This window comes from Bacillus sp. BS98 (assembly GCF_008432245.1).
GTDB lineage: Bacteria > Bacillota > Bacilli > Bacillales > Bacillaceae_G > Bacillus_A > Bacillus_A toyonensis.
The window spans coordinates 1,216,169-2,138,914 of sequence record NZ_CP043830.1 but is presented as its reverse complement, the minus strand read 5'-3'; the positions used below and the strand labels follow the sequence as shown (position 1 = coordinate 2,138,914).

Below are 922,746 nucleotides of genomic sequence, written 5' to 3'. Positions count from 1 at the left end.
GTTCTTCCTTTTTCATCTGTATTAACACTCGATGCAATAGTTCGAACCGCACCACTTGTCCCAATCGTAATTGCAGCGGAGCCAGGTGATATTGCACCAACACCTACATTTGCAAGAACACCATCACTCGCACCAATAACAACTGGAGTATCTTCATGAATGCCCATTTTTTGTGCTAATTCCGGTTTCATTCCCGATAAAATATATGTAGTTGGTACAGGTGTTGATAATTGTTCTGGTGACATATGTAACATAGTTAAAACATCTTCATCCCAGTTTAATGTTTCTAAATTAAATAACCCCGTAGCAGAAGCAATCGAATAATCAACTACGTAGCGTGAAAATAATTGGTAAATCACATACTCTTTAATGGAAATGAATTTATAAGCACTTGTATATAACTCTGGTTCCTCTTCTTTCATCCATAACAATTTAGAAAGTGGTGACATCGGATGAATTGGTGTACCTGTACGTCTATAAATTTCATGCCCATTCATTTGTTGTAATAATTTTTCTGATTGCTTCGTACTTCGATTATCTGCCCAAATGATAGAACGCGTTAACGGCGCACCGTTTTCATCTACTGCAATTAATGCGTGCATAGCTGTACTAATACCGATTGAAGAAATATCTTCTGGTAGTACATTACCTTTTTTAATGGCAACGCTTACACTTTTGTATACAGCGGCACATATTACATCAGGATCTTGCTCCGCCCATCCGACGTTCGGTTGAATGATTGGATAATCAATTGCATGTGATGCAACGACTTTACCGTTTTCAGTGAATACAACCGTTTTCGTACTTGTGGTACCGATATCAATCCCGATTACTCTCCCCCTTGTTTCCATGCGAATCTTCCCTTCGTTTCTAGCAAAATACGATTTAGTAAACCGTTTACATGAATTAGTATATAAAATATTTTTTCTTTAATCAAGTTTTAAAAAGAAAATTTTTTTCATAACGAAAAATAAATTCCCTCATTCCCTTTCATTTACATACTATATTTAGCTTTTCCATGCGGTAAAATTGCTTCATATTTGTTTCACAACACACTCTTTTTCTAGTTTTTGGGTAACTAGTTCTTTAGCTTGATGGATATGTGGTTCATTGTACAAAACCAACATTTTTAGTAAGATTTCGTAAGGTATTTTTGCATAAAAAGTTTTAAATTCCTTGAGCAAATTGTAGTAATAGATTAGATCAAAAAACGCCATCCTTTCCTATGATTCTATAGAAAGAATAGCGTATTTTTTCATTTTAGGTAGAATTTTATTTTGTTAACTTGATGATACTGTGCTTCTATCCCACATCGTCTCTAATTTAAAAACATTTATTCCATTTAATAATTCTTTAATGAAAATAACCTAACTGACATATTCAAACAACTCTATTGACACTTAACACTACACTTCATTAAGGTACATTATTCTAAATTTATTGATGTAGTTGAGATGGACTCACTTTTTGAATTTGAACAAGTATATCAAACGCTTTACCTAATGATATATCAACTGTTTTTGGTATATCAGGCCCTTCGGTAGTTACTCCAGCGAAAATTGGATGTTGTTCGTTCAACCAAGTTTTTGTCACGCCGTTTGCCTTACGTAAATCAATAAAAAATTGATCTTTTTTAACTTGTCCAAAGATGTAGTTATAACTGTTTGGATCATCCGATTTTAATATTCCATATGGGCCAAATTCACCATCGCTATTCTTGACATTGTATTGTCCTTCATAAACTGATGTTCCAATAGATACGTACCGTTTTCCATAATACTCTGCTAAATACTGCCCAGCTACTTTAGGGTATACAAAAGGAAGCATATTTGTTTTCGAAACATGGCCATTATGCCCCCATACAATAGTTTTTCCTAAATGTTCTTCAGTCCACTTCGCATTTTCATACATTGCGATATCATGTTTCAAATATAAATCAGATGGTTTATCAGGAGGTGACGTTAACATTGTAGTAAACTGTTCAATAATACGAGCATTTTGTTTTATCCATGCGAACTCTTTAGATTTCCCATTTAAATAACTTTTATTTCCCTCTAATAAAGCACTAATTTGTTTAGCATCTGAAATATACTTTTCTTTTTTTTCTTTCGTAAGGCTTTCAAAAGTATTCATATCCTTTGTTACAGGAATAAGACCTTTTATCTTCTCTTCTATCCTCGGCACAAGTTTTGAATTGATTCTTTTAATATATTCTATTATATTATTATAAACATTCTCGTTTACTGATTGAATGTCCATCCCGATGATACGCACTTTAGATTTATGTTTTGGATTAGCATTATATTGCCGAATCCAATCAAGTAAATCTAACATTTCTTTCGTCTTAAATACAGGTGATAGATGTTGGCTTGGATTTCCCTCACCAGTAAGAACATATCGATCAAGTTCTAAAGCTCTGTCCCACCCCTCTTCTAAAACTAGGTTGGTAAAGCCCTTTTCAGATACTAAATAATTCACAATACGGTTTTTCATCGTAAAAATTTCATGAGCCCCATGCGTAGCTTCACCTAAACCTACAATTGAAGCTGAACCTACCATATTCTTAAGTGGTTTTAAATCATTAAAAGGTGAATTTGGATTCGTTGTTCTTAAAGGCTTCGCGTGCATTTCTAACCATTCCGCTATTTGATTTTTATTGTAGGGAGCTGTAACAGAAACTCCTGTTTTCGAGTCTGCATAAGTACTTCCTACAAAATTAGTCAGTATTATAGCAGAAACACCAAATGCAGTAATCATTTTCTTTTTCATAAAACCCTCCTGAAATATTGTCTTAAAGCGATAGCGTTCTTTTATACTTAATTACGAGTATTAAATTTTTTAGAGCAAGTTGTTTTTTGCACCAAAATGATATATTTTAAACTATAAACCTATGACAAAACTTATCCATTTCGCCTTTTTGCCTACTTCCTAAATTCAGCAAGTAAAATACTTTTAAAAGGATCAGGATTACTAAAATTAAAGCTGTTCAAATTGACGGCCAATGTATGTTTGCCTCCAAGTGTTCCACCAACAAAAGTGGAAAACCCTAGAACGCTACCTCTATGTCCCCATACCGAGACACCATTCGGAAGCTTAAATTCAACGATTCCAAGACCATATCCCGTTCCTTCTCTATCTGTAGGAACTGTAGTAAGCATTTCTTTTAGCTGCTGTTCCTTCAGCAATTTACCACTGAGTAAGTATGAGAAGAATTTATTTAAATCGTCAGCAGTAGAAATCATATCCCCATCCGAGCTACCTGGGTTAATATACGTAACGTCTTTTAGCTCACTTGCTCCGTCTAGTTGGATATAGCCACGGGCATGCTTCGTGCCTGGAATTACGCTTGAATTACCAGGTAGAAATGTATTTGACAAATCAAGCGGTTCAATAATCCGATTTTCAATCTCTTCCGCATAGCTGTTGCCAGTTACTTTTTCAATAAGGATCCCCAGTAATACGTATCCTGTGTTTGAATAAGACCAACCCTTTCCTGGGGCAAATTCTGGGGGAAGTGAAATCCCCATCTTTACAAATTCTTCAGCCGTATACGATTTTTTTGTATCCATAATATCGAAGTCTTTTGAATTCATATAGTCAGCAATACCACTTGTATGATTCAATATTTGCCGGATCGTAATCTGGTTACCATCATATCCGTTTCCTTGAATGACACCAGGCAACCATTTTTCAATGGAGTCGTCTAAATTCAAACGATTCTCTCCAGATAATTGAAGTAGAACTGTTGCAATGAACGTTTTCGTCACACTGCCAATACGAAAGCGAAAATCTGCTTTCATTGGTTTCTTGGTTCTCACATCCGCTATCCCAGCGGCATAACTCCAAGTTTTACCACCCTTAGAAATGTTAGCGAGTATTCCCGGGTATCCAAGTTGTAGTGCATCCCGTATTGCGTTCTTAACGGAAGTACGATCGCTTTGAGTACTTGTTTGTAACGAGCTAGATACATTTTGCATGGGTTCTGCTTTTACAATTGAGTTTGATGTTATGTATAACAGGGAACTTCCACCTATTAAAAGTGCTAGACTGGCACATGTAATTTTACTGCGTTTTTTCATAAAGCATTCCCCTCCTCTTATTTAAATTGTATTGATGGTTGATAGGTATCTCATATGCTAATCACACAGCTATCAACCCTCCCAATGATAAAAGTCAATACTGAATTTGCAATCATCTATACACCAATTATTTCTACAAACAACTCTCTGACCTAATAAATGATTAACCCCTCTTCTTCAGTTGTCTGTTCACTTCTATAATTTCTTCTTTTCTTCCATAGAGTTTCATTAATTAATTTTTTTATATAAATATACAGTAACTATTCCCCCTCTCGTTCTTCTCTATATTTTGATCATACACATTGAAAATCTCTTTTTTCTTACTCCTTCCTTACAAATTCCTTACGTTCAAAATCACTTCTATATTTCGGTGGTTTTTATTTTAAGAAAACTTAGTTCTATTAACTTGATCGCAATGGAATAGCACCAAATGCCCATCAACTGAAGAAAAGTAAATGCCTCGAAAATGAAAATACTGCACATTTTGCTTGATGGACATAGGGACCGGCTCCTTAGTATAACCTTTTTACCATATGAATATATATTACGTATTATAATTATAAAACCTAAAAAATTTCTTATTTTTCAGAAAAATAAAACAATAAATTAGGATTTATTGTATAATGTTGTAAAAAGATGTCGGAGGGATTTAATGTTACATACAATAACTCAATTCACAATTAAGCTTTCATCAATTCTTTTATCACTCTTACTATTATTAAATTTACCTTATTTATTTATCACTCAACAAGGATTTACCTTTCAACCAATATATTTTTTTAATCAGATCGTTACTATGTTAAAAGAGGTTTTCTCCCCTGAATCATTAGTGGTTATCGGCTCAGACCCGAAATTTGGTAGTTTCAAAAAAACACCATTATTCCCAACTGTTTTAGAACCTTACCTATATTCATTTACTGTATTATTTTTAGCCTTTTTACTTGCGCTCTTTCTATCTTCTAGCATGGCATTTTTTTATTTTTTAGCAAAAGATTATATAAAAAAATGGATAAACCGAATTGTGTTCATATTAGAAGCTGTCCCTGATATGATGATGATGATTTGTTTGCAAATATTTTTCATATGGGTACTTCAGAAATTCGGGGAATCTCCTGTCACCATTATTTCTTTTAATGAAAATCGAGCTTATTTACTCCCTATTTTATCTTTAGCTGTCTTACCTACATTACAAATGTTTCGGATGATGGTGTTATACATAAAAGAAGAACATGGAAAACATTACGTAGAGGTTGCATATGGAAAAGGCCTTTCATCAAGTTATATACTATGCATTCATTTATTCAAAAACATATCTATCCACTTCTTCCATCATTTAAAAACGATTTTTGTTTTCTTACTGTCTAACTTATTCATTTTAGAATTTGTTTTTAATATGCAAGGTATTATTCAATTTTTATTTAATAAGGCGTTTATTTCACCACCAGCTGCATTTATCATACTTGTTATGATTATTTTACCGTTTTATGCCATTTTTCAAATAATCTCATTCATGATGAATAGATGGCAAAATCAATTGAAAGGAGCAACATTATGAAATCTATTTGGAAATCAAAACGCTTTTTAATCGGCTTTACTTATTTATTCATACTTATTTCAGCTAGTTTTATTTATAGTTGGTTCTTTAAAGATAACATCCCAAAACCTCCTCAGTTACTTTACAATGACAATAACGAATTACTTGGAAAGGCCCCCTTTCCACCATCGTTAATACCGCCTTTTGGATCTGATCGTTTTGGAGAGTCTGTTTTCTTACAAATTGTAGAAGGAGCAAAATTCACTATTTTATTAGCCGTGGCAATTAGCTTCTTTCGAATTTTATGCGGAACATGTATAGGAATCCTCTTAAGTTTATACGCTCCAAAACTCAAGAGATTTTTCCAGGCATGCTCAGAAGTTTTTTATTATATTCCAACTCTATTTATCGCATTCATACTCATCACGCCCGTTAATATTGTAATCACATCAAATGCCGATGGGGTAGATCCAAATATTTCATTTACGTTTTATCAAGTACTCGTACTTATTTTCGTCGCTCTGCCTACACTTTCTATATATATATCCTCAGAGGTGGATGAATTTATGAAACGAGATTACATCTTAAGTTCACAATTACTGGGTGCTAGCCGTTTTCATATTATCAAAAAACACTTACGAGTCTTATTACTTGACCGCTTATTTGTGTTATTCATGGAACATATCGTCCAAACACTCATACTCGTTATCCATTTAGCGTTGCTTAACATTGTAATTGGCGGGATACAAATGCGTGAACTCTATGACGGAGTGCTCAGACCTGTTTCTATATCTAATGATTGGGCAGGCCTTATTGGATTAAATCGTAATGAAATGAATCTTTCATGGTGGATTATTTTTTATACTCTCGCTTCATTCTTTATTACGATTCTATTTATTAAGCTTATGACAATCGGGATTCAAGATGCACTGAAAGCAAGAGATTCGCAAGTTGTAGCAACTCAAAACGTTCCAGATCATAAAAAGTTTGTTAAAAATAAAGATTCTTTTTCGTTTGCAAATAAAGTGAACTTTTAATCATATCTCATCAATCAAGTATGAATTGGCATTGATATTAGTAGAATATAAAGAAGATGATCCCTATTGAATACAGGAATCATCTTTTTTATGCCGTCTAACTTTTTTACATGACCTTTGCTAGACTCATGCTTTTTATATTTAAAATGAATTATTTACAATCACAACTATTCTGTTTAAAATCGATTACCATACGCCCTTGAATTTTACCTTGTTCCATTTCTTCGAATACATTTTGTACTTTATCTAGAGAACACGTTTGAACAACCGGTACTACTTTTCCTTCTGCACCAAACATAAATGCCTCTTCGAGATCCTTACGAGTACCTACTAGAGAGCCAACTACTTCAATTCCGTCTAGTACAAGTCGTGGAATGTTTAAATCCATAGTTTCTACTGGTAACCCTACCGCAACTACTTTACCACAGGCACGTACTGCATCAACCGCTGAGTTGAATGCTACTTTAGAAACGGCTGTTACTACAGCAGCATAAGCACCACCAAACTCATCTTGCACAATCTTATCAGCAGGACCTTGAGAAATTGGATTGATAGTCATATCAGCACCAACCTCTTTTGCTAAGGCTAATTTATCATCATTAATATCTACTGCAATTACCTTTGCACCAAATACGTTTTTAGCATATTGGATAGCTAAGTTACCTAATCCACCACAACCATAGATGACGATAGGTTGACCAGGTTTAATATCTGATACTTTAATAGCTTTATATGTAGTTACGCCTGCACATGTAATTGATGATGCTTGAGCAGGATCTAATCCTTCTGGTACTTTCACTGCATAATCAGCTGTAACGATACATTGTTCAGCCATACCACCATCTACTGAATAACCAGCATTTTTAACTTCACGACAGAATGTCTCTCTACCAGTTACGCAATATTCACAACGTCCACAAGATTGGAACATCCATGCAATACTTACACGGTCACCAACTTTAAGTGAAGTTACATCATCAGCAAGTTTAGTAACAATACCTACACCTTCATGACCAAGGATGCGGCCATCCGTGTTACCAAAATCATGATTCGCAACGTGTAAATCAGTGTGGCAAACCCCACAGTACTCTACATCTACTAACGCTTCACCTGAATGTAACGGACGTAATTCTTTTTCGATAACCTCGATGTTCGCTTTGCTGTTTTTATTAACCACTACTGCTTTCATATGTGATCTCCCCTTTAGTGTTTTAGAGTTTTAATGAGTTCATCTCACAACTACTGTCCTCACTATTTTGGCTAATTATTGCGCCAAATTTAAATGTTCAATCATCATTACACGTTCATCATAACATGACATTTCATAAGCAAATTGTGAAATTATGAACAATGTTTGAATTATTGCATAAATCGATTTCTTAACTGAATTAAAGATGAGAGTTTATGAATATAAGTAGGTCGCATTTTTCTACAGGAAAATAAATCAACTACATTTAGAGATTATATAATCAAACGATCCACCAATATAAAAAGCTCTTCATTTGAAGAGCTTTTTTATATTCGCTTCATCGAAATTGTTTCACGTATACTTTGTAAATTTTGTAGTGTTTCCTCTTGTCGTTGCAACGACAATCCTACATACAAAGTATCTAATAAACTTAGCTGCGCTAAGCGTGATGAACTTGCTTCCGTACGAAATTCTGTTTCACGTGTTGAAGTATAAAGTGTTATATCAGCAAGTTGACTTAGTGCTGATTTCTGATAGCTCGTAATTGCAATAATGCAAGCTCCTCTTGCTTTTGCTACTTCTAACGCTTCCAATAATCCTTTATTACTACCAGAATGAGAAATTGCAATGATTACTGCTTCTTTTGTAAGTAAACCAGCACCCATAATTTGAAAATGAGAATCTGTATGAGCAATACAAGAAATACCCGTTCTCATAAATTTATGATATGCATCCATCGCAATAATTCCAGAGCCACCATTTCCGTAAAACTCAATTCGGTTCGCTTCTTGCAAAGCTCGTACAGCTTTCTCAAGTGCGGTGTCATTTAACAAATGTAATGTATCTTGCAGTCCTGTAATATGCGAATGAAAAACTTTTTTAGCAACTGTTACCATACTATCTTCTGCTGATACTTCTTCATGAATATTTTGCATCGGTGTATGTACAATTTCACGAGCTAATGTAATTTTCAAATCTTGAAACCCTTGCAAACCAAGGTGTTTACATAAGCGGAATATCGTAGCTTCGGAACTATTCGTAACTTCTGCTAATTCAGTAATAGATTTATGTACAACATCTTGTGGATGTTTCAAAATATGTTCGGCAATACTTCGCAATTTCGGTGACAAACCGTTTAACGAAGCCTGAATTTTTCCAATCCCACTTCTTGTTCCGGGCATAGCATATCTTCCCCTTCCATTGTAGCTATATTGTACCTAATTATTGAGAGAAGAAAAACCTTTATTCGGTATCATACTATTATTTATTTGTTCCTATAAATGTTACCTTAACATATGACACACTTATAACTAGTTTCCCCCATACTTCACCGCATATAATGCAGCTTGTGTACGATCATCTACTTCCAATTTAGCTAAGACATTTGAAACGTGCGTTTTCACAGTTTGTTCTGTAATGTGAAGCTCTGCTGCAATTTCCTTGTTGCTTCTTCCTTTCGCAATTTCGCGAAGTACCTCTTGCTCTCTTTTCGTTAACATTGAAAAAGGATTTTCTATTTCCTTCTTTACTGCGGAACGCCCCATTAATGCAGGTGTTACTTTCGGGTGAAAATTCGCATTTCCTTGATGTACTGCAATAATAGAAGCGACAAGTTGCTCAGGTTGTACTTCTTTTAATTGATAACCATCTGCTCCAGCTTCAAGTGCTGGTATAACATAATCTTGCTCTGAAAAACTACTTAATATAAGTACCTTTATCGTCTCATCGTATTGCTTTAGACGTTTTGTTGCCTCAATTCCATCCATTTTCGGCATCGATACATCCATTAGCACGACATCCGGTTTTTCTTTTTGCACGAAATGTAATGCCTCTTCGCCATTTTCCGCTTCCCCAATAATTTCAAATTCTTCTCTCGTTTTCAAAAAGAATACAAGTCCTCTTCGAACGATATGATGATCCTCAACTAGTAGCAGTTTAATCTTCAACCTTATTCTCCCCTTCAAATCGGCAATTGAATTTCTATTTTTGTACCCTTTTTTAGCTCTGTTGTAATTTGAAACGATCCCTTCATCAACTGAATACGTTCCTTCATACTTTTCAGACCAAGTGCTGATCCCCTTACTTGTTCTTGTATAAATCCTATTCCATTGTCTTCTATGTAAAAATGTAACTGGTTATTTTCTATTTTTAAAAGAACATGTACCTTTTCACACGAAGCATGCTTTTTACAATTATGTAGCGCCTCTTGGCTAATACGCCATAAAACTTCTTCTATTTCATCCCCAATTGAAACCATCCCATCAATTCGAACTTCCACTTGAACTCCTAATAACTTCCCGTAATTTTGAATTGCTTCTGCTAATCCTTTCTCTAATCCTTCAGGTCTTAATTGCCAAATTAATAGCGTCATCTCTTGTAATGCTTCTTGTGATAATTCTCCAATATAACTTAACATCTCTTGCAGACCTCTATCTTGCGTCATATTCAGAGTCCCTTTCGCTGTTAGCATAATAGAAAATAACAATTGTTTTACTGAATCATGTAAATCACGTGCAAGTCGATTTCTTTCCGCTACCACTACATATTTACGTTCTTTCTCCACTAATTGAATACGTTGTATTGTCGTTCCAATTTGAAATGCAATCGCTTCTAATAACGCTAACTCTTCCTCAGAAAAATGAGTCTTATGAGGTGCAGCCACATTTAATAGACCAAATTTCTCTGATCCGGACCTAAGCGGAATTGTCGCATGATGTGTAACATCTTCTGTTTCACCCCAATTACATTCAATCGCATCTTCTATTCGCTTACATTCAATAATATTTGTCGCTTTTTCTAATCTGCCATTCACAAAACGCTCTACACACCAACAGTCTCCTTCACACATCGGCTTCTTCTCTTGCCACGTAAGAGCTGGTGGTAAGTTTTCGTCTACAAGCATACGGTGCTTTCCACTTTCATCAATAAAAAATATCCACCCTGTTTGTAAATTCATAACTTGTAACAATGTATGTAAAACTTTTTCTAACATGTCCTGTAAATTCGTTGCTTCATTTAGCAATTCCGCAATTTCTTTTAATGCTTCTAAACGATGTATCTCTTTTTCTTCAAAGTTCATTCTCATCACCAACTATCATTATAACATTAAGAAATTTCTAAATTCTACAAATAAAAAGAGCTGAATTCCTTCAGCTCTTTTTATTTATCAATCATTTTTTTATTTTCCCTTTAAATTTTGACCGCGTAATTCTTAAACTGAACAACGCCAAGTAATGAAGTTACTTTTAAACCCTCTAAGACTCATCTACATCTATAAATCAGAATTCTAAATGTAAAGCTTTATTTAATTGTCTGACAAAAATTGTTCTCCACGGATATGCTGCAAACTTTCAGTAGTAACGAACATATTCGCTGCTGGCATTTGCACTTGATGTTTATGGAACATAGCCATTAATGCAAACCTTACTTGTCTAGAAGTTTCAAAATAATCTTCTGGTTTAATTAAACCTGTAATACAAAATTCATATCCAACATATTTAAGGTTAGGATTTAAGTCTGTAACACCAACATATTTAAATGGTTCAACAGCCTCATCCTCTACTCTATACAAACTTTGTTCCAAATTTTCATTGCATATCACACATACGTCTTCTAGCAATTCCTTAACTCTTGTAGGGTCTTCCTGATAACTTACCGTGATGCGTTCAATTACTCGCATCCACCCTTTATTAAAATTTTGTATCGTTCTAATCTCTCCATGTGGTATGGTAAGTAGTTTTCCTGACCATTCACGTATTTGCATAAAACGAATACTAATTTCCTCAATAGTTCCTGAATTTGTTCCATTAAAAGTAACAAAATCGCCAACGCGAAACTCTTTGTCCGCTAATCTCGCAAAGCCTAATATGACATCTTTTAGCATCTGTTGCGCAGCAAAACCAATGACAACTCCCGCTATCCCTGCACCTGCAATGATACTTTTTATATCTACAAACTGACTAATTAAATAAATGATTAGACTGATGATAATGATATATCTAAAAATAGATCGAATGACACTTTGAATCGTCTGCTCTACCTCTTCATCAAAAAAGCTGGACTTTCTAAAAAACCAATCAATAATGCGATTAATAACAAACGAAATAATGATAAGAACTAAAGCAAATAGTAAAAACCTTAATAGTAAAAACTCCCTTACATAATTAAAAAACTCCTCCGTATACGCTAATATACTCATCTATCCACTTCCTTATTTTTTAAATTTTCATGTAGAGCTAATCTATAATAATTCCTTATTAATTATCTCAAAATTTTCTTTCGTAACTTTTCCCCTGACCTTTCATTTTACTTTCTTAACTATGTATTTGTATCCCTAGTACATCTTTAACAATATAACCCTTTCATTAATCTTTCAACTTCTGATGCCCTTTTCTATTTACTATAAATATACCCTTTTTAATAATCTAAAGGGAGATTACAATAGAAATTTTTATAAACAACTTTGTAATACTTACCTCATTTAAAGGAATACATTCACATAACACCGAATCATTCATTTGATACTTTTTTCACGGAGGTTACAATTAATGGGGTATATCGAAGAACTAAGAGAAATTGTTGGATCAAGACCACTCAATTTAGCAGGAGTTGCTGTAGCTGTTTTAAATGACCAAGGACAAATATTACTACAACAAAGACGAAATGGCATGTGGGGTGTTCCTGGAGGTTTTGTGGAACTTGGTGAATCCACAGAAGAAGCCGGAAGACGAGAAGTACTTGAAGAAACAGGTATTGAAATTGGTATACTTCAGTTAGTAAGTGTATTTTCAGGTAAAGAGTGTTTTGTGAAATTAGCGAACGGAGATGAATTTTATCCTATAACAATCGCTTACCTTTGCAAAGACATTAAAGGTGGCTTGCTAAAAGCTGACGGAGTTGAATCATTACATGTACAATTTTTTGATTTAAATGGGCTACCAGAAAACATTAGCCCTTTCATAAAAAAACTAATTGAGCAAAATGTCGTCTCAATTTAAACGTAAAAAGAGGCCTTTTCAAAGGCCTCTTTTTCACTTCACTTCTGCATGTAAACAAGATTTAAAATGTCCAAGTGCATATTCATGTCCTTGCGCATTAAAAGATGCAACTGCCTTTTCATATACAACAATTTTAAATCCTTTATTATAAGCATCTACTGCTGTATGAAGAACACAAATATCAGTGCACACCCCTACAAGATGAACTTCTTCTATTCCTCGTTCTCTCAACTTCATCTCTAGATCTGTTCCAGCAAATGCACTGTATCGCGTTTTATCCATATAATATACATTCGCATCATTTTTATATTTTTCGTATACATCTTGTAATTCACCGAATAAGTCTCTTCCATTTGTACCTGCTATATTATGAGGAGGGAACAACTTTACTTCTGGATGATATTCATCATTTTCTTCATGTTTGTCGATTGCAAACACTACATAATCTCCATTTTCAATATATTGCTTCGTTATATGTACAAGTTCCTTCTCAATTTCTTGACCTGGTTTTCCGCAAGTTAAAGCACCTTTTTCAGCTACAAAATCATATGTATAATCGATATTAATAAGAGCTCGTTTCATAACTACTATCTCTCCTTCTCCTGTTTCACAATAAACAATAGAAAATTTGTTATTACGACATCGTATGTACTATTCGACATTTCAAATGAAATACCTACATTTTTCTTGCAAAACTTAACTTAATCTAAGTTTATCATAAAACAGATATACTATGACAAAACATACTGTTCCTATTAGCATGTCATGGATTTGATAATTGAGCGTAACTTCAACCACCTCGTGTAAAGTAAACCAGATTATCGAAATCATCATACTAAGCAAGATGATACGAACAAATCACCGCACACCTTCAACCTCTTTCTCTTTCTTAGTAGTAAAGAGTAATTTCTTACTATTCATACGTACTAGAAAGTGAAACAAATTATTCTCAACAACCCATTTATATCCAAATTAAAAAGTACACTACTACTTTAAGTAATGTACTTTTTATCCATAATTAAGATGCTGGCTTCGTTTCAAACGTCGCTTGATTAAAGCTAATGACTTTTCCTTTTGGGTCATTATTTTCAAACTGAGCTGCAGTAATCGTATGACTACCTGTCTCAAGTGTCTTTTCTTTTAATTGTACTGTTGTCTGTGTTGTACTAGTTACTTGATGTTTATCAGCAAATATTTGATCTACAAATACGAATGTTTCTTTATCGTTTTGAAAATTAGAAAGTTCTAATTCAACTTGCTGAATTAAAGTATCTTTTTTGATAAATACAGTCGGTGTATTGCCGTTTTCAGAAGTACCATCTGGTGTAATGACTTTTACTATCCCTTCTCCAATTGGTACTGCCCCTTCAGGAAATACAACCACACTCTCCTCACTCGCATTTACAACTTGTTCTTCCTGATTTGACTGTGCATCCTCTTTTTCCTTTGGAGCACCACAGCCTACTAATAACAATACAGACAATCCAGCGATTATGAATTTCTTCAAAATTCATCCCCCCTGTAATTTCATTATAATTTATTATACAAAAATAACTTTGTAATTTTAAAACTATTTTTAACACTTTCATGAACAAATACTAGTAGCTTGCTCACGATTACTGTACCATACTTTCCTTAATAGAACATTAATTTTTTTAATGAAATAAATAGTAATTTTATCTTATTTATCATTTTAGCCCAACAAATTAATAACATACCTATCCAAAATAAAAAGACATTGTTATTTCAATGTCTTTTCTATATGGTGATTAAAAAATAAACGTTGTAATCTCATCTACTTCTTTTCTTGGAAGTTTTTTCGGTTTATCTTTCGGATAACCGAGTGAAATAACCATATTTATTTGTTTTTCGGTCTCAATTTGAAAATATTGTCTTAGTTCTTTTTGAGCTAACAATACAGGCCCTGTCATTGGACACGTACCAAGACCCTTCGCATGTGCAGCCAGCATTAAGTTTTGTGCCGCTAAACAGCTACTCTTAATTCCTTCCTCTTCCCACACTGCATCCGGAACGAAGGCAATTGGATCAAATATCTTTTCACGAAACTTTGATTCATAAGATGTTGCCAAACATACGATTAATACTGGTGCCTCAGAGAAAGCTGTTGCATATGGCCCGAAAGAACGTGTAAGTAATTTCCCTGCTTTCTCTTCTCCATTTTCTGCTGCTTTTGCCGCAAGTTTATGTAATGCATCCCAAGTCATTTGTTCAATTTCTTTAATTTTCTCTCGATTCATAATGACTAAGAACTCCCACGTTTGCGAGTTCGTATCACTCGGTGCATAACGAGCGCAATCAATAATTTCTTTTATATCACTAGTAGATACTTCTTGTTCTGTAAACTTTCTAACACTTCTTCTTCCGTGGATTACCTCTTTAAAAGCTTCATAATTCATACATTAAATCCCCTTTTACAGCGTTTTCAAAACCTGTCCTATGTTTGAATTATATCATGAAAAAAAGCTGGGGGAATACCAGCTTTTTTTCTTCATTATTAATTTGTCACTTTAAACAAACTAATACTTTCTTCATATGCAGATTGTAGTTTTTTCGTAATTGGTCCTCTTTCGCCGCTAGCAAACTGTTCATCGCCAATTTGAACAACCGGGAATATTTCGAGTGGTGTCGCTGTAAAAAAGCATTCATACGCCTCATATACCTCTTGTAATGAAAATTCTCGTTCTTCTACTTCGATATGTAACTCTTTCGCTAATGTTATAACATAATGGCGAGTAATACCATGCAAAATAAAGTGATCAGCTGGATGTGTAATCAGTTTATCATTTTTTACTATGAAAAAATTAGAATGACATCCCTCTGTTACAACTCCATCTCGCACTAAAATCGCTTCTTGATATCCTTGTTCATTTATTTTATTTTTAATCATGATATTAGGAAGTAGATTTAATGATTTTATATGACAAAATTTCCATCTTATATCCTCCTCTACCGTTACTTTTATACCGACTTCCATCGTAGCGACTGGTCTTGGGAACGAAACAATATTTGCAAAATACGTTGGTTGAAGGTCTTTTTCATATACATGGTTTCTTGCTTGAGCACCTCTTGATATTTGTAAATATACATTACCATCTTCTTGAAATTGATTTTTTTCAATCATTTGATGTAGCTCTTCTACTAACTCTTTCTTTGTAAATGGTGCAATGAGTTTAATTTCTTCCATTGATTTAAAAAAACGCTCCAAATGTAAATCTAATAAATGTGGCTTCCCATCGTATAGTCTGAATACCTCATATATACCATCACCAAATTGGAAACCTCGCTCTTCTAATGCAACCATCGGCTGTTCTTCCTTCGTATTTACAATTCTCCCATTAAACAAAATCCAATCTTTATGAGTAGCTTTCATTCCTTCCCACTCCTTTATTACGTGATTGATTTTATTGTACAACTTAAAACGACTGAAAAAAAGGAATTTTCTGTATTTATATAAATAAAAAATGCATCACCTATTTAAAGTGATGCACTCAGCCATTCATTTATCCCGCTATTGACGGGCAGTAAAACTCTCACCTCAAGGTTAGGTGGGAGATAACGGCCCGTAATCGCCTGATTGGTTCAACTTTATTTCAGAAAATATTTTTCAATATCATCTAGCATTAGGTTTGCTGCTTTAATACCGCCTGCTGTATTCCAAATTACTTCATCTACTTGGAATACTTTATTATTTTTAGAGGCTTGTAGCTGCTTAAAGAGTGGGTCTTCTGTCCATTCTTTTGCTAACGTGTTTCCTTCATTCTTCTTATCGCCATCTTTATCAGATGTGAAATAGAATAAGTAGTCCCCTTCCATATTTGGAATTTGTTCTTTTGTAATTCCTTTTATCGCAAATTCATCTTTATCTTGTAATGGTGGTCGTTTAAATCCAATATCGTTTAAAACAACACCTGAGAATGAGTTCTTTTGATATATACGAACATCACCTGGAACGAAGCGAATAATAGAAACTTTAGAGCTTAATTTATCTCCTAGCTTCTCTTTCATTCCTTCAATACGCTTTTTATAATCTTCAATTGCCTTTTGACCTTCTTTTTCTTTATTTACAGCCTTTGTATAGAGCGTAAAGTTTTCCTTCCAATCTCCACGCAATGTTTCAGCGTATACAGTTGGCGCGATTTCTTTCAATTGTTCATATATTTTTTCATGACGCATTTTATTCCCGATAATTAAATCCGGCTTAAGCTTCATTACTGCCTCTAAATTAATATCACGCTCAGTTCCTACAACTTTCGTATCTTTTAACTCTTTCACTAAATGAGGGTACCATTCATCACCCGCACGCGGTTTCGTAGTTCCAACTGGCGTTACTCCCACAGCTAGAAGAGCCTCTGCACCTTCATTTGTTAAAACAACAACTTTTTTAGGTGTACCATTTACTGTTGTTTCCCCCATTGCATGCTTTACAGTATAAGAATCTTTCGCTTTAGCTGATGGATCATTTTCTTTTTTTTCTTCTTTACTACACCCTGCGATTATAACCATAAGTATCATAATGCAGAACATAAACATTTTTTTAGTATGTAACATATGTCCTCCCTAGATGAAATCGATTATCATTAACAACTAAAGGTTAATGTATATTACATACATTGTCAATGTATGTCAGAGAACTTTTTTAATATATACTATTTAGATTCTATCCGTTATTCAAATGTTTCTTTTTGAAACTATCTGTATAAGTATGTAAATAATGGCCGTTCTTAAAATGCGTATCTATGTTATATATAGATACGCATTCATATTACATTATAAATTTATTTCCTAATATTGATTATATTTAATATATGATGGATCATTATACACCCACTGATTTCCACCAAGGTTCAACCAACTGTTTTGATTAATAAATACTAAATAAGATTCTGGTTTATTTAATTTACGAATTACTGAAGAAGATGTTGATGGACCACTTCTTAAATTCACATTCGTTCCTTGTATATATGCGACACCGATTGCGCTACCATCACTATTGCTCGTCTTTACAAAATTAATGTAAGACGGGTCATAATACACCCACTGTCCGTTACCTAAGTCTAACCATCCGTTACTTTCTTGATATACGACATACGATTCTGGAGAGTTTAATTGGCGAATTACTGAAGATGATGTTGATGGGCCACTTCTTAAATTTACATTTTTCCCAAGTATATAAGCAATTCCCTTCGTTTGTGGTGTTGGCTGAGGGTTTGGAGGTTGTGGATTTGGAGGATTTGGATTCGGAGCTACTCCAAAAATAGCTGCTATTCCGTTTACATATGCTTGACATAGATCTTCAATAAATTGTGGGTTTTTCAATAAATTTGCATCAAACGTTGTATCAATAAAAGCAGTCTCAGTTAAAATTGCATCCATTGCAGTCTCTCTTAGTACTGCATAATTTGCTTTTTTTGCCCCTCGGTCACGAAGGCCGTATTTTGTTAATACAGGATTGACTGCTGCATGAATTTTTTGTTGCTTTGCATATGCGGAGCTACTGTTAGATAACCCATTATAAATATAACTTTCAAATCCAGTTCCACCGCCACTATTTATATGAAATGAGATAAAGTAATCTGCTCCAAAAGAATTAGCGATATTAGCACGTTCTGATAAAGAGATAAATACATCACTATCACGTGTCATTTTAATAGTAATTGGGTAGTTTGCAGATAGAATGTCTCGCACACGTCTCGCTATTTGAAGTGTTAAGTTTTTTTCTACTAAACCATTACCAACAGCACCAGAATCATATCCACCGTGACCTGCGTCTATTACAAGTTTCATATCACTGTCTCGTTCCTTTCTTTCGTGTAATAGGTTTACATTGCTACTCGTCCTATTTTATGTAAAATGTACAAGTTCCGTTACAATTACAAATAAAAAACCACCTTATGTAAGGCGGTTTCTATCATCTTGCTTTAACCAATTTAAAATAAATATATACGATTGATAGTGAATATAACGTATGCAAAATAAAATAAATAAAAGACCCATTCCAACACCGCTGTATAACAAACCGAACTTTAAAAAAATGTTCAAAAGTGGCGGGAAATTAGTAATATTTTGTACTGTAACAAGCATGCAAAACAAAATAAAAAACACAGGTACATATTGTAATTCGTACGGCTTTCTTTTCTTACTAGCTCTTTTCCGAATGAACTTATGGCTTAGTTCTGCCAAAATAAAACATCCTCCAATTAATACAAGACCAGAAGTCATTATCATGTATCCACCTGCCTTATATTTATTTTAGCACATTACTAATCATCGTTATATTTTCTTCACGTATGTTCCATCTTCTTCATTAAAGCCAAAGCTCTCTATGAAAGTTTTTGCTTGTTCTGTTAATTCCTTTTGTAACACTTTTATCTCTTTCACACCTCTTTGTTTCATCATCTCTTCAAATGTAAAATACGTATTTGTTCCATATCCGTAACTTTGATAATCAAAATGAATTATTAATTGAGATAAAACTACACTCTCTTCTTGAACACTGTAATCTATTACACCAATATATGTATCATCAACTTTTACGCAATACTGCACCTGTTTCTCACTTACATTATGCGAGCGGAACATTTCTTTAACAACGCTTTCATTTTCTACTGTTACTTTTTCAAACGCAATCATATGTTGTCCATCCTTTTACTATTATTGTATCAATAATACGTTCTATTTATGAAAAAAAACCTTAAGACCATATGCGGTCTTAAGGTTTTTCTTATTAAACTAAGCTATACGCACGTTTTGTTTCTTCGTGGAACTTATTCGTATCGTATTTATGCTCAACATAAATTTGGTGCCAAACCATAAACGCAAGTACAGTCCAAATTTTACGGCTATAATCGCCTTTATCTGCACAATGTGCTTCCAGTAAGTTTAATACATACTGTTTGTCGATTAAATGATCTGTTTTACTTTCGTTTATAATATTTATAGCCCAGTCATGCATTTCATCTTTTAACCAGTGACGAATTGGTACCGGGAATCCAAGTTTTTTACGATCTAACACGTGATCTGGAACGATTCCGCGTGCTGCTTCACGTAAAATAGCTTTCGTAGTTCCGTTAGCAATCTTTAATTCAGTTGGAATTTTAGATGCAACATCGAATACTTCTTTATCTAAGAACGGTACACGAAGTTCTAATGAGTTTGCCATTGTCATTTTATCAGCTTTTAATAAAATGTCACCACGTAACCACGTGAACATGTCAATGTACTGCATTTTACTTACATCATCATAATCTTTAATCTCGTTATACAATGGTTTCGTGATATCCATATAGTTAACACTTTCATTGTAGAACTTCATTAATTCCGCTTTCTCTTCTTCACGGAAGATTTTCGCGTTTCCATAGTAGCGCTCCTCAATTGGCGTACATCCACGCTCTAGGAAGCTCTTTCCTTTAAATCCTTCTTTAAGAGCACCGCTTAATGCTTTTAGAACGCTCTTACCTGGGCTAGGAATGTACGAGAACATTTTTAGTGAGTTTGGCTCACGGTAAATGTTATAACCACCAAATAGCTCGTCTGCGCCTTCCCCTGAAAGAACAACTGTTACATGTTTACGTGCTTCTTTTGCAACGAAGTACAATGGTACAGCTGCTGGATCTGCTAAAGGATCATCCATATGCCAAATAATTTTTGGGAACTCATCCATAAATTCTTTCGCTGAAATAAATACGTTATGGTTTTTAACGCCTAATTTCTCAGCAGTTTCTTTCGCAACATCAACTTCACTGAAACCACGTTGTTCAAAACCAACAGAGAACGTTAAAAGGTTCGGATTCATTTCTCTTGCGATAGAAGCGATAATAGATGAATCGATACCACCAGATAAGAATGAACCTACTGGTACATCACTTCGCATATGTACTTTTACTGAATCGTATAATACATCACGAATTGCTTGGATATGCTCTTCTTTCGTTGCGCTTGAAGCATTGAAATAAGGCTTCCAGTAGCGATGGATTTCCATCTCTTTACCGATTTCCTTTACGAAATAATGACCAGGCTCAATTTTATTAACATCAATTGTTAATGTTTCTGGTTCTGGACCATATTGGTACGTAAAGTAATGTTGTAGTGACGTTGGGTTTACCCCTTTGTCTTCCATTACATGCATAATACTTTTCTTCTCAGATGCGAAGAATGTAGTATCACCTTGTTGCGCGATATATAATGGTTTAATACCAAAGTGGTCACGTGCACCGAAAAGTTTCTTTTCTTCACGATCCCAAATCATAAATGCAAACATACCACGAAGATAGTCTACACATTTTTCTTTCATATGTGCATACAATGCAATGATAACTTCTGTATCAGATTGCGTTGCGAAAGTCGCACCTTTTTCAAGTAACATTTCGCGTAATTCTACATAATTGTAAATTTCACCATTAAAAATAATTACATATCGATCATTTTCATAAGTTAGCGGCTGATGTCCTGCCTCTAAGTCAATGATACTTAAACGGCGGAAGCCAAATTGTACATGTTCATCACGAAAATATCCTTCGTCATCTGGACCGCGGTGGAAAATCATCGTGTTCATATTTTCAAATTGATGTTTTTCTGTTTCTGAAAACTCTCTAGGGTTTTCACATAAACATCCTACAAAACCACACATACTTCTTACCCTCTTTCGGTTTTCATTCTGTTTCTATACTACTATATCAACCCTATTTATACTAGCATAATCAACTCAATATGGCGACCAAAAACTATAAAAAAATCACTCCATTTCACATTTTTAACATTTTTTTATGAAAACATGAAAATTAGGCAATCACCTTTCTCCGCTTTTGTCATATGATATTGCAAATTGATTTCTAGGAGGGAATACCATGAGTGAAGAAAAAAAAGATTCTTCTCGTCCACCGGTTCGCAATTATTTAAAGCAAATTGATGATTTTTTTGAGCAAACACCTCTTCGCAATGTAATCGCTGATTTGAATCATTTTTTCCAAAAAGGAAATCGTTTATTAACATTCCCTGTAGATTTATATGAAGTTGATGAAGAACTCGTTGTTACCGCTGAACTACCGGGTATACAAAAAGAGCAAATTCAAATTGAAATACAAACCGAATACTTAAAAGTCTCTGTAAAAGAAGAAATACTTGAAGAGGCAGAAGAACAAACATCTCATAACTATTATCGCCGAGAACGGTCTATTTCAGAAGCCGCAAGAATGATTAAATTGCCTTATTCCATTAATAAAAAAGCAGCGAAAGCTTCCTATCAAAATGGTGTGTTAGAAATTCGTGCACCGAAACTTCCACAACAGCATGACATTTTATCTATAGACTAATGTAAAAAAATAAGGGTGCTACGCACCCTTATTTTTAATCCACTAATCGCTTCATATCACGTATTATATCTTCGTACGGTGTATTACTAATACCGCTATACTTTTTCATTACTTTTCCATTTTGATCAATTAAATAAAATGATGTACCATGTATTACTTGACCGTTCTCTGGCTTATCTACAAGTGATTGGAAATTATCTTTTGAAAACTTTGTAATATCTTCTAACGAATAACCCGTCAATAAATTCCAATTACTAGTATCTTCTGTAAACTTTTGAATGAAAGCTTTCAGATTTTCTGGTTTATCAAGATCTGGATCTACACTAAACGAGACAAACTGAACGTCTAACTTCTCTTCCTTTGCCATCTTCTGTAATTTTGCCATATTAGCAGTCATTGGCGGACAAACTGTTTGACAGTTTGTGAACATAAAATCTGCAACCCATACTTTCCCTTTTAAATCTTTTGTACCAAATTGTTTTCCATCTTGATTTGTGAATTGGAAAGTTTCTAAATCCCAATTTAATGGTTTACGAAGCTTTGAGCCTGATCCACTACATCCAGCGAGTACAAATAGACAAAATACAACCATAAGACCAATTAGTTTTTGATAACGCTTCATTTATAAACCTCTTTTCTCTATCCTAAATTTAAATAGGTTATGCTCATCATAACAAAAGTTAACACTACGAGAAAATTGTTTACTGCATTTGTTCACGAAATCGTACGAATTTACGTATGATACTTCTTAATTTCAAGCGAATTACTAGACAAAATATGTTTTTTCACTATTATTTCTCTAAATCGTATTCGCAAAACAAAGCTCAATGTTAAAATTGTAAATACCTCTCCCTATTTTTTAACAATTAATTAAACATTAATCCATGTTATACACTGTATTCCTTAACAACATTTCGGTACAATACAACTACAACGATTTTAAATGAGGTGATGTTCATGGCAAAGCGCTATGAAAATATGGATAATGTCAGTACAAAAAAATCAATTCGTTCTTTTTTAAGATGGCGTAAAGAACGAAAGCTGAACAAAAAAGACTTTTCTTTTTTAGTAGAACAATCACCTGTTAAACAAAATGCATTTTTGCAAAGCAATGTTGAAAAAACGACAGTCACATGGGTGGGCCATTCTACTTTTCTTATCCAAACGAATGGACTTAATATATTAACAGATCCAGTATGGGCAAATAAATTAAAGTTAGTTCCGAGGCTTACTGAACCAGGTCTTACTATACAAGAACTACCTAAAATTGATATAGTCCTTATTTCACACGGTCATTATGATCATTTAGATTTTTCAACTCTTCGTCAGTTAAATGATGATGTTCTATATCTTGTACCTATCGGATTAAAAAAATTATTTACTCGTAAGAAATTTACGCATGTAGAAGAATATAAATGGTGGGAAAGTACGACGATTAATGAAGTTTCTTTTCACTTCGTACCTGCTCAGCACTGGACGAGAAGATCCTTATTTGACATGAATACATCTCACTGGGGTGGATGGATTATTGATAATGAAACGACTTTGGAAACCATTTATTTTTGTGGCGACAGCGGCTATTTCCAGGGTTTCAAAGAGATTGGAAAGCGCTTTTTAATTGATATTGCTCTTATGCCAATTGGCGCTTATGAACCAGAATGGTTTATGAAAGTATCTCATGTTTCCCCTGAAGAAGCAGTGCAAGCTTATTTAGATTTAAACGCGACACATTTTATTCCAATGCATTACGGAGCTTTTGCACTTGCTGATGAAACACCTCGCGAGGCAATAACAAAACTTCGAAGTAATTGGAATTTACGTATGTTACCGTGGGAACAACTGCATGTACTCTTTTTAGGCCAAACTTTTACTTATAATAGCGACACAAATAAAAAACAAGTACAAGAAAAAATCGAAACTTTACAAATGTAATGTAACTACTTATTTTCTATATCCATCATATAATATAGAAAATCATAAAGGGTGTTTTCTATGAATGAATATTTACAGACTCGCTACATCATTAGCGGGAGCGCCTGTATAGCCCTTCTCATTTCTTACTTTCTATTCACATAAAGTGAAACTTTAATCAGTGGGGGTTGTTCATCATCCCCACTGATTATTAGCCTTCACCAATCGGGCATTTACGGACCGTTGATCTCACACCTAACTTCTTTGCTTTCGCTGAATTTTGAGGTGAGGGTCTTACTGTCCGTTAATGCGGGATAAAAAAGCTACTTGAAATATATTTTCAAGTAGCTTTTTTATTACTCTGCTAAATACATAAATCCAATTGCCCCCGGACCTGTATGAGTACTAATAATAGGCGTTGTATAGAAAATTTCTGATTGAGTAAATCCACTCACTTTTTCCACAGCTGCTTTCATACTTTCAGCTAAAGGAATTGCTTTTGCATGCGGAATCGCAACAGCTTTTACAACTTTTCCTGCTGTATCTTGCTCAAATAACTTAGCTAACGTTTTTACAATTTGGCCTTGACTGCGCACTTTCGTTACAGGGTTATAAACACCGTCTTCAAGGCTAGCAATTGGCTTTATATTAAGTAGCGAACCGATAAACGCTTTTCCTTTACCGATACGTCCACCCTTCACTAAGTTTTCTAATGTATCTACCACTACATATAAACGAGTATTCTTTCTCACTTCATCTACACGTTTTAAAATTTCTTCTAGTGAGCGTCCTTCATTTGCCATTTTTGCAGATTCTATTACTTGATATGCTAAAGCATGTGTAATAAATTGTGAATCAACAACTGTTACTTTTGTATCAGTCATCGATGCAGCACTATTTGCAGTCGCAACAGTACCACTCATTCCACTTGTCATATGGATAGAAAGTACTTCACTTCCATCTTCACCTAGCTTGTCATACATTTCTACAAATGTACCCATAGCTGGTTGTGATGTTTTTGGTAGTTCCTCTGATTTAATCATTTCTTCAATAAACTCATCAGGTTGTAAATCAACGCGATCTAAATATGTTTGTCCATTTACAGAGATTGATAATGGTAGAACATGAATGTCATACTTCTCGATTACATCTTGTGATAAATCTGCCGTTGAATCTGTTACAATTTTAATTTTTTGCATACTATCCTTCTTCCCTTTCCAATACGCTCTCCTTGTTATTATACTAGCATTCCTAATGCTTTCAACAATTTCGAACGAAATTTCATCAAATTAATTATATTTTTATACCTAAAATAAAAAGACAGAGTATTCCTGACTCTGTCCTGCTCTAATTTATGCGTTTTTTTCAAGGGTATTTGTTTTATATACATTTAAATAATCATTCCACTTCAAACATTTTTGTAAATATTCACGGAAAGAATACGAAAATCTTGGGTGCTTTTGTTTTTGAATTTTTGCAATAAATAATTGAAGACGAGACTGAATTAGAAACGATAATGGATGCTGCGCCTGTAGGACAGGGATTTCGAATATTTTAATACAATCCCCTGTTGAATGAGTGAAATAAAAACTTTTCGTAATCACAATATCAATCCTCTTTTTCATTGGATTTTGAACTTCCTCTACTTTACGCTGTAACACGTTGTTTAAAGTGGAGACTCCTTTGAATACAAAAGTATCCTTAGATGATCCCTTTAGTCCTTATGGTTAGTAGATTTATTCTCTATTCATCTCCACCTAATCCATCCCCCGTCCTAATTATCACGTGAGACGAGAATCTCGTTATCCGTAAATTGCTTAATACATTCAGTATAAACTTATAAAGGTGCAAAGTTTGTCTAAATTTTGGAGATTCTATTATTTTTTTCTTCTTTATATTGTATACGTTTATAGCCATAGTATAACAAATAATTAAAAAAGTGCCTTTATAACGAGGCACTTTTCGACTGTATTTCTTCTTCCCTTTTCTTTTTTCGCTTACTAACAATCTTTGATAAGGCAATACTAATTTCATAAATACAAATAAGCGGTACCGCAACTAAACTATGAGATAAAAAATCTGGCGGTGATATACACGAGGCAATGATAATCAATGCTACGTAAGCATACCTTCTTATTTTTATTAGAAACTCCGCCGTAAGTATGCCAATACTCGTTAAAAACATTACCACTACAGGTAATTCAAAAATCACAGCAAATGGAACTGTTAAATTAAGTACAAAATGAAAATACTTTTCTGTCGTAAACATCGTATTAAACATTTCATTACCTATCGTAGTTAAAAAATGAAATAAAAACGGCATTACAATAAAATATCCAAAACTTAAACCTGCAATAAATAATATAGACAATACCGGTATATACATTACAGTCATCTTTTGTTCATTTGGATGTAAACCTGGTTTTACAAATAACCAAATTTGTATAGCAGCAAAAGGAATTGTACAAACGATAGCAAATACTGTAGCAATCGAGAAAAAAATCCACAATACATCACTTGGACCGAGAACAGTTAATTTCATTGGTAAATCTTTTACAAGCCAAAAATAAATATCCTTCGTAAAAGTAAATCCAATAATTAAAAATAATACAAAGGATAACACTGTATAAATTACTCGTTTTCGAAGCTCAACGATATGTTCTACTACACTCATTTCCCGATCTTCCATCTCGTTCACCACACTTTACTTATCCATTACGAGGAAAATCCATTACATTTTTTCTTTCTTTTCCTTCTCTTGAAATGCGTCATCAGTCAATTCTTTCGTTGATTTTTTGAATTCTTTTAACGTTTCCCCTAAAGCCTTTCCGATTTCCGGCAATTTTTTAGGCCCAAATAATATTAGTACAGCTACTAAGATTAAAATTAACCCTGGAAAGCCAATATTTGAAAACATTTCCCCATCCCCTTTATTAGTAGATTTCTTGTCCTACTATTGCATAATTTTATTTTGTCAAAAAAGTTTGAAAACGTCAACAAATCCATCGTCTTTTGTCAAAAAAATTCAAAAATATAATCAATTATACAAATTTCATTTTCTATTGCTCTTGTGTATGATATGGTAAGGGAAATGACATATTATTTTATGATAGTAGAAAGGATTTGCATTATGACTGAAAAAATGACACGAATGACACATTTTGTGAAAGAAGAAATTGCAAATGCAATAACACATGGTATCGGTGCCATTTTAAGCATCCCTGCCTTAATTATATTAATTATTCATGCGTCTAAACATGGTACTGCATCTGCTGTTGTTGCATTTACCGTTTATGGTGTAAGCATGTTCTTACTGTACTTGTTTTCAACGTTGCTACATAGCATTCACCATCCAAAAGTAGAAAAATTATTTACTATTTTAGATCACTCAGCCATCTATTTATTAATCGCTGGCACATATACTCCTTTTCTACTCATTACACTTCGTGGACCTTTAGGTTGGACGTTACTCGCAATTATATGGACACTTGCAATTGGCGGTATTGTCTTCAAAATTTTCTTTGTACGCCGTTTTATAAAAGCATCAACTTTATGTTACATCATTATGGGCTGGCTCATAATCGTTGCTATTAAACCACTTTACGAAAATCTAACTGGACATGGTTTTTCACTACTTTTAGCAGGTGGCATTTTATATTCAGTCGGGGCAATCTTCTTCCTTTGGGAAAAGCTACCTTTCAACCATGCCATTTGGCACCTCTTCGTTTTAGGCGGTAGTGCAATGATGTTCTTCTGTGTACTCTTTTACGTCTTACCTGCAGCGTAATAAAAAAGGTTTCAGCTTGATGAAAGCTGAAACCTTTTTTATTACTTATGTAATTGTGATGCGATAACATCCTGTGTATGCTTCGTTAATTCTTTAATATCCATATTCGCATACTCTTCAGGTGTAATCGGCTTAGAAATCGTTACTGTTGCATGAGCTCGTTTCATACGATTTCCATTCGCTTCAAACATTTTATATGTACCATCTAACGTTACAGGTAAGATTGCTACACCAGATTTTACTGCTAGGTGAAAACTACCAGCTTTAAACTCTCCAATTTCGCCACCCTTACTTCTCGTTCCTTCAGGGAAAATTACGATAGAATGTCCATTCTTTAATAGTTCAATTCCATCTTTAATCGCTTGAAGAGATTGACGACGATCATTACGAACCATAAATACACAATTCATAAGTTCCATCCAAGTTGGTACAACTGGAAACTTCTTAATCTCTGCCTTTGAAACGAATCCAATTGGTTTATTTAAGTAACCTAGTAAAACAGGAATATCCATATTACTTTGATGATTACTTACAACTAGTACCGGCTTGTCTTTCGGAACATTTTCAAGCCCTTTTACTTCTACTGCCCCACCAGCAACACGTACCATTTTTTTACCAAACCAATTTGTCGTTTTATACACAGCACTATCTTTTTCTTGCGGTGACATCGTATTTACTTGTTTTTTAAGACGCCACATTCTCGGTGTAATCGCAATTACAATTAAAATTAAATAAAAGATTTTAAAAAACGTTTGAATCATACAGAACCCCCACCTATTATCATTCCGACCTTCATTATACTAGACAAACGAAGGAAAAAGAAGAAAAAATGTCCAAACAACAAGTGTTTGGACATTTTTAAGTATTCTATATTAGAAACGTTTTGCTAATTCACGTGCGTTAGCAATTGCTGCTTCTTTAATTTCTTGTGCTTTTTCAGGATTAGCATTCATACCTTCAACTGCAATATATTCAGTTTCATTTACACCGATGAATCCTAATACTGTTTTCAAGTGATTACGACCGAAGTCTACAGCTGCGTATGCTCCTTCAGAATAAACGCCACCTGTTGCTTGAATGTGAAGTGCTTTTTTGCCTTCTAATAAGCCAACTGGACCATTTTCAGTATATTTGAATGTTTTACCTGCGATTGCTAAGTTATCTAAGTATGCTTTTACTACTGGTGGATAGCTAAAGTTCCACATTGGAGTTACGAATACATAACGATCTGCATGCATAAATGTTTCTAAGTTTGTGTTCATTGCTGCAACTTTTTGTTGTTGAACTTCTGTTAAAGTTTCAAAGCCTTCACCTGCTGCAAATTTACCCCAAGCAGCAAATACATCTGCATCAATTGCTGGTACAGTCGTATTGAATAAATCAACTGTTACAACTTCGTCTTGTGGATGCTCGTTTTTATAAGCTTCGATGAAAGCTTCTCCTACTGCCATTCCGAAAGAACCTTCTGCTGAATTTGGATTTGCTGTGATAAATAGTACTTTTGTCATTGTATTCTCTCCCTTTAATTTTATCTTTAATTTGAGATTTATAATTCGAAAGTAAATAACTTACCTTATGTAAGTATAATACAAAATCTCTCGCTTCATGTCAATAAAAAATAGCTACTTTTTTTTCGTAAGTTAATAAGTTGTTTTGTAATCTATAAATTATATATTTCCATTTAAAATGTTAACTAAATAAAAAACTACCTCCATATTTCATGGAGATAGTCCTTCATCAACCTTTATTTTTGAAAAATATGTTTCACTTTTTCAGCTGGAATGTTACTTCCACCTCTACCTTTTACATCTTCAATCATCATTGTAATGACCATATCAGGTGCATTTAAATCAAATGCAGCGAACCAGCCTAGTTCTTTTCCTTCGGCCTCTTTAGATACTTTTAATTCCGCTGTACCTGTTTTTCCAGCAAGGGTCATACCATCAATTTTAGCAATTTTCCCTGTACCATCCGGATCATTAATTACTTTAGTCATAGCAGTTTTTAATATATCCTGATTTCCTTTTGAAATGACATTTTCTTTCCAAGCTTTTGGTTGTTTATCTGTTTTAATGATATATGGTGACGGAATTGTTCCATCATTTACAATTGGCGCATATGTTAAAGCTAGATGAAGAGGAGTCATTAACACTTGTCCTTGACCATATCCTGTATCTGCCATTTGAATATCATTTTTAATACCATCATTTGCGATTTTAGAAGCTGGGAATCCATATTCAATTGGTAATTTCTCATCGAATCCGAATTTTTTCGCTTCACTCATAAATTTATCTTTTCCGATTTTCAAAGCTTCTTGTGCGAAGTAAATATTATCCGAATATTTCATTGCCTTATCCAAATCAATCGGATTTGCATCTTTCACACGTGTTACGTAATAATTGCCCCAAGAAGAATCTTTTGTCCATTTCAATCCTTCAATTTTCAATTCTTCTTTTGGATCAATCGTTTTCGTTTCAAGACCGATTGCAGCTGTAATTGGCTTAAATACAGAACCTGGTACCGATAATTGTGTAAATCGGTTCGTCATCGGTTTTTTCGGATCATTATTCCAAGCTTCACGTTGTGCTTTCGATGTTCCTCGTGCAATTAAATTAGGATCATATGCTGGACTACTTACGAGTGCAATTGTTTCTCCACTTTTCGGATTAATTGCCGCACTTGAACCAGCTTCGCCCTTCATTTCATTATACGTTTTTTCTTGAACAGCACTATCGATAGTTAAAGTTACATTTTCTCCATCAACAGCTTCTGTTTTTGCTAAATTTTTAATTTCTTTTCCTTGTGCATCTTCTACAAAGACACGGCCACCTTTTTTACCGCGTAGCTTTTCTTCCAATACTTGCTCTAATCCAGCTTTACCAACTGGCTCATCAGCTTGGTAGCCTTTCTTTTGTAGCGTTTTTAAATCTTCAGCATTTATCTTTCCGATATAACCAGTTAGATGAGCTGCCGCTTCCCCTAACGGATATGTACGAACATTTACAGGTTTTGTTGCAACACCAGGTAAATCAATATACGTATTTTGCGTTGCCCCTTCAGGTAAAATTCCAATTGGTACAAGATACCCTGGTTTTACCCATTTAGCAGTTAGTTTTTGATCAATTTCTTCTACAGACATATTTAACAACTTAGCTACTGCTTCTTTCGTTTGCGGAGCAGTTTCATCTAATTTTTCTGGAACGATTCCGATCTCAGAAGCTTTCCCATTCGTCGCAAGACCTTTTCCATTACGATCGTATATTTCACCACGTTTTGGCTCCGTCGTTTGCATACGCACTTTACTATCTTTTGTCATGCCAGGGAAAATGAAATCAGGTGTCCAATCTATTTTCCAAGATTCTTTATCTCCATCTTTTTCTTTCACCATTTTTGCTTCATGACCAAAAGTGATTTTACCACCAACTGTATCCATGCTTACTTTAAAAGGAACAGGGCCTTCATCTTTTTTATCTTCTTTTACTTCCCCTGTTTCTACCTTTAAGTCTTTCACTTCAATACCAGAATAAATTTTTTCATATTTCTCAGTAAACTCTTTCTTGGAAATATCTTTTTTTGCATTTTCTGATAATTGATCGTACATATCTGCAAATTTTTGTTTATTCCATGATTTCACATATGTATCAAACGCTTCTTGTGGTTTTTCTTCTTTACCACATCCAACTAACATGAATGTTAAGCAAAGAAAAAGAATCCCCCATATTTTTCTCAACTGATTCTCCTCCTCTTTCTATATTAATACTTTTGAAAATTTTAGCATTTTTCACATGCTACCTTTCATTATAGCACTATTGAATACCATCTATAAACTTACATTTATAAATACAAATAAAAAAAATTGATGCGAATACTCACATCAATTTTTATTATTATTGTTGTTTCTCGTATACATGGTAATAATACGTATACGGATTTTTTTCATCCGTTAAACCTTTTTCTACAAAAATCTCTTTCCAATTTGTCATATCCATTTCTGGGAAGAATGTGTCTCCTTCAAATGCGTGGTGGATTTTTGTTATATATAACTTGTCTACATACGGTAAAAAGAGATCATAAATTTGCGCTCCGCCAAAAATAAAAATCTCTTCTTCATTTTTACATAGTTCAAACACTTCTTCTACAGTATGAGCTACTTCGCAGCCTTCTACATGATACCCTTCATTACGAGTTACAATAATATTACGTCTTCCAGGCAATGGTCTACCAATTGCTTCATAGTTCTTTCTCCCCATAATAAGTGGATGACCCATCGTTGTTTTCTTTACATACTGTAATTCACTCGGTAAACGCCAAGGTAAGTTATTATCTTTACCAATTACTCTATTCTCGTCCATTGCGACCATAAATGAAACAATCATCTTGTCATCTCCTCTACAATTACACTGCAACCGGTGCTTTAATCGCTGGGTGTGGATCATATCCTTCAATCGTTAAATCTTCCATCTCAAAATCAAACACAGATCTCACATCTGGATTTAATGTAAGTTTCGGGAACGGACGTGGTTCACGTGCCAATTGTTTTTCTACTTGTTCAAAATGATTCGTATAAATATGCGCATCTCCAATTGTATGAACAAATTCTCCTACTTCAAGACCACATTCATGTGCAATTAAATGTGTTAGTAGTGAATAACTTGCGATGTTAAATGGAATTCCAAGGAAGATGTCGCCACTTCTTTGATATAGCTGACAAGAAAGTTTTCCGTCCGCTACATAAAACTGGAATAGCGTATGACAAGGCGGTAATGCCATACTCGGTACGTCTTCAGGATTCCAAGCAGAAACGATTAAGCGACGTGAATCTGGCGTTTTTTTAATCATTTCAATTACATCTTTTAGTTGATCCAGTGTTTCACCAGCCGTCGTTTTCCAAGCACGCCATTGCTTGCCATATACGTCTCCTAAGTAGCCATATTTATTCGAAAAATCATCATCTTCTAAAACATTCTTTTTAAATAGGTCCATTTGCTCATCATATTGCACTTTAAATTCCTCATCTTGTTGTGAGCGAAGACCGAAATCTGTCATATCAGGCCCAGTATACTCGTCACTTTCTACCCAGCTCTTAAATGCCCATTCATTCCAAATGTTATTATTATGCTGCAATAAATAGCGAATGTTTGTATCACCTTTCATAAACCAAAGTAGTTCACTTGCTACAAGGCGAAATGGTACTCTCTTTGTGGTTAATAAAGGAAATCCTTTACTCAGATCAAAACGCATTTGATATCCAAATACAGATACAGTTCCTGTCCCTGTACGATCTTCTTTCTTCGTACCGTGCTCCATTACATGGCGGCATAAATTTAAGTATTCATATTCAGCATGTTTCATATGTAGAAAAACCTTCTTTCAATCTTATATGAAATTTATCATAACATGAAAAACAACAAATTTAATAATCTTGATAAATAAAAATTATTTTCAGTAATTCTTACAAAATTATTAACTTTCCATATTTAAAAAGGTTTTCATTTTCTATTACCGAAAGTATAGTGCGGTAGGACAAAATTTAAATTTGGAGGTTAGAATTATGTCTAAAATTGAAACTCCTGTTATGACTTCGTTACAAACTACGGTTGAAAAAATGATGAAGGATTTAAAAGTTCCTGGTGCTGCTGTAGCTGTTATAAAAGACGGTGAAGTTATTCTTTCAGAAGGTTTCGGCTATCGAAATATAGAAACAAAAGAGGCTGTTACACCGAGCACCCGGTTCGCAATCGGTTCCTCAACGAAAGCTTTTGGCACACTTTCATTAAGCTTGTTAGCACAGCAAAAAAAGTTTAATTGGGATACTCCTGTCCAGTCTTATATACCTAACTTCTCTTTATGTGAACTACTTGCTACCTCACAAGTTACAGGACGGGATTTAGCCTCTCACCGCACTGGAGTGAGTCGTCATGATGCTCTTTGGTACAGCTCTTCCTTATCTCGAAAAGATCTCGTTGAAAAAATAAAACATTTACCACTTGATGCACCGTTCCGAACAGCATTTTTATATAACAACTTAATGTATGCGACAATTAGCTGCATTGTTGAAAACATTACAAATCAAACGTGGGAGCAATACGCTACAGAACATATTTTAGAACCTTTAAATATGAGGCATACAAACTTCTCTGTTACAGATTCACAAATTACAGAGGATTATGCTTTACCTTACATTGAAAAAGACGGTGAAATAAAAGAAGTTCCATTCCGTAACATCGATACAGTTGGCGCTGCTGGGTGTATTAATTCTACAATTGAAGATATGGTAAATTGGGTACTTCTTCACTTAAACAAAGGAAAGTTTGGAGATCATGAATTAATCTCCTCTGAATTATTACAACAAATGTATACACCACACAATTCAATTCCAGATCAACCAGTTCTATCACTCCCTGAATCTCCATTAAATAGTTACGGCCTCGGTTGGTTTATTAGCGCTTATCGTGGTAACAAAGTGATTCATCATGGCGGTAATATTGATGGATTTTCGGCACTTGTTTCATTCATGCCAAAAGAAAATGTAGGTCTTGTCATTTTAACGAATGCTGGAGGCACATTACTTCCTACTTATCTTGCTAACCAAATTTATGACGAGCTACTTGAATTAGAAGGCATCGATTGGCATAAACGTGCTGTAGAAGATACTGAAAAAATGAAGGAAATGATGAAAGAAGCAACTGAATCCCTTCCTGAGCAAATTAAAGGGACTACACCTTCTCACAAATTAGAGGATTATACTGGTACTTTCGAACATCCTGCATACGGAACATTACAAGTATACAAGCGAGATGATTCATTATTTGTGCAATTCATGGAAATGGACATTCAATTAACACATCATCATTACGACGTCTTCTCTGCAAAAGTTGACTTATTCCGAATGAAAATGAGTTTATTATTCGCTTATGAAATGAGTGTGAGTGGTGAATTTCCATCCCTTCAGTTACATGTGCCAGCTACGTTAAGTACTCAGTCGCTTATATTTAAGAAAATTAAATAAGTATTTTGATGGTAAAAAATAAAGATAGGTGCGAATTACACCTATCTTTTCTATTTCATATCAATCTTATCTGATTGAAACCAAATCGGCTTCGATAACTCAAAGTTATTATGATCCTCTAAAACTATAGTAAGACGCTCTAACATATCATCTAACATATGCGGTGCTGCTCGTAATGTCCAGACAACTGATGAGAAAACTGTCATGCCGACGTACACCGCATATAATTTCCAGAACTCCTCTGGTATTCTCCTATTAAAGTATCCTTCTATTTGTCCGATTGAATACGGAATACTAATGTCTCTTGCAAATAGTGCAATTTTTACAAAATCATGAAGTGGGTCGCCCCAGTCATAACCATTAAAATCAACAACACCTACATATTTCCCATCCCGCACAATTATATTTTCTAAATGAAAATCATCGTGTTGAAATCGATTTGGGCGGTTTTGTACATACATTTCATTTTCATCTATAAACTTAATGATTTTATCATCATTTTTTATTTTTATTCCGCATGTTTTGTATGCCTCTAAATATTTTCGATGTTTTTTCATGGCTCTTTCATACCATGGAAGTATACCCTTAGGAGCTTCATATGTATGCATTTTTGCTAAATCTTTTCCTGCTTCTATACCAATATCATATTGTTCTTTTAGTGTATATGTAGGCAACAATTTTTTCGCATCTTCTCCTTCTATATACGAAAAAACACCGTAGCATAAACCTTCTTCTTCCAACAAACCCATTTCAATTGGCCTTTGTGCTTGCACACTACGTTTTTGCATTTCATTTAAAATTTGAAACTCTATTTTCTTTCTTTCAAACTCTTTTATATCGCCTGTCCGTAACAAATACTTTTCATCTTTAATAGTCGTAATGATATATTTTTTATCAGGTGAGAAACCTTTAGAAATTTCTTCAATATTTGCTGCATCCTTTACTATTTGTATATTGTTTTGCCGTGCTGCAATTGTCTTCATGTTTATTCCCCTTACATTTCTACATTTGGTGTATACGCTACTTCTATAATAAATCCATTCGGATCGTAAAAATCAACCGTATAGTATCCGTCCGAATAATGATTCATTTCTATCGGACCACGTATTACCTTCACTTTTGTACTAGCAAGAAAATCTGCTACTTCATCAACTATTTCTCTACGAGTAGCTTGATAACAAATATGTCTAGGCCCTAAAGTCCTTACAATTTCCCCGCCCACCTCTTTAAAATATATTTCACTTTCTCCCGTACTATATGCTACTTCATTTAACTTTCTCCATCCAATTATCGAAAACAATTTATCATAAAAAGAAATAGACTCCTCTAAATTCGCGACCCAAAATTCAATATGATGAATACCTGCTCGAAGTGTATTCATATTAAGAATGTGCCCCTTGTACGACTTGTACAATTTCCATAGGCGTATGAACCATATAATCTGGTGCATCTTTTTCTACTGTTTCAATGACATCATATCCCCAAGATACCCAAATTACGTTCACACCAGCCTTTTTACACGCTGCTACATCTCGCTGTTCATCACCGACATATAACATTTCTTGCTCTGTTATTTTTTTTGATTTTAAAAACCTTTTTATCATTTTGTCTTTACCGAACAAATTTTTAGAACAATACACTTCTTGAATATTTTCGATACCATTATTATGTAAAAACGCTCGAATATGCTCTTCTGAGTTAGAGGATATGACGGCAATCCCGTAGCCTTTTTTATGTAATTCATCTAATACATCCTTCATCCCATGGAACAAAACGAGATCTTTTATAGCTGGTTGATATAATTTATAAAACTCTAACGCTAATATCGGTAGTTTATACAGTGGTACATCGAGTTTTTTACATCTCTCGGGCATCGTTAATTTACGTAAATGCTCAATTTCTTCTTCCCTTACTGTTTTATAACCATGCTTTTCAGCTATTTGATTATAGATCGGTACAAATATATTTTGTGAATCTACTAATGTGCCATCAAAGTCAAAAACAATATATTTTTGCATTTCCATACTCCCTTTTCTTCTTTTTTCCTAAACATATGTTATTCAACAACATAGTTGTCTTACCCTTTTATCAACAAAAAAAGAACAAGATTTTCTCTTGTTCTTTTTAAGAAAGCCATTTTGGCGGTACATTCGTATTCCAATAAATATTTCCTAGTTCATGATGTCCAGAGTATCCATCATCAAAACGATGATAATGGAAATTGAAATAATAACCATCTTGCGGTGGATGATCTCTTCTTACATGAAATCGTAGTAAGTCATTTCCAGATTTCGTATCGTAAACGTGAAAAATCTTTTCATTATTTCCACCAGCGGGTTTCTGAGAAATCGATAATGATTGCAACGACTCCTCTGGAACATCATTTGCAAGCTCAGCAATTGCCTCTTCAATTTTCGGTAATATTACATCTTTAAACTCATCTTCAATTACTGGACCAATTTTAGTTCCAAACTTTTGCATCGACTGCTTCTCTGCTTCTTGCATTGCATAAGTAATAAAAGTATCGGTGGTTAACCTGTCATTCGTTTCTTCATATGTATAGGACGTACTCTCCAAATTTTGTTGCCCAGCTGTACTCGTAGGCTTGTCCGCAGCTTTGGCATTATCAAGCAATATGGAAGGAGGCGTCACTAAACCAAATGTAAATACGGTAATTAATGCGACTAAGGTTTTTCTAAACCAATTTGGCATTTATGTTCCCTCCCCTTTCACTCATTATATTTTATCCCGCATTAACGGGTAAGCAAGACCCCCACCACCTCAAAATTCAGTGAAGGTAAAAAAGTTAGGCAGGGGATCAACTGCCCGTATAAGCCCGATTGGTGAAGGCTAATAATCAGTGGGGGATGAAGAACCCCCCCCACTGATTAAAGTTTCACTTTATATAACGGTTGTTTCTTCTATTATACAAAATGATTGTAATTTTTGCACTTTACAATTTTGTTAACGTTCACATATTTTTCACTTGAATATGAAATTGTAAGATTTCATACAATAAAATACAACAACAATAAGGAGGCGACCAAATGACTTTAGATGTCATGTATTCCGCCGCAAGCATACTCGTTTTAGTATATTTTATTTATCAATGTGTGACAGATTAGAAAAAGAGCCATTTTCGGCTCTTTTTCTATGGTAAAAATACAATCCAACCAATCCATACTATAAAAATAATCCCGGCAATTACAGCTGGTAATAAATAAAAATGAAGAAGTATAACTATTTATATATCATTATAAAATATTTATTTTCATAGCAGGAAAAAACATTTTTTAACAGAATATTAAATGTTTGATTACATTTTATTGGAGTGAATAATATGTCTTTTCAAATTCGTGAAGCGACGATAGATGATATAGATGCACTTTGTTCTTTAACGAAAGAATTAAAAGGTTCCTCTATTTCCTATGAAGATATGAACAACCGCTTGCAATTCGTACAAATGAGTCCTTTTGATTTTTTATATGTTTATGTGGAAGAAGAAACTATATTTGGATTACTCGGGTTTCGTATACGCGAAAATTTAGAAGATGTAACTCGTTATGGAGAAATTTCAATTATTAGCGTCGATTCTACAATACGGCGGAAAGGCATTGGACAAGTGTTAATGGATTATGCAGAACAATTAGCAAAGAAGCATCATTGCATTGGAACATGGCTAGTTAGTGGAACAAAAAGAGTAGAAGCACATCCTTTTTACAAAAAATTAGGTTATGAAGTAAATGGATATCGATTTGTAAAACATTTTTAAACTACTTTTTACTTGAAGGGACTATAAATATGACAAACATTAAAGCAATTTTCATTGATCGTGACGGTACAATTGGCGGCGACACTACAATACATTACCCTGGTTCTTTTACATTATTCCCCTTTACAAAAGCAGCTCTGCAAAAAATAAAAGCTCAAAATATAAAAATTTTCTCTTTCACAAATCAACCAGGTATCGCGGATGGAATAGCGACTGTAGCTGATTTTGTACAAGAATTAAAAGATTTCGGTTTTGATGATATTTACGTTTGTCCTCACAAACATGGTGATGGTTGTGAATGCCGTAAACCAAGTACAGGCATGCTTCTAAAAGCAGCGGAAAAACATGGGCTTGATTTAACACAATGTGCTGTAGTTGGTGATCGTTGGACTGATATTGTGGCAGGTGAAAAAGTGAATGCGACAACAATATTAGTACGAACAGGCGCTGGATACGATGCTTTACATACGTACCGAGACAGGTGGGCACATATTGAGCCAAACTACATTGCAGAAAACTTTGAAGATGCAACAAACTGGATATTAAATCAACTATAATACAATTTAAAAGAGACGTTTTCATTTTGAAAACGTCTCTTTTAATCTTACATTTTTTAAAATGTTAATTCATAATGGAAATAACGATTATCTCTTAAATAACCATTTTCAGCGTATAATCGCTGTGCTGATAAATTATCAATCTCTGTTTGTAATTTTACACCTTTTGCGCCATTTTCTAATGCGAATTTTTTAGCAGCTTCTAATAATTTTTTACCTGTTCCAGTTCCGCGCTTCGCGGCTTGTACAAACAGATCATTTAAAATCCATAATTCTTTCATTGAAATGGAAGAAAATGATGGATATAGTTGCGTGAATCCAATATATTCACCGTCTTCAACTGCTACGAAAATAACGGATTCTTTTCTCTCGATACGATTTTGTAAAAATACTTTTGCACCATCTAAATCGGAATCTTGTCGGTAAAACATACGATAGTTATTAAAAACTGATGCTAGTCCATCTAAATCTGCAATTGTTGCCTCATATATTCTCATTTTACTCCATTCCCCTTCCAATACTGTCTCATTATATCCGTTACCCATTTAGGCTGTAGAATTTCTTCTTTCGGCATAAATTCTTTCATTACCGGCTTTATATCCAATATAGGGGTGCCATCAATAGCATCTAATCCCTCAACAATAATTGATTTACCGTCTCTTTTTATCACTTTTACAATTGTTACACCTAAGCGATTCGGGCGATTTTTCCCGCGCTGTGCAAAAATGCCTACTTTAGGATAATCATTATTATTTCTAGGATGTCTAGCAACATATTGAATTTGTTCATCCGTTACTTTATGAAAATAAAAAACAACTTCAATATGAGAAAATTCTTCAATCCCTTGTATACTTTCCTCTGTATACAATTCAGTTAAAGTAATACAGGATCTTACTTCTCCCCATTCGTCATCTTTTATTTCCTTTCTTTCATTATGTACAAATGCGATTGGTTGAACTGAAAACATACGCATCCCCCTTAAATGTAACCACTTACATTATAAAATATTTTCTGAATGTTTTCCACATACACGAACTAAGTTTACATAATATAATTATAATCTATTTCCTAAAGACACATTTACTGCTTCCATTGCATGTATAACAGTTGTATCAAATATCGGAACTAATACGTCTTCCTGCTTTATTAATAATCCTATTTCTGTACAACCTAAAATTATTCCCTGTGCTCCTTTTTGCACTAGCTCTTCTATGACTCTTTTATAATATTCTCTAGATTGCGATGTTATTTTTCCTAAACATAATTCTGTATAAATTATTTCATTTAATTTTTCTCTATTTTTTTCTACTGGCACTATTACTTTTATATTATTCTCTTCTATACGTGACTTATAGAAATCTTGCTCCATTGTATATTTCGTTCCAAGTAGACCAATCGTTTGAATACCTTTTCTTTTAATTTCTTTTGCAGTAGTATCAGCAATATGTAATACGGGGATGTTAATATTCTCTTTTATTTTCTCCACTACTTTATGCATTGTATTTGTGCAAATGATTATAAAATCTGCTCCTCCCTTCTGCAATGAATACGCCGCATTCCCTAATACTTCTCCTGCTCCATCCCAATCCCCGTTAGACTGGAATCGTTCAATCTCTTCAAAATCCACACTATTAATCAAACATTTTGCTGAGTGTAATCCCCCTAATCTACTTTTTATCTCTTCATTTAAAATTCGATAATATTCCGAAGTCGATTCCCAACTCATACCACCTATAAGCCCTATCGTTTTCATATATAACACACCTACCTAAACTTTTTTCTAAACTAATAACAATGTTTTATTATGTATATTATACACAATAAAACAAGACTTTAAGTTTATAATATAAAGTCTTGTTTTAACTATTTCCAAGGAAATTTTATGTGAATATTCTGAAATTAATTCCCTAATGTTTTTATAGAATCTTCATATTGATAATTAAAACATTGTCGATACAACTGTTTAATTTCATTATAAGAAGGAACTCGCGGATTATTTCCTGGGCTACCACTTTCAATTGCATCCGAGGCCATTTTTGAAATAGCATTTTCAAATTCAACCTCACCGATTCCGTATTCTTTTAAATTTGGAATACGAAGATCAAAACAAAGTTTTTTTATTTCCCTCAGCGTATAATCGGCTACTTCTTCATCACAATAGGAATACATATCTTTATTTAAACAACATCCAATTTCCGCTAGTCTTTTTGTTGCACTCACTTTTGTATATTCTAAAACTGTAGGTAATAGTATTGCATTTGATATACCATGTGGTACATGAAATAACGCCCCTACTGGTCTTGACATTCCATGAACTAATGTAACTGATGCATTTGAGAATGCAATTCCAGCTTGTAATGAAGCGATCATCATTGCTTCCCTTGCTTCCATATTACCTCCATCTTCATATGCAATACGTAAATATTTCATAATACTTTCAATAGCCGAAAGAGCAAGTACATCTGTAAGTGGTTGAGAAAATTTAGAAATATATGCTTCAATTGCATGGCATAATGCATCTATACCTGTCGCTGCCGTAATATGAGGTGGTACCGAACTTGTTAATATCGGGTCAATAATCGCTACTTGCGGGGTAAAACTCGGATGCTTCATCATCATTTTTACATCTGTTTTTTTATTCGTAATTACTGCTACACTTGTTACTTCTGACCCAGTACCTGAAGTTGTTGGAATTGCAATGAGTGGTAGTGGATCATTTTCTATTTCAACATCTTTTTGGACGTAATATTCAATTGCTCCACCATTAGTATATAACACCGCTACTGCTTTCGCAGCATCAATACAACTTCCACCACCAATACCGATAATAAAATCACACTTTCCTTCTTTACAAATCGTTAACGCTTCTAATACGTGTAAATTTGTAGGCTCAGCATTCACTTTATTATATGTAATAACAGTAATCCCTTTCTTATTTAGCTGTTTTATGCACCTTTCAACATACCCTAATTTCTCCATAATTGTATCAGTAACTATAAAAGCTCTTTTCCCAAACTTCTTTGATTGTTCCCCCAGTTTTTCAATCGAATTTCTTCCATATAGTACAGACTTCGGCATACGAAACTCAGCAACTTCTTGCAAATACTCCACCCCTTCTTACCCTTATTAATGTTTAGTTTATAAAATATCAACTAAATAAACCTTTACAATTCATATAGTATCTATTTTTAATAAATTCCTGTAATAGTATAGAATGCGATAACTAAAAACACAGCAAGCGTTTTCAAAACTGTAATAGCAAATATATCTTTATATGACTGTTTATGTGTTAAACCTGTTACTGTAAGAATAGTAATAATAGCGCCGTTATGTGGTAATGTATCCATTCCTCCTGATGCCATTGATACGATACGGTGCATAACTTCTAATGGGATATCAAATTGATTGGCTGCTGCAATAAATTTATCCCCCATCGCACTTAAAACAATCCCCATTCCTCCTGATGCAGAACCTGTAATACCGGCTAAAATATTCGTCGTTACCGCTCCATTCACTAAAGGATTTGTGAACGTTGCAGAAATGCCATCTCTCATAATTGCAAAACCTGGAAGTGCTGCAATGACACCACCGAAACCAAATTCCGCTCCAGTGTTCATTGTTGCAAGTAGTGCTCCACCTATACTTGTATTCAATCCAGCTTGAAATCCTGTTACTACCCGTTTCCAGTATAATAAAAGAGTTGTTAAAATTCCTATTATAAGTGCCAATTCTACAGACCATATTCCAACTACCGCACTCAATTCTACTTTTCCAAATGCTTTCATACCAATTGCTGAAAAGTCAAAACCGTTCGGATACCACTTCGGTATCATAATAGTAAACACTTTATTCATTACACCTACTAAAATAAGTGGTATAAAAGCAATAAGTTGTTGTACCTTCGTAATTTCTAAACTATTTAACAGCGGTATTTCTTTCTGCTCTAATTCCAAAGATGCTGCCATTTCAGTATTCCCATCGTTAAAACCAAAATACCCTTCACCTGCCGCTTTTGCCTTCTTACGCCTACTCTCTAAATATAATAAACCTAACGTGAGAACAAAAATTGCCCCTACAATACCAAGTATCGGTGCAGCATAAATATCCGTTTTAAAAAATGTTGTAGGTATTACATTTTGAATTTGTGGTGATCCAGGGAGCGCATCCATTGTAAATGTTACTGCTCCAAGGACAATTGTTCCAGGTATTAAGCGCTTTGGAATATTAGCTTGTCGAAAAAGCTTAGCTGCAAACGGAAATATAGCAAATACCACTACATATACACTAACACCACTATATGTTAAAATAGCACCCATTAAAACAATCGCTAAAATTGTACGTTTTTCTCCAACCAACTCTACAATCGTCTTTGCAATAGAATCAGCAATTCCTGACATTTCTACTACTTTCCCAAAAATTGCTCCAAGTAAAAACACCGGGAAATATAGTTTAATAAACCCTACCATTTTCTCCATAAAAATATTAGAAAAGAAAGGTAATACAAAACTAGGTTCTGTCAAAAATACCGCAAATAATGCAAAAATTGGTGCAAATAAAATAACAGAAAACCCTCTATAGGCTACAAACATAAGTAAGCTAAGTGCTAATAATATAATAACTAGCTCCAATTATACCCCTCCTTTAAACTGAAAATTCAATCTTTTATTGATAAACTTCTACTAATCTTTCATTTCTGACATCCCTCCTCTAATTCATACAAATTTTTCATACTAAAATGTCTAATTATACATATTCGATTACATATGAAAAATCCCTTTAAACAGAAACGATTTCATCGTCATACGTTATAAAGGGATTGTTAGTCTCTATTTTTATTTTTTTATTAAACTATTTTCTATACAAAAATGGTGTAGTTCTTCTATATCCTTCGCTATATGGGTCGAACTAACTTCAATCAACTCATTTTCACTACCATAGCCATATAAAACGCCAATTGAAGCAATTCCATTATGATTTGCACCTATTATATCGTGCTTTCTATCTCCAATCATAACAACTTCCTCTTTATTAAGTCCTTCATTCTGAAGTAAAATATGTGCAATTATTTCTTCTTTTTTTATTCTTGTTCCATTTAAATTACTTCCAATGATATCTTCAAAATAATTCGTTAGTTGAAAATGCTCTATTACTTGTCTAGCAAAAATAGTAGGCTTTGAAGTAGCTATAAATAAACGATTTCCGTTATCTTTTAATTGTTTTAGGAGATTTGGAATACCCTCGTATACACTATTCTCCAACAACCCACGTTGCTTTAAATATTCCCTGAAATAAAAAACAGCTCGTTCAACTTCTCCTTCATTCATATTATATCTCTCTACGAATGATTGCTGAATAGGAGGACCAATAAATGAATCTAACTCACTTACATGTAATTCTTCAATTCCAACCTTTTCTAACGCGTACAAAACTGAATTTACAATCCCCTTTTTAGGATCCGTTACTGTTCCATCTAAATCAAATAAAAATGTTGTATACATATTTAATCCCCCACTCATCCTACTTTACATGTAATACTAAAGGTTTTTTTACTACTCTACCTCTACTATACTACCATTATTTGTTTTTTCAAAAAAATCACTTTTTCTATGTTACATAGTTTCGGTTACATTAGACGGATAGATATGATAAAGTAAGAAAGTTACAATTAATTCAATAGAAACTGGTGAAACAAATGTCAATTACGTTAATTTTTATAATGGCTTTCACAATTGTCATCCACGCAGTCGAAACTAGTTCTTATAGTATTCGATTAGCTGGTGTTCGTTTAAAAAAGATTGTCGTTGCCTTATCTGTCGTAGGAATGGTATTACTTATTTCAAGAACTTCAAATTTACTACAAGCCTTTTTAATTGGCGGGATTGTCGATGAAGCAAAACGAGATGCTTCTATTAATTTAGAGCATACTATACGACTTGTACTATTATCTGCTTCCATAGGTACATTACTTGCGATTATTCTTTATCCAACTTTGACAAAACTATTTGGATATGTCATTCAAAACTTTGAAACAGATGGTTCTTTCATTCGAATGATGAAAACAAATAACATTCAAAAATTAAAGTACACAAAAAAATATGTGCGCTTTCCAAGATTTGAAATGATTCATAGATTGCGTATCGGTGGTATTCCAAAGCGTATTATGCTTATTAACATGTTTGCTACTGCAATTTATACAGCAGGTGTTCTTTCTGCCCTTTATGCTTCTTTTCTAAATCCAGATTACGCAACAAATGCAAGTACAGCTTCTGGCCTTGTGAATGGTTTTGCTACTATTTTATTAACAGTATTGCTCGATCCACGCATTGCTCTATTAACAGAGCGTGCTTTACAATCAGAAAATGGTGCTGAATCTATGAGTAAAATGTATGGTTGGTTAATGATATCTAGACTTCTCGGTACTTTACTCGCACAACTGTTGTTCGTACCAGGTGCTTACTGGATTTTATGGATTATTGAACTGATGCATTAATTTACTAGGAAGGTGAATTTATCAATGAAGATACAAACAGAACAAGATGTAATTCGCTTAATAGAAAACGACAAATGGATGATGAACGTATTACACATAGCAAAATCACTAGAGCTACCTGATTGGTGGATTTGCGCCGGTTTTGTTCGTTCTAAACTTTGGGATACTTTGCATAACTACGAAGTAAGAACTGCTACACCGGACGTTGATGTCATCTATTTTGATCCATTACATAAAGACGAGACATATGAACAATCCGTAGAGAAAACACTAACAAATATGGATGCTTCTATACCTTGGTCGGTTAAAAATCAAGCTCGTATGCATGTGGTGAACAACATGCCACCATATTCTTCTTCTGTTGATGCTATTTCTAAATTCCCTGAAACAGCAACGGCTTTAGGGGTTACATTAGACGAAAAAAACAATGTTATATTAACAGCCCCGTGCGGTATTGAAGATGTTCTTTCATTACAAGTGAGACCAACAGCTCATTTTCTCGAATCAAAAGGACGTATACATATGTACAAAAACAGAGTTATTAAAAAGAATTGGCAAAGTAAATGGCCTAACATAACAATCACATATCCAGAAATTTAGAAAGGGTGCTTCTCATTAATAGAAGCACCCTTTTCTTCATTTCAAAAAATACATGACTGTTTCTGCGAATCTATCTGCTTCCTCATAATGAGGTGAATGACCGCTCTCTTCAAATGCAATATACTTGCCGTTTCGAGCATCTTTATTAAATATTTCAATTTGTTTTTCACACGTTACTACATCATGTTTTCCTACAAGTAATAACATTGGATTTTGTACATCTTTTATTTTGGATAATAATGATGTATGACATGCGCCTTCTAATTTTAATCTATCAAAATGAATCTTGGAGCGTTTTGAAAATATTTCCCACTCTTGATCACTGTATAAACTCTCATCTGTCCTATCTTCCTTATTATTGTAAATCTCCATTCTTTTTTCTTCTAATTCATCGCTTAATCTTATATAAGCTTCAAGCAACTCTTCGGAACTAGCATTGCTAGATGAATAAGCGATGGACTCTTCTGCTATTTCTTCTTTTCCATACTTTTTTAATAAATCCCCTGTCTTTTGTAACAAAGCTCTACTTGTTAATGCAAAATCGAAAGTTGGTCCTTCAAATATTATTTTCTCTATTGAACTTGGATATATCGATGCATATAACAATGCTACATATCCACCGAAAGAATGTCCAATTACAGACCACTTCTCAATTTGCAATACTTTTTTTAGTTCTTCACAATCTTCAATCAAATCATTTAATCCAAAAGCTTCGTCCTCAAGAATTTCTTCTGAGCGACAAACACCTCTTTGATCTATCATAATTACATATAAAGAATCTTTTAAACGTTCCGCTTGATGAAATGAAAAATCATAACAGCTCTCTCCCGGACCGCCGTGCAAGTATAATACAGGCTTACTTTTAGGGTTTCCATGTGCTTCAACATATAACTTCTTCCCTCTAATGTCCATGTATTTCCCTGCTTCTATCAAATTCGCCTTTATAATCATCACCTTCTTTTTTACTGAATATTATAACATTTTATGTTAAATAATTCCTATTACATTTAAAAAGACGATGATTATGGCAAGTGGCGCTACAAACCGAAGTAAAAATGCCCAACAAGTAAATACTTTCTTTCCGTAATTTCCACCTACAAAAAATTCTGCTTCTAGCACCTTCTTTTCCATTTTGAATGATACGAAAATACTAATAAATAGCGCTCCTAGTGGCATTAATATATTACTAGATAAAAAGTCTACCGCATCAAAAATATTCTTACCAAAAATCGTAATATCACTCCATACTCCAAATGATAACGCAGATGGTATACCTACTAAGAAAATACAGAAACCAATGATCCATGATAGTTTCGTTCTTCTTTCTTGTTCACCATTTGCTAATGCTGAAACAACCGTCTCTAGTAGAGAAAACGCCGATGTTAATGTGGCAAATGTAAATAGCGCAAGAAATACCGTTAAGAACAATCCGCCAAATGGAATTTGACTAAATACAGATGGTAATACGATAAATAGCAATCCAGGCCCTTCCGTCGGCTCCATTCCTAATGAAAATACTGCTGGAAAAATTGCAAGACCTGCAAATAAAGAAACAAATAAATTCAATCCAACAATTGTTATTGCTGATTTTGGTAAACTTTCTTTTTTATTTAAATAGGAACTATACGTAACCATGATTGATATTCCGATACTAATCGCAAAGAACGATTGGCCCATTGCGAACAAAATACTTTCTGAAGTAATCTTTGAGAAATCTGGTTGTAAGAAAAACTTCACACCTTGCATTGCATTATCCAATGTTAATGAACGAATAATAAGGGCGACAAATAAAACGAACAATGCTGGTAACATATATTTACTTGCTTTTTCAATTCCGTTTTGTACACCTTTTGATACAACCCATATCGTAATGAACATAAAAGCGAAATGTCCAGTAATAGCCCAAGCGGGATTTCCAATTGTTTCAGTAAATAATGCACCGTAATTTTGTCCCGGAGTAATAAGTTGTCCAGTTACTCCTCTAAATAAATAAATCAATACCCATCCACCTACAACACTATAAAACGAAAGTAATATAAAACACGTTCCAACGCCAAGGCGTCCAATCCAGTGCCACCCTGTATTTGGTGCAATACTTTTAAATGCGCCAACTGCTTGTTTCTGTGTACTGCGTCCAATCATAAATTCAGCTATTAATAGTGGTAGTCCAATTAACACAGTAAATAATATAAAGATTAAAAAGAATGCTCCTCCCCCGCTCTTCCCAGCGATATAAGGAAACTTCCATATTGCGCCTAATCCAATTGCTGATCCTGCTGCAGCCATTATAAATCCTAATTTCGAAGTCCATTGCTCCGTCTGTTTCATCTTATTTTCCTCCTAATTAAATCTTTTTATACAAATAATTAAATTTTACATACCTATCCGAATAAACCCTCCATTTCTTTTTCTATAAAATAAAAAATGGCTCAGCATCTCTTTATATAAAGAGACGCTAAGCCATTTACTTAACGCGGTACCACCCTTATTGATTCCATTATGAATCCACCTTAGTAGTAATCGTTTGATTACAAACCTAATATCGAAGGTTAACCGTTAAGATTTACTAAGAATGTGATTCCGTTCCACCTTACTGCTCCTAGGCGAGTTCAGGATGTCATTTGACTATGTCGCACCAACCCATAGCTCTCTGCACAAATACATGACCTTACTACTCCTATTCAACACATTTTAATATTTAGAATATATTTTCTTTTGAAATTAATATGAAGTATATCGGTTATATTTATAACTGTCAAGGTATATATTAATTTTTTTGTCGAAAAGGTTTTTTATAAACTTTCAATGTAAAAATAAAAGAACATTAAAAAAGAACCTTCGCGATAATCGCGAAGGTTCTTTTTTATGGTGTAAGACGTGTACAATCTCTCGGAAAAGCACTCGCCTCTCGTACGTTCGTTAATTCTAAAAGTTTATATACAATCCTTTCTAGCCCAATGCCGAAACCGCCATGCGGTGGACAACCGTATCGGAATGTATTTAAATAAGATTGAAATTTCTCTAGGTGTAATCCTTTTTCTTTAAAAGATGCGAGTAATAGATCATAATTATGAATACGCTGTGCACCTGACGTAATCTCTAATCCTTTATACAATAAGTCAAAAGAATCAGTAATAGTTGGATTCTCTTTATTCGGCATCGTATACATCGGTCTCGCTTCTTTCGGATAATGTGTAATGAAAACAAATTCACTATTATATGTTTCTTTCACATATTTCCCTAGTAACTTTTCACCTTCTGTATCTAAATCTCCAATCGGTGATTCTTTTCGATACTTACTTTTCAAAATCTCTTGTGCTTCTGATAATGTAATTTTCGGTATTTCAGTAATGACAGGTACTTCTATTTGTAATTGTTGTAGTTCTTTCTCACATGTTTCTCCTACTTGCTGAAACATATGTCGTAAAACATCCGTTTCTAATTGCATCACTTCATGAAAATCATCGATAAATCCAAGCTCTACGTCTAACGATATATATTCATTCAAATGACGGGAAGAGTTGTGATGTTCCGCTCTGTAAACAGGTGCAATTTCAAAAACACGTTCCAATCCTCCCGCTACCATCATTTGTTTATAAAACTGTGGTGATTGAGCTAAATAAGCTTCTTTTTGGAAATATGGAAGCTTAAAAACATTCGCTCCTCCTTCTGCCCCTTGCGAAACAATTTTCGGCGTAAATATACGTATGAAATCGTTCTCTGTTAAATAGTCACTAAAACTTTGAGCGAGTGTAGCTTTCACTTTAAATATCGCCGCGGTTCGCTCATGTCTTAACGATAATACTCGTTCATTCAATAGTTGATCTAAACCAACTTGTAATTTCTTTTTATTTAATTCAAATGGAAGTTGTTCTGCACCATTTAATACTTTCACTTCATGAGCAAGTACTTCAACCCCTAATTCTGTTTTCGAAGTCTCTACAATTTCACCAACTATTTGAACGACACTTTCTACATCAACTTTGTATCCAGCTAACTCGTTTTCTAATACACATTGAATAACTGCCGTTCGGTCCCGTAATAATAAAAAACTCACATTACCTAGATGACGAATCTTTTTTACCCACCCTTGTAAGAGTACCACTTTTCCAACATGCTCCGTACACGCTTGAGCGAGTGAACGCGTCATTATTTGATCCATTATATTTCCCTCCAATAGTTTTCATTTTATTTACGTTATTGTTGTCATCATCGTCATCCACGTTCACTCACCTCCTTTCAAAAAATACAAAAATCCGCCCCTAGAAATAGGGACGGATTTTTTCCGCGGTACCACCCAAATTGTCACAATGACCATCTTAGCCCTGATAACGGTAGGTACCGTTTGCTTTTACTAATAATCACGTTCAAAACAACACTCACAGGTGTCTTTCCATCATGCGGTATCGCAATCTTCCCAGTAACCGATTGCTCTCTGTAGACCTTTGCATCATGTACTTTTCCTGATCATCACTTTTTATATTTACAGAGTATTCTATCTCTTTATTTTATAAAACGCAAGCCTTTTTATTTAAGATTCTTCATCTACCGTTATATATGCGTATTTTTCATGTTCTATTATTATTTTCCCATTTAGATTTACACTAGTCTTTTTCACGCTCTATATACATTTCCATTTTATTACATAATTTACATGTTTCCCACGCATATTAATAGCAAAATTGTAGCGGAGGTGTACATATGAAAAAAGCAATTAGTTTCTTTCTCCTTTTGTTATGCCTAATTGTAGTAAATGAAACGTACGCATATTCACCAAAATCTTTACCAATCTCTCAACATTCTAATCAATGGCAAGTGAATATTGATGAAGTGAAAAAAACGAGTAAAAAATTGTTGCAACCTAAAAAAGGTGTATTTCAAACATATTATTTCTCTGTAAAAAATCTCGGAAAAAGCGAAGTGTATAACGTACAAGTTGAAGTCTTCCGCAACGAGCCAAATACAAAAACGAAATATGAACTCTTTTCCCTAAAGGAAAGTCGTTTAGCAAGCAACAAAACTGGATTTGAACATGCTAACTTACCTATTTCTACAAAAACAGATGAGGTTGACGTGATTATTACGTGGCAAGAACACCCTTTCCGCTCGATGCGAAACGGTCAAAAAGTTGAGTCTAGAAAATTTAAAGAGCATTTTGTTTTTAAAGAATCTAAAAAGTAAATGAGGCTGCGGATGTATTCACATTATCATTGATATTAATTTATTTACTAGTACCAGTTCTTATGTAAATTAAAAAGTCGTGGCTTATAAACGCCACGACTTTTTATATTAATTCGTACTAATTCCTCTTGCTGCCCAAATACGATCGATATCAGCAGCATGTTGTCCGCCATATAGAAGAGCATCCGCTTGCTTAATTGCTTTTGCTCCATCACGGAATTTAGCATTTGGCGTTAATGACCAATGTGATTGTAAAATAATTTTTGTTGCTACATCACGGCCAAAAGCTTGTGCCATTTCGTATTGTCCTTGAGCCCAAATTTCCCCATCATCATGTACTTCATTCGTAATATCTTTCGGATATACTTTATTCGTATCTAATCGGCGTAAGCATGTTGGATCCGAACTAGAATAAGCTGTCGCATCCCATTCTCCAACACATGCTTTTCCGTACCCTGTAGTCGACACTGCATCTTCATAAGTAGCACCTAAGAAATCACCAAATCCTTCTCCCATTGCTCCACCTTCTGGTGAGCTACCGAATCCAGGCACTTGATTGTCTTGAATTGAATGGCCGTATTCATGCGCGATAATACCAGCATCTTCTGCATCATCAACTCCGCCAGTACCGAAAGTTAAAGCTTTCGTTGATGGAGAATAGAATGAGTTATCATCCGTTGTACCATTAACATTTACTTTAATCGAACGATTATTAATATTTTTAAAGCCTAGTCCTTGAATATAGCGCTGCAATGTATCGATATGATAATACGACATAACATCTTCAAAGCTATCATTTGCACGTGTATAGTTAAATTGTAAGTTTGTAGATTTCGTCATCGCTTTTGAAGAAATCGTTACATACTCTCCAATTAAAAATCCTGTTCCATCTAAACCTTTTAACGTAACAGTCTTCAATTGGTTCGTTAGAGCTGTTGAATCTGCATCATTATTATCTTTTAATCCTACTTTACTACCACTAGATACGACCGGGTTAGGTAAAAATACTTTTCCTGACCCTTCAGCTTTTCGGTTTATATCAACCTTTTTAATTAACTTTCCATTTTCTGCATCAATGAATGTTTCCCATGCACCGAATGGATTATTAGAATGGACTACCACTTTATATACTGGAAGAGCGACACCTTCTTCTACAATATATCCGAATTCTTTTTCTGTAGGAGCCCATAAGTTTTGCTCACTCGCTTCTCCAACATACGCCATTGATTTTTGTATTGCATCTTTTTCACTAATTTTTGTCGTTACTTCTTTCACACCTGTAACAGGTTGATAATCAGAAACAGCAAGTACTCCTTTTCCCTCTCCGTTAAGAGTAACCGTAATTTGTTTTGAAAATACAGGCGCGCCATTTACTACTTGTTGGAACCTAACATATGAAGCTACTGACGTTTCTGTTGTAGAAATATATTGCAAGTCTGAAAGATCGGGCTTTAATCCATACTGATTGGCATTCCCTTTTAAATATTCAACTGCTTTTTTCTGTGGTGAATAAGCTTCTACCTTTACTTGCTTCTTTTCCAATGCGGAAACTGTAGAAATCGTCCCCATTACTAATGGTACAGTCATTGCCATTGCCACCATTTTTTTGTTTAACATAAAACCACTCCCCCTAATAAATTGTGAAACCTTTACCCCATTCCTATAAGGCTATTACTGTCGACAAGTAACGAAATAAAGTGAATCTACGAGTAATTCTATACGAGCAATTCTATTACCTTTACATTTTGGGTAAGTGAAATTTTCTCAATATTTATGTGTAAAACGAAAACAATACTTTAGAAATATATTTCTTTATCAATTCTTTCAACCTTATACTTTTAAAATATGAAGAAAGAAATGTTCCAGTGTCCCTATCGAGTGGATTATGAGGAAATCATCCGGTTAATCTCCCTTCATACAAAAAAGGAAGTTGGAATGATTCCAACTTCCTTTTTTCATTAATTAGCCTCGCTTAACTTAATTCGGAGTTTTGTCTCCCCTAAGGAAAGCTCGTCGTCTTCATTCGTTAAGTGGCCAAATGTAAATTGCTTGACGAGTAAGTTTTCTTCCAATAGATGTTTATGATTCGTTAACGTTTGCTGTAGTTCTTCCTCTGCATCAAGAATCACATCAACTCGTAAGTTAACTGGTAAATTCAACTGCTTACGATATTCTTGAACCGCACGAATGAATTCACGAGCTACTCCTTCTTGTAACAATTCTTCCGTTACATTCGTATCTAACATAACCGTATATTGTCCGTTAGTCGTATTAGAGAATCCTGATTTTGCAACTTTCTCAACTAACACATCTTCAGCGGTTACAACCACTTCTTCTCCTGATGTTGCTTCGTAAACTGCTCTTTCTGTTGATACAAATTTTTGTACTTCTTCTTGTGATAATTGTTTTAACCAGCCGTTTACTGCATTCACATTTTTACCGAACTTCGGCCCTGCTGTTTTAAAATTGAGCTTCAATTGATATGATGTATACTTCGTTTCATCCAGTTCAACATGGAATGCTTTCACATTTAGCTCATCCATTACAATATCGCGATAAGATTCCCAATCGATATCATTCTCTTTATGCTCAAGTAATACAAGCTCAGCTAACGGCTGTTTTACTTTTAAAGAATGCTGATTACGGTTACTTCTTCCAAGTTCGACAACTTGTAAAACAGCATCCATTTCCGCTTCTAATTTCGGCTGAAGTAGTGATTCATTTACAACTGGATAATCCGCTAAATGAACGCTACTTCCTTCTAAATTCAGATGAATGTCTTCCGCGACAAACGGTGTAAATGGTGCAATTAATTTACTAATTGTTACAAGCACTTCATGAAGTGTCTCATAGGCAGATGCTTTTTCAGCGTTCATACCAGATTCCCAGAAACGATTACGTGAGCGTCTTACATACCAGTTACTCACTTCATCTACAAGTGCTGCAATTTCACGAGCTGCATTCGTAAATTGATACTCATCAAGTGCTGTTCTCACTTTTTTCGTTGTACTATGCAATCTTGATAATACCCATTCGTCTAATTTCGTAAGCTTTACGTCATACGTTTCTTTCGGATTATACTCATCTAAATTTGCATATAAAACGTAGAAGCTATACACATTGACTAATGTATCTACAAATTTAGATTTCGCTTCCAGTACTGTTCTTTCAGAAAAACGCTTCGCATTCCACGGGGCACTATCAACGAGTAAAGCCCATCTTAGCGCATCTGCACCAAACTTCTCTACTAAATCAACTGGATCTAGTGCATTGCCTTTACTTTTAGACATTTTTTGTCCTTCTTCATCTAAAACATGCCCTAGTGATAACACTCGTTTATACGGCACTTTGCCTGTATATAGTGCTGATACTGCTAATAAACTATAAAACCAGCCGCGTGTTTGATCAATTCCTTCTGCAATAACATCCGCTGGAAACTGCTCTTCAAATAAATCTTTATTTTCAAATGGGTAATGATATTGTGCAAATGGCATAGAACCACTATCAAACCAAACATCGATTACTTCTGGTGTGCGATTCATTGTGCCTCCGCATTTCCCGCAGCAGACTTGCACTTCATCTACATACGGCTTATGCAATTCTAAATCTTCAGGTGTTTCTTTCTTACTATGCTTTCTTAATTCAGCAATGCTTTTCGGTGCGAACTGATGATCGCAACTTTCGCATTCCCATACGTTTAATGGTGTTCCCCAATATCTATTTCGGCTAATATTCCAGTCAACCATATTTTCTAAAAACTTACCAAAACGTCCATGTTTCATATGATCCGGATACCAAGTAACAGAATCATTATTTTTTAAAAATGTATCTTTAATTGCAGTTGTTCGGATTAACCAACTTTCTCCTGCATAATAAAGAAGTGGTGAATCACAACGCCAGCAATGCGGATAACTATGTTCATATTTTTCTTTATGATATAGCAAACCTTCCTTCGCCAAATAACGAACGATATCAACGTCACAATCTTTTACAAATTTACCTTTCAAAAATGGTACTGCATCTGTATACTCACCTTTTCCATCTACAACATGTAGGAACGACAATCCTTCACTTTGAACAACTCTATAATCATCTTCCCCATATGCTGGAGCAATATGAACGAGTCCAGTACCACTATCTGCCGTTACAAAATCCGCTGCAATAACACGGTAACCATTTGTCACTTCTTTCATTGGAAATGGTGCTGTGTAAAATGTATTTACTAATTCTTCACCTTTATGAACAGATAATACTTCATAGTTTTCTTTTAATACTTCTTGTACACGTTCTTTCGCAACAATGTATACATGACCTTCTTGTTTCGCTTTAACGTATTCCATATTTGAATGTACAGCAAGTGCAACATTTGCTGGAAGTGTCCATGGTGTTGTCGTCCAACCTAAGAAATACTCATTTTCACTATTTTCCACTTTAAACTTAACTGTTGCACTTAAATCTTTTACTGTTTTATACCCTTGTGCAACTTCATGTGAACTGAGAGAGGTTTGACAGCTTGGGCAGTACGGTGAAACTCTATGCCCTTTATATAACAAGCCTTTTTCATGAATCGTCCCTAAAATATGCCATACACTTTCGATATATGGATTTTCTAAAGTAACGTATGGATCATCCATATCTACCCAATAACCGATACTTTCAGTGAACTCACGCCACTGCTTTTCATATGTGAATACACTCTCTTTACACTTCTTAATAAATGGCTCAATTCCGTACTCTTCGATTTCATGTTTACCAGAAATACCAAGTTGCTTCTCAACACCTAATTCTACAGGTAAACCGTGTGTATCCCATCCTGCTTTTCTTACTACTTTAAAACCGGCCATCGTTTTATATCTTGCTACTAAATCTTTAATTGCCCGACCAAGTGCATGGCCGACGTGTGGTAAACCGTTCGCCGTTGGTGGTCCTTCATAAAACACAAACGATTGCGCGCCTTCTCGATTCTGAATTGATTGTTCAAAAATGCTCTGTTCGTTCCACTGCTTACGAATACGTGTTTCTCTCCCTACAGCTGACTCTTTTACATCTACTTTCTTCATCTACAATCACTCCTTTGAATGTTTTAAAAGCACACAAAAAACCCGCCCCTATGAAGTAGGGACGGGTTTACCCGCGTTACCACCCTAATTCTATTAGCTTTTCACTAATAGCGCTTAGCAACGTACTAACATACGCGTTCTTTGTAACGGTAGACATCCGTCCGGGCCTACTTACTTTCAGCCTCGGCTCCTCGGAGATGATTTTCAAATAACGTCTGAACACCGGCTTTCAGCACTTTACCGGCTCTCTGGGGAACAGTTCATTATTTTACTCTTTCTCGTCTTCAGATTTGTATACTTTGTTAAAAGCTATTTTATGCCATTTAACAATAAATTGTCAACTAATTCAAAATATATTTTTATTTATATCCTTTTTTCACTACTTATATACATATACAATTACTTTTCAAACTCTCTCAGTCTTGCTAGATCTTCATCTTCTTCGATAAGTTCAGCAAAAAATCCAGATTCATCCTCACGAAGTACATGTTCAAGCTCTTCTTTCGCCTCTGCATTTCTATTTAATAACGCTAAATAACAAGCATGATCATATCTTGCTAACAGATCACTCGTATCCATTGTTACTACTTCACTTGTTATTTTTTCTGCCTTTATCGTTTGGCCGGCACTATGATATGAAGATGCTAATGAGAGAAGAATTGCCGTATCATTTGGATGATGTATAGAAGCATCTTCTAATAACTGAATTGCCTCTTCATATCTCTCTTGACTTTGGTATATTTCTCCTAAAGCAAGGAATCCTCTACTTACAAACGGTGTTTTCTCCGTTAATTGTAAGCATATTTTTTCTGCTTTTCCTTCTTCCCCAACTTTCAAGAATACTTGCGCTTGTATAAGAAGCGTATCATAATCATCCGGTAGCTCTCGAACTAATTGCTTCATTAACTCTACAGCATCTTGTAACAAATCTTCGTCCTCACACTCAATGAAAAGATTTACAAGTTGCTTCGCTACCTCATAATCCCATTTATTTTCTAACGATGTTTGCAGAACATCTATCGCTTCTTTATTCATCGATACATTTTCGTAAAATAATCCAAATCGTTGTGCTGCCATACTATTTTTTGGATTTAACTTTAATGAGATTTCATATAACTCAATAATTGTTGTAACCATTGAAATTTCTTTTGCCCGGTTTTTCATACGATAAAAAGCTCTCGTAAATATAGATTTTTTCGGTTGTTCATTTTGTTGACGTTCAATCCATCTTTCCGTAACCGCAGCTGCTGCACACATGAATGCTGTACTTCTTTCTGCTTTTTTCACTTTTAATGTATGAAGAAAATCCCGGATGTTAGACAATTTCTTATGTTGTTCTACCGCTTTTACATAAACATCAAATATACGTTCATTATTTACATCTTTTTGTATTACTTTCATTGCAACTTCAATCGCTTTTGCATCTCTTTTTTTCACTAATACTTTTACATAATGATATAGAACTTCTGCATGCTCACTATCTAATTGTAGCGCTTCTTCAATCTGTGCTTGTTCTTTATCTATTTCATCCATCGCTCCATACACATACGCAATCGCATCTAAGCGCCATATTTCGGGTACTTCGCCTGCTAGATGTTCTAATTCCTTTAGCAACTCTTCTTGAAGATTTATTTCTACTGAAAGCTGTGCCAAATATTCCATATTTATATACAAAGGCTCTTCTTTCATCGCCTGAACCATATGAATTTGTTCTTTGAAACGCTCTTCTTCTTTTTCGTATATTTCTGCTAGTTGTAAATGTACACCTAAAAAGTTTTCATCAAGCTCTAAACATGTTTCATACGCTTGTTTTGCTTCTGTCAATTGTCCTAATGCCATAAGTGTTTCACCAATTCGGTAATATGGCAATGCCGTTTTCTTTTGTTCTATTGCTTTATTATATCTTTTCATCGCTTGGCCATACTGTCCAATAGATTCATGTAAAATACCTGCATAACAACTGTATTCACTTACTTCATTTCTTTCTTTTTGTAACGTTCTTAAGAATGCTATACCTCGTTGTACAAATACAGTTCCTTTAATTCGATTCACATATTCATCTAACGCACTTGCTACATTATATTCACTCTGCTTTATACCACTCTCTAACTTAGACAATGCTACTTTAAACCCATCTTCATTTCCACCAAGTTCAACCTCTGCATCCCATAAAACCATTCCTGCATTCATAAGGAAATCTTGGCTCTTTTCAATTTGTGTTTCGAGACCAAGAATATATTCTTTCGCTTCATCATATCGCTCTTTTGCCATATAAACTTGCGTAAGTCCGAAATGAGAATAAACATCTTCATTATCTTCTTCTAAAGCACGCTTATATAATGTTTCTGCTTCTTCCAGACTATCATTTTGAAAATGATAATCACCTAATCTTACATATAGAGACGCCTTATCATCACAATTCTCAATACCTTTTAATAAAATTTCTTTTGTGCTTTTCTCATCCTTCAAATCAGATTCATAGATCTCTGAAAGTTTCGTATAAATGTAAGGCGCATTACTATCTAACTGAATCGCCACTTTAAGTCCTTTTATCGCTAAATGTAATTTCCCTAATTGATGCGCACATCTCGCTCGTTCATACCATACATGCGCCTCATTTTTATATTCTCTTAACAAATTATTAAAGATTTCATATGCTTCTTCATATCTTTCTAAATCTATTAATATTAAACCGTGATTCGTTAAAGTGAACCTTTCTGGACTACGTTCTACAGCTACTTGAGAAAACTGCAACGCATTTTCAGATTGATCGATATACATATAAGATAACGCAAGGAAACTCCAGGCGATCGGCTGATCTGCGTCCAATTGTAATGAGGAACGAAAACTTGTAATCGCTTCTATATAACTTTCCTGTTCAAATGCATATCTTCCATTTATCAAATGATATAAAGCACGATTATTTTTCTTCTCAACATTTGCCAGCATTTGCTCAGCTTTCTCCATTTCTTGAAGACGAATAAAGCACTGTGCACCATGCAATTTAACAAAATCCGAGTTCGGAAACTTTTCCATTAACTTTTCTATACAATATAAAATAAATTCTTTATCTACTTCAACATCTAAATGTTTCATCGTATATAACCACGTATTCCGATTATCACTCGTCTCTTTTAAAAATTGTACTAAGTTATTAATTCCCTCTTTATCTTGTTCATCTAAATGATCTGTAAGAGAGAAAATGGATTTAAAATAATGATTCTCTTCTTCACTTAAAAATGCTAGTTTTTCCTTCTTTTCTTTCGGAACAAACGTGATCGCCAAACAACCTGTATAACGATATTTCTCTTGCAATTTACTATATTCCACAAGAACTGGTTCTATAAAGTTTGGATCTTGAACATAAAAAGCTTGTAACGTATCATCATATCCTGATAGCACTTGCACATGTGAAGCATGTTCGATGTCTATACTTAATAAAACGGGGATCTTTCGGTCGAGTAATATCTTATAAATTTCCTCATTCCCTTTAAAATAACGATATTCATAGCCTAACTCTTCAATATAAGAGACCGTATCGGAAAACTTTGAGCCTGTCATATCAAAAATAAACTCTGCTATTTCATCTTGTGTACGTTTTTCTCCCCATAGCTGCAACATCATTTCTAAACTTGTCGGAACACAATAATTATCCTTTTGTACAATTGGAACTATCGGCAGGTGAACCTTTTTTCCATCTGGATTTTTTTCTAAATTATGATATAAAGAGCCTTTTAAACTTTTTTCTTCTTTTAATAACTGTTGTAAATCTACAAGTTTATTCATTTTGTACAACGCTTCTGCACGTAAATGTACAAAGTAAGTTTCATAAGCATGATAAGGAAGCGTACTATTAATATTATCTATTACCTCTAACATCTCTTCATATTTCGCTAAATCTAATAAATACTTTACCTTTTCAAAATGAAAATATGGTACTTGTGGAAACTTTACAATCGCATCATCAATTAACTGTAATGCATGTTTTTGTTCCCCTTTATTCGCATATAACTGTGATAATAAGTAGGTAGATAGTTCTTCACAATCTTTATGCTGCTTTCCAGCTAAAAATTGTTCTTCTGCTTTCTCCCATTCACCTGTATGCATATAGACGTAGCCCCATTTATCAAAGACCGCACTTGTACTGTACTCCTCTGCTTTTTGCATATAAATGAGCGCTTCTTCATTTCGTTTCATTTCTAATAAACATCGTACTAAAGTAAAATATGTTTTCGCTAAAAAATCGTCATCTATTTCTTCTTTATCTGCCTCTTCTAAAGAGTCTTTTAACAACTGTTCTGCTTCAAGGATTTTTCGCTCATCAATTAACTCATCACAATATAAAGAGAGCGTTCTCATATTTGGGAATTTTTTATAAGCGTAGCGAATGAGGAATGAACTGTATTGGTGCATAAGCCCTTCATCAGTAAGGCGAATTAATATATCAAACTCCTTATGTGAAGGAATATTAGCAAGCCAAGTCTTCACATAGGATAAAGTATTCGTTTCTTTTATATATGAAATTTCATTATTTATTTCCTGTAATCCATCTACAAATCTCTTGTCTTTTAAACAAGCTTCTAACTGCTTAAAATCTAGCATGCATTCACCTCGAATATTTATTTAAACTGCTACTTGCTTAGATTTTACACATCATATTGTAGGTATTCAACTAAAATCTCCTATAATGGATAGTATTATTTAATATTATTCGAATTTATAACAAAATATAGTAAAAATGATTGTTTTTCTTCGTATTTTGTTTAATTATATGGAATAGCGTGAATTGAGGATCTTATCTTTTCAAGGCCAAAATCAGTACATGAAATTATATCGGCGATAATTCAAATATATCAGCGATTATACGGTGAATATCGACTTATCGATAAAAAATGTCAATCCTCAATAAATTGCTACCTTTTAACATTCTATGTCACCAAATGTAATTTTCATATTCGGAGCATATACTAAAGATGAATGTATATGGAGCGCTTTAAAAAATCGTAGTTCTGCTTCATATTGAGCTAATGCTTCATCATATGTTAATCTTCTTATCATTAAACGTTCTATAAATTGCTGTTTATCACCCGGGTTGTCCGCAATCCCCTCTTCTCTTAATGAATGATACAAACTGTGTTTATCATTGTGATGCATACTAGAGTCTAAAAAGTTCACTTTATCGCTCACTCTACACTCAATATTTTTCACACCTAATTTACTTAAATACATCGGTATTTTCATGCCAATATTTCCATCTTTACCGTTTCTCTGCGCGTCTTTTTCAAATAACTTCTGCAAAGCACCTAGTTTAATAATTTCCGATTGATTCTCTCCATCTAAGACATATGAAGACATATTTGAAATCCAATGTGGTTCAAAACAGATTATTTTACCACCTTTTTTAATTGCATGTATCATTTTTTCTAACATCATTTTTAGAGTATTCATATGTAATAGGAAAGCATGACAGATTGCTATATCGTATTTATCGTTCAATTCAATTTCTGTAGCATCCCCCTCAATAAATTCTGATTCATATGGAAGTAGATGAAACAACTCTCTCGCTTCAGCAAGTAATGTTTCTCCACTATCAATGCCTGTATACTTTGAACCTTCTGGAAGTAACGGCATTAATACTAAGCCTAAATAACCATATCCACAACCGAAATCAACGATATGTACGGGCTTATTAATCTTCCAAACTGAATTTACTAAAAAACTTACATAATCGTCGTTGTAATATAAATCTCTTGTATTTTTTAAATATGTTAGTTTACTGTTCCAGTCGTATGTTTCCAAACCTAACGCCTCCTTATATAACATTACAATTCTCCATTTAATAAAGACATTCCTATACTTTAAAGAAAAGTTAAGTTTAGTTTTAAAAAAATGAAACTTTTGCTTATACCTTTCCTATAAATATAAAAAAGGTATACATATCTACTATGATACGTACACCTTTTTATGTTACATCTCCTCAGGTGCCTCCACCCCAAGCAAACGTAATCCCTCTTTTAATACAACCGTCACAGCATAAACTAATGCCAGTCTGCTGTCTTTCTCTTTACTCTCTTCCAATATACGCACATTTCCATAATATTTATTGAACGATTGTGCTACATCTAATACGTATTTCGAAATGATTGATGGCTCATTTTTGTTGAAGGCTGCTTCAATTACTTGTCGGAACTTATTCAGTAATTTTACGACGCTCCAGCTATGATCATCTTTTAATGCAAACGTACACGTTTCAAATTCTACACTTTCTTTTCTTAAAATAGAGCAAGCACGCGCATGTGTGTACTGTACATATGGTCCTGTTTCTCCTTCGAATTTCAGCATATTTTCTAATGAGAATTCGATATTATGCATACGCTCATTTTTCAAATCGTGGAAGATGACTGCTCCTACACCGACTTGCTTTGCTACTTCTTCTTTCTGTTTTAAGTTTGGGTTTTTCTCTTCAATATTTTGTTTTGCAAGGTCTATTACTTCCTCAAGTACTTCTTCAAGTAAAACAACTCTTCCTTTACGTGTCGACATTTTCTTACCGTCTTTTAAAATGAACCCAAACGGTACATGTTCCATGCCGTCAACCCAATTGTAGCCAAGCTTTTTTAATACAGTGAAAAATTGATTGAAGTGTAAACTTTGTTCCAGGCCAACTACATATAGGGCTTTATCAAATGCATAAGTGTTTTGACGATATAACGCTGCCGTTAAGTCACGTGTTGCGTAAATAGTCGCACCATCTGATTTTCTAATTAAGCAAGGCGGCATTCCCTCTTCTTCTAAATTAACGACTAATGCGCCTTCTGACTCTTCAAGCAACTCATGCTCCTCTAAAATCCCAATGAAATCTTCCATTAAATTATTATAAAAAGCTTCTCCTTGAAAATTAGTAAATTCTACACCGAGAAGTTCATAAATTCGAGAAAATTCTTTTAAGGATTCGTGACGGAACCAATTCCAAAGCTCAACAGCTTCTTCATCACCTTCTTCTAATTTCTTAAACCAAGCACGCCCTTCTTCTTCTAGTTCTTCGTCGTCTTTTACCTCTTCATGGAATTGAACGTATAACTTAAATAATTCACGGATTGGATCCTCTTTAACTACTGCTTCATTTCCCCATTTTTTATAAGCAGTAATTAACTTTCCAAACTGTGTTCCCCAATCCCCAATATAATTAATTCCTACAACTTCATAGCCACATTTTTCAGCGATATGTTTCAGTGAATTTCCAATCATTGTAGAACGTAAATGCCCCATCGAAAAAGGTTTTGCAATATTTGGAGATGAGTAATCAATAACTACTGTTTTTTCACATCCAAAGTAATTTTGACCGTATTCTTCTTTCTTAGCTAAAATCGTTTTTAATACAGCATCACTTACAGTTTCACGATTGAAAAATACATTTACATAAGGACCAACAGCCTCTACTTTCGTAAAGAACGGATCATTTACTTTCTCCGCAATTTCCTTTGCGATAATAGCTGGTGATTTTTTATATTGCTTCGCTAGTGAAAAACATGGGAACGCTGCATCTCCGAATTCATCTTGTTTCGGTGTTTCGATTAAATCTAAAATTTGATTTTGCGTTAATTCATTTACAAAAATATTTGATAAACTTTTCGCAAACTGTGTTTTATATTCCATACTACAACCTCCTTATTTTTTTAAACACAAAAAACTCGTCTCTATATAAGAGACGAGTTTTAACCCGTGGTACCACCCTTGTTGTTCATTACGAACCACTTTCCCGTTTATAACGAGGACAGGGGACCTCGGCTTACTCTACTATTCGTTCAAGAAGCGTCTCCGAAGTGCGCTTCATCTTTTTCTTCCGCACTAGGCTCACACCATCCCTAGCTCGCTTTCCTTCTGAAAAAGACTACTCTCTTCATCACAGACAGTATATTTAATTAATTATTGCTTATTATACATCTTTTCAAACAATTAGCAAGGGTCAATTACGCCAAAATGAAACTTTGCACTTTTTCTTTTGTATACGTGAAAATTGTGTTTTTCAAATCTAGTACTACGGAAATGGTCTTTCAGAACAATACGCTTTCTCGCCACACGCTTCGCTTCCGCAATTGTTTCATCAGTAATATCATGATACAAAGCGAAGTGTTTTAATCCTTTAATTCCATCTGATTCTATGACAGTTTCTTCAAACATCGGATCAAGGTAAACAACGTCATAACTATTATCCTCACATTGCGTTAAAAAAGCGAAATGCTCTGTTTGCTTTACATGGATTCTTTGCATTGCCTTATCGATTTCAGCAACTGATGAAGACCATGTTTGCAAACCTTTTTCCATTATGTAAGCCATATATTCGTTACCTTCAAGTCCTGTTACCTTTCCACTTTCACCAACAATATAGCTAGCTACAATACTATCTGATGCCATGCCGAGCGTACAATCTAACACCGTCATTCCGCTCTCTAATTTAGCAGCTTGTACAAACGGATCGTGCTCTCCGCGCATTAACCTTTTCACACGAAACATTGCTGAGTTTGGATGAAAGAAAAACGACTCTTCCGTACCTTCAGGGTAAATAGCTAATCGGTTCTTCCCTACGACAAGCACATCTTGTTCATATTTCTCATGCAGTTTGTGCACAGGTATATCATTACGTATAACGAAAGAACTATTTAATTCTGTCGCTATTTTTTTTGCATAAGATGTCATTTCTTTATTTGTTCGTCCTGCTGTTGTTACTATCATTATTTCACCTCTATATAAAGAAAAGAGGGAGATTTACTCTCCCCCTTCTTTAGCAATTCTTTTCGAAAGCTTGTTCTAAGTTCGTAATAATTTCGTCCATAGTTGCACCTTCAATTTCATGACGGTGAATGAAGTGAACAACTTCTTTTCCTTTTAATAATGCCATAGATGGTGAAGATGGAGGGATTTCTCCGAAGTATTCACGCATTTTTGCAGTAGCATCTTTATCTTGACCTGCAAATACAGTTACAAGATGATCAGGTTGTTTTTCAGCACGAACAACTGCTTGACCTGCTGATGGACGCGCTAAACCAGCTGCACATCCACAAACTGAGTTTACAACTACTAATGTTGTACCTGATGCATTCTCCATAAATTCTGTAACAGCTTCTTCTGTAGTTAACTCTTCAAATCCAGAACGCACTAATTCTTGGCGCATTGGAATTACCATTTGACGCATGTATTCTTCATAAGCATTTGACATCTTGTATCTCTCCTTCAACTTTCATTCCAAATTCATCATATCACGCTCTATTAATAGGTGCAAAAGAAAGATAGTGACGTTTTCATTTTTTTGAAGGGATTTCACAAACCCCACCGCGGCAATGTCCAACTGGGACAAGTTTTCTATTGTTAGCGATATAATCGTATACTTTGCTTCCAAATCCAAGTACGATAGATAATTTTATAAAAGGCACTGCAAACCAATAAGATGGAACAGCCTTCGCTAATACGTTTATGCTATGAATTCCGTCATACCATTTATTATTTTTAAAAATATACATCCTTTGCTCCATCTTACTTTGTAGTTCTTGAGAAAGATCATACTTCTTAACTACATCATCATCTCGAAATGAAACAAATGTCATTTTACCCTTTTTATCTAATTTCTTCGTACGCTCTGCCACTGCAGTACACATCGGACACCAACTATCATAGAAAACAATCATATATTATTCCCCTTTACGAGATTCCGTCATTTGTTTCCATACAGAACCTTTCGCTTCTTCGCCGCCTTCAATACGCTCTAATGCAAGACGAGCTTGCATCGCTACTTCAAACTCTGGATCATCTTGCGCTGCTTTTAATGCCGGAATCGCACTTTCATCTCCAAGTTCAAATAAGAACATAGCTGCACGCCAGCGTACTAATTTACTTGGGTCTTTCAGCGATTTAATCATAACGAACATCGCTGCTGGGTCACCTACGTCTGATAAGCAATCCCCTGCAGTACGACGAACACTTACTGAACGATCTAATAACGCTTTATATAATAACGGTAATACTTCATCACCTTTTACCATACCTAAATAAGCTGTTGCTATGCGGCGGATAGATACTTTTTCATCGTCTAACGCCATTTTCAACACTAGAATATCCTCTTCAGTAGGATCCATTTGCTCTAAAGCTGCAAAACGATTTTTCCAGTCAGAATCTTTCATCATCTCTTCTGTTACTTTATATGGCTCACGCTTTTGAATCGTTACTTCAACTGCCCCAGCCTGATCTAATAATTCTTTAACTGTTTCATTTACACGTTCTTCTGAATAAGCAGCAACAATTTCTTCTACTACTTCTTTCCCTATTTCTTCAAAATTACCGTAACGTGTACTTTGCTCTACCCATTTACGCTCTTTCACAACGTTAGGTGCAGACATTTGCACTTTCATGATTGATTCTTTAAAACGATCAGGTAAACCAACACGCTCTTCCGTCGTTCCATCTGTTAACTTCACTTGCATCGGAATTGTAAAGAACATTTGAATAAATACTTTCACTTCTCCAAAGTGAGAAAGTTGCTGTTCTTCGCTTTCTTCTACTACTTCTTCACCGAAAACGGCACGAACTTGTTGTAATAAAACTTTCCAATCATACTTCGCATTACGCTCGACTGCTAAAAAGTCTGCTACATGATACACACCTTTAATGCCTTCAATTTTCAAAATTTCTTGCACTTGTACTGGTGCTTGTTCTTTATTTTCATTTGTATAATTATTACGCGCTCCTGATGGTAATACTTCATTCAAAATAACTTTCATTGTATTTGGACTTGGCGTCGGTTCAATTGCTTTAATCTTCACGTAAAAAACTCTCCTTTATTGCGTGTTCTTAGCTGTATTGTAACATGTTATCACTCTATACTCCTACTCGGATGCTTAATTTTACTACTTTCTTCCCGCTACCATACTATTTCATTTTTTACATTTCAAATTAGGAACGAAATTTTAAAACCGTTCGCTTCCGATAGGTTTTATTTTAAGGAGGGAATTTGTTCTCTTTGCCCTACATAAAAAGAGGTATCTATATCCTAGTTAGATCATTCATTTTAAAGTGAAGTGCAGTTAATAAATAAAGCTCTGGAGGATACTACTAAGAAAGAAGAACGATTTATATATAAAAACGTTCATACGAATGCGCTCTGAGGGACTTGTTGGTGGAGAATTGATTTCTGAAGACATTTTGATTGTGGATATTCCGAAAGATGAATTAATGGAATTGCTTAGAGTGATAGAAAGAAAAAAGGCGAACCCTTTATGAAATTAAGAGGTTCGCCTTTTTTGTTACGGTAATTCCATATTATGTCAAATATATTTGTGTATGATATACATCATCATGGTGTTAGCAAGCAAAAGTATATTCTTCATTTCTGAAAACAGTAGATGGAAGATTGTGACCTTCTGAGTCCGCTAAGAAAGAATACACAAGAACATCCTCAACATCATCTTTATTTCCTCTAATGATAACGTCAAGAAAATCTTCTATATGGAATTCTGGAGTAAACAACACAATCTTAGATGTTCTGTTTGGTCCTAAAGAAACAATAGTACGAGAGATTTCAACTAATTCATTTTGCGTTGGGAAAAAAGTGTTTGGACTTCTCTTAACAATTACCGTTACATTACTAGTATGGCAGCGTGAATCATTGTTTAACATAATATTGAGAGCAGTTGGAATAATACCATTCTCAGAAACCGGAACTCGAAAAACCCCAGTAGATTTATGAGCCATATAATCACATCCTTTCAAAATAAAATATTCTTAACAATATAGTAGATGCAAGAAAAGTTCATTTTGATAGGGACAAATTATGTGATTAATATGCACATAATTATCTTCAATATTAATAAATCAATGATTCAAAAGATTAACAAGTACCGTGAAAAATGTGGAATAGAACCAATCTAATAATCCCACTTCAATGAGTAACCATTTCCAGAGGAATCTTTCAATATTCAGTATAAAAAATTTTAAATTTATAATTTTCGTTAGCGTATTTTTCTTCAAAATTGCTGACAGTACCCCTTCTTTAAATTTATTAAAATACTTTCCACAATTTTTTCCGAAGCTATTACTTAAAATCCCCTTTTATTACGATGCCCCCTTCCTCCTTCTCTCCAAAAAGGTAATACTCTCAATCACAACTTCAGTTCTATATATTTTCTTTCCTTTTACATCATCGTAATTATTCGTATGAATACGCCCTGTAATTCCAACAAGTGATCCCTTCGTACAATATTCTGTTACATTTTCAGCTGCTCTTCGCCAAACGACACAATTTATAAAATCTGCTTGTTGTTCACCTAAACTATTTCGAAATCCTCTATTCACTGCAACACATATTCGTGCATAAGCGACGCCTTGTTTTGTGTAGTATAATTCTGGATCCTTTGTCAATCTACCGATTAATACAACTCGATTCATCATAAGTTATACCACCTCGCATGTTTTTCTTCATTGTAAAGAAAAATGTGTGAAGGGTAAAAAGGATAAAATTATATATTTCTAAAGTAAAAAGGATTACTTTGCATATAAAAAAGCAAAAAAGAAACCCTACATATTATGAACATGTAAGGTTTCAAGATATATTATATTTCACTGCAAGAGATGTAATACCCTCCGCGAGCCATCTTTATTTCAGCGCTAAACAATGCATCGTCTAAGTAGAATGTAATCGGTTTAACTTTACCCTCAAATTTTAGTAGTTCATTACATTCAGCTGCATACCCTTCAATGGCTGAAATAATGCATTCTGCTGACGGATATGTTAAAGCATCATCTAGTTCTATGAAAAAACTTTTAGAAAATAGTTTTTTCATAATCCCTTTCTTCTCTTTCATCATATTCCATCCCCTTCCATTCAAACTTCTAACATCCACATTATACCATTCATTCAATTTATCTTTGAAAATAAAAAAATCCTGCACATTTCATGCAGGATTTTTTCATTAGTCATTTTTCGTAAAGTAAGAAACGAAACGAAGAATTTCTAAGTATAACCATACTAGAGTCATCATTAGACCCATTGCACTGTACCATTCCATATATTTTGGAGCTTGGCTACGTGCACCGCTTTCGATTAAATCGAAATCTAGTAATAAATTTAATGCAGCAACTACAATAACAACCGCACTAATGATAATACCGATTGTACCGCCCTGGTGAATATATGGAACAGTTACACCGAACATATTTAATAAGAATACGATTAAATACATAACCATAATTCCCATTGTCGCTGCAATTACACCCGTACGGAATTTATCAGTTACCTTTACAACGCGTGTTGCATATAAAACTAACATTGCAAATAGAATTGAAATTGTAAGTAATACAGCGTTTAAAACGATAGAATCGCCAAATTTCATTGTATAAACTGCTGAAATACTTCCTAATACAACTCCTTCTACCGCCGCATAAATTGGCGCCCCAATTGGTGCCATTCGCGGGAAGAAGATAGATGCAAATGCGATGATTGCCGCAATTACTAATGCACCAATTAACACTGGCATTTTCATCGTACCCTGCATCATCTGTATGTATGAATAGACAGACGTTGCAAGTAGCAAGATAAGCATGATAAACGTTTTGCCTACTGTTCCGCCAATAGTCATCGCAGAAGCGCTTGCTCCCTCTTTACGAAATGCCTCTTTTTTCAACATTGGATTAGATGTTCTCATTTTTTCCCTCCTAAAATAGGTTCTACCAATAGTGTAAAGTTTTTCTCTTTACTTTTCAATATATGCAGCTTGTTTTTATTTTAATCCTTCAACGATATCTGATAGTTCACTCCATCTTTCCATCGTTTTTTCTAGCTCTTCTTCTGTTTTCTGCTGTGCTTCAGATAATTCTTGTGCCTTTGTGAAGTCAGATCCAACTTTCGCAAGTTCTTCTCCAATTGACTCAATTTTCTCTTCTAGTTCGGCAATTGTATCTTCAATTGTTTCCCATTCACGCTGCTCATTGTATGAAAGTTTACGTTTACGTTGTTGTTTTGGAGCTGCTTCTACTACTTTTTTCTCTTTTTGAACTTCCGCTTTCTCAATAAGTTCTTTCGTTTTTTCCATTTCTAAATAATCTGTATAACTACCTAGGAACTCACGCACTTCTCCTCCGCCAGTAAAGATGAACAGTTCATCTACTACTTTATCTAAGAAGTAACGGTCATGCGATACAGTTAAAACGACACCTGGGAAATCTTCTAAATAATCTTCTAGTACTGTTAATGTTTGTGTATCTAGATCATTCGTAGGTTCATCAAGTAATAGTACGTTTGGTTCCCCCATTAAAATACGTAATAAATATAAACGTCTTCTTTCACCACCAGATAGTTTACCAAGCGGTGTACCATGTGAATGCGTCGGGAATAAGAAACGTTCTAACATTTGAGATGCACCAATTACTTTTCCATCTGTTGTATGAATAACTTCTGCAATCTCTTTAATGTATTCAATCATACGCTGATTTAAATTCATCTCTTCATTTTCTTGCGTATAATAAGCAACTTTTACAGTTTGTCCTACTTCAACTTCACCACTATCAGGAGATAACTTGCCTGCAAGCATATTTAATAGAGAAGATTTCCCGCTTCCATTCGCCCCAATAATTCCGATACGATCGCCTGGTTTCACAATATGATTAAAATTATGTAATACCGTCTTATCGCCAAATTTTTTCGTTACATCTTTTAACTCAAGTACTTTCTTTCCTAAACGACTTCCACTTAGTGCAATATCAACTGACTGTTTTGCAGCTGGCCCTTCTTGTTCCTTTAACTCATCAAAACGCTGAATACGCGCCTTTTGTTTCGTAGAACGGGCTTTTGCACCACGGCGAATCCAAGCAAGTTCACGACGATATAAATTTTGGCGTTTGGATTCTTGTGCCAATTCTTGCTCTTCACGAAGTGCTTTCGCTTCTAAAAATGTACTATAGTTTCCTTCGTAGCTATATAGTTTACCATTATCTAATTCAAAAATACGATTCGTCACACGATCTAAGAAATAACGATCATGGGTTACAAGTAATACCGCCCCTGTATATCTTGCTAAATATTCTTCTAACCATTCAACTGTCTCATGGTCAAGATGGTTCGTAGGCTCGTCTAAAATTAATAAATCAGGTGTTTCAATAAAACATTGTGCCATTGCGATACGTTTTTTCTGTCCACCAGATAAATTCCCAACAGTTGCAGTGAAATCTGTAATTCCTAATTTCGTTAGAAGAGATTTCGCATTTGCATTTGCTTCCCATGCACTCATTGCATCCATACGTTGCTGCACTGCAAATAATTGTTCCTGTACTTTTTCATTACTTGGATCTTTTTCAATATTTAATAGTGCTTTTTCATAATCACGAAGAAGACGAATTAAAGGTGTATCACCATGGAACACTTGCTCTAATACTGTTAGTTTTTCATCAAACTCTGGTTGCTGTGATAAATAACTAATTGTATATCCACGTGAATGCGTCATTTCACCTGTATCAGGAGTTTCTAACCCTGCAATAATTTTTAATAATGTTGATTTACCAGTACCATTTACACCAATAATTCCGACACGTTGTCCTTCTGTAATACTACATGATAATCCATCAAATAACGGTTTTTCTCCGTATGATTTCGATAAGTTCTCCACAGTTAACATTTTCATATTTGTGCATTCCACTCTTTCATAAATTGTTCTATAAACTGTTCCATATAACAATGACGAACTTCAGCTTCTTGTTTTGCTGCGTTCGTATTCATTAAGTCTTTTAATTTTAAAAGTTTTTCATAAAAATGATTTAAAGATGGATCGTTATTTTTTCTATACTCTTCTTTCGTCATTACTTCACGCGGCGGAATTGTTGGATCATACATTAATCTCCCTTTCGCTCCGCCATATGCAAAAGTACGTGCAATCCCAATTGCTCCAAGGGCATCTAAACGGTCTGCATCTTGAACAATTTTCCCTTCAACTGACTCAACTGCGCCGCCATGCCCACCCTTATAAGACATATTGGCGATGATATGAAGAATATGTTTACTTTCTTCCTCATCTACATGTAACTCTTCTAACCAATCAGAAACTTTTTTCATTCCTGCTTCTTCACTTTCATTTAACTTTTCATCTGCCACATCGTGAAGTAATGCTGCCATTTCAATTATAAAACGATTTCCTCCTTCTTGCTCGGATAAAGAAATCGCCAGTTTATGTACGCGCTCAATATGATACCAATCATGCCCACTCGCATCTTTTTCTAAAATATTTTTTACAAAAGTAATTGTTTTTTTAATCTTTTCTTGTTTTTTCATTTTATCTTCACCCAGTTTCTTATTGTAACACGCCCGCCTTTTTTCATCACATATTTTCTTGTCCGCCCATACACTAGGTGGTAGGCATCATCATGAAGGAGGAATAAACATGTTCTATAATAATCAACCACCTTATCCACAACAACCATTTTACCCTCAGCAACCGGAACAAAGATATACAGAACAATATGAGGAACAAGAATTACAACAGCCAGAACAACAATACGAACAAAATCCATACGCTACACCGCAAGCTCAAGAACAACAAAATCCATACGACACACGTCCAAATTATGAATATCCTCAAAATCCATATGCAGCACCGCAAACTCAAGAACAACAAAATCCATATGACACACGTCCAAATTATGAATATCCTCAAAATCCATATGCAGCACCGCAAACTCAAGAACAACAAAATCCGTATGTAACTCAGCCACAACAACCACAATACCAACAACAAATGTATCAACCCAACTACGACGCACGTGTCTCACCACCTAAACCACCAACAATTGATCCAACGCAACCACAAATTTTACCACCAGGTCCGACTTTAGATATTACACAACCACAAATTTTACCACCTGGGCCTATTACAGAACCGACTCAACAACAAATTCAACAAGTTGTCGGTACACAATTTTTACCTTTAAAGAAACCTGTATTAGATTTCGTAAAACCTTGGGTAGATTATGGTTTAAATGAAGCGAAACATACTTCACATAAACACGCTTTAACAGAAGTCGCTGCGATTATGTTTTTAGTTGGAAAAGGATATAACCCCACAATTGCTCATTATATCGTTGAATCTTGGGAGAAGAATGAGCAGTTTTAGGGTTGTTCATTTTATATTATATAAAACTACAAAAGTGTCACAAATGCCTGTCATACAAGCATTTGCGACACTTTTTATTAACTACACTAATGCTTATTACTAAAAATTCAACTTTAAAATATAAATAAAAAAAGAAAAGGACGATTTCTATCGCACTTTTCAAATCACATCCTATAAAGGCACTCTATTAGGATCTTCTCTTTCTAGGACCTACAATTAATTTAATTGCTGTTCTTTCTTGATTATTGATAGAAATCTCTTGAAATGCTGGAACAAAAGCCAAATCAACACCACTTGGAGCAACAAATCCTCTTGCAATCGCAATTGCTTTAATTGCTTGATTTAAAGAACCTGCCCCAATTACTTGGATTTCCACATTGCCATTTGCTCTTAGTACACCTGCTATTGCACCTGCAACTGAATTTGGACTTGATTTTGAAGATACCTTTAATATATTTTCCATGTAAGTTGCTCCCTCTATTATTTAATAGCTCTTTCGTTACAGTTTTAAATATTTCAACGTATCTTTAACTATTATTCACACCAAAAGCAAACAATGCTTCCTATGTAAATGAATTCGATACCTTTCGTCTTCTTCCTGCCCAACTGCACAAATAAAAAGTAACGAATAAAGACTCTAATATACAAACGTTTAAATAGGAGCAATTCGCTAAACGACAACATTATCGCACCAAAAAATAACAATGCTACTTTTTCAGGTGCAATTCGTATAATAAGCGTTTCATCAATAATTCAATTTATTTAGAACTTCAGTTCATTTTTCTACCAAATTATTAATTTTTTCGTCTTCAAAAATCGTTATACATATTATTCTAATAAACTATATTTCACCATTTGAGTGCTTTATATTCCAAATCTACCACCTTATACAGGATAGGCATACATGCCAATAGTAGTTCATTTACATATACTACTATGTATCTTACATTTATTAATCATCAGGAGGTAATATATTGGGTTCATACTATCGTTCTTCAAACTCGTATAAAAGATGTTCCTGCCACGATTCACATAAACCATCAAAGCCAGCTTACGGTACTTTCTGGAAAACTGAGTTTATAACTGTTCCTTTTGGTGGTTCTTTCCCATTATAGAACGTAACCCCCTATTTCATTATTCTGTTAACCTAATAAACATAAAAAATTGCCGTCCCCTTCTAACACAAGGTTTCGGCAATTTTCATATCAAAATCTATTCACTCTTACTTCTCCACATAAACCGACTTAACAATCGTACGATTATAAGGTTTTCCTTCTTTATTTATCCCTTTTATATCCATCGTAACGTTATATACCCCTGGTTGCTTTATGTCCTTCAAAGCACCTGTAAATGTATTTGTATTAACATTTTGTAATTCATTAAATTCAGAGACTAGCTTCCCTTCTTTATTAACAACTCTTACTGTTATGGAAAGATTTCCTTTCATTTCAGGTGCCGCAGGTGATTTTTTCAGTTTATACTCTGATTTGTTAATTTTGACTTTTGTTGGCATTTGAAGAACGAATGGCGCGCCACTTTTGTGATCGCTTACAATTAAGTATGCATCTTTCGACTGCTTCGCCATCATTTTAACTCTCCATTCTCCTACGTCCATTTTGTCAAATTTAAATGTACTAATTGTTGCCCCATTAAAGAAAGATTCACCTTCACCAGTAGTTATCGTACTATCTTTATTTGTATACACTTTTCCTTTTGGAGATATTAGTTGTATTTCTACATCAGAAGCAGCTGTTAATACAGAAACCATTCCTTCTGCCTTTTTATCAACCGCCACAGCTTGCTCTATCCACTGACTTTGTGGCAATTCTCCCCCTAAAATATTTTGATTAGAAGTTGTATTTAATTGCTCTATATTTTCTTCTGAACTATTACTTGGTGCTACTAAAGGTGGCACGCCTACATTTGCAGTACGTAAATATGGTTCAATTCGTGCGAAAACAGCTGATCCTTTTCGTATATTGTCATGATCAAATTTGGAATCTGTAAATAAATGTGTGCCATATGGTAGCTTAGCACTCCATTCATTTACTAATCCATCATTCGAGCCGTACGATGACAAATATAATCCGCCCATAGATAACGCAGAAAATACTGGTCCCCAGCTAGTCCCAGTAGCCGTATAGTAACGGTTTAATTTAACTGCTGGATTATTATCTATCGTTGAGCGAAATTTTGCCATTTCCCCTATCTGTAACGCGTACGTACCATCATCTTTTTGACCTAATATAGAAGCAAGCCAACCTGCCCACCAACTATATGATAAATCCGCTAAATTTGAGCCGTGATGTGGTGTCGCAAGTGTAATAACATTCCCAACAAATCGATTCGCACCATATCCAACTAATGCCGCTTGTGTATCTATACCACCTTTACTATGCGCTACAATAGTAACCTTTTTACCGAAATGATTATATATTTCTTCCAGTTTTTGTGCTAACAATTTTCCGTTGTCCCACTGACTAGCCGATCCTTTCCCTGCCGCATCATATAATTGAATAAATACCGTTTGATATCCCGCTTTCAAAGCATAGTCATACATATCATTTATATCGTGATATACAGTCTTTCCATACCAACTATCCGCATTACCATTTCTGCCTTGTACAAAGAGAATTGGAGGCTTATTCTCATCATAATTAGTTGGTTTTTGTCCTAAAAACCAATCGCCAGGTGTAAATACTTCTGTATCAGGAAACCCCTTTCCAAGCTCTTTTACAACTTCTGCCCTTACATTTGTGCTAATCGATGGAGCCATGATAAAAAATATAATTAGTAACGCAACACATCTTCTCATTAATCGCATGTTACTCCCCCCACTTTTTTTGAAAGAAGGTGCTCTTTGTAATAATTTATATTTTCTCCCTTAATAATAGCTAATCTTTTTATTTGAAAAAGATGTTAGCCCTATATTCAGGTGATTACTCGTACACCCTCTTCCTTAACTCACGTTATTCTCTTCGTTTCCATCTCTTCCTTTTGAGTAAACACGACAAAAAAATTTCTCAATAATTGTTAACTTCACTACATCAAGATGTTTTTCAAATCATGATTGTTTATATAAAGCATACAAATCTTGAAAAAATTTTATTAAAAAAACATTTTATTACTAATTAGTTATTTAAAAACATAATGAAGATATGTATTTTCTTTTCATTACATACAAACGAATTTAAAAGGAGCTTGTATTGTAAGACTTTCTTATGACTAAATATTTAACTGAAATTTCAAAATATAAAATCATATTTCCAGAAACATATATTATGATAATTTTCGCAGACTTGAATTAAGTTTTTAGAAGTACTAACCTATCGGTAAGCAGAAGAAAATTCTGTAAAAAGAAAGGAGAATGCTTTATGATGACCAATTTACAAAAGGAGTTTTTTAAACGATTAAAAATTCCCGCAAAAGAACTAACATTTGATGATTTAGATGAAGTCCTCTTAAAAATGGGAATGATTTTCCCCTATGAGAATCTTGATATTATGGCTGGTACTATTAAAAACATTTCAAAAAATAACTTAGTAGAAAAGTTACTTATTCAAAAAAGAGGCGGTCTTTGTTATGAATTAAATTCCTTATTGTATTACTTTTTAATTGATTGTGGGTTTCAAGTATACAAAGTAGCTGGTACTGTATACGATCTTTACGATAATAAATGGAAACCTGATGATGGTCATGTCATTATCATTTTAAGTCATGATCATACAGATTATATTGTGGATGCAGGTTTTGCATCTCATCTCCCTTTACATCCAGTCCCTTTTAATGGCGAAATCATATCTTCTCAAACGGGAGAATATCGAATTTACAAACGAAATACCCGAAAAGGTACACATATTTTAGAAATGCGAAAAGGCGCAAACGGCGAATCTACAAGTTTCTTACAATCTGAACCTTCAACCGAATGGAAAATAGGCTATGCTTTCACTATAGATCCAATAGATGAGAAAAAAGTGAATAACATTCAAAAAGTAATTGTAGAGCATAACGAATCGCCTTTTAATAAAGGGGCTATCACTTGTAAATTAACTGATTATGGTCACATATCATTAACGAAAAAAAATTATACAGAAACCTTTAAAGGCACAAAAAATAAACGACCAATAGGTTCTAAAGAATATGCTCGCATTCTTCGTGAATCTTTTGGAATCACTCAAGAGAAATATGTAGGAAAAATATTAGAAAGAGGCTAGTTGATTAAAAATATTTCATAATAAAGCAGATTCTATATATAGAATCTGCTTTATTTTATAATTTTTTATAGCGTAATTCCTTATCAGTGTTACTCTTTTAAAAGACTAGTATTATTAAGCATTTCTTTTTGTGCCATGTATTACTTACATTTCAATTATATACTCATCATCATATTTATCGTATTGTAGCCCTGCTCCTATTTTTGATTCCGTAACTTGATCCCTTAAAAACGGTGCGGCTTCCATTTTGCTAGTTGCAATTTCAATTCCATATTTTTTCGTTAAATGAGCTAACTCTATTAAAAACCACTCTCTTCGCAATGAAACTGGAATATCTAATGTTCTTCTTTCCATATATAATAGCACCTCTTTTATTTTCATAACTTAAAAGAATATCACTTATCAAAACTATCGTTCATCACAAACGCCAATGAAACATTATAGTATATGCATGTCCATTTTAAACGTGCTAATATAAAACACCATTATAGTTTACATAAAATAATTATGTAATAGTAGAAAGAGGAGGCTTGTCCTCCTCTTTCTACTATAGAGATTTAAATTAAGAACATCTTGGTACACCAAAAGCTAAAAATAATGCTGCTACTCCTGCTGTAATCGGTACTTTTAACGTAATTACATCGTCTACCTTCGTTACTAAAAAGTACGCATTACCTTCTTGTAATATACAATTCACTAACAATTGAAATTCCATTCAAATCTCCTCCTTTCAATCGATATACTTTAATTTATGAAATTTCTTTAAAAAAGTAATAGGAAATATATCTATTTTTCTTTATATACACATTAATTGTTTATATATATCTATTAAAAATATTAATTTTCGAAATGAATATAAAACGTGTATTATCCAATAAGTTCCTATATAATCAATAGAGAAAATCTTGCAAATGGAAGTATGAAAATGGCTATTTTGAGTAATATTGGTGGCGTATTATTTCTATTTGCTTTTAATCTTTTAATCTTATGTATCCTTTTCATTCTTTAAGAAAAATGGAAAAGCAAAACAATATGGTCGTCCTACCGTTATCTTTTTTATTATTTCTATTGTATTAATAATGACCGGTACAACAAAATCTGAACACCCAGTTATCGAATTTTTTACTTTGGCGTTGTATATCTTCCAACTCATTAAAGATTGGAATAACACTTTCTAATTTCTTTTTATCGATACGTTCATTTACAAGATCCCGTCCTAACATTGAAATGAATGTACCAATTATAACCGCTTGTGCTGGTTTAGTTAATTTGGCTTTATCCATCCTTCATCCCTCCAAAATAAAAAGCACCCGAATGGATGCTTTTTCATTAAGTATTACATTTGCATTTCAATTATGGTAAATGAAGTTTTATTCTTCTTCCAATCACCTAATCTTATTTACATTTATCTGTTTCAGCAATATTAAGTAACTAAAAGAAGAGCAAAACCCCTTCTCCGTTTATACAACGTAAATTGCAATTGAATGTGAAATGAAGAACAACCATTCATCCAGCCTGCAACCATCACCACCAGTTATGAAGATCCATTTTCAGAGGAATTTTATGAGCAATGTTTTCGTCCACTTCTCACAATACAAATATATCACGTTAACTCCAAAACGACCGGCACATTTACTGCAAAAAAGCGATCACGAATCTGCCACCTTTCTTTAATTGATTGTAGCTCTTATTCTATTAAGTAATGAATCTTTTAATTCCCTCTCATCTTTCCAAACAATATGGCTATATTGTCTAGTATCAAAATGCAGATTTGCTAAGTCATTTTCCCTGCAAGTCCATATTACAGGTTTACCAAGTCCCATTGCATAGCCGGCTTCAAAATAGACGTCACCTCTATGTTCAGTAAAATCTGCAATTATAAATTTACTTTGTCTTATTTTAACTATAATCTCATCATCAATTTTGTTATTGTGTTCCACTTTATCAATTCGAATAGGCTCATAACCTGCTTCTTTTACAGCCGTTGCAATTGCATTCTGATATAGACTATCCATTTTTGGACTAAATGACATAGCGACAAACACCTGCTTAGTATCCGCTTCTCTTCCCTTTTCTAATTCTGCAATACGATTCCACCCTTTTGCTGTAACTGTAATATGTGCAGGAAAATCTGCTGCAGATAGCTTAGATATCTCAATTAATTCGTCCTGAAATAATTGGTTCGCTATATATTTCATTTCCAACAAATGAACACTCTGTACAAAAAATAGAGATTTATCTGATTCACGAATATATAATGGGTCACCTGGAAATTTTGACAATTTAGCTAAGTTTATTAATGACTCATCCAATCTATCAGAAGCACTATCTGGATATTCACTTAATAGATCCGCTAAAAGATAAATAGGATACGGAAATTCTGAAAGATTTTCATCTGGTCGATTAAGAAAAATCATTATTTTTCCCATCCCTCTAATGTTTCTCTTTCTTAAAATTGCAGAAAGTTTTCTCTTCTGCTCTACATTTAATTCGATTCTCGCTTCTTCAATCATGGAAAATGTGCCACAATTCTCACATTTATATTGCTCTGCACGTCCCCCTCCCACTCCTACTAATTGGGGTTCCTCAATAGAGTTTTGACAAACCGGACATCTTTCCCTCATCACAACCACCACTTTCTTGTTTATAGCATAATATTAACATATAAATAATTGACTTACCCTTATCTTATATTGTGTGTAACTGATCCTATCACTGAATCCCTTGCTATCATTAATTTTATTTAACTTTCTCTTTTGAGTTACACAGTACAAAAATTATGAGTAGCTGTATAGGGAGGGATACCACCAGCATTTTTCAAAATAACCTACGCTATGCGGGAACATAAAATAAAGCTGCCCATATGGACAGCTTATTTACATAATTCTCGAAAGTGGAAGTTAATCAACGAGGGTTGAATCTCAATATTTTCTTGATTTAATGATAATAGAAGATGGTCTCCGTTTTTCATTTATTAATTCTGGCATTTTTTCTAATCCTGTTGGAGTTGACTCTGGCTCAATAATTTTCTCAATTACAAAACCGTTGTCTATAAGAGTATTAATTAATGTTGAAATTGTTCTGTGATATTTAACAACACCATCTATCCACCAATGTTCCTCTCTTTTTCCTTCTTCTTGATAATTATCTAATGCCCAATGCAATCTGTTTCCATTATTATCCTTAAACCAATTATTCATTTCCTTTCGAGCTGTTACTATTGGATGTTCTGTTGAAAAGATAAATTCACCATCATTTTTTAACAGATCTCTTATTTTCTTAATTAGATGTGAGTAATCTTCTATGTAATGTATAACTAAAGAACTTGTTATTAAGTCGAATTTTTGATTTGGCAAATTAAGTTCTTCTATTGGTACACACATATAATCTATTTTTTCGTTTTTGTTATACATTTCAGCTTGTTCAATCATATTTCTTGAGATGTCCACTCCTATAACTTTCGAGGCACCATTTTCTACACAGTACATAGAAAAATGACCAGTTCCACATCCCAAATCTAATACAGACTTATCTGTAAGATTAGCAATTATAGATTTAATTGCTGGCTGTTCAACAAAATCATTAAAGGTAAATCCATTTTCACGTAATGACTTATAATTTTTAAAGAAAAACGGATTATCATAAATGTTTTGTTTCATTATATACCTCCTATAATACAATCTATATTTTTTATATTCTAGGGGGCATCCAAAAATTCCTATATTAACCAAAATACACTTCAACTAACCTGCCATTTAGTTGAATAAGGAACAGTGTATATCCTATACATGTTAGGTTGACATAACGTCTCATTATCGGAAGTGAAATGTGCTTATACATCCAGGCTGTTGATGATAGCTAATATTTGATGATCTGTCCATTTGCCATTAATCTTTACATTTTCTTTAGCTATACCTTCTTTTTTAAATCCTACTTTTTCTAATACACGAATAGATGCTATATTGCTAGGCATAGCTCCTGCTTCAATTCTATGTAGTTTTAATTCTCTAAATGCAAAGTCTACAACAAGTCGAAGAGCCTCTGTTGTATAGCCCCTTGAATTATGCTCCCTATCTAAGGTAAATCCCGTATAACAGCTTTGGGCGGGATCCCTAGCAATTTGAGTTAATGAAATGTCTCCGATAAGTTTATCAGTTGCTTTTAAAAAGATTCCAAAAGCGTAAACTTGATCTTCAGCTTTCTTTTTTAATGCTCGTTCAATGCGCATTTTTTGATGTTTTTCTGTATAAAAGACTTCTGGGAGTAATGGACAAACTCGTTGAAAAAATTCGCGATTTCTAGTGTGTAAGTTAGCTAACTCGCTCGCGTCAGAAATTTTGTAAAGTCGAAGATATATTTGCTGTCCTACGATTTTCATAAAAAACCTCCGATATCCTTTTAATACAATTTTATTCTCGTCAAATCTTATAAATTCCTTTTTTATATTATATTCATGTTAAGCTAACATGACGTCTCATTATCGATAACAAGGAAAGGTGGGCCCATCCTCTGACAAAGGAATTTCCTTTTTTTGTTCTACAGATTTATGCATTATTTTATACATTCCTATCCTGACGCAGGTTTTCGGGTTCTCTTTTGTTACTGAATTATCCAAAAACTGTATAAATTTTTGTATGCTCTTAGCATGGGGGTTTTCAAAAACGGTGACGGTACCCCTAGATTTAAAAAGAAAAAAGCAATGATTCGATTTCAAACCTAGTCATTGCTTTATCTATTGCATCTTGATTTACACCTATATAACGTAACATGACCTTCTCTGAAGAGTGACTGAATATCTCCATGATTAATGTGCTATGTTTTTCGTTTGCATGTACATATGGTACCCGTACGTCTTTCTTAGCGTATGCGTTCTATTTCATCTAAACTAAACTCTGCTGCGGCTATACTTAATATCTTATATTCCATACTACGACCGATAGGACGATTCTTTCATTGTCTACTTTGTAATAGGTATTCATGATCTTCTCTTTCTTCTATAAACCATTTCAGTTCTCTTTTTAATGCTGCAGTATTTTGAATACGTTTTTGTTTTCCTGTTTTCTTTTCCCTCATAGAGATATGACTCGTTTTTACATCTTCTACCTTCAATTTTAAAATGTCAGAGATTCTCAAGCCTGTATTGATTCCCATAATGAATAAAATTTAATTTCGTGCACACTTCTCCTTAAAATACTCTTTTAGCTGCTGTATTTCTTCTGGATCACGTATCTGCTGAACAAAATTCATTATTCATTACCTCCAGTTTCTTCAGTCTCATATACTTCTAATCTAAGAGCAACAGCTAATTTATAAAAAGCACTAGATCTATTTCGTCTATACGTACGCTCACTCATACCAACATTTGCTAAAGCAATATCTTCTGCTGGCTTCCCTACCATATTTGTTGGACCATGATATCTTACCTCGCTAGATGCTGTAACCTTCATCTCATTTCTAATCATCCCAAATTGTCTATAAATACGAACATTTTCAAGAATCTCTTCTAAACGAACCTGCGTTGCTTTGCGATCAATTTTAGGTAAGAAAGTTAATTGCGCCATATATAAAAACACCCCTTATACATTTTGTTAATAAAAAAGCGGAAACCAAACTATAGAGCAATATTACTAATGCTCTTATAGTTCGATGTCCGCTGATTCTTCCAGTAGGACTATATTTATAGATATTGTTATATCATTTTCTCATATTTTAGTGATTTTCTTATTAGAAAAAGATTATTTTGTAACAAATTTATAAAATCCATCTTCATTGAGCACTTTATATCTAAAAGGAGTAATTATGAAAATTTTGGAATACATATTACTTAGATTGGTTGGATTGCATTATTCAGAACATGGTGGGCTATATTCTTTCATTGAGTGTTTTTAAATCTCAACATCCATTATAATTTTTAAAGAAAACTTTTTAGATCAAGTAGCATATCATACTAGACAAGGATATATTCCACAAAATTTTGAAAGGAGGACTCTTTATGAATACAACTTTAATTTCTCATTTTTATAACGAAGAGTATCTGCTTCCGTGGTGGTTAATGCACCATACAAAATTATTTGATCATGGTATTCTTATTAATCGTGGGTCTACTGATCGTTCGGTTGAAATATGCAAATTATTTGCACCTCATTGGGAAATCCGTGATTCAAAAGTATTAGAGTTTGATGCCGTATTAGTTGATCAAGAAGTAATGAACATAGAAAAAGAAATTACGGGCTGGAAAATGGTGTTAAATACCACTGAATTTCTTTGCTGTTCTAATAAAGAAGAGTTTTTTTCATCACTTACTAAATTAAAAAGAAAGATGTATTCCATTAGAACTATTTTAATGGTAGATGACCCTATGCATGCCTACACTAAACCGAGATATGGAATTCCACTTGTCAAACAACGTTTTCATGGAATAGTAATTCAGCCTAGTCCTCTTACCATTTATAACGGCGGTAGATTAATTCATAATTATTCGCATGGTAACTATTCAGTAGGAAGACATAACTCGTTCTATTCGTTTACTATTTACAAGTATCCTGCTTTCATTTTAAAGTTCTTTTACAGTCCATGGAACAACGCTATGAAGGACCGGAAACTACAGATTGGTCCTACTCTTTCTAAACATAGCGCCCAGAATGGTTTGGGTACTCATCATCTTGTAACACTAGCTAAATTAGAAGAAAATTATCTACACTATGCAAACTTAACTAGCGATCTTCGATTAATGCCAGAATATCAATTGTTATTTCCAGATTTATGTTTTCCAAATTAATTATTGTATCTATAAATCAACACAATCCATAATTATTCAAATAACGCTTTTATGAAAAGTTATTTCTCTTAAATTATTCAGACATTTTCATGGCTTATTTTCATATATTCAGTATTCCCTCAATACACTAAGAAAAGTATACAAAGTGAATGGAGGTTAAATATGCTTATCACAAATATTTATGATTTTATAGCCAAGTATGGGCGTCCCCCTCACTTTCACAAAGATTTCCCTTTAATCTTATTTTGGAGCCAAAAAAGCGGCTGCACTTCACTCGCATATTGGTTCTTTTATCACATTAATTTGTTTAAAGAAGTTGTAAAATATAGCCCATTTGTTCATAACTATGAATTTGAAATTTATAAAAATTCCATACCATATTTCACTGATTTAGCCAACGCATTACAAGCAAAAGAAAAAGACACGTATAAATTGGTAAGAAACCCTTTCAAAAGAGCTGTAAGTTCCTTTATTTCTCTTATACCAGCGCCATATTACGAATCCACTGAGTGGAAGCCAATCCGTCGTTATCTTTATGGTGATGAATCTTGCAATAAAAAGATTTCCTTTAAACTGTATTTATATTATTTAAAAGCGCATGCACCAAATTTTGAAGGTGTAAACCCACACTTCACACCTCAATATATACAAGGAGAAGAAGAGTTCGTTACAAATTACATTTACCTTGAAAAATTCTCTACCCATCTGTCTATCTTAGAAGACAAACATTGTTTAAAAAAATCTCCATTAAACGGATTAATAAACTCGTGGCATCACCAAAGTAATCTAGCAAATTACAAAGGTAACTATGCAGATGGTGATATTACAGATCCCTTATTCCCAAGGCATCCGACCTATGATAGTTTTTATGATGAAGAAACGATTCAATTAGTTGAAGATATCTTCAAAGAAGATTTCACTACTTACAAATATCCCTCAACATTACTTTAAAATATAAACATTTTCCTTATCATAAATTCATAATTATTACAGAGAAACTTAAGCCACCTACTTAAGTTTCCTCATAATACTCCTGCAAATTGAAGTTGGGCACTATTCTAATAGTGCTCTTTTTAATGAATTTCAATTTTCAAAAGATTTCTATTGAGTCCCCCTCCAAAATAACTATTTTGTTCGACTTTCTATTAAGCTCTTTTTTAATAAACCTTACAAATTCGTAATACTATTGTCACCTAAATAGATAGTTAATTGGTTAATTCTGGTTTAATATAACAGACTGTTAGATTGATTAAATAAAACATTATTGGTAGGTGTGACACTTGATGGCAAGAAAATTATTACGCTACGTAATTGTAAGTATGTTTTTTCTAACTATTCCGATTATATTTATACATTTTGTATCGGCTCAATCCATTCCAAAAGAATACAGTGAAGAATGGCCCACAGTAAAAAAAACTGCTGAACTAGTTACAATTGGTTACTTTAAAAAAGAGAAGACTCTTGATATTGTAATAAAAAAAGTTGAGCCTCCGGAAGAATATAGAACACATGAGATTTACCTATTCGGACATGTTGCTGACGATAAAAAACAAAAGATTTCTGCTATTGTAAATTTTAGTGAGAACTATTCAATTAGAGATACATCTGAAGATTTATTTTAAGTCAAAGAGTATTTAACTTATGTTAGATGCTCTTTTAGCTAAAATAACGCTTTTGTTAAGATCCACGCATCCATTTCTTAGGTGAAAAACTTTTATAAAGGCATTTTTTTAGACAAATTTACCAGATGAATTAACAGAAACTTCGTGTTATTCTTAATTTGTTGAATAACCCAATACATTCAACAATGCTCTTGACTGCATACTTAGTATGCAACCATCCATCCAGATACCTTAGCTAATACGTCCCCAAAATCGTTATTATTGCTAAGGTATCTTTTTAGATGCCCTGTGTGCAGGGCTTTTTTATTTCAGTGATAACGCTCTTTTTCCCATATAATTATTGATGCTTGTAGTCCCATTTCTTAACAAAATTCAAATTTGATTATATTAACCGAATTTTTCGCTCTTCCATACGAATTACTTTTCCATTTTGAATATACAAATGATTGTTCACCAAATCCACCTTGAGGTGGTTCTATTAGTTGGACCTGACCATTTTTAACAACATATATTCCGTTTATTTTCAAAACTGACACATAATAAGTGATTTATATCACCACATTGATTTTAATATATTGCTATTCTTGGTTTAGTTATCACATTAAACTTTATGGAGGCATTCATATGGAACATACATTTACTGAAACTTCTATTGTCGGTGAGATTGTTACACAATTTCCGAAAGCTAGTGATCTTTTTAAATCATATAGAATAGATTTTTGTTGTGGTGGTAATAAACCACTTATTGATGCAATTAATGAAAGAAATTTATCAGCAACAGAAGTACTTACAGAGTTAAATACGCTTTATGATAAAACAAAACTATTAAACGAGTCTGAAATTGATTGGAAAAATGCATCTTATCGCGAATTGATTGATTATGTTATAAATAAGCACCATCGCTATTTAAATGAAGAGTTGCCACAATTAAGTCCGTATGTAACGAAAGTATTACGCGTCCATGGAGCTAGTCAGCCTCATTTAGCTCAAATTCATAAGCTATTTCATGAACTTAAGATGGAATTAGAACAGCATTTAATTAAAGAAGAAACAGAAGATTTCCCATTAATTTTAGAATTCGAACAACATCCAACTGATGAAAACTATGCAAAATTACGTAAAGTAGTGGATGAGTTAGAGAATGAACATAACCACGCTGGCAATATTATTAAAGAACTTCGTAAAGTGACAAATGACTTTACTCCTCCAGAAGGAGCTTGTGGCACTTATCGACTTGTTTACCAACGTCTTGAAGCTCTAGAATCTGATTTATTTGAGCATATACATTTAGAGAATAACATTTTATTTCCACGTGCAATTACGAAAGCATAGATAAAGCACAGGACATGAGTATACATGCTCATGTCCTGCTTTTTCATTGTGTAAGAAATAGTCACACTTCCCCTATCATTTCATTGGGCAGCTTACTATTATTTAATTAGGTGCGGGTCTCTTCACTCCCCCACCTACCCATATAAAAAATTCCCTTTCACTTATCTCTCCACATAAATCCGAATTTTAACAATTTGTGAATCATTATTAAGATGTGATAAATATCACATCTCCCTCTTTTTTTATTTTCTATAATAGAAACATAATATACTTTGTTCAACATTTCACATAAAAAAGGGGAAATGAATATGAAAAAACGTTTAGTTATGATCGGAAATGGTATGGCTGGCATACGCTGTATGGAAGAAATATTAAAACATGATAGTGATTCATATGAGCTTACTATTTTTGGAGATGAACCACATCCAAACTATAATCGCATTATGCTCTCTCATGTTTTACAAGGCAAAACAAATATGCAAGATATCATTATGAATGACTACAGTTGGTACGAAGAAAATGAAATAACCTTGTATACAAACGAAAGAGTTCAAAGTATTAACCGAGAAGAAAAAATCATTATCACAGAAAAGAATCGTACTCTTACATATGACAAACTCATTATCGCAACAGGTTCTAGTGCTTTTATTTTACCTGTTGAAGGTTCTACCCTTCCTGGTGTGACAGGATTTCGAACAATTGAAGATACACAATTTATGATTGATACTGCTAAAGATAAGAAAAAAGCCGTTGTCATCGGCGGTGGGTTACTTGGCTTAGAAGCCGCAAGAGGTCTTATTGATTTAGGAATGAACGTACATGTTGTTCATTTAATGCCGAGCTTAATGGAGCAACAACTAGATACAAAAGCAGCTTCTCTCCTTCGTGAAGATTTAGAAGCACAAGGCATGAAATTTCTCATGGAAAAGAAAACGGTAAAAATTCTTGGTACAGACCATGTTGAGGGCATTCAATTTGAAGATGGTGAAGTTGTAGATTGTGATTTAATTGTAATGGCAGTCGGGATACGCCCGAATACGCAAATAGCAAAAGATGCTAGTTTAATTGTAAATCGCGGTATTGTAGTCAACGACTATATGCTAACAAATGATGAATCCATTTATGCCGTTGGTGAATGTGCAGAACATGACGGTATCGCATATGGACTTGTTGCTCCTCTTTATGAACAAGGTGCGATATTAGCAAAACATATAACGAATTTACAAACTGATGGATATACGGGCAGTATCGTCGGTACACAATTAAAAGTTGCAGGTTGTGATTTATTCTCTGCTGGCCAAATTTATGAAGATGACCAAACGAAAGCAATATCCATCTTTGATGAATGTAAACGTTCCTATAAAAAAGTATTAATTCGTGACAATAAAGTCGTCGGTATCGTTTTATATGGTGACACAGCTGACGGTACACGCCTCTTTAGCATGTTAAAGAAAGAAGAGGATATACAAGAATATACAGCCGCTTCCCTTCTCCACAAAGCTGGTGAAGAAAGTGCACTTGACGTTGCTACAATGAGTGCGGATGACACGATTTGCGGATGTAATGGTGTTACGAAAGGTACAATCGTTCACGCCATTTTAGAACAAGAGTTAACGACTTTTGAAGAAGTTAAGGGCTGTACGAAAGCCGCAGGTTCTTGTGGTAAATGCCGTCCGCTTGTGGAACAAGTTTTATCTCATACACTTGGAGATGCTTTTGATGCCTCAGCGCAATCTGCCGGTATGTGTGGATGTACAACTTTATCCCGTGATGAAGTCGTAGCGGCCATTCACGAGAAAGGCTTAAAATCTCCAAAAGAAGTACGAAATGTTCTTGGTTTTATACATGAAGAAGGCTGTTCAAAATGTCGTCCTGCTTTAAACTACTATTTACGTATGGCGATTCCAGAAGAATATGAAGATGATAAATCGTCCCGTTTCGTTAATGAAAGAATGAATGGTAACATCCAGCACGATGGTACATTCTCTGTTATTCCACGCATGTACGGAGGCGTTACAACAGCTGATGATTTAATGAAAATTGCTGAAGTTGCGAAAAAGTACGATGTTCCTCTTGTGAAAATTACAGGTGCAAGCCGAATCGGCTTATATGGTGTTAAGAAGCAAGATTTACCTAACGTATGGGCTGACTTACATATGACTTCGGGATATGCATATTCAAAATCGCTTCGTAATGTAAAATCATGTGTTGGTTCTCGCTTCTGCCGTTTCGGTACGAAAGATTCATTAGGACTTGGTATGTTGCTTGAACAATCATTAGAAATGGTAGATACACCTCATAAAATGAAGATGGGTGTAACGGGCTGTCCGCGTAACTGTGCGGAAGTACTGACGAAAGATTTTGGCGTTGTTTGTGTCGAAAATGGATACCAACTTTATATTGGCGGAAATGGTGGTACGGAAGTACGCGAAGCTGATTTTGTAATGATTGTCCCTACTGAAGATGATGTCCTTCGCATCGCTACAGCTTATATGCAATATTATCGTGAAACTGGTATTTATGGAGAGCGTACTGCCTACTGGACAGAACGTTTAGGCTTCGATCATATAAAAGAAATACTGCAAGATGCAAATATGGTCACTAAGTTAAATGAACGTTTCCAAAAAGCTCGTGGCACATATAAAGAAGCATGGGGACAAGCACTAGAAACGAAATCATTAAAAGCGATGTATGAAGTAGAAACTGTGAAATAAGGAGCTGTGATCTATATGATACAAACGAAAGAAAAAATAAAAGTTATGCGTGCGGAAGACCTTCCTATTCAAATCGGTAAAGAGGTGCAAATGAATGGTATGTCTATCGCCCTATTCCGCCTTTCAAATGGAGATATTCGAGCTGTAGAAAATCGTTGTCCTCATAAAAACGGACCGTTAGCAGAAGGAATTGTATCTGGAGAATTCGTCTTTTGTCCACTGCATGATTGGAAAATTTCATTACTAACAGGTGAAGTGCAAAAACCTGATGACGGCTGTATCCAAACATACGAAGTAGAAGTTATTGATGGTGACATTTATATAAACATGTAATTTACGAAAGGAAGCCTCCTCTGGCTTCCTTTTACATAAAAATAGAAGAGGTGCGATTATGAACGGATATGTATATTTAGTTGGTGCAGGACCAGGTGATGAAGGGCTTATTACAAAGAAAGCGATAGATTGTTTAAAGCGTGCAGATATCGTTTTATATGACCGTTTATTAAATCCTAGATTTCTTCATTATACAAAAGAAACATGCGAACTTATTTATTGCGGAAAAATGCCGAAAAATCATACTATGCGACAAGAAATGATTAACGCCCACCTCCTTCAATTTGCGAAAGAAGGAAAAACCGTTGTACGCTTAAAAGGTGGAGATCCCTCTATTTTTGGTCGTGTTGGTGAAGAAGCAGAAACTTTAGCATCTGCGAACATTCCGTATGAAATTGTACCAGGTATTACATCTAGCATCGCCGCTAGTAGCTATGCAGGTATCCCCCTCACCCACCGTAACTACAGTAATAGCGTCACTTTACTAACTGGACATGCAAAAGGTCCTTTGGCCGATTATGGAAAATATAATTCATCCCACAATAGCGACACAATCGCCTACTACATGGGTATAAAAAACTTACCTACCATTTGTGAAAACTTACTACAAGCAGGAAAAAAAGAAGATACACCCGTAGCAGTCATTGAATGGGGTACAACTGGGAAACAGCGCGTTGTCACAGGGACTCTAGCAACCATTGTTCATAACGTCAAAACCGAAAATATTTCTAACCCTTCCATGACGATTGTTGGTGATGTCGTTTCCTTACGTAATCAAATCGCTTGGAAAGAACGTAAACCATTACATGGTAAAAAAGTTTTATTTGCATCTGCAACAAATAAAACAAGTGTAATGAAGCAAAGGTTACAAGAAACCGGTGCAGAAATATATCAAATTCCAACTTTCAAAAAGGAAGAATATACATTAACACTTGAACAAATCAATGAAATTTTTAACGTTGATCGCCTTGTTTTTTGTTCAGCTGAAAGTGTAGAAATCTTGATGCAAGCATGTAGTAAATACCAGAAAGATATTCGTTCCTTACAGGCAGAGCTGCAGCACATGAATGTTGCCACTCAAGAAAAACTTATGCAATATGGGCTACTAAGTAAACAAGCAAAGTTCTCTTCCCATACAACTGTTTATTTAGGCAGAAATATTAACCGAATTGCTTTTATTCAAGAGAAAATTGGTGCTGGCTCCTATATGATGACTCATGAGTATACAATTGATCATCGTTTCGATGAAGTTCATTCTCGTATACTTTCTGAATTCTCATGGGATAGCATTGTGTTTGAAGGGCGTGCCTCAATTGATACTTTTTTATCAGAAATAAAACGACTTGGTTTTATTGATATTCTTACTCTTCCCTTCTCGTATACCGACGTTCCAACTTTACACTATGCGAATAAAGTCGGATTACATAATGTAGATGAGCAATTACAAGACATTATTATGAAGAAAGATTTGGTGCTACGATGAAAGGAATTGTATATGTTGGACACGGTAGTCGCCTGCAAGAAGGCAATGAACAATTTATTCGCTTTATTCAATCTGTCATGAAAGAATGTAACGAAAGAATTCAAAAAATAGCTTTTCTAGAACTAACAACACCTACCATTTCGGATGCAGTTACAGAAACAATACTAGAGGGAGCAACTGAAATAATGATTGTACCTGTTTTATTATTTGCAGCAGCTCACTATAAACGTGATATTCCTCTTGAAATAGAACAAATACAAAAGAAATACCCACATATAACATTTTCAGTTGTACCACCTTTTAGTACGCATCCACATATGGTTGAACTTGTAGCGAAAAGAATACGTGAAACTATTCCAATGCAAGGTAGTAGTATTTTACTCGTAGGAAGAGGCAGTAGTGACCCCCAGCCGATACATGAGTTACAACAAATCGGAGCAGCTGTCGAACGAAAACTCAGTATGCCAGTATCGTGCTCCTTTTTAACGAAAGGAACTCCCTCTTTTACTGCTGAGCTCAAGACTATAACATCGGCCGCATCCCATGTATATGTCATGCCGTACCTTCTCTTTACCGGATTATTGCTTCAAAAAATCAAATTGCATACAAAAAAATACGATCACGTTACGACTTGTAACTGCCTGAAGTTTGATACATATATGAAGTTGGCATTATTAGAGCGAATGGAGGAATGTGTGTATGTATAGCATGTACCCTCTTATGTTTAATCTACATAATAAAGTGGTTGTTATCATTGGTGGAGGTAAAATTGCATATCGAAAAGCGTCTGGATTAAAAAATACAGGCGCTTTCGTCACCGTTATTAGCCCCGAGATTTGCGAGGAAATGACAGAACTTCCCTATATTACTTGGAAGCAAAAAACTTTTAGTAATGATGACATTAAAGATGCTCATCTTATTTATGCAGCTACAAATCAACATACTGTTAATATGATGGTCAAACAGGCCGCCCACGATTTCCAGTGGGTTAACGTTGTAAGCGATGGTACAGAATCATCGTTTCACACACCTGGCGTTATAAGAAATAATGAATATATTGTCACTATTTCAACTTCTGGTAAAGATCCATCGTCTACAAAGCGTATGAAGCAAGAATTAACATCTATACTTCCTAAACTTATAAAAAAGCTTTCTCGTACTCACAAATAATAATCTATTTCTTAGCCAAAATAGTAATTACCTTTGGACAAACGTTTTTTAGAAGCGTTTGTTCTTTTTGTTTTGGTTTCTTTTTTGAAACTGCACAAGCAATCTGCGAAGAAAATGAATGGTGTCGGCAACTTGTAAACAAGTAAATGTTATGATAACTGCAACATTACGAGCAACTCTTTCAATTCATTTTTTACATTGGATATTCATTCAACCAAATTAGCGATTGTTCATAATCATCGAAAAATTCCACAGATTCTTTCGTATTGGATTGTTGTAAATAATTCAGTATCTCCCCTTCTTCAAGAAGAAATGCAATTGCCTTACTATGATTCAAAATGGTTTCATTGAAGAACTTATCTTTCCATACTTTTTGAACAGAAAAATGATTTGGCGTGTATCCTTTTCTATCTACCAATAATTTGTATTTCCGCCCTTCAGAAATAAATTGCTGACAAACCTGCTCAAAATCATTAAACCATTCATACACATCCTCTGTTTTAATCTGACCAATTAGATGGGTAACAATCAAATCTCCTGAAACTGTTGTGCTGATATTCTGTTTACTCAACTTGGAATCATCTCCCTTTGTTACAATTATGCGGGAAATTCTTATAAAATCAATAAAGATAAAATTCTTAAGTAATAAAACAACATTATTTACGAAAAGGCCCTTGTTATACATAAGACAATTCATTCTTGTTTGTTTAAGTAGAAAAAAGGATGCCTCTACTAGGCACCCTTTTTTCTATTAATGATTCTTTAACATCACTAACAGCTTCTCTTGACTATACATCCACACTGTAATAATTAAACAAGCAAGCGCTACTTCTGATAACGCCATAAATCCGATTGCATAATGACCTGTTAGTTGGAATAGTAATGTTAAAATTAATGGCGGGAAAAACCCTCCTAGTCCACCTAAAGCTGACACAACACCATTTACAATCCCTGCTTGCTCAGAGAAGTACATTGGCACAAGCTTGAAGATTGTACCATTGCCAATACCTGCACAAAATGCGACTAGTAAGCAACCAAATGTGTATACGTTCATGCTTGGCATAAATGATAGGATAATACCTGAAAGTGTTAAACCGATAAATACGAAGATTAATATTTTAAATGGATTAAATTTATCACCGAGCCAACCACCAATCGGGCGCATAATTGTTGCTAATACGATGAAGCCAGCTGTCCGCATACCTGCATCTACTTTCTCTAATCCGAAGTGAGATACTAAAAAGTTTGGTAAGTATACTGTAAATGCGACGAATGATCCGAAAGTTAAAAAGTAAAAGATACATAAAAACCAAAGTTTTTCATTTTTATATACACCTTTTATTTGTTCCATTAATGGTGTATTCACCTTTTTTTCTTTACGATCTCCTAATAAAAAGTTCATAAGTGCAAATGCTGCAAGTAAAATTAAATAACACTGTACTGTCGTTCTCCAGCCAACTGAAGTTGCAATAACAGGTGCTAAAAATGAAGTAATTGCTGTTCCAGCGTTACCCACTCCGTAAATACCATTTACAAAACCGTGGCTCTCTTTTGGAAAGTACTTTGGTAAAGAAGTTACTCCTACAGAGAATACAGCACCACCAATCCCTACAAATAAGCCACCAATAATTAAATCCATCATAGAATTGGCAACACTAATGTAAAAGACAGGGAATAATAAAAGAATAAAACTAATAAAGAATAATTTTCTTGCTCCGTAACGATTCGTCCAATAACCAATTGGAATGCGAAGAATAGAACCTAAAATAACCGGTACTGCTGTTACCATAGAAATTTGTCCCGCAGTTAATGGAATATCTGCTTTAATATAAGGCATTAATGATGATAAAATGACCCATACCATAAAACCGATAACTAGATTAGAAGTTTGTAAACTTAATTGAAAATTAGGACTTTTCATCCTGTTCCCTCCTATGTATGCATAGTTATATTCATTCTCTCCAGCCTAATCACGTCCTAACATGATTAGGCTGAAAAGAATCAACCACCACTTACTGGCGGAATCATTGCTACGACGTCGCCAGTTTGAATGATGTCATCCTCATTTGCGTATTCTTCATTTACGGCGACCATTATCTCGTTTGAAATTGCTACATTGTATTTCTTAATCAGAACTTCCTTTAGTTCAGAAACTGAAATATTTTCACAATCTATTTGCAAGACCGACTTACTTGCTTCTTCTTGCAAATGTGCAAATAATAGTACTTCAATCATGTTCTCATCTCCTTTTCAGGTTCGCCATTACCATATGCTATTTTCTCTAACTGATCCCCTATCCATGACTCACCATCTTCCCAAAACTCTTTCTTCCAAATCGGAACAATTTGTTTTATACGCTCCATAATATATTCATTCGCCTCATAGGCCGCTTTCCGGTGTGGTGTAGAAACAGCAACAACAACAGCAAGATCAGAAATTTGTAATGTACCAATGCGATGTGTAATTGCCACATATGTCCCAGGCCACTTCGCTTCTACTTCAGCACCAATTTTCTCAAGCTGTTTTTCCGCCATTGTCTTATAAGCTACATACTCTAAATAAAGCGTGCGACGTCCTTTCGTAAATTCTCTGACAGTACCAATAAAAGTAGTAACTGCACCGCACTCACGGCGAATTACTTTACTTGTAACATCTTCAATTAAAATAGGAGTATCAATTACTTCATAATACGTATGTGTCATCTTGCACCTCTTATCTTTGTATAAATTAGCAATCTATTTTTCTGTTACTTGTATGATCGAAGCGGCTCTTCCCACGGCCACTCACTTCCGGCGCTTGATTCTAATAACAGTACCGAAACGGTTATTCCTGCTTCAAATCCTCTCGTTCCTCCCGGCAGAACGATACATGCATTCGCTTCTGCAAGTGAAGAAATTGCGCTAGATTTATCTAAACCGACTGGTGTAACTTGTAATTGGCCATCTACAAGTTCTACATTCCCTCTTACAAAACGAGTAAACGGATTTGCTTTCGGAAAGTCTTTCTGTAAAATTGCTTCTGCTCGAAATAAGTGCGGATCTTTCCTGTGCAAGTATGTTCCAATGACTGGTCGAACATATAATTCACATCCGACATAACAAGCAGAAGGATTACCAGATAGACCAAATAATAGTTTTCCTTCTAGCTCAGCGACAGTTGTCACGCTTCCTGGTCGCATCGCTATTTTATTGAAAAGTACATTTGCTTGTAATCTCTCATAAATAGCAGGTAAATAGTCATAGTCTCCTACTGAAACGCCACCAGTTGTAATTAATATATCAACTTCTTTTATCGCTTTTTTTACAGTGTTATAACACGTCTCAAAATCGTCAGCGAATTGTCCATAATACTGTACAACTCCGCCCGCTCGTTCAATTTGAGCAGCGATCATATAGGAGTTACTATTTCGAATCTTCCCTTCTTTCAGTTGTTCATGTACTTCGAGTAGTTCACTCCCTGTCGTTACAATTCCAATAACCGGCTGTCTTACAACATGCACGGAACTATAACCAAACGTAGCAAGCAGTGCCGCTACTCCAGGGTTAATAGAAGTCCCTTTTTTCACAAGTATGGCATTTTGTTTTACATCTTCTCCTTGAAAAGAAATGTTATCACCAGAAGTGAAAGAGCGTTTTAATTTCATATAAGTCTTTTTGTTTTCTTCAAACCCTTCCGTTAGTTCTAACATAACAACAGCATTACATCCCGCTGGAATTGCGGCTCCTGTCATAATACGTACAGCTTGAAATGCTTTTACTTCCTCTTTAAAAACAAAACCTGCTCCAATTTCACCTATCACTTCAAACTGAATTGGGTTACTGCTACTTGCTTCTTTTGTATCTTCTGTTCGAATCGCAAATCCGTCGTACGGAGAGCGATCAAAATGCGGAACATCATGATCTGCAACAACATCTTCTCCGAGGACTCTTCCGTAACTTTCGGTAAGAGAAACCTTTTCCATTTCACCTTGATAGGCATATTCCATTACACGTGCAACTGCTTCTGCCACTGAGATTGGTGTACGTTTTTCTAACATTCTTTTTCACCTCGTTTTGATAAGAAGAAACTCTCTTTCTGTTCATCCTATATATTTTGCGTATAACCGTTTTGCCATTTTCATATCATTAGTCCCATGAATAAACGCTCTGCCGTCTGTAAATAACACAAAACGATATTCATCTACTAGAAAGGATAGTAAATATGGAGTTTTTTTGACATTCACACTTTTTTGTAAGCGCTTTTGAATTTCTTCTAAATTAAGAATTTTTTTTATTCCTGGACGGATTTGAACTGTATTCCGCCCGCATAGCACTTCCGTTTTCATCTGTGCTTCAAATGTTAAACTTGGATACGTGCGTACATTCCCACAAGATGGACATGTACTTTTTTTCTGCCTATTTACTTTTAATGAGAGATATTGATTGTTCCAAATATCAAATGATAACATTGTTCCTCTTAACGCCTCAAAATCATCCACCAATATTTTCATCGCTTCTGTTACTTGGTGAGCAACAACCATTTGTACCGCTGGCTGAATGATTCCGGCTGTATCGCATGTTGCACCGCCCATAGGATGATCCATTAAGCAGCGAAAACATGGTGTTTCTCCAGGAAGAATCGTATACGTTACGCCGTAACTTCCAATGCATCCACCGTATATCCAAGGTATATTTTCTTTTTGTGAAATATCATTTATAAGTAGGCGCGTATCAAAATTATCAGTCGCATCTACTATAAGATCTGCTTCTTTTGTTAACTCTTCCATTTCTTGCATTGTAACATCCGTTACAACAGGTACAATTTCTACTTCAGAATTAATTTTTCTTAAATGCTCTGCCGCTGCAATTGCTTTCGGTTTACACTGCTGTGCATCTTCTTCTGTATATAACTGTTGTCTTTGTAAATTACTCCATTCAACGTAGTCACGGTCAGCAATTGTCAATTTCCCAATTCCCATCCTAACGAGCGCTTCTGCATTCGCAGCTCCTAGTGCACCCGCTCCTATTAGGAGCACATGCTTTTCTTTTATTTTTCTTTGTCCCATTTCACCAATTCCAGAAAACAATACTTGCCTTGAATAACGCTCTTGCATAGGGAACCCTCCTTTCGTTATCCACCAATGTAAGACATTTCTACTTTTGGACGTTTATTTGCACTTTCAGCTGTTCTTTCATCTGAATACCGATCTTTTCTAAACTCCCATGTATGTTGTAGAATTTTTAATAGTGATGCATTAGAAATATTTTCTCGAAGCAGCGTTCGCAAATCCGTTCCTTTCGTTCCAAATAGGCATGTAAAAAACTTTCCGTCTGCCGAAATACGAGCTCTCGTACAAGAAGAACAAAATGACTCAGAAACAGAAGTAATAAAGCCAACTTCTGCATCGCTCCCTACATATCGATACACTTTAGCTACTTCTCCAAAGTAACGAGGCTGGGCGGGCTCAATCGGATATACACGATTAATTTTCTCTATTAATTGTTCCTTCGTAATGACTTGTTCAAAGTTCCAGCCGTTCGTACTGCCCACATCCATAAACTCGATAAAACGTAGCTGAATTTCTTGTTCTTTAAAATACTGAGCCATAGGAAGAATTTGACTATCATTCATCCCTTTTTTTACGACCATATTTACTTTCACTTCTAATCCAGCTGCCTTCGCTGCTTCAATCCCTTTCAATACAGGTTTTGTGCTTACATTTCGGCCATTTATTTTTTTGAAAACGTGATCCTCTATCGCATCTAAACTAATATTTACACGTTTTAATCCCGCAACTTTTAGCGCCTTAGCTTGTTTTGCTAAATGAATACCGTTTGTTGTGAGTCCAATATCTGTTAAGCCTTCTAGCTTTGCAAGCCTTGCAATTAACTTTGGTAAATCTTTACGCAATAAAGGTTCACCGCCAGTAAGTCTAATTTTATTGACTCCCATACTTATAAATAATCTAGCTAATCTTTCTATTTCATCGAATGTTAATAAAAACTCTTCCTGTAAAAAAGCATAATCAGATCCGAACACTTCGGCTGGCATACAGTATGTACACCTAAAATTACAACGATCAATAACTGAAATACGTAAATCTTGAAGTGGCCGCTCTAACGAATCCCTCATCTTCTCGTGCATCTATATCCCTTCTTTTCTACTGCAATCCTTAGTAGGTTTCATATTTTTTATTTGCCTTTATTATAAAAAAGAAGCTACATATTCAATGTGACTTTTCTCACATTACTTTCCCCATTCAAAAATTCTTCACAAATCCGTTCGAATTTTGTTCACATCTTTAGTCTCATCTACTTTACATATTGAATTTTTTTTGGTTATCTTTTCAACTAAAAACTTATACTCATTTACCCCTTTACTTCCATTAACTCTTAAAACATATTAATTTATTTTCCCGTACAGTCATTGAAATTTCACTTTTTTTAAATAGCTCTTGCATTTTCATCATACTTACACTCAAAATAGGAAATGTATTGCTTATAAGAAGAAAGGTGATCGCTGTGGCAAACAGTATGACATTATCTCAAGATTTAAAGGAATTACTTGCATCTGTTGAATATAAAATGCAGATAAAAAAAGGAAGTTTTATTTTTCAAGAAGGTATGGAAGCAACAGAACTCTATATCATCCACTCAGGAAAAGTACAAATTAGTAAACTAAGTGCTGACGGACAAGAATTAACACTCCGTATTTGTTCGGCATACGACATTATTGGCGAATTAACATTATTCACGGACAATGCGAAGTATTTATTAAATTCAAAATGCCTTGAAGATGTTGAAGTAGGAGTAATAAAGCGTGAAACCTTAGAAAAAGCATTACTCCAAAAACCCGCACTTGTATTTGAATTTATGAAATGGATTAGTGAACATTTAAGAAGAATGCAAACGAAGTTCCGCGATTTAGTATTACACGGCAAAAAAGGTGCCCTGTATTCTACTCTCATACGAATGACAAATAGTTATGGTGTGTTAAAGGAAAATGGTATTCTCATCGATTTACCATTAACGAATCAAGAACTTGCGAACTTCTGTGCAACTTCCCGTGAAAGCGTAAATCGAATGTTAAATGATTTGAAAAAAAAGGGTACGATTTCTATTACTAAAGGAAAGATTACAATTCATGATTTACAATTTTTAAAATGTGAAATTGCTTGTGAAGATTGTTCTACCTCTGTTTGTAGCATTGATTAGCATCTTATTTAGATGCTAATCTTTTTTCATATTACGTTACTTTTTCATTATAACGTACACGGTTATTCCCCTATATTAATAAAAACGAGGCCTTCCATATTAGACCTCGTTTCGTTTTAGCTGCTATTTGTTCAAAGCGTTATTATTTTTTCAATTCATTAGGAATACGTCTTCTGTAAATTACATAACTACGGCTTAAGTATTTAATTGGAGCACTAAATACATGTACAAGTCTAGTGAACGGCCATACTGCGAATAGACCCATCGCTGCAATAATATGAATTTTAAACCATACAGGCACTTCCATCATATATTCAACTTTCGGTTGGAAAATAAAGAGACTTCGGAACCAAGGACCGATCGTTGTACGATAATCAAACCCTTTTGAGTCGATATTTAAAAATGTTGAGGAAAGTCCTGCCAGCATAACGATAAGTAATAAAATAAGCGCAATATAATCTCCCGTTGTACTCGTTGCAATGATGCGTTTTACGGTTACACGGCGATACGTTAATATAATTAAACCGATGATAGAAGCAACACCTGCCGGAAGTCCGAAACTAATTGCTACTACATGATACATATGTTCAGAAATACCTATTGAACGGTATACGGACTCTGGAATTAAAATCCCCATAACATGACCGCCAATTACGAACATGATCCCAAAGTGGAATAATAGACTTCCGGCCCGGAGCATTTTCTTCTCTAATAGTTCACTAGATTTTGATGTCCATCCAAATTGATCATAGTTGTATCTGAAAATATGTCCACCGATAAAGATTGCAAAAATGATATAGGGAAACAACACCCATAGAAATTGATCCATCATTTTGACAACTCTCCTTTCTAATTTGTCTGTACACCCCATGTATCGATAGCGAGGAGAATAGCTGCAAGAATTGGTTCATACATACTATCAGCTTCTTTTAATTGAACGTGCAATGCTTGTATATTTTCCTTGTATTTACTCATAATTGGCTCACTATCTTGCTCATTTGCATTTGCAAAAAACTCAAGCAAAAGCGGTAAATAATCCGGTAGTTCTTTATCTGTTACTTCAAAACCAGATTTTTTATAATGCTGTTTTAACTCTAATAATTCAATACCTCTTTCTCTTTGTTCACCTGTGTTCATATAAGTTAAATACATATTTGTCTTTTTACCAAAATCAAATGTATATACGTAAGGATCAATTAATTGATCGTTCGTTTTATCTAGTGCTTGTTTTATAAACGCTGTAAGTGCTGCTTTAACGTCTTCTTGTTCAATTGCTTCAATCTCTTCTTGTACTTCAGTTAAAGCTTCTCCCCACCCAAGTTCCGGATAGGAGAGAAGAAAAGAAGAACAAGAAAAAGCAGTTTGTAAACTTTGTTTCATCATTTTCCGCCCCCTTTATTTAAGAAATTGTCATGCAAGACCCTGGCCCACCTGCGAAGGATAAACCACAGCTTCCTTGTTCATTATATAAATCAGCAACTTGTTCACGGTGAGTGCCCGGAATGACGAAGCGATCTTTATATTTCGCGATAGCAAGAAGACGATACATATCTTCTACATCCTGTTTCGTTAAACCAATTTCTTTTAATACTGCTTCATTTGGTTCTTTATTAATTTGCAATGCTCTCATATGCGTCCGCATGACAGCCATTTTTTTCAACGTAAGACGAATGTGGGATTCATCTCCTGCAGTGAGTAGGTTCGCTAAATATTGAATTGGGATACGCATATTATCGATAGCAGGGAAAATCTCTTCTGCTTGCCAGTTACTTCCTTTCCCTTCCACCATATTCATAATCGGGCTAAGCGGGGGGATATACCAAACCATTGGCATTGTACGGTACTCTGGATGAAGAGGCAGAGCAATTTTCCAATCGATAATCATTTTATAGATCGGTGACTCTTGTGCTGCTTTAATCCATTCTTCAGGAATGCCTTGTTTTTTCGCTTCAGCTGCTACTTCTGGATCATTTGGATCTAGGAAAACAGTAAGCTGAGATTCATATAAATCTTTTTCATCTTCAACAGAAGCTGCTTCTTTCACTTTGTCAGCGTCATATAGCATTACCCCAATATACCTGATACGTCCTACACATGTTTCCGAACAAATCGTTGGCATACCAGCTTCAATACGCGGGAAACACATTGTACATTTTTCTGCTTTATTCGTTTGCCAGTTAAAATACACTTTTTTATATGGACAAGAAGATACGCAGAACCTCCAAGCACGACATGCATTTTGATCCACAAGAACAATCCCATCTTCTTCACGTTTATACATCGCACCAGATGGACAAGAAGATACGCAAGATGGATTCATACAATGTTCGCATATGCGTGGTAAATACATCATAAAGACATTTTCAAAATCTGTTTTAATTTCTTCTTCCATTTTCTTTACGTTCGGATCTTGCAATCCTGTTATATGTCCACCAGCTAAATCATCTTCCCAGTTTGGACCCCATTCAATTTTGTCGATAAATTCGCCTGTAATTGCTGATTTCGGACGAGCAACTGGTTGATGCTTACGCTGCGGGCTATTTGTTAATGTTTCATAATCATAGTTCCAAGGTTCAAAGTAATCGTCGATGGTTGGTTGATCTGGATTGTGGAAAATATTCATAAGGCGTTTCATTTTCGAACCTGATTTCAGCTGAATTTCACCATTTCTCAATTCCCAGCCGCCTTTATATTTCTCTTGATCTTCCCATTGTTTCGGATAACCAATTCCAGGTTTCGTTTCTACGTTATTGAAGTACATATATTCAGCACCTGGACGATTTGTCCAGGTGTTTTTGCATGTTACGCTACAAGTATGGCAGCCGATGCATTTATCTAGGTTCATTACCATTCCGACTTGTGCTTTAATCTTCAAGCCAATCTACCTCCTTCAGTTTACGGATTACAACATTTAAGTCCCGCTGATTCCCAGTCGGACCATAGTAGTTAAATCCATAGCTTAATTGGCCATATCCACCAATCATATGTGTTGGTTTAACATGAATACGGGTTGGACTATTATGTGTTCCCCCGCGGGTGCTTGTTAATTTCGTACCAGGCACGTTAATGTGGCGATCTTGTGCATGGTGCATAAATGCCATCCCTCTCGGTATACGGTGCGTTACGACAGCACGTGCTACAACAACACCGTTACGGTTAAAACACTCGATCCAATCATTATCTGCGACGCCAGCTTCATTCGCATCATCTTTATTCATCCAAACAGTTGGACCACCTCTAAATAGCGTTAACATCGGTAATGAATCGAAGTACATACTATGAATCGACCACTTATTATGCGGTGTTAAATAGTTTAGTGTAATTTCTTTTCCTTCTACTTCGGGACGTGATTTTCGGAACGGTTTATGTTGCAGAATTGGTTTAAATGTTGCCATCGTTTCACCGAATTCTTTCATCATGTCATGATCTAAGTAGAAAGATTGTCGACCCGTTATCGTTCTCCAAGGAATAAGACGTTCCACATTTGTTGTAAATGGTGAATAACGGCGTCCACCTTTTTCAGAACCTGTAAAGGCTGGAGAAGTAATTACTGTTTTCGGCTGTGCTGTAATTTGTTCGAATGTGAAGCATTCTTCTTCACGTTCTTCTGCTAAATCACGCAGTTTTAAATCCGTTTGTTTTTCAAGTGCTTCCCATGCTTTTACAGCCATATGACCGTTTGTTGTCGAAGAAAGCGTTAATACCGCCTCAGCAGCATTGATTGCTTCTTTTATGTCTGGGCAACCTTTCGCAATAGAATCCGTTCGAACAACTCCTAATTTGCTCTTTAATTGCTCATACTCTTTTTCTGCTGACCAAGAAATACCTTTCGTACCAATTGGTTGTTTTCCAGCATTTGGTCCTAGTGCAGTCATCTTGTCATAAATTGTTTTATAATCCCTTTCGACAACATGAATTTGTGGCATCGTTTTACCCGGTATTGGTTCACACTCACCTTTACTCCAGTCTTTAATCTTGCCAAGTGGTTGCGCTAATTCTTGCGGTGTATCGTGAAGAAGTGGTGTTGCAACGACTTCTTTCATTGGTTCAAGGTCGATTTTCTTCGCTAAATCTGACACAGCTTTAGAAAGAGCGGTGAAAATATCCCAATCAGAGCGTGCTTCCCACGGTGAACCGATTGCTGGATTAAATGGATGTACAAATGGATGCATATCCGTACTGCTTAAATCATGCTTTTCATACCAAGTTGAAGCAGGTAAGACGATGTCAGAATAGAGCGCTGTTCCAGCCATACGGAAATCTAAATTAATGAGTAGATCAAGCTTCCCTTCTGGCGCTTCTTCATGCCACTTAATTTCTTCTGGTCGCAACGAATCACTATCGTCATTCATTAATCCATTTGTTGTGCCTAATAAATGTTTTAAGAAATATTCGTGGCCTTTACCAGAACTTGAAATTAAGTTGGCACGCCATACGAATAAGTTGCGCGGGAAGTTGTTTTTATTATCTGGATCTTCAATCGCAAATTTTAGTTCTTTTTCTTTTAGTTTTTGTGCAACGTATTTTCCGATTTCTTCTTGCGTTGTTGCACCAGCAACAACAGCTTCTTTATATAATTCAATTCCATTTTTCTCGAATGTCGGATAAGAAGGTAACCAGCCAAGTCGTGCCGCTAATACGTTGTAATCACCGTGATGTTGATAACGAGAGTTGCCCTCAATTGGTGATGCTAAATGTCCAACCGGTGTATCTTCATAACGCCATTGATCTGTTACGAAATAGAAGAAAGATGTACCATTTTGTAATTTCGGTGGCCCTTGCCAATCTTTTGCCATCGCGATTGTTTGCCATCCTTCTGCTGGTCGTAATTTTTCTTGACCGACATAATGCGCCCAACCGCCACCGTTTACGCCTTGTGCTCCAACGAGAAGAACAAGGTTTAAAACTGCGCGATAAATCGTATCAGAATTAAACCAATGGTTAATACCGGCCCCTACAATAATCATCGAGCGCCCATCCGTATCAACTGCGTTTTGTGCAAACTCACGAGCAATTTGAATAATAAGCTCTCGTTTCACTCCTGTCATTTTCTCTTGCCATGCAGGTGTAAATGGTACATCATCATTGAAGTCTTTCGGCTCTTGTCCGCCGAGCCCTCGGTTCACACCGTAATTTGCCAACGTTAAGTCGTATACAGTTGTAACGAACACTTCGCCTTCTTCTGTCATAATTTTTTTCACTGGAATTGTACGTTCCAATACTTTATTTCCCTCATCTGAGAAGTACGGAATTTGTACCGTTCCCACAGCGTCTTCCATTCCAAGTAAAGAAAGACGTGGATCAATCTTTTCACCTGTTTGTTCATCTTCTAAACGTAAATTCCATTTCTTTTCATTATCCCAACGTGACCCCATTGTGCCGTGAGGTGTTGCAAAATCTTTCGTGTTCTCGTTCCAAAGAACAGGCTTCCATTCTCCTAACTTTGTTTCTCGTCCAATATCAGTAGCATTTAAGAAACGATCAGCGACGAATTGATCTCCTTTTTGTTTCAATGTGACAAAGAAAGGAAAATCAGTATATTGCTTCGCATACTTTGTGAAGTATTCCACTTGATTATCTACGTAAAATTCTTGTAAGATCACATGCCCCATTGCCATCGCAAGTGCACCATCTGTACCTTGTTTCACACTAATCCAATCATCCGCAAACTTTGTTGACTCAGCGAAATCAGGACTTACTGAAACAACTTTCGTTCCTTTATATCGAACCTCCGCTAAAAAGTGTGCATCTGGTGTTCTTGTCATCGGTACATTTGAACCCCATGTCATAATGTAACCAGAGTTATACCAGTCACTACTTTCTGGTACATCTGTTTGATCACCCCAAATTTGCGGAGAAGCTGGTGGTAAATCAGCGTACCAATCATAGAAGCTAAGCATCGGCCCGCCCATAAGTTGCATAAAGCGGCTACCTGCAGCATGACTTAACATCGACATAGCTGGAATTGGTGAAAAACCAACATTTCGGTCTGGACCGTATTTCATTACTGTGTAAAGTAAAGAAGCTGAAACGAGTTGTAATACTTCATCCCAATTCGCACGAATGAATCCCCCTTTACCACGCGCCTGCTTATACTTACGTGCTTTTTCAGGGTTTTCCACAATGCTTTTCCAAGCATCTAGTGGTGACTTGTTATTTTGTAATTCCTCTTGCCACATACTCCAAAGAACACCACGTACATACGGATATTTCACACGAAGTGGACTATAAATGTACCAGGAAAAACTCGCTCCACGTGGACATCCTCGTGGTTCAAAGTCAGGCATATCTGGACCTGTTGTTGGATAGTTAAGCTCCTGCCCTTCCCAAGTTACAATTCCATCTTTCACATAAATGTTCCAACTACATGAACCAGTACAGTTCACGCCATGTGTAGAACGGATTACTTTATCATGTTGCCATCGCTTTCTGTACACATTTTCCCATTCACGATCTTCATATGTTTCTTGTGTATGATTATCGTTATAACGATCTATTGGTGAAAAATATTTTAAACGTCTCATTAGTGCTGAAGGTTTCTTCTTCATACTGTTCACTCCTTTAATACGTCTCTCTTACATACCCTTACTATAAAAGAGGTTGTAAAATACAGATGTGACATTTCGCACAGTTCAAGAGATTGTCATAAATTCATTTGGAAACCGGTTTACGGGGAAACATTTATAAATAAAGATTACTTTTTTTTGTTGTGAAGATTTCGGTCAGCCGTGAGCTTATTAGGAAAATAGCATTTTGAGGATTCACCTTTTTTTGCATAAGAAAAAACGCAGGAGAGATTCCTACGTTTTTATATAAAGTGAAACTTTAATCAGTGGAGGTTTTGTTCGTCCCCCACTGATTATCAGCCCACAAATAGCGAGATATAACTATAAATCATTATTTACGGTATTGCTCTTATTTACGGAAACAATTATACTAAATGTTATCCACACATATAATCTGAATATTCATAAAATTACGAGTGGGATTTCCTTTTTGGACATAGAAATTATAAAGTATCTCACCATGATTTTTTAACATTTACGTTTTTTCCTATTTATATAAGTTCTCACTATGAACTTATATACACCATTCCTACTTGCCTCTTAGATTACTATTATACTGCATTAAAATGAAGGGACTCCTTTTCTTTAACATAAAAATGAATTAGAAAAGATAATAAAATTAGGAGGATTACGATGGCCCGTCTTGATTCATTACATCCCATTGTAGAAAAAATAATCAACAATATTGAAAAATTAATGGTCGGAAAACGAAAAGAAACGATTTTAACCATGACAGCTCTTTTAGCTGAAGGTCATGTACTATTAGAAGATGTTCCTGGCGTTGGGAAAACAATGCTAGTACGCACTCTTTCTAAATCCATTGACGCCGATTACAAGCGGATTCAATTCACACCTGATTTACTGCCGTCAGATGTAACAGGTGTTTCTATTTATAATCCGAAAGAGCTCCAATTTGAGTTCAAGCCTGGACCAATCATGGGGAATTTTGTACTTGCTGATGAAATTAATCGTACATCCCCAAAGACACAATCTGCCTTACTTGAAAGTATGGAAGAAGGCACTATCACAATAGATGGCATTACAAGATCGTTACCAAAACCTTTCTTTGTCATGGCTACACAAAACCCGGTCGAATATGAAGGAACATATCCTTTACCAGAAGCTCAACTCGATCGTTTCTTGTTGAAGCTAACAATGGGATATCCTACACCAGAAGAAGAATTTGAAATTTTAAACCGGATGGAAAAAACAAACCCACTCTCCCATTTACAAGCTATTACAACAATAGAAGAATTACTTTATTTACAACAAAGTGTACGGGAAGTAAGTATGGACAAAGCAATCAAGCATTACATTGTAAAGCTTGTTAATCAGACTCGTTCTTATAGTTCTATACAGCTAGGTGCAAGTCCACGTGGCTCAATTGCTTTAATGAAAGCTTCACAAGCTTATGCATTCATCCATGGTAGAAATTATGTTATTCCAGACGATGTTAAATTTTTAGCTCCTTACGTTTTAGCTCACAGACTCATTCTAAAAATGGAAGCAAGATTTGAAGGAATAACAGGAGAACAAGTTATCGCCAAAATCGTTGCACGAACTACTGTGCCGACTCAAAGGACGAAGAACCTTTGATGAAGCGACTACTACGAGCACTATATCACGTTACGAAGTTATCGCTAATCCCTTTATGCGTAGTCTTAACATTTGTGTATGCTATGCTTCAAGGAGGATTTGTAAGTTGGTTTTTGTTTTACAGTACGATTCCTATTGGCCTTTATTCACTACTACTCCCCTTCTACGCTTTACGGGACGCTGAAGTAAAACGAATAACAAACCAAAACAAATATGCAGCAGGAGAACAATTTGTAAGCACGATTACAATAAAAAGAAAATTTCCTTTTCCCTTACTTTATTTAGTTATAGAAGATGAACTGCCACCACCATTTACAAGTTGTAGACAAGCAAAGATGAATAAGGTCATACTCTTTCCGGGATTGAAACGAAATATTTCGTTTCAATATGTTATTGATACAATCCCTAGAGGAGAGCACACTTTTTCAAGCGTACGTGTCAAAACTGGCGATCTATTCGGTATGATAGAGAAAGAAGTAACTTTTTCAGTTCCAGATACATTTTTAGTCTATCCCCAGTATGTAGATATAGCGTATCGACAATTGGAAAATCATTTCGAACAAGGGGCGCTTTCAGCAAATATACATTCAGCAAAAGACTCTACAGTCTCTGTCGGCGTCAGAGACTATAAACCTGGTGATCGCTTTTCATGGATTGATTGGAAAGCAACTGCACGAACAAACAATATTATGACGAAAGAGTTTGAACAACAGCGTAGCCATAATATCATGATATTCATGGACAGAACTGAATCCCCTCTATTCGAATCAGTCGTAACGTTTACTGCCTCTATTGTAAGGGCTGTCTTGAAGCAAAATTCACCAGCGTCATTCGTGTCTGTCGGAAAAGAACGAACTATTTTCCCATTAGACAATGGAGATACTCAGTTGCAACAAATCTTTTGCCATTTAGCGAAAGTACAAGCAGACAGTGTATTCCCGCTCTCCCAGAGTGTAGAAATGGAATTAAGAAAAATGTATCAGCCCGTCACGATTATACTCGTGACAAGCGGTCTTTCTCCCGATATTCAAAAGGCGGCTGACTGTGCTGCTATAAAAAATAGAAAATTAATGGTGTTTGTCGTGAAAGAAAAAGCGAATCAACTCTCACATCGAGAACTAAGTATACTAGAAACTCTACAAAAAAGAAAAATATTTGTAAACGCGGTTTATGAAAACCGGTATGCAAACGTGTTTTTTGAGGTGAGCAAATGATAACATTACATACAAAAAAACAATTGGATATGAACAGTTTTTACATGCATGCATGCGCATTTCTACTTTTACTAGAATGGCTAAGACCCCTTATAGGTATTACAAACGTAGGTAGATTAGATATTTTTGTAATATTTATAGGAATTTGCTTCACTCTCTCTTTTTTTCAAACGAGGTGGCAAATTGCTATAAAGATCATCACGATTTTATTCATCATTCATTTCCTATATTATAAAAATGCTTTTATAAATCCATCTTGGCTAACGAAATTTTTTACTGATATTTCTCAAAATTCCTCCCTGTTATTCCAGGGGAATTTGCTAGATATTTCTCCAGTTTTTCCAACAGTTTTATTTTTTCTATCATTTTGGTTTTTGAGTTCTTTCATCTCTTTTTGGATGATTCATAAAAAACGTGGGTTGTTATTTCTTGTATTGACTATTATTTATATCACAACTTTTCATAACTTACATTTATACAATGCAAACTACGCTATTATTCGTACTGTTGTCATCGGATTTTTTATGCTTAGTCTTCTTCGAATAGAACGAATAAAAGAGATGGAACACTTACAAAATTATGATAGAGAAATCTCAAAATTACTTAGACCTCTTACAATATTTATTGTATTGTCAGCAACCATCGCATACTTTGCTCCAAAATTCGGCCCTCAATGGCCAAACCCAATGAATTTTTTAAAATTCAACACATCCGAAGCGAGTAAAAAACAAGAAGTTTCTACAATTGGGTATGGTTTAGATGACTCGAGATTAGGTGGTCCTTTTCAGGCTGATCCTACAATTGTTTTCACAGCACAAACGCAAAACAAACAATATTGGAGAGTAGAAACGAAAGATTTTTATACAGGAAAAGGCTGGGAAGTTTCTGAAAATCAAAAAAAGATTTCTTTTAAAAGTAAAAACGACGTCGTGAGCTGGTACGAACAAAATACAAAAACGGAAACAACCGAAGCAACCATCACCATGCAAAAAAGTGATTTTCACCTTACCTACCCAGCAGGATTAGTATCAGTTGAGGCTTCCTCAGATGTATCATACAGCGTTGACCCATTTTCTGAAAAAATCTATACGATGCACGGAGACTCCTCTACTACTTTACATTCATATAAAGTAACGTATGAGATCCCGGAATTTCCCATAGAAAACTTGAAAGCTGTAAACACGAATGAAGGTCAAGAAACAAATCCTTATTTCATGACAAAGTACACACAACTTCCCGAATCATTACCACAGCGAGTAAAAGACTTGGCTGTCAATCTTACAAATGATAAAGACAACCGGTATGATAAAGTATTAGCTATCGAAAATTACTTCACAGACAACTCTTTTGTATACGAAACAATGAATGTTTCATTCCCTGCCAAAAACCAAGATTATGTAGATCAATTCCTTTTCGATACAAAAAGCGGCTACTGTAATAATTTTTCGACGTCTATGATTGTACTACTTCGTTCTGCCGGGATTCCTGCTCGCTGGGTAAAAGGTTATACAGAAGGAACTCTTGACAATACACTTGCCTCTGCAGAAGGTCAGGATATTTATAAAATCACGAACGATAACGCACACTCTTGGGTCGAAGTATATTTCCCAGGATATGGATGGATTCCATTCGAACCAACAAAAGGATTTACCAATCCCTATAATTTTATAAATAATACGCCTGCTCCTATTTCACAAAATAGCGAAGCAAATAATTCTAATAACCAGCAAATACATCAACGAAATAATGAAGCAAAACTTAAAAGTTTAATAGAAAATACAGAAGAAACTTCTACTAAAAAGGTCACAAATTCTAAAACTAGTTTTTCTTGGTGGTACGTATTCCTCTCTACGATACCAATTAGTATCATCGGATACATTCTCTTCACTACTAGAATGAAATGGATTACATTTTTTATTATTCTTTTCTATAAATACCGAAAAGATGATGTTGTTTATCAAAAAGCTTACGACGCACTTTTAAAACAATTTGCGAGAATTGGCATACCACGGGGGGAAAGTCAAACATTCCGAGAATACGCTCTCCGCATCGATACACTTTACAACTCGGCCGATATGCAACAACTTACTTTCAGTTATGAGAACGCTATGTATCAAAACGGACAGACCGCAGCCGAATGGAAGAAATCCGTACACTTATGGGAAGTGCTTATGAAAAAAGCAGCTTCTCTACCTAAATCAAATGAATTCGATACAGTGATTTAATCTTGATCATGTGAGTTTAAAGAAAATACCTCAAAGAGCAACTTTGTTCTTTGAGGTATTTTTTAATAACTATAATAAAAGATAACAAACTCCTAATTATTCCCCAAGTACCTTCTCAATCTCAACCTCTAAATCAACTGGCTTCGTTTGCGGCGCAAAACGCCCTACTACTTTCCCATCTTTTCCAATTAAAAACTTCGTAAAATTCCATTTCACTGCTTTCATACCGAGTAAACCTGGCGCTTGTTCTGTCATGTATGTATACAGAGGATGAGCCTTATCACCTTTCACATCAACCTTTGCAAACATCGGGAAGTTTACACCGTAGTTTAATTCACAAAAACTAGTAATGTCCGCTTCTGTACCTGGTTCTTGTCCTCCAAATTGGTTACAAGGGAAACCGAGTATTTCTAGTCCTTGGTCTTTATATTTATCATATACTTCTTGTAATCCTTTATACTGTGGTGTAAATCCACATTTACTAGCTACATTTACAATAAGAAGTGCTTTTCCTTCGTAATCTTTTAACGATTTATCTTCACCTGTTATTGTTTTAGCTGAAAAATCATAAACTGTCATTGTTCCTACCCCTCTCTATACTATTATTCTATGTTTATACTATACTACATTCGTGAATATACAGCTTCTATTACATACTTACACACCGAAATGATAGCGCTTTATTTATGTTCGAAAATTCGACACAAACTACTAGACTTTTAGAATGGAAAGTTTTACAATTGAATTGTGAACAAAATGTGACAGTTTATATTCTATTATAATAGAAAAGGATGGTGTTTATTATGAAAACTGCACAACCTGAAACGATTTCAAATCGCGAGTTTTATTTCGTACTATATATGATGTTATTGTATGTTACTGGTTGGGTAATCGATGTAAATGGTTTATTCTTAAGCTCCTACTTTAATTTAGCAGGAGAGATTACGCTTCCGATCGTTGGTGGCATTGTTGGACTGTTCGTTATGTCTATCAATAAAGAACAAACGAAATAACAACACTTTAAAAAGGCAGAAGACGAGCTTTCGTTTTCTGCCTTTTTCTATTTTAGCGTATAATAGAAACATACAGTAACTAAGGAGTGGTAACGATGAAAAAAGTAGAGCAGTTATCTTCACACCTATATCTTATTGATGATTTTGATTTACAACATAATGAACGAACTGGTACGTATGTTTTATTAGGTGACGATATTACTTTAATTGAAACTTGTGCAGCCCCTTCTCTTCCGTATATTTTAGACGGCTTACAACAATTACATATTGATTTAAACGATGTAAAAAACATTATCGTAACACACGTTCATTTAGATCACGCTGGGGCAGCTGGTTTAATGATGGAAAAGTGCCCAAATGCTACTTTATATGTGCATTCTCGCGGTGCTCGTCATATGATTGATCCAACAAAACTAATTTTAGGCGCAAAAGCTGTATACAAGGATGATTTCGATAAACTTTTCGATCCAATTCTTCCTATAGAAGAAGAACGCGTTCATATTGTACAACATGATGGTACGTTAAAAATTGCAGAAGACCGCATCCTTACATTTTATGATACACCTGGACATGCAAAGCACCATATTAGCATTCATGATTCATTAACAAACGGCATTTTTACTGGTGATACAATTGGCATTTATTATAGAGAGCTTGCAGACCTTGGTGTAGAGTTATATTTACCATCAACGTCCCCTTCGCAATTTCAGCCCGATGCGATGATTGCTTCTAAAAATCATATTCAAAGTATGAATGTAGATACTATTTATTTCGGTCATTACGGCGCTTCATCCAATGTTACAGAAGTATATAACCAACTAGAACATTGGTTACCTATTTTCGTTCATACTGGTAAAGAGGTCTTTGAAAAGTATAATGATTTCGATGAGGCTACTAAAGCATTACAAACTTTATTAATGGATAAAATCTCTTCTCACCTTACAAAATTAAACGTCCCATCCGATCATTCCGTTTATAACATTTTACATCTAGATATAGAAATTAGTGCGATGGGTATTATTGATTATTTCACGAAGCAAGAAAAAACAAATTCCACTATTTAATAACAGTAAAAGAAGAGATATACAACAGTAGTTATTGTATATCTCTTCTTTGAATATATTTTTAGTAAAGGATGGTGGAATGGAATGCAAAAAGTAATGCTATACCTCTGCTTTACATTATTTATCGTCTTATTATTATTTGTTGGAGTAAAAATTCAATTTTATTTAGATACAGACGCGCAGGTGAACTTTAACGTTTATCCAAGATTATTCTACTTTACACTCTTCCCTCTTATAGTTGGTATTTTATTACGGTTCCTTCAATCTATTAATTACGCAACGAGTAAACAAAACTGGAGCTTTCAGCCGGATAAATTTATTGCTATTACAGTGCCTACACTATTCATTTCCTTTTCCCCTGCATTACTCTTTTCACCACTTGGCGAATACTTACCTTATTTAGCTAATATCATTCTTATAAATACAACTTTTGTTACGATTATTAGTTTAATAGCTGGTTATTCACTATTAGATTGTTTTATACAAAAAGATACTGCAAATATGAAAAAATATAATTGATAACCAATTTTTAAGTGTTGCTGATTAGGACATTTTGTTTATAAGTGCGCTATTATTTGTAAAAATCGCCATAAATGAAAAGGGGAATTCTGTTAAAATAAAGTTGGTCGTATATTATGTCAAAATGCATTTTAACCAAGGAGATTTATTATGTATAAATTAGGGGCTTTCTCTTTTCTAACGGTTATCGCAAGTATATTTTCTTTCTTTATCCTTAGAGGACCTAATGCGAATTTAACGTTAATTATTGTGACTCTAAGTATACTTTCATTACTCGGTATTATTTTTGCAATCGCATCAAAAAATTGGTTATTCGGAATAGTTGGTACTGCATTAAATGGCGTAATATTATTAGTTGTATACTTCCTATTGCTAGCAAAAGGCATAGGTGGTTAATATATTTACGTTTCAATAAGAAAAGCTCAGAGCTTAGACTCTGAGCTTTTTTACTTATCTCACCTTTTCGTCTACATACTCCATAAACTGCTCCGCTTTCATAAATCTTTCTTTATATGCCTCAGGTACTTCTTCTAGTTTTATTGCACCGGTTGATTTTGTCTTCACTCGTACTATTTCATGTGTCATTAAAGCTTCCATATAGCGATCAAACTCTTCTTGCGTTAATACTTCTCTACTTGATTTATGACCATTTAATTTATCAAAGTATGGTTGAAGGCCCATACTTACCTTTTTCATTTCTTCTCTTTTTGCTGGTGATAATGCATCATAATCAATATTACCGTTCGAATCCCCGTACGCAAGCTTTGCATTTGTTAATTTCTTTAGTTCTTTTGTAAACTCTTCATATTCTTTCGCATCCATTTCATCTTTCGCTTCTGATAATTTTGCATTAAAACGCATATACGCTTCTAACGTCATCGCTCCGGCGTGTTTTTTTAAATTCTCAAAAGATCCGTATATACCATCCGCCATAATAGATTGATACGCAAAACCAGTCGTCGGGATTAAAAGAGCTGCTGCAAGTACTCCTGCGATAAGGCGTTTTTTTCTCTTACTTCCACCACGCTTCATTTTTATTTGAACGATTACTTTTTCTTTCAACTCCGGCGAGGCAACAATCCTCTTGGCTTCTTCTTGTATAGATTCTCGGACTTTACAATCTAAACTCATTTCATATTCCCTACCTCTCCTAAAAAGATTTCTTCTACTTGCTCTTTTTGACGTATTTTTTTTAATGTTGCGTGAATTCTAGATTTCACAGTACCAATTGGAATATGTAATATTTGTGCTACTTCTTCTTGTGAATAATCGTGTAAATATCTTAAGATAATAACTTGTTTCAATTTATACGGTAATTTATGAATGAGTTCGATTAGTTTTTGGTTTGATATTTTACTTACAACATCGTTAGAAAAATCAATTTGTACTGGTTTTCTTTGCTCTTCTGCTTTTTTTACAATTCGTAGTCGCATCCACCTCTTTCTTCTATAAGAGTGAATTTCTTTAATCGCGAGTCCAATTAGCCAAGGACGAAATGGCTTCTCGCTATCATACTTACGAAGCGATTCATATAGTTGTATGTATATTTCTTGAACGACATCATCTACATCTGTTTTATCGTCTAGTAAAAAATGTGCTGTCTTATATACTTCTTGAATCGTTACATCATACAACTCGCTATACGCTTCTTTATTTCCTGATAAAGTTAATTGAATTAAATCTGTACACACTGTTTCACCTTTCATATACCATCCCCCTTTGTCTTACACTTTATATTGGCAAGTAATTCATATTTCGTTCGATTTTTTAAAGTTTTTTATATAAATTAATATAATGATTCACTGAGTTCATAAGCTTCACTTATAACCTTGCATAACTATTATATAATTTTCCAATTTCTAATGACGCTTTAAAATGATTTATATAATCAAATTTAGGAGGATATATGATGAAAGCTATCGTTGTAACGTCGTTCGGTGGTCCGGAAGTGATGAAATATACTGATGTGGATATGCCGACTATTTCAGACAATCAGGTGTTAATTCGTGTTGTTGCTACTAGTGTTAATTTTGCCGATATTAAATCACGTTATGGCAAAAAAGGAAATAAAACATTTCCTTTTATTCCAGGGATAGATGCCACTGGTATTGTAGAACGAGTCGGTTCTCAAGTTAAAAATATTCATCCTGGACAGCGTGTCATTGCTTTTCCTCAAAATGGATCTTACGCAGAATATATTGTTGCAAATGAAAATCTTACTTTCGTTTTACCTGATGAAGTTAATTTCCAAACTGCAGCCGCTTGCCCTATCGTATCTTTTACAAGCTATAATTTACTCACAAATGTTGCAAGGCTTCAACAAGGTGAATCTGTACTCATTCATGCAGCTGCTGGCGGAATTGGCACTACTGCTATTCAACTTGCAAAACTATTAGGGGCTGAGAAAGTTATCGGTACTGTCGGAAGTGAAGCAAAAAAAGAAATTGCTTTAGACGCTGGAGCTGATTATGTTATATGTCATCAAGATGAAGATTTTGTAGAGAAGGTCAATGAGCTGACAAATGGCGAAGGGGTTGATGTAATTTTAGATTCTATTTCTGGAACGGTTTCGGAAAGAAGTTTAAAATGTCTTGCTTATTACGGACGCCTCGTTCATTTCGGCAATGCGAGCGGTGAAATTGGCAATTTCAAAACGAAAGACTTACACGCAAGTTGCCGTTCTATACTCGGATTCAGCTTCGGCACTACACGGAAAAAACGTCCTGAATTACTCCAAGAAACTGCAAATGAAGTTTTCCGTTATTTGCGTGATGGAAGTTTGCAAATTAAGGCTACAAAATCTTTTCCCTTTATAGATGCAGGGAAAGCACATGAATGGGTCGAAAGTAGAAAAAGTACAGGGAAAGTAATACTAAACGTTCAGTCCCCTTCCTGAAATGAATACTTGAAACAGAGGTGGCATTCATGGGATCAAGAATTATGCATGTGATTATCGCTAACGGTATTGCTGAGAAACTATGTATTCAAGATAAAACTTCTTTCTTACTTGGAGCTGTAGCCCCTGATGCTGTTCATTCAAAAAAAGAAAAAGGCACCTCACATTTTTATGCCGGTACAACGAAGAACTATACGAGAAGAATAGATTATGATTCATTTATTCATAAATATGAAGAACATATAGATTCCCCATTTATTTTAGGCTATTACACCCACCTCATTGCCGACGATAATTGGCTACAAGGCTTTTTTCTACCTTGGCTAAAAAATAGAATAGAAAATGACGAAACTATCGCACCTATGTACTATAACGATTTTAAATTGTTAAATGCAAAGTTGCTTCATCATTACGACAAAGAACAACAGCTATTCTCTCTTCTTAATCAAGAGGCTCACATTGTGGATATCACAGAAGTTTCTAAAGAAAATGTTTTAGCTTTTCGAACATACCTTTTTGAAGATATGTTGTATCCAGAGCAACATTTGCATGAAGAATTACAGGTGTTCACGTTTAATCAAATTGTCGGTTATATTGAAACCGCTATTGAGAAAGGCGCTTTTTATATCGAACAACTGTCGAATAAAAAGTCCACTTCAAATATTTAATCCCCCTCATTTTATACGAGGGGGATTTTTCCATAACATCATTATTTGTTCTTTTCCATAACCGCAAAATAATTCCCTTCACTATCAGCAAAGTTAAACACTTTACCAGAAGGCATAGTTACCATTTCGCCAACTGTAACATTTTTATTTGTTAAATCTGTATATAATTGATCAAGATTTTCTGAGAAGAACATTAAGGATGGTGTACCAAGATTCAATTCTGGGCTCATTTTCGAAATAACTTCTTTATTATGTAGTATGATACTCGTTTCTGCATCTTGAGTTGGAGCGATTTCAATCCATCTCATCCCTTGCTTGTTATCTTCCTCTGCTACTACATGAAACCCTACCTTTTCCGTCCAAAAATTTACTGCCTCATCTTGATTATTTACATATAACATAATTTGTCCGACTTTATGAATCATTTGTATTCCTCCTAATGGTTTTTATATTCTATGTAGGTTTCTACAAGTGCTATTGTTATTCCTTTTGAGTTGATATGTACTTCTTTACAAAATTTATCGACTTACTCGTTCACTACTTTACCAACGAACAAAATAAGACGTAACTACAAATAGTTACGTCTTTCCCATTATTTATCTAGGCTTTTTCTTCCCAGTAAATGCTGGTTTCTTTTTCTTCGGTGCTTTCGGTTTCGTTTCTACAAATGATCCGTTGAACATTTCTTGCTTCGTAAACACAATACCTAATTTTTTCGCAAATTGAAGTAATTTACGCTCTTCTTGTTCTGTTACAAGAGACACGACCGTTCCTTCTTTGCCCATACGTCCAGTACGTCCTGAGCGGTGAATGTATTGGTCTACAGTGTCAGGTAACTCTAAATGAATTACATGTGTTAAATCATCAATATCTATTCCACGTGCTGCAATATCAGTAGCAAGTAGAATTTCTAATTTTCCGCCGCGGAAAGCACGCATCGTCGCTTCACGTTCTTGCTTACTTGCCTCTGCATGAAGAGCTGCTGCTTTCATTTTACGGAATTTCAATTTCTGAGTAATTTCATCTAAACGGAATGGGTCATTTAAGAAAGCAACTGCTTTTACATCGCCCATATGCATAATTCTTCTTACATAATCATTTTTTTCGCGTCGCTCACAAATGATATACGTATGCTCAACTAAGCTTTTTGACTCTGCACGTGTTACACGTACTAATTGTGGTTCAACTGCTAAATCACTTGCTGCATCTTCTGCTGCTTTTGTCATTGTCGCTGAGAAGAATACTAATTGACGATCGCGCATCGTTGATTTAATTACATCCTGTGCAGCACCCATCATCTTTTGTTTCACTATTTGATCGAACTCATCAAATACAATCGTTTTCACTTCATGCATCTTTAGCTTTTTCATACGAATTAATTCTAAAATACGTCCTGGTGAACCAACAATTACTTTCGGGTGTTTCTTCAATTTTTCCACTTGGCGCTTAATATCTGCACCACCAATTAAAGATGCACCTGAAATATCAGTTCCTGCTGTAAATTTTTGAACCTCTTCATGAATTTGCATGACAAGTTCACGCGTTGGAGCTAAAATAACAACTTGTGGCTGTTTTACTTCAGGATTAATTTTATGTAAAAGTGGTAATAAGTACGCTAATGTTTTTCCTGTTCCAGTTGGAGATTCAGCTATAACGTCTTGTCCTTCTAAAATAGTTGGAATCGCTTGTTTTTGAATTTCAGTTAATTCTTTAAAACCAGCCTTCTCCCAAGCTTGTTGTAAAAATGGTTGCATATCTTTTATCATTTGTTTTTCTCCTTTATCTCTATTTTTGAAGAAAATGCTGTATTGTTCGCACCGTTTCTATCATGTGTGAAATAACAGCTATTAAATCATCAACATGGTCTTCTGTAATCGCTTTTTGAAATAGAACCTCTACCTTATTATGATATGAAATCGCTTGCTTATTATATTCGTATGAAACTTTTTGCATAATCATTCTTTCTTTTCCCCATATAGAACGCATGAAAGTTTCAATTTCTTCACATACTCCTTCTGGCTGTTCTATCGGGAATGAAAATGCTAACTTCATTTCACATCCTGGTGTAAACTGAGGCACTTCTAGTATTTCACCAGACAAGTTCTTTGCATCCACAGATAATGAAAATGTCGCTTCTACTAATGGTTCGAACGGTTCTGTTAACTGAAACGAGATATGATATATACGACTTAATGAAGCAAGGTCCATCATATCTTTTCGATCTGTTACAAGAATATCACCATGTAAGTCAAAATCATAAACAGCACCTTCTACGATTACTTTTAAATTGTCAAAAGCAGTTGGATCAAACATAATTTCCTCCAAAAAACAGGCGCCTTTCGATGGAAAGGCGCCACTTGATGTATATATAGTTTACAGATAAACGCGATGAATTACAACCTTTTAGAATAAACCTACTGCTTTTCCATTTTCATTTACATCCATTTGCAGTGCTGCTGGTTGTTTTGGAAGACCTGGCATAGTTAACATTGTTCCTGTTAATGCAACGATAAACCCTGCACCGATAGATGGTTTTAATTCACGAATTGTTACGATAAAGTCAGATGGACGACCTAACTTTGTTGCATCGTCAGAAAGAGAGTATTGTGTTTTCGCCATACAAATTGGTAGGTTACTCCAACCTTCTCCTTCGTATTGAGCTAATTGCTTACGTGCTTTCGGAGCAAAATCAATATCTTTTGCGCCATATACTTTTTGAGCAATTGTACGAATTTTTTCTTCTAATGGTAATTCTAATTCATAAAGTGGCGCGTAGTTATTTTCACCTTTTTCGATCTCTTTTAGTACTTTTTCAGCAAGGTCAACTCCACCTTGGCCACCCTTCTCCCAAACTTCTGTTAAGGATACTGCATAGCCACGCTCATTGCACCATTCTTGTAAGTATGTAACTTCTGCATCTGTATCTGTAATGAATTTATTAATTGCAATTACGAAAGGTACACCGAAGCTTTGAATTGTTTCAACATGCTTCTGTAAGTTCTCCATACCTTTTGCTAATGCATCTACATTTTCTTCTTTTAATCGATCTTTTGCTATGCCGCCATGCATTTTAAGCGCACGAATAGTCGCAACAATAACAACTGCTTCTGGTTTAATGCCAGCTGCACGAGCTTTAATATCTAAAAACTTCTCTGCGCCTAAATCTGCGCCGAATCCAGCTTCTGTAATAACATAATCACCTAATTTTGCTGCCATTGTTGTAGCGATAACACTGTTACAACCGTGAGCGATATTCGCAAATGGTCCGCCATGAATGATAGCTGGTGTATTTTCTAACGTTTGTACTAAGTTTGGTTTTAATGCGTCTTTTAGTAGTAATGTTAACGCACCTTCTACACCTAAATCTTTAACCGTTACAGGTTGGTTTGCAAAGTTATAAGCAACTACGATGCGAGATAAACGTGCTTTTAAATCTTGAATATCCGTTGCAAGACAGAATACGGCCATAATTTCCGATGCTACTGTAATATCAAAACCGTCTTCACGTGGTACACCTTGAACTGGTCCACCAAGACCAATTACGACGTTACGAAGGGCACGATCATTTAAGTCAACACAGCGTTTCCAAACGATTTTACGCGTATCAATTCCAAGTGTGTTTCCTTGTTGGATATGATTATCAATAAACGCCGCTAACGCGTTATTCGCAGTTGTAATTGCGTGAATATCTCCAGTAAAGTGAAGGTTAATGTCTTCCATTGGTACAACCTGTGAAAAACCACCACCTGCTGCTCCGCCTTTTAGTCCCATCGTTGGTCCAAGAGATGGTTCGCGAAGTGCAATTACTGTTTTCTTACCAATTTTATTAAAAGCTTGACCTAAACCAACTGTTACTGTTGATTTACCTTCTCCAGCTGGAGTTGGGTTAATCGCTGTTACTAAAACAACTTTACCGTCTTTCTCATCCTGTAAGCGCTTAAAAATATCAAGAGATAACTTACCTTTATAATGCCCATATGGCTCTAATTCATCTTCTAAAATATTTAAATCAGCTGCAATTTCTTGAATCTTCTTCATACTCGCTTCTTGTGCGATTTCAATATCGGATTTAACTGTTGTAGTAGTTGTCATATACCCTAGTCCCCCTTTAATTGGTTCTGATGATATTGTATCAGTTTTTTGTATTTTCTGCACTTATTTACCTCCTAAAAATTCTTTCATTTCTTTATACGTTTTTTAACATAAATACCCATAAGAATGTTAAGGATTGTTGTAACTCTGTGGGTAGTTGACCTAGCATCTTTTCATTTACTCCGCGCTTATATACACCAATGCCATCTACAACTTCAAAATCTTGTTCTTTCGCTAACTGTTCAAATTCCCAAGGCATCATCGTATTACAAACAACGTCTTTGCCGTATAAACGAGGATAACTGTTCTCTCGAGGCTTTGCTGTCGGTCCTAAAATTGCAATACATGCGTATCCATCTTTCTTTAAAACACGTTTTATTTCATTTAATGCTTGTAATGGATTTTCAGTCCATTCTAAAGAGTTAATGGCCATAATCGCTTTAAATTGTTCATTTTCAAATGGTAAAGCGGAAAGATCTCCTTTCACAAAAGATAAATTTGAATCTTCCCCACGTTCTTTACCTTTTTGAATCATAATTTCCGATAAATCTACTCCAACTGCTTTATAGCCAACGCGACTTAATTTATATGTACCGTATCCATCACCACAGCCAACATCTAACACTTGAGCTTCTTTCTCTACGTACTGTTCAAAAAATGGAATAATTGTACTCCTGCTCCCGCTATCCCACATTTCCTGACTATTTTGATTCCAATATTCCGCACTACTATCCCACTTCTTCTCTGCTGATTCATGCCAATTGAATTTCGTCATACATTCCCCTACCTTCACGTATTATCATTCAATTCATTCTACATCATTTTCCAAAATCCCTGTTTATCTTCATAAGGAGATAGAGTGAAACTTTAATTAGTGGCGGTTTTATTCGTTCCCACTGATTATTAGCCCACACCAATCGAGCTTTTACAGACAACCCGGCTCCTACATAACTTCTTTACTCTAGCCGATTTTGAAATAGAAGTTTTACTGCCCGCAAATAGCGGGATAAGTAAGATAACAACGAAATCTATTTTCTCCATTTTTTGCTTTACTTGGGTTTAACTCATACTCATGCTCTTCTCATTTTGAAAGATACTATAGATACACCCAATTGAAAGAGAGGGATGTACATGCGAAGAAAGAGAAATCATCATTTTAAAAGTGGTGAAAAAAATGAAGAGTATGCAGCTGAAATATCTCCAGCCGGCATTCCAATTAGACATGAGCGCAAAGAAATTGCAAATGAAATAGAAGGTACAAATACCGGAGCAATGATAGGCTATGTCGCATTATTTCTTTCGTTATTCTCAATTGCTTTTTATCCAGTTACACTTGGTTCTCTTGCGATTTTAGTTGGTTTATTAGCTGTTAATTTCGGAGCAAGAACACTTGGATATACAGCAATTGGTTTTGGTAGTTTTTCTGTTTTATTTACTTTACTTTATCCGCTTGCTTTGTCAGCGTTTTAAAAAAACACACCAAGTTATACTTGGTGTGTTCATTCATGATACAACATAATATGACCGCATCCACAACAGTGCTTTGCTGTAATTTCTTGAAAGACCGGATAATTCTCTTCATCCCTATGTTCAATAAATACTTTTTCAAATCGATACATGTTTGGCGCATATGCCCAATCTTGTTTCGTACGAGCGTACAACGTTGAGGAAAAAAACTCCTCACCACCGCAAACGATGCATGTATTCTTCATCACTATCCCTCCTATGCTTGTCTTACTTCATCTATATGAACATAAGCATAAAAAAAAGACCTTCTATTACTAGAAAGTCTTTTCTGAAACAAAAAGAAATGTACCAAACATCCCTACTCCGCTATATTCTTTCGTAACATCAGCTTCTGTTTTAAACGTTTGCTTTACAGTCATAAAGAATACACCATTTCGTGCATCTGTACTTTCAAATTGTAGCTTTTCTTTTTTACCATCTACATTTTGTGTGCATTCAAAACTACTCTCATCACATTTCAACGCATACTTATCCTCTACATACGAATTAAAATCTGATTCTTTCGGACACGTAATAAGCAATATCGCCACGAGAATAATACTTACAATACCCACAATTGTATAATATTTCTTCATTTGTTCTCCTTTCAAATGACAAGAAAACTTGACTTCATGCGCCAAGTTTTCTTAGTCAACAACCCATTGCCACTCTTGTTCTTTCTTATCAAAAATGAGCCAACCTGTTTCTGTTGCTTCCTCTTTCAATTCATCGATATTATCTAGTACCTCATCCGTACTTTCATACGAACCAACTACATATACCGGAATTTCAAGACCTCTTCTTGATTCAATTTTCCCTGCTAAATCAATATAAAGACCATCTTCCATTAATGGAATAAGCCCCATAATCACTTCTTTTGAAATTGCTGGGAAAATTTTTGATTTTTGGAAGAAAGAAAAACGTTTCTTACCGAAAGCACCGAGTTTATAAGGAATGACTTTACTTAACATTCCAACAAAATCAGCTATTCTACGGTAATACACTTTGTTGTACCACCCGTCATCATGTGAAAAATAAACAAATCTATTTTTCAACAACGGAAAGAATGTTCTTGCAAGTGGTTCTTTTTTGTGAGCCAAATATAACAGTTCTGCAATTTCTTTTGGCTCTAATTCATCTAAATCGCTTGCATCATCAAAATCTACCCAACAAAATTCATCAAATTCATCAATCTCTGCTTGAATTAGCTTATGTATATTTTCTTCCTCAACATATTCAAATAAAGTATGATAATGAAAATCCGTCCATTCAAAGTTATGCTTCAAAAGCAAAACTTGATGAAGCGGTGAAGGGATGTTACTTGCAAACTCTTTAAACGTAATTCCTGATGTAATAAAACAATGACCTCGACGATTACCATTAATATATATCATATTCTTTACTTGGTCAGATCCTCCAGACAAAGCACCTAGCCACCTTCGTTTTATATGTTTCAATTCTATAGCATATTTTAACATGAAAAATTTTAGAAACATAGAAAAAACTTCAAAAACTATTTACAATTTCATGTGTTTTATTACATAGTGATTACAAGAAAAAACGCCTGCTCGTAAGCAGGCGTTTTTAAAGGATTTCATCTGGGTTTTGAGGATGATGATTTCCCTCTTTCTTTTCATCTTTTTGGAACATCGATTGAATTTTATCAATTGTTTGTGGAGCTAATTCAATCATTTTTTCTGCTAAATGTGTCGCATTTTGTAGATGCAAAATATTTACTCCATCTTTATTCACCACAAGAAATGCTACTGGTGTAATAGAAACACCACCCGCGCTACCGCCACCAAATGCAGGGTTACCGTTCGCTCTTTGTCCATCATTCGTTTGGAAATCAGAACCTCCTGCTCCAAAACCGAACGCTACTTTAGAAACCGTTAACACTACACCACCGTCAGCCGTTTGAACAGGCTCTCCAACAATCGTATTCACATCGACCATTTCTTTTAAATTTTCCATTGCTGCTTTCATTAACCCTTGAATTGGATGATCCACCGTTCATAACCTCCTTTGTCATATCTTTCCTAGTTTTTCCGAAAGTTTGTGAACTAAACATAAAATTTTATATTGATTTCAAAAAACTTAAGTTGTAATATTTAGAAAAATAAAAAAGAGGTCGATTCGTTATGATGCGAAAATTAACAAAGAAAGATCATGAACAAGTATTCGCTTACCTAAAAGAAGAAGCATCCATTAACTTATTTATTATTGGAGATATTGAAGCTTTCGGTTATGATACAGATTTTCAAGAATTATGGGGAGTATTTGAAGAGAACGGAACATTAAAATCGATTTTACTTCGCTTTCACGATACATTTATACCGTATAGTAAAGAAAAGTTTGTGGTCACTGACTATGAGGCACTTCTTTCCGCATATAAGCCGCTTAAACTCTCTGGCAAGTCAACTATTGTAGAAAGATTTGAAACTGCTCCAACTGTACAACTAGGCGCCAAAAATGAAATGTATTTTTGCGAATGCCAAGATGACAACAACTTACCTAACACACCAATTCATGAAACAATTAAACTTGCCTCACTCGATGATATAGAACGAATTATGAAATTACGAAGTGACATCGCTGAATTCCCGACTGCAAATGAATCTGAAAAAATGTTAAGGCAAGCTATCGAAACAAATACAGGACGTACATATTATATTGAAAAAGACGGTGCAATCATCGCATCCGCCTCAACTTCCGCTGAAAATTCATTATCTGCCATGGTTGTTGGCGTATGTACGCATCCGAACTACCGCGGAAATGGATACGCTTCGCTTATATTGCAAAAAATGATTCAAGACTTTACGAAAGAAGGCCGAACACTTTGTTTATTTTATAACAATCCAGTTGCTGGACGAATTTATAAACGACTAGGGTTTAAAGACATCGGGATGTGGACGATGTATCGATAATAAGAAGTACTCTATAAGAGGAAATAGTTGTAACTTAGCAATAAAAGCCGATTACACAAAAACTTCACACCGTTATTATGAAGAAACTACTTGAGGAGCGAGGACTCTAACTAAAAAATGTTATGCATTCAAACTAAATTTAGACAGATAAACGCCCCAATTGTTGCATCTACTCCAGCAATTGGGGCGTTTATCCTCAAATTCTTTCCACTATATTTATGAAACATTTATCACACTTATGTCGCTATTATCTTTACGTACAAATGCCCTTCTAAATATTACTGCGCCTTATTATACTTTGCTTTAAAATCAATATATTCCTGTTTCGCATCTTGGTTATTACCTTGGTGACTATTAAAAGATGTATGTATTTGTGATATGTATTTTACTAACTTGCCTTCATCATTTCTTTTCTTATAATTTATTACAATACTTACTTCCAATATCTGCTTTGAACCATTTTTAGAATCAATATGCAATGCGATTGATCCACCATCATATTCATCATATTGTATTTTCAACTTATCATTAATGATACTCTGAAACTCTAATTCAGTTAGTTTGTATCCAACAGTACTAGGCTGATCAAACTTTTTTATATCACCTCCGGGCTTCATCTTTAGTTTCCCTATCCCTTTTAAACGATCTACAATTAAGTTCACATATGAAACATCCAGATTCGATTCCGGACTTTGTACCTGTCCATTTTTATACATAATATTGGTACGATAAACAACTTCTTCTTTATTACCTTTGCTGTCTACTGCTGAAGTAACCTCTTGTGTTGTATTTCCATATAAACTTTTATCTTTCGTATTATATATCCCTTCCGAAGTTTGATAGATTGTTTTTCTATGCTCTCCATCTTCCTTTTGTTCAAATGTACTATATATACCTCTTTGTTCCACAAAAGCATACCCATCATCACTCGCAGACATAACCTTTTTCATATCACCTTCATCCAAAGCTTTGACAAATGGCTCATACTCTATCTTCGTCTCCCCAAAACCACATCCACTTAATAAACTTGATACTATTAACAGAACTATCATCATCCTAGCTTTCTTCTTTAACTTCATACTGACACCCCGTTGATTTCTCTAGGCATTTTTAGGTTCATTACATTCCCATTTTGATAGTAATATAGTTCACCTTTACTTACCGGTATTTATTAACTCATACAGATTATATTGAAGATACTTTAATTTTTAATAGCATTGATTTTTATACAATCCTTAATTACTTATATATTCTATTCGAATTTTCAGAAACCAAAACTTATTTTATTTCTTTGGCTTGCTTTTTTTCCTTCTCTTCATAAAGCTTTAGTCTTTTCTGACGTTCCCTTTCATGTTCCTCCCACGAAATATAAAATGATGGAAATTTAAATCTACAATAGGCTAATAATTGGAACTCTGCTGCACCTATGGCTACCGCGTACATGATTAAAGTTCCTCCCGCATACAATCCTAAAATATTTAGTGTATAATCATTATGCACATAAATTAAAATGAGAAGAATTAACACATAAATTACAGCACACTTTATTGCAGTCCTCTTTGTTTTACTAAAAAATGAAGAGGATTCTTCTCCCTTATTAAATGCCCCTTTACTTGCCTGTCTAAAAGTATCAATAGTCGCTAAAATATGTAAAATGACTGCACCTAAAAATAATAACCCAACATACATTAATGTAATTTGATCAATTGAATAATTTGACATTCCTGGAATTATCAACATTGTAAATGTTATAGTGCCTAGCTGAAATGCATATAATAGTACCACAAGTGTTTGTAGTTTCTGTAATTTAAATGGCATCTTAGGAAACAGATAAATAATTAAAAAAATTACTTGAAGACTATAAAACACTAACTCAAGGCTAACAATTATTTTATCAAAGAGAGTCGGGTAATAACTCCAACCAAACCTTATTAACCCTCCAATAAGAAAAAACATTATTAATGAAATAAAAAACATCGTTCCAAACATAACCCCTGTCGCCCAATCGGGACTTAAGCGATTCTTGCAAGTATTTTTAAATTCATTTAAATCTTCTTCTTTTATATTCCACACCCTGACATTTCACCTTCTATACAGTTTAAATAATTTTCATTCACTAAAATTCTATTACATTCTTAATATTTTTAAGTACATAGATCTTTGTACAACTAAATTCAGATAATCTTTTAGGTATATCATTACTATATTAATTACCATAATCATCTAATCAGAATGCCTTTTGATGGTTCAAGTAGTGTTCTTTTTCCTCAAAAGTTCCAAATATTCTTCTTTCAATTAAGTATAACCGTCTTCTTGTCACCTTCATCCAATGCCTTTATTAGACTCTCATACTCTATTTTGATTTACCAAAACTATACGCGCTCAGTAAAACCTAACTGTTATCACAATAACTATTTTTTACTACCCCTTTACTCATATCTTCACAACATTTATCGTTCTCAAAATTCAATTAAAATATATTTTTTTTGATTTATATACTCTTTTTCATAATTTACATATTCTTTTTTGGAACTGTGATTATTATCTTCCCTGGTATGATAATATGTTGAAATCTCTTGATTGCGTTTTATAAGCTTATCTTCTTTTTTTTCTTCATAATTTACCGATATTGTTATTTGTGTTATTCTCATTTGATTTTCTTTTGTATTATTAGGCGTATTAAATTCAATCATCAATATTGCAGAATCAAATTTATCATATTTTAAATTCAACTTATCATTCATGATGTTTTTAAACTGTAATTCAGTTAAATCATAGCTTATTATGCTCGGTTCACTAGATCTTTTTGTATCTTCACTCGGTTTCAATTTACTAAGTTCATTTAATCCTCTAAACATTAATTTTACATATGAAACATTCATAGCTTGATCCTGGGCTACTGAACGGGATTTTTCATTTTTTAAATTTGTACTATAGACCGTGTCTTTTTTGTAATTTTGATTACTACCAACGTTTTTATCATTTTTTATATCAGTAACAACCTTTTGAGTTGTTTTCCCATATAAGTCGTCTTCTTTCACATTATATACTCCATGGGTTGTTTGATATATTATCCTGCTATGTTCACCATCTTCTTTTTCTTCATAAGTACTGTCGCTAGTCTCTTCTTTCACATATGCATATCCATCATCACTCGCAGACATAACCGTTTTCATATCACCTTCATCCAATGCCTTTACTAATCTCTCATACTCTATTTTTGTTTCCCCGAAACTGCACGCGCTCAGTAAAAACGTTACTGTCATTACAATAACTATTTTTTTAACTAACCTTTTACTCATGCCATAACTACACCTTTCCCCTTATTTTATACATTACTTATTATTCAAATATTGTTTTTCATACTCCTCATATCGGGTTTTAGAAGCTTTATCGTTATCTTCTTTAGTATTTAAATAGATTGCTATTTTTTGATCATGCCTTATTAATCGGCCTTCTTTATTCTTTCTTTCATATCCCATTGTGATGCTTATTGTAGTGAATTCCATTGGATTTTCTTTTGAATCTTTCGCCGAACTAAATTCCATTAATAATATTGCTTCATCAAATTTATCGTAGTCCACCTTTAACTTATTATTAATTATTTCTTGAAATTCCGATTCAGTTAAGTAATATGTTACCTTGGATGACTCACTAAATCTTTTTTTGGTCTTAAACTATCTATTCCCTTTAATCTATTAAATATAAATCGAACATTCGAAACATCCAAATTTTGATCTGGACTTTTTGATTGATTATCTTCATATTTAATACTAGTTCTATATACAATCTCTTCTTTTTTTTGCTCACTATTTAATGAACTAGCAATTTCTTGCAAAGTTGTTCCATAGAGCTTTTTTTCTTTAATATTGTATACTCCTCCTGTTGTTTGATATACAACGCTAACGCGATTATCATTTTCCGCTCAAAACGTGCTATCCCTAACCTCTTCTTTCACATAAGCATACCCATCATCACTCGCAGACATAACCGTCTTCATATCACCTTCATCCAATGCCTTTACTAATCTCTCATACTCTATCTTCGTCTCCCCAAAACCACATCCACTTAATAAACTTGCTATTATTGATAGAACTATCATCATCTTAGCTTTCTTCTTTAACTTCATACTGACACCCCGTTGATTTCTCTAGGCATTTTTAAGTTCATTATGTTCCTTTTGGAAAGTAATACATTTCACCTTTACTTACTGATATTTATTTACTCGTACAGATTATATTGAAGATGCTTTAATTTTTAATAGCATCGATTTATATACAAACCTTAATTACTTATATATTCTATTCGAATTTTCAGAAACCAAAACTTATTTTATTTCTTTGACTTGCTTTTTTTCCTGCTCTTCATAAAGCTTTAGTCTTTTCTGACGTTCCTTTTCGTGCTCCTCCCACGAAATATAAAATGACGGAAACTTAAATCTACAATAGGCTAATAATTGAAACTCTGCTGCACCTATGGCTACCGCGTACATTACAAGAGTTCCTGCTATATACCCTACTAATATCTCTGTTTCATAATCATTATGAAAATAAATTAAAATAAGAAGGATTAGTGTATATACCGTAACGCCAATCATTACGTTGTTTTTTGTTTTACTAAAAAATGAAGCTGCCCTTTCATCCATACTAAATGCTCCACTCTCCGCTTGTTTAAAGGTATCAATTGTGGTCACCAGATGAACAAAAACTGCTCCTAGAAACAATAAACCCACATACAATAATGTAATTTGATTAATCGAATAATTTGAAATTGCTGGAAGTATAAACAATGTGAATCCTATAGTTCCCAGCTGAAATGTACATAATAATATCACAAGCACTTGCAACTTTTGACATTTAAAACGAACTTTTGGAAATAGATATAGAATTAAAAAGATTACTTGCAAGGTATATAAAACTAATTCAATACGAACAATTATTTTGTCAAAGAGATTTGGATAATAACCCCAGCCAAATTTAACTAATGCTCCAAAAATAAAAAGCATGAATAATGAACTATAAACAGTTGCGCCAAGTATAAACACCATGGAGCGTTCTGGACTTAAACGATTTCTACATGTTATTTTAAATTCATCTAAATCTTCTTTTATGTTCCACATTTGTTAACTCCACCTTTCCCCGAACTATAGTATATTACCAAAATAAAGATTCAATTTTCTTAGTCACTGATTTTATACCTTTTTATTTTCATCGCCACTCTTAACTATCTCTTTTGTTGTACTGCGCCTTGTATTTTAAATATTCGTGTCTCGCATCTTGGTTATTATCCTGTTTTCTATTAAAATACGTTATTATTTGGAACATATTTTCTACTAATTTTCCATCCTCATTCTTTTCTTTAAAATCTATATCTATCCTCATTTGCAAAATTTGTTTTGGATTTTTTGGGGCATCCAGGTGCAATACGATTGTTGCTCCATCAAATTCATCGTATTGTATCTTTAATTTATTATTAATAATATCTTTAAATTCAGATTCAGTTAGTCGATATCCGACTGAATTAGGCTGATCAAACTTTTTTATATCATCCTCGGGCTTCATCTTTAGTTTCCCTATCCCATTTAAACGATCTACAATTAAGTTTACGTATGAAACATCTAGATTTGAATCCGAACTTTTCACCTGTCCATTTTCATACTTAACATGAGTACTATAAATAGTTTCTTTTTTATAATTTTCATTTGTCCTTTTCCCCTTGTCTTTTTCTATATCAGTCGCAACTGTTTGTATCGCCTCTCCATATAAACTTTTATCTTTTGTATTATATACACCTTCCGTAGTTTGACGAATTGTCTTACTGTGCTCTCCATCTTCTTTTTGCTCAAACGTACTATAAATATCTCTTTGAGTCACATAAGCATATCCATCATCACTCGCAGACATTACCGTACTCATGTCCTCTTCTTCTAATGCCTTAACAAATCTCTCATACTCTATCTTTGTCTCCCAAAAACCACATCCACTTAATAAACTTGCTATTATTGACAGTACTATCATCATCTTAGCTTTCTTCTTGAACTTCATACTAACACCCTTATTCAATCAAAATAAGCTTTCCTCTTTCTATTTTGGAAGAGGAAAGCTTATTTCCTTTTAAATTTATTTTTTTCCCTTTATTTCTAACTCTTGTTCTTGTTGTTGCTTTTTATTTTTTTCAATTACTTTTTCAACAAACTCATTCCGCCACATTTTAAACTTAGCTGCGAATTGACCTTCAATTTTATTTCGATACCCTTCAAATTTAACCTCTGCAATATCCGCGTGGTTAAATAATTTATACGTCTCTTCGGTTAAACCCACTGGATGCAACACTCCGCCATAATCATAAAATGTGTTTTCATCAAGTAATAAACCTCTCGTAGTAATTACATACTCCGCATCTTCCTCTTCTTTAAGACCCAATCTCACAACACTGCCTAAAGGTAATACTTTATCCATATAATCTTTCATATTAATTCACTGTCCCTTTTAGTACGCTAATTTTCTCTTCTATTTTTTGTCTTTTTTTCTCTAATTGACGGATACGATCAATAAATGCCTCACGTGTTTTCCCTTGTAATGTACTATCAATACTACTCTCTAACCTTCTAATATCCCCAGTTAAAGATGCAGCTGCTTTTTCCAATTGCACTACAACATTTATAATTTGTTCTCGTCCACCACTAGCTGGAAATGTACTATGAACTCTTGACATTATCGTATGTAAATCCACCTTCATACCCCTCTCTTTTAAATTTATAAACTTGGAGTTTTAATAATATGAAACTGCCCCTAATTCTTCATCTTTTGCAAACATAGAAAATACTGCCTCTGAAACATCGTCGTTTAATTGCTTTAAATCCTTTGATAACTCCTTTACATCTTTAGCAATTTCACCTAATAAAGAACGGTTTATCCCCCTGCTATTATCATTCATAAAGAGATTTAATAATGAGTGACGATGACTTAATATATGTTCAGATACAATTGCAGCTATATTTGTATCAACCACAAAATCTCCCTTAAATAAATCTAGTAAATCTTGCACATAAGAAACTGCTACTTCTTTTGCAATTTCTAAAATTTCACTTGTAGCTAAATATACTACAACACTTCCAGCTAAAAAGTTTATAGCAGTATTAAATACAGACTCTAATACTTCTAAAACTTTTTCCTTACATTTCGCTAGAGTTGTTTCAATCCACTCTATAGCGGTATCTACTGCACCCTTAATTTCAATTGTAGCCATTATACTAAATTGGATTGCTTCTCCTGTAATTTGAGATTTTAGCCCTTCATACTTTGTATTTAACCTTGAAAACCCTTCTTGAACTTTATCTCTTAGCTTTTCAAGCTCCTTACTACCTTGTACAATGTCCGAGTAACCTAATATTCCACCTATAATAGTAGAAATTGGCGTTGCACTTAGTATTAAATTAATTGCAGTTCCAGCTACCTTTTCTTCTTCTATAGAAACTTTCCTATGAAATACATCATGTATTGTTCCTGTGTATATAGCCCCAGTAGATTGAGAAAACTCCATAAAACCTGGGATAATATCCCACCCCGTGTCGTTATCACTTGCTAGTTTATCAATCCATATTAGGTGCCCACTTTCATCATAATCCTTCTCTGTAAAAGCATATGAGTGTCCTGCTTGGTTCGAAATTTTATACATTCTTCCCGGAAGTGTGAAGTCTGCTGCCTTTATCCCAATATGTAGTGGATCATTCTGATTAATGATATTCCGAACATTTTTCATATCAAAGCCATTACCAAACTTATCTACATCTCGATTTAAAACTGGTGCTGGATTTAGCGCTAAAACATCAATATCGTCTTCTTGATGCCTTAATGCTACTGTATTTGCAATACCTCCGCCCAAAGAATGTCCTGTTATACTAATGGTTTTACCATCAGCATATTGTTTCACTTTTTCGTAAAATGCCTCTCCTTGATCATATTGTTTTACTTCTAACTCATGTTCCCAATCGTTAAACACTAATTTATTTGCATTGGTTAAATTGTGACCACCTATCTCTGCATCTACTACTATATCACTATTGTTGTCTTTTCCAGGTTCCGTCCCAACATATGAAATAATAACTTCTCCTGTTTTATTATCTTTAAATGCGTAAGCAGCAAATCCGGTGTCTTTATCTTCTGCAGAATCTATTAGTCTTGCATTAAATTTTTTTTCTAAGAGATCTTCGTTTTTCTCTTGGGCATCCTCCCCAATATTATTATACGGTTCTTTGCCATCTCTAAAATTATATATATCTTGCCCAGCGAGCTCTAACTTTCCCATATCAGAGGTTATTCTTAAATCCTCTTTTTTCTCCACACCTTTCTTCAAAAAAAATCAACTCCCTTAGAATGATTTATTATTTTGAAAAGACTTTTCATAATTCACATAATCTTGCTTAGCTTCCTGATCATTATCCTTTTTACTACTAAAATTCACAGATATTTGCTGAGTATGTGTTAATAATTTTCCCTCACTATTTTTCTTTTCATATACAATTGAAATTATTAATTGTATTATTTGCATTGGATGCTGTTTCGTATCTTTAGAATCGTTAAAATTAAATACAATTGATGCTGTTTCAAAACTATCATATTGCAAATTCAATTTATCGTTAATTATTTCTTGAAATTGTGATTCCGTTAACGTAAAACCAACTGTATTTGGTTCATTAAATTTCTTTTTATTTCCATCTATTTTCAGTTGTAAACTCCCAACACCTTGCAATCTATTAAAAATTAGTTTTACATGTGAAACATCCAAGTTCGAATCAGAACTGTAACCCTTTCTATCTTTATACATGAACCTAGTGCTATATTTTTCTTCTTCTTTATATTTATTATCCTTATGTCTATCTTTTATGTTCTTAATATCACTTGTTATTTTTTGAGTGGTTTCTCCATACAATAAATTTTCTTTCAAATTATATATACCTTCAGTAGTTTGATATAGTGTATTATGAATTCTGTCATCACCATTTTTTTCTGTCGTAAAATCAATAACCCGTTCCTTCATATACGCATACCCATCATCACTCGCAGACATAACCTTTCTCATGTCACCTTCATCCAAAGCTTTGACAAATGGCTTATAATCTATTTGCTTTTCCCCAAAACCACATCCACTTAATAAACTTGCCACTATTGACACGACTATCATCACCTTAGCTTTCTTCTTTAATTTCATACTGTCACCTCGTTAGTTACTCTAGGCATTTTTAGTTTCATTATGTTCCCTTTTTGATAGTAATACACTTCATCTTTACCTAATGACGCTTCGTTGCTTATATATTTTATATTGAAGATACTTTGATCATTTAATGGCATTGCGATAATTGCTGCTGTTAGTTTACTTCTCATTTTCATAGGTAGAGCTTCACGATTTCGGTCCATGTAGTCGTGGTGACCTGCTAATACAAAGTAAATACCTACTGTACGAGATAAATCAATTAAAGTCGCTGCATCCTCCATTTCTAAATAAACAAATTTACTAAACTCTTCAACATTTGTCATGATAATGAGTTGTTTTGTGAATGCAGGAATTTCTCTACCTTCTTGTCTTGCTTGTGCTAATTCAAAAGCTCGTTCGCGAATTACTTCCATCCAATACTTCGCATGCATATTTATTTCATTTTCGTCTACAATGTAGTGCGTCACATTGTCTTTATATTGAACGAAACTATACTCTGCTGTATCCACTAATGTCACACTTTCAAAATAATCTTTATTCAATTGAGATAGGATACTAGATACAATTTGTTTTCCCATACTATCATCTACACTATAAATCATTAAATGATCATTCACCGCAATATCATGAGCTACAACTTCTACATTTGCAAAATCAAGCCCCATTGGAATTCTTCCTGCTTGTAGAGCTTTTGTAACGTCTTTATTTTTACGATACGTAGCAATATCAATCACTTCTGGCATCATTGGAATTGCCTTCGGACGTTCTCCATCCCATTCTCGATCCATATCATTTGCTTCTTGTTGTAATAATTGAATTTGTTGTAGTTCATCTTCTGCTTTCGTAGGTAATACAGCCTGGAATAATGTAGGAGATTCTAGTTTTATTAACGCTCTTCCTGCTGTTTCTTCCACTTTTATATCAGATCTCCCTACAATACTAGCTACTTCACTCTGATCAATCATATATAGACAAGTTTGGATTTTAATATTATTGTACAATTGAATTCTAAGTGCGTTTTGTCGTCCTGCACTTATTAAAGTATGAATTCCTAAACTAGCACCATCTCGGACAATTTGCATAATTAGCATTTCAAAGCTCTCATAGAATTTTGCTTCTTTTACTGCATCATAATTATCGATTGCAATAATAATATGCGGTATTTCTTTCCCACTTGCCTTTTCATACATTTCAATACTCGCAACGTCATATTCACTTAATAATCGTTTACGATTTTTCATTTCTTGAGTTAATCTTTCAACAAACTTTAAACATTTTTCTGATTCGTCAATTGTAATCGTATCCGCTACATGAGGTAATCCTTTTAAAGGTAGAAGACCATTTGTTCCAAGGTCCACTAAATACACATGCAAATGCTCCGGACTATGCTGACGAGCTCCATCCATAATGACTGATTGTAAGAATGTTGATTTTCCGTAGCCTGGGCTTGAGAAGACCGCTACGTGTCCGTCTTTACTAATATCTAATGTTAATGGTGTTTGTGATTGTAATTCAGGCTGATCTAGTAGACCAACTGTTGCTTTTAATGGTTTCTTTTCTTTCGTCCATGCTTCTTTGAACTGAATAGCGTGTAAGTCTTGTAAATATACGCTTTCTGGAAGTGGTGGTAACCACGGTCTAGCTAACGCTTCAATTTCATTTACCTCTGCGTAATCGTGAATGTAGTCAATAACAGCATCAAGTTCAGATGGTACGCTTATTACTTCTTTACTACTACCAAGTCCACTTAAATCTTCACTTAATATTTCATATTGTCCTAGATCATTTATTGCATAGATTGTTGCGTCTAAATGTTCTTTATCCTCTTTGTTTTCTACATAGTCTGCTCCGCTCCAAGCCGATTGGAATAGTTCATAAATTTCATTATTCCCAACTTGTAAGTAAGCACGCCCTGGTAATGTAATTTCAGCAGCATCTGGTGTTTTTAAAATTTCATTACTATCCGACGTATTTTGAACTTTCAGTGCTAGTTTGAATTTCGAGTTACTCCAAATTTGATCATCTACAACACCACTCGGTTTTTGCGTAGCTAATATTAAATGGATTCCGAGCGAACGACCGATACGCGCTGTTGAAACTAACTCTTTCATAAACTCTGGTTGTTCTGACTTCAGTTCCGCGAATTCATCACTAATTAAAAATAGATGTGGCATTGGCTCACTTACTAAGCCTTCTTTATACAGTTTTTGATACTGATTAATATGGTTTACATCATTTTCCCCAAATAATCGTTGTCTTTTTTGTAATTCAGCTTTAATTGATGCGAGCGCTCTCATACTTTGTGCTCCATCTAAGTTCGTAATTGTTCCTAATAAATGCGGTAAGTTTTTGAATAAATTCGCCATACCGCCGCCTTTATAGTCAATTAGTAGAAAGGCCACTTCGTAAGGGTGGAAATTAACTGCTAGAGATAAAATATACGATTGTATAATTTCTGACTTACCTGAACCGGTTGTACCTGCTATTAAGCCGTGTGGCCCGTGAGCTTTTTCATGTAAGTTTAAGTTTACGATATCTTCTTTACCACGTAATCCAAGTGGTACAGCTAAAGATTTATGTGCTGCATTTTTCTCCCAGCGCTTTGTGATATTCAGTTCTTTTATTTTTTCAACACCGTACATTTCTAAAAATGTTACGCTTTCTGGAATACTATTTTTTAAGTTTTGCAAATGATTTAACGGCGCTAGCGCTCGTGAAACATCTTCTAAATTGAAACCTTTCGGTACGTGATTTAATTTAAATTGACGGTTAACAAGCTCCCCTTGTTCTAATATGATGTTTCCTTGCTTTGCATCTCTTATATCTATTACCGTTTTCACGTGTTCCGGTAAACTTTGCATAACATCTTGTACGAAAACAAGTGATACACCTAATTGACTCGGATCATCATTAAAGAATTCCATAACAACATGGTCTAGTATTAGCTTTTCATCTGTAATGAGAACGACATAGTGCGGTGCAAAATACATTTTTTCATTAGTTGAACTCTTTTCGTCTAGTTTTAATTTTCGTTCTTTCAGTATTTGATATAAACTATTTAACACTTGATCACGACTACGATCATGGTATACAAATCCACGTACATTTATATCGCGAACACTTCCATGAGGTAACCAGCGCATCCAGTCCCATTTCTCCTTTTCTTCTTCAGGAAAAATAGTAATAAACTGCAAATCATAATAACTATGGAATAACGCCGTTTGTGCAACTAATAATTGTAATTGCTCTAACACTAAAGAGCGTTGACCAATATAACCGACTGGTCCATTCATTAAATCTGTTACAACTGGCACATCTTCCAATGAAAGATAACGTTGTCTTAGTTGACGTGCTATATCAATTAATTCATCTTTCGTCTGACTAAATTCTTCTTCATTAAACTGAATTTCAAAACTCGTATTAGCTTGCCCTGTACCAACGCTAAATGTTAAGAAATCATGATGTTGCATTGTTTTTTCATAAATACGTGGATTTACTTGAACAGCCATATTACGTATAATCTCAACATTTGGATTATGATAATGTAATGCATGACGCTGTTTTTCACTTTCTGCATGTAAATCTTTCGTTTTTTGTTTTATATACTCTCTATAGCTTTTATCACGTTCAACGATGTCGATTTTATATTGCTTTAAATTTTTTATATAAGATGTGACAGAAACAATGATCGTTACTAATGTCATTGCAATGGATGCGATAATAAACATTCCATATTTCATAAAGATAGCAAGTAATACTGTTACGACAATCATGACAAGGGCAGGTGCAATAATTCTCGCCAAATGCTCAGTCGGTTTTGACGGCATGCTTGAAGGTTTTGCAATTGTCATTTTCTCTTCTGGTTCACGGTAAATAATACGTGGTGAACGATGATAGTCTGGATAACCACTTTGATAATTCGTTTCTGATTCTACTAAAATAGGTAACGTAGATTTCACTTTATCTTCTGAAGACAATACTTGAATATCTTCACTGCCTATCTCCACTAAAACGCCATCAAAATATAATTGGTCTCCTGCTTCTAACATAGCGCTATCTTTTAGCCTTGTATAATTATGAAATACTTCCCCGTCGTATACGTTCACTTTAAATGAATCGTACAGCGTTTCACGAGATAGTATTATATCTACACTACTACCGGTAATAGAAATATCATCATAACTGTTTTGACTGAATGTAAGAGAATTTTTTGTTCCGATATCAAACACTTTAGTTGTGCCTACAATAGATATAAAGATTTTCAAGCTCACATCTTTCGTTTTTCCAATCTCAAATTCCTTATTGAATTCTATTAATTGATTTTGTATCATCCAAGCGTTTACTTCACTATTCCATTTTAACTCTACTTCTTGTTCTAAACTTGGATTCGTAATATCATTTGTCCACTCTTTTCCAATTGATACTATTGATTGCTCAGTTGGATGTAATGTGCACTTATATATTTTGTCTCCATAAGTCAATACTAATAGTTGCTCCATGCGTGTTCACTGCTCCTTTTCAACTGTCTCATCAAGTGCTTTCTTACTCTTTTTTCTCTGTGTCCGACAAATTTTTATCGCTGGATGTATTGCCATATTTCTTTTTATATTCAGCTAATTGTTGTTCATATGTTTTTTTCTTTTGATCACGCTCTTCTCCTGACAAGTCCGGATTATTTTTCAACGCATCCATTTGTTGAAGAAGGCCGTACATAATAAGCTGCGGATCATCAAGGGTTTTAGCTAAATCTAATGATTTATCAAAATCACCTTTTCCGTTATACATCCAATAAAGCAAATACTTTTCATCACTTTTCAAACTAATGTTTTTCATAACCGCCTTCTTTTGATTTTCAGGCATTTTTTCAGCTGTAATGTATGCAAATGCTAACTCATATTTAGATGCAATTGGTAATGATTCAAATTCTTCTTCATTTAATTGCGTAATTACTTTGTCATAATCAGTTGCTATGAAATTCGCATTTGCTTCTAATAATTTATTTTGATAAGGAAATTTTATAAAAGTGAAATATATTAAAGGAGCAGCTAAAACAACTGTCGCTGCTATGAAGGAAAAAGCTAAATATTTAAATGATTTGTAGCTCTTTTTATGTACTAACTGCATATTGTTTTCTGTTTTTGTTTGTTCCTTCTCAAAGCTGTCATCAAGAAATTGCAGTAATGCATCTATACTTTCCATTTGAGAAATTGTCTGTTCAAATGTTGTTTCTTTTGCATCTTTTAGTAACCCAGCATACAAATCATCAAAATTGTGCTTTTGGGAGAATAAAGCGATAATTAGACACTTATATTGTGTTAAAAATTGCTCTTCTAACAACGGGGTTGGTGGAACAATATCTCGAATTCCTCTATGTATAATACTTGGCATTAAATTAGCATTAAAAACTATATTGTCTGGATGTAAAAAGAACGTGATTCTTTTATTTAAATATTTACGAAACTGCGCAACATTTCGAAGCAGTCTTAATTTCTCATTTCTTCCCAAACGGCTAAGATCGTCCCACTTATATAATTTTTTATCCACTTGAAATATAAAAGTAAACATATCATCCGTTTCTTCTATCGCTAATGGTACAAACTCAGATGATGCGCCCGTAATTATATCGAATTGACGGAAGTCTTTTATACGTGTTTGAGATTTTGTCATCTCCAATTTCCAATTTTCCTTTTCTATTTGAAATTGATAGTTCATTGCATCAATTTGAATTGTTTTTTCCGTCATTTTTATCCTCTTCTCCTTTTCTTTATAACCCGTAATAACTTATTTTCAAATAACTATAAGCAAAAAGTATTCTTTATAAAACTTGTAAAATATCTCCATTTGTTATTTGGTGATCGATTAAACGATCATTATCTGTTAAAACAATTGACTTATTCTTTACTTTAATTACAAAATGTGAACCTTCATGATTATCCACATTTAGCGTATCTAATAAATTTTTCAATAAATATTTAATAGATTGATGATTCGGAATACGTAAATCATATATATTTCCATTCCATTTACTAAAATCTACCGTTACATTAATATGCGTTTGTATCGCCATTACTTTACCTCCAACTTTTGCGAAGAACCGTATAAATACCGATGCAAATAAGTACAATGCCACCACCAAATAATAATATGATTGTTGTACCAATTGGCTTTTCGTTCATTGTTTCATTACTCGCTACTTCATCTGCACTTTTTCTCACAACGTATTCACTGCTAAACAAACTATTTTTCATATCTTTCACACTATTATTTTCTTTTTGTTTTATAAAAAGAGAATCTCGTAAAGCTTCCATATCTTTTTGTTCTTTCTTTTTCTTTTTCTGAATTTCTTCTTCTATGTCTTTGCTAAATAACTCAATTGATGCTTTATCTAATTCTGTTTCCTTATGTTCTTCTTTATTTTTTTCTTGGTCGCTTTCTTCAATTCTATCCACTTTAAACTTAATCTTCCCATCATCACCAAGATAACTGTCCGCCGCGCTCCTTATCGGTAGCGCGACAAACAGTAAAAGGATAGAGAGAAATGATAACTTAGCTACTATGCTCCATTGTTTGATCATTTACTTCTTTTTCCTCCCATTTCTTATGCCATACAAATAGATTACTAACTAACCCTATAATGGCAATTACAAACAATACGATAAAAATAACTTTCCCCGTATCTTTACCGCTAATAAAATCATTTAGAAAACTTTCTATATACTGAAGCGGTGAAAATTGACGTACCTTTCCAACTGACGACATTTGATCTACTTTACTTCCAACTGCTTCAGTTAAAAATAGGTACATACTTAAAAATACTAATAGGATAAACATCCCTACCATTTTTATTTGTCGCAATAAGTATGTTGAAACCAATACAAACGCCATCATAATGATTGTGATAAACGCAATCCATAGTAAACTTTGATCCTGACCAAACTGTAAAAGACGTCCAGAAATGATACCTATACTAATTCCTTCCACAATTGATATACCGAATGCTACTACTGTAGTTGGTACATTCATATCAATTAATGAGAATTTCTCTTCAAAATGATCTGATTGCGTTCGTTTCTTTTCTTGATTCGCAATTGCGTATGCTGTAAATAACGCAACAATAAAACAAGTTAATACGATTAAATATGGTGTAAAAGCATTACCAGCTACAATGACTCCATCATTTTGTTTTTGAACTGGGCTAGATAAAAATTGATATAACATTTCATTTTGGCGATCACCAATTCGGCTATTAGCCAAAATTTTAGTAAAGTTTTTGGAGAATGTTTTATCATCTTCCATTTTCTTTGTAAAGTCATTTAATAATGAATCAGCTTTTGAAACAATTGTCGTTCCGCTGTCTTGAATTTCTTTTGCTTGTCCATTAATTTGATCAAATGTTTTATAAACATCGTCTGAAGTTGCTAAACTATGCTTCGAACTCTCGACCAATGATTGACTTTGTGACATTAATGATTTAATACCAGAATCTAACGATAAAACAGCTGTTTGCTCACCAGTATTATTTGTTGTTAGCACTTGCTGTTCTTCAACTAGCTTTAAGCTACTCTCACGCCATTTCGCTAAACCTTTTAAATATTCCCCTAAATTTTCATTCATACTAGTTGCTTGTTGCGTCGTTACATTTAATTTCTCTGCTAGTAACATTGAATTTTGATCCGCACTCGTAATGAATTGTTGATAAGAGTCTATTTTTTGCTTTAAACCTGTCATATCTTGCTTAACTTCTGCCGTAATACCTGATGAAACAAGGTTTGAAATTAAATCAATTAAGCTTTGTTTATTTAATACATAGTACAAAGATTGTTCAGTTGCAATTGCATCTAAACTTCCCTCTTCTAGCTTAGAACCTACATCTTGCATTCTTAAATCAATCCCATAATACATTTCGTATAAACTAATTAAACTTTGATAACTTTCAACTGTATCTACTGCTTCTTTAATTAATACATTAGATGTATTATCTGTTAATTTTTCTGTTTTTTGATGTACAACTTGATTTGTCGTACTTTCAATAACTTTTGAATTGCTACCGTTATCTGTCCCAGTGTCTGGCTTCTCTCCCGTGTCAGGTTTTCCTCCTGTGTCTGGATTTCCTCCTGTATCAGGTTTTCCTCCTGTGTCTGGATTTCCTCCTGTGTCTGGATTTCCTCCTGTATCAGGTTTTCCTCCTGTATCAGGTTTTCCTCCTGTGTCTGGATTTCCTCCTGCATCAGGTTTTCCTCCTGCATCAGGTTTTCCTCCTGTGTCTGGATTTCCTCCTGCATCAGGTTTTCCTCCTGTGTCTGGATTTCCTCCTGCATCAGGTTTTCCTCCTGCATCAGGTTTTCCTCCTGTGTCTGGATTTCCTCCTGCATCAGGTTTTCCTCCTGTGTCTGGATTTCCTCCTGCATCAGGTTTTCCTCCTGCATCAGGTTTTCCTCCTGCATCAGGCTTTACACTGTCACCATTATTACTCTGTTCTGTTTTTTGAATAATAGGCGTTTGAGCATTGTGTACTAACGGCATTATGCCATACTGTGATTTATGAACCACATTTTCCACCTTGCTATTTTCCGTTTGTGTTCCTTTATCTTCTTTGTTAGGTTTTTCTTTTTCAGGACTAGTTTCTTTTTTATGAGTCCCACTCAATTCCCACTGCCACATTACAGGAGAGAAAACATCTATATTGATGTTTGGATCTTTTAACTTTACATGCAAGCTAATCTTTATATCCCCTTCATTACGAGGAGCTATTGTAATTTCTCCTGCTTCGCTTTGAAGAAAGTCACTTGTACGATCCACATCATCAATATGTAAAGCTTCTGTACTTCCATCTAGTTTAAATTCTTCTGGAATATTTATCTTCAAAGTTTGTGAAGATTCCATTTTAATTACTTTCGCCGTATCACTAAATGTAATTCCCTCTGTATAAAGTTTATCCTTTACTTCTTTAATAGCGTTTCCTAAAGAGATTTTATTTACAGGATCATAATTAAAGTTATTTTCTTTATTATATTTATTTGTAAATTGGATTACATTTTGCAGTTGTAATTTCGTTGTATCTGGCAAATCACTTTGAACGATTTCTTCCATGTTTAAACTAGGTAATTTTACAATTAAATTTTCGATTTGTTTCTTTATTCGAGCGTCTGGTTGTTTCATTAATGTATTTATAAAGATCTCTTGCTTTCCATCGTTCGACATAGATTGCTTTAACTTTTTAATTACAGTCTCTTGAATATCACTTTCTAACTTTCCTGCAAGTTCTGTATCATATTCTGACACTTGTTTTTTTACATCTGTTAAATGTTTTTGAATTGCTGAAGCATCAGCTAAAATATTTGGTCCTTTCTCTGAAAGCGTAAATTGATTTGCAATCACTTTATTAGCAGATTCCAATGCACCTAACTGCTTTAAAACATCGCCTGTATTCAATTCACTCATGTATTGATTAAATTGACTCGTAAAATTATTCGCTAACAGATTGTTATCAGTTTGCATTTTTTGGAAGTTGTTAAACCCTTCTAAGTAAGTATTGTTAGATTTATTCCCTTCCTCTAACACTTGACCGAAACCTTTTAAAACATCTTGAAATCCTTTAAAACTATTAACAGAAATCCCAGTATAATCTTGCACTGTTTTAAATTGATTTGTGTAATTTGCTAAAGGACTATGTACATCTTTTTTGTACATAGTTGTTTGAACGTTTCCTTTTTCAATTATTTTACCTATATTATCTTGTGCACCTTGCAACTTAATGATAATACTTGCAAAATAAACGTCGATGATTTGCTTGTTGAAATCTTCTAAAATTGTAGACGCCGTATTCTCAGCCTCAGCTTTCAAATCGTTATTCCCAGTTGCATTTACTTTGTAGTTTAACGTTAATTTCTCTGGTAGTTCTGAATCAATCGCAACTGCTTTCCTAGAAAAATCGTTTGGTATAACAATCATCATGTTGTAATTATTATTTTTCAAACCATTTTCTGCTACTCCGCGACTAACTACGTACCATTCTTGTTTCGTATTTTTATTTACATTTTTAACAAATTGATCTCCAAACGCTATTTTATTGCCCTCAAATACAGTGCCCTGATCTTCATTTACCAACGCAACTGTCATTTTTGGTGTAGTATTCTCATTAGCTTTCTTAACATTTTGATTTAATGCTAAATAGGAGACCCCTGTTGATAGTACAAGAGCTAAAATAATAAACAACAAGATGCTCCATCTGAACTTTTTCACTACTTATCACTCCTGCGACCTCGAGTCTATTAATTGAAAGACTTCGTATCTTACTCTAGTTTTAAAGTAATTTAGCCATACAACGTATGGTTGCATGGCTAAATTATATATTTCTTTTTATCTGTCTTATTGTAGACCGAAATTACGAGAAAGATCTTCGTCATGTCTAGCAACAGCCTCTGCAGTTTTATTAAGCTGCATATTAATTTCTTGTAATAGCTGTGCGAAGTTTTGTACTTTTGGTTTTAATTGATTGAACTGTTGGTCAAAACCTTCAAAAGCACGACCTTCCCATTCTCCTCTTAATTCATTTTGTAAGTTTTGTAGCTGACGTAAAATGTCCTCAATTTGATTTGCACCTTGTCCATATCGAGTCGCTTTTGATTTAAGCTCCTCTGGTGACATACGAATTTGTCCTGCCATTATTAAATCCCCCTTAAAATTTAAAAATAGTAAAATTAACCAATAATCAATTCTACAAATTGATTATATCAATAATTTAAAAATTTCTAAACAAAAAAATGATATTTTTCCAAAATTTCTCTTTCAATATAATAACGATATATTGTATAATATAAATTTATTATTTTTTAAGAAACTACTATTACTTGAAAATAAAAATCAATTAAACAAATTCTACAAATGTTATTCTTAACAATAGAAAAAAAGATTACCTAACATGAATGCGTATATTTTCCATTAAAAAGTTTGATTAAAATTCTATTAAAATTCTTTAATTAAAAGAAATACAGCCTCGCAATTTTTCTCACTTCAAAGTCATAATTACCTGTCTTTCAACAAACCCAAGTTCTTCGTACATCTCTTTCGCAAAATTCCCAGCAAATACATTCAACCGAATTTCTGAATACTTCTCCTTTAATTCCTTAATACCAGCTTCCATCAGTTCTCGCGATAATCCTCTCCCTCGATACTCTGGAAAAACGTATAGCTCATATATAAATCCAAGTTTTTCACGAGAAAAATAGTCAGTATTTTCCCCTATTAATATCCACCCTAATATTTTATTTTCTTCTTTAATGACTAAATAACATGCCCCCTTTTCTACTATTGGTTTTGTAATTTCAATCGCTTCCTCTGTACTTAATTGGCAATTCCCTCTCGTCCCTTCAAAAAGCGATTGGGCTGCATATTTTAATATTTTACTTGTATCTTCTTGATTCGCCTTTATTATCATTTTTCACAACCCCCATCCTTAATAGGCATTACTATCGATTGTTCAAGATTCTCCGCTTCCATAATAATTGCCAGTAATCCATGTTCTGTACTCGTCTCATGAAACTCTCCTTTCTCCCAAAACACAGCTTGTCCAGCTCTTATCTTTACTTTTTCTTTATCTGCCCCACACACATATCCTTCTCCGTCCATAATAAGAAGCAGTTGTGATACAACTGCTTCATGATATCCAATTATTCCATTCTCTTGTAAATGCATAGCACCGATATGTACATTCCCTTGGTGGTTTACTATTTTCGACATTATGAAATTAGATTGAAATACTGATATGCGCTTTCCCGATTTTTCACTAAAATCAAAAATCTTCACTTCTAGTCCTCCTTATATGTATAAAACCATCCTTACTGTCTGCATCAAATGTCCTTCAAAGTCTTCTTCAAATTGCTCTAATTCAGCAAAACCTTTCGCTTCATAAAAACGTTTACCTTTTTCATTTGCTGCTTCTACATGTATGTACAGTTTCCGTATCCCTTTTAACGCCTTAATCCCTCTTTGTAATAAAGCACTTCCTATTCCTTTCCCTTGCTGATCTGGTAACAAATAAATCGCACCTAATTCTGCTTCGTTTTGCAATCTAACTGGTGAAAAATTAGCAAATCCTATTACTTCTCCCTCTTCCTCTGCAACGAATAAATGTGTATTTTTAAGACGATATTTCATTTTTTCATCAGAATATGCCTCGTCTAAAAAACTGTCTTGAATCTTTCTCGGAATGATGCCTTCATATGTATCATGCCAAGCTACTTTCGCTACTGTTTGTACAGCATGAATATCTTCTTGCTTCATCTCTCTAATTACATATGTCATCTCGATGTCTCCATTCTCTTTAAATTATATTCTGCTACTATACTAGAAGAAACGGCAGAACCATTTTCATAATTTACCTTAATTAATTTTAACTTTTCAATCGAAGCTGTTTTAACATCAAAATTCCCATATATATACTCCATTGCGCTTAAAAACTGAGTCGAGTTCAAATGATTCGCTATCGTACAATGCGGAACCCATTTGCCCGGTACATAATATGAATTTGGATTATCATGAAAAGCTTGGAAATGATCATGATAAGAATGATGAAGTGTTAACAATTCATCGGTAAGAGTCGGCGCTAGAAAAATCGTTCCGTTTGTAGGAAAAGTTCCAACAGAAAAAAAATTCACTGCAGCCATTTTCTCTTGAATAGCTACAAACTCCTCTAATTTCTTAGTATATAAATTAACATCTAACTCCTTATAGTCCGCAAGTGTGATATGCGGTTCTACTCCAGCTAATTGATTTGACTCTATTATATTCGTTAGTTCATTTTGCAATTCTATAATCTTATTAGTAAACACACTATCAAATGTTGCAATAATAGCGTACATGCGTCCTCACCCCTTCGTTACATATATTGCTTCCCATTCTTCACGAATCATTCCCATTCGAATAGAATCATAGTATGTTCCGTTATAATATCGGCATTTGCGCATTCTACCTTCTAAAGTCATTCCTATTTTCTCAGCTACTTTCATCATTCGTTCATTACCAGACCACGTCGTGAGCCCTACTCTACCAATCTCCATCTTTTCAAATAATAAATCTCGATATAATGTTAATGCTTCTGTACCGTAGCCACCATTCCAGTATGTTGGATCATAAATAACAATTCCCATCTCCAACCAACGCGTCGGTTTATGTTCCCAATAAAATCCGACTGTACCTATAACTTGACCGTTATTTTCTATAATTAAATTTGATAGAGGTTCTTCTTGTAAACGAGTTAACATCTTTTCTTTATAAGGTGCATATTCTTGCATTGAGAAAGGGAAATATGGCGCGTCCCATTTCTTCCATTCTGGATTTTCTTCTTTAAATACGAGGCTCCATAATGTTTTTATATTTGATTCTTCAATTGTACGAATTGTAACTTTGTTCCCCTTTTTTATAACGTTTTGCATAATTTCCTCCTACATTCCTCTTTATTTCATATATAATTATAATATTTTTTCAGAAAAATCAAAACAAAACTCTATAATATATTGTTTCATTTTGTTATTTGGCACCTATTATTTATAAAGAAAATAGTCTTCTAACCTTTAATCTCACCATATTCCAGGAGGAATTTATTTTTGAACAAGTTCAAGGGATGTATCAACGATTTCAAGAAGATATGAAACGGAATGCCAGAAGATAAATCCTCCATAATAGCTAAAGATGACATACGTGACCGTAACGCAGTTAATAAAAAATAGGAGGTTACATCCCTCCTATTTCAGCTCAATATTTTACTTTCCTTCTTATTTATCTCAAGTAGAATCCCTTTCTCTATCCAGCCTTCTACTCCATTTTTTTTAATTAAATCATACCCTGCGCAGCTACCATCAATGAGAGAAACAATATCCCCTTTTCTAACACCTATTTGCGCACAAGAAATATCGGTTTTCACTGTGTATTCACCTGACTCACGTTGCCTAATATATTCATTTTTCACATTGAGTAATTTATTCGTTTCCTTTTGCTTGCATATTGTGTAATCTCGCCTCTTCTCCACCGGCTCTATGTAATAATACGGATATGTAACCCCTCCCTGCATTGTTGCATCAGCATTAAATTCTGCTGTTGCTTCATAAATTGGAAAATAGTCTACATATGTATAAGAAAACGTATCACCTGTTAGTTTCCTCTGAATGATAAATGCATTTAATTGCCCTGCTTCTTTAATCGCATTCCCGCCGTCAATTGCAATAATTTTTTTCTCCTTATCAATAACTGGATTGTTAGACGGGGCTTCTTCAGAATAGTTCACAACAGGCCAATGCCCAACAACTACATACTTATTAGCTCTATGCGATTTATTAAAAAACTCTGGCATTGCTATCGCATTTTTGCGCGCTGTTTCTTTCCAATCTACTCTATCTTCCAGTCCAGCATGTACAAAAATATAATCTTCTGTTTCAATCGCTGTTGGCAGCTCATTTAGCCAATTTATTTCTTTTGAAAAGTGACTTAATAGTACTTCCTTCACTTCCTGAATTGAAGTATCTTCCTGAATAGAAAAATGTAATTGTTCTAACCATTCATTAAAAATCGAATGCTTTCTCGTACATAAATAATTAATGAGACCTGGATTTTCATTTAGAAGAGCATCAACTAAAACTTCACAATTCCCTTCAACAACGTGAACATTTAAATTACTCTCTACAAGATCCATTACATAGTCTACTACGCCGATGCTATCGCTTCCTTTCTCACAAAGGTCTCCATTAATAATTAAATAATCTTCATTCTTAAAGTTAACTTTATGTAGTAATTCTTTTAAAAGGTTCAATTCTCCATGAATATCAGACATTATGATAACTCTAGCATTATTAGGGATAGATAGTTTCTTTATTTTCTCCAAGTATAAACGCTCCAATCATTTTCTTTATTTATACAAAATAAATTATAAACCTTTCTAAATGAAATAGGTTCTATATTATGTCATATAGAACCTATCTTTCTTTATAATTTTTTATGAAAAGAATAACTTACCTTATCATACCCTTCCCTTTCATAAAAACGATGAGCATCAATTCTAGGAAACGCTGATGTTAAGTCGATAGACTCACATCCATTTTCCTTTCCCCAGTTCTCTATATAAGAAAGTAATACATTCCCATATCCTTTTGAACGATGTGCTTCTGCTGTTACAAGGTCATATACGAAAACGTGCTTCTTATTATAAAAGTTCGTACAAATTGCTACACCGGCAAGGCCAACAACTTCATCATCTTCATTACGTAACGAAAATAGTTTATAATTTTCTTCTTTCATTTTTCGAAATAAAAAGCCTGCTTCCTCTTCAGAAAGCTGTGTTCGTAATTGCTGTAAAACAGGTAATACTTCATGTAATTGTACTTCTGTTACTACTTCTTTAACATTCATTTGAACTCTCCCCTAACAATTTGTATAATTTTCTAAATGTTATATCATTATTATAGGGAGTGTCTGCCCTTCACTTAAGTGACAGTTTAATTATTTTTTATAAGGCCAGTTTTAAAGGAGAGTTCTTACTATGGATTTTACTATCCCATTGCAATTAGAAAGCAATACACCTATTTACTTACAAATTTACGAATTTATAAAATATGAAATTATACAGGGAACTATTTCTGTTGGTACATGTCTTCCCTCACATAGAAACTTAGCGTCACAACTTAATATTAGCCGCATTACTGTTGAATCAGCTTATCAACAATTATTAGCTGAAGGTTATGTAGAAAGTAAACCGAAGCGTGGTATTTTTGTTGCAAATGTCGATATTGACGTTATCCCGAATAAAAAATTAAATATGGCAAAGGAAAAGAGCAATTTAATAGAAGATCCGTTTGAATATGATTGTAGCCAAGGTCTTATTGATCAAACTGCTTTTCCGATTACAAACTGGAAAAGAGCGTTACAAGAAGCAATACTAAAGTACGAAAATGCGTTATTTGCTAAAGAAGACCCACAAGGTGAGTTCGTTCTTCGAGAACATATTTCAACATATTTATATCATGCGCGCGGTGTATATTCTTCACCTGATCAAATTGTGATTGGTGCCGGAACACAGCCACTTCTTTGGCTACTAATTCAACTGCTTGGTCCTACAAAAGAGTACGGCATTGAAAACCCTGGATTTCACCGTATACATGCAATTGTTAAAAGCTGCAATCAACAAATTCATCCCATTCCATTAGACGAAAAAGGGATTCATATTTCTAACTTATACAATACAAATTCCAATGTCGCATACGTTACGCCATCACATCAATTTCCGCTTGGAATGATTATGCCTTTATCTAGAAGATTGGAATTGTTAAAATGGGCCAATGATCGCGATGGATATATTATTGAAGATGACTATGATGGGGAGTTCCGTTACGCAGGTAAACCAATTCCGTCTTTACAAAGTCTTGACTCAAATGAACGTGTTATTTATATGGGGACTTTCTCAAAATCTTTTTTACCTTCTTTACGAATGGGATATGTTGTTTTACCACCGCATCTTTTAAAAACGTATGAAGCGTTGCAAGGTATTTTTAAACAAACAGTCTCTACTACACAACAACTTGCTTTCGCTAATTTTATACAAAGTGGAAATTGGGAACGTCATATTAACCGCAGTCGTACGTTGTATAAAAGAAAACATCATACATTAGTAAAATTCATTGTGAAAGAAATGGGTACTAATGTTCAAATTCTTGGTGAACAATCAGGTCTTCATATTGTTCTACGTATCCATAACAATATGAATGAACAAGAACTTATTGAATCAGCTAAGAAACAAAGTATTAAGTTATATCCACTTTCTCCCTATGATTTTGTAAATGATTTACGCAAAGAATCTTACGTATTACTCGGTTTCGGTAGTATTCCCGAAAATAAAATTGAAACGGTAGTAAACTTATTGAATGAAGCTTGGTTTCCTAGTTAAAAGAGAATTTGCTAACGCTGAGTTTAACTCGTAATACAATAAAAATTCAACAAAACAAAAAAGAAGATTGTCCAAAATAGCTTTTTGGACAATCTTCTTTTAGTTAATCACCTGATCGAGCGGTCCTTCCCGGACGCTTAACACCAGTTGTTTCTGTTGAATAAGAAGCTTCAATTATAGCAGTTGGATCTACAGAGAGAACGAGATCTTTCATTTTCGGATAAATGAAACGGTTTGTAATACAATAAATGATTCTCTTATGCTCTCCTAAAAAACCACCTTCTCCATGTAGATACGTAACGGATAATTGCAATTCTTTCATAAGTAGATCGCCTATTTCTTTATTCTTACCAGAAATAATCATGACGCTCTTTCCTTGATTAATGCCATCTAATATGAAATCAATCATCTTCGTAACAATATAGAAAATTGCTAATGAGAACATCGCTTGTTCGATTGAAAATAAAATGGCCACAAAAATGAAAATAACTGCATTTACAGCAAGTAAAAATGTGCTAATTGGTACCTTAAAGTGTTTGTTCATCCAAACTGCTAACATTTCTGAGCCATCTATTGCTCCGCCCATTTTCACTACAATCCCTACACCAATTCCAAACAGTACGCCACCATAAAGTACAATTAATAGTTCAGAAGTTGTAATCGCTGGAAATGGTTTTAAATAAATCAATCCGAGTGTTGTAACGACATTCGCATACGATGTACGTATAAAAAACTTCTTCCCCATTACTTTTGCAGTAAATAGTAAAATAGGAATATTAAGTCCTAAAAACACACCATACAGCGGTAATCCCGCAACTTTATTTGCCATAATAGCAATAGCCGTTACCCCGCCATCTACTAGTCCATTAGGCGCTAAAATAAGCTCTAGTGAACCCGCTACAATAATGGAGCCAATTGTTAATAATACGTATTCAAATACTCTCTTCATTCATTACCCCCAAAACTTATATATTTTCTTAGTATTATTTTAACGTAATCTTACTACTAATACAAAGATATCAGTTTATATACACAGAAGTTTCACCTTTACAGTGATTTTTATGTAATTGATTTAAAGCCTAATAGAAGAAACACACTTACATATTACAATAAGTGTGTTTTAAGTGTTTATTCTGCTATTCGCGAGCAGTAGACTCCCGTTTCAAATTTCAAGCTGAAACAAAGAGTCGGCTACCCAAAAACGCCCGATTCGTGTGAGCTAACAATCAGTTGTAGATGAACAAAGTCCACACTGATTAAAGTTTCACTTTATTTAAGCTTTAAATATGAATTCATTTTCATTTTAAATATTTCATCAACTGCTCTCTCATACCCACCACTATTTCGAAGTGACTTTCCAACTTTACGACTATTTTCCTTAAACGTTACATCATCCATTACTTCCTTTACAGTCTCACGTAACAATTCAGAAGTTAATTCTTTACGATTAAGCCTTATTCCAGCCCCTACTTCAGTCACTCGTTTCGCAACTAAAGGCTGATCTCCTGTTACCGGAATTACAACTAACGGGACACCGTAATATAACGCTTCACTCGAGCTGTTCATACCACCATGTGTCACGAATACATCAGCATGCTGTAATACTTCTAATTGCGGCACATAATTATACAACTTAAAGTTATTCGGAATATTTTCAAATTGACTTATATTCATTTTCTTACCAACAACTAATATGACTTTCGCTTCTACATCTTTAAACGCTTCAAAACATTTTTCATACAGGGCTGGTTGTTCATTAAAAACTGTTCCCATAGAAATAAAAATCACTTTTTCATCTTTTAAATCTTTAATAGGAAAACTGTTCTCTTCTTTTCGAGTAGCAATTGATGGACCGACAAATTTATACGATTCATCAAATACATCCGAATGTGGCTGATATTCTTTTGAAGTGTATACAATCGTAATATCGCCAGGATGATTCATAATATCATACAAACTATTACATTTCATTCCATACTGCTCTTTCCATCTTTCCATTCCCACTACACAAGATTGGTATAATGGATTGGTCTCATCTATTGGGCTCGATTCTTGCTCATCATTAAAAGTAATGTACTGATTAAAAGCAAAGGTTGTACAAGAAGAAACGCTTTGCAACTGTAGAATATTCGCTATAATACGTCCAACCGGAAAATGATTATCGTATATTAAGTAATCGTACTTTTCTCCTTTTGTTTCTTCTACAATTTTAGTAACAATACGTTCTGATGCTTCAATCATATGGGACAGCATCGTCAAAGGACTACCACCCTCATTAACTCGTTCCATAATATTAATTTGCGAAAGAAAATTCTCAAATGATCGAAATTCAGCGCCTGTTGCTTCAACCTTGTTTTTGTAATCTTCAATACAATATGATACAACTGTTTCCCCACGTCGAATTAACTCATTAACAACTGCTATCGTCGGATTAATATGACCTTCTCCAGGGAAATTTATTACGAGTACGTTCGCCATACCATTCTCTCCTTTCGATTCAACACACATTAATTAATACTTAATCATGTTAATTAATTTAAATCTATTATATAGGAATCTATTCTCCTTCTTCCTATCTTTCTCTTCATTTTATTATTGAGAAATATTGTCTAAAGCCTGCACTATTACGAGTACAGAACCTTATAAATAGACACTTCATTCCCCTTTTACTTTTCATATCTCGTATCATACGAACTTTACATTCGTGCATTTTTCACGTTTATCATTTGAAAACATTATTTTGATAATTCATACAAAACTAGAAAAATATAATTTCCATGCTGATTTCTCACTATAAATTTATGTATGCTCTATATTGTCCCCTATCATGATCCACGGGGTACATATTCTGTTATATAATAAATTTATAGAATTTACAGAAAAAATGAGGGGATTTCATGTTACAACAACTATTCACTTCACCTATTCTATCCATCCGAGCTTTACATCCAGGCTATGAAGATCATGCAAGTGACGTTTTTCTCATTCAAACAGCAGATGCAGAAGTTATCGTTCGTTCTTCTAAAATGAATGAAGAGCCAAATAATGATTTTTGGTGGGGATGCAAAAATCTCTTTGGAATTGATCCAAGGAACGTACATCATTTAGAAACGGTACATGCATTGCTGCAAAAACATACAAATCTTCCTATCCCAACAATTTTAGAAAAACATATTTTAGATGGCCAAGAATTCATTGTGGCTGAAAAATTAGTAGGTAATACAGTTCAATCTTTTATTGGGCAACCAGATTCTATTTTATTCAGCCTAGGAAAAGGACTAGCACAAATACATAAGTATTCAGCCCATTTCGTAGGAAATCCGTCACGTACACTCCAAGTTCCACTAGCGGAATTCCAGCCACACATTTTAAAAGTGAGTAAAGAACTTGTGAATAGGTTTTATTCCGATAACGAGAGCATATATAACGCATTTCATACTTTTGAGTCACAACTTTCTACCTTACCAACACCAAAGGAATCTACACTCGTCTTAATTGATATGGATCCTACTCAGTTTTTATCAGATGGTATAACTATTACTGGTTTAGTAGATACAGAAGCTTATGCAGTTGCCCCGCGAGAGTTTGATTTTATCGGATTAGAATATGTACTTTCAGAAAAAGAGGCTCATGCCTTTAAAAGTGGTTACGAAACAATTATGTCTATTCCTCATCTTGAGGAATGTAGACAGCCTTATCGTTATTTGTACCGACTGTTATCTGTTCAAGGTAGTGTGGAATTAAAGAAATGGCTAAGTTACCCATCCTATTTTTAAAAACGATTGCGAGGGATTATGAAATGAACATTGAAAAAAAGAATTCTTTAACAGCAAACGAAATTCAGCAAATGAAAGATTTAGCTCATATTTGCGGACAATACGATCAAATTGATTACTCATCAGATTTACATGTTAACTTTTTAACTGCTCGTAATAAAAAAGAAATCAATGATTTTCTATTTTTTGATGATACCCAATTAATTGGTGCGTTAAGTATGTACGACTTTGAAAGACCGACTAAACTGGAGTTAATAGGATTCGTGCACCCAAACTATAGAAAACAACATATAGGCACTACCCTTTTACAAACTGCCATGAACGAAATACAAAAAAGAGACATAGACGAAGCTCTTCTCATCATTAACGGAGATTCCTCATCTGGGAAAGCATTTGCAAATCAAATGAAATTACCTTATCTATACAGCGAGTATAATATGACGTGTAAATCAAATAAAAAACGAGAAACAATGAAGAATACTATTAAACTTTCCATCGCATCTTCAGAATTACTTCCTGATCTCATAGAAATCTCTAGTAAAGCTTTCGGGGATTCTGTAGCAAATACATCCACATGGTTACAAAAAATGATGAAGTCACCTTCTCATCAAGTTTACGTTGCTCTTATGAATGAAAAATCAATTGGAACGATTACAGTTACTCACCAAGAGCGATCTACTACACTTTCAGGCTTCGCAGTCCATCCTTCTTATCAAGGTAAAGGATATGGTAAAGATATTCTAAGTTATATGGTACATACACTCATTACAGAAGGAGTTTCAACGATTGAATTAGACGTCGAAACGAAAAATAACAATGCTTTACAGTTATATACACATTGTGGCTTTGAAATTATAATGAAGCATAATTATTATGACTTGTTCAAAAAACATCAATAGCCCAATTTTCATTTACGAAAAGTAAAGAAAAAACTGAATCATATCGATTCAGTTTTTTCTTAATATATTTACAACCGCAGTCGTTTCATTATGTTCTTTATAAACACGAGGAATTCTTCTGTCTAACATACATGTAACTTCATAATTAATTGTGCCTAACATATCCGCTACTTCTTCTACAGCAATTTCTTCTTCACCTTGTTTGCCGTAAAATACCACGTCGTCCCCTACTTGTACTGGCATCGCTTTTGTAACGTCCAGCATAAGCTGATCCATACAAACACGACCAATAACCGGCACTCGAACTCCATTAATTAATGCATACCCTTTATTAGATAACTGGCGATTATAGCCATCAGCATAACCAATCGGCACAGTCGCAATCCATTCTTCACCCGTTGTTACATACGTATTTCCATAACTTACACCACGATTTTTCGTCGCATGTTTAACATGAGCTACTTTTGATTTTAATGACAATGCAGGCTGTAAGGAAACGACTGTATGATCCACTTCTTTCGAAGGATACATGCCGTAAACCCCAATACCAACGCGAACCATATTTTGAAATGTATTGCTTAGTTCCATTGACCCTGCACTATTTGAACTATGAATGTATGGTATTTGCATCCCTAATTCATTTGCTGTATTTACAGCTTTCTCAAATAAACTTGTTTGCATATTCGTATACGATTTATCAATTTCATCTGCCGTAGAGTAATGTGTAAACATCCCTACTACCTCTACATACTCCATACGGTTTAATTCTTCTAAAAATGGTTTAACTTCTTCTTCTTGCAAACCGATACGGCTCATTCCTGTATCGATTTTCACTTGAATATGTGCTTTATTTTGAAGACGTTGTGCAATTTCATTTATGCCTTGTAAATCTTCTATTCTATAGACTGTCATCATAACGTCATATTGAATTGCGGATTCCACAGCTGCAACTGATGTATAACCCAATATTAAGATTGGTACAGTGATTCCAGCTTCTCTTAATTCGATTGCTTCATCGACAAATGCAACTGCAAGCTGGTTCACCCCTGCTTCAATCGCAGCTTTCGCAACTTCAACTGCCCCATGGCCATACCCATTCGCTTTTACAGCAGCCATCATTGCAATATTTTCATCGTTTACATGTTTTTTAAATTCTTTTACATTATGTTTTACAGCATTTAAGTCAACTTCAACAATTGTATCTCTTCCATATTTCAAACTCATTGGTCTAACTCCTAACTCAATAATTGCATTCCATTCTATTTCACGTTTCATATGACCTTTTACAATATAATACGTTTCACTATGCTAGTCAAACTACTAGAATTTTCGGAATTTTGAGTGTGATATAATACCCTTAAGAATTTATTATATATGGAGATGAGGAGAATTACAATGTTTGTACAATCTGCGTTGCATCAACTAAAAGTTGCTGTTGATACTTCTATCCAAATACTGAATCAATATAATGAAAGTGATTTGAAAATAACACCGATTGAATCAAAGTGGTCATTATTTGAAATGTGTACACATCTTTCCCTTATTTGCCATGCTGATTTACTCATCTTAAACGGTATTTCGGAAAAAAAGTTACATACCTTTTATATAGAACAAACACCCGAAACAATTGCTCAAATGCAACAAATGATGATACAAGGGTACGATTTACTTTCTAAAACTTTTTTATCCTATTCCAATGAAGAATTAGCGGAAATTATGACTGCTTATTGGGATATTGCTTATTCTCGATTCGAATGGTTACTTGAAATCGTCGCTCACTTTTATCATCATCGCAGTCAAATTCACATTTTACTAGTTGAGCATGTTAAAGATCCTTGCATTCCTTTATTTGAATGAAAAGAGTGGAAACAAAGCCAATAAAGAGTATGACTCCTAATAAAATAAACGTCTGAGCATAGTTCCCTATTTTCATAAGATAAATAGAAATAATAGGTCCTATACTAGTTCCTAAAAATAAAACGAAAGTATAAATAGAAACCGCTATTCCCCTTGCTCTCCCTCCTAATTGGCCGACAAGAGAAACTAAAGATGGAACCGATATAGCAATACCTATTACGAAGCAGACGCTCATCATTACAAGTAACGGCAGTGTCGAAATAAATCCCATTGAACTTAGACTAAAAATAGCAACTAACAATCCTCCTTGAAGAACTTTCTTTACTTCGAACCTCTTTGTTAAACGACCTGCAAATGGTGATAGTAACATACCAAATAACCCTGCTAGGCGAAAATATAGAATTTGTTCTGCTGTTAAATTGTAAGTAGAAGAGCTCAAATAATTCCCTAAAACAGTATACATATTAACAAAAGCCATTAATAAAACAAACGCAACCATATAGCTCCATACTAAGCTTTTATGTGTAAAAACTTTCCCCATCTGTTTCATTGGCCCCAAAATATCCGTATAAGCTTGAGACGTTTCCCCTTTCGGAAGAGAATAATGAACCCATACAGCAGTAATGATATAGACAAAGCTAAGAAGAAAGAACACCATATGCCATCCAAAATGCTGACTAACAGCAGTACTTATTACTTGCCCTACAATTCCAGCTACTAAAAAACCGGTACTAACAAACCCTATGGTTGTAACTTTTTTCTCTACTGGAAACATTTCTACAACGTAAGCTAACGCCACTGGAGAAAATGTAGCTGCTGCTATTCCCTGTAACCCTCGAAGAATAATAAGCCAAAATAAGCTATCCACAAACCCTAAGAAAAAGGAAACAATCGACAGTGCAAGCAATCCAATAAAAATCACTTTTTTTCGCCCATATTTATCAGAGATTGCCCCAAATAACAAACAACCTATAGCAAAACCTACCGAAAATATACTGCCTGTAGCCGCAGATTGCGCTAATGAAACTTTAAAAATGTCTGAAAATAGAGCGATTAAAGGAATCGTCACATATAGGCTGGACATAACTACCATACCTGCCCAACATAACACCGCTGTCATTACTGTATAATTCCTCCCACTATTTACTTCTTTTGATATTTCCATCATAAAATCTCCCCCTTACATTGATTTTCCTCATCGATTGAAAACTTATAAAGTAAATGACTCAAAATAAAATCCCTTCAACACTCACTTAATTCGTTTACGTTAATAAATACATTATCGCCCTTTAAATTAGCTAAACATATAATAAGGTAACCTAATTATATGTTTAAATAAAAAAGTTGACTCTCACAATCAACTTATTTACCTACCTTCGCCTAATTTCATCTGCATAATTACTTGCATTTTATTTAATAGCTTCTCTAACACTTGACGCTCTTCTTGATTAAAGTCATTAACTAACGAAGCGCAAGATGACCAAAAAGTCGGTAAAGAATGTGTAACTAGTTCTTTTCCTTTCGGAGTAATTTTCACCTTTAATCTTCTTCGATCTTCAGAATGATGGAACCTTACGATTAACTCTCGTTTCTCCATCCAATCTAATAAGCCGGTGACAGAAGCACGTGTAATCCCTAATCGACTCGCTATATCCGACGGACTCATGTTCACTTCTTCTCCATTCGATTCCATTTCACGCAAAATAAATAACAATAAAAAATCTAATTTGCTTTCCGAAATACCAAGCGGAGCTAAATCTACGTCAACAGCATCAAGAACATTATCAGACGTCCATAACATTAACAAACCAAGTTTTGCTGCGATTGGATCTGTTTCCGCTGATGCTGTCTTTTTTATTAACTCTGCATATGGATCAATCCCTAAAGGAAGAGCACCTTTTTTTGAATCCATTCATTTTCACTCTCCTTTTCCCTATTTAATTAGCTTACCTAACTACTTTTATATTATACTCATTTCCTTCCTTTTATTGCAAGAGTATTGTTAGAAAAAAATTCTATTATGAAAACAGGATTTTTTTCACTGACTAATTATTTTTTCAAATGATCCTAAACTCTTTTAAAGCAAACGAAATGCCACCTTCACTTGATTTCTTTGTAACGAAATCAGCTTTTGTTTTTAACTCTTCTCCACCATTCCCCATCGCAATTCCTAAACCTACATACTGTAACATTTCAATATCATTTCCACCATCTCCGAATGCCATTGCTTCTGACTTACAAATATTTAAATGTTCCAATACCTTTTGGATTGCAGTTAGCTTCGATACTTTATTATCTTCCAGCACATTCATAACATAACCATGAAAACGTTCAAACGTAAGCATTGGATATCTTTCAAAAAATTTTTGAGCTTCCATTTCATCAGCATACAGACATATACAATACATCTCTTCTGATAAGTTTCTAACTTTATCAGGATACCGCTCTAAATTTAAAGTTTCGTTTAATGCTCGTATTACACGTTCATCTTTTGAGGCTATACCATTCATAGAAAATTCTTCTGTAAAGTAAGAAACACTATGACCATGTAATTCAGCGAAATTTGAAATATCATGAACAATTTCACTTGAAAGTATCGATTTATGAATAACTTCTTCCTTACACTTTATATGTCCACCATTTGCAGAAATAAATGTGTCTATGCCTAGTTCTTTAAATTGTGAGCATAAACTATATGGTCTCCCTGTTGTAACAACTACGTGAATCCCTTTATCTATTAACCTTCTTATCGCTTCTTTTGTACTTTCGTGCATACTTCTATCAATCTCACTTAAAAGCGTACCGTCAACATCGAAAAATACGACTTTATACATAAGTCTCTACATCCCGCCTAAATGATTCGTATCATTAATGAAATGTACCGTTTTTTGTTCACCATCAATTTCAATTAAACTTATTCCCGTATCTCCTATTTTAAAGTAATAATCCATTGAAATTGGCATTTGGAAAAATGCTCGTAATAGACTATTTATTACACCACCGTGTGCAACGATTGCTATCCGATCATATGTATTCTCTGTCACGATTTTAGAAAAGATTCCTTCTATTCTCATTCTAAATTCAATAAATGATTCTCCATTTTCAAAACGGTCATGAAGAAACTTTGGCTCAGGATATTTTTTCGCTTCTTCAAAAGATAAGCCGGCTTGCACCCCATTATTAAACTCCATTAATTCCTCTTCTAATTGAATTGGACAACCAATTGCTTCCGCTAATGTTTTACCAGTTTCACGGGCACGTTTTAATGTACTTGCCCAAATGAAATCTGGTGGAAAGTCAGCCTTCACTTTCTGTACAAGTCTTTGTACTTGCTGTCTTCCCTTTTCTGTTAATTCAAAGTCAGCTCTTCCTTCATGTACATTCAGGATGTCCGCTTCGGATTCTCCGTGTCGTATTAATAGTATTTGCATTCGTTCCCCCACTCCCTGATTTAATATTCAGAAGACTACATTATATCATATTTTTAACTTTTCATAATAAAAAAGGAACGGTCTCCCGTCCCTCACCCATTTACCTTCTCCGCATCATTCCAATAATACTTACTAAATGCTTCCGTTAATACATCAATTGTGTTATATAATTCATCTAACGTATTATCCACACCACCAACTTCAATTAACATCGCGTTTTTAGATAAATCTTGGTTATAAACGCCGTTTCCATCTTTTTTATACTTCGGAAAAATCCCTCTACTTAATCCGTAATAGTTTTCATCTAAATAACTATTGATTGCTCTTGCAATTTTTTCGTTTTCAGTACGTCCTTCATTTTCCATCCCAATTATAAAATATAATCTTGCATACGATTTCCCGTTAATTACTTTTGTAGTTACTTTCTTGCGCTGATCATCACGGTGTATATCAATTGGAAAAGTAATTTTATTATTTTGTGCTAATGCTTCCTTTACATATCCATGAGATGCTGTATACGATTGATACCATTTCCATTTTTTACTTGCCAGTAAATCACCCATATTCGTTTTATCATGAACTACTGGAATTCCTTGCTCTTCAAGTTGCTCCTTCATACGTTTTCCTAATAAGGACACATTTACATCTGGACTCGATGGATCGGTAGCTCCTGGTAATAAAGGAAAGAAGGATTCCCAACTATGTGTATGGTAAATGTATACTGCATTTTCACCTTTTTTCGTTCCGTTCTTTTTCTGCACCGGATTATTCTTTTCTGCTTCTGTAACTTTATCTTTTGCTACCTCTCGCTCTTTCGTTACTTCTTCAATCGGTACACTAGATTCATTCGGGATATTCGTAAAGTTTGTCCCTTCCCCAGCTACGATAATGTTAGAGTAATACTTTGACATACCAGGTACTTCTTTACCGACAAATGTTCTTAAATCTTTAATTTTCAAATCTGTCGCAACAGAGAACATCAAATTCCCAACAGACTCCCGTTTATTCTGCTTAAAATAATCAAATCCATAATAGTGATTCTCACTTTCTATCATTTGAACAAAACCTTGCATAGACACTTTTCCAAACCATTGATTCGCATAACTTGATTTCATTGTATGTAAAAGCGACGTCAAAATTGACGCGATAATTATTACTATTAGCGCATATAAAAAAAGTAACGAGATTAGTTTTTTCCCATGTATACGAGTTGCATACTTTTTCACTGTATCACCTTCTTTATACATGGATATGTACAAGCCTTTCGTAATATACGCACAAAAAAGAGAAATGGCATCCCATTCCTCTTCCTCACTCTTATTGTTCTTTACCTGTATCATTTGAAGGCAATTTCTTCGCTTGTTTTTCTTTAAAGATTTCTCCGATTGCCCCAAGAGTACCAAGTGTTTCAATTGCATTAGATGGAATAAAGACTTTATTTGCTGGTCCTTTTGCAACCTCAATCAATGATTCAAATGATTTATAAGCAAGTACGCGTTCATCTAAATCTGCTGCACGAAGTAATTCAATTCGGTTTTGTTCTGCTTTTGCGATTTCTTCAATTGCTCTTGCTTCCCCTTGCGCTTCTAATTCTTTCGCTTCTTTTAAACCTTCAGCTTCTCGAATACGTGCTTCTTTATCCCCTTCGGCCATCAAGATTTTACTTTGTTTTTCCCCTTCCGCACGAAGAACTTTATCTTGTTTTGCTGCTTCAGCTTCTAAAATAATCGCACGTTTATTACGTTCTGCTTTCATTTGTTTTTCCATCGATGCTTGCACATCTTTTGGCGGGTTAATGTCTACTACTTCAACACGCTCAATACGAACGCCCCATTTTTCTGTTGCTTCATCAAGCGCTAAGCGAATTTCTGTTGAAATTTTTTCACGACCAGATAACGTTTCATCAAGTTCCATTTTACCGATAATTTGACGCATCGTTGCAGAAGTAATGTTACGAACACCATATTCATAGTTTGAGATACCATATGTCGCAAGTTCAGGTTCGACAATTTGATAGAAAATAATTGTATCAATTTCTACTTGTACGTTATCTTTCGTAATTACCTTTTGTGGTGGTACATTCGTTTGTTGAATACGTAAGTCGTGATATACACGAACGCGATCTACAATTGGGATTAATATATTTAATCCTGGGTGCATAATACGCTGAAACTTACCAAATCTTTCAACAACCCCAACTTTTTGCTGAGGAATAATTTTAATTGTTAATGCGATAAATGTAACTACAATTAGCGCGAATATAATTGTTAACGTTAATGCTATCATATTTATTCACTCTCCTTTTTTACTTGTAATATAGTACTATGCCTCTTTATAACAACGACTTTTTCTCCAGTGTCAATCGGAACATCTGCAATAGCTGTCCAAGTATCTCCATCCACCTTCACAATACCGTTCGTTTCATTTGTAATCGCTTGCACAACAATTCCTTTTTTACCGACAAGCATATCTACTGTATCCGTAAAACCTTTTGCTTCTCGAAAGTTTTTTGAAATTCTTTTCGTAAAGAATGTCAATGTTAAACTTACAATCGCACCAACAGTAACTTGTAACAATAGTGCATCCGGAGCAAATAAAGCAATAAGACCTCCGACAACAGCTCCAATTCCAAGCCAAAGCATATAAAACGTTATCGACAACATTTCCGCGATAAATAAAATACCCGCTATAATAAACCAAATCACCCAACCAGCCATATGCAACCCTCACTTTCTTTCTCATTTTCTATATGTATATGAAGAAAAGAATGGTTTATCCGCCCTTTCTCATACTTGGGCGTTTACTGCAAGCTATCGTACATATTCGCTGTTACAATAAGTATTAATAAAATACTATATCAATATATTCTTCATTATACATGAAAATTCCTTTCAAAAAATGACAAAAAATTTAATTCTTTTAAAATTATTTTTTTCAGTTTATAATAATTCTAACTCGAATTTGTATTTTTTTGGAAGGTGATATCCTTAATGTGGAATCATTCAATATCATACTATTTAGGATCAAAAATCTGTATTACTCTTGCTGACATCGTTTACATAATGATTATTACAACTCATATCTATATATCAACTAAATCAGCTACTATTACTGCCCTTTTTCCATTATTACAAGTTATCACAAATTTGATCGCAAACATATCTGCACCACTTATAATGAATCGTTTTTCATCTTATTCAGTACTTTTTATATTACAATGGACAAAAACTGCCCTATTCATTTTATTAACGCTATTATTTCCGGTCCTTTCCAAAAACATTGTAACTCTATTAACTTTCATTTTTTTCATTTCTTTATGTAGTGGGTGGAGTGCTCCATTACTATACAGTATTGTTCCACGCCTAACACCAAAAGAAAGATTAGTAAAAGTAAATAGTATCTTTTCCTTTTCATCACAAATTGTACAAGCGGCAGCTTATTCATTTACAAGTATTATCGTTCTGCTCATTGGCGCTACTTCTACATTCATGATTAATATTATTTTAATGATTTTCGGATGTATTGCATTGCATATTTCATTACATTCCATCCATACCGAACGAGTAACAGAGCCTTCTTCTTCAAAAAACACAGCTTTATTTGAAGGCTGGAAACTATTATTTCATCATCCTTCTTTGCGCACAGTTACATTAATGGACTTAATTGAAACTTTCGCAGGGACGATATGGATTGGCGCTATTACGATGGCATATGTAACGACTGTTCTGCATAAAGGAGAAGAATGGTGGGGATATATTAACACAAGTTATTATGTGGGCACGTTAATTGGTGGTCTATTAGCGTGGAAAATAAGTACATATATTCAAAAAAATTTAATACGCTCCATGGCGATAGGATCACTTATATTTAGTATTCTTACATTTTTATATGGTATAACAAGCAGTGGATTTATTGCGCTTTTCCTATGTGTTCTAATGGGACCATGTTATCAAATTAGAGATATTTCTCAAACGACGGTTTTACAATCTAGTGTCGCCCCTTCTCTATTATCGAAAATGTATACAGCACACGGCGCCCTTCTTTCAACAGCTTCTGGTCTTTCTATGCTTAGCGTTGGCATTATTACTGATATGTTCGGTGTTCGTACGATTTATATGATTGCTTCTTTTCTTATTTTATGTTCTGCCTGTTTATCTTTTAGCCTATTAAAATATCATAAGACAGAGCAGAAAGATATTTCACTTTAATCAATAAATCAAAAAGGACAGGAAATTCCTGTCCTTTTGTACATTCCATTCATGACAAGTTGGGAATTTCTCTATGCTTTGTCGCTTGTTCAAAAGCGTACGCTAGTTTAATTAATATTCCTTCACGAAAAGCAGTACTTGCAATCGTAATTCCAAAAGGTCTCCCGTTTTCCATATACCTTGCTGGTATTGCTATAGACGGATAACCTGCTTTCGCACATATAGTAGAGCCTATATAAGACGGAAATAGTATCGCATCAAGATTATATTTTTCCAATGCAAAATCAATACCTTGTTTTTGCGAAAAGTATATATCTTCTAATCTTGCATGTAAATATTCTGGATTTCTTAATGTATTAGGATAATCTTTTCTTCCCTCCAACTTAGTTTGTCCATATTTTAAAGCTCTTTCTGCTATGTTTTTATTAAACGCCATTAATTCTGAAATAGAATGTACGGGAATAGTAGAAGGTAATTTTGAAAGTTAGTTATCTAAACTATGCTTCAGCTCATAAAGCGGAACTCCCCAGCTCCATTCTCTATGAAAGGAAGGAATATCAATATTTTCTACTACTGTCGCTCCCTCACTACGTAATACTTGGATCGTGTTCTCAAACAAATTTTCATCATACTCACCATTTTCGTAATAATCTTTTGGAGCATTACTATAAACACCAATCTTCGCTCCCTTTAAACCATTAACATCAAGATAAGATGTATAATCTTCATATGCCATACCTTCACTTTTATGAGTAGCTACATCTTTCTCATCCACTCCAGTTAAACTCCCTAGTAAAATAGAGGCATCTGTTACTGTTCTAGCAAATGGTCCCGCTGTATCTTGTGAATAAGTGAACGGAATAATTCCTCTACGACTAATTAGACCGACAGTCGGTTTAATGCCTACTACAGAGCTTTGAACAGCTGGACTCAAAATAGAGGCATCCGTTTCTGTCCCAACAGATAATACTGTAAAATTAGCGGCAACTGCTATTGCGGCCCCTGTACTAGAGCCACCAACAAACATATCATCCGTGCCCGTTCCATATGGATTGATTGTTTGACCACCTCTTGCACTATATCCAGCCCACATTTCAAAAGACATTGCATTTGCTAACTCTGTCATATTCGTTTTACCTATTATCACCGCTCCTGCCTCTCGCAGTTTTGTAACGAGAAATGCATCTTCGCTACTTATATTTTGTTCTAGGGCAATCGTACCTGCACTTGTATGCATGGAATCATTCGTTTCAATATTGTCCTTTAGCAAAACAGGTATACCATGCAATGGTCCCCTTACACCTTTTATCTTCCTTTCATAATCTAACGCTTCTGCAATAAAAATAGCATCCGGGTTTATTTCTAAAATAGAATTAATTTTCGGTCCACCTTGATCATATTGTGCAATTCTATAAAGATAATATATAACTAATTCTTTGGAAGATAACGTCCCTTCTTCCATTGCGGTCTGTATATCATGAATTGTTAATTCTTTTTTTTATACTGGATTAAACTGAATTTCCATTTATATTCTCCTTTATATCCCTTTTAGTTTTTACGAATACTTCTTACTTTTTCATTTTTTCACCTCAGCCTATTCCAAATTAATATCCCTTTAAAAAGTTTCAACTTACTTTTTAATACACCTTTAATTTCCCGAAAAATAAAAAGAGTCTGAAACGAATCATCCTTCGCTTCAAACTCTTTTTATTACTGTGCATATACCTCATCTAACAAATGTAAAAACTCTCCCTGTTTTCCTGCTAATTCAGGGCATTTTGCAATATCAATCCATTCGTAGCAAAATACTAAACCTTCATCTTCCTCACCGGCACTTACTATATGTTCCCAAGTATCTTTTACATTCGTTAGTAACGTTACGTGAAAAAAGTGGCGTTTTTGATATTCCTGTTTTTCCTTCACGTGTATGATGTAATCTGCCAGGAAACGCTCTATACATAAATGACGTAATCCAGATTCTTCTTGTACTTCACGTAAAACTGCTGCTTCTAACGTTTCTCCTTCATCAACTGTTCCCCCTGGCACTTGGATACCAGCTTCATGTATATCACGATGTTTAAAAACAAGTAATTGCTTCATCCCTTCTTTTTCTCTTGTAATATATGCATGTACTTTTTTCTTATATAACATCGTCATTGTATTTCTCTCCCCTCAATTGTTCACTCTGTTACTTCTTCAAGCGTCAGTTGATTTTCATATAAATATGTAGCTTGTGGATTTCCCACATACCTTACGTGCCATGGTTCAAACCGATAGCCCGTAATTGATTCTTTTTCTTTTGTATATCGAATCACAAAACCAAATTTATGGGCATTTTCAGAAAGCCACTGCCCCTCTTTCGTCTCCCCAAAAACTGTCTCTAACTGAAATTTAGCAGATTGCGATGTAATATCCATAGCTAGTCCAGTTTGATGTTCACTCGTACCAGGAATCGCGCTAGACATCGCAGTTTTCGCTTCTCCATCTTGTTTTTTATACATCGTATTTAATGCCTTTTGTCGATCAAAAGATCTAAATCCAGAGACTGCAAAAAGGAAAATACGCTCTTTATCAGCTTGTTGAAACATGTCCTCAAGCGCACTAGCTGCCTCTTTCCTCATTTTTTTCTTTTCTTGATTACCCTCACTAGAGTAACGTACTTTCGGAATAACTAAATCTGGCGGTCTATACCCATCTGGTAAACGCCTACTTTTATTCACAAGTACAAGCATCGAATTTGGATTACTAATTACCGCAATATCCCCATCCATATTCGCAATCGTTTCTTTCGCTTTCGGAAATATGTTATTTACATTCACTTCCTGTGCCTGCTTATCCTTATACATTTTATAATTGATTCCTGCTACTCCAACAATGAGTATCGCCGCCACGATACCAAGTAGTGTCCATCTTTTTTTCATATAACGACCTCTTATTTTAATAATTTGGCCATTTCATACTCATCAATGTTTTGTCCATCGATAATAAGAGCAGCTTTTTTGACACCCTCTTTCTCAAAGCCTACTTTTCTATATAGTGCCTGAGCTCTTGTATTGTGGGCCATTACCGTTAATTCTAAACGCCATACATCATGTAATCTTGCCCACTTCTCAACCTCTTTAAACAAGCTCGTTCCAATACCACGCCCACTACACTCTTGCAATATACCAATTACAATGGCTGCAACATGTCTCTTTCTTTGTATGTTATTTCCATTCACTAAAATAAATCCTACTATTTTCTCTTCCTCAATCGCTACAAATATTGTTGCTTTTTCATTCTGTATAAATCGATGAATCATTTGCTCTTGTTGCTCGGCTGTAGTTTTTCTTTCTCCTGGCTCGTATAACATAAATTTCGTTTCTTCATCTAATTGCTTACTTAATTGCAAAAATGATGCTGCATCTTCTACTTTGATCTCCCTAATCACTTAAATCACCCTACCTATTTCATTGTAAAAAATTTTCCTTGTAAAAAGATTTTCTCTATTATTGCGAAAATCCCTTTCTAATTCCCCTATTATAAATAGACAAATTTCGATATTACTATAGCAATTATAAATTATGTCTATAATGTGACATCTTATCATCCTCGTTTCATGACAAACAAAAAACGTAAGCTTTACACTTACGTTTTCCCCTAATTGATGTAGGCTGATAACCATTGCAATGCCTACCATTCATTCAAATTTCACTTTATCCATTCACTTTTTCCGCTTGCCAAAAATATTCACCAAATGCCTTAGCAAGTGCATCAATTGATCGATTTAATTCCTCCTCTGTATTATCTACCCCGCCAACTTCAATTAATATCGCTTGTCCTGATAGGTCTTGATTGTAAACTCCATTCCCTGTTTGGAATCCTTTTTGAATTACACCACGGCTCATTCCCGGATATTTCTTACTAATCGTCTCGTGTAACGCAGTTGCTAATTGTAAGTTTTTTTCATAGTTTTTGTTACCTTTTCCAATTACAAAAGCAAGCTTAGCATATGATTTATCTCCAATTGTTTTTGTTGTTACATTTTTTCGTGCACTATCACGGTGTAAATCGAAGAAGTATTGTAATTCTTTATTACCAGCCATCGCTTCTTGTACAATTTCCCGTGACATTTTGTAAGAACTATTACTATTTAACCCTTTACTAATTAACCTTTGACCAACGTCAGTCTTATCGTTAGTAGATCCGATTCCTTCGCTTTCTAATTGTTCACGAAATCGGTCGCCGACTATGGAAATATTCGTTACAGAACTTGTCGCTTTATTCGGGTTTGGATCATTCGTTAAGTTCAGTAACGGCAAATAAGATTCCCAGCTATGCGAATGATATATAAATGCAACTTGTCTTTTTCCAGTCGTTTGAGCTGGTTGTTTTTTCTCTTTATTCGTATCAGGCTTTGGCGCTTGTCCACCTTCTCCAGTCCGTTCTTTCACTACTTCTTCAAGAGGAACACTCGACTCTATCGGTAAGTTAGAATAATTTGTTCCCTCACCTGCGATAACGATTTCTGTATCGTACTTACCAAAGCCAGGAAGCTCTTTTCCGACAAAACTACGTACATCGTTAAAACGAATATTCGTAGCCATAGAAAAGAGAAACGAAGAGATTGAAAAATCTTGATTCAAATTTCGATACTCTTGTGTAAAATAATGATTTTCTTTTCCAAGAACATACATGTAGCCATTCATCGATAACTCATTTAACCAATTATATAAATACGTTGACTTTGTCTCTTTCATAGAGGTTACCATCATACTAATAAGAAAAAAAGTCGCTAGTACCGTAGTAATAATAAATAAAACTAACTTACGTACACTTGTAAACTTCACATAAAAAAAGCCTCGATTCATACTATCACCCTCTCTATTTCAAGTTATGTACAAGCTCTAGAGAATAGACCGTTTAAATTCCGGCTATATTGTTAATGAGGTGAAATGAATTGAAGCTATTAATAGGAATATTACCAATCGCTCTATCATTCATTTTTTATTTGTCCGCTAAACATCCAAAAGTCTCTATTGTGTTACATATTTCTGCGTACTTGGCACTGTATGTACTCGGTACAATTATTTCCATTAATGTATACGATGTTTTAATACAAGATTTAGTTTTCATGACGAGCATTCATGGAATTTTACTGAATCCATTTTTCCTTATTGCAGGAGCGTATATAGGAACATACACTTTGTACCTACTTTTGTCTCACATTATTATGAAAATAAAAAATGGAGCGTAACGAAATGCAGCCACCGTTCATTTGTCATACATGTAGAAAAAGAATTACACGAAAGAAAGACCTTATTACCACTACACGGTACTTCCATTTTTATTTATTTCACAACAGTTGTTTTAAGCAGCAACAACTTTTCATCCCACGTTTTATCCCTATGAATACACTTTTTTGTTTCTTTCTAATTATATACGGCCTTATTGTTGGTAGCATTCTTATGCTTACGGAGCCGTCTATCATTTGGCTTATTTTTTTGCTTCCTATTTTATATCGATTTCTTTCATATTATTATGTTGAACGTTTTTTCTCTACATAACGAGTGGACTGTCCTTTAGGAATGCTTAAACATTCCCACTCATTTTCTTTTAACATTTTACCGATGTAAATAATCTGTCCAATATGCAAAGCATAATGAGAAATTTGCCTTTCAATTGCTTGCAGGACCGTATGTGCTTCACCACGAATGTATACCGTCTTCAATAGATGTTCCGGCATTATAGTATTCATCGTATTAAAAACGTATTCCCATCCTTCTTGCCACGCTGCAAGGGCTTCTTCCTTTGAAGAATAGCCTCCTTCAAATTCACCATCTCGGTCACGATCAACTTTTTCACCATCAGATGTTAAAAAATCCGTCCATCTGGAACGCATATTACCGTGCAAATGTTTCATTATAATCGCTATGCTATTTGTTTCTTCATGAGAAGACCATTGTATTTGTTCGTATGATAATTGAGAAAGTGCCCGTTCTCCTTGCTGCTTTGTTGTTTTGAAATTAGAAATGGCACATTGTAAATATTCTCGTCCGATATCCATATTGCCCCCCCACCTTCACACTAACTAATTTTCGTTCCATTTGGCAGTTCCATATTAGGCTGAAGCAACACAACATCTCCCGCTTCAGGAACTCCCCCTAATACAAGCACTTCTGATTTAAATCCAGCTACACGCTTTGGCGGAAAATTTACAACAGCAACAATTTGCTGACCGATTAAGTCTTCTGGATTATATCTCTTCGTAATTTGAGCACTTGACTGCTTGACCCCAAGCTCTCCAAAATCAATTTCTAGTTTAATCGCTGGCACTCTCGCTTCTTTAAATTCCTCTGCCTGTGTTACAGTTCCAATTCTTACATCAAAAGTTAAAAAGTCTTCAAAATTAGCCATTTTATCATTCCTCCCAATTATTACTTAGACAAAATACAAAAATCCCCTTTAAAAAAAGAAAGGCGCCTAAGCACCTTTCTTTTGTAATTCGCTTGATTCATTTGATTTATAGAAGAAGAAACCGAGAATGCCGCCAATACATGATGGGATTAACCATCCTATTCCTTCTTTATATAATGGTAACATTTGTAGTACATTAGAAATCGCATCAATTTTAATGTTCGCACTTTCTAAACCGTTAAAGAAGCTAATTAACAACGCACCTAAAATCGCCCCAATGTAAATTGTATTACGCTTCCCTATCCATTTATGGAAATATGAAAGAACGATTAATACAATTGCAACTGGATAAATGATCATTAACACTGGTAATGTTACTGTGATTAATTGTGTTAACCCTAGGTTAGATACAATTAAACTAAATACACATACCATAGTTACAATCGTTTTATGCGAAAGTCTTGGAAATAAGTTTGTGAAGAAGCCAGCACACGCAGATGTTAATCCAACAGAAGTTGTTAAACAAGCAAGTATAATTACAAGTCCTAATAAAATTTTGCCACTTGTTCCATATAACTCATTTACAACATTCGTCAAAATAAGACCACCGTTCTCCGACACACCAAGTGATGTACTTGTAGATCCGAGATATGCAAGTGATAAATATATTAACGTTAAGCCTAATACAGCAATAATCCCTGATACAACTGTTATTTTTGCGATTTGTCCGCTCTCTTTTATCCCTTTTGAGCGAATAACTTGTACTACAACAATCCCAAACACAAGTGCACTAATCGCATCCATCGTTAAATATCCTTGAATAAATCCACCAAAGAAAGCATTCTCTTTATAAGCAGCTAAAGGTGCAGCCGGTTCTCCAATTGGATCAATAATTGCTTTCCCGACAATAACAGCAACAATTAATACTAATAATGGTGTAAGAAATTTTCCAAACCAATCGACTAATTTAGATGGATTTAATGATAAATACCACGTTATTCCGAAGAAAAATATAGTGAAAAGAAATAGCATGTACCACTCTGAAACCATTGCATCTGATAAAAACGGCTTCATACCCATTTCAAACGAAACGGCTCCCGTACGCGGGATTGCGAAAAATGGTCCAATTGCTAAATAACTAACCAATGGGAAAATAAACGCAAATATAGGGTGGACTCTAGAAGATAGCGCTTTCAAGTCCCCCTCTACAAACGCGACAGCTGTTACAGCTAATAGGGGTAATCCGACTCCCGTTACAAGGAATCCTATCGTAGCAATCCAAACATTCTCTCCTGCTTGTTGACCTAAAACTGGCGGGAAAATTAAATTTCCTGCTCCTAAAAATAATGCAAATAGCATTAAACCAATTGCTACCGTATCACCTGGCCTCAATCGTCCCTTCATACTCTTCATTTGCATAGCACTTTTTCATTGTTTATCTTTATTTTCACAATATGCTATGCATCCTCCTCTCTGCTCAAGATGATAAAATATACCCCTTACAAAGCAGTGTCTTTCTCCATAATTTCTCCATTCCCCTTATTATTACTCTAATTATTAATCTCGTCATTATTTTTTGTTTTTGATTTTTGATTTTTTTGAATATTTAAATCATTAGAGTGTTATTACGTGGAGTATAGTTGTCAGACCTCTTTGTTTTTATCACACATATAGTAACATATTTAGTTGAAAAATAAAAACATATTTTCAAATTGATTTTTTTGAAAATCAAAATTATCTACATTTTATATTCTCTCACACAAATGTTATTCGAGCACTAGACTCATTCTAGATTATTATTTTAAAATAATTTCAAAAGCCATCTAACATATGTTAGATGGCTTTTGCATGTTACTCTATCGTTTCTACTTCACGTGGATTATTCATCTCTTCTACATACACAACTCTAAATCCATGATCTTCTAAATCTTTTTGAAGTGTTTCTAATTCACCATCTTCAAACTCTTCTCCTAATGTAAACATAATTCTACGAACTAATAGAGCATCATTATCAAAAGTCATTAAACTTTGAATACCAGTGTATTTCTTCAAAACTGTCGATAACTTTTGGATCGCTCCATTATAGTCTTGCGTTCCAATCATGACAGAATATTTACTAGAATGAACGCCCCATGCATCTTCTAATAACTCAAAAACTTTTTTATGCGTTAAAATTCCAAGGAAAATTCCTTTTTCGTCAACTACTGATAAATAAGGTAATTTTTTTATTGTAAAAAATACTTTAAAGAAAGATGAATCTTCTCTCACAAATCCTTCTTTATCGTTCAATAATTGTATTACACTTTCGTCAAGTGATCCTTTATATTCTAAAATATCTACTTTATATATATTCCCTAAAAATTTCTCTTTTTTTTCATCTAAAACTGGTACACAACGATACCCTGTTTTATTTAAATGCTCCAATGCTTCCCCTATCGTAATCGAACTTGAGCACAGTAAAACTTCCCTTTTCGGCACGTAATTCCCTTTAATCCTCATAAAAAGCCTCCTTATGTTAAAATACTTTCTGTGCCATAACTATATTATATATTCAGAAAAAAATAAATAATTTATTTTATTTTTCTGAAAATTATTCATTTTCTTGTCATAATTTATTCATGAATCCTTCACTTGCATATCTTCACTAGGAAAGCCTCTCTCTGAATGACTTAATGAAAAAGATATTGTAACTTTATTAGAAAAACGCTAAAATAAGAATAAGAATTTTCTGAATATTCAAAGAGTAGGTGGTTATATGTCTTTGTTACGCTCGCATATATGCAAATTTATAATTGGTGTCATTGTTATTTTTGTCATAAGTCCTATCCCAGCTCTTTTTATTACACATAATTATTCTTATCAAAATGGCTTAATAAGTATTTTCCAAAACTTCGATCAACTTTCTTCTATATCAATTCCAAAAATTGATTGGATGCATGAATCTATTTTTTTCTCAGCAAATCAGATGATACATACTTCTACTCATTCAACACCACTATTCCCTTACATATGGGAAATATATTTTTTATCAATTGTTCGTTTCACTTTCACTCTTGCAATTGGCTTCTTTATAAGTTTAGGAATCGGTCATCTATTTTTAAAAGCACCAAATTCAATTAAAAAGATCACTACTTTCCTACACTGGATACCGTACTCTTTTTGCACTGTATTTTTACAATGTTCTATCTTACTACTTCTTCTCTATATTGCAAACTTTATAAAGTTTTCTTATTTCTCATCTTTGATCATCGTATGTAGTACCTCTATGATTATCGTTATGCAAGCAATAAAGAAATGGCTCCCTTTCCTGTATAACACAAGTGAATATGAAATGAAAAATTCTGCTTTCCTTGTTGATACATTATTTTTAGCACTTACTTCGAATCATAAATCTATTTTAAGTTCTATTATTTTTTCCTTTTTAATTATGGAATGTACTTTTCACGCGATCGGATTATTACAATTTATCGTTCAATTTGGTGGTACTGCACCTGTAATTGTCACAATCGGTTTACTACTATTGTATATCCCATACAGCGTCTTATCTTTTCTCCAAGCACTTTGGACAACAAACAACTCTAAACAACAAACATACACTATAACACGAAGTATCCCAAAACCGTAAAGTTACATAGCCCTCTATATTCTGAAAGTAGAGGGTTATTCCTTTTGTATCGAGGACAAAATAACAACAAACTCTAAAACTACACTATAAACATGCCAATATTTACCCTTTTCCTTTGACTATTCTTTTCATTTGGATTTATTATAAAAATATAACATAATTGCAGGAGGTGACATCTTTATTTCAAACTTTGGAATAGAGAACACACTTGGACATATTAAATATTTTTCTCATCTTTGTACTTATTCTTATTTCGGGCTTTTTCGTTGCATCAGAATTCGCTGTTGTAAAAGTACGAAAAAGCCGAATTGACCAACTTGCAAATGAAGGTAATAAACAAGCTTTAGCTGCAAGAAGTGTCCTATCTAATTTAGATGTTTATTTATCTGCTTGTCAGCTCGGGATTACGATTACTTCTTTAGGGCTTGGTTGGCTTGGTGAACCGACTGTGGAACATATACTACGACCGCTTTTTGAAAAAATCAACATGACTGGAACAATGGCTAACACGTTATCTTTTATTATTGCTTTTAGCGTTATTACATTTTTCCACGTTGTATTAGGTGAATTAGTTCCAAAGTCTTTCGCAATTCAAAAAGCAGAAGCAATCACACTCAAATTTGCCAAACCACTTATTTTATTTGATAAAATTATGTATCCGTTCATTTGGCTACTCAATAGTGCAGCTATATTTTTCACAAAACTACTCGGTTTAGAGCCAGCGAAAGAAAATGAACTTGCTCATTCAGAAGAGGAATTACGACTCATTTTAGGTGAGAGTTTTAAAAGCGGAGAAATAAACCAAACCGAATATAAATATGTAAATAATATTTTTGAATTTGATGACCGGGTTGCAAAAGAAATCATGGTCCCTCGTACTGAAATGGTTTGCTTATCTACCGAAAATACTTTAGAAGAAAATATGGATATCGTCGCAACTGAAAAATATACACGCTATCCTATAATTGAAAAAGATAAAGATGACATCATCGGGATGATAAATACGAAAGAAATATTTCATGATCAAACGAAAGGTATTTATAAACCACTTGAATCTTATATACATCCCGTACTAACTGTATTTGAAACTGTTCCAATCCGTAAAACATTAGTACATCTTCAAAAGAATCGCGTTCAGATGGCAATCATTATGGATGAATATGGTGGTACTGCTGGGCTTTTAACAATGGAAGATATTCTTGAAGAAATTATTGGAGAAATTCAAGATGAATTTGACGCGGATGAATCACCTATGATTGAAAAGCGTACCCCGAAGCTTACTGTTTTAGATGGAAAAGTACTCATTTCTGAAGTAAATGATATGTTTGGCCTACATATTGATGATAGCGATTTAGATACAATTGGAGGCTGGCTCCTCTCTCAAGCGGTTGACTTAAATATTGAAGCTGGTTATTCTATTGAATATGCTGGGTTTCAATTTAAAGCATTAGAACTTGATGGACATCAAATCAAAAAAATTGCTGTACATAAATTAGATATTAAAAAGGAGTTATAAAGTGACTGTTTTCTTAACAATCTGTATCATTGCCTGTTTCATCATTTCATTTCTCGCCTTTATTTACCCTATTATCCCAGGTATCTTAGCTGTATGGGCTGGATATTTGATTTACCATTTTGGTATAAATGGCGGGGAACTAACAATTACTTTTTGGGTCATTCAAGCCATTTTCACCCTATTCATTTTCGTCGCTGATTTTATTGCTAATGGATATTTCCTAAAAAAATATGGAAGTTCAAAATGGGGCGAACGTGTCGGTATGATTTCTATCATTGTTGGATCGTTCTTCTTCCCACCTTTTGGTTTAATAATTATACCGTTCTTATCGGTATTTTTCACAGAGCTCATGCATAAAAAGACGCCAAAAGACGCCTTTCTAGTAGGAGTTGCTACTGTAGTTGGTTTTTTAAGCAGTACTGTAGCGAAAGCTATTCTCCAAATCATTATGATTATCATTTTCGTATGTTATATCATCTTTTAACCATCCCGCTTTTGGGATGGTTTTTTAATATGAAATACCAACTCGACTATTTTCATATATATTTTCATTGCATAAATCCCATGTAAAATGTGCTGTATCACCAACTGTAATTTTCGCTCCATCTTCTGGCAATATATGTTGTTCAGTGCGATATACCCCCGTTATCTCACCGTCTATTAAATGCGTCGGACAAACAATGGTCCAACATAAATCACTATTATGAAGCGCCTTATATGCAGCTAAATGATCCTCTGCTGCTGCTGTCGTTTTCCTTTTTGATTCCGATGATTGGAAACGATATACATTTGGATTTGTTCTCGCTTGTAAAATACCAGCTGTTCCTATCGTAATAATTTTCTTAACACCTTCTTTTTCCATATACTTTATAATATTTGGCATACTCTTTGCTAATGTCCCATTTCCATCCGTTCCAAGAGCGCTAATTACGATATCACATCCTTCTATCGCTTTCTTTATATCGTTTTCGTTTAATATATTTCCTTCTATAACATGTAACCTGTCATGTTCTATTTCCATTCTATTTAAATCACGAACGAATGCCGTCACTTCGGATGAATCCTTTAATGCTAATTTCATTATTTCCGAACCTACTCTACCTGTCGCTCCCAATACACATACTTTCATTTGTTTACTCCTCTCTCATTCTTTCTCTATTTTTTCAATACTCTCAATCAATATACAACAAAAAAGCTTCCTCATATATAAGAGGAAGCTTTTTTATTACTTTATTTCTTTTCTTTAGAATCAGTAGACTTCTCTGTTCCACTTGTTTCTTTATCCTTTTTCTCATCCTGTTGTGTTGTTGTGTCTTCTTCTTTCTTCTTGTCCTCACCTTTACTACAACCTACCATTAATAAAGAACTTGCAAGTGCCATAGCAGTTAATGATTTAACCCATTTGTTCATTTGCGTTTCCTCCCTTTGATAGAATATGTACAATCCCATATTACTCTCTATTTTTAAAGGAAAGATTGAAAAATAGTAAATATACGGTAAATATTTGTAAATTTTCTAATAATAATTACATCTATCCCTTTTCTCTGCATGAAAGTAAAAAACTAGGGCGACAACTATTCCGCCTTAGTTTTTTATGCAAATTTCTCGTTTTCATATACATGTGTAATTTTATACTCCTTCTTCACAACATATTGCCACACACTATAAGCGTAACGATTCATTTTCAGGAAACAGTTTTCCAAAAACGAACGAAATTCTGGATTTGCAACTTCCACTGCAACTTGAGCAAACTTTAATGCTAATCGTTTCAAATGTGAAATATAACAGATTGCAATTTGGATATCTCCTGTATATGTATTATCTATTTCCTTTTCCGTTTCCATTTCCATTTCAGACAAATGAAACGAAATTGGTTCACATGTTATATGCTGTACATTCTCTCCTTCTTGAAAATTCACTTGTTCATTATATGCTTGTAACATATACGGTAAATGGTGCTGTATTATATCCTTTAATTCTTCATCCCGGATTTTTTCAGTATACTCTCCTACTTTATAAATTAACATGTAACTATACTTCATTAATTCTTTCATACAGTCCATTAAAGTTCCTCCTTTCCTTTTGTCTATATGCTATAAATATGACGCTAAAACATTCGCTATTCTTGCTAAAAACCAATCCCATTTACTAATTTCCTCAAAATCCTGTTCAGAAAATCGTTTTGATTTATGAAAATCCTCCTTTAATCGACTCCATACGTCAGCAACAACTGTTTTGTCATATATGAGACAGTTAGATTCGCAATTTAAATAAAAACTTCTATTATCAAAATTTGCTGTACCGATATCAACAATTTCTCCATCAATGATCGTTACTTTCCCATGAAAAAATCCATTGCGATATTGATAAATTTCCGCTCCAGCATGTAACATGTCTTTCAAATACGGATAAGCAGCTTGTTTTAACAATACGGCATCACTTTTAAATGGCACGAGAATTTTCACATTGATACCACGATGCAATGCATCTTTTAACTCTTTCATCATTTCTTTACTTGGTACAAAATAAGGTGTAGCAATTATTAAAGACTTTTTAGCCTGCTTTATAAGCGCACCATATTTCTGCCATAAACCTTTTCCATTTGAAAACAAATATTGATATTTTACATTTCCTTGTGCAGGTAAACTTTCATGTGCAGGCATTTTTTCCCCGGTATCCTCTTTCCAATCTTCAGCAAATTTTCTTTCCATATCAGTTGCACCATTCCCATTGATACGTACATGATAATCACGCCATGGACCAAATTTCTGATTTTGTCCAAGATATTCCTTTCCGATATTAAAACCACCGACGTATGATACTTTTCCATCTATCGTAACAATGCGTCTATGATTTCGTTGATGCAAAGAATAGAATATATTTTTCAGTTTAGGTTTTTTACTAAATGTGAACTGGACACCTTTTCTTTTTAATTGATTCAGTATCTTTTTCTTCAGCTTATATCCACCTATACGGTCGGCTGACAACTTCACTTCTACCCCGCTAGATGCTTTTTTCTCTAATAACTGTAAAAACTCTCTGCTTATTTCATCTTTACCTACAATATAAAAATGAATATATATATACTTTTCCGCATTGTTTATATCCTCAAATAATCTCCTATATAACTCTTCTCCGTTCGTATATAGTTGAAATTCGCCTAATCGAACTTGTCCTAATTCATATTCACTAGCCATTTTTTTCCCCATTTCCACATCGATGTTCATCCATATGAATACACCTATAAAAAAAAGGATTAGAGCGAAAAAGTGCTTCATGGATAATTTCCTTTCTCCACTTACTGTTATTCCTATATCTTCCCTTTTTTTATACATAATCATTCAAGAAAAAATGTCCTTACATGATATATGTCCATATCAAACAACAGCTCATTTGCATATTGTATGTTGTATCTTAAAATAAAAGGAGGAAATAACAATGGGCTTCGCACATGGTAATGGATTTGCGCTTTTAGTCGTATTATTTATCCTCTTAATCATCGTCGGTGCTGCTTGCTTCTGCTAAGTAGTTATTGTCATATGATATGTGGATGAAAAAACTATAAAAGCGGACACCTATTTTTAGGTGTCCGCTTTTTATTTTAAAACCATTATCGTTTGTTATGGTAACCTTAACGGCTATATATTCAATTCAAAAAGTTAACAATGTGGCTACTTTCTTACTCTCTGCCTTACGAATATTACGTTGTTCCGCACGTAATACAGCAATACGATGTAATTCTTTCTCTTCTTCTGTTTCAGGAATAACTCGTGGTACAGGAACTGGATTATTTTCCTTACTAAGTGCAACAAATGTAACAAATGACGTTGCAGCTATACGCTTTTCACCTGAAATTAAGTCTTCAGCCACTACCTTCACAAAAACTTCCATTGAAGTTCTTCCCGTCCAAATTACAAAGGATTCATAACTAACGCAATCAGATGAACGAACAGGATGTAAGAAATCAACCCAATCCATAGACGCTGTGACACATTCTTTTCTTGCATGTCTCGTTGCTGAAATAGAAGCAACCATATCCATCTCCGCTAATATTTTTCCACCAAATAGTGTATTATGATCATTTAAATCCGTTGGAAATACTCGGCTCGTTTTAAACACTCTAGACTCATTAGCTGTTTTCCCCTTTACTTCAGTCATTGTTATCGCTCCTTTGATTAATTATCCTGCTATTTGCGGGTAGTAAGACTCCCAGAAGAAATTAGGTGGAAGTCGGGCTGTCCGTATACTTTCAATGAGTTCAACTAACCATGTACTTGTTCACTACACTAAGTGAACTACACATTTAATATTAACAACATTCAGAACTTTTAGTCCATAAAAAAGAACCGATGTTATCAATCGGCTCCTCTAAATACATATTGTTCTTTCGGCTGCTCAACTTTATTCCATTTCGTTACTTCTAAAACAGGAATATTTGCATGGAACGGCTGATAAAACTCAGTTGTTATTTCTCCTTCGACTTGAATCCAGTCATCATTATTCCACTCTACCCCTTCTGGTTTTTTCACTAACATACCATATACACCAGAATCTGCTACACAGTGTATAATACCGAAACGGAATAAGAAGTATTGTTCTTTTTTAGAAGAATCATCTCTGAATACAAACCCTTTAAAAGATAATTTTTTCCCAGTAAACTCGCCAGGATAGTTATAAATCGTCTCCATACCCTTTAAGAAATCTTCATCTTTTAAAGTAATACTGTCTTTCGTAACAAACTCTTTCTTCCCTTTTTCCATTACACCACGGTATCCTTCTTTCCCGTAATAAATGCTCGTATCAGGTCTTAGAAATTGCCTTGTCATAAATGGATCTTTACTTTCTGCTTGCGCTACTGGAAAATGGAATCCCTTCGCCTTAACAATATCGGAATCTAATGTTGCAATTGGGAAAAACAATCCTGTAATGATTGGAAAACAGAATAATGTGTAAGAAAACACTTTTTTCCACCATGTATTCTCATCTTTCGAATGATCATGCCCGCAGTGACTATGATCGCAACCACAATTGTGCTGATCTTTTTCTTTTTGATGTTCTTTTTGGAAAACGATAATAATTTGAACAATCGTTAAAAACCCTAAAATAATGGCTGCTGTTGTTGATAAATAAGCATACTTCATATTGATATATTTCGTAATATTACCTGAAATATGAAGCTGTGCAATTAATATTGTGAAACCTAATAATATATATGCTCGAAACATAACCTACCACCCCATCGCATAAATGAGTAGTGAGCTTGCATAAACAACAAGAGTAACTGTAACTGTAACGACAATTACAAATTTTGTTTTAAATGTCGCAAGCATCATAAACATATTTTTAATATCCACCATCGGTCCATATACGAGAAACGCGACGAGTGATGCTGTTGAAAATGTACTTTGGAATGACGAAGCAATAAATGCATCTGCTTCTGAACAAAGTGATAATATAAAGGCAAGTCCCATCATTACAGCTGATGAAGAAAACGGCCCTTGTCCGATAGCAAGAAGTGTTGAAGTTTGTACAAACGTTTGAACCGCTGCTGCAATTAACGCACCTAGTACTAAGTATTTTCCCATTGAGAAGAATTCCTCAACTGCGTGCGTACATACCTCCCACATTTTTTTACGTAACGGACGCTTATGATTCACTTCTGGGAAGTGATCGTCTCGTAATTGATGTTCTTTAAACATAAATGATAATATAATTCCAACGATAATTGCTACGATAATCGCTACAATAGAACGATACCATACCATGTGCATACTACTTCCAAAAGCGACATATGTAGCAAATAGTACAACCGGATTAATAATCGGTCCAGTTAACATAAATGCAATCCCTGCGTATGGCGGAACGCCTTTTCCGATTAACCGTCTTACAATCGGAACAATTCCACATTCACATCCTGGAAACATCATGCCTAAAAAAGTAGCTAATAAAACTGACAGAAATCGGTTCTTCGGCATCCATTTTGCCACCATATCTTCTGTCACAAACATTTGAATGAATCCTGAAATAAATACACCAATTAGCACAAACGGAAGTGCCTCGATTAATATTGAGATAAAAATTGTATTCATTTGCAGGAATGCTTTCGGTAATTGAAACAATTCCATGATGTATTTCCTCCAACTTTTCTTTAACAATATGTAATTTTAACCCCATTTTATTAATTGGACAAGGCTTATACGGAATTCATAACCTTCATACACATTACATTTCACATGTTATATTCTATTCCAAAATTGAGATTTCATAGCAAAAAAGCTGCTCTAGCGTAGTTTTACAACTATGCTAGAGCAGCTTTTTTATTGTTAAAAGTAACGTTTCTTCCAAAAAACAAATGCCAATGTGAACGATAAAGTTACACATATAATGAGTACAATTACAAAACCATACGCTTCACCTTCAAATGGAACCTTTACGTTCATTCCAAAGAAACTAGAAACCATTGTTGGTAAAGATAAAATAATTGTAATAGACGTTAACAGTTTCATAACACTATTTAAATTATTTGATATAACGGAACTAAATGTATTCATCATTCCACTTAAAATGTGACTATATATTTCCGCCATTTCAATAGCCTGTTTATTTTCAATTAATACATCTTCTAATAGATCTTGATCGTCTTCATACATTTTTAAAAATGTACTGTTTCGCATTAATTTTTGAATTACAATTTTATTAGCCTTTAGTGATGTTGTAAAGTAAACTAAACTTTTTTCAAGGCCTAACAATGTAAAAATTTCTTTGTTTTTCATTGATTTATTTAATTGGTGCTCTAAATCGATTGTTTTTCGATTTATTTGCTTTAAGTATCTTAAATAATAAGTAGAAATCGTATATAAGAGCTGCAGTGCAAAGCGTGTCTTTTTAAACGTATAAAATTCTTTAATACGTTGATTAATAAAACGTTCAAAAATTGGATTCTCTTCTAAACAAATTGTAACGAAACAATCTGGCATTACAATCATACCTATTGGAATCGTGTCATAAATCGAATTCCCCTCTTCATCATGCCTAACTGTCGGAATATCGACGATGATTAAGGTATTATTGTCTTCCTTTTCAATACGAGAGCGTTCTTCATCATCCAAAGGGTCTTTAATGAAATCTAAGTCTACATTTAAAGTTTGTACTAAATACTGAATTTCTTCTTCAGTTGGATGAAGTACATTAATCCAGCAACCCTTTTGCATTTCCTCAATCTCTTGTAGTTTTCCGTTTCGGTCTGTTAAATACATATTTAACATACTATCACCCCGATTCTTTTTACATGTAGGAATCTACCTCTCTTACATAACAGTTTTTGAACCGCCATTCTCAGCATATGAAACATACGTTTAAATTTCAATAGAAAAATTATTTTGAAAACGCTTTTACGTGAAAAATATTATAAACGTAGAAAAAGACAGAGGATTCTCTGCCTTAAAAAGCTTATGTTGCCTTTATAACATATTTAGAAAGCATCCACAAGTTAAAACCAACTGAAATCGTATAGCCAGCGTAAGTTGAAATGATAAAACTTACATAATCGAAATACGGAAGCAATACAATATTTAATATTATCTTTACAATAATTCCGATTACTAAACCTAATACTGTTTTCTGTTGTTGATTAATTCCTTGCAGCATGGCAGCCGTTACAGTAAAGAGTGAAAATAGTATACACGCAGGAGCATAATATTGTAGAATAACACTCCCTATCTCCGGATCATTCCCCGTACTAAACAAAAGCGTATATATTGGTTTTGCTAACACCATCATTCCAATCGCCGCTGGTACCGTAATCCCTACTACTAATAGATTCGTCTTTGTAAAATGTTTATATAGTAACTTCGTATTCCCTGCTGTATAAGCTTTCGTCATCTCTGGAACGAGAGACATACTAAAAGCAGTCGCAACTGAAACTGGGATAAGTACAACCATTTGAACAAGACCAATAATCGCATTGATTTTTTCCGCTTCTCCTTGCATATATCCAATTTGTATAAGTAGTTTATTAATTGTAAATGTATCTATAGTCTGATACAAAGGAATAGCTAAACCAACCACGACGAAAGGAATAGAATATGTAAAGAGCTCCTTATACAACGAGAAGAAAGATTTCGTCGTTTGCGGTATACTTGCCATCTCTTTTTTCTTTAAATGCCTTCTCCTTCTTACATAATACGCAGTTAAAACAGCTAATCCACCTATTGCTCCCATGAAAGCACCAAACGTTGAAATACCAACTGCTAGCGATACAGAAGCTTTTAAAACATATAATACGACAAAACTTCCTATCAATATAGTTAAGACCCGAAAGAATTGCTCTACAACTACACTTAATGCAGAAGGGCCCATCGACTGAAATCCTTGAAAGAAGCCTCTTAATAAACTCATTACTGGTACAAGTATTAACGCAAAACTTACAATTTGAATGTTAGTAGCGACAGCAGTTACACTATTCCCCGTTTGATCACTTCCATCAACTACAAGTTCAGCTAAATGCGGGGCTAATACATACAGTGTGACACACGATACAACTCCCATTATTAACATAAAAACGATACCACTCTTTAGTACTCTTTTAACTGTATGATAATCATTTAGTTGATCATATTTTGATACCATCTTTGAAACAGCGAGCGGTAACCCCATCGTCGCTATACTCAGCATAATCGTATACGGACGATATGCATACGCGTATAGAACGTACCCACTCGTACCAACCATTGCTGTAAATGGTATAATATATATAAACCCTAACATTTTAGATATCATCGTTGCCATCGTTAAAAATATCGTTCCACGTATAAACGGTGACCCTTTCATCACATTCCTCCGCTACGCTTTATTATTACACATTATGGACAACTCCTTTTGTTTAGAACCGAAACAAATAAAAAAGCCAATGAATCATCATTGACTTTAACGTGTTGTTTTTTTCTTTTTCAAATACTTTAAACCGAAGTATAGTGCAATAAAGAGCACAGCTCCTATAATTATGTAATGTGTATAATCAGATGCATACTCTTTAATATGACGCCAATTCCCACCAAGTTTTTCACCTAAGTATATAAATAGAATTGACCACGGAATAATCGCTACAACCGTATAAAGTGTAAATAGTTTTAATGGCATCTTAGCTAGTCCTGCTGGAATAGAGATCGCATGACGTACTACTGGAATAAAGCGTGCAGAAAATATTACGCCTGCTCCGTAACGTTTAAACCAACCTTCCGCTATGTCTAAATGGTGTTTATTAATAAGTAGATATTTCCCATATTTCTCTACAACCGGACGCCCTCCGTAGTATCCAAGCCAGTATAAAAAGATTTGCGCTAAAGTACCACCAATCGTTCCGGCGATAACTGCCCCCACAAAACTAATTTTACCATCCGCTACTAAAAAGCCAGCATACGAAAGTACAATTTCACTTGGGATTACTTCAATCATTAAAGCAAGAGCTACTCCAAAGTACCCTAAGCTTGCAAAAAATTGCAATAACTGATCTATTATATTTGCTAACATGTTCTTTTCTATCTCCTTTTTTCTTCACATACCATCCCATTATCACATAAAGATTGCAATCTGCCAATATCTTCATTTTAACAATATGTACAATTCAAGCAGCATTAATCTATTATTTTTTCTTTCTGTGGGTCTTTCATATAAGCAAACATTTCTTTAATTTGCTCTTCTGTATTTCTAGCAATTGATAAATCCGGCAATTCATCTTCACCAAAAAACTCTATTTCTTCTGTTTCAATACTAACCTTCTTTTCCCCACCAACAATATTACAACCAATAAAAATCTTATATACATGCGTTGCTGAAGGCGATGGTTGATGCTTTTCTTTATCAAATATAGCTAGTAGCTTAAAACGATCTACTTCATATCCTGTCTCTTCGAAAACCTCTTTTGCTGCTACTTCTGTTGGCGTATAACCAACATCAGCCCATCCACCTGGCAATGCCCATTTCCCATCACTTTTTTCCTTCACAAATAATAGCTTTTCATTTTGACAAACAACTGCTCGTATATCAACTTTTGGTGTTTGATAGCCCGTCTCACTTGCAAATAGTTTCGCTACTACTTCCCAATCTGTTTTTGTGTAATGTGACATCATCGAAATCGAAATGTCTCGTAATTGTTGGAAACGTTCTATATCGTACACATCTTTAGAATACGTTAAACCCGCTTGGGCTATAGATTGTATTTGTTTTACCCAATCAATCCATTTAATCGTCATCTCTACACAACCCCATTCTCTATCAAATACATATCATTTCACTTTTTTGGTACACCTTTATTATACAAAAAAGAGATTGATAATGTTCCAATCTCTTTCAAAATTAATCCAATTCATGTAAGTGGTCTTGTATATACTTCCTTCTTTTATTTATATATTCATAAATCATATCAGCCTCTTGATCAAACGTTTCTAATTTTTCTTTCATATATGGATCTTGTAGTAAATATGGACGAATCAATTCACACAACGCTTCTACTTTCGGCCTCATAAACGAAACTGTAAATTGGTCTTCTAATATTTCTTCTAAAATACTTCGATACTGCTTTCTAAATACAGGTATGTCTAACAATCTTGCACTTAACGTGTTATACCCTTGAATGCGAATATATTCATGATTAAGCGGTCTCCCTTGTACATCTCGCCCCCAAGTTGCATCATAATCCCACGGTATAACTTCAAATAAATTTGTCTCATCGTTATGGTATAGTGCATAGTTATGAACGAAACCGTCAAAGTTTTGCGTGAAAATTACTCCAGCTAACCATCGTAAATATTTATCTACATGTAGAAACTTCCCAATTTCTTTTTCATAATCTTCCCTCGACAAAGTATTCGCTTGAAATACAAATTCACTTAGTTGTTCTTCACTATTTTTATTCGAATATTTAAATTCATAACCCGCAAAGAGCTCTGTCTTAACATCTTTATCTCGCTCACTCATTAATGAAAAATTTGCATCATCATCTATCGCATAATAAATAGAACCACTCGGTAATCCTCTATTTTTCAAAAAGTTTTCATCAACTGATTCTAACTGTAAATATACACCTTGAATTTGACCATTGATTTTTATAAATACATGTTGTGATTTTGGCGAAAGTACACCAATATCATGAAAAAAATCTAAAGATAATTTATTTCGTATGAGTGACGGATCCATAAACTCAGAATTCAAATGAAACTCTTTCGCGCCTTGAAATTTTTTCGGTTTATAAAATACAACATGATAAGACTTTTTCTCAAATTCGCGAATATGAGCACCCCGGTATACGATATCAATGTCATACTTCTTTTTTCCATAAGTTAATTTTGCTGGCACTGGACTATCTGACCAAATATCTTTTTTCAATTCCACTAAGTACATTGGATGAACAAAAAAATCATATGAAGGCAGCATGTTTTCTCATCCCTTCTCAGTTCTTTTCATTCAATGTATGCGCCTTGTCTTGTCCATACATCCGCTATCATCTATTTATATAAAATTACACTCTTGTCCTGTTCAGAACGTCGTCATATCTCATATCATGTTAAGGAAAAAGAATACCTTTTCACTTTAATACATGATAAGGAGGATTTCTATGAAACGTGATATTAGAAAAGCTGTTGAAGAAATCAAAAGTGCTGGGATGGAGGATTTCTTACATCAAGATCCAAGTACTTTTGAGTGCGATGATGATAAATTCTCTCATCATAAATGTACTACAGGATGTAAATGCACTACAGGAGGTAGATGTCCAAGAACAAGATGTACTCGCGTGAAACATTGTACGTTCGTTACAAAATGTACGCACGTAAAAAAATGGACATTTGTTACGAAATGTACTCGTGTTCGTGTTCAAAAATGGACATTCGTTACGAAAGTGACGCGTAGAAAAGAATGCGTTTTAGTTACAAAACGTACTCGTAGAAAACATTGTACTTTCGTTACAAAATGCATACGCTTTGAAAAGAAATTTTACTGGACAAAACGAAGTTTCTGTAAAAAATGCGAATTCTTCCCTCACGGACACGGTCACTCTTGCGATGATTCATGTGATCACGGTAGAGACTGTCACGATGACGGACACAAATGGAATGATTGCAAAGATAGCAGACACAAGTCTTCTTCTTGCAAGAATAAAAAATTCGATCACTTCTGGTATAAAAAACGTAATTGCTAGTTTTTTATGTCCACCAAAAAAGGCCGCGTTGCGGCCTTTTTTACGTTTACTGAAAATGACTTATATCTGCAAATTGTTTTACTTTACCAAGATCTTCATCAAATTCAATTACACTAAGACTCGCGCTATGCATAAATGGCTCTTCCCATACATGTTCAATTTCAAGACCTGCAAAATGTCCTACAAGTAGTTTCGCTGCTGCAGCATGAGTAACTATTAAAATGTTTTCTCCTTTATGCTTTTCTAAAAGAAAGTGTATCCCTTCAATTACTCTTTTATAAACGGCCGCAAAGTTTTCCCCTGATGTTGACTGAAAAAGATGTGGTTCATTCCAAAATAAATGTACTTCTTCTGGATATTGCATTTCCAAATCAGCAATTGTTTGCCCTTCCCATATCCCCATATTTATTTCATAGAAACGTTCATCTTCTATAATTGGAATATCGCGTTCCCCTTTAATCAATTCAGCAGTATGACGTGTTCTTTCGCTTGGACTACTATATATGGCATGGAGTGGTAAATCCTTCATACGCTCCCCTAATTGTTTCGCTTGTAACATACCATTTTCAGTTAAAGCTGAATTTTTCCGTCCTTGCATTCGCTTCGCTACATTCCATTCTGTTTCACCGTGCCTTGTTACATATACAGTTGTTTTCATTTCCCATTCCCCCTTATCAATTTGGTCGTAATTCCCATGGTTCTATTTGCCCCACAATCCATTCATTGCAATTACTTTCAATCCCATTAATTACTCCATCTGATATTTCTTGATGAGTAAGCCACCTTCCGAATGTATCTTCTAAAATAAAACCTAATATAATTCTATGATACAGGCAAAGCGTACCACCTATTTTCCCTGCATTCATACGCGATGCTTTACTGCCTAAAATATGAAATAAACTGTATGTCTCTGACGAAAATTCTATCTCCTTACAAATGAGTGATAACGCATACTTTGCACTTGAATGTATCCATGCCACAACTAATGTTATGGGACCATTTCTCTCAATTGTACCTTTAATAGCTATCTTTACTTCGTCATTATTATGATAATCTAACGGAAGGCATGTGATATTTTCTGGTGCAGAGCTTGCTCGCTTCACATATTCTAATTTCACTTCATCTCGTCCAATAATAGAAACATGGAATCCTTGCTCACAAAGCCACATAGAAACTTTCTTTAACATCCCTGTTCCCCCGATTACAAGTGCATGCAAATGCTCTTCCTCCCTAGTAAAATGTCATATGTGGTTTTTCTTCCCTATAATAATTTAGACGGTCTTGCAGTGTCCCTGAATGAAACTCGAACTTGTGACCGTCAGGATCAACAAAATATATAGACTCACAATCTCTCACATTACGTTCTCTTCCTTGTAAAATATGAACATTATTTTCTTCTAACCGATGTAACAGGCGTTCAAAATCTTTTTGTTCAACAGAAAATGCGAGGTGCGTATAAGATTGATGAATCTCCTTTCTTGGAATATGTGCCTCTTCGTTCAGTGCTATCCATACTCCACATATATTGAAATATGCAAGTTTTCTCCCTTTAACTAATAGTTCTCCTTCTAGCACTCTTTCATAAAACAGAATAGAGTTTTCTAAATTTGATACTGAAAAACAAAGATGATTGATTCCTTTCAACACTCCACGTTCCTCCTTAAACAAACAAAAGATGAGCGAAAATTCACTCATCTTTCATTATACTATTTCTTTGTAATATATGCCCATTTATAACTGAAGTCGCCACCGAACGTATGGTTAGCAATACCATTTACATACGTCTTCTCTAAGTAAGCTGTACTTTGTTGGTACGTAGGAGAGATTGCAACATCTTGACCAATTAAGATTTTTTCAGCTTCTGCAAGTGCTTTCCAGCGTGCTGCGTCATCTTTTAGTAGTTCTCCTTTTGATTTCGCTACTAAATCATCATACTTCGGATTTGAATAATCCATTTCATTAAATGAACTTCCAGTAACGAACATATCAATATATGTCATTGGGTCTGGATAATCTGGACTCCATGCAGATAATGAGAATTCATATTGAAATTTCTTTTCTAAATCTAACTTCTGCTTATATGGTTGTTGCTTCAAATTCACTTTAATACCTGGTAAGTTTTTCTCTAATTCTTCTTTAATAAAGTCGCCCACTTTTTTACGACTACCGTTATCATCATTTAGTAATTCTACTGTAATTGTATCTTGACCAAGTTCTTTCTTCGCTTCTTCCCACAGTTTTTTTGCTTTCGCAGCATTATCTTTACTGTCACGGAAATTTTTATTTACAGTACGGAAGTCTTTTCCATCTGGTCCTGTCGTAAACTTTTCAGGTACTAAGAAATACGCTGGCAATGATCCATCATTCAAAATTACATCCGCAATTCCTTTTTTATCGTACGCTAAATCAATCGCCTCACGAACCTTTTGATTTTTAAACGTTGCATTTTTTTGATTAAAACGTAGGAAATACATACGTGGGTCTAGCTTCGTTTTAAATTCATCTGGTTTATTCTTTTTATATTTGTCTACAAACTCAGAACTTAAAATGACACGGTCTGCTTGATCACTATCATATAAATTTACCCCAGTACTTGTCTCTTTTACTATACCCACATTAATTTCTTGTAATTTTACAGCATCTTTATCCCAATAATTTGGGTTTTTCTTTAACTGGTAACTTTGTTCATGTTTCCATTCACTCATTGTAAATGGTCCATTGTACAATAATTTATCTGCTTCTAATCCGTATTTATCCCCTTGTTCTTTTACATACTTTTCATTTAATGGGAAGAATGTAGGGAACGAAGTAAGCTCAAGGAAATAAGGTGCTGGTTGCTCTAATTCTACTACCAACGTTTTATCATCCTTCGCTTTAACACCTAATTGATCCGACGGTACTTCTCCTTTATTTACTTTCTGTGCATTTTTCACATCAAATAAAATAAATGCATATTCTGCTGCTATTGCTTTATCTAATGTACGTTGCCATGCATATACAAAATCTTGCGCTCGAACTGAATCACCATTTGACCATTTTGCATCACGTAATTCAAATGTATATGTCTTTTTATCTTCACTAATCTTCACATCTTTGGCCATACCTGGAGTTGGTTTATTATCTTTATCTAGACGATATAATCCTTCCATTGCATTTACAAATACACGGAAAGATACAGAATCTGTTGATTTAGATGTATCCATTGAAGGAATTTCAGCTGTTTCTAGCAAATTTAAAACTTGTTTATCTGCCATTCCCTTACTTGATTCTTTCTTCGTTGTCGAAGCCTTCTCCCCATTCCCACATCCCGCAACCAGTACACTAGTCGATAACGCAAGTGCAGCAATTGTTGTTGTCTTTCTTTTCATTCTTCCTTCCCCCAATCTATATGTATAAGTTAAAACTTGTATAATATATTTTATTATACAAAAGATTCTGATTATTTTAAATATTTATTTTCATAAAAAGAAAAAAAGCGGTCAGAAATTGCTTTCCCTCCGCTTTGTTGAATAGTATTTACTTGTAAGCCATCCTCTATATCAAATGGATTTTGAACTTTAAATATTTCCTCCATTATTTTCAAAAACTCTTCTTCATTTTTAGATTCACCGTTAATCGTAAGTGAATATGGTTCCACTTCTCCCAATTTATAATCAACAATAAATTGAATTGTCACCTTTTTCCTTGGCATCTCAGGACTCTCCCCCTGAAATTCTACTAATTCTAATCCTTCCGTTCCACGATAGTATATCCATCCTGAATTTTGAAAATAATTTTCGAACGATTCACCAATTGAAAAGACTGGATATTCATAAAGCGAGCTTGTACGAACTTTTTGAATAATATCCTGATCAGTTGGGAAAAAGAAATGACTGAACAAAATACTAGCAACTGCTAACATTGTAACGATCGTTGCTCCCATTTTACTCGTTCCTCCACTATCACGAATGAGATAATTTTCAACCGATTCATCTTTAATTTCACGTGCCTTTATGCGGTATATACGTCTTTCTGCAAATTGATAATATAATCCATTCGCAAAAATCCCTAGCCCGAATAAGGTAAAAACGAGTAATAAAAACGTAAGAGGCACCATATTAATGATTGGCAATGCTACGTTGAAGCCCATATAATATGAAAACGCATCACACACTACTAATAACAGTATAAATAGTGCAGCAGGTAAATAATACTTACGATAGCCAAGCCAACCTACATTAAAAATAGCAGCCCAACCATTCCAGCTCCATTTTGCAATTCGCTTATTTTCAAGCTCCCATTTTTTTTTGTAGTACGGATATTGTCTCCCTACATATTCTTCTAATTCTTTGTCTATTAGCGAGCTTCCTTCACCTTGTTTATTATGCAGTTTTTGCTGACAGTTTGCACAATTTAACTGTTCATTCGCACAAGGTTGCCCACAATTTATACATTCCAAAACAATCCCTCTTTCCATTCATACTTCATTTCAAAATACCTTCGTGTTTTAACAGCCACTCTTTCCTCCATAAACCACCCGCATACCCTACAAGCTTTCCACTCTTTCCTATTACACGGTGACACGGAACGATAATTGAAATGGGATTACGACTGTTTGCTCCTCCTATTGCTCGTACAGCTTTCGTATTACCAACCTTCTCCGCAATATCTAAATATGAAGCACTTACGCCATAAGGAATAGTGTAGAGCGCATCCCATACATTTTTTTGAAATGATGTTCCCTCTGCAGACAGTGGTACAGTAAACTCTTTTCTTTTTCCTTTAAAATATTCATCTAGCTCATTTATACATTGATCTATCATTTCATTTGTATTTTCTTCTTGTCGTTCATCAACAAATATAACAGACGTAATGCCTTCTTCGTTCGCTGTAATTTCTAGCAAACCTAATTCACTTTTATAATAAGCCTGGTACATATGTCATCCTCCAATTCAGTTCATATTAGTCATTGTAACACGAATAGACAAAATTTTTCGTATAAGCGTTTTATTAGAGAAACAAAAAAGAGAATGGTAAAATATAAGAAAATTCAATCAAGGAGGCTATTTGATGCATTCCAAACTTTTTTCACCCTACACAATTAAGGATGTTACACTAAAAAACCGTATCGTCATGTCGCCTATGTGTATGTATTCTTCGGAAAATGAGGATGGAAAAGTAACGAATTTCCACCTCGTTCATTATGGAACTAGGGCTGCCGGTCAAGTCGGTTTAGTTATGATTGAAGCAACAGCTGTGTTACCTGAAGGTCGCATTTCTAACAAAGATTTAGGTATTTGGGACGACAGTCTAATTGAAGGATTACATACAGCGACAACTTTTATACATGATAATGGTGCAAAAGCTGCCATTCAACTCGCTCACGCCGGAAGAAAAGCTGAGTTAGAAACAGATGCGTTAGCACCTTCAGCAATTCCATTTAATGAAACAATGAAAATACCACTGGAAATGAGTAAAGAGCAAATTAAAGACACCGCACTAGCTTTTCAGAAGGCTGCACTGCGTTCAAAACAAGCTGGATTTGACGTTATTGAAATACATGGCGCTCACGGTTATCTAATTAACGAATTTCTTTCTCCACTTTCCAATAAACGAACGGATGAATATGGCGGTTCATCTGAAAACCGCTATCGTTTCTTACGTGAAATCATCGAATCTATAAATGAAGTTTGGGACGGACCGTTATTTGTTCGTATTTCAGCAAATGATTATCATCCTGACGGGCTAACCGTTCAAGATTACGTTCGGTATTCAAAATGGATGAAAGAACAAGGAGTAGATTTAATCGATTGTAGTTCTGGTGCAGTTGTACCGACACATATTGATGTTTATCCTGGTTACCAAGTACAATATGCTAAACATATTAAAGAACATGCTAACATTGCAACTGGGGCAGTTGGATTGATTACGACTGGGGCACAGGCAGAGCAAATATTAAATAATAACGAAGCAGATTTAATTTTTATCGGACGTGAGTTACTTCGCAATCCGTACTTCCCAAGAATAGCCGCAAATGAACTTGGTTTTGAATTGCAAGAACCGTATCAATATAAGCGGGCTCCTGGGAAAATCAATATGAATAAATAAAACCGAGAAGCCATTCTTCTCGGTTTTATTTATTCTATCGTTGTAATTTCATTTGAATTATAAATGTGGAGACCAGATTCTTCTCGCAGCGCAGTTATATACATCCCTTTCGCCACATCTTTAGCTGAAATTGGTTTATACTTTTTGAAAGCCCCTTTAAATATAAAAGGAATAATTCGAGTTAACTTTTCAGCCATTCGTTCACCAAAACGAAACTCTTGTCGATTTCCAACTAATAAAGACGGCCTAAAAATATGAATACCACCAATCACTAACTTTTGCAATTCCTCTTCCATTTTCCCTTTTACTTGTGAATAAAAGAAAAATGATTTAGGATTTGCTCCCATCGAAGACACAACAAGGAAGTTTTGCACCCCTTGCTTTTCAGCTAAACAAGCAGCTCGTAACGTATATTCATAATCTACTTTTTTGAAATTCGCCTTTGTTTTTGCTTTTTTTATTGTTGTTCCTAGACAACTAAAAACATCATCTACTGCAAAAAATTCTTTATATTCTTCTAATGCCGAATAATCTACTTTCTTCTGCTGTAACTTCTCATGTTGCCATTGCATTGGTTCTCTTACAAAAATAGTAACCGAATCGTAGTAATCTGATTCAAGTAATAGACGCGTTATCTCTTGTCCAACTAAACCACTTGCACCAAGTACTAACGCTGTTCGCTTATTCATATATGCATATACCTCTTATTTTACTTTTCTCTCCTTCAGTGACATGCAACTTTTAGGAGTTTCCTTCTTTTTATTTTACCATAAGTAAAGCACTATGCGTATGCATAGTGCTTTACTTACTCTTTTTTCTTTTCTTTCTCTGGTAATTTCGTTATCGTTGATGCATTCCCTAAATTACTTATTAAGCGTCTTAAAAAGATTAAAACGAAAGATAATGGCAATACTACCGCTAATATCAATAAGATAGCTTCCATTAAATATCCCAAGCGCTCATCCCCCTCTTCACCTTCCTTTCAAATATATGAAAGCAGCGTTGTCACATATGCATGCATTCACAAAAATAATACATCTATATTTGACAACTTTATAACAAAATCAAATCGTAATGATTATTATTTATTGCAACTTTATGAAAGATGTATTATACTAAGTTCGCAAACTAAAACGTAATTATTCCGTTTTGTATTAAAATGATATTTTTCTTCTATAATTGAAGATATATCCGTAAAAAAAGAAAAGAGGAGAACTTCATGCCTAAAAGATTGACTATATTTTCATTCTTACTTATTTTCACTTTAATTTTTACTGGCTGCTCAAATAAAAAAGAAGGTACTGCCAAGAAAGATGGAAAGCTAACTGTTTATACAACCATCTTCCCTCTTGCAGATTTCGCAAAAAAAATTGGTGGCGACTATGTAACAGTAGAAGCAATTTACCCTCCTGGTGCCGATTCACATACATTTGAACCGAGTCAAAAACAAACAGTACAAGTTGCAAAAGCCGATTTATTCGTTTATAACGGTGCTGAATTAGAACCATTTGCTGAGAAGATGGAAAAAACATTACAAAAAGAAAATGTTAAAATTGTAAATGCATCAAAAGGAATTAAACTTCGTGCTTCTTCTGAAGAAGAACATCACGATCACGGAGATGGTCATAAAGAAGATGATCACCATCATGATAAAGACCCGCATGTTTGGATAGACCCTACTCTTGCGATGAAACAAGCTGAAAAAATCAAAAATGCTCTTGTGGAATTACAACCTGACCATAAACAAGAATTCGAGAAAAACTTTGCAGCACTTCAAACTAAATTTACCGATTTAGACGATCAATTTAAAGCTGCTGTAGCAAATGCGAAAACGAAAGAAATTTTAGTTTCTCATGCTGCTTATGGTTATTGGGAACAACGCTATGGTTTAAAACAGATTCCTATCGCCGGAATTTCAGCTTCTGATGAGCCATCTCAAAAAGAGCTTGCTGACATTACAAAAACAGTAAAAGAACACGGTCTAAAATATATTTTATTTGAAACTTTCTCTACGCCAAAAGTCGCATCAGTTATTCAAAAAGAAACTGGTACAACAGTTTTACGCTTAAATCACCTTGCTACTATTTCTGAAGATGATGCGAAGAACAATAAAGATTACTTTACTTTAATGGAAGAAAACGTAAACACATTGAAAGAAGCAACAAACTAATTTACTATATTTTCTAAGCAGCTGAATCTATTGTTCAGCTGCCTTTTTATGTATGTATCCTTGACTTGACCAAAATAACAAGTAAAATTATCCATATTAGCTTTAAGCTATACTCTTTTAGAAGGTGAGTTGGAATTATGAATCTTCACATTTGTGAAGTAACAGCAAAAAATTGGCGTTCAGTAGCTGCTTTAAACGTCGCAAAAAACCAGCAGCAATTTATTGAAAGTAATGCGTTTTCTTTAGCAGAATCATTATATGAAGGAAACGGGACGTCAGTAGGTTTATATGATGGAGAAACACTTGTTGGATACGCAATGTACGGTTGGTATTCAAAAAAACACGAAAGCATCTGGTTAGATCGTTTTATGATTGACCAACAACATCAAGGAAAAGGATACGCAAAGCGTTTCCTTCGCTTACTCATTCAATTTTTACAACAACAATTTACATGTAAAATAATTTACTTAAGTTTACATCCGGGCAACAAACTTGCCATGGGCCTATATGAATCATTTGGTTTCCATTTAAACGGGGATATTGATGATGAGGGTCCAGTTGTAGGTGTTGTAATGGAGTTACTAATAAACGAAAACACAAGCCTGTGAAAACAGGCTTGTTATTATATATTTATCAATGTTATTTTCTATTTTCCGTTTCTTTCCCTTATGTGTTTCGTTATTGAAATCTAGTACAATCTCAATAGAATGCTCATATAAAAATAAGCCTGCAGTTGACGCAGACTTATTTCACACACTCCCCAAAATGTTCTTGGAACCATTCTTTATTAATATCTTTACCGATAAATACGACTTCACTTACTCGCTTTTCACCCTCTTGCCACTCTCTATCATACGAAGCAGCAAATAATGTATGTACACCTTGGAACACGATACGTTTATCTACTCCATCGATAGATAAAATCCCTTTATAACGATATAAATACTCCCCTAGCTCTTGCACGACAGCTGACATCCACTCATTTAGTTTTTGTAAATCTAACGGACGCTCTTCACGTAGTACAAATGATTTTACACCTTCTAAATGATTATGCTCTTTATGAGGATAAATTTGTAACGTATCTTTCGTTTTAAACGTTTGAATTTGTAATAATGATGGTATATCTACCTCACAGTTAGTTGCCTCGATTAACTTTGCAGTGGGGTTAATACCTTGCAGTTCATGCAAAAGATTTTCCTTTTCACTTTCTTCAATTAAATCTAATTTATTCACCAACACTACATCAGCAAATGCAATTTGTTCCTTTGCTTCTAGTCCCTTTTCAAAATGTTTATGTATATGGTAACTATCTACTACCGTTACAACGCCATTAATTTGGTATGCAGATTGAATAACAGGATCTAAAAAAAATGTTTGAATAATCGGGCCTGGATTTGCAAGACCTGTTGTTTCAATTACTAAGCCTTCAAAGTCCATTTTCCCTTCTGCTTTTACGTCCAGTAATTGTTTTAACGCAACGAGTAAATCTTCACGTACAGTACAGCATAGACAACCGTTAGTCATTTCCATAATTTCTTCTTCAACATTCATAATCAACTGATTATCGATACCAATTTGTCCTATTTCATTTACAATCACCGCTAATTTCTTACCGTGATTTTCTGATAAAATACGATTTAATAAAGTCGTTTTCCCTGATCCAAGAAAACCAGTTAATATTGTTACTGGAATCATCCCTTACATCTCCTTATAGCTATATGTGTCTACATTATAGCATATAGAGAAAATCGTTTTTGTAGCAAAACATATTTATTGTTTGTACGCTCCTCAAACTATATAATAATATGTAGTAAGAAAGCCTTTTCAAAATAATAATCATACATCAAGGGGGTACTTATAATGGAACGAGTTCAAATGGCCGAAACACTAGAATTTTCTCGTATTATTCAAGGATTTTGGCGTTTAGCAGAATGGAATATGACGAAACAAGAGTTACTTTCTTTCATTGAAGAATGCATGGATATGGGGATTACTACTTTCGATCACGCTGATATTTATGGCGGATATACGTGTGAAGGGCTGTTTGGAGAAGCTTTACAACTAAAGCCTTCCTTACGAGAAAACATACAAATTGTTACCAAGTGTGGAATCGCTCCCCCATCACCGAAATTTCCAGAGCGATATGTTGCTCACTACAATACAAGTACTGAACATATCATAAAGAGCGCGGAGGATTCATTACAAAACTTACATACAGATTATATTGATGTATTACTCATCCATCGTCCTGATCCATTTATGGATCCAAATGAAGTGGCAGAAGCGTTCTCACGCTTAAAACAAGAAGGAAAGGTTCGTCACTTCGGTGTATCTAACTTTTTACCTTCACAGTTTCATATGTTAAGTTCATATTTAGATTTCCCGCTCATTACAAATCAAATCGAGGTATCTGCGCTGCAGCTTGAGCACTTTGAAAAAGGTACGATTAATTTATGCCAAGAAAAACGAATCAATCCAATGATTTGGTCACCTCTTGCTGGTGGCGAAATCTTTACCGGCCAAACTGAACGTGCAGTACGTGTACGTGAAACTGTACAAAAAGTTGCTAATGGGCTAGGTGTTACTAGCATCGATACGGTTATGTATGCATGGCTACTTGCTCATCCAGCTAACATGATGCCAATCGTTGGCTCTGGGAAATTAGATCGTGTAAAAACGGCCGCTCTTGCTACAAAAGTTAACTTAGATCGTCAACAATGGTTTACAATTTTTGAAAGCTCTAACGGTCATCCTGTACCATAATATGAAAAAGAAGAGCTGTTTCTTTACAGCTCTTCTTTTTCATATGTATTTCTAGTCATTGCAAATACACACATGTCCCTTAATCCATTTTCATCTACCGCAACACTGGCACTTTCTAAAATACCCTCTAATTTAAAACCTAATTTCTCAGGTATCGCTCTACTCTTTTTATTTAGAGCATCACAACGAATTTCTACGCGGTTTGCTTTCAGTTCAGAAAAAGCATAATCCGTTATACCTTTCGCAGCCTCTACCATATAGCCTTTTCCACTAAATCTCGAATCAATCCAATATCCGATTTCAAATTGAGGTATATCCCAATTAATACGATGTAATCCGGCAGATGCAATAAATTCACCTGTTTCTTTCGAAAATACTAGTAACCTTAAATCCTCACGTTGCAAAAATTGAATATGTGATTTTCTAATACTTTCTTCTACTTCTTGCTCTGTTTGCTCTTTTTGTGCAAACACCATCCAAGGTTTTAGTTCTTGTATTGAAGCTTGAATTGCATCGTATACAACTTTACCATCTCCTGGTTTCGGCATTCGAATAAAAAGCCTGTCAGTATAAAATTCAGAAGGAAAATCGAATAATAACGGTTTCACTGTAAACACTCCCTATTTTTCTTTTATATATAATAATATCCATCTCAAGTTATATAGTAAAGAATTTTCTGAATTAAAAACTTTTTACTCATTCACTTCCACCGCTACACGAACTCCAGACTCAATCGCACCTTGAATCCATCCGTGATATAACGTTGTATGATCTCCAGCAAAGAATATTTTCCCCTCTGGCTTTACAATCGCTGGTTGTAGCTCAGATTCTTGACCGGCTTGAAAAAGAGCAAATCCTCCAAGTGCATATGGATCCAATGTCCAACTTTTTGATATTCCAGACATAAATTCATCATATACTTGACCACCTAATATCGTTGCTAAGTTGTGTAATGTGTAATAAATACGATCACCCTTCGATAACCCATCCCATAGCAACGCATCATAAGACCATGTATAGCTTCCTAACATCATAGCTGGTCCTTTCTGTCCAATTCCATGGCTTGGATAATAGGCGTAACGAATTGGCAAATCTGTTATAATTCTGCCACCTAATTGCCCTTGTTCTTCCCAAAATCGACTTTTAAATTGAATGCCTATTTTCGTCGCAGGCATATAATGCAATTCACGAATTGCTTTCCACTTTTCATGAGATATAGAGTCAAATGGATCTACTTCCACAAAACGCATTGTCGAAAACGGAATTGTAACAATAACTAAATCCCCTGTAATACTACTATATTCAAAAGTTTCCTCGTTTCGATAGAAAGCCGTCACACCGTTATCGTGTTGATGTAGCTTCATTAATTTTTGATTATAAATAATATTTTCTTCTAATTGCGGTAAAAAAGATTTTGGTAATCTATCGTTTCCACCTATTATTTCACAAAATCCGCTCTCCTCTTGCATAATGTATAAAAAACGTAACGTCTCAACGAATGACCTTTCTAAAAAACCTTCTAAATCTAATAAAACACCAATCATCTCAATCGTTATTGGTGAAAAATACGTATTATATTGATAAGGATGGTACTTTAAAAATTGTCCTGTAGAGTATCTTCCAAAATCCTTTACTACAACATCCCAATTTTTCTCTGGGTTCTTTTTTATAAAATTTATAATGGGCTGTACCGCTAACAATAATAGTTCCTCAGACGTTTTCCCAACTTCATTCATTTCCACAGGATATCTTAAAATACTTGGATCTTTTTCATATTGTTTTAATGTCGTTTTCCGACCATTTACGTAGATGATATCTGTCTCATTCCTATTAATAAAAGGACTCACCTGTAACCCAAACTTTCTTATATATGCCATCGTTAACGTGTGCGAATATGGAATTCTCATCGCCCCAACATCTAAATATAATCCGGTATCTTCCATTCTAACTGTCTCTATGCGGCCGCCTACACGATTGTTTGCTTCAAAAATCTTCACTTCATGTCCTGCAGCCTTTAATAAAGATGCCGAAACTAATCCAGCCATGCCTGCCCCTACTACAATAATTTGTTTCGGACGTGTCGTCTTATTCAATCCCTTATTTATAACTTGTAACGTTTCATCCATCTTAGTGTTATACATTAAGTCTTTCTGCACAATTCCACCCCTTACTTCATAAAGTGAAACTATAATCAGTGGGGTGTTCTTCCCCCACTGATTATTAGTTGAACCAATCGGGCTTTTATGGGCAGTTAATCTCCCACCTAACTTCATTGCTCCAGCCCAATTTTGAGGTGGGAGTTTTACTGCCCGTTAATGCGGGATAAAATGCGCATTAGTGGTTTAGTGCATTTTATTCATAAATCCCCATAAACATAACACCATTGCAATTTGAATATTCACTAAAAGTACATAAGAGACAGATCTCACATTTCTTTATGCTTCGTATAATATAGCAACTCAACGAAGGAGTGGTTGAAAATGAAACAGATTTATGATTACGACGCTACAAAAAAACATCTAGAATTAAAGAAACAAAACTTATGTAAAAAACTTAGCAATAAGAGACTATCTGAAAAAGAACGTGAACAGCTAAAACATGAAATTGACAACTATGAATATATTTTAAACTTAGTCGAAATGAATCATTATGAACGGGGATTTTCTCGTTGAAAGCGGATATAATATTATCCGCTTTTCATTTTGAGCATTTCATTACGCATTTTTCGTAAGTAAATATATAATAGGATGTACATTAAGATTGAGAGGTATATTCTATGATCAAATTAAGTGTATTAGACCAATCACCTATTTCAGATGGTAGCACAGCAACCCAAGCTATTTCACATACAGTTACGCTTGCACAAGAAGTAGAAAAACTCGGATTCACACGTTTTTGGGTATCCGAGCATCATAATTCCGTAAGCTTAGCTGGTTCAAGTCCAGAAATACTTATTTCTCATATTGCAGCGAAAACGGGACATATTAGAGTTGGTTCGGGTGGTGTTATGTTACCGCATTATAGCCCATATAAAGTTGCCGAGAATTTCCGCGTTTTAGAAGCACTTTATCCAAACCGCATCGACCTTGGTGTTGGTAGAGCACCTGGTGGTATGCCAATAGCAACTCGTGCACTACAAGAAGGAAAAATGGTCTCACTTGATCAATACCCAGAACAAGTTGCAGATGTTGCAATGTATTTACATGATCAAGTACCAGAAAATCATCATTATGCAAATTTAAAGGCTACTCCAGTTATTCCAACATCACCTGAAATGTGGATGCTCGGTTCTAGCGGAGAGAGCGCTAAAATTGCGGCGCACAACGGAGCTTCTTTTGCATTTGCACAATTTATTAATGGCTTCGGAGGCCCAGAAGTTATGAGGGCTTACCAGGAACAATTTCAACCTTCCTATTTAGGAGATAAACCAAAATCAATTGTCGCGATTTTTGTTATTTGCGGAGAAACAAATGAAGAGGCAGAAAAAATTGCTTCTAGTTTAGATTTATCAATCTTATTACTAGAGCAAGGAAAACGAACAACTGGTACACCTTCTATCGAAACTGCTCAAAATTATTCATACAGTGCGTATGATTTATTCCGTATAAAAGAAAATCGTCAACGTATGATCGTAGGTGATCCGACTTCTGTGAAAGAAAAAATAGTAAATTTAAGTAAAGCGTACAATACTGACGAATTTATGGTTATCACGATTACTCATCAATTTGAACATAAATTAAATTCTTATCGCTTACTAGCAAATGCTTTTAATTTATAATTGTAAAAGGGAGATACATCAACGACGATGCATCTCCCTTTCTTACTACTTATTGTTTTTACTTCCTATATATTCAATAGCTTCTTTTAATAACTCATCAAAATGATTAGGATAATCATGATTTAAGTTAGGCACAATTTTATACTTATGTTCTATATTCTTATCTCTTAATAATCGTACAAATTGCTGCGTGCATTCGAAACAATCTTCATCTTGATCCCCGCATACTATATATCCCTTTATATGTTTATCCTGTAGTACTTCCAGCAACTCATTCCATTCTTCAATCTCTGGAAGCCACGGTGCCATAAAAATAAAACCATCTACATCTATATCTTTTTGTAAAATCGTAAGTAAAGCTACTCTTGCTCCAGCAGAAAAACCACCTATTATTACATTTTCTACTGTATGATTCTCTATAAATTTATCGTAATGCTCTTTTAATTCTTCTTTCCCTCTATGTATATCATCCCAAACAAACCCATCTGAAAATTGAATTTGCGAAGACTGTGGTAACGCTAACGTATAATCTTGTGTAATAACTGATTTCCAATATGGTTCTATTATTCCTATATTTTCTTGATCACCATGCATTGTAACTAGTAGATTTCCCTTTTCCTCGCTGTAAATATATTTCACATCTGCTCGTTCTGTTTTCTTTGCTACTTCTTCTCTTTCTTTACATAATTGAACCATTTTATGAAACTCTTCAAACTTATGTAGTGGTTTTAAATCGTCGTCGGAAATTAAATATTCATTTCCATACCAAAATCCATTCTCTATAATAGCTTCCTTCATTACATGCAAAGCTTCTTCTTCAAGTCCTGCTGCACTTGCTAGTGCATATTTAAAATTATATATTTGTGCCTCATTACCTATTACACCTTTAGCATGTTCCATTATATACGTATACGCTTCAAAACTTCCTTTATTTGCATAACAACGTAACGTTTCATTTAATAACTGGATGTAAGTCATACTATTTTTCATATACCAATCCCCCGAAACCGTTTATAATATTTATTTCTCGAACTTGTATATCATCCTTTGATCATGGTATGTACATTGTTATATTCAATAACTCAACCTAACCATACTTGATCCTCAGAATGATATTTAATAATTACCGTATGTATACGCATATTACATCACCTCTTCCTATCCAATACGTGTAGTATAAAACTAAATAGACAGAATAGTCAATATATTTTTAACCAAAAAAAGACAACAATATATTATTGTTGTTTTTTACATCTACCCGCTCTTTTGTTTTTTTCTATCCGGTTTACTTGAAACTAAATAATGTTTTTCTGAAATATATAAGTCTCTTTTTAATAGACGATTTAAGTACGGCCCTAGCTTCATTCCACATATAAGGCGATCTTCACTACCCTCAACAATTGGAAACATTTCTTTTTCTGTTACATATTGATCTACTGCCTTTTGTACGATATCAATTTCTTTAACTAGGTTTAAATTTTCTTCTGTATGTTCAAATACCTCAAGCGTTTCCTTCGTAATAAGAAAAACATTTGTCGGAAATACAGGCAAATACGGCTTTAACAAATCATAATTTACTGTATAATCATCATTTACTAATACTGTATATACGATATTAGCATTTGTTTCTAGAAACTTAGCCATCGCTTGTTCTAATTCATCTTTCGTAATTTCCCGTTCTTCTTTTCCAGTTCTGAAAAAGCGAAACATTGCATCGCCTCCCTTTTACTATATTATAGCATAAAAGAAAACTGAAAAATCACAAAAAATCCATTGAAAAAATTTTTCAATGAATTTTTCAAAATATATTTATTTTTATTTTAAGAATGCACTTAGCATCCATACATGCTGTTCTAATGTCGTGTGAATCGCTAGTAACATATCAGCTGATGTTTCATCGCCAGCTTCACCAGCAACTTCCATACCTTCTTTTAATTCTTGAATAAGTGCAGAGTAATCATTCACTAAAGTTTGCACCATTTCCTCAGCTGATTCCTTGCTTGTCCCCTCACTGACACTAGATGTTGCAAGATATTCTTTCATTGTCGCTAACGGTTTACCTTCTAACGCCAAAATACGTTCTGCTAACTCATCAATATACGTCCCTGCTTCATTATAAAACTCTTCAAATTTCTCATGTAATGTAAAGAAGTGTGGTCCTGTCACATACCAGTGATAATTATGTAGTTTCACATATAACACATTCCAGTTTGCTACCTGCTTGTTTAATACTTCAACAACATTTATATTCGTACTCATACAATCCACTCCTCTTATCGTTTTGTAATGCTTATCTTTTAATAACCTAATTACATTTTACCATACATTTCCTACCCTTTCGAATGATTGGCTCATATGTAACAAAGTTTTAACACCTTTAATATTTCCCTAATATCATACAATTCATGTATTTTTTCAACTACTTCATATGTCTAATCGTCCAAGCTGCTACATATGCATTATAGTAAGTCAAGCTCATCATAGAAGAAAGAGGGATAACATGGACAATCAACAATGGCAAGTAGCAAAGAAAGTTGCTGCTACTTATATCGGAACTGTCGTTGGAGCTGGATTTGCTACTGGACGAGAAATTGTTGAATTCTTTACAGTGAACGGATTATACGGAACAATTGGTATATGTGTAAGTGGATTTTTTTTTATTTGGCTCGGCACAAAGATGATGTTACTTTCATCACAAATCGGGGCATTTTCAGCGCAAGATTTTAACAAATATTTATTTGGAGATGTATTCGGAAATGTTGTAAATACATTATTACTACTCGTATTATTTGGTGTAACGAGCGTTATGCTATCAGGGGCTGGGGCGGTATTTGAAGAGCAACTTCGTTTACCAAGACAACTCGGTATTCTCATTACAGTTATCGCCTGTCTCATTATAGGTAGCCGCGGATTACAAGGTGTTTTTGAAGTAAATACACTTGTCGTACCTATTATGATGATATTTATTATAGGACTTGCTATTACAACCTTTTTCCACAGTACAACACCTATTAGTAATACTATTCCTGCAGAGAGCTGGAATATGAAGTGGATTACTAGCCCTATTACATATGTCGCTTTAAATCTTTCTCTCGCCCAAAGCGTTCTCGTCCCGTTAGCCGGTGAAGTAAAGGATCGAAAAGCCATTTTGTGGGGTGGAATTTTAGGTGGTGCAGGACTTTCTTTAATTTTATTATGCAGCCATTTAGCTATCTTATCAGTCGACCAATTTTATCAATACAATATCCCAATGGCTGAAGTCATAAGAAGATTTAATGCAACTTTTCACTTTTTCTTTGTTCTTATTATTTTCGGTGAAGTGTTTACAACTTTAGTTGGTAATGTGTTCGGGATGACAAAACAAATGCAATCTATCACTGGGTGGAAAAGTAACAATATTATTTTCTTCATTTTACTAATTAGTTATTGCTTTAGTTACATCGGTTACAGTGAACTACTCCACATTCTATATCCAATCATCGGATGGGTAAGTATCGTTCTACTTCCAATCATTGCTTTTAAACAACTTCAAAAAACATAAAGAAAGCATCCATTTTATTGGATGCTTTCTTTATGTTCATTCACAATCATCACATATTTCCCAGTACGGTCCCATTTCCAATGCCAAATATGGCTTTAATTGCAATCGAATCATTCGACTAGGCATGCGCTCTAAAACGAATTGAATCCCTTCTTCATCCTCGTCTAATTCAACTTTTGAAATAGCAATTCTTTGCATAGTAGAAATAGGAATTCCATCTTTATATAAAGTGATTTTCACCTCATCATATTCATTAAAATACAATTCAATACTCATTTGATTTTTCAACATTTCATCAACAATTTCATATTTATCATTTTGTTCTTGGATTATATATTTCCAGCCACCTCTATCTTTTTTTGGAGCTGCTTGAAATAATGTCATCAAATCCTCGTATAGCATAAGATAACCCCTCTCTTACTAAAAAACGATGAGTATTTTATATACCCTTTATCTCTATCACTATCCATAGTCATTGTACCATATATCACCGTTCTTACCGTATTCATTTGCTTCATTAATACTTACAAAACACTTTATTCTATCTTCATTATTATGTATCTTAGTCCGTTACTTACTATTCTACTGTAAGTTTTATTCAACACCTATTTTTTATTTGCTCATAACAAAAAAGAAGAGTGATATATATCACTCTCCCTAAATAAATTTCCCTGTAGCTGCTATTGCTAATACTATAATTAAAATTGTAAATAATAATGAGACAATTAAACTAAAAATGGGTAATGCTTTCTTTTCATTCTTCTTAAAAAGTAACTTTAAACTAAGAAGGATGTTTACTGGTACGAGTATGAAATAGAAATATTTAACAATTTGCACCGAGCTATCCGAAAGTGTTTTTAAAATAAACACTTCAATTAGAAACACCACAAAAAATGAAATACTTAGCCAAAATGAGACATAACTAAGCCAAGAATGTCTTTTTGTACCCCAATACACTCCCATAATAATCTCCTTTATTTGTATTCTATATGATTGTAATTATACACAAAGTTAACAAATACCTCTATTTTTCGACAAATAATATGAGAAATTCAGTTTTAAACATCATTAAGCTATTCTCCATCCTCATTCATTATAAGCATAAATTCATCGCAGTTATTGCGTAAAAAAAAGACTGCCCCAATAGCATTCTGCTATTGGGGCAGTCTTTCTCTTTTAAACTTTAAATCTTTCAATTAATCCTTGCAACTCTTCAGCCATTTGAGATAATGTACCAGCTGCGGAACCAATTTCCTCCATCGAAGCTAATTGTTCTTCAGCAGACGCTGCGACACTTTGTGTACTCGTCGCATTATTCTGTGCTGTCATTGCAATTTGCCCGACTGAAATAGATACTTCATTGGCACCTTTTGACATCCCATTAGCCGTTTCAACCATCGTTTTAATTTGATTAGCAATTTCATTTGTAGATTGTAAAATCTCAGCAAAATTTTGCTTCGTTTCATTTGCAATAACTAGTCCAGATTGAACTTCTTTATTTACATGACCCATAGATTTTACTGTCTTACTCATATCATCTTGTATTTCACATATTAATTTACTAATTTCACTGGAAGATACGCTAGATTGCTCTGCCAATTTACGTACTTCATCTGCAACGATCGCAAATCCTCTTCCGTGCTCACCAGCTCTTGCAGCTTCAATTGCAGCATTTAAAGCAAGAAGATTTGTTTGATCTGCAATATTTTGGATTACTTCTAATATTTCACCAATTTGCTTTGATTTATTATTTAATAACTGTATAACTGCATCGGATTGTGAAACAGATTCTGCAATAGACTGCATTTGATTAACTGTTTTCCCTACTAACTTTCCACCATCTTCTGCTTTTTCACGAGTATGAGTAGAAGCCGTATTAATAGATGATGAACTATTTGCTACATGCTGAATTCCTTCTGTTACATCAAACAGTAACATTGCACCATTTTCTACACTTGTTGTTTGCGTCGTTGCCCCACTTGATATTTCATCCATTGCCATTGTAATTTGTTCCGTTGCTTCACTCGCTTGTCTTACACTAGCAGTTAGCTCTTCTGATGCCGCTGCAACATGCCCGGCCGAATCATTAATTCTTCCAATTAACGTTCGTAGTGAATCTGTCATCTCATTAAATCCTTTTGCAAGTTGACCAATTTCATCGTTTGAATGAATTTCAATTGTTTGCGTTAAATCTCCTTCACTTATTTCTTTAGAAGTGGCAACTAATCTCTTTAAAGGTTTTGTAATAGAAAGCGTTACGAAATAAATAAGTGCCCCTCCTACAACTAGTGAAATAATCATAACAATTAACATATTATAAAATACAGGCTGAGCAGCTTCGATTATTTCATTTGAGTACATCGTTCCACCGATTTTCCAACCTGTTTTTAAATTTGTAGCAAATACCATTTTCTTTTCACTACCGTCATACGTGTATGAAAAAGCGCCCTGATTATCTTCGTAAATTCTCTTTGCCCAAGAATCAGCTGCTTTATCACCTGATTTTTCTTGCGGGTGAGCAATTATTTTTTGTTTTCCATCTAAAATGAAAGTATATCCTTTTTTACCAATATTGATTAACTTTGTTGTTTTCAATAAACTCTCTAAACTTAAATCTACCGCAACAACACCATTTTTATCTTCTGTTTGTTTCGCAATCGTTACGACAATATGTCCATTTCCTTTTGCCTTATACGGTTCAGTGACCACGATTCCACCTTGTTTACTCACTGCATCTTTATACCAAGAACGAGTTGTTGGATCATAATCTGCTGCCATTTGTATATTGGGTTCTTGCACAAATTTCTTATCATTGCCGGCAACATATACTTGTTCAATATCTTTATTTAAATTAATATACTGAGATAACACCTTTCTTAATTCATCTTGATTATCTCCTTGATACATATCACTATGAACCACTCGTGCAAAGTTATTTATTTCGTTAAATTTCGCCTCAATCATTTGATTGATTAAATTATCTAATATTTTTATATTATCGTGAGCACTACTCGTAATTTGTGATTCAAAATTCTTTTTAGCCGTTTGATAAGACATTCCTCCAATAATAGAGACAGCTGCAATTAAAATTACCAAAAATGAAATTAATAGCTTTTTTGCTACTTTTATATCTCGAAACCACCTTAACAGTTTACTCATTATAAACCTCCTACATTTAAATATTAAGTTTTAAGGATGAATAACTAATTATGAATATATCCCATTCCCTATCCTCTATTTTTACAATTCGTTTTTCATAAACACCTTGTAAAGTTTAAACAAATATTCCCCCTTTGTCTATATATATGAATAATATTATTATAAAATTTACAAATACAAAAAACCAAAGGAATAGTCCTTTGGTTTTTTACATTTTTTTATGTTGTTTAGAAATCTTCTTCCACTTATCACGCTCAGCTCTTGCGAGAATAGCATCTTGTTTTCTCATAAAATACGCCAATTCTCTTTGCAACTTTTTATAGCTTTGCAAACGATTTATCTTCATTAGCCCGTTATCAATTGCTTTATGCACTGCGCATCCTGGTTCATTTTCATGTTTACAATCTCGGAAGCGGCATGTTTTTGCAAATTCTTCAATATCAGAAAATGTTGTCTGGATTGCATCGCTTCCTTCCCAAAGCTGTAACTCTCTCATGCCAGGAGTATCAATGACTAAGCCCCCACTCGGTAGTTGGAACAGCTCACGATGAGTTGTCGTATGTCGCCCTTTACTATCTTCCTCACGTATATCTCCCGTTTTCGCTATCTCAATTCCTACGAGTGCATTTAACAAAGTAGATTTTCCAACCCCTGATGAGCCGACTAAAGCAATTGTTTTTCCTGAAGCAACAAATTGTTGTAACGAGTCAATACCTCTATGCTCTAAACTATCGACGACGAAGATCGGAACACCAATTGCAACAGCTTCCGTTTCTACAATTTTTTGTTCCACATCTTCACATAAACTACTTTTTGTTAAAACAATAACAGGCATTGCACCACTTTCATACGCTAATAGTAAATAACGCTCCAACCTTCTTACGTTAAAATCATGGTTAAGTGCATTCACTAAAAATAAATAATCAACATTTGCTGCAATAATTTGTTCTTCAGTTCTATTACCAGCTTCTTGTCTTGAAAAAGAACTTCTTCTCGAAAAAATACGATGAATGATTGCCTTTTTCTCATTTTCTATTTTCTTTATATACACCCAATCACCAACTGCTGGGTAATCTCCTTTCGTTACCGCTTCATGTCGAAACTTCCCAGACAGTTCTGCCATATATTCACCGTCATTACAAATAATGCGATATATATGCTTATGCTCAAGTAAAATACGCCCTACTTCATAATTCTGCTCTACAGCTTGCTCTTCAAAAAATGAATCCCAGCCGAACGACTCTAAAATATTTTGATTCAAATCAATATCCTCCCTAGTTTGTACTAAGTGGAAGGATTGCGAACTATCTTATATAATATCGCCCTTTCCATCCACGTTTGTATTTAATTTATTATTCATTACAGTCATATTCGCCATAATACATCACTCCGATCTTATTTTAATTACTCTCATTATATGGAATATTAATTTAAAAAGCTACTTTATTTGACGTAATTTTCAAATAAATCTCTCTTTAACATTCTAATTTGTCCACGGTGATTAATTTCATCTTCTATCACATGAAACCAAAGATAGTGCTGGTTATACGCTACATCGTTAGGCCACTTTCTTTCTGACATTAGCCATGTATCATCTACTTTACTCAAATACTTTAGCGACTCTTCTCGAACACTTTGCAAAAGTTGTACATAATACTGTATTTCATGACCATGAATCGTTCTCCCAACTTCCCCTAAATACAGTGCATCTTCCCATATTTCTAATTCTTCTTTTGTAAAGTCACGATTTTGAAATGAAATAAGCTGATGGGCTTTTTCTATAGATGCCATATGTTTTAATAAGGCGCCAATTGAATTCCCACCACTCGGCATAATTAAATCTAATTGCTCAACTGATAGATTTTCTATTTCCTGTAATGTTACCGCCCTCGTATGCTCCAGCATACTCACTAATTCCCCTATATTTTTCGTATAACCATCCACACTTCTTATTCGATACTCTATATTCATATCACACACCTCTTTCTGTATTCATATTATTGTAAATATGATTCATATAATAGACTGAAATATATCAGAATTTTCTGTTATAATTAAATTGAATAAGATTTACCCAAACAAACTTTCTCAATATGCTTATATGAAATATGAAAAGGAATCAATATGAAAAAATCGAATCTTATTCACTAAAAGGAGTGGATTCGATGGAAATGTATCAATGGCTAACCGCAGTTCTCGTTGGTGGCATTACTGGCTTCGTTTCCCATCTAATCAATAACCAAGGTAAGTTATTGCTTCCACGCCGTTTGAAAACTTTTTTTCATTTTGGATTTTTAACTGATATTTTCACTGGTAGCCTAGCCGCACTTCTTGGACTCGTTTTATTCGATGTCACCGCAATAAAGGAAATTATAAAAGTCTCCATTGTGACTGCTATTTCCGGTCAAACTTTTTTACTTCACCAAGCTCTAGGTGGTGAGCAGGCTAAAAATACGCAAATTGGAAAAGCTGATGAGAAGATTCAAGAAATTGACAAATTATTACGACGTTAGTCTATACTTTCTTTAAAAATTATTGTTATAATGAAAAATATATATTTTCTATTGCGTCGTTTGTCAGAAGAAAGGGTGTTTCGTATGACAAAAAAGAAAATAGAAGATTTCTTAACAAACACCGAAAAAGAGGAACTGCTAGAAAACTATAAATGTTTACGAGAAGCCCGCACAAAAAGCGAAGCTAACTATTTTGGTGAAGAAGTAAACCATCTACTAAATAAAGCAAAACAGCGAATTATTAAAGATGCAGGCATACATGATGAAAATGCAGCAACTGTTCAATCAAAGAGAAAAGCACTGTTTTAGTTATATTAGCTAAAACAGTGCTTTTTATTTACAAAGATTTTCACCATAAGCATTTTTCACATTACTTTCACATCTATTTCACAAATATAAGTAATCCTATATGTTAAACTAAGTATATCCTTTTCCAAGGAACTATATGCCGATATATAAATCCCTATCTTTATAGGGATTTTTTATTTTTATACTATATGCTGTTTATATAGTATAAAAGAAAAGGAGCTTAGCATGCGATCTTCCCCTTCCTCACTACTCTTCTAATATTAACTCGATTTCTTTCATTGCCCCTTCATTCAATGATACATCCACCGCTTTCACACTTTCTCTTATTTGCTCAGCCCGCTTTCCACCAGGTATAACAGTATCAATTCCTTCTTTATTTAATAACCATGCTAACGCTAAATGAGGCAATTCAATATTATTTTCTTTAGCTACGTCTTTTAACTTTTCAACTTTTTTAAAGTTACCTTTATATATATTTTCTTCAAATAGATTTACACTTTGACGCCAATCCCCTTTATACAAGTCGAAATCTTCTGTATATTTACCACCTAATATCCCAAAGGCTAGAGGCCCATACGGTATAAATGAAATACCTTCTTTTATACAATACGGCAATAGTTCTTCCTCGGCAGTACGATTTAACATATTGTAAGGCGATTGTACAACATCAATATGACCATGTTGATTCGCTTCTTTTAATTGTTCTATGTTTACGTTAGATATCCCAATTGAACGGATTTTCCCTTCTTCTTTTAGACGAATAAGCTCTCCGATTGAATCTATGTAACTTGTTTCAGGATTTATAAAGTGTAAATAATATAAATCAATATAATCTGTCTGTAACCTTCTTAAACTATTTTCCACAGCATTTCTTAAATAGCTTGGTTCATTGTTAATATACGTTTCTCCATTTAATAACGGCTGAATTCCACCTTTTGTAGCAAGTATAAGCTCATGACGTTTTCCCTTTAATACCTCTCCTACTAATTCCTCTGATCTACCGAAACCATATGAATCTGCTGTATCAAAAAATGTAATCCCTTGCTGAATAGCTTCTTCTACTAATCGCTTCCCTTCTTCTTCATTCACATCAGCATATAAATTATGTCCCCCTACTGCATTTGTACCTAAACCCAACTTTGAAATATTTAGTCCTGCCTTTTGCAATTTTATATACTTCATTTTTTCTCCCCCTTATATTTCTATTGTTCGAATATAATTGAACAATAGAAATATATCACTTTATATGCTATAGTGCAAATATGTTAACTTATACAAGTAGGTGAAAAAATGCGTACACTCTATCATCCAAATCGAGAAGAAATTCAATTTTCTTCTGTCCTATATGCACTTAGCGACCAAATTCGTTTACAAATTGTAAATATGTTACTAGAGAAAAACGAGCAATCTTGTGGTGCGTTAAACATTCCAATCGCAAAATCAACTTTATCTCACCATTTCAAAGTTTTACGTGAATCAGGTGTCATGTATACACGTCTTGAAGGAACACAACGTTTCATTTCAATTCGTGAAGATGACTTAAATGCTAGATTCCCGGGTTTATTAAACGTTGTATTACATGCGACAGAGCCATACTAAAAAACATCTCACTTACAAATGAGATGTTTTTTAGTATTTGTTATTCTTTTAATAGATCTATTAATCCATTCCCTTCAGTTGTACGCTCATATCCTAAAGGTACAGTTCTTTTAATAAGTTGCGCGTAAATTTCTGGCTCTGATAACTTTCTGCCATATTCTCTTTCGCACTGCTTAATGAGAAGTGCTAATGCACCAGCGACATGCGGCGTCGCCATTGAAGTTCCACTTAATACAGCATATTTCCCCTCTGGATACGTAGATAATATTTCATCACCTGGCGCTACTAAATCAATTTCTTGATTTGAATTACTAAAACATGCGATTTTCCGCTCTAAATTGACAGCACCAACTTCAATTACTTCAGCATAAGCACCTGGGAAATCTAGTTCCTCCGTATTATCATCACAATCTCCATCATTTCCTGCAGCACATACAACGAGAACATCTTGATTTACTGCATTTTGAATAGCTTCATGTAATTCCGGAACGTCTTGCGGACCACCAAGTGACATTGAAATAACTCTGACTTCTTCTTTATTAGGTCCTCTCCAATTTACAGCGTAATGAATCGCCTCAATAATTTGCTCATAGCTACCAGAACCATCTCCCGCTAAAACCTTTAACACCAGCATTTTAGCAAGAGGTGCGACTCCTAAAACACCGACATCATTTTCAGTCGCTGCAATCGTCCCCGCTACATGAGTCCCATGGCCGTTATTATCAAGGTAAATGTTCGGATCTCCTTCATAATCTTTCGTGAAATTTCTCCCACCAATAATACGATCTTTTAAATCTATATGATTAATATCACAACCTGTATCTAATACGGCAACGACAACATCTTTTCCTTTCGCACTCTTCTCCCATACTTGTGGAGCGTTAATCAGTTGTACACCTGGTGGAATTTCATTTACTTGTTCAACCACCTTATTTACGGTAAATGGAATCAATTGTATACCTTTTTGTTTATTCGCTGTACTACTGTTCATCGTAATCCCTCCTGAAAATATATTATTTTCATTTCAGACCACTATTGAATAGGTTTACATTTAACATTCGTTTTAACTGTTCTATTTTCCTTCATTTTAAATGTTTCTCAATATAACTTACTAACATTTATCCCGTGCTTTGCAGGCAATAACAGTTCAAATCATTCAACGAATGTATAAAAATAAAAGGACCATTAAATGGCCCTTTTATAGTTTTTTTAAAGAATGATATATAATCTTTAAAATATTATAAATGAAAACTAAATCTCACTTTTTTTTAAAAACTTCTCTATTTCTTTTATTAAATGTTTCGCTCCATCTATACTAACAGTAATGTTTCCATTTGCTAATGATATGTTCTGATCTGAAACATCACCTGTTATTTGACAAGCATTGTAAGGTTCATATTTTTGTAAAATGACTTTATCTTCATCTACGAAAATTTCAAGTGGTGATTTAATTTGTATACCTAATACATCTCTTAATTCTTTAGGAATAACAATTCGTCCTAATTCGTCTACTTTTCGAATAACTCCTGTTGCTTTCATATTACTCCCCCCTTACTCTCTATTAATTTTCCACCTCGCTTTTTCCATTTTATCACTTTTTGGCAATACTTGTATCTTTTTAGAAAATTTTGTACTCAAGTTAAAAAAACACAGTTAACGAATACGTAATCTCTCTTTCAATTGTTTTAAATAACGAGATCGTATTATTAAGAAGTATACAACTTGAATTCCTACGAAAATACTTAATACAATTGTATTTTCTTTAAACAGTGAGTACTCAAACATCTGTCCTAACGCAGTTAACGCTACTGCCCCATGTAATGTTGCAACACCTATCGGAACGAAGAATAAAAGTGCCAATCGAATTGTAACTACTTTCGATAATTCCCCACTCGTTAAGCCAACTTTTCGAATCATTTCAAATAACCGAGTATCATCCTCCAAATCAGAAAATAAACGGAAGTAAAGGAAGCTTCCTGCACATACGAAAAATACAATACCAATAAAGAAACCTACAAATAAAATTGGTCCTGCGATTTGTAAACTTTGGTTTTGTTCGTACTCTTCTGCACTAAACGTTGCATGTTCTTCATAAGGCTTCATCTGACTCGTAAGTTCTTTACCAACCTCAATTTCATCTTTCATTCCTTCAGTTTTATACATATAATCTTTTGTTTCTATAAATCCACCTTGTAATGAATCATATTGATTATTAGGGATTACATAAACATTTCCTCTTAATATTTTCCCCAATGAAGACGAAGTAACTTTTTTCACTTTTAAATGTTCATTCATATTAGGTAAAGTAATTTCTTTTCTTTCTTTCATCGGTGGTCCTGGTATTTCGGCCGACAAAAATAAAACCTCTTTATTTGCTACAGTATTAAATGGTTCTCCTGTTAACTTTGCATATTCCTTATACTCTGATTCTTTTATAAAAATGGCGCTTCTTAATGACTGCTCCTCCGTTTTCTTCGATGAGATATTAGTTTTTGAAGCTGCTATATTATGTTTTTTTAGTCCCTCATCGATGATCTTCAGATGCTGTGATTCATTACTATTCCCTTGCTTAGAGTGGTAATGAAACGCAATTGGTCTCTCCATAATCCCTTTCGTCATTGATGCAAAGCCAACTAATGTACCTATTGCCGAAAATGCTACAGTTGAAATTATCGTTACAATAAAGAACATTCTTGCGTTATCTCTCATACGGTACGCTAAATCTGACAACGTAATAATATTTGTCTGTGTCCAATAGAAACGTTTACTTTTTTTACATAGCCGAATAATAAAGACACTCAACTGCTTGTACAGCAAATACGTACCAATAATGACTACCGTTGTAACCGGAATCATCATCACAAATACCATAGCACCATGTGACATAAGAGCGCCTGTATAACCAGTACTAAGCAATACTACTGCTAATATAGAAGAAATACTCGATGCTTTCGGTTCTGGCTTCGCCTCTGCTGATCCTCTAAACAATTTCATAATATTATTTTTACGAACCATTCCGGCACTAAATAATGAAATAATCATAAATAATATGAAAAACATAATACTCGTTACAACAGCTGCTTTCATTGGAATGTAATAGGATAAGGAAATATCTAGTTTTAATATCATTGGGGCTACAAAAATTAATACTCCTGAAAACAACATACCTGAAAGAATCCCGAAAATAATTGCCCCTATTCCAATCATAATATTTTCAAAGAAGATAAGACGCTTTAATTGATATTTCGTCATACCAAGCATCATTAAAATTCCTAGTTCACGCTTTCTCGTTTTTAAAAACATTCCCATTGAATATAAAATAAAGAAGAATGTAAATACGTAAATAATAGACTGTGCAAACGACATACTTACAAATACATACTGTCCTAATTCTCCTGCACTTAATGCCGGATGAAACGCAAAAAACGAATATACAAAAAAGGCCATAATTGCAAATGCACTACTCAAAAAATATGCTGAATATGTCCGTCTATTTCGCGTTACATTCCGATATGCGAGTTCTCTAATGTTCATATTACTTCTCCGCCCTTCTACTAACTATGCTTTTATAGTAGTAAAGTAGGGAGATACCTTCCATCGATTCAAATGACAAAAACCTTACATTTTTGAAAGGTAAAAAAATTGCTTAAACGAAACAGTTTCATTATAATGACTACATTCATATTCATACACACATCCTATTGTATATTCGTTAGTTTTGCGAAATAATAAAGGATAGAAGTATGTACCAATATATACATAAAATTTTTTTATTTACCGCTTTAATATGAATAGGAGGAAAACATAATGACATTACAAGAACAGATTATGAAAGCATTACATGTTCAGCCTGTAATTGATCCGAAAGTAGAAATTCGTAAACGAGTTGATTTCTTAAAAGATTATGTAAAAAAAACAGGTGCGAAAGGATTTGTACTTGGAATTAGCGGCGGCCAAGACTCTACATTAGCAGGACGTTTAGCACAGCTTGCAGTTGAAGAAATTCGTAACGAAGGTGGTAACGTAACGTTTATCGCTGTACGTCTTCCTTACAAAGTGCAAAAGGATGAAGATGACGCACAATTAGCATTACAATTTATTCAAGCTGATCAATCAACTGCATTTGATATCGCTTCAACCGTTGATGCTTTTTCAAATCAATACGAGAACTTATTAGGTGAATCATTAACTGATTTCAATAAAGGTAACGTGAAAGCTCGTATCCGTATGGTTACACAATATGCAATTGGTGGACAAAAAGGTCTACTTGTTATCGGAACAGATCATGCTGCAGAAGCTGTAACAGGATTCTTTACAAAATTCGGAGATGGTGGTGCAGATTTATTACCATTAACGGGGTTAACGAAGCGCCAAGGACGTGCTTTATTACAAGAGTTAGGTGCAGATGAGCGACTTTACTTAAAAATGCCAACAGCTGATTTATTAGATGAAAAGCCAGGTCAAGCTGATGAAACAGAATTAGGCATTACTTACGATCAATTAGATGATTATTTAGAAGGTAAATCAGTTCCAGCTGACGTTGCAGAAAAAATCGAAAAGCGTTACACAGTGAGTGAACATAAAAGACAAGTACCAGCGTCAATGTTTGATGATTGGTGGAAATAGAACATAAAAAAGAAGCTAATCTTTTAGCTTCTTTTTTATATGTTAGCGATATACCCCTACTCTTTTCTCCAATAAATCTTGCAAGCAATCTTCATGTTGTTTACAAAATAACGGAGGCATTTTGTCTAATGGGAAAAATTTTAAATCTAACGTTTCATCACCGTCTATTTTTTTATTCCCTCCAACTATTGAGCATGAAAAGCACATCACAATTGTCTGTGCTTTATCTCCATTTGGATATGTTTGAAAATATTTTGTATACACTCCAATAAGCTCATGTATTTCTACATCATACCCAGTTTCTTCTTTTATTTCTCGAATCGCAGTTTCCGCAGCCGACTCTCCTATCTCCATTGCGCCACCTGGAAAGCCCCAAGCATTAAAGTCTCCTCTTTTTTGCAGTAATACTTCTCCCTCTTTATTAAACACAAAACCACCCGCAAAGTTTAAGAAAACATAATCATGTCCTACTTTTTCACGTAATTCTTTTATATAATCGGCCATTTCCTTTCCCCTTTTCATACGTCTTCCATCGTTATCTCGCTATTTGCCAGGCAGTAAGATCCCCACCTCAAAATGTAGCGGAAGCAAAGTAATTAGGTGGGAGATCAACTGCTCGTAAAAGCCTTCACTTTACTTCTTATTTATTTCTAGCAATTCAATAATTCGATCTAGCTTCTGATTCATATTGATAACATGTTGTTTTTTTGCAGCGCTACTTTGCAATAATCTTCTAATAAACAAAGTAAATGATAGGAAAAACAAAACGATAAGTCCGATTACTAAACAATTATATATCAATATAAAAATATTACTTTCGAACAAATCCATTTAAATTCCACATCCTTCCTTTTTATTTTATCACACAATTCTGTTTTTAAAAACGATACATAATAAAAAGAGCACCTTTTACAGATGCTCTTCTTCATTACTTAATACGTAAATGTAATTGTCGCTAATGAATAACCTGCCATTGCACTATATGGTGCTACTTGATAAGATACACGCTTTGCACCTTTTGGCCAATTTATTTCATTTAATACTTTCTTTATATCTTGCATTGTTCCATCCATGGACTGCTTATATCGTACTTCTACCTTTTCTGGTTTACTAGCAAATTGTTGCTGCAACTTTTGCTTAAATTCATTATAATTTTCCGCTCCATATTGTGCAGATAAGTATTGTAAATTTGTTTCTTTTAACATTTGCTCATATACGACGGTTTTTGAACTACCAGCTTTTATTTTGTTTGTTAACTCACCAAAGTAACTTGTAGTTGCCGCTGGATATTTACTACGATCCCAGTCGTGGTCTTTACTTAATTGTTCGTCAGACATATTAAAATATGAATATGTTACACGTCCAGCTTTATCTGGTACTGGATCATCGAATGTAGTATCAAGGTGGTACCATTTGTTTTCAATGTTCACTAAATTCCAAGCATGAGCTTGTCCATTTCCTGTACCAGTTACAATATGATTTTGAATACCTGCTTCTTTTAGTAATTCATATGTTAATAATGTATACCCTTGGCAAACAGCAGAACGGTTCGCTAACGCTTCATATGCTGTATACGCTTGATAAGAAGTGTCGTATGATACATGTTTCACAACATAATCATGAATAGCTTTTACTTTTTCATGCGCATCCATTCCTGGCTTTACAATTGAACTTATAATTGCTTTCGCCTGAGATTTTACATATTGTGTTTGCTCTTTTGATTCACGGTATTTCACTTGTAGTGTAAACGAATAGTTCCCTGGCATCCCTTTAATAGAATATCTAGTAGAGGCTACATTATATTTTACATACTCATCAGCATCTACGATTTTATTAAACTCGCCGTACAATTGGTCCATAATCTTTCTAGCATCTCTATCTTTTGTTTTATATGTGATTGTAATATTTTCTTCACGATTATCAATCTGTTTTTTTAGTTCTTTTCTGAAATCATCTAATAACTTTGCATCTGATTGTGTCGTCACTACAGTTGGATTCGTAGCTGCATAAGATACAGTTGACGATTGTAAGCCTCCCATTACAATCGTTGAACAAAGTGCGGCAGCTGTCATATACTTACTTGTCTTTCCCATCTTGTCACTCCTTATATTCTATAACTATACGAAAAAGTATCGTATAGTTTCAGAGTATACAATACTTTTCAAAATAGGTCATATGAGATTATGCATATTAATTAATTCACATAAAAAAGGTTACTCTTTTAAAAAGAGCAACCTTTTTTATTAACAAGTTTGTAACACACAGCATGTATTTTCAAAACGTCGATTTTTCAAATCTTCATTACCAATACAGAAATATAGCATTCCTAACTCTCCCCAAACCATATTACAATTTTTATGATCTGAATCGATTTGGAATAAAAGCGTCATTTGCTGTGGATCTATCCCCATATATTCTCCTGTCTCATGTAGTACTTCCTCTTGTACAGAGAATGGCTCACCAAACATTTGATGGTTATCGTAGTTATCTGGGATTAGTTCTTCAAGTAATTGCAAGAAACGATCTGAATCGGCCTCATCTTCAATGAAAAGTTCTGGTAATTTATACGTCAGTTCAAAAGTAATTGCGCATTGATTATATTTCGCTTGCGTTTCATCCGCTCTTCGTAATTGCTCTACTGGAACATCATAATAAAGTACGCGCCCAGCTTCCATTGGATTCACATCTTCTTCAAAGTAATTTTCAATGCTAAAGAAATATAACATTCCTGCCTTAGGTAGATTGTGATTCATACGAACGTTTTGTAAATCATTTAGATTAAATTGCGCGATAAAATGTAACGGATTTCCTTTATACATTGGATATTCAAATGTATCCGGTAAATCAGGAGCTCCCCCCATTTTTGAACTACCAATCGCAACCGTTTCTTGCTGCTCAGGCACAACTTTTACACAAGGAAATACAGTATTAATAAGTTCCTCTTTTAAATGTGTCAGTCCATATTTATCAATTAACACTTCAATTTTGTTATCCATATATTCTCCTTACATCTCTATACTTATTTGTATCATAGCACAAAGATTATACTCCATATATCACAAAATCAACAAGCCTTCCAAAAAACGGGCTTATCCCTCATACGCGAACAAGTTTAAAAAAGCATAGTATACATTGTTCCTACAAACACGATAGTTCTTTATTCCTTCCAGTACATTTTCCCTTCGTTCATTTTCATTTTTAATTTAAGGAGGAATTCCACATGGGTTACGGATATAGTTGCGGCGGTTACGGTTACGGCGGTAGTTGTGGTGGATGTGGTTATGGAGGTTTCGCTTTATTAATCGTTTTATTTATCCTTCTAATCATCATCGGAGCTAGCTGTTGGGGCGGCTTTGTAGGCTGCTAGTAAACTTAAAAACTATTGTAAAAAAGCACGTATATTACGTGCTTTTTTTACATTTTCATTTTTAGAAAGGAAGTATGTGCAATGAAAATTGATGGTGTTTTTGAAGGAGGCGGTGTGCGTGGAATTGCACATGTAGGGGCAATTTGCGCGTTAGCTGAAAAAGGGTATGAATGGGAGCGTGTAGCTGGAACATCGGCTGGTGCTATTATTGCAGCTCTTTTAGCTGCTGGCTATTCTTGTTCAGAATTAAAAACAATTATAACTGATATTGATTATAACAAATTTATGAAGAAAACTTTCCTTGATAGAATCCCGTTTATCGGTAAAGGAATAAGTGCATGGTCTACTCTAGGTATTTATTCCAATGTATTTATAGAAGAATGGCTTGAAGAATTACTACGAAAAAAAGGAATTCACTTATTTACAGATTTACCTGATTTAAACAAACTTAAAATTATTGCTTCTGATATAAGCAACGGTAAAATGGTTGTCTTTCCCGATGACTTGCCAAACTACGGATTTTTAAATTATCGCTTCTCGATTGCTAAGGCAGTAAGAATGAGTAGTACCATTCCTTTCTTCTTTGAACCAGTAAAATGGAGAACACCAAAATGGAAACAACCTTGTTATATGGTTGATGGTGGGATTTTAAGCAATTATCCCATTTGGATTTTTGACTCCCCTACCTCACCTCGCTGGCCAACTTTTGGATTTCATTTTGTAAAAGATGAAATTCAAGCTGATCCCGCCCATTATAAAGAGCCCATTTCCATGTTCAAAGGACTATTTAAAACAATGATGCAAGCTCATGATTTACGGCATTTAGATAAAGAATCAAAAGCAAGAACAATTACAATTCCTACAGGGACGATTACAAGTACAAATTTTGAATTAACGAAAGAGGAAAAAGAATGGCTTTACAATTCTGGTTATAACTCCGCAAATAAGTTTTTACAATCTTGGAACTTCAGACAATATGTTGATGAATATAGAAATGGAAATCAACATCGCAAAACCAATCGATTTTTCCGTCAGCTTGACTCATAATATTATTATTTTCATACGAGATTTCTTGACGCTTTAATAATAAATAAGCCTAGTAATTTCATATATTACTAGGCTTATTTACCAACTACGTACCCCACACATTGCTTACGGATAAGTTAACCCTTTCGCTTCTTCCGCGGTAATTACTATGTAACGATTTCCCGTTCTTAATCCTAGCAGTTCTGCTTTTTCGACTGCATCCTGCTTCGTCTCTGCATAAGCAGCTAAATATTTATCTCCATCGATAATTTGGCAAATTACATATTGTTTCATTACTTTCTCCTTTTACATTTTAATTAGTTGTGCAAGTTTTTTTATACCTATTTCAATTTCTTCTAACGTTGCATATGAATACGATAGTCGCAAAAATTGGTTTGCACTTCTATCATACAAAGTACCTGGATTTAATATAATCTTTTCTTGTAAAGCTTTGTCAAATAAGCTACGATTCGAAACGGGTACATTCATATGTAACCAAATATAAAAACCACCTGTCGGTTCATACCATGTTGCTATTTCACGACAATATTTCTCTAACATATGTAACATAAAATCTCTACGTTTCTTCAATTCATTTCTTACAAACTGTAAATGTTCATCATATAATCCATTTGTAAACCATTCTGCTGCAATTTGCTGGGATATAGAACTCGAACCATAATCTGTTTGCATTTTTATATCTGCCAACCTTTGAATTACTGATTCAGGTCCAACTATCCATCCAATTCTTAAACCTGGACTAATCACTTTAGACATACTCCCGATATATAGTACAATTCCGTTTTTATCATATGCTTTTAAAGGCTTTGAAACAGGCTCATCAAACCATAAGTCTTGATACACTGCGTCCTCTATAATAGGCAATCCAATTTCATTACATATCTCCATTACTTCTTTCCGCTTCTCTGCATTCATACTAAAGTTCGTCGGATTATGAAAAGACGGAATTGTATATAAAATAGATGCGTTAAATTGCTTCTTATATTTCGCAATATATGATGCATTTAATCCATTCTTATCCATTGGTATTCCAATTAAACGCATTCCTGCTGATTGAAAAACATTAAGCGAATATAAATAGGATGGTTTTTCTAGTAAAATCGATGCCCCTTTCGGAAGAAGCCCCATAGAAATAAGTTGCAACGCTTGAATTGCTCCTGAAACAATTAAAATAGAATTAGGAGATACATATACACCATGCCCTTTTAAGTAGCCCGCAATTTTCTCCCTTAAATAGAGATTTCCTTTCGGCTCTTCATACCCAAGTGGCACGTTTGATTGCAACAGCTTATTCATTATTAGTTTCATCTTTTTTTCAGGTAAGAGACTCGGCGCGAGTTCACCTGTTCCTAAACGAATTACATGCGGATAAAATTCAGCTTGATTAATATCTTGAATAGCAGGAAGGTTCGGATAATGAAGCCCTGTTTCTACATAAGACTGCCAATTAGGAGGCGGAGCATATGTTGAAGTGTTCTCATTATTATTTACAACAATCGTTCCCTTTCGGCCATTTCCCTCAATGTACCCTTTTACTGCTAGTTCATCGAAAGCCATTACAATTGTACTTCGATTCACACCAAATGTATGTGCCAAATCTCTTTGTGAAGGTAACTTTGTTCCAACAGTCCATTCTCCATTAACGATTCTTTCTTTTATATACGTTTCTATTTGTTTATACAAAGGAGACGCTAAAGACATATCAGGCTTCCAAACTAACCTTTCCATCATACATATCACCTTACATTCTTTTTGGTTGGTGACCTCCCCAACCATATGGATGGATACAAATTTTCATTTCTTCTATACAATATACACTATCATAATGAATTAAAGTAGGAGGTAATATAATGAGTGAAGCGATTATTCACGGTATCATCCTTGCATTTGGCCTTATCATTCCATTAGGTGTCCAAAATGTTTTCGTATTTAACCAAGGTGCGAGCCAACCTAATATTTGGAGGGCAGCCCCTGTAGTATTAACTGCTTCTCTATGTGATACGTTACTAATATTAATTGCAGTACAGGGTGTATCCCTTGTACTCCTTACTTTTTCTTGGCTAACGACGACATTATATACGATTGGATTTATCTTTCTCATATATATGGGCTTCGTTATTTGGAGAAGTAAGCCTTCCAAAGATGTAAAACAAGAAAAAAGCATGCCTTTAAAAAAACAAATTATTTTCGCTGTATCGGTTTCGTTATTAAATCCACATGCGATTTTAGATACGATCGGTGTAATTGGGACAAATTCTATTCAATATATAGGAAGTGAAAAATGGGCTTTTACATCTGCAACGATTATCATTTCTTGGATTTGGTTTATTAGCTTAGCTTTAGCTGGAAAGTTTTTAAAGAGGCTAGACTCAACTGGAAAGGCAATCGTATTATTAAACAAAATTTCAGGACTCGTCATATGGGGAGTCGCACTTTATATGTTAAAACAAGTTATTTTCCCTAACTAAATTAATAGGATTGCACGCTAATTATAGGCCATGCAATCCTATTTCAAATTATGCAGTCGGTTCTGGATTCTGTTTTATTGCCTTTTCATCTTTTGCTGGTTTAATCCAAATCATTGCTATAACGGCACCAATAACAGCGAAAATACTTGTCAAATAAAACACTTCATGGTCCGACCCTTTCATAAAAAATGAATATAGGGGTGGTCCAGCTGCTACACCGATAAATCGCATCGAACTATAAAATGACGTAACCGTGCCTCTCTGCTCCTTTTCAATCCCTTGTGTAATTAGGGCATCTAAACATGGGAGTGCCATACCAATTCCTACTCCCATAATAACGAGACATAGAAGTAGTAAATAGATCCCTTTTATAAATAAAGGGATTATAACTGATGCCGCAGCCAGTAAAAAGCCAATATAAATACACTTCTTCATAACATTTTGATTATCTCCAATTTTTTTACCAGCCATATATGAACTAATCGATAATACAAGCAAAGGAATAGCAAGTACACACCCTTTCCATATACCATGAATGTCATACTTTGACTCCAGTATAGTAGACAAATAAAAGAGAATTCCGAATAAAATAAGCATTATAATTGCACCTAGTGCAAAAATGGCAATTAACCATCTTCCCTTTTCTCGAAACGTAGAGATAATAGCTTGAATAAACTCTCTTAGTGGTGGTACTTCTCCTTCTTGTTTTTTTGCTTTTACTAGTACCAGTAATAAAACAATCGATACTACACATAAAACTGGAATCGCCCAAAATGGTAAGAACCATACAATGGCAGCTAGAGCAGATCCTAAAATAGGGCTGAGTACTTTTCCAAATGTATTTGATGTCTCAATGATTCCTAAACCTGCGCTAACCTGTTTTTCATCTTTGTATAAATCACCAACACACGGTATAACAACTGGCATTGCACCAGCAGCACCAATACCTTGAATCGCTCTACCGATAAGTATCCAAACGTAGGGATTATCAACTTTCCATGATACCCAACCAGTTACCGCTCCTCCGATAGCCGCAATCAGTAAACTCGGAACCATTACCATCTTCCGTCCCCATCTATCTGATAAATAACCAGCAATCGGTATAAGTAAAATTGCAACTATGGAGTAAATTGTAATAATCATGGATACTTGAAACGATGAAATATGTAATTTCTTTTCGATAGTCGGCAGTATTGGAATGAGCATTGAATTCCCTAATGTCATAACAAGTGGAACTGATGCAAGCGCAATTAAACAACAGTTTTCTTTTTTTAACATGTTGACTTCGGAACCTTTCATCATATATTTCTTACCATATAATAGCCCTGGTGGAACGTAATTTTTCATTCCACCAGGGCTATTACATCTTTACTACTTCCCATTCATAACGAAAGAAATTGGGTAAAATATAGTATTATTCCTATTGTTTGAATCCAGTTCGCTATATATCCATACCAATTAATTGAAAAAAAAAGAAAGGAAGAATCCTTCCTTTCTCCTATAACCTTCTACATTTAGCGAGTATATCCGCCACCAAGTTGTTGTTCTGCCATCGCTACAAGGCGTTTCGTGATTTCACCACCTACAGAACCGTTTGCACGTGAAGAAGTTTCAGCTCCAAGTTGTACACCAAACTCTTGTGCAATTTCATATTTCATTTGATCTAGAGCCGCTTGTGCTCCATGTGATGCTAATTGATTAGAATTACGATTTCTAGCCATTACCAATCACCTCCTTGATATATATATAAATTGTGCCAAATTCGAATTTAAATACATGGTAATTTTTGGTTATTTTTAACTATAAAAAAAGAGACTCTAAATAGAGACTCTTTTATCATTTTATATTACGAAGTTACTACCTCTAATCTTCTATCTGTTAATACTTTCATTTCTTCTTTTAATATATCTTTCGCGTTGTGTCCAAACCATTCTAGCGAAGCAAAATAGTCCGTATCTCGCACTTCCCGAATGATATCATCATAATTTACAATACCTTCAAATAATGGAACCATACCAATACGACTTCCCGCTGCGGCATATACATTATTAGGTTCAAATACATGTAAATAATCCGCTGACGATATATTCTTAAAATGGTAATGTTGTATCCACGGTCTTAGTCGATGAAAACTGTCTATTGGATCTGCACCAGACTCCCATATATGAAGAAAATCAAGGTTTATTTTCAAATTCGGATGGTCTACTTCTTCTAATAATTCCAAAGTAGACGGCAACGTGTCCGTTAACGTATTTGGATGTGTTTCTAAAAGTACATACATATCATGCTGAGCAAATAAATCACAAATCTTGTGAATTCTCTTTACATACTCTTGTCTCTCTTGTTTCGAGAAGTCTACACTCCCTTTTTGTCCGGCAAACGTACGAATTTTATTCGTATTAAACCAATTTGCTAACATTACGAGTTGTTCACATTTCCCCATCGTTTTTTCAAAATCTGCTGATAATGATATGTCTAAATAATCACTTATCATCGTAATTTCTAAGTTTTTATCCTTTAAAAAATTCAACTCTCGTTCTGTCGTTTCACGCTCCTGCACATACAAATTTTGTGCATGAGTTCCCCACAATTCAATTCCTTCAAAACCGTTTTCATATGCAAATTGAACAATATCAGTAAATGAAATTAATTGATGACGAAATGAAATGGTACATAGCGAATATTTCATAACTTTAAACTCCCCTATCTTAAATTCAGTTAGCTTTTTAAAGAGTTACGACAGACTGATTTGTTTTCATACCTTTCCATGATAGAAACTGTCTCTCTAATTCCTTCTTAATTTGCAGTTCAATTGCATTCATTTCATCCAGTTTTTCAATAATCGATACGAGCATACCCTTATTATTCGTCATTGCCATTTTAATTGCACGATACTGTACATTTGTAAATCCTTGTACAATATCCTCTACCCGATCACACCAATAATCAAACTCCTCTTCCGAGTATTGTAACGTTTCACGGAAGTATGCAAAGGCATGTTCATAACTATATTTACGAATTGCAAGTACTGGTATTTGTTTTACTGCTACTACAAGCTTAGAGAGCGAATACCCCTCTTCCTCATTTGCCATTTTTATAATTAAATTTTTTAATTCCATAGTCAGTTCATTATCATACTTTTTGAATGTCTCAGTGAAATAATTAGCTACCATTTCTTGCGTCGGCTCCTGAATCGCCTCTACATCAATGAAATAACCACCACCAAATGGATTATCTTGAACAGAGTGAATCACTTTTTCTCTTTCCATATTCCCTTCCCAACGAAAATCAGGATCTAACATGAACCATTCTTCTTCTTTCTCTGTCTTCGATATCATTAAATAATGCGGAAATGGTTTTTGGTGAAACTTATTTTCCCTCTCTGGTAATAAAGACATATCCACCATTACAATTACATAACGATTTTCCGGCTTATTTTCTACTAATTCTAAAAATGTTTCTACATTTCTATCTTTATCTTTTGCATGATCATACCATTCGTTCACTTTAATACCATACAGTTTTTCATACCAAAGTAAATAATTATCATGGTTAATGTTTTCGGAGTGATACGAAATAATTCCGCCTTCTGTTATATCAAAGTCTCCATCCCATAGTCCAAAATAAAATGGACGAAAATCTATATCACCACGTCTTTTTATAATTTCACAAAAACAGCTCACTAAACAGTGCACTTTAATTGAAGTCATACTCTCATCCACTTTCTCCAAGGTTAGTTATTCACATTTGATTCTTGTAACGGCTGTAACTCTTCCATAAAATCAAGTAAAGATCCTACAGTAAGAAACGCCTTTGGATCTACCTCATCCTCTGGGACACATAACTTCAAATCCATTTCTATGTATACGATAAGCTGCAACATCATTACCGAATCTATATATAAATCTTGATTTAAACGCATTGTTTCTTCTAAATGCGTTACATTTTTCAGTTCCATTTTTTCTGTCATAATTTTCAGCACTGCACTCTTTAACGTTTCACGTCTCATGTTGTAACCTCTCCCATCTCTAGTAACTTTCTACTTACTTTTCCAGTTTTATTTTTCGGAATTTCAGTTACACTTTCAATTTCATGCGGAACTTTATAAGACGGTAAGTGCTGAATACACCATTCTCTTATTTGTACTGGGTCAATATGAGAGATTACTTTCGCTTTTACGATTTCTCCCATCACTGGATGTTTCCCTCGGTATACAATGGCTTCTTGAATACCTTCTAATCGAAGCATCGTTTCTTCCACCTCTATAGGAAACACTTTTAACCCTGAAACATTGATTACATCATCCATACGCCCCATAAAGTGAAGGCCACGCTCAGATTCATACCCTAAATCTTTCGTATAAATTTCCTTTCCAGCAATTTTCACTACGATTTCTTCAGGCTCGTTTTCATCTGATCCTATGTTTATACTTACATGTGGAAGTGGTTTTCCTAAATCTAAATGACTCTCCATATCATGACATATACTAATACAACCAGCTTCAGAACATCCATATTGCTGCATCATGTACGTTGTCATTTCATTTAGTTTATAAAATAATGTTTCGGGCAAAGGTGATCCGGATGTCATAATTTTATGAAACTGGAACGTTCCTAGTGGAAAACTCCCCATAATATGTAGCATCAATGGTACTGCATATATGATATGTTTTTCTGTATTGCGAATAATATTTAATGCGAATTTAGGGTTTTTATTCGTAATAATTATAGGCTTACTTCCTCTTGTAATAGAAGATAACGTACCACATATTAATCCGTACGAATGTGAAACAGGAGCCATAACAATCGGTACTTCATCTTCTTCACAATTTAAAGCTTCATTATAAGCAACGATTTCAGTATCAACTTCCGTCCATGATCTGCAAATCAATTTCGGTTCTCCCGTGGTTCCTGAGCTATATTGCAATAAAGAAGGCTCTTGTAGTAATGAATTCACTACTTCTAATTTTGTAAATTCGCTACATTCTCCATATAAAAGTCCCGTACAATTTGCACGCCTTGCCATTTTAATAGCCGTATCTTTTGGTGTATCTTCATGTATAAGAAGTACAGATGATTTCTTTTCTTTTAAGAAAAACACAAGTGTAATAATATCAAATGGATCTTTCAGACAAAGTGCAAATCTATTTCCTTGTGCTGCTTGAAAGTGTTCCATTTCCTCGTAAACTTGTAATCTCGATTCAAAATCATTTTTACTATACTCTTGTTTATTAACGATTAGCATAATTTCCCCCTGTAACAAATGATTTTTGTATGTTAAGTTGCTTTGCACTATACAATGGATTTGGAACTTCATGAACAAGCGATTCTACATCCAAATATAAACGACGCTTCGTTAATTGCTCCGCATAGAAAGTAGCTGTGTATAATTGAATGGATTCAAATCTCTCTTTCAAATGTGGATATTTTCTAAAATGATTTTCAATTTCTTCGACAATCATCATCCAAAAATGTTCTTCTTTCCATTCATATTCATCCGCAAGTATGAAAGCTAACTCTCCTAGATTAAATAAGAAAAGTGCATCTAAAACCATCTCTTGCAAACATTCGATGCGATCCATTTCAAAGAAATCATTCATTTTTCCGTTCACATACGTTTTATGCATTTTTGTAAACTCAGGGCATTTGTCAATTTCTTTCAAGTATGGACGATAAAACTCAAGTCCTTCATGAAAGTCCTTTAATGCAACCCGGACAGGTAGCCCTTCTTTATGGACTAAAATCATATTTTGACCGTGTGATTCTAATGCGATCCCGTGCTCTACAACAAGATGTAAAACCGGTATTATCGCTTTTTGAATAAGTACTTGCAGCCAATTTTCTATTCCATATTTGTTTAACCATGCATCAATAATTGGTGTACTATCTTTCTTTTTTGCATATAAGCCATTAAAGGGAACTGCATCCTCTTGTTCATCTACATATTTGTGAACGCTTTCACGCCAAATACATCCTAATGAACCATATGTAGCTTTCTTATTCGTATCATACGTTACGCTCGAGAATTCCTTTAATAAAATCAAGCGCGATTCATCCCTTAAATAAGGATCCTGACTTACGACATCACTTAACCAATTTGATATAGCTGGTGCACTCACAACCGAATGTGGTTTCAACGTACGGATAGTTGAAGTATTAAGTAAATTCATCGATAACTTAACATACGGCTTATTTGGATTCGTCATATTTCTTAACGTTCTCATTGACTGTTGGGCGCAGTATTCATCCGATGATTCCCCTAAATAAATCACATATTTCCCCTGTATATGATCAGCATAATTAGGAATAATAAAGTTCTCCCACTGCCAAGGGTGGACTGGGATAAACAAATACCGTTTTGGATTACATCCCATATTTTGAATACGATTTATATATTCTTCTATTCTCTGCACACCAATTTCTTCTGTTAAAGTATTGCTATAAATCATTTCATTTTCATAACCTACAGTCGCATATTTCTTATGTGCTGCAATCCATATGAGTTTTATTGGCTTCATGAATTCATATCCATATTGAAAATTGTCACGATATTGAAATCCAATGCGCGCTTTATAGCTAGGATGATACGGGTGACCGTCTATTAAATGGCTTTCAAACTCATCGTAAGATTTTCGAGTATACTCCTCCCTTTTATTTCTTTCATATTGTGCAATCGTGTCTTTAAATATTGTTTGTTCTAATTCGTGAATAAAAGAATCTAATCTAGTTCGTTCTACGTTAACAACCCGAAAAACTTCTTCTAAAAATTGCGACACAGATTGTATTTCTTTTTGTTCATCTTGCACTCGTATTAGTAACGAGTCTACAGCAATACGTCCAAATGTCATCCTTTCTCTTCCGTGGCATTGATACGAAACATTTTTGTTTTCTTCATCAAGTCCTTGTATAATAAAAAGAATTTGTTCTTCCTTCTCTACACGAACTGGCGTTATAATCCCCTCATAAATTAACGATTCTACTAACTGACGTAACACCCTTCTTCGCACTGAAATGTATTCTTCTGATTCAAGTGCCTTCAATATTTTCGTGTGATACATATCCACTTTCATAAACTCCTCCACTTATGACGAAATACCAAATTCCATTATTTGTATTACGTGAAATTTTAACGCTATTTATGAACGAACAGCCACTTCTCTAACGAGTGGATTATGCACTTGCACATAAATTGCTTGCTCTAATGGATTTGTTAATTCATCGACATCGAAAAATCTCGTTAATAAATTTGCTTTACATGCCAACTTATCCTCTTCCAACAATTCTCTTAAAAATGTAGAAGGTTCACGGTTATATGGAAGGAATGATTCCAATACAGACCTTAATTCAGAAAGTAGAATTTCCTCCTTAATTAATCCTGCCGTACCAAAACCGTTAATAAGTCCAAACATATGATTAAAAATTAAATAGTAACGAAACCTTTCATCTACAATATAATCGTCATATAAATTCCCAGTACGTTCTCCAATACCAGATAACTCATTATTAAGCATCTCTTTCATTGAATTACAGAAATAAAATCCTTGATTATCACGGAAATAATATTTTACTGGATAACCATCCTTCAACTGTACAACACTATTTTGTTGATGAGCTTCTAATGCAACTCCATACTGTAAATACATCCATACCATCGGCTTTAAAGAAATATTTACATACCGTCTAAACCACTCTAAACTTACTTCTTCACAGCTTCTATTTTCTAACTCTGCTATATGATGAATTATATTCGATAAACGAGTGCGCTCTTCAGGAATAGCATCTTGAACTAGTCCAGCAATTAATGTAGCATCATTTGCATGTTCACTATAGAAAGGGTTCTCGCGAATAATTACTTCAAATCCAGATTCTTGTGTTCCATAATTTAATGTAATAAAGGCTGGATCACAAATAAAATCAAAGCCTGGAAATCTTTCTCGTACTTCACCAATAGCCGTATTTAACATTTCCTTCCCTTCAAGGCCACTCTCAAGTTCTTTCAACTTATTAATGCGCATTGAATTTGTTACTTTCACTGGAAAGGAAAACTTAAGCATATATTTCGAATGAGGATGATATAGCGTCCTAAGTGATGATGTTGCCATATAACACTTACCTACTGGACCAATATATTCAAGCACTCCTTGATTTATCCACTCTTGTACATAAGGTTGATGTAATAACCATTCAGCCTGAAGCGGATGAATTGGAATTAATGAATATTCATCTTCCTTACAGTACTTCTCTATAAATTCCTCATTTACCATCTCATCTTTACTTAATTCTTCTTTTATAATCGTTGTTGTAGAATCTAATAATAATGATTTTTCATTTACTATACTTTTATGTACGCGAAAATAATGAAGCTGGCATTCTCCTTTTAATTCTGGAGAATACATTGCACTTTTCCAATCCAATATACCTTGTCTACTCTTTGGGGTAGGATGAGTTAAATGCCCAAATAATAAAGATTGCTCCGCCTCTATAAAAGTTGTATGGAAACCATATAATGCAGATGTATCTTCTGCTCTCTCTTTTGTAAATTCTTCAATATTTTGACAACTGCGAATAACTCGAAGCATAAGCTCAGCAGGATTAGTTCCTTCTCCATAGTTGATAGACATCTCTTTTATTAAAAATGTAATAACTGTAACATAATCTGCTTTTATAACAGTTTTAGTTTCTCCAATTTGATAATAAAACTGTTCTCCAAACAAATGGCGATCTGTTGCTGATTTATATATAACTTCTCCATACAAAGTAACATTCTGTGCCGATAGCCGACAACATAAATATGTGGGGACTACATTTCTATTCAACGTATTACTGAAGATACTTTCCATTCTTTCATCCTCTGTAATCCATTCTCCACTCCCTGTTTCTCTTAAATAACAGTTTAAAAAACTTTGTATTGTTGCATGTTCTGCGATTTGTTTCGCATGCTGCATACTGGTCCTCCTCTTTATATTAACGCTATCGAAATTTTATAAAACAACCAATGATTGAATATCATTATCAATTATGATTCTAATTGATTGTTATTATCAATTCAAGAGTATATTTCAGAATTTTTTTATCTAACTAAATTTTTTTCCTTTTCTATCATTTATTTCATCTAATTAAAGATACAATAGAAAAATTTTTACTCTCAAGTTAACTATTCATTATTTTTCACATTACTCGTTATTAATCGATTGAACAGAGTTAAACAAAAAGGTATACCAATTAAAGGTATACCTTTTAAAAACATAAAGTTTACATAATAATATTATTTATATTCCTCCAGCAATACGCTGTTTCTTCTACCTGTACTCTCTCTAAAAATTTCGTATCAATTTTTTCAGGGTTATATTTTTCATAAAACTTTTTAGCGGGATTATTAGTAACGACCCAAACTAAAAGAGATTGCATACCATTTTTTATACATTCCGACAGTAACGCTTGAAATAATTTTTGTCCTATTTTCAGTCCTTGATACTGTTGTAACAGATAAATCGCATATAATTCCCCATCACAATTATATGTACCGCTTCTTTCAACTCCCCCATCAATGAATCCGATTATTTTTCCATTTAACGTTTCTGCTACAAATCTGAATTGGTAATTATCTTCTTTTTGAAAAATATCCTCCCACTGCTTTTTTCTTTGTTCAAATGTTACATTTTCTAAAATTTCGTTTTCGAATATCCCGGTATACGTTGTTTTCCAGCTTTCCACATGTACTTTTGCTATTGCTGCAATATCTGATTTTGTCGCCCTTCTAATGTGTATCTCCACCATTCTCATCCCCTTTAGAGAATAATTATAGCAAACTGTTTTTTTATGCGTAAAAAAAAGAGTGAATTTTCATCACCCTTTTTTATCTACTTTCAACTTCAACTGAAACAACTCGATCAATCTCTTTTAGTGAACTATATAACTCAGTTGTATATAAATCTTCTGGAGCTAAAATAACCATCTCCAATTGCTGAAATGCACCACTATCAATATCTTTAATTTTCACTCGTTTTACATGCATGCCTAATTTTTTAATTTGCTTAAATATACCATCTAATTCTTGGTGCTCTTTTACAGTAATTTTTATAGATAAGTCCTTTTGTCTTAATGAATACGGGCCTGCAATTTTCACAATTTGCGGAAGTACGTTAATCGCTAAAATAATTAAAATCATGGCAACGGTCGCTTGCAAATAAAACCCTGCTCCAATTGCTATACCTAAAGCTGAAGCAGCCCACACCATAGAAGCTGTCGTTAATCCAGAAATAACGTCATTACTTCTTCGTAAAATAACACCTGCTCCAAGGAAACCGATTCCGCTCACAATTTGAGCAGCAAGACGCATTGGATCCATATTTGTATGACCTGGAACAGAATATACATGAACTGATTCAATTGAAACCATCGTAATTAAACAACTTGCTACAGAAATAACCATACTTGTTTTCACACCAAGCGGTTTATTCTTTAGCTGCCTATCTATCCCGATGAATAATCCTAAAAAGAGCGCTAAACCTAATTTGAGTAAAAATTCATATGACATGTTTCATTCTCCTTACTTTACAATGTTTCCCTTCGAATAATTCACTATAACTCTTTTATGATATCTATTCCAGTCTTTTCTATTCATTTAACGATAAAAGCCGAAAAAACATTTTTATATGTTTTTTCGGCTTTATATTCCGATTAAGAACTTTCTTTATTTCTGTTCTTTAATCTTAATCTGCGCATCTTTATAAAATGCTAATTTACTGTCATTATACTCTTTTGTATAATTGTTAAACTGCTCTTTCGACTTTTGTGCTTCTCCATTTAACTCATTAAAAGTTTTAACTTTCTCACCAATCTCTTTTAATTTCGTTTCTTTTACCTTTAATTGTTCGTACAATTCTTTTTCAGTCGCTAACGCCTTCGTGTAGTTTTCATTCATCTTTTGGAATGCATCGTAACGTTTTTTATACGACTCTTCAACTGCCTTTGCTTGCTTTTGCACTTTCTTATCTTCAAGTTTTTCTATATTACTTTGAACGGATTTCGTTTCCTTCTGCGCTTTTTCTAGCATTTCTTTTTCGTTTTTCAATACTTTTTCACGGTCAGCTACATTTGCAGTCGCTTGTTCTATCTTTTTCATAACTGCGTCATTATGATCTTTACCTTCTTGTAAAATTTGAGAATATAGTTCTTGACCTTGCTTCTCTAAACCCTCTAATTTTTTCGCTTCATCAACTAAAGACTTTTCTTGTGTCGCTGCTGTTTCAAAAGCTGTATATAAATTTTCTTCTGGCTTTTCACCGAAACAACCTGTTAATACCCCTACTGATAACGCTCCAACTAATGCTACTTTTCCATACTTCAACATTCATTCCTCCATTACATACGGTTATCATGCCAGAAGTTCACTGGGAAGTGACTTTCTTCATGATAAGCTTCAAACTCATAACCCTTTTCTTTTAACCCCTTTAAAATTGCTGGCACAGCAGCGACTGATTGCGGGTGAATATCATGCATTAAAATTACTTCTTGTGGTTTTGTTGCATTTGTTAATACGTTTTGAGCAATTTGCGCTGCAGCTGCATCAACTTGCATTTTATTATATTTCCAATCTAATGAATCAATTGTCCAATCCCAAACTTTAAAACCGCCTTCTACCACTTTATTTCGAAGGCCTTCATTTAATCCAGGCATCGAACCATATGGTGGACGTGTTAATTTAGGTGATTTTCCAATAATATTAGCAATTAAGCTTTGGTCTTCTTTCATCTCATTTACATATTCACCATTTTTATATAACTTTGCAAAATTATGTGTCATACTATGCATACCTACATAATGTCCCTCTGCATTTTCACGTTTCACTAAATCCGGAAACTCTTTTACATTCGCTCCAATTAAAAAGAATGTCGCCTTCGCATCATGCTGTTTTAACGTATTTAATAATTCAGCCGTATATTTTCCTGGTCCATCATCAAATGTAAGATAAGCAACTTTTCTTTCTTTTCCATTAAAACGACTTGGTGCCGTTTTATTCAATTCAACTTTTGATTGTTCACTTGCAAGCTGTACTACATTTTCTTGTTTTGCAACAGCCTTTGCTGGTGACGTAATTGATTGAAACATAAAATACCCAATAGCTACTGCTGCAACCGCTATTAAAACGACTACTACTCGTTTCATATTAAAAGCTTTTTCCATTCTATCGAATTCCTCTCCCTATTAATCTTATATATAAATCACCCAATGTAATTATACATCTATTTATTTTATTGCACGATATAAAGTGAAACTTTAATCAGTGGGGGTATTCATCCCCCACTGATTATTAACCTTCACTAATCGAGTGTTTACGGGCAGTTAATTTCCCACCTACCTTCTTTGCTCTAGCCGAATTTTGAGGCGGGAATCTCACTACCCACAAATAGCGTGATAAATAGACTGTATATGTATTATAATGGGAGTTTTATCAAAATTGTTGTTCCTATTCCTTCTTTACTCACAATACTAAGTGTACCTCTATGAAGCTCCACCATTTTTTTTACGATAGCTAAGCCAAGGCCTGCACCTGCAGCATGATTATTAATCTGGTAAAAAGACTGCTCTATATATGGTAAATGCTCTTTAGCAATTCCAATCCCTTCATCTTTCACCTTTATCACTGCTTGTCCTTCATTTTTAGTCGCTTCAATGTATACAGTACCATTTTCATGTGAATATTTAATTGCATTTTGAATAATATTCAAGAAAATTTGCTTTAGCCTATTTCGGTCTCCCAACAATTCAATTCGTTCTATAGTATTAATGAATTGAATTTGTTTCTTTTCAGCGTTAGGAGTTAATTGCCAAATCGTCTCCTCTAGTATATCGTACAATTGCACCTTTTGTTTATATAAATTAAAATGATTTGATTGTAATCTTGAAAAATCTAACAATTCTTCTACTAAATGAATCAATCGGTCTGTCTCACCGGAAATAATCCCCATACCTTGCTTGATTTCTTCTTCTGTTAAATGTTCTACTGTTTTAAGCGTCTCACTCCAACCTTTAATTCCTGTTAAAGGTGTTCGTATTTCATGAGAAATAGAAGCGATAAATTCATTTTTCATCTGTTCCGCTTTTTCTATTTTATCAGACATATAGTTTAAACTATGTGCTAATTCACCTAATTCACCAGGATAATCTTCTTTAATTTTATTTTTCAACGTTCCTTCTGCGATTTGTGAAGAAGCTTGAATGATAGATTCAATTGGCTCAACAAAAGAATTTGCCAAGCGTCTACTAATTGAGAAGACAATACATGAAATAACAATACCAACGGCAATAGTAAACATAATAATTTCAATAATCTTTGCATTCACATGTGTTAATACTGTCGTATATTTTAAAACACCGATTGTTTGTCCTTGATGTATAAGTGGGCTTAGCACTTCTAGTTGTTTTTCATTATCTTTCGTAGTAGTAACTTGATTATACATTTCACCTTCCAATAAAGATTGTGGGATATTCACTTTACCTTCTACTTTTTCACCACTTGAAGATTGTATAACCGAACCATGACGATCAATTAACTGTAATTCCGTTCCATCTAATTGAAAACTACTAATTATGTCACCACTATATTCTTGCAAACGAATAAAATATAATGAATTGTATTCTGAGAAAAATCGAGTACTCGTCTTCGCATGAGATTCTATATATTGCACAATACCATTATAATAATATCGATAAATTGAGACCGAAAATACTACCTCAAACAATACAAGCATAAGTGTAATGACCGTCATAAAATATAAAGTCACTTTCCGTTTCATCTTATACTTTCCTTCCACACATATCCTTTTCCCCACACTGTAAGGATAAATTCGGGTTCTGATGGATTACATTCTATCTTTTGGCGTAACCGTCTCATATTTACATCTACGACTTTCGTCTCGCCTACGTAATTCGTTCCCCAAATCATATTTAAAATTTCATCACGTGAAACCGGCTTTGAGGATTGATTCATTAAGTATTGTAAAATCATATACTCTGTAGGTGTTAAATCAACCAATTGTCCATCTCTATATAATCTTTCTTCTATAATATTTAACGAAAACGGACCAGACGTAATTGTATTCGTTTTTTCTTTATGCACTTCTATTCTTCTTAATAGAGATTGTATACGTGCAGTTAACTCTACTGGACTAAACGGTTTTGTAATATAATCATCTGCACCAATTCCTAGTCCTTGCACCACATCTCCATCTTGTACACGTGCGGTTAACATAATAATGCCCATTTTTTTATTTTCTTCCCGAATAGTTTTACAAACTTGAAAACCATCAATTCCTGGTAACATGACATCAAGTAACGCTACATCAACAGTGTGATCACATAAAATCTGTAACGCTTCTTCTCCAGTACTAGCTTCTAATACATAAAATCCAGCACGCTTTAAATTTAAGACAATAAAACTACGGATTGGCATTTCATCTTCTAAAACTAAAATTGTTGACATAATTTCCACCTCCCTACTCTTGTTGATAATCCGCTAGCGGTTTTATATATGCTTTCACTTTTTTAAACTTTGATCGCTTCGGCACTGCATATACGTGAGAAGCCGTTTTCACCGCTGCCTCGAATCCTTTTATTTTGAACCATTCTTTCCGCTTAAAAATTTGGACTTCAAGCCATATTTCATTTGTATTTACGTCCAAAAACTTTTGAGAATTTGATTCCTTCTGCTGATCTGGGATAGTAATTTTCCCAATCAACTCTTCAGGAATTTTCACAAAATACCCTTTTTCTATATCGATGTATCTTTCTTCTATAGGTTTCGTTCCATCTTCACTCCACTGTATGTAACGTTCAAAGAGCGGACTATCTCCATGTGACTTATCTTCCCAACCTTTTGGACGTACAGTACGAACAAATTCAATAATACCGTCTTCATTTACATCTTTACTTTCCACCACATATTCATTGAATAAATCTTCTTTCCCATCTATAGGTAGTACCTCATAATGATCCTTATCAAATTTTGCTACATAAGTTATACCTGAATGAGCCCCAATTCCTGCATCAATTACAATCGCCTTTAATGTTTTAGAAATATGGCCCATTTGTATTCTTTGAATACTATTTATAAATGGATCAAATGTAACTTCTGATATTGTCTTAAACTGCTCAATAAGCTCAACTGTCAACTTCTCATCTTTTTCATAAGTAACAAGGCTTATATCATTAAGACCATTTCTATTTAGATCCTCTATAAATAACTTCGTGTAACGCCGATTATAAATCTCCTTCATATCATCATTTTCTTCTGAAAAAGCATACATAACATGTTCTAACGATTCACGATTTACAGAGATTCCAATTAATAATTCTCGCTTCCCATTCCCTGTAAAATCACCCACTTCAACGATATCTATATCCTCACCATCAAATTTATGCGTGGACTTTATTTTCCACTTATAGCCGATTTCCTCATATACAGCTAAATATACGCTACGATCTTCATTCGGCAATTTATAAAATACGATGGCTTCTTTTTTATTATCTTGTTTAAAATCCATTGACCAAATCATTTGTTTATCTTTATTAGACTTTGGAGTAAGCAACCGATAATTAACAGGCGAATCTTTATCTATTTGCTCTTTTAGTTCATTAATCCACTTTTCATTTGCAGGAGCTCCCATTAAATTGGTTGGAGCTTCAGACATTTTACATCCAGTCAATATAAAGACGATTCCCATAATGCTTATCCATTTTTGCATATGTTATCTTTCCTTATAACAGTATTTATCTTTACTTTTTGCTTATCCAATAATCTCATACATATGAGTATAATTTTTCTAGAATAAAAAATCGTTACAGAAAAGTTACAAATCCATTTCCATAAAAAAAGATTGGCAAAGGCCAATCTTTTTTACTTTTCATTTAGAACTGATTTTGGCGTTACACCTAGATGTTGATTCAGTTTATTTGAAATATCTTTCACATTTTTTTCATTTGGAATGTAATAATAAATACCACCAATACGTTTATCAGTACCTTCAATTTGCATCTTTTCCATTTGTAGATCCGATCCTGCCATGTTTTTCGTAATAGCAAGCATATCATCAAATGTTAAGTTTGTTTTCATGTTTTTATCAACTGCATCAAGTAGAGAGCCCATTTTGCTAATTGATTGAACAGACATTGCTTTTTTCGCAATTGCTTCTATTACAAGTTGTTGTCTCTGTCCGCGCATTGCATCACTATCAATTTTACGTGTTCTTGCAAGTGCAAGTGCCTGTTCTCCATTTAAATGTTGGAAACCTTTTTCTAAATGAATCATACCTGCTTGGTCTTTACTATCTTGCTCTGTGAACGTAACAGGTACATCAATATCAATACCACCTAGTGAATCTACAATTTGAACAAATGACTCAAAGTTAAACTTCACATAATAATCAACTGGAACATTTAAAAATCTTTCCACAGTATCTCGTGTACTTTCAACACCACCAAATACATGTGCATGCGTAATTTTATCTAATTTTTTTCTAGATGGAATATAAACACGTGAATCACGCGGAATACTAACTAATTTAACAGATTTATCATCTTTATTAATTGTTGCTAATAAAAGTGCATCCGTTCGAACCGCTTCACCATATTGACTTTTCCGCATTTCACTACCGTCTACACCCATAATTAAAATTGAGATATTATCCTTTAAAGGTTCCACTTCTTTATCACGTTTTGATGATTTATCAATTTGTGCATATGCATCACTTACAACCGCTTTTGCTTTATTATATATTAACGACCCATATCCTACTCCACCAAAAACAAGCAAGAACAATGGAATTATTATAAACCACTTTATTGACTTTCTTTTAGAACGCTTCTTATTACTTCTCGTATTTTGTTCTAATTCAGAGCTCATACCCATTCGCCTCTCTTTCTCTTTCCCTAGTATAATGTATGTCTAGTAATCTTCATATTGAATTTCCTTTCAATTACCTTACAAATTTGTAAGGTTACATTGTGGATTCAATATATATTCCATTTCACATTATACTCTCGTACTTATTTTTGGCAAGTCACTATTTACTAACTTCAAAAATTTAGCACTTCGCAACATTCGAAATTACAGATTTATCAACCTTTTCATTTCAAATAATCTGACTTTCAACTGAAAGAACGAACAAAATAGTGAGTCAAGTTAGTTATTAACTCTCTATTCATACAGTTATATTTCACATTATTGTTTCGCCAACGGCGTATACATGATTTTCTTCCCATTATTATAAATTAAAGCAGTCTTTGCTTTTAATTTCGTTTTTTCTATTTCCACATCTTCATTTGAGAAATTCACAATAATTTTAATATCTTTTCCATATGAAGTAGATTGTACTAGCTTATCTTCTGACAAGTATGCAAAGTTTGTCATTTCTTCTTTTACTGCCTTTTTATGAACTTCATTCCAAACTTTCAGATGCTCTGTAATTTCTTTTTTATGCTGATTCCACTCTACTTCATCTAAATGGTACAAAGGAGGAACATTATACAATAACTCATATAGCATACGGCTTCCTACCTCATCTTTCACTTTCAAACTTCCCCATTCCCAGTGATGCGTTGTAATGACGGAATCGTTGTATACTAATTTATATAAAGGAAGCGAATATACTGGATTTAAATATACTTGTTTATATTCTTCTTTCAATGGTACTTGTTTTGCATATTTTTCTGGAACATTTTGATTTGGTGAATAATATCCACCGACATAATACGGGCTTGTTTTGTTTTTCCGCATATCTTCATCGTCCCATTTAATAACTGGCGTTTCAATTCCATGAGCAAATGCAATCGTACTACTGGCAAAATCATTTCCGCCCTCAGAGCCAACTACCATACCTTTTTCTTGGGCAATATAATCCATTCGTTGTAATCTTGCTTTTAAATCTTGTTCCTGTGTCGTTACATGTTTTGATGAATAGTCATCATAAATTTCACCCGTTGCATCACAATCGATAAACCATGAATTATATTTAGGACCATTTTGCAATATATCGTTCATTCGTTCTTTTACACTAGGAAGTGATAATGTTGGATTTAGTTTGCGCCCTCTACCTAAAAACCCTTGCACCTTTTCTCCATTTTTCTTCGTTACAGTTGCCTCTTCATATAACGATGGATCATTAAAGGACGCTGTGTTCCAATTTTTATCACCTTTCTCATGAATGGAATGATAAGAATCATACGGACCAACTAAATATCCCATTTTCTTAGCTTCTGTAACAAAATTAGGTTGCATAAATCCTTGTTCCCAGTTCGGTAGACCAATCCAAGCTTTGTCTATCCCTTCTTCTTTCATTTCCTTTATTATATCCGTTCCATCTGCGTTTCCCCACTTACTTATATCTTCAACTGAATCACCAAGTACTGACTTTAATAAATGCTTATTTAAGCTATACAGTTCTGCTTTCGATAAGTGATCTATACCTTTTTTTAATAACTCACTAGCCTCCTGATCAACTTTCGGGAAAATATCCTCTTTATACAATTCCTTCATTGATAACACTTCGTTTACATAACGCAAAATAACATTTTTTTGATACTTATCAATGAAATCTTGTTTACTTACTTGCTCAAATACATTTAATTCCCCAGGCTCTGAACTATTTTTTTGAATAAGCTCTTTTATATGGCTAAACACTGGGCTATTTATTTGCTCTCTTAACTTCGGCCAATTTACATTACTTGCTGATAAACCATTTTGATTCCAAAAATAAAAATGAGCCGCTCCATAAAGTTTTTCAATTTCTTTATTTCTTCTTGCCTTTTCTTGTAATGTTTTAAATTCACCTTTTTCCATAATGTTATCCTTATACAGCTTAGCAATACTTACTGCATCAGTATTTGTGACATATAATTGAAAACCATATGTTTTATTTTTATTTATACTCGGGAATTCATGTATAAAATCAAACCCTATTTTCGGATCCGAATGAAATTTCACTTCATTATTAAATAGATTATTCGCAATATATACAATGGAATATTTCGAACCATTTAATGCAAAAAACTTCATAGAAAATGATTCAGCAAATGAATATGCATCATCCTTTAAAAACTTCTTCCAATTCTCATCATTACTTGGAATTTGTTTACCTTCCCATAACGGAAGTGTATAATTTTCAGCCTGTACTTTCGGCCATGTAAAGCTTTCTGCACCAATCGATTCTACTTCAATATTTAAGTGGTCTTTTTTCTTTTCTAAGTTTACTTTTACTTTTTGATCTGGATATTCCCACGACATACGATCCTTATCTTTTTTTACATTCGACACCTTCATTTTCGGCAGAGCTCGTGATGCCTGTTCCTTTACACCATCATGTTCTACAGTTAACGTGAAAGTCTCTGGATTTACATCGTAAGTAAAATCTTTATACGTCGCTTTCTTTATTTTAGACTCTTGTACAGCATTATTACCTTTTACATCACACCCGACTAAAGTCGAAAATGACATAGTTGTAAGAAGACATATCGCTATCATTTTTTTCATCTCCTGCACCTCCATCCCTGAATATACAGGGGATTTGTTACAGGAATATGGCAAAAAATAATAGAGCTAGCATAATGCTAACTCTATTATGAGTATAAAAAGTTCTCAAATAACTATAATTTATTTTTTAATATGTAATACAGCGGGACTTTAATCCTTGTTTTTTATTTTCACAAATAATGCAAATAAACAAATTAAAGTTTCGCTAGGCTTTCCTTAACTGAAAAAGTAAGTGTATATAATATATCCTAAAACTAACACTAAAATTAATATCCCTGTACCTTTCCAATTCATGCCCCCTGTCATATCACCAAGGCTACCTGATTCCGCTCTATTGAGCCCATCATTCAAAGAACCGGTAGGGTTATTTTTTAACTCACTTTGTCTTATGTGTTCTCTTTTTTCTTCTGGTGACTCTTTTGAACTCATATAATCACCTCCAAAATTAATACGCTCTTTACTGAATTATACAATACTCATTTTCATTTTATATGCTGATTTAAAATATATTTACAGCAAAAAAAAGCTAGCGATGCTAGCTTTTTTTATAATCCAATATGTTCTTCCTTATTTACAGAAATCCCTTTATGATCGATTTCAAGCTCACATACTTTCATAGCTGTAAATACTTTCGCTAATTGCTCAGCGATTTCTTGACGTTTCTCATACGGCGTTAATATAAAAATAGATGGTCCCGCACCGCTAAGTGCTGTGCCGTACGCACCGAATTCTTTTGCGCATTTACGAATAGATGGTAATAACGGTACGAGTTCTAAACGATATGGCTCGTGAAAATGATCTCTTTCCATCATTTCACCTACAACTTCCCACCGCTTTTGGCATAATGCTGCTACTAATACGTTGCTTATCGCACTAGCTTTAACTGCTTCATGAAACGGAAACATTTCTGGTAATACAGATCGACTTTCATCTGTATTTAGCTCTTCATTTGGAATAAGAGAAATTACGCCTAATTCCTTACTTTCAATCCTTACAACTGAAACATTCTTTCCATCAAGTGCTCCGATTACAGTTCCACCTAATATAGAAGCTGCAACATTATCTGGATGCCCTTCAAAATTTGTAGCAATTTGAACCTTTTGATCAGTCGTTAAGTTCAAATTAGCAAGTTGATTCGCAAGCTCTATTCCTGCTACAATCGCTGAGGCACTACTTCCTAGTCCTCTTGTTAGCGGAATATTACTAGTAACTTCTATTATATGGGGTGATAAAGAAGGACATACTTTACATGCCGTGCTAACGATTAAATTTTTATCATCTGTCGGAATTGAATCTTCAAAGGAATGTATTACTTGCCATTTATCAGCTGTGCCCTTTACAACAACCTCTAAATACAATGACAAAGCTATTCCTACTGAATCAAATCCAGGTCCAACATTTGCTGTACTAGCAGGCACACGTACTCTCAATGGTATCACGACATAATCACCCCTTTTATATGTTCTTTAATTTGTTCTATATCATTTGAAACACTTGCAATATCTAATTTATTAGAAGAAATTGCGATATCAGGATCTTTCAAACCATTTCCAGTTAATACCGCAACTACTGTTTCTCCTTTTTTGATTTTTCCAGATTGAACATGTTTCATTACGCCAGCTAATGAAGCATTTGATCCTGGCTCAGCGAAAACCCCTTCCGTTTTTGCTAACAATCTATACGCATGTAATATTTCCTCATCTGATACCATATCTATCTCGCCTCGAGACTGCTCAGCAGCCTCTACTGCATATGACCAACTCGCTGGGTTACCGATACGTATAGCTGTTGCAATTGTTTCAGGTTCTTCAATTACATGTCCTTTTACAATTGCAGCTGCTCCTTCCGCTTCAAAGCCGTGAATTCTTGGCTTTTTGTAGCCTTTTTCTTTCTCATATTCACAGAACCCTTTCCAGTATGCTGTAATATTCCCTGCATTCCCAACAGGAATAGCGAGAACATCTGGCGCTTTTTGCAACTGGTCACAAATTTCAAACGCTGCTGTTTTTTGCCCTTCAATTCGATAAGGGTTCACTGAGTTTACTAATGTAATTGGCTCTTCTGCAGCAATGTTTCTTACAGCCTTAAGTGCATCATCAAAATTTCCTTCTATTGAAATGATTTCAGCTCCATAAGCGACTGCTTGCGCTAACTTTCCATGCGCAATCTTTCCTTTCGGGATTACGATAATACATTTCATTCCGAGGCGTGCCGCATATGCTGCAGCCGCTGCCGATGTATTACCTGTTGATGCACAAATGATTGCCTCAGAACCTTCTTCTTTCGCTTTAGCAACCGCCATTACCATACCACGATCTTTAAAAGAACCTGTTGGATTCGCTCCTTCATACTTACCATATAAGTGAATCCCTAATTGTTTTGATATATTTAATAATGGAATTAGAGGCGTATTCCCTTCCATTAAACTGACATCAGGTGTGTTTTCATTTACTGGTAAATAAGCAGCATACTGTTTTAATAGTCCTTTATACATATTGTTTTTCCTCCTCAATAATGTAATAACTGTTTATTTCACTTGCGACAGCTTCTATTGCTCCTAAAACTTTTTCGAATTGATATTTTGAAGTTTGATGTGTCACAACAACGACTTCTGCAAGCTCACGATTCAAAGGTAATTGAATCACTTCTTTTAAACTTACAGAATAATTAACGAAACATTCTGTTACTTTTTGCAACATCCCTGGCTCATCTTGTAATGAAATACGTAAGAAGTATTTCGAAACAACTTCTTCATCTCCTTGTAATTCATACGGCACTGGTTCTTTTAACGCACTTTTATTTTTCGGAACTTGATTCATATTTTTAACAATCGAAATAATATCACTTACTACAGCAGAGCCAGTCGGTAACTTCCCAGCTCCAGGTCCGTAAAACATCACTTCCCCTACTGCTTGACCGTGAACATACACTGCATTAAATTCATTATTTACATTTGATAACGGATGACGGCTTGGTAAAAGAGTCGGTTCTACACTTAAATGAATAGCTGCTCCTTGTTTCTCCGCTTTACCAATTAGTTTCATAGTAAATCCTAACTTTTCAGCCATTTGTAAATCTTCTTTTGCAACCTTTCGAATCCCTCTCACTTGCACATCATCTAATGAAACATTCATCGAAAACCCTAAATTCGCAAGGATCGCTACCTTTCTCGCCGCATCTAGTCCATCTACATCTGCTGTCGGATCTGATTCTGCGAATCCTAATTTTTGTGCTTCCTGTAAAGCCTCTTCATACGACCATCCATTTTGACTCATCTTTGTTAACATGTAATTTGTTGTTCCATTTACAATTCCCATTATTTTTTCAATTTGATCTGAAGCTAATCCGTCTGTTAATCCTCTTAACACTGGAATACCACCCGCTACACTTGCCTCATAACATAGATCACAATCATTTACGTTCGCTAATTGAAGAAGTTCCGCACCGTATACAGCCATTAAATCTTTATTTGCTGTTACGACATGCTTCTTATTTCGTAAAGCCTTCACAATATGCTGTTTTGCTTCTTCAATTCCGCCCATTACCTCTACTACAATATCAATATTTGAATCATTTAGAACTTCATCTGCATGACTTGTTACTGCAATTCCATCAATACAAACATCGCGTTCTTTTTCCAAATCACGTACAACGACTGTTTTTACTTTCACTTCGTATCCTGTATCAAGTGCGATTTTTTTATAATGTTCTTTCAAAATGTGGACAACACCACTTCCGACTGTACCTAATCCTAACACCCCAACATTAATAACGTTATGCATCTTCTAATCTCCTCCTACAATTTTATTTTTTATCTCTATCAATCACCTTGTTCTGCTTTTTAATCATGCAGGTGGTGGTTATTTCCGTACGTACGAATCGTTTCATGTTACAGCACCTCCTTTCAAAGTAATAAAGTGAAACTTTAATCAGTGGAGATTTTGACCATTCCTCACTGATTATTAGTTGAACCAATCGGGCTTTTACGGACAGTTGATCTCCCAACTAACTCCCTCGCATCTGCCAAATTTTGAGATGGGAGTCTTACTGACCGTTAATGCGGGATAAAAAAACACACTCATCCCTAGGAAAGGGACGAATGTGTTTTCGTGGTTCCACCCTTGTTCCAATCTAGACGTATCTCCTCCTAGATTGCTCAAGTTCAGATAACGGCTGATACCGTCAATAATTACTAGATTACTCGTTCACTATTGAAGTTCAAAGGTGGTAAAATCATTTCTCGTGTTAGGAAGCTCACACCCTTGGCTTCCCTCTCTGTAAACCGTAAAAATGATTTCGTGTCCTTATCGTTACTTTTTCGTTCATGTTTATTTGTTAACTCATTATACTCGCATAAAAAACAAAATCAATACCATTTTTTAATTATTTGAAATTTTCAATCTCTAAGGCCGTAAAAAAACACACTCATCCCTAGGAAAGGGACGAATGTGTTTTCGTGGTTCCACCCTTGTTCCAATCTAGACGTATTTCCTTCTAGATTGCTCAAGTTCAGATAACGGCTGATACCGTCAATAATTACTAGATTACTCGTTCACTATTGAAGTTCAAAGGTGGTAAAATCATTTCTCGTGTTAGGAAGCTCACACCCTTGGCTTCCCTCTCTGTAAACCGTAAAAATGATTTCGTGTCCTTATCGTTACTTTTTCGTTCATGTTTATTTGTTAACTCATTATACTCGCATAAAAAACAAAATCAATACAATTTTTTAATTATTTCAAATTCTCTATCTCTAAGGCCGTAAAAAAACACACTCATCCCTAGGAAAGGGACGAATGTGTTTTCGTGGTTCCACCCTTGTTCCAATCTAGACGTATCTCCTCCTAGATTGCTCAAGTTCAGATAACGGCTGATACCGTCAATAATTACTAGATTACTCGTTCACTATTGAAGTTCAAAGGTGGTAAAATCATTTCTCGTGTTAGGAAGCTCACACCCTTGACTTCCCTCTCTGTAAACCGTAAAAATGATTTCGTGTCCTTGTCATTACTTTTTCGTTCATGTCTATTTGTTAACTTATTATAGTTATCAAATTTTTAAAAAGCAAGCCTATTTTTATTAACTATTTTCAAGATCATTTTTTATTATATTTCACAATAATATTTTATACCGACCAATCTATTTACCTATTTTGCAATTTCCCAACTTGTAAATTAATGTTTCACATAAAAGTATTCCATTCCAAAACGAGTAGATCCCTTCCTTTTAAAACTATACTAATAAAGGATTTTTTAATACAATCTTTTCGTATAACTTTCTTCTAAAGAACGTGCAACATCCTCTTCTGAAGTATTCACCTTCGCATGCTCCAACAACATTTTTGCTGCTGAAGGTAACTCTTTTTTATTTAACCAAGATTCTGGATCCCACATCTTAGAACGAATAAAAGCTTTTGCACAATGAATGTAGCATTCTTCTATTTCAACAACAATTCCAAGTAACGGATTACGTCCATTCACCTGCATCTCTTTCAAAATTTCTTCATCGTTTGTAATATATGCTTTACCGTTTATTCGGAGTGTTTCCCCAAGACCAGGAATAAAAAAGATTAACCCTACGTGCGGATTTGAAATAATATTTAAAATGGAGTCTATACGACGATTGCCCGGCCTTTCCGGAATGATAATTTTATTTTTATTCAATACATATACAAATCCAGGTGCATCCCCTCTTGGCGAAGCATCACACTCTCCTAATTTATTTGCAGTAGATAATACTAGAAAAGGAGATTTAGACAGAAAATCTACACAATGATGATCAAGTGATGAAATAACTTTTTTCAAAGCTCGCTCACTTGGTTGCCCCAATATTTGTCGTAATTCTTCCTCTGTTGAAATAATCGATTTTATTTCCTTACTTTCTATCCCCATTTACAACCACCCCTTTTTTCTTTATTTTCCCAAATTTTAATACAAATATTGTATAATAAAATTTGCAGAAAGGGGAATTAAAATGACAGAGTGGTTAACGATATTTGATTCTGAAAAAAATACACTTGGAAAGAAATTACGTGATGAAGTACATCGTGACGGTGATTGGCACGAAACATTCCATTGCTGGTTTATAGAAAAAGATGATGAAGATATGTTCTTATATTTCCAATTACGCTCTAAAAATAAAAAAGAAGCTCCGGGTATATGGGATATTACTTCAGCTGGACATATTATGCATGATGAAGATGTACAAATTGGCGGCCTTCGTGAAATCGAAGAAGAATTGGGGCTTTCCTTTCAAACGACTGATTTAAAATACAAAGGAATCTATAAAATAGATTATGAAATTTCAAATCTTACTGATCGTGAGTTTTGTCATATGTATTTTCACAACGTAATAAAGCCTCTTCCATTTGCACCAGGTGATGAAGTAGACGATGTGATGAAAGTACATGCAACTGCTTTTCTACAACTATTAAAAAGAGAGATTTCATCTTTTTCGGCTATTTCTGTTTTAAACAATAAACCAATTACAATAACAATTGAAGATATTTATCCGTATGATCTTACATACTATGAATTTGTTATAGAGCAAGGAAAAGAATTCTTAAAAAATAATAGTTTATAAATAAAATAGGACTCCTAGCATAATATTGCGCAGAGTCCTATTTTTTTACTATTGTTCAAGTATCTTTAATCTATTCTCTACTTGTATAAATAAACGAATGATTAATAACAGCATAACCACCATAATCGCTATTATTGTATGGGGATATCTAAACAGTATACTAATAACACTTCCAATTAATATCATGATGAATCCGTTTTTCTTCATCACTTCTGCACTATACTTGTTACCTGCATCCCATAACTTCTTATTTTTCATAGACCGTTTCGTACGATAACCATATGCTGCGTTAATATCTGTCGGTGGATTTTTTTGAAGAATACGTGCGGCAAGTATAAATATAATACCGATCAACATGCTTATTCCTATGTTTACTAGTGCATACAACAATTATATCCACCCCCTAATTTATACCTTCATTATACTATATAATCACCCAAGTTCCAATTATTAACATTTTCATTTTCTCTCTTTAGATGTCTGGAACATACTTGGAAGTGTTACAAAGCGCGCTCCTTTCGTTTTCAACTGTGGAATGATTTTGTCTAGCGCATCTACAGATCCTTGTAAATGCCCACCTGGAGTTGAATGCTGAAGTATGACACTACCTGGAAATGAATTCCCTAGCACATTATTTGTAATCGTATCAGCACTTACACCTTTCCAATCAACCGTATCAACACTCCACTGTACAATCATAAAATTTTGCTCTGTTGCCCACTTCAATTGATTTTCAAGTATTTCACCGTAAGGCGGACGTATAAACTTCGGTGCATAACCAGCTAACCGATTTAATATTTCTTCCGTTTTTATAATTTGATTATGGTACTCAGCCTCATTTACTTTCGCTAAATTTGGATGACTATACGTATGATTACCAATTACATGCCCTTCGTTTGCAATACGCTTTACTACATTCGGAAACTTTTCTGCATTTTCACCGAGCAAGAAAAAAGTAGCTTTCACATTATGTTGTTTTAACTTATCTAAAATTTTTGGCGTAAATACTAAATCTGGTCCATCATCAAATGTAAGAGCTACTTCCGCTTTATTGTATGGTCCTGAAAATGCATACGCATATTTTTCGACCCATGAAAATGGTGTCCATGATCCACGATCCTCTTCTTTCATTTGTGCTTCATAATTTTGAGGAACATGTAATGCGTATGGTAGCGCATTTACATAGTCTCCATAATAAAATGAATGATATGGCATATAAGCGTACGAAATATTGCGTTCTAGCCCTAAAGGAAATGGAACGAACATTTCTGGTGAATAAAAATAATACATGATAAAAACCTCCCTAAAATTTCATATGTGTTTCATCTGTACTTTGTTAGAGAAATTCTGATTCCTGAACAAAAATAAGACTGTCCGTAATTAGGACAGTCTTACTGATTTATATACTTAATAAATTACTTTACTATCTTTCGGTAATTTTCTTACATGCTTTAAATAGCTCGTCACTTTGTCATCATCATCTTGCGGATATTGATATTCATAAGTGTTAGCAATTTCGTTCGCAACTTCCCTAAATAAATTACCCATTATGAAAAATGAATCCCAAATATTTTCATACTCTGCATTTGAAAATGTCCTTTTAAACTGCTCCCAGACATCTTTTTCAACATATTGTTCGAAATACTTCCCAAACTTCCCAGCATTAGCTGTAAACTTTGTTTTCATACCAATATGCCACTCTAGCATTACAACTAACATATCTCGCATTGGGCCTTCAAGCATTCCTTTCGCATAAGTAAGCTCCTCGCGCCATAACCCTTTTCCTACATTTGTACTGCACCACCAAAATTCATTACAGCAATCTAAAAACTCTTTTTCCTTAGGCTTTTTTACTAAGTAATCTTTATCGCTTGCTGGTGGGAATTCTCCCAGACAATTATCTTTATCAAGAAGCAGTTTACTTAAACTATCTTTTCCAACGAACTTTTTTATTAACTCAACTGGAACTAGTGTTAAATCAATCCGATTCCCATCCATGAACTGCATTAAATACGGAAACTTCCCGTCTTCATCTGCTGGAATTAATGACATTTCTTCCGGCATTTGTACAATCATTATTTCTCCAAATCTACGAATCCAATTATGATTAGATATAAAAGATTGTATATCATTCACAACATACATAATATCATAATCTTGAAAACAATCTTTTTTCACATTTGGATTTACACGCGATCCATTCATGATGACAGCTCGAATTCTTTCATCCTCTTTTGCTGTATTTATAATTAAGTCTAGCATTTCTTTTTCAGTTCTCATCTACTTATAGCCTCCAATTTTTTAATATATAATATAGCGTTATGTATACTGGAGGTCCACGAGCTAATCTCGTTATACACGATACATGTTATAATTTTTGAAACTTCTTTTTCATCCCTTTTTCCTCCTTATATCACTCTTTTACAACTGCCATCACAAACCCATCGTATCCCTTACTTCCTACAGTTTGAAGCGCTGTAGCACTAACACGTGGCTCAGCAGCTATTAATTCATAGAAACGGCGTATTCCTTGTACACGAGGATCGCTACTAGTATTGTCAATAACTTCTCCTTCACGTACTACGTTATCACCAATAATTACAGTACCCGGTCGTGATAGTTTTAGTGCCCATTCAAAATAAGCAGGGTTATTTTGTTTATCAGCATCTATGAAAATAAAGTGAAACTTTAATTAGTGGGGGGTGTTCATCCCCACTGATTATTAGTTGAACCAATCGGGCGTTTACGGGCAGTTGATCTCCCACCTAACTTCTTTGCTCTAGCCTACCTTTGAGGTGGGAGTCTTACTGCCCGTTAATGCGGGATAAAATCAAAAGGTTCATACTGCTCATTTTTTATTTGTTGTAAAGAATCTAACGCTAATCCTGTTCGTATTTCAATTTTATCATTCAAATTAGCACGTTCAATATTGCTACGTGCAATTTCTGCATGTTTTTCATTTGCTTCCAATGTAACAACTTGTCCTCCAGATGGTAAGCCCCTTGCAATCCATATCGTGCTATATCCGCCTAGAGTACCAATTTCCAAAATGTTTCGAGCTCCTTGAATTTGTACTAATAGTTGCAAAAACTTCCCTTGCGTTGGCGATACATCATGTGCCGGTAAATTAGCTGCAGCGTTTGCTTGAAGGACCCTTTCTAATGTAGAATCTTTCGGTATTAATACATCACTCATATATTGATCAACAGCCGACCATTTCTCAATCGTACTCATGTATATACCATCCCCTTAAAGTTTTTTTATGCTTTTCTACCATTCACACTTGATTATACCGAAAATTCCGTTTTATATACAAAAAATAAAGAAGGAACACCTACTCCATTACAGAATAGATGTCCCTTCTTTGTTAATACATGTAGCCCTTACGGATTAGTAGACCAAAGTCCTGCTGATTTAATAAATGTACGTTTATTTAATTTCAGCTGTGCTACGATAAACTCTGCAATATCTTCTGCTTGCATTACTTTATCAGGATTTCCATCAGTTAACCCTAAATCTACAGCCATATCAGTTGCTACTGTACTTGGAGTTAAAGCCGTTACACGAATGTTATGTTTACGAACTTCCATCGCTAACGATTCTGTTAAGCCAAGAACACCAAATTTAGAAGCACTATATGCACTTGTTACAGGCGCGCCTTTTTGTCCTGCTGTAGATGAAATATTAATAATATCACCAGATTGTTGTTCAATCATGCTTGGTAAAGCGGCACGAGTTGCATAGTATACACCCATTAAGTTTACTTGAATGATTTTTTCCCAATCAGCAACGTCTAATTCTAAAAACTTACCAAATTTAGAAATACCAGCGTTATTAATTAAAATATCGATAGACCCTAAACCGTTTTTTAACGTTTCAATTGCAGTCGTTACCTCTTCATACGAAGATACATCAGCAGTCGCAATAACAGCTTTTACGCCTTCTGCTTCCACTTCTTTCGCTACAGCTTTTAAGTTTTCTTCTGAACGAGCTAAAAGACCTACATTTACGCCTTCTTTCGCTAATGCGATCGCTACAGCACGACCAATACCTCTACCTGCTCCTGTAATTAAAGCATTTTTACCTTGTAATAATTCTGCCAAGTATAACACTCCTTAATCTTCTCTGTTGTTTATCATATTAAAAGTGTATCTATGTTTATGTAAAAAGGCAATGATGCACTTTCATGTGCGTAGGTTACTTATAGGTAACCATAGTAGCTATATATGCCTTTTTAAAGAAGAATAGTGTTAGAAATCTTTCCACCTAACACTACTTTTCTTCATATTTAGGAATACACACAATAAATTCTGTACCATTTCCTTCCTCACTCTCGACTTTTATTTCTCCTTCATGAAGATCAAGTACTTTTTTTACAATAGCTAAACCTAAGCCACTTCCTCCATAGGCACGATTTCGTGAAGAATCCGCTTTATAAAAACGCTCAAAAATATGTTGTTTCTGTTCTTCTGATATACCAATTCCTGAATCACAGATACGCACTTCCACTACTGTCTCATGTTCCTTTAACTGAATAGTGATCGTACCACCGCTTGGAGTAAATTTAATGCTATTATGAATTAAATTAATCCACACTTGACTCATACTTTCTTGGTCTGCAGTTACATGGACTTTCTCTAAATCAAGATCTAATTCAATTTCTTTTTCAGCCCAGAGTGGTTCACTATTTAATACAATTTGCTTTAACTGTTGATCTAATCGATAGCTCACTCTTTCTGGTGTATACTCTTCGGATTCTAAAAGAGTTAGCTTCAATAAGTTTTGACTTAGTTTAGATAATCTCGTTGTTTCAGTTTCAATAATGGTAAGATAATGCTTTCTTTTTTCCTCAGAAAGATTATCATCTTGTAGTGCTCTAGCAAATCCTTTTATAGAAGTTAATGGTGACTGTATTTCATGAGAAACATTTGATACAAACTCTTGTCTCATTTTCTCCATCGTATTCAGTTCATCTGTCATATCATTTATACTTTTTACGAGCACGCCAATTTCTCCATCATACTTTTCTTCATTTCGTATTTTTACGGAGAAGTCTCCTTTTGCAATTTTTTGTATCGGTTCAATAATAGTCCAAATCATTGCCTCTCGTTTTGGCCTCATTAATATTCCAATTAATGTCCAAATAAGAATAATAAATACAAAACCGACCATATCACTAATTAGAAAGGCAACAAACGGCGATACATTTACGTCAAAAGCATTCAATAAACTAGTTGCTACATAAAATGCGATAGACCAAATGATAGTAAGAAAAGTAAAGAGAGCTAATACCGCTCCAAATACTTTCAGCATCTTCAACTTACTCATTCGTTTTCTTTTTCTCATTTACTTACCTCTAAGCGATACCCTAATCCTCTTATTGTTTTAATACTAAATTTCGACTTCTCTTCTTGAAACTTCTCACGTAACCGATTAATATGAACGTCTAGTGTACGTTCATTCCCTTCAAAATCATATCCCCATATTTCTTCAATTAATTGCTCTCTCGAACAAGTTCTTCCCGCCTTAGATCCTAATGTAAAAAGTAACTCGAATTCTTTTAGCGGTAACGTAACCGTTTGTTCCCCCAGTGTCACTTCAAACGTTTTACGGTTTAACAGTACATTTCCAACTTGAATCGATTGCGATACTGTAATTTGGTAACGTTTCAGTAACGCCTTTACTCTCACTACTAATTCTATAGGATCAAATGGTTTTACGAGATAATCATCTGTCCCAAGGTGAAATCCTTTTACTTTTTGTGATGTTTCTCCTTTGGCAGTTAGCATCAGAACCGGGATATCATAGTATTTTCTTAATTCAAAACATACATCAAATCCATCCATATTTGGCATCATGATATCAAGAATAACCATATCGACTTTTACTTCGTCCATTTTCCTAAGTGCATCTATGCCATCAATTGCCTCATATGTTTGAAAGCCTTCCCGCTCTAAAAAAACAGAAACGAGTTCTCTAATATGTGGATCGTCGTCTACTATTAAAATTTTAGGTATCAAAGGAACCATTTCCTTTCTACTAAGCATCTTTTATATTTTTTAAAATGAATAATCAGCGGAGTACAACCTCCACTGATTATTCATTTTATAATGCACCCTCTTTAATTTTCAATTGTTGCGTTGCAAACTCACGATACATGTCATGTGTACGTAATAATTCATCGTGCGTACCGCTTCCTGTAAGGTTCCCTTTTTCAATAAAGATAATTTTATCCGCATCTACAACCGTAGAAAGCCTATGTGCAATAACTAAAGTTGTTCTGCCTTTCATTAAGTTATTTAATGCCTTTTGAACGACAGACTCGGATTTACTATCTAGACTTGAAGTTGCTTCATCTAACATAAGAATTTGCGGATTTCGAAGTAATGCTCGGGCAATCGCAATTCGCTGTCTTTGTCCTCCAGAAAGCTTCACACCGCGCTCTCCAACTTCTGTTGCATATCCATTTGGTAAATCATGAATAAATGCATCAACATATGCCATAGCTGCTACTTTTTCAATTTCTGCATCCGTCACTTCGCCCTCAACACCGTAACAAATATTATCACGAATCGTTCCATCGATTAACGGACTATCTTGTGATACATAACCAATTTGACGTCGCCATGACTGCAATGAATAGCTCGTAATTGATTCTTTTCCTAATTTAATAGCACCACCAGTTGGCTCATAAAAACGTTCTAATAATGAAAATAAAGTTGTTTTTCCGCTACCACTTGGACCTACAATCGCTGTTACTTTTCCAGATTCAATTGTGAAATCAATATTGTTCAATACTTTCTCATCTTCGTTATACTCAAAATGTACATTTTCAAGAACTATCGACTGCTTAGCATTCGAAACCTTCACACCAGTTTCATGATCTTCTACTTCATATTCTAAAATCGCATGAATTCTTTCCGTTGCACCAATTGCCTTTTGGAATTGTGTAAAGAACATAGATAACTGGCTCATTGGCATAATAATTTGAACTAAATATAAAATAAATGCTACAAGTTCACCTGTTGTTAATGCACCACTAGAAACTCGCATTCCACCATAGCCTACGATAATAACAAGCAGTGCCATTAAAACAAACGACATAACTGGTGAAATTAATGCTTGCACTTTTCCTTCTTTTAAACCAAATTGCAATAACTTTTGTATCCCTGTATTACCTGTCTCATATTCTCTTTTTTCTGTATTTGAAGATTTCACTAAACGAATTTCTGATAACACCTGTGTTAACACACTTGTAAAAGATGCTGTTTCATCTTGAAGCGCTTTTGAAATCTTATACATTTTTCGTCCAAGAGGAACTAAAATTAATACAGACAACGGAATAACCGTTAAGAGTAAAGCTGTCATTTTCCAATCTAAAACAAATAATACAATTAATGATCCAACAATTGAAATACCGCCTGTTAATAAATTTGACAAGTGCTCAGAAATTAATGTTTTCACAACACCTGTATCATTTGTCATACGGCTAATCGTATCGCCTGTTCTATTTTGATCATAATAAGATACTGGTAAAACAAGCACCTTTTTCCACAAACGTTCTCTCAGTCCAGCTACAATCTTCTGCCCAATATAATTTAGTAAATAAATAGACAATCCTGCAGCAATGGTTTGCATGACAAAGAAGGCAACTAGCCCAACAATTTGTCCTGTACTAATTGACGAAAGCGAAAAATTATCTACTAATCCTTTTGTTAACATCGGAATAAATAAACTCGCTCCTGTAGAAAGCAAACTCATTAACAATGCAAAAACAAGAATCCCTTTCGGAGGATTTGTATCTCGAATAAGGCGTAAAAACTGCCTCCAACTTCCTTTTTTCTTCATTTCATTTCTAACTTCCATTCCTGTTCATCTCCTCGTGTTAAGCCAAACTGCTCTTTCTAAAACTAGAATACAGTACAAATGTAAACTGAATGTAAACACACTTTTTCTATTTTTACAAAATATACATAAAAACTCATCTTTACAACAGATATAAACATCTGATATTATTACCTGGTACTTAATATTATTGTATGTGAATTATAGATAACTAATTTAAAATACTATATAAATCTCCAGTTATTGAAAGGAGTATCCTTTTTGCAAACAAATATACATTCTGAAAAGGAAACAATCATTTTTATTCACGGCTTAGTTGGCAATCGTCGTGCCTTCAAAAAAGAGCATAAACGATTTTCTGCCTCCTACAACATTATAACTTATGACTTATTAGGTCACGGCGACGATAAAGGAGAAGCTATTGAATTTTCATTACAGCGCCTCGTAGATCAATTATTGAAATTATATGAAAAAGAAGGTATTACAGAGGCTCATATTTGCGCTTTAAGCTATGGCTGTTATATCTCCACTATTTTTGCACAAATGCACCCGGAAAAGGTATTAAGCATTTGTCATATTGGTGGACATTATAATAATCCATCCCTTTTATATAACGTATTTCAAAAATTTTGGGAGAAGCGAGGAGACGAATACTCTAAATGGCTCTCTCAATACGCAAATACTATTTTTCCAAGCGGCATATTAAAAGCGAATCCGTTCGCAGTCATTTCAAGAAATATTTACTACCGTTTCGGATTACAATTACATTCATCCATAATTGCCCAATCATTACGACACCGGTTAGAATTCGATTTAAAATCTAAATTAAAATCACTTCCCCACCCTATATTATGGGTAATGGGTGAACAAGATCATCTCTATAAATCTTGCCTATTTGATTTAAAATCTATTCTGCCAAACGTTCTATATAAGGAAATACCTTTAGCAGGACATGCTGCAAACTTATTTCGTCCTAACTATTTTCATGACTTATATGATCGATTTTTAAATGGAAAGTTAAAATAAAAACTACTAAACTTCCAATTTATTCAACTATAAAAAGGCTTCCCAAGTTTCCTTGGAAAGCCTTTTCTCTATACGAAAAGTATAAAATACTTTTTCTTAGTATGCTTTTGTGTAACCTAAAATGTGCTTGCTCCAGTAAGAGTTGCTTACAGAACTAATACGTACACCAGTTGCATCAGTTTCTGCACTAATGAACTGACCGTTTCCTAAGTAAACACCCATGTGAGAAGGACCTGATTTATAAGTATTTTGGAAGTATACTAAATCACCTGGTTGTGGATTACTAGTTTTTGTTTTAGAGCTCCAGTATCCAGCAACTGTTTGACGAGCGCCTTTATGACCAGTTTGATTTAATACGTAGTGAATGAATCCACTGCAGTCAAAACCAGCAGGTGTTGTACCAGCAGTTCTGTATGGTGAACCATTTAAAGATCTAGCGAATCCAGCGATTGAAGACGTATCTCCACCTGTAGGTGCTGTTGGTTTTTGTACTTGGTTAGAACCTTGGTTAGAACCTTGGTTACCACCAGTCACTCCACCTTTTACAAACTTAACATAGTCTGCACTTACGTAACCTGTGCGGCCATTATGGTTAATCTTGTACCAACCATTTTCTGCGCCAGTAACGTTTAATACTTTACCGTTTGTTACCCCACCAATTACAGCATTGTATGTAGCTGGGCCTGTACGTACTTTTAAAGCACCAGTGTTAACAACATAAGAACCACCAGTTTGGACTGTAGTAGTATTGTTGTTGTTTGTAGTTGGTTTTTGTGTTTCGTTAGATACAGCAGAACCACCTTTTGTTACGAAGTCTTTGCTTACGTATCCAGTTCCACCGTTGAAGTTGATTTTAAACCAATCTTGTACTTCACCTACAACTTGTACTGTTTTCCCTTTATTTACAGAACCTAATACTGTATGAGAAGTACTTGGGCCTGTACGTACGTTAAGTGAAGAAACGTTTACTGTGTAAGTACCTGTTCCTTGTTGAACAGTTGTTCCTTTGTTACCACCAGTTGTTACGAAGTCACCACTTACATAACCTGTTTGGCCGTTTACACTTACTTTGAACCAACCGTTTTCTTGTCCAATTACTTGTAGTACTTGACCTTGTTTTACTTTAGAAATAACGTTATGTCCTGTACCAGCACCTGAACGAACATTTAATACATCAGCAGTTACTGTGTATTTTAATTCAGAAGTTGTTTCTACTTTTTTTGTTTCAGTTACAGTCGTTTGAGTTTGTGTTTGAGTTTGTCCATTAATTTCTTTTAGCGCTTCGTTCGAAACTTGTGCATGAGCAGAATCCATACCTGGAACTGCAACACCTGCTACTGAAGCTGCTGCTAAACCTGCAATTACTTTTTTCATAAGTTGTCTTTACTTCCTTTCCCTACTATCCTCTTAAAAAAACATATAAACTTAATACTTTACAATATTATCAAAGTAAAATATTCATCAAGTTCCATTTTTTAACAAGAGTTTTATTTTTCACACGTATTTCATTTTAAATGCATGAAGTGAATTCCGTGTGAACTTCATGTGAACTTTATCATTAAACATAGTAATTTTGCAACGATTTTCTTCAAATTTCTTATGTATCGCATGAAAATTCGACATTCCATTCATTATCTCAATATAGAATACTTATTTTCTATCCAATAAAAAAATTTATTAACGAATACAAAACAAACTATGTGTTTTCTTGATAAAATGAATTACATGAAGCGTACTCTTATCATGGCAAAAATTACTTAATTAATCAATAGTATAATATTTTCAGAAAACTAATTTCCTATACGATCTATGTTTTTTAAATAATTTGACGAATTGTAAGATTTAGTTCTCAAAACCTCATTCTATGTTAAAGAAAATACACACTCCATTGACTATTTATTTTTTTACTAACTATGGAATTTTTGAAATATTTCCGTTATTATTTATATAATCATATAATATGAAACTCTTATCAACAAAGAGATGTGCAAGGACTGCCGACTTCCACCATTCCAAATTGTAGTCTTACTAGTAATGAACAAGGAGGTGCATTTGTGAAAAACATAATAGACGATCACATAAACAAAAATATAGAATTATACTACGCCTCTATTCAGTTCGTTTCATTTATAACATTACAAAAAATATCAACTATTGAAACACGTAAAAAAGAATTGAAAAATCAGATGAAAAATTGCCAACAAAAAAATCCTTACTACTTATAAAGTGAAACTTTATAAGTAGTAAGGATTTTTTGCATCTCCCACTAATTATTATCCTTCACCAATCGGGCGTTTGCGGGCCGTTAATGCGGGATAATAAAAGGTGAACAGGTCGTATCTCTGTTCACCTTTTATAATTTCTACCTTATTTATAAATTTTCACACGATTTTCTAATGGTTGGAACTCTTTTTCGCCAGCAAGTACTACTGGTTTACCAAATGGCATTTGCGCAGTGAGTTTCCAGTTTTCTGGAACATCCCATTCTTTTCTTACTTTTTCATCAATTAATGGATTATAATGTTGCAATGTAGCACCAAATCCTTCAATTTCTAAAGCTGTCCAAATTGCAAATTGTAACATCCCTGAGGATTGCTGTGACCAAGTTGGAAAGTTCTCTTTATATAGTGCAAATTTTTCTTGAAGCCCTTCCACTACTTCACTGTCTTCAAAGTATAAAACCGTTCCATAACCACTTTTAAATGCATTCATTTTTTCTTCTGTAGGTGCAAAGTTATTTTCAGGTACAATTTTCCGTAATGTTTCTTTCGTAAGATCCCATAATTTATCATGTTGTTCTCCTAACAAAACAACAACACGAGCACTTTGAGAATTAAAAGCTGAAGGTGTATGTTTTACAGCATGATAAATCACTTCTTGAATTTTCTCATCAGAAACTACTTGCTCTTTACTAATTGCATAAATAGATCTTCTGTCTTCAATTGCTGAGTAAAAATCTTTTGCCATCATAATTCCCTCCAATTTTCAATTGAGGCTATTTCATATGTATACATCATACAACGCCCCTTCAAACTTATTATTAATAAGTTTATAACTTTATACTATCAACAAACATTGATAAACTCAAATAATAACTCTCACATTTTTTACCTTTTTACTTCCCGTGTTTTAAATAAAAAAGCAGTTTATCGTTACTAAAAATAAGTAACAATAAACTGCCTTCCTCATGTAATGTTCTAACTTAGCATTTTACTTAATTAACTAATCCAAATGTATATGACATTAACTTATTCGTCTCTGTAAAACGTTTTGTTTTACTGGAAGTCCCCATGACTACTGTAATAATTCGAGTATCTCCTTGTTTTGCAGTACCTGTAAAACAGTACCCTGCACTATCTGTAAATCCTGTTTTTAATCCGTCTATTCCTTCTATATATAAACTTTTATTATTTTTGTTTAGCATGTCATTTGTACTGATAACATTAATATTATTAAATGCTAACTGACTTTGACGTAAGTGAGTCACTTCTAATATCTCCGGATAATCTTTTATAAGATGATACGCCAGTTTTGCTACATCGGCAGCTGTCATCTTAGTCTCACTTCCATCAGGCTCTTGTAGCCCTGATGCATTTGCGAATTTAGCATGTTCCGACATTTCTAACTGTTTCGCTTTTGCATTCATAAGTTGAACGAAATCTTTCTCCGTCTTTGCCATATGTTCTGCTAACGCCACCGCCGAATTATTTGCCGATTCAATCATTAATGCATGGTACAAGTCTTTCACAGTCAATGTGTCATTCACTTGGACTGGGATTCTCGCACCCTCTGTTTGCGCTGCTTTCTCACTCATTTTCACCGGATCTTCCCAGCGAACTTTCCCATTATGTACACTCTCTAATAAAAGGTACGCTGTCATCATCTTAGACATACTAGCTGGCGCAAAAGCTTCATTTTCGTTATGTTGATAAATAACATCTCCATTACTCGCATCGATAATCATAGCTGCTTTTGCATCAACTTTTGGTGGGATGTACTTTGACGGAACTACTTTTTCAGTTAACCCAGTTTTAGGTAGCTCTGCCACTTGTAAAGGTGGTCCCTCTACATTTGTTGTACTCTTTTGAGTTCCTTGGAATAAGAACCAACATATCCCTAAAATAATGACTAATAGGATTGTTACTCTTCCCCATTTCAACCGATTCATTTCAAAACTCCTTTAGCAAACCTTTTATACACTCACAGTCAACCATAACAACAATTCCTGCATATCGTCAAGGTAAAAAGTATATTTATTCATATACAACAATTATTATTTCAATCTATTTATGTTACACTATGAATACTGAAATATAAGAATATTCAATGATAAATTCATAAACAAACTATTTAATAGAAAGGATTCATACAAATGATACTTCCAAAACCATTAAAATACGGCGATACTATTGGGATTTATTCGCCCTCTTCACCAGCAACCTACACTTCCCCAAAAAGGTTTGAACGAGCAAAATCTTACTTAAAACAGAAAGGGTTTCATATATTGGAAGGTTCACTTACAAATCAATATGATTATTATCGTTCTGGCAGCATACAAGAGCGTGCTGATGAACTAAATGATTTGATAAGAAATCCAAATATTTCTTGTATCATGTCAACAATTGGTGGGATGAATTCCAATTCATTATTACCTTATATCGATTATGATACTTTTCGAAATAACCCTAAAATAATGATTGGATATTCAGACGTATCAGCTTTATTACTAGGAATTTATGCAAAAACAGGAACTCCTACATTTTACGGTCCTGCACTCGTTCCTTCTTTTGGAGAATTTGAGCCTTTTGTAGATGACACATACAAATATTTTTCAGAAACATTACTAAACGATCAACCTCTTCCTTACAATATAAAGCAACCGTTATTTTGGTCAGATGAATTTATTAATTGGGAAGAAAAAATGAAAGAAAAAGAACTTAGACCAAATAATTGGATTTCTGTAACGAATGGACAAGCTACTGGGCGTATGATTGGCGGGAACTTAAATACAATACAAGGAATTTGGGGTAGTCCTTATATGCCACCTATTCAAGAAGGTGATATTCTATTTATTGAAGATAGCTCAAAAGATGCAGCTACTATTGAAAGAAGCTTTTCCTTACTTAAACTTAACGGAGTATTTGATAAAGTCTCTGGTATCATTCTTGGAAAACATGAGCAATTTGATGATTGCGGTACGAATCGAAAACCTTACGAAATACTATTAGAAGTACTACAAAATCAAAGAATCCCTTTTCTAGCTGACTTTGATTGTTGTCATACGCATCCAATGATCACTATGCCCATAGGTATTCCAATTAAGTTGGATGCGACCAATAAAACGATACATATTTTAGAAAAATGGACGGTCTAAGCACACTTATATTATAGGAAGAAAATATAATGAACTTACCGTTAGAAAACAATGAAAAGCTCCGTTTATGAAAAACGGAGCTTTTCATTATTGACCTAAATTTTGTATCTTATCTTTCAAATCTCGCACTTGATCCATCGTCTGCATAAGCTCAGAGTTTTTAAATTGCTCTACATCAATTTTCCCTTCCTCTACCTTCTTCATAGACGTATCAATTAATGTATTTAACTTTTCATTATATCCGACGATTTGTTGGTGAAGATCCTTCGCAACATCTGGTGGTGTTAATTCATTAAAAGCTGGTATATCTTGTTTAATTTCATTTAGCTTCGCTTCCAATTCTTTTCGGGCTTCTTTATCATTAACAGCCTTTTCCGCTAACGCTGGAGCTTCATTTGCAAATGCGCTTATTTCATTCACATAGTCTGTTGCCTTTTGAGCATAATCTAATGAGTTCTTTCCTTCCTCTACTATCGAACAACCTATTAAACCAATTGAAACTATCAATACTAATAAAGTTGATTTTATTTTCATTTTAGACTCCCTTCGTCTTTATAATTGTCTGTAAGCTTCCCTTCATAACTTCTAGCTTAATTGCTTATAACCTTTTTTCAAATAGCAATTTACCCACTTACATGCCCTATTATTGTTACAACATCAATTTCTATATGTACGCTAATAATATCTTCAATTATATCCATATATCCTTGTCCTATAGCTGTTCCATAGTGTAATGACAGCCCCTTCTTTTCATAAACTGACTTTGGCACTGTAAAAATAAATCTCCTCAAGTTTCTTTCATCAGCTGGTTCCATAATTAAAACAATCCCATCCTCATCAAACATATACACTCGCCCTCCAACTTTACATTCACTATGGCTCAGTATTGCCTTGGTCAACTAAATTTAAAACCTAAAAATACGATACACGCTGCTCTATAATTAAAATAAGAAGCATTCATTCTTTTTTTAAAGAATGAACGCTTCTTCAAAACGTTGTTTTAAAGGTCCTTCCCCCCTGTAGATGGGGGATATCACTTCCCCTCAATACACATCTCTTGCCTATCATTTTCGGACAATATAGAGCATATCTGTTTCAGATAACCCAAATTTCTTAGCGCTTTTCATTCCTTGTTTTTCAGCTATGTTATACAGTTCCACCTTAAATCCTGCATTCATTAATCGTTGAATAAATCCTGATTGATTATAAATTCTTACATGATCTTCATGACCAAAAGCTAATTTTCTTAATTTCGGTGTTACAATTAATTCATTCTCTATAATAGAATCTACATTCATTACGATTGGCACTTGAATAATTCCCCATCCATTTGGCTTTAATATTCTATATAACTCTCGCATCGCTTTTTCATCATCGAAAACGCGTTCTAATACATGGTTACATAAAATCACATCAAATGTGTTATTTTCATATACAATTCTTGTAACATCTATTTCTTTCATTAACGGATCCTTCGGTTCAATATCTCCACATACATATGTAATGTTTTTATACTGACTAAACCATCCTCTTACCTTTGCTTCCGGTGCAATATGAAGTACAGTATCATTTCCACTTAATAAATCAGTTTCCATTTCAATATAAACACGATATAACCTTTCACGATCCATCGAATCACATACCGGACAAATCCCCGTATCTTTATTCCACATCTCGAATTTATATTTTGGAAAATCGTAATGTGCTGGCCAAGGGGAAAATTTTGCAAATTGTTGATTGCAATATTGACAATAACATACTTCTTTCTCAAATATACGAGTAACTACCTTATTTAGTGCCTTCTCTATCTTTCCATTATCAATTTCATTTACTTGCCCACCTCTTACTGCATCTTTCATTATGAACACCGCATTTTCCAAACAATAAGTCAAGCACTCTTTATAATCTTGCTCATCATTTAAAAATCCACTATTATATGCATCTATTATTAATTCAATCCATTCCTCAATTGTCATGAATATAAACTGCTTTTCCTTTTGATTTCGTCCACTATACTGTCTAAAATAACTAAGAGGTTCCTGTATATAAACGACTCTACCTTTCTTCATCATATCGAGCCATGTTGCAATGTCATGAATAGCAGAATAAGCTTTCCCCTTAAAACAACCAAACTCCCCTCCAAAAAACTTCCGATTAAACAGAACTGTTGTAGGTTCACCAACTACATTTTTCAAGTTTTTTAACATATAATTCCCTAATTCTTTCCCTTCAAAAAGTGTAGTTTCTTTGGCAATTTTCATATTCAATGTTGATGGTGGTAAAACCTCTCCATTCTCATCAATTAGTTCCCGATATGATGTCACAAACGAAATGTTTTCTATTCTAAAAAAACAATTCATCATTCTTTTAATCTTTTCAGGATGAAATAAGTCATCATCTAATAAAAAGTTTATATACTCTCCAGTTGCAAGTTCTATACATTTATTAAAGTTCTCAGCTTCTAATGGGGTTTCACTTTTAACATATGTAATGCATTCATATTCACGTAAATATGGTTGGATCATCGCGTGAACTTCAACGTTCGTACTGTCGTCAGAAATTATTATTTCAATATTTTCATATTTTTGATTCAAAGCACTTTTGAGAGCTAATTCCAAATAATGAGGTTTATTGTAGGCAGGAATAAGTATGCTAACTTTCGGTAAATGAGAGTTATAATTCATATATTGTTTTTTCTTTTCTATATTAATTTTCTTTAGCTTAATTTGTTGATAAAAATCTAATGTATATAATAGTGATGATGGAACTATTCTTCTTGCATAGTCTAGAAAATTAGTTATTGCTTTGTCTAACTCTGTTTCATTAGCTAAAAAACCATATTTTTCTCCAACTATAATACTATGTGAAAAATCTTCTAATCCATCCATAAGTTTATTAGATTCATTTAACTGTTGACCTGGATGTAATCGGAAGTAACTAAGTGTCTCCGCTATATATACTGCTTTTCCTTTACTTAATAAGGATAACCATGAGGCGATATCTACGTTGCATAGATACCTCCTTTTATCAAACATACCATACGGTTCTTTCAAATCATTTTTACGAAATAATACCGTTGTAGGTTCTCCTATATAATTCTTTTGATTTACAATTACCCTATTTGCTAATTCCACCCCATCTACTATTGTGTCATTTTCAAATAGACGTACTGTTGAATAAATATGTCTTAATTCGTTCCCTTCATCATCAATTACTTGGCGATGGGATGTTACGAGCTTAATTTCATGATTTAAATCATTGACATAATATTTCATCATTTTTTCAATTTTATTAACATGAAATATATCATCATCCATTAAAAAATTAATATACTCGCCGTTCGCCTCATTACATAACATAAGTGCATTTTCAAATTGCCCTAGAGTTGAGCTATTTTTTATATAATTAATATTTGAATACTTACACAAATATTTTTGTAATACCTTTTCTGTTTCGTCATTCGTACTATCATCTCCAATAATAATTTCTATGTTAGGATATGTTTGTTCTAACACACTACATAATGCTTTTTCAAAGTAGTGAGGACGATTATAAGTAGGAATTAATACACTCACCAATGGCATTCGATCTATCGCCTCTTTACTTTTTTCAAAATGACCTCTCATCTTATTCCTCCACCTTTTCGCATATTATTTATATACGCGACACAAAATCACATGACTAAAACCGTATGGAACCTTTATACTTTTATGCAAGCGCGTAACAAAATATCCTACTTTTCACTCCTATATATACACATTCAATAATACAGACATTTGATTTACAGCTTTCCATTCATAATGATTACCATCCTAAAGCAGTATTGAGCCAAATAAATCTATACGTTGAAATGAATATATATTTCTTAACAAAAAATAGCTACACCATAAGGTGCAGCTATTTTTACGATAAGTACTTAATCAAATTATATTCCTTTATCTAGCTCATAAAGCATACGATATCTCTCATTTTCTTTAAGTAATTGCTCATGACTTCCTTGCATTACAATTTGACCACGATCAAGGAATATAACTTCATCTACATGTTCAATTCCTACAAGATGATGCGTAATCCAAATGACTGTATTTTCTTCCGTTGCAGAAAACATTGTTTCTATTAAAGATAACTCTGTCTTTGGATCTAACCCGATAGTAGGTTCATCAAGTACAATAATCGGCGCTTCTTGCATAAGCGTTCTAGCAAAAGCAACCCTTTGTCTTTCTCCACCAGAAAATCTCTTCCCCATTTCATGCATTTTTGTTTGTAATCCATCTGGAAGAGAAGCGATATGCAAAGCTAATTGTGCTTTCTCTAAAGCATTCCATATCTCTTCATCATTAGCCTCTGGTTTACCGATTCGCACATTGTTTCCAATTGTCGTATCGAACAAATGCGGTTTTTGATTTAATACGGAAATATATTTGGATAAAAGATTCGTATGGGCTTGTTCACCATTCAATAAAACTTGGCCATGTACCGGACTTAACGCCCCTGTTAACAATTTTAGTAAAGTAGATTTCCCTGTCCCACTTCTACCTAAAATGGCAATTTTCTTTCCTGCTTTTATTTGTAACGATATATCTTTTAATACAGTCTCGTTACTATCTGGATAACTATACGATATATGATTCAGTTCAATATCTACATGTTTTGGTGCACCGTAATCCTTATCTTCATGCAAATCCATTTCATCATGTAAAACACTATCACTTTCTACACGATTCAGACGATGAGCAGATTCTACATAAGATGGGATTCGATCGATGGCATCTGAAATCGGAATAAGCGCATTCGTTACAGATAAAGTCATTAATACGAAGGCCGCGATAACTGTAGGTGCAATCTGTTCACTTGCCGCTTCATTCCCAGTCCATATAATCATTGAAATAACTACAATACCTACTACTAAATGAATGAGACTGTCTCGAATATGATACCAGCGTTTCAATCTCTTCTCTGTTTTTAACAATCGATCATTTTGCTCTACATACTCATTAATAAATTCATCTTTTCGACCACTTGCCTGCCAATCCGATAATCCAAAGACTGCGTCTGTTAGTTGTTGATACAAACGGCTTCTTCCCTGCTTTAAAGTAACATGATGTCGCCTCATCAATAGTAATGATACGAATGGAAGAAGAAAAACGATAATAGCTAACATACAACCAGCAATCAGTGCAAATACGAAGTCAAATGTACCGATAACAAGTACGAAAATGCTATATACAACTAGTGCTAATATACTAGGGAATATTGTACGTAAATATAGGTTTTGTAAATGCTCTATATCTTCGGATAGTACGCCTAACACATCACCCGTTTGAAATCGCGAACGGAAAAATAACGCCTGTGGTTCTACTATTCTGTATAGTTTCGTTCTCATTCGTTCTAATATGCGTAGTACGACATCATGTCCCACTAAACGCTCTATATAATGGAAAACAGCTTGCCCTATACTAAACGCACGTGTTGCAACAATCGGAACATATACAGCCATTACATTTTCTGGTCTAAGAGCAGATTTAGAGATTAAATAACCTGAAATAAAAAGTAACATCGCACCTGAACTAACTCCAAGAAGCCCAAGGAAAATAGTTAAAGTCATTCTACCTTTATTTTGCTGTATATAAGGTTTAATCCAGTTACTCATTTCTCTCCCCTCTCTTCCCTATGAAAATGTAATGTCTCTTTCTTTAACAGTTCTTCATACGTTCCACTTTCTTTAATTTTCCCTTTATTTAAAATAAAAATATGATCCATTTGTTTCATCCAATGCAGACGATGTGTTGCAAGAAATACTAACTTACCTTCAAACAGACGTAACATCGATTGCTTTATTTCAAATTCAGTTTCAATATCAAGATGCGCCGTAGGTTCATCTAATAAAATGATTGGTTTTTTACTTAAAAGTGCACGCGCCATAGCGACACGTTGTTCTTGTCCGCCACTAAGCATACGTCCACCTTCTCCAATTCTTTCATCCATCCCATTTGGAAGGGATGCAATGAGTGAGCTAAGCCCTACATCATGAATAACTTTCTTCATTTCTTCATCCGTTGTATTTGTCTCGTAGAAACAAATATTATCTTTTAATGAAAGTGGGAAAATATATGGTTGCTGTGGAATATAAGCAATATTTTTTTGCCAATCTTCACGAGTAGATCCGTCAATTCCCACACCATTTACTAACACTTTCCCACCGGACGGAGAGAGAAATCCTGCTAACACATCGATTAACGTTGATTTCCCTGCCCCACTTTCACCAATAATGCCTATAGCACCGTTACCTTGCCAAGCAAAGTCAATTCCCTCTAATATAGCCTTTTTAGATTCATCGTTATTTACTTTTACATCTTGTAATTTCAAGCTACTTGAAGAATTCCATACTATATCTACATTTGAATCTTTCTTTTCTATTTCTTTTTGTTGCTGTAGAATTCCCTCTATTTGTTCCATCGCAAGTTGGCCATCTAATGTAGCATGATAATTCGCTCCAACTTGCTTAATCGGTAGAAAATATTCCGGAGCTAAAATTAATATTGTAAGAGCAGGCAATAAAAGAATCGTTCCGTCTATTAAACGAATTCCTAAACCTACTGCCACAAACGCAATTGATAAACTTGTAAAGAAATCTAATGCAAAAGAAGAAAGAAAAGCAACTCGCAAAGTACGCATCGTTGCTTTTCTATATCTTTTACTAACCTTTTCAATCTTTCCTTCGTGCTGTTTACTTTTCCCTAAATACTTTAATGTTTCTAACCCTTTTAACGTATCTACAAAATGATTAGAAAGTACACGATATGTTTCATATTGACTATCAGCCATTTTCTGCGCTGCTAATCCTAAAAGAATCATAAATATGATTACAATAGGAATCGTTACAACTAAAATAATTCCAGACTTAATATCCAGCGTAAAAACATATAGTACAATTAATCCCGGAACGATACTACTTCTAATCATTTTAGGGATTGTCAATTCAATATATGTTTTAAATTTTTCAATCCCTTCAATCGATAAGGTAACCAGATGACCTGTTCCGACAGTTTGAACATATCTTGGTCCTAACGTGAAATATGCCTCTATTAATTGCTTTCTTAGCAACGATCCTGTTTTTTCAGCGAAACGTTCCACTAAAATTTGTGATATTCGAACCAACATGTGGCGCGCTGCAAACATGACCCCAAAATAAACAGTTTCATTCAACACAGATTGCACTGTTTCTCCATTAAATAAAAACGTAATAGCTCTCGCTAAAAACACTGTTTGCGCAATAATACTAAAAGCTTCTAAAATACTAATAATCGTTAACGCTACATATAACATACGGCTACCGGGATAAGACGGAAGTCCTCTTTTTCTTTTCATTAGTACTCCAAATCATTGTCTGACTTAACAGGTTGTCTAAATACATAATAACTCCATATTTGACTTCCGATAACGAAAGGCAAAATAGCAATCGCAAAGTAAGTCATAAGTTTTAATGCATAAGCTCCTGATGCTGCGTTGTAAATTGTCAAATCATTCATTGCTCCTAAAGAGCTAATCATAACACGTGGGAACATACCGATAAATACACTCGCACTTAGTAAAATGATTGTTAAACTCGTCATAAAGAAAGCCCAACCATCTCTTCTTCTTTTATTTAATAAAGTGGACGCTAATAGTGCTACAAAAGCTCCAATTGGTACCATAATCCATTCTGTACCATGGGCAGTGAAAATATCGGTTTTCCATAACCCTATACCAGTAAAAATAAGAAGTGTTATTAATGAAAATGGTGCAATTTTTATTGCAGCAATTCGTGCACGTTCTCTCAATTTACCCGTTGTACGTATTGTAAGGAATTGTAGTCCATGAACAATACATAGCAGAAGGAACATTACTCCTCCAAGTAACGCAAATGGATGAAGTAATTGCAAGAATCCACCTACAACATTTTTACTCTCATCGATAGGTACACCTACCATAAAGTTTGCAATCGCAACTCCCCAAAGGATCGGAGGTAGCATACTTCCAATAAACATACCCCAATCCCATGCACTCTTCCATTTATGATTATCTATTTTCGCCCGGAATTTAAAGGAAACACCTCTTAAAATTAAAGCAAGTAGCATAAATACAAAGGGAACATAAAAACCACTAAATAAAGTTGCATACCAGTGCGGAAATGCCGCAAACATAGCGCCACCAGCACAAACAAGCCATACTTCATTCGCGTGCCAGAACGGTCCTATTGTATTCAAGTAAACTCGTTTTTCAAAATCATTCTTTCCTAAAAACCTTGAAACCATTCCTACACCAAAATCGAAACCTTCCAGTACGAAGAATCCAACAAATAAGATTGCAATAACTAAAAACCACAACTCATTAAGAGATAACATACTCTTCCTCCTTATCAAATGGATCATGGCTTTGATAATCCTTTTTCGTTTTCTTATTCGTATGTCCCTTAATAGTACGAACAAATAAGTACACACAAATTCCACCCATAATTAAATACATTGATGTGAATGAAATAAGTGAGAATAATACTTCACCGAATGTTACATTGGGTGATACAGCATCTTCTGTTTTCATTACACCAAATACTACCCAAGGCTGACGACCCATTTCAGTCATAATCCATCCTACTGTATTACCGATGAACGGAAGAGAAATTGCATACACCATTACTTTTAAATACCACGTTTTTTCAGCTAAACGATCTTTTCTTGATAAGAACCATCCGTAAGCTCCTAGAAGTAACATGAATGTTCCACTCATTACCATTGCTCTAAAACTCCAAAACATCGTATGCACTGGAGGAATATAATCTCCAGGTCCGTATTTTTCTTCATATTGTTTTTGAATTTGATTCATCCCTTCAACTTGACCGCTAAACTTATCATACGACAATAGACTTAGCATATAAGGGATTTGAATTTCAAATGAATTTTCTTTCTTCTCTGTATCAATTTTCGCAAATACTGTAAATGGCGCTGGATCCTCACTCGTATTCCATAGCGCTTCAGCTGCAGCCATTTTCATTGGATGTGTCTTAATTAATTGTTGTGCTTGTGCATGACCGAAGAACAATACAAGCGCTGTTGTAATCGTTCCAACAATGATAGAAATTCGGAACGATTTTTTAAATACTACAGTTTCTTGTCCTTTTGTAATTTTCCATGCACTTACACCCGCAATAAAGAATGCACCTGTTGCAATTGCCGCTGTAATTGTATGCGGGAACTGTACCCATAATTGTGGATTTTGAATAATCGCTAAAAAGTCATTCATTTGCGCTCGGCCATCTGCTGCCATTTCATACCCTACAGGTGACTGCATAAATGCACTTGCAGTTAAAATCCAAAACGCTGATAACATTGTTCCAATTGAAAGGAGCCAAATACATAGTAAGTGAATTCGCTTCGGTAGTTTATCTTCACCGAATACCCATAAACCTAAAAATGTAGACTCAATGAAAAATGCTAGTAATCCTTCAATTGCAAGTGATGGACCAAATACATCACCTACGAAACGTGAATATGTGGACCAGTTCATACCAAACTGAAATTCTTGTAAAATACCTGTTACTACACCTACTGCAAAGTTAATAAGGAATAATTGCGTCCAAAACTTCGCCATCTTCTTATATACTTCTTGTCCTTTTACCACATACAACGTTTGCATTATTGCAATAATAAAAGCTAAACCAATTGACAGCGGAACAAAAAAGTAATGGAAAATCGTTGTTGATGCGAACTGTATTCGTGCCAATTCGAGCGTTTCCATACTAAAATCACTTCCTTCATAGTTTTTATAATTAAAATTAATTGAGCAATCTTAAAAAACTCAATTATTAAGAAATGCGAAAAGACAAAAACATCTTGTATGTATTGTCGAAAAATGCAAAATTTCAGTTTTTCAAACTATTGCAATGCTATTTTTATCTTTTCACTATTTCTGTAGTGTTTTGATTCGTTAATCGAATTGTATAATATACCTGCATAGTAAATTCAGGTTATTTTTGACGTATTATTGACATCATTTTGTCTGAAATATGTCTTTTGTCATTTTTTTGAATCAGATTTTTCTCATTAGCAGAATGTGTTTTTTCAATATACGGCTTACTTTTATATCTATAAAACAATCGTTTTTTCTTCATACACTTGACTTTTACCCGGAAAAATGTCCTCGAAACCACCCTGGATAAATGCTTATTTTTTGTCAAGAGAAAAATGTATTTTCAAAATTCAAACTCGAAATAATGTTATTCAAAAATAGAAAAATTACTTCCCTCTCCCTCGACTAAAAGTTCATTTTTTTGTCATTTTTCCAGAACAAATAAAAAACTGAGAGTCAATTAGACTCTCAGTTTTTTTATTTATTTTGCTGTATGTTTTCTAACGGCTGGTAAAATTTCAGTAGCAATTAATTCAATATTTTTCTCAATTTTATCAAATGGTACACCGCCAAAATCAATTTGTGCCATAAAGCGTTGTTGGCCAAACAATTCATATTGGTAAAGCATTTTCTCAATGATTTGTTGTGGGCTACCAACCATTAAAGCATCACGGTAATCTATTGCATTTGTAAATTGCTGTTTCGGATACCCACCACCGCGCAGTGTAAGCATACCAGCATTAATATGAGGGTAATATTCACTAAGTGCATCTTGTGAATTTTTTGCCGTATAAAATAAACTCGTTGTCGCAACTGGTAAACTAGCTGGATCAAATCCACTTTGCTGAGCAGCCTCGCGGTAAGCATCTACTGACACTTTAAAGTTAATTGCTGGACCACCAAGTGTTGTTATCATCATTGGCACACCTGCACGTCCTGCTTTAATTGCACTAGCTGGCGGTCCACCAACCGCACGCCAAATTGGCAGGTTATTGTTTTTAGCTCTAGGAATAACTGAAGCATGCTCAAGTGGTGCTCTGAACTGCCCATTCCATGTGACATGTTCCTCTTTATTAATTTTTAATAAAAGATCCATCTTCTCTTCAAATAACTCTTCATAATCATTTACATCGTAACCAAGTAAACTATATCCTCCAATACGAGATCCACGACCAGCTACAATTTCAGCACGACCATTAGAAATCAAGTCAATGGTAGCGAAATCCTCATATACTCGAACTGGGTCAGATGTACTTAATATCGTTGCGGAACTTGCAATTTTTATATTTTTCGTAGCTTGCGCGGCCGCACCTAAAATAACTGTATGAGCTTGCGTTGTAAAATGTGTTTGATGACTTTCGCCGACAGCAAACACATCAAGCCCTGCCTCATCTGCTAACTTAGCTGTTTCAATTAGTTCGTGAATTCTTTTCTCTGGCGTAATTTTCTCCCCATTATGTGGATTTAAAACATGATCACCGATTGAATATAATCCAAACTCAATTCCTTTTCTTGTATCTATACGGTATTTTTCCATAGTTACTCTCCCCTTTAATAAAGTAGTATTAGTTTTTTTCTAAAAACGTTGGTAAGTCAAGTGTATCTCCGTATTACCTACGCCATCACTTGATTAGTCAATTGATAGTATAAAAAAATTACTCTTGCGGTAATTCTTTTTTTTCACTATGCTTATGAACTTTCGTCATCAGCTCGTATAATATTTTCTGCTCTTCTTCATTTAATACATCATCAAAAAACGAAGATTGAAATGCAAGTTGCTCTGGCAATGCTCTCTCTAAAGCTGCTTCTCCTTGCTCTGTAAGACTAATTGTTTTTGTTTTCCAATCTTGTTTTCGCACAATATATCCTTCTTTTTCAAGACGAGTTAACATTCGAGAAATACCGCCTTGCGTAACAGTAACCTTTTCAGCTAACTCCATTTGTGTCAACGGCTGATATGTCCGTATTTGCAAAAGGACATCAAATTGGGCTGTCGTTAAATCAAACCGTTTTAAAAATTCATTTGACATTTGATTACTTTGATTCGTAAATCGTATTAAACGTAACCATATTAACGATCCTATCGTATTATCACGCATGTTTTATCACTTCCTAGCGTTTATCTTATTATCACTTTACTACGCAAGTGATGTTAATGCAAGTGATAATTACATTTTTTTATATAACTCAACTTACTTGAACTTAACCAAAGGTATTACTCGTGTAGTATTAGGTCTACTTACCATTCTCTACATCTCCATAAAAAAAGGATTAAGCTCCAACGCCTAATCCTTATCATGCATTTATTTTTGTTTTCCAAAACGGTATGTTTGAAATTCACACCATCTAACCTATTATTTTCTTTTATCGTACCGTAAATTCATTCAAGATTACCGTCTTCATGTAAAACTTGTATAGGTTTGCATAAGAGACCCTTGTTTACACCCATCGGGCTTTTACGGGATAAATTACTTAAGTTCCACTTTTACTTCCTCCTTAGACATAACATCAGGTCTATAAATTAATTGAAGATTTGAATCTTTTGACTATACTAATCTTCTATATGTGCCAAAAGATGAATATGGTCATCCATTTACGTATGTTGGATTTGTTACAGGATATTATTTTCAAGCTTATGGTGCAGATCGTATATACTTATTCTTCAATAAAGAATTAAGAAAAGCAGTAATTTGTTTTGAGTATACATAAGATAACCAAGAAAAATCCATTTTGAACCTTTTTACTTGAATCAAAATGGATTTTTTATAAATAATTAATCTATATTTCAATTCCACATCTACTGTGAAATGTGTAGAACTTCATATATTGTAATATCCTTCATTGCTTCAATTTCAGGCTTTTCTTCATAAAAATCAAAATGACTATATCCCCACTTATCTGGGTTATAGACTATTACATTCCCTATACAATTTTCTGTATTCTGGACATTCTGATTCGAAATATTAAATTGAGCCCCAATCAATGAATCCATTTGAGAAATACTCCCTACATATTCAACAACATATCTACTTTTTTTAAAGTCATTACTTACATTAACAACGAATGGAACACCTATATTTATTTGTTGCCACCCGAACGATTGTAAAATATTATCGTAATACCCTTCAAAGATAAATTTGTTCATCCCTTCATGACCATTCCAAATATATAAAGGTGCATAGCAATTATAGAAATTCCCGTCCTTACCTGCCTCAGTAATTAAATAGGCCTTAAATTTCAACTCTTGAAAACCATCTGTTTTATGACCATTCTTTTTTACCCTTTCTCTAATAATCCTTATATCATAATCCTTTGGCAAAATAACCTTATATTGCATTCCAATCATGTTTATCACTCACTTTCAATCTTATATACATAATGATAAACCGATGGCTAACTAACGTAAAATAGGTATAAATTATGTTTGGTATCATTTATAATGATACCGTATAAGGGGCTGAAATGAATGGAAATAAATGATCTTATCATATTTAAAACTGTAGCGAATGAAGGCTCTATTAGTAAAGCTGCTAAAGAGCTAGGTTATGTACAACCGAATATAACGGAGCGAATAAAAAAATTAGAACAAGAGTTAGAAACACCATTACTACATAGAGATAACAAAGGTGTTTCATTGTTACCTTCTGGTGACATTTTATTAGACTACACGAATAGAATATTAACTCTGTTAGAAGAAGCAAAAAATGAAATTAAAACGAGTGGTTCTTCTTATGTAATTGCGACATCACAATCTATTTTGACAAATTATTTAAGTATGCGCATTAAAGAAAATTTTAGGAGTTACCAACTATACATTGAAAGTAGTAGCCACTTACAAACACTGTTACAGCAACAAAAAGTTGATATGGTCATAACTTATGAGGATTATCCTGACGCAGCGTTTAAAAAAGTATTCACCACTTCAATTTCTGTAGGTTTATTAAAAGCGAAAGAAAAGTGTACCATTGACTATTCAAAAGAACTTTTCTTCGTTAGTAATGACAAGAAGTGCCCTTTTAGAAATAAGACAATACAATTTTTAAAAGAAAACAATCTATCTCAGCGCCAACTTCAACAGTTAGATTCTTATTCGCTTATGGAAGAATTTATCGTTGAGGGAAATGGGATAGCTTTTTTACCGATTAAAAATGATAAGTTAGTAACAATTGAAAATGTTCCAATAGAGAAATTAGCTGTTCATTTTTTTACGAATCGAAACTTTATTAAGCATACCCCTGATGAACTATTTGAGTAATAGAATGACTTTGTTTACAAACTTTTTTCAAAATAAAAACCCCTCTTGAACGTATATAAAAGAGGGGTTTTTTTTATATACAATTGATTTTTCACACGTTCTGCTCCACACCTGCGCTTTTCTCCTTCTTACTCCTTTTAACACTCTTCAACTGCTTAACCGTTCCAACTAATCCTTTCGGAAAAACTAGTAACACGATTATATACAATAACCCTAGAATAATCGTCCATCTTTCAAAAATCGGATACTCCGTCGCTAATTCTGATAAATAATATTTTAGTGATTCAATGATACCAGCTCCTGCAATGGCTCCGATTAACGTTCCAACCCCTCCAATCATTGTCATTAATAATGCATTTAACGTCATTTCAATTGAAAATACAGTGGTATTTACAAAGCGTAATGTGATGACGAATAGACCACCGCTAATCGCTGCAACTATTCCTGCCACTACACTTGCGATAATTTTATAATGAAGAACTTTATAACCAAGTGCTTCAACTCTTTGTTCATTTTGTGAAATTGCCTTTAATACTTTCCCAATTGAAGATTTGGTGAAAAGACGTAGCAAAATGAAAATATTGATTAAACATATAAACGTTACATAATAAAATGTAAAACGATCACGGAATATTTCTGGTACTCCAAATGTAAATCCATCTCCTCCGTGAGTTAGCCCACGCCATTTTTCAGCAAGTACGAAAAACAACTGTGAAATAGCGAGCGTTAACATTGCATAAAAATGACTTTTCAACCGTAAAGAAAGCAAGCCGATTATATAACTAACGATTGCTGAAACGATAATTGCCGCTATTATACCTATGAAAAAGTTTGTTATTGATACACCTTGCCGATCGAATAAAAGTGCTACCCCATATGCTCCTATTCCAAAGAACATACAGTGGCCGAACGATACAATTCCTGTATAACCAAGCAATATATCAAAACTCATTGCAAAAATAGCAAAGATGAAGATTTGAGTGAACAAAATTAACAAGCTCCGTGAATCATTTACGAACGGAAATACACTTAAACAAATGAGCATAAATACTCCGAAGTATACTTTAATTCGATTCGATGTGTTGTTCACCATTTCACCCCTTTTCACCAACAAGTCCAGTTGGCTTCACTATTAAGAAAAACAGTAACATTAACATATTGATTGCAAGTGATAAATCTGGCATGAAATATGCTGTAAAAGCTCCGGCTAATCCGACAATTAAAGAAGCGATAGCTGAACCTTGGACGCTACCTAACCCTCCAATTATTACTACAATGAAAGCTAAAATTGCATATTGCATACCCATTTCGGCGAAAACAACGCCTGAATATGGTGCAAATAAGAATCCACCTAACGCTGCCATTCCTGCTCCTAATAGAAAGACGAACGAAAATATAGCTTTCACGTTAATGCCGAGTGCTTGAACCATCTCCTTATCCATTACACCAGCGCGGATCATAAGACCTATCTTTGTTTTTTTGAGTAGTAATAGTAGAGCAATGTAAATTAGTATCCCAACTAAAATAACGAACAACCGGTATTTTATTAATATAACCCCTCCAAATGTATAGCTACCTTGTAACCATATCGGTAACTTTGCACTAATTGGATTCGGTCCCCAAAATATTTTTATACACTCACTAAGAACGAGCATTCCTCCGAGTGTAACGAGTAGCTGGCGAACATGGTTTCCATACACTGGCCTAATAAGAAATCGTTCTAAAATAAAACCAAGCAACATTCCCATAGCAACCGCTCCAACTAACGCTAACACATAACTACCTGTCATATTAAATAACCAAACGCCTGTAAAAGCTCCCCATGCAAATAAACCACCATGTGCAAAGTTTAAAACGCTCATTAGGCCGAAAATAAGTGAAAGACCTGATGCTAATAAAAAAATAAGCATCCCGGTTGAAACGCCGTTTACAAATAAGTTAATTAACACATCCACGTTCTATCCCCCCGTATCAATGTTAAGAAATACCTAAATATTTATGACATGTTTCTTTATCCTCTCGCAGTTCATTCATAAAACCTTTATGCACAATACGCCCATTATCCATAATGTAAAAATAATCACCGATTTGACTAGCCATCATAAAATTTTGTTCAACAAGTAAAACAGTCGTTTTCTCCTTCATTTTCAAAATTGCTACCATTAATTTTTCTATCATAATTGGTGATAGCCCCTTACTTGGCTCGTCAATAAGCAATAGTCCATCACTATTAATAAACGCTCTTGAAATAGCCAACATTTGTTTTTGTCCCCCGCTTAAAAGCCCACTTTTCTTATTCCAAAACTGCTTTAAATCAGGAAATAGCTCGAGCATCCAATCTATTTTCTCGTGAACTTTTTCTCCTTTTCCACTCGCAAGTGCGAACGTCTCTTCTACTGTTAAATCATGAAAAATCCCTTGATTTTCTGGTACATAGCCTATTCCTTTTCTTGAAATTAAATGTGTAGATAATCCATTGACCTGCGTACTATCATAATAAATCTCACCATTTGCTATCCGATGAAATCCCATAACCGATCGCAACGTTGTTGTTTTTCCCGCCCCGTTTCTTCCAAACAGTACAGTAATCGTCCCTTTCTCAACAGTGAGTGATACCCCTTGTAAAATATGAAACTGATCTAAATACGTCTCTATATTATTCACTTGTAATAGAGCCACTATATAATCCCCCTAAATAAGCACTTTGTACACGCTCATCTTTCATCATTTCTTCTGGTAACCCTTCCGCTAATAACTCGCCATGAAATAAAACGATAAGATGGTCCGACAAACCTAGTACCATATCCATTTTGTGTTCGATGAGTACGATTGTGCTCTCTGGATGTTTTTTAATATTTTCAATCACTTGTAAAATAGCCGGAACTTCCTCAACTGAAATACCCGCAGTTGGCTCATCAAGCAGTAATACATCTGTCTTTAATGCTAATAACATAGCAAGCTCTAACTTTCTTTTTTCCCCGTGAGCTAAATCTTTTGCTAATACCCCCTCTTTCTCATGAAGTAGCACTGTTTTTAAAAGACGTCTCGCCTCTCCAGTTTGCTGCTTTAACTTAGCTACATTCGGGAAAAAACTGTAATAATCTTGAACGAATGATTGAACACTTAAACGTACATTTTCAAGTACCGTTAACTCTGGGAATATATTTGTAAGCTGAAAAGAGCGCCCGATTCCTAATCTTGTTCGGTCTGAAATCGATAATTTTGTAATCTCTTTTCCTTTAAAATACACTTCACCTTTCGTCGGAGAAATTTGTCCACTTAGTAAGTTAAATAACGTTGTCTTGCCGGCACCATTCGGTCCAATAATTGAAATGAGCTTTCCCTTTTGTACCGTTAAATTAACATCTTTAATAACATGATGGTCACCAAAAGATACACAAAGATTTTTCGTCTCTAACAAATGTGTCACGAAATCCCTCCCTTTAAAGCTTTCAGTATGAAAGAAATACGTATAAAGAGGGTATCCCCTCTTTATACAAAAACAACAGAAAATTCAGTCTATTTATTTTGAACTGGTGGTTCTGTCTCTTTCATCGTTAATTCTCGCTCTAACACTGGTACCGGATAATCAACACCATCTTGCTTTTTCAACGTGATAGAATATAGCGTCTGCATCGCTTGGTGGTCTTTCTCTCTAAATTTCATCTTTCCTTTCGGTGTATCAAATTCCATTCCTTCCATTTTCTTAATCAATGTATTTACATCTGTATCACCATTTGTTTTCTTTAATGCTTCCACAATGGAAATTGCCGCTGACATTCCTCCTGCTGTAAATAAATCTGGTACTGCACCATTAAATCTTTTTTTATGTTCTTCAACTAACCAGTCATTCACCTTATTTTTTGGAAGTGCATGATAATAAACAGAAAAACCTTGCATTCCTACTAATGCATCCATCGTTTTTAATGCTGGTATATCCGGTGCACCAGTAGAGACTTTAATACCTTGCGCTTCCACATTCATATCTTTCAACTGTTTCCAAGGTGAATTTGCCCCTGCCCAAACGATAAATAAGTAATCTGGTTTTGAGCTAATGATATTTTGAATATTTGCCGTAAAATCTGTTGAATTCGTGTCAGCGTATTGCTCGTTTACAATGTTTGCTCCTAATTTTTTCGCACCCGCTTTAAATGCCGCAATCCCTTCACGACCAAAAGCGTTATCTGGAGCAAACGTCGCAATCTTTACATCTTTTTTCGCAATTGCTGCTGCTCCTGCAATCGCATCTTGTGAGGAACTTCTTCCAGTTCTAAAAATATATTTATTCCAGTTCTTCCCGGTAATACTATCAGCAACTGCCGGTTCTACAACCATAATTTTTTCATATTCTTCAGCAAGTGGTAAAACCGCTAACGTATCACTTGAACTAGACGATCCGACTAAGAAATCAACTTTCTCTTCTTCTAATAATTTCGTAGCTTTCTTTACCGCTACATCGGCTTTCGTTTCCGTATCTTCTACTACAAACTTAATTTTTTTCCCTTCCACTTTTCCTGTTCCACCAGTTGCATAGTCTAACCCTAATTCAAATCCGTTCACTGTTTGCTTTCCATACGATTCTAATGGACCTGTTAATGATGCAAGAACCCCTACCTTAATCGTTTTTTCATCCTCTGTACTTGTTTTCTTTCCTGAACAAGCTGCCGTTATTAATAACGAACCTAAAACACAACCAGTAAACATCGTTTTTAGCCACTTACGTTTTTTCATCGACATTGTGATCCTCCCCATACTTTACTTTCTGATAGAATCAAACACGCCAAATTCCCCTGCCCGTAATCATGACTTTTAAACTATAAGATAGATAATGGAAAACTCTTGTAGTATCCTCTACATTCGGCACAAATCTATAATCACCTTCCTATTAAATGGAAATGAACATACAATCAATATATATTCCGTTATCCAATTGAAAATACTGTTTCATTACAGTATTCATCACGAAAAAAGCTGCAATAATTAACTTAAGTTAATTATTGCAGCCTACATAAAAAGCACTTAATTATTTTCTACCTTTTCTAACCCTTCAACCAATTGTTTCTTATCTAGCCCTTCCCCGATTACTACCAAGTTTGTCGGGAAACCAAAATCTTGCTCTAGTAAAGTTGGTACGCCAAACGAATATTGGAATAGATGAGGGTATTTATCTCCATGGAATTTCACAAAACCTTTCACTCGATAAATACTATCTGGTAAATTCGAAAGCCATTCATATAATTTGTCTTGATCAATCGATTTCGTAAATTGATACGTCATCGTTTGTATATGTAAATGCTGTTTAACATGAAGTGTCTCGTGTTCCCCAGCACTCACAAATTCAGCTTCTTCTATATCATCTAAAGATATATTACAATATTTTGTTTCAAACAATTTCGCATGATTATTTATTGCTTTCACTTCTTCAAGTACTTTGTTCTTATCTTCTTCTGTTAGTAAATCTGATTTATTAATAAGAAGGTGACTACTAAATTTCATTTGCTCATGCAGTAACTGTTGCACATTTGCACTTAATATACTTCGATTTAACCATCTTACTGCATCTAAAACGACTACAATTGATTTCACTTCTAAGAAAGGTGCTAAAATTGGTGATACACATGCATCTAACACTTCAATTGGATGTGCGACGCCTGTTGTTTCTATGTAAATTACATCTGGTCTTTCTTGCTGATATAATGAATGCAATTGTATTTCAAGTTCTTCCTTTAACGTACAACAAATACATCCTTTTAGTAATTCTCTTAACACATTCTCTTTACCAATAATATCTGTATCTACTGAGTATTCACCAATTTCATTCATTAAAACAGCAACTTTTCTATTCTTCTTCTTCTCCGCTACTAATAAATTTTGTAATAATGTTGATTTTCCACTACCTAAAAAACCACCTAATATATGAATTTCCACTTTATTCATTTGATCAACCATCCATTTCTTTATTTCAAACGTATTCAAAGCGTAATAATTACGATTTATATTTATCATTTTATTAAAAGAATAACAATTTGTAAATATATCTACTATCTTCACTTTTCATTTACTTCATGAGCAACTCTAATTCCAGACTCAATCGCTCCCTGCATCCACCCATGTGTCAACGTTGTATGTTCTCCTGCAAAGTGTACGTTTCCAGCCGGCGACGCAATATAAGGAAATAATTCTAACTCTTGGCCTGGTTCAAAAGCTGTAAATGCTCCGCAAGAATACGTATTCTTACTCCAGCTAAAAGATTCCCCTGTTATAAACTCACTATAGACTACATTCCCATATATTTGCGCTAAATTTTTCAATGCGTAACGAATACGCTCTCTATGCGGGAGACTATCCCATGTTAAAGCCTCATCCGCCCACGTATAACTTGCTATAACGATAGCTGCCCCTGGTGACTGAATGCCATAGCTCGGATAATATGTAAAACGTATCGGTAAATCCGTAATAGATTTCCCACCATACTGCCCGACTCTTTCCCAAAATCTACTTTTGAACTCTATCGCAATTTTAGTTGCAGCAATATAATTTAATTCACGAATTGCTCGTCTTTTAAAATAAGTGAATAAATGAAATGGCTGAACTTCTACAAATCGTAACGCCGAAAACGGAATTGTGATAATAGCAATATCACTTGTTATTGTAAATGGATCTAACGTTTGTTCATGTTTTACTTGCAGCATCACTTTATTATCTTCTTGTATTATTTTTTCTACTTTATAGGACATAAAAATATTATCCTTTAGCTGTGGTAAAAATGCATTTGGTAATGCATCCATCCCGCCCGTTATCTCGTAATATTTCGCCGTTGAAGTAAAAAAAATCATTTCCCGTAATACTTCAATTAAAGACATTCCCATATATGCTTCCATATCAAGAAGTACACCAATCATATCTATTGCTCCATCCGAATAATACTCCATTAAAAATAAACCAAGCGAATACGTTTTATACTTTTTTTCAACGATAAACCAGTTTTTATTAGGATCCTTCTTAATATAATTTAGTATTGGTTCTAATACTTCAAGCATTAGCTCTTCTGCCGTTTTTCCTCTTTCTTTATCCAAAACCGGATATTCAAGTATACTTGGATCATTTTCAAACACATTCAATCTCGTTTGAATATGATTCGTATAAATGATATCTGCAAAAGTTTTATTTATAAAAAGGTTTAACGGTAGTTTAAATTTACGAATATACGCTAAAGTTAACTCATGCGTATCAGGAATTCTCATCGGTCCTGCATTAAAGTATAAACCCGCACTAAACGGTTCACGAATCGTATACACCCTGCCACCTATTCTGTTATTTGCTTCTATAATCGTTACTTCATGTCCAGCCTCTTTCAATAAAGAACCTGCAACTAATCCAGAAATCCCTGCACCGGCAACTGTAATTTGTTTGGGGTTATTCGTTTTGGCAAGCCCTTCATGAACAATTTGAAGCATTTGTTCCATCGATAATGGATTCCCCATACCATTTCCCCTTTTAAAAAGGATTTTACTGAATTATATTCAGTTAACTGAATTCCTATGTTTTGTTCGCAAATTTGAACGGATACATTTTCAAATACTTGAATATCTTTTATAAAATGTAATAAACTAGATATGAATTTATAGAAGTAGGACGTATTATCTTACATAATAAAATCAATGAAATTGCGAGGAATTGTGAAATGAAAAAAGGTATTAACCGTGTTGTATTAGTAGGAACAGGTGCAGTTGGATGTAGCTATGCTTACTGCATGATTAACCAAGCTGTAGCTGAAGAATTTGTTTTAGTTGATGTAAATGAAGCAAAAGCCGAAGGAGAAGCAATGGATTTAAGTCACGCTGTTCCATTTGCACCAGCTCCAACTAGAGTATGGAAAGGTAGCTACGAAGATTGTAAAGATGCTGATCTTGTAGTCATTACAGCTGGATTACCACAAAAGCCAGGTGAAACACGTTTAGATTTAGTTGAGAAAAACGCTAAAATCTTTAAACAAATCGTTCGCAGTATTATGGATAGCGGATTTGATGGCATCTTCTTAATCGCAACAAACCCTGTAGATATTTTAACGTACGTTACTTGGAAAGAATCTGGTTTACCAAAAGAACGAGTAATCGGTTCTGGTACAACGCTTGACTCTGCTCGTTTCCGCTATATGTTAGGTGAGTACTTCGACATTGGTCCACACAACATTCATGCTTATATTATCGGAGAACATGGCGATACAGAACTTCCAGTATGGAGTCACGTATCAGTTGGTATTCAAAAACTACAAACGCTTCTTGATAAAGACAACACATACACACAAGAAGATTTAGACAAAATTTTCATAAATGTTCGTGATGCAGCCTACCATATTATTGAGCGCAAAGGTGCAACTTATTATGGTATTGGTATGTCACTTCTACGTGTTACAAAAGCTATTTTAAACGACGAAAATAGCGTATTAACAGTTTCAGCATACTTAGAAGGTCAATACGGTCAAAAAGATGTTTATATCGGCGTACCTGCTGTTTTAAATCGTGGCGGTGTTCGTGAAATTTTAGAAGTAGAATTAAGTGAAGACGAAGAATTAAAATTCGATCACTCTGTTCAAGTGTTGAAAGAAACAATGGCTCCCGTTCTTTAATCGTATATTTCATTCAAAAAAGCAATCCAATTCATATTGGATTGCTTTTTTATATTTTTATTGTTCACCCTCAATCTAAACCGTAATATTATCCATAATAGAAAGGAGTGATTTTATGGATGATTCTTGGACAATTGTCATCCTCTTACTAGCTGTAGCGTCATTAATACTTTTTCTCTTTTTAATCATCAGAACGCTATTTCCAACTAAAAAATATGATAAGAATCTCGGGTTGATCCTTATTATTTTAAGCTTATTAGCAATACCGATAAGTATGTTCCTTATAGGAGGATGGGCAGGTATGGGGATTGGCATAATCGCGGTCCTTATTTTTGCTGCTGTTATTATAGCTTTAATTGCAAATAAATTTATAAAACTACCTCCTCCAAAAAAAAATAAGAAATAACCGATGTTTTCAAAAAAGACAACATCGGTTATTTCTATCACTTATTGCTTTTAATCAATTTATCATTATTTACGTCAAGTACATCTAATAAAAAGATAAAGATCGGTATCCCGATAATAAGCCCCCATATTCCGAGGAAGTGCTCTGAAAAGATGAGAATCATAAATGTATAAAAGACAGGCAAATTCGTTTTTGCAGACATAAATTTTGGATTTAAAAAATAACTTTCAAGAGCGTGAATCACTGTAATGAACACTAGTATGTACAAAACGTACATAACCCCACCTACGTTATAGGCAATGATACAAAGTGGAAACAGTGAAATGATTACGCCGGCAACAGGAATCAACCCTAATAAGAAAATCATAACAGCTAATACGAGAAGCTGTGGAAATCCTAAAACGATTAATGCAATGACAGTCAGGATACAATTTACAACTGCAATTAAAAATTGTGCTTCAATTACTTTACCGAACGACCTTGCAAACCTTTCACCAAAATATGCAATCTCCTCATAAAAAATCTTTAGTTTACTCTCTTTAAACTTAGAAGTAAATGTAATAATACGCTCTTTTTCTAATAAGAAAAATAAGCTTAATATTAGAGACAATAATATTTGTAAACTCACCTTTCCTATATTCGCTATCGATTGATAGATGACATCTACACCTTGTTCTATATATTTTGATACTTCCATTCCATTAATTGTCGAAAGTGCATATTTAATGATCTCATTATCCGGTGGATTTTGAAAAAACAGTTTAAATTGATAAATCAATTGTGAAATTTGTATCGTTAGCACAGGCAAATATTTATACAATGTCGTGCCGATAAAGGAAACTAATATTATATACAAACATGCGATAACAATTTTTCGATTCACTTTCAATTTCTTTGAAATAAAACGTTGAAACCGATCCATTAAAAATGTCAGTATAAACGTAATTAATATTAAATTGATCATACTTTTTAATCCATATAATACAAACGCTAATATTATTAAAACGATAAACCGTTGAAACCCTCTACTTCGAAAAAAATTTTTCACTTCATTCATTAAGATTTAACCTCCCCCTTCTATGGATGTAAATTTGATATATTACAAAACGAACGTATTCATTGTAATACTATTACATTTTATGAACTTCTATAGACAATCTTTCTTACTAATTTGGAAGAATCCTTTTTTTCTTTTTTAATGTCTGATTTTTTATCTAATCCTTTCCTAAAAACTATTTTTAAATTCTATATTTTAGGAGAACGTCTATTTTTAGACTGTTGTTCATACGCATATCCAATATTGAAAAGTTCTTTTTCACCAAACTGCCTCCCGACAAATACAACACCTACTGGCTCTCCATTTTTATCATAGCCTGCTGGTACCGCTAATTCAGGATAACCAGCTACAGCTGATAAAAGAACTTCATCGTTATTAATCATGACTAAAGCGTCCAATCCTTTTTCTACTAAATATCTATCTAGCTCTTTCCTTGCATTTTCTTGACCCGTTTGAACTACTTTTTCAAATTCATCTTTCGTTATAGCAGATTTTTCAGAGCCCTCAATTAATGTTTGTCCATATTTCATTCTTCTTTTACTATCTTTTTTATTAAACGCTATAATCTCTTCTAACGATTTTACAGGCACATTTTTTTGCTTCGAAAGATAGTCGTTAACATTATGTTTGAACTCATATTCTAATGTTTGCAGATTATCTACACCCTCGCTACTTAACTGAATATCATCAGTCAATATCGCACCGGCATCTTGAATGTCTTTTCTAATCTTTTCTGCTACTGCTTTTCTATTTTCATCTTGTTGATCTACAGAAAAAAGAATCCCTATCTTTTTTCCTTTTAATCCATCTATTGATAAATCATTCGTATAATCTATTCTATCTCTATCTTTCATTTTTTCTGTCATAGCATCTTTTTCATCATAACCTACCATTGTATTAAATAACGTTGCCGCGTCTTTTACCGTTCTTGCCATTGGCCCTGCAGTATCAAGTGCTTCAGCTAATGGGATAATGCCAGCTCTGCTAACCATACCTAACGATGGACGTAACCCAACTACAGATTGTTGCGTCGCTGGTGCGACAATAGATCCCGTCGTTTCTGTCCCAATTGCAAGCGGTGCAAAATCTGCCGCAACCACTGTAGCAGACCCCGAACTGGATCCTGATGTATCAAATGTAATTGGACCGTACGGATTTAAATTTTGCCCTTTCTTCCCGCTATATCCACTTGGCATTGTAAAAGATAAATAATTCGCCCATTCAGACATATTTGCTTTACCTAAAACAAATGCCCCCTCTTCTTTCAACTTCTTCACAATCGTGGCATCTTCATCTGCAACCCAATCTTTTAATACAAAAGTGCCTGCGCTTGTCGGCATCACTTTTGCAGTTTGTACATTATCTTTTACGATGACAGGAATGCCGTATAAGTTCGATTTTTTATTTAACGACCTCTCTTTATCTAACTTTCGTGCTTGCTCTATTGCATTTGGATTAATCTCTGTAACAGCATTTAATGATATTCCATTTTGGTCATGTTCTTGTATTCTAAAGAGATAAATACTCGTTAATTCTTCATATGATAATTTTCCATCATCGACCATATTTTGAAGTTCATCCACAGTTGCATTTACAACTGCTTTTTCTTTTATCTTTACATTATCTATGTTGATCCCTTTAAGCTGGTTATGTATCGGCTTTAACACTCTGTCTTTATCATATACAATACGCTCTGGTTCCTTTGGAAAATAATTTTTATACACGTAATATCCACCGGCACATACCAATAGGACAATACCTCCGGCGATAGACAACGTTATCTTTACCCACTTTTTCATGTTGCTTCCTCCACTCTTACAGTTGCTCAATTATATAAAAAAGAGAGTTACCTTTTACTTAACTCTCTCCAATCAAAATGTTAAATGAAAAAATGAATGATTTCAATCTAATCACTTCTTTTTTTGCATTTGCTTCGCTAACATTTCTTTCACTTGATTATACGTTAATCCTGAATTTTTATTTAAACGTTTTACTTCCTCGACATCAGTACCTACCACTGTATATTTTTTCTCGTCATTCATTTTCCTACTTCCTTTCTCACCTGACTATTTGTTATATTCCTTCCCTAAATGCTTATAAATTAACACTAATACAAAAAAGGAAGCTGTTTCTAAGCACAGCTTCCTTATCGTTACATATTGTATTTCTTAATAAAATTTCACTACATCTTCAGTAGGTAAGAATGTTCTTTCTGCTGGCTGTTCATTTGGTTCACCAAATGGCATTTGACCTACTAAGCTCCACTCTGCTGGAATGTTCCAAGTTTCTTTTACTTCAGCATCTACGATTGGGTTGTAATGTTGCAGTGATGCGCCAATTCCTTCAGCAGATAATAGCATCCACACAGTATGTTGTAACATTGCATTACCTTGATGAGACCAGAATGGGAATTGATCTTTATATAACGGTGCATTTTCTTGCATTTTTTCTACAGTTGCTTGGTCTTCAAAGAATAAAACTGTACCTACACCTGTATGGAAACCTTTTAGTCTTTCTACAGTCGCTTCAAAGTTTTCTGCTGGTACGCGTGATCTAAGCGTTTCTTTTACGATATCCCAAAACTTTTCATGCTCTCCATCCATTAATACAACCATACGGCTACTTTGCATATTAAAAGATGTTGGTGCGTGTAAAGCTGTTTTTAACACTTCTTCAATTCTTTCTTTCGTAATCGCATCGTTTTTTGTTACTTTACGAATTGAACGACGGTTCACGATTGCTTCTTTTAAATTTGTTGTAGTTGCTGACATTTTAATTCCTCCAAATATTTGTTTTATTATTTATTTTGTTATTTCATAACAATCGAATTAGCAATATCCATCGGTATTACATTGCACACCTTCAAATGAATTTGTTTTATCCTTTTCAATTTCTTTATCAATGACCCTTTCTAGTGTTTCTTTACTAGCAAGCCCTTGAATGACTTCATCTCCAATCATGACAGTTGGAACAGCCATAATATTCGCTTCATCATATGCGTGCTGAATTGCTTCTTGATGCTTTTCTTTATATTTACGAGTTACTAAAGCATCTTTAAATTCCGCCTCAGGAAGTCCTACTTCTACCGCTAATTTTGTTAACACATCAATATCTTCAATGTTTTGCTCTTCTTGGAAAAATGCTGTGAATACGCGGTGATGATACTCATTACCTAGTCCACGTTCTTTCGCAAATTGACATCCTTCGAAAGCTAAATGCGTATATGGATGTGGGGAAACACGTGGCAAACGCATATCAATTCCTAACTTCTTCGCTGTCGGAAGAATGAAAGCATCCCATGAACCTAATTTTTCTGGCTCATTCCATGGGTCTATTTTTGAATATGGACTTGGACGTAATTCAAATGGCATCCATTCAATCTCTACATCTTTCTCTTTCACTACCTCATCTAATGGACCTTTTGCTAAAAAACAAAACGGACATATAAAGTCTGAGTATACTTTCATTTTTACAGTCATAATTTTTACACCTTACCTTTATAGTTGTAATCAATATAGTTACATCTATAATAAAAAAATATAGATAATATTTTAAGCATTCATTTTCTCTTGTAAAGATTCAAACAACTGCTCCATCGAAATATTTTTCAAAACTTCTTCCATCGCGGATTGTGCTTGAATTAATATAACTTCTAACACCACTTGAATATTCGCTCCAATTGGACAATCTGGATTTGGTTGCTCGTGAATATGAAATAGCTTGTCTTCTTCGACTACGTTCACTGCATGATACACATCTAACAATGTGATTTCATGTAAATCCTTTAATAATCCCGCACCACCTGGCCCGCGATTTACGTAAACAAATCCAGCTTGTTTCAAGTACGACATAATTTTACGGATTACTACCGGATTTGTATTTACACTTTCAGCCATATAGTCTGAAGTACAAAGTGAAGATGGATTGTTTTTCAAAATAGATAAAATATGAACAGCTATAGAAAAGCGGCTACTAATTTTCATCGTCATCACCACCTCGATGTAATCATTATAGTTACAACTAAAAAATAAGTCAATCCTTTTCACAGATTTTTTATAAGTAAATTAAAAAGTGTCCCATTATGATATATGAGACACCTCTTTTTATTCTGCAAATAGCGCTTGAAATTCTTCAATAAATAGCTGCACAGCGATTGAAGAATCCTTTAATGAAGGAGCAGCTAAAGCAATTTCTCTCCATACTTGTGGTTCCAATTCTCTCGTTTGCACATTTTTGGGTAAATTCGTTAAAGATAATTCAGCCAATATTGCAATGCCTAATCCTTCTTGAATCATATTTAAAGCTGTAGTAACTGTCGAAATTACATACTCAGCCCGAAGTGGTACGTTTGCTTGTTTAAACATATCAATAATGGGTGGTTCGTATCCACCCTTACATAATATGATCGGTTCATTCTCTAAATCACTAATTGTAATAGCGTCCTTCTTACAGAGAGGATGATCCTCTCTTAAGATAACAACCATTTTCCCCTTCGCTAATGGAACAATCTCCATATCTTTATTAGGCAAAATAACAATTCCTATATCAATAACCCTCGATACTAACCAATCTTCAACTTCTTTAATCGTTCCTTCACAAAGAACGACTTCTAAGTTCGGATACTTCTCCTTAAAAAGGTTTATCATTTTGGGTAAGAAATGTGCAGAAGCGCTCGGAAAACTCCCAATTCGAATCGTCCCAACTTCGTGTCCTTTCTCCATCGCAACTTCTTGCTCAATTTTCTCAATTCCATTCAATATTTCTCTAATATGAACAAGAATTCTCTCTCCTACGTCAGTAACAATTAAACCTTCTCTCTTATCACGTATAAGAATCGTAATATCTAATTCTGACTCAATACTTGAAATGGCATGACTGACAGCAGGCTGTGTCATATTAAGTGCTTTTGCTGCTTTCGTAAAACTACCTAATTCAACCGTTTTAATCAAAACTTGTAGTTGTGTAATGGTCATAACTAATCACTTATACCCCTTATAAAAAAGATTCATTTTATTTATCACAGTCGATATCATATCATAGTGAAATGAAATACAACAAGGAGGTCTTACCGTGACACAGCTTTCTCGAACAAAAACGGCCATAATCCTTACTTTTCTCGTTATTATGTGGGGAATTAATTGGCCTTTATCTAAATTTGCCTTGCATTATACACCACCTGTTTTATTTGCAGGCGTTAGAACTTTAATTGGGGGATTCATTTTACTTATTTTCGCATTACCGAAATACAAAGAGCTACATTTAAAAGAAACTTGGCATTTATACGTTATTTCTTCTGTACTTAACATCATTATCTTTTACGGACTACAAACTGTCGGTCTTCAATACATGCCCGCTGGATTATTTTCCGCAATTGTATTTCTACAGCCTGTTTTACTCGGCATTTTCTCGTGGATATGGCTTGAAGAATCAATGTATGGCTTAAAAATTTTCGGTTTAATTCTAGGATTTATTGGCGTGGGGGTTATTAGCTCTAGTAGCTTAACCGGCCATATTTCTATCATTGGAATCCTTCTCGCATTAGGTTGTGCGATTGGATGGGCACTGGGTACAGTATTTATTAAAAAAACCGGGCACCGCGTTAATGCTATTTGGATGGTAACACTTCAGCTTATTATTGGAGGTGTTTGCTTAGTTGGATTTGGATCAGAGTTTGAAAGCTGGTCTAGTATCGCTTGGAGTATGCCATTTGTTAGTGTGCTACTCTTTATTTCGTTCTTTGTTATTGCAATGGGATGGCTCGCTTACTTCACACTTGTTGGAGCTGGTGAAGCAAGTAAAGTTGGAGCTTACACGTTCCTTATCCCTCTTATCGCTATTATTGTAAGTTCAATTTTCTTACATGAGGCCATTACAATGAGCTTGTTTATCGGTCTATTATTTATTGTCGTGAGTATTTGCTTTGTAAATATAAAGCCGAAAACACTTGCTGTAGGGCAACAAGTTGAAGTGAAATAAATAAACGTGAAAAAGAGCCTACTATTTGTAAGCTCTTTTTTATACCTTACTTTTTACGACGTACTACAAAAACAAACGTACTTACTGAAGATACAATCGCTAAAACTGATAACACAATTGCTATTGTTTGCATATTACTTGTACTTTCATTCTTTCCCACACTAGATACTTCCCCATGTTCCCCAGTTAAGGACTTACCTTTTGCAATTGTAGTAACTGAATGCGGTTTTTCAGCTTTCTCATCGCCTGTCCATTCAACAATTTCTCCGTCTTTATATTGTTGATATGCATCCCAAGCTATCTTTTGTTCTTTATCTGGGTTTTTAGCAACGAAAGTAAATCGTTGGAACTGACCAGATAAAATCCCTTCTCCTGTTGCTTCCCATACTACAGTTTTAACTTTTCCAGCTGCATCTTTTTGCTCTTCCACTTTCCATCCTGACACTGGTTCATACTGTTGAAACTCAATGCCGGACGGTATTTTTAGTGTGACTTTTGTCGTTGCCACATTTTTTTCAACTGGTACCTTTATCGTGTAAGTCTCCCATGAGTTAGCATCCGAAGTTGCTGGTTGCACAGTTACGTGAGCGCTAACAGGTAACGAAAAAATTCCCATTGCAATTATTGTTGCGATCATTGTTGTTCCTAATTTTTTTATACGCTTCATTTTCTATTAACTCCTTTTCATCTGTAACGTCTCTTTATCCCGCTATTTGTGGGCAGTAAGACTCCTACCCCAAAATTCTGCTGGAGCAAAGAATCTGGGTAGAAGCCCTGCTGCCCCCGTAAAAGCCGATTGGTGAAGGCTAATAATCAGTGGGAGATGCCCCCTCCTACTGATTAAAGTTTCACTTTATCTGCCACCTACAATAAATTTATAATCCGTATCGAAGCTATCAAGAGATTTTGTTAACCCGTGAACTTGTATATTCCAATTTCCTGTCATGTTAATATACATACCTTCCGCTTCATATTCTCCCGGTGAAATTGCTGAAACTTTAAATGAACCTTGGCCCATATTCATATCTAACGATTGAGTCGTCAATATAATTTGTTCCATATTAGTAACAGGCTGTCCATTCTCATCCTTCAAAGTAATATGAAATGTATTCTGTCCTACCTTATTAGGGCTTACATGTAAAGTAAGTTCATATCCATTATCTAATTGTTTACTCTCTGTAAAAGGTCCAGTAGGAGGCATCAGCGGTGTTTGCACGTTTGTCATAAAAGCTACGATTATGAAAACGATAATTCCAATGATCAACTCTATTTTCAGCGTAGCACCTAATCCTTGCCGGGCTCGCATTTTCCCTTTCACATAATGAATAATTCCCAATATCCCCATGAAAACGAATAAAAGTATCTTTGCTAATAATGCTAATCCATACTTCGTATCAAATAGGGAATGAATCGTGGGAATAAAAAATGTACTGTTAAAAAGACCCGTTAATACAATGACTATGACAGCACCTGTTGCCCATGTTGAAAAACGCTTAATTGCATCCCAATACGTAGTCCACTTGTCATCCTCTTTACGTAAAAGAAGAATAATTGATGATAGACCGCCAACCCATAACGAAGCTGCGAATAAATGTAGAAAGTCCATAACGACAGCAATGTCTTTAAACTTCAAACCAAATGCGTGACTATTAAAGGCTTTCATAACGAGTAACCCAATAAAAAGTAATATTGGAATGCTCCATACTTTAAACGATGAAAGTTTCTCACGCTTCACAGCAAAATAAGTAACAATGATAAGCAGACTAATAAGAGCCATTTGAGTAATCCATACATAACCAAAAACAGATAGTTGCAATGTTTCTTTTAATAATAGTGGATCAAATGCTTCTAACCACGAAACATCAGCATTTATTTTCGCTTGCAATGGTAGATTGCATAGTAAGCTAATGAATATACCTATTAATGATATCCATATTATTCTCTTACTCCTTGAGTGAACTTCTATTACATTCCCTTTATATATAATAAGATTAAAGAATAGAACTCCTAAAAATAGTGAGAAACTTGTATATAGAACCCCGCGTTCCATAATCATATCGATTTGCGGGACATACCCCATCTCTTCTACTTGTACATCATCTGCTCCCGCTTCGGTTAACCCAATCTGGAACGGAATAACTCCTTGAATTGGATGTCCATCAGCTGAAATAGCTTTCCACTGAATAGAATAGAGACCGTCTTTAAGATTCTCTTTTACCCCTGCCTCTAATAGTTTTTTGTTTCTTTTATCAATATGAGCATCTTTTAAATCTACTCTTTTACCTGAGGTATCTCTTACAAACAATGTATTAAAATGTGAAACTTGTATATCCTCATCAAATTCGATTTTCACGACAGTTGGTGCTTTTTTCAACGTTTCATTTTCCATAGGATTTGATTTCACAACATACGCATGAGCAGACGCGCTTTTTGGTATCAATATAATAAGCACACATGCTATTACTAGCCATGCCCCTAACCTTCTCATTACTTTCACACTCATTTCACTTCTTTCTTCTTCATCACTACACCTTTATTACTTTATACTTCCTAGTTTGATTTTCTGACGAAATATTAACCTGATTAAGTATAAATTACCATACAATATAATACTTAATTTCTCCCCACCTTTAAACTACTAATATAATAGTAACTACTCTAATTGAAATAACTTATATTTTTAAAGTCGATTGTAATTATATCATAAAATATATTTATGTAAGTTCCCTAAGAAGAAAAGTTCTCGTGAATCATTTGTGAAGAAAATGTGAAATACATAAAGTGAAACTTTAATCAGCCCTCACCAATGGCGCTTTTACGGGCAGTAAGACTCCTACAAATAGCAGGATAAATTAAAAGGTGTTACGTAATAACGTAACACCTTTTAAAAAATATCCTTCTTCTATTTCTCTTCCGGATAATCACAATACTCAATAATCGTTCCTTCTGTATCCGCTGGGTTAAGGTAAATTAATCGTCTACCATGTTTATTCATTCGAAGTGTATGCTCTAATGTTCGAATACCTTGTTCTTTTAATTCTTCTAAAGCTACATCTAAATCATCGACACGATATGCAACGTGATGAACACCTTTCCCTTTTTGTTTTATAAATCGGGCAATTGGTGATGTTGTATTATTCGTCGGTGCAAGTAGTTCAATTCTATCTCCATCCACTTCTATAATAGCAACTTCACTTTCCACACCTGGTGCTTCACTTACGTAACGATCTATTAATTTCCCTGATAGAACCTGTTCATAAAAACGTATCGTACTATCTATATCACGAACTGCGATTCCGATATGATCAATTGTTTTTTTCATTTTATTTCCCCTACTACTTTATTTTTTACTCCTTATTAATAGTAACAAAAAAAGTTATAGAAACAAGTTCTATAACTTTTTCAATTAACTTATTTTTTTGTCCGCTCTAGTTGCAGGTTGAACTTGGTTTTTCACTTTTAAAACGCTAATGCCATATCCGATAAATCCACCGATAATCGCTGGGAAGATCCAGCCTAATCCTACTTCCTGCATCGGAAGGAATTTAGTGAACACTTGGCTTACTACTTCAATGTTAACTCCAGCTGCACTTAATCCATCGAATAAGCTGATGATAAATGTTACAATTAAACTCACTTGATAAACTTCAGCTCTTCCTTTAAATAGTGAATGGAAGAATGTTAAGAAAATCAATACAATTGCTAGTGGATAAATTGCTGTTAATACTGGAACAGAAACTGCGATTAATTGTGTTAATCCTACGTTTGCAACAATTGCACTAAATACACATAGCGTGATTGCAATTGCTTTATAAGGAATATTTGGGAATAACTTATGGAAGAATGAAGAACATGCTGATACAAGTCCCACACTAGTTGTCAAACAAGCAACTGTAATCATTAATCCTAATAATACTCCACCATATGATCCGAAATAGTAATTAGAAACTTTCGCTAATACTTCTCCGCCGTTCTCTAAATGTCCAAGCTTCGCAACACTTGAAGCTCCCATATAAGAAAGTGCTGTATAAATAATTGCTAAAATAGATGCTGCAATGATTGTCGCTTTTGCACAAACGACCATAATCTGTGTTTTCGTTTTCGCACCTTTTTCTTTAATTGCATTAATGATGATGATTCCGAATACGAATGATGCAAGCGTGTCCATTGTTAAGTATCCTTCTTGGAATCCTTTAAAGAATGCATGTGATGTATACCCTTCCACTGGTGCTTGCATATCTCCAATTGGATGAATAAAAGCAACGATTACTAAAATACCGATGAATGTCAATTTAATTGGCGTTAATATTTTTCCAACAATATCGACAATTTTCGCAGGATTTAGCGAAAAAAAACAAGTGATGCTAAAGAATATAATTGTGAAAAGAATTAAAGGTGTAGAACCTAATCCTTCTGGCATAAAAGGCTTAAGACCAATTTCATAAGAAACATTACCCGTTCTTGGTATTGCAAATAACGGACCGATCGCTAAGTATAAAACTGTTGTAAACACAATCCCGAATACTGGGTGAGCACGACTTGCTAATGACTGTAAATCATCTTTACCCGAAAAACCAAATGCTAGTACACCTAGTAATGGTAATCCAACACCTGTTACTAAAAATCCAGCGTTAGCAATCCATACATTCTCTCCTGCCGATTGACCTAGCATAGCTGGGAAAATTAAATTTCCGGCTCCAAAAAATAGTGCAAATAACATTAATCCAATAACTACTATGAACGAAAACGGTACTTTATTCGCCATAATATAACCCCCATTCAAATTTCCTTATCTCATTTTCCAATTTTAACTAATTGAATTTTCTGAATATTTAATTTGAGTATCAACTATTCTTGAACTCATTATAATTTGTTATATAATATTTTGCAATACTATTTTCAAACTTTTCTTTTATTTTATGAATATACATTTTTTAACATAGAATATAGACTAAAAAACCAACATGGTCATCCATGTTGGTTTTTCCATTTACTATCAGTAATTAAAATTTCGCAGCTACTTTTTTAACGTTTTCTAAACCTTCTTCAACAATTTGTTGTGAGCGATCTGGATATTGATTGTGTCCTTCAATTACCACTGTTTCTGGATTTGTAATTCCCCAAAATCCAAGTACAATTGTTACATAATTAACCGCCATTTCCATAGGAGCCATTTGCTCTGAAGAATAATCTGAACCACGAGCACCTAGTACAACTACTTTCTTATCACCAGCTAAACCTTCCGGACCATTCGCTGTATATTTAAACGTTTTTCCAGCTTGAGAAAGGTATGAAATATATGTGATTAATGGTGCGGGTACGGTGAAGTTCCATAATGGGAACGCAAATACAACTTTATCAGCTTCTAAAAACTGATTTAAATATTGATCTACTGTTGCTACAGCCTTTTCTTCTTCAGCTGTTAACTCCATTCCTTGACTGCGTTTATATCCACCTGAAATTGCGATATTTCCGTAATAAGGAAGATCTAATGCAAATAAATCTAACTCTGTAATTTCTGTATTTGGGTTCGCTTCCTTATAAGTACTTACAAATGTTTCATACATTTTTGAACTAATTGCTTGCTCCGCTGGACGATCGTTCGCTTTTACAAATAATACTTTTGACATAGTTTTATTCTCCTCTACTTTCGTAATTTCTTCTTTTTTACCAAATAATGAGCTAAATAGTCCCATTTTCTTCACCTAATCTTTCTTTTCATATTCATTATTCATCATCATAAAAATTCTTACTCTAAGAAAAAGTTCGAATAGAGACCTTCATTTCAGGAACCTATAACTTTTTGTTATTTAATTACCTTATGTAAGTGATTGTAATATAGCCACTTACTTTAGTCAAGTAACTTTTAATAAAAAATAAAGTCTCAAATTGAAAATAATAATAAAACACCAAATACTACTTTATTACTTGTATAATTAACTTAGAGAGGGAAATTCATATTTAGAAAGGATTTATTCATGAGCACTATAGAAAAGATTCAAACTTTTATTATTCTATTTGCTGTTACATGCGGCATTGTACTCGGACAATTTAATATCATACATATGTATTCAGACAAATTCATTGTCCCCTTCTTATTTTTCATGTTATATGGATTATTCCTCAGCATCCCATTGAAAGAGATTAAAAACGGATTTCGCAATTTAAAATTTGCAGGAACAAGCCTTACCATTAATTTTTTATGGACGCCTTTCCTCGCTTGGGGATTAGGTGCATTATTTCTTTCAGATCACCCAGCACTTTGGGTTGGGTTTATAATGTTAATGGTTACTCCATGTACAGATTGGTACTTAATATTTACTGAAATAGCGAAAGGAAACGTAGCGCTTTCCACAGCGATTTTGCCTGTAAACTTAATTTTACAATTATTATTGCTACCTGTTTATTTATTTTTATTTGCCGGTGTAATGAAGACTGTAGCGGTTTCTATTCTAATAGAAAGTATCGTAATCGTTATCGTCTTACCATTTTTACTTGCACATGCTACAAAATTCATTATGAATAAAATGAAAAACGCTGAAACACTCGAGAATAAAATCATTCCGTTTTTCAGCTCTGCTCAAATTGTATTTTTAAGTTTAGCAATTGTAGCGATGTTTGCATCACAAGGTAAATATTTACTCCAAAATATGAATGTTGTTTTATTATTACTCATTCCTGTTCTATTGTTCTTCATCATTAATTTTTTACTAGGACAATTTATCGGGCGCATCCTGCATTTATCTTATAAAGATACAGTAAGTTTAAGCTTAACAACATTAGCAAGAAACTCGCCTGTTGCGCTCGCTATTGCTGTGACTGCTTTTCCAGACGAGCCTCTTATCGCACTTGCACTCGTTATTGGACCGTTAATTGAGTTACCAGTACTTGCTTGTGTTTCACAAGTGTTGTTACTTATTAAGAAAAAACGGCAATACGCATAATAAAAAGCGTCCCACTTTGGGACGCTTTTTATTGTCGAGAAATTATATAAATGCAAAATTGAATTATCGGCTCTAAAAATTTTATACGTTATAGAAGATTGACTTTTCGTTACATTAACAGATCCTTTTTAATTAAAAAGGATAGGAAAAGTAAATATAACAAACGCTGCCCAAAGTCCGTAGATTGGCAAATACTTCGTAACGGCATCTTGGATAGGTAAAGGTCCGGATTTATTTTGTAGAAAACGCATATAAGAAAGCATAATCCAAATTAGATTTGCCCAAATCAGTATGTTGACTCCTAAAACAGCAAGTCTATTAGGCGTAATACCATAGGAAGAAAGTCTGAACACGATAGCTGACAAAGCCACACTGTCAATAATAAGTGCAAGAACAATTAAGACAAAATTTATATAATCTGAAATGTTCTTTTTCTCATCTGAGTCGCTCTCAACAATGGAAAATATAGTAACAGCCAATACAACAAGAAGTATTCCATTGAAGACCATCAAGAAATTGCGGTCCAAAAATGGATTTTTCCCAACCCATATAACCGTTATAAGATAGATCAACAAGGTGATCAGGACAAGCGGACTAAAGATTTTAGCTATATAGGGGGTAATATTTTTAGCAAACTTAAGATTCATTGATACTAAGTATGCAGCCACAATAGCGAGAGCGGCAGCACCAAATAAAACAACATTACTAAAATAGAACTCTCCTATATCCAAGTCAACAAAACTAAATAACCGCATGGTGAATACTGCTAGTATCATTCCGCTAACTGCCATGCTGGCATAAAGAATACAATATTCCAAATTAAATTTAATATAAGCTAACCTTGTACTGCCTTTTGAATATTCATTTCCTGTAAACGCAAGCCCTACCAATACCCATAAGAATATAGGAAGGTGTAAATAAGCAAGGATCATACTGTCTTTATCATTTAATGGCAGCATATTAAGATAAAGTCCAGAAATTAGGAACAACGCTGCAAGAGAATAAATAATACTTTTTTTCGGAGTATTATTGTAGACAAAATAGGCAGCAATAAAAGGGATTATACCAAAAGCCAGATTAATCGGAGCAATTGCTTCCTGTTCGACAAAGTGGAAAATGATTCTGGTGCTTAATCCGGCTAGAATTGCTAACATGCCCATGAATAAGAAACCCTTTTGAATCAAGGAGGACTTTCTTGTATTTCCCTTCTCCTTGAAATGTAATCTTTCATACCAAATACCCAAAACCTGAGAATCCGGATTTTGTTCCCATGCTTGTGAGAATGACTTTTTAAAAGCTTTCGGGTCTTTTCTATACATTCTCTCCAACTCATGAGGGTTATCCATATTTTCAATAATCAAATTGTGACTGTTCATATTTTTACCTCCTCTAAAAAAACAACGTTGTTACCTTTTCGATAAAAAGCAACTCGATTTTTTATTCTGATTTTGATTTTAATATAAATTTTATCGTTTTACAATAAAATTTTATTACTTTAGATAATATTTTTGTTGTATATTTTATTCCAAGCAAAAACAAAAAGCATTCCTCATTCAAAGAAATGCTCTATAACTTTTTATAGACATCGGTGTAAGCTACAGTCAGTTTTGAAACTTCCTCAAGTAAAGAACTTTTTATCCCGGCTCAATTTTTCGTAAGATGTCTTTATTACTTGATTGAAGGCTATTTTTGCTTTGTTCATATCTCCTAATCAACCATTTCCCAAAATTGAGATGCTACTTTGGAAATTCTTTGGTCTTTTAATTTTACTATTACAGGTTCTATATGAAAATCAAATTGTTTCAATTCAAAAAGCGTTGTATGTTCTAAAAATGATGATGTGTAATCCATTCTTGGAATAACGGATAATCCTAGTCCTCTACTAACAAGTGCTACAACCATCCGTATATCTTTACACTCGATAATGATATTTGGCTTGACCTGATGTTCATCAAACACCTTGAAAAGGTCTTCATTGAAGGAGAGCCCTTCCATTGCTCCTAGCATAATGAATGGGAACTGGGCAATCTGTTCAATCGTCACATGCTGTGATGAAAACGATGTTGCCCAACTTGATGGAATAATCACAGCGGTTGGTTGTTTTTTTAATATTTTCATCTCATATTGTTCACTATTGCCCAATCGTAAAAGTAAGGCAACATCAATTTCTCTTTGTTCTAGTTTTTTTAATAATTCTTCTGAATTTCCAGTTACTATTTTTATTTTGACATTAGGGTATTGTGTCCTAAACATACTAACATAGTCAATGAGCATATTCGAACATGTAGACGATACACCGATACTTACTGTTCCGCCTATACCTTGTTCAATTTCTTGAATTTGCTGCTTTACATCTTGAATTTGCATTAACATTTTATTGGCATATTGGTATAGTATTTCACCTGTTGCTGTAAGCTCCCATTTTTGACGATATCGATGAATTAAAGTTGTGCCAAGATCAGTTTCAAGCTTTTTTAATAATTGGCTAAGCGGGGGCTGCGCGATATGGAGCACTTCTGCTGCTTTAGAAATGCTTCCTTGTTTCACAATTTCTTTAAAGTAATATAATTGCCTGAAATCCATTGTATCTCTCCGTCATATGTTTTTTGATATGATTAGTTTATCATATATATATTTTTCATATGTCGAATTTGGCGTTATATTTAATTCTATAGCTATAGTCTTTATATTGATAATATTAACTAGAAAGTGAGAGATACTATGAATCATTGGAACAGAGCCTTGAAGCGCATCTTCTTATACGTGCTCGGGTTATTTTTTATGTCGATTGGCATTAGCATGTCGATTCAAGCAGGATTTGGTGTATCGCCTGTGTCATCATTAGCATATGCAAGTACGCTAACGATTGGTTTATCGATTGGTGTGACAATGGCGCTTGCAAATGTTTTATACATTATCATTCAAGTGATATTAAGTAAACGAATGGAGTTAAATGAATTTGTGAGTCAATTCATTATTTCGTTTTTATTTGGTTTTTTCATGGATGCAACGCTCTTCCTTGTCCAACTTTTCCCTGCACCTGAAACTCTCCTTGCTCGAAGTGTATATTTGATTGTTAGTTTATTTGTTATAGCAGTCGGTTTAATGGGCTATACAACAGCGAAACTGCCATTAATGCCGTATGATGCATTAACTTATGCAATTAGTGAAAAATTTAATTTAAAATTCGGTAAAGCAAAAATTTTGAGCGATTTAATAAACATTTGTGTAGCTGGTGCACTTTGTATAATTTTTATTCAATCATTAGGCTCAATAGGAATTGGCACACTAATTGCCGCCTATTTTATCGGCAAAATTTTAGGGTGGATGATACCGTATTATCAACCACCTCTCCAACAATGGGTATTTAAAACAGAAAAGGCTGCCCAAGGAATCATAATAAAGTACAGGAAAAATAGATGAATCAAATTCCTCAGCCGAAATCAAATAATGAATTTTGCACCTTATCAAGTGCCAGTCCACATTAGGAATGGCACTTCTTTATTACTGCCTTTTCTTTGACCTTCTATCACTTTGGTTAAATGATAAAACAAACATTGTATTAAAACTAAACTGCCGTTTAGTTAAAGAAGAATCTTTAAACTTTTTTATATTTTAAAAGACTTTATTGCTACTTAACACTATTTCATACCACCTTTTCAAACAATTATTTCAAATAAATTTTAGTGCTAGTATACAAAACCCTGTAAATATAAAATAAAAAAGCATGACATAAAATTGTCATGCTTTTTCTTTTCTATCTATATTTTCAAATCGAATACAGAACATTTTACTCGGGAAAGAGCTTTGTCACTTGTTGAAACTACTTAATTCTCAAACACAAAATTAATCTTATTATCTTTCCACTCTAACTTCGCATCAAACGTTTTCTCGCCCTTTTTAAAGCCTTTAATTAAATCGGTCTTCTCACCTTTTAAGAGCTTTGTCATATTCTTTTGCGAAATTGTTTTACTTAATATTTTCTTCGAGATGGTAAAGTCACATTGTGTTGTATTGTAATTGGAACAACCGTAAAACGTAGATTTATCAATTACATCACCATCGCATTTTTTACAACTTCCAACCTTTTTACCTGTCGTAAATTTCGATCCTTTTCGATCAATCGATTCAACATGTAATCCAGTGAAATCCCATTTCTCCGACATTTCTACCGCATCTTCAATAATTTTAGCTGATAGCTTTTTCGTTTGTTCCATAAATGTAGCTGGTGAAGCGGTACCTTCTCCGATCTCTGCAAGACGTTGTTCCCATTTTGCAGTCATTTCCGGTGAAGCTAGTATTTTGTCGCCGATTGCTGTAATTAATACTTTTCCCTTATCAGTCGCATACACTTGGTTTTTCTGCACATCTATATATTTACGGTCTTTCAGCATCGTAATGATGCCGGCACGAGTCGCTTCCGTACCTAAACCTTCTGTTTTCTTTAATACTTTCTCCAGCTCTTCATTCTCTAAATACTTACCTGCCGTTTTCATTAACGTAATAAGTTGTCCTTCTGTATAACGCTTCGGTGGCTGTGTTTTTCCTTCTTTCACTTTCACCTTTACAACTTTTCCTTGGTCACCTTCAGCTACAATTGGAAGAATCGTTTCGTCATCTTTATCGTCTTGGAAAATAACTTTACGCCAACCTTCTTGTATTTGCTGTTTTCCTTTCGAAATGAACGCAGCACGTTCGTCTACAAGAGTTGTAATTGTTGTGTAGTCAAAGATTGCTACTTCATAATGCGCCGCAATAAGTCGTCTTACGATCATATCGTAAATTTTCTTTTCATCGCCTGATAATTTGCTTGGATTGGTAACTTGTTCTGTCGGTATAATTGCGTAGTGATCTGTAACTTTCTTTTCATTCACATAACGCTTATTGTTCATAATCGATTCAACCGGAGCCGGTAATAAACCTTTATATTCATCAAACTGACTTAATTTCTGTAAAATATCAGGGAACGTCGCTGCTTCTCCTTGTGTAACATAGTTAGAATCCGAACGTGGATAAGAAACTATCCCTTTTTGATATAGTGCTTGCGTTATATCAAGCGTCTTTTTCGGCGAAAATTTAAAAGCTTTATTTGCTGTCGCTTGCAGTGCTGATAAATTAAATAAAAGCGGCGGCTGAAACTCTTTACGTTCCGTTTTCATTTCCTTCACTTCTGCCGGTTTCCCTTGACAAAAAGCCGCAATTTTATTCGCCATATCAGGGTCTTTTAAGCGGGATTCATTATCCTTCTCCCATTTCCCATCATATTTCTTCCCTTCAATATTAAAGGTTGCGAACACTTCCCAAAACGGCTCTGACTTAAAGTCTTCAATTTCTTTCTCACGCTTTACGATTAATGCGAGTGTCGGTGTTTGTACACGTCCGGCGGAAAACACATCATTCATTCCCTTTTTCTTTAGCAAAATGCTAAAAACACGCGATGCATTCATACCAACAACCCAGTCGGCGCAAGATCTTGTATATGCTTCGTAATACGTATTAATCGTATCTGCTTCATCTAGTAAATTTTTAAATCCTTGATAAATGGCTTGCTTCGTTAAAGATGAAATCCAAAGACGTTTCATCGGCTTTTGCACGTTACAAAGATTAATAATGTTTCGTACAATTAATTCCCCTTCGCGCCCAGCATCGCCTGCGTGAATAATTTCTGTTACCCCCGGATTATGTAACAGCTGTTTCACTACATTAAATTGCTTATACTTTGACTTTGTTACTTCAAATTGAAAACGTTCTGGAATCATCGGTAACGTATTAAGTGACCATTTTTTCCACTCTGCATGATAATGTTCTGGATTACATAACTGCGTCAAATGACCAATTGCCCATGTACAGTACGCTCCATTTGGAAATAACTCATTTGCTTCTACTTCTAAATATCCATCTTTTCGGCGATATTTAAACTGTGAAACAAGAGCCAAACCTTGATCTGGTTTCTCGGCAATAATTAATTTCATTGTATAACTCCCTATCTGTATTCCAGTGTTACTTTCATTGTATATATGTTTAGAAGCGATGATAAAACAACAATCTTATTTATCATTCGCGGGTCGCTCCCAAAAATGGGATAACTATAATATTATACGCTTTTTCTTTATTGCTTCACAATAGGAGAGTTGCATTATCCAAGTATCCTCTCTTAATTCGTCTTTCGTAACATGGTAATTGGTATTTCTAGATTTCATGATTTTATAAATAATTCTAAATCTATTCACATCTAAATTAGCTACTACATTTCAAAAGATGAGACTTCTCTTTTCTATATGTCCTTGAAGTAAAAAAATGTGATTTGATATTACGATTAGTTCTCATATAAGAATCCGTCTCGCTCCAAACATAATTATGTTTGGAGCGAGACGGATTCATTTACTCAAGATTTTAAAATATGGGTTGAGGACTCTCCTAATCTATCCCATGCTGTGAATGCTCAATTAAAAGTAACAAAATTACATTTTTAAAATATCATACTTTTATTTCAAAGTTATACACGTTTAGTAAACCTTATGATCCGATACACAATTATTGCAGTAATCGAAATAATAAGAGCGGTTATCAAGCCAGCTTCTCCAATCCAAATCTCTAATTGATATCCTGTAGTTGCACGTGCAAAAGGCCCTTGAATAATAGCATTCCAAGTGGTGTGGATGATAACCGACGGCCAAACACTACCTGTGATAAGTCGTAAATAAGCTGTAATATAACTGAATGGTACAATACAAAAATAGATGCCAAGTACAGAGAGAAAGACAGATGTTCCCTCTACATATAGACCAGCAATAACAATTGGGACATGCCATGTTGCCCATATTAATCCACTAATAAGGATTGGACGTGAAAATTCCGCATCGACTAGCCTTGTTAGCATATAACCCCGCCAACCCATCTCTTCTCCCATAACTGGGATTAAGTTAAGCAAGCTTCCTAAAATTCCGCTCAATACTACTATAAAAATGAAACGTAATGGTATCGGTAGATACTGAAGTCCAAGTATATTGTAGATAGGTTCTAGCATACCACCTTGTGGGAGCTGAAACCTCGCAAATCCGCTAAACCAGGCAATCGAATATGTAATTCCACATATTATCATAGGTATTATCAGGGCCAAAGTAATCCCCTTCCATATCTTTAAGTTATCTAGACTAAAAGATACATCTTTAAAGCCTTCTCGCAGTATGATACGAGTTAGAATAGAAGAAATTGCAGGAGTAAACATATATACCACAATTAGCGGCATGCTTTTCGTAATCATTATTACTACATTTAAAAGAATAGAAGTAATGAACAAAATACTTAAAAACAGTTGCAGTCCTTTTTTAGCACGTTGGACTTTATCCATATTGTGGAATGATTTTGCATGTAATATCATTGTAATCCGTCCTTCCCCTTTTATTAATTTGTTTATCTAATCAACTTCCTGTCATTTCGAGAAATACAACACAGAATGAAGATGTTTTTTCATATTGATTAATCAATCCCCCCTCTTAAATTCATAATCTAGCCTTACTTACGATTCAATCATGTAATTATTCTTCATAAGTTGTCATAACCGATAGTACGAAACTGTAATGTTTAACCTATGACCTGTGTCAAATAATCTTGTGACAATATGTAACTAGAAAATATGATATGGAATAAATAAAAATTGAATTACGGCAATTGATTCGTGCAAGTACATGAATCAATCTTGCTTTTGAAAATAATTCAATTGAGGTGAAAAAAATGAATAAAAAAAAGAGGTATTGTGGAATGGTTGCAATGGTTAGTACAGCTATATTAGTCGCAGGAGGTGGAGAAGTAGGAAAAGCACAAACAGTTGCAGTTGAAGATTCAGCTCAATCAATCCAAAAAAATATCGTTAAATCAATACAATCACAGGCGCATCCATTAAAAACGACAGAACCGTCAAAACCATTTGAGGATTTAAAACCACTTAAGAAAATGATTGGGAGCGCACAATATGTAGGATTAGGAGAGAATACTCATGGAAGCTCTGAAATTTTCACTATGAAGTTTCGACTTGTGAAATATTTGGTTACTGAGATGGGTTTTACAAATTTCACAATGGAAGAAGATTGGGGAAACGGATTAAAGTTAAATGAATATATACAAACAGGAAAAGGAAACCCTAGGGAGTTTTTGAAATTGTTATATCCTACTGATGAAATTATTGCCATGATTGAGTGGATGAAAGATTATAATGCTGATCCATCCAATAAAAAGAAAATCCAATTTATCGGACTTGACTTAAAAACAATGGACCAAAGTGTCTTTAATAAAGTAATTGATTATGTAAAGCAACATCGACCAGATTTGCGGGCAGAAGTAGAAGAAAACTATAAAGATCTTTCTTCTTTCACTGGAAGTATACAGGAATATATGAATCTTGCTCCTGAAATGAAAGCAAAGTTCAAGGCAAACGCTGAGAAAGTAGCCCAATTACTAAAAGATGAGAAGGAACAGACAAACAAAGATGTAGGTTCATCCGAGTACATCTGGGTAAAAGCAACAGCGAATGCAATAGAGAAATTTACCACAATGCTGCTTTCTAATGACTACCCAAATGTAATAAAGCTACACGAGCAATACTTGGCCGATCATGCAATGTGGGCACAAGAGACATTTGGTGGTAAAACTATGGTATGGGCACACAATATTCATATGGCTAAAGGAATTATCGATGAGAAATTATACCCTGATGCTGCGGGGCAGTTTTTGAAGGAACGTTTAGACAATAATTATGTCACAATTGGTAGTACAACTACGGAGGGAAATTTCACTTTATACAGCGAATATAATCCTTCCACCGGAGGTAAGATTGCAACAGATACTATTCCACAAAATGTAAAAAGTTTCAATTACACCCTCGGAAAAGTACCATATAAAATGTTTTTATTGGATAACCGTCACCTTAAAGGACACGCAGAGAAATGGGTTAGAGCAAAAAGGCCATTACTAAGTATAGGGGGACAACTCCTCCCAGACGGTTCGTTATACTTTGATACTTCATTGCTTGAGCAATTCGATATTATTTTTCATATCCGAAAAACAAGTCCATCTCATATTAAATAAAAGTACAAAACAATCCCTTCTTGCTGATCCAAGAACGGGATTATTTTGTAGATGATTAATAAAATAATCTTGTTTTTAACTAAGAATAGGCTAATCCCCCCTTTTATCATCATGTAAAAATGTCATATGACATTTTTACACTAGTGAGTTTGACAAAAAAAGCAGTATGATGCGTTTATTACATAGATAGGAGCGATGCACTTTATGAGATCAAGATTCATCCAGAATGGTTATTTTTTATTACTAACTTTCATTACAGGTTTGTTTTATTTTTGTTTTTACTTAATAGCTCTGCTATTCAGTTTCACCCTTTCATTTACGGTAGTTGGGATTCCATTAATTATACGCGTACTACAAACTACCAAAACTTTTATCCAATTCGAGCGCATACAAACGAAAATTTATACTGATATTTCGACAGACTCTTACGATAGAAGTGTAACAACGGATACATCGGACTGGGCTCAAGTGAAATTAGGACTTACGGATCGCCGCACTTGGTCTGCTGTCTTTTGGTTAATGCAGAAATTTGTGATTGGCATTTTCAGTCTCATTAGTGCAATCATTTTTTATGTAATGCCACTTATGTTCCTGTTAGCACCATTATTGTATCGATACATCGATATGAATATTATTTTCATACAGATAGATACTTTTCCAAAGTCACTCCTTATAATGTTTATGGGTATAGTGTTTACCGCCATAAGTATTAAAATGGTAGATGGTTTAACGAAAAAATTTGGAGGTTATACACGCAGTATGATTCAGCAACTAAATCGATAGAAGTTTGTAGTCTACGAATAGTAGGCAGTTTAAACTTAAAAATATAACAATGCAAGAAGGATTATTCTATACTATAGGAAATGAGAAAGAAGGCTACTTAGGGGGTAAATGAATTGTTTGATATGGTTAAATATTGGTTTTGGTATGATTGGATTATGTTAGGAATCCGTCTACTTGTTAGTGTGTCTACCATCCTAGCAACATTAAATTTTCAGGATGGTTTAACATTACCACTTTGGATTATTATTCTTTGGGAAATTATTGCCTTCTCTATTCCATGGGTGGCCTTACTGTTCAATTACAAATATTACTTATTCACAGAAATATTGCTATATGGTGGACTATGTATATATTTAACCTCTTTATTTCCAGAAGCTTACAATATTTTTCTTATATCGGTGTTTCTTATCGCAGCAAATAGTAGGCATTTGTCCTATTATTGGACAGCTCCAACAACAGTTTTTGTAATAACCGGGATTTTCTATGCAGTTGCGCCAAGTAATAGCTATTGGATTATGGTCACCTACTACGGATTCGCTTATGTAATGGGATTCGCTTTCCATTTATTAATCATCAATCATAAACAAAATGAAGTAATTCGTAAACAAAACGCGGTACTTGAGCAATATATGTCTCAAATCGAACGCATTACACTGGCCGAGGAACGAAACAGGCTCTCTAGTGAGCTGCATGATACAGTAGGTCACGCCTATACTTCCATTATTATGGGGATGGAAACGTTGCGAACCGATCTTGCTACCGAAATGGGTGTACAGAGGCTAGATTCCCTGCTTGAAATGGGACGTAAAAGCATCGAGGACGTGAGAGGTTACCTACATCAAATGGATCCTCAATGTCAATCGCCTTCCTTGATTCAATCTCTACAAAATCTTGGAGCTGAATTTCAGGAGCACGCTCAGGTGGATGTAAGCTTCCGAACATTCGGAGAGGAATATCAACTGTCTCGACAAGCGAAGATAGCATTCATTCGTTGTTTACAAGAGTCCCTTACGAATGCGGTACGTCATGGTCAAGGGACTGAAATTATAGTTTCATTGCAGTTTGAACAACAATATACGAGATTAGAAGTGCAAGATAATGGAAGGGGCAATGTAGAATGGCAGGAAGGCTTCGGTATGAATACGATGAAAGAGCGGGCAATGAATTTGCAAGGTCAATTGTCTGTATATACAAAGCCAGAGGAAGGAATGCTTGTTACATGTACCATACCGCGACAAACTGAAATAAAAGATGGACTTATTCGTTTGTTAATTGTCGACGATCAGCCATTTGTTCGAGAAAGTTTGAGTACACTACTCGACAGGTATGAAGATATAAATGTAGTCGGTTTGGCTGAAGATGGCGATCAAGCCATCGACTTGTGTGGGCGCCTTCAACCTCACGTTGTACTCATGGATTTAGATATGCAGCAAATGGATGGAGTCGAAGCGACAAAAAAAATTAAGCAACAATGGCCACATATCCGCGTATTGATTTTTACAACGTTTCAGGATACGAAACAGGCGTTGGACTCGCTTCGTAACGGTGCGGATGGTTTTTTACTTAAATCCATTGAAACGTTAGAGCTAGCTAATACGATCCGACTTATTCATAGCGGTGGGACGCTGATTGATCAAGGTATGTCTCACAAAATTTTTGAGCAGTTTGATGAGCAAAACGAGACACCACAATCAAAAGCAACTGCTTATGAACTAACAGCCAGAGAGATAGAAATATTGCAACTAGTAGCAAAAGGACTTCGATACAATACGATAGCTTCAAGGCTATATTTATCGAATGGTACGGTCAGAAACTATGCTTCCTCGGCTTACACAAAGTTAGGAGTACGTAACAAGGAAGAAGCTGTCCAGAAGGCTCTAGAAATTGGAATTATCGAATGAGAAAACGGTTTGTTATTTCTTTAGAGCTAGCTAAGCTGTAGTTACAAGATGCAGTAAGAAATAAGACTATAAATCTAATTTTCCATCATTTTTGGTAGGCAATTTTGAATAAGTTTATCCTGTTTTCAAATCTTTAAATAGCCTTACTACATTCAATATGTAGTAAGGCTATTATATTCTATATCAAAATTAAGCATCTTTATTATTACTATATCGAAACTAGTTTCACGTCTTTTCACCAGAAGCCAAACAATACTTCTCATACCTATTAAAGATCTTTATCTGTTTTTATGTTAGAGATTGAAGAGATGAAATAATATCTTTGTTCATTCTTTGGCTTCTTTTTGTAAAGAATAATAAATAAGTAGCAAGTACTCTTTTATGACATAAATCGCTTTATATTCGCTCCATTCTCGTTTCTTCTTTTGGAGGAGTAATTGGCGTATTTGAAACATGGCGGAGGCACAAAGAAGGGTGCTAATTTTATTTCGATCTTCCTTGCACCCAAGTAGCAATATCATTTATTACATACTCAGGGATATTAGCAGGACTATAATATTCATCCGGTTTACTTAATTCTCCATCTCCTTCTGTAAAGAAGTGATTTAACTTTGGATATAGTCGATAATCAACGTTATCTCGTTCTTTTAATTGCTCTTTCCATAGAGGAATTTCGATTTTTGATTGAACTTGATAGTCTCTTTCTCCTTGAATAATTAGAAGCGGTGTCTTTTGTTCTTTTGACATTTCTGCTGCTTTAACTTTACGAATAGAATCCCAAAATACTGCTGATCCTAAATAAAAACCTTTTGGAGGATTCTGACTAGAGAAGTTGGGATCATTTAATAATTCAAATTGCGATTTGTAAAATTTATATTCATCCGGTTTCATTGCTCCAATAGAAAAAAGATACTCAAATTGATCTAAAACAACATCTTGAATCGTACGGGCTGGTCCTCCCATCACAATCGCCCCAGCAATATTTTGATTTTGGTCTTTTTCAATCATTTTCGGAAGCATCATTCCACCTTGACTATGACCAAGAATATAAATTTGATTCTTATCTATCAGAGATTCATTTTTAAGAAAATGAGTCACAAGAAGAGCATCATCTGTTGTCTCTTTATCCACTGTATAAAAAGGACTGGATTGTATTTTCAATCCATGTTCATAAGTTCGTTTATTATAGCGAAGGACAGCAATTCCTTTCGAGGCAAGACCTTCAGCTAAATCACGAAATGGTTTTAAAGCAAATGCTGTTTCATCCTGATCGGTTGCTCCAGATCCTTGAACAAGAATAACCGCTGGGAAAGGACCCTTCCCCTTCGGAACAGACAATGTTCCTGGTAATGGAAACGCACCACTTCCAACCACTACTTCTTTATCAACAAAGGATTCAGGCTTACTATATGACGGACGCTCTGCAACTGGACTAAACGACATACTAAGTTGAAAATCATCTATTTTTCCAGATGGATCTAGCTTAATTAATAAAGGTACTGTAAATTGTTCAAAAACTAATTTAATCTCTACATTTGTATGAACAGAATTTGTCTCTTTTTGTGTTACCTCTCCAATCTCCTTAAAAGAACCTGCTTGTAATTGCGCAGGGAGTTCCTTCCAATAACTCTTCAGCCATTCTTCGGATATTACTTTCTGTAATGATCGAGAAGTTAAATCAATTGCAGATTTATAGTCTTCTGTATCCATATAACGGATAAATGAAAGGGTAGTAGCTATAACAGGATTTTCACTTTCAGGATTGTCTATTTTTTTTATATTGTTGTTTGTTTCCTTTAATGTCGAAATAAATTGGTGATTGAACGGATTTTTATATGTACCAGGATATAAGCTTGATTTTAATACATCCGTATTCCGTCCCTCATACAAACTTGAATCATTCACAAAATTTTCAGGTGAAATTACTTCCTCCGCATATGAAACTGAAGGAATAGCTATTGTACAAATTGCACTAACAAGTAATAACCTATTCCCTATCCTTCTTTTCGTGCTCATATTTATTGATTCTCCTTTCGAAATTAAATTTTTTTATACAGCTTGCCCTGTACTATAAGAAAAATTAAAATTATCAAAGAGATTAATAGTCTACTTTACAATCCCCCCTAACAAATTAAAAAGCTACTATTAACAAACTTCAATAAAAAATGCCTTCTCCCTCTTTTTTTGACTGGATTTTTGAGTGGCATGGAAGGACCAAGCTGAATCACATGTAGCCGACCAAAGGTATACAGGTAAACCGGCATCCAAATTAAAATTTTTATGATTTATAAAAATAAAAATTCCTACTTTTGAATAATAAACGTAATCATTTGTATTAGAGAAAAGGATAGATAAGGCTAAAATGCCTTTATCTATCCTTTTCTATCACATATAATGTGAAGGTTTTTTGTTTTGGGGTTAATTTGTTTTCTTAGCTTGATAGCGATGGGGTACCACCAAATGTCCATCAAATTAAGAACTTGCTTTACCCCAAAATATTTTTCATAAAAATTGTTTTTTGAACCAGAAAAGTATATTTTCAACTATAAAAACTATGACAAAATTTATCCGTTTTCCTTTTTATCTACTTGCTAAATTCAGCAAACAAAATATTTTTAAAAGGGTCAGGACTATCAGCTTTAAGGCTGTTCAAATTGATGGCCAATGTATGCTTGCCTCCAAGTGTGCCCCCAGCAAAAGTTAAAAATCCAGGAATGCTTCCTCCATGCCCCCATATCGATACACCGTTTGAAAGCTTCATTTTGAAAATTCCAAGCCCGGAATCGCCAAGTTCATCTGTTCCTGTAGGGACTGTTGTAAGCATTTGCTTTAGTTGCTGTTCTTTCAGTAATTTGCCCCCAAGTAAATAAGTGAAGAATTTGTTTAAATCATCAGCTGTAGAAATCATATCTCCGGCCGAGCTCCCCATACTTGGGTTATAATAAGTAACATCTTTTGGCTCACTTGCTCCGTCTAATTGGATATATCCACGGGCATGCTTGGTTCCTGGAATAACGCTTGAATTTCCGGGTAAGAATGTATTCGATAATTCAAGTGGTTCAATAATTCGATTTTCAATTTCTTCCGCATAGCTGTTCCCAGTTACTTTTTCAATAATAATCCCTAGTAATACGTATCCTGTATTTGAATACGACCAGCTCTTTCCTGGAGCAAAATCTGGAGGCATGGATATTCCCATCTTTACTAATTCTTCAGCAGTATAAGATTTTTTTGTATCCATCATATTAAAATCCTTTGACGTTGTGTAATTAGCAATACCACTTGTGTGGTTCAATAATTGCCGGATAGTAATCTGTTTATCATCATATCCATTTCCTTGAATGACACCAGGCAACCATTTTTCAATGGAATCGTCTAGATTCAAGCGGTTTTCTCCCGCTAATTGAAGTATAGCTGTTGCAGTGAACGTCTTTGTCACGCTGCCAATTCGAAATCGAAAATCTGTTTTCATTGGTTTCTTGGTACTTAGATCCGCTACCCCAGCTGCATAACTCCATGTTTTTCCGCCCTCAGAAGTTTTAGCAAGTATCCCTGGATATCCAAGTTTCAATGTATCCCGCATTGCCTCTTTGACGGAATTTCGATCTCTTTGGTTGCTTGTTGGTAACGAACTAGATAGATTTTGAGTGAGCTCCGCTTTTACACTTGAGGTTGGAATTGTATAAAACAGGGAACCTCCAGTTATTAAAAGGGCTAAACCTGTAAATGTAATTTGACGATGCTTTTTCATCAAAATATTCCTCTCCCCTATTCATATTGTATAAATGTTTATTTTCTGTTTGGAACTAATCACACAGCTTTCTTCTTAACCAACTGCAAAAGGACGACATTGTATTTGTAATCACTCTTATATCCGTTATTCTACAAACGGCTTTCTGACCTAAAAAATAGTCTATCCTTTGTTTGAGATGTATGTTAACTTTTGTAATGTCTCGTTTCCTCCATACAAGTCTTATTAATTGATTTGTTTCCCTATATAAATATATGGTCTTTCTCCTCTCACTCTTCTTTATATTTTAATCATACACAATGAAAATCTCTTTTTTCTTACCTCTTCCTTACAAATTCCTTACGTTCAAAATCACTTTTATAATTGATTATTTTTTATTTTAATAACATTTAGTTGTATTAATTTGATAGGAATTTGACAGCGCACAAAAGTTTCTTTATTCCAAAAAATAAATTTAAATACATATTACTATTTAATATTCAATATCTTACCTATACATGTTCTAACATTATTCCTTATCATCTATATGTATTATTTTTCATAACAGCTTTCACGCTAAAAATAAGACATTTCATCATGATGACGATTAAGTATTTTTGAATTATGTTAAGTATGAGCATGAAAAATCTTTAACAAAACATCAGTTATTCTATTTCCTAAGAGATGAACATCGTGATGTAGCAATCCTTTCCTTTTTTCTTGGTAGTGGTATTCGTGTAAGTGAATTGGTCGATCTTCGTATGGAAGATATAAACTTAAAAGAAAGGCTAATTGATGTAATACGAAAAGGAAACAAAGAAGACTCTGTATGGATTACCCCAATTGCATTAAATGCCCTTGAAAAGTATATGGAAATTAGAGATAACAAATATGTTCCAGGAAAAGAATTAAAAAATGTGTTTTTATCAAAGTATAAACATACTGCACAGCCTCTTTCCGTTAGGGCTATCCAAGATATAGTAGAAAAATATACTAAGGAATATAGAAAAAAATGTATCCTCATAAATTAAGACACACATTGGCAAATAAATTATATATGGAAGAAAAAAATTCGTTACAAGTGATGCAACAACTTGGGCATACTAGCCAAGATACGGCCTTATTATACACACAGCTTGGAGAAACAACTATTAAAGATAGCTTAGGCAGAATAGGAAAAAATAAATAATAAAAGTTCAGCAATGCAAACTTGCTGAACTTTCATTATTTTCTCTGTTAGAGTAGTGGTTTAAAATGTCATGCATTATTCATTACATATTTAATTTTATTATATAAAAAATACATAGTTAAAATTCTACTTTAATTAGTATATAAAAACGGTCTCTTGTTAGATTAGATAAATGAAAATTTTAGATTCCTACAATTGTTGTTTACGTTAAATGTGAATTTAACGTAAACTCGGGAAAATGGGGATTAACCCCTTCCCCCATCTGTTGTAGAAAGACATGAAACTCCAAACTATTTAAACAAGAAAGTTTAAACTAAAATTTTTTAGATTTACAAAAATAAACTCATCAAAAGTCAGCTCTTTTTTCATTTTTTTGGTGTTCACTCTTTTAAGTTGATAGCGATGTGGTGATACCCGTTTAGAACGATATCTTTGCCCTAAAAAAATCGAACCATAAATTTGCCGGCAAGCTTATGGTTCGATTTAAATTATTTACTTTTAGTAACTACTCAGCCCCTCTATGAAAAAAGCCAGAAAAGCATCTTTTTAAATGGGCGAGAGGGACTGGCCATGCATAGAGGCAGTCAGTGCCTATTCTTGCCACGCGCAAGCTTTAAAACAAAGAAAGGCAGCGAGGTGTAGGTCCATTTTTATCTTCATCGCTGGAATTATACTCCTTACCAAACTTCTAAATAAAATGTATAGCTGAGTAGTTACCTTATTTTTCAAAAGAACATTCTGACTATTTCTTTTTCACTTCTTCTACAAATTCCCATGTCTCTCCGTTATCTTTTGATTGATAAAGTGCACTACTATCGCCATTGTAGTCTCCATCTGCCCCTTGTCCAACTAACATATTAAAAACCCCATCTTTCTCATATGGCATACTAGGAGAATCAAAAGGACTTATTGCGGACTGTGTATAATCTAATTTCACTTCATGCGGCGGATATTCTACCTTTTTAAAAGATACCCCCCCATCATCTGTGCGATATAACTCTCCCTCATTACCAGAAGGTCTAACTGCTCCTAAAAAACCAAGTTTATCATTTATAAAAGTGATTCCTGATACACTACCAATCCCCCTATTAAATGGGTCTGGATTAATAACCTCCCATGTTTTCCCTTCATCACTAGTCCTGCTTAATGAATAAAAGGCGCTCCCTAATGCTTTATCTGTCATATTTAGTTTATAACCAACTTCTTTCGATAGGAAAAACTGTTCTTTTTCATTCTTTAAATCTTGTTGTTCCTTCTCTTTAAGCCTATCTTCTTTTGGAGGCGTCTTTGATTTACTCCAACTTGCGTCACTTATTAAATTATATCTAGCAGGGACTAGCTCTTTCTCTTTTCCAGGGACAAATATAGATACAGTATATCCAATGATATCAGAAGCTGCTTCTTTAAGACTCTGCCCCTTACCATCCTTAGTAATATTAATAATTCCCTCTGTATTGGATCCCCAATTTCTTTTTCCATAATAAATCAACCCATACTTACTTTCATTCCATTTTTTGACCGTTTGCTTAACTGGAATCGCCTTAACCGTTTTAATTAAAGGTTCTACTAATTTATCATCATTATAATCAGGCTTTGCGTATCCGTCTCGTATTATAGTAATATCTTCTGATTTCTTCTCATTATAAGAGATTAAATAAGTTTCTTCTTTCCCATCAACATTTTTCCCATAAACAAATGTATCAAACGCTGTAATTGTTCCATCTGAATGAAATGTAAGATCAAAATCAGTTGCCATATACAATTTCTTTGGCAAAGGATATTTTTTATTTATATCTTCAAAAATACCTTCTACTCCAGATTTATATATATTATTATGTTTAAGTTTAACTGACCTTTCATGTTTTAACTTTTCTACAAACCATGCCAATTTGCCATTGTAATTTATTGCACTTTTATAAATCTGCATCCCATAAAATGATGTAATTGCAACAATAATGATAATAGAAATGGATCTCCATGCTATTGAATTAGTTAATTTTTTAGATTCATATTCTCTATTTTTTATCACCCGCATTGTAGTAAATGTAGTTATGGATATAAAAAGTACTATACATAATAACAAAATGTAAATATTATAATTCATTCTTCCGTACTGACAGTATAAGGCCAACTCATAACAAAAAATCCCGTATACAATTATTAGTATTGGATTTGTTACTAATGACAGAAGTATCCTTTTTGTATTTTCTCTAAATATAGAAACCACTCCTAATTACATGAATTACTAATATTAAGTATACTTTATTGTAAAGTAACAAAAAAGCTATTTAATCTTGCCGCCAAAAATACAATAGACATCCGTCTATGTAAATGGTAGATGTCTATTAAAGCCGTTTAAAAATTTAGTTGTTTCATAGACAATGGACTTTTGAGTGAATACTAAAGTTGCTTCATTTGAGAGCTAAATATTGAAAATGAACCCTCATATATTAATTCATTCCCCTCAATGATATTTATCTTTCAGATTTTGTTGATGCTTTGTATAAAAAAGATTCTAAAAAGGTAATTGTAATTGAATTAGAGAAAACATGCGAAGGTTGGGAAATTAGTAAATCATAGATAAAAACGTCCTATATTTTAATAGGACGTTTTTTCTTCTATAAATAATGTAGTTGAGATGTATTGTACTCATAACTATAAATGTTTTTTAATTATGGACATTATACAAGTCGACCAATTCTCCAATATCTAAAAAGGACGGTTTAACTACTTACTTATATCTATCTATAATTCACTAAACCTACTTCTCCTCATACCATGGGTTTAAATGAATTAGTACTTCATATATTTCTGGGTTCTGATTAATAATAGTGGTTTTTATATCCCTACAAATATCATGTCCTTGCTGGATGCTTAAATGTGCCGGAACACTAATTCTAATATCAATTAATACATAGTGACCATGATCACGTGCGCGCATTCTATCAATTCTTTTTACAAAAGGATGGGCCTGAATTACTCTCTTATATTCACTACATTTCTCGGTAGGAATACCACTTTCCATTAATATATATATTGCTTCTTTCCCCATACTAATCGCTAACTTTAATACGAAAAAAGAAACAATAATACCGGCTAAAGGATCCCCATAAGCTGCATATGGAATGGAATAGATATTGTTTATCAAAGCAATACCAATTCCAATTACAGCTGCAATTGAGGCATAAACATCAGCAAGATGATCATAAGCAGTTGCTATAAGCCCGTTGCTTCTTGTTTTTCGACCAATTCGTATTGTGTATACATATAAAATTTGCTTCCATATTAATGAAATAATCGCTGCTATAAAAGCAATTATATGGGGTTCTGTCGCTGGTTCAAATAATGACTTTATCGATTCATAAGCCATAAATAAAGCCGCTAAAATTAAAATCACAGCTACAATTCCTGATGATATAACTTCTGCTTTACCATGTCCATAAGGATGATCTTCATCAGCTGGCTGGTTTGAAATTTTCATTGATCCCAATGAGGCTACGGATGCTACAACATCGGCAGCATTATGAATCCCATCGGCTAATAATACCTGACTTTTGAAAAGTAAACCGACTATAATTTTGATGAGAGTCAGAAATATATTGCTAATTACACTAATCCATGCTGCCAATAAGGACGTTTTTTGGTTAGCATTCATAGTTATCCCCACCTTAACTTTACTCTTGTTTCAAAATATTATTGTTTAATTCAATTGTTTAGTTATAAGTCTATATCTCATCATTTTAATTTCTTTCATACATTACCAAATAATAAGTATGTGGGTCTATACAAACATTTTCTCCTATCAGTAAAGGTTAAAAGCATAACTTACTTTGTTCTTTTATCCTTATTTGTTATGAAGTGTAAAAAAGAGTGACACAAAATGCCATATGCCTTTTATTATTCCTTTTACGTTTAGTATTGGAGTTACTTTAACATCCTTAAAATAGTAATTATGATTGAATAAAAAGACGAGAGTTGGAAATTAGGAAATCATAGAAAAAACGATTTATAAGATGTACTATTGAACCTAAAATAATTAAAGATAAATAAGATATACTACACGATGACGCATGTTGTTTAACAATGTAGTTTTAAGGTGTATTATCCCTTTGCTTGATACACCTATTGTTTATGTTTTTTATCACCCTTTTATCATTACAAACATCAAAGCGACTAATGTGTTGCTTTGATGTTTGATGAAATGTCTTCAGGTATGATTTCTAATTCACTCTGCACATTAATCTTTACTCATCTGATCACAACAATTATTTTTACAGGTTGTCCATTTCACATAGCTGTAGCAAATACTATAAGATTAAAAGCATATAATTGAATATGAGTGTAAGCTGTATACATTATTTATCCTTCTTTTAACTTCTTGGAGATTTTCCATATGATTGAGTATCTCTATACGCTTTTCTTTAATGAATGTTAAATGATAAAACTTTCAATTTTATTACACTCTTTGTATGTTAGTTTTTAAACTTTAATTAAACCTTCATTTATTTAAGAATTTATAAATCAGTTGAAATATTTGCATCAAATTCATCTGATTTTTTAGTATCTATTTTTTCCCCATCTATTGTCACCCTTATTTCTTGTTTTTGGTTTGCTGTTACTATCCAAGCATTCGGTAAATAACGATCTTCATGGGATAATGTAGAAGGTGAATTTATAACCTTTCCTCCTAAATATAGCGTAGCAGAAGAACCTCCATCCATAGCCATTGCATTTATTGCTCCTTTTTCATATAGAATATCTTGACACTCTTTTAACGTAGCTCCTATGCTATGTGTCTGCCTACCGTCAATCACTAGAAACATTATTGTGCCATCTTCTTTTTGCGCCATAATACTTCGGGGAGCAGAGCCCCAACCACCGTCTCCTTCTGTAATCATTTTTTCTCCATTAACAATTAACTGTGGCATAAATCCTGCTGCTGAAACGACTTGTTTATCCAAAAGTTGTTGGGTAGAATAATTCCCTGTTATCATTTGTCCAAACTTTGTTAAGCCCGTAATAATTGTAGGGGTATTTTTATCTATATTTGTATCAATTGCTTTCCCATTTTCTATTACTATTCCAGTTGCAATATTTCCTCCACCCCTTCCTGTTTCATCGGCAAATCCACTTGCATTCACAGCAACAAGTGCATGATTACGTTTTGCCATTACGCTAATTTTTTCTCCTCTTTTATCGCCCTGTGTTCCTTGATGGCTAACAAGTTTAACATTGAAAGGGTTACTAATAGTGACTAATTTTCCTTCGAAAAGAAAGCGACTATCTTTGTTACTTTTAATCGTTTCTACGTCAATTTTTAATGGCTGATTTTTTAATTCTTCTAATCTTTTTCCTGCTATTTTTTTATAAATATTCTCATCACTATTTAACCATTTTGGATGATTAATTCTATCTTGTAATTTATCTAGTTCCTTTTGGGATAGGAATGTATATTTCGCATATTGTGGATGCTGAGAAGTTAGTATACTCCCAGCAATTGTTACACGAAAATCTCGGCCATAGTTAGTACCAAATAATATTCCTATGCCAATAAGCATGAAAATAGAAAGAAGGAGCAAAATTCGTTTGAAGATTTTTCTTAGATGTTTCATAGTTTTATCCTCCGGCATTAATTACATTCAATGAATCCTTTAAAATATTATTTACCTAAAGACAAAAGTGTTTGTTCTCCTTATTCCCGAGTTCCCCACTATGTCTTAGCAAGCAAGGCAAAATACTTATTCTACATTTCGTATTTATTTCAGTGTATATTTACAAATTTAATAACGTTTTTGCAACCAAGAAATATATTACTAATCCTGTTCCGTCAACAAATGTTGTAATAAATGGACCAGAAACGACTGCAGGATCTAATTTAAATTTTCTCAAAATTAAAGGTAAAACAGCTGCGACAAGCGAAGCCCAAATAACAATAAATAATAAAGTGATTGCTACAACTTGTGCAACTTCTGTTCCAACCCCTAACATATAAGCACGAATGAGCCCAGCTACCCCAAGTGCAAGTCCGAGAAGCATACCAATTGCAAATTCCTTTTTCATTACACGGAAAATGTCTTTAAATTTCACCTCTCCAATACCGATTGCACGAGTAATTGTTGCTACAACCTGTGTTCCTGTATTCCCTCCAGTACCTACTAATAATGGAACAAAGAAAGCAAGGGCAACTACTGTTTCAATTTCGTCTTCAAAATACTTTAGTACTGTACCTGTATATGCCTCAGCAACAAAAAGAAGCAATAACCATGGTAGGCGTTTAAAGAAAATGCTCCAAATACTAGATTCAAAGTAAGATTGATTTAATGGTTCACTTCCACCTAACTTTTGGATATCTTCTGTAGCCTCTGCTTCCATAACATTCATTACGTCATCAAATGTTATAATACCAATCATTTCATTATTTGCTGTTGTTACGGGTATTGCTGCTAAATTATAATTCAGTAGCTTTTTTACAACTTCTTGCTGATCAACCTCAGCGGGTACTGAAATCACCTCTCGAATCATGATATTAGATAATATCTCTTCATCTGCTGCTAGTAATAATTCATGTATGGAAACGATTCCCTTAAGATAACCATGACTATCAAGAACATAAATATAAGAAATTGATTCTACATTTTCAGAATGTTCCCTAATGTACTTCAATGTCATTTTTACTGACCAATTCCCTCTAACTGCAACATAATCACTTGTGACAAGACTTCCTGCCGTTTCAGGTTTGAAAGCCATTAACTTTTTTACATTATGTTTTGTAATTTTATTTAGATACGCCATTAATTGAGCTTGTTTTTCCGGATGAACCGCTAGAAGTAGATCTACTGTTTCATCAATCGGTTGTAAATTTAGTAATTTTTTAGCTTTGTTTTCAGATAAGTGAATTAAGATATTATATTTTTCTTCTATACTCAAATGTTGAAGAATTTTTGAGCTTTTTAATACAGGAATCTTATCTAGTAATATGACTTGATCTTCAATTGAAAACCGTTTTATTTCTTGCGCAACATCATACGACGGATGACGTAAAACTTTATCTGCATCCAAATCATTTTGGGTTACAAGTAATTCATTTAATAATTTCTTCATGTTAACTCCTCCTCATATTGCTAAGGGAGACTCTAGAGTTTCATGAGTGGTTTTGTATTATTTTACCTGTCTAAATTTTGATTAGAGCATTAATAGTTACATTGCAATCAATTTATTATTTAGAACTACCTCCTTTTTGAATATAGACAAGATAAAAATAAATAACATTAAACAAAAAAAACCTTACTCAAAAAGGAGTAAAGGTTTTTTTACAATACAAATAAATGATTATTAAGACAGCTCTGCAAAAATCCCAGAGGTGTCTTTCTATCAAATCGTATACCACTCCCTCGTTGAGTTTTAGCACTGTATAGCATAGGTTTTTATAACCAGCTACATTAAAAAGGGCCTTAATCCGACCGTTCCTGTTGACCCATTGGCGTCTCTCGACATTTTTGGGCAGCAGCGTTTCTCTATACAGGAGCCTCACCTAACAAAGATTATTGAATTACTTCAAAATTTAAACCAGAATTTAATATTTGTCAACTAACTTTCGATTTGATTCATAAAAAATTCTTTTTTAGAGAAATGTAATTAGATTCTATTACAAATTTGAAATTCTGCTTAAAAGATATAAAATTTAAATACAATTAGTTCGAAAAAAAGTTATAAAACATATGAAATTTCGTATAAGAAACGTATTGTTTATAATTAATTTGTAACTTTATAGCAGAAGTTGCATCATTAATCATACCGTACTTCAAAAGAACATTCTTCAAAAAATCTTATTTTATGATTAAAATCTTCTTTACTGTTTATCAAATTTATATGGTTAAACTGCTTAATCAAATTATACATTCCAAATCGCAAATATGTATCTATATGAGACAATTAAATACAATTTCTCATATCATTTCTCAAAGATTTATAAAGCAATAAAGAATATAAAGTTAGCAATACGTTACTTGACAGGCAAAAAAAAAGTATTTATGCTGGCTACACGAAACTAACACATAAAATTTATATTGCTAAACCTGTTAGGTGAGGCTCCTATACAAACACAGGCTATTGCCCAAAAATGTCGAAAGACGCCAATGGGTAGAACAGGAATTGTCGGATTAAGGCTCTTCTTAAGATAGCTAAGTAATGAATTTCCATTACTTTACGTTGTATAGTGCCAAAGCTCTACTAGGGGGAGAAAAGCTTTATTTAGTCATGCCATTTTGAAATCCCCCTAGTATGTAACTAGGGGGATTTTTACGTAAGAAAACAGGGTGTAAGCGATAGGATCTCTCAAAACAAAAATACTATTTATTAATTGGTGAGAACAAGATTCTATTCATTAGCAAATGTAATATTAAGTGTTAATGTAAATCAGGAGGATATAAAAATGAAAAAAATATTAAAACTCGATTATCTATTGCTCCTCCCTCTATTCATAACATGTACTTTAGGTATTATCATGATGTATAGCGCGAGCTCCATTGTAGCTGTTCAACATTACGGTTATAACAGTAGGCACTTTGTCGATTCTCAATTAACAAAGCTATTTTTAGGAACAATTGGGCTAATAGTTTGTGCTATTCTCCCATATGAAATATGGAAAAAACGAATAGTCTCAACCTGTATTATGATTGGGGGAATTTTTTTGTTAATTATGGTTTTATGGAAAGGAAAGGTCGTAAATAATGCTCAATCTTGGATCTTTGGAATACAGCCAGCTGAATTTCTTAAATTAGGAACAATACTTGTAACAGCCCGTTTTTTTGCATTGCGACAAGGACCAGTTAAACAAACTTGGTTTGGGGGCGGAAAACTTTTATTTTTTTTAGCTACAATTTTTTTCCTAATCTATAAACAGCCAAACTTAGGATCTGCTCTTTTAATATTAGGTATAGGTTGTAGCATATTTCTTTGCTCGGGAATAAATATAAATCTATTAATTAAAAGAACTATACTCGGTTCTATTTTTTGGTTACCTATTTTATATTTTTTGATTCAATTTAGTTTGTCAGAAGTTCAAAAGACACGTATTACTACGATTCTCAATCCCTTTGTTGATGCACAAGGGAATGGATATCAGCTTGTAAATTCTTTTATTGCCATTGGCTCAGGAGGAATTATTGGACGTGGATTCGGAAATAGCATTCAAAAAACTGGTTATCTCCCAGAACCACATACTGATTTTATAATGGCAATCGTTTCTGAAGAATTAGGATTTATTGGTGTATTCATTATAATGACCGGAGTATTAGCTATAGTTCTTCGCTCACTAAAAATTGCACAGCTATGTGAAGATCCCTTTGGAAGTTTTATAGCAATTGGTATAGGCTGTATGATTGGTATGCAATCTGTTGTTAATTTAGGCGGTATTACGGGAATACTTCCTCTTACGGGTACCCCATTTCCATTTGTAAGTTTTGGTGGAAGTTCTTTAATGGTTAATTTAATAGCAATAGGAATACTACTTAATATTTCAATTTTCAATAAAATTAAGTTTGATAATCATAATATATAATTATCAATATAAGATTCTATTTTTAATGGATGAATTCTTTCTCGTTTTGGACAGACTGATTCCGTAAATCAATCTGTTGTTTTTTCATTAGAATTATTGCTAAACAATAAAATAAACACAGTAAAAAAAATATAACATTGTAAAAATCCGTGGCAAGGGATGAAGCATTCACAATGGCTGAGAAAATATATATATAATTGGCTGGTCTCAATTCTTAAAATTCTTTTTATTATATAGATAAGCATAAAAATATTAGGAAGTTAATAGTAATATATATCAGATAGAAATTATTAAATCAAAAGAAAAAGCAATCATTGAAAATATAAAGCATTAAAGACAAGGCAAAAGATACACGAAACAAAGAATACGTATGCAAAAAATGAATCAATTTACGTATAGAGTACATTTAAAATACAGTTTTCAAGAGAAAACATTTAAGTAAAGCTTTACTACAGATTGGCGGGCAACCTGTAACAGACGAAACACCTCCTATTGTTAGAATGCCTACAAAAGCAAATAAAACCTGTTGTTTGGATTTATTTTCCTTTCATTTAGTTATTGTACTAGTAATTTATTCCATTTCAAAGATAGTGATGGCTACTATCATTCTTCTAGGAATACAGAATTATTAATGCATTCATTTTTGGATATTTATCAGTTCCAAGTTAACAATTCTAAATAAAATTACCCTTTAGGAAATTAAAGTGGAATGATATTTGCCAACAGGAAATTTTGCTAAGAAAGGACAGGGAATAAGACTATTGGTAGAGCTTTTACTGGAATTAATTGTGAGATTAACGTAAATTGCAAGAGTACGCTCGTAAAATTATGATATATATAAATCAAATCGGAGTGAATACGATATGAGAGCGGTCGCGAAAAAAGTAAAAATAATACGTTTGCAGGATGAATATTGTAAAAATTGTAAATATCAAACGGATGTAGAACAGTATTGTATTGAACAATGCGACATAGGAAAAAAACTTATTACGCTGGGTAAAAAAGAATTTAGAAAGAGATCGACAAAAGTAAAAACGATAGAAGAAAAATGGGATGAAAAGTGCAAACAAGCAATAATTTTATATAATCAAGGAGTGAATTATCCAGATATTGCAAAGGAAATGGGGTGCCACGTGAGTAATTTGTATAAAGAGCTCAAAAAACGTGGATGGTTACAAATGTAAAATCATGAAATAAATCCCCAAACAAGTTATACGATTGGAACATCCTTTGTATTTGATATGAACTGTATACTTGCTTATTTTCAGCAATTACAAAACAAACTATTTCATTTATATGTTCTAATTTTTGATTATCTAAAATTGGTATTTCACACCTTCTCATTTTTGAGGAAGAAGTCTTCTTTCGGAAAACGATAAAATTTTAACATTAAATTTCTGGGTTATAATTTCTAAAAAGAAAAACACCCGTTCTGATTAAGGACGAGTGTTTTTCTTTTTAGGTTATCTGACAGGGATAAACTTCCATGAGCTAGGTTTTTGTTTTTTTTCACCTAGTACAATCCAATTTTTCTTTGCATTTATATTTTCATAATTTAATGGATAGTCATCTGTAAAAATATTATATTCTGTAGGATTATCCAGGTTAATTTTAATTTTAAAATCAGCTAAACTATCAGATTTTTGAGCAAGGTGAATCCAACTAGAATAATTGGACCAATTTAAATATTGGAATTGGTCGTAATTTGAGTGCTTCATGCGAAGATATATACTCTCTCCGTGGTGTAGCTTTGCATCATTTTCTTTGTAGAATTCAAACTCTATAGGTGTACCAAATAAAGCATTGTTTTCTTTATTTGCAAGTGTGACATAATCGTAACGATTTGCTAAATACCATTCAAAAGTTAGACCTTGATAAGGAGATTCACTTGGTACGATATAATAGTTTTTCCCTGCTTCTATGACATTTCCTTCAATATCATAGATTAATGCAGTCTCTATACTTGGAGCTTTCACATTTTTAGTAAAAGTTTTAAACCAAAGATTTAAGAAACCTGCTGTATTACGCTGAGCTTCTCCTAAGCTCCGCTGCACAGCTGGGGTAACCATTTCTTGCCACAATTGTGCCTTACCACTATTATAATATTTAAATGTTTTATCATTAGTAATATTTTGGATTTCAGGTTTAGCTACTCGAGCTGCATAATCAATCCATTCTTCAGGTGTAGATAGAGAATTGTTATAATTCCCTCCAGTATTGACTGCAAATTGATTTTGAATGGTTGTAACATAATTTTCAAAGTAGCTATGATATTTTATAGCTCTCGTATCAATTGCGGTAAAATTTGCTGCATGCATAGGTTGAGTAGTATCTGTAAAGTAGTGCGTGGCTACTCCTAAGTAATAGAAAGCTTTTTCATAGTCCTTATTTCGTAAATGTTCTCCAGATTCATAAAAGTATTTCTTACCTTGTGTAAGAGCCGTTGGATTTGTTTCTCCTCTATAATTTTCTTTAGTATCAGGATCATAAAAATGAGATTTCCATCCGCCTTTAAAAACGCCACCTATTCCTGTACCACCATCGTTAAACTCTGCATTATAATCTGCATCATATAATCCTTTAGAAAATAGATCTTTATATTGTGGATAATTTAAAAAGTCCACAGCCTGCTTATTTGCTTCAATATTAGATTCTGTTTTCATAATTTCAATAGCTTGTTTTGCAATCCATAAATGTGTACTTTTATCAGAATGATACGGAGCTTCTGCAGACCATCTTGCAGTAATAGGATCATTCTCATTTAAATCAATTTGATCGAGATGAGCATAGCTACTTTGAGGACATACTCCTAAAATAGTTAAAGTCACTCCAGCTATACATAGTGTTGATACGATTTTTTTCATTTTATATTCCTTTCTAAATATAAAGATTCTTATGCGGATATTCATCTTAATAACCACAGTTAAATAGCTCTAATAAAAGAACAATGAGCAAAGGCTAACTGCTTAATTTTTGTCTTAAAGGAATACCACCACACATCGATCAAATTAAAAGTTTTAAATTGATCCTAAACAATAATTTTCCTTCTCTACCTCTAGTTATATATAAAAGCACGTCTTATTTAAACATATTTTTTTATGTAATTTTGCATATCCAAATATAGGGGATGAAATAACCTTCCATATATAAATGGATAGCATGTTCCATCCCTTCATGTTTCTTCCCACACTTACGAGGACAACCCTGCTGTCCCCCTTTTTTAACAATGTCTAATCCGACTCTTTGCTTTTCTTTCAATAACTCTCGTTCCCATTCAGCAACACCTTCAATAATATGAAGGAGCATTTTTCCAGTTGCTATTCTTGTATCAAAATTATAATCCAGACTAACTATATGAACATTTCGCTTTTCCAAATTTTGAGCGAGTTCTAACATGTGTTTTAAATTTTTAGCTAATCGATTCATCCGAGCTTCAACAACTATATCTCCTTCTTGGGTTCCACCACACACCTATCAAGCTAAGAAAATATAACTACTCCCAGAACTAGATTTTGTCCTAATATGTAATAAAAAGCTCTTTTTTCATTTTGGGGTTGATTTGTTTTCTTAAGTTAATGGGCATGGAGTATCGCTACATGCCCATCGACCTAAGATTTTAAAGTACCTCTAGAACGAAAATTTTATGCACCGTTGACTACTAATCTAAAATGTACATCCCTTTTGTTTACTAGTGGTTCACTTATCTAACCTAAAGATAAGTATGTGGTCCTTTTACAATTTGAATTTCTTTTTAAGCTTCTTATATTTTCTATATGAACGTCTAACAATGTTTAACATGAAATACGGTATTTTAACAGGGAGAGGCAATTTATAAATGAAAGGCAAGTAAAATGTAAAATATGCCTTTTCTAGATCTCTCCACTTACTATCTTCTTTTGTTTTTAAGAAATCAGATACATCGACTACATATCCCCTTCCGTTTTCCATCATCACATTTTTCCCGTGAACATCACAAGGAGTTAATCCTTGTTCTCTTGCATACTCTAAAGCTTCATTGATATCGAGGATTACCTGCTTAGGAATTTTAATCCCCTTATGAATAGCATCGTATAAGGTAATTTCTTTTAAACGTTTCAATACTATGAAATTTTCTCCTTTATATATAAGCCTCGAATAAGAAGGATGATTTCCGATTCTTCGGTATACTTCTGACTCTTTTTCAATTCCTTCTCCTTTTCGCGCATAAACTTTCACTACCCAACCTTTGTGTTCTTTGTGCATAAATACTGCAGCATAATTACCTGTCCCTAAACACTTCCAAAGTCTAGGAATATCTTTAACTACTACAGGCTCGAATTCATCCTCACTTCTTATGCTTACCTCTTTTAATAATTCGTCCTTTATCAATCCCACAAAACTATTTATACTCATCATTTCCACTCCGTTTTTGCTAAAAGGGGTCCCACCCCATCGCTATTAAGCTAAGAAAATACAACTACTCCAGAACGAGATTTTGTCCTAACTTGTAATAAAAATAAATCCTATTGCTATAAAAGACAACAATTTTTCGTTCTTGGAACATCATAAATATTAACTTTATAACAGTGGGCTAGTTTAAAATTGCATCAAAAACCTAATTGAAATTAAATCAGGAATGTTATTTTAACCTGCTAATTTGCAGATGAACTATTTTTTATTTCATAACAATCCACCAATATTTCTTTTAAATATTCCTTATATTTGGAGCGTAGCATTTCCGGAGGAATTATTTTAATTTCTTTATCGAAAGACAAAAAATACTGAACCAGAAAATCCATCTCCTTTTCTCCAAAAGTCACAATAATGTATTTGTTTTGTTATTCTTCTTGAAGAGACATGTTATCGTAAATGCGTTTATAGAATTGTTCAACCCCTTTCTCACTAACTTTAAAAGAAAAAGGTCGTTGTGTATTGAATTGTTTTCTATATAACGAACTAATTGTCTCTTCAGTAAAAGGAATGTTTTCCTCATCTTCATACTTTGTATATTGAATATAGTCACAACGGAAATTTCGAAATTCTTTTTTGTCTAAATCCCAACTAAAGCAATACCAATTTCTATTTGTAATTAATAATCTTAAGTGTTAAATGATTCAATGATTGTTACCATAGCTACAATCATTGATTTCTATTACCTTTTTATTCAGTATTGCAGAGAAGAGTTCTCCTAAAAAGTGCGATTCCTTTTTTTGATTTATTCCTACAAATTGGATAACTTGATCTGCCTCATGAACTATCTCTTTTTGCCTCTTTGGGGTCCCATATCAAAAAAAGAAAACTGTACGTTTGGACACATTTTAGACACAAAACATCCGATTCCTTGTACGGTAGGGGATCGGATGTTTATTTTACTGTTTTATATCGTGTACAATTTCTCGCTTACGAGGTCTGTGTAGCAACCGAACCAAATCTTACTTTAAGTATTAGTGGATATCAAAAATAGTAATGACTAATCCAGATTAACATCCATCCGATTCACAATTACATATACCAATATGTTAAATGGCTAAATAATACAAACGGTATGAAGTGAATTTCTACTCTTTTCATACCGTTTTACATTTGTTTATAAGTTTCATACGAAATTCGTGGAAAGATGGCAGCATCCCTTTTATAACCAGGGCTCAAAAGTTACCATACCTGACAAGGGAAATATTAATGTAACGCTAGTTCCTCTATTCACTTCAGATTCAATGCCAATTTTCAATCCTAATTTTGAACACAGTTTTTCGCATAGATACAAGCCCATTCCTGTACTTTTGCTGAATCTTCTTCCATTCTCTCCAGTAAATCCTTTCTCAAAAACTCTATTTATATCTTTAGTTACTATCCCTACTCCATTATCCTCTATAGTTAGTATTACTGAGTTAGTTTTCTTAATTGAGTATATACGTATCATTTGTTCTTTGTTATTTGAGTACTTTATAGAATTTCCTATTATTTGATTAATAATAAATTCAACCCATTTTCCATCACTATATACGATTTTATCAATATCCTGTATATCTAATTTTATTCTCTTATGAATAAAATCCCTATAGTTTCTTTTAATTACATTCCTTACTACATTATCAAGGTTGATTGGCTTGATAATATAGTCTTTATTAACGTTATTGCTTCGAGAATAATACAGAACCTGTTCTACAAACCCCTCGATTCGATCCATTTGAGAGTCAATTTTATTCGTTACTTCATTTTGATTATTTTCAATTATAAGCTTTGTAGAAGCTATTGGTGTCTTAATTTCATGCACCCATGTCTCTATATATTCTCTGTAATCCAACTGTATGTCTCTATAATACTTTACATTTTCATGCATATCTCTACTTACTTCTTTCAGTATAGCGTTAAGCTTTTCCCCATGTATAAAGTTTGCTTCCTTTACTACCTCTGGTAGTAGGTATCTTTTCTCCAAGTTTTCTAAAATGCCATTAATCTCATTATAATAATTTTTACATTTTATAAATTCTATAATCATATATGAAATCAATGGAAAAAACCAAATACAAAAGACAAAGAATATTATAATAAACTGAACATTCGCAGTCAGCAATATACCTGCTAGTATAATAAATACAAGTACATTAAATAGTATTACTACCATTTTATCTTTAGTAAATTCACCTATATTCATGGCATTATATACCCTAAGCTTCTTCTTGTTGCAATTGGATTTTCTATACCTATCTCTTCAAGCTTTTTTCTTAATCTATTTATATTAACAGTTAAGGTGCTATCATCCACAAAATAATCAGATTTCCATAAAGTTTCTATGAGTGAATCTCTTCTTACAATATTCCCGCGATTATTTATTAAGCATGAGAGTATTTTAACTTCATTTTTAGTTAATTCTACAGACTTGTCTTGATAAGTAACTGTTGCATTTGAAAGATTTAAATTAAAATCCCTATAAATTAAGATATGATTCATCTTGAAATCTCCAGATGTTCTTCTTAAAATGTTTGTTACTCTTGCTAATAGTATTTCTGTATTATAAGGCTTTGTTATAAAATCATCTGCTCCTAAATTCATACTTATTAGTTCATCTACATCACTATCTCTACTTGTAACCATGAAGATTGGAACATCTGAAGTTTTACGTATTTCTCTGCATATATAATAGCCATCGAACACAGGAAGATTTATGTCTAGTAATATAAGGTCTGCATTCTCACTTTCTATATATTTGATAATATGATTAAAATCTGTGGGAGCCTTTACTTCATATCCATATTTTATAAAAAAATTTTGTAATTCTTCTCTGATGATTTCGTCATCTTCAATCAGAATGATTTTTTTCATGACTTTTCCCTCCCTATACAGAATATAAGGCTATTACATCTTGAGAAACAAGGTGTAATAGCCCTAATAAGCATTATAAAATCAAGTATTACTTTTTACAATATTTTTATACCCGACATATGTCGTGTAGAAATATATTACATAAACTATAAGGAATACTAAGCCAGTCATCAATGCTGGTAAGATAATGTCTGTTTGTTGAAATGTGTTAATATACTTATGGACTACATAAATTCCAACAATAGAATGAATTATGGCAAGAATAACTGGAAGACTGAAGTATACGAAAGTTTGAATAAAAATCGTTTTGTCGATCATTGTTCCATTTGAACCAATTCTCTTCAAAGATTTATATCGATCTATGCTATCACTGGCTTCTGATAATTGTTGAAGAGCTAATACAGCCATACTCGTTATTAAAAATACAATCCCTATATATATCCCAATAAATAGTACGATAGTTTTCATTCCCTTACTTTCTGCACAAACTTCATCCTTTGATTTGCCTGCTATACGATTAATATTTAATTTCGGACCATTTTCGTCATAAAAGCCCCGTGCAACGCTATCATATTTTTTATTATATTCTTCTCTATTTCCATCTAAATAATTTACATTAAGTACGGACTCAGTAATTTTGTAGCCTGATAAAAACTCATCATTTATAACGATTGTGAAGTAATTAGTTCGCACATCATAAGTGTAAAGATTCTCTTGTATAACCTTAGCGTTTTTTATCAGATATTCTTTTTCTTTAATATTCACCTTATTGCTATTTTTTAATCTTTCATTTGTCGAATTAACCAACCGGCTATCATTTGATAAAAGTAAAATTTCATTGTTATTTAAAGTGATTTCCTTTTCACCTTTAAGATTTAAAATTTTATTATAATCAGATACTTTAATGAAATCTATACTGTAATTATAATCTTTAAGTTCTGGTACAAAGTCCACCACTTTCATCCCTGTTTGAAATACATTATAAGATACATATTTTTCGTTATTACTTATTTTAAAATTAAATTTATTTAATACGTCTTCTATAGTGTAACTTTCATCCTTATTGTCCAACGTAATACTGGCATCAAATGGTGTTATTTCTTTCGTTGTTTCGTCCATCATTCTGTTAAAGCTGATTCCTGTAGATAAAGCCACCATTGTAATGAATAACATTAAACAGATTACAGACATGGATATAAAATTTGTATTAACCTTACTATTTATTTGTTTGATGATAAATATATTTAACCCTTTAAAATAGACTTTTTTATTCTTCTTTACAACATATAATATAAATCCAGATAAACTAAAGAAAAACAGCAATGTACCTAATATGCCAAGAATGATTGATACCATGAGCATAGGGTTATTATAATTCAATCCGATTTTTAGTACAGTCACATATGCATATCCAAGTGATGCTACACACATAATAAATGCGATTACATAGATAAGAGGATTTCTAAATTTTACATCTTCGTTTTTTCTACCTGCTGTTAACATATCAATTATTTTATATTTTGAAACAACATATACATTAAATAACATAACAAGCAAAAACATGATTCCAAAGTATACTACGCTTTTACCTATAGCGCCCGTTGAAATTGCAAATTTATATTTACTGATGGGCAAGTCAAATAACTTTAATGCAAATGTAGATAATCCCTGTGATATTCCAATACCTATTATAAGCCCACTCACTAAAGAGATAACACCAACCAGAAATGTCTCTGTTACTAATATTCTAGATATGTTTCTTCTTCCCATACCTAAAGTCATGTATATTCCTAATTCTTTTTTACGTTTTTTGATTAAGAAATTATTTGCATACAATATTAAACCACCTAATATTACGGATATAAATACTGACACATCTGAGATAGCGTTCATTATTGCAGGCACATACTTCCTATCTGAAGCGTTAATTTCCATAAATGCCTTTTGTGATTCTATGGAGTTAAAGCTATAAAATATACAAACAGCCAGTGTTAGTGTTAAGAAATATATTGCATAATCTTTAAGACTTTTCTTTACATTCCCAATAGCAAGCTTAGAGTACATTATTATCGTCACCTCCAAGAAGGGTTATAACTTCGATAATTTTAGTAAAGAATTCTTTTCTGGAATCATTCCCTCTTACCAACTCGGTAAATATTTTTCCATCTTTAATAAAAAGAATTCTACGAGCATAGCTTGCTGTAAATGCATCATGAGTAACCATAAGTATTGTAGCTTTTAAATCCTTATTTAGACTTTCAAATCTTTCGAGTAATAATCTAGCTGATTTAGAATCTAACGAACCTGTTGGTTCATCTGCAAGTACTAAAGATGGATCTGTTACGATAGCTCTTGCCGAACCAACCCTTTGTTTTTGTCCGCCTGACATTTGATAAGGGTATTTACTTAATACTTGTTCAATGTCTAAATACTTTGCAACTGCTTGTATTTTCCCATCAATTTTTGAACTCTTCTCACCTTTTATTGTTAACGCTAGGGCAATATTTTCATAAGCAGTAAGGGTATCTAATAAATTAAAGTCCTGAAATATAAACCCTAATTCATTTTGTCTAAACTTATCTAGTGACTTTGATTTTAACCGAGTAATGTCACTACTATTTATCATTATTTTTCCCGTAGTAACATGATCAATCGTTGATATACAGTTAAGTAATGTAGTTTTACCACTTCCTGAAGGCCCCATTATCCCAACAAATTCTCCCTCATCTACCTTAAAACTAATATTATCTATAGCCTTTGTTACATTACCTTTATTACCATAATATTTTTCAATCTTTTCTACACTTAATATATTTCGCATTAATACTTCTCCTTTTTGATTATAAAAATTCTTTAACTCCCAGTCATTTATGTTATTCATTTTATATAATTTCATTTATAGTATCGATGGAATTACATTTCATTAACATTACATTTTTGTTATATTGAGTGATATCTCTACATGTAAGTTATCAGAAATCGGGATAGTATAAGTAAGGATTATTCGATGACTTAGCAAAGAGGCAGATAAATATAGGGGTATCTGTTCTGATGCAAAAAACGATAAGACTTATGTAATTAGCGGAAATACACAAACTGGTTACGGCGTAACAACAGCTCTATTTAAAAGACATGGATTCACAGTCATTTCAGAAAAAGATTTTGAAAACAGAAAAGGATTTGACCTTTAAGGCCAAACCCTTTTTATTTTTATTATTTCGCAGCTAGTTTTTCTTTCACTTTCGCAGGAATCTCGTCCTGCTTCACTTCTTCCCAACCTGATACATCTTCTTCAACTTTTTTATCAGAGTAGTAGACGCGTAGGAATGCTTCTTTACGAAGGTTTTTTTGAGTATTGAATTCTAATTCTTTTTTCTTTACCGTCTTTATCAAATACAATTAAATTATAATTAAAACGTTTTGATATTTCTCCGTTACCAATCAAAATACGTACAGATTTTAAATTCGGATGGTTTGCTAGCGTTTCGTTAAAGTGTTGGTCGTACGCTTTATAGGAAAAGCCCTAATTTACTTCTTCATATTCCTTCATATTTTTATAAAAGGTGTTTTTCTTTAGTTCTAACATTTCCATAAATATAACAACAGTTATTTCTCTATTCTTCCATTTTGAATGAGTTTCCTCTATGTATGTATAATTATATGTTTTATATCACTTTAAAGGATATTTCTACATTTCTATTAAAAAATCTTTAATGGGCGCCAAACTTTAAAATAAAAGTCATAATTAATCCAAAAATAAAGGAAGACATACAAGAGGTACCGCCCATGCATATCAACTTAAGAAATTGATTGTTCCCCAAAACAAAAAAACAGTACATTCTCATAAATCACTGTTGTAGTGATATGAATTTTTCGTTTTGGGATACTTTAAAATATTAGCTTGATAGGTATGGGACAGCAGTCTAATATGCTTGAATTATAATCAGTGTAAGCAGCTAAAAAAGTAATTGCTGGAATAGAAGTTAAGCATATGATCAAAAAAGGACAAACTCTCCAAGGTGAGAAATTTGTCCAAAACCATAATCTATTTGATTTCACAATATAAAATTCAATTCCGCTAGCAATCTTTCTTTTTTCATATCTCACGATTTTCACATGAGAACCCAAAATAGTGGATTAGAATAATGATTTAATACTTGCTAGTACAGTAAGGATACCTATAATAATGACAAATACATTGCTCGCTTTCCCTTTGTATTTAGCTAGTACCGGTACTTTATAGATTGCATACATCGGTAATAGACATAAGATAGCAGCTACTAACGGACCGCTAAGAGCATCAATAAGTCCAAGAATACTTGGATTTGCATAAGCAACATACCAGCATGTTAATACGACAAAAGTAAGGATGATTGTCTTAACTGTTTTTTCTCCTATATCTTTCCCGCGTGTTTGACTGGACTTGATAATCATGTCACGCATTACTTCATATGCTCCTATATAGTGTCCAAGGAAAGACTTTGTTATGGCCGTAAAAGCAATGATAGGAGCTGCAATAGTAATTACAGGCGAATTAAGCTCATTAGCAAGATATGATAGGATTGATAAGTTCTGTTCTTTTGCCATCATGAGATCATTTGGAGTCAAACTTAAGGTACTGCTCCAAACAAAGAACATAACAACAGAGAATGTCATAATATAACAAACCTTTTGTATTTGAGCACACTTGGCATCAGTAGCTTCTATTCCATAGGTAGCTCTTTGTTTCATAACAAATGATGAAATCATTGGAGAATGATTAAACGAGAATACAATGATTGGTAGAATCATCAATATCGTTCCAAAATATCCTGTTCCTGTTGAAGCAGTAGAAACATTTGAAAAACTAAGCATTGACGTATTCCACTGTGGAATCAAAGATATTGCGATAAAAAGTAAAGAAGCTATGAAAGGATATACGAGCATGCTCATTATTTTCACAGTGATATCTTGACCAAAATTTAGTATAGCGATAAGACCAAGTACTAATACAAGCGATAAAATGGCTCTTGGAGGCTCTGGCATATGCAATTGATGCACGATAAAACTACTTGCAGTATTTGTAAGTGCAACCGAATACATCAGCACGATCGTATAAATTGAAACAAAATATACTATGTTAAAAATAATACTTGCCTTATTTCCGAAATACTCTCTTATTGTCCCTGTAATCCCCTCATCAGCAGAATTAGAAGCATAAATCATTTTAGCAAGCGCCCTGTGTGAGTAATACATTACGGGATATGCCAGTATGGTAATTAGTAGTAATGATAATAAACCACCTGAACCTGCATTAATAGGTAAAAAGAGTACTCCTGCTCCAATTGCTGTTCCAAAAAGGCTCAATGCCCAGGTAGTATCCTGCTTATTCCACTTTTTAGGATCTGGATATTTATCATTTTTTACTGCTACAGTATTATCAGCTTGAAATTCTATGTTTTTTGCAGTATTCCCATTCATATAATACTTCCTCCTTGTGTCCTATTCTTACGTCTCTTTTTAGACTTAGGAATATAGATCGTTCTTGAAAAATGAATTACTTAAAAAGTGCGCCACATCGTTTATCCTTCTTCTCAGTTAATCAAAATCAAAAATTCCACTAGTCATCAACCTGATGGGTTTGTTACCACTTACAAAATGTTTCAATTATATAGTAGTATATTTTAGTGGTAATTCCCCCAATATACAGATATCCTTAGGCAAACAATAGAGAATAAATTTGTTACACTTTTCACAATATATCCGATAACTATTTATTGATTTGATTGTTTCTCTCCAAAGATTTTATTTTTAATGGAAATCCCTGTAGGTGTAGCGGCAATTCCGCCTAAACCTGTCTCTCTTAACTCGCGAGGCATCTGTCTTCCAACTCTATACATCGCTTCAATAACTTCGTCAGCATTGATGATATTGTTTACGCCGGCTAATGCGATATCCGCTGCTGCTAAAGCATTTGCCGTTCCAATGGCGTTTCTCTTTACACAAGGAATTTCTACCAAACCAGCGACCGGATCACACACTAAACCGAGTAAATTTTGTAATGCGGTTGAGAAAGCTTCAGAAGATTGTTGTGGTGTTCCTCCGGCAGCTTCTACCGCTGCTGCAGCCGCCATTGCTGAGGCACTGCCCACTTCAGCTTGACATCCTCCGTACGCTCCTGAAATACAAGCGTTGTTTGCGACTATCGTTCCAAATAACGCTGAAGTGAATAGAAAATGAATCATATCTTCATGACTTAACTGCAACGTATCTTTAATACTAAATAAGACTCCCGGGATTGTCCCACTCGCACCTGCTGTTGGAGTTGCACAAATAGCCCCTAATGCAGCATTTACTTCATTAACACCGATAGCACTTTGAATCCCTAACACCATCAAATCGCCAGAAAGTGTTTTCCTATTTTCTCGATAATTTTTAATCTTAACAGCATCACCTCCGGTTAAACCGGTTGGAGAAAATACCCCGTCGCCCTCGATACTTTTATTTATGGCATTTTCCATAGTCGCTAAATTTCGTTCCATTTTACTCCAAACTTCTTCATAAGAAGTTTTAGTTTGTTTGATTTCCTGTTCCATTGCTAATTCATAAATTGGCTTTTGGCTTTTATTAGCTGTATCCACAATTTCTTTTATGGTCATATACATTTTTTTCACTCCTTAATGGAACTAAAGAATAATAAGGTTAGCTATATTACTTAAATTCCCCAATTCCTTCTGCGCATTACCAGGCAATAGAGAATCCAAAGCGAATGCATATAAATATTTCTTGTTATCTTCTAAACTATGAAAGTTGTTAATTTCCACATCATATTGTTTAAAGATCCTTCGTAAGACAAATTCAAAGTCAGCTCTTTCAGAAATCGCAATAATAACTGGCAATGGCCCCTGCAGATCTAAGCTAAATCCGTCAATTTCAACATGTTTGACTTCAATCAATCCACCACCGACCGAAATACCCATCGTTCTAATACTTCGACTTTCATCCTCTAAATGTACATCTGCCGTATTTGGATGACCAGCAGGACTATCACCCGCTTTTTCAATAAAGGTAATGTCAATTCCTTTAGATTCTGCTATTTTAATAGCATCTGGCACTTTGCTGTCATCGGCAGCAAATCCCAATATCCCAGCAATAATTGCAAAATCAGTTCCGTGACCTTTATGGGTTTCAGCAAATGATTCATAATACTTTACCACAACTTTTTTTGGAAGACCTTGAAATAATTTATTGGCAACTGTTCCAATAGCCAAGGCACCTGCAGTATGTGAACTTGAAGGACCTATCATTATTGGCCCAATCACATCAAAACAACTTTTGTATTTAACAATCTTTTTTTCTTTAATAGATGCTACATTCATATTCATATAAACACCCCCATAATTTGTTATTTTTAATTGCAGTTAAATCTAAGTTATTAAAATGACTGATTCAAAACAAGACCTCATTGAATGCGTTTTCATTCTCGTGTCAAATACACTTCCTTTTAATCACATACCTTTCTTAGAGTAATCATGTCAGTATGTCCAATTTTAAAAGATTACTTGCAATGTCATTAGAATTTTTGCAAAAAACTAGGTTTGATACTTTCTCTAAAGGTAATAAATTCTCTCTCGACGCCCTCATTATAGCTTGTATATTTATGAGCTCAATATTTTTTTATTTTTAGAAAGATTGAATAAACAGAATCTTGAATGAGTAATAGATTACACTTAGCATGTAGCAATTGTGTCCTTTGTTTGAAGCTGTATTAGTTACTAGAAAAGCAAAAATAACACAGAGTTCCTTTCATTAACACATTGATTATATTGGAAAGTCATTATAATGATACTTATATTGTCCTTTGTTAAAACATCTAATTTTGGAAATGAAAGCTGTTGCAATAAATAATAAATGTAGATGACAATGAATCCATTAATGAAACATAAAATCATTTATTGATATTAATAATTAATTTTGTATTAATATACATTTTCAGAAAAAAGAAACTTCTTTTTATACTCTTAACTTGAAGTACTACTTTGACAATATTCACTAATTTACACCATCGATATCTACAGTTATGGAAACCCTAATTAGATTTAAAAAGAGAGAAGAACATTTGTGAGCTCTTCTCTCTTTTTTATTTACTTAAGATTACTATTCAAATTGCTTATTGCAATTACTTTAGCCTGACTTTTATATTATAAATCTAATTTCCATACTACTTCACAAGCTGATAAAAGGAAAAAAGTATCGATTCCGTCAAAATTAAATTATAAAAGAGCTTTGTTTTCCTGTAACAAATTATTTATCCTGCTATTCATTGGCAATACACTTCCACACTTAATAAATGTTCACTTTATATCCGTTTGCAATATTTGCACATACCACACCTCCGATAATAATAAGCAATTGTAGCGCCAAACAGAGCTAATCCCTAAATTGGCCATAATAGCTCTGGACCTTCCAATGCCCATCCCCTATGATCTAGCCCCCTTTATTAATAAACCCTCGGATGTACATCAAACCAGCTGAAGTAACCATTATGGAAACAAGTGAAGCACACAAAAAACAACTCCAAAATCCAGTTTTATTGTATATTTTGGAGTTACTTGACGTTTACCTTACAAACACAAGTAGAACAGTTCAAATCAATTGAACTGTTCTACTAAGGTTATTTCATTTTTTTAACCTAATTCCATTTTGACAAATTAAATTGCAGCTTCAACAGCCACTGCTATCACAAAAACTAAATCACTATATATTTTATGTTTAACTAGTTTTATTGATTATAAGAATATTCATTTTGGTTTTGCAACACCCTCAACGTGAATACATGTACTTTTTCATACGGATATTACTTACCTCTGTAGGTTCATAATCTCTGTATGCCTAAGTAAGTGTTTTAAAGCAGTTACATCAAAACATTAATTTTAATGTTTAATGATTTTTGATATTTCCTGATATTCCCATGTTTTTGAGCTACCCGACTGGATTTTTTTTGCTAATTCATTAGCATAGTTTGTTGTTGCCGGCGCAAATTTATTACGATCCCACTGATGATTTCTAGCGATTTGTTCATCAGACAGATTATAATATGAATAAGTTACTCGTCCTTGCACATCTGGAATTGGATCATCAAAAGTTGTATCAAGATGGTACCATTTCCCTTCAATTTTCACTTGATTCCAAGCATGTGGTTGTCCATTTCCAGTTCCGGTTACAATATGAGTTTCTATTCCAGCCTCTTTTAACAATTGATACGTTAATAATGCATACCCTTGACAAACAGCAGAGCGGTTTGCTAAAGCTTCATATGCTGTATAAGCTTGGAAAGAAGTATCATAAGAAACATGCTTTACGACATAATCATGGATTACTTTTACTTTTTCGTGTTCATCCATACCAGCTTTGATAATGGAATTAATAATTGATTTCGCTTGCGCCTTTACATAGTCCGTTTGTCCTTTGGATTCACGATATGTAATCTTTACTGTAAACGTGTAATTTCCTGGAATACCACGAACGGAATATTGCGTATGCGAAATATTATGATTCAAATATTCGTTAGATTCGACTGCCTTGTCATATTCTTTAACAAGTGTATTTAGAACCTCATTAATATTAGAGTTTTGGGATTTATATGTCATCGTTATATTTTCTTTTTGATTATTAATATGAGTTTTTATTTCATTTTGAAATGCGTCTAATAGTTTCCCGTCAGGTCGTGAATTATTATTTGCAGATGTAGTATTTGGATTCCAAACACCATTACTTTCAAGGTAGTACTGTTTACCATTATCTTGGATCCAGCCTGTTTGCATCGCCCCACTTCCATTGAAGTAGTACCATGCTCCATTTACCTGCTGCCAATTTGTTTGCATCGCTCCGCTTCCATTGAAGTAATACCATACTCCGTTTACCTGCTGCCAATTTGTTTGCATCGCTCCGCTTCCGTTGAAGTAATACCATACTCCGTTTACCTGCTGCCAACCTGTTTGCATCGCCCCGCTTCCGTTGAAGTAATACCATACTCCGTTTACCTGCTGCCAACCTGTTTGCATCGCTCCACTTCCGTTGAAGTAATACCATACTCCGTTTACCTGCTGCCAACCTGTTTGCATCGCTCCGCTTCCGTTGAAGTAATACCATGCTCCGTTTACCTGTTGCCAACCTGTTTGCATCGCTCCGCTTCCGTTAAAGTAATACCATGCTCCGTTTACCTGCTGCCAACCTGTTTGCTTCACACCGTTTACATTATAGTAATTCCATACTGATCCAGTTTGTTTCCAACCTGTATCAGCACTTGTATAAGTAGCTACTGTTGATCCCATCACTGTGAGACCGACTGCCATAGCTAAAACTTTTATATTCTGTTTCATAAATCTAATATTCCCCTTCTCTCGAGCTATTTATCTATCCAACATTAACAATGAGGGCGTTGCAAAACTAAAATAAATACTCAATATTATAAAGTGACACTTTCATTAGTAGATATTACTCTCCTCACTGATTGTTAGTTGATTCAATCGGGATTTTACGAGCAGTTAATGTGGGATAAATTAGACCAACTAGCCAAAAGATGACGATGCAACTCTTTGTCTTTCCGCTTATGAAACACATAATACATAGCCTCTTTGTTATAAGAGTTATCTTAGTCAATATTAGCGATTAAAGCAAGATTCGGCATTTATTTATCTATATAAACATATTAAACATATGGTACGTGAAATTTTTTAACGGCGCATTATGGGGAAATTCAGGTCAAATGTTATGTTAATTATACGGAATTCAGATTTATTAACCATTTTGTTGTCACTTCTGTATACTGAGTACCTGTTATAATAAGAGGTTCTTTACATTCGGGACGTTTGCTTTTTGCAATATTGACTTGATGATCTATGTCTTTCAAACAGCTTTTAATATTTAGGATTTTTTGAGAATCATATTGTTAGCGATAATAGAATGTATGTAATTACGAACATTTATGTGTTGAAACGAAAATGAACGAATATTCAAAAATTAACTTTCATATTTATAATAAATAAAGAGCACTTTTTAATGTTTTAAAAGTACTTTTAATTTGATGTTGATGTGACGTAACCTTAAGTATTTAGAAATTAAAAAAAGTCCCTTAATAATGTTAAAGGGACCTTACTCACACAAATAATCTGTAAATCAATTCATTTTTGATATACAGATCATTTGTATGATAATTTTTATAAATAATTGCTAAATAGTGAATTTACATAAATGCTTTTAGAAGTTCTTGAACTAATGGGATTGCTCCACCTATAAATTTTAAAACTGCCATTGCGATTTCCATATTATTCTCTCCTCTTTTTTCGTATTAAGATGTGGTTAATCTTTATACTCTCATTATAGTAAGCGCTTACAATTATAACAATACATTTCTGTATGCAATATTGCATATTTATACGTTTAGACAAAATTAGACCTCTATTAGTCATTCTTTAATGGTACCATAACGAGGTGAGAGTCTTTAAGGGTTCTCCTTAATAGGAGGAAATATGGAAAGAGTGCAAGAGATTGACAGTAATCTAAAATTTAAGGGTTGGGTTAAACAGGTATTAGCTGTAGGAGGAATGTTAGGGTTCTGCTACTTAGTCCTATATGTTTTCTGTTTCTTAGTTACTATGTAAATATTATACAACTAAACTAGTAGAGTCTTGCCTAGAGAGGTAAGGCTCTTTTGTTTTGTATGAGATGAGCAAACTACATACAATACCTCTCAGGTTTGTCAGATTACTCTGTATGGCGCCTTTTTTCTCTATGTTCTAGGAAACATTAACTCCTATCATTGAAAGGTAAATAAACTTCTATTTAAAAGTTTCCATTTCTATTGAAAACACAATTGTATTGATAAAAAATGTCTTTTTACTAGATACATATTAAAAAGACAGGCATAAGTTATATTACGCTTTGGTAAAACCTTTTTATCTTTGAAAAGGACTTACATCTTATTAATAGATTTGAATCCTTTTTGTATATTATATTTATATTAACATATAGATATAATATATTAAAAATAATTTAAATGCAAGAATACTAGTAAGGGTACCGCAAGTATTTTTCAAAATAACGTAAGCTATGCGGAAAAATAAAATAAGCTGCCCATATGGACAGCTCATTTACATAATTATCGTTATCGGAATTTAACCCTCTAATATTCATTCTAGAAAATATCCTAGCCAAAAACGGATGTTTAGTCGCTTTGTTTGAATTATGATTTTAGTAAGGAGTTTTGCTTTATCGCATACAGACAAAGCATTATCTTTATTTTCAATCGAATTTTCCCTGTCTTTTGATAAATCATATAGGTAGTTTAATGTCTTAATAAATCCTTTTAATGAAGATGCTATTATCCTTGGATTCCATTCACCTTCGCCATGTTCCGCAGTATATATTGGTAAATATCTTCTACTCATATCTACAAAGATAGGGTTTCCATATTCCTCCTCGTGCCCTATGACAAACCAAGACTGTCTCCAATCTCCTTTATTATCTATGCTATACCCCAATTGTTCCTTTTCTAATGCACTATTACTATAAATTATTAATCCACTATATCCAATAGATAGTTCTTTTTCTTTAAATGTGTCTAATAAATTATATAATTCGTTAATTTGTAATTTCATCAGTAGCGAGTACAAGGAAGAATCCTAACCTCGCAAGGGAACCTCCTGTTTTGTTCCGAAATGCTGACGGTATAACATATATATATATAAAGACACCCTAAGGTACCTTCCTTCGACTTAAACCATCTTAATTTTAATAATATGTATTGAACTCACACCAAATATTATTGTATCAAGCTGGTGTATAGCGATTATTGGTAAACCGTTTTGAAAATTTGCGTTTTGTTGTTACTATCCCATGCCCATCAAGCTAATATTTTGAAGTATCCCCAAAACGAAAATTTTCTTCGTTTTGGGGAACTACCAATTTCTTAAGTTGATGGGCATGTATGGTGACCCCAATTAGAGAAATTTACTAGGTTATGGCTTTGACTCGGTTTTTCTAAAGAATACATCAGGATTATTCTGTCCGTTCAAAATATTTCGATTGTCACCCCAAGCATGGAGCAATGAATGGCCTGGACCTGTAATAACTTGATTGTATTCACCCATATAACAAGAAAATACTCTTGGATCAAAATTCACGAAAACCCCGCCGCTTGGTATATGATTATTAGGCACTTGAGAAAATGCAGTGCTAACCATACTTTCTTTACCTACTTTACCAACACCCTTATGAAAAGAGAAAGTTTTCATAAACACACCAAACGTTCCATTACCTATGCCGCCAACATTATTAGGATCATTAAAGCGGTTATATTGAACATGAGCTCCCTCTTTATTGACAGCTACTGATGGAAAGAATGAAAGGGGCAAATTATTGGAGATATTCACTTGAGTCCAGTTATTTCCTCCGTTTTGACTATAGGCTAAAAAGACATCGATAAAGATTGTACCTCCAATATTTCTACGTTGATTCCATACTACATAAATCGTACCATCTGGTCCTATACCTGCTTGAGGGATCTCAAACATCCTGATCACCCGTTGCTGCTCTGTTAATATAACAGGACGGAGTTCATTGGCTGGTCCGCATGGTACAACATCCGTAGCCGCTGCTGCAAATAGGCCAGCAGAGACTTGTACATTTATTGGGAAGGTATTTCCTCCATCGATTGACTTAGCCATACGAATGGAACGGTTCGCAGTATTTAGCTGAGCAAATGTGCCTGGCAAACGACTTTCATAAAAAACATATATATTCCCCGCTTTATCCACTACCGGAAAGGCTCCAAACACTGCATTAGCCCCAGCGACAATCGTTTGACTTGGAATAATAGGAGTTAATGTTACACCTGTTCCAAATTTTGAAAAACGAATTTTTGTACCTACATTAGGAGGGCCAAAGTCAGTCCATACAACATATAAAGCCTCATTTCCTGGATTATCAGCATCAGGACCTACTGTAATCCACGCTTTATCTTGATTTCCTGAATCACTAGCAGCTGGAGTCTGCCCTCGCCCAACAACTTGAGGAAGGTTCATAGTTATTGTTTTGTTTGGACTGATCGTTCCGGTTGAAACAGTGATTACACCTTCTTGCCTGCCTCCAATCAATTCATCCCCAATTTGTGAATAATAAAATACTCCATTTCTATCAACTGCTAAAGATGGATCACCAAAATTTTGACCTCCAGGATTGGCTGGTATTGACCCACCATCGGTCCAATTTTTACCTAAATCTTTTGAAAAGGAAAACCCTGAATAACTTGATGCCCCAGCTACCCCTGTGGCATTATTGGTATCATTAAATCCATACAAAATAAAATCTTTAAAACGCGCAAGGCTTGTCTCGCTTTGAGTTATATTTGGAAAACTAGCGATATCAACAGCAGGGTTATTCACTTGAACTTCTTTATCATTTGGTTTTGGTTTTGGCGGCATTTGATCACCCTTTCTATTATTTTTTTCAATATATAATATGAAAAAAACGAAAGAGTGCTTAGACTATTTAATAGATTTAAGTTTTTTTTGGAAGAGTCATTTAATCAATTAATTAGTCTTTAAACAAACCGAAAAAACCTTGCTGCTTTTGTTTCTGTACATCTCTAATGTTTTCAAGCAGGAGTATTGGTCATATAAACATTGGTACCACTAAGTCGTTTACTACGAGGAGAATATTTCATTCCTTTCTTTTTTTCTCGTACAACGTAATTAATGCTGTCAACATACCAAAAAGAGTCCTGATTGATAAGGACTCTTTTTTGAACTTTTAAACACCTAATTAAAATTCTATTATCTATTTTACCACTTGGACTGATACTGGCTTCCAACCCTGATTCTCTACCCAATCAATATCAACCTTATATTTTTTATTACTTTGTTTATCTCGTATATTACCGTAAGCTTTATTATTACCATTATTCCCAATAAAATCGAAAATCAATTGGCTCTCTGGAACATCAACAGCATAAGAAATTGCTTCTTTCATCTCACTCCAATCTACTGTTCCTTCTTTAAATTTCATTTCAGGTTTTGTTCCTTGCTTTGTACCAATTGGCTTCCAAGAAGGATTAGTTTGAGAACCCTTTTCTTGAGATACCGATTTTTCTGCTTTTTGTTTCTCTTCTAACAGTGCTGCTTCTTTCTCTTCATTTTTCTTCTCTTCTAACAGTGCTGCTTCTCTCTCTTCACGTTTCTTCTCTTCTAACAGTGCCGCTTCTCTCTCCTCACGTTCCTTCTCTTCTAACTGCGCTGCTTCTTTCTCTTCACGTTTCTTCTCTTCTAACTGCGTTGCTTCTTTCTCTTTACGTTTCTTCTCTTCTATCTTTGTTGCTTTCTTTTCTTGAGCAATTGCTTTCTTTGATGTATCAGAAGGGGAAAACAACTGGTATGTCACTACACCAACTGTCACTAATACCAAAGTAAATGCAATATTAAAAATCACCTTTTTACGACGATTTTGTTGTTTTTCTTGAAACCTGCTTACTTGTCCCATTTTTTAAACCTCCGAGTTTATTTTCTCTTCTAATCTTTATGCATTCCTTATAATTCTTAATATTTTTATTAAACGATGGAAATGAATTACAATTCCCATACAAGATTTCATATCATAATAAAATTTGTGTTTTTTCAAGCATCTGACATATGTTATTCAAAAATATTTTAATACATTAAAAATTGATAAGCATCTGTTCGTAAGAAACCTTCAATTTTATTCAAAGGTGATTCCAATTACGTCCACATTAGATCTCCTGTAGAAATCTTTTTAACAATTAAGCCTCTTCTTCCCTTATTTATAATTTTCAAATTAAACTGCCCTCTATGGTACAATAAAGATGTGTTGTTTTCTACTGGGGTATGTCGTAAAATCAAAAGGGATTTTATCTCTTTTACCTTTCTCTCAGAGTAACTTTCACCACTAGGAAACTCTATTATTCCTAATGTAATCTTTAATTCGCTTTCATCAAAAATCCAATCCTTATTAAGTTCCCTTATCTTTTGTATAAAGCTTCTTTTGGTTTTTCCTATATAGATTAATGTTTCATTCTTAGCATATACTCTAGAGATTGCAAATATTCCCTTCTTAAAAGCTTCTTCTCTATTATAAAAATCATTTAAACTATACAATCCATACCATTTAATATGTACTGTTTCTATTAACCTCACCCCATTTTTAGATAATATTATAATTTCTGAATGTTCAAATTATTATGGATACATAGCCTTGATTACTTGAATTATAAATAGTGCTTTTCAATAATACATTTTATTATTACTAATTTCAATAATGAATATGTATATATCATCATGAATTTCCTATCATTTGTTTCGTCAAGTAAGGCTCATAATTCTCTTCGATAATTCTATCGTTCTGTGGTGGGAGAATTATCGAAGAGAAAATAGCGTGTCAGCCGGATGAGTTGATTTTTCGTTTTATAAATACCTTTTCTTAAAATGATATGCTGTGTGTTCGCGTATGACGTCATTTGCATAGAATGGCGCATTTTTTTGGGAAATTCGAAAATGTGAATCTCCATCATATAAGGTACCGCCACATCAACATCAACCTAAGATTGTAAAATATCCCCTACTTAAGGAATTTGTAAGTATCAAGTAAGAAAAACGAGAGCTTTGTTTCCTATAATCAAAATATAAAGTGAAGGAAGAAAGATTATTTCTGAAGTTTATATGCATGTGGAAAAAGTAGAAATCTACGGTTTTTTTAGAGTAATAATATCAGTGTGTCCAAGTTTTGGAGATTACTTGCAAATATTTTGAAGTTTTTGCACCAGGATCCTAATTACCATACCTGTTTTTTACCATCACATATTGGAGGTTAAAACATGAATAAAAAAAAGAAAATACAAAGATCTGCACTTACCTTTACCCTGCTCTTTTCTTTAGGCGTCTCATCTTTCCCGCTTACAACAACTATTCACGCAGATACACGCGAGGAACAATCTGCTGAAAAGAAACTAGTCTCTTTAACGGAGCGTACATCATTATTTTTTGAATATCTCCAGCAAGGTAAGTATGCAGAGGCACTCCAGTTGACATCTGCTGCTTTTCAATCCAAATTTACAGCAACCACATTACAAAACTGGTGGACACAAAGTGGCTGGAGCGGGTTAAAAAGCATGGGAACCCCCGTGATAAAAGAACGAAACTTGGTCCATCAGACGGTGGAAATGCCAGCAGCTACCGAAGGAACTACCATACCGCTACTCCTTAAATTTACACCTGGCGGGAAAGTAGATGAAATTGGAGAAAGACCACCCGAGGAACCTTATACCATCCCGCATCCTAGCTATGATCAACCTGACTCCTATCAAGAACGTGAAATCGTCATTGGAAATTCTACCTATCCGTTACCAGCGACATTAACGGTTCCGAAACATAATCCTGGTGAAAAGCTACCCGTAGTTGTTCTTGTTCACGGTGCTGGCATCCATGATCGCGATAGCACATATATGGGAACAAAAATCTTACGCGATCTTGCGGTGGGCCTTTCATCCAACGGAATTGCAGTGTTGCGCTATGAAAAACGCACCTTAGAACACGCATTAAAGATGAGTGCAGAACCTGTTACGTTAGACCGTGATACTACAGATGATGCCATATATGCAGCAAAATCAGCAGCGCAGCAAGAAGGAATTGATCCAAGTAATATTTTCATTCTTGGACATAGTCTAGGAGCCGGTACAATGCCACGTATACTGAGCAAAGCGCCTTCCTCACTTGTCCGAGGAAGTATCTTACTCGCACCACCTGCACGCCCTTTGACTGACATTGCCATTGATCAGTATCAATACCTTGGGAAACCAAAGGAAGAAATCGATGAACTAAAAAGACAGGTTGCTTTTATTCAGGATCCTACTTTCAATCCTGACCATCCTCCAGCTGGCTACAATTTTGGGTCACCTTATTTTATGTATGATGTTTCTAGGTGGCGTCCAGTTGAAGAGGCAAAATCACGAAAAGAGCCTTTACTCATTCTGCAAGGAGCACGCGATTATCAAGTAACAGTAAAAGATGAATATACAAAATGGCAAGAAGGACTTTCAAACCGCAGGAATGTTCATTTCAAAAAATACCCGAAATTGAATCATTTCTTCACGGAGGGTGACGGGGAATTAAGTCGTCCTAGTGAATACGAAATCCCTGCTAATGTTCCCGAGTACGTCATCCAGGACATTATTACATGGGTCAACGAGACAAAAAAATAAGAAAACATCAAAAGCCTTCATGCAATCATCATTGCGTGAAGGCTTTTTTGAAACTAGTGATTCAGACATACCTATTATTTTCGATACTAATATAGGCGTCTTGTCCTTTATAGTTAATTTTGAAACAATTTTGTACTTCACCAGTCACTCGAACTACTTGTCCTTTATACATAGAGCCTAAAATCGTATGGGAAGTACTTGGACCTGTACGAACGCGGAGGGAGGATACGTTAACTTTGTAATCCCCACTCGCTACTTGAAATTTCCCATTGTTATTGTCGCTTCCATTTGAGCCACTGTCTTTCACAAATTGACTGCTTACATAACCCACTTTTCCATTATGGTTAATTTTCAACCAGCCGTTATCTTCTCCAATAACTTGTAAAACTTTCCCTTCATACACGCGCCCCATTATTGCACTAGATGTATTTGGCTGTGTGCGAACACGTAATACATTAGCAGTTACAATTTTACTACGACTCTTACCTATATTCGTCTTTGCTAGTACGCCATTTTTCGAAATAAATTCACTACTCACGTAGCCAATTTTTCCGTTATGATTGACTTTCAACCAACTGTTTTCTTCTCCAATAACTTGTAAAACTTCCCCTTCATACACGCGTCCCATAATTGCACTAGACGTATTTGGCTGTGTGCGGACACGTAGAACATTCGTATTTACTGTTACTTGATTTTCATATTTTACTACATCAATAGTTTGCTCATGCTTCGTGTCTTTTTGTATAACAGTATTTTTCGCTTGAGCAGTACTAATAAATACACTTCCTGTAACAGAGGCTACTGCTACACTAGCTAAAATTTTTTTCATAAGTATAAAACACCTTCCTACAAACATATTCAAGTATCATTATGTTTTTATGTTAACTTCCATTTCTTTTCATTCTAACTATTCAGGAAAAGTATCCTTTTATTATCCACCATCTATACCTAGTAATAAAAGAAACTTAAATCCATTACACTTTGAAAATTCTCTCATTCCTTCAATCTAACACTACACAATGTAGTTTTAATTTCCAAAAAAAATAGCTACTAATAATCACCTATAATTAATACTACAAAAATAAAAAAATCATAATTTAGGCCTTCTTCATTTAACTTATACTTTTGCTTAAATATACCTGCTCTCCTTTCACACTACGAATTGTAGTATAAAATAAAAGAAAGGTCAAATATAAGTATTTAGCCTTTTGTAACTACAATACATTACATTTATCCATTTCTAATCTAATCATAAATAATTATGTTTTTTAATCTCTAAATAACCAAAAAACATTTTCACCTTGTAAACTCTTCCTACAGGATAGCTCTCTTATTGTCTAAACTTTTATAAAAATAATATTCCCAATTCACAACATGACATATAAAAGCAGCAATCTACTAAGATAACTGCTTTACATTATGATAAACTACATGAATTTCACATTATTCCGGCTTATTAGGAATATTAGGGTTTGGAACATAATCAGATGTGTAATCTGTATATTTTACTTCCGTTACCATCCCTGCTGAAGCATGGTGTAGATCGTGACAGTGGAACATCCACTCACCCGGATTGTCTGCTACAAAGGCTACTTCATATTCTTCTCCTAGTTTCAGATTTAATGTGTCTTTAACAATTGGAGAACCTTCAATCGGTTTTCCATCTTTACTTAATACTTGGAAGAAATGACCGTGCAAATGCATCGGGTGATCGTCTCTTTTAGAGCGATTTACTAATTTCACTTTTACTAAGTCACCCTTTTTCACTAGAATTGGATCAATATCTGGAAATACTTTTCCGTTAATTGTATAAACCATTTCATTTCCATTCATTTTCGTATTCAAGTCCATATTATATGTGGCAGTATACTGCTGCTCTAGTGTGAAATTACCTAATTTTTTCTCACCATATTTCGTCATATCTAATTTCGGTAGTTTTTCTTTTTCATTTGCTCTGTCTTTCATCTCTTTACTACCTTCATATTCAATAATGGTTTTCATTCCTTTTGCACTTTTATTTGCTGAATGGTCTTCAACATACCATTTCCCAGGATTGTTAGCAGTAAATTCAACATCATAACGTTCACCCGGTGCGATTGAAATTACCTTATCCTTTATAGCTTTTGGATCGTTTATTGGTTGACCATCTGTCGCAACTACTTTTATATCATGACCGTGAACGTGTATATCATGTGATAGATAACCTGCATCAACGAGTCGAAGACGAACTTTATCACCCTTTTTCACTTTTAACGGCTCTACTAAATCACCGCTTTTACCATTGATTGTGAATAAGTTATACATACCCATATCATGACCTTCCATCTTCATATTTCCATGGTCCATTCCTGCCATATTACCAGAGTCTTTTTTATCACTACCCATGTTCATACCTGAATGATCCATGCCTTTCATATCATCATTCTTTTTTGCATTTTCATTATCCTTAGATTTATTACCTTTTTGCGCTTTTGTCATTTCTTTTAACTGCTTATTAATTTCTTCTTTATCTGTTATCCATTCATCTAACATTAACGTGTAATCTTTATCATACTTTTCATTTGTATCCTCTACAATAAGAGCACCATATAAGCCTCTATCTAGTTGATTTACAGAATCTTGATGTGAATGATACCAATACGTTCCTGGTACGTTCGCTTCAAATTCATAGGTGAAACTTTTTCCTGATTCAACCGCATCTTGTGTCACGCCTGGAATTCCATCCATGTTATTTGGGACAGGATACCCATGCCAATGAATAGATACTGGTGCAGGTAATTCATTTTTTAATGTCACTTTAACCTTTTCACCTTTTTTCACCCTAATTTCCGGACCCGGGGATGAACCATTAAATGTCCAGACTGGAACAATAACACCGCTACTTAGCTTTTGTTTTTCTTCTTTCGCTACTAAAGTAACTTCTGGCCCTTTTACAACTTTCAATGGCTTTGTAGCCGTTTCAGTCTGTGTTGTTTTTTTATCATTCATATTTTTATGATCATTTGTTTTATTTGTGGTCGCAGAACATGCAGCAATTAAAGATATTACGGAGACTGTAACTGCTGTTAATACAAATCCCTTCATAGAAAATCCCTCCTTTTTCTTTTTCAAGATTATTATAGAAGATAATTTTCAAGAAAATATGGAGATATAAAATGAGCAAAATAAAAAGGCACCCAAAATTGAGCGCCTCTTCTAACTATTATTTTGTAACAACTTCATCTTCTTTTACATTTACATTATTGTTACTCATAAACCCTTCAATCTCTTCAACTGTTCTAATGATATCTTTTGACAAATTTTCATAGCCATCTTTTGTTACAAGGATATCATCTTCAATACGAATACCAATTGATTCTTCTTCAATATATAGACCTGGTTCAATCGTAATAACCATACCTTCTTCTAATACTCTTTCTTTGTATGTTCCAACATCGTGAGTATCTAAACCAAGAAAGTGACTGACACCATGATAATAATATTTAGATAGTTCCTCATCTTCTTGAATTAAACCAATAGCTTTACACTCTTCTGCTAGTACCTTTTTTGTATGCTCATTTAATGCAGCAAAATTTAAGCCTGGCTTAATAATCTCTGTTGTTTCTTTCAATGCTTTTAATACAATATTATAGATTTGTTTTTGGCGACTAGAGAATGTTCCATTTGCCGGGAAAGTATAACTAATATCAGCGTTATAATAGTCTTTTTGAGCGCCTAAATCTAGCAGTACTAAATCACCATTTTGAATTTGTGCATCATTATCTTCATAATGAAGAACTGTTGCATTTTTCCCACTTGCCAAAATTGTATTGAACGCATGATGCTTAATCCCAGATGACTTCAGTGTGAAATCAAACTGAGCTTCTAATTCATATTCCATCATGTCTGCTTTTGCATGCTTTAACACATTGTAAATACCGTCTTTCGTTACAGCAATTGCTTCTTTAATGATTTCAATTTCTTCCTCTGTTTTAAACACTCGTAATTCACAAATTTCCGGGTATACATTACCAATTGTTATGTGTGGGTACTGTTCTCTTACATGTTTAGCAAACGCTAACGTTTTCGTCTCAGTACCCTTCCACTCACGACGCTCTAAATCTAAATACACATGTTGCGCATTTTCTGCGAAAAGTGTATGTGCCATTGTCTTCTCAAAGCTTTCTATATATACAACTTTTTGTATGCCTGAAATTCGTTCTGCATCTTCTTTAGAAACTGTTTTACCGACCCATTTTTCCATTACTGGATCTGATTTTTCAATGAAAAGAGTTTCTTCCACACTATTTCCAAACTTTTTCAACATGAAAATAACATTGGGCTCATCGATTCCCGTTAAATAGTAAAAATTTCGATTCGGCACAAATTTATAATGGGCATCTGCTGACATATGAGGTGCTTGTCCAGCAAATAAAATCGTAATCGATTCATCATGTAATGTTTTCGCTAATCGTTCTCTATTTTGAGCAAAAAATGTTGATTTCATAATAATCCCCCTAGCGTTCTATGTATAATTTTGAAACTGATTATCCAATATAATTCATTCTATTATTGTTATAATTTTTCGTCAATTAATAATGTTTATATAGAAGATAAACTTTCATTACTAGGCATCTAATCACTCCACAATTTCTTGACATTTATTCCATATACTTAATATCTCATATATATAAGAAAGGAGCCTACAAACGTGAAACATTACGTAGGACTAGCCATTACTTCATTATTTATCATTACAGGATGCTCTAATAACGTAGAAACACCACCAGTAAAAAAAGAAACAGTTCAATCTCAGCCCCAAAATAAAGATAACGCAAATACGATTCCGCAAAACTTCTATAAAGAAATTACATCTGGAAAAATAGCGCACATTCACGGAATTGGCTATGCAGGAAATATGCCTGGTATTTCTATCGCAACTCATAGTGGTATAAAAGTTTATCAAAATGGAAAATGGTTTGAAACTGCTACACAGTTACACGATTATATGGGCTTTCAGGCAACTAAAAATGGATTTTTTGCTAGTGGGCACCCAGAACCAGGTGCAAATTTAAAAAATCCTTTAGGATTAATGAAAAGTTCTGATGGCGGCAATAACCTTGAAAAGCTAGCATTCTATGGAGAATCTGATTTTCATAACCTTGCTGTCGGATATAATACAGAAACGATTTATTTATATAACGAGCGTCCAAATTCTAAATTACAACAAGGTTTTTATTTCAGTACAAACAACGGACAAGAATGGAAAAATAGTAAGTTAAAAGGCCTTTCAAGTACAATCCATACATTTTCAGTACATCCGGATCAAGCGAGTGTAGTCGCAGTAAGTGCTAAAGATGGTATTTATTTATCTACAGATTACGGGAATACATTTGAACTATTCTCTACATCACTTGAATCGACAGCAGTTACATTAAGTAATGAAGATGTTTTTTACGCCCCTATCAATAAGCAAATGATAACGAAGAAATCAATTGCTACAAATGAAGAAACAAACTTACAGATTCCATCTTTAGATTCTAAAGATACAATTATGTATATATCACAAAACCCTCAAAATTCATCTGAAATAGTATTTGCTACAATGCAAGCAAATGTATTCCTTTCCACAGATAACGGTAAAACGTGGAAACAGATTACAAAAAATGGCTTATTACAATTTAATTAGAAAGGTGAATATAACGTGTTTTCAACAATTAGCGAGTGGAGTTATCAACTCATGTCTCCTTTAATGGATGTCACGAATGCTACGAAATCAATTCCTCTTTTATTTGCGTTTTTATTAGGCATAGTAGGTACCCTTGCTCCATGCCAATTAACAGGAAACATTAGCGCCATTACAATCTATGGCAATCAATCTTTACAAAAGGGACATATCTGGAAACATATATTGTTATTCATTTTAGGAAAAATAATAGCTTTTACGACGCTTGGACTATTAGTATGGGTGTTAGGAAAAGAAATTCAGCAAATATTAACTTTGTATTTCCCATGGTTACGTAAACTGATCGGACCTTTATTAATAATAATGGGGTTAATATTATCAGGTATTATAAAAGGTAGAAACTTCTTCTCTACCATCTTCCCTATCACATCTATACGAAAACAAAATGAAGTCAGCTCATTTTTGCTTGGGTTTTTCTTTTCGTTAGCTTTCTGCCCTACTATGTTTGTGCTATTTTTCGGAACATTAATACCACTCTCTTTAACATCTAATTACGGGTATTTATTTCCTACCTTTTTCTCTATAGGAACTGCTCTACCTGTCGTTGTATTACTGTCCATTATCTCCTACCTAGGCTTAAATGGAACACTACTTAAAAAGAGCCGAAAAATAGGGGGAAATATTCAGCGTATAGCTGGTGTACTTCTCGTTTTAATCGGACTTTATGATACCGCCCTATATTGGTAATACATACAAAAGGTAAGCTTCAGTGAAATGAGCTTACCTTTTGTATCATTTTATTCATTTTTCTTTTGTTGTAATTGTGTTAACAAATTCGTAACAAACGCGAGAAACAATGGATCTTTCTCTTTTTTAGGCGACCACTGCATAATGAGTTGCCGCGGGATTTCAATGTCTATCGGTTGCACGATAAAGTCATGAATAATTTGTTTATGAAGTCCTGATAACGGAACGATCGTTATACCGTTAACTTGTAAAGTAAGTGCTAATGCCGAGCTAATTGACTCTGACTCCATCACTTTATTCACTGTTATTTCGTTTTTCATTAAGTATGGTTCAAGTACTTCTTTACAACCAGAAAGTGGCATAATAAAAGGATAATTTTTCAATTCTTTACTAGTAAGATTAGGTGGAATATTCTTTGAAGAAACGATAACATAAGGATCTTCACCAATAACTTCATAGTGAAATCCTGGTATTAGATTTTCTTTTATAGAAATAGAAAAATCAGCACTTCCAGCAGACAGCCAATTTAAAACTTCTTGATAGCTTCCCTCTCTAACTGCAAGCACGTACTGACTTTGATCAATATTACCTAATTGGATACACTCTGCCAAACAATATACAGTAACGGAAGGGTACGTAGCTAATACAATCTTATACAAACTTTTATTCTTCAAGTGTAAAGCTGTTTCTTCAAGATTTTCATACTCCATTAGAAGTCGTTCTACACAAACTAAAAATTCTTTTCCATTTTCAGTTAACATCGTTCCTTGTCTAGAGCGCTCAAATAAAGTTAAAGCATATCGTTTCTCTAGTTTGTTTATAATATGCGTTATTGCTGGCTGTGTCATATGTAATTCCTTAGCTGCTAAACTAATGCTGTTCAACCGAGCCACATATTTAAAAACTTTAAAATCAAAGACGTTCATTCTGTTCTCCTTATATAAAAGATATTTATATCATCTATAAATAACCTTCATTATATTTATCAAACTACTTCCTATACACTAAGTATACACTATCAATTTTACAAAAAAATAAAGCATATAAACATTAGAGGAGTGTTGATTAAATGAGTACTTACGTTTTAGTACATGGAGCATGGCAAGGTGAATGGGCATGGGAATTAGTAAAACCTCAACTAGAGGCTTTAGGTCACACTGTTATTACACTAGACTTACCTGGAAGCGGGAAAGATACAACTCCTTCACAAAATATAACGTTAGATTCCTATGTTGATGCAGTAACAGCTACTATAAATCAACAAACTGAAAAAGTTATTGTTGTTGGACATAGTATGGGTGGAATTGTGATCACTCAAACCGCTGAACTTATACCGAATAAAATCGATAAATTAGTATATCTTTGTGCATTCTTACCACAAAACGGAGAAAGCCTTGGCAGTAAATTAGATGGTGAAGCTGGTCCACAATTTTCAATAAATGAGAACGACATGACAGCTGAACTTATACCTAATCTAATTGAAAAAACATTTTTAAATGCTACCGAAAATGAAGAGATTAAAGAAGCATCTTCCAAAAAAATGTGTCCTCAGCCACTAGGACCATTTCAACAACAGCTAAAAATTTCTGAAGAAAACTTCGGAACTGTAGATCGCATTTATATTGAAACAACTCTAGATAGAGCGATTCCAATTGATTTTCAGCGCCGAATGAATACAGAAACTCCATGCTCGAAGATTATTACTTTAGAAGCTGATCATTCTCCCTTCTTTTCAAAAGCAACAAAACTTGTGAATTGTTTACATGCGTTAAGCTAAATTTCATTTAATGAAAATAGACACCCGCGGGTGTCTATTTATTATGCTAACTAAGGATTGTATGTTCTTCTCTACATTTGCATTCCCTTTTGCTTCATCTCCCACTTTTTATACAGTAATACTGCACCAAATAAGAATACCCCCGCAACAAATGAACCTACTGGTAACATCTTTATCATTTCATCTGGAAATACGAGCGGCAGTAATGGAAATGCATATGCTGCTGGAATACGTACACCAACTATTTTTAATAAAATAAGCATTAAAATCATATTTAATAAAGTGACTATAATCCATGAGTCGATTGCAAAGTACAATAAAGTTCCAACAGTTGCAGATGTAGTTAATACTACTATTTGTTTACATACCATTTTTTCATTGTACATCGGTTTTTGAAGTGATTCATACACAACAACTAATATTGGCGGAATAACCGCTAATTGTTCATGACCAGTGATCCAGCATATACTTATCCAAATGAAATTTAGTATTAGAAATACAGCCATATATTTATATTGGATGTTAACTTTTCTCTCAATACCGCTATTCAATTTAAAAACAAGGACACCAAGCATTAAAATAAATGTTAAAACGAAGACTGAGATAACAAATGACCATTCAGTCGCATTTGTCACTAAAGGTAATAAACCTGTCGCAATAGATGGTGCTAAATTTGATTGTATAATACGTAAAAACAGCATCATGAATATAAGTGTTACGCTTACTTTTGCTATATAAACTAAATCCATTTGATTCACGATAAAACCAATACCAGCTGTTATTGACGGTGCAATAAAGATTTTTTCTGGCTGCCTTAACCAACCTGGCTCACGATACGTCCATAAAGCAATTGCCATCGCTGCTATTTCCGGCAAAATGACTTCCGGATCATTTAATAACACACCCGCTGTAACCATAGCTAAAATAAAGAAAATAGCAATCGTATATGAGATGATTGTTTCTTTTTTTGAAATTACTGCATCCATTATTACATACTCCCTTTACTTACTACTCTCACAATGTAAAACAAAATTCAATATACCCTACTAAGGTATTGTATATTAATATCTTTTCCATTTTTCATCACCCATTACACTTACAAAAAAAGGATTTTTATAGGCGTTGACAATCATTGAAAGATAGGTTAAAATAACTATACATTAGTAAGTAACTAATGTAATTAAATCTAACTTGAGGTGAAAACAAATGAAAAACATTTTATTCCGTATTAACGAATTATCAAAAAAAGAAAAAACATCTGGATTAACAGTTGATGAAAAACAAGAACAACAAATGTTACGTCAAAACTATACAAAAACATTTCGTGGAAGTTTAGATTCCATTTTATTAAACACAAAAATTGTCGATTCAAATGGTTTTAATGTTACACCAGTTGCATTACAAGATGCTCAAATTCGTTTGAAATTAAGCAAATGAAATTAAAGCTAAAGAAACAATTGTATAAAACATAAAAGAGCTGGACTTTTCATAATGAAATTCCAGCTCTTTTTCTACTTAATATTGTTGTTTTTGCAATGTAACATACGAGCGATACATCGCAATTCTCCACGACACAATCATCGCAAATGCGAGTAAGAAAAACATCCCGCTTAATTGCGCCAAATCAAGTGTTTGGCTTAAATATGATTTTAATGCGACTCGTACAGCTAATAAACCAATTAAAATAAATATAAATGCTTTTGACGGTTTCATATATATATGTTCGCCTCTTACTTCGAACTTAGTTGTTTTAATAAGAAATATAGAGAAAATAAGTCCTGCGATAATTGCCTCTACTATTTCTAACGATGTTAATCGGAATTCCGGTAAGAAGAACATCATGGCGCCAGTACTCATAAAAATTGGCGGCAAAATAATTTTCTTTTTCGTAACCGGCTTTTTCGCTGACTTAAAGCGAAGAAACATAACACCAACGGCCATACAAACTGCTACGATACTTGATAAAAGTGCTACACTCATACTCTCCACTCCTATCTATTTAATAGACTTTTTGAGTAAAATCATAAACCAAACGAAACCGATACTTATAATAACATGACCTAATCCAGCCATATGGCTTAAACCGTTAAAGTCAGTTCCATTTACTTGTAGAAGACCTCTACATACCATTGTTACGATAGTAATAATTAATCCTGTATTATATACAACAAACCAGGCATGAAAACTTTTTGTTTCTTGTATTTGAAATACTTTAACTAAAGCAACAGCGACTAAAAAGAATATGAATCCAAGCACTAGTACGTGTGTATGTACTAATTGCAACATAGTGGAACCTTTAATTCCTTGTGCTTTCGTATACTCTCGCGCAAATACTCCTGATAATAAACCAATAATTAAGTAAATGAATGCTGCATTATATAATTTCTTCATTCTATTCCTCCTGCTGTAAACTTTCCATATTCGCTGCAATCATTTTACGCAAAGTTTATGAACGGAATATGAACAAAATATTACATTCTATTTTTAAAGAACAAAAAAGCCATTCCACAATTATTAATTGCGGAATGGCTTTTCAACTTATTTTAAATCATCAATTGTGAAAGCACCAGGCAGTAACTGCTCAACAGTCACTTCTTTTTCGTCACCTTTTACATTCGTTAGTAAAACTCGCATTTTCGGATCACAAAATTCAGCAATCACTTGTCTACAAGCACCACATGGTGAAATAGGTCCGTCAGTTTCTCCTGTAATGACTAAGTAACTAAAGTCGCGCTCCCCTTCTGATACTGCTTTGAATATTGCTGTTCTTTCTGCACAGTTACATAAACCGTAAGAAGCATTTTCTATATTACAACCAGTATAGATTTTACCTTCTTTTGTAACTAATGCAGCACCAACCGGAAATTTTGAATACGGAATATACGCTTTCGATAACATCTTATTTGCTTCTTCAATATATTTTTTCTTATCCATATTATTTCCTCCTCAAAGTAAATGTAATGTTGATTAGTCAGTAATAACAGTATGAACTAATTTAGGAGCCACTGCTGTTTCAGCGATAGAAATATTTTCATAAATTTTTGCTTTTACATCTTCTACATTTTCACGATTTGCGTAGATCGTTACGAATGGCTCGCCTTCTTTTACTGCATCGCCAACTTTTTTACGTAACATTAAACCTACAGCTAAATCGATTTCATCTTCTTTCGTTGCACGGCCTGCACCAAGTAACATTGCAGCGATACCGATTTCATCTGCAACAATGTTTGAAATCACGCCTGAAGTTTTAGCAGGTACATCAATTATATACTTCGCTTGTGGCATTTTTTCTGGATTGTCTACAATTGAGCTATCTCCACCTTGATTGCTTAAGAACTCTTTAAATTTCTCAGTTGCTTTTCCGTTTTTCATAACTTCAATTAACATTTCACGAGCTTCTTCTAACGTATTTGCTTTTTTCGCAAGTACGACCATTTGACTTCCTAATACAAGTACTAATTCTGTTAAATCTTCTGGCCCTTCACCTTTTAACGTATCAATTGCTTCTTTCACTTCTAGGGCATTACCAATCGCAAAGCCAAGAGGTTGTGACATATCTGAAATAACAGCCATTGTTTGACGTCCTACATTATTTCCGATGCGTACCATTGCATGTGCTAATTCTTTTGCATCTTCTTCCGTTTTCATAAATGCACCTGCACCGGTTTTTACATCAAGTACGATTGCGTCAGCACCAGCTGCAATTTTTTTACTCATAATTGAACTTGCGATTAGAGGAATTGAATTTACTGTTCCTGTTACATCACGTAATGCATAAATCTTTTTATCAGCAGGTGTTAAGTTTCCTGTTTGTCCGATAACAGCTACTTTGTCACGGTTTACAATATCAATGAACTGCTCTTTCGTAATTTCAACGTGGAATCCTTCCACTGCTTCTAATTTGTCAATTGTTCCGCCCGTATGTCCTAAACCACGACCTGACATTTTTGCTACTGGTACATCTAAAGCAGCAACTAATGGTCCTAATACTAATGTAGTTGTATCACCAACACCGCCAGTTGAATGCTTATCTACTTTAATGCCTTCAATTGCTGATAAGTCGATCGTTTCTCCAGACTCCACCATTGCCATCGTTAAATCTGCACGTTCACGATCTGTCATATCTTTAAAGAAGATTGCCATTGCAAGTGCACTCACTTGATAATCAGGAATACTTCCGTCTGTATATCCATTAATAAAGAATTTGATTTCTTCAGTCGTTAATTCTTTGCCGTCACGTTTTTTTGCAATAATATCTACCATTCTCATTACAATCACCATTCCTTTTTATATGATATGAATCTATTAAAATAATAAGCCAACGATTGTTGCTGATAAGAAACTTACTAGCGTTGCACCGAAAAGTAATTTCAAACCAAATCTTGCGACTACATTCCCCTGCTTTTCATTTAAGCTCTTAACTGCCCCTGCAATAATTCCAATTGAAGAGAAGTTTGCAAATGAAACTAAGAATACAGATATAATCGCTGTCGTTCTGTCTGAGAAATTAAAGTTCCCTTGCGCTAAATCTGTCATAGCGACAAATTCATTCGATACAAGTTTTGTTGCCATAATATTACCGGCATTAACTGCTTCATGCCATGGAACACCCATAATAAATGCAAATGGTGCAAATACATAACCAAGAATTTCTTGGAATGAAATACCGATTACACCTTTAAATACTGCATTAATGAATGCGATAAGAGCAACGAAACCAACTAACATAGCTGCTACTGTAATCGCAACTTTAAATCCATCGATAATGTATTCCCCTAATACTTCAAAGAAAGTCTTCTTCTCTTCTTCTTGCACTTCTAACATATCTTCTTCTTCAGTAACTTCATACGGGTTAATGATAGAAGCAATGATAAAGCCACCGAATAAGTTAAGCACTAAAGCGGTTACAACATATTGCGGTTTTAATAACACCATGTATGATCCAACGATAGACATAGAAACTGTAGACATTGCAGATGCACATAATGTGTACATTCTTTTCTCTGGCAATAATCCTAGTTGTTTCTTAACTGAAATAAACACTTCAGACTGTCCTAAAATCGCAGAAGCTACCGCGTTATATGATTCTAGTTTACCCATTCCATTTACTTTACTTAATGCTAGACCGATAGATTTCACAATAATAGGTAATACTTTAATATGTTGCAAAATACCTATTAAAGCTGATATAAATACGATTGGCATTAATACACTTAAAAAGAATGAAAACTCTTTTTGATTTACTAATCCACCAAATACGAAATTCACACCATCAGCGGCATATTTTAATAATTCCCCAAAACCATCTGCTATTCCGCTAATTAATATATTCCCTACACTTGTATTTAATAGTAAAAACCCCAAAATGAATTGTAATATAACCATCGTTATGATTGGACGATATTTGACTTTCTTTCTATCATTACTAGCAAGCCAAGCGATACCTAAAATCAATACGAGGCCAAAAACACCGATTAAGTATTTCATAAGCCGTCTCCTCCCATTCGTATCCGCTTACATTCTTTTCAATTGTTAAAGCAATAGATACACTATACTTTGTGTATCTATCGCTTTTCACACTTTATTAATTAGTAGTTATCTGTAGCACCTTTTGCATCGTTTAATACGATTGCAACACTAGCGCTTGCTCCAACACGAGAAGCTCCAGCAGCTACCATTTTATCTGCATCTTCACGTGTACGAACTCCGCCAGATGCTTTTACACCAACGTTTGGTCCTACCGTTTTACGCATTAATGCGATATCTTCAGCAGTTGCTCCGCCAGTTGAGAATCCAGTTGAAGTTTTTACGAAATCAGCGCCAGCTTTTACTGATAATTCACAAGCACGAACTTTTTCTTCGTCTGTTAGAAGGCAAGTTTCAATGATTACTTTTACAAGAGCTTTTCCTTTTGCTGCTTGTACTACTTCATAAATATCTTTTTCAACGAACTCATTGTCGCCATCTTTTAAAGCACCTACGTTGATTACCATATCAACTTCAGTTGCACCTTTTGCGATAGCATCTTTTGTTTCGAATGCTTTTGTTTCAGTAGTGCTTGCTCCTAATGGGAAACCGATTACAGTACAAACGTCTACATCATGTCCAGCTAATTCTTCAGCAGCTAGCTTTACCCATGTAGGATTAATACAAACAGAAGCGAATTTATATTCCTTTGCTTCCTCGATTACTTTCATAACATCTTCTTTTGTAGAATTAGCTTTTAAAATTGTATGGTCAATTAACTTTGCAATATTCATTATTATCACTCCTCATATCTTTTAACAACTTCATTCTAACTCTTAGTTGAACAAATGTAAATACACTTTTGAAATTTTGTTCATTCTTTTTTAAAAGGAATTTTCTTGTAGTAAATAAAGCGCATTCTAACTAAGAAACAATTCACATTTAAAATCAAAACTTTTATATTAACAATGGTAGTATGTATCTCAATATCCATAATTATTTTTAAAAAGGCAATTTGTATTCAAAAAACACTCCCATAATTCATACATAACAAAATAAAAGGCTTTCTCAAAATTAACATCTTGAGAAAGCCTTTTATTTCTAACCTTTTTGATAATGTAACAGTTCTTTTGCTGTATGCTGATCAATAATTAATACATTTGCATACCCGCCACGTAACGCACCATCAATTGCTTGTATTTTTCTATTACCACCTGCAACTAAAATAGAACGTTTCTTTAATTTAAGTTCCTCTAACTCAATTCCAATGGTACGCTTATTAATTTCTTCACTACTAATATTTCCGTCTCCGTCAAAGAAACGTGAACAAATGTCACCGACAGCTTGTTTTTTCAGAATGTTCGTTTCATCCTTATCTAAATATCCTAATCGGAATAATAACGCTTCATCACGCACTGTTCCGACAGTGAAAACTGCAATATTTGCTTGTTTCCCCATTTCAATAATGTGATGAATATGTCGATCCTGCTCTACTAATTCTTTTGTCACCGCATTATCAAATATAACTGGGAGCGGTAAATTTCTTGGTGTCGTTTGAAAAGCCTCTGCAAATAAAGCAATGGTCTCATTCGCATATGTATTTACACTCGAATGACTAATACCACCTTTTAGCTGGACAACTTCTACACCTTTCACATGTTGTGGTACGATTTTCCTAGCGATTTCATACATCGTCATTCCCCAGCTTACACCGACGATATCACCGTTTTTCACTGTCTTTTCCATGTACTCAGCCGCATATTTACTAATATACTCAGTAATCGTTGCATATTCTGGCACTGGAGAAAATACTACATGCGCCTCTAACAAGTTGTACTTTTCTTTCAATAAATTCCCAACGTTATCTAAATCAGCAAATGGATCGGCTATACTAATTTGAACAAATCCTTTTTCTTTCGCGTACTTTAATAATCTAGAAATCGTCGGTCTTGAAATATTTAATTTGTTAGCAATTTCTTGCTGACTATAATCGGATTGATAATATAATCTTGCAACTTCAACGCTTAATTGTTGTTTATCTTTTTCCATAATAACTTATTACAAACCCTTTCCTGTATTTCCCTTTCGTTACAAGCATTATACAGCTTTATGCAAAAAAATTCGACTACCGAATTTTTACTAACTGAACTTCTACTTCACTTAGTATATACAATGAAACCTTTTTGTGTAGATTTACAAACTCAATATAGATACACTTGAAACATATAAATCGATTTATATGTAATTCATTCTTTTTTCTTTTTCTGTAGTAACGATAACAAAGCCGTTCAATAAGAAACATGAAACATCGTCTAAAAACTATTCAAATACCCCTCATAAACTGAAGATACTGTTTATGAGGGGTATTCATTCAATTTAAGTCTATAAAAATTGGATGGAAACAATGCAAGTTCTCACTTATTTAGAATAAGAGAAAAGATGATGTTTTATTTGTTCAATAAAATAATGATGGTGTATATTATCGTTAGATACTCGACTTGCCATAATAGCTCCCTCCATTGAAGATGCAAGAAAAGAAGCGAGCGATATAATATCTAAATCTTCTTTAAATTCTTGTTTCTCTATTCCTTCCTTTATGAGAGAGGCCATTAACATTACTGTATCATCATAACCTTTTGCTGCTGCTTTTTGTAATTCTGGAAATACTCCAGTACTTTCAATTGCGCTATTAAGTAATGGACAGCCTCCAGCAATAGGGGGGTTATTAGCTGCATCTTGATATACAAGGAATATTGCAAGGATTTTATCGATTGCTGTCTTTTTATTTTCCATCGCTTTATGAAAATGGTTCCACATAATCTCACCACTTTTGTCGTAGGCAGCAAGGACAATTTCTTCTTTATTTTTGAATCTACGATAAATAGCTCCTTTAGATAGTTCAGTAGCTGTCATTATATCCTGAATGGATGTATAAGTTATTCCATTAGTATTAAATAAATATAAAGATGTTTCAATAATCTTTTCTTTTACCTTATCAACTTTAGTCATGCTTTGTGGTCCTCCTAATAAAACGAACTTAATATTCAAGGTGATTTTTACTATGATTTTTTTGAATTTTTATTGTAAGTATAAATAAGTTTGAAGCAAAAATATCTTATCAATCCCTATCTTATAGGAACCTAAAACAATACAGTTTGAGGTTCATTAAATTATGTTATCTATAACATTCGAATGAATTTTCTGTTAATAACAATGTGAACAATCGGTTAATTCAGTCATATTATACAACTAATTCTATTTAAAACCATAGAAGAAGTAAAAATATATAGTTAATTTTAATGTTTAGACATATAACTATTATATATAATTTTTATTAATATGTTTAGCTAAAGGGATGAGCTACTCCCACTTTCATTTCATTCTATAAAAGGGTAATCATTAATGATTGCTGTAATTTGATTGTAAATAAACAACCGATATATAAATATACTCGGTTTTTACTATTTTGATTTTGTTAATAATTTGTAAAAAGGGTTTAAAAAACTAGAAACTTATAGTATCATTAGATTCCGAACCGAACGGTTCGGTTCGGAATCTTGTATAAATTAGAAGGAGAACCTTATGCAGAAAGAAAAATCAAAGATTCTAAGTAATTTAATTATGGAGGTAATAAGGTGAACTTTATTAAAATGAATCAAAAAGAACTTATTATGCTACTAGTTTATCCAATGTTTACACTATTTCAAATTGGCTTGTTCATATTATTTGGCATATCACTTTTAACTAATGTCAATTTAGTTGAATCAGAATTTGCTCTTGGTGCCATGAGCTTGACTATACCTACTATTCTAGGAGTAATGTTCTTTAGGAAAGAAATTATTCAAAGTTTTACTTATTTTAAAGAGAAGAAAATTTTGAAAATAGTAAGTATTCCTATAGTGGTTTTATTTATGGTAATTGTGGAAAATTCTATTATGCATTTTCTAAATACAGGTCAGCCAGAGAACCAAGAACAGGTCCTTACACAAGGGGCAGAGATTCCTATTATATTCACATTGCTCCTATTTGGAATTATGGGTCCAGTAATTGAAGAAATTATGTTTCGCCATATATTATTAAATCGTTTTTCGCATTATGTTGGTACTGCTATTGCATCTATCATTTCAATTATAATTTTTACAGTACTTCATACGAACCAGCTTTCGGATATTGCTATTTATTTACCTGGATCGGTAATTCTTACTGCGGCTTATCTTATTTCTAACAGATCCATTGCATATGTTATGGCGATACATGTATTAAATAATTCTATTGCTTTCATTCAAATGTACATGTCATAGTGAGACATATGTTAAACAATGGCATTACTTTCATTCTAAACTAGACTTGTTTCTGTTGCAGAGTTAAAAAATAGAAATAGATATTAATAAATGGGGAGTGCAATTTAGATAGTGACTAATGATTTGTGTAATTCCTTGCACGTCAAAAAACCACAGTTTGGATGTAAACTGTGGTTTTTTTTATATAGGGGACCCACATCACAATTAAACTAAGAAAAGCAAATATCCTGAGATAAGAAAATTGGTATGAAGGTGTGAAATCAATTATAAAATGGTAGCTTTAGAATAAATGAAACGAGAAATTACCGTCATTGTTTATTTCTCATTTCATTTACATATTTATTTTTGGAAAAATAACCTAACTCCAAATACTAATAATACTGTGCCAGTAATACCCTCTATTGTACGGTTCACTTTTTCTTTTCTTAAAAAAGTTCTTAATTGACGTATTAGCGTGATATAAAGCAAATACCATATTGCTGTCAAAGTCGTAAATGTGAGTCCTAACAAAAGAAATTGGAAGAAATGACTTTGATTGCTCACAATAAATTGGGGTAAAAAACTTAGGAAAAATACAGCAGTTTTTGGGTTTAAAATTGCCGTAGTAAATCCTTGTCTAAAACTTTTAATTGCTCCAATATCTTTATAGTCCATTTCTACTGAACCTGACATATCTTCTTTTCTAGAAAAAGCACTTTTAATTGACTTCACAGCTAAGTACATTAAATAAAAAGCCCCAGCATATTTTATAAATGTAAATAACATAGCAAATTTCATTAGGATGGCAGAGAGTCCTAGCGTAGCCATTATTGTATGAATCATCATTCCAGATATCGTTCCTAAGACGGTCTTTATCCCACCATTTTTACCATGCGAGATAGTATTTTTTGTAACTAAGGCAAAACCAGGACCAGGCATAATTATGATTAGCATTGCTGTAAGGATAAATAATAAATAATTTTCCATGTTCTAAGATTTCCTTTCTAATTTTTAGTTTTGCTTACAGTATAGCTTTTTTCATTAAAACATTACATATAAAAGGCTTGATCAGAAGTTTATCTGGGTTATTAGTATCAATTTGGCTAAACATTATCCCAAAGCCATATTGATAAAACACATGGCAAACTTATATATCAAACGACAAGTTCAACTCTCACAAAAAACAGGATAAAAAAATAAACAGCAGAACTAGTCCACTGTTTATTTCGCCACACCTTCATGTAATTTTTCTGTATAATCTTTTACATCTTTCCAGCTATCTTTCGCTGTATATAAATCTTCTTTTATAAACGTAAACTCTTCCGGACTAATTCCTTTTACGTTTTGTAGTAAATTATTATATTTTGCACCTACTGTATACCATTGATTTGATATGTTTTGTAGTGCTGTAATTGCTGCATCAATTGTTTCTGTCATATTTTTTGTTTTATTTTTCACATCTGTCAAAATTGCGACTTCTGCTTGTGCGCCAGAAATTCTATCTTTTAAATTGGCTATTTCTCTTTCTGCATTTGCGATATCTTTTTTCGCAATCGCAATCATCGGTCCGCCAGCAAGACATGTTATTAACGCTACGCAAAGTACACCACCAGCAATAACCATATCATTACTCTTTTTAATCGAATCATTATATGTATTTATTTGTTGCTCTAATGCTGGAATACCAGCATTCGTACTCGCCAAAATCGAAGTTAATTGATTTGTATCTTCTTTAAAACTGTTTGTATCTTTCGCCATTCTATCGCGAAATGCTTTTAAATTCCCTAATAAAATATCTACTTCATTTTGATTTTTTAAAATGTCCGCATACAACTTTTCTAAATCCGCTTTTAATTTACCGCTATCCTTTTGATCAATCGCTACTAGCATGCTATTATAGTACGCTTGAAAAGTATTATTGTAATTAATAATATTTTGATCCGTTTTCATAATTTGAGGCTTCATATTATTTAACCAATACGCTGCATTAATTTTTGCATCTCTTTGGTGCTGAACCATATTTCCTTTCAACTCACTATTAATTGAACTTATTTTACTCAAATCAGTCTCTTGCTGATTTTGAATTAATTTTGCATATGAATCCATTGCAAATATGCTCGATGTCGTTTGCGCCATTACATCTTGGAAACCTGCTGGTCCAAGAGAATAATTTTTCGCATTTTCTTGCAATGTTTTTACGTTTTGTTCCGCTGCAAAAGGATGTAAAGGAAACGCGTTACTTGTTGCGAATCCAGCAATCATTATCGTTAAAAGACATTTTTTATAGAATTTATTACGCATAATTATCACCTATTCTTTTTATGAGGATATGAAACGTTAGAGGTAAAAAAAGCTCCTGCTCACTACTGAACAGGAGCTCTCTATTATTTAAAAATCATTTATCTGTACGTAATGCTGTAACAGTTCAATTACTATTATGCTTTTTTCGTATCTACTACTTTAATATCCTCAGCATAAATCTTTTCTGCATAGTCCTTAATGTTTTTCCAGCTATCTTTCGCAATGTTTAAATCTTCTTTAATGAAAACAAGATCGTTTGGACTAATTGAATCTACATTTTGAAGTAAAGAATTGTATTTTGATCCCATTGTGTACCATTGGTTTGAAATATTTTGTAACGCTGTAATTGCAGTATCAATTGTATTTGTTAAATACTCTGTTTGTGTTTTAATGTTCGTTAATCCTGCTACTTCTAATTGCGCAGTTGTAACTTGTCCTGTTATCTTTTGAATTTCTGCTTGTGCATTATCAAGCTCTTTCTTCGCTAAAACAATACCAGCTGTACCACCACCTACAGCTGCCGCACCACCTGCAATTAACGCGACTCCTAGCGGCGTTCCTGCACCAGTTGCAATAACTACTGCACCACCGATAATTGCAATTGGTCCTAACGCTGTAGCAACTGATGAACCGATAATAATTGCATTATATTTACTAATTGCTTCATTGTACGTTGTAATTTGATTTTGCAATAGCGGAATTCCAGCGTCTTGACTAGCTAAGATAGATGTAATTTGATTTGCATCTCCCTTGAAGTTTTGCGTATCTGACGTCATTTTATTGCGGAATTTCTTCAAGTCTTCTACTAATTGATCTACTTGTGCTTTATTTTCATTAATACTACTTGATAATCTAGTTAAGCCTTTCGTAAGAGTCGCTTTATCTTTTGCATCTACCGCAGCAACTAAAGTATCATAATAGTTTTGGAATTTCGTATTGTAATTAATGATATTTTGATTCGTTGAAATAAGCTGTGGCTTTAATACATCTAACCATTGCTTCGCATTTCCTCTAGCTGTATCTTGGTGCTGAATCACTTTCCCTTTTAAAGCCGCATCAACAGACGATACATTACCAAAGTTAACATTACCTTGTTTAATAATTGTTAAAGCGTACAGATCCATTACTAAAGCGTTTGAACCTGTTCTTTCCATTGCATCTTTTAGGCCTTCTGGTCCTAATGAGTATTCCTCATAGTCATTATAAGCTTTTGCTACAGCATGAACTGGAGCTTGTTTCACTGTACTTTCAGCTGCATACGTATGGGCCGGCATAATATTCCCTGCTGCAAATACTGCCATAAGTGCTGATAGAGCCATTACTTTATAAGGTTTTTTTGTCATTTTTCTTCTCTCCCTATATCGCTAATTATTTTTCTGTTTAATGTACTTCAACGTTTGTAACATAATCTTCAAATTGATTTGTTTGCTTATTCATTTCATCACTTACTTTTTTAAGTTGATTGAAATGTTTTTGAAGTAAACTACTGTCTGTATACGTGCCTTCTTCAATATTTGTTTGAATTTGGATCATATTATTATTGAAAACTTTCCAATCCGCTAATAACGTTTCTAAAGTTGCGATTTGGCGATCAATTAGTTCTGTAAAGCTACTTACTTGATCTTCAACGAATGTAATTTGAGTCGCCTCTGATTCAGTCTGTGATAACTTTTGAATAAGTGGTAATAGCTCTTTTTGCTTTTGTTGAATACGAAGAGCTGCTTCCCTCGTTTGACTATCTGCAGCATTTACAATTTCATTACTTAAAGTACCGATAGAAACAAAGTCGATTGTTTTCGTTTGTGCAGTTTGATTTGTAATTGTAAATACTTGTTTACCGATATTAATAGAACCTTTAATGATTTCTTGCGGTCTATTCAAAATAGTAGTTAGTTCAGCTTGAATTTCCCCTTGAATTCTTTTAATATCTTCTCTTAATTTCACAATATCCCCATTTGATCCTTGCAGTGTTTTTATTGCTTCATCAGCTTTAATCGATAAGTTATTGCTATCTTTGTCTAATACTGTTTTAAATCGATTTAACTCTAATAAATCTTGCTCCATACTCTCTTGGATGCTTTGTACTTGCAGTTGTAATTTTCCATATGCATTTGTAAAATCTGCTTTTGCTTGTTCATCTTCATTTACGTTTCCTGCTAGTTCATAGAGCTTACTATAATAACTATTAAATCTAGTACTATATCTCATCATCTCTTGATTTAAATCGATTAACTTCGGATTATATTCATCGATCCACTCTCTTACATTTGCCTTTGCAAACTTTTGATGATTCGTCAAACTACTCATCGCATTCACCTTAATGTCTGGCTGTTGTAAAATAACTAATCCGTATGCTTGTATAAGCGGTGACTGTGATCCTAACATTCTAATTGAATTGGATAATGTATTTGGAGCAATTACATTTTGTGCATATACTGCTTTCACTTCTGTTTGCCCCTCCTTAGCGTAAGCGCTTACAGGAATGAAGCAACTCGTAGATACTGCTGTAACCAATAACCCTGTAATTAAAGTCTTTTTCACTTTAACTCCTCCTATGTATTAGCAACTATTACTATCGCATTTTATTATTCTATTTTCTTGCAATTAATTTGAGATGGTTAAAATAGAGAACATTCTCACCGTGATTCGTGTACGAACCATCTCTCCTAACTTTTTTCTACAGTACTTACTTATTGTTATAAAACATTTCATACCTTTTCATATGTGCTTAGTATGAATAGATTTGTATAAAATTTCTATTCTATTGCAATTTTCACATTCATACAGTGAATATATTACATAAAAATATTATTCATTTTAAACTAATTCACGTATAAAAGTATGAAATTTCGTTTTGTTTTCAAGTAAGTTTTGTACTGTAAGGTCATTTAAACACAGCTATTTATATAACGTAAAGAAGTATTTTCATTCCCTTTATTTTCAAGCTCTCATGTCCTTATCCCAAAATAAAATTCGTTTCACTTTCCCGATTAAAATATCCATATATCACAACAGAAAACACTACTTACTCACAACGGATAAAATTATATTAATATAATTTTTAGTTAAATATGCAATAATGCATAGCGTATACACAAAAAGGATAGCTTCACTTTCGTGAAACTATCCTTAAAAAATCTTCTTACTTTTTCAAATGATATGGAACTGTCGTAATAACAACATTTCTCTTATAGAGTAAATACGCACGTATGAGTAAACTTGATTGATTATGAAGAATGTTATGCCAGCCTTTTTTCGGAATAAACTGTGGTATAACGACCGTAACTCGATAATTTGATTCACTCGCTTTATATTGCACTGTATCAATGAACTTAGTTAGCGGCTGAATAATACTTCTATAATGAGAATGCAATGTAACAAGCCTTACTTCAGGTTGCCACTTCTTCCATTTCTCTTCAAATTTCTTTTCCTCTTCTCTGTCAAAAGCAACATATACAGCGATAACTTGATCTGCAGAAAGAGCCTTCGCATAGTTCAATGAATTTTCTACTACATGAGTCATACCAGCTACAGGAACGAGAATTACATTCCCCTCAATCGGAATAAGAGGCTCACAAGTTTTTAAACTTAATTGATCACCGACTGCATCATAATGCTTCTTAATTCGATGGAACAAGAAGATAATAGCAGGTAAGAAAATAAGGATCGACCAAACTTGAGCGAATTTAGTTAAAAAGAACATGCTCATAACGATAAAACTAATGACTGCACCAATTAAATTAACCGTTAATCTTAAAGCCCATCCTTCAGGTTTTTCACGAAGCCATTTTAATACCATACCCGTTTGAGAAAGTGTAAATGGAATAAACACACCTACTGCATATAGCGGAATTAAATGTTCTGTTTGACCTTGGAAAGCTACAATTAAAATAATCGAAGCAATTCCAAGTATAATAATACCGTTTGAGTAACCAAGACGGTCTCCTCTAATCGTAAACATTCTCGGTATGAATTTATCTTTTGCAAGGTTAACTGCTAATAATGGAAATGCAGAATACCCTGTGTTAGCAGCAAGAATTAATATTAAAGCTGTTGTGCCTTGTATGAAATAGTACATGAAATTACGTCCAAATGTTTGTTCAGCAATTTGGGAAACAACAGTTACTTCTTTACTCGGTGTAATTCCGTAATAATAAGCTAAAAATACAATTCCTGAAAATAACACAGCAAGTAATGCACCCATCGCAAGCAAAGTTTTCGCTGCATTGTTTGGTGCAGGATCTTTAAAGTTTGGAATTGCGTTTGAAATCGCTTCAACACCTGTTAAAGCCGAACTACCTGATGCAAATGCTCTTAACAGTAAAAACAAACTAATTCCCGCAACCGGCGTTCCAATCGGCGTGTGTAAGGTCGGTGAAACGTGACCAGTTAAAATATTGTATATCCCTACACCAATTAATATAAATAGTGCTAAAACGAATAAATAAACAGGATATGCTAAAACGGAAGCTGACTCTGTTACACCTCTTAAATTTAATATGGTTATAAATATAACAAATATAATCGCAATGATTACATTATGTGCATGTAAGCTAGGAAAAGCAGATGTTAACGCATCTGTACCTGCTGATACACTTACTGCAACAGTTAAAATATAATCCACTAATAAAGACCCTCCAGCTATTAAGCCTGGATTCATCCCTAAGTTTTCTTTTGATACAACATATGCGCCCCCGCCATGTGGGTAGGCAAAAATAATTTGACGATAAGATAAAATAAGAGCTGTCAATAATACTAATACCCCAATAGCGATCGGAATGGAATACCAATACGCAATCGCTCCAAGACCTGCTAAAGCGATTAAAATTTGCTCTGGTCCGTATGCAACTGATGACAATGCGTCAGAAGATAGAATGGCTAGCGCCTTCGTTTTATTAAGCTTTTGCTCTCCTAACTCAGTTGATTTTAACGGCCTTCCAATTAAAAATCTTTTAATAGATGAAACCACAGCTGTCCACTCTCCAATAATTTTGTACGAACGATTCTGCTTGTTACAGCCAGCAAACTATTTCTTCAGAAAACAAAAAATGTCTACAAGCCATAGCGAAATAGACTTGTAGACATTATTTTTTTTGTCGCACAAGCTCCACCTTCCTTCTCAATATAACGCTTACGAGGTTAGCTGTCGGATTCGGGCCTATGAGTAGCCCTACCTTTTTTTAAGGATTCACCCCATCGGATTATGTACTAATCCGTAAGAACGGGTCCCCCGTACCATGCGGTTTCAGCGATTTAGAAAATTGAAACTGTGGATTATAATACTCCTTTATTTTCAAAATGTAAACAAAAATTTTTAAAAAGAAAAAATTTAAAATGATTGCGCATAATCCGCTGATAAATATACATAATGAATACTAAAAAACCCTTAAAGGAGACCCGTATGTCTAAAAAGAAGAAACCGCTTTTTTCCGATTCATATTTAGATGCAGTAGCAAATGAAATTAATCAGTTATATGGTAAACGTGAACAGGAAATAAACTTGACAGAAAGAATTAAAAGAAACAAATAATTTGTCATACGCAAATAAAAAAGATAGCAATACACTTATATATTGCTATCTTTTTTATTATTTCATACATCTAATTCTATTACGGGTTTGTTAAATGTCATTTCTTCATACACCTTCAAATTTTGATATACCACTCCTAGTAATGGTGCTTCTAAAGAAAATTGTTCTGCTACATCTAGTAAGTATCCTTGCAAATGCTTCCCTTCAATAAACGAACCTTTTTCCATATCACGCTGCATAGAGGACTTCATATCATAAGAAATTTTATCAATCGTTTTCATATGTTCCTGGGCAATATTATCTTTAACTGGAGCTCCTAATACCCTCATAATTTGCACAGATTCCTCAAATAAATTTCGGATAAATTCACGTCCACCTTCACTTTCACGAATTGGTCCTATCGGTGCACGCATTAATGTTGTAACGCCTGACATGACAGTAATAAATAAATATTTATGCCACATATCTTGCGTAATATTTTCACTTAAAACAAAGCTAGCTTTCGTACCTATAAATGCTTTCGTAATACGCTTTATTCTCTCTGAATCTTGAGGCTTAATTTCTCCAAATACAAGTCTGTTGGCAGCACTAGTTTGTACAATTTCTCCTTGATCGTTTAACGTCGTCTCAATAAAGCATAAACCGCCCATTACTTTTTCCCCGCCGAATTCTTTTTGTAATAGCGATAAATGAGCGATACCATTTAACAATGGAATGATTACAGTATTTTCGCCAACAAACGGCTTCAAATCTTGAATTGCCTCGTTTAAGTGATACGCCTTTGTTGAAAATAAAATCACATCAAATGGAGAAGTTCTATCTTCTTTCGTTATCAATTTCGGTTGAAAGGAAAAATCTCCATTCACACTACGAATAACAAGTCCTTTTTCCTCTAATTGTTGTTTTCTTTTGCTGCGAACGAGAAATGTAACATCTTCTCCCTTTTCTACTAATCGGCCACCAAAAAATCCACCGACGCCACCAGCTCCTAATACTAAAATGCGCATACAACATCCCCTTTTCCTCACACAATTATACTAGTTTTAGTATACATAACATTATACATGTCCCTTGTTAAATTAGCTGAATTTTCATTCTTAATCTATTGAAAAAACAAGGTTATTTTCAAGAAAAATTGGGCATGTTGTTTCTATAGCTTATACGGAAAGGAAACAATGTAAATGGAGGCAATACAAACAATCGAAGAAAAAGATGTAACAACAGCTATATTTCAATTTATATTCCCGTTTTCGTTTAAAACTGGATATGAACAAAATATGTTCCCTTTCTTACAAAAAAATAATTTCCGTCCTTTTCGACTTGATCATCTTGAAGATGAAAATACATATTACGGGCAGTTTCAAGTTTCACATCAAAATATGGAAGCATACTATCTTTCATTTACGAATAAAATTCTTTTTCCTCATTCAGAACATCAAAAGGGACTACAGCGCTATTCTAAAGACCTTAATTTAAATGGACATTTAACAACAAATCTTATTTCCGTTCCATTCAAGATACATTCTATTGATGTAACACTTTGTCCTTATGAGCTTGGCTTCTTAACAATTCGAACAGAAGTCAAAACCGCCCCAAACATGACATTATCAGAAGCCATCGAATTTGCTTCTCGCTTCCGTGTGCTTGAAACTAGAAATGATACAACCGAGACCATTTGTATTGAATGTGATGGGAAAAAATATTCACAAGTAGAAAAACTTATATTCGGCGATTTATATCATGGCTTAACAGACTTCTTTGAGAATAAGAGGTTGCGGAGTTCATACTTTCAAACATTCCCCTTCTTTGAAGACCAACGAATGTATGTACAAACCTTATTATCTATTAACAAAAAGTCAGACCTTCATGTAGTTGATGTATATCGAGCTTCCAGTCTTTCCGGATTAACAGACGATGGTAAGCCGTATATTAGTGCAAATAATGTTCCTTATATTCACGATTATTTAACAAAGCATTCTTATCAAAGATGGGCTCCTAACCGTTATTTTATTATGGAAGAACATATTTTCACATGTATAACAAATGAAGGTGAAAAAGAAGTCACTAAACTTGCTAGTCAAATGTACGGAGAATTTTATTACGCTTTATTATTAAACCTATTTCATAAAGTTGTTTTATTAAAGATGGCGAATGCTTATGCTGAGCTAAATATTGAACAAGATACAAATGAAATAGAGAAATTAATTTATTCAATCAATTCGTTTACAGCCAATTATTTTTCTTTAGAATTAGTATCTCAATCACAAAGTGAAGATATTTTCTTCCGCTTAAGAAAACTTTTTAACATTGAAATTTTATACTCAAACGCGAAACAAAATCTTGATAGTTTGTTTAAATATCAAGAAAATGTCGCCGCTAAAAAAGATAGCCTTTTATTATTAATTTTAACGCTCTACTCTGTAGTAGGCCAAATGTTAGGTTTTACTATGATTGACCTTTTAAGAAATACAGATTCAAACAAAATATCATCTCCTCTTGAATTTTTTGCACTGTTAATAGCAATTAGCGGTATAGTCATTTCCTTTATTTTAGGTGTACAAAGTTTATACCAATGGGGTATACAGCATCGAAGAAGACAAGCGTGGGTAAAACAAACTGTACTTTCTGCTGTGAAAGAAAAAGAGGATAAAAATTAAAGACGATTCTTTTTAAATTACAAATACATGATGCGTTTCAGTAAATGAAATTTTTATCAGCGATTTTTTAAATATATCGGCGATTTTTCAGATATATCGACTTACCGACAAAAATCGACAAAAGACAGAACCTAACAATATAAAAAGGGGGCTCCAAAATAAAGTTTGGAGTACCCTTTTTTATTACACGAATTCAGCTTACTTACCTGCTTCGATTTTCTCTAATGCAGCAGCTACTTGTTCTTCCGTTAATTCATGTTGTATTACGTAGCGGTTACGTGGGCTTACACGACATTCATGAGAACATGCACGTAAATGTTTTGCTTCGTTTTCTTCAGAACATAAAATTTTCTTGTTACATTCTGGATTTGAACAGTTTACATAGCGCTCACAAGGTTCACCTGTAAAGTGGTCTTTACCAACAATAACATGTTCTTTTTGGTTTACTGGTACAGCAATACGCTCATCAAATACGTAACATTGTCCATCCCATAGCTCGCCTTGTACTTCTGGATCTTTTCCGTACGTTACAATTCCGCCGTGAAGCTGACTTACATCTTCATAGCCTTCACGAACTAACCAACCAGAAAACTTCTCACATCGAATTCCGCCTGTACAGTAAGTTAAAATCTTTTTACCCTCAAGTGTTTCTTTGTTTTCTCTAATCCAATCTGGTAATTCACGGAATGATTCAATATCTGGTTTAATTGCACCTTTAAAATGCCCTAAATCGAACTCATAATCATTTCGTGCATCAATAATAACTGTATCTTCTTGTTTCATCGCCTCATAAAAATCTTTTGGCTCTAAATATTTTCCAGTTATTTCTTTTGGATTAATATCGTCTTCTAGACGAAGTGTAACTAATTCTGGACGCGGACGTACGTGCATTTTCTTGAATGCATGGCCTTCTTCTTCATCTATTTTAAACACGATTCCATCAAAACGTGGATCATTGTTCATTGCTTCCATGTATTTCTCTGTTTGTTCTACAGTTCCAGAACAAGTTCCGTTAATACCTTCTTTTGCTACAAGGATTCTACCTTTTAATTCAAGTGAATTACAAAATTCTAAATGCTCTGCAGCGAATTCTTCAGGGTTTTCAATTGTTGTGTACATGTAATAAAGTAATACTCTATATGGTTTTGTAGTTGCCAATGTATTTCTACCACCTATCTAATTTTTAAAATCATGTATAAGTTAACGTTCATATCAAAACATATATAATAAGAAAATGTATCCAAAGTTTTATGCATCCCATTTTCTTCTCTTTATACTATTTTCTATAAGTTAACAAAAATAAAAAACAAGATTACACACCAAAACACTATGGTTATGTTGCAATCCCAATATATTATATATCATACAAATCCATTTCCATCAATTAATATGCTGTATGATAGGCTTTTTGTTCACATAAATTTCAAAAATAGCCCTTTAATTTATTATCTTCTCCTTTATTCAACGCCCATAAACTTCCAAAACATTTTTGTATTTCCACACCATTAATTGCACAAAGTCATATAATTTGCATTGAGGAAACTTTTATGTTCAAATAAAATCATCACATAACATATATAAATGTATTGAAATAATGAGTAAGAATAAATACAATAATTTCATCAAGTTAAGATTTCAAAGGGGAACACTACTATGAATAAAGATATATCAAAAGACGAACAAATCCCTTCTCCAAGTACAACTGTTCAATCAGCACATTTAGCGCTAAGCGGACAAACGAAAGGCTTAAAAAGACTATTACCATTCTTAGGGCCTGCTTTCATCGCTTCAGTCGCTTATATTGATCCTGGGAATTTCGCAACGAATATTGCTGCTGGTTCACAATATGGTTATTTATTACTTTGGGTAATTCTCGCTTCTAATTTAATGGCTGTATTAATTCAAACTTTATCAGCTAAATTAGGAATTGCTACTGGGAGCAACCTTCCTGAGATAGCTCGTGAAAATTTCCCGAGACCTGTTTCCATCGGTTTATGGATTCAAGGTGAACTTGTTATTATGGCAACTGATTTAGCTGAATTTATTGGGGCAGCACTCGGATTGTACTTGTTATTCGGAATTCCAATGTTACCAGCAGCTTTAATTACAGCAGCTGGATCGTTTATTATTCTTGAATTTCAACGCAGAGGCTTTCGTCCATTAGAAGCAATCATAACAGGGATGATTTTTATCGTTGTTATCGCTTTTGGTGTCCAGGTCTTTTATGCAAAGCCGGAATTAAGCCCTCTTCTTTCAGGACTATTTATCCCAAAATTCCAAGGCGTGGATAGTATTCTTTTAGCAGCTGGTATTTTAGGTGCGACAGTTATGCCACACGCAATATATTTACATTCCGCCTTAACACAGCGCCGTGTAGTCGGAACAAATGATGAACAAAAGAAAAAGATTTTCCGTTTCGAATTCATTGATATCATTATTGCAATGGTTATCGCTGGAGCCATTAATGCGAGTATGTTAATTGTAGCAGCTGCTTTATTCTTTAAAAACGGCTTGCACGTTGAAGACCTTGACGTCGCTTTCAACCAATTCAGTAATTTAGTCGGTCCTGCATCCGCTGCTTTATTTGGAATCGGACTTTTATCAGCGGGATTATCTAGCTCGTCTGTCGGTACAATGTCTGGTGACATTATTATGCAAGGATTCATTCGCATGCATATTCCGTTATATTTACGCCGATTTATAACAATGATTCCACCTCTAGTTATAATTGCTTTAGGTGTAAATCCAACTTATGCTCTCGTTATGAGCCAAGTTGTCTTATCGTTTGGTATTGCCTTTGCATTAGTACCGCTTATTATGTTTACAAGTAGTAAAAAGATTATGGGGGCACTCGTTAACCACCGTATAACAACTTTCATCGCTTGGATAATTGCTGCACTCGTTATCGTTTTAAATATTTTCTTACTGTATCAAACATTTATAGGGTAATGAAAAAGGGTATTCCAATCAAAAATGGAATACCCTTTTTAGTAAAATAATTCTCTTCTAATTACCTTTTACGTATGTACCTCTTTCCGGCATCAGCGCACCTTTTTTAGTTCGAAAATAAAGTGGCAAGCCTTCCGTACAAAACATACTCACCTCGGATGGATTCTCTCTTTGATGATGGATGTGTAAATGCGGCTCACTTGAACTTCCAGAGTTACCAACTTGGGCAAGAACGAAGCCTTCGTTTACATGTTGTCCTTCTTTAACTTTAATTGACCCTTTCTTTAAGTGAACGAGAATCAAAAATGTCCCTGTTTCATCTAACCGTAAATAAATATGATTCCCAGCCATTGACTGAAAATCATCTGATCCTGGAACTAAATCTTTTTCATCATTATTAACTGATACAACTGTTCCAGAAGCTGGCGCCATTACTGTCACTCCGTATATTCCATAATCCTCTAACTTACTACTTTTCACTTCAGCAGGTGGAATGAGAATATCATATGCCCATCTTTCATTTGGTTTTATCACATGATAATTCTTCTCTAGGCGATCACCACCCCACCCTACTAACGCCCGCTCATTCAAAGGAAAACGAACGACTATTTTAGGACTCGTAGACTGTACATCTGCTGGGTATGCAATTCTCCCAATGTTAGCGAACCACCCGACAGGCCAAGCTCCAATGATAGAGAACAGAACTATTAAAAGTAGCATTCTATCTATTCGCTTTCTAAAGATGCCTTTCCAAGCAAACATTACTATTGAGCCTATCAAAACAAAAATCGAAACTACGCTAAATGCTTGTATCCACCACCAAACAACGACTGATATAATACCATGAGCTAAATAAACTACACTCCAACTTATAATTAAAAAAGAAACTATAATTGCTAACAAACTTTTCTTCCACATGCTGTATCCCTACTCTCATATCTTTGTTCTCAATGATACGAAGTAAAAATTACGGCATATGAAAGAAATACTTACGACTTTCTTACTTTTTTATACTGTGGTAATTTCACAGTGAAAATTGTTTCTTTATCGTTACTACATACAGTTATATCTCCTTTATGGAGCTGAGCTATACTTCTCGAAATTGCAAGTCCCATTCCTTTCCCACCCGTATGAGAGCTACGTGATTTTTCACCACGATAAAACTTCTCAAAAACGTAAGGAAGACTCTTTGTCGGAATACATTGTCCAAAATTTTTAATTTCTACTTCAACATTCCTTTCTCTTTGGGAAATTTGAATTGAAATTTCTTTTCCATCTTTCCCGTACATAATGCTATTACTAATTATATTTTCAAATAGTCTCACTATAATCGCTACATCAATTTTTACATATAGCTCTTCATTACTTTTAATATAAAAACTCATATTGGCATCATCTAACTGTGGTAAAAAATCAATCATGACCTGTTCAATTAATGCTTTCATATCTACTACATTTTTATGTAATTCAATCTCTCTATAGTTTATTTGACAGTATTCTAATAAATCTTCAACTTGATTTTTTAATTCATAACTTTTTCGCTTTAATATGCTTACATATTGTCCACATTCTTCTCCATGTGAATGAAGCTTATTTCCTAGTAAGTCCGCATAACCAATTAGAGATGTTACAGGCGTTCGTAAGTCATGTGAAATATTACTAATCATTTCATTTTTCATTTCCTGTGATTTTTTTTCATTTTCAATAGACTCTTTTAAACTTTTGGCCATTCTATTGACATTCGTCGCTAACTCACCAATCTCATCGCTTTTCGAAATAGGTATATGTATTTCCAAATTACCATTGCTTATTTCCTTCACATTCTTATTGATCTCATTCAATCTTTTTATAGTTGTCTTTGTCAGTAATGCAAAATATATAGTGGTTAACAGCAGAAAAAACATAAAATAAAAAAACGAATATTTTTCTTCTAGCGCGACAACGTCACTATATATACTTCCAAATAAAATTTGAACTAATATGATACTTACCGTAGCTAACAGAATGCTACATATAAATGCAAAAAAGAATTTAGCTCTAATTCCTTGTAATGATTTAATCTCCAATTTTATACCCGACTCCCCAAACATTTTGTATAAACCTCGGTTCTTTTGGATTCTCTTCAATTTTATTTCTTAATCTCGCAATATGAACCATTACCGTATTATTGCTTTCATAGGCCCTTTCATTCCAAACACTTTCATATATTTCTTCAATCGTAAACACACGGTTCTTTGCAGCTGCCATTAAGTGCAAAATATCATATTCAGTTTTTGTAACATTAATTGTTTGTCCATATATCTTTACTACTCTAGAAATTTCATCTATTTCTAAACCTTTAATGTTTATTTTCTTTTCCATTACTTGGACAGCAATTTGATTAAAATATGTATACCTTCTTAATTGAGCTTTCACTCTTGCTATAAATTCAATTGTACTAAACGGCTTCACAATATAATCATCTGCCCCAGTACTAAATCCAATTACTTTATCTACATCCGATGATTTTGCGCTTAAAAACATAATTGGTAAACTATATTTCTCTCTAATCCTTCTACACAGTTCTATACCATCCATTTGAGGCATCATAATATCAAGAATAGCAAGTTGAATACTGTTATTATTTATTATCTCTAATGCCTCTTCTCCGTTATGAGCACTAAAAACAGTAAAACCTTCTTGCGTTAAATTCACATTAATAAATTGAACAATATCTAGATCATCATCTACAATTAATATTGAGTTTTTCTCCATTTCTAAACCTCTTTTTTGAAATATATTCCACATCCCATTTTAACATAAATCAAACCTACCCTTTCATCTTGAATAATCTTTATTTTCAGTTTAAATTATATAATAACAAATGCATTCTAGTTTCATAAGAAATGGAGTGAAAATATGTTTCCTATATTAAAAACTGACCGACTCATTTTGCGAGAACTTACGGAAAAAGATGCACCGGGTATACTACAATGCTTTTCTAATACTGATGTACTGCGCTATTATGGCCAAAAACCATTACAGAATGTAGATCAAGTAAAGCAAATTATTAATAATTTCAAGTTGAGTTACAATGCAAGAAACGGTATAAAATGGGGCATCGAATTAAAAGATAAAAAAGAACTCATTGGAACAATTGGTTTTCACGATTGGTCTTCTGAGCATAAACGAGCAAATATAAGTTATGCCTTTCTCCCTGAACACTGGGGAAATGGCTATGCTACGGAAGCAGTTTCTGAGGTTATATCATACGGTTTCCACACGCTTCATTTAAAACGTATTGGTGCAATTGTCTTTCTTGAAAATGAAGCTTCAAATAAGGTGCTATTAAAATTAGGTTTTGAAAAAGAAGGCGTTCTAAAAAATTATATGTATCAAGATGATATTCCATATGATACGAATTTTTATGCTTTATTAAAATCGGTTTAATAGAATTTATGTGTGAAGAATTCGTATCCGTACAACGGATCCAAATAGTAGATTTTTAATGAGGGATGGAAAAAAACGATCGGTTTTCATTTCTTAGATTATCGTACGATTGATGCGAAGTACAATACATTATAAAATCTAAAAAAACGGGAAATGAGCAAACTTTTACTTATTTCCCGTTTTTACGTTCTTTTTCTGTTTTCGCAATGCTTTTGGAATGTATACACAGAAAGGTTCGCTTTCCATGTAATCCCCCGTCATCGCATATGCTCTAGAACGAGATCCCCCACAAACATATCGAAACTCACAAACACCGCACTTTCCTTTATACTTGTCCGGATTACGAAGGTTTTGAAAAACAGGGGAGTTTCGATAGATTTCAGCTAGTGCTGTCGTTCTAATATTCCCGGTTTTAATAGGCAATAATCCACTTGGATATACATCTCCAATATGAGAAATAAATACAAAACCGTTTCCGTCATTCACCCCTTTTGGAGCACGACCAAGCCCATCAATTCGCCCTGTCGTCCCATTCATCAATACATCCTGATATTGAATGATCTGATTTGTCTTGTTATTTTCTTTCATTTTTTCTTGAAGCACAACCCGTCTATAGTGCTGACCAGCTGTTGTTTTAATATCAAAAGAAACCTTTTTACTAAGCTTATATAGCCAATGGAATACCCTTTCATGTTGGGCTGGTGAAATCATATCTTTTTCCTTACCTCGTCCTGTTGGAACTAAGAAAAATATACTCCAAAGTACACATTTTAATTCTTCTATTAACATTGCCATTTCTTTAAGTACATCCACATTATATTTAGAAACAACAGTATTAATTTGAATAGGAATTTTTAATTCATGCAAATAACGAATGGAATTCATTGTTAATTGAAATGATCCTTCTGTCCCTCTAAAATGATCGTGTATTTCAGCTGTTGGTCCATCTAAACTAAATGCCCATCTAGCAAGTCCCACTTCTTTTGCTTTTTGAATCGTTTCTTTCGTCACGTTTGGAGTGGCACTTGGCGTCATAGAAACTCGAACACCTTTTTTCACTGCATATTCCGCGATATCATATACATCTGGACGCATTAATGGATCTCCACCAGTAAATACAAGCATTGGATTTTCCATTTCATATATATCATCAATTAGTTTTCTTCCTTCTTCGAATGTTAGCTCTAGAGGATGACGATGATACTGTGCTTCTGCACGACAATGCAGACATTTTAATTGACATGCCCTTGTTAACTCCCATATCACAATAAACGGATTTTCATTAAAATCACGATTAATCAAGATTAACCCTCCCATCAATTGATATTCTAATTGTAAAGTTATATATGTATTTATGGTGTGAGATGTATCACAAATAAAAATCTTCAGTCATAATAATGCCCCTATACTGCTATTAATCTAATGTTTCTACCTTCCTCTTCAACAATCACAAAAGCTCTTTGTTAAAAATATAAACACCCCTTTAGACTAAATGATCTAAAAGGGCAAAGCTTCACAACTTTTTATAAACATCGCGGCTTTCTTCAACAGATTTTTTTAGTTAGAAGACTTAAATTGTAAAAGGTCATAAAAAATAAAGGACGATACATATTATGCATGAATAATATGTATCGCCCTTTTAATTGTTGTTCAACAATCGCTCCCGTTTGTTGAAGATCTTAATTAGTACATGATAATCTACAATTCAAATAGGCACTTCGATTAAAGTCCCTTTATGTCCGGTTGTTTAGACATTTCCTAGATAGCTTCGCGTCATGTTTTGAAGAACAATTTTTCCATTCTTACTATGTTTTTCGAATAACTCTGACAGGAGAAAAACAAATTTTTTATATTCTTCTTCATCCTTTTTCGGAGCATAGGACGCTGATAAATTCCTTCCCAAAAAACCTTCATAATCAAAAAGTAAATCATTTTGATACTCTTTAAACTCATACTTTCCATCCTTAAAAAAGGTGTTAAATACTTCGGGAGTTTCCTCTATTCCATCGCTAAACCCTTTGAAAGTCGGGCAGGTTTTCTGGCAAATTTCTGCATTCTCTTTCATAATCGAACTAGTTAAATCTCTACTATTCCAAACGAGAGCAACATTTGCCTTTTGTTTCAAGATTCGTTGGCATTCCATTTTGAAAGCTGCTTTATCAAACCAATGAAATGCTTGAGCAACAGTTACTAAATCCACACTATGCTCTTTTAAAGTGGTATTTTCAGCTGTTGCTTTTATTGATTGAAAACGAGCATATAGTTTTAACGATTGCTCAGCCATCTTTCTCATGTCATCATTTGGCTCAACTCCAATAACCTTTAAACCTCTTTCAAGCAACTGGTGGCTAAATATCCCCGTACCTGAACCAATATCAGCCACAATTCGGTCCTCTTTCAGTTGGTTAGCCGAAAACAAATAATCAATATATGCATTAGGGTAATCGGGGCGATATTTCGCATATATATCGGCCTTGTCGTTAAAATTTTCTGTTGTTCTCAAAGTACTACCTTCTTCCCCACGATATTATGTACAGAAATAGGAATTAAATAATTAATTCCAGCTTCAATCTCTAAGTCTACAACTTAAGAATACAGCCAAATGGATCTACCTTAGTTCCAATATGAATCCCCGTTAATATACCCTAATTTTTTAATAACTGACCAGTTTCTCAGTATTAAAAGTAAGAAATTGAGCTTTTTTCTTAGCTATTTAATTTCGTTTACTACTAACTTCTTTTTACTTAAATAAACTGCTCAATCTGATTTTTTTGCAACTTTTTGTGAATACGTAACAACAATTACGCATTCATCTTTTTTATGTGCTGGCAACAACCCTAAAGGGTTTCCCAACACTCTGTAAAAAAACCTTACTTTTAAAAGTAAGGTTTTTTTATTTACTTCTTATCAACATAAGCATTCTTATAAGTATAAACGCCACCAAATTGATGTTTTGCAATTCCTTTTACATAATCCTTTTGTACATAAGCTGAACCAAGATGATAAAGCGGTGCCACGGCAGCGTCTTCTAATAAGACCTGCTCAGCCTCTCGCAACGCTTCCCATCGTTTCTCCGGATCAAGTACAAAATCATTTTTCGCTTTCCTTATTAAATCATCGTAATGAGAATTCGAGTAACTCATTTTATTATTCGGATTCCCCGTCGTAAATAACTCTAAATAATTAATTGGGTCTTTATAGTCAGGTCCCCAATTTGCCATCGTTATATCGTAATCACCTGTTTGTTCTAACTGTAACTTTTGCTTAAATGGCTGCTGTTTAATTTGTAACGTTAATCCATTCAAATTCTTTTCTAAATCACCTTTTATATATTCTGCCATACGTTTTGCATTATCTTGTTCAAACGTTAAAAACCCGAGGTTTACTTGCTCTACTCCAAGCTCTTTTTTCGCTTCTTCCCAAATCTTTTGCGCATTTTGCAAATCATATGAAGAAATATTTCCGTTTTCTTTTCTAAAATCTTTGCCAGTCTCTTCATTCATATGACCAACTGGTACAAGTCCATTTGCAGGTTTTGCCCCGTTATTAATAAAGTGAGCAACAAAATCATCTTTATTTAATGCTAATGAGATAGATTGACGTACTTTTTTATTGGCTAACGCATTATTTTTCTCATTAAAACGTAGCATAGCGATTCCAGGATCACTTGACATATGTAATTCCTTATTCCCTTTATACTTGTCTACAACTTGAGAATTAATAGGTACTCGATCCAAATCGCCGGCCTCATATAAATTTACAGCCGTCATTGTATCCTTTACAATATGAAAATTTATTTCGTCTAATTTCACTTTCTTTTGATCCCAATATGTAGCATTCTTCTTTAATTGGAACTCTTGTTCATGTTTCCATTTTTCTAATACAAATGGGCCGTTATATATGAGATTACTAGGTTCCAATCCGTATTTATTTCCTTGTTCTTTCAAAAATGATTCATGCTGTGGTAAGTATATAGGCAGTGCTAACAACTGTAAAAAATACGGAATTGGCTGTTCAAGTTCAACCTCTAACTTATAATCATTTATAACTTTAACCCCAAGTTCATCAAGTGACATTGTTCCCTTATTTATTTCTTTCGCATTTTTCACATGAAAGAACATGTCCGCATATTGAGATGCCGTTTGCGGGTTAACTGCACGTTTCCATGCAAATATAAAGTCATTTGCTGTTACATTGTCTCCATTTGACCATTTTGCATCTTTACGCAAATCAAATGTATATTTTTTACCATCTTCACTTCTTTTAAACGATTTTGCTACTGCTGGAATAGGATGATCTTGATCATCTAGCACATACAACCCTTCAAATATGTTTTGCATAACGTGTGATGATGTCCCATCCATCGTTTTTGCAGTATCAAGTGAAGGAATTTCTTCTGATACTGTTACATTTAACACTTGTTTTTTAGCCTCTGCATCACTTTTATTCGCTTTATTATTACAAGCTGTTAAAAATAAAGATGTAATAATTGCCATTACCATTAAATGGCTCTTTTTTCGCTTCATGAATTGTTCTCCTTAAAAATAAAATATTATAAACGTTATATATTATAACAGAAATATTAACAGAAAGATGCGACATTATATTGAATATTTATTCGCTCAAGAAAAAAGCTGTCCTTTTTAAAAAAGGACAGCTTTTTCAAACAACTTGCACATACCTATCTTTGTAAACCTCGTTTATAACGACTTGCTTCAAATATAATACGCTCTTCATCTAACGTTTTACATTCACCATTCCAAACGACACGTTTTCCGTTAATAATTACATCACTTATATCTTTTCCACTAGCTGCATATACAAGGTGTGATAACACTTCATCAGCTGGTTGTAAATGCGGTTTATTAGACGGATCAATCGCAATAAAATCAGCACACTTTCCAACCTCAAGTGATCCAGTTTGTTTCATACCAATTACTTCTGCAGCTCCTTTTGTCGCTAGAGAAAGAGCAGTTTCTACTGGCAATGCTGTTGCGTCTTGATGAATACCTTTTTGTAATAAAGTTGCAATGCGCATTTCTTCAAACATATCTAAATTATTATTAGACGCAACACTATCTGTTGCAATCCCTACTTTAATTCCTGCTTCTAGCATCGCTTTCACATTCGCTATACCAGAACCTAGTTTTAAATTACTATTCGGATTATGAGCTACTCGAACATCATGTTCTGCTAAAAATGCACGCTCATTTTCATTTAATACTACACCATGCGCAATAACTGTTGGGCGTTTAAACAATCCGCAACTTGCTGCATATTCTACCGGACGTTTTCCGTACTGCGCTTCAATATCACGTACTTCACGCTCTGTTTCCGAAAGGTGAATATGAACCATAGTTTGATTTTCTACTGCAATACGTGCGCACTCTTCTAACAGTTCTGTGGAACATGTATATGGACTATGTGGTGCAACCATCGTAGTTAACATTCCACTTTCGTTATAATAACGCTTCACATATTTCTCAGCTTCTTCAATTGCTTTCTTTTCATCTTCTTTCGTTCCAAAGCTAAATAAAGTTCTTGAAACAGCAGCGCGCATTCCACTCCTTGATACCGTCTCCATAATTGCATCTTGATCTACTCCAATTGGATTAAACATATCAGAGAATGATGTCGTACCACTTTTCACCATTTCAAGTAATCCTAATTCCGTACTAGCGACCGCAAGCTCTGGAGTAAACTGACTTTCAAGTGGCCAAATTCTCGTCTCAAGCCACGGCTGTAATAACATATCATCGCCAATACCTCTTAAAAGGCTCATTACAACGTGTGTATGTGTATTTACAAGCCCTGGTAAAACCCACTTTCCTTTCATGTCAATTACTTCATCTACTTCAAAATCATTAGCGAATTCTCCGCTCTTTACATCTATAATTTGATCATTTTCTACAATGATATATCCATTTTCTATCACTTCGTTTTGTTCATTCATCGTTACAATTGTAGCGTTTACATAAGTTGTTTTCAAAAGTATTTCCCCTTTCAACTCTATGAAGTTCCCTTTAATAAGTTACCACCATTATAGTAACTTATTAAAGATTAAGAGTCAAAAGATAATTTGAATTCTTTCGTTATTTTTCCCTTCAAAATGCTATATTGTTTTTCATTTGTATCTGCAAATGCTTCTTCCCGATTTGATTCCACATCCAAATAATTCAGGTTTTCATTGAATTGAGCCTCTGTAAAATCAAACCTCTGTCCATCTATAAAGTTATAAAAATGCCACACGCCCCCTATTTTTGTCTTTTTAATTTTCCCTCCACATATATCTTGAACGACTAGAGCCGTTACACCACACTGTCCCTTTGCTGGATTTTCAATTGTCCACTTTGAACTTGTTTCAATCGACCACGATTTTATTAGTGCTTCATATATTCTTTTTTCCTTTACATCATCCATTCTAATCTTCCCCTACTATTAGTAGTTTTACACATCATATTTCAAAAGAGGCAGTAAACGACCCTTAAAGACAGTTGATGGTGTCTCTCCTATTAACTGTGCTCCCATTTTCAAGTAATATCCTTTTGCATTCGGATCACTATCAATCGTAAAACTTTTTAATCCTAGTTCATTGGCTTTTTCTATTACATACTCCCAAAGTATTTTCCCGTAACCTTTTCCTTTGTAATCAGGATGAATGTACAAAAAATCGAGAGCTTTATCATTACGTAAAAATGAGAAAAAACCAATCTTCGCATTATCGTTTTCTAAAACATATACAAAATTATTTTTTATGTATTCTTCTGTAATTGTTAAATCTTCCTTACAAGCAAATATGAATTCTTCACTATAATCCCACGTTGCTTTTGATTGTAGTGCGAATTCACTTAATTCATTTGCTTCTGCTAATGCAGCTTCTCGTATTTGCATAGTTTATTTATCCTCTCTTTTATTACTTGTAGTTCTATTTTCACATTCCATAGTAAAATACGATACTTTACAATTATTCTATAAATATCTTTACTATCCCTCGCTGCAATACTTACATCTCCACGCATTTAGTTCATAAAATAAAAGCGAACACTCAACTACAGAGCAGTATTACACGTGCTTCTTATAGTTCAGTACTCGCTTTTTCTCAAAGTAGAGCTATGTCTTTTACAACGATTCTAGTAACTTTTTAACAAAATGAATGGAATGATGTGAAGCTGAAACACAATTATCTTCAAATACTTCAATACCAGACGCTTCTTCTGTATCTGTTATAGATCTAAACTGCTATAAATGGAATCGTATTGGCATAACAAACGTGAGCTATACTTGCTGTTTCCATATCTACACAAAGTGGGTTGTATGTAGAAATTATTTCTGTACGGCCACTCTCACTTATAAAAGCCTCTCCAGTAACTATCTTTCCGAAATAAACATTTTGGGTAAATTGATTGTTCTCGATTACTGCTCGGCTTAATTCAAGAAGTTTACTATCCGTTTTAAAATATACACTTTCCATCCATGGATGATATTCAGTTAATATTCCTTCATCCACGTCGTGATACGCAATTTCTGTTGAAATGACTGTATCTCCAATTTTTAATACTTTATCGATTGCTCCTGCAACACCTGTTACAATAATATGCGTCACATTAAACTTATCTATTAATATTTGAGCTGCAATAGCTGCATTAACTTTACATACACCACAATATAATGCAACAACTTCTACATTTTCATATGTCCCACTATGAAACGTTAACATCGCAAGATTCGTTATTTTTTTATTAGACATATCTTCAATAAAAGGCATAATTTCATCTTCTGATGGCCCAATAATTCCAAATTTCATACACTCGTCTCCTCACTAAATTTATATATAAAACTTATATAGGCATTCAATCGATCTTCAAATATATATAGCCGCTACGCAAACTCCATTAGCGACTATCCGTACTATCTATAAATATAAGCCCGAACTACAAACAGTTTGGGCTTAGCTTTCATTCTCATTTATTATGCGCATCTAACCAAGAAATTAAATCTTTAAACACTTCATCTCTATTCACTTCATGGAACATTTCATGTCTTCCATTTTCATATAAACGTAGTGTAACATCTTTCACACCACATTTTTTATAGTTTTCATAAACTTCTTTTACACCTTTTCCCATATCTCCAACAGGATCACGATCACCAGAGAATATATGTATTGGAAGATGTTTTGGCGTCTTCTTGTATTCTTCTAGTTTATTTACTTCTAATACACCAGAAAACAGTTCTCTATAAAAACTCGTCGTACAAATGAATCCACATAACGGATCCGCGATATATTTATCAACTTGATTTATATCTGAAGATAACCAATCAAATTTCGTACGATTTGGCTTAAAGTTCGAATTGAAGTTTCCGAAAGATAAAAAGTTTAGCACTGGACTTTTCGTTTTTGCCCCACGCAATTTCATTTCGATTGTTGCTACTTTATGACCAATAGCCCCTAAAAGCCCTGGATTTCCACCTGTTCCTGAAATCAGAAATCCATCATATAGTTCACCCCTAAGTTGTACAGCACGTCTTGATAAAAAAGAACCCATACTATGTCCTAGTAAAAACAAAGGACTTGACTGCTCTTCTTTTATCCTTTCTGAAACAAAGATAACATCCGATACAACTTGATTCCACCCTATATTTGGTTCAAAATGACCATAATCTTCTTCTTTTTTTACTGTTTTCCCATGTCCTTTATGATCATGCGCATAAACACCATACCCTGCTTCCAATAAAGCATCTACAAATTCTGTATACACCCCTGCATGCTCTGTCATGCCATGTGCAATTTGAATAATTCCTCTCGGATCTCCTTCTGGTAACCACTTACGCAAATAAATTTCCGATCCATCCAATGCCGTAACGAAACTTTCCTGTACGTTCATTTCGTCAGCCCCCAACTCTATTATGTATCTCAAAATAATGAATATCCGTTCATTATTCTTATTATGTATTATATGCAATTGCTTTCATTATGACAAATACTGTACTTTTCCGATTAGCTATCAAACTATTATGTTGACGAATAACCAATAAAATTATATAGTTACTTACATAAAGTAATTATATATTTTTAGGAGGTTTCTATTATGATGCCATCACTATTTTTAGCACATGGTTCACCAATGCTTGCTATTCAAGATACAGACTATACACGATTTTTAAAAACACTTGGAGAAACATATAAACCGAAAGCAATTGTTATTTTCACTGCTCACTGGGAAAGTGAAGTATTAACGATTTCCTCATCAGATAACGAGTACGAAACAATTTATGATTTTGGAGGTTTTCCCCCTGAGTTATACGAAATCAAATATCGTGCGAAAGGCTCTTCTAGCATTGCATCTATGTTAGAAACAAAATTTAAGAACAAAGGTATTTCAGTCCATCATAATATGACGAGAGGTTTAGATCATGGTTCATGGACACTCTTGCATCGCATGTATCCAGAAGCAAATATTCCTGTCGTACAAATATCAGTCAATCCCTTCCTTCCTGCAAAAGAACAATTTGAGATTGGAGAAGCACTTAAAGGACTTGGACAAGAAGATATTTTAGTAATCGGGAGTGGCGTTACCGTTCATAATTTACGAGCCCTGAAATGGAATCAAACTACACCTGAAAAATGGGCAATTGAATTTGATGACTGGATTATGAAACATATGCAGAATAACGATAAAGATGCATTGTTTAATTGGGAGAAAAATGCGCCTCATGCACAATTAGCAGTACCAAGAGCAGAACATTTTGTTCCTTTATTTATCGCTATGGGCAGTGGTGAAAGTGACGGAAAAGTCATTCACCGTAGTTACGAGCTTGGTACATTAAGTTATCTTTGCCTTCAATTTTAAAGAAAAAGGATGAAGCATTCATTGCTTCATCCTTTTTTCTATTTCATTCACTTAGTTAACTAACTTCCAAATGTTGTTTCTCTGATACCTCTTCGTTCTTATTATGAAAATAAACCCAAATGCATGCAATAAATAATAGTGATGATGTAGAGAAGAAAACATATTGGAAGCCTGCATGAGCTGCAATTTGCCCCCCAAGCACTGGACCAATCATATTTCCTAAAAACTGAAACGACTGATTATATCCAAATATTCGTCCCGTTACATGGGTTGGCGTATGTTGTTTTAGTAGAGTTTGTACGGAAGGTAATAATCCTGCTTGTGCGATACCTAATAAAAATCGAAGAATTAATAGTTGCCAAGCTGAGGTTACAAATGCTTGCGGGATAAAGATAATCCCTGCAGCAAACAATGCTACTACTAATGTTTTTTGAGGACCGATATGATCTGATAATCTTCCTAATTTAGGCGCTGCCAAAATAACTGCTAATCCTGTCGCAGACATAACTGCCCCTGCAATCATTTCGATATGAGCTGTTCCTGGTCCTTCCAAATTCTTTACGTACAATGTAATAATAGGTTGAATTGACATATTGGCAAGTTGAATAATAAATGTTGTTACAAATAAACTAATAATTACATGCTTTGCTGGGACCATCGTCCATACTTTTTTTTGCTGTACCTTTTTTGCTTGAGCAGAGTGATTTTCTTCATGTAGGAAGAAAAAGACGATGAGGAAGGAAAGGAATAAGAAAGCTCCTGTAACAAGAAAGACATGACGCATTCCAATTAACTCAGACAAATAACCGCCTAGTAATGGTCCGAGTAATGAGCCGCTCACGCCCCCGGTTGAAATTGTGGAAATTGCCCAACCTGAATGCTCTTTCGGAGTTTCTGCTGCAATAAATGTCATTGCGGTTGAAAGGAAACCAGATACTGCTCCCATCAAAAATCTAAGTGCGACTAGTTGATACACATCCGTTACAAACCCCATAAGCGTCATAATAACCGCCATACCAAGGCTAGCACGTATAAGCATCAATTTCCGTCCATGTATATCACCAAGCTTTCCCCATATTGGTGATACGATCGCACCCATTAAAAATGTTACACCAAATGCAAGTCCCGACCACTGTGCAATACTCGAAGTGCCAGTCACTCCTAATTCCTCAATATAAAAAGATAAGAAAGGAATTACTAAACTCATACCGGCTGCAGTGGTAAAACAACCTAGCCAACAAATCATTAAATTTCTTTTCCAGCTGGCCATTTTCACACCTTCTTTCATTCGATACCCATTCTACACCTTTTCTTGTAAAAAGTTTAGTAATTTGATTTAGACGTAATATTCATTACAAAAGCCGCTATTTCCTAGCAAAAACCATGTAAATTCCACATTTTTTTCATAATAAAACCAACTCCCCTATATGGAGTTGGTCAATTATCTTCTAGCGGTATTAAACGAGCATTGCAACTTCTCTCATAAAACTCAATCGGACCTGCTTGTCCAATAATTGCATATTCATATCCGTCTTGCTTCATATTATATAAACAATGATGCAACAATTCTTTCCCTACACCTTTCACACGATTTCGTTTCGCTGTCCCCATCGGACCAAATAGTCCTTTCTTTCCCCTGACTACATCATAACAAGCGAAACCTACTATCACTTCACCCTGCTGTGCAATATAAATAGGTACCTTTTCTTTATATGTTTGAAACCCATAATCTATCGACTGTAACCAGCGTTCACCAAATTTCCACGTAACAAAACGTACTAATGTTTCAAAATCAACAGAGCTAGCTCTTCTAACATTACAAGATAATTTATTATAAATGGGATCAAAGCATTTTAAATCCACCGCCAAATCTCTTGGTTCAGCTATAATACGTAACACATCTTTTTGTATTTCTTTGTTTATAACTTTTTCACTCACTATACCTAAACGAAATAATGCATATATTACATGTCCTTCATTTATTAATACTTGCTGAAAACGTTCCATACGTTTCTTCGCTATTTGCAAAATTTCTAGCGTTTTATTAGCTAATTTATATTGTTCTATTTTTATGTACTCTATTTCATATTGTTCTTGTAAAGAAAGTTCTTCTAAAAAATCCGTGCCAACTTTACGAAACAAATACATATATAACTCTGCGCACACTCCTGTACCTTCTTTACACATGCCGATAAAAAGATGAACTGGTTGAATTATATTATATTTAGTCTCTTTTGCCGCAATCTCCAGTATTTTATGAACACGTTTTGTAAATTGGAATTCCCCCATATGTATCTCCATCCTCAACTACTTTACTAACAAACCGTAACCATAAATAATTGAAACAATTATTCCAACTACCAATATACCTGGAAGTAAATTCGCTACTTTAATTTTAATAAATCCAAGTAAGTTTAATCCAATGGCGAATATCATAATGCCGCCCGTAGCTGTCATTTCCACTATAAATTGATTCATTAATTCTTTCGGGACAAAACTATTAATCTGTGTTGCAAAAATGGCAATAGCACCTTCATATAAAATAACTGGAATCGCTGAAAATACTACGCCGATTCCTAGAGTTGTCGTTAATATAATCGAAATGAATCCATCGATAATCGCCTTTGTGAATAAAATATTATGATTTTCGCGAATTCCACTGTCCAATGCACCAAGTATCCCCATCGCGCCAATTGCAAAAATAAGCGTCGCTGTTACAAACCCTTCTGATATACTCCCTTTCCCCTTCGATCCAACTTTATTTTCTAACCAATCTCCTAACAGTTTTAACTTTTCTTCTAATTGTAACCATTCCCCAATTACAGTACCAATAACTAAACTTAGAATCACAACAAGAAAGTTTTCACTTTTTAATGCCATTTGAAGGCCAAGTACAGTTACCGCTAAACCGATTGCATGCATAATTGTTCCCTTCATACTTTCTGGAATCTTACTAAATAATTTACCAAGTAAAGTACCGAATATAATACAAATGCCATTTACAACTGCCCCTAATATAACCATTTCTCATTCTTCACCTTTCGAATTCTTTATTTCTATATTTTGGTTTACACATTGATTTACAAGTTATCTATATGTTAACTTAATATTGAGAATATTAACAAATGAATTTCACTACTATAACCCGTTTTTTTGTAACTATACATATTTCAATAACTACCTTTAGTGGATTCATTTTAATCTAAATGCGGAAGTTTTCAATAACGGGATAAACTCAAAAGGAAGGTATATATGAAAACTTTACTAAAACGATTTCTGTTAATAGCCTTTTGTATTACACCAATTGTTGTATTAATCAACTACTCTTTTATTTCAAAAGCGAAAGACAAACCCGATTTGCAAAGCAAATCTAGTAAAACAGTTACAAAAAGCAAAAAGAAAATAGAAGACCCGGAAATTACACTCACTTTCTCTGGTGATACAATGTTCGATTGGCAATTACGTCCTATTATCGAAAAAAACGGGGCTGATTATCCATTCCAACATGTAAAAGAAGAAATAACAAAAGCAGATATTTCCTTTGTTAATTTAGAGTCGGCCTTTACAACGAGAGAAAAGAAAGCACCTGGGCAATTGTTTTGGATTAAAAGTGATCCATCTACACTACAAGCCATTAAAAACACTGGATATGACATCGTAAATATTGGGAATAACCATACACTTGATTATGGGCAAGATGGATTATTAGACACTATCTCTCACGTAGAAAAATTAAAGTTCCCTTACATCGGGGCCGGAAAAAATGCAAAAGATGCATATACTGCACGAGAAATGACCGTAAAAGGGAAAAAGTTCAAATTTCTTTCCTTCGTTCGATTTATGCCTGATTCTAATTGGGTAGCTGGTGACAATAAACCTGGCGTTGCGAACGGATATGATTTAAATCTTGTAACTAAAACAATTAAGGAGCAAAAACAAGATGCAGACTATTTAATCGTCTATATGCATTGGGGCGTTGAAAAATCAAATCGTCCAGTAGAATACCAAAAACAATATGTACCTAAAATGGTTGAAGCAGGTGCTGACGCTATTGTCGGAAGTCACCCGCATTGGTTACAAGGGTTTGAGTATTATAATAAAGTTCCTATTGCTTACTCATTAGGTAACTTTTTGTTCCCGAGTTATGTGAATGGAAAAAGTGCAGAAACTGGCGTCTTAACTTTAACTTTTAAAGGAAAGGATGTCCAAATGTCATTTAACCCTTACATCATTCGTAATAACCAAGTTTCCCCAGTAAATGAAGAAGAAAAGAAAAAAGCTCTACAATATTTACAAACGGTTTCAACTGATGTAGAAATTGATAGTACTGGAAAAATAATAAACACACGTAACTAAACAGCACGAAATCTATTTCTCTGTAACAAATACTACAGAATAGGTGATAGACATGCTGAAAGACTTGTTAGAAAATATAAGTTTGTTAGAAAACGTATATAAAGTATCTATAGCAATCCTGCTTTTATGCTCCTTTTTTCTGTTAGACTACTAAAAAAATAAAGGGAGAAAGAAAACTTTCTCCCTTTGAATTTTCATTGTACATAATCATTCGTATCGCGATATATTTTTGGTTAACTAGCTTTCTCCTTCATGAATTTGGAGAGTATTTCGTTTAACTATAAAAAGATAGAACAAGTAGCATTTTCCTTGCTTGTATCTATCTTTTTTTATTTTTTTTACTAAATAAGCAAATCAAACAAAACAGGATTTTTATTAAGCTCCACAAATTGAATATTATTTTCTTTAAAACGAGTAATTAATTGCTCATAATCTTCTTTATGTTTTAATTCTACCCCGACCAGCGCTGGACCATTTTCTTTATTATGTTTCTTAATATACTCAAAGCGCGTAATGTCATCTTCTGGTCCTAATCCTTTATCAAGAAATTCTCTTAGCGCACCTGAACGCTGCGGAAATTCAATGATGAAATAATGCTTTAACCCTTCGTAAATGAGAGAACGTTCTTTCATTTCTTGCATTCTATCAATATCATTATTTCCACCACTTAGCGTACATACAACTGTTTTACCTTTTATTTCATCCCTGTATAAATCAAGTGCTGCAATAGAGAGTGCACCAGCCGGTTCAGCTACAATTGCATTTTTCTTATACAGTTCTAAAATCGTCGTACAAACCTTTCCCTCTGGTACTAAAACAATGTCATCAATGACATCTTTACAAGTTTCAAATGTTAACTTCCCTACTTTTTTGACAGCTGCTCCATCAACAAAACTATCTATTTTCTCTAATGCTACATTTTCGTTTTGAAGGAAAGCCTCTTTCATAGATGCAGCCCCCATCGGCTCTACACCAATTACCTTTGTAGCTGGACTAACACCTTTCACATATGTACCTACACCCGATGCTAACCCACCGCCGCCAATTGCTGTAAAGAGATAATCAACTGCCTTATCCATATCGTGCATAATTTCAACAGCTACTGTTCCTTGCCCTGCAATTACATACGGATCATCAAACGGATGCACAAATGTCATCCTATTTTCCTCACAATAGCGCTGCGCTTCTTGAAAAGCACCATCAAATGTATCACCAACTAACATGATTTCTGCAAAGCTACCACCAAAAAATTGAACTTGTGATACTTTCTGTTTTGGTGTCGTTGTTGGCATAAAGATTTTCGATGGAATATTTAATAAATTACACGTATACGCAACTCCTTGTGCGTGATTGCCAGCACTTGCACAAACAACACCATTTTGTAATTGTTCTTTCGACAAACTTTGAATTAAATTGTATGCACCGCGAATTTTGAAAGACCGAATTACTTGCAAATCTTCTCGTTTAATATACACCTCACATTCGTATTTTTCAGATAAAACCTTATCACGTTGCAAGGGCGTTTTCATGACGATATCCTTCATACAGTTATGAGCCATAAGGATATCTTCAATCTTCACTCTCTCCTTCACATTTTGCACCATTTTCTATCATCCTTATCTCTTTTATTTTGACTCAATCAAAATTCGGCACCTTTAAAACTGCACCTGTATTCGCCGATGTTACCATCTGAGAATATCGTCCAAGCCAGCCCGTTTTCACTTTCGGTTCTGGTCGTTTCCATTCTTTTTTACGTTTTTCTAATTCCTCATCACTCACTCTTACTTCTAGCAAGCGTTCCTCAACATCAATACATACAATATCCCCTTGTTCAAGTAGTGCGATTGTTCCACCCGCAGCTGCTTCTGGTGAAATATGCCCTACCGAAATGCCACGTGAAGCTCCAGAGAAACGTCCGTCCGTTAATAATGCAACCTCAGCACCTAATCCCATTCCAGCGATTGCTGATGTTGGTGCTAACATTTCAGGCATACCCGGTCCGCCTCTTGGCCCTTCATAACGAATGACAACTACATCTCCTTTTTTCACTTTCCCAAGCATAATGCCAGCCAATGCCTCATCTTGTGAATTAAAAATAACGCAAGGTCCTTCAAATCGTTTTACTTCGGTTGCCCCGCTTTTAATAACCGCTCCATCTTTCGCTAGATTTCCTTTTAAAATACGTAAGCCCCCCTCTTCACTATGAGGGTTTTCAAGAGAATGAATCACTTCCTTATCTTTAATCTCTGCATGAGCAATGTTTTCTCTTAATGTTTGCCCAGTAGCCGTAATACGGTCTAAATGAAGTACCCCTTCTTTTCTGCTCATCTCTTTCAAGATTGCACTAATTCCGCCCGCTCGATCAATATCTTCCATATGCCAGTTAGAAGCTGGACTTACTTTACATAAATGCGGTACACGTCTTGAAACAGCATCAATACGGCTCATATCATAATCTAGCCCTGTCTCTTGTGCGAGTGCTAGCGTGTGTAATACTGTATTCGTTGATCCACCCATCGCCATATCAAGTGCAAAAGCATCGTCAATTGCTTCTTCTGTTACAATATCACGCGGCTTAATATCTCTTTCAATTAAAATTTTCAGTTTCTCTGCTGCTTGTTTAATTAACTCTTCACGTCTTGGATCAATTGCTAAAATACTACCGTTTCCAGGAAGGGCTAAACCTAATACTTCACATAAACAGTTCATAGAGTTCGCTGTAAACATGCCGGAACAAGAGCCACAAGATGGACAGCCATGATCTTCAATATCTTTTAATTCTTCTTCTGAAATTTTCCCAGATTGATAAGCTCCTACCCCTTCAAAAACAGAACTAAGGTCAACAACTTCCCCCTTAGATGTTTTCCCAGCTGCCATCGGTCCACCTGAAACAAACACAGTCGGAATGTTAATACGAAGAGATGCCATCATCATACCTGGTGTAATTTTGTCACAGTTTGGGATACAAATCATGCCGTCAAACCAATGTGCATTTACAACCGTTTCTACTGAATCTGCAATAATTTCACGACTCGGAAGCGAATAACGCATACCGATATGTCCCATCGCAATACCATCGTCTACTCCAATTGTATTGAATTCGAATGGTACCATACCTGCTGCACGAACGGCTTCTTTTACAAGTTTCCCAAACTCGTTCAAGTGCTTATGCCCTGGAATAATTTCAATAAAAGAATTACAAATCGCAATAAACGGCTTATCAAAATCCTCATCTTTCAAACCAGTTGCTTTTAATAAACTACGATGTGGCGCTTTATCAAAACCTTTTTTAATCATGTCGCTTCTCATCTTGTCAAATCCCCTCTTACGTATTTTTCACTTATATTCTCTTAATCTATTTCTTTACTAACGTTTTCTTTTCTGGTTCCTTAATCCAGCTCATCATTTCACGAAGCTCTGTTCCTACTTTTTCTAACTGATGATTTTGTTCTGCTTTTTTCATCGCGTTGTATGTTGGACGACCTGCTTGGTTTTCTAAAATCCATTTTTTCGCGAATTCACCTTGCTGAATTTCTGTAAGTACTCGTTTCATCTCTTTCTTCGTTTCATCTGTAACAATTCTTGATCCTGTTACATAATCTCCAAACTCTGCCGTATCTGAAATAGAATGGCGCATGTTCGTTAATCCACCTTCGTACATTAAATCAACAATTAACTTTAATTCATGCAAACATTCAAAGTATGCAATTTCAGGACGATATCCGCCTTCCGTTAACGTTTCAAAACCAGCTTTTACAAGTGCAGTTACTCCGCCGCAAAGCACAGCTTGCTCACCGAATAAGTCTGTCTCTGTTTCTTCCTGGAATGTCGTTTCAATTACACCTGCACGTGTACAACCTACACCTTTTGCATATGCAAGAGCTACATGTAATGCCGTGCCGGTTGCATCTTGATGCACTGCAACTAATGCCGGAACACCATTTCCTTCTTGGAATACACGGCGAACGAGATGACCTGGGCTTTTTGGTGCGACCATCGCTACGTCTACGTAACTTGGCGGATTAATTTGTCCGAAGTGAATATTAAATCCATGTGAGAAAAGTAACATTTGTCCTTCACGAAGATTCTCTTCTACTTCTGTTTTATAAACATGTGCTTGTTGTTCATCCGGCAATAACATTTGTACAACTTGTGCGGTTCGAACCGCTTCTGAAACGGACATTACTTCAAACCCATCAGCTTTCGCTACTTCATATGACTTACCAGGACGAACACCAACTACAACTTCCACACCAGAATCACGTAAATTTTGTGCTTGGGCATGACCTTGAGATCCATATCCGACTACCGCAACTGTCTTCCCTTGTAATAACTCTACTTTTGCATCTTGCTCATAATACGTTTTCATATTCCATACACTCCTTATAATTTGTTTACTTGTAGTACATTGATTAATTTTTTCAGCTGACTGATGAGTAATGTTGCTTCTTGTTCTGTACAAACTGTTGTTAACTCCATTTCATTTTCATTTAAATTTAATGAAGAAATATAATAACCACGCCGAGCAAAAATTCCACTTATGCGTAATAAGACGTTTGGGTCGTTATGGATAACTAGTGAAAAAGTATGACTCATTCTTCCCACCTCTTCATCATCATTTCATTATTCCCTTTGTTTGGCGGAACCATCGGAAATACGTTTTCACCTTCTTCTACACAAAAATCAACTACGACAGGACCTTCATGAGCAAATGCTTCTAACATCACTTGTTTCGCCTCGGTTGAATTTTTCGCTCTTAATCCTTTCACTCCATAAGCTTCTGCGACTTTCACAAAGTCTGGCGATCCAATTTTTGATTCTGACAAACGATTTTCATAAAACATTTCTTGCCATTGCCTTACCATCCCTAAAAATTTGTTATTTATAATAAATACTTTTACAGGGATGTTATTTTCAGCAATTGTTTGTAATTCTTGAATGTTCATTTGAAAAGAAGCATCGCCTGCAATACAAATGACGAGTTCTTCTTCTTTCGCAAGCTGAGCACCAACTGCCGCCGGGAAACCAAACCCCATCGTTCCTAGTCCGCCAGATGTTAGAAAAGTCCGTGGGTTTTTCGCTTTATAAAAATGTGCAGCCCACATTTGATGCTGTCCTACTTCTGTCGTAACAATCGCTTCACCGTTCGTTAATTCACTTACTAGACTAATAACATGCTGTGGTTTTAACTCACCTTCTTTTTGATTGTAGGAAAGAGGATATTCCTCCTTCCATTCCTCTATTTTCGTAAGCCATTCATTTGTTTGTGTACGAATTGGCATATGCAACAACATGTGTAACGCTTTTTTCACATCTCCAACAATCGGATATTCCACAGTTACATTTTTATGGAACTCCGAAGGATCTATATCAATATGTACCTTTTTCGAATGCGGAGAAAAGAGTTCTAATTTTCCTGTTACACGATCATCAAAGCGAACACCTAAAGCAAGTAGTAGATCACATTCAGTGACTGCCATGTTTGCAGCATACGTTCCATGCATGCCGAGCATTCCTAAAAATAATGAATCTCCCGGCGGATATGCACCAAGTCCCATTAAAGTGGAAACGACAGGAATACGGTTCTCCCTCGCAAACTTGATGAGTTCTTCAGATCCACCTGAATGAATGACGCCTCCTCCAATATATAGAAGTGGGCGTTTAGCTTTTGAAATTTCTTTAGCCACTTCTCTAAGCTTCCTACTGTCTGGCATAGGCTCTATTTTGTATCCTGGAATCTCAATTACTTCATTATAAAAACTTGTTACCTTTTCATTTTGAACATCTTTTGGAATATCAATTAATACTGGTCCTGGTCGCCCGCTTTCGGCGATGTAAAAAGCTTCTTGTACAGTACGTGATAAATGATTCACATCACGAACTTGGTAATTATGCTTCGTAACAGGTACTGTAATCCCGACAACATCTGCTTCTTGAAATCCGTCTTTTCCGATGAGAGATTTTGCAACTTGCCCTGTAATAACAACTAAAGGAATCGAATCCATATAAGCATCTGCTAAGCCCGTAACTAAATTCGTCGCTCCTGGCCCAGAGGTAGCAAAGACTACCCCGACCTTTCCAGAAGCTCTCGCATACCCTTCAGCCGCATGAATGGCAGCTTGCTCATGACGAGTTAAAACGTGCTTCAATCCACTTCCATATAACGCATCGTATACTGGCAAAATCGCTCCGCCCGGATAACCGAAAACAGTCGTTACACCTAATTTTTTCAAGCATTGAATAACGTGTCCGGCACCTGTCACTTCTTCGCACTGTAATTTCTCACATGTTGTATACTGTTCCTCCATTTCGATTAACTCCTCTCCCTTTCTACGCTAAACTTTCCGCCAGTCCTGGAACACGTACTCCTCTTTCTCTCGTCAATTTTTTAAACTCTTCAGTTAATCGTTTCGTTACACTTCCTGGTTTCCCATCTCCAATTTCTCTAGAATCAACTTTTACAACTGGAATTAACTCTGCTGCCGTTCCTGTTAAAAACACTTCATCTGCTACATATACGTCATGGCGAGTAAATGGCCTTTCCTCACACGAGATATTAAGACGCTCACATAACTCGATAACACTATTTCTCGTAATACCTTCTAGCGCCCCTAAATACGAAGGAGGTGTTAGCACTTTTCCATCTTTCACAATGAAAACATTATCTCCAGACCCTTCACAAACATATCCTTGTTGGTTAAGCATAAGCGCCTCGAGTACGCCTGCTTGCGCTGCTTCAATTTTTACAAGTACATTATTTAAATAGTTCATTGACTTAATACGTGGATCTAATGCATCTGGCGTATTACGTCTTGATGCTACAGATACAACGCTTAGTCCATTATCATAAAATTCCTGAGGGAATAACTTTAATTGTTCTGCAATAATAATTACGCTCGGTTTCACGCAACTCCTCGGGTCAAGCCCTAAATCCCCTTTTCCTCTTGAAACAATTAATCTAATGTAGGCATCAGCGTATTCATTTTTTTGAAGTGTCTGTAAAACGGCTTCTTCCATTTCTTCTACCGGCATTGGAATCGTCAGTAAAATAGATTTCGCCGATTCATATAATCGTTTCACATGTTCTTTTAGACAAAATACATTTCCTCCGTAACTACGAATCCCTTCAAATACACCGTCTCCATATAAAAAACCGTGATCATATACTGAAACAACTGCCTTTTCTTTTTCTACAAATTCCCCATTCATATAAATGTACTGGTTACCCATCTCACATCGCTCCTCTTTTTTTCTCTCTATTTTTGCAATCTATTTCTACATCGATTGCTGAGATAAGTATTTTAACAGAATATTCAGTATATAAATCTTAAAAATATACTCATCTCAACAATCGATTACGTACATACTTGTAGCAATCCATTGCTGAGACGAGGGAATCGTGGTACCACTCAGCTTCCTTACACTTCTCACGAAATATAAGCTTTGCAAGTCCAATTAGACTTTTGTTTTTCTATCGGAAACAATTCCGCTACTTTTTACTAGTTTTCAAAAGTAGTGCTCCGAGGTGATCTTCAATGATTCGATTGTTACTACCCTCACAGCCTTGGGGCAGCTCTCTGAAACAATCTATATCATTTACTCTCCTCTTCCACGCATTCTTTTATTCTATTTTTATAAAAGAAAAACTCTCGCCTCAGCAATCAACTACTACAACTTAGTAGCTTTGATTGCTGAGGCGAGAGTTTCGCGTTACCACTCAGCTTCCTTATACTTCTCGCGAAATATAAGCTCTGTAGGTCCAATCAGACCCCCGTCCTTTTACCGGAGACGATGCCGCCGCCCTCTACTCAGTTTCCCTTTCGCAAGCGATGCTCCGAGGTGATCTTCAATGATTCGATTGCTACTACTCTCACAGCCTAGGAGTAGCTCTCTGAAACGATCATAATCATCTACTTTCCTCTTCTTTGCATATACAACATATAAAGTTAGAAAATTCTTAATTAACTTTTATTTGTTACACGTATTATAGGACGCGGTTCTTTTCATTGTCAACATGTTTTTTAGAAAAAAATAAAATTCATTCTATTTACTAGAAATCTATTTATTTTTTCTCAAAACAAAATCGGAATGAACTTCTTACACATACTCATATATTACTTAAGTATGTTCGCATTACTACATAAAGAAAAACTACTGACAAACATATAAAATTTATGGGGAGATGAGAATAATATGTTAAAAGGAAAAGTAGCGTTAGTTACAGGAGCAAGCCGAGGAATTGGACGTGCTATTGCTAAACGTTTAGCAAATGACGGTGCATTGGTTGCTGTTCATTACGGTAATCGAAAAGATGACGCTGAAGAAACTGTTCATGAAATTCGATCAAATGGTGGCCAAGCTTTTTCTATCGGCGCAAATTTAGAATCCTTACACGGTGTAGAAAACCTTTATAACGCTTTAGATACTGAATTACAAAAGTGCACTGGTGAAACACAATTTGATATTTTAATAAACAATGCCGGCATTGGTCCTGGTGCTTTTATTGAAGAAACGACTGAACAATTTTTTGATAGAATTGTTTCAGTAAATGCAAAAGCACCATTCTTTATCATTCAACAAGCACTGCCACGTTTACGTGACAATAGCCGAATTATTAATATTTCATCCGCTGCGACCCGCATTTCTTTACCTGATTTCGTTGCATATAGTATGACGAAAGGCGCTATTAATACAATGACTTTTACGCTAGCAAAACAGCTTGGAGCACGAGGAATAACGGTGAATGCAATACTTCCAGGATTTATTAAAACAGATATGAATGCAGAACTCTTGAGCGACCCGATGATGAAGCAGTACGCTACTACTATTTCCGCTTTCAATCGCTTAGGTGAAGTAGAAGACATTGCCGATACTGCTGCATTTCTCGCTTCTCCAGACAGCCGCTGGGTTACTGGACAATTAATTGATGTGAGCGGAGGATCTTGTTTATAAAAAATATATATTTTCAAATCTTTTTTATTGCGCAATAAAACAATTTATATAATACTATATAAAATATATACATTTAGGAGGATTACAGTAATGTCCGAAAAAACATACGAACTCGCAACCTTCGCAGGCGGTTGCTTTTGGTGCATGGTAAAACCATTTGATGAACTTCCAGGTATTCATAAAGTGCTTTCTGGCTATGCAGGAGGTCATATAGAAAATCCAGCATATGAACAAGTAAAAGCTGGAACATCTGGACATTTAGAAGTTGTTCAAATTACATTCGATCCTTCTATTTTTCCTTATCAGAAATTACTAGACTTATATTGGCCACAAATCGATCCAACTGATGATGGCGGACAATTTTTTGACCGTGGTCCATCTTATCGTACCGCTATTTTTTATCATAACGAAACACAAAAAGCGCTTGCTGAAAAATCAAAACAAGCTCTTGCAGAAAACGGTATGTTTAAAGATCCAATCGTGACTGAAATTCGTCCTGCTGCACCTTTTTACGAAGCAGAGGAATACCACCAACATTTCTATAAAAAGAACCCAGAGAAATATGCTACTGAGCAAAAGGAATCTGGTCGTGAAGATTTTATTAAAGAAAATTGGCAAAAAAAATAATAAAAATGCATCGTGCTTTCTTTACAAGTACGATGCATTTTTATCTTTGAAACAGGTACCATACAATTACAAAACCAATCGCTGTTAATGTCCAAATTATTATTTCGTTTTTCACTCTATTCTTTTTATTTGTCATTTCATCTTCTCCTAATAGTTATTAAACATATTCAAGATTTCCTTTGTTTAATTGCCCACTTGATGAACATAAATACATCCGTACAAATTCTTATAACAAGAGTACCAATGATTCCAATTGCAATTGAAATTACTAACATCTGTCCAAAACTAAAGAAGTTGTATATGTTATATAGAGTACGATACATACAAGTAGAAAATTTGGTAAAAAAAGCAAAAATCTTTTAAGCATTTCTTCACCTCTTCTTATGCTTTTAAACTACGTCTCCTACTGTAACTGTGAAATAAAACTTGTTCAAAAATGTCATATAAACCCTCATTTAACAAAAAAAAATAAGAATCCATTTTGAAAAGGATTCTTATCTTATTCAGCAAAATTAAGGTTTATTATATTCCACATATCTTATTCCATACTTACTCCCGAAATAGAATAATATTACTGGATATTTATTAGCATTTTAATATTTTGATTGCCCTACAAATATTAAGACGAATAAAACGGTTGAATCATCCAGTCGTAAAAAACTAATTACCCGGCAGGAGAATACCGCTCCAGCTACCTACATCGCATTGGCCAAATTCATTATTACCTACCGCTACCACCGTTCCGTCTGATTTAAGTCCGACCGTATGTGCACAACCAGCCGCTATTGCTACAATATCTCGCCAATCACTTACATTACATTGGCCATACTCATTCCAACCTACTGCCGCCACCGTTCCGTCTGATTTAAGACCGATTGTATGATTCGTACCAGCTGCTATTGCTACAATACCCCTCCAACCACTCACGTCACACTGGTTATGTTTACCATTCCCCACTGCCGTCACCGTTCCGTCTCGTTTAAGACCAACAGTATGAAGATAACCCGCTGTGACCGATACAATACCTCGCCAGCTGCTTATATTGCATTGGCCATATCGATTATTCCCCACTGCCGTCACTGTACCGTCCAATTTAAGACCGACTGTATGCCAGTCACCCGCCGCAACCGCCACAATATCTCGCCAGCCACTTACATTGCATTCTCCTTCTTTATTTCGGCCCACCGCCACTACCGTACCATCCAATTTAAGGCCAATAGTACGACGCCATCCCGCCGCAACCGAGACAATATTATGCCAATCGTGTACATTACATTGGTCATGCTTATTCCAACCCACAGCTACCACAGTACTGTCACATGCAAGACCGATTGTATGTGCATTACCCGTGTTCGTCGCCATATGAACATTACCCGCTGCGACTGCTTCAATATCACACCAGCTGCTTACATTGCATTCTCCTTCTTTATTTCGCCCCACTGCTACTACCGTGCCATCCAATTTAAGAGCAACGGTATGACCACGACCTGCCGCTATCGTATCTTTAGGCCACCGTTTCGCTTTTAACATTTCTTCTTTCGGTGAAATGTAATTCATCTTTTTCCTCCTTGCATATAAGCAACTGTATCCAAATAGATATTTTTATCTAATTTCATTATAAATGACCCAACTTTTTTTATAAATTTACAGCTACAAAAGAAGCCTATTATTACTTCTTCAAAAAATAAAAACCTCCAGTTTAAATACTAGAGGTTCCTTCTTTATTTCTTCAATCGTTCAATAAAATCGTTCAATTTATCAAGTGATTTCATATTCTGATTACAAGCTACACCATCTTTGCAAATATAGTTTCCCTTTTTAACGAAAGTTCCTGGTATATCACCTTTAATTTCCACTAAAAACATTCCTACTTCTTCATGCCCATGACATAATGAACAAATGCTTTTTTTATTTAAACTTTGAAAAGTTCCTTGCAGACCAACAAACTTATTTTTATCATTTTTCGCTATAATAAATTTCCTACTGGATCCTTTATCAATCCAGCTTAAATAGGATACTTCTTTCATATCCAGTTCTTCCATATCAGGAAGTTTTAATTTTTTCGCCTTAGGAAATAATTTTTTTAACGTTTGTGCTGTAACTTCCTGAAACGGAATTACATACGGATTTATTTTCATTAAAAACGCTTCTGCATCTTCTCTATTTTTAACCGTTACTACCGTATCAATTAACTCTTTCTGTTCATCCGTTACATTCTCAAATACATGTATTATCTTTTCAATTGCAAGTGATTTTAACGCTTGAATTACTCCTCTATCATTTGCCGTTGCATGCCCGTTTGCTAAAATATAAGCTTGTGATTTTATAAAATTATATTGATCACTTCTAATAAACGCTTCCATCTTTATCACTCCATACAAATTGTTGATCTAGTTTTATTGTATACAATGATTCAGTTTTTTGATATGTAAAAGATAACTTAGAAACAAACATTACATACATCGCCTATTCTCTACCGCTGCATTTCCTGACAAAAGAAACCATCGTCTGTTTTCCATTCTGCATATAATACGTCTTCAAATTTAGTAATTCCTTTTTGCTTTATTTGTTTATAAAGCCATCCTTCATCAAAACCTGCTTCCCTCAAATTATCCTTAACTACTTTCCCATCACTAATTAATGAAATCGGTAAGTATACAGGCTTATGTTTTAAACTTAAATCATTTATAGTAGGAGATTCATATTTACTTTTTTTCAATACACTTATGTTTCCGTTAGGTTCCAATATCATATACTCAACTTCTCGAATTGAAAATATATCTTTTTGTTGCCTAAGCATTTGTTGTAATTGGTTTATATCCAAATGATTTACGCTTAATTGTTCACGATCAATCTTTCCATTACGAATAATAATTGAAGGATATCCTTCAAAAAACCTTCTTGTTCCCCTTATTTTTTGTGTTATCACTTCTATAGTATAAATTAAAATTACCCAAACAAATACTGAATACAAAATAGACCATACTTTAATTTTAGGATCATATATTGAATTTCCAACGAGCTCACCTAGGACGATTGCAGAAATAAAATCAAAGGGCGTTAGCTGAGATATTTGTGTTTTCCCTAATATTTTTGTAGCAATTAATAGAACAAAAAAACCAACTAAAAGCTCTATCGTTATTTGTCCAATATGATTCATATATGTTCACCTTTCTACTTTTCAAGTGCTCTGTATACCATTTAATAAAAAAAACGGCACATTTTTTCTATTATCATGCCCGTTCACACCTCATATATCCAATACATATAAAACAAAAAGAGTCTGATTCAAAGTAATATATGAATCAGACTCTTTTCCTCTTATTTAGAATACACAATCTTTTTAATCGTTTCCCCAGAAAGAAAATATTCTTCTGCAAGTTGATGAATAGCAATTCCGCTTTTAAATGCTGCTTTAATCGCGTTATTTCTTTCATCTAATTGTTTTCTTCCTCCAGATCGTGTACCCCATTTATAATGTTTCGTTTCTTGTTTTGGAATGTAAATTGTTTCACCTTGTATATACTTTTGAATTTCAGCAATTAAACTTTCTGGTAAAACTGCCGCAGCTTTTACATATTTCATTTCTGCTCGCCCCTTATTTTTTATGGTTCATTTCAATAAGGTGCAAAGCCAAATATAAAAAATGATACGAGCTCATTTAGGCGATTGTATATTACTTGTCTACCTCACGCAAAGTATCGCCATTTCCATACTTGGCTTTGCATGAGACGTTGCAGTGTCTGGCAATTGAATTATAATCGCCATATAAACACCTCCTAATATACCTTTTGCATTTTATTATATGATAAATTTCCTCTCCTTGCATCCACACCCTTCTTAAAGCACGAAATTACTTAGTTTGATATAATACTTTTTAATCAAATCAAAAATCATTGTGAGGTTACATTATGAAGAAAAAAATTATCATTACAATCGTTACACTATTCTTTATTATCACAGTATTATTCGGAACATACAAATTGATGAACGCAAGAAACTTTCAATTATTTGGAGATTTAACACAACGCGTAGAAACAAATGAAAAAGTAATCGCTTTAACTTTTGATGATGGCCCTACTAACAATGTAAAACAAATATTACCTTTACTGGATAAATACAACGCTAAAGCTACTTTCTTTTTAATTGGAAATGAACTAGAGAAAAATCTATCATTAGGAGAAGCTATCACGCAATCTGGGCACCAACTTGGAAACCATACATATTCTCATAATAGAATGGTTTTCAAAACACCTTCTTTTATTAAAGATGAAATAGAAAAAACGAATTCATTAATCCGGCAAACAGGATTTACAGACGAAATTGATTTTAGACCCCCTAACGGAAAAAAATTAATTGGGCTACCCTATTATTTAAATAAAAATAATATCGAAACGATTACGTGGGATCTTGAGCCTGATACTTTTTATAAATCTACAGCTGATAAAATTGACTACGTTAATAAAAATGTAAAACCAGGTTCTATCATTTTATTACACCCTATGTATGATAAATCTAATGAAAATTTACAGACCATTGAAGGTATTTTAGACTCTTTATCTAAAGAGGGATATCAATTCGTCACAGTAAATGAACTGCAAAAAAGAGCAAAATAAGGTGAAACTTTAATCAGTGGGGGGTGCCCATCCCCCACTTAACTTCTTCGCTTTCGCTGAGTTTTGAGGTGGGGGTCTTACTGCCCGGCAAATAAAAGGATAAAAAAGGTAGCGTATCATATAACGATACGCTACCTTTTTTGTTAAATAATTCCAAGTACATTTAGGAATACGATAATAATCGCAATTGGTGCGATATAGCGAAGTAAGAATAACCATAATACGAATAGTTTATAGCCTTTATTTTTACTTACACCAAGCTCTTTCATTAATACATCTTTCTTCATTTTTAAAGGAACAAAGATAGAAACTAATAGAACACCAAGCGGCATTAATACGTTACTAACTGCATAGTCCGATAAATCAAAAATAGTCTTTCCAAAAATCTTCAGATCACTTAATATACCAAATGATAATGCTGATGGTACTCCAACAACGAAGATTAATAATCCAACGATTAAAGCCATTTTTTCACGTTTCCCTTTACCTTTTGCAGTTAAAGATGCAACGCTAATTTCTAACATCGAAATTGCTGATGTAATAGTAGCAAAGAAGAATAGTAATAAGAAAACGATGAAGAATAATTTTCCGAACGCCATTTTACTGAAAATAGCTGGCAATACGATAAACAATAATCCTGGTCCTTGAGATGGTTCCATTCCAAATGCGAATACAACCGGGAATATCGCAAGTCCTGCAAGTAATGTAATAACGAGCGTTAAAGCTACAATAGAAAATGCTGAACGCGGTAAACTTTCTTCTTTCGGTAAGTATGAGCTATACGTTACCATAACGGCTACACCGACAGATAATGAGAAGAACGATTGCCCCATCGCATATAAAATAATTTCTGACGTTACGTTTGAGAAATCAGGTTGTAAGAAGAAGCGAACTCCTTCACCAGCACCGTCTAATGTAAGTGCACGAACAATTAAGACAAAGAATAAAACGAATAGTGCTGGCATGAAATATTTATTTACTTTTTCAACACCATTTTGTACACCTTTACTTACGATGAAAATAGTAATAAGGATGAATAATAGTTGTGATCCGACTGCTAAATACGGATTGGAAATGATTTCACCGAACGTATCTTCGTACGCCCCATTTCCTTCCCATAGTCTACCTGTAATTGCATTCCATAAATATAATAAAATCCATCCTCCTACAACACTGTAGAAAGAAAGTAATATGAAACATGTTACAATTCCTAATTTACCTAACCACGGCCATAACGTTTTCGGTGCGATTTCTCTATACGCATCAACGGCCTCTTTTTGTGTACTTCTCCCAATAACGAATTCGGCTAATAATAGCGGTAAACCAATTAATAATGTGAAACCGATGAAAATAAGGAAGAATGCGCCGCCTCCTCCGATGCCGGCCATATATGGAAATTTCCAAATCGCCCCAAGACCAATTGCTGAACCTGCTGCAGCTAATACGAAACCTAATTTCGATGTCCATTGCTGTGAATTCATCTGTTAATCTCCTCTCTTTATCTTTTTCTGTTTTATAATTTGGTGTTTATATTGTTCTATCAATACTTTTTTCTAATACGTTCACTTCCTCCCTAATAAAAAAACGTCCCTACGTAAATACGTAGGGACGACAAAAATATCGCGGTACCACCCTAGTTATGAAGATACAACAAAAGTAAGACCTAAATAAAAACGTCCCTACGTAAATACGTAGGGACGATAAAATATCGCGGTACCACCCTAGTTATGAAGCCACAGCAAAGTTAGGACCTAAATAAAAAACGTCCCTACGTAAATACGTAGGGACGATAAATATCGCGGTACCACCCTAGTTGTGAAAAAATCTTCACCACTTTATTTGATAACGGTATAAACTACCGTCTTCCATTTCCTCATAATGTGAGATTTATGAAAGATGCTCCAGGACGAACTTCATGAATAATCTATATACTGATTCACACCAACCATCAGCTCTCTGAAATAGGGAGATTTTCATTACTATACCCTTTCATTGCCCAAATATTATTTTCCGAATTGATTACTATCATTTTTATCACACATTAAAAATAGTGTCAACTTATATTTTAAGTTTTTATGTCTTATATTCTATTTAAAAATTTGAAATATGACTTTTGTATGAATAGTATTTGAACTTATATGGTTTATACTGTATTAACTTCTCTAACAGGTTTATAGTAGTATACGGTAAAGTGAAACTTTAATCAGCGGAGGATGCCCCACTGATTAAAGTTTCACCAATTTTGCGTTTACTCGTAGTAGCAGGGCTTCCACTTAACTTCTTTCTCCAGCCTCATTTTGAGGTAGGAGTCTTACTGCCCTCAAAGAGCGAGATACATGCAAGGCAACATGAGTAGGAGGAACAAATTTTGTCTACTTCAAAAGTTTTAAAAGGTACTGCTTTACTAAGCGGTGCAACAATGATTTCACGTATTTTAGGTTTTATATACTTCTTCCCTTTTCAATTATTAGTTGGAACACAAGGGGTCGCTTTATACGGATATGCATATACTTGGTATGGTATTTTATTAAGCTTTTCAACTGCCGGTATTCCTATTGCCGTCTCCAAATTTGTTGCAAAACATAATGCACTCGGTGATTATAGTACAAGTAAAAAATTGTATAGCTCGAGCATAAAATTAATGCTATTTATGGGCTTTTTAGGATTTTTAATTTTATTTATTGGAGCGCCTTACATATCACAATTTATTATTCGCTCTAAAACGCCAAATCCACAATTTATCGCTGACGTAACACTTACAATGCGGGCATTAAGTTTCGCACTTATTATCGTACCGGCTATGAGTGTTACACGCGGCTATTTCCAAGGTTTTCAACATATGAAACCAAGTGCTGTTTCTCAAGTCGTAGAACAAATCGCACGCGTTGTTTTCATTTTAGTTGGTAGCTTCATCGTTTCCAAAATATTAGGAGGTTCCGTAGCCTCTTCTGTTGCTGTTGCTACATTCGGTGCTGTTATCGGGGCACTTGCCAGCGTCTCTATTTTAATGCTGTACTGGAAAAAGTATAACGGATTAAAGCCTCCTGAAGGTGAATTAAAGTCAAGGGCATCCGATATTCCATTACGAAATATTTATATGGAATTACTTCGATATGCAATCCCAATTGTATTTGTGGGTATTGCAATTCCACTCTATACGTTAGTAGATCAATATACCGTAGCTGATGTCCTTAGAGCGATGGGAGAGCCTTTAGAAACCGCGAATGCAGTTTTCGCTTATATAACGAACTATGCACAAAAGTTAATTATGATTCCGGCTTCACTTGCAACTGGATTCTCATTAACAATTATTCCGGCTATAACGAAATCATTTACAAGCGGAAAACTAGAAGAATTACAAGAACAAATTTCAAAGATATTCCAAGTATTGTTATTCTTCACTATCCCAGCTGCATTTGGTCTTGCTAGCATTGCTTACGATGCATTTCGAATGATTTATGTAGATCCTAAAATTGCACTTGATGGATCACAATATTTAATTTCATTTGCACCTTCTGCTATATTAGGTGCGATTTTCACAGTTTCTGCAGCTATATTACAAGGCATTGATTATCAAAGAAAAACAATGATTGCATTCTCAATCGGTATTCTTGTGAAGATTGTAGTAAACATACCACTTTTACACTTATTCGGTGGACACGGTGCTGTACTTGGAACAATTCTCGGATACCTCGTTTCGAATATTATTATGTTGTATTGCATCATTAAGTTTGCGAAATTTAAAATTGGTGAAACGGTGAAAACAGTATTTCTTATTACGATATACTCCGCAGCAATGTCTGCTGTTGTAATTGCATTAAAAGCAATTATAAGCTGGATTATTCCTGGCCAATCTTATATCGAATCACTGCTCATTGTATTTATATGTGGTGCGGCAGGAGGGCTTGTTTACCTTTTATTCGTATTAACGAGTGGACTCGCTTCACATATTCTTGGTAATCGTATTCAACGTTTACCTGTACTAGGAAAATTAGTAAAATAAAAAAACAAAAGATGTAACTCGTTGTTACATCTTTTGTTTTTACTTTGCATATTGAATGCGTTTTTGTTGCTCCGCAATATTTAATTCTGGAGTATATTGTTTTACTAAATGTAATACCTCTCCCATTAACAATTCTAACTCTTTCACACTATTCTCTGGATGTCCTATTAAAATATTCGCCATACGCTCATATAAATTTTCAGGCTTAATCCCCATTCGTTCCACATTATATGGCATCCATTTAAATGCAGGATGATGCACGTACATGCGGTTCAGACCAAATAAGACTCCAAATATATTTCTTTGAACTTCACAAATAACATCATATAGCATAAGCCAATCTTTTCGTTTTAAAAGAGCCTCTCGATTATGCCAACGATTGCTTAACCAAAGGTTTTCTGCAATCATTTTTTGCGCCAATTCTTCTGGATACGCTTCAACTCTATCTTTTAGAGTATGTACTTTCACTTCTCCATACAAACTCACACCATCATGAATGGATGATACAATACATTGTTTCTCATAATTGATATCATACCGCTCTACAACTTCTGAAATAATTTTTTCTACGGTCACTGTTAAAAAATTACTAATCTCTAGTTTAATTCCTTCTTTCGTCAAATACGTCTCCGACCATTCTTCTTCCTCGTAAGGATAATATGATAAAATTTTTCCACCAATATGATTAATAGGCTCTTTACGATCCTCATCCTCTGGTGGTTCCGACCATAAAATATGTAATTCAATATCTGAATGTTCATCCTCTAATTTTCTAGCTACTGAACCTGCTAAAATAATAGCTTCGATTTTCGGGTTTTTTCTATAAATCTCCGACATTTCTATCGCTTTCTCTCTTAATCCCATTTCATTCCCCCCTAAAACTGCAGTACTCCCCTTACTCTTCATTTATCTATTTCGATATTGCATATTATATTACCTTTTCAAATTCACACTTAATCAAATTTCTACCCAATAACGCTGAACAACTTCACCAGTACGAGAAGAAACTACCTCATTTTCTAACACACCGCCAACCTTTTGAATCGTTTTAGCAGAACCGATATTGGATTTATCGCAAGTTATTAATACTTTCTGCAATCCTAATTTTTGCGCTTCAGTTAATGCAAGCTTTAGTTGTTTCGTAGCGTAACCGTGGCGACGTTTATTCGGATGGACACTATATCCAATATGACCGCTTTCCCGTAATAATTCTGGATTTAATCTATGTCTAATATTCACAAAACCTATAAGTTCCCCTTTTTCAAAACTTAAAAACTGACTAGATGGCACTCGATTCGCTTGTAAGTTTTCTCCTACTTCTTGTATACTCACTTTTTCAAACCATTCAGCTAGGGAATCAAAATTTTGTAAAGAGCTACTACCGTGTGGTTGTTCTCCTGCATGTAAAAAAGCCTCCCGATACTCTATAATTTGTTCACTATATTTATGCGTTGGTTTTAATAGTTTCATCGTGCTTTCCCCCTCTTAATCCCCTAAAACAAACCCCTTAATAGCTCTATTTCACCATTAAGGGGTTTCTATCATTTTTATTCAAATAACCCCATACTCAAATAACGTTCACCAGTATCAGGTGCAATACATAAAACTTTTTTACCAGCGCCTAGGCGCTTCGCTATCATAATTGCTGCGTACACAGAAGCTCCTGAAGACGGCCCTACTAATAAGCCTTCTTGTCTAGCTAAGTTTCTCATTGTCGTTAAAGCCTCTTCGTCTGCAATTTGAATAATTTCGTTATACACTTCTGTATTTAAGTTTTTCGGAATAAATCCTGGACTTGTTCCTACTAGTTTATGAGGACCTGGTACACCACCTGATAAAACGGGAGATCCTTTCGGTTCCACTACTGCAATATATAAGTTGGGTAATTTCTCTTTTAACGTTTCACCAGTCCCTGTAATCGTTCCGCCTGTTCCTGCCGTTGCAACAAAAGCATCAAGCTCTCCATCCATTTGTTCGTAAATTTCAAGTGCAGTCGTATAACGGTGAATATTCGGATTAGCTGGATTTTCAAATTGTTGCGGGATAAAACTATTCGGTATTTGTTTTTGCAGTTCTAACGCCTTCGCAATTGCTCCTGGCATTCTTTGTTCTGCTGGTGTTAAAACTACTTCTGCCCCGTATGCTTTCAATAAATTAATACGCTCTTTTGACATATTGTCTGGCATAATTAAAATCGCTTTATACCCTTTAGCAGCTGCGTTCATCGCTAAACCAATTCCTGTATTCCCACTTGTCGGTTCAATAATTGTATCCCCTGGTTTAATGAGACCATTTTCTTCTGCAACATGAAGTAAATTATAAGCAGCACGGTCTTTCACACTACGTGATGGGTTAAACATTTCTAGTTTCACATACACATCCGCTGCGTCTTCCGGAATAAATTTAGATAATCGGACGACAGGTGTATCTCCTATTAATTCTGTTACGTTTTCACATAATTTCATAGTACATCCCCTATTCTATCGTTTTCTTATCACTTGGTAATAACCATGAAGTAAGTCCAATTAACGGTAAACAACTACATAATATCATAATGAACTGAAGGCTATATATATCAGCTAACTTTCCTAGTACTACAGCACCTAGAGCACCAAGGCCGAACGCAAGACCTACAATTAGACCTGATACCATCCCTACTTTTCCCGGAACAAGCTCTTGCGCGTATACAACAATTACACTAAAACTACTTGAACTAATAAAACCGATACATAAAAATAAGGGTACGACCCACACAAGTGAGACATGTGGTAATAACAGTGCAAGTGGCGCTGAACCTAACATTGAAAATACGATGATGTTTTTCTTACCAAATCGATCTGCTAACGGTCCTCCGAAGAAAGTTCCTAACACACCAGCAATCATAAATGCGAATACGAAATACTGGGCATTTTTTATAGATAAATCATAATGCTCAATTAAGTAAAATTGATAGAAATTCCCGATACCGGCACCGTACCAAGAGCGCACAAAAGTAAGAAAAACAAGAAGTATAATAACGAATTTAATGTGTGTACTTACAATTGCATTTTCCGCCTCAAGTGCAGCTCTCTTCTTCCTTCTTACAGCGCCGGTTGCTAATTCATTTTTGTACCAATTCGATACGAAAATTAATAATATAATTCCTACTGCTGCAAATGCTGTAAAACCTAAAGAACCAATTTGACCAAGCGGAACGAAAATTAGCGCTGTAAAAATGGGAGCTAAGGAATTCCCCGTGTTTCCCCCAACTTGATAAATCGCTTGCGCTAACCCTCGTTTTGCACCTGCCGCCATATACGCAACACGAGCGCCTTCTGGATGAAAGACTGCAGAACCTAAGCCAATAAATAAAACAGAAATAATAACAATAATAAAGTTTGGTGCAAACGCGAGTCCAATCATTCCAAGCATACTCGAAAACATGCCGAGTGGTAATAAAAATGGTGACGGCTTCTTATCTGAATACATACCAAACACCGGTTGCATAATCGATGACGTCATATTTAACGCAAACGCAATCCACCCTACTTGCATATAGGATAAATTCATCGTTTTTTCCAAAATAGGAAACAACGCCGGCACAACTGCTTGCATCGAATCATTTAAAAAATGTCCGAAGCTAATCGCAAATAATATTCGGTATATTGTCGGTGTTTCTACAGTTTTTTTTTGTGAAACTGCCTGCATATGTGAATCTCCCCTTTCTGTACAAAATATTTATTAAAGTAGGTGTAATAAATTCTGACTTTTGAAACATTTCCATTCTATACTGCTTTCATTTCTTTTTCCAGAAATATAACTTAACTTCCGTCATTGGCTTGCATCCTTGTAACTTTCAGCGGTAAAACATTACAGAAAAAGGCAACCCAATCACATACTGGGTTGCCTCTCAAATTAAATCGCAAAACGCTTATACTTTTCGTAATCACTCGTCTTACATTCTAGTTCAATTTTTGTACCTTCGTTCTCATAACTCGTAGATAAAACGTGCGCATGATTGTTGAAATACGAAACTACCTGTCCTTGGTCATATGGAATTAACATTTCACACTTCGTATACTCTTTATAAATATACGAGCGAATCATTTCTACAAGCTCTTCAATTCCAACATGCTTCTTCGCAGATAAATACACGCGGTCTTCTTGTACTTTTGGAATTTCAACATCTATCATATCTGATTTGTTATATGCATATATCGTTGGAATATTTTCTACTCCAATTTTCTTTAACGTTTCATTTGTAATATCAATTAATTGTTCATAATTTGGATTTGCGTAATCTACAACGTGAATAAGTAAGTCTGCTTCTGCTACTTCTTCTAACGTTGAACGGAACGCTTTCACAAGATGATGTGGTAATTTACTTACAAATCCAACCGTATCCGTTAATAAAAATGATTTATTATCTGGTAAATCAATATTTCGTACAGATGTTTCTAATGTCGCGAATAACATATCTTTTTCAAATACTTGTTTTTCTTCCGTACCATTATAAATTTCCAGCATTGCATTCATCGTCGTTGATTTTCCTGCGTTCGTATAGCCTACTAATGCTACAACTGGTACTTCATTTTTCTTACGTTGCTTTCGCTGCGTTTGACGCTGAGCAACAAGCGCTTCTAAATCTTTATTTAAAACTGAAATTTGCTCTTCAATTTTACGACGATCTAACTCTAATTTCTTCTCACCGACACCTTTATTTTTCGTACCAACGCCGCCGCTCTGTCTTCCTAATGATTCACGAAGACCGATTAAACGAGGCATCATATACTGAAGATGCGCTACTTCTACTTGCAGCTGCGCTTCTTTCGTTTTCGCACGTTGCGCAAAAATATCTAAAATTAAAATGGTACGATCAATAACTTTACAGTCTAAATCTTCCTCTAAATTTCGAATTTGTGAAGGAGATAATTCGTCATTAAAGATTACCATATTCGCATCTACTTCATTTACATAGGCTGCTACTTCTTCAATCTTTCCTTTTCCAATATAATGTGATGGATTTACTCGTTGTAAATTTTGCGTCACTTGCCCGATTACCTCTACATCACAAGCTTCTGCAAGATTCGTTAACTCTTCCATAGAATATATAAAATCATCTTCATTTCCTAAATTCACTCCAACTAAAACTGCTCTTTGTAATAATTCTTCCATATATTTATTCCTCCATTTCGATTACGTAAAATAAAAAACACAGGTCGCTGCCTGTGTTTTCGTAAACGGATAAGGGTTCACCAAAGAAATAGAAGAAAGTTATACTTTCATCCTATCTCATAGTCAATAAGTCTCAAGATCATATACGAATCCACAACAAGTGTTCACCTATACGATCCCAATCTAATTTTAAAGGCAAAACAAAAAGAGGGCGTATTCGTCCCTCCCTCTTTTTCACATATAAGCTTAATAAAGGGTTCCTTTAAAATAGGCAGACCAATCCCGTTCACTCTGTACACAGACAGAGCCTTTGAGCGCTATTCAATTATCGGCACAAAGTATTGAGACGTAATCTGATTAAGATCAAAGGAAGCCCCTCCGTTCATTTTAAGTTATATAAAGTGTAGCATAAGTAATTCGCTTTCACAAGGTTAACCCCCCTATAGAAACAGAAAGAAAATCTTTATATTTTTACTTTAATCGTCATTTTTTGCGTGTTCTTCTCACAAAAAAACTAACAACAGCAATGATCAATAGCAGACCTATGGATATGATAGCAACTTGCCACCAACTGAAACCACTCACCATTCCACCTTTTAAATTCACTTTCTTCGTCGGAACAGACTCTTTTGCAATATGACTTAAAGCCGCTTTGTCCACCCCTGCCTCATCCAATCTCTTCGTTCCACTACAACTATGTGTGTGTAATTGTTTTTCTGATCCCCTTTGAGAAGAAAACACTAAGTACTCTCCTCCCTCTACAAAGTGAAACACACAATCACCACCATTTGTATATACGATAATTTGCGAAGAAGTTGTCCCTTTCCATATTTTCTTCACTTCAAATAATACTTCAATCCCAATCCCTTCTTTCCTTCCAATCTCAATTACTTTCCCCTCAAACACTACATCATTTTTTTGAAATGCATCTTCTGCTGTTACATTAATACAATCACAGGCATGAGATTTCTCTGGAAAAATAATAAGAATAAAGCTACAAATAATGACAACAGGCAACATGCGCAAAATTCTTTTCAAGGAGCCCCACTCCCTTCATTATCAATTTCAAAAGCTTCTCGTATATTATTTTTACGCTACTCGTCAAATTCCTCTAGAGTAAATTAAACGGTATCGTTTCCATACAATAAAAGTCTTTATTGACATTTTTATAACCTAATATTAGTATCAGGTTATAAAAATAAGTTAGGAGATGTCCCTATGAATTCTAAATCTCGTATTACCGCAATTGGTACTTATGTTCCAAATCAAATATTGTCTAATAACGATTTAGAAAAAATGGTCCATACGAATGATGAATGGATTGTGCAAAGAACAGGCATGAAAGAAAGAAGAATTGCTAACGAAGACGAATACTCCTCACACTTAGCCATTAAAGCAGTCGAAAATTTGTGTACAACATATAAGAAAAACTTAGAAGATATTGACTGTATCATCGTTGCTACAACTACTGCTGACTATGTTTTTCCTAGTGTCGCTTGCCAAATACAACAATACTTCAACATACCTCATACACTAGCTTTTGATTTAAATGCGACTTGCGCTGGTTTCACATACGGACTGCATGTCGGTAATAGCTTAATCACTTCTGGATCACATCAAAAAGTACTCGTCATAGCGACAGAGACATTATCTAAAGTTACTGATTACACCGATAGAACGACCTGTATTTTGTTCGGTGATGGCGCTGGAGCTATTTTATTAGAAAGAGATGAAAACAAACCAAGCTTTATTGCTGCTCACATGGGAACAAACGGTGACGGTGGTATTCATCTATACAGAACAAACTTATCTACTACTATGAATGGCACACCACTACAAACAAATGAAAAAATCGTTCAAAACGGAAGAGAAGTATATAAATGGGCTGTACGAACAGTACCATACGGCATAAAAGAACTATTACATACTGCAAATTTGCAAATAGATGATATAGACTGGTTCATACCACATAGTGCTAACTTAAGAATGATTGAATCTATTTGCGAAAAATCAAAAATATCTATTCAAAAAACATTAACGAGTGTGGAAGATATGGGGAATACATCTTCCGTCTCTATTCCACTCGCTTTAGATTTAGCTAGAAAAAAAGGAAGATTAAATAACGGAGATACACTTTTGCTATACGGATTTGGCGGTGGACTTACGCATTTAGGGCTTATTGTGGAGTGGGATTTAAGTTAAGTATTGAAAAAGAGGTTCTAATTAGTAACTAGAACCTCTTTCTCATTTAATTTCTCGCCCCTTTTCGAGACCATATCACAATAGGAATAAGCAATAATGCTAGCACTCCTCCCGCTAATGATAATGCGGCATAACTGGAATTCGCTACTATCATACCTGACATCGCTCCACCAGAAGCCCCAGCTAACGCAACAAATACATCTATTTTGCCTTGTGTTTTTGCACGTGTAGAAGGTATAGTTGCATCAACAATTTGAGCTGTGCCACTTATTAAACCGAGGTTCCAACCTAACCCAAGTAAAGACAGAGCAACAATTAATAATAGTAAAGAATCACTCGGCGCCATCGCAGCTATGACACCCGCCGCTAATAAAATTATTCCACCAGCTATACTCATCGTAGTTCGTCCGATTTTATCAATTAACATTCCTGTAACGAGAGACGGAAGATACATTGCACCTACATGAAAACCAATTACAAGCCCTACTGCACTTAAACCATGACCATGATGCCCCATATGAACTGGCGTCATCGTCATAATCGCAACCATCACTATTTGAGTAAGTATCATAACGATTGCTCCAACTGTAATACCTCGTTTGTTTTCTTTCACTTCTTCTGTTACTGGTTGCCCTTTATATGTATGTTCTCGTTTATATGTTTCTATTATGTTAGCAATAATTAATGGATCTGGACGAAGCATAATAAAAAGGACAAGACCCGCCAGTATAAATGCCGCTGCTGATAATATAAACGGACCTGCAAGGTTAGGAATTCCGATTGAATGGGCAAAATCTCCCATTACGCCTACTAAGTTCGGTCCTGCAACTGCACCGAAAGTCGTCATAACCATCGTAATACTAATAGCAGTTGCTCGTTGTCTCTTATCTGCTAAATCGGTACCAGCATAACGAGCTTGTAGATTCGTCGCTGTACCTGCACCATATATGAGTAAAGAAATAAGTAAAAGAATAATGCTATTTGTTAAAGCTGCCATTACAACACCAATTGCTCCAAATCCACCTACTATAAACCCTGTTGCAAGACCTATCCGGCGTCCATATCGTTGCGAAAGCTTCCCTACTATGAAGGCTGCTAATGCCGATCCCAATGTAAACATAGCAGTCGGTAATCCTGCAAATGCATCTGTTCCAAGCATTTGCTGCGCAAGAAGTGCTCCCACTGTAATACCAGCAGCTAGTCCTGCACCGCCAAACATTTGTGAAATGCTGACGATTATTAACGTTCGTTTGTATAATTTTTGTTGCTCTTCTTCTGTGTACACATGATTATCTATTAAAGCCCCTGCCTTATATAGCAATTCCCCATCCTCCTTTTAAAGTTAAGCCCTCTTGTTAATGTACTATGTTTAACGTTGCATATTCAATGGCAATTTCCATTCGTTCCTTTCATTCTAAAAAACTTTCTAATCATACTCGACTTATCCCATGCTACATTAAAAATACTGCTATTCACAATATACAAGGAGAAAACAATGAAAAAACAGGCTGCTATAGCCTGTTTTTCTTTACGCTTCTTCCACTAATCTTCCCCTTCTCTTTTTACTCAAAGCTTTCCCTTCCCAAAACAACAAACTTACGAAAGCACAAATTAAAATAATTGGCACACTTGCTGTATATAAATCTGTAAAACTCATAGCCATCTGATTCTTGGCATAATGATTCACATCATTCGAAAATGTGAGTACCTCTTTCTTTATACTTTCTTCTTGTTTTTCAACTTCTTCTGTCACTTGCCTCATAACTTCTTCTCTTTTTACATCTCTATATTCTACTGGAACTTCTCTTAATATTTCATCCGTCTTGTCGCGAATCAATTCTTCCTTTTTCTCTTTACTTAATCCCATTATCATTGCATTTTGTTTCTTATTTATATTTGACTCTAAACTTTGATTCTGTATTTTTTCTTTAGTCATTTGTAAAATTTCAGTTTGCTCAGCACTATTCACATGAATATTACGCACCTTTTCTTCTGCATAACGATATACATTTTCTTTATTTACAGTTAAATTGTGAGTTAAGTTAGAGACAAATATTGCGACCGCCAATACAATTCCAACTTGTCGTAACATTGATACAACACTTTGAGAAGCAGTTAATAATTCTCCTTCAAAGGAAGACGCACTTAAAACTGTAATTGGCCCCACTACTAAACCATATCCAACACCTAATATCATACACGGAATAATAATTTCTATATTTGTTGAATCAACATCAATCATTTGCAACCAATAGTAGGAAAGCCCCATAACAAGAAATCCTGACAAAATAATAGTTACTTTTCCGAGTTTTTTAATTAAAGTTGCTGCAACTGGTGAGACAAAAAATATCATTGCTGAAATAGGTGTCACTAAAAAAGCCGCTTCAATTTCCGTTCTACCTTGTAGTTTCGTCAAGAACGTTGGAAGCAATACAGTAACTCCAATTAAAAATAAATTACTTAATATAACAACGATAGACGCTCCGACAAACATTCGATCTTGAAATAACTTTAAATTCACCATTGGGTTATGAATCTTTCGTTCTACTAAAACAAATAGAATAAGAGAAATAGTGCTAATTGCATAACAAGACAAAGCAATATTACTTTGCCATCCCCATGTATTACCTTTTACTAATATGAGAGTAAATGAAAAAATTGCTGTGCTACTTAATAGTAGTCCTATCCAATCTATTTTTGAGATAATACGTTCTTCATTTTTTATTTGTAGCATGATGCAACATAACACGATTCCTATTATACAAACCGGAACATTAACGAAGAACACCCATCTCCATCCTAAATTTTGCGTAATAATTCCACCTATTACTGGTCCCATAGCAGCTGATAATCCTTGTGTAACTCCTAAAATCGCAAGTGCAACATGTCTCTTTGCTAATGGCATAGCTGATACACCTATTACCATACTCGTTGGAAATAAAATTGCTGCCCCAATACTTTGTATTAAACGAGAAAAAATGAGAAAATCGCCTGTATTAGCAAAAGCGCAAAGTACTGATCCACCACCAAAAATCACCAGACCAAGAATATACATCTTTGCTTTCCCAAAAATATCAGCTATCCGTCCTAGCGGAATGGCGAGTACTGCAATCGTCATTGTATAGACATTTAATACCCAAGACATCTTTTCTAATGAAGTATTTACACTCGATTGTATGGCCGGTAAAGCTATATTCATAATTGTCGTATCAATCATACAAAGAAAAATACCTAGACACATTAAAAAGACAATCTTAATACCCTTTGATTGCTCCATGTTTATCTACCCCTTTATTTATTATGAACTTTTTTTCATTCTTCTGTTTTATTATTTCCCTTTGCCTCTAACTGTTCTAATTTTCTCTTTAACGTCTCCACTTGCGCACTATACGAAGCAATACCTACATCGAGCGAAATTTCTTCAACGAAAGTAATACCTACTCTCCACTTTTCATATTTCAATCGAAGATCCGCAATATATGCTTCTTTTCGTTTAATTTCGTCTTCAATCCATTTTTTTATCGCCTTATCATCGCTATAATTTCCGAAATACATCCTCATTAAAAAATCTGAACGCAACACATCTTTCTCTACGTCCGTTTGCATGTATTGATAAAACTCTTCACGTCCTTCATCTGTAATAAAGTACATTTTCTTGTTCGGTTTTCCTTCTTGCATTACAACTTCTTTTTTTATTTTCCCCTCATTCTCTAGTTGTCGTAACGTTGGATAAATCATTCCAAAACTCCCATCAAAAAAATGCGTAAATACATCTTCGAACACAATTTTAATATCATAACCAGACATTTCTTTTCCCATTAATAAACCTAAAACAACATCTCTTCCCTTCAAACTAAAACCCCCATACAGTATATAATCAATAATCATATTAACATTGTTAATATTATTATTGATTATATACCTTTTTTTGTTAATTGTAAAATGTTTCTAAATGAAAAACCATCCTATAATTTGATTTCTCAAATTTCCAGGATGGCTCTTCCTATATCTCACATTCAAACTTTAGGCTATTTTACAACTACATCTTGATTATTTTCAAAGTCCTCTGCCTTACCTTCTTTCATTTCATAATAATAAGAAGGTAATTCTATACCATGCTCTAAGAAATAATCCTCAATTAATGAAATAATCACTTTCAATGTTTTCAAACGTGCGTATAATTTATCATTACTCGCGATAATTTGCCATTTAGCATTTGGCTTATTTGTTTTTTCAAACATTTCTTCCATTACTTCAACATACTCGTCCCATTTTTCACGATTACGCCAATCTTCATCTGTAATTTTCCATCTCTTCAAAGGATTATTCTCCCTATCTTTAAACCTCTTTAACTGTTCATCTTTGCTAATATGATAGAAGAACTTCCCTATTATGTAATGGTCATCTGTTAATAGTTTTTCAAAATCATTAATCTCATCATATGCTCTCATCCACTCTTCCTTTGTAGCAAATCCTTCCACACGCTCAACTAACACACGACCGTACCATGAGCGATCAAAAATAGTAATTTGCCCATACTGAGGAAGTTTCCGCCAGAAACGTTGCAAATAATGGTAACGTTTTTCATGAGGTGCAGGTGCTCCAATTGGAGTTACTTGAAAACCACGTGGATCAAGATGCTCCGTCACTCTTTTAATCGCTCCACCTTTACCTGCCGCATCCCAACCTTCCATAACGAGCATAACCGCGATTTTTTCTTCTTTTAAAATTTGCTGTAATGCTAATAAGCGCCTTTGATATTTTTCGAGTTTCTTATTGTACTTAGATTTTGATTCAATTTTTTTCGTTAAATCTACTTTAGCAAGATGCCCATTTCCCATAAAACAAATCCCCCTTGTTGTATGATAATATTATTTTAACATATTTTTGGTAAATTTTTCATATTACAAAAAACTGTGCAGGAGAATCTCTACACAGTTTTTCACTCTAACTTTACATCTACCTCGATATTCCCTTTTCTATTGCTCACAGCTTTCATGATGTGTATTAGCATATGGATCAAATGTAATAATTCTTAACAATCACCCTTACATTAAATGGTATATCCTCTTATAAAGAGAAGATAATAACAAATAAATCCGTTACAGAATGGGAGTTCTCAAAAATGAAACGAAAAATATTCTCTCTCTTTGTGCTTATTTGTGTAGTACTACCAATGCAAGCTAGCGCTTACACATTTCAATCGCTACCAATTGTGTTAAAGTCTAAACAATGGTATATCGAAATTGATAAATCTCATAACTCAAACGAACAAATAATCCGGTCAAAACAAGGTGTATATGATACGTATAGTTTACTCGTAAAAAATATCGGTACTGATGTTTCAAATGTATCTGTAGAAATACTTGATAACACGCCTACATCTAAAGCTACCTTTACACCTACTACATCTGATGAAAACATTTCAAAAAGTCATACAAGCTTTGACTACATGGTATTTCCATTAGATTTTAATAGCCATAATTTTAAAGTCGTTATTACTTGGGAAGAAAAGAATTTCTCTTACAATGGTCATCCGGTAAATGAGGGTAAAAAAATGAAACAAACATTTGTATTTAATGAAGACTAAGCCTTATTTTAAGTATGGCTTAGTCTTTTTTTTATGAAATCCGATTGGATTGCTTATGTCACTTCTTTTGCAATTGCCATTTTCGTTGCTTTCTTGCAAATACATGTTTCCCATATATGTACAGAAGACTCTTCATTAGAAAGATGCTTCAATAATATGAACCGTTCATACTCTATTTTATTATCAACAGGAGTCACAATATATACAGTAAAATTCTTCGTATTAAATACCTGTTATTTTACAACATATTCGCCTTGTAGTTCCGATTCTAAAAATTCGTTGAAGCAATCTACAACCATATAAGATAACTCCTTTCATTATTCATCCAAATTTTTAATCAAACTTACGAATACTTGGGACAGATAGCGCTATTACAATTGTAAAGATTACGAATAATGCTAGCATTAATATAGTTACCTCTCCGCCTATTACATTCGCTAACCAACCAACAACTACATATCCTAATGGCAATAAAGCAAAAGAACCTAACATATCAAGGCTTGCTACTCTTCCGAAAGCTTCTTCCGGTACGAGCTCTTGTAAACTCGTTTCCCAAATGAGTCCAAATATCATCATACCGAATCCTTCAATTGCCATTAAGAATATTAAAGCAGGCGCCCAAGAAATAAAAGGCATAACTAATAGAGCGAAGCCGCTAATTAAAACACCTCCATAGGCCAGTAACCCTCTCTTGTGCCACCGCTCTTTCCCACCAAATATTAATGCGGCAATTACAGCACCGCCACCAGAAGATGCCATTCCCAGTCCGTAAACGTAAGCTTCAAAATGATGATGAATATTAAATAACCATGGAATTAATACGACGATAATGCCGGCATAACAAATATTTACGAAAGAAAAAACGAAGATTGTAATCCAAAGCCACGGATGACTTTTTAAAACTAAAACACCCTCCATAAACTCCTTTTTATAATCGACCTTACTCTTTTCAATCGATTTTATTTTTTTAAACTTAATTTCTTTTAAAAATAATAAACATAAAAATGATAATAAGTACGTTGCTGCATCTAATCCAAATCCTATCCCAGCAGATGCAACTGAAACGATTAATCCACCAAGTGCTGGTCCAATTAACCGTATGCCTTGATTACTCATTTGCGTTAATGCATTAGCTGCATTGCGAATTTCAGGTACGAATACTTTCGCCCTCACAGCAGAATATGCTGGCTGAAATATCCCTTCCATAAGTCCATATACGGCAACGAGGACATATAACAGCCTAATCGTTAACAAATCCGTAAATATAAGTGATGCAAGTAATAGCATTACTATACAGCGGATTATATCCGTAAATAACATTAATTTTACTCGATCAATTCGATCTACAACTAACCCTGCAAACGGTAAAGCAAGAATATTAGGTAGCATATACATTGCCATAGTCATCCCCATTACAACTGTTGAACCAGTTAGTGAGTAAACAACGACTGGCAAAATAACCATTGTTATAGAACTCCCTAAAGTTGAAAGCAATTGTCCAATCCACAAAAACTTAAAATGCCGTGATACTTTGACTGGCAACAGTAATTTTCCGACATATCCTAAACCTTTTTTGGTTTGTATTTCTCCCTGCATTTTCCTCACCTCTTTTCACTTAACTATAAACTCTATAATAAACATCTGAAAAATATTAATATTCTATTTTAAATTATAATATGAAACTACTATATTTATGGTAAAATTATCAAAAAAATACAAAGGAGAAAATATGGTCATGCCTTCCAATTCACCTAACATCGAGCACCAGATCTATACAATGTGTATGATCCAGCGTAACAATGAAATTTTACTTTTAAAACGTCCCAATCATCGAGGCTTTCCTGGCTATATAGCTCCTGGCGGAAAAGTAGATTTTCCAGAAAGTATCGTCCAAGCTGCTATACGAGAAGTAAAAGAAGAAACTGGACTACACGTTTCTAATTTAACTTTTAAAGGGGTAGACGAATATGTAAATCCTAAGGGGCATGTTCGATATATGGTATTCAACTATTGGACCGACTCATTTGAAGGCGAGCTTCTTATTAATCCTCCTGAGGGTGAATTAGTATGGGTGCCAATCGATACAGCACTCAATCTTCCTATGCAAGATTGGTTTAAAGAAAGATTCCCTTTATTTTTTGAAAAAGGTACGTTTGAAATTCAACGTGTTTGGGACCGAGACTTAGATAAACAAGTCGCTATGACAATTACCCATACGTAAAAAAGCTTGGAATCCTTCCAAGCTTTTCTTACTTCACCTCTATTTTCTTAATCTCATAATCAATTTCTAAAAACTTAACTCCGAATATCCACATTTTATGGTGAGCAGTTAGCATGTGACCCTTTCCCTCTTTAATGATAAAAATCTCTGTTAACGGTAAACGGATTGTAAAGAAACCAGTATGTAAATAAATCCCCTCATCTCCCTTACTATTTTCTCTCAACTTACTAGTAATGATTAAATCATTGCTATCATTACATACTTTTAAAATACCTGTCATATTCGAATAAGGTAAAGGCAATGCAATATTCATATATGTCTCGTTCTTATGCGTATGTTTTGAATACAGAGCCAAAAAAATAGACTCTCCTGCTTCATTTTCCCTTAGCCAAGCCCTTACATTCTCTCTCCCATCTTTCTCATCATTTACACCTATGATAGAACCATACATTGTTTCCCACTTATCGCCCATCCCTAAATGTATTTGTCCTACTCGTTTACTCATTTTCGTATAACAAAATGCAAATGGACGGAACCAACGAGCCCATTTAATATTCGATTGTAACTCATACGCTGCTGTATTTTCATAAAAACGAATTATACTTAAAGGAACCTTCGTCACGTCAAATGACTCACTATGAAAATCATTTATTTTATCAACTAAACCGTTGTATTCCTTACTATCTACTAAATTTCCATTCTGTAAAAATGTCCCACCAATTCTCACGCTTCCTCTTAATCTACTCATTGGTTTCCCATAGTACTTATAATTTGGAGCACTCTTTTCAATCATCCAACCTACAAATGCTGGTAATGCTACTCCAATACCATTTACCACACCGTGAATCCAAACCATTTGAGCAATTGTAATCGTCAGTACTTGTTTTAAATTTCCGTATGAATATATGAGTGAGAACATAATTGTAACCATGAGCGTACTAGACGAAATGATTAAGAGAACCTTTGCACGAATAGCATTAAATTTCGCTTTCCAAACGTAAATACCATATCCATAAATAGCACATAAATATATCACAACTGCAAAAAATTCAAATATCCTCAAATATGTAATTCCTATTGCAACTGTCATAGGTGAAATCATGATGATAAACATAATAGCATCATACACTTTACTTCTCTTTTCTCTTTTTCTCCCTATTAAACCAGCTGATAATGGCAATAAAAACGCCGAATAATGAAAATGTGCAGCTGTGAGTAAAACAATGTCAGAGCTAAAATGCATAATTGAAAGTTTTGCTACTGAAGCAAAAAACCAAAAACCACCTAAAAACAAATAAATAAACGCACTATCTATGACGGTCTCCTCTAACGGCTTCCATCCTCTTTCTAGCAATCTACTTACACCAAATAACGCAACAATTCCTGTATATACAAACCAAACTAGCGCAAATAAATAGTGATTTGTGACGAAAGCTAGCATTGCGCAAATTGCTGCGATTGGATATAAAAACGATACGAATTTATAAAATAATAAATACGATCCATTTCTTGTTCTTTTATCAATAATACAAAAAGACATCGGTATAAATAATAAAACAGATAATAATATAATTGCTTCAACAGGATTTATATTCGACCACTCACATATTAGAAAAACAACATAACAAGCAAGCCCAAATATTATATTTTTCATATCGTTTATTCCCTTTCTACAAATGTTCCCTTGTATGAAAAAAGCGAACCAATTAACGGGTTTCGTACTTGTACATGAATTCGAAAACACTTAAGTGTTTCATCATAACTTTCAACAATTTTTGCCTCACCATACAAAAATTTTGGTAACGGCATTTTTCTTCCAAACATATAAAACCATTGTTCCTTTGAAGAAATATGCATTGCCCCTAACTCATCGATATGAAAATGCAGTGTAGAAACGAGTAAATGTGGTTCGCCAAAATAATCTACAATTTCATTTTCGTTTTCATCCAATTGCATAACTGCGTTAAAATATCTTTTCTTATTATGAAAATAAAAAGTACGGTTCCACCTTACTAATTCTTGTCCATATTCATCTCGCTCAGCTATGTTTTGTATCGTAAATGGAATTTCCTCTCCTCGTTCCGAGAAAAACATTCGAAACTTCGATGCAATTTTCAATATAAATTTTACGAAAAAAGAGCCACCGTAAATTTCATCCATCTTTCCTTCCCCTGTAAAACTATTCTCTTCTGTAATCGCATAACGCTTCTGCAATTCAGGATGAAGATTTTTATAGGTATCCCCTAATAATCGTTCATACATATTAGCCATACACTTGTCCCTTTCTCGCCCTCTTGCAATTTTTCGCGCTTGGTAAATCGAAACTATTTATATAACCGACAATTGATAACCCCATTAGAAGAACATTTAATGTAATCGGATTAAACGGCCCTGTAAAGCTTGCGATATTCGTAAATCCTGCCGCTAACGTTAAAACTAGTAATACAATAATATGCAGTATAAATAATTTTCGTTTTATTATTGGCAACAGCCATACGACACCGAAAATTATTTCTAACACCCCAATTATTTTAAGTATACATACACTACTTTCATTTGAACCGATTAATAAAGAAAGCATCTTTACTTCCTCTGAATGAGTAAACAGTAGTTTTGGCACTATCCCTTGATATATCCATACAAAAGCAAATAAAAAACAAACGAGCCAATACGTCATCGTTCTTCTAATTAGCAAACTAGGATGCAAACCTTTTTCCAACCATAATTTGAGAGCATCAAAACTCCAAGCAGTCGCCCAACCTAATAATGGACGAAACATATATGAATCAATCACATTTCCTATACGACCATATCTCGTATCATAATCATATTGCGTTTCAAAATGAATACACTCTTTATGCGGTGTATACTTCCAATAACCACGCCCTATTCGTATAAGTGATAATGTATTGTCTGTCCAAAATTTCAAAGAAGAAATCCGTTCACCAGTTTCTTTTCTTATTTCACCTATCGATTCCCCTTCTCCGCCTATTTCAAGCCCAAATCCTATCTTTGTTTTATATAAAAACTTCTGTGGTTCTCCCTCTTTTTTCTCTAAATACGAAATTTCAGTAAAACGAGCATCCCATTCTGTATGTAGGTCTGGTTCTTGCGTATATTCCCATAATTTCTCTATTGTCGTTTTCATTTCTGTTGCAACATAAATAGGCCTTTTTCTTTTCATACTCCGACCTCCTACACTCTATATTTTTAATGTACATGTAATATATGTATTTTGCTACATTTTTCACAAACTTTATCTCTAAAAAGAAAGAATTTTGAAAATACATATAAAACACTTGATTCCCTGAATAATTTAAATTATTATAAAACAAATGTTACCAACAACTTCATAAATCAAACACTCTCGCCTAAAACGTGAGATAGAGGTTGCAATACTTATGAGTATTCTAATGGAGACACAGAGATGTCTATGAAATTGGATGAAAGGAAGTGTTGCCGAAATTGATAAATTTCTCTGCATTTATCAATTGGGGCTGTTTTCGAATAGAAACAGAACTGTCATATGTACAGACATGTACGTATGAAGAGCTATCTACAAAAAAGAGATATCATTTTCATGGTATTCCTTTTTTGGCGGTTTTTTTATTAGCTCCGTTTTCTGTTTCCCTTTTCCTGTAACAGCACCATCCTCACTTATTTGAGATGGTGTTTTTTGTTTTTCTCTCTGGTAACTACAGGAATATTGGGATTTATATATGTCCTAATCTATTCTTAAAAATGGACGAAAGAAGGAATTCGTAATGGAAACGATTGTACAAAAATTTGGTGGTACTTCTGTCGGAAGTGTTGAGCGCATTCAACATGTGGCAAATTTAATTATTGAAGAATATGAACGAGGACATAGTATCGTCTCTGTCGTTTCAGCAATGGGGAAAAGCACAGATGAACTTGTAGCACTTGCTAACGCTATTGCGGAAAATCCGAGTAAACGTGAAATGGATATGCTTCTATCTACAGGAGAACAAGTAACTATTTCATTATTAACAATGGTACTACAAGCAAAAGGTTATAACGCAATTTCATTAACAGGATGGCAAGCTGGTATTACGACAGAATCTGTACACAGTAGTGCACGGATTACTGACATTAACGTTGAGCGTATTCAGTCTTATCTTACTGAAGGCACGATTGTTATCGTAGCTGGTTTCCAAGGAATCAGTGAAAAAAATGAAATTACAACGCTTGGACGTGGTGGCTCTGATACGACAGCTGTTGCATTAGCAGCGGCACTAAAAGCGAAAAAATGTGATATTTATACGGATGTAACAGGCGTATACACGACGGATCCACGAGTTGTAAAGACAGCTTACAAATTAGATGAAATTTCTTATGATGAAATGTTAGAACTGGCAAACCTCGGCGCCGGCGTATTACATCCACGTGCTGTTGAATTTGCCAAAAATCATCATGTCGTTTTAGAAGTTCGCTCAAGTATGGAACAAGAAAACGGAACAATTGTAAAAGGAGAATGTAACATGGAACAACAATCAATCGTTAAAGGTATTGCTTTTGAAGATAATATTACACGTGTCACAGTGAAAGGATTGGAACAAGGTTCACTTTCAATAATTTTCTCTACGTTAGCTAACGCACATATTAATGTAGATATTATTATTCAAAGTATTACAAATGAAGGAACTGTTCATCTTTCCTTCTCTATCCATTCTAATGACTTACAAGAAACACTAGAAGTATTGGAACAGAACCAAGAAGATCTTCACTATGAGTCTGTAGAACATGAAAATCATTTAGCAAAAGTATCAATTGTAGGATCTGGTATGGTATCTAATCCAGGTGTTGCTGCGAATATGTTCACTACTTTAAAAGAAGAAGATATTCATATTAAAATGGTAAGTACATCTGAAATTAAAGTGTCTGTCGTTATTGACCGCCTTCATTTAGTAACAGGTGTGGAAGCACTTCATCAATCATTTATGGCGAAAATTGAGCCTTTAGTGCAAATGAGCTAATTTAATATTTTTATTGCAACTTACAAAAACATATTAATCTATTTCTTTCCTATATAAATAAAAAGCTGTTTGCATAGATTTCAAGACTCTACGCAAACAGCTTTTTAATATATTATCGATATCCAAAAATCATTATAAAACAATGAAATTATTCTTTAAACTCTTTCCTAGGAAATATAGTTGACTCTTCTTACTTCTTATCACACATATCGTTTCTCTCTTTCCCTTGAAAAAATGATCTATATTCATTGAAAATAATTTTCTTCACATCCGAGTAAAAGACCATCATGAATAGTGCAATTCCTAATACAACCACCTGTATTTTTTCATACTCAATGAACGCACTCATAATGAGCAAACCACATCCAATATAAAAACCAAACTCATTCTCTTTCTCAAAATCCGCCTCTTCTTCATCAATATGTATTTTCTCTTTAAAGCTTTGATTCCCTTTTATTAACTCATCTAGCGTAACGTTGTACATTTCGCTCAGTAAAATTAAATTATCAATGTCAGGGTAACTTTTATCATTTTCCCACTTATAAACCGCTTGCCTCGTCACACCAATTTTTTTAGCAACATCCTCTTGCGAAAACTCCTTTGATTCTCTTAGTTTTTTTAGCTGTTCTCCTATACTCATAACGTCCCCTCCTTTAGCAAATTATTACATAAAGGGAGATAAAAAAGAAAGAAACTATTAGTAACACGCACTGTAAACCACTAGTTTACACAATAAAAAAAGGGAGAGTAACTCTATTTTCAAGCTACTCTCCCTCTCACTTATATTAATTAAAACAGATGAATGTTTTCTTTCTTACAAGCTTCACGTAAATCGTCAGGCCATACAGAAGATTGAACTTCACCGATATGTGCTTTGCGTAAAAAGTACATGCACATTCTTGATTGTCCAATACCACCACCAATTGTTAATGGTAGTACATCTTCTAAAATACCTTTATGGAAATCATACTCACGTTTGAAATCATCACCCGTTTTTGTTAACTGTTCATCAAGTGATTTACTATCAACACGAATTCCCATTGATGATAATTCGAATGAAGCTTGTAATACTGGGTGCCAGAATAAAATGTCACCGTTTAATTTCCAATCATCATAATCGGCTGCGCGTCCGTCATGCTTTTCACCTGAACGAAGTGCATCACCAATTCCGATAATGAAGACTGCACCGTGTTCTTTTGCAATTGCATGTTCACGGTCTTTCGGCGTTAATTCTGGATATTTATCTTCTAGCTCTTGGGAAGTAATGAAAACAACTTCTTCTGGTAAATACTTTCCAAGGAACGGATATTTTTCAAATAAGTGATCTTCCAAATCTTTGAATATTCCATAAATTGTCCGTACTGTTTCTTGTAAGTAATCTACAGTGCGCCATTCTTTTTGAACGATTTTTTCCCAATCCCATTGGTCGACGTAAATGGAATGTGTTGCATCAAGTTCTTCATCACGACGAATCGCGTTCATGTTTGTATATAAACCTTCACCAGCTTCATATCCATATTCATGTAGTGCAAATCGTTTCCACTTTGCTAGTGAATGAACAATTTCTAATTCTTCTCCTGAATGTAACATATCAAATTCAATTGGACGTTCTACACCGTTTAGATGATCGTTTAATCCTGATTTTTTTGTTACGAATAATGGTGCAGATACGCGGAATAGTTCAAGACGTTTTGCTAATTGGTCTTCGAAAAATGTTTTAACTTCCTTAATTGCGATTTGAGTCTCTCTTACTGTCATTAATGATTGATACATGGTGGTTTCCCCCTAAAATGTTTGGATGTTGTGAAAAGAAGCCAACAAAAAAAGCCCTTCTTCCCCAAAAAACTGGGACGAAAGGCTTTGGTTCCGCGGTACCACCCAAATTAGCAACAGAGGTTGCTCACTTATACAGTACGGAGATGAAGATCTCGATACTGTTCTTCTTGTAACGGCGAAGTGCCCGGCTAAGTCTACTTTCCTATAAAGGGTTTCGGTTAGCAACTCCAGGAGGTTCTTCATAATAGGCTTCGTATCAGGCTCACACCACCCCTGACTCGCTTAGACTACGTCCTACTACTACTCGTCCTTTCATAGTCGTTTTGTTGTCACATCTCTGAAACATTTTATTAATGATTATTCTATACAAAAAATAAAGAAAGTCAACAAAAAGTTTTAAAATATTTTTCAATTCTATATTTTACGGCTTTATTGATTGTTGTTAATTTAACATCTTTACTTCTTCTGCCTCGTCAATCCAAAAAATGTTTCACTAACCGAAACTAACGTATACACAACAATTAGTGTAATCGTTCGAAATATAGAATCCGCAGTATTTCTTATTATTTTCATTTTCTTTGTAATTCCTTTCAGTTTACTTGCAATTTCATGATATACTATAGCATTCAAGCAGTTTGTTTTTACTTAAAGCAAACATAGTCATTTATCAAGAGTATTTTCTAATTCATTGACTATTATCAAACAAGATTTTTATATAACGGAGTGATCATATGAGCAAAACGAAAGCGAAACCGAAAAAAGGTGTAGGACAAGGTACAGGAAGTAAAGGATGGAACCGTTGGCAATCAAGTGCAAAGAAAAAGAAAGCAGCAAAGCCATATAAAAGTAAAGGCACAAAGAAGTAATTTAAATACCATTTGATTTCTTTACTTTGTTCAAAACAAAATATAATTATTAAAACAAAAAAACTATGCTCTCATAAATTTGAAAGCATAGCTTTTTTTATTTTAAATCATAAGAATTTCTCGAATTTCTTCCTCAGTTATGGAGGATAATTTCCCTTCTCCTGGCTCAATTACTTCAGCAATTAAATTTTTCTTCGTTTCTTGTAGTTCATGCATTTTCTCTTCAATTGTTCCGTGGGCTACTAACTTAATAACTTGCACCGTATTTTTTTGTCCCATTCTATATGCTCTATCTGCTGCTTGTTGTTCAACAGCTGGATTCCACCATAAATCATATAATATCACTGTATCTGCACCAGTTAAGTTAAGACCCGTACCACCAGCTTTTAAAGAAATAAGAAACAAATCGCCTTCACCTTCGTTAAACCGATTGCATAGCTCTACACGTTCCTGCGCTGGTGTACTCCCGTCTAAATAAAAGTATGGAATCGCTTGACGATTTAACTCACGACCAATAATGGAAAGCATCTTCGTAAATTGAGAAAAGATCAAAATTCTCTTCCCAGTACTTCTACATTCTTCTAAAATCTCTAACAGTTGTTCAAATTTAGCTGAACTGCCTTTGTAATCATCAACGAATAAAGCAGGATGATTACAAATTTGTCGTAATCTCGTTAAACCAGCTAATATTCTAATTTTATTTTTACGTAACGTATCTTTGTCTAAATGTTTTAACGTTTCTTCCCTTAATTTCGCTAAATAAGCTGCATACAATCTCTTTTGGTCTGGTAATAACTCCGATGACTGTAAATGCTCTATTTTATCTGGCAACTCATTTAATACGTCCTCTTTTAATCGTCTTAATACGAATGGTTTCACTCGCTTCGCTATATCCTCACGCCTTAAATCACCGAACTCTTTTCTTCCTGGTAATAATTCTGGGAAGACGACATGGAAGATAGACCATAGCTCTTCTAACGAATTTTCTACAGGTGTTCCTGTTAATCCGAAACGATACTCCGCTTGAATCGTTTTCACCGCTTTTGCAGTTTGCGTTGTAGGGTTTTTAAACGCTTGTGCTTCATCAAGAAATAGTGTATGAAACGGCCTTTCATACAACCTTATATCTCTTCTCAGCAATGGATATGACGTAATTATGACATCAAATTCTGCTATATCTTTTAAAATTTTCCGGCGCTCTATTTGATTTCCATCTGCAATAACTGCTCTAATATGCGGGGCGAATTTTTTCAATTCACTCAGCCAATTATAGACGAGGGACGACGGAGAGACTACTAATATAGGCATGTTTTTCTCTCGAATTTCAGGCAAAACAGAGTCTATAAAAGCAATGCTTTGCAGTGTTTTCCCGAGTCCCATATCGTCTGCTAAAATGCCTCCAAAACGGTAATAGGCGAGTGTTTTCATCCACTCGAATCCATACACTTGATACTCTCGCATTTCTGCCTGTAAAGTATTTGGCACAGCAAATTTCAATTTTTTCGGGTTTTGAATATTTTCTACTAGCTCTTGAACAGAATCATCCAAACTTAAAACATTACCTTCGTGAAGTCCGTTCATCCATTTTACACTCCGGATAAGCGGAACATTCACTTCTTCCCCATGTAAAAATTCTTTCCGAATACCCGTTTCTTTTACAAATTGATTAATTTCATTAAACTCTTTACTCTCCAGTGATAATAAAGAACCGTTCGCTAATCGGTAATATTTCCGTTTCTCTTCAAGAGCTACTAATACTCCTTTAATTTCCGCCTCCGGTATTCCTTTTATATCAAAACGAAATGACAACCAGTCTATCCTCTCTTTTCGTCTAACTCTAATAAGAGGAGCTGTATCTCCTTTATGAATTCGTAATTTGATTGCTGTCGTCGCATAAATATCAAGTAAACCTTTTAATGTTGGAACGACGTGATATAAAAAATTGTACTCAGCTTCTTCATTATGCATAAAGTAACCGCCTTCCGTTTTCGCAAAGGCACTTTCACTCATAATATCTAAAATCTCTTTTTCCTTTTTCTCATCACGATTAAAAACAGACGGCTGTCCATCCTCTTCTAACGGATTAATTATGACGTTTCCATAGTGAAATTCAAGACCTGCTAACAAGCGATTTTTCACTCTATCTAAATATAATTTCGCTTTTAATACGGGTGTTTCAACACGATCTGATACTACCTCATCAATTCGTACAGTTCCTAGCTTCATTAAACCTGGTACAACTTTTGCTACAAAATATTCCATCTTATCTGCCGGAATGTATAATTGGTTACTACTAGAGCGATTCATCATTTTTTGTAATTCGATAAGCCGCTTGCAATCCTCAGCGTTCAACTGATACAGTTTCCCTCCAAATAGAGCATAACTATACGTATCCATTACCTCAACTCGTTGTAAGCCATCAATATAAAGCGTAAACCCACTGTTACTCCCTTTATTAAACTCAAAATGTAATGGAAGGAGTCCTTTTGAAATTTGTAAACCATGAAAAGATTGTCCATTTTGATTCAGTCTCACACACTCAACTTTAGAAAGTAAAGAAAGCATATCCCCCCAAGACGCTGGCGGTATTAAAATCATGCTATCATCTTGTTTTGCATGTACTTCTAGCGTATCCTCATACATTTTTTCATTATGATGAATTTTAATAAGTTGCTGAATAATCGCATCTGTATCTTGTTTAAAGCTATGTACATCTGGTGTATATGTAAACTCATTGGAACAATTAAAAAGTTCTCTTCTCTCCACCTTAAAAAGAAATTCTCTAATCTGATTTACGAAATACGTTTTGGCAAGTTTCAGCTGCATTCCTAGAAGCGCTCCACCTTGTTTCGTAACTACTGGTGTACAAATAAATTCAACATGAAGTATTTCACGTGTATCAAAACGATGTTGTTTACTTTTCGGTCTCAGTGGCTTGTCTGCAAACAACTGAAACATCCCACTTGTTAATTGATCATTCCCGCTCATGTGTTCACTACTAGCTGGGCGCATTCCACCCGTTTGCTGATTATAATTTATTTGTATCAATACTGCTGCAACATGTTGACAGTACGTTTGAAAAGACGCTAATGACGGACAACTACATTTCGCAACAACATCACCCTTTTTAATTTTTTCGACTGTAACATGAAAATCTTCGTTTCCTTTTACTGTCGCCTCGCAAATTTCTTTATTTTCATCATAATGATTTATTATTACTTTATTTGATTTATAATAAGCTTCGCCTCTTTTATATGAGGTCTCTCCGCACACTTCTTTAATAATCGATTTATTTAACGTAAAACTCATTGCTTTGACACTTCCTTACTGTAAAACCATTTTCTTTTACTTAACATTTTACATGCTTCACGAGAAAATATAAAATGTTGGTTTAACAAAAAAGATACTTATTTATAAACGCCTCAGACTGTAAGCAAATAGAGTTTCAGCACTTGTCCCTAAACTCTTAAAACCGCCTATTATACAGGCGGTTCTGAAAGGTTCCAGCATAGTATTTAAATATTTTCTACATTTTTCATGTAAAAGTTTTACTGGCCATCGCATCAACAATTTAAAAGATATGATTTTATGAAGAAGAGTGATAAAGGTTTTTCACACACACACCGTAGAGATGGATGTGCATATTTTGATGCAGGGGGCTTACTGTCTATAATAAGAGGATAAAGTAGATAATTTACATATTTTCATGCGTGCCCTTATATAAGACTGTTATTGCGGCTAGTATAAGGATGATCCCCATACAAGCAGGTGCGGCATGCCCAAGTGAAACATAAATTTGACCTCCAATAATCGGCCCAATCATTCTTGCTAAAGCTTGAATAGATTGACTACCTCCTTGAATCCTTCCTTGTTCACTAGAATCGACAGACTTCGAGAGCATCCCATTGAATGAAGGTCCAAAGATGGAATCACCAAAACCATATATAAACATTCCAGCGATAAGAAACGGATAAAATGAGAACAAAGCTGATGCTGCAATAAGACTATAACCTATAATCTCCGAAACCATTCCGAGAATTGCTATCTGTTTATCAGTAAGTTTTGTCAAAAGTTTTGGCATTATAAAACTTTGTGAAATGATATCTTGGAATCCCATAATTGAAAACATAAGTCCGATTAACGCAGGCTTCCAACTAAAAGTATCCATTGTAAATTGTGAAAAAATTGCCTGTAAAGATCCATTTGGTATCCAAAGTAAGAATGCTGAGACAAGTAGCCATTTTAAATTTTTCATGGAAAGTATATTTGCAAGTTGTGTAAATGGATTCAATCTTACAAAGGTAATCTCTTTCAATCTTTTATTTTTGTCAAGGCTCTCAGGCATATATAAGATTCCATAAACAACATTTAATAAAGTTATGATTACTCCAAAATACATAGGTACAGAATAACCAAACTTGGCAAGATATCCACCTATAGTTGGTCCAATAACAGTGCCTACTCCTACAACCGCACTTACCCATCCGAAGTATTTCGTTCTTTGTTCTGGAGGAATAATATCTGCAAAATATGCGAAGATAGTGCTTATGCTCCCTCCTGTTATACCTTCTATTATGCGCCCAGCAAATAGTATCCATAGAGCTCCTCCTATGCCAAAAACTAAGTACCCGATTGCGGAACCGAAAAGGCATACTAAAAGTAATGGACGACGACCATATTTATCACTCAAAGCTCCAATTGCGGGAGCCGCAAAAAATACGCAGACTGCATAAACAGAAGTTAATAGCGTAACGAAGACCGCTTGTTCTGCCGAATTACTTGTATACGGCTGCACTAAAAATGGAACGACAGGTATTATAATGCTGAATCCTATTCCACAAAGAAACACAGAGATAAGACCGAATAGTAAGGCGTGTTTATCTATGACTCTTTCCGTATTATGTTCATTATGTGATCTGAATTTGGACATTTACATTCTCACCCCAACAGTTATTTTTGTTTCCTTATCAACAAAACAATAACTCCATTTTGTTTCCCTGTCAACAAAATTACAACAATAAAAAAGGCAATCCATCCTTGGACTGCCTTTCGTTTCATTTTTATTTTTTAAATAGATTACGACTTAATATGTACACCTTGTTTCTTTATTTCTGTATCTAAATGTCTACTATACTTTTCCACAAAGCTAAGTATACTATCAAATTCTTCCTCGGTTACTTGATCAAACACAACTTTATCCCGTTCTTCAAACTCTTTGTGCAGATCCTCATGTATTTTATAAATTACTTTCCCTTGTTCAGTAAGCCTAAAATAGATTTCTTTCTTATTATCCGACTTCTGATAACTTTCGATAAGGCCTTTTTTTATAAGTTTTTTTGTTATTCTACTTATGGCACCGCGAGTCATATAAAAGGACTCCGCAAGTTTTGTCACGTTAGAATCTACATTTTTTTCAATGTATTCGATACAATGTACTTCAGAAGAATTATACCCCTTAAGACTGTCTTCCATCTTATCCTTATTAAGCCAAACAATCTTATTATATAAGTCCCTGAAACCCACTATGATCTTTTCTTCTTTATTCATGCCCTGTCCTCCTCCCCGTTGGTGCATTAACCATATTATATTTATTTTTTGCTTCTATTCCAACTCTAATGAAAAAAGAGAGTCAAAAGCGTGTTGAGCACCAAGAAACTCAATGTCATTTGAACAAGACTTTGTCTACAATCTGAAACACTTATCTCTTTTCATTCTATCTCCATCAACCGTTTTGCCTCAAAATACAACACTTGAATAAACTTCTTCGTGTTAATACGTATATGACCAGAAGCCGCTACTTCATCTTTCGTCATTTCTGTCATCCGTTTTCTAACTATAGTAAAATCAAAAAATTTCGGAGCATAGCTTTCAAATTTCGGATTCGAAAAGTCTGTTAACCCGAGGGAAGCTAAGTGATTTAACGATTGATAAATCGCCCTTCTTACCCTTTGCTCAGATGCTTTCTTCTCTTTATCAATATCCGTATCTAAAGCTACATCCCCTAATTTCCTTATTGTAATATGATGGAAAATATCTTTTAATGCAGGAAATCCAAATTCAAATGTTTGTGCCTTTTCCTGCCCATATAAATATTCCAACATACTAAGCAAGTCTTTGCTTCCGTTCTCTCCCGCAATACCGAGTTCTGATAATAAATAGCGCCCTGAATCCGCTATTTTCTTCCCTTCTTGTATTGGCTCATTTCGAACTTGCGGCTGTTCCCACTTAAAAACGTTATTCAATGATTTTTGAATATCATGTATAGAACGCTCCAAACGAATACGCTCCATTACTTTTCGTACAACAGATACAACTTCAATTTTATTCAGTGGCTTTGTAATATAATATTCTACTCCAAGTGTATACGCCTCACCTATAAGTTGCTTCGATTCAACTTGAGAAATCATAATGATCTTCCCAGTAAAAGCGGACGCAATATGACGAACTGTTTCAATTCCGTCTCGCATTGGCATTAATAAATCAATAAACAAAATATCTACTTTTTTAAAATTCAGTTGGTCCGCTTCAATAAAAGCTCCGTCTTCCGACTCTCCAATTACTTCCCCAAGATCTCCATCTTCAATAATTTGCGAAAGCATAGAACGGAAAACTTCATCATCATCTACGATATAATAAAACAACATTATTCCCCTTCCCGCTTTAAACTGCACTCCGGTAAACAAACGATAAACTTACACCCGCCACCAGTTTCTCGTTCTTCTAATCTCACTTCTCCACCTAGCTCTGTTACCATTTCGTTTATGTAAGAAAGTCCAATACCTGTTGACGGTGTTCCCGTTTGATCATACTTTGAAGTAAACCCTGGCTTAAATACTAATTTCTTATACTTCTGTGCAATACCAGGACCATCGTCAATTACTTCAAAGAATATATGTTTATCTCGTTTATATAGCTTTATACTAATGAGACCTCTATCCTCAATTGCTTCCACTGCATTTGCAACTAAATTATTAAAAATTGATAGAACTGTATACACGTGATATGCAGCGTGCTCACCTTCTATATGTTTAGAAAAACGTATATCTTTTCCTAGCATTTCAGCATACTTCTCATTTATTCTTACAATTATTTCCGCTAATTCATGTCCTTCTACATACTCAGCCACATTTTTATCTAATAACAGTTTAGATAACCCTGCAAAAATCCTTTGATTATCCTTTTTTATTTCATGCACTTCTCCTGCTATTTTTAAAGCTGTTTTGCTATTTAAGTCATCGTTCGCTTGTAAGTTTCGATATAGTTGATATGCTTCCTGTGTAATTAACTCAGCATTTTGTAACGTTTTTTTCAAATGGACAGATTCCACATATAAATTAGAGAGATACATTAACATATTTTCATTTTCTTTTCGAACTTGGGATTCTTTTAATTTCGTTTCATATAAATTCATCATATTTAAAAAACCGAGCGCAAAGAAACTACGGAAAATAGCTATAATGATTAGTTTATTCACTTCAGAAACTGTTATCGTTGTGCCTAGTACGAGCATATGATAAAACGCAAGTTCTGACATACTTGCAATAATTTCAATTGAAATTCCAAGGCACCCAATAACAATTGGCTTCTGATGAAACTTATTTACCCTACAAAACGAAAAGAGGCTTCCATAAATAAAATAATAAAAGAACACAGGATAGCGCAAATAAAATGATTCTGTCATATGGAATGAACCTTGCAATACCCAGTCAAGACTTACACGGAATAAAACTACAGATATACCGACGAGAATACCTGCAGCTGCTGCTGGTATTCTTCTTAAAAATAATAATAAAAAGAAGAAAAGCGGTGTCCCGAAGCTAACACGAAACATATCATTAAAAGGATGAAAATTAAGCTCTCCAGCAATTGGGACAACTACCATTAATATAATTAAAAGATACATATCTTTCTTCCATAATTGATTCCAATTCAAAGCTGCCACTTCCTATATATTTTTCAAAATGTATAAGTAAAGCCCGTTTATTATTATAAACGGGCTTTTTCTCTATATACTAACCTTTTCTACCGCTTTTATTTGACGATACTCAGGCTTCCACATTGCTTCTTTCACTGCAATCTTAATATCGTTATCACTTAAGTTTTCTCTAGCAACACCTTCTGCAACTGCAACTTTCGCTACTTCAATTGCAACTAGTTCAGAGATATTACGTAACTCTTCAACTTCTGGCAAAATAGGTGCTCCTGGCTGACTTGTATCTACCATACTTGCAACTGCTTCAGCTGCTGCTGCGAACATTCCATCCGTCATGACGCTTGCACGAACAACAATTGTACCAAGACCTAGTCCCGGGAAAATAAGTGCGTTATTTGACTGTCCAATCACATACGTTACACCGTTATATGTAACTGGTTCAAACGGACTTCCTGTTGCAACTAACGCTCTTCCTTCTGTCCACTCGATTAAATCTGCTGGTTTCGCTTCCGCAAGTGGTGTTGGATTCGACATTGGTAAAATAATTGGTCTTTCTACGTGAGAAGCCATTTCTTTAATAATCTCTTCTTTAAATGCGCCCGCAACTGTTGATGTTCCAATTAAAATTGTCGGTTTTACATGTTTCACAACTTCAGCAAGCCCGATCACATCATTTTGTTTCCAATCACTTACTTCCGCTTCTTTTCTTGCATATGGAATTTGGAAATCAAGAAGACCTTCCATATTATCTGTAACTAATCCGTTACGGTCAATACACCAGAAACGATTATGAGATTCTTCATCTGATAAGCCGACGCGAACCATTGCATCTCTTACTTGATCTGCGATACCGATTCCAGCCGTACCAGCACCAAACACAACAACACGGTGCTCACTTAGCGGTACACCAGAAGCTTTTACTGCCGATAATACAGCAGCAAGTGAAACTGCCCCTGTACCTTGAATATCATCATTAAATGTACAAACGTCATGACGATATTTATCTAAAATTTTTCGTGCATTTCGAGAACTGAAGTCTTCCCAATGTAGAAGCGCCTTTGGGAATTGTTTATTTACCGCTTGAACAAACGTATCAATAAATTCATCGTACGCTTCACCTGTTATACGAGGATGACGATTTCCAATATAAAATGGATTGTTTAATAATTCCTCACGATTTGTACCTACATCTAAAATTACCGGTAATACACGGCTAGGATCGATTCCAACTGCGGCCGTATATACAGCTAATTTCCCGATTGCGATGTTAATTCCACCAACACCCCAATCACCAATTCCTAATATACCTTCTCCATCCGTTACAACGACTAAATCAATGTTTTCAGCTGTTGCACCGATATTGGCAAATGCATCTTCAATACCTGATGGATCGTTAATTGATAAATAAATACCACGTGGTTTACGGTATTCATGACTATACCTTTGAATTGCTACACCTACAGTTGGTGTATATACAATCGGTAACATTTCACGTAAATGATCTGTTAATATACGATAAAATAATACTTCATTTCGATCATGTAACGCCGTTAAGTATACATTTTTTAATAAATCATCCGGCTGAGAACTAAATTGTTCATATGCTCGGCGTGCTTGTTCTTCTAATGTTAAAACAGCTGGCGGTAATAACCCTTTTAAACCTAACTCTTCTCTTTCCTCTTGTGTGAAAGCTACCCCTTTATTTAAAAGTGGTGTTGATAATACTTCTGCTCCTCTTAATGTTGTTTCTAATGCACCATTAGAAGCCACTGTAAACTTACTCATAACATCCCTACCTCTATTCATATATAGCATTTCTATATTGTAAACAAAAAAGAGGGGATTGTCCCCCTCTTCTTTTAATTTTTCTTTAAAAGAGTTGCTCCTGCAATCCCTGGATGTGTCATTTCGAATGGATCTAGAATTAACTCTAAATCTTCTTGTGACAATACACCATTTTTTACACAAAGTTCACGAACGGATTGACCTGTTGCAATTGCTTCTTTCGCAACACGAGCTGCTGCTTCATAACCGATATGAGGGTTCACGGCTGTAATAATTCCTACACTTTTCTCAACGTACTCTTTTAAACGATCTTCATTCGCTTCAATTCCTTTTAAGCAATTATCTGTAAAGGCACGGAAACCATTATTCATAATGCTAATAGATTGAAGTAAGTTGAAAACAAGTACTGGTTCCATAACATTTAATTCTAATTGTCCTGCTTCTGAAGCAAGACAAATTGTATGATCGTTACCAATAACTTGGAACGCAATTTGGTTAATAACTTCTGGCATAACAGGGTTTACTTTCCCTGGCATAATAGAAGAACCTGGTTGACGAGCTGGTAACATAATTTCTGCTAAACCAACACGTGGACCTGATGCCATTAAGCGAAGGTCATTCGCAATTTTAGACATATTCATCATACATACTTTTAGTGCTGCAGATACTTCTGTGTACGCATCAGTATTTTGCGTCGCGTCCACTAAATCTTCTGCACCAACAAGCGGTAATTCACTAATTGTAGCAAGATGTTTTACAACTGCTTCAATATACTCTGGATCTGCATTTAAGCCTGTACCAACTGCAGTTGCTCCCATATTTACTTCATATAAATGTTGACGTGATTGCTTAATACGTTTCATATCACGTTCTAGTACGCGAGAATACGCTTTAAACTCTTGTCCAAGACGAATTGGTACAGCATCTTGTAAATGCGTACGACCCATTTTAATAACATGGTCGAATTGTTCTGCTTTTAATTCAAATACATCATGCATATAACCCATCGTTTGTAATAAGCCTTCTAATGCATTTAATGTCGCGATATGAATCGCCGTTGGGAATGCATCGTTTGTTGATTGTGCCATATTTACATGGCTATTTGGACTAATATAATGATAGTCTCCCTTTTCCATTCCTAATAATTCAAGAGCACGATTGGCAATGACTTCATTTGCATTCATGTTCATTGAAGTACCCGCACCGCCCTGAATTGGGTCGACGATGAAATGATCGTGCCATTTTCCATCTAGAATTTCTTGAGCAGCTTCTGCGATCGCGCCGCCTTTATTCAATTCCAATCTACCTACATCTGTATTTGCAAGTGCTGCTGCTTTTTTTACAACTGCGAATGCTTGAATTAAACCTTCATGAATTTTGTAACCTGTAATTGGGAAGTTTTCTACTGCACGCATTGTTTGTACGCCGTAGTATGCATAATTTGGTACTTCTTTTTCACCTAAAAAATCTTTTTCAATTCGCACACCATTTTTAACTTCAGTTAATGTTGCCATGATTATTCACTCCTTAACGATTTCTTATGCTGCTTTTGTTTCTTTGACTGTTTCTACATATTGTTTTGCTTTCTCATTATCGAATTCGCCTTCCCACTTCGACATAACAATGGCCGCTAATGCATTTCCTAATACATTGACAGATGAGCGAATCATATCTAAAATGCGGTCAATTCCCGCAATTAACGCGATACCTTCTAGTGGTAACCCCATTGAACCTAACGTTGCTAATACAACAACGAACGATGCACCTGGAACTCCCGCCATACCTTTGGATGTTAACATGAGAACGAATAATAACGTTATTTGCTCCGTCAGTGACATGTGTACACCATACATTTGTGCAACAAACAATGCCGCTAACGCTTGATAAATAGCCGATCCAGTCAAGTTAAATGTATAACCTGTCGGAATTACGAAAGAGGCAACTGCCTTTGGACAACCGAACTCTTCCATTTTTCTCATTATATTAGGTAAAACAGCTTCTGAACTTGCTGTCGTAAATGAAAGAATAAGTTCTTCTTTTAAAATTTTTATTAATGTAAAAATGTTTACGCCAACCATTCGTGCATTAATACCTAATACAATCACAACGAATAGTATAACAGTTACGTATACAGCTAGCACTAGTTTTCCTAACGGAAGTAGTGTTGCTACACCAAATTTTGCAACCGTAACAGCAATTAATGCGAATACACCGAATGGTGCAAACTTCATAACTTGATTTGTAACCCAAAACATTGCTTCGAGTACACCTTCAAAAAAGTTAAAGACAGGCTTTCCTTTTTCTCCAATTGCCGCAACTCCTAAACCAAATAACACGGAGAAGAATATAATCGGTAATAAGTCACCTTGTGAGATAGATTCAAATACGTTTTTCGGTACAATATGAACAATCGTTTCAGCAAATCCTTTCTTCTCTGTTGCATCTGCAGTTTGTTTATAAGAAGAAATATCACTTTGCTGTAAATTGCTCATATCAACGCCAGTACCTGGTTGGAATATATTCGCTGCAAGTAATCCCATTAAAATAGCAATCGTCGTAATAATTTCGAAATAAAGAATTGTCTTACCGCCCAGTTTCCCAAGCTTTTTCATATCTCCCACGCCAGCTACCGCAACAATTAATGCTGAAATAACAATTGGTACTACAATCATCTTAATTAAATGAATAAATATATCCCCAATTGGTGTGATATAAGAAATCGCCGTTTTATTGCCATAAAAGACTGCCCCTACTACAATCCCTAAAACAAGCGCGACAAAAATTTGTGTTGCCAATCCGAATTTTTTCATTTATGTTCATCCCCTTCATGCGAACGCTTTCAATTTGAATTTATAAAAGCTACTCACACATCATATAAGCGAACCTACAAAATCATACAAAAACCTACAAGTTTGTCACAAAAAATTCAAATATTTTTCTTCTATTTTTCATTGACACCATTTTGTTAAAAAACGATAAAATATACTTGATAAGTAATCAGATTGTTTCGTATAATCAAAAAGATATATACTTAAAACAAATCGAAATGAAAAGGAGTGGATAGTATGAAAAACTACACAAAGCAATTCGTCCTATCTTCTTCTTTTCTTTTTCATTTTCTTAAAAAGGAACAAAGGCATTCGCCTTTGTTCCTTTTTTATTGCGATCTATATAGGGGGAATTGTTATGAGGCCATATAAAAGAGTTTTAATAAAACTAAGCGGCGGCGCTCTTGCCGATCAAACTGGAAATAGCTTTAACTCCAAACGATTAGAACATATCGCAAACGAAATTTTATCCATTGTTGATTTAGGTATCGAAGTATCCATCGTTATCGGTGGCGGTAACATTTTCAGAGGTCATCTAGCTGAAGAATGGGGAATTGATCGTGTAGAAGCTGATAATATCGGTACGTTAGGTACGATCATTAATAGCTTAATGCTCCGCGGTGTTTTAACTAGTAAAACAAATAAAGAAGTACGCGTTATGACTTCCATCCCTTTTAACGCAGTAGCTGAACCATATATTCGCTTGCGTGCAGTCCATCATTTAGATAACGGTTATGTCGTTATTTTTGGAGGCGGTAACGGGCAACCTTTCGTTACGACAGATTACCCAAGTGTACAGAGAGCAATCGAAATGAATAGTGACGCCATATTAGTCGCAAAACAAGGAGTAGACGGTGTCTTTACAAGTGACCCAAAACATAACAAATCAGCGAAAATGTATCGAAAGCTGAACTATAACGATGTTGTTAGACAAAACATACAAGTCATGGACCAAGCCGCTTTATTGCTTGCTCGGGACTACAATTTACCAGCACATGTCTTTAACTTCGATGAGCCTGGGGTGATGAAGAAAATATGTTTAGGGGAACATGTGGGGACATTGATTAATGATGATGTTTCGATGCTTGTGCATGAATAATAGTTATTTCTCATGAAAAGGGTGTCTATAAAAGACACCCTTTTCATTAACCTTTATAAATAAAAATCAGCCAATCCCCCCAACTTCTCCTTACAACGCTCCCAAAATGATAACTTCTCAAAAAATTCTTTCGTCATTTCTTTCGAATCATGAAAATCTTGCGTTAACGCCTCATTCACTTCTGAGACGATAGATCCACCATGAATATACAAATTCATCTCATCATTAATATAGAAGCTACGTGCAGTAAAGTTCGTTGTACCGATAACAGTTAATTCATTATCAATTAACATTAACTTCCCATGAAACATTCCTTTTTTATACCCATATACAGTAATCCCATTATTAACAGCTTGACGTATGTATGGATACGCCGCTTCTTTTATAAGAGGTAGATCTGGTTTATATGACCAAAGTATTTTTACTGTAACACCACGCTTTTGTGCTGCGATTAAAGCATTCATGGATTCTTTATTTTTTGCTATAAAATACGGCGTTGCAATTACAATGGAGTGTTGAGCTTGTTTTATGAGCTCTATATATTTTTCAGCAACGTAATGCCCATTGTAACTAGTCATAGTATGTAATGTATTCCCTTTACTAGCTTTATTCGTACTCCTCTTTATATCTTCTTTCGTATCTCGTTTCCAATCTAAAGCGAATTGCTGTTCTAAATCTTTTGCTCCTTCTCCTTTAAGCCGTACATGATAATCACGCCAATATCCAAATCGCTTATCTTTCCCTAAGTACTCATCTCCTATATTAAATCCGCCTGTATAGCCAATCTCCCCATCAATCGTCGTAATACGGCGATGATTACGATGATGAAGAGAATAAAACCCGAATGGTAATTCAGGTTTTCTACTATATGTAAAATGCACACCACTTTCCTGCAATTCATTTTTCATCTTTCTTTCAAATGATAAATCATTAATGCGATCAACCGATAAATAGACGTTTACTCCTTCTTTCGCCTTCTCTTTTAATAAGTTTAAAAAAATATGACTACTTTTATCATCCGACAAAATGAAAAAATAAGTGTAGATGGAGCTTTTCGCTTTTTTAATATCTTCAAATAGCTGCTCATATAATGACTTCCCTTCTACATATAATTGAAAGTCACTATAATGAGGTGTATACTCTGTCGGCATGTTTTTCCCAGCTTCCATTTTCCTACCTAGGGTAACATCGATATGCATCCAAATTAAAATAAAAACGAAAATAGCAATAATAATAGAAGTAACTCGTAATATTTTTTTAATCATTTTGATTTCCTTCCGATCATTTTCTTTCCACCCTTCTATTTTGTCATTCAAGTTTAGATTTCATGCTTCATACAAAAAAGGATGCGACTTAACGTCACACCCATTTCACATTAAACAAAATTCCTCGCATCATTATTTCTTCCAAACTTATAAATTGCAATTAAGAAAAATGCTATTGCAAAGGCGAATAAGATTAAAATATTCAAATACAACTCAGAGAATGGAATACCTTGCTGTAGTTTTGCTATCGTATCTAGTAACCAGCGCTGCGGTAGGAAATCAGCTACTTTTTGTACCGCTTTTGGCATAATGTCATATGGAAAATAACATCCAGCAAGCAAACATGTTGGTACTATCACTAGATTTTGCATTGCATTTGAAGCAGCCGAACTTTTTGAAAAAGACACAATGACTAATGATAAACCAATTGCAATTAAAGCGAATATCATAAGCACACCAATCATTACTATGAAAGGCATATTAATATTTGTATGAAAAACATTCGTCATAAATAATACTGCAATGACAATTTGCAATGTTAGTATCATCATATTTACCGCGACGTTGGACAATATAAATTTCTTTCCATCAATTGGTGTTGATAATAATCTAAAGTACGTTCTATTCTCTTTTTCTTTTAAAATAAATCCTGATAAGTTCACTGCTGAAAACAGCATAAACATAATAAGGTAACCCATCGTTTGGTTTGTCATATCTTTATTTTTCGAAGTATCTTCTAGCGTCTCAGTTTTCATTTTAAATGAACTTTTTTGATACCCTGCGTACATACTATCAAATGTACTTTGATCTGTTCCTGCTACTTTACTAATAGCTGCTACATTATCAATATAGTTATATAAATATGATTTTATAAATGCTGTTACTTGATCACCTTTAATCGATGCAATCTCGATATGATTAGGTTTCCCTTCTCGAACACTTTTTGAAAAACCAGAATGTAATGTAATAACTCCATCAAGTTTTTTGGAAGTGAGTTTATCTTCTACTTCCGACTCCTTAACCTTACTCACTTTCACATAATTTAATCCTTCTAAAAACTTTATCGTATCATTTGCTATCGGCTCATTTTCTTTATTTACAATCCCGATATTTAACGTGCCTTGCCCCGCATTTCCGTATATCGAAAAAGAGATGAGCGTTCCGATTATCGGCAAACTAATAATAATGAATAATCCTTTTTTATTTTTCAAAAGGACAGATAGTGTTTTTTGTATGAGCCATAAAATATCTTTCATACTATAGCCCCTCCCGTCTACGTAATGCAATAATTGCAATTAATAAAAAGAGTGCTGAAATCCCAAGATTTAAACATATTACCGGCAGTGCCGCTCCTACATCGTTTGCATAAATAATTTTCATGACAGCTGTGTTTGCCCACGTTAATGGTGATAAGTTCGTAACGAAATTTTCTTCTACTACGAAGTATGCACCACCAAAAATAGAAGCTAACTGTATAACAACAAGAATAATTGCTCTCGATGATTCAGCTGTTTTCGTAATATACCCGATCCCTAAACCGAAGCTAATTGCTAGAAAGACTTGTGTTAACAAAATAATAAATATAATTCCAAGATGGTCGCCCCAATTCGCTTGAAATACAAATTTGCTAAATAACATGACAAGTAATACGCAAAGGGCGTTTGCTACTAGGCTACCAAGTACTTTTCCAATGAATATTTCAGCCTTACTTATAGGCGCAGCAATGAGACGATCTCCTGTTTTACGTATTCGTTCTCCTCGAATTAAAGAACTCGCTCCCATCCCAGCATATAGTGCGATCATCGTCGTCATTACAACCGCATAGTAATCCATAGAACCTGGCTTTTTCGCAGCTTGTAAAGATGTTTCTTTTATATAATCATTATGATTCCCATTTGAAATAACTGCGCTCACCTTACTAGGATCTACTTTTGCCACTTCGGTTGCTACATTGTACTTATCAACAAATGTTGTAAGCATACCTTCCACAATACTTCCCTCAATACTACTTTTGTCACTTCCGTAAAACTTTGCACCATCTTTATTTAATTCTACATAAGCAGCATATTTATTTTGCTTCACTGCCTCTTTCCCATCTATACCTTCAGAAGCTTTTTTAAAATGAATACCCGATTTATCGACTTCTTTCGTAAATGCTTCAAACGATTGAGAAAATGTGCTACTCGCTTCATCTTTATATAGCACTTGTATATCCTTAATCGATTGACTATCACTATTAAATGCATTCGTTAACGCTGTCCCTAGCACAAGCATAAGCACAATAGGAAATGCTAACATAAAAACTAAAGTTCTTACGTCCCTGAAATCTCTTTTAATATGCATAACTGCAATATTGAAGATGTTCAATTGATGAACCTCCCTTTACCTTTTCTTCATTTACCTTTTATTTATCTCGTAAGTTTCTTCCAGTCAACGTAAGGAATACTGTTTCTAAGTTTGGAGCCTGTTCCTCTAACGAACGGATTTCAATGTCATGATTAATGAAATGCTGAATAATTTTATTTAAATTGTTTAATCCTGCATCCGAGTTTACTTTAATTACGTTCTCTTCAATTTGAACAGCTTTCACACCGTTTATCTCTTTTAACTGCTCTACATCTAATTTTTCTACCGACTTTACTTCAATCCAAATATCTTTCGTGTCGGTAATAATTGCTTTTAACTGTTCTTTCGTTCCTTCTGCAATCACTTTACCGTGATCTACAATTGCTATTTTCGTACAAATCTCTTCTACTTCTTCCATGTAGTGGCTCGTGTAAATAATGGTACTTCCCATTTCATTTAATTTTCGAACAGACTGGAGAATATAGTTTCTTGACTGTGGATCAATTCCAACTGTCGGCTCATCCATAATAATTAACTTCGGTCTATGAGCGATCGCACAAGCGATATTCAGTCTTCGTTTCATCCCGCCAGAAAAGTTTTTCGGGTAATTTTTATGTTTATCACTAAGCCCCACAAATTGAAGTGCTTCCTCTACTCTCGCTTTTAATTCAGCTCCTCTTAACCCGTAAAGTCCAGCAAAGAATTTCACATTTTCATAGGCATTTAACTCTTCATAAATTGCAATATCTTGCGGAACGATACCAATATTCATCTTCGCAAACCGATTATGCTTCTTTATATTTTTTCCTAATATGCTAATTTCACCTTCATTACTTCTTAACAACCCAGCAATCATATTTATCGTTGTACTTTTACCAGCACCATTTGATCCTAAAAATCCAAATATCTCTCCTTCTTTAATAGATAAAGACATATTATCAACTGCGATGAAATCACCAAATTTTTTCGTTAAATTTTTAATTTCTAATGTATTCATCATTTCACCCCTATTTCGGTTTCTCTGCTATTTATTATAAACAAAAAAAATGAACCTGCTCAGTGCAGAAGTTCATTCTTTTCACATGAGATTATTCACTTTTTTCATATGAGATGATTCATCTTCGTCCCATTCTTTTATATCGGCAGCAACATTGTTACTGAAAAACCACTTGTCCCATCTACAATAATTTTTCCGTTTACTGATGCCGTTCGCTCCTCCATCCCCATAATTCCGAGACCTTTCTTAACGAGAGCTGCACCTTTTCCGTTATCCTTCACTTGTACTTTCACCATCTTGTTAAGTACATGAATATCTATGGAAATGACTGTCGCATCAGCATATTTCATTGCGTTTGTAAGTGCCTCTGTAACATTTTCACCGATAATTTTCCACTGAATAGGAGAAATCATATCTAAGTTACCTTTATATACGAAAGGAATATTTACATCATGCTTACCGGCAAATTCCTCTATGAATAATTTCATACGATGGATACCAATTTGCTCAGTTGGTGGCTTCATATTTTTTAATGTAATGCGAATACTTTCAATTCCATCTTTTGAAATGTGAATTGCATTTTGTAATAACTCGGCAGATTTTTCTTTATCTATTTCCATTAACCTCTTTGCTGCTTCCATTTGAATTAGTGCACCCGTCATCGAGTGGCCAATTTTATCATGAATTTCTTGTGATAGCCGGTTTCTCTCTTCTAACTTAAATGTGTATTCTGATTGCTTTATGTACTCTTTATTTTCATGTAAGCTTTTCGTCAGCCGCTGCATATCTTTTCGCATCTTATCATTTTGTGATTCAAGCTTTAATACACGCGATATATACCGTTCTGCCATAGTTAATACAATGAAAGAAAATGCAACAATTAATCCATATGTCATTCGAATACTTTCATCTGTAAAGATAATAGGAATCATCATAACGATAAAGAGCTGCCATTTCTTCTCTATATATCGAAATACAAGTTCATATAAATTCAATGGTAAAAACAAAATAAAAAGCGGATGAATCTTCCATGTAAATAACATAACTACGCCAATTGACACAGAAGTTAATATGTTTTTGTACGTATCTTTTTTAAATATAGAAATCAGTACGTTTACAGAAAGATATAAAAGCAAAGTAAATATAATCCATGGTAAGTTCGCGACATTTAAATAAATGTAACTAAACACAATATATATAAAAACAATTAATTTACTTACAATTAACCAAAATTCCATATCATTAATCTACTTTCCCTGTTAAGTAATAAATCGCAATTTGTGTGCGATGTTCTAGTCCAGTTTTCCCTAAAACCGATGTAATATAATTTGCGATTGTTCCCTCTGATATGAAAAGCTGCTTTGAAATTTCTTTATTCGAGAAACCTTTCGCAATTAATGCGATAATACTAAGCTCCCTTTCTGTAAAAAGACTCTTATCTATTTTACATTCTTCCTCTTTACTTTCCATTAAATTAGATTTAATTTTATCAAGTACTACATCTTGCATAACAGTTTGACCGTTATACACTCCTTTTATCGCATCACGAATACGTTCCGGATCATTATTTTTTAATAAATAACCTTTTGCTCCGTTTTTTACTGCGTCCAATATATATTCATCATCATCAAACGTCGTTAAAATAAGCGGCTTCGTTTTCGTCTCTTCACAAATTAACTTTGTCGCCTCTACCCCGTTCATGTTTGGCATGCGGACATCTAAAAGCACAATATCGACTTCATGTTTCTTACAATATGCTACAGCTTCTTTTCCATCATTTACAGTATCTAACACTTCAAACTCTTCGTATGTATTTAAAATAATTTTCATGCCTTCTCTAATAAAAGAATTATCATCTGCTATTAATATTTTAATTTTCATGTTTGTTAGTATGGACGTCCTCCTACTAACATTCACATCCTTTCTCCGCGTAACATTTCCTCTTTGCTCATTATATACTCCTTTTTACCATTTTTTCACACCTTTTTTCATATAGCCTCCTTTCTAAAAATATATTATTCTTTTTTTACAACATGTGTAGGGTGACTTATCATTTCTTACGTCTATATAATAGAATGCGTCAAAAAGGAGGGAGAGACCCATTGAGGAAAAACAATTAATTGAAAAAGCACAGCAAGGAAGCGAACATGCTTTTCGTATCCTTGTACAAACGTATCGTCATTATATTTTTCAAGTTATCTTTTCTATTTTAAGACATGAAGAAGATGCGAAAGATGTTACACAAGAAGTATTCGTAAAAATTCACGCCTCTCTCCCAAATTATCAATTTCGCGGATTAAAAACGTGGATGGCGCGTATTGCCACCAATCACGCTATTGATTATAAAAGGAAGAAAGCTAGAGAACACGAAGAACTCTCCTTATGTAAAGAAACTGAGGAAAATATAAAATCCTCTCATAACATTGAAGCTTTACTATTGACGAAAGAGCAAAAATTACTCATTGCTCAAAAACTAAGAGAACTTCCTGAAAATTACCGTGATGTCGTTCTCTCGCATTATTTAGAAGAAAAAAGTTATCAAGAAATTGCTTTGCAGGAAAACATCGAAGTGAAAACAGTCGAAATGAAACTGTATCGGGCAAGAAAATGGATTAAAAAACATTGGAAGGAGGAAGAGTTTCTATGATGCATTATTCAAAAGAAGATTGGCGCAATTATACATTAGATTTTATAGAAAGCAATGAACGTGAATCTATGGAAGAACATCTTTTTGAATGTGATTATTGTTTAGCACTTTATATGGAAAGTATTGATGAACAACATGAAAACCTTCCAATGATAAATGATGATTCATTTACGAACGAAGTTATGACGCAAATTAATTTTGAAACACTACAGTCTAATGAATATATAAAAACAAACTCACTAAAACGCACAATTATTCACTACATAATTGCGACTGCGGCTACAATTATTTTTATGGTAAGTGGTTTATTCCAATATATTTTTACAGCGACATCAAATTTCGAGAAATCTTCAAAACATAACGAGTCTTCTATCTCACAACAAATTATAAACAAATCGGTAGACACATCAACAAAGGACGGAGGTTCAAAGCATGAATAAAAACCCCTTTTTAGCACTTGTATTAGGGCTAATTCCTGGGCTTGGACATTTATATTTAAAGAAGTTTGGACGATTTATTTTATATAGCGGAGGGGCTGTATTTCTATTTATCTTTGCAGCATTTTGCACAATAGCATTAGGAGAGCGTGATATTGCTTTTCTTTCTCTATTTTTACTAGTCGTGTTATGGGCGATCAATTTATTAGATTTAGTTATCACTATTATTAATCAATCGAAAAAACAAGCGGCCGGAGAATTTACAGAGTCCTCTAAAGAGAGCGAACGATTTTATATCATTCTTCTATCAATTATCCCTGGACTTGGTCATTTTCAATTAGGACTTATGCAACGTGGCCTTACATTTTTAGTAGCTTGTACAGGAATCGGAAGTATGATCATTTTCGTTGCCCTTTTAACATCTCAAGAAAGTTTCCTTATCTTTCTCGTGACGTTACCTGTTTTATGGATTTATAATTTCTTCGATGTTGTTCAACAACTACAGAAAAAAGAACGCGGAGAGCAACTAGATGACCGTACTATTTTTGAAGAGTTTGAAGAGCACCGAGAACAAGGAAAGAAAAATAAAACATTCGCTTCCATTTTAGCGATGTTTCCTGGAGCAGGACATATGTATTTAGGCTTACAGCGCCGTGGTCTTCAGCTTATGGCAGCCTTTTTACTATCCATTTATTTGCTCGACTTATTAAGACTTTCTGCGTTTTTATTTTTAGTACCAATCATTTGGTTCTATAGCTTTTTTGATGCGTTACAGCAAACTGCAAAATACGGAAAAGAACGTGTTAATGACGAACCTATCATAGATTATTTTATAAATCATCAAAGATGGATCGGTATCGGATTAATTGTATTAGGTGGTTATTATTTATTAGATCAAACAGTCCTTCCTATTTTGAATGACTATTTTGCAACTATATTTAATATTCATCTTAGCGAACTATATTATCGCTATTTCCAAACGTCTATCGTTGCTCTCCTTTTAATTGGCGGCGGCTTTAAATTGTTACTTGGAAATAAAGAAAATAAAGGTGGTACAAACGAATGAGAACATGGCGCGTTGGAACATTCTCAATGGGGCTTTCCATTATTACATTAGGTTGCTTCTTACTATTTTCAGTCATTAAAGGCACCCAAGTATTGGATACATTAACAGCATGGTGGCCTGTTTTACTTATTATACTTGGCGCTGAAATTTTACTATACCTTCTATTTTCTAAAAAGGAACAATCATTTATTAAATATGATATTTTTAGTATTTTCTTTATCGGCGTTTTAGGAAGTGTTGGAATTGCTTTTTACTGTTTATTATCTACTGGATTACTAGACGAAGTTCGTCATTCTATGAATACAACGAGGCAAACGAGTAATATTCCAGACGGACCACTTGATATACCTGAATCTATCAAAAAAATCGTAGTAGATGCAGGACATCAGCCTCTAACGATAGAGGGAAATAATACAAATCAAATTCATCTTTTGGGAACGTATGAAATGACGACGAAAGCAAATGAAAAACTCAATTTAAAACGAGATGATTTCCTTTCCGTTCAAACGGCTGGAGAAACGATGCATATCACATTAAAATCATTACCTGTTCAGCATACGTTATTTAACTCGGCACCACAGGTGAAACCAACGCTTGTTCTTCCGCAAAATAAAAATGTGGAAATCCGTGCTTCAAATAACGAACTATCTCTTTATCCAGGTCAATTACAAAATAATTGGTTTGTACAAGAAAGCTCAAGAGTGTCTGTCCATCTTGCAAAAGAGAGTGATGTATCTTTAACAGCAGTAACAAATCAAAAAGAAACACATGGAAACACACCTTGGGAACAAGTTGAAGATTTAACGAAAAAAGAAAATAATACTTCAGAAGAAAATCCAGAATTAATCGACCGAGAACATTGGTATAAAAATTCGATTAAAACTGGAAATGGAACGTACAAATTAAATATTGAGAAAGCTTATAATTTGAATATGAACGTTATCGAAAAATAAGAAAAACCTTCCACAAATGTGGAAGGTTTTTCTCATATAATCGCTTTAATTCCTTCTAAAATTAAGCCAATCATAAATCCGCAAACAGCCCCGTTCACTCGGATCCACTGCAAATCTTTACCGACGTTATTTTCGATCATTTCAATTAATGTTTTATCGTCTAGTTTATCAAGGTTTTCTTGTACAAGTTTTCCAATTTTCGAATGATTCTTTTCAACAAGTGTGACAACTTGCTTTTGTAACCAATCTTCTATTTTTTGAACCGTCACTTCGTCTTCTTTTATTTTATTCATTTGCGTTTGTAAAAATGGAATAACATATGTATCAGCAAATTCTTCTTTGTTTACAAAGGTAACTGCTCTTTGTTGTACTTGCTCCAGCATCTCTTTTATTTTGTCAGTAGCATCCCAATTCGCAATCCACTTTTCTTTCCAATTTTCTAATTCCTGTAGTAAAGCTTCATTTTCTTTTACATTTATAATTTCTTGGCGAATTTTTGATAAGATAAGTTGTCTTGTGCCATTATCTGCATCTTGTAAGCTGTTAATATTGCTAATAATAAATTTCTGCAAAATGCCGCCAATTTTATCTTCATCTACAATATTCATAAACGATTTCAAAGTAAACTGTAAGAATCCATCTACTTTTATGTTTTCCATCGCCTTCATACCTAAGCTTCCAAGCTGGTAACGAGCTTCATCTTGCGCTGTCCAATCTTTCACTTTTACTAATATGTAATCAAGTGTCTTTTCATCATATTCTTGCACAACTAATTGATCAACAAGCACTTGTAAGATGTTACTCGTATTAATTGTATGCAAATATGTTTTAAGTTCTTTTTCAATAATAACAGCTAACTTTTCTGTATCTATTGAAACAATCGCTTTCTCAGCAATCGTTACAATTCCCTTTTTCACAGCATCAGACTGCATTTCTCTCTCAGCAATTTGTAGCACCATTTGCGCTAACTGCATTTCTTTTACTTTATTCGTAATACTTTCTTTCGTCAGCCACTCATTTTCTAACGTATGAATGAGCCCTTTCGTTACTCGTTTACGGTTTTTAGGTAACAAAGCTGTATGCGGAATTGGGATTCCCATCGGATGACGAAATAATGCTGTAACCGCGAACCAATCCGCAAGTCCGCCAACTAATCCAGCTTCAAATCCCCCTTGTATAATCTCTCCAGCTATCGTTCCTTGAAAAGGGATAGAAGCAGCAAAGCCTACTCCCATAACCCCAAGCGAAATACCCGCTATATATTTAGTCTGTAATGACATCGTATACACACATCCTCTTATTATGTAAAATAAAGCTGTTTTGTTATATTTATTCGATATTAGTAATCCTTCATATCTATACTATAAAGAACTATTGTGAAAATAACAAAGATTTTTATGTACATGAAAAAATGAGGCTACAACTAGCCTCATTTTTCTTATATTGTTAATTCCAAACCTTTCTTATAATACCCATTCATCACATCTTCTGGAACCATGCTCCCACCAGTTCCCCACACAATATGAGTACCTTTTTTCACCGTCTCTGTTAACTGTTGCTTTTGTAAATACTCGTTTTCATTTTTACATACATTCACTGGCCCAACCATACCAGCTAATGCAGAAGGCTCTAAATTAATATTTTCCTTATCAGCCAGTTCTTTTAATAATCTATATAACTCTTCATCACTTACTGTGTAATTTCCGTTCAAAAATGGTTCTATCGTTTTACCGACAAATCCAGACGGTCTTCCTACTGCCAGTCCGTCCGCGTCTGTTATATTATCAATCCCGATATCTTGAACGGCGATTTTATCATGAAGTCCTGTCATTAACCCGAGTAACATACATGGAGAATGTGTTGGCTCTGCAAAGAAACAATGGACGTTGTTTTTATACAATAACTTTAAACCAAATGCTACCCCGCCAGGTCCCCCACCTACTCCACACGGAAGATAAACGAATAAAGGATGTTCTTCATCTACTATAATCTCTAACTCTTCTAATTGCTTTTGTAAACGAGATGCTGCTACTGCGTATCCTAAAAATAAATCATGTGAGTTTTCATCATCTACAAAATAACAGCTAGGATCTGCATCTGCTTGCTGACGCCCCTCTTCTACTGCTTTACTATAATCAGCTTCATATTCAATAACATTTACACCTTTATTTCTTAATAAATCTTTTTTCCATTCTTTTGCGTCTGCTGACATATGGACAGTTACGTTAAAACCTAGTTTCGCACTCATAATCCCAATACTTAGCCCTAAATTACCTGTAGAACCTACCGCAATTGAGTATTTTGCAAAAAACTCTCTACATGTGTCACTATCTAAAATAGAATAATTATCTTCCTCTGTTAACATTCCATGCTGCAGAGCTAATTGTTCAGCATGTTTCAACACTTCATAAATCCCGCCCCTAGCTTTAATTGATCCTGATATCGGAAGATGACTATCACATTTTAATAGTAATTTTCCTAGTATAAGTTGCCCGTAATTTTTCTCTAAAGACTGTTTCATTGAAGGTATTTTTACTAAAGGTGATTCTATAATACCATTCGTTTCTTTCGTTTCAGGAAAAACTTTCGCAATATATGGTGCAAAACGCTTTAATCTCTCTTCCGCGTCTTTGACATCTTCTTCATTAAGTGGTGAAGCTGTTATTGCTGTTTCATATTTTTCTATATTCGGGTTTATCCAAAATATTTCTTCTGTTGCAATAAGCTTGTTAACTAATGGATACTCTGCTTTTAATACCTCTATTTCCTTCATTCCGTTTCCTCCTCATATCCTTGTAGCTTGCTATACAATAAATTATAATTAAATTAATTTTAATATAGTTTAACATAAATTATTCATTTTAGTTAATTTTAATTTAATTTATTTAAATATAATTTAATAATCATTAAGGAGAATGTTTTATGGAAAATATAGATATTGGTAAAAAGATTGAAAAGCAAAGAAAAGAAAAAGGTTTAACTAGTAAACAACTAGCAAATATGGCTGAAATTACACCATCTATGTTAAGTCAAATTGAGCGTGGTTCTGCTAACCCTTCTATTCAAACGTTAAAGGTACTCGCAAAGGCACTGGATGTTCCAACATTTAGTTTTCTACTTGAAGAAACAAATACAGACGATTTAATCGTGCGCTCTCATAAACGAAAAAAAATGATTATCGATAATTTATCATATGAAATGCTATCGCCTGATTTCACAGGTAATTTAGCAACAGCAATTATGACTGTTCCCCCAAATACTTCTTCATCAGATAATATTCTAGAACATAAAGGTGAAGAATTAGCATTTGTATTAGACGGAACAATTACATTGTATTTAAATGAAGAAGAGTACACATTAGAAACTGGTGATAGTGTAAAAATACCTGCTTATTTAAAGCATAAATGGGTAAATCAATTCGAGAAAAATGCAATTGTCTTATTTTCTGTTACCCCGCCGATTTTTTAATATATAAAATAAAAATAGCCACGCACGGATACTCTCCGTACATGGCTATTTTTATTTTTTCGGCATGAACAAAATGCCTAAACTAATAACACAAAAACTAAGTATTTGCTGTATTGACAGGCCAAATAGAACCGAGTTTTGTTCACTAATAAGCGAAATAACAATATGAGCAGTCCCCTCACAAATTAGAAAAACACTTATATTTTTTCCAGTTCCTAATCTTTCATTTTTCATCCATAACAAACCAATTACACAAAGGGCGAGGATGATCTCGTATGCGAAAATAGGATGATATAAAAATTTAGATTCATATATTTTCATTCCCCATGGTAGTGTCGTTTGTACACCTACTTCTCGATGGAATAGAAAATAAAAGATACTGCTCACGCACAATGCAAAAGGCAATGCATCAAGTAAAATATGAAGCAAAAATTGCTCCTTTTTACTTTTCCAAACAATGTATGCACTCGCAATTATGCCCCCTATTAAAATGTGCTGCATGCTTCCTACAGCTAGTAATGCTTGCAATGGCGACCTAAAAGCCCATACTGGATTTAAAATTGCCGGTGCAAATTTCCATACAAATACGATAATAAGAAACGCATTTGTTACAGCATCCATCATTTTTTCATACGGTACATTTTGACGCTTCATCTTTCGTTTCATCAGCATAAATCCAAATAGACTTCCAATTATAAGAGATACGGGTTGTAACCTCATGATCCACTCCATCGCTGCAAAATCCCCTCTTAACCCTCAATTAATTTTTGAAATTTCTTTTCTAATTGATCTGGAGGTAATACCCCTCGTACATGATCTACTATAATTCCATCTTTATTAACAAAAAATGTCGTTGGTAAAGAAAATACTTTATAATCTAATCCAGCTACTCCATCCATATCTAGAAGAACTGGAAACTCAAATCCATAGCGATCCGCAAATGCAGTTGCTTCTTGTACTGGGTCACTAACAGTTGCATTTACTGCAAAGATTTCAATATCCTTTTTATATTTGTCATAAAAACGAACTAAGTCAGGTGCCTCCATTTCACATGGTCCACACCACGATGCCCAAAAATTAATAATATATGGTTTTCCCTTCGCATCATTTAGCGAATACAACTTTCCATCTAATCCTTTTAATGTTATATTTGGTGCTTTAAACCCTATTTGTGGTAATACTTCTTTCTCTTTTAACTCCGCTTGTTTCGCTTTTCTTTCCTTTTCTTCTTTCTTTGAATTATAAAAGTTAACACCCGCCCAAACGAGTGCTCCTACTAATATAATAGCAATTAGTTTCTTCACTTTTCTTCCTCCTCATTTTTTAAAATCCTGTAAATCCACCAAATAGGCGAATAAAGAACGCTGTAATTTTCGTCATTTGATTTGTATACAATAAAACACCTGTTACAATCATCATTCCACCGCCAATTTTCATCATGACATTGGCATATGTAACAATCCATTTTACCTTCCCAATAAAGAATGCCATCACGAAAAATGGAACCGCAAACCCAAGAGTATACGCTGTAATATAAAGAAGTGCCCCTTCAGGATTCGTCGCGCCAAGCATGAGTACAGCTGAAAATATCGGCCCAACACATGGCGTCCATCCCGCTGCATATGTCATACCGACTAATATCGAACGAATATATCCAGTCGATTTACTTCTATACTGCACCTTTTTCTCTGCCATAAGCCACTTAGGCTGAAACAATCCAGTCATAAATAACCCCATCAAAACAATAAAAACCCCACCAATTTGTTGAATCAATTTTTGGTTAGATGAGAATGTTATTCCAATCCAGCTTACCGACAAACCTAACGCATAAAATATAACCGAAAATCCAATCATAAAAAATACGGTATGTATAATCGCTGATTTTTGCATAATCCCACGATTCTCTTTTAAATCTTGAATTGAAACACCTGTAATATAAGATAAATAAGATGGATATAGAGGTAAAGAGCATGGCGATATAAATGACAATACTCCCGCCCCAGCTACAAGCCAAATTGTTAAATCTGCTGCGTTCATTTTATTCCCCCTAAAAACACTACACCTAGTAGTGTTAATTGTTAAAAAAAGAGGCTATATGCACTCTCCGACAATAAGTACAATCGACATACAGAATAAACCTAGCGTTACATATACCGAATTTGTATGTAACGGGATAGTAAGCTTCACAACTTTTTCATTTAACACTTGCTCAATTCGTAAATTTATTGCTGTTTTTGCAAATGAAGCTGTCACACATCGATTTTCCATTGTCTTTATTTTAATTAATTTTAATAACGCGCTACCTAACTCGAATGAGGATTTCATTTTTTGCATCGCATATTTATCTGCTGCTAACTCTTGATACGTATGGTATCGCTGTAGCAGCCCTTTTAATATCGGGATGTACAACATTCCTTCTGCTAATAACGTAAAACAAAATAATTTTAGTGGATCCCGATTGTTTTGATGATATTCTTCATGAAAAACAATCGCATCAATTTCTTCCTCTGAAAACGTGTGAATTATCCCTTCTGACATGACAACTTTCGGACGAAATAATCCAATTGTAAATGCTGCAATTTCCTCGGTCGGTAATATATATATTTGTTTTCCTTTTCTAATAAAAGGTACAAGTATTTTTTGTAATTTTTTACTATAGAAAAATTGCCGCCAAACTCTTTTGCACACTATCAGTACAGTAAGTAATAATAATCCAGCTATTATGATACGAATCAACGATAGTTCTTTCATATGTTTTTCTAACTGAAACAAGCAAAACTTTGAAAGAAAGAACGCCTTATTTTGAAAAAGAAATGGATATGTAACGTAATACGTTAACATACAAAAAAAGAGAGTACTAACAATTACTGCTAACAATACGATTTTACGCATTTGCCATTTCATTTTATCGATCCTCTTTTTTTAACTGACTCAATTTATCTTCTAATTTTTTTAGTAAAGTCGGATCAGCCTGCTCTAACTCATCTAACATATGATTTACAACTAAATCTCCAAATTCCCCCATTAATTCCTGCGTCATTTTCTTCGTTTGATTGGATAAGAATTCTTCTTTTGTTTGTACAGCATGATATATGCCACTTCTTCTCACAGTCTGTTTTTCTAAGTGTAGTTTCTCTACTAACCTGTTCATAACTGTCATAACAGTATTAAAGTTCACCGGTGATTCTTCACTTAATTTCTGCTGTACTTCTTTAATGGTAATACCTTCAGTGGACCAAACAATCTCCATTATTTTCGCTTCAAGTGGTCCAAAGAAGTGATTTAACCCTTGCTCATTTAACTTATAATTTTGAGTAAACATAGTATGGCTCCTTTCACACTACAGATTGTAGTACAAATTAAATGAAAGGTCAAACACGAATGATATAAACTGCTATCCACTAATTATGAATATCCATTCATTGTAAACCTAACTTCTCTCCAAATGTATCAAATAGATACTGCTCTAATATTTGTACACTAAACTTCTCATTACGCCCAAGTGCAAATAATTCCCGATTTTTCGCTACGATAGTGTCTAACGGAATAGCTACATTATCCACTATTTTTGTAATTTCAATTATATTACTTTTCACATTGACTTCCGTTTTAAATTCAACATTCTCCAATACTATATGTGAACGTCTTCCTGATGCAAAAAAAGTAAAGTTAGGATTTTTAACGACGCCAATTTCACTCTCTAATGCATATAAATAATGAAAAATTATATCTCTATGTCCATCTTTTATTACTTTTTCATCCTTCTCATCATCTAAGTATTCTTTCAACTTCGTTGTAAATTCAAATCGAAAATCCACTTTTTTCAAGCTCCTTTTTTCATTCTATACCGAATAAATATATTAATATAATTTTACCATATTGTAATACAAGTTCCTATAAAAAGTAAAAAATACGTTTGTAAAATCCCTAGTATTTCCGACGCCTTTATAAAATATATACACTCATTCAATATTAATTAATGAGTCGTTATATCCATTTAACCATATTGTTTCCATATTTTGAAACAATAGTATGCAATATTATATATCAATAAACTGTTTCTAATTCATCACTCTATATAATCATCATTCCCTTTACTATTCCAATATATTTAAACTGTATTTTCTCTTTATTCATTACATTAGAGAAGGAATGTAACTCTCTTCTATCGAATTTTTACATAACAAAAATGATTAGGTGGTGCTTTACTATGAAATTAGCTGTCATTGGTGGTGGTGATTTACAAGATTTAAATCACTTTCATATTAATGAACGACTTATAGAATTAACAAATAAACAGTACCCAAAAATATTATTCATTCCAACAGCTAGTCATGATGATGAAAGCTATATAAAATTATTTTTAGACACGTTTGAAAACCAATTCCATTGTGATGTACAAATTTTACGTACAATAACCGATATGCCTTCTAAATATGAAATAGATGAGATGATTCATTCAGCCGATTTCATTTACCTTGGTGGTGGAAACTATGTTGAAATGCTTACACAATGGAAAGAACATAAACTAGATGAGAAATTACTATTGGCTCTCGAGCAAGGAACACTCATTGCAGGGTATAGTGCTGGTGCTATGTGTTGGTTCACATCTAGTATCCGATCAGATTATGAAGGTTCTGGTTATGTAGAAAGTAACGGCTGGGGGATTGTTAACAAAAGGTTTTGCCCACATTATAATCAATTAAATAGAATGAATGCTTTTCATTCCTTTTTACAAAATCACCAAGGTAATATAGAGGGGATTGCACTAGAAGATGATTGCGCTTTATATATTACAGAAGAATCCTTTGAAATTATCGGTGCACCAGAAAAAGCGTGGGAGTTTTATATGAGTGATAAAAAACTTATTAGACAACATTTTGATATCACTTTAAAAAGCTATTTATAAAGTGAAACTTTAATCAGTGGGGGTTTTCTTCATCCCCACTAATTATTAGCCCTCATCAATCAGGCTTTTGCGAGATAAACATACGCTTCAAAAAAATGTCCCTAAGTATAATAACTTAGGGACATTTTCACTATTTAACTAACTAATCGTGTAATTCGTTTCTTCTGCCATGAAAGCTTATAATATGCATACTGTAATATGAGACTAACAATAAATGCTGCTGGGTATCCAATCCATATCCCTTCAATTCCAAGGCTTGTATGGTAAGAAAGATAATATGCTACTGGTACTTCAACTAGCCAAATTGATACAACACCAATAACAGTTGGCCATAATACTGTACCACTCGCTCGCATTGTCGCACTAATAATTTGTGCATGACCGAAAATTAAATAACTCCATAATGTAATCATAACTAAACTATGAGCAATATCAATTGTAGTTTGACTCGTTAAAAATAGTGATAAAATGTCTCTTGAGAACAAGTAAATAAGAGATATTAACATACCACCGATAACATAGTTCATAATAATTCCAGCCTTTACAACTTTCTGCAATCGATCAAATTGATTTGCACCAATTGATTGTGCCGCAAAAATAGAGACTGTAATGCCAAGGCTAACGGCTGGCATTTGTACATAACTGGCAACTTGATTCACGACGCCATAAGCAGCTGTTGCATCCGAACCATAACGATTTACAAACGCGATTACCGCAATTTCAGATAATGAAACTAATATCATATTAATACTCGCTGGAATACCGAGTCGTAGCAATAGCTTTAACAACTCACCATCCATTCGAAGGTATTTCCTTACCGTTCCATCTAGTTGTAGTGGATGATTTTTCTTCTTTAAATACACTAGCATGACAATAAACGTAATAACTGTCGATATAACAGAAGCATATGCTGCTCCATACACATCTAATTTCGGAGCTCCTAACCAGCCAAAAATAAGAATTGGTAATAAGATCATATTTAGCGCTGTACTTACAATTAAAAAGTAAAATGGCGTTTTAGAATCTCCTGTCCCTCTCATAAATGTTGTGTATGCAAAATATAAAAATAATACTGGCATCGATATAAATAAAATTCTTGCATAATGTACACTTATTTCAATTATATTTTCTGGCGTTCCCATTAGACGCATAATATCCATTGCAAAAATACTGCCTATTATCGCCAATGCAACTCCGATAATAAACGTAAATGTAAGTGTCGTACCAACGATAGCTTTTAAACGATCTTCATTTTTAGCGCCAAACGCCTGACCAATTAAAATAGAACTACCCGACCCAATTCCAATTACGAATGAAACGAGTAGGAAAAATAACGGAAAGAATGCTGATATAGCTGCTAAATCATTGACACCAAGCCATCTCCCTACTACGACCATACCAAATAATTGTCCAACTGATTGAAGTACATTACTTAATAATAACGGTACTAAAAACATAGACATCGATTTCCAAATCGGTTTACTCTCACTTTCTAACTTATGTGACTCCACACCTTCTTTATTGTTATCTGTAGGTGGTTTCAAATTACATTTCTCCTTTTATTAAAAATCTTTTTTCCATCTCTATCTCTTTGTATAGTTGTTATAATGATTTGCTTCTATTCATTTTCTTTCCGCATTATTATAACTTCACCCAATATTGACTTCCATCTACTGTTCTATCTAAAAATCCATATTCAATTAAATATCTTCTTAAAGTCACGAAATCTGGATATACATTTTCTAAAATTGTATTCACTTCTTTTTCGGAATACTTTTGATTACTATCAAACTTTTTCACTAAGTGACGTAATATAATTAATTTACGCTTTTGCTTCTTCGGAAATTTAGAAAGCGGCCCATCTAATCCATCTATAAAATGAGTTTTTAATACTTCATCATTTTCTTCTTCCGTAATATTATATCGATCATCCACCATCGTTGCTGTTCTATGAATTGGTACAAATTTCGTTTGTACCTTCGATTTTTCTTCTGATAATTCCATTAACGCTAAAAATACTTTTGCTTGCTTCATCTTCTCTCGCAATGTAAAACGATGATTACGAATCGTCGATGTGCTACCGCCGTCCATCTCTTTTACAATTTCTTTATCATTCAGTCCCATATGGAAAAACTGAACCATCTTCTTTTGTAAATCGGTTAAACCAGTAAACTTCTTATCAAGATTTAATAAATAATCAAACATAGACGTATGCTCACTATGCATATGCAATTGGACAAACTTCTCTGCTTCATACAAAACTTGATTATGTTGATAAATAACTCCTTTAATAAACGCTTCTCCACATGCTAAACAAATATACTCCTCTGCTTCCTCATCAAACACATACCCTTTTTTCAATTCCTCTACCGACGCATCCCAAAACTTCTCTGAAATATCGTTCACACTAAACACTCCTTCAAAATGTTTATTTAAAAACAAACAAATTACAATTACGTTTATTATCACTTCATCATCTTAACATACAGAAATCAGACATTTCAATGTTTCGTTTACCTATTTTGCAAACTTTTATAAAATCATCTATAAATTTCTCAAATAACCGCTAACTATAATGAAATTATTATTCCATGGAGAAACTGTAATAACTTAATTAAAGTGATATCCGAAATGAAACAAACCCTCTATTTACCTCCTATCAAATATTCCATTTTAACTACAAAAAAGGCGCTTCCTTTTATGGAAGCACCCTTTCATCTTTTATATTTTTTGTAAACAACCTCTACTAAAACTTTACTTGTCTCTATAAATACATGTTTTCGGTTTCCATCCTCAACCATTTTATTTGAACAGCCACTCATAATCATTATACAACTAAATATGACTAGCGCTACATTTCTATTCTTATAAGCCACTTCATGCCACTCCACTATAAAAAAACTTTATTTACATTTATCCTATCAAAAAATTTTACACGAATAACAAACCCCAAAAATATGCAATCTTGCATATTTTTGCGATTCATTAAGATATTGTGATTTAATTTATTTAAAGAACACTTTTATCGAGGTGACTTACTTGAAATTTAAAGCAAAAAAAAATCCATTTCACGTCATTTTCATTATATTATTTATAATTATTTTTTTCATTTCACTATTCTTCCAAAATGAAAATTCTATTTTTTTTACTCTTATGATGCTGTTAAATATCGTGAATCTTTCTTCATTCTATTTTTCACACTATAATATAACGAAATCATCAATTGTTGTAAAACACGGGTTCATACTGCGCACTGAAATTCCATTTGAAGACATTCGTCACATTAAATACTCTGGAAAAAAACTCCGTTCAGAAAAATGGACTCGACAGCAATTAGAAATTGATTACAATTTATTTGATTCCGTGAAAACTTTCGTACCACAAGACGAAGAAAAATTCATTTCACTCTTAAAAGAGAACTGCCCACATATAAAAGTAATCCATTCGACCACTACCAAATAATATTTCAGAACTTACAGTTGTGCAGTTGAAGAAAACATAAAAAGGGATTAAAATTTATATGTGAGAAAGAAGCCCAGATTCGAAATTTCGAATCTGGGCTTCTTCTATTATTCTTTTGGAGCGATCATTTTTTTCGGATCTACAATTTCGTCAAATTGCTCTTCTGTTAATAATCCCGATTGCAATGCTGCCTCTTTTAAAGTTAAACCATCTTTATGAGCATGTTTTGCAATTTTCGCTGCATTTTCATACCCAATATGAGGGTTTAATGCTGTAACAAGCATTAATGAACGATTCACGTTTTCGTTAATTACTTCTTCATCCGCTTCAATACCAACTGCACAATTATCATTAAACGAAACAATTGCATCCGCTAATAAGTGCGCTGATTGTAAGAAGTTATAAGCAATAACTGGTTTAAATACGTTTAACTCAAAATTCCCTTGGCTCGCAGCAAATCCGATTGTTGTATCATTTCCCATCACTTGCGCCACAACCATTGTTAACGCCTCACTTTGTGTTGGGTTTACTTTACCTGGCATAATCGAGCTTCCTGGCTCATTTGCTGGAATAATAATTTCTCCAAGACCACTACGTGGACCACTTGCAAGCCAACGTACATCGTTAGCAATCTTCATTAAATCAGCCGCTAATGCCTTTAATGCACCATGAGTATATACAACTTCATCATGGCTCGTTAATGCATGGAACTTATTTGGTGCAGAAATAAAGTTCTTACCTGTAAATTGGCTAATTTCCTCAGATACCATATCACCAAATTTAGGATGAGCATTAATACCCGTTCCAACTGCAGTACCACCAATTGCTAACTCTTTCATATATGTATTGCTCTCAGCAATCATACGCTCAGTTTTTTCAAGCATACGGTGCCATCCACTAATTTCTTGTCCCAAAGTTAACGGTGTTGCATCTTGTAAATGTGTACGACCGATTTTTATAATATGTTCAAATGCAGTTGCTTTCTCTGCTAAAGTTTCTTTTAACTTCGTAATTGCTGGTAATACGTGATTTTCTACCGCAATTACACATGCTACATGAAGCGCTGTTGGAAATGTATCGTTTGAACTTTGAGACATGTTCACATCATCATTCGGATGAATATGTACGTCAGATCCCTTTTCTTTCAAAATTTGATTCCCGCGGTTTGCAATTACTTCATTCACATTCATGTTAGATTGTGTACCACTACCCGTTTGCCATACGACAAGTGGAAAATGCTCATTCCATTTCCCTTCAATCACTTCATCAGCAGCTTCCACAATTGCTTTTGCTTTCTCTTCTGATAACTTCCCTAGTTTTTGATTGCTAAGGGCCGCACTTTTCTTTAAAATCGCAAATGCTTTTACAATTTCAAGCGGCATTTGCTCTGTTCCAATTGGGAAGTTCTCTTTACTTCTTTGTGTTTGCGCTGCCCATAATTTATCAGCCGGAACTTTTATTTCTCCTAATGTGTCTCTTTCAATTCTGTACTCCATTTTTTCATCCCCTTGAAAATTTAATACCTACATTTCTTATATTAACAGACTTCCCTTCAAATGATAAGGATTCTCACTCGTATATATAAATATTTGATATTTATTTTTTAAAATTCCTCTTGACCTAAACTTAAGTTTAGGCTGTATCCTTTCCATTGTGACCTACTAAAAAGATACTGGAGGAATTCAATATGAAAAAATACGCTTTTGTAACAGGTGCAAATAAAGGAATTGGATATGAACTCGTTCGCCAATTAGCAGAGAAAGGCTATCACGTATTTTTAGGTGCTCGCAATGAACAACTTGGTCAAGAAGCTGTGAAATCTTTAAATATTTCCAACGTTTCTTATGTTCAAGTAGATATTTCAAATTCACAATCCATTCAAAAAGCAATGAAAAAAATGTATGAAACGACTGATCACTTAGATTTACTAATCAATAACGCAGGTATAGCACTAGACTTCAATACGCTACCTAGCAAATTAAATATTGAAACTTTACGTCAAGGATTTGAAATTAACTTTTTTGGAACTTTCCAAATGATGCAAGCCTTTTTACCATCATTAAAGAAGTCAAACAACAGCAAAATAATAAATGTAACAACTGACATGGCTTCACAAACAATGTTCGCTAATGGTGAAACACATCCAATTAATGCTTTAGGATATAATTCTTCAAAAACAGCTATTAACGCTTTAACATTAGCTTTTAGCAAAGAATTTGGTACTAACGGTCCAGCAGTTTTCGGGGTAACACCTGGTTTTACAACTACCGACCTTAATGGAAATGCACCTGGTGGCCATACAACCAATGAAAGTGCTAAGATTATTATTAAATATGCATTAAGTGCAACAAACTATAATGGTAAAATATTAAATAAAAACGGAATTATACCCTGGTAACAAGAGGATGAATCGCATGTATTATACAATTGGTCAAGTCGCCAAAATGCACCACTTAACTATTTCTCAAATACATTATTACGATCGACAAGGACTGTTCCCTTTTCTTCAAAGAAATGAAAAAGGAGATCGAGTTTTTAACGAAGAAGCACTCAAATATTTAGAGATGATTTTATGTTTAAAAGAAACTGGTATGCCTATTCAAAAAATAAAACAATTTATTGACTGGTCCATGGATGGAGAATCTACTATCCTTCAACGATTAGAATTAATGAAACAACAAAAGATAAATGTTTTACAGCACATTCAAGATACTGAAAAGAACTTAAAAAAGATACAACAAAAAATCACTAAATATGAGCATGAAATAACCTCAATAGCTCAAAATACAAAATAAAAAAATCACCTTCTACAATGTGTAGAAGGTGATTTTTCATTTATGATGCTTGCTTTCCTTTATCCGCATCATCTACATACCAAATGAACTTGCCTGTATATCCGTAAATAACTGCTAAAATTAACGATACAAAACTTAACCACATAAATGGAATATATGATAACGTTGCTACCCCTAAAATACCAGCCATAAAAATACCATTATCCGACCATGGAACCATACCTGAAGTTAACGTTCCACCTACTTCTGAGTTACGTGCTAATACACGACGGTCTATTTTTAGTTTATCATAGCTATCTTCCATAATTTTCGGCGTTAAAATAAGTGATACGTACATCGCACAACCAAATACGTTCGCTAAAAATGCAACGATTAATGTAGACAACGTTACATTACCTGCAGAATTTAATTTCTTCTCAAATTTCGATACGATTACTTTAAGAACACCTAGCTTTTCAAGTAATCCACCAAAACCTAAGCCAAATATAATAACGGCTACTGAGCCAAGCATACCGTTAATTCCACCACGGTTTAATAACTTATCGACAAACTCAACACCAGATTGAATTGAGAATCCATTATAAGCTGTTCCAATTGCCTCCCCAAAGTTCATCCCTTGGAAAAGAGTTGCCCAAATTGCACCGATTAAAGCTCCCATTGCAATTGTTGGCATCGACGGTTTCTTCATTGCTAATAGAACGATAACAATGACCGCTGGAACAAGCATCCATATTTTAATATCAAATTGCTTTAATAAAGCTTCTTTTAAAAACTCTACTCGGTTCAAATCTACATTATCCCCGCCGTACATCCAGCCAGCTACAGTAAACATAATACTAGTAATAATATACGCTGGAACGTCTAATACAAGCATAGCTCGAACGTGAGCAATAACATCTACTTTGGCCATAGAAGCTGCAAGAACTGTACTATCAGAAAGTGGTGATAATTTATCTCCGAAATAAGCTCCCGAAAGAACTGCACCAGCAACAAGCGGCAGTGGTAATCCAAGCCCTTCACCAATCGCCATCATAGCTATACCAGCTGTTCCAACTGTTCCCCATGATGTTCCGGTCGCAATAGAAGTTATAGAACAAATAATTAAAGTTGCCAGTAAGAATATGCTTGGGTGGATAAATTCTAATCCATAATAAATTAATGTTGGTACAACCCCACCAGCAATCCATGTTCCAATTAAAGCCCCTACTGCAACTAAAATAAGAATAGCTTCTAATCCATTAGAAATTCCTTTTGTAATTGCATCTTGCAATTCTTGATAACGAAATCCTAACCTTAATCCAAGCGCAATAACTAAAAACCATGAAATAAACAGCGCTAATTGAATTGGGAGATCAAAAATCGTTTGGAAGGAAAAGACGACAGCAAGAAATAGCATTAAAAGAACGATAATTTCTGGTATCGATGGTAATCTTACACTTTTCATTTTTTTCTCTCCTTACAAGTCGATAACATGATGTATGTCGTCTTACATGTATGTAGTATACAATTAGCGAAGACAAAACAAAATTTTCATATTATTTCGATTTATTTTTCCAGTATAATATATTGGACACCTTTTCTATTGTAAAAGTAGATGTTACTTTTCGCAATGGAAAATATAAAAAATGTTACATTTTTATTTAGATAGAATAATCTAAGAATAACTTTTTTAATATTTGCCACAATAAGATTTTTTACTATTATCTTCACCTTTTAAGGACTACCATTTTTCTCCCCAAAAAAAGCACACATCATTAAAATGATGCATGCTCCACTTTTATTTATACAAATTTTGTATTTCTTCTTTATTTTTAAGTATCTCCGAAAACTTATCACTACACCCTTTTGGAAATAATACTCCGAGTCCGTATGAATGTCCAAACTGAAAATGAGGGTGCTTCGCCTTGATCTCATCCCAAAACTTATACACGCCAAAATCACCACTTCTCACTTCAATATCATGAAATAATACAATACCGTTTTTGGAAACTTTAGGTAACCACGTTTTATAATCATGAGAAACAGCTTCATACGTATGATAGCCATCAATATGCAAAAGATTTATCGTTTCATCTTGAAACTGATCTATAGCATCATCAAAAGTAGACCGAATTAATTTTCCTATATTAAGGTAGTTAGCGCTCACAACTTTTTCTACTATTTGAAAAACCCCTTCTCCATATGGACCTGTATGCCCATCTCCAGCCCAGGTATCTACAGCAAAACATTTTGTAGTTAACCCACCATCTTTTACTCCCTGACAAAAACTGAAGAAGGAAGCACCTAGATGTGTACCTAACTCAACTAAAGTGGCTGGTTTTTCAAATCGTACTAAGTCATATGCGAAATTTAAATGCCCACTCCACGCAGATTGTGACCGAATAATAGGACTAAATTTTTCAAAGTCAAACGATGGTTTATGAGTAACCCAGTTCATTGCATATCTCCTTATACACATATTTTTAACAAACCAAATTACTCTTATCTTTATTTTTTTTTCATTGCGATTATGATTATATTTCATAAAAATATGCAGAATTTATTCTTTTGAAATTCAATTAAAGATTCATTGTCTCGCCTTCACTTTAAACCGGATGATTGTCAAAATGATTCCTAATACAGCACAATTTTTATGGTATATCCCAACCTTAAATCGTAATCATTATGATTTATTATTGATTTTTCCTTTCCCATCATTTATTATAAAACGTAATGATTACGATTTGAAGGAGAGATTATTTCATGAAAAAAGTACCTATCACTGTATTAAGTGGTTTTTTAGGATCTGGAAAAACTACCTTACTACATCACATTTTGACTAATAAGAACAACTTAAAAGTAGCTGTTATCGTTAATGATATGAGCGAAGTAAACATTGATGCGTCCCTTATAAAAAAAGGTGGTTTTTCACGCACAGAGGAAAAACTAGTAGAAATTCAAAATGGTTGTATTTGTTGTACACTACGAGAAGATTTAATGATAGAAGTGAATCGTCTTGTTGAAAATGGTGATATTGACTATATAGTTATTGAATCTTCTGGTATAAGTGAGCCTATTCCAGTTGCCCAAACCTTTACTTATACAGATGAAGTTCTTAACATTGATTTAACGAAAAATTGTCACCTCGATACGATGGTTACAGTTGTAGATGCACATAGATTTTGGGATGATTTTGCAGATGGAGAAAGTTTGCTAGACCGAAAACAGGCAATCGATGAAACTGATACTCGGGAAGTTATTGATTTATTAATAGATCAAATTGAGTTTGCAAATGTAATTATTCTTAATAAGATAGACCTAATAGAAAAAGAAGATGTGATAGAACTCCATCATTTACTAAAGAAATTAAATCCTAGCGCCAAGGTTATTGAATCTTCATTTAGCAAAGTACCATTGCAAGAAGTTTTAAACACAAATTTATTTAATTATGAAGAGGCCAGTCAATCGGCTGGCTGGATGCAAGAATTAAATAGTGACCATCATACACCTGAAACGGAAGAATACGGTATTCATTCCTTTGTGTACCGTCGTAAATATCCTTTTCATCCTGAACGCTTTATGAATTGGCTAGAAAAATGGCCATTAGATGTTGTAAGAGCGAAAGGATTTTTCTGGCTCGCCTCTCGTAATACTATGATAGGGCTTCTATCACAAGCTGGTTCCTCTATTACAATTCAAGGTGCTGGTGAATGGATAGCGGCATTACCTGAGGCGGAAAAAAATCAAATCATTACAGAAGAACCAGAAGTATTGAAAAACTGGGATGAACAATATGGAGATCGAATAACTGAACTCGTATTTATCGGAATTGACATGGATCGTTCTTTAATTGAACAATCATTAGATAGTTGTCTATTAACAGAAAAAGAAATGAAACAAGATTGGAATAACTTTGTTGATCCTATTCCAGCTTTTACTTATACTTCATAACAAAGTGAAAAAAGGCTTCCGTAGCATGGAGCCTTTTTTCACTTTGTAGTACTCTTATTTAACATATTTGCTTTCATAAGAAACACCATTGTACCGAAAACAATTAAGGTAGCATATACGACACCAACTACATCACCTATTTTTTCTAAGCCAAACGGTAATAGTATAGTAGCAACTCCGACTATATAGGAAAATACTCCTGAAAGCTTCGCTAATTTATTTTTATCTCCAACAAACGTTTCTTCTTGATATCCTGCCAGCAAAAACAATCTCTTTTTCACATGTATTTGATACCCTAAAAAAATGATAAGTAATCCAACAAATAAACAAACCAAAAATCCTGCTAGCATTTCAATACCACCCTCTCTACAATATTTTACCACGTACAAAAAAAATTCGTCTCCATTATTAATAACTTTTCATCTAATTAGAAGTTTCAGTTTATTGATGCTCTTTTTGTGATATATTGAATATTGTATCCAATATATATTTTTGGAAGGAGGATTATATGTCTTATGGATCCAAATCGATTAAAAGGAATTATAATGGTCATAATCGGTGCTTGTTTATGGGGCTTGTCCGGAACAGCTGCGCAACAACTTTTTCAATATGAAAATGTTTCAACCGAATGGTTAGTTACGATCCGTTTGCTTATATCTGGGGTTATTCTACTCATTATTTCATCATTCGGAACGAGAAAAAAAGAGATTTTTGCCATCTGGAAGCAAAAATCCGACGCTAGTAAAATGATTTTGTTCGGTCTTTTCGGCATGCTTGCTGTACAGTATACGTACTTCGCCTCTATTAAAGAAGGAAACGCTGCTGTTGCAACTTTGTTACAATATTTAGCCCCTATATTTATCACTGTATACTTACTTTTCAAATGGAACGTTCGTCCATCAAAAATTGATTATATTTCAATTACACTCTCATTAGTAGGGACTTTTCTCTTATTAACAAACGGGTCTATGCATAACTTAGCTGTATCTACACCAGCTATCATTTGGGGCATTTTATCTGGACTATCTCTTGCATTTTATAGTTTGTATTCAAAAAAATTGTTAGAAAAGTGGTCTTCATCTGTTATCGTTGGCTGGGGTATGATTATTGGGGGTATTGGTGTAACGATTTTACACTTTGTTTCCACAAACGAATTCATTTTATTATCCACTATAAAGTATGTAAAACTAAGTACCCTCCCGCTCATTACATTTGTAGTCATTTTCGGGACACTCATAGCATTTTATTTGTACTTAGATAGTATAAGATACCTTACGCCGAAAGAAACAACGTTATTTGGTTGTACAGAGCCGCTCGCAGCTATTATTTCTTCCGTACTTATTTTGCACGTACCGTTTCAATCTTTTCAGTTATTAGGTGCTTTTTGTGTCATTGTAATGGTGCTTATATTAAGCCAAAAGCCGGATGAAGGAAAACCGAAGCTAAAACTTATGAGTAGAAAAAAACAAAACATACAATGAAAGGATTGAATTATTTATGCCTGTCCCTCAAAATTATAAAAAACCTGGAAGAGTTTCCGCAAAGTCACTCGTTTTAACCCAACTACAAGATTGGATTATAGAAGGTGTATTACAACCAGATGAAAAAATTAATGATGGGGAATTGGCGGAAGCACTAGGTGTAAGCAGAACACCAGTTAGAGAAGCTTTACAAATTTTAGAGCTTTCTGGGCTAGTAGAAATGATTCCCGGTCAAAAAACGAAAATTGCTCCTATTAAATTAGAAGACGTATCTATCATTTATGAGACGCTGGCCGGTCTTCACTCAATTATAGGAAAACAAGCACTTCAAAAAGTTACAGATGCTGATATTAAACTACTTTCCGAGATAAATGATACTTTTCAACAATCTATACATGAAAAAGATTCAAAAAAAGCTTTAAAACTAGATATACAATTTCACAATACAATTACTTCTATTGCTAAAAACCGATATATTGAACCTTTTCTAGAAAATATGCAGCTTCACGTTTTACGACTTGAATATTTGTTTTTCCAAAACTTTGTGCCTGCAAGTCAATCTATTAAAGAACATCACTCTATCATTCAAGCACTTCAAAAGCAGGACGAAAAACAAATGGAACAAATGATGGCTCAAAACTGGCTCCGTCCCATGAAAGAAATACAAAAAATGATTTCTATGAAAGAATAAAAAAGCTGGTTACACAAAAGTGTAACCAGCTCCCTCTTTACTAATCTATATGCTATGCCTGAATATTCGCGTAATCTTCAATATCTTCGTACTCTTTTTCCAATTCCTCTAAAGATAGCTCGTATAATTGTCTGTCGCGAATCTTAAACACCCCTGCTCCAATTAACTCATCAATTAAATGCCTCTTACGATTTTCAACAGCAAAACGGAGTTGACTACTCATCTTTTAAAAAACTCCTTTCTACGATCATTGAAAATGATAATCTTTATCAATTACCACTTTTGATTATAAAAGATGATTCTTAATAAGTAAAGTAATCTTATGAAATATTTACCTTACAAAGTATTTGTGGCCACATTATATATATGTATGCCCTGCGAAAAATGTTATGACACTTTTTCTGATCCTTTTTCTTTCATACTTTGCAAGTTGTCTCGCTATGATAAAACTCACCTTCCATTTCTACTTGGATGGTGACATGTTCTACATGAAACTTCTCCTTTAATACATCCGTAGCCTCTTTTAATACACTTTGCGTTTCATTACCTTTTATAATTAGGTGGCAAGTTAATACTTGAAAATCCGATGTGACAGACCATATGTGCAAATCATGAACTTCTTTTACAATCGCAATCGTTAATAATGTATTTTTCACCTCATCCATATCTATGTGCTGCGGTGCACCTTCCATTAATATATGGACTGTATCACGTGTTACACGCCACCCACTAATAACGACTAAAATAGACACAAGAATACTAGCAATTGCGTCTGCAACATTCCATCCGAAAAATTTAATAAGTAACGCAGCAATAATCGCTCCAACTGACCCTAATAGATCACCTAGTACGTGTAAGAAAGCACTTCTTAAGTTCAAATTACCTTTCACATCTCCGCCTCTCATTAATATCCAAGCTGATAAAATATTAATAAGCAAACCAAGTACAGCAATAATGAGCATCCCATTACTAGCAATCTCAACTGGTTCTTTAAAACGACGAATTGCTTCAATAAAAATGTATATAGAAATGACGATAAGAACGACACCGTTACATAATGCCGCTAACATTTCGACGCGCTTATACCCGTATGTTTTTGCAGTCGTCGCTACTTTTTCTCCAAGCTTAAACGCAAGTAAACTTAAAGCCAAGGATACTGCATCACTTAACATATGCCCCGCGTCAGATAATAGTGCTAAACTATTTGTTACAAATCCGCCAATAACTTCAGCAACCATAAAGCTTGTTGTTAGTAAGAATGCAAGTAGTAACGCCTTTTTATTTTTAGAATGCCCGTGATCATGTGAATGTCCCATACTTATACTCCTTTAAGTGCCATACCTGTATGTTAGTATGAAACAAACTCCCCATCTTTATCCCGAATTGACCGCCCGTAAACCCCGCTTCCTCTGTATACACACTTCGCTACTTTTTAAACAATCCCTTTTTCTCAAATAAAAACAAGACTACTTCTTTTTTATTTTCATATTGTTTACTATTGAAAGAAATTTTAAGGAGGTTACGAAAATGAAACGTTTATTTCTCTGTATGGAGCGTGAACTTGTTGTAGTGAAAGAACAAGATGGTAACTACGAAACGACTTGTCACTTGCAAAATATGCAACCTACCTGTATTGCCGTTGATCCGTTCCAACAAAATCGTATATATTGCGGAACATTTGGACGAGGTTTATGGTTAAGCGACGATGGCGGAGATTCGTGGAGACCAATTGGGGATTCCTATCGCTACTTTGATTTCCCTAAAGAAGATGGTATTTTACACTCCTCTATCACTTCTATAACGATAAGCCCTAATGAACAAGTTAACGAATATGGAGTCGTTTATGTAGGGACTGAACCGAGCGCTTTATTCCGTTCAGAAAACGGTGGTGAAACGTGGACGGAACTTAAAAATATGAAATCATTATTATCTTCTTATACGTGGGCTTTCCCGCCTAGACCTTTTACCCATCACGTACGCTGGATCACAGTTGATCCAAACAATCCAAATACAATTCACGTTTCAATCGAAGCTGGTGCTGTTATTCAAAGTAACGATAAAGGGCATACATGGATTGATAAAAAATTCGGTGCTCCTATCGACGCCCATCAATTACTCATGCACCCCGAAGCCCCCAATCGCCTTTATGCATCATGTGGTGACGGATTTATGGGCGGACCTGATCGTGCCTATCTTGAAAGTTATAACAGTGGAAACAGCTGGATCTCATGTAGTGAAGGACTTGAGCATCATTATTTATACAGCATGGCTATCGATCCAGCTGATTGCGATACTGTTCTCGTTTCTGCTGCGCCAAGTGCCGATCTCGCTCATCACCGTATTCCTTATGAATCTTATATATATCGAAAAACGAAAGATACTCCTTTTGAGCAAGTACAGCAAGGACTACCGTCTGCAATCGGTACAGTCATTTCGATGTTTGCGACAAATCCAGCAGAACCACATACGTTTTACACTTTAAATAACAATGGCGTCTTTCAATCCAATGATAGCGGCGAATCGTGGGAACAACTAAACATTCCGTGGAAAGATGAGTATAAAACGCAGCATCCGCATGCTTTACTCATAACTAGTTTTTAACGAAAAAGAGACTGCCTAATGTTTTTAGGCAGTCTCTCTTTTATTTCTTTAAATCAATTACAATATCATCTAACACAATACCCTTATTGCCTCCCAGTTTTCGAGACACGAAACTCTCCTTTACTTGTCCTCCAACTATTGTTACCGAACCATAATTTTCAGGAGTGTGAATTCTTAAATTAACGTGAGGCGTTATTATTAGCTTGGTTGCATTCTCATTGAGTTGTTGGAATGTTTTACTCCAATTAAAATTATAAGAATTCTCACCTGAGCCTCCATTTCCTTCCCCAGAATACTGATTACCTAAATCATCCCTCACTTCTAAATCGATATCCACTCCATCCCATACACCCCTTATTTCTTGAGATACTTCTTGATTGTAGTATAAAATAAACGACATTGGTGTTATTTCCATTCTCTCCATATTTACTTTTACACCATCTTTTTCTGTACTACCTCTAATCAATTGCTCCTTATTTTCTATTCCTCTTAGATTAATATTAAAATTCCAATCCCCTTTTATCGTTTCTTCTGTTTCTAAAATGTCTATACTTTTTATACTCCATTCAATGTTCACTGTAGTTTCTTTACTACTAACTAGATCGCTGCTTGTTTTTATTAAACCTGTATATTTTCTATCAGCGACTTTAGTAATTTCATTGCTTCCTGATTGGGCACCTGCTCCTTTAATAGTTAAAAAATCCAATGTACTTGGATTTTTGCCTAAATCTCTGTTACTTTCTATAGAGTAGTTTATTGATACTGTCTTCCCATCGAAAATCGCATCATTTACCGTTATCTTAATTCCATTGCTTTCTTTTATCATATTTAGTACTATAGCGTATTGTTTATAATTATTATGAAGCTCCGCCGTCTTCTCTACGTCAGCTTTATAATTTTCATATAACCCTGTTCTACCATTATCTAAAAATCGGAATATGTCCCCTACTATTGGTAGTCCTCCAGCGTATGTAGGAAATCCGATGCCAAGCATGGCAACCGATACGCCGACTAAAATAGATGCTGCAGCAACACCTTTTTTCCAACCTTTCATCTTTTTCTTCGTACGTATCGACTGTTTTAAGTTACGCTTCACTTTTTCTTTTTCAATTTCAGAAGTCCCAATTTCCTCAAGTTCTTTTTCATCTATATCAATATCATTTAATAGTTCATAAATATCTTTCATATTGCACTACCTCCAAAACTAATATTCGTAGCATTTTGTTGTAGTTTCTTTTTCCCACGGTACACGCGATTATCGATCGCTGCCCGAGTTAACCCTAACTTGTCTCCTATTTCTTCTGTCTTCATACCGAGAAGATATTTCATAATGAATACTTTTTGATCTAACGGTTCCAATTGATTAATAAGATTCAATAATTCTTCCCTATCTTCCATAACGATTAATTCGTCTTCTGCCGATTTTTTGGTACTAATATGAAACTCATCTGAAATGATTTCTACTTTTTTATTCGCTTTTCGGTAATAATCAATTGCTTTAAACTTTGCAATTGCCGCAATCCATTTTTTAAAGTCACTCGGCTCTCCATGAAATTTATTTGCGTTATTCCAAATGGAAAGAAATATATCATTTATGCATTCCTCCATCAATCCATCATTTTGAACTGGAAGAAGAACTTTATGCGTGATCCCCTTTATGAGTGGTAAGTATGTATCAACAACAAATTCTAAGGCATCTTCTTTTTGCCGCTGTAATCTTTTTATAAAATTTTTCTCATTTGATTTCATGTAGCGATTCCCCTTATTTTTTTGTAAAAGCTTTTACACCCTATATAACGTCCTGAAAAATGTTTTCTCTCATCTTTTTTATTATTTTTTTATGTAATGGAATACTTTTCCTCAGCCATTGTCTCATATAACTTTGCATTTGAAGAAAATTTTCTCAAGTCTACAGTTTAATTCATGTAGTACACTATTTATGTAGTCGTTCTTTAACTTAGTGTACATTTTATTTTGTTAATCTACTTTTAATTATTTTAAATTAGGAGATGAGATGTGTATGTGTGGAATTACAGGCTGGGTAGATTGGAAGAAGGACCTTTCCAATGAACATGTTGTTTTAGAAAAGATGGCGAATAGCATTGAGCATCGTGGTCCGGATGCTGAAGGATTTTGGTTTTCACCTAGAGCGGCTTTTGCACACCGGCGATTAATTGTAATTGATCCAGAAGGCGGGACACAACCAAAAACATTCCGTGCTGGTGATTATACGTATGCTCTTACTTATAATGGAGAAATTTATAATTTCCGTGAGCTGAGAGAGCAACTTCAAAAATGTGGACATGCATTTGAAACTCATTCAGATACAGAAGTGTTACTACATGCTTATTTAGAATGGAAAGAAGACTGCGTACAACATTTAAATGGAATTTTCGCTTTCGCCTTATGGGATGATCAGAAACAACAATTATTTTTAGCACGCGATCATTTAGGTGTAAAACCACTTTTTTATACAGAAAGAAATGACAGTATTATTTTCGGTTCTGAAATTAAAGCATTATTAGCGCATCCATCTGTCCCTGCTGAAATTGATGCGGATGGAATAAATGAAATATTTGGATTAGGGTTATTTCGAACTCCAGGATGTGGTGTGTTTAAGCATATTCAAGAAGTACGTGCTGGACATTCTATAACATTTACACGTGATAAAAAAGTAGTTACGAAGTATTGGAACTTAGAAAGTAAGATCCATACAGACTCTATAGAAGATACATCTTCTCATATTTTATCTATTTTACAAGATACAGTAAAAAGACAATTAATTGCCGATGTTCCACTCGTTTGTATGTTATCAGGCGGATTAGATTCTAGTGGTATTACTGCACTTGCGGGGAAAGAATTTGCAGAGGAACACAAAACACTTCACACATATTCAATCGACTTTTTAAATAGCGCGAAAGATTTCGAACTGACATTTGCTCGAACTGGTCTAGATGCTCCTTGGGTAAAACGTGTTTCTGAACATGTAGGGACGTCGCATCATGACATTATTGTGAATGCTGAAGAATTAGCAAATCACTTATTCGTTCCCCTTCATGCGAAAGACTTACCAAGTGCAGGCGAAATGGAAACTTCACTATATTTACTATTTTGCGAAATGAAAAAAGATGCAACTGTAGCTTTATCCGGGGAATCTGCCGATGAAGTATTCGGTGGGTATCCTTGGTTTCATCAAGAAGAACTATTATATGTAGATAAGTTTCCATGGTTAACAAACTGGAAAAACACATCTTCTCTATTATTAAACGACGTATCAAAGCAATGTAATCCTGAGCATTATATTCATACACGATTCCATGAAGCTGTTCTTGAAGTACCTACTCTTAAAGGGGAAAGTAAAAAATCCGCGAAACAACGCCAAATGTTTTATTTATTTTTAACGAGATTTCTCCCGTTCTTACTTGATCGTAAAGACCGTATGAGTATGGCTGTAGGATTTGAAGTTCGTGTACCGTTTTGTGATTATAGATTAGTTGAATATTTATGGAACGTTCCTTTCAACATAAAAAGTATTGATAATATTGAAAAAGGCATTTTACGTAGAGCACTAAAACCAGCTTTACCTGACGATATACGAAATAGAAGAAAAAGCGCTTATCCAACTTCACAAGACCCACACTACTTACAAACAATTCGTAATTTAACACTTGATATGTGTAGTAATAAAAACAATCCTATTTTCTCACTCATTAACCATTCCATTCTACTTTCAATTGCTAATCAAAGTAATAAAGAGATTAACACTTTTGAAGCGAGGAGTGCTATGGAGTATATGCTACAAGTAAATGAATGGTTGAAAACGTATCATATTCATATTGCTTAACAAAAAGGAGTTCAAGGACAACAAACCTTGAACTCCTTTTTGTTATTAATTAGCGCATTGTTTATTTTCAGTATCGATAGACCATCCGATAATCGTGGCACAATCTCTACCTTTCCACTGCAGTACATTTGTTAATACCGGCTCAATTTGTAAGCTATTTCCGTCGTGTAATATTTCTACTAAAGATTGATCATCATCAAACCTTCGTTTATCACACTCTAAAATACCGTCCGTTGCCATTACAATGTGATTCGTACCTTTTTCTAATCCCCTCACACCTGAAGTAAAACAAGGTGTATTTGCTGCGAAAATATTTTTCCTGCCAATATATTCGTAATTCTTCCGTTTATTTAATCGTCCTTTTCCATTCTTCGTTTGCTCAGAATGGAATAAGTATGCGAAACAATCACCAACTGATAGCCAATATAAGAACTCGCCTTTTCGCAAACAAATTAAACATGCAAGTTCTTCATCATTTTGATCACATTTTTCAATAAATAACTCATCTGTGAATAACGCTAATAAGTACATATGTGTATGATGAAAAGCTAAATGTATTGGGTATGAAAATAATTCTTTTAGTTTCTCTTTTCTTTCTGAAATTGCTTCTATTATATAATGGATATTTTTCGTTTTATGATGTGTATCAAAAATCATAACAAATTCAAATTGTAATTCAGGATCCCACCAAGCAAGCACCGCATCTCCTCTTTCATATGCATCACTTTCTTGGTTTCCACCGTATACGCCGACTGAAAGAGGACCACATTTTTCAACATGTATTTCATCTACATACATCTGTTCATGACTAATCCATTTAAATGTATTCACAGCTATCATCCTCTCTCTTGCTAAATGTATACCTTTACACATAGATTACCTTATATTTCAATAAAAATAAACTTTTTCAATATTTTTTATCCAAATAAAAGGATTTTATTTCTACATTAACGAATATATCTTATTAAACGATATAAAAATAGGGGGATTTATTATTATGAAAGACATCAATCAACATTGGGAGAGCATTTATTATCACTTACGATGTGAATATGAGGACAACCTTTCCCACCAAGCAATTCGTATTTTACAAATCGTTTCCCGTGAGAAAAATATAACAATTGGAAAAGTTGCTTCTGAGCTTAGTCTCTCTCATAACACAGCATCTGAACACGTAAAGCGCCTTATTCAAAAGGATTTCCTCCTTAAAGAGAGAAATAAACAAGATGAAAGGGTCGTAAATCTTACATTAACAACCGAAGGAATGGAAGTATTAGAAAAGCATACTTTACTAGATAAAGAAAAGATAAAAATATTAGAATCACAGTTATCAAAAGAAGAACAACAATTAATTGAAAAAGCCTTTTCTTTATTAGCGAAGGAGGCAAAATATGCATTTCCTCGTTAAAGTTATCGTTTCGGCACTTATTATCGGTATCATTACTGAAGTCGCTAAACATTATAGTACGATAGGCGGCTTTATCGCTGCCCTTCCTCTTGTAAGTTTACTTAGTCTATTTTGGATTTCTTTCGAAGGCGGTAACAAACAAGAATTGAGTCAATTTGCTTTAGGTGTATTATATGGATTTCCTGCATCAGCACTACTACTATTTATCGTCTATATTAGTTTAAAAAATTCATTTGCACTTAGTACATCTGTCCTACTCGGTATAGGTGCTTGGTGTATCGTTTTTGCTTGCCAAAAATTATTTCAAACTTAGGAGGAATTATTATTCATAAATTTGTAGAGATATTGGGACAAAATATAGAAGTATATATAAAAGGAAGTAGTAAACAAACTATAGTCATTCAAACTGGAATGACTTGCTCCTTTTATGATTGGCTTCCCATTATGAAAAAGCTTTCCGAGCACTTTACAGTCGTTTCATACCATCGCCCAGGTTACGGAAAAAGTGAGTTGGGAATGTATCCGCGTACTACGATACAAGTAGCAAAAGAACTACATATGTTACTAGACAAACTATATATTCATGAGCCAATCATTCTAATCGGTCATTCCTATGGAGGATTATGTGCACAACATTTTACGATGTTACATGAAGATAGGCTACAAGCACTTCTTTTAGTTGATTCTACTTCCATAAACTTACACCGATTAGACGAACTTCATTTACCGATTTCTGATCAAACTGATTCTGATGATATGTGGCTTCAAAAATATAATACGTACTCCAAAATGGATGTCGACACACTTTATAATGAACAAAAACCTATGCTCGTCAACAAACCAAAACATTATATAGAATTCTCCACATCACCCTCATTATATAAAGCGACGGTTTCTGAACTATCCAAGTGGAAAAACTGTGCTCGTTCAATAAAAGAGCTAGATATAATATTAGAAATACCATTAATCGTTATCGGTAGAGATCCTCATTATTCTATTACTCAAATGATTGAGGGCGGCATGCCAAAAGAGGAAGCAACACAACTTGAATCGACGTGGCAAAAACTAATTCGTGAACAATTTCACCTCTCTATAAACAGTCAATATATTCTAGCTGAACATGCTAGTCACGGAATAGAAAATGATCGACCAGATATTATCATTGAAGCTATTCACTCATTACACACAAAAAAAGGAAGCAACTAAAGCTGCTTCCTTACTTATCTATTCATAATCTTCTTCATCATCAATTTCTTCGTAATACGAATACCCATTGCTTACATATATAGGACCATTCGCAACATCAATACGTAGTACCCATGCCCATGGCACAGCTAAACGTTTATGTAATGCTCGCCAAAAGTTCATCGATTTTCTTTCATACTCCTGGAACTCCTGAAGTAACTCTTTATAGGAGGAACCGTCTAACTGAATATTTGCTTCTAACAAACGAGAATGGGCACAGTACTGTAACTCTAGCTCAGCAGCAATTTCCATTTCTTCTTCCGTTGCCATACCAATAATTGTTCCATCTGCTGGTGCAATTTCATATACGTTGTGAACTTCAATAAGCCCTTCTTTCTCTTTCTCAAACATGTAAACAGCCTCCTTTAACATATATTTTTTATGTTACAAAGTCATACTTCTACAATAACTTCTCTCTTTCCTCTTTTTTTGATAAACTTTTACAAAATATTTATCCGATGACCTGCTTCCTCTATTCTTTCAGCAGAAATGAAACGATTATTATCAAAAGTTAATTTGTACACGTCAGGCATTTGAATTGTTTTCCAAAACTGAAAATCATATTTCGAATCAAAATAATTCATAAGTAACACCATAATATTCCCATGAGTACCTATTACAATATTCTTCCCTTTATATTTTTCCAATATATTTTGCATGCATAATATAGCACGCTTTTGTGCTACATCATTTGATTCTCCGCCTTCATATGCAAAAGTCCAATCTTCCCACACATTCTCAATGGCATCATTAAAATCTTCTAGTGGCTCTGAACTTAATAACCTTTCCCGTAAATCTTCTTCTATTTGTATCGATACATTATATGTATTCGCAATTCCTTGTACAGTTTGAATTGCTCTTTTGTACGGGCTAGAGATCACAACATCAATATGTCCATCTTTTAATAAGCGTGTTACATTTTCTGCATCACAGTGTCCCTTTTCAGATAAAGGCCGTTCACGTTCTTCTTTTGTATATGTTGAGTGGGCATGGCGAACGAAATATATTGTCGTCATTTTTCAACTTCCTTTCTTATTTTCAATCTATATTCAATGGCATAATTAGAAAATCCTGTATCATTTATAGAAAAGAGTGCTTTTTAAAAAGCACTCTTTTGTTTACATAATAAAATTATTTCATTATAATTTATTTCTAAATTCCTTACTTGTTATAAAATCTTGAATAAAATAATCTATGTTATTTCTAAGTTTTTGATATGCAACTTGATCATCTATATCGTTAAACATAATTACAACTTCCACCTTATTGCCGTTTTTATCCGTAGTATACAAACTTTTTGTCAATACGAATGCGGTAGAACCACCCTTTTGTCCAGCATATTCAAACTTACTATTTTTAACTGTTCCGTTAAAAACATTCTCAATTTCATCTTGCATTGATTTTGGAAAATAATTTCTACTATTTATTTTCCCCATTATACTCATATAATCTTTAGCGTTTGCACCACTAATCGATCTGACCAAATTCGCTGAAATTCCATATCTACCTTTAATGGGATATCCCGTTTTTTCCATTCTTCTTCATCTTTCATCCATTCATGTATTTGTAACACATGTTTATTATACTCATCCTTTGACATGTTACGTATCGTTTCTAAAGATTGATTTTCTGGCTCATGAAGCTCTTTTTCTACATACCCTCTCATATATAGTGAAGCAGTATACGAAGAGAACTTGTCATGACTAGTAAGCTCTAACTCTTTTATACTTTCATTTACTCTTTCTATTCCAAGCTTTTCTAACAAATATGTTGTATTTGCATTCGAACTATAATGAATCATCCCTTTAGCGACTTCTTCCAAAGCGATTTGTCCATTTTTCACTAACTCTCTCGCTTTAGCATCTTCTAACCAGTTAGGATGCGCTCCACCATCAGTGTTTTTAACGTAATATTTTTCTAGCTCCTGCAATGAAATTTGTTCATCTCGACTTATTTTCCCTTCTGATACTTGCTTAGCAAATTCAACTGCTATTACGATTTTCGCCGTACTCGCCAATGGTAATTTTTTATTTGCATTTATAGAAGTTAATACTTCTCCATTTCTTTTAATAAATAATGAACATGTTTCATCGTCTTTATGTTCTTTTATGTACTTTAATACGTAATCAGGATCTTCTTTTGACAAATAGTACTTCTCATAATGACAAAGAAAGCTATAACAGCTACTAGAATCACTCCTGCAACAATTCCTATAATCTTAAATATGTTCACAATATACCCCCTCTAATAAAGTGAAACTATAATCAGTGGGGTTCTTCATCCCCCACTGATTATTAGTTAAACCAATCGACGTTTACGGGCAGCCCGACTCTCACCTAACATCTTCGCTCCAGCCGAATTTTAAGGTGGGAGTTTTACTGCCCGTTAATGCCAGATACATTCCCTTCTATATAATTATTATAACGAATTTAATTACAAAATTATACAAAACAGAATAACTCTTCCTAAAAAAGAAAGAGTTACTCTATTTCACATGAAGTTATTTGTCCATTTAACGTAACGACTATATTTGAGTCGTCACTTTCTTTAACATCTTTTAGCCGTTTGGAGTTAGGTGGACCAATTACAACTGACTCCTTAATTGGCGAAAGGTCCTTCTCTAATTTCTCTGCACTTACACCGTATGCAGCTTGAAATACTTCTGGTGGTGTTAATCTAAGTATGTCTGATCCTTCTGCTGTTTCAAACTGATCGTTATTGAAGAACAAATGTAATTGTACTTCTTCTGTTATGGCTGTGATCCAATGCCACCATCCCATTGGAATAAAGACTGTTTGCCCCGCTTTTACATGATAATTTTGCAATTGATTCGTTTCAGGATTTAAAATGGATGTAACTGCTTCTCCTGATACAACAACATCTAATTCCCATGCATTCGGATGCCAATGCGGTTCTCGCATATGTCCCTTCGTCATAAATAAATCAACAAATGCTCCTCCAATCATTGCTGGTAACTGCGTTGAAGTAACTTCATATGCAACGTTTTTCTCATCCCTTTTAAAAAAGACATTTTTTCTTGAATCAAAGAAAAGGTTTGGAGTTCCTGAGCTTTTCTTTAAATTTTTATTATCTGGAACATAACCTGACGTACTCATATCATCCCTCTTTTCCGCTCCTAACATTTTGTACTTAACGATGTATCGTATGGAAAAAATAGATGATATGTGCCTATTCAGCACATAATAAAAAAACATGCTTTCATTAGGAAAACATGTTTTGTGATAGCCTTCACATTGTTTAGTTAAATAATAACTCTTTTACTTACCATGATGTAACATTAAATCACTAAGTTCTTCTTCAATGTGATTTAATTTCGCAACGCCTTCTTTCCATTTATGAATATAACGTGAAACTCCAACGAAAAATAAAACAATAATTGTAGAAAGAATAATACCATACACGATTGCTACAGTACTCATAGTTACACTTCCTTATAATTAGTAATGTGGTTATTAGTTATATTTTTATTATAAACCTTTTTCTTTTAAAATACTTCGATTTCAACTTTTTGTAACAAAATTGATTTTTCTAACATTTCGTTCGTAAAAATGGCATATTTTTCACAAATTATACAAAACTTCACCATATGTACTATTACCATATGAGTTATATTATTAAATAGAATAAAGGGGATGATATACTATGACGACTTGGTTTATTGTAATGTTAGTTGTATTTGGGGCATTTAAAATTATCGTTTCTAGCCTTCCTAACACTGTTATTGAATCCATTATTAGCAAGTACGAAACACATCCACAACTTGAAGAAGAGAATGTGACTGTTACTATTAATGGGAAGAGCGTAGAAGACGAAAAAAAGTCTCAAATCATTCATGATTTTAATGAAGGTTTATTTTTAGATCGCTATTATGCACCGCCTCACAATGAAGGCACTCCTTTAATTATTAATGCAAAACGTGGCAAAAAGGATTTTACATTTTATATTTATAGTCACGAGGAGCATGTTGATGTTGTAAAACAACATAAAAAGAAGGTAGTTGCTTATAGTTTACGCTCTAAAAATCTTCAAAATAGTGATATGTTCGTGTCAGCTGACTTAGCTTAATACTCATATATTAGAAAAAGGAATCCACGAAATATGGATTCCTTTTTTCTCATTTACTGAAAAATAAGCTCTGTCTTCAAACTATCTTTCGGTAACAACCATCCTTTTTTCTCTATACTCGCCATTAATAATTCTCTTTGTTTTGTCGCAATAATTTCCTCATTTGTTTTAAACGACACTTCTATTACGAAGTCATCTTCTATCTTCCCAGTATTACTTAATGGCCAAATTTCAATATTCGTTTTTATATTTTCAAATTCACCTGTATACCGTTTCATTAATACAGGACCGTATATGTGAGAATCCCTTAACATCTCTTCTCCCCAATTCTTATACAACCATTTGTTCATTTTCCCTGGTAACTTTTCTATTAACATATTTTGAGAAGCATGTTCATTTGGTAAATCAAGTACCCCATATCCTTTAGCACTGTAACTTTTCTTATTTGAAATACTTAACGTTTTCTTCCCAAATCCCCAATCTACTTCCGCCTCATAACTATCAGTTTTACTATCAAATCCTTCTTTTTTAGCTACTTCTAGTGCATCTTGAATTACACCATTTTGAATAGGATATCTTTTTTTATATGTTAGCTCAAAATCTTTACTAAATTCTTTCTTTCGAATTCTCGCAAACCAACCTTCGTTACTTAAACTTTTATTCGCCGTATCTAAAAATTGCACTTGTATTCTTTCATAATTTGTACCAACCTGGAAATGTTCTAGTACCTCTTGCTTCATCTCTTTGTTATAACCTAATACTTGTTCTGGCTTTAATAATAACTTCACTTCAAAACTAGGTTTCATTGGACTAGCAGCAAACCCTTCCATCACGTTATAAAGGAAACAACAAAAGAAAATGCTTACGAATACAAATACTTTTTTCATATACCTATCCCCTTTACATTTTAAATGACTTCTATACGTTCCATTGCAAGTGAATATATATTTTCATATCCTGCTGTACTTAGCTTTTGTTGTAATCGATCCGTATCCTCTTTATGAGCGTGCACTAACAAAGTATGTTCCGGTAATAATATATTTAACATGGCCTTAACATCACCCATACTTTGATGAACCTTATACGGAACTCGATTCACCCTACATGTATTCCTTACATGCTCTTTCATAACTTTTTCTGCAAAACTCTCTTTCGCAATATGTCCTGTAAAAATAATGGAATTCCGTTCTTCATGCCGAAGTTGTTCATAGTATAACTGTGCGCGTTTCGTTTGCATATTCGCATCACTCATTACAACTATTCCGTAACTATTTTGTATACTAATGTCATGATCCATAACGATTATGTTTCTTTTTAAACTCTCCATAACCCATTGAAGTTCTTCATTATTTCTTATCCAATCTTTATATAGGAACATCTCTTCAAATCCAGCCAAAATTTCTTTATCTACTATAAGCGGAAATTCTTTATATCGTTCATATAAATACAATACTATATCTTGCGCCCTACCAAGTTGCGGCAGCGGTAGTAATGCTATTCCTTTATTTTTCATAACTCGTTCAATTTCTGCACATAGATCATCTAATCTTTCATTTTGCGAAACATCATCAGTATGGTAAGCGGCATCTACAATTGCAATTTTTATATTGCTTCGCAACTTCTCAGGTAAATTAGCTCGTAGTATATTAGATTCTGCGGAATAATCACCAGAATAAAATACGTATGTATTACACATATCCACTAAAAACCAAACCGCTCCTAATACATGCCCACTATACCCCCATTGAAACCGCAATGTAGGAGTAATCTGTATCCATTCATTTGGATTACTAATCTCATCAATACATACATAATTTAAATCTTTTATATTTTGATCGTTATAAGGTACATTCCACCCTTGCGAAAGATTGTAGTTTCTCCATTTTTCAAAATAAGCTGGAAGTTGTTCCTTTGTATAACGAGTTGTCCAAATTTTTTTCTTATATCCATACTTCGCTAATAAAGGTAAACCCATCGTATGATCTTCATGAATATGCGATAAAAATACCGCCTCTAAAAATGGAACGACTTCTCTTTCTATTTTTGGATAACTATCTTCATACGATCGATTAATACCACAATCAAATACGATTTTTGTCTCTTTATTTTTTACAAAATAGCAGGAACGACCGTACTCTCCTGCTCCTCCCCATACTTCTACCCTCATCATGCGACCCCTTTTCTTTTTTGCTCCATATGTTGCAGAAGTAATAAGCATAGTGTTGTAAGTCCAACAGAAACAACTGCCATCGCCATTCCTATAGATACTTCCCCCTGTTCAAATTGAGCAAAAATAAACGTTGCTGACGTTTCTACTGATGGAGGTAATACGAGAAGCGATGCTACTAACTCTCGTATTGAAATCGTAAATGTCATCGCCCATCCAGCGAGAATGCCAGGAATAATAAGAGGCAATATTATTTTCCTAAAAATATAAATATAATTCCCGGAAAAAATACTTCCTGCCTGCACAAGAGAGTCATCAATTTGTCCGAGCGATGATTTTACATACTGCACTGTATAAGGTAAAAAAAGAACAACATACGTTACGATAACCATAACAGGTGTATTGTAAATGGACATAGGCATATATGGTGAATTCCAAAATAAAATAAGACCTACAACCATCACTATTCCTGGTACCATATTCGGTAACATACCGCACATATCAAGCCATTTTTCAGAAGACTTCTTCCCCTTTCGAATCATAAGTGCTAAAAAGACTCCAATCATTACAGCAACAACCGCTGTTACGAGCGAAAAAAGAAAACTGTTCCATAAAGCTTCTAATCCTGGAGAACCCATTGTAAACAATGCTTCATAATGACTTATTGTAAAGTTATTTACATGTAATCCACCACCTCTTAATTTCGACAATGAAGCAATTAGTATAGAAAAGTATGGGATACCAATTGATACGATTAGCAAACTAATCACATAAACCCATGCTACAACGCGCGCAAATATAGACAAAGTATACCTTTTAGATTTCACACCTTTTCCACTAACCATTGCATATGAATACTTTCGATTCAATACATTTTGCATATACCAAATGAGCATACATGCACTAAGTAATAAAGAAGATAATGCTGTTGCACTACTAAAATCAATCGGCCAACTCGAAATAAATTTATGGATTTCTGATGTTAACACGTGGAATCCTATTCTACGCCCAAATGTAGCTGGTGTTCCAAATTCAGCAATCGTCTTTACGAAAATGAGTAAAGCACCCATGACATAGCTTGATACTAATAACGGCAATATTATTTTTCGTAAACGATAGAAAAAGCTCCCACCATGAACTGCTGCCGCTTCTTCTTTACTACTCCCAATCTGAAGTAACGTGTTTTTCAACATGAAATAAAGGAATGGGAATAAATGCAGACTCATAATTAAGACCATACCTCCTAAACTAAAAAACGATGATGAAATCGTCTTTAGCATCGGAAAAAATTGTTCAAAATAGCCCTTAGGTTGCATGAACAAAATCCATCCCATCGATCCGATATAAGGCGGGGTCATAAATGGAATCATAAAAACAATATCTAACTTACTATACTTTCCTACATCTGTTTTACTCATAATGAACGCCAATGGAAATGCAAATATTGTAGCTCCTATTACAACGAGTACACCTAGCAGCATCGAATTCAGAAAAATCCCAGCTAATCCGCCACTCTGCATGACTTCAAAAGGCTTTAAAAAATTCCAACTGCTATTTTCATATACACTAGAAAATAAAATGAGAAAAAGCGGAATGACGATTAACATCGCCACAAGTAACAACGCTACTGTCATTCCAACTTGTCTTACTGACACGAATCGATTTACCATGTAATCACCATCTTATTGAAATACTTTCTTAAATTGTTTTCCTATTGCATCTTGTTCTTTCTCAACTGTTTTCCAGTCAATATGTAATACTGGAATCTCTTCTACATTCGGTCTATTTTCAGCTTTTATATCTTTTCTACCTGGCAATAAATACGCTTTAGAAACTTGTTTTTGTACATCATCTGATAATAAATAATCAATAAACTCTTTTGCACCTTCTACATTTTTACTACCCTTCATAATGCCTGCTGCACGTGGACTAATAACTGTTCCGCTTTTTGGATATACGATATCAACCGGTTCACCCTTAGCTTTTGCACTGTACGTCATATAATCAACACCCGCAATTACCATATCTTTCGCACCTGTTACAACTGGGTCTAACGCTTCTTGGTTTGCCCCCGCTACTGTACCTTCATTTTTCTTAAGTTGTTCAAATAATTTCCATCCATCTTGTCCATTCTTTTTCACATATCCTGTTACAAAGTCTAAAGCTGAACCTGAAAGTGCTGGATCTGGAAGATTCACTTTTCCTTTCCATTCTCCTTTCGTTATATCGCTCCAATCTTCAGGTGCTGTTTTCACATTTTTTGTGTTGTACACAATTCCTAATGCGGAAGCACTATATCCGAAATAATGTCCTTTATCATCTGACCATTCAGAACGTAGCTTATCAGCTTGTTTCGCTTCTTTATAAGGTAACGTTTGACCATCTTTCTTTAGTCCTTCCATCGCTGGTAAAGAAGCGAGTACGACAACGTCAACGACTGGATTTTTCTTTTCAGCTTCCATTCTCGCTAAAATCTTACCTGTTGTTCCTTGAAACATTTCCACTTTTATACCGGTTTTCTTTTCAAAGTCCTTTTGAATTTTTTCTGCTAATCCTTTCGGTCCTGCACTATATACAACAATTTTCTTTTCATTAGAATTTTTATTTTTTGCATCTGCACTACCTGTCTTTGAACTACAACCTGTTACTACAGCTGAAAATAGTAAAGTACATACAAATAAAGACTTAAGCGAACTGAATTTCTTCATACGACTCTCCCCCTATATGATGAATACATTTTTTTGGTACATATAACGATACCGGTTTACCGACGCTTAGCTTACTATTGTGATAAGCTGTCCATACACCGAGTGTCCCCATGTTTACTTTCACTTCATAACGTTCTCCTACATATGTAACGTGCTGAATTTCACCTGTATACGTATCGCACACTTCATTTTTTGCCCAGTTCACGTGCTCTGGACGAACCATTTGTTTATTCTCTACAAGCCAATTTGCCTTACCAACAAACTTTGCAACAAATTCATGAGACGGCTTCACATAAATATCTTCTGGCGTTCCTTTTTGTAATACTTCTCCTTGTTTCATGACAATAATTTGATCTGACATTGACATAGCTTCCGTTTGATCATGCGTTACATACAATGCCGTTAAGCCAATAGAATGAACGATATCCATAAGCTCTAAGCGCATTTCTTCACGCAAAATTGCATCGAGTGCACTAAGCGGTTCATCAAACAAAATAAAATGAGGTTTTGTTACAATTGCTCTAGCAAATGCAACACGTTGCTGCTGTCCACCAGAAAGTTCGTGTGGATATCTTTTCTCCATACCTTGCAGGCGAACTCGTTTTATCGCATCTTCTACCTTTTCTCGTAAATGATTCGTTTGCTTTGTAGCCCTTAATCCAAATGCAACATTTTCAAACACAGTCATATGCGGCCATAAAGCAAAATCTTGAAATACCATACCGATATTCCGTTCATAAGGAGATGTTTTTATTTTTTTCGCACCAGAATACATACACTTATCTCCAAAATATATTTCACCTTTATCCGGCTCTTCAAGCCCTGCAATCATTCTAAGTAAAGTCGTTTTTCCGCATCCAGAAGGTCCTAAAAGTGTGGTGAATTCCCCTTGTTTCATGACAATTTGCAGTGGTTTTAACGCCTGTGTTTGTCCAAATGTCTTTTCTAATCCGTGAATTTTAATATCCATTGTTTCACCTCTCTCCCCTCATTCTTAACCTGCTTTCATTCTATATGGAGGATTTATACTGAATGTTAATGTACTGTAAAGATTAAATTAAAAAACTTCTAATAAACTATTTATTTCTATAGATTTTTTCTATAGTTAAAATAAAAAAGGCGGGCAATTCATAATGAATCTCTTAAAATTAGAAATTGTAGTGCTTATTAAGAAATACAAAAAGCTTACGATTGTTGCAGAAAAACTTGGCGTGAAACAACCTACTATTACATTTCATATAAAAAGCTTAGAAGAGGAACTCGGTATGTCTTTATTTGAATTACGTTCCGGAAGGTATTTCTTAACAGAGGCTGGCGAGGCATTGCATCATTATGCTTGTAAAATAGATGCACTTATGAAAGAAGCTAGGCGGGTCACACAAGAGTTTAAAGATTTTCATAAAGGTGCTATAACAATCGGTGCTAGTTATGTACCAGCGACTTATCTTTTACCAGAAGTTGTTCACCAATTTCAATGCGAATTTCCTAATATAAAAATAACACTCATGGTAAAACCAGCTCCTGAAATTCGAATCATGCTACAAAATCATGAAATTGATCTCGGAGTAATTTCTGCTGCACCATTTGATGAACCACTTTTAAAACAAACGAATGTAATGCCTGATACACTTGTTCTCGCTTTTTCCAAAGAACATCATTTTGCTAAAAAGACAAATGTATCATTACAAGATATCGAAAAAGAACGTATATTATTGCATCGTAATCCATCTACAACGAGAGATTTACTTACACAATGGACACTAGCACATAACATCACATTCCAATCTGAAATTGAACTAGATTCATTAGAAACGATGAAACAAATTTTAAAATACGGGAATGGCGTCGCTTTTATTTCTAAACTTGCTATTGAACAAGAAATACAGCGAAATGAGCTATGCTATATACCAATTCCAAGATTTGAATTTCAGCGTAACATTTATACGATTCATCATGAGGACAGATGGAATTCTAAAATCATTTCTTTTTTACTACATAGCATCATTTCTTTCGCAGCCAAAAATTAAAAGGCTGTCGTTATACACGACAGCCTCTTAAACTAAAACTCTATTTATTTTTCTTCGCCTCAATTTTTGCTTGTGCCTCTTCAGCCTTATCTAATGCTTCTGAAACTTTTTTCTCTTTTTCTTTCACTTCATCTATACTATCGACAGCTTTAATAAGTTTATCGATTCCTTCTTCTTCTACTTTTCTCCGCTTTGCCACTCTTTCATTTACTTTCTCTTCCACATCTTTTGCTTTTTGAAGCATATTCTCTGCATTTGATTTTACAGATTTTTCAAGTTCATCATCTTTTTTCTTTTGTAACACTTCATTTGCAATATCTTTCGCTTCTAAATACTTACCGTCTTTTAATGCTGTTGCTCCGTGATCCATTATCTCGGCAATTTCTTTATATGATTTCGCTTCATTTCCTGATTTCTCTTTTTCTGCTTTTTCGAACCACATTGTTGCATCACTATATTTTTCATCTTTCAATGATTGCATACCTGTTTCAATATACGTGTCATAATTGCTACATCCAGCCATTACAACTAACAGAAAAAGCATAACAAAACTTATTTTTTTCATGATGTTTTCTCCTTTTCTTTGTCTGCTCACTTTACTGTAACATACATGAAAAAGAGTTTCAAAAACTAAAATACTAATTTGGTCATTTTTTATCATTAAGTCAAATTTTCTTTTAGGCTGACACATCCACTTGCTTTTTCGCTACATGCTTCTTCACTCCAACTAAAACAACTAACAATAATCCTCCGCCTATTGTCATCATAACAATGCTAGTCGGTAACATATCTAATAATAATCCATATACAATCATACCAAGCGGTGCGATAGCAGTAGCAATTGTTTCAAGCAAACCGAAAACGCGGCCTAAATAACTTGGATCTGTCGTCTTTTGCAAATGTACTTGCATCGGGATATTTACAGCCATCATTGATATACCCGTTAAAATCATAAAAGCAATATAGTACATAAAACTTACTACTTTCGGAATGGTAACTAACAATGGGAAGACTGTACATAAACTTAAACCCGCAAATAAAAACAGCCCAATATAAACAGAGCGAAACGGATTATTCACTTCTTTACGTACTGATAATGCAATCGCACCAATTAGCATCCCGACTGCTAACATGCCCTCTACAACACCGAGTTGCTTCGAGGATAAATGCAGGTTTTGAATAATAATAAATGGTAGTGAAACGAACAGTGCACTTGCAAAAAAGTTTACCCATAGCCCTATTTTCATTAAACCATATATTTCATGCTGTCTTTTTATATATGAAAAACCTTCTTTTATACTCATCAAAAAATGCTCTTTACTTTCAACCATTTCTTTTTTATATAAATCAAATACGATAAATAATTGTACAATTACCGCTAAAAAGAATGTAATACTATTTAACAGAAAGAACGACTTAATTGAAAAGAAACCAAATACAACTCCGCCAATAATTGGGGCTAAAATATTCGATAATGATGCTGCAGTCTGGTTCAAAGCACTCGCTTTTTGAATACGCTCCTCATCTACTAAATTAGGAATAGACGAAGTTAATGCTACAGAATAAAAACTTGCACAAATTGATAATAATGCCGCTGATACATAAATAAACAGTAGTGATGGCCCAAAAGTAGTTGCAAGAATAAACATAATAAGCATCGTTAAACTACTTAATAAATCTGTGCCAATGACAAGCCATTTTCGATTGACGCGGTCAGCTACAGCACCTGCAATTGGGCCACAGATCATTCTTGGTATTGATCCGCAAATAAGGGTAGTTGCAAACCCCATTCCTGAACCAGTTGTCTTTAATACGTATAACCCCATTGCAAACGTATAAATACCCGCCCCTAACAAGGACGTCATTTTTCCAATCATCATTAAAATAATATTTCTCGTTGCAATCTTCATTTTCCAATCATGTTGACCTATACTTACATCCCCCATTATGCCACTCTCCCCTTAAAAGTTAAATTGTGTTAAACTTATTATATAATCAACTTTCCAATTTTTACAATAAAAAGTTTAATTGTATTTAACTTTTAAATTATAAAGGAGCATATGATGGCTACTCTCGGTGCAAAAATTAAAACGTTACGAAAAGAAAAAAAGCTTACTCAAACTGATTTAGCAGGTTCAGAACTGACAAAAAGTATGCTAAGCCAAATTGAAAACGGAAAAGCTACACCTTCCATGAAAACATTACAATATATTGCTGAAAAACTTGGATGCGAAACGAGTTTTTTACTAGAAGATGATGATGTGGAAATGATAGAACTCATTCAACAAATGGAACAACTAATAAAAGCAAATAAGTACGATGAAGTATATGAGATCTTACTACCTATCGTTCAAAAAGAGCTACCTCCCACTTTGAATACCGCTCGTTTATATAAACAATTTGTAACAGCTGCGGCTAAAATGAAAGATTACAATATTGAACATTACGTGGAAAAGGCTACTTCTATTTTTGAAAAATATACGTTATACCGGGAAAGTACGGAAACAAAATTAAAATTATCCTTTACGATATTCACACGTAAAAAGTATGCTGAATGTTTACAACTCATTGCTAGCATCCGAAATGACTATGAAGAGAAACATTTAGAAATGGATCTCATTATACATATCGAGTTATATTTATATGAGGCAATTATTTTTCTTGCATATGGTAATTACGAACAATGTGAAAGTGTCATTTTAGATGCACTTGCATTTTCAAAAAAACATCAAGTGTATTATAAAACAGATGAATTTTACCGTATTTTATCTTACCAAAAAGTCCTCACGGCTGATAAAGAACAATATTTACATTACATAAAAAAATCAGAGCAATTTGCCATTTTTACAGAAGATACTTTATCTGCAGCGGTTATTAATCTTTTAAAAGCTTACTACTACAACACAATTACTCATGAATATACTATTGCATTAGAACATGTAGAACAATTTCGAGAAAAACTAAAAGATGAGCGGATTTTTCAAGATGATGGATCGTATTATCTTGAAAAAGGAAAAGCTTTGTATGGTTTAAAACAATACGAAGAAGCTTTAAAAACATTACAACGTGCTATCATACCAGATTATATAAACCATCCACTTGATCACGCACGGCTTACAACAGCTGGGGCATATCGTGCTCTTTGTTATGTCAAACTTAATGATAAAAAAAGAGCTCTTGAAGAAGTAACAGAAGCATATGAAATCGTACAGTCCTATCCTGATTCCATCTTCACTTCATTTATTAAAGAAACATTACAAATAATACAAAAACTTTAAGAATGTCTCGAAATGGTATATTATTCCTCTTTTTTAGCAAAGATAATAATGATGGGAGGAATATAAATGAATATTCAACGTGCAAAAGAGCTTTCTGTGTCAGCGGAACATGCCAACGTCAGTTTTCAAGGCATGCCTGTTATGATTCAACACGTCGACGAAAGCAACGAAACCGCCCGCATATATGAAGTAAAAAATCCAGGTCGCGAATTAACTGTTCCAGTTAATAGCTTAGAGGAAATATAAGAAACGCCACTTCAATTTTTTGAAGTGGCGTTTTTCTTTCTTTAGATTATTTATTATAAATTTCTTCTATCTTCTATTTTACATGGGATGAAAAAATTAGAATTTTCTACTTCTTTTCTTTTTGTGACCTGCTAAAATACAAACTATGGATGAATTATTCGTACTATACATTAAGGAGGAAAGACAATGAAATCTGATTTAGAAAAAAACAAACCTTATTATGCAGTTATATTCACTTCTAATTTATCAAATGATACAACAGATTATAGTACCGTTGCCGAAACAATGGAGGAACTTGCGAAACAGCAACCTGGATTTTTAGGTGTAGAAAGTGCACGAGATAATTCGGGCCTCGGCATTACAATTTCTTATTGGGAATCACTTGAAGCAATTGAAAATTGGAAAAAGAACGCCTTACATAAAGAAGCGAAAAAAAGAGGCCGTGAGCAATGGTATGAAAACTTCCACTTGCGTATTTGCCTTGTAGAGAAAGAATACAAGTTTCAAAGAGAAATTTTGTAATGATGAAGAAAAAATTAGCTCTCGTTGTTTCACATGAAATATATGGTGTAAATGATCATATGCATCATGTAATTGACCACTTCACTTCATCTCAAATAGATGTATTCTGCCCGAATCTTCTACAATTACAACAGGCATTTCATTATAATAATGAAGAAAAAGCATACCAATATTTTATGAACCACATTGGATTTGATGGTGGAAAAAAGCAAATTGAGGAACTCATTCATAGCCTTTCCAATCGTTACGCACATATTGGACTTATCGGCTTTAGCGTTGGAGCTACCATCTCATGGCTATGTAGTAACAATCCAAAACTAGATTTTATTATTGGATGTTACGGCTCTCGTATACGTGATTATGTTCACATGAAGCCTGCATGTGCTACATTACTCATTTTTCCTGAAAAAGAAATTAGTTTTTCAGTATCCGCCTTAACGAAAACATTACAGCAACAAGATAATCCTTTATTAGAAATAAAACAACTACAAGGTGAGCATGGATTTTTAAATCCATACACTGAAAAATATAACGAACACTCTACAAAACAAGTATACAATTTAATAGATTCATTTCTTATGAAAGCACTCTTATAAAGGAGGTTCTAATGCCCCTTACATTACTCTTATTTATTTTCATAATCATTGCCTTTATATCAGCGCTAACTCTCATTTTTATAACAGTTAAAAATGAGAAATTTTTAAAACGTCCCTATTCACAATCCATTATCGTTTGTATTTTATTTTTGACAAATTGGGTACTATATGTAACAACTTTTTATTCGTTACTCCCCAAGAAAATGAGTGAGTTCATATTTTTACCCATTTGGTTTTTCCTTTGCATTTTAGGATTTATCGTCTTCTGGCGCGAATGGAGAAATAATCGTGTGTTCTCGATATGTATCGGTTTTCTTTCTTTTATTAGTTTTCTATTCGGAGTGTTGTTGTTAGTTCTTTCAGGAATGTAAAAGAAAAGGAAGAAAAGCACGACATCAACTTTTCTTCCTTCTATCTTTACCTTTAGACTTCACTGTCACTGATTCACAAGGTGTATAATAAATTTGAGGTGTCGCCTTATCAACAAACATCATAAACGTAATAAAGCCGATAATAAAGAAAATAAACAACGTTAACAATATTGCTCCTATCGTTAAAAGTATCATAACACCACCCCTATATATTTCTTATTATTACACCTTTCGCTATTATATGAGCCGAATCCTTTCTAGAAAAAGAAACGTAACAAAATAATCACAATCACTCCAGTTAATACGGTTCCTAATAGACTACGAGTATAGATTGCGACAAGAAATGTTGGAATTGCGGCGATAAGATAATCCCACTGCATCGTCTCATGCATAAATAATACTTGTGCTAAAAGTGCTGCTAATATCGCAATTGGTATGTAATTTAACCATTTTAAACCCCAGTCTGGAATTTGTATTTTACTAAATACGAGAAGAGGCAAAATACGCGGAACGAGTGTGACAGCTCCTGCCGCTAGTAATAGTAATAATACATCTAATCTCATTTCCATTTTTCAATCAGCACTCCAATCGTCGCAGCTAGTAATGTTGCAATAATAACTGCTATACTATCTGGCATAAATAAGTGTGAAACGTATGCGATAATAATCGCTACAATTGCTACACTGAGATGAATTGCTAGTTTCGGTTTACTACTTATTAGCTGAAGTACAAATAATCCTATAAACATCGCTGGTAATGCATAATCCATCCCGTACGTATGAGGGTCTGGTATCCACTCACCAAAAAGCCCCCCGATAACTGTAGCAAGAATCCAATTTAAATACGCTGTTACATTAAGGCCCATCATCCATTTCTCGCCCAAATATCCTTTTTGCGCTGCTTGTTGCACTGCAACGCCGAAAGTTTCATCTGTAATTTGCGAACCAATTATTACATTTTTAAAAAGAGGTATCTTCGTGAAGTAAGGCGCAAGTGCCGCACTCATTAATAAGTGACGTAAATTAACAAAGAACACGGTAAAAATAATTGCTGAGGCTGGGGCACCTGCTGCATACATCCCCGCTAATATAAACTGAGCAGAACCTGCGTAAATTAACGTGGACATAAAGGCGATTTCTATGACCGAAAAACCTGCTGTTTTCGCAATAACACCAGCTGCTATACCGATGCTCAAATATCCAAATACAGTTGGTAAACAATCCTTTACACCTTGCTGAAATGAATCATCGCTCTGCAGTGTCATATGTGCTTGAGCTTTATTCACCATTATCTCCCTCCATTTCTTCCATCGTGCGTTTGCCTGTTACGACATGAACTAAATCTATGTTTTCACGCCATAATGTATCTAATTTATCAGCTCCAAACTCCTTCGTAATCTCTTCCACCATAATATCGTGCCGAACATACTCTGTAGCGACGAGTACTAAAGCTGGATCATACGTTGTCACCGCCCATGAAGTGCTATCATTTGAAAAGTTAGCAATTAATACTTCTTCCCCATCACGCGCGATAACAGTTAAATGACCTCCCATTCTCTTTTCAACGACGTGAGGTGTCATATAATTATGATGAAATGTCGCTCCTATTTTTGTTTCTGGAGCACCAAATAAAATGGAAAAAATATGTACGCCTTCCTCTTCCTTTTGATGAATGAACGGCTCAATCTCGTGCACTTGATCTTCCCATACTGAAATCCATAGCTCTTCTTTTGCTCTATTAATTATATTGCATATTTCTTTCAAAACACGATCATTTGAGCGAATATGCGAAATTACATCAATTTGCCGCTCTTGTTCTAAACAATTTAATTTCTGGTCTAAAAATGCAAAGGACTTTTCAAAGTCTTTTCGCATTCGATCCATTAATTCCGTAGCTGGCACTGGTACATATTTCACTGGTTCAGAAGGAACGATATGCACCGCTCCTTTATCCATCAACTTGCCAAGTACTTCATAAATCATCGAACGAGGTACCCCTGTTTGTTTACTCACTTCGTATCCTGTTACTGGGGAATGTTTTAATAATCCAATGTACGCTTTGCATTCATATTGGGAAAAACCTAGCTTTTGTAACTCTTTTATTATTTCATCCATCGGTAACCCCTCACAATCTACATAGCTCTCATTTGAAAACGATGCATTCATTTTATATTAGTAGTTATTACTATACCTACTAATATAAAAAAAGAAGACCTATAAAGTCAATTGATAATTCTGAAATTTTAACATAAAAGAAAAAGCCTTCTTATGAAAGGCATTTTCTACATAGTATTCCACTTATTTTAACAGCAAAGTATTTAATGAAGTCCCCTCTAAATGTTCACGCAAAGTTGAACCTGTATATTCTTCCCTAAATACACCCGCCTTCACAAATAACGGAATAACTTCACTAAAGAATAGATCCAATGATTTCTGAGGCCCACCTGGAATTGCAATAAATCCATCTAGTGCTCCTGCTTCAAATCTTTCCATAATTTTCCTGAATACATCTTGTGGTGTACCAATCGCAACCCAATGAGCAGAACCAACAACTTCTGGTCGTTCTAGTATTTGTTCAACAGTTGGTTCATTTTCAATGATGAAATTCCGTAATAATTCGGCATGTGTTTTACTGCGTACAGTTTGCTCTCTACTTGGCAACATATCTTCCTTTATCTTACTTTCTAGTGGAATTCCTCTAGCATCTAATCCGAGTACCATTTCAAGTAAAGCCAATCTCTTCTCCATTGTGAGATGTTGATGAGCTTGCCTATGCATCTCTAGCGCTTCTTCATATGTATCACCGATAAAGAAATACAATCCAGGTAATACCCGTACATCATCTTGCTTTCGGCCATGCTTTTCTGCTCTTCTTCTTAAATTTTGACGAAGTTCGATTCCTGATTCTATATCTGGCATCGCGGCGAAAATCGCATCCGCAACAGAAGCAGCGAAATTCCGGCCAGCCTCTGAAGCACCCGCTTGAAATAATGGCATTTCTCCTGAAATATGCTGCGGAATATTAAGTGGCCCTTTCACCTCAAAGTATTCACCACTGTGCTCAATAGGCTTTACCATCTCTCTAATGACTTCAGTGTTATCTACTTTCAAAACTTCATAAGGATGGCTTCTCCAAAGTTTCCTTACTAACTCTGTACATTCTGCAGCTTTCGCATATCGTTCCTCAGATGGCGGCATCCCTGTCTCACCAAAGTTTTCTGCACCATCAATGGATGTGACAATATTCCAACCTACTCGGCCATTACTAATCCAATTTAAAGATTGTAATTGCCTCGCAAGTATGTATGGTGGATAAAACGATGTGGAGGCAGTCGTAACCACTCCAATTTTTTCTGTTGCATACGCAATAGCAGTAAATAATAATGTCGGATCTAACATTACATTCCCCTTATTACGAGCGATTAAATCCGGGTGCGCCACTAAATAATCTGCTTTAAAAACAAAATCTAACTTAGCCTCTTCTGCCTGTAGTGCCAACTCTACTTGTTCATCTATCCCTGAATTAAACATACTCTCTTGTTCTTTCTTTCTAGAAATTAAACATAATCCAATGCAAAGTTTCTTTTTAGTAGACATAAATACACCTTCCCCTTCGTTTTTAATTCACCTAGTTAAACAATTGATACGACCATCACAACTTCCATTCTTATTAAACAACATAAAATGATAATGATTATCAATATCATTTTATGTTGTAACTGTAATAAAAGCAACCAAAAAAAGACTCCCCTTAACGGGAAGTCTCCTTTATCTCAATATTTCATTCGCTTCTTTTTCATAAATTTTATCAAATGAAGTCATAATACGCTGAGATGCTTGAATCATTTTTTGACTCGACATAAGATCTGCCATCTCTTTCGTCATATCTACATTTGAATTTTCTAGCATATGATTTTTTACTATTCCTGTTCCGTTCGGTAAATTAGCAATATTTCCTTCTGCTAGTGTAAAGCTTTTGTTTTCACGCTGCACGAGACGAGCATTCGTTTCTGCATCTACTGTTTTTGTTTGCAAACGGGCAATATTATTCTGTGTTACTTCATCATATAATGTACCATCTGCTTGTACAGCAACCTTTGCTCCTTCTGGAATACGAATACGCTCATTATTCTCTCCCATTACGAAAGCACCTGAAGATGTTTGCAAATAACGATCACTATTTAATGTGAAGCTTCCGTCTCTCGTTAAAAACGTTTCATCATTTTTAGATGTAACGAAAAATGATGATGTGCCTGCCGCACCGTCATCTAAAAAGAAATCTGTAGCACTATTTGTAATTTGTACATTTCCTTGTACTAAGTTCACATGCGTCGCAGCTGGTACTACAGCGTAATCGACCGAACCGATATTTGTCATAGCCCCATCTCCGCGGCGATATGTGTCTTGTACATCAAATACTTTAGAAGTCATATTTTCTGCTTTAAATCCTGTCGTTTGGGCATTTGCAACGTTATTCGAATGAACATTAATACGCTGCATGTAATTCATCATTCCCATAGAACCTATATAAAGACCGTTCATATTCGTTTGAATAAGGCAACCACCTTATTCTTCACCTCTTTTCTTACGATGTTTGTAACATTTGTTTCGCTAAATGTTCAGCTGTAGCGATATGTATATGTTGCTTTACGTCTTGTCCGTCTGTCATTAATACAATTGGAGCTGATGAAACTGCTGGAATTTTCAACAATTCGCCACTACTTGCTGTTTCATCAAATTTCGTAAACACGATACCATCTATATGAATATCTTTAAAGTTCGCAATGATTTCAATCATATCTTTACTTTTCATAGAAGCTGATAACGTTAAACAAATATAATCTGGTTCTACTTGTCCCATCGTTTCAATCATTTCTTCTACTGTATCTGACGTACGATAATTTTTTCCGGCTGTATCAATTAAAATATAATCGACGCGTGCTTCTTCTTTAAAATACGTAAGTGCTCTTGTCATTGCCGCTTCATCACGCACAGCGATTACTTCTGATCCAATTGTCTTTACGTAATCTTGCAGTTGCTGTACTGTCCCAATGCGAGAGTGATCCGTCGTAATAAAGCCAACCGTTTTTTTCTTACCGTGAAATTGCCATGCCATTTTCGCAAGCGTCGTCGTTTTCCCAACCCCGGTTGGACCGATTAATGCAATTGTTTGTACTTCTTTTTCAAATACATTTTCAGTGTTGAAGTGTGATCTCATATCTTCCAATATATACCCGATTACTTCCTCTTCTGTAATCATCGTTGCATTTTCAAACTTCACTTTTAACTTTTCAGCATATGCATGAATGAAATATTGTTCTACATCGTTTTGTTCTAGCATCCGAATTACTTTTTGAATAATAAACGGTACAGATTCTTGATTTTCTTTCTTTGCAACTACTTCTTTTTTCTTGGTCGTAACGACTTGTTTCACAACTTTTTGCTTTTTCACTACTTTCGTTTCTTCCGTCTGTTTCACCACGACGATTCCTTTTTCAAACAGCTTTAATAGTTTCCCTTTTTTTCTTGCCCATTCTTCACTATTTCCTGTTTGCATTGCCGCGTATGACATAGAAGTCGTTACATTTTCTAAATTGTGCAGTACTGATTGAATTCCATTTGCCTTCACAATTTGTTCTGAAGAATCATTCACAACATCCATTAATTGTTCGTGAAATTGTGCTGTTCCTCCATTCACTTCTTCCTGTTTATCCTCTGGAAAAGCAACTAACATTTCATAATCCTTTTTCCAAAAAAACGGGATATTTCGTTTTACACTTTCATCGACAACGTAATAATAATCTGTACCATATTGGTCAAATAACTTTCGATACAATTCATTTTTCGAAGCTGCTTTTATTCGCATTAACGCTTCTTTCTTTTCTGTACTTTCCATTACTTCACCCCCTACTATTCAATATAGGCAATTTGATCTACAACAATTTCTGGTGCTAATTCGCTAATACAAAGCACTTGCGCTTCTATTTGATAACGTTCTAGCAGTCTTACAATCGCAAATCTGAAATCTTTTCTACGCGTTAATAATACTGGCTCTCTTCCCATTAATCGCGCTTGTTTAAAGACGCGCTGTACTTGCTCAACTACTCGCGATTCTAAATCTAAATCCCAGTTTAATAAATAACCTTGATAGGAATTGTTCACAACATCCGCATCTAGCTCTATTGAATCAGAGAAAAGCGCCGCATAAATTTTCCCGTCCGGATTTTTCGCATTTTCACAAATAACTTTTGAAATACATTCACGAACAAATGCCGTTACACCATCAACATGATTTTGATACACTTCTTTTCCATCAATAATACCTTCAATAATCGTTGGTAAATCACGGATTGAAATACCTTCTTTTAGAAGTTGCTTAATAACATTTTGAACGAGTGATAAATCGATTTCTTTCTTCTTAATCTCTTCTAATAAAACGCCATTATCATTTTCAAGCGAGTTAATTAAGTCTTTCACATGTTGACGCTGAATTAACTCGTGAAGATTACGTCTAACGACAACATCTAAATGTGTAATTAATATACTAAGTGGCTCTAACACTTGATAGCCCTTCATTTGTGCATCTTGCACCATATGCTCTAAAATCCAATATCCATCTTCACCGAAGATTGGATCTTTCGCTGGTTCTGCATCTAGATCAGCCATTACGTTCGGTGTTTTTAGTGCTAATAAATAACCTGATTTTAAAACACCTTCAGCCGCCTTCGCACCTTTAATACGAATAATGTAACGACCACGTGGTCTAAAACTCGTATTATCTTTAAAGTTAATGCCAGGAACGTTAATACCAAGGTCGGTAATAATCGATTTCCTCATAAGAACAACTTTATCACGAGCTGTCTCCCCATTAATTTTTTGCTTTACAAGTGCCGCTAAATCTAAACCGAGTTCTACAATAATCGGATATTTATCTGTAAAGACTCCAAATGAATCTTCCACTTGTTGTAATTGCTCATCCTCGCCTTGAATCATTTCTAATTCTTTTTGGAGCTCGTCTTCTTTCTCTTTCTTTATTCGCTTTTTATTGCGAATTCCTAAGAAGATAATTGTTCCACCAACGAGAGCAAACGGTAGGAATGGTAGCGGAGTAAAAATACCCATTGCGATAAACAAACCACCGAGCGCATATACAACAACTTCATGCGCTAATAACTCTTTAAAGATTCCTTCCGTTACCGTATCCGGTGAACCATCAAATACACGCGTTACGATAATACCTGTTGAAATCGCAAGCATTAACGAACCGATTTGGTTTACGATTCCGTCACCGACAGTTAACTGTGTATAATGAAGAGCCGCATCTGCAAAGCTCATTCCTTGCTGCATCATTCCGACAATTAAACCGAAAATGATATTTACGAATAAAATGACAATCCCGAAAATAACGTCCCCTTTAATGAACTTCCCAGCACCATCCATCGCCCCGTAAAACTCTGTTTCCATATTTAATTTTTTTCGTTTTGCTTGTGCATCTTTTTCTGAAATAATACGCTGGTTTAAATCCGCATCGATAGACATTTGTTTCCCTGGTAAAGAATCAAGTGTAAAACGAGCTGCTACTTCAGCTGTACGAGATGCACCGTTTGCAACGATAAACTGGAAAATGATTAAAACGATAAAAATAACGATACCAATTAATAAGTTTCCGCCAATTACGAACTGACCGAACTCTTCAATAACATGACCCGCATTTCCGTCTGTTAAAATCGCTCGCGTCGTCGAAACGTTAATCGATACGCGGAAAATCCCGATTAATAACAACATCGTCGGAAATGACTTTAATTCATCCCACTCGTTAATACTTGTCGCTCGCATATAAATAAGTACTGACATACTTAGTAGAAAAACGATAACGATATCAAGTACAAATGGTGGAAGTGGAATTAGGAGCGCCACAACGAATGACGCTGCTAAAAAGATAGAAAAATAGGTTCTTGCAGAATCCATCTTAAACAAAGAGATCCCCTCCAAACGCGCTATTATACTTCAAGTTCATTCGTTTGAATTAAATAGCGCATAACTTCAATTACAGCTACGTATAAATCTTCTGGAATCGTCTCATCTTCCTCGACTTGATAATATAAAGACCGAGCGAGCGGACGGTTTTCCACCATCGGTATTTCTTGTTCACGGGCAAGCGTCCGTATATATAATGCGAGCTCATCTTCCCCTTTTGCAACGACAATTGGCGCCGCATCAACTTGTTTATTGTAACGAAGTACGACTGAAATATGCGTCGGGTTATTTACAATAAACGTTGCACCATCCATCTTTTTCACAATAGTCCCTTGCAAGATGGCATGCATAAAGTTTTTTCGTTTCCCCTTTACTTGTGGGTCCCCTTCATTATCTTTATGCTCTTGTTTTACTTCTTCTTTTTTCATCTTAATATCTTGCTCGTACTCCCACTTTTGATAAATGAAATCAATAATAGAAAGAACGATTAAAATAATTAAAATAGCTAAAAAGATAAATTTAATTTGCCTAATAATTTCAGTAAGTGACGCAGTCCAGTTAAATCCAATCATACTCACGATCTTCTCTAAATTCTTTTTAAAAAGAACGTACGCAACGTAACCGATTAATCCCATATAAAACAGTGATTTCAAAATATCTACTAAACTTTTACGACTAAACAGTCTCGTAAAATAGTTTTTCGGATTAATACGTGATGCTTTCGGCTTTATGACTTTAGAAGAAAATAAGAAACCGACTTGAATCATATAATTGAATAAATGAAAAGCATATACGAGTATTAATATAGGAGCTGATACTTTTAGTAGCAAAATCCCCATTAAATAAAAATACTCGGTCGAATCTGTATTTTTTCCGATTTGATCAAACAGCACCGCTACAGAATTGGCAATCTCAAACCCTAGCCAATCTCCGAAAAAATAAACGACAACTGCTAATACGAGAATAGAAAATAAATTATTTAAATCTTTACTCCGGGCGATATTCCCTTCTTCACGCGATTTTTTACGCTTCTGCGGGGTGGCCTTTTCTGTTTTATTATCCTTTGCCATACGCGTCCCCCTACTTCGTTAAGAAAAAGTTAAATAGTGTCGTATACTCTTCCAGTAATACATCTGTCATATTTTTAAACACATAACCGAGCATCGGTACGCTCATTGCAATAAATAAAATACCACATGTAATTTTAATGACGAATGCATTCATAAAAATATTTAATTGCGGTGCATTTTTTGCGATTAAAATTAGGACGAAATTAATAATGAATAAGCTTCCCATAAGCGGTAAAGCAATTTCGACCGCTGATGTAATCGCAAATAATAACGTTGCAAGTAGACTATCTAAAAAACTAGTCGTCAACAATTTTGAAATCGCCTCTGTATATTGAAACGACTTTAAAATCGTGGCAACGAAATAGTTAATGCCGCCAAGTGAAATAAAAATAATGAGAAAAAATATATCGAAAATTGTTGATAGTAAAGTAGACTGTGATCCTGCGTTTACATCAAACAAACTTGCCTGTGATAAACCGATATCAAAGTCTAAAATATGTCCGGCCATTTTCGGAATGTTCCACAGCAGTTCTACAATTTTTGCAAGGGATAATCCAATTACAATTTGCGTTGCTGCATAAGCTGTGACGTCCCAAACTGTCTTTATGTGAGAGACATCAACTTGATCGGCCACTGTAATTGAAAGACCGAGCCCAAATGTAACCTTTGCCATTGCAGGAATCGACCGTCCTGAAAAGAAAGGTAAAAAATATAAAAATGAAGTAATACGGCAAAACGCAAAAAACGTCGCCGCCCATAATTCCATATTCATTTCAGTTCACCTATCTTAGTACGAACGCAATAGCGATGGAATTTTATCAAATAAATCTAAAATAAGCGTCGTTAACTCTTGAAACATCCACGGACCTAAAATGATAATAACGAGCACTATACTCGCCATTTTCGGTAAAAACGTCAACGTTTGCTCTTGAATTTGCATCATCGCCATAATGACAGCGATGATAATAACGACAATCATACTTACACCGGCAACCGGCATTAAAATCATAACCCCTTTATAAAAAAAGGTTTGAAAAATATCTATAATTGGTGACGTATTCATTTATATGACTCCTATCACATAGCATCAAACGCTTCAGGCGACCGTTTTAAACATTATATCGACGATTTTTGTATATCCACCTAAATATACGAAAACGAGTATTTTAAACGGTAAACTTAAAATCATCGGCGGTACCATCATCATCCCGAGGTACATTAAAAGTGTACTAATAATCAAATCTATAAATACAAACGCTAAATAAATGAACATCCCCGTTAATAATCCTTTTTGAATTTGCGTTAACGTAAAGGATGGTACGAGCGTAAATAATGAAAGGTCTTTCAAATCTTTCGGCAACTCATCACCGCGTACTTTCAGCATCATTTTTAAATCATGCTTATACGTATGCTTCGCCATGTAATCTTTCATAATTGGAGCTGTCGCCTCCGCAGCTTGACTTACAGTTATTTTTTCTTTCGTCATCGGATCCCACACATCACTCTTTAACTGACCTAACACCGGTTGCATCGTAAATAGTGATAAAAACAAAGCAAGTCCAACAAGTACTTGGTTTGGTGGTAAGTTCATTACCCCAAGTCCTTGACGAGTTATTCCAAGAACGATCATAAAATAAGTAAAATGCGTAAATAAAAGAACGATAGAAGAAGATAATGATAGAAGGGTAACGAGTGCAAATAACTGTACACTTGAATTACTCGTAAACTCTTTTCCATTTTCGAAATTAATAAAACCGTTCGGGGCTGCATACGCTGGATTTACAAAAATAATTGAAAAAACGATAGAAAATACGAAAATAACGGCTAATAATGATAACTGTTTCTTTATTCTCATGATGGATCCTCTACTTTTTTCGTTTCACTCTTCACCGCGTCTTCTAGCGCTTGTTGAAACTGATTTCCTGTTCCTGTTAATTGCACAGACTGCACACCATTATTACTAATAACAGTGAATACTTGCTTGCCATCCACTTCAAATAAAAAGGCGCTCGTTTGATGATTTAAATATACACCGTCTTTTACTTGAATATGGCCATTTTCACCTTGCTTAAAAAACTGCTGTTTGCGCGTCTTTTTCGTCATATAAAATGCACCGTAACCGAGTGCACCAAACAGTAAAACGACTTGAAATAAGGTCGTCATATACGACATATGACTCCTCCTCTACTCTTTATCTTGCATTTGACTTTGCGCCTTCATAAGCGCAGCTTGCTTCTTATCAGCTTCAATTTCAGAAATAATAATGCCGAACTTCTCGTCCATTACGATTGCTTCACCGATGCCGACCTTCATATTACTTAAATACACATCTACTTTATGTCCTAAGTTTTTCTCTACTTCAAGAACATCGCCAACTTTTAACTGCTTCACATCACCGAGCGTAATAGATGACTTTCCAAGCTTTACGCCAAGTTCAATCGAAATATCTGAAACAGTATCAATATGTGCTTTACTCGCTTCATTTCGTTTCCCTGCAAATTCTTCTAATCCCATTAAGGACACAGGAGATACTTCATGCTTCATATGGATCCTCCTACTCTACAAAACTTTTAAATAGGAGCGCTTTACGCGTTCCATCTTTCCCAATAAAACAATTAAATTTATGCTTTCCATCTACATAACCGAGTAATTCATCCGAAACTTTCGTATGAAGTGGAATAATATCGCCTTCTTCAATTTGTTCAATGTCACTCATTGTCATTTTCTGCTCACCAATTGCAACGTGAACAGGTTTGTACACTTGATTTACTTTCACTTCCACTTCAGACGTATACTTTTTACGTTTATCTGAAGAATGTTCGACAATATTTTCAGACGTTAACTTATCCATAATTTCTTCAACAGATAAGAACGGAATCCCGATACGCACCGTCGTATTCCAAAAATCTGTTTTCATATTTACGTTCAGTAATGAAATTATATCGCTCGCTGTCGTAATCTTTAATGCATTCGGATCTGTTTCCGTCGTTACAAACTTCGGTTCAATCGCAACAACACTTTCAAATGATTGCTCTAAATTTTTACAAAGAAGCAAGAATATATTATCAAGCGTTAAAAACTCAAACGCCGTTAGCGGTCTGCGCATCGTAAAGTTACGCTTACTATCTCCGCCAAGCCAGCATTCATGAATATAAATAACAAATGCTAAATCAATCTCAATAACAATTTCTCCAAGCTCTGGTAAACCGAGATCAATTACGCAATATAAATAATAATCTTTCGGCATTTTCTCCACATACTCACTCGTAAATGGAACTTGCTCAACTGTTGAAGGCTCTAGCTCAATCGGAATACGCATACGCGCTGACAACGTCTGTGACGTCTGTTTTCCAAACGTAGAAGCAATCGCTTGCAAACTACGTAAATGCTCAACACCAAACTTCTCTGGTCTATTAAAATCATACTCTTGAAATTTCTCTTGCTTCCCTGCTTCTTGTGCAAAAGCTGGCATTTCCTCGCCTTCATTTACCGCCTTCAGCAGGGCATCAATTTGCTCTTGGCTTAATTTTTCGCCACTCATGACAATCCCCTTCCCTACCTTTTCAATTCAACGATTTCAACGTACATCTTCCCGTTTTTCGTCAAAATCTTTCCGGTTCCAATCTCTTCATTCTCAAGCATAAGACGCACCGTATTTTTCGTTGAATTTTCAAGACGATACAATGTACCTTTCGTAATATGAAGCAGATCTTCAATTTTCTTTTTCGTATTTCCGATTTCAAAATAAATTGTTAACGGAATATCATCTTGTAATTTCAAATCTAGCCAACTCCCATATCATGTTCACGAAAATTTCATGTTCTCTCTATATATGAAACTTCTTATTTTGAAACGTCGATATTTAATATTTTTTTAATATATCCTTGCGTTTCTTTAAATGGTGGTACGCCTCCGTACTTTCTCACATTACCAGGACCAGCATTATAAGAAGCAAGCGCCAATACTAAGTCACCGTTATTTTTCTTTAAATAACCGCTTAACTCTTTCACGCCGCCTTCAATACTTTCAGCTGGTGAAAATGGATTCTTCACACCCATCTCCTTCACATTCGCTGGCATAAGCTGCATAAGCCCCATCGCACCTGCATGTGACACCGTTTTCGGATTAAAATTAGACTCTACTTCAATCATTTTTTGAATTAACGTTTTCGGAATTCCATATGTACGGCTAACGCGATCAATAATATCCTCATACTTCCCTTCATTGGAAGAACGTATTTTTTGAATATTATACTTCTTCGTTAATTCCCACGTATCAACAGCCTCATTTTTCGTTTCTGGGAAACGTCGTTCAAACTCTTTTTGCGCGACTCGCACTTCATCTGCTTTCTTCGTTTCAGCCTTTTCTTCAGGCTTACTCACTTCCTCTACTTTATGAATAGATTGTTCCGGTTTAGTAACAACCGTTTCTATTTTCGTAGATTGTACCGGCTGACTCATATCTTCTATGTTTGCCGGCTGCGTAGTACCCTTCGTCTCCTTTGCAGGTTCACTCTGCAACTTCTCTTGAAAACGACTACTAACGAATGCTTGCGGACTACTTAGCTTTTGCTGAATTTGTCCTTTCTTATATGCAAGCACTTCTTTTACTATATTTCCAACTACCATAATATCACCTTTTCGGTAAACAAAGATAATCTAATATTAGAGTTTTTTTTTAAAGTTTGCAATAATCCTTTTAATAATTATGTAATAAAAAAATGAATATATTGTTAAACTGTTATTTTTTTATATTTATTAATTCGAATTTTTAGTTGACACCCGTTGTAGCAAGGATTACAATAAATCTCGAAATTGATTTTTTCGCATATTACCGTTTTTCAATTTGCAGAAAAGTCAATATAAAAAAATGGGGGTTTCTTAACATGAGAATTAATACAAACATTAACAGTTTACGTACGCAAGAATACATGCGTCAAAATCAAGCGAAAATGAGCAATTCTATGGACCGTTTATCAAGCGGTAAACGTATCAACAACGCATCTGACGATGCAGCAGGTCTTGCAATCGCAACTCGTATGCGTGCTCGTGAAAGCGGTCTAAACGTAGCTGCTAACAACACACAAGATGGTATGTCATTAATCCGTACAGCTGACTCAGCATTAGGTTCTGTGTCTAACATCTTACTTCGTATGCGTGACCTTGCAAACCAATCTGCAAACGGAACAAATACATCTGATAACCAAGCTGCAATGCAAAAAGAATTTGCTGAACTGCAAAAACAAATTACTTACATTGCAGATAACACACAATTCAATGATAAAAATCTATTACAGTCTAATTCATCTATTAACATTCAAACATTAGACTCTTCAGATGGTAACCAACAAATTGGTATTGACTTAAAATCAGCTTCTTTAAAATCTCTTGGAATCGAAGAATTAGCAATTGGCGCTTCTGCGAATCCACTTGCTAAAGCAACAGTATCAGCTGAAGCTTTCGACAAAGCTTCAGCTGATACTGTTGCTTTTAAAACATCAATCGACACATTAGCTGCTGGCCCTGCAGGTGCTGAGAAAGATGCTGCAGTTCTGGTTAAAGCTTATATTGAAGCAGCACCAGGTGGTAAAGCTGCTGCTAAAACTGCTATGGATGCTAATGCTGATGCTAAAAAATTAGGTGAACAATTTGACACTCTAGAAGCGGCTGAAAATGGTAAAAAAGCTGAACTTACTATGGCTACAGCTAAATCAACAGCAGATACTACTGCTAAAGGATTAGTTGACGCGTATAATACTGCTAAAACTGATGCTATGGCTGACCCTAAAGCTAAAGCATACCTTGAAGCTAAAATGGCTTATGAAAAAGACACAAGTAATGTAGCTAATAAGCAAAAATTAGACTCTACTAAAGAAGCAATGGAAAAAGATCCAGCTTCTAAAGACTTAGTTGTAAAACTAGATGCTGCTAAAGCTGCTGCTACAAATGGTACTCCATTAGATGCGGTAAGTAAAATTGATGCTGCATTAAAAACAGTTGCTGACAACCGTGCAACATTAGGTGCTACATTAAACCGTCTTGATTTTAACGTAAACAACCTTAAGAGTCAGTCTGCTAGTATGGCTTCAGCTGCTTCTCAAATCGAAGACGCTGATATGGCGAAAGAAATGTCTGAAATGACTAAGTTCAAAATCTTGAACGAAGCTGGAATCAGCATGCTTTCTCAAGCAAACCAAACGCCACAAATGGTTTCCAAATTATTACAATAAGCCATTTGAGCTAGTTTCCTGAATAAACCTCTCTGCTTGCGGAGAGGTTTATTTTTCTATATAAATAAATTATTTGTAAAACGCTTCTTTTTTTAGATGGACGGGAGCATCCGCGATATGTAGAAGCGGTCAGTGCCTATTTTGATCCCCTCTTATGTTAAAAGAACAACAGCAAATGAGCATAAACCTTTTTATCTTTTCATAGCCGTTTATTAACTTTAAAACACTAACTATATCAATCTATAAGGAGTGTCTATTATGCGTATTGGTACGAAGGTTTTAAGTATGAATGCTAGGCAGTCGTTGTATGAGAATGAGAAACGTATGGATGTTGCGATAGAGCATTTGACGACTGGTAAGAAGTTGAATAACGCTTCTGATCATCCCGCTAATGTTGCAATTGTGACTCGTATGCATGCGAGAGCAAGTGGTATGCATGTGGCGATTCGTAATAATGAGGATGCGATATCGATGCTTCGGACAGCGGAGGCTGCCCTTCAAACTATGACGAATATTTTACAGCGTATGCGTGATTTAGCCCTTCAATCTGCGAACGGTATAAATTCAAATAAAAACCGTGATTCACTACATAAAGAGTTTCAATCTTTAACAGAGCAAATTGGCTATATCGGTGAGACAACTGAGTTTAATGATTTACCCGTATTTGGCGACCAAAAACGTCCTGTTACATTAGACGATATCGGTCATACAGTAAATCTAACGAAACATATTCCCCCTTCCCCTACACAACATGACATCAAGATTTCAACAGAACAAGAAGCAAGAGTGGCGATTCGTAAAATTGAAGAGGCATTGCAAAATGTATCACTTCATCGTGCTGATCTTGGGGCTATGATGAATCGTTTACAGTTTAATATTGAAAATTTAAATAGTCAAAGTATGGCCCTAACAGATGCTTCTTCTCGAATTGAAGACGCGGATATGACGCAGGAAATGAGCGATTTTTTAAAGTTTAAATTGTTAACTGAAGTTGCGCTCAGTATGGTTTCACAGGCTAATCAAATACCGCAAATGGTTTCTAAATTACTACAATCGTAAACATTCATCTTCCTTTTTTGGAACGATTCCACACAAAACAAAAGGGAAATACATATAAACTATGTATCTCCCTTTTATTTTGTACCCAAATTTTATTACTGTGTTACAGTCATAACCTGTCCACTACGATCAACCATAATTTTCATTTTACCGTCTTGTGCGTTATATAACCCTAATTTATGCAAATCTTGTTTACATTCTTTTACGAAGTAAGGTAATGTACGAATTTGATCGATATCAGAGCTCGTAATGAAATGAATTAAATGATGCGTCATTTCTTTTATATCATGAACAAGTTCTTCCTTTTCACGCTTTAGTCGTTCATTTTCAGCTCGTAATACATGTAATTCGCCTTCGAGACCACGTACGTTCTTTTCATTTTCCGAACGCCCAGCAGCCATGCTTGAAAGCTTATAAATGCCTTCCATAAACTGATGGAGTTCATCTTCTTTTCTTTCACTACATTGACTAATTGTTTCAAAATTATCAACGATACCAGATATAACTGTTACAAGATTTTTTTCATTCTCTGTATTTTGAACTTCTTTTCTTACTTCTTGCTTGTTTTCTTTTTTCATTTCAACGATTTGTTCTTTTACGGGTGTATATTTTCGCTTTCGTCCTGGTTTTTGTTTTTCAATATTTTCAAACGGTATTTCACGTTTTTTCAATTTATAATACGTATTTTGCAATTGACTTTCTGTTTTCGGAAAAAGATTTAGTTCATTTTTACTAACGTATTTTGAAATATTTAAAATGTTTAAACCGTGACGTTGACAAAATTGATACACTTCATACAGTAACTCTAGCTCAGACTTCAGCCATGTAATTGTTGATTTTTCATAAGCTCGCATACCGCCATGTTTTTCTATATCTATTTGGAATAAAACCATTCTATTATATAAATCGACTAACTCTTCATACTCCACTCGGAATTGTTTCTCTATTTTTTTAAATTCCGTTTCTAATTTCATATCATTCATTTTATTATTTGACATGTTTTGTAAAAGTTTTAATACATTGATTGCTGTGTGGTGATACATAATCTGTGCCACTCCCCCTCATCCTTTCACAATTCTCATCTGACTCCCATGTCTTTTAAGAAATAGCAATTTTTACATATCCATATTATAACATTTCGAAATTGTCTGTCAAATAATTAACATACAAAAACGTATGGAAAGTATAAAAAAGAAAGAGTATTTTTTAATTAATATGCAATTATACATATCAATTACATATAATTATATTATATGGTATTTTCGATATATTTTCACCGAAAAAATTTGCGTTACCACGAAATATTACTAATATAAACCAAAATACGTTCTCTTATATTTTTAAACAAAAAAACGCTGCTTATTAATTAAACCAATTGAAAATCTCGAAATAGAGACGATTCTTACAACCACAAATACTCCTTCTACCTATACAGAGTATAGAATACTAAAAAGAAGCTAGCCAGTACTACTATAATGGCTAGCTCCTCTATTCCAGCTAAATAGAAAAGATTTGTACACCGCCTCTTCTATAACTATCTCAATGACTCTCTTTTCCTGCTTATGTGAAACCACTCCATATCTCTGGTCTCACATCGTACAGAACTCTATTAGGCACTGACCGCTTCCAAACTTCGCTAGAGGTTCTATTCCAGCAAAAAAAACGCTTTTTAAAACTCTTTTTAAAACTCTTTTACAACACTAACTTATCAACTAAGCCAATTAACTCTTGAATATCTGGCTTACTTACTTGAGCATTTGCTCCTACAGCTTCACCTTTATGGAATAATTCATTTGTAATTAATGAAGAGAAAATAATGACCGGTAAACGATTCATTATTTCACCATCCTTAACCACTTTCGTTAAATGATGTCCATCCATTTTTGGCATTTCAATATCAGTAATTAGCAAGTGAATGTGTTCAAACATTTTTTCCCCTTGCTCTTTCGCTAATTTTTCAATTTGTGCTAATGCTTCCGCACCATTGCTGAAGAAGTTCATTTTCGTATATCCAGCTGATGATAAAGTTTCTTCTAGTATTTGGCGAAGCATTGCTGAATCTTCTGCAATATAAATAACTTTTTCAGCACGATCTGTTTTTTGTTCTAAGCCTGAAAGTGATTTATTGTCATAACCAGTACCGCTAATTTCACATACAATTTTTTCATAGTCTAATAGTAAAATAATTTTCCCATCTAGTTTTACAATGCCAGATGTCGTTTCTTCTAGTCCCATTGATAAGGAAGCTGGTTCATCAATTTGTTCCCATGAAATACGTTGAATACGATGTACTTCGTCAACGCGGAAAATAACTTTCATTTGGTTTAATTCTGAGATGATGAATTTCGTTTGATCAAGTGGCTTTGTTGATTTTAAATTAAGAGCCGTTGCTAAGTTAATAACAGGTAAAATTTCACCACGTACTTGAACAACACCTTCAACTGCATGATGAGATTCTGGCACAGTTGTAACAGGGAATGGATTAATGATTTCACGTACTTTCATTACATTGATACTAAATAGATTTTCACCAACAGTATATGTGACAATCTCTAATTCATTTGTTCCACTTTCTAATAAAATACTTTGTGCTTGTGACATAAAGGTGTCGCTCCCCTTCCATTAATTCCGTATATTTAATTATTAAGCTTTATAAAAGAGAAAAAGTCAACTACCTATATGAAAAATATAGATAGTCGAACAATTTATTTACGCTTAATCTTGTATAAATGAAGCAAGTGCCTCTAATAACACTTCTTGTGCCCCTACAATTTCTGTCGGCATTGCTTCCCATTTTTTTGAAAGTTCCGTTTCTACTCTCATTCTTAACTCTTGATTCATTTCTTCGAGTACATATTGTTTCGTCGCTATATCAACATCAAGTAACGCGAGTGCATATAGTTCTGGATCGTTTATTTTTTTAAATAATTGTTTTAATATAGCCGGCGCTATATGTTTTAATTTTTCAATATGAATTTCCTTATCCGAAAATAGTAGCTCGTATTGAATAAACGCAACATTTTCTTTAATTACTTTAAAATAGCAATTATTTTTTTTATCATTCACAAAATAACCGTTCGGATCTGCGATAATACTCTCTACTTTACGAATTAGATCTGGCAAACTACTCGCCGCCATTACAGTCCGCTGCTCAACCTCACTCGGCGAAATGAATGTCACGCGATACTTATTCTGCGCCATCCTCCTCACCTCTCCTTTTATAAAAATGTATCAGCACAAACTATCCAAAAGGCACTCACCTGCTACGAAACGATTATCTCATCCCCAACCATACCAGTACCCTTCCATAGCTCTATTTTTACATCTCCAAGCCCCTCAGGACCAAAGATATGACCCATACTATAACTACACTTCGCTTACCACAGCTTAAACTACATTAGTAACTCTCCATATCCCTGTCCTTACACACCTGTCGAGACTCTATTAGGTACTAACCGCTCCAAAACATTGCTGGATCCACTATCCAACCCTAAAAAAGAGCTTTTAAGTGCTTTTAAGAGTTTTTCAACAACTCGATATTATTGAACCAAAACGCAATTTGCTGATCCGTTATCCCTGATAACGTAACAAAAAACTCACGGCACTTCATCTCGTCCTTAAACAGTTGATACTTCCAAACTCCATCACTACCAACACTTACGAAATAAAACTCATGAATACGGCCAATGATGGCTTCCTTTTCACCAAATGAATACTGAGGCACTTGCTTAATTTCAAATTGATCCGGTAAATATACATGCTCTTCTCGTTCCATTTTTAGCACTTGCTCGGCAAGTTCACGTTTATTTTCGAAAAAAGGCAATTGTAAAACTCGCTCTTGTCTTGTCATACGAATAAAAAATCCTTTCTACTACATTACAAGTTTTCTTTATAATATATTATCGAATTAAGTTTACAACTTCATTTAATACTTCATCTGATACTTTAATTACTTTCGCATTTCCTTGGAATCCACGTTGATACAGCATTAAGTCAACGAACTCAACAGATAAATCTACATTGGCCCCTTCTTGTGCGCCACCACGTACTTTACCTGCACCGTTTTGACCAGATGCTCCAAGTGCTAAAATACCTGTTGTATTCGTCGCTGTATAGTTACCATTACCTGTTTTCATTAGACCGCCTTCGTTCGGGAACATCGCAACAGCTAATTGGCCAGCAGATTTCATACTTCCATCAGAATATTTTACCATTACATATCCACCGTCAGCAATGAAGCAATCTTTAACCGTCGCTGCTGCTCTACCATCTACGTCTGTTACTGATAATGTTTTATCTGTTGGATGGTTTGTTAAATGACTTAAGTCTAAATTTATAGAGCCGCCATCAAATGGAATATTGGCTCTTTGCTCTTTCGGATTAGGATTTCCAACAGCATCAAATGTCATATTACCACCTGCACCTTGAACATCCTTAAACTCTGTTTCTTTTTTCGAATCATTACGCATCTGTACTTTATATGTATAATTATGTTCGCTCGTTTGTTTAAACTCTACACGCATTGTCCATGTATTCCCCGCATTATCATATACAGGTAAATCTTGTGTAATTTGTTTTTCACCAGTTGGAATATTCCCTTTAATTGTCCCTTTCGATGTTCGAATACCACCAATTGCTGTTCCCATTGGAATTTGCAATGGTCCTGGGATTCCAGATAAATCAACTTCACCAGTTGCTTCATTTGCAGGGTATGCAAATACGTATTGACCTTCAGTATTCGTAATATAGTAATCTGAAGATATCCCAAACGTACCTTTACGAGTAAATTCCATATTTCCGCCTTTTGAATCCCCTACAACGAAGAAACCATTACCTTCCATTGCTGCTTGTGTTTTACCACCTGTTAACGTAATTGTACCATCACTATAATCCGTAACCGTACCACTCATTTTCACACCGTTACCGATACTTTTCGGATTCGTTCCTGCGTATTTACCGTCACTTTTTGCACCAATTGAATTGTTATATAGTAAATCATCAAACATTGCTTTTTGTTTTTTATAACCAACGGTTTGTGCATTAGCAATATTATTTGAAGTTACACTTAATGCATTTTGTGTTGCATTCATTCCTGTAATACTTGTATATAACGCTTTAATCATAACGTATGGACACTCCTCATGAATTTGTAGTTTTTACTTCTTCAGTTGTTTTTTGCTCTTCTTTCTTGACATCCTCTGGATTCGTTTCTCCAATCGGTTTATCAGACACTCTCTCAACGAAACGAAGAGATACGACTTTATTATTAATAATGAGCTGTACATCATTATTCTCTGCAAGGCGAACCGTCTCTACTTGACCAGTTACTTTGTTTCCGTCGCCGTCAACACCTCTTACGTACTTCCCTAAAAACTTCATACCGCCATCAAGCGCTGTCGAATACATCGTCGTTCTTAAAGAGTCAACTGCTTTTGTCATATTTTGCACTTGTTCCATAAGAGATAACTGCGCTGTCTGGTTCATCATTTGATTCATATCCATTGCATTAAATGGATCTTGATGTTGGAAACTTGATAAAAATAATTTTAGGAAGTCATCTTTCCCCATTACCCCAGGAGTCTTTTGTGCTCCTGCTGAAACTCCGTTTGTTTGTTGAACTGGCGATTGTACACCATTCACAGATGCGTTTTTTGCTTGCGCTCCTGCTTGTAACGGAATATGATTTGTACTCGTTGTATTTAACCCAACTGTTGGCACGCTTTATTCCTCCAATAATCCCGCAAATTCTTTTGATTGTTGTTTCTCATGTTGCGTACTTGCTAATTTCTGCTTTTGTCTTTGTTCTTGTTCTCGCTGTTCTTTACGGTTTTCATCTTTATCCGAATAGCTAATTTGAATATTAATTTCTTTTTCTTTTAACTTTAGCCTCAATTCATCAAAAATGATTTCAACACGTTTTTTTGCATCGTGTTTTTCCATTTCTACATGCACATCAATTTGGTCGCCATGCTTTTTCATAAATACAGTTAACGTTCCAAATTTTTCTGGATTTAGCTGGAATAAAACACGTTCTTGTTTCACTACAAATTTTTGCAATGCTTCTACTTGCGCTTCCATTTTCTTTCCTAAGTCAGGTAATGTAACCTTCTCAGCGCCACTATTTGATTTTCCGATTTGATCAGTACTCGTCGCTTTATTTAATAACTCCGCACCCGTGGAACTCGAATCGCTTAACGAATCGACTTCTGGCAACGCTACCTTCACATCATCGCTCTCTGATTTCAGAAGATCTACATCTTTAGACTCTTCTTGTTTTTTTGCAATATTACAAGTTTCTGTCTCTACAACTTTCAAAGCCTGCATCATTTGCTCTGGCATCTTCACTTTGTCTAACACCATTTGCATTGTATCTTCTAAACATATAGCATTTTTAATATTCATATTTGAAAGGAGCTCTTGTAATTGTTGTAATTCACCTGCGGGTAATTCGTTAAGTTTTATATTTCCATATTCTTTATACAGCTCTTGTATTTTTTGTATGTATTGATATAACAATTCTGGTTGCACACGTAATTGCTCAATTGCAACCATTTGCTCAGATACAGCTAATAACAACTGTTCTGTCTCTTTTTTTTCTTCTTTCTTTACACTTGGTTCTTCTTTCGTTACCGATGGTTTAGAAAGATTATATTCTTTTTTCTCTTCTTTTGGTGCTTCTTCTCGTTTCGTTTTCTCCGTTTTCGGCTGCTGTTTATTTTCCATTCTCAACGTACGATCAAATGAAGGATTTTCATTTTTCGATTGTATTTCTAGCCCTTTTTCTTTTTGCGGAGGTAAACTTTGTTGCACCGGTAATACAGACTGTATCACTACATTCACCTCATCCATTCATACACATTTTTAAATCAAGAAGCATTTTTTCTTCTAGCTTTTCTTGCACTTTTGCAAGCTTCTTACAATCTTCTTGATACATTTCATCAATGACACGTTCTTTTTCTTTTACTTGTTCTAAAAGGCTTTCATTTTTTTGAATAAAACCTTCTGTTTTTTTAATTTTTCGATTCCATTCTTCTATTCTTTCAGGTGAAAACGTATGTGAAGAAAGCATGCCAGCCATAATACGTTGACCAGTTTGTACGACTTTGCTACGTGATTTCACAACGTATAAATCATATTCTTTTTTTTGTTCTATTTTTCTTTTTTCAGCTGTTAGTTCGTACACTTCTTTTAAAATATGTTCTTTTTCTTGATTTATTTGCAATTTTATCGTGTCGTACTGCTGTTTATCCACCTATTTTCATAGCCCCTTCCTATTATAACGCTCTCTTTTTCTATTATATAGTTTTTTTCCAAAAAAATCTGTGAAATATTAAAAAACAAAAAAATAAGACCCCTTTAGTAGAGGCCTTATACTATATGGTGTATCGCTTGAACGATATCATCAAATTGGAAACTATCCGATCGACCTTGCTTTAAAAACGTATTTATATCTTCTACTTTATTTTTACATTCAAAAATATAAGCATTTTCTTCATTTTCTTGAATCGTCCCTAATTTAAAGTACAATTCATTTTCTTTATAAATAGATAAGATTTTTCTCATTTCATTTGCAAGTTGCCAATGGTTAGGCGACACAATTTCTTCCATAATCCTACTTACTGAATCTAACACTGAAATGGCAGGATAATGACTAAGCGTAGCAAGCTCACGCTTTAATACAATATGCCCATCTAAAATACCACGTGCTAAATCTGGTACAGGACCGTTTAAATCGTCTCCATCAACGAGTACGGTATAAATACCTGTTATAGATCCTTTTTGTGTTTTACCGGATCGCTCTAACAACTTCTTCATATAACTTTCCATTAACAGTGTTTTACCACCAATCGGTAACTCTTTCACTGCAATATCAACACTTCGGCGCGCATCAGCAAAACGAGTAACTGAATCCATCATGAGTAGTACGTTATTGCCTTGATCACGGAAATATTCAGCAATGGATGTGGCAAGCTTTGCCGCGCGAAGTTGCATCAGATGGCTTTCATCTGACGTCGCTACAACAACAACGCTTTTCCTCATACCTTCCTCGCCTAATTCTTTTCGAATAAAGTCTTTTACTTCTCGGCCACGTTCTCCTACTAAACTAATAACGTTAATATCAGCTTTTGCATTTTTTGCAATCATTCCAAGTAAAGTAGATTTACCAACACCTGATCCAGCGAAAATACCAATCTTTTGACCGATACCAATTGTTAGCATAGAATCAATTGATTTTATTCCCGTTTCAAATACATCAGTAATCTCTTCACGCTCAAATGCATGAATAGGGGGGGCATCTAATTTTATTTTCTGTAGTGGAATGTTTTCAGCGTTCTCATTTAACACTTCACCATTCGCACTTAACACCTTTCCAAGTAAATGATCACCACGAGGTACAACAACATCTTCTGCAATTAATGTAACTGAATCCCCGTAACATACTTTTTCTGTCTGTCCAAATGGGAGTAACATATTATTCTCTTTTTCAATCGCAATTACTTCACATAAAACATTATGTTCTCCAACGAAACAAACATCGCCAATTTTTGCTTTCGGCCCTTTCGCTACGAAAAACTGTTCTTGTACACTATGAACTTTACCAATTTTCGTATAAAACGGTGTGTCGATAAACGTATTCCACTTATTCTGTTCATTTATGAGCTTGTTGTTCATACATTTTGCTCCTCAAACAACTTCTCTTCTTCCCATTTCTGACGAAGCTTCGCAAATATAGGTGCAAATTTAAATTCAAAAAACTCTTTCTCTTCCTCCAAAACAAATTCACCGAACTGCAGGGAGAAATCATATTTCCATTCTACTAATTGTAGTAACCAATACTCTTTCGTATTTTCCTTCTCTTCTTGAATACGTTCAAACGTTTCTGGATGTACTGTTATTATTAATTTTTCAAATGAAGTAGGCAACGTTTGAACGATGCCAGTTAAAATTGGTAACACATCAAGTAATCGCGAATCTACCGCTTGGTTTACGATTTTTTCTGCTAGATGAAAAGATTGATCCCACAATAACTCTGTCCATTCGTATGCTGTTTCCTGTTGTTCTTTTTGAAACTGCATACGTGCTACTTCCATCTGTTCCATTTGTTCATGAATATGCATTTGAAATTGTTCTTTATCTTGTACTAGCTGCTGACGCTCTCGTTCTAGCATTTGCTGCCCTTGTCTTAACTGATTCATTTCCATATGTAATGATTCTTGCTGGGCGCGAAGCTCTGCATGATCAGCTTGTAATTCTTCCTCTTCTATTTGGACTGAAGCTGGTTTTGGAAATTGTAATTCATACGTTTCTTCAGAAAAAGAAACAGAATTCTTCGGAATTCTGTTTTTAAATAAGGACATCCCCTTCACCTCTTTGAACGATAATTCTTCCTTCTTTTTCTAGCTTTTTAACTGTACCTGTAATCGTTTGCTGCGCTTTTTCAGCATCCGTCATCTTAAGCGGTCCTAAGCCATCTAATTCTTCTAGAATCATCTCTTTACGGTTTGAAGACATACATGTAAATAATTTCTCTTTAATTTCTTCTTTTGCAATTTTAAGTGCTTTCGCAAGAACACCGTTATCTGAAATTTCTTCCAATACACGGCGAAGCGCAAGATCTTCAAGACCAAGTAAATCTTCAAAGACAAACATATTTTCTTTAATTTTCTCAGATAACTCATAATCGACTTCATCCAGCTTTTGAAAGACTGTTTTTTCAACACCTCGTGAAACATTATTTAAAATGTTCACGATCGTTTTCAAGCCATCTGTTTTATTAATTGCACTAAATGCCATATTATTTAATTTCGCTTTTAACAACTCACCAATTTGATTAATTAATTCACCATCAACTTGTTCTAGTTTTGCAATACCCATTACCGTCTCTACTCGTTTATGATCTGGCAATCTCTCAATTAATTGAGAAGCAAGTTGCGGTTTAATGTAAGAAGCAATTATCGCAATCGTCTGTGGTGATTCATCATTGAGCACTGTAAGAAGTGGTTCTAAATCTGTAAGTGAATTTAAGAACTCAAACGGATTATCTTTGTTATACCAAAGATCTTCCAATAATTTTTCCAGCTCGTCTTCGGGCATGTTTTTAAATATGCGACGAATGTACTCTTTATCTGGAGTGACTAAGTTTAATTCTTTTACATTTAATTCATATAAGAACTCCCCTAGCACATTTTCTAACGTTTCTGGTTTATATACACGAAACTTCGCAATTTCACGAAGTAATACTTCTTTTTCCTCAGCTGTCATATATTCAATGACTTTTGCTGCCACCCCTTCGTCTAATGTACGAATGAGGATGGCAGCTTTTTCTTTGGAGGAGATTTCATCTAACATCGTTGTTCCTCCCTTACTGTCCGTTTAACCATTTTTTAATTACTTTTGCAGTACCTTCTACATGTTCTTTCGTAGCTTCCTGCACTTGATCATCTAACGTTGGTTCTTTCGGTCCTTCTGGTTCCGGTGTTGGCTCTGGCACTATTTTTTCTTCAGGAATTTCCAGAATACTTTCATTACTTGCGGCAATTTCCTCTTCGGCTAAGTATTCTTCATATTCCTCTTCTTCTCTCTTTTTCTTACGTCTTGCTAAGAAGAACCATACTAGACCAATTAGTGCTAACAAGCCAGCTGTAATTCCACCGAATAACCACCAGTTCATACCACTTTTTTCCGGCTCTTTCTCTTTTTCAACTTTCGGCTGGTCGAACTGAACAGTTACAACGTTAACTTGACCGTTTGTAAAGTTTCCATTCGGATCAACTTGAAGCCCAGCTGCTGTGCCAATCGCTTCTTTGAAAGTCGTCATATCAATTTTTCGTTTTACTAACGTATCATTATCTACCCATACAACAACATTTGTTTTCGTTAATTCTGGATGTTTCTTAATTGTTTCAACTGTTTTATCTATTTCATAGTTTTCAATTTTGTTACCATTTTTATTATCATAGACAACTTTACCGTTTTGATTATTGTTCGTACCGTAGTTTGGCACGTCACCGTTCGCTGTAATACCAGCACCTTGCTTCGTATCTGCTCCTTCTTGTGCAGTAGAGCTTTCCTCTTGCTCTTGTTTACTACGAAGCACACCTTTATCACCATATTTTTCTGATTGACGTGTAACCTCATCGTAGTTTACAGAAACTTTTGTATTTACTTTATATTCATTTGACTTAAACATCGTCATTAACGTTGCGTCAATATCTTGCTTTAACTTACCTTCAATTTGATGCTGCATCTCTACTTCTTTTTCATAAGAAGAGGAACTGTTAGAATGCGCTTCATCTGCTCCTTTTGAGATGATACCTTTTTTACTATCAATAACACTTACTTCTTCTGCTTTCACGCCAGGAACTGCCGCACTAATCATTTGCTGTATACCAGCAACTTGATCAGCTGTTAATAATTGTCCACGCTTCACACCAACAGTAATCGCCGCTGTTCCCTTTGCTTTTTCTTCATCAAAAATTGTTTCTTTTTCAGGTAATGTAATTTGAACATTTGCCGTTTCAACCGTCGCAAAATTTCGTACAATATCTTGCTCCAATTGTTTTTTCGTACCGACAATTTGCTTCATTTTTTTATCTTGCTCACTTGACCCGAGCGAGCTTTCTAATAATATTTCCTCGCCGCTCTTAGAATTAAACGGTAAGCCCATTCCATTCATTTCTTTTCGAACCCATGGAGCATCATTCTTTTGCACACGAATTGAACCATCGGCCGCTAATTGGTAATCGACACCTAACTTCGATAATTCTGCTGTAATCTCTTGCTTATCTGCATCATTTAAATTTTGATATACAACAACATATTTATCTGGCAAGGTGAAGTATAAAAGTGCTCCTGTTACAACCGCTAAAAGCGCAGCACCGATTACTAACTTATGCCACGTTTTTAACGATTGGATAACATTTTTTATCTTTTCCATTTAAACACACCCGTCCACTTTCCTAAATTTGCATATTAATTAGTGACTTATAATTTTCAATAAGATTATCACGTACGAGAGCAGCCGTTTTCATTTGAGATTCAGCTTTTTTTTGCTGAATTAAAACGTCATGTGTTTCTCCTACCCCTTTTGTTAATAAATCATATACTGCTGTTTGCGCATTATTTTGCGTTTGATTCATATCTTCCAATAAATCAATAAACTTTTTTCCCGGAGCTACAGAAGTTTCCGAAGTTTTCGGTGCACCAATTGACTGAATTGCTCCAAATGGCTGTGTATGTAACATTGGTTGAATTTTCATATCCCTATCTTCCCCCTTATCCTCGTCCAATTTCTAAATCTTTATCGAGCATTTTTTTGTTCGCATTTAATACACTTGTATTTGCTTCATACATTTTTTGAGCAACCATAACATTCGTCATTTCAGCAGTTACATCAATATTTGGATAACGTACATATCCTTCTTCATTTGCATGCGGATGCGTCGGATCATACACTAAGTTTTCCGTTTTGTCTGCTTCAATACTTTTTATTTTCACTCCGTTAGTAGGAGCCCCGTCTAACATACTTGCAAAACTATTATTTGATTCTAGCACCACACTACGACGCTCATATAAATCTGCCCCCGGAGCGGCTGTCGTATTCGCATTTACAATATTGTTTGAAGTAACTTCCATCCACTTTCTCGCTGTCGTTAGTCCTGAGCCACTTGCATTCATTGCCTGAAACATCGTTTTCTCTCCTTCTACCTTTAACGTCCACGTGCCGCTTGGTTAATTGCGTATTGTGTATTAATTGCATTAATTGAAATACCGTATAACTGATTTGCTTTCATTAAATCTAGCATTTCTGTCGTTACATCCACACTATTTCCATCTTGATTCTTTTGCATTGATTTCGTTTGAATCTTTGCATACGTATTTTTCATATTTACTGTCGGTAAGTGCATTTCATTCGTTTGATATAAATCTGGATTGCTCTTTAAATCAGCCGCATTGTTCTTATATAACGCACTGCTCTTACTCATCTGCTCAGCAAATGTTACATCTTGTGCTTTATAGCCAGGTGTATTCGCATTTGCAATATTACTAGAAACAGTATTTCGTTTCGTTACTAAATAGTTCATATAATGGCTTACATCACTCACTAAATCTGGCATATTCCACACCCTTCCTTTTCTACCTTAATGATCCACTGATGGAAGTTTCACTTCATTATTTATTTTATTATATGTATTTATTAAAATATTAACTATTATGTACCCTTACATATTTTATTCCATTTTTCCATTGTTGTCTTTAGAAAAATACAAAAATATAAAAAAGAATACAAAAAACTGTATACAGACAGTGATCCGTGAACTATTTTCATATATGAACTACACATTAAAGTTCATTTTTATATTATTTAGATTACTACTATTTTTTCATTACAGTCATAAAATGAAACCTCAATCAGCGGAACTATTTACTTAAACAAAGGAATGGATCCCCTTTAAAAAGGGGAAATCCATTTGTAAACTGTATTATTAATATTTACCGTAAAATGAATTAGCTTTCATTCGTCCATCATTTGTCATAATCATTTCTTCCAAAATCTTTTGCTTATCTCGAATATGCTGCGCTGCCTTAATAATGAATGGACTTACTTCTGCTGCAACTTGCGCACGCGTTTCTTCATCCAATGTCATCATCCAGCGATTTAACATCTCACTCTTCTCAGCAAACTCTCCATCTGACACTTGCAATTCACCGATTTCATTAAAACAGCCGACAAACGTCCGATAAATATCATTGTTCATTTTCAAGTGCTCCGCGGTAACCGTCTATTAAATCTTGTAACACTTTCACAATCGCATCCATGTCTTTTGCTTCACGCGTTACTTTCATCGTCTGAATTTGAATACTAATCCAATCGTATAAACCATAAAGACTATCATATAAGTCTTTCGTAATTTCAGGGTTCAATTGAAGCTTCAATTCTTCAAAAATACGTTCTAACTTTTCAAGAAGCGCGTCTCCTTCTTGTAGTTTAAAAGTATGTAAAAGCTCTTCTAAATTACGAAACTCTACAATACATCTTTCATAGATAAAAATTGTATTTTTAATCGGATTACTCGTCATAATATCATTTTGCATATAACGTTGCCATGCTTGCATACCATCACTTCCTTAACTTTCATTAATCATCACTTTTTTGTTTTGTCATTGCTTTAATTGTTTTTAGCTGGCTATCAAGCGCCGCTAATGTACTTTCTAATTTTTGATACTTCTTCACAATTTCATCTTGCTTTTGCAAGTTTTGCGTCTCGATATCTTTAATCTTTTTATCTAAATCACTTACACGTGAGTCAATATTTTTTACTCTCTCACCGACTACACCTTTATCACCAAATAGTTTATCAAGTGGCTCTTCCATCATTTTTCCTAAACCGTTAGAACTAAAGAAAAATTGCTTCGCTGCATCAGGTTTTTCTTTTAATGCTTGTGTTAATTTTTCATCATTAACTTCCATCGTTCCATCTTGCTTTAATTGAATACCAAATGTGAATAAATAATTACCATCTTGAGAAAATGTTACGACATTGTTCATCGCTTGACGTACACTTTGCATAATGGCTTGACCTTGGAAAGCCCCACCTTTTCCGGCAAAGATATCTACCGTACTAACAGCTTTATTATAATCCGCAACCATCTTCTTAATAACATTCGATGCATCTGTTACGTTTGAGTCATTTACTGTAAATTTTAGGTCTATACCTTTTGTTTTTGGATCTGGTGTTGTGCCAGCATCTGGTGTCCCTTCCACTTTTGGCTCAGTTACCTTTAATAATTCAATTTTCACGCCTGGAAGAGCCTCAATTGTATTGGTAAAGCTTTCAGCTGTGATACCATTAATACTATATTTAGCATTTTGCGCTTCATTGATTACATTAAGCGCTACTCCATCCGCATTAGCTAAACCAATATCTTGAAATAGTGTAGATGTGTTCCCCTCAAACTTAATTACTCCATCTGTTCCTTCTTTTTTCGAGGTCATGAAAATTTTATTTCCAAGTGTATAAGCTGATACGCCATAATCTCCATCATTAATCTTATTAATTAAATCTTTATATGTCATATCAGTTGTTACTTTTAATTCTTTACCGCCTAGTTTTAATGTTTCATCTTTAGGAAGCTTTGCATTTATATCTGTAATGTCATTTGAAGCTATTTGATGACGCTGCGCTAGCTGTGTAATTGTCATATTAAAAGTTCCTGCAATCGCACCACCATCAGCTTTTACATTTATATAACCGTCTTGTGTTGTCGTTACTTTTTTTTCATTCCCTTTAAAAGCCGCTAAGTTTTTAAATGTTTGTGTGAAAGAACTAAATTCTGATTTTAAACTTGTATATAATAATTTATCATTTGTAAGGTCGTTCTTTTCTTTCGTATACGGTGTTTTCCTCATATCTAACGCATTCATTTCTAATTCGACGAAGTTTGAAGTATCGATCATATTATTTCCGAGATTCCAAATTTGTTGTCTACCACCAATACCTGTCATCGTTGTTCCTGCCATTTTTCTCACTCCTTATAGATTACATGTAGTCTAAAATACTCGTTTTACTCATCGTGCTAACTGCTTTAAGCGTCGCTTCATACGTCGCATTTATATACGCTAAGTCAGAAATTGCTACCGCTAAATCGACATCCTCAATTTCTTTACGATTTTCTTGAAGCGCTAAATTTTGCTCGCTTAAAATTGTTTTAAATGTTTCCATTGTGTTCATTGTTGAACCAACTTCAGTTGTACGGTTAATGATGCCATCTAAGTTTTTCTTATTTTCTCCTAATAACGGTTGTAACGCTTTTTGGTCACCTTTTTGCATCGCTTCGCTCATCTGTTTTAACGTTTTTATAACCGGAGATAATAATGCTTCTCCGTTACGAAACGCTTTTAATTCATAACCGTCATTTAGTTGCCAATTTACATCATTTTTTCCACCTTGGTATGTACCATCTTCTGTAAATGGTTGCTTCTCCGCACTATCACCACCGAAAATATAACGACCTTGCTCTTTCGTATTCGCTAAATATACAACTTGTTTTAAAATTTGATCAATCTCTGCACCGATGGCTTTCAATTCTTTTTCACCATTTGGCTCATTTAATGCCTGCACCGTTAATTGATCTGCTCTCGTTAAAGATTTAAAAATACCTTGTAAAGTATTCTCAGTTTGTGTTAATACATTTTTCGAATCGGCTAAATCTTTTTGCATTTGTTCCATATTTGCCAATGAATGTTGAATTGCAAATGATTTACTTGCTGCAAGTGGGTCTTCACTCATAAGAAGGTTTTTCTTCCCCGAAGTTACTTGATTTCGATGATATTGCTGTTGCACGTTCAAATCCATTAACTGATTCTTTGCCCAGCTTGCATTTTGAAATGTAGATACTCTCATCTCTCTCTTCTCCTTTATCTATATTTGAATTGGTGTTAAGAAGAATCCACAGCTTCCTATCGCTATCCTCTTAACTCACTTAACCTACAACCATTTTATATTTCTAGTCTTACATCGATTGGGCCAATGATAGGCATTGAACGCCTCTCCCATCCGTAGGTCCTCTTTCTAACCATAAAAAAGAGGGGATTTCTTTTCTAATTCACATTATCTAATAATCGAAAATAGACTATCAAACACTTCATTCATCGTAGTAATCGCTTTAGAGTTCGCCACGAAATATTTTTGGAAGGCCATTAAATTTACCATTTCCTCTTCCATATTTACCCCTTCGACGCTCATCTTCTCTTGCTGAATACCTTCTAATAAGTCTCCATGAATTTTTTGATAAGCATTCACTGCACTTTTATCAGAAGCTACACCTACTATGAATTGGTCTAATGCTTGTTTATTAGAAAGGCCTTCTTTATAATCGCCATCTGTAATTGCTGCTAGTTTATTTGCTGTTTCAGCAGATATTTTCATTTTCGAAATGTCTTTTGCAAATTCTGGATTTAATTTCATATCTTTCGCATAATCGCCAACGAAGAAATCTTTTCCCATCACTGTATTCACTTGATTTTTCACTGAACTCATTAAACCTTCAAGGTTTTTTTTATATTCAACAATCTTCGCTTTCGTATCAATCGCTGATTTTATTGCTCCGCTAGTTACAGAGATTTCTGAACCGTAAATCTCAACTGACATTGGGTCTTTTTCTTTATTTAATTGAAGGGGATATGTATCTTGTCCACTTACTGTTAAAACACCATTCATTCTAACGCTTGCAATATTAGGATTCATAGATTCATAAGATACTTCTATATTGGCATACTTAGACATCTCTGTAACGATGCGATCTCGTTCGTCTAACAGTTGATTCGGTACTTGTGTGCCTGCTTGTCCAATTTTTTTATTCGCTTCTGCTAAACTTGCGGCAAGACGATTAAATTCATTAACATGTGCTTCAATATCTTCTGTCGTCTGTGCTTCCACTGTATCTAAGTTTTTCGCAAGACGATTTACTTGGCTTGTGAACTTCCCAGTTTCAGAAATTAATGTATCGTAGTAATTTGGTTGTTCTGGATTTTTTGCCACTTCACGAAAAGCATTAAAGAAGCCGTCCATTAAACTAGATAATGAATTTTTTCCTGTCGTCCCTACCATAGACTCTACTCGTGATAACGTTGAATTCATGTAATTATAGTAAGAGAGTTGTGATAATTGATCATTAAACTGTTTCGTCTTCACTTCATCAGTAATACGATCGACACCTAACGTTTGTACACCGTATCCAATTCTCTGTTCTGGCGTATGACCATTGCTTGCTCCAACAGATCCGTAATTCACCATTTGACGCACATAACCCGGTGTATGAATGTTAGACAAGTTTTGTTTCGTTGTTTGTAACCCCATTTGAGCCGCTAACATACCTGATAGCGGTGTATTATAATCAGATAATCTCATAAAGCTTCACTTCTCCTTTACAATAGTTCATTCATAAAGATTTGCGAATTATTGTTTCGCTCCAAATTATATTCAGAAACGGAATCCACAATACTTTCTGTAGTTTTTAATAGTACGTTTAAGTAATATTGATTTTTTAAAAGAATCATTTTTACATTCTCTTCTAATTCAACTAAGTTTTTTTGTATTTTTTCAATTTTTTCAATTTCTTCATGGGAAAAATACGAAAATAATGCACTCACGCGAGATGGCTCAACGCCCTTTTCTTTACAAAACTGAACAACCATTTCTTCAAATGCGCTCGATAATCCTTTTAAACCATCAATGTACTGCAATTGCTCTACTTGCAACTTTTGAACTGCATTTACATTTTTATGTTTTAAATTCTCATATATTTGTTCTCCAAGCGTTTGAATGTTTTCATATGCTTTTTGAATAATAACGAGCTTCTCATATAATTGTATGTACATATAGCTTCCTTCCTTTTACAAGACTAAATTTACAATTAAACCGTGGATTTCTCCAATTTGATTTAACATTTCTAAATGTCCAGTTTTTGTATTAATTAAGTTCATCACATCTTCTAATTCATTTAATCCCATTTCTGCTTGTTTCACAATCGTCATTTTCTGTGAATATCCGTAACGCGGATGACGAGACATAACGTCTTTATATTGCAATACATTATCTACGTAAAAATTCAAAAATGATTTCACTGTATTTTTGTATTCCATGACATTATCAAGCGTTAATTCCATTTCAATTTTCTCTTTTATTTCTCCAATATTATCGACAAACGCTTCCATTTGTTCTAGCAATTTATCTTTTTTCGGATCTGCATGCAAATTATCCGAAAATGCAAGTCCTGTCCTGACATTTGCTTCTTTCGGCATTTGAGTAGCAGGCGGTATATGCGATAAAATTGGATTATGCGAGATAGAACGTAGCATATATATCACCTATTTATTTTTTTATTTCTTCCTAAACTTAATCGTAAAATCCAGTTATTTATAATTATACTCTGAACAGTAATATTTTGCAGTTATTTTTTATAAAAGATATGTTACAATTTAGCATGAGGTGGCACAATTCTATGAATATTTTTCTTTGTGGTTCAAATCAATTAACAGCATTAGATCAAGATGAAATTAAAAAATTTCTAACTGACTATGCTCACAAACATAAAATTTACATATTATGTTATAAATCTATCGAAAATGAAGTTCTTCGTTTTTTCATTGAAAACGAAAGACTCGCTCAAAATTTATGCCTTTACACGCTACAACCGTTACAAGCATTAACAGATGAATTTCAAGAAGTCGTTCATTACTTAAAAAAACACGGAGCCGAGTATGTTGCTTTTGATCATCCTTCCGACTCCATTTATCGATCAGATTTTATGTTTTTTGTAAAACAAATTATTGAAGATACCGATTTAGTTCTCTGTTTTTATAACGGGGACAAACATACATCTGTCATTCCCATTGACGTTGCAAAAGAAGCAGGTATTGATGCTGTTATTTATGATTTACCGGGTTTACATGAAAAACAGATGAAAAAAAGCTTTGAACAAAAAATTCGTATGATGTAAAGGGGGAGGCACAATATCGTTATTGTGCCCATTGTAAATATGCTAATTGAACAAGATTATGATCATTTTATCGCGAGTTTTAAACAACAATACAATATGGATATCGCTTCGTATAAACAGGATAGAATGCGCCGTAGAATCGATGCTTTCATTTCAAGAAAAGGATTTGACAACTACGCAAATTTCTTAAATCATTTACGTGCTGATCAAAATTTATTTTTAAGTTTTATTGACTATATTACAATTAACGTTTCAGAGTTTTTCAGAAATAAAGAACGTTGGCAAACGTTAGAGACGAAAGCACTGCCAAAATTACTTGAACAAAATAACGGGAAATTAAAAGTATGGAGTGCTGCTTGCGCTGCTGGTGAAGAACCATATACACTCTCTTTAATTTTATCGAAACATCTTTCTCCATTTCGCTATGAAATTCAAGCAACAGATCTTGATTTTCATATTTTAGAAACTGCGAAACGCGGTCAATATACAGAACGTTCTTTAAAAGAATTACCTATCGATTTGAAAGAGCGTCATTTCACAAAAGAGAATGATACATATTCATTGCATCAAAACATTAAGCAAAACGTTTCGTTCAAACAACACGACCTCTTAATGCAGTCATTCGATACAAATTACGATTTAATTATATGTCGTAATGTAATGATATACTTTACAGAAGAAGCAAGAGTAAAGCTTTATGAAAAGTTTAGTCGTTCTTTACGAAAAGGCGGTGTACTATTTGTTGGTAGTACAGAACAAATTTTAACACCCGAACGTTACAACCTTCAGCGGTTCGATACATTCTTCTATGAAAAAATATAAAGTGAAACTTTAATCAGCACATACCAATCGGGCTTTTACGGGATTAAAAAGGTCGTCACAATGAAGTGACGACCTTTTTATATAACTCGAATTAAAATGATACCAACAATCCATATAAAAAGAAAAAGAAACGTCATAGACCATTTATGTTCTTGCATTGTATGTTTCAACGCCTGTGACAATTGTGTCATATTCATTTCTGCGAGCGCTCTCCATACACTGACATCCCGATCTTTTGCCGTGCGGTCTGTAACGCTAATTAAAATGGTTTCGTTAGACAACTTCGTTATATAAGCAGTAATAACCGTTACCATTAAATTTATATTTCCTTCTGAAGAATCACTCTCCACTCTAGAGATAAGTGCACTTACATCTAATAACGGAATATGTACCTTTCTACCAAATGATAGTTGTACTTCAGCGAAATCATATGTTCCATCTAATAAAGGAAGATCTTTTATATGCGCCTGCTTAACAAGTCCTTGTAAACTTCTAATTACTTGTTCAAATATTTTTTCTGTTTGCTTACCTTCTCCAGATAACGTATGTAACTTTTTAAAGAGTTGTAACACTGTATCCATCTCTTTAGAAAGTATTTCCTTCATAATCTTTCCATCGCCTAAACTTGCAAGTAAAATGCCTATTTCATTATTTTTCGAAATGATTTTAGACTGCCCACTAAACACTAAATTACTATGTTTTCGTTCTTTCTGAATTTCATGTTCCGAAATAGCTGCAGGCTGTTTTAATGGTTGTAGCGTCTTATTTTCAACTGTCGTACGGTTAATTTCCATTTAAATGCCTCCACTACTACGAAATGATTAGCCCCATTCTTTATTACTCTTTAAAACTAAAAATAGTACAAATAAACCTGACATAATAGTAAACACATTAGAAGCTTGTACTCCTTGTTCACTTCTTTCTTCTTTCTTATCTTCTGGCTCTGTTTTCTTTTTCGAAACGTCTTGCTTGTCATTTTTACCTGTTTTCTCTTTTTGAGCCTTTACATTACTTACTTCCTTATTATCTGCCAATGGGTCTTTTATCACGTGAGGGAATTCCTCTTTCTCTTTCAATGTTTCTTGTATAAACTCATTTACTTTCTCGTCTTGCTTCGGAATTTGAACAACTGGAAGTTTTTCTTCTGGAAGCACGATCTCTACTTTCGAATCTTCTTGCTTACTAATTTCTTTCTTATCTTCTACTTTATTTTCATTCTCTTGCTCTTCTGTTTTTTTATCATCTTCCATTTTTTGTCCCAAAACAGAAACGATATATTCACTTTCCGCAACAAGTTTATTGCCTGCAGCATCCACTATTTCTACAAATAGTTTATACTGTCCATTTGGCAAGGCATCAGTTAGTTCAAATACTTTTTGCCAATCCATGTCACGCTTGTTGTAGTCTAATAAAAAGGGAATTTCTTTATCATCTTTCCCTTTTAATGTAACGCGCACTTCTTTCACAGCAGATTCTACATCGGCAGCTTTCACTCGTATATGTATAGAATCTCCCTGTTTCCGTTCAATTAAGTTCTCTTTTGCTTCATCAATAGTAACTTTATGTAACTTCGGCAATTCTTTATCTATAGTTGGTGTTTCATTTCCAATACGAACGAGCGGGACTTTCACTTCATTTTCTATGAGCTCTTCCTTCTCATTTTCTTTGTAACTTTGAACGAGATGAAGATTCCAATCACCTTGTAAATCAAAACTCTCGACTTTATAGTTAGCAATCCATCGCTTCGTTTCTTCATCATACTCAAAAGATAGCATTCTTTCTTGTGCATACTGCTCGCCATTTCTTTGTAACTGCAATATACCTTTCATACTTTGAATGTCTTTCTCGTTTGGTTCTACAGTAATCCGCATTTCTTCGCCAACTTTTAGCTCTGGCTTATTTACTGTAATAACACCTTGATCCGTTTCTATCTTTCTTTCGCTCTTTTGTTCATTCGTCACTTCTTTTTGTTCATCTTCACCTTGATTTATTTCTACTTGCTCTGGCTGTTCTTGAAGTTTCTTATTTTCTTCTATTACTTCCAATTTATTTATTTTTTGCTCTGGCTCAATTTGTTCTTCCGCCTGACTTTGCAGGGGGAAGAACAAGCACACATGTATACATAGCCAACTCATTAGAAAAAACTTTACGTTTTTCATCTACTCGTTCAAACTCCTATTTCAACGCCTTATAGCGATTTCGTCACTTTTACTCCGAAAAACCCATCTACATTTACAAGTTCACCATATGCCACTAATACATCATTCACATAAATTCGAATCGGTTCATCAATATCTTCATCTAGTACAACCGCTTCATTTTCTTGTAAACTTAATATATCTTGAATGGTTTTCACAGTACTTCCAAATACAAATTTCACATTCATTTCTACATTTTGTAGAATGGATGTATCCATATATACTGGTTCAATCTGTTTTACTTCTTTAAATTCAATAGGTTGTACAACTGGTGCCGCAATTTCTTCCTCTTCAATTTCTTCCGGGACAATCTCTTCTTGCTCCTCCACCATTGGATACAGAAGTCTTCTTACCATTTCTTTCGCTTCGGAAATGGGTAAAATTTGATACATTTTCGATTGAAGAAGATCGCCAATTTCAAGATTGAACGTAATTTGAACGAGTTCGTCCACTTCCATTGACTCTCCCAAGTATTCCATTTCTTCTTTTAACGTTACAAATTTGACATTTGGTGGCGTCATGTCCATTTTTTCTTGAAACATTTCCGACATCGCTGTTGCAGCATGCCCCATCATTTGGTTCATGATCTCTTTAATACCGCTTAGTTCTAATTCACTAAGCTCTTTTTCCGGATCAACTTCCCCTGTTCCCATCATCATTAAATCTACCATTGTTAAGGCAACATCTTTCGTAAATACGAATACGTTCTCATTCTTTAGCCCTTCAACAAAGTCGACATTTAAAATGACAAATGGCACTGGTACTCCATCATAATGACGAACATTAATCGCCTCTACATTTGGTGTACTAATCGTGACTGGCTGATTTAAAAGCGTTGATAATACCGTTGAAGCTGAACCGATTGAAATGTTCGCAATTTCACCGAGTACATCTTTCTCTTCTTGTGTTAAATGCTCTTTTTCAACATGTTCCTCTACAATCTCAGTTTCAACCAGTTCCGCCGGTTCATCTCTTTCTTCTACTTCACCAGATAATTGCAGTAATTTATTTATCATTCGTTTCGCATGTTCCACCGAAACAATTTGTACAAGTTTAGAGTTTACAAGATTATCTATTTTTAGATCGAACGATACTTTAACTATTGTGTTATTTCCAGTTATTTCAGAGATTTTCTCCATCTCTTCTGATAGCTTTACGACTTTAATTGTCGGCGGAGACATATCTACTGTATCTTGGAAGAATTCCGACATAGATGTAGCTGCGAATCCCATCATTTGATTCATCGCTTCTTGTACAGCACTTAGCTCTAATTCACCAAGTTCTTTTCCTTCTTCCACTTCACCTGTCCCCATCATCATTAAATCAGCAATTGATAGTGCAACATCTTGCTTAAGAACAAGAAGGTTTTCCATATCTAATCCTTTTGTAAAATGAATATTTAACACAACATGTGGAACTTCAACATCACTTGTATCATATAAATCTACCAATTCTACACGAGGAGCAGTAATGTTTACTTGCCTATTTAAAATTGTTGATAATACAGTCGAAGCTGAACCAAATGATATATTTGCGATTTCGCCAAGAATATCGCATTCTTGAGGTGTTAAATGCTCATTTTCTTTTTCTAGCACAATTGTGCTCGTTTCCCCGTTTGTGTGTTGCTCAGGCATTTTCCCTGCCTCCTCATTTCTGTTTTTCTATCAAATGATATAAAGTGACACTTTAATCAATGGGACTTCTATCCATTCCTCACTGATTATTAACCCGCAACTAGCAGGATAAACTCTCAACTTATTACACTCATTATATTTTAACAAACTGATTATACAAATCGTTACTCTGTATTTATTTCCAGTTATATAATTATTTTTATACATTCATAATAATTAACCAAAAAGCTCCCCAATTGTATACAAGTGGGGAGCTTTCCTTCATTCCTATTATAAACCTTCTGGGTTTAAAATGAGGACCACTCGTCCATCACCGAGAATCGTCGCACCAGAGAAATAGTTAGAACTCTCTGCAAAGAAGTCACCTAATGACTTTAAGACGATTTCTCTTTGACCGATAATTGTGTTTACAATAAGCCCATAGCTACGATGTGTATTACGAACAATTAACACAGGAACCATTTGACCATCATATGACGCAAACGCCTCATCTACTGTTTTTTCACCAAATACTGTACTTAAATGTTTCACTTCAATAATTTGGTTACGATAATTTAACACATCTTTTCCTTGTAAGGATTGGATGTCTTCTCTCTTAATTCGAATTGCTTCCACAATATTTCCAAGAGGTAAAGCATAACGCTTATCGTTCGTTTGAACAAGCATAGATTGAATAATAGACAAAGTTAACGGAAGTTCAATTCTGAATGTACTTCCCTTTCCTTCCTCAGAATCAATAATTAAATGTCCACCTAAACTATGAATCGTATGTTTTACAACATCTAATCCAACACCACGCCCAGAAAGATCCGATACAACTTCAGCTGTACTAAATCCTGGTTGGAATATAAGATCAAACACTTCACGATCTGTTAATCTATTCGCATCTGCTTCTGTTACAACACCATTTTTAATCGCTTTTTCTAATACTTTCCCTTTATTAATACCGTTTCCATCATCCGTAATTTGAATAACGACATGATTTCCACTATGAAACGCCTCTAATTTAATCGTTCCTGTCTCATTTTTACCTGCATCACGTCGTTTTTCAACAGTCTCAACACCGTGATCAATTGCATTTCGAATTAAATGAACAAGCGGATCACCGATTTCATCAATTACAATCTTATCAACTTCAGTAGTTTCTCCTGTAATTTGTAAATCGATTTTTTTACCTAAATCTTTCGCTAACATTCGTACCATACGTGGGAAACGATTGAAGACCGTTTCAATTGGAACCATGCGCATGTTTAAAAGTACATTTTGAATATCTTTTGAAATATCTCCTAATCGATTTAAATGCTCAATTAATTCCTTGTTTTGAATCGTTTGTGCCAATTCATCAATGCGCCCACGCTCAATTACACTTTCTTCAAACATATTCATTAATGTTTCGATTTTCTCTAATTGAACACGAATGGAGCGATTCTCCACTTTAGCATTTTTCGTTTTTACTGTGCTTTTAGCTGGTGTAGTATTAGCTGATTGTTTCGGTGCTTCTACAGGTGATACAACCTGCGCAACTGCAGAAGATTGTATCATTTTCTCTATTTGCACAGCTTCTTGTGATGTATGTCCTTGCTTCACTTCTACTTTCTCAATTTCAGAAATATGAAGCACTACTTGTTTCAATTCTTCTACATTATAATCACTATCCATAAATACGGTGAACTCAAATCCGAAAGCATCCGCTTCAATTTCTTCAATACTCGGAACAGTTTTTTGTATATTACCTACATTTTGCAATGCTTCTATACACATAATGGCACGTACTGCTTTTAAAATAGCTTGCTGTTCTACCGTTATATGTACTTCATGCGAAACTCCACCATCGTTACCTATATGATCTTGCTCTATATGTTCTGTAGGCGTTACTACATTACCGTGCAATAATGCTTCTAATTTCTGTTTAGTAGAAACTACATCAATATTACCCATTCCGCCTTGTTGTACATCTGCAACCATCTTCTCTAAATTATCAATGCACTCAAAAATCACATCAATAATATCCGCATTGACCACGATATTCCCATGACGGATTTCATCTAACACATTTTCCATCTTATGCGTTAAATCTGCCATTTCCGCAAATTCCATACTTGCAGACATACCTTTAAATGTATGGGCTGAGCGGAATATTTCTCCTACAACATCCATATCGGCTGGATTTTGTTCTAAAGTTAGCACATTTTCATTTAGCGATTGTAAATGTTCTTCTGATTCCTCAAAAAATATATTCAATAGATCTGTTTGCATTTTAATCCCCTACCTGTCTAACAAACATTTCATTTATGTATAACAATTTAGTGTTTTAAAACGAGAAAAGAGGGGGCCACACGTGTATCCTCTATCACTGTTTTGATTCCTTGTGGCACCCCTTTTATATTAGCTATTTGCTACTTTTGTTAAAGCTTCGATTACACGATCCGCTTGGAATGGCTTTACAATAAAGTCTTTCGCCCCACCCTTAATTGCATCTAATACCATACCTTGTTGTCCCATTGCCGAACAAATAACAACCTTTGCACTTGAATCAATTTTAATGATTTCTTTTAATGCTTCAAGTCCATCCATTTCTGGCATAGTAATATCTAATGTTACAATATCAGGTTGAAGTTCTTTATACTTTTGAATTGCTTCTACTCCATTCTCCGCCTCACCGATAATTTCAAATTCAGAATTACTTTTTAATAAGTTTTTAATCATCGTTCGCATGAACATCGCATCGTCTACAACTAAAATTTTATGTGCCATTCTTTTTGATTCTCTCCTTCTATGTATAAATATATCTTAATATTTCACCTTATCATTCTCACTCATTATACAAAATAAAATGATAAAATTTAATATTTTTTTAAAAGAATTTTCGTATTTTTATTATTTTATTATTAAAATAACAATATACTATTCTTTTATATAAATAACAACGCGACGATTTTTCTCCCAGTTTTGCGGTGAATCATTTGGTACAACTGGCTTTGTGTCTGCATATCCTACCGCAGCTAACCTCTTATCGTCCACATTATACACTTCGATTAAGTGGTGAATCATATTAGCTGCTCGTGCTGAAGATAATTCCCAGTTAGAAGGGAATTTCTCATTATGAATAGGTCTACTATCTGTATGTCCTTCCACAACGATTGGATTTGGTACTGATTGGAAAAATCCGACTAATTGACTCATTATCTCTTTTGCTTCTGGTTTAACGTTCGCATCACCCGTATCAAATATTAAATTATCTACGATAACGACACTTACCCCTGTATCTTCTCGATATACATTCACTTGACTAATACCGTTATTATCTACATATGCTTTTAACTTTTTATATAATTCATCCATTCTCTTTTTTGAGATCATTTTTTCATCATTTTTTTCATGTGTTATATCTGGTATTGTATTTTCCATTACTTTTGCATCTACTTGCTCCGCATCGCTAAACTTTTCAAGCATCTTTGACAATTTTACTGCATCCTGCTTTGATGTAGCAACTAGTAATACAAAGAAAGTTAATAATAACATCGTTAAATCTGTAAAAGTCGTCATCCAACGAGGCGATCCCTTTTGCGGTCGTTTTATCATCATACCACTCCTTGCAATATTAGGCTGCTCGTTTTTCTTTTTTTATCTTTGTTTCGTACACATACGTATCAAGTTTCAACTTTAATTTAGAAGGAATTTGCCCACGATACAATTCTGAAATTGCTTCAATTACAAACTTCTTCTCTGTATATAAATCCTCAATACCACGATACACCTTTTCCGCAAGAGGTATTGCAATCATATTCGCAAGTACTGATCCATATAATGTCGTTAGCATCGCCACTGCCATTCCTGTACCAATTTGTGATGTATCTTGCAAATTTTGAAGCATAATGATAAGACCAATTAAAGTCCCTATCATACCCCAAGCTGGAGCGAAATCACCAATTTTATCTAATAATGTTGCCCCTTTTCTTAGCTCATACACTTCTGTTTCTATATCTTTCATTAACACTTCTTTTAATTCATCTTCATCGTAGCCACTTAACATTAAACGAATCCCCTTTTGAATAAAAGGGTTGTCTACTTGTTCTCCATCAACTTCTAAAGAAAGTAAACCGTTCTTTTTAGACTTTTTCGAAAAATTAACGAACAAATCCGTTAACTGTTCTAAATCTTCTTCTCTTCTATGTAAAACAGTAAAAATACTTTTCGTATATTTTTTTATTTCTCCAAATCGATACGCCACAACAATTGTCGCTGCCGTTCCCCCTATGACAATTAAAATAGATGGAATATCTAAGAAGTTTTTAAAAGCTTTTATTCCACCGCCACTAAGTACGATCGCCGCTATTACAATAGCGAAGCCTACTATAATGCCCATTGGACTAGAAATATCAAACTTCCTTTTTTTTCTTTCTGGTCTAGCAAATACTTGTTTTTCGTCTCCCATATTCCTGCCCTTTCCTTTTCATTTTTATAAAACATTTTTTTATTTTAATAATGCGTTTTCACATATAACGTTCATTATACGCTTATCATCTATTTATCGCAATATACTCATAAAATTGACACATTTCATTTCCATATTAGAATTATGGTATGGAAATAAGAGGAGGATCACGATGGAACATAACATTTTACAAGTCATTGCATTAGCAGAAAAACTAAAATACGAAATGCGACATAGCTGGCTTTCTAACGGACGCCAAGAAAGTGTTGCCGAACATACATGGCGCATGTCTCTAATGGCCATTTTAGTTGAGCCTTATTTAGATCAAAAAGTAAATATTGAAAAGTTACTTAAAATGGTTATTATTCACGACCTAGTCGAAGCTGAAGCTGGCGATATCCCTGCTTTTGATACAATGAATAGTCACGAATTACAATTACAAAAACAAAAAAATGAACTTGAAGCAATTTTAAATATTAAACAAACATTAAAAGGTTCTCTCGGTGAGGAATTATATAATTTATGGATGGAGTTTGAAGCGAAAGAAACGTACGAAGCAAAAGTTGCTAATGCGCTTGATAAATTGGAAGTAAAAATTCAGCATAACGAGGCTGACATTAATACGTGGCTACCAATTGAACATAAAATGACATTCCAAGTCGCAAAACATACAAACTTTGACTCTTTCCTATCTAAATTACAAAAAATTATTGAACAAGATGGAGAAAAGAAATTATTAGCTGCTGGCATTGACGTTGAAGCTTGTAAGAAATAATGAAATAAGACACTCTACTAGAGTGTCTTATTTCATTATTGTTGATACTGCCTGCTTGTAAATCAGCTGTTGCTTTCCATCTACTAACATTAAAACTGTAAATTTGTCTACGCCAGCAACTTCTCCGACTATTCTCACACCACTCTTTAAGAAAACTGTAACAGTACCTTTTTCTTCTTTTATTTGCTTATAAAGCTCATCTTGTAAATGTTCCAATAACGTTTCTCCCCTTTCTTCCGTTGAATATCTTAATATAAAAAACTATAAATTATTCATTTATGGACCTTATCTTTTACATTCATAAACTTATTAATTAGTATATCTAAATCTCGGCTAAATAACAAAACTTTATCATGATCCAATCCGTGTCTCGCAACAAGTTGAATTAACTCTTTCTTTTTGTTTTCTATTTTATTTTGTAATCGTCCCATCTCCATCTCTAAACTAAAACTCCCTTTTCCCATAATATTACTTGTAAAATTATAGTACATATTCCCTCATAAAAAAATATAAAAATGGTTTTTTTTACAATTTTTACGTTTTTAACATACTCTTAATCCGTAAACGCTTTATTTAGTAAGATTTCCCGCACATGTAATATAGAAAAACCTGAATCACACAGACATTTGTCTAATTCAAATACAGACTGGCTCCTTTTCCACATGAAAAACATATTGTATATAGTAGTCCATGAATTATATAGATTAATTTACAAAAAGGAGGAAAACACATGAGCTATGGTGGTAGTTGTGCTGGTTTCGGCGGTGGATTTGCTTTGCTTATCGTACTATTCATCCTTCTAATCATTATCGGATGTAGCTGCTGGGGTGGCGGCGGATACGGATATTAATCATCCTATCCTTACCAAATGAATTAAAAACTATACGAAAACAGCTCATATTTGAGCTGTTTTTTCATACTTTCGTATGAATTTATATCCCTCTTATTTCTGATTTGATCTAACAAAATATCGTTTACTATGAAATAAGAAACATTTTTACTAAGGGGGATTACAATGATTAAAGGTCTTTATGAGGCACATTTAACCGTCCGTAACTTAGAAGTATCAATACCTTTTTATGAATCACTAGGGCTAAAATTATATAAAAGAGGTGACGATATTGCTTTCTTTTGGATTAAAGAAAATGAGAGTTGGCTCGGACTTTGGGAAGGAACAGAATACAAAGTTACTTATCACCCATCTTTGCGACATATTGCCTTCCAAGTAAGCTTGCTTGATTTAGAAAATACAATACATTGGCTAAGTCAAAAAGGAATTTCAGCAAGAAAAGACTTTGGAATGGAGCCAATTGAACCGATCGTTTTTCCAGAATTGGCACACGCCTCCGTATACTTTAACGATCCTGATGGAAATAGTTTAGAATTGATTGCACAATTACCTGTTGAACTTTCTGCAGCAGAGAACATGTATTTAAGTGAATGGAAAAGACAAGTTCAAGCATCATTAATACATGAGGATTAATCTTTTATGTCAGTTTCTTATTCCACACTGCTTAAAACAAATACAAACTTTAGAAAGCTGTTTTATGGTCAAACATTAAGTGTACTGGGAGATTGGTTTCATACGGTAGCTTTATTCACATTCGTTTATAGCGTAACAGAATCTCCGTTTATGATCGCACTAACTTTTATGAGTAAAGGGTTACCTCAACTTCTTCTTAGTCCTTTTATTGGAGGGTTTGTGGATCGATTTCCAACAAAGAAGATTATGATTTCCACCGATGTTTTAAGAGGAGTTATTGTACTCACTTACTTATTAGCAACCTATAAGATTGAAATTATTTTCGTAGCTAATATATGTTTGTCGGTCCTCTCTTGCTTATTTGAGCCTGCTAAACAATCAACTTTAAAAATGATTATTAGGCAAAAACATTTAGTAACTGCAAATACACTTTCTAGTACAGTTAATGGCTTTATGTCAATTATGGGCGCCTCATTAGGTGGGATTATCGCCCAGGCTTTAAGTATAGAAATTGCTTTTATCATTAATAGCCTATCATACTTTGTTTCCGCTTTAATCATTTATAAGTTGAATATCCCTTCTCACAAAAAATTTAACATAAAAAAGTCATTTTTTGTGGATATAAAAGATGGATACACGTACATATTACAGAAAAAAATTATATTAGCATTAATTCTTGTCGGAATTTCATGGGGGATTATTGGTGGTGCTTATCAACTTCTTTTAACAATTTATGCCGAAAGGATCTTCCATGCTAATATTGGAATTTTATATAGTGCTCAAGGATTAGGTCTTATTATTGGTAGTCTATTCGTTAATCTATATGTATGTAAAAATAAGGAGACAATGAAAAAAGCATTTGGCTTGGCGTACTTACTACAAGGATTTTTCTTTCTCGGATTCGTTCTATCCAATCAGCTTATTATCGGTATTATTACTTTACTCTGCATGCGTATCGCAGGGGGCATTATCGTCCCTTTAGACACAACCTTATTACAAATGTATACCGAAGAAAACATGATTGGTAAAGTTTTTTCATTTCATTATTCCATATATGGTTCTCTCATTCAGCTATCTATGTTTATTACAGGCTGGCTTTTAGAAACCCTTTCTCCGCAAGTAATTGGTTGCCTGTTAGCTATATGTTGTATTTTTGTTAGTTTTATATGGCTTTTCTTATTTTATCGCGGGAAGCTTAGTGAAGCTCCTACCGATACTATATAGCTCACTGCTAATTTTTATTTACTCTCATTTGTTATCGTTATATAACAATCAAATTAAATAAAATACAAGTCATTTCATTTCATTAAAAGGCCCTTTACTTGAACACCATTTGAGAGGAAATCAAATATTTATGTTAAAATAAAAGTAATATTGCGAAAGATTGCACTTATTCTATAGGCTCAAAACAGCTACATTCGATTTTCGTAGTAATAAAATATGTATTGAATTTGATTAAATAGGAGGGCTGTTTTGGAGATTACATTAATTTTCATATGTATAATATTGGTGGCTTCTGTTTTGCAAGCCAGTACAGGTTTTGGCTTTTCTATAATGGCAACACCTTTCTTACTCATGTTATTCTTGCCACAAGAAGCTATACAAATAAACATTATTTTATCATTAATTATTTCCATATCACTCATTTGGAAAATAAGAATGGACGTTGATTTTATTTTACTGAAACGGTTTATTTTTGGAAGTATAGCCGGTGTACCTTTTGGAATTTTAATCTTCATTTCCGTTAACATAAACACTTTTAAATTAACAATTAGCATCCTACTCTTACTATTAACATTGTTGCTAATATGCAATGTTAAAGTTAGATCAACACCGTTTAGAGATTTCGTAGTTGGTGGATTATCAGGACTTTTAACGACGAGTATCGGTATGCCCGGACCTCCTTTGTTACTTTACTTTACAGGAACTGATACTGAAAAAGAGAAGTTGAGAGCAACTACTTTGGCTTTTTATCTGTTTATATATTTCATTAGTCTACTAACTCAAATACTCTTTACTGGAACGAACATAACAATTTGGAAATCAAGTTTTTATGCAATTCCAATTGTATTTTTAGGTTTGTTTATAGGTCAAATTATTTTCAAATGGCTTAATCAACAAGTTTTTAAAATATTTACATATATCCTTTTGAGCTGTACAGGTATTTATCTTCTTATTGATAGTTTGCATTTGTTATAGAAAATGCTTTAGATTGCGCAATAACAGCTTGGTTTAAATGAAATTATTGTTGTATTTTTAAGCTACAAAATCATCCGATAAAAAGCGGCTATTATGCCGCCTTTTACATTAAATATTTTATAAAGCAAAGACCTGAACTTACTATCACGAGTATATTAAAGAATAAGAAAAAACCTTTTTCGAAATCTGTATACTTTTCTACTTTTACTCCGCGTTTTTTCAACTCCATAATAATCATCGCAACTTCATGTGCATACGCAATACTTCCAAACTGTATATAATTGTTATTATATTTAATCTCAAAAACGTTTTTCATTTTTTTATGTTGCGAAATAGATTGTATATCTCCTATTGGCATGCTATGTTCATTTGTTTTTTTGAAATAACAATCTAACCCTTTCATTATCATTCTTTTATTCGTTAAAACGATATAATAATAAAAAGTAGCTCCTACGTAATATATATTCGGTATAACTTTGTTATTTGCCATATATCCTTCATCTACTAATAGTTCCTTCTGAATTTCTTCACCAGCTTGTAATTCGTTGCGAATTGATTCTTCTAACATTTGTAAAGTTAATTTTTTTAATAATTCTCCATTTCTCACATAATACTTATCTATATTTATAGACTCATTCGCTTCTTTCTCTAAACGTGTAATTTCTTCTTCTGAATATTGGAGCTCATTTAACATCGATAATAATCTTTTATCCATATTACACACTCCCTTTCCACAGTTTTTGAAGTTTTTTCTTTCCACGAGAGATTCGATTGTATATATAGTCAGCCGTTACTTTTAATTCTTTTGCAATATCGTCAATGGAATATCCATCAATATACCTCTTTAAAAAGATATATCGTTCCTTTGTATTTAAATCTTGTACGATTTCCATAATCTCTTCTTGTTCTATTTCATACTTATCATGGATACCTGCATCTATTTCTACGTCTTTATCAATTTTATTCTCTTTATATACTTTCTTTTTATATTCCAATGCCTTTAATTTAGTAATACCAATCATCCAAGATTTTAAGTTGCCCTTTTCTATATCAAATTGTTCGATTTGAAACCAAATGATAGTAAATACATCATTATAACAATCATCCACATATTGTTTTTCAATAGGGGTACTTAATGATTTATGAATAATGTACAGAATTAATTTTCCATATTAATCAATCACTTCTTTCAAAGCATCTTGATCACGTTTTTTCATTGCTATAATTAAATCCTCTTCAGAATCGAAAATCATAAGCATCTTCCTTCCTCAGTTCCCCTTTAGCAGCTGCCTTTACTTACTATTGGCATTTCATTCTCATTTTCTATCACTTTTGTAAAAATTTATTAATTTTTATTTTCACTTTATATAATAACAAATAAAAAACCGAAGTTAAAAAAGTGAATCCCACTTTCTCAGCTTCGGTTTTACAAGTAATGTTATAACTTAAACTAACGTCTCAGGTTTGTCTTTTTACTCATTTTTTATTTAACCCTTTCTCACTTAAAAACTCTTTCATATGCATTCTTTTCTCTTTGGACATAAATGAGCTCATTGATTCCGTCCATGTTATGTTTTTTTGATTTGATGATCTTTCTTTGTAATATGCGCTCATCGTTTCATCATATTCGTTTAATAATTCATCATATTTCTTTTCATCATATCCATTTTCATGAAGAATTGCTGCTACCGGTAAACGTGGTTTAACTCCATGTTCTTCATCTGGCACACCGACTGTCATTCCAAACACAGGATATACTTTATCCGGTAAATGAAGCAATTCACTCACTTCTTTCGGGTTATTACGAATACCACCAATATAACAAATACCGTATCCTAATGATTCCGCTGCTAGTGCTAAGTTTTGCGCAAAAAGTGAAGCATCTACCGTCGCAACGATAAAATCTTCCACCCCTTCATGCTTTATCTCTGTACAATGCTTTTCACACGCCATTTCAAGTCGCTTTAAGTCTGCACAACAAACAAAGAATGCTGCACACTCTTTCACGTGACGATTTCCGGATAGTTCTGCTAGTTTAGCCTTTAGGTCTTGATCGGTTACATATACAACAGAATAGGCCTGTACAAAATGCGAGGAAGCGGCATGCTGCGCAGCTTGAACCATTCTTTCTACTACATCTTTCGGAATGGATTCTTCTTTATATTTACGAACTGAAACGTGTTGCTCCATTTTATGTATGATCTCATTCATGAAAAACACTCCTTTTTTCTCTTCATAATGAAAAATTAACATATCTTTTTCAATATTCACAACTTATAAGCACAAAAAGAGCAATTCTTTTTGAATTGCTCTTTTTAAAATGTCTATCAATACGGTAAATGAAATTATATCAACGATAATTTAAATATATCAACGATTCCTTGCACTATATCAACGATTTTTCGAATATATCGACGATTCGACAAGAAATATTGATTTATCGACAAATAACGACAGGATTACACCAATTTATTTCTTGTCTTATTACGCTGCTTTCAAAACTTTAATACCTTTTACGATATTCCAAATGAAGTAGTAAATTCCTACAAGAATGAATACTGCATATGTGATAGCCATCCCAATTCCCGCGCCATCAGATTGATCGAAGCCTAAACCGTATACGCCTGATACTGCTAATCCAGCAAATAAGATTGCGTACGGAAAAACATGTGACCAAAATGCTTTTTTCGCGTGATATTTCACTTCATCTTCCGCAACGAAGTACACGATAATTGGCAGTAAAAATGGTGCAAAAAAGATACTAAAGTAACATAGTGAAGATAGAATATTATTTCCTTTCATCCGATTCACCTCTAAATAGTTTTTGTTATCTTTATTATGTCAGGAATCCATTCTAGAAACTATCGCTTTACCTTTCATTAAGATGACAGTTTTGTAAGATTTTCCTCAAAATAAATCCCGCCTCGAATTTCGGGCGGGATTACTTTCACTATATTCGATTCATAAACCAATATTGCGTAATGGCTAAATATTCTCGGACATTCGATGGGATGATAATTGGCTTCGGTGTTTTGGCAGGAAGCCCTTCTAATTGCAAACCTTGTTTTGCTGCTATTTTTTTCGCTCTAAACATATGGAAATCGTTTGTTACGATCATACCTTTTTTCATATTGGCTGGAATTAACGGTTTTGAGAATGTAATATTCTCATCTGTACTCCTTGATTTATCCTCCATTATAATACGGTCTTCTGCAATATTTTGTTTCATTAATCCTTGTTTCATCGCTAATGCTTCTGAAATATCTTCACCTTTTCCTTGTCCGCCAGATACGATAGCGATTGTTTTCTCATGTGATTTTAAATATTCAGCTGCTTTATCAATACGATATTGTAATGAGTACGATGGTTTCGTACCATTTACTTTCGAGCCTAATACAATGATATAATCAGCATCGTCGGTAGCTTTCATATGCCCATGCTTATAAATGTTATATTGTAAAAAAACCGCGTACACGGCGCAAACCGTTATAATTGCTATAATATACTTAATTATTTTCTTCTTTCTCATATCCATATACTCCTATGTTCTTTGCTTCTTTCATCATAATATCCATTTATTCGTTTGTATACAGACAAATTCCAAATAACCCTTATTTATCCTCTAAAAGGTAATATTTCTATTATTTTTGGGAATAGTAAGTACAACTTCGCACGAAGGAGTGTCCCTATTGCTTCTCTTTTTATGTAACGTATCATTCTTTTTTATTTTATTTTTACTATCGCTTAAGTTACTCGGTAAATCTGCATTAGCACAACTAACTCCTCATGATTTTGGGGCTATTATTTTTTTATCTTATTTAGCTTTTCAAGCCATACCAGTCGCTGGTGCTTTACAAGCATTTCTCGGTATGGTCGTTATTACATGTTTGCACTTACTTCTTACAAAATTAAGCTTACTCAACAAACTAAATCGTTTCATTCTCGGACACCCCATTATTTTAATTAAACATGGTGATATTATTTTTGAGAACTTACAAAAAAGTAGATATCCCATACCCGAATTGCTTTCTAACCTTCGCGTCGCCGGATATCCAAGTGTTCATGAAATTGAATACGCTATTTTAGAAGCGAATGGAGCCATTAGCATTTTACCAAAGCGAGAACTTGTACCATTGACTCCAAAGGATATGAATATACATGTTAAGTATGCTGGATTACCAATCGCCCTTATTGTCGATTCTCAAATTCAATACGATAACTTAAAGTTGATCCATAAAGACGAAAAGTGGTTATATAAAGAGTTAAAAGAAAAAGGCATCACAAATATTAAAAATGTGGCCTTTGCGTCTGTTCAAGAAACGGATGGGTCTTTTGCAATTAGTTTAAAAGAATGAAAAATCCCCTTACTTGCTCAAGGGGATTTTCTTCATTATATTGCTTCTTTCTTTCCTGCTATATGTAACGGAACAGGATGTTTCATACGATTCATCGTAAATACGATAATTGCTGTCAATACTTCCGCAACCGGCATAACGAGCCAAATTCCGTTTATTCCAAATAACTTTGGCATAATCCATAACAACGGAATAATAAATAGTAACCCTCGGCTCATTATAATAAGTACTGATTTCTTCGTTTGTCGCACTGATTGGAAGTACTCTCCATACACAATGTTGTAGCCTAAAAATACGTATTGGATAAAGAACAAGCTAATACCTGTTAACGTTAACTTCAATAGTTCTGGCGATTGGACATCAAATAGACCAATGATATATTTCCCGAAGAATAATCCGACAATTATCGCAATGCCTCCGAGTACAACCGCAATCTTCACAGCAAACTGTAATCCTTCACGCAATCTTTCTGATAAATTTGCACCGTAATGAAAACTTGCGATTGGTTGTAATGCTGCTCCAACACCAAAGAATAATAGTAATGCCATCGCATGAATGCTATTCACCATTGCATAGGAAGCGACTCCTACTTCTCCTGCATATTGAACGAATGCGATGTTAAAACCAATCGTTACGATTGCTACTGTACTTTCTGCTGTAAAACTTGGGAAACCAATCACCATTATTTGTTTAACTGTATCCCATTCAAAATGGAATTTCGTCCACTTTAAAATACTACTCTTTCTAAAGAAGTGAGTTAATAATACAAGGAAACCAATTGCTGCCGAAAGAATAGTCGCTGAAGCAGCACCTGTTACACCCCATCCAAAGATGAAAATAAAGATATAGTCAAACACTATGTTTAATACAGCCGTTACAACAAGACCTGCCATTGCTAAATTAGGATTTCCATCATTTCGTATAAATGTACTTAAAATATTTTCTAACACGTATATCATTCCAAATGTTAATAACACGTGTAAATAGTCTAACGCATACGGTAAAATCACTTCATTTGCACCGAATAAGTATGCTAAATCTTCTATTCTCCATACGCAAATAGCCGCTAAAACGCCTACGATAATAACTGCTACAGTCATAGATTGCGTAAAAATAGACCTTGCTCTTTCAAGTTTATTTTCGCCTAGTGCAATCGAATATAATGTTGCTCCGCCCATTCCAATCCATAATGAAATGGAGAAGAAAATCGAAAATGCTGGAATAGCGACGTTTACTCCCGCTAAACCGTTCGCTCCAACTCCCCTACTAATCATGACCGCGTCAATCACAATATTAACTGACATTAATACCATTCCGAGAACTGCTGGTATTAAATATGAAATAAATAAACTTTTTATCGGTTTTTCTCTTAATTTTTCTGTTGCTTCCATACTAATATGCTCCTTTTTTCAACGCTCTGTTCACAGTTTAAACCTTCAAGTAACTTGAAGGTCAAGAGAGAATTTAAAAATAGGTAACTTAATTATCGTCATTGATGCCGATTTGTAATTAGTACGAGTCTTACACCTTATTTCATTGTTTTTTCATTATAGGGATTTGAATTTCCGTTACTTGCTCCTCTGGATTTTCTGTTACAGACCAATCAATTAATGCAATCTCAATCGAATCTCCGCTCACTTCATATCCCTCTTGAGAGATGTATTTCATTAACTCCTTGTATGTTTCATCTGTTTCTTCATATGGTCCATGATGATAAGCACACGCAAATATACCTGCTTTAATTTCATCTGAACTATGTACTTGAAAAGGCATATAATCCAAAAGAATAAAAACACTATTGTATGATTGAAATTCATTTTGAATTAATGCTTTTTTGGCAACCGTTACACCGATATCTCCAGAGAATAAGCTATTATCTATTTGTTTCATATTCTTCTGCAACGAATGGATATAATACTCAAACATATCATCTGTTGTATTTGGTGCAACCGCAATCGCTGTAATCTTTCGCTGCGGGATTTCTTTAACTATGATTTTTTCAGCTTTTACTTTCGTCGCTTCCTTAATTACATAAATTCTATGTTCCATTTTTGCTAAAGCATACTCAATTTCTCTTTGCTTCTTTAACATCATTTCTTGTTGCTTTTCAAGTAAATTAAGCGCATAAGATGGGTTCCGCTCATCAATATATTTCTTAATTTCCTTTAACGGAATATTTAACTGTCGTAAAAATTTAATCGTATCTAACAGTGAAAACTGATCAATTGTGTAATAACGATAATTCGTTTGCGGATCGACAATAGACGGGTGAAAAATTCCTTTTTCATCATAATACCTTAATGTAGATTCTGCGATATTATGCATTTTTGCCATTTCTCCAATTGTAAAGCGTTTGTTTATTAACATATTCCATTCTCCAATTCATTAAAAATGTTTCCTTATTTCTTCTTATTATATATTGATTCCCTCTATACCTAAATCGAATCTCATCATGAAAATCTGCTATTTTTTCATTGATTTTTTATAAATTTTATTATATATTGATTACAGGTTCAAATTACAAGTTCAAAAGAACTTGTAATCAGACCCTTTATTTAATGGTTTTTACATATTTTCATTAGGCAAATTCCGAGAAATCGTTTAATAAAAATACAAAGTGATAAGGAGAGGATCAAATGGAATTCGAATTTTTCTTTCAAATTGCACTTATTTTATTAAGTACAAAGCTTGCTGGTGACCTTAGTGTTAGATTAGGTCAACCTTCTGTACTCGGTAAATTAATTGTCGGTATCGTTATCGGTCCAGCCGTATTTGGTTGGATTGAAAACTCAGAACTTCTAACACAATTAAGTAATGTTGGTGTTATTCTTTTAATGTTTATGGCTGGACTTGAAACAGACTTAGAAGAATTAAATGCAAATCGTAACTCTTCTTTAGCAGTTGCACTCGGAGGTATCATTCTTCCATTCGTAGGTGGTTATGTTTCCGGTCTTGTTATGGGAATGGAACAAGGGAACGCTGTATTTTTAGGATTACTTCTATGTGCGACAAGTGTTAGTATTTCCGTTCAAACACTTCGCGATTTAGGTAAGATGAAAACACGTGAAAGTACAACGATGCTTGGAGCAGCTGTATTTGATGACATTCTTGTTGTTATTTTATTAGCATTCGCAATGAGCTTCTTAGGTACAGACGATGTTAACTTAACAATGGTTATCTTGAAGAAGGTCGTATTCTTCGCTTCTATTATTTTAATCGGATGGAAAGGTGTTCCAGCGATTATGCGTTGGTTATCACCACTACGCGTATCTGAGTCTATCGTGAGCGCGGCTCTTATTATCTGTTTCTCATTCGCATATTTCGGCGAATTATTAGGAATTGCTGGTATTATCGGTGCTTTCGCAGCTGGTATCGCAATTTCTCAAACGAACTACAAACATGAAGTAGAAAAGAAAGTAGAACCGATTGCTTACGCAATGTTCGTTCCAGTATTCTTTGTTAGTATCGGTATGAATATTACATTTGATGGTATTGGTAATCAAATTTGGTTCATCTTAGCATTAACAGTTATCGCTGTCTTCACAAAACTAATCGGTTGTGGATTTGGTGCACGCATGACTGGATTTGATGCAAAGTCTTCTGCAATTATCGGTGCTGGAATGGTTTCACGTGGTGAAGTTGCACTTATCATCGCAGGAACAGGTCTTTCTTCTGGACTATTAGCACAAGATTACTTTACAGCTATCGTTATTGTCGTTATTTTAACTACAATGATTACACCACCAATGTTAAAATACACTTTTGGTGCCAAAGATAAAGCAATGAAAGCAAGTAAATAAGTTTACTATAATAAAAGGAGATTACTATTTTATAAAATAGTAATCTCCTTTTTCATTTTCTCTTTAAACAATCTCATTCGTCTTTAACCATTTTTCAAAAATAGTCCTTGCTTCTTCATCATCAATATTATCACGAAATGAATATACTTTAATGCCATAGTCATCGATATATTCACCTAGCTTCATTTCCTCCACTTTCTTATAAAAATCGTCTACCTCATAGTGCGGAATATAAGCATCCCAAACTGGTTCCTTTATTCTTTTGTACGCTGTCACTTCTAAATCATATCCATCTTCATAATATCCGATGTGATAATGTTGACTAGGATCATATTTCTCCATTCATATCCCCTCCCTTTAAAAAACTACCATATTTCACGTAATAAACAAAAGCGAGCCTTATATTACAGCTCACTTTTGTTCTTTTATTTGATTAAATACGCTCCATCGCTGTCTTCAACGTACCAACAACGAAAGCAATTTCTTCACTTGAAATAACAAGAGGCGGCGCTAATGTTAAAACATTATTATACCCTGCTGTTGTCATACCGTTTCGTCCTATAATTAAACCTTTTTCTTTACAAGCATTTACAACAGTCGCGATTTTGTCGTTATCAATTGGTTCTTTCGTCTCTTTATCATTTACTAGTTCAATTCCTACTAATAGACCTTTCCCTCTAATATTTCCAACTAGCGGATGTTCCCCGATTTCTTCTTTTAATTGCTCTAATAAAAGTGAGCCCATTTGTGCAGAGCGTCCAATTAAATCTTCATTTTCCATAATCTCTAAGTTTTTAAGTGCTAATGCACAAGCCGCCGGGTTTCCACCAAATGTATTAATATGGCGGAAAAATTCATATTCCCCAGTTCCTTTAAATGCTTCATAAATTTCTTTTTTCACAGCTGTTGCTGATAATGGTAAGTATGCACTCGTAATACCTTTCGCCATCGTAACGATATCAGGCTTAACATCATAGTTCATAAATCCAAATGCTTTTCCTGTACGCCCGAAACCACAAATCACTTCATCACTAATGAGTAGCGCACCGTGTTTTTGACATGTTTCATGAACAGCTTTCATATAGTCTTGTGGTGGCATTAAAATACCTCCGCCTGTAATGATCGGCTCCATAATAAATGCGGCTATCGTTTCACTTAATTCCCATGTCATAACACGATCTACTTCTTTCACACACTCTACATCATAAATATTTTGTGATTCCATTTCTGGCATACGATAACAATCTGGCGGTGTTACGTGTAAAAATCCTGAGGCAAAAGGCTCATATTGATATCTACGCTGCGCTTGTCCCGTCGCTGCCATTGTCGCCATTGTATTTCCATGATATCCTCGGTAACGTGACATAAATTTATAACGATGTGGTTCACCTTTATGTGCATAGTATTGCCTTGCTATTTTAAAAGCTGTTTCATTCGCTTCTGACCCACTATTTGAGAAGAAAATAACATATTCTCCTCCAAGCCACTCATTTAACTTTTCAGCAAGCTTTATTGCTGGCTCATGTGATTGCGACATCGGAAAGTACGATAATGTTTGTAATTGTTCATAAGCCGCTTCTGCGAGTTCTTTTCTTCCGTACCCACTATTCACACACCAAAGACCACTCATACCATCTAAATATCTTTTTCCATGTATATCTTCAACCCAGCACCCTTCTGCTTTTGCCCCTACCATTGTACTACTTGGACTAAAGGGACGCATGCCGTGCCAAACATATTGCTCATCTTTTGCTAATAATTCGTCAGTTTGTTTCGTTTTCATCATTTCTTCCACCTTCCATAACAACTTATTTTTCACAAAAGCTGCGCTGGTGCCATGATGATTTAAATTTCTCCCTGCTTATTTTCATTCCACAAAATTATGACAAATCCTACTTACAACACAGTAATATTTATCCCGCATTAACGGGCAGTAACACACCCACCCCAAAATTCAGCTGGAGCAAAGAAGTTAGGTGGGAGATTAACTGCCCGTAAAAGCCCGATTGGTGCGGGCTAATAATCAGTGAGCATGCCCCCCACTGATTAAAGTTTCACTTTATAAGAAAATGACAAAAGAAAAAGAGCTTTTCTTTTAATACGAAAAGCTCCTCTTTTTTAATGTGAAGATGCGTCGCTAATACCATGACCAGTATTCGATTTCACAAGAATTTCATCAAACTTCGCTACATCTTCTTTCTTACTAGAGAAAATAGTTCCTAAATATGCTGCTAGGAAACCAAGCGGAATCGAAATAATGCCAGGTGTCGTATATGGGAATAAGGCTTCTCCAACAAAAATAGCTTTTCCAGCTACAGGGTTCCAGACGTTTGGACTTAACGCTACAAGAACAATTGATGATACGAGTCCAACGACCATACCAGAAATGGCACCCGTTGTATTAAAACGCTTCCAATAGATTGTAAATAATATAACTGGTAAGTTTGCACTAGCCGCGACTGCAAATGCTAATGAAACTAAAAATGCTACGTTTAAGGTTTGCGCAAATAACGCAAGTATAATAGATACTACAGCTACTCCAATCGAAGCATAACGAGCCATGGACACTTGCTCTTTTTCCGTAGACTTTCCTTTACGGATAATCTCGTTATAAAAATCATGCGCAAATGCTGATGCTGCTGTTAATACAAGTCCTGCTACTACAGCTAAAATGGTTGCAAAGGCAATGGCTGATACGAATGCAAATAAGAAGTCCCCGCCTAATGCTTTAGCTAATAAAGGTGCTGCCATATTACCAGCTGGATTTGCTTTAATAATTGCCTCATTTCCTACAAACGCTGCTGCTCCAAACCCTAAGAAAATTGTCATAATATAAAATGCGCCAATTAACCATGTCGCATACACAACAGATTGACGTGCCGTTTTTGCATCTCGCACTGTAAAAAAGCGCACAAGAATATGTGGTAATCCAGCTGTACCAAGGACTAGTCCTAAATTTAAAGACAGTGTATCAAGACCATCTTTATACTTTACTCCTGGATTTAAAAACGAATCTTTTAATGGTGTAGCTGTTTTCATTTGAGCAAACATTTCAGTCACACTAAAATTAAATTTTGCAAAAACGATAACAGAAATAATAAATGTACCAGCCATTAGTAATACAGCCTTAACAATTTGTACCCAACTCGTAGCAGTCATACCACCAAAAATAACGTACACTGTCATTAATGTGCCAACGATTAAAACTGCTGTCGTATATTCTATTCCTAATAATAATTTAATAAGTGCACCCGCACCGACTAATTGGGCAATCATATAAAAAATTGAAATTGTCATCGTATTCAGGGCAGCAATACCGCGAACTTTTTTCGCATCAAAACGCGCTGCAATCATATCTGCCAATGTGTACTTCCCTAAATTTCTAAGCGGTTCTGCAACTAGGTATAATACAACTAAATACGCAACTAAAAATCCAATACTATAAAAAAATCCATCAAATCCAGTTAACGCTATCGCTCCAGCAATACCGAGGAATGACGCAGCAGACATATAATCCCCAGCAATGGCCAGACCATTTTGCCAACCCGTTAATCCCCCTCCAGCCGTATAAAACTCACTCGCATTTTTCGTTTTTTTCGATGCAAAATAGGTTATGACGAGCGTACCAAGAACAATAATTAAAAATAGTGCAAACGCAGTAGTATTCAAATTCAACTCCTCCCTTTTTGCATATCTTGTAGAATTTTCCGCGAAATTTCATCAAAGGATTGAGCTTTCTTACTATAAATCATACATAATGACCATGTCATAATAAATTGCGCAAAAGCAAATACCCATGCCCATGTCACATCACCGAATGCTGGTGTATTAAGCACTTTCGAATACGATGTTAAAATAGGTAGCGCAATAAAAAAACTGAAAAAGAAAATACTCATTGGAACGATAAACTTCTTCTTCGTATTTAATAACAATTGAAATTCTTCTGACTGAACAACCTCTGTATAATTCACTTCATTTTGCAACTTACGTGCTGACGTATCATCTCGTTTCATCCTCTACTCCCCTCTCCAACTCGAAATACACTTCCCCTTCGTATACACAAAGACTAAATTTTATAAATATTCAGAAACTTAATTTCATTTTAGACAATCCATACATTCCTGCAAAGATTTTTCGGTAGACATTTTTCGTCAATTTTCTCTAAATTTTTAATATACTTTTTCACAATAAAGTGCAACTTAAATCCGTATGGGTTTCGTACACCCCACACCGATTATTAGCCCGATTCTAACAAATACCCGTACACATTTTTTCCTCGTTAAGAAAGAAGTGATGCTTAATTCAACGTCTTTTCCATCTTTAAGCGTTCCAAATATAAAATCGAATACTGGATTTGAAACACCAAACCAAAACTTTTCGTTTTTATAATGGTGTAATATATGCTGTTTTTTTAGCCACCTTCCAAACTTAGTGACGGGACGAATCGGCTTATGTGCAATATAACGTTTCCATTCATAAACAAGGAGCATGATAATCATTCCGATTCCAAATGAAAGTGTAACGGTAACACTTTTTGTAATACCATATGATATAAGTAAATATATAGTAAAGCTAGGTACACTAAACCATACAGGCAAAAATAAAAGTTTCAAATCATCTGGGTATACGTGATGATCATAATGTAATCTTCTTAACATTTTTAATAAAAATACGTTTTTAGGCGGCTTTAAATGGAATAAAAAACGATGGGTCATATATTCGTTAAGCGTATAAAAAACAATACCAAACAGACACGCTAACATACCGATCCATTTGAAAAATTGCATTTTTAAAATAATGATGAAAATAAATAAAATACTATACATAATAACAATATCATGCTGTAAAAAGAACTCTTTCCCTACTCTCTTCATCTTACTTCCCCTTTTTCAAAAAAAAACAGCCGCAACGTATCGTTACGACTATTTCTTTTCTATTCACTTTACAAATTTGCCCGCTGTTCTATTGTCGAGAAAAAATTGTTTGTTCCAAATATATTTTGCTTCGGAATAATGTGTTCTACTGCAAACACTGTTACTTCTCCCCTTTGTACCTCTCCAATAATGAGTCCAAATACTTCATGATTTACTGCAAACGTTGGTTGTTTCGTTTGTAGCAATCTGGCTGCAGTATTAAATACCGCTTCATATAATGGATCCCTATCAGTAATTTCTTTTCGGATTTTTGGTGCTAACGTAATAATAATTTCTTTTCCGTCAATAGTGGTTCGATACATAAAAATCTCCCCTTCAATCTTATGTGAACAACTGTAAAGCTTTGTATGCAAAATGGATAGAATATCCTACTAAAATAATACCTGCTCCGGCTGTTATGTAGCCAAGTGCTTTCTGTTTTAATAAAGTCCTTCCAAAATGTACAGAAAAAGCAATATTTAAATTCCATAAAATAATACCAACAATAATGCATAGACTGTACAAGAAAGCTTCTTGTTTCGTTACCTTCGTAAGCAATGAGCTAAGTGTGCTTCCATATATACCAAACCAAAAAACAAGATTTAATGGATTGGATATAGCAATTAAAAATCCTGCCATAAACGATTGTTTAAGGCCACCTACCTCTTCTTTTTTATATTCCATATTCGAGTGGGAAATTCCTTGTTTTACACTTTGAAATCCTAAATAAAATAATAAGAAAAACCCCGTGCAGTACATAAAAGCTTGTACGTATGTATACATAAACACAGAAGATAAACCGAAATAAATGAGAAGCATAAACAAAATATCTGCAGTCATTCCACCAATTCCAACAACCCACGCATGCCAAAACCCGCGTTCAATTCCTCGTTTTAACATTTCAATATTAATTGGACCTACTGGTGCCGCTAATGAAATACCTAATACAATTTGCTGTATAATTGCTCCAAACATCGCTCTATCCTTTCTACTTCCTTTACTATTAAGTAATGATGTAACCTTTAAAAATAGACTAGCTTTCATAATAAAATACCCTTTTTTATCCAAAATATACAAAAGAGCCATCTAGATGATGGCTCTTATTTCTCTACCTTATGATGAAAAGGACATTTCCCTTTTATTGGCTCAATATCGTCTCCAATAAAATATTGTTTCCATTCTCGATGGTCAGGATCACCGTAATGACTAATGTTAGGATGTTTCGGCAGCTGATCCCACTTTTCAACTCGTTCACGAACCATTTGTCTTGAATACGCCCCTTTAGGACGATCACCTTCTAATCCATCGAAAATGGTACGTGGCTGAAATCCAATAACGAGTGAATTTCCTAAATGCCTAGTCTTTCTCTGTTTATAAGCCGGTGCATTCCCAAATGCAAATATCGGTTCACCACCGAATGAAAATTCCCATAAATAATGATTTGGATCTTCAGGAACTTGCTGCGGCCATGTTTGATTATCGTGTTCATGTAAATACTGTAGTACTTTCCAAAAGTAATCACGATAATATTCAAGTGATTGTTCTTCACATTCCGGTTCCACAAAAAGAAAAAAGCCTCTTCTTACAATCGGTCGCTCTTTCATTAACTCTAAAAAAGATAACATTGTATGTGGCAAATGACTCCAATCATTATGAGAAAGAAATGAATAACGAAGTTCATTCTTTTTCAACGCTGTTAAACCGAAATAACATGGGAAAGTTGCATCTAACACGACGCTTGAAAAATTTTGAAATTCTTTTGCAACCCAATTCGGTATATCCGTTCTCATTCTCATTCCTTCATTATCTAATAAGTACGACTCGTTCATTCTTTCACCTCATTATGTATAGCATTCAATAAAGAATATTACATAACCAGCCTGTCCTATACCTTTTTGAACATTTGACCAGAAAATTATTTAAAAATACAAAAAATAAAATCGCTTACTTGACTAATTTCTACCAATTCGTGTATATTTAAATTAATCATTTAGCAGAATATTCAAGATTATAGCATTTTTAGTTTATATTATCTTTTCAAATGAATTTCACTAAATGAAAAAAGCAAATGTTTTTAGGAGGAATTGTAACATGCAAGGAAAAGTAAAATGGTTTAACAACGAAAAAGGTTTTGGATTTATCGAAATGGACGGCGCTGACGATGTATTCGTACATTTCTCTGCTATTCAAGGTGACGGCTACAAAGCTTTAGAAGAAGGTCAAGAAGTATCTTTCGATATCACTGAAGGAAACCGTGGACCTCAAGCTGCTAACGTAGTAAAACTTTAATCCAACATATGACAGGAGGTTACCTTACTTGGTAACCTCCTTTGTTATTCCTTTGTATATTTCCGTTTTACAGAGCGAAAACTATGTGAAATGCGCAATTCACAAAGGAGGCAATTACAATGGGTTCAGAAGTAAATGATTTTGAAGAAGTGAAATTCCGTGTAGAAACAGCACAAAAAATGGTAGGTTCTGCAACAATTTCAATGGATCCAGACACACTGGAGCATGCCACTACTGCAGTAGAAGCAGCTCGCTCTCAACTTGAGATTATGAAATCTGTTGCAACAGATTTAGATGAGCCATTTTTAATGAATGAGGAAAAAAAATTAAGTAAGTGCGAGCATCAATTACATGAAGCGAAGCACTAAAAAAACATCCAGAGAGTTTTCTCTGGATGTTTTTTATGACAACTGTTCTCCATATTTTTTCAACGTTTCTCCAACTGTACATTGCCTAATACAAAATGAATGGGCATAATATTTACTATTCGTTTTCCGATTATGTTCTCGTAAAAAACATCCTTCACAATACGTTTCTAATAAGTCATTTACCTCTGTAATGAGTTGCTTTTTATCCACCTTTGCACCTCTCTATTCGGTTATTTCTTTATGACTATCAATGACTGTCCCTTCTAATGCTTGCGTTGCTAATTGATGTGCTTCTTTATTTTGTTTTCTAGATATTGGCTCACATACAAGCTTTAATTTCATTTGCTTCGCCTTTCGTTCAATTTGATCTAAGTAATGATTTAAATGCTCATCATAGCAAGGCCATTCTCCAGCCAATTGCTGCAGTACAACTTGAGAGTCTCCACGAAGCGTAACTGCTTCATACTTAATCCCTAATTCTTCGAGTATATTTATACCGTATAATAAGGATGCATATTCGGCTTCATTATTATCATATATACCTTCTATATATGCGTTGCGGCGAATTCGGTAGTTTATATTTCCTTTTTTATAATACACACATATACCTACTCCAGCTTCTTTCGTCTGAAGATCATACCCACCATCAAAATAAACATGTATTTCTTGAATCTCTTCCTCCACTTGTTTACTCAGCTTCTTCATTTCTTTTAATGACCATTCTGCATCCATTTCATCGTAAAATAAAAGTTCTTTCGCTCTTCCTGTTTTCTCAAAATCCTCCGCAAATTGAAGTACTTCTTCTATGTTCATATAATCTGTCGTTAATTCCGTCTGCAATCCGCGTTTTGTTTTATATAACCAATGAATTTTATATTTCATGCTAAATTCCCCTTATATAAGAATTCTTATTTATATTTTATTATATTTTATCAAGAGTCACAGTATTATATTCAATATAATCACATACAAAAAGAGCTATCCCATTGGAATAGCTCTTTCATCTATTACATAAATCTTTCAAATTGTACTCGCTTATTAATCCAGTACATTACAGGCATACCAATCGCCATTACTACGAATTCACCTGCTGCACATGTTAACCAAGTCCACATAAATGGTAAATCAAATGCAAGATGAAGTTCAATTGCAATCATAAACATTGTAATCGTAAAGATAACTGTATTAAAAATCATACGAGCCCAAACACCTTTAATGAATCGCATAGAAATAATCGTTGCAACTAATGCAAGAATAGATTGCCCTACTCCAAATACTAAATCATAAGCGACCATAGGTGAGAAAAAGAGATTCGTTAAAAATACACCTAATACAATTCCGTAACTTGCTTTCTTATTAAATACAACGAGATGATTAAACATCTCTGAAATACGAAACTGTACACCTGTAAAGCCAAATGGCTGAATAAGTATAGAAACAGCAATATATAATGCCGCTATAATACCATTACCGACTATTGTTCTTATATTCATGACAAAATCTCCTTAGTTTTTTTACGTGGGATGGTTTCGAACCACGTTATTCGTTTTTTAAGCAACAAGATTATATTCTACGCATTAGACACTCTTTCGTCAATAGATTCCTATCATCAACTACCTTTTTTCTTTTAGACAACGTATAATGAAACATATGAAAGATTTAGGAGGTTTCACTTCATGACAGCAACAATACAAAATGAAAAAGTAATCGTTTCCATTTCTGACAAAGGTGCAGAATTGCAAAGCGTTCGCTTAAAAGAAGATAACACAGAATATTTATGGCAAGGTGATTCTACTTATTGGGGACGTCGCGCACCAATTTTATTCCCAATTGTCGGCCGATTAGTAGATAATACATACTACGTAGATGGTAAACCATATTCTTTAACTCAACACGGTTTCGCTCGTGATCTTACGTTCTCTGTAAAAGAACAAAGTGAAACAAAAATCACTTATATCGTTACTAGTAATGAAGAAACATTAAAAAAATATCCTTACGAATTTGAACTACTCATTTCTTATGAGGTAGAAGAACAAAATATACATGTTACATATGAAGTAAACAATCCTGCTTCAAAAGAGATGTTCTTCTCAATCGGAGCGCACCCTGGATTCAACTTCCCACTATTAGACGGCGAATCATTTACAGATTATCATCTATCATTTAACGGTTCTGAACGCTTAGAAACAAGTGTATTAGAAGGACCTTATCTTTCAAGTAAAAAACAATTAATCGCTGAAAATACGAATGAATTGCCACTTACATACGATTTATTCAAAAATGATGCACTTATTTTTGAAAATATGAATACGAATGAAATTTCTATTCGTTCTCATAAACATAATAAATTTGTAAAAGTAGAATTTGCAGGATTTCCATTTGTCGGCGTATGGACACCAGGAGATAACGCACCTTTCTTATGTATTGAACCTTGGTATGGAATCGCTGATGAAATAAATCCAGCAAAAGATTTCAAGGAAAAAAAAGGAATTCAATCTTTACAAGCGAATGAAACATTTACATGCCGTTACAGCATCACAATCGGATAAAGTGAAACTTTAATCAGTGGGGGATATTCATCCCCACTGATTATTAGCCTTCACCAATCGGGCATTTACGGGCAGTTGATCACCCACCTAACTTCATTGTTTCAGCCGAGTTTTGAGGTGGGTGTCTTACTGCCCGTTAACGCGGGATAAGTACTCTATCCCCTACTTCAAAAAAACATTTAAGTAGGGGATAATCTTATAATTTGGAGGTTTCTCATTTTGATTGAAGTGTATATTGATGGTGCATCAAAAGGAAATCCTGGTCCTTCTGGTGCGGGAGTATTTATTAAAGGCATACAGCCACCTGTACAATTATCATTACCACTTGGAACAATGTCCAATCATGAAGCGGAATATCATGCTTTACTTGCAGCATTAAAGTATTGCACGGAGCATAATTATAACATTGTCTCTTTTCGTACAGATTCGCAACTTGTCGAGCGAGCTGTTGAAAAAGAATACGCAAAAAATAAAATGTTTGCACCACTATTAGAGGAAGCACTACAGTACATAAAAAGTTTCGATCTCTTTTTTATTAAGTGGATTCCAAGTAGTCAAAATAAAGTCGCTGATGAATTAGCTAGAAAAGCTATCTTACAAAATTAACGGGGGTATGAGTGTGAAAAAAGAGTGGCTTGCTCCTCTCGCTTTATTATTTGTCTCTTTTATTTGGGGAGCTACGTTTGTTGTCGTTCAAAATGCTATGTCTTTCGTTGGTCCATTTACTTTTAATGGCCTTCGCTTTTTATTCGCCGGAATTATTTTATTATTTGTTCAAATGATTTTCTCACAAAAAACTTCGAAACAAGATATAAAGCAGAGTAGTTTTGCCGGATTAATTGTTGGATTCTTTTTATGCGTTGGCTATTTATTACAAACATTCGGCTTACTCTATACAACTTCTTCAAAAGCAGGTTTCTTAACAGGACTAAGCATTGTTATGGTTCCAATCTTATCTTTTATCTTTTTAAAACAAAAGGCTACCATTTTCGTCGTACTCGGTATCACTGTGGCAACAGCCGGTTTATATTTATTAACAGCTGCTGATTCTTTTCAATTAAATATAGGAGATATACTTGTTCTCGGTTGCGCAATCGCATTCGCTGCCCATATTCTCATTAACGGTTTCTTTTCTAAGAAAATATCACCTTTATTACTAAGCACATCTCAAGTATTAGCTGTAGGTATATTTTCTTCTATTTGCGCTTTTTTGTTTGAAGATTGGGAAAAATTATTTTCAGTATCGCTATGGACAAATCATTCCTTTTTATTCGCCCTATTTCTAACTTCCTTATTTGCGACATCCATTGCTTTTTTCATTCAAACATCAGCTCAGAAACATACTTCCCCAACGAGAGTAGCAATTATTTTCGCAATGGAGCCCGTTTTTGCTGCATTAACAGGCGTTCTCGTTGCTAACGAACAACTTTCTATGTCTGCTATTTTCGGATGTCTATGTATTTTTCTAGGCATGATTTTTGTTGAACTACCTTCCAAAATAAAAAAAGAAGCGCAGGCCGCGTGAAGTTACGCTTGTAACTTCCGCATAAAAGCCTTAGCGCTTTTTTTATCTGTAATTTCTTCTTCTTTCAATCGTTCTAATAACGCAACAAAATAACTGCCATCAAACTGTAATTGATGTTTAATTGTCGCTTCTATTGCTGCGTTCACAATTCCATCAGATGCACCAGTATATCCTTGCCCGAACATAATAAACCCTTGTGCTTCCTCTGATAATTTAAATCCTTTCGTATGTAAGAATGAAAGATAATCTTCTACTGTTTGCATGATATTCCCACCTACTCAAAAATTCTCCACTTCCTATCATACATGTTTTTACACACTATGAGAATGAAATTTCTTTGACAACTTTGTAAATCAATCGTTTACTTCGCTTGCAATGGAGGATTTCCTAACAATCTGAAGGAATATGTACAGTGGAACTTATTTCATATTAAAGGGGAGACACGATGAAACAAGCACTATTAATTATCGATGCTCAACAAGAATTAATTGATGGAAATGAGCAAGAAAATGAAGTTTTTCGTAAAACTGAGTTATTAGCTACACTAAATACAGCTGTACAGAAAGCAATTGATTCAAATGCCCTTATTGTTTTCGTGAGAGATATCGATGTTGCTTCTGGTAGCGGCGTGGGATTTGAAGTACATAATCAAATTCAAGTACCTCAGTCTGCAATCCTTATTAATAAAGCAGCAACGAATTCATTCTATGGCACTTCTTTACTTGAACTTTTAAAAGAAGAAAAAATTAATCATATTGTGATAGGTGGATGTAAAACTGAACATTGTATTGACACAGCTGTTAGGACAGCAACTGTACAAGGATTTGACGTTACATTAATTAAAAACGGTCATTCCACAACTGATTCTAACGTATTGTCTGCAGAGCAAATTATTGGTCATCACAATAAAATTTTACACGGTCATTATAACGTTGATCATTTTTCTATGGTGAGAGATATCGAGGAAGACCTCTTCCAACCAACTCACGACCAATATCGTGATTAATAAAAAAAGAATCCTTCATTCAGAAGGATTCTTTTTTACCCAAAAATTTGCGCTGCAATACTATATAGTTCTCCATTTCTTTTCAAAAATTGATCACTATTTTTCATCATAATTGGTGGTGTATTCACCTTTTTAAAACCAGTAACCTCTAATTCTTTCATAAAATCTTTCTTTCCTTCTGGTACATCTATTCTTAATTTCCCATTATGCCCTTTTGCTAAATAATGAACAATATTTATTGCCATCTCATCATTTTTAGCAACTACCGGTCCTAATATTTTATTTTCCGGCGTTTGTATACTCAAACCATATCCTAGTATATTTTGTTCCTTATCCTTCACAACAGTGCACTGTTCACTTTGCATCATTCTTTTCTTTAAAAACTCTTTTCTATTTGTTCCAAACGCATATTCATCTATTTTTATTATTTCTTCTAAATCACCCTCTTCATAATCCATCATATATTCTTCATTTCTTGCACATTTATAATTCGTATTGTACGAGTTACATATGTATTTAGAAACATAGCTTACCACCCTAAATCCTAGCTTTTCGTATAAATACTTCCCTTCATCTGTAGCAATAAGCATAATTGGTGTTCGAGCTGATACGCTATTCATGCATGAATTCGTTATCGCCTTTCCAATTCCTCTTCCCTTATAATCTGAATGTACAATCACCATTCCGATAGACGCTACGTTCTCCCCATATAATATTATTGCCGCGCTAGCAATAAGTTTCTTTCTCTCATTCCACACGCCGTATACAATGCCTGCGTTAAAAATCGTTTCAATTTCTTCTCTGCTATAATCCCAACCAATATAAGAAGATAATGCTACAATATCGCCTATTTCTTCTTCCCTAAGACGATCCACCCTAATTTCCAATTCAATCATACTCCATCCCCTTATCTAGACATTTAAATCATTATTACTAAATCAACTTGTACATGTTTCCCTTTATCTATCACACACATATCTTATTTTGACCAAGACTATATTGTAAATGAGGTGACAACATGCCCATTACGAATCGATTTTCTACCACCACTAACGGCGCACTCGCTATTACAGGAAATACTTTAGGCTTAAGTAAAATTAGTAATCAAAACCGTGCTGGTACAATCGGGGCAATTGGTGCATTCGTAACTACGAATACTGCTTTACAAGTACCTACTTTTCCTGCTGGTACAACGTTAAACTATACACAAAATAGTTCTACCGCTATTTTAAATATCCCTGCTGGTAGTACGATTCTTTACGCAGAACTCGTTTGGGGTGGAAACTATTTATCTCGTGATCAAAACATTACGAATGTATTAGGAAATCCAGTTTCTTTTACAACACCTGTTTCAACATACTCGATTACTCCTTCAGCTGTTACAGCTTCAAATCAAACATTCGTTTCAAACTCTATTACATTTGGCTTTTACACTCGTTCAGCAGACGTAACAACTCTTATTCAAGCTGGAGGCTCTGGTTCCTATACTACGGGGGCTGTCCCTGGACTTGTAGATCCTATTGATGCTTCTAATGGAACAATTAATTCGGCTGGATGGACACTTATCGTCGCTTATCAAAACGGGACATTACCTGCAAGAAACTTAACAATTTACGTAGCTGGTAACCGCGTTTCTGCTGATACTGGTAGTGCAGATGTAGCTGTTTCAGGATTTTTAACACCTGCAGGAGGACCAGTAAGCGGGAGATTATTTTTAAGTTCTACTGAAGGAGATGCAGATTTAACAGGGGATCAAGCATTATTTGGACCAAATTTCAGTTCATTAAATGCTTTATCTGGGCCAAATAATGCTGTAAATAATTTCTTCGGTTCTCAAATTAATAATGCCGCAGGGAACTTAGATACAACGGGGACATTTGGAACGCGAAATCAAAGCGCTTCTACAGGCACAAACATCTCCGCTGGAAGACAGGGCTGGGACATTACTTCCATTGATATTTCTCCTTATTTAACAAATTCTCAAGTGTCCGCCGCAATCCGTTTAACAACTAACGGAGACGCGTATATGTTGAATACAGTCGGTTTACAAATCAACATAAATTCACCTAACATACAAGCAACGAAAAGCGTGAATAAAAGTGTTGCAGCAATTGGAGACGTTCTCACTTATACAGTTACTATCCCTAACACCGGGCTTCTTCCGGCCAATAACGTTATTTTTACAGACATTCTCCCTAACGGTACTTCCTTTATACCTGGCACTGTAACAATTGATAATGTCCCGCAAACAAACGCAAATCCGGCCGCTGGTATATCTCTTGGAACAATTAATAATGGTGCTTCTCGTACAGTAACTTTCCAAGCTACTGTCGTTTCTCTTCCAAGTCAAAACCCTATCTCTAACACTGCTAATATTACATTTCAATATACACCAATTGCTGGAGGAACGACTTTTAACGGTCTTGCAACAAGTAACTCTGCTGGAACACAAATTAACCTCGCAGATATTAATGGTACAAAATCAGTTAACAAACTTTTTACCGATATTGGTGAAACGTTAACATACAGTATTTCCTTAGCTAATATAGGAAATATCGCCGCAACGAACGTTATATATACGGATCCGATTCCTAGCGGGACTACTTTCATTCCAGGAAGTGTAACTGTTAACGGAGTTACTCAAGCAGGAGCGAATCCCGCTACTGGTATATCAATTGGATCGATTGCCGCAAATTCCACTACTACTATTTCATTTCAAGTATTCGTTCCGTCTATCCCTCAAACAAACCCAATATTAAATAGTGGTACAACAACATATCAATACATTCCTGTACCAAATCAGCCGGCAGTAAGCGGAACTGATACGACCAATATCGTATCTACTCAAGTGAATAACGCTACTGTAACTATGGCAAAAGCAGTAGATAAAAATTTTGCAGATATTGGTGATACACTAACGTACACCGTTTCCTTTACAGGTACAGGTAATACGAATGCGAACAATGTTATTTTTACAGATGTCATTCCTACAGGAACAACTTTTGTCCTAAACAGTTTAACAATAGATGGCACGACACAAGTTGGAGCAAATCCGGCTAACGGTGTGAATATAGGATCCATCCCAACTGGTACAACCAAAAATGTTTCATTTCAAGTAGTAGTAAGTGCAATACCCGCATCAAATGTCGTATCTAACGGATCAAGCGCTTCTTATCAGTACACCGTCAACCCTAGCCAATCACCCGTTACAAAAAATATTTCCTCTAATCTTGTTTCCACTCAAATTAACAATGCGAATGTAACATTAACAAAATCAACAAACAAACAATTTACTACAATTGGCGAAACGATAAGTTATACAATCCTTATTACAAACAGTGGAAATACGGCGGCTAATAACGTTCAACTAACAGATCCACTTCCAAATGGAACGATTTTAACATTAGGTTCTGTAACGCTCAATGGCGTTTTACAAAATGTAGATTCTCTCGTTGCTTTACCTATCGGCACAATTCCTGGCGGTGCTACTTTCACCTTATCCTTCCAAGTAACAGTCATTAACATTACTGCACAAAACCCTATCATTAATAATGCTTTCGCCTCTTATATTTACACTGTAAATCCAAGCCTACCACCAACTTCAAAAACAGCAAATTCTAATTCTGTTACATCAACAATTAGACTAGCAAACCTTCATGCTAATAAATCTGTAAGTCAAACGTTTGCGGAAGTTGGAGATGTATTAACTTATACCTTTTCTCTTACAAACGATGGAAATGTTGCCGCGAATAATGTATTACTATCCGATTCAATTGCGAATGGTACTGCCTTTGTACCGAACAGTGTTATAGTTAACGGTGTTTCTCAACCGGGCGCAACACCAGCTAGCATCAATATTGGTAGCATCAATGCTAATGCTACAATTACAGCTTCATTCCAAGTATTAATAACTAGCATTCCAAACCCAAATCCTATTTCAAATAGTGCCTCCATTTCCTATAACTTTATCGTTGATCCAAACGCTTCACCTGTAAGTAAAAATACAACTTCAACTACTACATTTACTCAAGTAAACGATGCAAATGTCATTTCTGCAAAAACAGTAGATCGAGAGTTTGCTACCGTAGGGGATATATTAACTTATACCGTTATTTTGACAAATGCAGGAAGTGTTTCTGCTGATAGTCCAACTTTCGTAGATACAAATCCAGATGGCACTACCTTTATTCCAAACACTTTCCTTATTAACGGTGTACTCCAAAATAACGCAGATCCAAATATAGGCGTTCCGTTACCTGGCATTCCTGCTAACGGCTCACTTACCGTCTCTTATCAAGTAACTGTCACCTCTTTACCAACACAAAATCCAACAGTAAATTCATCTAGTACACAATATAGCTTTATTCTAAATCCGGGCGATCCACCAACTATAGAAACATCTTTAAGCAATACTGTAAGTACACAAATTAATGTAGCAAATGTAATTATTTTCAAAGATGTAGACTTAACTATCGCAGATGTTGGGCAACCAATCACATATACAATTGCCTTAGCTAACCCTGGAAATACTCCAGCAAATAATGTAGTTGTTACCGATATACTTCCTACTGGTACGACTCTCGTACCAAATAGTATTTTTATAGGTGGAGCTTTACAGTTAGGTGCGGATCCAAGCGTTGGTCTTCAAGTTGGTACTATTCCAGCAGGTGGTATTACAACAATTGTCTTCCAAATTAGTGCAAATAGTTTACCTTTACCAAATCCAGTTCAAAACAGCGCTGCACTTCAATATAGCTTTATCGCCGATCCAAATTTACCTGCTGTTGTGAGAAACGCTACTAGTAATATAGTAACTACACAAATTAATACTGCTAATATTGTTGCTACGAAGCTAACAAGCACAAATTTCGCTGATGTTGGTGATGTCATATTATATGCAACTATTTTAACGAATAACGGAAATATCCCTGCTTCTAATGTAACATTTACAGATATCATTCCAGCGGGTACCCTCTTCATCCCTAATACTGTGACGATTAACAATGTCCCTATAGCCAATGCAAATCCTGCTAACGGCATTTTTATCGGTACGATAGGTGCGAATGCATCACGTATCGTTTCATTTCAGATTTTCGTACCAAGTATCCCTGCTGTAAATCCGATTACAAATCAATCAGGCACTACATTCCAATATACGTACGATCCATCCAAACCAGCTGTAATGCAGATGGTTGCTTCTAACACGGTACAGACAACTATTAATAACGCCTCAATTGCCGCTACTAAATCTGCAGATAAACAATTTGCTAACGTAAATGATATTATTACGTACACGACTACTTTAACGAATAGCGGGAACACACTTGCATCAAATATCGTATTTACAGATGCCATTCCAAGTGGGACGTCATTTATTCCAAATAGTGTAACAGTAAATGGTACGACACTCCCTAATGTAAGTCCAGCAAGCGGAATTGCAATTGATCCAATAAACCCGAATACAAATACAATCATCTCGTTCCAAGTGCAAGTAAATACCATCCCGAATCCGAATCCAATCCCGAATCAAAGTAATACAGCGTACCAATATGTCGTAAATCCTAGCTTACCTCCAGCATCCGCCAATGCGGTAAGTAACGTAATAACAACTCAAATTAATAACGCTACAATCGTCGCTACTAAATCAGTGAATACACCGACAGCTGCAATTGGAGATATCGTAACCTATACGATTGCAATGGCAAATACGGGGAATATCCCTGCTAGTGCAACCGTTTTAACAGACGGACTTGGACCAGGTGCATCCTTCATCCCAAATTCTGTTACGATAAATAACGTATCCCAACCTGGATTAGATCCTTCATTAGGTATTCATTTAGACGATATTTCACCAGGAGGAACTACTTTTATTACATTCCAAGTAAAAATTCTTGAGATTCCTCCTAGCGGTACTTTAACGAATAACGCCCTTGTAAATTATGAATATACAGTGAATCCAAACCAAACACCTGCTGTTGGAAGCACTGTAACAAACACGACTGCTACCCCAATTGTTGACGCTACTTTAGTTTTAATTAAAAATGCGAGTACAAATTTCGCTACGATTGGTGATACGATTACATTCACTTCATTTGTTACAAACACAGGAAATACTACTGCGAACAACATTGTTTTTACAGATACAATTCCAAACGGTACTGCCTTTGTCCCAAATAGCTTTAAAATAAACGGCGTAACTATCCCGAATGCAAATCCACAAAACGGTATCAATATTGGTAACTTGAATTCAAATGCATCGATTACACTCAGTTTTCAAGTAAACATTACAACGCTTCCAAACCCTAATCCAATTCCGAACAAATCATCGCTTCAATATAGTTTTATTGTTGATATAAATGAACCACCTGTTTCACGAACAGTTCAATCTAATAAAACTTTTACACAAGTAAATACAGCTTCCGTTATCGCAACAAAAACTACAAGCAGTGCATTTGCTGCTGTCGGAGATACAATTACGTATACAACTACTCTCACTAATAGCGGAAATACTACCGCAAACACACCTATTTTTATCGATATATTACCACCTGAACTTTCATTCGCTCCTGATAGCGTACAAATTAATACCGTCCCACAACTTGGATTTAGGCCAGATAACGGGGTTCCTTTAGACTCAATTCCAGTTGGAGGAACGACAACAATTAGCTTTCAAGCTATCGTTGGCTCAATTCCAGCTACAAATCCAACATTGAACCAATCTAGCACAACATACTCTATCATTGTGGATCCTACCCAGCCGCCGGTGACAGAAACAGCTACAAGTAATCCAACTTTAGTTCAAATTAACGAAGCGATTATTCAAGCAACGAAAAGTGTGGATCGAATATTTTCTGACGTAGCACCTGGAAATTCATTTTTAACGTACACTGTTTTATTGGAAAATATAGGTAACTCAACTGCTACGAATATCATTTTTACAGATCCAATTCCGAATAATACAGTCTTTATAGAAGATAGCGTTCGAGTAGGTGGCTTTTTATTACCTGGAGTAAATCCAGCAAACGGGATACCAATTGGGGATATTATCGCAGAGGATTTTATAAACGTCACCTTCCGCGTGCAAGTAGTTAGCATTCCAAATCCGATTTTCACAATTGGACCTGGGGGACCAAACTCACCGGTTGTAAACGGGGCTTCCATTGATTATCAATTTATGACAGGACCCAATTTACCACTCGTTTCAAGAAATACGACATCCAATCCTGTTTCGACACAAATAAATTCCGGGGAAATTGCACTTGTTAAATCTGTAGATAAAACTTTCGCAACGATCGGAGATACAATCTCTTATACAATTACATTAAGTAACCCTGGAAATGTCACTTCACAAAATATTATCTTCACGGATATTTTGCCTGATGGAACGACATTTATATCTGGCACTCTTACAAATGACTCTGGTACACAGCAAATTGGAAATCCAGCTAGCGGGATTCAGATTGAAAACATAAATCCAAGCGGAACGGCCATTATTACTCTCAACGTACTTGTTACAAACATTCCAAGTATAAATCCAATTTCTAATTTTAGTTCGGTACAATTTGCACATGTGATTGATCCTAGCCAACCTGCCGTATCACAAACGAATGTATCTAATACGGTTTCGACAACTATTAATAGTGCAATTTTAACAACCCAAAAAAGTGCTGATAAATCTATAGTTTCAGTTGGAGATACAATTACGTATACCACTACTATTACAAATACAGGGAATACAGCAGCAACGAATATAACATTCACAAGCGCTATTCCAGCTAGTACTACATTCATATCAAATTCAGTCACAATAAATGGCGTTCAGCAGTCTGGCGCACAACCGGCACTTGGAGTAAATATACCAAATATCGCTCCTGGTGAGACAGTAACTGTTACTTTCCAAGTAAATGTTATTTCTTTTCCACCTTCAGGTTCAATTATGGGTAATGACACAATTTTATATTCTTATACTGTTGATCCAAACAGCACTCCTGCTACTACTTCTACTTCAACGAATATCGTTACAACCCCAGTACTAGATGCTATGATAACGATGATTAAATCAGTCGATCAAACACTTGTAACGCTAGGTGATACCATTACCTATACGACCATTTTAACGAATAACGGAAATACAAATGCAACGAATATTACTTTCACTGACCTTATACCAGATGGTACAACGTTTATTACTGATAGCGTTACAATAGATGGCATCACGCAAATTGGTCTTAATCCTAATACAGGTATTACGATTGGAGCAATTGCTCCTAGCAGCTCAATATCTATAGCATTTCAAGTGACCGCTACTTCTACACCAGTTCAAAATCCTATTGCAAATTCCGCTACTGCTTCGTACACATTCATCGCTGATCCAAATGCACCGATTGTTTCAAGAAATGTTACTTCAAATACAACGTTGACTACAATTAATACAGCTACCATTCTTTCACTAAAACAAGTCGATAAGTCCTTTAGTCGTATTGGAGACACACTCACCTATACTGTCACTTTAACAAACAACGGAAACTCATCCGCACAAAATGTTATTTTCACAGATACAATACCGAGCGGAACTACATTTATTGCAAACACATTTTCTATTAATGGAATTCCTCAAAGTGGTGCGGATCCATCGAACGGTGTAAATATTGGTCCTATAACAGCCGGGACTACAGTAAATGTTTCCTTCCAAGTAAACGTAATCTCATTACCAACCGAAAACCCAATTGTAAATTTCTCATCGACATCGTATCAATTAGTCTCACCACCTGATGCGGAAACTTCAATTAGTAATCCTGTTTCAACGCAAATTAAAGAAGCCATATTATCCATGACGAAAAATGAAAGTGTATCCTTTGCAGATATCGGGCAAACTGCTTTTTATACCACTTCTATTTCGAATGTAGGCAATACGGATGCAACGAATATTGTATTCACAGATGTATTACCAAGTGGACTCACGTTTGTTCCTAACACATTAACTGTCGATGGTATTTTACAACCTGATGCAAACCCAAATACAGGTGTATTACTTGCAACACTTCCACCAAATGAAATATATAGTATTGTTTTTCAAGTTACAGTGAACAGTATTCCACCTAGTAATCCGACACCCAATACAGCATCTACTAATTATGAGTTTACTGTTGATCCAAATAATCCTCCTGTTTCAAGTACAGCTAATTCTAACACTACGCTTCTTCAAATAAACAACGCGACTATTATTAGTACAAAAACAGCGAATCTTACTTTTGCGGATATTGGTAATATAATAACGTTTACACTTAACCTTCCTAATACAGGGAATGTGGCTGCAACTGATGTAACGATTATCGATATTCTTGATAGCAATTTAAGTTTCGTTCCAAACAGTTTCACAGTTAATGGGCAAACCATTCCAAACGCTGATTTATCCACTGGTGTAAATATAGGCTCCATTAATGGTAGTAATGCGGCAATCGTCACATTCCAAGCAACTGTTACTACACTTCCAACACTCAATCCCATTTCTAATTCTGCTTCTACCACATATCATTACGTCGTTGACCCTAGCCAGCCATCTATTACAACTTCCAATCAATCTAATACAACGACAACACAAATTAATAGTGCTATCCTTACTGCACAAAAAAATTCAAATGTATCTACGGTAGATATCGGGCAGGATATTACCTACACCGTTACAATTACAAATAGCGGAAATGTTAGTGCAACGAATGTTATTTTTACCGACCTTATTCCAGACGGAACTTCCTTTGAACCGAATAGTTTTACACTTAACGGAACTAGCATCCCAAATGCGGATATAGTTACAGGCGTTCCAATTGGTGATATCGCGCCAAACGAATCTGCCGTTGTAGCATTTCATATTAATGCCAATGAAATTCCGCCTATAAATCCTATTACCAATCAAGCTAGCGTTAGCTTTCAACATATCGTTAATCCAGCCAATCCTCCAGTTTCAAAAAACATTACTTCCAATAGTGTTACAACAAAAATTGAAAGTGCTATTTTAAACACTATGAAAATAGGAGATAAAGCATTTGCAACGATTGGTGATACGATTACGTATACAACGACTATTACGAACACAGGAAATATTCCAGCTAACAACGTTGTTTTCTCAGACCCTTTACCGACATGGACACAATTTGTTGCAGGATCCGTTGTTGTTGATGGCACTCCATTACCATCTGCTTCCATTATTGACGGTGTTGGTATAAATACAATCAATCCAAATCAAACTGTAACAATCATATTCCAAGTGCAAATCATAAGCAATCCAACAACGTTCACACCTGAACTCCAAAACTTAGGGTTTGTTAACTTCCAATATAACGTAGGCAATGCATTACAGGCTCAGCCTGGCAACGTGGAAACGAACGTCTTCGTTACTTCTATTAACTCAGCAATAATTTCAGCTGTAAAAACTGCTAGTACAGCCTTTGCGAATATCGGAGAAAAGATCACTTATACGGTTTTGATTCAAAATAGCGGCAATACAAACGCTACGAATCTAAACTTCTCAGACCTGATTCCAGCAGGAACGATCTTTGTTGAAAATAGTTTTGCTGTAAATGGCAGTATCATTCCAGGGGCAAATCCAAATAATGGAGTTAATATCGGAACCGTTAGCGCGAGTAGTTCCTTAACTGTTACTTTCCAAGTCATAGTTACATCTACTCCACCTTCAAACCCAATTACAAACGTAGCATCTATTCAATACGCATTTATTGTTGACCCGGCAGCCCCTCCTGTTACAGGCAAAATAAATTCTAATAACGCTTCAACACAAATTAATAACGCTACTGTTACAACGGTTTTAGAAGCAAATCGAACAATCGTATCTATCGGAGATGTAATTACGTATACAGCAACATTAACAAACACTGGAAACTTTCCTGCAAATTCTGTATTACTCATTAATGGGATTCCTGAAGGGGCATTATTTGTTCCAAATAGTGTTACGCTTAACGGGATTTCACTCCCAGATGCAAGTCCAACACTCGGTATTCCAGTTGGTATTATCGCACCAGGTGATTCTGCTACTATTACGTTCCAATTCCTTGCAACTTCTATTCCACCGCAAGGGGCAATCATAAATCAAGCCATTACAAGTTACACGTATATCGTCGATCCGAGTCAACCTCCAGTTACAGCAACATCCTCATCTAATACGGTGACTACAGCTGTCGTTGATGCATCGTTATCTGCAATTAAAAATACAGATTCTCTCGTACAATCTACTGACGGTACAATCACTTACACAGTAGTCGTTCAAAATAACGGAAATACAACTGCAAATACAGTTACTTTAACAGATTTAGTCCCAGAAGGAACTGCATTTATCCAGAATAGCGTGACCATTAATAACATCTCAGTTCCAGGTGCCGATCCAAACGTAGGAATACCATTAAACTCCATCGCACCGTCAGAAATCGTCACCGTCACATTCCAAGTTATCGTCCAATCCATTCCAAGCGTGAATCCAATTTCTAATACAGCCCGTATTGACTATACTTTTATCTCTGATCCGACCGCTCCTATCATCTCTCGAACAATTACGTCTAATCCAGCTTTCACACAAATTTCGGACGCGACTGTTCTTTCTTTAAAAGCAGTCAATGCACAACAAGCAACAACAGGTGATATTTTGACTTATACGATAACACTAGAAAATACCGGAAATATTCCAACTACTAATCTCATATTTTCGGATACTATCCTCCAAGGGACTACATTCGTAGAAAATAGTTTTACACTTAACGGAACAGCTATACTTGGTGCAAATCCAAATGTAGGTGTTACTTTGCCTAACCTAGCAGTAAACGCTACTCACCTTATTTCGTTCCAAATTCTTATTAACGATTCATTCTCGCAAGAATCAATTACAAATCAATCCCATACAACGTATACAATTCAACCAGATCCAGGGCAACCGCCTATTACTGAAACATCTACAAGTAATATCGTCATTACAAATTTCGTGCAAGCACAATTGACAATTACAAAAACATCCAATCCAATAACTGTAGATGTCGGTGGAACTATCCTTTATATTTCTGAAGTGAAAAACATCGGTAATGTTGATGCAATAAATATTATTTTCACAGATTCTATTCCAGCTGGGACTACATTCGTTCCCGATAGTGTCACAATTAACGGTGTCCTGCAGCCAGGTGTAAATCCAGAAAACGGAATACCGATTGGAACAATTCCAGCAAACAGTTCCAAAACGATACTATTTCAAGTGCAAACAAATAATCCACCTACTGAAACTGAAATTGTAAATCAATCTTCAGCAACTTACCAATATGTAAGTATTCCTACAGCTCCACCGGTGAATCGCTCTGCAAATTCTAACGTTGTTACAACACCACTTCAAAATGCAAATATTATTTCTGTTAAAAGCGCGGATGTAACTTTCGTATCAATCGGGCAAATTATTACCTACACAAATACACTACAAAATATAGGAACCGTTCCAGCTAACAATACCGTGTTCATTGATAACATTCCAGAAGGTACTATATTCGTCGAAGATAGCTTATCAATAAATAATGTGATTCAGCCTGGAGCAAATCCTGAAAACGGAGTAATTCTTGGCACGATACAACCAAATGAAACAGTCACTATTTCATTCCAAGTACAACTTACAAATATACCAGAGAACAATACAGTCATTAACATTTCAGACACTTCATATGAATACCAAATTGACCCTAGTTCTCCAATTATTCAGCGTAGATCGTTATCAAATGCAGTAAACACGGAAGTGCGGACGGCTAATGTTCATGCAATTAAATCCGCCAATAGATCCATTACACGCATCGGTCAAATCATCACATATACAGTCGCAGTTACAAACGCTGGTACAGTACCTATTACAAATACTCTCCTAATTGACGCGATTGCAGCTGGCACCACATTCGTTCCAAATAGCATCCTTGTAGATGGCATTCCAAGGCCAAATGAAAATCCAATTACCGGAATCACCCTTAATATTATCCTTCCAAATAATACGATTATCGTTACATTCCAGGTAAATGTAGTCTCTACACCTTCTCAAAATAACATTAATAATATCGCCGTCATCCACTATGAGTATCAACCAGACCCAAGCTTACCACCAATTTCAGAAACGACCTCCTCCAATACTACAAATATACAATTTATTGATGCTATTCTTATCGCTACAAAATCCGCTAATACAGTATTAGCTAATATTGATGAAACCATTGAATATACAGTACTCATTCAAAATAACGGATCCACTACAACTAACTCCATCTTTTTTACAGATACTATAGAGGATGGAACAGTATTTATTCCAGGAAGTGTCATAGTTAACAATACTGTACTTCCTGCAGCAGACCCGAATATCGGCTTTTCCATTCCTAATATCGCATCAGGTCAAATGGCTACAATAACATTCCAAGTTTCCGTTACGAATTTACCAGCTGTAAATCCAACACCTAATACTGCAAACATCGTCTACGACTTTATTTTCAACCCTGACTTTGCACCAATTCAAAAATCTACTATTTCCAACACTACTTTCGTTCAAATTAATGATGCTGATATCGTTTCACTTAAAACTGTTGATTTGACTTCTGTAACGATTGGTGGCATTTTAACTTATACAACAACTTTAACGAATACAGGAAATACGGATGCTACTGCTGTTGTATTTACAGACAACATTCCTGATGGAACAACCTTTATAGACGGTAGCGTTTTAGTAAATAACATTCCACAGCTTAACGCCAATCCAAGTACCGGTATACTTGTGGGAACGATTGCTCCTAATATTTCTATCCCAGTCACATTTTCTGTTACAGTCGTAGCTCTTCCAGCTAGCGGCCATGTTCAAAATCAATCAACTTCTCGTTATACGATAAACGGGGAAGAACAAATATCGAATAGTAACATTACCTTCACTGAAGTTATTTCTGCTAATGTAATTGCGACAAAAACAACACCTATCCAATATGCTGACCTACAAACTATCATTCCTTATACAATTTCCATCATAAATAACGGAAATATACAAGTGGAAAACATTATCGTTACAGATATCATTCCAGCAAATACGAGCTTTATAGAGAATAGTGTTATTGTGAATGGCAACGCTCGTCCAAATGATAACCCACTTAACGGTATACAAATTGATAACATTCCGCCTAATACGACAGCCACTATTCTATTCCAAGTACGGGTTACTTCCATTCCGCAAACAAACCCAATCTCTAACACGAGTACAATTCAATATGAATACACAGTACCAGATCAACCACCTATTACCGAGACTATTATTTCATCAGCTGCCGTAACAGAAATTCATCACGCGAATTTAAATAGTAATAAAGCTGTTGACCTTGCATTTGCAACGGTCGGTGATACGTTAACGTATACGATTACCCTAAATCAAACTGGTAATGTTGCAGCAAATGATGTAGTTATTCAAGATATTATTCCTCAAGGTACTACGTTTATTGAAAATAGCGTCATTGTAAACGGAGAAACTCTTCCAGGAGTGAATCCAGTAAGCGGCATACCAATTGGCACTATAATGGTAGGTGGAAATGCTATCGTTTCATTCCAAGTAACTGTGACTTCTATTCCAACACCAAACGAACTAAACAACAACGCAATTACTACTTTTAACTATATAGTCAACCCAAATAACGTCCCTGTTACAAATACGACTACAACAAATACCGTCACAACTACTGTCCAAAATGATAATGTCATTGCCATAAAATCTGTTAATGTAACAAATGCCTTACCTGGTCAAACTTTAACGTATACAATTACGATTACGAATAGCGGTAATGTAACGATTGAAGACCTTCTTGCCAGAGACACCTTACCAATAGATACGACTTTTGTTGCTGGTAGTGTTACGATTAACGGAATCAATCAGCCTAATGAGAATCCTGAAAATGGTATTACATTAGGAAATCTTGCTCCTAATGAATCTGTTATTATTACGTTCCAAGTGACAATATCTTCTTCTACTCTTCAATCTACAATTAATAATAATGCTTCTGTTTCCTATACCGTTATCATTGATCCAACAAAACCACCTATTACAATTACAAAACAAACAAATACCGTTACAACGACAGTCATTGATCCGATGGTTCGCATTGAAAAAACAGCAGACAAATCTATCGCCGTTATAGGAGATATCATTACATTCACATTAGCGGTATTTAATCACTCCCCAATCCCGACAATCAGTACTTCTGTTATAGACGGTATTCCAGCTGGTACAACATTTATAGAAAACAGCGTAACAATTAACGGTGCTCCGGTTCAAAATGTTCGTCCAGACACTGGTATTAATATTGGTTCTTTATCTGCAGATGCAGTAGCAACTATAACATTTCAAGTTCTCGTAACTTCTATTCCTTCTAACAGTACAATTATAAATTCTGCAATAGTTACCGCTGCTTTTCAATTGACACCACAGGATCCAATTATTACTTTCATTGTTAATTCAAATATTGTTCGTATACCAGTTCAATTTGCAACTGCAACAGTCACGAAAAACGCTTCCGTCAGCTCAGCTTATTTAAATCAATATTTTGATTACACGGTGCGTATTACGAATACTTCCGAGATTTCACTTTCAAATATCTCGTTACAAGACACCATTCCAGCAGGTTTACAATTTATAAACGGCACTGTCTTCATTAATGGGGAACGCTCGCCATTAGCGAACCCGAATATCGGTTTCCTAGTCGCTACTAATTTGGAACCGAACGAAACAATTATCGTGTTATTCACAGTACAAGTGATAAGTCCACCTATTCATAATGAATTTAAAAACACAGCAAACGTTTCTTTACAACTTCAAATCTCGCCTACCGATCCACCAATTACAGTAACCGTTACAAGTAACGAAAACATCGTCACCTTTATTCCAGAAAATCCAGATGAAACACTACCAAATTTTAATTGCTTCTTTGACGGTGAACGTTTCATACGCATTACTCCTCGAAATATACGAAATTACTTTTGGACTTGGATTTGGTGGCGTTAATCAAAAAGAAAAAGCTTGTAGTTCGGATAATATCCAACCTACAAGCTTTTTTCATAAACAAAATTATCAATTGCTAGCAGCACTATATGCTACATGTCGTTTCTCAATCCGTTCTTCAATTTCTTTCATATTCTCTTTATTAGTTAGTAGGGATTGTTTATTTTCTATTAATAATTGTTTAAAGGATTTTCTCACTTTTTTTCGCATGTTTATTTTCCTCCTTGGGGGATGGTTTATATAAAAGATAACTTGAAACTTTAATCAATGAAAGGATGTACCCTCACTAATTATTAGCCTACATCAATCGGGCCTTTACAGGGAGTTACTCTTCCATCATCACTCTTTATTCAGCGATAATATTGATATAGAATTCCCACCGCCCGTTAATGCGGGATAAGGATTTATCTGTGTAGACTTATAATAATTGATTGTTGTGAAATCCATTTGAACTTCACATGAAAATTCCGTTTATTTTCTGACAACTTTGTGAACAAAAAAAGAAAGACCGATTCATTCTAAATCGGTCTTTCTAGTATTTATAACATGTTTATTAATATTTCAGGTCTTCCCCAATTCATTTCGTTACATACAAAGCGTAGTTTTTCTTCGTCCATTGTGTGTAACCCTTCTTCTAACGAACATGAAATTGGAACTTCACAATGAATTTGCGCTAATTGTAAAGAGATATTTAAATTCTCTAAATCACTTTCAATTTTTGTACGCTGCGCTTTCGTTAATGATGCTATATTTTCTAGTACTGCCGATACTGTGCCGTATTCTTGAATAAGCTTATACGCTGTTTTTTCACCAATACCTTTTACGCCTGGATAGTTATCACTCGTATCTCCCATGAAAGCTTTCGCATGGACAATTTGCCAAGGTTCTACACCTTTCTCTTCCATGATTTTTTCCGGTGTGTAATACTCGTAATTTCCAATTCCTTTACGAAGAAGCATAACTGTAACATTCGTATCAACAAGTTGAAGTAAATCTGTATCACCTGTCAAAACATAAACTTCTGCTTCATTGCAATATTGTTTTGCAAGCGTACCAATACAATCATCCGCTTCATAACCTTTCATGCCTATTACAGGCATAGATAATTTCGCAGTCATTTCTTGCACTAAATCAAATTGCGGAATTAATTCTTCTGGCGGTGCTGCACGATTTGCTTTATAATTCGAGAAAGATTCCGTTCTAAATGTCGTACTTCCCATATCCCAGCACGTTACAATGTGCGTTGGTTCGATTGCTTGTGTTGCTGTTAATAAATGCTTCATATAACCATGAATCCCGTTCGTCGGGGTACCATCTTGTCGTTTCATAAATTGTCCGTAGACACTTGTTGCGTAAAAAGCACGAAATAATAGTGCCATACCATCAACTAATAATACTTTTTTCATAATTCCTCTCCTACTAACAAAAAATAATAACCTCACGTTATCACGTAAGGTTATATAAATAGATTACCATTCTACGTTTTTTCAACTTTGTCTATTATACATTGTTTTTATATATTTAGCATCATTAACACATTAAGACGTTCTACTGCAACAAGTATGAAGTATTCCTGAATACGTATTTTTACCTGTTGAAACAACTACAGCCTTTGCATTTCCACCAATAATATTAGTACCTTTAAAACATACATTTTCAAGTTCAAGTGGATTATAGTCTTTCATCCGTTTTAATGGAATAAATCTTTTACGTTCAAGGTGGTAGCAACTTTCAAATTTCTCAACATTTGCATCGTTCCCTGTCAACACAGATTCATTTACCAATAAATCATTTGCATAAATGATACGTACATCTGCCGGTACTATATCACCTTCTGAAAGAAAAATCATATCTCCTGGTACAAGTTCTTGTACTGGTAACTTCATCATTTTCAGTTCGTTATTTAGCCCTGTACTACTAGCACATTCTACTCTAGACACAGTAATTGTTTCACATTGCAATTGATCACGCACATGTTGTTTTGAAAAACCTGGAATCATTCCACTTAACTTCATTATTACTTCTGCAATACGCGCTCTTTTTGAAGTCAATTCATTTCGACCGTATACTTGAATACGTTTTTGCGCCTCTTTCATAGATAATCCGTCTCTTGTTGTTTTAAAATACGCAAATACAGATTTTACATCTCTTGTTGCAATTTCAATTAATAAATCTTTATTTTTTTGAAGCATTGTTTGTTCTTTCATTGATTTTTTACTTTGTTTATATGACGTGTTACCCACAGTTTTGTTTACATATAACATATTATCGTCTCCTCCTTTACAACATAGGAAGAAACGCTTTGTTTCTCAATTTATCCACTTTACCGTGAAAGTGTCTAGCGCTTAATTATGTATATAAACGCTACATTATGATAAATATAGAGGGAGGAACAAGTCGTTTCCTGCCTACATCATATATTTTTGATTTGAAGTATATGGGTAACGGAACCGAGTCAGAATTTGACATGCTCCTCACCTCCTCGTTTATTTTTATAGTTTATATTATGAAATGACTCATAGATTGGTAACAAAAAAGACCCTTACTCATAAGAGAGCAAAGGTCATTGCATACACAAATAAACGATTCCTAATATAATTAGAAATCTACGGACCTCTCCCTCGCCGAGTTTTAGCACTGTATAGCATAGGTTCATTACCAGCTACGTTAAGAAAAACCTTAATTCGATCATTCCTGTTGACCCATTGGCGTCTCTCGACATTTTTGGGCAGTAGCATTTCTCTATACAGGAGCCTCACCTAACAGAGACTTATTTTAATTACATAGAAAATGTTACTCTTATTTAAAATAGATGTCAACACTTTGTATGGAAACTTTTCCTTATTACAGAAAAGCCCTCTCTGTTGTTAGCCTATTTTCTCATATATAGTACAAGTTAGCGAACGAAAAAAACTTACGTATAAAACGTAAGTTTTTAGTAAGTTACACAACCAGCAATTACAATACCAATTGAAAGTGATAAAAACATAAGAAACAGGCCGACTGCTTGATTATCTTCTTCAAGGCTTTTATTTATATTAAAGCGTGGTGTAAGCCACTCAGCTAAATAATAAACAATAATTTGGGCCAAAATACCAACCGCTCCCCACGAAACCATATCCAAAAGTGAAATGGAATTAGCGGCCGTTGAATATAAAACGATAGCTAGCCCGAGTACCCTTCCTCCAAGTACATAACTGACCGCTTTGTTACCCTGAGCCATTAACTTAAATTCTTTCACTTTCGTTGTCACTTCCATAAGGAACAAACCTATACATAAAAGTACGAGTGATACTGCTAAATATAGTAAAAAATTAATCATTTATTTTCCCCCTTCGTAATACCTACTGGTAAATAATAAGATTCATTTCCTGTAATCTTTTCCCCAGCACGTATACCGATACTGCTCGCTTTTCCAGCGATTAAAAACGCCCCAAACACATACGATAGTTTCTCCACTCCTTTTTCAGTTTCCAAACATACAACTGGAAGCTCTATATACTTTTGAAATATCGGCAATGACGTTTTATATGTTTCATGTGCATTTCGAATCATAATATTCGTGTCTTTATCGCGAATTGTAATTGTGTCACCTTCCCTACCAAACGAAGGTTTTTGAACGAAAGAACCTTTTCCTAAAAATAAATCTGGTTCTAAATATGTAGGTAGCATATATTCTTTAACCCACTGTTGTTCCTCATTTGTATAAAAAGCCCCTTCTTCTGCTAATCCCCAAATAAGACACTGAATTGATTTTGGCTGAAGTAAAAAGGCAGACAAAGGATTTATAATAAAGAGATTTCCGTCTTTTACAAGTTGCAGCAGTTCCACACCTACCAAATCTCCTGTTTCAGGATCTTGATCCTCAATTAAATCTTCTATCGGATACGTTTGGCGATATAAAACATCAATCTTCGCCCCATCTTTATCAACTAGAGCATCTTTCGTAATTCTAAGTTCTGACATTGGCACTACTTTATTTTCAACATGGCATAACTGACTTAAATACATAGTCGTATTCCAATCCTCAATATGTTCATGATGTGCTGTAAAAACAACATTTGGATTGTCTAATCCCTTTGTCGCTTCCATTACAGCTTTCGTAACACCAGAAGATAGTAATCGTTCTTGATCCGAGTTTGGATCATCATAACCTAGGTTTTCACAAACTTTTCCATTCATTTGAAAGCATTCCATAATAAAAGTTGGTGTATCACTATTAAACTCAAGCATTTTAATTTGGTTATCAACCGTTATAACGAAATCAAATCGTGAAATAACAGATTCAGGATATAATCCTATCATTCTAATGAATGATAAGCTCGCAGGAGGAAAACCAAGCTCAAGAAGCTGTTCGTCACTTAAATTTCGCAAAAGTCTAGCAGTCTTAAAAAATATTTTACCCATTCGTTCAGTCGCTAAGTGTAATTGTTCCAAAGTCTGATTTGTTATAGAAAAAACATGAAACAAACTATATTCACATTCATATAAATCCGACCAAAAATTCGGATATTTTAAATAAAATTCTTTTCGATCCCTTATGTATTGCGACATATTTTAGCCTCCAAATCCTCCCTTTGAACCGCTTCCAATTCCACCTTTAAATTCAGCAGACGATTGATACGATTTAAACGCCGATGAATTTTTAAAAGTGGATTTATTTTGATAGTATCGCCCACCATAGAAATAATGCCCACGATAACCTGAACTACTATCATCACACTGCCATACCCCAAGTTCATCATCCCAATCCCAATCAGAACAACTATTATCATTCGGTTTTGGGGGAAGATCTTGTGCGCAACCAAATAAAGTGCCAGTCATTAAAGACGTTACGACACCACCTACTAGCCATTTCGTTTTTGTCACCTTCGCACTCCCCTTTTTAAATTCTATTCCTATTATATAGGATGGCATGATAAAGTAGAAGAAAAAGGAAGAAGAGGGTAACTAACTGTTACGATTTATTTAACCGATTATAACCAATGTTAATTAAATATATCAGTAAGCCCTGCTAGTCAAGTGATTGGCTAGTAGTGAGGGTTAACTGCGGGCAATCCCTAAAGCTGATTGAACTACAACGTGGCTAGAAATAGCGAGCGTGAATGTCGCGAAAGCAGAAAAAATCAATCAGATGATGCAAGGTTAAATCCTAAACATTAGAACAATGGGTCTTCCGCCTCGAATCATCTAAGTCAAAAGTGATAAGATGAACGTTCAACGACTATCTCGTATAACTGACGAGAGTACATCACAAGCCTATGGTGCTGGAAAAATCCTCTATCTCTAAAGAGATAAACATATAGTCTGCGCTCATGTGAAAACATGAGAAGTTCATAAGAGAACTGGCTAAGGAATTGCGCCCTTAGTTGAACGAGATAAATTTAATTAAATCTATCAAACCTCATTGAATATATCGAACATACGTTCTATTGTAGGTTCAATAAGGTTTGAATAATAATGAAATTTTTACGAGTTAGTCAAGTATCAGAATTAACAGGTTTGCATCCGAGTAGTCTTACGAGAATGCTGGTGGAACACGCTACTATTCAGAGGAATCCATCTTTCATTATCTAAAAGGTGAGTGTCCGAATAATCGCACAGTAAAGGAGTAGGCTTCTGATGATATTGGCGAAGAAAGTCAGACTAATTCCAACGCCTGAACAAGAAAAAGTGCTTAGAAACCCATGCTGGCGCTGCAAGATTCGCTTATAACTATTGTAAAAGAATGAGTGATAGATACTATAAGCTATTTGGAAAATCTGTTTCACAGTTAGCTTTACAGAAACGATTTACAAAGATCAAGAAGCGAAAGAGATATGAGTGGTTAAATGACATCAACGCACAAGTTCCTAAACAGGCTTCAAAAGATTTTGATACGGCGAGGAAAAATTCGTTCAAAAAGTACAAAAATGGTTTTCACACTTCTTATAAATCTAAAAAAGATTTAACCCAGGGATTTTATGCCAATTATGAAAGACTGATTATAGGAAAAAAAGTAGTTCATATTCAGTCTATTGGAGAAGTGAAAACAAGCCAACAACTACCAAGGAACAAAAAAACATCAAATCCAAGAGTTACCTTTGATGGTCGTCACTGGTGGATTAGTGTAGGGTTTGAAGAATCCTTTGAATTCCAAGAACTAACCGATGAGTCGATTGGTGTGGATGTTGGTTTAAAAGAGCTTTTTGTAGCTTCTAATGGTATGAAAGAACGAAATATAAACAAAGATGCTAAGGTTAAAAAACTTTTGAAAAGGAAAAAGTCAGCACAAAGAGATATGTCTAGGAGATTTAAAAATGGTGTAAAAATTCAGTCTGCCGGATATGAAAAAGCGAAAGCTGAGCACCTGCGGTTATCTAGGAAAATTACGAATATCCGAAATAACCATATCCATCAAGCAACAGCTACATTGGTGAAAACCAAACCAATGAGGATTGTTGTGGAAGACTTATCTATCTCAAACCTGTTAAAAAACAAAAAACTATCGAAGGCACTTTCCTTTCAAAAATTAAACTTCTTCTTTCAATGTTTGTCATACAAGTGCGAGAAGTATGGCATTGAGTATGTAAAAGCTGATAAATGGTTCGCTTCAAGCAAGATTTGCTCATGTTGCGGAGTTAAATACGACCATTCAGTTCAATCAGAAGGACAGTGGAGTTTAAAGATTCGTGAGTGGCGTTGTGTTAGGTGCAATAGCCATCATGATAGGGATATAAATGCTGCGATAAATTTATCAAGATGGGTAAAATAAATGCTTGATAATAGGAGGTAACGATACTGCCTCGTGTGGAGTGTTACACCCCTCGTCCCTTCGGGGTTGCGAGAACACGATGAAGCACTAACTTGTGTAAATTTGATTGAATTATATAGATTTAGTTAAGTTTATCGTATCGGATAAAATGCGCTTAGAATATCGACTTAATGATGAACCGAAGGGGTATCCTGCTTTATGGAACTACGCCAATATTTCTAATTCTGAAATTATCGCACGCATGACTTGTGAATATTTTATTAAAGAGAAAAATACTTATGTCGTTACTGCAACTTCGGTTGATCCAGACGGAACAGCAGTTATTTATATTCAAAAAGAAGTTTTCGCCAATGACCCTTCAGACCCTACATACTCCCACATCGGTTTTGAAATTAGAGAACTAAGTGAAACGAGTTCAAGCTTAGTAGATAGTCAAGATGTATGGAACTACGAAGAAATTTTACCATCTCTTCATTCAGATATTATATATATTCAGCGAGACGGCATGTCTATGGAATTCTCCTTGGATTCAAGAGAGATTGATGAAGACAGAAAGTGCTACATTTATTACGGAAACTTCACAGGTGAATCAAGATAATATTGATATATCTATGCAACAAAAAAACCTTACGTATAAAACGTAAGGTTTTTATATAGCCCCACATATGCCGTTCTCTCTAGATGTCCATAAACCTGCTCTCACAGGTGGATGCTCTCACAAATGTTTGTAACTTCCTTCTTAAAAAGATGGCATGTTAGCTACATTTAAATATTGAACTTCCATATTAAACTTATTGGTTTAAGACATGCATAAGCTACGTACACCGTAGGAATTTTATATAAGGTTAGTTGAAATAAGACCCCCCGCACGTGCCGCTCCTCGTAAATGTCCAAAAACCCGCTACTCGCAGGTGGATGCCCTCACAGTTACCGTACATCTTCCTCCACAAGGAAGGCTTGATGATGGTCGCTAAATATTGAGCTTCCGTATAACTAACATCGGTTTTAGACATAAATAAGTTACGTACACCGCAGGATGTATTATTTACTTGTCGTTATATTATCACATTGTTTCCAATGTGTAAAATACAAAGTTTTTCGAGCAACCTCTTGCTTGTGACCTTATTTTAATACAAATTATTTTTGCATGCAAGTGATTAATCTTCTTCTTTTGCAATTTGATTTTCTGGATAAGAAATCCAATCACTCCAGCTACCTGCATACAATTTAACATTTTGGAATCCAGCCAATTTTAACGTAATGATATTTGGACATGCCGTAACACCAGAACCACAATATACAATGGTTTCCTTATCTTTCGACAGATTTTGGAATCGTTCTTGTTGCTCAGCTTCATTCTTAAATTGTCCTGATTGCAACATTCCATCCTTCCAAAAATAGTTTGCTGCTGTCGGAATATGTCCTGCTTTATGATCGACAAGTTCCTCTACACCAGCATAACGTTTCGGCTCTCTTGAATCAATTAACGTAACATCTGCACCTGCCTGGATATTCTCTCTTACTGTTTCCATCGATACAAGCATATGATCTTGTATGTTTGTTTTGAATGTTTTTCGTATAACAACAGGAATTTCCGTTGTTGTCAGTAGTCCATTCTCTTTCCAAACCGGGAAACCACCATCTAATATATATACTTTCTCATGTCCTACATAGTTACATAGCCACCATAAACGAGCAGCATTTGCACCAGCTTGACTGTCATACGCAATTACTGTCGTATGTTCATCAATACCAACCTCCGAAAGCTTGTCCGCAAACTCTTCAATGCTTGGCAACGGATGGCGGCCACCATGTTCTGCTATAGGACTTGATAAATCTAAATTCAAATCAAAATATAACGCATGAGGAATATGTTCTTCTTCATACTTTTCTCTACCCCAATTAGGATTCGCTAAATCAAAACGACAATCGATTACACGGACGTTCTCATCTTCTATATGCTCACGTAACCATTCGACTGTAACTATCATCTTTAACGACCTTCTTTCTCTTGTAAACGACTTACATACTCCATAACCATTTCTTCTGTAACATATTTACGCTGTAAGGTAACACCATTTTTTGCAAGATCATTAATTTGCTTTGTTACAACATTAATGACATCAACCGAAAATTCTTTCCCATTTGACGCAAGAGATACGGCTGCTTCAATAGCTGCTTCACGCTGCGCATCTAATTGTAAACATGCTTTTACACTTTCATTTTGTTTACGAGAATGTGCTGTAATTGCTTTATGTACTTCCATCTTCTCTTCCCCCTAAATAAGTTATACGTTCTAATTCAATTCCATTGCAAGCCGAATCATATCACAGCATACAATGCCATTTTCAATAATCTCTTCTTCATAATGCTTCGAAAAGTAATCAAAATCAATAGAAAAAATACGAAATCCACATTTTTGATATAAAGCAAGTTGTGAAACACTAGAATTGCCTGTACCAATTTCAAGTTTTGACATACCATATCCTTTAGCAGTTTCTACGGCATGCCTTAATAGCTTCTTCCCAATCCCTTTTCCTTGCAAATGCTCTGCAACCGCAATATTCATGATTTCCATCGTCTTCGGCCTTGTTTCCAAAAGAACATACACACCGATGACGCTGCCCCCTTGCTTTGCTACGTATGTTAACCCTCTTTGTACATATATAGCTATTTGCCGTTCACTTGGATCAGCAAGTAGTAATAAAGACTTCGGTATAGCCTCTTTTAAAATACGTTCTATTACAAAAGACATAAAAAATCCCCCCATCTCTATTGTTCTAAACCCTCCTTGTCTACCATAAATAATAGAAAGGAGGGATTCACCATGGACAACAATGAGAAAAAATGCAACGTCATCTCTATTGATGGAAAGAAGAAGAAAAGCGACACGTATTCCTATCCAAAATTAGTAGTTGAAAATAAAACATACGAATTTTCTTCATTCGTCTTATGCGGTGAAACACCAGATGGCAGACGACTCGTTCTTACTCATATGATTTCTACCGATGAATTTGCTGGATTTGTCAAATCTTTAGATACTGTACTGCAAAAGAAAATTGAACGAATCTTTTTCTCATAACGACTATATAACATAAATTTCTTTTTCAATCTCTACTAACTGCTTGTGCAATTGTTCTTTACTTTGTTCATATAGAAATACATCGATCGTTTCAGCCAATGCAAACAATATACTTTCATAATAGTTCATCACATCTTGTTGCATCAATTTTTGGAATAAGTTCCACTTCATATCCCATTCTTGCTTATAATGATGAACAAATAAATCTTTTTCATCGGCTACATAGTTTGATACAAGCGGTTCTAATACAGATTTAGCGTCTTCTTGCATAAAAGCTTTGTCATTCTTTTCAAAAAAGCTTTTCTCATTTTTAAAACGTGCCAGTGCTTTTTTGAAATCTTTTATTTCAACTGAAGGGAACGGTTCTTTATGTGTAATATCTTTATATTCATACTCCACTGTTCCATTCATAGAAATTGATTGATTTTCTACTTTACAGTTCACTACAATTTCGTCCTTTGCACGCTTCATCGCTTCGTCTATCCATTTTTCAAGACGTAATGATGTCGCACGCATTTCTTGTAATAAATCATGCTGAATAAATGCTACTAATTCCATAACACACTGTTGCAATTGTGTTTTCACATTTCCATCCGTTCGAAGTGACGCCGGATTAATAAATTCAGTAAACACATCGTTATAACGTAGGAATAGACGCTGTTGCACGTAATAAAGCAACTCTTTCACTTCATTTTGCATCGCCTGTTCTTCAGCAAGTACACTATATGATGAAATGATATGAAGTAGTTGATCACGCTCTGCTTCATATTTTTTCGTTTGCTTCTCTTTCTCTTCATTCCCCTGCTTTGCACCATTTATCATGTTTACTAAAAGCTGATCTGCCCCTTTCAACGCACCATATAGAGCATGCACAGAAACAAGCATTAAATCTCTCATCATAAAGGACGTAAATGATTCCTCAAACTTAGTAATTCCAGAGTTTTGTAAAATACCATACTTCTCTTTTTTAACATTCTTTCCTTGTTTCTCTTCAAGCGCACATAAACTTGAAATTGCAAATAAACGCGGATTTCTAATACCGTATTGCAGTAGCTGATCTGCGATATAACCTTTTACCATTTCAAGTTCTTCTTCAGACTCTGCTAAATCCGCCGCATTAATTAAGAAGAACATTTTATCAAGAGCAAAAGTATCCTTTACACGACCAAGCTGAATTAAAAATTCACGATCAGCACGAGAGAATACATGGTTATAATATGTTACAAATAAAATAGCATCTGCGTTTTTAATATACTGGAATGCAACATCAGTATGGCGAGCATTAATAGAATCCGCTCCAGGTGTGTCTACAAGCGCTACTCCCTGCCTTGTTAAAGCACAATCATAATAAAGCTCCATATACTCAACGAAGCATGATTTTTCTTCATTCGCTACATAATCAGAGAACTCTTCTAATGTGACTTGTACTTGTTCTCCTAAATAAGTAGAAACTGCATCATACCCTTTTTGTACCGCTCGTAAAAAGCTAAATGTTGTTTTTTGCTTCCCAGTCGGTGAAGGATATTTCATAACTTTATCAATTTGTGCTAACGCCTCATCTAACGTAGTAATCTCATAATGAAACAGCTTATAAACAGCTTTCATATCTTCTAATAGAGCTTGCTTTGATTTGAATTGAACCATTACTGTTCCGTGTGGTTTTTCCTCTGTAACCGGCAAAATTTGATTAATCGTTGCCGTCGTCGGATTTGGTGATACAGGAAGTACCTTCTCACCAAGTAAGGCATTGGCAAATGATGATTTCCCAGCACTAAAAGCTCCGAATAACGCTACTGTAAATTGTTTCGTTTCCACACGACGCCTTTTTTCTATCACCTCTTGCTGTACATGTTTCAGCGCTGGCAATGGCTCTAATATCATTTCAGCTTTCTTCACTTTCTCTAATATACGCTGAATATTTAAAGCTGCCGTTCCTTTTATCTCTTCTTCATGAGCCGCTACATTATCATTTACAATTTCCTGCTCTTGTAGTGTGAATTTCTCACTAACAATTTGTTTTTCACGTTGCAATATCTCCTCTATTTGCAATCCTTCTGGTGTAGCCACACGCTCGTGCCAAACATTTTGTAAATAACTTTCATATGTCTCTAAACTGTTACTGTATTGTAATTCCGTCTCTTTTGCCGTTTGCAACATCGTATATTTTTCAATCTCTTCTTCCATACGAGCAACTGCTTCCTTCACTTTTTGCTTTAAAACGACTGCACTTTTATCAAAAATTTGCTGTGCTTTTGTAAAATAACGTTTCTTCAGTTCATTCGCTACATCCGCTGTATAAAGAAGTAAGTAATCACCTGTGAAACCTGCACCTTGTTTAATGACTTCAGCTAACATTTCTGGTCCAAAAGCAATTTCTAAAGCATATATGTCTTTCCCAATTTCCTCCGTGAACAATCCTTCTTCTTTTAAGAAGGCTACAATAAATTCTTTCACATGAAAATCAAGTTGCGTTTCAACAGTCTTTTGAAGGGCAGAATAAAACGCCTCTACACGTCTTTGTTTTTCTTGCTCCGTCTTTCCTTTCGCAAATAGCAAACCAACTTTAAACTTTGTTAATTTCGTTTCTAAATATGCATTTGCCAATTCTCTCATTTCAAATGGCATTAAATACGCGTTATCTAATATAGCTTGTAAACCTTTTATAAATTCGTTTCTCACATGAGATTCTTTACTAGCCTCGCGATGTTTAGTTTCCGTTAGCTCTTCTTTCTTTTCAACTATTTCTGAAATCGAAAGCGGTGATGCTAACTCTTCCTCATATGTCAAAAGAGCTTTTTCATTTTCAGAAACAATAAACGAGAAATGTTCTCCCATTAAATATTCTGTTTCTCGCTCCATTCCCTCTCTTACATACTGCTCTTTTTCTTTCATAATAGAAGTAATTAATGTTTCTAAACTTCCAATTTCATTATGTTGATGGTTCATCATTCGTAATGACGTATAATAAACTCCATCTACTTCAATATCCCAGTTAGAAAACGATTGTTTCACACTATCTTTATAATCCTCAAATGATAATTCATTTTCTTTATGTTTATCTATTTGATTTACAACGAGATAAACCGTTTTATTACGTTGTTTCAATTCTTTAACAAATTGCAAATTCACTTCCGATTGGACGTGATTATAATCCATCATATAAAAAATTACGTCTGCTAGATGAAGTGTCGATTCTGTCGCTAGTTGATGGGCATCATCTGTCGAATCAATTCCTGGTGTATCAACTAACATAACTCCCTCAGGAATTGGCGCATCATTTCGATAAATATGAACACCAATTACCTCATCGCCATCTTTACAAATCTGTTTTAATTCTTCTGCTGAATATGCACCGTCATATTCGTACTGTTCTCCAGATTTGACCGTTACAACAACACGATCTAATCCCTTTTCAATTTTGACGACGTTAGCGCTTGTCGGAATCGGACTTGTTGGTAACAACTGCGCTTTATATAGATGATTCATCATCGTTGATTTCCCTGCCGAAAAGTGTCCGCAGAATGCTATCATAAGCTGCTCTTGTTTATATTTTTGAATCACTTCAAACAACTTTAAGCTATTCTCTGCATCGCCGTGTTTTTGCCACTCTTCATAAAAACAAACAAGTTTTTTCATACCGTTTGTCTGTACTATGTTTGTCATCCCCTTGTTCCCCTTTATCCAAGATGTATATACTTTTTCCCGCTATTTGCGAGCTCTTAATCAGTGAGAGATGCATCTCCCCATTGATTACAGTTTCACTTTACTATCATACTAAATTTTCAGCATATTCTCATTAAAAATAAAAAATCCCTTTCATTCTTTTTACAAATGAAAGGGATTTTATGTCATTTTATTCATTTTGCTGTTCCTACTCCATTTAAAACATATTTCGCAATAACTGCATATACAGCGACTGTACCTGCTACTAATGCATATACCATACTCGCGCACCAACCTTTTTTTGATAATGATTATCACTTTTGAATACATTTTATCATTAAAGAGAATCATTATCAACAAATTTCTAAAAAAGAAAGCTCCTTCGGGAAAAGGAGCTTTACTGCCTGTTTTAAAGAAGTTTAAAACTTGCTGTGCACTCTTATTATATCTCATAATACACATCTTAACAGTTTTAAAAATTGGAAATCCCCTCTATCCCCTCCCCCTTACATTTTGTATAATAAAAGGGAATTACTTATTAAGGAGGAAAATAATGACACAAAATCTCACGCAAGGCGAGAGGATACACTCAATTGATATCATTAGGGGAATAGCTGTACTAGGTATTTTTCTTGTTAACTGGCCTATTATTGCTGGAATTGACTCACGTGATCTTTCAGGAGTTTATGAGGGACTAGATAGTTATATCCGTCTAATTTACGATATGTTTATTCAAACAAAGTTTTATACTATCTTTTCGTTTTTATTCGGACTAGGCTTTTATATTTTTATGACTCGTGCTGAAGCGAAAACAGATCGACCAAAAACTTTATTTGTTCGTCGCTTACTTATTTTATTATTATTTGGTTTCTTACATTATGTGCTTTTATGGGACGGAGACATTTTACATACTTATGCAATCGCTGGATTTTTCTTATTTTTATTTTATAAGAGAGAACCTCGTACCATTTTAATATGGGCAATTGCTTTATTAAGTATTTTTCAATTTCTTATACTAATTGCTAGTATTAGTGTTGCCTTAATGTCAAAGGCTGAACTTGGATTCTCCTTACCAGTCATGCCACTTGAAGACTGGGTGTCACAAATACAAAATCGTTTCCATGCATTTTATGCTGATGGAATAGTATTAAATATTACAATGCTCCCAGAAACAGTTGGGCTATTTTTACTTGGTTTATACGCCGGTAAAAAGGATATTTTCCGCCGCACGAAAGAGTTAGATACAAAACTTAAAAAATGGCAAATTATTACGTTCATTTTAACATTACCAATGTGGTTCTTCATGGTTCGTTACTTCTTATCAAAACCATTTTATGAACCAATTTATATGCAGGCCTTTACAATGTTCAGTGGAAAAACATTATTCATCTTCTACATTTTCACGCTAATGCGTTTATTACAAAAAGAAAAATGGCAAACATTATTACGCCCATTCCAATACGTTGGACGAATGGCGTTAACAAATTACATCTCACATACAATTGTTACATTACTTGTATTCGGACTATTGTTCAAAAACGATTATCTTGCTCCATTATGGGTAGGACCTCTATTTTGCATCAGTTTTTATACGTTACAAATCTTTATTAGCCGCTGGTGGCTTTCACATTATCAATACGGGCCACTTGAGTACATTTGGCGGCTTGGTACGTATGGGAAAATGATGCCACTTAAAAAGAAAAGCAAGGTCTCATAATGAGACCTTGCTTTTCTATGCTTCTCTTACTGCATTTTGCATCGAAACTGGCTCTTCTTTTACTTTCCCTTTTCGCTGCGGCACCATATTAAATACAATATTTAAAAGTACTGCTGATGCACTTCCTAGCACAATTCCGTTATCTGTTAAAATACGAATATTTTCTGGAAGTTGTGAGAATAATGTAGGAACGACTGTAACCCCAAGCCCAATTCCGACAGAGCATGCAACAATTAATAAGTTTTCTTGCTTTCCAAAATCAACGCTACTTAACATTTTAATACCATATGCCATAACCATACCGAACATCGCTAACATCGCACCACCAAGTACTGATTTCGGAATGATTGTTGTAATAGCTGCGATTTTTGGAATGAACCCAAGAACGATTAACATACCACCACAAGTATAAATAATAACGCGATTTCTTACTCCTGTTAATTGAACAAGTCCTACGTTTTGAGAGTAAGTTGTATATGGAAATGCGTTAAAAATACCACCTAACACCATCGCTAACCCTTCTGCGCGATAGCCTTTTGTTAATTCTTTTTCACCGATCTTTTTATTACAAATATCAGATAACGCAAAGTATACACCTGTTGCTTCTACAATCCCTACACAAGCAACGAGAATCATCGTAATAATTGGCGTTAATTCAAATGTCGGTGTACCGAAGTAAAACGGCTGAATACCGTGGAACCAATCTGCTTCTCCAACAGCTTGCAAGCTTACTTTCCCCATAAACGCTGCAACGATTGTACCGAACAAAAGACCTAATAAAATAGAAATAGAACGGATAAATCCATCAAAGAAACGATACATAATGATGATAAATAATAATACGCCAAATGCTAACGCTAAGTTTTCAAGACTTCCGAAATCTTTGCTTCCTACTCCGCCAGCCATATCATTAATCGCTGCTGGAACAAGTGTAACTCCAATTACAGTAACAACGGACCCTGTTACGACAGGGGGAAATAATTTTACAAGCTTTCCAAATAATTTCGCAAAAATAACAACAAACAAACCGGCAGCAATAATTGCTCCATAAATAGAAGACACGCCGTATTGTTTCCCAATTGCAATCATCGGTCCAACCGCTGTAAATGTACAACCTAGTACAACTGGAAGTCCAATACCGAAAAAGCGATTTGATAATGCTTGTAAAATTGTTGCAACGCCGCACATTAATAAATCAATTGAGACTAAATATGTTAACTCTTTTTGATTTAAGCCAAGTCCGCCTCCCACAATAAGTGGAACGATAATTGCACCGGCATACATAGCAAGCATATGCTGCATACCTAGCGATGCGATTTTAAATGGATGTTGCTTCATCGCTTATTTCACCTCCGCAGTTTCTTGCTGTACAAATGTAACTGTGCCGTTATCAAGTGATGCAATTTCTGCTAGTGACTCAACACGAACGCCTTGTTCACGAAGCTTCTTTCCTCCATCTTGAAATGCTTTTTCAATAACAATTCCAATTCCCGCAATGCTTGCTCCAGCTTGCTCTACTAAACTCATTAAACCCAAAGCAGCCTGACCGTTTGCTAAAAAGTCATCAATGATCAATACACGATCATTTTCATCAATATGAGTGCGAGATAGTGAAATTTCATTTGTTTCTTGTTTTGTAAATGAATATACGTTTGCAACATACATATTATCTTGTAACGTTAACGATTTACGTTTTCTTGCAAAAATTACTTTTACACCAAGCTCTAATGCAGCCATAACCGCTGGTGCAATGCCAGAAGATTCAATCGTCACGATTTTTGTAATGTTCTCTTCTTTAAAACGTTTAGCAAATTCTTTTCCAATCTCTTGCATAAGTACCGGATCAATTTGGTGATTTAAAAATGCATCTACCTTTAATACGTCACCAGATAAAACCTTTCCTTCGTTCAGAATCTTTTCTTGTAATACTTTCATGTTTGTTCCTCCTCTTATGCAATAAAAAAACTCCAAAAGCCGCCACCACTCGTTACAAGTGAGAGACGTGCTTTTGGAGTTTCGCAAAAAAGAATGCTTAACAAGCAAATATATTCGTCCTCACTCATAGTCAAAGTATTTACGGTACTTCGGTAGAAACTTGCAGGCCATATCCCCGCGATTATATGAGTGTAGCTAACTATTTATTTTATAGAAGGATTATAACGCAATTTTTATACTTTGAAAAGTATTTATTAATAAAACACGTACAAATTTTATAAAAACACTATTTTCGTTCGATTTTTGCAAACTCTTACATTCACTATTACAACTTCGTTAAAATGACTGGCCCATCTTTTGTAATCGCAATTGTATGCTCGTATTGAGCAGATAATTTCCCATCCATCGTTCTTGCAGTCCATCCATTTAAATCAACTTTAGAATAGCGCATACCTACATTTACAATCGGCTCAATTGTAATTACCATGCCTTCTTGCAGCTTAGGTCCTTGTCCCTGTTTACCAAAATGAAAAATTGCTGGTTCTTCATGAATCTCTTTACCAATCCCATGCCCCGTAAAATCTCTTGCAACAGAAAAACCTTCAGCATTTGCATAACTTTCAATTGCAAAACCAATATCCCCTACATGATTACCGATTATCGCCTGATCAATTCCTTTATATAAAGCACTCTCAGCCACTAGCAATAACCTTTTTGTTTCGTCAGAAACATCCCCTACTATATATGTCCATGCAGAATCTGATAGCGCACCATTTAAGTTTACTACCATATCAATTGTGACAACATCTCCCTCATTTAAAGGAACATCGGCCGGAAACCCATGACACATTTCATCGTTTACAGACGCACATATCGCATATGGATACCCGTTATAACCTTTCTGCTCAGATGTTGCGCCATGCTTTTCTAAATACACTTCAACAAACGTCTCAATTTCTTGTGTTGTTATTCCCGGTTTTATCATTTTTCCAATTTCTCTATGACATGAAGCAAGTAATTTCCCAGATTCATGCATCAAATCTATTTCACTTTTCGTTTTAATTGTAATCATTCTACCTCTCCTTGCTAAGCTTGCTATTTGCTACTAAAGTTCAATCATACACACCCTCTAGCAAAAATTCCAATTACAAAAGCAAACATCATTTATTTTTATTTTTATTTTTATTTTTTAATATGCATTTTTTCGGATGTTCATTTAGTGTTTTTTATTGATATTCACTTATAAACAACGTATAGTGTTACTATACTATTAAAAGGAGGGTTTTTAAAAATGATACATGCAGGAAGACTACGTCAGCAAACTTTGAACACTAAGTAACTTAATATGTTCAAAGGCTCTGTTTTCATAAAGCAGAGTAAACGGGATTAGTCTGCACATTTTTAATAATCTTCAACGGAAAAGTACACTTTCTACATGGAGAAAGGCAGATATACATCTGTCTTTTTGTCGTATGTTTTTTCATACAAAGAGAGACCTCTATTTCTTATATCCTCGTTTACTCTTAACCACAGACAGAAGCCCGTCTGTGGTTTTTTTATGATTACATCTTCTTATATCTCACTAATTTGATCCTATTGGTGTAGTTAGGGGAAAATGGTAACAGAAAACGTACTCAAGCATTAAGATTAAAATAAGCATTTGGAGGAAATAAAAATGAACACACTTAAAATTAAACAATTAGCAACTAAGGAAGGCCTAAATATCTTAGAAGATTCAATAAAAATCAATGAATCTGGTGTTGACTTTCAAGTAGCACACGCTAAAGAACAAAACGGAGATAAATGGATACTAAGAATTCCTCGTAGACCAGAATCTATGAGACATGTCCTACAAGAAAAAAAGGCATTGGAAATCATAAAAAACCATGCAGGATTCCAAGTTCCTGATTGGTCTATATTCACTGAAGACTTAATTGCCTATAAGCAACTAAGTGGCGTTCCTGCCGCCACTATTGATATAGAACAACAAGGATATATATGGAGCTTTAATGAAAAAAACGCACCATCTGAATACCATATTTCATTAGGAAAAGTTCTAGCGAATTTACACTCATTACCTCAACAAGGATTTAATAATATCGGTATTGAAATTCTTACTGCTAATGAATTAAGAGCTTCTATGGAACAAAGGATGAATCGAGTGAAGGAACAATACTATGTCAATCAAAAATTATGGGATCGTTGGCAAGCATGGCTAACTGAAGATTCTTTTTGGCCATCTCATGTAGGAGTAACGCATGGGGATATACATCCAGGTCATATCCTGATTGATAAGAAAAATAATGTAACTGGCTTAATCGATTGGACAGAAGTAGGGATAGCTGATGTTTCTATAGATTTCACATCACATTATCTGCTCTTTGGGAAAGATGGACTAACAAAGTTAATCAGCTCTTATGACAATGCTGGTGGTAAAACTTGGCCAAGAATGGATGAACATATTATCGAACTTCTAACAACAAGTAGTATCACTGTTGCTGAATATGCTCAAGTGTCAGGTTTGAAAGAGATGCATGAAGCAGCTGTACACATGCTAGCAACTGAAAGTTAATGTAGTTACAAAAAAACTTTAAACTAAAAAACAGAAGAACTCTCTTCTGTTTTTTAGTCATTTTTACATATATAATTCATTTTCAAAAACTCAAAACAACTACCGTTCGTCTCCTGGATAAACGTTCCAACTGCTTCAAATCCTGCCCTTTTATATACTTTAATCGCTCTCTCATTAAATGTCGCTACTGATAGTGTTATATAGTTGCAGCCGTATTTTTCTTCACTAAAATCTAGTCCAGCCTTCACGAACTTTAACCCTAATCCATTGCCAGCTATATCAGGTCTCATTCCAAGTCCTATATCAACCGTTTGATTATTCATTTTAGAAAAACTCAAGTAACCAATGAGAGTACCATTTTCCTTCACAGCAAACGTATCGTCTCCTCTCATTTCAGTACTTAAAAACTCTGCTAAATCTTCTTGATCTGCCTCTATATCATAAAAGGAATATTTCCCTTCATAATGCCAGTTGTATGCAATTTCCTCTGCTTCCTTTTGGTTCATTACTGTAAATGTATAATCCATTCTCCCATCCCCTTTAAAAAAAGAGCTGCAATTAAGCAGCTCTTTTTTATAACTCGTAAATCTCTCTATACTTCGCTTCTAAATAATCAGCTAAGTAGTTTGCATTTAGCCCTTCACCTGTTACATCTTCTAAAATTTCAAGTGGCTTTTTCGTTTTGCCATATTGATGAATGTTTTCTGTTAACCACTCACGAATTGGCGTCACGTTACCTTCTTCTAATAATGCATCAAAGTTTGGAATATCTTTTAGCATTCTTTGCTGAAATTGCGCTGCATACATGTAACCAAGCGCATAAGATGGGAAGTATCCAAATGAGCCACCAGCCCAGTGAACATCTTGTAATACACCTTGTGCATCATTTTCTGGACGAATTCCTAAATATGCTTCCATCTTATCATTCCAAGCCGCTGGTAAGTCCTTCACTTGTAGTGTACCATCAAATAATTCTTTCTCAAGCTCATAACGAACCATAACATGAAGCGGATATGTAAGCTCATCTGCTTCTATACGAATGAATGAAGGCTTCGATTCGTTAATCGCATCATAAAACTCATCGACTGATATATCGTTAAATTGACCGTCACTATACTCTTTTAATAAATCATAATTTTTCTTCCAGAATGATTTATTACGACCGATAAAGTTTTCAAAGAATAATGATTGCGATTCATGAATACCCATAGATGTTCCACTACATAGCGGTGTACCCTCAAACTTTTCTGCAATATTTTGTTCATATACAGCATGACCACATTCATGAATTGTTCCAAACACAGCCATACGGAAATCTTTCTCATCATAGCGTGTTGTAATACGAACATCCCCTCTATTTAATGTAATTTCGAAAGGATGTACCGTTTCATCAAGACGCCCTGCTTCAAAGTCATAATTCAATTGCTTTAATAACTCTAATGTAAAGTTCTTTTGTTTTTCTTTCGAAAAGTGTTCCGATAAAGCACTTGTTTTTAATCCCTTTTTAGACTCTGAGATTTCTTTTACAAGCGGCACGATACGCTCACGAAGTTGACCAAATACGTGATCTAACACTTCTACTGTAATACCAGGCTCATACATGTCTAATAATGTATTATATTTATATGTTTCGTAACCCCAATATGTAATAAATTTCTTTTTGAATTCAACAATTTTTTCTAAGTACGGACGGAACATTTCGAAATCAGATTTTTCCCGTGCTTCTTCCCACACACTTTCCGCTTTCGCTTCTAATTTCACATACGCTTCGTATTCAGCTTGTGGAATTTTCTTATTTCTATCATATTCTTTACGACACTCTTCAACCATTTTCTTCGTCGTTTCAGAAAGTTTATCTTCAGATATTAAAGCTTCAAGCTCAGTTAAGTAGTTCCCCATCTCATCTGAAGTCGACATAGCAAACACTTCTGACGAAAGCATCCCTATGACTTCTGAACGCTGATCCACACCTTTTTTTGGTGCACCCGTTCTTAAATCCCAAAACATTAAGCTTAATGCTTCTCCGTAATTTTCTATCTTCTTCACATATGTTAAAAATTGTTTTTCTACTTCATATGTAGCAACTGTCATCGTATAAAAGACCTCCTTTTTCTACCTCAAACTTATTTCGACACGAAAACATAAATTCCTTTTATAATAGAAAAAAAGCTTGGCAAGCACCAAGCTTTTCCTTATAATTCTTTACCTTCTACCGGAAGTACTTTTTTCACTGCTTCTATCACTTTTTCATCTTCCGTATCTGATAGGAAGATTGATATAGCACCTTTATCGTCGCTCGTACGAATTAAACGTCCAATCCCTTGACGAAGGCGTAAAATCATATATGGCACATCTACATCCCAGAATGGATTATTTACGTGCTTACGTTTCGCTTCAAACACAGGATCGTTTGGAGGGAATGGTAATGACCAAATTATTACATGTGATAATGATGAACCCGGAATATCTAAACCTTCCCATAAATGAACGGCACAAAGTACAGTCTCTTCTTCATTTTGGAAACGAGAAACGAGCTGACTAATTTCTTGATCCCCTTCATATAAGAACGGAACTGACATTTGCTCTTTACTTACATATTCTTTGAACGCTGCAAGTTCTTGCGTTGTACGGAATAATACAAGCGTACGTCCATTCGTTTTCTGTATATTTTCAAGTGTATATTGACACTTTCTTTCCCATTCATTTTCTTTCGTATGCGATAGTAAGTTTACTGCCATTTGCTCTTCATAATTAAACGGTGAGGCAACTGAGAATGATAAGTAATCTTTTACCCCTAAGCTATTTGCAGTAAATGCGAACGAATCGTTGTCCGATAATGTCGCAGAAGAGAAAATGTATGGAATTTTCTTCGAGAATACTTTTTCTTGTAACACTTCTTCAACTGCACGCGGCATAATAACTAACGTGAAGGCACCATCACCTTCTTCACCCCACGTAATTACATTTTTCTCATGCATGAAAAGACGAAGTGAATGTTCTAACACATCTAAATGTTCATCAACGATATTTAAATCGTATGTGTTTACTGTATGCATTTCACTCTCAAATACTAGTGCATCACCGACTTCACCGATTTTTGCATAAAGTCTTTTCGCTTCTGCGGTTACTTTTTCTGTCACAGTAATTTCTAAACGATCAGAACCTTCAATTTCCTTTTTATTCTCTTGTAACACATCAAAGAATCGCTCTGTTTGCCAAATTGTTTCTTCTACTAAATGTGCAAACTCTTCACGAATATCGTTCTGTAACAATCTCGTTAAAAGCTGCTCCATCATCGTTTGCTTTAAACGGTACGTTAAAGCTTTTTGAGCTGCATATTCTACAAGATGTCCTTCATCGAATACAACGCAGCTACTTTCAGGTAATAACGGAATTTGTCCTTCACGTTTACGAGCATCGTACGTCCAAATATGATCCATATAAAAATCTTGAGAACAAATGATTAAATCTGCCGCTTTACGATAATGTTCACGAGAAAGAGTTTGTCCACAACGATGACGTGAATCACAAGTGAAGCAATCTTGGAAGTAATCCCAGTTTACTTTTGACCATTCCTCATCATTTAAAAGTGGAAATTCTTTTCTGTCACCATAGTGAGTAAAGTTTTGCATCGTACCATGATCAAATACAAACTGTGGTAATTCATAATATACGTCTTCAATTACTTCTGGAGCTCGTCCACTCATAACATCTTCAAGTTTACGTAAACATAAATAGTTATCCATCGATTTCGCAAGTCTTACGTCAACAGATAGTCCTAATGCTTCTGATAACTTAGCAATGTCCCCTTCTTCTTTCACAAGCTGCTCAATTAATGTTTCATCTGCACAAGCGATAATAGCAGGTTTTCCTGTATAACGCGCATAACAAATTGCATATAAAAGGTATACAATCGTTTTCCCTGTTCCTACACCCGCTTCTGCGAACATAACTTTTTTCTCTTGGAAAGCACGCTCTAATTGAAACGCCATAAAGATTTGTTCATCACGCTCTTCAAAGCCTTTTTCCGGAAGGATGTCGTAAAATACATCTCCAATCCACTCATTCAACTTATCATAAAAATTATCTTGTTTTCCTACTTCAAATGGTAATCTCTTCTCAGTAAACATCCTTAGCCTCCAACCAAAAAGTTTTTCTATAAAACGATATAGTAACTGCTACTCATATGTGTGCAGCCACTTTCCCCTGTTGCAATACTTAGAAATACACGAAAAAAAATTTTCCTTTCGAAAAAGGAAAATTTTCTTCTATATTAATGACTTTAAATACCGTTTATCAATCGCTGTTTCATGTGAAAGAGCTGATAAATATTCTTCTTGCGCTTTTTGTATTTCATCTACAATTACGCCTTGACTATCCACTTCTTTTCCGAGCTCATCATACGTACGGTGAATAGCTTTTTGAATCATCGATAATTGAAAACTATCCATATCACTGCCTCCTTTACGCATTACATAATAGCCAGTATATGCGTGCTAGAGGAGTTTTATACTATGAATTACGCGGTGGACGTTTTCCGAAGTATTGGTAGTAATCTGTACGGATAAATCCGTTAAATAGTTTACGTTTCTTCGATGCATCTTTTCCGTAACACTTCTCAAATGCTTCGTAACTTGTTAATACATACGCTGACCACGTATCTAATGGGCGAAATACTTGTCCCATTTCTTTATACAGTTGTTCAACGAGTGCTTTTTCACTTAAACGTTCTCCGTATGGAGGATTCGTTACGACGTAGCCATAATCCTCTTTTGTTGTGAAATCTTTTACTTGCATTTGCTTAAATGTGATTAAATCACCTAAACCTACTTCTTCTGCGTTTTCTTGTGCAACTCGAATCATACGATGGTCAATATCAGATCCAATGATTTGTAATGGTTGATTATAATTTGCTAAATCTTCAGCTTCTTGACGAGCTTCGCGCCAATTTTGTTTACCAACCCAGCCCCATTCATCCGATGCAAAGCCTCGGTTAAATCCTGGTGCGATATTTTGTCCAATTAATGCAGCTTCAATCGGAATTGTTCCAGATCCACAGAAAGGATCCACGAAAGGACGATCTGGCTTCCAGTTCGTTAACTTAATTAGAGACGCAGCTAATGTTTCTTTTAAAGGAGCTTCCCCTTGATCCATGCGGTACCCACGTTTATGAAGTCCAACACCACTCGCATCGATTGTTAATGTTGCAATGTCTTTCAACATTGCAATCTCAATACGGAATAACGGACCATCTTCTTCAAACCAAGTTGTACGTTTATATGTTGTTTTTAATTTTTCAACGACAGCTTTTTTAACGATACGTTGGCAATCCGAAACACTGAATAACTCAGATTTTAGAGATTTACCGATAACAGGGAATTCTCCGTTCTCTGGAATATAATCTCCCCAGTTTAATGCTTTCGTTTTTTCAAATAGCTCATCAAATGTTGTTGCTTTAAATTCACCAACTTTAATTTTCACACGGTCCGCAGTACGTAACCATAAATTCGTGCGACAAATCGCCTTTTCATCTGCTTCAAATGTTACTTTGCTGTTTTCTACTTGACATTCATAACCAAGATCGCGAACTTCTCGGGCAACTAACGCTTCAATACCCATTGCCGCTGTTGCAATTAAAGTAACTTTTCCCATTTGCATTCACCTCTTATGTATATTCAAACAATAATTAATAGCAATTTGTCCTATTAATCATTACATTTTACGAAAATTTTTCTCATTAACCATTGTAACTCATAATTTATAACTTCATACAAATAAAAAGCCCTCCTCTAACAAAGGAGAGCTGAGTTATTTCATAGTTGGTTCATAACGTTCTGTAAGCCATGTTCTGTTCCTTTGTACTGCAAACGGCCCACGCCTCGTACTCCGGTAGCAATCATCTATCTACAGGTTATGAAAACCTGTCCTTTTCCGTCGTTCATTTCCTTGGAAAAGATTCCCCTACCATTATTTGGGTTTCTCGCTCGTGGGGTTTACCTCGTTCCACTCCTATCATTTCTTCAAGGACTTCGTCACTGTGGCACTTTAAAGGTAGTCAAACCATATCCGAAAGGACTTAGGTTTTTTCCCTGCCGTTAAACCAGCCTTACAGCCAGAATACCCTAGCTTATGAATTGGCTAGGCACGAACACTACAGCCATCTCAGGCCGTGCGAGCATGGACTTTCCTCTACAACGTTGGCGTTGCAGCGATTGCCCAAACGTTATGACATCCATTAGTATAGTGGAAACAAAAAGATTTTGCAATGTTTTTTTCTATGTACAATGCCTCAACCTTGTTTCCACCTTATTTTATTCGTATAACTTACTTCCAAATACAGCTTTTTCTAAGTTGGATAAACGTTTTAAAATATCCGTATTCGTGTTGTTATATACCGGTTGTGCAACTGGTGTTTGTACAGGTTGTTGTGGAGCTTGTGTTGCAGCTAGTTTTTGTTCTTCTAATTCTCGTTTTAAACGAACATTTTGTTGCTTCAATTGATCAAATTCTTTGTGGAAAGCTTCATAGTCTTTAATAATCATATCAAGAAACTTGTCTACTTCTTCTTGTTGATAACCTCTCATACCTGTTTTAAATTCTTTTTCCAAAATATCTTTCGCCGTTAATTTAATTTTATCCGAAATCATTTTCTTCACCTCAAATTTTTGCCAAAACTTTCATTAACTAAATTTTTTCAGAAACAATGCCTTTTGTCAATCATATATACGAGTACAATATTACATATTACTCTGCATTATTCCACTGTTCCTCTTCTATTATATCTTGTAAATCAGAAAAAAGAATGAAATAACTGTGATAATTTTCTATTTCTCCTTTTTTCTTAGCTACTTCTACAATATATTTAGGACTCCCAGGCTTTTCTTCATCATATACAGCTAAAAGAGCATCACTTTTTTCAATAAAAAATTGATTCTTTAATTTAAATTGCTCTGGGCTTTCGTACTTCCGTTTCGTAATACTATCAATGTGATCTGCTTGTGAAAGAATAAATTCGTAATATTCACGGTTATCTTCTTTCCAATTTTCTTCTTGTTCTAAAAAAGGAGTAAATACCGCTAATTTTAAATCTGGATATTCTACTTGAATTTCAAAAACAACTTCAGCAGCCCACAATTCTACACCTAGCTGGCCGCTTATAATAACCCACTCCAAACCATCTTCTACAAAAGCAGTTAATTTACGATGCAGCGCTTTTTTTATGCAGTCTACTCCTGGATGATCCTTTTTAAATATTCCAAGTTCAAATGGCTTATATCCTGTTACAGCAACAACTTTCATATCAACACTCCAATTAAAAAAAAAGAACTAGCATTTTGCTAGTTCTAACATATCATTTACTTTTTAAATATTCCACCAACGTTTGGTCCAACATTTGGTCCTACATTCGGTCCTGGTCCAAACGGGGATACATTCGGTCCTGGTCCAAATGGAGATACATTCGGCCCTGGTCCAAATGGAGATATTTGATGACCGTGGTGATGGTGACCATGACCACATGGTCCACATCCACCGCCAAATCCTGGATCGATTGGATCTACAACATTTACATTTGAGTTTGTTTGCGGGAAGAAGTTTTGGTTTTTAATTTGTTGATGGTGTACGTGTGTCGTATGCGTTGGGAAAATGTGTGGCACCACCGTTGTTGAAAAAGAATGTGTTACACACTGTTTCGTCGGATGAATGACAGGAGCAGTCGTACAAATAGGTCCTACAGGCTTATGCCCTCCAAAACAAGGATGACAATGATGCATAGTTTTTTCTCTCCTCTCTCGTTAAGAAAATCTGATTACACTTTACAATATGAGAAAAGAGGTGAAGCCGTTTGTTATATATACCCATTTGTTTCATGGAAATTTGTCTAGTGCTACACTTCATTCATGCTATTTCATTATGGACAACAATCCATCATCACTTACCAAAGAACCCTCCAACCTGCTTAACAATCCCCGTCACTTGATTCATCGCATTCATCATTTGTCCAGCTGTATTCATCATTTTATTCACATCATAGTTACCATCTGAATTTTTAAATTGGGAAACAAAGCTCGAAAACTGACTTGGTTGCTGTTGTTGCTTTTGTTTATTCATCGTCGGATACGGTTGTTTTGGCGGATAAAACATCGCTTGTTGATTTCCATAGGGAGATGGTGATGGTGGCATATAATATTGTGAGTTCATATAAGTTTGCTGCTGATTCATATAGGATTGTTGCTCTTGTTGCGATTGATTCATATAGGGTTGCTCTTGTTGCTGTTGATTCATAAACGATACTTCAAATGGCTGGTAATAATTTTGATTTCCATAATGAGGCTCGAAAGGATACATATTATACCGTAAATATGTATCCGTATTATATTGGTACATATTTTGCTGTGCATATGGATTTGGTTGCTGATATACGTTAGATTGTTGAAACATGCATTCTCTCCTCCTTCACATAAGTTTCTACATATATAATATGTACTTGTAAAATAATTTGTGTGACGGAGTATCTGTCTATTTTTGTCGGAAGTTTAAATTTTTAAAAAATTAAAAAAGAAAACCCTTCCATGCTATGATAATTAAGAAGAAGATTCTCATGGGGGAGGAATCAACATGGTATTAGGGGATTTAAAACAAGCGTTTTCTCAAAAGAAGGGGTATTACACAGAGAATGTAAATGAATTATTAGACTTTGCGAGACATTGTTATCTCGAAGGAAAAATATGTATATCGGATTACCGAACATTAATAAAAGAATTAGAAATAAACGGTGCAACAAAACCTACAACAATGACAGAAGCTTAAAAAAAACAAGAGGGTTTCCCCTCTTGTTATTTACATTGCTCAACTATATTTTGCAAAGTATACGAAATGGCTTGATGTGTTTCAAAAAAACGTTTACCTTTTCCTTTATTTACAAAACATTGTAACACATTCGTTTGTAAATTATCGTACACTTGATCAATTTGCTGTACATGTATATACTTCGGTTTTTCTTCCTTAATCCACGTATAAGCTAATTCTTTCCACACCTTTAATTCCTCATCTACTATGTCTACAAACGGCTTCATATCCTTATAAAAGTCATATTCAATTATTTCTCTTTTTTTTACATTCGCTTCATTATTATACTGCATGAGTTTTTCTGAAGACTGTATTAATGCTTCATACTCCATTTCATTCCCACCTTATTATGCACTCACTACGATGTTTTGAAACGTCTTCACCCAATTCCCTTTTTCTTCGTGATGCACTAATTTATTTTCCATATGCTCAATATGCATTTCTGTTATTTCTATCTTATTACATATTTTTTCGCTCTTATCCTTCAATGCATGATTTATTCTAATTCCTATATTCATTTCCAGCAAATCGAGAGAACTTAACATTTGATCCATTTTTTTCATTACATCTACTTTCTGAACCATCGCCATATACAAAACGCCCCCTTCTTTGCTTTTCCTTTGTCATGTAATTTCGCCGGATAATTCTTCACTCCTGCACACATGACAAAACTAGTTGTTATTCGTCAAAGAAATCATTTTGAATGTCATTTATAGAAATGGTAACAATACAAAAAGGAGGTGTATGAAGATGGCAAAGAACAAAAACGAAAAAAAGAAAAAACAAAACAAACAACAAAATAAACCCGAGACTGGTAATCCAAAGCTTGATGGCCCAAACTTCCCTGCTACATAAAGTGAAAGTTTAATTAATGGGGCTTTTCCAAACTACTAATTTCTAAATCCCCCTTAATCTTCTACTTTCATTCAGTTTTGAGATTAAAATCTTAACACACTTAGCAGGATTTCTTCACATTAAGAAGTCCCATCTTCATTTATAAAGATGGGACTTCTTTTTTATTATATCATGAACTCGTCTATTCTTTTAACAAAACGATTCACGATAGAAACAGCATAGATCTGCTCCCTCTTTCTTCTATACCATTCCTTTATATTAACTTCATCCTTCGGTTCTTCAAATAAAAACAATGCATTCATTTTCGAATCTTCACAAAACCAATCCCTCATTGTTATTTCCTCATGTGCAACAAGAGAATACACATCTCTTAGTGCAGGTGTATAGGATTTTCTAGTTCCCCTTAAGTAATATTCATAATCTTCTCTAGAGCCAGTATGTTTAGTTTGCAGTGCAAAATTATAAAATAAACGTTTATAAGTCGGATGAAACAATAACCACGCTAATTTTTTCCCAAGCTCTATACGCTTTTGCAACGTTTCAAATTGATAAACTGAAAACCCATACATCCCCCCTTCAATGGTTGGAAAAATAACTGCACTAATATGCAACATGTCTTGAACTTTAAAAAGCGCCGTATGAAATACATGTTTTTTAAAGTAGCTATTCTCAATAACTGGTTTTTGAATTTTATTTTGCTCATTTATAATAAGCGCTGTCATAAGCCTATTCATATCTTTTTTCTCCCAGAAAAATGTCCATTCTTTTTCCATGAAAAGTGATACGTTGAAAAATTGCAACAAATGAAAGAGAGGTATACGTCTCCTCTTGCTTTCTTCATATAGTAGTAACTGAGGAAATGCATCTAAGAAAATAATCCAATTAGCCTGTTCATATATGAGAAACAAATGTTTTTTTACTAATCGAGGCAAAACAGTAGCATAATATCTTCCTTCTAAATCAGTCATATTCCAGCCTGCATTTCTCGAAACCATACTCGCTAAAAAAGACCACCTGATTTCACTATTTCTTACATAAAATTTTTGATACGATTGTGTCCGAGAAATGTTGTCCATATTAGCTATTTCTGTTTTCTTTTTAATAGTGTGAATGATTGCTTTTTCTTCTTTTGTACAAACCATATTTTTACGATATTGTTTTATTTTTTCGTAATCATTCCATGTAAACATAAATAAGTCATCATGCCTTTCTTCAAAAAGGTCACATCTTTTTTCATTTTTTGATATAATCACCTTTGTAAGTAATTCTTAACAAGTTGGGAGTGGACACACTATGACCATTCGTTACCCAAATGGAAAAAGGTACAATCAAGCTTCACTACCTCCTAAAACACCAATAAAAAAACATACTTATAGTAATAGAGGTATGTCCCTTGAAGAGGAATTGAATGAAACAAATCAATATTACTTAACCCATAATATTGCATGTGTACATAAAAAACCTACACCTCTTCAAATTGTAAAAGTAGATTACCCCGCTCGAAGTGCTGCAGTGGTAAAAGAAGCGTATTTTAAACAACCTTCTACAACGGATTACAACGGTGTATACAAAGGGAAATACATCGATTTTGAAGCGAAGGAAACAAAAAACAAAACTAGTTTCCCACTTCAAAACTTCCACCTTCATCAAATTGAACATATGAAGCAAGTAATTGCTCATAATGGAGTTGCATTTGTTATTATTAAATTTACACTTTTTGATGAATTTTATTTACTCGATGCGAAACATATTATTGCATTTTGGAACCGTCAAAATAATGGTGGGCGTAAGTCAATTACTAAAGAAGAAATAGAAGCGCATGGATCATTGTTATCATGCGGTTATCACCCTCGGATTGATTATATCCGTGTACTAGACACGGTTTATTTTTCGTGATAGAGTCATCACTAAGGCTCTTTTTTCGACTTTTGAGGGAGAGAATGAAAGGTAGGAGAAAGTATAATGTCAGATAATTATCGTTCTCGTACAGAACGAAATCACGCGAAAAATCAAACGGAAGAAACAAATAAAGAAAAAAAACCAAAGAAAAAAGGCTCCTTTTTTAAGAAGTTCCTTATAGGTTGTCTACTTCTTGGTATCGTTGGTCTCGTAGCTGGCGTTTCCGCTTTCTTTGTTATGGTAAAGGACGCTCCAAAATTAGACAAATCAAAACTTGTCAATCCTTTATCAACAAAGTTTCTTGATAAGGATGGGAAGTTTTTCTATGAATACGGTGCGGAAAAACGAACCCATGTTACTTATGATCAAATTCCAAAAGTAGTTGAAAATGCATTCCTTGCAACTGAGGATTCACGTTTCTATGACCATAATGGAATTGATTTTAAACGAACTACAAAAGCAGTTATGGAAAATGTCACTGGTGGTTTCGGTTCCCAAGGTGGTAGTACGATTACACAACAAGTAGTTAAAAACTATTTTCTAACGATGGAAAAAACCGCAAAACGAAAAGTGCAAGAATGGTACTTATCTTACAAATTAGAGCAACAATACTCTAAACATGAGATTTTAGAAATGTACTTAAATAAGATTAATCTAGGTAATCGCTCTTACGGTATTGCAACAGCGGCTCAAAAATATTATCAAAAAGATTTAAAGGACTTACAATTACATGAAGCTGCGATGCTCGCTGGCTTACCTCAAGGTCCTAACATTTATGATCCAACAAAACCAGAAAATGTTGAACGAGCAACAAATCGTCGTAATATTGTATTAACATTAATGAATCGACACGGCTATATAACAAAAGAAGAAATGAATAACGCAATAAAGATCCCTGTAACTGAGGGTCTAAAAAAATCAGAACTAACTGAAATGAAGTTTCAAGCATTTTTAGATGCTGTCGTAAAAGAAGTTGAAAAAGAATACCCTGATGTAAATATCGGTTCAGATGGTTTAACGATTCATACAACCCTTGATCAAGGTGCTCAAGAGTACGCTGAACAAATTATGGATGGCAATCTCATTAAGTATCCAAACGATCAGTTCCAAGGATCATTTGTATTTATGGATACACAGTCTGGAGAAGTTCGAGCAATTGGTGCTGGGCGTAAAGAAAGTAAGTCTACTTTCAAAGGTCATAATATGGCTGTTGATTTAAAACGCCAAGTTGGTTCAACAATGAAACCAATTTTCGATTATGGTCCTGCAATTGAAAACCTTCAATGGTCTACTTATCATCAATTAAATGACTCTGAATATACTTACTCTGATGGCACAAAGATTAAAAATGCTACCGGTAATTTTAAAGGTGACGTTTCACTTCGTGAAGCATTGAAGAAGTCATTAAACATCCCGGCTTTAAAAACAGCTCAAGCAGTCGGTATTCCTAAGGCAAAAGAGTTTGCTGAAGGTTTAGGCATGACGTTTAAAGATGGGATAGCACATGAATCTACTGCAATCGGTAGTAATGAAAGCTCTCCGTTAGATGTCGCTGGGGCTTATGCAGCATTTGGAAATGACGGTGTATACAATAAACCTCATTTCGTTAAAGAAGTTATTTTCCCAGACGGAAAAAAGAAAAGCTTTAAACCGAAAGAACAACGTGCAATGCACGACCATACAGCTTACATGGTTACTGACGTTCTTCGTGACGTAGTAAAACCTGGTTCCGGCGGTACAGGGCCAACAGCATATGTTTCTGGCTTTGACGTTGCTGGTAAAACAGGAACACAAAACTTTGATGCAAGAGATGTAAAAAAATATGGCATCCCAGCTGATGCTAACAGAGATAGCTGGTTCGCTGGATATACACCACAATATACGATGGCTGTGTGGACTGGTTACGAAAAGAATGGTCCAGAAAATTACATTAGCGATCGTTATACTAAAATTGCGCAACAAATGTTCCAAGTAATGATGAGCAAATTCGCTACAGATAAATCTCGTTTCGAACGCCCTTCTTCTGTACAAGAAATAAACGGCGAGTTATACGTAAAAGGTGCGAAAAAAGATGCAATTAAAGAAATTAAAGTAGATCCACCTAGTGGCCTTAATGTCGCTTTCGATGGCGCTAGTACAGTTACACTAAACTGGTCTGGCCCAACAGCAGTTGATGCTTATGCGGCAACTTATAAAGCTACAGACGGTTCTAGCGGTAGCTTATCAGTTAGCGGTACAACAGCTACTCTTGGTGGTATTAAGCCTGGTGTTACTTACAGCTTCTCTGTAGTAGCGAAAAAAGGTACTGGAACAAGTCCTGCAGTTGGTGCATCCTTCACTGCCCCTGGTGGAACTCCAGACGCTAAGAAAGCTGAGGAAGAGGCAGCCAAAAAGAAAGCCGAAGAAGAAGCTAAGAAAAAAGCTGATGAGGAAGCTCAGAAAAAAGCTAATGAAGATAAACTAAAACAAGAAGAAGCTCAGAAAAAGGCTACTGAAGAACAGCGTAAACAACAAGAGCAACAAGAACAACAACGTAAACAACAAGAAGAGGCTCAAAAGAAAGCTGAAGAAGAAGCTAAGAAAAAAACTGAAGAAGAAGCTAAGAAAAAAGCCGAAGAAGAAGCTAAGAAAAAAGCTGAAGAAGAGGCTCAAAAGAAAGCTGAAGAAGAGGCTAAGAAACAACAAAATACAGGTGAAGATACACCTCACGCAGACGGAAATGTTGTTACAACAGAGTCTTAATACAAAAAAAGAAGTCCTTTCTCTTAACGAGGAAAGGACTTCTTTTTTGTTATCATTTTCTTTACATATAACTTTTCTATTTCAATATACAACTGTGCTAACTGAATATAAGAATGATAATTATTTGGTTTCTTTATAATGAACGAATATCGCTCCATAAAATTAACTGGTTGTACTTCCAATTCACTCGTGTAATCTTCCATTTCATTCAAACTATGAACAGGTTGCTCATTTAGCCAATATACAATTGATAACAAATGTGCTGCAAAAAGAATCATCGGGCCTTCAGCTTCTTGTTTCTTTCTGTTTCGAAATAATGTGGCAATGTCTTCATGCTTATTTTTCCATACATTCAACATTACCGGAATACTGTTTTCAATTTCATTCCACGGCTCATATTGTCTTTCTATATCAAATATAAAGTAAGTATTTTGTATGATTTCTTCAAAAGATTGGTCTGTATGATACTTAATCGAATTTGCGTTTTTTTGAAAAAATGGTAAGTACCGAAATTCTTTCGGTACTCCTATAACTCGCTCCATCCTTTATTTCCCCTTCATTCGCTTCTTTCCTTCGCGACACACTTCTAGCAATCGACACTCTTCACATTGTGGTCGCTGCGCTTTACAGTGATAACGTCCAAAGAAAATCAAACGGTGATGTGTAACGCCCCATTCATCCATCGGAATTTTCTTCATTAATGTTTTTTCGACTTCTAATACAGAGTCTTTCCATCTACAAATCGCTAATCGTTTGCTCACCCGCTCTACATGCGTATCGACAGCAATTGCCGGTATCCCAAATGCTACCGATACTACAACATTTGCTGTCTTCCGTCCTACACCAGGTAACTTCGTAAGCTCATCTCGATCTTTCGGCACTTCTCCATTGTAATCATCTAATAACATTCGGCACAATTTTTGAATATTTTTTGCTTTATTTCTATACAATCCAATAGAACGTATATCTTGTTGTAACTCTTCTAGAGAAACACTTAAATAATCTTCTGGTGTTTTATATTTTTGAAATAAATTTTTCGTCACTTTATTTACAAGTGCATCTGTACATTGTGCAGATAATGCCACTGCAATTACAAGTTCGAATGGATTATCATGAATCAATTCACAATGTGCTTCTGGATACATATCCGCCATTGTGTCTAAACAATAACGAATTTGCGTTTTATTTAACATAGACTTCCTCCTACATTACTGCTCCAACCAATTATAAAAAGGCACTTTCCCAGTAAATTTCGTCTCTTGTGTTGTTACTTGTTGCGCTCGTTGCTGATTTGCTCTAAATTTCCGTCCTTGATTTTGAGCTTGATCTACTGTTTTAATTCCATTCTTTTTCCACTCAAATAAAATACGATCAATATATCGGAAGTTCAGCTTACCGCTCATCACAGCTTCTCGTAGAGCCGCTTGAATTAAATTCGGATGATGTTGATCTTGATCCTCCCACATTCCCAATGTTTCACATTCAAATGGAGAAAGTGGTCTTCCGAATTCTTTTTCAAATACTGTATATAAATTTACTTGCAGTTGTTTTTTTTCTTTTTGTTCTTCCTCTATTGATTCATTCATTAAGAAATGCAATATTTTTTCCCATAGCGGTTGTAAAGAATAACTTTCACACATCATCGCTTCTGATCTTTGTCCACCTTCTAGTGATAAAAAACCTTTTTGAATCAATGTTTGAATTACTTCCATACATTTCATTTCCGCTATTGTCATTCGTTCGGAAATCTCCGACGGAGTCGGAAACGAATTTCCCGATTCTAAAAATGTATGCACATGAAGTAAAACCATAAATTCCGTTTCATTTAACCCTAATTTTTTATAATGCATCATAAGTAATTTTGGAATCGCAATGCTTCCCTGTTCAAACCACTGTAACATCATTTTCTTTTTCATCACCAAACACCTCGTTCTCTAGTATAACACACCTTTCGCTATTTCTTTTTGCCACAATTCGTCAAAAAAACCTCCCTATTATATAGAGAGGTTTTTTATTGTGTTAACGAAATATACAATTAAGCTTTCACTTTACTTTTCATAAACGTATGAATACGTTCTAATGCTTTCTCTACTTGTTCAAGAGATGTCGCATATGATAAACGAACGTTATTTGGAGCCCCAAATCCTGTACCCGGCACAAGAGCAACTTTTTCCTCTTCTAATAAAGCTTTCGCCCACTCATCAACTGTATCATATCCTGATAAAGCTACAGCCTCTTTTACATTAGGAAATAAGTAAAACGCGCCTTGCGGTTTAATACAAGTAAAGCCAGGGATTTGAATTAATTTATCATAAATAATGTTTAATCTCTCTTCAAATGCTTGGCGCATTGTTTCTACAGGTTGTTGTGAGCCTGCATATGCCGCGATTGCGCCGTATTGAGCGATTGAAGTAGGGTTTGACGTACTATGACTCGCTAAGTTCGTCATCGCTTTAATCAGCTGCTTATTTCCAGCTGCATATCCAATACGCCATCCTGTCATAGAATGAGATTTAGATACACCATTAATAATTAGGGTTTGTTCTTTTAATGCATTAGAAAGCTGGGCAATTGAAGTATATTCCGCACCACCATAAATTAACTTCTCATAAATTTCATCTGAAACGATTAAAATATTATGTTCTAAACATACTTCTCCAAGCTGTTGTAATTCTTCTTTGCTATAAATCATTCCTGTTGGATTGCTCGGTGAATTAATAATAACTGCTTTCGTTTTCTCTGTAATTGCCTCACGCAACTGCTTTGCTGTAATTTTGTACTCATTGTCTTCTAAACCTTCTACATAAACCGGATTACCGCCAGCAAGCTTTACTTGTTCTGGATAGCTTACCCAGTAAGGAGTTGGGATGATAACTTCATCTCCTTCATCAAGCAACACTTGGAATAATGTATATAATGCATGTTTTGCACCATTACATACAATAATTTCAGATGGATCATACTGAATTCCTTGATCGCGCGTAAATTTCTTCACAATTTCTTGTTTTAACGATTGTAATCCACCTGTTGGCGTATATTTCGTATGTCCTTCTAACATCGCTTTATGCGCAGCTTCCATAATATGCTCTGGTGTATTAAAGTCAGGTTCTCCTGCCCCTAATGCAATTACATCATGACCTTCTGCCTTTAACGCTTGTGCCTTTGCTGTAATTTCTAAAGTTGAAGACGGTGTTAAAGCAGCTACTCGCTTTGCTAATTTCATTTGTAGTTCCCCCTACATCTATTTTTGAGCGCTATATCGTCTTAAAAACGACCCATCTTTAAATTCAAGATAGTAGTAATTATAACGATTGTCATAATCAATATATGTAACTTCCCATAATGGTACTTCTACTGGTACACCATCTCTAATACCTTTTTCAAAGCCTAATTTCACTTTCAGAATTTCTTTCGGCTTTCTTTTTGATTCTTTATCGCCGACTTGTTCTATTGTTCTTTGTATAGCCTCTTTTTCGGAAATACCTTCACTCTTTTTCCTTACTACGGTATCCCCTTTTTTCTCAGGCACCCAAACGATAAGATGTTCTCCCTTTTCATCTGTACCCTGTACGACTGTATATGCAGCTTTTCCGTTGTAATAATCAACAGATGTCACTTTTGTAAGCTTTGCTTTTTCTTTAGCAATTTCTACAGATTTCGACTCTTTGGGAATTTTCTTGTCCATCGCTTTATTATAAACATACGCCCCATATATTCCGCTAGCAACGATAACGATAATGATTGCAAAGATCCACTTTTTCATTGTATCACTACGTTCTGTAAATCGTAAATACAGCTGTTTCTTTGTCTTTTTCGTCTAATGCTAATCCGAACATGAGGTCCTGCTCTTTTAACGTACGATTCAAACTATCAACAATTTTATACAAATCTGACGAATATTTAATACGCGTCGTTGATAGTACTTCGATTTTCTTCTCCATGAAAAAACTCCTCCGTTACACAAAAATTTCTAATTATAGAAGAACGCAATGCGGTTACAATAAGAGTACATTCTTTACAACCCCTGCTTCATCACCCATCTATTATAGCAGGACATGTACAGCAAAAAAAGGTTTCAAGTCGAAAACCAATACATTTTGTATACAAGAAGTAAGAAAAATAAAATTCCTCCTACCCACATTTTTTACGCCTGAAGTTTATAAGTACTTCAGGCGTATTTTTCTTCCAATTTTTATTCATTTGACGGTTCTTCTAATTGCACCAACAACTCTTCTAACGGTCCTTCATAAAGAGGTACGTTAGGAATTGATTGTAAAAATCTTTTTCCATAGGAAGAACTCGTCAATCGACGGTCTAACACTACTACCGTCCCCGTATCAGTATTCGTTCGAATTAAACGCCCAAATCCTTGTTTGAAACGTAATATTGCTTGCGGGAGCGCTAATTTTGCGAATACATCCTCACCTTGATTTTTTAGCCATTCACCTTTCGCTTCCATCATCGGCTGATGAGGAGGTGTAAAAGGAAGACGGACAATGACAAGGCAACTCAAGGCATCTCCTGGAATATCGATTCCTTCCCAAAAACTGCTCGTGCCTAACAATATTGACTTGTCGAACTCTTGAAACTTTCGAATTAAGCGACTTCGACTCCTATTGTTTACACTTTGTGTTAATAATAGATAGCCTTCTAATTCATCATTGCTTTTCAAATTCGCATACGCTTCTTTCAGCATTTCATACGAAGTGAATAAAACGAGCATTCTCCCTTTTGTAACTTTTGCTATCTTGGCAATATGTTCCGATACAGATTCAATATATTCCTCATTACTTACTCGCTTAATAAACGGTACATCCGTTGAAACCATTAATTTCATTTGTTTCTCATAATGGAATGGCGATTGAACCTGTAAAGTATTTGGAGCAAAATCATGTAAGCCAAGCTCTTCTTTTATATAGTCAAATGTATCGTTAACTGTTAATGTTGCAGATGTAAAGATAACACTCTTTTTTTCTGTTAAAAATTCATCAGCAAACCTTTCACCAATATGAACTGGTTGCGCGTATAAAATGGTTGAATGAATCGTTCCTTTCGTCTCCGTCTCCATCCAAGTTACATATGCATTTTTTTTCAATATGAGCAACTGTAATGATTCTGCCATCTTTCTCAGTAACCCACTTAAATGCATAAATTCACCCGTAACAACATGCATTTCCCACTCTAACTTACTTTGCAATATATCTACTTGTTTCTCAAGTATGGTCACTATTCTTCTTAATTCATATACAAAACGATTTGTTAACTCAACAATACTATCCCACAACTTACCTTGCTCTACTTCCGTGTTATATCGATAAATGAGCGGCATATTGTTCGTTCCTTGTTCTTGCTTTGTTTGTTTAAATATAAAAGTACGTAACATTTGGAATAGTTCATCCGCATCAAATTTAAGTTCCTTCAAACTATGGCTTATCATACGGAAAGTAGAACGGGATGCTTGCTCTGATTTTTTCATCATTTTATATACTTTAGAAAGCACATCATCCGTTTCTAGTGTACCAAGTCGAGATAAAATCAATTGAAAATACATACAAGAGAACTGTTCACCTAGTGTTCTACTCGCAGCTTCTTCAATATGATGAGCTTCATCAAAAATTATATGTTCACATGAAGAAAACAGTGGTTCTTCACTTGAAAAATCTTGAAATAATAATGCATGATTTGTAATAACGATATCTGCAAATAAAGCTTTATTTTTCGCTCGCTGATAAAAGCATCGACTAAACCAATTACTTTGCATACCGCCCGGACTATACGCATCACTACAAATACGATTCCAAAGTAACTTTCCGCCCTCTGGAATATTTAATTCATCTCGGTCACCTGTTTCAGTTTTTAATAACCAAACTAAAATTTTCGCCTTCGTAAGTGCCATATCGTAATTTTTTTCTTCCTCTTGCAAAGCATATTCAAATTTATGTAAACAAAGATAATGCTTTCTCCCTTTTAGAAGAGCTGTCTCAAATGAAAATGGCATTATTTTTTGCAATAACGGAATTTCTTTTTCAAGTATTTGTTGTTGAAGTTGTACCGTTTGTGTACTGATAACGACAGGTTCTTCTTTTTTATTCGCAAAATAAAGACTAGGAAGTAAATAAGCAAGAGTCTTTCCCGTCCCTGTACCTGCTTCAATAAGAGAAAAACGAGAATCTCTTAACGCCGTATATATCTCTTTCATCATCATTTGCTGACTTTCTCTTCTTTCAAACTTCGGCATATGTAATTCCAGTTTATCCATCGTTTTATTCAAGAAAGCATCAAACTTTAATGAATATGTTTCTCCAAGACTTAAGGAATAGTTCCGTTTTCTCAGTGCAATATTGCGATACACTTCATATTCCGCTTTTATTTCTTTACCATGCATTACTTTCTTTAAAATATTTTCAGAAAGCACATCAGCTATATCACTTTGGAAAACATCACTCAATTCATAAAGTGATTGTAATGTAACAAGTGGTAATTTTTCAATTTCATTTAAAAATTGTAAAAACAGCTCTGCTGTCGCAAGAGCATCACTATCCGCACGATGTGGTTGATCGTGTTCGAGTTCATGTTTCTTAGCTAAATCACGTAATTTATAACTATCGGCTGTTGGCAAAAGAATTTGTGCCAATTCAACCGTATCGATTTTAGGACAATGTATTTCTGTATATCCAGCCTGCCTTAATTCTTCGTTTAAAAAATTCCAATCAAAGTGAACATTATGCGCAACGAAAGCGGCACCTTGTAATAGCTCAACAATCATCGGGGCTACATCTTGAAATAACGGGGCTTGTTTTACAAGACTTTCATCAATCCCTGTTAATTCTGTAATAAATACGGGAATCTCTCTCTTTGGGTTAACAAAAGATGAAAAAATCTCCAATATCTCTCCATCTTCTACTACAACAGCTGCAATTTGGGTAATTTTATCTTTCCCGTCTTTCCAGGAGTTTCCTGTCGTCTCTAAATCAACAACGACATAACGTTTACTCATATATGTAACACCTCAATTTCTTACCTTTCAAACAACAATAATTCATATAATGTTACTATACCACGTTTTATCTCATCTTAATGAAAAGATGCACAAAAAAGCTATCTCCTGATATAGAGATAGCTTTCCTCTTTTATAATATTGTACCAGCCTTTTCAGCACCTAACATTTCAACAATTTGATTTTGATCGTCTAACACTGCAATTTTTGGTTCTTGTTTATGAACCTCTTCTTCCGTAACTAAGCCATAACAAATTATAATTACTTTATCTCCCGGTTGTACAAGCCTTGCTGCAGCACCGTTTAAACAAATAACACCGCTACCGCGTTCGCCTTTAATAACATATGTCTCTAAGCGCGCACCGTTATTATTATTTACAATTTGAACTTTTTCGTTCTCTACAATATTTACTGCATCCATTAAATCTTCATCTATTGTAATACTACCTACATAGTTTAAATTTGCCTCCGTTACAGTTGCGCGATGTAACTTTGCTCTCATCATTGTGCGAAACATAGATGCTCCCCCTTATTTAACCGTTAATGTTATATTGTCAATTAATCTTACATTTTCAAACTTAACTGCAATAGCTAAAATGATTCTTCCTTCCATTTCCCCTACTATTGCCAATGACGGATATGCATATAAATCCGCATAATCTACAGTACCTTTCGTATACGTCTCAATATGTTCTTTCACAAAATTTGTAATGATTTCTGAATTACGTTCGCCTGCCTCAATTCTTTCTTTCGCTATACATAGACTGCGGTATAAATGAGAAGCCTCTTCACGTTCTTCTTGTGATAAATACACATTACGAGAACTTTTTGCTAATCCATCTTCTTCTCTTACAATATCAACTGGTACGATCGTTACTGGAATATTGAAATCAGTTACAAATCCTTCAATTACAGCAACTTGTTGTGCGTCTTTCATACCGAAATAAGCACGATTTGGCATTACAATATTAAATAATTTCATTAGTACAGTCGCAACTCCAGAAAAGTGACCAGGTCTTTGTTTTCCACATAATACGTCAGTACGCTTTACAACTTCTACTGTTGTTGTTTGTTCTGCCGGATACATTTCTTCTACACTCGGATAAAATAAATAATCCACACCGTTTTCTTTTGCTACACTTTCATCTCTCTCAATATCACGAGGGTATCGCTCTAAATCTTCGTTCGGCCCAAACTGTAGTGGGTTTACAAACACACTTAAAACTACAATTTCATTTTCTTCTCTTGCCTTGCGTAATAAAGTAGCATGCCCTTCATGTAAATACCCCATCGTTGGAACAAAACCAATATTCTTTCCACTTGTACGAAGTTCGCTCGTAATTTGCTGCATCTCTTGCACTGTAGTTATGATTTTCATTACTGTTTTCCCCCGTATAACGCTAAGCATTCTTCTTCTTTCATTGTGAACGAATGTTTCTCTTCAGGAAATTGCCCTGTCTTCACTTCAGCAACATATTGAGAAATCCCACGTACAATTTCCTCTTGAACAGACGTATACTGTTTTACGAATTTCGGAACACGATTTACCCCATATGAGATGAGATCATGATATACAAGAACTTGCCCATCTACTTTTTGTCCCGCTCCAATCCCTATTATTGGAATTGTTAATTGCTTCGAAATTAATTCTGCTAACTGCATTGGCACACATTCTAACACAAGTGCTATCGCACCAGCTTCCTCACATTTCTTTGCATCGTCTATTAATTTCTTTGCACTTTCAGCATCTTTTCCTTGCACTTTATATCCACCCAATACTCCCACAGATTGAGGAGTTAAACCTAAATGCGCTACGACAGGAATTCCTGCATTCGTTAAATAATGAATCGTTGATATAACTTCTCCAGCACCTTCTACTTTCAGTGCATGTGCTCCGCTCTCTTGAACGATGCGGCGTGCATTCACCATCGTTTCTTGTAACGATATGTGATAAGACATAAACGGCATATCAGTTACAATAAATGTTTCTTTCGCTCCGCGGCGTACAGCTTTCGTATGATGAATCATATCCTCTACTGTTACAGGTACTGTTGAATCATATCCGAGTACAACCATCCCAAGAGAATCTCCAACTAAAATCATATCAACTTCAGCTTCTTCTGCTAATTTAGCAGAAGGATAATCATACGCCGTTAGCATCGTAATCGGCTCACCTTGCTCTTTCATCTTCAAAAAATCTGTTTTTGTTTTCAAAAACTACTCCTCCTTTATGCAGGAGAGAGGCGATGGCCGAAATCATATAAAAAACCCCTCTGGCCATAAAAGGGCAGAAGGGTTGTGTGTTAGTCGGCATTATTCATCCCTCTGTCCCAGTCCGTTATTGGATCAAGGCAGAATCCAAGTTATTATTTTTTGTACTGCTTCGAATCATGGTGCAGTTCGCTCTGATACTGCCCACATTCGAACTAATTATAGCAAAGTACAAAAAGAAATTACTACATTTTTTTGAAAAAATAATTTTTTATTTCCATTACGGTATGTGAAATTTAACTAGATAGTGTATATGCTATATAGTTTTTACAGAGAATTCAGTCCTAAAAAATAAGTGGGTGTGTTTCCCATACATACCTTACAACTCCAAGTTAATTTCTTTTGTAATCCATTTAAATGCAAAAAATTGATTTAAAGATACTGATATTTTATTTGACTGTATAGTATAAGCCTAAAACTAATGATGCAGGTTAATTGAAGAAAAGCACTTAGAAAAGGAGAATTGCGAATGTCTATGAACAAGTGGTTATTTCCATTACTCGGTTTGTTTGTAATGATTGTGAGTGTGATAACTTTAGACTCCATCAACGTAGTTGCCTCAGCTAACGTCGTAACACAACCTATTGAGTCAACGAAAGTGATTGAAGTCGAACTTAACGATGATTACTTTAATCCGAATGTCATCACTATTCCGATTGAAGAAACAACAACATTGTTATTAAAAAATAAAGGTAAGAACGAGCACACCTTTACAGTGAAAAAACTCGGAATTGACGTCGTAGTTGAGTCAGGAAAAGAAAAAAACATTACCGTAAAACCTAAAAATACTGGTACATATGAATTAATATGTAGATACCATCTCCTTAAAGGAATGGAAGGAAAAGTAATAATCAAATAATAAGCAACGCTAATCGAACGTTACTCTACATACAACTTAAGTTGTAAAAAGTGTATTGTCACATTACAAAGCCTACTCAAAAATATTGAAATAAAAAAGAAGTTCCAAAAAAGGAACTTCTTTTACTTCATTTCGATATCCGCAGAATGAATATGATGTATTTTCCCTTCATGGTCCTCCAGAAGCAATACACCCTCTTCTGTAATCCCTTTTGCTAGCCCCGTAATCGTCTGTCTCATCGTTCGGGCAGTAATTTCTTTCCCGATGCTCACAGCGTAACTTTCCCAAAGAATTTTAATTACAGAGAAACCATTTTGTAAATACTCTTCATATAATTTTTCTAGTTGTAAAAAGATTTGTTGCATAAGTTCCGCACGAACAATTGGCTTACCTGATTCAATCGCTAAAGAAGTGGCAATTTGCTGAATTTCCTCATCAAAATGTTCTTGTTTTTGATTCGCATTAATACCAATTCCCATAATGACAGCATTGATTTTATCAGGATCCGCTTGCATTTCTGTTAATATACCTACAGCCTTTTTACCTTGAATTAAAATATCATTCGGCCATTTAATTCCTACATTTACACCTGTGCATTTTTCAATTGCTTGTGCAACGCTAACAGCCGCTAGCAGAGTGAGCTGCGGGGCATGATGAACCGGGATCGATGGACGCAAAATAATACTCATCCAAATTCCTGTTCCTTTTGGCGAATGCCACTTTCTACTTAAACGGCCTCTACCTGCAGTTTGCTCTTCCGCAACGACAATTGTTCCCTCTTCTACTCCTTCATAAGCAAGTTTTGCTGCAATATGCTGAGTAGATTCAACTGATTCTTCAAAATAAACCGTTCTACCGATACGCTCTGTTTGTAATCCTAACTGAATTTCATTAGCAGTTACTTTGTCTGGCTTCCCCGCAATGCGGTAACCTAATCGACGCACAGCTTCAAGTTCATATCCCTCATTCCGAAGGTCCTCCATATGTTTCCACACAGCGGTTCTTGAACAGCCAAGTTTATCACTAATCGTTTGGCCAGATACAAATTCTCCATCCGCTTCAGAAAAAACTTGCAACAACTGCTTTCTTATAGTAGATTGCATCTTTGCAGCCACTCCCTTATACTCTCTTTCTCATTAACTACATTTCCTTGTACGATCGCTTCTTCGATTTTTTGAAGCATTTCAGCAACCCACGGACCAGGCTTTTTATTCGCCCAGTTTAATAGATCATTCCCACTCACATTCATTTCTTGACGACCCTTGATTGGCAATGCATGAAACATTGATTGTACTCGTTTAACAGATGTAGGGTTATAGTTTTCAATCATCGCTTCATATACTCTCTCTGCCATTTCAGCGATATGAATTCCCGTTTTATAAAGAAGGACTGTATCCCAATCCTTCTCCTTTCTCGTACGAATTGTTAATAAAACTGCGACAATATCTTTTATTTTTTTATTCGAAAACTTCCATTGACGTAAAAATACAGATGGATGCTCTTCTCCGATACAATATAAGAAAAATGCCCATGCCTCAATGTCTGTTTCAAAAGAATCCCATTTATACTGCGTAGCTTTTAACAGTCTCTCTTCTGACATTTGTAAATAGGGCAAATGAGAAAATAGCTTTGTCTCTACTAATTCTTTGAGGCCCTTCACACAATAGGTACCAGTTAACAGTTTCTCAAACTCTACTGTGATGCGCTCAATTGCTATATGTTCTAGCAAGTGCCCATACGTTTCAATCGCTTGCTTCGTTTTCGTTTCTAAAGAAAACCCTAACGTACTTACAAACCGAATGCCACGCATCATTCTTAGTGCGTCTTCTTGAAAACGATTCGCTGCATTTCCAACTGTCACAATTTCTCTCTTTTGAATCGCTTCCTGCCCAGCAAATAAATCCACTATTTCGCCTTCTTCTGTCATGGCAATCGCATTCATTGTGAAATCACGACGTTTTAAATCCTCTTCTAATGAACGAACAAATTGAACACTACTAGGTCTTCGAAAATCTTCATATTCGCTTTCTGTTCGAAAAGTGGTTACCTCATAAGGTTCACCATTTTCTACAACAATTACAGTTCCATGCTCAAGACCAACAGGAACATGTCTTGGGAATATATCCATTACTTCTTCTGGTAAAGCAGATGTCGCAATATCAATATCTCCAATCGGCCTATCGATAATAAGATCTCGTACGCTCCCACCAACAAAATAAGCCTCATGTCCTTGTTGTTTTAATATCTCAATAATAGAACTAGCTTTTTTAAATCTTTCCATTTTTGTCATCCCTTAGTATGTCATAGTAAATTGCTTCATATTGTGAGACGATTTTTTCTGAGCGGAACTGCTCATAAACACTTTCTCTTGCTCGCTCTCCCATATTACGGTGAAGCTCTTCATTCTTTAATAGCTGAATGGCTTGATTGGCCACACCTGTTGTATCGCCAACTTCACATAAATATCCTGTTTCACCATGTTGAATGACTTCTGGAATACCTCCAACCCTTGTTCCGATACAAGGTACACCACACGCCATCGCTTCTAATAAAACAAGACCAAAACTTTCCTTCTCTGATAGAAGCAACATTAAATCACTCATCGCAAGCAGTTCTGCAACATTATCTTGCTTCCCTAGGAATAAAACGCGATCTTCAATATGTAAATTCTTCACTATCTGTAAAATTGTACAAAATTCTGGTCCGTCTCCAACAAGAAGCAATTTCGCATCAACTTCTTTAGCAACTTTAGCAAATGCCTGAACAACATCCTGCACACGTTTCACTTTACGGAAATTTGAAATATGAATAAGTACCTTTTCACTCTCACTTATACCGTATTCTTTCTTTAATTGAGACATATTACGCTTGAAATATACACGTTCGTCTATAAAGTTATATACCGTTTGAATGTCTTTATTTGGTTTTACAAGCTCATGCGTTTCGTCAATTAATGAATGCGAGACAGCAGTAACAACATCAGACTGCTCAATACCAAAACGAATTAAATTATTTAACGAAGGGTCGGAACCTAACACAGTAATATCTGTTCCATGCAAGGTTGTAACAATTTTAATACGCTCTCCAATCATTTGTTTCGCTAAATAAGCACAAATTGCATGTGGTATTGCGTAATGCACATGTAAAATATCAAGACTTTCTCTTTGTGCAACCTCTGCCATTTTACTCGCTAATGCTAAATCATATGGTGGATATTGAAATACAGAGTATTGATTCACCGTCACTTCATGAAAATAAATGTTTGGATACACTTTATTTAATCGAAATGGTAAACCCGATGTAATAAAATGAATTTCATGCCCGCGTTCCGCCAATTGCTTTCCTAATTCTGTTCCAACAACTCCAGAACCACCTACAGAAGGATAACATGTAATACCTATTTTTAATTTCATTTACATCCCCCTATTAAATCAGCATGTAATAAAACCGGTTTCTTACTCATAAATCCTTCGGCATACAAGACTCCAACTTCTTTCCCAAACATCTTCTCACGAGCGACCACAGTTTCAACGTAACCCTCTGTTAACGGCGTCTTAACACCATCACTCCCTGTTGAAAACTGACTTTCATACGCTTCTAATGCTTCCACTTTTTGCGATAGGTACTCACTAATATCTATACAAAAATTCGGTTTATGAAAACCATTAATCATATAATTATAAAAAGACTCCACACGATGTGGTGGAAGTTCTGGCATATATTTACGGATTCCTGCTGAAAAAATAGCCTCTTCCACAAGCTTTGCACAATTTGCATGATCTGGATGACGATCTTCATAATATGGTGCAAAAACGAGTTTTGGTTTATATGTACGGATTACCTTTACAATTTCACGTATAAACTCTTCTTTCATATACAAGCCACGATCTGGCATCGCTAAATTCAGTCTCGTTTTTACTCCCATTATACGAGCTGCGGTCTTTGCTTCTTCTTTTCTCAACTCTATCGTTCCATTTGAAGAAAGGTCAGCTTCTGTTAAATCACAAATACCTACTTCAAACCCTTGCTTCGTATATTTTGCAATGGTACCCGCCATGCCGATTTCAACATCATCGGCATGAGCACCAAACGCTAATATATGTAATCCACTCATAATTGTTCCCCTCATTTTCTTAACTTGCGATAATCTAAATCCCCTCGTTCTAATGCGTGCATTAACATTTCAGCACTTGCCATGTTCGTTGCAAGTGGAATCGCATATACATCACATAAACGAAGTAATGCATTTACATCTGGTTCATGCGGCTGAGCAGTTAGTGGATCTCGGAAAAAAATCACCATATCCATATCGTTTTTTGCAATCATGGCACCGATTTCTTGATCGCCACCAAGAGGACCCGACTGATATCTTGTTACATCTAAGCCAGTTGCCTCCATAATGCGAAGTCCTGTCGTTCCTGTTGCAAATAATTCATGTTTTTCAAAAATCGGTTTATATGCGTACGCAAACGAAACCATGTCATTTTTCTTTTTGTCATGTGCGATTAAGGCAATTTTCATCCGTTTTTCTCCCCTTTAGTCGATAATGTTTTCTAAACCGTACACAAGATGATCAATGTTCATTACTGTTTCAATTGATAGTTTTACACCTGACATAAATGATGCACGATTGAATGAATCGTGGCGAACCGTTAACATTTGTCCATCCCCGCCGAACATTACTTCTTGGTGTGCAATAAGTCCTGGTAAACGTACACTATGAATGTGAATACCGTCTACATTTGCACCACGAGCACCTTCTAGTTGCTCTACTTCGTTTGGATGACCTTGCTGCTTTGATTCACGATTTTGACGAATTAATTCTACTGTTTTGACAGCTGTACCAGATGGTGCATCTAATTTTTGATCATGGTGTAATTCAATTACTTCAACGTCTTGGAAGTACTTCGCTGCCATTTGTGAAAATTTCATCATAAGAACTGCACCAATTGCAAAGTTTGGAGCGATAATTGTTCCTACTTTATTTTCTTTTGCATTTTCTGTTAATTGCTTTAGTTCTTCTTCCGTAAATCCAGTTGTACCAATAACAGATCGAAGTCCACGTTCAACTGCAAGTGTCACATGTTTCTTTCCAACTTCTGGTGTTGTTAAATCTAATAATACATCTGCTTCCACTTCATCTAAACAAGTATGTAAATCTGCGTAAATCGGTGTATCTAACATCGGCATACCAGGTAAGTCTGAAATCTTTTCTCCAGCGTGCTTATAGTCTACTGCTGCTACTAAATTGAAATGTTCTGTTCTTTCCATAAGAAGGACTGCTTCATGTCCCATACGTCCTCTTGGTCCAGCGATAATTACTTTAATTTCTTTCATTATTCTTTCTCTCCCTCATCAATGCGTGTCCAGCGATCTTTATCACGTGTATTAAATTTTTCCATTACAATGTTATGCGCTGTTTCTAAATCAATATTTAAACTATTTGCCATACAAATCATAACAAACAATACATCTCCAAGCTCTTCTTCAATACTACGTTCTGTTTCAGTTGTTTTCTTCGGTTTCTCACCATAGTAATGGTTTACTTCCCTCGCAAGCTCTCCCATTTCTTCCGTTAAACGAGCCATCATTGCAAGCGGACTGAAATAACCTTCTTTAAACTGACCAATATATGCATCTACTTCTTTCTGCATATCTTTCATCGTTTTTGCTTCCATACTAATCACCTCTAATCCTTCCTCTTTCATGTTAGCCAATTCATCGCGATTTGACAAATATTATTCCCCGCCAAACACCTATTTGCGACCCTTTTTTGGATAGACTATAATGAAGTGAAACTTTCTTTTGCGGTTTTGGCAAAAGATCAGCTAAAATCAATTGTTTTTTTATAGCCTTCACTATTTTTATTAACAACTAGAAATTACTTATCATTATGTTTTACCGTTTCAGCGGAGCAATGCAATCTACATAATTAGGGGGATTTCTATATGACATCAAGTTTGAAGATTCGAAATATCATTTTCATTTTAATCGGTTCCGCTATTTTTTCTTTCGGTATTGTGAATATCAATATTGAAAATCACCTTGCAGAAGGTGGATTTACCGGTATTACACTATTATTGTATTTTCTATTTAAGTTTGACCCTTCTTATTCAAACTTAATTTTAAATATCCCTATATTTTTTATTGGTTGGAAGTTACTTGGAAGAACGACATTTATCTATACACTAATCGGCACATTCAGCGTATCTTTATTTCTATGGATTTTTCAGCGTTACGACGTTCTTAACTTACATTTAAACTTACAAAATGATATGACACTCGCGGCTTTATTCGCCGGGGCATTTATCGGTATCGGTCTTGGCATAATATTTAAATATGGGGGGACTACTGGCGGTGTAGATATTATCGCAAGACTCGCTCATAAATATGTTGGCTGGAGTATGGGGAAAACAATGTTTATGTTTGATGCTATCGTCATTATCGTCTCTATTCTTACCTATTTATCATACCGCGAAGGCATGTATACGTTAGTTGCTGTTTTTATCGGAGCGAAAGTCATTGACTTTATGCAAGAAGGAGCCTATGCGGCAAAAGGAGCAACTATTATCTCAGATAAAAACGATGAAATTGCTGCCCAAATTTTATCTGACATGGAGCGCGGAGCAACCTTTTTAAAAGCTGTTGGATCGTATACGAAAGTGGAACGGAACGTATTGTATTGCGTTGTCGCTAAAAATGAAATCGTGAAATTAAAAAATATTATTACTTCTGTAGATCCTCATGCCTTTGTTGCTGTAAGTGACGTACATGATGTAGTTGGTGAAGGTTTTACATTAGATGAAAATAAAAATCCGTTACATAATTAAATTCAACTAGAAAAGCTCTTTAGCTTTTCTAGTTTTTTATTACATATCTTTTAAGCTTCTCCCAATCCTCATAAATAAGCTCCAACAAACTCCGATTATAAAAAATAGAAGCTGGATGAAAGGTCGGAAAAATAGAATATTCTTTTTCTGTCCATACAAATTCTGTACAGCAACTATCTTTCAATTGTTGCACGGGTTGTTTTAACAATTCTCCATGAACATCTGTAATTTTATGATTTTTACCGACTAAACGCTGTAATGCAATATTACCAAGCGTAACGATAACAGGAGGGTCTATATGTTCCAACTCATAATCTAATAAAGGTGCATGAGCAAGTATTTCTCCTTGATTTGGTGTTCTATTATACTTTTTCTGTATTTTTTCGCCATTTCGTTCTTTTTTCTCTCGCCATTTATATGGCCTACTCCGGACCGCACTCGTAATATATACTTCTTCCCTTGTAACATGAATACGTTCTAAAAACTCCATTAAATGTTTTCCAGCTCTACCGCTAAACGGAATCCCATTATGAATTTCTGTTTCACCAGGTGCTTCACCAACGAGCATAATTTTTGGGTTTCCAGGGCCTTGTCCACTTAGAAAACCTTCTAGCTGATACGAAGTACTACGCTCTTTCACTTGCTTTACTATATGGTCTGGATATTCCATTATCTCCCCCCTCATCGTATGCTACTTAATGATGATTTCCCTACAATATTTCTTTCATTTTATCCTGTCCATTTATTACAGATAATAAAAAAAGACTATCAAAATTGATAGTCTTTAGTCGTCGCTACGCTGCATACCAGTATATATTAATACAAGACGTAATAATTCAAATACAGCTACAGCTGCAGCTGCTACATATGTTAATGCTGCCGCATTTAATACTTTACGAGCTTGGCCGTACTCATCTGTCGATACGATACCAAGTGCTTCAATTTGTTGCATTGCGCGTTTTGATGCATCAAACTCAACTGGTAATGTAACAAGTTGAAAAACAACACCTGCTGCCATCAAAATAATTCCTAGCAACAATAAACCAGACATTTGTGCAAACACACCAATTAAGACGAAAACCCAAGACATATTCGAGCCAAAATTAGCAACTGGCACTAATGAATGACGAACACGCATGAAATTATAATCTTTTGCATCTTGAATCGCATGCCCTACTTCGTGTGCTGCTACTGCTGTACCAGCAACTGAATGGCCATAGTAGTTATCTGTTGATAATCGAACTGTTTTGGCAGTTGGATCATAATGGTCTGATAAATGACCTGGCGTTTCTTCTACAGCTACGTTGTATAATCCGTTTTCATCTAAAATTTTCCGAGCCACTTCTGCTCCTGTCATACCTGATGTTGAATAAACTTGTGAATACTTGCTATAGGCACTACGTACTTTTGACTGTGCATACAACGGTATGATCAAAATGATCGCGAAGTAAATTAAATAAAACATCATGAACCTCCATTGAAGTTTTAATTATAGTACTTCTCATTCTATTTTTTTCTGCCACCATTGTCAATGAATAAACCTTACAATCCGTATCTTTATTTATCCCGCTATTTGTAGACAGTTAGACTCCCACCTCAAAATTCTGCTGGAGCAAAGAACTTAAGCGGTATATCCACTGCCCGTAAACGCCCGATTGATGAGGGCTAATAATCAATGAGGTATGAACCTCCCCACTGATTAAAGTTTCACTTTATCGCATTATCTATTTTTAGAATGTACATTACTTTTTCTTTTCTCTCGCTCACCTTTATACTTTCTCCATCCAACATAAGTTAATGTGAATAAAATAAGTCCTCCAGTAATTGTCATAAACCAAATGAGAGAGGGGGCAATTTCATCTTTTTTTACTGTGTGAAATATCTTTTGCAAATCTCCTTTAATGATTCCTAATTGCATTTGCCCACCTTTCGTTTTTAACATAACGTTACGAAATTCATCCAAATAAGATAAATGAGCATTTACACGTTGCACCTCGTTTTCTGGCAAAGCAATCATTAGGCTTGGGTAAATAATATTAAATTCATTTAAGAATGTATTTAACGTTTGCTGAAACTGTCCAGTATCTTCTTTTTTCATCGCTTTTTCCATTTGAGAAAAAGCATCCATTACTTTCCCTTCTCTTTCCATCCAAAGCGGTTGATATTTCGATACTTGCGCATCAACAGCAAGTTGTAATGCTATCACATTATCAATTTTAACTTGCTTACCTAAATCTTCTTCCGAGAGAGATTGTTTCGCTTTGTCGTAAGCTAAAGAAATGACTCTAATTTGATCTGGTGTTACTTCTTGCTTCTTTTCATTCCCCTTCACTAAAAACTGCTCCGAGAAATATTGTAATACTTGTACTGCTTTTTCATCTTCATTACGCTTCACTAACTGTAACGAGTCGTCTAGCAACCCCGTTAGTTCACTCCACTCTTCAGCATATATACGTAACGGAAACATTATAATTAGAAATGCTATCAATCCAATTAATGTTCTCTTCATCCCGGTCCCCCCTATAACTACTAGTACAAAATATGTGGAATTGGACAAGAATAGAACAGAACTGCCCCGAAAAATATATTATCGTTTTACAAACAAAAAAATTCTCTTTAAGCAGAGAATTTTTCCTTTGAAATCCTTTTCTTTTTTACGAAATATCTATACAAGCTGTAACAAAGTATACTACCACCTAAAATGAATAATAAAATAGCACACGCCGCATGCATAAAAAATTCTTCTGGTAGCATTAAAATAATCGGATCCGATTCAATATCAAACATCCAATAATCGTTACTGAATAACAGCTTATGGAATAATACAAAACTCTTTTCAAAATTAATAGCGATTGGCAACACCAGTGCTATCGGAAATATAATTGTTACAATCGATCCATGCAGTAAAAATTTTTCGTTTTTTCTTTTTAATAAATAAACGCCGCCTATCACTACAATCATAATTGTCGCATACATCACATATTGAATCTTTACTATAATATTTTTAACATCTACAAAATGAATACGACCATTTGTAGACATATCTAATGTCGGTAAATGTAATGCTCCGTCATAAAACGGAGATAAATATGTAATTAGCACATCATAATTTCTCTTAATTTCATCTTTTGTCATATCCGCTAAATCTGGAATGTTTAAAAAATCAATTTCAAAATAATACAGCCATTTTCCATATATAACTGCCATTGTTGCAAGTGCAAAAATAGAAAATGCTATGCTATATGAAACAACTAACGTAATCAATCGATCCAATATTTTTCCACTCTTACTTCTCTTCATTTTCTCCCCCTAAATGTTCACACCATCATAAAGAAAACTGTTTTCGGCGCTCACGTAAGCAATAATAGTATGTGATGCACAGTACGACAATACTTAACCAAAATGTAAAATAACCAATTTTCTCTACAAACAAATGCATAATTCCGTATCTCGGCATTTGCCAAAATAAATAATCAATTGCGTCATTATGTAATGTCCATATACCTGCTACTACAAAATGCCATTTTTTTATACGGTAAAACGGAGCATATAACACTCCCTGCACTGCCATTGCAAAATGCGATAGCATTAACATATACCCCATCAAGCCAATAGGACCTTTTACATAAATCATAACCACATTTACAACAACAGCCCATATACCATATTTTATTAAAGTTACAATTGCCAGCGCCTCTATTAATCCCCAGTTTCGCTTTACCAAGAAAGCAATTAAAACAAAGACAAAAAAGAGAGTCGCCATAGGACTATCTGGTACAAACGGCCAAAATATAGGTGACGTTTCTTTTAATTGATTTCCATACCATATAAATCCGTAAATTGTACCTAGTATGTTAACAATCAATAAAAATAATAATACTGAGCGTTGTCTTAACATTGCATACAAGTAAACCAAGCTGTATGTCCAACACCTTTCATTCTTTCCTCAAACTCTACTCTATTATATAGTAAACTTTCTGTCATCAAAATAAAAAGCTGACCACAAAATTTGTAGTCAGCTTTTCTATTATTTTTTATTATACTTTGCAACGAATTCCGAAAGCTTTTTCAGTTCTTCATCCGTACCTTTAAATACACCTTTAGGCATGGAACCTTTTCCATCTTTCGCAATTTTAGCGATTTCTTCAGGTTTTAAAGTTAAGTTCTGCAAAGCTGGTGCTGCCGCCCCGCCTTGTAAATTATCACCATGACACGTTAAACAAGTATTTTTTTGCATTAACTTGTAGCCGTCATCATTTTTATCAACTGGTGCTGTTTTTACAATTGCGCCTTGTTTCTTTGCAGCTTCCCAGTCGTGGTGTGCTACAGATTCCCAAGTTAAAAAGATAATCGATGCAATTGCTAAAAGCATAAATCCAGTGGCTACAGGACGCTTCAACGGGCGTCTTTCTGGACCTCGATCGAGAAATGGAGCTAACAGCAATGCTCCGAACGCAATCCCTGGCATAATAAACGCTCCAATTACAGTAAATGAACCAGAAGCATAAGAATACTTTAGTAACTGATACAAAAATAAGAAATACCAATCTGGAAGTGGTATATATCCGGCATCTGTCGGATCCGCCATTCTCTCAAGCGGTGACGGATGTGCCACTGTTAAACATAAATAACCGATTAAAAAAACTGCACCAACCATCCATTCTTTTAACAAGAAGTTCGGCCAAAATGCTTCTGTTTTTCCTGGGTATTCAGAATAATCTTTTGGAATATTTGGTTTCCGAGCTACTGGTACTCGAGAATCTCCTACAAATTTCATTCCTTTGCCGCGATGCATAATCTCCCTCCTTTAGTTCTTTCCCCTTTAATTTAGCAATCTCTTATAGTGGACCGGAAATACCTTGTTTGCGAATCATGATGAAGTGGAAGGCCATTAAACCTAGAAGTGCTGCTGGTAAGAAGAAGACGTGAATAGCAAAGAAGCGAGTTAATGTTTGAGCGCCAACAATTTCGGAATGACCAGCGAGTAATGTTTTAATATAAGGACCAATGAGCGGCGTTTGCTCTGCGATTTGAATCCCTACTTTCGTAGCAAATAACGCTTTCATATCCCACGGTAATAAATATCCGGTAAAACCAAGACCTAACATAACAAAGAAAATAAGAACACCAACAATCCAGTTTAACTCACGAGGTTTTTTATACGCACCTTGGAAGAAAACTCTGAGTGTATGTAAAAACATCATTACAATTACGAGACTAGCACCCCAGTGGTGCATACCACGAACAATTTGCCCGTACGCAACTTCATTTTGTAAATAGTAAACAGATTCCCACGCATTTTTAATATCAGGCACATAATACATCGTCAAAAACATTCCAGATAAAATTTGAATTACAGTAACGAAAAAGGTAAGTCCTCCAAAGCAATAAACGAATGCAGAAAAGTGATGTGCCGGGTTTACATGTTCAGGTACTTCATGATCAGCGATATCGCGCCATATCGGTGTAATATCTAAACGTTCATCTACCCAATCATAAATTTTATTTAGCATCTACTTTGCACCCCCTTTTGGCTTCGCTTTTCCTAAATACAGCGTTCCATCTTTCACTTTAGACTCGTACACATCAAGCGGAGCAAGTGGCGGTGTGCCTTTAATGTTCATACCATCTTTTGTATAACGTCCTCCGTGACAAGGGCAAAAGAATTGATTCGGATGTGCTTTGTCCGAATTCCAGTTCACTGTACACCCTAAATGTTTACACACTGGAGAAAATGCAACGATGTCTCCGCTTTCATCTTTATGCACCCAAGCAGATTTTGGCTCTTCAGACTTGTACCATCCGTCAACCTGTTTCACCTTAAAGTCGAAACGCTTCGGCTCTGTTGTAATATCCTTTACTTGCGCAACAGCAACCATATCTGTTCCCGCTTCTTTTCTTAACACCGGATCAAGCGCAAATCGCGTCATCGGCATTAAAATACCCGCTGCCATAAAGCCTCCTACTCCTGTAAGTGTGTAATTTAAAAACTGTCTTCTTGACACACGATGTTCTTTCTCGCTCACGAAAATTTCCCCCCTCTATCAGAAATTGTCCCCTCGTGAAAAATAATATAAAAAATAAATACTAGGACACTATCATGATATAATACCCTCATGCACAGGTCAATATCATACTACTCATAATAATAAGAACTTTCTGTTTATTGCTATTTTCCCCATTTTTCTTCTAACATTACCATTATATTTTTTATATGAGCGTGAATGACTTCTCTCTTCGCTTGATCACTAAATTGTTCTAACGCTAATGAGGGTAACCAAAATAAATCCCCCTGTAACTCTTGCATATCTTCTTTCCATGAAAAATCACTTGTAACATAAGCAATATGTTTAAAGCCTTGACTTTGTAAATGATCTGTCCATTCTTGCAAACGAGCTTTTTCATTCTTTTGACTTTCTACTAAATACGTAAATGCAGGTAGTAAAAGCACTCTTCCTTTATATTCTCTTTCCAACTCCATACTCAACAATTCAATAAATTCACCTTGTTCTACTACCGTTTTCATTTCTTTTGCTGCTGAAATTGACAAAAGAGGTATTACCCCTGTATCTACATACTCCCTTGCTTGCTCAAACTGTTCCACGTCTTTTACAATCCATTTCACATTTCTTCCCTCCCTCCAGCTAAAATGACAGAACTTTCACTTTATATATATTAAACCATACTAAAAGGGGTAAAAAAAGAAAAACTACCCAAGATAGGTAGTTTTTCTTAAAAAAGTCCGAAATTTGTAAAAATTCAATAATTCAAATAAATCCTATAAAGTCTTTAACTCCGCCGTTAACCTATGAAACGCTTCCTTATCTTGCTTATCCAACGCTTCATCAATTTGTTTCAAAAGACGTTCTCTTCTAAATGAAAATACACTCTCTTCTAAAAATCTCTCTGCAAGTAAACGATCTTTTTCATTTACTTCAATATGCTTTGGTAAATATGGATTGTCTTCTAATACAGCTACATAGTTTGCGTTTTGGAACGATGATTTAAAGTTGAGTTGAATATAAATATCCTCATCTCGATTTAAACGAATATCATGAAACGATTTTTCAGCATCTGTTGTCATAACATTTTGTTTAAAAAAGTGAAACGGTGTGTCTTTCACGCAATTTGCTGACATCACTAAGCCACGCGGACAATATTTTGCATGCTCTACGAAGTGGACTTTATGCATTAATTGGTCGTGACTCATTAAATAATTCAAAATCCATACACATTCACGCTGTTTCAGTTGGTAATTATTCAAAAACCATTTCACAAAATCCTTCTTCTCGTTTACAGAAACAGGGGTATTCATAGCAATTAAGTCCCTCCTCTGTCTTTCTCTTTTCTTTTTAGATTCAAGAAGCGGCATTCAGTTTCCTTCCAACTTATGAAAAATCCTCTAAATTATATAACAACTCTTCAATATGAATTTGTGTCGGGTCTAGTTGTAATAACTGAGTAAACACTTCTTTGGCCTCTTTTCGCATTCCTTCTTCCAATAAGAAATAACCGTACTCTTCCAAGAAGTCTGGATGATTCTTAAAAGAAGTATATGCACTTTCATAGTGCTTTAATGCATCCGAATACATTTCTAATTGTTTTTTTGCAAACGCAAGATCCCAAAGTAGTTGTGTATCTGGCTCTCCGCTATCAATAGCACGCTCTACAACTGTGATTAACTCTTCATACTTTTCTTGTCCTTTTAAAATATATGCATATTTTAATATTGCACCTAAATGTCCTGGATCTAACTCAAGCGCTTTTTGAAGCACTTCCTCTGCCTCTGCTACTTTTCCTAATTTAGCTGCAATGCTCGCTAATTCTACATAAAACGGAACAGCAAGCTCATCTACTTTAATTCCTTCTTGAAGTGTTTCATAGCTTTCTTGCAGCATTCCTTCTTTTTCATAGCTTTTCGCTAAATACATGTATAGTGATGCGTACTCAGGATCTAATTCTTTTAGTTCTTGCCAAGCACCAATTGCTCTTTGATATTCTTCTCCTTGATATAATGTGAAAGCATATCCAAATAAGGAGTGAATATCTTTTTGCTCCTCTAAGCCTGCTTCATAGTAAGAGATCGCTTCTTCCCAGTTTCCAATTGCACTTAACGTTTCTGCGAGACGAAGTGCAATGACAACACCCCCCATTACTTTATGTTCCGCTAATAGCGACTCGTAATAAGTAATTGCCTTTTGTTCTTCACCTTTACTACTATATAATTCTGCTAATCCAAACGTAATAACAGGTTCGTCAGGCATCAATTCTTTCGCCTTTAATAGTTTTTGCTCTGCTACATCATCAAAACCTTGCATTTGGAATAAATCTGCAACAAGCAATAACGATTGAACATATAAATCATCATTTTCTGGAATATCATGAAGTACTTCAATCGCTTCATCTTCTTTATCTAAATCAATATATAATTCTGCTAAAAATACCGTAAATTCACTCTCTTCCGGATATAGCAAACGTAAATCTTCTGTTATTACTAGCGCCTCATCCGTAAACCCAAGTGTATGATAGTAGCGAGCGATATCATACTTCTCTTCATCATTCGCAACTTGTAATTGTTCTTTTAATAATTGTAATCCTTTTTCCGCTTCACCATTTTCAATATATGACACAGCTTGTTCAAACTTTTGCATAAACGTCTCCTTTAATTCTAAAAAATATTCTCTTCTGTTCATTTATCCCGCTATTAACGGGCAGTCAGACCCCCACCTCAAAATTCAGCTAAGGCAAAGAAGTTAGTTTGGGGATCAACTGCCCATAAAAGCCCGATTGGTTCAACTAATAATTAGCGGGGGATAAACATCCCCCACTGATTAAAGTTTCACTTTATCATAAGCAACGCACTATTATAACGCAACCTTTAGAATGGGCATGCTCCTTCTTGTACTTTTTCTTATAGCGTAGCTACTTGTTCAAAAAGTTCGGATGTGACACCGATCCCTCACTACTTTCTATTGTACCGTTTTCTTTCATGACCGTGCAAATAACTTCCCTTATTAATTATGAAGCAACACCAACCAAGCTTTTAGGAGCTGTTCATGCGGGATAAAAAAGACTCCTATAAAAGGAGCCTTCACAATTTCTTAAGAATAGGTTTCTTCTTTCTTAACTTGCTCATTTACAAGCTCTTTCAGTAATTCTATAATTTCATCATTTTCTTCTTTCAATCCGACGGTAATACGAATGCCATCATGTATTCCAAATGCAGCACCAGAACGAACAATATATCCTTTCTTCATTAATCGTTCGAAAGCTTCATTACCAGAAATACCAAGTTTTAAGAAAATGAAATTTGTTTGAGACGGATAATAGAATACGTTATATTCCTTACAAAATGCATAGTATTGATTTAACCCTTCAGCATTTTTTTGCACACAGTCTTGTAAAAATGTTTGATCTTCTAATGCAGCTATTGCTACAGCTTGGGCTACAGTCGATGTATTGAACGGTAACCTTGCTACTTCCAACTGCCCGATTAACTTCGCATCACCAATCGCATATCCAATTCGAAAAGCAGCTAAGCCATATGCTTTTGAAAATGTACGTAATACCATAAGATTTTCATATTTTTCAAGAAGTGGCAATGTTTGCGGATAGTCTTTTGCTTCCGCATATTCATAATATGCTTCATCCATAATAACGAGCGCTGACTTAGGTACTGATTCTAAAAATGAAAGTAATTTTTGTTTCTCTACATATGTACCTGTCGGGTTATTCGGATTACAAATCCACACAATCTTCGTTTTATCATCTACTTGTTGTAACATTGCATCTAAATCGTGAATGCCATCTTTAAGTGATACTTCACGAACTTCTGCCCCTTCAATAACAGCATGGTGATGGTATTGCGAGAATGTAGGATTCGCCATTACAACATTTGTTCCTTCATGTAGTAAGGCACGGCTAATCATTTGAATAACTTCATCTAACCCACTACCAAATAACAGTTGTTCCGCTTTTACACCTAAATGATCAGCTACTTTTGTCCGAAGTTCAAAAGCATATCCATCTGGATAAAGAGCGTATTGACTCACTAATGATGTTAACGCTTCTGTCACATTTGTAGAACAACCGAATGGATTTTCGTTCGATGCTAATTTCACAATTTTTGATAATCCATATTCTCTTTTTACTTCTTCAATATTTTTCCCAGGTACATATGCTCTCAAAGTTAACAATTGCTCTTTCACTCTCATTTTTCTTCCCCCAGTCATTTTATTGAATTCGATTACAGTAAGGGATTATAATCCCTTACTGTAATCTTTTATCATAACCGTCACTATTACGAAAACACCTCTAAATAAGCACTTCATAACTGTCCCTATATTTTTAAGCCATATCCTTTTGAAATGCTTCTAACGCAATATGAACAGTCTCATCAGGAATAGATACGACGTTCACCACCCCATATTCCTGCATAAGTACCATATGAATTGTTCCAGCATTCGCTTTCTTATCTTGTTTCATCAGTTGAACGAGGCGCTCTACATTCAAATCGCTTGGCATTTTTGGATAGCCGTATTGCAAGAACCACTGCTTTATCTCTTCATAAGCAAGATCAACTTTATACACTTGCTCACTTAAAAATAAAGCAAATAACATCCCAACTGCTACTCCGTCACCGTGAGTAATATTTCCATATCCAATCTCTTTTTCAAGAGCATGCCCTAGCGTATGTCCAAAGTTCAAATGAGCACGTACACCTTTTTCTGTTTCATCTTGTGATACAATATTTGCTTTTACAGGAATCGCCTTCATTAATATGTGAATTAACTTCTCATCACGAAGATCCGCCAATGTTTGCACTTCTTCTTTTAACCAATGATACAGTTCAACATCACCAATCAAAGCATGTTTTATCACTTCTGCAAAACCTGAACGCCATTCTTTTTCAGGAAGAGAGTATAAAAATGGTGTATGATATACAACCGCTTCTGGCTGATGGAATGCACCAATCATATTCTTCCCTAACGGATGGTTAATTGCTACTTTCCCGCCTACTGCACTATCGTGAGCTAATAAAGTCGTTGGAACTTGGACAAAGCGAATGCCACGCATAAACGACGCAGCAACAAAACCAGCCAAATCTCCAATCATTCCGCCTCCAAGTGCGATAATTAAAGAATTTCTATCTAATTTATTTTCAAGAGCTGACGTATGAGCCGCATAGAAATTTTCAAAAGACTTCTCTTTTTCACCACTCGGTACAACGAATGAAAATACTTCTTGCTCTACTTGCAATGCATTCACAACTGTCTGTAAATGTAAAGATGCAACAACTTCATCTGAAATGATCATTACGTTAGATACAACTGGCTGCATATTTTGAACAAATGTTGTCAAATGTAATAATGCCTCTTTCCCAACATGTACATCATATTCTTTTGATTTCGTTTGAATATGTATGTTTTCCATTAAAATCCCCTCGCATATTCATTATGTTTCTCCATATTTTCACGAATAAGATCCATACGATCTAATCCAAATTGTTCTATTAAAGCAGTCGCTAATTCCCAAGCCACAACAGCTTCTGCAACGACACTAGCTGCTGGTACAGCACAACTATCTGAACGTTCAATGCTTGCTGTAAAAGGTTCTTTCGTATCAATATCCACACTTTGAAGAGGTTTATATAGTGTAGGTATCGGTTTCATCACACCGCGCACAACAATTGGCATTCCAGTCGTCATACCGCCTTCTAATCCACCTGCATGATTCGTTCTTCGTGTATATCCACGTGCTTCATTCCACAGAATTTCATCATGAACTTCACTTCCGGGTCTATGCGCTGCTTCAAAACCAATTCCAATCTCAACACCTTTAAAGGCATTAATGCTCATAATCGCGGCTGCTAATTTCGCATCCAGTTTTCGATCATAATGCACATAACTTCCTACTCCAATTGGCATTCCTTCCACAATTACTTCAACGATGCCACCGATTGAATCACCATTTGCTTTCGCATCATCAATTGCTTTTATCATTTGGTTGCCAGCTTCTTCATCTAAACAACGTACAGGTGATGCTTCTGTAATACTTTTTAATTCTTCAATTGAACGATACGTAATCTCCTTAGCTTGTACACCGCCAATTTCAATTACATGGCCTGCCACTGTAATACCAAGTTCCGCTAACACTTTTTTAGCAACCGCACCAGCAGCAACACGCACTGTCGTTTCGCGTGCTGAAGAACGTTCAAGTACATTTCTCATATCTCTATGACCATATTTAATCGCACCATTTAAATCAGCATGTCCAGGTCTTGGTTTTGTTACTTTCCTCTTCATTTCTTTTTCTTCTTGTTCCGTTAACGACTCTGCACCCATAATTTTTGTCCAGTGTGCAAAATCACGATTTTCAACAACAAGTGCAATTGGAGAACCTAATGTCTCTCCATGTCTAACACCACTTGCAATTTGCACTTGATCTGTTTCAATTTGCATGCGTCTACCACGCCCATATCCCTTTTGCCTTCTAGCTAACTCTTCATTTATATCATCCGCTACTAAAGGCAGTCCTGCTGGAATACCTTCTATAATCGTTGTAAGTTGTGGACCATGAGATTCACCAGCTGTAATATATCGCATACGTTATTCCTCTTTTCGTATATGTATTTATCTCGCTATATTAAGCAATGATATTATCTTTCATTACTCTAAAAATATGAAAGAAATTATATGATTGATCAGCCATTCGCTTATTCTCCGATAGGCCTTTTACTTTACATATCAATATATCATAACCGCTCTAACTTCGTAACTAATCCAAATAAAAAAAGTGCAAGAAGAATACCCCTATTCTTCTTGCACTTTTTACTATTATCACAGTGATTAAAGCGTTTACAAATTATTTCAAAATAATTAGTAAATCCATTCATTCATTAATTTTGAGTAGTCTACCAATTCTTCTTCTTTAAAGAAAATAGCAATCTCGCGCTCTGCGCTTTCTAAAGAATCAGAACCGTGGATAATGTTTTTCGCAACAGTTACACCGAAATCTCCACGAATTGTTCCAGGAGCCGCTTCATGTGGTCTTGTTTTACCCATCATATTACGAGCTGTATCTACTACACCTTCACCTTGCCATACCATTGCAAATACAGGTCCAGATGTAATAAAGTCTACTAATTCACCAAAGAAAGGTTTTTCCTTATGCTCACCGTAGTGTTGTCCAGCAATTTCCGGAGTGACTTGCATTAATTTTGCACCAACTAATTGAAAGCCCTTTTTCTCAAAACGAGCTACAATTTCCCCAATGAAGGCACGTTGTACACCGTCTGGTTTTACCATTAGAAATGTTTTTTCCATAAAAAATCTCTCCACTTCTGAATTATGTATGTAATTGTATATCCCCACACACATATTAACACCCTTATCACAATTGTGCAATAGTTTTGAAATAGAGAGATTATTTTATTTTTTAGAATAAACACTAAAATTTTCGTTTTCCAATATACTTTGCAACATTTTGTAATGCATACTTTGCTTGCCCACGTGGGAGTGGTTTTATTATTTCCAATGCTTTATGTAAATAACGTTCGCTAAACGCAAATGCTTGATCAATAGCTGTACTATTTTTTACAGCATCAATAATTTCTTTCATTTCACTTGCTGTTGTATTTTCATGTACAGAAGTGATTTTCTTGCGGAGTATTGGATCTTCCATCGCATATAAAGCAGGCAGCGTAATATTTCCTTGTAGTAAGTCACCACCAGCAGGTTTTCCAAGTTTCTCTTCTGTTGAAACGAAATCTAAAATGTCATCAATAATTTGATAAGACATTCCTACGAAATACCCATACCAAAACAAACGATTTACCATATCACGATTAGCACCAGCAGCAATCGCCCCTAGCTGACAACTCGCAGCAATTAATAATGCTGTTTTTCGCTTTATCCTTCTTAAATACGTTCGTAAATTTTGGTCATAGTTATATTTATCTTTAATTTGTTCAATTTCACCTTTACATACTTCTAAAATTGTATGCGACAGTGCCTGATGCGCCTCTGGAATTTCGATATTTGTTACACATTCAAGAGACTTAGCAAACAGATAGTCTCCTGTATACATTGCAATACGATCTCCCCATTTCGCATTCACAGTCGCACTACCGCGTCGTAAAAACGCTGCATCAATAACGTCATCGTGAACGAGAGAAGCCATATGAATAAGTTCCAACGCAACAGCGACGTGCTTAATTGCGTCTAACTTATAATCCCCGAATTTCCCTGCAAGCAACACGAATACAGGACGAATTCGCTTCCCACCAGCTTCAATGAGTTGTAATGCCGCCTCTTCTACTAATGGCTGTTCAGAAGCAACTGTCTTTTTTAATTCTTTTTCTATTACATTAATATCCGATCGTAAAAAAGAGTACATAAGTTGTAACTTCATATTGTTCACCTTAACCTAAAACTTCTTTTTTCTATTTTGATTCTGGTTTCATACCTAAATGCATCGCTGCTACTCCAAAAGTAAATGGTTTCACTTGTACACGTTCAAGTCCAGCTTCCTCAAACATTTGAGCCAATTCTTTCATCCCTGGGAATGTACTAGCGGATTCTTGAAGCCATGAATATTCTTTATAGCTTTTCGCAAACATCTTTCCAAATAACGGCATGATATATTTAAAGTATAAAATATACCCTTGTCGAAAACCAATCATTGTTGGTTGCGATGTTTCTAGGCAGATTACTTTACCACCTGGTTTTACTACACGTGTCATTTCTTTTAATACGTGTAAATAATCTGGTACGTTACGCAAACCAAATCCAATCGTTACATAATCAAATGTATGATCTTCAAATGGAAGTTCCATTGCATTTCCATGTAGAAGTTCTACTTGTTTTAATTGTAACGCCTCTACCTTTTGTTTACCGACAGATAACATGTTTTCACTGAAGTCTAGGCCAACAACCTTCCCCTGCTCACCTACAGCTCCTGCTAGCGCAATTGTCCAATCCGCTGTCCCGCAGCACACATCAAGCGCTTTACTGCCAGGTTTTACATCCATAATACGCATCGTCTCTTTACGCCATGCTTTATGTCTTTGAAAACTAATTACAGAATTCATCACATCGTATTTATCTGAAATTTTCTCAAATACATCATGTACTCTTTCTTCTTTTGATTGTTGCATGCTCGTACCTTCTTCCAATGTAAAATTGCTTATGTCTTCGATTTATCTCTTAACACAGAATTTATTTCACTTATGTCTGTGTGATCTTCTAAAAATTGATCTTCTTTCTTTCGTAATTCCATCATCCATTCATTAATAACTGTTTCTGCATCAGCTTTATCCCCTAAAGCCTCTTGCACTGCTTGAAAAACAGGTGAATGTTGTTTATCAGCATACAGTTGACATTCTTTTTGGAGACGATTTTTCCCTAATACATACGTTATAAATGGTTTCCAATGTGATAAATGGAAATGATCACATGTTTTTTGAAGGAGCGCAGATTCAATCGTTACTACACTCTCCATTATGTTATCCATCTTGTCATGCGCTTTTTGGTATAGCATAATTTTATGTTCATTAATCTCTTTAATTCCTTCAGCAAGCGCGCGAATTAAAACAATATCACGATTCATAGACAATAAGTAATAATATAGCCCACTATAGTAATCACCTGCAAGTACTGTTAACTGGCGGCGTTTATGCGATTCAATCGCTTCTTCCCCCGCTTTGTTTGATACTCTTTCATGTGTATCAAGCGCAATTTGCACAAGCATAATCGTTACTACATAATGCTCAATTTGTTCTATATGTAAATTTTCACTTTTTAAAGCTCCATATAACAATGCTATTTTCTCTTCATCAATACATGGTTCTTCAATATAGTTTATGAAATAAGGATGGCGTAATTTCTCCATCAATTTCTCTTTTATACCCGCATACCCTCCGTAGATGTCACACACAAAAAATCACCCTTGTTTTCTAATTCATAAAACTTATTATAACACATACATTCTATTTTCTATAACCAAAACTTGGCTACACCTTCCATTGATGTAAGCAATCTTTCTATTCTCACTCTGCCCAACTAACACTATATCATTTATTTACTTGTAAAAAAAAGAAAAGCAGTTTCCCGCTTTTCTTTACTTCGTTTTAATAAAAGATAAAATTTCACTACGCGCTGCAGCATCATTTTCAAGCACACCACGTACTGCCGTCGTTATCGTTTTCGCACCTGGTTTTTTCACACCACGCATCGTCATACACATATGTTCTGCTTCTACTACTACCATTACACCATGCGGCTCTAGTACTTCCATGATAGAATTAGCCACTGTTGATGTAATACGTTCTTGTAGTTGTGGACGACGTGCAATTGTATCTACAGTACGAGCTAATTTACTTAACCCCGTCACCTTTCCGCCTTGCGGAATATATGCAACGTGAGCAACTCCATAGAATGGAACTAGATGATGCTCACACATCGAATAAAATGGTATATCTTTTACTAGTACAAGCTCTTCGTGATCTTCTCCGAATACTTTATGCAAATGCTCTTTTGGATCTTCATGCATCCCCGAGAACACTTCTGCGTACATTTTTGCAACGCGCTTCGGTGTATCAAGTACTCCCTCACGATTTGGGTCATCTCCGATTGCCTCTAAAATAAGGCGTACTGCGTGTTCAATTTGTTCTAAATTAACTTTTGCCATCCGCTAGCCCTCCCGAAAACCTAAAAGTGATACGAACACATTCTAGCATATTTATGTTTTTAAAAGCAAAAAGAAGAGTTCCCAAAAAGGAAACTCTTCTTCCCTGTTAATATGTAAGGATTATTTAACCGCATCTTTTAACGCTTTACCAGGTTTGAATGCAGGTACTTTACTTGCAGCGATTTCAATCTCCTCACCTGTTTGTGGGTTACGACCTTTACGAGCCGCACGCTCACGAACTTCGAAGTTACCGAATCCGATCAATTGTACTTTATCACCTTGTTTTAAAGCTTCTAAGATAGAATCAAAAACAGCGTCTACTGCTTTTGTTGCGTCCTTTTTAGAAAGGGAACTTGCTTCTGCAACAGCATTGATTAAATCTGTCTTGTTCATGCCATTCACCTCCTCCCAAAGATAAGACTGTATAATGATCATAAAATGAGTCTTACTTTCATTTGTAGGCAATTTTTACAAATTCTATACTACAAAGATGTAGATAAATCATTATCAACGCCTATATTATACGATTCTCCTTTATAATTCAATATTTTTAAGGAAATTGTTACTCTTAAAATGTGAAAATCTGATGAAACTTGACAATTTACAACAATGTATTAGATAATGACTGTTTATTTTTCTATTCCATACGTAAAAAATAAAAAAATCCCTCTACAATGAGAGGGATTTTTTCTTATAATATAATCGCAATTAATCCGCCAGATCCTTCATTAATAATTCTTTCTAGTGTTTCTTTTAATTTATATCTAGCATTTTCTGGCATTAAAGATAGTTTTGCTTGAATTCCTTCTCGAACAATAGAGCTAAGCGAACGTCCGAATATATCGGAATTCCAAATTGATAATGGATCATCTTCAAAATCTTGCATTAAATAACGAACTAATTCTTCACTTTGCTTTTCAGTACCAATAATCGGCTCAAACGTCGATTCAACATCTACTTTAATCATATGAATAGATGGAGCTACCGCTTTTAATTTCACACCAAACCTTGAACCGTGACGTATGATTTCCGGCTCATCTAAGCTCATATCAGCTAGTGCAGGTGCTGCTACACCATATCCTGTTTGCTTTACCATACGCAGGGCATCCGCCACTTGATCATATTCTATTTTCGCATGAGATAAGTCGAGCATAAGCTTCAGTAAATGATCTTTCCCTCGAATTTCTACCCCTACTACTTCTTTTAAAATTTGATCGTACAATTCATCTGGCGCATATAAATCAATCTCTGCCACACCTTGCCCCATATCAATGCCAGCTAGACTTGCCCGATCAATAAATTCATATTGACTAAACTGCCAAACGACACGGTCCACATCACGAAGACGTTTTATATCCTTCACAGTCTCTTGAACTGCTTCTTGATAACTTTTGCGTAACCAATGCCCTTCATTTAGCACCATTACCCAACTAGGAAGGTTTACATTCACCTCTAATACTGGGAACTCAAATAACGCTTCTCGAAGTACATTATATACATCTGTTTCTCTTAAACTCTCTACACTCATCGCAATTACTGGTATATCATATTCTTCAGATAAACTTTGGCGTAATTGCTCTGTATCCGGATGATACGGCTGTACAGTATTGATAATCATAATGAAAGGCTTTCCAACTTCTTTTAACTCATTTACAACGCGTTCTTCTGCCTCTATATAATCTCTTCTTGGTATTTCGCCAATCGTTCCATCCGTTGTAATTACAACACCAATTGTTGAATGTTCTTGAATTACTTTGCGCGTGCCAATTTCTGCAGCTTCATGGAATGGAATAGGCTCTTCATACCAAGGAGTATTAATCATACGCGGGCCATTCTCATCTTCATAGCCTTTTGCTCCTGGAACCGTATATCCAACACAATCTACTAATCGAATATTTACTTCAAGTCCTTCATCTACTTCGATAGAAACCGCTTGGTTTGGAACAAACTTCGGTTCCGTCGTCATGATTGTACGACCAGCAGCACTTTGAGGCAGTTCATCCTGCGCTCTTTGGCGGTCAGATTCATTCTCAATGTTCGGAATAACAACAAGTTCCATAAATTTTTTAATGAATGTTGATTTCCCTGTTCGAACAGCTCCTACAACTCCAAAATAAATATCACCGCCTGTGCGTTCCGCAATATCTTTAAAAATATCTACCTTTTCCAAGTGATTCCCTCCCTCAAAATTTTTGGGAATAATTCCGTGTATATAGTCAACTAATACCTTCTCTAACGTTGCCTATAATATCTGATATAATATAATGGTATTCTAGAAGTTCGGACAATATATCAAATAATTTTGTCCAATTTCATATGACTATTAAAAAAATACTTTTTGTTTGCATCACAAGTTGTATAACATAAAAAACCTTTCTTCTAGAACTTATTCGCTAAAAGAAAGGTTCATGACTTATGATTTAAAAAAAATTGGTTCTCCGTCCTTCACCGTATACGGTAAAGAATATGCGGGAACAAATGGGGAGTCTTTCGATAGTATATTTCGAATATCTTCTCCTTCCTTAAATTGCCCTTCATTTTTTTTCAACACTTCATATAAGTCGATTCTGTAGTCAACAAATACTTCTCCTTTTTCATTGATTACAAAAGGAAGTCCTTTACCAGAATACGGACTTGTCACTTGCGGTACATCTTTATATCCTAGTTTTTTGTAATCCAATTCATATACCCCGTCTGAAATTACTTTTTTAAACGGTGGATATCTATGTTCATCACGGTACATCCTTAGTTTTAATGATAATTCCTGAATTTGTTCAACCATCCTTATATCAATTAACTTTACGGTCGGATTTGTTTCAACATCTATTAATACGTATTGGTATACCCCTCCACTTTCATACGCATTCCCTGGTGCTTCTTGTATGTAGCGCGGAGCAATTTTTTGAAAATCGATTGGATACTTTTGATAAATAGGTGTACTCATATCACGCGTTTTAATTGGCAATATCCCACCATTTTGTTCCTTATATGTCGTAATAGCTTTTTGAACAACTTGTAACTGATCTTCATAAGGAACAGCATTTTGTTTCATATTTTCTTTCGGATACATACACCCTGTTAAAACGCTGATGCAACAAAATATTAAAATAATATGGATTTTTTTCACTAACAATCACCTTTTCACGCTAGTATAACTTACTCCTTATGTAACATTTTGAGATACACTCCTCTTACTGCTCCACAGGTCCACTAAATACAACAAGAAAAATAACAATACCCGACACAATCATGAGGGTGTACGCTACTAACGCTGTAATCCCTTTCAGAAATTTATTTTTCATTTTATGCCTACTTAATAAAATAAAAACTACTGCAACAAACATAAATCCCATTGCCCCTAAGGAAAACCACATTTTTATAAGCCCTTCTGACATATATACACCCCTTTACTTTCAATCTATTTTTATACTATTTTAACAAATTAAAATCTTTAAACAAATACAATTCATCATTTTAATGTAAATTAACAAAATTTATGTACAAAAATAAAACCGAAGCGCATTATTTTGCGCTTCGGTTGACCAAATATGCCCTTACCAGCTCTATTCCCATTCTTTCATGGCTATCATATGCAATCTACAATCTCTTTGTTTCTCATAATTTATTTTTTAAACATTTTGCTTAACGAGCCAAAATCTGCTGGCATATTATTGTTAATAATCGCTTTTACAATTTGATCCTCTTGCTCTTTCGGCACCTCACGTCCTGCCATAAGAGCTACTTGATGAATCAATTGACGAAGCACAGTTTCATCACGTAAATTCGCATTTTGTACAGATGACGCTAATTTAAAAATATCCTCTTTGTTCACTTTCGCTTCCTTCTCAATATTATTAAAAATGTTATTATCCATTCTTTTCACCCTCTCCTCAAGTTACACTTCATCCTATGCAAAAATAAAAAAATGGTGAAAAGACCCAATCAAAAAATAAAAAAGCGACAGGAGTACAAATTGTACTTCTGTCGCTTTTATTTAAAGTAAATCAGGTATAGCTTCCACTTCATGTTTTCGAACGCGTCCCATCAATGAGCCTACTGCATCCTTTACATCATTCCCATTGAACAACACGTCATATAAAGCAGCTGTAATCGGCATTTCAACTTCCATCTTCTCTGCCAATTCATGAGCAGCTTTCGTTGTTCTTACGCCTTCTACAACCATCCCCATACTTTCTAACACTTCTTCTAAAGAGTGCCCTTTTCCGAGCATATTTCCAGCACGCCAATTTCGGCTATGAACACTTGTACAAGTTACTATCAAGTCTCCCATACCAGTTAGACCAGCGAACGTTAAAGGATTTCCGCCCATTTTTCTTCCTAAACGAGCAATTTCCGTTAAACCACGTGTCATTAATGCCGCTTTCGCATTATCACCTAATCCAAGACCATCCGTTATCCCTGCAGCTAATGCGATAATATTTTTTAAAGCACCACCAAGCTCAACTCCAACAATATCAGGATTTGTGTATACACGGAAGTAGCTATTCATAAACAAATCTTGTACTTCCTCAGCCGCTTCCATACGCTTCGCTGCCGATGTAACAGTTGTCGCTTGACGTAAGCCGACTTCTTCAGCATGACTCGGTCCAGACAGTACAACAACATCTTTAATCAAGTTCTCTGGAATTTCTTCCTCAATCACTTCCGAAATACGTTTTGACGTACCTGGTTCGATCCCTTTACTTGCATGAATCCACGTAACTGGTTCTGTAACAATTTCTTTCATCTCTTGTAATACATCTCTGTACGCTTTCGTCGGTACTACTAACAGTACTGTATTTACATCTACTAATGCTTCTTCTAAAGAAGAGTAGGCTACGATTGTGCTTGGCAATGTAATTCCTGGAAGATATCGACTATTCTCATGTTTCGCATTAATCTCATCCATAAGTTCAGAACGATTTCCCCAAATACGTACATCATGTCCATTGTCAGCTAATACCATCGCTAACGCTGTTCCCCAGCTACCTGCTCCTATTACTGTGATTTTTGTCATAAAATCACATCCTCTCCATTAGTCTCTTGCTCTAGCGATAATGTGAATCGGTGTTCCTACAAAACCGAACGCTTCACGTAAACGATTCTTTAAGAAGCGCTCATATGAAAAGTGCATTAATTCTGTATCGTTTACAAACACAACAAATGTCGGTGGTTTTACCGCAACCTGTGTCGCATAGAAGATCTTCAGACGGCTACCATTATGAGTCGGCGTTGGATTCATCGCTACAGCATCCATAATTACATCATTTAATACATTCGTTTGTACACGGATACTATGACTTTCATTTACTTCATTAATAACTGGTAACAATGTTTGTGTACGTTTTTTCGTTTTCGCAGATAAGAATACAATCGGTGCATAGTCCAAGAATTGGAAATGAGCACGAATATTTTCTTCAAATGCTTTCATTGTTTTCTCATCTTTTTTCACTGCATCCCATTTGTTTACAACGATAATAACAGCTCGTCCTGAATCATGAGCATATCCAGCAATTTTTTTATCCTGTTCAATAATTCCTTCTTCTCCGTCTAAAACGACTAAAACAACGTCAGAACGTTCAATCGCTCTAAGCGCACGAAGTACACTATATTTTTCTGTGCTTTCGTATACTTTCCCTTTTTTACGCATACCAGCTGTATCGATAATTACATAATCTTGACCATCTTTGCTATATGGTGTATCAACAGCATCACGTGTCGTTCCTGCTATATTACTTACAATTACACGTTCTTGACCAAGAAGTGCATTTACAAGTGATGATTTCCCTACGTTTGGACGTCCAATTAAAGAGAAACGGATTGTTTCATCGTCATACGCTTCTTCTTCAATCTTCGGAAAATGATTTGCAGCTTCATCTAACAAATCACCAAGTCCTAAACCATGTGTACCTGAAATCGGGAATGGCTCACCGAATCCTAATGCATAGAAATCATAAATGTCACTACGCATTTCTGGATTATCAACCTTATTTACCGCAAGTACAATAGGTTTTTTAGAACGATATAAAATTTTAGCAACTTCTTCATCTGCTGCAGTTACACCATCGCGACCATTCGTCATAAAAATGATAACATCTGCTTCATCAATCGCTACTTCCGCCTGTTGACGAATTTGTGTCAAGAACGGCTCGTCTCCAATATCAATTCCACCTGTATCAATAATGTTAAACTCATGATTTAACCATTCTCCCGCACTATAAATACGGTCTCGCGTTATACCTGGTATATCTTCTACGATTGAAACTCTTTCTCCAACAATTCTATTGAAAATAGTAGATTTTCCTACGTTCGGGCGGCCTACTATTGCTATTACTGGTTTCGGCATATACTTTCATCCTTTCAACTTGCTTCTGTTTATTATGTAAAAAACCCTTCTTTGTGCAAGAAGGGATTTGCATTCCAGAATATTTCTCAACGTATCAAAACACCTCATATTATAACACACGTTGCTAATGTTTCACAATAATATATACATTCTCTTGTAAGCGATGCGCAATACCATCTAATATCGCCTCTAAATTATTTGCAACAAATTCTAGTTCCTCTTTCGTCTCACAAGTAAATAAGGGAGCTCCGCCTGCAAACTTTTCCGGTGTCGTTGTAATTACCGCGAGAATAACACTTTCTAACATCATCTTTTATCTCCCCTTCCTTTCGGGGCTTCCGATGACATATGAACGGCACTTTCTAGCGTTGGCACATTCCCTATGACACCTATCGCTTTCTCGGCATCTTGGTCTTGCGGCAAGACAAAGATGCCAACTCTTCCATCTTCTAAATCACGCTTTGCTAACGGTACAAGTGCTGGTGTACCTGAATCCCTATATATCCCTAGAGCAACAGAGACATCATGTAAAATAGCTTGCCGTTGTCCTAAATTTGCAATTGTAACCATCGCATCAATTGATTTCGGTTTTAAAATAAAACCCATTCCATATTTCATAATTTCTTCTTGCCTTGCCGGCAATCCAATATTCATAATATAAATATTATCAATATAAAGCCCCGCTCCTTCAAAGCGAAGCGGTACATGCTCGATATCAACAAGATCATGTAACCTTTTGCCTGACATTAATTTTTTCGCAATAAAAAATGCTATTATAGCCATAATTACTCCAGCAATCCATGAATGGAACCCTATATACGCAAACGTCGTTGCAAACGACGTTAACATCGCCAAATAGTTGCGACTTTCAAAAACTAATGCAATTCCTTCAATGTATGTATTTCCACGCGGTACGAGCTCATATCCATCTAATTGTTGAAGCGTATTTCTTTCCATATTACGCACATCACGAAATTGCGTCGCTGCTAACGTAAGAAATGTAATGGCAGAAAAATCTTTTTTCAAAATAGACGGGATTGCAATCGCTCCTAAAGCTGCGGCAATTAACCCCATCGCAATATGAATAATTTTCCCATGAAGCCTCGTTGGATATTGCCGCGTATCCGTGCGAAGCATTAACACTCTCGTTACCGTCCCTGCTATTACGCCACATAAAATGGCTGGTGTATATTCAGTCATGTATTACCCTCGCCTTTCTTTTACGTGTTTTCCGCTTAAACTGTTCCATGTATACTGATACTTTTGCAATCCAAAATAAAATTGTCATAAACAATGTAGAAACGGCGATGATATCAAAAAACGCTAAACTACCGTAATCATAAGGGAAGTTTAGTTTTCGAAAAATAAGTGTCACTAACAACTCTCCTTGCAACATCCCTATATATAAAGAACATAATCGCAGGAAACGATCTCCATGCAATAAAACTGATGCATACACAAGGGCACCACTTAACAGAAACAACCTATCCACCACAATCCAAATCGGGTCATATACTTCTAACAAATGAAAACTTGTATATAACATTGCAATAATAAGCGCCGAAAGTAAGGTATATATTTTTTTCCAAATAGAATATAGCGTAATCCCTATAAAAGAAATAATACAAAGTAAAAGAGCATTTATTGATACCGTGAATGAAGCAATCGTTACATGTAACGGAGAGCAAATTATAAAAATCAATATACAAGCACTTAACTTCCATCGAATAGATTCCTTTTTCATAAAGAAAGTTACGATAACCCACCCTATCCAAGCTACAAAATAAAAAGTACTCCCATCCATCATTTCACCTCCTATGTTTTCCATTATGGGAACTTTTTATGAAAGTTAATCCCCCTTTCTTTACGCATAGTTTTTTCATATAACAGCAACACTTTTAATAAGGAGGTGCTATTCACAATGGGTAAAGATCGCCAAGAACGAAAACTAAGAGAATCACGCCGCGTTGAATCGGATCGCGACCAATCACTTCAATATCCTGGTGCAACAAGTCTTGATACACCGGAGCAAGCTCGCAAGCAAAATCAGCACTAAACATACAAAAAGACGGTTTCCATATTGTCCGAAACCGTCTTTTTTCATAATTATTTTAATGATTTTTATTTATATTGAAATAATATTTTATATACTAATTTTCCCATGACTTAATTTCACCTTCACCTATTTCCCATAGGAAATTTAAACTCTCTCTAATAATTCAGCATCACCTCTTCTATATTTTCTCATTTTTGCAACCTCTTTTTCAATTGCAAATTCCGCCGAATAATATTTTTATATACAATTAATCTTATTAAACGTCTGTTTTTTATAGAATACTAATTCCGTTCCCTACTTTATATTACAAAAAAGAATAGAAAACAAAAAACCAACCGTTCGGTTGGTTTTTTTATCTCCTACTATAATGCGTTGTATCAATACCACGCTGCATTAACCAATGATACGTTTCGCCCTTTACAACAAGAGGTACAGATTGCAACTCTTCTATCGTCTTCGCACCAAGAGCTGTCATAATAAATTTTAAATCTGTATGTAAAAGATCAATTTCATCCACTAACTTCTCGATACCATCTTGCATTAAAATACGTAAAAAGTATCCAGCAAATGCGGTTGTATTCGCCCCTAATGCGATTGCCTTCGCCACGTCAAGCGCTGTTTGTATGCCCCCAGATGCAATAAAAGAGAGGTTGTTATTTGTAGAGGTTGCTTCAATAATCGAGGTAGTTGTTTGTATGCCCCAGTTATTAAAATAAGAAAGCATTCGCTGTCTTCTTTCATTTTCAACAGCAGCAAAATTTGTACCACCTTGTCCACCAATATCAATTGCCGTTACACCTATACTCACTAACTGTTGCACTGTTTCCTTACTCATCCCAAATCCAACTTCTTTTACAATGACAGGAATTTTACTCTTTAAAACAATTTGTTCAATCCGCTGAAGTACCCCCGTAAAATCACGATCTCCTTCAGGCATCGTTAACTCTTGTATAACATTTAAATGAATTTGTAGTGCGTTTGCTTCAATCATATCAACGGCACGCTCTGCCTGTTCGACAGTTGCCTCACTACCTAAATTCGCAAAGAAAATCCCATTTGGATTTATCTTTCTAACGACCTTATAAGAAGCCGCCTCACGCTCATCTTTTAACGCTGCCATTTGCGAACCTACAGCCATAGCGAGATTATGATGTTTCGCTACATATGCTAGTTGCTCATTAATATGTAACGTTTGCTCTCCTCCACCACCAGTCATCGCATTGATAAAAATCGGCGAACTTAGTGAAAGTTCGCCGATTTTTGTTTCACATGTTATAGTATCATAACTTGAATTTGGCAAGCTTTGATGCACAAAATCAATATCATGAAAGCCATGCGTACGAGACTGACCAGTAGAAAGAGCATATTCAATATGATCTAATTTACGTTTTGCCCTTACCACTCGTACCCCTCTTTATTTCTTTAATTTTTTCAGTTGTTCACCAATAATATCACTTAATTGGAAAGTAGCAGAATCAGCATTTGGCTCATATTTGCTATAATCTTCTGTTACATTATTTTCTTCAAGTGCTTCTTTTATACTTAAAGAAATACGTTTTTCCGCTACATGTACTTCAAGTACTTTCACTTTTACTTCTTGTCCCATTTCCAATACTTCATTTGGATTTTTCACGTGACGATTTGCAATTTGAGATACGTGCACAAGCCCTTCAACGCCAGGTAAAATTTCAACGAAAGCACCGAATGTAACTAGACGTTTTACTACTCCCTCACGAATATCACCAGCTTTTATTTCACCAGCAACATTTTCCCAAGGTCCCGGCTGAGCTGCTTTAATTGATAAAGAGATACGTTGCGTATCAGCATCAACAGATAGCACCTTTACCTTTACCTTTTGACCTTGCTCTAGCACTTCAGATGGTTGCTCCACACGTTCGTGTGAAATTTGCGAAATGTGAACTAAACCGTCCACACCACCAACGTTAACGAAAGCACCAAAATCCGTTAATCGTTGTACTGTTCCTTCAACAATATCCCCTTCTTTTAACGAAGAGATTGCTTCTTTTTTCTTAGAATCTAGTTCTAATTCTACTACCGCTTTATGCGAAAGGATTACACGATTTTTTTCGCGGTCTAATTCAACAATTTTTACCGCTAATGTTTTTCCTTTATAGTCAGAAAAGTCTTCTACATAATGTACTTCTACAAGTGAAGCTGGGATAAAACCACGAACGCCTAGGTCCACAACTAATCCACCATTCACGATATCTTTTACAGTAACATCAAATACATGACCAGAAGTAAATTTCTCTTGTAATTCTACCCATGCTTTTTCTGCATCAACAGCACGTTTAGATAAAACAAGATCATCTTCTTCTAATTTAATAATTTTCAATTCTAGTGTTTGATCTAATTCTACAACATCGCTTGCTTTTTCAATATGAACGTTAGCTAATTCACTAATTGGAATTACGCCATCTGTTTTGTATCCAACATTTACAAGCACTTGTTTTTCTTCAACCTTCGTTACAGAACCTGTAACAACGTCACCAACTTGTAATTCTTTTGAATCCATAACTTCTTCATTCATTTTCTCTACCATGGAAATACCTCCCTACAGAATTGACAAAGCATTTTTATGTATATACGAAATGAAAACAAATGTTTTCATTTGCATGTTTAAGAATTTATCATCACATACTCTTTTTCAATAGCATTCATAAGAAAATATATTAATCCTATATAAATAGTATACAGCAAAATCATCTTGAAGAAAGTATGTTTTGAAATATAATAGCGAATATATTCTGACAGTTTTATTCCTCTTTAACTAACTTCTTATAAATCGGCTCATTTGTCAAGGAAAGAGACTCACAATTCACGTATCCTTTACATTTCTATACAAACAAAAAAAGAAAGAGGATAATCCCCTTTCTTTATTTCGCAAATACTCCTGAAACAATACCCATAATTTTTTGGACGACTTCTTCAATTGATAAAGAAGTTGTATCTAATTCCAATGCATCATCAGCCTTTTTTAGAGGAGAAACTTCGCGTTCTGAATCCAATTTATCACGCTGAGCAATTTCTTCTTGTAACTGCTCTAAATTAGAATCGAAACCTTTATTTATATTTTCTAAATGTCTTCTTTCCGCTCTTTCTTCTACAGAAGCAAGCATAAAGATTTTCACTTCAGCATCTGGTAACACATGTGTACCAATATCACGGCCATCCATTACAACGCCGCCTTTTTCCGCTAATTCTTGTTGACGACGAACCATTTCTTCACGAACAAGACGATGCTTTGCCACAATAGATACTCGATTCGTCACATCAGGCGTACGAATAACTTCCGAAACATCTTGTCCATTTAAAAATACAAGTTGTGTATTTTCTCCTTGTTGAAATTCAATATTCACATTTTTTACAACTTCCATTAGCTTTTCTTCATTTTCAATATCCACTTTTTGTTCAAGGGCTGCATATGTAATAGCACGGTACATTGCGCCTGTATCAATATAAACGTAAGAAAGCTTCTTTGCCACAACTTTTGCAACTGTACTTTTCCCAGCAGCTGCTGGACCATCTATAGCAATTGAAATTCGTTTATCCATTGTAACACCTCATTTTTTCACTTATAAAACAAAACGAAAAGCAGGTATTCATCCCTGCTTCTTCTCATTTGCTTCACGTCATTAAATCCTCAATTATTGTAGCATAATCCTTCCTAGAAGAAAACGAAAACTACCTACTCACCTGTAAGATTTCTTCTTTATTTTTCGCGACGACACCTTCATAATAAACAATTTTAGATAGATATTTTATTGATGACTTATGTATAAATAACAATTGCACAACACAAAGACAAATAAATTGAATTATTAATATACGAATGATAATTTTCTCCACCTTCTTCAAGATATCCACTCCTTCCCACCATATACTTACACATTACATTTCATGATTTTATACAACGTACATAGCGCAATTAAATTTATTGTCATATTCCAAGCATGCTTTTATACATTTTCATTGTCGAATTTACTCAAAACATGTTATGTTCTAAATGTATTTTTCAACTTGAAAGGGGTATAAGCATTGAAAAGAATCCTAGTTTTACACACAGGTGGAACAATTGCAATGGAGGAAGATAAAGAAACTGGGGTCGTACAACCAGGAGAAAAAAATCCTCTTTTAAAATTCATTCCTGATTTAGAAGGCGATGTTGATTTAATCGTTGAAGATGTGTTCCATCTACCATCTCCTCATATGACACCAAGCGAGATGTTACAATTACAAGTCATCATTGATGAAAGAGTAAAACAAGACAACATTCATGGCGTAGTCATTACGCATGGTACGGATACATTAGAAGAAACCGCATATTTCCTAGATTTAACAGTCAAAGCAACTATTCCAATCGTAGTAACAGGCGCAATGCGTTCTAGTAATGAATTAGGTGCTGATGGTCTATATAACTTCTTATCAGCTGTAAAAGTAGCTAGCAGTAATGAAGCTGCAGAAAAAGGTGTTCTAGTCGTATTAAACGACGAAATTCATTGCGCTACAAATGTAACGAAAACACATACAAGTAATGTTGCAACATTCCAAAGTCCACAATATGGACCAATTGGAACGGTAACAAAACGTGGTGTTGTTTTCCATCACGCTTTAGTACATCATGAAACGTATACAGTAAATAACATCTCTAAAAGCGTAGTTGTTCTAAAAGCATATGCTGGTATGGATGATACATTGTTAGCAGCAATTGAAAACCTTCCAGTTGACGGAATTGTCATTGAAGCGCTTGGACAAGGTAATTTGCCTCCACGTACACTCCCTAGTTTAGAACGATTAATAAGCAAAGGAATTCCAGTCGTATTAGTTTCACGTTGCTTCAATGGTATCGTTCAAGACGTATATTCATATGAAGGTGGCGGCAAACAATTAAAAGATATGGGCGTTATATTCACATACGGCTTAAACGCTCAAAAAGCACGTATTAAATTACTAGTCGCATTAGAGAATACAAAATCACATGAAACAATCCAAAATATGTTTATGCACGAATAAAAAAAGCTGTCGAATTTTTCGACAGCTTCTTTTTATTTTTCTCTCGACGCAATGGTTTGCGCAATCGCATCTCCATGAAATCTACCGTTCTCGATAAATATTTCATTTGCATTATTCCCAGCGGCAATTACACCTGCAATGAAAATATTTTCAGTGTTTGTTTCCATTCTATCCTCTGTATAAATCGGACGCCCAGTTTCTTCATCAATTCGAACGCCCATCTCCGTTAAGAAACTATGATCAGGATGGTAACCCGTCATCGCAAATACAAAATCATTTTGGATTGTAAATGCCCCGTCATCAACGGTATACGTTAATGTATGTTCAGTAATTTCTTTCACATGAGCCCCAAAATGCATTTGAATTGTACCGTTTCGTACTAACGCCTCAAATTCCGGTAAAATCCACGGCTTAATGCTCGGCGAGTACTCACTTCCACGATACAGTACCGTTACACGCGCTCCTGCTTTAACAAGTTCCAACGCAGCGTCTATACTTGAGTTTTTTCCACCTATAACTACTACATCTCGATCAAAATAAGGATGTCCTTCTTTAAAATAGTGAGCTACTTTCTTCAGTTCCTCACCTGGAACATTCATATAATTTGGATTGTCATAATATCCAGTGGCTACAACAATATATTTCGCTATATATATTTCTTTATGTCCGTCACGTTTCGTCGTCTCAACCTTAAAAACTTCTCCATCTTTTTGAACTTTCTCTACTCGTTCGAAAGCATTTATGCGTACAGATTTACGCTTTACTACTTCGCGATAATACGCAAGTGCTTGATTTCGAACTGGCTTACGGTTTTCGGTAATAAAAGCTACTTCACCAATTTCTAATTTTTCACTAGAGGAGAAAAATGTTTGATGAGTTGGATAATTATAAATCGCATTTACAATGTTTCCTTTTTCAATTACTAACGGATTAATCCCTACCTTTTGCAACGAAATTGCTGCTGCTAATCCGCACGGACCGCCTCCAATTATGATAGCTGTTTCTTTCTGCATACTCGGTTCACTCCTAGTCTTCTACCTCTGCACTATTTATAAAAACAAGAAAAAACCTACTTACAACAGTAGGCACCTATCTTTATTGTATTCATTTTTCATACGTTTGTCATCTAAACGAAACGTACATCCGATAGACATCTGCTAAAAACTGTTGAAATTTAATACCTTGTTTCCCTAATACATTTTCAGGATCAATCTTTCTAGCTGGATCAAGTGTTTTATGTGATACGATATCTTTTTTCGGATTCAAGCCAAAGTTTTGACATAAATAAGCATGATACCATGTAAAACGCGTATACGCTTCCCAAAAGTTAACATCACCGCCATAACAAAGTTCCACACCAATGGCAGCCTTATTCGCATCATAACCATATAAGTCATTATCCGTCGACACACCATATCGAACATGATACGCAACTTCATTTATAGGAACAATTTCCAATATTGTTTTGTCATCTATAAATGTATGCGCCGAAGCTTTCGGTTGTATTTCATTAAAGTAATCCCGATTTCCTATTGCATTGCTACCAGGATTTCCTGTATCATGACTTACAATAAACCTTACTTTAGAAAGAGGAATTCCCGGTCGTGAACTTCCATATCCAATATAGTTACGCTCTATAGGAAACATCGCCATTACTACCAACTCCCGCTTTAGAAAATTACCTTACTTCCTTATATATGTATTCGGTAGCAATGTCCTTATCGCATATTTCTTACACGAAGAGAAAATCGAAAATATTTGATGTGAACACCATAAATAACAAAATACTTACAGCGACTCCATAAAAACCGTAAAACCAAACACAATCTTCTTTCGTATCTAAGCCGAAAAATTTATTTACTGATTGTAATAATGTGCCACGCTTACTTTTTTTGTTTCGTAATACTTCCACTCGTTCTACAACATCTGCTGGCATCATAAATCTTTGGTCTACTGTCATTTTCATCATTTATCTCTCCTTAAAATCATTTCCGTTTTGTTTATCTAAGGAGAGTATAGCACGTTTGTTCGTACAGAACAAGCGTTCTTTTATTTTTTTATTTTATTTTTCAACAAGCCAAGTAATAATCGTGAATATAAAAGCGATTATCGGCCCTACTACAACCACACCAAATATTAAAAACAATAAGCCTTCTCCGAACATCCGAACGACACTTGTTTTTCGGGCTTTCATCGTTCTTGAGAGTTCTCCCTCTAAGCTCTTAACCTTTTCTTCTAATTGTTCTACTCGTTCCATCATTTCATTTTCCATATACAACACCTCACACTAATACTCCAACAAAAAAACGTGATTCCCTCGAAAGGAATCACGTTTTTTCACGATATAATATTATACCCAACCTCTGAAGCGACTTGCTTCAGCCATTTTACGAACACCAACCATATAAGCTGCTAAGCGCATGTTCACTTTACGAACTTGTGCTGTTTCATAAATAGAATCAAATGATCTTACCATTACTTTTTCTAAGCGTTGTTCTACTTCTTCTTCTGTCCAGTAGTAACCTTGGTTATTTTGTACCCACTCAAAGTAAGATACTGTAACTCCACCAGCACTTGCTAATACGTCTGGAACAAGTAAAATTCCGCGATCTGTTAAAATTTTAGTTGCTTCTAAAGTTGTTGGACCATTTGCAGCTTCAACAACAATTTTTGCTTTAATATTATTAGCATTTTCTTCTGTAATTTGGTTCTCAATTGCAGCTGGAACTAAAATATCGCAATCAAGTTCTAACAATTCTTTGTTTGAAATTGTATTATTGAATAGTTTTGTTACTGTACCGAAGCTATCACGACGGTCTAATAAATAATCAATATCTAATCCATTTGGATCATGTAATGCACCGTAAGCATCTGAAATTGCAATTACTTTCGCACCTGCATCATGCATAAATTTAGCTAAGAAGCTACCCGCATTACCGAACCCTTGAACAACAACACGCGCACCTTTAATATCAATGTCGCGTTTTTTTGCAGCTTCGCGAATACAAATTGTTACACCTTTCGCTGTTGCTGTTTCACGTCCGTGTGATCCACCTAATACAAGTGGCTTACCTGTAATAAATCCTGGTGAATTAAATTCATCAATACGGCTATACTCATCCATCATCCATGCCATAATTTGAGAGTTTGTAAATACGTCTGGAGCCGGAATATCTTTTGTAGGACCAACGATTTGGCTAATTGCTCGTACATAACCGCGGCTTAGTCTTTCTAATTCACGGAATGACATTTCACGTGGGTCACAGATAATTCCACCTTTACCTCCACCATACGGTAAATCAACAATACCACATTTTAAACTCATCCAGATCGAAAGTGCTTTCACTTCATTTTCTGTTACATTCGGATGGAAGCGAATTCCACCTTTCGTTGGACCAACAGCATCATTATGTTGCGCACGATATCCTGTAAATATTTTAACAGTCCCGTCATCCATACGAACTGGTATTTTCACTGTCATCATACGAATTGGTTCTTTTAATAATTCATATACTTCGTTTGGATAACCCAATTTTTCTAATGCTTCACTAATAACAATTTGTGTCGAATTCAATAGTTCAAAATGTTGTTCCCTTTGTTGTTGTGTTTTTGTTTGAGTTCCCTTTTCGGCTACCATAGTAAGTAAACCCCCTGTAATTTCACTTGTTTAGTAAACCTTCATTGCCTAGTATACACCGTTAAATTTGGAATGCAATAGAAAACGCTAACAAATATATACAACTTATTTCGTATTGCAAGCGTTTTCACTATTATTATAGTCCTTTTATTGCTTTTAGAAAAGTAAAATACTTAAATATTTAAATATTTTTTATCTCACTCGAATACAGCGTCGCGAAACGGTATATTTAATTAAGAAAACGTTTGTTTAAATATTTATAATTGATCCTAGCCTTACTCCTCTTATCCAAATAAAAAGCAAAACCCCAGCTATGTTATATTAGCTGAGGTTTTGCTTTTTCACAAAGTAATTGTATACTTGTTCAATTGCTTGAGAAGCCATTAATTCTTTACCATACTCCATTACACGGTAAATGGTTGCCGTAGACGGATTACCGTATTCTGCTAAAATAGCTATAAAATCCGCCTTCAATAATTGTATTTGCTCTTCTTCTTCCATCCAAAGATAGAAACGCCCATCCCATGTATATAACTTTCCGCCAGTTACACCAAGGTTATATAAGCGATTCGACAGGTTAATTACGTCGTCTAGTGTAGCAAACTCATAAAGTATGTGCTCGCTCTCATCTAGAGTCACTTGCATTTCAATAAACTCGTCACGGAACTCATCATCTGTATCCACTTCTTGATTTTCCTTCGTTACTATTACAACCATGCCTTGTGCTTGTAGAGAAAATACTTCAACTGCAATCGGACCATCTGCTTCAAATCCTAATTCTTTATTTGCTTCTTGCATCATATCACGAAATAGTTGCTGTACTTTCGGTGCATTTCTCCATAAATCCTCTTTCGTTAATCCTCGTTCAGATAAATCATCAAATGTTAGGAAAATTTTTATCTTATTATAATTTAATCGTTCCAGCCTCATCTCATACCCTCCCTACGTAACCATTGAATCTAATTTTTATTATATGAAATAGAAAATAGATGGTTCTTTCCGAACAACTATTCTAACATTTTTAACCATTCATCCCATTCTTCTTTCGTATCGCCGATTAGGATTGTTTGAATGTTCAACTGATCTCGAGCGCTTATTTCCCCTATAACCCCAACAGAAAGGTTCTCATTTTTTTCTTGCAATAAATCCCCAACATTCATCGCCCTTTTCAGTTCTAGGCCATTTTCAAAAGAGACAAATAAATGTTTTGGCTGTATTTGCTCAACCGCTAATAACATGCCATCTCCCTCTAAACTTGTCCTAATATGTATCGCCTCATATCCTTTTAAACGTAAATACATTGAGAAAATAAATCCTTTCAATGTATTATTTTCTAACACAATTACTTTGTGTATGGAAGAAAACGTTGAAGCATTATGATACACCATTCCTAGACGAGTTTGTAAAAATGATACGGCATATTGGAATTGCGTCATTGCAATCTCATTGTTATTTTTTAGTGTCAACAATTTGTTTGTCACTTGAAGAATAATACCGGTGATAACTTTTTCTGTTGAATAAATACTAAAAGCCTCATTTATTAATGCAGAAGTTGTAATTTCATCAAATTCTAACAAAGCTTGTAGTAAATCGTCCACTAAAACAACTTCTTTATCGTAATGTATTTCTTTTTGGGCATTACTCTGCAAACGATTCCCTTCTAATAACTGCACTGCTTGTCCAATCATCATACCGGAAGAAACCTTCTCCATTAACCATTTCAAAATTCGAATATGCTCTTCTGTATATAATCGATGCCCAGCTTGATTCCGCTTTGGGGCAATAATCTGATATCGCCTTTCCCATGCACGAAGCGTACTCGGTTGAACTCCAATAATATTCGAAACAGCTTTTATATTATATTTTCCATTTAGAGTTGGCATCATTTCCCTCCACATAACGTAATAATATGTGTTTGAGCAGGTGCTCGAAAACGAAGTGGAATCAATGTTGTTCCGTATCCATTACTAACAAAGAGAGTCGTATTTGAATGATTATATACGCCACCTTTTAAATATTTTTCAGATGGGAATAATCGAATCTGTCCTCCATGTGTATGTCCACTTAACACAAGTGAAATTTGTTCTTTTCCAGACATTTTTTTTATTATATCAGGGTTGTGACTAATTAAAATACGAAATCCCTCTTCTTTACAATCAGCCAATGCTAAGTCTAAACGATCACGTTCCAATCCAACATCATCTACACCGAGTAAGCAAATTTTCTCTCCTAACTCAGATTCAAATACAACTCTTGTATTATCTAAAACTTTTACATTATTTTCTAATAGCAACGCATCTAATTCATGGTATTCAATCTCATAGTCATTATTTCCCCATACAAAATATACAGGAGCTATCGCTCTTAACTTTTGAATATTTGCAGAGATTTTTGATAAAGGTACGCCCTTTTCCGCTAAATCACCACCAATAATAACGAGATCTACTTTTCCCTTTATTCGCTCAATTAACGAATCTGAAACGACTCTTCTATGAATATCAGAAATAAAAAACATATTCATCTGTTGAAAACTTTGCGGGAATTCTTTAAATTCTAAAGTATGTTCCAATACCGTATTACGCATCGCTTCTTTATACATTACAAGAAGAAATATTATACCTATACATATGAGAGTACTTAATATTGTAATCCATATCATATTTTTACTCCCCTACTCATAAAGATAATCCTCAGTTTTTATAACAAGCTACGAATTGCTTAATTTACTAGCTCTCTTGTTTTACGGACTTATCTTTTATCGGAATTTTTAATTCTTGACCTGCACTCACTTCATCTTCTTCTAAGTTATTATACTTTTTAATAACTTCAATCCCACTTTCATCTGAAAAATATTGCTTCGCTATACTTTCTAAAGTTTCTCCCTTTTTCACAGTATGCGTTACCACCTTCTCAGATTGTTTCTGAGTTTCAGATTTGGCTGAATCAAAAAAAATTACTTCAAACGCACTTTTACCAGCATTACTACTATCACTTTTCACCTGAATATATTTATCCGTATACCATAAAATACTAATTGGTAGTAATATGAATAGACACGTTAATACTCGGACAAAAATGTGATTCATTTTAAACTTTTGCTTTTTCTCTTTATTTCTATGAAGTTCACTTCGCGGCGGTAAACTTTCATCTTCTTCCACTTGCTCAACTTCTAATTCCTCTTCAAAATCAGGAATTCGTTTCCTCATGTTGTTCACCACCACCTTCCATTTATTTTCTTAGTTGGAGTCCCATTATAAAATCAACAAGAAAGTGTGCAAAGATTGTTATAAATAAATTCTCTGTCCATTCAAATACATAACCAAAGACAAAACTAATAAAACAGACGAAACAAAACAAAAATGGCTTTGTTATATACCGAATATGTAAGACTGCAAATACTAAACTTGCTATTATAATTCCGAAATGAGTCTGCATTACACCTCTAAATAAAAATTCTTCTGCAAAGCCAATAACGAACGTAATAACGAGTAAATGCATAACTGACATTCCTTGAAACATCTTATCGTTAATACCACCATCATCAAACCAAGACTCTGGAAATACTCGCATTGCAACATAATCTAATAACACAATACCAATCGCTAATAAACTACCTACTATAAGTATTCGTACAGGTTCCCACTTCCAAAGACTAAAAACTTCTTTTGTATCTCGAAATAATATATATGCTAGCAAACAACCAATACCAATAATAATTAGCTGTGTTATATACAGATTCAGCCTTATTTCTTTCGGACTCATATCTTCAACATTATGCCTTTGAATGTTCATCATTCCTCCATCTTTTCTAGGCCGAAAAGCTTTTGTAACTCTGTTTCCCAATTATAGTCGAAATCGGATTGTTGCGCTCGTCTTTTTTTATACTCCGTTTTTGTAATACCACAATAATCGCAGCAATTTTTCAACTCTGTCTCTTTTCTATAACCGAACTGTTGAAGTACATATTCACGCCTACATCCTTTAACTTGTATCCATGACTTCATGTTTTCTAGCTCACTATATTTATTACGCAATCTTATTTCTACTTCAGCTATTAATCTGTTCATGATTTCATCTGACAAGCTCTCTAATATTAGTTTTCGCCGTTGTATGATCCCAAGCCGTTCGAGATGATAGCGGATGAAACGCCAATATTGTTCATTAAATCTTGCTGCATTATAACAAATTTCTTCTACATCTTCTATTGGTAATTCTTTCGTTTGAAACATTCTTTCTTGTAGTAAAGAAAATAAAAATTGTATTTGCGACTTACTTGGCAATTCATCTTCAATAATTGAAATTGGCAAATCGTGATCCAACGGACTACATAATAAAAAGGCTATACTCGGTTCGCCATCTCTTCCAGCTCTTCCGATTTCTTGCAAGTAGGAAGCTATATTAGTCGGATAATGGAAATGAATAATATATCTCGTATTCGACTTATTTACTCCCATACCAAAAGCACTTGTGCATATTACAATTTGCAATTGATCATTCATAAATTGCTGCTGAATTAACATACGCTCTTCATGTTCCATACCACCATGATAAAAAGCCACACCAGTACAGCCTTTTCCTCTTAAATATTCCGTTAAACGTTCTGTCCATGCTCTACTTGAACAATATACAATCCCAGGCCCCTGTAAATACATCACATGTTCCAAAAGTGCTTCTTTCTTCTCTTCTATCGTCTCTACAAATTGCACTTCCATTGCAATATTTGGACGATCAATAGAGTATGCATGCTGCGAGACATTCTTTAAACTTAAACTCTCTGCTATATCTTGCAGTACATCCTTTGTCGCTGTCGCTGTTAATGCTAGTACCGTAGGAGATCCAATGTTCTCAATTACTACGTTTAATTTTTTATAATCCGGTCTAAAATCATACCCCCACTGCGAAATACAATGGGCCTCATCCACAACAAACATTGAAATATGAATTTTCTTCAATTCTCTTATTAATAAATCCGATTGCAACATTTCTGGAGACACAAAAATAAATTTATAAAAAGCCAATTTTTTCATCGCTTCTCTTTTTTCACTTAATGTCCGAAAACTATTAAATGCAATCACTCGATTTTTCACAACATACTTTAATTGTGTAACTTGATCTTCCATTAAAGATAATAGTGGTGATACAACAAGCACTGTTCCTTCTTGCATTAGCCCTGGGAGTTGATAGCACATAGATTTCCCTCTTCCAGTCGGAAGCATCGCTATAACATCTTTTCCTTCTAATAAGTCTGTAATAACTTCTTTTTGTCCTTGACGAAATTCAGAATATCCAAACCACTTATATAAATATTCCTCAAGTTTCATTTATACCCTCCATCCGTGCCAATACAAGACGGACTTCAAAATAAGATATCTCTTCCCCAACCGCTTGTTTCAAGACACGTAACTTACGTGTTTGTAATGTCTCAATTACTTCTTTTACTTTATCTATTTTGTCTTTCTCCATAAACATCTCAATTGAAAATTCTTTTTCTCGTAAAGCGATTTCTACAAAATGATCTTCTATCGTTGCAACCTTCAAATTCCGAATTGTTGCTATTTCTTCCAGAAAGCGTCCTTGTCTCCAAAGATTATATGTTTTTTTCGTAGATATGCTAAATAAATCAGCCTTCTCATTTGGATAAGATATAATTTCAGCTAATAACGGAAACTCACTTTCTTTATTACGAACTTCTTGAATAATGAAATGAATTGTACCCCAAAATAAAAAATACACTCGAAATACATCTTGTTTCGTAATTTCCGCTAATTGTTGCAACGTACAACCGATGCGTTTATAGCCCGTTAAGCGATATGTTACGATTGTCGCCTCTAATGGTTTATTTTTTTGTAAAAGAGTATACATCTCCTTCCACAACCTTTTAGCCAATTCACTTCTCATATATGGTATTCCAGTGAGAAAACGTTTCACCCACATCATTATTTCTGTATCTTGCTGAATTGGAATAAATTTCGTATTCACCTGTTGTAAATTCGAAATGGTTTGAACGATTAATGATAATCTCTTCCAAAACGTTTCACCTATTTCACCATAGTGTAAACCATGTAAACACGTCGGAAAAGCAAAGTCATCTTTCCATTTGTTTAATTGCATGTTACCAGCAGTCGTTACTACGTATGTATTTTCATGTATAGATTGAACTAAATCCGTTTGTACCAACTTTGCAACTTCTTGATCATAATCAGCTCTATTCAAAGATTTATAAATCCCAAACAAAAAAGAAATTTGAAACATATTCCCATCTTGTAATGTTTGCGATGACCTCTTTCCTTTTAATAAATAATAAATAGAAGAAACGGTCCTTTCGCCATTCAATTGTTTTAAACAATACAATAAAGTATATTGTAGTTGCATTACCGCTTCCCCTTTCCAATTTAACTTAATTCTTTTTCAATATGATTACAACGTCTACTGTTACTCATTAACCTTATCATATCGGTACCATATGCTTGTACATACTCTATTGTACCAAACGAAATAACATTTACGTATTTTGAAAATCTTATGACATAATTCAAAAATAAGTTGACACTCTAATTGATAAGCATTATCATTATAATTTTATGTTGAAAAGTTTTACAAACCGTTTTACAATAAGGTTATAATTTTTATGGCGAGCTTTTCACATACATATTATCAGGAGGGAAAAAAGATGGCAAAATATACAATCGTTGATAAAGATACTTGTATCGCATGTGGTGCTTGCGGCGCTGCTGCACCAGACATTTATGACTATGATGATGAAGGTATTGCATTTGTAACATTAGATGATAACCAAGGTATCGTTGAAATTCCAGATGTATTAATTGAAGATATGATGGATGCATTCGAAGGTTGTCCAACTGACTCAATTAAAGTTGCTGACGAATCATTTGACGGCGACGCTTTAAAATTCGAATAGTCTTTTATTAACTTCAAAAAATGCCCCTCATATTGATGAGGGGCATTTTTTGTTCCCTATTTTCATTCTACTTAACAAAAAACCATTAGTAGTTTCACACTACTAATGGTTTTATTTTATATGTTATGCATTTTTCATTTTTGCAAACACCCATACTTTCAGGCGTGAGAATAATGCTACAAATACAATTGTTACTACAATTCCTTTAATTAAATTAAACGGTAAGATCGCTGTTACAACAGTCGTTCTTATAGCCTCACTAGACATAGCAGGTGCATTTAAAAACCAAGTGTAAGCTGGGAATATGATGATATAGTTTAATACACTCATAATTAGCGCCATTGTAATTGTCCCTAACATTAGTCCTGTCGTTAAACTCTTTACAGTACGATACTTTCTAAATAAGAAAGCTGCTGGTCCAATAAATAAACATCCTGCAATAAAGTTTGCAATTTCTCCAACTGGCACTCCTACTAAACTACCTTGAATCCCGTAATGTAAAATATTCTTTATTCCCTCTACAATTATCCCCGCAATTGGTCCAAAAATAATTGCAGCAATTAGAGCTGGCACATCACTAAAATCAATTTTTAAAAATGGCGGAAGCCCTGGGAACGGGAAATCCAACATCATTAGTAAATATGCAATACTACTTAGCATTGCTACACTCACCATCTTTACTACACTGTTTTTTTGTTTCATCGTTCTCTCTCCTTTTCCATCGATCATCTCATGGAAAGTGGAAAGGTTCTGCTATGCCTATTTTTTCATAGAATGAAAAAACCCTTTGTGTTTTACACAAAGGGAGAATTTAAGGCATATCAAACAGACGTTCAAATTCCTATCTTTTTTGAACGCTTGAACCTCCATCTTCTCCCATCCAGACTATACTGTCGGCTTTGGAATCACACCAAATCCTGCCTTAACGGCTCGCGGGCTTAGAACGAAATCATAAATAGTTCATCACCGCCGGTCGGGATTTTCACCCTGCCCCGAAGATAGACCGATATTCTATTTTCCCCTTCATTATACAACAACCTAATAACATTGTGAACTAAAAAATTGTAACTTATTTAAAATTAGTTATTTATTTTTTATAACCCATTAATAATTGCAAAATATTTTACAATACACCCCATATTTTTTATTATTAGGCATTTCTCTTTTGAATTCCCTAGTCATATATAATGAAAAGTGATAAGATGTTGAATTGTTAAGATAAGAACATTTTCTGAGTTATGGAGGAAATGTCATGAAGAAAGATAAAAGACACTCTATTCGAGAAGCAATGAAAAAAAACTTAAGAAAAGAATACTTTTACTTAAAAAAAGAATTACTTTTCTACTGTCCAATTGATTTAGGCACATTCTCAAGCGAGACATACTATGCTGCTTTCGATGAAGATGGCATCAGTATTTATCAGTATGATAAAAAAACAGAAAGTAAATTAAAATTGTGCGAGCGTCATCCATGGAAGAGTTGGAATAAAGTGAAGGTTGATCACTATTTGACAACTTCTCAATTTATTTTTCAAGGTGAGCGTAACTGGATATTATCCCTTTTCCAAAAAGGAAAAGAAGCTCAAAAAATTATCGAAGAGCATACATCTTTACAAACAGAAGTTGTTTCTCGCTCTTTCTTAAAAAAACTTCCTGGTTTTCGTTCTAATACACCGTTGAATAAATACATCGGCAGCATTTGTTACACTGCACTTATTGCATTTTTATTAAAATGGATGATTCCATTTCAAGCACCACAAATCGCCCTGTACTCTCTTTCGATTGGTTGTATGCTTCTTGGCTTACTTTGTTTGACAATCGGTTTAATTGAACCGACTATTGTACTGTTTCGAACAAAAGAAAAAACAAGAACAAAAGTTTTTTACTTATATAGCTACTTAGCTATTTCTGGATTTATATGTGTCTTTATTTTTTGGTAAAAGAAGAGCTAGTTAAACTAGCTCTTCTTTACTTTACGTATAATTGTTGATTTGGATAAATTCGCTCTTGCTGCAATCCATTTTTTGCTTTTATTTCCTTAAGTGTCATACTAAATTTCCTTGCAATATTAACTAAAGTATCCCCTTTTTGTACAACATATAATGAGGAAGAAACAACTTCATTTCTTTGTTCATTTAAAACAAGTAATGGATTCATTGCATTCTTTTTCGCCATCGTCCATCTTCCTTGATGAAGTTCTAAATGTAAATGTGCACCTCGTGATTCTCCTGTGTTTCCTACTTCTCCAATTATTTCTCCTTTTGAAATATAATCCCCTTGAACTACGTGTCTCTTATTTAAATGTGCATACACAGCCTCATATTCTCCATGTTTAATAAATACAACGTTCCCATAACTATTTGAATAATAAGACTTTGTCACCTTACCATCTTGAATAGCTGCCACAGGTACTCCGATCGGTGCAGCTATATCAATACCGTAGTGTTTTCCATGCCTTGTCCCAAAATAATCACTTATCTGTCCTTCCACAGGCCATGTCCATCGATTTTCTTCTGCGTAAACATGTAATTGAGATAAAAACAGTACAGTCAATAACATGACGCTACATTTTAACACTTTCATATACATCCTCCGTTTTCTAATTACCACCATACCTTCTCTATTTTGGTATATTACAGAAAAAAGTATACAAAAAAGAAAGTGAATTACTCCACTTCCTTCTCTTTCTTATCACGAAAAACTAATGCGCTACGGTTATACTCCACATCTTTTACTTGTAATCGAGTATTTATTACTCTAGCTACTGCAAACAAATAATCAGATAATCTATTTACATACTTTAGAACAACTTCATTTATTTCCACTTCTTTTTTCAACGACACGATAGAGCGCTCTGCTCTTCTTACAACAGTACGTGCAATATGAATGGTAGCCGATGCCTCGCTACCACCTGGTAAAATAAAGCGTTCTAATGGTGGCGCTTCTTCTATATACAAATCAATCCTTCTTTCCAAGCTTTCGACCATTTCGATCGTTACTTTATAAGGGATTTTCTCCTCCACTATCGCCAAATCTCCCCCGCAATCAAATAGTTCATGTTGAATATTTTCAAGGTCATTGTAAACATCTCCAAATGCCCCGCCTTGTAGCTTAGCCATCGCATATCCAATATGAGAATTCGCCTCATCTATCGTGCCATATGCTTCTACACGAATATTATCTTTATCCACCCTGCCACCTATTACACTTGTTTTCCCTTTATCTCCTGTTTTCGTATATAATTTCATTTCTTCACAGCACCTCTCTCGATATTCTTAATTCGACTAAGATAGAAAAAAGTTCTACTATAATTTATTTAATTGATTTTACAAAAAAATAAAAAACAGTAGAACTTTATTTATTATTAACTTTAAAAACATATATCTAAATTATACGATTCGGCAAATATACAGAGAATGTAGTTCCTTCTCCAACAACACTTGAGACAGAAATTTTCCCATCATGGCCTTGAACAATATTTTTAGCAATCGCAAGCCCGAGTCCTGTTCCACCCTTTTTCCCGCGTGTTCTTGCTTTATCAGCTTTGTAAAAACGATCAAACAAGAATGGAATATCTTCTTCTGGAATACCAGCACCTGAATCTTGCACTTCGAAAGTAAGACCATTATTTTCCGTATGAATTACAAGTGCAACATGTCCACCTGCATTCGTATGACGAATTGCATTATCAATTAAATTCGTCAACACCTGTTCCATACGGTCTGCATCAAACGGATATTGTTCAATTGGACTTTGGAAATCTACTGTTAGTTCAACTTCTTTATCCTTTGCAATCCCTTGGAATTTACGGCCAATCTTTTCGACAAATGGATGAATATCTACTTCACCAATATGTAACTCTACGTGGCCACTTTCCATACGAGCTAAATCTAATAATTCATTTACAAGTTTACCTAAACGAACGGATTCATCATAAATGATTTGAACAAACTCATTAATTTCCTCTTTCGTTTGCACAATATCATCTAAAATCGCTTCACTATACCCTTGAAGCATGACCATTGGTGTACGAAGTTCATGTGATACATTGGCAATAAAGTCTTGACGCATCTTCTCAAGACGGCGTTCTTCCGTCATATCACGCAACACTGCTACAGCCCCACGAATTTTCGTTTGATTGTAAAGCGGCGTCATAAGAACTACGTAGTTACCTTTTTGCAAATTAATTTCAACAACTTGTTGTTGCTCACTTTCTACAACGCGATGGAATAGTTCCACAAGTTCAGAAGGTAGTTTTTTACTTAGCTCTATCTCTTTTTCTTCTTGCCAAACTTGTAAGAAATTTTCAGCCGGTGGATTAATAACTACGACTTCACCTTCTTGATTTAACGTAATAACTCCATCTGCCATACTACTCAAAATACTAGCTAACTGTTCTTTTTCTTGCTGCAAAGCATTCATATTAAACTTCAACTGTTTACCCATTTGATTTAAGGCCGTTGCAAGCTCACCAATTTCATCCTGAGATACCATAGGGGCCTTTGCATCAAACTTCCCACGTGCCACCTCAAAAGCAACCTCACGCATTTTACGAAGCGGTGCGGTAATTCGAGTAGATAAGAAGAACGCAAAGAAAGTTGTTAATATAATCGCAATCCCAGCCGATAAGAAAATAAAATCAGTCGTTCTCTCCATACCTTGTATTGGTACTTGTAAAGATTCATATACGAACACTGCACTTTGATTTTTTGATTGCACCGGTTTTCCGACAATCATAATATCATTTTCAGTATTTTTATTCTTCCTACTATTAGAAGCTTTTCTTATGTTGTTTTTAATTTCTTTTTTATCTTTAAAAACAGCAGCTAATTCTTTATCTTCTTTTAAATCATCTATTGTTAGCGTAACTAATCCTTCTTGTTTCGGAGAAGATGAAATCTCCTTACCATCTTCTACAATAATGATTCTTGAAAGTGGGTCAGAGAATTTATACGCGATATTCTCAATCGTTTTTACATCGGCACCTTCTTCAATTAACTCTGAAACACTTGTTGCAACTTTCTGAAGCCTAGCTTCACTCATATCAACATAATACGTTCTAAAAAACTGTGAAAGTAAAATCGCAACAAATCCAAGAACAAACGAAACGAGAAGTAATATGGTCATCCATAACTTCCCTACTACACTTCTCCAAAGCATCAGTCGTTCACAACCTCAAACTTGTAACCCACGCCCCAAACGGTAACAATCATCTTCGCAGCATCTGGTGATTTTTTACTTAATTTCTCACGTAAACGCTTTACATGCGTATCCACTGTACGTAAATCTCCGAAGAATTCATATTGCCATACTTCTTTCAACAATTGCTCTCGATCGAATACCTTATCAGGAGCTTTCGCTAAGAATAATAGTAATTCATATTCTTTCGGCGTTAAGTTCACTTCATTACCATCTGCAGTAACACGATGTGCATCGTTATCAATTGTTAAGTGCGGGAACACAGTAACATCTTTCGTCGTTGTATCTTGTGTAAAGAATGTTGTTGGTACAGCACGACGTAACACCGCTTTCACACGAAGCACTACTTCACGTGGGCTAAATGGTTTTACAATATAATCATCCGTTCCAACTTCAAATCCTTGTACCCGATTTACTTCTTCACCTTTTGCCGTCAACATAATAATTGGTGTCGCTTTTTTCTCACGAACCCCTTTGCACACTTCGATACCATCTTTACCAGGCATCATAAGATCCAATAAGATTAAATCATAATCATTTTGCAACGCCATTTCTAAAGCTGTATCACCATTATCTGCTTCCTCAATTGTGTATTGCTCTCTTTCTAAGTACATTTTCAATAAACGACGAATGCGATCCTCATCGTCTACAATTAAAATTCTAAATTCATTTTCCATTTCTACCCGCTGCATATTTTCACATCAGCGGTTCACACCTACCCTTCTACACTATTATGTTGCGCTATTCTCGGTTATTTAAGCACTCCTCTAAATGTTTCACTTCCCACTATTATGCTTCACAAGAATAATAAAGTTTGTTCAATTTTTTTCCAAAACTATGTATTTTATTTGAACAGTATATTATGTCCTCGACATCATTTTACAAAATCAACCGCTACTTTGTCATGTTTTTCTCAAAAAAGAAGAAAATTTGACAAAAATAAAATAGGAAAGTGACATACACTCTCCTATTTTATTTCTCTATGCATATGAATGTAAACCCGCAATGATTAAGTTCACTACAATAAAGTTAAACATAATGATCGCAAAACCAATTACTGCAAGCCACGCTGATTTTTCCCCATGCCATCCTTTAGATAATCGTAAATGTAATACTGCCGCATAAAAGAGCCACGTTATAAGTGCCCAAACCTCTTTCGGATCCCACCCCCAAAAACGCGTCCATGCTATTTGAGCCCAAATCATCGCAAAAATTAGCGCACCTAATGTGAAAACTGGGAATCCAATTGCAATAGATCGATATCCGATTTCATCCAGTAAATCACTATTCGTATTCTTTACTAGTGGCTGAAGTGCCGCTGATACTCGTTTGCGTAAAACAAGTCTTAATACAACATAAAGTAGTGTTCCAACTATTACTGACCAAATAACAGTATTTAATTTTTTCGCATTTACAATCGCTGGAACTTCGACTGTCGGTTCTAATTTATTTTCTGTCAGTAACTTCCCTTCATGTGGTCCAACTAAAGCTGGGAGATTATACTTCATCTCGACTTGTTGTTCATTTTTATCAATCCATTGAAACTTAGCTTCATATTTCATACTGGAGAATACTGTCGTTACCGCAATAAATCCAACTGTACAAACAAGTGTGAACACTACCGTTTCTAACCAAAATGTACGTTTACTTCTCGTTGATTGATCTACATTTTTCAATAAATACATAACGCCCGTAATAAAACTAATTGCTAAAATTGCTTGTCCTGCTGCTGCAGTCGTCACGTGAATGTGTAACCAGTTACTTTTTAAAGATGGGATAAGCGGGGATATTTCCCTCGGGAACATACTTGCATAGGCAATTAATAAAAGAGCAACTGGTAATGCAAATAGTCCCATTATACTTACGCGGTACATAAAATACATTACAATAAATGCTCCGACAAGCATCATACCGAAAAACGTACCGAATTCGAAAAAGTTACTAACTGGCGCATGACCTGATGCAATCCACCTTGTAACAAAATATACTGTTTGTGCTATAAATCCTAAAATTGTAATCGTTATTCCTACATTTGCCCATTTATGACCCTTTTCTTTAATTGCTCCCCCAAAAAATAGAGTTGCTATTAAATATAAAATAAATGCGGTAAAGAGAAAGTTACTACTTATTTGCACCATATCGTTTCCCCACCTTAACTAATTTTTTTATCAATTACTTTATCATTTGGCTGTGGAATTGCTGTACCTTCTAGTATTCTTTCAATATCTTTCTTTAAACCGAACCAATTTTTATTCGTATGTCCTGCAATCCACCATTCATCATTAACACGTTGTATCCAAATACGGCGATGATTCCAATACATACCTTGAATGACACCAACCATAAATATAAATCCTCCAATACCAAGAATCCAAAGCGTTAAATCTTTCCTAACCGTTAGAGCTGTCGCATTTTGCATTTCAACACCTGCAAATGACATTTTATATTTGTTGTTTCCATCTGCTTCTATATTTTGCTGAATACCAACGAAACTCACTTCACCATCTGGCGTCTCAGGCGTAAACATTTTAAATACGAATGCAGGGTTGTTTGGTAATTTTGTTTTTGTATTCGGTTTTCCATTCTCATCAAAATAAAAATCTGGAAAATAGCTTAATAGTTCTAAAGAATAACCATTTCCTAAATCGTATTTTTCTGTAGGATTCGCTAAATCTACTTTAATTGGTCCCCACTTTTGATTATTTTCTTTGTTTTGCAAGTGGAAGGACATACTTTTAAATTCACTTTCTTTATAATCCACTTGATACACTGCAAATTGATCAAATTTCAATGGCTCATTCACGCGAATTTCCGCTTCTTTTACTTTTTCTAATTTCGGTTTTTGCCCTGCTATATTTTCGCCTACCGCTTTATATAATACTGCATTCGTTTGGAAGTTTTTCGCAATCATTTTATCCCCAACACGGTCTATCGCTTCATCAAAAACTTCCTTATCCTTACTTTTATCATAAACTTCTTTTATAAACTTCTCATTTTTTAAATAGTATTGACCATCCGTCCCTGGTACTTCTTTCGTTTCACCATCACGTAACCAAAGAGCTTCGTCTACGTACATACTCGGTAAAAAACGAAGCATCGCACCGAATAAAAAGATAATAAGGCCGATATGATTTACATATGGACCCCAACGTGAGAAACGTCCCTTTTCCGCTAAAACGTTTCCGTCTTCCACTTTCACGTTATAGTTTCTTTTCTTTAAATTCTTTTGCACTCTTTCCAAGTCACCATCTTGCGGAGTACCAGTCCCGTATAATCTTTGTCTCTTTAAAAAGCTAGGATGTCTTTTTACCCCTTGTTTTTTTAAAGCTTTATAAAGGGGAATAACACGGTCTAAACTACATATCACAAGTGAAGTACCGATAGAAGCAATTAAAATCATGTACCACCATGAACCGTATAAATTATTAAATCCTAATTGATAGTATAATTGCCCTAAAAATCCGTATTCCTGTTTATAATATTCAGCTGGTGCAATTCCTGGCGTTATGTACATTTCTTGCGGAAAAATTGTTCCTATCGCTGATGCAGCTAAAGTTATTACGATTAGCCATACACCTACTTTTACAGAAGAGAAAAAGCTCCAAATTTTATCGACTATCGTTTTTGTTTGCGTGAGAGATCTCCGCGCACTCCCCTCATAGCGCATATCCAATAGTTTTACATTTTCATTGCTTTCAAATGGTTTCCCACAAGCTTCACAAAAAATGGTTCCTATCGGATTAACATGTCCACACTCACATTTAATTTCTTTCAACACTCTCACCGCCCCTGTATCTATATGTACTATTGTATATTCTAACCTCAAGTTACCGCAATACTCAGAATTTTTAAATCAGAGGCGCTATAGACATGCACCTCTTATGTAAAGGCTTTCTTTATTACGGAGTAATTTTCTTCAAATAGCCTTCTAACTGTTCTTTCGTTTGTTCACCTATAATTTGCTCCACTACTTTTCCATCTTTATCAATCAAAAAGCTTGTCGGTAATGGACCTACTCCATATGTGCCTATGATTTTTGTTCCTTTATCAATGGCAACTGGGAATTTCAAATCATATTGTTTCACAAAGTTCTTAACAGCAATATCTGTTTCATCTGCATCTAACGCAATAATTTCAACGCCTTTTTCTTTATACTTTGGATATAATTCATTCATATAAGGCATTTCTTTTTCACAAGGTTTACACCAAGTTCCCCAAAAGTTTAAAAATACACCTTTACCCTTTAAGTCCTTTAATTCAATTTTCTTTCCTTCCAAATCCGTCACAACAAAATTAGGTGCTTCTTTCCCAATTTGCATTTTCTCTTTATCAGTGAAAAACCCTTGATAAAGGGTAAATCCTACAGCACCGCTTAAAATGAGCAGGATGATAACACGAAATAATAAGCGATTTTTCTTCATCTTGTCTCCCCTCTCCTCGGTAAATGGTATGTATTCTTTTCTGTAAATGTTATATTGAATAAATCACCAGCAGAGCACTCCACTGGTGAAATTTTAACTCTATAGCTTATCTTGGCTTTGTAGAAGCAAGCGCGCGTAATTGTTTTACCTCATGTGGTGTCAATTCTCTTGCATCACCAGGTCGCAAACTACCCACTTCTAAAAAGGCATAACGTTCACGTTTTAATTTCACTACTTTACAGTCTAACGCTTCAAACATACGACGTACTTGACGGTTACGGCCTTCGTGAATTGTTAATTGTACAATCGCCATCTCTTTACGCTTGTCCCAAGAAATAATTTTCACATTTGCTGGTGCTGTCTTTCCGTCTTCTAATGTAACACCTCGTTCTAACATGCGAATTTTCTCACCTGTTAATGGCCCTTTTATTTTTGCAACATATGTTTTTTCAACTTTATATCTCGGGTGCATTAATACATTAGCGAAGTCCCCATCGTTTGTCATTAATAATACGCCAGACGTATCATAATCTAAGCGTCCGATTGGGAATAAACGTTGTGTAATTTCAGGGAAAAAGTCTGTTACAACATTTCTTCCTTTATCATCTGATACACTTGAAATTACGCCAGTTGGTTTATATAGTAAAAAATAAACAGGTTCTTCTTTTTCAAGAGGGATGTTATTTACTTCTACTTTATCTTGAGGAGTTACTTTTGTTCCTAACTCCTTCACTATTTTTCCATTAACTTTCACTTTTCCTTGCTGAATTAATTCCTCAGCCTTTCTTCTCGATGCAATACCTGCTTGTGCAATCACTTTTTGTAATCGTTCCATTTCTTTTTTTCACCTCGAATTTATCTTACCTTACATTAGAAAGACTTGGCAACCGCATACGTTTTACGACTGTTCGCCTCGTCTCACTTAAACAACATAGCGATGATATTAAACATATAAAGGGCAAATCATGTTTTTATCCTTTATTATTGTCCATATTTTTCATATTTCTCACAATAAAAGTTCATCATTTTGTCAAAAATACTGCATAAAAAAACCACTATTAAGCTACACCTTAATAGTGGTCGTATACGTATTATAAGCGAAATAGCCTAAAAAATGAATAGTATTACTGAAACAATAAAGAAACAAACACAATTGAGCAAATAATCCCGATTAAATCTGCAAAAAGTCCTACTTTTAATGCATCCCCCATTTTTCTAATCCCAACAGCTCCGAAGTATACTGTTAAAATATAAAAAGTCGTATCTGTACTCCCTTGCATCGTAGAAGCTAATCTCCCAATAAACGAATCTGGTCCATATGTTGCAATTAAATCAGTCGTAATACTTAAACCAGCAGAACCCGAAATTGGACGTATAAGCGCAAGTGGAACGATTTCTGCTGGGACATGAATTAAATCTAACATCGGCTTCATTACAGATATCATCGCATCTAAAGCACCTGATGCCCGAAAAATAGAAATGGATACAAGCATTCCAACCATAAACGGTAAAATGGAAACTGCAATTTGAATCCCTTCTTTTCCTCCCTCAACGAACGATTCATACGTTGGGACTTTCTTTATCGTGCCATATAAAAGGATAAAACCAATTACACAAGGGATTACCCATAATGAAATTGTATTTACAATACTCATTTTTTCCGCCCCTTTCTACTCCTTCTTCGGTAAAAATAGCGGTCAATCCAAATTGCCCCAATCATAGAGAGCACTTGTGCAATGAATGTTACCCCAACAATTTCAGTAGGATTTGCTGATTCATAAGTCATTCGAATCGAAATGACGGTAGTAGGAATTAAAGTAATAGCTGATGTATTTAATGCTAGAAACGTCACCATAGAGCGACTGGCCGAATCCTTTCCTCCATTTAATTCTTTCAGTTGTTCCATCGCTTTAATACCAAGAGGGGTTGCTGCATTACCTAGTCCAAAAAAGTTCGCCATCATATTCGATAGAATAAATCCCATTGACGGATGATCCTTCGGTATTTCTGGAAACAACCTTTTTACTATCGGCATAAAAAGTGTAACTAACTTTTTTAACAACCCTGCTTCCTCTGCAATTTTCATTAAGCCAAGCCAAAATACTAAAACGCTAATAAGTCCTATGCAAATCGTTACCGCATCTTTTGACCCGTCAAATACAGCTTTCGTTACTTCTTCCATCGTTCCGTTTATCATGGCATACACAATCCCTATGACCGCCATCGCTGCCCAGACGAGATTAACCATCGTTCCCAACACCTATCATGTAAGAAAAAATTTCTTTCACATTGTTCCAGTACATACCCGTTGCAGCTACTAACTTCCGTTTACTATAAAATAAATTCCGTTCTCCGACTTTTTCATTACCAACATAAATGTCCGTCTTCCCAACCTTTACTCCATCCGTAAGTTTTGCACTTTTATCGAGTTCAACTTTTAATACTACGTTCTTTTTTTCTTCTTCAGTTAACGGTACCGAAAAACTATTTTTCGTATAAACATGATTGGCATATTTCTTTTCATTTATTTCAGCAAGCGCTCCTTGTCCTAAAACTTTTGTTTGCTTAAAACGTTCAAACCCTTTGTCAAATAGATTCATATGATCATCCCAATCACTAGAAGCACTCAAAGTTACGACAATTAAATCTAGTCCATCTTTTGATGCCGTTGTAACAAGCGTTCGTCCTGCTTTTTTCGTAAAACCTGTTTTCCCACCTGTTGCAAATTCATAATAGGATGTCACAAGCTTATGTTTATTTTTCCACGGATAATCCCATGAATTTGATTTATACGTTTTTGTGCCAAAAATTTTCTTAAAGGTCTCGTTCCCCATTGCATATTTCGTTAACAGTGCCATATCATAAGCCGAAGAATAATGAGAGCCATCTCCATCCAAACCATGAGGATTTGAGAAGTGAGTATCTTTCATTCCAATTTGTTTCGCCTTTTCATTCATTAAATATACGAACCCCTCTATACTCCCTCCTACATTTTCAGCAATTACTTGCGCTGCGTCATTACCTGATCTAAGCATAAGTCCGTATACTAAATCCTCTAGCTTCACTTTCTGTCCAGGTTTTAAATAAATCGCCGATCCTTCCACCCTGACTGCTTCATTACTAACTGATACCATTTCTTTCATTTTTCCTGATTCAGCAGCTAACAAGGCTGTCATAATTTTTGTTATACTAGCAATTTTTTGTGGCTCATGTTCTGCTTTTCCGTATAATACACGACCAGAACTTTGCTCCATTAATACAGCATTTCGAGCGCTAACATTACTGTTCATCTTTGCATATGTAGGAATCGGCATAACGCTTGCGTACATAATAAGAAGCGTAATGATTACACAAATTCGTCTCATATTTCCCCCCACGTCCTTTTGGCACTTTTTGTACAAGTGTATGCTTGGCCTTTTAAAATATGAACGAAATCTTCCTTCTGCTCCCATTAAAAAAGACGCAAAGAATTTGCGTCTAATATGGTGTCCATTCAATTTGTTTCGCAGTTTCAAATCTTTTTTCTACATCAGGCCAATTCACAACATTCCACCAGTTTTTAATATATTCATCTTTTCGATTTTGGTATTGTAAATAATACGCATGTTCCCATACATCTAGTACAAGGAGCGGTATCGTATCCCATTGTGTAAACAATTGATGAAGTGTACTCTGCAAAATTTCTAACCTTCCAGATCGGGGGACCCAAACGAGAATCGCCCAGCCCGAACCTTCTACTTTAGAGGCTGCTTCCGTAAAATGTTTTTGAAAACGTAAAAAGCTCCCAAAATCTTGTTCAATTTGTTGTGAAAAAGCCCCTCTTGGACTTCCACCACCATCTTTTTTCATGTTATTCCAAAATATCGTGTGTAAATAATGTCCTGATCCATGAAAAGCCGCTTCTCGTTCCCAATGCTTAATTAAATCAAATTGATTGGTTTTTCTCGCTTCCTCCATCATCTTCTCTGCTTTATTTAACCCTTCTACATAACTACGATGATGTTTATCATGGTGTAACATCATAATTTCTCTAGAAATATACGGCTCTAACGCGTTATATGGATAAGGTAATGGCGGGAGTGTATGCCCTCCAATTGGAACAGCTCGTTCACTATCCCCTCTTTCATATAGTTCATATTCCTCTTCTTGCATAAATACTTCCTGCAGATGATGTTGAATATGTTCTACATCATCGCTTATTTCATACATAAACTCCGCATCCGTTTCGTACTCATGCTCTTTCATACGCTCTAATAATGTCTGAATTTTATAAGCAAGCATATGGACATCATACACTTCCATTGCGCGGCTATCTAATACGTGAAGAACACTTTCACACCAACTTTCTACTTCATGAAAGTAATCTGTAAATACACCTTGCTGACTCATGTTACACCTCCTTATTGCTATCCACTTAAATATATTCAATGAAAATCCCTTATATAACTGTACAAAAGGAAAAGAAGCTAAGTCTCCTTAGCTTCTTTTCCTTAATTAGTATTTGTGTAACATCTTCGTTTGGTAATCTGTCTCATAATATTCTAGTTCTTCACGCATCAATTGAAATTTACCTTCTAAATTCTTCATCACTTTCTCTATAGATGAAGGTGGTGTTTGTTGAAAAACGATAGAATTTTTTCCTGTATATGCAGATCGACTATTTTCATACCAATGATCACTCTTCGGGGAAAAAAACTCTGCAATTACTTGATGATATATCTTATATAAAATTTTTTCAGCTGCTGTTTTTCGAAATGGCTGGCTATTCAGCAAAACAAAACATGCATCATGTCCTTCTTCGCAAAAAACGAGAAGACGTCTCATTGATGCTAATAACCCTTTATAATATTGCTCGTTCCCAGCTGGTGTCTCTTCTAATAAAAAAGGCAACGTATGATAATTTACATAATTGGTTATCAAAGTAATCGCATCTTCTAAAAATATAGAAACTTGTTCTGTTTGATTTTCAACCATCAAATTAGACATTTCTTCCCTCTCCCTTTCCATTTCACGCTATTTCTATTCTTTTATTTTTATGTAATTCAGCCAATATTTCTTGTACTTTCAACACTGTTCTCTCATCAAAATATTGTTGAAATTCTTCTATATTATTTAAATATAAACGTTTTTGCGCACGGAGCTCCTTATCTTTCACTAAACAACATATCGCTACAATATCCCGTAAATATATGTCTTGTTCTTCTACTTTACACACTGGATTTCCTTCAAAAGGAGTAATTTCTTGTATAACTTCTTCAAAATAGCGAACGTATAAAACTGAAAAAGTTTTCTCTTTATCATTTAATATATATGTCACTTCAGATCTGTTAAAAAAATCTTCTGATGTATTAGGTTTTGCTTTCTCTAACTCATGCCCCGCATAACCTATTATAATCATATACTTCCCCTCTCTTCCTTCTTTCACTCCATTTTAACTTAACTTTCTGATAAACGAAATATTCTTTTAAATATACCTATATAAAAAATAGCTTACCTATACAGGAATTTACCTTTTTATTTTTCTTGAAGTTTGTCATAATAATATTATTGTCTCAGTTTTCTTATACAAGGAGAGTTGTATTTATGTCGTTTTCATGGAAACGTTTCTTACAAATCGGGAAAATTATCTTCCCATTTGTTGTATTAACAGTTGTATTCTTTCAAGCAAAAAAAGAATTAGCGGGCATTTCTTTTTTAGAAGCGATTGATACAATTAAAAACATTCCAACTGGAGGAGTCTTTTTAGCAATTACACTTGGTGCATTCGCTGTATCAACGATGTTCTTTTATGATTATGTTATGCTTCGTTACTTAAAAGCTGATATACCTGTCCAAAAGATTTTCCGTATCTCATGGATTGCGAATACTTTAAATGGTTTTATTGGATTTGGTGGCCTCGTTGGAGCTGGTGTACGAACAATGCTTTATCGTCCATACATAAAAGAAAATGGAAAACTTATTAAAAGTATTGCCTGGATGACGACTGCCTTTATTAACGGATTAGCCATACTTTCATTCCTCGGTCTTATCGGAATATTAGACACAAGATTTATTTTGCATGAAAAACCGTGGTTATGGCCTGTCCTTATCTTCTTTGCCCTTTTCGTCCCTATATACATCGGCTTTTCTAAACTTAAAAATAGAAAAACAACGCAAACCGAAGGACAAGAAGAGGAAGAGAAAAATCCAACTGTTTTATACTCATTAGTTTCATTAGTCGAATGGGTATCTGCTGGTATCGTTATGTACGTCATTTTAATACTGTTTGGAATTGAAGTTGACTTTCAAAAGTTTTTAGGTGTATATGTAATTGCTGCCTTAGCTGGCGTCGTTAGTCTTGTCCCTGGTGGGCTTGGTTCATTTGACCTTGTCTTCTTAACTGGACTAGGACAATACGGCATTGATACAGGTGTTTTACTGCCTGCTATGTTACTATATCGCCTCGTCTATTACATTTTACCATTCTGCCTTGGTCTCATTTTTGCGGCTTTCGAAATGACAGGAGTGGCCATTAAAAAGTTTGAAGATAAACCTTTTATTGCGCCTGCATTAGAAACCACTGGCGTTATATGGACTTTGCAGCGTGACTTTCTAGGGAAATTAGGTTCATGGGCATCTGCTGCTTTAACAGTATTTGCTGGCTTAATGGTTATTTTATCGACTATTTTACCAACAAGTATAAACCGGGCACACGCCTTACATATTTTAGCTCCAAAGCATCTGATTCAGTTTTCTTTTAGCTTATCGCTAACATTCGGTATTCTCCTTCTAATCCTTTCAAGGGGAATATATTACGGAACAAAACGTTCTTATTATATGACAATTATTTCTTTAATTGGAGCCGCTATCTTTAATACGCTAAAAGGAATTGATATTGAAGAAACATTTATTTTGTTAATCGTACTCGCTGTATTATATATGCTTCGTAAAAGATTCGTACGCGAGAAAATGGAAGTCTCACTTTCTGATATCGTAAAAGTTTTTATATTCTTACTTGTAACGTTATATTTATATAAAAACTTAGGTATTTTATTTGCAGGTGCAAAAGAAGCTTTTAAACCTGATTTCGTCGTTCGTAATATTACCCAAGTGAAACGAAGTGCATTAGCAGCTGCCTTTTTCGTTCCTACTTTTTTACTAATTGGCTCACTCATTGCCAATCGTTATCGAAATGAATTTCCCGGGCAACCAGCAAATGATAAAAGGTTACAAAACTTCTTAGATGAACACGGTGGAAATGTACTTAGTCATTTAGGTTATTTAGGAGATAAACAATTCTTCTTTAGCAGTGATGGGAAGGCGCTCCTTCTCTTCTCCATAACTGGAAAACGTCTTGTTGTATTAGGTGATCCAATTGGCAACCCTTCCTCCTATCGTAATGTGTTGCAAGAGTTTTTAGCTGAAGCTGATCGATTCGGATACATTTGTGTATTTTATCAAATCGAAAGTAAATGGATGAGTTTATATCATGATTTTGGTTATAACTTCTTTAAACTTGGTGAAGAAGCTGTCGTTGATTTAAATACATTTACAATAACAGGAAAGAAACGCGCTGGTATGCGAGCGACTTTCAATCGTTTTGAAAGAGAAGGCTATACATTCTCTATTCATCAGCCGCCATTCTCAGACGAATTATTCGAAGAGTTACGGAAAGTTTCTGATGCATGGCTCGGTGGAAAAAAAGAGAAAGGTTTTTCACTCGGATACTTCGATCGTGAATATATTAGCCGTGCTCCTATCGCTACATTATCTGATGCGGATGGAAAGATTATCGCATTCACAACCTTTATGCCCGTATATCAAAACGGATCATTGTCTGTTGATTTAATGCGCTATTATCCAGATGCACCTAGTGGAATTATGGACGCAATTTTCATCCACTTATTCCAATGGGCAAAAGAAAATGAATATCACTCCTTTAATATTGGTATGGCGCCACTTTCCAATGTTGGGTTATCAACACAATCATTTTGGTCTGAAAGAGTTGCTGCTGCAATCTTTAATAACGTTCGTTATACGTATAGTTTCAGCGGATTACGACATTTTAAAGAGAAATACAAACCAGCATGGAGCGGTAAATATTTAGCATTTAGGAAGAATCATTCTTTACCAATTACGATGCTCTCTGTAACAAAACTAATAGGAAAAAGAAAAAACAGCTAAAAATTTAGCTGTTTTTTCTTTTTTGAACTTGTACGATAAAATCCTTCTCATATTTCTTACCATTTATATAAAAAGTTCCCCACAGTTTATACGTGCCTTGGGCAGGAAATGTAATACGATACTGTAATTGCTCATCCGTATCAACAGGCATAGCGTATAAAAAGTTTTCCCTCGTTTCATCTACGATATAAAGAGTTTCCTCTTCTCCTCTCTCTGAATGTAATTTCAATTTTTCACCCTTTTTTGCTTGAAACTGAAATGTTAACGTCACCGGCTCATTCGGATGTAATGCACCGAATAAAAGAGAAACTTCATGCTCTCCAATTTTTTTTGTAAGTACACTATCGACTGGCAGGTTCACCTTCTTCTTATTTTTTTCTTCTTTTTCTCTCCCAAAATCTGTCTTCGCGAATGATTCTACTGACTTATTTTTGTTTTCATATAAAAATATTGTATACGCTTCATCTTTCGCTATTTTGGAAGATAACTTATATGATCCATTCCCTGCAAATGTAGGTTTAATCTGTTGTATATGTTTTAACTGTTCATCTACAATAACTGCCCGAATTTGATCATTTACACCACGAACCTCATTATTCTTTTTATTTAGTAATTGAAACAAAATATCTACTTTATCATTTCCTTTTCCATTTGATACATCCCATTTTACTTCTTGAACATCTCCTACCGTCTCTACGGTTTCCTGATATTTTTTTATGTAAAATCCTCCCGCTACAATAAGTACCAAAGCTACAAGTCCAATGACAAGATTTTTCAAAAAATCACCTACCATTTTTATTGTCTCTGTTTATACAAAACTTCTTTCATATATATTCTAGATTATGATTTATGAAATCCTCCTCTTTTGCACATATTACAAATAATTAAAAAGATTTTAATTGAACGGATTCGTAGTGTATAATGCAAATGATATTGATTTCTATCAATACATTATAAGGAGGACTTTTCATGAGTGTACATATTGAAGCAAAACAAGGCGAAATCGCTGAATCTATTCTATTACCTGGTGATCCATTACGCGCAAAATATATCGCTGAAACATTTCTTGAGGACGTTACTTGCTATAATAACGTGCGTGGTATGTTAGGTTTCACTGGAACTTATAAAGGAAAACGTGTATCTGTTCAAGGTACAGGTATGGGTGTTCCTTCTATTTCTATTTATGTAAACGAACTAATCCAAAGCTACGGAGTTAAAAATTTAATTCGTGTTGGGACTTGCGGTGCAATTCAAAAGGACGTAAAAGTACGTGACGTTATTATTGCAATGACAGCTTGTACTGATTCGAATATGAACCGTTTAACATTCCCAGGTTTTGATTTTGCACCAGCTGCAAACTTTGACCTTTTAAAGAAAGCTTACGATGCAGGAACTGAAAAAGGATTACACGTTCGTGTTGGTAACGTTTTAACAGCAGATGTTTTTTATCGTGAAAGCATGGACATGGTTAAAAAACTTGCAGATTACGGTGTATTAGCAGTAGAGATGGAAACAACTGCTCTTTACACATTAGCAGCGAAATATGGTGTAAATGCATTATCTGTATTAACAGTAAGCGATCACATCTTCACTGGTGAAGAAACAACATCTGAAGAACGTCAAACTACATTTAACGAGATGATTGAAATCGCTTTAGATGCAGCAATTCAACAATAATACATTAAAGAACTCGTCATACGTCTGTCGAGTTCTTTTTATGTGACTTTTTATAAAAAACTACTTTAGAAAGAGACAGATTTCTCCCTCTACTTTCTTGTCACGTTTGTTATAATAAAGTGAAATCATTTACAGTATTTCTCATAAGAGGTGAAGCAGTGAAAAACAGAAGTATCGTCTTTAAACTATTTTTATTAACATCAACATTATTTACAATCATATTCCTCCTCTTTTTCCTAGGACAGTCTCTATTTTTAGAGAAATTTTATATTAATAAAAAAGTAAAAACCGTTCAAACTGCCTTTGAAAAATTCGTAGATAATTACGAAAAAAGCGGCAAAAGTTATGAGGAAATTAGAAAACTAAAACAAGAATTTCATGATAAAACAAATGCTGAAATGCAATTTTTAGATTCTAATGGCATTATTAAAAGTGAAAACAATTTCTACATTGATGTTATTGATTCTAAAACTCAAAGTACGTATTCCATTCCACTTAATAATCTTTTAACACCCGAAGAATATATTAAATTCGAAAATTTAGGTTTAAAAAAAGATGGACCAATCAGCGTCTTGGGGTTCTTACAGGGGAATATTATAACACCAATAGAATTGTCAACACATTATAATCGATGGCGAAACGAACATTTCAATTCGGATTTCCAATCAATTAATAGTAATCCTCCTAAAAATGGACTTACAAATCGATACAAAACTACAACTAATATCCGTCTTACTGGTGTTATATCTAAGTTACAGCTCCCATCCAAAGCTGAGGTTCGGCTTGCAAATGACATTGAAACATTACGAGCCGTTCAATATTTTACATACACAATTAGGCAGGGTACTTCTGATTCAAATAAATTAACTATATACCCATTAGGCGTTGAAGAAAATTTACAAAGCCGCATCTTTGTAAAACCTATTATGGAAAACAATATGGTTACAGAGTACGCCTTTGCGATAGTATCTTTGCAACCTGTTAATGAAGCGATGCTCGTTTTAAAAGATTATTATGTCTATGCCTTAATCATTGTGTTTCTCGTGATTATTTTATTATCCTTCTACTATTCAAAAATTATTGTGAAACCATTAATTAAGATTAATCGCGTTACAAAGAAAATGGCTAATTTTGATTTTAGCGAGAAACTACCTGTTACAGCAGACGATGAAATTGGCGGGCTTTCCGGCAGTATCAATACATTATCTGTAAACTTAAAAGACAGAATTGATCGATTAAATGTTGCCAATACAAAATTACAACAAGATATTGAACGTGAACGTCAATTAGAGAAGACGAGGAAAGAATTCATTTCTGGTGTATCCCACGAATTAAAAACACCACTTAGTGTAATTAGAAGTTTCGCAGAAGGGATTCAAGATGGTGTTAGTAAAGATACAACGTATTATACAGATGTTATTTTAGAAGAAACAGAAAATATGAACAGACTTATTGTTGAAATGTTAGAATTAGCAAAACTAGAATCGGGTACGTACAAACTAGAAATGACAACATTCTCAATCGGTGAATTAATTCAGCAAGTCCATACAAAGTTATTATTTAGCATGGAGGAAAAGCAGTTACAAGTGGACGTCGATGCAGACACTTCTATATTTGTTAAAGCGAATCGTAGTCGTATTGAGCAAGTAGTTGTGAACTTACTTAGCAATGCAATTCGCTATACGCCCGATGGAGAAAGAATACAAGTCTCTGTTATAGAAACCGAAGATACAGTAAAAGTCGAAATCGAGAATACAGGAAATCCTATCCCAGAAGAAAGTCTTGAAAAAATTTGGGATCGCTTCTATCGTTTAGATGCATCACGCAGTCGTCATACTGGTGGTACCGGTCTCGGGTTATCTATTGTAAAAAACATTTTAGATCTCCATCATGCCAAGTACGGTGTATATAATACGAATAATAGCGTTGTATTCTATTTTAATTTACCAAATGTAAAAGAAGTCAAATAATTTGTCTTAATTTCACTAGGAGTTCACATGAAATTCACACTCTCCCTTTATAGTAAGAAACAAGTTAATCCTTTCCTTTACACATATAAAAGAGGAGAGTGCGTGAAATGAAACAAGCAGGACAACCTATTCAAAGTGAAAAACAATTAGAAACTATCAAAAATATACTTTTACAATCTTCGAAACGTGATGGCTTATTATTCGTATTAGCCGTAAATTCTGGCTTAAAAGTAAGCGAAATCTTACAATTAAAAGTTAGCGATGTCATCGATGAAAACGAAAATGTTCGCCATTCCATTTTATTTTACAATGAAAAAGTAAAGAAACATAAATGGTTTGCTGTAAATGAAGACTTACAGCACGCAATCGAAGACTACATGAAAGAACGTAAAACTTGGAAACGCAATGAGCCATTATTAAAGTCTCAAAAAGGAACAAAATCTATTACGAGACAACATGCATGGTACATTTTAAACAAAGCTGCAAAAGAAGTTGGATTAGAAGGGATTAGCTCACATACACTTCGAAAAACTTGGGGCTATTGTGCATACAAATCAGGTGTTGACATTGCATTTTTACAACACTTCTTTGATCATAGTACTCCATCAAAAACTTTAAAGTATATCGGTATCGCTTAATACCTCTTATACATAAAAAAGGTTACCATTTAAAAAATGGTAACCTTTTTTATGTTTCATATTCTCTTTTCTTTTCTTGTCTCTCTTATATTGTAGTGGTACTCTAATAATAAGGGGGAGAAATTATGAACACACTTACAATTGAATTACCGCAAGAAACGGCTGAAAAACTCGATTTATTAAAACAAGCTTATGAAAAGAAAACAGGTGCTAGCATTTCTGAGAGCACTCTCGTTCAAACACTTATCTCAAAAGAATTTATCCAAGCGATAACTCCTTTTGATTTACAACAATTTATTAACGGAAAAGAACAGCATTAATGCTGTTCTTTTTTTATTGCTATTTAAAATACAAAAAAATTTTACTTATTTTCCGAAAAATCATTGACAATGATAATGATAACCATTATCATTTATTATGAAGCCAACAATTGATGAATCAACCAAACGCTCAGTAACATTGTTACCCCTCTTTTTCATATAGAAAGGCACTGTACATTCCCCCTGTTTGTACAGTGCCTTTCTTGTTTTATCATCGTTCAAATAAATTTAATTGCTCAGGCTTTGGCTCACCATATGTAATGTTCATCATTTTCATAAGTTGTTTCGCATTATCCGCTGCATCCCCGCCCGAATTATTATTAAATAATACGTATATGTCCTTTGTCTTCTTTTTTAGTTGCTCTAGTCGTTCTACCCATTCTTCCAATTCTTTATTGTTGTAGCGATATAAACAGCGAACCGCCCTCCAATTTTCCCCTTTATCCAGCCAGCCATGAACGTTTCGACCATGAAAGCGGATTAATGTTATATCCGAATCCGTCGCCTCTAATACGAGTGGAACCGAACCAATTCCCGCTTGCGGTTCATCACAAATTGTATGAATCCATTTTTCTTTCTCTAAAAATTGTAGCGTTTTATCTCTCATTTCTGGATAAAACCATGTTTGATTTCGAAACTCTATCGCACACGGTAAACCTTCCATTTTCTCTTTCGTATATCGAAGGAAATCTACATTTTTCTTTTTGCAATCAAACCATGGTGGATATTGAAATAAAATTATTTTTAATTTATTCGCTTCTATTAAAGGAAGAATCGATTGTTTATACACATCAAACATCTCATCAAACGTAGAAAAAGGAGTTTCTCCTTTCATATGCCCTGTCATTCCTTGATACGCTTTTACGACAAAAGAAAAGTCTGTCGGTGTTTCCATCGCCCATTTCGTATAATTTCGTGCCGGTTGCATCGCATAAAATGAACTATCCACTTCGACAATAGGAAAATGTTCACTGTATGTTCGTAATTTATTTTTATTTTCATAGGGATCTATATATAAAGAATCATGATCTCCCCACCCTGTCACTCCAATGAAAAACAATCATATTCCTCCCTTTCAGTTTTCATCTTATATTCATTCTACTGATTTCCCAATCATCTTGGACAATCAAATTCATTAAGTAACTCTTTCTTTAAGAGTATCCGTATAAAAATATGATATACTAAATGGAAGAATTTTTAAATTGAGGGGTTATTTATTTATGCTTCCAACCGATGATATTTTATCTCATGAAAAACGAATAGAAGAACTAGAAAATAAAGTACGTTTTTATGAAGAACTTGTGAATCAATTGCCGCATCATTTCACATATAAAAATCCACATATTGGTTTGCAAATAAAGAAAACAAGAACAAATCATTCCATTCAAAACATACGAAAAGAGAATAAAGAAGCTGATTTTCAACTTACTTGCGATTCATTATTTTTATTTGAACAACTTGAAAAACACTTTGTTCATATTTTTGATGCTTTTTCACATCATGTAACCTTTATTGATAATAAGGGGAATATTACATTATGTAATCAAGCTGCTGCAGATGATTTTGTTGTAATACGAAACGAAATAATTGGAAAGCCAATTCAACAATTACTTAACTTACCTGAAGAAAAAATTAAAGCTATTGAAACCTTAAAAACAGGAACCGAAATATATAATGAAGAGGTTTTAGACAAAAACTATGGCATTATTAATAATCGAATTATTCGCGATTATAATGGAGAGATTTTTAGAGTTATTAGCGTTTTTCATTATTTAAACACAGAACGTGATGCAGAGAAATTTTCATTAGCAGGACGAATTGCCGCCGGGATTGCACATGAAGTACGCAACCCACTTACAACAGTACGGGGATACTTACAGTTTTTACAAGAGAGTGTATCTCCATCCAATAAAGAATTATTTAAACACTTACTTATTCCTGAATTAGATCGTGCAAATAGTATTATTACAAAATTTTTATCTATATCGAAAACACGCGAATTTAAAAGAGAACCGTTTCCCATCAATATATTTTTACGTGAATATATTCAACAGCTACTAGCAAGTGAGGTCTTTTTGCATAACATTTCAATTGATTATAATTTTTCTAATGAATTAGATGATATTTTAGTCCATATTGATCGCCATGAACTTGTTCAAGTGTTTTTAAACCTATTTCAAAACGCCGTTGATGCTCAAGGTGAAAAACCTCTTTCTATTCAAATCACTAGTTATCGCCTAGATAACTTCGTTCGGATTACTTTCACAGATAATGGAACTGGTATTCCTCCAGCTATTCAAGAATATATCTTTGATCCATTCTTCTCAACAAAAGATTCAGGAACAGGACTGGGCCTATCAGTAACAAAGAAAATTATTCAAAATCATAACGGCACATTAAAAATGACTAGTAATCAAGCTGGTACAACTTTCACTATTTCTATTCCAACTTTATCTAAAACAAACCATGAAAGAATGAATGAATACAAATGAGGTATTCCTCCACAAACCGCATGCCAATTGTTAGATACTCTCAACAATTGACATGCTTTTTTATGTTGAACTAATCTTCTTTAATTTCTATAAATCTTTCTCCATAACTTAATTGTTTTTGCTTGGTAGGCAAACTTCTTATTTTTTTAGAAATAGTAGTTTGTCCATCACGAATTTAGTATAAATCTCATCTTAATATATAGTAACGACTATTGATTCTATGAAAGAAAGGAATGAAAAGATAAACAATATAAATAAAGGAAAAGTATTTTATGGTAATGATTGTTGCGAAGTAAGAGCTTGCAGTCATATTAATATCTCTAAGTCCGAACTGAAAGAGTTTGTTAGACTTCTTCAAGCACTTGGTCAAGCTATTCAAGCTGTCTTTCAAACCCCTTCTCAAAATAATATAGATAATCTAATTGATGCCCTAAATAATCTACAAAAGTTCCTCAATTGCTTAGATTTATCTCCGGCACAAAAACAAATCGGAAATTCTATTATCACTAATCTATTAACTATTTTAAGAACAACACCTTTCTCATGCGGAGCATTGTACGTTGAGCTACAAAGCTTGCTAAGTTATTTAAAGTAGATTGTTGTACTATCGACAAATTAGTTAAACTCATAACAGAGATCCAAACTATTCCTAGTTCAATACGGATCAGATTGCCTTGGAGGAGGTGATAGTAGGACTCAAGGGGCTTAACTGGTGTCCAAGGACCGGCGGGCGCTCAAGGTGCTACTGGTGCGACAGTCCAGCGGGTACTCCAATTCCTGTAACTATCGCGTCCATCGGAAACTCCAACGCACAAACTATATCTCCTGGAACAAACATCCAATTTAATCAGGTTTTTGAAATAAATACTATCACTTTTAATGACACTTCAGACACTTTAACAGTTTTAGAAACAGGCGTATATGATATTAATTTCTCAGCGTCTACAACTTTCCCAGGCTCTTCACCGTTTGGGTTCGGTATTTCCTTCAATGGTCAACCACCTACTCGTAATTTTTCAACTAACGTTATCAGTAGTGCTGTTTCTTTCTCTACAATCGTTACTTTACAAACTGGTACAACAATCGCTGTACAACCTACAGCAAATACTATTTCTATTCCTAACACAGGTGATACAACAGCAACACTATCTGTTTTCCGAATTTACTAATTTCACTAAATAAGCGTATTTATAATAATATGCATCATTTGACTGTAAATTAAATTTCTCTTTTTATATAGAACGGGGCACTTATTTGGGAGGATAAGTGCTCCTTCTTTACGTTTCTTTACCTCAAATTTACTCTATCTTAATCCTCATTTTGTATGATAAATAGTGAAGTCAAAGATATGAAAGAGGGATGAAAATGAGAGTTATGTCACTGATACGCATCTGGGTTGCTTTTATGGTATGCATTATTTTATGTGTAGGATTTTTTTTAACTCTAAAATATTCCACTATATCAAAAGCAGAGAGAAAAACAGTTCCATACAAGCTTTTGTATACAAAACAAAGTAACATCCCTTATTCCAATGCAGCAAATAATGAAAAAAAGGTTATAAAAGGAATGCTTATTACGAAAGCTTCTAGTTACGAAACGCTACTTCAAATTGCTGAAACGATTAAAGATCAGTATATAAATAAAGAAATTGATGAAATCACGCTTTCTATCCATAATGAAAATAATGGTAGTTATGAAGAAGAATTACCTTACGAACCTATTAGTAAAGGCAAAATCATTATCACATATGATTCTCAATCCTCTGGCAGTACGAACATTATACTAAACGAGTAATATCATTTCCCAATTGGTATGGGCTAATCATTAGCGGTGAATAAACATCCCTTAATGATTGAAGTTTCACTTTATTTTTCATACGAAAAAGAGGCGGATTTCGTTATTCGCCTCTTTCTTCTTTTACCAAAGTGATGGAATCCACTCTTTCACTTTATCAAACCACTCTTGCTGCTCTTGTTTTCTTTGTTGTTCCTGTTCTTTCCTTCTCTTCTCTTCTTCTTTTCTTCGTTTTTCCTCTTCGATTGTTTGCAATTGTTTTTTGTAGTCAGCCTCTGGTATTAGTGATAACTGGAATGCTTTTTGAGCTGGATTTGCATTTGCTTTTTTCATGATATCCCGGAACATCGTCGTCGTAATTTGACTCCCTCCTGGAACATAATGCTCGCTATCTGTTTTATCATATCCTACCCAAATCGCACCTACTAAATCTGGCGTATATCCAACAAACCATGAATCCTTTGCACCATTGCTTGGACCATTTACAATTTGAGTAGTACCTGTCTTACCCGCCGTATCAACATTATTAACTTTCGCTTTTTCACCTGTTCCCTTTTCGACAACACCTTTTAATAAATATGTCATCTTTTGAGCAATTTTTTCACTCGTCACCCGCGTCTCTTTCTTATACCATTTCCCAATCGTTTCACCTTCAGCGTTTTGAATTTCTCTAATTGCATGAGCCTCCACTTGAACACCATCATTTGCAAATGTACTATATGCTTGGGCCATTACAAATGGAGATGTACCTACATGCATTCCGCCTAAAGCAATCGGATACGTACGATCTTCTGGCACTATTGGAATACCAAATCTCTCTAAAGATTTCAATCCTTTATCTAATCCTATTTGTTCTAACAGCCAAACTGCTGAAACATTATACGACTTTGCCACCGCTTCATACATTGTCACATTACCATGGAAGGTAAGATCACTATTTTTCGGTTCGTATTCTTTAATACTAAATGGTTCATCTTTTAATATATCGTATACTTCATACCCTTGTTCTAACGCTGGTACATATACAGCAAGAGGCTTTAACGTTGAACCTGGTTGCCTTTTTAATTGAGTAGCATGGTTAAATTGTAAAAACTGATACGGCCCTCTGCCTCCAACTAAAGCTGGAACACCACCAGTTTTTGGATTCACAAGGACCACTCCTGTTTGCATGAGCTGATCTGAACCACTATCTTTAAAATAGTTATCATTATTCACAACATCTTCTACAGCCTGTTGTTTTTTCGAATCAAGCTCTGTATAAATACGATAACCACCTGCTAAAATCTCATTTTGTGTTAATTCGTACTTGTCCATTGCTTCTCTAACAATATAGTCTACATATTGAGAATATTTACCTTTGTATTTATCATCAACACCACGTTTTAATACAAGACCGGACTCTTTTTCTTTATTGTACTGTTCTTCAGAAATATACCCTTGCTCTTTCATTAAACTTAATACGACATTACGTCGTTCAATTGATTTATTAAAGTTTTTATAAGGCGAATACGCAGACGGCGCTTTAATCAAGCCCGCAATCGTTGCAGCTTCTGAAATTGATAAATCTTTTACATCTTTATCAAAATAAGATTTAGCTGCTCTTTTTATACCCCAAGCCCCTTCACCAAAATAAATTTGATTCATATACATTTCAATAATTTCATCTTTTGTATAAGTACGTTCTATTTTTTTAGTTAGAAAATATTCTTTTATTTTACGTGAGAACGTGCGGTCTTGTGTCAAAAATACATTTTTCGCAAGTTGTTGTGTAATTGTACTTCCCCCTGCTACAACTTCTCCTGCTGTAATATTTTTAAAAACCGCACTTATAATTCCACTATAGTAAATACCGTGATGGTTAAAAAACTCCTTATCTTCTACTGCAACAATTGCCTGAACCATAATGTTAGGAATATCTTTCCTTTTTACGCCTTCTGTTTTAGAAGAAGCCAATTTAGTCGCAACTTCATTGTTTGCATCATAAATTAAAGTCGGTTGCGGAACAGCTTGTTTTAATTCAGATATGTCTTGAATGGAAATTATTATATTTATAGCAATAAATAGAGTAACGAGTAAACTGCCCAATACGATTAATGAATTGCGTAGTTTCTTCCTCTTATTGAACCACTCAAGCGTTTTTTTAAAGTGAGTGTTCTTCAATTTCATTCGTTCACTTCCTTCGTTTGTTTACACTCTTCTTTTCAAAAGGAAGAATATACCTCCTTTTAAATTTAATATAATAACGTAGTCCTTCCTATAGTGTAAAGCTTTTCTTTCACATTCATACTTTTTGCAAGAAAAGGACATTCTACAAGTAAGATATTCAATATCGATTATTAATATTATTAATACAACAATGAGAGTTATGTTAAGTTTTTGTAAACTTTTCGATAAAATGTTTTAAAAAACGACAGTTTTTTGTTAGAATTGACTAGCCAATATATTTTACATATATTACTTTTGTGGGGGTAACTAATAATGGTCTTTAAATCAAAAAAAGATAAATTTTCTGAAATGTTAATGAATGTTTCTGAAAATTTAAAAGAAGGCGCGCAATTTTTCGTGGAGTATAAAATTAAAAATGCTAGCGATTTAAAAGAGTTTTCTATGCGCATGAAAGAATATGAGTCAAAAGGTGACTCATTTATTCACGAAATCATTATGGAGCTAAACAAAGCGTTTATTACTCCTATTGAACGTGAGGACATCCTACAACTTGCAATGAGTATGGATGATGTATTAGACGGATTAGATCACGGTGCTGGTCTGTTCGAAATGTATTCTATTACAGAAGCTGATGAATACATGATTAAATTCGTAGAAGCAATTAATCAATGTGCAATTGAAATTGCAAACTCTGTTGAACTACTGTCTAAAAAGAAGTTGGTCGACATTCGTACGAACGCGATTAAGATTAAGGATTACGAATCACAATGCGATGATATTCGTCGTCATGCGATTAAACACTTATTCTCTCGTGAAAAAGATCCGATTAAGATTATTCAATACAAAGAGATTTACGAAGAGCTTGAAGAAGTAGCTGATAGCTGCCAAAGCGTTGCAAACGTATTAGAAACAATTATTATGAAGAACGCGTAAGGAGTTTGATCATGGATACACTCTTGATACTGACCGTTTTAGTAGTCATTTGCGCTTTAGCTTTTGACTTTATCAATGGATTTCACGATACAGCAAACGCTATTGCAACGGCTGTTTCAACGAAAGCTCTAAAGCCTAGACATGCAATTATTATGGCAGCTATTATGAACTTTTTAGGTGCAATGACATTTACAGGTGTAGCAAAAACGATTACAAAAGATATCGTTGACCCATTTGCTTTACAAAATGGTTCTCTTGTAATTTTAGCTGCTTTACTTGCGGCGATAGCTTGGAACTTAATTACTTGGTACTACGGTATCCCAAGTAGTTCTTCGCATGCAATTATTGGCTCAATCGCAGGTGCAGCTATTGCTGCTGCTGGTATTAGTTCATTAAACCTTAAAGGATTCATTAAAATTCTTGAAGCTTTAATCATTTCACCGATTATCGCTTTTGTTATTGGTTATATCGTATACAGTATTTTTAAAGTGGTCTTTAAAAACTTTAACTTAACGAAAACGAATAAAAACTTCCGTATATTCCAGATTTTCACTGCTGCATTACAAGCTTATACACATGGTACAAATGATGCACAAAAAGCAATGGGAATCATTACGATGGCTCTTATGGCCAATAACTATCATACTTCTAGCGACATCCCGTTCTGGGTACAATTATCTTGTGCAATTGCAATGGGTCTTGGTACTTCTGTCGGTGGATGGAAAATTATTAAAACTGTCGGTGGACAAATTATGAAAATTCGTCCTGTAAATGGTGTAGCTGCTGATTTATCATCATCACTTGTTATTTTCGGTGCAACATTCATTCACTTGCCAGTTAGTACAACGCACGTTATCTCTTCTTCTATTTTAGGGGTTGGTGCTTCTCATCGTGTGAAAGGTGTAAAATGGGGAACTGCAAAACGCATGTTAATTACTTGGGTTATTACACTTCCTATTTCAGCTTCATTAGCTGCGTTATTTTACTACTTATTACACTTAATCTTTTAATCAAAAGTCGTCTTCCTTATTTTTCTAGGAAGACGACTTTTTTGTGAACAAGCCTATTTCTTATTAAAAAGCGTGTATAATAATTGATGGACAAGTTATATAGAGGAGTTGGCAATTTTGGAATACATCATGTTACTTTTCATCGGATTAATCGCCGGGACCGTCGGGAGCCTAGTTGGGCTTGGGGGCGGAATTATTATCGTTCCGTTATTAATTGGATTACACAGTTTATCACCACAACTCGCAGTAGGAACTTCTATGGTAACAGTCGTTTTTACAGGACTGGCTTCCACCCTTACGTATATGAAGCATAAACGGGTGGATTATAAAAGTGGACTTATTTTATTTATCGGGAGTGGCCCTGGTGGTATTATCGGATCATGGGCAAATAAATTTTTAAACCAAGATACATTTTCTTTATATTTTGGGATTTTCCTTATTTTCGTCTCCATTCTTCTTATGCTACGAGACAAATTAAAACCTCTTTCCTTATCAAATATGTCTGTCATTAAGCGGTCTTTTACAGATAACAAAGGAAATACTGTACACTATCAATTCCCACCGTTTCTTGCTATCTTTATCGCCTTTATAGTTGGGTTTATATCTGGATTATTTGGAATTGGTGGCGGTGCCTTACTTGTTCCAGCGATGATGCTTCTTTTTGCATTCCCAGCACACATTGCTGTGGCAACTTCGATGTTTATCGTATTTTTATCAGCAATTGTAAGTTCTGCAACTCACATCTCTCTTGGAAATGTTAGCTGGACTTATGCATTAATTCTTATTCCTGGTGCATGGATTGGCGGAAAAATCGGGGCTTATATTAATACAAAATTAAGCGGTAATGCCGTAATTAATTTATTACGTATCACATTAATAATTCTTGGAACTAGATTAATCATTACTTCACTTTTATAACGCGTTCTTTCTAGAATGCGTTTTTTTATACACATGAATATAAAAAAGCTCCTAGGAGAACAAATAAAACTAAACAAACACTTAATAGCATAAAATTTGAAATATGTACCTTCTTCAAGTTGATCACTCCTATAGCTGCGACTGTTATCTTTATGATAGCGAAAAAACAGTTCGCATGCAGTTACAAAGTGCTAACAATGCAAAATCATTTATTACAAATTTTATCCTTTTATTTCATTTCCTTGTATAATCTATCGATTCAATAAAAAAAGATGTCATATTGACATCTTTTTAGTGAAGAAGTGACCATCCCATAAAGTCTTCATGTACTTGGCACGCCCTCTTATCGTTTCGATCATATAATTCAGCATAACTATCTGTTTCTTCATCATAGGCCATCGTATAAATAATTTGGCCGTCTATTTCAACGGATAGAACGACTCCACCTTTCATCTCTTCTACATGAATGATAGCATTCGCCGGTATTCTCATATCCGTCATCTTCATCGCATCTAACAATATACTAAACCCCCTACAGCGTATTCATTGCTAGTACTATTACACACTAAATAGTATACTACTGTAATAGCATACATTTCGTCAATGAAATTGCTGTTTAAATAGCATATTGTCTTTATACATATACGCTAAAATAGAAGAACTAGAAATGTTTAAATGGGGGGCTAATATTGATTCTACACAAAGGAGATGTACTATTCCGTCAAGGCGAGGACGGTCCTTTATATTTTATAAAAACAGGTTTATTAAAAGTGGTTCGACTAGAAGAAGACGGAACACCATTTCTATTCAACATTATCGTTCCAGGTGAAACGATACCTCACCATTCTTTAATTTCGCCGAAGGAATATCACGGTACTGCTATTGCTTTAATAAAAACAGAAGTTGAACCGATTACTAGTAGCGAATGGTACGATAGACTTCAAGCAAACCCTAAATCATATGCCGACATCGCTATGCAATTACAATCGAAACTAAGAATGATGCAACAGCGGATTGACCAATTGTCAACTGTCTCTCCGAAAGAACGTCTTCATCGTTTACAAGAGTGGTTCACACTATATTTAGGTGACATTCCTATATATGAAATATTAACGCAAACTGAAATTGGTCAACTGATAGGTATACGCCGTGAAACAGTAAATCGGCTGTTAAGAGAACAAATAAAAAACGAGGTAAAATAATACCTCGTTTTTTGCTTATTCAAACTCACCCTATTGTAAGCTTGCTGCTGGACCAAAAAATTCATAATGAATATGCTCTTGTTTCACACCTAAATCAATTAGTGCAGTATTTATATGCTTCATAAATGACACTGGACCACAGAAATAAAATTCTGCTTCAGTTGTCGGAATAATAGTTTGTAACCATTCACCTTCAATGAATCCTTCTTTATCAAAGTTTTTTATTTCCAAATCTTTTTCAGTCGGCGCAGAATAGCAAGTGTATGCTTTAACTTGTTCGTATTCATTGTCTACTGCCTTAACGTGTTCTTTCATCGCATGTGTAGTACTATTTATCGCTGCATGAACAAAATATACATTACGTTTTGAGTCTTGTTCAATTAACGTATTTAACATACTCATCATCGGTGTAATACCTACTCCACCACTAATTAGTACAACTGGTAATGTTGAATCCATATTTAATACGAAATCTCCCGCTGGTGCACTTACTGGCAGAATATCTCCTTCCCCTACATGATCATGTAAGTAATTAGATACTTTACCACCTGGTGTATCTACACCTTCTTCTTTTTTTACACTAATACGATAATATTCTTTTCCAGGAGCATCAGATAAGCTATATTGACGATTATGTGTATATGTTTCACCTTCAATATTTATTTGAATTGTTACATATTGTCCTGGGATGAATGAAGAAACTTTCCCGCCATCTTCAGGTTTTAAATAAAATGATGTAATAACGTCACTTTCTTTCACTTTTTTAACAACTACAAAGTTTCGGAAATCTTTCCATCCACCTTCTTTATGTGCAGCCTCTTCATACATCTCTGCTTCAATGCTAATGAATGCATCAGCAATGACTCCATACGCTTCTCCCCATGCATTTAAAATTTCATCAGGTGCACCTGCGACCTCTTTAATCGCTCGTAGTAAACATGTACCCACAATCGGATAATGTTCCGCTTTAATACCTAAACTTCTATGCTTATGACCAATTTGTTTTACAACTGGAATAATTGCTTCTAAATTATCAATGTACATCGCAGCTGCATAAACAGCATTTGCTAACGCTTGTTGTTGTCTTCCCTTTTTCTGATTCGTGTGGTTGAAAATATTCAATAACTCCGGATGTTCCTCAAATAAAATTTGATAAAATCTCGTTGTAATTTCAACGCCTTTTTCTTGTAATAATGGTACTGTTGATTTTACGATTTCAATTGTTTTTGCACTTAACATTGTATCCCACTCCTCTATTTCCTTAACTGTTTTTAGTTTAACTGAATTGTATTATACACATTGTGATTTTAATCACTATTAACACGGTGTTTTTGTGAAAAATATATGAACATTGCACTTACAAAAAGAAAATAAGCCAACTAGAATGCTAGCTAGCTTATTATTTGGACTGTATTGCTTGTTCAATTACCCTTATATCTTTCCCATCTCCAAATTCTGTATACCCCCAGATGTTCGTTTCGCCTCTATATTTATTTACGATAATATCTAAGTCATGGTATACACGATGGGCATAAACTACATACTCAATATTTTGAAGCTCCACACCTTTTTTTACAATTTCATAACTTCTATTTACATCACGTTTGATCTTTTCATTTTTTATTTCTGTATGTATGTTTTTTAAAGATGATTCTTGTTCTTGAAACCATTTCTTTAAATGGTTCCAGTCCCCGTCTGTATAATTCTCTGCCTTACCATAATTTAAGAGATTATTATAACTTTCATGTGTCGTACGAATAAAATCAAGCACTTTTGTCTCTTCTTGTACCGCTTCTATTTGAGCTATTGTATTTACCCCAGCGGGCTTATTCGCATAATGTAATAGCACTTTCATAAGACTATAACTCGCAATGATCATCACGATTATAATGCTGAACACACTTAGCAATTTCCTCATATACAGAACTCCTTTTCTACTATGAATATTACAATAGAGTGTTTCACTTCTATCATTCGCTCGTAGAAATACAATTCCTGTTTAAATTCTTCCTATCATTTCGACACTATTTTTCTACACATTTCGCCTTGGCAAATGCTCCTGTAAAACAATATAACCTTCATAAGCTGTATAACCAAGTATAGCTATTAATCCGATATAACAAGCGAATACTGTCCATTTCGTTTTCGCATCAACTTTATAATAGTTTTCTTTTTGTACTTTTTCTTTTTCCCATTCATTTAATCGTCTTTCCGCTACTTCAAATGCCTCCCTGATGTAAATTGTATACTCGTCTTTTTCATCCTCATATGGAACATAGTCTAGCGGCTCAAACTTCGGCAAAAGATGCTCTAACACTTCCATTCTTTGAAGTTCCCCTGTTTTTAATTCTTTTGCATGCTCTCTTTGTCTTAATACATTCATCTCATGATGCATCATGTATATAGTCCGATGCACAGCACCAGTTTCTTTTAGTTCCTCTTCAAGCTTAGCAACATATTCTTTCATTCCATCAATTCTATAACCTAATTCTTTAATCGGCTCATCTCTCTTTATTACTCTATATAGTTCCATACAGCCGATAATGAAAATAAATCCTCCCAAAATACTTTTAAAGTAAATTGAATAGCCTAGCAATAAAACAAGCCCTGCTCCCCAAATTTTCGTACTTACAACTGAAATAATCCGGCCACCATCTAGCGGTGAAACGGGAATTAAATTAAAGAAATTAATCATACTTCCAAGCAAAATAACAAGTGCCCAAAACGGCTCTTTCGTGATCATATAAAGTGGAATAGCCGGTAAAAATGAAAGTAATCCGAAAAGAGGCCCCATATAAGCAATATACGCTTCATCTTTTGCGTTTTTCGGCATCTCTTTCATTCCAATAAGAGCCCCCATAAATGGAATGAAGATTGCCGGTGATGTAGGTATCCCTTTTCTTCTTGCCGCCCATAAATGACCCATTTCATGAACAAATAACAAATAAACAAGTGCTACTCCAAATTTCCAACCATATATAACTGCGTATGCACCAAGTGATAGAAACATACTAAATACAGTTGAAAACTTTGCTAATTTAAAGATTGCGAATACCCACTTTAGCTTAGATAGTAAAAATAACCCTATTGCAACAATAATTCCCCATAATCCTTTTTTATTATTTCTCATGTCCCTCTCCTTTATCTTATTGAAATGAGCTATATGCACCCATTTCAGTTTATTCTATTCTCTATTATGACACATTTTTTTCTTTTCTTAGAAATAATGTTTATATCATCCATTTTTAGACAAAAATACAAATGAAAGGAGGTAGATACAAATGAAATTACAATCTCTCATTATAGGTGCTCTCTCTTTCTTAGCCTCAACTCTTATTTTTTATACCGTTAGCTACCTATTATTATTAGATTGGTTGCCAAATCACTTATTCATCGCTCTTATGATTCTATCCGCTCTTATGATTTCATTTCTTATTACACGAAAATCCATAAATGAGCCATCTGCAAAAGCAAAGTAATAGAGAGGGGATTCTCTCCCCTCTCTATTATCATTTCCTAGGAAAGTCCATATAGACTTTCCTATTCACTTTATCTTTGTAAATCCATTTTTTCACCATACTCTTTAACAATTTGAATGATATTTTGAAAAACGCCTATTTTTTCTTTTTTATTATTTAATATTTTCAAATCATAATTTTCATAATATGTTTCTAATGCTTTTAATTGTGATAATGAAGCATCTTTTATCGGAACAGTAACATTCAATTCATACTGTTTATACCCCTCCTTTACTTTTTCACCTGAAATCATTTCACTCTCTTTTGCTCCAATTAATTTTTGAACCTTTTCCGGGAAAATCAATTGCAAATAATATTCTTGTTCCTGTGCTAACTTGTTGTAAAGTGATTGCGAAATCGTATAACGTACCTTATAATTCATTTTTTGATCCCCTGCTTTAATATGAAACGCTGTAATCTGCAAATCTTTTTTCGTTACTTCTGTTAAAGGATCAACCTGTATCTCGTCTTCTTTTTGTTCTGGAATCTTTGGAAATATAGACAAAAGTTTTTCCGTATCTTTTTCGTTCAACATGTACATAGCCTTCTTATATTGCAGCCACCCTCGTCGATCTTCTCCTCTTAACCATGCATAATACTTTTCTTTTTTCCCATCTCTACTAATTTGTATTTCATATTCAGGTTCACCAAAGCTACCTGTTATTTCTTGTTTTTCCGCATTATTTATAATATCTATTACGGCCTTAACTTCTGACTCCTGTAACTTTTTCTCTTTATGTTTTTTTTGTATAACAGTTATCCCTATTGTTTCTTCCACTTCATTCACCGTCTCCTCTACTTGTTTCGTTTCTTTCTTTTGTTCTGCTTGACCACACGATGCTAGTAAAATCACACATAAAACCATTACATACTTCACTTTCAACTCAATCCCTCTTTTCTAATAAGAAATCCTTATAACCTTCATATAAGAAACAAAAACATGAGATCATATTAAATAAGCTATACTATACACTGAAGGGAGGATTTTACAATGTCCATTAATTTTCATGATGCAAATAATAAGTACACATATGCAACTAGAAATGCCCATGTTTCTTGGGAGGAAATGATAAAAAACATTACAGATATACAAAACAAACAAATAATTGACATAGGCTGCGGCGGTGGTATTTACACGAAAGAACTTGCTCTTATGGGAGCCAAAAATGTTGTTGGACTTGATTTTTCAAAAGAGATATTACAAGCTGCAAAAGAAAATTGTAGCGGCTTTCCAAACATTTCATTCATTCACGGTGATGCACATAGCATCCCATATCCTGATGAAACATTCGACATAGTTATTTCGCGCGCAGTTATTCATCATTTACAAGACATTCCTACATTTTTACGTGAAGCTTCTCGTATATTAAAGAAAAACGGTGTACTTATTTTACAAGATCGAGCCATTGAAGATTGTACAATTCCAGGAAGCCCTGAACACATTCGCGGATATTTTTTCTCGGTATTTCCAAAACTCATTGAAATCGAATCAAAAAGAAGACCAAAAACTGCTACTATACAGCAAGAATTACAAAAGCATTCTCTTCACGTGTTCCCTTCGCAAACACAATGGGAAGTACGAAAAATACACGATTCTGTAGCAGCATTACTACAAGACTTATCTCCTCGAACCGGACGATCCATTCTATACGAATTAACAGATCATGAGCTTGCTCAACTTCTACATCATATCCAAATCGCATTACAAAACATCTCTCCTATTATTGAAAGAGATCGGTGGACAATTTGGAGCGGCAGGAAATTGTAAGGAAGGAAGCCTCACAAATGAATGTGAGGCTTCCTTCTTTCATAATCTAATTTTGCAACACTCTTGATATCCTCCACTTCTGGCCTGTGCACTCCCACACTTCGGACATACTAAATATCTAGACTGATTTGTCAACAAACTACCTTTTTGAAAGAGTAAAACTTCTGCTTGTTTAAACGAACGCGAATAATATAACCACATAAAACCAATTATAGCAATAATGCCAAATAATACTCCCATCGCAAGCATTTCAGTCACCTCTTTTGGTTTGTTCTTTCCAGCAAGTGGATTGTTTTATTATTCTCTGTAAATTCTATTAATACCTTCTTTACTCCTATAAATATCAACTTTCTCTACAAATTTTACAATTCTCTACAACTATTCACTCCCGTTTTACACTTCATCATTTCCTTCACAATAACAAATATCAACTTCGATATTTCCGCATATAAATATATCTTCCAAAAAACATATTGACTTTCAAAAAAAAACATGCAACAATACTGTCAGAATACTTGAACTAAAATTCATTGACGAGAACGAGTACGTTATAAGACTGTTCCCCAGAGAGTTGGCGATTTGCTGAAAGCCAACGTTCAGTGCGTAGCCGAAAATCATCTCCGAGAAGTAGAACCGAATGTTACAGTAAGTTCTTACCGGCTGTCCCCCGTTACAAGGAACACGTATCATGTTGTACGTTGCAAAGCCGTATACATATAGATTTATTTCTACATGTATAAATTAGGGTGGTATCGCGGGTAAATATAACTCGTCCCTTTCTTTAGGGGCGAGTTTTTTGTGTTCTTACAAATGAATTTTAAAAAAGGAGGAAAAAAACAATGAACACTGTATCAAAAAAACATATTTTTTTCACAGGTCTTATGCTATTTTCTTTATTTTTTGGGGCAGGTAATTTAATTTTCCCTCCCATGCTTGGACAAAATGCAGGTGAAAACTTTTGGCCTGCAATGATTGGATTTTTACTAACAGGAGTCGGCTTACCTTTATTAACTGTTATTGCAATTTCTTTATCAGGAAACGGTATGCAACAACTTGCAAGTCATGTTCACCCATTATTCGGAATTTTCTTTACCGTAGTTGTATATATTGCAATCGGTCCATCTATGGGGATTCCGCGCGTCGCTAACGTCGCCTACGAAATGGGTGTTAGTTCTTTCTTACCAGAAACAATTCGCTCTAGTAGCCTAACGTTATTTTTATACACAGTCATCTTCTTTGCTATCGTATTTTGGCTTAGTTTAAATCCATCTAAACTTGTTGACCGTATCGGAAATATATTAACACCTATTTTATTACTCTCTATTTTCTTATTGTTTGTTAAAAGTGTATTTACACCACTTGGGCAATCCGGACAAGCAATGCAAGAATATCAAACTTCCCCAATCTTCAAAGGTTTTATGGAAGGATATTTAACGATGGATACTATTTCAGCACTTGCATTTGGGATTATCGTTGTAAATGCCATTCGCTCTAAAGGTGTGAATGATCGTAAAACCATTGCCATTGCAACAGCAAAAGCAGGATTTATTGCTGCTACCGGACTCGTACTTGTATATGGCGCACTTGGCTGGCTCGGTGCGACTAGCGTCTCTCTCGGATACGCAAAAAATGGTGGACAGCTACTTACTGTTATCGTACAACAACTATTCGGTCCATATGGTCTTCTTCTATTGTCTCTTATCGTTACACTCGCTTGCTTAACGACATGCGTTGGACTCGTATCTGCATGCAGTCAATATTTCGCAACATTATTGACTACATTCTCATATAAAGCATTCGCGAGTATCATTTGCGCATTAGGGTTACTAGTTGCTAACTTAGGTTTAACAAAAATTATCGCCATCTCTGTTCCAATTCTACTTGTTGTATATCCAATTGCGATTGTACTCGTTCTCCTATCTTTACTACATAAATATTTCGGCGGTTATCGATCTGTTTATGTAGGTGCTTTATTCGGGGCAGCAGTTGTGAGCGTATTTGACGGATTAAAACAAGGCGGTATTCCAGTTTCATTTATCACACCCTATTTTGAATTTATCCCTTTATATAATGAAGGAATAGGCTGGCTAGTACCAGCATTAGCCGGAGCTCTTATCGGCCTTACTATCGCTAAGCTAAGCGGTGCGAAAAAAGTTCCCCTACTAACCGAATCCAGCGAAGCAAAAGCATCCTAAAAAAACTCCCGAAAGGGAGTTTTTTTACATTTGATAAGCAGTATGATTAAAACTGCTTATTTTATACGCTTTCGTATAATATTCAATATTTGTATCAACTGTCTCTACTTTGACAACATCATAGCAATCTTCTTGCTTTACTAAAAATAAATAATACTCTTCTGTCGCCTCAATAATTGCAATTTTATCTGTTTCAACATTATATTGTTCACAAAGCGCTTGTAATGCGTTCACATAGTCCCCTAATTTTTTAGACTTATCCATTTCGAATATAGTTTGAACTAACATATACATTCTCCCCTCTGTATGTACTGTTAACAGCTTAATGATAACGCTTACATTATTTATCGTCAATAAAAAGATGCAACGATTTTACTGCCAAATCCAAATTGATGCAAGCTAATAATCAGCGAGGAATCTCCCCCGCTGATTAAAATTTCACTTTCCCCCGCATTAACGGGCAGTAAGACTCCCCCTCAAAATCCAGCGAATACGAGGAAGGTAAGCGGGAGATAACTGCCCGTAAAAGCCCGATTGGTGAAGGCTAATAATCAGTAGGAATAACCCCCCACTGATTAAAGTTTCACTTTATCATTTCGTTAATTGATGTCTAAATGCATAAATAACCGCCTGTGTACGATCACTTACATTTAGCTTATTTAATATGTTACTCACATGTGTCTTTACTGTTTTGAGGGCAATAAATAACTCATCTGCAATCTCTTGATTACTTTTCCCCTCTGCAATTAATAACAAAATTTCAGACTCTCTTTCTGTTAACTCCTCATGTAAAGGTTGTTCTTTTTTCTGGCGCATACGAGACATCATTTTGCCAGTAACTTTCGGCTCTAATACCGTTTCTCCATCATAAGTAGCTCTTACAGCGTCTGCAATATCACTTGCTCGGGATGTTTTTAATAAATAACTTGTCGCTCCTGCCTCGATAACAGGATATAGCTTTTCATCATCTAAAAAGCTCGTTACAACTACAATTTTCGCTTCTGGCCATTCTTGAATAATAGCACGTGTCGCTTCAACCCCGTCCATTTCATCCATAACAAGATCCATTAAAATAATATCTGGTCTTAATTGCAACGCTAGCTCTGAACCTTTTCTTCCATTTTCAGCTTCACCAACTACTTCAATATCTGGCTGCGTTGATAAATATGCTGATACTCCCATTCGAACCATTTCATGATCATCAACTAGTAATACTTTTATCATGATTCTCCCCCTTTCTCAATCATAATTGGCACTTTCACTTCAATTTGCGTACCTTTTGCCGGAAAGCTAAGTACTTTTAATGTTCCACCAATTTCATGAACACGCTCTTGCATTGATCGTAAACCGTATGAACCCGCTTTATTCACTCCCACTTCAAAGCCAACACCGTCATCAATAATTTTTAAAATCGCATATTGATCTATTTTACGAAGACGTACTTCCGTTTTCTTTGCCTTCGCATGTCGTAACGTGTTTGATAGAGCTTCTTGTACAATACGGAATAAATGATCTTCTACACCTTTTTTTAATTCAATTGGCTCAATTAACCATTCAATTTTCATATGTTGCTTTCTAGACAGTTCTGTTAATAATTCTTCTATACCCTCTGTTAACTTCTTACCTTCTAACTGTACTGGGCGTAGATGTAAGAGCAATGCTCTCATTTCTGATTGTGCATTTACGACCATATTTTCAACAAGTTGTAATTGTTTTTTTGTCTTGTCTGGAATTTCAGCTACTTGTTCATTAATGGCTGACATCATCATCGACATTGCAAAAAGCTGCTGACTTACTGAATCATGCAGTTCCCTTGCTAATCTATGCCTTTCTTGAGAAATCGCCTCTTGCCTCATCTCTTCATTCCAATGGGCTCGTTCATTCGTTACTTTTTGAAATAATCCCGCTTGCTCCTCTAATCGACGAGCAAGGCCGATTACTTTTCGTTCCACTTCATGGAATTCATCATCCGCAGTAAATGAAACATCGTTCGGAAAATTCCCTCGTTCTACTTCAAATAGAAACGTATTTAATCCTTGTATACGCTGCTCAATATAATAGCCGATTGCATATCCTATAATCCCCCCGATAAGGAGACTTGTGCTCATAATAAACAAGCCAATTGGAACAGAAGCGATGGATTCTTCCCATAATAAATCATAAACTTGTTGCTCGCTTTTCCATACATACACAATTGTACAAATAAGTGCGATACTCACTGAGGATAACATCGAATAACGAATATACATCCACGAAATATTTTTTTGTTTTTTCATTATACTTTCCTCACTTCCGTATCACCTACTACAAGTGAAGAAATGATTTTTATACGACGAGGAGCTTCTTTATACTGTTCTGTTCTAAATGTAACATTACGATTAAAACCTGTTTCTTCATGCCCTGGCAGGAGTACTCGCCCAACAATTACAGAATGATTTAAAGACAATTCAATATCATACGGTACATATAAACGAATGTTACCAACGACACCTCGAATAACAATTACCGTTTCTCCCTCCGGAATCATAGCAGTTGTTAAATCAATCTCGACATCACAAGCACCATATTGGACGTTAATATCTTCAAGTTCATAAATATGATCCATCATTCGTACATTGCCTACGAACATATTTTTTATATACGGTTCTGTACGATATATTTGTTTTTCTTCATCTATATATCCCTTTTCTTTAATTTCAACTTTCATTACTTTTTGCTGATGTCCTTGTTGAATCAGTTGATAACCAATTAAAGCTAAACAAGCAAATACGACAAGTACAAACGCTGCTGATGAAAATAAGAAGAATAAGAATACTATACCACCGACAAATAAAAATACATTCCCTCTTACGTAACGATTCTTCTTTCGATAATGTCTTCCAAACATAAGCATAATAAATGCAAAAATTAGACCACCTGGTTCAAAATGTCCAAGTATCATATCAAGAAATAGACCGAATCCAAATATGATGAGGAGCATCCCCATTAATTGTGTTTTTGAAAAGCGCTTCTTCATTTCAGCTCCCCCCTCCTTGTCACATATACATAGAAGAAAAGGCATTGCTTTCCAACACCTTTTCTCCTATCACTATATCATAAGCCTGTTTTATAATATACTACAATTATTTTGTTACTTCTTTCGTTAACGATACTTCATTTTTCTCTTTCATTTCACGCTCAAGCTTTGCAATTTTCATATCAAATGTATCACGCTCATGCTCTTCATTTATACGAAGCTCTATGTCACGAATGTGATCTTCAATTTCTTCGAATCGTAAGAACGGATTATTTTCATCCATTTTATGAATAGCAGTATTCATACGGCGGTTTGCATGCGCCATATTTTCACGAGCCATTAATTCCATACGCTTTGCGTTCATTTCTTTTAATTTATTTTTCATTTCTGAAAGACGACGCTCTAACTCATCAATTTGCTCTACAACACCAGCATACATTTCTTCTAAGCGAGTTACTTGCCCTTCATAATACGCCACTTCTTCTAATGCACGTTCATGCAGTTGTAATTCGCCTGCTTCTTGAGCAATGATAGCTTGCTTTGATCTTTTGTTAACAAAATAGCGTGCTTGCTCAAGCTCACGAGCGAAGTTAGATTTTAATGTTTTATGACGCTGAATTAACTTCTCAATTTTTGTTATTTCACGCTCACTATCGCGTAAATATTGGTTTAACATTGCAATTGGATTTTTTCTTTCTTTCTCATCTAACACATTATGAAAATCAGCTAAAATTGCATCGCGTACACGTCCGAATAAAGATTGTTTCATTATAAATCTTCCTCTCTTCTACTTTATTTATAATTTATTGTTTTATTGGTTTATTGTTTTAGTTTTTCATTAATTTGTTCCACTCATCTTCAAAGTTGCTATATGGTTTAGAACTTTCTGAAGCTGAATCAACAACTACATCTTTTTCTTTTTTCCATTCACGGTATCCGTAGTACAAAACTACCAATGCAGCGATACCAATTAATGCTGGTGAATGAGAAAGTGCAATGGATAAACCGATTAAACCAACAATGCCCCAAGCTAGCTTTCCAAAAAATGATTTAGCTCGCACAAATGATTTATAGCTCCAGTACACAACTCCTGCTCCGATTGCGAATCCTACAATACCAGCAAGACTACCAAGAGCAATTAAAGCCAAAATACCGGCCGCGATAAACGCTAGAAATTGTTTCATCTTGTGCTTGCCTCCCTTCGATTTGATACTCTTATCTTAACTATTTTTTCATTTTTCCATAACGAGCTTAAGAACCGTTTTCAACTCAGACTTAAGACCGAGATACATTCAGCCTTCTGTAAAAAACATAAGGTAGAATAGGATGATTCACTCTTTTACCACACATAAAAAAACCGTGCAGAGAATATTCTCTACACGGTTTCAATTACTAAAGTTATCATTCATATTAAATTATGCTGTTTTATGATACTCTTTTTTCTCCGCCACTTTCGAAAACTTCGGAAATCCAATCAAAATCGAAACAATTCCACATACCCCAACTAAAATTGGATAAAATGCATACGGTAACAGTTCAATCGGAGATAAAGCAGCAAACCCTGCCGCAGTTAACATTTGAGCACCATACGGAATTAATCCTTGCACACAACATGAGAAAAGGTCTAATACACTTGCTGATTTACGGGGATCAATTTCATATTGATCTGCAATGTTTTTCGCAAGCGGGCCTGTAAAGATAATTGAAATCGTATTATTCGCTGTACACATATTCGTCATACTCACTAAACCAGCAATACCGAACTCTGCGCCTTTTTTCGAACGAATATTACGCGTTAAAAGATTCATTAAATATTGAATCCCACCATTATATTGAATTAGTTCAACCATACCTCCGATTAAAATAGCAAGTAATACTAACTCCATCATACCGCCCATTCCAGTCGTTACACTTTTAAAGAAACTCTCCAACGTGTAACTTCCATCTATAAGACCGATAGCGCCAGATAATACAGTTCCACCAGTTAACACAATAAGTACATTCCAGCCAAGTAGCGCGGTAATAAGTACTCCTGCATACGGTAAAATCTTTATCCAATCAAAACTATGAGCTTTAACCTGCGTATCACTTCCTGAAGTAATTATTACTAATAGTACAATTGTAATAATAGCAGCTGGCAATACAATTAAAAAGTTCGTTTTAAACTTATCTTTCATTTCTGTTCCTTGCGAACGAACAGCTGCGATTGTTGTATCTGAAATAAATGATAAATTATCACCAAACATCGCTCCACCAACAACAGTAGCCATCGTAAGTGCAATTGAGATATCAGTTTGTCCACTAATACCTACAGCAATCGGTGCTAACGCTGCAATTGTTCCCATTGAAGTTCCCATCGCTAATGAAATAAACGCACCTATAACAAAAATTCCAGCTACGATAAATCCTGGTGGCAAAATAGTTAACGCTAAATTAACAGTTGAGTCTACTCCGCCCATTCCTTTTGCTGTTTCAGAAAATGCACCTGCAAGTACAAAAATTAATACCATAATCATAATATCCGGATTTCCTGCACCTTTAGCGAATCTTTCTACTTTCACATTAAAACTTTCTTTACGATTCATCACCAAAGCAATTCCTACAGCAATTGAAATCGCTACAAGTATCGGCAATTTATAGAAATCACCCGTAATAATTCCAGAACCAATAAATAGCGCTAAAAATATCCCAAGTGGTAATAAAGCTAAACCATTTCCTCTCGTTTCTTTCAAAGTACCATCTCTCCCTAGTTTCAACCTTTTTTTAATGAATAACAAAAGACCTCTTCCAACGAGAAGAGGTCTTATACATCTATAAGGAACGCTCTTCTCATCTTTCAAGCACATGCTTGCTGGATTTGGCACAGCACTCTAAAATCGAGTCCGCTGCCGAGGCATCGTAGGGCCAGTCCCTCCGCCTCTCTTTATAAGAAGGTTTCATATTTATTTTTTAATAATAATTTCTTCCCTAACTTTACTCGCTTACAAAACAAAAGTCAATTATTTTTTGTATAGATTTTTTTGGTAATTATACAAAAATATGAATACACCAATCATTTTAACTTTTTGATTTCTTTATCTAATATTGAAATCCAATAAAATTCACTATTGTTTATGGCTTCCATGATCCATTTCGTTGTTTGCCAGGCTAATTCATATTCTTCCTTTGTAACATCACCATTTTTATAAGCGTCCTCTAACTCATCTTCATCCAATACATACATCTTACCATTCGGCAATAGCACTACATCTAAATATAAATCATCAAAATACGGTAAACCCCGGTCGTCTATTTCGTATTCTTTCGTCACATCAATATAATATTGTACTAAATTCCCCTTATTATCTAACATAGCTGTAATCGCAAAGTTTTTCCCTTTTATGAAATACTGAATCCACGTATACTCATTACCTGCGACACAAATTTCTTTACCATCATATTCTTTATAACTAGGTTCTCTCACCTTTTTTATGTCCAGTATTCCTAGCATGCCCTCTTCTACTTGCTTAACCATATAATCCTTCTCTATTAGTCGCTTCCACGAAGAACCGTCACCATATTTACGTTTCATTACGCCCGCTCCTCTTCTATATATAGAAAAGCTCCCACATATATTATGTGAGAGCTTGTTCATATTATAATTAAGCTGCTTGACCCTTTTCAGATATCTCTTTTAAATAGGCTTGTCCTTTTTCAGCGTCATATTGACCTTCCCACTTAGACATAACTACAGCTGCTAAAGAGTTACCTACAACGTTAACTGCTGTACGAGCCATATCTAGAATACGGTCAATACCTGCAATAAAGGCTAAACCTTCTGCTGGAATACCTACTGTACCAAGCGTTGCTAATAATACAACGAATGATACGCCCGGTACACCTGCGATACCTTTTGATGTAACCATTAATACAAGTAATAATGTAATTTGTTGAGAAATAGATAAATCAATACCGTACATTTGTGCTAAGAAAATAGCCGCAATTGCTTGATATAAAGTTGATCCATCTAAGTTAAATGAATAACCTGTCGGAATAACGAAAGATGTAATTGCTTTCGGACAACCGAACTTTTCCATTTTCTCCATGATTTTCGGTAAAACTGTTTCTGAACTTGCTGTAGAATACGCTAAGATCAGCTCGTCTTTTAAAATCTTAAAGAATTGGAAAATGTTAATTCCAAATATTTTCGCTGTAAGTCCTAAGACAACTACAACGAAGAAGATCATTGCTCCGTATACTACAATTAGTAATTTCCCTAACGGAATTAATGAAGCTAAACCGAATGTAGAAACTGTAACACCAATTAATGCGAATACACCAAATGGTGCAAACTTCATAACTTGGTTCGTTACGTAAAACATTGCGTCTGCTACACCTTGGAAAAATTGTAGAACTGGTTTACCACGTTCACCAATTGCTGCTACACCTAAACCAAATAATACAGAGAAGAAAATAATAGCAAGCATATCACCATCAGCTAATGATTTCATAATGTTCGTCGGAACAATATTTACAAACGTATCCGCAAACGAATGACTTTGTACTTGCTCTGTCGTATGTGTATATTTAGAAATATCTGTTTTTGTTAACTTATCCATATCAACGCCTTTTCCAGGTTGGAAAATGTTCGCTATTAATAGACCAACAACAATTGCAAGTGTTGTAATAATTTCAAAGTAAATAATTGTTTTTCCGCCTAGTCGACCTAACTTCTTAACATCGCCAACACCAGCAACCCCAACAACAATACTTGCTACAACAATCGGTACAACGATCATTTTAATTAATCGGATGAAAACATCACCAATTGGTTGTAAGTACTTCGCAACTGCTGGATTATCAAAGAAAATCGCACCAACTGCAATACCTAACGCAAGACCTATTAATATTTGCCATGCAAGTCCTATTCTTTTCATATTTGTTGTAACCCCCTCTTCGATGTATCACTCTATCCCTCATTCTATCTCTATAAAACTAAGAAATTAAGAGTATTATATATTATTCGACAATTCACTACATTTTGTCCCTGTTAAAAATCATAAATCAAAAAATTAAATCTGACAACAAAATAACTTTTCCCGAACGCAAATAATTTTCTTGACAAAAATAAAACCCATGTCAGAAAACCTAACATGAGAACGATTCCTTACTAGTGTTTAATTGACTCCCTACATAATTTTTCGCTATATACAACAATTCTGTTTATTCCTTTATTTTATAAAAATACCTAAATATACCTTTATTTCATATGTAAAAAAATATAACTTTCATGACAATTACTGTTGAAAAATGATAAATTCCGACAAAACTTAGCAATTTTATAAAATTTTCTTTACATTATGATTACAACGATAGACACACTTCTTCTTATGATATATAACATTCATAGGGAAAGGAGCCAGACAACCATGAAAAAGAAATTTGCAGCGTTTAGTGTTTTAGCAGCAGGAACGATTTTTGCTTCCCCATTACTTTCACCCGTATACGCTGAAACAAATCAAGATAAATTATCGAATATACAATCAGAATTAGACGGCAAACAAAATGACTTACAAAATAAATCAGCTGAGAAAGAACAAATAGAAAAAGAAATCCAAGATTTACAGAAAAAAATCGACGAATTAACTACTTCTATTAATAAAAACGAGGCTGAATTAAACGATACAAAAAAAGAAATTAACAAAACACAACAAGTAATTGCTGACAAAAAGAAACATATAGAACAATTACAAACAAACATAGATACACGTCAGGAAGTTATTAAACAACGATTACAATCTATGCAAGAAAAACCACGTACAAACATCATTACAGAGGTATTAACAAACTCTGCAAACATTGCTGACCTTATTGATAATATGTACTCCGTCAATTTAATTTTAAACAATGATACAGATATTGTGAAAAAACAAACAACCGATCAAAATGCTGTGGCGACAGAAAAAGAGGCTGTTGAGAAAAAAGAACAACAACTAAAAGAGGCCGAACAAAGATTAATCCAAAAACAACAAGAGCTACAAACAAACCAGCAACAGCAACAATCATTTATTAATGATCTACATACGAAAGTAGCAAAAGTAGATTCAGAGATTGAAGGACTAGAAGAATCAAAAGGCATTTTAGAAAATCAGCGTCAAGCTGTTCAAAAAGCAATTGAAGAAGAAAAACGTGCAGAAGAGGCTCGTAAAGCCGAGGAAGCCCGCAAGGCAGAAGAAGCTAAACAAGCTACTACATCTGCTCAAAAAGCTCAAGCAGCTTCACCGCCACACGATACAAATACTGGCGGCTTTATTAAACCAGCAGCTGGATCAAAAACTTCTGGGTTTGGTACACGTTCTTTAGATAACCATAAAGGTATCGATATTGCCGCTTCGGGAACGGTTCCAATTATTGCTGCTGCAGATGGTGTAGTTATCCGCTCGGAATTCTCATCTAGTTACGGAAATGTTGTGTACTTATCTCACCGTATAAACGGAAAGACATACACGACAGTATATGCACATATGAGTAGCCGTTCTGTATCAAATGGACAAACTGTAAAACAAGGCACTCAACTTGGATTCATGGGGAATACTGGCCAATCATACGGGCAACATTTACACTTCGAACTTCACCTTGGAGAATGGAATGTCGGCAAGACAAACGCAGTTGATCCATCTTCATATATCGGATTATAAAAAACTCGGTGCATACCGAGTTTTTTTCTTTACACTTCACACACTATAGGCATTCTACATAGACTATAACTAAATGCCTATCGTTTACGGGGTGATCAAAGATGGATACACAATTACAACAAAAAATAGAAGAAGCTAGAGAAACGTATATTGGCCGGTTATTTACATTTGGCGGCTCAGCATTGTTTTTAATCGGTTCTTTCATCGCAGTCGTTACAGCCTACAAAGCATATAATCGTCTATTACATTCATCAATGTCAGCATAAAAAAAAGACGGGGGACCCCCGTCTTTTTTATGCAAACATTTTAAATACGCCTATCGCATTTAAAAATACGATAATTACAGTTACTGGAATAACATAACGAAGCAAGAAGAACCAAATGTTAAATAACGTCTTCCCTTTCGTTTCCGTAACTTCTAATTCTTTCATTAATAACTCTTTACTCATTTTATTTGGTACAAATAGCGAAATAGCTAGTACCCCTAGCGGCAGCAATACATTACTTACCGAGAAGTCAACGAAATCAAAGAATGTTTTCCCAAATATTTTCACATCACTCATAATTCCAAACGATAATGCTGACGGAATTCCAACTGCAAAAATAAGAATACCAATTAATAATGATGCTGAAGGACGCTTCTTTTCATTACCTTTCGCAACAGATGCTACTACAATTTCAAGCATTGAAATAGCTGATGTTAAAGTCGCAAAGAAGAATAAAATTAAAAACATAATAAAGAAAAATTGTCCAAATGGTATTTTTGCAAATACGGCTGGAAGGACGATAAACAGTAATCCCGGTCCTTCCGTCGGTTTAACTCCTAATGCGAAAATCGCTGGGAAAATCGCTAATCCCGCAAGTACTGTAACGAAAACAGTTAAACTTACAATAGATGTTGCTGATTTCGCTAAATGTTCTTCTTTCTTTAAATACGAACTATACGTTACCATTACCGAGGCACCTACTGTTAGTGAGAAGAAAGATTGTCCCATCGCATATAAAATCGTATCTGCTGTAAGCTTTGAAAAGTCAGGTTTTAAGAAGAACTCTACTCCAGCAAAAGCACCATCAAGTGTCAACGCACGAATAATAATCGCGATAAATAAAATAAATAATAATGGCATCATATACTTACTTGCCTTTTCTATACCTTTCTCTACACCTTTACTTACGACAAAAATAGTACAAAGCATAAAGATAAATTGCGCTCCAATCGCACTTACTGGATTTGAAATCGCCTCACCAAACACACTCGCATAATCGACAACACCATTCCAGAAACTACCTGTAACACTGTAGTATAAATACAGTAAAATCCATCCACCTACAACACTATAGAAAGAGAGTACACTAAAACATGTTACAACTCCCATACGACCAATCCAAGGATATACTTTACTATTTGGCACTAATACTTTATACGCTGTAACTGCCTCTTTTTGTGTACTACGACCAATAACAAATTCTGCTAGTAATAGCGGCATCCCAATAAATAAAGTTAATAGTAAGAAGACTAGGAAGAATGCGCCTCCCCCGCCATTACCTGCAACATATGGAAATTTCCATATCGCACCAAGACCTACTGCTGCTCCGGCTGCTGCGAGTACAAAGCCTATTTTCGACGTCCATTGCTGTGTTTCTTTCATCATAAATTCCCCTTTTCTGAATATTTAAACTTTTAACAATTATACACTTTCATTTCATACTCGCACACCTCCTTTAGAAAATAAAAAAGTCCCCTACACGCAAATATGCATGTAGAGGACGATATATGTAATGTAAATACCGTGGTACCACCTCAATTGGACTGATAAATCCCACTTGTTCAAGTACAGGAATCATTCCGATACTCTATCCTTTTAACGGCGGAACCCGGGTTGCCTACTACAATGTTCAACATACCTCTCGCAAGCCCATTCTGTATATTTTATCGTACCGGGCTCACACCTTACCCCAGCTCTCTGAACGCATCAAATATACGTACTCTTCTTGCTCATCGATTTCATCTATTGAAGTTACTTGTGATTATAAATTATATTTTTATACTTGTAAAGCGCTATTTACTTTTTATCTCTTTAGAACTCTCTCCTCTAATTCTTGTAAAAACTGTTCTCTTTTTCTCTCATTTTGCACATATGCTGATTTCAATACTTCTTGTAGTAATATATGCCGTTCTTTCTTTTCTAACTGTAAGTCTTTTAACTTCACCCTTACTTCATATAAAAAATCTAAATATATTTCGTATGTTTCATCGTATTTATTCGCGATATCATCTCGAATTTTTTTTGCGAGTTTTGGACTTGCTCCTCCGGTAGAAACCGCTATATTAAGTAACCCACGATGAATCGCTGCCGGAAAGTGAACATTGCCACTTTCCGGGTTCGTAATAACATTTACCAATTGATTCTTTGCAGCATCTTCAGCAACTTGTTCATTTAATATAGAATCACTACTCGCCGCAACAACTAAAAAAGCATCTTTAATATCACTTTTTTCATACTCTCTTTGATACCAACGAATTTTCTTCTCCTCCACAAGTTTCACTAAATTTACATCTAATTCTGGACTTACTACTACTATATCCGCACCTTGTTTGAGTAAAGGAATTATTTTAAATCCGGCAACTTTTCCTCCACCAATGACAACAACCCGTTTCTTATTAACTTGCACTGTAAGTGGATACATATGAATCTCCCTTCAATAACTCCTTCGTTTTCTGAATTAACATATCTTGAACCACTTCATTTTTTCCTAAATACGGACTTATTTTTATCTCATCCAACTCATATTGACGCACTTCTTTCTCAATATGTTTCATAAGTAAGCCTGTAAATAACAAATAAGGTAATACAATAATACACCCTTCTTTTCGCTCTACAACTTCCTTTAATTTCTCCTCAAATTTCGGCTCCGCAGCTGCTAAAAAACAAACTTCTACTTTAGCAATTTTTTCTTCTGCTTGAAATAAAGTAGCGATCCGATTTATATCTTGTAAAGTTTCAGGATCGCTACTACCCCTTGCAACGAGTAAAAGTGTTACTTCATCTTTATATTCTTCAATACCACTTCCGTTATATACCGACTTTATAAGCGTCTCTGATACACCAAACGGATTACCATACGTCACTTTAATATTAGGGTATTGATTATTTAACTTTTGTAATTCAAAAGGAATATCATTCTTCACATGGCCTGCTGCTAATAAGAAAACAGGAATAGCAATAATCTCTGTCGCACCACGCTTCGCACATGTACGAAATCCTTCTTCAATAGAAGGATTCGCCAGCTCTAAAAAACAAACTTCTTGAATAGCCGCTTCTATACGGCTCATACATGTCGTAATAAATTGAATTGCCTCTTCTTTCACTGCCCTCAAACGACTTCCATGACATATATATAAGATGGCTTTCATTTTATAACACTCCGCTTACTTGATAAGTCTGTTCCGTTTGTTTTTCAAACCAATGAATTTTCTCTCTAAAACGGACAACTTCTCCAATTACAATCATACTCGGATTTTGAATTTGTTCTTTTCTCGCAACATCTACAATTGTCCCTAACGTCCCGACAACTGTACGCTGCATAGACGTCGTTCCCCGTTCAATAATAGCAGCAGGTGTACCTTTATCTTTTCCATGCTTCATAAGTTGTTCGCATATGTAGGGCAAATTACTAACTCCCATATATACCGCCAAGGTCTCTACACCTTTCGCTAAATTTTCCCACTTCAATTCCTCTTCAGCACCTTCTTTTCTATGCCCTGTCACAACCGCAAAACTCGCACTTGCATCACGATGCGTCACCGGAATACCAGCATAAGCAGGTGCAGCTATTCCAGCTGAAATTCCAGGAACGATTTCAAATGGTACACCCTGCTTTGCTAACGCTTCAGCTTCTTCCCCCCCTCTACCAAATACAAATGGATCACCGCCCTTTAACCTCGTTACAACTTTTCCTTTTTTCGCATATTTAATAAGAAATGTGTTAATTGTCTCTTGCTTCATCGTGTGATAATTCGGGAGTTTCCCGCAATAAATTAAATCCGCTTCAGGCTTTGCATATGAAAGCAATTCTTTATTCACGAGACGGTCATATAAAATAACATCTGCCTTCTCAATACATTTCAATCCTTTAACAGTAATTAAATCCGGATCGCCAGGACCCGCTCCAACTATATACACCTTCCCCATCATCTCTCCTCATTTCTACTATTAAAATGAAACTTCCATCCTTATGCATGAATGGAAGTTAGTATACGTTCGTATTTCAATGTTATTTACTCATGAACAACAAATGCCGCACCTTTTCGAATCTTCTTTTTTTCAAATAAGGAGATTTCCTTTACTTCTGGCAACGGTAAAAAATGCTTTTCAAGCTCAATCTCCGCAAGCTTAAATGCCTGCTCTTCACTTTGAGCAACAACAACAATCGGAACGATATTATTCGCTAACACAGCTTCAAATCGATATAATTCCATATTGCCCCTCCTAAGACGCTATTACTTCTTCTAACACGTTATTTAAAGCTATTTGCAATGTATCTACACCGATACGTCCGACAAAATCATAAAATGTTTCGGCAGGTAACTTATTCTCTTTAAAATAACTTATAAATGATGCGAGTACATCCGGTAAATCCTCGCCATCTATTTTCCCTTTTAACTTTTGATTATAGGCACCGCCATCTAACAACGTTCCACCTACATATATTTCAAATGCTTCAACAATCCCTTTTTCCTTCGTTTTCATTTTTACCCCTTGTAATCCGATGTCAGCAATTTGACGTTGACCACATGAATTTGGGCATCCTACCATATGAATTCGAACTGGAACATCAAGTGCAATTTCTGTATCTAAGTATTCTGCAATTTTCCGTAATCTTTCTTTCGTTTCTACTAGAGCAAGATTGCAATATTCAATACCAGTACATGAAACCGCATGACCAATAAATGATTTCGGACTTGCAGATATCGCTTCAAACAACGGTTCACTTAATAAACCCGTTACATTTTCTGGTGGAACATTCGGAATGATGAAGTTTTGTGAGTTACACGTACGAATTTGTCCATTTCCATACTGCTTTGCAATTCTTGCAATCTCAAACATTTCTTTTGCATGTAAACGACCTACCGGCACATTAAAACCGACATATTTTAATCCATCTTGTTTTTGATCTTGAACACCATAAAAATAGCCTGCATTCCATCCTTTAAGTGCACTTTCTCCTTTACTTTGCAATGGTCCTGTATACTCTATTAGTTTCTCTTTAAATTTCTCTGCTCCCCAGTCTGCAACAAGAAATTTCAAACGAGCTAAATGACGTTTCTCGCGATATCCAAAATCACGGAATATAGTAGCAATCCCAATTGCTACCGCCTTCACTTCTTCTGGTAAAACGAACACATCTAATTCATCAGCTAAATATGGACGGGCTGATAATCCACCGCCTACTTTTATATGAAAACCAACTTTTTTCTCACCATCTATTTCTTTCGTAGCAGGTGTAAATGCAACACAGTTAATCTCTGCGTTTGCCGAGTTATAAACGTTAGAACTAATAGACATTTTAAATTTACGTGGTAAGTTAGAAAACTCTTCATTATGTTGGAAATAGTCATATACCTCCTTCACAATATGCGTTGTATCAAACAGTTCATTCGCATCAATTCCTGCAAGTGGATTACCTGTAATATTACGTGTTATATCACCACACGCCCCTGCTGAAGATAACCCAACTCTTGCTAATCTTTTAAAAATATCTGGCATTTGCTGAATTTCTAACCAGTGAAACTGAATCGCCTGTCTTGTCGTAATATCTATTACATCACGTCCATAATCCTCAGCGATAGAAGCAAGCACTTCCGCCTGCGCATTTGTAATAATCCCTGAAGGAATATTTACACGCATCATAAAATAGCCAGCTTCTTTCGGTCTTTGCAAATACAATCCTGCCCATTTAAATGCGTCCCACTCTTCTTTCGGAATAGATTCGAATCCATTTTCCGCATAGTAAGGAATATCATTAAAAATTTCCAAACCATCTTTTGCTAATTTATTTTTCTCAGTCTGATTTAATTTTTCATTATTAGCCCATACTTTTTCATAACTCATTTTTAAATCCCCCTATATAAAGTGAAACTTTAATCAACCCTCACCAATCGGGCATTTACAGCCTGCTCCAGCCGAATTTTGAGGTGGGCGTTTTACTTCCCAGCAAACAACGGGACAAAACTACGCTCTTGTAAGTACTTCACGATTTGTTCTGCACATTCTTCAATAGAATACTTGTGCGTTTCTACAATTAATTCCGCTCGATCTGGTTCCTCATACGGTGAATCAATACCTGTAAAATCTTTAATATCACCTTGTCTCGCTTTTTTGTATAACCCTTTTGGATCACGTTTTTCACACTCTTCAATTGGACATTTTACAAACACTTCTATAAACTCATCTGCCGCTAATAGATCCCTAACTTGTTTTCGATCTACTCGAAATGGTGAAATGAACGCTGTAAGAACAACAGTACCTTGATCTACAAATAGCTTCGCCACTTCGCCAATACGCCTTATATTCTCCATACGATCACTTTCAGAAAAACCTAAGTCTTTATTTAAACCATGGCGAATATTATCCCCATCTAACACATAATTTCCAATATTCTTTTCAAATAGTTTACGAGCAACCGCATTCGCTACTGTAGATTTACCCGAAGCTGATAAACCAGTAAACCAAATTACAAAACTATGATGCCCATTCTTCACTCTTCTCTCATTTTTCGAAACAGAAGCTGTGTGCCAAGTAATATTCGTATCCATCTCGTTCTCTCCCTATTCTGTTACTACTTCTTTTTTCAAACCTTTAATTAACACTTCCACTACTTCTTTACGACTAAATGTACTTGGCGGAATCTCACCATTTCTTAACATTTCTCTTACTTTTGTACCTGATAAAATGACACGGTCCTCTTTTCCATGCGGACACGTTTTCGTTGAAGCCATCGCTTCACATCTCGTACAGTAAAAGCTATGTTCAAAAAATAGCGGCGTAATCCCTAACTCTTCCACTGTAAAGTTCGTAAAGATTTCCTGCGCTTCGTATGTTCCGTAATAGTCTCCTACCCCAGCATGATCACGTCCTACAATAAAGTGGGTACACCCAAAATTCTTTCTTACCAATGCATGAAATATCGCTTCCCTTGGTCCTGCGTAGCGCATCGCTGCAGGAAATACACCTAAAAAGACACGATTTTTCGGATAATAGTTTTGAAGCAACACTTCGTAGCTTTCCATCCTTACATCAGCAGGAATATCATCTGACTTTGTTTCCCCAACGAGCGGATTTAAAAAGAGACCATCTACAATTTCAAGAGCAGATTTTTGAATATACTCATGGGCACGATGTACCGGATTTCTCGTTTGAAATCCAACTACTGTTTTCCAGCCACGTTTTTTAAATTCTTCTCTCGTTTCAATTGGGTCTAAATGATAAGAAGGAAATTGCTTATTTTCCAAGCGTTTTATAAGCGTAATAGCTCCTCCAACATAAACATCTGGTCGTTCATATAATTTTTTCACGCCTGGATGAGCCTCATCCGTCGTTTTATATACAAGTAAAGCTTCTTTTTCTTTATCAGGTGCAAAAATATCTTCTATTTGAATGACACCATATATATTTCTATCATTAACAAGTTTTACTTCCTCTCCAGCTTTCAGTCCCTCTGCTACTTCTTCTGTTACTGGCAATGTAATCGGTATACTCCATACGCTTCCATCTGCTAAACGAAGCGTTTCTACGACCGAATCATAGTCTTTTTTCCCTAAAAAACCAGTAAGCGGACTATATCCCCCTGTCGCTAGCAGTTCTAAATCACTTAATGCAATGTTGTCTAATTCAATTTCTTTTTCAATTTGTGATACGTCGTATGTCTCATCTACACGGTTTATTAATTCGTTTCTTGTAGTCATTTTCTATATCCCCTCTTAGCTTTATTTCAAGATACATCTTATTGGTAATGAAGACCGCATTCGGTTTTCATTTTCCCGGTCCACCTACCATCTCTTGAATCACCACCGGCACCTACAGGTAACGTACACTTCTCACACCCGATACTTGGATATCCAATATCATGTAATGGGTTGTATGGCAAGTTATGTTTGTATACATATCGCCATACTTCTTTCCACGTCCAATGAATAAGCGGACAAACTTTAATAGATTGAAAACGATGATCTTGATTTATAAACTTTGTATGCTTACGCGTTTCTGATTGTTCCCTTCTTAAGCCCGATATCCACGCTTTTTCCTCTGTAAGTGATTTTTCTAACGGCAAAATCTTCCTAATCTTACAACAGAGATTCGGATTGCTTTCCCATAGTTTCTCACCGTGCAACTTCGCTTGTTCATCGAGTGTAAGTTCCGGCTGTTTTTCTATAATATTTAATGAAGGAAATCGTTCTCTTACTTTTTGAATTAATTCATACGTTTCTTGAAAATGAACATTTGTATCCAAAAATACAACTTTAGCAGATGGATTTACTTGGTTTATAAGATGCAGTAAAACCATGCCTTCCACTCCGAAGCTACACGCGTATACAATTTCATCTTTATATTCTTTATAAGCCCAACTTAATACGGATAGCGCGCCTTTCGTTTCATCTTCCTCTGAAAATGAAACACGATTTTCTTCCCACGTTTCATACGTCAACATGTTTTTTCCCCCTGTAAAAGCAAAAAGACGGTTTTAATCTATTAAAATAGATTAAAACCGCCTCTAGTTTTTCTAGTCAGCGCTTTTCACTTTAAACGTACTTTTTCACTTTTCTCTAATTGAATTACTTTTCCATCTTGCACCACAATTGTAATTGAACCATATTTCATATCAGCAAGCATCGCTTGAATTTTCTCAGATACTTCATCAAAATGTTCCCGTACGCTCACGCGAACAGCCCCCCTTTTTATTCATAAAAAAAATCTTTCCCATTTCGAAAAGACTGTTCGGTAATATATTTTACCTTATCTTTCAAAATGGATTCCATTTTGCTGGATTTAGCACCTTGCTTTCTATAAGCAGGTTGCCGAGCTTCTTCGGGCCAGTTCCCTCCGCTTCTCTTGATAAGCTTTGTATTTGTATTTTATCACAATTCTGATTTTTTTCAATCCTAGTTTTCCGATATATTTTAATTATTTTATTTTATCCCGCTATTTGCGGGCAATCCCCCCCACTGATTATAGTTTCACTTTATAAAAAGGAATTGCCCATTCGAACAACTCCTTTTCCTTATTTAAACAAGCTCTTTAATACGTATGCGATCGTTCCCAATGATATTTTCGTACGTTTCACGTTCCACAACAATTTGCGATGTGCCACCTTTCGCAAAGACGACGGCTGGTCTCCGAATTCGATTATAATTATTCGCCATCGAGTACCCATATGCTCCCGTACAAGAAATTGCTAGTAAATCAGAAGAAGCAACTTTCGGTAGATTAATATCCCAAATTAGCATATCTCCACTCTCACAGCATTTCCCAGCAATTGAAACGAGTTCCTCATTCTCATCATTTCCTCGATTCGCTAACATCGCTTCGTAACGAGCGCTATATAAAGCCGGTCTTAAGTTATCTGTCATTCCACCATCGACGGATACATATTTCCGAATGCCAGGAATTTCTTTCACAGATCCAACTGTATAAATTGTCGTTCCCGCATCACCTACAATACTACGGCCTGGTTCAACCCATATTTCTGGCAATGGATATTCACATACTGTAAATTGTTCTCTCACTGCACTTGTTACAGCTCGCACATATGTCTCAAGAGTTAATGGTGTATCTGACTCTGTATAGCGTATTCCAAATCCTCCGCCTACATTTAATACTTTTACTACATAGTTCGTTTGCTCTCTCACCTCTTCCAAAAATTTACGAAGAACTTCAATCGCTCGAACAAAACCAGCCGTTTCAAATATTTGTGATCCGATATGTGAATGAATCCCTAACACATTATAATTTGATTTTTGTAAAGCAAGCCCAATTGCCTGCATCGCTTGACCATTTGAAACGCCAAATCCAAATTTTGAATCCTCTTGGCCTGTCGTAATATATTCATGTGTGTGCGCCTCTACTCCAGGCGTTACACGAATTAATATGTTTACAAATTTCCCATGTTGCATTGCTAAATCGTGTAAAACTTCTAATTCCAAGAAATTATCTACTACAAAACAACCGATATTCGCCTGAAGAGCCATCACTATCTCTTCTTCTGTTTTATTGTTTCCATGAAAATGAATACGTGATGCTGGAAATCCTGCTTGGAGCGCAGTATATAATTCCCCACCCGAAACAACATCTAATGACATGTTCTCTTCACGAGCTACTCGGCACATCTCCATGCACAAGAACGCCTTGCTTGCATATGCTACTTGATAAGAGAAACCACTTTCTTTAAAAGCACGATGAAACGCACGACATTTCCCTCGAATAGACTCTTCATCGTATACATAAAGTGGTGTTCCGTATTGTTTTGCTAGCTGCGTCGTATCGCACCCTCCAATTTCTAAGTGTCCTTGCCCATTGATTCGGCTTGTGCCGTGTAAATACATTTGAATTCCTCCCTTATTTCCTCTAAAACTCATAACCCCAATCTTCTATTCATTGCAGCACGCTTTTAGATAGACAAAAAACGCGCGGAACAATGTTCACACGCGTTTCTTATTAGGAAAAATATATATTGAAAAAATAAACAAGTTGTTATCTTCTCAAAATAAGAAACCGCATCAACATCTCCAAATAGCTCTCCATAAAATAAATCTTATGACAGTACTACATTTATTCAATGCAGTCCCAATATATGAATAAGGTGGTTATTCTTATATTTCGGCAATAGTCCCTTTCAACCCATGGTCACAGATTCCACTAAATCTCCCACAGCTTACTCTTTCCTATCGCGGCCTCTACCTTTGAGAGTAGATGAGGTAAGTCTATTTAATTTTCAAACATCTAATTGTTGCTATTAACAATACCAAAGGACCATTTTATTTGTCAAACAATTTTTTATATTGTTTTTTTACAGTTTAATTTCGTATCATTTGGTAAGCGCTTTACTATTATCTTCGTTACTTCCCATTCGCCTTCTTCATTATTAAACGTAATAGTTACTTTTTCAAATGGTGGAACAATTTTCCCACCAATCTGTTCGTACTTCGTCACTTCAATAACCGTTTGAAATAAATATGTACCACTATACACTTTTTTTAAACTAATAATTTTAGGACATTGATAAGGTTTCAAACTCCCATATTGTTTTTCAATTGCTTTATTTATTTTCGGAAATAAAACAGAATAAAGTGCATCTTCCATAAGAGGTGCATCATACTGAGCTACTGATACACTCGGTGAAGCAAAGAGTATAAAAATACTGCACATTATAAGATAAAATAATTTTCGCATTATAACCTCCGCACCATTACGCGATACTTTCTATGTTTAATGAATTACAATAATCGCGCATAGAAATTCTATTTTATTGTCTCCTACTTCTCTTTTTCTACTCAATTGTTGCAAAAAAAGCCCACAACCCTCTTTAATTTTCGTATAATGATACTCATAGTATAATAATCATAATAACAAAAGACTGTTCGTATATATAAAGTGAGGCGCTAATCAAACCGGCTCGCAAGAACTGTCATGCTTTCTAGGAGAGGAGTATATTATGCTACAACATCTGTTTCCAAAATTACGATTTGCACTCGTTGCAGTCGTTTTATTATGGATTAAAACATATATTGTGTACAAGCTAGCGTTTGATATTAAAATTGATAACTTCTTTGAAGAATTTATGCTGTTTATTAATCCACTAGCTGCGTTACTTTTATTTTTCGGTTTAGCTTTATTTGCATCTAAGCATCGAAATCGAATTATAATTGGAATTAGTTTTATACTGTCATTTATTTTATTTGGAAATGCAATGTTTTATGGGTTTTATAACGATTTCGTTACCTTCCCGGTTTTATTCCAAACAAATAATATGGCTGATTTAGGGACGAGCATAAAAGAGCTCTTTACGTACAAAACATTACTTTTATTTGCAGATGCAATTATTTTAATGTTTATTTCACGTAAATTCCCATCATTTGGTGATAAAACACCACTTTCACGATCTGAGAAGAGAACTTTCTTTAGCGGTGTAACTGCGTTATTAGCACTACAAATTGTTGTTTCAGTTATTTATAAGCCACAAATGTTCTCACGCTCATTTGACCGTCAAACTGTCGTGAAAAATTTAGGGTTATACACATATCATCTATTTGATATTACGCTTCAATCTAAGTCTTCGGCTGAACGTGTATTCGCAAGTGGCGACGGATTCTCTGAAATTAAAAACTATACAGATGCAAAAGATAAGCAAGTTGATAAAAACTTATTTGGAGCTGCAAAAGGTAAAAATGTAATTTTAATTTCAATGGAATCTACACAAAGTTTTGTTATTAATAAAAAAATAAATGGAAAAGAAATTACTCCATTTTTAAATGAATTTATTAAAGATAGTTTTTATTTCGATAACTTCTATCATCAAACGGGACAAGGTAAAACTTCTGATGCTGAATTTATCGTTGAAAATTCACTTTATCCGTTAGACCGTGGTTCTGTATTCTTTACTCATGCAACAAATGAGTATACTGCCACACCAGAACAATTAAAGAAATACGGATATTCTTCTGCTGTCTTCCATTCAAACGATAAAACGTTTTGGAATCGTGACGTAATGTATCCTGCGCTTGGTTATGACCGTTACTTTAATTTAAATGATTACGTAGGTACGGAACAAATGTCTGTTGGTTGGGGATTAAAAGATAAAGAGTTCTTTGAACAATCTATTCCAAAGTTAAAATCTTTACCGCAACCGTTCTATACAAAATTTATCACTTTAACAAACCATTTTCCATTTCTTCTAAATCCAGAAGATCAATATGTTGATGAGTTTAATTCGGACAGTGGTGTTTTAAACCGTTACTTTCCAACTGTTCGTTACACGGATGAAGCTCTTAAATTATTTATTAAACAGTTAAAAGATGAAGGACTGTATGATAATTCAGTTATTGTCATTTATGGTGATCATTACGGTATTTCTGAAAACCATAACGCAGCTATGGCCCAGTTCCTTGGGAAAGACGCTATTACACCGTTTGATTCTATGCAATTACAACGCGTCCCTCTCATTATTCATGTGCCAGGTCAAGAAGGAAAAACGATTTCTAAAGTATCCGGTCAACTTGATATTAAACCAACGCTCCTTCATTTACTTGGGATTAAAACAAATCAATCCGTTGAATTTGGAACGGACTTATTTATTAAAGAAAAAGATCCACTTATGGTAATGCGTGATGGTAGTTTTGTTTCGGAAGATTATGTTTATACAAAAAACATGTGCTATAAACGAAATACAGGTGAAGAAGCTGCTATATCACTATGTCAGCCGTATATTGAAAAAGCAAAAACAGAATTAAAATTATCCGATAAACTCATTTATGGAGATTTATTACGTTTCGATCCTAACAATCGATATAAAACCGGAACGATGACAACAAAATTTGAATAGTGCAAGAAGCAACTTTATAAAAGTTGCTTCTTTTTCTACTTATTTTCCAAATCATTCTCCCATGAAATCTTTCACAAATTGGTAATTTCTTTCGTATGAGGAAGAAATTTATGGTATGATAAAATAAGTAAACTTTCATACACTAATTAAGAATTTATTACAGAAAGCAAGGGATCAGATTTTGTATAGAGCAGCTATTCCAAACTTATTTACGCTCGGAAATTTATATAGCGGATTTTTATCAATCGGCTATGCATCTTTAGGATATTATAAATCAGCTGCTATTTTAGTACTTATCGGGATGATGTTAGATAGTCTTGATGGTCGTGTTGCTCGTTTATTACGCGTTGATTCACAAATGGGAAAAGAGCTTGATTCACTCGCAGATGTCGTAACATTTGGTGCAGCACCAGCTGTTTTAATGTATTACACATCTTTCTCAAACTACGGAATCATCGGATTATACATAGCGGGATTATTCCCTCTTTTCGGAGCATATCGTTTAGCACGATTTAATGTAACACCATCTTCTACTTCAATGAAATATTTCACTGGAGTACCGATTACAGCAGCGGGAGGGCTTGTTGCTTTCTTAACATTATTTTCACATACCATTCCCAAAATCGTTCTTATTACAGTCTTTGTAACGTTCGCATTTTTAATGGTGAGTCGTATTCGTATCCCAAGTTTAAAAGATGTACCAATTCCAAGATATAGCATCATTATTACATTATTTTTAGTTGGAATCATTATCACAATGTATCAAACAGGGATCGGTAATTTTTCTGTTTTCTTATTCATTGCTATTCCACTATATATTTTGTATATGCTATCTCAATTTATTAGACAAAGACCGTCTAAAAAAGCGAATAAAGAAAAATAATAAAAACAAAAACCTTCCGTATTCGGAAGGTTTCTTTTTATCCCACTATTTGCGGACAACCTGATTAATCGGGAGGCCTTACAAATGAAAGTCTCACTTTATTTTGTAACTAATACTTTTGGATTTACAGGTGTTACAGGTTCTTCACCGTTTAATACAGCTAAAATATTTCTTACTGCCATTTCAGCCATCGCATCACGAGTTTCGAATGTTGCATTCCCTACGTGAGGAGCAAGTACCACATTCTTTAATCCTTTTAGTTCTTCCGTAATTTTCGGTTCAAATTCAAATACGTCAAGAGCTGCTCCTTCAATTTCTTTCGTTTTTAATGCATAAGCAAGTGCTAATTCATTCATAATTGGTCCACGCGAAGCATTTATAATATATGCTGTCTTCTTCATCATTTTAAACTGTTCTTCATTGATCATATGATGTAATTTTGGATTATAGGCACAGTTAATTGTAATAAAATCTGCCGTTTGTAACAGCTCTTCTAATGTTACATATGTCGCTTCTAGTTCAGATTCAGCTTCAAACTTACGATTTGGTCCTGTATATAAAACGTTCATTCCAAATGCTTTCGCACGCTTTGCAACTGCCTTCCCGATTTCTCCAAGACCGATAACTCCAATTGTCTTACCGTGTACTTCGCGGCCCAAGAAAAATAATGGCGCCCATCCGTTAAATCCAGTTGTACGACATAACGTATCTCCTTCAGGAATTCTACGTGCTGCTGCTAAAAGAAGTGCAAATGTTAATTCTGCTGTCGCTTCAGTTGATACTTTCGGTGTATTCGTTACCGCAATCCCTTTTTCTCCTGCATGCAAGTAATCAATATTATCGTAGCCAGCACCATAGTTTGCAACAATCTTTAAATTAGGTGCCGCATCTATAACTTCTTTCGTCACCTTTGTAGAAAGTAAGCTTAACAATGCATCTTTATCTTTTACACGCTCTGTTAATTCATCTAAAGAAATTAACTCTTCTTTATCATACATTTCTACATCATGATCTTTTAATAGTTCTAATCCGATTTCTGGAATTTTCCCTGCTACTAATATTTTTGCCACTACTAACACCTCTTCTATAGAAAATAAGATATCTCTTATATTTCATTGTAAGAAATCCACTTATAAAAACCAAGGAATTTGATTATAGTTTTGAAAATCGACACTTTTCCATGAAAAAAGAGGAGATGCAACTCCCCCCTCTTCTTACGCTTTTTCCTGCGATTCTTTTCCGAGCTTCACATCAATTGTTCCTTCTGCAACTGTATCGCTAATTTGCTCCTCAATAACTGATTGAGATGTAGCATTCGTTTCAGAAGTATAAGCTTGTTGCTGTGCACCTTGTACATTTTGTTTATTTTGTTGTTTCGCCATTTCTTACCCTCCTTTTTTTCTTTCTTATTTTGAACAAAAAGGAATGTTTTCATCAAAAAATCGTGGTTCATTTTGAAATTGTTACTTCTTCTTCAAGTAGTCTCATTACTCTTGCTCGTTTCGTAAATGTTGCGATATGAGTAATACCGTGAGTTCGTAATGTTTGCACATTTTCTTTTACGTATTTCCCTAAATCATTCGGATAATGAGCATCTGAAGAAATAGTAATGGGAACACCATGTTTAGCTAACACTTGTAAATACAGTGGACTCGGGCACATTTCCCGTACAGGATAACGATAGTACAATCCCGCATTTATTTCTGTTGCGGTATTGGTTTCTACTAATGCACGGGCTATTTTCTTATAATAAGAAAGCTGTTCATTCTCATCCAACCTGTAATTAAATACTTTTATGTTATCAAGGTGGGCTATAATATCAAATAACTCGGAACGAACTGCACTCTCAACTGTTTTGAAAAGCGTATCATATAGTATATGTAAATCATGCTCTTCAAAATATTCTTTCGTATCTGGATTATCAAACCCCCAGCCGTTTAAAAAATGAACAGACCCAATTACATAATCAAAGTCTCCTAGTGCTAACAATTCTTTTAGCTCTTCTTCACAGCCAATAAAATAATCCGCTTCAATTCCAAGTTTAAGTGTAACGCCTCTTTTACTCCATCGTTCTTTCGCCTCTTCAATCGACTTTGTAAAATCGTATAGTGAAACTACTCTTACTTGGTCTAACCATTCCTTCTGTAAACGCCCAAGCTTCGAATCACTAATATTCACATATTTTTCATAATATACTTTCGACTCATGAAAGCGGTATAAATGATCCACAATCCCAACTTCTTTTATACCTTTTCGCAATGCCTCTTCTAAATATAAATCAATCCATTTCGCTGTAAATGGTCCTTCCTTCACACGTCTTTGCAGGCGTTCTTGCGTCTTCATAAGCCATTCGATAGAATGTCTTTCTTCTTGAAGCGGCTCATAATATTGTAGCGTTTCATTTATTTTGGCAAGCCAACCTATTGAATAAGGCCCTTCTTCTAAATGAAGATGATAATCCACTTTCATACATATTCCCCCTTATAACGTATCTATTTCTTTTCGTTCCCCTACTCTCGAAAGCTTTCCATTTCTTTCTTTCACTTCTTCCATAACATCTTCTAGTGAAATGTTTTTTTCGGCTAATAGAACAAAACAGTGATAAAACACATCAACCATTTCTTTTACTAGTTCTTTTTTATCATTATTTTTAGAAGCAATGATCACTTCAGAGCACTCTTCCCCAATTTTCTTTAAAATTTTATCTTCTCCTTTTGAAAATAAATAATTTGTATATGATTCTGGCACTGGATTTTCCTTTCGGTCTTCAATTGTTTCAAATAATAATTTAAGGACATCTTCCATCTTCATCCCCCTATATAACTTTATAATGAAAACATGTTTTCTCTCCCGTATGACAAGCAGGTCCTACTTGCTTTACAACAACTACAATTGAATCTTGATCACAATCTAAATAAAGGGATTGAACATACTGCATATTGCCCGATGTTTCTCCTTTATTCCATAACGATTGTCTTGAGCGAGAATAAAACCACGTCCTTTTTGTTTCTAACGTCTTTTCATACGCTTCTTCATTCATGTAAGCGAGCATTAAAACTTCTTTCGTATCTTCCTCTATCACCACTGCTGGTAATAACCCTTTTGAGAAGTTAGGCTTCATAGTCGCACCTCAACGTTTGCTTCTCTTAATTTTCTCTTTACATCCTGCACAGTCTCTTCACCATAATGAAAGATTGATGCTGCTAGCGCTGCGTCGACTGTTGTCTTTTTAAATACCTCTATAATGTGATCCGCATGACCACATCCTCCTGATGCAATTACCGGGACGGAAACGCTACTTGAAATTGCTTCTGTTAACTGAAGATCGTATCCATCCTTCGTTCCATCTGCATCCATACTCGTTAGCAAAATTTCTCCTGCCCCTAATTGTACGGCGTGCTTCGCCCATTCGATTGCATCCATTCCTGTATCAACCCTCCCGCCATTTACGTATACATTCCATTTACCTTCTGCTACTTTTCTAGCATCGATTGCTACAACAATACATTGCGAGCCAAAATGTTCTGCACCTTCCTGAATTAGTTTTGGATTCCGTACTGCTGCTGAATTAATTGAAATTTTATCCGCACCGGCTCGTAGCAGATTGTATATATCTTGAACATTAGAAATCCCCCCACCTACTGTAAGAGGAATAAATATTTTTGAGGCAGTTTTTTCTACAACATCTATCATCGTTTTTCGCCCTTCATGTGTCGCAGTAATATCTAAAAATACAATTTCATCTGCTCCCGCATCATTATATAAAGCCGCTATTTCAACAGGATCACCGACATCTTGTAATCCTATAAAATTTACACCCTTTACGACTCGCCCTTCTTTCACATCTAGACATGGAATAATTCGTTTCGCTAACATAGCTTTGTTACCTCTAGCACTTCTTCTAAATCAATTGTATTCTCGTAAAGAGCCTTACCAATGATAACACCATGTATATTCATATCATTTAACCTTTTCACATCTTGAATAGACGCCACTCCTCCAGAAGCAATGAGACGAATACCCACACTTTTTTGCAGTAACCCTAATTGCTCAAAATTTGGTCCTGCAAGTGTCCCATCTCTCGAGATGTCTGTAAATACAATCGTTTGAACACCTATACTCTCCATTTGCTTCGCTAAATGAATATAAGAAATTTCAGACACATCAAGCCAACCTCTCGTTGCTACGAAACCATTTTTCGCATCAATTCCAACAATTATTTTCTCTTTATATAGCCGAACTGCTTCCTCTAAAAATGACTTATCATAAAGAGCAGCTGTTCCTAAAATGACTTTTTCTACACCTGCTAACAATAACTTCTCCACTGCTACAAGCGATCGAATCCCTCCTCCAACTTGCACAGGAATACGTACCGCCCTGCATATTCTTTCAATGATAAACAAATTTAAAGACTCTCCAGCAATTGCACCGTCTAAATCAACAATGTGTAATATTTTCGCTCCAAGCTTTTCAAATATGATCGCTTGCGCAACCGGATCTTCATTCATAACCGTTTCTTTACTAAACTCTCCTTGATAAAGTCTGACACATCGCCCTTCTTTTAAATCGATAGCTGGGAAAATTTCCATGCTTCTACCACCCCTTTAAAATTCTTTAAAATTTGTATTCCGACTTCCCCACTTTTTTCAGGGTGAAACTGCGCTCCAAATACATTTCCTTTCGCTACAAAACCAGGTACTTGCACCCCATACTCGCTTGCCCCATACACAATCCCCTTTGGACAATCTGCATAATAAGAGTGGACATAATATACGAAAGAACCGTCTTCTATTCCATTCCAAAGTGGTATTTCTCCTTCTTTCTTCAATTCATTCCATCCCATATGTGGAATTTTATAAGGCACTTTTAATTTCCGAATAACACCTGGCAATAAACTTAATCCGCTACAGTCTTTTAATTCCTCACTTTTTTCAAATAAAAGTTGCATACCTAAACATATACCAAGGAACGGTTTCCCTAAATTCCCAATCTCTTTTAGCACAAATACTAATTTTTTTTCTTCTAGAACGTCCATCGCTTTCGGAAATGCCCCTACTCCTGGTAAAATAACGCCATCACTTCTCAATATTTCCTCTCTATCATCCGTTACGATATACTCTGCTCCAATATATTTTAATGCCTGTTCCACACTACAAATATTTCCCATCCCATAATCTACAATAGCAATCAATTACAACATCCCCTTCGTTGAATTTACACCAGTAATGTTGTCATTTTTTTCGACTGCCTCTCTAAGCGCTCGACCAAATGCCTTAAATAAAGCTTCAATTTTGTGATGTGTATTACTTCCGTATAAAATACGAGCGTGTAACGTAATATTTGCTGCATGAGCAACTGCTCTAAAAAACTCTTCCGTTAATTCTGTGTCAAAATCGCCTAATTTCGGATTTGTTAACTCGCCTTGAAACACAATATAGGAACGTCCACTTATATCAATTGCGACAAAACCTAAAGATTCATCCATCGGTACATATGCGGAACCGTACCTATTAATACTCTCTTTATTTTGCAGTGCTTCTTTCAAGCAATTTCCGAGTACAATTCCAACATCTTCAACCGTGTGATGTGCATCGACAAACACGTCACCTTCAGCTTCAATTTGTAAACCAAATCGTCCATGCCTTGCAAATAAAGTTAGCATATGATCAAAAAAACCTACTCCTGTTTGAATAGAAACATTCGTACTTTCATCAAGCTGCAAACTTAATTTAATTTTTGTTTCTGTCGTTTCACGTACTTGACTCGACTGTCGCATTATTCTTCCTCCTCAAATCTCATTTGGACTGCTCTTGCGTGTGCATATAAACCTTCTTTATTTGCAAGTTCTACAATATGATGTTGTACATTTTTTAACGCTTCCTCTGTATAAGAAAGAAAGCTTGATTTTTTTACGAAATCATCGACTGATAACGGGGAGAAAAATCTTGCTGTTCCACTTGTCGGTAAAACGTGATTCGGTCCTGCCAAATAATCGCCGAGCGGCTCTGGTGCATATGGCCCAAGGAAAATAGAGCCTGCATGTTTCACATAAGCTAGAGCATTCATTGGCTCTTTTATATGTAACTCTAAATGTTCTGGAGCTATTTCATTTGATAACTTTAGTGCCTCATCTAAAGAAGAAACGATAAAAATGGCTCCATTTCTTTTTATTGATTCACGAGCGATTTCACTTCTTGGTAATGTTTCTAACTGTCTTTCTATCTCTCTTCCTACTTCTTTAGCTAGTTCTATATTCGTTGTAATACAAATCGCTGTTGCCCTCTCGTCATGTTCTGCTTGCGATAATAAATCAGCAGCGATATATTTGGCATTGCCTGTTTCATCAGCGATAACTACAATTTCTGATGGCCCAGCAATCATATCGATATTTACTATTCCGTATACTTCTCGCTTCGCTAAAGCAACGTACAAATTTCCCGGTCCAACTATTTTATCCACTTTCGGAATCGATTCCGTCCCATACGCTAAAGCAGCGATTGCCTGGGCACCACCAGCCATATAAACTTCATCTACACCTGCAAGACCTGCGGCAGTTAATATATGCGGGTCAATTCCTCCTTGCCTTGGCGGTGTTACCATTACAATTTTTTTCACACCTGCCAGTTTGGCTGGCAATACATTCATTAATACTGAAGAGGGATACGATGCCTTCCCGCCTGGCACATATACACCTACATTTTCTAACGGTCTAATGAGCTGCCCTCTAATTATCCCATCACTTTCGCAATCAAACATAGATTGCCTCTTTTGCTTTTCATGATATGAGATAATGTTTTTCTTCGCCTCTTGTAGCGCCTCTAAAAAAGAAAGTTCTACAAACGCACTTGCTTGTTTTATTTCTTCTTCACTTACACGAAAAGTTTTAACATCCGCACCATCAAGCTTTTTTGTATAGAAAGATAAAGCCTCATCTTTACTTTCTCTTACGTTTTGAACGATTTCCCTTACACTTCTTTGAACAGTTTCTTCTATTATATTAGCGTTTTCTCGCAACACTTTTATTTTGGATAATGCCTCCTTGAAGTCTTCATAAATGATCTCCATTGTAAGCCCTCCTATTTCCCTGATAAAATTTCTTGCTCCATCATATTTATAATACTGAATATTTCGTCTTTTTTAGTTTTTAAAGCTGCCTTATTTACAATCATTCGAGCGGATATAGAATACATTTCCTCAAATACAATGAGCCCATTCTCTTGTAGTGTTTTTCCTGTTTCAACAATATCAACAATCGCATCTACTAATCCAAGAAGCGGAGCAATTTCTACAGAACCTTCTATTTTTATGATTTCTACATCTTCTCCCTTTTCGTGAAAATAATTGGAAGTGATGTGTGGATATTTCGTAGCAATTCGTTTCTTTCGGTAACTCTTCGGATTATACGTAGGAATAGAAGCGACACAAAATTTACACATACCCACTCCTAAATCCAACATTTCATATATATCTTTTTCATTTTCCATTAAAATATCTTTTCCAACGATCCCAATATCAGCTACTCCATGTTCTACATAAGTAGCAACATCAACCGCTTTTACTAAAATAAATGAAATGTTTGTATTTTTACTTTGAAAGACAAGCTTTCTCCCTTTATCTTTAAGCTCTGAACAATCAATTCCAATTTTCTCAAACAGCGGAATAACATGTTTCTCTAATCTTCCTTTCGTTAACGCAATTTGAATGTTACGCATGAAGTCTCCCCTTCTTTCTGAACGACCCATTTCTCTTTCCATACATATTCCACCAATGATTCATTCCTTGCCTCAACGACCGTTACTATTTTATTGTTTCTTGCAAATTGAAATGTGTCGTTTAAATTAGAGAATAAAGATAACTGGGCATTCTTCCCGTCCTTTCGAAGTAAGTTTCTTAACCTTTCAGCTTCCGCTAATCTATTTAATTCATAATGTATCATCATATCTATTGGCTCTCGTTCATAAGATTCTTGTTGCTCTTGAAGTGCCTTGACTATTTGATTTACTTGCACCGCGAGGCCAACCGCTGACACCATCTCTCCAAAATTCCCAATTAACTCATCGTATCTTCCACCACTAACAATCTCTTCTCCAATTTCATATATATACCCTTTGAAAATAATACCCGTATAATAGTCCAAATGTTGAATCATGCCTAAATCAATGGATATATAAGGTCCATAGCCTAGCCTTTCAACCGCTTCATATATTTCTTTCACTCTTGCAATGGCCATTTTCATTTCATTACTTGAGGCGAGTTTTTCTGCTTCCTCAATAACCTCTAAATTCCCAAATAACCTTGGTAATTTCTCAAGTAATTTTACTGTTTCATCGCACCGATCTAATTTCTTTTCTCCGATAAAATTTGAGAGAGCAGCATAATTTTTGCTTTCTATATACGTTCTAAGTACTCTCTCTTCTTCATCATGAATAGAGAGCTTTTTTACAATACATTTATATAACTCTACCTGCCCAATTTCGATTGTAAAAGATTGTACCTTCAACCTTTGTAGTGCTTGCATTACACTTATCACACATTCAATTTCAGCTCTTACATTATCAATCCCGATAATTTCAATACCACTTTGTACAATTTCATTATATTTTCCAGACAGAGACTCATTCGCCCGAAATACATTTCCACTATATGTCACCTTAAGAGGCGTATCCCACCTTTGCGTTCCAATTACTCTCGCTAAAGGAATCGTCATATCTGGACGTAACACGATAATCCGTCCCTTTTCATCAAAAAATTTATACATCTTCTCTTCATCTATCGGCCGATTTTGAAAAGCAAACACATCATAAAATTCAATTGTAGGTGTCCTTATTTCCTCATAGCCTCTCTCTAAAAATGTACGTCTTAATTTTTGTTCCACTTCTTCAATTAACGTACATTCTTCAAATAAGTAATCTCTCGTTCCATTCGGATTTGCCCGCTTCCACTTTGTCATCTGAATTCACACGCCCTTCCCTTTCTAATGTATGCCCATTCCATTCACCCAAACCGAAAATAAAAAGAGCCTTGTAGACAAAATACCTACAAGGCTCTTTAGTAGAGTGTAGGTACAACGGGAATAACCCTTGTGCCTACACGTTTTCACGTTAGGTTCAAGGGTTTCATGTATGATGATGTAGTTGTGTAAGCATTTTAATAGATTGTACGATATTCATAATACTTACTCCCTTTCTCCTCTGATTTTTCCATATTATATAACAGTTAATTCTGAATGTAAATACATTTTTAATATTCCGTTATTTCTTAATATAAAGCTACTTTTCTTTCATACCCTTCAATTTCTTGTTCATATTGCATCGTAATGGCAATTTCATCTAGACCATTTAATAATTTTTCTTTCCACATTTTCTCGATTGTAAAATGAAACCTGTGCGTATTTGTAGTAATGACTTCATTCTCTAAATCGACTTCTATTTGATCTCTCGCATTTATTTTAGCAAGTTGTTTACGCATCTCTTTATCCATTACAATCGGTAACATACCATTCTTCATACAATTCATATAAAAAATATCTGCAAATCCCCCTGCGATAATAACGCGGAAACCATAATCAGCAAGGGCCCACGGAGCATGCTCTCTTGAAGAACCGCATCCAAAATTATCACCTGTAATTAATATACTTGCTCCCTTTCGTTCTTGTGCATTAAGGGGAAAATTAGGATTTTCATGGCGCTCATTATCGTAACGCCACTCATCAAATAAATACTTTCCAAATCCTGTCCTTTCAATTCTCTTTAAGTATTGTTTCGGAATAATTTGATCTGTATCAATGTTATCATTCATAAGTACTGCGGCAGTACCTTTATGAATACGAAATGGCTCCATCGTAACTCTCCTTTCTAATATCAACAAAATGCCCATATAATGCAGCAGCTGCTGCCATAGCTGGACTTACTAAATGTGTTCTTGCCCCTTTCCCTTGCCTTCCTTCAAAATTACGATTTGAAGTAGACGCACAATGTTCTCCTTCAGGTACTTGATCTGGATTCATCCCAAGGCACATTGAGCATCCAGGCTCTCTCCATTCAAACCCCGCTTCTTCAAATATGTGATGTAAGCCTTTTTGCATTGCCCGCTCTCTCACACTTTTTGATCCTGGTACAACGAGTGCCCGCACACCTTCTTTTACCTTTTTCCCTTTTACAACGGATGCAGCAATTTCTAAGTCAGATAAACGTGAATTTGTACAAGAACCAATAAAGACATGCTTAACAGGAATTTCAAACGTACTTTGTCCAGGACTCAATCCCATATATGAAAATGCTCTTTCATCATTTTCGTTATGCTTTTCTGGTAACTTTTCATCAATAGGAACACCCATACTAGGATTTGTTCCCCAAGTTACGTATGGAGCTAGACTCGTAACATCTATTGAAATATGTAAATCATAAATCGCATCTGAATCCGTATAAAGCTCCGAACATTTTTCCGTGAAAGATTCATAGTCTTTTGGTGCATATTTACGCCCTTTTACATAAGAAAATGTTTTTTCATCCGGTGCAATAATGCCTGCTTTCGCTCCTCCTTCAATTGCCATATTACAAAGTGTCATTCTCTCCTCCATTCCCATATCACGAATCGTCTCTCCGTAGAATTCCATTACATACCCAGTCCCAACCGCTACACCGTACTTTGAGAGAAGATGTAAAATAATATCCTTTGCATAAACGCCTTTCGGTAACTTTCCTGTTAATTCAATCCCCATCGCTTTCGGTTTTCGTTGCCACAACGTTTGAGTTGCTAATACATGTTCTACTTCACTCGTACCAATACCAAACGCTAGCGCACCGAAAGCACCGTGAGTTGCTGTATGGCTATCACCACAAACAATCGTTTTCCCTGGTTGTGTGAGTCCAAGTTCCGGCCCGATAACATGAACGATTCCTTGCTCTTCATCACCAATATCAGCTAATCGCACCTCAAATTGTTTACAATTTTCACGAAGTGTATCCAATTGCTGCTTCGCAATGCGATCGGTAATATTCCAAATATCTTTCGTTGGAATATTATGATCCATCGTTGCAAACGTTAATTCCGGTCTCCGAACAATTCGATTTGCAAGCCGCAAGCCTTCAAAGGCTTGCGGTGAAGTTACTTCATGAATAAGATGAAGATCGATATATAATAAATCCAATCCATTTTCATTTGTTGTAACTACATGCCTTTCCCAAAGTTTATCTAGCAACCTTTTCCCCATTATCTTCCTCTCCCTACTAGTGCCTGCTCTTCCATTTCTTGAACAACCGCCTTCGTAAATGAAGTTGTCGTCTCATCTCCCCCAATATCAACTGTACATTTTCCAGATTGAAGAACTGCAGAAATTGCCTCTTCAATCGCATATCCTTCTCTCGTTAATCCAAATGATTGCCCAAGCATCATCGCAACCGAACGCATCATCGCAATTGGATTCACTTTATTTTTCCCTGCAATATCCGGTGCTGAACCGTGAATAGGCTCATATAAAGAAGGCCCGTTTTCCGCATGACTCGCTGATGGAAGCATTCCTAATGACCCTGCTAATACAGAAGCCTCATCACTTAAAATATCACCAAACAAATTCTCTGTTACGATAACATCAAATCTCTTTGGGTTCCGAATTAACTCCATAGCAGCTGCATCTACTAAAATATGCTCTAACTCAACATGAGGATAACGAAGAGCGACTTCTTCCGTAACAGTTCTCCATAATTTACTAGATTCTAAAACATTCGCCTTATCAATAGACGTTACTTTTTTCGATCTCTTACTCGCTAATTGAAAAGCATAAGAAACGATACGTTCAATTTCATGACGATGATACGTAAGTGTATCCGTTGCGACTTCTTCCGTTCGCTCTTTCGGATAAGAAAAATAAATACCACCTGTTAATTCACGAACGACAACGAAGTCAATTTCATCAGCATTTTTTAATGGGGATAAATGCGAAGTTGAGCTTTCTACCGTTACAGGGCGAACATTCGCAAATACACCAAGTCCTTTTCTTAAAGCTAATAATCCTTTCTCCGGTCTTTCTTTCGCACCATCCCAACGAGGTCCACCAACTGCCCCAAGTAAAACCGCATCACTCGCTAAACAAGCGGCAAGTGTTCGCTGTGGTAATGGTTGCCCCGTTAAATCAATAGCAACACCACCAAAGTGCTCATCTTGCAAATGAAAATGATGCCCATATAGTCTCTCTACCATATGCAATACTTCCTTTGCACTTTCCATAATTTCCGGGCCGACACCATCACCAGCTAAACAAACGATACGTTTTTCCAATTTTAACACTCCTTTTAACTGAATTTTCAGAACTTTATTTTGATAGGTGAGGAAAGCTTCACTCACCTATCAAACCCTTATTTTACAAGCGCTATAAACGATTTCAATTTTCCAGCTGCATGAACATATGCTCTCGCCGATGCTTCCAATACGTCTTGCGCAACACCAAAACCTGATACTTGATGCGTTCCTTCTTTTAATTCAACATGAACATGAGCAAGTGCGTCTTGACCTTGTGTAATAGATTGTATGCGATAATCTGCCAATTCACATTCTAATCCTAAAATTCTTTGGATTGCATTGTATATTGCTTCAATACTTCCAGAACCAGTCGCTGCATCTTCGTATATAGTTCCCGCCTCATCTTTCAATACAACTGTCGCACACTGTGTACTATTCGATACGAAGTGTACTTGCAATTGCGTAATGTTATATTGCTGCGCTGCAAAAGCTGCTTCACCAAGCATAAGTGCACGTAGATCTTCTTCCGTAATTTCCTTTTTACGATCAGCTAATTTTTTAAACGCTTCAAACACCACATCGCGTTCTTCGTTTGTAAATTCATAGCCTAGTTCTTTCATTTTTTCTGTAAATGCGTGACGCCCAGAATGTTTGCCAAGTACAAATAGGTTTTGAGATTCTCCTATAAGTGCTGGTTCAATGATTTCATATGTTGTCACTTCTTTTAAAACACCATCCTGATGAATGCCTGATTCGTGAGCGAAAGCATTCGCTCCCACAATCGCTTTATTTTTCGGTACAACCATACCCGTTAACCTACTTACTAATGTACTTGTCGATTTAATCTCTTTTAGCGTCATCGAAGGCTCCGCCTTATAGAAATCTTTTCTAATATGAAGAGCAACTGCGACCTCCTCTAGTGCAGCATTCCCTGCTCTTTCTCCAATGCCATTAATCGTTCCCTCTACTTGCAGTGCTCCACCTTCAACCGCAGCTAACGAATTTGCCACCGCCATCCCAAGATCATCGTGGCAATGACAAGAGAAAATCGCTTTTTCATATGAAGGAACGGATTCTTGTAAGTATTTAAATAAGGAATAGTATTCTTCTGGGTTCGTATAACCTACTGTGTCTGGAATATTGATTACATTCGCTCCTGCACGAATCGCAACTTCTACTGCTTCAGCTAAAAAATCTCTTGATGTTCTTGTCGCATCTTCTGCAGAAAATTGCACTGTCGGAAATAAAGATCTCCCAAGCGTAACCGAGCGATAAATACTATCTAACACATCTTCTTTTGACATACAAAGTTTATATTTCATATGAATATCACTCGTAGCTAAAAATACATGTAAACGAGGAGATACAGCACCTTTCACAGCTTCATATGCTCTTCGAATATCACTTTCTTTCGCTCTAGCTAAACTCATAACTGTAGCATTTTGAATGGTATTTGCGATGCGCTTTACCGATTGAAAATCGCCTTCGGAAGCTGCTGCAAAGCCAGCTTCCATGACATGAATACCTAGTCTCTCTAATTGCCTTGCAATTTGCAATTTCTCTTGTTCATTTAAATTCACTCCTGGTGATTGTTCGCCATCACGTAGCGTCGTATCCATGAACAAAATCTGCTTCATATTATTTGACCCCTGCCTTTACTCGCGGCTGTACGAAAGGCATCATTTCACGTAATTTACGTCCAACTACTTCGATTTCATGTTCATTCTCTTTCTCATTTGTCGCATGGAAATTTGGTTTTCCTGCTTTATGCTCTGCAATCCAACCTCTTGCAAATGTACCATCTTGAATTTCGGCTAGCACTGCACCCATCGCTTTCTTCGTATCTTCCGTTACAACACGTGGTCCTGATACGAAGTCGCCCCACTGCGCTGTATCTGAAACTGAATATCTCATATTTTCAAGTCCACCTTCATACATAAGGTCAACAATAAGTTTCAGTTCATGTAAACATTCAAAATATGCAAGTTCAGGCTGGTATCCTGCATCAACTAGCGTTTCAAATCCAGCTTTTACTAGCGCAGTTACTCCGCCGCAAAGTACAGCTTGCTCTCCAAATAAATCTGTTTCTGTTTCTTCTTTAAACGTCGTTTCTAATACGCCCGCTCTCGTCGCTCCAATTCCATCAGCATAAGAAAGTGCCTTTTCAGTCGCAACTCCTGTCGCATCTTGATATACGGCAAATAATGCAGGAACGGCTCCGCCTTCAGCAAACGTACGGCGTACAAGATGCCCCGGACCTTTAGGCGCTACTAGAAATACATCTACATTAGCTGGTGGTTTCACTTGATCAAAGTGAACATTAAATCCGTGTGCAAAAACGAGAGAATTTCCTGCCTGTAAATTTGGTGCAATTTCCGCTTCATATACTTCTGGCTGCAGTTCATCAGGTAATAAAATCATTACTAAATCAGCCTGCTCCGCTGCTTCTGCTACTGTATATACAGAAAATCCATCTTCTTTCGCTTTATCCCAAGATTTACCTTTTTTTAAACCTACTACTACATCAAATCCGTTATCACGCAAGTTTTGCGCATGCGCATGACCTTGCGAGCCATATCCGATGATTGCTACTTTCTTTTCTTTTAATACATTTACCGTTACATCTTTCTCATAATAAACCTTTGCCATTTTCATTTCCCCCTATATTTAAATGATTATTGAATTAACATAACTTGCTTATCTTGTTTTTTCATACTACGCGTAAATGCTGTTACACCCGTTCTAGCAATTTCTTTCAAACCGTATGGACGAAGTAATTCAATTAATGCTTCTACTTTCTCCTGCGTACCAGTTACTTGCACAACTATGGAATCCTTCCCAACATCTATTACAGCGGCTCGAAACGGTTCAATTAAACTATATAATTCTGCTCTTGCTACTGATGTTGCGACTTTAATAAGTGCAAGTTCTCTTGCGATCATCGCTTCTTCTGTAATATCTGACACTTTCAAAACATCAATTTGCTTATGAAGTTGTTTAATTAACTGCTCCACTTGCTGTTCATTTTCAACGTGTACAACAATTGTCATCCGTGATATGTCCGATGATTCTGTATGACCTACTGAAATACTTTCAATATTAAAATGTCTTCGTGTCATAACACCTGTAATTCGGTTTAACACACCACTTTGATTTCGAACTGTCGCTGTAACAATTCTCTTCACCTTTTTTCCACTCCCTCCATTTGGTGAACACCTTTCCCTGGCGCAACCATCGGCATTACCTTTTCTGATTGAAGTACACGGCAATCAATTACGACCGGTTCTTGTAATTCAATCGCATGCTGTATTTGCTTCTTTGCAAGAAGTGGATCATCTATGCGAACTCCTTTTATGCCATACGCATTCGCAAGAGCGACGAAATCTGGTTGACACGACAGTAAAGAGTGCGAGTATCTTTGATTATAAAATTCATCTTGCCATTGTCTTACCATTCCTAAAGCTTCATTATTTAAAATAAAAACTTTAACAGGTAAGGAATGTTCTTTTAAGACACTTAATTCTTGCAGGGTCATTTGAAATCCAGCGTCACCGACAATTGCAATAACTAGTTCCTCAGGCTTTGCAATTTGCGCCCCAATTGCTGCTGGAAATCCGAAGCCCATCGTTCCTAATCCACCTGAAGTTACCCATTTATCTGGATTTTTCAGCGGATAATATTGTGCGGCCCACATTTGATGTTGCCCAACATCTGTTGTTACAATCGCTTCTCCTTTCGTAAGTTCATATAACATATCAATTGCGTATTGAGGTTTAATACTTTCAGAATTTCGTTTGTAAGAGAGTGGATATTTTTCTTTTCTACCCTTTAATAAAATGAGCCAATCATGATGATTTTCTTTCTTCCCTTCTGATTGAAGTAATACTTTCAAAGCTCGCTTAGCACTTGCAACAATAGGAATTTCAGTCGGCACATTTTTTCCAATTTCTGCTGGATCAATATCGATATGTGCAACAGTCGCCTCTTTAGCAAAATAAGCTAAATTCCCAGTAAGACGATCATCAAATCTCGCACCAATATTGATCAGTAAGTCGCATTCATATAGCGCCATATTGGCTGTGTAAGAACCATGCATTCCTCCCATCCCTAGAAATAGTCCATCATCTGGCGGAAAACCACCAAGACCAAGTAACGTATGCACAACAGGAATTTCATATTTACGAGCAAAACTTGTTAATTCTTTCGAAGCTTTCGCATGCAATACACCTGCTCCAGCTAAAATTAACGGTTTTTTTGAAATCTCAATTGCTTGTAATAATTTGTTTATTTGGAGTAGATTCGGTTCATAATTAGGGTTGTACCCTGGTAAATCCATTTGCACGTCACTACATCGTTCCCCTTGTTCTACTACCATATCTTTCGGAAGATCAATTACGACTGGACCTGGTCTTCCAGTTCTAGCGATATGAAATGCTTCTTTAATAATTCGAGGTAAATCCGAGGCCTTTCGCACTTGATAATTATGTTTTGTTACTGGCATCGTAAGCCCCATAATATCCGCTTCTTGGAAAGCATCACTTCCAATTAACGTTGTTGCTACTTGCCCTGTAAATACAACAAGTGGCAATGAATCAATCATCGCATCAGCTAGACCAGTAATAACATTTGTAGCACCAGGCCCGCTTGTTGCAATTACAACCCCTGGATTTCCAGTAATTCTGGCATACCCTTCAGCTGCATGAATGGCCCCTTGCTCATGCCTTGTTAAAATATGCGGAATTTCACAGTCATAAAGCGCATCATAAAGAGGTAAAACGGCACCACCCGGATAACCGAAAATCACTTCTACGCCTTCCTTTTCTAGCGCTTCTAACAATAGCTGTGCACCAGTTGCCAGTTTCTCTTCCGTTTTTGAAGACATTGTTCTTATAAGCCCCCTTTTTAAAAAAATTTATAAATAAAAAAAATCCTACGTCCACACTCCAGCTATGTGCTGAAGGGACGAAAGATTTCGCGGTACCACCCTTCTTCGCAAGAATACTCTTGCCTCAGTGACCCATAAATGAGTCTAGCTAATAACGGAGCTACCGTCTAAGCCTAACCAAATGCTTCAGCTTAGCACTCAAGGGCGATGTTCGTCGACGTGAACCATCGGTTTCCAGCAACCACCGACTCTCTGTGAGGCTTCACAATCAACTACTCCTCCCTATCAACGCTTTCTCATTTCATAAAGAGTTATTATCCAACTTTATTTTCTTCGTAAATTTTCTCTCCATCTTCTACAACTAATTTACGGAATTCTTCTAGTAAACGATTCGTATGTAGTCCCGTTTTTCCTAAACCAATCGTCCTACCATCTACTGTCGTAACAGCAATAACTTCAGCAGCTGTTCCTGTTAAAAATACTTCATCAGCTACATATACATCGTGTCTTGTAAATAACTCTTCTCTTACGTCATACCCAAGTTTTTCGCCGATTTCTAAAATTGCGTTTCGTGTAATACCTTCTAACGCTCCAGCAGAACTTGGTGGTGTAATTAATTTATTTCCTTTTACAATAAATACGTTATCTCCTGAACCTTCAGCTACGTATCCTTGATCATTTAACATAAGTGCTTCTTGTACTCCAGCTAATTTCGCTTCAATACGAACTAAAATATTGTTTAAATAATTTAAAGATTTTACTTGAGGTGATAAAACATCTGGTCGATTTCGGCGCGTTGCAACTGTTACAACTGGAATCCCCTTTTCATAATATTCTTGTGGGAATAAAGATAGTTGTTCTGCAATTACTACTACATTCGGTGTCTTACAAGAATCAGGATCTAACCCAAGATTTCCTGCTCCTCTCGATACAACAAGGCGAATGTATCCATTAGATAATTTATTTTTTCGAATCGTCTCAACAACAATATTCGTTACTTCATCTAACGAATATGGAATTTCTAACATGATGGATTTCGCTGATTCATATAACCGGACAAGATGCTCTCTCAAACGGAAAACATTACCGCTATAAACTCTAATGCCTTCAAACACTCCATCGCCATATAAATAGCCATGATCATATACTGAAACTTTTGCTTCGTCTTTTGGAACAAATTCTCCATTTAAGAAAATCCATTGTTCGTTCACTGGAAAGCGCCTCCTATGTTCTATGAATTTTTTATTGTTTCCTAGTTTACTCTCCTTTCTAAATAAATCAAGTGAATTTTTAGAAAATTTTTAATTTTTAATCGTACGTACATCTTTAATCATATTGATTTAACAACATTGTTAACGTTTACAAAAAGTCAAAAAATTTTTTTCGCCAATTTCCACTAAAAAAAATATTTGTTTAAAAGAAGGATTTTCTCTAAGAGGTACGAATCTATTGTATTCAATAAACGGACGTCCGATTTTATAAATTCGGGAATATATAACGACTTTTGCTGAAAAAGGGGGAAAATAAAAAAATTAGTGCTGTGTAAAAATAACATTCATATTTTTCATTTCGAAATCATAATCCTATTTTTAAAAAACAATTTGTCAAAATGAAGGAGGAAATAAATATGGCGTGTGTACAAATTAAAGGAACGAGACAAGAGGTAGTTGAAATGCTACAACTATTTGATCTAATGGATACGAAAGGTTTTTGTAAATTCGATAATTATGTAGAGGTAGAACCGAATAACAAAGAACATAATAATTTTATCGCTTCAATCGATATTCAATCTAATCCTTCTTCCGCACAGGATACATTAAACGATCAATTCGTTAGTCAAATGCTTACTGGTGTTTATAACGACTAAACAAATATATGCTTCCTACCATCTTTTCATAAATATATGCTATAGACTTGAGCATACTAGCAACTAGATGGTAGGAGGTGAGAATTATGGCTAGAATTGGCGTTGAAAACTCATTAACAGATGTTCAACAAGCTCTTCAGCAACAAGGACATGAAGTCGTTACACTTAACTCAGAAAATGATGCACAAGGCTGCGATTGTTGTGTTGTAACTGGGCAAGATTCTAATGTGATGGGGATTGCAGATACATCAATAAAGGGATCGATAATTACAGCTCATGGTTTAACAACAGATGAAATTTGTCAGCAAGTTGAGAACCGTATTTAAAAGTCATTTCTCATTATGGTATAACACACAAAAGAAAGAGGACTCCTTTTAAAAAAGGAGTCCTCTTTTTTATATTCACCTAACGGGAAAGTAACATATACTGGATGAAAGCCCTACCTCTCTCTCATCATTACGGTTCCAATGACCGCTCCTTGATTCACTAGTATACATATATGGCTTACAAATACAATTTATAGGGTTTGTTCACAAAAGTTGTTGATAAAATTACCCGATCTTTCGCAAACTTTTCGTATTGTATTCATAAGAGATATTTACTTTACACTAGCTGTAACCGAGACACGAATTAAAATTTTAACACCAATACAGTAACTTGTCAATATTTTTTACAAATTAAAAACAGACAGTAACGGTTTGTCTGTTTTAGAATGGAGCTTTTTCTTTTATTACATATACAACAAAGCCGCTTACTAACATAAATAAGCCAACTACTAAGTTTTTAATATTAATCATACATTCCTCTCCCTTATTCCACACATCTTATTATATATTTACATTTCAATTATTCCGATCATCCTAAAGCGCACTTTTTCTAATATATCACAATTCCTAAAAATTGCAAGTTCACTTTTGACGACCATTCACAAATTTATCTACAGTACTTGGTACAGTGTTTAAAGCTTTTTCAATTAAATGTGTACTACTGTTAAGATGCAATACTTGTACTCCGTTAGAACCAACTACTAAAAAAGCAACGGGACTAATGGAAACCCCAGCCCCACTTCCGCCTCCAAATGGATGCCCTGGCTTATTCTCTTTATGCTGACCTTGTCCACCATTATGTTTTTCAGTAATGAAATCCCCTTTAAAGTCACTTCCACCAGCTCCAAAACCAAACGCCACTTGAGATACTGTTAATACTACATTTCCGTCAGCTGTCGAAACCGGACTTCCAACAATCGTATTTACATCTACCATCTCTTTTAAATTTGTCATTGCTGTTTTCATTAAATTTTCAATTGGATGTTCCATTATGTACTGCACCCTTTCCTCATTATTCCTTTTTATACTTTCCAAAATAGAGGAAGTCATACTAACTTTTCCTATTTCAAAAAAACAATTTTCTTCTACATGGATATTACTCCCTGCCTATCCTCGGATAAAAAAGAAAAAGAGATACATACTACTATTGAACCTTGTTATGAAAGGAGTCATGACTTTGACTGAGAAATTTGATGATTACAAAAAAAGAGATAGAATAGATAGTGATTATAGTGACTATAAAGAAGAATATGCAGCTGAAGTTGCACCACAGCGCATTGATTATGATTACGATAAGAAAGAAGATAAAGATGATGTAAGATCGTCTGCCGCTGGATCAACTGCCGGTTTTATCGCTCTTGCCTTATCTATATTATCACTCTTCACCTTCCCAACACTATTTGGTCTTGTTTCTGTGTTACTAGGAATTTACGCTTATAATCGCGGAGCTACTGTAACTGGTGGTATCGCTGCCATTGTTGGTGGAATTGCTGCACTCATCGCGATTTTATTCCGTGTAGCACTTATCGGTTTATTGTTCTCCCTTTTTTAAAAAGAAAAAGGTATCTCGCTTTATGCGAGATACCTTATCCTGTAAATACATCTTCTGATGGATATTTTATTTTTTGTTTTGCTGGGCGTGCTAAAGAAAACACAAGTGTTAGCGGTCCAATTAATCCACAAAACATAACAAACATAATAATACATTTTCCAAATGCTGATAGCTTCGCAGTAATCCCCATCGTTAATCCAACTGTGCCAAATGCTGAAATTGTCTCAAATAGTAGCTGAATAAAGCTAAAGTCTTCTGTAAGCATTAATACAAATACTGCTGTAAAAATAAGTATTTGACTGGCAACGACAATTGCTAACGCTCTCGTTACTGTCGACATTTTAATTGTACGCTGAAATAAAACAATTTCCTCCTTCTTTCTAAAGAAAGAAAGGACAGATGTAATTAAAATAACAAACGTCGTTAATTTAATACCTCCACCCGTTGATACACTTCCTGCACCGATAAACATTAAAACCATCGTAAATAATATAGATGATTCTTCCATCCCTCCATAGTCAACTGTATTAAAACCAGCTGTACGAGGTGTAATACCTTGAAAGAAAGACGCCCATAACTTTTCATTTAAAGATAAATTCCCTAACGTCTTCACATTATTATATTCCAATACAAAAATCACAATCATTGCTATAACATTTAGCGCTACTGTTCCAATAATCATTATTTTTGAGTGAAGTGATAATTTTCGAAAACTACGACTATACCATATATCAATTAATACGGTAAAACCGAGTCCTCCTATTACAATTAAGGAACAAATTCCAATATTAATAATAGGGTCTCCTACATACCTTGTTAAATTATCTGGCCAAAGAGCAAACCCCGCATTATTATAGGAAGCAATTACATGGAAAATACTATAGTATAAACCTTTCCCAAAACCAAACTCTGGAATAAAGCGAAACGATAAAAAGATGACTCCAATGAATTCAATACAAATAGAAAAAATAAAGACACGTTTTACTAATTTTACAAGACCACCTATATTTGTTTGATTAAATGCTTCTCCAATTAATAATCGATGGCGTAAGCCAATTTTTTTACCTAGTACCCAAACAATTAAAATGGCAATTGTCATAAGACCTAAACCACCTGTTTGAATTAGAAACATAATAACAATTTCACCAAACATCGTAAACGTACTTGCAGTATCTACTACTCCTAAACCCGTTACAGTCGCTGCCGACGTTGCTGTAAAAAAAGCATCTACCCAACTAATATGTACTTTCGTTGCGAATGGTAACTTTAATAACAAACCTCCGGCCACAATTAAGCAGAAAAAACCTAATGCTAATATTTGTGGTGGGTTTAATTGTATAAAACGATTATACAAACTTTGTCTTTTTGTTACTTTCATATCACTAACTCCCTTTATTAAGTGAAGCTTCTATCCTCTCATAAATACAGGTTTTTAAGAACCTACAAGTAGCGGGATAAACCTTATATTCTCATAACATAGTTGAGCATAATCCTTTTTTTCATAGATTTCAACTTTTATTTATATTCGAACTTTACTTCATTTTATGACAGAAAAACTTTCTATTATCTTTCTCTTAACTCTACAACTCTTGCAACAATAATTTTATATGTACTATTTTTCAAATCCCCATACCTTTCACTCTATGTTCACATGGGAGTCACATCTATCTTTTATAGTATATGTATCGAAGCTGTTCCTCCCTAATTTAAGACATTCCCCAGTGTCTTTGAATAGCTTCCATCCCTAATTAAATTGACATAAATTGTCCCCTTCCTTTGACCATCTTTTATACGATGGTCTTATTTTTTTGTCTTTCTATCCTTTTTTAAACTCCCTCTCTCTTTCACTCTATGTTCACACGAAGGTCACATCTATCTTTTATAGTATATGTATCGAAGCTGTTCCTCCCTAATTTAAGACATTCCCCAGTGTCTTTGAATAGCTTCCATCCCTAATTAAATTGACATAAATTGTCCCCTTCCTTTGACCATCTTTTATACGATGGTCTTATTTTTTTGTCTTTCTATCCTTTTTTAAACTCCCTCTCTCTTTCACTCTATGTTCACACGAGGGTCACATCTATCTTTTATAGTATATGTATCGAAGCTGTTCCTCCCTAATTTAAGACATTCCCCAGTGTCTCTGAATAGCTTCCATCCCTAATTAAATTGACATAAATTGTCCCCTTCCTTTGACCATCCTATGTGATGGTCTATTTTATTTTCTGAAATTTATTCTTTCTATAAACTACAGAAAAATCAGACTATTCATATAAAAACAAATAAAACCTTGCGAATTTTTCAGAAAATATTGTCAAAACAGGGATTTTTTCGGTACAATTCATTTAGAAAGTAATTGTACAAAAACAAGGGGGGATTTTATTGAAGCAAACAAAAGCGATCTTACTTGCATTGTTTCTTGGTCTAATTGTTGGACTCACTTTAAATTTAGCTGCACCATCTATTTTTGAACCTTTAAATCAATATGTATTTAACCCAATTGGCCAACTGTTTATTCGACTCATTAAAATGCTAGTTGTTCCTGTTGTATTCATTTCCATCGTACTAGGGGCTGCTGGTCTTGGAGATTCGAAACAACTTGGAAGAATCGGTTTAAAATCAATTTCATTCTTTCTCGTCACAACAGCAGTTGCTATCTCTATTGCAGTGACATTTGCACTTATCATCAAACCAGGAACTGGCGGTAACTTTAAAACAGACGGGCTTACGTATGAAGGTGCAAAAACTGAAACATCTTTCGTCGATACATTGCTGAATATTGTGCCAGATAATCCAGCTAAAGCGATGGCTGATGGTAACATGTTACAAATTATTGCCTTTGCTGCATTAATCGGACTCGGTTTAGCTGTTTTAGGAAAACGAGTTCAAAGTATCCATTCATTACTTGAACAGGGCAACGAATTAATGATGTATCTTGTTAATCTCGTTATGAAATTAGCCCCAATTGGAACATTTGGTTTGCTTGCTTCATCCGTTGGTAAAATGGGGCTTGCAGGCGTCGCTGCGATGTTCAAGTATATGATAGTCGTTATGTTAGTACTCATTATTCACGGTGTCTTCATATATGGCGGCTTATTAAAGATATTAGCAAAAGAAAGTATTATTCGTTTCTTTAAACATTTCGGACCAGTAATGGCAATTGGATTTAGTACATCTAGCTCTAATGCATCTCTTCCATTCGCAATGAAAACGGCACAAGAAAAACTTGGAGTTCCAAAAGCGATAAGCTCCTTTGTACAACCACTAGGTGCAACGATTAATATGGATGGCACTGCCATTATGCAAGGTGTGGCAACTGTATTTATCGCTCCAGTGTACGGAGTTGAACTTACATTAGCACAATTAGCCATGGTCGTATTAACTGCTGTACTAGCTAGTATCGGCACTGCTGGTGTACCAGGTGTTGGACTTGTAATGCTTACAATGGTTTTAAATCAAGTAAACCTACCAGTAGAAGGTATTGCTTTAATTATCGGTATTGATCGCATCCTAGATATGTCTAGAACAGCTGTAAATATTTCCGGTGATGCAATTTGCGCAATGATTGTCGCAAAATCAGAAGAAAAATATAATACAGATCAATCGGCAGCATCTTAAATCAAAAAAGGAGTGAAATGATTCACTCCTTTTTTGATTTACTTCCTTTTTTTGAACGATATTCTTTCCCTTTATTATCGTTACCAGTTTCGAATTCAGTACTAAATTCCTGATTAAACTTTCCTGATTTTGGTGAACCTTGATTCGCGCTTCCTTTACTACCATTACGATTCGTCATATTTCTCCCTCCTTCCATTATTAGTAGTATGGCGCTCTATCTTTTTTCATACACATTTTATTTTTATAAGCTATTACACAAGAAAGAAGACCTTCCACATATAAGGAAGGTCTTCTTTTCCACTAGGTAAACGTTTTCTCGTTTGTAATTAATTAAATAAGTTTTTGGGAAATAGAAATCATTACATTCATTTCATCTTCTGAAAGTGCGGAAAATCTTTCTTGTAAGTATCGTTTTTTCGCCTCTTCCATTTTCGCAACTAAATCTTTCCCTTGTTCTGTAATCTCTAAATATACAACTCGGCGATCTGATGTAGAACGTGAACGGGTTACGAAACCTTTATTAATTAATTTTTCTGTAACAGCTGTAATATGACTATTCGACACATTTAACTCATTAGCGACACGTGATACCATTTCTTTATTTGTACGATTCAATATTCTAAGGACGATGAACTCATTCCACGGTATGTAACCACCAAATATTTTTCCAATGTCATTACGCAACGTGCGAAACATCGCAAAAACATTTGTCGATAGTTCTTCCATTAATTGTTCTCTATTTTGAGACAACTTTGACAGCCCCTTTTATTTCATTTAGTTAAATAAAAACCTTATTAATAATTTTACATGAAATCTTACTTTTTGTCACCTTATTTTCCCATAATTCGTAGCTTTTTAATATGCATTTCGTGATACAATGAACTTGATTTTCCAGAAAAAGGAGTTGAGGTAGTGAGTGAGGAAGACAAATTTTCTAATCTCAGTCTAAAAGATAGGACTATCGTTATTAGTTTTGTTGTTTTTATTCTCATTACATTTTTTACATTTACATTTACATTTACATTTATATTTTTTGTATATGTAGGAATCTTTCAAATTACGGGTATAGAATACTCATCACGAACAGCTATACTACTCTTTTTTTTACTTATTCTTTTATTAGATGGTATTACATATTTTATATTCATTTTCTTTAAATCGCTCCTACAGCCAATGATGACAAGTATGCCAAATTGGTCTCAATTGCTCTTCTCTCCATTATTGAAATTACACTAGATTGGTTCGTCATTCATACTGCCGACGACTGGATAGAGAGCGTACAAATGTCCAACATAGCTGAACTATGTGTCGCACTATTCCTTTACACACTAAATATATTATTTAGTGATAAGAAAGAGTAAGAATACAAGCTTTTCTATATAAAAATTGGTACAATAAAAGCAAATCATACTAAAGAGGTGTTAATTATGAACTTACAACAATGGGCTGATAAAGGTATGTCCTTTGATACATATGTAAATGAAATGAAAGTAAACCAATATGAGCTATTACATATTTACAATAACTTTTTAATTCCAAATGAATTACTCCCAGTTTTAGAAGAACGCCAAAATGATGGCTGGCGTGTTATCGTATTAACAGCCGACTGGTGCGGAGATGCTCTTTTATGCGTACCTGTTATGAAACGAATTTCTGAAGTTGCAAATATTGATATGAGCTTATTAATTCGTGATGAAAACTTAGAATTAATGGATCAATACTTAACAAATGGAACAGCACGTGCAATTCCAATCTTTATTTTCATTGATAAAGACGGAAATGAACAAGCTGTCTTTGGACCACGCGCTCCAAAAGTACAAGAATTAGTAACTTCAATGCGCGCTACATTGCCTGAAAAAGAAGATCCAACATTTGAAGAAAAACAGAAAGAAATGTATGCTAATTTCCGTGCTACATTAGCTGATGATACTTCTCTTTGGGAACATGTAATGGAAAGTATGATTGAAAAAATAGTAAAATAAAAAAACTGCCGAAATCGGCAGTTTTTTTTGCAAAATCATAATCTTTTTTTCTGAGAATATGCAACATCTACGCACTCTGCTAAACGCTCCATCTCACCCATATATACCGCACGCGTCATCCAGCCAGTCAACTTGTACATAATCTTATATATAAAGTTCTTCGGTTCAAATTCTACGATTAAAGTAAGCGATGTACCTTCTTCATCCTCTTCTAACATATAAGTTGCAGCAGTATAACCTTGTTTCATTTCACATCCAACTGATACGATATACGGTTCATCATACTCTAAAATTTCCGCCTCAAATTCATATATTTTCTTCCCCATTTTTTGCACAGATATATATTTATCACCTTCACGAGGTTTTTCAACATCTATATTTGAAGGATACCTATTTTCTACCATAAAGGTACTCCATTCTAGTATTTTCTCGTCATTATGTACATAATCAAACACAACATCAATTGGTGCCGGAATTACTATCTCTATTGCAAAACTCACTAAACTGCTCCTCTCAAATACCCTATAAATTTTCTCTATATTAATGTAACAAAATCATTATGTCATATTTTACATAGTGAAATACAAGTAAATGAGAGCAAAAACTTTATTTTCTCCTGCTATAAAAGAAATACCCTATAGAGTAGACTTTTTCAAGCGTCTAATCTATAGGGTATTTCTGGTGATTTCTTCTTACATAATGAAGAAGAAATAGAATACCGCAGCTAAAATGAAACGATAGTAAGCAAACGGTGTTAGTTTTACACGTGCTAATAATTTTAAGAATGAAACAATTGCAAACATCGCAACAACAAATGCTGTAATAAATCCTGTTGCAAATAACGGTATATCAGCCGTACTTAATATATCCCAACTTTTAATTAAATCTAAACCACTTGCAGCCACCATCATTGGAACTGCTAAAATGAACGTATATTCAGCTGCTGCTGTATGAGACACGCGAGCTAATAAACCACCACTTATTGTTGATCCAGAACGAGAGAACCCTGGCCAAAGCGCTAAACATTGGAACATTCCAATTGTAAATGCTTGTTTATATGTGATTTCATCTAACGTTCTTGCTGTACTTGGTTTTGAAAATTTCTCAGCAACAATCATTAAAATACCACCAGCTACTAAGCTAATGACAACTGGTCCTGGACCAAATAAAACTTTTTTAATTGTACTATGGAATAATACGCCAAGTATGCCAGCAGGAATCATCCCAATAATAATATGTAATAAATTCAACGACGGTCCGTCTGTTACTTTACCTATGCCAACTAAAGACCATAAACGCTTCCAAAATATAACAACAACTGCTAAAATCGATCCCAATTGAATAACAACTTCGAAAACTTTCGCTCTCTCGTCGTCAAATCCAAGTAAATGACCTGTTAAAATCATATGTCCTGTTGATGAAACTGGTAAAAATTCTGTTAAACCTTCAACAGCACCCATGATTATTCCAATTAACCAATCAGCCACGAGTAGTGCCTCCTTAATAACGAATATGTAATTTTTTCACACCTTATCATAATACCTTATCCCTTTTCAATGTGCATCCTTTTTTTATTGCTTTTATATATACTGGTGCGTATTTCTTTTTTATTTTTTGATTAAATTGTATGATAGGAAGGATTGTTTTTTTATCGGAAAGGGGATTTTATGAAAGAAACTACTTCATTCTCACAAAAGCTAAAACACTTTGTATTACTATTCTTCCCGATTTTCGTAACCCAAATGTCATTATTTGCAATGAGCTTTTTTGATACGACAATGTCCGGACATGCCAGTCCAATTGATTTAGCAGGTGTGGCTATCGGAACGAGTATATGGCTCCCAGTTAGTACAGGATTAACAGGGGTTTTAATGGCTACTACTCCTATTGTTGCCCAACTCATTGGATCCAAGAAAAAAGAGGATGTTCCTCACGTTGTCATACAAGCAGTTTATTTAGCAGTTTGCGCTAGCTTCGTTGTTATCCTTATTGGCTTCTTCGTTGTTCCACCTATTTTAAATGGCATGCGATTAGAAGAACCTGTTGAACGTATTGCAGCACAATTTTTAAGTATTATCGCGATTGGAGTTATCCCATTATTTACTTATACTGTTTTGCGTGGATTTATTGATGCATTAGGAAAAACTCGAACAACGATGATCATTACATTACTATCATTACCGATTAACGTAGTATTAAATTATGTATTAATTTTTGGGAACTTTGGTTTCCCTAAACTCGGTGGTGTCGGTGCAGCAATTGCTTCTGCAGCAACCTATTGGTGCATTTTAATTATTACCGTCATTATTATTCGTACGAAAGAGCCATTCGCATCTTTTAATATTTTTAAACAGTTATATCGTCCTTCTCTTTCGAGTTGGAAATCATTTTTAAAACTTGGCGTCCCTATCGGATTTGCTATCTTTTTTGAAACGAGTATTTTCGCTGCAGTTACACTAATGATGAGTAACTTTAGTACGACAACAATTGCAGCGCATCAAGCAGCTATGAACTTCGCTTCCTTGTTATATATGACTCCTTTAAGTTTAGCAATGGCAATGACGATAGCAGTTGGATTTGAAGTTGGAGCAAAACGATATGATAACGCAAAACAATATGGATTTATCGGCATTGGATTAGCCCTTGCTTTCGCTCTTTTCTATTCGATTCTTCTTTATTTCTTTGATGATGAAATTGCATCTATTTATACGACAGATGCAAATGTTCACCATTTAGCAAAAGAGTTCCTTATATTTGCGATTTTATTTCAAATTTCAGATGCAATTGCAACTCCTGTACAAGGAGCACTACGTGGTTACAAAGACGTAAATGTTGCGTTAATTATGACATTAGTCGCTTATTGGGTAATCGGTCTCCCTCTCGGTTACATATTAGCAACGTACACTGACTGGGCAGCAAAAGGATATTGGATTGGTCTTATTATCGGTCTAGCATTTGGTGCTAGCTTCCTTCTAATCCGTCTCTTCCAAGTTCAAAGAAAATATACAACACAAAACAGCCGCTAACGCTAGAGCGGCTGTTTTCTTTATGCATATTTTTTCTTGTAACGTATAACATAATGAAAAAGAAAGGTGGATACATATCATATGGACGAAAAAGAAACAGATCAATCATTCGATGAAGAATTCGCCCCTGAAATCTCACCTGGATACCAGCAAGATATACATAAACCACCTAAATATAAAAACGCTTCGTTTTTAATGGGTATTACTATTTTCGCTGCTGTATTACTCGTACTCATTATTTTCGTCTATTTTTAAGGAAAGGTGACATATTATATGAAGAAACAAGATTCAAATCACTCAAAAAGAACTGTGAAAACGGAAAAAGGATATGTAGGCGATTCTGTTTATACACAGAAACAAGTGGAGCAAGGAAATGTATACATTGCTCAAAAAGAACTTGGTCAACAAAATGAAAATCTTTAACCCCCTCTACTCCTCGAGGGGGCTTTTTATCCCGCTATTTGTGGACAGTAAGAGTGAACACCTTACTGATTAAAGTTTCACTTTATTGTACGTACTGCTTTTGTTCGAGCACCCTAAATATATTATTAACCTTTACAACTTTCACGTCATAATTTACTTTCATTTCACTTCTCTTACCATTTTCAGTACCCGCAACATACGCTACAGCATGATAGAGAAAACTCTCATCCGTCACTTCACGTATCTCCTCGTTTGTAAATTTATACTCTAAATCTCGAAAACGATTTGGATAATAATTTTGTATTAATTGTTCATATCCCCTACTTACAAATATCTCTTCGCCTTTTCGCTTCACATCTTCTTTATTATGAAACTCAAACACTGATAATTGTGCTGTCACAAAGTGCTCTCCTACCTGTTTCATTTCTTTATGAGTTAAAGTTTCTATACTTTTATTCTTTAATTCCTTATTTAACTCGTACTGATCTATCGATTTAAAGGTAGCGAAAACCGCCTCTTTATATGACCAAAACAAACCAAAAGCGATACATATAGAAATGATTACTATTCTTTTCTTCACCATACACCCCATCCCTATTCATAATGTTAGTTACATATTAACATATAGAATGAAAATTCTGATATTATAAAATGGAATATCAGAATTTTCACTTAGAAACGAGGAACGATTATGGACTCTTACAAACAGTATATAAAACAGGCTCTGCCTAATCTTTCTATACATTCATATAAACAAAATGAAGAAGGATGGGATAATATAGCGGTTATAATTAATGACGACCTACTGTTTCGTTTTCCACGAAAATAGGAATATGCTAAACGAATTCCGTTAGAAAAAAAACTATGCACACTTCTCTCTCATTCGCTACAAGAAATTGAGGTTCCAAAGTATCACCTATTATATAAAAAGGATACTGATACTATTCCGCTTTGTAGTTACTATACTCTCATTCATGGTGAACCGTTACAAAAAGAAATAGTTACCACACTAGAGAAAAAAGAATTGAAAGCAATCATTACACAATTAGCTACTTTCCTTGTGGCACTACATAATATTCCTGTAAAACAAGTTACAACGTTAGGATTTCCAATTGAAAAAACAATTACCTACTGGAAAGAGCTACAAACAAAATTAAATCAGTATCTTACTAACATGTTTACTTCATTACAGAAATCAGCCTTACATCATTTATTCGAAAATTTCTTTGCCTGTATAGCTACATCCACTTTTCAAAATACAATTATTCACGCCGATTTTACACATCATCACATTTTATTTAATAAGCAGAGCAAGAGTATTTCAGGGATTATCGATTTTGGTGATGCTCAAATTGGAGATCCTGCCTTTGATTTTGCCGGGCTCTATTATGATTTCGGACGTGAATTTACTACATCTGTATACGAACAATACAGTACAATTATTTCTCACCACGATCCATTACTCATTCACCGTATCACTAGTTTTTATCAATACAGCCCTTTACTACATAATATTATTTATAACTTTGAAACAAAGAATGCGCTTAAATTCATAGCAGATACAGAACAGCTAAAAGCGATATTACAGGGACGAGATTAAATTCTCTCCCTATATTCTTTCTCCTCATACATCATTAACTTTTTATCCATTTCAACAATAACTTTGTACAATTGAAATGCCTGTAAAATTTGCAGTTGAATTCCAAAAGGAGCATTTTGTTCTTTTAACCATTGAAATACTTTCGTTTCATCTTTCATTGATTATTCCTCCTCTTATAAAGTGAAACTTTAATCAGCGGGGGCATCCCCCACTGATTATTAGCCCGCATTAAAATCTGCTGCAAATATACCGTAAATGATGAAAAGCTTTTCATGTCAATAACAAAAAGGATGCAAATTTGCATCCTTTAATGTACGATATTTTCCTTCTGCTTCGCTTCTTCCTTTACTTCTTCCCCCTGGCATTCACTACGAAAAGCACAACTCGTACACTCTGAACGAAAATGACGCTCTGTATAGTGCTCAGGTTGCTGTAACATTTCTTTCATTCTAAATAAATCATCCATTCCAGTTATAATATCTTCCTGTTTCGGAATGTATTCATACTTAGTTCCTTCTATTAAATTAATAATTTCAATTTTCCCTGGAAGAATGCCGAAAGCTTTATAACTGAATACTGTCATTAACTTCTGACAAAGAGCTAGCATTTCCTCATCCGCATCAATAACATATTTTTTAATTACAAATGACTCTGTACTCCACTCACCAACTTCAAATGTCAATGACATGTGGACACCTAACTCTTCCATATATGTTTGAAACTTCTCATACAAAAACAATGGTGGCGTCTGACTATCATCTCTTTCAACAAACTGTAATAAGTGATCAGTTAGCTTTGCTAATACAATATAGTACTCCGTCTTCGAAGCAAACATACTAATCCTTACCTTTTTCCAATACTTTTCTATTAATATTAAAAGTACAATTTTCGTTTGTTGGCTCGCAGGTAGCGTGTAATACTCATTAATAATTTGATTCACAATCATTTGTGCTATTTGTTGCCATTCAAATGAAGAAGGTTCTCTTCTTTTTATATGACGGAAATAAAATTTATGTGGACAACGCATAAAATCATACAAATGATAATCTGTCATCGTTTTTATTGCGATTTTCTCATGCAATTGCTCTTCATCTCCCTTCTGCCATTAAGAAAGGTGTTTTACGAATTCAGCTCCAAACTGTAAACATTTTTCTACATCTTCATCTTCTGGCGTTAATTCTACTTTTAGTCCTTCTAACACAACTGCTGCTCCGCGTTCCTGCAGCTTTTCTATTAAAATATCAACCGCTACTCCGTATTTTGGATAAGCCGAATCACAAGAACCGAATGCCGCTGCTTTTTTACCAGTTAAATCAATAGAATCCATTGCATCATAAAAATCTAAGAAGTCGTCTGGAAGATCCCCGTCTCCCCAAGTATAAGCGCCTAAAATAATACCATCATACTGTTCTAATATAGAAGCTTCTGGTGAATCCATAATATCAATAACTTCAATCTCATTCTCTGTTTCACGAATGGCGCCTGCAATATGATCTGCCATTTCCTCTGTATTTCCACTCATACTTGCATAAATCATTACTAGCTTACTCAACTGAATCTCTCCCTTTACTATGTATCGCTTTTTCTGTTTGCATTTTATTCTTCTCATCTACATATTCAGAACGAATTACATTTCGTTGCCATTCCATATGCTGATCAACATCTTTATTTTTATTTTTTAATCCCCTTCGCAGAAGGTGATATTTTTTTCTCATTAACATGTCGCATCCATTCTATTGATAATAATTATCAATTTCAACTGTAACATTAGATTAATTGAAATTGATTATCAAAGTCAATAACTATTTTTAAAAAAATGATTAAAATGTACAAGCTTGTCCGTTAGCTATTCATATACTATAAATGAGCATAGTTCTTTCTCAGCCCTCTCTGACGGAAAGAAATAAAAGCAACTGCGATAGAGCGCAGTTGCCTTTTTTTATATGCACCTATGATTTTAGTAGTCTTATGGCCGCCTCTAAAAATAATTCCACTCCATAAATTAAAGCCGATTCATCTACATCAAATTTTGGATGATGGTGCGGATAACAAGTATTATCCTCTTGATTCCTCGTCCCCAATTTAATGAAGCAACCCGGTGCTTTTCTTAAATATGCTGAAAAATCTTCTCCCCCCATAGAAGGTTCAAGCTTCACAACACGCTCATTCCCGAACAAATATAGTGCGCTTTCTTCTACCACTTTTGTAATATATTCATTATTAATAACAGGATCATATCCGTAACGATATGTATATGTGTAATCCCCTCCATGTGCTTTTGTAATTCCTTTCACGATTTGTTCAATTTTCTCTTCTGCTTCCAATCTTAACGTTTTATTAAAAGAACGCACAGTTCCCATTAAAGTTGCCGTATTGGGAATAATATTGTCAGCCTTTCCCCCATGAAATTGCGTAACTGAAACTACCCTCTGCATAAAAGCACTTGTATTTCTTGATACGATATGTTGTAAATTTGTAATAATCTGCGCTCCAATAGCAATAGGGTCTATCGTTTCTTCTGGCCGCGCTGCATGCCCTCCTTTACCGTGAATTTCAACTGTAAATACGTCTGGCGCTGCCATCATCGGCCCATATACAATTCCTATCTTCCCGCTTTCCAATCCAGACATAACATGTAAACCTATTACATAATCAACACCGTCCATCACACCCGCCTCAACCATTTCCCTAGCACCACCAGGATATACCTCTTCTGCATGCTGAAAGAATAGACGAATTTCCCCTACAAACTCTTCCTTCATATTTGACAGCGCCTCTGCTGTACTTAACAAAATAGCCGCATGTGCATCATGCCCACACGCATGCATCCTTCCTTTATGAACAGATGTATAAGATTTACTTGTCTCCTCTTGAATTGGTAAAGCATCAATATCAGCTCGAATCGCAACTACTTTACCTTGTTCCACACCCCTTTTAATTGCTAAAACACTGTATTTCGTTGGCCTTGTTACTTCAAAAGAAGAAAATGAACATAACGTATCATATATAAATTGCGAAGTTTCTTTTTCATGAAACGATAATTCCGGATACTTATGAAAATGCCGTCTCCATTTCATAATATTTTCTTCTGAAATAAGACTCTTCCACACTCTATTCATGATAATTTCCTCCTTTTAAAAAAGAGCTAGAAATTTAAAGTTTACTCAGCCTTTGTTGATTGCATGAAAAAACAAATATTATATTTTTCACGCCTTCTCACAATCCACTTTTATGTATTCATACAATCCACTTTCTATTTACATGTCAAACCCATTACAAATTCATGCCGAATGTAATATAATTGCTAAGTTAGGGATTTTCTTTTTTAGTATTTAGTGCTAATATCAGAAAAGAGCCTTTTGTCTTATTTTTACCTAAAATGTGGAATTTTGTTTTTTTCACAATAATGTAGGACATGATACCTACAAAGAGCTATTATTTCATTAAGAGAGGGAAAGACATGGAAAGATTAAAAGAGATATGGTCTCGACCACTCACACAATGGGTTGCAAAGACGGTTTATTATCTTGCAATTTTATTTGCATTACTTTGGTTGTATGGATTCCATGATACAAACACAAGTACATTTATTTACAATGAATTCTAGGGTGGGAACGTTATGAAGTTATTAGAACAAATTGAAAAGTGGGCTGCAGAAACGCCTGATCAAACCGCTTTTGTTTGGCGAGATGCGAAAATTACGTACAAACAATTAAAGGAAGATTCTGATGCGTTAGCACATTGGATTTCTTCTGAATATCCAGATGATCGTTCACCAATTATGGTGTATGGCCATATGCAACCTGAAATGATTATAAACTTTTTAGGGTGTGTAAAAGCTGGACATGCTTACATTCCTGTAGATTTATCTATCCCAGCTGATCGCGTACAACGTATCGCTGAAAATTCTGGTGCGAAATTACTTTTATCAGCTGCAGAAGTAACTGTAACTGATTTACCAGTTCGCATCGTAAGTGAAGACAACTTAAAAGATATTTTCTTTACTCATAAAGGGAACATTCCAAATCCTGAACATGCGGTAAAAGGTGATGAGAACTTCTACATTATTTACACATCAGGAAGTACAGGTAATCCGAAAGGGGTTCAGATTACTTATAACTGCCTTGTTAGCTTTACAAAATGGGCTGTAGAAGATTTCAACTTACAAACAGGGCAAGTATTCTTAAACCAAGCACCTTTCTCATTCGATTTATCTGTAATGGATATTTACCCATCATTAGTAACAGGCGGTACACTTTGGGCAATCGATAAAGATATGATTGCACGTCCAAAAGACTTGTTTGCTTCTCTAGAGCAATCGGATACTCAAGTATGGACTTCAACACCATCTTTCGCTGAAATGTGTTTAATGGAAGCATCTTTCTCTGAGAGTATGCTACCAAACATGAAAACATTCTTATTCTGCGGTGAAGTGTTACCAAATGAAGTGGCTAGAAAACTAATTGAGCGTTTCCCGAAAGCAACGATTATGAATACGTACGGTCCAACAGAAGCTACTGTTGCTGTAACAGGTATTCACGTTACAGAAGAAGTGCTTGATCAATACAAATCACTTCCAGTTGGCTACTGTAAATCAGACTGTCGCCTTCTTATTATGAAAGAAGATGGTACAATTGCACCTGATGGTGAAAAAGGTGAAATCGTAATTGTCGGTCCAAGTGTAAGCGTTGGATATTTAGGAAGCCCTGAATTAACAGAAAAAGCATTTACTATGATTGACGGTGAGCGCGCCTATAAAACAGGCGATGCTGGCTATGTAGAAAATGGTCTTCTATTCTATAATGGTCGTCTTGATTTCCAAATTAAGCTTCATGGTTATCGAATGGAATTAGAAGAAATTGAGCATCATCTTCGTGCGTGTTCTTACGTAGAAGGAGCAGTTATTGTTCCGATTAAAAAAGGTGAGAAATACGATTATTTATTAGCGGTTGTTGTTCCTGGAGAACATTCGTTTGAAAAAGAATTCAAATTAACATCTGCAATTAAAAAAGAACTCAATGAGCGATTACCAAACTACATGATTCCACGTAAATTCATGTATCAATCTTCTATTCCAATGACACCAAATGGAAAGGTAGATCGCAAAAAATTATTGAGTGAGGTTACAGCATGACCGCATATGGATCATTTTATTTTTTCGCTATAGTGGGCATTTTATTAATACCTACTATCATAGCTGGATTAAAAGGTAAAATGTTGCGTAAATATAATGCCGTTTTAACATTAGTCATGATTGCTATTATCTTCTCGGATAAACCGAAGCAAGCAATGATGTTAGCTGCATTTATTATTTGGCAATATGTCCTTATTAAAGGCTATTTAATTTTAAGAAAACAAAATAATAGTACATTCACGTTTTGTATAGCTGTTATTTTATCGATTTTGCCTCTTATTTTGGCAAAAATCGCACCGTTTGCATCGTTTTTACCTGAGTTAAAACTTGTTGTTTTTCTAGGTATATCTTACGTAACATTTAGAGCAGTTCAAATGGTATTTGAAGTTCGTGATGGTTTAATTAAAGAACTTTCTTTCTTTAACTTCTGGGAATTCGTTCTATTCTTCCCTGCGATTTCAACAGGACCTATCGATCGTTACCGAAGATTCCAAAAAGATATTCAAAAACCACCTAGTGCAGAAGAATATCAAAATTTACTATATACAGGGTTAAACCGTATTTTCCAAGGTTTCTTGTATAAATTTATTATCGCTTACTTAGTAAAGCAATACTTTATGGATCCAGCATTTGCTCAACAAGATACAATCCTTTCAAATATGATTTACATGTATAGCTATAGCTTATATTTATTCTTCGACTTTGCTGGTTATAGCTCATTTGTAATTGGTGTAAGTTATATGATGGGAATTAAAACGCCAGAAAACTTTAATAAGCCGTTTATTAGTCGTAACATTAAAGACTTCTGGAACCGCTGGCACATGAGTTTATCATTCTGGTTCCGTGACTTTATTTACATGCGTTTCGTCTTTTTTGCAACGAAGAAAAAGTTAATTAAGAACCGTTACACTATTTCGTATATCGGTGCATTTTTAAACTTCTTCATTATGGGAATTTGGCACATCCAAGGAAGCGCTGTTGCGCAGTATGTTATTTATGGTCTATATCATGCCGCACTGTTTATTCTATTCGATATTTTCGAACGAAAAAACAAGAAGCATAAGTTTTGGCCAAACAATAAATTTACACACGTCCTTGCGATTGTGATTACGTTCCACGTTGTATGTTTCGGTTTCCTTATTTTCTCTGGACACCTTAACAGATACTTTTAATGCACCCTTCTTATTATATTAAGAAGTTGCACATATAATATATTCGGATATAAAGGAGATTTTAAAAATGGCAGAATTCAAAGAGCAAGTATTAGATATTTTAGAAGAAGTATGTGAAAACGATATTGTGAAAGAAAACTTAGATGTTCAATTATTTGAAGAAGGTATTCTTGATTCTTTCGCTGTAGTATCTTTATTAGTTGAATTCCAAGAGCGTTTAGATATTGAAGTTTCTATTTCTGATTTTGACCGTGACGAGTGGGCTACACCAAACATGGTTATTAAGAAGTTGGAAGAAATCCGATGAACAAAGCAAAATTTGGTCCGATGCTTTTAGCATTGGCCCTTTTTGCTGTATTCTTACTTATTCCGACGCGCTTCCTACTTCCACTTTTAAGTGATGAAAAAGTAGAACAAGCTGCAACTTCTTTGAAAGAAGAAAAGATTCAAAGTATGATTTTACAGCAAAAGATGTTAGCAGATCCGAAATATCTTCCGATGTACGGTTCATCGGAATTCGCACGTATGGATGCTTTCCATCCATCAAATTATTTCAAAGTAAAGCCTGAAGGGTTCACACCATTCCTTCTTGGACGCGGCGGAACACAAGACCTTGTACACGTATTAAACTTTGCATCTACACTGGATCAATTGAAAGACAAGAAAATGGTATTCGTTCTTTCTCCGCAATGGTTTGTGCCACAAGGTATTGATGAAACACACTTTGCACCTAACTTTTCAAAACAACAAGGCTATCATTTCCTTTTCAATGATGACTTAAAGCCTGAAATGAAAAAACAAATTGCAAAGCGTTTATTAAACTTTGAGATCGTTAAGAAAGAAACTTTACTTAAAGTTTCGCTTGAAGGTATCGCTTATGATGATACAAAGCATAAAGTAAAAGCACTTGCTGCTAAACCTTTCGCTTATGTGTATCGTAACATTTTAGATCGTAAAGATTTATTTACAGCAATGTTTGATATTAAACCGCATAAAGAAAAACTTGACCCTTCATTAAAACAAATGAACTGGGATGAAGCTCGTAAACATGCGGATCAAACAGGTGCAGCAGAATCAGGGTCTAATGAATACGGTATTGAAGACGATTACTTCAATAGCAAAATTAAGAAGAAATTAAAGCAGCGTGAAGGCTACTTAAAAAATGATGCTTATGACCAATCACCAGAGTATGAAGACTTACAACTTGTACTTGATTTATTAAAACAATCTGGTGCAAAACCACTCTTTATTTCTGTTCCTGTAAAAGGTCCTTGGTACGATTACGCTGGATTCCCGAAAGAACGCCGCGAAGCGTACTATAAGAAAGTTCATGAGCAAATTGAGAAAGCTGGTTATCCAATTGCCGACTTCTCAAACCATGAATATGATAAATACTTCTTAAAAGATCATATGCACTTAGGTTGGAAAGGCTGGGTTTACATCGACGAGGCCATCCAACAATTTTATAAAGCAAACTAATGAAAAGACCGCTTGAATTATTCAAGTGGTCTTTTTCTATATACATTTTGTAATTGTTCCATTACATCCTCTGCTTCTTTCACGACCCGCTCCACTACGTGCTGAGCTGGCTCAATTCTTGCTAATGCCGATGCTTGTCCCGCCCAAAGTGACATATATTCTCCCTTGTTTTGCGTCGCTGCTTCTTGGCGTATTTTAGAAGTTAATACGTTTTGCACTGGATACATCGGAAGCCCTTCTTCTTTTCCTTCGTGTCTCTCTATAAATTCATTACGAATACCCCGTGCATATTTCCCGGAAAACGCACGAGTTACAATTGTACTCGTATCTGTACTTTTTAATACAGCCTCTTTATATACGTCATGTGTAATACTTTCTTCACTCGTTAAAAAAGCTGATCCCATTTGAACAGCTTCTGCCCCTAACGCAAATGCCGCAACAAGCCCTTGTCCGTTCATTACACCACCTGCTGCAACAATTGGGATATGCGGAACTGCCGCTACTAACTGCGGAATTAACGCAAACGTACCAATCATTGCATCTTGTTCTTTCCCGATAAACGTTCCTCTATGACCTCCTGCTTCGCTACCTTGCCCGGCGATAATATCTACTCCTAGCTCGGCAAGTGCTCTCGCTTCTGCTACATGAGTCGCTGTTCCGATGACTTTTATTCCTCTTCTTTTTAATTCATCTATTTCTTCTTGTTCTAACGTTTGGAATGCAAAGCTAACGACCGGTACCTTTTCTTCTGCTAACACTTGTAATTGTTCTTTATAACTTTTTGGAAGATTTACTACATCCTCTTCCTCAATACCTAACTCTCTATTCACTCCATTAAGTAAGACTTTCGCCTCATTTATCTTCTCTTTTTCTATCTGCACCTCTTTCGTTAACAGTAAATTAACACCGAAAGGCTTATTTGTTAGTTCCCTTATTTTATAAATCGCTTTACGAATTTGTTCTGGGCTCATATAGCCTGCTCCAAGCGTTCCTAATCCTCCGCTATTACTTACAGCTGCAACAAGTTCTGGCGTTGTAATGGCACCCGCCATACCTGCTTGAATGATGGGATACTTAATTTGCAATATGTCTATTACTCGACTTGTGAACATCATTTCCCCTCCTATCCCCCTTATATCTTCTTTATTTGACAAGCTTTCCCCTTCTTTTACAAGGGTTGAACTTCATATGAAGCGAATATATTGAAAGAGAAGGAGGCTGAAAACAATGATTTATCCAAATGCGTTAAAACATGGTGATACAGTAATGATTATTGCACCGTCTGGTCCACCTACAATTGAAAGTGTATTAAAAGGTGTAAATGTATTACAAGAGATGGGATTATCCGTAATAATTGGGAAGAGTATTTATGAAAAGTATGGGTATTTAGCTGGAAGTGACCAAGTTCGTCTTGATGATATACATGCAGCCTTTACAAATAATGAAGTAAAAGCAATTTTCTGTGCACGGGGTGGTTACGGAAGCGCTCGTCTTCTCCCTCACATTCAATATGAAATCATTCAACAAAATCCAAAAATTTTTTGGGGATACAGCGATATTACAGCTTTACATACTGCTTTTTCACGTTATGCAAAGCTTGTTACGTTTCATGGTCCGATGATTGAAGAAGTAGGCAAAGGTATAGATTCTCTCTCTTTATCTTCTTTCAATCAGCTCTTCCACCCGTATTCTTCTATCTTATCTGCATCAGAATGTATCGTACCTAGCTCAGCCTGTACAGCTACCGGTACATTAGTTGGAGGGAATTTAGCTGTTTTAACGAGTGTAATTGGTTCACCCTATGAAATAAGTACAGCCAATACACTTTTATTGCTTGAAGATATCGGGGAAGAACCGTACCGCATCGATCGTATGTTAAATCAACTACTTTTATCTGGAAAGTTTAATGAATGCAATGGCGTTATTTTTTCAAGTTGTCATGATTGCACCCCTTCTAAACCATCTCCATCATTGCAAACAATATTATATGAATATTTCATGCCATATGATATACCTGTCCTATTCGGTTTACCGATTGGACATATAAATCCAAATATCGGTATTCCCCTTGGAGCTACAGCAACAATAAATACAAATAATAAAACACTCTCTATTTCTTCAGGCGTAGCACTCCATGTTTAAATTAAAAAGGAAAAGCGATTAAGCTTTTCCTTTTACTTATAATAATTAAAAATTCGTCCAGATGCGATATCTGCAATTTCTTCCGGAATAAATGTTTTACTTATATCAGTACCAACATTTAATACAGCTGTTGCATCCTTCTCAATGCCACCAAATAATTCTTTTCCACGTATCGTAATAAGGGGTGTACCTTCTGGCAACACATCTTTTACAAATTTCAATTGTGTAAAGAACGGAACGATCCATCTACCCTCTCCTTGGAAATGACGCAAACGAAGTGTTCCTTCCGTTGCCCCGTCTTCTGCTTCAAGTGAACCAGCAACATAAAACTCCGTTGATAAGAGCAATTCATAAAATTCCTTTTGCTTTTGTTTATCCTCACCTGCTAAAACGAGTACTTTTTCTATTTTCTTTACTGAAATTTGCTCCATATGATGCCACCCCTATTTTCAAAATGATTATACTTAGATTATACGAAATATTCTTATTTTTTTCTACATAATTCCGTAATTATTTTCTTAAAATAATTTTAAGATATCTTCAGTCGTAACGATTTTAGCAAATTCATCATGTAAGTTTACAAGTGTCATATTGTGAATGTCCTCTGCACTATACTCTGCCCCGTCCAGACCTTTCCGATTGAATGTAGCCGTCGCATCGCTCACTAAATACGTTGTAAATCCTAAATTACCTGCCATCCGTGTTGTAGTCTCCACACAATGATTTGTTGTTAATCCTACAATCACTACCGTATTACATTTTTTCTCTCTTAATTGTTCTTCTAAATTTGTCCCAATGAACGCGCTATTAACGGATTACTGGATAATTATTTCATCTCGCAGTGGTTTCACTTCTTCTTTAAAGTTTACTGTTTCTGCTTGTTGATAAAACATCGACTGAACATTTTCTTTATTTACATGTTGAATATGAAAAACTGGTCGCTTCCTTCTTCTCCATTCTTCTAATAAACTTTTCATATTTTCTTCAGCAAAAAGATTATTTCGCTCCCCCCAGTATGGTAATTGAAACGCCTTTTGTACATCAATTATGATAAGTGCTATTTGATTAATCATCATTTTCTCCTTAATTTGGTTGTAGTTGAAATACAAAACCAAATTGCTGCGACGCAGTAATAAAACAAATATAAGCACAAAGTTCTACAATTTCTTTTTCCGTCCAATATTGTTTTAATACATGAAACATATTATCATCTATCGCCTTTCGATCATGAACAAATGTATGCGCAAAAGTAACGGCTACACTAATCTTCTCTGCCTTTTGCACATCATCAGGTCTTCCCTTTGCCATGCAATACGGACATTCATTCCCATACGCTAATGTTCTTCTCACTTGCTCCTTCAACTCTGCTGAAAGTGTTCCTTTATTGTACAGTGTATCCTCTAACGTACTCCACGAATGTAATATATCTGGATTATGGCCTAATAACTTTTGAAACTTTGTATCTCCTACATTTGATAATGAAATTCTCTCCATCATTTCCCCTCCTATTTCCTTCTATTTTATTGTAAAATAAATGAAGTTCACTTTACATTTCATATGAATCTTAATTCATATTTTTTCTTTACAAAAATTATCATTTTGCTGGAGGTATATTTACAAATGCAACTAGACCGTGTTGATCGAAAGATTTTAAATGAATTATATAATGATAGTCGCCTTTCCATGCGCGAATTAGCAAAGCGAGTAAACTTATCCGCTCCGTCTACTACAGAACGTGTTCGTAAACTTGAAAGTGAAGGAATTATTCAAAAATACACAATCGATATTGATTATAAAAAAGCAGGACTTGTTTTAGATTGTATTTTAGAAATCACTTTAAAAAATGGTGATACAACACGTATGCAACAGTTTATCCAATCTTATCCATCTGCAAGTTTTTGTTACCGAGTAACAGGAAGCTTATGCTACATTGTAAAAATTTCTGTTCCTTCACTCGTTGAACTTGAAGAATTTATCAATGATGTTTCTTCATATGCAACGACAGTTTCTCATATCGTATTATCAGAAGTATCTCTTACTCCAGACATTGAGCATATCTTCCCAGAAAATTAATTTATTTTTATCACGCTATTTGTTGGCAGTAAAACTCCCACCTCAAAATTCAGTTGCAGCCAAAAAGTTAATAGGGAGTCTGGCTACCCGTAAACGCCCAATTGGTGAAGGTTAATAATCGGTGAGGATGAATAAAACTCCAACTCATTAAAGTTTCACTTTATTCACAAAAAATCTAAAAACCCCTTACAAAAAGAATAAAAATAATATATTATGTATTAAAATACATAAAGTTCGAGAAAGGGGCTTTACATTGAAAATCTGGTTTTATGAAAAAACAGCACAATTAGATGACTTGCTTGGTATTTGGGACAATGTTCCGACGATCCCTCGAATTGGTGAAAAAGTGGAGCTTTTAAAAACTGTCCGCACTGTTACAGATATTAAATATGTAAAGAACGGTAATAATTTTCGTGTAGAAATTATTACGAATTAAAAAACATCTCTCCTTTTATACAGGAGAGATGTTTTTTAATTATCTATCATGTGCTTTTTTTATAACGATTTTATCTTCTTCTACAGAAACTGTTACATAATCATTTTCTTCTAACCGAAGCTTATTTACCGCTTCATCTGGTAGTTCTACAGCCATCAATCTATCTGTTACGATCACTTGACTATACAATTCATTTTCTTGTGATGCATTCACTACCTTTTCTTCATTTATGAAGCGCACTGGTGGCACACCCACTTCTTTTACTGTACGCCATTGTTTCCAAACATAAGGAATTAACCAAAGTAACCCAACAACTGTAAGACCGATACCAATCCATAAATTACTTTGTGCTTGTAATTCAGGAATTGAGATTGCAGTATCTTCTTCTCCACCGACAAATTGCATACTTGTCGCAATTAAATTATTAAGAGCATGCACAGCAATATTCGTCCATATATTTTTCGTTTTTATGTATAAAAGGCACATAACAACACCAAACATGAAAGCACCAATAACATCAAAGTGTCCTAAACCAAAAATAAGTGAAGATATAATTACAGCTTTTTTAATCCCCCATTTATAAGCCATTCGCTGTAAAAAGAATCCCCTAAAAATAATCTCTTCCATAATAGGTGCTAATACACATGCTGAAATGAAAGTAAATATCGTCATATATATGTTACTCGTATTAATAACAGTTCCATCTTCTAACATGGTAACTAAGAAATTCGGTAACGTATGTGCTAATATGTAAAATTGAATATGAGATATACCGACTGAAAAAATCATTCCCATTATCGTTGCTAATAAAATGAGTCCCCACGGTAAACGTCCTGGCTTATCAAAGAAACTTTTAAAAACAACATTATTTTTATTCGCTTTTACGTACAACCAAAATAACGGAAATACAAAAAATACAGTTATTTGTGAAATAACCTCTAACGTGCTATCAGAAACATTTGATATACCTAATGGAATCATCGTAAGAAACAACCCTATCATCATCCATCCAAAAAAGCTACGTAGTCTTATACGTGAAAATGCATATTGCAATATTGCACACCTCCAAAGATTGTTAAAGTAAAACTTTAATCAGTTATAGGGAACCTTTCTCCTACAAATAGCAGGATAACTATATTATAATATGAATATAGTTGAAAATCTTCCTGTTTTTCTCAAATACTTTCGAGCAACGTATCTCTTAACATATATAATAACGAATTTATTGGATATACCATATCACAGTTCTTCAACTTCGTTACAACTTACATTTGCTGTACTTAAATAGCTGGAGAAGATCCGGTATTCTATCGCTAACAGCATCTCAAATTAACAATACAGAATACTAGAAATGTAAAAAACTATGTAATAAAAATCCCCGTTTTTACAAACGGGGATTTCTTTTATTATAATACGTCACGTTTTTGGAATAATGCACTTGATGCTACAAGTAATACAGCAAAATATGCAGCTAAAAGTAATAATGAAGTTGTAAACGTAAATTCTGCAAATGGTGGCTCCATTCCACCGCTTACCAATTTATTACTGTCGTAAGCTCTTAAATCTAAATGGAAGAATACTACAAACTTCGCTACACCTTTTGCAAACATCATTAGTGCAATAGTAATTGCTCCTTGCAAGAAATATAAGAACAACGTAATAATTAATGGCAATACGGATTTTCTAAATACATTTGCTAAGAAAAAGGCAAGTGTTGCAAAGAAAAATGGTGATACAAGCTGATATAACATCGTTTTTAAAACAATTCCTAACGTTAAATCTGTTTTACTACCATCCATTACAATACCACCAATAATCGTTGCAATGAACATACCAGCAAATATGATAAATAGCATCGCTAATAACACAGTAATATATTTAGAAAATAAAACTGTAAGTCGTTTTCTTGGACGAATTAACAATTGTTTAATTGTACCTTTTTGGAACTCATCAGTAAGAGTACGGGCTGCAAGTGTGATCCCAAAAATTGTTGCGAATAAAACGATTAAACCAATCTCTGAGTTTGCATAATCTAAATACGACCCCTTAAACTCATCACCTTTTCCCCACTTCATCATTGCTAAATTCCCTAAAATTTCGAGTGCCGCAATGACACCGATTAAAATATACATACCTTTTTTCGCATGTAACTTTAAAAATTCATTTTGAATTAATTTAAACATTACGCTTTCACTCCCCCAGTAATCGCTAAGAATTCATCCTCTAACGTTTTATTTTGAACGGTAACACCATATACAAGCACATCAGCATGCACAAGTTTTTTTACAAGCTGTGGAATTCTCTTTTTTGTTACAGATGCCACAATTACATTCTCCTGTGCTTTACCTTTAATAATTTCATTCGCTTTCTGAACTTCATCTACTTCAAACGCTACTACTACTGTCTCATCATGTTTCGCTTGTTCATGTAAGTTGTACTCTTGTACAAACTCACCTTGTTTAATAATTACGACGCGATCACACATTAATTCAATTTCACTTAATAAGTGACTCGATACGATTACCGCGATATTCTCTTCTTTCGCTAGTCGTTGTAAATAATCACGAATTTGGCGAATACCAGCTGGATCTAATCCATTTGTCGGTTCATCTAAAATTAATATTTTCGGCTGATGAAGTAACGCCTGCGCAATTCCTAAACGTTGTTTCATACCAAGTGAGTATGTTTTTACCTTTTTATGAATTGCATGCTCTAATTCAACAAGCTTTACAATTTCAGCGATGCGCTCTTTATTAATAGGTGTAATTGCCATGTTCGCAAAATGCTTTAAGTTTTGCATACCAGTCATATAATCATATAGTTCCGGATTTTCTACAATCGCTCCAATTTGCTCTAACGCCTTTTCACGTTCCGTGCGAATGCTATGACCACAAATTGTAATATCGCCTTCCGTCATAGAAATAAGACCTGTCATCATACGAATTGTCGTCGTCTTACCACTACCGTTCGGTCCAAGGAATCCGTACACTTCCCCTTCTCGCACCTCAAATGATAAACCTCGAATAATTTCTGTTCTACCAATCTTTTTTCGAACATTTTCTAATTTTACTACTACATTTCCCAATGCCGATTCCTCCTTTAGACTTCTAGTTTTTTGTCGATTATGCGACCTGTAATGACTAGTAATATAATTGTTAATAAACAATTAAAACATAGATTTAAAACTGTAATATCTGTGCCAGAATAGAATGATGTATTTAAAAAGCCATTTTGATCTATAAATCCAATATTATTTATGGCAAACACATACTTTTCTATTTGCTGAAAGATATACGTTATTCCCCCATTAAATGCGATAAAAATGAAGAATAAGACTACGCAAACAATCTTACTCATCGATGATTTCACATTGAATAGCTTCACAATTACTATAATTAAATAAACTGAAACTAGCATATTAACAAAATCTAGTCCCCATAAGAAAATAGATAACATATGATGGAATATTCCATAATCATATAAACTGTGGATCGCTTGCTGAACACCTAAATTTGTTTTTCCATTGTAAATATTTAAAGAAAAATAGTATAGAAAAATGATTCCTATTCCTAGTAAAATCATAAAGAGTAGTACAGAAAATAAAACATTTGCACTTATATACTTTTGTGCTGAAATAGAAGTACAACGTAGCATAGAGTTTTTTAGCATTTTTCGAAAAGACGATATACCTGTTAGAAAAATTGCAAATCCATTTATACCTAGTACGATAAAAAATATAATAATGATTATATCTTGCCTACCTGAAATTCTAGCTCCTGAAACTCCTTTCATATTAAATAAAAGAATTAATGAAACTGTAATAAATCCGAAGTAAATAATGGCTATCTTTCTCTTATTACAATTATACAAATAACGAAAAAGCTGATTCATTTCTCATAGGCCTCCTTAAACAGCTCATGTACTGCTTTCCCTTTTTGAAATCGTAGTTCTTCCACATTTTCATGCAATATTATTTCTCCATCTTTCAAAAAGATTACTTCATCAAATATATTTTCGATTTCTCTTATTAAATGAGTCGATATAAGCAACGTACAATCTTCACGATAAAATTTAAGGATTAGCTCAAGTACATGTTCCCTAGAAACGAGATCTATCCCGCCAAGCGGTTCATCCAGTACGTATAACTTCGCTTTTCGAGAAAATGTTAAAATGATTTGTAGCTTCTCAATCATCCCTTTTGACAATGCTTTAATTTTTTCTTCTAACGGTATTTTAAATTCCGCAATCGTATCTACCGCTTTTTGAATATCGAAGTCTTTATAAAAATCTCGATAGAAAAATAAAGCATCTTTTATAGTCATCCAATCATCAAAGACTGGCTTATCGGACATAAATGAAACAATTTCTTTCGTCTCTAACCCAACTTTTTTACCGTTAATTGTAATGCTACCTTCAGAAGGGTGCTGCAAACCTGCAATCATTTTCAATAACGTCGTTTTCCCGCTCCCGTTATCTCCAACAAGCCCTATAATTTTTCCTTCCGTAATCTCTATGTTTAATTCACGAATCACTGCTTTTAACCCGTATCTCTTCCATAAGTTTTCTATTTTTAATAGTTCTGTCATTCGCTCTCCTCCCTCTTCTCATGTAAGGAAGAACGAAGAATTGAAAGGATTTCGTCTTCTGAAAACCCTAAGTTATCCATTCCATCTATAAAAGAATGAAGTAATTCTTTCGCCATATCTTTGCGCAGCTCCATAATTTTCTCCCCTTCATTCGTTACATATCGTCCCATTCCTCTACGCGTTACAACAACACCATCCCGTTCCAATTCTTGAAATGTTCGTTGAATTGTATTTGGATTTACTTGTAATTCACTCGCTAATTCACGTACAGAGGGAATTTTATCACCAGGCGATAAATGCCCAACTACAATTTCTTTTTTTATGTATTCCATTACCTGAATGTAAATGGGTGTATTTGGAGAAAATTCTATTTTCATTTCTTCCCTCCTTCTGTCTTAGTGTACTAGTTAAATAGTACACTAAGACAGAGTATATGTAAATACTTACAAATAAAATGTAATAAAAAGGCAGTGCAACTTTCGTTACACTGCCTCCTTGCAATCAAAACTAGTACAGTAAAAAATATGATAGTTTTACTAGTTTGAATCCGTATATAATTTTATACAAAAATTACTTTCCTTTTACTTGCGCTAGTACAGATTTAAACGTATTAATAACTGTATCTACCTCTTCATAACTAATTGTAAGAGATGGTTCGATACGAATTGTTTTTGAGTTAATTAACGTTCCAGCAACGAGAATACCTTGATCAAACATTGCCTTTGACACTTCGTAACCAATCTCGTCTTTATGGAATTCAATACCAATCATTAAACCTTGACCACGAATTTCAAAGATTTTATCCTCGTGCCCTTCTGCTGCTTGTTTCAATCCATTTAAGAAATACGCCCCAACTTCAGCAGCACGTTCTGGTAATTTCTCTTCCAATAATACATGGATTGTTGCAATTGCAGCCGCACATGCCAGCGGATTCCCTCCAAATGTTGTTGTATGCATAAATGGATTTTCAAACCAACTTTGGAATACTTTTTCTTTCGCAACGATAGCTCCTGCTGGCATGACGCCTCCACCAAATGCCTTCGCCAGACAAATAATATCCGGCACAACATCATATAATTCCGCTGCAAACATTTTCCCTGTACGTCCCATTCCAGTTTGTACTTCATCGAAAATAAGGAGTGATCCAAACTCATCACAAAGCTCTCGTACTTGTTTCAAATAATTTTCTGGAGGTAAAATAATACCGCCCTCTCCTTGAATTGGTTCTAAAATAACTGCTGCAACATCTTCTCCCACTAATGCGCATGTCTCAAATGTTTTTCTCATCATATCAATATCGCCAAATGGGACATGACGGAAACCCGGAATTAATGGTAAAAATGGCTTGCGGAACATTCCTTTTGCCGTCCCAGATAAAGCACCAAGGCTCTTACCATGGAAAGCACGAGTTGTAGAAATGAAAGTTGTTCGTTCACTATACATTTTTGCTAGTTTTAATGCTGCCTCTACACTTTCTGTTCCACTATTTGTGAAGAAGGCATATTTCAAATCACCAGGTGTAATATCCGCTAAAATCTTTGCAAGAATCGCTCGAAGTGGATCTAGTAAATCTTGACTGTGTAATGCTTGACGCTTTAGTTGATCTGTCACAGCTTTTACTACTTTCGGATTACGGTGACCAACATTGTAAATTCCGAATCCACCTAAACAGTCAATATATTTTTTACCATTAATATCCATAAAACAAGATCCTTCATCAGACCATTCTACTGCCGCAAATTGTCCATCCTTTGTTACTGTTTTTCTATATGCTAGAAAACCAGGATTCACATGCTCTCTAAATCCATCTACTGTTTCTTTTTGAATCCAGTTTGCTTCTTCTTCAGAAACTTTTTCTTTTTCAATTAACTGTAGTACTTTCGTAATATACTCATTTACATTTGAACCTTTTACATCTTGTTCATTCAATTTATTTTCCACGTTCGTTCCCATTTATTTCACTCCTATATTCTTTTTATTTGCAAACCAACCAATAGGTTCTACTTCTAGATTTATATTAATCTGCTTAATTTCTTGAAATTCCTCTAAACCAAACGTTCCTAGACTACGACCTATACCACTTTGCTTATATCCACCCCAAGGTGCCTCATTGTATGTTGGATGATAGCTGTTAATCCACGTAATTCCTGCGCGAAGCTTGCGAATTACACGCATTGCTTTCGCACCATCAACTGTAAATACCCCTCCAGCTAAGCCATAATCTGTACCATTTGCTAACTCAATTGCTTCCTGTTCATTTTTAAACTTTTGAATTACTACAACAGGACCGAAAATTTCTTCCTGTACAATGCGCATATCGGGTTTTACATTGACAAAGACCGTTGGTTCAATAAAGAAACCTTCACTTTTTCCACCAGTCAGTATTCGCTTACCTCCACAAGCGATGTCTGCGCCTTCGTCTTTCCCAATTTCAATGTAGCGTAATACTTTTTCCATATGTTCTTGACTTACAAGTGGTCCCATTTCTGATTCAGGATTATCACCAGGCCCAACGTTAATTTGCTGCGCTCGCTCCACAAAACTATTAATAAATTTATCGTAAACGCTTTCTTCAACAAGGATTCTCGATCCTGCTGAACATACTTGTCCGCTACCTGCATAAATACCAAATAGTGCATAATCAATAGCTGTTTCAAAATCTGCATCTGCAAAAATAATATTCGGTGATTTGCCTCCAAGTTCTAGCGAAATCTTTTTCATATTATCTGCTGCCGTTCTCATAATGTGCTTACCTGTTTTTGTTCCACCTGTAAAGGAAATCATATCCACCTTACTACTCGCTGCAATTTCATTTCCTACTATTGGGCCGGCCCCCATTACCATATTAGCAACACCTTTTGGTAGCCCTACTTTTTCAAGGATTTCAAATAGCTTTGTCGCAGTAATTGGTGTCACTTCAGAAGGTTTAAACACAATTGTATTTCCAGCTGCTAAAGCAGGTGCAATTTTCCATACACTCATCAATAGCGGATAATTCCATGGAACAATTAATCCACAAACACCAACTGGCTCTCTTACAACCATTGCTTGCATTGGATCGGCTACATGATATGTTTGCCCATCTGGCTTTGTAATCAATCCAGCATAATAGCGAAAACAAGCCGCTGCATCTCCAATATCTCCTTCTGCCTCACGGTATGTTTTTCCATTATCCATTGTTTCAAGATACACTAACTCTTCCATATTTTTATCAATTTCATCTGCTATTTTAAATAAATATGACGCCCTTTCAGCAGTGGATGTTTCTGACCAAATTCCACTATCGAAAGTCGCTCTTGCCACTTCGATCGCGTATTTTGTATCCTCAATTGTTCCCTCAGGTGCATATGCTATACCCTTGCCATTCGCAGGGTTAATTATTGTTCTTTTTTCTTGATTACTAGACTCTCTCCATTCACCGTTTACATACATTTTTAAATCTAGCACTATATTGAATCCTCCTTTATTGATCGTTTATATATTTATAAGCAAGTTTCATGCCAACATTTAAAACACAAAGGAATCCTATAAAAACTAACTATATTCTTACGTGTAATAAAAAAGAAATATGCGTTGTTGCATACACTATTCCATTTTGCATAAAACAAAACGTATATCAGTACCATTACCATCTTTCATTTTGCTGAAATGTGAGATGATAGTACTTGCCACCCACGAATAGTGGAAAACTCGCTAAACTAACAAAAAAGGAGAGGTCTATGTGACCTTCTCCTTTTTTAGGAATACGAGATTATATCAGTTGGCATTCCTTTTTCACTGACAATCCTTTGATATTTTCGACTCACTGAAGATTGGCTAATGCCAAGAGCTTTTGCTGCCTTAGTCGTTGTTTTATACTGCTTCATTGCAAGTAAAATCAATTGTTCTTCTACAGAATGTAGTGCTTCTTGTAACGGTAATACTCTCGTAATAACTGGTTTTGATTTTTTAAAGTCATAACCGGGGGTTAAAAACTTACTAACAAACTCAGCTTCAATTACTGGATCATCTGCTGATACTACTAAACGTTCAATCATATTTTGTAATTCACGTACATTTCCTGGCCATGAATAAAACTCTAGTAAGTTAAGTGCATCCGGAGTTAAATGATAGTTTTTATTATATTTTTCATTTAACTGTTGTAAAAAATGAAAAGCGAGTACTGGAACATCTTCCATTCGTTCTCGTAGAGGAGGCACTTGCAATGGAATTACATTTAAGCGATAAAATAAATCTTCACGGAACGTTCCTGCCTCTACCATCTTTTCCAGACTTTTATTTGTAGCGGCAATAATTTGTACATTTATTTTCGTAGGTATTGTACTTCCAATAGGAATTACTTCTTGTTCCTGCAGGACCCTAAGCAATTTCACCTGCAAATGTAGAGGCATTTCTCCAATTTCATCTAAAAATAAAATACCTTGATCAGCTCGCTTGAAATATCCTTCTTTTCCATTTTTATCTGCTCCTGTAAAAGCACCTTTCGTATAACCAAATAGTTCACTTTCTAACAAAGTTTCTGGAATTGCACCACAATTTAATTTTAAAAATGGCTTTGCAGATCGCTTTCCAAGTTGATGAATTGCTTGAGCAATTACTTCCTTCCCGACGCCCGATTCTCCGGAAATAAGAACATTGGAAGAGAAATCTGCTATTTTTTTAGCTTGGTTTATAATTTGCTCCATTTTCGGACTACAGTAAATAAGTTTCTTAAGAAAACGATCTTTATTTTTAAAATCATCTAATTCCTTCTTATATTGCTCTGATATTCTCTTTATTTCATGTAATTCCGTCTTTAATCTCGTAGCTTCTGTAATATCTCTTGAAGCAATAATAATACGATGAAGCTCTCCGTTTTCATCAAATACAGGATTTCCAACTGCCAATATTTTTCTTCCACTTTTTGTTTCTTGTACAACTGATACCTTTTTTTGTTGCTCCAATACTAATCGCGTAACAGATGGACTAAATAACCCTTTCTGTTCTAAGTCTAAAAGGTTTTTACCTAAAAGATCCTTCAAATTACTCCCCCAAAAATCATTAATAACGGTTTCACTGTAACGAATTAATTCCCCTTTATGATTAACAACTAATATTTCATCATAAATACTAGACAAAATTGCATGCAAATCTTTGTTTAAATCCTTTATATATTCAATTTCCATTGCCATGTCCTCAACCATCGGCAAATCTTGTACGATAATAACCATTCCTTCAATATTTCCATCAAAGTTTGGAATGGGACTGTAGTCAACTAATACACCCATCTCATTTGTGATTTGTAATTGATTCAAAATTGTCTTTCCCGTTGCAAATACGTTATTAATATGTCCTTCGTTAAAAATTTGTTCTGCTGGTACATTCATTACTCTTTCAGGTGTAGATTTAATCATCTTCAAACCAGATTCATTGCAATTTACAATTTTCTTTTCACGATCCACTACAAAAATCCCCATTGGAATAGACGTTAAAATAATTTTTAATATATCAACACTCTGATTTTCTTGTTTAAATAGTTCTGCAAAAACATCTTCTCTTCTTATATATCCTATTAACTCATCCATTTCATTTTTCACTATCGCAATCGGCGCTCCAATAATTTGAAACAGAGCTGTTAAAGAAATATTTTTACTAAGATAACATATTGTATCTAGCGAAACTGCATTTGCAAGCAATGCCTTGGAATGTAAGTCCTTACTGTTTGATAGCAGATCCTTGACATGAACGTATGCAAATAATTTCTCTCCCCTTTTTAAAAATAGAAAAGGTTCTTTTATATTTTCAACGTCTATATTCCATTCCTTTTCGGATTGATCGATAGGTAGAGAAACAATAGGTCTAATTTTATTACGAGCAATGGAAAACATTCTGCTATTCCTCCTTTGGGCTACTTAATTTGTATTGTATCATTAAATGCAGATTTTTTTAATTAATCTGAAAACAAAAAACATTCTTTCCTTTACTTAATAAAAAAAGGAAGATGAGCACTTCCATCTTCCTCATTGTTCTATCATTAATCACTACCACTAACGAAAAGGTCTTCTTGAATATAAGCTAATACCATACCTGGAATTACTTTATCTCCTGCCTCTACTTCTAAAGAGTGAACTTCTCCGCTACATCCCATCTTAATTACTTCCAGTTTACCATTCATATCTTTAATCGAAAATAATGGCTCCCATTCATAAACTCGAGAATCCTTAACAATAGAAACTTTTTCAATTGTTCCATAGCATGGACTCGTAATAATATCATAGTACATAATCAATCATCCCCTTCTTTTATTCTATTAATATTGCTCTTCTAACCTTTGTGACTGAAGAATCATATAAAAAAAGCTTTGAAACTCTTCTATGTCTTCAATCTCAATTCCTAACCTCGGTGCCCAATATTGTTCCTCTACAATATCTTCTTGACTTAATAAAATCATTCTCCCATTTTGAATAGAGGTAACCATTGCTTTTCCAAGAAACTGTTGTGAATACGTAACAGCTATATCGTAACGATGACTTTTCGACAAAACACAATAATAACCGATTGGTTGTCTCTCCACTTCTTCTAATAAAATATCCAGTTTCATTTGAGCCCTCCTTTAGGTTAAAAATGCAACCAACCTCTTAGGCGCGATGCTTCTACAATCTTACGAACTCCTTCAATATAAGCAGCAATTTTCATATTTACTCCAAAGTGTTTTGAAGTGTCAAGTACGTTAGAAAAACTAGATGTAATTTTCTCCTTTAAACATTGATCAACATATCGCTCTGTCCAATAATATCCTTGATTATTTTGACACCATTCAAAATAAGAAACAATAACACCACCCGAGTTTGCTAAAATATCTGGAACAACCAAAACTCCCTTTTCTTCTAACATCGTTATCGCCTCTTTTGTTGTTGGACCATTTGCAGCCTCAATGATAATCTTACATCCAAGCTTTCCTGCATTATGTTTCGTAATGACTCCCCCAATTGCCGCTGGAATGAGTACATCACATTCTTTTTCTAACAACTCCTGATTAGAAATTGTTTTACTAAAGAGATTCGATACTACACCGAAAGAATCTCTGTTTTCTAATAAATAAGGAACATCTAAGCCGTCTGGATTATAAATTCCTCCTATAGCATCTGATACCCCAACTACTTTCACACCAATATCATATAAATATTTCGCCAAATACCCTCCAACATTCCCAAATCCTTGAATAATAACTCTCATATTTTGTAGTGGAATTTGTTTTAACTCACTTACTAACTGAAGCGTATACAATACACCTTTAGAAGTTGCTGTTTCCCGTCCTTGTGATCCTCCTAGCATTAATGGCTTCCCGGTTATAAAGCCTGGAGAGTCAAACTCCCTAATATGGTCATATTCATCTAGCATCCAAGCCATAATTTGCGCATTTGTGTACATATCAGGAGCCGGAATATCTTTCGTCGGTCCCACAATTTGACTTACTGCCCTTACATACCCACGACTCAATAACTCTAATTCTCTAAAACTCATCTCCTGTGGATTACAAATAATCCCGCCCTTTGCGCCTCCATATGGCAGTCCTGTCACTCCACATTTCAAGCTCATCCAGCCAGCAAGTGCTTTTACTTCTTCTGCCGTAACATCTGGATGGAATCTAATACCACCTTTCGTTGGCCCAGCTGCGTCATTATGCTGAGCACGATACCCTTGAAATACCTTTGTTGTTCCATCATCCATACGAACAGGAATACTTACTTCTAAAAAACGCATTGGTTTTTTCAGAAATTCAAATACTTCGTCTGGATAATGTAAAAAATGAAGCGCCTCTTTTAATATAGCTTGAAATTCCTCTAAAGGATTTTCAACCTCACCTGTATGTTTTTCTGACTGAATCGGCACGATAACACCCCGCTTTTTATTTTTACTAATTATACAAAGCAATAATCGTGCCAAGTGAAAATGCTACGATAATCATATTGTGTCACCCTCCTACTTATGACGCTTTGAATGACTTATGCAATACTGCATGATTATTAAATATAAAAAGCAAAAGACATCGGGATTTATCCGATGTCTTTTGCTTTTTACATTTCCTGCACTTCTTCAAAATGCATTTGCGGAGGAGCTAAGCGGAACATATTTGTAATATATAAAAGGTATCCCATTCCAATAGCAGCCCAGCAAATACCGAGAATAAGTGAATGAACATTGAGATTAAACCATAGTACTGCTACAGTACCAGCACCTAAAATAGGCATCACTAAAAAATTTAAACAGTCTTTTATCGTTTTATATCTTTTTTTCTTAATTACATAGTAGGAAATTACAGATAAATTAACAAATGTAAATGCAATAAGCGCTCCAAAATTAATAAGTGATGCTGCCGTTTCTAAATCAATGAATATCGCAGAGAGTGAAATAACTCCTACAATAATAATGTTATATACTGGCGTTCGCCAACGAGGATGAATGTATCCGAATATTTTTTTCGGAATGACATTATCTCGACCCATTACGTACAATAATCTAGACACACTTGTATGAGAAGCTAAACCAGACGCGAGTGTCCCCATAAGCGTTCCTACTAAAAAGAAAGCTTGAAATAGTTTTCCACCAACATATAGCGCAATTTCTGGAGACGCTGATTCTTTATCTTTAAATACAGATGTATCTGGAAAGAAAGATTGTGTAAAATACGTAGTTGTAATGAATAAAACTCCACCGATTAAAGCAGTAAGAAAAATAGCCCGAGGTATTGTCTTCCTCGCGTTTGGTGTCTCTTCCGAAAATGTAGTTACTGCATCAAAACCTAAAAATGAAAAACAAAGAATTGTTGCACCTGCAACTAACGGTGATATTTGTATATCTGATTGAAAAAACGGCTGAATGGAAAAAACTTCTCCTGTTCCCTCTCCCGCTAATAAACCTTTTATAACTAGAAAAACAAACACGGCCATTACTAGCACTTGAAATATTACTAAAAACGTATTGAAGTTAGCAGTAACATTTACGCTAATAACATTTATAAGTGTAATCAGTAGAATAAAACCAATGACCCATATCCAATTAGGAACACTTGGAAAAAATGCTGACAAATAAATTCTCGTTAATAGTGCGTTCACCATCGGCAGAAACAAATAATCCAATAATGCGGACCATCCAACAAGAAACCCAAGTCTTGTACTAATTGTTTTCTGTGTATACGTATAAGCTGATCCTGCGGTAGGAAAAACCTTTACCATTTTGCCGTAGCTTGCAGCGGTAAACAACATCCCTGCTAATGCAATCAAATAAGCTCCTGGAACATGCCCACCTGTTTTTTCCGAAACGATTCCAAACGTATCAAATCCAACCATCGGTGTCATATACCCGACCCCTAGCATAACAATTGACCAAAGCCCTAACGAACGTTTTAAACCAACTACTTTTCCCACCTATCATTCCCCCTACTTTCTCTATCTCATTTTCATTTGAAAATCGACAGCGAAAAGGAAACGCTTTCAAATAGCTGTATACATCACACCAACTATTACAGTTCCCTTTTGTTTTTAAATATCATGCAATTTTCGAGCCAAAATGTATGTAATTAAAAAATTCAATTCGAAAGAAAACATATAGGTGGAATGAGGCCTCACTTCTTCTCATTTTTTATTCATTTTGACATAAGTTATTCAATCTCTCATACTGCTAAATATAAAAAATAAAACTTTAATTCGTGTTTTTTATTTTCACTCCCTTACAAATTTGGTTTTTATGAGATAGGAATATTTCCATGAAATAATAACATTATGTAAACTATCCATAGAAAAAAGCTGTCTTTTCTATAAAGACAGCTTTTTCTATGACACGATATTAAAAATTGAATGCGAAGTCATCGTCAGATAACTTTTCAACGTTCGTTGCTTTTACGTAACCATTTCCTTTTACAGAGAAGAAATCATGGTTTTTCGTATCTGTACGTAGACCATTTAAAACGATTGGGTTAATTTCTTCTTCTTCAAACTTCGGCTCAAGTCCTAAATTCATAAGTCCTTTATTCGCATTGTAGCGAACGAAACGATTTACATCATCTACAAGACCGATAGAAGTGTAAATTTCTTCTGTGTATGCCATTTCAATTTCATATAGTTCCATTAATAACTCTTGCGTTTCTTTTTGCACTTCTTGTTGATCTTCTGCAGAAAGCTCTGCGAAAAGTTGTTGTGCTAAAATACCGACGAATACGCCGTGAATGGACTCATCACGAATGATTAGGTTAATAATTTCACCACTTGCCGTCAATTTACCTTGACCTGCTAAGTAAAGTGGATAGAAGAATCCACTATAGAATAAGTAACTTTCTAAGAACACACTTGCTACCATTGCCATGTATAACTCTTTTTTCGTTACTTGAGGCTTTAATAAACGACGATAGTAACGAGTAATAATACCAGCCTTTTTCTCAAGTAATGGATGATTGTCTACCCATTCAAAAATATCATCAATTTCTTCTTCCGTAGCTAACGTTGTAAAAATATGACTGTAACTCTTCGCATGTACTTCTTCCATAGCTCCCATGAAAGCTAATACACTTTTTGCTTGTAAATTTTCAAGATGAACAAGTACAAGTGGCATCCCTTCGCCACCTTGTTTCGTATCTAAAAGTGTTAAACCACCTAATACACGCTTATAAGCAATTTGCTCTTCTTTTGATAATTGTGCCCAAGTATTTTTGTCAGAAGACACCGCGATTTCTTCTTCTGTCCAAAACTGAGCGATGTTTTGCTTCCAAAACATTAAACTAAAATCATCTTCCTTTTTGTTCCAGTTTACCGCACGCATTCAATCGCCCCTTCTCTAAATAAACATGAAAAATTGATAACTAAGCATGAGCAGGGTTCAGAAAACCCTGCTCATAATGTCTCACTTTTTTATATTAAACGGTACAAGCTACGCACTCTTCCACGCTTAATTTACGTGTTCTCGTATAATACAGACTCTTTAAGCCTTTTTTATGTGCATAGATGTAGTAACGTGCTAACTCACGTGTTGAAATATCACTATTGACGTAAAGAATTGTACTAATTCCTTGGTCAATATGCTCTTGAATTTCTGCAATTAAATCAATTAATTTAAACTGATTCATATCGTAAGAAGATTTATAGTACCAGAACGTATCTTTTGATAAATACGGCATTGGATAATATGTTGTCGCATTCGCATACGTTCTTGATTCGATTTGACTTACGATCGGCATTACGCTTGAAGTTGCATTTTGAACGTAACTGATAGATTGTGTTGGAGCGATAGCAAGACGGTATGAATTATATAATCCATTCTTCTGCACTTGCTCTTTTAAACTTGTCCAATCTTCTTTTGTTGGAATATGAATTCCTTCAAATAGTTGCTGAACTTTTTCAGTTACTGGGCTGTAATCTGTCGTTTCATACTTCTCAAAGTATGTGCCGTTCGCATAATCAGACTTATCGAAGTCTTTAAATGTTTCGCCTTTTTCTTTAGCGATTTCCATACTTTTCTCAATAGAGTAGTAATTTAACATCATAAAGAATGTACGTGCGAACTCTTTCGCTTCTGCACTTTCATAACCGATTTTATTTTTTGCTAAATATCCATGTAAGTTCATTGCTCCAAGTCCAACTGAATGAAGCTCATCATTTGCTTTTTTCACAGTTGGTGCATTCGGAATGATTGTCATATCAGAAACAGCTGTTAAAGCTTCCATTCCTGCATGAACTGCTTCACGAATTTCTTTATTTTCCATTACATTTACGATATTTAGTGATCCTAAGTTACAGTTAATATCGCGGCGGATAATGTCATCTGTACCGTAATCATTTATTTCAGAAGTTTCTTGTAGCTGGAAGATTTCTGTCTCGAATGTTCAACCGAGTTCGCTACTCCTCAGTCCGTTGCTCATGCAACTGCTGTATGTCACCATACAGGACAGACTATATCATCACCTACAGCATTACCTGATTAGGTGCTCCGCTTTTCGAACGCCAATCGCTTGCGCTCTACTCCCATAAGGGATAGTCGTTAGGCTTTTACTTATCTTAATCTTTCAGAAAGTCTCTTATTACTTTATGTTGTCTGATCACTCTGCTATACAAAATAATAAGATACATTCTGAACTTTTCTATGCTCATTCTAAGATAAGATTTAGCACGGTAGGTTACCTCAAACTTGAGGCTTTCCCCGTTTAACGGAGTTTTCGACTAGCATTTCTACTAGAAGGTGCTACATATTTAACACAAGTTCGACATCTTCACAGTTCCAATATCCTTCAGTGGATGCTGGTTATTTGCATTTGATTTAAACATTAAGTATGGGTAACCAGACTCAAGCTGAATCATTGCGATTTTAATAAGCATATCACGTGCACTAATATCTAGCGGCTTCTTCTTCACTTTCGGATTGCTCATTAATTCATCGTACATTTCATCAATATCAATATCATCTAAATGCTTGCCATATTCTTTAAACACCGTATAAGGCGCGAAAACATGGAAAGGTTCGTTTTTCTCAGCAAGCTCAAAGAACTTACTTGGAACGATAATTCCGATTGATAGAGACTGAATACGGCTCTTCTCGTCGGCATTTATTTTCTTTGTATCAAGGAATTCGATAATATCCCAATGGAAGATGTTTAAGTATACTGCACCAGCACCTTTTCGTTGGCCAAGTTGATTCGCATATGAAAACGAATCTTCAAGCAATTTCATAACAGGTACTACACCACTTGCAGCGTTATCAATCCCTTTAATTTGCTCACCACGCGCACGTAGCTTAGATAAGTTTAAAGCTACTCCCCCGCCAATTTTTGATAATTGCATTGCAGTATTAATGTTAAAGCCGATTGAATTTAAGCTATCGTCCATCTCTAACAAGAAACAAGACACCATTTCTCCTCTTCTGCTTCTTCCCGCATTTAAAAAGGTTGGTGTCGCTGGTTGGTAGTTTTGTTTTACAATCATGCTTGCGAATTGTTTTGCCTTCGCAACATCACCGCGTCCTAAGTATAATGACACAATTGCTACACGATCTTCATAGCTTTCTAAGTATTGTTTTTGATCATTCGTTTTTAACGCATAATCCTTGTAGAACTTAGATGCTGCCATATAAGATTGGAATTCGAAGTTTTCACCATAAGCGATGTTATATACTCCTTCTACTTCCTCCAAGCTATACTCGTCCAGAACATTGTAATAGTAATCATGTTCTTTCATATACTCCATTCGCTCTGCCACGCTATTAAAAGGAACGGTATTCTCTCTAGCTTCTTCCATAAAGACTTCTAATGCCTCTTTATCTTTATGAAGCTGATAAAAACCGTCCTGCATTTGCGTGATTTCATTATTCAGTTCAATGTGTCGCAATCTCCCGCACCCTTTCCTTAAAATATTCTACATCGTTATTTGTTCCTGATAACTCAAATTTTGATACAATAGGCACTTCATATTTAGCAGAAATTTTGTCAGCACTTGCACCGAACATGTCTCCCCAGTTACGATTGCCGCTTGCAGATACGCCTTTTAATTTGTCATTATTGCGCTCTAAAAATTCTAAAACACGTTCTGGTACATTGCCAAAACCTGTTGTATACGTAATAAGAATAAAGTCTTCATCTATTACTAGATCTTCACCAATTTGAACGGCCGGCATATTTAATTTGTGAATGAAACGCTTCACGTTTCCTGTCATAGAATCATATGCAACTAACATTTCCGACCCTCCCTCTCCAATCTATACTCTTTGTATGTCATTTCTTGATTTCTCTATATATTGTATTACGTTTCAAAATAAGACACAAGATATATGTATAAATTCTTTCTTTTTTTAACTTTTACTTTTCGACAAGACCGCCGATTTTTTTCAATACAATGACTATGAAACAACATTCTAAAACTCATGTCAATAAAGTGCTTTTCAAAAAAGTTGTCAACGAATTTAACCTCATTTTAAAAAAAGTTAACAATATATTTTGTCATAAAACGGCAAATGCTGGAGGAATATATTTCTCCAGCATCACGCAAAAAAGAACAGACATGAAACGATAATCTGTTCTAACAAACGATTACATTTATCAATTTTACTTTATTAAATATTATACATATACTTTCGTTGCTCGTTACATACTAAAAGATAACTATTATAGAAAAAGATTATTATTATGGCGTTTCAATTTATGTATGAAAAGTTTATTCAGAGTGCTCAATACGCAAAATATCTTTTACAAATATGTGATGCGGATTCTCATCTTTATCAAGCATTGTACATACAGGAGCTTCTTCATCAAAGTATACGATCATTCCTTCTATGTACTCATATGTCTGTTGAACTTGTACAGTTACTTTAATTTCTGCCGCTTGCTCATACGCCCTTTTTATTTTCTGAAGCATTTTTGTTGAACATTTTCGTTTCTCTGGATACATAACCATTCCCATACATCTATTTCCGGCTCTATCTTTCCACATATAATCCCAATGCGGTAAAATGCCTTGTTTAAAATCGCCCATAATTCTCCTCCCCTTTATCTTCTATTTATGAACGTGGCGTTTTTGAATATGTATAAATTACCTGTCCGCCGCGTTGTGCATTCCCAATAATATGTTTAAAATCTTCTCGACTTACTACAACTTTCCTAAACGTATAAAATACATCTTTCGTTGCAACATACTCCTTTATCTCACCATTTTTCAGCTGATCCAAAATTGTATTTGCTAATTGTTCATCCATGTATTTCACCTCTATGCAATATTTTATTTTATCGTATCTTTTATAGGTCAACAACTGTAAATTTTTCCTGTTGCTATGCCTTCATTTCATTTTCATTATTTTACAAGCAGTATTGCTTTATTATATGTCCACTAAATATCATATACTAACATAGCTACTTCTCTATATCAAACATTTTGGCATTCAATCATACAAAGTTCCATACCACTATGTTACAATATACAAATAGAACTAGGAGGGATACTATGATTCGGAAAGCAACAAAGACAGATGCAAAGGCAATATCTCCTTTATTGTATAATGCTCTGCATGAAATTGCTGAAAAAATCACTGGTAGCACAGTTGAAGCAAATGTATTACTAGGACTTGAAAAATGGTTCGTAAAAGAAAATAATCGATTGAGCTATGAAAACTGTTTAGTGGCGGAACAAGATGGAAAGGTAGTTGGGGTTATTGTCGCTTATCACGGTAGTGACGCTCAACAACTTGATGCACCAATCATACGCCACTTAAGAGAACTACATGAAGATGAATCCATTACGTTAGAAAAAGAAGCTGAACTTGATGAGTATTATATTGACACGTTGTCAGTTTCAAATATGTACGGCGGACGTGGCATTGGCTCTAAGTTAATCGATGCAGCTGAACTTCATGCAGCTGAAACAGGTTATGAAAAAATCGCCTTACTTGTTAATTTAGAAAACAAGCGTGCTTTTTCACTGTATGAAAAACTAGGTTACAACAAAGATAAAACCGTAATGCTCGTTGGCGAACCTTATGCTCATCTAATAAAACCATTACGTACATTGGTTTCTATATCTTAAAAAAAAGCACACGATTTTATATAAAATCGTGTGCTTTTAAGTTAATTTTGTATTTAATACACTTCCATTCATCGCCTCATGGAACGTATACTTTGTATATCCCCACGGCTTCCGATGAAAAATAGGAGGTCCAGACCATCCCATCGCCCTCAGTTCCGCACCAATCATCGTATTAAAATAGCTATGTCCTACTATCGCGATTTTCCCGTGCACCATTGCATAGTGATGTAACATGTTAGCAGCTTCTTTTGCCCTTCCCCTTGCTTCCTTATACGACTCAACATCTTTATGATACCCAACCATCCATAAAGCACGTCCAATAAAAAACCAAGTCCCCGGCTTACATTTAAACCATTCTGGTGCAAAAAAACTCGACGGTACTTCTACTTCCCTAAAAAGAGAATTTTGCACAAAGGACAAAGAATTCATTAATTCCGCTGCTGACTGTACAGCACGTCTTTGATCACTCGATACAATTAAATTTGCCGATTCTACTGCCTCAATTGTTTCAATCGGTATGTTACATTCCCTACTCATACTATCTACATCATATCTCTTCAGCCATTCATGAAATGAAGTAATTGTCATCGGTTCTATAGTACTATTCAAGCGACCATGACGAATAAAAGATATCCACATTCTTTTCACTCTCCATTCATCACTTACGAACTATATTATGTACTATTTCTTACATTCATCATAACATGCTGAAAATAAAAGTTACATATTGTTACATATCTCCGCCACTACTATGAGTAACTGAAGCATCTATTCCATCAAAATATGTATTCGTTTCATGTTGACGAATTTTCTTCAACTGTGTATAAGAAAATAAATATAAGAACAAAGCTATAAAGCTCCCCATAATTTCAAACATTATTTTACCGTTCCTATTTCCCCCTTATTAAACAGACCAACATCCATTTTCATTATAAAGATATAAACACTTTTTCTCCAGCATCATATGAAATATGGATATTATCTTACAAAATATGAATATTTTTCGACTTTTTCCTTTGAAAACATTTACAAAACAGGAAACATAGTTCAAAATAAAGGAAAATAAAAAATCCCAAATTATTCTTTTTTGGAAAAACTGTAACAAGGAGAGTTGCTTATGCAGATCGCAGAAACTGGAGATATCATCGAATTTAAAGGTGGAATGCAAGGCCGTGTTCAAAAGGTAAATCAAAACTCTGTTATTGTTGATATAACAATTATGGAGAATTTTAGAGAACTAGATATGGAACCTCTTACAGTTGTAAGTCATAAAAACTATACTGTCATTAATCAAAATGCATAATATAATAGAAAGAAAAGTCCTGTATAGTATACAGGACTTTTCTTTCTATTAACGATTATCAATCGTTTCCGGATATAGATCGTGGTTCATCATACGGTAATCTGCCATTTGTTCATACTTCGTTCCTGGTCGACCGTAGTTGCAATATGGATCAATTGAAATACCACCACGTGGTGTGAATTTGCCCCATACTTCAATGTAACGCGGATCCATTAATTTAATTAAATCATTCATAATTACATTCATACAATCTTCGTGGAAGTCACCGTGATTGCGGAAGCTAAATAAATATAACTTTAAAGATTTACTCTCTACCATTCTTTGTTCAGGAATGTAGCTAATATAAATTGTTGCAAAGTCTGGTTGTCCTGTTTTCGGGCATAAGCTTGTAAATTCAGGACAATTGAATTTTACAAAGTAATCACGGTTTGGATGGTTATTATCAAATACCTCTAAAATTTCTGGGCTATATTCAAATAAATATTTTGTATTTTGATTTCCTAATAATGTTACATCTTTTAAATCTTCATCTAATCTTCCTGCCATTTTAAACATCCCTTCTCTTTATACGCCTCGTTTATTTCCCCATACTAACGCATGAAGCTGCGGCAATACTTTCGCATCATTCATTTTTTTACAATTAACAGCTTTTTCAATAAGCCACTCATACTTATCTAATAATTTTTTAATAAGCATTGCATCATCCACTGTTTTCGTATCATCGTTCCCTACTTGTAAGAAAAATGGTACAGATGGATAACGTTCGTGCATCTTAACTGCATATTCAAAGTCGCGATCATCGAATACTACTACTTTTAAACTAATATCTTTTCCTGCTAGTTTCTGAATTACAGCATCTAACTTTTGATAATCTGTTTTCATTCCCGAACTTGGTGGTTTTGGCGAAATGGTTATCTCATCAATTTGAAGTAACCAATCTTGCCATTTACTCCCTTGTGTTTCTATCGCCGTTCGCATCCCATTCTCTTTTAATATAGAAAGAAGCGACTCAATATTTTTCAATAAAACAGGATTCCCACCCGAAATCGTAACATGAGAGAAATTTTCTCCTCCAATTTCAACAAGCTCATTCCAAATGTCTTCCGCTGGCATTTGTCTAATTTGATCTTTTGCCGATCCATCCCATGTAAAAGCAGAATCACACCAAGAACAGCTATAGTCACAGCCAGCAGTTCGAATAAACATAGTCTTTTGCCCGACAACCATGCCTTCTCCTTGAATAGTCGGACCGAATATTTCTAAGACAGGAATTTTACTCATCGAGCATCCACTCCCGTCTTACTTCCGCATAACTAGTTGGCGTCTCAAATAGACGAACAAATTCAACACGAGCTCCTTTATATTCGTTCACACGATTATCTTTCGTTAATGCTTCTGCCATCTTTTCATAAATCCAAACGACCATATTCTCAGCAGTCGTATTCATCGCTGGTAATGTTTCGTTTAAATAACGATGATCTAAATATATTTCAATTTCGTTTTTCCAAATTTCTTTTATATCTCCAAAGTCAATTGCAAGGCCTATTTCATTTACATATCCACTAATCCCAAATACAACTTTATATGTGTGACCATGTAAGTTTTTACATTTTCCTTCATAACAGTGTAAATGGTGCGCTGCATCAAATGTAAATTCCTTGCTGACCATTACTCTTTTATTATGATATTTGAGTTGTTTACGTTGAATATCCTTGTCCATTTTTTGCAAATTTTCTACGATGCGAAATCCAAAGAAATTATCCATTAGTTGTTCGCTCCTTCGCGTTCTTGTAAGTACGTATCTAATCCTGCTTTACGAAGTTGACATGCTGGACATTCACCGCAACCATCACCAATGATTCCGTTATAACATGTTAATGTTTTTTCTCTAACAAACTCGAATGCGCCAAGTTCATCAGATAATTTCCACGTGTCTGCTTTATCAATCCACATAAGTGGTGTATGAATGACAAATGGATAATCCATAGATAAATTTAATGTAACGTTTAACGATTTCACAAACACGTCACGGCAATCTGGATAACCACTAAAATCAGTTTCACATACACCCGTTACAATATGACGTGCCTCAACTTGTTTTGCTAATACAGCAGCAAATGATAAGAATAGTAAATTTCGTCCATCTACAAATGTCGATGGCAATTCACCTTCTTCATGTGTAATCTCCATATCCGTTCTCGTTAACGCATTTGGAGCAAGTTGATTTAATAGACTCATATCTAGTACCGTATGTTTAATTCCTAGCTCTTTCGCAATTTCCACTGCACAATCAATTTCTAATTTATGACGTTGATTGTAATTAAATGTTACAGCTTCTACTTCTGCAAACTGCTCTATTGCCCAAAATAAACATGTTGTACTATCTTGTCCACCACTAAAAACAACAACTGCTTTTTCTTTTTTCATTTCACTCATTCTCCTTCTCTACTACGAATAAGAAGAAAGAACGTTCTTGAACTGTCACAATAAAAAAACAAAACAATACCTAAGGATATTGTTGTTTCCATAGTTTTTTATAGAGGGAGTTCGCGAACCTCTCCCATGCGGTGCATGGAATTTCTTCTTTCATTGACAAAACATATTGTAACATATTGTATACTACCAGAAAAAATTTCTGATTTTTCCGCTATTTTATATTCCATTTCTTTCATTTTATAGTATGATTAATTTACTATTCGGAGAGAGGAGGCATCCCACTGAAACACTTTATTATTTACCTCTTTTTAAATATTTTATCCATTCTCGTTACAATGCTTATTTATCACTTATTTTGGAATCAAAAAGGGAAACGGTCTCCTAAATTAAATTCAGCTATATTTATTGTACTGTGTTGCCTCGCTACAATACTATGTATCACTTTTGCAGCAAAAACAAATAATGGTTTTCAATTTGATATGCGTCATATCGTATTAATTGTCGGTACATTGACAGGAGGGCCTATTGCTGGTGGTTCTATTTTAGCTGTATTAAACATATATCGCTTCTTATTAGGAGGAATAGGTGTTTTCCCATCCCTTATCGCTTCTATTGTTCTATTTATTGTTCTACTATTAACGTACAAATTTTTCAATCGAACTTCTAATCGTATAAAAATAGCACTTGCTATTATTTACAGTCTCACATATGGATTTAGCTGGATACCCTTCTTCCTTTCAGAAGTTACAAATAAGGTAGATTATATACCCCATATTATTGTGTATGAGTTATGTACGATGCTTGGTACGATCCTTATTTTATATTTACTACACATATTACAAACTCAGGTTCGTCTCCAAAATGAGCTTATGAACGCTGAGAAATTTCATTTAATCGGTGAAATGGCAGCTTCCATCTCGCACGAAATTCGCAATCCTTTAACTTCAACGAAAGGATTTTTACAACTATTGCAGTCTGATACATGTACCGAGCAAGAACGGAAATTATATATCGATATTGCCATTAATGGTATTGAGCAAGCAAATCATGTTCTCACAGACTATTTAACCTTTGCAAAACCGAGTATTGAAAAAGAACAAACACTACAACTCGAGGAAGAATTACTGCATGCACTATCTTTAATTACACCACTTGCCAATTTAACAAATGTCCGTACTCATTACATAAAGCAAAGTACTTCTTTCTTTATCGCTGGAGAGAAGCAAAAACTAAACCAATGCTTATTAAATATTTTAAAAAACTGCATTGAAGCTATGCCAAAAGGCGGCGATCTTTATTTCACATTAGTTCCTGATCATAAGCATATCCAGCTATATATAAAAGATACAGGAGTTGGCATGGATCAAGAACAGGTGAAGCGCCTCGGTTCTCCTTTCTATTCAACGAAAGAAAAAGGGACTGGTCTTGGAATGATGGTTGTATTCAGTGTTGTTCAAGCTATGAATGGAAAAATTGATATTATAAGTGAAAAAGGAATCGGTACAACCTTCTTATTAACCTTTCCACTCATACAAAAAACGTGATGAAATAATCATCACGTTTTTTCTGTTCCTTCAACTAATTCAGCAAAAGCTTTCACTTTTCCATGTGGTTTTTGATTCTCTTTACGTGCTTTCCAAGCACGCTCTTCTTCTCTCTTTTTCTTGGACATACTTTTCAACTCCTTCTTTTCTTTCTCCATGTAGTATTCCAAAGTAAGAAAGAAAACTATGCATGTATCAAAAAAGAAGTGGTTTCCCACTTCTTCCACTTTATCGCTGCAAAATTGCGTATTTCGCCTCTTTTAACTGTGTAAGATGTCTTTGTTCATGTAAATCAAGAAATTGAACCCACTGATACAAATTCAAATCATTAAAAACAGGATGCTTTAATCCATTTTCAACTAATTCTTTTTCATCTATGATACTATGAAGCGCATGTAATAGTTCTTGTCGTGAATGTTCTAGCAATTGAATTCCTTGCTGTTTTTTCATTAAAGTTTCTGTTGGTTGCATTTGCTGAGGAGCTTCTCTTTTATGTGTGCGATCAAGCGTAAGTTGGAGGTCTTTAAATGGAGTCGCATTTCTTTCATTTTTGTGTAGAGCATATACAAGGGCAGATGTGACAGATTGTTCAACTAAATGTAAGTGATGTAAAATTTGAATAATACTCCATTTATCACGGCGTGGCTTTACATTCACTTCTGTATCATTTAACATTTCAATTTCTGATAATAGCGTGCTTCGGGTAGACTGCAATGAGTTCACCAAACTTTCTAAACTCACATCCATATTAGATTGAAGCATACTTCTTTCCCCCCTTTTTGTTGGTGAAAAGAGGTGCTCCTTATTAGAAACACCTCTTTAGTATTCTGAATTTTCTTTTATTATCTCATCATTTTCCCATTATGTCGATGTTAAACATGTGAAAAAAAGCGCATGTTTTTTACAATTTTGTGTCGTCAATCGCATGTAACCATGCTTCAATTTCTGTAATGACACTTTTCACACAACCTTCAGCAAATGGTGATGTTAAATTTGCCACTTCTACTAATTCTAAGAATGATTTACTTCCACCTTGTTGGCAAAGGTTCACATAATCTTCCCATGCCTCTTGTCTATTATCTCTTGCGCGCTTCCAAAATTGCAGTGCACAAATTTGAGCTAACGTGTAGTCAATATAGTAGAACGGCGAGCTATAAATATGCCCCTGACGTTGCCAGAAGCCACCGCGCTCTAAATAATCATTATCTTCATAATCACGATGCGGTAAATATTTCTTCTCTATGTTACGCCATGCTGTCTTACGCTCTGCTGGTGATGCTTCTGGATTTTCATATACATAATGTTGGTATTCGTCGACAGATACACCATATGGTAAAAACAGAAGTGCTGAACTTAAGTGTGAGAAATAATATTTATCTGCATCTTCTTCAAAGAATAGTTTCATCCATGGCCATGTAAAGAATTCCATACTCATAGAATGAATCTCACACGCTTCATATGTTGGCCAATTATATTCTGGAATTTCAAATTTACGACTTTCATATACTTGGAAAGCATGACCAGCTTCATGTGTTAATACATCAATGTCACCAGATGTTCCATTGAAGTTTGAGAAAATAAATGGCGCTTTATAATTTTCGATATATGTACAATATCCGCCACCAGCTTTTCCTTTTTTCGCAACTAAGTCTAATAAATCATTATCTAACATGAAATTGAAAAATTCATCTGTTTCAGCTGATAACTCTTTATACATCGTTTTCCCATGATTAATAATCCAATCTGCATCTCCTTTTGGAGTTGGATTACCTGTAGCAAATTCAAAGTTTTCATCGTAATATGCTAGCTTTTCTACACCGATACGTGCTTTTTGTCTCTTTCTTAATTCCGTTGTAACTGGAACGATATAATCAAGTACTTGCTGACGATAATTCGCAACCATCTCCGCATTGTAATCTGTACGATACATTCTTGCATATCCTAGTTCAACAAAGTTTTTGAAACCTAAAGATTTCGCAATTTTCGTTCTTACTTTAACAAGCTCATCATAAATACGATCTAGTTCTTCCTCATTTCCAGCTAAAAATCCGTAGTATGCTTCACTTGCTGATTTACGTTCACTTCTTTCTTTTCCTTGCATAAATGGAATCAGTTGCGATAATGTTCTTTCTTCTCCCGCAAAGTCAATTTTTGCAGATGCTAACAACTGTGTATATTGTGAAGACAATTTATTCTCTAATTGTAAATCTTTCACGATTTCATCTGAATATGTTTTTAAATCACATTCTGCTAGAGCGAATAATTGCTTTCCGTAATAGGCTTCTAATTCTTCACGAAATGGAGAACTAATTAACGCCTTATAATATTTTGTTCCATATCCTTGTACAACTGGAGAGTATTCATCAAAGAAATCTTGCTCCTCCTTATAAAAAGCATCTGTCGTATCAACAGAATGACGAATGTAACAAAGATTCCCCATTGTACCAAAATCATTGCGAATTTCATTAATTGAATTGATAACTTGTTTTTGTTCTTCTACAGTTTTTGTGTTATCAAATTTCTCTAAAGCAACAGTAAATTTCTCTTTTAATTCTTCAATATTTGGCCGTTTATATTCATAGTCTTTAAATGACATGAACGAGCCTCCTCTCCATTATGTATACCTTTACTATAATTCAATACTTCTTCCCAAATCCCCTCTTAGTTTTCAACAAAATTCGGCAGCTGCCATCTTACTTACTTATATGCAAAAAAGCCTTGGATTTTTTATCCAAAGCTCCTTTGGAACATAGTATCACTTTTCATACTTTCCAATTTTTTTCAACAAATCAAGTAATTCATCCTTTTCATCCTTCGTTAACATTTCAAAAGACTGATGTATAACTTGCTCATGCCCCGGAAAAATAGAAGCAATAAAACTCTCCCCAGACTCCGTTAATTGCGCATAAATAACACGTCTGTCATTCGGACATGGGATTCTCTTTACTAATCCCTTTTTTTCCAGCTTATCTACAACATATGTAATGCTGCCACTAGCTATTAAAATGCGCTCACCAATTTGCTGAAGTGGTTGACCACCTTTATGATATAGCAGTTCTAATACAGCAAATTCAGTTGGATTTAACCCGTTACTTTGTATAGATTTATTTGTAGTATCCATAACAGAACGGTGTACACGAGATAATGCAATAAATACTTTTAAAGATTGAGAAATATCTTCTCGTTCATTATTTGATGTCATACAACTTTCAACCCTTCACTTAAATTCTCAGCAATAAAAAGAAAATACAGCTTAATACTTCATGTGAGTTCCGAATGAGCATTCACTCATCCATTTCTTCTCCCCTAATATATTACGAATCATTCTTGAATAAAAACATGACAATTTTAACATAGTTTATATATAATGATAATAAAAAAAGAAGGAGTACCACATTTGAAAGTCAAATTCCAAAGCATAGTTTTATATATATTGCTTGTTATCCTACCAACGATAGTGATTGGTGCTACATTTTATTCCTATCATACGTATAAAATGAAGCAGGAAAACAAAACATCTGCTCATACGGTTCTCTTTTTATATAGAGACTATTTAGATCATCACCTTGGTGAAGCAATTTCTGCCTTAGAAATGCTTGCAAAAGTCGTAGGTACCGAGACTGGTAACATAAATGGGATTAAACAAATTGTGCATGATACAGATGGAAACGATGCGCGCTTTTCTGGTCTATATTACGTTACACCAGAAGGAATCATTACCATCGCATCAGAAAGCGAATCAAGACCTGTAGACGTCTCAGACCGCAAGTATATTCAAGACGCATTACAAACTAAGAAAACAACTGTATCATCCGTCATTACAGATCGCGTCCTTGGACATCAAGCTATTATAATCGCTTCCCCAATATTTAACAAACAGAAGGAACTCTCAGGCTTATTGTTAGCAAGTTTACGCTTTGACTACATTTCATCTTCTTTAAATGCTATTAAACCACAATACCATTTCGAAGTAACTGATAAACATGATGTAGTTTTTCTAACTGATGACAATAATGAAACAAGCGATGCGCATTCTAATATGCTCACTACCCCACTCCAAAGGTTAAATTGGAAGGTCTCTGTTTCTCCATTACCTATCCACAAGCAAACTTTATACCAATGGGTTGCAATAGAATGTATAGCTACTTTATTTTTAATGTCTATCTTATTTTTACTCGCTCAATATATGTTATTAAAACGGCAAACAAAGCTGGAAAGACAACAAAATGAACTGCAAAAAATTGAATTGGTTGGAACTTTTGCAGCGAGTACAGCCCACGAAATCCGCAATCCTCTTACGGGAATTAAAGGACTCGTTGCGCTATTAAAAGAAAAATATAAAGATGAACAGGATCAGTTTTACTTTTCCATCATCGAACAAGAAATAGAGAGAATTAATGAAATTGTAAGTGAATTTCTTATTCTTGGAAAGCCAACTGCTATCATTGAACAAACATATGATGTGAGAACTATTCTAAATGAGGTAGCATTGATTATTCAATCTGAGGCGAATCTACATAACATTGTATTCCATCTACATTTGCCAGACCATCCTGTTCATATCCGTTGCTCAAAAGACCATATGAAACAAGTGGTTTTAAACATTACAAAAAATGCAATTGAAGCCATGACTTCTAGTGACACACTAACCATTGTCGTAACAGACAATGAAACACACGCACAATTGCAAATTATTGATACTGGAAAAGGTATTCCAAAACATATTCAAAAACACCTCTTTCATCCGTTCTTTACTAATAAAGATACTGGAACAGGTCTTGGACTTGTCATATGTAAACGAATTGTAGAGATGTACGATGGGCATATTTTTATTGACAGTAAAGAAAACAAAGGAACGACAGTTCATATCGAAATACCGTTACATAAAGTATAATTATCCTTATCACAAAAGGGTAATTATACTTATTTCATAAAACCCGCCACAAGCATTCGCCAAAAATTATTCGATTTTCCTTCATATCCGATTTGGAAAATAGGTACCTTTATAATGGAAAACCATTTTGGTGTTTGTTTTTCTTTATAGCGCTGGTATTGTAAAATAAGCTTGTCCAATTCTTGACTAACTTGAATTGTTTCCCTACTAGTTAACCCGCTTGTTAATCCTAGTTGAATCATTTCTTCACGCTTCATATGAATATCACGTGAAAGCTTTTCTAATGTGTACTTCCTTTTTACAGTAAACATCCATATCCCCCTTATTATTCTTCCATGCTCTCAACTTCACTTCACTATTGACCTTTTACCTGCTTAATCATATTCAAATTTGAAGAATCAGAAAATTAAACATTTTCTCCCTGTAATTTACAAATCTTTACCCTCACTTTGAGAATTATTACAAATTATTCTATCTTTGTAAATACATTCGCAATAATAGACATTTTTTTCATCTTCTTTTTTTACAAATACCAATTAAATAGCGGTTTCTCTATTTACCATATACTTTTCTTCGACATTTTTTGTTTAATTTATATAAAAAAGCAAAACATAATGATGATTGATAAAGTGAAACTTTAATCAGTGGGGGGTTTTGTTCATCCCCCACTGATTATTAGCACTCACCAATCGGGCGTTTACGAGCAGTGGATCTTCCCCCTAACTTCTTTGCTCCAGCCGAATTTTGAGGTGGGAATCTTACTGCCCGCAAATAGCGGGATAAAATAGAGAGGAAATATTTATATGCGCAAATATACGATTGCATTGCTCATTTTTACTATGTTCTTACCATCCTTCTTGTTTCCGATTCAAGCCAATGCCCATACAAATAAAGTAGCTATTGTCATTGATGACTTCGGAAATAATATGAAGGGAACTGATAAAATGTTATCACTTCCCATTCCACTGACTGTTGCTGTTATGCCTTTCCTTCCTTCTACAAAAGAAGATGCAATAGCTGCCCATAAAAAAGGCCATGAAGTTATTATACATATGCCAATGGAACCTATTAAAGGTAAAAAAGAATGGCTTGGACCAAAAGCACTTACAACTGATTTAAGCGATGAAGAAATAAACAACCGACTCGAACAAGCGATTAAAGAAGTACCGCATGCAATTGGAATGAACAATCATATGGGATCAAAAGTAACAGCTGACGAAAGAATTGTACGTCTTATACTTACAGCTTGTAAAAAACACGGTTTATTTTATTTAGATAGCAAAACAAACCCTAATAGTGTCGTCCCACAAATCGGAAAAGAATTAGGGGTGCCTATTATTGAAAACCAACTATTTTTTGATGATGTTTATACAGCAGGACATATTTCAAAACAAGCTCAATTACTTATCAAAAAAATTCAAGAAAAACCAATTATGGTAGCTATCGGACACGTTGGGCCTCCAGGTGAAATTACATCACGTGTTATAGAAACCTCTATTCCCAAAATTCGCGAGCATGCAGACTTTATTTTTTTGTCTGATTTAGCATTATCTCCACCTGCTGTTTCAAAATAAAGTGAAACTTTAATTAGTGGGGCATTCACCACTAATTATTAGCCCTCACCAATCGGGCGTTTACGGGCGGCGGTGCTCACAAAAATAGTGGGAGACAATTCATCACTTACACGAAAAAAAGGTACCACTCTACATATAGTAGATTGGTACCTTTCCTTTTCACTTAAATATAATCTACATGACTCACTCTGAATCCTTTTTTTTCTATTTTTTCGATTAATTTCTTTAATCTTTTTTCATCTAACTCATCTGATATATTTACGATAATACGGCGAATATATTGATCACCGTTATCTAGCGTAAACAACCCACCGATATTATATGCTTTTAACAATGTCCCAAGCTCTTTAATCGTTCCCTTACAATCTTGTGTTGCAATTGTTAATATATAACCACCCGTCCGCATACCGAATGAGTCTTCAATAACATCAAATACATTGGAATGTGTTAAGATACCAACAAATTCATTATAATCATTTAGCACCGCTAAAAATGGGAGACGACGAATCACATAAAACGCTCTGAAGAAAGAATCCTTTTCAAAAATAAATGCAGAGGAATTTTCTAACATATCTCCTGTACTTACATGCTCTAATCCGCTATTACACTTCTTTTCTAATAAATCTACTTTATAAATAATCCCCATGAATAGCTTCTCATCTTCTGCTAATACAGGGATTGCTCGAAATCCCGTTTCATTCATAATTTGTAATGCTTTTTCACCAGTATCATTTATCTTGCAATAAGTCACCTGCTGTTTTGGCAGAAAATGATATTTAACTCGCAAAATATGTTCCTCCTTACATGTCAACATGTAATCTATATATAATAAGGAGACCTATATTTTATGAGTAAAATTATTTTTAAAACGCTTTCATTTATTTATGGAATTGTAACAACATCGCAAACATTTTTATATAACAGAGCTCTTCGCACCTTTTATCATTAACAACTTTACATGATAGTTCATTAAATATTCTATACCCTCTAGCCATTTTTTCGCTTCTTCTGGCGTTTTCCCCCACACAATCATACCGTAATTATGAACGAGAACTACTCCTCCACCTTCAATAAAATTCGGAACATTACTTTCTAACAAATCAGCAAATTTCTTTTCATCTTCTACAATTGGAATTGTCATTTCTGTTATACCTTCTTTTCCAAAAACACGTTCCACGCTACGTTTATCGAATGTTACTTCTCTTGCTTCTCCGTATAACTCTGATATTAAATGGCTATCTACAGTCTGTACTTGTAAAATACATTCCGCACTGCTTTTTTTATAAATATCCGCATGCATAAATGACTCTGCCGCTGGTTTTTCCTCGTTTTCAAACACTGGCTCACACATGCAATTGACAACAATAAAATCCTCTTCTGAAAACAATCCTTTATCTCTTCCCTCGACATTCACTAAAAATGTTAATGGCTCTTTTGACGTACATAACGATAAACTAATTTTTGTACCATAAAACCAATCACGAAGTGCCAATTCAGATTTCACATCTTTTAATTCATTCCATTTCTTCAGAAAAAATAACATTTCGTCACCCCCGTCGTAATATTTATATAATGTTCGAATCCTTTCTATGTAAAAGGAATATTTTTTGATTATTCTAAAAATTTAATTGAATTATCACATGAGAATGCTTTTTTGTCAATATGATTTCAACGCTCCTCGTAAAAATAGGCTACTCATATACCAATCCCGCCGTCCATGTCCTACTTCATTTTACAATAAAAAATACGTTATTCTTCTAATGAAAGAATAACGTATTTTTCTCATTTGCTTTAAGTTCGTAAAGAATGACGGATCTTTTATCTTCGCATTCGCAACTGTTAAAAATTTAAAATGCGGCATATATTTCAATGCACGATAATCAATAATCTCATTCGTATTTAAAAACAAGTCCTTTACTTGCAATAACTCTTCTTTCGTAATTGGTGTATTTAAATCTTTTCTATTACATACTTTTTTATTAACAAATTCTCTTAATTATTTATCTGTTATCATATTTTGGCTATCCACTTGATTCTTTGTTTCCGTATGGCATGAATTAGAGTTATCATCTGCTTTCTCTGTTTCTTTGTCGCCTAATGTTGCTACTACTAGCGCCTTAATATAATTTTTTCAAAATAAAATTCCCTTATATTGATAACTGCAATATTACATGTAAAATATGTTTCTAGCGATACACAATAAAAATCCCTTTATTCAAAGGGATTTTTTACCTATCGTATGAAGAATTTCACTTTTTTCTTTCTCATTAATAAAACCAATTTTTTGTAAAATATTTGCATACACTACAAGTTTATTATATATGCGTTCTGACATATTCCCCCTTCTTTCCTTCAGCCAACTTTTTTTATATTGGTAAATTATATGAAGGAAATGAGAAAATGTGTCCACTTTTTGCATGAATGCAAACCTTTTATTTCATTACTGCTTTCACTTTATTTAACACACTGTCCATTGAATATTATGCTTCTTAACTTCTTCTTCAAAACTATATGGCATTTTCTTATCACAAATAACATGTTGAATACGAGAAAATCCTGCTATTCTATAATTCCCTTTTACGCCTACTTTTGTATGGTCGCATAAAATATATGTTTTCTCAGCTAATTTCATCATCGCTTCCGACAGTTTTGCTTTTTCTAATTCAAAACTGGAAACGCCAAAACTAGGTAATAACCCATCAATCGAAACAAACGCTTTATGAAAATGAAATTGATGAATCACTTGCTGAGAAATAGATCCTGATACACGCGAATGCTTTGGGGATACTTTTCCACCAATAAATAAAACTTCACCGTGAAACATCTTTTTATTAATAGAAGAGATTAATTGTGTCGCTACTGGAAAAGAACTCGTAACAATCGTTAAATTTTTTCGATGAACAAGATATGGAACCATCTGAAGTGGTGTACTTCCGTCATCAATTGCAATGACATCACCATCTTCTACAAATGTTGCTGCTTTATAACCAATTCTTTTCTTCTCTTCTATATGTAGCATTTCTCTTTCTAACATCGGCGCCTCTATCCCGGCACCTGGAAGTTGAACAGCTCCACCATACACTTTCTTCAACTTTTTTTCACGATCTAACTCTTCTAAATATCGACGAATTGTTTCTGTTGATACAGCGAATTCTCTCGCTAATTCTGAAACCTTTACTTTTCCTTTAAACTCTACTTTTTCAAGAATAGTCCGCTTTCTTTCTTCTCCTACTACAGACATAGCTTCACCCCATTTGTATCTACCTCATAAAGTTCCTTGCTTATACAAAATTATAATTTTCTTTGTAAGTAGAAACCTCTTCATGAATATAAATGCCGCGCTTTTCTAGTTCATCAAAAACAAGTTGTGGATTTTCGAAAGCTTCTTCAGGCGTAACAACACCCATTTTATTTACATTCCCATTTGCAATTAACTCGGTAGCAATTCCAAATGGAATACCGACGTTTCTCGTATAAGCTCTTAAATTTTCCCATCCTACAATAGATCCATCAGATAACGGATGTGTATGATATAATACATGTCTCTGTTTCTCATTATTTTTCATACCTACTACTTCTACATGAAGTGCATAACCGTATACTTCCGTCTCTTGACCTTCTTTCGATTGTAATAAATACTGCGAAATACAATCCATAATGCCAATTTCTTTCCCGTTTATTTCAATTTGATCATTACGCAATATGCCGTAATCATATAAAGCACGTACGAGCTGCATATTTTTCTTTGGCCAAGTTCCTCTCGTCTCTATCAGTTTGACACCTTTATTTTCTAGTGCCTTTGCTAACGTAATCGTTTCAGAATGCGGAATGATATACTGCATTGTTTTACCATAAGGCGCTGGCAATTCAATTTCTCTTGGTCGCGCAAAAGGAGGTACTTGCTTAAACTTACCATCTTCATATACTGTACGCGATGGTAAATTTGGATCATATTCATATGTCGTTGTTTCTGTAATTGATGCAGAAAAAGCAATTGGACGATACGAACCGTGACTTACACGAACATACTCTACAGTATCTAGCTGATTTGCTGCATGCATGGCCATCATTTGCGTTACACCTGGTGTCATACCAAATCCGGGTAAACATGTTTTTTCATTTTGAACAAATATAGCATGTGATTCATTTTCTTCACCAAATCCATTCAAATTCACACCGTGACACCCAGCTTCCGCAATACAACGAGTAGACAATCCATTTAACTTTATCGTCGTACCATCCATTACAATGTCATAGCCTTTCATTTTTGCAACTGTATCCTCATGATTTGTCACATCGACTTTCACAAAATCAACACGAGGATCGTTGAGCCATTCTACTACTTTACGACCTTCTTCTTCGTTAAAATCGGCTACTGTAATCGTCTCAAAAGATGAAAATTGAACTAAATCCAAAATCGCTTCACGACAAATTTTACCTGCTCCACCTAAGCAAAATACTTTCAACCTATAACAACTCCTTTGGCGATACTATCAACTAAACGATTTATATCTTCCTCATGTACATCACCGATATTTCCAATACGGAACGTATCTACTTTCGAAATTTTCCCTGGATAAATTACAAATCCATACTTCTTTAACTCGTTATATAACTCCTGAAATTCAAATCCCTCTGGGTAAATAAACGATGTAATAATAGGAGATTGATATTTTTCATCTACTAATGACTTAAATCCAATTTCTTTCATTCTGTTGACCAATAATTTTTGATTGTTATAATATCGATTGCAACGTGCTCTTACTCCGCCCTCTTTTTCTAGTTCAAGCAAGGCTTGATAAAAAGCGTGTACAACATGCGTAGGTGAAGTAAAACGCCATTTCCCATTTTGCTCTTCCATCGTTTCCCATTGATCATATAAATCAAGAGATAAAGAGCGTGCTTGCCCTTTACACTTTAGTAATTCCTCACGATTTGCGATAACAAAACCAAATCCAGGAACACCTTGAATACATTTATTCGCACTACTAATTAAAAAATCAATTTGCAAATCAGCAATGTCTATTTCAATCCCGCCGAAACTACTCATTGCATCAACAATTGTAACCTTCTCGTATCGCTTTCCTAATTTACATACATCTACAATTGGATTAATAATACCTGTAGTTGTTTCACAATGAACTACTGCAATATGAGTAATCTCTTTATCTTCTTGCAATAACTTTTCTACTTCTGCAATATTAGTAGGTTCCCACTCTTCTGTTTGACTCACGACCACATTTATATGTAACATCCCTGCCATTTGCACAATCCTCTTACCGTATGCACCATTTGTACAAACAAGAAGCTTTCCATTTTTAGGAACGACAGAACCAATCACTGCTTCAACTGAAAACGTACCGCTTCCTTGCATTAAAACCGTTGTATATTTCTCTTCTTCTTTCGTTGCTAACGATACAAGTTTAGCTCTTACATCTTGCACCATTGTGTTATATTCAACATCCCATGTACACCAATCGTATAGCATAACTTCTTTTACCGTTTTTGTTGTCGTCAATGGTCCTGGCGTTAATAATAAGTAGTGATTTCCATTCATGATCCTTTGCCCCTTTTATGAAATAATAAGTTCTTGTTTCTCGATATGTTCAATTACGTTCTCGAGTTCTTGCATCGTTTCAATCGTAAAATGAGCTCCGTTTTCAACGAAACGATTACGAACTACTTCCATCTTTTCATGAAGTTCTACCGGATCCATAGTTTCAACTTCCCACTCGCTTAAGCCGAGCTCGCTACTACCGAGAATTACGCCAACAGTCCACATCCCAGCATTTCTGCCCTCGTTCATATCTGACACCGTGTCTCCCACTTTTATCATATGATTCATCGGATACACACCAAGTTCCATCGCATTTTTATAGCACATCCACGGGTACGGACGACCTGCTGGAACATCATCTGGCGTCACAAGAAAATCAGGTTTATACCCTTGTAATTTTGCTTCTTTTGCAACAATATCCATCATTTCTCTCGTATAGCCAGTTGTTGAGCCAATTTTAATGCCTCTTTTACGTAATGAAGCCATCACTTCTCTTATCCCATCAATTGGCGTGGCATAGTTTGGCAGAATAGCAAAGAGAATTTCTTCAAATTCTTTATACATCTCATGAATGTCTGCTTCTGTTGGTAATTGTCCGAAAACACGCTTCCACTCATTCGCAATACGAGGCATTTCTGTTAGTGCTCTTACATGATCTATTTTTAATAATCCCATTGGCTTACGTGCTTCTTCTGCTGTAACTTCAACACCACGTTTATGAAAAATTTTCATGAATACTTCCAGTGGTGCAAAACATCCGTAATCAACTGTCGTACCTGCCCAATCAAAAATAACTGCTTCTATTTTCATTCTATCCATCACCCTTCTTATTTATCTCGCTGTTCGCCAGGCAGTAAGACTCCCCCTCGTAAAGAAGTTAGGCGGGAATCATGCTGCCTTAAAAGTCCGATTGGTTCAACTATTAATCAGCGGGGGATGCCCCCACTGATTAAAGTTTCACTTTATCTTTGTTGCCATTTTGACGTTCGGTTACGAAGTGCTTTCGTTCCCCATTCATATACAACTCTTACTACAATATTAGTAACAACAACAAGTACACTCATCGCAGCTGCTGGTGCCACATTTCCTGCATCATCCATATTTACAATTGACACAGCAGCTAGTTTAAAATCAGCTGCGTATAGGAATACAACTGCCGAGACAGTCACCATGGAATTTACGAAATAGTACATTACCATTTCTAAAATGGCTGGTAGACACATCGGTACCGTAACTCGAAAGAATGTTTTATAAAACGGGATCCCCATCGACTGTGAAACTAGTTCAAACTCTCGATCTAATTTCTTTAAAGCTGTCGTTGCCGTAACAAATGTTACAGAATAAAAATGAATGATATTAACTAGTACTAACACAGCAATTGTTCCGTATAGAGAATGAAACGGGTTCGTTACGGAAAGTCCAAATATTTGTATTGTTGGTTGACTAAAGAAGAAAACGTAGCCTAACCCAAGTACTAAACCTGGTATTGCTAAAGGTACGATAGAGAAAAAGTAACCTGTTTTTCGGAAAAATTGTAGCTGGTCTATTTTCTCAATTGCATACGCGAACACAAATGTTAAAATTGCCCCAATAACCGCTGTAACCGCTGAAACAATTACACTATTTTTAAACGCTTCAAGTCCATCTCCCGTTAAACTTGAAAAATTAAAATGCTCAAATGTAAAACTCATATTATACGGCCATACTTTTACACTTGCAGCAATACCAACTGCAACGAATAAAAGAATAATCATAAGCGTTATTACGCTACAATATACGAACGAAATAACATCTCTTTTCTTATTATTTATTATTCTGTAAGGTACTGCTTTTGAAGATAAAAAATTCGCCTGTTTTCTTTGCGTAATACGATCAACTGCAAAAGCAAAGATAGCTGGGATTAATAAAATCATTCCGACAGTTGCCCCCATTGGCATATTTTGCTGTCCAATTACTTGTTTATATACGTCAGTAGCAAGCACATTATATTGTCCTCCTACAATTTTTGGCGCCCCAAAATCAGTGAAACTAAGTGTAAATACAACGAACATTGCACTAATTAATCCGTACTTTACACTAGGTAAAGTAACAGTAAGAAACTGCTTTGTTTTACTCGCTCCTAACATATTAGAAGCTTCATATAAACGATAGTCAGATCCTTGAAAAGCAATTAATAAAATAAGGAATGCTTGCGGAAATGTATACATAACTTCAGCCATTACAATTCCTACCGGTCCATATAAAGGGATTTGTATACCTTCAAATAAACCAAACATTCCTTTCGTTACTAGCCCTTGATTACCAAATAAATATGTAAGTGCTATACCGTGCATCATCGTTGGCGCGAATAATGGTAATAACGCTACGTACTGAAATATGCGCTTTCCAAAAACATTCGTACGAGCGATCGCATATGCGTAAATGAAAGCGAGTGTAACGGAAATAATTGTTGTCGCGCCCGAAATCCATATCGTATTTTGTAATGATTGAACTAAAGTTGATGTTGTGAAATATTTACTGAAATTCGCAACACCAACGAAAGCTCCATCTTTATCGTAAAAGGCTTGTGTAAACAATTGTAATAAAGGCAATACAAGTATGATAAGAAATGAAAGAAGCATACCGATAATTACTAGTCTCTGTATCCACTCTTCTTTACCGATACGTCTCTTAATCTTTTTTTTCGTATTTTCTACCTGATAATTTTCTAACATCTCCATCTATACAATGACCTTCTTTCCATATGACAACATATGATTTTCTGAGAAAGAGATTTGAATTTGCTTTCCTTTCCTAATAGAAGTTGCTTCTACTTCTGATGCCAATATATCCACTACGATTTTCTCGTTATAAAGGTGTGTTTTCTCTTCTATGACCCGCACTTCCGTCCGGTATACAGCCCCCCGGAATTCCATGCTTTCTACAACAGTTTTCATACCATTATTGTGCACAACTGTTACATGTTCAGGACGAATTGCGTGTTCTTCATTATTTTTCGAAAAGAAATTAATAGAACCAATAAAATCTGCCACAAACGGATTGGCTGGTCTTTGGTAAATCTCCTCTGGTGTTCCAATCTGCATAATTTCCGCATGATTCATTACAACAATTTTATCAGCCATCGTTAATGCCTCTTCTTGATCATGCGTTACCATAATAGTTGTTACTCCGACTTTTTCTTGCAAATCACGCATTTCTCTACGCAACTTTTCACGCACTTTTGCATCTAAAGCAGATAACGGCTCATCTAGTAACAAAATATGGGGAGACAGAGCGAGCGCACGTGCAAGTGCTACTCGCTGCTGTTGTCCACCAGATATTTGAGCAGGATATTTATCTTTTACATTCAGTAAGTCAACAAGTTCTAACGCCAATAGCGCTTTCTCTTTTACTTCTGCTTTTTCATATTTTTTTGTCTTTAAGCCGTATTCAATGTTTTCAAGCGCCGTTAAATTCGGAAATAATGCATACGATTGAAAAACCATTCCGAAGTTCCGCTTACCAGGCGGCAATGCTGTAATATCTTTTCCATTCACAGCTATACTACCTGTTGTCGCTTCTTCTAACCCTGCTAAAATGCGAAGCAACGTCGTTTTCCCACAACCACTCGGGCCTAATAAACAAACAAACTCATTTTTTTTCACTGTAAAAGAAATATCTTTTAACGCTGTAAATGTATCAAACTGTTTTTGAATGTGTTGAATTGATAAATATTCGCTCATTTTTCTCTCTCCCACTCACTTACTTTTTCGGTTCTGCTTTTTGACCAAACTCTTTTTCCCAACGCTCTAAAATTTTGTCGCGATTTTCTGCTGCCCATTTAAAGTCATTCTTTTTGTATAACTTTTCTGTCACATCTTTCGGGAATCCATCTGGAAGTTTATAGTTATTTTTAATTGTCGCAAATCCATTTTTCTCGAAGTATAACTTCATTACATCATCTGTAATTGCCCAGTCTAAAAACGCTTGTGCTAATTTATCATTTTTCGCATTATCTTTCTTAATAAGTGCATTCGCTTCTACTTCCCAGCCTAGTCCTTCTTTCGGCAGTACAACTTCAACTGGTGCACCTTTTTGTTTCTCTTTTAAAGCGCTATAAACCATTGACACACCAACTGGATATTCACCTGCACCTGCTAATTTCGCTGGTTTTGAACCGGAATGCGTATAAGATGCCATATTATCATGAAGTTTTTTCATGTAATCCCAGCCCTTATCTTCACCCATAATTTGCAACCATGCAGAAACTGTTAAAAATCCTGTTCCAGAAGAAGCTGGATGTGGCATAACAAGTGTTCCTTTATATTCTGGTTTCGTTAAATCTTCATATGATTCTGGCATCGGTAAATTTTTCTTCTTTAATTCTTCTTTATTTACAGCAATCCCCGTCATAAACGCAGTATTACCTACCCATTTTTCAGGTTTCTTATCATCTTTAAATTGCGGAAGGACACGATCCGCTCCTTTTGGAGAGTATTCTTTTAACATATCTTTTTTCTCTAAAGCTAATAGACTAGACGCCGCAGTTCCCCACACAACATCTGCTTGTGTATTTTTTCCTTCAGCTAGCAATTTCGCTGTAATAACTCCTGTTGAATCACGAACAATGTTCAACTTCACATCCGGGTATTTCTTTTTGAAAGAATCAAGATAAATCGGTACAAGCTCTTCTTCAATCGCTGTATAAACAGTTAACGATCCAGATAATTTATCATCTTTCACTTTTGCTCCAGCACTTTCTTCTTTCTTTGCACCACACCCCATTAATAACGAAAATACCATTCCAGTTGCTACAGCTTTAAAGATTGTTTTTTTCACTGTCTCTCTCTCCTTTTACAAATCTTATGTACAACTCAAATATAAACAATTAGTGTAAAAGCAGTATTAAACCAACATTAATCTTTTGTTTGTTGTTTGTTTTTGTGTAATACGTTGCTACTTCTATGTTTTTTCACATTTTTCTGCTAATAGAAAATATTAAATTTACAAATAATTTAAAAAACCTTTATAATCCCACAAAAAAACGAGGCGTTTGTAAAAAACGCCTCATTTTTGTTTACCTTTTTTTGAATTTCGATTTGCATACTTTGCACTGTTTTCTCCTTCATACTCTAATGCAAATTCTGCATCTGGTAAGCTTTCTTTCGGAGTTTTATTATTGTTAATTGCTGCATTTTGTTTCACTTTTCTTTTTACCAATACGTTCACCTGCTCTCAAGAAATTACTTTCTACTCTAGTTTGGAGCAATCTGAAATAACTATTACTGGCAAGTGTTAACAAGTACATAAGAGCTTATAGATGGAAATACTACATACGAACAAACCTTTACAAAAAGGAGCGATTACTTTGAAAGAGAAAGAAACAATCCAATCGCCAATTTTAGACGAGACGCTCCCTCATCAAATGAACTTCCCTTCTTTTAAAGGAACAGGAAAAAAGATGCAACAACCTTTTGTAAATCAATATGATGTTGTAATTGGAGACAGTAAATACAATTCCGAGAACAGCCCCTTAAACAATTGGAGTGATGAGGTAGACCCTGCCATTATGGCTGGGGATGAATGGATCCATCCTACAAATGATATCGGGTGGATTGCAGAAGAAAATCAAGAATTACTTAAAAAAGAAGTTGATAATAAAAACGACGCTTTTATGCATCCCCAATTCGGAATTAACGATTAAAAAACCATTCTACCTAACGCAGGTAGAATGGTTTCATACTATCCAATAATAATTCTTTCTTTCGGATATTTATAGCGAGGTGGTTGTTCTCTTCCACCACTAGCTAATATAAATGTTAAAATACCGACGCGTCCGATAAACATAAGTACAATAAGTACAAGTTTACCCACAGTTGTTAAATCTGGCGTAATACCTGTCGATAAACCTGTCGTCCCGAAAGCAGAACAAACTTCAACGATCAAGCTCATAAGCGGTACATTTTCCGTAATGGATAAAATAAATAGTGCCGTGGCACATAATAATATCCCCATCGTCATAACGACAGATGCTTTTAATACATCCTCTTCATGTAGCTGTCGTTTAAAGACTCGAACCGTTCTACCGCCCCTTGCAAATGTATATAACGATAATATACTAACCGCAAATGTTGTCGTACGTATCCCGCCCCCAACCGAACTTGGAGATGCTCCAATAAACATTAATATACTCATAAATAAAAGCGTTGGTTGTGACAATTCACGTATATCCATTGTAGCGAGTCCACCGCTTCGCGTCGTCACAGATTGGAATAACGTATAGAAAACCGTTTCATGCCATGACTTTCCTACTAAAAAATGATTTCGTTCTAGTAAAAAAATCATGATGGTTCCAACAACAACAAGTGCAAAAAATGTTGTTGTCGTCAATTTTGTAAATAACGAAAAACGAAAAAGTTGTTCTCTCTTCTTACTAAGAAATTGCTTCACTTCCATTAACACAGGGAAGCCAATCGCCCCTAAAATAATGAGTAACATATGAATCATTTGAACGATATAATCTTTTTTGTACGGGATTAGCGATTGTCCTGTTAAATCGAATCCACCGTTCGTCGTTGCACTAACAGCGGCAAAGAAACCGTGAAAATAAGCTTCTTGCCAAGTCGGAAAGTACAGTAAAAATCTTGTACCTAACAGGATGGCTCCAATTATTTCTATCGAAATAATTACAATTAAAATAGAACGCATTAATTCTACAAGACCCGATAAATTTCCTTGATTATGGTCTGCCATAATTAATCTTCTTCGCTGCAAACCAATCTTTTTACCCGTTATAATCCAAACGAATGTGCCAAGTGCCATGATGCCTAATCCGCCTAATTGTAAAATTAGAGCTAATACAATAATTCCTGCTGTTGTAAACGTATCTGAAATCGTAACAACTGAAAGTCCTGTAACACTTACCGCACTAACAGATGTAAATAGGGCATCGATAAATGTCCATTTCACACCATCCTTCGTAACAAATGGTAAACTAAGTAATATTACCGATACGACTACTGCTAATAAATAAAACAAAACAATAAGTTGTACGGGGCGTAATTTTTGTAAAAACTTTTTTATATCTCTCATTCCATCACTTCGCTACCTTTTTTCTATCGATTAAATAAAGAAAAATCATCACTTTCTTTATTTGTAAATAACTGCTGAAATAGTTTTGCAAATACCATTCCGTATACAGTTCCATTTCCCCCATATGGCAGTGCGTAATATAAATTATGTATCTTTTTATCTTCTTTTAAAATAGGGAGACCATCATGACTACCACCAAATGCTGCTGCCCAATAATACTCTGCCTGTATATTATTAAACTGCGGGAACATTTCTTTTACAATATTAATAAGGATATCACGCTTATGCAATAATTTCGTATCGCCGATATTTTGAATTTTCAACGCCTCATCTAATCCGCCTACAATAATGCGGTTTTGATACGTTCGAAAATATAGGTAAGGCCGTGCCGTTTCCCAAATTAATGATTTCTCATGCCAACCTTCGAACTGATCTATCTTATTTGTAACGACTGCATAAGACGTTTCTACTGTTGTATTTTTTTCTTTCTTTCCAAAAAGCGCTTCATAACCTGTCGCCATAATAATATTCTTTGCTACTATTTTATTTCCTGTTTTTGTGTAACAAATTAAATCATTTTGAATTTGTTTAATATGTATTGCCTCTGTATGTTCGTATATAGTAGCACCCATTTGCTTTGCTTTATGCAAAAGACTATGTGCTAACAAATATGGATTCACTTCTGCGTCACCGCTTGTATATAATGCTGCTTGTTTTGCAAATGAATAACGTTTCTTAATATCAGACTCTGTAAAATATTCAACTGGAAATTCATAATAGCGTAACGTATTATATTCTTCTTGTAAAAATGAAATATCCTCATCTCTACTCGCATAATACAAACTATTTCGCGGAATAAAATGGGGATCAATATCGAGAGTCGGTACAACCTTCTCCATTGTTCTAAGGGCTTCATAACAAAGCCTATATGCCCGTACCCCTTTTACTTTCCCAAATGTATGAATAAGAGAGGTTAACGATTTATCATGAAGAAATTGTAATAAACCTGTATTGGCAGCTGTGCTACCACATGCAATTGCTCTTTTTTCAATGAGCGTAACACGCATTCCTATCTTCGCTAATGAATACGCTATATGAGCACCCGCTTCGCCACTTCCGACTACGAGCACATCACATATCATATCATTTTCTAACGTTGGATAACAAGGTACAGAAACTCCTCTATTCCAAAACAACTTACCAGTCATAAGCTTCATAATTATACTCCTAAAATGTAAATTTCTCCTTTCTATGTTTTGTTATTTTCCATAAAAAAATCCAACTAACACAACGCTAGTTGGATTTTTTATTTTTAATTGGAACGCTCTTCAAGCCAATTTCCAATCGTCGGATATGTTTGTTTTACAGCTGTTCCACCGTAAACGATAGACATATGCCCTGTTGGTAAACATACATATTGTTTATCTGTGCTAGAAATATGATCTAGTAAAGCTTCTACTTGACATGGCAGAGCGATATGATCACGTTTCCCGGAAATATTTAAGACATTCGCCTTAATATTTGCAAGGTCTACCTTTTGTCCACGAATAACGAGTTCACCTTTAACCAATTTATTATTTTGATAAAAATCACGAATCCACTGTCTGTATGATTCACCCGGGAACGGAATGCCATCGCCAACCCACTTTTGAACTAATTTCCAGCTTTCGACGAAGCGCTCATTTTCTGAACGATCAACTAAAGCAACGTATGGACCAACAAAATTCGTAATTGGTTTTAACATCTTATTTCCGAAATCAATCATTTCCGGCGGAATATTTCCGAATGTATCAACCGCCTTATCTAAATTGAAATATTTCTCATCTAATAAAGGACCATATAATCCTGTTTCAGAGAAATCGAAAGGACTTGTCATAAAAATTAAGTTACGAATTGGCATATGCGGATGAAGTGCCGCATAAATAGACGTTAGCGTTCCACCCATGCAATAACCAAGTAAAGAAATCTCATCCGATTTTGCAGTTCGCATTACTTTTTTCACTGCTTTTGCAATATAATCGAACACGAAATCATCAAATTTCAAATGACTATCTTCTAAACCAAATGTACCCCAATCAAGCATATACACATCAAAACCACGATCTACTAAATATTCCACTAAACTATTTCCAGGAGTTAAATCCATAATATATGGCTTATTAATAAGAGCATAAATTAATAAGATTGGGACTCTCTGTGTTTTTTCTTGTTTTGGAATGTAACGATAAAGCTTCGTTTTATTCTTCGTCCAAATAACCTCTTTCGGTGTTAAACCAACTTGTGGTTCTGGTTCGCGTAATAAAATTTCGCTCGCTCTTTTCACACGGCGATATGCTTTGCGATATTCTTCTGGGTACAACTCCAATTGCTTTTCCCATTCTGTTACGAATGTAGTCATTTTTCTATCTCCTTTTCGGTCGATTTCTTTCTAAAAAAAGAAGTGCATTCCTGATATGGATATGCACTTTTTTCTTACTTCATTACATGTATAATCCACCGTTAATGTTTAATTGCTGACCAGTGATATACGCACCGTCACGGCATAGGTATACTACACCTTTTGCAATTTCATCAGCTTGTCCAAAACGTTTTTTCGGGATTTTCGCAACGATTTTTTGACGCACTTCTTCTGGTACCTCTGCTACCATTTCAGTATCGATAAATCCTGGGCAAATTGCGTTTACAGTTACATTTGTTTTTGCAAGTTCTAACGCTAATGATTTTGTAAATCCTAGCATACCTGCTTTTGCTGCTGAGTAGTTTGTTTGTCCAAATCCACCAGCTTGACCAATAATAGAAGAAATACTAATGATTCTTCCTTCTTCTGCTTCCGATATGTATGGAAGTACCGCACTTGTCGTATTAAATACACTACTTAAGTTCACGTCAATTACGCGCTCCCAATCTTCACGATTTAATTTTTTGAATGTACGATCTCTTGTAATACCAGCATTATTAACAAGAATATCCACTTTACCAAAATGATTCACAGCTTCTTCTACAAGTCGGTTTGCATCTTCTACTTTAGAAACATCCGCTTGAACTGCATAAACGTCATGCCCTTCTTTTCCTAGTTCATTTACTAAGTTTTCAGCTGCTTCTTTACTGCTGTTATAGTTAATAACTACTTTTGCTCCCTCTTGTGCTAATGCTACTGTAATTGCTTTTCCAATTCCTTTTGCCCCACCTGTTACGATTGCTACTTTGCCATTTAATTGAACCATTTCTTTTCCCCCTTAAATGAATTTGTGAACGATTATTATGAATCATTTTGGTACCCATACTAATAGAGTCCATATATTAATTATGTTTCGTTGTTTATACGTGAAAACGAGATTCTCCCTCTCTCTTTTACACGTTGTAAACAAACGCTATTATCATTTTTTATTTTCTGGCTTATTCGCCGGCTTTACTTCTTCTTTTACAGGTACTTGTAGTTTAGCTAGTACTGCATTTTGCTTTTCTAGCAATTCTAAAATTTGATCAACTTTCGTTTCTAACGTGCGAATATCTTGTTTTACTTTCGTAACATCACGCTTTAATGTAGGAGCTTGTCCTAACGAATCCACTTTCTCTTCTAGAACTTCCTCAATATTATCAACTTTATTTTCTAAGTTAATAACAAGCGTAGCTACTCTAGCGATATCCTCTTTCGTTGGCACGTTCACTTGTTCTAAATAACTTTTTGTCGTATCATTTAATGCTTTTTGATAAAACAAATTCAAGTCTAGAACGCTGCCCATCCAAGCAGAATATTCTTCTGTTTTAATTGTTTCATTGAGCGCTTTTCCCCAAAATGTTTCGGTTTGTTCATAAGCATTTTTCCATGCTTGCAATGGATCGAATTTTTGATCAATCACTTCGCCTACACTCCCTTTTTTGTTTTTGAAACAATTCAACCTATTCACTATTTTCTAATATTCTGAATAAAACTTCAAGTCTATATTTTATTTTTCTTTATTTTCCAACAAATGTATTGACATTAAAAACAGATAGGTGTAAATTGCACTTATAAGCAAAAAATTCCATCTAACTGATTCATGAGGTGATGTACAATCATGCTACATAATGAACCAGAACACCCAGAAAGTTTGGAAAAAAACCAAGCGAAACAACCAAACTCCATGCCAAAAAACTTCTTAGTTCCTTTCTTACTTCTCTGTCTAAAAGACTGGAGTCTTCATGGTTACAAACTCATTCAAATGCTAATGGACATCGGCTTTTCTTCTGTTGACCAAGGTAATGTTTATAGAACACTACGCAAGTTAGAAAAAGAAAACCTTATTTCTTCTACTTGGGATACAAGCGATGGAGGGCCAGCAAAAAGAATTTATTCTTTAACTGAATATGGAGAGCAATATTTATCAACATGTGCGACTTCTTTTGAACATTATCAAAATATGTTGCGGACGTTTTTCACGTTATACACCAATGCATTCTTTCCATTTTCTACTTCTCCAGAAAAGGATGAAAAGGATTCTTCATCTTCACCTGGTGGTACAGCAGAGTAATCTGCGTTCACAATATGCAAAAAAACATTTGGAGGTCAAACAATGGAAACTAAACCATACGAATTAGTCGATGCATTTTGGAAAAACTGGTCTCAATCTCTTTCCCTCTTCTCTTCAGCTGGGAAACAATTAGAGCAACTTACTTTAGAAACGTTAAAACAACAACAAGACGCTTTGCATAAATTAACATCAGGAGTAAATGAACTAGAAAAAGAACTACAACAATTCACAGCTCAGTTCAATAACCAATATACAGATTACGTGAAGCAATTAACTGGAAACTCCTTAAATGATCAAATTAACGAGTGGCAAGGGAAATGGAATGAGCTTTCTACTCAAATGCATCAACTTACTGTTTCTCCTACAAAAACATCTTTGTCTATTCTTACTCAAACTAGCGGTCAATTTGAAGAAACAACAAAACACTTTATTGAACAACAACAATCGCAACGCGAAGAGGTTCAAAAACAGTTAGAAGTTTTTTTGGGAGAGTTCAAGTCCAAACAACTAGAACTCGCAAAGCAGTTCGAGGAAAACTCAAAAAATCTATTTACTTCCATCAAGTAAGAAAAATGTGGCAACTAACTGCAGCACAAACAAAACTCTTTCTTCCTCCTACTACATCAAGATGGCTTACATTTTTCGATATGGAAAAGAAGGAGGACAAAATGAATCCATTTCAAGAAGCACAAACTGTTCCAGAGCTTCGTTATGATGAGATTCAAGTCGGTGATCAAGCATCTCTAACAAAAACAATTACGGATGAGGACGTTATCAATTTTGCAAAATTGACTGGAGATGTAAATCCTATTCATATTTTAGACTCTTTTGCAAAAACGACAATGTTTAAAGAACGTATTGCTCACGGTATGCTCGTTTCAAGTTTTATTTCTACTGTTCTTGGAACGAAACTCCCAGGAAAAAATACGATTTATTTATCCCAAAACGTTTCATTCCGTGCTCCTGTCAAAATCGGCGATACACTTCGTGTAGTGGCAGAAGTCATTAAAAAACGGGATGATAAGAAAATCATTACATTACAAACAAACATCTACAATCAATCCGATGATATTGTCGTGGAAGGTACAGCGACAATACTGAAAAAAGAGTAGCAAATTTGCTACTCTTTTTTCTATCCAAGAACTTCTAATCACACCGATTACTTCCGGGTATGAGTACATCGTTTCCACATAAAATAACGTTACCAGTTTAGATAGTACTTAACTTGGCTGAACTGGACTACTCAAAAGGATGTGTGTCAACATGGTAAAAACAAACAAATTACTAGTTCCAGGTGCAGAACAAGCACTTGAACAATTTAAATATGAAATTGCACAAGAATTCGGTGTTAGCTTAGGCTCAGATACAGCATCTCGTTCTAACGGTTCCGTTGGCGGTGAAGTAACAAAACGTCTTGTTGCTTTAGCTCAACAACAATTACGCGGATAATACTATAACATATGGCTTAGAGGCAGATATTCTCTGCCTCTTTCTATTTGCAACATACATAATAGCGCTTTTTCACATACTAGTAAGAACAAACTGAAAGGAACGATATGTGAGATGAAACGGATTAATATTAGCATGAGCCCTCCTCGTGTTCTTACTTTATCTTTTATTGTATTATCAATTGTCGGCACATGCTTATTAAAACTACCAATTGCTACAACAACATCTATTTCATGGCTCGATGCCTTATTTACAACGGTTTCTGCTTGTACAGTTACAGGGCTTGGTGTTGTGGACACTGGAAAAGTATTTACCTTATTTGGTCAATGTGTAATTTTAACACTTATACAAGTTGGCGGTCTTGGCATTATGAGCTTCGCTGTTTTAATTGCAATTATGCTTGGCAGAAAAATCGGTCTTCAGAATCGCATTTTGTTACAACAAGCACTAAATCAAACGAATATCGGCGGTGTCATTCGTCTTGCCAAAGCATTATTTCTATTCTCTTTTACAGTAGAATGTATTGCTACTTTGCTCCTCTCTTTTGAATGGGTACCAAAATACGGAATTGCTAAAGGGTTCTATTATAGTTTTTTTCATTCGATCTCTGCCTTTAACAACGCTGGTTTTTCTGTGTGGAGCGATAATTTAATGTCCCATTCTCATAGTATTCTCGTCAATCTCGTTATTTCTTCTCTCATAATTTTAGGTGGAATCGGTTTTACAGTGATTATAGATATAAAAAGAAAAAAGAACTTTAAAAACCTTACATTACATTCAAAACTCATGCTCTCTTCTACTCTAATCGTCAATATTATTGCTACCGTTTTTATTTTCATATTCGAGTTCCATAATTCTCTTTCTATGAGAGGTTTTACCCCATTTGAAGAAGGAATGGCTGCTTATTTCCAAGCAATTTCAACGCGCACTGCCGGATTTAATACCGTTGATATTTCTGCATTAACAAAACCTTCCCTTTTATTAATGATGCTTCTTATGTTTATTGGTGCTGGTAGTGCTTCAACTGGTGGTGGAATTAAGTTAACAACATTTTTAATTATGTTTTTTGGCGTATTTAAATTTTTACAAGAACAAGATGATATTGTTGTGTTTAAAAAATCCATTAAAGATACGCTCATTGTCAAATCATTGACCATTACTATTATTTCCATTTCATTTATCTTTGCTGCTATTTTAATTTTAAGTATTACTGAGCGAGTTCCTCTATTGATGAGTGCTTTCGAAGTATTTTCAGCATTTGGAACAGTCGGTCTCAGTATGAATTTAACGCCACACTTAACGATAATTGGAAAAGCTATTATTATCTTTATGATGTTTTTTGGAAAAATGGGACCATTAACATTGGCTTTTTCATTTGCACGCAAAAAGAACCGGAAAATAAAATATCCGAACGAAGATATTTTAACAGGTTGACAACCGTATAAATTATCCATATAATGAGAGTACAATAGCATATCTCCAAAGGGGAGTAGCGTCCAAGAATATTTCTTGGAAACAAAGTCGTCATTACGTAGAACTTAGTTCTTCCGGCTTTGTTGGCATTTTTATTACATATGTCTAGCAAGACCTTTGCCTATTAACGGCAGAGGTCTTTTTTGTATTCATTACCAAATTCTTCCGAAGTTAATAGGCAGGAGTATGGGGAAACTAAATAGTGGGGAAATTCTTCACTTATTTAGTACTTATAGAAATGAGAGGAGAATGTACATGGATGTATCATTATTATTGGAGTATGGTTGGGTATTACTCATCCTGATTGCACTTGAGGGGATTTTAGCGGCTGATAACGCGCTTGTTCTTGCAATTATGGTAAAACATTTACCAGAAGAAAAACGTAAAAAAGCACTATTTTACGGATTAGCGGGGGCATTTGTTTTCCGATTCGGATCGTTATTTATGATTTCGTTCTTAGTCGATGTATGGCAAGTGCAAGCAATCGGTGCTATTTACCTTATGTTTATCGCTGGTAATCACTTATTTAAAACGTATGTTAAAAAGAATACGGATGAAGACACAGAAGAAAAAGAAGCAAAGAAAAAACAAGAGAATTTTTGGTGGACTGTATTTAAAGTCGAGGTTGCTGATATCGCCTTTGCAGTTGATTCAATTTTAGCTGCTGTTGCATTAGCAATGACTTTACCGAAAACAGGACTAGGTACAATTGGTAGTCTTGATACTGGGCAATTCGTTGTTATCTTTGTAGGTGGACTTATTGGATTAATCATTATGCGATTTGCAGCAACTGCTTTCGTACAAATATTAAAACGTAAACCAGGACTTGAAACTGCAGCATTCTTAATTGTAGGTTGGGTTGGTGTGAAGTTAGCAATCTATACATTAGCACACCCTGCATTAAATGTAATTCCGCATTCATTCCCAGAATCTACTCCGTGGAAACTTACATTCTGGATTGTATTAGTTGGAATCGCAGTTGGCGGTTGGTTCTTCTCGAAAGAAGTAGAAGTAAAAGTAGAAAAGAATTTAGACGAAAAAGCGCTGTAATTACAGCGCTTTTTCTTTTTTATTTCAATTCCCTCTCTATTTTTAGAAAAAATTCCATTATACTACCTTTTGTAATCGCTTTCTTATTTTATGTATGTCCTTTTTGTGAAACATTGAACAAACTTATTGAAACTGTGAACGAATCCATGTACTTTATTCATATAAGGAGTATTTATAGAAGATTTACTAAAGGAGCGTATGACTCATGCTAGAACAAGGATTAGATTATGTTGTCAAACTGGCTAAGAGCAAAAAGAAAATGCTAGATATAAATCCGATGCAATATTTCATTCGTGCTGCACTTGCGGGCATTTATATCGGTTTTATTATTGTACTATGTTTTAAATTAGGTAACTTTTTTCACATTGCAGATTCACCAGCAACTTATTTAGCTGCTTCCATGTTTTTCGGGATTGCCCTCGTACTTATTATATATGGTGGTGCTGAATTATTTACTGGAAATACAATGTACTTCACAGTAGCAACTTTAAGAAAAGAAACAACGATTTCTGATACACTTCGCAACTGGATTGCATGTTATGCAGGTAACTTAGCGGGTGCTTTATTCTTTGCCTTACTATTTTACGCAACTGGCATTTTCGAAGCGATTGATCACGGTCATTTAATGAATAAAGTAGTTGAAGGAAAGATGAATACACCTACAATGCAATTATTCTTTAAAGCAATTTTATGTAACTGGCTTGTCTGTCTTGCCTGCTTCTTACCTTCTCAAGTGAAAGGTGACACAGCCAAAATATTAATGATGATGATGCTCGTTTTCACTTTCTTTTTATCTGGTTATGAGCATAGCATTGCAAACTTATCACTGTTTGCTTTATCTTTAGTATCACCACATCCTGAGACAATTTCTTTTGCAGGCGCTATTCATAACTTAATTCCAGTTACAATCGGTAACATTATTGGCGGGTCCGTATTTGTCGGTATGGTATATCACTACTTAACAAAGAAAACACCTGATGTTAAACAGGAAGAGACTGTAATCGCAGCAGCTCAACAAGAAGAGATTATTCCTTTACAAGCACATATGAAACATTAAAAACTCCAAAGTCTAACTTTGGAGTTTTTAGCTCCCCACATATTTCACAATAATACTTGCTTCAATCTCTCCTTGTTTTTTTCCACCCTCTATTCTTTGTTTCATCTTATCCATACCAATGACATCATTTGTGTGAAAGTGGATTTCCTTAACATATAATCCCTCTTTACAAAAAATATTTACGAAATCAAATCCATTACTCTGCCGCCATCCCATATTAAAGTCGAGAGAAATAATATTTACCTCATTCTCCCTAACAAATTGCAAGGCAGTTTCTACTGTAGTTGCGGGCACATATCCAAACGGACAACCTCTTTGATCATCCATATATATATTCATTCTCTATCCCCCTCTATTTTGAATACACAATTAATACATAACATATTGCTCCAAGACTAATAAAAGGGCCAAATGGAATTGGTTTACTTGCTTCTATACGCTTTAATAAAATACCCATCCCGAAAAAACAAAGACTACAATAAGACGCTAAAAATAAAATAATAAAAACCCCTTTCAATCCCACTATAAATCCAAGTAGCGAGAGTAATTTTATATCCCCTCCACCAAGCCCTTCTGGATATATCTTTTGCATACAATATAACAAAAAGAGTATAACCCCACTACCAACTATACTATCTATCCACGTAACTAACGGTACAAAAATACATTCTAAAATAAGCAAAAAAGCAAACGAAATTAAAATACGATCAGGAATTAACATATATATATAATCTGTAACGGAAATAATAAGAAGTAACGAAAAAAGCGATAAAATGATGAGAAGCTCTCGTTCTACTCCAATCATATATACAGTAAGAAAAAATATTGTACCGGTTACAAATTCAAATACTACGTACAGAATCGGAATTCCCCTCTTACAATTCGTACAGCGCCCTCTTTGTATACAAAATGAAATGATTGGAATTAGTTCTTTTGGCTTTAGTACATACTTACAATAATGACAATGCGAACGCGGTGTAATAATAGACTCGCCTAAAGGAACCCTTATTGCGATTAGCATAAAAAAAGAACCAAACACCATACCCACTAACAATGCATATATATAAGTGAACATCCCTTCCTCTCCTTTCCAAAAGAACATAACAAAAAAAGGAGAGAACTTCTACTTCATATTATCCTTTATTCTACTAAAAAAGCAGGCCATTTTCTGGCCTGCTTTCCCCTCTTTTATACGATGAAATATACCGCTTTTAATGGTCCGTGTACTCCGACAACAAGATTCATTTCAATGTCAGCAGAGTTACTAGGTCCTGTAATAAAGTTAATACAAGATGCCGCTGTCTCGCCATTTTCTACACGTGAGTTCATATCCTGAACTGCTTGCGTAATACGAGGCACAAGTGTTTCACGTGGAATAATAGCAAAGTATACAGTCGGTAAAAAGTGTAAAGAACGTCCTTGCCCTTTATGACTTTGTACAACAATTGTACCAGATTCAGCTAATGTATAATCACTAAATGCAATACCGATATTCGCTTTTTCAGCTATACGCATATTTTCGTCTTTTCTCTCTGGATCCCATACGTTTACTTCAATATCTCGCTTTGGAAGTTCTTCTTTAAATAAAGATGTTAAACCATATGCATCAAAGCGTTCATCTGCTGATAATAAAATAGGTCCCCCGCCGTTTTCCATGATTACTTTTTGAAGGTCTTCATACAAACGGTCATTTGTCGTTTCTACTACAGTTGTATGAATGTTTGTACATTGCTTTTTAAATACTTCTAGTAATTCTTCTTGTGAATAATCTTTTAACGTTTCTATATTCACATTACTTTTCCATACTGGACGCTCGACACCTTCTCTTTTACGCGCACGCCCAAGTTCTTTTGCAATGTTATCTAGAAAGGAATCACGGTTTTGAATTAATCCTGCCATTATTTATTCCCGCCTTTCTTATGATCTTTATACCAATCACGGAATCTTTCTTTACTTGGCGTTGGGAATTCACGAATATCCGTCCAGTTTTTAAGTGGTCCAACACCTTTTGATACACGGTTACCAGATGTGAATGGACTCATTGCTGCTGGTGCCATTTTTGAGCCCATTTTGTATAATGCAGCTGAAGAAGCACCCATACTAAACATTTTCATCGCTAATTTTTCTGCAAGTGGCGCACGTCCTTCTTGTTCAACGATTACTTGGCGATGCTTTAATAATAAATCATGTAATGGAATTTTTACTGGACAAGCCTCTGTACATGCTCCGCATAAACTAGATGCATAAGGAAGCTCTTTGTAATCATCATATCCACCTAAAAGTGGTGTTAATACCGCACCGATTGGTCCTGAGTAAATCGATCCATATGAATGTCCACCAACGTGACGATATACAGGACATACATTTACACAAGCTGCGCAACGAATACATTGCAATACTGAACGGAATTCAGATCCAAGAATTTGAGAACGACCATTATCAACAACAACTAAATGGAACTCTTCAGGTCCATCAACTTCCTCTTCTTGAATTGGTCCTGCTACTGTTACATAACTTGTTAACTTTTGACCTACCGCACTACGGCATAGTAAACCAACTAAAACATCTAACTCTTCCATTGTCGGAACCATACGTTCCATACCCATTACTGCTATTTGTGTTTTCGGAATTGACATAACAAGATCCGCATTACCTTCGTTCGTTACTAAACAAAGAGATCCCGTATTTGCAACAGCGAAGTTACAACCCGTCACACCAATTTCCGCATCCATAAATTTCTCACGAAGTTGTTTACGAACAAACTTTGTCATCTCATATGGATCATCAGAATTTTCATAGCCAAGTTTTTCTTTAAATACATCGCGAATTTGCGTTCTATTTTTATGAAGTGCAGGCGCAATAATATGTGAAGGTGGATCGTTATCTACTTGCAAGATATACTCTCCTAAGTCACTTTCTAACACTTCACAACCAATTTCTTCAAGCGCATGGTTCATACTAATTTCTTCTGTTACCATCGACTTTGATTTCACTACTTTTTTCGCTTGTTTCTTTTTCGCGACGTCTTGAATATACTTTGCTGCTTCCTCTTTCGTTTTCGCAAAGTACACATGGCCGCCTCTTTTTGATACATTTTCACTTAACTGCATTAAGTAATAATCAAGATTTTCTAACGTATGTTGACGAATTTGTTCACCTAGTTCACGCCACTCCTCCCAGTTTCCCAATTCGTCCGCTGCTTTTAATCGATTCGTATATAAACGCGTTTGTGCAGAAGATACTGCTCCACGCATAAACGAATCTTGAATTCCATCGCCTACGCGATCATTAAATTTTTTCTCACTGATTTTCATAGACATAGCTTATGTTCCCCCTTCATGAGCGACTATTCAGTACCTCAGCAATATGCATTACTTTTACTTCTTTTCCTAAACGCTCAATACGTCCGCCAATGTTTAACAAACACCCACAATCTGCACCGATTAAATAATCAGCACCTGTTTCCATTACACTATCTACTTTTTCATCTACCATTTGCTCAGAAATCGGAGTCATCTTAACTGAAAACGTTCCCCCAAACCCACAACAATTTTGCACGTTTGGCAGTTCTCTCACAGTTAATCCTTTTACATTAGACAATAAAATTCCTGGTGCCTCTTTTACTCCAAGCAGGCGTGTCATATGACAAGACTTATGAATAGTAGCTATTCCTGGTAAACTTGCACCAACATCTGTCACTTTTAAAACATCTACAATAAATTGTGTAAATTCATATGTTTTATCAGCAACCTTTTGTGCACGTTTAGCCCATTTCGGATCATCTTTAAAAACATGCGGATACTCATGAAACATTGTCGCACAAGAGCCAGATGGCGTAACGATATATTCTGCATCTTCGAAAGTTTCAATCATATGTTTCATCGCTTCTTTTGCTGCTTCTACATGGCCACTATTATAAGCAGGCTGACCACAACAAACTTGTGCTTCCGGAAATTCAATTTCACAACCTAAACGCTCCAATACTTCAACTGTTGCTTTACCGACATTTGTTTCAAACATATCGACTAAACAAGTAACAAATAAAGTAACTTTCATAATTATTACTCCCCCTCTTTACAACTTCGCCAACAAACATATGGTCATCAGATGACTTAAGAGAGAAGAAATAGGCTCAACCATGGCCTATCCTCTCCCTTTTCTAAAGAAAACGCTTACTTAATCTTTCTCTATTTTATCAGAAAATTAGATTTTTTAAAGATTAAATTACGAATTTATATCGTTTCTACCTGTGACAATATGTTCTACATTTGTTAAGTGCTCTAGCATTGCTTGCTGCGCTAATTCTACATCTTGTTTTAAAACCGCATCATATATAACTTGATGCTCTTCTATAAGTCGTTCTGATGTCGTTTGTTCACCATATAAAATAATGCGTCTTGATTCACCAATCGTTTCAGCAATCATCTCTGAAACATGATTCATGAGTTCAAGCAAAATGCTATTATGCGAAGACTCTGCAATTCCCATATGGAACTGAAAATCTGCTTTTTCGCCAGCCTTTTCATCTCCAATGCTCTTTGCCATTTCATCTAACCAATGTTTCATATTTTGCAAATTATCTTCCGTACGTTTTGCCGCTGCTGCTCGAACTGCCCCCACTTCAAGCACCTTTCGCACTTCTAATAAATTCAAAATATCTTCTTTCTTCATTAATAATCTATTGTTTAATGATTTTGTTAATGAAGAAGAATCAAAGTTCTTCACATATGTGCCTTCTCCTTGCTTCATTTCAATTAAGCCCATCGCTCTTAGCGCACTTAACGCTTCACGAACAGCAGATCTGCCAACTTGAAACTGCTCAGCTAATTGATGCACAGGAAGTAGCTTGTCACCAGGTTTTAACGTACCATTTTTAATCATTGTTAAAATAGCTTCAGATACTTCTTCGTAAATTTTTTTCGGTTTAATAGATTTGTACTCCAGTTAAATCACCTCAGTATCTTCCAAACAACAATTGAAACGATTTATAAGAACTTAGCATCCATACCTATTTTAGAACGAATTGGTAAGAAGTACAAATGTTTTGTTCATAAAATAGTCAAATTTTTAATATTTATTTGCTATTAATTTATATCTATTCCTATATTCATTTATATTCAATTGAAAAAGCATGTCCTTTACATTAGAACATGCTTCCTTCATCTTGTATTTTTAACTTAATAAATACTGTTGTTCCCTTACCTTTTTCACTTTCTATTTTCCACTCACCATCATGTATATGAACAATTTGCCTTACAATCGCAAGCCCTAAACCTGTTCCACCATGTTGGCGACTTCTCGCTTTATCAACTCGGTAAAAACGCTCACCAAGATTCTCTAAATGCTCTGCATCAATACCTATTCCTGTATCCTTTATTTTCAACTCACAGTAATCGTCTATTTGCTCTAGCGTTATTATGATATTCCCGTTTTGATTTGTATACCGTATCGCATTATCTAACACGTTATGAAGAACTTGTTGCATACGATCTTCATCAATCATTACGATAATTTCAGGATTTAAATTCGTTGAAATACGAAGTTTTTTTTCTATAAACTTTAGTTCATACGTATCTAACACATCTTCAATAAGCTGCGAGAACACAATAGGTTGCTTCTTTAGAGGAAAATGTTCACCTTCTAGTTGCGCTAAATCTAATAAATCATGAACGAGACGCTGCATACGATCCGCTTCTTTATGAATAAGCTGCGTCACTTTTTCTTGCTGCGGTCCCTTTGCTACACCATCTAAGATAGCCTCACTATACCCTTTTATATAACTAAGCGGTGTTCTAAGTTCATGCGAAACGTTAGCCAAAAATTCCTTACGCTTTACATCTTCTGTTTCTAAAGAATGCGCCATTTTATTAAATGCTTTTCCTAATCGTCCAATTTCATCTTCTGAAGAAATGGTAATCCGCTCCGAGAAATCTCCAGTAGCGAAATGATTGGCAACCCGCTCCATTTGCGAAAGCGGCTTCGTAATCGCTATAATAATTTTTCTCCCAATCCATATCGTAATTAAAATCATAGCAATTGCTAGCGGGGCTAAAATAAGACCCATATCATATATTAAGTCTTTTATACTTTTTAAAGGAATATAAGAATATACAATTCCAACTAACTTTTTATTATCTAAAACAGGGATAACAACACCCATAATATTCCGATCAAAATGTTCTTCATATCCTACCTTTGTCACCGTTTTACCATCTAGTAGTGTTTGTCTATCCCCTTCACTTATAAGAGAATGATGATGCACATCAAAAGGCAAACATGCGCTTAGATCACGTGGATTGGAAACGAAAAGAACGTCTGAACTAGATATTTGATCAAATGCTCTTACTTTCTCTTCAAAAGTTGACATTCCTTCATTCTTATCATATTGCGTTGCAAGACGCTTTCCTTCCATTACTAATGAGTCTTTTAAATTATCAACGTATAACTTTTCATACGAGTATAAAGATACAAAATAAAGAAAGGAAACTGTTACACATACTGCACATACTACTGTAAGCCAAAGCTTTTGTACCATCGTAAACATACGTTACACCTCAAATTTATAGCCTACACCCCAAACAGTTTGAATGTAGTTTCCACTTTCTCCAAGTTTCAAACGCATCGTTTTCACATGTGTGTCTACTGTTCTTGTACTTCCCGCATAATCATACCCCCACACCTTTTCAAGCAATTGTTCCCGGCTAAATACTTGTCCTGTATGTTGGCAAAGGAAATATAGTAAATCAAACTCCTTTACTGTAAGAGAAATCGGATCGCCATCTGCCTCAATCCTCCTACTTTTTTCATTAATAAGAATGGGACCAAATTGAATCTCCTCTTGCTGTTCTTGCTTTGTATAACGTCTTAGTACAGCTTCCATACGAGCAATTAATTCACCTGGACTAAACGGCTTTACAATATAATCATCTGCTCCCATGCGTAAACCGTTCACCCTATTCCACTCTTCACCTTTTGCCGTTAAAAATATAATTGGCACATCTGACGTTTTTCGAATCTCTTTGCAAACTGAAAGTCCATCCATCTCTGGCATCATAATATCTAATACAACGAAATCATAATGATCTGACTCTAATTTTTTAAGAGCCTCTTTTCCATTTTCAGCTTCTCCCCACTCGTATCCGAAGTTATCTAAGTACATTCCGACAAGTTGCCTCATGTCACTTTCATCATCTACAACTAGCACTCTATATTTACCCATTGTCCTTCCCTTCCCTCTCTATGAGTTGAAATGGTCCTTTTCCGACTTTAATTGTTTGTTTTATTTTCATACTCTTCATATCCATGACGCACACTTCATCACTATCATAACTTGCTACATATCCTTCTGCCCCGCTTTTCAAAAATGCAAATGGATTCGAGCCTACTTCAACGGAAGCTACCTCTTTATACGTACTAATATCAAATTTTCTAAGCGTATTCGAACCATGGCTTAATGCATATACGTACTTATTATCTTTCGTTATGTTCACAGGCATAAACGGAGCGTGTAAAGAACGTACCATTTCGCCGCTCTGTAAAGAATACACTAATACTTTCTCATTCACTTGATTTCCATCACCATGTCCGCCAATCCATATCTCTTTTCCATCCGGACTAATCGTTGCTCCTGTTGATGCTGGTGGAATCATAAAGGATTGTATAACCTCTTTTTTCTTTGTATCAATTGTCGTTAGCTTCGTATCATAAAAGTTTAGTACAGATAACTGGTTATGATACTCTACCAGGGTTATCGGTCCTTTTCCTGTTGAAACACTTCCTGTCTCTTTCCCTTCTATCGTAAAGAACCTAACCTTTTGTGCATTTTGATCGGCGGCAAACAATTGTTTTTTATCTTCTGATACAACCACATTTACAATGCCTTTTCCAGTTTTATATTTTTCCACTTGCCTTCCTTCTGCTAGTGAATATACATACATGTATTCTAACTGCTTACCATATACAAGTATGTCCTCGCCGTTTGGAAGTAGTGCAATTCCTGCCATCGGTTCATTTAATTCCCATGTCGTAATTAATTTATTAGTTTTTTTGTCAATAAAACTAATACTGCCTTCTTTTATATTCGTTGTTATAATAATACTTTTATCTTCAGTAATTGGTGTATATGAACTTCCTTGACACCCTACTAATAGAAATAAAAAACAGAGAAGAAAAACATACTTTCTCAAAAGATTCCCTCCATTTTCGAATGATTTCGTTATAATTGTAAAATAACAAATAAATGTGTGGAAAGTGTGAAATCTTCCTTTCTTATTCAACTTACATATATAATGTACAACAAATAGAATTTGAGGTGTGCAAATTATGCTTTTTCCTGATTTAGCGAATAAAATTGTACGGGAAGTACGCAGACTAATTACAGAAAATATTATTATCATTAATATACAAGGTGTTATTATCGCCAGTACAGATGCAAAAAGAATCGGTCAATTTCATGAGGGAGCACTCCGCTGCGCGAAACAAAAGAAAACCGTCATCATTACAAAAGAAGATGAACGACGGTTGCAAGGTGTAAAAACCGGGATGAATCTTCCTTTACTATTTCATGACGAAGTAATTGGTGTTATTGGAATTACAGGAGAACCCGACAATATTTCACAATACGGAGAAATATTACGGAAGATGACCGAATTATTAATTCATGAAAACTACTTTTTAGAGCAATTAGAACTTGAACACCGTTCTTATGAAGCATTTGTCTTTGATTGGCTTCAAAATACAGACTGGTCTTCAAGTTTTCTCGATCGTGCAAAAACACTTGGCGTTGATTTATATAAGAAGAAACAACTTATTTTGTTTTCGATTGATCAAAATGATACGATGCTCCAGCGTGAAGTTTGGCAACATATTCGCAATCTATTAGCAAAAGACCATCTATTTGTTCGCTGGGGAAATGATCGATTTATTTTATTTTCAGCGATGAGCTCTAAAGAACAAACTTACCTATTTTTAAAACGGTTAAAACATGACTGTGAAACTTTATTTTCTATCCCTTTATATATCGGGATTGGGCAAACCGTTACGCCAAGCAAGATGCACATATCATATGAACAAGCACTACGAGCGCTTTCTGTGTCACTTGAAACGAAAAAAATTGTATTTAATGAAGATTTACGTTTAGAAATGTGCTTACAAGATATTTCTATCGAAACGCGAGAACAGTTTCTAGAGCGTACCATTGAAAACTTAGTACAATCTCCTGAGCTCATGCACACTTTACGTTTATTTATCGATTATAACCAATCTTATAAACAGACAGCTGAGCAATTACATATACACATTAATACATTGCATTACCGACTAAAAAAAATTGAAGAACATACCGGACTTGATCCGAAACAATTCAAAGATTTAAATGTTTTATACTTCGCACTCCTTTTATTAGATAATCATACAAAAAAGAACGATAAAACAGATTAATCTTCAGATGATTATACATAGAAAGAATCCTCCAACTTTTTTATCATTATAATGAAAGCACTGTTACAACGTTTTTATTATGACTAAACACGTTAACAGTTTGAGGGGGATTTCCAATGTTAGACAAGCAAATTATTCATTCATTCGTATCCATTGTTGGCGAAGATAATGTAGATACATCCAATATGGGGCGCTTAACTTATAGTTATGATGCCACTCCAAACTTCCAAGCAATGCCTGATGCAGTCATTGCTCCTCGTAATACAAATGAAGTAGCTGAAGTGTTAAAAGTATGTAACTCTCACAAAATCCCTGTGTATGTTCGTGGTTCTGGAACAAACCTTTGTGCAGGAACTTGTCCACTAGAAGGCGGTATCGTCCTTATTTTCCGCCATATGAACAATATTTTAGAGATTGATGAAGAAAATTTAACAATTACCGTACAAGCTGGTGTCATTACACTTGATATTATTAAAGCAGTAGAAGAAAAGGGATTATTTTATCCGCCAGATCCAAGCTCGATGAAAATTTCTACAATCGGCGGTAATATTAATGAAAACTCAGGCGGATTACGTGGGTTAAAATATGGTGTAACACGTGATTATGTAATGGGTCTTGAACTTGTCTTACCAAATGGTGATATCATTCGTACTGGTGGTAAATTAGCAAAAGATGTTGCTGGTTACGATTTAACTCGTCTATTTATCGGTTCTGAAGGAACACTTGGAGTAGTAACAGAAGCGATATTAAAACTTGTTCCTATGCCTGAAACGAAGAAAACAATGCTGGCACTCTACGAAGATATTAATGAAGCTGCACGTGCTGTTTCTTCTATTATTGCAAATAAAATTATTCCAGCGACACTTGAGTTTTTAGACCAACCGACAATTGAAGTTGTAGAAGAGTTTGCACAAATCGGTTTACCAACTGACGTAAAAGCAATTTTATTAATTGAACAAGATGGTCCACCCGAAGTGGTCGATCGAGATATTGAAAAAATGGCTAACGTTTGCCACTCTATGAATGCAGTTGATGTTCGCGTTGCAAAAGATGAAGCGGAAGCAGATGCACTTCGTACAGCACGCCGTAGCGCACTATCAGCACTTGCAAGATTAAAACCGACGACAATATTAGAAGATGCAACAGTACCTCGTTCACAAATTGCTCCGATGGTTGAAGCTATTAATGCCATCGCAAAAAAATTTAATATTCCTATTTGTACGTTTGGACACGCTGGTGATGGAAACCTACATCCAACTTGTATGACAGATGCCCGTAATGAAGAAGAAATGCACCGTGCTGAACAAGCTTTTGCTGAAATATTTGCGAAAGCAATTGAGCTTGGTGGTACGATTACTGGTGAACATGGTGTTGGTGCGATGAAAGCTCCCTATTTAGAAATGAAATTAGGTAAAGAAGGTATTGCCGCTATGCAAGGGATTAAACAAGCCTTCGATCCAAATAACATTATGAATCCTGGAAAGATGTTCGCGAAAGACACTCGTAAAAGAGTGGTGGTTGAGCGATGACAACATTAAATAAAGAAAACATTCAAAAGGAATTTAAAGAACGATTAAGTGAAGATGAGCTACTAAACTGTATGCGCTGCGGGTTCTGCTTACCTACTTGCCCTACTTACATTCAATCTGGGTATAAAGAATCACATTCGCCGCGCGGACGTATCGCATTAATGAAAGCTGTCGTTGATGGTTTAATCGAGCCAGATGAAGATGTTGAAAATACTTTAAACGTTTGCCTTGGCTGTCGTGCTTGTGAACCTGTTTGTCCATCTGGTGTGAATTATGGACATTTATTAGAAGAAGCCCGTGATATTATTAATCAAAATAAAAAATTCTCTATGCCAGTGAAAGCCGTTCGTAAAATCGTTTTTGAAGGATTATTCCCACATCAAAATCGAATGAGAACTTTAACTGGACTTATCGGATTTTACCAACGTTCCGGCTTACAAACGTTAACTCATAAAACAGGTATTATGAAGTTATTCCCTGAAACACTTGCAACGATGGATCTCGTTTTACCAAAAGTCCCTAAAATGAAAGCAATGAAAGATCGTCCTACATTTTTATCTGCTGAAAGTACAAAGAAAAAACAAGTTGCATTCTTCACAGGCTGTTTAATGGATACGATGTTTTTAGAAACAAATAACGCAACGATGAAACTTCTTCAATTAGCCGGTTGTGATATCGTTATCCCGCAAACACAAAGTTGCTGCGGTGCATTACATGGACATGCTGGTGAAAAGAGTGGAGCAAAAGAATTAGCGAAACGAAATATAAAAGCATTCGAAGACTTAAACATCGACTATATTATTACGAATGCAGGTGGTTGCGGGGCTTACCTCGTAGACTATGATTATCTTCTAAAAGATGATTCAGAATGGGCTGAACGTGCAAAGCAGTTTGTTTCTAAAATTAAAGATATTACCGCTATTCTAGTAGAACTAGATTTCCATAAACGAACTGACTTACGACTCACGCCGCAAATTATTACGTATCAAGATTCTTGCCATTTACGTAACGTTATGCGAACATCTTCTGAACCTCGTATGCTACTAGAAGCCATTCAAGGCGCAACATACCGTGAAATGAAAGATGCGGATCGCTGCTGTGGTTCGGCTGGTATATACAACATTGTACACTCAGAATTATCAATGGAATTTCTAGATTATAAAATGGACCGTGTACATGAAACAGATGCAGCAACAATTGTCACTGCAAATCCAGGGTGCCTATTACAAATGAAACTAGGTATTGAACGTGAAGGTCTTTCTCATAAAATGAGAGGAATTCACATTGTAGATTTATTATTAGAAGCAATTGAAACTAACTCGTAATAACTCGTAACATACGTAATAATAGGAAAACGGCTATCTCCTTCGTCTATGTAAAGAGATAGCCGCTTTTTTGTCTGCTACAACATTAAAAATATGTTACTTTATTATAAAAAAGAACAACAGAAACATTACAGTTTTGTAAAAAACAATCCAGTATATTCCTTAAAAAAACGTTCAAACCATTGATACAATAGGATTCTTCATTTTCAATATAGGTACATTTATCCAAAAACCTCCTATTAAAACGAAGTATAAAAATGCTGAAAATTCCTTTTACACTCTACGTTTCTCTTATTTCTCTCCTTTTCTCTCCTTAGGATAAATTAGGTAAATTTTAAGTCTATGAATTTTTTTCCATCTTTTTTCTCGTAAATTGTATGCTACGATGGATTTGTCAGTCAGACAGGCTGTCAAAAACAAATCGTGTGAAAACAAATTAAAACTTTATATAGGGGGACACACATCATGAAAAAGCGTGTTTTATTATCTGTAGCTGCTGCAACAGCTCTTACTTTAGGAGTATCTTCTTTAGATGCACAAGCTGCAACAGTACAACCATCTAACATAAAGGTTCAAAATATTCAGCATTCAAAAGTGATGATGAAGCAAATGAACCAACAAGAGTTACAAGCATTCTTACAATCTATGGGAGTTGAATCATTAGCACAATGGCAACAAGGAAACTTCCAACCAAATTGCTTCGTTCCTGGTCAACAACCTACTGAAAATGTTGTAACTGAGCAACCAACAGCTAAGCCAGAAACTCAAAAGCCTGTTGAACAAAAACCAGCTGAGCAAAAGCCTGCTGAACAAAAGCCAGAAGCTCAAAAGCCTGCTGAAAACAATAATACGCAAAAACCTACAGAACAAAAACCAGCTGAGCAAAAGCCTGCTGAAGAAGCAAAATCTTTAAGCGAGTTCGAACAACGTGTTGTTGAATTAACAAACGCTGAGCGTACAAAACAAGGCTTACCAGCACTAAAAATCGATACTGAATTAAGCAAAGTAGCGCGTGTTAAATCTGAAGATATGCAAAAAAATAACTACTTTGATCATAACAGCCCTACATACGGGTCTCCGTTTGACATGATGAAGAAATTTGGTATTTCTTATACATCTGCAGGTGAAAACATCGCTCAAGGCCAACGTACACCTGAAGAGGTAGTACAAGCTTGGATGAACAGTGCTGGACACCGTGCAAACATCTTAAATAACGGCTTCACTCACATCGGTGTTGGTTATGTAGAAAGCGGTAACTACTGGACACAACAATTTATTACGAAGTAAATAGATAAAAAGAGTCTTCTCATAATGAGAAGACTCTTTTTAAGTTTCGTAACTTTCTATTATGTATGAATATAAAATGTAGGACATAAACAAAATAGATCCGCAACTTATTACGCTAAGCAATACATAAAATCCCCACTTCAAGTTCAAAAACAAGGAAAACAGTATACCACATGCCATCACTTGAAAAATTCGTCTACTCACTAAACAAATTTTTTGTAATTTAATTGGATCTTTTTCTTTACCCTTTATCTTTTTAAAATCTTTGCTAAGCATAAAAAGAAACATACTAATCCCGATCGTTAATCCTGTCTGAAAGGATATAAAACTTCCAAAATTAATAACGAGAATAAGCATATGAATAAACAACATAAATAAAGTAATCGTCTTTATAAATCCGCCTATAATGAAATGCTCTCCTCCATTAAACTTATATATATTATGTGAAATAATATACACAAATCCATGTAAAAAAATAATAAGAACCGGAATAAATGCAACAACAACTTGTTTACTCATAAATTCGTTCGGCCCACCATTTTCGTTCCAATGTACTGCCAAACGTTCTGGTAAATATGGATAGATGCATAGGGTAAATAAAAGACAAGCGAAAAATATTCCTAGTATATATTTATATTTGACCAAGTAATTCTCACCTCTCTTTTCTCTTTACGGCTTCGCTTCTTTTAGAGAAATTCCTGCAAAAATTTACTTTTCTCAAATTAAAACTTACACTTTACACATTTTCCCTTTGAAATTCTTTCATTATATTGTTTAATTTTGTAGGAAACGGTACATCAATTTCGATCTCTTCTTTCGTAATTGGATGCAAGAAATTAATTTTCATTGCATGTAACGCTTGCCCTGACATATATGTTGTTTGTCCACCATATAACACATCCCCAACTAGCGGATTACCATTATGGCTCATATGCACACGAATTTGATGCGTTCTACCTGTTTCTAATTGTAAGGTTACAAAGGTTGTATTGTGCTTTTTAAAATACTTTTCTACTTTATAGTATGTAATAGCTTCATCACCCTTTGGGGAAACACGACGTCTCGTAGCATGATGTCGATCCCTTCCAATAGCAGCGTCAATTGTACCCTTCTTCTTTTTCACTTTCCCTTCAACAAGCGCAGCATACGTTCTTTTTATTTTTCGTTCCATTAATAAACGATCCATAATCGCGCCAGCAATTCTATGTTTAGCAAACACGACACCACCTGTCGTATCTTTATCTAAACGATGAATATGGCGAACCTTCGTCTCTAAACCTTGCATTTGAAAATGAAAAGCAACAAGGTTTGCAAGTGTTCCCGTTCCACCTTTTTCGGCAGGGTGTGTGTCCATTTTCTCTGGTTTATTTACGATAAGTACGTGATCATCTTCATATACTACATGTAACTCACCATATTCTGGCTCTACACCGTACTCTTCCTCCATAAACATGTGAACTTGGAATTTATCGCCCTCTTTTAAAAGCTCATTCCATCTTCTCTGTTCACCGTTAACAGTAACACCTTTTTCCATACGAAGCTGATGTAATAACTTTTTCGGTAGTTCCCATTCTACTTTTAATAACGATTCGATACTTATACCATTCCATTTAGCCGGTACAGTAATTTCGCACCATTCGCCCTTCTTCTTTGTTTCCATACTATATCACCTTATTTCTATTGATTCTCTCATTGTAACGGAAAACACGCTTTGATGCATCGTCAAAAATAGAGGACAGCCTTATAATCGACTGCCCCTCACGCTCTAAGCCTTTTCATTTCCTGCAATACTTCTTCAGCTTTTTGCTCATACGATAAATCTTTGAAGAAATCCGCCAATCGTTTATAGTCGTTGTATGTATCTAATAAGTCGTCTATTTTCTCTCCTTTCATAACTTGCTGCTTTTGCTTCATTTTTACTGGATACCGATAGCCCGATAGCTCTTGTATTTTGTAATACTCATCCTCTACTTGAATAACCTTTACAAGTTCCTCCTCTTCTGCGTCCATCGTATATCCATCAAACTCTCTAAGCAGTTCATAAATGATATGAGTCCATTCATCTTTTGGATAAAATCCTTTTTCTAATCGATAACCGACAATGCGATACATATGCCCATCGTTTTCTGAAAATTGTACTGTATCATTTAGCTTAAATTTGAAATAACGAAACATTGCCTTCACCTACTTATATGTAATGTTCTTATCACATACTATTTGCAAAATGTAGGCCTTGCTATTCATAAAAAAATACTCATCTATAAGATGAGTATTTTTTATGATGATTTTTCTCGTTTTTTCCGAAATGGCAGCCACCAATTCCAGTCTCCAAACAACTTCATTAAGCTTGGTACAAGCATAAGACGAATAACGGTTGCATCAAGGAATATCGCTAATGCCACGCCAAGACCCATTTGCTTTACTGGTAAAATATCAGTAAATGCGAACGCACCCGTTACAACGATCATAATTAAAGCAGCTGACGTTATAATTCTACTCGTTGAAACGAGCCCTTCTAACGTTGCTTGATCATTATCTCCTGTTTCTTCATAAAGCTCATGAATACGTGAAATAAGAAATACTTCATAATCCATGCTAAGCCCAAATACAAGGCCGAAAATGAAGATTGGTAATACAAATAAAACAGGACTCGCTTCTAAACCAAAATGACCACCCTCAAATAACCAAACGACAATTCCAATTGTTGCACTTAAACTAAGTACGTTCATAATAATTGCCTTAATTGGAATGAGTATAGAACGGAATGCGAATAATAAAATGACAAAGGTTGATCCGAATATAACTGACATACCAATTGCAACTTTATCTTTAATTTCATCTTCTAACTCTTTTTGGAACGTCGTCATTCCGCCTAGGTAGTACGTAACATCATTTTCTTTATAATTACTTTTGAAATCACGAACCCACTGTTTCGCAGTTTCTGTACGAGGCTTCGTATCCAAAAAGACTTCTATTATTGTCTTATTTCCTTTTGAGTACGCTTCAAATACAGGAGCTATTTTTGCCGCTTCTGGCGACTGCAATATACCAGCAACTTGATCTGCTTTCATTCCGGTTAACCCATCGTATAAACTTCTTACCTCATATACTTTCTCATCATCTTTTAACTTTTGAACAACTTCTTCTATCTTTTGTAAACTCTCTTTTTCTTTTATATTTTTTTTCGTCTCTACTACTAATGTAACATCAGCATGTGTTTGGACCGTTTTATTAAATGCTTCTTCATATTTCTCATAAGCAACTCTAGTGTCACTCTTTTCAGGTAACGCTTCAACACCAGGAAACTGCAAATTAGCTGTACGTAGCGGTAATAAACAAATAACAATAAATGTTGTAACAGCAATAATCATTATGATTGGATGTTTCATTACAAATTGTGCAAATTTACGCCATGCCTTTGCCGGTGTATGTGCTACTTGATTCTTTTTTAATATTCGTTTTCCAATTAAAGATAATAGTGCTGGAAGAAGTGTAAGTGAGAATAAAATACTCATAATCACAACAATCATCCCGCTTATGGCAACAGACTGAATATAATCAATTTTAAAGAAAAATAAGCCTGATAAACCAACGAATACGCATAATCCTGAAAATACGATCGCACGTCCTGCCGTTTGATACGTAATCGCTATCGCTTCTTTCACCGTTCTCTTCGCAACTTCCTCTCGAAAACGATTCACAAATAACAGTGCAAAATCAATGGATAGTGCAAGTCCAATCATCGGTGCAACATTTAATACGAAAATAGATAACTCTTTGTCGCTACCTATAAAATATAAAATCCCCATCGTACTAATGACACTAAGCGCGCCATTTACAATCGGTAAAATAGATGCCAAAAGGCTACCAAATGAAAATAGTAATACGAGAAATGCAATTGGTAAACCAATCATCTCTGCTACTTTTAAATCATTTTGTGTTCTTTCATTAATCTCTTGATTAATTTTTGGAAATCCTGTAGGTGTTACTTTTAATGCTGTATTACTTTCCTTCTCAATAGTATCAGCGAACTGTAATGTCTTTTCCATACGTTCTTTAGTTGTTTTCCCGGAAAATAATATTGTCGCATAACCGATATTATCTTGTAACATTTCTTTATTTTGCACTGGATGATGGAAAGATTCATATTTCTCGTTCTCTTCAACCTTCTTTACAATGCTCTCTATTTGCTTTTTAAAATCCTCATGTGAAGCATCCTTATTCCTTTCAAAAACGAGTAGGAGCGTATCTTGAGACCTCTTAAAATCTTTATCTAAAATTTCTTTCGTCTTTTGATAGTCCCCTTCCGTTTGAAAACCATCACCACCTAATACTCCCGGTAGCTTTGGAGCAAAAATACCGAGTGCTATCGCAAGCAATAGTAGCGCTACAATTACTGTATAACGAAACTGATACAAGAAAGTTCCTAACTTCCCCCACTTATCCACTTTATGTACATTTGTCTTCACACATTTTCACCTACTTTAAATAATTCAATTATCACTTATACTGTATCACATCTTCATACAAACAAAAAACGTCTGGAAACACTATAATGATAGTTTTTCCAGACGTTTTTTATCTCTCTTTATTGAGCTGAAGCCTCTTAGTAAGTAAACGATGATAATAAATCGCGATAATTAACAAAATACCACCTACGCAATAACCTGCTAAAATATCAGTTGGATAATGTACATTTAAAATAACTCTACTTAATCCAATCGATACAATTAATATACCCATCAAAATGGTTATAACATATTTCCCAGTTACACTCTTCAAATTTGCCGCAATGATATAAGTAAGAAAACCGAATGTCATAATAGATAACATTGCATGCCCACTAGGGAAGCTATACCCAAGTGCATCTAATGCTTCATTTAACGACGGACGCTCCCTTTTCACAATTTCTTTTATTCCTTTATTAACGAGATGTGTGATCAAAACCCCCATTGGATACACGATCATTGCAGCATAATAACGTTTCTGCCAAAAAACAAGCAAACTTATAATAAGTATAGTTACAATTCCAATTGCTGATCCTAACTTTGTAAAGTATGAGAAAAAAGTAAGTGAGCTCTCCGTTTGTAACCCCTTTACTAATCCGCGGACATATGTATCCATCACTGTAACGCCACCTGCATGTACGCGCCAAGCAATAATACTAAATACCGTAAGTAATAAAATAACACACATTACCTCATACTGATGTAACTTCTTCTTCAAACGATTTCCTCCTACTATGAAAAAATGCGATTTCTACTTTAGAAACCGCATTTCCTTACTTATTTACCTTTTGTTTTTAATTCTGTCCAGTAACGATCATAGTCTTTTAACTTATCGTCTACATCAACAAGCCATTCTGTGCGATCTAATTCTTCTTTCGTTAAGAAGATCATATGGTTCTCACGATATTCTTTACTATGAAGAGGGTGAGCTTTTTCATTTGGATTACTGTACCCAATTGACTCGTAGTTTTTCACACTTACTTTCTCATCTAATAAATAGTTCATAAACTTCTCTGCAAGCTCTTTGTTTTTTGCACCTTTTGGAATTGCTAACGTGTCGGCCCAAATTGTGCCGCCTTCTTTTGGTACAACGTACTCTACATCTTTATTATCTTTTGCGATAAATGCTGCATCTCCAGACCAAACTGTTCCGATCCAAGCATCTTCTGTAATGAACTTTTGTTTAATGTTATCTGTATCAAATGCTAATAAATTTGGAAGTAGCTTCTGTAAATCAGTAGCTGCTGTCTTTAACTCTGCATCGTCTTTCGTGCTGTTTGAGAATCCATGCTTCTTAAGACCCATTCCTAATACTTCACGAGAATCATTTAGTAATGTTACATGTCCTTTATATTTCTCGTTCCATAAGTCAGCCCAGCTTGTAGGTGCTTCTTTCACATACTTTTTATTGTATGCAATCCCTGTTACGCCCCAAGTGTATACTAAAGAATATTTATTCTCTGGGTCAAATGCTGGCGTTTTGAAATTAGAAATCATATTTTCGATGTTCGGGATATTCTTCTTATCTAACGGCGCTAATAAATCCATTTTCGCCATTGTCTTAACCATGTAATCAGACGGCTGAATTAAGTCATACTTTGCGCCACCAGCTTGTAATTTCGCAAGCATTTCTTCGTTACTTGCATACTTATCATAGTTAATTTTTACGTTATATTTCTTTTCAAAATCTCTTAGCACTTGCTCATCAAAATTGTCAGCCCAGCTATAAATGTTTAACTCTTCTTTCTTTTCACCACAACCGGCAAGTACACCAGCAACAAGGCTAAAACTAATTGCTGCGCCAGCTATTCTTTTCATTAATTTCATCGGTTTTACCCCCTCGTACTTTTTATATCGTTCGTATTATAAAGGAAGGTGTCCTCCAGAGTTTTCTTCACCATCTGCACCTTTGTTACGGAAGATTTCCGATAGCACCATTAATCCTACAATAACAACAATTAAAATTGTAGAGAGGGCATTAATTTCAGGTGATACTCCGCGCTTAACCATACTGTAAATGTATAATGGCAATGTTGTTGATCCTGGTCCTGATACGAAGAAACTAATTACAAAATCATCAATTGATAATGTGAATGTTAATAACGCTGCTGAAACAACTCCCGGTGCAATTGCCGGAAACGTCACATGGCGAAACGTTTGCCATGGCGTTGCTCCTAAATCATTTGCAGCCTCTTCTAAATCACGTCCCATGCTAGAAAGACGGGCCGCTAAAATAACAACAACAAATGAAATACTAAATGTAATATGTGCGATAATAATTGTTGTTTGTCCAAGTTCCATACCTAATTGACTAAATAGGATAAGTAAAGATAATCCCATTAATATATCAGGAATTAAAATAGGTAAATATACAAGACCATTAATGGCCCCTTCAAAACGATATTTGTAACGATGTAATGCTATCGCAAAAAACATACCAAGTATCGTTGTTACAACTGTTGTTATAACTGCAATCGTCATACTATTTACAAACGCATCAATAACATCTTGTTTTTGAAATAAATCTGTATACCAATGGAATGTAAAGCCTTCCCATTCCGCATTAATTCGAGAATCATTAAAGGAATATACCATTAAAACCATCATTGGAAAATACAAGAACAATAAAATTAACCAAGAATAAGAAACTAAAAACTTTTTCATTTTTGCCTATTCCCCTCCGTTCCCATCATATTTATATACTTTCGTTGCACGATAATATAAGTAAATTAACAGAACAGAGAATAGAACAACAATCATAGATAACGCAGATCCAAACGGCCAGTCACGCGCACCTAAGAATTGGTTTTGGATTACGTTTCCGATTAATGCTACTTTCGATCCACCCATCACGTCTGATACAACAAACATTCCGATAGAAGAAACGAATACTAAAATAGAACCAGTAGCAATTCCTGACATCGTCATTGGTACTGTTACATTCCAAAATGCTTTTACTGGTGTTGCACCTAAATCATAAGCTGCTTCTAGCTTACGCTTATCCAGCTGCTCAATTGCTGCATACACTGGTAAAATCATAAATGGTAATAAAGAATATACCATTCCAAGTATTACAGAAGGTGTATTATATAGTAAATTTAACGGTTCACTAATAATACCTAATTTTAATAACAGTGTGTTCACAAGACCTTGTGAACGTAAAATAACAATCCACGCATATGAACGAACAAGGAAGTTAATCCAAAACGGTATCGTTGCCAATAATAAAAGAATAGAACGATATTTACGATCAACAATTGTAATTGTATACGCAAATGGATAACCAATTAATAAACAAAGTACTGTTGTAATAACAGCAATCTTTACTGTTTCCCATAATGTTCCCATATACAATGGGTCAAACACACGTACTATATTATCTAACGTAAATTGCATTTCCACTGTTCCGTATGCTCCGCGCTGCATGAAGGCAAAACCCAATACGAATACAAGTGGAACTAGGAAGAAGATTAACAGCCACGCGACTGTAGGTAGTGCGAGTAATTTCCCTTTTTTCAATTTAAGGTCACCTCGTCCTCTTGCTCCCATCCTACATATACATTATCTCCAATGCTCCACTGTGCTGCTTCTTCAGCTGTTTGATACGCCATCAATAATTCTGCTGTTTTCTCATCACGTACATAAAGCTTTTCCATATTTCCAACAAACTCAATGTCTTCAATATGTCCAAGATGGTAATCTTCTAAAATTGGTTCTTCAACCGAACGTACCTTTACATTTTCAGGGCGAATTGCTACGTAGTCTTCCCCGTTTTTCACAATATTATTTTCACCGATAAATGTCGCAACGAACAACGTTTTCGGCTTATTATAAATTTCTTTCGGTGTTCCGATTTGTTCAATATGTCCTTTATTCATAACGACAATACGGTCACTCATGCTCATCGCTTCTTCTTGATCATGCGTTACGTATATGAACGTAATCCCTAAATTGCGTTGTAAGTTTTTCAATTCACGTTGCAAATCTTTTCTTAGCTTAAAGTCAAGCGCTCCAAGTGGCTCATCCAATAGTAATACACGTGGGTTATTTACAATCGCTCTCGCAATTGCTACACGCTGCTGCTGCCCACCAGACAGCTTCATAGGTTTACGATTACGGAACTCTAGTAACTGCGTTAAACGCATTGCCTCTTCAGCACGTTCTTTCTGTTCTGCCGCTGGTACTTTTTGCATTTTCATACCGAAACAAATATTTTTCTCCACATTCATATGCGGGAATAGTGCATAATGTTGGAACACTAAGTTCATATGACGCTTATATGGCGGCAAATCGTTAATCTTTTCATCATCTAATAAAAGATTCCCTTTAGTTGGAGTTTCAAATCCTGCGATCATACGAAGTAACGTCGTTTTCCCGCAACCACTCGGCCCTAAAATTGTTAAAAACTCTCCTTCTTTAATATCTAAAGAAAGCGGTGGGATAATCACTTGATTTCCAAAATGTTTTTCTACTGCTTCAACTTTAATAATTTTTTTCATTTTCCCGTCCTATCTACCTTAAATTTTAATTTTTATATTCATGAATAAATATTTATGTTTTATAGACTATTTTTTGTTTCGATCCAAACAAAATGGTTATTTAGCAAGCGTTCACTTCTATTCTTTATGTAGTATGTTTGATTCATTTTTTCATGATACATAATGTCGAACAGAAAAACCCCTTCCATTGCGAAGGGGCTATTATCATACGGCTACGCCTACTGATAAACACCATCATCATTTTAACAACTTTCGTATGAATTTTAAAGCACTTTTTGTAGAAGAGTAACGAATTTTCATATCGAATGCCGTAGATTGGGCTAAAATGCTTTTATAATGTGAAAAAGTCCGAAAACTTTCTTTCCCATGATAACTACCTAATCCACTACTTCCAACGCCCCCAAAAGGTAAATATGGCGTTGCAAGATGATAGACAACATCATTAATGCACCCTCCGCCATATGAAATATTACTCGTCACTTTCTTTTGCACTTCTTTATTTTCAGAAAATACATATAGCGCTAACGGCTTCGGATGTTGCTGAATTGTGCCAATAACATCTTCTATTTTGTCATACTCTATAATCGGTAAAATCGGACCAAAAATTTCATCTTCCATAACAGCATCTTGCCACGTGATATCTGTTACTATTGTCGGCTCAATATGTAATGTATCTTTTTTATAGTTCCCGCCAATTACGACTTGACCATCTTGTAAGAATCGACATAATCGTTCAAAATGACGCTCGCTCACAATTGTTACGTAATTGTCATTGTTCAGTGGCTCTTTTCCATACTGCTCCGTAATTTCATGTCTTAACGCCTCGATTAACTGTTCTTTCACGGAAGAATGAACGTACATATAATCCGGTGCTACACATGTCTGCCCTGCATTTAAAAACTTACCCCAAACAATCCGCCTTGCTGTTACATCTATTTTTGCATCTTTATGTACAATACATGGGCTTTTTCCGCCAAGTTCTAACGTAAGCGGCGTTAACTCTTTGGCTGCTGCTTCCATCACAACTTTTCCAACACCAACACTACCTGTAAAGAAAATATAATCAAACCTTTCCTTTAACAATGCCGTACTCTCTTCTATCCCGCCTTCTATTACCGCTACAAGCTCTTCTTGGAATAATTCCTCTAACATTCTCGTAAGCACTTTTGAAACGTTAGGCGTTAACTCTGACGGCTTTAAAACAACTGTATTCCCAGCTGCCAGCGCTCCTACTAGAGGTGCGATTGCTAACTGAAACGGATAGTTCCATGGCGCAATAATAAGCGTCACACCATACGGTTCTGGTACTACCTTCCCCTTCGATCCGAAATGAGTTAATGCTGTTCGAACTCGCTTCGGTTTACTCCACGATGACATATGTTTCAATTGAAAAGAAATTTCTTTTAATGCATATCCCACTTCCGTTGTAAACGCCTCATGAACTGACTTATTTAAATCTAATTTCAATGCTTGAAATATCTCTTCTTCAAAACGCTGAATTCCATCATAAAGCTTTTTTAAATTATTTTTTCTTGTTTCTATACTTCTCGTATATCCATTATAAAAATATTGCTTTTGTTTATTTACAATAGAAGAAATGCTCATCTATTCACCTTCTCCCACTATTTTTATCCAATTCTTTCATTATTTATATAGAACTTTTTTACTCGTAAAATTACATTATATATAATTTTTTCTTTTATATAAAATTCATTGCTCACAAAAAACTACCGAAAGAAAATCTCTCGGTAGTTTTACGGTATTAACGGTATAAACGAACAGCACCTGCAGAATTATCATCAGCTTGTCCTACTACTTCAAACTTAAGACCAAGCTTCGGTAAAATACGTCCTGCATCTGGAATCTGTTGATTAATATACGTTTTCGAATCATCAAACTTCGGTACACCAGCTAAGCCATTGTACGTATACGTTCCACGCGTTGGAGATACAACTTGCCAAGCTGGCGTTTTGTCGAATGAGAACGCCGCATCAGCGATTTGGAATCGTGTACTACTGTCAATTGTCGGCTTACCATTTAAAGTTCCTACAATTGCTTCTGGATGAGAATCAACTACACCAAGGAAACCGTGTCCTGGATGTAAACCAACCCAGTTATCTGAGTAAGCTGAGTCTGCATACCATACAACCATACCTGAGTTATATTCTGGACCGCGAGCAAATTTCAATGCGCTATCTGATCCAGTATGGTTTCTCCACTCTACATAGTAGTTATGTTTTTTCTTCTCTGTTCCGCTAGAAACAACGAAACCATCTAATTTAAATTGTGATGTACCTTCTGCATCATCTGAGAATGCAACTTTACCATCTACTGTTAATGATGCATTATCAAGTAGGAAACCATTTAATGCTAAACCACCATCTGTAATGTACTCAAATGTTAATTTTACTTTCTTACCTTTGAATTGACTTAAATCATATGATTTATCAATCCATTTTCCATTTGTCGAATCTGCATTTCCGCTATTTGCTTTCTCGCCAAGTCTTTCAAGTAACGTTTGTTGTCCATCTTCTGTTACAGCGTGTACTTCAAGGAAATCATACTCAGCTTCAATCTCATATAATGATTTGAAATCGAATTTCGCATTCGTTGCATTTGTTAAATCAAACAGTGGTGTTTCCATTTTCGTGTGAAGATTGTCACCTTTTGTGCTGTAGTAATACTGTTTACCAAATGCTGGCTCAATTGTTTTTACATCTTTATCTGGTAAGTTAACACGAATCATACCTGGTCGGTTAGATTTCGTAACACTTTGGTCTAAATATGTTGCTAGACCAATACCTTTATTTAATTTCTCGTAATCTACTTCTACGATATTTGCCCAGTTACCACCGATTGTTTTTTGGAAAAACTCTTTATTTTGTGGTGAGAAACTTGTTGGCGTTGTTCCAGCGATTTTACCAGCCCAGCTACCGCCACTCATAACAGACCAAGCTTGAATTGGCTCACCATGACCCGTATAGTCTGTATCATACTCATCTGGAAGACCTAAATCATGACCATATTCATGCGCGAATACACCAACCGCACCATCTTCTGGTTCAATTGTGTAGTCGAATGCTGCCATCTTTCCGCCCCAATATGGAACTTTCGCTTGCGTACCTTCAATTGCGAACGGCTTTGGTCCAACTGTCCAGCGATGTGACCAAATTGCATCATCACCTAATTTACCACCGCCAGCTTCTTGTCCAACACCCGCATGAATAATCATTAAGTGATCGATTAAACCATCCGGTTGATTTTGATTTCCATCACCATTTACATCGTATTGATCGAACTGATCAAACTGTGATAAATCAAGACCGCTATCTACAGCTGCTTTTAATGCATCTTTTACTAGATCACGTGGTCCTTTTGGTCCTTTATTATCATGGCCTGTAGCAGCATCTGCACCGTAATCAGCAGCTTTACCAGGAACTGTTAACCATTTTGTAACTGTTCCGTCCACTGTGTAACTACCACCGGATTGCTCTTCGTAATATTGTTTAAACGTTTCGATTTTGCTTCCATCCTCTAATGCGAATGGCTCATCACCGAATAACATTTTTTCATAGTGTTCTTTGTTAAAGTCTTCCGAATACATATAACCAGGTTCTTTATCAATGTTGTTATGTTTAAAGTCAGCGTACTCTACAAGTAAAACAAGTACCTTATCTTTACGAACATCGCCGTTATATGCTTTTTGTTTTGCTGGAGAAGTTGGTACTTTACCATTTAATCCGCCTTTAACTGGGCCTGTCGCTGCAGGTGTCCCTGTTGCTGGCTGATTTAGTTTTTCTTTCGTGTCTGCTTTCGCATCTTTCACTTTCTTTAAAAAGTCTGATGCTTCTTTCGTAAGTTGATCCCCATTCGTTGCTTCTTTCCCAGGATTTTCACCCTTTTTGTTCTCTACATACTTTTCGACAGCTTTCTTTGTTTCTTTCTCTGAAGCTGACGAATCAATTACCCCACGCTTTTTCAGTGCATCTGCTAAACGCTCTTCTGGAATTAAATGGTCATCAACTGGGCTCGTAGCTGCTTTATTCCCAGGCGTTTCAGCGTACACAGACTGAGTGCCCGTGCTAAATGAAAGACCTAATACAGCTGTCAAAGCAATTGATGATAATACTTTGAATGGTTTCTTGTTCATCCCTTATTTCCTCCCCTAATAAATAATATGTATTACAATTTGAATTTTATTAAAAATTCAATATTTTTTCAATATTTAGTTATATTATGTAATTTTTTTAATATATTTGTAAAAATTTCATAGTTAGTATACGGATATATCACAATTCAACAATGTTTTCTGAAAATATTGAAAGTTTTTATCGAACAATTTATAATTATTTCCATCGAGGGAGTTTAATGGGGATTTTATCTTTGTTTTACCTACACAATATTTGATAATTCGATACATAAAATAAAAAATTCGGTTTTATTATCATTTATTCTGTAGCAGCAGTTATGACCGATAATTAGGGAGGAATTACAATTGTACAAAGATAAGACGGACACACTGGATCAAGAATGGATTGATTTAATACTTGAAGCTCTAGATGCTGGTATCGCCCTACAAGATATCGAACACTTTTTCCAACGTATGAAGCCATCAAGTCAAGCTCAATAGCCTTGTTCTTTTTAACGAAGTTTATGTTATAATAATGACATCATAAGACGACGACATATTGATAGAAAGGTGCGCAAACATGATTGGAGAACGTATAAAACGCCTTCGTTTACAAAAAGGTATTTCATTAACTGAACTTGCCGAAAAAGCTGGTGTTGCTAAATCTTACATTAGTTCTATAGAACGAAATTTACAAAAAAACCCTTCCATTCAGTTTCTTGAAAAAATCGCAGCAGTTCTACAAATTCCAGTTGATACTTTACTTCATGACGAAACAGAAAAGGAAGCTCGCCTAGACTCCGATTGGACACAGCTCGTTAAAGACGCAATGAACTCTGGTGTCTCTAAAGAACAGTTTCGTGAATTTCTTGAATTTACACAGTGGAAGAAAAATCAAAAATAATATATAAAAAGGAGTGCTTACAAACTGGCACTTCTTTTTCTTTATAAAAAAAAGCGGGGGATACCCGCTTTTTTTTTATTTTTCTTCCCCAGCTTCTTGGTTAGCATTGAATGTCCACTCTAAATTCAATGTATCACCTTGGAATTTATTTTGGTCTTGACCATTATCTTCGAATACAAATTGTACCCATAGATAATCCTCTGTACCAGCTTCTAATCCACCTTTTTCTCCCCACTCAGGAGCAAAGATGTCTTTAGCTAAAAGATCTGGATCCGCATTTTGTAAGTCTGCTAAAGTTGTTTCATATACAGGCTCACTTTGTTTATCCCAGTTCCAAATAAATTTTACTTTAATGTGCTTGCCAAAGTCTTCCCCAGCATTATCATTTTTTGCATCTTTCACAGTATACTTTGTTGCTAATTTAACGTCTTTAATTGTTAACGAACCATCGTTCTTTAGTAAGAACTCTTTCTTAACAGAATCCCCTGGTTTTAAATCTTTAATATCCACAAGCGTTTTAGGGTTTAATGTAAGATCTAACGTCCCAGCTGCAAATGTATTATTTGATACTTCTTTATCGCTAAAGAATGCAAACGTTCCTCCACCAATTAAAGATAACCCCAATGCTGCTGATGCAACTCCCATACCTAATTTCTTTTTCAGACTCACAATCAATTCCCCCTAGCTGTTTTTTGTATTTTTACATTGCTATCTCTCATATAAATTAAGAGATGTAAATAAAACTATATTAGCGATGCTAATATTTGTTCTTTTTCAAAAACCTTAAGTTCATTATAACGAACAAACTTATGTAAATACAACAACATTTTTTAGTATTTTCAATTATTTTTATTTCTCAATATTATTTCGATTTTTCAGAAAATAATATATACTACTTTATACTAATTTATAACTTTTTTCACACGCAAATACATTTCATATTATAAGAAAAAAGAAAGACAAAGAGGTGAGGGCTAACGTTCCCTCACACTCCTATAAAACATTAATCGTTTTGCTTATTCGCTCGTTATCTCTTGCACCACATTCTTGTTTTCCAGCTGTTTCACTAAAGCAGTTACCCCGCTTTTATCTGTTTCTATTTTTTCTGTTCCTCTGCTTTCTTCTGCTCTTCTAGCTTTTTCTGTTCTTCTACTTTCTTTTGTTCTTCTGCCTTCTTTTGTTCTTCTGCTTTCTTCTGTTCTTCTGCTTTCTTCTGTTCTTCTGCTTTCTTCTGTTCTTCTGCTTTCTTCTGTTCTTCTGCTTTCTTCTGTTCTTCTGCTTTCTTCTGTTCTTCTGCTTTCTTTTGTTCTTCTGCTTTCTTCTGTTCTTCTACTTTCTTCTGTTCTTCTACTTTCTTTTGTTCTTCTACTTTCTTTTGTCCTTCCGCTTCAAGTGCAACGTTTAATTGTTGCTGTAGAGCCTGAATTTGCTCATCAATAGCTTTCAAACTAACTTCTTTCTCAATATAATCTCGCTTCTCTTTTATAATCTGAAAGCCTTCATTCACATATAAGGCTACTTTTTGAATCGACTCATCTTTAGTTACTTTTAATTCTTCCTGTATTTGGTTGTAAGGAGCTTCTATTTCAGTATATACATTTTGCAAGGCTTCCTTCTCAGAAACAATTTTCTCACGACCTTGTTGCCATACAGAAATTGCCTGTTTTATTTCTTCAATAGAAGTTACTTTCAGTTTCCCCTTCATTGTTCCATACTCATGCTCAATAAACTTTTTATGTTGCTCAGCCTGTTCTTTTAATGTAGTAACTGTTTTCGGAAATATAATTGCTGTAGAAATACTCGCTTCTACTTTCGTTTCATGAATGAATGCCGCTTCTGTATGCGTCATAACTTGAGATCCTAAATAAAACGTAATAGAGCACATACACGGCAATATAAGCATCTTTTTTAAATTACGTGGTCTTTTCAGCATCTTAATCTCTCCCATCGAACATTCCGTTCTTTATACAGAACATTATCTTTATTATAATAAAGAACTATATAAAATGATAGCTATATACTAGAAAAATAAAAAAAGGGCTATCCATATGATAGCCCTTTTTTATTATTATCTTTCTTCACCTGCTGTTTGTTGTGCATCAAACGTCCAATTTAATTGTAACTTATCGCCTTGGAATTGATTTTGATCTTTCCCATTATCAACGAACTCAAATTTCACTTTGAATTTATCAGATTTACCTGCAGAAATACCTTTTTCATCCCAGAACCAAGCAGCTAAATCATTATCTACGGCTGTAAGTGTGTCACCCTTCAATTTATCTAATGTAGTTTGTTTCACAATTGTCTCATGCTTATCTACATTTTTTAAGAATGTTACTTTAATATGTTTACCAAAATCATCTTTATTATCTTTCTTTACATCTTCTACATTATAATCTGTTTTCAGTAGAACCTTTTTAATATTTAAGGAGCCTTTATTTTCTAGTTTAAATTCTTTTTCAATTGTATCACCAGGTTTTAAATTCGATACATTAACAACTGTTGATGGATTTAATGCTAAATCAAGTGTACCAGCCGCAAATGTATTGTTTGACACTTCTTTATCACTGAAAAACGCAAATGTTCCTCCACCAACTAATGCTGCTCCTAGTACTGCTGATGTGATACCCATTCCTAACTTTTTCTTTAAAGTCATGTCCATATCCCCTTAATATATATATATTTGTTAACTTCCTAAACGGAAAGTATAACCAAACGATCTAGACGGATTGTTCTACTTTTTTATCTTTCTTTTCTCCGTCAATGCTACGAATAGCGCCAAAAATAGAAATCGCGGAATAACCAAGTAAAAAGACGCCTGGAATAATAAGAAGTAATGCTGCTCCCGCTTTTGAATTCGCATAATTCAGTAAATAACCAACGTACGGAACTGTAATATCTGCATATTTCCCAACTACATTTTCTGCAAGTACTGGTTCTAAATCTGGTCCGTTGTTGTTATCCCCTTTTGTTTCATACATTACTTTTCCATTTGTATCTTTCACACCGATAATACGGTGAGTGATAATTTTTTGATCTTTCTCTTTAAAGGTAATAACATCACCTTTTTCATATTTAGAACCATCTTTCTTTGGCTCTATTGCAATGATTGATCCTGTTAAAAACGTCGGTTCCATCGATCCTGAAAGAACGCTCTTAAACTGATATCCCATCACTGTCGGATCCCCACCGCTCGCTTTTGAAGAAATGACTACAAAAGCTAAGAAAACCATCAATGCAAATAAAACAAATGAGATCGCGTTGCTAATTATCTTCCAAATTAATTTCATCGTCTCTCTCCCTCTCCGTTGTTTTATATTATTTGAAGTATGCAATGCTTCTTGTGTTCTTTAACAAGAACACAAGTAAATGATATAACGAACTTCGAGTTATTGCAATAAGAAAATTTACAATTATTAGTTAAACTTCTTTTCCGTATATAAAAAAGACTGTGACAAAATCTCTTCACAGTCCTCATGCTTTTTTACTTTTCTTCTGATTTTATTCCTTGTCTATTATGGCGCACCACAGCATATAAAATGACTCCAACTAATACAATCGCACCTATCCCAATACTTATCACTTTCACATTTGACTCTGTTATTTCAGGCTCAATTGTATCCTTTTTAGGCATCGCAAAAGTAACATCTTCTTTTGAAAGAACATTTATCGTCGCAATTGTTTGATTATTTTTCGTAATATCGACTGCACCAACTACCTCACCACGATGGATTCCCTTATGATACAAAGAGTCTTTATCTAATGAAGCGGCCCGAAAAATAGTTTTCACATTTTTCCCTTCATCTTTCTTAAGCACAAGCTCTGCACTTTTTTCAAGTTCGCTATCAATATCTTTATTTAAATACGTTGTCTTTTGATGCCAACTATGTTTATCTAGCACCGTTTGTTTCGTAAATTGCCCAAAAGAATATTCCGCCATCTGCTTTAAATCCTCATAGATTTCAGGTCTTTGAGAAGCCATTACTACATTTATAATACGATTTCCATCTTTCTCATTTAATAAAACGAGCGTATTACGTGCCTCATTCGTAAACCCCGTCTTACCGCCGATACTATATGGGTTCTCAAAATAAATAGATTTATTAAAAATAGACACCGTCTGCCTAGATGTAGTAACTGTCGTTCTTTTCGTATTCATCGCTTGCAAAATTTCAGGATACTTTTGCACACCTCTCGTAATCATAGCGATATCATACGGCGTCGTATAATGGTTCGGATCATGCAGTCCATTTGGTGTTACAAAGTGACTATCTGTAGCACCTAACTGTTTTGCCTTTTCATTCATCATATTAGCAAAATTCTCAACACTTCCACCAATATGCTCTGCAATCGCATACGACACATCATTCGCACTTAACACCATTAAAATCATAAGCGCGGTATTTCTATTCACCGTCTCACCGGGTTGAAACTCAATTTGATAATTGCTCTTCTCTTGATCTAATGCTAATTGCGAAAATGTAAACTGATCCTCTGGCTTCGTATGCTCCATTAACAAAATCGCTGTTAACACTTTCGTCACACTAGCTGGATACGCACGATGATGTGCATTTTTGTCATACAACAAATCACCTGTTTTCGCATCAATCGTAGCTGCAAACTGACTAAAAACATTTGGCCCTTCCTTAGGTGGTGGTGCCACTTGCTCCGGATTCACTCCAATATTCGTCTCAGCACGCAACGTCATAGGTGTCAATAAAAACAAACTAATAACTGTAATAAAAACCAAAATTTTCTTGAAATTTACCATATGACTCTCCCTTTTCACTTTACTCCTACAAATAAAAAATGAATCTACCAATCTATATGTAATTTGTATTAAATTGGAAGAAAAATCACTATTTTTTACTATATCATATTTTTACGATAAAGGACATAATTATACAATAAAAATAAGAAGGAATTACTCTTTCTTATCCTTCTCATCAATTAACGAATCTATTAACTTCTGACTTGCTTCCTCAGGCGTAATCTCATCCGTCATCCCCATAAATGACCAACCTTTAGAATCGACCCACTCAACAAGCTCTTGCAAAAACTCATCATGCGTAACATCTACATCAAGAATCGAGCCATTAATCGAAATCGTTCTATTTCTAGAAACGCGCATCTTGAACGTTTTTCTTACCATTACAATAATTCTCCCTCTACTCTTGAATATTTATAAAGTTAAACTTTAATCCGTGGGGATTTTCTTCATCCCCCACGGATTATTAGCCTTCACCAATCGGGCTTTTACGGGCAGTTGATCTCCCACCTAACTTCTTTGCTTTCGCTGAATTTTGAGCGGGGATCTTACTGCCCGTTAATGCGGGGTAAAAAAATCTTGTATCTCTGTTATACATGATTTTAAGTAAATTGTAAAAAGGATATATTGGCCAATTTGAATATCGAAAGTGAAAATCCCTTATTCTACATAGCCATCACACGTTATACAATTTGTCATACATTACTAAATACATCCGTATAAAAACAACACAACTTTCATTTTATCACATCAAATACACTTTGCTTTCGTACAATCAAATGGAATATATTAAAAAAACTAAAAATGAGGAGGAATTCTATGGCACATTGTACATATTGTAAGACGAAGTGGAAAATAAAAGATGTATGGTCGATACTTGTGACATTTGAAAAAGATTGTCCGTATTGTTTTGGAAGGCAATACCTTTCTAACGATACCTTTCATCATGCTAATGCTGCTTTACCTTTGCTATTCTTATGTCCTTTACTTGTTGATTTAAGCGATGAAAACCCTTTGGATAAATATCGTAAATAATATAACCTCTACATTTAAAACCTACTTTCTATTCAGTTTCCTTCTTATTAATTATTCCTTTATTCACTTCTAGCATGATTGTACAAGATCCATCTTTAAAAACTTCCTGTATAAATATTGTAAAATTTCAGTTAATTATATATAATTGCTTTAGCATTATTATTAAAGATGCTATTACATAAGTATTTTTGAAGATCCCGTAGCTCAGCAGGGAGAGCGCCACCTTGACAGGGTGGAGGTCGTGAGTTCGAGCCTCTCCGGGGTCATACAGTTAGTTATATCAAGGGTTTGAGTACGTTTCTTAACAATTAAAAATGTTATGGTCATTACCAAACCGGTACGACTAAACGAAAACCACTTCGCAAAAAAATGCGGGGTGGTTTTTTGTTGTTAAAATTTGCTGTCCTTGATTTTTTGGACGATAGAGAGTTTAAGAATGTTACACCGAAAACGCTACAAAGCTATCGGGATATTCTGAAACAGTTTGAAAATTTCTGTTTAGAACATGATGTTATCAATGTCGAGGATATTACTACAAGTATTATGAAGCGATATATCTTGCATTATCAAAAGAAAGGAAACAACGCAACCACTACAAACTCTAAGTTGCAACGTATTCGTGCTTTTCTTAATTATATGATTGAATGTGAAGTCATTAAGAATAATCCTGCTAAGAAAATACAGAAAGCACGAGAAGATGTACGTATTGATGTATTTACTGATTATCACATTAAACAAATGCTTAACTACTATAGAAGGATTAAACAGCGTGAAAAAACCTTTTACGCATATCGTGACTATTCCATTATCGTTGTTTTACTTGGTACAGGGTTGAGACAATCTGAATTATGTTCCCTAAAGTGGACTGATATTGACTTCAAATATCAAACTTTATCTGTATTTGGGAAAAGTCGTAAAAGAGAATCTATTCCTGTTGCCGATAAGGTAATTATGGAGTTAGCGACATACAAAACATTTTGCGAACAGATTTTTGTAGAAAAAGGACTTTCAGAATACGTTTTTTCAAACCGTACTAATAAACAACTAACTCCTAATGCAGTACAAAACGTCTTTAAACGTCTAGCTAAGATTATGAATTTTAAAGATGTACGTCTTTCCAGTCATACATTTAGACATACATTTTGTCAACGCTGTATCCAATCGGGAATGAGTACATTTGCGGTTCAAAGGTTAATGAGACATTCGTCCATAGTAGTAACTGAAAGATACGCAGCTATGTGGGGAAATGACTTAAAAGAACAAAACGACAAGTTTAATCCTTTAAATACGATAGATATATAAATAGGAAAAAAGCCACCTACGGCAATAGGTGACCAAAATTCAAATTCAAAACTAAATAACGGAAATTCCGTACATTCAGCACCTCCATTATAAATTTTTCAAAAATATAATGCAAGAGGTCTAGTTCCCTATTGTCTTTTTTAGCTAGTGTACAGCAATTTCCGAACGTGGGAATGACCTAACACCACGATAAACACTTGAACAGGTTAGCTAAGCCAATGTCATAAAATTAAGCGTCCTAACAGATAACGTTTCCTTGTTTACGTTGTTAGAAGTCTAGGTGAGAACGACCATTAACGGTTCGGCTGGTTGCTTGGTGTACTACGGTACAGGTAGCAACGAATAAGAAAGATTATATTAGGTTACGAGTAATTAAGGTTATGTCAGTAGTACAATTCCTTCCCTAAGTTTTTTCAGCATGTTGGACAAGCATGACATGTTAAAAGTTCGTTGCAGATGAAAATCTAGCGTTCAAACAAGGTGATACGATGGAAACCTCAGCAAACTCAGTTCAATTCAGTATTAAAGAACGTCTACTTTTATAGCACTTTGTTTTCTGAAGTGTTATAAAGGTAGTCATTCTTCTGTCCAATATTTCCTAGACAAATCTAGTTAATTCAGCGAAAAGGAAAACCTAAAGTCAAGAGATTCAAATCATTTTAATTACCACTAAATATGGATATTTGTAGAAGGAAGTAACCACTAATCAAATTTATTTGTCCTATTTTATTCTTTTCCTGCAAGTAAGTATATGTAAGACGAATCTTACAGAACTATAGAGGAAAAGGGGTTTAGGTATGTTATTAAAACGTCCAGTACAAACAAAAATTAACATTATTGATTCAATTATGGGTAGTGGTAAAACTAGTTGGGCAATACAGTTCATGAAGAACGCACCAGCGTATCAAAAATTTATTTACATTACCCCCTTTATAAATGAGGTAGAACGAATAATTACTTCTGTTAATCGTAACTTTCACCAACCACAAGCTGATTGTAAAGGAGAAACAAAGCTAGAAGATATAAAACGTCTCATCTCAGAAGGTAAAAACATTGTTTCTACACATTCACTTTTTAAAAATATAAATAGTGAAGTCATTGATTTGTTAGACATGGAGAATTACACGCTAATCCTAGATGAAGTTATGGATGTTATTGAACAAGTAGATGTTTCAAAAGATGACTTAAAAATGCTAACAGAAAACGAGGTAATTGGAGTAGATCAAAACGGTGTTGTTCACTGGAAGCAACTTGATTATAGAAAAGGGTACTTTGAAAAATTGAGGAACCTAGCTTATTCAGGGAACTTAATGATGTATGAAGACAAAGCAAATGAACCGAGTGCAGTATATTGGATCTTCCCTGTGGAAATATTTAAGCGTTTTGAGGAAGTTTTTATTCTGACCTATATGTTTGATGGACAGATTCAACGTGCTTATTTTGATTTATTCGGTCAAGAGTATGTCTATAAATCAGTTGTAAAGGAAGGTAGTAACTATAAGTTAGCACCATATGTGTCTTTTAAAAATGAAGACCGTTCACATTTGAAGGAACTGATTAACATTTATTATCTTTCACTTAAAGATAAAAAGGATATGAACAAGATGGGAAATAAGCATAATTATTTTAGTGTGTCTGATTTAAAAAAGAAAACTAAAAATAAGGATACAAAGAAAGTCATTAGAGATAACGCTTATAACTTCTACCGTAATAAATGTAATGTACCTACAAATGAGGTCATGTGGACTACTTTTAAAGAGTTTAAAGATAGCCTAGCACCTATGGGGTTGAAAGAACACTTTGTAAGTGTAAATGCACGTGCTACAAACCAATTCCAACATAAAAGGACATGTATCTATTTAGCTAACATTTATACAAATCCTTTGATAAAACACTTTTTTAATAAGCGAGGGGTACAACTTAATGGTGATTTATTTGCATTATCAGAACTACTTCAATGGCTTTTCCGCAGTCGTATTCGTACAGGAAAGTCAATAGATGTTTTTATTCCATCTAAGCGAATGAGAACGTTGTTGGAACAGTATCTCAATAATGAAATTTAATTACTTTCTCTACTTTTATTGCTTAGTAAAGAAACGCTGTAACCCTTGATAACACTGGGTTTCTTGAATATTTCCTTATAAGAAAGATATAAAAATATTATAAGTATTAAAAGACAATCCCGAATAACACTACAAGGGATAGCCTAAGCTACCCCTCTTCGTGATTATTCAGGGCATACTTTAATAGCTATATAGAATAGTATTATTTCTAGAAATAGTGGTGAGGGCATTCTTTGCCCGAACACGAGGCGTAGCCGAGGTAGAATAAAAAATCAATAACATGATATAAGTATAGGAGGAAATGGCTTGGAACTAGAACGATATTCTTACAATCCATATAAGAAGAAATACAAAGGGCATTGGCACTATCGCTGTAGACATTGCGACAAAGTTATATATGTTCCTAAAGAACCTGAGGGTGGTGGATATTATATTTGGATTTACTGTGACGAATATAGCCCGACAGGTTCAATGTTCTGTTCGAAGGAATGTATAGAAGAAGTTGACCAAGAATATAAGAAAAGACGAGGATGGGCATAATCGCCTATCCTTTTGTATTTTATAATCACCATTCGAAGTTCTTTATGATAGATAGTACTGGGTATCAGCAAAGGATGAAGTGTTTAGTTTTAGAAGAACTTCAATTATAAAAGAACTTGTATTAGTTAGGTTAATCCACAACATGATCTTTTCACACAAAAACCCCTTATGATATTGATCTTATAAAAAAATTATCAATCTGATGTCCTATTATGAAATGAAATTGCAAGTACCTATATGTAAGGGCTGATTCAAGCCCCAAAAAAATACTTGGAGGTATTAACAATGAAAACAAACGTTAAGAATGGCACTATTTATTTAGGGGAGTTTGCTACAGATACAGAAACTATTCGATTAGGGGACTGTGATATTTTAGGACTACAAATAAAGACAGAAAGTAATGGAGGTTGGTTTTCTGTACTTGGTGAAACAGATGAAAAAGGAATTGTTAAGCGTTTAATTATAGACCTAGAACCAATTGATGAGAATCCACATGAAGAAGATTATGATAATTGAATAAGAAAAGCGAATTAAAAGGCTAAATTATTTGGAAAGGAAAGGTGTTTATGAATGATATTGGATTTAACAACGTAAAATTGACAGATAAGGACGTATATAAAATACTGTATCTAAACAAGGTGAAAGGTTATCAGCCTTACCAGTTAGAAACAATGTTCCCTGTCACTAAGGCAACTATTAGAAGTATTGTAAATGGTAAGAGTCGAAAAGATTGTTATGGCTTGTTTATGAAATACAAGGATAGCCACAGTGACGAGTTTATGAAACTAGCTAAATAGTGACTAGCATAATCTTAATAGTATATTAACCCTCTCAGATTATTTCTGAGGGGGGGTATTATATATCGTAATTTCATGAATCTTATGTGTGAATTCAGTTATGGGATGCACAATCAGTGAAATGTTGAAAAGTAGTGTTCAGCCCTTGGTACGACTACATTCATAAAAATGGATTAGTTGTGCTTTTCTATGCAATTGTCACTTTTTTCGCTTCCACTCCCTCTTTATACAGTCGCCTCAAAATTATTTTTTCTGCACAAATAAAAGAGGCTATTAGTTAGCCCCTTGTTCTTCTCGGTATTCTTTCAGCCTTCTTTTAAATGTTGCCACGCTACACCCAGCAAATTCAGCACCCTCAGGCTGTGATATGTTACCAGCTTCAACTTCTTTAATAGCATGTAATAAAGCACCTTCAATTTTATGAGTTTTGGACTTTCTACCAAACTTCACGCCTTTCTCTCTTGCGTCCTTAATGCCTTCTTGAGTTCTCTCAAGTATCATAGAACGTTCAAATTCAGCAAATGCACCTAATACATTGAATAATAGTTTTGTCATAGGATTCTCCATTGTCTCAGCTGTAAACATTCCCATATTGATGATGTGTACCGCTACACCTCTATTAGTTAATTCAGTAACGATTGTCTCTAATTGTGATAAAGAACGTGCTATACGGTCAGCCTTAGTTACTACAAGCGTGTCACCAGCTTTAATTACTTCTAATAGTTGATTAAGTTCTTTTCTGTCAGCTTTTGCCCCACTGATCTTTTCTTTATATATTTTTGTAGCACCTGCTTCTTTTAGTGCTTTAATTTGAATATCCAGTTCTTGTTTATTTGTGCTAACACGTCCGTAGCCATAAATCATAGTTAAATTCCCCTTTTTTATAATTTCTATTTGATACGACTTTTTGATACTCTGCAAATCCTATAATACAGCCATTCTTTACGAGTGTCAACAATTGTAAGGTTTATGATACGGAACAGGTGAAAACACTTGCTGAAAGCCACACTACAATTACTTTCAATCAAAAGTGTCAATCAAAAACGTATTGCTGGAACATAGATAAGGAAGGACTGTATAATACCAATACTGGTCGGTACTACGTTGGTAAGATAATAGGTTAAGGACTAAGCTGGGCGTACTATATACCCTACTATCAGCGACAAGGATACCAGTAAGATAAACGAAAAGAGAAGTAACAGACATGGCAAAAGACACGAGGCGAGGTGAGGGCAACAGGCAAGAAAAGAACGAATGAAAGAAGAACGAAAGAAGAACAAACAACAGATAAGTAATAAACGAGATCAACGAGGACATTTGCGAGGACGCTGGGCGGTACATATGGATTCGCTATTTTTTGTATTACAATGCCCCTACCCTATGGGGGCGACCTCTCTATATGGGCTGGTCTAGTAAATGAAGAATATACAGGACGGTCTGAAAATACCATATGGTACAAAATGGAATATTCATAAACAATTTTGAGACGATTAGCTTTTTCTTTATGGACAATCCCCTTACTAAATGCACTGTACAGCATTATGGAGAAGAGGGTGGTTCAAGTTTTTGCTATAATTCAATAACCGTTTCTTAAAAAATTATTTTGCAATGGGATTTTAAATTATTTTAGGAGGTACAGCTGTAATGACTAAGAAAATGACAGCCGATGAGATTTTAGTAAATATGTATAAAATGGACGATACTGAGAAACTTGAATTGTTAAAGGTATTATCAGAAAAGCATTTCGAAGGTACTAAGTCAGTTGAAGAAATTCGACACCTAAACTCTATAGCGGTGTTTGGAGACGAGGAAGAAGATAACAATGACCAAAAAACTTGTGAAGAAATGATTAAATACATGAAACACATGGAGAACAGTGAGAGGTTTAGATTGTTAGATTATCTATTTCATAACCATTCCGACTCAAAAAGACCAGTTGGTGTAAGTGCACCTACAAAGGCTTACATTGAGGGTTATTTAGAACGTAAACTTACAATTGATGAAATTGTAATCTTGAAGTTGGCTTATGACTGGGGGCACTTTGTTGGGGAAGAACGTGGAATGAAACAAGTTTAAAAAGTGATGAGAATAAAAAGGGGTAAGGATTTACCCCTAATTTATTTAAGTCTATCTTTTAGTATAACAACTTTTTCTTTAGATAATCTTCTTCTATAATACGTTCAAAAATTTTTAAGTGGTCTATTTTTAGAATATGAGGCAAAGCCTCGTCAAAAGATATTCTGGAATATAACATGTATTGTCTGATGCCGTGTAAAAAATTTTCGTATAACTCATACGTAGGATTTTCGGATAGTTCTTTTAAAGTTGATCTTGAAACTAAAGGAGAATTACGTTGATGAGAGAAATCATACACAATATCATAATTTCCTTCAGTAGTATTTCTTTGTCCACTAATGCTACCACCTACACTATTCCATGAAGGTAATCTATTATGTCGCATCCTGAATGCTTCAATTAAAATCCCTTCAATTTGACGAAGGTCATTTTTTGATTGTTCGTAAACGAAATCTCTAGTAGAAACTTGAGATAAGTCGTGTTTAAACCATGTATCAATGTTTTTTCTAGTGACAGGTTGGCTTAATGGTGATTGAAGAAACACACTGTATCCTAGTTTCTCATTAGTAGTAAAGTATTCTTGGATTTTAATGAATTTACATCCGTTTTCTCGCATAGGTATTATACCATTGTGTTGCTTGAATCTTTCTGCTAGATCGACAGCTAGACCAATATAAAGAACCTCTTTGGTATTATAATCCCAAAATGAATATATGCCTGCTGAAGCCCAACCATAAGAATCATTAGGTGAACATAAATCTTCTAATGAATTAACAATATCTAATACTTCATTTTGCTTGTAAGCATTTTGAACAATAGTTGCGTGCATTAAGAATCCCCCTTTTTACATTTAGTTTTATAATAACACTATCTTGGGGGTGTTTTTCCTTTCAACGAATTAAAGTCCTTTTACCAATCCCCTCAAATTTTCAAATTCTTTACAGCTATCAATTAGAAGTAATTGTAAGGCGTGTTTGTTTGTAAATTTATTCAGACGCCCCTCTTTAAAACTTTCATTTTATTTAGCGATAGTTTCCCTTATTGTGTTCGTTCCGCAATAAGGTGACGTCACCTTTAGAAAGATGACTTAAAACTATATTGAATTGGGATCTATCAGATGTAGTTCCAGTAAAATTTTTAGAGTAGATTTTTCCACAGTTTTTATTTTGTAGTGCTTACAAGTGTACATCTAAACCTTGACCTATTATAGACACTTTAGCATATCCGTATTTTTTCTATATGGATTTATGCCATTAAGTTACGATACCCTTAGATACCTCGATATTACAGAGGAAGCTTATGTGTGTTAATTCTTTTAAGTTATGGCACCGATGTATAACAAAAGGCAATTACCTGTTGAAGAGGTAACTGCCTTTTTAGAGGTATATATTAAATGAAAGTAAAAGTTAGTTAGCGATTTGTTTTTTAATAATAGCAATCTCATTATCATTCAAATTGTATAAAGTGTAAACTTCCTTGTCTATTTCGCATTGTACAGCTGTAATTTGTTGTTGTGTTAAAATTATTTTTTCTTTTTTCTTTTCAAAGACAGGCTTAAAATCAAAGGCTTCTACTTCGGTTAACTTCACCTGTTTTTTATTTAATTCACCTATAAATTCTTTGTAAGAGAGATCAAAGAATTTATCTAGCTTTTTCGAAGGTTTTTCTAGTCCTTTCATCTCTTTCAAATAATCTAAGAAGGATTGTTGTTCGTTATACAAAGATGTATGCAACTCAAGTAGTTGATTAGCTAAATTTTCGATTCTAAGCTTCTCAGCACTTTTAGGAGTTTTTACAGGAAAGTCATTAAGATACTGACGCTTAAATCGTAAGTATCCACCTCTGATTGCAGCACCTGTTGCAAACATATAGTAAAAAAGGAGTTCTGAGTTCAATAATCCTAATAAATATTTTGAGTCAGAAGGAATAAAAAAGCCAGTCATATCTACATACCTACCTACTGTATCAAGAGAAAAGCGTGGTATAGGTGCAATATCAGGAAAGATGATTTTTACTTTCTTATATTCTTCATAATAAGAACAAGCCCTTAACTCGTACCATTCACCTTTACCCTTAATATCACTTCTATTAGATAGAGGTTCTTTATATTGATTAAGATGATTTAAGATACTAGGATAATTACTTATATCTATTCCTTTTTCAACTAAAATAATAAAGCGATCTTTGTCTGCAACTAGATATTGTCGAATATCTGTACCCATAGTGAAAGGGTGTATAATATCCGCAGCCTTAGAATCATCACTGATGAGTTCCATTTTCTTTTCTTCATCAATAATATAAGCGGTGTTATAACCAGTCTTGATTCCACCGTAGATGTCCTTACCTAACCATTTAGATAGAGAAGTCCCTTGCTTTTTTATTTTTTCGAAGATGGAAGTACTCTCTGCATTGCCTATATACCAAAAACCGTCATCTAATTTATTCGACTTAATAGGAAAAGAGTTTTCTTCTAAGTATTCGTCCAAATTTGTAACATTTTTTTCTTTTACATCACATGCTTTAATATCATATGCTTTTTTTGGAGAGGCTTTTTTCATAGATAAGATTAAAGGATAGGTGACAGCATCTTGGAATATAGGCAAATCTCCAAAGTCAATAAGTTTAAGTATTTGATAATTAAGCAAGAAGCCTCTTAAAGGCTTTCCATATCTAGCTTTCATAAACTTATTAGGAAAAATAAGTGACAGCCGTCCTTCTTTTTCTTTAAGTAAGTTTAGACTTTTTTCTAGAAAGTAAGTATATAAATCAGCACTACCACTAAAAACTGTATAATTCTTTTCTAAAAAAGGTTTGTATTGACCAATAAATTCATTACGTACATAAGGCGGGTTTCCAATAATGACATCAAAACCTCCATTGTCCATAATGTCTTTAAAAGATTCTGACCAATCAAAAGGTTTTAATGCGGGACTTGCATTGTCTATTAAACTGTTACCACATTGAATGTTTTTATCGAGTGTAGTCAATTCATCTGTTGCATTTGCAGTTTTCAGCCAAAGAGAAAGCTTTGTGATTTCTACCGATTCCTTGTTTAGATCTACTCCAAACAAATTATTTTTTAAGATGTGCTTATTTAGATCAAACAGAGTTAATTGTCCTAATCCCGTAATTGCCTCGTTTACAATCATGCCTTCCTTGTACAAATAATCAAAAGCTTGGTTCAAAAAAGCACCAGAACCACAAGCTGGGTCTAAAACTTTAATATTTGAGAGTACATCTCTATACGCCAACCAAAAATTTAACCATTTATTTTCAGCAGCGGTACGAACAGACTTTGCTGAACTTTTTAATTTTCTTTTTTCGATAGCATCTAGCTTTCTATCATGTTCAGCTTCCCTTTCTTTCAATTTTGTGTTATACCATTCATCAATATCAATAAGTTCAGGTAAATTTGCTTCACCTAACTCTTTTCTTTTAGCTGATAGCCAACCTCCGATAGCATCTTCTACTATAAATCTAGTTATATACTCAGGAGTGTAAAAGATACCATCTTTTTTACGTTTTCCATTCCTGCCAATCTTTTCACCACGTATCTCTTGTTTCATTTCTTCTATATCAGTTATAGACTGTTCAAAAATGTGACCTAAAATGTTTACATCTAAATCACTGTTAAAATTATTGTTTGAAATTCGTGTGAACTCTATAAAGATTGAATCTTGAATGTTAAGAGAGTCAAGAACTCCGTCATATTTAAATAGACCGCCATTGAATTTATTGATGTTGTTTCGTTCATTTCCTTTGTCTATCGACAAAAAGAGATTTTTTAATTGTTCCCAAATTGGTGTATCAGTTACTACATAAGATAATTTTGCAGCTTCAATTACACGTCTAAACGTATTTTCAGGGAGAAGTCCTGTGTCTTCACAAAAGCATACAAAGATAAATCTATCCATCAATTTTTGGGTCTTTTCAAATAAGACTAATTCATCTACAAGAGGATTATGAGTCTTTAAGTGTTCAAATACATTTAAACGAGTCTGTTTATATTCTTTATAAAACTTGTCGCTAATTTCTTCCTTTTCAGCGTCATTTGTATCATAAAACTTATCTGTTTTAGAATCTTTTTCTGAATCGATAAGATGTTCTTTACATAGTAAATAGTAAAAGCGTTTGAACTCTTCTGCGTCTGTTAATTCAATTATGTCGAATCGTTCATACTCGGATTGTGTCGAACTTCTATAAAACCTAATTTCTTTAAAGTTAGAAACAATAACCCACTTACAATTCTTACCTTGTTTAGAAGCATAAGAAAAAGCTTGTTCAACCGGCGTTTGCTGATTTTTCCTCCCACGTTGTTTACTGTCAAGATGTGTTTTTGCATCCTTTAATTCAATGATTACTTGTACATCATGCTTATTACGTGAAAAGTAGCCTAAAACTCCGTCAGCTTTGCTACTATCTGTTGAAGATTTACTTTCCTGTATTAAATTCCACTCATCATTTCCAATTTGATCTTGATATCCTAATACATTTCTAAAAAAGTCAATTAGAAAACTCCCTTGTAAGGATTCTTCTTTAGTTTTCTTAAATTCAGTGTCTTCTAAACTGTGTTTCCAATTAGTCAATATTTTTAGTTTTTCATCGAAGTTTGGAATCTGATCTAATTTAAAATTTTCCAATCGTTCATTTAACAGTTTTCGATTAAAAATTTGTTTATGTATCAATTGATATACCGCCCTTATAAAAGTAGTTATTTCCATATTACCACAAACCAGCCATATCATAGGATAGATAAATCACTAAAAATACAAGGTGTTAGGTGTAGAAAAAACACCTATTGTAATCAATTAAGGAGAAGCGTTAACTAACACAAGTGATTAACTCACTGACAGTACGCAGTGACAAATCATAAACCTCAATCAGTAGTGCCAATCAAAAACGTATTGCTAGAACATGAATATGTAAGGACTGTATAATACCAGTACTGGGCGTACTACATACAGTAGGAGAACCAGCAAGAACAATGCAAGCACGACACGAGGCGAGGACAATATGCGGTGACGTTGTGACGCACTGATTATTTCTATATATATACCCCCACCATAGGGGGCAGGGGGTGTATATATGGTCGGTCTGCCGTCTGGAAAATATATGCTATGGTTTGCGGAATCTATATGGTATTAAATGGAATTCATCTTCCCATACCTACAACAAGTTAAACTTTTAGTGCGGAAGATTAGGGTTCTACTAAAATTTTTAAATTACTTTTTTAGAAAAAAAAATCAAAGCAAGTTTTATACAATAATTTTTATGTTTATCAGTGTTAACCTGTGCATGTCAGTGTAATCCAGTGAAACCTCGTGTAATCTACTAACTTTTAATTATATAAAAATAGGTATTAAAGACGCTGGCGGGGGGATATTAGTATTAGGACGTCCTAATAAATTCAATTGGAGGGATAACATTGAAAAGAGATCTATTAACTAAATTGATTAAGAAGGTTGGTAATGGATTTTTATATTGGTACATTTGGAAAGATGGAATGACATTAAAAGTTCATTCTGGTTCTGTTGGCGATATAGGCGAAACCAGAGAAATGCAGTTGGAGTTACCTGGAAAAGCGAATGAATCAATAGATGAATTAGTTAATCAAAAGATTAAAGAAGGGTTTCGATATATAGAAGAACATGACCTAATTGATCTTTTAGTGGAATATAACTATAAAAAAGATAAAATCGAAGAAACACTAAAAAAAAGACATTCCATGCAAGATATAATTGATGGATGTTTATTTTGGACTGGGAACGGCCATTGTGATGGTGGAGGAATGGGAATGGGGGTTGCCCAAATTTTTAATTATGTAATAGATGTTAAAAAGGCTGCAAAAGAAATTATCAAGGAACTTGAAAATGAAAACTTGGTTGAGGGAGTAGAAATCTCCTATCTTAATCCCTTAAATGTTCATATTACTTTGTATTCTAATGGATTAGAACAATAACCATGAAAAGAGTATTGAGATCACTCAATACTCTCTTTTTATTGTGCGGGGAAGGATAGTAATAGTGACGAGGTAAATATTGTAGAAAGTGGTCAACTGCAAGTCATTAAGCTGTATGGATGGAAGGGGGTGGTTAAGATATTTGCTATAATCGAATGACCGCTTCTTAAAAATATAATTTTGGGGTGGTTTTCAAAATATTTTAGGGGGTCGTGCTGCCATGACAGAAAATGAGAAGAAGTTACTGGAACAGATATATGCGAAGGTATGTGAAATGGAAAAGAAAGTGAATAGCATAGGCGACGATTTAGATGAGTTAAGTGGTAAGGAAACCTCCACCTCAGTAGAAAGTAAGTTGGGCGATTTGAAGAATGTACATAAAGGGATACAAGCGACATTCGAACAGGGCTTTGCTGACGTGCATAAGGGATTAGAAGAAATAAAGGAGAATCGAAGCATAGCAAAGGAATGGCAAAAGCAAAAGGGACAATTAAATTAGTCCCTCAGCTTTAAAGTGATCTTTAATTATATTTGGGTTAACTTGTAATTCTTGTGCTATTTGTTTAGGTGTATAGTCCTCTATAATCATTTGATATAGTCTTTTTGCTATTTTATTAGGGGATTCCTTCTTTCTACGTTTGTGAGAGACCATTTTACTACTACTAGCATGCTGTAACCTAGTACCAAAACTATCTCCATAAGGCATAGTACAAATATGTTTTTGATGGTCTTTCCCTATCATATATCTAGCCTTGTTATAAAAATCAGCACCGCACTTATCACAGTGGAATAGCATTGTAGCATGTTGGTTAGTGTAGCGTGTTACAGGCGTTATAGTACCACCATAATCCTTATTTAATCTTGCTTCATATTCTAATTTATCCATAATAGTTCCTCTTTTCATAGTTGATTAAGCAACAGTTTAAGTAGTATTTTTGAGGTCTGAATAGGAATATACCCGACCCTCATTTTTTGGCCTGAGAATGCCTTTATACCAAGCCCTCATTTTGCTAAACTGTTGCGTATTCTACTGTTCCTTTCTGTTTTTCGTCTAGCTGACTCTCTACATATGTCAGAACAATATCTCAATCGCAAATTACTAGTTTTGAATATCCTTTTACAGCCATTGCATTCTTTTGAGGAAACTAAAACCTCTTTGACTACGCCATGTTTAGAATCAATGCCATTTAATAAATTTAAGTAGTCGCACTTAATCTCTTCTTTATCAAAGTTGTAGCGTTCATGTTTAACTAATAACGGACAGTGGGCGTCTTTTAATACACACCAATTACTTTCCCCGTTAAATTCTTTAACTAAGTTGCAACAATCCTTTGCTTCCATTTCTCCATATCTCCTTTAAAACAGAAAAGATCACCAGCTATTCACCAGTGACCTCTTTTGTAATCTCTTTTGCTAATGCTATCTTGTCAGCGTGTGCCTTTTCTTCCGCTTCAATTTCTTTGATAAGGCGTTCTTTGACACCACTGTCTTGTAATTGGTTAATCATGGCCTTTGATAATTCGCTATCATTGACAGGTGATTTTTCAATGTAGTGACCAGCTTCATTTTGCAATGCCAATCCATACTGCATTGCCAATACTGGTGGTAAGCCTTTTAATACTTCTGTGTTACCCTTCCTCAGTTCCGCTAGCACGTCTTGTTTTACAATGCTAGTTAAGTTCATTTATTCCACGTCCTTTGGTTGTTTTAAGTGTTCTGGTAAATTCCCACGAGTAGCGGAAAACATTTCATTCTTAGAAACAACAGATGTCTCAAACCATGTAAAGAATGGCTGGTATTGTTCTTGATTGAATGAGTGTTCCAAACGTGGAAACTCTTCTTTAACTTTTGTATCTTCAAACACTTCATAAATATCAGGTGCAATTTCATGGTATTGTTTTTTGAACTGTTTCCCCATTTCAGCTACCTCAGTTAACAATTCATAGCGGTGACGGATAGCAAGTTCTGTCACGTCATACTCATAAGAAGTAGTTCGGTCTTTTCTCAATACATCTTGAAATACTGGAACATAAGCACGTTTCAACGCTGATCTTTTTCCGTCCAGTTCTTCCATCATAGAATGAATGATTTCTAATTTTGAATTGATTCCCTTTGCTTGTGCTTTTAAATAAATACGTTCTGACAAGTTCGCATTTTCCTGATCCAGTAGAATCGCTGTCATTTCCTCTTGCATGACTGCTAGTTCCATTTGTAGTTCCTGTTCTTCCTTGTCCAGTACCTCAGCTTTTGCCTTGTACTCAGCTATAACTTGTTTTGTTTCAACGAATAAATCTTTTACTTCCATTTCCCATTCCTCCAATAGTAGATATTATTTGTAGCCTCTTGAAGCCTTCATTTCTAAGATTCTGCGAACACTGGCTAACTCAACGTTAGAAACTCGTAATCGTTTAATAGCGTCCTTAAATTTGCTGTGATACAGCGGTGTGAACTCTATTTCACCTCGTTCTAGTTTTCCGATGGTACTTCTATCAACGCCCATGACCTGTTCAAAATCTGATTGAGTCTGATTTCTCAACTGCCTGACAGGTTTAATAAAACGATGGTCAAAGTCCTGTTTGTATTCCAAGTTATTCACCTTCTTTTTTTGGGAACTTCATATAAATAAAAAAAGGCATGTCATACGACACACCTTAGTTAATAGGAGATCAATTCAACTATCATTATCCGTAGGAAACTATTTAAAGCTTCCTCTATTATAATATCTTTGAAACCATAGGGCATTACAGGTAGAAAAGCAATCTTTCAAAAAGTTTTTTAAAATTAAGGTTCTTTATCACCAAAGAATGTGTATATGGCGAATAGAATTATGAAAAAAGACATTCCTTGAAGGTTTAGCCACTTTACAACAATAAATGACCCTTTTATAATAAAATTAGTAAATAATTCATGTGAAGTGGTTTTTTCGTTAAAAACGTAATAAAAATACTTGATATACATAAACCCCCAACTTCCAAACCTTGACAGGGTGGAGGTCGTGAGTTCGAGCCTCTCCGGGATCATATCCTTTTGTATCAACTGTTGATAATTTCATATTTTGAGCAAAACTAACGGTGAGTACCGCTCAAGTTTTGATCGAGACTCCTCCTTTAACTCTAAATGAGAATGAAGGAGTTTTTTTATGTCTTTAACATACTTCACAGAAAAAGAAATCGTAAAAAAACGACAACCCCACAAACGGAAAACTAGCAAAATTTCAAAAGAATATTCTGTTGAACGCGTATTCGAAAGATTTATTGATAGTAAAGTAAAACAGAATTCACGCCCCAACATCATTGAATCAATTCCTTCTTATGTTTAATAGTATAAAAGCATTTCATGGAACACAAAATGCTCAAATATTCTATATGACCGATATTACAACAAATTTTATTTATGACTGGGTTTATTGATTAAAAAATGAATGTGTATGCTTTGATGGCCATATTTACGTGCATCAAGATACAGAAATAGGAATCAGAACAATGGAGCGCTATGTAGAAATGGGGCCGTTAGAAGATGCAAGTTTGGTAGCGGAAATTCTCAAGGAAACGAGATGCTGTGATTTACTGCATGTAATAAAATTGTTTGATTTTCAATCCGCTGAGCAAATTGAACATATCTCACGAGGTAACCCAAGCACCTACTCAGCACAATGGTATACAACGGTCTATGTTTGACATAGGCCCATTTTTTATAAGGAGTAATTGCTATGATCGACGTATATATAATGCAACCATTCGATAAAAGGGAATTTGCCAAAACAGAAATTTTATTGACTTCGGAAGTGACTGAAATATTGAGGATTTCAATGGCTCGTATGAATGCGCTATTGAAAAAGGGACAAATCAAACCCATCAGACGGACGAAAGGCACGAGTATATTTCTACGTGAAGAATGGTTAAAGGATATGGAATGAGGGTACAAATCTATAATTGAAGATGTTAAAAAATCGAATCATCAAAAAATTAAAGAAAATGTTAATGAGACTTTATCAGACTTAGCATGATGAAAAACGAACTATAGTATTGGTTCGTTTTTTATTATGCACTTTTGCATACAGGATTATTTTCTCTTGTAAATAGGTAATAGTAGTATATAATAAAAAAAATATTTTACCAATAAAAGGTAACGAGGAAGGTGGGATAAGTAAATACCCAAAACGTATTAACAGATTTATTCTATGTAAATCATGATACATATATGGAATCAAAACTATGGAATTTTATGTAGAGATTAGATTACTACACGACACAAGATTACTAGCGAATACATTCGAGGAAAAACAGCGTTCGATTAGATTCATGTTATAAAACTACTTAATGTGATATCTATTGAACGAATTGAGAATATACTTAGGAGGAATTTCAAGTGAAAACATTTGGTAAAGTATTATTAACAGGAGCTTTAGCTTTGGGCGGTTTCACGGTTATGAACATTGATACAACTAAAGCACATGCCGACGGAGCAAGCGAGTTCTGTCGTTATATCTGTGGACCTAGCGAAACGGTGAATGGTGTTACAGTTCAAGTACACGCTACGGAATACCGATTTGGGCAAAACGTAATTGCAAGAATTACAAATGACCGAACTGAGGATATTCATTACAATGTCAGCATCGAAAAGAAATATGGAGATAGCTGGGGAGAATATGATACTTTCTTCAATTGGAAAAATCAATGGGTTCCAGCTGGAAGTAATGATGAAATTTCTACTTTCACAGGATATGGCGAAGATATTGGAGATAATGGAACATACCGTTACAAAGTTGAAATTGTAAGCGCTGATGGTTCTGTAGATACAATTTACACAGCAGGAATGACAGTTATAGGAAGAGGAGAATAATCATGAAAAAATAAGCTTTTCGGAGCTTATTTTTTTATATACAAAATTGAATATTAATATTCAGAAATGGATAGGTAGGGAACGAAACAGTCCTTACCTATTTTATAAATTCCACGTATTTACCTAATGGTGCATATGTGTTTATGATCCTACTTCTTCTTTTTCTATCGTTTACAACATAAGGTTTTTTAAATTATCAACGCTTTCTAAATTGACAACACATTCTTTTATATTTATTTATATACATTTTACAAAAAAACAAAGAACTACATAGATTAACCATGTAGTTCTTTGTAAATATAAGTCTCAAAAATGAATGAGCTAATCTTATTTCTTCCCTAACTTGATTGCCTTCTTTATATTACTAAATGCACCTTTACCATATAATAATACGCCGCCGCGGTAAACACGGCTCGTTAAACCAATCATCATACATATTGTTGCTAATAGAATTGCTAATGTAAGCGCAATCTCCCATACTGGAATATTGAGGAATCCAATTCGTACGAGCATAACAATAGGAGTAAAGAAAGGTATATAACTAGTAACGGTAACAACCGTGCTGCTTGGATTTGACATTCCATAAAGTGCGATATACAAAGCAGCAATTAACATAAACATCAGTGGCATAACAGCTTGAGAAGACTCCTCTATACGACTAATAATAGAGCCGAGTAGACAAGATAATGAGCCATATAATAAGAATCCTAATGTGAAGAATAAAATCCCATACGCCACTAGAGTAGGAGCAACAGAGTTTAAATCAATACTATTTAAAATATCATTTTTCGATTCATTAATTGCTATTTTATACCCAACAGTTGCGACCAAGCCCCAAATTATCATTTGTGTAATACCTGCCAATAATGTTGAGAATAGCTTCGCATATAAATGTTTTGTAGGCGAAATACTTGAAACAACTAACTCCATTACACGAGAAGATTTTTCTGTTGCAACATCTGTAGCTAATTGCGCAGCATACAATAATATCATAAAATAATTTAGCATGATAAAGGTATTAATTAAAATTCCTACACCCTCTGTATGTTCTCCATCTTTAACCTTATCTGAAACAGTTTTGGTATGAATTTCTACTGGCGTCGTTAACACCTTTAATTCATCTTGCGATAGATTCAATTGCTGAGCGAAATTAGAAGATTGTATTTGAGATAAAATCGTTTGAACCTTGCTAACATCTTGCTGATTTACATCTGTCTCAGTTATATACGTAGCCTTTAGTTGTTTATTTTCCAATTCCTCTACAACGATAGCATATGAATAATCACCATTTTTAACGCCCGATTCTGCTTTTTGTTTATCCGTACTATGTTTAACATGCATCTTACTATCGACATTTTTAAACACTTGATGAATAGTTGTATATAATTCTTCTTTTTCTGTAACAATGACAACTTGCTCTTCCTCGTTACCTACAAAATAGTTATAAATTTTGTCAAAGTTCATCAGTCCTATAATTAACATAGAAATTATGATTGTAATAGCAATATATGATTTAGCTTTTACCTTAGATTTATAGTTTTGTAAAAAAATCGTCCAGAAACTATTCATGCTGTGCACCTACTTTCTCAATAAAGATGTCATTTAGTGTAGGCTCTTCCACTGCGAACTTTTTAACATACCCTAATTTCGTTATCTCTTTAAATAAAACATGCGAAACTTCTTCATATGAAATTTTAAGAGTAACTGCATTCTTACGTTTCTTCATACTTTCCACACCTTTTATTTCTTTTAAATAATCAAAGTCATGATCGCCAACGATTACAACATTCTTTTTACCAAAGTCACTTTTAATTTTGGCAATGTCTCCCTGAACAACAGATACTCCTTTGTGCATGATACAAATGTGTTGGCATAATTCTTCCACATGTTCCATACGATGTGAACTAAAAAGAATCGACGACCCTTGTTTTTGCATATCAAGAACAGCTTCTTTTAACATTTCAACATTTACTGGATCTAAACCACTAAATGGTTCATCTAAAATTAAGAGTTCAGGCTTATGTATAATCGCTGTTATCAGCTGAATTTTTTGCTGATTCCCTTTTGAAAGTTCTCCTACCTTTTTGTTCAGATACTCAGTTATATTAAAACGCTCCAGCCAATAGTGCAGTTCTTTTTCTGCATCTTTACTTTTCATATTCTTTAATTTTGCAAAAAAGTTAACTTGTTCTTTGACAGTCATTTTCGCATAAAGACCACGTTCTTCTGGTAAATACCCAATCTTATCTGTAACATCATAATTTATAGGTTTACCATTCCATGAAATGGTTCCGCTTGATTTCGATAAAAGTCCAAGTATCATTCGAAATGTAGTCGTTTTACCTGCTCCATTCCCGCCCAAGAACCCAAATATTTCACCTTTCGGTATCTCGATATTCAAATTATTCACTGCAACATGCTCGTCAAATTTCTTTGTTAAATCTTTAATTAGTAAACTCATTATCCACAACCTTAATTCCCAAGATGATTTATTTATACAATTGTATATCCATAGTCAACCACAATATTTTGCCCTCTAATGGCATCACTTTTATCAGACATTAAAAATAAGATGACATTTGTAACATCTTAAATTCCGAAAAATCTTCTATATGGTATCTTCTTTAATAACTTATTTCCCTCAAAGGACTTCAAATAGCTTTCGTTATTATCGTTTATAATATAGGACGATGGCACACAATTCACTGTAATATCTCATTTTTTATCCTTCAAAAATGAATCATTACCAACAAATGTTATATTTCGCATTATAAGGTTAGCATAAGATTTAAAATAATTAATATGCAATTTTGCATATTTTAGCACTCCTAATTATTTACATAGTGTTGACCACCTTTATTTAAAGAAGCCCCCACATTCACTTAAAACACGAATTTGTTAATCAATACTTTTTCTTTAATTTTTCATGGGAGAACTGAAATTAATTAGTAACCCTGTTAAACACCTAAATCTTATAATTAAACTAACTAATCTTCCTCTAATAAATTGTTGTCTTATTTAACTTCACAATTAATAGTATTCAGCAGGCATAGTCACAACATCTTCGTACATCTCCTCATTAAAACTGAAAGAAAACTAATTAAAATCTGGTCTAGAAATTTCACTTTTCTACGTTACAGGATCTGCCTAAGAAAACATCGAATACAGTATCTTCCCTGTTACAACTAGCTTTATGTTATATATTTATAAAAACATGATATAAAATTTTTAGAATGGATATCGTGAGTTCAAACCTCTCCATGGTCATAAAAAAAGACACCATATCACCCTACTACGTGATATGATGTCTCTTTTTTATGTAAGTCAATCACTTCCCACCAAACATCTTCTCCAAAGCTTTAGCATTCGCAAACAATACTTCTTTCAAGTTATCATCAGCAACGATTTTATAGTCACCATCTTTGTTTTTCTTTAAGTTCAATGTAACTTCGCGTGTTGCCATTATTGCATCTTTATCTGATAAATGTTTAATGATAGCTGATGTCATTGTTTTTTCGATTGCTTTTTCAGATTGCTCTTTATCTTCGCTAAAGGCACTAGCGAAGGCCATTGGCATAACTTCTCCCATTGCTTTCGTTACGGCAACAGATAGATCAGCAGATGTAATTTTCACTTTCACTTCTGCTTTATCATCTGTTTTTGATACTTCTTCTAGTTTTTCAAATTTAAAGTTTTTCGTAATTGCGCTTAGCATTTCTTTTGCTTCAGCATCATCTGTTTTTTCATTTAGTTTATTAAATTCCTTGTCACTTTCAACGAATGTACGAGCCTTCTCTACATCCCCTTTTTGTATTGCTGTTAAAAATTCTTCAGCAGTATCTTTCGGGTTTGCACATCCTGCTAGAACACCAACTGTTAACCCTATTACCATCATTAGTAGCAATAATTTCTTTACCTTTTTCACGTTCATTCTCCTCTTACCTTACCTTTTCTTTTCTAGTAAGCCATCACTATACAACAGTATAAAACTTACATTACAAACATTTTTTAGTATAACATTTATACGATTTATTTTCTATTCTTTCCCAAAAGATAAAGAGCCTTGTAGCATTTCTACAAGACTCTTTATCTTTTAATCCGTATCCGTAGCACAAATTAACCACATTTTATGCTCCTTACTATCTAATACCATCCAAGTAGCATCCCATACAACATCGTAAAACCAATCTGTCCAAGGGTGGTCACTTTCAAACACTTTAATATCTTCGTATCGATCTTGGAACATATATTGGCATACATTAATCGCTAATTGCTTCGCAGCAACCGGCCGTTCTTGAAATGCTTCATACGCTCCGCCCCACAAAATTTGAGCGGCAATGCTACCATCAAGCATGACTGCCTGATGCTCTTTAAAACGAAACTTATATTTATCTGATGTATGTATTTTTAATTCTTCTAAGTTATTGATTATATCTAAAGAGTTGCAGATTCTTCTGAAAAAGTGCTCGTGTCCATCTTCTCCATGTGGTATTTCTTTGAAAAAGTTTTCGTTATGTACTTTAAAACAGCTTATAACCGCTCCACCATTTAAGTTTTGTTTCTTATATGTATTTATAATTTGTTCAATAGATGCATGGTTTGTTTCTATTTTTTCAAACGTTCCTGCTCTCCATCTCATAATGCCACTACTCTCTATTAAAGATTTGTTATTTCATTATAAATATCAAAATAAAACCCAGCAACTTTAAAATTGCTGGGTTATCCCTTATTCATATTCGAAACAATAATAACAATTACGCTAAGCACATCATGCCCCGCTACCATCCACATACTCCTATCAAAAATCATCAATGATAACCAAAGCGATATATTAATAGCAGCAAATAATACATATAAAATGAAATCTCTCTTTTGTAGTGCTTCTCTATTCATCAAAATATAAATGAAACCGATAGGAGGCAGAATAAAGCAAAGGAAAAAGACAAATATTTTTCTTAACGACCACGGATATGAAGCTATTGTCTGCATATGAGTCTCCTTTTCTATTATAGTACTTGCTTTAACATCGGCCTTACTATTCTATATTCATCACCATAAGGTTCCTTTATGATTAAAGGCGATTGATCATCTTTTTTTTCTTCAATCATTGTGAATACTTCTGTTTTTTCTTGTAATGTATTAGATTCACTATTTTTAGTAGGTGCTTTACTTGCTTCAATTTTCTTTGTCACTTCTCCGAGCCTTTGCCCGACTTCTTCTGCTTGAGCAGGTTCATCCGTAACGTAGTATTCTTGGTCCTCCCATACTAATATAGGTGGTACTTGTTCTCGTGTGTTACATATTATATAAGTAATACTAGCTACAAGTAGTAGACTTGTGAATAAAAAGAAGATAGCTTTTTTATTCATATACTATTCTCCTTTTCTATTATTTTATTGGATTATACAATATAGCTTCCATGTAGTAAATGGTTTTTGTGGTAATTTTTAGGTTTTTATACAAAAAGAAAAACCTTACAAAAAGTAAGGTTTCATTTTTAAAATTTATAATGATTGAGTAATTAATACAATCATTACGATGATCGCTATAAACATAACAACTAAACAGCCAATCATTTTATAAAATCCTCGTTTCGTTAACGTCCCGCCTTGAACGTCTTTACGAATGAATAGGAACACCGCTAAAAATAAAACGATCCCCATACCAAAAGCATACATCATTTGCATATGTTAATCTTCCTTTCTCTCTTCCATCTTAATATCTTTTTGCCAAAACAACAAATGAGATAAAGACGGTACTCATTGTAAGTGCCATAAGTATATGTAATAGTTCAACCGCAGATAGTGTCATTACTTTTAAATTTAAGCCGATAGAGAAAAGGAGATAATACGCTGTTAATGCAAAAAAACTGAAGAACATCCCTTTATAACGAATGAGTTTCATTCGCTCATCTTTTTCTTTAAATTGCGGGTGTAAGTAACTTAAGCAGAAACACATAATCATCATTGCTAGTAACGTATAAGTAGGACTTGGTGGTGCTGAATGTGTCATTATACCTGCTAGTATCATAAATCCACTCATAATTAAAAAGATAATTCCCATAATAACAAAATACTTTTGTGAATCATTCATCCTTTCTCCCCCTCTTCTTTTCCTTCATAAATAAATACATGTTCTATCGTTGTTTGAAATGTTTTCGCTATTTCAAATGCTAATGGAAGTGATGGATCATATTTCCCTTTTTCAATTGAAATGATGGTTTGTCTGGAAACTCCAAGTTTCTCAGCCAATTTTTCTTGAGATAGTCCAAATTTTTTTCGATATTCGACCATTTTATTTTCCAAGGAAATTTCTCCCTCCTCCCTTATATCGAGTATATATGTAAAGTAAACTTTACGTCAAGTTTCCTTTACATATATTTCAGTTTGTTTCACGCTATTTATCCCGCATTAACAGGCAGTAAGACTCCCACCTCAAAATTCAGTGAATACGAGGAATTTAGGTGGGAAATAACTGCCCGATTGGTGAAGGCTAATAATCAGTGGTGGATGGACAAACCCCACACTGATTAAAGTTTCACTTTATTATAGAAGAAACTTTTTCAATTTCAGCACGTCTATTTTGTAATGCAACATGGAACAATGTATATATCCGTTACTATATCCCTTCTCCATTTTTATAAAAATTTAATATCTCCATATTTGTTTTATCCTTTTAAAATATTTCATTTGCCGCTTTATTAGATGAAATGCGTTATTTGTTTTACGGTATTTTTCGGCATATTAATAGAAACTAACGGTTTATGAAGCATTTTTTATGTTTAGCCACTTTTTTTGTAGAAATCCTTCGTTTTCCTTTCAATATTTAACACTACCGAAATAAAGTTTACTCTAAATTCATAATCTTTTATTTTTTATACTATATTCCGTTATATTGTTGTATAATATCAATGAAAGCGCTTATTATTTCAATATACATAATTCGAACTTTATTTTATCGAAACATTCTAACTATTATACCTATATGTAAATGCAACAATTATAGTTGTTAGTGTAGGTATACCAAATATATCCACTCCATTTTTCTGTAAAATTACTTTATAACATGAAAGATTAACTTGGGTGATAAGTTATTGTGAATGTTTTTTTACAAAACAGATAAGTAATAGTGTTTGGTATTATGTAAATTATTGTAATAACATAAGAGTAAAGACAACATTTACATTAATTATTAGTTCATCAATTATTGAAAAAGAGCAAAATGCACCTTTTGTATAGGAAAAGGATTATATGCATTGGGAGGTTTAAACAAATGACGAGGAAGAATACAACGACAAACCCTTGGGCCAAGTTCCATGGTCCGAACCTTGGTTATGTTATTGAACAGTATGATCTTTACGTAACTGGAGCAGGTTCTGTTGATCCGGAATTACAAGAGCTTTTTGAAATTTTTGGAGCTCCTTCGTTTCAAGATGATGTCGTAACAGGGGACAACACAGCAACACATTTTTCTCCTCAAAACACAGGTAACATTGAAAAAATTCTTAAAGTCGTTCAACTCGTTGAACAGATTCGTTCTTTCGGGCATACGTTGGCTCACATCAACCCGATGGAAGATGCTGCAAACGGACAATCTCTTCTTGAGAAAGCAATGAACGAATTGAGCGATGCTGACTTGAAAGCGATTCCAGCTAAAACAGTATGGCAAGATGCACCAGAGGGTATTCACACTGCACTTGATGTAATTCATAGATTAAAAGACGTTTATACAAAATCTTTAGCTTATGAATTCTCACATATACAAGATAGTGAAGAACGCGCGTGGTTGCATCAAATGGTGGAATCAAATTCATTGCGTCAACCATTATCAAATAAAAAACGAACTGCTCTTTTAAAACGTTTAACAGCTGTTGAAGGTTTCGAGCAATTCTTGCATAAAACATTCGTTGGGCAAAAGCGTTTCTCTATCGAGGGCGTTGATATGCTTGTACCAATTCTAGATGAAATTGTGCTAGAAGGTGCTAAAGGCGGCGTTGAAGATGTCATGATTGGTATGGCTCACCGCGGTCGTCTAAGCGTACTTGCTCACGTATTAGAAAAACCATATACTCACATGTTTGCTGAATTCAAACATGCAAAAATAGAAGGCGCAGTGGCAAATGCTGGCTGGACTGGCGACGTGAAATACCATTTAGGTAGAGAACAAGTCGTTGGGAATGAAGAAGTTAGCACTCGCGTTACATTAGCAAATAACCCGAGTCACCTTGAGTTCGTTAATCCTGTTGTGGAAGGTTTCGCACGTGCGGCTCAAGAAAATCGTAAAAAGTCTGGTCTTCCAGAACAAGATACTTCTAAATCATTCGTAGTTTTAGTTCATGGTGACGCTGCATTCCCTGGTCAAGGTATTGTATCTGAGACACTAAACTTAAGCAGATTGAACGCGTATCAAACGGGCGGAACAATTCATGTTATCGCAAACAATGCAGTTGGTTTTACGACTGATAGCTATGATTCTCGTTCTACGAAATATTCAAGCGACCTTGCAAAAGGTTTTGATATTCCGATTGTTCACGTGAACGCTGATGATCCAGAAGCTTGCCTTGCTGCTGCTAACCTGGCGATTCAATATCGTACGTTGTTCAAAAAAGACTTCTTAATCGATTTAATTGGTTACCGTCGCTACGGTCATAACGAAATGGATGACCCAGCAGTTACGCAACCACAAGTGTACAAAAAAATTAAAAATCACCCAACTGTAAGAGCAATTTATGCAGATCAATTACAAGCTGCTGGTGTTCTAAATGCAGATGAGGTTGAAACAATTACTCAATTTATACAAGAACAATTAAAATCTGATTATGCACAAGTACCACCAGCTGATACGAGCGATGCAACAATTCACGTTAAAGTACCAGATGTTGTTGCAAAAGGCATTCAGCCAATTGATACTGGTGTTGAACTTGACTCACTTCGTGCAATGAATGAAGGTCTATTATCTTGGCCAGAAGGCTTTAACGTATATCCGAAGGTGAAGAAAATTCTTGAACGCCGTAAAGATGCTCTTGAAGAGAACGGTAAAATTGAATGGGCACTTGCTGAGTCATTAGCATTCGCTTCTATTTTACAAGAAGGTACACCAATTCGTTTAACTGGTCAAGATTCACAGCGTGGTACATTCGCGCATCGTCACATCGTATTACACGATACTGATACAAATGAAACATATTCACCATTACATCGCTTACCAAACATTAACGCTTCATTCTCTGTTCATAACAGTCCGTTATCAGAAGCTGCTGTTGTTGGTTACGAGTATGGTTATAACGTATTTGCTCCAGAAACTCTTGTTATGTGGGAAGCGCAATATGGTGACTTCTCAAATACTGCGCAAGCATTATTTGATCAATACGTTTCAGCTGGAAGAGCAAAATGGGGTCAAAAATCTGGTTTAGTTCTTCTATTACCACACGGTTATGAAGGTCAAGGACCAGAGCATTCTAGTGCACGTCCAGAGCGTTTCTTACAGTTAGCTGCTGAAAACAACTGGACAGTTGCAAACTTAACGAGCGCAGCACAGTACTTCCATATCTTGCGTCGTCAAGCATCTATTTTAGGAACAGAAGCTGTTCGACCTTTAGTACTTATGACGCCGAAGAGTTTATTACGTCACCCACTTACGCTTTCAACTGCTAGTCAGTTAAGCGAAGGACGTTTCCAACCTGCTTTAGAACAAGAAAACCTTGGCATGAAACCAAATAAAGTTAAACGTCTTGTTTTAAGTACAGGTAAAATGGCGATTGACTTAGCAGCGGAAATCGAGTCTGGTAAACATGAATACAACTTAGATGAAGTTCATGTCGTTCGCATTGAACAGTTGTATCCATTCCCTGCTGAAAAAGTTCAATCTATTATGAAACGCTTTAAAAACTTAGAAGAAATTATTTGGGTTCAAGAAGAACCTCGTAATATGGGTGCATGGCATTACATGGCTCCAATTCTGTTCGAACTAGCTGGAGATACAGTGAAAACAGGTTACATTGGACGCCCAGATCGTTCTAGCCCATCTGGTGGCGATCCGTTCGCTCACAAAGCTGAGCAAGAACTAATTGTGGCGCACGCTTTAGATGTGAAGTATAACTTCCGTCAAGATAAACAAGAAATTGAAGTTTATAGCAACTAAAAGTAACAATGAATTTTTCCCGGCTCGACTTGGGCAGATATTCTGCCCAAGTCGAGCTAACAAATGGAGATTACCGAAGATTAAAGAAGACAAAACACACCGTTAGGCAAATAAGGGGAGGACATTTAAAATGATCGAAATTAAAGTACCTGAGCTTGCAGAATCTATTACAGAAGGAACTATTTCACAATGGCTTATCAACGTAGGTGACAAAGTTGAGAAAGGTGGCAGCGTTGTTGAGCTTGAAACTGATAAAGTCAATGTAGAAATCATTGCAGAAGATTCAGGTATTGTATCAAAGTTACTAGGCGAGCCTGGGGATACAGTTGAAGTTGGCGCAACTATCGCAATTTTAGATGCAAATGGCGCACCAGTGGCAGTAAGTACACCTGCACCAGTGGCTGAGCAACCAAAACAAGAAACAGCTGAAGCACCGAAAGCTGCTGCTCCAACTGCTGAACAAGCTACGGCTCTACAAGGTTTACCAAATACGAACCGTCCTATCGCATCACCAGCTGCTAGAAAAATGGCTCGTGAATTAGGAATCGACTTAAACGACGTACGTAGCACAGATCCACTTGGACGTGTGAGACCACATGATGTACAAGCTCATGCTGCAGCACCAAAAGAAGCACCAGCTGCTCCAAAAAGTCCAGCTCCTGCTCCAGTTGCAAAAACGGAATTTGAAAAACCAGTTGAGCGCGTAAAAATGTCCCGCCGCCGTCAAACAATTGCAAAACGTCTTGTAGAAGTACAACAAACATCTGCAATGTTAACAACATTTAACGAAGTTGATATGAGTGCAATCATGGAATTACGTAAAGAGCGTAAAGATGCTTTCGAGAAAAAACATGATGTACGTCTTGGCTTTATGTCATTCTTCACAAAAGCAGTTGTTGCAGCATTAAAACAATTCCCATTATTAAATGCTGAAATTCAAGGCGACGAGCTTATCATTAAAAAATTCTATGATATCGGTATTGCAGTAGCAGCTCCAGATGGATTAGTTGTTCCAGTTGTACGCGATGCTAACCAATTAAACTTCGCTGAAATCGAAAGCGAAATTCGTAATTTAGGTATGAAAGCACGTGATAATAAACTTTCATTAAAAGAGCTACAAGGTGGTACATTTACAATTACAAACGGTGGTGTATTCGGTTCTCTAATGTCAACACCAATCCTAAACAGCCCACAAGTAGGTATTTTAGGAATGCACAAAATCCAAGTAAGACCCGTTGCAATTGATGCAGAACGTATGGAAAATCGTCCGATGATGTACCTTGCACTATCTTACGATCACCGTATTGTTGATGGTAAAGAAGCAGTTAGCTTCCTTGTTGCTGTTAAAGATATGCTTGAAGATCCAAAATCATTATTATTAGAAGGTTGATAGACTAATAGTCTATTAGAGGCTGTAGAATAAATCATTCTACAGCCTTTTTTTATTGCGTTCATACGGGACAAATTTCATGACATAAGCTAATAATGTATGCTTAAAACGTAAGGAGGATTAAAATGAATAACCTTCCAGCTCATGCAAAGCTTAAAGCAAATAAGGATACTTTCTTCCTTCCCGACTCAAACGGGGGTGTCTATTTTCGAAATAACGCCAGTTCATTCCGCATGGACGGTGATGGAATTTATAACTGGATTGAAAAATTAATGCCTATGTTTAATGGTGATCATTCTTTAGCAGAAATAACCGATGGTCTTCCTCTCCCCTATCAACATCGTGTATTTGAAATTGGAGAGATTTTATATGAAAATGGTTTTGTTCGTGATGTAAGTCAAGATGCACCTCATGAATTAAACAGTGCATTACTCGATAGGTATGCTTCGCAAATTGAATTTCTAGAAGCTGATTCTCATTCAGGTGCTTTAAAATTCCAGACGTACCGCGCAGCAAATGTCCTTATACTTGGTTCTGGGGATATGCTTACTTCCTTAGTTTCTTCTTTACTAGAATCCGGATTACCTACATTTCATTACCTTGTCACAGATTATATGGAAACAAATTACGACCGAATTCATGAACTAGTAGAACGTGCATATGAAGTTGATGACAATGTACTTGTTCAAGAAATAGATACTACAATTGACCGCCCCCTGCATGAAGTGTTCGAACCCTTTGACTGGATTTTATACGTTTCTCAAAATGGAGACATTGAAGGCTTAAGAACAGTTCACACGATTTGCAAGGAAGTAGGAAAGAACTTCATACCCGCCATTTGTTTATCAACATTCGGTTTGGCTGGTCCTGTCGTAACAGCTGATCGTGAAGAATGCTGGGAATCAGCTTGGCATCGGCTACATGAAACTACTTTGCAAAATGAAAATGCATCAGCTCCTTTTTCACCAATTACTGGCGCAATGTTAGCAAATATAATTGTTTTTGAATTATTTAAACACGTCGCTGATGATTCATATCGAGAAAAAGAGCCACAATTCTTTTTATTAAACTGTGAAACACTCGAAGGGACATGGCATCCTTTTATAAAACATCCTCTCGCAACTGATGAAAGTTTTACAATTGATACAATAGAAAATCTTACCGAAAAACTTGCGCAGCGGTCCAACCAACATACTTCAACTGAATTGTTCCGTTTTTTCGACTCATTAACTTCTAAAGAAGCTGGTATATTCCATGTGTGGGATGAACAAAATTCATATCAACTACCGTTATCACAATGCAATATTCAAGTAGCTACACCACTATCCGATGGTCCCGCTTCCCTCCTGCCTCTTATGACTTGCGCTGGTTTGACTCATAATGAAGCTCGCCGTGAAGCTGGTTTAACAGGAATTGAAACATATGTAGCTGAAATCATTCATCGCCTTATTCCTGAACATAACGATATCGGTATTGGTGCTGGGGAAACGATGACAGAAGGTGTATACCGGGCACTACAACAACATTTAAACAATAAACTATATGAGCGGCAATCACATATGCTAGAAGAAATTACAACGATCGACCTAGCTGAAATTCATGATACACATTGTAAGTTTTATTACGATGCTCTCTCTACAATTCATGAAGCACCTAAAATAGCAATGAGTGAAGAGATTCTTAGTTTTCCAGTCGTTTGGGTCGGTGTAAATGATAGATGGTATGGCGCATCCAGTATTAATATGACGTTAGCGTTACGTAACGCACTACAACTATCTCTTCTTCACATTCAAAATGAAGAAACTCCATACAGAGCTACTGTTTTGCCTGAATCATCTATTATTTTATATGACACTGATTCTTTTCGAATAGAAATACAAGCGGACGAAGAAATTCCAGATGTGCAATCTTTACAGCTTGCCTTGCAGCATTTAGGAGAACATAATTTTTATCCATTCGTGTTTGATTTAGCGATTGAATCATTTTTGAAAGAAAATTTAGATGGTGTGTACGGGGTATTAATTGCAAAGGAGGACGGTCTATGACTCAACATATATTGCTTATAGGAGATGGCCTACTTGCAGACTATGTACATGATCAATTACGCAAACAATATTCCATCATTCGCCAACATACAATTACAGACGAACTCCCTGAAAATATCAACCTCGCTCTCGTATTACATGACGGCTCTCCTTCTACTATTCATCATGATGCTGAGCTTGTTTTTCGTTCCAATCATATTCCGTGGCTACGTGCGTTTACTTCATTTGGTGAAGGTGTTATCGGACCTTATATTCATCCTCTTGCAACGGGATGCACCCATTGTGCCGATGGACGACGCTTTATCGCCGGATTTGATCAACAAGAAATGTGGGAATTACAGCGGAAATATGCATTGAAATCAGAGCACGTAACGAGGCGTGATGTACGCGCCACCCAAAATGGCATTCTGCAAATGTGCCAGCTCATTCATGCTGAAACGGAGAAAATATTAGCTCACGGACATTCTTCTTTAGAAAATGAACTCATTTTACTAAACTTACAAACACTGCAATGTACGCGGCATTCTTTTCTTCCAGATCCTCTCTGTCCTATATGTAGTAATTTACCTACTGATACTGCGGATGCGGCACAGATTTCTTTACAACCGAGCTTAAAAACAAGTGCTGAAACGTATCGCTGTCGTTCTATTCATGAACTAAATACATTTTTAACGAGAGACTATTTAGATTACCGGGTTGGTATGTTGAATGGAAAAATGCAGCATTCTTTATTACCATTCGCTGACGTCATTATAAACATGCCGTTAATGTTTGGGAATGAAGGTGTTGCAGGTCGAACCCATTCATTTGCACTGAGTGAAGCAACTGCTATTTTAGAAGGTTTAGAACGATATTGTGGTATGTCACCTCGAGGAAAAAAGACAAATGTGCATGGTAGTTTTCATGATTTAGAGG

Annotated in this window: 907 protein-coding genes, 1 tRNA gene, 3 other RNA genes, 31 pseudogenes, 13 riboswitches and 14 other annotated features (2 of these 969 only partly in view); of the genes and pseudogenes, 233 read left to right on the top strand and 709 right to left on the bottom strand. The window is 34.7% G+C overall.

What is annotated here, in order from left to right; genetic code table 11:
• The 3 genes from gntK to F0362_RS11160 form a co-directional block, all read right to left on the bottom strand.
• A protein-coding gene (gene gntK, locus F0362_RS11170; protein WP_000450022.1) for a gluconokinase crosses the window boundary here: on the bottom strand, nt 1-851 show its 5' portion. It extends 688 nt beyond the left edge of the window; only the first 851 of its 1,539 coding nucleotides appear in the window; the start codon lies at nt 849-851; its stop codon lies beyond the left edge, outside the window.
• Nucleotides 852-1,437: 586 nt separating this feature from the next.
• Nucleotides 1,438-2,769 (bottom strand): erythromycin esterase family protein, encoded by a 1,332-nt coding sequence (locus tag F0362_RS11165; RefSeq protein WP_149889760.1) that lies wholly within the window; start codon nt 2,767-2,769, stop codon nt 1,438-1,440.
• A gap of 152 nt (nt 2,770-2,921) precedes the next feature.
• A complete protein-coding gene (locus F0362_RS11160) occupies nt 2,922-4,079 on the bottom strand; it encodes a serine hydrolase domain-containing protein (RefSeq protein WP_000747388.1) in 1,158 nt (385 codons plus the stop codon).
• A 652-nt stretch (nt 4,080-4,731) separates the two neighbouring features.
• On the opposite strand from F0362_RS11160, the gene F0362_RS11155 reads away from it, so the two are divergent.
• Nucleotides 4,732-5,634 (top strand): ABC transporter permease subunit, encoded by a 903-nt coding sequence (locus F0362_RS11155; protein WP_000903311.1) that lies wholly within the window; start codon nt 4,732-4,734, stop codon nt 5,632-5,634.
• Nucleotides 5,631-6,650 carry an ABC transporter permease gene (locus tag F0362_RS11150; RefSeq protein WP_061529937.1) on the top strand — a complete coding sequence of 340 codons (1,020 nt, stop codon included), beginning with the start codon at nt 5,631-5,633 and terminating at the stop codon, nt 6,648-6,650. The genes F0362_RS11155 and F0362_RS11150 overlap by 4 nt, the downstream gene beginning before the upstream one ends.
• Nucleotides 6,651-6,801: 151 nt before the next feature.
• Here F0362_RS11150 and adhP read toward each other — a convergent pair whose 3' ends face one another.
• The 5 genes from adhP to F0362_RS11125 all read right to left on the bottom strand — a co-directional run bounded on the left by adhP (nt 6,802) and on the right by F0362_RS11125 (nt 12,037).
• Complete coding sequence (adhP, locus tag F0362_RS11145; RefSeq protein ID WP_000649126.1) at nt 6,802-7,839, bottom strand: alcohol dehydrogenase AdhP; 1,038 nt, start codon at nt 7,837-7,839, stop codon at nt 6,802-6,804.
• A gap of 326 nt (nt 7,840-8,165) precedes the next feature.
• Nucleotides 8,166-9,020 (bottom strand): MurR/RpiR family transcriptional regulator, encoded by an 855-nt coding sequence (locus F0362_RS11140; protein WP_001119636.1) that lies wholly within the window; start codon nt 9,018-9,020, stop codon nt 8,166-8,168.
• Between the two features lie 129 nt (nt 9,021-9,149).
• Entirely contained in the window at nt 9,150-9,785 is a 636-nt protein-coding gene (casR, locus tag F0362_RS11135; RefSeq protein ID WP_000694625.1) for a two-component system response regulator CasR, read from the bottom strand.
• Between the two features lie 14 nt (nt 9,786-9,799).
• Nucleotides 9,800-10,897 (bottom strand): two-component system sensor histidine kinase CasK, encoded by a 1,098-nt coding sequence (gene casK / locus F0362_RS11130; protein ID WP_220388544.1) that lies wholly within the window; start codon nt 10,895-10,897, stop codon nt 9,800-9,802.
• A gap of 246 nt (nt 10,898-11,143) precedes the next feature.
• Entirely contained in the window at nt 11,144-12,037 is an 894-nt protein-coding gene (locus F0362_RS11125) for a mechanosensitive ion channel family protein (protein WP_000025244.1), read from the bottom strand.
• Nucleotides 12,038-12,386: 349 nt separating this feature from the next.
• Here F0362_RS11125 and F0362_RS11120 point away from each other — a divergent pair, with 349 nt between their 5' ends.
• Nucleotides 12,387-12,836 (top strand): NUDIX hydrolase, encoded by a 450-nt coding sequence (locus F0362_RS11120; protein WP_000540498.1) that lies wholly within the window; start codon nt 12,387-12,389, stop codon nt 12,834-12,836.
• A 33-nt stretch (nt 12,837-12,869) separates the two neighbouring features.
• Here the strand turns inward: F0362_RS11120 and F0362_RS11115 are convergent, their stop codons facing one another.
• The 10 genes and pseudogenes from F0362_RS11115 to asnB (F0362_RS11070) form a co-directional block, all read right to left on the bottom strand.
• A complete protein-coding gene (locus tag F0362_RS11115; RefSeq protein ID WP_000816780.1) occupies nt 12,870-13,418 on the bottom strand; it encodes a cysteine hydrolase family protein in 549 nt (182 codons plus the stop codon).
• Between the two features lie 114 nt (nt 13,419-13,532).
• Nucleotides 13,533-13,778 (bottom strand): annotated as a pseudogene (locus tag F0362_RS31390) (hypothetical protein).
• A 76-nt stretch (nt 13,779-13,854) separates the two neighbouring features.
• Complete coding sequence (locus F0362_RS11105; protein ID WP_000713451.1) at nt 13,855-14,343, bottom strand: putative periplasmic lipoprotein; 489 nt, start codon at nt 14,341-14,343, stop codon at nt 13,855-13,857.
• Between the two features lie 262 nt (nt 14,344-14,605).
• Complete coding sequence (locus F0362_RS11100; RefSeq protein ID WP_001105132.1) at nt 14,606-15,253, bottom strand: nitroreductase family protein; 648 nt, start codon at nt 15,251-15,253, stop codon at nt 14,606-14,608.
• A gap of 98 nt (nt 15,254-15,351) precedes the next feature.
• Nucleotides 15,352-16,227, bottom strand: coding sequence for a D-amino-acid transaminase (gene dat, locus F0362_RS11095; protein ID WP_149889759.1), 876 nt, complete (start codon nt 16,225-16,227; stop codon nt 15,352-15,354).
• 215 nt (nt 16,228-16,442) lie between these two features.
• Complete coding sequence (locus tag F0362_RS11090; RefSeq protein ID WP_149889758.1) at nt 16,443-17,405, bottom strand: ABC transporter substrate-binding protein; 963 nt, start codon at nt 17,403-17,405, stop codon at nt 16,443-16,445.
• Nucleotides 17,406-17,639: 234 nt separating this feature from the next.
• The gene (locus F0362_RS11085; RefSeq protein ID WP_000779881.1) at nt 17,640-18,641 is read right to left on the bottom strand and encodes an N-acetylmuramoyl-L-alanine amidase; all 1,002 of its coding nucleotides are present in this window, start codon (nt 18,639-18,641) and stop codon (nt 17,640-17,642) included.
• Nucleotides 18,642-18,746: 105 nt separating this feature from the next.
• Entirely contained in the window at nt 18,747-19,076 is a 330-nt protein-coding gene (locus tag F0362_RS11080) for a hypothetical protein (RefSeq protein WP_000200454.1), read from the bottom strand.
• Between the two features lie 51 nt (nt 19,077-19,127).
• A complete protein-coding gene (locus tag F0362_RS11075) occupies nt 19,128-19,487 on the bottom strand; it encodes a GNAT family N-acetyltransferase (RefSeq protein WP_000559960.1) in 360 nt (119 codons plus the stop codon).
• A 94-nt stretch (nt 19,488-19,581) separates the two neighbouring features.
• A complete protein-coding gene (gene asnB / locus F0362_RS11070; protein WP_000333815.1) occupies nt 19,582-21,483 on the bottom strand; it encodes an asparagine synthase (glutamine-hydrolyzing) in 1,902 nt (633 codons plus the stop codon).
• 217 nt (nt 21,484-21,700) lie between these two features.
• Between asnB (F0362_RS11070) and F0362_RS11065 the strand changes: the two genes are divergently transcribed.
• Nucleotides 21,701-22,165, top strand: a complete 465-nt coding sequence (locus tag F0362_RS11065) for an Hsp20/alpha crystallin family protein (RefSeq protein ID WP_001288081.1) — start codon at nt 21,701-21,703, stop codon at nt 22,163-22,165.
• A 34-nt stretch (nt 22,166-22,199) separates the two neighbouring features.
• Here F0362_RS11065 and F0362_RS11060 read toward each other — a convergent pair whose 3' ends face one another.
• A complete protein-coding gene (locus tag F0362_RS11060; protein ID WP_000833349.1) occupies nt 22,200-22,787 on the bottom strand; it encodes an SCO family protein in 588 nt (195 codons plus the stop codon).
• Between the two features lie 335 nt (nt 22,788-23,122).
• On the opposite strand from F0362_RS11060, the gene F0362_RS11055 reads away from it, so the two are divergent.
• Nucleotides 23,123-24,097, top strand: a complete 975-nt coding sequence (locus tag F0362_RS11055) for an MBL fold metallo-hydrolase (protein ID WP_053446420.1) — start codon at nt 23,123-23,125, stop codon at nt 24,095-24,097.
• 335 nt (nt 24,098-24,432) lie between these two features.
• Here the strand turns inward: F0362_RS11055 and F0362_RS11050 are convergent, their stop codons facing one another.
• The 4 genes from F0362_RS11050 to F0362_RS11035 all read right to left on the bottom strand — a co-directional run bounded on the left by F0362_RS11050 (nt 24,433) and on the right by F0362_RS11035 (nt 26,993).
• Entirely contained in the window at nt 24,433-25,275 is an 843-nt protein-coding gene (locus F0362_RS11050; protein WP_001169476.1) for a DegV family protein, read from the bottom strand.
• A 153-nt stretch (nt 25,276-25,428) separates the two neighbouring features.
• Nucleotides 25,429-25,680 (bottom strand): DUF2535 family protein, encoded by a 252-nt coding sequence (locus F0362_RS11045; RefSeq protein WP_000629011.1) that lies wholly within the window; start codon nt 25,678-25,680, stop codon nt 25,429-25,431.
• A 341-nt stretch (nt 25,681-26,021) separates the two neighbouring features.
• Nucleotides 26,022-26,765: a twin-arginine translocase subunit TatC gene (gene tatC, locus F0362_RS11040; RefSeq protein WP_000390131.1), complete on the bottom strand. Its 744-nt coding sequence runs from the start codon at nt 26,763-26,765 to the stop codon at nt 26,022-26,024.
• 42 nt (nt 26,766-26,807) lie between these two features.
• Complete coding sequence (locus F0362_RS11035) at nt 26,808-26,993, bottom strand: twin-arginine translocase TatA/TatE family subunit (RefSeq protein WP_000492443.1); 186 nt, start codon at nt 26,991-26,993, stop codon at nt 26,808-26,810.
• Nucleotides 26,994-27,206: 213 nt separating this feature from the next.
• On the opposite strand from F0362_RS11035, the gene F0362_RS11030 reads away from it, so the two are divergent.
• A complete protein-coding gene (locus F0362_RS11030) occupies nt 27,207-27,863 on the top strand; it encodes a PAQR family membrane homeostasis protein TrhA (protein WP_000136879.1) in 657 nt (218 codons plus the stop codon).
• Nucleotides 27,864-27,904: 41 nt separating this feature from the next.
• Here the strand turns inward: F0362_RS11030 and F0362_RS11025 are convergent, their stop codons facing one another.
• From F0362_RS11025 to F0362_RS11005, 5 genes are all read right to left on the bottom strand, one after another.
• A complete protein-coding gene (locus F0362_RS11025; protein ID WP_000616571.1) occupies nt 27,905-28,624 on the bottom strand; it encodes a lysophospholipid acyltransferase family protein in 720 nt (239 codons plus the stop codon).
• Between the two features lie 111 nt (nt 28,625-28,735).
• Nucleotides 28,736-29,371 carry an FMN-dependent NADH-azoreductase gene (locus F0362_RS11020; RefSeq protein WP_000170037.1) on the bottom strand — a complete coding sequence of 212 codons (636 nt, stop codon included), beginning with the start codon at nt 29,369-29,371 and terminating at the stop codon, nt 28,736-28,738.
• 236 nt (nt 29,372-29,607) lie between these two features.
• On the bottom strand, nt 29,608-31,593 hold the full coding sequence (gene pbpC / locus F0362_RS11015; protein ID WP_001227253.1) for a penicillin-binding protein 3: 1,986 nt from the start codon (nt 31,591-31,593) through the stop codon (nt 29,608-29,610).
• A gap of 157 nt (nt 31,594-31,750) precedes the next feature.
• On the bottom strand, nt 31,751-32,239 hold the full coding sequence (locus F0362_RS11010; RefSeq protein WP_000637202.1) for a dihydrofolate reductase: 489 nt from the start codon (nt 32,237-32,239) through the stop codon (nt 31,751-31,753).
• A 19-nt stretch (nt 32,240-32,258) separates the two neighbouring features.
• The gene (locus tag F0362_RS11005) at nt 32,259-33,215 is read right to left on the bottom strand and encodes a thymidylate synthase (RefSeq protein ID WP_000679622.1); all 957 of its coding nucleotides are present in this window, start codon (nt 33,213-33,215) and stop codon (nt 32,259-32,261) included.
• A 199-nt stretch (nt 33,216-33,414) separates the two neighbouring features.
• Between F0362_RS11005 and F0362_RS11000 the strand changes: the two genes are divergently transcribed.
• Complete coding sequence (locus F0362_RS11000) at nt 33,415-34,872, top strand: serine hydrolase (protein WP_000034328.1); 1,458 nt, start codon at nt 33,415-33,417, stop codon at nt 34,870-34,872.
• A gap of 50 nt (nt 34,873-34,922) precedes the next feature.
• On the opposite strand, the gene F0362_RS10995 is transcribed toward F0362_RS11000, so the two are convergent.
• The 4 genes from F0362_RS10995 to F0362_RS10980 form a co-directional block, all read right to left on the bottom strand.
• Nucleotides 34,923-35,855, bottom strand: a complete 933-nt coding sequence (locus F0362_RS10995) for an aminoglycoside phosphotransferase family protein (RefSeq protein ID WP_000848159.1) — start codon at nt 35,853-35,855, stop codon at nt 34,923-34,925.
• A gap of 11 nt (nt 35,856-35,866) precedes the next feature.
• Complete coding sequence (locus tag F0362_RS10990; RefSeq protein ID WP_001094654.1) at nt 35,867-36,253, bottom strand: VOC family protein; 387 nt, start codon at nt 36,251-36,253, stop codon at nt 35,867-35,869.
• A 1-nt stretch (nt 36,254) separates the two neighbouring features.
• Nucleotides 36,255-36,890 carry an HAD family hydrolase gene (locus F0362_RS10985; protein ID WP_001174982.1) on the bottom strand — a complete coding sequence of 212 codons (636 nt, stop codon included), beginning with the start codon at nt 36,888-36,890 and terminating at the stop codon, nt 36,255-36,257.
• A gap of 106 nt (nt 36,891-36,996) precedes the next feature.
• On the bottom strand, nt 36,997-37,584 hold the full coding sequence (locus F0362_RS10980; protein WP_001134417.1) for a YpjP family protein: 588 nt from the start codon (nt 37,582-37,584) through the stop codon (nt 36,997-36,999).
• A 628-nt stretch (nt 37,585-38,212) separates the two neighbouring features.
• Between F0362_RS10980 and F0362_RS10975 the strand changes: the two genes are divergently transcribed.
• Nucleotides 38,213-38,644: a GNAT family N-acetyltransferase gene (locus tag F0362_RS10975; RefSeq protein ID WP_000009785.1), complete on the top strand. Its 432-nt coding sequence runs from the start codon at nt 38,213-38,215 to the stop codon at nt 38,642-38,644.
• A gap of 29 nt (nt 38,645-38,673) precedes the next feature.
• On the top strand, nt 38,674-39,201 hold the full coding sequence (locus F0362_RS10970; protein ID WP_000181774.1) for an HAD-IIIA family hydrolase: 528 nt from the start codon (nt 38,674-38,676) through the stop codon (nt 39,199-39,201).
• A gap of 56 nt (nt 39,202-39,257) precedes the next feature.
• On the opposite strand, the gene F0362_RS10965 is transcribed toward F0362_RS10970, so the two are convergent.
• The 6 genes from F0362_RS10965 to F0362_RS10940 all read right to left on the bottom strand — a co-directional run bounded on the left by F0362_RS10965 (nt 39,258) and on the right by F0362_RS10940 (nt 44,699).
• Complete coding sequence (locus F0362_RS10965) at nt 39,258-39,698, bottom strand: GNAT family N-acetyltransferase (protein ID WP_001223858.1); 441 nt, start codon at nt 39,696-39,698, stop codon at nt 39,258-39,260.
• Nucleotides 39,695-40,168: an SAM-dependent methyltransferase gene (locus tag F0362_RS10960; RefSeq protein WP_000493241.1), complete on the bottom strand. Its 474-nt coding sequence runs from the start codon at nt 40,166-40,168 to the stop codon at nt 39,695-39,697. The genes F0362_RS10965 and F0362_RS10960 overlap by 4 nt, the downstream gene beginning before the upstream one ends.
• An 87-nt stretch (nt 40,169-40,255) precedes the next feature.
• Complete coding sequence (locus F0362_RS10955) at nt 40,256-40,954, bottom strand: aspartate/glutamate racemase family protein (protein WP_000848589.1); 699 nt, start codon at nt 40,952-40,954, stop codon at nt 40,256-40,258.
• Between the two features lie 146 nt (nt 40,955-41,100).
• Nucleotides 41,101-42,303, bottom strand: coding sequence for an iron-containing alcohol dehydrogenase (locus tag F0362_RS10950; RefSeq protein WP_001158488.1), 1,203 nt, complete (start codon nt 42,301-42,303; stop codon nt 41,101-41,103).
• 86 nt (nt 42,304-42,389) lie between these two features.
• On the bottom strand, nt 42,390-43,829 hold the full coding sequence (locus F0362_RS10945) for a GntP family permease (RefSeq protein WP_000424321.1): 1,440 nt from the start codon (nt 43,827-43,829) through the stop codon (nt 42,390-42,392).
• Nucleotides 43,830-44,033: 204 nt separating this feature from the next.
• Nucleotides 44,034-44,699: an HAD family hydrolase gene (locus F0362_RS10940; RefSeq protein WP_000288768.1), complete on the bottom strand. Its 666-nt coding sequence runs from the start codon at nt 44,697-44,699 to the stop codon at nt 44,034-44,036.
• A 194-nt stretch (nt 44,700-44,893) separates the two neighbouring features.
• On the opposite strand from F0362_RS10940, the gene F0362_RS10935 reads away from it, so the two are divergent.
• Together F0362_RS10935 and F0362_RS10930 are read left to right on the top strand one after the other, a co-directional pair.
• Complete coding sequence (locus F0362_RS10935) at nt 44,894-45,691, top strand: lipid II flippase family protein (protein ID WP_000028917.1); 798 nt, start codon at nt 44,894-44,896, stop codon at nt 45,689-45,691.
• Between the two features lie 24 nt (nt 45,692-45,715).
• Nucleotides 45,716-46,291: a nucleotidyltransferase family protein gene (locus tag F0362_RS10930; protein WP_000701725.1), complete on the top strand. Its 576-nt coding sequence runs from the start codon at nt 45,716-45,718 to the stop codon at nt 46,289-46,291.
• A 36-nt stretch (nt 46,292-46,327) separates the two neighbouring features.
• Here the strand turns inward: F0362_RS10930 and F0362_RS10925 are convergent, their stop codons facing one another.
• The 3 genes from F0362_RS10925 to aspS all read right to left on the bottom strand — a co-directional run bounded on the left by F0362_RS10925 (nt 46,328) and on the right by aspS (nt 50,453).
• On the bottom strand, nt 46,328-47,242 hold the full coding sequence (locus tag F0362_RS10925; RefSeq protein WP_000584213.1) for an alpha/beta fold hydrolase: 915 nt from the start codon (nt 47,240-47,242) through the stop codon (nt 46,328-46,330).
• A 36-nt stretch (nt 47,243-47,278) separates the two neighbouring features.
• Nucleotides 47,279-48,619, bottom strand: a complete 1,341-nt coding sequence (locus F0362_RS10920; protein WP_000814552.1) for a sodium-dependent transporter — start codon at nt 48,617-48,619, stop codon at nt 47,279-47,281.
• A gap of 117 nt (nt 48,620-48,736) precedes the next feature.
• Nucleotides 48,737-48,985: a binding site (T-box leader), on the bottom strand.
• A 169-nt stretch (nt 48,986-49,154) separates the two neighbouring features.
• Complete coding sequence (aspS, locus tag F0362_RS10915) at nt 49,155-50,453, bottom strand: aspartate--tRNA(Asn) ligase (RefSeq protein WP_000372098.1); 1,299 nt, start codon at nt 50,451-50,453, stop codon at nt 49,155-49,157.
• Nucleotides 50,454-50,558: 105 nt separating this feature from the next.
• Nucleotides 50,559-50,771, bottom strand: a binding site (T-box leader).
• A 221-nt stretch (nt 50,772-50,992) separates the two neighbouring features.
• Here aspS and F0362_RS10910 point away from each other — a divergent pair.
• The gene (locus tag F0362_RS10910; protein WP_000709315.1) at nt 50,993-51,472 is read left to right on the top strand and encodes a hypothetical protein; all 480 of its coding nucleotides are present in this window, start codon (nt 50,993-50,995) and stop codon (nt 51,470-51,472) included.
• A gap of 108 nt (nt 51,473-51,580) precedes the next feature.
• Here the strand turns inward: F0362_RS10910 and F0362_RS10905 are convergent, their stop codons facing one another.
• The 15 genes from F0362_RS10905 to F0362_RS10830 form a co-directional block, all read right to left on the bottom strand.
• On the bottom strand, nt 51,581-53,089 hold the full coding sequence (locus tag F0362_RS10905) for a M36 family metallopeptidase (protein WP_000932729.1): 1,509 nt from the start codon (nt 53,087-53,089) through the stop codon (nt 51,581-51,583).
• A gap of 341 nt (nt 53,090-53,430) precedes the next feature.
• The gene (ileS, locus tag F0362_RS10900) at nt 53,431-56,532 is read right to left on the bottom strand and encodes an isoleucine--tRNA ligase (protein ID WP_000754889.1); all 3,102 of its coding nucleotides are present in this window, start codon (nt 56,530-56,532) and stop codon (nt 53,431-53,433) included.
• 54 nt (nt 56,533-56,586) lie between these two features.
• Nucleotides 56,587-56,826: a binding site (T-box leader), on the bottom strand.
• 105 nt (nt 56,827-56,931) lie between these two features.
• Nucleotides 56,932-61,134 (bottom strand): bacteriocin-processing peptidase family protein, encoded by a 4,203-nt coding sequence (locus tag F0362_RS10895; protein ID WP_000883822.1) that lies wholly within the window; start codon nt 61,132-61,134, stop codon nt 56,932-56,934.
• A gap of 318 nt (nt 61,135-61,452) precedes the next feature.
• Nucleotides 61,453-62,355, bottom strand: a complete 903-nt coding sequence (locus F0362_RS10890; RefSeq protein ID WP_073990683.1) for a class I SAM-dependent methyltransferase — start codon at nt 62,353-62,355, stop codon at nt 61,453-61,455.
• A 144-nt stretch (nt 62,356-62,499) separates the two neighbouring features.
• Nucleotides 62,500-64,188: an arginine--tRNA ligase gene (gene argS, locus F0362_RS10885; protein ID WP_053446425.1), complete on the bottom strand. Its 1,689-nt coding sequence runs from the start codon at nt 64,186-64,188 to the stop codon at nt 62,500-62,502.
• Nucleotides 64,189-64,233: 45 nt separating this feature from the next.
• Nucleotides 64,234-64,448 (bottom strand) — a binding site (T-box leader).
• Between the two features lie 40 nt (nt 64,449-64,488).
• On the bottom strand, nt 64,489-65,265 hold the full coding sequence (locus F0362_RS10880) for a class I SAM-dependent methyltransferase (RefSeq protein WP_000637472.1): 777 nt from the start codon (nt 65,263-65,265) through the stop codon (nt 64,489-64,491).
• 49 nt (nt 65,266-65,314) lie between these two features.
• Nucleotides 65,315-65,749, bottom strand: coding sequence for a BrxA/BrxB family bacilliredoxin (locus tag F0362_RS10875; protein ID WP_000063703.1), 435 nt, complete (start codon nt 65,747-65,749; stop codon nt 65,315-65,317).
• 82 nt (nt 65,750-65,831) lie between these two features.
• Complete coding sequence (locus F0362_RS10870; RefSeq protein WP_000634894.1) at nt 65,832-66,215, bottom strand: thiol-disulfide oxidoreductase DCC family protein; 384 nt, start codon at nt 66,213-66,215, stop codon at nt 65,832-65,834.
• A 3-nt stretch (nt 66,216-66,218) separates the two neighbouring features.
• A complete protein-coding gene (locus F0362_RS10865; protein WP_000692595.1) occupies nt 66,219-67,346 on the bottom strand; it encodes a conserved virulence factor C family protein in 1,128 nt (375 codons plus the stop codon).
• A 538-nt stretch (nt 67,347-67,884) separates the two neighbouring features.
• Nucleotides 67,885-68,274, bottom strand: coding sequence for a hypothetical protein (locus F0362_RS10855; RefSeq protein WP_000940649.1), 390 nt, complete (start codon nt 68,272-68,274; stop codon nt 67,885-67,887).
• Between the two features lie 360 nt (nt 68,275-68,634).
• Complete coding sequence (locus tag F0362_RS10850; RefSeq protein WP_053446426.1) at nt 68,635-68,970, bottom strand: single-stranded DNA-binding protein; 336 nt, start codon at nt 68,968-68,970, stop codon at nt 68,635-68,637.
• A 161-nt stretch (nt 68,971-69,131) separates the two neighbouring features.
• Nucleotides 69,132-69,386, bottom strand: a complete 255-nt coding sequence (locus F0362_RS10845) for a DUF4318 domain-containing protein (protein WP_053446427.1) — start codon at nt 69,384-69,386, stop codon at nt 69,132-69,134.
• Nucleotides 69,387-69,491: 105 nt separating this feature from the next.
• Nucleotides 69,492-70,223, bottom strand: coding sequence for a Bax inhibitor-1/YccA family protein (locus F0362_RS10840; protein ID WP_001260657.1), 732 nt, complete (start codon nt 70,221-70,223; stop codon nt 69,492-69,494).
• Nucleotides 70,224-70,298: 75 nt separating this feature from the next.
• Nucleotides 70,299-72,194: an ABC-F family ATP-binding cassette domain-containing protein gene (locus F0362_RS10835; RefSeq protein ID WP_000783187.1), complete on the bottom strand. Its 1,896-nt coding sequence runs from the start codon at nt 72,192-72,194 to the stop codon at nt 70,299-70,301.
• Complete coding sequence (locus tag F0362_RS10830; RefSeq protein ID WP_053446429.1) at nt 72,191-72,838, bottom strand: HD domain-containing protein; 648 nt, start codon at nt 72,836-72,838, stop codon at nt 72,191-72,193. The genes F0362_RS10835 and F0362_RS10830 overlap by 4 nt, the downstream gene beginning before the upstream one ends.
• Before the next feature lie 109 nt (nt 72,839-72,947).
• On the opposite strand from F0362_RS10830, the gene F0362_RS10825 reads away from it, so the two are divergent.
• Nucleotides 72,948-73,676, top strand: coding sequence for a hypothetical protein (locus tag F0362_RS10825; RefSeq protein ID WP_000499664.1), 729 nt, complete (start codon nt 72,948-72,950; stop codon nt 73,674-73,676).
• Between the two features lie 187 nt (nt 73,677-73,863).
• Here the strand turns inward: F0362_RS10825 and F0362_RS10820 are convergent, their stop codons facing one another.
• On the bottom strand, nt 73,864-74,139 hold the full coding sequence (locus tag F0362_RS10820) for a stage V sporulation protein S (protein ID WP_000427795.1): 276 nt from the start codon (nt 74,137-74,139) through the stop codon (nt 73,864-73,866).
• Nucleotides 74,140-74,650: 511 nt separating this feature from the next.
• Between F0362_RS10820 and F0362_RS30515 the strand changes: the two genes are divergently transcribed.
• Complete coding sequence (locus tag F0362_RS30515; RefSeq protein WP_162533026.1) at nt 74,651-74,791, top strand: hypothetical protein; 141 nt, start codon at nt 74,651-74,653, stop codon at nt 74,789-74,791.
• A 107-nt stretch (nt 74,792-74,898) separates the two neighbouring features.
• Here the strand turns inward: F0362_RS30515 and F0362_RS10815 are convergent, their stop codons facing one another.
• A complete protein-coding gene (locus tag F0362_RS10815; protein WP_001238674.1) occupies nt 74,899-76,500 on the bottom strand; it encodes an esterase/lipase family protein in 1,602 nt (533 codons plus the stop codon).
• Between the two features lie 550 nt (nt 76,501-77,050).
• On the opposite strand from F0362_RS10815, the gene F0362_RS10810 reads away from it, so the two are divergent.
• Nucleotides 77,051-77,890, top strand: a complete 840-nt coding sequence (locus F0362_RS10810) for an arylamine N-acetyltransferase family protein (protein ID WP_000988913.1) — start codon at nt 77,051-77,053, stop codon at nt 77,888-77,890.
• A 144-nt stretch (nt 77,891-78,034) separates the two neighbouring features.
• Here the strand turns inward: F0362_RS10810 and F0362_RS10805 are convergent, their stop codons facing one another.
• Complete coding sequence (locus F0362_RS10805; protein ID WP_149889757.1) at nt 78,035-78,244, bottom strand: hypothetical protein; 210 nt, start codon at nt 78,242-78,244, stop codon at nt 78,035-78,037.
• Nucleotides 78,245-78,452: 208 nt separating this feature from the next.
• On the bottom strand, nt 78,453-78,605 hold the full coding sequence (exsG, locus tag F0362_RS10800; protein WP_000395673.1) for an exosporium protein ExsG: 153 nt from the start codon (nt 78,603-78,605) through the stop codon (nt 78,453-78,455).
• 210 nt (nt 78,606-78,815) lie between these two features.
• Between exsG and F0362_RS30900 the strand changes: the two are divergent.
• A pseudogene (locus tag F0362_RS30900) lies at nt 78,816-79,044 on the top strand (calcium-binding protein); the annotation flags it as partial.
• Here the strand turns inward: F0362_RS30900 and F0362_RS10790 are convergent.
• The 6 genes and pseudogenes from F0362_RS10790 to F0362_RS10760 all read right to left on the bottom strand — a co-directional run bounded on the left by F0362_RS10790 (nt 78,964) and on the right by F0362_RS10760 (nt 83,451).
• Nucleotides 78,964-79,173, bottom strand: a complete 210-nt coding sequence (locus F0362_RS10790; RefSeq protein ID WP_000356390.1) for a hypothetical protein — start codon at nt 79,171-79,173, stop codon at nt 78,964-78,966. The pseudogene F0362_RS30900 and the gene F0362_RS10790 overlap by 81 nt on opposite strands.
• A gap of 387 nt (nt 79,174-79,560) precedes the next feature.
• Nucleotides 79,561-80,514: a TIR domain-containing protein gene (locus F0362_RS10785; protein WP_001209143.1), complete on the bottom strand. Its 954-nt coding sequence runs from the start codon at nt 80,512-80,514 to the stop codon at nt 79,561-79,563.
• A 297-nt stretch (nt 80,515-80,811) separates the two neighbouring features.
• Nucleotides 80,812-81,549, bottom strand: coding sequence for a class I SAM-dependent methyltransferase (locus tag F0362_RS10780; protein WP_000812398.1), 738 nt, complete (start codon nt 81,547-81,549; stop codon nt 80,812-80,814).
• Nucleotides 81,550-81,722: 173 nt separating this feature from the next.
• A complete protein-coding gene (locus tag F0362_RS10775; protein ID WP_000706291.1) occupies nt 81,723-82,268 on the bottom strand; it encodes a GNAT family N-acetyltransferase in 546 nt (181 codons plus the stop codon).
• A 304-nt stretch (nt 82,269-82,572) separates the two neighbouring features.
• Nucleotides 82,573-83,137, bottom strand: a pseudogene (locus tag F0362_RS30895) (tyrosine-type recombinase/integrase).
• Nucleotides 83,137-83,451, bottom strand: coding sequence for a hypothetical protein (locus F0362_RS10760; RefSeq protein ID WP_000068017.1), 315 nt, complete (start codon nt 83,449-83,451; stop codon nt 83,137-83,139). The pseudogene F0362_RS30895 and the gene F0362_RS10760 overlap by 1 nt, the downstream one beginning before the upstream one ends.
• Before the next feature lie 431 nt (nt 83,452-83,882).
• Here F0362_RS10760 and F0362_RS10755 point away from each other — a divergent pair, with 431 nt between their 5' ends.
• The 3 genes from F0362_RS10755 (at nt 83,883) to F0362_RS10745 (ending at nt 86,290) form a co-directional block, all read left to right on the top strand.
• Nucleotides 83,883-84,668 (top strand): glycosyltransferase family 2 protein, encoded by a 786-nt coding sequence (locus F0362_RS10755; RefSeq protein WP_001098389.1) that lies wholly within the window; start codon nt 83,883-83,885, stop codon nt 84,666-84,668.
• A gap of 162 nt (nt 84,669-84,830) precedes the next feature.
• Nucleotides 84,831-85,619, top strand: a complete 789-nt coding sequence (locus F0362_RS10750) for a sulfotransferase family 2 domain-containing protein (protein WP_000909242.1) — start codon at nt 84,831-84,833, stop codon at nt 85,617-85,619.
• A gap of 332 nt (nt 85,620-85,951) precedes the next feature.
• Nucleotides 85,952-86,290: a hypothetical protein gene (locus tag F0362_RS10745; protein ID WP_000101563.1), complete on the top strand. Its 339-nt coding sequence runs from the start codon at nt 85,952-85,954 to the stop codon at nt 86,288-86,290.
• 382 nt (nt 86,291-86,672) lie between these two features.
• On the opposite strand, the pseudogene F0362_RS10740 reads toward F0362_RS10745, so the two are convergent.
• A pseudogene (locus F0362_RS10740) lies at nt 86,673-86,838 on the bottom strand (DUF3954 domain-containing protein).
• A 76-nt stretch (nt 86,839-86,914) separates the two neighbouring features.
• Between F0362_RS10740 and ric the strand changes: the two are divergent.
• From ric to F0362_RS10710, 6 genes are all read left to right on the top strand, one after another.
• Nucleotides 86,915-87,622, top strand: a complete 708-nt coding sequence (gene ric, locus F0362_RS10735; protein WP_000401367.1) for an iron-sulfur cluster repair di-iron protein — start codon at nt 86,915-86,917, stop codon at nt 87,620-87,622.
• Between the two features lie 308 nt (nt 87,623-87,930).
• Complete coding sequence (gene nirB, locus F0362_RS10730) at nt 87,931-90,336, top strand: NADPH-nitrite reductase large subunit (protein ID WP_000746952.1); 2,406 nt, start codon at nt 87,931-87,933, stop codon at nt 90,334-90,336.
• A gap of 15 nt (nt 90,337-90,351) precedes the next feature.
• On the top strand, nt 90,352-90,669 hold the full coding sequence (nirD, locus tag F0362_RS10725; protein ID WP_000616697.1) for a nitrite reductase small subunit NirD: 318 nt from the start codon (nt 90,352-90,354) through the stop codon (nt 90,667-90,669).
• 58 nt (nt 90,670-90,727) lie between these two features.
• Nucleotides 90,728-92,152: a uroporphyrin-III C-methyltransferase gene (locus tag F0362_RS10720; RefSeq protein WP_001014931.1), complete on the top strand. Its 1,425-nt coding sequence runs from the start codon at nt 90,728-90,730 to the stop codon at nt 92,150-92,152.
• Entirely contained in the window at nt 92,149-92,859 is a 711-nt protein-coding gene (locus F0362_RS10715) for a sirohydrochlorin chelatase (RefSeq protein WP_000676481.1), read from the top strand. The genes F0362_RS10720 and F0362_RS10715 overlap by 4 nt, the downstream gene beginning before the upstream one ends.
• Nucleotides 92,852-93,322 (top strand): precorrin-2 dehydrogenase, encoded by a 471-nt coding sequence (locus tag F0362_RS10710; RefSeq protein ID WP_000287169.1) that lies wholly within the window; start codon nt 92,852-92,854, stop codon nt 93,320-93,322. The genes F0362_RS10715 and F0362_RS10710 overlap by 8 nt, the downstream gene beginning before the upstream one ends.
• Nucleotides 93,323-93,515: 193 nt before the next feature.
• Here F0362_RS10710 and F0362_RS10705 read toward each other — a convergent pair whose 3' ends face one another.
• The 7 genes from F0362_RS10705 to moaA all read right to left on the bottom strand — a co-directional run bounded on the left by F0362_RS10705 (nt 93,516) and on the right by moaA (nt 99,445).
• Nucleotides 93,516-94,007, bottom strand: coding sequence for a hypothetical protein (locus F0362_RS10705; RefSeq protein ID WP_000282392.1), 492 nt, complete (start codon nt 94,005-94,007; stop codon nt 93,516-93,518).
• 66 nt (nt 94,008-94,073) lie between these two features.
• On the bottom strand, nt 94,074-95,243 hold the full coding sequence (gene narK / locus F0362_RS10700; protein ID WP_000841860.1) for a nitrate transporter NarK: 1,170 nt from the start codon (nt 95,241-95,243) through the stop codon (nt 94,074-94,076).
• An 80-nt stretch (nt 95,244-95,323) separates the two neighbouring features.
• Nucleotides 95,324-95,557 (bottom strand): molybdopterin converting factor subunit 1, encoded by a 234-nt coding sequence (gene moaD / locus F0362_RS10695; RefSeq protein WP_000573668.1) that lies wholly within the window; start codon nt 95,555-95,557, stop codon nt 95,324-95,326.
• The gene (locus F0362_RS10690; protein ID WP_000149949.1) at nt 95,554-96,024 is read right to left on the bottom strand and encodes a molybdenum cofactor biosynthesis protein MoaE; all 471 of its coding nucleotides are present in this window, start codon (nt 96,022-96,024) and stop codon (nt 95,554-95,556) included. Before F0362_RS10690 ends, moaD begins: the two co-directional genes overlap by 4 nt.
• A gap of 44 nt (nt 96,025-96,068) precedes the next feature.
• Nucleotides 96,069-97,358 carry a molybdopterin molybdotransferase MoeA gene (glp, locus tag F0362_RS10685; protein ID WP_000890811.1) on the bottom strand — a complete coding sequence of 430 codons (1,290 nt, stop codon included), beginning with the start codon at nt 97,356-97,358 and terminating at the stop codon, nt 96,069-96,071.
• 42 nt (nt 97,359-97,400) lie between these two features.
• Nucleotides 97,401-98,414 (bottom strand): molybdopterin-synthase adenylyltransferase MoeB, encoded by a 1,014-nt coding sequence (locus F0362_RS10680; RefSeq protein WP_001158119.1) that lies wholly within the window; start codon nt 98,412-98,414, stop codon nt 97,401-97,403.
• Between the two features lie 17 nt (nt 98,415-98,431).
• A complete protein-coding gene (moaA, locus tag F0362_RS10675; RefSeq protein ID WP_000544629.1) occupies nt 98,432-99,445 on the bottom strand; it encodes a GTP 3',8-cyclase MoaA in 1,014 nt (337 codons plus the stop codon).
• 377 nt (nt 99,446-99,822) lie between these two features.
• Between moaA and F0362_RS10670 the strand changes: the two genes are divergently transcribed.
• Entirely contained in the window at nt 99,823-100,515 is a 693-nt protein-coding gene (locus F0362_RS10670; protein ID WP_000013862.1) for a Crp/Fnr family transcriptional regulator, read from the top strand.
• Between the two features lie 142 nt (nt 100,516-100,657).
• On the opposite strand, the gene narI is transcribed toward F0362_RS10670, so the two are convergent.
• From narI to F0362_RS10650, 4 genes are read right to left on the bottom strand one after another with little or no spacing between them, the layout of a single operon-like run.
• Entirely contained in the window at nt 100,658-101,347 is a 690-nt protein-coding gene (narI, locus tag F0362_RS10665) for a respiratory nitrate reductase subunit gamma (protein WP_000969188.1), read from the bottom strand.
• A 17-nt stretch (nt 101,348-101,364) separates the two neighbouring features.
• Entirely contained in the window at nt 101,365-101,895 is a 531-nt protein-coding gene (gene narJ / locus F0362_RS10660; RefSeq protein WP_002093771.1) for a nitrate reductase molybdenum cofactor assembly chaperone, read from the bottom strand.
• A 19-nt stretch (nt 101,896-101,914) separates the two neighbouring features.
• Nucleotides 101,915-103,390 (bottom strand): nitrate reductase subunit beta, encoded by a 1,476-nt coding sequence (gene narH, locus F0362_RS10655; protein WP_000692706.1) that lies wholly within the window; start codon nt 103,388-103,390, stop codon nt 101,915-101,917.
• On the bottom strand, nt 103,380-107,063 hold the full coding sequence (locus F0362_RS10650; protein WP_000729103.1) for a nitrate reductase subunit alpha: 3,684 nt from the start codon (nt 107,061-107,063) through the stop codon (nt 103,380-103,382). Before F0362_RS10650 ends, narH begins: the two co-directional genes overlap by 11 nt.
• Nucleotides 107,064-107,714: 651 nt before the next feature.
• Here F0362_RS10650 and F0362_RS10645 point away from each other — a divergent pair.
• The 3 genes from F0362_RS10645 to F0362_RS10635 are packed head-to-tail and all read left to right on the top strand — an operon-like array spanning nt 107,715 to nt 112,116.
• Nucleotides 107,715-108,677, top strand: coding sequence for an AAA family ATPase (locus F0362_RS10645; RefSeq protein WP_000113093.1), 963 nt, complete (start codon nt 107,715-107,717; stop codon nt 108,675-108,677).
• Nucleotides 108,677-109,891: a DUF58 domain-containing protein gene (locus tag F0362_RS10640; protein WP_000826184.1), complete on the top strand. Its 1,215-nt coding sequence runs from the start codon at nt 108,677-108,679 to the stop codon at nt 109,889-109,891. The genes F0362_RS10645 and F0362_RS10640 overlap by 1 nt, the downstream gene beginning before the upstream one ends.
• Entirely contained in the window at nt 109,888-112,116 is a 2,229-nt protein-coding gene (locus F0362_RS10635) for a transglutaminase TgpA family protein (protein ID WP_000631294.1), read from the top strand. The genes F0362_RS10640 and F0362_RS10635 overlap by 4 nt, the downstream gene beginning before the upstream one ends.
• A 96-nt stretch (nt 112,117-112,212) precedes the next feature.
• Here F0362_RS10635 and bsaA read toward each other — a convergent pair whose 3' ends face one another.
• Nucleotides 112,213-112,695 carry a glutathione peroxidase gene (bsaA, locus tag F0362_RS10630; RefSeq protein WP_000219426.1) on the bottom strand — a complete coding sequence of 161 codons (483 nt, stop codon included), beginning with the start codon at nt 112,693-112,695 and terminating at the stop codon, nt 112,213-112,215.
• Nucleotides 112,696-112,919: 224 nt separating this feature from the next.
• On the opposite strand from bsaA, the gene F0362_RS10625 reads away from it, so the two are divergent.
• The 4 genes from F0362_RS10625 (at nt 112,920) to F0362_RS10610 (ending at nt 115,108) form a co-directional block, all read left to right on the top strand.
• Complete coding sequence (locus tag F0362_RS10625; protein ID WP_000844989.1) at nt 112,920-113,129, top strand: DUF3925 family protein; 210 nt, start codon at nt 112,920-112,922, stop codon at nt 113,127-113,129.
• Between the two features lie 95 nt (nt 113,130-113,224).
• Nucleotides 113,225-114,193 carry an MBL fold metallo-hydrolase gene (locus tag F0362_RS10620; protein WP_000754963.1) on the top strand — a complete coding sequence of 323 codons (969 nt, stop codon included), beginning with the start codon at nt 113,225-113,227 and terminating at the stop codon, nt 114,191-114,193.
• 84 nt (nt 114,194-114,277) lie between these two features.
• A complete protein-coding gene (locus F0362_RS10615; RefSeq protein WP_001174537.1) occupies nt 114,278-114,712 on the top strand; it encodes a hypothetical protein in 435 nt (144 codons plus the stop codon).
• Between the two features lie 150 nt (nt 114,713-114,862).
• The gene (locus F0362_RS10610) at nt 114,863-115,108 is read left to right on the top strand and encodes a hypothetical protein (RefSeq protein WP_000277250.1); all 246 of its coding nucleotides are present in this window, start codon (nt 114,863-114,865) and stop codon (nt 115,106-115,108) included.
• 54 nt (nt 115,109-115,162) lie between these two features.
• On the opposite strand, the gene F0362_RS10605 is transcribed toward F0362_RS10610, so the two are convergent.
• Both F0362_RS10605 and F0362_RS10600 read right to left on the bottom strand, forming a co-directional pair.
• Nucleotides 115,163-115,843: a DUF3600 domain-containing protein gene (locus F0362_RS10605; protein WP_097837753.1), complete on the bottom strand. Its 681-nt coding sequence runs from the start codon at nt 115,841-115,843 to the stop codon at nt 115,163-115,165.
• Entirely contained in the window at nt 115,840-116,418 is a 579-nt protein-coding gene (locus F0362_RS10600) for a sigma-70 family RNA polymerase sigma factor (protein ID WP_149889756.1), read from the bottom strand. Before F0362_RS10600 ends, F0362_RS10605 begins: the two co-directional genes overlap by 4 nt.
• Before the next feature lie 203 nt (nt 116,419-116,621).
• Here F0362_RS10600 and F0362_RS10595 point away from each other — a divergent pair, with 203 nt between their 5' ends.
• Both F0362_RS10595 and F0362_RS10590 read left to right on the top strand, forming a co-directional pair.
• Nucleotides 116,622-117,608 carry a quinone oxidoreductase family protein gene (locus F0362_RS10595; protein WP_000644650.1) on the top strand — a complete coding sequence of 329 codons (987 nt, stop codon included), beginning with the start codon at nt 116,622-116,624 and terminating at the stop codon, nt 117,606-117,608.
• A gap of 29 nt (nt 117,609-117,637) precedes the next feature.
• Nucleotides 117,638-118,276 (top strand): zinc dependent phospholipase C family protein, encoded by a 639-nt coding sequence (locus F0362_RS10590; protein WP_000535614.1) that lies wholly within the window; start codon nt 117,638-117,640, stop codon nt 118,274-118,276.
• 41 nt (nt 118,277-118,317) lie between these two features.
• Here the strand turns inward: F0362_RS10590 and F0362_RS10585 are convergent, their stop codons facing one another.
• The 5 genes from F0362_RS10585 to F0362_RS10565 form a co-directional block, all read right to left on the bottom strand.
• Nucleotides 118,318-118,701 (bottom strand): VOC family protein, encoded by a 384-nt coding sequence (locus tag F0362_RS10585; RefSeq protein ID WP_000581484.1) that lies wholly within the window; start codon nt 118,699-118,701, stop codon nt 118,318-118,320.
• Between the two features lie 171 nt (nt 118,702-118,872).
• A complete protein-coding gene (locus tag F0362_RS10580) occupies nt 118,873-120,042 on the bottom strand; it encodes a DEAD/DEAH box helicase (protein WP_000588604.1) in 1,170 nt (389 codons plus the stop codon).
• 19 nt (nt 120,043-120,061) lie between these two features.
• A complete protein-coding gene (locus F0362_RS10575) occupies nt 120,062-120,589 on the bottom strand; it encodes a hypothetical protein (RefSeq protein ID WP_000460213.1) in 528 nt (175 codons plus the stop codon).
• A gap of 90 nt (nt 120,590-120,679) precedes the next feature.
• Nucleotides 120,680-122,368 (bottom strand): formate--tetrahydrofolate ligase, encoded by a 1,689-nt coding sequence (locus F0362_RS10570; RefSeq protein ID WP_033658414.1) that lies wholly within the window; start codon nt 122,366-122,368, stop codon nt 120,680-120,682.
• 94 nt (nt 122,369-122,462) lie between these two features.
• Nucleotides 122,463-123,143 carry a class I SAM-dependent methyltransferase gene (locus tag F0362_RS10565; protein WP_000160054.1) on the bottom strand — a complete coding sequence of 227 codons (681 nt, stop codon included), beginning with the start codon at nt 123,141-123,143 and terminating at the stop codon, nt 122,463-122,465.
• Nucleotides 123,144-123,499: 356 nt separating this feature from the next.
• On the opposite strand from F0362_RS10565, the gene F0362_RS10555 reads away from it, so the two are divergent.
• Nucleotides 123,500-123,838 carry a hypothetical protein gene (locus F0362_RS10555; RefSeq protein ID WP_001253195.1) on the top strand — a complete coding sequence of 113 codons (339 nt, stop codon included), beginning with the start codon at nt 123,500-123,502 and terminating at the stop codon, nt 123,836-123,838.
• A 29-nt stretch (nt 123,839-123,867) separates the two neighbouring features.
• Here the strand turns inward: F0362_RS10555 and F0362_RS10550 are convergent, their stop codons facing one another.
• The 4 genes from F0362_RS10550 to ytfJ (F0362_RS10535) all read right to left on the bottom strand — a co-directional run bounded on the left by F0362_RS10550 (nt 123,868) and on the right by ytfJ (F0362_RS10535) (nt 125,884).
• The gene (locus F0362_RS10550) at nt 123,868-124,080 is read right to left on the bottom strand and encodes a hypothetical protein (protein WP_000798747.1); all 213 of its coding nucleotides are present in this window, start codon (nt 124,078-124,080) and stop codon (nt 123,868-123,870) included.
• 69 nt (nt 124,081-124,149) lie between these two features.
• Nucleotides 124,150-124,470, bottom strand: coding sequence for a hypothetical protein (locus F0362_RS10545; protein WP_000761186.1), 321 nt, complete (start codon nt 124,468-124,470; stop codon nt 124,150-124,152).
• Between the two features lie 51 nt (nt 124,471-124,521).
• Nucleotides 124,522-125,298: an oxalate:formate antiporter gene (locus tag F0362_RS10540; protein ID WP_000014090.1), complete on the bottom strand. Its 777-nt coding sequence runs from the start codon at nt 125,296-125,298 to the stop codon at nt 124,522-124,524.
• A 160-nt stretch (nt 125,299-125,458) separates the two neighbouring features.
• Entirely contained in the window at nt 125,459-125,884 is a 426-nt protein-coding gene (gene ytfJ / locus F0362_RS10535; protein ID WP_000349987.1) for a GerW family sporulation protein, read from the bottom strand.
• Nucleotides 125,885-126,015: 131 nt separating this feature from the next.
• Between ytfJ (F0362_RS10535) and F0362_RS10530 the strand changes: the two genes are divergently transcribed.
• Nucleotides 126,016-126,801, top strand: a complete 786-nt coding sequence (locus F0362_RS10530) for a GNAT family N-acetyltransferase (protein ID WP_000984776.1) — start codon at nt 126,016-126,018, stop codon at nt 126,799-126,801.
• A gap of 278 nt (nt 126,802-127,079) precedes the next feature.
• On the opposite strand, the gene F0362_RS10525 is transcribed toward F0362_RS10530, so the two are convergent.
• The 24 genes and pseudogenes from F0362_RS10525 to F0362_RS10410 form a co-directional block, all read right to left on the bottom strand.
• Nucleotides 127,080-127,880: a DUF3952 domain-containing protein gene (locus tag F0362_RS10525; RefSeq protein WP_000768481.1), complete on the bottom strand. Its 801-nt coding sequence runs from the start codon at nt 127,878-127,880 to the stop codon at nt 127,080-127,082.
• Nucleotides 127,881-128,079: 199 nt separating this feature from the next.
• Nucleotides 128,080-128,874: a hypothetical protein gene (locus tag F0362_RS10520; RefSeq protein ID WP_000267158.1), complete on the bottom strand. Its 795-nt coding sequence runs from the start codon at nt 128,872-128,874 to the stop codon at nt 128,080-128,082.
• Between the two features lie 218 nt (nt 128,875-129,092).
• On the bottom strand, nt 129,093-129,140 hold the full coding sequence (locus F0362_RS30890) for a hypothetical protein (protein ID WP_229163603.1): 48 nt from the start codon (nt 129,138-129,140) through the stop codon (nt 129,093-129,095).
• Nucleotides 129,141-129,260: 120 nt separating this feature from the next.
• A complete protein-coding gene (locus F0362_RS10510) occupies nt 129,261-130,103 on the bottom strand; it encodes a DUF3952 domain-containing protein (RefSeq protein WP_149889755.1) in 843 nt (280 codons plus the stop codon).
• Nucleotides 130,104-130,136: 33 nt separating this feature from the next.
• Nucleotides 130,137-130,930: pseudogene (locus F0362_RS10505) on the bottom strand (DUF3952 domain-containing protein).
• Between the two features lie 198 nt (nt 130,931-131,128).
• Nucleotides 131,129-131,920 carry a hypothetical protein gene (locus F0362_RS10500; RefSeq protein WP_000267092.1) on the bottom strand — a complete coding sequence of 264 codons (792 nt, stop codon included), beginning with the start codon at nt 131,918-131,920 and terminating at the stop codon, nt 131,129-131,131.
• 100 nt (nt 131,921-132,020) lie between these two features.
• A complete protein-coding gene (locus F0362_RS10495) occupies nt 132,021-132,845 on the bottom strand; it encodes a DUF3952 domain-containing protein (RefSeq protein ID WP_000669435.1) in 825 nt (274 codons plus the stop codon).
• A 75-nt stretch (nt 132,846-132,920) separates the two neighbouring features.
• A complete protein-coding gene (locus F0362_RS10490; protein ID WP_000656380.1) occupies nt 132,921-133,271 on the bottom strand; it encodes a DUF4176 domain-containing protein in 351 nt (116 codons plus the stop codon).
• A 1-nt stretch (nt 133,272) separates the two neighbouring features.
• A complete protein-coding gene (locus F0362_RS10485) occupies nt 133,273-133,533 on the bottom strand; it encodes a hypothetical protein (protein WP_000363098.1) in 261 nt (86 codons plus the stop codon).
• Between the two features lie 39 nt (nt 133,534-133,572).
• Nucleotides 133,573-135,156, bottom strand: a complete 1,584-nt coding sequence (locus tag F0362_RS10480; RefSeq protein ID WP_000715954.1) for a lipase family protein — start codon at nt 135,154-135,156, stop codon at nt 133,573-133,575.
• Between the two features lie 15 nt (nt 135,157-135,171).
• Entirely contained in the window at nt 135,172-136,011 is an 840-nt protein-coding gene (locus F0362_RS10475; RefSeq protein WP_000768471.1) for a DUF3952 domain-containing protein, read from the bottom strand.
• Nucleotides 136,008-140,513 carry a type VII secretion protein EssC gene (gene essC / locus F0362_RS10470; protein WP_149889754.1) on the bottom strand — a complete coding sequence of 1,502 codons (4,506 nt, stop codon included), beginning with the start codon at nt 140,511-140,513 and terminating at the stop codon, nt 136,008-136,010. The genes F0362_RS10475 and essC overlap by 4 nt, the downstream gene beginning before the upstream one ends.
• A gap of 43 nt (nt 140,514-140,556) precedes the next feature.
• Nucleotides 140,557-141,756: a type VII secretion protein EssB gene (essB, locus tag F0362_RS10465; RefSeq protein ID WP_000137023.1), complete on the bottom strand. Its 1,200-nt coding sequence runs from the start codon at nt 141,754-141,756 to the stop codon at nt 140,557-140,559.
• A gap of 73 nt (nt 141,757-141,829) precedes the next feature.
• Nucleotides 141,830-142,081: an EsaB/YukD family protein gene (locus F0362_RS10460; protein WP_149889753.1), complete on the bottom strand. Its 252-nt coding sequence runs from the start codon at nt 142,079-142,081 to the stop codon at nt 141,830-141,832.
• Nucleotides 142,082-142,085: 4 nt separating this feature from the next.
• Nucleotides 142,086-142,589: a type VII secretion protein EssA gene (essA, locus tag F0362_RS10455; RefSeq protein ID WP_000595649.1), complete on the bottom strand. Its 504-nt coding sequence runs from the start codon at nt 142,587-142,589 to the stop codon at nt 142,086-142,088.
• Complete coding sequence (gene esaA, locus F0362_RS10450) at nt 142,561-146,256, bottom strand: type VII secretion protein EsaA (protein WP_172624222.1); 3,696 nt, start codon at nt 146,254-146,256, stop codon at nt 142,561-142,563. The genes essA and esaA overlap by 29 nt, the downstream gene beginning before the upstream one ends.
• A gap of 126 nt (nt 146,257-146,382) precedes the next feature.
• Nucleotides 146,383-146,679, bottom strand: a complete 297-nt coding sequence (locus F0362_RS10445; protein WP_000918601.1) for a WXG100 family type VII secretion target — start codon at nt 146,677-146,679, stop codon at nt 146,383-146,385.
• Nucleotides 146,680-147,022: 343 nt separating this feature from the next.
• Nucleotides 147,023-147,451, bottom strand: a complete 429-nt coding sequence (locus F0362_RS10440; RefSeq protein ID WP_000584250.1) for a GNAT family N-acetyltransferase — start codon at nt 147,449-147,451, stop codon at nt 147,023-147,025.
• Nucleotides 147,448-147,819 (bottom strand): cupin domain-containing protein, encoded by a 372-nt coding sequence (locus F0362_RS10435; protein WP_000688067.1) that lies wholly within the window; start codon nt 147,817-147,819, stop codon nt 147,448-147,450. The genes F0362_RS10440 and F0362_RS10435 overlap by 4 nt, the downstream gene beginning before the upstream one ends.
• A gap of 12 nt (nt 147,820-147,831) precedes the next feature.
• A complete protein-coding gene (locus F0362_RS10430) occupies nt 147,832-148,317 on the bottom strand; it encodes a GNAT family N-acetyltransferase (RefSeq protein ID WP_000222834.1) in 486 nt (161 codons plus the stop codon).
• Nucleotides 148,314-148,874, bottom strand: coding sequence for a 2'-5' RNA ligase family protein (locus F0362_RS10425; RefSeq protein WP_000270901.1), 561 nt, complete (start codon nt 148,872-148,874; stop codon nt 148,314-148,316). Before F0362_RS10425 ends, F0362_RS10430 begins: the two co-directional genes overlap by 4 nt.
• A 6-nt stretch (nt 148,875-148,880) precedes the next feature.
• Nucleotides 148,881-149,447, bottom strand: coding sequence for a GNAT family N-acetyltransferase (locus F0362_RS10420; RefSeq protein ID WP_001181781.1), 567 nt, complete (start codon nt 149,445-149,447; stop codon nt 148,881-148,883).
• A gap of 314 nt (nt 149,448-149,761) precedes the next feature.
• Nucleotides 149,762-150,889 carry a metallophosphoesterase gene (locus F0362_RS10415; RefSeq protein ID WP_002105355.1) on the bottom strand — a complete coding sequence of 376 codons (1,128 nt, stop codon included), beginning with the start codon at nt 150,887-150,889 and terminating at the stop codon, nt 149,762-149,764.
• A gap of 101 nt (nt 150,890-150,990) precedes the next feature.
• A complete protein-coding gene (locus tag F0362_RS10410; RefSeq protein ID WP_098184064.1) occupies nt 150,991-151,413 on the bottom strand; it encodes a GNAT family N-acetyltransferase in 423 nt (140 codons plus the stop codon).
• A gap of 130 nt (nt 151,414-151,543) precedes the next feature.
• Between F0362_RS10410 and F0362_RS10405 the strand changes: the two genes are divergently transcribed.
• Nucleotides 151,544-152,944 carry a MocR-like pyridoxine biosynthesis transcription factor PdxR gene (locus F0362_RS10405; RefSeq protein ID WP_098184065.1) on the top strand — a complete coding sequence of 467 codons (1,401 nt, stop codon included), beginning with the start codon at nt 151,544-151,546 and terminating at the stop codon, nt 152,942-152,944.
• A gap of 103 nt (nt 152,945-153,047) precedes the next feature.
• On the opposite strand, the gene F0362_RS10400 is transcribed toward F0362_RS10405, so the two are convergent.
• Together F0362_RS10400 and F0362_RS10395 are read right to left on the bottom strand one after the other, a co-directional pair.
• On the bottom strand, nt 153,048-153,893 hold the full coding sequence (locus F0362_RS10400) for a YitT family protein (RefSeq protein ID WP_000831972.1): 846 nt from the start codon (nt 153,891-153,893) through the stop codon (nt 153,048-153,050).
• Between the two features lie 320 nt (nt 153,894-154,213).
• A complete protein-coding gene (locus tag F0362_RS10395) occupies nt 154,214-155,422 on the bottom strand; it encodes a macrolide family glycosyltransferase (protein ID WP_000024447.1) in 1,209 nt (402 codons plus the stop codon).
• A 419-nt stretch (nt 155,423-155,841) separates the two neighbouring features.
• Between F0362_RS10395 and F0362_RS10390 the strand changes: the two genes are divergently transcribed.
• Together F0362_RS10390 and F0362_RS10385 are read left to right on the top strand one after the other, a co-directional pair.
• Nucleotides 155,842-156,720, top strand: coding sequence for a protein kinase family protein (locus F0362_RS10390; RefSeq protein ID WP_000941384.1), 879 nt, complete (start codon nt 155,842-155,844; stop codon nt 156,718-156,720).
• A 23-nt stretch (nt 156,721-156,743) separates the two neighbouring features.
• Nucleotides 156,744-157,619 (top strand): GNAT family N-acetyltransferase, encoded by an 876-nt coding sequence (locus tag F0362_RS10385; protein WP_033658412.1) that lies wholly within the window; start codon nt 156,744-156,746, stop codon nt 157,617-157,619.
• A gap of 48 nt (nt 157,620-157,667) precedes the next feature.
• Here the strand turns inward: F0362_RS10385 and alr are convergent, their stop codons facing one another.
• The gene (alr, locus tag F0362_RS10380) at nt 157,668-158,843 is read right to left on the bottom strand and encodes an alanine racemase (RefSeq protein ID WP_000054187.1); all 1,176 of its coding nucleotides are present in this window, start codon (nt 158,841-158,843) and stop codon (nt 157,668-157,670) included.
• 171 nt (nt 158,844-159,014) lie between these two features.
• Here alr and F0362_RS10375 point away from each other — a divergent pair, with 171 nt between their 5' ends.
• Nucleotides 159,015-159,476: a DinB family protein gene (locus F0362_RS10375; RefSeq protein ID WP_149889752.1), complete on the top strand. Its 462-nt coding sequence runs from the start codon at nt 159,015-159,017 to the stop codon at nt 159,474-159,476.
• Here the strand turns inward: F0362_RS10375 and F0362_RS10370 are convergent.
• The 7 genes from F0362_RS10370 to F0362_RS10340 all read right to left on the bottom strand — a co-directional run bounded on the left by F0362_RS10370 (nt 159,445) and on the right by F0362_RS10340 (nt 165,624).
• Nucleotides 159,445-160,641, bottom strand: coding sequence for an MFS transporter (locus F0362_RS10370; protein ID WP_043322905.1), 1,197 nt, complete (start codon nt 160,639-160,641; stop codon nt 159,445-159,447). The genes F0362_RS10375 and F0362_RS10370 overlap by 32 nt on opposite strands.
• A gap of 201 nt (nt 160,642-160,842) precedes the next feature.
• Complete coding sequence (locus F0362_RS10365; RefSeq protein WP_000377478.1) at nt 160,843-161,388, bottom strand: MarR family winged helix-turn-helix transcriptional regulator; 546 nt, start codon at nt 161,386-161,388, stop codon at nt 160,843-160,845.
• A 145-nt stretch (nt 161,389-161,533) separates the two neighbouring features.
• On the bottom strand, nt 161,534-162,310 hold the full coding sequence (locus F0362_RS10360; RefSeq protein ID WP_061529903.1) for a Cof-type HAD-IIB family hydrolase: 777 nt from the start codon (nt 162,308-162,310) through the stop codon (nt 161,534-161,536).
• A gap of 6 nt (nt 162,311-162,316) precedes the next feature.
• A complete protein-coding gene (locus F0362_RS10355) occupies nt 162,317-162,907 on the bottom strand; it encodes a histidine phosphatase family protein (protein WP_001166469.1) in 591 nt (196 codons plus the stop codon).
• A 92-nt stretch (nt 162,908-162,999) separates the two neighbouring features.
• Complete coding sequence (gene spoIIP, locus F0362_RS10350; protein WP_333563963.1) at nt 163,000-164,247, bottom strand: stage II sporulation protein P; 1,248 nt, start codon at nt 164,245-164,247, stop codon at nt 163,000-163,002.
• Nucleotides 164,225-165,193 (bottom strand): SPFH domain-containing protein, encoded by a 969-nt coding sequence (locus F0362_RS10345; protein WP_000561128.1) that lies wholly within the window; start codon nt 165,191-165,193, stop codon nt 164,225-164,227. Before F0362_RS10345 ends, spoIIP (F0362_RS10350) begins: the two co-directional genes overlap by 23 nt.
• A gap of 2 nt (nt 165,194-165,195) precedes the next feature.
• A complete protein-coding gene (locus F0362_RS10340; RefSeq protein ID WP_000929499.1) occupies nt 165,196-165,624 on the bottom strand; it encodes an NfeD family protein in 429 nt (142 codons plus the stop codon).
• A 273-nt stretch (nt 165,625-165,897) separates the two neighbouring features.
• Here F0362_RS10340 and F0362_RS10335 point away from each other — a divergent pair, with 273 nt between their 5' ends.
• Nucleotides 165,898-167,115 (top strand): MFS transporter, encoded by a 1,218-nt coding sequence (locus F0362_RS10335; protein WP_000267078.1) that lies wholly within the window; start codon nt 165,898-165,900, stop codon nt 167,113-167,115.
• A 49-nt stretch (nt 167,116-167,164) separates the two neighbouring features.
• Here F0362_RS10335 and F0362_RS10330 read toward each other — a convergent pair.
• The 5 genes and pseudogenes from F0362_RS10330 to spoIIP (F0362_RS10305) all read right to left on the bottom strand — a co-directional run bounded on the left by F0362_RS10330 (nt 167,165) and on the right by spoIIP (F0362_RS10305) (nt 171,965).
• Nucleotides 167,165-168,577: pseudogene (locus F0362_RS10330) on the bottom strand (amidase family protein).
• A gap of 248 nt (nt 168,578-168,825) precedes the next feature.
• Complete coding sequence (locus F0362_RS10325) at nt 168,826-169,272, bottom strand: NUDIX hydrolase (RefSeq protein ID WP_000178276.1); 447 nt, start codon at nt 169,270-169,272, stop codon at nt 168,826-168,828.
• A gap of 23 nt (nt 169,273-169,295) precedes the next feature.
• Nucleotides 169,296-170,036 carry a M15 family metallopeptidase gene (locus F0362_RS10320; RefSeq protein ID WP_000747717.1) on the bottom strand — a complete coding sequence of 247 codons (741 nt, stop codon included), beginning with the start codon at nt 170,034-170,036 and terminating at the stop codon, nt 169,296-169,298.
• A gap of 11 nt (nt 170,037-170,047) precedes the next feature.
• A complete protein-coding gene (locus F0362_RS10315) occupies nt 170,048-170,545 on the bottom strand; it encodes a GNAT family N-acetyltransferase (RefSeq protein WP_000617587.1) in 498 nt (165 codons plus the stop codon).
• Between the two features lie 265 nt (nt 170,546-170,810).
• Nucleotides 170,811-171,965, bottom strand: coding sequence for a stage II sporulation protein SpoIIP (spoIIP, locus tag F0362_RS10305; RefSeq protein ID WP_001079305.1), 1,155 nt, complete (start codon nt 171,963-171,965; stop codon nt 170,811-170,813).
• Nucleotides 171,966-172,054: 89 nt separating this feature from the next.
• Between spoIIP (F0362_RS10305) and F0362_RS10300 the strand changes: the two genes are divergently transcribed.
• A complete protein-coding gene (locus F0362_RS10300) occupies nt 172,055-172,351 on the top strand; it encodes a hypothetical protein (RefSeq protein WP_000770733.1) in 297 nt (98 codons plus the stop codon).
• Between the two features lie 4 nt (nt 172,352-172,355).
• The gene (locus F0362_RS10295) at nt 172,356-172,661 is read left to right on the top strand and encodes a hypothetical protein (protein WP_044810160.1); all 306 of its coding nucleotides are present in this window, start codon (nt 172,356-172,358) and stop codon (nt 172,659-172,661) included.
• Here the strand turns inward: F0362_RS10295 and F0362_RS10290 are convergent.
• The 4 genes from F0362_RS10290 to cbpA (F0362_RS10275) all read right to left on the bottom strand — a co-directional run bounded on the left by F0362_RS10290 (nt 172,634) and on the right by cbpA (F0362_RS10275) (nt 176,010).
• Nucleotides 172,634-173,161: a DUF1572 domain-containing protein gene (locus F0362_RS10290; protein WP_000351102.1), complete on the bottom strand. Its 528-nt coding sequence runs from the start codon at nt 173,159-173,161 to the stop codon at nt 172,634-172,636. The two genes, F0362_RS10295 and F0362_RS10290, sit on opposite strands and share 28 nt — an antisense overlap.
• 20 nt (nt 173,162-173,181) lie before the next feature.
• Nucleotides 173,182-173,511: a chaperone CsaA gene (csaA, locus tag F0362_RS10285; RefSeq protein ID WP_001263027.1), complete on the bottom strand. Its 330-nt coding sequence runs from the start codon at nt 173,509-173,511 to the stop codon at nt 173,182-173,184.
• 66 nt (nt 173,512-173,577) lie between these two features.
• Nucleotides 173,578-174,930, bottom strand: a complete 1,353-nt coding sequence (gene brnQ, locus F0362_RS10280) for a branched-chain amino acid transport system II carrier protein BrnQ4 (RefSeq protein WP_002038514.1) — start codon at nt 174,928-174,930, stop codon at nt 173,578-173,580.
• A 432-nt stretch (nt 174,931-175,362) separates the two neighbouring features.
• Entirely contained in the window at nt 175,363-176,010 is a 648-nt protein-coding gene (cbpA, locus tag F0362_RS10275; protein WP_001220521.1) for a cyclic di-AMP binding protein CbpA, read from the bottom strand.
• A 256-nt stretch (nt 176,011-176,266) separates the two neighbouring features.
• Here cbpA (F0362_RS10275) and F0362_RS10270 point away from each other — a divergent pair, with 256 nt between their 5' ends.
• The 3 genes from F0362_RS10270 to F0362_RS10260 all read left to right on the top strand — a co-directional run bounded on the left by F0362_RS10270 (nt 176,267) and on the right by F0362_RS10260 (nt 179,136).
• Nucleotides 176,267-177,136, top strand: coding sequence for a hypothetical protein (locus tag F0362_RS10270; protein WP_000055276.1), 870 nt, complete (start codon nt 176,267-176,269; stop codon nt 177,134-177,136).
• A 208-nt stretch (nt 177,137-177,344) separates the two neighbouring features.
• Nucleotides 177,345-178,652 (top strand): hemolysin family protein, encoded by a 1,308-nt coding sequence (locus tag F0362_RS10265; RefSeq protein ID WP_000353739.1) that lies wholly within the window; start codon nt 177,345-177,347, stop codon nt 178,650-178,652.
• A gap of 1 nt (nt 178,653) precedes the next feature.
• A complete protein-coding gene (locus F0362_RS10260; RefSeq protein WP_000215663.1) occupies nt 178,654-179,136 on the top strand; it encodes a DUF456 domain-containing protein in 483 nt (160 codons plus the stop codon).
• Between the two features lie 24 nt (nt 179,137-179,160).
• On the opposite strand, the gene F0362_RS10255 is transcribed toward F0362_RS10260, so the two are convergent.
• From F0362_RS10255 to cls, 4 genes are all read right to left on the bottom strand, one after another.
• Entirely contained in the window at nt 179,161-179,781 is a 621-nt protein-coding gene (locus F0362_RS10255) for an NAD(P)-dependent oxidoreductase (protein WP_000861679.1), read from the bottom strand.
• Between the two features lie 101 nt (nt 179,782-179,882).
• Complete coding sequence (locus tag F0362_RS10250) at nt 179,883-180,062, bottom strand: hypothetical protein (protein ID WP_001045965.1); 180 nt, start codon at nt 180,060-180,062, stop codon at nt 179,883-179,885.
• Between the two features lie 182 nt (nt 180,063-180,244).
• A complete protein-coding gene (locus tag F0362_RS10245; RefSeq protein ID WP_000340531.1) occupies nt 180,245-180,715 on the bottom strand; it encodes a spore coat protein in 471 nt (156 codons plus the stop codon).
• Between the two features lie 30 nt (nt 180,716-180,745).
• Nucleotides 180,746-181,930: a cardiolipin synthase gene (gene cls, locus F0362_RS10240; protein WP_149889751.1), complete on the bottom strand. Its 1,185-nt coding sequence runs from the start codon at nt 181,928-181,930 to the stop codon at nt 180,746-180,748.
• A gap of 160 nt (nt 181,931-182,090) precedes the next feature.
• Between cls and F0362_RS10235 the strand changes: the two genes are divergently transcribed.
• Nucleotides 182,091-182,177 (top strand): YjcZ family sporulation protein, encoded by an 87-nt coding sequence (locus tag F0362_RS10235; RefSeq protein WP_000505094.1) that lies wholly within the window; start codon nt 182,091-182,093, stop codon nt 182,175-182,177.
• A gap of 126 nt (nt 182,178-182,303) precedes the next feature.
• Here the strand turns inward: F0362_RS10235 and F0362_RS10230 are convergent, their stop codons facing one another.
• The 8 genes from F0362_RS10230 to cotH form a co-directional block, all read right to left on the bottom strand.
• Nucleotides 182,304-182,810, bottom strand: coding sequence for an acyl-CoA thioesterase (locus F0362_RS10230; protein WP_000141169.1), 507 nt, complete (start codon nt 182,808-182,810; stop codon nt 182,304-182,306).
• Between the two features lie 197 nt (nt 182,811-183,007).
• Nucleotides 183,008-183,877: a TIGR03943 family putative permease subunit gene (locus F0362_RS10225; RefSeq protein WP_000488051.1), complete on the bottom strand. Its 870-nt coding sequence runs from the start codon at nt 183,875-183,877 to the stop codon at nt 183,008-183,010.
• Between the two features lie 3 nt (nt 183,878-183,880).
• On the bottom strand, nt 183,881-184,777 hold the full coding sequence (locus F0362_RS10220; RefSeq protein WP_000418718.1) for a permease: 897 nt from the start codon (nt 184,775-184,777) through the stop codon (nt 183,881-183,883).
• Nucleotides 184,778-184,975: 198 nt separating this feature from the next.
• The gene (locus F0362_RS10215) at nt 184,976-185,917 is read right to left on the bottom strand and encodes a magnesium transporter CorA family protein (RefSeq protein ID WP_000933700.1); all 942 of its coding nucleotides are present in this window, start codon (nt 185,915-185,917) and stop codon (nt 184,976-184,978) included.
• A gap of 184 nt (nt 185,918-186,101) precedes the next feature.
• Entirely contained in the window at nt 186,102-187,481 is a 1,380-nt protein-coding gene (locus tag F0362_RS10210; RefSeq protein ID WP_002038509.1) for a putative polysaccharide biosynthesis protein, read from the bottom strand.
• Nucleotides 187,482-187,577: 96 nt separating this feature from the next.
• Nucleotides 187,578-188,180 (bottom strand): undecaprenyl phosphate transporter UptA, encoded by a 603-nt coding sequence (locus F0362_RS10205; protein WP_000880689.1) that lies wholly within the window; start codon nt 188,178-188,180, stop codon nt 187,578-187,580.
• 104 nt (nt 188,181-188,284) lie between these two features.
• Nucleotides 188,285-188,902 carry an NUDIX hydrolase N-terminal domain-containing protein gene (locus tag F0362_RS10200; RefSeq protein ID WP_000153580.1) on the bottom strand — a complete coding sequence of 206 codons (618 nt, stop codon included), beginning with the start codon at nt 188,900-188,902 and terminating at the stop codon, nt 188,285-188,287.
• A gap of 103 nt (nt 188,903-189,005) precedes the next feature.
• The gene (gene cotH, locus F0362_RS10195) at nt 189,006-190,082 is read right to left on the bottom strand and encodes a spore coat protein CotH (RefSeq protein WP_000938007.1); all 1,077 of its coding nucleotides are present in this window, start codon (nt 190,080-190,082) and stop codon (nt 189,006-189,008) included.
• Between the two features lie 181 nt (nt 190,083-190,263).
• On the opposite strand from cotH, the gene exsB reads away from it, so the two are divergent.
• Nucleotides 190,264-190,845 (top strand): exosporium protein ExsB, encoded by a 582-nt coding sequence (gene exsB / locus F0362_RS10190; protein ID WP_000817491.1) that lies wholly within the window; start codon nt 190,264-190,266, stop codon nt 190,843-190,845.
• A 46-nt stretch (nt 190,846-190,891) separates the two neighbouring features.
• Here the strand turns inward: exsB and F0362_RS10185 are convergent, their stop codons facing one another.
• The 6 genes from F0362_RS10185 to F0362_RS10160 form a co-directional block, all read right to left on the bottom strand.
• Nucleotides 190,892-191,503 carry a phosphoserine phosphatase 1 gene (locus tag F0362_RS10185; RefSeq protein WP_000859190.1) on the bottom strand — a complete coding sequence of 204 codons (612 nt, stop codon included), beginning with the start codon at nt 191,501-191,503 and terminating at the stop codon, nt 190,892-190,894.
• 16 nt (nt 191,504-191,519) lie between these two features.
• On the bottom strand, nt 191,520-192,062 hold the full coding sequence (locus tag F0362_RS10180) for a short-chain dehydrogenase (protein WP_000543132.1): 543 nt from the start codon (nt 192,060-192,062) through the stop codon (nt 191,520-191,522).
• Nucleotides 192,063-192,075: 13 nt separating this feature from the next.
• Nucleotides 192,076-192,492, bottom strand: coding sequence for a FosBx1 family fosfomycin resistance bacillithiol transferase (gene fosB / locus F0362_RS10175; RefSeq protein ID WP_000911701.1), 417 nt, complete (start codon nt 192,490-192,492; stop codon nt 192,076-192,078).
• A 59-nt stretch (nt 192,493-192,551) separates the two neighbouring features.
• Nucleotides 192,552-194,213: a peptide ABC transporter substrate-binding protein gene (locus F0362_RS10170; protein WP_000824263.1), complete on the bottom strand. Its 1,662-nt coding sequence runs from the start codon at nt 194,211-194,213 to the stop codon at nt 192,552-192,554.
• A gap of 71 nt (nt 194,214-194,284) precedes the next feature.
• Entirely contained in the window at nt 194,285-195,283 is a 999-nt protein-coding gene (locus F0362_RS10165; protein WP_149889750.1) for a DUF2628 domain-containing protein, read from the bottom strand.
• Nucleotides 195,284-195,308: 25 nt separating this feature from the next.
• On the bottom strand, nt 195,309-195,761 hold the full coding sequence (locus F0362_RS10160) for a methylated-DNA--[protein]-cysteine S-methyltransferase (protein ID WP_000283917.1): 453 nt from the start codon (nt 195,759-195,761) through the stop codon (nt 195,309-195,311).
• Between the two features lie 133 nt (nt 195,762-195,894).
• Here F0362_RS10160 and namA point away from each other — a divergent pair, with 133 nt between their 5' ends.
• Nucleotides 195,895-196,932 (top strand): NADPH dehydrogenase NamA, encoded by a 1,038-nt coding sequence (namA, locus tag F0362_RS10155; protein ID WP_000555707.1) that lies wholly within the window; start codon nt 195,895-195,897, stop codon nt 196,930-196,932.
• Nucleotides 196,933-196,961: 29 nt separating this feature from the next.
• Here namA and F0362_RS10150 read toward each other — a convergent pair whose 3' ends face one another.
• Together F0362_RS10150 and F0362_RS30510 are read right to left on the bottom strand one after the other, a co-directional pair.
• Nucleotides 196,962-197,621, bottom strand: coding sequence for an oxidoreductase (locus F0362_RS10150; protein ID WP_001042745.1), 660 nt, complete (start codon nt 197,619-197,621; stop codon nt 196,962-196,964).
• A 116-nt stretch (nt 197,622-197,737) separates the two neighbouring features.
• Nucleotides 197,738-197,887 carry a hypothetical protein gene (locus F0362_RS30510; protein WP_000540935.1) on the bottom strand — a complete coding sequence of 50 codons (150 nt, stop codon included), beginning with the start codon at nt 197,885-197,887 and terminating at the stop codon, nt 197,738-197,740.
• A 264-nt stretch (nt 197,888-198,151) separates the two neighbouring features.
• Here F0362_RS30510 and F0362_RS10145 point away from each other — a divergent pair, with 264 nt between their 5' ends.
• The gene (locus F0362_RS10145; RefSeq protein WP_001126163.1) at nt 198,152-199,102 is read left to right on the top strand and encodes a metal ABC transporter substrate-binding protein; all 951 of its coding nucleotides are present in this window, start codon (nt 198,152-198,154) and stop codon (nt 199,100-199,102) included.
• Between the two features lie 137 nt (nt 199,103-199,239).
• Entirely contained in the window at nt 199,240-199,710 is a 471-nt protein-coding gene (locus F0362_RS10140; RefSeq protein ID WP_001048673.1) for a GNAT family N-acetyltransferase, read from the top strand.
• Nucleotides 199,711-199,846: 136 nt separating this feature from the next.
• Here the strand turns inward: F0362_RS10140 and F0362_RS10135 are convergent, their stop codons facing one another.
• Complete coding sequence (locus tag F0362_RS10135) at nt 199,847-200,797, bottom strand: CobW family GTP-binding protein (protein ID WP_000613433.1); 951 nt, start codon at nt 200,795-200,797, stop codon at nt 199,847-199,849.
• Between the two features lie 165 nt (nt 200,798-200,962).
• Here F0362_RS10135 and F0362_RS10130 point away from each other — a divergent pair, with 165 nt between their 5' ends.
• Nucleotides 200,963-201,865, top strand: a complete 903-nt coding sequence (locus tag F0362_RS10130; protein WP_000442805.1) for an aldo/keto reductase — start codon at nt 200,963-200,965, stop codon at nt 201,863-201,865.
• A 23-nt stretch (nt 201,866-201,888) separates the two neighbouring features.
• On the opposite strand, the gene F0362_RS10125 is transcribed toward F0362_RS10130, so the two are convergent.
• Both F0362_RS10125 and F0362_RS10120 read right to left on the bottom strand, forming a co-directional pair.
• Nucleotides 201,889-202,473, bottom strand: coding sequence for a GNAT family N-acetyltransferase (locus F0362_RS10125; protein ID WP_000803474.1), 585 nt, complete (start codon nt 202,471-202,473; stop codon nt 201,889-201,891).
• 84 nt (nt 202,474-202,557) lie between these two features.
• Nucleotides 202,558-204,021, bottom strand: coding sequence for a flavin monoamine oxidase family protein (locus F0362_RS10120; RefSeq protein WP_001168166.1), 1,464 nt, complete (start codon nt 204,019-204,021; stop codon nt 202,558-202,560).
• Nucleotides 204,022-204,345: 324 nt separating this feature from the next.
• On the opposite strand from F0362_RS10120, the gene F0362_RS10110 reads away from it, so the two are divergent.
• Both F0362_RS10110 and F0362_RS10105 read left to right on the top strand, forming a co-directional pair.
• Nucleotides 204,346-204,537, top strand: coding sequence for a DUF3896 family protein (locus tag F0362_RS10110; protein ID WP_000810136.1), 192 nt, complete (start codon nt 204,346-204,348; stop codon nt 204,535-204,537).
• Between the two features lie 104 nt (nt 204,538-204,641).
• Nucleotides 204,642-205,643 carry an LLM class flavin-dependent oxidoreductase gene (locus tag F0362_RS10105; RefSeq protein ID WP_000594073.1) on the top strand — a complete coding sequence of 334 codons (1,002 nt, stop codon included), beginning with the start codon at nt 204,642-204,644 and terminating at the stop codon, nt 205,641-205,643.
• 45 nt (nt 205,644-205,688) lie between these two features.
• Here the strand turns inward: F0362_RS10105 and F0362_RS10100 are convergent, their stop codons facing one another.
• The 3 genes from F0362_RS10100 to F0362_RS10090 form a co-directional block, all read right to left on the bottom strand.
• Nucleotides 205,689-206,633, bottom strand: a complete 945-nt coding sequence (locus F0362_RS10100) for an alpha/beta hydrolase (RefSeq protein ID WP_000798330.1) — start codon at nt 206,631-206,633, stop codon at nt 205,689-205,691.
• A 264-nt stretch (nt 206,634-206,897) separates the two neighbouring features.
• On the bottom strand, nt 206,898-207,353 hold the full coding sequence (locus F0362_RS10095) for a DUF3939 domain-containing protein (protein ID WP_000488204.1): 456 nt from the start codon (nt 207,351-207,353) through the stop codon (nt 206,898-206,900).
• 105 nt (nt 207,354-207,458) lie between these two features.
• The gene (locus tag F0362_RS10090; protein WP_000106157.1) at nt 207,459-207,902 is read right to left on the bottom strand and encodes a Dps family protein; all 444 of its coding nucleotides are present in this window, start codon (nt 207,900-207,902) and stop codon (nt 207,459-207,461) included.
• Nucleotides 207,903-208,143: 241 nt separating this feature from the next.
• Here F0362_RS10090 and F0362_RS10085 point away from each other — a divergent pair, with 241 nt between their 5' ends.
• Entirely contained in the window at nt 208,144-209,184 is a 1,041-nt protein-coding gene (locus tag F0362_RS10085) for a YkvI family membrane protein (RefSeq protein ID WP_000370197.1), read from the top strand.
• A 36-nt stretch (nt 209,185-209,220) separates the two neighbouring features.
• On the opposite strand, the gene F0362_RS10080 is transcribed toward F0362_RS10085, so the two are convergent.
• From F0362_RS10080 to F0362_RS10055, 5 genes are all read right to left on the bottom strand, one after another.
• Nucleotides 209,221-209,586, bottom strand: a complete 366-nt coding sequence (locus tag F0362_RS10080; RefSeq protein WP_000965090.1) for a DUF3979 family protein — start codon at nt 209,584-209,586, stop codon at nt 209,221-209,223.
• 255 nt (nt 209,587-209,841) lie between these two features.
• Nucleotides 209,842-210,147: a hypothetical protein gene (locus tag F0362_RS10075; RefSeq protein WP_000539579.1), complete on the bottom strand. Its 306-nt coding sequence runs from the start codon at nt 210,145-210,147 to the stop codon at nt 209,842-209,844.
• A 213-nt stretch (nt 210,148-210,360) separates the two neighbouring features.
• A complete protein-coding gene (locus F0362_RS10065; protein WP_000040625.1) occupies nt 210,361-212,343 on the bottom strand; it encodes a methyl-accepting chemotaxis protein in 1,983 nt (660 codons plus the stop codon).
• A gap of 208 nt (nt 212,344-212,551) precedes the next feature.
• Nucleotides 212,552-213,604 carry a ribosome small subunit-dependent GTPase A gene (rsgA, locus tag F0362_RS10060; RefSeq protein WP_001073071.1) on the bottom strand — a complete coding sequence of 351 codons (1,053 nt, stop codon included), beginning with the start codon at nt 213,602-213,604 and terminating at the stop codon, nt 212,552-212,554.
• A gap of 182 nt (nt 213,605-213,786) precedes the next feature.
• Nucleotides 213,787-214,314 carry a DinB family protein gene (locus F0362_RS10055; protein ID WP_001019819.1) on the bottom strand — a complete coding sequence of 176 codons (528 nt, stop codon included), beginning with the start codon at nt 214,312-214,314 and terminating at the stop codon, nt 213,787-213,789.
• Between the two features lie 194 nt (nt 214,315-214,508).
• Here F0362_RS10055 and F0362_RS10050 point away from each other — a divergent pair, with 194 nt between their 5' ends.
• Both F0362_RS10050 and F0362_RS10045 read left to right on the top strand, forming a co-directional pair.
• A complete protein-coding gene (locus F0362_RS10050) occupies nt 214,509-214,856 on the top strand; it encodes a DUF4257 domain-containing protein (protein WP_000426317.1) in 348 nt (115 codons plus the stop codon).
• A gap of 84 nt (nt 214,857-214,940) precedes the next feature.
• Nucleotides 214,941-215,165, top strand: coding sequence for a hypothetical protein (locus F0362_RS10045; protein WP_000162608.1), 225 nt, complete (start codon nt 214,941-214,943; stop codon nt 215,163-215,165).
• 246 nt (nt 215,166-215,411) lie between these two features.
• Here the strand turns inward: F0362_RS10045 and F0362_RS10040 are convergent, their stop codons facing one another.
• On the bottom strand, nt 215,412-216,347 hold the full coding sequence (locus F0362_RS10040; RefSeq protein WP_000874084.1) for an aldo/keto reductase: 936 nt from the start codon (nt 216,345-216,347) through the stop codon (nt 215,412-215,414).
• Between the two features lie 108 nt (nt 216,348-216,455).
• Between F0362_RS10040 and F0362_RS10035 the strand changes: the two genes are divergently transcribed.
• Nucleotides 216,456-216,764: an ArsR/SmtB family transcription factor gene (locus tag F0362_RS10035; RefSeq protein WP_001259900.1), complete on the top strand. Its 309-nt coding sequence runs from the start codon at nt 216,456-216,458 to the stop codon at nt 216,762-216,764.
• Nucleotides 216,765-216,804: 40 nt separating this feature from the next.
• Here F0362_RS10035 and F0362_RS10030 read toward each other — a convergent pair whose 3' ends face one another.
• The 3 genes from F0362_RS10030 to F0362_RS10020 all read right to left on the bottom strand — a co-directional run bounded on the left by F0362_RS10030 (nt 216,805) and on the right by F0362_RS10020 (nt 220,298).
• Nucleotides 216,805-217,755: a serine protease gene (locus F0362_RS10030; RefSeq protein ID WP_001089054.1), complete on the bottom strand. Its 951-nt coding sequence runs from the start codon at nt 217,753-217,755 to the stop codon at nt 216,805-216,807.
• 260 nt (nt 217,756-218,015) lie between these two features.
• Nucleotides 218,016-218,303, bottom strand: coding sequence for an AbrB/MazE/SpoVT family DNA-binding domain-containing protein (locus tag F0362_RS10025; RefSeq protein WP_000648323.1), 288 nt, complete (start codon nt 218,301-218,303; stop codon nt 218,016-218,018).
• 114 nt (nt 218,304-218,417) lie between these two features.
• Nucleotides 218,418-220,298: an FtsX-like permease family protein gene (locus tag F0362_RS10020; RefSeq protein ID WP_098141786.1), complete on the bottom strand. Its 1,881-nt coding sequence runs from the start codon at nt 220,296-220,298 to the stop codon at nt 218,418-218,420.
• A gap of 273 nt (nt 220,299-220,571) precedes the next feature.
• Between F0362_RS10020 and nadE the strand changes: the two genes are divergently transcribed.
• Nucleotides 220,572-221,390: an ammonia-dependent NAD(+) synthetase gene (gene nadE, locus F0362_RS10015; protein ID WP_000174902.1), complete on the top strand. Its 819-nt coding sequence runs from the start codon at nt 220,572-220,574 to the stop codon at nt 221,388-221,390.
• Between the two features lie 42 nt (nt 221,391-221,432).
• Here the strand turns inward: nadE and F0362_RS10010 are convergent, their stop codons facing one another.
• The 4 genes from F0362_RS10010 to F0362_RS09995 all read right to left on the bottom strand — a co-directional run bounded on the left by F0362_RS10010 (nt 221,433) and on the right by F0362_RS09995 (nt 224,386).
• Nucleotides 221,433-221,894, bottom strand: coding sequence for an NUDIX hydrolase (locus tag F0362_RS10010; RefSeq protein WP_000796418.1), 462 nt, complete (start codon nt 221,892-221,894; stop codon nt 221,433-221,435).
• Nucleotides 221,895-222,023: 129 nt separating this feature from the next.
• Nucleotides 222,024-222,221: a DUF4083 domain-containing protein gene (locus tag F0362_RS10005; RefSeq protein ID WP_000362874.1), complete on the bottom strand. Its 198-nt coding sequence runs from the start codon at nt 222,219-222,221 to the stop codon at nt 222,024-222,026.
• A 101-nt stretch (nt 222,222-222,322) separates the two neighbouring features.
• A complete protein-coding gene (locus F0362_RS10000) occupies nt 222,323-223,483 on the bottom strand; it encodes a transglutaminase domain-containing protein (RefSeq protein ID WP_000520819.1) in 1,161 nt (386 codons plus the stop codon).
• 150 nt (nt 223,484-223,633) lie between these two features.
• Nucleotides 223,634-224,386 (bottom strand): YwqG family protein, encoded by a 753-nt coding sequence (locus tag F0362_RS09995; protein ID WP_000368922.1) that lies wholly within the window; start codon nt 224,384-224,386, stop codon nt 223,634-223,636.
• 224 nt (nt 224,387-224,610) lie between these two features.
• On the opposite strand from F0362_RS09995, the gene F0362_RS09990 reads away from it, so the two are divergent.
• Together F0362_RS09990 and F0362_RS09985 are read left to right on the top strand one after the other, a co-directional pair.
• Nucleotides 224,611-224,757 (top strand): YjcZ family sporulation protein, encoded by a 147-nt coding sequence (locus tag F0362_RS09990; RefSeq protein WP_000540425.1) that lies wholly within the window; start codon nt 224,611-224,613, stop codon nt 224,755-224,757.
• A gap of 81 nt (nt 224,758-224,838) precedes the next feature.
• The gene (locus F0362_RS09985; RefSeq protein WP_000686786.1) at nt 224,839-225,804 is read left to right on the top strand and encodes a patatin-like phospholipase family protein; all 966 of its coding nucleotides are present in this window, start codon (nt 224,839-224,841) and stop codon (nt 225,802-225,804) included.
• Nucleotides 225,805-225,909: 105 nt separating this feature from the next.
• On the opposite strand, the gene F0362_RS09980 is transcribed toward F0362_RS09985, so the two are convergent.
• Entirely contained in the window at nt 225,910-226,077 is a 168-nt protein-coding gene (locus tag F0362_RS09980) for a DUF3933 family protein (RefSeq protein ID WP_000816372.1), read from the bottom strand.
• Between the two features lie 12 nt (nt 226,078-226,089).
• Nucleotides 226,090-227,535 (bottom strand): aminotransferase-like domain-containing protein, encoded by a 1,446-nt coding sequence (locus tag F0362_RS09975; protein ID WP_002047855.1) that lies wholly within the window; start codon nt 227,533-227,535, stop codon nt 226,090-226,092.
• A 119-nt stretch (nt 227,536-227,654) separates the two neighbouring features.
• Between F0362_RS09975 and F0362_RS09970 the strand changes: the two genes are divergently transcribed.
• Nucleotides 227,655-228,272 carry a LysE/ArgO family amino acid transporter gene (locus tag F0362_RS09970; RefSeq protein WP_001287314.1) on the top strand — a complete coding sequence of 206 codons (618 nt, stop codon included), beginning with the start codon at nt 227,655-227,657 and terminating at the stop codon, nt 228,270-228,272.
• A gap of 48 nt (nt 228,273-228,320) precedes the next feature.
• On the opposite strand, the gene F0362_RS09965 is transcribed toward F0362_RS09970, so the two are convergent.
• The 22 genes from F0362_RS09965 to F0362_RS09860 all read right to left on the bottom strand — a co-directional run bounded on the left by F0362_RS09965 (nt 228,321) and on the right by F0362_RS09860 (nt 253,687).
• Nucleotides 228,321-229,550, bottom strand: coding sequence for a bacillibactin exporter BcbE (locus tag F0362_RS09965; protein WP_033658409.1), 1,230 nt, complete (start codon nt 229,548-229,550; stop codon nt 228,321-228,323).
• 236 nt (nt 229,551-229,786) lie between these two features.
• A complete protein-coding gene (locus tag F0362_RS09960) occupies nt 229,787-229,993 on the bottom strand; it encodes an alpha/beta-type small acid-soluble spore protein (protein ID WP_000113546.1) in 207 nt (68 codons plus the stop codon).
• Nucleotides 229,994-230,118: 125 nt separating this feature from the next.
• Entirely contained in the window at nt 230,119-230,961 is an 843-nt protein-coding gene (locus tag F0362_RS09955; RefSeq protein ID WP_000877704.1) for a sugar phosphate isomerase/epimerase family protein, read from the bottom strand.
• 37 nt (nt 230,962-230,998) lie between these two features.
• Complete coding sequence (locus F0362_RS09950; protein WP_000200694.1) at nt 230,999-231,982, bottom strand: DUF6005 family protein; 984 nt, start codon at nt 231,980-231,982, stop codon at nt 230,999-231,001.
• Nucleotides 231,983-232,005: 23 nt separating this feature from the next.
• The gene (asbD, locus tag F0362_RS09945) at nt 232,006-232,281 is read right to left on the bottom strand and encodes a petrobactin biosynthesis protein AsbD (protein ID WP_001250761.1); all 276 of its coding nucleotides are present in this window, start codon (nt 232,279-232,281) and stop codon (nt 232,006-232,008) included.
• Nucleotides 232,278-233,516, bottom strand: a complete 1,239-nt coding sequence (locus tag F0362_RS09940) for an AMP-binding protein (RefSeq protein WP_000909551.1) — start codon at nt 233,514-233,516, stop codon at nt 232,278-232,280. Before F0362_RS09940 ends, asbD begins: the two co-directional genes overlap by 4 nt.
• The gene (locus F0362_RS09935; protein ID WP_000861773.1) at nt 233,503-235,341 is read right to left on the bottom strand and encodes an IucA/IucC family protein; all 1,839 of its coding nucleotides are present in this window, start codon (nt 235,339-235,341) and stop codon (nt 233,503-233,505) included. The genes F0362_RS09940 and F0362_RS09935 overlap by 14 nt, the downstream gene beginning before the upstream one ends.
• Before the next feature lie 66 nt (nt 235,342-235,407).
• Nucleotides 235,408-237,216: an IucA/IucC family protein gene (locus F0362_RS09930; RefSeq protein WP_001163333.1), complete on the bottom strand. Its 1,809-nt coding sequence runs from the start codon at nt 237,214-237,216 to the stop codon at nt 235,408-235,410.
• Between the two features lie 307 nt (nt 237,217-237,523).
• The gene (locus F0362_RS09925; protein ID WP_000229284.1) at nt 237,524-238,048 is read right to left on the bottom strand and encodes a GNAT family N-acetyltransferase; all 525 of its coding nucleotides are present in this window, start codon (nt 238,046-238,048) and stop codon (nt 237,524-237,526) included.
• Between the two features lie 79 nt (nt 238,049-238,127).
• Entirely contained in the window at nt 238,128-238,808 is a 681-nt protein-coding gene (locus F0362_RS09920; RefSeq protein ID WP_000119505.1) for an MgtC/SapB family protein, read from the bottom strand.
• A 156-nt stretch (nt 238,809-238,964) separates the two neighbouring features.
• Nucleotides 238,965-239,621 carry a YkyA family protein gene (locus F0362_RS09915; protein ID WP_033658408.1) on the bottom strand — a complete coding sequence of 219 codons (657 nt, stop codon included), beginning with the start codon at nt 239,619-239,621 and terminating at the stop codon, nt 238,965-238,967.
• A gap of 14 nt (nt 239,622-239,635) precedes the next feature.
• Nucleotides 239,636-240,457 (bottom strand): peptidoglycan-N-acetylglucosamine deacetylase, encoded by an 822-nt coding sequence (locus F0362_RS09910; protein WP_000409398.1) that lies wholly within the window; start codon nt 240,455-240,457, stop codon nt 239,636-239,638.
• A gap of 251 nt (nt 240,458-240,708) precedes the next feature.
• Nucleotides 240,709-242,070: a HAMP domain-containing sensor histidine kinase gene (locus tag F0362_RS09905; RefSeq protein ID WP_000824522.1), complete on the bottom strand. Its 1,362-nt coding sequence runs from the start codon at nt 242,068-242,070 to the stop codon at nt 240,709-240,711.
• On the bottom strand, nt 242,067-242,756 hold the full coding sequence (locus tag F0362_RS09900; protein ID WP_000104235.1) for a response regulator transcription factor: 690 nt from the start codon (nt 242,754-242,756) through the stop codon (nt 242,067-242,069). The genes F0362_RS09905 and F0362_RS09900 overlap by 4 nt, the downstream gene beginning before the upstream one ends.
• Before the next feature lie 13 nt (nt 242,757-242,769).
• The gene (locus tag F0362_RS09895; RefSeq protein WP_149889749.1) at nt 242,770-244,017 is read right to left on the bottom strand and encodes a hypothetical protein; all 1,248 of its coding nucleotides are present in this window, start codon (nt 244,015-244,017) and stop codon (nt 242,770-242,772) included.
• 152 nt (nt 244,018-244,169) lie between these two features.
• On the bottom strand, nt 244,170-245,180 hold the full coding sequence (locus tag F0362_RS09890) for an LCP family protein (RefSeq protein ID WP_000525840.1): 1,011 nt from the start codon (nt 245,178-245,180) through the stop codon (nt 244,170-244,172).
• 312 nt (nt 245,181-245,492) lie between these two features.
• Nucleotides 245,493-247,799, bottom strand: coding sequence for a glycoside hydrolase (locus tag F0362_RS09885; protein WP_000738146.1), 2,307 nt, complete (start codon nt 247,797-247,799; stop codon nt 245,493-245,495).
• A 216-nt stretch (nt 247,800-248,015) separates the two neighbouring features.
• Nucleotides 248,016-248,228, bottom strand: a complete 213-nt coding sequence (locus tag F0362_RS09880; protein ID WP_000095422.1) for a DUF6366 family protein — start codon at nt 248,226-248,228, stop codon at nt 248,016-248,018.
• A gap of 116 nt (nt 248,229-248,344) precedes the next feature.
• Nucleotides 248,345-249,238 carry a homoserine kinase gene (gene thrB, locus F0362_RS09875; RefSeq protein ID WP_000612653.1) on the bottom strand — a complete coding sequence of 298 codons (894 nt, stop codon included), beginning with the start codon at nt 249,236-249,238 and terminating at the stop codon, nt 248,345-248,347.
• The gene (gene thrC, locus F0362_RS09870; protein ID WP_000276424.1) at nt 249,235-250,293 is read right to left on the bottom strand and encodes a threonine synthase; all 1,059 of its coding nucleotides are present in this window, start codon (nt 250,291-250,293) and stop codon (nt 249,235-249,237) included. Before thrC ends, thrB begins: the two co-directional genes overlap by 4 nt.
• On the bottom strand, nt 250,286-251,581 hold the full coding sequence (locus F0362_RS09865) for a homoserine dehydrogenase (RefSeq protein WP_000552042.1): 1,296 nt from the start codon (nt 251,579-251,581) through the stop codon (nt 250,286-250,288). Before F0362_RS09865 ends, thrC begins: the two co-directional genes overlap by 8 nt.
• A gap of 306 nt (nt 251,582-251,887) precedes the next feature.
• Nucleotides 251,888-252,119: a binding site (T-box leader), on the bottom strand.
• 115 nt (nt 252,120-252,234) lie between these two features.
• Nucleotides 252,235-252,466: a binding site (T-box leader), on the bottom strand.
• 115 nt (nt 252,467-252,581) lie between these two features.
• Nucleotides 252,582-252,813, bottom strand: a binding site (T-box leader).
• A gap of 235 nt (nt 252,814-253,048) precedes the next feature.
• Nucleotides 253,049-253,687 carry a pyridoxamine 5'-phosphate oxidase family protein gene (locus tag F0362_RS09860; protein ID WP_000510746.1) on the bottom strand — a complete coding sequence of 213 codons (639 nt, stop codon included), beginning with the start codon at nt 253,685-253,687 and terminating at the stop codon, nt 253,049-253,051.
• Between the two features lie 82 nt (nt 253,688-253,769).
• On the opposite strand from F0362_RS09860, the gene F0362_RS09855 reads away from it, so the two are divergent.
• Nucleotides 253,770-254,378 carry an NUDIX hydrolase gene (locus tag F0362_RS09855; RefSeq protein WP_000141364.1) on the top strand — a complete coding sequence of 203 codons (609 nt, stop codon included), beginning with the start codon at nt 253,770-253,772 and terminating at the stop codon, nt 254,376-254,378.
• Between the two features lie 48 nt (nt 254,379-254,426).
• Here the strand turns inward: F0362_RS09855 and F0362_RS09850 are convergent, their stop codons facing one another.
• The 9 genes and pseudogenes from F0362_RS09850 to F0362_RS09810 form a co-directional block, all read right to left on the bottom strand.
• Complete coding sequence (locus tag F0362_RS09850) at nt 254,427-254,768, bottom strand: SdpI family protein (protein WP_000964938.1); 342 nt, start codon at nt 254,766-254,768, stop codon at nt 254,427-254,429.
• Nucleotides 254,769-254,837: 69 nt separating this feature from the next.
• On the bottom strand, nt 254,838-255,668 hold the full coding sequence (locus F0362_RS09845) for a peptidoglycan-N-acetylglucosamine deacetylase (protein WP_000291210.1): 831 nt from the start codon (nt 255,666-255,668) through the stop codon (nt 254,838-254,840).
• Between the two features lie 117 nt (nt 255,669-255,785).
• On the bottom strand, nt 255,786-256,658 hold the full coding sequence (locus F0362_RS09840) for an aminoglycoside 6-adenylyltransferase (RefSeq protein WP_001258518.1): 873 nt from the start codon (nt 256,656-256,658) through the stop codon (nt 255,786-255,788).
• A 133-nt stretch (nt 256,659-256,791) separates the two neighbouring features.
• Nucleotides 256,792-257,058, bottom strand: a pseudogene (locus F0362_RS09835) (O-methyltransferase); the annotation flags it as partial.
• 143 nt (nt 257,059-257,201) lie between these two features.
• Nucleotides 257,202-257,612 (bottom strand): annotated as a pseudogene (locus F0362_RS09830) (O-methyltransferase); the annotation flags it as partial.
• A gap of 149 nt (nt 257,613-257,761) precedes the next feature.
• Entirely contained in the window at nt 257,762-258,481 is a 720-nt protein-coding gene (locus tag F0362_RS09825) for a 3-ketoacyl-ACP reductase (RefSeq protein WP_000818985.1), read from the bottom strand.
• A gap of 169 nt (nt 258,482-258,650) precedes the next feature.
• Nucleotides 258,651-259,724, bottom strand: coding sequence for an envelope stress sensor histidine kinase HitS (gene hitS / locus F0362_RS09820; protein WP_001231633.1), 1,074 nt, complete (start codon nt 259,722-259,724; stop codon nt 258,651-258,653).
• Nucleotides 259,721-260,398 (bottom strand): envelope stress response regulator transcription factor HitR, encoded by a 678-nt coding sequence (gene hitR, locus F0362_RS09815; protein WP_000612405.1) that lies wholly within the window; start codon nt 260,396-260,398, stop codon nt 259,721-259,723. Before hitR ends, hitS begins: the two co-directional genes overlap by 4 nt.
• Before the next feature lie 85 nt (nt 260,399-260,483).
• The gene (locus tag F0362_RS09810; RefSeq protein ID WP_000453894.1) at nt 260,484-262,244 is read right to left on the bottom strand and encodes an ABC transporter ATP-binding protein; all 1,761 of its coding nucleotides are present in this window, start codon (nt 262,242-262,244) and stop codon (nt 260,484-260,486) included.
• 240 nt (nt 262,245-262,484) lie between these two features.
• Between F0362_RS09810 and F0362_RS09805 the strand changes: the two genes are divergently transcribed.
• Nucleotides 262,485-263,249: an alpha/beta fold hydrolase gene (locus F0362_RS09805; protein WP_001194291.1), complete on the top strand. Its 765-nt coding sequence runs from the start codon at nt 262,485-262,487 to the stop codon at nt 263,247-263,249.
• Nucleotides 263,250-263,345: 96 nt separating this feature from the next.
• On the opposite strand, the gene entFM is transcribed toward F0362_RS09805, so the two are convergent.
• Nucleotides 263,346-264,623, bottom strand: a complete 1,278-nt coding sequence (gene entFM / locus F0362_RS09800) for an enterotoxin EntFM (RefSeq protein WP_000755505.1) — start codon at nt 264,621-264,623, stop codon at nt 263,346-263,348.
• 680 nt (nt 264,624-265,303) lie between these two features.
• On the opposite strand from entFM, the gene F0362_RS09795 reads away from it, so the two are divergent.
• The gene (locus F0362_RS09795) at nt 265,304-265,474 is read left to right on the top strand and encodes a hypothetical protein (RefSeq protein WP_000789336.1); all 171 of its coding nucleotides are present in this window, start codon (nt 265,304-265,306) and stop codon (nt 265,472-265,474) included.
• A 142-nt stretch (nt 265,475-265,616) separates the two neighbouring features.
• On the opposite strand, the gene F0362_RS09790 is transcribed toward F0362_RS09795, so the two are convergent.
• Nucleotides 265,617-266,219, bottom strand: coding sequence for a nitroreductase family protein (locus F0362_RS09790; RefSeq protein ID WP_002093783.1), 603 nt, complete (start codon nt 266,217-266,219; stop codon nt 265,617-265,619).
• A 244-nt stretch (nt 266,220-266,463) separates the two neighbouring features.
• Nucleotides 266,464-267,417 carry a D-alanyl-D-alanine carboxypeptidase family protein gene (locus tag F0362_RS09785; RefSeq protein WP_001080885.1) on the bottom strand — a complete coding sequence of 318 codons (954 nt, stop codon included), beginning with the start codon at nt 267,415-267,417 and terminating at the stop codon, nt 266,464-266,466.
• A 204-nt stretch (nt 267,418-267,621) separates the two neighbouring features.
• On the opposite strand from F0362_RS09785, the gene F0362_RS09780 reads away from it, so the two are divergent.
• On the top strand, nt 267,622-268,623 hold the full coding sequence (locus tag F0362_RS09780) for a S66 family peptidase (protein WP_000602822.1): 1,002 nt from the start codon (nt 267,622-267,624) through the stop codon (nt 268,621-268,623).
• An 87-nt stretch (nt 268,624-268,710) separates the two neighbouring features.
• Here the strand turns inward: F0362_RS09780 and F0362_RS09775 are convergent, their stop codons facing one another.
• From F0362_RS09775 to F0362_RS31385, 10 genes and pseudogenes are all read right to left on the bottom strand, one after another.
• Nucleotides 268,711-269,157, bottom strand: a complete 447-nt coding sequence (locus F0362_RS09775) for a DUF6376 family protein (RefSeq protein ID WP_000695299.1) — start codon at nt 269,155-269,157, stop codon at nt 268,711-268,713.
• An 89-nt stretch (nt 269,158-269,246) separates the two neighbouring features.
• Complete coding sequence (locus F0362_RS09770) at nt 269,247-269,468, bottom strand: hypothetical protein (RefSeq protein WP_000459109.1); 222 nt, start codon at nt 269,466-269,468, stop codon at nt 269,247-269,249.
• Between the two features lie 219 nt (nt 269,469-269,687).
• Nucleotides 269,688-272,249 carry a glycosyltransferase gene (locus tag F0362_RS09765; RefSeq protein WP_001214021.1) on the bottom strand — a complete coding sequence of 854 codons (2,562 nt, stop codon included), beginning with the start codon at nt 272,247-272,249 and terminating at the stop codon, nt 269,688-269,690.
• A gap of 299 nt (nt 272,250-272,548) precedes the next feature.
• The gene (gene cydC, locus F0362_RS09760) at nt 272,549-274,273 is read right to left on the bottom strand and encodes a thiol reductant ABC exporter subunit CydC (RefSeq protein ID WP_000073464.1); all 1,725 of its coding nucleotides are present in this window, start codon (nt 274,271-274,273) and stop codon (nt 272,549-272,551) included.
• Nucleotides 274,270-275,991, bottom strand: a complete 1,722-nt coding sequence (gene cydD / locus F0362_RS09755) for a thiol reductant ABC exporter subunit CydD (protein ID WP_000824052.1) — start codon at nt 275,989-275,991, stop codon at nt 274,270-274,272. Before cydD ends, cydC begins: the two co-directional genes overlap by 4 nt.
• The gene (gene cydB / locus F0362_RS09750) at nt 275,991-277,007 is read right to left on the bottom strand and encodes a cytochrome d ubiquinol oxidase subunit II (RefSeq protein WP_000950092.1); all 1,017 of its coding nucleotides are present in this window, start codon (nt 277,005-277,007) and stop codon (nt 275,991-275,993) included. The genes cydD and cydB overlap by 1 nt, the downstream gene beginning before the upstream one ends.
• A complete protein-coding gene (cydA, locus tag F0362_RS09745; RefSeq protein WP_000448866.1) occupies nt 276,994-278,397 on the bottom strand; it encodes a cytochrome ubiquinol oxidase subunit I in 1,404 nt (467 codons plus the stop codon). Before cydA ends, cydB begins: the two co-directional genes overlap by 14 nt.
• A gap of 592 nt (nt 278,398-278,989) precedes the next feature.
• The gene (locus F0362_RS09740) at nt 278,990-280,045 is read right to left on the bottom strand and encodes an LLM class flavin-dependent oxidoreductase (RefSeq protein WP_000417545.1); all 1,056 of its coding nucleotides are present in this window, start codon (nt 280,043-280,045) and stop codon (nt 278,990-278,992) included.
• A gap of 118 nt (nt 280,046-280,163) precedes the next feature.
• Nucleotides 280,164-280,607: a MarR family winged helix-turn-helix transcriptional regulator gene (locus tag F0362_RS09735; protein ID WP_001205523.1), complete on the bottom strand. Its 444-nt coding sequence runs from the start codon at nt 280,605-280,607 to the stop codon at nt 280,164-280,166.
• Between the two features lie 369 nt (nt 280,608-280,976).
• Nucleotides 280,977-281,048, bottom strand: a pseudogene (locus tag F0362_RS31385) (DUF4352 domain-containing protein); the annotation flags it as partial.
• Between the two features lies 1 nt (nt 281,049).
• Here F0362_RS31385 and F0362_RS09725 point away from each other — a divergent pair.
• Nucleotides 281,050-281,217 (top strand): annotated as a pseudogene (locus tag F0362_RS09725) (siderophore biosynthesis protein); the annotation flags it as partial.
• An 88-nt stretch (nt 281,218-281,305) separates the two neighbouring features.
• On the opposite strand, the gene F0362_RS09720 reads toward F0362_RS09725, so the two are convergent.
• Nucleotides 281,306-281,854 carry a DUF4865 family protein gene (locus tag F0362_RS09720; RefSeq protein ID WP_000579877.1) on the bottom strand — a complete coding sequence of 183 codons (549 nt, stop codon included), beginning with the start codon at nt 281,852-281,854 and terminating at the stop codon, nt 281,306-281,308.
• A gap of 120 nt (nt 281,855-281,974) precedes the next feature.
• On the opposite strand from F0362_RS09720, the gene F0362_RS09715 reads away from it, so the two are divergent.
• Nucleotides 281,975-282,763, top strand: a complete 789-nt coding sequence (locus F0362_RS09715) for a LysR family transcriptional regulator (protein ID WP_000404971.1) — start codon at nt 281,975-281,977, stop codon at nt 282,761-282,763.
• Between the two features lie 91 nt (nt 282,764-282,854).
• Here F0362_RS09715 and F0362_RS09710 read toward each other — a convergent pair whose 3' ends face one another.
• From F0362_RS09710 to F0362_RS09680, 7 genes are all read right to left on the bottom strand, one after another.
• Complete coding sequence (locus tag F0362_RS09710; protein ID WP_002093784.1) at nt 282,855-283,808, bottom strand: branched-chain amino acid ABC transporter permease; 954 nt, start codon at nt 283,806-283,808, stop codon at nt 282,855-282,857.
• 49 nt (nt 283,809-283,857) lie between these two features.
• Entirely contained in the window at nt 283,858-284,718 is an 861-nt protein-coding gene (locus F0362_RS09705) for a branched-chain amino acid ABC transporter permease (RefSeq protein ID WP_000382809.1), read from the bottom strand.
• Nucleotides 284,719-284,740: 22 nt separating this feature from the next.
• Complete coding sequence (locus F0362_RS09700; protein ID WP_149889748.1) at nt 284,741-285,442, bottom strand: branched-chain amino acid ABC transporter ATP-binding protein; 702 nt, start codon at nt 285,440-285,442, stop codon at nt 284,741-284,743.
• Complete coding sequence (locus F0362_RS09695; RefSeq protein WP_000149304.1) at nt 285,420-286,193, bottom strand: ABC transporter ATP-binding protein; 774 nt, start codon at nt 286,191-286,193, stop codon at nt 285,420-285,422. The genes F0362_RS09700 and F0362_RS09695 overlap by 23 nt, the downstream gene beginning before the upstream one ends.
• 89 nt (nt 286,194-286,282) lie before the next feature.
• Entirely contained in the window at nt 286,283-287,500 is a 1,218-nt protein-coding gene (locus F0362_RS09690; RefSeq protein ID WP_000062008.1) for a substrate-binding domain-containing protein, read from the bottom strand.
• A 282-nt stretch (nt 287,501-287,782) separates the two neighbouring features.
• Complete coding sequence (locus F0362_RS09685) at nt 287,783-288,700, bottom strand: CobW family GTP-binding protein (RefSeq protein ID WP_001044962.1); 918 nt, start codon at nt 288,698-288,700, stop codon at nt 287,783-287,785.
• Nucleotides 288,701-288,810: 110 nt separating this feature from the next.
• Nucleotides 288,811-290,247: a flavin monoamine oxidase family protein gene (locus F0362_RS09680; protein ID WP_000528019.1), complete on the bottom strand. Its 1,437-nt coding sequence runs from the start codon at nt 290,245-290,247 to the stop codon at nt 288,811-288,813.
• Nucleotides 290,248-290,447: 200 nt separating this feature from the next.
• On the opposite strand from F0362_RS09680, the gene F0362_RS09675 reads away from it, so the two are divergent.
• On the top strand, nt 290,448-291,392 hold the full coding sequence (locus F0362_RS09675) for an L-lactate dehydrogenase (RefSeq protein ID WP_000715319.1): 945 nt from the start codon (nt 290,448-290,450) through the stop codon (nt 291,390-291,392).
• Nucleotides 291,393-291,507: 115 nt separating this feature from the next.
• A complete protein-coding gene (locus F0362_RS09670; RefSeq protein WP_000342830.1) occupies nt 291,508-291,798 on the top strand; it encodes a YesK family protein in 291 nt (96 codons plus the stop codon).
• Nucleotides 291,799-291,835: 37 nt separating this feature from the next.
• Here the strand turns inward: F0362_RS09670 and F0362_RS09665 are convergent, their stop codons facing one another.
• From F0362_RS09665 to F0362_RS09640, 7 genes are all read right to left on the bottom strand, one after another.
• On the bottom strand, nt 291,836-292,855 hold the full coding sequence (locus tag F0362_RS09665) for an AI-2E family transporter (protein ID WP_001006567.1): 1,020 nt from the start codon (nt 292,853-292,855) through the stop codon (nt 291,836-291,838).
• Between the two features lie 188 nt (nt 292,856-293,043).
• Nucleotides 293,044-294,654, bottom strand: coding sequence for an amidase family protein (locus tag F0362_RS09660; protein ID WP_000759436.1), 1,611 nt, complete (start codon nt 294,652-294,654; stop codon nt 293,044-293,046).
• Nucleotides 294,655-294,765: 111 nt separating this feature from the next.
• The gene (locus F0362_RS31235) at nt 294,766-294,897 is read right to left on the bottom strand and encodes a hypothetical protein (protein ID WP_000997344.1); all 132 of its coding nucleotides are present in this window, start codon (nt 294,895-294,897) and stop codon (nt 294,766-294,768) included.
• Nucleotides 294,898-295,023: 126 nt separating this feature from the next.
• The gene (locus tag F0362_RS09655; RefSeq protein WP_001277039.1) at nt 295,024-295,626 is read right to left on the bottom strand and encodes a nitroreductase family protein; all 603 of its coding nucleotides are present in this window, start codon (nt 295,624-295,626) and stop codon (nt 295,024-295,026) included.
• Nucleotides 295,627-295,683: 57 nt separating this feature from the next.
• Nucleotides 295,684-296,334 carry a DsbA family oxidoreductase gene (locus F0362_RS09650; protein WP_000216688.1) on the bottom strand — a complete coding sequence of 217 codons (651 nt, stop codon included), beginning with the start codon at nt 296,332-296,334 and terminating at the stop codon, nt 295,684-295,686.
• 72 nt (nt 296,335-296,406) lie between these two features.
• Nucleotides 296,407-296,838 (bottom strand): Rrf2 family transcriptional regulator, encoded by a 432-nt coding sequence (locus F0362_RS09645; protein WP_000704077.1) that lies wholly within the window; start codon nt 296,836-296,838, stop codon nt 296,407-296,409.
• Nucleotides 296,839-296,958: 120 nt separating this feature from the next.
• A complete protein-coding gene (locus F0362_RS09640; RefSeq protein ID WP_000156755.1) occupies nt 296,959-297,828 on the bottom strand; it encodes a LysR family transcriptional regulator in 870 nt (289 codons plus the stop codon).
• Between the two features lie 97 nt (nt 297,829-297,925).
• Between F0362_RS09640 and F0362_RS09635 the strand changes: the two genes are divergently transcribed.
• Nucleotides 297,926-298,831 carry a DMT family transporter gene (locus F0362_RS09635; RefSeq protein WP_000192823.1) on the top strand — a complete coding sequence of 302 codons (906 nt, stop codon included), beginning with the start codon at nt 297,926-297,928 and terminating at the stop codon, nt 298,829-298,831.
• 46 nt (nt 298,832-298,877) lie between these two features.
• Here F0362_RS09635 and F0362_RS09630 read toward each other — a convergent pair whose 3' ends face one another.
• The 5 genes from F0362_RS09630 to F0362_RS09610 form a co-directional block, all read right to left on the bottom strand.
• Nucleotides 298,878-299,498 (bottom strand): YcnI family copper-binding membrane protein, encoded by a 621-nt coding sequence (locus tag F0362_RS09630; RefSeq protein WP_000821390.1) that lies wholly within the window; start codon nt 299,496-299,498, stop codon nt 298,878-298,880.
• A 186-nt stretch (nt 299,499-299,684) separates the two neighbouring features.
• Nucleotides 299,685-301,334 carry a copper resistance CopC/CopD family protein gene (locus tag F0362_RS09625; protein ID WP_000114317.1) on the bottom strand — a complete coding sequence of 550 codons (1,650 nt, stop codon included), beginning with the start codon at nt 301,332-301,334 and terminating at the stop codon, nt 299,685-299,687.
• A 399-nt stretch (nt 301,335-301,733) separates the two neighbouring features.
• Entirely contained in the window at nt 301,734-302,153 is a 420-nt protein-coding gene (locus F0362_RS09620) for a VOC family protein (RefSeq protein ID WP_000750859.1), read from the bottom strand.
• 84 nt (nt 302,154-302,237) lie between these two features.
• Nucleotides 302,238-303,596 carry a branched-chain amino acid transport system II carrier protein gene (gene brnQ / locus F0362_RS09615; RefSeq protein ID WP_001284763.1) on the bottom strand — a complete coding sequence of 453 codons (1,359 nt, stop codon included), beginning with the start codon at nt 303,594-303,596 and terminating at the stop codon, nt 302,238-302,240.
• Between the two features lie 238 nt (nt 303,597-303,834).
• Nucleotides 303,835-304,527 carry an FMN-dependent NADH-azoreductase gene (locus F0362_RS09610; protein ID WP_000522496.1) on the bottom strand — a complete coding sequence of 231 codons (693 nt, stop codon included), beginning with the start codon at nt 304,525-304,527 and terminating at the stop codon, nt 303,835-303,837.
• A 282-nt stretch (nt 304,528-304,809) separates the two neighbouring features.
• On the opposite strand from F0362_RS09610, the gene F0362_RS09605 reads away from it, so the two are divergent.
• Nucleotides 304,810-305,775 (top strand): arsenic resistance protein, encoded by a 966-nt coding sequence (locus F0362_RS09605; protein ID WP_000103790.1) that lies wholly within the window; start codon nt 304,810-304,812, stop codon nt 305,773-305,775.
• 128 nt (nt 305,776-305,903) lie between these two features.
• Here the strand turns inward: F0362_RS09605 and F0362_RS09600 are convergent, their stop codons facing one another.
• Together F0362_RS09600 and F0362_RS09595 are read right to left on the bottom strand one after the other, a co-directional pair.
• Nucleotides 305,904-307,151, bottom strand: coding sequence for a DUF4153 domain-containing protein (locus F0362_RS09600; protein ID WP_001084259.1), 1,248 nt, complete (start codon nt 307,149-307,151; stop codon nt 305,904-305,906).
• A 331-nt stretch (nt 307,152-307,482) separates the two neighbouring features.
• On the bottom strand, nt 307,483-308,358 hold the full coding sequence (locus F0362_RS09595) for a LysR family transcriptional regulator (protein ID WP_000347544.1): 876 nt from the start codon (nt 308,356-308,358) through the stop codon (nt 307,483-307,485).
• A 138-nt stretch (nt 308,359-308,496) separates the two neighbouring features.
• Between F0362_RS09595 and F0362_RS09590 the strand changes: the two genes are divergently transcribed.
• Nucleotides 308,497-309,198, top strand: coding sequence for a YczE/YyaS/YitT family protein (locus F0362_RS09590; RefSeq protein WP_001017068.1), 702 nt, complete (start codon nt 308,497-308,499; stop codon nt 309,196-309,198).
• 404 nt (nt 309,199-309,602) lie between these two features.
• On the opposite strand, the gene topB is transcribed toward F0362_RS09590, so the two are convergent.
• Nucleotides 309,603-311,747 (bottom strand): DNA topoisomerase III, encoded by a 2,145-nt coding sequence (gene topB / locus F0362_RS09585; protein ID WP_000766747.1) that lies wholly within the window; start codon nt 311,745-311,747, stop codon nt 309,603-309,605.
• A gap of 524 nt (nt 311,748-312,271) precedes the next feature.
• Entirely contained in the window at nt 312,272-313,156 is an 885-nt protein-coding gene (locus F0362_RS09575) for a CPBP family intramembrane glutamic endopeptidase (RefSeq protein ID WP_000600478.1), read from the bottom strand.
• A 353-nt stretch (nt 313,157-313,509) separates the two neighbouring features.
• On the opposite strand from F0362_RS09575, the gene F0362_RS09570 reads away from it, so the two are divergent.
• The 3 genes from F0362_RS09570 to F0362_RS09560 all read left to right on the top strand — a co-directional run bounded on the left by F0362_RS09570 (nt 313,510) and on the right by F0362_RS09560 (nt 317,543).
• Nucleotides 313,510-314,859 (top strand): erythromycin esterase family protein, encoded by a 1,350-nt coding sequence (locus F0362_RS09570; protein WP_033659067.1) that lies wholly within the window; start codon nt 313,510-313,512, stop codon nt 314,857-314,859.
• Nucleotides 314,860-315,063: 204 nt separating this feature from the next.
• Complete coding sequence (locus tag F0362_RS09565) at nt 315,064-315,642, top strand: sensor domain-containing protein (RefSeq protein ID WP_001257618.1); 579 nt, start codon at nt 315,064-315,066, stop codon at nt 315,640-315,642.
• A gap of 113 nt (nt 315,643-315,755) precedes the next feature.
• A complete protein-coding gene (locus tag F0362_RS09560) occupies nt 315,756-317,543 on the top strand; it encodes a helix-turn-helix transcriptional regulator (protein ID WP_000460016.1) in 1,788 nt (595 codons plus the stop codon).
• A 329-nt stretch (nt 317,544-317,872) separates the two neighbouring features.
• Here F0362_RS09560 and F0362_RS30885 read toward each other — a convergent pair.
• The 3 genes and pseudogenes from F0362_RS30885 to F0362_RS09550 all read right to left on the bottom strand — a co-directional run.
• Nucleotides 317,873-318,025: pseudogene (locus F0362_RS30885) on the bottom strand (IS4 family transposase); the annotation flags it as partial.
• A 1-nt stretch (nt 318,026) separates the two neighbouring features.
• Complete coding sequence (locus F0362_RS09555) at nt 318,027-319,559, bottom strand: alpha/beta hydrolase (protein WP_149889747.1); 1,533 nt, start codon at nt 319,557-319,559, stop codon at nt 318,027-318,029.
• A gap of 568 nt (nt 319,560-320,127) precedes the next feature.
• Entirely contained in the window at nt 320,128-321,294 is a 1,167-nt protein-coding gene (locus tag F0362_RS09550; RefSeq protein WP_098063778.1) for a serine hydrolase domain-containing protein, read from the bottom strand.
• A 557-nt stretch (nt 321,295-321,851) separates the two neighbouring features.
• Between F0362_RS09550 and F0362_RS09545 the strand changes: the two are divergent.
• Nucleotides 321,852-322,462 (top strand): annotated as a pseudogene (locus F0362_RS09545) (tyrosine-type recombinase/integrase); the annotation flags it as partial.
• A gap of 742 nt (nt 322,463-323,204) precedes the next feature.
• Here the strand turns inward: F0362_RS09545 and F0362_RS09540 are convergent.
• The 4 genes from F0362_RS09540 to mgtE form a co-directional block, all read right to left on the bottom strand.
• The gene (locus F0362_RS09540; RefSeq protein WP_079519242.1) at nt 323,205-324,689 is read right to left on the bottom strand and encodes a WD40/YVTN/BNR-like repeat-containing protein; all 1,485 of its coding nucleotides are present in this window, start codon (nt 324,687-324,689) and stop codon (nt 323,205-323,207) included.
• 534 nt (nt 324,690-325,223) lie between these two features.
• The gene (locus F0362_RS09530) at nt 325,224-326,117 is read right to left on the bottom strand and encodes a cation diffusion facilitator family transporter (RefSeq protein WP_149889746.1); all 894 of its coding nucleotides are present in this window, start codon (nt 326,115-326,117) and stop codon (nt 325,224-325,226) included.
• A gap of 859 nt (nt 326,118-326,976) precedes the next feature.
• A complete protein-coding gene (locus tag F0362_RS09525; RefSeq protein ID WP_000681828.1) occupies nt 326,977-328,074 on the bottom strand; it encodes a phosphodiester glycosidase family protein in 1,098 nt (365 codons plus the stop codon).
• Nucleotides 328,075-328,234: 160 nt separating this feature from the next.
• Nucleotides 328,235-329,563 (bottom strand): magnesium transporter, encoded by a 1,329-nt coding sequence (gene mgtE, locus F0362_RS09520; RefSeq protein ID WP_000735192.1) that lies wholly within the window; start codon nt 329,561-329,563, stop codon nt 328,235-328,237.
• Between the two features lie 277 nt (nt 329,564-329,840).
• A riboswitch (M-box (ykoK) riboswitch) is annotated at nt 329,841-330,008 on the bottom strand.
• 521 nt (nt 330,009-330,529) lie between these two features.
• Nucleotides 330,530-330,706, top strand: a riboswitch (M-box (ykoK) riboswitch).
• Between the two features lie 187 nt (nt 330,707-330,893).
• Between mgtE and F0362_RS09515 the strand changes: the two genes are divergently transcribed.
• Nucleotides 330,894-332,021 carry an FtsW/RodA/SpoVE family cell cycle protein gene (locus F0362_RS09515; protein ID WP_000722112.1) on the top strand — a complete coding sequence of 376 codons (1,128 nt, stop codon included), beginning with the start codon at nt 330,894-330,896 and terminating at the stop codon, nt 332,019-332,021.
• A gap of 319 nt (nt 332,022-332,340) precedes the next feature.
• On the opposite strand, the pseudogene F0362_RS30880 reads toward F0362_RS09515, so the two are convergent.
• A pseudogene (locus F0362_RS30880) lies at nt 332,341-332,523 on the bottom strand (ISNCY family transposase); the annotation flags it as partial.
• A 361-nt stretch (nt 332,524-332,884) separates the two neighbouring features.
• On the opposite strand from F0362_RS30880, the gene F0362_RS09510 reads away from it, so the two are divergent.
• The gene (locus F0362_RS09510) at nt 332,885-333,205 is read left to right on the top strand and encodes a helix-turn-helix domain-containing protein (RefSeq protein WP_001202918.1); all 321 of its coding nucleotides are present in this window, start codon (nt 332,885-332,887) and stop codon (nt 333,203-333,205) included.
• 279 nt (nt 333,206-333,484) lie between these two features.
• Here F0362_RS09510 and F0362_RS09500 read toward each other — a convergent pair whose 3' ends face one another.
• The 19 genes and pseudogenes from F0362_RS09500 to F0362_RS09385 form a co-directional block, all read right to left on the bottom strand.
• Nucleotides 333,485-334,885: a zinc dependent phospholipase C family protein gene (locus F0362_RS09500; protein ID WP_149889745.1), complete on the bottom strand. Its 1,401-nt coding sequence runs from the start codon at nt 334,883-334,885 to the stop codon at nt 333,485-333,487.
• 232 nt (nt 334,886-335,117) lie between these two features.
• The gene (locus tag F0362_RS09495; protein WP_149889744.1) at nt 335,118-335,492 is read right to left on the bottom strand and encodes a recombinase family protein; all 375 of its coding nucleotides are present in this window, start codon (nt 335,490-335,492) and stop codon (nt 335,118-335,120) included.
• A gap of 261 nt (nt 335,493-335,753) precedes the next feature.
• Nucleotides 335,754-336,413: a protein kinase family protein gene (locus F0362_RS09490; RefSeq protein ID WP_000026521.1), complete on the bottom strand. Its 660-nt coding sequence runs from the start codon at nt 336,411-336,413 to the stop codon at nt 335,754-335,756.
• Between the two features lie 425 nt (nt 336,414-336,838).
• Nucleotides 336,839-337,090, bottom strand: coding sequence for a WYL domain-containing protein (locus tag F0362_RS30875; RefSeq protein WP_232300952.1), 252 nt, complete (start codon nt 337,088-337,090; stop codon nt 336,839-336,841).
• A 542-nt stretch (nt 337,091-337,632) separates the two neighbouring features.
• Entirely contained in the window at nt 337,633-338,655 is a 1,023-nt protein-coding gene (locus tag F0362_RS09480; protein ID WP_001020451.1) for a sensor histidine kinase, read from the bottom strand.
• Entirely contained in the window at nt 338,652-339,323 is a 672-nt protein-coding gene (locus F0362_RS09475) for a response regulator transcription factor (RefSeq protein ID WP_000720530.1), read from the bottom strand. The genes F0362_RS09480 and F0362_RS09475 overlap by 4 nt, the downstream gene beginning before the upstream one ends.
• 81 nt (nt 339,324-339,404) lie before the next feature.
• A complete protein-coding gene (locus F0362_RS09470) occupies nt 339,405-341,387 on the bottom strand; it encodes an FtsX-like permease family protein (RefSeq protein ID WP_053446534.1) in 1,983 nt (660 codons plus the stop codon).
• The gene (locus F0362_RS09465; RefSeq protein WP_001244406.1) at nt 341,377-342,144 is read right to left on the bottom strand and encodes an ABC transporter ATP-binding protein; all 768 of its coding nucleotides are present in this window, start codon (nt 342,142-342,144) and stop codon (nt 341,377-341,379) included. The genes F0362_RS09470 and F0362_RS09465 overlap by 11 nt, the downstream gene beginning before the upstream one ends.
• A 392-nt stretch (nt 342,145-342,536) precedes the next feature.
• Nucleotides 342,537-342,759, bottom strand: a pseudogene (locus F0362_RS09455) (YxeA family protein); the annotation flags it as partial.
• 701 nt (nt 342,760-343,460) lie between these two features.
• Nucleotides 343,461-344,783: an aromatic amino acid transport family protein gene (locus F0362_RS09440; RefSeq protein WP_001014214.1), complete on the bottom strand. Its 1,323-nt coding sequence runs from the start codon at nt 344,781-344,783 to the stop codon at nt 343,461-343,463.
• A gap of 293 nt (nt 344,784-345,076) precedes the next feature.
• Nucleotides 345,077-345,967, bottom strand: a complete 891-nt coding sequence (sdaAA, locus tag F0362_RS09435) for an L-serine ammonia-lyase, iron-sulfur-dependent, subunit alpha (RefSeq protein ID WP_000282015.1) — start codon at nt 345,965-345,967, stop codon at nt 345,077-345,079.
• A gap of 21 nt (nt 345,968-345,988) precedes the next feature.
• Nucleotides 345,989-346,687, bottom strand: a complete 699-nt coding sequence (gene sdaAB, locus F0362_RS09430; RefSeq protein ID WP_001056997.1) for an L-serine ammonia-lyase, iron-sulfur-dependent subunit beta — start codon at nt 346,685-346,687, stop codon at nt 345,989-345,991.
• 974 nt (nt 346,688-347,661) lie between these two features.
• Nucleotides 347,662-347,864: pseudogene (locus F0362_RS31380) on the bottom strand (hypothetical protein); the annotation flags it as partial.
• Nucleotides 347,865-348,235: 371 nt separating this feature from the next.
• Nucleotides 348,236-349,684 (bottom strand): transglutaminase domain-containing protein, encoded by a 1,449-nt coding sequence (locus tag F0362_RS09415; RefSeq protein WP_000812373.1) that lies wholly within the window; start codon nt 349,682-349,684, stop codon nt 348,236-348,238.
• 863 nt (nt 349,685-350,547) lie between these two features.
• Nucleotides 350,548-350,734: pseudogene (locus F0362_RS30730) on the bottom strand (hypothetical protein).
• A gap of 759 nt (nt 350,735-351,493) precedes the next feature.
• Nucleotides 351,494-351,976 carry a hypothetical protein gene (locus tag F0362_RS09410; protein ID WP_053446532.1) on the bottom strand — a complete coding sequence of 161 codons (483 nt, stop codon included), beginning with the start codon at nt 351,974-351,976 and terminating at the stop codon, nt 351,494-351,496.
• A 345-nt stretch (nt 351,977-352,321) separates the two neighbouring features.
• Nucleotides 352,322-353,785 (bottom strand): hypothetical protein, encoded by a 1,464-nt coding sequence (locus F0362_RS09405; protein ID WP_001134790.1) that lies wholly within the window; start codon nt 353,783-353,785, stop codon nt 352,322-352,324.
• A 355-nt stretch (nt 353,786-354,140) separates the two neighbouring features.
• Nucleotides 354,141-354,839, bottom strand: a complete 699-nt coding sequence (locus tag F0362_RS09390) for a YrrS family protein (protein WP_000532009.1) — start codon at nt 354,837-354,839, stop codon at nt 354,141-354,143.
• Between the two features lie 236 nt (nt 354,840-355,075).
• A complete protein-coding gene (locus tag F0362_RS09385; RefSeq protein ID WP_002038451.1) occupies nt 355,076-355,510 on the bottom strand; it encodes a hypothetical protein in 435 nt (144 codons plus the stop codon).
• Between the two features lie 677 nt (nt 355,511-356,187).
• Between F0362_RS09385 and F0362_RS09375 the strand changes: the two genes are divergently transcribed.
• Nucleotides 356,188-357,570: an alpha/beta hydrolase family protein gene (locus F0362_RS09375; protein WP_053446530.1), complete on the top strand. Its 1,383-nt coding sequence runs from the start codon at nt 356,188-356,190 to the stop codon at nt 357,568-357,570.
• Nucleotides 357,571-357,655: 85 nt separating this feature from the next.
• Here the strand turns inward: F0362_RS09375 and F0362_RS09370 are convergent.
• The 3 genes and pseudogenes from F0362_RS09370 to F0362_RS09360 all read right to left on the bottom strand — a co-directional run.
• Nucleotides 357,656-358,399: pseudogene (locus F0362_RS09370) on the bottom strand (SH3 domain-containing protein); the annotation flags it as partial.
• A 614-nt stretch (nt 358,400-359,013) separates the two neighbouring features.
• Nucleotides 359,014-360,654, bottom strand: coding sequence for a multicopper oxidase family protein (locus F0362_RS09365; RefSeq protein ID WP_000675768.1), 1,641 nt, complete (start codon nt 360,652-360,654; stop codon nt 359,014-359,016).
• Between the two features lie 118 nt (nt 360,655-360,772).
• Nucleotides 360,773-362,056 carry an aminopeptidase P family protein gene (locus F0362_RS09360; protein WP_000842955.1) on the bottom strand — a complete coding sequence of 428 codons (1,284 nt, stop codon included), beginning with the start codon at nt 362,054-362,056 and terminating at the stop codon, nt 360,773-360,775.
• A 204-nt stretch (nt 362,057-362,260) separates the two neighbouring features.
• On the opposite strand from F0362_RS09360, the gene F0362_RS09355 reads away from it, so the two are divergent.
• Both F0362_RS09355 and F0362_RS09350 read left to right on the top strand, forming a co-directional pair.
• Complete coding sequence (locus tag F0362_RS09355) at nt 362,261-363,238, top strand: F510_1955 family glycosylhydrolase (RefSeq protein WP_000683854.1); 978 nt, start codon at nt 362,261-362,263, stop codon at nt 363,236-363,238.
• 15 nt (nt 363,239-363,253) lie between these two features.
• Complete coding sequence (locus F0362_RS09350) at nt 363,254-363,982, top strand: urease accessory protein UreH domain-containing protein (protein ID WP_000493105.1); 729 nt, start codon at nt 363,254-363,256, stop codon at nt 363,980-363,982.
• A gap of 50 nt (nt 363,983-364,032) precedes the next feature.
• Here F0362_RS09350 and F0362_RS09345 read toward each other — a convergent pair whose 3' ends face one another.
• Nucleotides 364,033-364,908 carry a LysR family transcriptional regulator gene (locus F0362_RS09345; RefSeq protein ID WP_001100321.1) on the bottom strand — a complete coding sequence of 292 codons (876 nt, stop codon included), beginning with the start codon at nt 364,906-364,908 and terminating at the stop codon, nt 364,033-364,035.
• A gap of 143 nt (nt 364,909-365,051) precedes the next feature.
• Between F0362_RS09345 and F0362_RS09340 the strand changes: the two genes are divergently transcribed.
• Entirely contained in the window at nt 365,052-365,759 is a 708-nt protein-coding gene (locus F0362_RS09340; RefSeq protein WP_000109314.1) for an alpha/beta fold hydrolase, read from the top strand.
• Nucleotides 365,760-365,830: 71 nt separating this feature from the next.
• Here F0362_RS09340 and F0362_RS09335 read toward each other — a convergent pair whose 3' ends face one another.
• A complete protein-coding gene (locus tag F0362_RS09335; RefSeq protein WP_000340249.1) occupies nt 365,831-366,745 on the bottom strand; it encodes a membrane protein in 915 nt (304 codons plus the stop codon).
• A gap of 220 nt (nt 366,746-366,965) precedes the next feature.
• On the opposite strand from F0362_RS09335, the gene F0362_RS09330 reads away from it, so the two are divergent.
• Complete coding sequence (locus F0362_RS09330) at nt 366,966-367,196, top strand: DUF896 domain-containing protein (RefSeq protein ID WP_000789785.1); 231 nt, start codon at nt 366,966-366,968, stop codon at nt 367,194-367,196.
• Nucleotides 367,197-367,245: 49 nt separating this feature from the next.
• Here F0362_RS09330 and F0362_RS09325 read toward each other — a convergent pair.
• From F0362_RS09325 to F0362_RS09290, 8 genes and pseudogenes are all read right to left on the bottom strand, one after another.
• Nucleotides 367,246-367,739 (bottom strand): annotated as a pseudogene (locus tag F0362_RS09325) (CcdC family protein).
• Nucleotides 367,740-367,754: 15 nt separating this feature from the next.
• Nucleotides 367,755-368,150: a DUF2871 domain-containing protein gene (locus tag F0362_RS09320; protein WP_000737869.1), complete on the bottom strand. Its 396-nt coding sequence runs from the start codon at nt 368,148-368,150 to the stop codon at nt 367,755-367,757.
• Between the two features lie 147 nt (nt 368,151-368,297).
• A complete protein-coding gene (locus F0362_RS09315) occupies nt 368,298-368,693 on the bottom strand; it encodes a cytidine deaminase (protein ID WP_000358537.1) in 396 nt (131 codons plus the stop codon).
• Between the two features lie 33 nt (nt 368,694-368,726).
• Nucleotides 368,727-370,028 (bottom strand): pyrimidine-nucleoside phosphorylase, encoded by a 1,302-nt coding sequence (locus F0362_RS09310; RefSeq protein ID WP_002093789.1) that lies wholly within the window; start codon nt 370,026-370,028, stop codon nt 368,727-368,729.
• Nucleotides 370,029-370,064: 36 nt separating this feature from the next.
• Nucleotides 370,065-371,246 (bottom strand): NupC/NupG family nucleoside CNT transporter, encoded by a 1,182-nt coding sequence (locus F0362_RS09305; protein WP_000876190.1) that lies wholly within the window; start codon nt 371,244-371,246, stop codon nt 370,065-370,067.
• A 101-nt stretch (nt 371,247-371,347) separates the two neighbouring features.
• Nucleotides 371,348-372,019, bottom strand: coding sequence for a deoxyribose-phosphate aldolase (gene deoC / locus F0362_RS09300; protein WP_001017434.1), 672 nt, complete (start codon nt 372,017-372,019; stop codon nt 371,348-371,350).
• Nucleotides 372,020-372,326: 307 nt separating this feature from the next.
• Nucleotides 372,327-373,274 carry a DNA-binding transcriptional repressor DeoR gene (locus F0362_RS09295; RefSeq protein ID WP_000409788.1) on the bottom strand — a complete coding sequence of 316 codons (948 nt, stop codon included), beginning with the start codon at nt 373,272-373,274 and terminating at the stop codon, nt 372,327-372,329.
• A gap of 369 nt (nt 373,275-373,643) precedes the next feature.
• Complete coding sequence (locus F0362_RS09290) at nt 373,644-374,234, bottom strand: TetR/AcrR family transcriptional regulator (RefSeq protein WP_000169656.1); 591 nt, start codon at nt 374,232-374,234, stop codon at nt 373,644-373,646.
• Between the two features lie 626 nt (nt 374,235-374,860).
• Here F0362_RS09290 and F0362_RS09285 point away from each other — a divergent pair.
• A complete protein-coding gene (locus F0362_RS09285; protein WP_001009315.1) occupies nt 374,861-375,526 on the top strand; it encodes a CPBP family intramembrane glutamic endopeptidase in 666 nt (221 codons plus the stop codon).
• 339 nt (nt 375,527-375,865) lie between these two features.
• Here F0362_RS09285 and F0362_RS09280 read toward each other — a convergent pair whose 3' ends face one another.
• The 5 genes from F0362_RS09280 to F0362_RS09260 all read right to left on the bottom strand — a co-directional run bounded on the left by F0362_RS09280 (nt 375,866) and on the right by F0362_RS09260 (nt 382,775).
• Nucleotides 375,866-376,492, bottom strand: a complete 627-nt coding sequence (locus F0362_RS09280; protein ID WP_000432984.1) for a LysE family translocator — start codon at nt 376,490-376,492, stop codon at nt 375,866-375,868.
• Nucleotides 376,493-376,726: 234 nt separating this feature from the next.
• Nucleotides 376,727-377,806: a non-hemolytic enterotoxin subunit C gene (locus F0362_RS09275; protein WP_149889743.1), complete on the bottom strand. Its 1,080-nt coding sequence runs from the start codon at nt 377,804-377,806 to the stop codon at nt 376,727-376,729.
• Between the two features lie 134 nt (nt 377,807-377,940).
• Nucleotides 377,941-379,149, bottom strand: coding sequence for a non-hemolytic enterotoxin NHE subunit B (nheB, locus tag F0362_RS09270; protein WP_000162968.1), 1,209 nt, complete (start codon nt 379,147-379,149; stop codon nt 377,941-377,943).
• A 37-nt stretch (nt 379,150-379,186) separates the two neighbouring features.
• Complete coding sequence (nheA, locus tag F0362_RS09265; RefSeq protein ID WP_000751820.1) at nt 379,187-380,347, bottom strand: non-hemolytic enterotoxin NHE subunit A; 1,161 nt, start codon at nt 380,345-380,347, stop codon at nt 379,187-379,189.
• A 601-nt stretch (nt 380,348-380,948) separates the two neighbouring features.
• Nucleotides 380,949-382,775 carry an APC family permease gene (locus tag F0362_RS09260; RefSeq protein WP_000254863.1) on the bottom strand — a complete coding sequence of 609 codons (1,827 nt, stop codon included), beginning with the start codon at nt 382,773-382,775 and terminating at the stop codon, nt 380,949-380,951.
• 144 nt (nt 382,776-382,919) lie between these two features.
• Nucleotides 382,920-383,067: riboswitch (cyclic di-AMP (ydaO/yuaA leader) on the bottom strand.
• Between the two features lie 140 nt (nt 383,068-383,207).
• On the opposite strand from F0362_RS09260, the gene F0362_RS31230 reads away from it, so the two are divergent.
• Nucleotides 383,208-383,336, top strand: coding sequence for a hypothetical protein (locus F0362_RS31230; protein ID WP_000038255.1), 129 nt, complete (start codon nt 383,208-383,210; stop codon nt 383,334-383,336).
• Between the two features lie 62 nt (nt 383,337-383,398).
• Here the strand turns inward: F0362_RS31230 and panE are convergent, their stop codons facing one another.
• Nucleotides 383,399-384,343 carry a 2-dehydropantoate 2-reductase gene (gene panE / locus F0362_RS09255; protein WP_001221919.1) on the bottom strand — a complete coding sequence of 315 codons (945 nt, stop codon included), beginning with the start codon at nt 384,341-384,343 and terminating at the stop codon, nt 383,399-383,401.
• A 174-nt stretch (nt 384,344-384,517) separates the two neighbouring features.
• On the opposite strand from panE, the gene F0362_RS09250 reads away from it, so the two are divergent.
• The gene (locus tag F0362_RS09250) at nt 384,518-385,993 is read left to right on the top strand and encodes a hypothetical protein (protein ID WP_000387454.1); all 1,476 of its coding nucleotides are present in this window, start codon (nt 384,518-384,520) and stop codon (nt 385,991-385,993) included.
• Nucleotides 385,994-386,191: 198 nt separating this feature from the next.
• Here F0362_RS09250 and F0362_RS09245 read toward each other — a convergent pair whose 3' ends face one another.
• Nucleotides 386,192-387,151 carry an oxygen-dependent tRNA uridine(34) hydroxylase TrhO gene (locus tag F0362_RS09245; protein WP_000246236.1) on the bottom strand — a complete coding sequence of 320 codons (960 nt, stop codon included), beginning with the start codon at nt 387,149-387,151 and terminating at the stop codon, nt 386,192-386,194.
• Nucleotides 387,152-387,646: 495 nt separating this feature from the next.
• On the opposite strand from F0362_RS09245, the gene F0362_RS09240 reads away from it, so the two are divergent.
• Nucleotides 387,647-388,942, top strand: a complete 1,296-nt coding sequence (locus tag F0362_RS09240; protein WP_001030658.1) for an Nramp family divalent metal transporter — start codon at nt 387,647-387,649, stop codon at nt 388,940-388,942.
• 57 nt (nt 388,943-388,999) lie between these two features.
• Here F0362_RS09240 and F0362_RS09235 read toward each other — a convergent pair whose 3' ends face one another.
• The 3 genes from F0362_RS09235 to F0362_RS09225 all read right to left on the bottom strand — a co-directional run bounded on the left by F0362_RS09235 (nt 389,000) and on the right by F0362_RS09225 (nt 391,696).
• Nucleotides 389,000-389,860 carry a M23 family metallopeptidase gene (locus F0362_RS09235; RefSeq protein WP_149889742.1) on the bottom strand — a complete coding sequence of 287 codons (861 nt, stop codon included), beginning with the start codon at nt 389,858-389,860 and terminating at the stop codon, nt 389,000-389,002.
• Between the two features lie 71 nt (nt 389,861-389,931).
• Nucleotides 389,932-391,032, bottom strand: coding sequence for a sensor histidine kinase (locus F0362_RS09230; protein ID WP_002105408.1), 1,101 nt, complete (start codon nt 391,030-391,032; stop codon nt 389,932-389,934).
• Nucleotides 390,998-391,696, bottom strand: a complete 699-nt coding sequence (locus tag F0362_RS09225) for a response regulator transcription factor (protein ID WP_000414522.1) — start codon at nt 391,694-391,696, stop codon at nt 390,998-391,000. Before F0362_RS09225 ends, F0362_RS09230 begins: the two co-directional genes overlap by 35 nt.
• Nucleotides 391,697-391,840: 144 nt before the next feature.
• On the opposite strand from F0362_RS09225, the gene F0362_RS09220 reads away from it, so the two are divergent.
• Entirely contained in the window at nt 391,841-392,371 is a 531-nt protein-coding gene (locus tag F0362_RS09220; RefSeq protein ID WP_000483987.1) for a GNAT family N-acetyltransferase, read from the top strand.
• Between the two features lie 165 nt (nt 392,372-392,536).
• Here the strand turns inward: F0362_RS09220 and F0362_RS09215 are convergent, their stop codons facing one another.
• The 8 genes and pseudogenes from F0362_RS09215 to F0362_RS09175 form a co-directional block, all read right to left on the bottom strand.
• Nucleotides 392,537-393,688, bottom strand: coding sequence for a TIGR04053 family radical SAM/SPASM domain-containing protein (locus tag F0362_RS09215; protein WP_002047777.1), 1,152 nt, complete (start codon nt 393,686-393,688; stop codon nt 392,537-392,539).
• 430 nt (nt 393,689-394,118) lie between these two features.
• On the bottom strand, nt 394,119-394,874 hold the full coding sequence (locus F0362_RS09210) for a class I SAM-dependent methyltransferase (RefSeq protein WP_001260789.1): 756 nt from the start codon (nt 394,872-394,874) through the stop codon (nt 394,119-394,121).
• 394 nt (nt 394,875-395,268) lie between these two features.
• On the bottom strand, nt 395,269-396,897 hold the full coding sequence (locus tag F0362_RS09200) for a peptide ABC transporter substrate-binding protein (protein WP_000823488.1): 1,629 nt from the start codon (nt 396,895-396,897) through the stop codon (nt 395,269-395,271).
• Between the two features lie 155 nt (nt 396,898-397,052).
• Nucleotides 397,053-398,378: a bifunctional S-methyl-5'-thioadenosine deaminase/S-adenosylhomocysteine deaminase gene (locus F0362_RS09195; RefSeq protein WP_002047773.1), complete on the bottom strand. Its 1,326-nt coding sequence runs from the start codon at nt 398,376-398,378 to the stop codon at nt 397,053-397,055.
• Nucleotides 398,379-398,431: 53 nt separating this feature from the next.
• The gene (locus F0362_RS09190; RefSeq protein WP_000342905.1) at nt 398,432-398,791 is read right to left on the bottom strand and encodes a YunG family protein; all 360 of its coding nucleotides are present in this window, start codon (nt 398,789-398,791) and stop codon (nt 398,432-398,434) included.
• Nucleotides 398,792-398,818: 27 nt separating this feature from the next.
• Entirely contained in the window at nt 398,819-399,262 is a 444-nt protein-coding gene (locus F0362_RS09185; RefSeq protein WP_001167038.1) for a GNAT family N-acetyltransferase, read from the bottom strand.
• Between the two features lie 228 nt (nt 399,263-399,490).
• Nucleotides 399,491-400,175: pseudogene (locus tag F0362_RS09180) on the bottom strand (5'-methylthioadenosine/adenosylhomocysteine nucleosidase).
• Nucleotides 400,176-400,332: 157 nt separating this feature from the next.
• Nucleotides 400,333-401,256, bottom strand: coding sequence for an alpha/beta hydrolase (locus tag F0362_RS09175; RefSeq protein ID WP_001102585.1), 924 nt, complete (start codon nt 401,254-401,256; stop codon nt 400,333-400,335).
• 204 nt (nt 401,257-401,460) lie between these two features.
• On the opposite strand from F0362_RS09175, the gene F0362_RS09170 reads away from it, so the two are divergent.
• On the top strand, nt 401,461-402,222 hold the full coding sequence (locus F0362_RS09170; protein ID WP_000982909.1) for a DODA-type extradiol aromatic ring-opening family dioxygenase: 762 nt from the start codon (nt 401,461-401,463) through the stop codon (nt 402,220-402,222).
• Between the two features lie 55 nt (nt 402,223-402,277).
• On the opposite strand, the gene F0362_RS09165 is transcribed toward F0362_RS09170, so the two are convergent.
• From F0362_RS09165 to F0362_RS09155, 3 genes are all read right to left on the bottom strand, one after another.
• Entirely contained in the window at nt 402,278-403,492 is a 1,215-nt protein-coding gene (locus F0362_RS09165) for a multidrug efflux MFS transporter (protein WP_000179322.1), read from the bottom strand.
• 167 nt (nt 403,493-403,659) lie between these two features.
• On the bottom strand, nt 403,660-404,511 hold the full coding sequence (locus F0362_RS09160; protein WP_000503622.1) for a GNAT family N-acetyltransferase: 852 nt from the start codon (nt 404,509-404,511) through the stop codon (nt 403,660-403,662).
• Between the two features lie 18 nt (nt 404,512-404,529).
• The gene (locus tag F0362_RS09155; RefSeq protein WP_000236014.1) at nt 404,530-405,246 is read right to left on the bottom strand and encodes a DUF554 domain-containing protein; all 717 of its coding nucleotides are present in this window, start codon (nt 405,244-405,246) and stop codon (nt 404,530-404,532) included.
• A 228-nt stretch (nt 405,247-405,474) separates the two neighbouring features.
• On the opposite strand from F0362_RS09155, the gene F0362_RS09150 reads away from it, so the two are divergent.
• A complete protein-coding gene (locus tag F0362_RS09150; protein WP_000854523.1) occupies nt 405,475-406,578 on the top strand; it encodes a CapA family protein in 1,104 nt (367 codons plus the stop codon).
• Nucleotides 406,579-406,630: 52 nt separating this feature from the next.
• Nucleotides 406,631-406,856 (top strand): annotated as a pseudogene (locus F0362_RS30865) (hypothetical protein).
• Between the two features lie 63 nt (nt 406,857-406,919).
• Here the strand turns inward: F0362_RS30865 and ilvA are convergent.
• The 6 genes from ilvA to ilvE (F0362_RS09115) are packed head-to-tail and all read right to left on the bottom strand — an operon-like array spanning nt 406,920 to nt 413,808.
• On the bottom strand, nt 406,920-408,182 hold the full coding sequence (ilvA, locus tag F0362_RS09140) for a threonine ammonia-lyase IlvA (RefSeq protein WP_000250553.1): 1,263 nt from the start codon (nt 408,180-408,182) through the stop codon (nt 406,920-406,922).
• Between the two features lie 31 nt (nt 408,183-408,213).
• Nucleotides 408,214-409,887, bottom strand: coding sequence for a dihydroxy-acid dehydratase (gene ilvD, locus F0362_RS09135; RefSeq protein ID WP_149889741.1), 1,674 nt, complete (start codon nt 409,885-409,887; stop codon nt 408,214-408,216).
• A gap of 46 nt (nt 409,888-409,933) precedes the next feature.
• Nucleotides 409,934-410,947 (bottom strand): ketol-acid reductoisomerase, encoded by a 1,014-nt coding sequence (gene ilvC, locus F0362_RS09130; RefSeq protein WP_000861155.1) that lies wholly within the window; start codon nt 410,945-410,947, stop codon nt 409,934-409,936.
• Between the two features lie 14 nt (nt 410,948-410,961).
• Nucleotides 410,962-411,174 carry an ACT domain-containing protein gene (locus tag F0362_RS09125; RefSeq protein ID WP_000019908.1) on the bottom strand — a complete coding sequence of 71 codons (213 nt, stop codon included), beginning with the start codon at nt 411,172-411,174 and terminating at the stop codon, nt 410,962-410,964.
• Complete coding sequence (ilvB, locus tag F0362_RS09120; protein WP_000392597.1) at nt 411,171-412,886, bottom strand: acetolactate synthase large subunit; 1,716 nt, start codon at nt 412,884-412,886, stop codon at nt 411,171-411,173. The genes F0362_RS09125 and ilvB (F0362_RS09120) overlap by 4 nt, the downstream gene beginning before the upstream one ends.
• Before the next feature lie 22 nt (nt 412,887-412,908).
• On the bottom strand, nt 412,909-413,808 hold the full coding sequence (gene ilvE / locus F0362_RS09115; RefSeq protein WP_000528146.1) for a branched-chain-amino-acid transaminase: 900 nt from the start codon (nt 413,806-413,808) through the stop codon (nt 412,909-412,911).
• A 151-nt stretch (nt 413,809-413,959) separates the two neighbouring features.
• Nucleotides 413,960-414,199, bottom strand: a binding site (T-box leader).
• A gap of 68 nt (nt 414,200-414,267) precedes the next feature.
• Nucleotides 414,268-414,513 (bottom strand) — a binding site (T-box leader).
• A 258-nt stretch (nt 414,514-414,771) separates the two neighbouring features.
• Between ilvE (F0362_RS09115) and F0362_RS09110 the strand changes: the two genes are divergently transcribed.
• Together F0362_RS09110 and msrA are read left to right on the top strand one after the other, a co-directional pair.
• A complete protein-coding gene (locus tag F0362_RS09110; RefSeq protein ID WP_000911812.1) occupies nt 414,772-415,530 on the top strand; it encodes an SDR family oxidoreductase in 759 nt (252 codons plus the stop codon).
• Nucleotides 415,531-415,620: 90 nt separating this feature from the next.
• Nucleotides 415,621-416,157, top strand: coding sequence for a peptide-methionine (S)-S-oxide reductase MsrA (msrA, locus tag F0362_RS09105; protein WP_001291855.1), 537 nt, complete (start codon nt 415,621-415,623; stop codon nt 416,155-416,157).
• Between the two features lie 167 nt (nt 416,158-416,324).
• Here msrA and F0362_RS09100 read toward each other — a convergent pair.
• The 5 genes and pseudogenes from F0362_RS09100 to F0362_RS09080 all read right to left on the bottom strand — a co-directional run bounded on the left by F0362_RS09100 (nt 416,325) and on the right by F0362_RS09080 (nt 419,742).
• Nucleotides 416,325-416,524 (bottom strand): annotated as a pseudogene (locus tag F0362_RS09100) (hypothetical protein).
• 293 nt (nt 416,525-416,817) lie between these two features.
• Nucleotides 416,818-417,714, bottom strand: coding sequence for an RCC1 domain-containing protein (locus tag F0362_RS09095; RefSeq protein ID WP_001106793.1), 897 nt, complete (start codon nt 417,712-417,714; stop codon nt 416,818-416,820).
• 164 nt (nt 417,715-417,878) lie between these two features.
• Nucleotides 417,879-418,520 carry a FusB/FusC family EF-G-binding protein gene (locus F0362_RS09090; RefSeq protein WP_000387083.1) on the bottom strand — a complete coding sequence of 214 codons (642 nt, stop codon included), beginning with the start codon at nt 418,518-418,520 and terminating at the stop codon, nt 417,879-417,881.
• Nucleotides 418,521-418,630: 110 nt separating this feature from the next.
• Complete coding sequence (locus F0362_RS09085; RefSeq protein WP_001015539.1) at nt 418,631-419,317, bottom strand: DUF421 domain-containing protein; 687 nt, start codon at nt 419,315-419,317, stop codon at nt 418,631-418,633.
• A 161-nt stretch (nt 419,318-419,478) separates the two neighbouring features.
• Nucleotides 419,479-419,742 carry a CD3324 family protein gene (locus tag F0362_RS09080; RefSeq protein ID WP_000878303.1) on the bottom strand — a complete coding sequence of 88 codons (264 nt, stop codon included), beginning with the start codon at nt 419,740-419,742 and terminating at the stop codon, nt 419,479-419,481.
• A 326-nt stretch (nt 419,743-420,068) separates the two neighbouring features.
• Between F0362_RS09080 and F0362_RS09075 the strand changes: the two genes are divergently transcribed.
• The gene (locus F0362_RS09075) at nt 420,069-420,773 is read left to right on the top strand and encodes a polysaccharide deacetylase family protein (RefSeq protein WP_000726868.1); all 705 of its coding nucleotides are present in this window, start codon (nt 420,069-420,071) and stop codon (nt 420,771-420,773) included.
• A 143-nt stretch (nt 420,774-420,916) separates the two neighbouring features.
• Here the strand turns inward: F0362_RS09075 and F0362_RS09070 are convergent, their stop codons facing one another.
• On the bottom strand, nt 420,917-422,254 hold the full coding sequence (locus F0362_RS09070; protein WP_001088200.1) for a sodium-dependent transporter: 1,338 nt from the start codon (nt 422,252-422,254) through the stop codon (nt 420,917-420,919).
• Nucleotides 422,255-422,552: 298 nt separating this feature from the next.
• Nucleotides 422,553-422,775, bottom strand: a binding site (T-box leader).
• Between the two features lie 366 nt (nt 422,776-423,141).
• On the opposite strand from F0362_RS09070, the gene F0362_RS09065 reads away from it, so the two are divergent.
• Nucleotides 423,142-424,776 (top strand): putative polysaccharide biosynthesis protein, encoded by a 1,635-nt coding sequence (locus F0362_RS09065; protein WP_000107898.1) that lies wholly within the window; start codon nt 423,142-423,144, stop codon nt 424,774-424,776.
• 39 nt (nt 424,777-424,815) lie between these two features.
• Here the strand turns inward: F0362_RS09065 and F0362_RS09060 are convergent, their stop codons facing one another.
• From F0362_RS09060 to F0362_RS09035, 6 genes are all read right to left on the bottom strand, one after another.
• On the bottom strand, nt 424,816-425,640 hold the full coding sequence (locus F0362_RS09060; RefSeq protein ID WP_000524270.1) for a DUF4037 domain-containing protein: 825 nt from the start codon (nt 425,638-425,640) through the stop codon (nt 424,816-424,818).
• Between the two features lie 93 nt (nt 425,641-425,733).
• Nucleotides 425,734-426,246 (bottom strand): GNAT family N-acetyltransferase, encoded by a 513-nt coding sequence (locus F0362_RS09055; RefSeq protein ID WP_000771309.1) that lies wholly within the window; start codon nt 426,244-426,246, stop codon nt 425,734-425,736.
• Nucleotides 426,247-426,323: 77 nt separating this feature from the next.
• Nucleotides 426,324-427,241 carry a cysteine synthase A gene (cysK, locus tag F0362_RS09050; protein WP_000762271.1) on the bottom strand — a complete coding sequence of 306 codons (918 nt, stop codon included), beginning with the start codon at nt 427,239-427,241 and terminating at the stop codon, nt 426,324-426,326.
• Between the two features lie 10 nt (nt 427,242-427,251).
• The gene (locus F0362_RS09045) at nt 427,252-428,463 is read right to left on the bottom strand and encodes an MFS transporter (protein WP_001149404.1); all 1,212 of its coding nucleotides are present in this window, start codon (nt 428,461-428,463) and stop codon (nt 427,252-427,254) included.
• 207 nt (nt 428,464-428,670) lie between these two features.
• Nucleotides 428,671-429,930, bottom strand: a complete 1,260-nt coding sequence (gene hflX / locus F0362_RS09040; RefSeq protein ID WP_000391889.1) for a GTPase HflX — start codon at nt 429,928-429,930, stop codon at nt 428,671-428,673.
• Nucleotides 429,931-430,413: 483 nt separating this feature from the next.
• Nucleotides 430,414-430,968 carry a hypothetical protein gene (locus F0362_RS09035; RefSeq protein WP_000821918.1) on the bottom strand — a complete coding sequence of 185 codons (555 nt, stop codon included), beginning with the start codon at nt 430,966-430,968 and terminating at the stop codon, nt 430,414-430,416.
• A gap of 180 nt (nt 430,969-431,148) precedes the next feature.
• On the opposite strand from F0362_RS09035, the gene F0362_RS09030 reads away from it, so the two are divergent.
• Nucleotides 431,149-432,132, top strand: a complete 984-nt coding sequence (locus F0362_RS09030; RefSeq protein WP_001086330.1) for a ketoacyl-ACP synthase III — start codon at nt 431,149-431,151, stop codon at nt 432,130-432,132.
• Nucleotides 432,133-432,178: 46 nt separating this feature from the next.
• On the opposite strand, the gene F0362_RS09025 is transcribed toward F0362_RS09030, so the two are convergent.
• From F0362_RS09025 to F0362_RS09010, 4 genes are all read right to left on the bottom strand, one after another.
• Nucleotides 432,179-433,453, bottom strand: coding sequence for an MFS transporter (locus F0362_RS09025; protein WP_000965835.1), 1,275 nt, complete (start codon nt 433,451-433,453; stop codon nt 432,179-432,181).
• A 207-nt stretch (nt 433,454-433,660) separates the two neighbouring features.
• Nucleotides 433,661-435,409, bottom strand: a complete 1,749-nt coding sequence (locus F0362_RS09020) for an MFS transporter (protein WP_016090972.1) — start codon at nt 435,407-435,409, stop codon at nt 433,661-433,663.
• A gap of 35 nt (nt 435,410-435,444) precedes the next feature.
• Nucleotides 435,445-435,984: a PadR family transcriptional regulator gene (locus tag F0362_RS09015; protein WP_000678343.1), complete on the bottom strand. Its 540-nt coding sequence runs from the start codon at nt 435,982-435,984 to the stop codon at nt 435,445-435,447.
• Between the two features lie 176 nt (nt 435,985-436,160).
• On the bottom strand, nt 436,161-436,973 hold the full coding sequence (locus F0362_RS09010) for a polyphosphate kinase 2 family protein (RefSeq protein WP_016090971.1): 813 nt from the start codon (nt 436,971-436,973) through the stop codon (nt 436,161-436,163).
• 284 nt (nt 436,974-437,257) lie between these two features.
• On the opposite strand from F0362_RS09010, the gene F0362_RS09000 reads away from it, so the two are divergent.
• Nucleotides 437,258-437,722: a hypothetical protein gene (locus tag F0362_RS09000; protein ID WP_000823176.1), complete on the top strand. Its 465-nt coding sequence runs from the start codon at nt 437,258-437,260 to the stop codon at nt 437,720-437,722.
• 53 nt (nt 437,723-437,775) lie between these two features.
• On the opposite strand, the pseudogene F0362_RS30860 reads toward F0362_RS09000, so the two are convergent.
• A pseudogene (locus F0362_RS30860) lies at nt 437,776-438,021 on the bottom strand (hypothetical protein).
• Nucleotides 438,022-438,055: 34 nt separating this feature from the next.
• The gene (locus tag F0362_RS08990; RefSeq protein ID WP_001161182.1) at nt 438,056-439,318 is read right to left on the bottom strand and encodes an MFS transporter; all 1,263 of its coding nucleotides are present in this window, start codon (nt 439,316-439,318) and stop codon (nt 438,056-438,058) included.
• Nucleotides 439,319-439,457: 139 nt separating this feature from the next.
• On the opposite strand from F0362_RS08990, the gene F0362_RS08985 reads away from it, so the two are divergent.
• Entirely contained in the window at nt 439,458-439,943 is a 486-nt protein-coding gene (locus tag F0362_RS08985) for an 8-oxo-dGTP diphosphatase (RefSeq protein ID WP_001139831.1), read from the top strand.
• A 28-nt stretch (nt 439,944-439,971) separates the two neighbouring features.
• Here the strand turns inward: F0362_RS08985 and F0362_RS08980 are convergent, their stop codons facing one another.
• Genes F0362_RS08980 through F0362_RS08970 form a run of 3 tightly spaced genes read right to left on the bottom strand, consistent with a single transcriptional unit; the run spans nt 439,972 to nt 443,127 of the window.
• Nucleotides 439,972-441,597 (bottom strand): YndJ family protein, encoded by a 1,626-nt coding sequence (locus F0362_RS08980; RefSeq protein WP_000789377.1) that lies wholly within the window; start codon nt 441,595-441,597, stop codon nt 439,972-439,974.
• 5 nt (nt 441,598-441,602) lie between these two features.
• Nucleotides 441,603-442,214 (bottom strand): DUF4166 domain-containing protein, encoded by a 612-nt coding sequence (locus tag F0362_RS08975; protein ID WP_000002649.1) that lies wholly within the window; start codon nt 442,212-442,214, stop codon nt 441,603-441,605.
• Nucleotides 442,207-443,127: a DoxX-like family protein gene (locus F0362_RS08970; RefSeq protein ID WP_000824131.1), complete on the bottom strand. Its 921-nt coding sequence runs from the start codon at nt 443,125-443,127 to the stop codon at nt 442,207-442,209. Before F0362_RS08970 ends, F0362_RS08975 begins: the two co-directional genes overlap by 8 nt.
• Nucleotides 443,128-443,319: 192 nt before the next feature.
• Nucleotides 443,320-443,506, top strand: a riboswitch (Lysine riboswitch).
• 201 nt (nt 443,507-443,707) lie between these two features.
• Here F0362_RS08970 and F0362_RS08960 point away from each other — a divergent pair.
• Nucleotides 443,708-444,937, top strand: a complete 1,230-nt coding sequence (locus F0362_RS08960) for an aspartate kinase (protein WP_000448019.1) — start codon at nt 443,708-443,710, stop codon at nt 444,935-444,937.
• A 190-nt stretch (nt 444,938-445,127) separates the two neighbouring features.
• Here the strand turns inward: F0362_RS08960 and F0362_RS08955 are convergent, their stop codons facing one another.
• Together F0362_RS08955 and asnA are read right to left on the bottom strand one after the other, a co-directional pair.
• Entirely contained in the window at nt 445,128-445,577 is a 450-nt protein-coding gene (locus F0362_RS08955) for a helix-turn-helix domain-containing protein (RefSeq protein WP_000021945.1), read from the bottom strand.
• Nucleotides 445,578-445,726: 149 nt separating this feature from the next.
• Nucleotides 445,727-446,710 (bottom strand): aspartate--ammonia ligase, encoded by a 984-nt coding sequence (gene asnA, locus F0362_RS08950; RefSeq protein ID WP_000284901.1) that lies wholly within the window; start codon nt 446,708-446,710, stop codon nt 445,727-445,729.
• 70 nt (nt 446,711-446,780) lie between these two features.
• Nucleotides 446,781-447,038, bottom strand: a binding site (T-box leader).
• Between the two features lie 406 nt (nt 447,039-447,444).
• Here asnA and F0362_RS08945 point away from each other — a divergent pair.
• A complete protein-coding gene (locus tag F0362_RS08945; protein WP_000047591.1) occupies nt 447,445-447,579 on the top strand; it encodes a DUF3934 domain-containing protein in 135 nt (44 codons plus the stop codon).
• A 102-nt stretch (nt 447,580-447,681) separates the two neighbouring features.
• Here the strand turns inward: F0362_RS08945 and F0362_RS08940 are convergent, their stop codons facing one another.
• From F0362_RS08940 to F0362_RS08905, 8 genes are all read right to left on the bottom strand, one after another.
• Nucleotides 447,682-450,888, bottom strand: coding sequence for a DEAD/DEAH box helicase (locus F0362_RS08940; RefSeq protein ID WP_000011060.1), 3,207 nt, complete (start codon nt 450,886-450,888; stop codon nt 447,682-447,684).
• Between the two features lie 385 nt (nt 450,889-451,273).
• Entirely contained in the window at nt 451,274-452,509 is a 1,236-nt protein-coding gene (locus F0362_RS08935; protein ID WP_149889740.1) for an MFS transporter, read from the bottom strand.
• A gap of 146 nt (nt 452,510-452,655) precedes the next feature.
• On the bottom strand, nt 452,656-453,126 hold the full coding sequence (locus F0362_RS08930) for a MarR family transcriptional regulator (protein ID WP_001030884.1): 471 nt from the start codon (nt 453,124-453,126) through the stop codon (nt 452,656-452,658).
• Nucleotides 453,127-453,287: 161 nt separating this feature from the next.
• Nucleotides 453,288-454,220 (bottom strand): response regulator, encoded by a 933-nt coding sequence (locus F0362_RS08925; RefSeq protein WP_033657313.1) that lies wholly within the window; start codon nt 454,218-454,220, stop codon nt 453,288-453,290.
• Nucleotides 454,221-454,222: 2 nt separating this feature from the next.
• On the bottom strand, nt 454,223-455,521 hold the full coding sequence (locus F0362_RS08920) for a sensor histidine kinase (protein ID WP_172624221.1): 1,299 nt from the start codon (nt 455,519-455,521) through the stop codon (nt 454,223-454,225).
• 63 nt (nt 455,522-455,584) lie between these two features.
• Nucleotides 455,585-457,297, bottom strand: a complete 1,713-nt coding sequence (gene malS / locus F0362_RS08915) for an oxaloacetate-decarboxylating malate dehydrogenase (RefSeq protein WP_002093791.1) — start codon at nt 457,295-457,297, stop codon at nt 455,585-455,587.
• A gap of 74 nt (nt 457,298-457,371) precedes the next feature.
• Nucleotides 457,372-458,811: an aspartate ammonia-lyase gene (aspA, locus tag F0362_RS08910; protein WP_000224192.1), complete on the bottom strand. Its 1,440-nt coding sequence runs from the start codon at nt 458,809-458,811 to the stop codon at nt 457,372-457,374.
• A 24-nt stretch (nt 458,812-458,835) separates the two neighbouring features.
• Nucleotides 458,836-460,107: a cation:dicarboxylate symporter family transporter gene (locus F0362_RS08905; RefSeq protein WP_000713298.1), complete on the bottom strand. Its 1,272-nt coding sequence runs from the start codon at nt 460,105-460,107 to the stop codon at nt 458,836-458,838.
• A gap of 376 nt (nt 460,108-460,483) precedes the next feature.
• On the opposite strand from F0362_RS08905, the gene pyrH reads away from it, so the two are divergent.
• Nucleotides 460,484-461,224, top strand: a complete 741-nt coding sequence (gene pyrH / locus F0362_RS08900) for a UMP kinase (RefSeq protein ID WP_001248057.1) — start codon at nt 460,484-460,486, stop codon at nt 461,222-461,224.
• 53 nt (nt 461,225-461,277) lie between these two features.
• Here pyrH and F0362_RS08895 read toward each other — a convergent pair whose 3' ends face one another.
• From F0362_RS08895 to F0362_RS08870, 6 genes are all read right to left on the bottom strand, one after another.
• Nucleotides 461,278-462,489 (bottom strand): phospholipase D-like domain-containing protein, encoded by a 1,212-nt coding sequence (locus F0362_RS08895; protein WP_000591925.1) that lies wholly within the window; start codon nt 462,487-462,489, stop codon nt 461,278-461,280.
• A 110-nt stretch (nt 462,490-462,599) separates the two neighbouring features.
• Nucleotides 462,600-463,745, bottom strand: a complete 1,146-nt coding sequence (locus F0362_RS08890) for an ABC transporter permease (protein WP_149889738.1) — start codon at nt 463,743-463,745, stop codon at nt 462,600-462,602.
• Nucleotide 463,746: 1 nt separating this feature from the next.
• The gene (locus F0362_RS08885) at nt 463,747-464,856 is read right to left on the bottom strand and encodes an ABC transporter permease (protein ID WP_001020185.1); all 1,110 of its coding nucleotides are present in this window, start codon (nt 464,854-464,856) and stop codon (nt 463,747-463,749) included.
• A 37-nt stretch (nt 464,857-464,893) separates the two neighbouring features.
• Complete coding sequence (locus F0362_RS08880; protein WP_001093803.1) at nt 464,894-465,832, bottom strand: ABC transporter ATP-binding protein; 939 nt, start codon at nt 465,830-465,832, stop codon at nt 464,894-464,896.
• Nucleotides 465,833-465,969: 137 nt separating this feature from the next.
• The gene (locus tag F0362_RS08875) at nt 465,970-467,070 is read right to left on the bottom strand and encodes a sensor histidine kinase (protein ID WP_000397635.1); all 1,101 of its coding nucleotides are present in this window, start codon (nt 467,068-467,070) and stop codon (nt 465,970-465,972) included.
• A 4-nt stretch (nt 467,071-467,074) separates the two neighbouring features.
• A complete protein-coding gene (locus F0362_RS08870) occupies nt 467,075-467,713 on the bottom strand; it encodes a response regulator transcription factor (protein WP_000694089.1) in 639 nt (212 codons plus the stop codon).
• Nucleotides 467,714-467,933: 220 nt separating this feature from the next.
• Here F0362_RS08870 and F0362_RS08860 point away from each other — a divergent pair, with 220 nt between their 5' ends.
• From F0362_RS08860 to exsE, 4 genes are read left to right on the top strand one after another with little or no spacing between them, the layout of a single operon-like run.
• Nucleotides 467,934-468,479, top strand: a complete 546-nt coding sequence (locus tag F0362_RS08860) for an RNA polymerase sigma factor (protein ID WP_255258374.1) — start codon at nt 467,934-467,936, stop codon at nt 468,477-468,479.
• Nucleotides 468,476-468,919: a hypothetical protein gene (locus F0362_RS08855; protein WP_149889737.1), complete on the top strand. Its 444-nt coding sequence runs from the start codon at nt 468,476-468,478 to the stop codon at nt 468,917-468,919. The genes F0362_RS08860 and F0362_RS08855 overlap by 4 nt, the downstream gene beginning before the upstream one ends.
• Complete coding sequence (locus F0362_RS08850) at nt 468,912-469,982, top strand: hypothetical protein (RefSeq protein ID WP_001039103.1); 1,071 nt, start codon at nt 468,912-468,914, stop codon at nt 469,980-469,982. Before F0362_RS08855 ends, F0362_RS08850 begins: the two co-directional genes overlap by 8 nt.
• A complete protein-coding gene (gene exsE, locus F0362_RS08845; RefSeq protein WP_001261438.1) occupies nt 469,979-470,935 on the top strand; it encodes an exosporium protein ExsE in 957 nt (318 codons plus the stop codon). Before F0362_RS08850 ends, exsE begins: the two co-directional genes overlap by 4 nt.
• A gap of 32 nt (nt 470,936-470,967) precedes the next feature.
• On the opposite strand, the gene F0362_RS08840 is transcribed toward exsE, so the two are convergent.
• Both F0362_RS08840 and F0362_RS08835 read right to left on the bottom strand, forming a co-directional pair.
• A complete protein-coding gene (locus tag F0362_RS08840) occupies nt 470,968-472,215 on the bottom strand; it encodes a DUF445 domain-containing protein (RefSeq protein ID WP_000058290.1) in 1,248 nt (415 codons plus the stop codon).
• Nucleotides 472,216-472,373: 158 nt separating this feature from the next.
• Entirely contained in the window at nt 472,374-473,708 is a 1,335-nt protein-coding gene (locus tag F0362_RS08835) for a D-serine ammonia-lyase (RefSeq protein ID WP_000658443.1), read from the bottom strand.
• A 149-nt stretch (nt 473,709-473,857) separates the two neighbouring features.
• On the opposite strand from F0362_RS08835, the gene F0362_RS08830 reads away from it, so the two are divergent.
• On the top strand, nt 473,858-474,403 hold the full coding sequence (locus F0362_RS08830) for a helix-turn-helix domain-containing protein (protein ID WP_000427659.1): 546 nt from the start codon (nt 473,858-473,860) through the stop codon (nt 474,401-474,403).
• Between the two features lie 51 nt (nt 474,404-474,454).
• Here the strand turns inward: F0362_RS08830 and F0362_RS08825 are convergent, their stop codons facing one another.
• From F0362_RS08825 to F0362_RS08800, 6 genes are all read right to left on the bottom strand, one after another.
• Complete coding sequence (locus F0362_RS08825; RefSeq protein WP_000454797.1) at nt 474,455-475,135, bottom strand: prolipoprotein diacylglyceryl transferase family protein; 681 nt, start codon at nt 475,133-475,135, stop codon at nt 474,455-474,457.
• Between the two features lie 17 nt (nt 475,136-475,152).
• The gene (locus tag F0362_RS08820) at nt 475,153-475,707 is read right to left on the bottom strand and encodes a TlpA family protein disulfide reductase (RefSeq protein WP_000733179.1); all 555 of its coding nucleotides are present in this window, start codon (nt 475,705-475,707) and stop codon (nt 475,153-475,155) included.
• A 19-nt stretch (nt 475,708-475,726) separates the two neighbouring features.
• The gene (gene ccdA / locus F0362_RS08815) at nt 475,727-476,440 is read right to left on the bottom strand and encodes a cytochrome c-type biogenesis protein CcdA (protein ID WP_000990445.1); all 714 of its coding nucleotides are present in this window, start codon (nt 476,438-476,440) and stop codon (nt 475,727-475,729) included.
• A gap of 54 nt (nt 476,441-476,494) precedes the next feature.
• Nucleotides 476,495-477,307, bottom strand: coding sequence for a M56 family metallopeptidase (locus F0362_RS08810; RefSeq protein ID WP_000871944.1), 813 nt, complete (start codon nt 477,305-477,307; stop codon nt 476,495-476,497).
• Nucleotide 477,308: 1 nt separating this feature from the next.
• On the bottom strand, nt 477,309-477,725 hold the full coding sequence (locus F0362_RS08805; protein ID WP_000495072.1) for a BlaI/MecI/CopY family transcriptional regulator: 417 nt from the start codon (nt 477,723-477,725) through the stop codon (nt 477,309-477,311).
• Nucleotides 477,726-477,822: 97 nt separating this feature from the next.
• A complete protein-coding gene (locus tag F0362_RS08800; RefSeq protein WP_000347531.1) occupies nt 477,823-478,221 on the bottom strand; it encodes a DUF3942 family protein in 399 nt (132 codons plus the stop codon).
• A 392-nt stretch (nt 478,222-478,613) separates the two neighbouring features.
• Between F0362_RS08800 and F0362_RS08795 the strand changes: the two genes are divergently transcribed.
• A complete protein-coding gene (locus F0362_RS08795; RefSeq protein WP_000762103.1) occupies nt 478,614-479,312 on the top strand; it encodes a peptidase E in 699 nt (232 codons plus the stop codon).
• Between the two features lie 134 nt (nt 479,313-479,446).
• Here the strand turns inward: F0362_RS08795 and F0362_RS08790 are convergent, their stop codons facing one another.
• Both F0362_RS08790 and F0362_RS08785 read right to left on the bottom strand, forming a co-directional pair.
• Nucleotides 479,447-480,856: an MATE family efflux transporter gene (locus F0362_RS08790; protein WP_000804166.1), complete on the bottom strand. Its 1,410-nt coding sequence runs from the start codon at nt 480,854-480,856 to the stop codon at nt 479,447-479,449.
• Nucleotides 480,857-480,953: 97 nt separating this feature from the next.
• Nucleotides 480,954-481,718, bottom strand: coding sequence for a DUF2087 domain-containing protein (locus F0362_RS08785; RefSeq protein WP_000997951.1), 765 nt, complete (start codon nt 481,716-481,718; stop codon nt 480,954-480,956).
• 633 nt (nt 481,719-482,351) lie between these two features.
• On the opposite strand from F0362_RS08785, the gene F0362_RS08780 reads away from it, so the two are divergent.
• A complete protein-coding gene (locus tag F0362_RS08780; protein WP_000669053.1) occupies nt 482,352-482,774 on the top strand; it encodes a PH domain-containing protein in 423 nt (140 codons plus the stop codon).
• Between the two features lie 107 nt (nt 482,775-482,881).
• Here the strand turns inward: F0362_RS08780 and fumC are convergent, their stop codons facing one another.
• On the bottom strand, nt 482,882-484,270 hold the full coding sequence (fumC, locus tag F0362_RS08775) for a class II fumarate hydratase (protein ID WP_000456622.1): 1,389 nt from the start codon (nt 484,268-484,270) through the stop codon (nt 482,882-482,884).
• Nucleotides 484,271-484,461: 191 nt separating this feature from the next.
• Here fumC and F0362_RS08770 point away from each other — a divergent pair, with 191 nt between their 5' ends.
• Both F0362_RS08770 and F0362_RS08765 read left to right on the top strand, forming a co-directional pair.
• Nucleotides 484,462-485,172: an SDR family NAD(P)-dependent oxidoreductase gene (locus tag F0362_RS08770; RefSeq protein WP_000759568.1), complete on the top strand. Its 711-nt coding sequence runs from the start codon at nt 484,462-484,464 to the stop codon at nt 485,170-485,172.
• Between the two features lie 16 nt (nt 485,173-485,188).
• On the top strand, nt 485,189-485,569 hold the full coding sequence (locus F0362_RS08765; protein ID WP_000291852.1) for a MerR family transcriptional regulator: 381 nt from the start codon (nt 485,189-485,191) through the stop codon (nt 485,567-485,569).
• Between the two features lie 40 nt (nt 485,570-485,609).
• Here F0362_RS08765 and nhaC read toward each other — a convergent pair whose 3' ends face one another.
• Together nhaC and F0362_RS08755 are read right to left on the bottom strand one after the other, a co-directional pair.
• Nucleotides 485,610-487,013, bottom strand: coding sequence for a Na+/H+ antiporter NhaC (gene nhaC / locus F0362_RS08760; RefSeq protein WP_000843971.1), 1,404 nt, complete (start codon nt 487,011-487,013; stop codon nt 485,610-485,612).
• 333 nt (nt 487,014-487,346) lie between these two features.
• Nucleotides 487,347-488,006 carry a class I SAM-dependent methyltransferase gene (locus F0362_RS08755; protein ID WP_001104663.1) on the bottom strand — a complete coding sequence of 220 codons (660 nt, stop codon included), beginning with the start codon at nt 488,004-488,006 and terminating at the stop codon, nt 487,347-487,349.
• Nucleotides 488,007-488,311: 305 nt separating this feature from the next.
• Here F0362_RS08755 and F0362_RS08750 point away from each other — a divergent pair, with 305 nt between their 5' ends.
• Nucleotides 488,312-489,499: a GTP-binding protein gene (locus F0362_RS08750; RefSeq protein WP_000757682.1), complete on the top strand. Its 1,188-nt coding sequence runs from the start codon at nt 488,312-488,314 to the stop codon at nt 489,497-489,499.
• A gap of 38 nt (nt 489,500-489,537) precedes the next feature.
• Here the strand turns inward: F0362_RS08750 and F0362_RS08745 are convergent, their stop codons facing one another.
• Complete coding sequence (locus F0362_RS08745) at nt 489,538-489,849, bottom strand: DUF3784 domain-containing protein (protein ID WP_000879380.1); 312 nt, start codon at nt 489,847-489,849, stop codon at nt 489,538-489,540.
• 165 nt (nt 489,850-490,014) lie between these two features.
• On the opposite strand from F0362_RS08745, the gene F0362_RS08740 reads away from it, so the two are divergent.
• Nucleotides 490,015-490,980 carry a DMT family transporter gene (locus F0362_RS08740; RefSeq protein WP_000371442.1) on the top strand — a complete coding sequence of 322 codons (966 nt, stop codon included), beginning with the start codon at nt 490,015-490,017 and terminating at the stop codon, nt 490,978-490,980.
• Between the two features lie 16 nt (nt 490,981-490,996).
• Nucleotides 490,997-491,671 carry a GntR family transcriptional regulator gene (locus F0362_RS08735; protein ID WP_001145066.1) on the top strand — a complete coding sequence of 225 codons (675 nt, stop codon included), beginning with the start codon at nt 490,997-490,999 and terminating at the stop codon, nt 491,669-491,671.
• Between the two features lie 52 nt (nt 491,672-491,723).
• Here F0362_RS08735 and fbpA read toward each other — a convergent pair whose 3' ends face one another.
• Nucleotides 491,724-491,894: a Fur-regulated basic protein FbpA gene (fbpA, locus tag F0362_RS08730; protein ID WP_000098300.1), complete on the bottom strand. Its 171-nt coding sequence runs from the start codon at nt 491,892-491,894 to the stop codon at nt 491,724-491,726.
• A gap of 193 nt (nt 491,895-492,087) precedes the next feature.
• On the bottom strand, nt 492,088-492,987 hold the full coding sequence (locus tag F0362_RS08725; RefSeq protein ID WP_000510056.1) for a cation diffusion facilitator family transporter: 900 nt from the start codon (nt 492,985-492,987) through the stop codon (nt 492,088-492,090).
• Nucleotides 492,988-493,198: 211 nt separating this feature from the next.
• Here F0362_RS08725 and F0362_RS08720 point away from each other — a divergent pair, with 211 nt between their 5' ends.
• Nucleotides 493,199-494,272: a WD40/YVTN/BNR-like repeat-containing protein gene (locus F0362_RS08720; RefSeq protein ID WP_000825308.1), complete on the top strand. Its 1,074-nt coding sequence runs from the start codon at nt 493,199-493,201 to the stop codon at nt 494,270-494,272.
• A 40-nt stretch (nt 494,273-494,312) separates the two neighbouring features.
• On the opposite strand, the gene F0362_RS08715 is transcribed toward F0362_RS08720, so the two are convergent.
• Both F0362_RS08715 and F0362_RS08710 read right to left on the bottom strand, forming a co-directional pair.
• Entirely contained in the window at nt 494,313-495,458 is a 1,146-nt protein-coding gene (locus F0362_RS08715; RefSeq protein WP_000653162.1) for a DUF4179 domain-containing protein, read from the bottom strand.
• Nucleotides 495,455-496,021 carry a sigma-70 family RNA polymerase sigma factor gene (locus tag F0362_RS08710; protein ID WP_000840025.1) on the bottom strand — a complete coding sequence of 189 codons (567 nt, stop codon included), beginning with the start codon at nt 496,019-496,021 and terminating at the stop codon, nt 495,455-495,457. Before F0362_RS08710 ends, F0362_RS08715 begins: the two co-directional genes overlap by 4 nt.
• 271 nt (nt 496,022-496,292) lie before the next feature.
• Between F0362_RS08710 and asnB (F0362_RS08705) the strand changes: the two genes are divergently transcribed.
• Nucleotides 496,293-498,116, top strand: a complete 1,824-nt coding sequence (gene asnB / locus F0362_RS08705; RefSeq protein ID WP_000333949.1) for an asparagine synthase (glutamine-hydrolyzing) — start codon at nt 496,293-496,295, stop codon at nt 498,114-498,116.
• A 45-nt stretch (nt 498,117-498,161) separates the two neighbouring features.
• Here asnB (F0362_RS08705) and F0362_RS08700 read toward each other — a convergent pair whose 3' ends face one another.
• Nucleotides 498,162-498,989, bottom strand: coding sequence for a PP2C family serine/threonine-protein phosphatase (locus F0362_RS08700; protein WP_002047737.1), 828 nt, complete (start codon nt 498,987-498,989; stop codon nt 498,162-498,164).
• A gap of 124 nt (nt 498,990-499,113) precedes the next feature.
• On the opposite strand from F0362_RS08700, the gene F0362_RS08695 reads away from it, so the two are divergent.
• From F0362_RS08695 to F0362_RS08685, 3 genes are read left to right on the top strand one after another with little or no spacing between them, the layout of a single operon-like run.
• The gene (locus tag F0362_RS08695; protein WP_000651923.1) at nt 499,114-499,524 is read left to right on the top strand and encodes a MarR family winged helix-turn-helix transcriptional regulator; all 411 of its coding nucleotides are present in this window, start codon (nt 499,114-499,116) and stop codon (nt 499,522-499,524) included.
• Entirely contained in the window at nt 499,508-499,837 is a 330-nt protein-coding gene (locus F0362_RS08690; protein WP_000545617.1) for a DUF3147 family protein, read from the top strand. Before F0362_RS08695 ends, F0362_RS08690 begins: the two co-directional genes overlap by 17 nt.
• Entirely contained in the window at nt 499,798-500,730 is a 933-nt protein-coding gene (locus F0362_RS08685) for an alpha/beta fold hydrolase (RefSeq protein ID WP_002105430.1), read from the top strand. The genes F0362_RS08690 and F0362_RS08685 overlap by 40 nt, the downstream gene beginning before the upstream one ends.
• 18 nt (nt 500,731-500,748) lie before the next feature.
• Here F0362_RS08685 and F0362_RS08680 read toward each other — a convergent pair whose 3' ends face one another.
• The 6 genes and pseudogenes from F0362_RS08680 to F0362_RS08655 all read right to left on the bottom strand — a co-directional run bounded on the left by F0362_RS08680 (nt 500,749) and on the right by F0362_RS08655 (nt 504,391).
• Nucleotides 500,749-501,120: a hypothetical protein gene (locus tag F0362_RS08680; protein ID WP_000461765.1), complete on the bottom strand. Its 372-nt coding sequence runs from the start codon at nt 501,118-501,120 to the stop codon at nt 500,749-500,751.
• Nucleotides 501,121-501,209: 89 nt separating this feature from the next.
• Entirely contained in the window at nt 501,210-501,785 is a 576-nt protein-coding gene (locus F0362_RS08675; RefSeq protein WP_000208273.1) for a histidine phosphatase family protein, read from the bottom strand.
• A gap of 123 nt (nt 501,786-501,908) precedes the next feature.
• A pseudogene (locus tag F0362_RS08670) lies at nt 501,909-503,001 on the bottom strand (serine hydrolase).
• Between the two features lie 248 nt (nt 503,002-503,249).
• The gene (locus F0362_RS08665) at nt 503,250-503,885 is read right to left on the bottom strand and encodes a cupin domain-containing protein (RefSeq protein ID WP_000107762.1); all 636 of its coding nucleotides are present in this window, start codon (nt 503,883-503,885) and stop codon (nt 503,250-503,252) included.
• 162 nt (nt 503,886-504,047) lie between these two features.
• Entirely contained in the window at nt 504,048-504,209 is a 162-nt protein-coding gene (locus tag F0362_RS08660; RefSeq protein WP_000108701.1) for a hypothetical protein, read from the bottom strand.
• A 65-nt stretch (nt 504,210-504,274) separates the two neighbouring features.
• Complete coding sequence (locus F0362_RS08655) at nt 504,275-504,391, bottom strand: hypothetical protein (protein WP_001987133.1); 117 nt, start codon at nt 504,389-504,391, stop codon at nt 504,275-504,277.
• Between the two features lie 41 nt (nt 504,392-504,432).
• On the opposite strand from F0362_RS08655, the gene F0362_RS08650 reads away from it, so the two are divergent.
• Nucleotides 504,433-504,855 (top strand): YfmQ family protein, encoded by a 423-nt coding sequence (locus F0362_RS08650; protein ID WP_000214604.1) that lies wholly within the window; start codon nt 504,433-504,435, stop codon nt 504,853-504,855.
• Nucleotides 504,856-504,908: 53 nt separating this feature from the next.
• Here F0362_RS08650 and F0362_RS08645 read toward each other — a convergent pair whose 3' ends face one another.
• Genes F0362_RS08645 through F0362_RS08625 form a run of 5 tightly spaced genes read right to left on the bottom strand, consistent with a single transcriptional unit; the run spans nt 504,909 to nt 510,700 of the window.
• Nucleotides 504,909-505,742, bottom strand: a complete 834-nt coding sequence (locus F0362_RS08645; protein WP_149889736.1) for a hypothetical protein — start codon at nt 505,740-505,742, stop codon at nt 504,909-504,911.
• 20 nt (nt 505,743-505,762) lie between these two features.
• Nucleotides 505,763-507,025, bottom strand: a complete 1,263-nt coding sequence (locus F0362_RS08640; RefSeq protein WP_033658363.1) for an MBL fold metallo-hydrolase — start codon at nt 507,023-507,025, stop codon at nt 505,763-505,765.
• Entirely contained in the window at nt 507,022-508,692 is a 1,671-nt protein-coding gene (locus F0362_RS08635; protein ID WP_000248157.1) for an ABC transporter permease, read from the bottom strand. Before F0362_RS08635 ends, F0362_RS08640 begins: the two co-directional genes overlap by 4 nt.
• Before the next feature lie 12 nt (nt 508,693-508,704).
• A complete protein-coding gene (locus F0362_RS08630; RefSeq protein WP_000714709.1) occupies nt 508,705-509,730 on the bottom strand; it encodes an ABC transporter substrate-binding protein in 1,026 nt (341 codons plus the stop codon).
• Nucleotides 509,708-510,700, bottom strand: a complete 993-nt coding sequence (locus F0362_RS08625; RefSeq protein ID WP_000351787.1) for an ABC transporter ATP-binding protein — start codon at nt 510,698-510,700, stop codon at nt 509,708-509,710. The genes F0362_RS08630 and F0362_RS08625 overlap by 23 nt, the downstream gene beginning before the upstream one ends.
• A gap of 163 nt (nt 510,701-510,863) precedes the next feature.
• Here F0362_RS08625 and F0362_RS08620 point away from each other — a divergent pair, with 163 nt between their 5' ends.
• Nucleotides 510,864-511,757 carry a LysR family transcriptional regulator gene (locus F0362_RS08620; protein ID WP_001050591.1) on the top strand — a complete coding sequence of 298 codons (894 nt, stop codon included), beginning with the start codon at nt 510,864-510,866 and terminating at the stop codon, nt 511,755-511,757.
• Between the two features lie 40 nt (nt 511,758-511,797).
• Here the strand turns inward: F0362_RS08620 and F0362_RS08615 are convergent, their stop codons facing one another.
• Nucleotides 511,798-512,322 carry a COG3014 family protein gene (locus F0362_RS08615; RefSeq protein ID WP_000723951.1) on the bottom strand — a complete coding sequence of 175 codons (525 nt, stop codon included), beginning with the start codon at nt 512,320-512,322 and terminating at the stop codon, nt 511,798-511,800.
• Between the two features lie 112 nt (nt 512,323-512,434).
• Entirely contained in the window at nt 512,435-513,703 is a 1,269-nt protein-coding gene (locus F0362_RS08610) for an MFS transporter (protein ID WP_000503120.1), read from the bottom strand.
• 117 nt (nt 513,704-513,820) lie between these two features.
• On the opposite strand from F0362_RS08610, the gene F0362_RS08605 reads away from it, so the two are divergent.
• The 5 genes from F0362_RS08605 to F0362_RS08585 all read left to right on the top strand — a co-directional run bounded on the left by F0362_RS08605 (nt 513,821) and on the right by F0362_RS08585 (nt 516,770).
• Entirely contained in the window at nt 513,821-515,035 is a 1,215-nt protein-coding gene (locus tag F0362_RS08605; protein ID WP_000212331.1) for a helix-turn-helix domain-containing protein, read from the top strand.
• Between the two features lie 66 nt (nt 515,036-515,101).
• On the top strand, nt 515,102-515,281 hold the full coding sequence (locus tag F0362_RS08600) for an H-type small acid-soluble spore protein (RefSeq protein WP_001025738.1): 180 nt from the start codon (nt 515,102-515,104) through the stop codon (nt 515,279-515,281).
• Between the two features lie 186 nt (nt 515,282-515,467).
• A complete protein-coding gene (locus tag F0362_RS08595) occupies nt 515,468-515,803 on the top strand; it encodes an antibiotic biosynthesis monooxygenase family protein (RefSeq protein ID WP_000834000.1) in 336 nt (111 codons plus the stop codon).
• Nucleotides 515,804-515,805: 2 nt separating this feature from the next.
• Entirely contained in the window at nt 515,806-516,399 is a 594-nt protein-coding gene (locus tag F0362_RS08590) for a dienelactone hydrolase family protein (RefSeq protein WP_033658404.1), read from the top strand.
• 11 nt (nt 516,400-516,410) lie between these two features.
• The gene (locus F0362_RS08585; RefSeq protein ID WP_001131596.1) at nt 516,411-516,770 is read left to right on the top strand and encodes a hypothetical protein; all 360 of its coding nucleotides are present in this window, start codon (nt 516,411-516,413) and stop codon (nt 516,768-516,770) included.
• Nucleotides 516,771-516,794: 24 nt separating this feature from the next.
• On the opposite strand, the gene F0362_RS08580 is transcribed toward F0362_RS08585, so the two are convergent.
• The 17 genes from F0362_RS08580 to F0362_RS08500 all read right to left on the bottom strand — a co-directional run bounded on the left by F0362_RS08580 (nt 516,795) and on the right by F0362_RS08500 (nt 530,444).
• The gene (locus F0362_RS08580; protein WP_000602233.1) at nt 516,795-516,965 is read right to left on the bottom strand and encodes a DUF3951 domain-containing protein; all 171 of its coding nucleotides are present in this window, start codon (nt 516,963-516,965) and stop codon (nt 516,795-516,797) included.
• 62 nt (nt 516,966-517,027) lie between these two features.
• On the bottom strand, nt 517,028-517,339 hold the full coding sequence (locus tag F0362_RS08575) for an AzlD domain-containing protein (protein ID WP_000425939.1): 312 nt from the start codon (nt 517,337-517,339) through the stop codon (nt 517,028-517,030).
• Nucleotides 517,330-518,058: an AzlC family ABC transporter permease gene (locus F0362_RS08570; RefSeq protein WP_000247290.1), complete on the bottom strand. Its 729-nt coding sequence runs from the start codon at nt 518,056-518,058 to the stop codon at nt 517,330-517,332. The genes F0362_RS08575 and F0362_RS08570 overlap by 10 nt, the downstream gene beginning before the upstream one ends.
• The gene (locus F0362_RS08565; RefSeq protein ID WP_000343347.1) at nt 518,048-518,884 is read right to left on the bottom strand and encodes a TrmB family transcriptional regulator; all 837 of its coding nucleotides are present in this window, start codon (nt 518,882-518,884) and stop codon (nt 518,048-518,050) included. The genes F0362_RS08570 and F0362_RS08565 overlap by 11 nt, the downstream gene beginning before the upstream one ends.
• A gap of 183 nt (nt 518,885-519,067) precedes the next feature.
• Nucleotides 519,068-520,366 (bottom strand): NtaA/DmoA family FMN-dependent monooxygenase, encoded by a 1,299-nt coding sequence (locus tag F0362_RS08560; protein ID WP_000104861.1) that lies wholly within the window; start codon nt 520,364-520,366, stop codon nt 519,068-519,070.
• Nucleotides 520,367-520,537: 171 nt separating this feature from the next.
• Nucleotides 520,538-521,311, bottom strand: a complete 774-nt coding sequence (locus F0362_RS08555; protein ID WP_001013922.1) for a flagellar basal-body rod protein FlgG — start codon at nt 521,309-521,311, stop codon at nt 520,538-520,540.
• 43 nt (nt 521,312-521,354) lie between these two features.
• Nucleotides 521,355-522,665, bottom strand: a complete 1,311-nt coding sequence (flhF, locus tag F0362_RS08550) for a flagellar biosynthesis GTPase FlhF (protein ID WP_149889735.1) — start codon at nt 522,663-522,665, stop codon at nt 521,355-521,357.
• A gap of 14 nt (nt 522,666-522,679) precedes the next feature.
• Nucleotides 522,680-524,746: a flagellar biosynthesis protein FlhA gene (gene flhA, locus F0362_RS08545; protein WP_000475627.1), complete on the bottom strand. Its 2,067-nt coding sequence runs from the start codon at nt 524,744-524,746 to the stop codon at nt 522,680-522,682.
• Between the two features lie 23 nt (nt 524,747-524,769).
• Nucleotides 524,770-525,816: a flagellar type III secretion system protein FlhB gene (gene flhB, locus F0362_RS08540; RefSeq protein WP_149889734.1), complete on the bottom strand. Its 1,047-nt coding sequence runs from the start codon at nt 525,814-525,816 to the stop codon at nt 524,770-524,772.
• Nucleotides 525,817-525,826: 10 nt separating this feature from the next.
• Nucleotides 525,827-526,588, bottom strand: a complete 762-nt coding sequence (locus F0362_RS08535; RefSeq protein ID WP_001055708.1) for a flagellar biosynthetic protein FliR — start codon at nt 526,586-526,588, stop codon at nt 525,827-525,829.
• Nucleotides 526,589-526,603: 15 nt separating this feature from the next.
• A complete protein-coding gene (locus F0362_RS08530; protein ID WP_001098085.1) occupies nt 526,604-526,879 on the bottom strand; it encodes a flagellar biosynthetic protein FliQ in 276 nt (91 codons plus the stop codon).
• A gap of 33 nt (nt 526,880-526,912) precedes the next feature.
• Entirely contained in the window at nt 526,913-527,671 is a 759-nt protein-coding gene (locus F0362_RS08525) for a flagellar type III secretion system pore protein FliP (protein ID WP_149889733.1), read from the bottom strand.
• A complete protein-coding gene (locus F0362_RS08520; RefSeq protein WP_000121169.1) occupies nt 527,668-527,988 on the bottom strand; it encodes a hypothetical protein in 321 nt (106 codons plus the stop codon). Before F0362_RS08520 ends, F0362_RS08525 begins: the two co-directional genes overlap by 4 nt.
• Before the next feature lie 12 nt (nt 527,989-528,000).
• On the bottom strand, nt 528,001-528,360 hold the full coding sequence (fliN, locus tag F0362_RS08515; RefSeq protein WP_000680022.1) for a flagellar motor switch protein FliN: 360 nt from the start codon (nt 528,358-528,360) through the stop codon (nt 528,001-528,003).
• Nucleotides 528,361-528,370: 10 nt separating this feature from the next.
• Nucleotides 528,371-529,357, bottom strand: a complete 987-nt coding sequence (fliM, locus tag F0362_RS08510; RefSeq protein WP_000012359.1) for a flagellar motor switch protein FliM — start codon at nt 529,355-529,357, stop codon at nt 528,371-528,373.
• Between the two features lie 14 nt (nt 529,358-529,371).
• On the bottom strand, nt 529,372-529,596 hold the full coding sequence (locus tag F0362_RS08505; protein ID WP_000775712.1) for a flagellar motor switch protein FliN: 225 nt from the start codon (nt 529,594-529,596) through the stop codon (nt 529,372-529,374).
• 62 nt (nt 529,597-529,658) lie between these two features.
• A complete protein-coding gene (locus F0362_RS08500) occupies nt 529,659-530,444 on the bottom strand; it encodes a lytic transglycosylase domain-containing protein (protein WP_000260235.1) in 786 nt (261 codons plus the stop codon).
• Between the two features lie 257 nt (nt 530,445-530,701).
• Between F0362_RS08500 and F0362_RS08495 the strand changes: the two genes are divergently transcribed.
• Nucleotides 530,702-532,045, top strand: coding sequence for a flagellin N-terminal helical domain-containing protein (locus F0362_RS08495; RefSeq protein ID WP_149889732.1), 1,344 nt, complete (start codon nt 530,702-530,704; stop codon nt 532,043-532,045).
• A 258-nt stretch (nt 532,046-532,303) separates the two neighbouring features.
• On the top strand, nt 532,304-533,104 hold the full coding sequence (locus F0362_RS08490) for a flagellin N-terminal helical domain-containing protein (RefSeq protein WP_149889731.1): 801 nt from the start codon (nt 532,304-532,306) through the stop codon (nt 533,102-533,104).
• 95 nt (nt 533,105-533,199) lie between these two features.
• On the opposite strand, the gene F0362_RS08485 is transcribed toward F0362_RS08490, so the two are convergent.
• The 22 genes from F0362_RS08485 to F0362_RS08380 all read right to left on the bottom strand — a co-directional run bounded on the left by F0362_RS08485 (nt 533,200) and on the right by F0362_RS08380 (nt 551,966).
• Complete coding sequence (locus tag F0362_RS08485) at nt 533,200-534,147, bottom strand: DNA-binding domain-containing protein (protein ID WP_000274702.1); 948 nt, start codon at nt 534,145-534,147, stop codon at nt 533,200-533,202.
• 649 nt (nt 534,148-534,796) lie between these two features.
• Nucleotides 534,797-535,705, bottom strand: a complete 909-nt coding sequence (locus F0362_RS08480) for a chemotaxis protein (RefSeq protein ID WP_000075949.1) — start codon at nt 535,703-535,705, stop codon at nt 534,797-534,799.
• 114 nt (nt 535,706-535,819) lie between these two features.
• Nucleotides 535,820-536,305 (bottom strand): hypothetical protein, encoded by a 486-nt coding sequence (locus F0362_RS08475; RefSeq protein ID WP_000068315.1) that lies wholly within the window; start codon nt 536,303-536,305, stop codon nt 535,820-535,822.
• Between the two features lie 313 nt (nt 536,306-536,618).
• Nucleotides 536,619-536,954, bottom strand: a complete 336-nt coding sequence (locus F0362_RS08470; RefSeq protein ID WP_000198190.1) for a DUF3964 family protein — start codon at nt 536,952-536,954, stop codon at nt 536,619-536,621.
• A gap of 49 nt (nt 536,955-537,003) precedes the next feature.
• Nucleotides 537,004-538,227 carry a flagellar hook protein FlgE gene (locus F0362_RS08465; protein WP_000588328.1) on the bottom strand — a complete coding sequence of 408 codons (1,224 nt, stop codon included), beginning with the start codon at nt 538,225-538,227 and terminating at the stop codon, nt 537,004-537,006.
• 16 nt (nt 538,228-538,243) lie between these two features.
• On the bottom strand, nt 538,244-538,822 hold the full coding sequence (locus F0362_RS08460) for a flagellar hook assembly protein FlgD (RefSeq protein ID WP_001143458.1): 579 nt from the start codon (nt 538,820-538,822) through the stop codon (nt 538,244-538,246).
• A 3-nt stretch (nt 538,823-538,825) separates the two neighbouring features.
• A complete protein-coding gene (locus F0362_RS08455) occupies nt 538,826-539,935 on the bottom strand; it encodes a flagellar hook-length control protein FliK (RefSeq protein WP_000616447.1) in 1,110 nt (369 codons plus the stop codon).
• A gap of 10 nt (nt 539,936-539,945) precedes the next feature.
• Nucleotides 539,946-540,356 (bottom strand): hypothetical protein, encoded by a 411-nt coding sequence (locus tag F0362_RS08450; RefSeq protein ID WP_000360857.1) that lies wholly within the window; start codon nt 540,354-540,356, stop codon nt 539,946-539,948.
• A gap of 116 nt (nt 540,357-540,472) precedes the next feature.
• Complete coding sequence (fliI, locus tag F0362_RS08445; RefSeq protein ID WP_001060540.1) at nt 540,473-541,777, bottom strand: flagellar protein export ATPase FliI; 1,305 nt, start codon at nt 541,775-541,777, stop codon at nt 540,473-540,475.
• On the bottom strand, nt 541,774-542,463 hold the full coding sequence (locus tag F0362_RS08440) for a FliH/SctL family protein (protein WP_000051701.1): 690 nt from the start codon (nt 542,461-542,463) through the stop codon (nt 541,774-541,776). The genes fliI and F0362_RS08440 overlap by 4 nt, the downstream gene beginning before the upstream one ends.
• A complete protein-coding gene (fliG, locus tag F0362_RS08435; RefSeq protein WP_000883355.1) occupies nt 542,450-543,454 on the bottom strand; it encodes a flagellar motor switch protein FliG in 1,005 nt (334 codons plus the stop codon). The genes F0362_RS08440 and fliG overlap by 14 nt, the downstream gene beginning before the upstream one ends.
• A 13-nt stretch (nt 543,455-543,467) precedes the next feature.
• Nucleotides 543,468-545,042: a flagellar M-ring protein FliF C-terminal domain-containing protein gene (locus F0362_RS08430; RefSeq protein ID WP_000411360.1), complete on the bottom strand. Its 1,575-nt coding sequence runs from the start codon at nt 545,040-545,042 to the stop codon at nt 543,468-543,470.
• A 22-nt stretch (nt 545,043-545,064) separates the two neighbouring features.
• Nucleotides 545,065-545,364 (bottom strand): flagellar hook-basal body complex protein FliE, encoded by a 300-nt coding sequence (fliE, locus tag F0362_RS08425; RefSeq protein WP_000701668.1) that lies wholly within the window; start codon nt 545,362-545,364, stop codon nt 545,065-545,067.
• A 16-nt stretch (nt 545,365-545,380) separates the two neighbouring features.
• On the bottom strand, nt 545,381-545,794 hold the full coding sequence (gene flgC, locus F0362_RS08420; RefSeq protein WP_000484909.1) for a flagellar basal body rod protein FlgC: 414 nt from the start codon (nt 545,792-545,794) through the stop codon (nt 545,381-545,383).
• Nucleotides 545,795-545,814: 20 nt separating this feature from the next.
• Nucleotides 545,815-546,222, bottom strand: coding sequence for a flagellar basal body rod protein FlgB (gene flgB, locus F0362_RS08415; RefSeq protein WP_001113112.1), 408 nt, complete (start codon nt 546,220-546,222; stop codon nt 545,815-545,817).
• Between the two features lie 369 nt (nt 546,223-546,591).
• Nucleotides 546,592-546,864 carry a hypothetical protein gene (locus F0362_RS08410; protein WP_001058081.1) on the bottom strand — a complete coding sequence of 91 codons (273 nt, stop codon included), beginning with the start codon at nt 546,862-546,864 and terminating at the stop codon, nt 546,592-546,594.
• Nucleotides 546,854-547,222, bottom strand: a complete 369-nt coding sequence (gene fliS, locus F0362_RS08405) for a flagellar export chaperone FliS (RefSeq protein ID WP_001149518.1) — start codon at nt 547,220-547,222, stop codon at nt 546,854-546,856. The genes F0362_RS08410 and fliS overlap by 11 nt, the downstream gene beginning before the upstream one ends.
• Before the next feature lie 22 nt (nt 547,223-547,244).
• Nucleotides 547,245-548,627 (bottom strand): flagellar hook-associated protein 2, encoded by a 1,383-nt coding sequence (locus F0362_RS08400; protein ID WP_000929294.1) that lies wholly within the window; start codon nt 548,625-548,627, stop codon nt 547,245-547,247.
• A 19-nt stretch (nt 548,628-548,646) separates the two neighbouring features.
• The gene (locus tag F0362_RS08395) at nt 548,647-549,510 is read right to left on the bottom strand and encodes a flagellar hook-associated protein 3 (protein WP_001266434.1); all 864 of its coding nucleotides are present in this window, start codon (nt 549,508-549,510) and stop codon (nt 548,647-548,649) included.
• Between the two features lie 207 nt (nt 549,511-549,717).
• A complete protein-coding gene (gene flgK / locus F0362_RS08390) occupies nt 549,718-551,016 on the bottom strand; it encodes a flagellar hook-associated protein FlgK (protein ID WP_001239720.1) in 1,299 nt (432 codons plus the stop codon).
• Nucleotides 551,017-551,033: 17 nt separating this feature from the next.
• Nucleotides 551,034-551,486, bottom strand: a complete 453-nt coding sequence (gene flgN, locus F0362_RS08385) for a flagellar export chaperone FlgN (RefSeq protein WP_149889730.1) — start codon at nt 551,484-551,486, stop codon at nt 551,034-551,036.
• Nucleotides 551,487-551,501: 15 nt separating this feature from the next.
• On the bottom strand, nt 551,502-551,966 hold the full coding sequence (locus F0362_RS08380; protein ID WP_000946323.1) for a YaaR family protein: 465 nt from the start codon (nt 551,964-551,966) through the stop codon (nt 551,502-551,504).
• A gap of 143 nt (nt 551,967-552,109) precedes the next feature.
• On the opposite strand from F0362_RS08380, the gene F0362_RS08375 reads away from it, so the two are divergent.
• Both F0362_RS08375 and F0362_RS08370 read left to right on the top strand, forming a co-directional pair.
• The gene (locus tag F0362_RS08375; RefSeq protein WP_001020087.1) at nt 552,110-552,607 is read left to right on the top strand and encodes a hypothetical protein; all 498 of its coding nucleotides are present in this window, start codon (nt 552,110-552,112) and stop codon (nt 552,605-552,607) included.
• A gap of 39 nt (nt 552,608-552,646) precedes the next feature.
• Entirely contained in the window at nt 552,647-553,429 is a 783-nt protein-coding gene (locus tag F0362_RS08370; protein ID WP_000904410.1) for a CheR family methyltransferase, read from the top strand.
• A gap of 77 nt (nt 553,430-553,506) precedes the next feature.
• Here the strand turns inward: F0362_RS08370 and F0362_RS08365 are convergent, their stop codons facing one another.
• The 7 genes from F0362_RS08365 to F0362_RS08335 all read right to left on the bottom strand — a co-directional run bounded on the left by F0362_RS08365 (nt 553,507) and on the right by F0362_RS08335 (nt 561,696).
• A complete protein-coding gene (locus F0362_RS08365; RefSeq protein ID WP_000405178.1) occupies nt 553,507-554,223 on the bottom strand; it encodes a hypothetical protein in 717 nt (238 codons plus the stop codon).
• A gap of 27 nt (nt 554,224-554,250) precedes the next feature.
• Nucleotides 554,251-555,588: an Ig-like domain-containing protein gene (locus F0362_RS08360; RefSeq protein WP_000800073.1), complete on the bottom strand. Its 1,338-nt coding sequence runs from the start codon at nt 555,586-555,588 to the stop codon at nt 554,251-554,253.
• Nucleotides 555,589-555,617: 29 nt separating this feature from the next.
• The gene (locus F0362_RS08355; protein WP_001115037.1) at nt 555,618-557,261 is read right to left on the bottom strand and encodes a flagellar motor switch protein; all 1,644 of its coding nucleotides are present in this window, start codon (nt 557,259-557,261) and stop codon (nt 555,618-555,620) included.
• A gap of 270 nt (nt 557,262-557,531) precedes the next feature.
• Nucleotides 557,532-559,517 carry a chemotaxis protein CheA gene (locus F0362_RS08350; protein WP_001192580.1) on the bottom strand — a complete coding sequence of 662 codons (1,986 nt, stop codon included), beginning with the start codon at nt 559,515-559,517 and terminating at the stop codon, nt 557,532-557,534.
• 129 nt (nt 559,518-559,646) lie between these two features.
• Nucleotides 559,647-560,015 (bottom strand): response regulator, encoded by a 369-nt coding sequence (locus F0362_RS08345; protein WP_000940571.1) that lies wholly within the window; start codon nt 560,013-560,015, stop codon nt 559,647-559,649.
• Nucleotides 560,016-560,165: 150 nt separating this feature from the next.
• Complete coding sequence (locus F0362_RS08340) at nt 560,166-560,843, bottom strand: OmpA family protein (protein ID WP_000596044.1); 678 nt, start codon at nt 560,841-560,843, stop codon at nt 560,166-560,168.
• 19 nt (nt 560,844-560,862) lie between these two features.
• Nucleotides 560,863-561,696 (bottom strand): flagellar motor protein MotP, encoded by an 834-nt coding sequence (locus F0362_RS08335; RefSeq protein WP_000502108.1) that lies wholly within the window; start codon nt 561,694-561,696, stop codon nt 560,863-560,865.
• 172 nt (nt 561,697-561,868) lie between these two features.
• Here F0362_RS08335 and F0362_RS08330 point away from each other — a divergent pair, with 172 nt between their 5' ends.
• Nucleotides 561,869-562,471, top strand: coding sequence for an HD domain-containing protein (locus F0362_RS08330; RefSeq protein ID WP_000400764.1), 603 nt, complete (start codon nt 561,869-561,871; stop codon nt 562,469-562,471).
• 27 nt (nt 562,472-562,498) lie between these two features.
• On the opposite strand, the gene hfq is transcribed toward F0362_RS08330, so the two are convergent.
• Complete coding sequence (gene hfq / locus F0362_RS08325; protein WP_000400654.1) at nt 562,499-562,687, bottom strand: RNA chaperone Hfq; 189 nt, start codon at nt 562,685-562,687, stop codon at nt 562,499-562,501.
• 56 nt (nt 562,688-562,743) lie between these two features.
• Entirely contained in the window at nt 562,744-562,962 is a 219-nt protein-coding gene (locus F0362_RS08320) for an aspartyl-phosphate phosphatase Spo0E family protein (protein ID WP_000291696.1), read from the bottom strand.
• 239 nt (nt 562,963-563,201) lie between these two features.
• On the opposite strand from F0362_RS08320, the gene F0362_RS08315 reads away from it, so the two are divergent.
• The 4 genes from F0362_RS08315 to F0362_RS08300 all read left to right on the top strand — a co-directional run bounded on the left by F0362_RS08315 (nt 563,202) and on the right by F0362_RS08300 (nt 566,153).
• Nucleotides 563,202-563,321: a YjcZ family sporulation protein gene (locus tag F0362_RS08315; RefSeq protein WP_000120179.1), complete on the top strand. Its 120-nt coding sequence runs from the start codon at nt 563,202-563,204 to the stop codon at nt 563,319-563,321.
• Between the two features lie 165 nt (nt 563,322-563,486).
• Nucleotides 563,487-563,954 (top strand): VOC family protein, encoded by a 468-nt coding sequence (locus tag F0362_RS08310; RefSeq protein ID WP_149889729.1) that lies wholly within the window; start codon nt 563,487-563,489, stop codon nt 563,952-563,954.
• Between the two features lie 6 nt (nt 563,955-563,960).
• Entirely contained in the window at nt 563,961-565,178 is a 1,218-nt protein-coding gene (locus F0362_RS08305) for an MFS transporter (protein ID WP_000117072.1), read from the top strand.
• 249 nt (nt 565,179-565,427) lie between these two features.
• The gene (locus F0362_RS08300; RefSeq protein ID WP_000406808.1) at nt 565,428-566,153 is read left to right on the top strand and encodes a sulfite exporter TauE/SafE family protein; all 726 of its coding nucleotides are present in this window, start codon (nt 565,428-565,430) and stop codon (nt 566,151-566,153) included.
• Nucleotides 566,154-566,256: 103 nt separating this feature from the next.
• Here F0362_RS08300 and F0362_RS08295 read toward each other — a convergent pair whose 3' ends face one another.
• The 5 genes from F0362_RS08295 to F0362_RS08275 form a co-directional block, all read right to left on the bottom strand.
• Nucleotides 566,257-566,868, bottom strand: a complete 612-nt coding sequence (locus F0362_RS08295) for a PH domain-containing protein (RefSeq protein WP_000361358.1) — start codon at nt 566,866-566,868, stop codon at nt 566,257-566,259.
• Nucleotide 566,869: 1 nt separating this feature from the next.
• Nucleotides 566,870-567,313 (bottom strand): sigma-70 family RNA polymerase sigma factor, encoded by a 444-nt coding sequence (locus F0362_RS08290; RefSeq protein WP_229170005.1) that lies wholly within the window; start codon nt 567,311-567,313, stop codon nt 566,870-566,872.
• Nucleotides 567,314-567,629: 316 nt separating this feature from the next.
• A complete protein-coding gene (gene nfsA, locus F0362_RS08285) occupies nt 567,630-568,364 on the bottom strand; it encodes an oxygen-insensitive NADPH nitroreductase (RefSeq protein ID WP_001002405.1) in 735 nt (244 codons plus the stop codon).
• Nucleotides 568,365-568,637: 273 nt separating this feature from the next.
• Entirely contained in the window at nt 568,638-568,955 is a 318-nt protein-coding gene (locus F0362_RS08280; protein WP_000678050.1) for a magnetosome magnetite crystal formation protein family, read from the bottom strand.
• Between the two features lie 148 nt (nt 568,956-569,103).
• Entirely contained in the window at nt 569,104-569,682 is a 579-nt protein-coding gene (locus F0362_RS08275) for a YdcF family protein (RefSeq protein WP_149889728.1), read from the bottom strand.
• A 160-nt stretch (nt 569,683-569,842) separates the two neighbouring features.
• On the opposite strand from F0362_RS08275, the gene F0362_RS08270 reads away from it, so the two are divergent.
• Nucleotides 569,843-570,508 (top strand): DUF421 domain-containing protein, encoded by a 666-nt coding sequence (locus F0362_RS08270; protein ID WP_000923918.1) that lies wholly within the window; start codon nt 569,843-569,845, stop codon nt 570,506-570,508.
• Nucleotides 570,509-570,543: 35 nt separating this feature from the next.
• Here the strand turns inward: F0362_RS08270 and F0362_RS08265 are convergent, their stop codons facing one another.
• A complete protein-coding gene (locus tag F0362_RS08265; protein WP_000388385.1) occupies nt 570,544-571,899 on the bottom strand; it encodes an MATE family efflux transporter in 1,356 nt (451 codons plus the stop codon).
• 142 nt (nt 571,900-572,041) lie between these two features.
• The gene (locus F0362_RS08260) at nt 572,042-572,875 is read right to left on the bottom strand and encodes a MerR family transcriptional regulator (RefSeq protein ID WP_000906738.1); all 834 of its coding nucleotides are present in this window, start codon (nt 572,873-572,875) and stop codon (nt 572,042-572,044) included.
• A 269-nt stretch (nt 572,876-573,144) separates the two neighbouring features.
• On the opposite strand from F0362_RS08260, the gene F0362_RS08255 reads away from it, so the two are divergent.
• Nucleotides 573,145-574,308, top strand: a complete 1,164-nt coding sequence (locus F0362_RS08255) for a cation:proton antiporter (RefSeq protein WP_000393883.1) — start codon at nt 573,145-573,147, stop codon at nt 574,306-574,308.
• Nucleotides 574,309-574,371: 63 nt separating this feature from the next.
• On the opposite strand, the gene F0362_RS08250 is transcribed toward F0362_RS08255, so the two are convergent.
• The 8 genes from F0362_RS08250 to F0362_RS08210 all read right to left on the bottom strand — a co-directional run bounded on the left by F0362_RS08250 (nt 574,372) and on the right by F0362_RS08210 (nt 581,050).
• Nucleotides 574,372-574,650, bottom strand: a complete 279-nt coding sequence (locus F0362_RS08250; protein ID WP_000417075.1) for a DUF3986 family protein — start codon at nt 574,648-574,650, stop codon at nt 574,372-574,374.
• Nucleotides 574,651-574,741: 91 nt separating this feature from the next.
• On the bottom strand, nt 574,742-576,091 hold the full coding sequence (locus F0362_RS08245) for an aspartate aminotransferase family protein (RefSeq protein WP_000850992.1): 1,350 nt from the start codon (nt 576,089-576,091) through the stop codon (nt 574,742-574,744).
• Nucleotides 576,092-576,426: 335 nt separating this feature from the next.
• Nucleotides 576,427-577,977, bottom strand: coding sequence for a solute symporter family protein (locus F0362_RS08235; RefSeq protein WP_001098229.1), 1,551 nt, complete (start codon nt 577,975-577,977; stop codon nt 576,427-576,429).
• A gap of 2 nt (nt 577,978-577,979) precedes the next feature.
• Complete coding sequence (locus tag F0362_RS08230) at nt 577,980-578,321, bottom strand: DUF485 domain-containing protein (protein ID WP_000817371.1); 342 nt, start codon at nt 578,319-578,321, stop codon at nt 577,980-577,982.
• Nucleotides 578,322-578,507: 186 nt separating this feature from the next.
• Complete coding sequence (locus tag F0362_RS08225) at nt 578,508-579,182, bottom strand: sterol desaturase family protein (RefSeq protein ID WP_000832137.1); 675 nt, start codon at nt 579,180-579,182, stop codon at nt 578,508-578,510.
• A gap of 68 nt (nt 579,183-579,250) precedes the next feature.
• On the bottom strand, nt 579,251-579,544 hold the full coding sequence (locus F0362_RS08220) for a hypothetical protein (protein ID WP_000286358.1): 294 nt from the start codon (nt 579,542-579,544) through the stop codon (nt 579,251-579,253).
• Nucleotides 579,545-579,563: 19 nt separating this feature from the next.
• Nucleotides 579,564-580,196, bottom strand: coding sequence for a LysE family transporter (locus tag F0362_RS08215; RefSeq protein WP_000466560.1), 633 nt, complete (start codon nt 580,194-580,196; stop codon nt 579,564-579,566).
• A gap of 125 nt (nt 580,197-580,321) precedes the next feature.
• Nucleotides 580,322-581,050, bottom strand: a complete 729-nt coding sequence (locus tag F0362_RS08210) for a YqcI/YcgG family protein (protein ID WP_001005936.1) — start codon at nt 581,048-581,050, stop codon at nt 580,322-580,324.
• A 262-nt stretch (nt 581,051-581,312) separates the two neighbouring features.
• Here F0362_RS08210 and cspB point away from each other — a divergent pair, with 262 nt between their 5' ends.
• Complete coding sequence (cspB, locus tag F0362_RS08205) at nt 581,313-581,510, top strand: cold shock-like protein CspB (RefSeq protein ID WP_001161728.1); 198 nt, start codon at nt 581,313-581,315, stop codon at nt 581,508-581,510.
• Between the two features lie 119 nt (nt 581,511-581,629).
• Nucleotides 581,630-581,878 carry a DUF2564 family protein gene (locus tag F0362_RS08200; RefSeq protein ID WP_000534393.1) on the top strand — a complete coding sequence of 83 codons (249 nt, stop codon included), beginning with the start codon at nt 581,630-581,632 and terminating at the stop codon, nt 581,876-581,878.
• A 33-nt stretch (nt 581,879-581,911) separates the two neighbouring features.
• Here F0362_RS08200 and F0362_RS08195 read toward each other — a convergent pair whose 3' ends face one another.
• From F0362_RS08195 to F0362_RS08185, 3 genes are all read right to left on the bottom strand, one after another.
• A complete protein-coding gene (locus tag F0362_RS08195; RefSeq protein ID WP_000358801.1) occupies nt 581,912-582,088 on the bottom strand; it encodes a zinc-finger domain-containing protein in 177 nt (58 codons plus the stop codon).
• Nucleotides 582,089-582,100: 12 nt separating this feature from the next.
• Nucleotides 582,101-582,760, bottom strand: coding sequence for a ribonuclease H family protein (locus tag F0362_RS08190; protein WP_000875536.1), 660 nt, complete (start codon nt 582,758-582,760; stop codon nt 582,101-582,103).
• Nucleotides 582,761-582,885: 125 nt separating this feature from the next.
• Nucleotides 582,886-583,371 carry a QueT transporter family protein gene (locus F0362_RS08185; protein WP_001026462.1) on the bottom strand — a complete coding sequence of 162 codons (486 nt, stop codon included), beginning with the start codon at nt 583,369-583,371 and terminating at the stop codon, nt 582,886-582,888.
• A 6-nt stretch (nt 583,372-583,377) separates the two neighbouring features.
• Nucleotides 583,378-583,422: riboswitch (PreQ1 riboswitch) on the bottom strand.
• Between the two features lie 132 nt (nt 583,423-583,554).
• Between F0362_RS08185 and F0362_RS08180 the strand changes: the two genes are divergently transcribed.
• The 3 genes from F0362_RS08180 to F0362_RS08170 all read left to right on the top strand — a co-directional run bounded on the left by F0362_RS08180 (nt 583,555) and on the right by F0362_RS08170 (nt 585,952).
• A complete protein-coding gene (locus F0362_RS08180; protein ID WP_000127408.1) occupies nt 583,555-584,427 on the top strand; it encodes an aldose 1-epimerase family protein in 873 nt (290 codons plus the stop codon).
• Between the two features lie 219 nt (nt 584,428-584,646).
• On the top strand, nt 584,647-585,033 hold the full coding sequence (locus F0362_RS08175) for a reverse transcriptase-like protein (protein WP_000573867.1): 387 nt from the start codon (nt 584,647-584,649) through the stop codon (nt 585,031-585,033).
• A gap of 13 nt (nt 585,034-585,046) precedes the next feature.
• Complete coding sequence (locus F0362_RS08170; RefSeq protein ID WP_000712625.1) at nt 585,047-585,952, top strand: DMT family transporter; 906 nt, start codon at nt 585,047-585,049, stop codon at nt 585,950-585,952.
• A 2-nt stretch (nt 585,953-585,954) separates the two neighbouring features.
• Here F0362_RS08170 and F0362_RS08165 read toward each other — a convergent pair whose 3' ends face one another.
• Nucleotides 585,955-586,215, bottom strand: a complete 261-nt coding sequence (locus F0362_RS08165) for a DUF6123 family protein (protein WP_001195212.1) — start codon at nt 586,213-586,215, stop codon at nt 585,955-585,957.
• A gap of 182 nt (nt 586,216-586,397) precedes the next feature.
• On the opposite strand from F0362_RS08165, the gene F0362_RS08160 reads away from it, so the two are divergent.
• A complete protein-coding gene (locus tag F0362_RS08160; protein ID WP_000806314.1) occupies nt 586,398-586,958 on the top strand; it encodes a cysteine hydrolase family protein in 561 nt (186 codons plus the stop codon).
• 35 nt (nt 586,959-586,993) lie between these two features.
• Here F0362_RS08160 and F0362_RS08155 read toward each other — a convergent pair whose 3' ends face one another.
• Entirely contained in the window at nt 586,994-587,854 is an 861-nt protein-coding gene (locus tag F0362_RS08155) for a GNAT family N-acetyltransferase (RefSeq protein ID WP_000571006.1), read from the bottom strand.
• Nucleotides 587,855-587,976: 122 nt separating this feature from the next.
• On the opposite strand from F0362_RS08155, the gene F0362_RS08150 reads away from it, so the two are divergent.
• On the top strand, nt 587,977-603,009 hold the full coding sequence (locus F0362_RS08150; protein ID WP_149889727.1) for a DUF7507 domain-containing protein: 15,033 nt from the start codon (nt 587,977-587,979) through the stop codon (nt 603,007-603,009).
• Between the two features lie 66 nt (nt 603,010-603,075).
• Here F0362_RS08150 and F0362_RS08145 read toward each other — a convergent pair whose 3' ends face one another.
• From F0362_RS08145 to F0362_RS08120, 6 genes are all read right to left on the bottom strand, one after another.
• Nucleotides 603,076-603,216, bottom strand: coding sequence for an FbpB family small basic protein (locus F0362_RS08145; protein ID WP_001228051.1), 141 nt, complete (start codon nt 603,214-603,216; stop codon nt 603,076-603,078).
• Nucleotides 603,217-603,545: 329 nt separating this feature from the next.
• Nucleotides 603,546-604,412 carry a 5'-3' exonuclease gene (locus tag F0362_RS08140; RefSeq protein ID WP_000757079.1) on the bottom strand — a complete coding sequence of 289 codons (867 nt, stop codon included), beginning with the start codon at nt 604,410-604,412 and terminating at the stop codon, nt 603,546-603,548.
• A 132-nt stretch (nt 604,413-604,544) separates the two neighbouring features.
• Complete coding sequence (locus tag F0362_RS08135; RefSeq protein ID WP_000967618.1) at nt 604,545-605,270, bottom strand: P-type ATPase actuator domain-containing protein; 726 nt, start codon at nt 605,268-605,270, stop codon at nt 604,545-604,547.
• A gap of 346 nt (nt 605,271-605,616) precedes the next feature.
• Nucleotides 605,617-605,780, bottom strand: a riboswitch (M-box (ykoK) riboswitch).
• A gap of 161 nt (nt 605,781-605,941) precedes the next feature.
• Nucleotides 605,942-606,328 (bottom strand): DUF350 domain-containing protein, encoded by a 387-nt coding sequence (locus F0362_RS08130; RefSeq protein ID WP_000606853.1) that lies wholly within the window; start codon nt 606,326-606,328, stop codon nt 605,942-605,944.
• On the bottom strand, nt 606,325-607,560 hold the full coding sequence (locus F0362_RS08125) for a glutathionylspermidine synthase family protein (protein ID WP_000084944.1): 1,236 nt from the start codon (nt 607,558-607,560) through the stop codon (nt 606,325-606,327). The genes F0362_RS08130 and F0362_RS08125 overlap by 4 nt, the downstream gene beginning before the upstream one ends.
• A gap of 3 nt (nt 607,561-607,563) precedes the next feature.
• Nucleotides 607,564-607,875, bottom strand: coding sequence for a hypothetical protein (locus F0362_RS08120; RefSeq protein ID WP_000169030.1), 312 nt, complete (start codon nt 607,873-607,875; stop codon nt 607,564-607,566).
• A 753-nt stretch (nt 607,876-608,628) separates the two neighbouring features.
• Here F0362_RS08120 and F0362_RS08115 point away from each other — a divergent pair.
• Both F0362_RS08115 and F0362_RS08110 read left to right on the top strand, forming a co-directional pair.
• Nucleotides 608,629-609,760: pseudogene (locus tag F0362_RS08115) on the top strand (RNA-guided endonuclease InsQ/TnpB family protein).
• A gap of 148 nt (nt 609,761-609,908) precedes the next feature.
• A complete protein-coding gene (locus tag F0362_RS08110; RefSeq protein ID WP_149890055.1) occupies nt 609,909-610,358 on the top strand; it encodes a hypothetical protein in 450 nt (149 codons plus the stop codon).
• Nucleotides 610,359-610,412: 54 nt separating this feature from the next.
• Here the strand turns inward: F0362_RS08110 and ssrS (F0362_RS08105) are convergent.
• The 5 genes from ssrS (F0362_RS08105) to F0362_RS08085 all read right to left on the bottom strand — a co-directional run bounded on the left by ssrS (F0362_RS08105) (nt 610,413) and on the right by F0362_RS08085 (nt 612,515).
• Nucleotides 610,413-610,596: non-coding RNA, 6S RNA (gene ssrS, locus F0362_RS08105), on the bottom strand.
• A 21-nt stretch (nt 610,597-610,617) separates the two neighbouring features.
• Nucleotides 610,618-610,801, bottom strand: a non-coding RNA gene (ssrS, locus tag F0362_RS08100) — 6S RNA.
• A gap of 116 nt (nt 610,802-610,917) precedes the next feature.
• The gene (locus tag F0362_RS08095) at nt 610,918-611,751 is read right to left on the bottom strand and encodes a sulfurtransferase (protein WP_000637578.1); all 834 of its coding nucleotides are present in this window, start codon (nt 611,749-611,751) and stop codon (nt 610,918-610,920) included.
• A gap of 2 nt (nt 611,752-611,753) precedes the next feature.
• On the bottom strand, nt 611,754-612,026 hold the full coding sequence (locus F0362_RS08090; RefSeq protein WP_000451820.1) for a YpbS family protein: 273 nt from the start codon (nt 612,024-612,026) through the stop codon (nt 611,754-611,756).
• A gap of 30 nt (nt 612,027-612,056) precedes the next feature.
• Entirely contained in the window at nt 612,057-612,515 is a 459-nt protein-coding gene (locus F0362_RS08085) for a GNAT family N-acetyltransferase (protein ID WP_000011413.1), read from the bottom strand.
• A 72-nt stretch (nt 612,516-612,587) separates the two neighbouring features.
• Between F0362_RS08085 and F0362_RS08080 the strand changes: the two genes are divergently transcribed.
• Nucleotides 612,588-612,842 (top strand): DUF3931 domain-containing protein, encoded by a 255-nt coding sequence (locus F0362_RS08080; protein WP_000369740.1) that lies wholly within the window; start codon nt 612,588-612,590, stop codon nt 612,840-612,842.
• Nucleotides 612,843-612,845: 3 nt separating this feature from the next.
• Here the strand turns inward: F0362_RS08080 and F0362_RS08075 are convergent, their stop codons facing one another.
• The gene (locus tag F0362_RS08075) at nt 612,846-616,505 is read right to left on the bottom strand and encodes a dynamin family protein (protein ID WP_000182117.1); all 3,660 of its coding nucleotides are present in this window, start codon (nt 616,503-616,505) and stop codon (nt 612,846-612,848) included.
• Between the two features lie 553 nt (nt 616,506-617,058).
• Between F0362_RS08075 and F0362_RS08065 the strand changes: the two genes are divergently transcribed.
• Nucleotides 617,059-618,222 carry a DUF418 domain-containing protein gene (locus tag F0362_RS08065; RefSeq protein ID WP_000193176.1) on the top strand — a complete coding sequence of 388 codons (1,164 nt, stop codon included), beginning with the start codon at nt 617,059-617,061 and terminating at the stop codon, nt 618,220-618,222.
• Nucleotides 618,223-618,237: 15 nt separating this feature from the next.
• On the opposite strand, the gene pbuX is transcribed toward F0362_RS08065, so the two are convergent.
• The 3 genes from pbuX to F0362_RS08045 all read right to left on the bottom strand — a co-directional run bounded on the left by pbuX (nt 618,238) and on the right by F0362_RS08045 (nt 621,229).
• On the bottom strand, nt 618,238-619,560 hold the full coding sequence (gene pbuX / locus F0362_RS08060; RefSeq protein WP_000809217.1) for a xanthine permease PbuX: 1,323 nt from the start codon (nt 619,558-619,560) through the stop codon (nt 618,238-618,240).
• A 3-nt stretch (nt 619,561-619,563) separates the two neighbouring features.
• Complete coding sequence (locus tag F0362_RS08055; RefSeq protein ID WP_000866492.1) at nt 619,564-620,157, bottom strand: xanthine phosphoribosyltransferase; 594 nt, start codon at nt 620,155-620,157, stop codon at nt 619,564-619,566.
• A gap of 107 nt (nt 620,158-620,264) precedes the next feature.
• Nucleotides 620,265-620,366: riboswitch (purine riboswitch) on the bottom strand.
• Nucleotides 620,367-620,482: 116 nt separating this feature from the next.
• On the bottom strand, nt 620,483-621,229 hold the full coding sequence (locus F0362_RS08045) for a type I methionyl aminopeptidase (protein WP_000628451.1): 747 nt from the start codon (nt 621,227-621,229) through the stop codon (nt 620,483-620,485).
• A gap of 603 nt (nt 621,230-621,832) precedes the next feature.
• Here F0362_RS08045 and mphL point away from each other — a divergent pair.
• The gene (gene mphL, locus F0362_RS08040; RefSeq protein ID WP_001094127.1) at nt 621,833-622,729 is read left to right on the top strand and encodes a macrolide 2'-phosphotransferase MphL; all 897 of its coding nucleotides are present in this window, start codon (nt 621,833-621,835) and stop codon (nt 622,727-622,729) included.
• Between the two features lie 53 nt (nt 622,730-622,782).
• Here mphL and F0362_RS08035 read toward each other — a convergent pair whose 3' ends face one another.
• The 10 genes from F0362_RS08035 to F0362_RS07990 form a co-directional block, all read right to left on the bottom strand.
• Nucleotides 622,783-623,256, bottom strand: coding sequence for a GNAT family N-acetyltransferase (locus F0362_RS08035; RefSeq protein WP_000386699.1), 474 nt, complete (start codon nt 623,254-623,256; stop codon nt 622,783-622,785).
• A 46-nt stretch (nt 623,257-623,302) separates the two neighbouring features.
• Nucleotides 623,303-624,820 carry a carboxypeptidase gene (ypwA, locus tag F0362_RS08030; RefSeq protein WP_000215061.1) on the bottom strand — a complete coding sequence of 506 codons (1,518 nt, stop codon included), beginning with the start codon at nt 624,818-624,820 and terminating at the stop codon, nt 623,303-623,305.
• Between the two features lie 101 nt (nt 624,821-624,921).
• Complete coding sequence (locus tag F0362_RS08025; RefSeq protein ID WP_000493722.1) at nt 624,922-626,859, bottom strand: ATP-dependent DNA helicase; 1,938 nt, start codon at nt 626,857-626,859, stop codon at nt 624,922-624,924.
• Between the two features lie 138 nt (nt 626,860-626,997).
• Entirely contained in the window at nt 626,998-627,180 is a 183-nt protein-coding gene (locus F0362_RS08020) for a DUF3921 domain-containing protein (RefSeq protein ID WP_000376898.1), read from the bottom strand.
• 61 nt (nt 627,181-627,241) lie between these two features.
• Nucleotides 627,242-628,381 (bottom strand): THUMP domain-containing class I SAM-dependent RNA methyltransferase, encoded by a 1,140-nt coding sequence (locus tag F0362_RS08015; RefSeq protein WP_000521231.1) that lies wholly within the window; start codon nt 628,379-628,381, stop codon nt 627,242-627,244.
• Nucleotides 628,382-628,561: 180 nt separating this feature from the next.
• Nucleotides 628,562-628,953: RNase P RNA component class B (gene rnpB / locus F0362_RS08010), an RNA gene on the bottom strand.
• Between the two features lie 87 nt (nt 628,954-629,040).
• Nucleotides 629,041-629,376, bottom strand: a complete 336-nt coding sequence (gene gpsB / locus F0362_RS08005; protein ID WP_000622427.1) for a cell division regulator GpsB — start codon at nt 629,374-629,376, stop codon at nt 629,041-629,043.
• 97 nt (nt 629,377-629,473) lie between these two features.
• Nucleotides 629,474-630,028 carry an SLOG family protein gene (locus tag F0362_RS08000; protein WP_000869384.1) on the bottom strand — a complete coding sequence of 185 codons (555 nt, stop codon included), beginning with the start codon at nt 630,026-630,028 and terminating at the stop codon, nt 629,474-629,476.
• Nucleotides 630,029-630,084: 56 nt separating this feature from the next.
• Nucleotides 630,085-630,501 (bottom strand): spore coat protein, encoded by a 417-nt coding sequence (locus F0362_RS07995; RefSeq protein ID WP_000546285.1) that lies wholly within the window; start codon nt 630,499-630,501, stop codon nt 630,085-630,087.
• Nucleotides 630,502-630,658: 157 nt separating this feature from the next.
• Complete coding sequence (locus F0362_RS07990) at nt 630,659-631,168, bottom strand: YppG family protein (RefSeq protein ID WP_000487692.1); 510 nt, start codon at nt 631,166-631,168, stop codon at nt 630,659-630,661.
• Nucleotides 631,169-631,345: 177 nt separating this feature from the next.
• Here F0362_RS07990 and F0362_RS07985 point away from each other — a divergent pair, with 177 nt between their 5' ends.
• Complete coding sequence (locus F0362_RS07985; RefSeq protein ID WP_000242658.1) at nt 631,346-631,537, top strand: YppF family protein; 192 nt, start codon at nt 631,346-631,348, stop codon at nt 631,535-631,537.
• A 26-nt stretch (nt 631,538-631,563) separates the two neighbouring features.
• On the opposite strand, the gene F0362_RS07980 is transcribed toward F0362_RS07985, so the two are convergent.
• Entirely contained in the window at nt 631,564-631,908 is a 345-nt protein-coding gene (locus tag F0362_RS07980) for a YppE family protein (protein WP_000455491.1), read from the bottom strand.
• A 15-nt stretch (nt 631,909-631,923) separates the two neighbouring features.
• Nucleotides 631,924-632,166, bottom strand: a complete 243-nt coding sequence (locus F0362_RS07975; protein WP_001252045.1) for a hypothetical protein — start codon at nt 632,164-632,166, stop codon at nt 631,924-631,926.
• An 85-nt stretch (nt 632,167-632,251) separates the two neighbouring features.
• Between F0362_RS07975 and F0362_RS31375 the strand changes: the two genes are divergently transcribed.
• Nucleotides 632,252-632,431, top strand: coding sequence for a phage portal protein (locus tag F0362_RS31375; RefSeq protein ID WP_079519189.1), 180 nt, complete (start codon nt 632,252-632,254; stop codon nt 632,429-632,431).
• Nucleotides 632,432-632,595: 164 nt separating this feature from the next.
• On the opposite strand, the gene F0362_RS07970 is transcribed toward F0362_RS31375, so the two are convergent.
• Nucleotides 632,596-633,621 carry a DUF2515 domain-containing protein gene (locus F0362_RS07970; RefSeq protein WP_000495634.1) on the bottom strand — a complete coding sequence of 342 codons (1,026 nt, stop codon included), beginning with the start codon at nt 633,619-633,621 and terminating at the stop codon, nt 632,596-632,598.
• 103 nt (nt 633,622-633,724) lie between these two features.
• On the opposite strand from F0362_RS07970, the gene recU reads away from it, so the two are divergent.
• A complete protein-coding gene (gene recU / locus F0362_RS07965; RefSeq protein WP_000155587.1) occupies nt 633,725-634,327 on the top strand; it encodes a Holliday junction resolvase RecU in 603 nt (200 codons plus the stop codon).
• Nucleotides 634,328-634,393: 66 nt separating this feature from the next.
• Entirely contained in the window at nt 634,394-637,072 is a 2,679-nt protein-coding gene (locus F0362_RS07960; protein WP_001283074.1) for a PBP1A family penicillin-binding protein, read from the top strand.
• A gap of 23 nt (nt 637,073-637,095) precedes the next feature.
• Here the strand turns inward: F0362_RS07960 and F0362_RS07955 are convergent, their stop codons facing one another.
• The 10 genes from F0362_RS07955 to panB all read right to left on the bottom strand — a co-directional run bounded on the left by F0362_RS07955 (nt 637,096) and on the right by panB (nt 646,283).
• The gene (locus F0362_RS07955; protein ID WP_000442696.1) at nt 637,096-637,614 is read right to left on the bottom strand and encodes a YpoC family protein; all 519 of its coding nucleotides are present in this window, start codon (nt 637,612-637,614) and stop codon (nt 637,096-637,098) included.
• Between the two features lie 3 nt (nt 637,615-637,617).
• Nucleotides 637,618-638,265 (bottom strand): endonuclease III, encoded by a 648-nt coding sequence (gene nth, locus F0362_RS07950; RefSeq protein ID WP_000933024.1) that lies wholly within the window; start codon nt 638,263-638,265, stop codon nt 637,618-637,620.
• A gap of 15 nt (nt 638,266-638,280) precedes the next feature.
• Nucleotides 638,281-638,988: a DNA replication protein DnaD gene (gene dnaD / locus F0362_RS07945; RefSeq protein ID WP_000728536.1), complete on the bottom strand. Its 708-nt coding sequence runs from the start codon at nt 638,986-638,988 to the stop codon at nt 638,281-638,283.
• Between the two features lie 119 nt (nt 638,989-639,107).
• A complete protein-coding gene (aspB, locus tag F0362_RS07940; RefSeq protein ID WP_000761566.1) occupies nt 639,108-640,295 on the bottom strand; it encodes an aspartate transaminase AspB in 1,188 nt (395 codons plus the stop codon).
• Nucleotides 640,296-640,313: 18 nt separating this feature from the next.
• Complete coding sequence (locus F0362_RS07935) at nt 640,314-640,835, bottom strand: cell wall elongation regulator TseB-like domain-containing protein (RefSeq protein WP_000758736.1); 522 nt, start codon at nt 640,833-640,835, stop codon at nt 640,314-640,316.
• Nucleotides 640,836-640,842: 7 nt separating this feature from the next.
• Complete coding sequence (locus F0362_RS07930) at nt 640,843-641,013, bottom strand: YpmA family protein (RefSeq protein WP_000412179.1); 171 nt, start codon at nt 641,011-641,013, stop codon at nt 640,843-640,845.
• Between the two features lie 251 nt (nt 641,014-641,264).
• Entirely contained in the window at nt 641,265-644,069 is a 2,805-nt protein-coding gene (gene dinG, locus F0362_RS07925) for an ATP-dependent DNA helicase DinG (RefSeq protein WP_149889726.1), read from the bottom strand.
• 133 nt (nt 644,070-644,202) lie between these two features.
• Nucleotides 644,203-644,586: an aspartate 1-decarboxylase gene (panD, locus tag F0362_RS07920; protein WP_000490175.1), complete on the bottom strand. Its 384-nt coding sequence runs from the start codon at nt 644,584-644,586 to the stop codon at nt 644,203-644,205.
• Nucleotides 644,587-644,598: 12 nt separating this feature from the next.
• Entirely contained in the window at nt 644,599-645,447 is an 849-nt protein-coding gene (gene panC / locus F0362_RS07915; RefSeq protein WP_000692375.1) for a pantoate--beta-alanine ligase, read from the bottom strand.
• The gene (gene panB, locus F0362_RS07910; RefSeq protein ID WP_000851101.1) at nt 645,447-646,283 is read right to left on the bottom strand and encodes a 3-methyl-2-oxobutanoate hydroxymethyltransferase; all 837 of its coding nucleotides are present in this window, start codon (nt 646,281-646,283) and stop codon (nt 645,447-645,449) included. The genes panC and panB overlap by 1 nt, the downstream gene beginning before the upstream one ends.
• A gap of 526 nt (nt 646,284-646,809) precedes the next feature.
• On the opposite strand from panB, the gene F0362_RS07905 reads away from it, so the two are divergent.
• Nucleotides 646,810-647,199: a cupredoxin domain-containing protein gene (locus F0362_RS07905; RefSeq protein ID WP_000062349.1), complete on the top strand. Its 390-nt coding sequence runs from the start codon at nt 646,810-646,812 to the stop codon at nt 647,197-647,199.
• Between the two features lie 122 nt (nt 647,200-647,321).
• Here F0362_RS07905 and F0362_RS07900 read toward each other — a convergent pair whose 3' ends face one another.
• From F0362_RS07900 to F0362_RS07870, 7 genes are read right to left on the bottom strand one after another with little or no spacing between them, the layout of a single operon-like run.
• Nucleotides 647,322-648,302 (bottom strand): biotin--[acetyl-CoA-carboxylase] ligase, encoded by a 981-nt coding sequence (locus tag F0362_RS07900; protein ID WP_001192037.1) that lies wholly within the window; start codon nt 648,300-648,302, stop codon nt 647,322-647,324.
• Nucleotides 648,287-649,480: a CCA tRNA nucleotidyltransferase gene (locus F0362_RS07895; protein ID WP_052943514.1), complete on the bottom strand. Its 1,194-nt coding sequence runs from the start codon at nt 649,478-649,480 to the stop codon at nt 648,287-648,289. Before F0362_RS07895 ends, F0362_RS07900 begins: the two co-directional genes overlap by 16 nt.
• On the bottom strand, nt 649,467-650,612 hold the full coding sequence (bshA, locus tag F0362_RS07890) for an N-acetyl-alpha-D-glucosaminyl L-malate synthase BshA (protein ID WP_000768312.1): 1,146 nt from the start codon (nt 650,610-650,612) through the stop codon (nt 649,467-649,469). The genes F0362_RS07895 and bshA overlap by 14 nt, the downstream gene beginning before the upstream one ends.
• Entirely contained in the window at nt 650,609-651,313 is a 705-nt protein-coding gene (bshB1, locus tag F0362_RS07885; RefSeq protein ID WP_000015658.1) for a bacillithiol biosynthesis deacetylase BshB1, read from the bottom strand. Before bshB1 ends, bshA begins: the two co-directional genes overlap by 4 nt.
• 11 nt (nt 651,314-651,324) lie before the next feature.
• Nucleotides 651,325-651,720 (bottom strand): methylglyoxal synthase, encoded by a 396-nt coding sequence (locus tag F0362_RS07880; protein WP_000684758.1) that lies wholly within the window; start codon nt 651,718-651,720, stop codon nt 651,325-651,327.
• A 15-nt stretch (nt 651,721-651,735) separates the two neighbouring features.
• Complete coding sequence (gene dapB, locus F0362_RS07875) at nt 651,736-652,536, bottom strand: dihydrodipicolinate reductase (RefSeq protein WP_000658795.1); 801 nt, start codon at nt 652,534-652,536, stop codon at nt 651,736-651,738.
• The gene (locus F0362_RS07870; protein WP_044810165.1) at nt 652,536-652,877 is read right to left on the bottom strand and encodes a nucleotide pyrophosphohydrolase; all 342 of its coding nucleotides are present in this window, start codon (nt 652,875-652,877) and stop codon (nt 652,536-652,538) included. Before F0362_RS07870 ends, dapB begins: the two co-directional genes overlap by 1 nt.
• Before the next feature lie 270 nt (nt 652,878-653,147).
• Here F0362_RS07870 and F0362_RS07865 point away from each other — a divergent pair, with 270 nt between their 5' ends.
• A complete protein-coding gene (locus tag F0362_RS07865) occupies nt 653,148-654,029 on the top strand; it encodes a YitT family protein (protein WP_000204285.1) in 882 nt (293 codons plus the stop codon).
• 28 nt (nt 654,030-654,057) lie between these two features.
• Here the strand turns inward: F0362_RS07865 and F0362_RS07860 are convergent, their stop codons facing one another.
• From F0362_RS07860 to F0362_RS07720, 29 genes are all read right to left on the bottom strand, one after another.
• Nucleotides 654,058-654,699, bottom strand: coding sequence for a uracil-DNA glycosylase (locus F0362_RS07860; RefSeq protein WP_000456302.1), 642 nt, complete (start codon nt 654,697-654,699; stop codon nt 654,058-654,060).
• Nucleotides 654,700-654,813: 114 nt separating this feature from the next.
• Complete coding sequence (locus F0362_RS07855; protein WP_000499539.1) at nt 654,814-655,494, bottom strand: zinc metallopeptidase; 681 nt, start codon at nt 655,492-655,494, stop codon at nt 654,814-654,816.
• Nucleotides 655,495-655,749: 255 nt separating this feature from the next.
• Entirely contained in the window at nt 655,750-656,538 is a 789-nt protein-coding gene (ypjB, locus tag F0362_RS07850) for a sporulation protein YpjB (protein ID WP_000831603.1), read from the bottom strand.
• A 107-nt stretch (nt 656,539-656,645) separates the two neighbouring features.
• Complete coding sequence (locus tag F0362_RS07845) at nt 656,646-657,329, bottom strand: lipoprotein intramolecular transacylase Lit (protein WP_000830607.1); 684 nt, start codon at nt 657,327-657,329, stop codon at nt 656,646-656,648.
• Nucleotides 657,330-657,354: 25 nt separating this feature from the next.
• Nucleotides 657,355-657,945, bottom strand: coding sequence for a lipoprotein heptaprenylglyceryl N-acetyltransferase LhaT (locus F0362_RS07840; protein WP_000262817.1), 591 nt, complete (start codon nt 657,943-657,945; stop codon nt 657,355-657,357).
• Nucleotides 657,946-658,056: 111 nt separating this feature from the next.
• Complete coding sequence (qcrC, locus tag F0362_RS07835; RefSeq protein WP_000554601.1) at nt 658,057-658,824, bottom strand: menaquinol-cytochrome c reductase cytochrome b/c subunit; 768 nt, start codon at nt 658,822-658,824, stop codon at nt 658,057-658,059.
• Nucleotides 658,825-658,867: 43 nt separating this feature from the next.
• Nucleotides 658,868-659,542: a menaquinol-cytochrome c reductase cytochrome b subunit gene (qcrB, locus tag F0362_RS07830; protein WP_000932700.1), complete on the bottom strand. Its 675-nt coding sequence runs from the start codon at nt 659,540-659,542 to the stop codon at nt 658,868-658,870.
• Nucleotides 659,543-660,055 (bottom strand): menaquinol-cytochrome c reductase iron-sulfur subunit, encoded by a 513-nt coding sequence (gene qcrA, locus F0362_RS07825; protein WP_001290419.1) that lies wholly within the window; start codon nt 660,053-660,055, stop codon nt 659,543-659,545.
• Nucleotides 660,056-660,198: 143 nt separating this feature from the next.
• Nucleotides 660,199-660,654 carry a YpiF family protein gene (locus F0362_RS07820; RefSeq protein WP_000871316.1) on the bottom strand — a complete coding sequence of 152 codons (456 nt, stop codon included), beginning with the start codon at nt 660,652-660,654 and terminating at the stop codon, nt 660,199-660,201.
• A gap of 153 nt (nt 660,655-660,807) precedes the next feature.
• Nucleotides 660,808-661,344, bottom strand: a complete 537-nt coding sequence (locus F0362_RS07815; RefSeq protein ID WP_001095919.1) for a ReoY family proteolytic degradation factor — start codon at nt 661,342-661,344, stop codon at nt 660,808-660,810.
• 73 nt (nt 661,345-661,417) lie between these two features.
• A complete protein-coding gene (locus F0362_RS07810; RefSeq protein WP_001168690.1) occupies nt 661,418-662,680 on the bottom strand; it encodes a tetratricopeptide repeat protein in 1,263 nt (420 codons plus the stop codon).
• A 450-nt stretch (nt 662,681-663,130) separates the two neighbouring features.
• Nucleotides 663,131-664,243 carry a histidinol-phosphate transaminase gene (gene hisC / locus F0362_RS07805; RefSeq protein WP_001264040.1) on the bottom strand — a complete coding sequence of 371 codons (1,113 nt, stop codon included), beginning with the start codon at nt 664,241-664,243 and terminating at the stop codon, nt 663,131-663,133.
• 133 nt (nt 664,244-664,376) lie between these two features.
• Complete coding sequence (gene aroB, locus F0362_RS07800; RefSeq protein ID WP_000427689.1) at nt 664,377-665,462, bottom strand: 3-dehydroquinate synthase; 1,086 nt, start codon at nt 665,460-665,462, stop codon at nt 664,377-664,379.
• Complete coding sequence (gene aroC / locus F0362_RS07795) at nt 665,462-666,634, bottom strand: chorismate synthase (RefSeq protein WP_001269353.1); 1,173 nt, start codon at nt 666,632-666,634, stop codon at nt 665,462-665,464. The genes aroB and aroC overlap by 1 nt, the downstream gene beginning before the upstream one ends.
• 273 nt (nt 666,635-666,907) lie before the next feature.
• A complete protein-coding gene (ndk, locus tag F0362_RS07790) occupies nt 666,908-667,354 on the bottom strand; it encodes a nucleoside-diphosphate kinase (RefSeq protein WP_000415890.1) in 447 nt (148 codons plus the stop codon).
• A 124-nt stretch (nt 667,355-667,478) separates the two neighbouring features.
• A complete protein-coding gene (hepT, locus tag F0362_RS07785; protein ID WP_000776088.1) occupies nt 667,479-668,441 on the bottom strand; it encodes a heptaprenyl diphosphate synthase component II in 963 nt (320 codons plus the stop codon).
• 31 nt (nt 668,442-668,472) lie between these two features.
• Nucleotides 668,473-669,186 carry a 2-heptaprenyl-1,4-naphthoquinone methyltransferase gene (gene menG, locus F0362_RS07780; protein ID WP_001187664.1) on the bottom strand — a complete coding sequence of 238 codons (714 nt, stop codon included), beginning with the start codon at nt 669,184-669,186 and terminating at the stop codon, nt 668,473-668,475.
• A 29-nt stretch (nt 669,187-669,215) separates the two neighbouring features.
• A complete protein-coding gene (locus F0362_RS07775) occupies nt 669,216-669,965 on the bottom strand; it encodes a heptaprenyl diphosphate synthase component 1 (protein ID WP_000332836.1) in 750 nt (249 codons plus the stop codon).
• Nucleotides 669,966-670,148: 183 nt separating this feature from the next.
• Nucleotides 670,149-670,718, bottom strand: a complete 570-nt coding sequence (folE, locus tag F0362_RS07770; RefSeq protein ID WP_001151479.1) for a GTP cyclohydrolase I FolE — start codon at nt 670,716-670,718, stop codon at nt 670,149-670,151.
• Between the two features lie 120 nt (nt 670,719-670,838).
• Nucleotides 670,839-671,111, bottom strand: a complete 273-nt coding sequence (locus F0362_RS07765) for an HU family DNA-binding protein (protein ID WP_001043860.1) — start codon at nt 671,109-671,111, stop codon at nt 670,839-670,841.
• Between the two features lie 298 nt (nt 671,112-671,409).
• Nucleotides 671,410-672,888 (bottom strand): stage IV sporulation protein A, encoded by a 1,479-nt coding sequence (gene spoIVA, locus F0362_RS07760; RefSeq protein ID WP_000416518.1) that lies wholly within the window; start codon nt 672,886-672,888, stop codon nt 671,410-671,412.
• A gap of 243 nt (nt 672,889-673,131) precedes the next feature.
• Nucleotides 673,132-673,845 carry a hypothetical protein gene (locus F0362_RS07755; protein ID WP_000719829.1) on the bottom strand — a complete coding sequence of 238 codons (714 nt, stop codon included), beginning with the start codon at nt 673,843-673,845 and terminating at the stop codon, nt 673,132-673,134.
• Nucleotides 673,846-673,909: 64 nt separating this feature from the next.
• Nucleotides 673,910-674,113 carry a DUF2768 domain-containing protein gene (locus tag F0362_RS07750; protein ID WP_001289001.1) on the bottom strand — a complete coding sequence of 68 codons (204 nt, stop codon included), beginning with the start codon at nt 674,111-674,113 and terminating at the stop codon, nt 673,910-673,912.
• 227 nt (nt 674,114-674,340) lie between these two features.
• On the bottom strand, nt 674,341-674,592 hold the full coding sequence (locus F0362_RS07745) for a stage VI sporulation protein F (RefSeq protein ID WP_000369753.1): 252 nt from the start codon (nt 674,590-674,592) through the stop codon (nt 674,341-674,343).
• A gap of 120 nt (nt 674,593-674,712) precedes the next feature.
• Complete coding sequence (locus F0362_RS07740; protein ID WP_000161758.1) at nt 674,713-675,735, bottom strand: NAD(P)H-dependent glycerol-3-phosphate dehydrogenase; 1,023 nt, start codon at nt 675,733-675,735, stop codon at nt 674,713-674,715.
• Nucleotides 675,736-675,753: 18 nt separating this feature from the next.
• Complete coding sequence (engA, locus tag F0362_RS07735; protein WP_001125887.1) at nt 675,754-677,064, bottom strand: ribosome biogenesis GTPase Der; 1,311 nt, start codon at nt 677,062-677,064, stop codon at nt 675,754-675,756.
• Between the two features lie 124 nt (nt 677,065-677,188).
• Complete coding sequence (locus tag F0362_RS07730; RefSeq protein ID WP_000979055.1) at nt 677,189-677,374, bottom strand: capping complex subunit for YIEGIA; 186 nt, start codon at nt 677,372-677,374, stop codon at nt 677,189-677,191.
• Complete coding sequence (locus F0362_RS07725; RefSeq protein ID WP_000141591.1) at nt 677,371-678,264, bottom strand: YIEGIA family protein; 894 nt, start codon at nt 678,262-678,264, stop codon at nt 677,371-677,373. Before F0362_RS07725 ends, F0362_RS07730 begins: the two co-directional genes overlap by 4 nt.
• Complete coding sequence (locus tag F0362_RS07720; protein ID WP_000349114.1) at nt 678,257-678,868, bottom strand: YphA family membrane protein; 612 nt, start codon at nt 678,866-678,868, stop codon at nt 678,257-678,259. The genes F0362_RS07725 and F0362_RS07720 overlap by 8 nt, the downstream gene beginning before the upstream one ends.
• A gap of 117 nt (nt 678,869-678,985) precedes the next feature.
• On the opposite strand from F0362_RS07720, the gene F0362_RS07715 reads away from it, so the two are divergent.
• Nucleotides 678,986-679,120 (top strand): YpzI family protein, encoded by a 135-nt coding sequence (locus F0362_RS07715; RefSeq protein ID WP_000513901.1) that lies wholly within the window; start codon nt 678,986-678,988, stop codon nt 679,118-679,120.
• 352 nt (nt 679,121-679,472) lie between these two features.
• Here the strand turns inward: F0362_RS07715 and F0362_RS07710 are convergent, their stop codons facing one another.
• From F0362_RS07710 to F0362_RS30505, 4 genes are all read right to left on the bottom strand, one after another.
• Entirely contained in the window at nt 679,473-680,522 is a 1,050-nt protein-coding gene (locus F0362_RS07710; protein ID WP_000251049.1) for a type 2 isopentenyl-diphosphate Delta-isomerase, read from the bottom strand.
• Between the two features lie 12 nt (nt 680,523-680,534).
• The gene (gene rpsA, locus F0362_RS07705; RefSeq protein ID WP_000229553.1) at nt 680,535-681,683 is read right to left on the bottom strand and encodes a 30S ribosomal protein S1; all 1,149 of its coding nucleotides are present in this window, start codon (nt 681,681-681,683) and stop codon (nt 680,535-680,537) included.
• Nucleotides 681,684-682,017: 334 nt separating this feature from the next.
• Entirely contained in the window at nt 682,018-682,695 is a 678-nt protein-coding gene (gene cmk, locus F0362_RS07700; RefSeq protein WP_000361259.1) for a (d)CMP kinase, read from the bottom strand.
• A gap of 130 nt (nt 682,696-682,825) precedes the next feature.
• The gene (locus tag F0362_RS30505; protein WP_000754950.1) at nt 682,826-682,999 is read right to left on the bottom strand and encodes a DUF5359 family protein; all 174 of its coding nucleotides are present in this window, start codon (nt 682,997-682,999) and stop codon (nt 682,826-682,828) included.
• Between the two features lie 180 nt (nt 683,000-683,179).
• On the opposite strand from F0362_RS30505, the gene ansA reads away from it, so the two are divergent.
• Nucleotides 683,180-684,154 (top strand): asparaginase, encoded by a 975-nt coding sequence (gene ansA / locus F0362_RS07695; RefSeq protein ID WP_149889725.1) that lies wholly within the window; start codon nt 683,180-683,182, stop codon nt 684,152-684,154.
• Between the two features lie 32 nt (nt 684,155-684,186).
• Here the strand turns inward: ansA and F0362_RS07690 are convergent, their stop codons facing one another.
• From F0362_RS07690 to F0362_RS07635, 12 genes are all read right to left on the bottom strand, one after another.
• On the bottom strand, nt 684,187-685,167 hold the full coding sequence (locus F0362_RS07690) for a YpdA family putative bacillithiol disulfide reductase (RefSeq protein WP_001168501.1): 981 nt from the start codon (nt 685,165-685,167) through the stop codon (nt 684,187-684,189).
• A 109-nt stretch (nt 685,168-685,276) separates the two neighbouring features.
• The gene (locus tag F0362_RS07685) at nt 685,277-685,807 is read right to left on the bottom strand and encodes a peptidoglycan recognition protein family protein (RefSeq protein WP_001240651.1); all 531 of its coding nucleotides are present in this window, start codon (nt 685,805-685,807) and stop codon (nt 685,277-685,279) included.
• Nucleotides 685,808-685,886: 79 nt separating this feature from the next.
• Entirely contained in the window at nt 685,887-686,123 is a 237-nt protein-coding gene (locus F0362_RS07680; protein WP_002038314.1) for a DUF3961 domain-containing protein, read from the bottom strand.
• A 93-nt stretch (nt 686,124-686,216) separates the two neighbouring features.
• Complete coding sequence (locus tag F0362_RS07675; RefSeq protein ID WP_000426777.1) at nt 686,217-686,426, bottom strand: hypothetical protein; 210 nt, start codon at nt 686,424-686,426, stop codon at nt 686,217-686,219.
• A gap of 78 nt (nt 686,427-686,504) precedes the next feature.
• Nucleotides 686,505-687,791, bottom strand: a complete 1,287-nt coding sequence (gene gudB / locus F0362_RS07670) for an NAD-specific glutamate dehydrogenase (protein ID WP_000225171.1) — start codon at nt 687,789-687,791, stop codon at nt 686,505-686,507.
• Between the two features lie 321 nt (nt 687,792-688,112).
• Nucleotides 688,113-688,721, bottom strand: a complete 609-nt coding sequence (locus F0362_RS07665; RefSeq protein WP_001235404.1) for a genetic competence negative regulator — start codon at nt 688,719-688,721, stop codon at nt 688,113-688,115.
• Between the two features lie 77 nt (nt 688,722-688,798).
• Nucleotides 688,799-689,674 carry a MerR family transcriptional regulator gene (locus F0362_RS07660; RefSeq protein ID WP_001142655.1) on the bottom strand — a complete coding sequence of 292 codons (876 nt, stop codon included), beginning with the start codon at nt 689,672-689,674 and terminating at the stop codon, nt 688,799-688,801.
• Nucleotides 689,674-690,450: a metallophosphoesterase gene (locus tag F0362_RS07655; protein WP_000637912.1), complete on the bottom strand. Its 777-nt coding sequence runs from the start codon at nt 690,448-690,450 to the stop codon at nt 689,674-689,676. The genes F0362_RS07660 and F0362_RS07655 overlap by 1 nt, the downstream gene beginning before the upstream one ends.
• Nucleotides 690,451-690,517: 67 nt before the next feature.
• Nucleotides 690,518-690,997 (bottom strand): LysM peptidoglycan-binding domain-containing protein, encoded by a 480-nt coding sequence (locus F0362_RS07650; RefSeq protein ID WP_001231536.1) that lies wholly within the window; start codon nt 690,995-690,997, stop codon nt 690,518-690,520.
• 22 nt (nt 690,998-691,019) lie between these two features.
• Nucleotides 691,020-691,583 carry a CPBP family intramembrane glutamic endopeptidase gene (locus F0362_RS07645; RefSeq protein ID WP_001025773.1) on the bottom strand — a complete coding sequence of 188 codons (564 nt, stop codon included), beginning with the start codon at nt 691,581-691,583 and terminating at the stop codon, nt 691,020-691,022.
• Entirely contained in the window at nt 691,583-693,112 is a 1,530-nt protein-coding gene (locus F0362_RS07640; protein ID WP_000762984.1) for a RecQ family ATP-dependent DNA helicase, read from the bottom strand. The genes F0362_RS07645 and F0362_RS07640 overlap by 1 nt, the downstream gene beginning before the upstream one ends.
• Complete coding sequence (locus tag F0362_RS07635; RefSeq protein WP_001176982.1) at nt 693,102-694,163, bottom strand: YpbB family protein; 1,062 nt, start codon at nt 694,161-694,163, stop codon at nt 693,102-693,104. The genes F0362_RS07640 and F0362_RS07635 overlap by 11 nt, the downstream gene beginning before the upstream one ends.
• Nucleotides 694,164-694,461: 298 nt before the next feature.
• On the opposite strand from F0362_RS07635, the gene F0362_RS07630 reads away from it, so the two are divergent.
• Nucleotides 694,462-694,710, top strand: a complete 249-nt coding sequence (locus F0362_RS07630; protein ID WP_001151993.1) for a ferredoxin — start codon at nt 694,462-694,464, stop codon at nt 694,708-694,710.
• Between the two features lie 123 nt (nt 694,711-694,833).
• Here F0362_RS07630 and F0362_RS07625 read toward each other — a convergent pair whose 3' ends face one another.
• Entirely contained in the window at nt 694,834-695,412 is a 579-nt protein-coding gene (locus F0362_RS07625) for an ECF transporter S component (protein ID WP_000810844.1), read from the bottom strand.
• A gap of 162 nt (nt 695,413-695,574) precedes the next feature.
• A riboswitch (FMN riboswitch) is annotated at nt 695,575-695,714 on the bottom strand.
• Between the two features lie 248 nt (nt 695,715-695,962).
• Here F0362_RS07625 and F0362_RS07620 point away from each other — a divergent pair.
• A complete protein-coding gene (locus F0362_RS07620; RefSeq protein ID WP_000710843.1) occupies nt 695,963-696,649 on the top strand; it encodes a hypothetical protein in 687 nt (228 codons plus the stop codon).
• A gap of 28 nt (nt 696,650-696,677) precedes the next feature.
• On the opposite strand, the gene F0362_RS07615 is transcribed toward F0362_RS07620, so the two are convergent.
• The 14 genes from F0362_RS07615 to F0362_RS07550 form a co-directional block, all read right to left on the bottom strand.
• Nucleotides 696,678-697,292, bottom strand: a complete 615-nt coding sequence (locus tag F0362_RS07615) for a peptidoglycan DD-metalloendopeptidase family protein (protein WP_000866135.1) — start codon at nt 697,290-697,292, stop codon at nt 696,678-696,680.
• 83 nt (nt 697,293-697,375) lie between these two features.
• Nucleotides 697,376-697,957: a cob(I)yrinic acid a,c-diamide adenosyltransferase gene (locus F0362_RS07610; RefSeq protein WP_149889724.1), complete on the bottom strand. Its 582-nt coding sequence runs from the start codon at nt 697,955-697,957 to the stop codon at nt 697,376-697,378.
• Between the two features lie 136 nt (nt 697,958-698,093).
• Complete coding sequence (gene resE / locus F0362_RS07605; RefSeq protein WP_000964658.1) at nt 698,094-699,869, bottom strand: sensor histidine kinase ResE; 1,776 nt, start codon at nt 699,867-699,869, stop codon at nt 698,094-698,096.
• On the bottom strand, nt 699,869-700,585 hold the full coding sequence (gene resD / locus F0362_RS07600) for a DNA-binding response regulator ResD (RefSeq protein ID WP_000426665.1): 717 nt from the start codon (nt 700,583-700,585) through the stop codon (nt 699,869-699,871). The genes resE and resD overlap by 1 nt, the downstream gene beginning before the upstream one ends.
• Nucleotides 700,586-700,888: 303 nt before the next feature.
• Nucleotides 700,889-702,046 (bottom strand): cytochrome c biogenesis protein ResC, encoded by a 1,158-nt coding sequence (resC, locus tag F0362_RS07595; RefSeq protein ID WP_000250098.1) that lies wholly within the window; start codon nt 702,044-702,046, stop codon nt 700,889-700,891.
• A gap of 14 nt (nt 702,047-702,060) precedes the next feature.
• Nucleotides 702,061-703,686, bottom strand: coding sequence for a cytochrome c biogenesis protein ResB (gene resB / locus F0362_RS07590; RefSeq protein WP_000910514.1), 1,626 nt, complete (start codon nt 703,684-703,686; stop codon nt 702,061-702,063).
• A gap of 121 nt (nt 703,687-703,807) precedes the next feature.
• Complete coding sequence (resA, locus tag F0362_RS07585) at nt 703,808-704,329, bottom strand: thiol-disulfide oxidoreductase ResA (protein WP_000742208.1); 522 nt, start codon at nt 704,327-704,329, stop codon at nt 703,808-703,810.
• A 106-nt stretch (nt 704,330-704,435) separates the two neighbouring features.
• Nucleotides 704,436-705,164: a 23S rRNA pseudouridine(2605) synthase RluB gene (gene rluB, locus F0362_RS07580; RefSeq protein WP_000440550.1), complete on the bottom strand. Its 729-nt coding sequence runs from the start codon at nt 705,162-705,164 to the stop codon at nt 704,436-704,438.
• A gap of 289 nt (nt 705,165-705,453) precedes the next feature.
• Nucleotides 705,454-705,984, bottom strand: coding sequence for a spore maturation protein SpmB (spmB, locus tag F0362_RS07575; RefSeq protein ID WP_000029515.1), 531 nt, complete (start codon nt 705,982-705,984; stop codon nt 705,454-705,456).
• Nucleotides 705,981-706,577, bottom strand: coding sequence for a spore maturation protein SpmA (gene spmA / locus F0362_RS07570; RefSeq protein ID WP_000247802.1), 597 nt, complete (start codon nt 706,575-706,577; stop codon nt 705,981-705,983). Before spmA ends, spmB begins: the two co-directional genes overlap by 4 nt.
• A complete protein-coding gene (gene dacB, locus F0362_RS07565; protein ID WP_001252633.1) occupies nt 706,570-707,694 on the bottom strand; it encodes a D-alanyl-D-alanine carboxypeptidase DacB in 1,125 nt (374 codons plus the stop codon). The genes spmA and dacB overlap by 8 nt, the downstream gene beginning before the upstream one ends.
• 112 nt (nt 707,695-707,806) lie before the next feature.
• Entirely contained in the window at nt 707,807-708,718 is a 912-nt protein-coding gene (locus F0362_RS07560; RefSeq protein ID WP_000082676.1) for a superoxide dismutase, read from the bottom strand.
• A 105-nt stretch (nt 708,719-708,823) separates the two neighbouring features.
• Nucleotides 708,824-709,315, bottom strand: coding sequence for a YpuI family protein (locus F0362_RS07555; protein WP_000067559.1), 492 nt, complete (start codon nt 709,313-709,315; stop codon nt 708,824-708,826).
• A 22-nt stretch (nt 709,316-709,337) separates the two neighbouring features.
• The gene (locus F0362_RS07550; RefSeq protein ID WP_000583780.1) at nt 709,338-709,727 is read right to left on the bottom strand and encodes a hypothetical protein; all 390 of its coding nucleotides are present in this window, start codon (nt 709,725-709,727) and stop codon (nt 709,338-709,340) included.
• 185 nt (nt 709,728-709,912) lie between these two features.
• On the opposite strand from F0362_RS07550, the gene mprF reads away from it, so the two are divergent.
• The gene (gene mprF / locus F0362_RS07545) at nt 709,913-712,492 is read left to right on the top strand and encodes a bifunctional lysylphosphatidylglycerol flippase/synthetase MprF (protein ID WP_000010883.1); all 2,580 of its coding nucleotides are present in this window, start codon (nt 709,913-709,915) and stop codon (nt 712,490-712,492) included.
• A 4-nt stretch (nt 712,493-712,496) separates the two neighbouring features.
• Here the strand turns inward: mprF and F0362_RS07540 are convergent, their stop codons facing one another.
• Nucleotides 712,497-713,285, bottom strand: a complete 789-nt coding sequence (locus tag F0362_RS07540) for a hypothetical protein (RefSeq protein ID WP_000232581.1) — start codon at nt 713,283-713,285, stop codon at nt 712,497-712,499.
• Nucleotides 713,286-713,461: 176 nt separating this feature from the next.
• Between F0362_RS07540 and deoD the strand changes: the two genes are divergently transcribed.
• From deoD to F0362_RS07520, 4 genes are all read left to right on the top strand, one after another.
• Nucleotides 713,462-714,169, top strand: coding sequence for a purine-nucleoside phosphorylase (gene deoD, locus F0362_RS07535; protein ID WP_000110704.1), 708 nt, complete (start codon nt 713,462-713,464; stop codon nt 714,167-714,169).
• Nucleotides 714,170-714,327: 158 nt separating this feature from the next.
• The gene (locus F0362_RS07530) at nt 714,328-716,139 is read left to right on the top strand and encodes a sensor histidine kinase (protein ID WP_000797528.1); all 1,812 of its coding nucleotides are present in this window, start codon (nt 714,328-714,330) and stop codon (nt 716,137-716,139) included.
• Between the two features lie 107 nt (nt 716,140-716,246).
• Nucleotides 716,247-716,777: a tyrosine-type recombinase/integrase gene (locus F0362_RS07525; RefSeq protein WP_000806240.1), complete on the top strand. Its 531-nt coding sequence runs from the start codon at nt 716,247-716,249 to the stop codon at nt 716,775-716,777.
• Nucleotides 716,778-716,902: 125 nt separating this feature from the next.
• Complete coding sequence (locus F0362_RS07520) at nt 716,903-717,097, top strand: DUF3924 domain-containing protein (RefSeq protein WP_001094863.1); 195 nt, start codon at nt 716,903-716,905, stop codon at nt 717,095-717,097.
• A gap of 211 nt (nt 717,098-717,308) precedes the next feature.
• Here the strand turns inward: F0362_RS07520 and F0362_RS07515 are convergent, their stop codons facing one another.
• Nucleotides 717,309-718,157 carry a DUF72 domain-containing protein gene (locus F0362_RS07515; protein WP_000465099.1) on the bottom strand — a complete coding sequence of 283 codons (849 nt, stop codon included), beginning with the start codon at nt 718,155-718,157 and terminating at the stop codon, nt 717,309-717,311.
• A gap of 160 nt (nt 718,158-718,317) precedes the next feature.
• Here F0362_RS07515 and F0362_RS07510 point away from each other — a divergent pair, with 160 nt between their 5' ends.
• From F0362_RS07510 to F0362_RS07495, 3 genes and pseudogenes are all read left to right on the top strand, one after another.
• The gene (locus tag F0362_RS07510; RefSeq protein WP_000938020.1) at nt 718,318-719,589 is read left to right on the top strand and encodes an ATP-binding protein; all 1,272 of its coding nucleotides are present in this window, start codon (nt 718,318-718,320) and stop codon (nt 719,587-719,589) included.
• Between the two features lie 241 nt (nt 719,590-719,830).
• Nucleotides 719,831-720,758, top strand: a pseudogene (locus F0362_RS30500) (Gly-Xaa-Xaa repeat protein).
• Nucleotides 720,759-720,954: 196 nt separating this feature from the next.
• The gene (locus F0362_RS07495; RefSeq protein ID WP_001265580.1) at nt 720,955-721,383 is read left to right on the top strand and encodes a hypothetical protein; all 429 of its coding nucleotides are present in this window, start codon (nt 720,955-720,957) and stop codon (nt 721,381-721,383) included.
• A gap of 123 nt (nt 721,384-721,506) precedes the next feature.
• Here the strand turns inward: F0362_RS07495 and F0362_RS07490 are convergent, their stop codons facing one another.
• Nucleotides 721,507-723,549, bottom strand: coding sequence for a transglycosylase domain-containing protein (locus F0362_RS07490; RefSeq protein WP_000769258.1), 2,043 nt, complete (start codon nt 723,547-723,549; stop codon nt 721,507-721,509).
• Nucleotides 723,550-723,861: 312 nt separating this feature from the next.
• Between F0362_RS07490 and F0362_RS07485 the strand changes: the two genes are divergently transcribed.
• From F0362_RS07485 to F0362_RS07475, 3 genes are all read left to right on the top strand, one after another.
• Nucleotides 723,862-724,482, top strand: a complete 621-nt coding sequence (locus F0362_RS07485) for a DUF47 domain-containing protein (RefSeq protein WP_000231444.1) — start codon at nt 723,862-723,864, stop codon at nt 724,480-724,482.
• An 11-nt stretch (nt 724,483-724,493) separates the two neighbouring features.
• Nucleotides 724,494-725,492 carry an inorganic phosphate transporter gene (locus tag F0362_RS07480; RefSeq protein WP_000380277.1) on the top strand — a complete coding sequence of 333 codons (999 nt, stop codon included), beginning with the start codon at nt 724,494-724,496 and terminating at the stop codon, nt 725,490-725,492.
• Nucleotides 725,493-725,609: 117 nt separating this feature from the next.
• Nucleotides 725,610-726,410, top strand: coding sequence for a sulfite exporter TauE/SafE family protein (locus tag F0362_RS07475; RefSeq protein WP_000455752.1), 801 nt, complete (start codon nt 725,610-725,612; stop codon nt 726,408-726,410).
• Nucleotides 726,411-726,701: 291 nt separating this feature from the next.
• On the opposite strand, the gene F0362_RS07470 is transcribed toward F0362_RS07475, so the two are convergent.
• Nucleotides 726,702-726,929, bottom strand: coding sequence for a hypothetical protein (locus F0362_RS07470; protein WP_000883004.1), 228 nt, complete (start codon nt 726,927-726,929; stop codon nt 726,702-726,704).
• 170 nt (nt 726,930-727,099) lie between these two features.
• Between F0362_RS07470 and F0362_RS07465 the strand changes: the two genes are divergently transcribed.
• On the top strand, nt 727,100-727,612 hold the full coding sequence (locus F0362_RS07465; RefSeq protein WP_000600584.1) for a Crp/Fnr family transcriptional regulator: 513 nt from the start codon (nt 727,100-727,102) through the stop codon (nt 727,610-727,612).
• A gap of 30 nt (nt 727,613-727,642) precedes the next feature.
• Here F0362_RS07465 and hmpA read toward each other — a convergent pair whose 3' ends face one another.
• From hmpA to F0362_RS07450, 3 genes are all read right to left on the bottom strand, one after another.
• A complete protein-coding gene (hmpA, locus tag F0362_RS07460; protein WP_149889723.1) occupies nt 727,643-728,851 on the bottom strand; it encodes an NO-inducible flavohemoprotein in 1,209 nt (402 codons plus the stop codon).
• 160 nt (nt 728,852-729,011) lie between these two features.
• Nucleotides 729,012-729,530, bottom strand: coding sequence for a hypothetical protein (locus F0362_RS07455; RefSeq protein ID WP_149889722.1), 519 nt, complete (start codon nt 729,528-729,530; stop codon nt 729,012-729,014).
• Nucleotides 729,531-729,644: 114 nt separating this feature from the next.
• Complete coding sequence (locus tag F0362_RS07450; protein WP_001245427.1) at nt 729,645-730,742, bottom strand: site-2 protease family protein; 1,098 nt, start codon at nt 730,740-730,742, stop codon at nt 729,645-729,647.
• A gap of 151 nt (nt 730,743-730,893) precedes the next feature.
• On the opposite strand from F0362_RS07450, the gene F0362_RS07445 reads away from it, so the two are divergent.
• Nucleotides 730,894-731,091 carry a hypothetical protein gene (locus tag F0362_RS07445; protein ID WP_000776284.1) on the top strand — a complete coding sequence of 66 codons (198 nt, stop codon included), beginning with the start codon at nt 730,894-730,896 and terminating at the stop codon, nt 731,089-731,091.
• 70 nt (nt 731,092-731,161) lie between these two features.
• Here the strand turns inward: F0362_RS07445 and F0362_RS07440 are convergent, their stop codons facing one another.
• Nucleotides 731,162-732,013: a YhfM domain-containing protein gene (locus F0362_RS07440; protein WP_000865656.1), complete on the bottom strand. Its 852-nt coding sequence runs from the start codon at nt 732,011-732,013 to the stop codon at nt 731,162-731,164.
• A 108-nt stretch (nt 732,014-732,121) separates the two neighbouring features.
• Between F0362_RS07440 and F0362_RS07435 the strand changes: the two genes are divergently transcribed.
• Nucleotides 732,122-732,898, top strand: a complete 777-nt coding sequence (locus tag F0362_RS07435; RefSeq protein ID WP_149889721.1) for a class I SAM-dependent methyltransferase — start codon at nt 732,122-732,124, stop codon at nt 732,896-732,898.
• Nucleotides 732,899-732,937: 39 nt separating this feature from the next.
• Here the strand turns inward: F0362_RS07435 and F0362_RS07430 are convergent, their stop codons facing one another.
• The gene (locus tag F0362_RS07430; protein ID WP_000880630.1) at nt 732,938-733,147 is read right to left on the bottom strand and encodes a hypothetical protein; all 210 of its coding nucleotides are present in this window, start codon (nt 733,145-733,147) and stop codon (nt 732,938-732,940) included.
• 272 nt (nt 733,148-733,419) lie between these two features.
• Nucleotides 733,420-733,678: a binding site (T-box leader), on the top strand.
• A gap of 59 nt (nt 733,679-733,737) precedes the next feature.
• On the opposite strand from F0362_RS07430, the gene brnQ (F0362_RS07425) reads away from it, so the two are divergent.
• Nucleotides 733,738-735,093, top strand: a complete 1,356-nt coding sequence (gene brnQ / locus F0362_RS07425; RefSeq protein ID WP_001099155.1) for a branched-chain amino acid transport system II carrier protein BrnQ3 — start codon at nt 733,738-733,740, stop codon at nt 735,091-735,093.
• Nucleotides 735,094-735,117: 24 nt separating this feature from the next.
• Here the strand turns inward: brnQ (F0362_RS07425) and F0362_RS07420 are convergent, their stop codons facing one another.
• The 9 genes from F0362_RS07420 to gltP form a co-directional block, all read right to left on the bottom strand.
• Nucleotides 735,118-735,456, bottom strand: coding sequence for a DUF3992 domain-containing protein (locus F0362_RS07420; RefSeq protein WP_073990711.1), 339 nt, complete (start codon nt 735,454-735,456; stop codon nt 735,118-735,120).
• A gap of 228 nt (nt 735,457-735,684) precedes the next feature.
• Entirely contained in the window at nt 735,685-736,317 is a 633-nt protein-coding gene (locus tag F0362_RS07415) for a response regulator (RefSeq protein WP_000598709.1), read from the bottom strand.
• Nucleotides 736,314-737,369 (bottom strand): sensor histidine kinase, encoded by a 1,056-nt coding sequence (locus tag F0362_RS07410; protein ID WP_098688938.1) that lies wholly within the window; start codon nt 737,367-737,369, stop codon nt 736,314-736,316. The genes F0362_RS07415 and F0362_RS07410 overlap by 4 nt, the downstream gene beginning before the upstream one ends.
• Nucleotides 737,369-738,109, bottom strand: a complete 741-nt coding sequence (gene liaF, locus F0362_RS07405; protein WP_000745642.1) for a cell wall-active antibiotics response protein LiaF — start codon at nt 738,107-738,109, stop codon at nt 737,369-737,371. The genes F0362_RS07410 and liaF overlap by 1 nt, the downstream gene beginning before the upstream one ends.
• Nucleotides 738,110-738,215: 106 nt before the next feature.
• Nucleotides 738,216-738,878, bottom strand: coding sequence for a PspA/IM30 family protein (locus tag F0362_RS07400; RefSeq protein WP_000814140.1), 663 nt, complete (start codon nt 738,876-738,878; stop codon nt 738,216-738,218).
• Between the two features lie 58 nt (nt 738,879-738,936).
• Nucleotides 738,937-739,293 (bottom strand): lmo0954 family membrane protein, encoded by a 357-nt coding sequence (locus F0362_RS07395; RefSeq protein ID WP_000808637.1) that lies wholly within the window; start codon nt 739,291-739,293, stop codon nt 738,937-738,939.
• A gap of 231 nt (nt 739,294-739,524) precedes the next feature.
• Nucleotides 739,525-740,841 carry a Na+/H+ antiporter NhaC family protein gene (locus F0362_RS07390; protein WP_000665472.1) on the bottom strand — a complete coding sequence of 439 codons (1,317 nt, stop codon included), beginning with the start codon at nt 740,839-740,841 and terminating at the stop codon, nt 739,525-739,527.
• A 94-nt stretch (nt 740,842-740,935) separates the two neighbouring features.
• Nucleotides 740,936-741,041, bottom strand: a riboswitch (SAM riboswitch).
• Nucleotides 741,042-741,161: 120 nt separating this feature from the next.
• Complete coding sequence (locus tag F0362_RS07385) at nt 741,162-741,680, bottom strand: ribonuclease FAU-1 family protein (protein WP_000824639.1); 519 nt, start codon at nt 741,678-741,680, stop codon at nt 741,162-741,164.
• A 70-nt stretch (nt 741,681-741,750) separates the two neighbouring features.
• Complete coding sequence (gene gltP / locus F0362_RS07380) at nt 741,751-743,025, bottom strand: glutamate/aspartate:proton symporter GltP (RefSeq protein WP_000821124.1); 1,275 nt, start codon at nt 743,023-743,025, stop codon at nt 741,751-741,753.
• Between the two features lie 492 nt (nt 743,026-743,517).
• On the opposite strand from gltP, the gene F0362_RS07375 reads away from it, so the two are divergent.
• A complete protein-coding gene (locus tag F0362_RS07375) occupies nt 743,518-744,786 on the top strand; it encodes a murein hydrolase activator EnvC family protein (protein WP_149889720.1) in 1,269 nt (422 codons plus the stop codon).
• 101 nt (nt 744,787-744,887) lie between these two features.
• A complete protein-coding gene (locus F0362_RS30495) occupies nt 744,888-745,052 on the top strand; it encodes a hypothetical protein (RefSeq protein ID WP_000380940.1) in 165 nt (54 codons plus the stop codon).
• A 27-nt stretch (nt 745,053-745,079) separates the two neighbouring features.
• On the opposite strand, the gene F0362_RS07370 is transcribed toward F0362_RS30495, so the two are convergent.
• The 12 genes from F0362_RS07370 to F0362_RS07315 all read right to left on the bottom strand — a co-directional run bounded on the left by F0362_RS07370 (nt 745,080) and on the right by F0362_RS07315 (nt 756,233).
• Nucleotides 745,080-746,435, bottom strand: coding sequence for a sodium-dependent transporter (locus F0362_RS07370; protein WP_000665454.1), 1,356 nt, complete (start codon nt 746,433-746,435; stop codon nt 745,080-745,082).
• A 111-nt stretch (nt 746,436-746,546) separates the two neighbouring features.
• Nucleotides 746,547-746,795 (bottom strand) — a binding site (T-box leader).
• Nucleotides 746,796-746,856: 61 nt separating this feature from the next.
• The gene (locus tag F0362_RS07365; RefSeq protein ID WP_000283324.1) at nt 746,857-747,474 is read right to left on the bottom strand and encodes an NAD(P)-binding protein; all 618 of its coding nucleotides are present in this window, start codon (nt 747,472-747,474) and stop codon (nt 746,857-746,859) included.
• The gene (locus F0362_RS07360; protein ID WP_149889719.1) at nt 747,449-748,201 is read right to left on the bottom strand and encodes a sirohydrochlorin chelatase; all 753 of its coding nucleotides are present in this window, start codon (nt 748,199-748,201) and stop codon (nt 747,449-747,451) included. The genes F0362_RS07365 and F0362_RS07360 overlap by 26 nt, the downstream gene beginning before the upstream one ends.
• A 1-nt stretch (nt 748,202) precedes the next feature.
• Complete coding sequence (cobA, locus tag F0362_RS07355; protein WP_000521276.1) at nt 748,203-748,979, bottom strand: uroporphyrinogen-III C-methyltransferase; 777 nt, start codon at nt 748,977-748,979, stop codon at nt 748,203-748,205.
• Between the two features lie 86 nt (nt 748,980-749,065).
• A complete protein-coding gene (locus tag F0362_RS07350) occupies nt 749,066-749,266 on the bottom strand; it encodes a DUF3906 family protein (protein ID WP_000424930.1) in 201 nt (66 codons plus the stop codon).
• A 10-nt stretch (nt 749,267-749,276) separates the two neighbouring features.
• Nucleotides 749,277-750,899 (bottom strand): nitrite/sulfite reductase, encoded by a 1,623-nt coding sequence (locus F0362_RS07345; protein WP_000119600.1) that lies wholly within the window; start codon nt 750,897-750,899, stop codon nt 749,277-749,279.
• 92 nt (nt 750,900-750,991) lie between these two features.
• On the bottom strand, nt 750,992-751,603 hold the full coding sequence (gene cysC, locus F0362_RS07340) for an adenylyl-sulfate kinase (protein ID WP_000380522.1): 612 nt from the start codon (nt 751,601-751,603) through the stop codon (nt 750,992-750,994).
• A gap of 12 nt (nt 751,604-751,615) precedes the next feature.
• Nucleotides 751,616-752,752, bottom strand: coding sequence for a sulfate adenylyltransferase (sat, locus tag F0362_RS07335; protein ID WP_000213327.1), 1,137 nt, complete (start codon nt 752,750-752,752; stop codon nt 751,616-751,618).
• Nucleotides 752,753-752,790: 38 nt separating this feature from the next.
• The gene (locus F0362_RS07330) at nt 752,791-753,495 is read right to left on the bottom strand and encodes a phosphoadenylyl-sulfate reductase (protein WP_000959007.1); all 705 of its coding nucleotides are present in this window, start codon (nt 753,493-753,495) and stop codon (nt 752,791-752,793) included.
• A gap of 86 nt (nt 753,496-753,581) precedes the next feature.
• Entirely contained in the window at nt 753,582-753,725 is a 144-nt protein-coding gene (locus F0362_RS07325) for a YezD family protein (protein WP_000116159.1), read from the bottom strand.
• Nucleotides 753,726-753,797: 72 nt separating this feature from the next.
• Nucleotides 753,798-753,906, bottom strand: a riboswitch (SAM riboswitch).
• 163 nt (nt 753,907-754,069) lie between these two features.
• Nucleotides 754,070-755,386, bottom strand: coding sequence for a diaminopimelate decarboxylase (gene lysA, locus F0362_RS07320; protein WP_000280670.1), 1,317 nt, complete (start codon nt 755,384-755,386; stop codon nt 754,070-754,072).
• A gap of 180 nt (nt 755,387-755,566) precedes the next feature.
• Nucleotides 755,567-755,748, bottom strand: a riboswitch (Lysine riboswitch).
• An 89-nt stretch (nt 755,749-755,837) separates the two neighbouring features.
• Nucleotides 755,838-756,233 (bottom strand): DUF3888 domain-containing protein, encoded by a 396-nt coding sequence (locus tag F0362_RS07315; RefSeq protein ID WP_001228518.1) that lies wholly within the window; start codon nt 756,231-756,233, stop codon nt 755,838-755,840.
• 262 nt (nt 756,234-756,495) lie between these two features.
• Between F0362_RS07315 and F0362_RS07310 the strand changes: the two genes are divergently transcribed.
• A complete protein-coding gene (locus F0362_RS07310; RefSeq protein ID WP_000939071.1) occupies nt 756,496-758,382 on the top strand; it encodes an LTA synthase family protein in 1,887 nt (628 codons plus the stop codon).
• Nucleotides 758,383-758,563: 181 nt separating this feature from the next.
• Entirely contained in the window at nt 758,564-759,265 is a 702-nt protein-coding gene (gene pssA / locus F0362_RS07305; protein ID WP_000285424.1) for a CDP-diacylglycerol--serine O-phosphatidyltransferase, read from the top strand.
• A gap of 98 nt (nt 759,266-759,363) precedes the next feature.
• On the opposite strand, the gene F0362_RS07300 is transcribed toward pssA, so the two are convergent.
• The 21 genes and pseudogenes from F0362_RS07300 to F0362_RS31370 all read right to left on the bottom strand — a co-directional run bounded on the left by F0362_RS07300 (nt 759,364) and on the right by F0362_RS31370 (nt 777,955).
• The gene (locus F0362_RS07300) at nt 759,364-760,335 is read right to left on the bottom strand and encodes a 2-hydroxyacid dehydrogenase family protein (protein WP_001062842.1); all 972 of its coding nucleotides are present in this window, start codon (nt 760,333-760,335) and stop codon (nt 759,364-759,366) included.
• A gap of 144 nt (nt 760,336-760,479) precedes the next feature.
• On the bottom strand, nt 760,480-760,647 hold the full coding sequence (locus F0362_RS07295; RefSeq protein ID WP_001118881.1) for a YozQ family protein: 168 nt from the start codon (nt 760,645-760,647) through the stop codon (nt 760,480-760,482).
• Nucleotides 760,648-760,714: 67 nt separating this feature from the next.
• The gene (locus F0362_RS07290; RefSeq protein ID WP_149889718.1) at nt 760,715-761,734 is read right to left on the bottom strand and encodes a histidinol phosphate phosphatase domain-containing protein; all 1,020 of its coding nucleotides are present in this window, start codon (nt 761,732-761,734) and stop codon (nt 760,715-760,717) included.
• A gap of 12 nt (nt 761,735-761,746) precedes the next feature.
• Nucleotides 761,747-762,070 carry a phosphoribosyl-ATP diphosphatase gene (hisE, locus tag F0362_RS07285; RefSeq protein WP_000390407.1) on the bottom strand — a complete coding sequence of 108 codons (324 nt, stop codon included), beginning with the start codon at nt 762,068-762,070 and terminating at the stop codon, nt 761,747-761,749.
• 10 nt (nt 762,071-762,080) lie between these two features.
• A complete protein-coding gene (gene hisI / locus F0362_RS07280) occupies nt 762,081-762,386 on the bottom strand; it encodes a phosphoribosyl-AMP cyclohydrolase (protein ID WP_000803970.1) in 306 nt (101 codons plus the stop codon).
• Nucleotides 762,383-763,141, bottom strand: a complete 759-nt coding sequence (gene hisF, locus F0362_RS07275; protein ID WP_000880098.1) for an imidazole glycerol phosphate synthase subunit HisF — start codon at nt 763,139-763,141, stop codon at nt 762,383-762,385. The genes hisI and hisF overlap by 4 nt, the downstream gene beginning before the upstream one ends.
• Nucleotides 763,135-763,854: a 1-(5-phosphoribosyl)-5-[(5-phosphoribosylamino)methylideneamino]imidazole-4-carboxamide isomerase gene (gene hisA / locus F0362_RS07270; protein WP_000402302.1), complete on the bottom strand. Its 720-nt coding sequence runs from the start codon at nt 763,852-763,854 to the stop codon at nt 763,135-763,137. The genes hisF and hisA overlap by 7 nt, the downstream gene beginning before the upstream one ends.
• Nucleotides 763,827-764,456: an imidazole glycerol phosphate synthase subunit HisH gene (gene hisH / locus F0362_RS07265; RefSeq protein WP_000560639.1), complete on the bottom strand. Its 630-nt coding sequence runs from the start codon at nt 764,454-764,456 to the stop codon at nt 763,827-763,829. The genes hisA and hisH overlap by 28 nt, the downstream gene beginning before the upstream one ends.
• A complete protein-coding gene (gene hisB / locus F0362_RS07260) occupies nt 764,457-765,041 on the bottom strand; it encodes an imidazoleglycerol-phosphate dehydratase HisB (protein WP_001249957.1) in 585 nt (194 codons plus the stop codon). It lies immediately after the preceding gene.
• A complete protein-coding gene (gene hisD, locus F0362_RS07255) occupies nt 765,041-766,330 on the bottom strand; it encodes a histidinol dehydrogenase (protein WP_000402925.1) in 1,290 nt (429 codons plus the stop codon). The genes hisB and hisD overlap by 1 nt, the downstream gene beginning before the upstream one ends.
• A gap of 11 nt (nt 766,331-766,341) precedes the next feature.
• Entirely contained in the window at nt 766,342-766,977 is a 636-nt protein-coding gene (hisG, locus tag F0362_RS07250; protein WP_001244463.1) for an ATP phosphoribosyltransferase, read from the bottom strand.
• Nucleotides 766,953-768,215, bottom strand: coding sequence for an ATP phosphoribosyltransferase regulatory subunit (locus F0362_RS07245; protein WP_000170307.1), 1,263 nt, complete (start codon nt 768,213-768,215; stop codon nt 766,953-766,955). The genes hisG and F0362_RS07245 overlap by 25 nt, the downstream gene beginning before the upstream one ends.
• A 308-nt stretch (nt 768,216-768,523) precedes the next feature.
• Nucleotides 768,524-769,105, bottom strand: a complete 582-nt coding sequence (gene leuD / locus F0362_RS07240) for a 3-isopropylmalate dehydratase small subunit (protein WP_149889717.1) — start codon at nt 769,103-769,105, stop codon at nt 768,524-768,526.
• Nucleotides 769,083-770,477, bottom strand: coding sequence for a 3-isopropylmalate dehydratase large subunit (leuC, locus tag F0362_RS07235; protein WP_000520118.1), 1,395 nt, complete (start codon nt 770,475-770,477; stop codon nt 769,083-769,085). Before leuC ends, leuD begins: the two co-directional genes overlap by 23 nt.
• A complete protein-coding gene (gene leuB / locus F0362_RS07230; protein WP_000415349.1) occupies nt 770,477-771,541 on the bottom strand; it encodes a 3-isopropylmalate dehydrogenase in 1,065 nt (354 codons plus the stop codon). The genes leuC and leuB overlap by 1 nt, the downstream gene beginning before the upstream one ends.
• A gap of 77 nt (nt 771,542-771,618) precedes the next feature.
• Nucleotides 771,619-773,139: a 2-isopropylmalate synthase gene (gene leuA / locus F0362_RS07225; protein WP_000809591.1), complete on the bottom strand. Its 1,521-nt coding sequence runs from the start codon at nt 773,137-773,139 to the stop codon at nt 771,619-771,621.
• A 1-nt stretch (nt 773,140) separates the two neighbouring features.
• Entirely contained in the window at nt 773,141-774,151 is a 1,011-nt protein-coding gene (gene ilvC / locus F0362_RS07220; protein WP_001151718.1) for a ketol-acid reductoisomerase, read from the bottom strand.
• Between the two features lie 26 nt (nt 774,152-774,177).
• Entirely contained in the window at nt 774,178-774,687 is a 510-nt protein-coding gene (gene ilvN / locus F0362_RS07215) for an acetolactate synthase small subunit (protein ID WP_000822948.1), read from the bottom strand.
• Nucleotides 774,684-776,384 carry an acetolactate synthase large subunit gene (gene ilvB / locus F0362_RS07210; protein WP_000095847.1) on the bottom strand — a complete coding sequence of 567 codons (1,701 nt, stop codon included), beginning with the start codon at nt 776,382-776,384 and terminating at the stop codon, nt 774,684-774,686. The genes ilvN and ilvB (F0362_RS07210) overlap by 4 nt, the downstream gene beginning before the upstream one ends.
• A gap of 73 nt (nt 776,385-776,457) precedes the next feature.
• Nucleotides 776,458-776,685 (bottom strand) — a binding site (T-box leader).
• A gap of 16 nt (nt 776,686-776,701) precedes the next feature.
• Nucleotides 776,702-777,598 (bottom strand): branched-chain-amino-acid transaminase, encoded by an 897-nt coding sequence (gene ilvE, locus F0362_RS07205; protein WP_001005494.1) that lies wholly within the window; start codon nt 777,596-777,598, stop codon nt 776,702-776,704.
• A 141-nt stretch (nt 777,599-777,739) separates the two neighbouring features.
• Nucleotides 777,740-777,955 (bottom strand): annotated as a pseudogene (locus F0362_RS31370) (hypothetical protein).
• A 59-nt stretch (nt 777,956-778,014) separates the two neighbouring features.
• Between F0362_RS31370 and F0362_RS07195 the strand changes: the two are divergent.
• Nucleotides 778,015-778,254: a DUF3911 family protein gene (locus F0362_RS07195; RefSeq protein WP_000752506.1), complete on the top strand. Its 240-nt coding sequence runs from the start codon at nt 778,015-778,017 to the stop codon at nt 778,252-778,254.
• A gap of 86 nt (nt 778,255-778,340) precedes the next feature.
• Nucleotides 778,341-778,580: a YkuS family protein gene (locus tag F0362_RS07190; protein WP_000101012.1), complete on the top strand. Its 240-nt coding sequence runs from the start codon at nt 778,341-778,343 to the stop codon at nt 778,578-778,580.
• Between the two features lie 381 nt (nt 778,581-778,961).
• Here F0362_RS07190 and F0362_RS07185 read toward each other — a convergent pair whose 3' ends face one another.
• Complete coding sequence (locus tag F0362_RS07185) at nt 778,962-779,051, bottom strand: hypothetical protein (RefSeq protein WP_000608227.1); 90 nt, start codon at nt 779,049-779,051, stop codon at nt 778,962-778,964.
• Nucleotides 779,052-779,162: 111 nt separating this feature from the next.
• Entirely contained in the window at nt 779,163-779,630 is a 468-nt protein-coding gene (gene ytfJ, locus F0362_RS07180) for a GerW family sporulation protein (protein ID WP_002038268.1), read from the bottom strand.
• A gap of 109 nt (nt 779,631-779,739) precedes the next feature.
• On the opposite strand from ytfJ (F0362_RS07180), the gene F0362_RS07175 reads away from it, so the two are divergent.
• Nucleotides 779,740-780,132: a hypothetical protein gene (locus F0362_RS07175; RefSeq protein WP_002038267.1), complete on the top strand. Its 393-nt coding sequence runs from the start codon at nt 779,740-779,742 to the stop codon at nt 780,130-780,132.
• A gap of 34 nt (nt 780,133-780,166) precedes the next feature.
• Here F0362_RS07175 and F0362_RS07170 read toward each other — a convergent pair whose 3' ends face one another.
• Complete coding sequence (locus F0362_RS07170) at nt 780,167-781,510, bottom strand: TrkH family potassium uptake protein (RefSeq protein ID WP_000869131.1); 1,344 nt, start codon at nt 781,508-781,510, stop codon at nt 780,167-780,169.
• 1,004 nt (nt 781,511-782,514) lie between these two features.
• On the opposite strand from F0362_RS07170, the gene F0362_RS07165 reads away from it, so the two are divergent.
• Nucleotides 782,515-783,750: a dicarboxylate/amino acid:cation symporter gene (locus F0362_RS07165; protein WP_149889716.1), complete on the top strand. Its 1,236-nt coding sequence runs from the start codon at nt 782,515-782,517 to the stop codon at nt 783,748-783,750.
• A gap of 22 nt (nt 783,751-783,772) precedes the next feature.
• On the opposite strand, the gene F0362_RS07160 is transcribed toward F0362_RS07165, so the two are convergent.
• Both F0362_RS07160 and F0362_RS07155 read right to left on the bottom strand, forming a co-directional pair.
• On the bottom strand, nt 783,773-783,928 hold the full coding sequence (locus F0362_RS07160) for a hypothetical protein (protein ID WP_000184925.1): 156 nt from the start codon (nt 783,926-783,928) through the stop codon (nt 783,773-783,775).
• 152 nt (nt 783,929-784,080) lie between these two features.
• Nucleotides 784,081-784,500, bottom strand: coding sequence for a MarR family winged helix-turn-helix transcriptional regulator (locus tag F0362_RS07155; protein ID WP_000081437.1), 420 nt, complete (start codon nt 784,498-784,500; stop codon nt 784,081-784,083).
• 234 nt (nt 784,501-784,734) lie between these two features.
• Between F0362_RS07155 and F0362_RS07150 the strand changes: the two are divergent.
• Nucleotides 784,735-785,111: pseudogene (locus tag F0362_RS07150) on the top strand (YrvL family regulatory protein).
• A 33-nt stretch (nt 785,112-785,144) separates the two neighbouring features.
• Entirely contained in the window at nt 785,145-785,732 is a 588-nt protein-coding gene (locus F0362_RS07145) for a thioredoxin family protein (RefSeq protein WP_073990710.1), read from the top strand.
• Nucleotides 785,733-785,767: 35 nt separating this feature from the next.
• On the opposite strand, the gene F0362_RS07140 is transcribed toward F0362_RS07145, so the two are convergent.
• Nucleotides 785,768-786,232: an SRPBCC family protein gene (locus F0362_RS07140; protein WP_000006430.1), complete on the bottom strand. Its 465-nt coding sequence runs from the start codon at nt 786,230-786,232 to the stop codon at nt 785,768-785,770.
• Nucleotides 786,233-786,424: 192 nt separating this feature from the next.
• Nucleotides 786,425-787,219, bottom strand: coding sequence for a bacitracin resistance undecaprenyl-diphosphatase (gene uppP, locus F0362_RS07135; RefSeq protein WP_000796245.1), 795 nt, complete (start codon nt 787,217-787,219; stop codon nt 786,425-786,427).
• Nucleotides 787,220-787,399: 180 nt separating this feature from the next.
• Here uppP and F0362_RS07130 point away from each other — a divergent pair, with 180 nt between their 5' ends.
• From F0362_RS07130 to F0362_RS30490, 3 genes are all read left to right on the top strand, one after another.
• Nucleotides 787,400-788,758, top strand: coding sequence for an MATE family efflux transporter (locus F0362_RS07130; RefSeq protein WP_000665536.1), 1,359 nt, complete (start codon nt 787,400-787,402; stop codon nt 788,756-788,758).
• An 81-nt stretch (nt 788,759-788,839) separates the two neighbouring features.
• Nucleotides 788,840-789,013: a hypothetical protein gene (locus tag F0362_RS07125; RefSeq protein ID WP_000343564.1), complete on the top strand. Its 174-nt coding sequence runs from the start codon at nt 788,840-788,842 to the stop codon at nt 789,011-789,013.
• Nucleotides 789,014-789,031: 18 nt separating this feature from the next.
• Nucleotides 789,032-789,181, top strand: coding sequence for a hypothetical protein (locus F0362_RS30490; RefSeq protein WP_000743730.1), 150 nt, complete (start codon nt 789,032-789,034; stop codon nt 789,179-789,181).
• An 82-nt stretch (nt 789,182-789,263) separates the two neighbouring features.
• Here F0362_RS30490 and F0362_RS07120 read toward each other — a convergent pair whose 3' ends face one another.
• Nucleotides 789,264-789,773 (bottom strand): hypothetical protein, encoded by a 510-nt coding sequence (locus tag F0362_RS07120; protein WP_002038211.1) that lies wholly within the window; start codon nt 789,771-789,773, stop codon nt 789,264-789,266.
• Between the two features lie 99 nt (nt 789,774-789,872).
• Here F0362_RS07120 and F0362_RS07115 point away from each other — a divergent pair.
• Nucleotides 789,873-790,781, top strand: a pseudogene (locus F0362_RS07115) (aminoglycoside phosphotransferase family protein).
• Here F0362_RS07115 and F0362_RS30485 read toward each other — a convergent pair.
• From F0362_RS30485 to F0362_RS07100, 5 genes are all read right to left on the bottom strand, one after another.
• Nucleotides 790,778-790,939, bottom strand: a complete 162-nt coding sequence (locus F0362_RS30485) for a hypothetical protein (RefSeq protein ID WP_000651091.1) — start codon at nt 790,937-790,939, stop codon at nt 790,778-790,780. The pseudogene F0362_RS07115 and the gene F0362_RS30485 sit on opposite strands and share 4 nt — an antisense overlap.
• A gap of 149 nt (nt 790,940-791,088) precedes the next feature.
• Nucleotides 791,089-791,862 carry a hypothetical protein gene (locus F0362_RS07110; protein ID WP_000544543.1) on the bottom strand — a complete coding sequence of 258 codons (774 nt, stop codon included), beginning with the start codon at nt 791,860-791,862 and terminating at the stop codon, nt 791,089-791,091.
• Nucleotides 791,863-791,886: 24 nt separating this feature from the next.
• A complete protein-coding gene (locus F0362_RS07105; RefSeq protein ID WP_000041161.1) occupies nt 791,887-792,333 on the bottom strand; it encodes a flavodoxin in 447 nt (148 codons plus the stop codon).
• The gene (locus tag F0362_RS30480; RefSeq protein ID WP_001228174.1) at nt 792,326-792,496 is read right to left on the bottom strand and encodes a hypothetical protein; all 171 of its coding nucleotides are present in this window, start codon (nt 792,494-792,496) and stop codon (nt 792,326-792,328) included. The genes F0362_RS07105 and F0362_RS30480 overlap by 8 nt, the downstream gene beginning before the upstream one ends.
• Nucleotides 792,497-792,730: 234 nt before the next feature.
• The gene (locus F0362_RS07100; protein ID WP_001082804.1) at nt 792,731-793,900 is read right to left on the bottom strand and encodes a M20 metallopeptidase family protein; all 1,170 of its coding nucleotides are present in this window, start codon (nt 793,898-793,900) and stop codon (nt 792,731-792,733) included.
• Nucleotides 793,901-794,241: 341 nt separating this feature from the next.
• On the opposite strand from F0362_RS07100, the gene F0362_RS07095 reads away from it, so the two are divergent.
• The 5 genes from F0362_RS07095 to dltD all read left to right on the top strand — a co-directional run bounded on the left by F0362_RS07095 (nt 794,242) and on the right by dltD (nt 798,566).
• A complete protein-coding gene (locus tag F0362_RS07095; protein WP_000440293.1) occupies nt 794,242-794,388 on the top strand; it encodes a teichoic acid D-Ala incorporation-associated protein DltX in 147 nt (48 codons plus the stop codon).
• A 12-nt stretch (nt 794,389-794,400) separates the two neighbouring features.
• Complete coding sequence (dltA, locus tag F0362_RS07090; RefSeq protein ID WP_000770500.1) at nt 794,401-795,915, top strand: D-alanine--poly(phosphoribitol) ligase subunit DltA; 1,515 nt, start codon at nt 794,401-794,403, stop codon at nt 795,913-795,915.
• Nucleotides 795,912-797,087: a D-alanyl-lipoteichoic acid biosynthesis protein DltB gene (dltB, locus tag F0362_RS07085; RefSeq protein ID WP_000127935.1), complete on the top strand. Its 1,176-nt coding sequence runs from the start codon at nt 795,912-795,914 to the stop codon at nt 797,085-797,087. Before dltA ends, dltB begins: the two co-directional genes overlap by 4 nt.
• Before the next feature lie 67 nt (nt 797,088-797,154).
• Entirely contained in the window at nt 797,155-797,394 is a 240-nt protein-coding gene (dltC, locus tag F0362_RS07080) for a D-alanine--poly(phosphoribitol) ligase subunit DltC (RefSeq protein ID WP_000807310.1), read from the top strand.
• Nucleotides 797,391-798,566 carry a D-alanyl-lipoteichoic acid biosynthesis protein DltD gene (dltD, locus tag F0362_RS07075; protein ID WP_001030253.1) on the top strand — a complete coding sequence of 392 codons (1,176 nt, stop codon included), beginning with the start codon at nt 797,391-797,393 and terminating at the stop codon, nt 798,564-798,566. The genes dltC and dltD overlap by 4 nt, the downstream gene beginning before the upstream one ends.
• 17 nt (nt 798,567-798,583) lie before the next feature.
• Here dltD and F0362_RS07070 read toward each other — a convergent pair whose 3' ends face one another.
• A complete protein-coding gene (locus F0362_RS07070; RefSeq protein ID WP_000495235.1) occupies nt 798,584-799,678 on the bottom strand; it encodes an NAD(P)H-dependent flavin oxidoreductase in 1,095 nt (364 codons plus the stop codon).
• A gap of 115 nt (nt 799,679-799,793) precedes the next feature.
• Here F0362_RS07070 and F0362_RS07065 point away from each other — a divergent pair, with 115 nt between their 5' ends.
• Entirely contained in the window at nt 799,794-800,708 is a 915-nt protein-coding gene (locus F0362_RS07065; RefSeq protein ID WP_016090945.1) for a S66 peptidase family protein, read from the top strand.
• 32 nt (nt 800,709-800,740) lie between these two features.
• Here F0362_RS07065 and F0362_RS07060 read toward each other — a convergent pair whose 3' ends face one another.
• From F0362_RS07060 to F0362_RS07050, 3 genes and pseudogenes are all read right to left on the bottom strand, one after another.
• Complete coding sequence (locus tag F0362_RS07060; RefSeq protein WP_000435260.1) at nt 800,741-801,139, bottom strand: SseB family protein; 399 nt, start codon at nt 801,137-801,139, stop codon at nt 800,741-800,743.
• 87 nt (nt 801,140-801,226) lie between these two features.
• A pseudogene (locus F0362_RS07055) lies at nt 801,227-801,781 on the bottom strand (cysteine hydrolase family protein).
• Between the two features lie 10 nt (nt 801,782-801,791).
• Entirely contained in the window at nt 801,792-802,202 is a 411-nt protein-coding gene (locus tag F0362_RS07050; protein ID WP_000439734.1) for a carboxymuconolactone decarboxylase family protein, read from the bottom strand.
• A gap of 126 nt (nt 802,203-802,328) precedes the next feature.
• Here F0362_RS07050 and F0362_RS07045 point away from each other — a divergent pair, with 126 nt between their 5' ends.
• Complete coding sequence (locus F0362_RS07045) at nt 802,329-802,781, top strand: Lrp/AsnC family transcriptional regulator (RefSeq protein ID WP_001175506.1); 453 nt, start codon at nt 802,329-802,331, stop codon at nt 802,779-802,781.
• Nucleotides 802,782-803,034: 253 nt separating this feature from the next.
• Nucleotides 803,035-803,217 (top strand): DUF3913 family protein, encoded by a 183-nt coding sequence (locus F0362_RS07035; protein ID WP_000707110.1) that lies wholly within the window; start codon nt 803,035-803,037, stop codon nt 803,215-803,217.
• Between the two features lie 39 nt (nt 803,218-803,256).
• On the opposite strand, the gene F0362_RS07030 is transcribed toward F0362_RS07035, so the two are convergent.
• The 19 genes and pseudogenes from F0362_RS07030 to F0362_RS06935 all read right to left on the bottom strand — a co-directional run bounded on the left by F0362_RS07030 (nt 803,257) and on the right by F0362_RS06935 (nt 822,512).
• Nucleotides 803,257-804,270 carry a CPBP family intramembrane glutamic endopeptidase gene (locus F0362_RS07030; RefSeq protein ID WP_001198829.1) on the bottom strand — a complete coding sequence of 338 codons (1,014 nt, stop codon included), beginning with the start codon at nt 804,268-804,270 and terminating at the stop codon, nt 803,257-803,259.
• A gap of 353 nt (nt 804,271-804,623) precedes the next feature.
• The gene (locus F0362_RS07025) at nt 804,624-805,400 is read right to left on the bottom strand and encodes an ABC transporter permease (RefSeq protein ID WP_000475420.1); all 777 of its coding nucleotides are present in this window, start codon (nt 805,398-805,400) and stop codon (nt 804,624-804,626) included.
• A complete protein-coding gene (locus F0362_RS07020; protein ID WP_000528810.1) occupies nt 805,400-806,302 on the bottom strand; it encodes an ABC transporter ATP-binding protein in 903 nt (300 codons plus the stop codon). Before F0362_RS07020 ends, F0362_RS07025 begins: the two co-directional genes overlap by 1 nt.
• A 14-nt stretch (nt 806,303-806,316) precedes the next feature.
• Nucleotides 806,317-807,108: a hypothetical protein gene (locus F0362_RS07015; protein WP_001072489.1), complete on the bottom strand. Its 792-nt coding sequence runs from the start codon at nt 807,106-807,108 to the stop codon at nt 806,317-806,319.
• Entirely contained in the window at nt 807,105-807,803 is a 699-nt protein-coding gene (locus tag F0362_RS07010) for an ABC transporter ATP-binding protein (RefSeq protein ID WP_000137719.1), read from the bottom strand. The genes F0362_RS07015 and F0362_RS07010 overlap by 4 nt, the downstream gene beginning before the upstream one ends.
• The gene (locus F0362_RS07005) at nt 807,800-808,180 is read right to left on the bottom strand and encodes a GntR family transcriptional regulator (protein ID WP_000687520.1); all 381 of its coding nucleotides are present in this window, start codon (nt 808,178-808,180) and stop codon (nt 807,800-807,802) included. Before F0362_RS07005 ends, F0362_RS07010 begins: the two co-directional genes overlap by 4 nt.
• A 193-nt stretch (nt 808,181-808,373) precedes the next feature.
• Nucleotides 808,374-809,756 carry a putrescine aminotransferase gene (locus F0362_RS07000; protein WP_000537092.1) on the bottom strand — a complete coding sequence of 461 codons (1,383 nt, stop codon included), beginning with the start codon at nt 809,754-809,756 and terminating at the stop codon, nt 808,374-808,376.
• The gene (locus F0362_RS06995; RefSeq protein WP_000886182.1) at nt 809,757-811,250 is read right to left on the bottom strand and encodes an aldehyde dehydrogenase family protein; all 1,494 of its coding nucleotides are present in this window, start codon (nt 811,248-811,250) and stop codon (nt 809,757-809,759) included.
• A 290-nt stretch (nt 811,251-811,540) separates the two neighbouring features.
• Nucleotides 811,541-813,670: a sigma 54-interacting transcriptional regulator gene (locus tag F0362_RS06990; protein ID WP_000491359.1), complete on the bottom strand. Its 2,130-nt coding sequence runs from the start codon at nt 813,668-813,670 to the stop codon at nt 811,541-811,543.
• A 146-nt stretch (nt 813,671-813,816) separates the two neighbouring features.
• Nucleotides 813,817-814,065, bottom strand: a complete 249-nt coding sequence (locus F0362_RS06985) for a biotin/lipoyl attachment domain-containing protein (protein WP_000291046.1) — start codon at nt 814,063-814,065, stop codon at nt 813,817-813,819.
• A gap of 27 nt (nt 814,066-814,092) precedes the next feature.
• Nucleotides 814,093-814,383 carry an SAV0927 family protein gene (locus tag F0362_RS06980; RefSeq protein ID WP_000762558.1) on the bottom strand — a complete coding sequence of 97 codons (291 nt, stop codon included), beginning with the start codon at nt 814,381-814,383 and terminating at the stop codon, nt 814,093-814,095.
• A gap of 17 nt (nt 814,384-814,400) precedes the next feature.
• On the bottom strand, nt 814,401-815,675 hold the full coding sequence (locus F0362_RS06975; RefSeq protein ID WP_002105498.1) for a Glu/Leu/Phe/Val family dehydrogenase: 1,275 nt from the start codon (nt 815,673-815,675) through the stop codon (nt 814,401-814,403).
• A 185-nt stretch (nt 815,676-815,860) separates the two neighbouring features.
• A complete protein-coding gene (locus F0362_RS06970; protein WP_000521249.1) occupies nt 815,861-817,210 on the bottom strand; it encodes an APC family permease in 1,350 nt (449 codons plus the stop codon).
• A 418-nt stretch (nt 817,211-817,628) separates the two neighbouring features.
• Nucleotides 817,629-818,597: a class 1b ribonucleoside-diphosphate reductase subunit beta gene (gene nrdF / locus F0362_RS06965; RefSeq protein WP_001203010.1), complete on the bottom strand. Its 969-nt coding sequence runs from the start codon at nt 818,595-818,597 to the stop codon at nt 817,629-817,631.
• 94 nt (nt 818,598-818,691) lie between these two features.
• On the bottom strand, nt 818,692-819,642 hold the full coding sequence (locus tag F0362_RS06960) for a ribonucleotide reductase large subunit (RefSeq protein ID WP_073990709.1): 951 nt from the start codon (nt 819,640-819,642) through the stop codon (nt 818,692-818,694).
• A 382-nt stretch (nt 819,643-820,024) separates the two neighbouring features.
• Nucleotides 820,025-821,152 (bottom strand): annotated as a pseudogene (locus F0362_RS06955) (ribonucleotide reductase N-terminal alpha domain-containing protein); the annotation flags it as partial.
• Nucleotides 821,139-821,498, bottom strand: a complete 360-nt coding sequence (gene nrdI / locus F0362_RS06950) for a class Ib ribonucleoside-diphosphate reductase assembly flavoprotein NrdI (RefSeq protein ID WP_000959449.1) — start codon at nt 821,496-821,498, stop codon at nt 821,139-821,141. The gene nrdI and the pseudogene F0362_RS06955, both read right to left, overlap by 14 nt.
• 476 nt (nt 821,499-821,974) lie before the next feature.
• Nucleotides 821,975-822,292: a hypothetical protein gene (locus F0362_RS06940; RefSeq protein WP_000502192.1), complete on the bottom strand. Its 318-nt coding sequence runs from the start codon at nt 822,290-822,292 to the stop codon at nt 821,975-821,977.
• 25 nt (nt 822,293-822,317) lie between these two features.
• Nucleotides 822,318-822,512: a hypothetical protein gene (locus F0362_RS06935; RefSeq protein WP_000344285.1), complete on the bottom strand. Its 195-nt coding sequence runs from the start codon at nt 822,510-822,512 to the stop codon at nt 822,318-822,320.
• A 245-nt stretch (nt 822,513-822,757) separates the two neighbouring features.
• On the opposite strand from F0362_RS06935, the gene F0362_RS06930 reads away from it, so the two are divergent.
• Complete coding sequence (locus F0362_RS06930; RefSeq protein WP_000619577.1) at nt 822,758-823,336, top strand: GNAT family N-acetyltransferase; 579 nt, start codon at nt 822,758-822,760, stop codon at nt 823,334-823,336.
• Between the two features lie 36 nt (nt 823,337-823,372).
• Here the strand turns inward: F0362_RS06930 and F0362_RS06925 are convergent, their stop codons facing one another.
• Together F0362_RS06925 and F0362_RS30475 are read right to left on the bottom strand one after the other, a co-directional pair.
• On the bottom strand, nt 823,373-823,975 hold the full coding sequence (locus F0362_RS06925) for a histidine phosphatase family protein (protein ID WP_000264991.1): 603 nt from the start codon (nt 823,973-823,975) through the stop codon (nt 823,373-823,375).
• A 91-nt stretch (nt 823,976-824,066) separates the two neighbouring features.
• Nucleotides 824,067-824,213 carry a hypothetical protein gene (locus tag F0362_RS30475; protein ID WP_000461689.1) on the bottom strand — a complete coding sequence of 49 codons (147 nt, stop codon included), beginning with the start codon at nt 824,211-824,213 and terminating at the stop codon, nt 824,067-824,069.
• A gap of 240 nt (nt 824,214-824,453) precedes the next feature.
• Here F0362_RS30475 and F0362_RS06920 point away from each other — a divergent pair, with 240 nt between their 5' ends.
• Nucleotides 824,454-824,639, top strand: a complete 186-nt coding sequence (locus tag F0362_RS06920) for a YkvS family protein (protein WP_001165081.1) — start codon at nt 824,454-824,456, stop codon at nt 824,637-824,639.
• Nucleotides 824,640-824,687: 48 nt separating this feature from the next.
• Here F0362_RS06920 and queF read toward each other — a convergent pair whose 3' ends face one another.
• From queF to queC, 4 genes are read right to left on the bottom strand one after another with little or no spacing between them, the layout of a single operon-like run.
• Entirely contained in the window at nt 824,688-825,185 is a 498-nt protein-coding gene (gene queF, locus F0362_RS06915) for a preQ(1) synthase (protein ID WP_000918895.1), read from the bottom strand.
• Nucleotides 825,186-825,203: 18 nt separating this feature from the next.
• Nucleotides 825,204-825,920, bottom strand: coding sequence for a 7-carboxy-7-deazaguanine synthase QueE (gene queE / locus F0362_RS06910; RefSeq protein ID WP_000036310.1), 717 nt, complete (start codon nt 825,918-825,920; stop codon nt 825,204-825,206).
• On the bottom strand, nt 825,913-826,404 hold the full coding sequence (gene queD / locus F0362_RS06905) for a 6-carboxytetrahydropterin synthase QueD (RefSeq protein ID WP_000368413.1): 492 nt from the start codon (nt 826,402-826,404) through the stop codon (nt 825,913-825,915). The genes queE and queD overlap by 8 nt, the downstream gene beginning before the upstream one ends.
• Complete coding sequence (queC, locus tag F0362_RS06900; protein WP_000711602.1) at nt 826,404-827,066, bottom strand: 7-cyano-7-deazaguanine synthase QueC; 663 nt, start codon at nt 827,064-827,066, stop codon at nt 826,404-826,406. Before queC ends, queD begins: the two co-directional genes overlap by 1 nt.
• 93 nt (nt 827,067-827,159) lie before the next feature.
• Nucleotides 827,160-827,203, bottom strand: a riboswitch (PreQ1 riboswitch).
• A gap of 207 nt (nt 827,204-827,410) precedes the next feature.
• Here queC and kinB point away from each other — a divergent pair.
• Nucleotides 827,411-828,619 carry a sporulation sensor histidine kinase KinB gene (gene kinB / locus F0362_RS06895; protein WP_002038243.1) on the top strand — a complete coding sequence of 403 codons (1,209 nt, stop codon included), beginning with the start codon at nt 827,411-827,413 and terminating at the stop codon, nt 828,617-828,619.
• A gap of 11 nt (nt 828,620-828,630) precedes the next feature.
• Here kinB and F0362_RS30855 read toward each other — a convergent pair whose 3' ends face one another.
• From F0362_RS30855 to F0362_RS06875, 4 genes are all read right to left on the bottom strand, one after another.
• A complete protein-coding gene (locus F0362_RS30855) occupies nt 828,631-828,747 on the bottom strand; it encodes a DUF6254 family protein (protein ID WP_000038354.1) in 117 nt (38 codons plus the stop codon).
• A 100-nt stretch (nt 828,748-828,847) separates the two neighbouring features.
• Nucleotides 828,848-829,381, bottom strand: a complete 534-nt coding sequence (locus tag F0362_RS06885; RefSeq protein ID WP_000941967.1) for a DinB family protein — start codon at nt 829,379-829,381, stop codon at nt 828,848-828,850.
• 139 nt (nt 829,382-829,520) lie between these two features.
• Nucleotides 829,521-831,215: a M3 family oligoendopeptidase gene (locus tag F0362_RS06880; RefSeq protein ID WP_000008590.1), complete on the bottom strand. Its 1,695-nt coding sequence runs from the start codon at nt 831,213-831,215 to the stop codon at nt 829,521-829,523.
• Between the two features lie 159 nt (nt 831,216-831,374).
• A complete protein-coding gene (locus tag F0362_RS06875; protein WP_000203343.1) occupies nt 831,375-831,821 on the bottom strand; it encodes a MarR family winged helix-turn-helix transcriptional regulator in 447 nt (148 codons plus the stop codon).
• Nucleotides 831,822-832,016: 195 nt separating this feature from the next.
• Between F0362_RS06875 and F0362_RS06870 the strand changes: the two genes are divergently transcribed.
• Nucleotides 832,017-833,513, top strand: a complete 1,497-nt coding sequence (locus F0362_RS06870) for a DUF3149 domain-containing protein (RefSeq protein WP_000865077.1) — start codon at nt 832,017-832,019, stop codon at nt 833,511-833,513.
• A 29-nt stretch (nt 833,514-833,542) separates the two neighbouring features.
• Here the strand turns inward: F0362_RS06870 and F0362_RS06865 are convergent, their stop codons facing one another.
• Nucleotides 833,543-833,824 carry an aspartyl-phosphate phosphatase Spo0E family protein gene (locus F0362_RS06865; RefSeq protein ID WP_000495542.1) on the bottom strand — a complete coding sequence of 94 codons (282 nt, stop codon included), beginning with the start codon at nt 833,822-833,824 and terminating at the stop codon, nt 833,543-833,545.
• Between the two features lie 492 nt (nt 833,825-834,316).
• Between F0362_RS06865 and F0362_RS06860 the strand changes: the two genes are divergently transcribed.
• Nucleotides 834,317-835,087: a divergent polysaccharide deacetylase family protein gene (locus F0362_RS06860; RefSeq protein WP_001234113.1), complete on the top strand. Its 771-nt coding sequence runs from the start codon at nt 834,317-834,319 to the stop codon at nt 835,085-835,087.
• A gap of 163 nt (nt 835,088-835,250) precedes the next feature.
• On the opposite strand, the gene cbpA (F0362_RS06855) is transcribed toward F0362_RS06860, so the two are convergent.
• From cbpA (F0362_RS06855) to F0362_RS30470, 11 genes and pseudogenes are all read right to left on the bottom strand, one after another.
• On the bottom strand, nt 835,251-835,874 hold the full coding sequence (cbpA, locus tag F0362_RS06855) for a cyclic di-AMP binding protein CbpA (protein WP_001264227.1): 624 nt from the start codon (nt 835,872-835,874) through the stop codon (nt 835,251-835,253).
• 126 nt (nt 835,875-836,000) lie between these two features.
• On the bottom strand, nt 836,001-836,630 hold the full coding sequence (locus F0362_RS06850) for a class II aldolase/adducin family protein (RefSeq protein ID WP_149889715.1): 630 nt from the start codon (nt 836,628-836,630) through the stop codon (nt 836,001-836,003).
• A 240-nt stretch (nt 836,631-836,870) separates the two neighbouring features.
• Nucleotides 836,871-837,188: pseudogene (locus F0362_RS30850) on the bottom strand (NEAT domain-containing leucine-rich repeat protein); the annotation flags it as partial.
• A gap of 357 nt (nt 837,189-837,545) precedes the next feature.
• Nucleotides 837,546-838,328, bottom strand: coding sequence for a DeoR/GlpR family DNA-binding transcription regulator (locus tag F0362_RS06840; RefSeq protein WP_000117656.1), 783 nt, complete (start codon nt 838,326-838,328; stop codon nt 837,546-837,548).
• A 40-nt stretch (nt 838,329-838,368) separates the two neighbouring features.
• Nucleotides 838,369-839,553, bottom strand: coding sequence for a saccharopine dehydrogenase family protein (locus tag F0362_RS06835; protein ID WP_000862167.1), 1,185 nt, complete (start codon nt 839,551-839,553; stop codon nt 838,369-838,371).
• The gene (gene phnW, locus F0362_RS06830; RefSeq protein WP_149889714.1) at nt 839,550-840,644 is read right to left on the bottom strand and encodes a 2-aminoethylphosphonate--pyruvate transaminase; all 1,095 of its coding nucleotides are present in this window, start codon (nt 840,642-840,644) and stop codon (nt 839,550-839,552) included. Before phnW ends, F0362_RS06835 begins: the two co-directional genes overlap by 4 nt.
• A gap of 15 nt (nt 840,645-840,659) precedes the next feature.
• Nucleotides 840,660-841,454, bottom strand: coding sequence for a phosphonoacetaldehyde hydrolase (gene phnX, locus F0362_RS06825; RefSeq protein ID WP_000687390.1), 795 nt, complete (start codon nt 841,452-841,454; stop codon nt 840,660-840,662).
• A gap of 152 nt (nt 841,455-841,606) precedes the next feature.
• The gene (locus tag F0362_RS06820; RefSeq protein WP_000425539.1) at nt 841,607-843,364 is read right to left on the bottom strand and encodes a putative 2-aminoethylphosphonate ABC transporter permease subunit; all 1,758 of its coding nucleotides are present in this window, start codon (nt 843,362-843,364) and stop codon (nt 841,607-841,609) included.
• Nucleotides 843,365-844,366: a putative 2-aminoethylphosphonate ABC transporter ATP-binding protein gene (locus F0362_RS06815; RefSeq protein WP_000006204.1), complete on the bottom strand. Its 1,002-nt coding sequence runs from the start codon at nt 844,364-844,366 to the stop codon at nt 843,365-843,367.
• 19 nt (nt 844,367-844,385) lie between these two features.
• Nucleotides 844,386-845,462: a putative 2-aminoethylphosphonate ABC transporter substrate-binding protein gene (locus tag F0362_RS06810; RefSeq protein WP_000750904.1), complete on the bottom strand. Its 1,077-nt coding sequence runs from the start codon at nt 845,460-845,462 to the stop codon at nt 844,386-844,388.
• Between the two features lie 228 nt (nt 845,463-845,690).
• Nucleotides 845,691-845,843: a hypothetical protein gene (locus F0362_RS30470; protein ID WP_000240799.1), complete on the bottom strand. Its 153-nt coding sequence runs from the start codon at nt 845,841-845,843 to the stop codon at nt 845,691-845,693.
• 100 nt (nt 845,844-845,943) lie between these two features.
• Here F0362_RS30470 and F0362_RS06800 point away from each other — a divergent pair, with 100 nt between their 5' ends.
• Nucleotides 845,944-846,327: a DUF3905 domain-containing protein gene (locus F0362_RS06800; RefSeq protein ID WP_000404293.1), complete on the top strand. Its 384-nt coding sequence runs from the start codon at nt 845,944-845,946 to the stop codon at nt 846,325-846,327.
• Between the two features lie 38 nt (nt 846,328-846,365).
• On the opposite strand, the gene F0362_RS06795 is transcribed toward F0362_RS06800, so the two are convergent.
• The 5 genes from F0362_RS06795 to phaR form a co-directional block, all read right to left on the bottom strand.
• Nucleotides 846,366-847,715: a TrkH family potassium uptake protein gene (locus F0362_RS06795; RefSeq protein ID WP_001204701.1), complete on the bottom strand. Its 1,350-nt coding sequence runs from the start codon at nt 847,713-847,715 to the stop codon at nt 846,366-846,368.
• A 23-nt stretch (nt 847,716-847,738) separates the two neighbouring features.
• Entirely contained in the window at nt 847,739-848,932 is a 1,194-nt protein-coding gene (locus tag F0362_RS06790) for an NAD(P)/FAD-dependent oxidoreductase (RefSeq protein WP_000772554.1), read from the bottom strand.
• A 95-nt stretch (nt 848,933-849,027) separates the two neighbouring features.
• Nucleotides 849,028-850,113 carry a class III poly(R)-hydroxyalkanoic acid synthase subunit PhaC gene (phaC, locus tag F0362_RS06785; RefSeq protein WP_000206839.1) on the bottom strand — a complete coding sequence of 362 codons (1,086 nt, stop codon included), beginning with the start codon at nt 850,111-850,113 and terminating at the stop codon, nt 849,028-849,030.
• Between the two features lie 82 nt (nt 850,114-850,195).
• A complete protein-coding gene (locus tag F0362_RS06780; RefSeq protein WP_000250411.1) occupies nt 850,196-850,939 on the bottom strand; it encodes an acetoacetyl-CoA reductase in 744 nt (247 codons plus the stop codon).
• Nucleotides 850,940-851,092: 153 nt separating this feature from the next.
• A complete protein-coding gene (gene phaR / locus F0362_RS06775) occupies nt 851,093-851,575 on the bottom strand; it encodes a polyhydroxyalkanoic acid synthase subunit PhaR (protein WP_000566960.1) in 483 nt (160 codons plus the stop codon).
• A 198-nt stretch (nt 851,576-851,773) separates the two neighbouring features.
• On the opposite strand from phaR, the gene phaQ reads away from it, so the two are divergent.
• The 7 genes from phaQ to F0362_RS06740 all read left to right on the top strand — a co-directional run bounded on the left by phaQ (nt 851,774) and on the right by F0362_RS06740 (nt 857,255).
• Nucleotides 851,774-852,226, top strand: coding sequence for a poly-beta-hydroxybutyrate-responsive repressor (phaQ, locus tag F0362_RS06770; RefSeq protein WP_000903016.1), 453 nt, complete (start codon nt 851,774-851,776; stop codon nt 852,224-852,226).
• A 42-nt stretch (nt 852,227-852,268) separates the two neighbouring features.
• Nucleotides 852,269-852,793: a polyhydroxyalkanoic acid inclusion protein PhaP gene (phaP, locus tag F0362_RS06765; RefSeq protein ID WP_000448600.1), complete on the top strand. Its 525-nt coding sequence runs from the start codon at nt 852,269-852,271 to the stop codon at nt 852,791-852,793.
• Between the two features lie 101 nt (nt 852,794-852,894).
• The gene (locus tag F0362_RS06760; RefSeq protein ID WP_001067920.1) at nt 852,895-853,338 is read left to right on the top strand and encodes a MaoC family dehydratase; all 444 of its coding nucleotides are present in this window, start codon (nt 852,895-852,897) and stop codon (nt 853,336-853,338) included.
• Between the two features lie 151 nt (nt 853,339-853,489).
• Nucleotides 853,490-853,675, top strand: a complete 186-nt coding sequence (locus tag F0362_RS06755) for an alpha/beta-type small acid-soluble spore protein (protein WP_000241211.1) — start codon at nt 853,490-853,492, stop codon at nt 853,673-853,675.
• 114 nt (nt 853,676-853,789) lie between these two features.
• The gene (locus F0362_RS06750) at nt 853,790-855,109 is read left to right on the top strand and encodes a TrkH family potassium uptake protein (RefSeq protein WP_000822351.1); all 1,320 of its coding nucleotides are present in this window, start codon (nt 853,790-853,792) and stop codon (nt 855,107-855,109) included.
• Between the two features lie 38 nt (nt 855,110-855,147).
• A riboswitch (yybP-ykoY riboswitch) is annotated at nt 855,148-855,312 on the top strand.
• Between the two features lie 91 nt (nt 855,313-855,403).
• Entirely contained in the window at nt 855,404-856,198 is a 795-nt protein-coding gene (locus tag F0362_RS06745) for a TerC family protein (RefSeq protein ID WP_000383309.1), read from the top strand.
• 205 nt (nt 856,199-856,403) lie between these two features.
• Entirely contained in the window at nt 856,404-857,255 is an 852-nt protein-coding gene (locus F0362_RS06740; RefSeq protein WP_000893032.1) for a formate/nitrite transporter family protein, read from the top strand.
• 27 nt (nt 857,256-857,282) lie between these two features.
• Here F0362_RS06740 and F0362_RS06735 read toward each other — a convergent pair whose 3' ends face one another.
• The 9 genes from F0362_RS06735 to F0362_RS06695 all read right to left on the bottom strand — a co-directional run bounded on the left by F0362_RS06735 (nt 857,283) and on the right by F0362_RS06695 (nt 865,441).
• A complete protein-coding gene (locus F0362_RS06735) occupies nt 857,283-857,594 on the bottom strand; it encodes a cyclic-phosphate processing receiver domain-containing protein (protein WP_098173893.1) in 312 nt (103 codons plus the stop codon).
• Between the two features lie 13 nt (nt 857,595-857,607).
• The gene (locus F0362_RS06730; protein ID WP_002038259.1) at nt 857,608-858,357 is read right to left on the bottom strand and encodes a prepilin peptidase; all 750 of its coding nucleotides are present in this window, start codon (nt 858,355-858,357) and stop codon (nt 857,608-857,610) included.
• Nucleotides 858,358-858,443: 86 nt separating this feature from the next.
• Nucleotides 858,444-859,154 (bottom strand): LutC/YkgG family protein, encoded by a 711-nt coding sequence (locus tag F0362_RS06725; RefSeq protein ID WP_000907756.1) that lies wholly within the window; start codon nt 859,152-859,154, stop codon nt 858,444-858,446.
• Nucleotides 859,154-860,575 carry a LutB/LldF family L-lactate oxidation iron-sulfur protein gene (locus tag F0362_RS06720; RefSeq protein WP_149889713.1) on the bottom strand — a complete coding sequence of 474 codons (1,422 nt, stop codon included), beginning with the start codon at nt 860,573-860,575 and terminating at the stop codon, nt 859,154-859,156. Before F0362_RS06720 ends, F0362_RS06725 begins: the two co-directional genes overlap by 1 nt.
• A 16-nt stretch (nt 860,576-860,591) precedes the next feature.
• Nucleotides 860,592-861,311: a (Fe-S)-binding protein gene (locus F0362_RS06715; RefSeq protein ID WP_000869145.1), complete on the bottom strand. Its 720-nt coding sequence runs from the start codon at nt 861,309-861,311 to the stop codon at nt 860,592-860,594.
• 168 nt (nt 861,312-861,479) lie between these two features.
• Nucleotides 861,480-862,169: a FadR/GntR family transcriptional regulator gene (locus F0362_RS06710; protein WP_255253890.1), complete on the bottom strand. Its 690-nt coding sequence runs from the start codon at nt 862,167-862,169 to the stop codon at nt 861,480-861,482.
• A gap of 229 nt (nt 862,170-862,398) precedes the next feature.
• Entirely contained in the window at nt 862,399-863,799 is a 1,401-nt protein-coding gene (locus F0362_RS06705; RefSeq protein ID WP_000494805.1) for a sensor histidine kinase, read from the bottom strand.
• A gap of 3 nt (nt 863,800-863,802) precedes the next feature.
• The gene (locus tag F0362_RS06700) at nt 863,803-864,474 is read right to left on the bottom strand and encodes a response regulator transcription factor (RefSeq protein WP_000521658.1); all 672 of its coding nucleotides are present in this window, start codon (nt 864,472-864,474) and stop codon (nt 863,803-863,805) included.
• Nucleotides 864,467-865,441 (bottom strand): YncE family protein, encoded by a 975-nt coding sequence (locus F0362_RS06695; RefSeq protein WP_001234168.1) that lies wholly within the window; start codon nt 865,439-865,441, stop codon nt 864,467-864,469. Before F0362_RS06695 ends, F0362_RS06700 begins: the two co-directional genes overlap by 8 nt.
• A gap of 136 nt (nt 865,442-865,577) precedes the next feature.
• Here F0362_RS06695 and F0362_RS06690 point away from each other — a divergent pair, with 136 nt between their 5' ends.
• The 4 genes from F0362_RS06690 to F0362_RS06675 all read left to right on the top strand — a co-directional run bounded on the left by F0362_RS06690 (nt 865,578) and on the right by F0362_RS06675 (nt 870,834).
• Nucleotides 865,578-866,693, top strand: coding sequence for a CdaR family transcriptional regulator (locus F0362_RS06690; protein WP_149889712.1), 1,116 nt, complete (start codon nt 865,578-865,580; stop codon nt 866,691-866,693).
• 116 nt (nt 866,694-866,809) lie between these two features.
• The gene (glcD, locus tag F0362_RS06685) at nt 866,810-868,222 is read left to right on the top strand and encodes a glycolate oxidase subunit GlcD (RefSeq protein ID WP_000884782.1); all 1,413 of its coding nucleotides are present in this window, start codon (nt 866,810-866,812) and stop codon (nt 868,220-868,222) included.
• Nucleotides 868,219-869,547 (top strand): (Fe-S)-binding protein, encoded by a 1,329-nt coding sequence (locus tag F0362_RS06680; protein ID WP_097859211.1) that lies wholly within the window; start codon nt 868,219-868,221, stop codon nt 869,545-869,547. Before glcD ends, F0362_RS06680 begins: the two co-directional genes overlap by 4 nt.
• Before the next feature lie 465 nt (nt 869,548-870,012).
• Nucleotides 870,013-870,834, top strand: a complete 822-nt coding sequence (locus tag F0362_RS06675; protein ID WP_000747570.1) for a CAP domain-containing protein — start codon at nt 870,013-870,015, stop codon at nt 870,832-870,834.
• 39 nt (nt 870,835-870,873) lie between these two features.
• Here F0362_RS06675 and F0362_RS06670 read toward each other — a convergent pair whose 3' ends face one another.
• The 11 genes from F0362_RS06670 to inhA1 form a co-directional block, all read right to left on the bottom strand.
• Nucleotides 870,874-871,479, bottom strand: a complete 606-nt coding sequence (locus F0362_RS06670; protein ID WP_149889711.1) for a DUF1648 domain-containing protein — start codon at nt 871,477-871,479, stop codon at nt 870,874-870,876.
• A 91-nt stretch (nt 871,480-871,570) separates the two neighbouring features.
• Entirely contained in the window at nt 871,571-872,494 is a 924-nt protein-coding gene (locus F0362_RS06665) for an RluA family pseudouridine synthase (RefSeq protein WP_000448340.1), read from the bottom strand.
• Between the two features lie 98 nt (nt 872,495-872,592).
• Nucleotides 872,593-873,009, bottom strand: a complete 417-nt coding sequence (locus F0362_RS06660) for a hypothetical protein (protein ID WP_000490306.1) — start codon at nt 873,007-873,009, stop codon at nt 872,593-872,595.
• A 101-nt stretch (nt 873,010-873,110) separates the two neighbouring features.
• On the bottom strand, nt 873,111-875,303 hold the full coding sequence (locus F0362_RS06655; RefSeq protein WP_000856447.1) for an MMPL family transporter: 2,193 nt from the start codon (nt 875,301-875,303) through the stop codon (nt 873,111-873,113).
• A gap of 109 nt (nt 875,304-875,412) precedes the next feature.
• Complete coding sequence (locus tag F0362_RS06650) at nt 875,413-876,060, bottom strand: phosphatase PAP2 family protein (RefSeq protein ID WP_000727808.1); 648 nt, start codon at nt 876,058-876,060, stop codon at nt 875,413-875,415.
• Between the two features lie 59 nt (nt 876,061-876,119).
• On the bottom strand, nt 876,120-877,169 hold the full coding sequence (gene potD, locus F0362_RS06645) for a spermidine/putrescine ABC transporter substrate-binding protein PotD (protein WP_000772488.1): 1,050 nt from the start codon (nt 877,167-877,169) through the stop codon (nt 876,120-876,122).
• Nucleotides 877,170-877,205: 36 nt separating this feature from the next.
• The gene (gene potC / locus F0362_RS06640) at nt 877,206-878,006 is read right to left on the bottom strand and encodes a spermidine/putrescine ABC transporter permease PotC (protein ID WP_000714202.1); all 801 of its coding nucleotides are present in this window, start codon (nt 878,004-878,006) and stop codon (nt 877,206-877,208) included.
• Nucleotides 878,007-878,012: 6 nt separating this feature from the next.
• The gene (gene potB / locus F0362_RS06635; protein WP_000715502.1) at nt 878,013-878,861 is read right to left on the bottom strand and encodes a spermidine/putrescine ABC transporter permease PotB; all 849 of its coding nucleotides are present in this window, start codon (nt 878,859-878,861) and stop codon (nt 878,013-878,015) included.
• Nucleotides 878,858-879,841, bottom strand: coding sequence for a spermidine/putrescine ABC transporter ATP-binding protein PotA (gene potA, locus F0362_RS06630; RefSeq protein ID WP_000720326.1), 984 nt, complete (start codon nt 879,839-879,841; stop codon nt 878,858-878,860). The genes potB and potA overlap by 4 nt, the downstream gene beginning before the upstream one ends.
• Nucleotides 879,842-880,078: 237 nt before the next feature.
• Nucleotides 880,079-881,446 carry an aldehyde dehydrogenase gene (locus tag F0362_RS06625; protein WP_149889710.1) on the bottom strand — a complete coding sequence of 456 codons (1,368 nt, stop codon included), beginning with the start codon at nt 881,444-881,446 and terminating at the stop codon, nt 880,079-880,081.
• Nucleotides 881,447-881,603: 157 nt separating this feature from the next.
• Entirely contained in the window at nt 881,604-883,991 is a 2,388-nt protein-coding gene (inhA1, locus tag F0362_RS06620; RefSeq protein WP_001035956.1) for a M6 family metalloprotease immune inhibitor InhA1, read from the bottom strand.
• Between the two features lie 345 nt (nt 883,992-884,336).
• On the opposite strand from inhA1, the gene F0362_RS06615 reads away from it, so the two are divergent.
• Complete coding sequence (locus tag F0362_RS06615) at nt 884,337-884,471, top strand: anti-repressor SinI family protein (RefSeq protein WP_000276222.1); 135 nt, start codon at nt 884,337-884,339, stop codon at nt 884,469-884,471.
• Between the two features lie 79 nt (nt 884,472-884,550).
• Complete coding sequence (locus F0362_RS06610; RefSeq protein ID WP_000578872.1) at nt 884,551-884,874, top strand: helix-turn-helix domain-containing protein; 324 nt, start codon at nt 884,551-884,553, stop codon at nt 884,872-884,874.
• Nucleotides 884,875-884,949: 75 nt separating this feature from the next.
• On the opposite strand, the gene calY is transcribed toward F0362_RS06610, so the two are convergent.
• From calY to F0362_RS06580, 6 genes are all read right to left on the bottom strand, one after another.
• On the bottom strand, nt 884,950-885,543 hold the full coding sequence (gene calY, locus F0362_RS06605) for a biofilm matrix protein CalY (protein WP_000053720.1): 594 nt from the start codon (nt 885,541-885,543) through the stop codon (nt 884,950-884,952).
• Between the two features lie 427 nt (nt 885,544-885,970).
• Entirely contained in the window at nt 885,971-886,807 is an 837-nt protein-coding gene (locus F0362_RS06600) for a DUF4047 domain-containing protein (protein WP_149889709.1), read from the bottom strand.
• 135 nt (nt 886,808-886,942) lie between these two features.
• Nucleotides 886,943-887,530: a CalY family protein gene (locus F0362_RS06595; protein ID WP_000172853.1), complete on the bottom strand. Its 588-nt coding sequence runs from the start codon at nt 887,528-887,530 to the stop codon at nt 886,943-886,945.
• 64 nt (nt 887,531-887,594) lie between these two features.
• A complete protein-coding gene (gene sipW, locus F0362_RS06590; RefSeq protein ID WP_000767788.1) occupies nt 887,595-888,164 on the bottom strand; it encodes a signal peptidase I SipW in 570 nt (189 codons plus the stop codon).
• A 194-nt stretch (nt 888,165-888,358) separates the two neighbouring features.
• Nucleotides 888,359-889,645 (bottom strand): D-alanyl-D-alanine carboxypeptidase family protein, encoded by a 1,287-nt coding sequence (locus F0362_RS06585; protein WP_000247036.1) that lies wholly within the window; start codon nt 889,643-889,645, stop codon nt 888,359-888,361.
• 153 nt (nt 889,646-889,798) lie between these two features.
• Nucleotides 889,799-890,026 (bottom strand): hypothetical protein, encoded by a 228-nt coding sequence (locus F0362_RS06580; protein WP_000251867.1) that lies wholly within the window; start codon nt 890,024-890,026, stop codon nt 889,799-889,801.
• 435 nt (nt 890,027-890,461) lie between these two features.
• On the opposite strand from F0362_RS06580, the gene F0362_RS06575 reads away from it, so the two are divergent.
• The 7 genes from F0362_RS06575 (at nt 890,462) to F0362_RS06545 (ending at nt 895,379) form a co-directional block, all read left to right on the top strand.
• Nucleotides 890,462-890,677: a hypothetical protein gene (locus tag F0362_RS06575; protein ID WP_000929646.1), complete on the top strand. Its 216-nt coding sequence runs from the start codon at nt 890,462-890,464 to the stop codon at nt 890,675-890,677.
• 193 nt (nt 890,678-890,870) lie between these two features.
• Nucleotides 890,871-890,943: transfer RNA gene (locus tag F0362_RS06570), tRNA-Val, on the top strand.
• 118 nt (nt 890,944-891,061) lie between these two features.
• On the top strand, nt 891,062-891,979 hold the full coding sequence (locus F0362_RS06565) for a tyrosine-type recombinase/integrase (RefSeq protein WP_225990160.1): 918 nt from the start codon (nt 891,062-891,064) through the stop codon (nt 891,977-891,979).
• A 797-nt stretch (nt 891,980-892,776) separates the two neighbouring features.
• Entirely contained in the window at nt 892,777-894,042 is a 1,266-nt protein-coding gene (locus F0362_RS06560) for a DEAD/DEAH box helicase family protein (protein ID WP_149889708.1), read from the top strand.
• Between the two features lie 306 nt (nt 894,043-894,348).
• Nucleotides 894,349-894,582, top strand: coding sequence for a hypothetical protein (locus tag F0362_RS06555; protein ID WP_098321579.1), 234 nt, complete (start codon nt 894,349-894,351; stop codon nt 894,580-894,582).
• 285 nt (nt 894,583-894,867) lie between these two features.
• Nucleotides 894,868-895,098 (top strand): hypothetical protein, encoded by a 231-nt coding sequence (locus F0362_RS06550; RefSeq protein WP_113710457.1) that lies wholly within the window; start codon nt 894,868-894,870, stop codon nt 895,096-895,098.
• Between the two features lie 50 nt (nt 895,099-895,148).
• Complete coding sequence (locus F0362_RS06545) at nt 895,149-895,379, top strand: hypothetical protein (RefSeq protein ID WP_149889707.1); 231 nt, start codon at nt 895,149-895,151, stop codon at nt 895,377-895,379.
• A 273-nt stretch (nt 895,380-895,652) separates the two neighbouring features.
• On the opposite strand, the gene F0362_RS06540 is transcribed toward F0362_RS06545, so the two are convergent.
• Nucleotides 895,653-896,243 carry a recombinase family protein gene (locus F0362_RS06540; RefSeq protein WP_149889706.1) on the bottom strand — a complete coding sequence of 197 codons (591 nt, stop codon included), beginning with the start codon at nt 896,241-896,243 and terminating at the stop codon, nt 895,653-895,655.
• Between the two features lie 780 nt (nt 896,244-897,023).
• On the opposite strand from F0362_RS06540, the gene F0362_RS06535 reads away from it, so the two are divergent.
• Nucleotides 897,024-897,455, top strand: a complete 432-nt coding sequence (locus F0362_RS06535; RefSeq protein WP_149889705.1) for a hypothetical protein — start codon at nt 897,024-897,026, stop codon at nt 897,453-897,455.
• Nucleotides 897,456-897,513: 58 nt separating this feature from the next.
• On the opposite strand, the gene F0362_RS06530 is transcribed toward F0362_RS06535, so the two are convergent.
• The gene (locus tag F0362_RS06530) at nt 897,514-898,284 is read right to left on the bottom strand and encodes a GIY-YIG nuclease family protein (RefSeq protein WP_149889704.1); all 771 of its coding nucleotides are present in this window, start codon (nt 898,282-898,284) and stop codon (nt 897,514-897,516) included.
• A gap of 577 nt (nt 898,285-898,861) precedes the next feature.
• Nucleotides 898,862-902,140 carry an Eco57I restriction-modification methylase domain-containing protein gene (locus tag F0362_RS06520; protein ID WP_172624219.1) on the bottom strand — a complete coding sequence of 1,093 codons (3,279 nt, stop codon included), beginning with the start codon at nt 902,138-902,140 and terminating at the stop codon, nt 898,862-898,864.
• 740 nt (nt 902,141-902,880) lie between these two features.
• Between F0362_RS06520 and F0362_RS06515 the strand changes: the two genes are divergently transcribed.
• Nucleotides 902,881-903,414, top strand: a complete 534-nt coding sequence (locus F0362_RS06515) for a hypothetical protein (protein WP_149889702.1) — start codon at nt 902,881-902,883, stop codon at nt 903,412-903,414.
• Nucleotides 903,415-903,634: 220 nt separating this feature from the next.
• On the top strand, nt 903,635-903,913 hold the full coding sequence (locus F0362_RS06510) for a chromosome segregation protein SMC (RefSeq protein WP_149889701.1): 279 nt from the start codon (nt 903,635-903,637) through the stop codon (nt 903,911-903,913).
• Here F0362_RS06510 and F0362_RS06505 read toward each other — a convergent pair.
• The 5 genes from F0362_RS06505 to F0362_RS06485 form a co-directional block, all read right to left on the bottom strand.
• Nucleotides 903,905-904,300: an adenylate kinase gene (locus tag F0362_RS06505; RefSeq protein WP_149889700.1), complete on the bottom strand. Its 396-nt coding sequence runs from the start codon at nt 904,298-904,300 to the stop codon at nt 903,905-903,907. The two genes, F0362_RS06510 and F0362_RS06505, sit on opposite strands and share 9 nt — an antisense overlap.
• Nucleotides 904,301-904,416: 116 nt before the next feature.
• Complete coding sequence (locus tag F0362_RS06500) at nt 904,417-904,755, bottom strand: hypothetical protein (RefSeq protein WP_149889699.1); 339 nt, start codon at nt 904,753-904,755, stop codon at nt 904,417-904,419.
• A 37-nt stretch (nt 904,756-904,792) separates the two neighbouring features.
• Entirely contained in the window at nt 904,793-905,098 is a 306-nt protein-coding gene (locus F0362_RS06495; RefSeq protein ID WP_149889698.1) for a hypothetical protein, read from the bottom strand.
• Nucleotides 905,099-905,719, bottom strand: coding sequence for a hypothetical protein (locus F0362_RS06490; RefSeq protein ID WP_149889697.1), 621 nt, complete (start codon nt 905,717-905,719; stop codon nt 905,099-905,101).
• 24 nt (nt 905,720-905,743) lie between these two features.
• Nucleotides 905,744-906,010, bottom strand: coding sequence for a helix-turn-helix domain-containing protein (locus tag F0362_RS06485; RefSeq protein WP_098212788.1), 267 nt, complete (start codon nt 906,008-906,010; stop codon nt 905,744-905,746).
• Between the two features lie 886 nt (nt 906,011-906,896).
• Here F0362_RS06485 and F0362_RS06475 point away from each other — a divergent pair.
• The 3 genes from F0362_RS06475 (at nt 906,897) to F0362_RS06465 (ending at nt 908,256) form a co-directional block, all read left to right on the top strand.
• Nucleotides 906,897-907,091: a hypothetical protein gene (locus F0362_RS06475; RefSeq protein WP_000443121.1), complete on the top strand. Its 195-nt coding sequence runs from the start codon at nt 906,897-906,899 to the stop codon at nt 907,089-907,091.
• A 32-nt stretch (nt 907,092-907,123) separates the two neighbouring features.
• Nucleotides 907,124-907,330, top strand: a complete 207-nt coding sequence (locus F0362_RS06470) for a hypothetical protein (protein ID WP_000568080.1) — start codon at nt 907,124-907,126, stop codon at nt 907,328-907,330.
• A 452-nt stretch (nt 907,331-907,782) separates the two neighbouring features.
• The gene (locus F0362_RS06465) at nt 907,783-908,256 is read left to right on the top strand and encodes a hypothetical protein (protein ID WP_000846643.1); all 474 of its coding nucleotides are present in this window, start codon (nt 907,783-907,785) and stop codon (nt 908,254-908,256) included.
• A gap of 327 nt (nt 908,257-908,583) precedes the next feature.
• On the opposite strand, the gene F0362_RS06460 is transcribed toward F0362_RS06465, so the two are convergent.
• The 10 genes from F0362_RS06460 to F0362_RS06415 all read right to left on the bottom strand — a co-directional run bounded on the left by F0362_RS06460 (nt 908,584) and on the right by F0362_RS06415 (nt 914,561).
• Nucleotides 908,584-909,825 (bottom strand): ABC transporter permease, encoded by a 1,242-nt coding sequence (locus F0362_RS06460; RefSeq protein WP_001084157.1) that lies wholly within the window; start codon nt 909,823-909,825, stop codon nt 908,584-908,586.
• Nucleotides 909,818-910,717 carry an ABC transporter ATP-binding protein gene (locus F0362_RS06455; protein WP_000054721.1) on the bottom strand — a complete coding sequence of 300 codons (900 nt, stop codon included), beginning with the start codon at nt 910,715-910,717 and terminating at the stop codon, nt 909,818-909,820. Before F0362_RS06455 ends, F0362_RS06460 begins: the two co-directional genes overlap by 8 nt.
• Nucleotides 910,718-910,749: 32 nt before the next feature.
• Entirely contained in the window at nt 910,750-910,818 is a 69-nt protein-coding gene (locus F0362_RS30840) for a hypothetical protein (RefSeq protein WP_131232464.1), read from the bottom strand.
• Between the two features lie 766 nt (nt 910,819-911,584).
• Nucleotides 911,585-912,181: a DUF4878 domain-containing protein gene (locus F0362_RS06445; RefSeq protein ID WP_000756068.1), complete on the bottom strand. Its 597-nt coding sequence runs from the start codon at nt 912,179-912,181 to the stop codon at nt 911,585-911,587.
• 168 nt (nt 912,182-912,349) lie between these two features.
• Complete coding sequence (locus F0362_RS06440) at nt 912,350-912,895, bottom strand: hypothetical protein (protein WP_001267648.1); 546 nt, start codon at nt 912,893-912,895, stop codon at nt 912,350-912,352.
• 80 nt (nt 912,896-912,975) lie between these two features.
• A complete protein-coding gene (locus tag F0362_RS06435; RefSeq protein ID WP_001193096.1) occupies nt 912,976-913,245 on the bottom strand; it encodes a hypothetical protein in 270 nt (89 codons plus the stop codon).
• A gap of 17 nt (nt 913,246-913,262) precedes the next feature.
• Complete coding sequence (locus tag F0362_RS06430; RefSeq protein ID WP_149889696.1) at nt 913,263-913,625, bottom strand: hypothetical protein; 363 nt, start codon at nt 913,623-913,625, stop codon at nt 913,263-913,265.
• A gap of 135 nt (nt 913,626-913,760) precedes the next feature.
• Nucleotides 913,761-913,943, bottom strand: coding sequence for a DUF3976 domain-containing protein (locus F0362_RS06425; RefSeq protein ID WP_001178305.1), 183 nt, complete (start codon nt 913,941-913,943; stop codon nt 913,761-913,763).
• Nucleotides 913,944-913,971: 28 nt separating this feature from the next.
• Nucleotides 913,972-914,349 (bottom strand): hypothetical protein, encoded by a 378-nt coding sequence (locus tag F0362_RS06420; protein ID WP_001000064.1) that lies wholly within the window; start codon nt 914,347-914,349, stop codon nt 913,972-913,974.
• Entirely contained in the window at nt 914,346-914,561 is a 216-nt protein-coding gene (locus F0362_RS06415) for a helix-turn-helix transcriptional regulator (RefSeq protein ID WP_000428507.1), read from the bottom strand. The genes F0362_RS06420 and F0362_RS06415 overlap by 4 nt, the downstream gene beginning before the upstream one ends.
• Nucleotides 914,562-915,528: 967 nt before the next feature.
• Between F0362_RS06415 and odhA the strand changes: the two genes are divergently transcribed.
• The 4 genes from odhA to F0362_RS06395 form a co-directional block, all read left to right on the top strand.
• Complete coding sequence (gene odhA / locus F0362_RS06410; RefSeq protein ID WP_000197130.1) at nt 915,529-918,396, top strand: 2-oxoglutarate dehydrogenase E1 component; 2,868 nt, start codon at nt 915,529-915,531, stop codon at nt 918,394-918,396.
• A 130-nt stretch (nt 918,397-918,526) separates the two neighbouring features.
• A complete protein-coding gene (gene odhB, locus F0362_RS06405; RefSeq protein ID WP_000569924.1) occupies nt 918,527-919,786 on the top strand; it encodes a 2-oxoglutarate dehydrogenase complex dihydrolipoyllysine-residue succinyltransferase in 1,260 nt (419 codons plus the stop codon).
• Between the two features lie 125 nt (nt 919,787-919,911).
• The gene (locus F0362_RS06400) at nt 919,912-921,831 is read left to right on the top strand and encodes a putative thiazole-containing bacteriocin maturation protein (protein ID WP_001061534.1); all 1,920 of its coding nucleotides are present in this window, start codon (nt 919,912-919,914) and stop codon (nt 921,829-921,831) included.
• Nucleotides 921,828-922,746 carry the 5' end (the start) of a TOMM precursor leader peptide-binding protein gene (locus tag F0362_RS06395; RefSeq protein WP_000191878.1) on the top strand. It continues 1,031 nt past the right edge of the window, so only the first 919 of its 1,950 coding nucleotides appear in the window; the start codon lies at nt 921,828-921,830; its stop codon lies off the right edge, out of view. The genes F0362_RS06400 and F0362_RS06395 overlap by 4 nt, the downstream gene beginning before the upstream one ends.

Coding starts and splice junctions, on each gene's coding strand:
- F0362_RS11165 (WP_149889760.1), bottom strand. CDS start 2,769: ATGAAAAAGAAAATGATTACTGCATTTGGTGTTTCTGCTATAATACTG.
- F0362_RS11160 (WP_000747388.1), bottom strand. CDS start 4,079: ATGAAAAAACGCAGTAAAATTACATGTGCCAGTCTAGCACTTTTAATA.
- F0362_RS11155 (WP_000903311.1), top strand. CDS start 4,732: ATGTTACATACAATAACTCAATTCACAATTAAGCTTTCATCAATTCTT.
- F0362_RS11150 (WP_061529937.1), top strand. CDS start 5,631: ATGAAATCTATTTGGAAATCAAAACGCTTTTTAATCGGCTTTACTTAT.
- adhP (WP_000649126.1), bottom strand. CDS start 7,839: ATGAAAGCAGTAGTGGTTAATAAAAACAGCAAAGCGAACATCGAGGTT.
- F0362_RS11140 (WP_001119636.1), bottom strand. CDS start 9,020: ATGCCCGGAACAAGAAGTGGGATTGGAAAAATTCAGGCTTCGTTAAAC.
- F0362_RS11125 (WP_000025244.1), bottom strand. CDS start 12,037: ATGAGTATATTAGCGTATACGGAGGAGTTTTTTAATTATGTAAGGGAG.
- F0362_RS11120 (WP_000540498.1), top strand. CDS start 12,387: ATGGGGTATATCGAAGAACTAAGAGAAATTGTTGGATCAAGACCACTC.
- F0362_RS11115 (WP_000816780.1), bottom strand. CDS start 13,418: ATGAAACGAGCTCTTATTAATATCGATTATACATATGATTTTGTAGCT.
- F0362_RS11100 (WP_001105132.1), bottom strand. CDS start 15,253: ATGAATTATGAAGCTTTTAAAGAGGTAATCCACGGAAGAAGAAGTGTT.
- dat (WP_149889759.1), bottom strand. CDS start 16,227: ATGAAAGCTACTCATAAAGATTGGATTTTGTTTAATGGGAGAATTGTA.
- F0362_RS11090 (WP_149889758.1), bottom strand. CDS start 17,405: ATGTTACATACTAAAAAAATGTTTATGTTCTGCATTATGATACTTATG.
- F0362_RS11085 (WP_000779881.1), bottom strand. CDS start 18,641: ATGAAACTTGTAATAGACGCAGGTCACGGTGGATATGATTCTGGTGCT.
- F0362_RS11080 (WP_000200454.1), bottom strand. CDS start 19,076: ATGACTTCTGGTCTTGTATTAATTGGAGGATGTTTTATTTTGGCAGAA.
- F0362_RS11075 (WP_000559960.1), bottom strand. CDS start 19,487: ATGATTGCGTTTGAAAAAGTAACAGTAGAAAATGAAAGCGTTGTTAAA.
- asnB (WP_000333815.1), bottom strand. CDS start 21,483: ATGTGTGGTTTTGTAGGATGTTTATGTGAAAACCCTAGAGAGTTTTCA.
- F0362_RS11065 (WP_001288081.1), top strand. CDS start 21,701: ATGAGTGAAGAAAAAAAAGATTCTTCTCGTCCACCGGTTCGCAATTAT.
- F0362_RS11060 (WP_000833349.1), bottom strand. CDS start 22,787: ATGAAGCGTTATCAAAAACTAATTGGTCTTATGGTTGTATTTTGTCTA.
- F0362_RS11055 (WP_053446420.1), top strand. CDS start 23,123: ATGGCAAAGCGCTATGAAAATATGGATAATGTCAGTACAAAAAAATCA.
- F0362_RS11050 (WP_001169476.1), bottom strand. CDS start 25,275: ATGCAAAAAATTAAAATTGTAACAGATTCAACGGCAGATTTATCACAA.
- tatC (WP_000390131.1), bottom strand. CDS start 26,765: ATGGAAGATCGGGAAATGAGTGTAGTAGAACATATCGTTGAGCTTCGA.
- F0362_RS11035 (WP_000492443.1), bottom strand. CDS start 26,993: ATGTTTTCAAATATTGGCTTTCCAGGGTTAATTTTAATCTTAGTAGCT.
- F0362_RS11030 (WP_000136879.1), top strand. CDS start 27,207: ATGACTGAAAAAATGACACGAATGACACATTTTGTGAAAGAAGAAATT.
- F0362_RS11025 (WP_000616571.1), bottom strand. CDS start 28,624: ATGATTCAAACGTTTTTTAAAATCTTTTATTTAATTTTAATTGTAATT.
- F0362_RS11020 (WP_000170037.1), bottom strand. CDS start 29,371: ATGACAAAAGTACTATTTATCACAGCAAATCCAAATTCAGCAGAAGGT.
- F0362_RS11010 (WP_000637202.1), bottom strand. CDS start 32,239: ATGATTGTTTCATTTATGGTCGCAATGGACGAGAATAGAGTAATTGGT.
- F0362_RS11005 (WP_000679622.1), bottom strand. CDS start 33,215: ATGAAACATGCTGAATATGAATACTTAAATTTATGCCGCCATGTAATG.
- F0362_RS11000 (WP_000034328.1), top strand. CDS start 33,415: ATGTCTAAAATTGAAACTCCTGTTATGACTTCGTTACAAACTACGGTT.
- F0362_RS10995 (WP_000848159.1), bottom strand. CDS start 35,855: ATGAAGACAATTGCAGCACGGCAAAACAATATACAAATAGTAAAGGAT.
- F0362_RS10990 (WP_001094654.1), bottom strand. CDS start 36,253: ATGAATACACTTCGAGCAGGTATTCATCATATTGAATTTTGGGTCGCG.
- F0362_RS10985 (WP_001174982.1), bottom strand. CDS start 36,890: ATGCAAAAATATATTGTTTTTGACTTTGATGGCACATTAGTAGATTCA.
- F0362_RS10980 (WP_001134417.1), bottom strand. CDS start 37,584: ATGCCAAATTGGTTTAGAAAAACCTTAGTCGCATTAATTACCGTATTT.
- F0362_RS10975 (WP_000009785.1), top strand. CDS start 38,213: ATGTCTTTTCAAATTCGTGAAGCGACGATAGATGATATAGATGCACTT.
- F0362_RS10970 (WP_000181774.1), top strand. CDS start 38,674: ATGACAAACATTAAAGCAATTTTCATTGATCGTGACGGTACAATTGGC.
- F0362_RS10965 (WP_001223858.1), bottom strand. CDS start 39,698: ATGAGAATATATGAGGCAACAATTGCAGATTTAGATGGACTAGCATCA.
- F0362_RS10960 (WP_000493241.1), bottom strand. CDS start 40,168: ATGTTTTCAGTTCAACCAATCGCATTTGTACATAATGAAAGAAAGGAA.
- F0362_RS10955 (WP_000848589.1), bottom strand. CDS start 40,954: ATGAAAACGATAGGGCTTATAGGTGGTATGAGTTGGGAATCGACTTCG.
- F0362_RS10940 (WP_000288768.1), bottom strand. CDS start 44,699: ATGTATACAACATTTTTATTTGATTTAGATGGAACAGTAACGGATCCT.
- F0362_RS10935 (WP_000028917.1), top strand. CDS start 44,894: ATGTCAATTACGTTAATTTTTATAATGGCTTTCACAATTGTCATCCAC.
- F0362_RS10930 (WP_000701725.1), top strand. CDS start 45,716: ATGAAGATACAAACAGAACAAGATGTAATTCGCTTAATAGAAAACGAC.
- F0362_RS10925 (WP_000584213.1), bottom strand. CDS start 47,242: ATGATTATAAAGGCGAATTTGATAGAAGCAGGGAAATACATGGACATT.
- F0362_RS10920 (WP_000814552.1), bottom strand. CDS start 48,619: ATGAAACAGACGGAGCAATGGACTTCGAAATTAGGATTTATAATGGCT.
- aspS (WP_000372098.1), bottom strand. CDS start 50,453: ATGGATCAAATAATGACGCGTTCACTCGCTCAAGCGTGTACGGAGCAT.
- F0362_RS10910 (WP_000709315.1), top strand. CDS start 50,993: ATGAAAAAAGCAATTAGTTTCTTTCTCCTTTTGTTATGCCTAATTGTA.
- F0362_RS10905 (WP_000932729.1), bottom strand. CDS start 53,089: ATGTTAAACAAAAAAATGGTGGCAATGGCAATGACTGTACCATTAGTA.
- ileS (WP_000754889.1), bottom strand. CDS start 56,532: ATGAAGAAAGTAGATGTAAAAGAGTCAGCTGTAGGGAGAGAAACACGT.
- F0362_RS10895 (WP_000883822.1), bottom strand. CDS start 61,134: ATGCTAGATTTTAAGCAGTTAGAAGCTTGTTTAAAAGACAAGAGATTT.
- F0362_RS10890 (WP_073990683.1), bottom strand. CDS start 62,355: ATGTTATATAAGGAGGCGTTAGGTTTGGAAACATACGACTGGAACAGT.
- argS (WP_053446425.1), bottom strand. CDS start 64,188: ATGGAATATAAAACACAGTTTGCGAAAAGTTTATCAAATATTTTTGTA.
- F0362_RS10880 (WP_000637472.1), bottom strand. CDS start 65,265: ATGATAGTAACAACAGCAGGACGAACAAATAAAGAAATGACATCTTAT.
- F0362_RS10875 (WP_000063703.1), bottom strand. CDS start 65,749: ATGTCAAATGCTTATGAAGAATACATGCGTCAAATGGTAATTCCAATG.
- F0362_RS10870 (WP_000634894.1), bottom strand. CDS start 66,215: ATGATTGTTTTCTATGATAGTTGGTGTCCGATGTGTACTGCAGTGGCA.
- F0362_RS10855 (WP_000940649.1), bottom strand. CDS start 68,274: ATGGCTCATAAATCTACTGGGGTTTTTCGAGTTCCGGTTTCTGAGAAT.
- F0362_RS10850 (WP_053446426.1), bottom strand. CDS start 68,970: ATGATGAATCGAGTTGTATTAATCGGTAGATTGACAAAGGATCCAGAA.
- F0362_RS10845 (WP_053446427.1), bottom strand. CDS start 69,386: ATGATGAAAGAGAAGAAAGGGATTATGAAAAAACTATTTTCTAAAAGT.
- F0362_RS10840 (WP_001260657.1), bottom strand. CDS start 70,223: ATGAGAACATCTAATCCAATGTTGAAAAAAGAGGCATTTCGTAAAGAG.
- F0362_RS10835 (WP_000783187.1), bottom strand. CDS start 72,194: ATGAAAATGTTAACTGTGGAGAACTTATCGAAATCATACGGAGAAAAA.
- F0362_RS10830 (WP_053446429.1), bottom strand. CDS start 72,838: ATGAAAAAACAAGAAAAGATTAAAAAAACAATTACTTTTGTAAAAAAT.
- F0362_RS10825 (WP_000499664.1), top strand. CDS start 72,948: ATGTTCTATAATAATCAACCACCTTATCCACAACAACCATTTTACCCT.
- F0362_RS10820 (WP_000427795.1), bottom strand. CDS start 74,139: ATGGAAAATATATTAAAGGTATCTTCAAAATCAAGTCCAAATTCAGTT.
- F0362_RS10815 (WP_001238674.1), bottom strand. CDS start 76,500: ATGCGATTAATGAGAAGATGTGTTGCGTTACTAATTATATTTTTTATC.
- F0362_RS10810 (WP_000988913.1), top strand. CDS start 77,051: ATGATGACCAATTTACAAAAGGAGTTTTTTAAACGATTAAAAATTCCC.
- F0362_RS10805 (WP_149889757.1), bottom strand. CDS start 78,244: ATGGAAAGAAGAACATTAGATATTCCAGTTTCATTGCGAAGAGAGTGG.
- exsG (WP_000395673.1), bottom strand. CDS start 78,605: ATGGAATTTCAATTGTTAGTGAATTGTATATTACAAGAAGGTAATGCG.
- F0362_RS10790 (WP_000356390.1), bottom strand. CDS start 79,173: ATGGATAAAGCCAAATTAACTAAACCAGCACAAGCGGTTATAATTGGT.
- F0362_RS10785 (WP_001209143.1), bottom strand. CDS start 80,514: ATGAGGGAAAGATGTCCGGTTTGTCAAAACTCTATTGAGGAACCCCAA.
- F0362_RS10780 (WP_000812398.1), bottom strand. CDS start 81,549: ATGAAACAAAACATTTATGATAATCCGTTTTTCTTTAAAAATTATAAG.
- F0362_RS10775 (WP_000706291.1), bottom strand. CDS start 82,268: ATGAAAATCGTAGGACAGCAAATATATCTTCGACTTTACAAAATTTCT.
- F0362_RS10760 (WP_000068017.1), bottom strand. CDS start 83,451: ATGGCGCAATTAACTTTCTTACCTAAAATTGATCGCAAAGCAACGCAG.
- F0362_RS10755 (WP_001098389.1), top strand. CDS start 83,883: ATGAATACAACTTTAATTTCTCATTTTTATAACGAAGAGTATCTGCTT.
- F0362_RS10750 (WP_000909242.1), top strand. CDS start 84,831: ATGCTTATCACAAATATTTATGATTTTATAGCCAAGTATGGGCGTCCC.
- F0362_RS10745 (WP_000101563.1), top strand. CDS start 85,952: ATGGCAAGAAAATTATTACGCTACGTAATTGTAAGTATGTTTTTTCTA.
- ric (WP_000401367.1), top strand. CDS start 86,915: ATGGAACATACATTTACTGAAACTTCTATTGTCGGTGAGATTGTTACA.
- nirB (WP_000746952.1), top strand. CDS start 87,931: ATGAAAAAACGTTTAGTTATGATCGGAAATGGTATGGCTGGCATACGC.
- nirD (WP_000616697.1), top strand. CDS start 90,352: ATGATACAAACGAAAGAAAAAATAAAAGTTATGCGTGCGGAAGACCTT.
- F0362_RS10720 (WP_001014931.1), top strand. CDS start 90,728: ATGAACGGATATGTATATTTAGTTGGTGCAGGACCAGGTGATGAAGGG.
- F0362_RS10715 (WP_000676481.1), top strand. CDS start 92,149: ATGAAAGGAATTGTATATGTTGGACACGGTAGTCGCCTGCAAGAAGGC.
- F0362_RS10710 (WP_000287169.1), top strand. CDS start 92,852: ATGTATAGCATGTACCCTCTTATGTTTAATCTACATAATAAAGTGGTT.
- F0362_RS10705 (WP_000282392.1), bottom strand. CDS start 94,007: ATGTATAACAAGGGCCTTTTCGTAAATAATGTTGTTTTATTACTTAAG.
- narK (WP_000841860.1), bottom strand. CDS start 95,243: ATGAAAAGTCCTAATTTTCAATTAAGTTTACAAACTTCTAATCTAGTT.
- moaD (WP_000573668.1), bottom strand. CDS start 95,557: ATGATTGAAGTACTATTATTTGCACATTTGCAAGAAGAAGCAAGTAAG.
- F0362_RS10690 (WP_000149949.1), bottom strand. CDS start 96,024: ATGACACATACGTATTATGAAGTAATTGATACTCCTATTTTAATTGAA.
- glp (WP_000890811.1), bottom strand. CDS start 97,358: ATGTTAGAAAAACGTACACCAATCTCAGTGGCAGAAGCAGTTGCACGT.
- F0362_RS10680 (WP_001158119.1), bottom strand. CDS start 98,414: ATGCAAGAGCGTTATTCAAGGCAAGTATTGTTTTCTGGAATTGGTGAA.
- moaA (WP_000544629.1), bottom strand. CDS start 99,445: ATGCACGAGAAGATGAGGGATTCGTTAGAGCGGCCACTTCAAGATTTA.
- narI (WP_000969188.1), bottom strand. CDS start 101,347: ATGATGGATCAATTTCTATGGGTGTTGTTTCCCTATATCATTTTTGCA.
- narJ (WP_002093771.1), bottom strand. CDS start 101,895: ATGAAACAAAGTTTACAAACTGCTTTTTCTTGTTCTTCTTTTCTTCTC.
- F0362_RS10650 (WP_000729103.1), bottom strand. CDS start 107,063: ATGAAGAAGAAACCTTCAGCACTAATGAGACGTTTAAAATATTTTTCA.
- F0362_RS10645 (WP_000113093.1), top strand. CDS start 107,715: ATGGCCCGTCTTGATTCATTACATCCCATTGTAGAAAAAATAATCAAC.
- F0362_RS10640 (WP_000826184.1), top strand. CDS start 108,677: ATGAAGCGACTACTACGAGCACTATATCACGTTACGAAGTTATCGCTA.
- F0362_RS10635 (WP_000631294.1), top strand. CDS start 109,888: ATGATAACATTACATACAAAAAAACAATTGGATATGAACAGTTTTTAC.
- bsaA (WP_000219426.1), bottom strand. CDS start 112,695: ATGACAGTTTATGATTTTTCAGCTAAAACAATAACAGGTGAAGATAAA.
- F0362_RS10625 (WP_000844989.1), top strand. CDS start 112,920: ATGAAAACTGCACAACCTGAAACGATTTCAAATCGCGAGTTTTATTTC.
- F0362_RS10620 (WP_000754963.1), top strand. CDS start 113,225: ATGAAAAAAGTAGAGCAGTTATCTTCACACCTATATCTTATTGATGAT.
- F0362_RS10615 (WP_001174537.1), top strand. CDS start 114,278: ATGCAAAAAGTAATGCTATACCTCTGCTTTACATTATTTATCGTCTTA.
- F0362_RS10610 (WP_000277250.1), top strand. CDS start 114,863: ATGTATAAATTAGGGGCTTTCTCTTTTCTAACGGTTATCGCAAGTATA.
- F0362_RS10605 (WP_097837753.1), bottom strand. CDS start 115,843: ATGAGTTTAGATTGTAAAGTCCGAGAATCTATACAAGAAGAAGCCAAG.
- F0362_RS10600 (WP_149889756.1), bottom strand. CDS start 116,418: ATGAAAGGTGAAACAGTGTGTACAGATTTAATTCAATTAACTTTATCA.
- F0362_RS10595 (WP_000644650.1), top strand. CDS start 116,622: ATGAAAGCTATCGTTGTAACGTCGTTCGGTGGTCCGGAAGTGATGAAA.
- F0362_RS10590 (WP_000535614.1), top strand. CDS start 117,638: ATGGGATCAAGAATTATGCATGTGATTATCGCTAACGGTATTGCTGAG.
- F0362_RS10585 (WP_000581484.1), bottom strand. CDS start 118,701: ATGATTCATAAAGTCGGACAAATTATGTTATATGTAAATAATCAAGAT.
- F0362_RS10580 (WP_000588604.1), bottom strand. CDS start 120,042: ATGATAAAAGATATGCAACCATTTTTACAACAAGCTTGGGAGAAGGCT.
- F0362_RS10575 (WP_000460213.1), bottom strand. CDS start 120,589: ATGTTTGATCCAACTGCTTTTGACAATTTAAAAGTAATCGTAGAAGGT.
- F0362_RS10570 (WP_033658414.1), bottom strand. CDS start 122,368: ATGACAACTACTACAACAGTTAAATCCGATATTGAAATCGCACAAGAA.
- F0362_RS10565 (WP_000160054.1), bottom strand. CDS start 123,143: ATGACGAAATTCAATTGGCATGAATCAGCAGAGAAGAAGTGGGATAGT.
- F0362_RS10555 (WP_001253195.1), top strand. CDS start 123,500: ATGCGAAGAAAGAGAAATCATCATTTTAAAAGTGGTGAAAAAAATGAA.
- F0362_RS10550 (WP_000798747.1), bottom strand. CDS start 124,080: ATGAAGAATACATGCATCGTTTGCGGTGGTGAGGAGTTTTTTTCCTCA.
- F0362_RS10545 (WP_000761186.1), bottom strand. CDS start 124,470: ATGAAGAAATATTATACAATTGTGGGTATTGTAAGTATTATTCTCGTG.
- F0362_RS10530 (WP_000984776.1), top strand. CDS start 126,016: ATGATGCGAAAATTAACAAAGAAAGATCATGAACAAGTATTCGCTTAC.
- F0362_RS10525 (WP_000768481.1), bottom strand. CDS start 127,880: ATGAAGTTAAAGAAGAAAGCTAGGATGATGATAGTTCTGTTAATAGTA.
- F0362_RS10510 (WP_149889755.1), bottom strand. CDS start 130,103: ATGAGTAAAAGGTTAGTTAAAAAAATAGTTATTGTAATGACAGTAACG.
- F0362_RS10500 (WP_000267092.1), bottom strand. CDS start 131,920: ATGTGGAACATAAAAGAAGATTTAGATGAATTTAAAATAACATGTAGA.
- F0362_RS10495 (WP_000669435.1), bottom strand. CDS start 132,845: ATGAAGTTCAAGAAGAAAGCTAAGATGATGATAGTACTGTCAATAATA.
- F0362_RS10490 (WP_000656380.1), bottom strand. CDS start 133,271: ATGAAAGATTATATGGATAAAGTATTACCTTTAGGCAGTGTTGTGAGA.
- F0362_RS10475 (WP_000768471.1), bottom strand. CDS start 136,011: ATGAAATTAAAGAAGAAAGCTAAGGTGATGATAGTCGTGTCAATAGTG.
- essC (WP_149889754.1), bottom strand. CDS start 140,513: ATGGAGCAACTATTAGTATTGACTTATGGAGACAAAATATATAAGTGC.
- essB (WP_000137023.1), bottom strand. CDS start 141,756: ATGACGGAAAAAACAATTCAAATTGATGCAATGAACTATCAATTTCAA.
- F0362_RS10460 (WP_149889753.1), bottom strand. CDS start 142,081: ATGGCGATACAAACGCATATTAATGTAACGGTAGATTTTAGTAAATGG.
- essA (WP_000595649.1), bottom strand. CDS start 142,589: ATGATCAAACAATGGAGCATAGTAGCTAAGTTATCATTTCTCTCTATC.
- F0362_RS10445 (WP_000918601.1), bottom strand. CDS start 146,679: ATGGCAGGACAAATTCGTATGTCACCAGAGGAGCTTAAATCAAAAGCG.
- F0362_RS10440 (WP_000584250.1), bottom strand. CDS start 147,451: ATGATAATAAAGGCGAATCAAGAAGATACAAGTAAAATATTAAAATAT.
- F0362_RS10430 (WP_000222834.1), bottom strand. CDS start 148,317: ATGACATATGTAATTAGAGAGATGAAGCAAGAAGATATTCATGCTGTA.
- F0362_RS10425 (WP_000270901.1), bottom strand. CDS start 148,874: ATGTACGCTATTATTGCAACATTTGATAGTGTGTTTACTAATAAGATT.
- F0362_RS10420 (WP_001181781.1), bottom strand. CDS start 149,447: ATGCAAAACGTTATAAAAAAGGGGAACAAAGTTACAATTCGTACAATT.
- F0362_RS10410 (WP_098184064.1), bottom strand. CDS start 151,413: ATGAATGTTAAAGAAGTAGTAACAGAAGTACAATTACATGAAGTATTA.
- F0362_RS10405 (WP_098184065.1), top strand. CDS start 151,544: ATGGATTTTACTATCCCATTGCAATTAGAAAGCAATACACCTATTTAC.
- F0362_RS10400 (WP_000831972.1), bottom strand. CDS start 153,893: ATGAAGAGAGTATTTGAATACGTATTATTAACAATTGGCTCCATTATT.
- F0362_RS10395 (WP_000024447.1), bottom strand. CDS start 155,422: ATGGCGAACGTACTCGTAATAAATTTCCCTGGAGAAGGTCATATTAAT.
- F0362_RS10390 (WP_000941384.1), top strand. CDS start 155,842: ATGTTACAACAACTATTCACTTCACCTATTCTATCCATCCGAGCTTTA.
- F0362_RS10385 (WP_033658412.1), top strand. CDS start 156,744: ATGAACATTGAAAAAAAGAATTCTTTAACAGCAAACGAAATTCAGCAA.
- alr (WP_000054187.1), bottom strand. CDS start 158,843: ATGAGTTTGAAATATGGAAGAGATACAATTGTTGAAGTTGACTTAAAT.
- F0362_RS10375 (WP_149889752.1), top strand. CDS start 159,015: ATGTTTGTACAATCTGCGTTGCATCAACTAAAAGTTGCTGTTGATACT.
- F0362_RS10370 (WP_043322905.1), bottom strand. CDS start 160,641: ATGGAAATATCAAAAGAAGTAAATAGTGGGAGGAATTATACAGTAATG.
- F0362_RS10365 (WP_000377478.1), bottom strand. CDS start 161,388: ATGGATTCAAAAAAAGGTGCTCTTCCTTTAGGGATTGATCCATATGCA.
- F0362_RS10360 (WP_061529903.1), bottom strand. CDS start 162,310: ATGTATAAAGTCGTATTTTTCGATGTTGACGGTACGCTTTTAAGTGAG.
- F0362_RS10355 (WP_001166469.1), bottom strand. CDS start 162,907: ATGCAAATACTATTAATACGACACGGAGAATCCGAAGCGGACATCCTG.
- spoIIP (WP_333563963.1), bottom strand. CDS start 164,247: ATGATACAGGTAAAGAACAATAAGAGTGAGGAAGAGGAATGGGATGCC.
- F0362_RS10345 (WP_000561128.1), bottom strand. CDS start 165,193: ATGATAGCATTAACGTTAACAATTATATTCGCGCTAATTGTAGTTACA.
- F0362_RS10340 (WP_000929499.1), bottom strand. CDS start 165,624: ATGGCTGGTTGGGTGATTTGGTTTATTATAGCGGGTATTTTATTTATC.
- F0362_RS10335 (WP_000267078.1), top strand. CDS start 165,898: ATGTGGAATCATTCAATATCATACTATTTAGGATCAAAAATCTGTATT.
- F0362_RS10325 (WP_000178276.1), bottom strand. CDS start 169,272: ATGACGATGTTATATAAGAAAAAAGTACATGCATATATTACAAGAGAA.
- F0362_RS10320 (WP_000747717.1), bottom strand. CDS start 170,036: ATGAAAAAAAGATGGACACTACTTGGTATCGTGGCGGCGATACTCATT.
- spoIIP (WP_001079305.1), bottom strand. CDS start 171,965: ATGAATCGAGGCTTTTTTTATGTGAAGTTTACAAGTGTACGTAAGTTA.
- F0362_RS10295 (WP_044810160.1), top strand. CDS start 172,356: ATGCAGCCACCGTTCATTTGTCATACATGTAGAAAAAGAATTACACGA.
- F0362_RS10290 (WP_000351102.1), bottom strand. CDS start 173,161: ATGGATATCGGACGAGAATATTTACAATGTGCCATTTCTAATTTCAAA.
- csaA (WP_001263027.1), bottom strand. CDS start 173,511: ATGGCTAATTTTGAAGACTTTTTAACTTTTGATGTAAGAATTGGAACT.
- brnQ (WP_002038514.1), bottom strand. CDS start 174,930: ATGCAAATGAAGAGTATGAAGGGACGATTGAGGCCAGGTGATACGGTA.
- cbpA (WP_001220521.1), bottom strand. CDS start 176,010: ATGAGGATTAAAGGGAATTACGTGCCGAAAAGGGAAGTTTTACTGTGC.
- F0362_RS10270 (WP_000055276.1), top strand. CDS start 176,267: ATGTCTTTGTTACGCTCGCATATATGCAAATTTATAATTGGTGTCATT.
- F0362_RS10255 (WP_000861679.1), bottom strand. CDS start 179,781: ATGAAAGTATGTGTATTGGGAGCGACAGGTAGAGTAGGTTCGGAAATA.
- F0362_RS10250 (WP_001045965.1), bottom strand. CDS start 180,062: ATGAACAAATGGGTTAAATCATTAACTGCTATGGCACTTGCAAGTTCT.
- F0362_RS10245 (WP_000340531.1), bottom strand. CDS start 180,715: ATGGACTGTATGAAAGAATTAATGAAGTATAGTTACATGTTAATTTAT.
- cls (WP_149889751.1), bottom strand. CDS start 181,930: ATGAAGCACTTTTTCGCTCTAATCCTTTTTTTTATAGGTGTATTCATA.
- F0362_RS10235 (WP_000505094.1), top strand. CDS start 182,091: ATGGGCTTCGCACATGGTAATGGATTTGCGCTTTTAGTCGTATTATTT.
- F0362_RS10230 (WP_000141169.1), bottom strand. CDS start 182,810: ATGACTGAAGTAAAGGGGAAAACAGCTAATGAGTCTAGAGTGTTTAAA.
- F0362_RS10225 (WP_000488051.1), bottom strand. CDS start 183,877: ATGTTTCGAGCATATATATTATTAGGTTTCACAATATTAATTGCACAG.
- F0362_RS10220 (WP_000418718.1), bottom strand. CDS start 184,777: ATGGAATTGTTTCAATTACCGAAAGCATTCCTGCAAATGAATACAATT.
- F0362_RS10215 (WP_000933700.1), bottom strand. CDS start 185,917: ATGTTAAATATGTATTTAACAGACCGAAACGGAAAACTACAAGAGATT.
- F0362_RS10210 (WP_002038509.1), bottom strand. CDS start 187,481: ATGAAAGGGTCACCGTTTATACGTGGAACGATATTTTTAACGATGGCA.
- F0362_RS10205 (WP_000880689.1), bottom strand. CDS start 188,180: ATGTTAGCAAATATAATAGATCAGTTATTGCAATTTTTTGCAAGCTTA.
- F0362_RS10200 (WP_000153580.1), bottom strand. CDS start 188,902: ATGACGATTAAATGGATTGATTGGGTAAAACAAATACAATCTATAGCC.
- cotH (WP_000938007.1), bottom strand. CDS start 190,082: ATGCTGCCTTCATATGATTTTTTTGTTCATCCAATGTACTTAGTGGAA.
- exsB (WP_000817491.1), top strand. CDS start 190,264: ATGAAACGTGATATTAGAAAAGCTGTTGAAGAAATCAAAAGTGCTGGG.
- F0362_RS10185 (WP_000859190.1), bottom strand. CDS start 191,503: ATGAAAACAACTGTATATGTAACAAGGCACGGTGAAACAGAATGGAAT.
- F0362_RS10170 (WP_000824263.1), bottom strand. CDS start 194,213: ATGAAAAGAAAGACAACAACAATTGCTGCACTTGCGTTATCGACTAGT.
- F0362_RS10160 (WP_000283917.1), bottom strand. CDS start 195,761: ATGTACCAGGCTTATTATAAAAGTGAATTAGGTTTGCTAGAAATTACA.
- namA (WP_000555707.1), top strand. CDS start 195,895: ATGCATTCCAAACTTTTTTCACCCTACACAATTAAGGATGTTACACTA.
- F0362_RS10150 (WP_001042745.1), bottom strand. CDS start 197,621: ATGAATAAGCGAACAGCGTTAGTACTTGGTGCAAGTGGTTTAGTTGGA.
- F0362_RS10145 (WP_001126163.1), top strand. CDS start 198,152: ATGCCTAAAAGATTGACTATATTTTCATTCTTACTTATTTTCACTTTA.
- F0362_RS10140 (WP_001048673.1), top strand. CDS start 199,240: ATGAATCTTCACATTTGTGAAGTAACAGCAAAAAATTGGCGTTCAGTA.
- F0362_RS10135 (WP_000613433.1), bottom strand. CDS start 200,797: ATGATTCCAGTAACAATATTAACTGGTTTTCTTGGATCAGGGAAAACG.
- F0362_RS10130 (WP_000442805.1), top strand. CDS start 200,963: ATGGAACGAGTTCAAATGGCCGAAACACTAGAATTTTCTCGTATTATT.
- F0362_RS10110 (WP_000810136.1), top strand. CDS start 204,346: ATGAAACAGATTTATGATTACGACGCTACAAAAAAACATCTAGAATTA.
- F0362_RS10105 (WP_000594073.1), top strand. CDS start 204,642: ATGATCAAATTAAGTGTATTAGACCAATCACCTATTTCAGATGGTAGC.
- F0362_RS10100 (WP_000798330.1), bottom strand. CDS start 206,633: ATGAAAAATAGTATGACTTACATCCAGTTATTAAATGAAACGTTACGT.
- F0362_RS10095 (WP_000488204.1), bottom strand. CDS start 207,353: ATGTTTCGCTTTTTCAGAACTGGAAAAGAAGAACGGGAAATTACGAAA.
- F0362_RS10090 (WP_000106157.1), bottom strand. CDS start 207,902: ATGAGTACGAATATAAATGTTGTTGAAGTATTAAACAAGCAGGTAGCA.
- F0362_RS10085 (WP_000370197.1), top strand. CDS start 208,144: ATGGACAATCAACAATGGCAAGTAGCAAAGAAAGTTGCTGCTACTTAT.
- F0362_RS10080 (WP_000965090.1), bottom strand. CDS start 209,586: ATGCTATACGAGGATTTGATGACATTATTTCAAGCAGCTCCAAAAAAA.
- F0362_RS10075 (WP_000539579.1), bottom strand. CDS start 210,147: ATGGGAGTGTATTGGGGTACAAAAAGACATTCTTGGCTTAGTTATGTC.
- F0362_RS10065 (WP_000040625.1), bottom strand. CDS start 212,343: ATGAGTAAACTGTTAAGGTGGTTTCGAGATATAAAAGTAGCAAAAAAG.
- F0362_RS10055 (WP_001019819.1), bottom strand. CDS start 214,314: ATGAATATAGAGTATCGAATAAGAAGTGTGGATGGTTATACGAAAAAT.
- F0362_RS10050 (WP_000426317.1), top strand. CDS start 214,509: ATGGAAATGTATCAATGGCTAACCGCAGTTCTCGTTGGTGGCATTACT.
- F0362_RS10045 (WP_000162608.1), top strand. CDS start 214,941: ATGACAAAAAAGAAAATAGAAGATTTCTTAACAAACACCGAAAAAGAG.
- F0362_RS10040 (WP_000874084.1), bottom strand. CDS start 216,347: ATGAAGTATATAAAATTGCAAAAGGCAGGACTAAATATTTCAAAGTTG.
- F0362_RS10035 (WP_001259900.1), top strand. CDS start 216,456: ATGCGTACACTCTATCATCCAAATCGAGAAGAAATTCAATTTTCTTCT.
- F0362_RS10030 (WP_001089054.1), bottom strand. CDS start 217,755: ATGAACAGTAGTACAGCGAATAAACAAAAAGGTATACAATTGATTCCA.
- F0362_RS10025 (WP_000648323.1), bottom strand. CDS start 218,303: ATGAAAGCAACAGGAGTTATTCGAAAAGTAGACGAATTAGGACGAATT.
- F0362_RS10020 (WP_098141786.1), bottom strand. CDS start 220,298: ATGAACATTAGAGAACTCGCATATCGGAATGTAACGCGAAATAGACGG.
- nadE (WP_000174902.1), top strand. CDS start 220,572: ATGACATTACAAGAACAGATTATGAAAGCATTACATGTTCAGCCTGTA.
- F0362_RS10010 (WP_000796418.1), bottom strand. CDS start 221,894: ATGGCCGATTATATAAAAGAATTACGTGAAAAAGTAGGACATGATTAT.
- F0362_RS10005 (WP_000362874.1), bottom strand. CDS start 222,221: ATGGATTTGTTCGAAAGTAATATTTTTATATTGATATATAATTGTTTA.
- F0362_RS10000 (WP_000520819.1), bottom strand. CDS start 223,483: ATGGGAAAGACAAGTAAGTATATGACAGCTGCCGCACTTTGTTCAACG.
- F0362_RS09995 (WP_000368922.1), bottom strand. CDS start 224,386: ATGGATAACAAAATTGAAGTGTTAATTGATAAATATGGACTGACACAT.
- F0362_RS09990 (WP_000540425.1), top strand. CDS start 224,611: ATGGGTTACGGATATAGTTGCGGCGGTTACGGTTACGGCGGTAGTTGT.
- F0362_RS09985 (WP_000686786.1), top strand. CDS start 224,839: ATGAAAATTGATGGTGTTTTTGAAGGAGGCGGTGTGCGTGGAATTGCA.
- F0362_RS09980 (WP_000816372.1), bottom strand. CDS start 226,077: ATGAAACAATATGTAATTTGCCAAATTATCGATGGAGATAAATATTTA.
- F0362_RS09975 (WP_002047855.1), bottom strand. CDS start 227,535: ATGATGGAAAGGTTAGTTTGGAAGCCTGATATGTCTTTAGCGTCTCCT.
- F0362_RS09970 (WP_001287314.1), top strand. CDS start 227,655: ATGAGTGAAGCGATTATTCACGGTATCATCCTTGCATTTGGCCTTATC.
- F0362_RS09965 (WP_033658409.1), bottom strand. CDS start 229,550: ATGTTAAAAAAAGAAAACTGTTGTTTAATTGCGCTTGCATCAGTTCCA.
- F0362_RS09960 (WP_000113546.1), bottom strand. CDS start 229,993: ATGGCTAGAAATCGTAATTCTAATCAATTAGCATCACATGGAGCACAA.
- F0362_RS09955 (WP_000877704.1), bottom strand. CDS start 230,961: ATGAAATATTCGCTATGTACCATTTCATTTCGTCATCAATTAATTTCA.
- F0362_RS09950 (WP_000200694.1), bottom strand. CDS start 231,982: ATGACTTCAATTAAAGTGCACTGTTTAGTGAGCTGTTTTTGTGAAATT.
- asbD (WP_001250761.1), bottom strand. CDS start 232,281: ATGAGACGTGAAACGTTAAAGAGTGCAGTGCTGAAAATTATGACAGAA.
- F0362_RS09940 (WP_000909551.1), bottom strand. CDS start 233,516: ATGCTAATCGTTAATAAACAAGAGTATAGTAAAAATGATTTTGAATCG.
- F0362_RS09935 (WP_000861773.1), bottom strand. CDS start 235,341: ATGAAAGTGGATATGTATCACACGAAAATATTGAAGGCACTTGAATCA.
- F0362_RS09930 (WP_001163333.1), bottom strand. CDS start 237,216: ATGCAGCATGCGAAACAAATCGCAGAACATGCAACAATACAAAGTTTT.
- F0362_RS09925 (WP_000229284.1), bottom strand. CDS start 238,048: ATGGTGGAGATACACATTAGAAGGGCGACAAAATCAGATATTGCAGCA.
- F0362_RS09920 (WP_000119505.1), bottom strand. CDS start 238,808: ATGTCATATGAATTTTTACTCAAATTAGGTTTAGCGCTCTTTTTAGGA.
- F0362_RS09910 (WP_000409398.1), bottom strand. CDS start 240,457: ATGGAAAAAGCTTTTAATATGAAACGAGTAGTAGTCGTTTTAATAGCG.
- F0362_RS09905 (WP_000824522.1), bottom strand. CDS start 242,070: ATGAAACGGAAAGTGACTTTATATTTTATGACGGTCATTACACTTATG.
- F0362_RS09900 (WP_000104235.1), bottom strand. CDS start 242,756: ATGTCAACAATTTTAGTTTTAGAAGATGAAATGCCAATCCGTAGTTTT.
- F0362_RS09895 (WP_149889749.1), bottom strand. CDS start 244,017: ATGCAAAAATGGATAAGCATTATGGGAATCGTCTTTATATTGACTGGA.
- F0362_RS09890 (WP_000525840.1), bottom strand. CDS start 245,180: ATGGGTATGAGCTCTGAATTAGAACAAAATACGAGAAGTAATAAGAAG.
- F0362_RS09885 (WP_000738146.1), bottom strand. CDS start 247,799: ATGAAAAAAATGATAGCGATATGTCTTCTTACAACTATGTCATTTTCG.
- F0362_RS09880 (WP_000095422.1), bottom strand. CDS start 248,228: ATGAGTTCAAAAGAGTCACCAGAAGAAAAAAGAGAACACATAAGACAA.
- thrC (WP_000276424.1), bottom strand. CDS start 250,293: ATGTATAAAGGACTATTAAAACAGTATGCTGCTTATTTACCAGTAAAT.
- F0362_RS09865 (WP_000552042.1), bottom strand. CDS start 251,581: ATGCATAACGTTATTAATGTTGGGGTGTTAGGATTAGGTACAGTCGGA.
- F0362_RS09860 (WP_000510746.1), bottom strand. CDS start 253,687: ATGGGGATAGAAAGTAAGGAAATAAAATCGATTATTTCAACAGAGGAA.
- F0362_RS09855 (WP_000141364.1), top strand. CDS start 253,770: ATGACAGAGTGGTTAACGATATTTGATTCTGAAAAAAATACACTTGGA.
- F0362_RS09845 (WP_000291210.1), bottom strand. CDS start 255,668: ATGTATTATTTTTATTCACCAGAAATGTTCGTTCCATTTCCTTTAGGG.
- F0362_RS09840 (WP_001258518.1), bottom strand. CDS start 256,658: ATGAGAACTGAAAAAGAAATGCTAGACTTAATTATAAATACAGCAAAA.
- hitS (WP_001231633.1), bottom strand. CDS start 259,724: ATGAGAAAAAGAAAACGAATGAGTAAGTTGAAGATGCTGAAAGTATTT.
- F0362_RS09810 (WP_000453894.1), bottom strand. CDS start 262,244: ATGGAAGTTAGAAATGAAATGAAGAAAAAAGGAAGTTGGAGGCAGTTT.
- entFM (WP_000755505.1), bottom strand. CDS start 264,623: ATGAAAAAAGTAATTGCAGGTTTAGCAGCAGCTTCAGTAGCAGGTGTT.
- F0362_RS09790 (WP_002093783.1), bottom strand. CDS start 266,219: ATGATGGCAAAAGATTTTTACTCAGCAATTGAAGACAGAAGATCTATT.
- F0362_RS09785 (WP_001080885.1), bottom strand. CDS start 267,417: ATGAATCGGTTGAAATGGGGAAGAGTAACAATCCTATTAGTCATTATT.
- F0362_RS09780 (WP_000602822.1), top strand. CDS start 267,622: ATGATACTTCCAAAACCATTAAAATACGGCGATACTATTGGGATTTAT.
- F0362_RS09775 (WP_000695299.1), bottom strand. CDS start 269,157: ATGAAAATAAAATCAACTTTATTAGTATTGATAGTTTCAATTGGTTTA.
- F0362_RS09770 (WP_000459109.1), bottom strand. CDS start 269,468: ATGTTTGATGAGGATGGGATTGTTTTAATTATGGAACCAGCTGATGAA.
- F0362_RS09765 (WP_001214021.1), bottom strand. CDS start 272,249: ATGAGAGGTCATTTTGAAAAAAGTAAAGAGGCGATAGATCGAATGCCA.
- cydC (WP_000073464.1), bottom strand. CDS start 274,273: ATGAGTAACTGGATTAAACCTTATATACAGCAAAATAAAGGTAGAATG.
- cydD (WP_000824052.1), bottom strand. CDS start 275,991: ATGAAAAGAAAAAGAGGACTTCCGTCTTATCCCGGTAGCCGTATGTTA.
- cydB (WP_000950092.1), bottom strand. CDS start 277,007: ATGTTATCTCTTAATGAGTTGTGGTTTTTAGTTATTGCAATCTTATTT.
- cydA (WP_000448866.1), bottom strand. CDS start 278,397: ATGGAAACGCTCGAATTGGCACGAATACAGTTCGCATCAACAACGATT.
- F0362_RS09740 (WP_000417545.1), bottom strand. CDS start 280,045: ATGGAAAAATACCGTATAGATACAAGAAAAGGAATTGAGTTTGGATTA.
- F0362_RS09735 (WP_001205523.1), bottom strand. CDS start 280,607: ATGCGTGATAATACGATAGGATCGTTAATATGGTTACGTTTAATACGA.
- F0362_RS09720 (WP_000579877.1), bottom strand. CDS start 281,854: ATGATTGGAATGCAATATAAGGTTATTTTGCCAAAGGATTATGATATA.
- F0362_RS09715 (WP_000404971.1), top strand. CDS start 281,975: ATGGAAATAAATGATCTTATCATATTTAAAACTGTAGCGAATGAAGGC.
- F0362_RS09710 (WP_002093784.1), bottom strand. CDS start 283,808: ATGCTCATTTGTTTAAGTGTATTTCCGTTCGTAAATGATTCACGGAGC.
- F0362_RS09690 (WP_000062008.1), bottom strand. CDS start 287,500: ATGTCGATGAAAAAACGTAAGTGGCTAAAAACGATGTTTACTGGTTGT.
- F0362_RS09685 (WP_001044962.1), bottom strand. CDS start 288,700: ATGAATAAAGTGGAAATTCATATATTAGGTGGTTTTTTAGGTAGTGGA.
- F0362_RS09680 (WP_000528019.1), bottom strand. CDS start 290,247: ATGGGGAATCCATTATCGATGGAACAAATGCTTCAAATTGTTCATGAA.
- F0362_RS09675 (WP_000715319.1), top strand. CDS start 290,448: ATGAAAAAAGGTATTAACCGTGTTGTATTAGTAGGAACAGGTGCAGTT.
- F0362_RS09670 (WP_000342830.1), top strand. CDS start 291,508: ATGGATGATTCTTGGACAATTGTCATCCTCTTACTAGCTGTAGCGTCA.
- F0362_RS09665 (WP_001006567.1), bottom strand. CDS start 292,855: ATGAATGAAGTGAAAAATTTTTTTCGAAGTAGAGGGTTTCAACGGTTT.
- F0362_RS09660 (WP_000759436.1), bottom strand. CDS start 294,654: ATGAAAAAGTGGGTAAAGATAACGTTGTCTATCGCCGGAGGTATTGTC.
- F0362_RS31235 (WP_000997344.1), bottom strand. CDS start 294,897: ATGAATGACGAGAAAAAATATACAGTGGTAGGTACTGATGTCGAGGAA.
- F0362_RS09655 (WP_001277039.1), bottom strand. CDS start 295,626: ATGTCAGCAACTACAACAAATTTAAAAGAAGCAATCGTGAACCGTCGT.
- F0362_RS09650 (WP_000216688.1), bottom strand. CDS start 296,334: ATGACTGTAAAAATGAAAGTATACTCAGACTTTATATGTCCGTTTTGT.
- F0362_RS09645 (WP_000704077.1), bottom strand. CDS start 296,838: ATGAAAATTAGTAGCCGCTTTTCTATAGCTGTTCATATTTTATCTATT.
- F0362_RS09640 (WP_000156755.1), bottom strand. CDS start 297,828: ATGACCATTACACAACTACAAGTTTTGATTAAAACGGTTGAATTAGGT.
- F0362_RS09630 (WP_000821390.1), bottom strand. CDS start 299,498: ATGAAGCGTATAAAAAAATTAGGAACAACAATGATCGCAACAATAATT.
- F0362_RS09625 (WP_000114317.1), bottom strand. CDS start 301,334: ATGAGTGTGAAAGTAATGAGAAGGTTAGGGGCATGGCTAGTAATAGCA.
- F0362_RS09620 (WP_000750859.1), bottom strand. CDS start 302,153: ATGAAAAAAACAATTGATCATATCGGAATCGCAGTTCGTGATATAGAT.
- brnQ (WP_001284763.1), bottom strand. CDS start 303,596: ATGGCGAATAAAGTACCGTTTTCGTTCATAGTAGTTATTGGATTAATG.
- F0362_RS09610 (WP_000522496.1), bottom strand. CDS start 304,527: ATGGGACTATTTAGCTCATTATTTGGTAAAAAAGAAGAAATTACGAAA.
- F0362_RS09605 (WP_000103790.1), top strand. CDS start 304,810: ATGAGCACTATAGAAAAGATTCAAACTTTTATTATTCTATTTGCTGTT.
- F0362_RS09600 (WP_001084259.1), bottom strand. CDS start 307,151: ATGAACAGTCACAATTTGATTATTGAAAATATGGATAACCCTCATGAG.
- F0362_RS09595 (WP_000347544.1), bottom strand. CDS start 308,358: ATGGATTTCAGGCAATTATATTACTTTAAAGAAATTGTGAAACAAGGA.
- F0362_RS09590 (WP_001017068.1), top strand. CDS start 308,497: ATGAATCATTGGAACAGAGCCTTGAAGCGCATCTTCTTATACGTGCTC.
- topB (WP_000766747.1), bottom strand. CDS start 311,747: ATGAAATTAATTATTGCCGAGAAACCAGATCAAGGTTTGGCTCTTGTT.
- F0362_RS09575 (WP_000600478.1), bottom strand. CDS start 313,156: ATGATATTACATGCAAAATCATTCCACAATATGGATAAAGTCCAACGT.
- F0362_RS09570 (WP_033659067.1), top strand. CDS start 313,510: ATGAATAAAAAAAAGAGGTATTGTGGAATGGTTGCAATGGTTAGTACA.
- F0362_RS09565 (WP_001257618.1), top strand. CDS start 315,064: ATGAGATCAAGATTCATCCAGAATGGTTATTTTTTATTACTAACTTTC.
- F0362_RS09555 (WP_149889747.1), bottom strand. CDS start 319,559: ATGAGCACGAAAAGAAGGATAGGGAATAGGTTATTACTTGTTAGTGCA.
- F0362_RS09550 (WP_098063778.1), bottom strand. CDS start 321,294: ATGAAAAAGCATCGTCAAATTACATTTACAGGTTTAGCCCTTTTAATA.
- F0362_RS09530 (WP_149889746.1), bottom strand. CDS start 326,117: ATGAATGCTAACCAAAAAACGTCCTTATTGGCAGCATGGATTAGTGTA.
- F0362_RS09525 (WP_000681828.1), bottom strand. CDS start 328,074: ATGAAACATCTAAGAAAAATCTTCAAACGAATTTTGCTCCTTCTTTCT.
- mgtE (WP_000735192.1), bottom strand. CDS start 329,563: ATGAAGAAATTATTAAATGAATTACTTGTAACCCAAAATGATTTGGAT.
- F0362_RS09515 (WP_000722112.1), top strand. CDS start 330,894: ATGAAAAAAATATTAAAACTCGATTATCTATTGCTCCTCCCTCTATTC.
- F0362_RS09510 (WP_001202918.1), top strand. CDS start 332,885: ATGAGAGCGGTCGCGAAAAAAGTAAAAATAATACGTTTGCAGGATGAA.
- F0362_RS09500 (WP_149889745.1), bottom strand. CDS start 334,885: ATGAAAAAAATCGTATCAACACTATGTATAGCTGGAGTGACTTTAACT.
- F0362_RS09490 (WP_000026521.1), bottom strand. CDS start 336,413: ATGAGTATAAATAGTTTTGTGGGATTGATAAAGGACGAATTATTAAAA.
- F0362_RS09480 (WP_001020451.1), bottom strand. CDS start 338,655: ATGAATATAGGTGAATTTACTAAAGATAAAATGGTAGTAATACTATTT.
- F0362_RS09475 (WP_000720530.1), bottom strand. CDS start 339,323: ATGAAAAAAATCATTCTGATTGAAGATGACGAAATCATCAGAGAAGAA.
- F0362_RS09470 (WP_053446534.1), bottom strand. CDS start 341,387: ATGTACTCTAAGCTTGCTATTGGGAATGTAAAGAAAAGTCTTAAAGAT.
- F0362_RS09465 (WP_001244406.1), bottom strand. CDS start 342,144: ATGCGAAATATATTAAGTGTAGAAAAGATTGAAAAATATTATGGTAAT.
- F0362_RS09440 (WP_001014214.1), bottom strand. CDS start 344,783: ATGAATGGGAATACTGCAAAAAACATAGAATTTCAAGCTGATAATACT.
- sdaAA (WP_000282015.1), bottom strand. CDS start 345,967: ATGTATATGACCATAAAAGAAATTGTGGATACAGCTAATAAAAGCCAA.
- sdaAB (WP_001056997.1), bottom strand. CDS start 346,687: ATGAATATGAATGTAGCATCTATTAAAGAAAAAAAGATTGTTAAATAC.
- F0362_RS09415 (WP_000812373.1), bottom strand. CDS start 349,684: ATGAAACAGAATATAAAAGTTTTAGCTATGGCAGTCGGTCTCACAGTG.
- F0362_RS09405 (WP_001134790.1), bottom strand. CDS start 353,785: ATGCCGCCAAAACCAAAACCAAATGATAAAGAAGTTCAAGTGAATAAC.
- F0362_RS09390 (WP_000532009.1), bottom strand. CDS start 354,839: ATGGGACAAGTAAGCAGGTTTCAAGAAAAACAACAAAATCGTCGTAAA.
- F0362_RS09375 (WP_053446530.1), top strand. CDS start 356,188: ATGAATAAAAAAAAGAAAATACAAAGATCTGCACTTACCTTTACCCTG.
- F0362_RS09365 (WP_000675768.1), bottom strand. CDS start 360,654: ATGAAGGGATTTGTATTAACAGCAGTTACAGTCTCCGTAATATCTTTA.
- F0362_RS09360 (WP_000842955.1), bottom strand. CDS start 362,056: ATGAAATCAACATTTTTTGCTCAAAATAGAGAACGATTAGCGAAAACA.
- F0362_RS09345 (WP_001100321.1), bottom strand. CDS start 364,908: ATGAACGTCTTTGATTTTAAAGTTTTTAAATATGTGGCTCGGTTGAAC.
- F0362_RS09340 (WP_000109314.1), top strand. CDS start 365,052: ATGAGTACTTACGTTTTAGTACATGGAGCATGGCAAGGTGAATGGGCA.
- F0362_RS09335 (WP_000340249.1), bottom strand. CDS start 366,745: ATGGATGCAGTAATTTCAAAAAAAGAAACAATCATCTCATATACGATT.
- F0362_RS09330 (WP_000789785.1), top strand. CDS start 366,966: ATGAAAAACATTTTATTCCGTATTAACGAATTATCAAAAAAAGAAAAA.
- F0362_RS09320 (WP_000737869.1), bottom strand. CDS start 368,150: ATGAAGAAATTATATAATGCAGCATTCATTTACTTAATTATTGGTTTA.
- F0362_RS09315 (WP_000358537.1), bottom strand. CDS start 368,693: ATGGATAAGAAAAAATATATTGAAGAAGCAAATAAGATGTTATCGAAA.
- F0362_RS09310 (WP_002093789.1), bottom strand. CDS start 370,028: ATGAGAATGGTAGATATTATTGCAAAAAAACGTGACGGCAAAGAATTA.
- F0362_RS09305 (WP_000876190.1), bottom strand. CDS start 371,246: ATGAAATACTTAATCGGTGTTTTTGGCCTCGTATTGATTTTAGGTATC.
- deoC (WP_001017434.1), bottom strand. CDS start 372,019: ATGAATATTGCAAAGTTAATTGACCATACAATTTTAAAAGCTAATTCT.
- F0362_RS09295 (WP_000409788.1), bottom strand. CDS start 373,274: ATGGAAAAAGATAAACAACAATTAAGCGTTGAAGTTGCAAGATTATAT.
- F0362_RS09290 (WP_000169656.1), bottom strand. CDS start 374,234: ATGACTAAAGTTGATAAGGTAAAAGAAAAGATTATTGAAACATCTTTA.
- F0362_RS09280 (WP_000432984.1), bottom strand. CDS start 376,492: ATGGAAAATTATTTATTATTTATCCTTACAGCAATGCTAATCATAATT.
- F0362_RS09275 (WP_149889743.1), bottom strand. CDS start 377,806: ATGCGTAATAAATTCTATAAAAAATGTCTTTTAACGATAATGATTGCT.
- nheB (WP_000162968.1), bottom strand. CDS start 379,149: ATGACAAAAAAACCTTATAAAGTAATGGCTCTATCAGCACTTATGGCA.
- F0362_RS31230 (WP_000038255.1), top strand. CDS start 383,208: ATGTCTAAAAAGAAGAAACCGCTTTTTTCCGATTCATATTTAGATGCA.
- panE (WP_001221919.1), bottom strand. CDS start 384,343: ATGCGCATTTTAGTATTAGGAGCTGGTGGCGTCGGTGGATTTTTTGGT.
- F0362_RS09250 (WP_000387454.1), top strand. CDS start 384,518: ATGGAGGCAATACAAACAATCGAAGAAAAAGATGTAACAACAGCTATA.
- F0362_RS09240 (WP_001030658.1), top strand. CDS start 387,647: ATGAATAAAGATATATCAAAAGACGAACAAATCCCTTCTCCAAGTACA.
- F0362_RS09235 (WP_149889742.1), bottom strand. CDS start 389,860: ATGTGGAAGAAAAGTTTGTTAGCAATTATAGTTTCTTTTTTAATTATA.
- F0362_RS09230 (WP_002105408.1), bottom strand. CDS start 391,032: ATGTTTGGGGAGTCGGGTATAAAATTGGAGATTAAATCATTACAAGGA.
- F0362_RS09225 (WP_000414522.1), bottom strand. CDS start 391,696: ATGGAGAAAAACTCAATATTAATTGTAGATGATGATCTAGATATTGTT.
- F0362_RS09220 (WP_000483987.1), top strand. CDS start 391,841: ATGTTTCCTATATTAAAAACTGACCGACTCATTTTGCGAGAACTTACG.
- F0362_RS09215 (WP_002047777.1), bottom strand. CDS start 393,688: ATGGGAGGGTTAATCTTGATTAATCGTGATTTTAATGAAAATCCGTTT.
- F0362_RS09200 (WP_000823488.1), bottom strand. CDS start 396,897: ATGAAGCGAAAAAAGAGCCATTTAATGGTAATGGCAATTATTACATCT.
- F0362_RS09190 (WP_000342905.1), bottom strand. CDS start 398,791: ATGGATGATGTAAAGGAAAAAAGAATATATGAAGCACTAATAAAATCG.
- F0362_RS09185 (WP_001167038.1), bottom strand. CDS start 399,262: ATGCAAATACGAGAAGCTGCATTAGCAGAAGCAAATGAATTAAGTGAA.
- F0362_RS09175 (WP_001102585.1), bottom strand. CDS start 401,256: ATGAACGTACAGGAAAGTTTCGTTACGGCATTGGATGGATCGGAAATT.
- F0362_RS09170 (WP_000982909.1), top strand. CDS start 401,461: ATGATGCCATCACTATTTTTAGCACATGGTTCACCAATGCTTGCTATT.
- F0362_RS09165 (WP_000179322.1), bottom strand. CDS start 403,492: ATGGCCAGCTGGAAAAGAAATTTAATGATTTGTTGGCTAGGTTGTTTT.
- F0362_RS09160 (WP_000503622.1), bottom strand. CDS start 404,511: ATGGGGGAATTCCAATTTACAAAACGTGTTCATAAAATACTGGAGATT.
- F0362_RS09155 (WP_000236014.1), bottom strand. CDS start 405,246: ATGGTTATATTAGGGGCAGTTGTAAATGGCATTTGTATTATATTCGGT.
- F0362_RS09150 (WP_000854523.1), top strand. CDS start 405,475: ATGAAAACTTTACTAAAACGATTTCTGTTAATAGCCTTTTGTATTACA.
- ilvA (WP_000250553.1), bottom strand. CDS start 408,182: ATGGTGCAAAATGTGAAGGAGAGAGTGAAGATTGAAGATATCCTTATG.
- ilvD (WP_149889741.1), bottom strand. CDS start 409,887: ATGAGAAGCGACATGATTAAAAAAGGTTTTGATAAAGCGCCACATCGT.
- ilvC (WP_000861155.1), bottom strand. CDS start 410,947: ATGAAAACGTATTATGAGCAAGATGCAAAAGTAGAGTTATTACAAGGG.
- F0362_RS09125 (WP_000019908.1), bottom strand. CDS start 411,174: ATGAGTCATACTTTTTCACTAGTTATCCATAACGACCCAAACGTCTTA.
- ilvB (WP_000392597.1), bottom strand. CDS start 412,886: ATGGAGGAACAGTATACAACATGTGAGAAATTACAGTGCGAAGAAGTG.
- ilvE (WP_000528146.1), bottom strand. CDS start 413,808: ATGGGTAACCAGTACATTTATATGAATGGGGAATTTGTAGAAAAAGAA.
- F0362_RS09110 (WP_000911812.1), top strand. CDS start 414,772: ATGTTAAAAGGAAAAGTAGCGTTAGTTACAGGAGCAAGCCGAGGAATT.
- msrA (WP_001291855.1), top strand. CDS start 415,621: ATGTCCGAAAAAACATACGAACTCGCAACCTTCGCAGGCGGTTGCTTT.
- F0362_RS09095 (WP_001106793.1), bottom strand. CDS start 417,714: ATGAATTACATTTCACCGAAAGAAGAAATGTTAAAAGCGAAACGGTGG.
- F0362_RS09090 (WP_000387083.1), bottom strand. CDS start 418,520: ATGGAAGCGTTTATTAGAAGTGATCAATATAATTTTATAAAATCACAA.
- F0362_RS09085 (WP_001015539.1), bottom strand. CDS start 419,317: ATGAATCATATTGGACAAATAACGATAGAGCTTTTAGTTGGTTTTTTT.
- F0362_RS09080 (WP_000878303.1), bottom strand. CDS start 419,742: ATGAAATATGTAAAAGCTGCGGCAGTTTTACCAGAAAGTTTAATTGCT.
- F0362_RS09075 (WP_000726868.1), top strand. CDS start 420,069: ATGAAGAAAAAAATTATCATTACAATCGTTACACTATTCTTTATTATC.
- F0362_RS09070 (WP_001088200.1), bottom strand. CDS start 422,254: ATGAATTCACAGCAATGGACATCGAAATTAGGTTTCGTATTAGCTGCA.
- F0362_RS09060 (WP_000524270.1), bottom strand. CDS start 425,640: ATGGGATTAAGAGAGAAAGCGATAGAAATGTCGGAGATTTATAGAAAA.
- F0362_RS09055 (WP_000771309.1), bottom strand. CDS start 426,246: ATGAAACTATTAAAACCAACGCATAAATATAGTGAACAAATTATAGAG.
- cysK (WP_000762271.1), bottom strand. CDS start 427,241: ATGAAATTATGTGAAAACGTAACAGAATTAATAGGAGATACACCTGTC.
- F0362_RS09045 (WP_001149404.1), bottom strand. CDS start 428,463: ATGCAGGCAGTTTCACAAAAAAAAACTGTAGAAACACCGACAATATAC.
- hflX (WP_000391889.1), bottom strand. CDS start 429,930: ATGGAAGAATTATTACAAAGAGCAGTTTTAGTTGGAGTGAATTTAGGA.
- F0362_RS09030 (WP_001086330.1), top strand. CDS start 431,149: ATGAATTCTAAATCTCGTATTACCGCAATTGGTACTTATGTTCCAAAT.
- F0362_RS09020 (WP_016090972.1), bottom strand. CDS start 435,409: ATGGAGCAATCAAAGGGTATTAAGATTGTCTTTTTAATGTGTCTAGGT.
- F0362_RS09010 (WP_016090971.1), bottom strand. CDS start 436,973: ATGGGAAATGGGCATCTTGCTAAAGTAGATTTAACGAAAAAAATTGAA.
- F0362_RS09000 (WP_000823176.1), top strand. CDS start 437,258: ATGAAACGAAAAATATTCTCTCTCTTTGTGCTTATTTGTGTAGTACTA.
- F0362_RS08990 (WP_001161182.1), bottom strand. CDS start 439,318: ATGCAGGGAGAAATACAAACCAAAAAAGGTTTAGGATATGTCGGAAAA.
- F0362_RS08985 (WP_001139831.1), top strand. CDS start 439,458: ATGCCTTCCAATTCACCTAACATCGAGCACCAGATCTATACAATGTGT.
- F0362_RS08980 (WP_000789377.1), bottom strand. CDS start 441,597: ATGAAAAATATAATATTTGGGCTTGCTTGTTATGTTGTTTTTCTAATA.
- F0362_RS08975 (WP_000002649.1), bottom strand. CDS start 442,214: ATGGCTAATATGTATGAACGATTATTAGGGGATACCTATAAAAATCTT.
- F0362_RS08970 (WP_000824131.1), bottom strand. CDS start 443,127: ATGAAAAGAAAAAGGCCTATTTATGTTGCAACAGAAATGAAAACGACA.
- F0362_RS08960 (WP_000448019.1), top strand. CDS start 443,708: ATGGAAACGATTGTACAAAAATTTGGTGGTACTTCTGTCGGAAGTGTT.
- F0362_RS08955 (WP_000021945.1), bottom strand. CDS start 445,577: ATGAGTATAGGAGAACAGCTAAAAAAACTAAGAGAATCAAAGGAGTTT.
- asnA (WP_000284901.1), bottom strand. CDS start 446,710: ATGTATCAATCATTAATGACAGTAAGAGAGACTCAAATCGCAATTAAG.
- F0362_RS08945 (WP_000047591.1), top strand. CDS start 447,445: ATGAGCAAAACGAAAGCGAAACCGAAAAAAGGTGTAGGACAAGGTACA.
- F0362_RS08940 (WP_000011060.1), bottom strand. CDS start 450,888: ATGAGTTTTACGTTAAATAAATCGATTATTAAAGAAGTGTGCGGAGAG.
- F0362_RS08935 (WP_149889740.1), bottom strand. CDS start 452,509: ATGTCCAAATTCAGATCACATAATGAACATAATACGGAAAGAGTCATA.
- F0362_RS08930 (WP_001030884.1), bottom strand. CDS start 453,126: ATGAATAAAGAAGAAAAGATCATAGTGGGTTTCAGGGACTTATATAAT.
- malS (WP_002093791.1), bottom strand. CDS start 457,297: ATGAGTAAGTTTACAGTGGCTTCTAATGGTGCATTAGAAACAACATTA.
- aspA (WP_000224192.1), bottom strand. CDS start 458,811: ATGGCAACATTAACTGAAGTTAAAAATGGTGTGCGAATTGAAAAAGAT.
- F0362_RS08905 (WP_000713298.1), bottom strand. CDS start 460,107: ATGAAAAAATTCGGATTGGCAACACAAATTTTTGTCGCGCTTGTTTTA.
- pyrH (WP_001248057.1), top strand. CDS start 460,484: ATGAGGCCATATAAAAGAGTTTTAATAAAACTAAGCGGCGGCGCTCTT.
- F0362_RS08895 (WP_000591925.1), bottom strand. CDS start 462,489: ATGATTAAAAAAATATTACGAGTTACTTCTATTATTATTGCTATTTTC.
- F0362_RS08890 (WP_149889738.1), bottom strand. CDS start 463,745: ATGAAAGATATTTTATGGCTCATACAAAAAACACTATCTGTCCTTTTG.
- F0362_RS08880 (WP_001093803.1), bottom strand. CDS start 465,832: ATGAATACATTAGAAATTAAAAATTTAACGAAAAAATTTGGTGATTTC.
- F0362_RS08875 (WP_000397635.1), bottom strand. CDS start 467,070: ATGGAATTTTGGTTAATTGTAAGTAAATTAATTGTTTTTATATATATT.
- F0362_RS08870 (WP_000694089.1), bottom strand. CDS start 467,713: ATGAAAATTAAAATATTAATAGCAGATGATAATTCTTTTATTAGAGAA.
- F0362_RS08855 (WP_149889737.1), top strand. CDS start 468,476: ATGATGCATTATTCAAAAGAAGATTGGCGCAATTATACATTAGATTTT.
- F0362_RS08850 (WP_001039103.1), top strand. CDS start 468,912: ATGAATAAAAACCCCTTTTTAGCACTTGTATTAGGGCTAATTCCTGGG.
- exsE (WP_001261438.1), top strand. CDS start 469,979: ATGAGAACATGGCGCGTTGGAACATTCTCAATGGGGCTTTCCATTATT.
- F0362_RS08840 (WP_000058290.1), bottom strand. CDS start 472,215: ATGTCATTACAGACTAAATATATAGCGGGTATTTCGCTTGGGGTTATG.
- F0362_RS08835 (WP_000658443.1), bottom strand. CDS start 473,708: ATGAAGGAAATAGAGGTATTAAAAGCAGAGTATCCATTAGTTAACAAG.
- F0362_RS08830 (WP_000427659.1), top strand. CDS start 473,858: ATGGAAAATATAGATATTGGTAAAAAGATTGAAAAGCAAAGAAAAGAA.
- F0362_RS08825 (WP_000454797.1), bottom strand. CDS start 475,135: ATGGAGTGGATCATGAGGTTACAACCCGTATCTCTTATAATTGGAAGT.
- ccdA (WP_000990445.1), bottom strand. CDS start 476,440: ATGAACGCAGCAGATTTAACAATTTGGCTTGTAGCTGGGGCGGGAGTA.
- F0362_RS08810 (WP_000871944.1), bottom strand. CDS start 477,307: ATGAAATGGCAAATGCGTAAAATCGTATTGTTAGCAGTAATTGTTAGT.
- F0362_RS08805 (WP_000495072.1), bottom strand. CDS start 477,725: ATGTTTACTCAAAATTATAAGTTAAATGAGCAAGGGTTAAATCACTTC.
- F0362_RS08795 (WP_000762103.1), top strand. CDS start 478,614: ATGAAATTAGCTGTCATTGGTGGTGGTGATTTACAAGATTTAAATCAC.
- fumC (WP_000456622.1), bottom strand. CDS start 484,270: ATGGAGTACAGAATTGAAAGAGACACATTAGGAGAAATAAAAGTTCCG.
- F0362_RS08770 (WP_000759568.1), top strand. CDS start 484,462: ATGAAAAAATACGCTTTTGTAACAGGTGCAAATAAAGGAATTGGATAT.
- F0362_RS08765 (WP_000291852.1), top strand. CDS start 485,189: ATGTATTATACAATTGGTCAAGTCGCCAAAATGCACCACTTAACTATT.
- nhaC (WP_000843971.1), bottom strand. CDS start 487,013: ATGAAAAGTGTAAGATTACCATCGATACCAGAAATTATCGTTCTTTTA.
- F0362_RS08755 (WP_001104663.1), bottom strand. CDS start 488,006: ATGAACTGGGTTACTCATAAACCATCGTTTGACTTTGAAAAATTTAGT.
- F0362_RS08750 (WP_000757682.1), top strand. CDS start 488,312: ATGAAAAAAGTACCTATCACTGTATTAAGTGGTTTTTTAGGATCTGGA.
- F0362_RS08745 (WP_000879380.1), bottom strand. CDS start 489,849: ATGCTAGCAGGATTTTTGGTTTGTTTATTTGTTGGATTACTTATCATT.
- F0362_RS08740 (WP_000371442.1), top strand. CDS start 490,015: ATGGATCCAAATCGATTAAAAGGAATTATAATGGTCATAATCGGTGCT.
- F0362_RS08735 (WP_001145066.1), top strand. CDS start 490,997: ATGCCTGTCCCTCAAAATTATAAAAAACCTGGAAGAGTTTCCGCAAAG.
- fbpA (WP_000098300.1), bottom strand. CDS start 491,894: ATGAGTAGTCAACTCCGTTTTGCTGTTGAAAATCGTAAGAGGCATTTA.
- F0362_RS08725 (WP_000510056.1), bottom strand. CDS start 492,987: ATGGGACATTCACATGATCACGGGCATTCTAAAAATAAAAAGGCGTTA.
- F0362_RS08720 (WP_000825308.1), top strand. CDS start 493,199: ATGAAACGTTTATTTCTCTGTATGGAGCGTGAACTTGTTGTAGTGAAA.
- F0362_RS08715 (WP_000653162.1), bottom strand. CDS start 495,458: ATGAAAGATATTTATGAACTATTAAATGATATTGATATAGATGAAAAA.
- F0362_RS08710 (WP_000840025.1), bottom strand. CDS start 496,021: ATGAAATCAAATGAGAAAAATTTTATAAAAAGATTACAGCGGCAAAAA.
- asnB (WP_000333949.1), top strand. CDS start 496,293: ATGTGTGGAATTACAGGCTGGGTAGATTGGAAGAAGGACCTTTCCAAT.
- F0362_RS08700 (WP_002047737.1), bottom strand. CDS start 498,989: ATGTGTAAAGGTATACATTTAGCAAGAGAGAGGATGATAGCTGTGAAT.
- F0362_RS08695 (WP_000651923.1), top strand. CDS start 499,114: ATGAAAGACATCAATCAACATTGGGAGAGCATTTATTATCACTTACGA.
- F0362_RS08690 (WP_000545617.1), top strand. CDS start 499,508: ATGCATTTCCTCGTTAAAGTTATCGTTTCGGCACTTATTATCGGTATC.
- F0362_RS08680 (WP_000461765.1), bottom strand. CDS start 501,120: ATGTTTGAGAAAGAGAAAGAAGGGCTTATTGAAGTTCACAACGTATAT.
- F0362_RS08675 (WP_000208273.1), bottom strand. CDS start 501,785: ATGACGACAATATATTTCGTTCGCCATGCCCACTCAACATATACAAAA.
- F0362_RS08665 (WP_000107762.1), bottom strand. CDS start 503,885: ATGAGTACGTCAGGTTATGTTCCAGATAATAAAAATTTAAAGAAAAGC.
- F0362_RS08660 (WP_000108701.1), bottom strand. CDS start 504,209: ATGAGTACTGTAGCAATCGTGTATGGTATTATTCTTTCTACAATTATT.
- F0362_RS08655 (WP_001987133.1), bottom strand. CDS start 504,391: ATGGTAATAGTACATATGGTGAAGTTTTGTATAATTTGTGAAAAATAT.
- F0362_RS08650 (WP_000214604.1), top strand. CDS start 504,433: ATGACGACTTGGTTTATTGTAATGTTAGTTGTATTTGGGGCATTTAAA.
- F0362_RS08645 (WP_149889736.1), bottom strand. CDS start 505,742: ATGAAAAAAGTATTTGTATTCGTAAGCATTTTCTTTTGTTGTTTCCTT.
- F0362_RS08640 (WP_033658363.1), bottom strand. CDS start 507,025: ATGATGAGGGTAGAAGTATGGGGAGGAGCAGGAGAGTACGGTCGTTCC.
- F0362_RS08635 (WP_000248157.1), bottom strand. CDS start 508,692: ATGGTAAATCGATTCGTGTCAGTAAGACAAGTTGGAATGACAGTAGCG.
- F0362_RS08630 (WP_000714709.1), bottom strand. CDS start 509,730: ATGAAGAAATTCAGTTCGCTTAAGTCTTTATTTGTATGTACTTTACTA.
- F0362_RS08625 (WP_000351787.1), bottom strand. CDS start 510,700: ATGGATATTAAAATTCACGGATTAGAAAAGACATTTGGACAAACACAG.
- F0362_RS08620 (WP_001050591.1), top strand. CDS start 510,864: ATGAATCTCTTAAAATTAGAAATTGTAGTGCTTATTAAGAAATACAAA.
- F0362_RS08615 (WP_000723951.1), bottom strand. CDS start 512,322: ATGAAAAAAATAAGTTTTGTTATGCTTTTTCTGTTAGTTGTAATGGCT.
- F0362_RS08610 (WP_000503120.1), bottom strand. CDS start 513,703: ATGGGGGATGTAAGTATAGGTCAACATGATTGGAAAATGAAGATTGCA.
- F0362_RS08605 (WP_000212331.1), top strand. CDS start 513,821: ATGGCTACTCTCGGTGCAAAAATTAAAACGTTACGAAAAGAAAAAAAG.
- F0362_RS08600 (WP_001025738.1), top strand. CDS start 515,102: ATGAATATTCAACGTGCAAAAGAGCTTTCTGTGTCAGCGGAACATGCC.
- F0362_RS08595 (WP_000834000.1), top strand. CDS start 515,468: ATGAAATCTGATTTAGAAAAAAACAAACCTTATTATGCAGTTATATTC.
- F0362_RS08590 (WP_033658404.1), top strand. CDS start 515,806: ATGAAGAAAAAATTAGCTCTCGTTGTTTCACATGAAATATATGGTGTA.
- F0362_RS08585 (WP_001131596.1), top strand. CDS start 516,411: ATGCCCCTTACATTACTCTTATTTATTTTCATAATCATTGCCTTTATA.
- F0362_RS08580 (WP_000602233.1), bottom strand. CDS start 516,965: ATGATACTTTTAACGATAGGAGCAATATTGTTAACGTTGTTTATTTTC.
- F0362_RS08575 (WP_000425939.1), bottom strand. CDS start 517,339: ATGGAAATGAGATTAGATGTATTATTACTATTACTAGCGGCAGGAGCT.
- F0362_RS08570 (WP_000247290.1), bottom strand. CDS start 518,058: ATGGTGAATAAAGCTCAAGCACATATGACACTGCAGAGCGATGATTCA.
- F0362_RS08565 (WP_000343347.1), bottom strand. CDS start 518,884: ATGGATGAAATAATAAAAGAGTTACAAAAGCTAGGTTTTTCCCAATAT.
- F0362_RS08560 (WP_000104861.1), bottom strand. CDS start 520,366: ATGTCTACTAAAAAGAAACTTTGCATTGGATTATGTTTAATTTCTAGA.
- F0362_RS08555 (WP_001013922.1), bottom strand. CDS start 521,311: ATGAACGGTCTTTATATAGGTTCTATGGGAATGATGAATTACATGCAG.
- flhF (WP_149889735.1), bottom strand. CDS start 522,665: ATGGAAAGTACAGAAAAGAAAGAAGCGTTAATGCGAATAAAAGCAGCT.
- flhB (WP_149889734.1), bottom strand. CDS start 525,816: ATGGCAAAGGATAATAAAACAGAAAAGGCCACCCCGCAGAAGCGTAAA.
- F0362_RS08535 (WP_001055708.1), bottom strand. CDS start 526,588: ATGAATATGGAATTATGGGCGGCGACGTTTTTTGCGTTTTGCCGTATT.
- F0362_RS08530 (WP_001098085.1), bottom strand. CDS start 526,879: ATGAATACGTCACCAATTATAGATATTTTTCAAACCTTTTTTTATAAA.
- F0362_RS08525 (WP_149889733.1), bottom strand. CDS start 527,671: ATGAGAATAAAGAAACAGTTATCATTATTAGCCGTTATTTTCGTATTT.
- F0362_RS08520 (WP_000121169.1), bottom strand. CDS start 527,988: ATGTCGTATATGACGACCTTATTTCAAGTCGTTTTACTGTTTGGTGCA.
- fliN (WP_000680022.1), bottom strand. CDS start 528,360: ATGAAGCATGAAGTATCTCCTGTGTCCTTAATGGGATTAGAAGAATTT.
- fliM (WP_000012359.1), bottom strand. CDS start 529,357: ATGAGTGGCGAAAAATTAAGCCAAGAGCAAATTGATGCCCTGCTGAAG.
- F0362_RS08500 (WP_000260235.1), bottom strand. CDS start 530,444: ATGGTAGTTGGAAATATAGTAAAAGAAGTGCTTGCATATAAGAAAGGA.
- F0362_RS08495 (WP_149889732.1), top strand. CDS start 530,702: ATGAGAATTAATACAAACATTAACAGTTTACGTACGCAAGAATACATG.
- F0362_RS08490 (WP_149889731.1), top strand. CDS start 532,304: ATGCGTATTGGTACGAAGGTTTTAAGTATGAATGCTAGGCAGTCGTTG.
- F0362_RS08485 (WP_000274702.1), bottom strand. CDS start 534,147: ATGTATCACCACACAGCAATCAATGTATTAAAACTTTTACAAAACATG.
- F0362_RS08480 (WP_000075949.1), bottom strand. CDS start 535,705: ATGTCACAAGCACAAAGTATTTTATTAGAAAGTGGAACAAATGAATTA.
- F0362_RS08475 (WP_000068315.1), bottom strand. CDS start 536,305: ATGGCGCAGAATAAGTATCGCGTGACATTCATTTCGCCGAGTGAGGTT.
- F0362_RS08470 (WP_000198190.1), bottom strand. CDS start 536,954: ATGACAAGACAAGAGCGAGTTTTACAATTGCCTTTTTTCGAAAATAAA.
- F0362_RS08465 (WP_000588328.1), bottom strand. CDS start 538,227: ATGATTAAAGCGTTATATACAAGTATTACAGGAATGAATGCAACACAA.
- fliI (WP_001060540.1), bottom strand. CDS start 541,777: ATGAACAACAAGCTCATAAATGAACAGAATAAGTGGAATACGTTTATC.
- F0362_RS08440 (WP_000051701.1), bottom strand. CDS start 542,463: ATGTCCTTATTTAAAAACAGAATTCCGAAGAATTCTGTTTCTTTTTCT.
- fliG (WP_000883355.1), bottom strand. CDS start 543,454: ATGTTAGATGAAATCTCCTCCAAAGAAAAAGCTGCCATCCTCATTCGT.
- F0362_RS08430 (WP_000411360.1), bottom strand. CDS start 545,042: ATGGAAAAGATAAAAAATGTTATCCAATCGTTAAAAACGTGGCATAAG.
- fliE (WP_000701668.1), bottom strand. CDS start 545,364: ATGAAAATTCAACCAATGTTACATACACAGCCATTTGGAGCAATTCAG.
- flgC (WP_000484909.1), bottom strand. CDS start 545,794: ATGTTTCAGGCAATGAATGCAAGTGGCTCAGGACTAACGACAGCGAGA.
- flgB (WP_001113112.1), bottom strand. CDS start 546,222: ATGCCAGATTTAGTGAGTGATGTAAGCCATTATATGAACTATTTAGTA.
- F0362_RS08410 (WP_001058081.1), bottom strand. CDS start 546,864: ATGAACAATGATATTTATCGGACGTTTGTCGGCTGTTTTAATGAAATC.
- fliS (WP_001149518.1), bottom strand. CDS start 547,222: ATGCAAGCATGGCAACGTTATATGCAAAATGATATTATGACGAGTAAT.
- F0362_RS08400 (WP_000929294.1), bottom strand. CDS start 548,627: ATGGCAGGAACAACGATGACAGGTATTGGTGGTAGACAACAAATTTGG.
- F0362_RS08395 (WP_001266434.1), bottom strand. CDS start 549,510: ATGAGAGTATCTACATTTCAAAATGCAAGCTGGGCAAAGAATCAGTTA.
- flgK (WP_001239720.1), bottom strand. CDS start 551,016: ATGAGATTATCTGATTATAATACACCGCTATCAGGTATGTTAGCGGCT.
- flgN (WP_149889730.1), bottom strand. CDS start 551,486: ATGTACATACAATTATATGAGAAGCTCGTTATTATTCAAAAAGCATAT.
- F0362_RS08380 (WP_000946323.1), bottom strand. CDS start 551,966: ATGCTACGTTCTATCTCGCATAATCCAATTTTATCGCATATACCGCCT.
- F0362_RS08375 (WP_001020087.1), top strand. CDS start 552,110: ATGAATATTTTTCTTTGTGGTTCAAATCAATTAACAGCATTAGATCAA.
- F0362_RS08370 (WP_000904410.1), top strand. CDS start 552,647: ATGCTAATTGAACAAGATTATGATCATTTTATCGCGAGTTTTAAACAA.
- F0362_RS08365 (WP_000405178.1), bottom strand. CDS start 554,223: ATGGAAATTAACCGTACGACAGTTGAAAATAAGACGCTACAACCATTA.
- F0362_RS08360 (WP_000800073.1), bottom strand. CDS start 555,588: ATGAAAAACGTAAAGTTTTTTCTAATGAGTTGGCTATGTATACATGTG.
- F0362_RS08355 (WP_001115037.1), bottom strand. CDS start 557,261: ATGCCTGAGCAACACACAAACGGGGAAACGAGCACAATTGTGCTAGAA.
- F0362_RS08350 (WP_001192580.1), bottom strand. CDS start 559,517: ATGCAAACAGATCTATTGAATATATTTTTTGAGGAATCAGAAGAACAT.
- F0362_RS08345 (WP_000940571.1), bottom strand. CDS start 560,015: ATGGCACATAAAATTTTAGTTGTAGACGATGCGATGTTCATGCGAACG.
- F0362_RS08340 (WP_000596044.1), bottom strand. CDS start 560,843: ATGATAAAACGACCGCAAAAGGGATCGCCTCGTTGGATGACGACTTTT.
- F0362_RS08335 (WP_000502108.1), bottom strand. CDS start 561,696: ATGGGAGACGAAAAACAAGTATTTGCTAGACCAGAAAGAAAAAAAAGG.
- F0362_RS08330 (WP_000400764.1), top strand. CDS start 561,869: ATGGAACATAACATTTTACAAGTCATTGCATTAGCAGAAAAACTAAAA.
- F0362_RS08320 (WP_000291696.1), bottom strand. CDS start 562,962: ATGTACTATAATTTTACAAGTAATATTATGGGAAAAGGGAGTTTTAGT.
- F0362_RS08315 (WP_000120179.1), top strand. CDS start 563,202: ATGAGCTATGGTGGTAGTTGTGCTGGTTTCGGCGGTGGATTTGCTTTG.
- F0362_RS08310 (WP_149889729.1), top strand. CDS start 563,487: ATGATTAAAGGTCTTTATGAGGCACATTTAACCGTCCGTAACTTAGAA.
- F0362_RS08305 (WP_000117072.1), top strand. CDS start 563,961: ATGTCAGTTTCTTATTCCACACTGCTTAAAACAAATACAAACTTTAGA.
- F0362_RS08295 (WP_000361358.1), bottom strand. CDS start 566,868: ATGGATAAAAGATTATTATCGATGTTAAATGAGCTCCAATATTCAGAA.
- nfsA (WP_001002405.1), bottom strand. CDS start 568,364: ATGAATGAGATCATACATAAAATGGAGCAACACGTTTCAGTTCGTAAA.
- F0362_RS08280 (WP_000678050.1), bottom strand. CDS start 568,955: ATGAAAGGAAATAATATTCTATCTTCACTATGTTACTTTAGTATCTTT.
- F0362_RS08275 (WP_149889728.1), bottom strand. CDS start 569,682: ATGAGAAAGAAGAAAATAATTAAGTATATTATAGCAATTATAACGGTT.
- F0362_RS08265 (WP_000388385.1), bottom strand. CDS start 571,899: ATGGAAGCAACAGAAAAATTAAGAGAAAAACCGATAAAAAGTTTATTT.
- F0362_RS08260 (WP_000906738.1), bottom strand. CDS start 572,875: ATGTTAATAAACAAACGCTTTACAATTGGAGAAATGGCAAAAATGCAT.
- F0362_RS08255 (WP_000393883.1), top strand. CDS start 573,145: ATGGAATTCGAATTTTTCTTTCAAATTGCACTTATTTTATTAAGTACA.
- F0362_RS08250 (WP_000417075.1), bottom strand. CDS start 574,650: ATGGAGAAATATGATCCTAGTCAACATTATCACATCGGATATTATGAA.
- F0362_RS08245 (WP_000850992.1), bottom strand. CDS start 576,091: ATGAAAACGAAACAAACTGACGAATTATTAGCAAAAGATGAGCAATAT.
- F0362_RS08230 (WP_000817371.1), bottom strand. CDS start 578,321: ATGAAACGAGATGATACGTCAGCACGTAAGTTGCAAAATGAAGTGAAT.
- F0362_RS08225 (WP_000832137.1), bottom strand. CDS start 579,182: ATGAAGAGAGTAGGGAAAGAGTTCTTTTTACAGCATGATATTGTTATT.
- F0362_RS08220 (WP_000286358.1), bottom strand. CDS start 579,544: ATGTATCGAACCACTATTGACGGAAAAGAAATTATTATTACGTTAGCA.
- F0362_RS08215 (WP_000466560.1), bottom strand. CDS start 580,196: ATGTTTGGAGCAATTATACAGCAAATTGTATTAGGTATTTCATTAGCG.
- F0362_RS08210 (WP_001005936.1), bottom strand. CDS start 581,050: ATGAACGAGTCGTACTTATTAGATAATGAAGGAATGAGAATGAGAACG.
- cspB (WP_001161728.1), top strand. CDS start 581,313: ATGCAAGGAAAAGTAAAATGGTTTAACAACGAAAAAGGTTTTGGATTT.
- F0362_RS08200 (WP_000534393.1), top strand. CDS start 581,630: ATGGGTTCAGAAGTAAATGATTTTGAAGAAGTGAAATTCCGTGTAGAA.
- F0362_RS08190 (WP_000875536.1), bottom strand. CDS start 582,760: ATGAAATATAAAATTCATTGGTTATATAAAACAAAACGCGGATTGCAG.
- F0362_RS08185 (WP_001026462.1), bottom strand. CDS start 583,371: ATGAATATAAGAACAATAGTCGGTAATGGTATTATAGCGGCATTATAT.
- F0362_RS08180 (WP_000127408.1), top strand. CDS start 583,555: ATGACAGCAACAATACAAAATGAAAAAGTAATCGTTTCCATTTCTGAC.
- F0362_RS08165 (WP_001195212.1), bottom strand. CDS start 586,215: ATGCAAACAGTAGAAGATTATCTTTCATTCTTACATACGAAAGGATTT.
- F0362_RS08160 (WP_000806314.1), top strand. CDS start 586,398: ATGAAACAAGCACTATTAATTATCGATGCTCAACAAGAATTAATTGAT.
- F0362_RS08155 (WP_000571006.1), bottom strand. CDS start 587,854: ATGATTGAATTGGAAATTAGGGTGGATCGTCTTAGGGAAGAAGAAATA.
- F0362_RS08150 (WP_149889727.1), top strand. CDS start 587,977: ATGCCCATTACGAATCGATTTTCTACCACCACTAACGGCGCACTCGCT.
- F0362_RS08145 (WP_001228051.1), bottom strand. CDS start 603,216: ATGCGAAAAAAAGTGAGAAAATCCTTTAAACAATTATTAATAGAAAAT.
- F0362_RS08140 (WP_000757079.1), bottom strand. CDS start 604,412: ATGAAAAAAGTATTATTAGTTGATGGTATGGCACTATTATTTCGTGCT.
- F0362_RS08135 (WP_000967618.1), bottom strand. CDS start 605,270: ATGTTATATGTAAACAAAACTGTGGGTAACACGTCATATAAACAAAGT.
- F0362_RS08130 (WP_000606853.1), bottom strand. CDS start 606,328: ATGATTAATTTTTTACTATATTTAGCAGTATCACTCGTACTTTTATGT.
- F0362_RS08125 (WP_000084944.1), bottom strand. CDS start 607,560: ATGTCGCAATACATAAGGGATCGAAAAGAATTTTATTTAAAATATCCG.
- F0362_RS08110 (WP_149890055.1), top strand. CDS start 609,909: ATGCGCTTAGAATATCGACTTAATGATGAACCGAAGGGGTATCCTGCT.
- F0362_RS08095 (WP_000637578.1), bottom strand. CDS start 611,751: ATGATAGTTACAGTCGAATGGTTACGTGAGCATATAGAAGATGAGAAC.
- F0362_RS08090 (WP_000451820.1), bottom strand. CDS start 612,026: ATGGAAGTACATAAAGCAATTACAGCACATTCTCGTAAACAAAATGAA.
- F0362_RS08085 (WP_000011413.1), bottom strand. CDS start 612,515: ATGTCTTTTGTAATAGAACGTATTTTAAAAGAGGCTATACCGAAGTCT.
- F0362_RS08080 (WP_000369740.1), top strand. CDS start 612,588: ATGGACAACAATGAGAAAAAATGCAACGTCATCTCTATTGATGGAAAG.
- F0362_RS08075 (WP_000182117.1), bottom strand. CDS start 616,505: ATGACAAACATAGTACAGACAAACGGTATGAAAAAACTTGTTTGTTTT.
- F0362_RS08065 (WP_000193176.1), top strand. CDS start 617,059: ATGACACAAAATCTCACGCAAGGCGAGAGGATACACTCAATTGATATC.
- pbuX (WP_000809217.1), bottom strand. CDS start 619,560: ATGAAGCAACATCCATTTAAAATCGCATCGCTAGGTATGCAGCATATG.
- F0362_RS08055 (WP_000866492.1), bottom strand. CDS start 620,157: ATGAAAGTATTACAAGAAAAGATTCTGAACGAAGGAAAGGTTTTATCT.
- F0362_RS08045 (WP_000628451.1), bottom strand. CDS start 621,229: ATGATTACAATTAAAACGAAAAGTGAAATAGATTTGATGCATGAATCT.
- mphL (WP_001094127.1), top strand. CDS start 621,833: ATGAACACACTTAAAATTAAACAATTAGCAACTAAGGAAGGCCTAAAT.
- F0362_RS08035 (WP_000386699.1), bottom strand. CDS start 623,256: ATGGATTATACATTTACAGTAATGAACCAAAAGGAAGCAGAGGAAATT.
- ypwA (WP_000215061.1), bottom strand. CDS start 624,820: ATGACAGTTGCTACATATGAAGTAGAAAAACAATTTTTAACATATGTG.
- F0362_RS08025 (WP_000493722.1), bottom strand. CDS start 626,859: ATGTTTACTGAGAAGAGATTACCATTTGAAGTAGGAAAACAAGATAAT.
- F0362_RS08020 (WP_000376898.1), bottom strand. CDS start 627,180: ATGGATAGTTTTCAATTATCGATGATTCAAAAAGCTATTCACCGTACG.
- F0362_RS08015 (WP_000521231.1), bottom strand. CDS start 628,381: ATGGGAAAAGTTACTTTAATTGCAACAGCGGCAATGGGTATTGAAGCG.
- gpsB (WP_000622427.1), bottom strand. CDS start 629,376: ATGATTTCGGATAAAATTAAATTAACGGCGAAAGATATTTTGGAAAAA.
- F0362_RS08000 (WP_000869384.1), bottom strand. CDS start 630,028: ATGAAAGTTGTTGCTGTAACAGGATATAAGCCATTTGAACTTGGAATA.
- F0362_RS07995 (WP_000546285.1), bottom strand. CDS start 630,501: ATGCATCATTGTCATCCTTGTTTTGGAGGGCATAAGCCTGTAGGACCT.
- F0362_RS07990 (WP_000487692.1), bottom strand. CDS start 631,168: ATGTTTCAACAATCTAACGTATATCAGCAACCAAATCCATATGCACAG.
- F0362_RS07985 (WP_000242658.1), top strand. CDS start 631,346: ATGGTATTAGGGGATTTAAAACAAGCGTTTTCTCAAAAGAAGGGGTAT.
- F0362_RS07980 (WP_000455491.1), bottom strand. CDS start 631,908: ATGGAGTATGAAGCATTAATACAGTCTTCAGAAAAACTCATGCAGTAT.
- F0362_RS07975 (WP_001252045.1), bottom strand. CDS start 632,166: ATGGCGATGGTTCAGAAAGTAGATGTAATGAAAAAAATGGATCAAATG.
- F0362_RS07970 (WP_000495634.1), bottom strand. CDS start 633,621: ATGTTTACATGGAATGATTACGAAAAAATAAAACAATATCGTAAAAAT.
- recU (WP_000155587.1), top strand. CDS start 633,725: ATGACCATTCGTTACCCAAATGGAAAAAGGTACAATCAAGCTTCACTA.
- F0362_RS07960 (WP_001283074.1), top strand. CDS start 634,394: ATGTCAGATAATTATCGTTCTCGTACAGAACGAAATCACGCGAAAAAT.
- F0362_RS07955 (WP_000442696.1), bottom strand. CDS start 637,614: ATGGAGCGAGTTATAGGAGTACCGAAAGAATTTCGGTACTTACCATTT.
- nth (WP_000933024.1), bottom strand. CDS start 638,265: ATGTTAAATAAAACGCAAATTCGTTATTGTTTAGACACAATGGCGGAT.
- dnaD (WP_000728536.1), bottom strand. CDS start 638,988: ATGAAAAAGAAAATGATGTTACAGTGGTTTGAACAGGGAAGCATTGCG.
- aspB (WP_000761566.1), bottom strand. CDS start 640,295: ATGAAATTAGCAAAGCGAGTAGCTGCTTTAACACCGTCTTCAACTTTA.
- F0362_RS07935 (WP_000758736.1), bottom strand. CDS start 640,835: ATGAAAAAGTGGATCTTTGCAATCATTATCGTTATCGTTGCTAGCGGA.
- F0362_RS07930 (WP_000412179.1), bottom strand. CDS start 641,013: ATGGAGAAGAAAATCGAAGTACTATCAACGACGCGTATTAAATATTCG.
- dinG (WP_149889726.1), bottom strand. CDS start 644,069: ATGAGTAAACGTTATGTCGTTGTTGATTTAGAGACGACAGGAAACTCC.
- panD (WP_000490175.1), bottom strand. CDS start 644,586: ATGTTTCGCACAATGATGAGAGCAAAGTTACATCGCGCAACTGTAACG.
- panC (WP_000692375.1), bottom strand. CDS start 645,447: ATGAAAATCATAACTACAGTGCAAGAGATGCAGCAAATTACGAGCGAA.
- F0362_RS07905 (WP_000062349.1), top strand. CDS start 646,810: ATGTCTATGAACAAGTGGTTATTTCCATTACTCGGTTTGTTTGTAATG.
- F0362_RS07900 (WP_001192037.1), bottom strand. CDS start 648,302: ATGCAATCTACTATAAGAAAGCAGTTGTTGCAAGTTTTTTCTGAAGCG.
- F0362_RS07895 (WP_052943514.1), bottom strand. CDS start 649,480: ATGGAAAGATTTAAAAAAGCTAGTTCTATTATTGAGATATTAAAACAA.
- bshA (WP_000768312.1), bottom strand. CDS start 650,612: ATGAAATTAAAAATAGGTATTACATGTTATCCTTCTGTAGGTGGTTCT.
- bshB1 (WP_000015658.1), bottom strand. CDS start 651,313: ATGAGTGGATTACATATATTAGCGTTTGGTGCTCATGCCGATGATGTT.
- F0362_RS07880 (WP_000684758.1), bottom strand. CDS start 651,720: ATGAAAATTGCCTTAATCGCACATGACAAAAAGAAAAATGACATGGTT.
- dapB (WP_000658795.1), bottom strand. CDS start 652,536: ATGAAAGAAATTAAAGTAATTATCGCTGGACCAAGAGGACGTATGGGA.
- F0362_RS07870 (WP_044810165.1), bottom strand. CDS start 652,877: ATGGAAGCAAAAACGATGAAAGATATGCAGAAAGAAGTAGATGCATAT.
- F0362_RS07865 (WP_000204285.1), top strand. CDS start 653,148: ATGACATCAAGTTTGAAGATTCGAAATATCATTTTCATTTTAATCGGT.
- F0362_RS07860 (WP_000456302.1), bottom strand. CDS start 654,699: ATGGAATATCCAGACCATATAGTAAAGCAAGTGAAAGAGCGTAGTACT.
- F0362_RS07855 (WP_000499539.1), bottom strand. CDS start 655,494: ATGTTTTATTTAATTTACTTCGCGATCATTTTGATCATACCGTTGTAT.
- ypjB (WP_000831603.1), bottom strand. CDS start 656,538: ATGAAGAGAACATTAATTGGATTGATAGCATTTCTAATTATAATGTTT.
- F0362_RS07845 (WP_000830607.1), bottom strand. CDS start 657,329: ATGAAGAGAAGTAAGAGTGGAAAAATATTGGATCGATTGATTACGTTA.
- qcrC (WP_000554601.1), bottom strand. CDS start 658,824: ATGCATCGCGGCAAAGGAATGAAATTTGTAGGAGATTCTCGAGTACCA.
- qcrB (WP_000932700.1), bottom strand. CDS start 659,542: ATGCTAAATAAAATTTATGATTGGGTAGATGAACGTTTAGATATTACA.
- F0362_RS07815 (WP_001095919.1), bottom strand. CDS start 661,344: ATGAATACCCCTGTTTCTGTAAACGAGAAGAAGGATTTTGTGAAATGG.
- F0362_RS07810 (WP_001168690.1), bottom strand. CDS start 662,680: ATGCAAAAGTTTGAACAAGCTGTGTCATATATTGAAAATGGTGAAGCG.
- hisC (WP_001264040.1), bottom strand. CDS start 664,243: ATGAGAGTGAAAGAGCAATTGTTAACTTTGAGAGCATATGTACCTGGG.
- aroB (WP_000427689.1), bottom strand. CDS start 665,462: ATGGAAAACATACATATTCAAACGAAATCAAAAGAATATGATGTACAT.
- aroC (WP_001269353.1), bottom strand. CDS start 666,634: ATGCGATATATTACAGCTGGTGAATCTCATGGTCCACAACTTACAACG.
- ndk (WP_000415890.1), bottom strand. CDS start 667,354: ATGGAAAAAACATTTCTAATGGTAAAACCAGACGGTGTACAACGTGCC.
- hepT (WP_000776088.1), bottom strand. CDS start 668,441: ATGAAGTTACAACTTATGTACTCTTTTTTACGATCGGATATTAATGTA.
- menG (WP_001187664.1), bottom strand. CDS start 669,186: ATGCAACAATCAAAAGAAGAAAGAGTACATGATGTATTTGAGAAAATT.
- folE (WP_001151479.1), bottom strand. CDS start 670,718: ATGGCAAAAGTTAATTTAGAACAAATTGAACACGCAGTACGCCTTATT.
- F0362_RS07765 (WP_001043860.1), bottom strand. CDS start 671,111: ATGAACAAGACAGATTTAATCAATGCTGTTGCAGAAGCAAGTTCCCTT.
- F0362_RS07750 (WP_001289001.1), bottom strand. CDS start 674,113: ATGTCAGAAGGGCTTATAAAAATGTGGTTTTCCTTAGGGGCAATGGGA.
- F0362_RS07745 (WP_000369753.1), bottom strand. CDS start 674,592: ATGGATAATAACATTTTTAATAATATTGAGAAGGAAGCGAAAGTGAAC.
- F0362_RS07740 (WP_000161758.1), bottom strand. CDS start 675,735: ATGACAAAAATCACAGTAATAGGAGCAGGTAGCTGGGGAACAGCGTTA.
- engA (WP_001125887.1), bottom strand. CDS start 677,064: ATGCCGAAACCAGTAATAGCAATAGTAGGCCGCCCGAACGTAGGAAAA.
- F0362_RS07730 (WP_000979055.1), bottom strand. CDS start 677,374: ATGATGTTAGAAAGTGTTATTCTCGCGGTAATTACAACGACACCGGAA.
- F0362_RS07725 (WP_000141591.1), bottom strand. CDS start 678,264: ATGACTGAATATACACCAGCCATTTTATGTGGCGTAATAGCAGGGACG.
- F0362_RS07720 (WP_000349114.1), bottom strand. CDS start 678,868: ATGGATGGGAGTACTTTTTATTTTGTAGCTTGGATAGGGTGGGTTATC.
- F0362_RS07715 (WP_000513901.1), top strand. CDS start 678,986: ATGGGTAAAGATCGCCAAGAACGAAAACTAAGAGAATCACGCCGCGTT.
- rpsA (WP_000229553.1), bottom strand. CDS start 681,683: ATGGTAGAGAAAATGAATGAAGAAGTTATGGATTCAAAAGAATTACAA.
- cmk (WP_000361259.1), bottom strand. CDS start 682,695: ATGGATAAACGAATTTCAATTGCTATAGATGGTCCAGCAGCTGCTGGG.
- F0362_RS07690 (WP_001168501.1), bottom strand. CDS start 685,167: ATGCAGAAAGAAACAGCTATCATAATTGGAGGCGGTCCGTGCGGATTA.
- F0362_RS07685 (WP_001240651.1), bottom strand. CDS start 685,807: ATGGCGATGTTTCCTATAGAGCGTAACTATATTGGATATGGAAGTTCA.
- F0362_RS07680 (WP_002038314.1), bottom strand. CDS start 686,123: ATGATGAAAATGACAGTAGACCAAAGATTTATGATGCCAGCAGATGTT.
- F0362_RS07675 (WP_000426777.1), bottom strand. CDS start 686,426: ATGGAAAATGAAATGATGGAACGAGTAGAACAATTAGAAGAAAAGGTT.
- gudB (WP_000225171.1), bottom strand. CDS start 687,791: ATGGTAGCCGAAAAGGGAACTCAAACAAAAACACAACAACAAAGGGAA.
- F0362_RS07665 (WP_001235404.1), bottom strand. CDS start 688,721: ATGAGGCTGGAACGATTAAATTATAATAAGATAAAAATTTTCCTAACA.
- F0362_RS07660 (WP_001142655.1), bottom strand. CDS start 689,674: ATGCCAACTCTAAATGGAAAATATAATATAAAAGCTGTTTCGAATATT.
- F0362_RS07655 (WP_000637912.1), bottom strand. CDS start 690,450: ATGATATGGATTACAATATTAAGTACTCTCATATGTATAGGTATAATA.
- F0362_RS07650 (WP_001231536.1), bottom strand. CDS start 690,997: ATGAGGAAACGAATTCCTGATTTTGAAGAGGAATTAGAAGTTGAGCAA.
- F0362_RS07645 (WP_001025773.1), bottom strand. CDS start 691,583: ATGAACATTCAAAGGCATAATGTTGAAGATATGAGTCCGAAAGAAATA.
- F0362_RS07640 (WP_000762984.1), bottom strand. CDS start 693,112: ATGAAACTTGAGGAATATTTATATAAGTGGTTTGGATATTCTGAATTT.
- F0362_RS07635 (WP_001176982.1), bottom strand. CDS start 694,163: ATGCAACTACAATATACTTTATTGTATTGTTTAAAACAATTGAATGGC.
- F0362_RS07630 (WP_001151993.1), top strand. CDS start 694,462: ATGGCAAAATATACAATCGTTGATAAAGATACTTGTATCGCATGTGGT.
- F0362_RS07625 (WP_000810844.1), bottom strand. CDS start 695,412: ATGAAACAAAAAAACAGTGTAGTAAAGATGGTGAGTGTAGCAATGCTA.
- F0362_RS07620 (WP_000710843.1), top strand. CDS start 695,963: ATGAAGAAAGATAAAAGACACTCTATTCGAGAAGCAATGAAAAAAAAC.
- F0362_RS07615 (WP_000866135.1), bottom strand. CDS start 697,292: ATGAAAGTGTTAAAATGTAGCGTCATGTTATTGACTGTACTGTTTTTA.
- F0362_RS07610 (WP_149889724.1), bottom strand. CDS start 697,957: ATGAAATTATATACGAAAACAGGAGATAAAGGGAAAACAAGTGTAATA.
- resE (WP_000964658.1), bottom strand. CDS start 699,869: ATGCTTTGGAGAAGTGTAGTAGGGAAGTTATGGATGACCATATTACTT.
- resD (WP_000426665.1), bottom strand. CDS start 700,585: ATGGAAAATGAATTTAGAATTTTAATTGTAGACGATGAGGATCGCATT.
- resC (WP_000250098.1), bottom strand. CDS start 702,046: ATGGTGCAAATAAGTAGTAACTTTCTCTTTACCGCATTTATTTTATAT.
- resA (WP_000742208.1), bottom strand. CDS start 704,329: ATGAAGAAAAATCGCTTATTATTTCGTGTTATCATCCTGCTCATTTTA.
- rluB (WP_000440550.1), bottom strand. CDS start 705,164: ATGGAACGATTACAAAAAGTGATTGCACAAGCAGGTATTGCATCGAGA.
- spmB (WP_000029515.1), bottom strand. CDS start 705,984: ATGAGTATTGTAAATACAATTTCATTATGGGTAATCCCTTGTGTAATT.
- spmA (WP_000247802.1), bottom strand. CDS start 706,577: ATGGTTAATCTCGTCTGGGCAGCGATGGCGGTCATAGGGATTGTGTAT.
- dacB (WP_001252633.1), bottom strand. CDS start 707,694: ATGAGACGAATTTGTGTAATCATTACGCTTCTTATTATGTACGCAAGC.
- F0362_RS07560 (WP_000082676.1), bottom strand. CDS start 708,718: ATGAGTCAGCAAGGTGTATTTACAGATTACTTTCATGAAGTAGAAAGT.
- F0362_RS07555 (WP_000067559.1), bottom strand. CDS start 709,315: ATGTCTAATTTGATGGTTGAAAATCAAACAGAACAAGTTTCTATATTT.
- F0362_RS07550 (WP_000583780.1), bottom strand. CDS start 709,727: ATGATTATAATAGGTTATGCGGGGCATGAGTTAGAGAAAGCAAAACCT.
- mprF (WP_000010883.1), top strand. CDS start 709,913: ATGTCGTTTTCATGGAAACGTTTCTTACAAATCGGGAAAATTATCTTC.
- F0362_RS07540 (WP_000232581.1), bottom strand. CDS start 713,285: ATGGTAGGTGATTTTTTGAAAAATCTTGTCATTGGACTTGTAGCTTTG.
- deoD (WP_000110704.1), top strand. CDS start 713,462: ATGAGTGTACATATTGAAGCAAAACAAGGCGAAATCGCTGAATCTATT.
- F0362_RS07525 (WP_000806240.1), top strand. CDS start 716,247: ATGAAACAAGCAGGACAACCTATTCAAAGTGAAAAACAATTAGAAACT.
- F0362_RS07520 (WP_001094863.1), top strand. CDS start 716,903: ATGAACACACTTACAATTGAATTACCGCAAGAAACGGCTGAAAAACTC.
- F0362_RS07510 (WP_000938020.1), top strand. CDS start 718,318: ATGCTTCCAACCGATGATATTTTATCTCATGAAAAACGAATAGAAGAA.
- F0362_RS07495 (WP_001265580.1), top strand. CDS start 720,955: ATGAGAGTTATGTCACTGATACGCATCTGGGTTGCTTTTATGGTATGC.
- F0362_RS07490 (WP_000769258.1), bottom strand. CDS start 723,549: ATGAAATTGAAGAACACTCACTTTAAAAAAACGCTTGAGTGGTTCAAT.
- F0362_RS07485 (WP_000231444.1), top strand. CDS start 723,862: ATGGTCTTTAAATCAAAAAAAGATAAATTTTCTGAAATGTTAATGAAT.
- F0362_RS07480 (WP_000380277.1), top strand. CDS start 724,494: ATGGATACACTCTTGATACTGACCGTTTTAGTAGTCATTTGCGCTTTA.
- hmpA (WP_149889723.1), bottom strand. CDS start 728,851: ATGTTAAGTGCAAAAACAATTGAAATCGTAAAATCAACAGTACCATTA.
- F0362_RS07455 (WP_149889722.1), bottom strand. CDS start 729,530: ATGAGGAAATTGCTAAGTGTGTTCAGCATTATAATCGTGATGATCATT.
- F0362_RS07450 (WP_001245427.1), bottom strand. CDS start 730,742: ATGAGAAATAATAAAAAAGGATTATGGGGAATTATTGTTGCAATAGGG.
- F0362_RS07445 (WP_000776284.1), top strand. CDS start 730,894: ATGAAATTACAATCTCTCATTATAGGTGCTCTCTCTTTCTTAGCCTCA.
- F0362_RS07435 (WP_149889721.1), top strand. CDS start 732,122: ATGTCCATTAATTTTCATGATGCAAATAATAAGTACACATATGCAACT.
- F0362_RS07430 (WP_000880630.1), bottom strand. CDS start 733,147: ATGCTTGCGATGGGAGTATTATTTGGCATTATTGCTATAATTGGTTTT.
- brnQ (WP_001099155.1), top strand. CDS start 733,738: ATGAACACTGTATCAAAAAAACATATTTTTTTCACAGGTCTTATGCTA.
- F0362_RS07415 (WP_000598709.1), bottom strand. CDS start 736,317: ATGATAAAAGTATTACTAGTTGATGATCATGAAATGGTTCGAATGGGA.
- F0362_RS07410 (WP_098688938.1), bottom strand. CDS start 737,369: ATGAAAAAACAAAAAAATATTTCGTGGATGTATATTCGTTATTCGATG.
- liaF (WP_000745642.1), bottom strand. CDS start 738,109: ATGAAGAAGCGCTTTTCAAAAACACAATTAATGGGGATGCTCCTCATC.
- F0362_RS07400 (WP_000814140.1), bottom strand. CDS start 738,878: ATGAAACAATCTTTATTCGGACGTGTACGCGATGCAATTTTAGCTGAT.
- F0362_RS07395 (WP_000808637.1), bottom strand. CDS start 739,293: ATGAAACAATTTCTAGCGTTTATCGCGGCCGGTATTTTGGCTTTAATT.
- F0362_RS07385 (WP_000824639.1), bottom strand. CDS start 741,680: ATGAAACGTAAATATGGTGACGGTTCTTCGTGGAAGCGACTAATAGAG.
- gltP (WP_000821124.1), bottom strand. CDS start 743,025: ATGAAAAGAATAGGACTTGCATGGCAAATATTAATAGGTCTTGCGTTA.
- F0362_RS07375 (WP_149889720.1), top strand. CDS start 743,518: ATGAAAAAGAAATTTGCAGCGTTTAGTGTTTTAGCAGCAGGAACGATT.
- F0362_RS30495 (WP_000380940.1), top strand. CDS start 744,888: ATGGATACACAATTACAACAAAAAATAGAAGAAGCTAGAGAAACGTAT.
- F0362_RS07370 (WP_000665454.1), bottom strand. CDS start 746,435: ATGAAAGAAACACAGCAATGGACGTCGAAAATAGGCTTTGTACTCGCA.
- F0362_RS07365 (WP_000283324.1), bottom strand. CDS start 747,474: ATGTATCCACTTACAGTGCAAGTTAATAAGAAACGGGTTGTTGTCATT.
- F0362_RS07360 (WP_149889719.1), bottom strand. CDS start 748,201: ATGAAAGCCATCTTATATATATGTCATGGAAGTCGTTTGAGGGCAGTG.
- cobA (WP_000521276.1), bottom strand. CDS start 748,979: ATGGGGAAGGTGTATATAGTTGGAGCGGGTCCTGGCGATCCGGATTTA.
- F0362_RS07350 (WP_000424930.1), bottom strand. CDS start 749,266: ATGGAATTATATCGATTTGAAGCTGTGTTAGCGAATAATATCGTTCCG.
- F0362_RS07345 (WP_000119600.1), bottom strand. CDS start 750,899: ATGAGTTATGAAAAAGTATGGGCTAATAATGAAAAATTAAATCAGACT.
- cysC (WP_000380522.1), bottom strand. CDS start 751,603: ATGGATACGAATATTACTTGGCACACAGCTTCTGTTTCGAAAAATGAG.
- sat (WP_000213327.1), bottom strand. CDS start 752,752: ATGACTACAAGAAACGAATTAATAAACCGTGTAGATGAGACATACGAC.
- F0362_RS07330 (WP_000959007.1), bottom strand. CDS start 753,495: ATGTTGACGTATGAAACGTGGGAAGAAAATCGTGTTTCATTTTCAGAG.
- lysA (WP_000280670.1), bottom strand. CDS start 755,386: ATGTATTTACACGGCACAAGCCGAATCAATGGGCAAGGACACTTAGAA.
- F0362_RS07315 (WP_001228518.1), bottom strand. CDS start 756,233: ATGCGAAAATTATTTTATCTTATAATGTGCAGTATTTTTATACTCTTT.
- F0362_RS07310 (WP_000939071.1), top strand. CDS start 756,496: ATGCTACAACATCTGTTTCCAAAATTACGATTTGCACTCGTTGCAGTC.
- F0362_RS07295 (WP_001118881.1), bottom strand. CDS start 760,647: ATGGCGAAACAACAAAATAAACAAAATGTACAAGGTGCACAGCAACAA.
- F0362_RS07290 (WP_149889718.1), bottom strand. CDS start 761,734: ATGAAAGTGGATTATCATCTTCATTTAGAAGAAGGGCCTTATTCAATA.
- hisE (WP_000390407.1), bottom strand. CDS start 762,070: ATGGAAGATGTCCTTAAATTATTATTTGAAACAATTGAAGACCGAAAG.
- hisI (WP_000803970.1), bottom strand. CDS start 762,386: ATGAAGCCTAACTTCTCAAAAGGGTTATTACCAGCAGTGGTGATAGAG.
- hisF (WP_000880098.1), bottom strand. CDS start 763,141: ATGTTAGCGAAACGAATTATTCCATGTCTAGATGTGAAAGAAGGGCGA.
- hisA (WP_000402302.1), bottom strand. CDS start 763,854: ATGGAAATTTTCCCAGCTATCGATTTAAAAGAAGGGCGATGTGTCAGA.
- hisB (WP_001249957.1), bottom strand. CDS start 765,041: ATGCGACAGTCGAGTCAAGTACGTGAAACGACAGAAACAAAAATTAAA.
- hisD (WP_000402925.1), bottom strand. CDS start 766,330: ATGGAGATCATTTATGAAGACTTCAAGGAGGCATTATCCAAAATAAAA.
- hisG (WP_001244463.1), bottom strand. CDS start 766,977: ATGCGTAACATTCAAATTGCGTTAACGAAAGGAAGATTAGAGAAACAT.
- F0362_RS07245 (WP_000170307.1), bottom strand. CDS start 768,215: ATGACAAAGTGGAAGCGGGCAAATCCGAATGGAACGAGAGATTACTTA.
- leuD (WP_149889717.1), bottom strand. CDS start 769,105: ATGGAGCCATTTCGTATTCATAAAGGTACTGCCGCAGTACTTATGAAT.
- leuC (WP_000520118.1), bottom strand. CDS start 770,477: ATGGGGAAAAGGTTGCTAGATAAACTTTGGGAAAGGCATGTAGTTACA.
- leuA (WP_000809591.1), bottom strand. CDS start 773,139: ATGAAGCAGATTTTGTTCATGGATACGACGCTACGTGATGGCGAACAA.
- ilvC (WP_001151718.1), bottom strand. CDS start 774,151: ATGGCAAAGGTTTATTATGAGAAAGATGTAACGGTAAATGTATTAAAA.
- ilvB (WP_000095847.1), bottom strand. CDS start 776,384: ATGTCTTCAAAAACGGAAGAGAAACTGGCAACTGGTGCACAGCTATTG.
- F0362_RS07195 (WP_000752506.1), top strand. CDS start 778,015: ATGGCGTGTGTACAAATTAAAGGAACGAGACAAGAGGTAGTTGAAATG.
- F0362_RS07190 (WP_000101012.1), top strand. CDS start 778,341: ATGGCTAGAATTGGCGTTGAAAACTCATTAACAGATGTTCAACAAGCT.
- F0362_RS07185 (WP_000608227.1), bottom strand. CDS start 779,051: ATGATTAATATTAAAAACTTAGTAGTTGGCTTATTTATGTTAGTAAGC.
- ytfJ (WP_002038268.1), bottom strand. CDS start 779,630: ATGACTTCCTCTATTTTGGAAAGTATAAAAAGGAATAATGAGGAAAGG.
- F0362_RS07175 (WP_002038267.1), top strand. CDS start 779,740: ATGAAAGGAGTCATGACTTTGACTGAGAAATTTGATGATTACAAAAAA.
- F0362_RS07170 (WP_000869131.1), bottom strand. CDS start 781,510: ATGAAAGTAACAAAAAGACAAAGTTTGTATAATCGTTTTATACAATTA.
- F0362_RS07160 (WP_000184925.1), bottom strand. CDS start 783,928: ATGACGAATCGTAATGGTAGTAAAGGAAGCGCGAATCAAGGTTCACCA.
- F0362_RS07130 (WP_000665536.1), top strand. CDS start 787,400: ATGAAAGAAACTACTTCATTCTCACAAAAGCTAAAACACTTTGTATTA.
- F0362_RS07125 (WP_000343564.1), top strand. CDS start 788,840: ATGGACGAAAAAGAAACAGATCAATCATTCGATGAAGAATTCGCCCCT.
- F0362_RS30490 (WP_000743730.1), top strand. CDS start 789,032: ATGAAGAAACAAGATTCAAATCACTCAAAAAGAACTGTGAAAACGGAA.
- F0362_RS07120 (WP_002038211.1), bottom strand. CDS start 789,773: ATGGGGTGTATGGTGAAGAAAAGAATAGTAATCATTTCTATATGTATC.
- F0362_RS30485 (WP_000651091.1), bottom strand. CDS start 790,939: ATGAAAGATGAAACGAAAGTATTTCAATGGTTAAAAGAACAAAATGCT.
- F0362_RS30480 (WP_001228174.1), bottom strand. CDS start 792,496: ATGAGAAAAAAATATCACCTTCTGCGAAGGGGATTAAAAAATAAAAAT.
- F0362_RS07100 (WP_001082804.1), bottom strand. CDS start 793,900: ATGAATAGAGTGTGGAAGAGTCTTATTTCAGAAGAAAATATTATGAAA.
- F0362_RS07095 (WP_000440293.1), top strand. CDS start 794,242: ATGGAAAGATTAAAAGAGATATGGTCTCGACCACTCACACAATGGGTT.
- dltA (WP_000770500.1), top strand. CDS start 794,401: ATGAAGTTATTAGAACAAATTGAAAAGTGGGCTGCAGAAACGCCTGAT.
- dltB (WP_000127935.1), top strand. CDS start 795,912: ATGACCGCATATGGATCATTTTATTTTTTCGCTATAGTGGGCATTTTA.
- dltC (WP_000807310.1), top strand. CDS start 797,155: ATGGCAGAATTCAAAGAGCAAGTATTAGATATTTTAGAAGAAGTATGT.
- dltD (WP_001030253.1), top strand. CDS start 797,391: ATGAACAAAGCAAAATTTGGTCCGATGCTTTTAGCATTGGCCCTTTTT.
- F0362_RS07070 (WP_000495235.1), bottom strand. CDS start 799,678: ATGTTCACAAGTCGAGTAATAGACATATTGCAAATTAAGTATCCCATC.
- F0362_RS07065 (WP_016090945.1), top strand. CDS start 799,794: ATGATTTATCCAAATGCGTTAAAACATGGTGATACAGTAATGATTATT.
- F0362_RS07060 (WP_000435260.1), bottom strand. CDS start 801,139: ATGGAGCAAATTTCAGTAAAGAAAATAGAAAAAGTACTCGTTTTAGCA.
- F0362_RS07050 (WP_000439734.1), bottom strand. CDS start 802,202: ATGGAGAGAATTTCATTATCAAATGTAGGAGATACAAAGTTTCAAAAG.
- F0362_RS07045 (WP_001175506.1), top strand. CDS start 802,329: ATGCAACTAGACCGTGTTGATCGAAAGATTTTAAATGAATTATATAAT.
- F0362_RS07025 (WP_000475420.1), bottom strand. CDS start 805,400: ATGTTTAAATTAATTCAAAATGAATTTTTAAAGTTACATGCGAAAAAA.
- F0362_RS07015 (WP_001072489.1), bottom strand. CDS start 807,108: ATGAATCAGCTTTTTCGTTATTTGTATAATTGTAATAAGAGAAAGATA.
- F0362_RS07010 (WP_000137719.1), bottom strand. CDS start 807,803: ATGACAGAACTATTAAAAATAGAAAACTTATGGAAGAGATACGGGTTA.
- F0362_RS07005 (WP_000687520.1), bottom strand. CDS start 808,180: ATGAAAATAGAATTTTCTCCAAATACACCCATTTACATTCAGGTAATG.
- F0362_RS07000 (WP_000537092.1), bottom strand. CDS start 809,756: ATGGGAACGAACGTGGAAAATAAATTGAATGAACAAGATGTAAAAGGT.
- F0362_RS06990 (WP_000491359.1), bottom strand. CDS start 813,670: ATGTTTTCCATTGCTCGTAATAAAATTAGACCTATTGTTTCTCTACCT.
- F0362_RS06985 (WP_000291046.1), bottom strand. CDS start 814,065: ATGTACTATGATATTATTACGAGTCCATGCTATGGAACAATTGAAAAA.
- F0362_RS06980 (WP_000762558.1), bottom strand. CDS start 814,383: ATGAAACTGGATATTTTATTAGAAGAAGTGGAGAGACAACCAATCGGT.
- nrdF (WP_001203010.1), bottom strand. CDS start 818,597: ATGCGTGCGGTAAACTGGAACAAAAAGGAAGATGATTTTAGTTTAATG.
- nrdI (WP_000959449.1), bottom strand. CDS start 821,498: ATGTTAGTTGCATATGATTCTATGACAGGAAACGTGAAGCGTTTCATT.
- F0362_RS06940 (WP_000502192.1), bottom strand. CDS start 822,292: ATGGGCGATTTTAAACAAGGCATTTTACCGCATTGGGATTATATGTGG.
- F0362_RS06935 (WP_000344285.1), bottom strand. CDS start 822,512: ATGGATGAACAATTAGCAAATACAATTTTGGATCAGCTGAAAAATGGT.
- F0362_RS06930 (WP_000619577.1), top strand. CDS start 822,758: ATGATTCGGAAAGCAACAAAGACAGATGCAAAGGCAATATCTCCTTTA.
- F0362_RS06925 (WP_000264991.1), bottom strand. CDS start 823,975: ATGTGGATATCTTTTATTCGTCATGGTCGCTTGAATAGTACTATAGAA.
- F0362_RS30475 (WP_000461689.1), bottom strand. CDS start 824,213: ATGTTTGAAATTATGGGGAGCTTTATAGCTTTGTTCTTATATTTATTT.
- F0362_RS06920 (WP_001165081.1), top strand. CDS start 824,454: ATGCAGATCGCAGAAACTGGAGATATCATCGAATTTAAAGGTGGAATG.
- queF (WP_000918895.1), bottom strand. CDS start 825,185: ATGGCAGGAAGATTAGATGAAGATTTAAAAGATGTAACATTATTAGGA.
- queE (WP_000036310.1), bottom strand. CDS start 825,920: ATGAGTAAAATTCCTGTCTTAGAAATATTCGGTCCGACTATTCAAGGA.
- queD (WP_000368413.1), bottom strand. CDS start 826,404: ATGGATAATTTCTTTGGATTTCGCATCGTAGAAAATTTGCAAAAAATG.
- queC (WP_000711602.1), bottom strand. CDS start 827,066: ATGAAAAAAGAAAAAGCAGTTGTTGTTTTTAGTGGTGGACAAGATAGT.
- kinB (WP_002038243.1), top strand. CDS start 827,411: ATGCTTATTTATCACTTATTTTGGAATCAAAAAGGGAAACGGTCTCCT.
- F0362_RS30855 (WP_000038354.1), bottom strand. CDS start 828,747: ATGTCCAAGAAAAAGAGAGAAGAAGAGCGTGCTTGGAAAGCACGTAAA.
- F0362_RS06885 (WP_000941967.1), bottom strand. CDS start 829,381: ATGCTTCAATCTAATATGGATGTGAGTTTAGAAAGTTTGGTGAACTCA.
- F0362_RS06880 (WP_000008590.1), bottom strand. CDS start 831,215: ATGTCATTTAAAGACTATGAATATAAACGGCCAAATATTGAAGAATTA.
- F0362_RS06875 (WP_000203343.1), bottom strand. CDS start 831,821: ATGACATCAAATAATGAACGAGAAGATATTTCTCAATCTTTAAAAGTA.
- F0362_RS06865 (WP_000495542.1), bottom strand. CDS start 833,824: ATGTTTACTGTAAAAAGGAAGTACACATTAGAAAAGCTTTCACGTGAT.
- F0362_RS06860 (WP_001234113.1), top strand. CDS start 834,317: ATGCGCAAATATACGATTGCATTGCTCATTTTTACTATGTTCTTACCA.
- F0362_RS06850 (WP_149889715.1), bottom strand. CDS start 836,630: ATGTTATTTTTTCTGAAGAAATGGAATGAATTAAAAGATGTGAAATCT.
- F0362_RS06840 (WP_000117656.1), bottom strand. CDS start 838,328: ATGTCTGTAGTAGGAGAAGAAAGAAAGCGGACTATTCTTGAAAAAGTA.
- phnW (WP_149889714.1), bottom strand. CDS start 840,644: ATGAATGGAAATCACTACTTATTATTAACGCCAGGACCATTGACGACA.
- phnX (WP_000687390.1), bottom strand. CDS start 841,454: ATGAAAATAGAAGCAGTTATTTTTGATTGGGCAGGTACGACAGTTGAT.
- F0362_RS06820 (WP_000425539.1), bottom strand. CDS start 843,364: ATGGAGATGTTAGAAAATTATCAGGTAGAAAATACGAAAAAAAAGATT.
- F0362_RS06815 (WP_000006204.1), bottom strand. CDS start 844,366: ATGAGCGAATATTTATCAATTCAACACATTCAAAAACAGTTTGATACA.
- F0362_RS06800 (WP_000404293.1), top strand. CDS start 845,944: ATGGAAATACTACATACGAACAAACCTTTACAAAAAGGAGCGATTACT.
- F0362_RS06795 (WP_001204701.1), bottom strand. CDS start 847,715: ATGAGAGATATAAAAAAGTTTTTACAAAAATTACGCCCCGTACAACTT.
- F0362_RS06790 (WP_000772554.1), bottom strand. CDS start 848,932: ATGAAGCTTATGACTGGTAAGTTGTTTTGGAATAGAGGAGTTTCTGTA.
- phaC (WP_000206839.1), bottom strand. CDS start 850,113: ATGACTACATTCGTAACAGAATGGGAAAAGCAATTGGAGTTGTACCCA.
- F0362_RS06780 (WP_000250411.1), bottom strand. CDS start 850,939: ATGGTTCAATTAAATGGCAAAGTAGCAATCGTAACAGGTGGGGCAAAA.
- phaQ (WP_000903016.1), top strand. CDS start 851,774: ATGCTACATAATGAACCAGAACACCCAGAAAGTTTGGAAAAAAACCAA.
- phaP (WP_000448600.1), top strand. CDS start 852,269: ATGGAAACTAAACCATACGAATTAGTCGATGCATTTTGGAAAAACTGG.
- F0362_RS06760 (WP_001067920.1), top strand. CDS start 852,895: ATGAATCCATTTCAAGAAGCACAAACTGTTCCAGAGCTTCGTTATGAT.
- F0362_RS06755 (WP_000241211.1), top strand. CDS start 853,490: ATGGTAAAAACAAACAAATTACTAGTTCCAGGTGCAGAACAAGCACTT.
- F0362_RS06750 (WP_000822351.1), top strand. CDS start 853,790: ATGAAACGGATTAATATTAGCATGAGCCCTCCTCGTGTTCTTACTTTA.
- F0362_RS06745 (WP_000383309.1), top strand. CDS start 855,404: ATGGATGTATCATTATTATTGGAGTATGGTTGGGTATTACTCATCCTG.
- F0362_RS06740 (WP_000893032.1), top strand. CDS start 856,404: ATGCTAGAACAAGGATTAGATTATGTTGTCAAACTGGCTAAGAGCAAA.
- F0362_RS06735 (WP_098173893.1), bottom strand. CDS start 857,594: ATGAATATATATATGGATGATCAAAGAGGTTGTCCGTTTGGATATGTG.
- F0362_RS06730 (WP_002038259.1), bottom strand. CDS start 858,357: ATGTTCTTTTGGAAAGGAGAGGAAGGGATGTTCACTTATATATATGCA.
- F0362_RS06725 (WP_000907756.1), bottom strand. CDS start 859,154: ATGGCAGGATTAATTCAAAACCGTGATTCCTTTCTAGATAACATTGCA.
- F0362_RS06720 (WP_149889713.1), bottom strand. CDS start 860,575: ATGTCTATGAAAATCAGTGAGAAAAAATTTAATGATCGCGTAGGCGAT.
- F0362_RS06715 (WP_000869145.1), bottom strand. CDS start 861,311: ATGAAAGTTACTTTATTTGTTACTTGTTTAGTCGATATGTTTGAAACA.
- F0362_RS06705 (WP_000494805.1), bottom strand. CDS start 863,799: ATGTTTACGATGGTACAAAAGCTTTGGCTTACAGTAGTATGTGCAGTA.
- F0362_RS06700 (WP_000521658.1), bottom strand. CDS start 864,474: ATGGGTAAATATAGAGTGCTAGTTGTAGATGATGAAAGTGACATGAGG.
- F0362_RS06690 (WP_149889712.1), top strand. CDS start 865,578: ATGCTTTTTCCTGATTTAGCGAATAAAATTGTACGGGAAGTACGCAGA.
- glcD (WP_000884782.1), top strand. CDS start 866,810: ATGTTAGACAAGCAAATTATTCATTCATTCGTATCCATTGTTGGCGAA.
- F0362_RS06680 (WP_097859211.1), top strand. CDS start 868,219: ATGACAACATTAAATAAAGAAAACATTCAAAAGGAATTTAAAGAACGA.
- F0362_RS06675 (WP_000747570.1), top strand. CDS start 870,013: ATGAAAAAGCGTGTTTTATTATCTGTAGCTGCTGCAACAGCTCTTACT.
- F0362_RS06665 (WP_000448340.1), bottom strand. CDS start 872,494: ATGGAAACAAAGAAGAAGGGCGAATGGTGCGAAATTACTGTACCGGCT.
- F0362_RS06660 (WP_000490306.1), bottom strand. CDS start 873,009: ATGTTTCGTTATTTCAAATTTAAGCTAAATGATACAGTACAATTTTCA.
- potD (WP_000772488.1), bottom strand. CDS start 877,169: ATGAAATTAATGAAAAGAATAGCTGGCGCAGCAATTAGTTTTAGCCTT.
- potC (WP_000714202.1), bottom strand. CDS start 878,006: ATGAAAAAGTTTTTAGTTTCTTATTCTTGGTTAATTTTATTGTTCTTG.
- potA (WP_000720326.1), bottom strand. CDS start 879,841: ATGAAAAAAATTATTAAAGTTGAAGCAGTAGAAAAACATTTTGGAAAT.
- F0362_RS06625 (WP_149889710.1), bottom strand. CDS start 881,446: ATGAGCATTTCTTCTATTGTAAATAAACAAAAGCAATATTTTTATAAT.
- inhA1 (WP_001035956.1), bottom strand. CDS start 883,991: ATGAACAAGAAACCATTCAAAGTATTATCATCAATTGCTTTGACAGCT.
- F0362_RS06610 (WP_000578872.1), top strand. CDS start 884,551: ATGATTGGAGAACGTATAAAACGCCTTCGTTTACAAAAAGGTATTTCA.
- F0362_RS06600 (WP_149889709.1), bottom strand. CDS start 886,807: ATGCTGAAAAGACCACGTAATTTAAAAAAGATGCTTATATTGCCGTGT.
- F0362_RS06595 (WP_000172853.1), bottom strand. CDS start 887,530: ATGACTTTAAAGAAAAAGTTAGGAATGGGTATCACATCAGCAGTACTA.
- sipW (WP_000767788.1), bottom strand. CDS start 888,164: ATGAAATTAATTTGGAAGATAATTAGCAACGCGATCTCATTTGTTTTA.
- F0362_RS06585 (WP_000247036.1), bottom strand. CDS start 889,645: ATGGTAAATTTCAAGAAAATTTTGGTTTTTATTACAGTTATTAGTTTG.
- F0362_RS06580 (WP_000251867.1), bottom strand. CDS start 890,026: ATGGTAAGAAAAACGTTCAAGATGCGCGTTTCTAGAAATAGAACGATT.
- F0362_RS06575 (WP_000929646.1), top strand. CDS start 890,462: ATGGCACATTGTACATATTGTAAGACGAAGTGGAAAATAAAAGATGTA.
- F0362_RS06560 (WP_149889708.1), top strand. CDS start 892,777: ATGTTATTAAAACGTCCAGTACAAACAAAAATTAACATTATTGATTCA.
- F0362_RS06550 (WP_113710457.1), top strand. CDS start 894,868: ATGAAAACAAACGTTAAGAATGGCACTATTTATTTAGGGGAGTTTGCT.
- F0362_RS06545 (WP_149889707.1), top strand. CDS start 895,149: ATGAATGATATTGGATTTAACAACGTAAAATTGACAGATAAGGACGTA.
- F0362_RS06540 (WP_149889706.1), bottom strand. CDS start 896,243: ATGATTTATGGCTACGGACGTGTTAGCACAAATAAACAAGAACTGGAT.
- F0362_RS06535 (WP_149889705.1), top strand. CDS start 897,024: ATGACTAAGAAAATGACAGCCGATGAGATTTTAGTAAATATGTATAAA.
- F0362_RS06530 (WP_149889704.1), bottom strand. CDS start 898,284: ATGCACGCAACTATTGTTCAAAATGCTTACAAGCAAAATGAAGTATTA.
- F0362_RS06510 (WP_149889701.1), top strand. CDS start 903,635: ATGACAGAAAATGAGAAGAAGTTACTGGAACAGATATATGCGAAGGTA.
- F0362_RS06505 (WP_149889700.1), bottom strand. CDS start 904,300: ATGGATAAATTAGAATATGAAGCAAGATTAAATAAGGATTATGGTGGT.
- F0362_RS06500 (WP_149889699.1), bottom strand. CDS start 904,755: ATGGAAGCAAAGGATTGTTGCAACTTAGTTAAAGAATTTAACGGGGAA.
- F0362_RS06495 (WP_149889698.1), bottom strand. CDS start 905,098: ATGAACTTAACTAGCATTGTAAAACAAGACGTGCTAGCGGAACTGAGG.
- F0362_RS06490 (WP_149889697.1), bottom strand. CDS start 905,719: ATGGAAGTAAAAGATTTATTCGTTGAAACAAAACAAGTTATAGCTGAG.
- F0362_RS06475 (WP_000443121.1), top strand. CDS start 906,897: ATGGAGCGCTATGTAGAAATGGGGCCGTTAGAAGATGCAAGTTTGGTA.
- F0362_RS06470 (WP_000568080.1), top strand. CDS start 907,124: ATGATCGACGTATATATAATGCAACCATTCGATAAAAGGGAATTTGCC.
- F0362_RS06460 (WP_001084157.1), bottom strand. CDS start 909,825: ATGAATAGTTTCTGGACGATTTTTTTACAAAACTATAAATCTAAGGTA.
- F0362_RS06455 (WP_000054721.1), bottom strand. CDS start 910,717: ATGAGTTTACTAATTAAAGATTTAACAAAGAAATTTGACGAGCATGTT.
- F0362_RS06440 (WP_001267648.1), bottom strand. CDS start 912,895: ATGAGATGGAGAGCAGGAACGTTTGAAAAAATAGAAACAAACCATGCA.
- F0362_RS06435 (WP_001193096.1), bottom strand. CDS start 913,245: ATGCAGACAATAGCTTCATATCCGTGGTCGTTAAGAAAAATATTTGTC.
- F0362_RS06430 (WP_149889696.1), bottom strand. CDS start 913,625: ATGAATAAAAAAGCTATCTTCTTTTTATTCACAAGTCTACTACTTGTA.
- F0362_RS06425 (WP_001178305.1), bottom strand. CDS start 913,943: ATGCAAATGATGTATGCTTTTGGTATGGGGATCGTTTTATTTTTAGCG.
- F0362_RS06420 (WP_001000064.1), bottom strand. CDS start 914,349: ATGAATGATTCACAAAAGTATTTTGTTATTATGGGAATTATCTTTTTA.
- odhA (WP_000197130.1), top strand. CDS start 915,529: ATGACGAGGAAGAATACAACGACAAACCCTTGGGCCAAGTTCCATGGT.
- odhB (WP_000569924.1), top strand. CDS start 918,527: ATGATCGAAATTAAAGTACCTGAGCTTGCAGAATCTATTACAGAAGGA.
- F0362_RS06400 (WP_001061534.1), top strand. CDS start 919,912: ATGAATAACCTTCCAGCTCATGCAAAGCTTAAAGCAAATAAGGATACT.